This is a genomic window from Bradyrhizobium sp. CCGB20, from assembly GCF_024199855.1.
GTDB lineage: Bacteria > Pseudomonadota > Alphaproteobacteria > Rhizobiales > Xanthobacteraceae > Bradyrhizobium.
The window spans coordinates 680,445-1,588,517 of record NZ_JANADN010000001.1; the positions used below are offsets into that span (position 1 = coordinate 680,445).

At 63.7% G+C, this 908,073-nt stretch carries 828 protein-coding genes, 3 tRNA genes, 1 other RNA gene and 20 pseudogenes (2 of these 852 running past the window's edge); 442 read left to right on the forward strand and 410 right to left on the reverse strand.

Annotated features, from left to right (window positions below; translation table 11 throughout):
• Positions 1-386 carry the 3' end of an HlyC/CorC family transporter gene (locus NLM15_RS03135; protein WP_254115227.1) on the forward strand. The gene continues 919 nt to the left of window position 1, outside the view, so 386 of the gene's 1,305 nt are visible here — the last part of the coding sequence; the start codon falls outside the window, past its left edge; its stop codon occupies positions 384-386.
• 145 nt (positions 387-531) lie between these two features.
• Here NLM15_RS03135 and NLM15_RS03140 read toward each other — a convergent pair whose 3' ends face one another.
• Complete coding sequence (locus NLM15_RS03140; RefSeq protein WP_375166926.1) at positions 532-807, reverse strand: BolA family protein; 276 nt, start codon at positions 805-807, stop codon at positions 532-534.
• 158 nt (positions 808-965) lie between these two features.
• Between NLM15_RS03140 and NLM15_RS03145 the strand changes: the two genes are divergently transcribed.
• Entirely contained in the window at positions 966-1,598 is a 633-nt protein-coding gene (locus NLM15_RS03145; protein ID WP_254115229.1) for a J domain-containing protein, read from the forward strand.
• A gap of 212 nt (positions 1,599-1,810) precedes the next feature.
• Here NLM15_RS03145 and NLM15_RS03150 read toward each other — a convergent pair whose 3' ends face one another.
• Positions 1,811-2,905, reverse strand: coding sequence for a citrate synthase/methylcitrate synthase (locus tag NLM15_RS03150; protein WP_254115230.1), 1,095 nt, complete (start codon positions 2,903-2,905; stop codon positions 1,811-1,813).
• Between the two features lie 79 nt (positions 2,906-2,984).
• Between NLM15_RS03150 and NLM15_RS03155 the strand changes: the two genes are divergently transcribed.
• Positions 2,985-4,199 carry a citrate synthase family protein gene (locus NLM15_RS03155; RefSeq protein WP_254115231.1) on the forward strand — a complete coding sequence of 405 codons (1,215 nt, stop codon included), beginning with the start codon at positions 2,985-2,987 and terminating at the stop codon, positions 4,197-4,199.
• A 174-nt stretch (positions 4,200-4,373) separates the two neighbouring features.
• Here NLM15_RS03155 and NLM15_RS03160 read toward each other — a convergent pair whose 3' ends face one another.
• Positions 4,374-5,039 carry a VTT domain-containing protein gene (locus NLM15_RS03160; protein WP_254115232.1) on the reverse strand — a complete coding sequence of 222 codons (666 nt, stop codon included), beginning with the start codon at positions 5,037-5,039 and terminating at the stop codon, positions 4,374-4,376.
• A 293-nt stretch (positions 5,040-5,332) separates the two neighbouring features.
• Here NLM15_RS03160 and cobS point away from each other — a divergent pair, with 293 nt between their 5' ends.
• From cobS to NLM15_RS03190, 6 genes are all read left to right on the forward strand, one after another.
• A complete protein-coding gene (cobS, locus tag NLM15_RS03165) occupies positions 5,333-6,331 on the forward strand; it encodes a cobaltochelatase subunit CobS (RefSeq protein WP_254115233.1) in 999 nt (332 codons plus the stop codon).
• 3 nt (positions 6,332-6,334) lie between these two features.
• Positions 6,335-6,745, forward strand: coding sequence for a GNAT family N-acetyltransferase (locus NLM15_RS03170; protein WP_254115234.1), 411 nt, complete (start codon positions 6,335-6,337; stop codon positions 6,743-6,745).
• Positions 6,742-8,649 carry a cobaltochelatase subunit CobT gene (gene cobT / locus NLM15_RS03175; RefSeq protein WP_254115235.1) on the forward strand — a complete coding sequence of 636 codons (1,908 nt, stop codon included), beginning with the start codon at positions 6,742-6,744 and terminating at the stop codon, positions 8,647-8,649. The genes NLM15_RS03170 and cobT overlap by 4 nt, the downstream gene beginning before the upstream one ends.
• Positions 8,646-9,716 (forward strand): esterase-like activity of phytase family protein, encoded by a 1,071-nt coding sequence (locus NLM15_RS03180; RefSeq protein WP_254115236.1) that lies wholly within the window; start codon positions 8,646-8,648, stop codon positions 9,714-9,716. Before cobT ends, NLM15_RS03180 begins: the two co-directional genes overlap by 4 nt.
• A 187-nt stretch (positions 9,717-9,903) precedes the next feature.
• A complete protein-coding gene (locus NLM15_RS03185) occupies positions 9,904-11,016 on the forward strand; it encodes an NADH:flavin oxidoreductase/NADH oxidase (RefSeq protein WP_254115237.1) in 1,113 nt (370 codons plus the stop codon).
• Positions 11,017-11,313: 297 nt separating this feature from the next.
• Positions 11,314-11,721 (forward strand): hypothetical protein, encoded by a 408-nt coding sequence (locus NLM15_RS03190; protein ID WP_254115238.1) that lies wholly within the window; start codon positions 11,314-11,316, stop codon positions 11,719-11,721.
• A gap of 40 nt (positions 11,722-11,761) precedes the next feature.
• Here the strand turns inward: NLM15_RS03190 and NLM15_RS03195 are convergent, their stop codons facing one another.
• The 3 genes from NLM15_RS03195 to NLM15_RS43460 all read right to left on the reverse strand — a co-directional run bounded on the left by NLM15_RS03195 (position 11,762) and on the right by NLM15_RS43460 (position 13,919).
• A complete protein-coding gene (locus NLM15_RS03195) occupies positions 11,762-12,007 on the reverse strand; it encodes a PilZ domain-containing protein (protein ID WP_254115239.1) in 246 nt (81 codons plus the stop codon).
• Between the two features lie 175 nt (positions 12,008-12,182).
• Positions 12,183-13,514, reverse strand: coding sequence for a DUF2235 domain-containing protein (locus tag NLM15_RS03200; protein WP_254115240.1), 1,332 nt, complete (start codon positions 13,512-13,514; stop codon positions 12,183-12,185).
• Between the two features lie 270 nt (positions 13,515-13,784).
• The gene (locus tag NLM15_RS43460; protein ID WP_256565378.1) at positions 13,785-13,919 is read right to left on the reverse strand and encodes a hypothetical protein; all 135 of its coding nucleotides are present in this window, start codon (positions 13,917-13,919) and stop codon (positions 13,785-13,787) included.
• Positions 13,920-14,349: 430 nt separating this feature from the next.
• Between NLM15_RS43460 and NLM15_RS03205 the strand changes: the two genes are divergently transcribed.
• Positions 14,350-15,039: a hypothetical protein gene (locus tag NLM15_RS03205; RefSeq protein WP_254115241.1), complete on the forward strand. Its 690-nt coding sequence runs from the start codon at positions 14,350-14,352 to the stop codon at positions 15,037-15,039.
• A 267-nt stretch (positions 15,040-15,306) separates the two neighbouring features.
• Here NLM15_RS03205 and ftsZ read toward each other — a convergent pair whose 3' ends face one another.
• From ftsZ to rpmB, 6 genes are all read right to left on the reverse strand, one after another.
• A complete protein-coding gene (ftsZ, locus tag NLM15_RS03210) occupies positions 15,307-16,566 on the reverse strand; it encodes a cell division protein FtsZ (protein ID WP_254115242.1) in 1,260 nt (419 codons plus the stop codon).
• Between the two features lie 50 nt (positions 16,567-16,616).
• On the reverse strand, positions 16,617-17,165 hold the full coding sequence (locus NLM15_RS03215; RefSeq protein ID WP_254115243.1) for a hypothetical protein: 549 nt from the start codon (positions 17,163-17,165) through the stop codon (positions 16,617-16,619).
• Between the two features lie 518 nt (positions 17,166-17,683).
• On the reverse strand, positions 17,684-19,633 hold the full coding sequence (locus NLM15_RS03220; protein WP_254115244.1) for a DUF3732 domain-containing protein: 1,950 nt from the start codon (positions 19,631-19,633) through the stop codon (positions 17,684-17,686).
• The gene (locus NLM15_RS03225) at positions 19,633-20,115 is read right to left on the reverse strand and encodes a three component ABC system middle component (RefSeq protein ID WP_254115245.1); all 483 of its coding nucleotides are present in this window, start codon (positions 20,113-20,115) and stop codon (positions 19,633-19,635) included. Before NLM15_RS03225 ends, NLM15_RS03220 begins: the two co-directional genes overlap by 1 nt.
• A gap of 24 nt (positions 20,116-20,139) precedes the next feature.
• The gene (locus NLM15_RS03230) at positions 20,140-21,303 is read right to left on the reverse strand and encodes an ABC-three component system protein (protein WP_254115246.1); all 1,164 of its coding nucleotides are present in this window, start codon (positions 21,301-21,303) and stop codon (positions 20,140-20,142) included.
• 248 nt (positions 21,304-21,551) lie between these two features.
• A complete protein-coding gene (gene rpmB / locus NLM15_RS03235; RefSeq protein ID WP_254115247.1) occupies positions 21,552-21,857 on the reverse strand; it encodes a 50S ribosomal protein L28 in 306 nt (101 codons plus the stop codon).
• Positions 21,858-22,384: 527 nt separating this feature from the next.
• Between rpmB and NLM15_RS03240 the strand changes: the two genes are divergently transcribed.
• On the forward strand, positions 22,385-23,248 hold the full coding sequence (locus NLM15_RS03240) for a DUF3108 domain-containing protein (protein ID WP_375166806.1): 864 nt from the start codon (positions 22,385-22,387) through the stop codon (positions 23,246-23,248).
• Between the two features lie 351 nt (positions 23,249-23,599).
• Here NLM15_RS03240 and NLM15_RS03245 read toward each other — a convergent pair whose 3' ends face one another.
• On the reverse strand, positions 23,600-23,914 hold the full coding sequence (locus NLM15_RS03245) for a hypothetical protein (RefSeq protein WP_254115248.1): 315 nt from the start codon (positions 23,912-23,914) through the stop codon (positions 23,600-23,602).
• Between the two features lie 32 nt (positions 23,915-23,946).
• On the opposite strand from NLM15_RS03245, the gene NLM15_RS03250 reads away from it, so the two are divergent.
• From NLM15_RS03250 to NLM15_RS03265, 4 genes are all read left to right on the forward strand, one after another.
• On the forward strand, positions 23,947-27,315 hold the full coding sequence (locus tag NLM15_RS03250; RefSeq protein WP_254115249.1) for a helicase-related protein: 3,369 nt from the start codon (positions 23,947-23,949) through the stop codon (positions 27,313-27,315).
• A gap of 25 nt (positions 27,316-27,340) precedes the next feature.
• Positions 27,341-27,598, forward strand: coding sequence for a S4 domain-containing protein (locus tag NLM15_RS03255; RefSeq protein ID WP_309144961.1), 258 nt, complete (start codon positions 27,341-27,343; stop codon positions 27,596-27,598).
• A 132-nt stretch (positions 27,599-27,730) separates the two neighbouring features.
• The gene (gene fdxA, locus NLM15_RS03260) at positions 27,731-28,069 is read left to right on the forward strand and encodes a ferredoxin FdxA (protein WP_014490375.1); all 339 of its coding nucleotides are present in this window, start codon (positions 27,731-27,733) and stop codon (positions 28,067-28,069) included.
• A 346-nt stretch (positions 28,070-28,415) separates the two neighbouring features.
• Positions 28,416-29,207 (forward strand): CarD family transcriptional regulator, encoded by a 792-nt coding sequence (locus NLM15_RS03265; RefSeq protein ID WP_254115251.1) that lies wholly within the window; start codon positions 28,416-28,418, stop codon positions 29,205-29,207.
• A 108-nt stretch (positions 29,208-29,315) separates the two neighbouring features.
• Here the strand turns inward: NLM15_RS03265 and NLM15_RS03270 are convergent, their stop codons facing one another.
• The gene (locus NLM15_RS03270) at positions 29,316-30,527 is read right to left on the reverse strand and encodes a LysR family transcriptional regulator (RefSeq protein ID WP_254115252.1); all 1,212 of its coding nucleotides are present in this window, start codon (positions 30,525-30,527) and stop codon (positions 29,316-29,318) included.
• A 159-nt stretch (positions 30,528-30,686) separates the two neighbouring features.
• On the opposite strand from NLM15_RS03270, the gene NLM15_RS03275 reads away from it, so the two are divergent.
• The 4 genes from NLM15_RS03275 to NLM15_RS03290 all read left to right on the forward strand — a co-directional run bounded on the left by NLM15_RS03275 (position 30,687) and on the right by NLM15_RS03290 (position 35,181).
• Positions 30,687-31,658, forward strand: a complete 972-nt coding sequence (locus NLM15_RS03275) for a PDR/VanB family oxidoreductase (RefSeq protein WP_254115253.1) — start codon at positions 30,687-30,689, stop codon at positions 31,656-31,658.
• Between the two features lie 23 nt (positions 31,659-31,681).
• Positions 31,682-32,788, forward strand: a complete 1,107-nt coding sequence (locus tag NLM15_RS03280; protein ID WP_254115254.1) for an aromatic ring-hydroxylating dioxygenase subunit alpha — start codon at positions 31,682-31,684, stop codon at positions 32,786-32,788.
• 114 nt (positions 32,789-32,902) lie between these two features.
• Positions 32,903-34,048: an ABC transporter substrate-binding protein gene (locus NLM15_RS03285; RefSeq protein ID WP_254115255.1), complete on the forward strand. Its 1,146-nt coding sequence runs from the start codon at positions 32,903-32,905 to the stop codon at positions 34,046-34,048.
• Positions 34,045-35,181: a 5-methyltetrahydropteroyltriglutamate--homocysteine S-methyltransferase gene (locus tag NLM15_RS03290; RefSeq protein ID WP_254115256.1), complete on the forward strand. Its 1,137-nt coding sequence runs from the start codon at positions 34,045-34,047 to the stop codon at positions 35,179-35,181. Before NLM15_RS03285 ends, NLM15_RS03290 begins: the two co-directional genes overlap by 4 nt.
• A gap of 193 nt (positions 35,182-35,374) precedes the next feature.
• Here the strand turns inward: NLM15_RS03290 and NLM15_RS03295 are convergent, their stop codons facing one another.
• The 7 genes from NLM15_RS03295 to cyoA are packed head-to-tail and all read right to left on the reverse strand — an operon-like array spanning position 35,375 to position 42,270.
• Positions 35,375-35,908 (reverse strand): response regulator transcription factor, encoded by a 534-nt coding sequence (locus tag NLM15_RS03295; RefSeq protein WP_254115257.1) that lies wholly within the window; start codon positions 35,906-35,908, stop codon positions 35,375-35,377.
• Positions 35,898-37,277: an ATP-binding protein gene (locus NLM15_RS03300; protein ID WP_254115258.1), complete on the reverse strand. Its 1,380-nt coding sequence runs from the start codon at positions 37,275-37,277 to the stop codon at positions 35,898-35,900. Before NLM15_RS03300 ends, NLM15_RS03295 begins: the two co-directional genes overlap by 11 nt.
• Positions 37,249-38,097 (reverse strand): SURF1 family protein, encoded by an 849-nt coding sequence (locus NLM15_RS03305; RefSeq protein ID WP_254115259.1) that lies wholly within the window; start codon positions 38,095-38,097, stop codon positions 37,249-37,251. Before NLM15_RS03305 ends, NLM15_RS03300 begins: the two co-directional genes overlap by 29 nt.
• Positions 38,094-38,474, reverse strand: coding sequence for a cytochrome o ubiquinol oxidase subunit IV (cyoD, locus tag NLM15_RS03310; RefSeq protein ID WP_254115260.1), 381 nt, complete (start codon positions 38,472-38,474; stop codon positions 38,094-38,096). The genes NLM15_RS03305 and cyoD overlap by 4 nt, the downstream gene beginning before the upstream one ends.
• On the reverse strand, positions 38,471-39,100 hold the full coding sequence (cyoC, locus tag NLM15_RS03315) for a cytochrome o ubiquinol oxidase subunit III (RefSeq protein ID WP_254115261.1): 630 nt from the start codon (positions 39,098-39,100) through the stop codon (positions 38,471-38,473). Before cyoC ends, cyoD begins: the two co-directional genes overlap by 4 nt.
• On the reverse strand, positions 39,101-41,098 hold the full coding sequence (gene cyoB / locus NLM15_RS03320; RefSeq protein ID WP_254115262.1) for a cytochrome o ubiquinol oxidase subunit I: 1,998 nt from the start codon (positions 41,096-41,098) through the stop codon (positions 39,101-39,103). It lies immediately after the preceding gene.
• A gap of 11 nt (positions 41,099-41,109) precedes the next feature.
• Positions 41,110-42,270, reverse strand: a complete 1,161-nt coding sequence (gene cyoA / locus NLM15_RS03325) for a ubiquinol oxidase subunit II (protein ID WP_254115263.1) — start codon at positions 42,268-42,270, stop codon at positions 41,110-41,112.
• Positions 42,271-42,451: 181 nt separating this feature from the next.
• Here cyoA and NLM15_RS03330 point away from each other — a divergent pair, with 181 nt between their 5' ends.
• Positions 42,452-43,780 (forward strand): MFS transporter, encoded by a 1,329-nt coding sequence (locus NLM15_RS03330; RefSeq protein ID WP_254115264.1) that lies wholly within the window; start codon positions 42,452-42,454, stop codon positions 43,778-43,780.
• Between the two features lie 172 nt (positions 43,781-43,952).
• Here NLM15_RS03330 and NLM15_RS03335 read toward each other — a convergent pair whose 3' ends face one another.
• Both NLM15_RS03335 and NLM15_RS03340 read right to left on the reverse strand, forming a co-directional pair.
• Positions 43,953-45,344: a M48 family metalloprotease gene (locus tag NLM15_RS03335; RefSeq protein WP_254115265.1), complete on the reverse strand. Its 1,392-nt coding sequence runs from the start codon at positions 45,342-45,344 to the stop codon at positions 43,953-43,955.
• A 133-nt stretch (positions 45,345-45,477) separates the two neighbouring features.
• Positions 45,478-46,329, reverse strand: a complete 852-nt coding sequence (locus tag NLM15_RS03340; protein WP_254124134.1) for a thermonuclease family protein — start codon at positions 46,327-46,329, stop codon at positions 45,478-45,480.
• A gap of 304 nt (positions 46,330-46,633) precedes the next feature.
• On the opposite strand from NLM15_RS03340, the gene NLM15_RS03345 reads away from it, so the two are divergent.
• From NLM15_RS03345 to NLM15_RS03355, 3 genes are all read left to right on the forward strand, one after another.
• Complete coding sequence (locus tag NLM15_RS03345) at positions 46,634-47,839, forward strand: ABC transporter substrate-binding protein (RefSeq protein ID WP_254115266.1); 1,206 nt, start codon at positions 46,634-46,636, stop codon at positions 47,837-47,839.
• Between the two features lie 135 nt (positions 47,840-47,974).
• Complete coding sequence (locus NLM15_RS03350; protein WP_248881154.1) at positions 47,975-48,763, forward strand: enoyl-CoA hydratase; 789 nt, start codon at positions 47,975-47,977, stop codon at positions 48,761-48,763.
• A gap of 2 nt (positions 48,764-48,765) precedes the next feature.
• Entirely contained in the window at positions 48,766-49,515 is a 750-nt protein-coding gene (locus NLM15_RS03355) for a hypothetical protein (RefSeq protein ID WP_254124135.1), read from the forward strand.
• 170 nt (positions 49,516-49,685) lie between these two features.
• On the opposite strand, the gene NLM15_RS03360 is transcribed toward NLM15_RS03355, so the two are convergent.
• From NLM15_RS03360 to NLM15_RS03370, 3 genes are read right to left on the reverse strand one after another with little or no spacing between them, the layout of a single operon-like run.
• A complete protein-coding gene (locus tag NLM15_RS03360) occupies positions 49,686-50,498 on the reverse strand; it encodes an enoyl-CoA hydratase/isomerase family protein (protein WP_254115267.1) in 813 nt (270 codons plus the stop codon).
• Positions 50,499-50,513: 15 nt separating this feature from the next.
• On the reverse strand, positions 50,514-51,674 hold the full coding sequence (locus NLM15_RS03365) for an acyl-CoA dehydrogenase family protein (protein WP_254115268.1): 1,161 nt from the start codon (positions 51,672-51,674) through the stop codon (positions 50,514-50,516).
• 18 nt (positions 51,675-51,692) lie between these two features.
• Positions 51,693-52,754 carry an acyl-CoA dehydrogenase family protein gene (locus tag NLM15_RS03370; RefSeq protein ID WP_254115269.1) on the reverse strand — a complete coding sequence of 354 codons (1,062 nt, stop codon included), beginning with the start codon at positions 52,752-52,754 and terminating at the stop codon, positions 51,693-51,695.
• 258 nt (positions 52,755-53,012) lie between these two features.
• On the opposite strand from NLM15_RS03370, the gene NLM15_RS03375 reads away from it, so the two are divergent.
• The gene (locus tag NLM15_RS03375) at positions 53,013-53,798 is read left to right on the forward strand and encodes an SDR family NAD(P)-dependent oxidoreductase (RefSeq protein WP_254115270.1); all 786 of its coding nucleotides are present in this window, start codon (positions 53,013-53,015) and stop codon (positions 53,796-53,798) included.
• A gap of 127 nt (positions 53,799-53,925) precedes the next feature.
• Here the strand turns inward: NLM15_RS03375 and NLM15_RS03380 are convergent, their stop codons facing one another.
• Together NLM15_RS03380 and NLM15_RS03385 are read right to left on the reverse strand one after the other, a co-directional pair.
• The gene (locus tag NLM15_RS03380; RefSeq protein WP_254115271.1) at positions 53,926-54,198 is read right to left on the reverse strand and encodes a GlsB/YeaQ/YmgE family stress response membrane protein; all 273 of its coding nucleotides are present in this window, start codon (positions 54,196-54,198) and stop codon (positions 53,926-53,928) included.
• Positions 54,199-54,240: 42 nt separating this feature from the next.
• A complete protein-coding gene (locus NLM15_RS03385) occupies positions 54,241-54,843 on the reverse strand; it encodes a YidB family protein (protein ID WP_254115272.1) in 603 nt (200 codons plus the stop codon).
• A 166-nt stretch (positions 54,844-55,009) separates the two neighbouring features.
• On the opposite strand from NLM15_RS03385, the gene NLM15_RS03390 reads away from it, so the two are divergent.
• Together NLM15_RS03390 and NLM15_RS03395 are read left to right on the forward strand one after the other, a co-directional pair.
• Positions 55,010-56,011, forward strand: coding sequence for a 2-dehydropantoate 2-reductase (locus NLM15_RS03390; protein WP_254115273.1), 1,002 nt, complete (start codon positions 55,010-55,012; stop codon positions 56,009-56,011).
• A 22-nt stretch (positions 56,012-56,033) separates the two neighbouring features.
• Positions 56,034-56,249, forward strand: coding sequence for a hypothetical protein (locus tag NLM15_RS03395; protein WP_254115274.1), 216 nt, complete (start codon positions 56,034-56,036; stop codon positions 56,247-56,249).
• A 20-nt stretch (positions 56,250-56,269) separates the two neighbouring features.
• On the opposite strand, the gene NLM15_RS03400 is transcribed toward NLM15_RS03395, so the two are convergent.
• Positions 56,270-56,905 carry a hypothetical protein gene (locus tag NLM15_RS03400; RefSeq protein ID WP_254115275.1) on the reverse strand — a complete coding sequence of 212 codons (636 nt, stop codon included), beginning with the start codon at positions 56,903-56,905 and terminating at the stop codon, positions 56,270-56,272.
• Between the two features lie 209 nt (positions 56,906-57,114).
• Between NLM15_RS03400 and NLM15_RS03405 the strand changes: the two genes are divergently transcribed.
• The 5 genes from NLM15_RS03405 (at position 57,115) to NLM15_RS03425 (ending at position 61,857) form a co-directional block, all read left to right on the forward strand.
• Complete coding sequence (locus NLM15_RS03405; RefSeq protein WP_254115276.1) at positions 57,115-58,143, forward strand: alpha/beta hydrolase; 1,029 nt, start codon at positions 57,115-57,117, stop codon at positions 58,141-58,143.
• Between the two features lie 127 nt (positions 58,144-58,270).
• Positions 58,271-59,788 (forward strand): AMP-binding protein, encoded by a 1,518-nt coding sequence (locus NLM15_RS03410; RefSeq protein WP_254115277.1) that lies wholly within the window; start codon positions 58,271-58,273, stop codon positions 59,786-59,788.
• Between the two features lie 26 nt (positions 59,789-59,814).
• Positions 59,815-60,453: an RraA family protein gene (locus tag NLM15_RS03415; RefSeq protein WP_254115278.1), complete on the forward strand. Its 639-nt coding sequence runs from the start codon at positions 59,815-59,817 to the stop codon at positions 60,451-60,453.
• Positions 60,454-60,479: 26 nt separating this feature from the next.
• The gene (locus NLM15_RS03420) at positions 60,480-60,851 is read left to right on the forward strand and encodes a dimethylsulfonioproprionate lyase family protein (protein ID WP_035708285.1); all 372 of its coding nucleotides are present in this window, start codon (positions 60,480-60,482) and stop codon (positions 60,849-60,851) included.
• Between the two features lie 49 nt (positions 60,852-60,900).
• Positions 60,901-61,857, forward strand: coding sequence for a tripartite tricarboxylate transporter substrate-binding protein (locus tag NLM15_RS03425; RefSeq protein ID WP_254115279.1), 957 nt, complete (start codon positions 60,901-60,903; stop codon positions 61,855-61,857).
• A 58-nt stretch (positions 61,858-61,915) separates the two neighbouring features.
• Here NLM15_RS03425 and NLM15_RS03430 read toward each other — a convergent pair whose 3' ends face one another.
• Both NLM15_RS03430 and NLM15_RS03435 read right to left on the reverse strand, forming a co-directional pair.
• Complete coding sequence (locus NLM15_RS03430; protein ID WP_254115280.1) at positions 61,916-62,209, reverse strand: GYD domain-containing protein; 294 nt, start codon at positions 62,207-62,209, stop codon at positions 61,916-61,918.
• A 123-nt stretch (positions 62,210-62,332) separates the two neighbouring features.
• The gene (locus NLM15_RS03435; protein ID WP_254115281.1) at positions 62,333-62,686 is read right to left on the reverse strand and encodes a glyoxalase/bleomycin resistance/extradiol dioxygenase family protein; all 354 of its coding nucleotides are present in this window, start codon (positions 62,684-62,686) and stop codon (positions 62,333-62,335) included.
• A 324-nt stretch (positions 62,687-63,010) separates the two neighbouring features.
• Here NLM15_RS03435 and NLM15_RS03440 point away from each other — a divergent pair, with 324 nt between their 5' ends.
• Positions 63,011-63,241: a hypothetical protein gene (locus NLM15_RS03440; protein WP_254115282.1), complete on the forward strand. Its 231-nt coding sequence runs from the start codon at positions 63,011-63,013 to the stop codon at positions 63,239-63,241.
• Positions 63,242-63,251: 10 nt separating this feature from the next.
• A complete protein-coding gene (locus tag NLM15_RS03445) occupies positions 63,252-63,503 on the forward strand; it encodes a hypothetical protein (RefSeq protein WP_254115283.1) in 252 nt (83 codons plus the stop codon).
• 91 nt (positions 63,504-63,594) lie between these two features.
• Here NLM15_RS03445 and NLM15_RS03450 read toward each other — a convergent pair whose 3' ends face one another.
• On the reverse strand, positions 63,595-63,771 hold the full coding sequence (locus tag NLM15_RS03450; RefSeq protein WP_254115284.1) for a hypothetical protein: 177 nt from the start codon (positions 63,769-63,771) through the stop codon (positions 63,595-63,597).
• A 94-nt stretch (positions 63,772-63,865) separates the two neighbouring features.
• On the opposite strand from NLM15_RS03450, the gene NLM15_RS03455 reads away from it, so the two are divergent.
• The gene (locus NLM15_RS03455) at positions 63,866-64,411 is read left to right on the forward strand and encodes a hypothetical protein (RefSeq protein ID WP_254115285.1); all 546 of its coding nucleotides are present in this window, start codon (positions 63,866-63,868) and stop codon (positions 64,409-64,411) included.
• On the opposite strand, the gene NLM15_RS03460 is transcribed toward NLM15_RS03455, so the two are convergent.
• Positions 64,412-64,909 (reverse strand): hypothetical protein, encoded by a 498-nt coding sequence (locus NLM15_RS03460; protein ID WP_254115286.1) that lies wholly within the window; start codon positions 64,907-64,909, stop codon positions 64,412-64,414.
• Between the two features lie 330 nt (positions 64,910-65,239).
• Here NLM15_RS03460 and NLM15_RS03465 point away from each other — a divergent pair, with 330 nt between their 5' ends.
• The 3 genes from NLM15_RS03465 (at position 65,240) to NLM15_RS03475 (ending at position 67,920) form a co-directional block, all read left to right on the forward strand.
• Complete coding sequence (locus tag NLM15_RS03465; protein ID WP_254115287.1) at positions 65,240-65,551, forward strand: VRR-NUC domain-containing protein; 312 nt, start codon at positions 65,240-65,242, stop codon at positions 65,549-65,551.
• A 193-nt stretch (positions 65,552-65,744) separates the two neighbouring features.
• Positions 65,745-66,395, forward strand: coding sequence for a hypothetical protein (locus NLM15_RS03470; protein WP_254115288.1), 651 nt, complete (start codon positions 65,745-65,747; stop codon positions 66,393-66,395).
• 1,207 nt (positions 66,396-67,602) lie between these two features.
• A complete protein-coding gene (locus NLM15_RS03475; RefSeq protein WP_254115289.1) occupies positions 67,603-67,920 on the forward strand; it encodes a hypothetical protein in 318 nt (105 codons plus the stop codon).
• A 132-nt stretch (positions 67,921-68,052) separates the two neighbouring features.
• On the opposite strand, the gene NLM15_RS03480 is transcribed toward NLM15_RS03475, so the two are convergent.
• Complete coding sequence (locus tag NLM15_RS03480; protein WP_254115290.1) at positions 68,053-68,565, reverse strand: hypothetical protein; 513 nt, start codon at positions 68,563-68,565, stop codon at positions 68,053-68,055.
• Between the two features lie 386 nt (positions 68,566-68,951).
• Between NLM15_RS03480 and NLM15_RS03485 the strand changes: the two genes are divergently transcribed.
• A tRNA-Arg gene (locus tag NLM15_RS03485) sits at positions 68,952-69,028 on the forward strand.
• A 14-nt stretch (positions 69,029-69,042) separates the two neighbouring features.
• Here the strand turns inward: NLM15_RS03485 and NLM15_RS03490 are convergent.
• Positions 69,043-70,026 (reverse strand): GlxA family transcriptional regulator, encoded by a 984-nt coding sequence (locus NLM15_RS03490; protein WP_254115291.1) that lies wholly within the window; start codon positions 70,024-70,026, stop codon positions 69,043-69,045.
• 105 nt (positions 70,027-70,131) lie between these two features.
• On the opposite strand from NLM15_RS03490, the gene NLM15_RS03495 reads away from it, so the two are divergent.
• From NLM15_RS03495 to NLM15_RS03505, 3 genes are all read left to right on the forward strand, one after another.
• Positions 70,132-70,773, forward strand: coding sequence for an HD domain-containing protein (locus tag NLM15_RS03495; protein WP_254115292.1), 642 nt, complete (start codon positions 70,132-70,134; stop codon positions 70,771-70,773).
• Between the two features lie 66 nt (positions 70,774-70,839).
• Positions 70,840-72,300: a catalase gene (locus NLM15_RS03500; protein ID WP_254115293.1), complete on the forward strand. Its 1,461-nt coding sequence runs from the start codon at positions 70,840-70,842 to the stop codon at positions 72,298-72,300.
• 200 nt (positions 72,301-72,500) lie between these two features.
• Positions 72,501-73,640 (forward strand): amidohydrolase/deacetylase family metallohydrolase, encoded by a 1,140-nt coding sequence (locus tag NLM15_RS03505; protein ID WP_254115294.1) that lies wholly within the window; start codon positions 72,501-72,503, stop codon positions 73,638-73,640.
• A 6-nt stretch (positions 73,641-73,646) separates the two neighbouring features.
• Here the strand turns inward: NLM15_RS03505 and NLM15_RS03510 are convergent, their stop codons facing one another.
• Genes NLM15_RS03510 through NLM15_RS03520 form a run of 3 tightly spaced genes read right to left on the reverse strand, consistent with a single transcriptional unit; the run spans position 73,647 to position 75,145 of the window.
• Positions 73,647-74,243, reverse strand: coding sequence for a TlpA disulfide reductase family protein (locus NLM15_RS03510; protein WP_254115295.1), 597 nt, complete (start codon positions 74,241-74,243; stop codon positions 73,647-73,649).
• Positions 74,236-74,697 carry a DsrE family protein gene (locus NLM15_RS03515; protein WP_254115296.1) on the reverse strand — a complete coding sequence of 154 codons (462 nt, stop codon included), beginning with the start codon at positions 74,695-74,697 and terminating at the stop codon, positions 74,236-74,238. Before NLM15_RS03515 ends, NLM15_RS03510 begins: the two co-directional genes overlap by 8 nt.
• A 19-nt stretch (positions 74,698-74,716) precedes the next feature.
• Positions 74,717-75,145, reverse strand: a complete 429-nt coding sequence (locus tag NLM15_RS03520; protein ID WP_254115297.1) for a DoxX family protein — start codon at positions 75,143-75,145, stop codon at positions 74,717-74,719.
• Between the two features lie 102 nt (positions 75,146-75,247).
• Here NLM15_RS03520 and NLM15_RS03525 point away from each other — a divergent pair, with 102 nt between their 5' ends.
• A complete protein-coding gene (locus NLM15_RS03525; protein WP_254115298.1) occupies positions 75,248-76,132 on the forward strand; it encodes a LysR family transcriptional regulator in 885 nt (294 codons plus the stop codon).
• A gap of 41 nt (positions 76,133-76,173) precedes the next feature.
• Here the strand turns inward: NLM15_RS03525 and NLM15_RS03530 are convergent, their stop codons facing one another.
• Positions 76,174-76,899 carry an alpha/beta hydrolase gene (locus NLM15_RS03530; RefSeq protein WP_254115299.1) on the reverse strand — a complete coding sequence of 242 codons (726 nt, stop codon included), beginning with the start codon at positions 76,897-76,899 and terminating at the stop codon, positions 76,174-76,176.
• 158 nt (positions 76,900-77,057) lie between these two features.
• On the opposite strand from NLM15_RS03530, the gene NLM15_RS03535 reads away from it, so the two are divergent.
• Positions 77,058-78,038, forward strand: a complete 981-nt coding sequence (locus NLM15_RS03535; RefSeq protein WP_254115300.1) for a helix-turn-helix domain-containing protein — start codon at positions 77,058-77,060, stop codon at positions 78,036-78,038.
• A gap of 8 nt (positions 78,039-78,046) precedes the next feature.
• On the opposite strand, the gene NLM15_RS03540 is transcribed toward NLM15_RS03535, so the two are convergent.
• A complete protein-coding gene (locus tag NLM15_RS03540) occupies positions 78,047-79,192 on the reverse strand; it encodes an acyl-CoA dehydrogenase family protein (RefSeq protein WP_254124136.1) in 1,146 nt (381 codons plus the stop codon).
• Between the two features lie 126 nt (positions 79,193-79,318).
• On the opposite strand from NLM15_RS03540, the gene NLM15_RS03545 reads away from it, so the two are divergent.
• Positions 79,319-79,996: an alpha/beta family hydrolase gene (locus NLM15_RS03545; RefSeq protein WP_254115301.1), complete on the forward strand. Its 678-nt coding sequence runs from the start codon at positions 79,319-79,321 to the stop codon at positions 79,994-79,996.
• Between the two features lie 3 nt (positions 79,997-79,999).
• Here NLM15_RS03545 and NLM15_RS03550 read toward each other — a convergent pair whose 3' ends face one another.
• Complete coding sequence (locus tag NLM15_RS03550) at positions 80,000-80,974, reverse strand: ketopantoate reductase family protein (RefSeq protein ID WP_254115302.1); 975 nt, start codon at positions 80,972-80,974, stop codon at positions 80,000-80,002.
• 152 nt (positions 80,975-81,126) lie between these two features.
• Between NLM15_RS03550 and NLM15_RS03555 the strand changes: the two genes are divergently transcribed.
• A complete protein-coding gene (locus tag NLM15_RS03555; RefSeq protein ID WP_254115303.1) occupies positions 81,127-81,930 on the forward strand; it encodes an enoyl-CoA hydratase-related protein in 804 nt (267 codons plus the stop codon).
• Positions 81,931-81,941: 11 nt separating this feature from the next.
• Here the strand turns inward: NLM15_RS03555 and NLM15_RS03560 are convergent, their stop codons facing one another.
• Together NLM15_RS03560 and NLM15_RS03565 are read right to left on the reverse strand one after the other, a co-directional pair.
• Positions 81,942-82,214 carry a hypothetical protein gene (locus tag NLM15_RS03560; protein ID WP_254115304.1) on the reverse strand — a complete coding sequence of 91 codons (273 nt, stop codon included), beginning with the start codon at positions 82,212-82,214 and terminating at the stop codon, positions 81,942-81,944.
• A 161-nt stretch (positions 82,215-82,375) separates the two neighbouring features.
• Positions 82,376-83,260 (reverse strand): LysR family transcriptional regulator, encoded by an 885-nt coding sequence (locus NLM15_RS03565; RefSeq protein ID WP_254115305.1) that lies wholly within the window; start codon positions 83,258-83,260, stop codon positions 82,376-82,378.
• A gap of 111 nt (positions 83,261-83,371) precedes the next feature.
• On the opposite strand from NLM15_RS03565, the gene NLM15_RS03570 reads away from it, so the two are divergent.
• From NLM15_RS03570 to NLM15_RS03585, 4 genes are all read left to right on the forward strand, one after another.
• Positions 83,372-84,739 carry an FAD-dependent oxidoreductase gene (locus NLM15_RS03570; RefSeq protein ID WP_254115306.1) on the forward strand — a complete coding sequence of 456 codons (1,368 nt, stop codon included), beginning with the start codon at positions 83,372-83,374 and terminating at the stop codon, positions 84,737-84,739.
• 44 nt (positions 84,740-84,783) lie between these two features.
• Positions 84,784-85,788 carry an ABC transporter substrate-binding protein gene (locus NLM15_RS03575; protein WP_254115307.1) on the forward strand — a complete coding sequence of 335 codons (1,005 nt, stop codon included), beginning with the start codon at positions 84,784-84,786 and terminating at the stop codon, positions 85,786-85,788.
• A 286-nt stretch (positions 85,789-86,074) separates the two neighbouring features.
• On the forward strand, positions 86,075-86,848 hold the full coding sequence (locus tag NLM15_RS03580) for an ABC transporter ATP-binding protein (RefSeq protein WP_254115308.1): 774 nt from the start codon (positions 86,075-86,077) through the stop codon (positions 86,846-86,848).
• Complete coding sequence (locus tag NLM15_RS03585; RefSeq protein WP_254115309.1) at positions 86,841-87,665, forward strand: ABC transporter permease; 825 nt, start codon at positions 86,841-86,843, stop codon at positions 87,663-87,665. Before NLM15_RS03580 ends, NLM15_RS03585 begins: the two co-directional genes overlap by 8 nt.
• Before the next feature lie 113 nt (positions 87,666-87,778).
• Here the strand turns inward: NLM15_RS03585 and gtdA are convergent, their stop codons facing one another.
• Positions 87,779-88,819: a gentisate 1,2-dioxygenase gene (gene gtdA, locus NLM15_RS03590; protein WP_254115310.1), complete on the reverse strand. Its 1,041-nt coding sequence runs from the start codon at positions 88,817-88,819 to the stop codon at positions 87,779-87,781.
• 185 nt (positions 88,820-89,004) lie between these two features.
• On the opposite strand from gtdA, the gene maiA reads away from it, so the two are divergent.
• Both maiA and NLM15_RS03600 read left to right on the forward strand, forming a co-directional pair.
• On the forward strand, positions 89,005-89,637 hold the full coding sequence (gene maiA / locus NLM15_RS03595; protein WP_254115311.1) for a maleylacetoacetate isomerase: 633 nt from the start codon (positions 89,005-89,007) through the stop codon (positions 89,635-89,637).
• Positions 89,627-90,136, forward strand: coding sequence for a MarR family winged helix-turn-helix transcriptional regulator (locus NLM15_RS03600; protein WP_254115312.1), 510 nt, complete (start codon positions 89,627-89,629; stop codon positions 90,134-90,136). The genes maiA and NLM15_RS03600 overlap by 11 nt, the downstream gene beginning before the upstream one ends.
• A 159-nt stretch (positions 90,137-90,295) precedes the next feature.
• Here NLM15_RS03600 and NLM15_RS03605 read toward each other — a convergent pair whose 3' ends face one another.
• The 5 genes from NLM15_RS03605 to NLM15_RS03625 form a co-directional block, all read right to left on the reverse strand.
• Positions 90,296-91,909 (reverse strand): benzoate-CoA ligase family protein, encoded by a 1,614-nt coding sequence (locus NLM15_RS03605; RefSeq protein ID WP_254115313.1) that lies wholly within the window; start codon positions 91,907-91,909, stop codon positions 90,296-90,298.
• Positions 91,906-93,045 (reverse strand): FAD-dependent monooxygenase, encoded by a 1,140-nt coding sequence (locus NLM15_RS03610; protein WP_254115314.1) that lies wholly within the window; start codon positions 93,043-93,045, stop codon positions 91,906-91,908. The genes NLM15_RS03605 and NLM15_RS03610 overlap by 4 nt, the downstream gene beginning before the upstream one ends.
• Before the next feature lie 189 nt (positions 93,046-93,234).
• A complete protein-coding gene (locus NLM15_RS03615) occupies positions 93,235-93,450 on the reverse strand; it encodes a hypothetical protein (RefSeq protein ID WP_254115315.1) in 216 nt (71 codons plus the stop codon).
• Between the two features lie 129 nt (positions 93,451-93,579).
• On the reverse strand, positions 93,580-94,386 hold the full coding sequence (locus tag NLM15_RS03620) for a cysteine rich repeat-containing protein (RefSeq protein WP_254115316.1): 807 nt from the start codon (positions 94,384-94,386) through the stop codon (positions 93,580-93,582).
• Positions 94,387-94,623: 237 nt separating this feature from the next.
• Positions 94,624-95,625, reverse strand: a complete 1,002-nt coding sequence (locus NLM15_RS03625; RefSeq protein ID WP_254115317.1) for an NADP-dependent oxidoreductase — start codon at positions 95,623-95,625, stop codon at positions 94,624-94,626.
• A 209-nt stretch (positions 95,626-95,834) separates the two neighbouring features.
• Between NLM15_RS03625 and NLM15_RS03630 the strand changes: the two genes are divergently transcribed.
• Both NLM15_RS03630 and NLM15_RS03635 read left to right on the forward strand, forming a co-directional pair.
• Entirely contained in the window at positions 95,835-97,130 is a 1,296-nt protein-coding gene (locus tag NLM15_RS03630; protein ID WP_254115318.1) for a dicarboxylate/amino acid:cation symporter, read from the forward strand.
• A gap of 12 nt (positions 97,131-97,142) precedes the next feature.
• Positions 97,143-98,060, forward strand: coding sequence for an amino acid ABC transporter substrate-binding protein (locus NLM15_RS03635; protein ID WP_254115319.1), 918 nt, complete (start codon positions 97,143-97,145; stop codon positions 98,058-98,060).
• Between the two features lie 197 nt (positions 98,061-98,257).
• Here NLM15_RS03635 and NLM15_RS03640 read toward each other — a convergent pair whose 3' ends face one another.
• A complete protein-coding gene (locus NLM15_RS03640) occupies positions 98,258-99,187 on the reverse strand; it encodes a RimK family alpha-L-glutamate ligase (protein ID WP_254115320.1) in 930 nt (309 codons plus the stop codon).
• Positions 99,188-99,575: 388 nt separating this feature from the next.
• Here NLM15_RS03640 and NLM15_RS03645 point away from each other — a divergent pair, with 388 nt between their 5' ends.
• The 3 genes from NLM15_RS03645 (at position 99,576) to NLM15_RS03655 (ending at position 103,387) form a co-directional block, all read left to right on the forward strand.
• Complete coding sequence (locus NLM15_RS03645) at positions 99,576-100,349, forward strand: ferredoxin--NADP reductase (RefSeq protein WP_254115321.1); 774 nt, start codon at positions 99,576-99,578, stop codon at positions 100,347-100,349.
• A gap of 298 nt (positions 100,350-100,647) precedes the next feature.
• Positions 100,648-101,559, forward strand: coding sequence for a patatin-like phospholipase family protein (locus NLM15_RS03650; protein WP_375166807.1), 912 nt, complete (start codon positions 100,648-100,650; stop codon positions 101,557-101,559).
• A 202-nt stretch (positions 101,560-101,761) separates the two neighbouring features.
• The gene (locus NLM15_RS03655) at positions 101,762-103,387 is read left to right on the forward strand and encodes an FMN-binding glutamate synthase family protein (RefSeq protein ID WP_254124138.1); all 1,626 of its coding nucleotides are present in this window, start codon (positions 101,762-101,764) and stop codon (positions 103,385-103,387) included.
• A gap of 110 nt (positions 103,388-103,497) precedes the next feature.
• Here the strand turns inward: NLM15_RS03655 and NLM15_RS03660 are convergent, their stop codons facing one another.
• From NLM15_RS03660 to NLM15_RS03675, 4 genes are all read right to left on the reverse strand, one after another.
• Positions 103,498-104,793: a hemolysin family protein gene (locus tag NLM15_RS03660; RefSeq protein ID WP_254115322.1), complete on the reverse strand. Its 1,296-nt coding sequence runs from the start codon at positions 104,791-104,793 to the stop codon at positions 103,498-103,500.
• Between the two features lie 122 nt (positions 104,794-104,915).
• Positions 104,916-106,853, reverse strand: a complete 1,938-nt coding sequence (locus NLM15_RS03665) for a carbohydrate porin (RefSeq protein ID WP_254124139.1) — start codon at positions 106,851-106,853, stop codon at positions 104,916-104,918.
• A gap of 434 nt (positions 106,854-107,287) precedes the next feature.
• Positions 107,288-107,551 (reverse strand): hypothetical protein, encoded by a 264-nt coding sequence (locus tag NLM15_RS03670; RefSeq protein ID WP_254115323.1) that lies wholly within the window; start codon positions 107,549-107,551, stop codon positions 107,288-107,290.
• 139 nt (positions 107,552-107,690) lie between these two features.
• Entirely contained in the window at positions 107,691-108,503 is an 813-nt protein-coding gene (locus NLM15_RS03675; protein ID WP_254115324.1) for a creatininase family protein, read from the reverse strand.
• 122 nt (positions 108,504-108,625) lie between these two features.
• Between NLM15_RS03675 and NLM15_RS03680 the strand changes: the two genes are divergently transcribed.
• From NLM15_RS03680 to NLM15_RS03710, 7 genes are all read left to right on the forward strand, one after another.
• Positions 108,626-109,648, forward strand: a complete 1,023-nt coding sequence (locus NLM15_RS03680) for an ABC transporter substrate-binding protein (RefSeq protein WP_254115325.1) — start codon at positions 108,626-108,628, stop codon at positions 109,646-109,648.
• 11 nt (positions 109,649-109,659) lie between these two features.
• Complete coding sequence (locus tag NLM15_RS03685) at positions 109,660-110,475, forward strand: ABC transporter ATP-binding protein (RefSeq protein ID WP_254115326.1); 816 nt, start codon at positions 109,660-109,662, stop codon at positions 110,473-110,475.
• Complete coding sequence (locus tag NLM15_RS03690; RefSeq protein ID WP_254115327.1) at positions 110,472-111,290, forward strand: ABC transporter permease; 819 nt, start codon at positions 110,472-110,474, stop codon at positions 111,288-111,290. Before NLM15_RS03685 ends, NLM15_RS03690 begins: the two co-directional genes overlap by 4 nt.
• On the forward strand, positions 111,290-112,279 hold the full coding sequence (locus NLM15_RS03695; protein WP_254115328.1) for a 2-hydroxyacid dehydrogenase: 990 nt from the start codon (positions 111,290-111,292) through the stop codon (positions 112,277-112,279). The genes NLM15_RS03690 and NLM15_RS03695 overlap by 1 nt, the downstream gene beginning before the upstream one ends.
• Positions 112,279-112,971, forward strand: a complete 693-nt coding sequence (locus tag NLM15_RS03700; protein WP_254115329.1) for an AprI/Inh family metalloprotease inhibitor — start codon at positions 112,279-112,281, stop codon at positions 112,969-112,971. Before NLM15_RS03695 ends, NLM15_RS03700 begins: the two co-directional genes overlap by 1 nt.
• A 373-nt stretch (positions 112,972-113,344) precedes the next feature.
• Positions 113,345-113,719 (forward strand): hypothetical protein, encoded by a 375-nt coding sequence (locus NLM15_RS03705; protein WP_254115330.1) that lies wholly within the window; start codon positions 113,345-113,347, stop codon positions 113,717-113,719.
• A gap of 117 nt (positions 113,720-113,836) precedes the next feature.
• Positions 113,837-114,157, forward strand: a complete 321-nt coding sequence (locus NLM15_RS03710; RefSeq protein WP_212485685.1) for a hypothetical protein — start codon at positions 113,837-113,839, stop codon at positions 114,155-114,157.
• Positions 114,158-114,179: 22 nt separating this feature from the next.
• Here the strand turns inward: NLM15_RS03710 and NLM15_RS03715 are convergent, their stop codons facing one another.
• From NLM15_RS03715 to NLM15_RS03730, 4 genes are all read right to left on the reverse strand, one after another.
• Positions 114,180-114,779 (reverse strand): DUF4239 domain-containing protein, encoded by a 600-nt coding sequence (locus NLM15_RS03715; RefSeq protein WP_254115331.1) that lies wholly within the window; start codon positions 114,777-114,779, stop codon positions 114,180-114,182.
• A gap of 27 nt (positions 114,780-114,806) precedes the next feature.
• The gene (gene radC / locus NLM15_RS03720; protein WP_254115332.1) at positions 114,807-115,520 is read right to left on the reverse strand and encodes a DNA repair protein RadC; all 714 of its coding nucleotides are present in this window, start codon (positions 115,518-115,520) and stop codon (positions 114,807-114,809) included.
• A gap of 53 nt (positions 115,521-115,573) precedes the next feature.
• Positions 115,574-116,413: an intradiol ring-cleavage dioxygenase gene (locus NLM15_RS03725; RefSeq protein ID WP_254115333.1), complete on the reverse strand. Its 840-nt coding sequence runs from the start codon at positions 116,411-116,413 to the stop codon at positions 115,574-115,576.
• Positions 116,414-116,492: 79 nt separating this feature from the next.
• The gene (locus NLM15_RS03730) at positions 116,493-117,437 is read right to left on the reverse strand and encodes a DMT family transporter (protein WP_254115334.1); all 945 of its coding nucleotides are present in this window, start codon (positions 117,435-117,437) and stop codon (positions 116,493-116,495) included.
• A 131-nt stretch (positions 117,438-117,568) separates the two neighbouring features.
• Between NLM15_RS03730 and NLM15_RS03735 the strand changes: the two genes are divergently transcribed.
• Positions 117,569-118,165 carry a bifunctional transcriptional activator/DNA repair enzyme AdaA gene (locus tag NLM15_RS03735; protein WP_254115335.1) on the forward strand — a complete coding sequence of 199 codons (597 nt, stop codon included), beginning with the start codon at positions 117,569-117,571 and terminating at the stop codon, positions 118,163-118,165.
• A 14-nt stretch (positions 118,166-118,179) separates the two neighbouring features.
• Here the strand turns inward: NLM15_RS03735 and map are convergent, their stop codons facing one another.
• Entirely contained in the window at positions 118,180-118,998 is an 819-nt protein-coding gene (gene map / locus NLM15_RS03740; protein WP_254115336.1) for a type I methionyl aminopeptidase, read from the reverse strand.
• Between the two features lie 119 nt (positions 118,999-119,117).
• Complete coding sequence (locus NLM15_RS03745; protein ID WP_254115337.1) at positions 119,118-120,434, reverse strand: mechanosensitive ion channel family protein; 1,317 nt, start codon at positions 120,432-120,434, stop codon at positions 119,118-119,120.
• A 210-nt stretch (positions 120,435-120,644) separates the two neighbouring features.
• On the opposite strand from NLM15_RS03745, the gene NLM15_RS03750 reads away from it, so the two are divergent.
• Together NLM15_RS03750 and NLM15_RS03755 are read left to right on the forward strand one after the other, a co-directional pair.
• Positions 120,645-122,438: a potassium/proton antiporter gene (locus tag NLM15_RS03750; protein WP_254115338.1), complete on the forward strand. Its 1,794-nt coding sequence runs from the start codon at positions 120,645-120,647 to the stop codon at positions 122,436-122,438.
• 270 nt (positions 122,439-122,708) lie between these two features.
• Complete coding sequence (locus tag NLM15_RS03755; protein ID WP_254115339.1) at positions 122,709-122,969, forward strand: PepSY domain-containing protein; 261 nt, start codon at positions 122,709-122,711, stop codon at positions 122,967-122,969.
• Positions 122,970-123,022: 53 nt separating this feature from the next.
• On the opposite strand, the gene modC is transcribed toward NLM15_RS03755, so the two are convergent.
• The 4 genes from modC to NLM15_RS03775 form a co-directional block, all read right to left on the reverse strand.
• Entirely contained in the window at positions 123,023-123,685 is a 663-nt protein-coding gene (gene modC / locus NLM15_RS03760) for a molybdenum ABC transporter ATP-binding protein (protein ID WP_254115340.1), read from the reverse strand.
• Positions 123,686-123,687: 2 nt separating this feature from the next.
• The gene (modB, locus tag NLM15_RS03765; RefSeq protein ID WP_254115341.1) at positions 123,688-124,383 is read right to left on the reverse strand and encodes a molybdate ABC transporter permease subunit; all 696 of its coding nucleotides are present in this window, start codon (positions 124,381-124,383) and stop codon (positions 123,688-123,690) included.
• A 41-nt stretch (positions 124,384-124,424) separates the two neighbouring features.
• Entirely contained in the window at positions 124,425-125,210 is a 786-nt protein-coding gene (gene modA / locus NLM15_RS03770) for a molybdate ABC transporter substrate-binding protein (protein WP_254115342.1), read from the reverse strand.
• A 196-nt stretch (positions 125,211-125,406) separates the two neighbouring features.
• Complete coding sequence (locus NLM15_RS03775) at positions 125,407-125,910, reverse strand: hypothetical protein (protein WP_254115343.1); 504 nt, start codon at positions 125,908-125,910, stop codon at positions 125,407-125,409.
• On the opposite strand from NLM15_RS03775, the gene NLM15_RS03780 reads away from it, so the two are divergent.
• The gene (locus tag NLM15_RS03780; protein ID WP_254115344.1) at positions 125,909-126,127 is read left to right on the forward strand and encodes a hypothetical protein; all 219 of its coding nucleotides are present in this window, start codon (positions 125,909-125,911) and stop codon (positions 126,125-126,127) included. The genes NLM15_RS03775 and NLM15_RS03780 overlap by 2 nt on opposite strands.
• Positions 126,128-126,244: 117 nt before the next feature.
• Here the strand turns inward: NLM15_RS03780 and mepA are convergent, their stop codons facing one another.
• A complete protein-coding gene (gene mepA, locus NLM15_RS03785) occupies positions 126,245-127,189 on the reverse strand; it encodes a penicillin-insensitive murein endopeptidase (RefSeq protein ID WP_254115345.1) in 945 nt (314 codons plus the stop codon).
• Between the two features lie 469 nt (positions 127,190-127,658).
• Here mepA and NLM15_RS03790 point away from each other — a divergent pair, with 469 nt between their 5' ends.
• Both NLM15_RS03790 and NLM15_RS03795 read left to right on the forward strand, forming a co-directional pair.
• Entirely contained in the window at positions 127,659-129,818 is a 2,160-nt protein-coding gene (locus NLM15_RS03790; protein WP_254115346.1) for an EAL domain-containing protein, read from the forward strand.
• Positions 129,819-129,899: 81 nt separating this feature from the next.
• Positions 129,900-130,625, forward strand: coding sequence for an RDD family protein (locus NLM15_RS03795; RefSeq protein ID WP_254115347.1), 726 nt, complete (start codon positions 129,900-129,902; stop codon positions 130,623-130,625).
• A 6-nt stretch (positions 130,626-130,631) separates the two neighbouring features.
• Here NLM15_RS03795 and NLM15_RS03800 read toward each other — a convergent pair whose 3' ends face one another.
• From NLM15_RS03800 to NLM15_RS43465, 5 genes are all read right to left on the reverse strand, one after another.
• The gene (locus NLM15_RS03800; protein ID WP_254115348.1) at positions 130,632-131,798 is read right to left on the reverse strand and encodes an acyl-CoA dehydrogenase family protein; all 1,167 of its coding nucleotides are present in this window, start codon (positions 131,796-131,798) and stop codon (positions 130,632-130,634) included.
• 82 nt (positions 131,799-131,880) lie between these two features.
• Positions 131,881-132,354, reverse strand: a complete 474-nt coding sequence (locus tag NLM15_RS03805; protein ID WP_254115349.1) for a GNAT family N-acetyltransferase — start codon at positions 132,352-132,354, stop codon at positions 131,881-131,883.
• Between the two features lie 37 nt (positions 132,355-132,391).
• Entirely contained in the window at positions 132,392-133,612 is a 1,221-nt protein-coding gene (locus NLM15_RS03810) for an MFS transporter (RefSeq protein ID WP_254115350.1), read from the reverse strand.
• Between the two features lie 156 nt (positions 133,613-133,768).
• The gene (locus NLM15_RS03815; RefSeq protein WP_254115351.1) at positions 133,769-134,884 is read right to left on the reverse strand and encodes a winged helix-turn-helix domain-containing protein; all 1,116 of its coding nucleotides are present in this window, start codon (positions 134,882-134,884) and stop codon (positions 133,769-133,771) included.
• A gap of 105 nt (positions 134,885-134,989) precedes the next feature.
• Entirely contained in the window at positions 134,990-135,124 is a 135-nt protein-coding gene (locus NLM15_RS43465) for a hypothetical protein (RefSeq protein WP_256565380.1), read from the reverse strand.
• Between the two features lie 154 nt (positions 135,125-135,278).
• Here NLM15_RS43465 and NLM15_RS03820 point away from each other — a divergent pair, with 154 nt between their 5' ends.
• The 4 genes from NLM15_RS03820 to NLM15_RS03835 all read left to right on the forward strand — a co-directional run bounded on the left by NLM15_RS03820 (position 135,279) and on the right by NLM15_RS03835 (position 139,101).
• A complete protein-coding gene (locus tag NLM15_RS03820; protein ID WP_309144914.1) occupies positions 135,279-136,196 on the forward strand; it encodes a hypothetical protein in 918 nt (305 codons plus the stop codon).
• Between the two features lie 45 nt (positions 136,197-136,241).
• A complete protein-coding gene (locus NLM15_RS03825; RefSeq protein WP_254115352.1) occupies positions 136,242-137,216 on the forward strand; it encodes a tripartite tricarboxylate transporter substrate binding protein in 975 nt (324 codons plus the stop codon).
• A 24-nt stretch (positions 137,217-137,240) separates the two neighbouring features.
• Entirely contained in the window at positions 137,241-138,257 is a 1,017-nt protein-coding gene (locus tag NLM15_RS03830; RefSeq protein ID WP_254115353.1) for a methyltransferase, read from the forward strand.
• A 439-nt stretch (positions 138,258-138,696) separates the two neighbouring features.
• Positions 138,697-139,101, forward strand: a complete 405-nt coding sequence (locus NLM15_RS03835) for an SRPBCC family protein (protein WP_254115354.1) — start codon at positions 138,697-138,699, stop codon at positions 139,099-139,101.
• Between the two features lie 225 nt (positions 139,102-139,326).
• On the opposite strand, the gene NLM15_RS03840 is transcribed toward NLM15_RS03835, so the two are convergent.
• The 3 genes from NLM15_RS03840 to lepA all read right to left on the reverse strand — a co-directional run bounded on the left by NLM15_RS03840 (position 139,327) and on the right by lepA (position 144,379).
• A complete protein-coding gene (locus NLM15_RS03840) occupies positions 139,327-140,697 on the reverse strand; it encodes a (Fe-S)-binding protein (protein WP_254115355.1) in 1,371 nt (456 codons plus the stop codon).
• Between the two features lie 240 nt (positions 140,698-140,937).
• Positions 140,938-141,873 carry an alpha/beta fold hydrolase gene (locus tag NLM15_RS03845; RefSeq protein WP_254115356.1) on the reverse strand — a complete coding sequence of 312 codons (936 nt, stop codon included), beginning with the start codon at positions 141,871-141,873 and terminating at the stop codon, positions 140,938-140,940.
• A 694-nt stretch (positions 141,874-142,567) separates the two neighbouring features.
• Positions 142,568-144,379 (reverse strand): translation elongation factor 4, encoded by a 1,812-nt coding sequence (gene lepA / locus NLM15_RS03850; RefSeq protein ID WP_254115357.1) that lies wholly within the window; start codon positions 144,377-144,379, stop codon positions 142,568-142,570.
• A gap of 114 nt (positions 144,380-144,493) precedes the next feature.
• Between lepA and NLM15_RS03855 the strand changes: the two genes are divergently transcribed.
• The gene (locus NLM15_RS03855) at positions 144,494-146,119 is read left to right on the forward strand and encodes a glycosyltransferase family 39 protein (RefSeq protein WP_254115358.1); all 1,626 of its coding nucleotides are present in this window, start codon (positions 144,494-144,496) and stop codon (positions 146,117-146,119) included.
• Between the two features lie 118 nt (positions 146,120-146,237).
• Here NLM15_RS03855 and NLM15_RS03860 read toward each other — a convergent pair whose 3' ends face one another.
• The 5 genes from NLM15_RS03860 to NLM15_RS03880 all read right to left on the reverse strand — a co-directional run bounded on the left by NLM15_RS03860 (position 146,238) and on the right by NLM15_RS03880 (position 150,228).
• Positions 146,238-146,555, reverse strand: a complete 318-nt coding sequence (locus NLM15_RS03860) for an HPr family phosphocarrier protein (RefSeq protein WP_254115359.1) — start codon at positions 146,553-146,555, stop codon at positions 146,238-146,240.
• A complete protein-coding gene (locus NLM15_RS03865; RefSeq protein ID WP_007597752.1) occupies positions 146,552-146,953 on the reverse strand; it encodes a PTS sugar transporter subunit IIA in 402 nt (133 codons plus the stop codon). Before NLM15_RS03865 ends, NLM15_RS03860 begins: the two co-directional genes overlap by 4 nt.
• A 133-nt stretch (positions 146,954-147,086) precedes the next feature.
• Positions 147,087-147,611 (reverse strand): HPr kinase/phosphorylase, encoded by a 525-nt coding sequence (locus NLM15_RS03870; RefSeq protein ID WP_254115360.1) that lies wholly within the window; start codon positions 147,609-147,611, stop codon positions 147,087-147,089.
• Positions 147,608-149,410 carry a sensor histidine kinase gene (locus NLM15_RS03875; RefSeq protein ID WP_254115361.1) on the reverse strand — a complete coding sequence of 601 codons (1,803 nt, stop codon included), beginning with the start codon at positions 149,408-149,410 and terminating at the stop codon, positions 147,608-147,610. The genes NLM15_RS03870 and NLM15_RS03875 overlap by 4 nt, the downstream gene beginning before the upstream one ends.
• A gap of 116 nt (positions 149,411-149,526) precedes the next feature.
• Positions 149,527-150,228 (reverse strand): response regulator transcription factor, encoded by a 702-nt coding sequence (locus NLM15_RS03880; protein ID WP_008542552.1) that lies wholly within the window; start codon positions 150,226-150,228, stop codon positions 149,527-149,529.
• 241 nt (positions 150,229-150,469) lie between these two features.
• Here NLM15_RS03880 and NLM15_RS03885 point away from each other — a divergent pair, with 241 nt between their 5' ends.
• The 3 genes from NLM15_RS03885 to NLM15_RS03895 all read left to right on the forward strand — a co-directional run bounded on the left by NLM15_RS03885 (position 150,470) and on the right by NLM15_RS03895 (position 155,773).
• Positions 150,470-151,204, forward strand: a complete 735-nt coding sequence (locus tag NLM15_RS03885) for a HugZ family protein (RefSeq protein WP_254115362.1) — start codon at positions 150,470-150,472, stop codon at positions 151,202-151,204.
• A 79-nt stretch (positions 151,205-151,283) separates the two neighbouring features.
• Positions 151,284-153,872 carry a CHAT domain-containing tetratricopeptide repeat protein gene (locus NLM15_RS03890; protein ID WP_254115364.1) on the forward strand — a complete coding sequence of 863 codons (2,589 nt, stop codon included), beginning with the start codon at positions 151,284-151,286 and terminating at the stop codon, positions 153,870-153,872.
• A 284-nt stretch (positions 153,873-154,156) separates the two neighbouring features.
• A complete protein-coding gene (locus NLM15_RS03895; protein WP_254115366.1) occupies positions 154,157-155,773 on the forward strand; it encodes a phosphoenolpyruvate carboxykinase in 1,617 nt (538 codons plus the stop codon).
• Positions 155,774-155,989: 216 nt separating this feature from the next.
• On the opposite strand, the gene NLM15_RS03900 is transcribed toward NLM15_RS03895, so the two are convergent.
• From NLM15_RS03900 to NLM15_RS03910, 3 genes are all read right to left on the reverse strand, one after another.
• Entirely contained in the window at positions 155,990-156,805 is an 816-nt protein-coding gene (locus tag NLM15_RS03900) for an acyl-CoA thioesterase II (protein WP_254115368.1), read from the reverse strand.
• 27 nt (positions 156,806-156,832) lie between these two features.
• Complete coding sequence (locus NLM15_RS03905; RefSeq protein WP_254115370.1) at positions 156,833-156,970, reverse strand: hypothetical protein; 138 nt, start codon at positions 156,968-156,970, stop codon at positions 156,833-156,835.
• Positions 156,971-157,035: 65 nt separating this feature from the next.
• A complete protein-coding gene (locus NLM15_RS03910; protein ID WP_254115372.1) occupies positions 157,036-159,552 on the reverse strand; it encodes a glycogen/starch/alpha-glucan phosphorylase in 2,517 nt (838 codons plus the stop codon).
• 204 nt (positions 159,553-159,756) lie between these two features.
• Between NLM15_RS03910 and NLM15_RS03915 the strand changes: the two genes are divergently transcribed.
• Positions 159,757-159,990, forward strand: a complete 234-nt coding sequence (locus NLM15_RS03915; RefSeq protein ID WP_254115374.1) for a hypothetical protein — start codon at positions 159,757-159,759, stop codon at positions 159,988-159,990.
• A 42-nt stretch (positions 159,991-160,032) separates the two neighbouring features.
• Here the strand turns inward: NLM15_RS03915 and NLM15_RS03920 are convergent, their stop codons facing one another.
• The 3 genes from NLM15_RS03920 to NLM15_RS03930 all read right to left on the reverse strand — a co-directional run bounded on the left by NLM15_RS03920 (position 160,033) and on the right by NLM15_RS03930 (position 162,665).
• Positions 160,033-160,587 (reverse strand): PAN domain-containing protein, encoded by a 555-nt coding sequence (locus NLM15_RS03920; protein WP_254115376.1) that lies wholly within the window; start codon positions 160,585-160,587, stop codon positions 160,033-160,035.
• Positions 160,588-160,698: 111 nt separating this feature from the next.
• Positions 160,699-162,069 (reverse strand): glutamate--cysteine ligase, encoded by a 1,371-nt coding sequence (locus NLM15_RS03925; protein ID WP_254115377.1) that lies wholly within the window; start codon positions 162,067-162,069, stop codon positions 160,699-160,701.
• Positions 162,070-162,170: 101 nt separating this feature from the next.
• The gene (locus tag NLM15_RS03930) at positions 162,171-162,665 is read right to left on the reverse strand and encodes a MarR family winged helix-turn-helix transcriptional regulator (protein ID WP_254115379.1); all 495 of its coding nucleotides are present in this window, start codon (positions 162,663-162,665) and stop codon (positions 162,171-162,173) included.
• Positions 162,666-162,791: 126 nt separating this feature from the next.
• Here NLM15_RS03930 and gstA point away from each other — a divergent pair, with 126 nt between their 5' ends.
• The 3 genes from gstA (at position 162,792) to NLM15_RS03945 (ending at position 164,371) form a co-directional block, all read left to right on the forward strand.
• Positions 162,792-163,406: a glutathione transferase GstA gene (gene gstA / locus NLM15_RS03935; RefSeq protein WP_254115381.1), complete on the forward strand. Its 615-nt coding sequence runs from the start codon at positions 162,792-162,794 to the stop codon at positions 163,404-163,406.
• Positions 163,407-163,516: 110 nt separating this feature from the next.
• Positions 163,517-163,861: a hypothetical protein gene (locus NLM15_RS03940; protein WP_254115383.1), complete on the forward strand. Its 345-nt coding sequence runs from the start codon at positions 163,517-163,519 to the stop codon at positions 163,859-163,861.
• 201 nt (positions 163,862-164,062) lie between these two features.
• The gene (locus NLM15_RS03945) at positions 164,063-164,371 is read left to right on the forward strand and encodes a hypothetical protein (protein ID WP_254115385.1); all 309 of its coding nucleotides are present in this window, start codon (positions 164,063-164,065) and stop codon (positions 164,369-164,371) included.
• A 533-nt stretch (positions 164,372-164,904) separates the two neighbouring features.
• On the opposite strand, the gene NLM15_RS03950 is transcribed toward NLM15_RS03945, so the two are convergent.
• The 5 genes from NLM15_RS03950 to NLM15_RS03970 all read right to left on the reverse strand — a co-directional run bounded on the left by NLM15_RS03950 (position 164,905) and on the right by NLM15_RS03970 (position 171,059).
• Positions 164,905-167,118 (reverse strand): FAD-dependent oxidoreductase, encoded by a 2,214-nt coding sequence (locus NLM15_RS03950; RefSeq protein WP_254115387.1) that lies wholly within the window; start codon positions 167,116-167,118, stop codon positions 164,905-164,907.
• Between the two features lie 156 nt (positions 167,119-167,274).
• Positions 167,275-168,483 (reverse strand): acetyl-CoA C-acetyltransferase, encoded by a 1,209-nt coding sequence (locus NLM15_RS03955; protein WP_254115389.1) that lies wholly within the window; start codon positions 168,481-168,483, stop codon positions 167,275-167,277.
• Between the two features lie 48 nt (positions 168,484-168,531).
• On the reverse strand, positions 168,532-168,819 hold the full coding sequence (locus NLM15_RS03960) for a hypothetical protein (RefSeq protein WP_254115391.1): 288 nt from the start codon (positions 168,817-168,819) through the stop codon (positions 168,532-168,534).
• Positions 168,820-168,828: 9 nt separating this feature from the next.
• Complete coding sequence (locus NLM15_RS03965) at positions 168,829-170,619, reverse strand: acyl-CoA dehydrogenase C-terminal domain-containing protein (protein ID WP_254115393.1); 1,791 nt, start codon at positions 170,617-170,619, stop codon at positions 168,829-168,831.
• 56 nt (positions 170,620-170,675) lie between these two features.
• On the reverse strand, positions 170,676-171,059 hold the full coding sequence (locus NLM15_RS03970; RefSeq protein WP_254115395.1) for a nuclear transport factor 2 family protein: 384 nt from the start codon (positions 171,057-171,059) through the stop codon (positions 170,676-170,678).
• 206 nt (positions 171,060-171,265) lie between these two features.
• On the opposite strand from NLM15_RS03970, the gene NLM15_RS03975 reads away from it, so the two are divergent.
• Entirely contained in the window at positions 171,266-171,856 is a 591-nt protein-coding gene (locus NLM15_RS03975) for a PadR family transcriptional regulator (protein WP_254115397.1), read from the forward strand.
• A gap of 12 nt (positions 171,857-171,868) precedes the next feature.
• Here NLM15_RS03975 and NLM15_RS03980 read toward each other — a convergent pair whose 3' ends face one another.
• The gene (locus NLM15_RS03980) at positions 171,869-172,618 is read right to left on the reverse strand and encodes an outer membrane protein (RefSeq protein ID WP_254115399.1); all 750 of its coding nucleotides are present in this window, start codon (positions 172,616-172,618) and stop codon (positions 171,869-171,871) included.
• Positions 172,619-172,937: 319 nt separating this feature from the next.
• On the opposite strand from NLM15_RS03980, the gene NLM15_RS03985 reads away from it, so the two are divergent.
• The 3 genes from NLM15_RS03985 to NLM15_RS03995 all read left to right on the forward strand — a co-directional run bounded on the left by NLM15_RS03985 (position 172,938) and on the right by NLM15_RS03995 (position 178,315).
• Positions 172,938-176,366, forward strand: coding sequence for a tetratricopeptide repeat protein (locus NLM15_RS03985; RefSeq protein WP_254115401.1), 3,429 nt, complete (start codon positions 172,938-172,940; stop codon positions 176,364-176,366).
• Between the two features lie 264 nt (positions 176,367-176,630).
• Complete coding sequence (locus tag NLM15_RS03990; protein WP_254115403.1) at positions 176,631-177,548, forward strand: sulfite exporter TauE/SafE family protein; 918 nt, start codon at positions 176,631-176,633, stop codon at positions 177,546-177,548.
• Entirely contained in the window at positions 177,545-178,315 is a 771-nt protein-coding gene (locus NLM15_RS03995) for a TIGR02186 family protein (RefSeq protein WP_254115405.1), read from the forward strand. The genes NLM15_RS03990 and NLM15_RS03995 overlap by 4 nt, the downstream gene beginning before the upstream one ends.
• A gap of 100 nt (positions 178,316-178,415) precedes the next feature.
• Here NLM15_RS03995 and NLM15_RS04000 read toward each other — a convergent pair whose 3' ends face one another.
• Together NLM15_RS04000 and NLM15_RS04005 are read right to left on the reverse strand one after the other, a co-directional pair.
• A complete protein-coding gene (locus NLM15_RS04000) occupies positions 178,416-179,189 on the reverse strand; it encodes an MBL fold metallo-hydrolase (protein ID WP_254115407.1) in 774 nt (257 codons plus the stop codon).
• 12 nt (positions 179,190-179,201) lie between these two features.
• Positions 179,202-180,110, reverse strand: a complete 909-nt coding sequence (locus NLM15_RS04005) for a DMT family transporter (RefSeq protein ID WP_254115409.1) — start codon at positions 180,108-180,110, stop codon at positions 179,202-179,204.
• Positions 180,111-180,208: 98 nt separating this feature from the next.
• On the opposite strand from NLM15_RS04005, the gene NLM15_RS04010 reads away from it, so the two are divergent.
• A complete protein-coding gene (locus tag NLM15_RS04010; protein ID WP_254115411.1) occupies positions 180,209-181,072 on the forward strand; it encodes a LysR family transcriptional regulator in 864 nt (287 codons plus the stop codon).
• On the opposite strand, the gene NLM15_RS04015 is transcribed toward NLM15_RS04010, so the two are convergent.
• The 6 genes from NLM15_RS04015 to NLM15_RS04040 form a co-directional block, all read right to left on the reverse strand.
• Entirely contained in the window at positions 181,073-181,639 is a 567-nt protein-coding gene (locus NLM15_RS04015; RefSeq protein WP_254115413.1) for a nucleotidyltransferase family protein, read from the reverse strand.
• A gap of 9 nt (positions 181,640-181,648) precedes the next feature.
• Positions 181,649-181,990, reverse strand: coding sequence for an MmcQ/YjbR family DNA-binding protein (locus tag NLM15_RS04020; RefSeq protein ID WP_254115415.1), 342 nt, complete (start codon positions 181,988-181,990; stop codon positions 181,649-181,651).
• A 133-nt stretch (positions 181,991-182,123) separates the two neighbouring features.
• The gene (lepB, locus tag NLM15_RS04025; RefSeq protein WP_254115417.1) at positions 182,124-182,900 is read right to left on the reverse strand and encodes a signal peptidase I; all 777 of its coding nucleotides are present in this window, start codon (positions 182,898-182,900) and stop codon (positions 182,124-182,126) included.
• On the reverse strand, positions 182,897-184,324 hold the full coding sequence (gene tldD, locus NLM15_RS04030; RefSeq protein WP_254115423.1) for a metalloprotease TldD: 1,428 nt from the start codon (positions 184,322-184,324) through the stop codon (positions 182,897-182,899). The genes lepB and tldD overlap by 4 nt, the downstream gene beginning before the upstream one ends.
• A gap of 164 nt (positions 184,325-184,488) precedes the next feature.
• Positions 184,489-185,370 carry a GyrI-like domain-containing protein gene (locus NLM15_RS04035; protein WP_254115425.1) on the reverse strand — a complete coding sequence of 294 codons (882 nt, stop codon included), beginning with the start codon at positions 185,368-185,370 and terminating at the stop codon, positions 184,489-184,491.
• An 82-nt stretch (positions 185,371-185,452) separates the two neighbouring features.
• Positions 185,453-185,986, reverse strand: a complete 534-nt coding sequence (locus tag NLM15_RS04040) for an invasion associated locus B family protein (RefSeq protein WP_254115427.1) — start codon at positions 185,984-185,986, stop codon at positions 185,453-185,455.
• 446 nt (positions 185,987-186,432) lie between these two features.
• Between NLM15_RS04040 and coxB the strand changes: the two genes are divergently transcribed.
• The 9 genes from coxB to NLM15_RS04085 all read left to right on the forward strand — a co-directional run bounded on the left by coxB (position 186,433) and on the right by NLM15_RS04085 (position 193,538).
• Positions 186,433-187,275 carry a cytochrome c oxidase subunit II gene (gene coxB / locus NLM15_RS04045; protein ID WP_254115429.1) on the forward strand — a complete coding sequence of 281 codons (843 nt, stop codon included), beginning with the start codon at positions 186,433-186,435 and terminating at the stop codon, positions 187,273-187,275.
• Positions 187,276-187,363: 88 nt separating this feature from the next.
• Entirely contained in the window at positions 187,364-188,980 is a 1,617-nt protein-coding gene (gene ctaD, locus NLM15_RS04050; RefSeq protein WP_254115431.1) for a cytochrome c oxidase subunit I, read from the forward strand.
• Positions 188,981-189,041: 61 nt separating this feature from the next.
• Entirely contained in the window at positions 189,042-189,986 is a 945-nt protein-coding gene (locus NLM15_RS04055; protein ID WP_254115433.1) for a heme o synthase, read from the forward strand.
• Positions 189,983-190,159, forward strand: coding sequence for a CoxF protein (locus NLM15_RS04060; protein WP_254115435.1), 177 nt, complete (start codon positions 189,983-189,985; stop codon positions 190,157-190,159). The genes NLM15_RS04055 and NLM15_RS04060 overlap by 4 nt, the downstream gene beginning before the upstream one ends.
• A gap of 5 nt (positions 190,160-190,164) precedes the next feature.
• On the forward strand, positions 190,165-190,818 hold the full coding sequence (locus NLM15_RS04065; protein ID WP_254115437.1) for a cytochrome c oxidase assembly protein: 654 nt from the start codon (positions 190,165-190,167) through the stop codon (positions 190,816-190,818).
• Positions 190,819-190,897: 79 nt separating this feature from the next.
• Positions 190,898-191,794: a cytochrome c oxidase subunit 3 gene (locus NLM15_RS04070; protein ID WP_212485618.1), complete on the forward strand. Its 897-nt coding sequence runs from the start codon at positions 190,898-190,900 to the stop codon at positions 191,792-191,794.
• 111 nt (positions 191,795-191,905) lie between these two features.
• On the forward strand, positions 191,906-192,307 hold the full coding sequence (locus tag NLM15_RS04075; protein ID WP_254115439.1) for a DUF983 domain-containing protein: 402 nt from the start codon (positions 191,906-191,908) through the stop codon (positions 192,305-192,307).
• Positions 192,304-193,056, forward strand: a complete 753-nt coding sequence (locus NLM15_RS04080; protein ID WP_254115441.1) for an SURF1 family protein — start codon at positions 192,304-192,306, stop codon at positions 193,054-193,056. The genes NLM15_RS04075 and NLM15_RS04080 overlap by 4 nt, the downstream gene beginning before the upstream one ends.
• A gap of 116 nt (positions 193,057-193,172) precedes the next feature.
• Positions 193,173-193,538, forward strand: a complete 366-nt coding sequence (locus tag NLM15_RS04085; protein ID WP_254115443.1) for a nuclear transport factor 2 family protein — start codon at positions 193,173-193,175, stop codon at positions 193,536-193,538.
• Here NLM15_RS04085 and NLM15_RS04090 read toward each other — a convergent pair.
• Positions 193,535-194,869, reverse strand: a complete 1,335-nt coding sequence (locus NLM15_RS04090) for a histidine kinase (RefSeq protein ID WP_254115445.1) — start codon at positions 194,867-194,869, stop codon at positions 193,535-193,537. The genes NLM15_RS04085 and NLM15_RS04090 overlap by 4 nt on opposite strands.
• A gap of 86 nt (positions 194,870-194,955) precedes the next feature.
• On the opposite strand from NLM15_RS04090, the gene NLM15_RS04095 reads away from it, so the two are divergent.
• The 5 genes from NLM15_RS04095 to NLM15_RS04115 all read left to right on the forward strand — a co-directional run bounded on the left by NLM15_RS04095 (position 194,956) and on the right by NLM15_RS04115 (position 200,266).
• On the forward strand, positions 194,956-195,600 hold the full coding sequence (locus NLM15_RS04095; protein WP_254115447.1) for a response regulator transcription factor: 645 nt from the start codon (positions 194,956-194,958) through the stop codon (positions 195,598-195,600).
• A gap of 562 nt (positions 195,601-196,162) precedes the next feature.
• Positions 196,163-197,581, forward strand: a complete 1,419-nt coding sequence (gene thrC, locus NLM15_RS04100) for a threonine synthase (protein WP_254115449.1) — start codon at positions 196,163-196,165, stop codon at positions 197,579-197,581.
• Positions 197,578-198,867 carry a pitrilysin family protein gene (locus tag NLM15_RS04105; protein WP_254115451.1) on the forward strand — a complete coding sequence of 430 codons (1,290 nt, stop codon included), beginning with the start codon at positions 197,578-197,580 and terminating at the stop codon, positions 198,865-198,867. The genes thrC and NLM15_RS04105 overlap by 4 nt, the downstream gene beginning before the upstream one ends.
• 39 nt (positions 198,868-198,906) lie before the next feature.
• The gene (locus NLM15_RS04110; protein ID WP_254115453.1) at positions 198,907-199,494 is read left to right on the forward strand and encodes a GNAT family N-acetyltransferase; all 588 of its coding nucleotides are present in this window, start codon (positions 198,907-198,909) and stop codon (positions 199,492-199,494) included.
• 121 nt (positions 199,495-199,615) lie between these two features.
• Entirely contained in the window at positions 199,616-200,266 is a 651-nt protein-coding gene (locus tag NLM15_RS04115) for a hypothetical protein (protein ID WP_254115455.1), read from the forward strand.
• A gap of 207 nt (positions 200,267-200,473) precedes the next feature.
• Here NLM15_RS04115 and NLM15_RS04120 read toward each other — a convergent pair whose 3' ends face one another.
• From NLM15_RS04120 to NLM15_RS04140, 5 genes are all read right to left on the reverse strand, one after another.
• The gene (locus NLM15_RS04120) at positions 200,474-200,959 is read right to left on the reverse strand and encodes an ATP F0F1 synthase subunit B (protein ID WP_254115457.1); all 486 of its coding nucleotides are present in this window, start codon (positions 200,957-200,959) and stop codon (positions 200,474-200,476) included.
• 5 nt (positions 200,960-200,964) lie between these two features.
• A complete protein-coding gene (locus tag NLM15_RS04125) occupies positions 200,965-201,531 on the reverse strand; it encodes a F0F1 ATP synthase subunit B (protein ID WP_254115459.1) in 567 nt (188 codons plus the stop codon).
• A gap of 66 nt (positions 201,532-201,597) precedes the next feature.
• Positions 201,598-201,828, reverse strand: coding sequence for a F0F1 ATP synthase subunit C (locus NLM15_RS04130; protein WP_007599451.1), 231 nt, complete (start codon positions 201,826-201,828; stop codon positions 201,598-201,600).
• Positions 201,829-201,881: 53 nt separating this feature from the next.
• A complete protein-coding gene (locus NLM15_RS04135) occupies positions 201,882-202,631 on the reverse strand; it encodes a F0F1 ATP synthase subunit A (protein WP_007605089.1) in 750 nt (249 codons plus the stop codon).
• Positions 202,632-202,743: 112 nt separating this feature from the next.
• A complete protein-coding gene (locus tag NLM15_RS04140) occupies positions 202,744-203,118 on the reverse strand; it encodes an AtpZ/AtpI family protein (RefSeq protein ID WP_254115461.1) in 375 nt (124 codons plus the stop codon).
• Positions 203,119-203,193: 75 nt separating this feature from the next.
• Between NLM15_RS04140 and NLM15_RS04145 the strand changes: the two genes are divergently transcribed.
• The 3 genes from NLM15_RS04145 (at position 203,194) to NLM15_RS04155 (ending at position 204,618) form a co-directional block, all read left to right on the forward strand.
• A complete protein-coding gene (locus tag NLM15_RS04145) occupies positions 203,194-203,409 on the forward strand; it encodes a hypothetical protein (RefSeq protein ID WP_254115469.1) in 216 nt (71 codons plus the stop codon).
• Between the two features lie 66 nt (positions 203,410-203,475).
• On the forward strand, positions 203,476-204,012 hold the full coding sequence (locus NLM15_RS04150; protein WP_254115471.1) for a hypothetical protein: 537 nt from the start codon (positions 203,476-203,478) through the stop codon (positions 204,010-204,012).
• A gap of 132 nt (positions 204,013-204,144) precedes the next feature.
• Complete coding sequence (locus tag NLM15_RS04155; RefSeq protein WP_254115473.1) at positions 204,145-204,618, forward strand: secondary thiamine-phosphate synthase enzyme YjbQ; 474 nt, start codon at positions 204,145-204,147, stop codon at positions 204,616-204,618.
• Positions 204,619-204,746: 128 nt separating this feature from the next.
• Here NLM15_RS04155 and NLM15_RS04160 read toward each other — a convergent pair whose 3' ends face one another.
• The gene (locus NLM15_RS04160) at positions 204,747-206,372 is read right to left on the reverse strand and encodes an MFS transporter (protein ID WP_254115475.1); all 1,626 of its coding nucleotides are present in this window, start codon (positions 206,370-206,372) and stop codon (positions 204,747-204,749) included.
• A 342-nt stretch (positions 206,373-206,714) separates the two neighbouring features.
• Here NLM15_RS04160 and NLM15_RS04165 point away from each other — a divergent pair, with 342 nt between their 5' ends.
• Together NLM15_RS04165 and NLM15_RS04170 are read left to right on the forward strand one after the other, a co-directional pair.
• Positions 206,715-207,386 (forward strand): response regulator transcription factor, encoded by a 672-nt coding sequence (locus tag NLM15_RS04165; protein WP_212485604.1) that lies wholly within the window; start codon positions 206,715-206,717, stop codon positions 207,384-207,386.
• 126 nt (positions 207,387-207,512) lie between these two features.
• Complete coding sequence (locus tag NLM15_RS04170) at positions 207,513-209,540, forward strand: DUF3857 domain-containing protein (protein WP_254115477.1); 2,028 nt, start codon at positions 207,513-207,515, stop codon at positions 209,538-209,540.
• Between the two features lie 35 nt (positions 209,541-209,575).
• On the opposite strand, the gene NLM15_RS04175 is transcribed toward NLM15_RS04170, so the two are convergent.
• Complete coding sequence (locus tag NLM15_RS04175) at positions 209,576-212,416, reverse strand: winged helix-turn-helix domain-containing protein (protein WP_254115479.1); 2,841 nt, start codon at positions 212,414-212,416, stop codon at positions 209,576-209,578.
• Between the two features lie 198 nt (positions 212,417-212,614).
• Here NLM15_RS04175 and NLM15_RS04180 point away from each other — a divergent pair, with 198 nt between their 5' ends.
• From NLM15_RS04180 to NLM15_RS04195, 4 genes are all read left to right on the forward strand, one after another.
• Positions 212,615-213,034, forward strand: a complete 420-nt coding sequence (locus tag NLM15_RS04180; protein WP_254124141.1) for an organic hydroperoxide resistance protein — start codon at positions 212,615-212,617, stop codon at positions 213,032-213,034.
• Positions 213,035-213,074: 40 nt separating this feature from the next.
• Complete coding sequence (locus tag NLM15_RS04185; protein WP_254115485.1) at positions 213,075-214,106, forward strand: alpha/beta fold hydrolase; 1,032 nt, start codon at positions 213,075-213,077, stop codon at positions 214,104-214,106.
• A 71-nt stretch (positions 214,107-214,177) separates the two neighbouring features.
• A complete protein-coding gene (locus NLM15_RS04190) occupies positions 214,178-214,741 on the forward strand; it encodes a cytochrome P460 family protein (protein ID WP_254115486.1) in 564 nt (187 codons plus the stop codon).
• A 17-nt stretch (positions 214,742-214,758) separates the two neighbouring features.
• Positions 214,759-215,583, forward strand: a complete 825-nt coding sequence (locus NLM15_RS04195) for an SDR family NAD(P)-dependent oxidoreductase (protein WP_254115489.1) — start codon at positions 214,759-214,761, stop codon at positions 215,581-215,583.
• A 7-nt stretch (positions 215,584-215,590) separates the two neighbouring features.
• Here NLM15_RS04195 and NLM15_RS04200 read toward each other — a convergent pair whose 3' ends face one another.
• From NLM15_RS04200 to NLM15_RS04210, 3 genes are all read right to left on the reverse strand, one after another.
• The gene (locus tag NLM15_RS04200) at positions 215,591-219,103 is read right to left on the reverse strand and encodes a PAS domain-containing hybrid sensor histidine kinase/response regulator (RefSeq protein ID WP_254115497.1); all 3,513 of its coding nucleotides are present in this window, start codon (positions 219,101-219,103) and stop codon (positions 215,591-215,593) included.
• A 398-nt stretch (positions 219,104-219,501) separates the two neighbouring features.
• Positions 219,502-220,731: a 5-aminolevulinate synthase gene (hemA, locus tag NLM15_RS04205; RefSeq protein WP_254115499.1), complete on the reverse strand. Its 1,230-nt coding sequence runs from the start codon at positions 220,729-220,731 to the stop codon at positions 219,502-219,504.
• A 199-nt stretch (positions 220,732-220,930) separates the two neighbouring features.
• A complete protein-coding gene (locus NLM15_RS04210) occupies positions 220,931-221,665 on the reverse strand; it encodes a GntR family transcriptional regulator (RefSeq protein ID WP_254115507.1) in 735 nt (244 codons plus the stop codon).
• 159 nt (positions 221,666-221,824) lie between these two features.
• Between NLM15_RS04210 and NLM15_RS04215 the strand changes: the two genes are divergently transcribed.
• The 4 genes from NLM15_RS04215 to aroQ are packed head-to-tail and all read left to right on the forward strand — an operon-like array spanning position 221,825 to position 225,157.
• Positions 221,825-222,853 carry a TRAP transporter substrate-binding protein gene (locus NLM15_RS04215; protein ID WP_254115509.1) on the forward strand — a complete coding sequence of 343 codons (1,029 nt, stop codon included), beginning with the start codon at positions 221,825-221,827 and terminating at the stop codon, positions 222,851-222,853.
• Positions 222,854-222,881: 28 nt separating this feature from the next.
• Positions 222,882-223,430, forward strand: a complete 549-nt coding sequence (locus NLM15_RS04220; RefSeq protein ID WP_254115511.1) for a TRAP transporter small permease — start codon at positions 222,882-222,884, stop codon at positions 223,428-223,430.
• A complete protein-coding gene (locus NLM15_RS04225; RefSeq protein ID WP_254115520.1) occupies positions 223,427-224,707 on the forward strand; it encodes a TRAP transporter large permease in 1,281 nt (426 codons plus the stop codon). The genes NLM15_RS04220 and NLM15_RS04225 overlap by 4 nt, the downstream gene beginning before the upstream one ends.
• 18 nt (positions 224,708-224,725) lie before the next feature.
• Positions 224,726-225,157, forward strand: a complete 432-nt coding sequence (gene aroQ / locus NLM15_RS04230) for a type II 3-dehydroquinate dehydratase (RefSeq protein ID WP_254115522.1) — start codon at positions 224,726-224,728, stop codon at positions 225,155-225,157.
• 61 nt (positions 225,158-225,218) lie between these two features.
• Here the strand turns inward: aroQ and NLM15_RS04235 are convergent, their stop codons facing one another.
• From NLM15_RS04235 to NLM15_RS04250, 4 genes are all read right to left on the reverse strand, one after another.
• On the reverse strand, positions 225,219-226,280 hold the full coding sequence (locus tag NLM15_RS04235) for an MBL fold metallo-hydrolase (RefSeq protein ID WP_254115524.1): 1,062 nt from the start codon (positions 226,278-226,280) through the stop codon (positions 225,219-225,221).
• Between the two features lie 216 nt (positions 226,281-226,496).
• Entirely contained in the window at positions 226,497-228,659 is a 2,163-nt protein-coding gene (locus NLM15_RS04240; protein ID WP_254115526.1) for a methyl-accepting chemotaxis protein, read from the reverse strand.
• Positions 228,660-228,825: 166 nt separating this feature from the next.
• Positions 228,826-229,551 (reverse strand): outer membrane protein, encoded by a 726-nt coding sequence (locus NLM15_RS04245; protein ID WP_254115528.1) that lies wholly within the window; start codon positions 229,549-229,551, stop codon positions 228,826-228,828.
• Between the two features lie 224 nt (positions 229,552-229,775).
• Entirely contained in the window at positions 229,776-230,096 is a 321-nt protein-coding gene (locus NLM15_RS04250; RefSeq protein WP_254115530.1) for a hypothetical protein, read from the reverse strand.
• Positions 230,097-230,216: 120 nt separating this feature from the next.
• Between NLM15_RS04250 and NLM15_RS04255 the strand changes: the two genes are divergently transcribed.
• A complete protein-coding gene (locus tag NLM15_RS04255; RefSeq protein WP_254115532.1) occupies positions 230,217-230,558 on the forward strand; it encodes a hypothetical protein in 342 nt (113 codons plus the stop codon).
• 125 nt (positions 230,559-230,683) lie between these two features.
• A complete protein-coding gene (locus tag NLM15_RS04260) occupies positions 230,684-230,968 on the forward strand; it encodes a hypothetical protein (RefSeq protein WP_254115534.1) in 285 nt (94 codons plus the stop codon).
• A gap of 62 nt (positions 230,969-231,030) precedes the next feature.
• On the opposite strand, the gene NLM15_RS04265 is transcribed toward NLM15_RS04260, so the two are convergent.
• From NLM15_RS04265 to NLM15_RS04295, 7 genes are all read right to left on the reverse strand, one after another.
• Positions 231,031-231,966, reverse strand: coding sequence for an AEC family transporter (locus NLM15_RS04265; protein WP_254115541.1), 936 nt, complete (start codon positions 231,964-231,966; stop codon positions 231,031-231,033).
• A 106-nt stretch (positions 231,967-232,072) separates the two neighbouring features.
• Entirely contained in the window at positions 232,073-232,282 is a 210-nt protein-coding gene (locus tag NLM15_RS04270) for a hypothetical protein (RefSeq protein ID WP_018643417.1), read from the reverse strand.
• Positions 232,279-232,443, reverse strand: a complete 165-nt coding sequence (locus tag NLM15_RS04275) for a hypothetical protein (RefSeq protein WP_254115543.1) — start codon at positions 232,441-232,443, stop codon at positions 232,279-232,281. Before NLM15_RS04275 ends, NLM15_RS04270 begins: the two co-directional genes overlap by 4 nt.
• Positions 232,444-232,628: 185 nt before the next feature.
• Positions 232,629-234,248, reverse strand: a complete 1,620-nt coding sequence (locus tag NLM15_RS04280; RefSeq protein WP_254115545.1) for an ABC transporter ATP-binding protein — start codon at positions 234,246-234,248, stop codon at positions 232,629-232,631.
• A gap of 2 nt (positions 234,249-234,250) precedes the next feature.
• Positions 234,251-235,090 carry an ABC transporter permease gene (locus NLM15_RS04285; protein ID WP_254115547.1) on the reverse strand — a complete coding sequence of 280 codons (840 nt, stop codon included), beginning with the start codon at positions 235,088-235,090 and terminating at the stop codon, positions 234,251-234,253.
• Complete coding sequence (locus NLM15_RS04290) at positions 235,087-236,058, reverse strand: ABC transporter permease (protein WP_254115549.1); 972 nt, start codon at positions 236,056-236,058, stop codon at positions 235,087-235,089. The genes NLM15_RS04285 and NLM15_RS04290 overlap by 4 nt, the downstream gene beginning before the upstream one ends.
• A 203-nt stretch (positions 236,059-236,261) precedes the next feature.
• The gene (locus tag NLM15_RS04295; RefSeq protein WP_254115551.1) at positions 236,262-237,812 is read right to left on the reverse strand and encodes an ABC transporter substrate-binding protein; all 1,551 of its coding nucleotides are present in this window, start codon (positions 237,810-237,812) and stop codon (positions 236,262-236,264) included.
• A 215-nt stretch (positions 237,813-238,027) separates the two neighbouring features.
• Between NLM15_RS04295 and NLM15_RS04300 the strand changes: the two genes are divergently transcribed.
• From NLM15_RS04300 to irrA, 4 genes are all read left to right on the forward strand, one after another.
• A complete protein-coding gene (locus NLM15_RS04300; RefSeq protein WP_254115553.1) occupies positions 238,028-238,651 on the forward strand; it encodes a TetR/AcrR family transcriptional regulator in 624 nt (207 codons plus the stop codon).
• A 277-nt stretch (positions 238,652-238,928) separates the two neighbouring features.
• Positions 238,929-239,591 (forward strand): DUF3313 domain-containing protein, encoded by a 663-nt coding sequence (locus NLM15_RS04305; protein ID WP_254115555.1) that lies wholly within the window; start codon positions 238,929-238,931, stop codon positions 239,589-239,591.
• Between the two features lie 32 nt (positions 239,592-239,623).
• The gene (locus tag NLM15_RS04310) at positions 239,624-240,193 is read left to right on the forward strand and encodes a DUF2147 domain-containing protein (protein ID WP_254115557.1); all 570 of its coding nucleotides are present in this window, start codon (positions 239,624-239,626) and stop codon (positions 240,191-240,193) included.
• A gap of 111 nt (positions 240,194-240,304) precedes the next feature.
• Positions 240,305-240,778, forward strand: a complete 474-nt coding sequence (irrA, locus tag NLM15_RS04315; protein ID WP_254115565.1) for an iron response transcriptional regulator IrrA — start codon at positions 240,305-240,307, stop codon at positions 240,776-240,778.
• A 16-nt stretch (positions 240,779-240,794) separates the two neighbouring features.
• Here the strand turns inward: irrA and NLM15_RS04320 are convergent, their stop codons facing one another.
• Positions 240,795-242,345, reverse strand: a complete 1,551-nt coding sequence (locus NLM15_RS04320; protein ID WP_254115596.1) for a winged helix-turn-helix domain-containing protein — start codon at positions 242,343-242,345, stop codon at positions 240,795-240,797.
• Positions 242,346-242,478: 133 nt separating this feature from the next.
• On the opposite strand from NLM15_RS04320, the gene mddA reads away from it, so the two are divergent.
• On the forward strand, positions 242,479-243,267 hold the full coding sequence (gene mddA, locus NLM15_RS04325) for a methanethiol S-methyltransferase (protein WP_254115598.1): 789 nt from the start codon (positions 242,479-242,481) through the stop codon (positions 243,265-243,267).
• A gap of 210 nt (positions 243,268-243,477) precedes the next feature.
• Positions 243,478-243,900: a GFA family protein gene (locus NLM15_RS04330; RefSeq protein ID WP_254115600.1), complete on the forward strand. Its 423-nt coding sequence runs from the start codon at positions 243,478-243,480 to the stop codon at positions 243,898-243,900.
• A gap of 177 nt (positions 243,901-244,077) precedes the next feature.
• Here the strand turns inward: NLM15_RS04330 and NLM15_RS04335 are convergent, their stop codons facing one another.
• Positions 244,078-245,637, reverse strand: a complete 1,560-nt coding sequence (locus NLM15_RS04335) for a winged helix-turn-helix domain-containing protein (RefSeq protein ID WP_254115602.1) — start codon at positions 245,635-245,637, stop codon at positions 244,078-244,080.
• 373 nt (positions 245,638-246,010) lie between these two features.
• Between NLM15_RS04335 and pcaB the strand changes: the two genes are divergently transcribed.
• Positions 246,011-247,372 (forward strand): 3-carboxy-cis,cis-muconate cycloisomerase, encoded by a 1,362-nt coding sequence (gene pcaB / locus NLM15_RS04340; RefSeq protein WP_254115603.1) that lies wholly within the window; start codon positions 246,011-246,013, stop codon positions 247,370-247,372.
• A gap of 113 nt (positions 247,373-247,485) precedes the next feature.
• Positions 247,486-248,742: an aminopeptidase gene (locus NLM15_RS04345; protein WP_254115605.1), complete on the forward strand. Its 1,257-nt coding sequence runs from the start codon at positions 247,486-247,488 to the stop codon at positions 248,740-248,742.
• 180 nt (positions 248,743-248,922) lie between these two features.
• Here the strand turns inward: NLM15_RS04345 and NLM15_RS04350 are convergent, their stop codons facing one another.
• Entirely contained in the window at positions 248,923-249,474 is a 552-nt protein-coding gene (locus tag NLM15_RS04350) for a hypothetical protein (RefSeq protein WP_254115606.1), read from the reverse strand.
• Between the two features lie 237 nt (positions 249,475-249,711).
• On the opposite strand from NLM15_RS04350, the gene NLM15_RS04355 reads away from it, so the two are divergent.
• A complete protein-coding gene (locus NLM15_RS04355) occupies positions 249,712-250,167 on the forward strand; it encodes a cupin domain-containing protein (RefSeq protein WP_254115608.1) in 456 nt (151 codons plus the stop codon).
• 102 nt (positions 250,168-250,269) lie between these two features.
• Here the strand turns inward: NLM15_RS04355 and NLM15_RS04360 are convergent, their stop codons facing one another.
• From NLM15_RS04360 to NLM15_RS04380, 5 genes are all read right to left on the reverse strand, one after another.
• Positions 250,270-251,322 (reverse strand): amidohydrolase, encoded by a 1,053-nt coding sequence (locus NLM15_RS04360; RefSeq protein ID WP_254115610.1) that lies wholly within the window; start codon positions 251,320-251,322, stop codon positions 250,270-250,272.
• A gap of 113 nt (positions 251,323-251,435) precedes the next feature.
• Positions 251,436-251,957: a hypothetical protein gene (locus tag NLM15_RS04365; protein ID WP_254115612.1), complete on the reverse strand. Its 522-nt coding sequence runs from the start codon at positions 251,955-251,957 to the stop codon at positions 251,436-251,438.
• Between the two features lie 64 nt (positions 251,958-252,021).
• Positions 252,022-252,837 (reverse strand): MBL fold metallo-hydrolase, encoded by an 816-nt coding sequence (locus NLM15_RS04370; RefSeq protein ID WP_254115614.1) that lies wholly within the window; start codon positions 252,835-252,837, stop codon positions 252,022-252,024.
• Positions 252,838-252,941: 104 nt separating this feature from the next.
• Complete coding sequence (locus NLM15_RS04375) at positions 252,942-254,468, reverse strand: permease (protein ID WP_254115616.1); 1,527 nt, start codon at positions 254,466-254,468, stop codon at positions 252,942-252,944.
• Entirely contained in the window at positions 254,465-255,214 is a 750-nt protein-coding gene (locus NLM15_RS04380) for an ABC transporter ATP-binding protein (protein ID WP_254115624.1), read from the reverse strand. Before NLM15_RS04380 ends, NLM15_RS04375 begins: the two co-directional genes overlap by 4 nt.
• Positions 255,215-255,477: 263 nt before the next feature.
• On the opposite strand from NLM15_RS04380, the gene NLM15_RS04385 reads away from it, so the two are divergent.
• The 6 genes from NLM15_RS04385 (at position 255,478) to NLM15_RS04410 (ending at position 262,247) form a co-directional block, all read left to right on the forward strand.
• The gene (locus NLM15_RS04385) at positions 255,478-256,353 is read left to right on the forward strand and encodes a branched-chain amino acid ABC transporter permease (RefSeq protein ID WP_254115633.1); all 876 of its coding nucleotides are present in this window, start codon (positions 255,478-255,480) and stop codon (positions 256,351-256,353) included.
• 5 nt (positions 256,354-256,358) lie between these two features.
• Entirely contained in the window at positions 256,359-257,510 is a 1,152-nt protein-coding gene (locus NLM15_RS04390; RefSeq protein WP_254115635.1) for a branched-chain amino acid ABC transporter permease, read from the forward strand.
• Complete coding sequence (locus tag NLM15_RS04395; protein ID WP_254115637.1) at positions 257,507-258,265, forward strand: ABC transporter ATP-binding protein; 759 nt, start codon at positions 257,507-257,509, stop codon at positions 258,263-258,265. The genes NLM15_RS04390 and NLM15_RS04395 overlap by 4 nt, the downstream gene beginning before the upstream one ends.
• A 3-nt stretch (positions 258,266-258,268) precedes the next feature.
• A complete protein-coding gene (locus NLM15_RS04400; protein ID WP_254115639.1) occupies positions 258,269-259,057 on the forward strand; it encodes an ABC transporter ATP-binding protein in 789 nt (262 codons plus the stop codon).
• Positions 259,058-259,133: 76 nt separating this feature from the next.
• Positions 259,134-260,972: a long-chain fatty acid--CoA ligase gene (locus NLM15_RS04405; protein WP_254115641.1), complete on the forward strand. Its 1,839-nt coding sequence runs from the start codon at positions 259,134-259,136 to the stop codon at positions 260,970-260,972.
• 75 nt (positions 260,973-261,047) lie between these two features.
• Positions 261,048-262,247 carry an ABC transporter substrate-binding protein gene (locus NLM15_RS04410; protein ID WP_254115643.1) on the forward strand — a complete coding sequence of 400 codons (1,200 nt, stop codon included), beginning with the start codon at positions 261,048-261,050 and terminating at the stop codon, positions 262,245-262,247.
• Positions 262,248-262,498: 251 nt separating this feature from the next.
• Here the strand turns inward: NLM15_RS04410 and NLM15_RS04415 are convergent, their stop codons facing one another.
• On the reverse strand, positions 262,499-263,623 hold the full coding sequence (locus NLM15_RS04415) for a lysozyme inhibitor LprI family protein (RefSeq protein WP_254115645.1): 1,125 nt from the start codon (positions 263,621-263,623) through the stop codon (positions 262,499-262,501).
• A gap of 559 nt (positions 263,624-264,182) precedes the next feature.
• Here NLM15_RS04415 and NLM15_RS04420 point away from each other — a divergent pair.
• Complete coding sequence (locus NLM15_RS04420) at positions 264,183-264,647, forward strand: Cache 3/Cache 2 fusion domain-containing protein (protein ID WP_256565600.1); 465 nt, start codon at positions 264,183-264,185, stop codon at positions 264,645-264,647.
• A gap of 135 nt (positions 264,648-264,782) precedes the next feature.
• Here NLM15_RS04420 and NLM15_RS04425 read toward each other — a convergent pair whose 3' ends face one another.
• Positions 264,783-265,514 (reverse strand): transglutaminase-like cysteine peptidase, encoded by a 732-nt coding sequence (locus tag NLM15_RS04425; RefSeq protein WP_254115650.1) that lies wholly within the window; start codon positions 265,512-265,514, stop codon positions 264,783-264,785.
• 730 nt (positions 265,515-266,244) lie between these two features.
• Here NLM15_RS04425 and NLM15_RS04430 point away from each other — a divergent pair.
• Positions 266,245-271,407: a VCBS domain-containing protein gene (locus NLM15_RS04430; RefSeq protein ID WP_254115658.1), complete on the forward strand. Its 5,163-nt coding sequence runs from the start codon at positions 266,245-266,247 to the stop codon at positions 271,405-271,407.
• Positions 271,408-271,548: 141 nt separating this feature from the next.
• On the forward strand, positions 271,549-273,780 hold the full coding sequence (locus NLM15_RS04435) for a CHASE2 domain-containing protein (RefSeq protein WP_254115660.1): 2,232 nt from the start codon (positions 271,549-271,551) through the stop codon (positions 273,778-273,780).
• 131 nt (positions 273,781-273,911) lie between these two features.
• Here NLM15_RS04435 and NLM15_RS04440 read toward each other — a convergent pair whose 3' ends face one another.
• Positions 273,912-275,507, reverse strand: a complete 1,596-nt coding sequence (locus NLM15_RS04440) for an ABC transporter substrate-binding protein (RefSeq protein WP_254115666.1) — start codon at positions 275,505-275,507, stop codon at positions 273,912-273,914.
• A gap of 201 nt (positions 275,508-275,708) precedes the next feature.
• On the opposite strand from NLM15_RS04440, the gene NLM15_RS04445 reads away from it, so the two are divergent.
• The 13 genes from NLM15_RS04445 (at position 275,709) to NLM15_RS04505 (ending at position 289,954) form a co-directional block, all read left to right on the forward strand.
• Positions 275,709-277,364: an ABC transporter substrate-binding protein gene (locus NLM15_RS04445; RefSeq protein ID WP_254115669.1), complete on the forward strand. Its 1,656-nt coding sequence runs from the start codon at positions 275,709-275,711 to the stop codon at positions 277,362-277,364.
• Between the two features lie 200 nt (positions 277,365-277,564).
• Complete coding sequence (locus NLM15_RS04450) at positions 277,565-278,518, forward strand: ABC transporter permease (protein ID WP_254115677.1); 954 nt, start codon at positions 277,565-277,567, stop codon at positions 278,516-278,518.
• Positions 278,519-278,520: 2 nt separating this feature from the next.
• Positions 278,521-279,423, forward strand: coding sequence for an ABC transporter permease (locus NLM15_RS04455; protein ID WP_254115680.1), 903 nt, complete (start codon positions 278,521-278,523; stop codon positions 279,421-279,423).
• Positions 279,424-279,425: 2 nt separating this feature from the next.
• Entirely contained in the window at positions 279,426-280,487 is a 1,062-nt protein-coding gene (locus NLM15_RS04460) for an ABC transporter ATP-binding protein (protein WP_254115682.1), read from the forward strand.
• Positions 280,484-280,681, forward strand: coding sequence for a hypothetical protein (locus NLM15_RS04465; RefSeq protein WP_254115685.1), 198 nt, complete (start codon positions 280,484-280,486; stop codon positions 280,679-280,681). Before NLM15_RS04460 ends, NLM15_RS04465 begins: the two co-directional genes overlap by 4 nt.
• The gene (locus NLM15_RS04470) at positions 280,678-282,093 is read left to right on the forward strand and encodes an amidase (RefSeq protein ID WP_254115687.1); all 1,416 of its coding nucleotides are present in this window, start codon (positions 280,678-280,680) and stop codon (positions 282,091-282,093) included. Before NLM15_RS04465 ends, NLM15_RS04470 begins: the two co-directional genes overlap by 4 nt.
• Entirely contained in the window at positions 282,090-283,064 is a 975-nt protein-coding gene (locus tag NLM15_RS04475) for an ABC transporter ATP-binding protein (protein WP_254115689.1), read from the forward strand. Before NLM15_RS04470 ends, NLM15_RS04475 begins: the two co-directional genes overlap by 4 nt.
• A 446-nt stretch (positions 283,065-283,510) precedes the next feature.
• Positions 283,511-283,780, forward strand: coding sequence for a GlsB/YeaQ/YmgE family stress response membrane protein (locus NLM15_RS04480; RefSeq protein WP_128922300.1), 270 nt, complete (start codon positions 283,511-283,513; stop codon positions 283,778-283,780).
• A gap of 260 nt (positions 283,781-284,040) precedes the next feature.
• A complete protein-coding gene (locus NLM15_RS04485) occupies positions 284,041-285,789 on the forward strand; it encodes a type I secretion system permease/ATPase (protein WP_254115703.1) in 1,749 nt (582 codons plus the stop codon).
• A complete protein-coding gene (locus NLM15_RS04490; RefSeq protein ID WP_254115707.1) occupies positions 285,786-287,120 on the forward strand; it encodes an HlyD family type I secretion periplasmic adaptor subunit in 1,335 nt (444 codons plus the stop codon). The genes NLM15_RS04485 and NLM15_RS04490 overlap by 4 nt, the downstream gene beginning before the upstream one ends.
• A 216-nt stretch (positions 287,121-287,336) precedes the next feature.
• Positions 287,337-288,806: an AMP nucleosidase gene (locus tag NLM15_RS04495; protein ID WP_254115709.1), complete on the forward strand. Its 1,470-nt coding sequence runs from the start codon at positions 287,337-287,339 to the stop codon at positions 288,804-288,806.
• A gap of 120 nt (positions 288,807-288,926) precedes the next feature.
• Entirely contained in the window at positions 288,927-289,544 is a 618-nt protein-coding gene (locus NLM15_RS04500) for a lipopolysaccharide assembly protein LapB (protein ID WP_254115711.1), read from the forward strand.
• A 134-nt stretch (positions 289,545-289,678) separates the two neighbouring features.
• Entirely contained in the window at positions 289,679-289,954 is a 276-nt protein-coding gene (locus NLM15_RS04505) for a DUF1488 family protein (protein ID WP_254115713.1), read from the forward strand.
• A gap of 173 nt (positions 289,955-290,127) precedes the next feature.
• Here the strand turns inward: NLM15_RS04505 and NLM15_RS04510 are convergent, their stop codons facing one another.
• The gene (locus tag NLM15_RS04510; protein ID WP_254115715.1) at positions 290,128-290,610 is read right to left on the reverse strand and encodes a CinA family protein; all 483 of its coding nucleotides are present in this window, start codon (positions 290,608-290,610) and stop codon (positions 290,128-290,130) included.
• Between the two features lie 167 nt (positions 290,611-290,777).
• On the opposite strand from NLM15_RS04510, the gene NLM15_RS04515 reads away from it, so the two are divergent.
• Genes NLM15_RS04515 through NLM15_RS04525 form a run of 3 tightly spaced genes read left to right on the forward strand, consistent with a single transcriptional unit; the run spans position 290,778 to position 293,383 of the window.
• Complete coding sequence (locus NLM15_RS04515) at positions 290,778-291,836, forward strand: amidohydrolase family protein (protein WP_254115717.1); 1,059 nt, start codon at positions 290,778-290,780, stop codon at positions 291,834-291,836.
• A 24-nt stretch (positions 291,837-291,860) separates the two neighbouring features.
• Positions 291,861-292,970 carry an amidohydrolase family protein gene (locus NLM15_RS04520; RefSeq protein ID WP_254115724.1) on the forward strand — a complete coding sequence of 370 codons (1,110 nt, stop codon included), beginning with the start codon at positions 291,861-291,863 and terminating at the stop codon, positions 292,968-292,970.
• Positions 292,970-293,383, forward strand: coding sequence for a Rieske (2Fe-2S) protein (locus NLM15_RS04525; protein WP_254115726.1), 414 nt, complete (start codon positions 292,970-292,972; stop codon positions 293,381-293,383). Before NLM15_RS04520 ends, NLM15_RS04525 begins: the two co-directional genes overlap by 1 nt.
• Before the next feature lie 115 nt (positions 293,384-293,498).
• Here NLM15_RS04525 and NLM15_RS04530 read toward each other — a convergent pair whose 3' ends face one another.
• Together NLM15_RS04530 and NLM15_RS04535 are read right to left on the reverse strand one after the other, a co-directional pair.
• Complete coding sequence (locus NLM15_RS04530; protein ID WP_254115728.1) at positions 293,499-294,824, reverse strand: MFS transporter; 1,326 nt, start codon at positions 294,822-294,824, stop codon at positions 293,499-293,501.
• A gap of 142 nt (positions 294,825-294,966) precedes the next feature.
• A complete protein-coding gene (locus NLM15_RS04535; RefSeq protein ID WP_254115731.1) occupies positions 294,967-295,866 on the reverse strand; it encodes a transcriptional regulator GcvA in 900 nt (299 codons plus the stop codon).
• 110 nt (positions 295,867-295,976) lie between these two features.
• On the opposite strand from NLM15_RS04535, the gene NLM15_RS04540 reads away from it, so the two are divergent.
• Together NLM15_RS04540 and NLM15_RS04545 are read left to right on the forward strand one after the other, a co-directional pair.
• Positions 295,977-296,180: a DUF1127 domain-containing protein gene (locus NLM15_RS04540; protein ID WP_063980835.1), complete on the forward strand. Its 204-nt coding sequence runs from the start codon at positions 295,977-295,979 to the stop codon at positions 296,178-296,180.
• Positions 296,181-296,262: 82 nt separating this feature from the next.
• Positions 296,263-296,886 (forward strand): GNAT family N-acetyltransferase, encoded by a 624-nt coding sequence (locus NLM15_RS04545; RefSeq protein ID WP_254115733.1) that lies wholly within the window; start codon positions 296,263-296,265, stop codon positions 296,884-296,886.
• A 50-nt stretch (positions 296,887-296,936) separates the two neighbouring features.
• On the opposite strand, the gene NLM15_RS04550 is transcribed toward NLM15_RS04545, so the two are convergent.
• On the reverse strand, positions 296,937-297,779 hold the full coding sequence (locus NLM15_RS04550) for an oxidoreductase (protein WP_254124142.1): 843 nt from the start codon (positions 297,777-297,779) through the stop codon (positions 296,937-296,939).
• A 120-nt stretch (positions 297,780-297,899) separates the two neighbouring features.
• Between NLM15_RS04550 and NLM15_RS04555 the strand changes: the two genes are divergently transcribed.
• Positions 297,900-298,790, forward strand: coding sequence for a LysR family transcriptional regulator (locus NLM15_RS04555; protein WP_254115747.1), 891 nt, complete (start codon positions 297,900-297,902; stop codon positions 298,788-298,790).
• Positions 298,791-298,815: 25 nt separating this feature from the next.
• Here NLM15_RS04555 and NLM15_RS04560 read toward each other — a convergent pair whose 3' ends face one another.
• Positions 298,816-299,646 (reverse strand): enoyl-CoA hydratase, encoded by an 831-nt coding sequence (locus NLM15_RS04560; protein ID WP_254115754.1) that lies wholly within the window; start codon positions 299,644-299,646, stop codon positions 298,816-298,818.
• Positions 299,647-299,761: 115 nt separating this feature from the next.
• Positions 299,762-300,463 (reverse strand): SDR family oxidoreductase, encoded by a 702-nt coding sequence (locus NLM15_RS04565; protein ID WP_254115761.1) that lies wholly within the window; start codon positions 300,461-300,463, stop codon positions 299,762-299,764.
• Positions 300,464-300,694: 231 nt separating this feature from the next.
• Between NLM15_RS04565 and NLM15_RS04570 the strand changes: the two genes are divergently transcribed.
• On the forward strand, positions 300,695-302,479 hold the full coding sequence (locus tag NLM15_RS04570) for an acyl-CoA dehydrogenase family protein (RefSeq protein ID WP_254115763.1): 1,785 nt from the start codon (positions 300,695-300,697) through the stop codon (positions 302,477-302,479).
• A gap of 44 nt (positions 302,480-302,523) precedes the next feature.
• Positions 302,524-303,612 (forward strand): Zn-dependent alcohol dehydrogenase, encoded by a 1,089-nt coding sequence (locus NLM15_RS04575; RefSeq protein ID WP_254115765.1) that lies wholly within the window; start codon positions 302,524-302,526, stop codon positions 303,610-303,612.
• A gap of 176 nt (positions 303,613-303,788) precedes the next feature.
• Here the strand turns inward: NLM15_RS04575 and NLM15_RS04580 are convergent, their stop codons facing one another.
• From NLM15_RS04580 to NLM15_RS04615, 8 genes are all read right to left on the reverse strand, one after another.
• Positions 303,789-304,142: a nuclear transport factor 2 family protein gene (locus tag NLM15_RS04580; protein ID WP_254115767.1), complete on the reverse strand. Its 354-nt coding sequence runs from the start codon at positions 304,140-304,142 to the stop codon at positions 303,789-303,791.
• Positions 304,143-304,266: 124 nt separating this feature from the next.
• The gene (locus NLM15_RS04585) at positions 304,267-305,739 is read right to left on the reverse strand and encodes an amidase (protein ID WP_254115769.1); all 1,473 of its coding nucleotides are present in this window, start codon (positions 305,737-305,739) and stop codon (positions 304,267-304,269) included.
• 97 nt (positions 305,740-305,836) lie between these two features.
• Positions 305,837-306,808, reverse strand: coding sequence for an iron exporter MbfA (gene mbfA / locus NLM15_RS04590; protein WP_254115771.1), 972 nt, complete (start codon positions 306,806-306,808; stop codon positions 305,837-305,839).
• Positions 306,809-306,875: 67 nt separating this feature from the next.
• Positions 306,876-308,024, reverse strand: coding sequence for an alpha/beta fold hydrolase (locus NLM15_RS04595; RefSeq protein ID WP_305887427.1), 1,149 nt, complete (start codon positions 308,022-308,024; stop codon positions 306,876-306,878).
• Positions 308,025-308,173: 149 nt separating this feature from the next.
• The gene (locus NLM15_RS04600; protein WP_254115773.1) at positions 308,174-309,043 is read right to left on the reverse strand and encodes an MBL fold metallo-hydrolase; all 870 of its coding nucleotides are present in this window, start codon (positions 309,041-309,043) and stop codon (positions 308,174-308,176) included.
• A gap of 15 nt (positions 309,044-309,058) precedes the next feature.
• Positions 309,059-309,670, reverse strand: coding sequence for a glutathione S-transferase family protein (locus NLM15_RS04605; RefSeq protein ID WP_254115775.1), 612 nt, complete (start codon positions 309,668-309,670; stop codon positions 309,059-309,061).
• 184 nt (positions 309,671-309,854) lie between these two features.
• Positions 309,855-310,697 carry a fumarylacetoacetate hydrolase family protein gene (locus NLM15_RS04610; RefSeq protein ID WP_254115779.1) on the reverse strand — a complete coding sequence of 281 codons (843 nt, stop codon included), beginning with the start codon at positions 310,695-310,697 and terminating at the stop codon, positions 309,855-309,857.
• A gap of 215 nt (positions 310,698-310,912) precedes the next feature.
• Positions 310,913-311,764, reverse strand: coding sequence for an MBL fold metallo-hydrolase (locus NLM15_RS04615; RefSeq protein ID WP_254115781.1), 852 nt, complete (start codon positions 311,762-311,764; stop codon positions 310,913-310,915).
• 125 nt (positions 311,765-311,889) lie between these two features.
• Between NLM15_RS04615 and NLM15_RS04620 the strand changes: the two genes are divergently transcribed.
• Positions 311,890-312,321 (forward strand): DUF3775 domain-containing protein, encoded by a 432-nt coding sequence (locus tag NLM15_RS04620; RefSeq protein ID WP_254115783.1) that lies wholly within the window; start codon positions 311,890-311,892, stop codon positions 312,319-312,321.
• A gap of 3 nt (positions 312,322-312,324) precedes the next feature.
• Here NLM15_RS04620 and NLM15_RS04625 read toward each other — a convergent pair whose 3' ends face one another.
• The 3 genes from NLM15_RS04625 to NLM15_RS04635 form a co-directional block, all read right to left on the reverse strand.
• Positions 312,325-313,314 (reverse strand): zinc-binding dehydrogenase, encoded by a 990-nt coding sequence (locus tag NLM15_RS04625; protein ID WP_254115791.1) that lies wholly within the window; start codon positions 313,312-313,314, stop codon positions 312,325-312,327.
• The gene (locus NLM15_RS04630; RefSeq protein ID WP_254115793.1) at positions 313,311-314,093 is read right to left on the reverse strand and encodes an SDR family oxidoreductase; all 783 of its coding nucleotides are present in this window, start codon (positions 314,091-314,093) and stop codon (positions 313,311-313,313) included. Before NLM15_RS04630 ends, NLM15_RS04625 begins: the two co-directional genes overlap by 4 nt.
• A gap of 196 nt (positions 314,094-314,289) precedes the next feature.
• Positions 314,290-314,802, reverse strand: coding sequence for a CvpA family protein (locus tag NLM15_RS04635; protein ID WP_254115795.1), 513 nt, complete (start codon positions 314,800-314,802; stop codon positions 314,290-314,292).
• 127 nt (positions 314,803-314,929) lie between these two features.
• Between NLM15_RS04635 and NLM15_RS04640 the strand changes: the two genes are divergently transcribed.
• Positions 314,930-315,691: an SDR family oxidoreductase gene (locus tag NLM15_RS04640; protein WP_254115797.1), complete on the forward strand. Its 762-nt coding sequence runs from the start codon at positions 314,930-314,932 to the stop codon at positions 315,689-315,691.
• A gap of 156 nt (positions 315,692-315,847) precedes the next feature.
• Here NLM15_RS04640 and NLM15_RS04645 read toward each other — a convergent pair whose 3' ends face one another.
• Entirely contained in the window at positions 315,848-317,440 is a 1,593-nt protein-coding gene (locus tag NLM15_RS04645; protein WP_254115799.1) for a GMC family oxidoreductase, read from the reverse strand.
• A gap of 185 nt (positions 317,441-317,625) precedes the next feature.
• Positions 317,626-319,083, reverse strand: coding sequence for a coniferyl aldehyde dehydrogenase (locus NLM15_RS04650; protein ID WP_254115801.1), 1,458 nt, complete (start codon positions 319,081-319,083; stop codon positions 317,626-317,628).
• Between the two features lie 309 nt (positions 319,084-319,392).
• Here NLM15_RS04650 and NLM15_RS04655 point away from each other — a divergent pair.
• The 5 genes and pseudogenes from NLM15_RS04655 to NLM15_RS04670 all read left to right on the forward strand — a co-directional run bounded on the left by NLM15_RS04655 (position 319,393) and on the right by NLM15_RS04670 (position 321,744).
• Positions 319,393-319,469 (forward strand) — tRNA-Met (locus tag NLM15_RS04655).
• 282 nt (positions 319,470-319,751) lie between these two features.
• Positions 319,752-319,895, forward strand: a pseudogene (locus NLM15_RS43865) (DUF6538 domain-containing protein); the annotation flags it as partial.
• A gap of 21 nt (positions 319,896-319,916) precedes the next feature.
• On the forward strand, positions 319,917-320,255 hold the full coding sequence (locus NLM15_RS04660; protein WP_254115803.1) for a hypothetical protein: 339 nt from the start codon (positions 319,917-319,919) through the stop codon (positions 320,253-320,255).
• Positions 320,256-320,272: 17 nt separating this feature from the next.
• On the forward strand, positions 320,273-320,680 hold the full coding sequence (locus NLM15_RS04665; RefSeq protein ID WP_254115805.1) for a hypothetical protein: 408 nt from the start codon (positions 320,273-320,275) through the stop codon (positions 320,678-320,680).
• A 437-nt stretch (positions 320,681-321,117) separates the two neighbouring features.
• Entirely contained in the window at positions 321,118-321,744 is a 627-nt protein-coding gene (locus NLM15_RS04670; RefSeq protein ID WP_254115807.1) for a response regulator transcription factor, read from the forward strand.
• Between the two features lie 798 nt (positions 321,745-322,542).
• Here the strand turns inward: NLM15_RS04670 and NLM15_RS04675 are convergent.
• The 5 genes and pseudogenes from NLM15_RS04675 to NLM15_RS43870 all read right to left on the reverse strand — a co-directional run bounded on the left by NLM15_RS04675 (position 322,543) and on the right by NLM15_RS43870 (position 325,474).
• Positions 322,543-323,027 (reverse strand): annotated as a pseudogene (locus tag NLM15_RS04675) (DUF992 domain-containing protein).
• Positions 323,028-323,627, reverse strand: coding sequence for a hypothetical protein (locus NLM15_RS04680; RefSeq protein ID WP_254115809.1), 600 nt, complete (start codon positions 323,625-323,627; stop codon positions 323,028-323,030).
• Entirely contained in the window at positions 323,624-324,760 is a 1,137-nt protein-coding gene (locus NLM15_RS04685) for an AI-2E family transporter (RefSeq protein WP_254115818.1), read from the reverse strand. The genes NLM15_RS04680 and NLM15_RS04685 overlap by 4 nt, the downstream gene beginning before the upstream one ends.
• 51 nt (positions 324,761-324,811) lie before the next feature.
• Complete coding sequence (locus tag NLM15_RS04690) at positions 324,812-325,048, reverse strand: hypothetical protein (RefSeq protein ID WP_254115820.1); 237 nt, start codon at positions 325,046-325,048, stop codon at positions 324,812-324,814.
• 228 nt (positions 325,049-325,276) lie between these two features.
• Positions 325,277-325,474, reverse strand: coding sequence for a hypothetical protein (locus tag NLM15_RS43870; protein WP_375166808.1), 198 nt, complete (start codon positions 325,472-325,474; stop codon positions 325,277-325,279).
• 246 nt (positions 325,475-325,720) lie between these two features.
• On the opposite strand from NLM15_RS43870, the gene NLM15_RS04695 reads away from it, so the two are divergent.
• Positions 325,721-326,431 carry a Bax inhibitor-1/YccA family protein gene (locus tag NLM15_RS04695; RefSeq protein WP_254115838.1) on the forward strand — a complete coding sequence of 237 codons (711 nt, stop codon included), beginning with the start codon at positions 325,721-325,723 and terminating at the stop codon, positions 326,429-326,431.
• Between the two features lie 6 nt (positions 326,432-326,437).
• Here the strand turns inward: NLM15_RS04695 and NLM15_RS04700 are convergent, their stop codons facing one another.
• The 7 genes from NLM15_RS04700 to NLM15_RS04730 all read right to left on the reverse strand — a co-directional run bounded on the left by NLM15_RS04700 (position 326,438) and on the right by NLM15_RS04730 (position 331,274).
• Positions 326,438-326,941: a DUF1269 domain-containing protein gene (locus NLM15_RS04700; RefSeq protein WP_254115840.1), complete on the reverse strand. Its 504-nt coding sequence runs from the start codon at positions 326,939-326,941 to the stop codon at positions 326,438-326,440.
• A 187-nt stretch (positions 326,942-327,128) separates the two neighbouring features.
• A complete protein-coding gene (locus tag NLM15_RS04705) occupies positions 327,129-328,901 on the reverse strand; it encodes a complex I subunit 5 family protein (RefSeq protein WP_254115842.1) in 1,773 nt (590 codons plus the stop codon).
• The gene (locus NLM15_RS04710; protein WP_014493399.1) at positions 328,901-329,242 is read right to left on the reverse strand and encodes an NADH-quinone oxidoreductase subunit K; all 342 of its coding nucleotides are present in this window, start codon (positions 329,240-329,242) and stop codon (positions 328,901-328,903) included. Before NLM15_RS04710 ends, NLM15_RS04705 begins: the two co-directional genes overlap by 1 nt.
• The gene (locus NLM15_RS04715; protein WP_254115844.1) at positions 329,239-330,168 is read right to left on the reverse strand and encodes an MnhB domain-containing protein; all 930 of its coding nucleotides are present in this window, start codon (positions 330,166-330,168) and stop codon (positions 329,239-329,241) included. The genes NLM15_RS04710 and NLM15_RS04715 overlap by 4 nt, the downstream gene beginning before the upstream one ends.
• 11 nt (positions 330,169-330,179) lie before the next feature.
• Positions 330,180-330,473, reverse strand: a complete 294-nt coding sequence (locus NLM15_RS04720; RefSeq protein ID WP_028152034.1) for a monovalent cation/H(+) antiporter subunit G — start codon at positions 330,471-330,473, stop codon at positions 330,180-330,182.
• A complete protein-coding gene (locus tag NLM15_RS04725) occupies positions 330,470-330,760 on the reverse strand; it encodes a monovalent cation/H+ antiporter complex subunit F (protein ID WP_071911305.1) in 291 nt (96 codons plus the stop codon). The genes NLM15_RS04720 and NLM15_RS04725 overlap by 4 nt, the downstream gene beginning before the upstream one ends.
• Positions 330,753-331,274 carry a Na+/H+ antiporter subunit E gene (locus NLM15_RS04730; protein WP_254115846.1) on the reverse strand — a complete coding sequence of 174 codons (522 nt, stop codon included), beginning with the start codon at positions 331,272-331,274 and terminating at the stop codon, positions 330,753-330,755. Before NLM15_RS04730 ends, NLM15_RS04725 begins: the two co-directional genes overlap by 8 nt.
• Before the next feature lie 367 nt (positions 331,275-331,641).
• Here NLM15_RS04730 and NLM15_RS04735 point away from each other — a divergent pair, with 367 nt between their 5' ends.
• Both NLM15_RS04735 and NLM15_RS04740 read left to right on the forward strand, forming a co-directional pair.
• Complete coding sequence (locus tag NLM15_RS04735; protein ID WP_254124144.1) at positions 331,642-332,745, forward strand: efflux RND transporter periplasmic adaptor subunit; 1,104 nt, start codon at positions 331,642-331,644, stop codon at positions 332,743-332,745.
• Positions 332,742-335,807 (forward strand): efflux RND transporter permease subunit, encoded by a 3,066-nt coding sequence (locus NLM15_RS04740; RefSeq protein ID WP_254115853.1) that lies wholly within the window; start codon positions 332,742-332,744, stop codon positions 335,805-335,807. The genes NLM15_RS04735 and NLM15_RS04740 overlap by 4 nt, the downstream gene beginning before the upstream one ends.
• Positions 335,808-335,813: 6 nt before the next feature.
• On the opposite strand, the gene NLM15_RS04745 is transcribed toward NLM15_RS04740, so the two are convergent.
• The 7 genes from NLM15_RS04745 to NLM15_RS04775 form a co-directional block, all read right to left on the reverse strand.
• Positions 335,814-337,643, reverse strand: a complete 1,830-nt coding sequence (locus NLM15_RS04745; RefSeq protein ID WP_254115855.1) for an SLC13 family permease — start codon at positions 337,641-337,643, stop codon at positions 335,814-335,816.
• A gap of 52 nt (positions 337,644-337,695) precedes the next feature.
• On the reverse strand, positions 337,696-339,525 hold the full coding sequence (locus NLM15_RS04750; protein WP_254115857.1) for an SLC13 family permease: 1,830 nt from the start codon (positions 339,523-339,525) through the stop codon (positions 337,696-337,698).
• 54 nt (positions 339,526-339,579) lie between these two features.
• Positions 339,580-340,962 (reverse strand): M20/M25/M40 family metallo-hydrolase, encoded by a 1,383-nt coding sequence (locus NLM15_RS04755; RefSeq protein ID WP_254124145.1) that lies wholly within the window; start codon positions 340,960-340,962, stop codon positions 339,580-339,582.
• A 103-nt stretch (positions 340,963-341,065) separates the two neighbouring features.
• On the reverse strand, positions 341,066-342,715 hold the full coding sequence (locus NLM15_RS04760; protein WP_254115858.1) for an MFS transporter: 1,650 nt from the start codon (positions 342,713-342,715) through the stop codon (positions 341,066-341,068).
• Positions 342,716-342,786: 71 nt separating this feature from the next.
• Positions 342,787-343,785, reverse strand: a complete 999-nt coding sequence (gene glsA / locus NLM15_RS04765; protein ID WP_254115860.1) for a glutaminase A — start codon at positions 343,783-343,785, stop codon at positions 342,787-342,789.
• Positions 343,786-343,981: 196 nt separating this feature from the next.
• Positions 343,982-345,547 carry an AbgT family transporter gene (locus tag NLM15_RS04770; protein WP_254115863.1) on the reverse strand — a complete coding sequence of 522 codons (1,566 nt, stop codon included), beginning with the start codon at positions 345,545-345,547 and terminating at the stop codon, positions 343,982-343,984.
• A 410-nt stretch (positions 345,548-345,957) separates the two neighbouring features.
• Positions 345,958-347,556 (reverse strand): DcaP family trimeric outer membrane transporter, encoded by a 1,599-nt coding sequence (locus tag NLM15_RS04775; RefSeq protein ID WP_254115865.1) that lies wholly within the window; start codon positions 347,554-347,556, stop codon positions 345,958-345,960.
• Between the two features lie 528 nt (positions 347,557-348,084).
• Between NLM15_RS04775 and NLM15_RS04780 the strand changes: the two genes are divergently transcribed.
• The gene (locus NLM15_RS04780; RefSeq protein WP_254115867.1) at positions 348,085-349,302 is read left to right on the forward strand and encodes an ATP-binding protein; all 1,218 of its coding nucleotides are present in this window, start codon (positions 348,085-348,087) and stop codon (positions 349,300-349,302) included.
• A gap of 311 nt (positions 349,303-349,613) precedes the next feature.
• The gene (locus tag NLM15_RS04785) at positions 349,614-350,249 is read left to right on the forward strand and encodes a response regulator (RefSeq protein WP_254115869.1); all 636 of its coding nucleotides are present in this window, start codon (positions 349,614-349,616) and stop codon (positions 350,247-350,249) included.
• Positions 350,250-350,930: 681 nt separating this feature from the next.
• Here the strand turns inward: NLM15_RS04785 and NLM15_RS04790 are convergent.
• From NLM15_RS04790 to NLM15_RS04815, 6 genes and pseudogenes are all read right to left on the reverse strand, one after another.
• Positions 350,931-351,134: pseudogene (locus NLM15_RS04790) on the reverse strand (isocitrate lyase/phosphoenolpyruvate mutase family protein); the annotation flags it as partial.
• Between the two features lie 35 nt (positions 351,135-351,169).
• Positions 351,170-351,949: a DUF2182 domain-containing protein gene (locus NLM15_RS04795; RefSeq protein ID WP_254115870.1), complete on the reverse strand. Its 780-nt coding sequence runs from the start codon at positions 351,947-351,949 to the stop codon at positions 351,170-351,172.
• 10 nt (positions 351,950-351,959) lie between these two features.
• Complete coding sequence (locus NLM15_RS04800; RefSeq protein WP_254115871.1) at positions 351,960-354,233, reverse strand: tyrosinase family protein; 2,274 nt, start codon at positions 354,231-354,233, stop codon at positions 351,960-351,962.
• A gap of 43 nt (positions 354,234-354,276) precedes the next feature.
• Positions 354,277-355,398: a hypothetical protein gene (locus NLM15_RS04805; RefSeq protein ID WP_254115872.1), complete on the reverse strand. Its 1,122-nt coding sequence runs from the start codon at positions 355,396-355,398 to the stop codon at positions 354,277-354,279.
• Positions 355,399-355,709: 311 nt separating this feature from the next.
• On the reverse strand, positions 355,710-356,747 hold the full coding sequence (locus tag NLM15_RS04810) for a thermonuclease family protein (protein ID WP_254115873.1): 1,038 nt from the start codon (positions 356,745-356,747) through the stop codon (positions 355,710-355,712).
• Between the two features lie 286 nt (positions 356,748-357,033).
• The gene (locus NLM15_RS04815; RefSeq protein ID WP_254115874.1) at positions 357,034-357,483 is read right to left on the reverse strand and encodes a hypothetical protein; all 450 of its coding nucleotides are present in this window, start codon (positions 357,481-357,483) and stop codon (positions 357,034-357,036) included.
• Positions 357,484-357,808: 325 nt separating this feature from the next.
• Between NLM15_RS04815 and NLM15_RS04820 the strand changes: the two genes are divergently transcribed.
• The 3 genes from NLM15_RS04820 (at position 357,809) to NLM15_RS04830 (ending at position 362,938) form a co-directional block, all read left to right on the forward strand.
• Positions 357,809-360,865 (forward strand): AAA family ATPase, encoded by a 3,057-nt coding sequence (locus NLM15_RS04820; RefSeq protein WP_254115875.1) that lies wholly within the window; start codon positions 357,809-357,811, stop codon positions 360,863-360,865.
• 321 nt (positions 360,866-361,186) lie between these two features.
• A complete protein-coding gene (locus NLM15_RS04825; protein WP_254115876.1) occupies positions 361,187-362,404 on the forward strand; it encodes an OpgC domain-containing protein in 1,218 nt (405 codons plus the stop codon).
• 45 nt (positions 362,405-362,449) lie between these two features.
• Positions 362,450-362,938 carry a DUF2059 domain-containing protein gene (locus tag NLM15_RS04830; RefSeq protein ID WP_254115877.1) on the forward strand — a complete coding sequence of 163 codons (489 nt, stop codon included), beginning with the start codon at positions 362,450-362,452 and terminating at the stop codon, positions 362,936-362,938.
• An 8-nt stretch (positions 362,939-362,946) separates the two neighbouring features.
• On the opposite strand, the gene NLM15_RS04835 is transcribed toward NLM15_RS04830, so the two are convergent.
• From NLM15_RS04835 to NLM15_RS04860, 6 genes are all read right to left on the reverse strand, one after another.
• Positions 362,947-364,443, reverse strand: coding sequence for a sugar ABC transporter ATP-binding protein (locus tag NLM15_RS04835; protein WP_254115878.1), 1,497 nt, complete (start codon positions 364,441-364,443; stop codon positions 362,947-362,949).
• A complete protein-coding gene (locus NLM15_RS04840) occupies positions 364,440-365,537 on the reverse strand; it encodes a hypothetical protein (protein WP_254115879.1) in 1,098 nt (365 codons plus the stop codon). Before NLM15_RS04840 ends, NLM15_RS04835 begins: the two co-directional genes overlap by 4 nt.
• Complete coding sequence (locus tag NLM15_RS04845) at positions 365,534-367,657, reverse strand: SMP-30/gluconolactonase/LRE family protein (RefSeq protein WP_254115880.1); 2,124 nt, start codon at positions 367,655-367,657, stop codon at positions 365,534-365,536. The genes NLM15_RS04840 and NLM15_RS04845 overlap by 4 nt, the downstream gene beginning before the upstream one ends.
• A gap of 80 nt (positions 367,658-367,737) precedes the next feature.
• Entirely contained in the window at positions 367,738-368,754 is a 1,017-nt protein-coding gene (locus tag NLM15_RS04850; RefSeq protein ID WP_254115881.1) for a sugar ABC transporter substrate-binding protein, read from the reverse strand.
• A 42-nt stretch (positions 368,755-368,796) separates the two neighbouring features.
• On the reverse strand, positions 368,797-369,768 hold the full coding sequence (locus tag NLM15_RS04855) for an ABC transporter permease (RefSeq protein WP_254115882.1): 972 nt from the start codon (positions 369,766-369,768) through the stop codon (positions 368,797-368,799).
• Between the two features lie 42 nt (positions 369,769-369,810).
• Entirely contained in the window at positions 369,811-371,706 is a 1,896-nt protein-coding gene (locus NLM15_RS04860; RefSeq protein ID WP_254115883.1) for an AMP-binding protein, read from the reverse strand.
• A gap of 268 nt (positions 371,707-371,974) precedes the next feature.
• Here NLM15_RS04860 and NLM15_RS04865 point away from each other — a divergent pair, with 268 nt between their 5' ends.
• Positions 371,975-372,919, forward strand: a complete 945-nt coding sequence (locus tag NLM15_RS04865; RefSeq protein WP_254115884.1) for a helix-turn-helix domain-containing protein — start codon at positions 371,975-371,977, stop codon at positions 372,917-372,919.
• Positions 372,920-372,965: 46 nt separating this feature from the next.
• Here the strand turns inward: NLM15_RS04865 and NLM15_RS04870 are convergent, their stop codons facing one another.
• Entirely contained in the window at positions 372,966-374,171 is a 1,206-nt protein-coding gene (locus tag NLM15_RS04870) for an ABC transporter substrate-binding protein (protein ID WP_254115885.1), read from the reverse strand.
• 165 nt (positions 374,172-374,336) lie between these two features.
• Here NLM15_RS04870 and NLM15_RS04875 point away from each other — a divergent pair, with 165 nt between their 5' ends.
• From NLM15_RS04875 to NLM15_RS04885, 3 genes are all read left to right on the forward strand, one after another.
• Positions 374,337-375,104: a FadR/GntR family transcriptional regulator gene (locus NLM15_RS04875; protein ID WP_254115886.1), complete on the forward strand. Its 768-nt coding sequence runs from the start codon at positions 374,337-374,339 to the stop codon at positions 375,102-375,104.
• A 134-nt stretch (positions 375,105-375,238) separates the two neighbouring features.
• A complete protein-coding gene (locus NLM15_RS04880; protein WP_254115887.1) occupies positions 375,239-376,852 on the forward strand; it encodes an acyl-CoA synthetase in 1,614 nt (537 codons plus the stop codon).
• A 15-nt stretch (positions 376,853-376,867) separates the two neighbouring features.
• Positions 376,868-377,875, forward strand: a complete 1,008-nt coding sequence (locus NLM15_RS04885; RefSeq protein ID WP_254115888.1) for an NAD(P)-dependent alcohol dehydrogenase — start codon at positions 376,868-376,870, stop codon at positions 377,873-377,875.
• Here the strand turns inward: NLM15_RS04885 and NLM15_RS43700 are convergent.
• On the reverse strand, positions 377,872-378,600 hold the full coding sequence (locus tag NLM15_RS43700; protein WP_254115889.1) for a helix-turn-helix domain-containing protein: 729 nt from the start codon (positions 378,598-378,600) through the stop codon (positions 377,872-377,874). The two genes, NLM15_RS04885 and NLM15_RS43700, sit on opposite strands and share 4 nt — an antisense overlap.
• Positions 378,601-379,103: 503 nt before the next feature.
• On the opposite strand from NLM15_RS43700, the gene NLM15_RS04895 reads away from it, so the two are divergent.
• Positions 379,104-379,952, forward strand: a complete 849-nt coding sequence (locus NLM15_RS04895; RefSeq protein WP_254115890.1) for an outer membrane protein — start codon at positions 379,104-379,106, stop codon at positions 379,950-379,952.
• 18 nt (positions 379,953-379,970) lie between these two features.
• Here the strand turns inward: NLM15_RS04895 and NLM15_RS04900 are convergent, their stop codons facing one another.
• The gene (locus tag NLM15_RS04900; RefSeq protein ID WP_254124146.1) at positions 379,971-381,170 is read right to left on the reverse strand and encodes an MFS transporter; all 1,200 of its coding nucleotides are present in this window, start codon (positions 381,168-381,170) and stop codon (positions 379,971-379,973) included.
• Between the two features lie 183 nt (positions 381,171-381,353).
• On the opposite strand from NLM15_RS04900, the gene NLM15_RS04905 reads away from it, so the two are divergent.
• From NLM15_RS04905 to NLM15_RS04915, 3 genes are all read left to right on the forward strand, one after another.
• The gene (locus NLM15_RS04905) at positions 381,354-382,157 is read left to right on the forward strand and encodes an MBL fold metallo-hydrolase (RefSeq protein ID WP_254115891.1); all 804 of its coding nucleotides are present in this window, start codon (positions 381,354-381,356) and stop codon (positions 382,155-382,157) included.
• A 160-nt stretch (positions 382,158-382,317) separates the two neighbouring features.
• On the forward strand, positions 382,318-383,337 hold the full coding sequence (locus NLM15_RS04910) for an alpha/beta fold hydrolase (RefSeq protein WP_254115892.1): 1,020 nt from the start codon (positions 382,318-382,320) through the stop codon (positions 383,335-383,337).
• Positions 383,338-383,351: 14 nt separating this feature from the next.
• Entirely contained in the window at positions 383,352-384,299 is a 948-nt protein-coding gene (locus NLM15_RS04915) for a fatty acid desaturase (protein WP_254115893.1), read from the forward strand.
• A gap of 72 nt (positions 384,300-384,371) precedes the next feature.
• Here NLM15_RS04915 and NLM15_RS04920 read toward each other — a convergent pair whose 3' ends face one another.
• Both NLM15_RS04920 and NLM15_RS04925 read right to left on the reverse strand, forming a co-directional pair.
• Positions 384,372-384,620, reverse strand: coding sequence for a hypothetical protein (locus tag NLM15_RS04920; RefSeq protein ID WP_254115894.1), 249 nt, complete (start codon positions 384,618-384,620; stop codon positions 384,372-384,374).
• 138 nt (positions 384,621-384,758) lie between these two features.
• Complete coding sequence (locus tag NLM15_RS04925) at positions 384,759-385,742, reverse strand: YafY family protein (RefSeq protein WP_254115895.1); 984 nt, start codon at positions 385,740-385,742, stop codon at positions 384,759-384,761.
• Positions 385,743-385,825: 83 nt separating this feature from the next.
• On the opposite strand from NLM15_RS04925, the gene NLM15_RS04930 reads away from it, so the two are divergent.
• Both NLM15_RS04930 and NLM15_RS04935 read left to right on the forward strand, forming a co-directional pair.
• Positions 385,826-386,470, forward strand: coding sequence for a glutathione S-transferase family protein (locus NLM15_RS04930; protein ID WP_254115896.1), 645 nt, complete (start codon positions 385,826-385,828; stop codon positions 386,468-386,470).
• Between the two features lie 17 nt (positions 386,471-386,487).
• Positions 386,488-386,922: a DUF6157 family protein gene (locus NLM15_RS04935; protein WP_254115897.1), complete on the forward strand. Its 435-nt coding sequence runs from the start codon at positions 386,488-386,490 to the stop codon at positions 386,920-386,922.
• On the opposite strand, the gene NLM15_RS04940 is transcribed toward NLM15_RS04935, so the two are convergent.
• The 4 genes from NLM15_RS04940 to NLM15_RS04955 all read right to left on the reverse strand — a co-directional run bounded on the left by NLM15_RS04940 (position 386,923) and on the right by NLM15_RS04955 (position 390,780).
• Complete coding sequence (locus NLM15_RS04940) at positions 386,923-387,708, reverse strand: enoyl-CoA hydratase/isomerase family protein (protein ID WP_254115898.1); 786 nt, start codon at positions 387,706-387,708, stop codon at positions 386,923-386,925.
• A 12-nt stretch (positions 387,709-387,720) separates the two neighbouring features.
• Positions 387,721-388,830: a cyclic nucleotide-gated ion channel gene (locus NLM15_RS04945; protein WP_254115899.1), complete on the reverse strand. Its 1,110-nt coding sequence runs from the start codon at positions 388,828-388,830 to the stop codon at positions 387,721-387,723.
• Positions 388,831-388,990: 160 nt separating this feature from the next.
• A complete protein-coding gene (locus NLM15_RS04950) occupies positions 388,991-389,209 on the reverse strand; it encodes a hypothetical protein (protein WP_254115900.1) in 219 nt (72 codons plus the stop codon).
• 122 nt (positions 389,210-389,331) lie between these two features.
• Positions 389,332-390,780, reverse strand: a complete 1,449-nt coding sequence (locus NLM15_RS04955; RefSeq protein WP_254115901.1) for a TAXI family TRAP transporter solute-binding subunit — start codon at positions 390,778-390,780, stop codon at positions 389,332-389,334.
• Positions 390,781-391,186: 406 nt separating this feature from the next.
• On the opposite strand from NLM15_RS04955, the gene NLM15_RS04960 reads away from it, so the two are divergent.
• Together NLM15_RS04960 and NLM15_RS04965 are read left to right on the forward strand one after the other, a co-directional pair.
• Positions 391,187-391,534 carry a DUF3307 domain-containing protein gene (locus NLM15_RS04960; protein ID WP_254124147.1) on the forward strand — a complete coding sequence of 116 codons (348 nt, stop codon included), beginning with the start codon at positions 391,187-391,189 and terminating at the stop codon, positions 391,532-391,534.
• Positions 391,535-391,844: 310 nt separating this feature from the next.
• Positions 391,845-392,243, forward strand: a complete 399-nt coding sequence (locus NLM15_RS04965) for a hypothetical protein (RefSeq protein ID WP_254115902.1) — start codon at positions 391,845-391,847, stop codon at positions 392,241-392,243.
• An 81-nt stretch (positions 392,244-392,324) separates the two neighbouring features.
• Here NLM15_RS04965 and NLM15_RS04970 read toward each other — a convergent pair whose 3' ends face one another.
• A complete protein-coding gene (locus NLM15_RS04970) occupies positions 392,325-392,639 on the reverse strand; it encodes a YkgJ family cysteine cluster protein (protein WP_254115903.1) in 315 nt (104 codons plus the stop codon).
• A gap of 16 nt (positions 392,640-392,655) precedes the next feature.
• On the reverse strand, positions 392,656-393,354 hold the full coding sequence (locus NLM15_RS04975) for a YafY family protein (RefSeq protein ID WP_254115904.1): 699 nt from the start codon (positions 393,352-393,354) through the stop codon (positions 392,656-392,658).
• A gap of 113 nt (positions 393,355-393,467) precedes the next feature.
• Between NLM15_RS04975 and NLM15_RS04980 the strand changes: the two genes are divergently transcribed.
• Both NLM15_RS04980 and NLM15_RS04985 read left to right on the forward strand, forming a co-directional pair.
• Complete coding sequence (locus NLM15_RS04980; RefSeq protein WP_254115905.1) at positions 393,468-393,728, forward strand: hypothetical protein; 261 nt, start codon at positions 393,468-393,470, stop codon at positions 393,726-393,728.
• 37 nt (positions 393,729-393,765) lie between these two features.
• Entirely contained in the window at positions 393,766-394,494 is a 729-nt protein-coding gene (locus tag NLM15_RS04985; RefSeq protein WP_254115906.1) for a glutathione S-transferase family protein, read from the forward strand.
• A gap of 76 nt (positions 394,495-394,570) precedes the next feature.
• Here NLM15_RS04985 and NLM15_RS04990 read toward each other — a convergent pair whose 3' ends face one another.
• The 10 genes from NLM15_RS04990 to NLM15_RS05035 all read right to left on the reverse strand — a co-directional run bounded on the left by NLM15_RS04990 (position 394,571) and on the right by NLM15_RS05035 (position 404,384).
• Positions 394,571-395,722, reverse strand: a complete 1,152-nt coding sequence (locus NLM15_RS04990) for an ABC transporter substrate-binding protein (RefSeq protein WP_254115907.1) — start codon at positions 395,720-395,722, stop codon at positions 394,571-394,573.
• An 89-nt stretch (positions 395,723-395,811) separates the two neighbouring features.
• Entirely contained in the window at positions 395,812-396,231 is a 420-nt protein-coding gene (locus NLM15_RS04995) for a thioesterase family protein (RefSeq protein ID WP_254115908.1), read from the reverse strand.
• Between the two features lie 21 nt (positions 396,232-396,252).
• On the reverse strand, positions 396,253-397,014 hold the full coding sequence (locus NLM15_RS05000) for an SDR family NAD(P)-dependent oxidoreductase (RefSeq protein WP_254115909.1): 762 nt from the start codon (positions 397,012-397,014) through the stop codon (positions 396,253-396,255).
• A gap of 25 nt (positions 397,015-397,039) precedes the next feature.
• The gene (locus NLM15_RS05005) at positions 397,040-398,923 is read right to left on the reverse strand and encodes a feruloyl-CoA synthase (protein WP_254115910.1); all 1,884 of its coding nucleotides are present in this window, start codon (positions 398,921-398,923) and stop codon (positions 397,040-397,042) included.
• A complete protein-coding gene (locus NLM15_RS05010; protein WP_254115911.1) occupies positions 398,920-399,729 on the reverse strand; it encodes a crotonase/enoyl-CoA hydratase family protein in 810 nt (269 codons plus the stop codon). Before NLM15_RS05010 ends, NLM15_RS05005 begins: the two co-directional genes overlap by 4 nt.
• Positions 399,730-399,858: 129 nt before the next feature.
• Positions 399,859-400,539 (reverse strand): DUF2270 domain-containing protein, encoded by a 681-nt coding sequence (locus NLM15_RS05015; protein ID WP_254115912.1) that lies wholly within the window; start codon positions 400,537-400,539, stop codon positions 399,859-399,861.
• Between the two features lie 80 nt (positions 400,540-400,619).
• Positions 400,620-401,081, reverse strand: coding sequence for a DUF3237 domain-containing protein (locus tag NLM15_RS05020; protein WP_254115913.1), 462 nt, complete (start codon positions 401,079-401,081; stop codon positions 400,620-400,622).
• A gap of 219 nt (positions 401,082-401,300) precedes the next feature.
• Complete coding sequence (locus NLM15_RS05025) at positions 401,301-402,620, reverse strand: TRAP transporter large permease (protein WP_254115914.1); 1,320 nt, start codon at positions 402,618-402,620, stop codon at positions 401,301-401,303.
• Between the two features lie 2 nt (positions 402,621-402,622).
• Positions 402,623-403,132, reverse strand: coding sequence for a TRAP transporter small permease (locus NLM15_RS05030; RefSeq protein ID WP_194404518.1), 510 nt, complete (start codon positions 403,130-403,132; stop codon positions 402,623-402,625).
• Positions 403,133-403,367: 235 nt separating this feature from the next.
• Positions 403,368-404,384, reverse strand: a complete 1,017-nt coding sequence (locus tag NLM15_RS05035) for a TRAP transporter substrate-binding protein (RefSeq protein ID WP_254115915.1) — start codon at positions 404,382-404,384, stop codon at positions 403,368-403,370.
• 266 nt (positions 404,385-404,650) lie between these two features.
• Here NLM15_RS05035 and pobA point away from each other — a divergent pair, with 266 nt between their 5' ends.
• On the forward strand, positions 404,651-405,820 hold the full coding sequence (gene pobA, locus NLM15_RS05040) for a 4-hydroxybenzoate 3-monooxygenase (RefSeq protein WP_254115918.1): 1,170 nt from the start codon (positions 404,651-404,653) through the stop codon (positions 405,818-405,820).
• Between the two features lie 228 nt (positions 405,821-406,048).
• Positions 406,049-406,468 carry a PaaI family thioesterase gene (locus tag NLM15_RS05045; protein WP_254115919.1) on the forward strand — a complete coding sequence of 140 codons (420 nt, stop codon included), beginning with the start codon at positions 406,049-406,051 and terminating at the stop codon, positions 406,466-406,468.
• A 149-nt stretch (positions 406,469-406,617) separates the two neighbouring features.
• Here the strand turns inward: NLM15_RS05045 and NLM15_RS05050 are convergent, their stop codons facing one another.
• Complete coding sequence (locus NLM15_RS05050) at positions 406,618-407,502, reverse strand: LysR family transcriptional regulator (RefSeq protein WP_254115921.1); 885 nt, start codon at positions 407,500-407,502, stop codon at positions 406,618-406,620.
• Between the two features lie 122 nt (positions 407,503-407,624).
• Here NLM15_RS05050 and NLM15_RS05055 point away from each other — a divergent pair, with 122 nt between their 5' ends.
• Positions 407,625-408,248: a pyridoxamine 5'-phosphate oxidase family protein gene (locus NLM15_RS05055; RefSeq protein WP_254115922.1), complete on the forward strand. Its 624-nt coding sequence runs from the start codon at positions 407,625-407,627 to the stop codon at positions 408,246-408,248.
• Positions 408,249-408,429: 181 nt separating this feature from the next.
• Here NLM15_RS05055 and NLM15_RS05060 read toward each other — a convergent pair whose 3' ends face one another.
• From NLM15_RS05060 to NLM15_RS05070, 3 genes are read right to left on the reverse strand one after another with little or no spacing between them, the layout of a single operon-like run.
• On the reverse strand, positions 408,430-409,161 hold the full coding sequence (locus tag NLM15_RS05060) for an ABC transporter ATP-binding protein (RefSeq protein ID WP_254115925.1): 732 nt from the start codon (positions 409,159-409,161) through the stop codon (positions 408,430-408,432).
• On the reverse strand, positions 409,158-410,927 hold the full coding sequence (locus NLM15_RS05065) for an ATP-binding cassette domain-containing protein (protein ID WP_254115927.1): 1,770 nt from the start codon (positions 410,925-410,927) through the stop codon (positions 409,158-409,160). Before NLM15_RS05065 ends, NLM15_RS05060 begins: the two co-directional genes overlap by 4 nt.
• A 7-nt stretch (positions 410,928-410,934) precedes the next feature.
• Entirely contained in the window at positions 410,935-411,975 is a 1,041-nt protein-coding gene (locus NLM15_RS05070) for a branched-chain amino acid ABC transporter permease (protein WP_254115929.1), read from the reverse strand.
• A 178-nt stretch (positions 411,976-412,153) separates the two neighbouring features.
• On the opposite strand from NLM15_RS05070, the gene NLM15_RS05075 reads away from it, so the two are divergent.
• Complete coding sequence (locus NLM15_RS05075; RefSeq protein ID WP_254115931.1) at positions 412,154-412,675, forward strand: MarR family winged helix-turn-helix transcriptional regulator; 522 nt, start codon at positions 412,154-412,156, stop codon at positions 412,673-412,675.
• Between the two features lie 171 nt (positions 412,676-412,846).
• On the opposite strand, the gene NLM15_RS05080 is transcribed toward NLM15_RS05075, so the two are convergent.
• The 9 genes from NLM15_RS05080 to NLM15_RS05120 form a co-directional block, all read right to left on the reverse strand.
• Positions 412,847-414,130: a glycerate kinase gene (locus NLM15_RS05080; RefSeq protein ID WP_254115933.1), complete on the reverse strand. Its 1,284-nt coding sequence runs from the start codon at positions 414,128-414,130 to the stop codon at positions 412,847-412,849.
• 195 nt (positions 414,131-414,325) lie between these two features.
• Complete coding sequence (locus NLM15_RS05085; protein ID WP_254115936.1) at positions 414,326-415,555, reverse strand: ABC transporter substrate-binding protein; 1,230 nt, start codon at positions 415,553-415,555, stop codon at positions 414,326-414,328.
• A gap of 360 nt (positions 415,556-415,915) precedes the next feature.
• Positions 415,916-417,142, reverse strand: coding sequence for an ABC transporter substrate-binding protein (locus tag NLM15_RS05090; RefSeq protein ID WP_254115938.1), 1,227 nt, complete (start codon positions 417,140-417,142; stop codon positions 415,916-415,918).
• A 129-nt stretch (positions 417,143-417,271) separates the two neighbouring features.
• Complete coding sequence (locus NLM15_RS05095) at positions 417,272-418,501, reverse strand: ABC transporter substrate-binding protein (protein ID WP_254115939.1); 1,230 nt, start codon at positions 418,499-418,501, stop codon at positions 417,272-417,274.
• A 39-nt stretch (positions 418,502-418,540) separates the two neighbouring features.
• Positions 418,541-419,560: a branched-chain amino acid ABC transporter permease gene (locus tag NLM15_RS05100; RefSeq protein WP_254115941.1), complete on the reverse strand. Its 1,020-nt coding sequence runs from the start codon at positions 419,558-419,560 to the stop codon at positions 418,541-418,543.
• A gap of 2 nt (positions 419,561-419,562) precedes the next feature.
• Positions 419,563-420,441, reverse strand: coding sequence for a branched-chain amino acid ABC transporter permease (locus NLM15_RS05105; protein WP_254115942.1), 879 nt, complete (start codon positions 420,439-420,441; stop codon positions 419,563-419,565).
• A 12-nt stretch (positions 420,442-420,453) separates the two neighbouring features.
• A complete protein-coding gene (locus tag NLM15_RS05110; RefSeq protein ID WP_014498266.1) occupies positions 420,454-421,167 on the reverse strand; it encodes an ABC transporter ATP-binding protein in 714 nt (237 codons plus the stop codon).
• On the reverse strand, positions 421,164-421,961 hold the full coding sequence (locus NLM15_RS05115) for an ABC transporter ATP-binding protein (protein ID WP_254115943.1): 798 nt from the start codon (positions 421,959-421,961) through the stop codon (positions 421,164-421,166). The genes NLM15_RS05110 and NLM15_RS05115 overlap by 4 nt, the downstream gene beginning before the upstream one ends.
• Before the next feature lie 66 nt (positions 421,962-422,027).
• Entirely contained in the window at positions 422,028-422,894 is an 867-nt protein-coding gene (locus NLM15_RS05120; RefSeq protein ID WP_254124148.1) for an IclR family transcriptional regulator, read from the reverse strand.
• A gap of 130 nt (positions 422,895-423,024) precedes the next feature.
• Here NLM15_RS05120 and NLM15_RS05125 point away from each other — a divergent pair, with 130 nt between their 5' ends.
• The 9 genes from NLM15_RS05125 (at position 423,025) to NLM15_RS05165 (ending at position 434,949) form a co-directional block, all read left to right on the forward strand.
• A complete protein-coding gene (locus NLM15_RS05125; protein ID WP_254115944.1) occupies positions 423,025-425,121 on the forward strand; it encodes a 3-hydroxyacyl-CoA dehydrogenase NAD-binding domain-containing protein in 2,097 nt (698 codons plus the stop codon).
• A gap of 147 nt (positions 425,122-425,268) precedes the next feature.
• Positions 425,269-426,945: a dicarboxylate--CoA ligase PimA gene (gene pimA, locus NLM15_RS05130; protein ID WP_254115945.1), complete on the forward strand. Its 1,677-nt coding sequence runs from the start codon at positions 425,269-425,271 to the stop codon at positions 426,943-426,945.
• On the forward strand, positions 426,942-428,129 hold the full coding sequence (locus NLM15_RS05135) for an acetyl-CoA C-acyltransferase (protein WP_254115946.1): 1,188 nt from the start codon (positions 426,942-426,944) through the stop codon (positions 428,127-428,129). The genes pimA and NLM15_RS05135 overlap by 4 nt, the downstream gene beginning before the upstream one ends.
• A 16-nt stretch (positions 428,130-428,145) precedes the next feature.
• Positions 428,146-429,336: a pimeloyl-CoA dehydrogenase large subunit gene (pimC, locus tag NLM15_RS05140; RefSeq protein WP_254115947.1), complete on the forward strand. Its 1,191-nt coding sequence runs from the start codon at positions 428,146-428,148 to the stop codon at positions 429,334-429,336.
• Positions 429,337-429,472: 136 nt separating this feature from the next.
• A complete protein-coding gene (pimD, locus tag NLM15_RS05145) occupies positions 429,473-430,615 on the forward strand; it encodes a pimeloyl-CoA dehydrogenase small subunit (RefSeq protein WP_254115948.1) in 1,143 nt (380 codons plus the stop codon).
• A gap of 146 nt (positions 430,616-430,761) precedes the next feature.
• Positions 430,762-431,535, forward strand: coding sequence for an SDR family NAD(P)-dependent oxidoreductase (locus NLM15_RS05150; RefSeq protein WP_254115949.1), 774 nt, complete (start codon positions 430,762-430,764; stop codon positions 431,533-431,535).
• A gap of 270 nt (positions 431,536-431,805) precedes the next feature.
• Positions 431,806-433,311 carry a glycerol kinase GlpK gene (glpK, locus tag NLM15_RS05155; RefSeq protein ID WP_254115950.1) on the forward strand — a complete coding sequence of 502 codons (1,506 nt, stop codon included), beginning with the start codon at positions 431,806-431,808 and terminating at the stop codon, positions 433,309-433,311.
• Between the two features lie 268 nt (positions 433,312-433,579).
• Positions 433,580-434,170: a GNAT family N-acetyltransferase gene (locus NLM15_RS05160; RefSeq protein ID WP_254115951.1), complete on the forward strand. Its 591-nt coding sequence runs from the start codon at positions 433,580-433,582 to the stop codon at positions 434,168-434,170.
• A 149-nt stretch (positions 434,171-434,319) separates the two neighbouring features.
• On the forward strand, positions 434,320-434,949 hold the full coding sequence (locus NLM15_RS05165; RefSeq protein WP_254124149.1) for a glutathione S-transferase family protein: 630 nt from the start codon (positions 434,320-434,322) through the stop codon (positions 434,947-434,949).
• An 87-nt stretch (positions 434,950-435,036) separates the two neighbouring features.
• Here the strand turns inward: NLM15_RS05165 and NLM15_RS05170 are convergent, their stop codons facing one another.
• From NLM15_RS05170 to metF, 3 genes are all read right to left on the reverse strand, one after another.
• Positions 435,037-435,729: a hypothetical protein gene (locus NLM15_RS05170; protein ID WP_254124150.1), complete on the reverse strand. Its 693-nt coding sequence runs from the start codon at positions 435,727-435,729 to the stop codon at positions 435,037-435,039.
• 885 nt (positions 435,730-436,614) lie between these two features.
• Entirely contained in the window at positions 436,615-440,472 is a 3,858-nt protein-coding gene (gene metH, locus NLM15_RS05175; protein WP_254115952.1) for a methionine synthase, read from the reverse strand.
• 7 nt (positions 440,473-440,479) lie between these two features.
• Positions 440,480-441,406: a methylenetetrahydrofolate reductase [NAD(P)H] gene (metF, locus tag NLM15_RS05180; protein WP_254115953.1), complete on the reverse strand. Its 927-nt coding sequence runs from the start codon at positions 441,404-441,406 to the stop codon at positions 440,480-440,482.
• Positions 441,407-441,801: 395 nt separating this feature from the next.
• Here metF and NLM15_RS05185 point away from each other — a divergent pair, with 395 nt between their 5' ends.
• Positions 441,802-442,821 (forward strand): LLM class flavin-dependent oxidoreductase, encoded by a 1,020-nt coding sequence (locus NLM15_RS05185; RefSeq protein ID WP_254115954.1) that lies wholly within the window; start codon positions 441,802-441,804, stop codon positions 442,819-442,821.
• 33 nt (positions 442,822-442,854) lie between these two features.
• On the opposite strand, the gene NLM15_RS05190 is transcribed toward NLM15_RS05185, so the two are convergent.
• Complete coding sequence (locus NLM15_RS05190) at positions 442,855-443,715, reverse strand: prephenate dehydratase (protein WP_254115955.1); 861 nt, start codon at positions 443,713-443,715, stop codon at positions 442,855-442,857.
• A gap of 21 nt (positions 443,716-443,736) precedes the next feature.
• The gene (locus NLM15_RS05195) at positions 443,737-444,477 is read right to left on the reverse strand and encodes a 3-deoxy-manno-octulosonate cytidylyltransferase (RefSeq protein WP_254115956.1); all 741 of its coding nucleotides are present in this window, start codon (positions 444,475-444,477) and stop codon (positions 443,737-443,739) included.
• A gap of 220 nt (positions 444,478-444,697) precedes the next feature.
• On the opposite strand from NLM15_RS05195, the gene NLM15_RS05200 reads away from it, so the two are divergent.
• From NLM15_RS05200 to NLM15_RS05225, 6 genes are all read left to right on the forward strand, one after another.
• Positions 444,698-445,252: a cytochrome c family protein gene (locus NLM15_RS05200; RefSeq protein WP_254115957.1), complete on the forward strand. Its 555-nt coding sequence runs from the start codon at positions 444,698-444,700 to the stop codon at positions 445,250-445,252.
• 212 nt (positions 445,253-445,464) lie between these two features.
• A complete protein-coding gene (locus NLM15_RS05205; RefSeq protein WP_254115958.1) occupies positions 445,465-447,381 on the forward strand; it encodes an extracellular solute-binding protein in 1,917 nt (638 codons plus the stop codon).
• 14 nt (positions 447,382-447,395) lie between these two features.
• A complete protein-coding gene (locus tag NLM15_RS05210) occupies positions 447,396-449,282 on the forward strand; it encodes an extracellular solute-binding protein (protein ID WP_254115959.1) in 1,887 nt (628 codons plus the stop codon).
• A gap of 2 nt (positions 449,283-449,284) precedes the next feature.
• Complete coding sequence (locus NLM15_RS05215; protein ID WP_254115960.1) at positions 449,285-450,394, forward strand: microcin C ABC transporter permease YejB; 1,110 nt, start codon at positions 449,285-449,287, stop codon at positions 450,392-450,394.
• Positions 450,394-451,572 (forward strand): ABC transporter permease, encoded by a 1,179-nt coding sequence (locus NLM15_RS05220; protein WP_254115961.1) that lies wholly within the window; start codon positions 450,394-450,396, stop codon positions 451,570-451,572. The genes NLM15_RS05215 and NLM15_RS05220 overlap by 1 nt, the downstream gene beginning before the upstream one ends.
• Before the next feature lie 7 nt (positions 451,573-451,579).
• On the forward strand, positions 451,580-453,217 hold the full coding sequence (locus NLM15_RS05225) for an ABC transporter ATP-binding protein (protein WP_254115962.1): 1,638 nt from the start codon (positions 451,580-451,582) through the stop codon (positions 453,215-453,217).
• An 86-nt stretch (positions 453,218-453,303) separates the two neighbouring features.
• Here the strand turns inward: NLM15_RS05225 and NLM15_RS05230 are convergent, their stop codons facing one another.
• Positions 453,304-453,531 carry a hypothetical protein gene (locus NLM15_RS05230; protein ID WP_254115963.1) on the reverse strand — a complete coding sequence of 76 codons (228 nt, stop codon included), beginning with the start codon at positions 453,529-453,531 and terminating at the stop codon, positions 453,304-453,306.
• A gap of 39 nt (positions 453,532-453,570) precedes the next feature.
• The gene (locus tag NLM15_RS05235; RefSeq protein WP_254115964.1) at positions 453,571-453,852 is read right to left on the reverse strand and encodes a hypothetical protein; all 282 of its coding nucleotides are present in this window, start codon (positions 453,850-453,852) and stop codon (positions 453,571-453,573) included.
• 315 nt (positions 453,853-454,167) lie between these two features.
• Between NLM15_RS05235 and NLM15_RS05240 the strand changes: the two genes are divergently transcribed.
• The gene (locus NLM15_RS05240; protein ID WP_254115965.1) at positions 454,168-454,410 is read left to right on the forward strand and encodes a hypothetical protein; all 243 of its coding nucleotides are present in this window, start codon (positions 454,168-454,170) and stop codon (positions 454,408-454,410) included.
• 33 nt (positions 454,411-454,443) lie between these two features.
• Here the strand turns inward: NLM15_RS05240 and NLM15_RS05245 are convergent, their stop codons facing one another.
• Both NLM15_RS05245 and NLM15_RS05250 read right to left on the reverse strand, forming a co-directional pair.
• Positions 454,444-455,286: an NlpC/P60 family protein gene (locus NLM15_RS05245; RefSeq protein ID WP_254115966.1), complete on the reverse strand. Its 843-nt coding sequence runs from the start codon at positions 455,284-455,286 to the stop codon at positions 454,444-454,446.
• Positions 455,279-456,652, reverse strand: coding sequence for a M17 family metallopeptidase (locus tag NLM15_RS05250; RefSeq protein ID WP_254115967.1), 1,374 nt, complete (start codon positions 456,650-456,652; stop codon positions 455,279-455,281). Before NLM15_RS05250 ends, NLM15_RS05245 begins: the two co-directional genes overlap by 8 nt.
• Positions 456,653-456,870: 218 nt before the next feature.
• Here NLM15_RS05250 and NLM15_RS05255 point away from each other — a divergent pair, with 218 nt between their 5' ends.
• From NLM15_RS05255 to NLM15_RS05265, 3 genes are all read left to right on the forward strand, one after another.
• Entirely contained in the window at positions 456,871-457,074 is a 204-nt protein-coding gene (locus NLM15_RS05255; RefSeq protein WP_254115968.1) for a hypothetical protein, read from the forward strand.
• Between the two features lie 255 nt (positions 457,075-457,329).
• Positions 457,330-458,826, forward strand: a complete 1,497-nt coding sequence (locus tag NLM15_RS05260; RefSeq protein ID WP_254115969.1) for a metallophosphoesterase — start codon at positions 457,330-457,332, stop codon at positions 458,824-458,826.
• Between the two features lie 93 nt (positions 458,827-458,919).
• Complete coding sequence (locus tag NLM15_RS05265) at positions 458,920-459,732, forward strand: tetratricopeptide repeat protein (RefSeq protein ID WP_254115970.1); 813 nt, start codon at positions 458,920-458,922, stop codon at positions 459,730-459,732.
• 77 nt (positions 459,733-459,809) lie between these two features.
• Here the strand turns inward: NLM15_RS05265 and NLM15_RS05270 are convergent, their stop codons facing one another.
• From NLM15_RS05270 to NLM15_RS05315, 10 genes are all read right to left on the reverse strand, one after another.
• Positions 459,810-460,784, reverse strand: coding sequence for a type II secretion system F family protein (locus NLM15_RS05270; protein WP_254115973.1), 975 nt, complete (start codon positions 460,782-460,784; stop codon positions 459,810-459,812).
• 9 nt (positions 460,785-460,793) lie between these two features.
• Positions 460,794-461,771, reverse strand: coding sequence for a type II secretion system F family protein (locus NLM15_RS05275; RefSeq protein WP_254115974.1), 978 nt, complete (start codon positions 461,769-461,771; stop codon positions 460,794-460,796).
• Positions 461,772-461,787: 16 nt separating this feature from the next.
• A complete protein-coding gene (locus tag NLM15_RS05280) occupies positions 461,788-463,251 on the reverse strand; it encodes a CpaF family protein (RefSeq protein ID WP_254115981.1) in 1,464 nt (487 codons plus the stop codon).
• Between the two features lie 21 nt (positions 463,252-463,272).
• A complete protein-coding gene (locus tag NLM15_RS05285) occupies positions 463,273-464,538 on the reverse strand; it encodes an AAA family ATPase (RefSeq protein ID WP_254115983.1) in 1,266 nt (421 codons plus the stop codon).
• The gene (locus NLM15_RS05290) at positions 464,535-465,269 is read right to left on the reverse strand and encodes a CpaD family pilus assembly protein (protein ID WP_254115984.1); all 735 of its coding nucleotides are present in this window, start codon (positions 465,267-465,269) and stop codon (positions 464,535-464,537) included. The genes NLM15_RS05285 and NLM15_RS05290 overlap by 4 nt, the downstream gene beginning before the upstream one ends.
• 20 nt (positions 465,270-465,289) lie before the next feature.
• Positions 465,290-466,765, reverse strand: coding sequence for a type II and III secretion system protein family protein (locus NLM15_RS05295; protein ID WP_254115985.1), 1,476 nt, complete (start codon positions 466,763-466,765; stop codon positions 465,290-465,292).
• A gap of 11 nt (positions 466,766-466,776) precedes the next feature.
• Entirely contained in the window at positions 466,777-467,574 is a 798-nt protein-coding gene (gene cpaB / locus NLM15_RS05300; protein WP_254115986.1) for a Flp pilus assembly protein CpaB, read from the reverse strand.
• Between the two features lie 127 nt (positions 467,575-467,701).
• Positions 467,702-468,226: a prepilin peptidase gene (locus NLM15_RS05305; protein ID WP_254115987.1), complete on the reverse strand. Its 525-nt coding sequence runs from the start codon at positions 468,224-468,226 to the stop codon at positions 467,702-467,704.
• A gap of 139 nt (positions 468,227-468,365) precedes the next feature.
• Positions 468,366-468,506 (reverse strand): hypothetical protein, encoded by a 141-nt coding sequence (locus tag NLM15_RS05310; RefSeq protein ID WP_254124742.1) that lies wholly within the window; start codon positions 468,504-468,506, stop codon positions 468,366-468,368.
• A gap of 76 nt (positions 468,507-468,582) precedes the next feature.
• Complete coding sequence (locus tag NLM15_RS05315) at positions 468,583-468,747, reverse strand: Flp family type IVb pilin (protein WP_166813093.1); 165 nt, start codon at positions 468,745-468,747, stop codon at positions 468,583-468,585.
• 267 nt (positions 468,748-469,014) lie between these two features.
• On the opposite strand from NLM15_RS05315, the gene NLM15_RS05320 reads away from it, so the two are divergent.
• From NLM15_RS05320 to NLM15_RS05335, 4 genes are all read left to right on the forward strand, one after another.
• Positions 469,015-469,842, forward strand: a complete 828-nt coding sequence (locus NLM15_RS05320) for a sterol desaturase family protein (protein ID WP_254115988.1) — start codon at positions 469,015-469,017, stop codon at positions 469,840-469,842.
• Between the two features lie 167 nt (positions 469,843-470,009).
• A complete protein-coding gene (locus NLM15_RS05325) occupies positions 470,010-470,507 on the forward strand; it encodes a pilus assembly protein N-terminal domain-containing protein (RefSeq protein WP_254115989.1) in 498 nt (165 codons plus the stop codon).
• 215 nt (positions 470,508-470,722) lie between these two features.
• Complete coding sequence (locus tag NLM15_RS05330; protein WP_254115990.1) at positions 470,723-471,301, forward strand: TadE/TadG family type IV pilus assembly protein; 579 nt, start codon at positions 470,723-470,725, stop codon at positions 471,299-471,301.
• A gap of 22 nt (positions 471,302-471,323) precedes the next feature.
• A complete protein-coding gene (locus NLM15_RS05335) occupies positions 471,324-471,902 on the forward strand; it encodes a TadE/TadG family type IV pilus assembly protein (protein WP_254115991.1) in 579 nt (192 codons plus the stop codon).
• Between the two features lie 127 nt (positions 471,903-472,029).
• Here the strand turns inward: NLM15_RS05335 and NLM15_RS05340 are convergent, their stop codons facing one another.
• The 3 genes from NLM15_RS05340 to NLM15_RS05350 all read right to left on the reverse strand — a co-directional run bounded on the left by NLM15_RS05340 (position 472,030) and on the right by NLM15_RS05350 (position 474,381).
• Positions 472,030-472,242 (reverse strand): cold-shock protein, encoded by a 213-nt coding sequence (locus NLM15_RS05340; protein ID WP_028148374.1) that lies wholly within the window; start codon positions 472,240-472,242, stop codon positions 472,030-472,032.
• Between the two features lie 265 nt (positions 472,243-472,507).
• Positions 472,508-472,795: a translation initiation factor IF-1 gene (gene infA / locus NLM15_RS05345; RefSeq protein WP_254115993.1), complete on the reverse strand. Its 288-nt coding sequence runs from the start codon at positions 472,793-472,795 to the stop codon at positions 472,508-472,510.
• 23 nt (positions 472,796-472,818) lie between these two features.
• Positions 472,819-474,381 (reverse strand): DEAD/DEAH box helicase, encoded by a 1,563-nt coding sequence (locus NLM15_RS05350; protein ID WP_254115994.1) that lies wholly within the window; start codon positions 474,379-474,381, stop codon positions 472,819-472,821.
• A gap of 506 nt (positions 474,382-474,887) precedes the next feature.
• Between NLM15_RS05350 and urtA the strand changes: the two genes are divergently transcribed.
• The 16 genes from urtA to NLM15_RS05430 all read left to right on the forward strand — a co-directional run bounded on the left by urtA (position 474,888) and on the right by NLM15_RS05430 (position 489,446).
• Complete coding sequence (gene urtA, locus NLM15_RS05355; protein WP_254115996.1) at positions 474,888-476,216, forward strand: urea ABC transporter substrate-binding protein; 1,329 nt, start codon at positions 474,888-474,890, stop codon at positions 476,214-476,216.
• 83 nt (positions 476,217-476,299) lie between these two features.
• Positions 476,300-477,907, forward strand: coding sequence for an urea ABC transporter permease subunit UrtB (urtB, locus tag NLM15_RS05360; protein ID WP_254115997.1), 1,608 nt, complete (start codon positions 476,300-476,302; stop codon positions 477,905-477,907).
• Complete coding sequence (urtC, locus tag NLM15_RS05365; protein WP_254115999.1) at positions 477,904-479,070, forward strand: urea ABC transporter permease subunit UrtC; 1,167 nt, start codon at positions 477,904-477,906, stop codon at positions 479,068-479,070. Before urtB ends, urtC begins: the two co-directional genes overlap by 4 nt.
• A gap of 5 nt (positions 479,071-479,075) precedes the next feature.
• The gene (gene urtD / locus NLM15_RS05370) at positions 479,076-479,837 is read left to right on the forward strand and encodes an urea ABC transporter ATP-binding protein UrtD (protein ID WP_254116001.1); all 762 of its coding nucleotides are present in this window, start codon (positions 479,076-479,078) and stop codon (positions 479,835-479,837) included.
• Positions 479,838-479,840: 3 nt separating this feature from the next.
• Entirely contained in the window at positions 479,841-480,536 is a 696-nt protein-coding gene (urtE, locus tag NLM15_RS05375; RefSeq protein ID WP_254116003.1) for an urea ABC transporter ATP-binding subunit UrtE, read from the forward strand.
• A 31-nt stretch (positions 480,537-480,567) separates the two neighbouring features.
• A complete protein-coding gene (locus NLM15_RS05380) occupies positions 480,568-481,398 on the forward strand; it encodes an urease accessory protein UreD (protein WP_254116005.1) in 831 nt (276 codons plus the stop codon).
• A 24-nt stretch (positions 481,399-481,422) separates the two neighbouring features.
• Complete coding sequence (locus NLM15_RS05385; protein ID WP_007605424.1) at positions 481,423-481,725, forward strand: urease subunit gamma; 303 nt, start codon at positions 481,423-481,425, stop codon at positions 481,723-481,725.
• 11 nt (positions 481,726-481,736) lie between these two features.
• The gene (locus NLM15_RS05390) at positions 481,737-482,042 is read left to right on the forward strand and encodes an urease subunit beta (protein WP_254116006.1); all 306 of its coding nucleotides are present in this window, start codon (positions 481,737-481,739) and stop codon (positions 482,040-482,042) included.
• A gap of 68 nt (positions 482,043-482,110) precedes the next feature.
• A complete protein-coding gene (locus NLM15_RS05395; RefSeq protein WP_254116007.1) occupies positions 482,111-482,566 on the forward strand; it encodes an endonuclease domain-containing protein in 456 nt (151 codons plus the stop codon).
• Between the two features lie 148 nt (positions 482,567-482,714).
• The gene (locus NLM15_RS05400) at positions 482,715-483,254 is read left to right on the forward strand and encodes an HD domain-containing protein (RefSeq protein WP_254116008.1); all 540 of its coding nucleotides are present in this window, start codon (positions 482,715-482,717) and stop codon (positions 483,252-483,254) included.
• Positions 483,255-483,288: 34 nt separating this feature from the next.
• The gene (gene ureC, locus NLM15_RS05405) at positions 483,289-485,004 is read left to right on the forward strand and encodes an urease subunit alpha (protein WP_254116009.1); all 1,716 of its coding nucleotides are present in this window, start codon (positions 483,289-483,291) and stop codon (positions 485,002-485,004) included.
• A 140-nt stretch (positions 485,005-485,144) separates the two neighbouring features.
• On the forward strand, positions 485,145-485,444 hold the full coding sequence (locus NLM15_RS05410) for a putative quinol monooxygenase (protein ID WP_027553941.1): 300 nt from the start codon (positions 485,145-485,147) through the stop codon (positions 485,442-485,444).
• Positions 485,445-485,459: 15 nt separating this feature from the next.
• Positions 485,460-486,116, forward strand: coding sequence for an urease accessory protein UreE (locus NLM15_RS05415; RefSeq protein WP_254116010.1), 657 nt, complete (start codon positions 485,460-485,462; stop codon positions 486,114-486,116).
• Positions 486,097-486,825 (forward strand): urease accessory protein UreF, encoded by a 729-nt coding sequence (locus tag NLM15_RS05420; protein ID WP_254124151.1) that lies wholly within the window; start codon positions 486,097-486,099, stop codon positions 486,823-486,825. The genes NLM15_RS05415 and NLM15_RS05420 overlap by 20 nt, the downstream gene beginning before the upstream one ends.
• 39 nt (positions 486,826-486,864) lie before the next feature.
• Entirely contained in the window at positions 486,865-487,488 is a 624-nt protein-coding gene (gene ureG, locus NLM15_RS05425; RefSeq protein WP_254116011.1) for an urease accessory protein UreG, read from the forward strand.
• Between the two features lie 299 nt (positions 487,489-487,787).
• Positions 487,788-489,446 (forward strand): HWE histidine kinase domain-containing protein, encoded by a 1,659-nt coding sequence (locus NLM15_RS05430; protein ID WP_254116013.1) that lies wholly within the window; start codon positions 487,788-487,790, stop codon positions 489,444-489,446.
• 64 nt (positions 489,447-489,510) lie between these two features.
• Here the strand turns inward: NLM15_RS05430 and NLM15_RS05435 are convergent, their stop codons facing one another.
• Positions 489,511-490,119, reverse strand: coding sequence for a TetR/AcrR family transcriptional regulator (locus tag NLM15_RS05435; RefSeq protein ID WP_254124152.1), 609 nt, complete (start codon positions 490,117-490,119; stop codon positions 489,511-489,513).
• Between the two features lie 81 nt (positions 490,120-490,200).
• Entirely contained in the window at positions 490,201-491,343 is a 1,143-nt protein-coding gene (locus tag NLM15_RS05440; protein WP_254116015.1) for an OpgC domain-containing protein, read from the reverse strand.
• Positions 491,344-491,770: 427 nt separating this feature from the next.
• On the opposite strand from NLM15_RS05440, the gene NLM15_RS05445 reads away from it, so the two are divergent.
• The 3 genes from NLM15_RS05445 to NLM15_RS05455 are packed head-to-tail and all read left to right on the forward strand — an operon-like array spanning position 491,771 to position 495,495.
• The gene (locus tag NLM15_RS05445) at positions 491,771-494,095 is read left to right on the forward strand and encodes a TonB-dependent siderophore receptor (RefSeq protein WP_254116016.1); all 2,325 of its coding nucleotides are present in this window, start codon (positions 491,771-491,773) and stop codon (positions 494,093-494,095) included.
• A 9-nt stretch (positions 494,096-494,104) separates the two neighbouring features.
• Entirely contained in the window at positions 494,105-495,316 is a 1,212-nt protein-coding gene (locus NLM15_RS05450; RefSeq protein ID WP_254116017.1) for a PepSY domain-containing protein, read from the forward strand.
• On the forward strand, positions 495,313-495,495 hold the full coding sequence (locus NLM15_RS05455) for a hypothetical protein (RefSeq protein ID WP_254116018.1): 183 nt from the start codon (positions 495,313-495,315) through the stop codon (positions 495,493-495,495). The genes NLM15_RS05450 and NLM15_RS05455 overlap by 4 nt, the downstream gene beginning before the upstream one ends.
• A gap of 24 nt (positions 495,496-495,519) precedes the next feature.
• Here the strand turns inward: NLM15_RS05455 and NLM15_RS05460 are convergent, their stop codons facing one another.
• From NLM15_RS05460 to NLM15_RS05470, 3 genes are all read right to left on the reverse strand, one after another.
• Positions 495,520-495,975, reverse strand: a complete 456-nt coding sequence (locus NLM15_RS05460) for a hypothetical protein (protein WP_254116019.1) — start codon at positions 495,973-495,975, stop codon at positions 495,520-495,522.
• A 79-nt stretch (positions 495,976-496,054) separates the two neighbouring features.
• On the reverse strand, positions 496,055-496,426 hold the full coding sequence (locus NLM15_RS05465; RefSeq protein ID WP_254116020.1) for a YqjD family protein: 372 nt from the start codon (positions 496,424-496,426) through the stop codon (positions 496,055-496,057).
• A 78-nt stretch (positions 496,427-496,504) separates the two neighbouring features.
• Complete coding sequence (locus tag NLM15_RS05470) at positions 496,505-497,617, reverse strand: AI-2E family transporter (protein ID WP_254116021.1); 1,113 nt, start codon at positions 497,615-497,617, stop codon at positions 496,505-496,507.
• Between the two features lie 211 nt (positions 497,618-497,828).
• Here NLM15_RS05470 and NLM15_RS05475 point away from each other — a divergent pair, with 211 nt between their 5' ends.
• Positions 497,829-498,617 carry a L,D-transpeptidase gene (locus NLM15_RS05475; RefSeq protein WP_254116022.1) on the forward strand — a complete coding sequence of 263 codons (789 nt, stop codon included), beginning with the start codon at positions 497,829-497,831 and terminating at the stop codon, positions 498,615-498,617.
• Between the two features lie 78 nt (positions 498,618-498,695).
• Positions 498,696-499,349, forward strand: coding sequence for a DUF2865 domain-containing protein (locus tag NLM15_RS05480; protein ID WP_254116023.1), 654 nt, complete (start codon positions 498,696-498,698; stop codon positions 499,347-499,349).
• 192 nt (positions 499,350-499,541) lie between these two features.
• Here the strand turns inward: NLM15_RS05480 and NLM15_RS05485 are convergent, their stop codons facing one another.
• Together NLM15_RS05485 and NLM15_RS05490 are read right to left on the reverse strand one after the other, a co-directional pair.
• Positions 499,542-501,635 carry a methyl-accepting chemotaxis protein gene (locus tag NLM15_RS05485; RefSeq protein WP_254116024.1) on the reverse strand — a complete coding sequence of 698 codons (2,094 nt, stop codon included), beginning with the start codon at positions 501,633-501,635 and terminating at the stop codon, positions 499,542-499,544.
• Positions 501,636-501,814: 179 nt separating this feature from the next.
• Positions 501,815-503,908: a methyl-accepting chemotaxis protein gene (locus NLM15_RS05490; protein WP_254116025.1), complete on the reverse strand. Its 2,094-nt coding sequence runs from the start codon at positions 503,906-503,908 to the stop codon at positions 501,815-501,817.
• A gap of 273 nt (positions 503,909-504,181) precedes the next feature.
• Between NLM15_RS05490 and NLM15_RS05495 the strand changes: the two genes are divergently transcribed.
• Positions 504,182-504,337 (forward strand): Thivi_2564 family membrane protein, encoded by a 156-nt coding sequence (locus NLM15_RS05495; RefSeq protein ID WP_254116026.1) that lies wholly within the window; start codon positions 504,182-504,184, stop codon positions 504,335-504,337.
• Positions 504,338-504,493: 156 nt separating this feature from the next.
• Here the strand turns inward: NLM15_RS05495 and NLM15_RS05500 are convergent, their stop codons facing one another.
• The 4 genes from NLM15_RS05500 to cysD (NLM15_RS05515) all read right to left on the reverse strand — a co-directional run bounded on the left by NLM15_RS05500 (position 504,494) and on the right by cysD (NLM15_RS05515) (position 510,136).
• Positions 504,494-504,694: a CsbD family protein gene (locus NLM15_RS05500; RefSeq protein WP_164718867.1), complete on the reverse strand. Its 201-nt coding sequence runs from the start codon at positions 504,692-504,694 to the stop codon at positions 504,494-504,496.
• 150 nt (positions 504,695-504,844) lie between these two features.
• Positions 504,845-507,010 carry a malate synthase G gene (locus NLM15_RS05505; RefSeq protein WP_254116027.1) on the reverse strand — a complete coding sequence of 722 codons (2,166 nt, stop codon included), beginning with the start codon at positions 507,008-507,010 and terminating at the stop codon, positions 504,845-504,847.
• 394 nt (positions 507,011-507,404) lie between these two features.
• Positions 507,405-509,321, reverse strand: a complete 1,917-nt coding sequence (gene cysC / locus NLM15_RS05510) for an adenylyl-sulfate kinase (protein WP_254116028.1) — start codon at positions 509,319-509,321, stop codon at positions 507,405-507,407.
• A gap of 20 nt (positions 509,322-509,341) precedes the next feature.
• On the reverse strand, positions 509,342-510,136 hold the full coding sequence (gene cysD / locus NLM15_RS05515) for a sulfate adenylyltransferase subunit CysD (protein ID WP_254116029.1): 795 nt from the start codon (positions 510,134-510,136) through the stop codon (positions 509,342-509,344).
• Positions 510,137-510,372: 236 nt separating this feature from the next.
• On the opposite strand from cysD (NLM15_RS05515), the gene cysG reads away from it, so the two are divergent.
• The 12 genes from cysG (at position 510,373) to NLM15_RS05575 (ending at position 521,601) form a co-directional block, all read left to right on the forward strand.
• Positions 510,373-511,797: a siroheme synthase CysG gene (gene cysG, locus NLM15_RS05520; protein ID WP_254116030.1), complete on the forward strand. Its 1,425-nt coding sequence runs from the start codon at positions 510,373-510,375 to the stop codon at positions 511,795-511,797.
• Positions 511,794-512,111, forward strand: coding sequence for a DUF2849 domain-containing protein (locus NLM15_RS05525; protein WP_148755248.1), 318 nt, complete (start codon positions 511,794-511,796; stop codon positions 512,109-512,111). The genes cysG and NLM15_RS05525 overlap by 4 nt, the downstream gene beginning before the upstream one ends.
• Positions 512,112-512,122: 11 nt before the next feature.
• Positions 512,123-513,778: a nitrite/sulfite reductase gene (locus tag NLM15_RS05530; protein ID WP_254116031.1), complete on the forward strand. Its 1,656-nt coding sequence runs from the start codon at positions 512,123-512,125 to the stop codon at positions 513,776-513,778.
• Entirely contained in the window at positions 513,765-514,280 is a 516-nt protein-coding gene (locus NLM15_RS05535) for a DUF934 domain-containing protein (RefSeq protein WP_254116032.1), read from the forward strand. The genes NLM15_RS05530 and NLM15_RS05535 overlap by 14 nt, the downstream gene beginning before the upstream one ends.
• Positions 514,277-515,008 (forward strand): phosphoadenylyl-sulfate reductase, encoded by a 732-nt coding sequence (locus NLM15_RS05540; protein ID WP_254116033.1) that lies wholly within the window; start codon positions 514,277-514,279, stop codon positions 515,006-515,008. The genes NLM15_RS05535 and NLM15_RS05540 overlap by 4 nt, the downstream gene beginning before the upstream one ends.
• Positions 515,009-515,120: 112 nt before the next feature.
• On the forward strand, positions 515,121-516,134 hold the full coding sequence (locus NLM15_RS05545) for a sulfate ABC transporter substrate-binding protein (RefSeq protein ID WP_254116034.1): 1,014 nt from the start codon (positions 515,121-515,123) through the stop codon (positions 516,132-516,134).
• Between the two features lie 33 nt (positions 516,135-516,167).
• The gene (gene cysT / locus NLM15_RS05550; RefSeq protein WP_309143580.1) at positions 516,168-517,004 is read left to right on the forward strand and encodes a sulfate ABC transporter permease subunit CysT; all 837 of its coding nucleotides are present in this window, start codon (positions 516,168-516,170) and stop codon (positions 517,002-517,004) included.
• A 10-nt stretch (positions 517,005-517,014) separates the two neighbouring features.
• Positions 517,015-517,926, forward strand: coding sequence for a sulfate ABC transporter permease subunit CysW (gene cysW / locus NLM15_RS05555; protein ID WP_254116035.1), 912 nt, complete (start codon positions 517,015-517,017; stop codon positions 517,924-517,926).
• Positions 517,916-518,953, forward strand: a complete 1,038-nt coding sequence (locus NLM15_RS05560) for a sulfate/molybdate ABC transporter ATP-binding protein (protein ID WP_254116036.1) — start codon at positions 517,916-517,918, stop codon at positions 518,951-518,953. The genes cysW and NLM15_RS05560 overlap by 11 nt, the downstream gene beginning before the upstream one ends.
• A 90-nt stretch (positions 518,954-519,043) precedes the next feature.
• Entirely contained in the window at positions 519,044-519,547 is a 504-nt protein-coding gene (locus NLM15_RS05565; RefSeq protein ID WP_254116037.1) for a CAP domain-containing protein, read from the forward strand.
• Positions 519,548-519,635: 88 nt separating this feature from the next.
• Positions 519,636-520,811 carry a patatin-like phospholipase family protein gene (locus NLM15_RS05570; RefSeq protein WP_254116038.1) on the forward strand — a complete coding sequence of 392 codons (1,176 nt, stop codon included), beginning with the start codon at positions 519,636-519,638 and terminating at the stop codon, positions 520,809-520,811.
• Between the two features lies 1 nt (position 520,812).
• Entirely contained in the window at positions 520,813-521,601 is a 789-nt protein-coding gene (locus tag NLM15_RS05575) for a 3-hydroxybutyrate dehydrogenase (RefSeq protein ID WP_254116039.1), read from the forward strand.
• Between the two features lie 105 nt (positions 521,602-521,706).
• Here the strand turns inward: NLM15_RS05575 and NLM15_RS05580 are convergent, their stop codons facing one another.
• From NLM15_RS05580 to NLM15_RS05595, 4 genes are all read right to left on the reverse strand, one after another.
• Complete coding sequence (locus NLM15_RS05580; RefSeq protein WP_254116040.1) at positions 521,707-522,882, reverse strand: IS481 family transposase; 1,176 nt, start codon at positions 522,880-522,882, stop codon at positions 521,707-521,709.
• A gap of 134 nt (positions 522,883-523,016) precedes the next feature.
• Positions 523,017-523,841 (reverse strand): sulfite exporter TauE/SafE family protein, encoded by an 825-nt coding sequence (locus NLM15_RS05585; protein ID WP_254116041.1) that lies wholly within the window; start codon positions 523,839-523,841, stop codon positions 523,017-523,019.
• A gap of 191 nt (positions 523,842-524,032) precedes the next feature.
• Entirely contained in the window at positions 524,033-525,400 is a 1,368-nt protein-coding gene (locus NLM15_RS05590; protein WP_375166809.1) for a flippase, read from the reverse strand.
• 280 nt (positions 525,401-525,680) lie between these two features.
• Positions 525,681-526,520, reverse strand: coding sequence for a protein-disulfide reductase DsbD domain-containing protein (locus tag NLM15_RS05595; protein WP_254116042.1), 840 nt, complete (start codon positions 526,518-526,520; stop codon positions 525,681-525,683).
• Between the two features lie 142 nt (positions 526,521-526,662).
• Between NLM15_RS05595 and NLM15_RS05600 the strand changes: the two genes are divergently transcribed.
• On the forward strand, positions 526,663-527,307 hold the full coding sequence (locus NLM15_RS05600) for a YqgE/AlgH family protein (RefSeq protein ID WP_254116043.1): 645 nt from the start codon (positions 526,663-526,665) through the stop codon (positions 527,305-527,307).
• 219 nt (positions 527,308-527,526) lie between these two features.
• On the opposite strand, the gene NLM15_RS05605 is transcribed toward NLM15_RS05600, so the two are convergent.
• Positions 527,527-528,414: a TauD/TfdA family dioxygenase gene (locus tag NLM15_RS05605; RefSeq protein ID WP_254116044.1), complete on the reverse strand. Its 888-nt coding sequence runs from the start codon at positions 528,412-528,414 to the stop codon at positions 527,527-527,529.
• Positions 528,415-528,611: 197 nt separating this feature from the next.
• Positions 528,612-529,391, reverse strand: coding sequence for an SDR family NAD(P)-dependent oxidoreductase (locus tag NLM15_RS05610; protein WP_254116045.1), 780 nt, complete (start codon positions 529,389-529,391; stop codon positions 528,612-528,614).
• Between the two features lie 99 nt (positions 529,392-529,490).
• Between NLM15_RS05610 and NLM15_RS05615 the strand changes: the two genes are divergently transcribed.
• Together NLM15_RS05615 and NLM15_RS05620 are read left to right on the forward strand one after the other, a co-directional pair.
• Positions 529,491-530,228: an SDR family NAD(P)-dependent oxidoreductase gene (locus NLM15_RS05615; RefSeq protein ID WP_254116046.1), complete on the forward strand. Its 738-nt coding sequence runs from the start codon at positions 529,491-529,493 to the stop codon at positions 530,226-530,228.
• A gap of 158 nt (positions 530,229-530,386) precedes the next feature.
• Positions 530,387-530,764 (forward strand): CsbD family protein, encoded by a 378-nt coding sequence (locus tag NLM15_RS05620; protein WP_254116047.1) that lies wholly within the window; start codon positions 530,387-530,389, stop codon positions 530,762-530,764.
• A 108-nt stretch (positions 530,765-530,872) separates the two neighbouring features.
• Here NLM15_RS05620 and NLM15_RS05625 read toward each other — a convergent pair whose 3' ends face one another.
• Both NLM15_RS05625 and NLM15_RS05630 read right to left on the reverse strand, forming a co-directional pair.
• Positions 530,873-532,570 (reverse strand): SGNH family hydrolase, encoded by a 1,698-nt coding sequence (locus NLM15_RS05625; RefSeq protein WP_254116048.1) that lies wholly within the window; start codon positions 532,568-532,570, stop codon positions 530,873-530,875.
• Positions 532,571-532,740: 170 nt separating this feature from the next.
• Entirely contained in the window at positions 532,741-534,135 is a 1,395-nt protein-coding gene (locus NLM15_RS05630) for a lytic murein transglycosylase (RefSeq protein ID WP_375166810.1), read from the reverse strand.
• 197 nt (positions 534,136-534,332) lie between these two features.
• Between NLM15_RS05630 and galU the strand changes: the two genes are divergently transcribed.
• Positions 534,333-535,208, forward strand: a complete 876-nt coding sequence (gene galU / locus NLM15_RS05635; protein WP_254116050.1) for a UTP--glucose-1-phosphate uridylyltransferase GalU — start codon at positions 534,333-534,335, stop codon at positions 535,206-535,208.
• Positions 535,209-535,373: 165 nt separating this feature from the next.
• Here the strand turns inward: galU and NLM15_RS05640 are convergent, their stop codons facing one another.
• On the reverse strand, positions 535,374-536,870 hold the full coding sequence (locus NLM15_RS05640) for a diguanylate cyclase (RefSeq protein ID WP_254116051.1): 1,497 nt from the start codon (positions 536,868-536,870) through the stop codon (positions 535,374-535,376).
• A gap of 154 nt (positions 536,871-537,024) precedes the next feature.
• Between NLM15_RS05640 and NLM15_RS05645 the strand changes: the two genes are divergently transcribed.
• Both NLM15_RS05645 and NLM15_RS05650 read left to right on the forward strand, forming a co-directional pair.
• Positions 537,025-537,282 (forward strand): hypothetical protein, encoded by a 258-nt coding sequence (locus NLM15_RS05645; protein WP_254116052.1) that lies wholly within the window; start codon positions 537,025-537,027, stop codon positions 537,280-537,282.
• 52 nt (positions 537,283-537,334) lie between these two features.
• Complete coding sequence (locus NLM15_RS05650) at positions 537,335-537,541, forward strand: hypothetical protein (RefSeq protein WP_254116053.1); 207 nt, start codon at positions 537,335-537,337, stop codon at positions 537,539-537,541.
• Positions 537,542-537,977: 436 nt separating this feature from the next.
• Here the strand turns inward: NLM15_RS05650 and NLM15_RS05655 are convergent, their stop codons facing one another.
• The 3 genes from NLM15_RS05655 to NLM15_RS05665 form a co-directional block, all read right to left on the reverse strand.
• Positions 537,978-538,121: a hypothetical protein gene (locus tag NLM15_RS05655; protein WP_254116054.1), complete on the reverse strand. Its 144-nt coding sequence runs from the start codon at positions 538,119-538,121 to the stop codon at positions 537,978-537,980.
• A gap of 40 nt (positions 538,122-538,161) precedes the next feature.
• Positions 538,162-541,038, reverse strand: coding sequence for an EAL domain-containing protein (locus tag NLM15_RS05660; RefSeq protein WP_254116055.1), 2,877 nt, complete (start codon positions 541,036-541,038; stop codon positions 538,162-538,164).
• 154 nt (positions 541,039-541,192) lie between these two features.
• Positions 541,193-542,191, reverse strand: coding sequence for an NAD(P)H-quinone oxidoreductase (locus NLM15_RS05665; RefSeq protein ID WP_254116056.1), 999 nt, complete (start codon positions 542,189-542,191; stop codon positions 541,193-541,195).
• Between the two features lie 111 nt (positions 542,192-542,302).
• Between NLM15_RS05665 and NLM15_RS05670 the strand changes: the two genes are divergently transcribed.
• Both NLM15_RS05670 and NLM15_RS05675 read left to right on the forward strand, forming a co-directional pair.
• Positions 542,303-542,494: a DUF1192 domain-containing protein gene (locus tag NLM15_RS05670; RefSeq protein ID WP_254116057.1), complete on the forward strand. Its 192-nt coding sequence runs from the start codon at positions 542,303-542,305 to the stop codon at positions 542,492-542,494.
• A gap of 561 nt (positions 542,495-543,055) precedes the next feature.
• Complete coding sequence (locus NLM15_RS05675) at positions 543,056-543,565, forward strand: DUF1465 family protein (RefSeq protein WP_254116058.1); 510 nt, start codon at positions 543,056-543,058, stop codon at positions 543,563-543,565.
• A 188-nt stretch (positions 543,566-543,753) separates the two neighbouring features.
• On the opposite strand, the gene rpmE is transcribed toward NLM15_RS05675, so the two are convergent.
• On the reverse strand, positions 543,754-543,981 hold the full coding sequence (gene rpmE / locus NLM15_RS05680; protein WP_008137002.1) for a 50S ribosomal protein L31: 228 nt from the start codon (positions 543,979-543,981) through the stop codon (positions 543,754-543,756).
• Between the two features lie 202 nt (positions 543,982-544,183).
• Here rpmE and NLM15_RS05685 point away from each other — a divergent pair, with 202 nt between their 5' ends.
• Positions 544,184-546,034, forward strand: a complete 1,851-nt coding sequence (locus NLM15_RS05685; RefSeq protein WP_254116059.1) for an ABC transporter ATP-binding protein/permease — start codon at positions 544,184-544,186, stop codon at positions 546,032-546,034.
• Positions 546,035-546,194: 160 nt separating this feature from the next.
• Here NLM15_RS05685 and NLM15_RS05690 read toward each other — a convergent pair whose 3' ends face one another.
• The 4 genes from NLM15_RS05690 to NLM15_RS05705 all read right to left on the reverse strand — a co-directional run bounded on the left by NLM15_RS05690 (position 546,195) and on the right by NLM15_RS05705 (position 549,037).
• Positions 546,195-546,431, reverse strand: a complete 237-nt coding sequence (locus tag NLM15_RS05690) for a hypothetical protein (RefSeq protein WP_254116060.1) — start codon at positions 546,429-546,431, stop codon at positions 546,195-546,197.
• An 87-nt stretch (positions 546,432-546,518) separates the two neighbouring features.
• The gene (locus NLM15_RS05695; RefSeq protein ID WP_254116061.1) at positions 546,519-546,965 is read right to left on the reverse strand and encodes a GNAT family N-acetyltransferase; all 447 of its coding nucleotides are present in this window, start codon (positions 546,963-546,965) and stop codon (positions 546,519-546,521) included.
• Positions 546,965-547,993: a peptidoglycan -binding protein gene (locus NLM15_RS05700; RefSeq protein ID WP_254116062.1), complete on the reverse strand. Its 1,029-nt coding sequence runs from the start codon at positions 547,991-547,993 to the stop codon at positions 546,965-546,967. The genes NLM15_RS05695 and NLM15_RS05700 overlap by 1 nt, the downstream gene beginning before the upstream one ends.
• Before the next feature lie 24 nt (positions 547,994-548,017).
• The gene (locus NLM15_RS05705; RefSeq protein ID WP_254116063.1) at positions 548,018-549,037 is read right to left on the reverse strand and encodes a flagellar motor protein MotA; all 1,020 of its coding nucleotides are present in this window, start codon (positions 549,035-549,037) and stop codon (positions 548,018-548,020) included.
• A gap of 162 nt (positions 549,038-549,199) precedes the next feature.
• On the opposite strand from NLM15_RS05705, the gene NLM15_RS05710 reads away from it, so the two are divergent.
• From NLM15_RS05710 to NLM15_RS05725, 4 genes are all read left to right on the forward strand, one after another.
• Positions 549,200-550,228, forward strand: coding sequence for a cyclopropane-fatty-acyl-phospholipid synthase family protein (locus NLM15_RS05710; RefSeq protein ID WP_254116064.1), 1,029 nt, complete (start codon positions 549,200-549,202; stop codon positions 550,226-550,228).
• Positions 550,229-550,457: 229 nt separating this feature from the next.
• A complete protein-coding gene (locus tag NLM15_RS05715; protein ID WP_254116065.1) occupies positions 550,458-551,651 on the forward strand; it encodes an efflux RND transporter periplasmic adaptor subunit in 1,194 nt (397 codons plus the stop codon).
• 6 nt (positions 551,652-551,657) lie between these two features.
• A complete protein-coding gene (locus tag NLM15_RS05720) occupies positions 551,658-554,819 on the forward strand; it encodes a multidrug efflux RND transporter permease subunit (RefSeq protein WP_254116066.1) in 3,162 nt (1,053 codons plus the stop codon).
• A 173-nt stretch (positions 554,820-554,992) separates the two neighbouring features.
• On the forward strand, positions 554,993-556,123 hold the full coding sequence (locus NLM15_RS05725; RefSeq protein WP_254116067.1) for an AAA family ATPase: 1,131 nt from the start codon (positions 554,993-554,995) through the stop codon (positions 556,121-556,123).
• Between the two features lie 33 nt (positions 556,124-556,156).
• Here NLM15_RS05725 and NLM15_RS05730 read toward each other — a convergent pair whose 3' ends face one another.
• From NLM15_RS05730 to NLM15_RS05770, 9 genes are all read right to left on the reverse strand, one after another.
• Positions 556,157-556,942 (reverse strand): inositol monophosphatase family protein, encoded by a 786-nt coding sequence (locus NLM15_RS05730; RefSeq protein WP_254116068.1) that lies wholly within the window; start codon positions 556,940-556,942, stop codon positions 556,157-556,159.
• Between the two features lie 85 nt (positions 556,943-557,027).
• Complete coding sequence (locus tag NLM15_RS05735) at positions 557,028-558,110, reverse strand: HcpA family protein (protein ID WP_254116069.1); 1,083 nt, start codon at positions 558,108-558,110, stop codon at positions 557,028-557,030.
• Between the two features lie 8 nt (positions 558,111-558,118).
• Positions 558,119-558,793 carry a thiamine phosphate synthase gene (locus NLM15_RS05740; protein WP_254116070.1) on the reverse strand — a complete coding sequence of 225 codons (675 nt, stop codon included), beginning with the start codon at positions 558,791-558,793 and terminating at the stop codon, positions 558,119-558,121.
• Positions 558,794-558,796: 3 nt separating this feature from the next.
• Positions 558,797-559,822, reverse strand: a complete 1,026-nt coding sequence (locus NLM15_RS05745; RefSeq protein ID WP_254116071.1) for a class I fructose-bisphosphate aldolase — start codon at positions 559,820-559,822, stop codon at positions 558,797-558,799.
• A gap of 326 nt (positions 559,823-560,148) precedes the next feature.
• On the reverse strand, positions 560,149-561,216 hold the full coding sequence (gene fba, locus NLM15_RS05750) for a class II fructose-bisphosphate aldolase (RefSeq protein WP_254116072.1): 1,068 nt from the start codon (positions 561,214-561,216) through the stop codon (positions 560,149-560,151).
• Between the two features lie 57 nt (positions 561,217-561,273).
• The gene (locus tag NLM15_RS05755) at positions 561,274-562,470 is read right to left on the reverse strand and encodes a phosphoglycerate kinase (RefSeq protein ID WP_254116073.1); all 1,197 of its coding nucleotides are present in this window, start codon (positions 562,468-562,470) and stop codon (positions 561,274-561,276) included.
• A gap of 150 nt (positions 562,471-562,620) precedes the next feature.
• Positions 562,621-563,628 (reverse strand): type I glyceraldehyde-3-phosphate dehydrogenase, encoded by a 1,008-nt coding sequence (gene gap, locus NLM15_RS05760; RefSeq protein WP_254116074.1) that lies wholly within the window; start codon positions 563,626-563,628, stop codon positions 562,621-562,623.
• A gap of 170 nt (positions 563,629-563,798) precedes the next feature.
• Entirely contained in the window at positions 563,799-565,784 is a 1,986-nt protein-coding gene (gene tkt, locus NLM15_RS05765; RefSeq protein ID WP_254116075.1) for a transketolase, read from the reverse strand.
• Positions 565,785-565,966: 182 nt separating this feature from the next.
• Positions 565,967-566,113, reverse strand: a complete 147-nt coding sequence (locus NLM15_RS05770) for a hypothetical protein (protein ID WP_254116076.1) — start codon at positions 566,111-566,113, stop codon at positions 565,967-565,969.
• Between NLM15_RS05770 and NLM15_RS05775 the strand changes: the two genes are divergently transcribed.
• The 5 genes from NLM15_RS05775 (at position 566,082) to NLM15_RS05795 (ending at position 568,829) form a co-directional block, all read left to right on the forward strand.
• Complete coding sequence (locus NLM15_RS05775) at positions 566,082-566,402, forward strand: DUF4164 domain-containing protein (RefSeq protein ID WP_063694167.1); 321 nt, start codon at positions 566,082-566,084, stop codon at positions 566,400-566,402. The two genes, NLM15_RS05770 and NLM15_RS05775, sit on opposite strands and share 32 nt — an antisense overlap.
• Positions 566,399-566,782 (forward strand): cell division protein ZapA, encoded by a 384-nt coding sequence (locus NLM15_RS05780; protein WP_254116077.1) that lies wholly within the window; start codon positions 566,399-566,401, stop codon positions 566,780-566,782. Before NLM15_RS05775 ends, NLM15_RS05780 begins: the two co-directional genes overlap by 4 nt.
• Before the next feature lie 276 nt (positions 566,783-567,058).
• Positions 567,059-567,219: non-coding RNA, 6S RNA (gene ssrS / locus NLM15_RS05785), on the forward strand.
• A 211-nt stretch (positions 567,220-567,430) separates the two neighbouring features.
• A complete protein-coding gene (locus NLM15_RS05790; protein WP_254116078.1) occupies positions 567,431-568,027 on the forward strand; it encodes a 5-formyltetrahydrofolate cyclo-ligase in 597 nt (198 codons plus the stop codon).
• Complete coding sequence (locus tag NLM15_RS05795) at positions 568,005-568,829, forward strand: TIGR00282 family metallophosphoesterase (RefSeq protein ID WP_254116079.1); 825 nt, start codon at positions 568,005-568,007, stop codon at positions 568,827-568,829. The genes NLM15_RS05790 and NLM15_RS05795 overlap by 23 nt, the downstream gene beginning before the upstream one ends.
• 141 nt (positions 568,830-568,970) lie before the next feature.
• Here NLM15_RS05795 and NLM15_RS05800 read toward each other — a convergent pair whose 3' ends face one another.
• Positions 568,971-570,038 (reverse strand): GTP-binding protein, encoded by a 1,068-nt coding sequence (locus NLM15_RS05800; RefSeq protein WP_254116080.1) that lies wholly within the window; start codon positions 570,036-570,038, stop codon positions 568,971-568,973.
• A gap of 120 nt (positions 570,039-570,158) precedes the next feature.
• On the opposite strand from NLM15_RS05800, the gene NLM15_RS05805 reads away from it, so the two are divergent.
• The gene (locus NLM15_RS05805) at positions 570,159-571,256 is read left to right on the forward strand and encodes a cyclase family protein (protein WP_254116081.1); all 1,098 of its coding nucleotides are present in this window, start codon (positions 570,159-570,161) and stop codon (positions 571,254-571,256) included.
• Positions 571,257-571,524: 268 nt separating this feature from the next.
• Here NLM15_RS05805 and NLM15_RS05810 read toward each other — a convergent pair whose 3' ends face one another.
• The 5 genes from NLM15_RS05810 to NLM15_RS05830 form a co-directional block, all read right to left on the reverse strand.
• Complete coding sequence (locus tag NLM15_RS05810; RefSeq protein WP_254116082.1) at positions 571,525-572,868, reverse strand: c-type cytochrome; 1,344 nt, start codon at positions 572,866-572,868, stop codon at positions 571,525-571,527.
• Positions 572,865-575,042 carry a xanthine dehydrogenase family protein molybdopterin-binding subunit gene (locus NLM15_RS05815; RefSeq protein ID WP_254116083.1) on the reverse strand — a complete coding sequence of 726 codons (2,178 nt, stop codon included), beginning with the start codon at positions 575,040-575,042 and terminating at the stop codon, positions 572,865-572,867. Before NLM15_RS05815 ends, NLM15_RS05810 begins: the two co-directional genes overlap by 4 nt.
• Before the next feature lie 8 nt (positions 575,043-575,050).
• Positions 575,051-575,515, reverse strand: coding sequence for a (2Fe-2S)-binding protein (locus NLM15_RS05820; RefSeq protein ID WP_254116084.1), 465 nt, complete (start codon positions 575,513-575,515; stop codon positions 575,051-575,053).
• Positions 575,516-576,212: 697 nt separating this feature from the next.
• Positions 576,213-577,637, reverse strand: a complete 1,425-nt coding sequence (locus NLM15_RS05825; RefSeq protein ID WP_254116085.1) for a methyl-accepting chemotaxis protein — start codon at positions 577,635-577,637, stop codon at positions 576,213-576,215.
• Positions 577,638-577,744: 107 nt separating this feature from the next.
• A complete protein-coding gene (locus NLM15_RS05830) occupies positions 577,745-579,493 on the reverse strand; it encodes a methyl-accepting chemotaxis protein (RefSeq protein ID WP_254116086.1) in 1,749 nt (582 codons plus the stop codon).
• A gap of 208 nt (positions 579,494-579,701) precedes the next feature.
• Between NLM15_RS05830 and NLM15_RS05835 the strand changes: the two genes are divergently transcribed.
• The 8 genes from NLM15_RS05835 (at position 579,702) to NLM15_RS05870 (ending at position 586,115) form a co-directional block, all read left to right on the forward strand.
• Positions 579,702-580,448, forward strand: a complete 747-nt coding sequence (locus NLM15_RS05835) for a YebC/PmpR family DNA-binding transcriptional regulator (RefSeq protein WP_254116087.1) — start codon at positions 579,702-579,704, stop codon at positions 580,446-580,448.
• Between the two features lie 212 nt (positions 580,449-580,660).
• On the forward strand, positions 580,661-581,188 hold the full coding sequence (ruvC, locus tag NLM15_RS05840; RefSeq protein ID WP_254116088.1) for a crossover junction endodeoxyribonuclease RuvC: 528 nt from the start codon (positions 580,661-580,663) through the stop codon (positions 581,186-581,188).
• Positions 581,185-581,802: a Holliday junction branch migration protein RuvA gene (ruvA, locus tag NLM15_RS05845; protein ID WP_254116089.1), complete on the forward strand. Its 618-nt coding sequence runs from the start codon at positions 581,185-581,187 to the stop codon at positions 581,800-581,802. Before ruvC ends, ruvA begins: the two co-directional genes overlap by 4 nt.
• A 148-nt stretch (positions 581,803-581,950) precedes the next feature.
• Positions 581,951-582,988, forward strand: coding sequence for a Holliday junction branch migration DNA helicase RuvB (gene ruvB / locus NLM15_RS05850; RefSeq protein ID WP_254124155.1), 1,038 nt, complete (start codon positions 581,951-581,953; stop codon positions 582,986-582,988).
• Between the two features lie 115 nt (positions 582,989-583,103).
• The gene (locus tag NLM15_RS05855; protein WP_254116090.1) at positions 583,104-584,015 is read left to right on the forward strand and encodes a DUF6869 domain-containing protein; all 912 of its coding nucleotides are present in this window, start codon (positions 583,104-583,106) and stop codon (positions 584,013-584,015) included.
• 105 nt (positions 584,016-584,120) lie between these two features.
• On the forward strand, positions 584,121-585,035 hold the full coding sequence (locus tag NLM15_RS05860; protein WP_254116091.1) for a metallophosphoesterase: 915 nt from the start codon (positions 584,121-584,123) through the stop codon (positions 585,033-585,035).
• A 69-nt stretch (positions 585,036-585,104) separates the two neighbouring features.
• Positions 585,105-585,554: a tol-pal system-associated acyl-CoA thioesterase gene (ybgC, locus tag NLM15_RS05865; protein ID WP_254116092.1), complete on the forward strand. Its 450-nt coding sequence runs from the start codon at positions 585,105-585,107 to the stop codon at positions 585,552-585,554.
• Between the two features lie 93 nt (positions 585,555-585,647).
• Complete coding sequence (locus NLM15_RS05870) at positions 585,648-586,115, forward strand: nuclear transport factor 2 family protein (protein ID WP_254116093.1); 468 nt, start codon at positions 585,648-585,650, stop codon at positions 586,113-586,115.
• Between the two features lie 108 nt (positions 586,116-586,223).
• Here NLM15_RS05870 and NLM15_RS05875 read toward each other — a convergent pair whose 3' ends face one another.
• Complete coding sequence (locus NLM15_RS05875; protein ID WP_254116094.1) at positions 586,224-586,943, reverse strand: type 1 glutamine amidotransferase; 720 nt, start codon at positions 586,941-586,943, stop codon at positions 586,224-586,226.
• A gap of 30 nt (positions 586,944-586,973) precedes the next feature.
• Positions 586,974-587,900: a LysR family transcriptional regulator gene (locus tag NLM15_RS05880; protein ID WP_254116095.1), complete on the reverse strand. Its 927-nt coding sequence runs from the start codon at positions 587,898-587,900 to the stop codon at positions 586,974-586,976.
• A gap of 151 nt (positions 587,901-588,051) precedes the next feature.
• On the opposite strand from NLM15_RS05880, the gene NLM15_RS05885 reads away from it, so the two are divergent.
• From NLM15_RS05885 to NLM15_RS05925, 9 genes are read left to right on the forward strand one after another with little or no spacing between them, the layout of a single operon-like run.
• Complete coding sequence (locus NLM15_RS05885) at positions 588,052-589,008, forward strand: N-carbamoyl-D-amino-acid hydrolase (RefSeq protein WP_256565386.1); 957 nt, start codon at positions 588,052-588,054, stop codon at positions 589,006-589,008.
• A gap of 32 nt (positions 589,009-589,040) precedes the next feature.
• Entirely contained in the window at positions 589,041-589,865 is an 825-nt protein-coding gene (locus tag NLM15_RS05890; RefSeq protein ID WP_254116096.1) for an ABC transporter substrate-binding protein, read from the forward strand.
• On the forward strand, positions 589,862-590,719 hold the full coding sequence (locus tag NLM15_RS05895; protein ID WP_254116097.1) for an amino acid ABC transporter permease: 858 nt from the start codon (positions 589,862-589,864) through the stop codon (positions 590,717-590,719). The genes NLM15_RS05890 and NLM15_RS05895 overlap by 4 nt, the downstream gene beginning before the upstream one ends.
• Positions 590,716-591,480 carry an amino acid ABC transporter ATP-binding protein gene (locus tag NLM15_RS05900; protein ID WP_254116098.1) on the forward strand — a complete coding sequence of 255 codons (765 nt, stop codon included), beginning with the start codon at positions 590,716-590,718 and terminating at the stop codon, positions 591,478-591,480. Before NLM15_RS05895 ends, NLM15_RS05900 begins: the two co-directional genes overlap by 4 nt.
• 13 nt (positions 591,481-591,493) lie before the next feature.
• The gene (locus tag NLM15_RS05905; protein WP_254116099.1) at positions 591,494-592,324 is read left to right on the forward strand and encodes an ABC transporter substrate-binding protein; all 831 of its coding nucleotides are present in this window, start codon (positions 591,494-591,496) and stop codon (positions 592,322-592,324) included.
• On the forward strand, positions 592,311-593,195 hold the full coding sequence (locus NLM15_RS05910) for a polysaccharide deacetylase (protein WP_254116100.1): 885 nt from the start codon (positions 592,311-592,313) through the stop codon (positions 593,193-593,195). The genes NLM15_RS05905 and NLM15_RS05910 overlap by 14 nt, the downstream gene beginning before the upstream one ends.
• Positions 593,196-593,203: 8 nt before the next feature.
• A complete protein-coding gene (locus NLM15_RS05915) occupies positions 593,204-593,854 on the forward strand; it encodes an aspartate/glutamate racemase family protein (protein ID WP_254116101.1) in 651 nt (216 codons plus the stop codon).
• 22 nt (positions 593,855-593,876) lie between these two features.
• Positions 593,877-595,460 (forward strand): ABC transporter substrate-binding protein, encoded by a 1,584-nt coding sequence (locus NLM15_RS05920; RefSeq protein WP_254116102.1) that lies wholly within the window; start codon positions 593,877-593,879, stop codon positions 595,458-595,460.
• The gene (locus NLM15_RS05925; RefSeq protein ID WP_254116103.1) at positions 595,457-596,830 is read left to right on the forward strand and encodes an amidohydrolase family protein; all 1,374 of its coding nucleotides are present in this window, start codon (positions 595,457-595,459) and stop codon (positions 596,828-596,830) included. The genes NLM15_RS05920 and NLM15_RS05925 overlap by 4 nt, the downstream gene beginning before the upstream one ends.
• Here NLM15_RS05925 and NLM15_RS05930 read toward each other — a convergent pair.
• On the reverse strand, positions 596,820-597,737 hold the full coding sequence (locus tag NLM15_RS05930; RefSeq protein ID WP_254116104.1) for a LysR substrate-binding domain-containing protein: 918 nt from the start codon (positions 597,735-597,737) through the stop codon (positions 596,820-596,822). The genes NLM15_RS05925 and NLM15_RS05930 overlap by 11 nt on opposite strands.
• A gap of 272 nt (positions 597,738-598,009) precedes the next feature.
• Here NLM15_RS05930 and NLM15_RS05935 point away from each other — a divergent pair, with 272 nt between their 5' ends.
• The 10 genes from NLM15_RS05935 to NLM15_RS05980 all read left to right on the forward strand — a co-directional run bounded on the left by NLM15_RS05935 (position 598,010) and on the right by NLM15_RS05980 (position 607,913).
• The gene (locus tag NLM15_RS05935) at positions 598,010-599,044 is read left to right on the forward strand and encodes an ABC transporter substrate-binding protein (RefSeq protein ID WP_254116105.1); all 1,035 of its coding nucleotides are present in this window, start codon (positions 598,010-598,012) and stop codon (positions 599,042-599,044) included.
• A gap of 25 nt (positions 599,045-599,069) precedes the next feature.
• Complete coding sequence (locus NLM15_RS05940) at positions 599,070-600,110, forward strand: ABC transporter ATP-binding protein (RefSeq protein WP_254116106.1); 1,041 nt, start codon at positions 599,070-599,072, stop codon at positions 600,108-600,110.
• Positions 600,107-600,982 carry an ABC transporter permease gene (locus tag NLM15_RS05945; RefSeq protein ID WP_254116107.1) on the forward strand — a complete coding sequence of 292 codons (876 nt, stop codon included), beginning with the start codon at positions 600,107-600,109 and terminating at the stop codon, positions 600,980-600,982. The genes NLM15_RS05940 and NLM15_RS05945 overlap by 4 nt, the downstream gene beginning before the upstream one ends.
• Complete coding sequence (locus NLM15_RS05950) at positions 600,979-601,785, forward strand: ABC transporter permease (RefSeq protein WP_071909709.1); 807 nt, start codon at positions 600,979-600,981, stop codon at positions 601,783-601,785. Before NLM15_RS05945 ends, NLM15_RS05950 begins: the two co-directional genes overlap by 4 nt.
• 8 nt (positions 601,786-601,793) lie before the next feature.
• Positions 601,794-602,930: an FAD-binding oxidoreductase gene (locus NLM15_RS05955; RefSeq protein WP_254116108.1), complete on the forward strand. Its 1,137-nt coding sequence runs from the start codon at positions 601,794-601,796 to the stop codon at positions 602,928-602,930.
• Between the two features lie 27 nt (positions 602,931-602,957).
• Positions 602,958-603,254 (forward strand): (2Fe-2S)-binding protein, encoded by a 297-nt coding sequence (locus NLM15_RS05960; RefSeq protein ID WP_254116109.1) that lies wholly within the window; start codon positions 602,958-602,960, stop codon positions 603,252-603,254.
• A complete protein-coding gene (locus tag NLM15_RS05965) occupies positions 603,251-604,669 on the forward strand; it encodes an NAD(P)/FAD-dependent oxidoreductase (RefSeq protein WP_254116110.1) in 1,419 nt (472 codons plus the stop codon). The genes NLM15_RS05960 and NLM15_RS05965 overlap by 4 nt, the downstream gene beginning before the upstream one ends.
• A complete protein-coding gene (locus NLM15_RS05970; RefSeq protein ID WP_254116111.1) occupies positions 604,666-605,787 on the forward strand; it encodes an FAD-binding oxidoreductase in 1,122 nt (373 codons plus the stop codon). Before NLM15_RS05965 ends, NLM15_RS05970 begins: the two co-directional genes overlap by 4 nt.
• Positions 605,788-605,799: 12 nt before the next feature.
• Positions 605,800-606,147: a RidA family protein gene (locus NLM15_RS05975; protein ID WP_247507219.1), complete on the forward strand. Its 348-nt coding sequence runs from the start codon at positions 605,800-605,802 to the stop codon at positions 606,145-606,147.
• A gap of 170 nt (positions 606,148-606,317) precedes the next feature.
• Entirely contained in the window at positions 606,318-607,913 is a 1,596-nt protein-coding gene (locus NLM15_RS05980; RefSeq protein WP_254116112.1) for an ABC-F family ATP-binding cassette domain-containing protein, read from the forward strand.
• A gap of 154 nt (positions 607,914-608,067) precedes the next feature.
• On the opposite strand, the gene NLM15_RS05985 is transcribed toward NLM15_RS05980, so the two are convergent.
• Positions 608,068-609,396 (reverse strand): dicarboxylate/amino acid:cation symporter, encoded by a 1,329-nt coding sequence (locus NLM15_RS05985; protein ID WP_254116113.1) that lies wholly within the window; start codon positions 609,394-609,396, stop codon positions 608,068-608,070.
• A 157-nt stretch (positions 609,397-609,553) separates the two neighbouring features.
• Between NLM15_RS05985 and NLM15_RS05990 the strand changes: the two genes are divergently transcribed.
• The 9 genes from NLM15_RS05990 (at position 609,554) to NLM15_RS06030 (ending at position 620,756) form a co-directional block, all read left to right on the forward strand.
• Entirely contained in the window at positions 609,554-610,873 is a 1,320-nt protein-coding gene (locus tag NLM15_RS05990) for a solute carrier family 23 protein (protein WP_254116114.1), read from the forward strand.
• 72 nt (positions 610,874-610,945) lie between these two features.
• The gene (locus tag NLM15_RS05995; protein ID WP_254116115.1) at positions 610,946-611,782 is read left to right on the forward strand and encodes an SDR family oxidoreductase; all 837 of its coding nucleotides are present in this window, start codon (positions 610,946-610,948) and stop codon (positions 611,780-611,782) included.
• A gap of 498 nt (positions 611,783-612,280) precedes the next feature.
• Positions 612,281-612,847 (forward strand): hypothetical protein, encoded by a 567-nt coding sequence (locus NLM15_RS06000; RefSeq protein ID WP_254116116.1) that lies wholly within the window; start codon positions 612,281-612,283, stop codon positions 612,845-612,847.
• A gap of 230 nt (positions 612,848-613,077) precedes the next feature.
• Positions 613,078-613,899 carry an NAD-dependent protein deacetylase gene (locus NLM15_RS06005; RefSeq protein ID WP_254116117.1) on the forward strand — a complete coding sequence of 274 codons (822 nt, stop codon included), beginning with the start codon at positions 613,078-613,080 and terminating at the stop codon, positions 613,897-613,899.
• A 139-nt stretch (positions 613,900-614,038) separates the two neighbouring features.
• Positions 614,039-616,123 (forward strand): hydantoinase/oxoprolinase family protein, encoded by a 2,085-nt coding sequence (locus NLM15_RS06010; protein WP_254116118.1) that lies wholly within the window; start codon positions 614,039-614,041, stop codon positions 616,121-616,123.
• Positions 616,124-616,125: 2 nt separating this feature from the next.
• Entirely contained in the window at positions 616,126-617,784 is a 1,659-nt protein-coding gene (locus NLM15_RS06015) for a hydantoinase B/oxoprolinase family protein (RefSeq protein ID WP_254116119.1), read from the forward strand.
• A gap of 33 nt (positions 617,785-617,817) precedes the next feature.
• A complete protein-coding gene (locus NLM15_RS06020; RefSeq protein ID WP_254116120.1) occupies positions 617,818-618,816 on the forward strand; it encodes a TRAP transporter substrate-binding protein in 999 nt (332 codons plus the stop codon).
• 10 nt (positions 618,817-618,826) lie between these two features.
• Positions 618,827-619,420: a TRAP transporter small permease subunit gene (locus tag NLM15_RS06025; protein ID WP_254116121.1), complete on the forward strand. Its 594-nt coding sequence runs from the start codon at positions 618,827-618,829 to the stop codon at positions 619,418-619,420.
• 31 nt (positions 619,421-619,451) lie between these two features.
• Positions 619,452-620,756 (forward strand): TRAP transporter large permease, encoded by a 1,305-nt coding sequence (locus NLM15_RS06030; protein WP_254116122.1) that lies wholly within the window; start codon positions 619,452-619,454, stop codon positions 620,754-620,756.
• A gap of 6 nt (positions 620,757-620,762) precedes the next feature.
• Here NLM15_RS06030 and NLM15_RS06035 read toward each other — a convergent pair whose 3' ends face one another.
• Both NLM15_RS06035 and NLM15_RS06040 read right to left on the reverse strand, forming a co-directional pair.
• The gene (locus NLM15_RS06035) at positions 620,763-621,956 is read right to left on the reverse strand and encodes an alpha/beta fold hydrolase (protein ID WP_254116123.1); all 1,194 of its coding nucleotides are present in this window, start codon (positions 621,954-621,956) and stop codon (positions 620,763-620,765) included.
• A 2-nt stretch (positions 621,957-621,958) separates the two neighbouring features.
• Positions 621,959-623,374 carry a DUF4403 family protein gene (locus NLM15_RS06040; RefSeq protein WP_254116124.1) on the reverse strand — a complete coding sequence of 472 codons (1,416 nt, stop codon included), beginning with the start codon at positions 623,372-623,374 and terminating at the stop codon, positions 621,959-621,961.
• Between the two features lie 592 nt (positions 623,375-623,966).
• Here NLM15_RS06040 and NLM15_RS06045 point away from each other — a divergent pair.
• From NLM15_RS06045 to NLM15_RS06055, 3 genes are all read left to right on the forward strand, one after another.
• Positions 623,967-625,685 (forward strand): PQQ-binding-like beta-propeller repeat protein, encoded by a 1,719-nt coding sequence (locus NLM15_RS06045; protein WP_254116125.1) that lies wholly within the window; start codon positions 623,967-623,969, stop codon positions 625,683-625,685.
• An 89-nt stretch (positions 625,686-625,774) separates the two neighbouring features.
• Positions 625,775-626,116 (forward strand): cytochrome c, encoded by a 342-nt coding sequence (locus NLM15_RS06050; protein ID WP_254116126.1) that lies wholly within the window; start codon positions 625,775-625,777, stop codon positions 626,114-626,116.
• 37 nt (positions 626,117-626,153) lie between these two features.
• Positions 626,154-626,921 (forward strand): ABC transporter substrate-binding protein, encoded by a 768-nt coding sequence (locus NLM15_RS06055; RefSeq protein ID WP_254116127.1) that lies wholly within the window; start codon positions 626,154-626,156, stop codon positions 626,919-626,921.
• A gap of 74 nt (positions 626,922-626,995) precedes the next feature.
• Here the strand turns inward: NLM15_RS06055 and NLM15_RS06060 are convergent, their stop codons facing one another.
• On the reverse strand, positions 626,996-627,640 hold the full coding sequence (locus tag NLM15_RS06060) for a glutathione binding-like protein (RefSeq protein ID WP_254116128.1): 645 nt from the start codon (positions 627,638-627,640) through the stop codon (positions 626,996-626,998).
• A gap of 130 nt (positions 627,641-627,770) precedes the next feature.
• Here NLM15_RS06060 and NLM15_RS06065 point away from each other — a divergent pair, with 130 nt between their 5' ends.
• The gene (locus NLM15_RS06065; protein ID WP_254116129.1) at positions 627,771-628,421 is read left to right on the forward strand and encodes a TetR/AcrR family transcriptional regulator; all 651 of its coding nucleotides are present in this window, start codon (positions 627,771-627,773) and stop codon (positions 628,419-628,421) included.
• Between the two features lie 174 nt (positions 628,422-628,595).
• On the opposite strand, the gene NLM15_RS06070 is transcribed toward NLM15_RS06065, so the two are convergent.
• Positions 628,596-630,563 carry a methyl-accepting chemotaxis protein gene (locus NLM15_RS06070; protein WP_254116130.1) on the reverse strand — a complete coding sequence of 656 codons (1,968 nt, stop codon included), beginning with the start codon at positions 630,561-630,563 and terminating at the stop codon, positions 628,596-628,598.
• A 313-nt stretch (positions 630,564-630,876) separates the two neighbouring features.
• A complete protein-coding gene (locus NLM15_RS06075) occupies positions 630,877-631,842 on the reverse strand; it encodes a glyoxylate/hydroxypyruvate reductase A (protein ID WP_254116131.1) in 966 nt (321 codons plus the stop codon).
• Positions 631,843-631,985: 143 nt separating this feature from the next.
• Here NLM15_RS06075 and NLM15_RS06080 point away from each other — a divergent pair, with 143 nt between their 5' ends.
• The 4 genes from NLM15_RS06080 (at position 631,986) to NLM15_RS06095 (ending at position 634,811) form a co-directional block, all read left to right on the forward strand.
• Complete coding sequence (locus tag NLM15_RS06080; RefSeq protein ID WP_254116132.1) at positions 631,986-632,354, forward strand: YciI family protein; 369 nt, start codon at positions 631,986-631,988, stop codon at positions 632,352-632,354.
• A complete protein-coding gene (locus NLM15_RS06085) occupies positions 632,351-633,646 on the forward strand; it encodes an RNA polymerase sigma factor (protein ID WP_254116133.1) in 1,296 nt (431 codons plus the stop codon). Before NLM15_RS06080 ends, NLM15_RS06085 begins: the two co-directional genes overlap by 4 nt.
• A gap of 183 nt (positions 633,647-633,829) precedes the next feature.
• Positions 633,830-634,366, forward strand: a complete 537-nt coding sequence (locus NLM15_RS06090) for an SRPBCC family protein (protein WP_254116134.1) — start codon at positions 633,830-633,832, stop codon at positions 634,364-634,366.
• Between the two features lie 31 nt (positions 634,367-634,397).
• Positions 634,398-634,811, forward strand: coding sequence for a VOC family protein (locus NLM15_RS06095; RefSeq protein ID WP_254116135.1), 414 nt, complete (start codon positions 634,398-634,400; stop codon positions 634,809-634,811).
• A 107-nt stretch (positions 634,812-634,918) separates the two neighbouring features.
• Here the strand turns inward: NLM15_RS06095 and NLM15_RS06100 are convergent, their stop codons facing one another.
• The 5 genes from NLM15_RS06100 to NLM15_RS06120 form a co-directional block, all read right to left on the reverse strand.
• Positions 634,919-635,290, reverse strand: coding sequence for a hypothetical protein (locus NLM15_RS06100; protein ID WP_254116136.1), 372 nt, complete (start codon positions 635,288-635,290; stop codon positions 634,919-634,921).
• Between the two features lie 425 nt (positions 635,291-635,715).
• Positions 635,716-636,168: a hypothetical protein gene (locus NLM15_RS06105; protein ID WP_254116137.1), complete on the reverse strand. Its 453-nt coding sequence runs from the start codon at positions 636,166-636,168 to the stop codon at positions 635,716-635,718.
• A 196-nt stretch (positions 636,169-636,364) separates the two neighbouring features.
• Complete coding sequence (locus NLM15_RS06110; protein WP_254116138.1) at positions 636,365-636,802, reverse strand: hypothetical protein; 438 nt, start codon at positions 636,800-636,802, stop codon at positions 636,365-636,367.
• Positions 636,803-636,943: 141 nt separating this feature from the next.
• Entirely contained in the window at positions 636,944-637,732 is a 789-nt protein-coding gene (locus tag NLM15_RS06115) for an SDR family NAD(P)-dependent oxidoreductase (RefSeq protein WP_254116139.1), read from the reverse strand.
• Between the two features lie 265 nt (positions 637,733-637,997).
• Complete coding sequence (locus NLM15_RS06120) at positions 637,998-639,662, reverse strand: PAS domain-containing methyl-accepting chemotaxis protein (RefSeq protein ID WP_254116140.1); 1,665 nt, start codon at positions 639,660-639,662, stop codon at positions 637,998-638,000.
• Between the two features lie 309 nt (positions 639,663-639,971).
• Here NLM15_RS06120 and NLM15_RS06125 point away from each other — a divergent pair, with 309 nt between their 5' ends.
• The 9 genes from NLM15_RS06125 (at position 639,972) to NLM15_RS06165 (ending at position 645,318) form a co-directional block, all read left to right on the forward strand.
• Positions 639,972-640,337, forward strand: a complete 366-nt coding sequence (locus NLM15_RS06125) for a nuclear transport factor 2 family protein (RefSeq protein ID WP_254116141.1) — start codon at positions 639,972-639,974, stop codon at positions 640,335-640,337.
• A gap of 127 nt (positions 640,338-640,464) precedes the next feature.
• Positions 640,465-640,881 (forward strand): YciI family protein, encoded by a 417-nt coding sequence (locus tag NLM15_RS06130; protein ID WP_254116142.1) that lies wholly within the window; start codon positions 640,465-640,467, stop codon positions 640,879-640,881.
• Positions 640,882-641,012: 131 nt separating this feature from the next.
• A complete protein-coding gene (locus NLM15_RS06135; protein ID WP_254116143.1) occupies positions 641,013-641,417 on the forward strand; it encodes a YciI family protein in 405 nt (134 codons plus the stop codon).
• Between the two features lie 51 nt (positions 641,418-641,468).
• Positions 641,469-641,834: a YciI family protein gene (locus NLM15_RS06140; RefSeq protein ID WP_254116144.1), complete on the forward strand. Its 366-nt coding sequence runs from the start codon at positions 641,469-641,471 to the stop codon at positions 641,832-641,834.
• 126 nt (positions 641,835-641,960) lie between these two features.
• Positions 641,961-642,701: a TetR/AcrR family transcriptional regulator gene (locus tag NLM15_RS06145; RefSeq protein WP_254116145.1), complete on the forward strand. Its 741-nt coding sequence runs from the start codon at positions 641,961-641,963 to the stop codon at positions 642,699-642,701.
• 121 nt (positions 642,702-642,822) lie between these two features.
• The gene (locus NLM15_RS06150; protein ID WP_254116146.1) at positions 642,823-643,314 is read left to right on the forward strand and encodes a DUF2852 domain-containing protein; all 492 of its coding nucleotides are present in this window, start codon (positions 642,823-642,825) and stop codon (positions 643,312-643,314) included.
• A gap of 207 nt (positions 643,315-643,521) precedes the next feature.
• On the forward strand, positions 643,522-643,701 hold the full coding sequence (locus NLM15_RS06155) for a hypothetical protein (RefSeq protein WP_254116147.1): 180 nt from the start codon (positions 643,522-643,524) through the stop codon (positions 643,699-643,701).
• Positions 643,702-643,799: 98 nt separating this feature from the next.
• Entirely contained in the window at positions 643,800-644,567 is a 768-nt protein-coding gene (locus tag NLM15_RS06160; RefSeq protein WP_254116148.1) for a serine acetyltransferase, read from the forward strand.
• Positions 644,568-644,607: 40 nt separating this feature from the next.
• A complete protein-coding gene (locus tag NLM15_RS06165; protein ID WP_254116149.1) occupies positions 644,608-645,318 on the forward strand; it encodes an SDR family NAD(P)-dependent oxidoreductase in 711 nt (236 codons plus the stop codon).
• Positions 645,319-645,334: 16 nt separating this feature from the next.
• On the opposite strand, the gene ggt is transcribed toward NLM15_RS06165, so the two are convergent.
• Positions 645,335-647,071 (reverse strand): gamma-glutamyltransferase, encoded by a 1,737-nt coding sequence (ggt, locus tag NLM15_RS06170; protein WP_254116150.1) that lies wholly within the window; start codon positions 647,069-647,071, stop codon positions 645,335-645,337.
• Between the two features lie 641 nt (positions 647,072-647,712).
• Here ggt and tolQ point away from each other — a divergent pair.
• The 10 genes from tolQ to ftsH all read left to right on the forward strand — a co-directional run bounded on the left by tolQ (position 647,713) and on the right by ftsH (position 660,147).
• Positions 647,713-648,429, forward strand: coding sequence for a protein TolQ (tolQ, locus tag NLM15_RS06175; protein ID WP_254116151.1), 717 nt, complete (start codon positions 647,713-647,715; stop codon positions 648,427-648,429).
• A gap of 43 nt (positions 648,430-648,472) precedes the next feature.
• Complete coding sequence (gene tolR, locus NLM15_RS06180) at positions 648,473-648,925, forward strand: protein TolR (RefSeq protein WP_254116152.1); 453 nt, start codon at positions 648,473-648,475, stop codon at positions 648,923-648,925.
• Between the two features lie 4 nt (positions 648,926-648,929).
• Positions 648,930-649,889, forward strand: coding sequence for a cell envelope integrity protein TolA (locus tag NLM15_RS06185; protein WP_254116153.1), 960 nt, complete (start codon positions 648,930-648,932; stop codon positions 649,887-649,889).
• 23 nt (positions 649,890-649,912) lie between these two features.
• Positions 649,913-651,274: a Tol-Pal system beta propeller repeat protein TolB gene (tolB, locus tag NLM15_RS06190; protein ID WP_254116154.1), complete on the forward strand. Its 1,362-nt coding sequence runs from the start codon at positions 649,913-649,915 to the stop codon at positions 651,272-651,274.
• 246 nt (positions 651,275-651,520) lie between these two features.
• On the forward strand, positions 651,521-653,854 hold the full coding sequence (locus tag NLM15_RS06195; protein WP_254116155.1) for a bifunctional diguanylate cyclase/phosphodiesterase: 2,334 nt from the start codon (positions 651,521-651,523) through the stop codon (positions 653,852-653,854).
• Positions 653,855-654,046: 192 nt separating this feature from the next.
• The gene (locus NLM15_RS06200; RefSeq protein ID WP_254116156.1) at positions 654,047-654,772 is read left to right on the forward strand and encodes a hypothetical protein; all 726 of its coding nucleotides are present in this window, start codon (positions 654,047-654,049) and stop codon (positions 654,770-654,772) included.
• Between the two features lie 292 nt (positions 654,773-655,064).
• Positions 655,065-655,553 carry a peptidoglycan-associated lipoprotein Pal gene (gene pal / locus NLM15_RS06205; RefSeq protein WP_028152222.1) on the forward strand — a complete coding sequence of 163 codons (489 nt, stop codon included), beginning with the start codon at positions 655,065-655,067 and terminating at the stop codon, positions 655,551-655,553.
• A 190-nt stretch (positions 655,554-655,743) separates the two neighbouring features.
• Positions 655,744-656,787, forward strand: coding sequence for a tol-pal system protein YbgF (gene ybgF, locus NLM15_RS06210; protein ID WP_254116157.1), 1,044 nt, complete (start codon positions 655,744-655,746; stop codon positions 656,785-656,787).
• Positions 656,788-656,860: 73 nt separating this feature from the next.
• Positions 656,861-657,970: a tRNA lysidine(34) synthetase TilS gene (gene tilS, locus NLM15_RS06215; RefSeq protein ID WP_254116158.1), complete on the forward strand. Its 1,110-nt coding sequence runs from the start codon at positions 656,861-656,863 to the stop codon at positions 657,968-657,970.
• 254 nt (positions 657,971-658,224) lie between these two features.
• Entirely contained in the window at positions 658,225-660,147 is a 1,923-nt protein-coding gene (gene ftsH / locus NLM15_RS06220) for an ATP-dependent zinc metalloprotease FtsH (RefSeq protein ID WP_008136887.1), read from the forward strand.
• Positions 660,148-660,371: 224 nt separating this feature from the next.
• Here the strand turns inward: ftsH and NLM15_RS06225 are convergent, their stop codons facing one another.
• From NLM15_RS06225 to NLM15_RS06245, 5 genes are all read right to left on the reverse strand, one after another.
• The gene (locus NLM15_RS06225) at positions 660,372-661,238 is read right to left on the reverse strand and encodes an alpha/beta fold hydrolase (RefSeq protein ID WP_254116159.1); all 867 of its coding nucleotides are present in this window, start codon (positions 661,236-661,238) and stop codon (positions 660,372-660,374) included.
• Between the two features lie 134 nt (positions 661,239-661,372).
• Positions 661,373-662,233: a DMT family transporter gene (locus NLM15_RS06230; RefSeq protein WP_254116160.1), complete on the reverse strand. Its 861-nt coding sequence runs from the start codon at positions 662,231-662,233 to the stop codon at positions 661,373-661,375.
• An 84-nt stretch (positions 662,234-662,317) separates the two neighbouring features.
• A complete protein-coding gene (locus NLM15_RS06235; protein ID WP_305887428.1) occupies positions 662,318-662,914 on the reverse strand; it encodes a TetR/AcrR family transcriptional regulator in 597 nt (198 codons plus the stop codon).
• A gap of 147 nt (positions 662,915-663,061) precedes the next feature.
• On the reverse strand, positions 663,062-664,177 hold the full coding sequence (locus tag NLM15_RS06240; RefSeq protein ID WP_254116161.1) for an FUSC family protein: 1,116 nt from the start codon (positions 664,175-664,177) through the stop codon (positions 663,062-663,064).
• Between the two features lie 17 nt (positions 664,178-664,194).
• Positions 664,195-665,298, reverse strand: a complete 1,104-nt coding sequence (locus NLM15_RS06245; RefSeq protein WP_254116162.1) for an HlyD family secretion protein — start codon at positions 665,296-665,298, stop codon at positions 664,195-664,197.
• Between the two features lie 118 nt (positions 665,299-665,416).
• Here NLM15_RS06245 and NLM15_RS06250 point away from each other — a divergent pair, with 118 nt between their 5' ends.
• Positions 665,417-666,286: a LysR family transcriptional regulator gene (locus NLM15_RS06250; RefSeq protein WP_254116163.1), complete on the forward strand. Its 870-nt coding sequence runs from the start codon at positions 665,417-665,419 to the stop codon at positions 666,284-666,286.
• A gap of 169 nt (positions 666,287-666,455) precedes the next feature.
• Here the strand turns inward: NLM15_RS06250 and NLM15_RS06255 are convergent, their stop codons facing one another.
• Positions 666,456-667,940, reverse strand: a complete 1,485-nt coding sequence (locus NLM15_RS06255; protein WP_254116164.1) for a hypothetical protein — start codon at positions 667,938-667,940, stop codon at positions 666,456-666,458.
• A 294-nt stretch (positions 667,941-668,234) separates the two neighbouring features.
• On the opposite strand from NLM15_RS06255, the gene NLM15_RS06260 reads away from it, so the two are divergent.
• Entirely contained in the window at positions 668,235-668,399 is a 165-nt protein-coding gene (locus tag NLM15_RS06260) for a Flp family type IVb pilin (protein WP_166813359.1), read from the forward strand.
• Between the two features lie 414 nt (positions 668,400-668,813).
• The gene (locus NLM15_RS06265; RefSeq protein ID WP_254116165.1) at positions 668,814-669,494 is read left to right on the forward strand and encodes a TetR family transcriptional regulator; all 681 of its coding nucleotides are present in this window, start codon (positions 668,814-668,816) and stop codon (positions 669,492-669,494) included.
• A 150-nt stretch (positions 669,495-669,644) separates the two neighbouring features.
• Here the strand turns inward: NLM15_RS06265 and pyk are convergent, their stop codons facing one another.
• Positions 669,645-671,081, reverse strand: coding sequence for a pyruvate kinase (gene pyk / locus NLM15_RS06270; RefSeq protein ID WP_254116166.1), 1,437 nt, complete (start codon positions 671,079-671,081; stop codon positions 669,645-669,647).
• Positions 671,078-671,677: a DUF1036 domain-containing protein gene (locus NLM15_RS06275; RefSeq protein WP_254116167.1), complete on the reverse strand. Its 600-nt coding sequence runs from the start codon at positions 671,675-671,677 to the stop codon at positions 671,078-671,080. The genes pyk and NLM15_RS06275 overlap by 4 nt, the downstream gene beginning before the upstream one ends.
• Before the next feature lie 180 nt (positions 671,678-671,857).
• Here NLM15_RS06275 and NLM15_RS06280 point away from each other — a divergent pair, with 180 nt between their 5' ends.
• From NLM15_RS06280 to NLM15_RS06290, 3 genes are all read left to right on the forward strand, one after another.
• Entirely contained in the window at positions 671,858-672,169 is a 312-nt protein-coding gene (locus tag NLM15_RS06280; protein ID WP_254116168.1) for a DUF1244 domain-containing protein, read from the forward strand.
• Positions 672,170-672,371: 202 nt separating this feature from the next.
• Positions 672,372-672,644: a DUF2312 domain-containing protein gene (locus NLM15_RS06285; protein ID WP_014492426.1), complete on the forward strand. Its 273-nt coding sequence runs from the start codon at positions 672,372-672,374 to the stop codon at positions 672,642-672,644.
• Between the two features lie 153 nt (positions 672,645-672,797).
• Positions 672,798-673,223, forward strand: coding sequence for a DUF1801 domain-containing protein (locus NLM15_RS06290; protein ID WP_254116169.1), 426 nt, complete (start codon positions 672,798-672,800; stop codon positions 673,221-673,223).
• A gap of 129 nt (positions 673,224-673,352) precedes the next feature.
• Here NLM15_RS06290 and NLM15_RS06295 read toward each other — a convergent pair whose 3' ends face one another.
• The 3 genes from NLM15_RS06295 to NLM15_RS06305 form a co-directional block, all read right to left on the reverse strand.
• Positions 673,353-674,969: a DUF882 domain-containing protein gene (locus NLM15_RS06295; protein WP_254116170.1), complete on the reverse strand. Its 1,617-nt coding sequence runs from the start codon at positions 674,967-674,969 to the stop codon at positions 673,353-673,355.
• A 272-nt stretch (positions 674,970-675,241) separates the two neighbouring features.
• Positions 675,242-677,449: a murein L,D-transpeptidase gene (locus NLM15_RS06300; protein ID WP_254116171.1), complete on the reverse strand. Its 2,208-nt coding sequence runs from the start codon at positions 677,447-677,449 to the stop codon at positions 675,242-675,244.
• Between the two features lie 359 nt (positions 677,450-677,808).
• Positions 677,809-679,305: a sigma-54 dependent transcriptional regulator gene (locus NLM15_RS06305; protein ID WP_254116172.1), complete on the reverse strand. Its 1,497-nt coding sequence runs from the start codon at positions 679,303-679,305 to the stop codon at positions 677,809-677,811.
• A gap of 127 nt (positions 679,306-679,432) precedes the next feature.
• On the opposite strand from NLM15_RS06305, the gene NLM15_RS06310 reads away from it, so the two are divergent.
• From NLM15_RS06310 to NLM15_RS06355, 10 genes are all read left to right on the forward strand, one after another.
• Positions 679,433-681,430, forward strand: coding sequence for a M3 family oligoendopeptidase (locus NLM15_RS06310; RefSeq protein WP_254116173.1), 1,998 nt, complete (start codon positions 679,433-679,435; stop codon positions 681,428-681,430).
• A gap of 225 nt (positions 681,431-681,655) precedes the next feature.
• A complete protein-coding gene (locus tag NLM15_RS06315; protein ID WP_254116174.1) occupies positions 681,656-684,643 on the forward strand; it encodes a cell division protein in 2,988 nt (995 codons plus the stop codon).
• 131 nt (positions 684,644-684,774) lie between these two features.
• Entirely contained in the window at positions 684,775-684,927 is a 153-nt protein-coding gene (locus NLM15_RS06320; RefSeq protein ID WP_008136857.1) for an aa3-type cytochrome c oxidase subunit IV, read from the forward strand.
• 138 nt (positions 684,928-685,065) lie between these two features.
• The gene (locus NLM15_RS06325) at positions 685,066-686,193 is read left to right on the forward strand and encodes a Re/Si-specific NAD(P)(+) transhydrogenase subunit alpha (RefSeq protein ID WP_254116175.1); all 1,128 of its coding nucleotides are present in this window, start codon (positions 685,066-685,068) and stop codon (positions 686,191-686,193) included.
• Positions 686,194-686,204: 11 nt separating this feature from the next.
• Positions 686,205-686,522, forward strand: coding sequence for a proton-translocating transhydrogenase family protein (locus NLM15_RS06330; RefSeq protein WP_212248738.1), 318 nt, complete (start codon positions 686,205-686,207; stop codon positions 686,520-686,522).
• A 38-nt stretch (positions 686,523-686,560) separates the two neighbouring features.
• Positions 686,561-687,958, forward strand: a complete 1,398-nt coding sequence (locus tag NLM15_RS06335; RefSeq protein ID WP_254116176.1) for an NAD(P)(+) transhydrogenase (Re/Si-specific) subunit beta — start codon at positions 686,561-686,563, stop codon at positions 687,956-687,958.
• Between the two features lie 70 nt (positions 687,959-688,028).
• A complete protein-coding gene (locus tag NLM15_RS06340) occupies positions 688,029-688,829 on the forward strand; it encodes an alpha/beta hydrolase (protein ID WP_254116177.1) in 801 nt (266 codons plus the stop codon).
• Positions 688,830-688,889: 60 nt separating this feature from the next.
• Positions 688,890-689,987, forward strand: coding sequence for a calcium:proton antiporter (locus NLM15_RS06345; protein WP_254116178.1), 1,098 nt, complete (start codon positions 688,890-688,892; stop codon positions 689,985-689,987).
• Positions 689,988-690,015: 28 nt separating this feature from the next.
• Positions 690,016-690,300 carry a cupin domain-containing protein gene (locus NLM15_RS06350; RefSeq protein ID WP_092186856.1) on the forward strand — a complete coding sequence of 95 codons (285 nt, stop codon included), beginning with the start codon at positions 690,016-690,018 and terminating at the stop codon, positions 690,298-690,300.
• 96 nt (positions 690,301-690,396) lie between these two features.
• On the forward strand, positions 690,397-691,335 hold the full coding sequence (locus NLM15_RS06355; protein WP_254116179.1) for a hypothetical protein: 939 nt from the start codon (positions 690,397-690,399) through the stop codon (positions 691,333-691,335).
• A gap of 20 nt (positions 691,336-691,355) precedes the next feature.
• On the opposite strand, the gene NLM15_RS06360 is transcribed toward NLM15_RS06355, so the two are convergent.
• Together NLM15_RS06360 and rpsU are read right to left on the reverse strand one after the other, a co-directional pair.
• The gene (locus NLM15_RS06360) at positions 691,356-692,009 is read right to left on the reverse strand and encodes a tetratricopeptide repeat protein (protein ID WP_254116180.1); all 654 of its coding nucleotides are present in this window, start codon (positions 692,007-692,009) and stop codon (positions 691,356-691,358) included.
• Between the two features lie 126 nt (positions 692,010-692,135).
• Positions 692,136-692,432, reverse strand: coding sequence for a 30S ribosomal protein S21 (gene rpsU / locus NLM15_RS06365; protein WP_008546194.1), 297 nt, complete (start codon positions 692,430-692,432; stop codon positions 692,136-692,138).
• Positions 692,433-692,695: 263 nt separating this feature from the next.
• Here rpsU and aqpZ point away from each other — a divergent pair, with 263 nt between their 5' ends.
• Positions 692,696-693,418, forward strand: coding sequence for an aquaporin Z (aqpZ, locus tag NLM15_RS06370; RefSeq protein WP_254116181.1), 723 nt, complete (start codon positions 692,696-692,698; stop codon positions 693,416-693,418).
• A gap of 36 nt (positions 693,419-693,454) precedes the next feature.
• Here aqpZ and NLM15_RS06375 read toward each other — a convergent pair whose 3' ends face one another.
• Positions 693,455-694,561, reverse strand: coding sequence for a 5-(carboxyamino)imidazole ribonucleotide synthase (locus NLM15_RS06375; RefSeq protein WP_254116182.1), 1,107 nt, complete (start codon positions 694,559-694,561; stop codon positions 693,455-693,457).
• On the reverse strand, positions 694,558-695,046 hold the full coding sequence (gene purE, locus NLM15_RS06380; RefSeq protein ID WP_254116183.1) for a 5-(carboxyamino)imidazole ribonucleotide mutase: 489 nt from the start codon (positions 695,044-695,046) through the stop codon (positions 694,558-694,560). The genes NLM15_RS06375 and purE overlap by 4 nt, the downstream gene beginning before the upstream one ends.
• 141 nt (positions 695,047-695,187) lie before the next feature.
• On the opposite strand from purE, the gene NLM15_RS06385 reads away from it, so the two are divergent.
• The gene (locus tag NLM15_RS06385; RefSeq protein ID WP_254116184.1) at positions 695,188-695,889 is read left to right on the forward strand and encodes a GGDEF domain-containing protein; all 702 of its coding nucleotides are present in this window, start codon (positions 695,188-695,190) and stop codon (positions 695,887-695,889) included.
• A 2-nt stretch (positions 695,890-695,891) separates the two neighbouring features.
• Here the strand turns inward: NLM15_RS06385 and NLM15_RS06390 are convergent, their stop codons facing one another.
• The 3 genes from NLM15_RS06390 to NLM15_RS06400 all read right to left on the reverse strand — a co-directional run bounded on the left by NLM15_RS06390 (position 695,892) and on the right by NLM15_RS06400 (position 696,718).
• A complete protein-coding gene (locus NLM15_RS06390; protein WP_254116185.1) occupies positions 695,892-696,143 on the reverse strand; it encodes a hypothetical protein in 252 nt (83 codons plus the stop codon).
• Positions 696,144-696,164: 21 nt separating this feature from the next.
• A complete protein-coding gene (locus NLM15_RS06395; RefSeq protein WP_254116186.1) occupies positions 696,165-696,383 on the reverse strand; it encodes a hypothetical protein in 219 nt (72 codons plus the stop codon).
• 128 nt (positions 696,384-696,511) lie between these two features.
• Positions 696,512-696,718, reverse strand: coding sequence for a YdcH family protein (locus NLM15_RS06400; RefSeq protein WP_008546179.1), 207 nt, complete (start codon positions 696,716-696,718; stop codon positions 696,512-696,514).
• 345 nt (positions 696,719-697,063) lie between these two features.
• Here NLM15_RS06400 and NLM15_RS06405 point away from each other — a divergent pair, with 345 nt between their 5' ends.
• Entirely contained in the window at positions 697,064-697,246 is a 183-nt protein-coding gene (locus NLM15_RS06405) for a YdcH family protein (RefSeq protein WP_057757317.1), read from the forward strand.
• Between the two features lie 172 nt (positions 697,247-697,418).
• Here the strand turns inward: NLM15_RS06405 and NLM15_RS06410 are convergent, their stop codons facing one another.
• Complete coding sequence (locus NLM15_RS06410; protein ID WP_254116187.1) at positions 697,419-698,522, reverse strand: NAD(P)/FAD-dependent oxidoreductase; 1,104 nt, start codon at positions 698,520-698,522, stop codon at positions 697,419-697,421.
• Between the two features lie 202 nt (positions 698,523-698,724).
• On the opposite strand from NLM15_RS06410, the gene NLM15_RS06415 reads away from it, so the two are divergent.
• From NLM15_RS06415 to NLM15_RS06450, 8 genes are all read left to right on the forward strand, one after another.
• Positions 698,725-701,412 (forward strand): EAL domain-containing protein, encoded by a 2,688-nt coding sequence (locus tag NLM15_RS06415; protein ID WP_254116188.1) that lies wholly within the window; start codon positions 698,725-698,727, stop codon positions 701,410-701,412.
• A gap of 136 nt (positions 701,413-701,548) precedes the next feature.
• The gene (locus tag NLM15_RS06420) at positions 701,549-703,000 is read left to right on the forward strand and encodes a glycerol-3-phosphate dehydrogenase (RefSeq protein ID WP_254124158.1); all 1,452 of its coding nucleotides are present in this window, start codon (positions 701,549-701,551) and stop codon (positions 702,998-703,000) included.
• A 118-nt stretch (positions 703,001-703,118) separates the two neighbouring features.
• The gene (locus NLM15_RS06425) at positions 703,119-704,291 is read left to right on the forward strand and encodes an ABC transporter ATP-binding protein (RefSeq protein WP_254116189.1); all 1,173 of its coding nucleotides are present in this window, start codon (positions 703,119-703,121) and stop codon (positions 704,289-704,291) included.
• Complete coding sequence (locus tag NLM15_RS06430) at positions 704,288-705,202, forward strand: ABC transporter permease (protein ID WP_254116190.1); 915 nt, start codon at positions 704,288-704,290, stop codon at positions 705,200-705,202. The genes NLM15_RS06425 and NLM15_RS06430 overlap by 4 nt, the downstream gene beginning before the upstream one ends.
• 4 nt (positions 705,203-705,206) lie before the next feature.
• A complete protein-coding gene (locus NLM15_RS06435) occupies positions 705,207-706,019 on the forward strand; it encodes an ABC transporter permease (RefSeq protein WP_254116191.1) in 813 nt (270 codons plus the stop codon).
• A gap of 13 nt (positions 706,020-706,032) precedes the next feature.
• Entirely contained in the window at positions 706,033-706,530 is a 498-nt protein-coding gene (locus tag NLM15_RS06440; protein ID WP_254116192.1) for a DUF6622 family protein, read from the forward strand.
• A gap of 123 nt (positions 706,531-706,653) precedes the next feature.
• On the forward strand, positions 706,654-707,637 hold the full coding sequence (locus NLM15_RS06445) for a TRAP transporter substrate-binding protein (protein WP_254116193.1): 984 nt from the start codon (positions 706,654-706,656) through the stop codon (positions 707,635-707,637).
• Between the two features lie 14 nt (positions 707,638-707,651).
• Entirely contained in the window at positions 707,652-709,679 is a 2,028-nt protein-coding gene (locus NLM15_RS06450) for a methyl-accepting chemotaxis protein (protein WP_254116194.1), read from the forward strand.
• Positions 709,680-709,793: 114 nt separating this feature from the next.
• Here NLM15_RS06450 and NLM15_RS06455 read toward each other — a convergent pair whose 3' ends face one another.
• The 4 genes from NLM15_RS06455 to NLM15_RS06470 form a co-directional block, all read right to left on the reverse strand.
• On the reverse strand, positions 709,794-710,660 hold the full coding sequence (locus NLM15_RS06455; protein WP_254116195.1) for a carbohydrate ABC transporter permease: 867 nt from the start codon (positions 710,658-710,660) through the stop codon (positions 709,794-709,796).
• Positions 710,657-711,529 carry a carbohydrate ABC transporter permease gene (locus NLM15_RS06460; RefSeq protein ID WP_254116196.1) on the reverse strand — a complete coding sequence of 291 codons (873 nt, stop codon included), beginning with the start codon at positions 711,527-711,529 and terminating at the stop codon, positions 710,657-710,659. The genes NLM15_RS06455 and NLM15_RS06460 overlap by 4 nt, the downstream gene beginning before the upstream one ends.
• A gap of 98 nt (positions 711,530-711,627) precedes the next feature.
• Positions 711,628-713,013, reverse strand: coding sequence for an ABC transporter substrate-binding protein (locus NLM15_RS06465; RefSeq protein WP_254116197.1), 1,386 nt, complete (start codon positions 713,011-713,013; stop codon positions 711,628-711,630).
• 208 nt (positions 713,014-713,221) lie between these two features.
• A complete protein-coding gene (locus NLM15_RS06470) occupies positions 713,222-715,111 on the reverse strand; it encodes an AsmA family protein (RefSeq protein WP_254124159.1) in 1,890 nt (629 codons plus the stop codon).
• A gap of 272 nt (positions 715,112-715,383) precedes the next feature.
• On the opposite strand from NLM15_RS06470, the gene NLM15_RS06475 reads away from it, so the two are divergent.
• Together NLM15_RS06475 and NLM15_RS06480 are read left to right on the forward strand one after the other, a co-directional pair.
• Positions 715,384-716,091 carry a CoA transferase subunit A gene (locus NLM15_RS06475; protein WP_011089830.1) on the forward strand — a complete coding sequence of 236 codons (708 nt, stop codon included), beginning with the start codon at positions 715,384-715,386 and terminating at the stop codon, positions 716,089-716,091.
• A gap of 15 nt (positions 716,092-716,106) precedes the next feature.
• The gene (locus NLM15_RS06480) at positions 716,107-716,757 is read left to right on the forward strand and encodes a 3-oxoacid CoA-transferase subunit B (protein ID WP_011089829.1); all 651 of its coding nucleotides are present in this window, start codon (positions 716,107-716,109) and stop codon (positions 716,755-716,757) included.
• 76 nt (positions 716,758-716,833) lie between these two features.
• Here the strand turns inward: NLM15_RS06480 and NLM15_RS06485 are convergent, their stop codons facing one another.
• The 3 genes from NLM15_RS06485 to NLM15_RS06495 all read right to left on the reverse strand — a co-directional run bounded on the left by NLM15_RS06485 (position 716,834) and on the right by NLM15_RS06495 (position 719,304).
• Positions 716,834-717,709, reverse strand: a complete 876-nt coding sequence (locus tag NLM15_RS06485) for an SUMF1/EgtB/PvdO family nonheme iron enzyme (protein WP_254116198.1) — start codon at positions 717,707-717,709, stop codon at positions 716,834-716,836.
• A 53-nt stretch (positions 717,710-717,762) separates the two neighbouring features.
• Complete coding sequence (gene nirK / locus NLM15_RS06490; RefSeq protein WP_254116199.1) at positions 717,763-718,860, reverse strand: copper-containing nitrite reductase; 1,098 nt, start codon at positions 718,858-718,860, stop codon at positions 717,763-717,765.
• Positions 718,861-719,097: 237 nt separating this feature from the next.
• Positions 719,098-719,304: a hypothetical protein gene (locus tag NLM15_RS06495; RefSeq protein ID WP_254116200.1), complete on the reverse strand. Its 207-nt coding sequence runs from the start codon at positions 719,302-719,304 to the stop codon at positions 719,098-719,100.
• Positions 719,305-719,462: 158 nt separating this feature from the next.
• Between NLM15_RS06495 and hemN the strand changes: the two genes are divergently transcribed.
• Together hemN and NLM15_RS06505 are read left to right on the forward strand one after the other, a co-directional pair.
• Positions 719,463-720,815, forward strand: coding sequence for an oxygen-independent coproporphyrinogen III oxidase (gene hemN, locus NLM15_RS06500; protein WP_254116201.1), 1,353 nt, complete (start codon positions 719,463-719,465; stop codon positions 720,813-720,815).
• Positions 720,816-720,998: 183 nt separating this feature from the next.
• The gene (locus NLM15_RS06505; protein ID WP_027561005.1) at positions 720,999-721,196 is read left to right on the forward strand and encodes a DUF1858 domain-containing protein; all 198 of its coding nucleotides are present in this window, start codon (positions 720,999-721,001) and stop codon (positions 721,194-721,196) included.
• An 87-nt stretch (positions 721,197-721,283) separates the two neighbouring features.
• Here the strand turns inward: NLM15_RS06505 and NLM15_RS06510 are convergent, their stop codons facing one another.
• Positions 721,284-721,994, reverse strand: coding sequence for a Crp/Fnr family transcriptional regulator (locus NLM15_RS06510; protein ID WP_254116202.1), 711 nt, complete (start codon positions 721,992-721,994; stop codon positions 721,284-721,286).
• Between the two features lie 156 nt (positions 721,995-722,150).
• Between NLM15_RS06510 and NLM15_RS06515 the strand changes: the two genes are divergently transcribed.
• Positions 722,151-723,362: an NnrS family protein gene (locus NLM15_RS06515; protein WP_254116203.1), complete on the forward strand. Its 1,212-nt coding sequence runs from the start codon at positions 722,151-722,153 to the stop codon at positions 723,360-723,362.
• Positions 723,363-723,364: 2 nt separating this feature from the next.
• Here the strand turns inward: NLM15_RS06515 and NLM15_RS06520 are convergent, their stop codons facing one another.
• Positions 723,365-724,402, reverse strand: a complete 1,038-nt coding sequence (locus tag NLM15_RS06520; protein ID WP_254116204.1) for an AraC family transcriptional regulator — start codon at positions 724,400-724,402, stop codon at positions 723,365-723,367.
• Positions 724,403-724,603: 201 nt separating this feature from the next.
• Between NLM15_RS06520 and NLM15_RS06525 the strand changes: the two genes are divergently transcribed.
• Positions 724,604-725,224, forward strand: coding sequence for a response regulator transcription factor (locus tag NLM15_RS06525; protein ID WP_254116205.1), 621 nt, complete (start codon positions 724,604-724,606; stop codon positions 725,222-725,224).
• Between the two features lie 189 nt (positions 725,225-725,413).
• Positions 725,414-727,090, forward strand: a complete 1,677-nt coding sequence (locus NLM15_RS06530; protein WP_254116206.1) for a mucoidy inhibitor MuiA family protein — start codon at positions 725,414-725,416, stop codon at positions 727,088-727,090.
• A gap of 153 nt (positions 727,091-727,243) precedes the next feature.
• Here NLM15_RS06530 and NLM15_RS06535 read toward each other — a convergent pair whose 3' ends face one another.
• From NLM15_RS06535 to NLM15_RS06550, 4 genes are read right to left on the reverse strand one after another with little or no spacing between them, the layout of a single operon-like run.
• Positions 727,244-728,050: a heme ABC transporter ATP-binding protein gene (locus tag NLM15_RS06535; RefSeq protein ID WP_254116207.1), complete on the reverse strand. Its 807-nt coding sequence runs from the start codon at positions 728,048-728,050 to the stop codon at positions 727,244-727,246.
• Complete coding sequence (locus tag NLM15_RS06540; protein ID WP_254116208.1) at positions 728,047-729,144, reverse strand: iron ABC transporter permease; 1,098 nt, start codon at positions 729,142-729,144, stop codon at positions 728,047-728,049. Before NLM15_RS06540 ends, NLM15_RS06535 begins: the two co-directional genes overlap by 4 nt.
• Positions 729,141-730,094 (reverse strand): hemin ABC transporter substrate-binding protein, encoded by a 954-nt coding sequence (locus tag NLM15_RS06545; RefSeq protein WP_254116209.1) that lies wholly within the window; start codon positions 730,092-730,094, stop codon positions 729,141-729,143. The genes NLM15_RS06540 and NLM15_RS06545 overlap by 4 nt, the downstream gene beginning before the upstream one ends.
• Before the next feature lie 6 nt (positions 730,095-730,100).
• Positions 730,101-730,307 (reverse strand): hemin uptake protein HemP, encoded by a 207-nt coding sequence (locus tag NLM15_RS06550; RefSeq protein WP_254124160.1) that lies wholly within the window; start codon positions 730,305-730,307, stop codon positions 730,101-730,103.
• Between the two features lie 250 nt (positions 730,308-730,557).
• Here NLM15_RS06550 and NLM15_RS06555 point away from each other — a divergent pair, with 250 nt between their 5' ends.
• From NLM15_RS06555 to NLM15_RS06580, 6 genes are all read left to right on the forward strand, one after another.
• Positions 730,558-732,927, forward strand: coding sequence for a TonB-dependent hemoglobin/transferrin/lactoferrin family receptor (locus NLM15_RS06555; protein ID WP_254116210.1), 2,370 nt, complete (start codon positions 730,558-730,560; stop codon positions 732,925-732,927).
• 135 nt (positions 732,928-733,062) lie between these two features.
• Positions 733,063-733,398 carry an antibiotic biosynthesis monooxygenase gene (locus tag NLM15_RS06560; RefSeq protein WP_254116211.1) on the forward strand — a complete coding sequence of 112 codons (336 nt, stop codon included), beginning with the start codon at positions 733,063-733,065 and terminating at the stop codon, positions 733,396-733,398.
• A gap of 26 nt (positions 733,399-733,424) precedes the next feature.
• Positions 733,425-733,940 carry a heme utilization cystosolic carrier protein HutX gene (gene hutX / locus NLM15_RS06565; protein WP_254116212.1) on the forward strand — a complete coding sequence of 172 codons (516 nt, stop codon included), beginning with the start codon at positions 733,425-733,427 and terminating at the stop codon, positions 733,938-733,940.
• A gap of 25 nt (positions 733,941-733,965) precedes the next feature.
• Positions 733,966-734,742 carry a tonB-system energizer ExbB gene (exbB, locus tag NLM15_RS06570; RefSeq protein WP_375166811.1) on the forward strand — a complete coding sequence of 259 codons (777 nt, stop codon included), beginning with the start codon at positions 733,966-733,968 and terminating at the stop codon, positions 734,740-734,742.
• 4 nt (positions 734,743-734,746) lie between these two features.
• Complete coding sequence (gene exbD, locus NLM15_RS06575) at positions 734,747-735,193, forward strand: TonB system transport protein ExbD (protein WP_254116214.1); 447 nt, start codon at positions 734,747-734,749, stop codon at positions 735,191-735,193.
• Positions 735,193-736,020, forward strand: coding sequence for an energy transducer TonB (locus NLM15_RS06580; protein WP_254116215.1), 828 nt, complete (start codon positions 735,193-735,195; stop codon positions 736,018-736,020). The genes exbD and NLM15_RS06580 overlap by 1 nt, the downstream gene beginning before the upstream one ends.
• Before the next feature lie 182 nt (positions 736,021-736,202).
• Here NLM15_RS06580 and NLM15_RS06585 read toward each other — a convergent pair whose 3' ends face one another.
• From NLM15_RS06585 to NLM15_RS06610, 6 genes are all read right to left on the reverse strand, one after another.
• Positions 736,203-737,558: an esterase-like activity of phytase family protein gene (locus NLM15_RS06585; protein WP_254116216.1), complete on the reverse strand. Its 1,356-nt coding sequence runs from the start codon at positions 737,556-737,558 to the stop codon at positions 736,203-736,205.
• Positions 737,559-737,667: 109 nt separating this feature from the next.
• Entirely contained in the window at positions 737,668-738,639 is a 972-nt protein-coding gene (locus tag NLM15_RS06590; protein ID WP_254116217.1) for an MBL fold metallo-hydrolase, read from the reverse strand.
• A 132-nt stretch (positions 738,640-738,771) separates the two neighbouring features.
• Positions 738,772-739,671: a carbohydrate ABC transporter permease gene (locus tag NLM15_RS06595; RefSeq protein ID WP_375166812.1), complete on the reverse strand. Its 900-nt coding sequence runs from the start codon at positions 739,669-739,671 to the stop codon at positions 738,772-738,774.
• Positions 739,664-740,620 carry a carbohydrate ABC transporter permease gene (locus NLM15_RS06600; RefSeq protein WP_254116218.1) on the reverse strand — a complete coding sequence of 319 codons (957 nt, stop codon included), beginning with the start codon at positions 740,618-740,620 and terminating at the stop codon, positions 739,664-739,666. Before NLM15_RS06600 ends, NLM15_RS06595 begins: the two co-directional genes overlap by 8 nt.
• Before the next feature lie 137 nt (positions 740,621-740,757).
• Positions 740,758-742,104, reverse strand: coding sequence for an ABC transporter substrate-binding protein (locus NLM15_RS06605; protein WP_254116219.1), 1,347 nt, complete (start codon positions 742,102-742,104; stop codon positions 740,758-740,760).
• A gap of 88 nt (positions 742,105-742,192) precedes the next feature.
• On the reverse strand, positions 742,193-743,236 hold the full coding sequence (locus NLM15_RS06610; protein WP_254116220.1) for a C-terminal binding protein: 1,044 nt from the start codon (positions 743,234-743,236) through the stop codon (positions 742,193-742,195).
• 262 nt (positions 743,237-743,498) lie between these two features.
• On the opposite strand from NLM15_RS06610, the gene NLM15_RS06615 reads away from it, so the two are divergent.
• Positions 743,499-745,184 carry a methyl-accepting chemotaxis protein gene (locus NLM15_RS06615; RefSeq protein WP_254116221.1) on the forward strand — a complete coding sequence of 562 codons (1,686 nt, stop codon included), beginning with the start codon at positions 743,499-743,501 and terminating at the stop codon, positions 745,182-745,184.
• A 135-nt stretch (positions 745,185-745,319) separates the two neighbouring features.
• Here the strand turns inward: NLM15_RS06615 and NLM15_RS06620 are convergent, their stop codons facing one another.
• Both NLM15_RS06620 and NLM15_RS06625 read right to left on the reverse strand, forming a co-directional pair.
• A complete protein-coding gene (locus tag NLM15_RS06620; protein ID WP_254116222.1) occupies positions 745,320-746,297 on the reverse strand; it encodes a tripartite tricarboxylate transporter substrate binding protein in 978 nt (325 codons plus the stop codon).
• A 90-nt stretch (positions 746,298-746,387) separates the two neighbouring features.
• Positions 746,388-747,323, reverse strand: coding sequence for a DMT family transporter (locus tag NLM15_RS06625; protein ID WP_254116223.1), 936 nt, complete (start codon positions 747,321-747,323; stop codon positions 746,388-746,390).
• Positions 747,324-747,428: 105 nt separating this feature from the next.
• Here NLM15_RS06625 and NLM15_RS06630 point away from each other — a divergent pair, with 105 nt between their 5' ends.
• Positions 747,429-747,818 (forward strand): DUF1330 domain-containing protein, encoded by a 390-nt coding sequence (locus tag NLM15_RS06630; protein ID WP_254116224.1) that lies wholly within the window; start codon positions 747,429-747,431, stop codon positions 747,816-747,818.
• 217 nt (positions 747,819-748,035) lie between these two features.
• Positions 748,036-751,224, forward strand: a complete 3,189-nt coding sequence (locus NLM15_RS06635; protein ID WP_254116225.1) for an adenylate/guanylate cyclase domain-containing protein — start codon at positions 748,036-748,038, stop codon at positions 751,222-751,224.
• Positions 751,225-751,259: 35 nt separating this feature from the next.
• On the opposite strand, the gene NLM15_RS06640 is transcribed toward NLM15_RS06635, so the two are convergent.
• The 3 genes from NLM15_RS06640 to NLM15_RS06650 are packed head-to-tail and all read right to left on the reverse strand — an operon-like array spanning position 751,260 to position 753,556.
• Positions 751,260-751,931 carry a class I SAM-dependent methyltransferase gene (locus NLM15_RS06640; RefSeq protein WP_254116226.1) on the reverse strand — a complete coding sequence of 224 codons (672 nt, stop codon included), beginning with the start codon at positions 751,929-751,931 and terminating at the stop codon, positions 751,260-751,262.
• Between the two features lie 4 nt (positions 751,932-751,935).
• A complete protein-coding gene (locus tag NLM15_RS06645; RefSeq protein ID WP_254116227.1) occupies positions 751,936-752,601 on the reverse strand; it encodes a hypothetical protein in 666 nt (221 codons plus the stop codon).
• Positions 752,602-752,623: 22 nt separating this feature from the next.
• Entirely contained in the window at positions 752,624-753,556 is a 933-nt protein-coding gene (locus NLM15_RS06650; RefSeq protein WP_254116228.1) for a DMT family transporter, read from the reverse strand.
• Positions 753,557-753,924: 368 nt separating this feature from the next.
• Here NLM15_RS06650 and NLM15_RS06655 point away from each other — a divergent pair, with 368 nt between their 5' ends.
• Positions 753,925-755,217: an adenylosuccinate synthase gene (locus NLM15_RS06655; protein WP_254116229.1), complete on the forward strand. Its 1,293-nt coding sequence runs from the start codon at positions 753,925-753,927 to the stop codon at positions 755,215-755,217.
• Positions 755,218-755,254: 37 nt separating this feature from the next.
• Positions 755,255-756,874, forward strand: a complete 1,620-nt coding sequence (locus NLM15_RS06660; protein ID WP_254116230.1) for a hypothetical protein — start codon at positions 755,255-755,257, stop codon at positions 756,872-756,874.
• Positions 756,875-756,957: 83 nt separating this feature from the next.
• Here the strand turns inward: NLM15_RS06660 and NLM15_RS06665 are convergent, their stop codons facing one another.
• The 3 genes from NLM15_RS06665 to NLM15_RS06675 form a co-directional block, all read right to left on the reverse strand.
• Complete coding sequence (locus NLM15_RS06665) at positions 756,958-757,242, reverse strand: hypothetical protein (protein ID WP_254116231.1); 285 nt, start codon at positions 757,240-757,242, stop codon at positions 756,958-756,960.
• A gap of 275 nt (positions 757,243-757,517) precedes the next feature.
• Positions 757,518-757,748: a hypothetical protein gene (locus NLM15_RS06670; RefSeq protein WP_254116232.1), complete on the reverse strand. Its 231-nt coding sequence runs from the start codon at positions 757,746-757,748 to the stop codon at positions 757,518-757,520.
• A gap of 39 nt (positions 757,749-757,787) precedes the next feature.
• On the reverse strand, positions 757,788-758,033 hold the full coding sequence (locus NLM15_RS06675; RefSeq protein WP_254116233.1) for a hypothetical protein: 246 nt from the start codon (positions 758,031-758,033) through the stop codon (positions 757,788-757,790).
• Between the two features lie 150 nt (positions 758,034-758,183).
• Here NLM15_RS06675 and NLM15_RS06680 point away from each other — a divergent pair, with 150 nt between their 5' ends.
• Together NLM15_RS06680 and NLM15_RS06685 are read left to right on the forward strand one after the other, a co-directional pair.
• On the forward strand, positions 758,184-758,609 hold the full coding sequence (locus tag NLM15_RS06680) for a DUF5413 family protein (RefSeq protein WP_254116234.1): 426 nt from the start codon (positions 758,184-758,186) through the stop codon (positions 758,607-758,609).
• Positions 758,610-758,670: 61 nt separating this feature from the next.
• On the forward strand, positions 758,671-759,228 hold the full coding sequence (locus tag NLM15_RS06685) for a DUF4112 domain-containing protein (protein WP_254124162.1): 558 nt from the start codon (positions 758,671-758,673) through the stop codon (positions 759,226-759,228).
• Between the two features lie 239 nt (positions 759,229-759,467).
• On the opposite strand, the gene NLM15_RS06690 is transcribed toward NLM15_RS06685, so the two are convergent.
• From NLM15_RS06690 to msrA, 4 genes and pseudogenes are all read right to left on the reverse strand, one after another.
• Entirely contained in the window at positions 759,468-759,758 is a 291-nt protein-coding gene (locus NLM15_RS06690; RefSeq protein WP_211382302.1) for a hypothetical protein, read from the reverse strand.
• A 214-nt stretch (positions 759,759-759,972) separates the two neighbouring features.
• On the reverse strand, positions 759,973-760,137 hold the full coding sequence (locus NLM15_RS06695) for a DUF3309 family protein (protein WP_254116235.1): 165 nt from the start codon (positions 760,135-760,137) through the stop codon (positions 759,973-759,975).
• Positions 760,138-760,243: 106 nt separating this feature from the next.
• Positions 760,244-760,664: pseudogene (msrB, locus tag NLM15_RS06700) on the reverse strand (peptide-methionine (R)-S-oxide reductase MsrB).
• Positions 760,665-760,694: 30 nt separating this feature from the next.
• A complete protein-coding gene (gene msrA, locus NLM15_RS06705; protein WP_254116236.1) occupies positions 760,695-761,399 on the reverse strand; it encodes a peptide-methionine (S)-S-oxide reductase MsrA in 705 nt (234 codons plus the stop codon).
• A 245-nt stretch (positions 761,400-761,644) separates the two neighbouring features.
• Here msrA and NLM15_RS06710 point away from each other — a divergent pair, with 245 nt between their 5' ends.
• Positions 761,645-763,330, forward strand: a complete 1,686-nt coding sequence (locus NLM15_RS06710) for a caspase family protein (protein ID WP_254116237.1) — start codon at positions 761,645-761,647, stop codon at positions 763,328-763,330.
• A gap of 119 nt (positions 763,331-763,449) precedes the next feature.
• Here NLM15_RS06710 and NLM15_RS06715 read toward each other — a convergent pair whose 3' ends face one another.
• From NLM15_RS06715 to napE, 6 genes are all read right to left on the reverse strand, one after another.
• On the reverse strand, positions 763,450-764,565 hold the full coding sequence (locus tag NLM15_RS06715; protein ID WP_254116238.1) for an ATP-dependent RecD-like DNA helicase: 1,116 nt from the start codon (positions 764,563-764,565) through the stop codon (positions 763,450-763,452).
• Positions 764,566-764,846: 281 nt separating this feature from the next.
• Complete coding sequence (locus tag NLM15_RS06720) at positions 764,847-765,500, reverse strand: NapC/NirT family cytochrome c (protein ID WP_254116239.1); 654 nt, start codon at positions 765,498-765,500, stop codon at positions 764,847-764,849.
• Positions 765,497-765,967 carry a nitrate reductase cytochrome c-type subunit gene (locus NLM15_RS06725; protein ID WP_254116240.1) on the reverse strand — a complete coding sequence of 157 codons (471 nt, stop codon included), beginning with the start codon at positions 765,965-765,967 and terminating at the stop codon, positions 765,497-765,499. The genes NLM15_RS06720 and NLM15_RS06725 overlap by 4 nt, the downstream gene beginning before the upstream one ends.
• Positions 765,964-768,477 carry a nitrate reductase catalytic subunit NapA gene (gene napA, locus NLM15_RS06730; protein ID WP_254116241.1) on the reverse strand — a complete coding sequence of 838 codons (2,514 nt, stop codon included), beginning with the start codon at positions 768,475-768,477 and terminating at the stop codon, positions 765,964-765,966. The genes NLM15_RS06725 and napA overlap by 4 nt, the downstream gene beginning before the upstream one ends.
• A gap of 16 nt (positions 768,478-768,493) precedes the next feature.
• The gene (locus NLM15_RS06735) at positions 768,494-768,808 is read right to left on the reverse strand and encodes a chaperone NapD (RefSeq protein WP_254116242.1); all 315 of its coding nucleotides are present in this window, start codon (positions 768,806-768,808) and stop codon (positions 768,494-768,496) included.
• A 25-nt stretch (positions 768,809-768,833) separates the two neighbouring features.
• Complete coding sequence (gene napE / locus NLM15_RS06740; protein ID WP_027532529.1) at positions 768,834-769,019, reverse strand: periplasmic nitrate reductase, NapE protein; 186 nt, start codon at positions 769,017-769,019, stop codon at positions 768,834-768,836.
• Between the two features lie 264 nt (positions 769,020-769,283).
• Between napE and NLM15_RS06745 the strand changes: the two genes are divergently transcribed.
• Complete coding sequence (locus NLM15_RS06745; RefSeq protein ID WP_254116243.1) at positions 769,284-770,489, forward strand: LLM class flavin-dependent oxidoreductase; 1,206 nt, start codon at positions 769,284-769,286, stop codon at positions 770,487-770,489.
• A gap of 542 nt (positions 770,490-771,031) precedes the next feature.
• On the forward strand, positions 771,032-771,814 hold the full coding sequence (locus NLM15_RS06750; RefSeq protein WP_254116244.1) for a helix-turn-helix transcriptional regulator: 783 nt from the start codon (positions 771,032-771,034) through the stop codon (positions 771,812-771,814).
• Between the two features lie 100 nt (positions 771,815-771,914).
• Here the strand turns inward: NLM15_RS06750 and NLM15_RS06755 are convergent, their stop codons facing one another.
• Together NLM15_RS06755 and NLM15_RS06760 are read right to left on the reverse strand one after the other, a co-directional pair.
• Complete coding sequence (locus NLM15_RS06755; protein WP_254116245.1) at positions 771,915-772,292, reverse strand: hypothetical protein; 378 nt, start codon at positions 772,290-772,292, stop codon at positions 771,915-771,917.
• A gap of 115 nt (positions 772,293-772,407) precedes the next feature.
• Positions 772,408-772,617 carry a hypothetical protein gene (locus tag NLM15_RS06760; protein ID WP_254116246.1) on the reverse strand — a complete coding sequence of 70 codons (210 nt, stop codon included), beginning with the start codon at positions 772,615-772,617 and terminating at the stop codon, positions 772,408-772,410.
• 183 nt (positions 772,618-772,800) lie between these two features.
• Between NLM15_RS06760 and NLM15_RS06765 the strand changes: the two genes are divergently transcribed.
• The gene (locus NLM15_RS06765) at positions 772,801-773,223 is read left to right on the forward strand and encodes a hypothetical protein (protein WP_254116247.1); all 423 of its coding nucleotides are present in this window, start codon (positions 772,801-772,803) and stop codon (positions 773,221-773,223) included.
• A gap of 411 nt (positions 773,224-773,634) precedes the next feature.
• Here the strand turns inward: NLM15_RS06765 and NLM15_RS06770 are convergent, their stop codons facing one another.
• The gene (locus tag NLM15_RS06770; RefSeq protein ID WP_135217292.1) at positions 773,635-773,844 is read right to left on the reverse strand and encodes a PRC-barrel domain-containing protein; all 210 of its coding nucleotides are present in this window, start codon (positions 773,842-773,844) and stop codon (positions 773,635-773,637) included.
• 1,175 nt (positions 773,845-775,019) lie between these two features.
• On the reverse strand, positions 775,020-775,763 hold the full coding sequence (locus NLM15_RS06775; protein WP_254116248.1) for an NAD-dependent dehydratase: 744 nt from the start codon (positions 775,761-775,763) through the stop codon (positions 775,020-775,022).
• Positions 775,764-775,969: 206 nt separating this feature from the next.
• On the opposite strand from NLM15_RS06775, the gene NLM15_RS06780 reads away from it, so the two are divergent.
• From NLM15_RS06780 to NLM15_RS06815, 8 genes are all read left to right on the forward strand, one after another.
• Entirely contained in the window at positions 775,970-777,133 is a 1,164-nt protein-coding gene (locus tag NLM15_RS06780) for a cytochrome P450 (RefSeq protein WP_254116249.1), read from the forward strand.
• A 541-nt stretch (positions 777,134-777,674) separates the two neighbouring features.
• Entirely contained in the window at positions 777,675-778,625 is a 951-nt protein-coding gene (locus tag NLM15_RS06785; RefSeq protein ID WP_254116250.1) for a sulfonate ABC transporter substrate-binding protein, read from the forward strand.
• Between the two features lie 38 nt (positions 778,626-778,663).
• Positions 778,664-779,617 (forward strand): sulfonate ABC transporter substrate-binding protein, encoded by a 954-nt coding sequence (locus NLM15_RS06790; RefSeq protein ID WP_254116251.1) that lies wholly within the window; start codon positions 778,664-778,666, stop codon positions 779,615-779,617.
• On the forward strand, positions 779,614-780,780 hold the full coding sequence (gene ssuD / locus NLM15_RS06795; RefSeq protein WP_254116252.1) for an FMNH2-dependent alkanesulfonate monooxygenase: 1,167 nt from the start codon (positions 779,614-779,616) through the stop codon (positions 780,778-780,780). Before NLM15_RS06790 ends, ssuD begins: the two co-directional genes overlap by 4 nt.
• Complete coding sequence (ssuC, locus tag NLM15_RS06800) at positions 780,777-781,583, forward strand: aliphatic sulfonate ABC transporter permease SsuC (RefSeq protein ID WP_254116253.1); 807 nt, start codon at positions 780,777-780,779, stop codon at positions 781,581-781,583. The genes ssuD and ssuC overlap by 4 nt, the downstream gene beginning before the upstream one ends.
• A 20-nt stretch (positions 781,584-781,603) precedes the next feature.
• Complete coding sequence (locus tag NLM15_RS06805) at positions 781,604-782,440, forward strand: ATP-binding cassette domain-containing protein (RefSeq protein ID WP_254116254.1); 837 nt, start codon at positions 781,604-781,606, stop codon at positions 782,438-782,440.
• Between the two features lie 32 nt (positions 782,441-782,472).
• Positions 782,473-783,054 carry a flavin reductase family protein gene (locus tag NLM15_RS06810; RefSeq protein WP_254116255.1) on the forward strand — a complete coding sequence of 194 codons (582 nt, stop codon included), beginning with the start codon at positions 782,473-782,475 and terminating at the stop codon, positions 783,052-783,054.
• Positions 783,055-783,144: 90 nt separating this feature from the next.
• Entirely contained in the window at positions 783,145-783,300 is a 156-nt protein-coding gene (locus NLM15_RS06815) for a hypothetical protein (RefSeq protein WP_167523728.1), read from the forward strand.
• A gap of 133 nt (positions 783,301-783,433) precedes the next feature.
• Here the strand turns inward: NLM15_RS06815 and NLM15_RS06820 are convergent, their stop codons facing one another.
• Together NLM15_RS06820 and NLM15_RS06825 are read right to left on the reverse strand one after the other, a co-directional pair.
• Positions 783,434-784,582: a M20 family metallopeptidase gene (locus NLM15_RS06820; protein WP_254116256.1), complete on the reverse strand. Its 1,149-nt coding sequence runs from the start codon at positions 784,580-784,582 to the stop codon at positions 783,434-783,436.
• A gap of 200 nt (positions 784,583-784,782) precedes the next feature.
• Complete coding sequence (locus tag NLM15_RS06825; protein WP_254116257.1) at positions 784,783-786,033, reverse strand: vanadium-dependent haloperoxidase; 1,251 nt, start codon at positions 786,031-786,033, stop codon at positions 784,783-784,785.
• A gap of 378 nt (positions 786,034-786,411) precedes the next feature.
• Here NLM15_RS06825 and NLM15_RS06830 point away from each other — a divergent pair, with 378 nt between their 5' ends.
• Positions 786,412-786,744, forward strand: a complete 333-nt coding sequence (locus NLM15_RS06830) for a GYD domain-containing protein (protein ID WP_254116258.1) — start codon at positions 786,412-786,414, stop codon at positions 786,742-786,744.
• 139 nt (positions 786,745-786,883) lie between these two features.
• On the opposite strand, the gene NLM15_RS06835 is transcribed toward NLM15_RS06830, so the two are convergent.
• From NLM15_RS06835 to NLM15_RS06870, 8 genes are all read right to left on the reverse strand, one after another.
• Entirely contained in the window at positions 786,884-788,269 is a 1,386-nt protein-coding gene (locus tag NLM15_RS06835) for a sigma-54-dependent Fis family transcriptional regulator (RefSeq protein ID WP_254116259.1), read from the reverse strand.
• A gap of 51 nt (positions 788,270-788,320) precedes the next feature.
• Positions 788,321-788,668 (reverse strand): flagellar motor switch protein FliN, encoded by a 348-nt coding sequence (gene fliN / locus NLM15_RS06840; protein ID WP_254116260.1) that lies wholly within the window; start codon positions 788,666-788,668, stop codon positions 788,321-788,323.
• 3 nt (positions 788,669-788,671) lie between these two features.
• A complete protein-coding gene (locus tag NLM15_RS06845; RefSeq protein ID WP_254116261.1) occupies positions 788,672-789,295 on the reverse strand; it encodes a FliH/SctL family protein in 624 nt (207 codons plus the stop codon).
• Positions 789,295-790,386 carry a flagellar motor switch protein FliG gene (fliG, locus tag NLM15_RS06850; protein ID WP_254116262.1) on the reverse strand — a complete coding sequence of 364 codons (1,092 nt, stop codon included), beginning with the start codon at positions 790,384-790,386 and terminating at the stop codon, positions 789,295-789,297. The genes NLM15_RS06845 and fliG overlap by 1 nt, the downstream gene beginning before the upstream one ends.
• Positions 790,387-790,418: 32 nt before the next feature.
• The gene (gene fliF / locus NLM15_RS06855) at positions 790,419-792,035 is read right to left on the reverse strand and encodes a flagellar basal-body MS-ring/collar protein FliF (protein ID WP_254116263.1); all 1,617 of its coding nucleotides are present in this window, start codon (positions 792,033-792,035) and stop codon (positions 790,419-790,421) included.
• 192 nt (positions 792,036-792,227) lie between these two features.
• Positions 792,228-792,503: a DUF1153 domain-containing protein gene (locus NLM15_RS06860; protein ID WP_002714638.1), complete on the reverse strand. Its 276-nt coding sequence runs from the start codon at positions 792,501-792,503 to the stop codon at positions 792,228-792,230.
• A gap of 386 nt (positions 792,504-792,889) precedes the next feature.
• The gene (locus NLM15_RS06865; RefSeq protein WP_254116264.1) at positions 792,890-793,597 is read right to left on the reverse strand and encodes a flagellar hook assembly protein FlgD; all 708 of its coding nucleotides are present in this window, start codon (positions 793,595-793,597) and stop codon (positions 792,890-792,892) included.
• A 13-nt stretch (positions 793,598-793,610) separates the two neighbouring features.
• The gene (locus NLM15_RS06870; RefSeq protein ID WP_254116265.1) at positions 793,611-795,221 is read right to left on the reverse strand and encodes a flagellar hook-length control protein FliK; all 1,611 of its coding nucleotides are present in this window, start codon (positions 795,219-795,221) and stop codon (positions 793,611-793,613) included.
• Between the two features lie 360 nt (positions 795,222-795,581).
• Between NLM15_RS06870 and mnmA the strand changes: the two genes are divergently transcribed.
• The 4 genes from mnmA (at position 795,582) to NLM15_RS06890 (ending at position 798,247) form a co-directional block, all read left to right on the forward strand.
• Entirely contained in the window at positions 795,582-796,763 is a 1,182-nt protein-coding gene (gene mnmA, locus NLM15_RS06875) for a tRNA 2-thiouridine(34) synthase MnmA (protein WP_254116266.1), read from the forward strand.
• 23 nt (positions 796,764-796,786) lie between these two features.
• Positions 796,787-797,425: a class I SAM-dependent methyltransferase gene (locus NLM15_RS06880; protein ID WP_254116267.1), complete on the forward strand. Its 639-nt coding sequence runs from the start codon at positions 796,787-796,789 to the stop codon at positions 797,423-797,425.
• Between the two features lie 156 nt (positions 797,426-797,581).
• Positions 797,582-797,944: a hypothetical protein gene (locus NLM15_RS06885; RefSeq protein WP_254116268.1), complete on the forward strand. Its 363-nt coding sequence runs from the start codon at positions 797,582-797,584 to the stop codon at positions 797,942-797,944.
• A 226-nt stretch (positions 797,945-798,170) separates the two neighbouring features.
• A tRNA-Met gene (locus tag NLM15_RS06890) sits at positions 798,171-798,247 on the forward strand.
• Here the strand turns inward: NLM15_RS06890 and NLM15_RS06895 are convergent.
• The 5 genes from NLM15_RS06895 to NLM15_RS06915 all read right to left on the reverse strand — a co-directional run bounded on the left by NLM15_RS06895 (position 798,204) and on the right by NLM15_RS06915 (position 803,736).
• Positions 798,204-799,874, reverse strand: a complete 1,671-nt coding sequence (locus NLM15_RS06895) for a recombinase family protein (protein ID WP_309144963.1) — start codon at positions 799,872-799,874, stop codon at positions 798,204-798,206. The two genes, NLM15_RS06890 and NLM15_RS06895, sit on opposite strands and share 44 nt — an antisense overlap.
• Positions 799,774-800,055, reverse strand: a complete 282-nt coding sequence (locus tag NLM15_RS06900; RefSeq protein WP_254116269.1) for a hypothetical protein — start codon at positions 800,053-800,055, stop codon at positions 799,774-799,776. Before NLM15_RS06900 ends, NLM15_RS06895 begins: the two co-directional genes overlap by 101 nt.
• A 442-nt stretch (positions 800,056-800,497) precedes the next feature.
• Positions 800,498-802,066, reverse strand: coding sequence for a recombinase family protein (locus tag NLM15_RS06905; protein ID WP_309144915.1), 1,569 nt, complete (start codon positions 802,064-802,066; stop codon positions 800,498-800,500).
• 119 nt (positions 802,067-802,185) lie between these two features.
• A complete protein-coding gene (locus tag NLM15_RS06910; RefSeq protein WP_254116270.1) occupies positions 802,186-803,358 on the reverse strand; it encodes a type IV secretion system DNA-binding domain-containing protein in 1,173 nt (390 codons plus the stop codon).
• Between the two features lie 15 nt (positions 803,359-803,373).
• Positions 803,374-803,736 (reverse strand): hypothetical protein, encoded by a 363-nt coding sequence (locus NLM15_RS06915; protein ID WP_254116271.1) that lies wholly within the window; start codon positions 803,734-803,736, stop codon positions 803,374-803,376.
• A 340-nt stretch (positions 803,737-804,076) separates the two neighbouring features.
• On the opposite strand from NLM15_RS06915, the gene NLM15_RS06920 reads away from it, so the two are divergent.
• On the forward strand, positions 804,077-804,487 hold the full coding sequence (locus NLM15_RS06920; protein ID WP_254116272.1) for a DUF3085 domain-containing protein: 411 nt from the start codon (positions 804,077-804,079) through the stop codon (positions 804,485-804,487).
• 164 nt (positions 804,488-804,651) lie between these two features.
• Here the strand turns inward: NLM15_RS06920 and NLM15_RS06925 are convergent, their stop codons facing one another.
• Both NLM15_RS06925 and NLM15_RS06930 read right to left on the reverse strand, forming a co-directional pair.
• Positions 804,652-804,861, reverse strand: a complete 210-nt coding sequence (locus NLM15_RS06925; protein WP_254116273.1) for a hypothetical protein — start codon at positions 804,859-804,861, stop codon at positions 804,652-804,654.
• Positions 804,862-804,894: 33 nt separating this feature from the next.
• Complete coding sequence (locus NLM15_RS06930) at positions 804,895-805,137, reverse strand: hypothetical protein (RefSeq protein ID WP_254116274.1); 243 nt, start codon at positions 805,135-805,137, stop codon at positions 804,895-804,897.
• 1,378 nt (positions 805,138-806,515) lie between these two features.
• On the opposite strand from NLM15_RS06930, the gene NLM15_RS06935 reads away from it, so the two are divergent.
• Together NLM15_RS06935 and NLM15_RS06940 are read left to right on the forward strand one after the other, a co-directional pair.
• The gene (locus tag NLM15_RS06935) at positions 806,516-806,839 is read left to right on the forward strand and encodes a hypothetical protein (RefSeq protein WP_254116275.1); all 324 of its coding nucleotides are present in this window, start codon (positions 806,516-806,518) and stop codon (positions 806,837-806,839) included.
• 298 nt (positions 806,840-807,137) lie between these two features.
• The gene (locus tag NLM15_RS06940; protein ID WP_254116276.1) at positions 807,138-807,422 is read left to right on the forward strand and encodes a DUF3892 domain-containing protein; all 285 of its coding nucleotides are present in this window, start codon (positions 807,138-807,140) and stop codon (positions 807,420-807,422) included.
• A gap of 764 nt (positions 807,423-808,186) precedes the next feature.
• Here the strand turns inward: NLM15_RS06940 and NLM15_RS06945 are convergent.
• Together NLM15_RS06945 and NLM15_RS06950 are read right to left on the reverse strand one after the other, a co-directional pair.
• Positions 808,187-808,390 (reverse strand): cold-shock protein, encoded by a 204-nt coding sequence (locus tag NLM15_RS06945; protein ID WP_254116277.1) that lies wholly within the window; start codon positions 808,388-808,390, stop codon positions 808,187-808,189.
• A gap of 557 nt (positions 808,391-808,947) precedes the next feature.
• Positions 808,948-809,361: a hypothetical protein gene (locus NLM15_RS06950; RefSeq protein WP_254116278.1), complete on the reverse strand. Its 414-nt coding sequence runs from the start codon at positions 809,359-809,361 to the stop codon at positions 808,948-808,950.
• A 1,670-nt stretch (positions 809,362-811,031) separates the two neighbouring features.
• On the opposite strand from NLM15_RS06950, the gene NLM15_RS06955 reads away from it, so the two are divergent.
• Positions 811,032-811,538, forward strand: coding sequence for a hypothetical protein (locus tag NLM15_RS06955; RefSeq protein ID WP_254116279.1), 507 nt, complete (start codon positions 811,032-811,034; stop codon positions 811,536-811,538).
• A 340-nt stretch (positions 811,539-811,878) separates the two neighbouring features.
• Here the strand turns inward: NLM15_RS06955 and NLM15_RS06960 are convergent, their stop codons facing one another.
• From NLM15_RS06960 to NLM15_RS06985, 6 genes and pseudogenes are all read right to left on the reverse strand, one after another.
• On the reverse strand, positions 811,879-812,271 hold the full coding sequence (locus tag NLM15_RS06960) for a hypothetical protein (protein ID WP_254116280.1): 393 nt from the start codon (positions 812,269-812,271) through the stop codon (positions 811,879-811,881).
• A gap of 927 nt (positions 812,272-813,198) precedes the next feature.
• Positions 813,199-814,020: a condensation domain-containing protein gene (locus tag NLM15_RS06965; protein ID WP_254116281.1), complete on the reverse strand. Its 822-nt coding sequence runs from the start codon at positions 814,018-814,020 to the stop codon at positions 813,199-813,201.
• A gap of 164 nt (positions 814,021-814,184) precedes the next feature.
• Entirely contained in the window at positions 814,185-815,066 is an 882-nt protein-coding gene (locus NLM15_RS06970; RefSeq protein WP_254116282.1) for an MFS transporter, read from the reverse strand.
• Positions 815,067-815,534: 468 nt separating this feature from the next.
• Positions 815,535-816,583 (reverse strand): annotated as a pseudogene (locus tag NLM15_RS06975) (tyrosine-type recombinase/integrase); the annotation flags it as partial.
• Between the two features lie 359 nt (positions 816,584-816,942).
• The gene (locus NLM15_RS06980; RefSeq protein WP_254116283.1) at positions 816,943-817,125 is read right to left on the reverse strand and encodes a hypothetical protein; all 183 of its coding nucleotides are present in this window, start codon (positions 817,123-817,125) and stop codon (positions 816,943-816,945) included.
• 199 nt (positions 817,126-817,324) lie between these two features.
• Positions 817,325-817,636 carry a hypothetical protein gene (locus NLM15_RS06985; protein WP_254116284.1) on the reverse strand — a complete coding sequence of 104 codons (312 nt, stop codon included), beginning with the start codon at positions 817,634-817,636 and terminating at the stop codon, positions 817,325-817,327.
• A 1,031-nt stretch (positions 817,637-818,667) separates the two neighbouring features.
• On the opposite strand from NLM15_RS06985, the gene NLM15_RS06990 reads away from it, so the two are divergent.
• Positions 818,668-818,847 (forward strand): hypothetical protein, encoded by a 180-nt coding sequence (locus NLM15_RS06990; RefSeq protein ID WP_254116285.1) that lies wholly within the window; start codon positions 818,668-818,670, stop codon positions 818,845-818,847.
• Between the two features lie 1,302 nt (positions 818,848-820,149).
• Here NLM15_RS06990 and NLM15_RS06995 read toward each other — a convergent pair.
• On the reverse strand, positions 820,150-820,680 hold the full coding sequence (locus NLM15_RS06995) for a DUF1269 domain-containing protein (protein ID WP_254116286.1): 531 nt from the start codon (positions 820,678-820,680) through the stop codon (positions 820,150-820,152).
• Positions 820,681-821,374: 694 nt separating this feature from the next.
• On the opposite strand from NLM15_RS06995, the gene NLM15_RS07000 reads away from it, so the two are divergent.
• The 4 genes and pseudogenes from NLM15_RS07000 to NLM15_RS07010 all read left to right on the forward strand — a co-directional run bounded on the left by NLM15_RS07000 (position 821,375) and on the right by NLM15_RS07010 (position 824,836).
• The gene (locus NLM15_RS07000) at positions 821,375-822,145 is read left to right on the forward strand and encodes an outer membrane protein (RefSeq protein WP_254116287.1); all 771 of its coding nucleotides are present in this window, start codon (positions 821,375-821,377) and stop codon (positions 822,143-822,145) included.
• A 287-nt stretch (positions 822,146-822,432) separates the two neighbouring features.
• A complete protein-coding gene (locus NLM15_RS43875) occupies positions 822,433-822,828 on the forward strand; it encodes a hypothetical protein (protein WP_375166927.1) in 396 nt (131 codons plus the stop codon).
• A 111-nt stretch (positions 822,829-822,939) separates the two neighbouring features.
• Complete coding sequence (locus tag NLM15_RS43880; protein ID WP_375166813.1) at positions 822,940-823,227, forward strand: hypothetical protein; 288 nt, start codon at positions 822,940-822,942, stop codon at positions 823,225-823,227.
• Between the two features lie 164 nt (positions 823,228-823,391).
• A pseudogene (locus NLM15_RS07010) lies at positions 823,392-824,836 on the forward strand (GntP family permease).
• Between the two features lie 504 nt (positions 824,837-825,340).
• Here NLM15_RS07010 and NLM15_RS07015 read toward each other — a convergent pair.
• The 7 genes and pseudogenes from NLM15_RS07015 to cysD (NLM15_RS07045) all read right to left on the reverse strand — a co-directional run.
• A pseudogene (locus tag NLM15_RS07015) lies at positions 825,341-825,660 on the reverse strand (IS5/IS1182 family transposase); the annotation flags it as partial.
• Positions 825,661-827,156: 1,496 nt separating this feature from the next.
• Entirely contained in the window at positions 827,157-827,507 is a 351-nt protein-coding gene (locus NLM15_RS07020) for a hypothetical protein (protein WP_254116288.1), read from the reverse strand.
• 93 nt (positions 827,508-827,600) lie between these two features.
• Entirely contained in the window at positions 827,601-827,954 is a 354-nt protein-coding gene (locus tag NLM15_RS07025) for a hypothetical protein (RefSeq protein WP_254116289.1), read from the reverse strand.
• Positions 827,955-829,107: 1,153 nt separating this feature from the next.
• Positions 829,108-829,257 carry a hypothetical protein gene (locus tag NLM15_RS07030; RefSeq protein ID WP_254116290.1) on the reverse strand — a complete coding sequence of 50 codons (150 nt, stop codon included), beginning with the start codon at positions 829,255-829,257 and terminating at the stop codon, positions 829,108-829,110.
• A gap of 1,388 nt (positions 829,258-830,645) precedes the next feature.
• Positions 830,646-832,040: an FAD/NAD(P)-binding protein gene (locus tag NLM15_RS07035; RefSeq protein ID WP_254116291.1), complete on the reverse strand. Its 1,395-nt coding sequence runs from the start codon at positions 832,038-832,040 to the stop codon at positions 830,646-830,648.
• Positions 832,041-832,398: 358 nt separating this feature from the next.
• A complete protein-coding gene (gene cysN / locus NLM15_RS07040) occupies positions 832,399-834,282 on the reverse strand; it encodes a sulfate adenylyltransferase subunit CysN (RefSeq protein ID WP_375166928.1) in 1,884 nt (627 codons plus the stop codon).
• Positions 834,283-834,287: 5 nt separating this feature from the next.
• Positions 834,288-835,223 (reverse strand): sulfate adenylyltransferase subunit CysD, encoded by a 936-nt coding sequence (gene cysD, locus NLM15_RS07045; RefSeq protein WP_254116293.1) that lies wholly within the window; start codon positions 835,221-835,223, stop codon positions 834,288-834,290.
• A 1,458-nt stretch (positions 835,224-836,681) separates the two neighbouring features.
• Here cysD (NLM15_RS07045) and NLM15_RS07050 point away from each other — a divergent pair.
• The 4 genes and pseudogenes from NLM15_RS07050 to NLM15_RS43885 form a co-directional block, all read left to right on the forward strand.
• Positions 836,682-837,637, forward strand: a pseudogene (locus NLM15_RS07050) (ABC transporter ATP-binding protein); the annotation flags it as partial.
• A 788-nt stretch (positions 837,638-838,425) separates the two neighbouring features.
• Positions 838,426-838,662: a hypothetical protein gene (locus NLM15_RS07055; protein WP_254116294.1), complete on the forward strand. Its 237-nt coding sequence runs from the start codon at positions 838,426-838,428 to the stop codon at positions 838,660-838,662.
• Between the two features lie 442 nt (positions 838,663-839,104).
• Positions 839,105-839,869 carry a LuxR family transcriptional regulator gene (locus NLM15_RS07060; RefSeq protein WP_254116295.1) on the forward strand — a complete coding sequence of 255 codons (765 nt, stop codon included), beginning with the start codon at positions 839,105-839,107 and terminating at the stop codon, positions 839,867-839,869.
• A 1,236-nt stretch (positions 839,870-841,105) separates the two neighbouring features.
• On the forward strand, positions 841,106-841,345 hold the full coding sequence (locus NLM15_RS43885; protein WP_375166929.1) for an SDR family NAD(P)-dependent oxidoreductase: 240 nt from the start codon (positions 841,106-841,108) through the stop codon (positions 841,343-841,345).
• On the opposite strand, the gene NLM15_RS07065 is transcribed toward NLM15_RS43885, so the two are convergent.
• Positions 841,292-841,534, reverse strand: a complete 243-nt coding sequence (locus tag NLM15_RS07065) for a hypothetical protein (RefSeq protein WP_254116296.1) — start codon at positions 841,532-841,534, stop codon at positions 841,292-841,294. The genes NLM15_RS43885 and NLM15_RS07065 overlap by 54 nt on opposite strands.
• On the opposite strand from NLM15_RS07065, the gene NLM15_RS43890 reads away from it, so the two are divergent.
• Complete coding sequence (locus NLM15_RS43890; RefSeq protein ID WP_375166930.1) at positions 841,481-841,612, forward strand: hypothetical protein; 132 nt, start codon at positions 841,481-841,483, stop codon at positions 841,610-841,612. The genes NLM15_RS07065 and NLM15_RS43890 overlap by 54 nt on opposite strands.
• 608 nt (positions 841,613-842,220) lie before the next feature.
• Here the strand turns inward: NLM15_RS43890 and NLM15_RS07070 are convergent.
• Positions 842,221-842,961 carry an outer membrane protein gene (locus tag NLM15_RS07070; RefSeq protein ID WP_254116297.1) on the reverse strand — a complete coding sequence of 247 codons (741 nt, stop codon included), beginning with the start codon at positions 842,959-842,961 and terminating at the stop codon, positions 842,221-842,223.
• Positions 842,962-843,185: 224 nt separating this feature from the next.
• Here NLM15_RS07070 and NLM15_RS07075 point away from each other — a divergent pair.
• The 4 genes and pseudogenes from NLM15_RS07075 to NLM15_RS07095 all read left to right on the forward strand — a co-directional run.
• Positions 843,186-843,937, forward strand: a pseudogene (locus NLM15_RS07075) (IS5 family transposase); the annotation flags it as partial.
• A gap of 320 nt (positions 843,938-844,257) precedes the next feature.
• Positions 844,258-844,791 (forward strand): type IV secretory system conjugative DNA transfer family protein, encoded by a 534-nt coding sequence (locus NLM15_RS07080; RefSeq protein ID WP_254116298.1) that lies wholly within the window; start codon positions 844,258-844,260, stop codon positions 844,789-844,791.
• A 690-nt stretch (positions 844,792-845,481) separates the two neighbouring features.
• Positions 845,482-845,802 (forward strand): DUF3768 domain-containing protein, encoded by a 321-nt coding sequence (locus NLM15_RS07085; protein ID WP_254116299.1) that lies wholly within the window; start codon positions 845,482-845,484, stop codon positions 845,800-845,802.
• A gap of 806 nt (positions 845,803-846,608) precedes the next feature.
• A pseudogene (locus NLM15_RS07095) lies at positions 846,609-846,758 on the forward strand (transposase domain-containing protein); the annotation flags it as partial.
• Positions 846,759-846,904: 146 nt separating this feature from the next.
• Here the strand turns inward: NLM15_RS07095 and NLM15_RS07100 are convergent.
• Positions 846,905-847,273: a hypothetical protein gene (locus NLM15_RS07100; RefSeq protein WP_375166814.1), complete on the reverse strand. Its 369-nt coding sequence runs from the start codon at positions 847,271-847,273 to the stop codon at positions 846,905-846,907.
• A 400-nt stretch (positions 847,274-847,673) separates the two neighbouring features.
• Positions 847,674-848,391: pseudogene (locus NLM15_RS07105) on the reverse strand (IS5 family transposase); the annotation flags it as partial.
• A 1,188-nt stretch (positions 848,392-849,579) separates the two neighbouring features.
• Here NLM15_RS07105 and NLM15_RS43895 point away from each other — a divergent pair.
• Positions 849,580-849,948 carry a 50S ribosomal protein L11 methyltransferase gene (locus tag NLM15_RS43895; protein ID WP_375166931.1) on the forward strand — a complete coding sequence of 123 codons (369 nt, stop codon included), beginning with the start codon at positions 849,580-849,582 and terminating at the stop codon, positions 849,946-849,948.
• A 1,165-nt stretch (positions 849,949-851,113) separates the two neighbouring features.
• Here the strand turns inward: NLM15_RS43895 and NLM15_RS07115 are convergent.
• From NLM15_RS07115 to NLM15_RS07130, 4 genes and pseudogenes are all read right to left on the reverse strand, one after another.
• The gene (locus tag NLM15_RS07115) at positions 851,114-851,698 is read right to left on the reverse strand and encodes an aminodeoxychorismate/anthranilate synthase component II (RefSeq protein WP_254116303.1); all 585 of its coding nucleotides are present in this window, start codon (positions 851,696-851,698) and stop codon (positions 851,114-851,116) included.
• Positions 851,695-853,089 (reverse strand): annotated as a pseudogene (locus NLM15_RS07120) (anthranilate synthase component I family protein). Before NLM15_RS07120 ends, NLM15_RS07115 begins: the two are co-directional and overlap by 4 nt.
• Before the next feature lie 92 nt (positions 853,090-853,181).
• Positions 853,182-853,529, reverse strand: coding sequence for a Dabb family protein (locus NLM15_RS07125; protein WP_254116304.1), 348 nt, complete (start codon positions 853,527-853,529; stop codon positions 853,182-853,184).
• Positions 853,530-853,686: 157 nt separating this feature from the next.
• Positions 853,687-854,316 (reverse strand): GntR family transcriptional regulator, encoded by a 630-nt coding sequence (locus NLM15_RS07130; protein ID WP_254116305.1) that lies wholly within the window; start codon positions 854,314-854,316, stop codon positions 853,687-853,689.
• A 117-nt stretch (positions 854,317-854,433) separates the two neighbouring features.
• Here NLM15_RS07130 and bioB point away from each other — a divergent pair, with 117 nt between their 5' ends.
• The 8 genes and pseudogenes from bioB (at position 854,434) to NLM15_RS07170 (ending at position 864,093) form a co-directional block, all read left to right on the forward strand.
• Positions 854,434-855,498 (forward strand): biotin synthase BioB, encoded by a 1,065-nt coding sequence (bioB, locus tag NLM15_RS07135; protein WP_254116306.1) that lies wholly within the window; start codon positions 854,434-854,436, stop codon positions 855,496-855,498.
• A pseudogene (gene panD, locus NLM15_RS07140) lies at positions 855,480-855,831 on the forward strand (aspartate 1-decarboxylase). Before bioB ends, panD begins: the two are co-directional and overlap by 19 nt.
• Positions 855,832-855,911: 80 nt before the next feature.
• A complete protein-coding gene (locus NLM15_RS07145) occupies positions 855,912-857,060 on the forward strand; it encodes an 8-amino-7-oxononanoate synthase (RefSeq protein WP_254116307.1) in 1,149 nt (382 codons plus the stop codon).
• Entirely contained in the window at positions 857,057-857,701 is a 645-nt protein-coding gene (gene bioD, locus NLM15_RS07150) for a dethiobiotin synthase (RefSeq protein ID WP_254116308.1), read from the forward strand. Before NLM15_RS07145 ends, bioD begins: the two co-directional genes overlap by 4 nt.
• Complete coding sequence (locus tag NLM15_RS07155) at positions 857,688-858,971, forward strand: adenosylmethionine--8-amino-7-oxononanoate transaminase (protein WP_254116309.1); 1,284 nt, start codon at positions 857,688-857,690, stop codon at positions 858,969-858,971. Before bioD ends, NLM15_RS07155 begins: the two co-directional genes overlap by 14 nt.
• Positions 858,972-860,376: 1,405 nt before the next feature.
• Positions 860,377-861,249: a 3-methyl-2-oxobutanoate hydroxymethyltransferase gene (gene panB, locus NLM15_RS07160; RefSeq protein ID WP_254124164.1), complete on the forward strand. Its 873-nt coding sequence runs from the start codon at positions 860,377-860,379 to the stop codon at positions 861,247-861,249.
• A 13-nt stretch (positions 861,250-861,262) separates the two neighbouring features.
• Positions 861,263-862,111 (forward strand): pantoate--beta-alanine ligase, encoded by an 849-nt coding sequence (gene panC / locus NLM15_RS07165; protein ID WP_254116310.1) that lies wholly within the window; start codon positions 861,263-861,265, stop codon positions 862,109-862,111.
• A gap of 1,781 nt (positions 862,112-863,892) precedes the next feature.
• Entirely contained in the window at positions 863,893-864,093 is a 201-nt protein-coding gene (locus NLM15_RS07170; RefSeq protein WP_254116311.1) for a hypothetical protein, read from the forward strand.
• Positions 864,094-864,397: 304 nt separating this feature from the next.
• On the opposite strand, the gene NLM15_RS07175 is transcribed toward NLM15_RS07170, so the two are convergent.
• On the reverse strand, positions 864,398-864,559 hold the full coding sequence (locus NLM15_RS07175) for a hypothetical protein (protein ID WP_254116312.1): 162 nt from the start codon (positions 864,557-864,559) through the stop codon (positions 864,398-864,400).
• Positions 864,560-864,802: 243 nt separating this feature from the next.
• Positions 864,803-865,792: a cytochrome-c peroxidase gene (locus tag NLM15_RS07180; protein ID WP_254116313.1), complete on the reverse strand. Its 990-nt coding sequence runs from the start codon at positions 865,790-865,792 to the stop codon at positions 864,803-864,805.
• A gap of 637 nt (positions 865,793-866,429) precedes the next feature.
• Here NLM15_RS07180 and NLM15_RS07185 point away from each other — a divergent pair.
• A pseudogene (locus tag NLM15_RS07185) lies at positions 866,430-867,167 on the forward strand (efflux RND transporter permease subunit); the annotation flags it as partial.
• A 291-nt stretch (positions 867,168-867,458) separates the two neighbouring features.
• Here NLM15_RS07185 and NLM15_RS07190 read toward each other — a convergent pair.
• A pseudogene (locus tag NLM15_RS07190) lies at positions 867,459-868,370 on the reverse strand (LysR family transcriptional regulator).
• Positions 868,371-869,248: 878 nt separating this feature from the next.
• Between NLM15_RS07190 and NLM15_RS07195 the strand changes: the two are divergent.
• The gene (locus NLM15_RS07195) at positions 869,249-869,521 is read left to right on the forward strand and encodes a hypothetical protein (protein ID WP_254116314.1); all 273 of its coding nucleotides are present in this window, start codon (positions 869,249-869,251) and stop codon (positions 869,519-869,521) included.
• 935 nt (positions 869,522-870,456) lie between these two features.
• Here NLM15_RS07195 and NLM15_RS07205 read toward each other — a convergent pair.
• Positions 870,457-871,161: pseudogene (locus NLM15_RS07205) on the reverse strand (transposase).
• A 479-nt stretch (positions 871,162-871,640) separates the two neighbouring features.
• Here NLM15_RS07205 and NLM15_RS07210 point away from each other — a divergent pair.
• A pseudogene (locus NLM15_RS07210) lies at positions 871,641-872,104 on the forward strand (LLM class flavin-dependent oxidoreductase); the annotation flags it as partial.
• A 136-nt stretch (positions 872,105-872,240) separates the two neighbouring features.
• On the opposite strand, the gene NLM15_RS07215 reads toward NLM15_RS07210, so the two are convergent.
• Entirely contained in the window at positions 872,241-872,582 is a 342-nt protein-coding gene (locus NLM15_RS07215) for a hypothetical protein (protein ID WP_254116316.1), read from the reverse strand.
• Positions 872,583-873,941: 1,359 nt separating this feature from the next.
• On the opposite strand from NLM15_RS07215, the gene NLM15_RS07220 reads away from it, so the two are divergent.
• Positions 873,942-874,487, forward strand: coding sequence for a hypothetical protein (locus NLM15_RS07220; RefSeq protein ID WP_254116317.1), 546 nt, complete (start codon positions 873,942-873,944; stop codon positions 874,485-874,487).
• 1,366 nt (positions 874,488-875,853) lie between these two features.
• Positions 875,854-876,058, forward strand: a pseudogene (locus NLM15_RS43900) (cold-shock protein).
• Between the two features lie 1,405 nt (positions 876,059-877,463).
• On the opposite strand, the gene NLM15_RS43905 reads toward NLM15_RS43900, so the two are convergent.
• Positions 877,464-877,838 (reverse strand): NAD-dependent epimerase/dehydratase family protein, encoded by a 375-nt coding sequence (locus NLM15_RS43905; RefSeq protein WP_375166815.1) that lies wholly within the window; start codon positions 877,836-877,838, stop codon positions 877,464-877,466.
• A complete protein-coding gene (locus NLM15_RS43910; protein ID WP_375166932.1) occupies positions 877,754-878,077 on the reverse strand; it encodes an NAD-dependent epimerase/dehydratase family protein in 324 nt (107 codons plus the stop codon). The genes NLM15_RS43905 and NLM15_RS43910 overlap by 85 nt, the downstream gene beginning before the upstream one ends.
• Positions 878,078-878,126: 49 nt before the next feature.
• Here NLM15_RS43910 and NLM15_RS43915 point away from each other — a divergent pair, with 49 nt between their 5' ends.
• Positions 878,127-878,267 carry a hypothetical protein gene (locus NLM15_RS43915; protein WP_375166959.1) on the forward strand — a complete coding sequence of 47 codons (141 nt, stop codon included), beginning with the start codon at positions 878,127-878,129 and terminating at the stop codon, positions 878,265-878,267.
• Positions 878,268-878,399: 132 nt separating this feature from the next.
• Here the strand turns inward: NLM15_RS43915 and gmd are convergent, their stop codons facing one another.
• Positions 878,400-879,485 (reverse strand): GDP-mannose 4,6-dehydratase, encoded by a 1,086-nt coding sequence (gmd, locus tag NLM15_RS07235; RefSeq protein ID WP_254116318.1) that lies wholly within the window; start codon positions 879,483-879,485, stop codon positions 878,400-878,402.
• A gap of 794 nt (positions 879,486-880,279) precedes the next feature.
• On the opposite strand from gmd, the gene NLM15_RS07240 reads away from it, so the two are divergent.
• From NLM15_RS07240 to NLM15_RS07265, 6 genes and pseudogenes are all read left to right on the forward strand, one after another.
• Entirely contained in the window at positions 880,280-880,480 is a 201-nt protein-coding gene (locus tag NLM15_RS07240; RefSeq protein WP_254116319.1) for a hypothetical protein, read from the forward strand.
• Positions 880,481-880,508: 28 nt separating this feature from the next.
• A pseudogene (locus NLM15_RS07245) lies at positions 880,509-880,824 on the forward strand (hypothetical protein).
• 1,647 nt (positions 880,825-882,471) lie between these two features.
• Positions 882,472-883,326, forward strand: a complete 855-nt coding sequence (locus NLM15_RS07250; protein ID WP_254124165.1) for an electron transfer flavoprotein subunit beta/FixA family protein — start codon at positions 882,472-882,474, stop codon at positions 883,324-883,326.
• Between the two features lie 34 nt (positions 883,327-883,360).
• The gene (locus NLM15_RS07255; protein WP_254116320.1) at positions 883,361-884,629 is read left to right on the forward strand and encodes a dicarboxylate/amino acid:cation symporter; all 1,269 of its coding nucleotides are present in this window, start codon (positions 883,361-883,363) and stop codon (positions 884,627-884,629) included.
• A 2,396-nt stretch (positions 884,630-887,025) separates the two neighbouring features.
• Complete coding sequence (locus NLM15_RS07260) at positions 887,026-887,457, forward strand: response regulator (RefSeq protein WP_254116321.1); 432 nt, start codon at positions 887,026-887,028, stop codon at positions 887,455-887,457.
• A 244-nt stretch (positions 887,458-887,701) separates the two neighbouring features.
• Complete coding sequence (locus NLM15_RS07265) at positions 887,702-888,355, forward strand: FkbM family methyltransferase (RefSeq protein ID WP_254116322.1); 654 nt, start codon at positions 887,702-887,704, stop codon at positions 888,353-888,355.
• Positions 888,356-888,728: 373 nt separating this feature from the next.
• Here the strand turns inward: NLM15_RS07265 and NLM15_RS07270 are convergent, their stop codons facing one another.
• A complete protein-coding gene (locus NLM15_RS07270) occupies positions 888,729-889,148 on the reverse strand; it encodes an H-NS histone family protein (RefSeq protein WP_309144917.1) in 420 nt (139 codons plus the stop codon).
• 1,975 nt (positions 889,149-891,123) lie between these two features.
• On the opposite strand from NLM15_RS07270, the pseudogene NLM15_RS07275 reads away from it, so the two are divergent.
• The 4 genes and pseudogenes from NLM15_RS07275 to NLM15_RS07290 all read left to right on the forward strand — a co-directional run.
• Positions 891,124-891,345: pseudogene (locus NLM15_RS07275) on the forward strand (anthranilate phosphoribosyltransferase); the annotation flags it as partial.
• A gap of 5 nt (positions 891,346-891,350) precedes the next feature.
• Positions 891,351-892,178: an indole-3-glycerol phosphate synthase TrpC gene (trpC, locus tag NLM15_RS07280; RefSeq protein WP_254116324.1), complete on the forward strand. Its 828-nt coding sequence runs from the start codon at positions 891,351-891,353 to the stop codon at positions 892,176-892,178.
• A 796-nt stretch (positions 892,179-892,974) separates the two neighbouring features.
• Positions 892,975-893,475 (forward strand): flavin reductase family protein, encoded by a 501-nt coding sequence (locus tag NLM15_RS07285; protein WP_254116325.1) that lies wholly within the window; start codon positions 892,975-892,977, stop codon positions 893,473-893,475.
• 72 nt (positions 893,476-893,547) lie between these two features.
• Positions 893,548-893,787 carry a hypothetical protein gene (locus NLM15_RS07290; protein ID WP_254116326.1) on the forward strand — a complete coding sequence of 80 codons (240 nt, stop codon included), beginning with the start codon at positions 893,548-893,550 and terminating at the stop codon, positions 893,785-893,787.
• Positions 893,788-894,509: 722 nt separating this feature from the next.
• On the opposite strand, the gene NLM15_RS07295 is transcribed toward NLM15_RS07290, so the two are convergent.
• Both NLM15_RS07295 and NLM15_RS07300 read right to left on the reverse strand, forming a co-directional pair.
• Positions 894,510-895,517: an LLM class flavin-dependent oxidoreductase gene (locus tag NLM15_RS07295; protein ID WP_254124166.1), complete on the reverse strand. Its 1,008-nt coding sequence runs from the start codon at positions 895,515-895,517 to the stop codon at positions 894,510-894,512.
• 61 nt (positions 895,518-895,578) lie between these two features.
• Positions 895,579-896,670, reverse strand: coding sequence for a histidinol-phosphate transaminase (locus tag NLM15_RS07300; protein ID WP_254116327.1), 1,092 nt, complete (start codon positions 896,668-896,670; stop codon positions 895,579-895,581).
• Positions 896,671-897,548: 878 nt separating this feature from the next.
• On the opposite strand from NLM15_RS07300, the gene metC reads away from it, so the two are divergent.
• Positions 897,549-898,841, forward strand: coding sequence for a cystathionine beta-lyase (metC, locus tag NLM15_RS07305; protein WP_254116328.1), 1,293 nt, complete (start codon positions 897,549-897,551; stop codon positions 898,839-898,841).
• A gap of 858 nt (positions 898,842-899,699) precedes the next feature.
• Here metC and NLM15_RS07310 read toward each other — a convergent pair.
• Positions 899,700-900,599, reverse strand: a complete 900-nt coding sequence (locus NLM15_RS07310) for a LysR family transcriptional regulator (RefSeq protein WP_254116329.1) — start codon at positions 900,597-900,599, stop codon at positions 899,700-899,702.
• A gap of 910 nt (positions 900,600-901,509) precedes the next feature.
• Here NLM15_RS07310 and NLM15_RS07315 point away from each other — a divergent pair.
• The 3 genes from NLM15_RS07315 to NLM15_RS07325 all read left to right on the forward strand — a co-directional run bounded on the left by NLM15_RS07315 (position 901,510) and on the right by NLM15_RS07325 (position 902,929).
• On the forward strand, positions 901,510-901,722 hold the full coding sequence (locus NLM15_RS07315) for a hypothetical protein (RefSeq protein ID WP_254116330.1): 213 nt from the start codon (positions 901,510-901,512) through the stop codon (positions 901,720-901,722).
• A gap of 220 nt (positions 901,723-901,942) precedes the next feature.
• A complete protein-coding gene (locus NLM15_RS07320; protein ID WP_254116331.1) occupies positions 901,943-902,401 on the forward strand; it encodes a MerR family transcriptional regulator in 459 nt (152 codons plus the stop codon).
• A gap of 144 nt (positions 902,402-902,545) precedes the next feature.
• A complete protein-coding gene (locus tag NLM15_RS07325; protein ID WP_254116332.1) occupies positions 902,546-902,929 on the forward strand; it encodes an ABC transporter substrate-binding protein in 384 nt (127 codons plus the stop codon).
• On the opposite strand, the gene NLM15_RS07330 is transcribed toward NLM15_RS07325, so the two are convergent.
• Complete coding sequence (locus tag NLM15_RS07330; protein WP_254116333.1) at positions 902,911-903,099, reverse strand: hypothetical protein; 189 nt, start codon at positions 903,097-903,099, stop codon at positions 902,911-902,913. The two genes, NLM15_RS07325 and NLM15_RS07330, sit on opposite strands and share 19 nt — an antisense overlap.
• Positions 903,100-903,294: 195 nt before the next feature.
• Between NLM15_RS07330 and NLM15_RS07335 the strand changes: the two genes are divergently transcribed.
• Positions 903,295-903,543, forward strand: coding sequence for a hypothetical protein (locus NLM15_RS07335; RefSeq protein WP_254116334.1), 249 nt, complete (start codon positions 903,295-903,297; stop codon positions 903,541-903,543).
• Between the two features lie 192 nt (positions 903,544-903,735).
• On the opposite strand, the gene NLM15_RS07340 is transcribed toward NLM15_RS07335, so the two are convergent.
• The gene (locus NLM15_RS07340; RefSeq protein ID WP_254116335.1) at positions 903,736-904,731 is read right to left on the reverse strand and encodes a LysR family transcriptional regulator; all 996 of its coding nucleotides are present in this window, start codon (positions 904,729-904,731) and stop codon (positions 903,736-903,738) included.
• A gap of 958 nt (positions 904,732-905,689) precedes the next feature.
• On the opposite strand from NLM15_RS07340, the gene NLM15_RS07345 reads away from it, so the two are divergent.
• The 3 genes in view from NLM15_RS07345 to nodC are tightly spaced (at most 14 nt apart) and all read left to right on the forward strand, a layout consistent with a single transcriptional unit that may run on beyond the window.
• The gene (locus NLM15_RS07345) at positions 905,690-906,283 is read left to right on the forward strand and encodes a NodA family N-acyltransferase (RefSeq protein ID WP_254116336.1); all 594 of its coding nucleotides are present in this window, start codon (positions 905,690-905,692) and stop codon (positions 906,281-906,283) included.
• Positions 906,280-906,939, forward strand: a complete 660-nt coding sequence (gene nodB / locus NLM15_RS07350) for a chitooligosaccharide deacetylase NodB (RefSeq protein WP_254116337.1) — start codon at positions 906,280-906,282, stop codon at positions 906,937-906,939. Before NLM15_RS07345 ends, nodB begins: the two co-directional genes overlap by 4 nt.
• A gap of 14 nt (positions 906,940-906,953) precedes the next feature.
• On the forward strand, positions 906,954-908,073 hold the 5' portion of the coding sequence (gene nodC, locus NLM15_RS07355; RefSeq protein ID WP_254116338.1) for a chitooligosaccharide synthase NodC. The gene runs 245 nt beyond the window's last position; the window shows 1,120 of its 1,365 coding nt (coding positions 1-1,120); its start codon is at positions 906,954-906,956; the stop codon falls past the right edge of the window.

The window sequence follows — 908,073 nt, forward strand, 5'->3', positions numbered from 1 at the left end:
ACGGCGAAGTCGAAGGTCTTGTGACGCTGGAAGACATTCTGGAGGAGATCGTCGGCGACATCTCCGACGAGCACGACGTCGTGGTCGCGGGCGTGCGGGCCCAGCCGGACGGCTCGGTGGTGGTCGACGGCTCGGTGCCGATCCGCGATCTCAACCGCGCCATGGACTGGCACCTGCCCGATGAGGAGGCAACGACGGTCGCCGGCCTCGTCATTCACGAGGCGCGCTCGATCCCCGACCGCGGCCAGAGTTTCACGTTCCACGGCTTCCGCTTCCGCGTCCTCCGCCGCGAACGCAACCGCATCACCGCGCTCCGTATTTCACCGGTGCCGCGCGAGGCGGAAATGGAAGAGGCCAAGCCAAGGCGGGCCGGGACGTCGTTTTAGACCCTCATGGTGAGGAGGCGCGTCAGCGCCGTCTCGAACCATGCGGGCCCCCGCTGCGGCATCTTGGCCTCTATCCTTCGAGACGCGCGCTAGAGCGCGCTCCTCAGGATGAGGGGAGAAAGCGCTGTCGGCGCGCCGACGTGGCTTACGTTCCGCCTTCGCCCGGCGCCTGCGCGTGGATCGCGAGCGCATGCACGCTGCCGGAGAGTTCCATGGCCAGCGCCGAATTTATCATGCGGTGGCGATCGACCCGGCTCTTCCCTTTGAAGGCCGCAGATACGATATAAACGCGGAAGTGCGTCTCGCCGCTGGGCCGGTGGCCGGCGTGGCCCTCATGCAAATGTGACTCGTCGACGACCTCGAGGCTTTCGGGCGTGAAAGCTTCCTGCAACTTGTTGCTGATAGTGTCTTTCATAACCATGAGTGCCATTAAAGCGTGCGATCGTGCCCCGTCAATTGCATAGGCCGCCCATGGGCGGACGTGCTTCAAGGACGCCGAAGTGAAACTTCGGCTACCTGTGTCAGCTAATTGCAATGTCAAGACTTGAAGGTTTTTGCATTGCGTAGTCAAAGTCAGCCATGCCGATCGATTCATCAAAGTTCTTCGACTCCATCCGCGTCAAGCCGCGGGGCAAGCAGCCGGAAGTGAAGCCGCGCGACGCCGTGGTCGGCTGCGAATGGGCCGGATGCCAGAACAAGGGCGCGCACCGCGCGCCCAAGGGTCGCGACAATCAGCGCGAATACTGGCACTTCTGCCTCGACCACGTGCGCGAGTACAACCAGAACTACAATTTCTTCTCCGGCATGAATGCTGACGCAGTTGCGCGCTACCAGAAGGATGCGCTGACCGGCCATCGTCCGACCTGGAAGATGGGCGCCAACGGCGGCAAGAAGGGTGCGGAAGCCGAGATCGACATGGCCTCCGATCCGTTCAGCATGTTCAGCGAGATCAATGGCCGCGCGAACTGGCGGAAGGGCCCGGATGCCCAGCCCAAGGCCGAGACGCGCAAGGTGATGAACGCCGAGCGCAAGGCGCTCCAGGTCATGGGCCTCGGCCCCGATTCCACGCTCGCCGACGTCAAGACCAAGTACAAGGCACTGGTGAAGCAGCACCACCCCGACGCCAATGGCGGCGACCGCTCGACCGAAGATCGCCTGATCGAGATCATCAAGGCGTATAATTATCTGAAGACGGTGGTGCGGGAGGCGTAAGCCTCGCTGGCGCAAGCTGCTGCCACATACTCCCCTGTCGTCCCTGCGAAAGCAGGGACCCATAACCCCAGGGAGCAGTTTGGCGAAGACTCGCAGTGAAATCTTCGCCGGTACTGGCAGCTTCATTTCACCGATAAATCACGCGGTGTGGGTCCCTGCTTTCGCAGGGACGACGGCGGAGCGTTTGGCTCCGCTGTCGCGCCTCTTCCGCCCTACGCCTCCGGCATCGCTCCCACATACGAAGAACTCGGCCGGATCAACCGCCCCGTCCGCTGCTGCTCGCACGCATGCGCGGTCCATCCGGCTGCGCGCGCCACCGCGAAGATCGGCGTGAACGCCTGCCGTGGAATCGCCAGCGCATCGAGCAGGATCGCGGTGAAGAACTCGACATTCGTCTCCAGCGGCCGGTCCGGATTCTTCTTGCGCAGCGCGCTGCGGATATAGGCCTCGACCTCGCCGGCGAACGGCAGATCGGTGCCGTTGGACGCCAGCGCCTCGACGGCGGTCTTGAGCACGTCGGCGCGCGGATCGCGGACGCGATAGACGCGGTGACCAAAACCCATCATCCGCTCGCCGCGTGCGAGCGCCGCGTCCACCCAGGGCTGGATGCGCTCGCGCGAGCCGATCGCATCGAGCATCTCCAGCACCGGCTCAGGCGCGCCGCCATGCAGCGGACCCGTGAGCGCGCAATAGCCCGCGGTGACTGCGGCAAACAGGTCGGCTTGCGTCGATGCCACCACGCGCGCGGTGAAGGTCGAGGCGTTCATGCCGTGGTCGCTGGCGGTGACGAGATAGGCATCTAACGCGGTGACCTCGCGCGCTGCGGGCGCGCGCCCAAGCAGCATGCGTAGCGTATCGGCGGCATGGCTGACATTGGGATCCGGCGCGATGGGATCGAGCCCTTTCGCGCGGCGGACCAGCGCGCCCGCGATCACCGGAAACGCGCCGACGATGGTCGCCTCGTGCGCGAGACCGTGCTCGGCGCGAAGCCCCGCGACCGCCGCACGAAACCCGTCGATGATGCCCATGCCGCGAGTTGCCGGCAAAAGCTCCGGCAGCCGCGCGAAGGCACGTTCGCGCCCCGCACCCAGACTCGCGCGTACATTGGCTTCAGTGAGGTTGGTCTTGCTGGCGCCGTTCCAGAGCCGGGCGGTGACGCCCTCGAAGCTCGATTTGGCGGCGAGGCGCCCGACATGCTCGCCGGCGATGATCAGTTCACCGCGCTCGCCGTCGACATGGCTCAGCACGGTCTCGGCCGCGGGAACGCCGTCCAGCCCGATCTGGCTTTTGGTGAGGTGGATGTTCATGGCCCAATCTCCTTTGCACTGCACCAGGGAAAGGTCGGGCCTCTCGACAGATTGATCAATCTTGATTACATAAATCAATATGAAAAATTCTCCGGAGCTGTACCTGTCCGCCCGGGAAGCCGCCGCCGAGCTCGCGATCTCGCCGGCGACCCTCTACGCCTATGTCAGCCGTGGCCTGATCCGCTCCGAGCCGACCCCGGATTCGCGGAAAAACCGCTACCGTGCCGAGGACGTCCGCGCCCTGAAGGAGCGCCGGGTGCCGTCGCCGGAGCCGCGCGGCCTGCGCAGCTTCGACGCCGACCTGCCGGTGATGGACACGGAAATCTCGACCATCACCGAGGAGGGCGCGATCTATCGCGGCGTCAACTGCGTCGATCTCGCCGAGAACGACACGCTGGAGCACACCGCGACGCTGCTGTGGGACGTCTCCGACGTCGACCCGTTCGATCAGGACAATCAGCCCCAGATTTCCGAAGAGATGCGCGCGATCGCAGAAGCCGCGCGCCGTGCGGCGCCGATCGATCGTGCCATCGCAGTGCTGGCGCTCGCGACCAGTGCCGACGCGCGTGCCTTCACCCGTGCGCCCGATGGCCGCGCGATGGTCGGCGGGCGCATTATCCGTCTCCTGGTCGCGACCATGCTCAATGCCGAGCCGTCGTCCGAGCCGCTGCATCAGCAGATCGCGAAGGCCTGGGCGCCCGACAACAAGCATGCGCCCGACCTCATTCGCCGCGCGCTGGTGCTGCTCGCCGATCACGAATTGAACGCCTCGACCTTCACCGCGCGCTGCGCGGCCTCGACCGGTCTCAACCTCTATGATTCCGTCATCGCCGGCCTCGCCGCACTGAAAGGCCCGAAGCATGGCGGCGCCGGCGTGCTGGCCTCGCAACTCGTCAAGACGCTGATCGATCGCGACGTCGCCCCGATGGTGCGCGAGCGCGTCGCGCTCGGCGAACGCTTTGCCGGCTTCGGCCACGGCGTCTACAAGCGCGGCGATCCCCGCGCCCAATCGCTCTTGAACGCCCTGTCGCGCGCCGGCGCGCCGCGCAAGTTCACGCGAGAGGTGCCGGAGCGGATCATTGAAGCGACCGGCGAGCTCGTCAATATCGACTATGCGCTCGCCGTGCTCGTGCACGCGCTGCGCCTGCCCACCGGCAGCGAGCTCGCCCTGTTCGCCATGGCCCGCAGCGTCGGCTGGATCGCCCACGCCAGCGAGCAATTGCAGTTCGGGAAGTTGATCCGCCCGCGGGCGAGATATGTGGGGCCGGCGCCGGGGCGGCGGGCCGGGGGCTAGAATTTCTGCGAGCGCGTCGCTCTCTGCTGTCGTCCCTGCGAACGCAGGGACCCATACCGCGTGATCTATCGATTGTGCGCGGTAAGAGTACCGACCGACAAGTCTTCGCCAAACTACTCCCTGGGGTTATGGGTCCCTGCGTTCGCAGGGACGACACCTGGGGTGTGCCGGCACCTACGCCCGCGGTTTCGCCGCCGTGATACCGCCGCCGTTCCGCCGGCGGCGATAGTACCAGATGCCAAGGCCGCCGATGATCGCCACCGCCACCACCGTCAAGATCCAGATGTGCTTGAACGGATGCTGCCCGTGGTGCGGCAGTCCGAAATATTGGTGAAGGGCCGACACGGCCAGCACGCCCGGCAGCACATGCGCCGGCGCCCACATCAGGATCGCCGGGATGTTCACCGCGTAGAACTTCGCGGGCGCCATGCCGAGCGCACCGGCGGTCACCGGCACGAAGGCCCGGATCGGCGGCACGAAGCGGGCGAAGAACACGGCCCAGGTGCCGAAACGGTTGAAGAAGCTTTCGCTCTCGGCGACCACGCGGGGATAATTGGTCAGCGGCCAGGTGTTGAGGATCTCGCGCTGGCGCCGGTGCCCGATCCAGTAGGCCGAGCCGTCACCGAGCACCGCGCCGACCGCGGCGGCCAGCAGCACCCATTGCAGTTTCAGGTCGCCGCCCGGAATCAGCGCGCTCAGCGCCAGAATGATGGTCGAGCCGGGGATCACCGACCCCACCACCGGAACGGCTTCGAGCAGCGCCGCCAGGAACAGGGTCAGGTAGGCCAGCCAAGCATGGGCCGAGACGAAGGAGATGAGGGGGTCGAGGAAGGACGTCACGTCGTCTCTGTGGAGGGCTGGGGCTTCAGGTTCAGACCCTACATAAGCAAGGAGCGGCAAAAGTGCCATTCGCGTGGGCAGGCCACGCATCCCGCCCGAAATTCGGGCGTAATTCGCAAGGCAGCCCTCCAAAAACTGCGTTCCTTGCCTATCTAAATGAAAAGACAACGGAACTTTGATTGGAGGGCGGGCTTCTGCCCGCACGTTGTCTCTGATAGGTTGATTTTCAGCACCCAGCCGCAGCCAACGTGCGAATAACCGGTTTCGGGACCGCCCGGGACCTCGGAGGATTGATGACGACCGCCGCCATGTCCAAAGTTGAGGAAGTTTCCGGTATGCCCGACATGAAGGTGTCGGTGCGCCAGGTGTTCGGGATCGACAGCGATCTCGAAGTCCCGGCCTATTCCGAAGTCGATCCTCATGTGCCCGAAGTCGATTCCGACTACCGCTTCGACCGCGCCACCACGCTCGCCATTCTCGCCGGCTTTGCCCGCAATCGCCGCGTGATGGTGACCGGCTATCACGGCACCGGTAAATCCACCCATATCGAGCAGGTCGCCGCCCGCCTGAACTGGCCCTGCGTGCGCGTCAACCTCGACAGCCACATCAGCCGTATCGACCTCGTCGGCAAGGACTCGATCGTGGTCCGCGACGGCAAGCAGGTCACCGAATTCCGCGACGGCATTTTGCCCTGGGCGCTCCAGAACAACGTCGCACTGGTGTTCGACGAATACGACGCCGGCCGCCCCGACGTGATGTTCGTGATCCAGCGCGTGCTGGAGGTCTCGGGACGCCTGACGCTGCTCGACCAGAACAAGGTGATCAAGCCGCACCCGGCGTTCCGCCTGTTCTCGACCGCCAACACGGTCGGCCTCGGCGACACCTCGGGCCTCTATCACGGCACCCAGCAGATCAACCAGGGCCAGATGGACCGCTGGTCGATCGTCACCACGCTGAACTATCTCAGCCATGACGAGGAAGTGGAGATCGTGCTGGCCAAGGCCAAGCACTATCGCACCCAGGAGGGCCGAGACATCGTCAACAAGATGGTTCGCCTTGCCGATCTCACCCGCAACGCCTTCGCCAATGGCGATCTGTCGACGGTGATGAGCCCGCGCACGGTGATCACTTGGGCGGAAAACTGCGACATCTTCGGCGATATCGGATTTGCCTTCCGCGTCACCTTCCTCAACAAGTGCGACGAGCTCGAGCGTCCCCTGGTCGCAGAGTTCTACCAGCGCTGCTTCAATGCGGAGCTGCCGGAATCGGCAATCAACGTGGCGCTCAGCTAGGCCATGCCCACCATCACCGTCGAGCGCACCATTGGGACCACCAAGAAGGCTGTGCTCGCCGGGCTCGGCGCCTATAACGACGAGCAGTTTGGGAAGCAGAAGGCCAAGAGCATCGCGGTCTCCTTGAAGGACGGCCGCAAGATCGTCGGCGGCATCGTCGGGCATCTCTGGGCGACGGTTCTGTTCATCCAGTATTTCTGGATCGATCAGAAGCAGCGCGGCAGGGGTTTGGGCACGAAGCTGATCGCGGCGATCGAGGACGAGGCAAGACGGCAGGGCGCGGTCCAGGCCCATGTCGACACGATGAGTTTCCAGGCGCCGGGCTTCTATCGTTCCTGCGGGTACGAGGAGTTCGGCACCCTCAAGGGCTATCCCGGCGGCGTGACGCGCCATTCGTTTACGAAGTCGCTATGAGCACATCATCATCCAACTCCAAATTCCGTAACACCAAGGAAGCCCCGACCGAGCCGTTCAAGCGCTCGGTGGCTTCCTGCCTGAAGGCGATCGCCAAGTCGCCCGAGCTCGAGGTCAGCTTCGCTGCCGAGCGTCCCGGGCTCGCGCCGGGCAAGGCGCGGCTGCCCGAGCCCGCGCGAAAGATGACCAAGCGTGATGCCGCGATCGTGCGCGGCCATGCCGATTCCATCGCGCTCAAGATCGCCTGTCACGATGCCAAGCTGCATCGCAAGCTGATGCCCGGCAATCCGCAAGCGCGCGGCGTGTTCGAGGCGGTCGAGCAGGCGAGGGTCGAGGCGATCGGCGCACGCCGCATGGCCGGCGTTGCCAAGAACCTCACCGCGATGCTCGACGATCATTTCCACCGCGGCAAGTTCGACGAGATCACCGACCGTGCCGATGCGCCGCTGGCGGATGCGCTGGCGATGCTGGTGCGCGAGCGCCTGACCGGCATGGCGCCGCCCACGGCGGCGAAGAAGATGGTCGATCTCTGGCGGCCCATTCTCGAGGACAAGATCGGCAAGCGGCTCGACCGGCTCGACGGGCTGGTCGAGGACCAGACCAGGTTCGGCGACGCCGTGCATGATCTGCTGACCGCGCTCGAGCTCGGCGACGAGCGCAGCGCCGACAGCGAAGACAACGACGACGACGAGGAGAACCGCGACGGCGACAACGACCAGTCCGGCGCCGAAGGCTCGCCCGATTCCGACGCCGCGCAGGAGATGAGCGCCGATCAGGCGCAGGCTTCGAGCGAGGAGATGAGCGAGAGCGCGATGGAAAGCGCACAGGCCTCGACCTCCGACACGTTCGACGACGGCGAGCTCGGCGACGACGAGACGCCGGGCGAGGCGACGCGGCCGAATTCGCGCGGCGCCAACGAGCCGCGCGGGCCGGAATATCATGCCTTCGCGCCGAAATTCGACGAGGTGATCGCGGCCGAAGACCTCTGCGACCATGACGAGCTGGAGCGCCTGCGCGCCTATCTCGACAAGCAGCTCGCGCATCTCCAAGGCATCGTCGCCCGCCTCGCCAACCGGCTGCAGCGCCGGCTGATGGCGCAGCAAAACCGCGCCTGGGACTTCGACCTCGAAGAGGGCATCCTCGATCCGGCGCGGCTGTCGCGCGTGGTGACCGATCCCTATCACCCGCTGTCCTTCATGCACGAGAAGGAGGCGACGTTCCGCGACACCGTGGTGACGCTGCTGCTCGACAATTCCGGCTCGATGCGCGGCCGTCCGATCACGGTTGCGGCGACCTGCGCCGACATTCTTGCGCGCACGCTGGAGCGTTGCGGCGTCAAGGTCGAGATTTTGGGCTTCACCACGCGCGCCTGGAAGGGCGGGCAATCGCGCGAGGCGTGGCTTGCCGCCGGCAAGCCGGCCAATCCCGGCCGCCTCAACGATCTCCGCCACATCATCTACAAGTCGGCCGACGCCCCCTGGCGCCGTGCGCGAAAGAATCTCGGCCTGATGATGCGCGAGGGGCTCCTGAAGGAGAACATCGACGGAGAGGCGCTGGACTGGGCGCACAAGCGCCTGCTCGGCCGGCCCGAGCAGCGCAAGATCCTGATGATGATCTCGGACGGTGCGCCGGTCGACGATTCCACGCTGTCGGTCAATCCCGGCAACTATCTCGAGCGGCATCTGCGCCACATCATCGAGGAGATCGAGACCCGCTCGCCGGTCGAGCTGATCGCGATCGGCATCGGCCATGACGTGACGCGCTACTATCGCCGCGCCGTGACGATCGTGGACGCCGAAGAGCTCGGCGGCGCCATCACCGAAAAGCTCGCCGAGCTGTTCAGCGAGACCAACACAGCGCCTACGCAGCAGGCCGGTCGCCCGCGACGCAAATTGCATTCGTGAGCACGCATCAATCCCGCCGCAGCTTCATTAGCCACGCTGCGGCGGGATTTTCCACTCTCGCAATCTCCCGCCTGGCGCAGGCGCAGCCGACGACCGAGCCGCCGCCGCGCCCCGCGCAGATCGAGCACGCCGTCACCGAGCCGGTCGGCATCGAGGTGAACGCGCGGTCGATCCCCAATTTCGAGCCGCGCGACCGCTCGCGGGTGCGCTTCGGCTCGCTGCAATATCGCAGCGGCCTCGTGCTGACCTCGCCCTATCGCGGCTTTGGCGGCCTGTCCGGCATCCGGCTCGACGCCAAGGGCGAGCGCTTCCTCGCGATCTCCGACCAGGGCGGCTGGTTCACCGGCCGCATCCGCTATTCCGGCGGCAGGATGACCGGGCTCGACGATGTCGAGGCGTCGCCGATGCTGAACGCGGATGGGCGGCCGATCACGGAGAAGCGGCTCTGGTACGACACCGAGTCGCTCGCGCGCGACGGCAACGTCGTCTATGTCGGGCTCGAACGCGTCAACCAGATCATGCGCTTCGATTTTTCCAAGGGCGGCACGCGCGCCCGCGGCGATGTGCTGCCGACGCCGCCCGCGATGCGGAAATTGCCCTACAATAAGGGGCTCGAAGCGATGGTCGCGGTCCCGAAGGGTCAGCCGCTCGCTGGCACGCTGATCGCGTTCTCCGAGCGCGGGCTGGACGCCGACGGCAATCTGGTCGCCTTCCTGATCGGCGGCCCCACGCCCGGCCAGTTCAGCGTGCGCCGCACCGACAAATTCGACATCTCGGATGCGACGCTGCTGCCGTCGGGCGAGCTTCTGATCCTCGAACGCAAATTTTCCTGGTTCACCGGCATCAACATCCGTATCCGCGCGATCCCGTTGAAGTCGATCGCGCCGAACGCGCTGGTCGACGGCCCCGCGCTCTTCAACGCCGATCTCGGCCACGAGGTCGACAACATGGAAGGCATCGACGCCCACGTCACCCCCGAGGGCGAGACCGTCCTGACCATGGTGTCGGACGACAATTTCTCGATGCTCCAGCGCACGTTGCTGCTGCAGTTCACGCTGGTGGAGTAGCTCTCCGCTGTCGTTCCTGCGAAAGCAGGGACGACAGCTGAAATTGCCGCGCGACCCGTGATCAAATGACGCGTGTAATGCATGGGTGGCGCCACGGCCATGCCGTCCGCGCAACTGGCAATCCGCTCGTCGCCCACTACACTTCATGCAATTGCTTCCACCCCTCTCATCATCCGGAACTCCCCGCATGAGCGCCCTGTTTTCCCCGATCAAGCTGCGCGGCCTGACCTTGAAGAACCGCGTCGTGGTGTCGCCGATGTGCCAGTATTCGGCCGACGACGGCGTCGCCACCGACTGGCACTTCACCCACATCAACAATCTGGCGCTGTCAGGCGCTGCGATGTTCTGCATCGAGGCGACCCATGTGGAGGCGATCGGCCGCATCACGCCGGGCTGCCTCGGGCTCTACAGCGATGCGTGCGAGGCCGCGCTGAAGCAGATCCTCACCTCCGTGCGCAAGCATTCGACGACGGCGATCGCGATGCAGCTCGCGCATGCCGGCCGCAAGGCCTCGAGCGCGCGGCCCTGGGACGGCGGCCAGTTGATTCCGGTCGCGCAGGGCGGCTGGCAGACCGTGGCGCCGTCGGCGCTGCCCCACAAGGAAGGCGAGGCCGCGCCGCTGGCGCTGGATGCGGCGGGCCTGAAGCGCATCCGTGACGCCTTCGTCGACAGCGCCAAGCGCGCCGCCCGGCTCGGCATCGACGCGATCGAGCTGCACGGCGCACACGGCTATCTCATGCATCAGTTCCTGTCGCCGATCTCGAACAGGCGCACCGACGAATATGGCGGCAGCTTGCAGAACCGCATGCGCTTTCCGCTGGAGGTGTACGATGCGGTGCGCAGCGTGTTCCCGCACGACAAGCCGGTCGGCATGCGGGTGTCGTCGACCGACTGGGTCGAGGGCGGCTGGGATCTGGCGCAGACGATCGAGTTCGCAAACGCGCTGAAAGCGCGCGGCGTCGACTGGATCGATGCCTCCTCCGGCGGCGTCTCCCCGCAGCAGAAGATCCCGCTCGGGCCCGGCTATCAGGTGCAATTCGCCGAGGCCATCAAGCGCGAGACCGGATTGCCCACCATGGCCGTCGGCCTGATCACCGAAGCCAAACACGCCGAAGAGATCGTGGCATCCGGCAAGGCCGACATGGTCGCGCTCGCCCGCGGCATGCTCTACGAGCCCCGCTGGGGCTGGCACGCCGCGGCCGAAGTCGGCGGCGAAGTCGAGGCCCCGCCGCAATACTGGCGCTCGCAGCCCTCGACGCAGAAGGCGCTGTTCGGCAAGACGACCTTCGGGGCGCGGTGAGGGGGAGTGCTACAATCACAACTGTCGTCCCTGCGGACGCAGGGACCCATACCGCGCGATCTCACGAGGATGCGCGGTGTGAGTTGCACAACTTAAACCTTGAGTCTTCGCCAAACCACTTCCTGTGGTTATGGAGCCCGGATCCGCGCTTCGCTTGTCCGGGATGACAGCGGAGTGAGTGGCGCGTTCCACGCCCTCACCATCCCGCGACCTCACATCTCCGTAAAGGTCCTCACCTTCCACGCCCCGCGAAACTGGCCTAACCTCCCTGTACCCAACTCCTCGCGGAGGCCCGCCATGCGGTTTGGTGTTCGCAAGACTGCCCACGTGTTCGAGCGCGTGGGCCTCGCCATGGCAGGTGCGGCGTGCGGGCTGTTCGTCGGCGCCTATGTGGGATCGGCGATCGCCCCGCTCACCACGCAGGGCTTCCTGCTGCTGATGATGCTGCTCGGCTTCGTCGGCTTCTATCTCGGCATCGACACGCCGCAGCTTCCGTTCGACGACGCGCACAGCACCATCGACGCCGCGGAATTCCTGAGCGCCGCCGGCACGCTCTGCGCCACGCTCACCGCGCTCGCCTCCGTCGCCGTCATCGTGCTGCGCCTCGATCCGCATCTGGGCTGGACCTGGCTCGCTTTGTTCGGCTGGGTCGCCGGCGTCGCGATGCAGATCGTCGCCGGGACGAAAGCGCGGATGCGGAGGTAGCTTTCTTACCCTCCAGGGAAGGGCAAGCGCGCAGCTCGTCCTAGAACACCACGCCCACGCGCGAGCCGCGCTTCCAGGCGATGCGGCAGCGCTTCTTGGTGTTGACGTGCAGCAGCTCGAACCGGTCGGGGATCGTCACCTGCCCGCCGAGATCGACGCAGGCCCCGCCGGGCGAGTAGTCGATCAGCGTGCAGGGGATCACCGGCGCGCGCGGGTCGGTGATGATCTTGGCCTGGCGGGACACCAGGCCGGAAGGTTTGACGCGGGCATGTCGGCGCGGATGCATTGGCACTCTCCTCCAATTTCCGCGAACGGCGCGGGTGGCAGGCTCCGATGATGCGGAGGGAGTTGATGCGATCCGGCTAAGGCGCGGCGGAGAATTTTAATGAAAAGTAGCGGCGAATGGAGAAAGCGGCGGTAGCGGGCTCCCACCCTCCCCTGGAGGGGGAGGGTAAGCGCGCTCAGACTGCCTCCGTCTCCTCCACCATTCCCACCCCCGGCGCCACCGGCATCGGCACCGTCACATAATCCTTCGGCAGGTTCACCGGTCGGTAGCCCGGCTCCACCGCCATCCGCTTCAGCACGCTCTCATGCACATGCGCGCCTTCGGCGATGACGCGCGGCTCGCAATCGGGGATGTAGAAGCCGAGCACGACCGTCCTGTCCGGCCATTCCTTGTACTTCGCGCTCTTCGGTACGTATTCCAGCACGCGCCAGAGCGCCGTCATCGAATTGTGCAGCTCGCCGGTCTTGCCGGTGTAGGCGGGTGCGACGTACTTGAAAGGGCTGTTCTTGCGCTGCACGCCCCAGGCCAGCTGGTTCACGGTGCGCGGGTTGAAGTTCAGCCCGGCCTTTTCCGCCTCCTCGATCATCCAGATCAGCGGATATTTCGATTCGCCGCTCTCGGCCTCGGCATAGCCGCCGCCGACGTCGCAATGCACGCCGGCGAACCACACCTGCAGAATGTCCTGCGGCTCCTTCTTCTCGTCGGGCACGTAGCGGTTGCGCCAATATTCCTGCGGCTCCTCGTACTCCTTGAGGCGGAACATGCAGCGCCGCTCGTCGATCGCGATCGCCTGCCGGAAGATCTTGACGCTCGGATTGCGCAGCGTGAAGGCGAGCTCCTCCAGGCTGAACACGAAGAAGAAATTGTCGCGCCGCGGCACGATCACGCTCGCCACCGTGTCCCAGACGCCGATGAAGTGGATGGTCGGCCAGCGCGTCGAGGTGATGCGCGCGAACTGCGCGGCGAGGTCGAATTCGTCCTTCGGCAGCGGCCCCTGGTCGTCGAAGTCGACGTCCTTGAGGTCCTCGATGTCGTTGCCGCGCCCGGTGCCGGAATATTGCTTGTAGGCGACGAGGCCCGAGCCCGCGAGGTTCGCCTGCTCCGGCGAGATCAAACCGATTTTGTGGATCAGCCCCGCCAGCACGCGAACCGTGTAGGCACCGCGCGAAAAACCGAACAGATAGATCTTGTCGCCGGGCGCGTAATGCTCGACCAGGAAGCAATAGGCCGAGAGCACGTTGTCATCGAGCCCGTAGCCGGTGGCGAGCCCCAGCACCAGATTGACGTTGGCCTTGAGCCGATGCCACGTCGTCGGCTCCGTGACCGTGCCGACCCCGGGATCGTAAAACACCATCTGCCGCGGCTGCGTCTTGTCGGTCTTGCGCAGGCAACGATAGAGCTTCAGGACGTTGGAGATGTTCTCCGAGATCTCGTTGCCGGTGCCGTCACAGCAGATGACGAGGTTTTTCGGCTCGGATTTGTGGTCGGTTTTGGCTTCGTGCCCCACGGTATGCCCCTCACGGTGATGCTACCGGGGCGAGTATAACGGAAAAGCGCGACGGGGAAGAGACGGTGGTGGCGCTTCCCCTCTCCCCTTGTGGGAGAGGGGGATCAATCGCGCTCCGCGCGATTGAGACGGGTGAGGGGTCTCTCTCCACGCGTGAATCTCTCGCGTGAGAATTCCGGGAAACAACCCCTCATCCGCCTTGCCTTCGGCAAGGCACCTTCTCCCACAAGGGGAGAAGGGAAGGCAGCGCGCGCCGCTTCTATCCGCCCCCTACTTCTTCTTCCCCTGACCGATCTCCGGCTGCCAGTTGGCCTCCTTGCGGCTCGGGGCCGCGGCGATCGCCTTGGCCTTGTCCTTCTTCGGTTTCTTGATCTCGCGGTTGCTGCGTTGCTGTCCCTTGGCCATGTCGCTCTCCTCTGATGTCCTGAGTTCATCGGGCTCGTCCGACCATCGCGCGTACGGCTCCAGCCGGAACGAGCAAGCGTACGAGAAGCAGAAGAAACGGCGGAACGATCATCGGCGGCGCGATCCGCCGGAGCAAAACCGGGGCATGATTCGCGCCTGCCTGTGCGTGGCGGGAGCGCGCGCAGCCCTCGGTCACCGGTCGATGCCGCAACTCCAAGCGGTGACGCGATCGAGCGTACGCCTGCACCGCGCCGATGGCGAGGGCTAAAACGCCCCGCGCGAACGCGCCCGCCCGCCAGGCCCGACGAGCGCGAAGCCCGGTTCATCCGCCTGGCGCGACCGCATCCGCGGCTCCATTTGCTGCATCGGCTGTGGACATTAACCACTTGTTAACCATGCCGTCGCCTAATGAGGACGATTGGGGGTCACCATGTCGGCCCATCTGACGCGAATGAAGTTGATGCCTGCTTCGGCCGAACCAGCCATGGCTTCGGCTGCGAGGCTGGCTGTTCGCGCCAGGGCCGTCCTACAGGCCAAATCGGCCGTCCTACGGAGCCATGCCATGTTCGGAAAGGACGACTTAGTGGACAATCTCAGTCGCGATCTCGATCGTGCGCGCGGACGACGCGATGCGCTTGCATCCGAAGCTGCGACCCTGACGGCTCAGATCGCCGAAATCGAAACCCGCCTTTCGGAAGAGAAGACCAGGCGGGAGCGTGAACGCGTCCTCGGCGAAATCGAAGCCATAAAGACCCGAATCAAGCAGGCTGGGAGCGCGTTTACACCTGTCGTCGACGGTCTCTGCAAGGCGATCCAGCATGCTTCGGCCGTCGTGCCCGAGGCCCGCGAGCTCAACAGCTTCCTGGTGTCGGTGGCGGCCGAGATCGACAACGTCATCGATCCCCTGCTGCGCGAGCTGGATCAGCGCGCGGATGCGGTGCGAGCCGGCCACGCTGCACCTGAAATCCAGGCTTCGGCGGATGAGGGGGCCTTCGTACCGGCCGTGGAACTGCCGAAGGACACCAACGATCGCCTGCTCCGTTTCCCGGCCTGGCTGTCTCGCGACAAGGAGCCGGAGAAAAAGGAACCGGCGGAGAGCCCGCGCAGCACGGCTGCGTGAATCAGCGGCGCGCTGCGCTCCTCAAGAAGGTCGCCTGCGGCCATCCTTCGAGACGCCCGCCTAACGGCGGGCCCTCAGGATGAGGGCGGAGTGCTTAGCAGCAATTTCTACAGGCAAAGATGCCGCCTAGCCTCATCCTGAGGAGACCGCAAAGCGGTCGTCTCGAAGGACGAGGCGCTCGCTCAGGCTCCCGCCATGACGTCATATGCGATAGCCCTACCCGCAAGCGGGAGAGAGGGCGCACCGCGTGCCCTCCTCGCGATCCGCTCAGTTGGCGGCGCGGCGCAGGAAGGCCGGGATATCGAGCAGGCTTTCGTCGGCCACGTTGCGCGGAGCTGAGCGGCCGTAGGGATCGAGCGTCTGGGCAGCTGCCTGGCGCGCATAGTCCGGATTCGGCCTTGCCGGTTGGCCTGCGGGCCCGCCGGCCGCCGGGCGGAGCGGCGGGCTGTCCACCTGCGGAAGCGGCGCACTGCGCTCGATGCGATCGGCGATGCGGCGGCTGTCGTTGCGCAGCTTGCCGGCGAGTTGCGTGAGCGAGGTTTCCGCCACTGGCGTCTGCAGCGCCGGATCGACATTGTCGATGCCGGTCGCCACCACCGAGACGCGGACGATGCCTTCGAGGCTTTCGTCGAACGACGCGCCGACGATGATGTTGGCGTCCGGGTCGGCCTCGTCGCGAATGCGGGTGGCGGCTTCGTCGACCTCGAACAGCATGAGATCCCGGCCGCCGGTGATGGAGATGATGAGGCCGCTGGCGCGCTTGATCGAGGGGTTCTCGATCAGCGGATTGGAGATTGCGGCGACCGCAGCGGCGAGCACGCGTTTCTCGCCGGACGCTTCGCCCCGTCCCATCATCGCCTTGCCCTTCTCCCGCATCACGGAGAGCACGTCGGCGAAGTCCAGATTGATCAGGCCTTCCTTGACGATGAGGTCGCTGATGCAGGCCACGCCCGAATAAAGCACCTGGTCGGCAAGGGCAAAGGCATCGGCGAAGGTGGTCTTGTTGCTGGCCACCCGGAACAGGTTCTGGTTCGGGATGATCAGAAGCGTGTCGACCGTCTTCAGCAGCTCCTCGATGCCGGCTTCGGCAAAGCGCATGCGGCGCTGGCCCTCGAAGTAGAACGGCTTGGTGACCACGCCGATCGTGAGGATGCCGAGCTCGCGCGCGGTCCTGGCGATGATGGGGGCCGCCCCGGTGCCGGTGCCGCCGCCCATGCCGGCGGTCACGAACACCATGTGCGCGCCGACCAGATGTTCGCGGATCGTGTCGATCGCCTCCTCGGCCGCGGCGCGTCCCAATTCGGGCTGCGAGCCGGCGCCGAGGCCTGCGGTCACCTGTGTACCGAGCTGGATGAGGCGCGGCGCCTTCGACATCGCAAGCGCCTGCGCGTCGGTATTGGCGACGACGAAGTCGACCCCTTCCAGCCCGGCCGTGATCATGTTGTTGACGGCGTTGCCGCCGGCGCCGCCGACCCCGAACACGACGATGCGCGCCTTCATCTCGCGAATATCTGTAGTGCCAGTCATTCTGTCCTCGCGGTTGCTCCGGCGCGCCGGGATAGAGAAAGGTTCAAGTGCTACCTGCTGGCAGCGCGGTCTGCTTGCACGATGGAAGCGGCCAGACGTCCCAATCGATGCGCGGCCTGTCCCGCGATCGAGCCGCCGGCCTGTCGGCCGGTCCGCAGCGCCGCCACTTCGTCTTCCAGCCGTGCCGCCCACGCATTGGCGGCCTTCGTCTCGGCGGCCGCCTGCAGTAGCTCGGCCGCCAGGCGATCGGCGCGCTCGTGCTCGCGCTCGAAAACCGCCCGATAGCCGGCTGCAACGGCTTCGAGCCGCGCGATCTCCGCCTTGAATGCCTCGATCTTGATGGCCTCGATCTCAGCCATGGAGGCATCGATCTCGACCGGCTCGATCCTGGCGATGGGGGCATCGACCTGGCCTGCCTGGCGGCGACGCCGCGGGCGGGGCGTGTAACGGAGTTCGGAGAGATCAACGCTCACCAGGGCCTTGCCGTCATCCGAACGCGAGCGCGGCCAGCCGCGTCGCCTGGCCAACGAACGCGCGGCCTCGCGCGAGATATCGAGGCGGGTACTGAGATCGGCATACGTCAACAACGCAACGCACATCGGCGCTTCTCCTGGAGCGAACCGGGAAGGCATTTCGGGCTAATGGTGGCTGGACGATGAGTCGAAGCTAGGCTGCGTTGGTTAACGGACGGTTAACGCGCGAGGGGTGTTGTTTACGGGTGGCGGCGCCGGATCGGCCCGGGGGCCGCAGGACACCATCCGCCGCGGCTTTACGTCCTGTCGGTCTACCGCAGGCAGCGACAGAGCTTCAGGACGTTGGAGAAGTTCTCCGAGATCTCGTTGCCGGTGCGGTTACAGCAAATGACGAGGTTTTCGGTGAGGTGTTGGTTATGCGGTCGCGCTCCACGGTATGCCGGTGATGCTGCCCAGGCGAGTGTATCGAAAAAGGGGAAGTGTTCGTCGAATCTAGCCGCTGTCTTCTTGAATTCGGACCCTTTGGGTCTGCGAAACTTCCTCTACCAAGAGAAGCAAGAACCGCAGCAAATTGTTGTCGCGCAGGTTATAACTTCCGTCGGACCAGCGTCGTATTCTGACATTCTCGTCCGGCTCCACCAGCGCTACCATTCGGAAGGTACAAGAGCTTGGCCACGCCACTCCTCTGTTAGAGCGACTCCCGGAAGGTCACCCCAAACTCCCTCATCCGCGTGATCAAGCACGATAATCTGAAGGCGGCCGCCGGCCGCTTCCGCTTCCCGCCCCAACAGGGCAAACACCTTGCGGACAGCTACAATGTCTTGATCTCGCAGAGTGAACCCCTCTGCCGTATCGTCGCTCGCGGTGCGTTTCGGAAAGTAAACTTGGCTTGGTTGATCGTAGACTAAAAAGCCCGGCACGAAATGTTGAGGTTCGGTCAGGAAGAACTTCTGTAGAGCAAGTGTGATGCTAATATGATACGCGAGCCAGTTTGCGCCACTGCCGATCTCCCAAAGATAGTCGTCTCGGCTGCCGCGAATTACCTTCACGGTAAGGTCCTCAATTATGAGTCTAACCGGAGCGTCAGGCCATTCGGCGTCAAGCTGAGGGACCATTTGGCTGGTCATACTTTCAACTCTGGCAAGAGCGTTGTTTAGCTTGCGACGAATCTCCGCTTCGGAAATGATCTTCTGAAGATCTTCGATTTGCTTTCGAAGTGTGGCGATCTCTGTACGCAAGTCCGACGATTGGTCGGCGCGATCATACAACTGCAGTGCTTGCTCAAGACGTCCTAAGAAACGTTCGATCCGATCGAAATGGTCAGTAGCTCTACGTGCAGTCTCGGAATCTCGCTCTAAGCTAGAAATCTCATTCCGAGTTTCGTTTAGCCGACTAAGTACCTCCTCCGTGGCCGATCGCTGTCTGAGCATTTCTTTGTCTAGCGTGCCTGATACACTTGGGAGAGACTTAAGTCTTACATCCAGAGCGTCCAGATTGTCGCAAAGCTTCACGAGCTTGTCTCTATCGCCTCCACTAAGCTCAGCAATGGGATTGTCAGATTTGTCGTCAACCAAGCCGCGAATCCAGCTGGCGAGGGCAAGTCGATCGCGCTGCACGTGCATTGATCCGGCATAGAATTCGCTGCTCTCATGAAGTCGTCGAAGCTCATTCAGTCGTTGCCGATGTTCGTGAAGCTTTTCCGCTAGCTCGCTCTCTCTCGATCTTAGCGTCTCCAACCTTTTCAAGGTTACGTCGATTCCTGCGAGCGAGGGTCTTGCATTGGTGGCTTTGTCGGTAACTACCTCTCGAAGTAGATCTACGATATTTGCCCAATCCGGAGGGATAGTCTCGTTTGCGGCTAGCAGCCCAAGTTCGATCGCCTGCCTCAACCACCCCTGCGCCTCCGACTGCCATGCGGAGCTAGCTGAAGCTATCGCTCTCATTTCTGCTTCTTTGCGTCGCAAAATGCGATTGAGTCGATCTAATTCAAATCTGGCTTGTAGAATTGCACCTGTAACAGCGCCCAGGACATAAGGAAAAATAGTTTTTAGCTTCTCGCGATGCTCGGTAGTGTCTGCCTTGAAGAACATAACGTCTGGATTTGCGACGATGTTCTGTGGCTGAAACGTAAATGCCATAAGGTCGCGAAAGCTTGGCCGCGCTTTGTATCCGCTCTCCGAGTTTGGATCGAATTCTAGGTTGGTTAGGGTGGCTACCCGATTGAGCGCGTTCTTGACGAAGTCGAGGTTAGCGTTCTTGCCCTCTATGCGATCGGGGATGTTTACTTCGCGACCTTCCAGAAAATACATATCTCCGGTGCTCTGTTGGTCGCCGGGTTCGCGTCTAGCTAAGAGCTTTAGGCCCTCTACGGTTTCGATAACGATTCCGAACCATCCGCACTTTTCGCGAATTACGCCTACAGGTATGGCGCACCTGTCGGAGCACAAACAATAGTCAATGATTGGAATGACTGCTGATTTTCCTGTTTTCGATGCGCCGCTGATAACGTTTACGACGCCGTGCTTAAAACCGACAACCCTTGGAGGGTTGTTTGTGCGAGGCCACAGTATGAGCTTGCGAATCTGAAAATACATCAGAACTCCACCGCCAAAATCGAGCCGACTTGCTGAAAGCTCAGCTGTGAGAACCAAAAGCCGACTTTCTCCGCTGCTCCGGAAAATGCTTTAATTCGCTCTGGAAGTTTTGGATTTCGCGCGCCGTCCCCCAATCCATTTGCGCGAATAGTGGTTGACGCATAGTCAAGCGTTAATAGGCGCTGGCTAATGCCTAGGCCAACCGATTGCAAAGTGAGAGGGCGAAGTGCAAGGGCGCGGTCATGTACGGCGAGAAGATTTTCTCGTTCCTTGCCTAGCTTTGCTGCAAACAGTGCAAGTCCTGATGGTTTCAGAGTCGAGCTAACAATATCTAGAGTCGGTCGATGAAGCAGAAGTGGCAAAACTAGGAAGGACAGCGGAAATAGCGGATTGCGGCCATCTTCCGCTTGGTATCCAAGCCCAAATCGCCAAAGAACATATGCACCCAAGGCTGGATTTTGGATGATCTCAATTTCGTCCAATGGTCGCGAGCTTGGCACTTAGAATCAATCCTCGTTTGGTCCGAGTAGTGCTTCGTACTCTGGATGCCAGCCTAATCGCTTGGCGTCGGCTAAGGCATTGAAGCAGCCATGGACGAAATGCTCCGGGACTGCCCGGCCATCGATCGGAATTTGTAACTGGGCGCAGCGTCGGTAAATTGCGCGCCCTTGGCGGGCAGAGTCATTGAGCGGGGAGAGGTCCGCTACCTCGGTGGAGATGAGCCCGTGGCGCCACACAAGAGAATCATCGAATTCGCGTAAGCTTCCCTCGAAGACGAGTCCGGCTTCGGCCCAGCGGGTCTTATCAGAGGATGAACGAAGAAAGTCGCTAACGGCCCTCACTCGATCATCGTAGCTTGAGTCAATGATCTCAAGCTGTTGGATAAAAGTCGGACGCTGAATGAGAATAGCCGTGACCTCGCTTTCGTTGGGTTTTTCAGTGAGGGATGTCAGCAGGCCGGGAAGGTTGTTCCGCTGAACAAAGGCTATGAAGTTTGCCTTGAACCTGTCGCCATCTATCTTTGCTGCTTTTCCTTGCCGGATTAGTTCGTCGGCCTGCTCTTTGGCCATTCCGATCGCAGACTCACAAAGAACGTCTACCAACTCGGGGACAACCGTTGTCTTGATGAGCGCGCGCAGGCTCTCAAGTGGATCGGTTTCGCTAACAATTGCCAATCGAGTTATGATGGCGGTGCGCTCATCGTCGCTCGCTGAAAGAAAGCGCTGAACGTAAGGGGCGCAAGCCGACGGTTTCTTCTTCTTGAAGCTTAAAGCTACGGCGGCAGTCAGCTCTTCGACGTCCGCGTCTGAGTTGCAATCGTTTAGTGCCTGGGCCAAAGAGCCTGTGTGGAGAGGGGAAACGTAGATCCGAAATTGACACTTGTTAGGGTCAATTGTCCTACTTGCCGCGCTGTCGAGCCAATTGGCGATCGCCTTCCAAAGGTCCGCAGCCCAATCCGACAGCGGGTTTTGCTTAAGGGCACTTTTCGTCTGCTCTAGCGCGAGGGTCCGGTCGGCGTAATGGACAGCCACATCATCAAGCAGCTCTAAAGAGACTTGAGCTTCTCCGGGACAAGTCAGAAGGTGATAGCAGAGTCGAACCGGTTGGAGCGCGAAGCCCAAATATGGCCCGGGTGCAGCATGCTTTGCAGCCTTTACAGCAACGTTCATTCCGTCCTTGCTCTGTAGACCGAGACGTTTTTCTCCCTTTTCTTTTTATGCACGCCGCGGTTGATGGCCAATAAGGCTAAAGCATAGGCTGCGATTCGCAACGAGGGGAGTCCTCGCAATGAGACGCCGCAACCGTGGTGCACAACAAAAACGGCCGGATCTTCCGATCCGGCCGTCAACGCAAAACTCTACTGGCTAAGCCTACGCCACGCGACGCAACCTAGCCCCCGCCCGATTTCAAAATTGGATTAGCTGGCCTTCTTGACCGGCGCGTCGCCGACCTTCTTCTGGATGGCGCGCTTCAGCTCGAGGGCGCGCGGCGACAGCAAGTCGGCCTTGGCCTTGAGCAGGAAGGCATCGAGGCCGCCATTGTGGTCGACGCTCTTGACCGCATTGGTCGAGACGCGCAGGCGCACGTTGCGCTCCAGGGCTTCGCTCATGAACGTCACGTTGACGAGGTTCGGCAGGAAGCGGCGCTTGGTCTTGATGTTGGAGTGGCTGACCTTGTGGCCGACGAGGGGGCCCTTGGCCGTCAGTTCGCAGCGGCGAGACATCTCTAAAATCCTTGTCCTGTCCCCCAACGGGTTGCGGCCGCCATTCTGGGCGCCACGGGGGCTAATTCTCTGTCCTTGCAGGGAGCGGGCGGACGTATAGGGGGGAAGGGGCGGGTAGTCAAGGTTTTGGGCAGGTTTCTTGCCCCACGGCAGGCGTCATCGCCCGGCTCGCCGCCTTCGCCGAAGCTTCGGCGGCCGAGCGCCCCCGTGGGCCCGGCGTAGCCTTGGCGGAGCCGGGACCGGGCGATCCAGTACGCCGAGGCGCCTGCGATGACCAGAGGGGCCGCGGCGTACTGGATGCCCCGGCCAAGCCGGGGCATGACGGCGGAGGAGGCGGGGTGAGGTGCGCTCTCCTGACCCACCCCGATCACAAAAACGGCAATGATTAGCGCGCCTTACCATCACATAAAGGGCGTATTCGCACACGAATAGTCCGGTGGAGTTCCGCAAAGCTCACGCCCGGACTCATTGTTTGACCCAGTTTTTGGCTTAAGTAACAACCGTTCGCGCCCCGATTGGATTGTTTCGTGCTCACATCTTTTCGACATCTGCCCCGGCGGCACTCCGCCGGCCGGCTGGCCTTCGCGGCCCTTTGCGGGCTGGTCGTGGCCTGGGGGGCGGATCCCGTCGCGGCGCAGGGCAAACTCGAGGCGCAGTATGAGGCGACGCTGGCCGGCATTCCCGTCGGCAAGGGCGCCTGGAACATCGACATCGGCGACGACGTGTTCGCGGCCGCGGCCTCGGGCGGCACCACGGGGCTGCTGAAATCCTTCGCGGGCGGGTCCGGCACCGGCGCCTCGCAGGGGCGCGTCGTCAACGGCGCGCTGGTCGCGACCGGCTACCAGGCCTCCACCACCACCTCGAAGAAGACCGAAGAGATCCGCATCACGCTCGACAAGGGCAATGTGAAGGAGTTCGGCATCGTGCCGGAGCCGCCTGTCGATGCCGACCGCATCGTCGTCACCGACGCGCATCGTCGCGGCGTCTGGGACCCGATGACGGCCTCGCTGCTGCGCGTGCCCGGCACCGGCGATCCCGTGACGCCGGACGCCTGCCACAACGCCGCCCCGGTGTTCGACGGCCGCATGCGCTACGACCTCAAGCTCGATTTCAAGCGCATGGAGACGGTGAAGGCGGAGAAGGGCTACAAGGGCCCGGTCGTGGTCTGCTCGCTCTATTTCGTGCCCGTCGCCGGCTACATCCCCGACCGCCCCGTGATCAAATACCTCGCCGCCCAGCGCAACATCGAGATCGCGTTCGCCCCTGTGGCCGGCACGCGGATTTTGGTTCCGTTCTGGCTGAAAGTGCCGACGCCGTTGGGCCCGGCGATGCTGGAAGCCACCAGCTTCATCACCTCCCCCCAGCCGCCACGGGTCGCCAAGACGCAGTAAGGCCCTGCCGCCGTAGCCCGGATGAGCGAAGCGATATCCGGGACTGCGACCGAGACGGAAGCCCCGCATGTCGCTTTGCTCATGCGGGCTACGACCCGCCTCTAAGGCTGAAAAATAAGTCAAACAAAATCAATGACTTGCCTACTGTGCATGGGGTTGTTTTCACGAATATGAGTTCGGGCGTCGGCTGCCGGGAATCCATTTGACTCCACCCCAATTCTGATTCGACTCCGCGCCGTCCCCAATTTTAAGGAACCGGTCATCGAAACGCCGCTTGTGCGGCAGGGCAAAACTCCATCTAGTGCGAAAATAATACGAGCCCCGCGACATGTTGCGTGAACGGAACGGGACTCAACGGGGAGTCAGCGATTCGGCCGCGATTCGTTCTAGAGTCGTTCCGAAGCTTAAGGCCAACGGGAAAAGCGTCGCAAAGTGAGACAGTTGCGCGGGATTTTTGGGGATGCCCCCACACACTCCGCTGTCATGCCCCGGCTTGACCGGGGCATCCAGTACGCCGCTGCTTCTCGGCCCTGCCACAACCGCTTCGGCGTACTGGATCGCCCGGTCGAGCCGGGCGATGACAGCTGTGGGGGCGGCGGCCATGGAGCGTTCGGAGACATGGCCGACACTCACCAGCCCCCGCAACGCCCCATACAGCACTGACATTCGCCCAAATCGCCACTACCTAATCCCCAGACATGGCCTTCTCTTCCTCCCCCTTCGCTTCCGAGCGCGCGCCCGGCGCTGGCGTCACTGCGGTGCTCGGGCCGACCAACACCGGCAAGACCCATCTCGCCATCGAGCGGATGCTGGCGCATCCCTCGGGGATGATCGGGCTGCCGCTGCGGCTGCTCGCGCGCGAGGTCTACAACAAGATCGCAGCCCGGGTCGGCAGCGAAGCCGTCGCGCTCGTGACCGGCGAGGAGAAGATCAAGCCGAAATCGCCGCGCTACTGGGTCTCCACCGTCGAGGCGATGCCGCGCGACCTCGATGTCTCCTTCCTCGCCGTCGACGAGGTCCAGATCGCATCTGATCTGGAGCGCGGCCACGTCTTCACCGACCGCATCCTCAACCGCCGCGGCCGCGACGAGACGCTGCTCTTGGGCGCCGCCACGATGCGCCCGATCATCGAGCGGCTCTTGCCCGGCGTGTCCATGATCACGCGGCCGCGCCTGTCGCAGCTGGAATTCGCCGGCGATCGCAAGATCACGCGCCAGCCGCGCCGCACCGCCATCGTCGCCTTCTCCGCCGACGAGGTCTACGCCATCGCCGAGCTGATCCGCCGCCAGCATGGCGGCGCCGCCGTGGTGCTGGGATCGCTCAGCCCTCGCACACGGAACGCTCAGGTCGAGATGTTCCAGAACGGCGACGTCGATTATCTCGTCGCCACCGACGCCGTCGGCATGGGCCTCAATCTCGACGTCGACCACGTCGCCTTTGCCTCCGACCGCAAGTTCGACGGCTACCAGTTCCGCCGCCTGACGCCGTCCGAGTTCGCGCAGATCGCCGGCCGCGCCGGCCGCGCCACGCGCAACGGCACTTTCGGGACCACAGGCCGCTGCGCGCCGTTCGAGCCTGAGCTGGTCAACGCGCTCCAGAACCACACCTTCGACCCCGTGAAGATGCTGCAATGGCGCAATTCGAAGCTGGATTTTTCCTCCCTCGGCGCGCTCCAGGTGTCCCTGAACCTCGCCCCCGGCCATGAGGCGCTGACGCGCGCGCCGATCGCCGAGGACATGCGCGTGCTCGACCACGCCGCCCGCGACGTCGAGGTGCGCGACGTCGCGCATGGCAAGGCGGCGGTGGAGCGTCTCTGGGAGGCCTGCCAGGTCCCGGACTACCGAAAGCTGTCGCCGGCCGCCCATGCCGAGCTCGTCACCACGCTCTACGGCTTCCTGATGCAGAAGGGATGCATTCCCGATGCCTGGTTTGCCGCCCAGGTCGACCAGGCCGACCGCATCGACGGCGACATCGACACGCTGTCGGCCCGGATCGCGCAGATCCGCACCTGGACCTTCGTCGCCAACCGCCCGGACTGGCTGAAAGACCCCGAACGCTGGCAGGGGATCGCGCGGGAGGTCGAAAATAAATTATCGGATGCGCTCCACGAACGCTTGACTGAGCGTTTCGTTGATCGCCGGACCAGTGTATTGATGCGCCGCCTGCGGGAGAACACGAGCTTGAATACGGAAATCGGCAAGACCGGCGAAGTCATCGTCGAAGGCCATGTCATCGGCCGCCTCGACGGCTTCACCTTTGCACCGGATGCGGCGGAAGCCGGCTCCGACGCGAAAGCCTTGCAGGCTGCAGCGCAAGCGGTGCTCGCCGGCGAGATCAACGCGCGCGCCGAGAAACTGGGCAATGCGCCGGACGATCAGTTCGTGCTGACGTCGGAAGGCACCATCCGCTGGACCGGCGACGCCGTGGCGCGCCTGTCTGCCGCGGAGGACGCGCTGCATCCGCGCATCCGCATCATCTCGGACGAGCGCCTCACAGGTAGCCCCCGTGAGAAGGTGCAGGCCCGGCTCGAGCTCTGGCTCAAGACGCATATCGAGAAGCTGCTCGGGCCGATGTTCGAGCTGTCGAAGGCCGAGGACGTCACCGGCATTGCCCGCGGCATCGCCTATCAGCTCGTCGAGGCGCTCGGCGTGCTCGAGCGTCCGAAGATCGCCAACGAGCTGAAGGATCTCGACCAGCCCTCGCGCGCGGTCCTGCGCAAATACGGCGTCCGCTTCGGCGCCTATCACATCTATTTCCCCGGCCTGTTGAAGCCCGCCGGGCGTGCGCTGGCCGCGCTGCTGTGGGCGCTCAAGCAGGACAATGTCGATCTGTCGTCGCTGTCGGGCGCGCAGCATCTGGCATCTTCGGGCCGCACCTCGTTCCCGGTCGACAAGCAGCTGCCGCGCGATGCCTATCGCGTGCTCGGCTACAAGCAGGCCGGCGAGCGCGCCGTGCGCGTCGACATCCTGGAGCGCCTGGCCGACCTGATCCGGCCGGCGCTGGCCTGGCGCGAGAACTCGCCCGGCGAGAAGCCCGCCGGCGCGTTCGATGGCCGCAGTTTTGTGGTGACGCAGGCGATGACCTCGCTCACCGGCTCGGCCGGCGAAGATTTCGCCTCGGTGTTGCGCGCGCTCGGCTATCGCATGGACAAGCGTCCGCCGCTGCCGGTGAAGCCCGCGGCGCCTGCCGCTGCCGAGACGCCGGCTGCTGAAGTTTCTTCTGAGACGCCTGCGGCCGAGGAGGCCGCTGCCTCTGCAGAGACGGCCATCGAAGCCGCCGGCGAGCCTGTCACCGTCGAAGATGCGCCCGGGATGGAGCAGCACGACGAGGGAGCGCAGGAAGAGCCGGCGTTCGAAGCATCGCCAGATGCCCCCGTCACACCGGAAGACGCCCCCGGCATCGCGCCGCCGGCGGAAGAGCCTGCTGCGCCCGTCGAGGCTGTTGAGGCCGCGCCCGCCGAGGCCGCCGCGACGGAAGCCGCCGCATCGCCCGATGCCGCCGCGCCCGAGGCTGCCGCTGCGCCTGCCGAGCCCGAACTCGTCGAGGTCTGGCGTCCCGGCGGCCGTCACGAGGACCGCAAGCCGCGCCACGAGCGTCATCGCCATCAGCGTCACCACGGCCAGCGCCCGCAGGCCGGTGCCGAAGCAGCCGCCGCGCCCGCCGAAGGCGAAGCGGCGCAGGCCGCCGATGGCGAGAAGCGCGGCGAGCGCCATCGTCATGGCGGCGGTCGCAGAGATGGTGGGAGAGACTTCCGCAAGCCGCGCGAAGGTGGCGAGGGCGGCGAGCGCCGCGACGACCGGAACCGCAGTTTTCAGGGCAAGGATCGCGACAACAAGGATCGCGATCGCAACCGCGACAACAAGGGCAAGTTCGGCGGTGATCGCGACAAGGGCCGCGACAATCGTGGCCGCGACCGCGACAAGGGCCGTGACCGCCAGGGCGGCCCGTCGCTGCGTCCCTACGCATCGAGCGCGAATCCGCGCGAGCGCGATCGTCCCGCCGATCCGAACTCGCCCTTCGCAAAGCTCGCCGCGCTGAAAGAGCAGCTGTCCGGCCGCAAGGAGTGATCCCACGACGACCGAGCGGCAGCGCATCGACAAATGGCTCTGGCACGCGCGGGTGGTGAAGGCGCGCACCTCCGCGGCCGAGCTCGTCGTCACCGGCCACGTCCGCGTCAATGGTGAGCGCGAAAAGTCGCCGGGCCATGCGATCAAGATCGGTGACGTCATCACCATCGCGCTTGATCGCACCGTGCGGGTGCTGAAAGTCACCGCCTTCAACGAGCGCCGCGGCGATGCCGCCTCGGCCCGCGTGCTCTACGAGGAACTGAATGAAGCGAAGCGCAATTAATTGCGCATTGAATTCATTTCTTGGTCGATCAAACACATAAAGCCGTCATGATCGGCCGTTCCCGACCTTGCGGCGCCGGGCCATCCGCGCTACGCAAGCCGCGACTTTTAAAAGAGCTTTTCGGAGCGTTGGATGACTTACGTCGTCACTGAAAACTGCATCAAGTGCAAGTACACCGACTGCGTCGAGGTCTGCCCGGTCGACTGTTTCTACGAGGGCGACAACATGCTCGTCATCCATCCTGACGAATGCATCGACTGCGGCGTGTGCGAGCCGGAATGCCCTGCCGACGCCATCAAGCCGGACACGGAACCGGGCCTTGAAAAGTGGCTCCAGGTCAACGCCGACTACGCCAAGAGCTGGCCGAACATCACCCAGAAGAAAGAATCACCCCCGGACGCGAAGGAATTCGACGGTCAGGAAGGCAAGTTCGAGAAATATTTTTCTCCGAACCCCGGCTCCGGTGACTAAATTCCGGCGCAAACTTAACCCTAATACCTTCGTCAACGCCGAAAACCAGCCCTCAAGACCCCTAAATCATTGATTTTTGCGGGAAATGTGCTATATTGGGCACATTAAGCTGAACCCAGTCAGCCCAGTTGGCCCCGTTGGGTTCCCGTGAAACCAAATGTCGAAACAGGGGCGTGGCAGTTTCCGCGCGCAGGCTGTGTCACAGAAAACGCGTAAAAAGAGTACTTCAGCGAGGGCTTCCCATAAGGAGGCCAAAAAAGTCGCCGCGGCCAGCCGTAGCGCATCCAAGGGTCGGACCGCGACGAAGGCGCCGGCTGCAAAGTCCTCGAAGAACAAAAGAAGCGCAATGCCTAACAAGACTGCCAAACCGGCCGCGAAAGCGACCGTTGCCAAGCCTGCTGCTGCCAAGGCTCCCGCTGCCAAGCCCGCCGCGCCGAAGGCCCCTGTTGCTGCTGCTCCTGCCAAGGCTCCTGTGGTTGCCAAGCCGGCTGTGAAGGCCGCTGCGCCTGCGCCGAAGGTCGAGGAAAAGAAGGTCGTGACCCAGCGCCAGGGCTTCAAGGCCAACGAATTCGTCGTCTATCCCGCTCACGGCGTTGGCCAGATCCTGGCCATCGAGGAGCAGGAGATCGCCGGTGCGAAGCTCGAGCTGTTCGTCATCAACTTCATCAAGGACAAGATGACGCTGCGCGTGCCGACCGCCAAGGTCGCCAACGTCGGCATGCGCAAGCTGTCCGAGCCCGCGCTGGTGAAGAAGGCGCTGGAGACGCTGAAGGGCCGCGCCCGCGTCAAGCGCACCATGTGGTCGCGCCGCGCCCAGGAATACGAAGCAAAGATCAATTCGGGCGACATCGTCGCGATCGCGGAAGTCGTGCGCGACCTCTACCGCTCGGAATCGCAGCCGGAGCAGTCGTACAGCGAACGCCAGCTCTATGAAGCGGCGCTCGATCGTCTGTCCCGCGAGATCGCGGTCGTGCAGCACTCGACCGAGACCGAAGCGGTCAAGGAGATCGAGGCCCAGCTCGCCAAGAGCCCGCGCCGCACCAACGCCAAGGCGGAAGCCGCCGATGGCGAGGGCGAGACGGATGCCGACGGCGATACCGATGGCGACGACACCACCGTCGCCGACGAGGCCGCCTAAGCGCCTCTCGCGTCGATCGCAACCCATCAAAAGCCCGGCCGAAAGGCCGGGCTTTTTGTTTGACGCGCGCGGCGGCGGTCGGCTTGCCGCGGGACCCCGCGGGCCACGTCATATGGCGCGCGCAAGCTTTCCCGCTTTCCGGCCGAGCATTTCAAGGAAGGTCTGCTGCGCGGCCGTCAGCGGCTGGTCCCTGCGGTAGGTCAGGCCGATCGCGCGCGCGTTGGCGGGAAGCTCGACGGCGAGCGCCTTCAGTCCCTTCGCAAGGGTCTTCAGCTTTGCAGGCGAATAGGTCAGCAGGGCGACCACGTCGCTGTTCATGACCATCTGCTCGGCGAGCGCGAAGGTGACGATCTCGCAGGTCTGCGACGGCGGCGCCAGGCCTTGTCCGATCAGGAGCTCCTCGAAATAGCGGCGCGTCGGCGTGCCGTGCGGGGCGACGACCCAATTCTCGCCGACGAGATCCTTCAGCTTGCGGCGACCTTTTGCCAGGTGGTGATCCGCGCGCGCTATCACGGCGAAGAACTCGTCGAAGAGATGCCGCTCTTCGAGCACGTCGTAAGGCGGCGGTTCGCGCAGCGGGCCGATGACGAAATCCAGCTCGCCCTGCCGCAGGCCATCGATCAAGGCGGCGTAACTGCCGGTGACGGCCTGGAGCCGGACGTGCCGGTGACGGCTCAGCATCTCGCCGAACACCTTGACGACGACGTCCTGCTCGGAGAACGGCAGCAGGCCGACGGCAACGCGGCCCGTCACCTTGCCGGACAACGCCTCCAGCTGCTCCGGCAGCGTCATCACGTCCATCAGCAGCTTTGTGTGCAGGTCGGCCAGGATGACGGCGTCGCCAGTCGCCTTCATGCCGGCGCGCGTGCGTTCGAACGGCGGCCGGCCTGTTGCCGCGGCGATTTTGGCGAGCGCACGGCTGATGTCGGGCTGTGACCGCTCGAGATATTCGGCGGCGGCCGATACGCTGCCGGTCTTTCTGATCGCGCCGACGGCGCTGAGCAACTCCCAGGCGAGGTGATGGCCGAGATCGACAATGCGAGCGCCGGAAGCCTTGAGCGCCTCCTGTGCGGCCTGGATGCTCGACATCATGTGGCGGCAGCGCGCGATGACGATCTCGCCCTGCGAGGTCGGCTCCATGCCGGTCCAACCGCGCGCGAACAGCTGCTGGTGCAGTCTGCCTTCGACCTCCGCGATCGAACGCGACAGGCTGCTCTGGCTCGCGTTCAGCTGTTCGCTCGCGCGCGCAAGGCTGGCGTAGCTCGCCACCGCGCTGATGACGCGCACCTGCTTGATCGTGAGGAGAGGTGTCCGTTTCATGGATGCGTTGTGAAGGCCGGGGCGTCGCTACGCTCGGCATAATATTCACATTTTGCAAGGTCTATTTCAAAACCTGCATAATGGCGCCATGCACGATCCTGCTAGCTAGAGACCATAATCATCGCGACGCCGGCGTGCCGGCGTTGCGCGGGAGGTCTCATGGCCGGCAAGGGTATCGATGCCGTCGTGCTGGCGCGACGCGCGCTGACCGGCCGCATCGCCGAGTTCTGCATCGAGCGCACGGACGGCCGCCCCTTGCCGATGGCCGAATCCGGCAGCCATATCGAGCTGCATTTCGGCGGCGGTGAGCATCGTTTCGTCCGGCACTACTCCATCGTCGGTCCCCTCACGCTTCGCGATGAGCCCGAGCCCTTCTGGCGCATCGCCGTGCAGCGGGAGAATCGCGCGCGCGGCTCCGCATTCATTCATGACACTTTCCGCGCCGGCACGGCATTGACGCTCTCGCGTCCGATCAACGCCTTCCGGCTGGCGCGCCATCAGGCGGCGACGCTGTTGGTCGCCGGCGGCATCGGCGTCACGCCCATGCTCGCGATGGCGCGCTCGCTGCGGATGCGGAACGTCGATTTCTCGATGCTTTATGCGGGGCAGGACCGCTCCACGATGGCCTATGTCGACGAGCTGCAAGGCCTGTGCGGCGACCGGTTGAGCCTTCATGAAAGCAACCGCGACGGCATTCCCGATCTCGTCAGGCTGCTGTCCGGCCAACCTGCCGAGACCGTCGTCTATGTCTGCGGCCCCGTAGCGATGATCGAGGCGCTGCGCGAAGCCGCCTCCGCCCTGGGCTGGCGCAAGGAGCGCGTCCGCTTCGAAGTGTTCAACGCGGCCCACAGGCCCGATGACGGTGACTTCGAGGTGCGGCTATCCACCGGCCGCCGCGTCAAGGTGGGAGCCGGAACGACCATCCTCGATGCGCTCGAGCTTGCCGGCGTCGATACCTTGTCGAGCTGCCGGCGCGGCGAATGCGGTCTCTGCATCACCGACGTCGCAGCTTGTGACGGCGAGCTCGATCATCGCGACCGCTATTTTAGCGACGAGGAGCACCGCGCGAACAGGCAGATCGCGATCTGCTGCTCGCGGATCACTGGCCGCGCGCTGGCGCTCAACGTCTAGCCCCCAAGGAAGGTTGAAAGCCGATGGATACGATCGACCTGTCCCGACCGACCGACGAGGCCGTCTTCGCCGCGATGGAGCCGAAGGAGCCCGGCGACTTCGCCAACCATGCCACGCCCCTGATCCGCAATTGCTGGTACGCCTGCGCGCGTGCGGGCGAGATCGGCCGCACGCCGCTGGCCCGAAAGCTGCTCGGCATTGACGTGGCATTGTTCCGGACCGCAGCCGGCGCGCCCGTCGCGATGCGCAATCGCTGCCCGCACCGGTCGTTTCCGCTCGCACGCGGCAAGCTGGTCGGCGATCGTCTGGTCTGCGGATATCACGGCATGGAGTTCGGGCCCGATGGTGTCTGCGCGCACATGCCCGCGCTCACGCAGGCGCCTGCGACCGCGACCGTCCAGACCTATCCGGTCGCGGATCGCGGTCCCCTGACCTGGATCTGGATGGGCGCGCCCGATCTCGCCGACGAGGCGTTGATCCCCGACACGTCGTGGCTGAGCGATCCCGCGTGGGGCACCGTGACCGGCCGCTTCCACATCAAGTCGGACTACGTGGCGATGCACGAAAACCTCATCGACCAGACCCACTTTCCGTTCCTGCATCCGGGCACGGTTGGCACGCCGGAATATGCGCGCTCGAAGCTCAGCGTCTCCACGGAGAACAACCAGGTCGTGATCCGCCGCGAATTGAAGGATGCACCGCCGCCGGGCGTCTACGGCAAGCCGGCCGACATCATGCACAAGCGGGTCGACCGCGCCTCCGAGGCGCGCTTCGTCTCGCCGGCGCTTCACACCGCGTTTGCAAGCGTGTTCGATCCCGCGCCGGACTCAGGACAGCCGTCGCTCTATCGCTACAACATCACCCACGTTTTCACGCCGGAGACCAACAATTCGATCCACTACTGGTGGTTCAACTCGCGCGACTATCGCCCCGGCGATCCCGAGATCGACAAGTTCATGTTCGAGGCGCATTCGCAGGCCTATCACGAGGATGTCGAAGCGCTCGAATGGATCAACGAGGTGGTCCGGACTGATGGCGAAACGCAGTGCGACCTGAGCTTTGCGCCGGACAAGCCCGGCCTGATGGCCCGCCGCATCATGTATCGCCTGTCGGCGAAGGAAGCGTGCTGAGCGCAACGTCGTCGCGTTCCGATGACAAAGAACAACACTGCAAGGGAGGGACAAGTGAGGAAGCAATTGAAGAAGAAACTGAAGAGGAAATTGAAGTCTTGGAGCATCGCTGCAATGGCGGCTCTGGGAATGGCAGCGGCGGCTCATGCCGCGGATCCCGTCAAGATCGGCGTGATCATCCCGATGACCGGGCCGTTCCAGTCGAACGGCAAGCAGATCGAGGCGGCGATCAAGGCCTACACCAAGGAGAAGGGCGACACCGTCGCCGGCCGCAAGATCGAGTTCATCCTCCGCGACGATCGCGGCGCGCCTGACAACGCCAACCGGTTTGCTCAGGAGCTGATCGCGCAGGACCGCGTCGCGATCCTGACCGGGTTCGGCAACACGCCTGCGGCGCTCTCGGCCGCCGCGTTCGCCGCCAAGGCCAAGGTGCCGCAGGTGATCATGGTCGCCGCGACATCGTCGATCGTCGAGAAGTCGCCCTATGTCGTGCGCACCTCGCAATCGATCCCGCAGATCGCCAGTGTCATCGGCCAGTGGGCACCGAAATCGGGCCCGAAGACCTTTGTGAGCATCGTCTCCGAATACGGTCCGGGCCTGGACGCCGAGGAATGGTTTGCCAAGACCGTCGAGGCTCATGGCGGCCGCGTGATCGAAAAGCTCAAGGTCCCGCTCGCCAATCCCGACTTCGCGCCGTTCCTCCAGCGCGCGGCCGATGCCAAGCCGGAAGCTCTCTTCGTGTTCGTTCCGACCGGTGCTGGCGGCAATTTCATGAAGCAGTTCGTCGAGCGCGGCCTCGACAAGGCCGGGATGAAGCTGGTCGCGATGTCCGACCTCACCGACGACGATCTCCTCAACAACATGGGCGACGCGGCTCTGGGCGCCATCACCGGCGGTCCCTATTCGGCAAGCCACGATTCGCCCGAGAACAAGGCGTTCGTCGCGCAGTTCAAGGCGGCCAATCCCGGCATGCGCCCGAACGTCGTCGCTGTCGGTGCGTGGGACGCGCTCGAGCTGATCTATCGTGCCGTGGAGGCGACCAAGGGCGACACCAATGGTGATGCTCTCCTCGCCGCGATGAAAGGGCAGAGCTGGAACAGCCCGCGCGGACCGATTTCGATCGATCCCGCGACGCGCGACATCATCCAGAACATCTATATGCGGAAGGTCGAGCGTCACGACGGCGAACTCTACAACATGGAGTTCGAGACCTTTCCGAACGTGAAAGACCCGGCGCATGGAGCGTCGGAAAGCAAATGATGGACCAGCGCCACATGACGAACGTCTCCTCGCCCATGCCGATCCGGGCCGACACCGTCGGCAGCCTGCTTCGTCCGGACGGTCTCCATGCCGCGCGCCGCCGCTTCGAGCTCGGTGAGATCGATGCGGCTGCGCTGCATGAGATCGAGGATCAGGCGATCGCCGATGTCATCGCCTATCAGGAGGGGATCGGGCTCCCCGTCGTCACCGACGGGGAGTTCCGGCGCGAAAACTGGTGGATCGATTTCGTCCGCAAGCTCGAAGGCGTCGAGATCGTCGCGGGCGGCGGGACGGCGTTTGCAACCAATGAAGCGCCACGATACGTGCCGAAATCGGTGCGGGTCTCGGGACAGGTCGGCGCGGCCGGACCGATCCTGGTCGACGACTTCCGCTTCGTCCGGAAGAACGCCAAGTCCATCGCCAAGATCGCGGTGCCGTCACCGACACGGCTGCACTTTCATGGCGGCCGCAAGTCGGTCTCGACCGAAGTCTATCCTGATATCGAGGCCTTCTTCGCCGATGTTGCCGCGGTCTACCGCCGCGAGATCGCCGCGCTGGAAGCGGCCGGCTGCCGCTACATCCAGATCGACGATCCCCTGCTCAGCTACTTTCTCGATCCCCATCTGCGGGCCGAAATCGTCGCCGACGGCGATGATCCCGATACGCGGCTGCGGCGCTACATCCGCCTGATCAACGACTGCATCGCGGAGCGGTCTGCGGCGACGACGATCGGCATCCATATCTGCCGCGGTAACGCGCGCAGCACCTGGCTGGCGGAGGGCACGTACGAAGGGCTCGCCGATACCTGCTTTGCGCTGCTCAACGTCGATCGCTTCCTGCTCGAATATGACGATGAGCGAAGCGGCTCGTTCGCGCCGCTTCGTTTCATGCCGAAAGGCAAGCAGGTCGTGCTCGGCCTGGTTACGACCAAGCATGCCCGGCTCGAGGACAAGGATGCCCTGAAGCGGCGGCTGGATGAGGCCGCCAGGCTGATCGATCCGTCGTTCCTCGCGCTCAGTCCGCAATGCGGCTTCGCCAGCGTGGTCGAAGGCAATCTGATCACCGAAGCCGACCAGCGCGCCAAGCTGGCGTTGGTGGTGCAGACGGCAAGGGAGTATTGGGGCGCGGCGTAGGGGGGTGAGCGAAATAGCATGTGGGCCGAAAGCGGCTCCGCAAACTCGCTGTCGTCCCGGCGAACGCCGGGACCCATAACCCCAGGGAGCGGTTATGGGGCAGGCTGGTAACCACAAGTCTTCGCCAAACTCTGTCCTGTGGCTATGGGTCCCGGATCGGCGCGCGCTCAAGGCGCGCTTGTCCGGGACGACATCATTTCACCGGCCGCTTCTCGAGCTTCCTGGCCAGCGTGCGCCGGTGCATCCCCAGCCTCCGCGCCGCCTCCGAGATGTTGAAGTCCGTCTCGATCAGCGTCTGGTGAATGCGTTCCCATTCGAGCGTCTTGATCGAGGTCGGGCGGGCGTCGAGCGCGACCTCGGCGTTGCCTTCGGCCTTGTTGAAGGCGGCCTCGATATCGTCGGTGTTCGACGGCTTTGCCAGGTAGTGACAGGCGCCCAGCTTGATCGCCTCGACGGCGGTGGAGATGCTGGCAAAGCCGGTCAGCACCACGATCAGCATCTCCGGATCGTGCGTGTGCAGCAGCTCGACGCAGGCGAGCCCGGAGGCGCCGCCGAGCTTGAGATCGACCACGGCATGGCCGAAGGATCGCTCCTCCAGAACTTTGCGCACCTCTTCGATCGAAGCTGCGAGGACGACCTCGTAGCCGCGGCGCTCGAACGAGCGCTTCAGCGTGCGCGCGAAGCCAGCATCGTCCTCGACGACGATGAGCGAACGGTCAGGCGTCAAATTGACCTCCGATCGCGAGCGTTGCGAGCGGCAGCGTCAGGCGGACGGTGGCGCCGCGCTTCCTGTGGTTCTCGGCGGTCACGGTGCCGCCGAGCTTGCGCACGACGTTCATCACCAGGAACAGGCCGAGCCCGCCGCCGGCGCGGCCCTTGCTCGAATGATAGGGTTTCCCGAGCTGCGCCAGCATCTCCGGCGCAAAACCCGGGCCGCGGTCGCTGATCGACAGCACGAGATTGTCGCCCTCGCGCTCGGCCAGCAGCTCGACCCATTCACGCGAGACCTCATAGGCGTTGTCGAGCACGTTGAAGATCACCTGCTTCAGCGCGATGTCCGAGACGATCGCGACGTCCTCGCCGAAGGTATTGACGAAATAGAGCGTGCGCGCCGAGCGCGCGTCGCGCCACTCGTCCACCAGCGCGGTGACAAACGCCGTCACCGTCGTCGGCGAGGAACCTTCGCCGCGCGCTTCGCCCGCCGACACCAGGATGCCCGTCACGATGGTCTTGCAGCGTTGCAGGGAGGTTTCCATCTCCGCGAGATCCTCGGCGAGCTCCTGGTCGGCGGCGAGATCGGGCATGCGGCGCCAGTCGCTGAGGATGACCGACAGCGAGGCGAGCGGCGTGCCGAGCTCATGCGCCGCGCCGGAGGCGAGCAGGCCCATGCGGACGATGTGGTCCTGCTCGGCCGCATGCTGGCGCAAGGCCGCCAGATGCGCATCGCGCTCGCGCAAATTCCTGTTGATGCGGGTGACGAACACCACCAGCAGCACCGCGTTGAGAACGAAGCCCAGCAGCATGCCTGCCACGGTGAGGCTATAGGTCTCGCTGATCGGGTTCGGCGGCAGGTCGAGCGGTCGGTACGCCAGGGTCAGCCAGACGAAACTCGCACAGGTCAGCGCGACCAGCGACCAGGTCGAGCGACCATCGAGCAGCACCGCGCCGAGGGTGACCTGGAGCAGGAACAGCGAGGTGAAGGGATTGGTGGCGCCGCCGCTGAGGTAAAGCTGCGCGGTCAGCGCGGCGACGTCGAGCATCAAGGCGACCAGCAGCTCGTTGTTGGTGATCGCGGCGCGATGGCGCACCCAGACGAGGCTGGAGACGTTGAGCAGCACCAGCGCGCCGATCACCGCGCCCATCCGTTCCAATGGCAGGGGAATACCCAGGCCAAAATGCACGCCGCCGATGGTCACGATCTGGCCGACCACCGCGGTCCAGCGCAGCTGGATCAGCAGCGCCATGTTCTTGCGGTTGGTCTCGTCGTCGGTCGGCGCAACGCCGATCAGCTCGCTGCGCGCGTCCGCCTGCGATTGCAGCGTGACGGCGTCATGCGTCTTTCCGTCGTCAGGTCTGCTCGACGATCGTTCCAGCATCTGATCCCGTCCTGCGGGCGACAGCGTCCGAGCCGCCGTCCGGTTCGTGGACGAAGCGCTTGCGGCGGAACAGCCCGCCGCCGAATGTGACGAAAAGTTTACCCGCCAGCATGAACGCCAGGGCAAACCACGTCAGCGCGTAGATCAGGTGGTTATTGGGAAAGGCGACCACGGTCAATCCGCCGATTGGACCGGGGCCGGATTGTGATCCGGCGTCGGCATCGACGAAGAAGGGCGCGACGTTTTCGAGACCGCGTGCCGCCGCAATCGCGGCGACATCCCGCGAATACCAGCGGTTGTGCTGGGGCACGTTATTCCGGAGGAATCCGCCCTTCGGCTCGCTCATGCGGAGCAGGCCCGTGATCTCGACCTGGCCGTCCGGATTGCCGTTCTGGCGCGTCGATGCGTCGCGCCGCTCGGTCGGCACGAAGCCGCGATTGACCAGGACCTGTGTGCCGTCGCGGCGCTGAAGCGGCGTCAACACCCAATAGCCCGGGCCTTCCTCGGTGACGGCCTGAACCAGCGTCTCGCGGTCATGCAGGAAGCGGCCGGCGACGCTGACGTGCCTGTACTCGTCGTTGGCGGCGGAGACCGCAGGCCATGACGCAGGCGAGGGGATCGGCTGGGCCGGGGCATGGACGCGCTGCTCGACGCGGTCGATCAGCGCCAGCTTCCAGGCGCGGCGCTCGACCTGCCAGACGCCGAGTGCGATCAGAAGTGCAAAGGCCGTGAGCGAGAGGACCGTGAGCCACAGGGACGGGCGCGCGGTCTTGTGGCGCGCGCCTTTTTCCCTGCCAGTCACGGTCCCGGGTTCGCTCATTTCATTCCGCTCATCTGGTGGATCGGCATCATGTTGCTGTTGAGGTGGTTCATCACCCACAGCGAACCGGACAGCGCGATCACCACCATGACGATGGTGAAGATCAGCGCCATCATGCTCCAGCCGTTCTCGGACGTCGTGTTCATGTGCAGGAAGTAGACCATGTGCACGACGATCTGAACGACCGCGAAGGCCATGATGACGAGCGCGGTGATCTGCTTGCTCGGCAGCGCGCCGCTCATCACCAGCCAGAACGGGATCGCGGTGAGCACGACCGAGAGCACGAAGCCGAGCATATAGGTCGAGAACGAGCCGTGGGCGTGGCTGTCGCCGTGGTGATGATCGCCCGCGTGGGCGGCGTGGGTATCGGTGTTCATCGCAGAACTCCCAGGAGATAGACGAAGGTGAAGACGCCGATCCAGACCACGTCCAGGAAGTGCCAGAACATCGACAGGCACATCAGGCGGCGGCGGTTGGCTTCGATCAGGCCGAACTTTTGGACCTGCACCATCAGCGTCACCAGCCAGATGATGCCACAGGAGACGTGCAGGCCGTGGGTGCCGACCAGGGTGAAGAAGGAGGACAGGAAGGCGCTGCGCTGGGGCGTCGCGCCTTCGTGGATCATGTGGGCGAACTCGGTGAGCTCGATGCCGATGAAGGCGAGGCCGAACAGGCCGGTGATCGCCAGCCACATCTGCGTCTGCGCGACCTTGTTCTGCTGCATCGTCAGCATGGCAAAACCATAGGTGATCGACGACAGCAGCAGCATCGACGTGTTCACCGCGACGAGGTCGAGGTCGAACAGGTCCTTCGGCGCGGGCCCGGCGGCGTAATTGGCACCGAGCACGCCGAAGGTGGCGAACAGCATCGCGAAGATGAGGCAATCGCTCATCAGGTAGATCCAGAAGCCGAGCGAGGTGCTGTAGCCTTCCGGATGCGGGTGTTCATCGGCGAGATAGAAGACCGGCTCGCCGGTCTGCGAGGGATTGACAGAGACGGTCATTTACTTGGCTCCGGCGAGCAGTTTGGTGCGCGCGTCCTCGGTCCGGATGACGTCCTCAGCCGGAATGTCGAAGTCGCGGTGATAGTTGAAGGTGTGACCGATCCCGACGACGAGCATCGCGATGAAGCTCACGGCGGCCAGCCACCAGATGTACCAGATCAGGCCGAATCCCATCGCGGTGGCGAGGCCGGCGAGGATGACGCCGGTGCCGGTGCTGCTGGGCATGTGGATCGGCTTGAACCCGGTGAGCGGACGCTGGTAGCCGCGCTTCTTCATGTCCCACCACGCGTCGTTGTCATGAACGACGGGAGTGAAGGCGAAGTTGTAGTCCGGCGGAGGCGATGAGGTCGCCCATTCCAGCGTGCGTGCATCCCAGGGATCGCCGGTGACGTCCTTGAGTTGCTCGCGCTTGAGCAGGCTGACCGCGAACTGCATCAGCATGGACAGGATGCCGAGGAAGACGAGGAAGGCACCGATCGCGGCGATGACGAACCAGATCTGAAGCGAAGGATCGTCGAACACGCGCAGGCGGCGGGTCACGCCCATCAGGCCGAGCACGTAGAGCGGCATGAAGGCGAGGTAGAAGCCGACGACCCAGAACCAGAACGACAGCTTGCCCCAGAACACATCGAGCTTGAAGCCGAACGCTTTCGGGAACCAGTAGTTGATGCCGGCGAAGGCGCCGAACACCACGCCGCCAATGATGACGTTGTGGAAGTGCGCGATCAGGAACAGGCTGTTGTGCAGCACGAAGTCGGCCGGCGGTACCGCGAGCAGCACGCCGGTCATGCCGCCGAGCACGAAGGTCAGCATGAAGGCGACCGTCCACATCATCGGCAGCTCGTAGCGGATGCGGCCGCGATACATCGTGAACAGCCAGTTGAACATCTTCGCGCCCGTCGGGATCGAGATGATCATCGTGGTGATGCCGAAGAACGAGTTGACGCTGGCGCCCGAGCCCATCGTGAAGAAGTGGTGCAGCCACACCAGGTACGACAGGATGGTGATGACGACCGTGGCGTAGACCATCGAGGTGTAGCCGAACAGCCGCTTGCCGGAGAAGGTCGAGGTGACTTCCGAGAAGATGCCGAAGGCGGGGAGAACCAGGATGTAGACCTCGGGATGACCCCAGATCCAGATCAGGTTCACGTACATCATCGGGCTGCCGCCGAAATCGTTCGTGAAGAAGTTGGTGCCGACGTAGCGGTCGAGCGAAAGCAGCGCGAGCACGACGGTCAGGACGGGGAAGGAGGCGACGATCAGGATGTTGGTGCAGAGCGAGGTCCAGGTGAACACCGGCATCTTCATCATGGTCATGCCGGGGCAGCGCAGCTTGACGATGGTACAGATCAGATTGATGCCGGATAACGTCGTTCCGACGCCTGCGACCTGCAGCGCCCAGATGTAATAGTCGACGCCGACGTCGGGACTGTAGCCGATGTTCGACAGCGGCGGATAAGCCAGCCAGCCGGTGCGGGCGAATTCGCCGATGAACAGCGAGGCCATCACCAGCACCGCGCCGCCGACCGTCATCCAGAAGCTGAAATTGTTCAGGAACGGGAACGACACGTCGCGGGCGCCGATCTGCAGCGGCACGACATAGTTCATCAGGCCTGTGACCAGCGGCATCGCCACGAAGAAGATCATGATCACGCCGTGGGCGGTGAAGACCTGGTCGTAGTGATGGGCGTTGAGATAGCCTTCGGAGCCGTTGAAGGCGAGCATCTGCTGGCCGCGCATCATCAGCGCGTCGGCAAAGCCCCGCAGCAGCATCACGATGCCGAGGATCATGTACATGATGCCGATGCGCTTGTGGTCCACGGTGGTGAACCATTCGCGCCAGAGGTAGCCCCACAGGCGGAAATAGGTGAGGCCGGCGAGCAGCGTGGCGCCGCCGAGCGCGACCACCGCGAAGGTGCCGACGACGATCGGCTCGTGCAGCGGCAGCGATTCGAGGCCGAGCCGGCCGAAGATGAGCTTGAGAAGATCAGGAGACATGCGCGTTCTCTTTAGGAGTCTGACTTCGGACGCTGTCCGAGGAAGAAGGACGAGGACTTCAGCGGCGTGAAGATCGGCCGCTTCAGGCCGGCGCCGAGCAGCGGCGCGGTGTCGGTCGGTGCCGTGATCGAGGCAGTGGTCCGGCCCTGCGGTGCATCGGGCGTGCAGGTGCCGGCGACGAAGGTCGGCTCCGGCCCGAGCGCGCTGCCGCGGCGGGCGTACTTGTCGTAGGCCAGCGGCAGGGTGTTGTTCAGGCCCTGGTGGCCGTTGCCGCCCTTGGCGTCGATTGCCATCATCTCGCTCTGGCACATCTTGCCGGTCTCGACGCACATGTTGAGGATCAGGCGGTAGAGATCGGAATCGACCGTGCCCCAGCGGCGCACCGGCTCGTTCTGGCTCGGCTTCTCGAGCTGGAGATATTCGGCGCGGCCGAGCGAGCCCCCAGCAGATTTGGCCTGTGCGATCCAGGCGTCAAAGCCCTTGTCGTCGAGGCCGTGGAAGTTGAAGTGCATGCCGGAGAAGCCGGCGCCGCTATAGTTCGCCGAGAAGCCCTTGTAGATACCGGCGTGGTTGATCACGGCGTGCAGCGACGTCTCCATGCCCGGCATCGCGTAGATCTGTCCGGCGAGCGCGGGGATGTAGAACGAATTCATCACCGAGGAGGCGGTGATGTGGAAGTTGATCGGGCGATCGACCGGCGCGGCGAGCTCGTTGACGGTGGCGATGCCGTAATCCGGATAGATGAAGAGCCACTTCCAGTCGAGCGCGACGACATCGACCACGAGCGGGGCCTTGGACTGGTCCAGGGCGCGGTCGGCATGGATGCGGCCGATGTTGCGATAGGGGTCGAGCAGATGCGTGCCCATCCAGGTCAGCGCGCCCAGGCAAATGATGATCAGCAGCGGGGCCGACCAGATCACCAGCTCGAGCTTGGTCGAGTGATCCCATTCCGGCTCGTAGCGGGCCGAGGTGTTGGACTGGCGGTAGCGCCAGGCGAACAGCACCGTCAGCGCCATCACGGGGACGACGATCAGGAGCATCAGAACGGTGGAGATGATGACGAGGTCGCGCTGCTGGGCAGCGATGTCGCCGGCTGGCGCCAGCACGACGTAGTTGCAGCCACTGAGCGCAACTGCCAGAGGTAGCAGCGCCAGGATCTTGAGACGGGACACGGCCGAGCCTTATGAGAATGAGTTTCCTTTGCGGGGCCAACGGGTAGCTGCGGCGCAGCAATCCGGACATTGGACAATTTGTCCAATGTTGCAGTGCGGAATGTTGGGTCAGACAGAACCAGATTGCCCGGCTTCCCGCCGGGCGGTCGGCTTTGGTTTTCAGGACGTTAAGGGCGCACGAATGGCGACGGCACAGACCCCCGCAATGGCAGACCTCCACTCGGGCGAGCACGGCCACGACCAGGCCAGTCCCGGCGAGATCGCCATCGGCGTCATCATCGGCCGCACCTCGGAATTCTTCGACTTCTTCGTGTTCGCGATCGCCTCGGTGATCGTGTTCCCGCGCCTGGTGTTCCCGTTCACGAGCGAACTGACCGGCACTCTCTATTCCTTCATGGTCTTCGCACTGGCCTTCATGGCCCGGCCGATCGGCACCGTGATTTTCATGACGGTCGACCGCGCATACGGCAAGACGGCGAAGCTGATCTCGGCGCTGTTCCTGCTCGGCACCGCCACCGTCGCGCTGGCGTTCCTGCCCGGCTATCACGAGATCGGCGTTGCCGCGATCTGGCTGCTGGCGCTGGCGCGGATCGCGCAGGGCCTGGCCTGGGGCGGCGCCTGGGATGGCATGGCTTCGCTGCTGGCGCTGAATGCGCCGCCGTCCAAGCGCGGCTGGTACGCGATGGTGCCGCAGCTCGGCGCCCCGCTCGGCCTGATCGTGGCGAGCGCGCTGTTCGCCTATTTCGCCGGCAATCTCTCGGCCGACGACTTCTTCGACTGGGGCTGGCGCTATCCGTTCTTCGTCGCGTTTGCCATCAACGTCGTGGCGCTGTTCGCGCGCCTGCGCATGGTGACGACCGAGGAATATGCCTCGCTGTTCGAGACCCGCGAACTCCAGCCGTCGCGCATCTCCGAGACCGTCGCGCGCGAAGGCCACAACATCATGCTCGGCGCCTTCGCGCCGCTCGCGAGCTTCGCGCTGTTCCACATGGTCACGGTGTTTCCGCTGTCCTGGGTGTTCCTGTTCACCCGCGAAAGCCCGGTGCGCTTTTTGATCATCGAGATCGTCGCCGCCGTGTTCGGCGTCGGCGCGATCGTGCTCTCCGGCATCATCGCCGACCGCGTCGGCCGCAAGTCGCTGCTGATGGGATCGGCGATCGCGATCGCGATCTACAGCGGCTTCGCCCCGCAGCTGCTCGACGCCGGCGCGTTCGGCGAGACCATCTACATGGTGATCGGCTTCATTCTGCTCGGCCTGTCCTTCGGCCAGTCCTCGGGCGCGATCGCCTCGAATTTCAACCAGATGTATCGTTACACGGCCTCGGCGCTGACCTCGGACATGGCCTGGCTGTTCGGTGCCGGCTTCGCCCCGTTGGTGGCGCTTCTGCTCGCCACCAATCTCGGCGTCATCGCCTCGGGTGCGTATCTGCTGTCAGGCGCGTTCTGGACCCTGCTCGCGCTCTGGCTCAGCGGCCAACGCGAGGCGGGGGACATGGACGCGGGGCGCTAAGAGGCTCGCGTCGTCGCCGTATCAAAGGTGTCGCAGGGTGGGCAAAGGCGCGCAGCGCCGTGCCCACCATCTTTCATCGATTGCGATCGGGAATGGTGGGCACGCTTCGCTTTGCCCACCCTACGGCAGTTATGTTTGTCCGAGACGACGGCGGAGCTCCTGGTCCGTAGCCTCAATCCGCCACGACTTTCACGCGGTCGCGCACCTTCACCTGCGCGGTGCGATCGAGGCCGTTGAGCACGCGGAAGCGTTCGGCGGGGTGATCGACGCCGGCCATGCGGTGGGACAGCGATTCCACGGTGTCGCCGGGTTGCACCGTGATGACCTTGATGCGCAGCGGGCGCGCGGCCTGGATCTCGTCGAGCGTCAGGCGGCGGAATGAATTGACGGTCTCGCGCGCGTTGCGCTCGCTCTCGGTCGATTTCTGTCGTGCCGCGAAGATGAAGCGATAGACGTCGCTGCCGAAGCGCAACGCATAGACCTTGAACTGCCACTGATCGCCCTTGGCGGTGGCGGACGCGGCCGGAAAACCGTTGATGGTGATGTCCTCGGTGGAGGTCTTGTCGACGCCCTCCATCCAGCCGGAATTGAGGTAATCGCCGAGCGACTGCTCGGCCGGGACCCTCACCACGTCGAAGCGCATCGCCTGCGAGCCGCCGTCGCGCACGCCGATCACCGCCTGCGCGGTATTGTCGAGCGTGAAATTGTCCGGCGCCTGGAAGGTGAAGCCGAGTTTCGGGTGCAGGAAACGCCGGCCGCGCACAAACCCTTCGCTGGGATCTTCGCCATAGACGAGGTTGTCGATCGCGGCGAGGTAGGTTTCGCGGTCGCGCTCGGCGCCCTCGGGCGCAGCATATTGCCGCGCGATGGTCTGCGCATTCTGCACGCGCTCCGGGGTGGCCGGATGCGACGAGGTGAAATCCTGCGCGCGCGGATCGAGCGAGGTCTTGCCGGCCTTCAGCTCGGCATTGCGTTCCATCGCCGAGAGGAAGCGCGCGGCGCCATACGGGTCGAAATGGGCCTTGGCGGAAATGCCGACGCCGATGCCGTCGGCCTCGAACTCCTGATTGCGCGAAAAGCTCGCCATGGTGAGCTTGGTCTTGGCCAGCGCCAGCGCGGTGAGATCGGGATCGTTGCTCATGTCGGTGACGACGCGGGTGACGATCGCGGCCTGGCGCGCCTGATCCTCGCGCATCGCGGCGTGCTTGGACAGCACATGCGCCATCTCGTGGCTGAGCACCGAGGACAATTCCGACGTATCGCTGGCAAGCGCGAGCAGGCCGCGGGTGACATAGAGCTGGCCATTCGGCAGCGCGAAGGCGTTTACCGCGCCGGAATTGAGGATGGTGACCTTGTAGCCCTGATCGGGGCGATCGGACGCCGCGACGAGGCGATCGACGGTCTTGCTGACGAGCGATTCGAGCCGGGGATCGTCGTAAGTTCCGCCATAGCTCGCCAGGATACGCTCGTGCTCCTTTTCGGTGGCGGGGGTCTGTGCGACGGCCGGCTTGGGCTTGGGCATCGCGACGGTCGGAGGGGCTGCCGCGGTCTGGAACCGGTTCATATCACCGCAACCGGCGAGGGCTGAGCCCAGCACGAGGCATAGCGCGGCCGGCGCCGCCCGCAGGCGACGGCGTTCACTCCATACGTGCCGTTCTAGCACCCCATTCACGTCGCTTAACCCGTGCTGGCCCTTTTTAGGGCCTTACCCCTGTCGGCTCGTTTGCGCCTAGCAACTCGACCTGTCCCACGAGGCGCACATCGATCCGTGGCCCCGTATTCCCTTCAACCCAGCCCCGGACGCGAATGCGTCGATTCTCCAGGGACTTAAGAGTGATCCCGGCGTTTTCGAACGCCGGCTGTATGCGCCTTGAAATAGTCACGGCAAAGCCGCGTGTCCAGTTCCGTCCGAAGTTGAGGTAGGTCATTGCCCCAGCTTGCCGGACCGACAGGACTTTGCCTTCGACCACCGTAAAGCGCCCGATCCCCGCCCAAATATCGTCCGGACTTTCCGCGTTTTTTATGGCCGACGGGTCAGCCCAGCTGCCCATTTTTTGGCGCCGCGCCTCGGCCTCCGCCGCCATCAGAGCCGCCGCGCAGTCCTTGTCGGCGATTTCGGCGGAGACGATGGCGTCGCCCTGGGCGAGCAGAATGGCCTGGACCGAAATATCGCTTTCGCCGACGAAGACCAGCGCGCCTTGCCGGCCGTAGCGATCGGGCGTGTCGTCCGCGCTCCGCAGATTCACGTCGCGGCCGACGAGCAGCGAGCTCAACGCCTGCTTCGTTGTCGCGGTTGCTTCGATCCCGGTGAGGCGGACCTCGCGACCGTCGTCGAGACGCACGCTGCGGGCATCGACGATTCCCGCGACGCGGCCTTCGCCCTGCGTTTCGAATTGGCACGGTGTCGCGAGCGCGGTGTGAGACGCGAACAGAAGAATTGCGACGGTGAGGTGAAGCAGTCGCGTCACGTTGCCCGGAGAGGTTGCGTTTCGGTCCAAGTTTAACTCAAGCGTGGCGGGACGCGAAGAGGCTTCGTCACACGCCGTCATTGCGAGCACGGCGCTCGTAGGGTGGGCAAAGCGAAGCGCGCCCACGTACGTTGCTAACCGCGCGCGGCTGGTGGGCACGGCGCGAAGAGCGCCTTTGCTTCGCTCAGCTCGCAATGATGTGGAGACATGTATCCGTACCTGACCATTCCGCTTTGCGGAAAACGTGTGCGTCAATCGTGTCGCGTGTCGCGCACCTTCGCTTGCTGCGCTCTCGCGCATGCGGCATGATTGCGGCAATAGCGATAGCCAAGAGCAACAACCAAGCCGCCATCAGAGTACGGCGCGATAAGGGAGGTCTTTTTCGATGAAGCATGTTTTGTCGGGCATTTTTGCTGCCGCGTTAGCCCTGAGTGCGAGCGCCGCGCAGGCTCAGGACAAGCCGCCACTCAAGATCGGCGGCATCCTCGACATGTCGAGCCTGTATGCCGACATCACCGGCCCCGGCAGCGAGACCGCGGCCAAGATGGCCGTTGAGGATTTTGGCGGCGAGGTGCTGGGACGCAAGATCCAGGTGCTGGCAGCCGACCATCTCAACAAGGCCGACCTCTCGGCAAACATCGCCCGCGACATGCTCGACAACCAGGGCGTCGAGATGATCTACGACGTCGCGGCTTCGGCCACTGCGCTTGCCGCCGGCGAGATCGCGAAAGCGCGCAACAAGATCATCATGTTCAACGGCCCGGGCTCGATCCGTCTCACCAACGAGGCCTGCGGCCCCTACACCATCCATTATGTGTTCGACACCTACGGCCAGGCCAACGTGACCGGCCTTGCCGCCGTGAAGTCCGGCCTCGACAGCTGGTTCTTCCTCACCGCCGATTACGCCTTCGGTCAGGACCTGGAGAAGGACACCAGCGCCGTCGTCACCAAGACCGGCGGCAAGGTGCTCGGCAGCGTGCGCCATCCGCTCAACACGTCGGATTTCTCGTCGTTCCTGCTGCAGGCGCAGGCCTCCAAGGCCAAGGTGATCGGCCTCGCCAACGCCGGCGGCGACACCGTCAACGCGATCAAGCAGGCGGCCGAGTTCGGCATCACCAAGGGCGGCCAGAAGGTCTCGCCGCTGCTCGCCTTCGTCTCCGACATCGACTCGATCGGGCTGGAGACCGCGCAGGGCCTGCTGCTGGCCGAAGCGTTCTACTGGGACCTCAATGACGACACGCGCGCGTTCTCGAAGCGCTTCATGGAGCGCACCAAGCGCGTGCCGACCTCTGCGCAGGCCGGCGTCTATTCGTCCGTCACGCATTACCTGAAGGCCGTGAAGGCGGCGGGCACGACCGACTCGGCCACCGTCATCAAGGTGATGAAGGAGACGCCGATCAACGACTTCTTCGCCAAGAACGGCAAGATCCGCGAGGACGGCCGCATGATCCACGACATGTATTTGTTCGAGGTCAAGAAGCCGTCGGAGTCCAAGGGCCGCTGGGACGACTACAAGCTGCTTGCCACCGTGCCCGGCAACGAGGCGTTCCAGTCGCTGGAGCAGTCGCGCTGTCCGCTGGTGAAAAAGTGACGCGAAGCGTCATCCCGGGGCGCGCGTAAGCGCGAACTATGGTGCGCAATTGCGCACCTGAGGATCTCGAGGTTCCGGGTTCTCGCTTCGCGAGCCCCGGAACGACGACCAAAACAATAACAAGGGAAACGTCGCATGAACGACATGGTCCTGCAAAAGCTCGAAGGCGGGCTGCTCACCATCACGATGAACCGTCCCGAGCGGAAGAACGCGCTCAATCCCGACATGGTCGCCGGGCTGGTCGAAGCCGCGCGGCGCGCGGCCGACGATCCCGAGGTGCGCGCGGTGCTGTTCAAGGGCGCGGGCGGCTCGTTCTGCGTCGGCGGCGACGTCAAATCGATGGCGGCAGGCCGTGCGCCGCTGCCGTTCGAGGTGAAAATGGCGAACCTGCGCCGCGGCATGGAAGTCTCGCGCATCCTGCACCAGATGCCGAAGCCCGTGGTGGCACAGCTCGACGGCGCCGCCGCCGGTGCCGGCCTTTCCATGGCGCTGTCGTGCGATCTGCGCATTGCCTCCGAATCCTGCAAGATCACGACGGCCTTCGCAAAAGTCGGTTTCTCCGGCGACTACGGTGGCACCTATTTCCTCACCCAGCTGCTCGGTAGCGCGCGGGCGCGCGAGCTCTATCTGATGTCGCCGGTGCTCACGGCGAAGGAGGCGCATGCGATCGGCATGGTGACGAAGGTCGTCCCCGATGCCGAGATCGATGCCGCCGCGCACGAGCTCGCGCTGTCGCTGGCGCAGGGGCCGTCGATCGCGCTCGGCTTCATCAAGCGCAACATCAACAACGCCGAGCATCTGGCGCTGGAAGATTGCTTCGACGGCGAAGCCATCCATCACACCCGTTGCAGCGACACCGAGGATCACAAGGAAGCCGCGAAGGCCTTTGTCGAGAAGCGCAAGCCGACCTTCAGGGGCGCATGACGATGGCGCCCTATATGCGGCTGCGGCAGATCTGCCTCGTCGCGCCGCAGCTCGCGCCTGTCATCTCCGGCATCGCCGAGATCATGGGCCTCGCCGTCTGCTACCGCGACGGCAATGTCGCCAAATACGGCCTGGAGAACGCGCTGCTCCCGGTCGACACGATCTTGCTGGAGGTGGTCGCGCCCTTCAAGGACGGCACCACCGCCGGCCGCTTCATCGAGAAGACCGGCGGCCGCGGCGGGTACATGGCCATCTTCTGCTGCAACGATCCCGACGAGCGCGGCCGCAATGCCAACGCGCTCGGCGTCCGCACCGCCAACGTGATCGACCACGCGCCATATCACGGCGTGCAGCTCCACCCCCGCGACTGCCGCGCCGCCTTCATCGAGTTCAACCACACGAAAGGCAGCGACGATATTCTGGGCCCGTACCCGCCGGCGGGACCGGACTGGCAAAAATTCATCCGCAAGGACGTGACGCAGGCGCTGACGGCCGTGGAGATGCAGAGCCCGGATCCGCAGGGGCTCGCGGAGCACTGGGGCAAGATCATCGGAATTGTGCCGAGTGGCGATGCCGAATTGAAGCTGCCCAATGCCACCTTCCGCTTCGTGAAGGGCACAAACGAGATCATGAGCGCGCTGGAGTTTCAGGTCGCCGATGTCGCGGAGGTGCTGCACGCGGCCAAGGCAAAGGGGCTCGCGGTGGCCGGTCATGAGTTCTTGCTGGGCGGGGTGACGTTCCGCGTCAGGTGAATACTCTAAACCCTCTCCCCTTGTGGGAGAGGGTGGCTCGCCGCGGTAGCGGCGAGACGGGTGAGGGGTCTCTCTCCGCGAACGCCTTCACGCAGTTGGATCCGCGGAGACAACCCCTCATCCGGCGCTTCGCGCCACCTTCTCCCGCAGGGGGAGAAGGAAGAAAGAAGCTACCTTCCCTTAAAGTTCGCCGCGCGGCGCTCTTCCGTGGCCTTGACGCCTTCCTTGAAGTCTTCCGTCGCACGCAGCCGCGTTTGCTCGGCGAGTTCGTGGTTGGTCGCGGCCATGACGCGGTCGGCGAGATTGGCGCGCATCGTGGCGCGGGTGGAGAGGAGGCCAAGCGGCGAGCATTCGGCGATCTCGCCGGCGAGCTTCATCGCGCCCGCCTTCACTTGGTCCTGCGGCACCAGCTCGTTGGCGAGGCCCCACTTGACCGCCTCTTCGCCGGTCACGCGGCGGCTGGTGTAGAACATCAGCTCGGCGTTGTTCTTGCCGATCAGCTCGGGCAGCGTCACCGTCAGGCCGAAGCCGGGATGGAAGCCGAGCTTGGTAAAATTCGCGGAGAAGCGTGCTTCGGGGCAGGTGACGCGGAAGTCGGCGGACACTGCGAGCCCGAGCCCGCCGCCGATGGCCGCTCCTTGCACGGCCGCGACGATCGGCTTCTTGGCGCGGAAGATGCGCACGGCCTGGATGTAGAGATGGTTGATCGGCCCGAGATTGTCGGCGGGATCGCCCTTCTTCTCGGCCTCGCGCGCCTCCTGCGCCTGCCGCGCGGGATCGCCGAAGTTGGCGCCGGCGCAGAACGCCTTGCCCTGTGCCGAGAGAACCGAGGCGCGGATCTCGATGTCGCGGTCGAACTCGTCGAGCGCATCCGCGATCTGGTTGATCAGCGAGATGTCGAAGAAGTTCAGCGGAGGCCTGCGGATTTCGATGGTGCCGACGTGTCCGACCTTCTCGACGCCGATATCTTTATAAGTGCTCATGGTGATCCTCGTGAATTAGCGCAAACCAAGTCCGCGGGCGATGATGCCGCGCAGCACCTCAGTGGTGCCGCCCTGGATAGTGAGTTTCGGTGCGGTCTTGATGGCGAAGTCGAGCTGCCGCTCCAGCGTCTCGCGGTTGGTCGCGGTCTCCTCGACGAAGGCGGCGAGATCGCGCACGCGGTGCGGAAGCTGCTGCTCCCAGACCGTGCCGATGTCCTTGACGATGGAGGCTTCCACTACCGGCTCCTTGCCGGCCTGCAGCATGCCGGCCACCGAGACCGACATGCGGCGCATGGTGTGGAGCTGCGCCACGAGACGGCCGATGCCTTCGGCGCTGCGCGTGTCCGGGTTCGGACCGACCGCGCGGACCAGCTCGGTCAGCACGTAATAGGTTTCGAGGAAGCGTTCCGGACCTGAGCGCTCATAGGCGAGCTCACTGGTCGCCTGCTTCCAGGCCCCGTCGACTTCGCCGAGGACGTGATCGTCGGGCACGAAGAAGTCGGTGAAGACGACCTCGTTGAACTCGTACTGGCCGGTGATCTGGCCGATCGGGTTCACCTTGATGCCCGGCTGCTTCATCTTGACCAGGAACTGGGTCAGGCCGTGACGGCGGTTTTCCTTGGTCGGCTGTGACGTGCGGAAAATCGCGATCATGTAGTCGGCGATGTGCGCCGACGAGGTCCAGATCTTGGTGCCGTTGATGAGATAGCCGCCGTTGGTCTTGGTCGCGCGCGTCTTCGCGGCGAACAGGTCGGAGCCCGAGTTCGGCTCGCTCATGCCGATCGCAAAGCAGATCTCGCCGCGGCAGATGCGCGGCAGGATATCCATCTTGATATGCTCAGGCGCGTATTTGATCAGCACCGGTCCGCTCTGGCGATCGGCGACGAAGAAACGCCGCGTCGGCGCGTTGGCGACGCGCATCTCCTCGGTGACGACGTAGCGCTCGAGGAACGAACGTTCCTGGCCGCCATATTTCTTCGGCCAGGTCATCCCTAACCAGCCTTTGGCGCCGACCCGGCGGGAAAATTCCGGCGCGTCGGTGTCCTCGCGGTTGGGCTTGTGCGGATCGAAGGTGCCGGCCGCGATTTCCTCGGCGAGGAACGCGCGCACTTCCTTGCGCAATTGCTCGCATTTCTCGGGCAGGCGGATCGGATCGAAACGAAGGGCAGCGGTCATTGTTGTCTCGTCCCCTGATCAGCGCGAAGCCACGAGCGGCCACAATTCGTCGGCGCCGCGATTGGCGACCAGCTTGCCGAGCTCGACGGCCCAGTGGCTTTCCGACCCGAAATCGTCGCGCCAGGCCAGCGCCCGCAGCGAATAGCGGTGCAGGATGTGCTCGATGGTGAAGCCGATCGCGCCGTGAACCTGATGCGCGATGGCGCCGCCTTTCTCCGCGGCCTCCGCGCAGCGGATCTTTGCGGCGGCGGCTTCGAGGTAGACTTCGTCGCCAAAGCTCTTCTCGTTCGCGATGGCATCGGCCGCGGAGGTTGCAGCCGCAAGCGCCGCGGCGGATTCGCCGGCGAGACGGGCGAGATTGTGCTGCACCGCCTGGAATTTCGAGATCTTCTTCTCGAAGGCGACGCGCTCGTTGGAATAGCGCACGGAGATGTCGAGCATCGCTTCCAGCGCGCCCGCGATCTGAAGGCTGCGCGCAACGCCGCCCATCAGCATGAGCGTGGTCTGGTCAAAACCCTTCGCGGGCTTGACGGTGACGGGCTGGACTTTGTCGAGCGTCACGGTGTCGCTGTGGTCATAGCCGACGTTGAGGCCGGCTTCGATCCGGCCCTTGCTCGCATCGACCAGCGCGATGGAAACGCCGTCCTTGCCATGGGCCAGCACCGCAAAATGCTTTGCCGCTTTCGCAAAGGGCACGCCGCGGGCGCGTCCGGAGAGTGCGCCGTTGGCGTCGATTGTGATGCGATCCTTCGGCGAAGCAGGCAGCACCGTCATCTCTCCCTCAGGGGATGCGATCTTCGCCTGCGCGAGCAGCCAGCCCGCGAGCATGGTTTCGGCCAGGGGAACCGCGACTGCGAAGCGGCCGGCGGCGTTCAGCAGCGCAAAACCGTCGGCGAGGCTGGCGCCGGAGCCTCCGAGATCGTCAGGCACCCAGGACAGCGGCAGGCCGGCCTCGCTCAGCGCCTGCCACAGCGGCGCCTGCCACGAATCCTTCTTGTCGTTGTTGATGGTCTGCGGATCGGCGAGATCGGCGAAGATCTTCTCCGCGGTCTCGACGACGATATTGTCACTCTCCGCCACAGCGTTCCCCGTGTTTTGCCATTGGCGCGTTCCGCCCGTGAGGCGCGCGCGCAGGTTCTTCTTGCGCCCGATGATCCGAAAAAGCCATGGCCCTGACAAGCGTTGATCGCAGGCCCATCTGCGGCTCCGGCATGGGCGCGAGAACCGGTCTGGACTAATTCCGCTTAGCGGAGTTTGCTCCATTTGCAGGGCGCGGCAAACTCGCTAAACAGGGCCAGTTCTAAGAGCTCGCATTCAATCAAGGGGAAGGAAATCCGGATGGCTAAAGACGGCTTGTGCGCAATCGTGACGGGGTCCGCATCCGGACTGGGGGCTGCGACCGCGGAAATTCTCGCGCGGAGCGGGGCGCGGCTCGTCATCAACTATTCCTCGAGCCAGAAGGAAGCCGAGGCTACGGCCGAGCTCTGCCGCAAGGCGGGCTCTCCGGAAGTTCTGGTCGCGCAGGGCGACGTGTCAAAGGATGACGATTGCCGCAAGATCGTCGCCGCGGCAGCCGGCTGGGGCCGGCTCGACGTGCTCGTCAACAATGCCGGCACCACCAAGCATGTGGCGCATGCCGATCTCGATGGATTGTCGGCTGAAGATTTCCAGCGCTTGTACGGCGTCAACACCATCGGCCCGTTCCAGATGGTGCGTGCGGCGCGCAGCCTGCTCGAGGCCGGGGCGAAGGCGTCGGGACGGCCGTCTGCCGTGGTCAACATCTCTTCGGTCGCCGGCATCAGCGGCGTCGGCTCGTCGATCGCCTATGCCGCGAGCAAGGGCGCGCTCAACACCATGACGTTGTCGCTGTCGCGCGCGCTGGCGCCGCTGATCCGCGTCAACACGGTGTGCCCCGGCTACATCGACACGCCCTGGTTCACCAAGGGGCGCGGCGAGGCCGGTGCCAAGCAGGTGCGCGACAGCGTGGTGGCGAAGGTGCCGCTCAAGGTCGCATCGACCGCCGACGACATCGCGCAGCTCGTCTGCTTCCTGGCAATGCCGGCCTCCAGCAACATGACCGGCGAGGTCGTGCGCATGGATGCGGGGATGCATCTGATTACTTAATTCGTCATTGCGAGCGAAGCGAAGCAATCCAGAGAGCGTCCGCGCGGACAGTCTGGATTGCTTCGTCGCAAGGGCTCCTCGCAATGACGGAGTGCGAGGGCAGCGTCGTGCCCGGCGTCGCGCACCGCTACCCTTTTATCACGCCGCTCGCGACCAGCCGATGCCAGATGAACAGCACCACCACCGCGCCGATCGTGGCCATGATGAAGCCGGCGCCCTGGTCTGGGCTGTAGTGCCCGATCGCCTGTCCGATGAAGGTGGCGAGAAACGCACCCGCAATGCCCAGGATGGTGGTGAGGATGAAACCGCTCGGGTTGTTCGGCCCCGGCGCCAGCCAGCGCGCGATGAGGCCGGCGACGAAGCCGACGACGATGATCCACAACAGGCCGCCGAAACTCATGACAGTGCTCCCCTTGCCTAGAATCTGCAGATCGAACGTCGTTTAAATTCGGCCCGAGAGCTCATTCTCGGTCGGCAGCCGTCCGTCCGGCGTCAGATGGTCGATCACCTGCGGCAGATATTGACTGAGGCCGGAGAGCAGCTCGTCGCGCGACAGGCCACTTTGGGCGGACAGGCTTTGGATCTGGTCGGCGCCGAGGGCGCTGGCGAGATCGCCGGGCGCGATCGCCTTGTTCTCGCCCTTGCCGACCCAGGAATTCGCGGCCTCGCCGTGGCCGCCCTGCTGGAGCTGGTTGAGGAGATCGCCGAGCCCGCCGCTGAGCACGGTGCCGGCCGCGCCGCCCGCGAGCAGGCCGCCGAGGCCGCCCTTGAGCAGGTCGCTGAGGCCGCCGCTACCACCGGGGCCGCCGGGAACAGCGCTGCTGCCCGTATTGACAGGTGTCGGAGGCGGCAGCGGCGAGCGCTGCTGCGATGCCGGCGCCGCGTCGGGCTGGCCTGCCGTCAGATGCTTGAAGGCCTTCCAGGCGATCAGGCCGAGCAGCGCCATGGTCATTGGCGACATGCCGCCGGAGGATTGCTCAGAGCTGGGCGTGCTCGGGCCGCGGGGGCCGTTCTGCATGCCGTTGAGGACGTCGAGTAGACCCATGGTGCTCTCCTTTGGCGTCTCGTTCGGCGAGCGCTCGCCGGTGACAGCCCCCGGGGCAAAAACATATGGGGCTCTCATGACGGTTACAAGGCGAATGCATCGCAACCAATGGGCAGCCGGCGCCGCCTCTGCTATCGAAGGCGGGATATTAAGGGAGCGAGGTCTGGTGATTGCGGATCGACCGATCGTGGTGGCCGGCGCGGGCGCCATCGGCTGTTTCGCCGGCGGCATGCTGGCGGCTGCCGGCCGCCGCGTCGCGCTGCTGGTGCGGCCGCGGGTCAAAACCGAGATCGAGCGGTTCGGCCTGCGGCTGACCGATTTCGACGGCTCCGAGAAGAAGCTCGGTGCGGGCCAGCTCGCGCTGTCGGAGGATCCCGCGATCTTCCACAACGCCGGCATCGTGCTGGTCACGGTGAAGAGCGCCGACACCGCCGATGTCGCGGACCAGATCGCGCGGCACGCGCCGCAGGATGCCGTCATCGTCTCCCTGCAAAACGGCATCGGCAATGTCGCGGTTCTGCGCGAGCGCCTCGGCGGCCGGCGCGTGCTCGCCGGCATGGTGCCGTTCAACGTGATCGCGATGGGCGAGGGGCGTTTTCACCGTTCGACCTCCGGCGACATCCATGTCGGCGAGGACGAGGCGAATACGGCCGCCGCGCTGTCGGTGCCGGGTCTTGCCATGCGCGCCAGCCGGGACATCACCGGCGTGCAATGGGGCAAGCTGATCATCAATCTGAACAATGCGCTCAGCGCGCTGTCCGACATGCCGCTCGCCGCGCAACTGGCGAACCGCGACTGGCGAAAACTGTTCGCCGACCAGATGGCGGAAGGTCTCGCCGCGCTGACTGCCGCCGGCATCGCGCCGGTCTCGTCGACGCCGATCCCGATGAAGTGGTCGCCGACCCTGCTGAGGCTGCCCGACATGATCTTCAATGCGATCCTCGGCCGTACGATGAAGATCGATCCCGAGGCGCGCTCCTCGATGTGGCAGGATTTGAAGCAAGGCCGCACGACCGAGATCGACTATCTCCAGGGCGCAGTCATTGCACTCGCGGAGCAGAACAACGTCGAGGCGCCGCTGATGCGCCGCATTGTTGCGCTGATCAAGGAGGCCGAGGCGGCAGGCAATGGTCCACCTCGGCTGACGCCGCAGCAGATCCGCGGGTAGCGCGAGAGTGCAGGGGGGCGCGATGAGGCGTTGTTTGGTGATCGGATTCGCGCTGGCGGCGCTCTGCGGCGCAACGACGCTTGCCTACGCGAGGCCGCCGACGGTCATGAGCTCTCCAGGCTATGACAGGCGGTTGCAGGAGAGCCGGTCGCAGTTGGGTAGCTCGCCGACGGTCACCGAGCCGGTAACCGCGCCGGTGGTCAAACCGAAGCGGACTAAGAAGAAGCAGCCGAACTGAAGCGTGACAGCGCCCTTGACTCAGCCCTTCTTCGCCGGCGGCTTGCTCGGCGTCGGGCTGAACAGCTTCTTCAGATCGTTCAGGCTTTCCGACAGCCGCGGCCATTCGCAGGAGAACGAGCCCTTGGTGCAGGGCGCACCTTTCGGTCGCGGGCTCGCGGCCTGCTGCACCTTCGGCCGCTCGACCGGCACCGGCACGCGCGCGACCGGCACCGGCAGGCGCTCGACCTCGGTTCGCAGTGCGACTTGCTGGAGCTTCTGCGCTTGCTGTTCCTGCTGCTCGCGCGCGGCGGCTTGGGCCGCTTCATTGCTGCGGCGCTGATTGGCGAGGTAGGCGGTGTAGGATTCGTCGATCTTTTTCTGCTCCTCCGGCGTCGGGTTTGGCCCAGCGATGTCGAAGGTGCGGTCCTGGAGGAAATCGTAATAGGAATAGCCACCGCCTGCCTTGCGGCGGCCGGCGAACTTGGCGTTGCAACTGGCAAGCGCAGCTGTCTTCTCGGTCTTGTTCGCTGCCTTCTCGGCGGCGTCGGCGCATTCCTCGAAATCGACAGGCGCGCGCTTCCACCATTGCGCGTGGGCATGCAACGGCGTCAGCAGAAAAAATCCTGCTGCGGCAACGACAAGCGCCGCGCGACGCGATGCGAACACGAACAACATTCTACGGGAGCATTCCTAGCAAAACTCAACCCGAACTGAGTCGGGGCGGATTTTTGCCCCTTTATCGCCGGTTTGTCACCCATGGAACTCGGGATTTTCATGGCTGTAATGCTGACATTTTTTGCTTGACGTGGCGCGGGAGTCACAGCCGCGCGGCACATGATGCGCTTAGACTTTTATCGGTTTGAATTCGAAGGGGAATGTCCGTCATGAGAGCGTTGGCCCGTCTCGCCGCAATCGCGCTGGCGTTCATGTCCAGCCATGCATTCGCAGCGGACGAGGATGCACCCAACCGCAAGCCGGTGAGGGCGATCGCCGACGCGCGCCTCTCGGTCGGCGGGCAGGGAATGCTGCCGCTCTATCTCTCCAGCGACTGGTCGCTGCCGCTGCCCGCGATCTCCCGTGCCGTCATCGTGCTGCATGGACGCCTGCGCAATGCCGACGAATATTACATGTCAGCCCATACCGCGCAGGGCGCAGCGGGCGATTACGGCAAGAGCGCGCTGATGATCGTGCCGCAGTTCCTGGCGGAGATCGACATCGAGGCGTACAAGCTGCCGGCGGACACCCTGCGCTGGTCGCTGGAGGGATGGGAGGGCGGCGACGCCGCGCTGGCGCCGAACCCGGTGTCATCCTTCGAAGCGCTCGATGCGATCCTCGCAAAACTCTCGGATCGGCGCATCTTCCCGAATTTGAAGCAGGTCGTCGTCGCCGGCCATTCCGGCGGCGGCCAGGTCGCGCAGCGCTACGCCATTGCCGGAAAAGGTGAGGCGGCGCTGTCGCGCCAGCATATCGACGTCCGCTACGTCGTCGCCAATCCCTCCTCCTACGCCTATTTCAGCGACCAGCGGCCACTGCCCAAGATCGCCGCATCCTGCCCGGGCTTCAACAATTGGAAATACGGCATGGACGGGCGTCCGCCCTATCTTGCGAACGTCACGCCGGCGGCGCTCGAGCAGCGCTATGTCGAGCGCGAGGTGATCTATCTGCTCGGCACGCTCGACACCAATCCAAAGCACTCCGCGCTGGACAAGAGCTGCATGGCCGAGGCGCAGGGCCCGTATCGCTATGCCCGCGGCCACGCCTATGCGGACGCGATGGCCAAGCGTGACCGCGGCACGCCCAATCACCGGGTGTGGGACGTCGCCGGCGTCGGCCATGACGGCGACAAGATGCTGACCTCGAAATGCGGCCTCGCGGCGCTGTTCGATATTCCGGGCTGCGGAGCTGAGCGCTGATGCGGATGTCTTGAAGGCAGATACCTTGTAGGCAGATACCTTGTAGGCCCAGCTCCGGCTGTTACACTTCGTCTCGCGACGCGCCTCATCCCGAGGCGGCGCCAAGAAGACGAAGTGGAAACACCTGATGCTACTGCCCCTGTCCGACGTGCCGCGCTGGTACGCAGAGCGCAAGCCGCAAGGCACGATCGCCGTCCGTCACGGGCAGCACACGCTGACATGGGACGAGCTCGAACGCGGCGCCAACCGGCGCGCGCGGGCGTTCATGGCCAAGGGCGTCAAGCCCGGCGACTTCGTCGCGATCGGCTTGCCCAACGGCAACGCGTTCTTCGAGACGTCGTTTGCCGTCTGGAAGTGCGGGGCGACGCCGACCTCGCTGTCATGGCGGCTGCCGCGCGGCGAAGCCGCCGCGGTGCTCGACATTCTGAAGCCTGCATTGGTGGTCGGCGGCGAGGCCGACTGGAATGCGCCGAACCGTTTGCCTGCTGATTTCGTGCCGGAGGGTTTTTCGGATGAGCCGCTCAATCCGCCGGTGGCCCGCTACTGGAAGGCCATGACCAGCGGCGGCTCGACCGGCCGCCCGAAAGTGATCCTCGATCATCAGCCGGCGGTGACCGACACCGTCGCCGCGCCGCCGCTCAACATCCCCTTCGGCGTCTCGCTGCTCAATCCCGGTCCGCTCTACCACAATGCGCCGTTCATCGTGTCGCATTACGCGCTGTTCACCGGCGGCCAGCTCACCGGCCTCGTCAAGTTCGACGCCGAGGAAACGTTGCGGCAGATCGCGCGCGAGCGCGTGCAATGGGTCAATTTCGTGCCGACCATGATGCACCGGATCTGGGCGCTGCCTGAGAGCGTGCGTAAATCCTACGACGTGTCGAGTCTGCAGACCGTGTTCCACATGGCAGCTCCCATGCCGCCATGGCTGAAGGAGAACTGGATCGCCTGGCTCGGACCTGAGCGGGTCTGGGAGCTCTATGGCGGCACCGAGCGGCAAGGCTCCTGCATCATCTCCGGCACGGAATGGCTGACGCACAAGGGCTCGGTCGGCAAGATCGGCGAGATGGCACGCTTGCGCATCGTCGGCGAGGACGGCAATGACGTCGCGCCCGGCGAGACCGGCGAGATCTATTTCCTCAACAATGACGGCAAGGACGCGACCTATCACTATCTCGGCGCCGAGCCGAAGCGCCGCGCGGACGGCTGGGAATCGCTCGGCGATATCGGCCGGCTGGATGCGGAAGGCTATCTCTATCTCGGCGACCGTCTCGCCGACATGGTGCTGCGCGGCGGCGCCAACATCTATCCGGCCGAGGTCGAGGCGGCGGTCTCCGAGGTTCCCGGCGTTCCGTCCTGCGTGGTGGTGGGATTGCCCGATCCGGAATTGGGCCAGCGCGTGCACGCCATCATCGAACCGGAGCTAGATGCAGATGGCCAGGCCATCGCCGACGGCATGGCTGACTTCCTGAGCGATAGGCTCAGCCGCTACAAGCACCCCGAGAGTTTCGAGATCGTCAGCGTCCCGCCGCGTGATGATTCCGGAAAAGTCCGCCGCACGCTGTTGCGCGACGAGCGCGCAGCATGGATGAAGGAAGGGCGCGCCTTCCGGATTTGGCCGGCAAGGGCGCGGGCGCACGCCGAATAAGAAAATTCACGAAAGGACTCTTCGACATGACGATCACCATCGCAGCCAACAGCGTGCCCAAACCGCCGGCCGAGATCATCGAGGGCTTTCGCGGTGCGCCGACCTCGGTCATTTCAGACAATCTCGCCCGGTTGCCGGGCGCGGTCGGGCTAAGACCCTATCATCGCGGCGGCAAGCTGGTGGGCACAGCCTTCACCGTGCGCACCCGTCCCGGCGACAATCTCGCCATTCACCGCGCGCTCGAGCTGGTCGGCCCCGGCGACGTCATCGTGGTCGACGGTGGCGGCGACGAGACCCGCGCGCTGGTCGGCGAGATCATGAAGAACATCGCGCAGTGGCGCAAAGCAGAGGGCTACGTCATCGACGGTGCGATCCGCGATGTCGCGGCCTTCGCGGCTGACGACTTTCCCTGCTACGCCCGCGCCGTGATCCATCGCGGCCCCTACAAGAACGGCCCCGGCGAGATCAACATCCCGGTTTCGATCGGCGGTAGCGTGATCTCGCCCGGCGACATCGTCGTCGGCGACGAGGATGGCGTGGTGTCGTTTCCCGCCGCGGGCGCGGCTGCGCTGCTGGAAGCGGTCCGCGCCCAGGTCGCGCGCGAGGAGGAGACCATGAAGGCGATCCGCGAGGGCCGCTACCAGGGCTCGTATGGGAAATCCTGATCAGAAAAAACGAAGGGGAGAAGGGCGTGAGCCAGAAGGACGAATTTCATAACATCGACGACGCCAGCGACGGGCTGTTCCGCGAGCTCGCGGCAGGCGTGACGACGCGCATCTTCTCCGGCGAGCAGGCGATGCTGTCGGTGGTGACGCTGGCCCCGCATGCGCAGGGCACGCTGCATCATCATCCCGAGGAGCAATGGGGTGTGCTGCTCGACGGCTCCGCCATCCGGGTCCAGGGCGATGAGGAAATTCCCGTGAAGAAGGGCGATTTCTGGCGCACGCCCGGCAACGTGCCGCACACCATGCGCGCCGGCCCCGACGGCGCCCGCGTGCTGGACATCTTTAGTCCGCCAAGGCCAGAATACAAAAAAGCGGGTTCGGGTTTCGGCACGACGTAAAGCGCCAAAGAGCAAAAAGCCAGGCGCAAAACCAAACAGGGAGGGGACCATGACGATCACACGACGGGCGCTGCTGGCCGCGCCCGCCATCCTCGCGATGGCACCGGCAAGCGCGCAGGCCTCGAAAATCACGCTGGTGGTGCCGTTCCCGCCGGGCGGATCGACCGACGCGATGGCGCGGCTGTTGCAGGCCAATCTGCAAACCAAGCTCAATCGCATCGTCGTGGTCGAGAACAAGTCGGGCGCAGCCGGCGCGCTCGGTGCGGCGCAGGTCGCCAAGAGCCCGCCTGATGGCTCGTCCTTCCTTGTCACCTTCGATTCCCACGCGGTGATCCCGTCGATCCTCGACAAGCCACCGGTCGATGTCGAGCGCGAGCTGATGCCGGTGTTGCTGGTCGGCACGGCGCCTTATGTGATCGCCGCGGGCGCCGGCCGCCCCTACAAGAGCTTTGCCGACGTGGTGGCCGCCTGCAAGGCGACGCCCGGCGCGGTGAAATACGCCTCCGTCGGCATCGGCACGCTCGGCCATCTCGCGATGACCGTGCTCGGCAACAAGGCCGGCGTCGAGATCATGCATGTGCCCTATCGCGGCGGCGGCCCGGCCATGAACGACGTGCTCGGCGGCCATGTCGATCTCATCGCGGGATCGGCGGCGCTGGTCGCAGCCCAGCTCGGCACCAACATGCTGCGACCGATCCTGCAACTCGGCCGCGAGCGGCTGCCGGGCCTGCCGGATACGCCGACCGCGATCGAAGCGGGCTTTCCGGACTTCGAGACGTTGGCCTGGTGGGGCATCTTCGCGCCCGCGGGCACGCCGCCTGACATCGTCGCAGGCCTCGCGGCGGCGTCGAAGGAGATCCTGAGCGAGCCCGCGACCGCCGCCCAGCTCAAGGAGACCCAGCAGATGACCCTGCTGCTCGAGGACGGCGCCGCCTTCAAGACCTTCTTCGACAAGCAGGTCGCCTATTGGGGCAAGGTGGTGAAGGACAACAATATCAGGGCATAAGAGGCCTTATTCCCCGGATTGCCATCCCGGGTCCGGTGGGCTCGCGCGGGCTCGAGCGTCAGAGCATCTTGCCGACGATATTTGTCATATCTGCTGCCGAAAACGCGCGCAGCGTTTCGGTGCGGACGTTGCCGAGTGCGCTGAGACTAAGGCTGAGCGACATCGCGGCAGCTTCATCTGGAGCCTCGAGAATGGTCACAACGTCATATCGTCCCTGCGTCCAGACGATCTCTTTCACGGTCACGCCGAACGTCTTGGCCATCTCCTTGAAGGCGTCGGCCCGCTTCGGCGAGTCCTTGACGTTGCGGACTCCCTGATCAGTGAAGTTCGATAGCACGACATAGGTTACCATGGTCGTCCTCCCTGGTTAGAACCAGATACAGTTCTCGCTTGAGGCAACCGCGCCGAGTTTGCCACAGCGGCCGAGGCGGCGCCACTTGCGCGTTGGGAACGTCAGCGGCTGTGACTTGCTCTGTCAGGATAACGGCCGCGCGAAACTGAGCTCATGACCGTCGGGGTCGGTGAGATGGAAGTAGCGCTCACCCCATTCCGCATCGCGCGGCGTGGTCAGCGGCTGCCACCCGGCAGCGCGCGCTTGCTCGTAGGTCTCGTCGACATCGGCGACATAGAAGATGACGCGGCCCCACCAGGACCAGCGCTTGTCGTCCGGCTGCGCCGTCAGGTTGAGATAGCCGGTGCCGGCGCGAAAGCTTGTGAATGCCGCGGCTTCACCGCCATACAGGAGCTCGAACCCCAGCGAACGGTAGAAGTGCACGGCGCGCCCCATGTCATGCGTGCCGAGCGTGATGGCGCTGATGCTTTCGATCATGTGAGCTGCTCCGCCGAGAGGGATCTGGGAGCGATTGTACAGCCACCCCGTTCGCCTTGACGATGATCCGGCCCGCCTTGCGGCTGGCGAACCGAATCCTGCTCTGCTATGAGGAGTTCGAACCCGCACCCGCGGGTTCCGCGGTCCCGTAGCTCAGCCGGATAGAGCGACGGTTTCCTAACCCGAAAACGGCCAATTACGCACCGTATTCCACCTTGCTCCTTGACGTCCGTTTTCTCTTTTTTAAATCGGTTAAATTGCCCGTCGTTCGTCGTGCGGCCCCACCGCACCACACGAACGAGGATGCCAAACCGATGCCAAAGATTGCCTTCTCAGATACGGGACTGCGAGCAATTCAACCGCCAGCGCAGGATCGACGAGGACGGAAACCTCATCAACAAGAACGACGCGGATAATTCCTTCGATCTTATGGACTACTGGAACGGCTTTTGCGCGGTCGACCGCAGTGTGGTGCTCGGGGCGATGTGCGCCCTCGCCGACGTACTCAAGCAGATGGTGACGGCGCTCACCAGCAAAGCGCCGGTTACAAGCTAACAACTAACGTATGGATTTCTTTCTATGGTTCATCACGTCGTCGGCTAACCCGGCTAAGTCGTCCCGCGCGGTGAAGGGCTTTGTACTCGCCCTCGCTCCGCTCACGATGATCGTATTTGGCTGGACGGATGCTGACATTACGCAGTTTGCAGAATCGCTCAGCAACATCACGTTCTGGGTTCTGTCAGCGATCGCAGCGGCGCAGGTTGCCTACGGTCTCATCCGCAAGATCAACCTCGCGCGCTGGTCAGCAGGCTTCTAAAGACCTCTGCCCGAAAAACAGAAAGCCCCTCAACGGGGCTTTTTCTGTTCATAATACTGTAGTGCGTCGATATGCGGTGTTGGCGAATCGGTCAAAAAATGCCAACCACATCCAGTGTCGGCAAGGCCGCAAGAAAGGTGCTTACCCCAAAAAAGGCGGCCTTGCCGACACTGGATCGAGTCTTGCGAATTTCTCGCATTTTTTCGTCCAGGCGGGACTTCTTTTTCGCGCTCGGCGTCGGCCTTCTCACAAACTTTTTGTACGACATTTTCAAACTCCTTTTTGAGTGGTTGGTACGACTCGTCTTATAGCAGAAAACCCCTATAATTGCAGCACATTTCTGCATTTTGCGCGGTGATCGCATGAGAGAAAAACACCCCAATCCTCTCAAGAAACGTCCCACGGAAGACCAGCAAGTCGACGTGCTTCTCAGCTTGAGAAAGGCGCCGGACCACATGCTCGCGATCACCGCCGCGGCGTATGTGGACTACGCGTTGGAAATGGTCTTCCGGGAGCGGATGCGAATCGACAAGAGCGAAGAGGACAAGGTGTTCGAGGGCGGAGGAAACGCCATATTGGCGACCACCTCCGCCAAGATCACGCTGGCCTACGCCGCCCGGTACATCGAAAAGCGCTCACGCGACGACCTGCGGATCATCAATAAGGTCCGCAATTTATTCGCCCACAGTATGCACGAGCTCAACTTCAAGCACCCCGAGATCGCGGCACATTGCCGGAAGCTCAGTCTCGTCCAACGCCGGAGCGATATGTTTCCTGACGCTGCAACGGCAGACGCCCGCTCTCTCTACTGGAATACGTGCCTCGACTTCTTCACCGCGTGGCAGTTTCAGCGGCGCGGCATTCAGGAGGACGGCACCATTCAGCACGTCGCTCCGCTCGACGAGTGATTATGCTTCTTTCCTGCGGAAACCTGCCAGTGCCCAGGCGATTGCCCATCCGAACAGAAACACGATGAGCGGGACGATTACCGCCATCGCTACCGCCTGACCCAAGAACCACCACGGCTGCGGCGTGTCTTTGATAGGTCGGTTCGCCTGCTTGTATATCCTATCGACCAAATCGTTATCCGACAGGTCCTTATATTCCGGATAGAGGCGTCTGAAGTCGCCCATCTTGTACATGCACTGGCCTTCGGCTGAATAATCAGCCCACGGCCCGTCACGGCCCGTATAGTCGGTGCCTGATTTCCCTCTCGCATCTTTGCAATGGACCGGCAGCAGCATGAGGCCGATTTCATTCCACTCCCGCGCAGCTTTGTCCCGCTTGAACTCGGCCGCCACGTCGTCATAGGAAAAGGCTGCCACGCCCAGAACGAACAGGATTGATCCGAGCGCCCACAGCCGGAAGAAGCCGCGCCGGAAATTCATATCCGCAGTCCCCTTCATTTCCCCTTCAGGCGGGATGGTACAGTATGTCTGTGCGATCGATAAAGGATAAGGCGCAGAGCGTTTCAGCAAATGGAGCCTTCCGCGCCTTTATCGGCAACGCATCACATTAATCGCCCTTACCGGCGGTTTTTGTGTTGCCGGCCATCGCTGATGTCCTGAGGGGGGCAACAGGGGGACGTTAATAAGCCTGTTCTCGCGCGGCCTACCGCATGGCGAAACACTGCGGGCAACTCAACGGAGCAGAACGGAGTTGGAGACGCGTTTTCCGAACCTAAGACCTAGAGTCTATGGGGGAGGGGGCGCATCTCCGCAGTCTAACAAAGCAGTATGGTTCTCAAACTGAGTGGGAGGAAGGAGTACAAAAGGGCGAAAATCTCTAACCGGAGAGAAGCCGTTGTTGCAGATCAGTTAGACCGAGAAGACTTTGTCGTCCTAAAAACTGGCTGGCCTGACCTTTTTGCTTTCAATCCCGTTACCAGAAAGGCGCGCTTCGTTGAAGTGAAAGCCGGAAGCCAGTACGCTGAAAAAATTCCGCCGAACGGCCGCGTTCATCACAATCTAGGGCTCAAAGATCAGCTCCGCATGCACCAGTTTCTCAAGAAAATCGGCATCGAAGTTGAGATACACTGGGTCGATTAATTTACAAGCTTCATCAATCACCGCCATGCAGTACTACGATTAGCGCAGTGAACCTCAGTTGGCTCCCGCCTACTTCAGTGAAGTCCCGGTGGATCCCATCGGCCTCGCCCCCAAGACCGTCACCCTGACCGATTAATTCGGCAGCACAACCTGTGCTACATTTCGCCGATTCTTTGAACCTTTTCGGTGAGCCATGGGCAGCTTCCTTGCTATTTTCGGCGACGCAGCAAAGTTGTGGCAGCAGCATCCCGTCGAGTTCGTTTCGGCAATCCTCGCCGGCATTATGATCGGCTACTTCCTGAGCCGCCTCCGGCACCAGGGCGTGATTGATACCCAAAAGGCGCAGCTCGCTCTCAAGGACGAGACGATAAAGCTGAAGGATTCCGCCATCGCGGCGGCGACGAAAGACCCGAAGGCTTCAGAGAATGTGCTGGCCTCGCTTCTAATTGAAGAGGAACGCAAGGAGCCGACATTTGTCCCGTCAGAGAAGGCAAACGAGCCGGCGCTCCCTGCGCCCGATCCCCGGTTCGCAGACGTGAATAAGCGCATCACCGAAGAGACCGAGCATAAAATTCGGGTGGCGATCAAGAATAAATACCAGCTCACCTTCAACCCGACCACTGGTCGGTCCAAGCTGGTCACCTTCCTTCCGAATGGCGAAGTCGGCGAGGGCCGAAATGACAATGAGCATACGTGGCGTGTCTTAAATGGCCGCCTGGAATTTGTCGCACGGGACGGTCACGTGTACAGCCGGTTCTTCCTTTTGCCGGACGGTACCTTTCATCACACGAACGATAAGGACACGCGATCGATCATCGGCCAATTCATGAAACGGCTGGTCTGATCGAGCTCTAGAACGGCCTATCCATCCCGCCTTGCTCTCTCTTTCTATTCTCCCCTTCTATATCCGCTGCCGCTCCGCGCTGATATTCCTTGCTTTTCCGCCCCGTTTCGCCACGGCTTCCAGCCGCGACTTCCTTATTCTGGTTTGCTCTCTTTCCCTTGCTGCCCTTCATCTTCCTTATCGTCGATGAGGGACACCCCCGTCACCCAAGACTATCGAACACCTCCCTCCGGTCGGCGCCGCGATAGCTTGTGCGCCGTGTGTGTCCCTGACACGTCCATTACTCCGTAATGGGCTGGGACCGTTCCAGAATAAGGAAGTCGCGGCTGTGCTCCACTGGGCGGCAATTCACCCTTCGATCAGTGCAGATCAGTGGCAGTGCTTATCCACTTCCACCAAGCCCGCAAGCGCGATTGCGCACGTTCGCATGATATGATGGAGCGATAGCAGATAGTGCGACGTGGCCGGCCCTCGGGTCGGGTATGGCGATGGAGGTGTGGAGCGACCAATCATTCTCGACCTCTGCGGCGGCGGCTCATGGAGTAAACCTTACGAAGATGCCGGATACGACGTTCGTGTTCTTGGCAGGCTCTGAAATACGGGCGGCTCTCCAAGGATTGGAAGCAGGATATTAGCCGAGGCTTCCGTGAGTGCTTCCGCGCCCTCAAACCGGACGGCGTTCTGATCTTCAAGTGGAACGAGCATAATATACCGCTTAAGGAAGTGCTCGCGCTTAGTCCTGTTGCCCCGTTGTTTGGTCATCCATCAGGCAAAAACTCAAAGACCCATTGGCTGGCCTTCATAAAGCCGAGAACCATTCACTAGCTATGACCGACTGCTTCGCCTGCGGACATGCAGCGGCCCACCATCAGTGGGCCGTTCGCCGTGTAAGCGGTAGGTGCGAAATCCGCCACAAGGGACGGCGGTGCCTGTGTTCCAAATACCTGCCGCCGGCCGAACAGCGTCCCGCCAATCACCTAATTGGACAGCTTCGCAAACGGACATAACGGACGTCTGGAAACGGAGCTCGCTCCGCTCGCTCAACCCACACGCCTCACGAACAGCAGCGCCGATATTGGAACGGCAGAGCCGTCCAATATGCCGCCAGCGTCACGTGAGCCGCCTGACCTTTAGGATGATGTTAACTTTGTTCGCCTAGTTTGTATGAGCCCGAGATGCGGGCGAATCATACAATTCGAGGCCAACGATGACCGACGGGACCGAAAATGTTGCGGATTTGGACATCCACGATACGACGTATCTTGCCAGTCCGGGGATCACTGGAGCCGATCTGAAGGCGTGGCGCAAGAAGCACGGGTTTACGCAGGAAATGCTGCGCATGGCCCTCCAAGTGGGATCTCGCCAGACGATCATTTCCTGGGAGAAGTCGACCAAGCGGCTACCTCGCTATGTCTACCTTGCCCTGATCGGTCTGGAGCATCTGGACCACGGTCACGGGTTCATGACCGGGTATCGCTTCAACGCCGCAGAAGCCCGCCAAGCACGGAAGCAGGCAACCTTCTAAATGAAGACGCTCGGCTGGGCTGCAATCATCTACAATGTCCACGACGCGCTGACATTCAGCGCCGTCTTGCTTCTCATTGTTGGAGAATGCACCGCCACGTACATCGCCCACCGGAAACCCAAGCGCAGGTGACTACTTTTTCTTATCCGCGGCCGGTTTCGCTTCAGTAGCGACTACGATGTGGCTGCCGCAGTGGTAGATAGCGCTCGTCACCATCTGAGTGTCGGTCATGTCTCGGATCGATTGCTTCTGACGCTCGTTTGGCGTGATCGCGAGGTACGCTTCCCGCGTCTTGTCGCTCTCCTCTTTAATCTTGGCTTCGTTCAGGGAATGGACGAGCTCGTTTCGGACGTAGGAGGCTTGCAGCAGAAGGTCCCACATCGGTCTGCCGACTCCGGTGTCAATGTCCCCTAGCACCTTGATCTTCTTAGACGTAAAGAAGGAATGCGCTGGGTCCTTCCCATACGCTTCCAGCATCTCGATCAGCGACCCCTCGACAACGACCTGCGCCTTCACTACGGCCTGCATCATGTCGTCGATGCGAGCCTGGCGCTCCATGGACTTCTTGTGAGTTTCCTCAAATAGCTTCTCTCGTTCGGTCGGCTCCGGCTCCTCGGCAAGCACCCAATTTACTTCCTCAGCCATGTTTCCCTCCCTGGTTGCACAAACCATGACATAATTCGGGGGCAGTTCTATTTCCGGTCGGCGGTCCCGCACGGACTTGGTCCTGTCACGGCACGGAGATCAGCCTGCCGTGACTGCCGGCCATGAACCACCTACAGATCGGTCTAGCCGAGAAACACTTTTCATATCCGAAGGGCTCCCTTGTATTTCAGACGAGCCCATTTTGAAGCGGGGCGCCAAGCTCTATGACCCAGCGAAGGATGGACTAAACCCGCTCCCGATGAACGACGAGACGCGTGGCTTTCTTTTGCGAGCGGATACCCATATAAGAGCGGCGTTGATGCCAAGATGTCAGCGGGATGCCAAACGATTTTGCGAGGCGCAATAATCCGTTGAAAGCAAATACCGGTCCCGTAGCTCAGCCGGATAGAGCGACGGTTTCCTAAACCGTAGGTCGGAAGTTCGAGTCTTCCCGGGATCGCCATTCTTGCTTTCGCTTCAAGCCGATATCCGCGCAAAGCGCTTGCGGTATTCGGCAGGTGTCACGCCGACATGGCGGGCGAAAGCACGGCGCAAGGTGTCCGCGTCGGCAAAGCCGCAATGCATGGCGACTTGCTTGGGGGCTTCGTTGCCGAGCTCCAGCAGGCGCCTCGCGGCATTGACGCGGGCTTCCTCGACCCAGGTCGCGGGGGTGATTCCGACTTCGGCGCGGAACAGCCGCGCAAAGTGACGCGGGCTGATGTCCATGCGCGCCGCGAGGCTCGCGACGCTATGATCCAGCCCGGGATTGGCGGCGACCCAGCGCTGCAGCTCCTGTAGCGCGGCGCGGCCGGCGGGGACGGTCTCTCCCTTGCGGGTGAACTGCATCTGCCCGCCCGGGCGCTTGAAGAACATGACGAGCTGGCTCGCGACCTTCATCGCTGTCTCGCGTCCGAGATCTTCCTCCACGAGCGCGAGCGCGAGATCGAGCCCCGCGGTCACGCCGGCGGCGGTGCGGAGCTTGCCGTCGGTGACATGGATCGCGTCCTTGTCCACGCTGACCGACGGGAATTTCTCGGCAAGCCGGTCCGCGACCGCCCAATGCGTCGTGATCCGCTTGCCGTCGAGGAGACCCGCCGCTGCCAGGAAGAAGGCGCCGCTGCACACTGAACCGAAGCGCCGGGTTCTGGCCGCCCGGCGGCGGAGCCAGTCGATCACCACGCCGTCCGCCGGCACGTCGGCGGCGTTCGGGCATCCCGCGATCAACAAGGTGTCGATGCTCTCCTGGAAGCCGCGATCGATGATGCGATCGGGCATCAGCCGCACCCCCGACGAGCTGCGGATCGGACCCGGCTCCGCCCCCGCCACGAAAAGCGCATAGGCCTGATGGCCGGCCTGCAAGTTCGCCTCGGCGAAAACGTCGAGGGGGCCGGCGACATCGAGAAGCTGCACGCCGGGCAGCGCAACGATCACGACAGTCCTCGGTTTCGGCTTCGCGCCCATGTCCGCCTCGGTCGGTATTTGTCCGTTTATGACGTATTACGTCAATTGAGGACAAAATAGCCCGGATCTAGCTTGGCGGCCACCAGAGATTTTCAGGAGACCATCATGCAAGAGATTGCAAAAGCCGCCGCCATTCCCGACAGCAAGCTGGCGCGCGCCATCACCGACTACATCCGCGATACCGAGACGGACCTGCTCTTCAACCATTCCAGCCGGGTCTATCATTTCGGTGCGCTGGCCGGCATCCGCCGCGGGCTGACCTTCGACCGCGAGCTGCTCTATGCCGGCGCCATGTTTCACGACATCGGCCTGATGCCGGGCCATGGCAGCAAGCACGAACGGTTCGAGGTCGACGGCGCGCACGCCGCGCGCGATTTCCTGCGCAGCCACGGCATCTCGGAAGCCGACGCCTATACGGTCTGGACCGCGATCGCGCTGCACACCACGCCCGGCGTGCCGCAGCATATGCATCCCGTCGTCGCCCTGGTGACGGCCGGTGTCGAAATGGACGTCCTCGGGCTGACCTACAAGGACTATTCCGATGCGGAGCGCGAGGCGGTGGTGAAGGCATTTCCGCGCACGCCGCACTTCAAGGAAGACATCATCCAGGCGTTCTACGACGGCATCAGCTACAAGCCGGACACGACCTTCGGCAACGTCAAGGCCGACGTCATCGCCGACAAGGAGCCGCATTTCCATCGCGGCAATTTCTGCAGCGTCATCCGCGGCTCGCATTGGCACGGCTGAGCGGCCTTCCGGCGCTGCAACGCGGCCCGACCGCCTTTCCCCAAATCACGGATCAGGAATCAACATATGAGTGACAAACCTCCCCACCTCACGCACGCGACCGGTGCTCCCGTCAGCGACAACCTCAACATCATGACCGCAGGCCGCCGCGGCCCTGCGCTTCTCCAGGACATCTGGCTGATCGAGAAGCTGGCTCACTTCGATCGCGAGGTGATTCCCGAGCGGCGCATGCACGCCAAGGGTTCCGGCGCCTTTGGTACCTTCACCGTGACGCATGACATCACGTGCTACACCAAGGCGAAGATATTCTCGGAAGTTGGCAAGCAGACGCCGATGTTCGCGCGGTTCTCGACCGTCGCCGGCGAGCGCGGCGCGGCCGACGCCGAGCGCGACATCCGCGGCTTTGCGCTGAAGTTCTACACCGAGGAAGGCAATTGGGACATGGTGGGCAACAACACCCCCGTGTTCTTCTTCCGGGATCCCCTGCGCTTCCCCGATCTCAATCACGCGATCAAGCGTGACCCGCGCACAGGAATGCGCAGCGCCGACAACAATTGGGATTTCTGGACGCTGTTGCCGGAGGCGCTGCACCAGGTCACCATCGTCATGAGCGAGCGTGGCATTCCCAAAAGCTATCGCCACATGCACGGCTTCGGCAGCCACACCTACAGCTTCGTCAACGCCGCCAATGAACGGTGCTGGGTGAAGTTTCACTTCCGCACCCAGCAGGGGGTCGTGAACCTGACGGATGCCGAGGCCGAGACGCTCGTCGGCAAGGACCGCGAGTCGCATCAACGCGACCTGTTCGGCAGCATCGAGCGTGGCGATTTCCCGCGCTGGACCCTGTTCGTGCAAATCATGACCGATGATGAGGCCAAGGCGTTTCCGTTCAATCCGTTCGATCTGACCAAGGTCTGGCCGAAGGCGGACTTTCCGCTGATCGAGGTCGGCACTGTCGAGTTGAACCGTAATCCGGAAAACGTCTTCGCCGAGGTCGAGCAGGCATCCTTCTCACCGGCTCATGTCGTTCCGGGCATCGGCTTCTCGCCTGATAAGATGTTGCAGGCCCGACTGTTCTCCTACGGCGACGCGGCGCGCTACCGTCTCGGCGTCAACCACCATCTGATTCCGGTGAATGCCCCGAAATGCCCGTATCAGAGCTACCATCGCGACGGTGCGATGCGGACGGACGGCAATTTGGGACGAACACCGACCTATTTCCCGAACAGCCACGGCGAGTGGGCCGACCAGCCCGATCTCAACGAGCCGCCGCTCGAGATCGACGGCGCGGCCGCACATTGGGATCACCGCGTTGACGACGACCACTATCAGCAGCCCGGCGATTTGTTTCGCAAGATGAACGCGGCTCAGCGACAGATCCTGTTCGACAATACGGCACGTGCCGTCGGCGGTGCTGCGGTCCACATCCAGGAGCGGCACATCGCGAACTGCACGAAGGCCGATCCGGCCTATGGCGCCGGTGTCCGCGAATCGCTGGAGCGTCTTGCCACGGTTCGCTCGGCTTAGTCCCGTTGAGACGATCCCGGGAAGAGGCGGCTTCCGGCCGGCGAGCCGGAGGCGCGACTATTCCCGGGGCCGCCATTTTGGCATGTGGCATCGTCCGTGTTTGCCAAGGACTCCGGCGCAAAAATTGCTAGAAGTGGGAGGATTCCTTCCTTTCGGCTGACTGACGGTCGGCCGCCTCATCGCGATACCCGGAGACCAGAATGCCTTTCGACTTGATCCTGCGCGGCGGCCGCGTGGTTGACCCCTCGCAGAAGCTCGATGCCGTGACGGATGTCGCATTTTCGGGTGGTAAAGTCGCCGCGATCGGCAGCGGGCTGAAGGCCGATCCTGCTACCGATGTTCGCGACGTCTCGCGCTACATCGTGACGCCGGGGCTGATCGATCTCCACACGCATGTCTATTGGGGCGGCACCTCGCTCGGCATCGACGCCGAGGAATTCTGCCGCTTGTCCGGGGTCACCACAGCGGTCGATACCGGCAGCGCCGGTCCCGGCAATTTCGCCGGCTTCCGCAAGCATGTGATCGAGCCGAGCCAGGTCCGCATCCTCGCCTATCTGCACGTCTCGCATGCCGGCATCTTCGGCTTCTCGCACCGGATCATGGTCGGCGAGAGCGAGGAGCTGCGGCTGATGAATCCGATCGAGGCCGCGAAGGTGGCCGATGCCAACCGCGACCTCATCGTCGGCATCAAGGTGCGCGTCGGCCTGCACTCCTCGGGCACCTCGGGGGCGGTGCCGCTCGACATCGCGCTCGAGGTCGCGAACGAGGTCGGCATGCCCCTGATGGCGCATATCGACCATCCGCCGCCGAGCTATGAGGAGGTGCTGGCGCGCCTGCGTCCCGGCGACGTGCTCACCCATGCGTTCCGCCCTTTCCCGAACACGCCCGCGACTGCGCAAGGCACGGTGAAGCGTGCGGTGCTCGACGCGCGCGAGCGCGGCGTGCTGTTCGACATCGGCCACGGCAAGGGCTCGTTCGCATTCAAGACCGCGCGCGCGATGCTGGCGAACGGCTTCCATCCGGACACGATCTCGTCCGACATTCACCAGCTCTGCATCGACGGCCCGGCCTTCGACCAGGTCACCACCATGTCGAAATTCCTGTGCATGGGCATGGATCTGTCGGACGTCGTCGCGGCGTCGACGGTGAATGCGGCGATGGCGCTGCGGCGCCCCGAGCTCGGCAGCCTGAAGCCGGGCAGCGTTGGCGACGCCACGCTTGTTACGGTCAGGCAAGGCCAGTTCGACTATGAGGACGTCGTCGGCGAGCACCTGATCGGCGATCGCAAGATCGTCTCGGAGGGCGTCGTCATCGGCGGCCGCTGGTGGCATCCGAATTGAGCGGCGCTAACCTTGCTCGCGATAGAATTGCAGCAGGCGCGCGCCCGCCGGTGAGAGCCAGTCGGGGGCGCCGGCGATATATCCCTCGACCCGGCCGCTCGCCCCGACCAGATAGGTGATGGGCATGCCGACGAGCGGGAACATCGCTTTGGACGCTTCGGCCGAAGCGCCATAGGTGTCGGCAAAGCAGGCGAGGTTTTGCACGGCGAGGCTGCCGAGAAATTTGCGGATCTTGGCAAGGTCTTTGGTGTCCGTGCAGATCGCGACGATGTCGAGCCGGTCGGGCCGCGATCCCGCCAGGTTTGCGAGCGCCGGCAGATCGAGCCGGCAGGCCGCGCACCAGGTCGCCCAGAAATTGACGAGGGTGATGCGGCCCGGCTTCGCGGTCACCAAGACGTCTCTGCCGCCAATGTCTTGAAGCCTTAGCTGTGGCATTGCCGCGCGCGGCCGCACCACCGTGAACTGGCTGCGGCCGGCCTCGAACACCGGCGGCCAGCCTTCCTGCGCGCAAGCCGCGCGCGCAGTAGCCAGAAGCACCGGCGCGGCCATCAGAACCGACCGCCGCGACAGCACTGAGTCGCTTTCGCGCGCCGCGTCACGCATGGATATACGCCCAACCCTTGAGTTGCAGATCGACCACGCGTCCAATGCCGAACGGGACGAGGCTGGCGCCCGGGATCAGCGGGATCGAGATCTGCTCCTTGGCTTCCGCGATCGTCTTGGACGAGGCGCACATGCTGTAGGTGAGGCTGGGCAGCGACTGCCGCAGCGTCGCGAGCGGCTCGACCAGCGGGGTCTTGTCCGCCCTGAAGACGTCGATGCCCTTGCCGTTGGCGACGACCTCGATCAGCAATTTCGCGCCCCTCTCGGCAAAGTGCCTGGAGAGATTGGCCGAGTAGCTGATCGCATGACCCATGACATAGGGCTCGTTGCTGTCGATCAGGATCACGACGCCCTCAGTGAGGCGATCCTCCTTGGCCGCGGCGGTGCTGCCGGCCGTAAGGATCGCGGTGCCCGCAAGCAGGCCCCTGCGGGACCATCCATTGGCTGAGATCATGGCTGTGCTGTCTCGCCGGTCAGAATTGCCGGGCAGCAATCGGCGCCTTGCGGCTGCGTCCCCACAACACGAACAGGCTGAGCGCAAGCAGGACGAGGTTGAGTGGTGTCGTCGCGGCTTCGCCGCGCGAGATATGGAAGATGAATGCGAAGACCTGCAGCACGCTACAGCCCAGCGCGGCCAGCACCGTCAGTCGCGGCAGGATGCGGGTCAGTGCCGGCAGGAGGATGCCGATGCCACCGGCGAGATCGACCAGGGCGACGGAGCGAACGAACGTTTCGGAATACTCGCCCGCAAATGGCATCATCGCGGCCAGCTGGGGAATCGGCGTGGTCAGCTTGACGAACCCTGCCGAGATGAAGACGAAGGCGAGGACGACCTGGGCGGCCCAGAGGCCGATGCGGAGGGCGCGGCCGGGCGTGGCGGTCTCAAGGGTGGTGGTGGACATGGGGGGCTCCGATCACTGATGATCGCCACCATTTGATAGTTTCGCATTCCTACATCATTATATGTTCCGGGATCGGTTCCTTTCCTGGATGTTGATGATCTCATGGATTCCCTGGTCAGCATGAGGGTGTTTTGCCTGGTCGCCGAGCTGAAGAGCTTTGCGACCGCGGCGCAGCGCCTGCGCATCTCGCCCGCGATGGCGAGCAAGCACGTGATGCAGCTCGAGAAGCGGCTCGGCACGCGGCTGCTCAACCGGACCAGCCGGCGCGTCAGCCTGAGCGAAAGCGGTGCGCTCTATTTCGAGCAGGCGCGGCAGATGCTCGATTCACTCGATGAGGTCGAGGCCGCGGTCAGCAACGCGACCGTCGTGCCGCACGGCACGCTGCGGCTGACCGCGCCGGTCTGGATGGCGAACACGATCTTCGCGGGCGTGCTGGCGGACTATCAGGCGCGCTATCCGGATGTGCGGCTCGACGTCGATCTCAGTGGACGGCTGGTCAATCTGGTCGAGGAGGGATTCGATCTCGCCCTGCGCGCGACCGGCACGCCCGACGAGGCGCTGATCGCGCGCCCCATCACCAGGGTCCCGTTCTACATGGTCGCGACCCGCGCCTATCTCGACCGGGCGGGACCTCCGACCAAACCGGCCGACCTCGCCGGCCAGGCCATGTTGCATTACGCGCTTTATCCGGGCGAGAGCGTCTCCTTCACGGGCGAGCACGGCACCGAAACCGTCAAGCTCAATCCGGTGCTGCGCAGCGGCAACGAAACGCTGCTGCACATGGCCGCGCTGCAAGGCATGGGTCTCGCCTTCCTGCCGAAATGGCTGGTCGCCGCGGATATCGCCGCAGGACGGCTCGAGCACGTCATGCCCGGGCAGGTCATCTTCGAAGGCAAGCTGTTCGCGGTCTATCCGAGCCGCAAATACCTCTCCGCGAAGGTGCGAACCTTCATCGACTTCGTCGCCGCCGACAGGCGGATGAGGTGACCGCTACAGCGACCGCGCGATCAATCGCGCGGATGCACCTGTCAGTCGCGTCCCGCCTCCATGATTGCCTTGGCGAGCCGTACCGGATCGGAGAAGCACAGCTCATGGCTTCCCGGCACCTGCACCAGGCGGAACAGGCCGAGCTTCTCCGACAGCCGCGGATGCCAGCCATAGCTGTGCGGTAGCGCGGTGTCTTCGGTGCAGTTGATGTAGGATTTTGCCAGCGGCATCTCGGCCGGGTTGGCCTTGAGCGCGATCTTGTCGCTGAAGGTCGCGAGCGGATGCGGATTGAGAATGTCGTAGGCCCTCTGCGCCGTCTCGAGATCGGCATCGTTGATGAAGGCCTCGCGCCAGATCGGGAAAGGCAGCACCACCGAGCCGTCGCCGCGCTCGGCCGCGATCGCGTCGAACAGCCCGACATAGTGCGGCGGCACCATGTCGTTCAGGCATTCGCCGTTGTTGGGTACGAAGGCGTTCCAGTAGATCAGGCGGCGGATGCGTTCGGGCACGAGGTCGGCGACGCCGGTGATGACCATGCCGCCATAGGAATGGCCGAGCAGGATGACATCCTTGAGATTATTCTCGGCGAGGTAGTCGGCGATCGACTGGATCGCTTCCTTCAGCCCCGTCGTCTTGGCATCGCCCGGCCGGTTGCCCTTGATCGTCGGCAGGTAGACCTGGTGGCCGGCGGCGCGGATGGGGGCCGCAACAGGCTCGAGCTCGGCACCGGTGTGCCAGGCGCCGTGGACGAGAACGTAGGTCGACATGTTGTAGCTCCTCCGCAGGATGTGGTTAGATCGACATGACGCGGGTCCTTTGCGGCGCTCGCGAGGCGCGGCGGACAACTCTTGTTGCGCGAAGTGTGAACCGGCCGCGGATTTTCCGCTTGTCTGACGCTGAACCGGATTGGTCTCGGAGCGAACTGATGGAGCAGCTCAATTCCGAAGGCCGGCCCCGGCATCTGGTCTGGGACACCGGGGTAACGCGGCCGGAGGAGCAGTTCTCCTACTATCGCGAGGCGATCTGCCAGGCCTTCATGAACCTGACGCCGGAATCGGCGACGACCTCGCGCTTTCCGGCCAAGGTCGAGGCCATCAAGATCGGCACCGGCGCCATCAATCGAGTGGTCTTTCCCGAGCACACCGTGCATCGCTCGCGCGCCGATATCGCGGCGTCGACCGAGAGCTGCTTCTATCTCAACTTCAAGCTGGCCGGCCGCTGTCGGGTGCTGCAGGGCGGTCGCGACGTCAGCCTGTCGCGCGGGCAGGTCGGCATCTGCGACAGCGACCGTGAGGTGAGGCTCCTGCATGATCGTGGGCCGACGCTGGAGGTTGTTTCCTTCTGGGTGCCTTCGCGCGAGCTGCGCGACCGGCTGCCGCCTTCCTTCGACTTCAGGGTTGAGCGCGTGTCCGACGATCCCTTCGTCGGACATCTCATCGCTGAGACCGCACGATCACTGAATGCCGGCGCGCTGCGGATGGCGGAAGATGAAGCTGTCAGGCTTTTCGGAGTGCTGCTGGACCTCGTCGCGCTGAGCCTGTCTCGCCGCTCGCGCGCGCAGGCGGCGGAGGCCGCCGGCTTTGCCGATGCGACCGCCCTCGCGCTCCGCCGTGCCGTGCATGAGCGGATGCGCGAGCCTGGGTTGACGGTGGCGAATGTCGCGCGCGCGATCGGCATCAGCGAGCGTTACGTGCACAAGCTGTTCGAGCGCGCTGGCACCACATTCTCGGACTACGTCATGGACCGCAGATTGGACGGCGCGGCGCGGGACCTGAGCGATCCTGCGAAAGTGGACCAGGCGATCGGCTCAATCGCCTTCGACTGGGGCTTCTCCGACCTCTCCCACTTCACGCGGCGCTTCAAGCAGCGTTTCGGCTGCCGCCCGCGCGACTGGCGGGCGCGATAGCGTGGCCCTTACAGCGATCTGGCGATCAGCAGCTTCATGATCTCGTTGGTGCCGCCGTAGATCTTCTGGATGCGGGAATCGATGAAGATGCGCGAGATCGGGTATTCCTGCATGTAGCCGTAGCCGCCGAACAGCTGGAGGCATTCGTCGGCGGTCTGGACCTGCTTGTCCGAGCACCAGTACTTCGCCATCGACGCCGTGACGGTGTCGAGATCCCCGGCGATCAGCTGCTCGATGCACCAGTCGACGAAGACGCGCGCGATCATCGCTTCGGTCTTGCGTTCGGCGAGCGTGAAGGCGGTGTTCTGGAAATCCATCAGCGGCTTGCCGAAGGCCTTCCGCTCCTTGGTGTATTCGGTGGTGAGCTTGACTGCGCGCTCCATCGAGGCGACGGCGCCGACCGCAAGCGACAGACGCTCCTGCGGCAATTGCTGCATCAGCTGCACGAAACCCTGGCCTTCCTCCTTGCCGAGCAGGTTCTCCGGCGGCACCGTGACGTTGTCGAAGAACAGCTCCGACGTGTCGGAGGCGTGCAGGCCGATCTTGTCGAGGTTGCGCCCGCGCTTGTAGCCCTCCGCGCCTGCGGTCTCGACCACGATCAGCGAAATGCCCTTGGCACCCGCGTCGCCGGTGCGCGCGACCACGATGACGAGATCGGCGGCCTGGCCGTTGGTGATGAACGTCTTCTGGCCGTTGATGACGTAGGAATTGCCCTGCTTCCTGGCGGTGGTCTTGACGGCCTGCAGATCCGAGCCGGTGCCGGGCTCGGTCATGGCGATGGCGCCGACCATCTCGCCGGAAGCCATCTTCGGCAGCCAGCGCTTCTTCTGCTCCTCCGAGCCGTAATTGAGGATGTAGTGCGCGACGATGGCACTGTGCACGGAGACGCCGGTCGTCAGTTCCGGCACCGTGCTTTCGAGGTCGTCGAGCACGGCGGCCTCATAGGCGAAGGTCGCGCCCAGGCCGCCATATTCCTCCGGCACGCTCGCCAGCAGCGCGCCCATCTCGCCGAGCCCGCGCCAGGCGAAACGGTCGACCATCTTCTGCTCGCGCCATTTCTCGGCATGCGGTGCCAGGTCCTTGGCCAGATATTTCCGGAACTGGTCGCGGAAGATTTCGAGCTCTTCGGTCATCCAGGAGGAGCGGTAGGACATGGTCACCTCGGTCAATGCGGCTTTCCGGCTTGGTAGGCCAGGCGGTCGCGGCAATTATTGTGTTTTCAGGCTGCGCCGGTAACGCTACCAAGGCGGCCGGAAGCGCATCTGTCGGGATGTCTGATTTTGGCAACCAAAACCCAAGAGCTCAAGCTCGACATCGAGAACATCGGCACGGTCTCGGCGATCCTGACCCAGCCCGACCATGCGCGCGCCTGCTACGTGCTGGCGCATGGCGCCGGCGCCGATATGCGGCATTCCTTCATGGGAAAGGTCGCCGAGGCCCTTGCGGACCGCGGCATCGCGACGTTCCGCTTCAATTTCCCTTACATGGAAAAGAAACAGGGGCGTCCCGACCAGCCGGCCGTCGCGCATGCCGCCATCCGTGCGGCGGTTGCGGAAGCGGCGCAGCTGTGCCCCGGTGTGACGCTCGTCGCGGGCGGAAAATCCTTCGGGGGGCGCATGACGTCGCAGGCGCAATCCAAGGCCCCGTTGCCTGATGTCAAAGGGCTCGCTTTCCTCGGCTTTCCCCTGCATGCCGACAAGAAGCCGTCGTCCGAGCGTGCCGAGCACCTCGCCGGTATCGCAATCCCCATGCTGTTCCTGCAGGGAACGCGCGACGGACTTGCCGATCTCGACCATCTCAAGCCCGTTATCGCGGGGCTCGGCGCGAAGGCGACGCTGCATCAGGTCGAAGGCGGCGATCACTCCTTCGCGGTGCTGAAGAAGTCGGGCCGAACCAACGACGAGGCGCTGACCGAGGTGCTCGACGCGCTCGCGGCCTGGATCGACCAACTCGCCTAAGGCTCAGGCCGCGTAGAGCCCCTTGTCGCGGGCCTTCTGGATCGCGAGCGCGGCAATCAGGTCGAGCGTCGGCGTCGACAGGCCGGCGGTGCGCGCGAAGGCGGCGGGCGCCTTCACCAGCACGTCGATCTCCATCGCGCGGCCGAGCTCGTAATCCTGCAGCAGTGACGGCTTGTGGTTGGGCGCGGGGCCGCTGCGCGTGACGCGCTTGACCTCGGGAATGAAGTGCTGCGCGATGTCGTTGGCCTCGTTCAGCATGCGCGGAATGACCTCGGCGAAGGCGGGGTCGTCGCGCACGCCGCGCGCGGTCTGGCCGGTGAGCAGGCACAGCACCGACAGGGACATGTTGGTCAGCAGCTTTGACCAGATTGCCTCGCGGATCTCCGCCACCGGCGGCGATTCCAGTCGCGCATCGTTGAGGACGCCGCGAAGCCTGGTGATGCGCTCGCAATTGCGGTCGTCGCATTCGCCGATCAAGAGGCGGTTGCGGTCCGGCGTCAGGTTCTGCACCACGCCGGGCGCGATCACCTCGTTGGAGGAGAAGACGACGCCGCCGACGATCCGCTCCTTCGGGATGCAGGCGCGCAAGCGCCCGCCCGGGTCGAGGAAGGAAATGTCCGGCGGCGTCGGATGCCGCGGTGGCAGGCCGATCCCGTACCACCAGGGGATACCGTTCTGCGCGAACACAATCGCGGTGTCGTCTTGCAACAGCGGCTTGATGCTGGAAACAAGTCCCGTCAGTGCGGTCGCCTTGAGGGTGGAGATCACCACATCCTGCGGACCAAGCTGGGCCGGATCGCCCGAGGCGGCGACCTTGGCGGTGACCTCGGAATCGCCGACGCGCAGCTTCAGGCCATTGGCGCGGACCGCCTCCAGATGCGCGCCGCGCATCACGCAACTGACCTCGTGGCCGGCGCGCGCCAGCCGTACCGCTAGATGGCTGCCGACGGCGCCCGCGCCGAAAATGCAGATGCGCATGTGTGTCCCGTCCCTGGTCCCTGATGCCGCCCGATGGCAGCATGACACAAGCCGCCATGCGATGGGCGCGACCGCCCCACGCTGGAAAGATATGGATCGGGGCGCGTTGCCTCGGCCATAGTGCGCGGCAAACAATGACCGGAGGATCGCCGATGACTGACAGCCCCGTCCTGTGGACCCTGGATGCGCATGGGGTTGCGACCGTCACGTTGAACCGGCCGGAGATGAACAATGCCTATGACGGCGCGCTGATCGCAGGCGTGCTCGCGGCCATGGACGATCTGGCCAGGAAGCCGGCCTTGCGCGTCGTCGTGCTCAAGGGCAATGGCGAGCACTTTCAGGCCGGCGCCGACCTCAAATGGATCAACGGCGTGCGGCCGCAATCGGCCGAGGCGAACGAGGCGGCGTCGCGGGCGACGTTCGAAGCCGTGCAGCGGCTCAACACGCTGCCGATCCCGACCGTCGCGCTGGTGCAGGGCGGCTGTTTTGGCGGCGGCACCGGCGTGATTGCGGCTTGCGACGTCGTGATCGCGGCGGACAACGCCCTGTTCTCGATCACCGAAGTGCGCTGGGGCCTGACCGCAGCGATCATCATCCCGCAACTGTGCGACGCCATTAGTGTACGGCAAGTCCGCCGCTACGCGCTGACGGGTGAACGCTTCGGCGCCGAGGACGCCCGCCGCATCGGCCTCGTCCACGAGGTCGTGCCGCTCGCCGATCTCGAAGCGGCCGGTGCCAAGGTGGTCGAGCAGTTGCTTGCCAACGGGCCGGAGGCGATGGCCGAGACCAAGCGCCTCGCGCTGGAGAGCTCGTTCGGCGGCATGGCCGTGGACGATGCCGCCTACAAGCGGCTCGTGCAGCTGCATTCGCTCAAGCGTCAGAGCGCGGAGGCGGCGGAGGGGTTGGCCTCGTTCGCCGAGAAGCGCGCGGCGAATTGGGGCGGCGTGAAGAGCTGAGCGCTTCCCCCTCAGCAACCGCGGCAGATGTTGTTGATGCTGCGGTAGACGGCGTCGTCGTCCTGCCGCATCTGGTGCAGCGATTCGAGCGTCTTGCTCTCGCTCGTTGCCGGTACCGGCTTGCGCTTCGTCGCGAGTTCTTCTTCCTGCCGCTTGTAGCAGGCCTCGCGATCGGGCTTGGCCTGGATGAAACGGCAGTTTTGCTCCAGGGCTGCAGCGGGAGTGGCGAAGATCGCGAGAGCAATCAGGGCGGGCAGGGCGTATTTCAAAAGCGTCGAATCCATGGCGGCTCTTCTCTCAGGTCCGCCCTACGAGCGCAATCATGATGTTGTGACAGGCGCGCGACGGCGCGTAGCCCGGATGAGCGAAGCGACATCCGGGAAATGCCGCGACAGGTCCCGCATGTCGCTTCGCTCATGCGGGCTACGGCACATTTTGATGCGGCCTATAGCGACGGCGCCAGTGACGTTTTCAGCAGCGTCAGCAGCGCCTGCACCGCGGCCGCGTTGCGGCGCCGCTCGGGGATCGCGGCTTTCACCCACAATTCCGGAATCGGAAAGTCGCGCAGCACGGGCTTGAGCGTGCCGTCGCGCAGGGCATCCGCGACGAGATAATGCGACATCAGCGCGATGCCGTTGCCGGCGATCGCGCTGCGGGCCAGCACATGGCCCTCGTTGGAGGAGAGCAGCGGACTGACCTGGATGCTGATGCGGCCGCGTGGCCCGTCAAAAATCCATTCGGGACCGGTCGGCAGAAAGCTGAGGCAGCGGTGCTCGACGAGGTCGCGCGGATGTTTTGGCGTGCCGTGCTTCTTCAAATAGGCCGGCGAGGCGCAGAGCAATCGCTTCAGCTGGCACAGCGGCTCGTCGACCACGCCGCCGAAGGAATGCGGGAAGGCGCCGATGGCGATGTCGAACCCTTCCGCGACGGGGTCGACGGGACGATCGATCAACACGATCTCGAGCTTGAGCCTCGGGTTCTGGGTCTGGAACGCGCTGAAGGCATCGGCGAGCCGTGCGACGGTCAGCGAGGTCGGCGCCTTGATGCGCAAGTGATCGACCAGATCATGGCCCTTTTCCCCCATGCGCGAGAGCAGGTCGGTGGCATCGCTCACGACGCCGCGCGCGCGATGGACGTAGCGCTGGCCGGCTTCGGTCAGCCGCAATTGCCGGGTCGAGCGGTGAAACAGCGGCGTGCCGATCCGCGCCTCCAGTTGCGTGACGCGTTTTGCGACGACCGAGGTCGAGACGCTGAGCTTTCGCGCGGCGGCGGAGAAACCGGCGGCATCAGCGGTGGCGAGGAAAGCCTGGAGGTTCACGAGGATGTCCATGTCGACCTTTCTCGATTCGCGAAAGCTGATCGCGTATCTTGGTGGATTGTAGCTCGCCGCGCGTTAATTCATAGTCGCCCTCAAGCAAAGGATTTTGGGAGCGGACGCGCCATGCGGGCCACAACGATCGAAGAACCGGCACGCCGGGTGCCGCTCTATGGCGAATATGAAGTCGTCGTGCTCGGCGGTGGGCCGGCCGGTATCGTTGCGGCGGCGTCCGCGGCGCGCGCGGGACGGCGAACGCTGCTGATCGAGCGCTACGGCTTCCTTGGCGGCATGGGCACGGCCGCCGGCGTCACCAACTTTTGCGGGCTGCATGGCAATGTCTATGGCGAGGCGCACCGCCTGGTGCAGGGCATGGCGTCCGAGCTGCTGGCGCGGATCGATCGTCTGAACGGCCTCAACGCGCCGCATCTGATCCTCGGCAAGGTTTTTGCGCAGGCCTACGACACCGCGGCCTACAAGATCGCGGCTGACGAGCTGCTCGCAAGCCACAAGGTGCACATCCTCTTCCATGCGCTCGGCGCCGGCGTCGTGATGGGCGATAACAGCCGCATCGACGCGCTGATGGTGGAAACCAAGGCCGGCCGGCAGGCGGTGCGCTCCGAGATCTTCATCGATTGTTCCGGCGACGGCGATCTCGCCGTGTGGGCGGGGGCTCCGTTCGACATCGGCGACGAGCACGGCCATCCGATGTACCCGTCGATGATGCTCCGCCTCAATGGTATCGATCCGGAGAAGGCGGGCGATGCCTGGCGGACCATCCCGCAATTGATGGAAAAGGCCACCTCCGCCGGCTCCCACACATTCCCGCGCAAGAGCGCGATCGTGCGGCCGCAAAAGTCCGGTATCGAATGGCGGGTGAACTTTACGCAGGTGGCGCGCGAGGATGGCCATGCCATCAACGGCGTCGAGCCCGACGATCTCACCCGCGGCGAGATCGAGGGCCGCAAGCAGGCGCTCGCCGCGTACGAGTTCCTGCGCAGCAGCGTGCCGGGCTTCGAAAAGTCCTACATCGTCGACCTGCCGCCGCAGCTCGGCATCCGCGAGACCCGCCGCATCAGGGGCGGCTATCAGCTCAGCGGCGAGGACGTGCTCGGCTGCGCTTCGTTCGAGGACTCGATCGGCGTCAATGGCTGGCCGATCGAGGCCCATGTTCCCGGCGATGTCGTGTTCACCTTCCCGCCGATCCCGGAATCGCGCGGCTATAACGAGCTGCCCTACCGGATGCTGGTGCCCGAAGGCGTCGACAATCTGCTGGTCGCCGGCCGCTGCGCCTCGATGACCCATGAGGGCCAGTCGGCAGCGCGGGTGTCCGGTGCCTGTTTCGTGATGGGCGAGGCGGCCGGTTCCGCGGCCGCGCTGGCGCTGTCGGGTAACCGGATTCCACGCGAAATCCCGGTTGAAAAATTGCAGGAAACGTTGAAACAACAGGGCGCCTTCATCGGGCGGGACCAGGTGGTGCCCGAAGGCCTGTAACGGACTGCACGAACGGCCAAGAGAAATACGGCGGAGGAAATGGGATGATCGGAATTGCGCGGCTCGCGCTTGCGGGCCTTCTGGCGATCATGGCGACGGGTACGGTTCAGGCCGAAGACGCGCTGAAGGCCAGGATCGGCGTGCTTCGCCTGTCGTCCTCCGCACCGGTCTTCATCGCGCAGGACAAGGGCTATTTCCGCGACGCGGGCCTCGACGTCGAGCTGAAATTCTTCGATGCGGCGCAGCCGATCGCGGTCGCGACGACCTCAGGCGACGTCGATTTCGGCGTCACCGCCTTCACCGCCGGTCTCTATAATCTTGCGGGCAAGGGCACGCTGAAAGTGATCGGCGGCATGAGCCGCGAGAAGGCGGGCTATCCCCTGATCGGCTATTTCGCCAGCAACAACGCCTATGCCGCCGGCCTGAAGACGCCAAAGGACCTCGCGGGCAAGCGCGTGGCGATGACGCAGGTCGGATCGAGCTTTCACTATTCGCTCGGCCTGCTCGCCGACAAATACGGCTTCAAGCTCGCGGACGTGAAGATCGTGCCGCTGCAATCGCTGTCGAATGCGGCCGCCGCGCTCAAGGGCGAGACCGTCGATGCGGCGCTGCTGCCGATCTCGACCGCGCGAAAGCTGATGGACGAGGGCGGCGCAAAGTTTCTCGGCTGGGTCGGCGACGAGACGCCCTGGCAGCTGGGTGCGGTGTTCGCCTCGCCGAAGACGCTGACCAACAAGGTCCTGGTGACCAAGCTGCTCGGCGCATTGGCAAAGGCCGATCGCGAATATCACGACGTCATCCTCGCCGCGATGAAGGACGGTGTCGCGCCGATCAACGACAAGACGAAGCCGCTGCTGGAGATCATCGCAAAATACACCAATTTGCCGGTCGAGCAGGTGGTCGGCAACTGCGCCTATATCGATCCCGACGGCAAGCTCGACGTGAAGAACGTCGACAACCAGATCAAATGGCTCCAGGAGCAGGGATTCGCGGACAAGGGTTTTGACGTGAACACGATCATCGCCAAGGACTATGTGAAGGCGGATTGATGCTGACGGTGCAGACTCTCGCGATGGGCGATCTGCCACCCTCCCCTGGAGGGGGAGGGTCGATCGCACCGGCGATGCGCAGCATCGTCCGGAGCGAGCGGGGTGGGGTGAGCCACGGCGGCGGTCTCTCTGTCGCTCGCGTTAATCGCCGCGGGGAATTTTATCTGCAATCGATGTCAGTGCCGTCGCGGATGGACCGTCACCCCACCCCGGTTCGCATTTCGCTGCGCTCAATACGAACCGACCCTCCCCCTCCAGGGGAGGGTGAAGAAAGCGGGGGTGCCGCATGGACCTGATCGCCAACCACATCAGCCATCGCTTCGGCGATCTCGCGGTGCTCGACGACGTCTCCTTCACGGTCGGTGCCGGCGAGGTGGTGGCGATCGTCGGTCCCTCCGGCTGCGGCAAGAGCACGCTGCTGTCGATCCTCGGCGGGCTGTTGCAGCCGACTTCGGGTGCGCCCGAGCTGCGCGGGGCGCCGCCGGCGGACAGCCTCAATCCGCTGACCTTCGTGTTCCAGGATTTCGCGCTGCTGCCCTGGGCGACGGTCGAGGAGAACGTCGAATTCCCGCTGCTGCACACACAACTCTCCGCGACCCAGCGCCGCGCACTGGTGGACGATGCCCTGCGCCGCACCGGCCTGACCGATTTCCGCGCGACCTATCCAAAGCAGCTGTCCGGCGGCATGCGCCAGCGCGTCGGCATTTCGCGCGCGCTCGCGGTCAAGCCCGCCATTCTCCTGATGGACGAGCCGCTATCGGCGCTGGATTCGCAGACGCGCGAGCTCTTGATGGAGGATTTCGTCCGCCTGCTCGCCGATGGCGGCATGGGCGCGGTCTATGTCACCCATAATCTCGAGGAAGCAGCACGGCTCGCCGACCGCATCGTGGTGCTGTCGCGGCGGCCGGGCCGCATCCGCGAGGTGGTCACCGTGCCGATGACGCGGGCGGCGCGTGGCGAAGCTTCGGCGCGCGAAAAGCTGCTCGCGCTCCAGAACCAGATCTGGTCGCTGATCCGCAACGAGGCGATCGATGCCGAGCGCGAGGTCCAGCATGCTTGATCGCGCGGCGACTGAAGGGACCTCAAAGGACCAGGCGACGCGGCGGGTCCGCTTTCGCGGCGCCGGCTTCGTGCCCGCCTCCAGCCGCTTCGGCGGCTGGATCGCGCTCGCGCTCGTCATCGCGATCTGGCAGGCCGCGGGCAGCATCGGCCTCGTCAATCCGCTGTTCCTGCCGGCGCCCTCGGCGATCGCGCGCGCGATCTACCAGCTCGCGATCTCGGGCGCATTGTGGCAGCATCTGTCGGCGTCGCTGCTGCGCATCGGCGTCGGCTGGCTGCTGGGGACCGCGGCCGGCGTTGTCGTCGGCTTTGCCATCGGCCTGTCGCGGCTTGCGCGCAGCGTCGGCATCACCTTCATCTCGGCGCTGTTCCCGATCCCGAAGATCGCACTGCTGCCGTTGCTCATTCTGTGGCTCGGCATCGGCGAAGAGCCGAAGATCGCGACCATCGCGCTCGGCGTGTTCTTCTCGACCGCGATCTCCGTCTACAGCGGCGTCGATGCGGTGCCGCGCAACCTCATCCGCATGGCGCAAAGCTTCAACGTTCCGTTCGCGACCATCGTGCGCAAGGTGATCTGGCCCGGCGCGCTGCCCGCAATCCTCGCCGGCTTCCGCATCACGGCGTCCGTCGCGCTGCTGCTCGTCGTCAGCGCCGAGATGATCGGCGCCCAGTACGGCATCGGCGCCTTCGTGCTGCAAGCGGGCAATCTGATGCAGACGGATCAGCTGCTCGCCGGCGTGGTGATCCTGTCGGTGTTCGGACTGGCCGTGGGGAAGGTGATCGGCTGGCTGGAGACGCGGCTGTTGCACTGGCGGTAGTGACGTCCACCGCTGTCGTAGGGTGGGTTAGCCGAAGGCGTAACCCACCATGCTTCCGCGTGCGCGTGACGAAGTTGGTGGGTTACGCTTCGCTAACCCACCCTACGAGAGCGTCATGCGTTCCCGCGATCCTCGCGGAACAGATCCAGCTTCTGCTGCACCGGGCGATCCGAGAAGCTGAACAGCACGGCGTCGTCGTCAGCCTCGTGCGTGACCCACTGCCAGCTCGGCACCACGAACAGATCGCGCGGTCCCCATTCGAAAACCGCATCGCCAATGCGGCTGCGGCCCTTGCCCTCGATTGGGCAAAACACCGTCGCATCGGTCGCGCGATAGCGCGCGGTCTTGAACCCCTTCGGCAGCAGCTGGATGAAGGTGCCGATGGTCGGCATCGCGAAATCGCCGGTCTCGGGGTTGCTGAATTTCAGTTTCAAGCCGTGACAGGCGTCCCACTCCTGGCTCGCGCGAGCTTTCTCTAGCGCCTCGCGCGTATGGGCATAGGGATAGCTGAAGATCGGCGAGGTCTTCGAGCTTCGCTTGACGTCGACCGGCAGCAGGTTGTGGCCGTAGCGCGCAAAGCTGTCGCCGGCGGGCTTCGTGATCGTCTGCTGGTCTTCCTTCGAGCCTTCCGCGAAGGAGCAGTCGAAGAACTGCACCAGCGGAATGTCGAGGCCGTCGAGCCAGAACATCGGCTCATCGGTCTCGTTGGAATGATCATGCCAGGTCATCGACGGCGTGATGATGAAGTCCCCTCGCTCCATCGTGGTGCGCTCGCCGTCGACCGCGGTGTGGGCGCCCCTGCCTTCGAGCACGAAGCGCAGCGCCGACTGGCTGTGCCGGTGCGCGGGCGCGACGTCGCCGGGCACCACCATCTGCACGCCGGCATAGAGCGAGGTCGTGATTTTCGACTGGCCGCGCAGGCCCGGATTTTCCAGCACCAGCACCCGCCGTTCGGCTTCCTTGGCGGTGATCAGCTTGCCGGCCTCGGTCATGTAGTCGCGGATGACGTCGAACTTCCACAGATGCGGGCGGCAGGCGCTCTTCGGCTCCGGCGTGATCAGGTCGCTCATCACCGTCCACAGCGCGGTGAGGTTCTCGCCGTCGATCTTCCGGTAGAACGCCTCGCGCTCCGGCGTCTTGGTCACGGCTTCCATGGTTGCTGCTCCCGTCGTTTTGTTGATTGACAGTATACTGACGATCTAGGTAGCGTCAACGTGACGATGATTGCCAAGGCTGTCGTTCCGGGGCACGCGACGCGTGAACCCGGAACCTCGAGATTCCGGGTTCGATGCTGACGCATCGCCCCGGAATGACGGGGAAAATTCAAAGGGAGGTCTCAATGAAGCTGCACGGCTATTTCCGTTCCAGCGCCGCCTATCGCGTGCGGATCGCGCTGAACCTCAAGGGCCTCGGCGCCGAGCACCTGCCGCATCATCTTCGCAAGGGCGAGCAATGCGCCCCCAGCTATCTCGCCATCAACCCGCAAGGGCTGGTGCCGGCGCTGGAGAACGATTCGGGTGCGGTGCTGACCCAATCGGTCGCGATCATCGAATGGCTCGACGAGACGCATCCCAACCCGCCGCTGCTGCCGAAGGACGCATTGCAGCGCGCCAAGGTGAGGGCGTTCGCGCTGGCGATCGCCTGCGATACCCATCCGGTGCAGAATTTGAAGGTGCTGGCGCGGCTGCGTGAGCTGGGCCTTGCTGAGGAGAAAGTCCAGGACTGGGCGGCGTGGGTCAACCGTGAGGGGCTGTCGGCCTGCGAGACCCTTATCAGAAATGAACCCGGGCCATTTTGTTTCGGCGCTGTGCCGACGCTCGCCGATCTCTGCCTCGTGCCGCAGCTCGCCAATGCGCGTCGTTTCGGCGTCGATGTCTCGGCCTATCCGCGCCTGCTGGCGGCGGAAGCCGCCGCCAAGGCGCTGCCCGCCTTCGCCGATGCCGCGCCGGAGAAGCAGGCCGATGCCGAGTAAGTCCGCTCCTCCGATCACGATCGACGCGGTCTATGCCGCGCCGGGCTATCTGTTCCGGCGCATGCAGCAGATCGCGGTCTCGATCTTCATGGAGGAGTGCAGGGCGTTCGATCTCACGCCGGTGCAGTACGCGGCGCTGATTGCGATCCATACCCATCCCGGCATCGACGCGACGCGGCTGTCGGCGGTGATCGCCTTCGACCGCTCCACGCTCGGCAGCGTGATCGAGCGGCTGCAGGCCAAGGATTTCGTCGAGCGCAAGCCGGCCCCCGAAGACAAGCGCATCAAGCTGCTCTACCTGACGAAATCAGGCGCCGCGATCCTGCGCGAGATCATCCCCGCCGTCGAGCGCGCCCAGGCGCGGATGCTGGAGCCGCTCAAGCCCGCCGATCGCAAGGCACTGATGGGGCTGTTGGTGCAGCTCGTCGATCTCAACAACGAGGCGTCACGTGTGCCGCTGCGCGCGGAGGACGCGCTGGAGCATCTGGGGAAGGGGTGAGGGCTGCATCACGCTGTTCGCGAGGCTAGCGAGATCTCGTAGGGTGGGCAAAGGCGCCCTTGCGCCGTGCCCACCACCTTTCCTCCAGCGGATCAGAAGTGGTGGGCACGCTTCGCTTTGCCCACCCTACGATTGCCGAGAACGTGGCGGCGCCGTTGGTCACATCCGCAACAACGCCTGCCGGTCGATCTTCCCCGTGCCCGTCTTCGGCAACTCGTCGATGAAGATCACCTCGCGCGGATATTTGTAAGGAAGCAACTTGCCCTTGACGTAATCCTGCAGCTTGCGCGTCGCTTCGCTCTGGTCGACGGCACGGTGATTCATCACCACCACCGCCTTGAGCGTCATGCGCCGGTCCGGCAGCTCGGCGGCGAACACGGCGCATTCGCGGATGTCGGGGTGGTCGGCGAGGCACAGCTCGACCTCGAGCGGATAGACCCATTGGCCTGATATCTTGATGAGGTCGTCGGCACGGCCGCGGAAGAAGTGGAAGCCATCGGCATCGCGCACGAAACGGTCGCCGGTGTAGATCCAGCCGCCCTCGCGGATGGTCTCCGCGGATTTGTCGGGCCGGTTCCAGTACAGCGGCGTGTTGGAATCGCCGCGCACCCACAGGATGCCTTCCTCGTTGTCGCCGACCTCGCTTCCGTCCTTGTCGCGCAGCGCGACCTCGTAGCCGGGGACGCGCAGGCCGGCGGCACCGAGCTTCTTCCGCTCGGGGCGGTTGGAGAGATAGATGTGCAGCACCTCGGTCGAGCCGAGGCCTTCGACGATCTCCAGGCCCGTGAGCGTCTTCCAGCCGTTGAAGACTTCGGCCGAGAGCACCTCGGCCGCCGAGAGCGACATCCGCAACGACGAGAAATCCGCCTTGTCGGCGCCTTCGGCCTTGGTCAGCGAGGTATAAAGCGTCGGCAGGCCGAAGAAGACCGTCGGCTTGTATTGTCCGATCGCGGCGAAGATCGCCGCGGGCCTGGGCTGTCCCGGCAGCAGCAGCGTCGCGGCACCCGCGGAGAACGGGAAGGTGACGGAGTTGCCGAACCCGTAGGCGAAGAAGATTTTCGGCACCGAGAAGCAGATGTCGCCGGGCGTCAGCTTCAACACGTTCTGCGCAAAGGCGGCATCGCTGTAGGCCATGTCGTGCTGGAGATGCACGATGCCCTTGGGCCGCCCGGTCGAGCCGGAGGAGTACATCCAGAACGCCATCTCGTCGCGATGCGTGCCTGCCTCCGCCAGCTCAGCCGGGAACTGCGCGAGCCAGCCTGGCGCCGCGAAAGCCGCGGGCGCGGCGTGGTCGCGCGCTTCGCCGTTGACGACGATCAGCGTGCGCAGGCAGGTCGCCGCGCAGGCCTCCGCATTGAAGCGGGGCGCGAATTCGGCATCCGCCACCGCAACGGCCGCGCCGGAATCGGCGAGATAGAATTGCAGCAGGTCCGGCGGCGTCAGCGTGTTGATCAGGAGCGGCGCGAAGCCGGCGCGGACCGCGCCGAAGAATGCGGCCGGATAGGCCGGCGTGTCGTCGAGGAACAGCAGCACGCGGTCGCCGCGCTTCAGGCCGAGCGATGCGAAACCGTTGCCCCAGCGGCAAGCTTCCGCGCAAAGCTCGGCATAGGTCCGCGTGCCCGCCGGTCCGATCAGCGCGAGCTTGTCGCCAAGGCCCTTGGCGAGATTGTCGAACAGAATGCGACTGGCATTGTAATTTTCCGGAACGGCAAAGCCGATCTCGTGGGCGCCCGGGCTGTCGGCGGGCACCTGATCGCGGATCTCGCTGCTCATGCGGCATCTCCGCCGTTCTTCTCGGCCTCATAGCGCGTCATGAAGGCGGGCGACATCGCGCGCAGTCGGGAATCGTCGATGCGGCCGGAGCGGGTGATGTAGCTGTAGGCGAAGTCCATCAGGCCGAGCTGCATGTGCTGGGCAAAGTGCTCGTACCAGAAGGCCGAGGTGCGCGCGGCATTGACGAGCTTCTGCACCACCGGCTTGCGTGCGGCCTGGTAGCGGTGCAGCGCGGTCGAAAGATGCGCGTCCGATTCCAGCGCCTTGACCAGCGCAATGGCGTCCTCGATCGCGAGCCGCGTTCCCGAGCCGATGGAGAAATGCGCCGAGTGCAGGGCGTCGCCGACCAGCACCATGTTCTTGAACGACCAGTGCTCGTTCCAGACCCAGGGAAAATTGCGCCAGACCGACTTGTTGGAGACCAGGCAGTGGCCGCCCAGCGTGTCGGCAAAGACCTCCTCGCAGACGCCCTTGGACTGCTCGGCATCCTTGTAGGCGAAGCCATAGGCCTGCCATGTCGCGAGGTCGCATTCGACCAGGAAGGTGCTCATGGTCGGCGAGTAGCGGTAGTGATGGGCGTTGAAGGCGCCGCGGTCGGTCTTCACGAAAGTCTGCGACAGGGTATCAAAGCGCTTCGAGGTGCCGTACCAGACGAACTTGTTGGCGGAATAGGACAGCGAGGTGCCAAAATCGCCTTCGAAGGCGCGCCGCACCAGCGAATTCAGCCCGTCGGCGGCGACGATCAGATCGTGGCCGTTGAGCTGGTCGATGGCGTGGATCTGCGTATCGAAGCGCGGCGTGACGCCGGCATCCAGCGCGCGCCGCTGGAGGAACTGCAAGAGCTCCAGCCTGCCGATCGAGGAGAAGCCGACCCCGTCGATGGCGACGCTGTCGCCGTGAATGTTGAGCGTGATGTTCTCCCAGCTCTCCATATGCGGCGCGATCGCATCGACCGTTTCGGGGTCGTCGGCGCGCAGGAATTCCAGGGCCTGATCGGAGAACACGACGCCAAAGCCCCAGGTCGCGTCGGCCGGGTTCTGTTCGAACAGGTCGACTTGATCCTCGGGGTGACGCTTCTTCCAGAGATAGGCGAAGTACAGGCCACCGGGCCCCCCGCCAATCACGGCGATCCGCAACGTCTGCCTCCCTAATTGACAGTATACTTACTATCTAGGGCTAGACTAATGTGCTCCGGCCTTCCACGCCAGCGGAATTATCGAAGGCGAGGCGCATCGAAGATTGGGCCCGGACACGCGTCTGGCGCATGTCCGAGCAGTGACGCTGCCAAGAATAACCAAACCGCGCCGGCTTGGCCATCCGCACCGTCAGACGCAGCGCTTCACGTAGACCCCGTTCACCAGCACCCTGGTACAGCGAACCGCGGGAACCGGCTTGCGGACCACGACGGCCGCATTCGGTCCGGCGCAACCGGCACGATAGACGCCGCGAGCACACACCACTGCATTGGCGTCGGTCGCTTCAAACGTCATGGTTGCGGCGAAGGCGAAGAGAGCAGAAGCGACGAGCAGCAATGAACGCATGTCTTCCTCCCGGCTTGTCGTGATTGAAATCGGATGTTCGCAAAAGATACGTCGCGGCAGGCGCGCGAAAATTCATTCGCGTGCGCTGCCAGATGTTGATGCGCGCTCCGGCGCGTAGCTTGCGCTGCCTTATCGCGCAGCGAACGGTGCCAGCACGTCCTTGCACGCGGGCGACAGCGAGGCGGCATTGCTGGCGACGCATTGCACGATGCGGCCGCCGCCGGGCGCGACGCCGGCGCAGAGCGTGCGGATGTCGGCGCCGCAGGCGGACCGGACGATGAACAGCTCTTCGCGCGGCCGCAGCGGGCGCAGCACGATGACGGCCGGCGCGGTCGCCGGTGCTGCCGCCGCAGGGGCCGCCCCCGCGGGCGCACCTGTCGCTGCCGCGCTGCCACCGCCGGCCGCGGCGGTCACGGCCTTCTCGCAGGCCGGCGAAACTTTGGCCTTGTTCTTCTCCAGGCATTCGAGGGCGGGGGCGCCGCCCGGCGGTACGCTGGCGCACACCTTGGGATAATCGGCGCGGCACGCGCTCTTGACCGCGGCGATCTGCGCGCTGCTCGGCTGCTTGGCGGCAGCGGCCTTCGGAGCGGCAGCAGCCGGCTTCGGCTGCGCGGCCGGCGCAGCTTCCGTCTTGGCCGGTTCAGATTTGGCGGGCGCAGCTTCAGTCTTCGGCGCCGCAGCAGGCTCGACCGCGCGAACCGCGGTCTGGCATCCCGAGGACAGGCTGGACATGTTCTTCTGGAGACATTGATACGCTTCCACGCCGCCGGGCGTGACGCTCGAGCAGTGCGCCATGAAGTCCGAGCGGCATGCGGAGCGGATGGCGCTCTTCTGGGCCTCGGTCGGGGATTGCGCGGATGCGCCTGTTGCAGTTGCGAACAGCGCCGCTGCCAACAACGCGCCACGTGTCGATGCATGTTTCAAAATGTTGAGCATTTGGGTTGAATTCCTGCCCTGTCGGTAACGCCGACGATTTTTCAAATGTGATGCAAGCAATCGTCGCGGGTGATGCCGCGTGCAGCATCATTGGCCGCTTCGACCTCTACCGCAAGTAGATAATACCGTGCCAATTGCGACGTAACTAGAGCATCATCCGGAAAATTGCGCAGCGGTTTTCCCTCGCGACAAACGCGGAACGCGTTTGCGCGAAGATCATGCTCAAACGCTACGTCGTCAGAGCTTCACCATGCGCTTGCCGCGGTTCTCTCCCGCCAGCAATCCGATCAGCGCCTTCGGCGTGTTCTGCAATCCGTCGATGATGTCTTCCTGCACCTTCAGCTTGCCGGATTTCAACCAGCCTTGCAGCTCGGCGAGCGCGCGCTGGCTCTCCTTCATGTAGTCCATCACGATGAAGCCCTGCATGACGAGCCGCTTCACCACGATCAGGCCGGGCACGCCGCGCGGGCCGTGCGCGGAGGGCGCACCGTCATATTGCGAGATCGCACCGCAGCAGGCGATGCGGCCGTAATTGTTCATCTGCGGCAGGCAGGCTTCGAGAATGTCGCCGCCGACATTGTCGAAATAGACGTCGATGCCCTTGGGCGCCGCGGCGCGCAGCGCCTTGAACACGGCTCCGTCCTTGTAGTCGACGGCCGCATCGAAGCCGAGCTCGGAGGTCAGCCAGTTGCACTTGTCGGCGCCACCGGCGATGCCGACCACGCGACATCCCTTGATCTTGGCGATCTGCCCGACGATCGAGCCGACCGAGCCCGCGGCCGCGGAGACCACGACCGTCTCGCCCTCCTTCGGCTTGCCGACCTCGAGCAGGCCGAAATAGGCGGTGAGGCCGGCGATGCCGAACACGCTGAGCAGATGCGTCATCGGTTCGAGCTTCGGCATTTTGGTCAAATGCTTTGCGGGCACCGCGGCATATTCCTGCCAGCCGGTGTCGCCGAACACGATGTCGCCGGCAGCTAACCCCGGCGCCTTCGAGCTGACGACCTCGGCGATGGCGCCGCCGGCCATCACGCTGTTGGCTTCGACCGCGGAACGATAGGTCGCGCCGTGCATCCAGGCACGATTGGCGGCGTCCAGCGAGATGTAACGCACATGCAGCAACGCCTCGCCGTCCTTCGGCTCCGGCATCGTGCCCTCCACCATCTTGAAGTGCTCGGGACCGAGTTTGCCGCTGGGCTTTTCCACCAGAAGAATCTGACGATTGATGCTGCCGCTCATGGTGTTTCCTCCTCGCTTGTTTGACGATTATTGATGCAGATGCCGCAAACAAAACGTGCAAGCCGCATTCGTTGTGCGCTGCATGAAGGCTAGATCTTGCGCCCGTGTTTCGCAACGGGAACATCCCGCAACACGAATGCTCGCGAAGCGTGTTGCGTCGCTGTCATATCTGCGACATCATGAAGCGGCCGGTAGTGTGGGGGTCTTCGATGTCGAACAGGTTCACGCAATACATTCTGGCCGCGATGGTGCTGGGCATCGTCATGGGGGCGGCGATCTTCAACTTCCTGCCCGATACGCGCGCCGAATGGGCGTCCTCCATCAACCTGATCGCCATGATGTTCCTGCGCCTGATCAAGATGATCATCGCGCCGCTGGTGTTCGCGACGCTGGTCGGCGGCATCGCGCATATGGGAAGCGGTTCGCGGCTTGGGCGCATCTTCGCCAAGACTATGGGCTGGTTCGTCAGCGCCTCTTTCGTGTCGCTGCTGCTCGGCCTCGTGATGGTCAATCTGCTCCAGCCCGGCGCGAACTTCCCCGGCACGCTGCCTCAGGCGGGGCAATCGACGGGACTGCCGGTCTCGGCCTTCTCGATCGAGAAATTCCTCACCCATCTGATCCCGACCTCGATCGCGGACGCGATGGCGCAGAACGAGATCCTCCAGATCGTGATCTTCGCCGTGTTCTTCTCGGTGGCGATGGGCTCGATGCCCGAACGTTCCAAGCCGATCCTGGCGATGATCGACGATGTCGCCCACATCATGCTCAAGGTGACGAGCTATGTGATGCTGTTCGCGCCGCTGGCGGTGTGGGCCGCCATCACCGCCACCGTGGCCAAGAACGGCCTCGGCGTGCTGTGGAAGCTCGTCGTCTTCATGGGCGGCTTCTATCTCGCACTTGCGATCCTGTGGCTCATCCTGATGGTCGTCGGCTTCATCGTGATCGGGCCGCGCTACAGCCATCTCCTGCGGCTGATCCGCGAGCCGCTGATGATCGCGTTCTCCACCGCGAGCTCGGAGGCCGCCTACCCGAAGACGCTGGAGGGACTGACGAAGTTCGGCGCCTCGTCGCGAATCTCGAGCTTCGTGCTGCCGCTCGGCTATTCCTTCAACCTCGACGGCACGATGATGTATTGCACCTTCGCGAGCATCTTCATCGCGCAGACCTATCACATCGAGATGTCGCTCGCGACGCAGCTTGCGATGCTCGCGACCCTGATGATCACCTCCAAGGGCGTTGCCGGCGTGCCGCGTGCCTCCCTCGTGGTGATCGCCTCGACGCTGTCGCAGTTCGGCATCCCCGAGGCGGGCCTGCTGATGATCATGGGCATCGACACTTTCCTCGACATGGGACGCAGCGCCACCAACGTGATCGGCAACTCGCTCGCGACCGCAGTGGTCGCGAAGTGGGAAGGCGAGCTCGGGCCCGAGCACGAGCTTGGCCCTGGCGAAGCGTCGACGCCGGACATGGTTCCGGGCGAAGTGCCCGCGATGGCCGGCCATTGACGGAGGTGCATCATGCGCCTTTCAACGGCGATATCGGGCGGCCTGTTGCTGGCGGCGTGTCTGCTGGCAACCGGCGCTTCCGCTCAGACTGGTAGCGAGGGGCTTAGCCCAACGCTGTCGGCCATCAAGAGCAGACACACCGTGCGGCTCGGCTACCGCGAAAGCTCGCCGCCGTTCTCCTTCCTCGACCAGTCGGGCCGCCCGATCGGCTACAGCCTCGAGCTCTGCGAGGCCATCGTCGAGGAGATCGGCGTCGAAGTCGACGACCCCAATCTGAAGATCGACTACGTCAAGGTCACTTCGGACGACCGCATCGACGCCGTGCTGCAGAACAAGATCGACCTCGAATGCGGCTCGACCACCGCCAATGCCGAGCGCGGCAAGCGCGTCGCGTTCTCGCCGCTGATATTCGTCGCCGGCACCAAGCTGATGGTGCCGAAGGCGTCGAAAGTCCAGTCGTTGACCGATTTGAAGGGTAAGACCGTGGTGGTGACGAAGGGCACCACCAACGAGCAGGCGATCCAGGCTGCCGACAAGAAGTCGTCATTAGGCCTGAACATCGTCGTCGGCGCCGATCACGAGCAGTCGTACCAGATGCTCGCCGACGGCAAGGCCGATGCGTTCGCGACCGACGACATCCTGCTCTCCGGCCTGATCGCGCGCCACAAGGCGCAGGACAAGTTCCGCGTCACCGGCGACTATCTGTCCTACGACCCCTACGGCATCATGTTCAGGAAGGGCGAGCCGCAACTCTCTGCGGTGGTCGACCGCACCTTCCGCAAGCTCGGCTCCAACCAGGACCTCATCCCGCTCTACAACAAATGGTTCATCGCGCGGCTTCCGACCGGCGAACGCCTGAACGTGCCGATCTCCTTGCAGCTGGAAGAGGCTTTCAAGGCGATGGACGATTCCGCGAGCGCGAATAATTAGGTTGCGGGTTCTCTTACCCTCCCCTGGAGGGGGAGGGTCGATCGCGCGTAGCGCGAGCGGGGTGGGGTGATCTCTCCGCACGGGCACCGCTTCCTTGGAGAGACCGTCACCCCACCCCGTCTCGCATCGCTGACGCGTTGCGAGCCGACCCTCCCCCTCCAGGGGAGGGTGGAGGGTCGGCACCTGCGCCACCGCTGCTAACTTCCTCCAAACACCCGATCCAGCGCCGCATCATACGTCGCCTGCACCAGCTCCGGATGCAGCTTCGCCAGCGCTTCCATCATCACGCCGGAATTGACCTCCAGCACCCGCCAGGCGTCGTCGACACGGACCACGTCAATCGATGCGAAAGTGATGCCGATGGCGGCGGCGGCTTCAACGGCGAGTTGCGCGCAAATCGCTCGGACCTCGCCGTCCTCCATGAGCACCGGCCGCGCACCGGCGTCGAGATTGTGCCGCCAGTTCAGGATACGGTGCTCGCCGTTCGGGACAACCGCGTTCACTTCCTGCGCAGTGAGCTCGCGAAGCTGCCTGTCATGTCCCGCCTCACTCGCCAGCTCACGCAATGTGCGCAAGCCATCGCCAACAACCTGCGGCCGTTCCTTGCGATAGACGGTCATCGGCTTGTCATCGAGCAGGATGACGCGGACCTCGTCCTCGATCTCGACATAGGGCGCGATAACGAGGCCGAGGCTCGAGGAAAACACCTCGGTCACGGCGCGATCGAGCTCGTTCCGGTTCGTCACCTTGAACACCGCGCGTCCGGACGTGCCCTCGTTCGGTTTCACCACCACGCCTTGCGGATTCTGGGCGAGCAGCATCAGCATCGCCTGCTGCCAGTCGGGGCCGGCAACGTGCGCGCCCATGCTCGGATTGAGGAAGAGGCGATGGGGAATGCAGGGCACGCCCTCGAGCGTGAGCACCTCGGCAGCGGCCGATTTGTCGTTGGCGAGGCGATGCGCGATGGCGCTGTTGAGGCCGATGTCGTAGCCGAACGCGAAATGGCGCTCCCCGTGCCCGCTCATCGCGAGCAGCCAGCCCCCGGAGCGGACATCGAGCGCGATGCCATGGCTCGCGCAATAGCGCCTGATCGCCTGGACGAAGATCCGCTCGCCGGTTGCCGCCATGTGCTTCGGTCGCTCGTTTCAGTCATTGCTGTCGCCAAAAGCCGCAAAAATGCGGGAAACGGCGCCAAACCGGGGTGAAAATCAGAGCTATTCTTAATGAAATTCTCGCGAGCGCGATGGAAATTAAGTGCTCCGATCGCGCCTGAAAGGGAAAAGAAATTGCCCTCCGCGCGCGCCCGGCAGCGGATTCATTAATGATGTGACCATTTCCGCCGCAAATGCCGGTTTGACCGGCATCAATTGCATCCGGAACGAGGTTGATTATTGGCCTCAATGGCGTAGATGACACACGCGAAATCCTCCGCCATGGCAATGGTGTCCGCCCAGCTTTCAGGGGCCGGGCTGCGCTTTTGCCCTAAAACCGCAATTATTCGGAATATCGAAAATCATGAGCGCGTTTTACCGAGAGAAGGTTCTTTCCGTCCAGCACTGGACCGACACGCTGTTCAGCTTCCGCGCCACGCGCGATACCGGCTTCCGCTTCCAGAACGGCCAGTTCGCGATGATCGGCCTCGAGGTCGAGGGCCGTCCGCTGCTGCGCGCCTACAGCATGGCGAGTGCCAACCACGAGGAAGAGCTCGAGTTCTTCTCGATCAAGGTTCAGGACGGTCCGCTGACCTCGCGCCTCCAGAAGATCAAGGAAGGCGACACCATCCTGGTCGGCCGCAAGGCGACCGGCACGCTGATCACCGACAACCTCATCCCCGGCAAGCGGCTGATGCTGCTCTCGACCGGCACCGGCCTCGCGCCGTTCGCCAGCCTGATCAAGGACCCCGAGGTCTACGACCAGTTCGAGAGCATCGTGCTGGTGCATGGCTGCCGCCAGGTCTCCGAGCTCGCTTACGGCGAGAAGCTCGTCGCGAATTTGCGCGAGGACGAGCTGTTCGGCGAGCTGCTCGCGGACAAGCTCATCTACTACCCGACCGTGACCCGCGAGCCGTTCAAGAACCGCGGCCGCATCACCGACCTGATCAACTCCGAGCAGATCTTCAACGATATCGGCCAGGGCCCGCTCGACATCGCCACCGACCGCATCATGATGTGCGGCAGCCCGGCGATGCTCGAAGAGCTGAAGGTCATGTTCGAAGGCCGCGATTTCATCGAAGGCTCCGGCAACAAGCCCGGCCATTTCGTGATCGAGAAGGCGTTCGTCGAGCGGTAAGCGCCGCTCGCGCTTTGCGGCGCGACGCCTTTAGCCACAACATCGGCGTCGTCCCGGGGCGCGCGTAGCGCGAGCCCGGGACCCATAACCACAGGGCGTGGTTTGGCGAAGGCTCGGAGTTATCAGCGCGTGCCATAACCTCTCCCTGTGGTTATGGGTCCCCGCCTTCGCGGGGACGACACCGGTGGTGTGACGGGCATCTCGCGCCACACTCACCCCCTCACCATCCTCCCCCGACTTTGTTATTGGCGCGTCTCGCGCACCCCTTGTTATAAGCTCGCGCCAAAATCTCGCCGCGATGTTGCAATGCGAGAGCAGGGGAGCTGCGCAGATCTTGTCCGTGATCGATCATGGTCCGCCGAGACCGACTGCCTTCGTGCTGGCGGGCGGCGGCAGCTTCGGGGCAATCCAGGTCGGGATGATGCACTCGCTGGCGCGGCACGGGGTCGTCGCCGATCTCGTGGTCGGCTCCAGCGTCGGCGCGATCAACGGCGCCTATTATGCCGGCGATCCCTCGCTCAAGGGCGTGCTCGGGCTTGAAGCGGTCTGGCGCGGGCTGAGGCGTCATGATGTTTTCCCGGTCACCTGGCGAAGCCTCGCCGGATTCATGTGGCGGCGCGATTTCCTGATTCCCCATGACGGCATCCGCAGGCTGGTCGAGGACCATCTGCCCTATCGCAACCTCGAGGACGCCGCGCTGCCGGTGCATATCGTCACCACCGATTTCGTCTCCGGCGAGAGCGTGGTGCTGTCGGAGGGGTCGGCGGTGGAGGCGATCCTGGCGTCCACCGCGATCCCCGGCGCCTTCACGCCAGTCCGCTACAATGGTCATTTCCTCGCCGACGGCGCGATCTCCTCGAACACGCCGGTCCGGGTCGCGATCCGGAAAGGCGCAAAAAGGCTGGTCGTGCTGCCGACCGGGCACGCTTGCGCGGTGAAGGATCCGCCGGTGGGCGCGGTTGCCAATGCCCTGCATGCGCTGACACTGCTGATCGCGCGGCAATTGGTGGCGGAGCTCGAAGGGCTGGCTTCCGACATCGAATATGTCGTGGTGCCGCCGCTCTGTCCGCTGGTGGGATCTCCTTACGATTTTTCGCGCTCCGACGACCATATCGAGCGCGCGGTCGCGAGCACCGATGCCTGGCTGGCGCGAGGCGGCCTCGATCAGCACGGCGTCATTCCGCACGAGGCGCAGCCTCATGGTCACTGATTCGTCATTTCGCTTGAAGCTATTGCACTGCAAAAGCCCGCCGCCGGACGGATTGATTTGCGGCATCCGGATTCGGTAGCTTCAAGACAGGTCCGCGTCATATCTGTGGACGTGGCGCGGGCGTATCATGCCCCGTCAGATTGGCGAGAGGGATGTGGTGGTGGCCAACGATAACAAGACGCAAGCTTCGCCCGAAGGGCTGATGGAAATCCTGCTGCTGCCGTTCTCGCCACGTTTCATCGTGCTGACGATCTGCGCGGTGGTCACCGCGCTGCTGATCGGCATCGGCATCGCCGACCGCAAGATCTTCGACATTCTGTTGATCCCGATCCTGATCTTTGGCGCCCTGACGCTGCTTGGTGTCCGCGACCTCATGCAGAAGGGCCATGCGGTTCTGCGCAACTACCCGATCTCGGCGCATATCCGCTTCCTGCTGGAAGAAATCCGCCCGGAGATGCGGCAGTACTTCTTCGAGAGCGAGAAGGACGGCATGCCGTTCTCGCGCGACATCCGCGCGGTGGTCTATCAGCGCGCCAAGATGGAGCTCGACAAGCGTCCGTTCGGCACCCAGGAGGACGTCTACCGCGAGGGCTACGAATGGATGCACCATTCGGTCGCGCCGAAGGCGCATGCCGAAGAGAAGTTTCGCGTTATGATCGGTGGACCGGAGTGCGCGAAGCCCTATTCCGCCTCGGTGTTCAACATCTCCGCGATGAGCTTTGGCGCGCTCAGCCCGAACGCCGTGCGCGCGCTCAATGCCGGCGCAAAGAAGGGCGGCTTCGCGCATGACACCGGGGAGGGCGGCTTCAGCCCTTATCACGGCGAGATGGGTGGCGACATCATCTGGGAGATCGGCTCCGGCTATTTCGGCTGCCGTCATCTCGACGGCACGTTCGATCCGGAGGCGTTCACGCGGGTCGCGAGCCAGGACCAGATCAAGATGGTCGAGCTCAAGATCAGCCAGGGCGCCAAACCCGGCCATGGCGGCGTGCTGCCCGCGGCGAAAGTCTCGGCGGAGATTTCCAAGATCCGCGGCGTTGCGATGGGCGAGGACTGCATCTCGCCGGCCTCGCATCGCGCCTTCTCCACGCCGATAGGCATGGTTCAGTTCATCGCCGAGATGCGCCGCCTCTCCGGCGGCAAGCCGGCAGGGTTCAAGCTGTGCATCGGCCATCCCTGGGAATTCCTCGCGATCTGCAAGGCGATGCTGGAGACCGGCATCTATCCGGACTTCATCGTCGTCGACGGCAATGAAGGCGGCACCGGCGCGGCGCCGCTGGAGTTCATGGACCATCTGGGCATGCCGATGCGCGAGGGCGTTAGTTTCGTCCATAACGCGCTGGTCGGCATCAATGCGCGCGACCGCATCAAGATCGGCGCCTCCGGCAAGATCGCGACCGCCTTCGACATGGCGCGCGCGATGGCGATCGGCGCCGACTGGTGCAATTCGGCGCGCGGCTTCATGTTCTCGCTCGGCTGCATCCAGTCGCTGAGCTGCCACACCGACCGCTGCCCGACCGGCGTTGCGACGCAGGACCCGACGCGCGCGCGTGCGCTCTATGTGCCGCTCAAGATCGACCGGGTGCACAATTATCACCACGCCACGCTGCACTCGCTGACCGAACTGATCGCCGCGGCCGGTCTCGAACATCCGCGGCAGCTGCGCCCGATCCACTTCACCCAGCGCACCTCGACGACGGACGTCAAATCCTTCGCGCAGCTCTATCCGGCGCTGCGCCCGGGCGAGCTGCTCGAAGGCACCGAAGATCCGCGCTTCCGCGATGCCTGGCGGATGGCGCAGGCCGCGTCGTTCCAGCCGGCGCTGTAAGGCGCGATTCCGCCGCATGATCCCGCCGCGCCTTGCGGCGCCGTAATTTCATCGGGGATCGCGGTTGGTGCACCCTCTCCCCGAGTAAGGGGAGAAGGAAAAGACGGCGCTCACCCCGTCTCCACCTCGCCCAGCTGGCTCGCCAGAATCTTGTCGATCCTCCGCCCGTCGAGATCGACGACCTCGATGTGCCAGCCGGCGAAGTCGAAGGCATCGCCGACATTGGGCAGCACGCTGAATTGTTGCAGCACGAGGCCCGCCACCGTGTTGTAGCGGTGCGGCGGCAGCTCGATGCCGAGCAGCTCGCCGAACTCGTCGACCGGCATCCAGCCGGCGATCAGGAGCGACGAGTCGGCGCGTTTGACATAGGCCGGCTCCGGCGGTCCCTCCTCGGAATGGAAGGCGCCGACGATCGATTCGAGGATGTCGGCGGCGGTCACCATGCCTTCGAAGGCGCCGTATTCATCGTAGACCAACCCGACGTGAACCGGTGCTGCTTTCAGGATGGCCAGCACATCGCGCGCGTCCGCCGACGCCGGGATGCCGGGTGCCTCGCGCACGAGCGCGCGCAGATCCGGGCTGCGCTGGCTCATATAGGCGATCAGCAAATCCTTGGCCTGGAGCACGCCGATCGGCTTGTCGCGATCTCCGTCGGAGACGGGAAAGCGCGAATGCGGGCTCTTTACGATGATCTCGTGAATGGCCTCCGGTGTATCGTTCAGGTCGATCTCGTTGACCTCCGTGCGCGGCGTCATGATTGCGCCGACCGGCCGGTCGCCGAGCCGCATGACGCCGGCGATCATCTCCTTTTCGCCGGACTCGAGCACGCCCGCGCTCTCGGCCTCGCTGACCAGATGATGGATCTCGTCCTCCGACACCTTCTCTTCGGCCTTGCCGCCGCGGCCGAGCAGCGTGAGGATCAGCTTGCCGGAGAGGTCGAGCAGGAAGACGAGCGGTAGTGAAACCCGCGCCAGCATGTGCATCGCGGGGGCGACCCTGACCGCGATGCTCTCGGGGTCGCGCAGCGCCACCTGCTTCGGCACCAGCTCGCCGACGATCAGGGTGGCGTAGGTGATGAGTGTGACGACGATGCCGACGCCGACGATGTCGGCAATCCCTGCGGACAGGCCAAGCTCGACCAGCCATTGCGTCAGCCGCTGTCCGAGCGTCGCGCCGGAGAACGCGCCCGAGAGCACGCCGACCAGCGTGATGCCGATCTGCACCGTCGAGAGGAATTTTCCAGGATCGGCCGCGAGCGTCAGCGCCCGCTCGGCGCCGCGCACCCCCTTGGCGGCAAGCAGCGACAACCGGGCCGGGCGGGACGAGACTACGGCCAGCTCGGACATGGACAACAGGCCGTTAATGACGATCAGAACGACGACGATAATGATTTCGACGGACAACATTTTGCGCAAGCAGAAGGGGCACCTGACCCGGCGAGCGCCGGACCAAGCCCCTTATATATGAACTCGACGGGCAATTTGCCGGTTCCAACCAAATTGCCGCACCGGAACCTTGCTTGCGATGCTCAGAACTCGCCGTGCAGCCGCCCCGAGAATACCGACACCGGTCCGCGGTCGGCGTTGTAGGCCGGGTTGACGATGAGCTGGTAGTCGGCGGTGAAGGTCAGCGCCTTGTTCAGCGCATAGGCGTAGTAGGTTTCGAGGATGCGCTCCTTGCGATAGTTCAGCGCGCCGTCGCCGACCAGCACGCCGAGGCCGCCGGCGGCCAGGAAGTCGCGGTAGTCCTGCGAGATGGCATTGATGGCGCCGCCGATGCCGATCACGTCGTCGGGCCGGCCCCATTTCGTGCCCTTGATCGAAAGACCGCCGGCCAGGCTGCTGTTGATGTCGGTGAAGGCGAGCGTTTCGAAACGGCCATCGTTCCAGCTCCAGCGGCCGAACAGTCCGACATCGTCCGTGATCGCCTGTTCGAGGTTGAGCACATAGCCATACTTCAGACGGCCGCGCCGGGTCTGCGCGATGTCGAGATTGAGCGCGGGATTGTCCAGCGTCTCGCGGAAGCTGCCCATGTTGGCGCTGTCGACCCAGCCCATGGTCCTGAGCTTGCCGGGCTGGCCGAACAGCGAGAACCGCGTCTCCAGCTCGAGCGCATACTGGCCGCGCTCCCCGATCCTGGTGTCGAAATGATTCGAGTTGGGCTCCGCGACCATCAGGAAATAGCCGCCGCGCAGCGCCCATTGCTTCTGGTTGAGCTCGGCGGTGACGCCGTAGGTGAGACCGACCTTGTCGGCGGAATAGTCGAAGGCGCCCGGTGCCCACAGCGACCAGTTCATGAAGTCCTTGCGGGTGTCCTTGGCATAGGCATTGCCGTCGAACACGTCGATCGCCGCGAACTTGCCGGCCTGCACCGTGAGCCTGGAAATGTCGACCTTCTGTCCAAGCTGCAACTGGCCGCTCGCAAGTTCCTCCTGCTCGCCGCCAAAGCCGAACGTCTGGCGCACGAACAGGCGCGAGGTGTTGTAATGCGGATAGGGGAAGTTCGACTTCTGCGCTTCGCCGTTGGGGAAGCCGGCGGCGCCGACGGTGTCGTTCAGTCCAAAACCCTGGAGCAGCTCGGGATTGTAATAGACCTCGCCGCCGTCCCACAGCCGTGCGTTCAGGAACAGGCTGTTGCTCCAGGTCGCCTTGGCCTGCGCCGACGGTGAGAGCGAGTTCGTTCCGCTGTAGAGGGCGGGGAACGACGGATAGCCTTGCGGCAGATAGGTGCTCTGGCCGTGAATCTCCCAGCGATCCGATTCCGTGTCGATCAGCGAGCTCTTCGGGTTGTAGCTCGGCATGCCCGGCCAATCGACCTTGCGGTTGAGGCCGAGCCTGACCTGCTGGAAGTCGAGCGAGGAGGAGGTGTATTGGGCGCCCCTGGAGAAGGCGACGTTCGCGCCGTCGAACCGGCTGTAGAGATATTCGAGCCGCGCGCTCCAATGCGGCGCGAAGCCGTATTCGATGCCGGCACCTGCGATCCAGCCGGGCCGCGTGTTCAGGATTTTCGGGACATCTGCGCCGGAGGCCGGCGTGTCGAAATAGCGCTCGCCCATCCATGCAAAGCCGCCGGTGGCGTAGACCAGCCACGGTCCGCTGGTGTAGCCGACGCGGCCGCGCACGCTCGCGGTGTAATCCCACTGCTGGGTGACGGTGTGGGCGGGCGTTGCCAGGAAGGAGACGATCGAGTTCGAGGTGATGTAGTTGGGAAACGAGAAATCGCCTTCGACGCCGACGAGCCAGCCGGAGTTGAGCCGGTAATTGTAGCCGGCCTGCACGCCGCCGATCATGCCGCTGAAGACACCGCTGTCGTTGACTGCAGCGCCGTCATTCAGCGCAAAGCGCGACGAACCAAGGCTGTAGCCGGCATGCGCGCCGATATAGAGGCCGGTCCAGTCATAGACCGCTTTCAGCGCCGGGGCCTTCAGCGGCAGATCGGCCGCGCGGCCGGCGGCAGGAAGAGCCATCACGCCCGAGGCAATCGCCGCAGCCGTCCGCAAGTATCTGTAACGGTGACCTCTCAAAATCAAAACGCACGCCCCCAAAACGCAGATGTGTCCCACCCGCCGCGATACCCCAGCCGATTCGCGGCGACTCTGTCACCAGGAGTTGGTTGCTCCCGCGTTCGGACCAGACGATCTCGATTCGACGCGACTTCTTCCCAAGCCCCTGAGCTTGTTGCGAAGCTTATTGCGATTAATTCGCAATAGCAACTGGCACGGATCGCCGCAGAGAATGGTTCGCACCGCTGTGTGACGGGGCTGCAACAATGTCTCGCTGCCCGAAATGGATGACCCCGCCCGGGGGGACATCCGGGCGGGGTCGGGGCACGACACGGGGTGGATGAGGCGCCCGTGTCGGACGCAGGATCCACGTGTGAGATCGGCCTCAGGTACTCAGATCAGTAGCAGGTGCGAACGCGGCCAACGTACTGGCCGAAGGCGTTGTACTGGGCGACCCAGCCGCAGCGGTGATAGCCGTAATAATAGGGGTCGTTGCTGGCGGCGACCGCGGAGCCGACGACGGCGGCGGTGGCGATGCCGGCACCCACACCCCAGACCCAGCCGGGCTGCTTGGCTTCGGCCGAGGAGGTGGTGGACACGATGCTGCCGGTGACGGCGAGGGCAGCGAGAGCGACGGCGGCAATCTTGGTCTTGATCGACATGTGAAACTCCATCCGGGTTGAGGCGGTCCGTTGTGGCCCGCGTGCCCAATTGGACGGAGGCTGCTCGCGTCCGGTTCGAAGGCGCGAAATGCGGCCCCCGAATCCGGGTCATTCTTGAATGATTTCAGGATGATGCGAGCTAACCGAGAGGCCCTTTGGCGAGCCTGCTCACGTCGAAGTTATCGACTTCGGCCAGCAGCTCGCAGAAGGCCGTCGCGCCCTGATCAAGCAGCTGCTCGCCCTTCTCGGGGACGGCGAGCGTCGCATTGCCGATTGCGCCGCTGGCATGGAGATCCTGCGCCTGCCAGGCGAACGGTGCGGGCCGCTGCGTCGACAGCCAGCGATATTGCTTCTCCATCGCGATGCTGCTCGCGGGAAAATCCGCGATCGCATCAACGCGCACCTGATCGGGATAGCGTGCCAGCATGATCGAGGTTTCGACCGCGCCGCCGTGAATGCCGTGGCGCACTTCATCCGCCGGGAACAGTTTCTCCGCGCCCGACAGCCGCGACCACGACGTCGTCACCACGAACAGCCTGTGATGCGCGCGCAGATCCTGCGCGACCAGCATCATGGCCGCGCTGTTGCCGCCATGGCTGGTGATGATGACGAGCTTCTTCATCCCGCGGCGCGCGATGTCCTCACCGGTCGCGGTCCATCGCTTCAGCGCCACCTCAGTCGGCAGCGTCTGCGTGCCCGGATAGTCGATATGCTCGGTGGAAATTCCGACCGGTTCGACGGGCAGGAACGTCGCCGGAACATCCGCGGGCAACAGCTCGCGCACGCGCGCGAGATAGGCGTCCGCGATCAGCACGTCGGTCTCGAGCGGCAGATGCGGCCCGTGCTGCTCGGTCGCCGCCAGCGGCAGCACCGCGATCCAGCGCGAGGGTTCCGAGGGCGCGGTCTCGCTCCAGTTGATGTCGGTCCAGTCGCGGGGCGGAGACGAATTCATCGAGGTTTCTTTGCGCCGATTTGTAACGTAATTTGGAGCTCTTCGGGGGACGCTGCTCGGCCGGCCGCGTCTTCCGAAATTTCTTGTTTATCATGGGCCGGAACGATCGACGGAGTCCAATCATGCGCCCCATCCATCTGCGGCGAGCGTTAACGGGAGCCCTGGTGGCCGCCTCTCTCGCGGCCCTGCCGGTGCGTGCGGAGACGCTGGACAAGGTCACCTTCGGCACCAATTGGGTCGCCGAGGCCGAGCATGGCGGCTTCTTCCAGGCGGTCGCCGACGGCACCTACAAGAAATATGGGCTCGACGTCACCATCGTTCCCGGCGGTCCCAACGAGAACAACCGGATGCTGCTGATCGCCGGCAAGATCGATTTCTTCATGGCCGCGAACACGCTGATGTCGTTCGATGCGGTCGCCAACAACGTCCCCGTCGTCACGATCGCCGCGGTCTTCCAGAAGGATCCGCAGGTGATGCTGACGCAGCCCGATGCCAAGGTCGCGAAAATTGAGGACCTCAAGCCGCTGACGCTGTTCGTCTCCAAGGAGGGCATGACCAGCTACTTCCAGTGGCTGAAGTCCGAATACGGTTTCAGCGAGAAGAACGTCCGTCCCTATAATTTCAATCCGCAGCCCTTCATCGCCAACCCCAAGAGCGCGATGCAAGGCTACGTCACCTCCGAGCCCTTCGCCGTCGAGAAAGCCGCGGGCTTCAAGCCGAACGTGCTGCTGCTCGCCGATTCCGGCTTCAACACCTATTCGACCCTGATCGAGACCCGCCGCGACGTGGTCGAGAAGAAGCCCGACCTGGTGCAGCGCTTCGTCGATGCCTCGATGATCGGCTGGTACAACTACATCTACCGCGACAATTCCGCGGGCAACGCCATGATCAAGAAGCTCAATCCGGAGATGACCGACGAGCTGCTCGCCTATTCCGTCGCCAAGATGAAGGAATACGGCATCGTCGATTCCGGCGAGTCGCTGAAAAACGGCATCGGCGCGATGAGCGACGATCGCTACAGCTCCTTCTTCAACAAGATGGTGAAGGCCGGCGTCGTGAAGCCCGATCTCGATTTCCGCAAATCCTACACCCTGCGCTTCGTCAATAAGGGCGTCGGCGTCGAGCTGCGCCCCAGCAAGCCGTAAACGCAAGGTCGATGTCACCAATCAAAACTCCGGCCGGGGTCGAGACCGGCCTGACGGCCTTGGCCGTCAGCCTGCGCGGCGTGACGAAGGCCTATGACAACGGCGTCATGGCGCTCGGCCCGCTCGATCTTGCCGTGCGCAAGGGCGAGTTCATTTCGTTGCTGGGGCCGTCGGGCTGCGGCAAGTCGACGGCGCTGCGCATCATTGCAGAGCTCAGTGCGCCGTCATCAGGCACTGTGCGGCTGGCGCGTCACGAGGGCGTGCCGCAGCCGGGCCACGGCATCGGCTTCGTGTTTCAGGAGCCGACCCTGATGCCCTGGACCAGCGTGCGCGAGAACGTGCGGTTGCCCCTGAGGCTCGCAGGTGTGCCGAAGGCGGACGCGCGTGCGCGCGCCGACGCGGCGCTGGCGAGCGTCGGGCTCGCCGATTTCGCCGAGGCTTATCCGCGCGAGCTCTCCGGCGGCATGAAGATGCGGGTGTCGCTGGCGCGCGCGCTCGTCACCGATCCCGACATCCTCCTGATGGACGAGCCGTTCGCCGCGCTCGACGAGATCACGCGCTTCCGCCTCAACAACGATCTGCTCGCGCTGTGGCGCAGCCTTGGCAAGACCGTCATCTTCGTCACCCATTCGGTGTTCGAATCCGTCTATTTGTCGCAGCGCGTCGTGGTCATGACGGCGCGGCCCGGCCGCATCCAGGCCGACATCCGCATCGAGACGGTCGAGCCGCGGGCTGAGGAGTTTCGCACCTCGGCCGCCTATTCCGATTATTGCCGCCGCGTGTCGGCCGCGTTGGCGCCGTCCTATTCGGGGCAGTCGACGCTATGAACGCGCCAGCTGCCGTCACCGCAAGGCCATCAGGCGCGCAACGCGCGATGCGCTTCGTGCTGCCCGTCATCGTGTTCGCGGCTGGCCTCCTCGCCTGGGAACTGGTGGTCCGCATCAAGGACATCCCGCCTTACGTTTTGCCGGCGCCCTCCGTCATCGTCCTGACATTGATCAAGGACTGGTCGGTTCTGTCACAATCGCTCGCTGCCACGCTTCTGACCACACTCGAGGGCTTTGTCGCCGCCAGCATCGGCGGCATCGCGCTGGCGCTGCTGTTCAACCAGTCGAAATGGGTGGAATATTCGCTCTTCCCCTATGCCGTGGTCCTTCAGGTCACGCCTGTCATCGCGATTGCACCGCTGCTGCTGATCTATCTGGAGCAGCAGACCGCGGTCGTGGTCTGCGCCTTCATCGTCGCCTTTTTCCCGGTGCTGTCCAACACCACGCTGGGGCTCAATTCGGTCGATCGCAACCTTGCCGGCCTGTTCCAGCTCTACGGCGCCTCGCCGCCACAGACCCTGCGCTTTCTGAAGCTGCCGGCGGCGCTGCCCTATATCCTCGGCGGCCTGCGGATTGCCGGCGGCCTGTCGCTGATCGGCGCGGTCGTGGCCGAAATCGCGGCCGGCACCGCCGGCGCCGGCTCCGGGCTCGCCTACAGGATCGCCGAATCCGGCTATCGATTGAACATACCCCGCATGTTCGCAGCGCTGCTTTTGTTGTCGCTGGCCGGGATTGTCATCTATGGGGTGCTGGCGCTAGTTTCCCACCTCGTTTTACGGCGCTGGCACGAGAGCGCGCTTGGAAAGGACAACTGATGACTGCCGCTTCGATTTCGTCCGAAAAGATCGATCTTCTGATTTATGGACCGGTGCGGCCGATCCTCGACAACGGTTTTTCCGATCATTTCGTCGTGCACAAGGCGGAGACGCGGGGCGATCTCGAGCGGTTGACGCCGGCGATCCGCGAAAAGATCCGCGGCGTGGCGGTGACCTATCACACCGTGCGCGCCGACAAGGAGTCGCTGTCGCAGCTGCCGAAGATCGAGATGGTGGCGAGCTTCGGTGTCGGCTACGACCACATCGACGCCAAATACGCGGCCGAGCACAACATCATCGTCACCAACACGCCCGACGTGCTGACCGAGGAGGTCGCCGACGTCGCGATGGGTCTTCTGATCTCGACCGTGCGTGAGTTCATCAAGGCCGACCGTTACGTCCGCTCCGGGCTCTGGCAGACCCAGAACTATCCGCTCAGCGTCGGCTCGCTGCGCGATCGCAAGGTCGGCATCGTCGGCATGGGCCGCATCGGCCAGGCCATTGCGCGCCGGCTCGATGCCTCGCTGGTGCCGGTGGTCTACCACTCCCGCAATCCGTCCAAGGACGTCTCCTACAAGCACTATCCCGATCTGATCGAGATGGCGAAGGCGGTGGATACGCTGATGGTGATCGTGCCCGGCGGCGCCAGCACCAACAAGATGATCAATGCCGAGGTGCTGAAGGCGCTCGGCCCCCGTGGCGTGCTGGTCAACGTGGCGCGCGGCTCGGTGGTCGACGAGCAGGCGCTGGTGCAGGCGCTCAAGTCCGGCACCATCCTGGCCGCCGGCCTCGACGTGTTCGCGGCCGAGCCGACCGTGCCGGACGAGCTCAAGGCCATGCAGAACGTCGTGCTGCTGCCGCATATCGGCTCGGCGTCGGTGGTGACGCGCAACGCGATGGATCAGCTCGTGGTCGACAACCTCAAGTCCTGGTTCGCCGGCAAGGCGCCGTTGACGCCTGTCGCCGAAACGCCGTTCAAGGGGCGCTGATGTCTGGTCTTCGGGTCGTTGCATTCGCCGTCGCGGCCTGTTTGGCCGCGATCGGCCCTGCGCTGGCGCAGGATGCGACGACCCTGAAGAAGGAGATGCCCGGGCAGTGGGAGCTGTCGACCACCGAGCGCAGCAAGACCTGTGTCGTCACGCTCAAAGCTGACGCCGCGGGGCAGGCGTTCAAGCTGGAGCTGGAGCCTGCCTGCAAGACCGCGCTGCCCTTCACAAAGGATATCGTGGCCTGGAGCGTCAAGGGCCTCGACATCGTTCGTTTGCAGGACGCGACCGGTGAAGCCGTGATCGACTTCACCGAGGTCGAGGCCGGGATCTTCGAAGGCCTGCGGCAGGGCGAGGGCGTCTACATCCTCCAGGATCTCGCCGCCGCCCGCTCGATGGCCAAGTCGATGGACCAGATGATCGGGGACTGGTCGATGGTGCGCGGCAACGGCCAGCCGGTGTGCGGGCTGACGCTGACCAACACCGAGGCGAGCCCGGACAATTTCCAGGTCTTCCTCAAGCCGAAATGCGATCCGGCGATTGCGCAATTCAATCCGGCGCAATGGCGGCTCGAGCGCGGCCAGATCGTCCTGATGTCGAAATCGGGCGAGGTCTGGCAGTTCGAGGCCGACGACAACGCGCAGTGGCGGCGCGTCCCCGATACCGCCGATCCCCTGATCATGCTGCGTCAGTAGGCGCCCGCCTCGTTCGCATCGGCGAGGCGTGCAGGCCGGATCTCGAGATTGGCCCAATTGCGCTGGTACTCGCCTTTCAGACTCTCGAATGAGACCATTTCTTGCTCCCGAAAATTGATGAATAATCGAAATTTCGTAGCAAGCCAGATATGAGCCGGGCGCTGTGATCAGCGCGTGACTCCAGCGCGATCTCCCGCAAATGTGGCAGGTTGCCGGGCCGGGGCATGTGAAATGGCTTACAGCTTCAGCGGGAAAATGCGCGGCGCGCCCAGACCATAGCCGTGGCCTTCATCGGCAGCGCGAACCGCCGGCGAGGGAACCTGCATGGTCGTCCGTCCGTTAACGACGCAGACGGTCCGGCAAGGAGTCCTGCATGGCCAAGCGCATCCTCGCGATCGGCATCGAACCCGGCAATGCGGACTACAGCGCGTTCCCGCAGCTCACGCCGGAGCTGGTGCGCGATTACATCGAGGCGCAATTGCTGCGGCTGCGCGATCTCGGCTACGAGGTCACGAGCTGCCTGATCGATCTCGACGTCACCGCGGAAGCCGGCGTCACGGCGGCGCTGCGCGAGGAGAGCTTCGACTGCATCGTGATCGGCGCGGGCCTGCGCGAGCCGAAGGAGCGCCTGCTGCTGTTCGAGAAGGTGCTCAACCTCGTCCATCGCCTGGCGCCTGACGCCGCGATCTGCTTCAACACCACGCCGGCCGACACGGCCGAGGCTGTGCAGCGGTGGATCGATTCCTGACCTCCAACCGGCCGGCCTGTGCATCGCACGCGGCATGGTTTGAGCCGTCGTCGGCGATTTGTCTGGTCCGAATCCGCTTGCGGCGCTATCACTGGCCTCATCACGGGGAGGGCGAGCATGCTTCGAGGTCTTCGCATTGGAAGTTTTGGAATCGCGGCATGTCTGACGGTTGCGATGGCAATGCCGGCGCATGAGGCTGCGGCCCAGGATGCCATCGGCGGCGCGATTATTGGCGGTGTCGGCGGGGCAATCCTCGGCGGCGCGCTCGGCGGTGGACGTGGCGCGGCAATCGGTGCCGTCGTCGGTGCCGGCACCGGCGCCGCAATCGCCTCCGAGGGCGAGCGCCGCCGCTCCGGCTATTACGCCTATCAGCGCGGCTGCTACATGCAGCGCCCCGACGGCTACTACGTCCGGGTCGACCACAGATATTGCTACTGAAGCCCGGAAGCGTCGTCGCGCCTTAGCTCTTGCCGCGCTCCTCCGGCATGATCTGGAGCAGCGCCTCCGGCTTGATCGAGACCTCGCCGGCGAACGGCCGGTCATGCGCGGCGATCAGCAGGACCGAGGTGGCGACGCCGGTCGCGAACAGGCCCATCGCGATCGCCGATCCCAGCCGGTTGTCGCAATGAACGAGGCCGATCACCAGCAGCGCACAGGCGGCCTGGAGGTAGAGGCACCACCATTTGACCGGGTTCACCGCGGCGAGGCTGACGATGATCCGCTGCCGCCGCGCATCCAGCGCCTGCTCCAGCGCCGCGATGAGCTCGCGCTGCACATTCGCCTGACCCGGGCTGCGGAGCGCGCTGGCCTCGCGGCTCACCGCGGCGCTGGCGCGGTCGCTGTCGCCCCAGACCTGCGCCGCGGTGAAGGCGACGAACAGGCCGAAGATGATGCCGAGCACCGGCAGCATGCCCGGCGAGATCGCCTTCAGCGATTTCGCGCGCTCTCCCGTCGCGACAAGCGCAACGCCTGCGAAGATGGCCGCGGTCAGAAGATAGGTGAACCCGAAGATCACCAGCGCCATCACGGGTACAGGCAGATTGTGCAGCCAGTCGCTCATCGTGTCCTTGTCATTTGGTTTGGAGCCCTAGATCAACCGCATCCCGCGCAGGCTGGCATGGCCGCTCTTGCCGACGATGATGTGGTCGTGCACGGAGATCCCGAGCGGTTTTGCGATGTCGATGATCGCCTTGGTCATCTGGATGTCGGCCTGCGAGGGCGAGGGATCGCCGGAGGGGTGGTTGTGCACCAGGATCAGCGCGGTCGCCGACAGCTCGAGCGCGCGCTTGATCACCTCGCGCGGATAGACCGGGGTGTGGTCGACGGTGCCGGTCTGCTGCACCTCGTCGGCGATGAGCTGGTTGCGCTTGTCGAGGAAGAGCAGGCGGAATTGCTCCTTGTCGGCAAACGCCATGCTGGAGCGGCAATAGTCGATCACCTCGTTCCAGGACGACAGCGCGTCGCGGCTGTTCACCTCACCCTTGGCGACGCGATGCGTTGCGGCGGCGATCAGCTTGAGCTGATGGATCGCGGATTCCCCGATGCCCTCGACCTCGCGCAGGCGCACCACGGGGGCATGGACCACCTCGGCGAACGAGCCGAAGATCTTGATCAGCGCTTTCGCCAGCGGCTTGGTGTCGCGCCGCGGCAGCGCCGCGAACAGCGCCATCTCCAATAGCTCGTAGTCGCTGAGCGCATCCGCGCCGGCGCTGTAGAAGCGCTCGCGCAGCCGCTCGCGGTGGCCGAGATAATGCGGCGCTTCCTCCGGCTTGCTCTTGTCTTGGTCTCGCTTGGCGGGCATCGGCCGCCAGCATTGCCGCGGAACTCTGTTTTTGCAACCGTCAATTGCGCTGCTCAGCGGCCGCGCTTCAGCCCCGGCACCAGCGCGGCGAGCCGGTCCTTGATCGGCCGGCCGAACATGCCCGCGGGCGGCGGCCCCGGCGGTGGTCCACCGCCGATGCCCGGCGGCGGCGGGCCGGCGCGCCCGACGGTTGCCTCCGCGCGGCGGTCGACGCCGAGCGTCAAGCTCGCGACGTAGCGGTCGCGCTCCTCCTTCACCGCGCAGAAGGTGCGATGCTCGGGATCGGAACGCGCGATGACGTGGTCGTTGGCGTTGATCACCATGCGCTGCCGCGCGCGGTCGCCGTAATCGGGCACGTTGGTGTAGATGAACTCGTTCAGCGCGTCGGGCAGGAAAGTCTGCCCGGTCAGCACCGTGCGCTCGTCGAGGAACACCTTGAAATGGATATGCGTGGTGCGGCCGTCATACCAGCCGGGATAGATGGTGTTGAATGTCACCCAGCCGGCTTCGTCGGTGACTTGCGTGCCGCGCAAGAACGTCTTGCCGGTCGCATCGATGTTGTGCGCATCGCTCTGGCCGGGGAAGGCCGAATAGAGCCCCTTCGCGTCGCAATGCCAGATGTCGATCCGCGCGCCCTTGATCGCCGTGCACGGGCCGGCCTCGATCACGCGCAGCCGCAATGTCAGCGGCACGCCGGGCTTGCCTTCGGTGATGTCGGACCGAACGAGCTTCGGATCAGAATAGAACGGCCCTTCCTCCGCCTGCGGTGTCAGGATGCAGGCCGGCTCGCTGTCCGCGGCGTTGGCTGGCGCTGCCTGCGCGCGGGTTTGCAGCAGGCCGGCGGTGCCGGCCGACACAAATCCCAGAAATCCGCGCCGCGTGGAATTGTTCACCCGCTTACTCCTGCTCGTTCGATCAGAGATCGTCATCGACAAGCAGGATGGCAAGATCAGGCTTTGAAGATGGCGACAATCAGCCCCGCGGTTTCTGATCATGTCGCGCCGGCAGGGGCACCGTGACTGCCACCACGCCGACGAGAATGAGCGCCATTCCGCCAAGGCTGGACCAGGTAAAGCGCTCGCCGAGCCACGCCGTGCCGAGCGCCACGGCAAAGCCCGCGCGCAGATAGCTCCCGCTGGTCGTGCCGAGCGGGCCGAGCGTGTGGATCAGCCGGAAATAGATTACCATCGCAAGCGCCGTGCAGACGATCGCGAGCGTGATGACCGCTGCGATCGCCGCGGCGGGCGGTGGCGAGAGTGTCCACGGCCGCTCGATGGCGGCTGCGGTGGGGATCATCAGCACTGCTGCGCAGCTCATCGCGCCGGCCGCCGTGACGATTGCGGGCAGGCCCGAGAAGCGCTGGCCCCATATCGGCGCAAGCGCGTAGCTGAGGCTCGCGCACAGCACGGCGATCTGGGCGAGCGGAGCCGCCGTGCCGATCCCCGAGAACGCCTCGGCTCCCATGGTCACGGCAACCCCGGCGAGCCCCAGAGCGACGCCGATGATCTTCCGGCCGGTGATGGTCTGTCGCCCGCGCCCGGTCATCAATGCGATGGCGAGCACGAACATCGGCGGGGTCGCGTTGAGCACGCCGGCCAGACCACTCGCGATGTGCGCCTCGCCCCAACTGATCAGGGTGAAAGGCAGCGCGCTTTGCAACAGCCCTTGTACGACGAAAGCGGCCCATACCGATCCTCGGCGGGGAAGGGCGTGTCCCTGCGCGAGCGCGATCAGGATCAGGAGAATGGCCGCGATCGTCACCCGCGCGGCGACCATCGTGAAGGGCGGTATCGTCGGGATCGCGACCTTGATCAGCGTGAACGAAGCGCCCCAGATCAGCGAGAGAAGCAGCAGGAGCCCGATCTCGAATGCGAGACCGGTGTGCTCTGATGTCGTTTGTTGCGCCTGTGTGCTCATGCCATTTGCTCCGCGATCTGCCGGCACCATGATGCGGAGCTGCGACGCTGGCTGGCTGAATTCGGACCTCATCACCCGACGAGGTCCGATTTCAGCTACTCGGCGGACCGCGTTGAAACTATGATTTCGCCATGGCGACAGGCCCGGCGCATCGGCAGACGCTGCCACCGCATCTCGATTGGGAGACCTGTGATCGGGCGCGTCTCGCGCGCGCCCGCGCGTTCGATGGGCTGTTCTTCTCCGGCGTCCGCTCGACGCGCATCTATTGCCGGCCGGTCTGTCCGGTGCGCCCCGCTCGCTCCGAGAACGTCACTTTTTATGCGACCGCCGCTGCCGCCGAGCGCGCCGGCTTTCGTCCATGCCTGCGCTGCCGGCCGGAAACCGCGCCGGGTTCGCCGGCCTGGATGGGAACGGCCACCACCGTCGCGCGCGGGATGCGCCTGATCCATGACGGTTTTCTGAATCAGGCGTCGATGACGGAGCTTGCGGAAGCCCTCGGCGTCGGGCCGCGCCATCTGCTCCGCCTGTTCATGCGCCACGCCGGTGCGAGCCCGAGCGAGATCGCCGCGACCCGCCGTGTGCAGGAAGCCAAGCGCCTGATCGACCAGAGCGACATGACATTGGCGGAGATTGCGTTTGCTGCGGGCTTCGGCAGCGTTCGCAGATTCAACGACGCCTTTGCCGCGACCTACAAGAGGGCGCCGTCGTCATTCCGGCGCAGGCGATAGCCGACGCGCCAGAGTTAGCCGATCTGCTTCTCGCCGTGCCGCTCCGACAGTGTGAAGATCTCGACGCCGGTGGAGGTGACGCCGACGGAGTGCTCGAACTGCGCCGACAGCGAGCGGTCGCGCGTCACGGCGGTCCAGCCGTCGGAGAGGATTTTGACGTGCGGCTTGCCGAGATTGATCATCGGCTCAATGGTGAAGAACATGCCGGGCTTGAGCTGAACGCCTTCGCCCGGGCGGCCGATATGGATGATGTTCGGCTCGTCGTGGAACATGCGGCCGAGGCCATGGCCGCAGAAATCGCGCACCACGCTCATGGCCTGCGGCTCCACAAAGCTCTGGATCGCGTGGCCGATGTCGCCGGTGGTGGCGCCGGGTTTGACGGCGGCGATGCCGCGCATCATCGCCTCATACGTCACCTCGATCAGCCGCTCGGCCTTGCGCGCGATCGGGCCGACCGCATACATCCGGCTGGAATCGCCGTACCAGCCGTCGACGATGAAGGTGACGTCGATATTGACGATGTCGCCCTCTTTCAGCGGACGGTCGCCGGGCATGCCGTGGCAGACCACGTGGTTGAGCGAGGTGCAGGTCGAGTAGCGATAGCCGCGATACATCAGCGTCGCCGGATAGGCATTGTTGCTGAAGGCGAAGTCGCGGACGAACTGGTCGATGCGCTCGGTCGGCACGCCGGGTGCGACGATGTCGGTGAGCTCGTCGAGGCACTTCGCCACCAACGCGCCCGCCTTGCGCATGCCGGCAAAGGCGGCCGGCCCATGCAGCTTGATCTGTCCGGTCTTGCGCAGGGAGGTATCGGAGGCTTCGACGTAGCTCATGCGGGCGCTATCTTCTGAAATGGGCTCGATATTGGCGGAAAGGATTGATTTCAGGCCATAATCTAATGATCGCGGGCCTTCATGCAAGCCAAGCGTGGCTCTTGCACCCGAAACAGGGCCTAATTCGGGACTTCTACGGTGGTTTCCACCGGCAGCGCGCCGCCGCGGACGCGGATCTCGCGGACGGGATAGGGAACCCGGATGCCCTCGCGCTTGAAGGCCTCCCACAGCGCCAGCATCACGTCGCTCTTGACGCCATCCATGCCGTCGGGGTCCGCGATCCAGAAGGTCAGCGAGAACTTCATCCCGGCCTCCGCGAACTCGGTCAAAATGCTGTTCGGCGGCTTGCCCTTCTGCGCGCGGGGATGGGCGGCGGCGGTCTCGGCGGCGAGCTTGCAGACCAGCCGCGGGTCGGCGTCGTAATTGGTCCCGAAGGCGATCTTCACCAGCGTGTTCTTGTCGGTATAGGTCCAGTTGACGACCTTCTGCGTCACGAGATCCTCGTTCGGCACCAGGAATTCGCGGCCATCGCCGGCGGCGACGGAAATATAGCGCGTCTTCATCGCACTGATGCGCCCGGTATTGTCGCCGATGGTGACGAGGTCGCCGGGCTTCACCGACTTGTCGGCGAGCAGGATGATGCCCGAGATGAAATTGGCGACGATCTTCTGCAGGCCGATACCGATGCCGACGCCGACCGCGCCGGAGAATACCGCGAGCGCGGAGAGATCGATCCCGACCGCGCCGAGCGCAATGACGATGGCGATGGCCAGAAGCCCGATGCGGATGATCTTGACCAGCAGCACCTGCACCGACGGCGTCAGGTCGGTGGTCGCGTTGATCCGGCTCTCGGCGAAATTGCTTGCGATGTTGGTGAGCCACAGCGCGATGAGCAGGAGCGCACCGGCCTTGATTACCAGCAGCGGCGTCAGCCGCAGGCCGCCGAGCACGATGGCGAAGGAATCGAGTAGCTCGACCGTCGCATCGAGCTGGCCGAGGATGGAAAGGGCGGCGACAAACCAAGCCGTGATCGATACCAGCCTGACGATGAAGGCATTGCGCAGCACCGAGGTCACGAGCCGGATCACAAGCCAGGCGAGGCCCAGCTTGGCGGCGACCATCAGCAGATAGCTGCGGCTCGGCCATGTCGCGTGATACATCACCACGCGCTCGATGATCACCAGCAGGGTGAACACCGCCGTCGAGGCGCTGGAGACCATCACCCGCGCGAAATGCCGGAGCGGCAGCGGCCAGCGCAGCGCCAGGGACGTCATGTCGACGCGCCTGCGAATACCAGACTCTGCGGCATAGGCGATGCCGGCCGCGGCCAGGATGAGGCCGAATTGCAGGTAGAACCAGGGTGAGGAGATTTCCGCCCCGACGCTGCGTGCGGTGGTCTGCACGAACTCCATGAAATCTTTGAGGTCCATGTCCATCGGTCTCGTCGGGAAGCGGGCGGGCGGAATTGATTCGAGGGAGCCGCAGAATCCCACAAAGGCAGCGGCCCGGCCATCGATACACCGCTAAGTGAAGTGCGTTAAGGCCGCAAAATACGGGCAGATTGCCGCGAGCGGACGAAAATGGGTTGGCGTGGGAGTCCGCCGACGATAAGGATGCAATTCCAGCGAATTGTACCCGGAAGGTGGATGGCTTCCCTCGACTCTGTCAGCCTCGCCATATTGCTCGGCGCCGTCCTCGTCATGGCCGGTATCCTGTCGAGCCTGCTTGCTCTGCGCTTCGGCGCGCCCTTGCTGCTCGTCTTCCTTGCCATCGGCATGCTTGCGGGCGATTCCGGCCCCGGACAGCTTCAGTTCGACGACGTCCGCACCACCTATCTGGTCGGCTCGGTGGCGCTCGCCCTGATCCTGTTCGACGGCGGCCTGAAGACGCGCTTTGCCAGCATCCGCACCGTGCTCGCGCCCTCCGTGGTGCTCGCGACCGTCGGCGTGCTGCTGACCGCGCTGATCACGGCGCCTTTCGCCAAATACGCGCTCGACCTCAACTGGGCGGAATCGCTGCTGGTCGGTGCCGTCGTGGCCTCGACCGACGCCGCCGCGGTGTTCCTGCTGGTGCACACCCAGGGCCTGCGCCTGCGCCCGCGCGTCGGCGCGACGCTGGAGGCCGAATCCGGCACCAACGATCCGTTCGCGATCTTCCTCACCCTGATGCTGGTCGAGTACATCTCGCTGGGGTCGAGCTCGGCGGGCCACGTGGCGATGGAGTTCATCCAGGAGGCGGTACTGGGCGCCGCCGTCGGCGTGGTCGGGGGGCGTCTCGTCGTCGTCGCGCTCAACCAGGTGGCGCTGCCGCAGGGCCTGCATGCGCCGTTCGTGACCACGGGTGCGCTCGTGATCTTCGGCGGCTCGCAGATCATGCACGCCTCCGGATTCCTCGCGGTCTATCTCGCCGGTATCATCATCGGCAACCGCCCGACCCGCGCGCATAATTCGGTGGTGGCCTTCCTGGATGCGGCGACCTGGCTGGCGCAGATCGTGATGTTCGTGTTGCTCGGCCTGCTGGTTTCGCCGACCCGGCTCGGCGCCAGCGTGTTGCCGGCGGTCGCCGTCGCTTTCGTCCTGATGCTGGTCGCGCGGCCGGTCGCGGTGTTCGTGTGCCTGGCGCCGTTCCGCTTCAACTGGCGCGAGAAGATCTTCATCGCCTGGACGGGCCTGCGCGGCGCGGTCGCGATCTTCCTGGCGTCGATCCCGATGCTGGTCGGGCTGTCGAAGGCCTATCTCTATTTCGATGTCGCCTTCGTCGTCGTCATCATCTCGCTGCTGCTGCAGGGCTGGACGCTGGCGCCCGCCGCGCGCAAGTTGCACGTCGCGCTGCCGCGCGCCGAGCGTGGTCCGCGCCGTGTCGAGCTCGATCTGCCCGGCCAGCTCGAGCAGCAGCTCGTCGGCTATCCGGTGCGGCCCAAGAGCCTGTATTTCCGCCGCGGTCTGATCCCGTCATGGTCCAAGCCGACGCTGGTCATCCGCAACGAGAACATCTTGACCCCGACGGAAGCCGATCCGATCGCGCCCGGCGACTACATCTATCTGCTGGCTCCGCCGGAAAAGGCCGAGGCGCTCGACCGCTTCTTCGTCGACATGCAGCCGAGCTCGGCGCCTGATCCGCACCTGCTCGGCGACTTCATGGTCTCCGGCGAGCACACGCTGGCCGAACTCGCCGAGATCTACGGCGTGCGGGCCGGCGAGGACGAGAGCAAGCTGACCCTCGCCGACTATTTCGACGTCCATCTCGACCGTGCGCCGAAAGAGGGCGCCGAGCTCGCGCTTGGCGAGATCGTGCTGGTCGCGCGCTCGATCTCCGGCGGCCGCGTCAACGTCGTCGGCCTGCGCCTGCCGGAAGACGACGAGACGCCCCCGCCGCTGACGCGCAGACAGGCGCTGCGGCGCAAGCTGGCTGACGTCTGGAGCTCGGTGGCGGGGGTCTAGGTTCGGCCGTCGTGCTGGCGAAAGCCGACCGATTGCCAGCGACCGTGGATTGCTTCGCTGCGCTCGCAATGACGGAGTTTGTTGAAGCGTCCAGCCTCAACAGCGACATCGCAATCTGCGGGAACGGAACATCGGGCGCCAGATAACCGCCACCAAATCGCCGCAACCGCCGAAGATTTGCGCGGCTTCGTGACCCCTGGATCCGGAACGCTCCGCGGCGCTGCAAGTTCTTAGCCGCGTAACGGTCAACGGATCTGACAGGAGCACTCCATGCGAAACCTCATCTTGCCCGCCATCGTCGCAATCGGTCTTGGAACGGCGACGCCGGCGCTGGCCTACGACAGCGGTGATCAGCTTTCGATGCAGGCCGCGCTCGATGTCGCCGCCGATATCGGCGTCACGACTATTTCGCACACCGAGTTCGCCGGCGACGAATGGCAGATCGAAGGCCGCGACCGCGCCGGCCGCTGGATGGAAGTCGATGTGGATGCCCGCACCGGCGAGGTGCGCAATGTCGATCGCGGCTGGTAGTTAGCGCTGCAAGTTTGCGCGAGGCGGGTCGAGGAAACGCGATCCGCCTCGACCTACGTCAACACCTTCACGCCGCCGAACGACGTCACCCGCCCCTGCTTCAGCATCACGATCTGCGTCGCGAGCTGGTGCAGTTCGGCGACGTCATGGCTGACATAGACCATCGGCACGTTGGCTTCGTCGCGCAGCCGCACCAGGTAGGGCAGGATCTCGAGCTTGCGGCCCTCGTCGAGCGCGCCGAGCGGCTCGTCGAGCAGCAGCAGGCGCGGCTTCGACAGCAGCGCGCGGCCGAGCGCGACGCGCTGGCGTTCGCCGCCCGAGAGTTTTCCGGGCCGGCGGCCCTGCAGTGCGCCGATGTCGAGCAGGTCTATGATGCGCTTGTGCTGGGCCGGATCGGGCGCAAGGCTGTTCATCCGCCTTCCATAGTCGAGATTCTGCGCGACGTTGAGATGGGGAAACAGTCGCGCGTCCTGGAACACATAGCCGATGCGGCGGCGATAAGTGGGCACATGAATGCCGGCCGCGGTATCGTCGACGGTCTCACCGTCGACGACGATGGTCCCGCGGTCGGGCCGCAGCAGCCCCGCGATCATATTGACCAGCGAGCTCTTGCCCGCGCCTGAGGCACCGAACAGGCCGATGACACGGCCCTCGCCCGTGAACGATGCAGACAGCGAGAACTCGCCGAGCTTCTTTTCGACGTCGACGCGCAGCATGGTCAGTTCCCGTGCAGTCGTGCGGTCGCGCGGCGCGCGAACCATTCTGCCGCAATCAACGCGCCGAGCGCCAGCACGATCGAGACGATCACGAGTCGTCCCGCGGCCGCGTCGCCATCGGGCGTCTGGATCAGCGAATAGATGGCCGAGGAGATGGTCTGCGTTTCGCCGGGAATGTTGGAGACGAAGGTGATGGTCGCGCCGAATTCGCCGATCGCCTTGGCAAAGCCCAGCACCATGCCGGCGAGCACGCCGGGCAGCGCCAGCGGCAGCGTCACCGTGAAGAATATTTTCCAGGGCGCCGCGCCAAGCGTCTCCGCGGCCTGCTCGAGCCGGCGGTCGATCGCCTCGATCGAGAGCCGTATCGGCCGCACCAGCAGCGGAAACGACATCAGGCCGCAGGCGAGCGCGGCACCGGTCCAGCGGAACGCGAAAACGATGCCAAGATAGTCGGCGAGGAAGCCACCGACGAGGCCGCGGCGGCCGAAGGTGAGAAGCAGGAGATAGCCCGTGACGACAGGCGGCAGCACCAGCGGCAGATGCACCAGCGCGTCGAGCACCGACTTGCCCCAAAAATCCTTGCGGGCGAGCAGCCATGCCAGCGCAATGCCGAACGGCGTTGCGACCAGCGTGGCAACGACGGCGACCCTGAGCGAGAGCAGGATCGCCGTCCATTCGGCGGGAGAGATGTCGAACATCAAGTTGGAGATATCAGGTCGTAATCATGCAGGTCGCTAAATCACGTCGTGGGGCTGACCAGGAACTTGAAGCCGTATTTTTCCAGAATGGTCTTGGCGGCCGTCGAGCGCAGGAAGGCGAGATAGTCGTTGGTCTCGGGCTTTGCGGTGGTGGTCGCGGCGACCGGATAAATGATCGCGGGATGCGAATCCGCGGGGAAGGTGCCGACGATCTTCACGCCCGGCTCCACCTTGGCGTCGGTCGAATAGACGATGCCGAGATTGGCCTCGCCGCGGGCGACCAGCGTCAGCGCAGCGCGCACGCTCTCGGCCATCGCGAATTTCGGCTCGGCCGCCTGCCATGCGCCGAGCTTCTCCAGCGCGGCCTTGGCGTATTTGCCGACGGGGACGGACTTGACGTCGCCGGTCGCGATCTTGCCGTCGCCGGCGAGCTTGGCGAGGTCGAAGCCCTGCGCGATGGCGACGTTGTCGACCTTCGAGTCTTTCGGCGCGATCAGCACGATGCTGTTGCCGAGCAGGTTGACTCTGGAAGGCTCGTTGATGGTCTTCTTGGCAATCGCGTAGTCCATCCAGTCGGTGTCGGCGGAGACGAACACGTCGGCCGGCGCACCTTGCTCGATCTGTTTGGCGAGCACCGAGCTTGCGGCATAGGAGACGCTGAACTTGACGCCGGTCTTGGCGGTGTAGGCGGCGTCGACCTCATCGAGCGCGTTCTTCATCGACGCGGCGGCGAACACGGTGATGGTCTTGTCCTCGGCGCTGGCAGGCGAAAGGCTCGCGCCTGCGAGGATGACGAAGGCGGTGAAAAGTCCGGCAATACGATACATGGATGCGCTCCGTGCGAGCTCGCGCGCGCGAAAGGCACACGCAAATCTGGCGTTGGGTTAAGTCAGGTCGCGACGGGCGGAAGCGCTGTTCCACGGGGTCCCTGCGACGGCTTACGGCCGGCAGGGATATCGCAGCTGCGAAGATAGCAGGCTGGCGCCTCAGGTCAAAGGCGACTGTATGTCTAACCGGGCAGCTTTATTGCGCCGGCAGGATCGCGATCGACAGCGAATTGTCCTTGGCGCCACTGACCTGGAGCACGACGGGCTGGCCTGACAGCTCGTATTTCATGGTCTTGCGGATACCGTCGCAATCGGTCGCGCCGCTGAAGGCCACGGGCTTGAGGAAATGCCCGTCCTGGACCACGTCCAGCCAGGCGCCGGCAGAGAGGCTGATCGTGTAGAGCCCGGCCTTCGGCGCCTTGATGCCAGTGAAGCCGGCAAAGGTGCCGTCCTTCGGCGCCCGCTCCGGCGGCGTCGGCAGTTTTGCATCGGCAGGCGCGACCAGCCCCAGCGTGATGGCCGTCGACGGCAGCGCGGCCTGCTCGGCTCCCGACGCGAGCTTGGCGCGGTCCGGCGCCTTCAGCGCGGCGCGCTCGCGCTCGATCGGCCATTTGAACTTGTCGCAGCCGCTCGGCTCCTCGGCAGCCAGAGCGGAGGTCGCACCGAGCATGAGCACAGCGAGGAAGGTGAAGACGCGCATGTCAGATCTCATCATTGGCCTCGCAAAGGGCGCGGGCGTGTCGTTTGGTCTGTCGAAGCATGGGATGCGCATCCCAAAATACCGCGGGCTGACGGCCGAGCGGCGGGACGATCCTAACGCATTTGGGGGGCGCGAACCAACCAACGAGTTTGTCATCCCGGACAAGCGAAGCGCAGATCCGGGACCCCCGCGCGAGCGCTTGCGCTCGTCGCGATAACCACAGGGAGGAGTTTGACGAAGACTCGGAGTTACCCTTTTGCGCCAAACTACTCCCTGGGGTTCTGGGTCCCCGCGCCCCGTGCGCAATTGCGCACTAGGCGGGGACGACCGCGCGCTATGGCTTCGCATCGCTTGCGTGCAGCACGACCTTGCAGGCCGCCGGCATCTGCGCCAGCGTCATCGGCGGCTTTGGCTTCGGCGGCTCCGGCGGCGGCTTCGGGTGCAGCACCGCGTCGGAGAACCAATAGGCGAGATCGGCGGGTTTGCAGCCTTCGTCCTCGGCCTGCGACGGCTGGCCCTCGCATTCGGCGGCGCCTGCCGGGCAGCGCATGCGGATATGGAAGTGATAGTCGTGGCCCCACCATGGCCGGATCTTCGACAGCCATGAGCGGTCGCCCCTGGCCTCGCGGCACAGTGCCTTCTTGATCGCGGCATTGACGAAGATGCGCTGCACGCCCGGCTCCTGCGCCGCGTCGCGCAGCACCAGCACATGGCCTGGTGTGAACACCTTCGGATCGATGTCGAGCCGGTCCTGGCGCACCATCATCACCGCCGACATGTCCTCGCGCTCCTCGCGCGACAAGCGGCGGTCCGGCATCGGCGTCAGCCAGATGTCGGCATCGAGACCGATCTGATGGCTGGCATGACCCGACAGCGCCGGCCCGCCGCGCGGCTGGCCGATGTCGCCGACCAGAATGCCCGGCCAGCCGGCGTCCCTGTGCACCCTGGCCGCGAGCCGCTTGATCAGCGCGATCATGTCGGGATGACCGTAGTTGCGATTGCGCGACAGCCGCATCACCTGCCAATTGTCGCCGTTGAGGGGCATCTGCATGGCGCCGCCGATGCAGCCCTTGGTGTAGGAGCCGATGACATGCGCCGCTCCCTTCGAGGGCAGCAGCTTGCGTGCGAACAGCTCCTTGGCGCCGAGAGCGGGATCGTTGGGATTGGCGAGCGGCGGCAGCGGCTTCGGGTTGACGCTGCCCTTGTCCTGGGCCAGCGCGTCGCCGGCGGTCAGGAGCGTCATGACGAGCAGGAGAGGGGCGAGGCGGCGGGGACTCATGCTGTCATTCTTATAGCCCAACGCCGCGCCGGGGTTAAGAAACAGTCCTTCGCCTGAGAACATCGTCCAAAAGTCGCAGTTCCCCGCGCTGGGCCGGCCGATTTTTAACGCCGCGATAACCCTCTCGTGCATTGACCAAAATTCGTGCGTGGGATGGGTACTCGCTGCCCTCTGCATGCAATCGCGCGCGATCCCGGAAACGATTCAAGGCCGCGCGCAATTCTGCGCCATCGTGATCTCCGATGACGACGACGTGATGGGTCTGGTACGCGCGCCGGCGCCGCCGCGCCTCGCAAACGGGCAATAGAGGCTGCTTTCCTGCGGCCGCCAGACCGTGGGCCCGGCCGTCGAACCAGCCAAGATTACTTTTTTTTCAGACACTTGCCCCAAAACTTGCGGCCGTTGCGCGCGACTGGGACGAGTGAAGTTGAGTTTGGGCTCTCGAAAAACAACGAAGCGAAAGGGACGCGTGCTCGCCCGGGCCGGCCGGCAGCTGCGCAAGCCGCGCTTCGCGCGCGCGTCTCACCCCGTTTCCGAACGCGACGAGCTGCTGCGCAGCCGCGCCGAGGCGGAGGCCGCGATTGCCGAGGCCCGCAAATCCCATGAGCGCCTGCGCCAGGCCATCGACATCCTGCCGCAGGGCATCGTGTTTCTCGATGCCGAAGGCCGCTACGTGCTCTGGAACAGGAAATACGCCGAGATCTACAGCAAGACCGCCGATCTGTTCGAGCAAGGCGCGCGGCTCGAGGACACGTTGCGCATCGGCGTCGCGCGTGGCGACTATCCCGAGGCTGCCGGTCACGAGGACGAGTGGATCGCCGAGCGGCTGCAAAAGCTCTATCAGCCCGGCGCACGCCACGAGCAGACACTGTCGGACGGCCGCGTCGTCCTGATCGACGAGCGGCTCACCGACGATGGCGGCGTGGTCGGCCTGCGCGTCGACATCACCGAGTTGAAGCAGCGCGAGGCCTCGTTCCGCCTGCTGTTCGACGGCAATCCCGTCCCCATGATCGTCTGTGCGCTCGACGACGAGCGCATCCTCGGCGTCAACGATGCGGCGATCGCCCATTACGGCTACAGCCGTGCCGAGTTCGAGAAGCTGAAGATCCGCTCATTGCAGGCCTTCGACAGCGAGCCGCCGTGGACCACCGACCGCTCCAGCGAGGAGCAGGCCGCGCGCACCTGGAAGCACGTCAAGGCGGACGGCGCGCTGATCGACCTTGCGATCTATTCGCGCGAACTGACCTATGCCGAGCGGCCCGCGGTGCTGCTCGCGCTGATGGACATCACCGAGCGCAAGCGCGCCGAGGCGCGGCTCGCCTTCATGGCCCAGCATGACGGGCTGACCGGCCTGCCCAACCGCAATCTGCTGCGCCAGCAGGTCGACGAAATGCTCCAGCATACGCGTCGCAGCACCGACAAGGTCGCGCTGCTGATGCTGGGGCTGGACAATTTCAAGGCGGTCAACGACACGCTGGGACACGCGGTCGGCGACAAGCTGCTGCGCGGCGTCGCCAAGCGGCTGCGCTCCACCTTGCGCGAGGACGACGCGCTGGCGCGGCTCAATTCCGACGAGTTCGCGATCGTGCAGAGCGGGCTGGCGCGTCCCGAGGATGCGGTGATGCTGGCCAAGCGCCTCCTGGAAGCCATCGCCGATCCCTATCTGCTCGACGGCCATTCCGTGGTCATCGGTGCCTCCATCGGCATCGCGATGGCGCCCGGCGACGGCGATGATTCCGAAAAGCTGCTCAAGAACGCCGACATGGCGCTGTCGCGCGCCAAGGCCGATGCCCGCGGCACCTTCGCGTTCTTCGAGGCCGCGCTCGATGCGAAGGCACAGAGCCGCCGCAAGATCGAGGTCGAGCTGCGCGACGCGATCCAGAACGACGTGCTGCGGCCGTACTATCAGCCGCTGATCGACCTCCAGAGCGGCCGCATCACCGGCTTCGAGGCGCTGGTGCGCTGGCCGCATGCCGAGCGCGGCATGGTCTCGCCGGCCGAGTTCATTCCGGTCGCCGAAGAAACAGGATTGATCAATCCGCTCGGCGGCTTGATGCTGCGCCGCGCCTGCCTCGACGCCGCGACCTGGCCCGACGACGTCCGCGTCGCCGTCAACCTGTCGCCGCTCCAGTTCCGCAGCGGCAATCTGCTCTCGGTGGTCACGGACGCGCTGAAACATTCCGGCCTGCCGGCGCGGCGGCTCGAGCTCGAGATCACCGAGACGCTGCTGCTGGAGAAGAGCGCGCAGGTGCTGGCGACACTGCATGCGCTGCGCGCGCTCGGCGTCCGCATCTCGATGGACGATTTCGGCACCGGCTATTCCAGCCTGAGCTATCTGCGCAGCTTCCCCTTCGACAAGATCAAGATCGATCAGTCCTTCGTGCGCGACCTCGGCGCCAACCGCGAGGCGCAGGCGATCATCCGCTCGATCGTCAGCCTCGGCAAAGGCCTTGGCGTCACCATCACCGCCGAGGGCGTCGAGACCGAGGCCGAGCTGAGCTGCCTGCGCGCCGAAGGCTGCGACGAGGGTCAGGGCTTTCTGTTCAGCAAGGCCCGCCCGAATGCCGAGATCATCAGCCTGCTGGCCGCGCAGCGCGGCATCGACGGCGACACCGCACTGGTGGCGTGATCCCGCCGTCTGGTACCTTCGAACCGCGAGCCGCCTGCCGGCGTCTCATCGATGGATCGATTGAACGCATAGGCTGTTGCCATGACCCTTGATACGCCTCCGCTGTCGCTGCCGGGACCGCGCTATGCCCGCTTCTCGCGGCGACTGAAGGCGATCCTGCTCGACTGGATGCTGGCGATGGCCCTGATGTTCGGCGCCTTGACGGTGGCGAGCAACGTGCAGAGCGACACGCTGGCCCGAATGCTGGGTGTGGCGGTCATCGTGATTTTGCTGCTCTACGAACCCGTGCTCGTCTGGCGCACTGGCGGCACGCTCGGGCACAGCTGGACCAATCTCTGCGTCGTCGACGATCGCGGCGGCAATGTGAGCTTTGCAAAGGCGCTTGCCCGCTTTGCGCTCAAGAGCATGCTGGGCTGGTACTCCTTCCTGACCATGGCGGCCACCCGCCGCAACCAGGCGGTTCACGATCTCCTGACCCATTCCACCGTGCAGATACGCGATCCGGCCAAGGCCAATCCGGGTCAATTCATCACCGAGCGAAGCAAGGACGACCCGGCGATGCCGTCGCGGGTGCGGCGCGCGCTCGCGACCGTGGTTTATCTCGCGCTCGGCGTCCTGTTCTATTTCGGCGTGCTCGCCGGCCTGCTCCGGGCCGGCGCCCTGTCCCGCGCCTGTCTCGATCGTGACGTTTGCTCGGGAGGCGACCGCATCGTCGACTCCGCCATGGGCGTTGCCTTCCTCCTGATGATCGCCCTCATCATCGGCATGGGCTGGCGCGGCCGCCTGCCCGGCGCACGCAGGGCGTAGGCGAATTCAGCGGCCGGCGTCGACGCCGGTCGACAGGATCCCCTTGCCGACATCCTCGTAATGCGTGTCGCGGGCCTGGATCTGCTGCGCGATGGCGTGCATGTCGCGAAACCGCCGCTCGAACGGTTGGCTGCGAAATACGGCGGTCGCGCCGGCCATGTGATAGGCGGTGTCAACCACCTTGGCCGATTGGTGGATGGTCCAGGTCGCCGCCAGCCTGACAGCGCTGCGATGCGCGGCGCTGAACTCGCCTGTTACGCAGAGGTCGCGCCACATCGCATGCGCCGTGGCATAGAGATAGGCGCGCGCGGCGCGCAGATCCCCCTCGGTGCGGCCGATCAGGCCCTGGACCGCCTGGTTGTCGCGCATGGCGCTCGCTGCCAGCGATTGGTGCTTTGCCCGCGACAAGGCGATCGCGGCATCCAGCGTGGCGCGCGCGACACCCAGTGAGACCGCGGCAAAGCCGAGGCTGAAGGTCGAGCCGGTCCCGATGTTGTAGAGCGGACCCGTCTCGCGCAGTGCGGACGGCACGTCACGAAACGCGGTGAAGCGCTCGGGGATGAAGAGGTCGGCGACCTCATAGGAATCCGTGCCGGTGCCGGCAAGCCCGATCGCCTGCCAGACGTCGTGCAGCACGGCGCTCCCGACGGGAAACAGGATGGTACGCACCTCGACCGACCCATCGGTATTTTTCCGCGGTATGCCGTCGGCATTGACGATGCGGACATGCGCCCCCAGCCAGCTCGCCTGCCGCGAGCCCGACGCAAAATCCCAGCGCGCCGTGACGCGATAGCCACCCTCGACCGCGCGCGCCTCATGCGCAATCGCGCCCCAGGCGAGGATGCCGGGCGCGGTGTTGAAGATCTCCTGCGCGGTGTCGCGGTCGAGCGATGCGGCGATCATCGCGCACACCGAGCACTGGCCGAGGCACCAGGCCGTGGAGGCATCCGCCTTCGCGATCTCCTCCTGCATCTGCATGAAGGTTTCGATCGGAGCTTCGATGCCGCCGAGGCTTTGTGGGAGGAGGGCGCGATAGAGCCCGTTGTCGATGAGCGCGGAGACGACGGCCGGCGTCAGCCGCCGGGTCCGCTCGATCTCATCGGCCTCGCCCGCAATGAGCGGTGCGAGGGTGCGGGCACGTTCGACCAGATCGATCTCGGGAATTGCGTCCATGCGCGTTCCTTGCCCATTCTGCCGTCTCTTGTCGCCCGGATGGAGCGGAGCGAAATCCGGGGCCTTCAAAAACCGCTACGCACTACGGCGCGGACCGGCCAGGGTCATCGAGCCATCGCTCCATGATGATCGTGCGTTCGTCACCATGATAGCTGTCGCGCACGGTGTTGAACCCGAGCCGTGCGTAAAAAGCTTCAGCGGTGACCGACGAAGGAACGGTCAAGGAGGAAATATTTCGCTCGCGCGCCGTGCGCTCGATCTCGGCCATCAGCAGCTTGCCGATCCCCCGGGCCTGAACGTCGGGCGCCACGAAGACCGTCCGGACCACGCTTCCGTCAAGGCTCGCCGTTCCAACGACGCGGCGGCCGATGGTGGCAACGAAAACGCTCCGCTTGCCGATCAGTTGCAGCACGGCGGCTGGGCTGAAGCTGCGCTCGACCCTTTGGATGATCGCATCAGTATAGTCCTTCGCGTTCGTTTCGCGCAGCGCACGCAAGATGACCGCGCTTATCTCGTCGGCGTCCTCCTTGCGCGCAGATCGGATCGTGCAGTCCATGATCGCTCCACGCGCTCAGCCGTCGCGCCTTATCTCGTCAGGCCGCGGCGCGGCCAAGGTCGAGCTGTTGTTTGCGTTTGGTCGGGAAGCTCAGCGCCACTGCGACCGCGGCGAGCCCGATCGCGAAGGAGCCGGCGTGCAGCCATGTGTAGCGCTGGAAATTGTCGAACACGAGCCCGCCGGCCCAGGGCCCGAGCGCCATGCCGAGGCTGGCAAAGGCCGACACCGCGCCGAACACGGTGCCCATGATGCGCGCGCCGAAGAATTCGCGGACCAGCACCGCATAGAGCGGCATCACCCCGCCATAGGCGAGGCCGAACACGACCGACAGCGCATAGAATTCGCCGAGCTGCGCCACCGCCAGATAGGTCGCGATGCACATCGCCTGCACGAACAGGCCGCCGACCAGCACGGGCTTTGCGCCGATGCGATCGGCGAGCGTGCCGAGCAGCAGGCGTCCGCCGAGGCCCGAGACGCCGGCGACGCTGTAGACCGTCACTGCCGTGAGCGGGGCGATGCCGCACACCATCGCATAGGACACCATGTGGAAGATCGGGCCGGAATGCGCCGCGCAGCAGGCGAAATGCGCCGCCGCGAGCGCGACGAATTGCGGCGTGCGCAGCGCCTGTGCCGCGCTCAGCTCGATCTCCGGCGCCGTGTCGGTGCTTGCCGGGCCAGCCACTTGCGGCGCCGGACGCACCAGGAAGCAGGCCGGGATCAGCAGCGCCCACGCAGCACAGCCGATCACCAGCATCGCGGTGCGCCAGTCATAGGCCGTGATCAGCCAGCTTGCGGTCGGCGCGATCGTCACCGGCGCCACGCCCATGCCGGCGGAGACCAGCGCCACCGCAAGGCTGCGGTTCTTCTCGATCCACGCGCTCGCGAGCGCCATCATCGGCGCGTAGAAGCTGCCGGCGGCAATGCCGATCAGCACGCCGAAGAACAACTGGAATTGCCACAGGCTTTGCGCCTGGCTCGCAGTCACGAGGCCGAGCCCCAGCAAAAGACTGCCGGCAAGAACCACGATGCGGGTGCCAAAGCGGTCCGACAGCGTGCCCCAGAAGAACGCGGCCACGCCCATGCAGAGGAAATCCAGCGTCGCCGCCGCCGACACCCCGGCCCGCGACCAGCCCATGGCTTCCGAGATCGGCTGCAGGAACACCGCCAGCGACAGCATCGTGCCGAAGCCGACACAGGTCATCAGCGCACCTGCGGCGACAACGACCCAGCCATAGTCGAATCCCGACGGCTTGCTCATGCGTTTCCTCGCGCTTTTGCTCTTGTTGATGGTGCGCGCGGGGATGGTGGCCTATCTGTCGGCGGAGGGCAAGGTTACTCGCAATAGACGGGTACAGAGCTTGCGACGTTGCAGCTGCACAAATCAGCATGTGCCATGGGCCGCAGCAACGTCGATTCAGGATGTGTCTTGTGCCGCAGCTTCGTTGCTTCGGCGTGCCCGTTCCATTTGCCCCGTCCATCCGTAAGCCGAGATCAGGCTCATGTAAGCCTGAGAATCCGCGCCTGATATGTTCAGGGAGCGGCTGCACTGTTGCAGGGCTTCCTCATATTGACGGAGGTGCAAATGCGCGACGCAGAGAAGCCGCGCCGTGATGGCATCGTGCAAGACGGCCAGATTTGCGAGGTCGCCGTCGAATCGGTCCGACCAGATGTCGCGCGCGGTCTGAAGGTCGGTCAGAGATACGTTGACCCGCACCTGCTCTCCGTTGCGTCTCACCGCGCCTCGCACGGCCCAGCGGATGCCGAGATCTGTCCCGAGTTGCTGCAAATCGATCGACTTGTTCTTGTAGGTAAAGGCGGTGTCGCGTCCAATGACGCGCGTGGCGGACGTTCGCGCGAGGTCGGTCGTCAAATCTGTCGAGATCGAGTCGGCAAGGGAGTCCTGCGCCGGATCGTCGTTGAGGCTGGCGAAGGGCAACACGACGAGAGACAGCCGAGGCGCGATCTCGGGCCTGGCCGTCGGTTGTCCCTGGATATTTTGAGCTTCCCGTTTGGCGTCGGCACGGACCGTCTTCCAGGCATTCCAATATCCGGCAACGCCACCGGCAATTGCGCCGATGGCGGCGACCGACGCCAGCACGCTGCCGACGAGCCTTAATCGACCCCTGAGGTCTTCCAGCCAGCCAGCGGATCGCCGTTTGCCAACCGCGGTTGAAGAGGCAATTGGGATCGCAACCGCTGCCGCGGGTCCTGGTTGCCGATCATCATCGTGCACAGCGCCCACGAAACGAAAGCCCTTGCGTGGAAAGGTCTTGATAAGACGTTGGTGCTGACCGGAGTCACCGATCGCGCGTCGGACGGCGTTCAACCGGGTCGTCAGCGCCGCATCGGATACGATCCGGCCATTCCAGATTGCGTTGACGAGATCGTCCTTGCTGACGACGCGATCCCTGCTGCGGATCAGATGTTCGAGCAGGTCGAGAACCTGGGGTGTCGTGGGGACGACATCCGGTCCGCGTCGCAGCTCGCGCCGCTCGGTGTCCAACGCACAGTCCTCGAAGAAATAGCGCATGGCACCATTCTCCAGGTCTGCCCTCTATCGTCCGAGGGCGCAGTTATCCTTCGATAATAGGCCTTCGGTAGCGAAAAAGTAAGCCGCGAACATCGGTCCACCCCGTCAGGAGGTAGCAGCGCCGTGCCTTTTCGGAAGGCCCGCCTCACAGAGACCCTTCTCGAAGATCGCGTAGTCATCGGCCCGATGCAGCTCGCGCCGGTCCGTGTCGAGCACGTGCTCGTCAAAGAGATAGCGCAAGTTGCCACTCCTGTAGCCAGCACTTCCGTTGGATGAAGCCGTCTCTGCACCTGCCGGGGCGTAAAGTAAGGCGCCGGTGAGGAAAATGTAAGCCGCACGTCAAGCGTGCCCGGCGAAGTCCTGACATCCTGCCATCGGTAAAGGGATATCGCCGATGACGACCATCCACGGCGTTGCGTTGATGCGACGGACTGCCACACCGGCGCAGCAAGCTACCAGCCTCTTCCTGCGGGTCTGGAGCGCATGGCAGGAACGCCGCAGACGGCGGAGGTTACAAACCACGTCCTGTGCCCTCAGCGATCGGGAGCTGATGGATATCGGCGCGACACGCGCCGGGATCGACCACATTGCCTTGCAGCAAGGCAGCGCAAGGCCCCATCGTTCGACACACTGGCACATTGGCAATGCGCTCGCGATCTTGTTGCTCTTCAACCTGCTTGGCTTGATTTCCGCGGATCGCGCCGAGGCGCAATGCAGTGCGCAGGACGTTCTGCGGAGGAGCTTGGCGGCCAAGGTAGCGCCGCCGGCTCCCGGATCGGAGAGTCCGGTCAGCTCCGCTGCAGATGTCTCGGTGTGGAAGACGATCAGGATAGGAACATTCAAGGATACTTTCGCTCTTCGCAACGCGATGAGCGCGATGGGGTGCGGCGTCGGAAACGCAGCCGCCGAGATACTGGCTCGACCCGCCTTTACCCTGAGCCGCAGCAAGGCGGAGATTGAGCTTGTTGCCGTGTCGGTTGCCGAGCTCGGCTTTCAAGGCGGGGCTTCGCTGCGGGCGATCTATCTGCGTGCACAGGAGCTCGGTTTTGCTCTTGCGCCCCCTGAGATCGCGCCGCAGCTGAGACTTCAGTATCTGGACCAGCCGATCGGTGAGTTTCTCACCATTGGCATGGAGCCCATCAGGACATGGGCCGGTGAAGCGATGCTTCTCACGGTGGCTAATGGCGGAGCGGGCCTCATCCTGATCGGCCAGGATGGCCGCGACGACGCGCAGATATCTGCGATATCCCGTTTCGTGTTCGTGCGACCCGATACATCCATAGCTCCAGAGGCCGCAGCGATGGTCAGGTAGCATGCTGCGATCTCATTGGTCTGGGCTCGGTCAGGGAGACGGGTGATGATCACGCGTCGTGATGTGTTGTCGGCGGCCGGCGTGGCGATGTCCGCCTCGTGCCTCGTGTCGCGCGCGCTCGCACAGCCACTCTCAAAAACCGTGCACATACTGACGGGCTTCACGCCGGGGTTCCAGGACGCTCTGGCGCGGCTCGTGGCTGGACAGATGAGCGGCTATGCGGAAACCATCGTGGTCGAGAGCCGGCCGGGTGCAGGCGGTCGCATCGCAGTGGAGGCGGCGAAGAATGCCGACGCCGACGGATCGGCCATCCTGTTCTCGCCCCTTGGCTTCATGATGTTCTTTCCGCACGTCTACAAGACACTGAGATACCAGCCGCGGGATTTCACACCGGTGTCGACCGTCGCCTCGACCCCGACATTGCTAACGGTCGGCCCGATGGTGCCGGCCGACGTCAAGACGCTGGCAGATTTCGTGGCCTGGTGCCGCGCCAATCCGAAGCTCGCGACCTTTGGCTCGCCGGGGGCCGGAACAACACTGCATTTTCTCGGGACGACGCTGGGCCGCAGTGCCGGCTTCGATTTTCTTCACGTGCCCTATCAGGGCGGCGGTGCTATTCAGGACCTGGTCAAGGGCGTCATTGCGGCGACGATCATGCCGATCGGCAGCTCGCTCGGACTTGTTCAATCTGGAGATCTTCGCGCGCTGGCGACCACCGGGCCGCGTCGCTGTCCGTTCGTTCCGGCGGTGCCGACGGTGCGGGAAGCCGGATATCCGTCGCTCGAGGACCTCACATGGTTTGCGTTCTTCGTTCCGGCGAGGACGCCGGCGCCAATCGTCGAGAAGCTCAATGCCGCGATCCAGGCGGCATTGCGCACCGACGAGGTCCGGGCCGGCATGGCAAAGCTGGCCGTTGAGCCGGACGCGATCGCCATGGAAGACTTCGCCCGGCTGATCGCATCCGAATCCGACCGGTGGAAGGCAATCGTGCAGGCAACCGGGTTCGTCCCAACCGACTGAGTTCGGCATCGACAGGAGGCAACCATGAGCGGGCCGGCATCCGTGCACGATCTCGTGCAGTCGCATCGCATCACCGCGGTGATTTATGCGGCGGCGAAGCTCAATCTCGCCGAGGCGATCGGCGATGGGGTGAAATCGGTGCCCGAGCTCGCCCGGCTGGTGTCCGCCGACGAAAATGCGCTGCGCAGGCTGCTGGTCGGCCTGACGACAATTGGCCTGTGCAGGCAGGCCGACCGCGACCGGTTTGCCATGACCGATCTCGGCCGGCAGCTCGACGAGACCGCCGACCCATCCTTCAAGGACTGGGTGCTCTTCGAGGGCGAGATGCTCGCGCAGTCCTGGAACGGGCTCGTCGAGTCGGTTCGCTCCGGAAAGAGCGCGGGCGAGTTGCGCGGCGATGGCGATGATCGCTATGCCGCGACGAGCAATGCGCCGGAATTCACCCGCCGGTTCAACGCCGCGATGGTCAGCCTGACGCGGAGCATCGTTCCAAAGATCGTCGCGGCCCACGACTTCGCGACCGCGCGCGTTGTCGTGGATCTCGGTGGCGGCACCGGCGAATTGATCGGCGGCGTGGTCAAGCAAAACCCGCATCTTGAGGGCATCGCCTTCGACCTGGCGCGCTGCGAGGCGGGAGCGCATGCGCATTTTGATCGACTTGGCATCGCAGATCGCTGCCGGTTCGTCGCCGGCAGTTTCTTCGAGAAGGTCCCGGGCGGCGCCGACACGATCCTGATGAAGAGCATCCTCCACAATTGGAAAGACGATCGTTGCGAGGTCATTCTGCGCAACTGCCGGGACGCGCTACCGGCCAGCGGAAGGCTGACCGTGATCGAGCGGATCATGCCGGAGCGTGCGACGACCGAGCCCCAGGACCGCTCCTGCGCCATGAGCGACCTCAATATGCTGAGGGGACCAGGCGGCTGCGAGCGGACGGAAGCCGAGTACCGCAGGCTTGGCGTCCTGGCCGGCTTCGCCTTCGTCGGGACCACCGGCGTTGGCTCGTTCAGCCTGGTCCAATTCCGAAAGGTTGGACACTGACTGCCGTCCGTTCCCTCCCCCGTAAGGGGGGAGGATGATCCGGTTGAGCCATTTTGCGGGGGCGCCGGGATGCAAACCATTGGTCGCGGGCATGAGCTGGAGGAGCACGGCGCTCCACGACAAGCTGATCAACGAGCGGGCCCTATGGCGCGTCAATCGGCCCGGGCCGTCATTGCATTGGCACTGACCGGTTTGGTGTCAGTGGATTTGGTCCTGGTTCAATTGCCACGAGCTGCATCGAGCAAATGTGCCCCTCATCCCCAATGTGTTCGCGGTCGCTGGAGGGTGGCCAACAGACGTTTTGACTTTTTTGTGTTTTCAATGCTTTGACGGCTCGACCTTGTCGGCATGGACCAGTCTCGATCGTCCTTGGATGGACCCCGCACACGTAAGTGATGCCGTCACCTCGAGCCGTGAAATCGAACTAGGAGCATTGTTCATGAGGATTAACGTTGAAACCACCGTCGCAGCCCCCATCGATCAGGTCTGGCGCGCTTATACGACGCCTGCTGACATCATGGAGTGGAACGCCGCGTCCGACGACTGGCATACGACAAAGGCTACGGTCGACCTGCGCGAAGGCGGTGTCTTCTCGTCTCGCATGGAGGCCAAGGACGGCAGCATGGGCTTTGACTTCGCAGGTACCTACACGAAGATCATTGAACATAAGCGGATCGAGTACGCGTTTGGCGATCGAAAGGCCGAAGTCGACTTCGAGCCCGGTCCGGAGGGCATTGTTGTCCGCGTTGTCTTCGATAGCGAACCGACACACTCGGTTGAGCAGCAGCAGGGCGGCTGGCAGGCAATCCTCGACAAGTTCGCACAATATGTGAAGGCGAAGTAGGGGAAGTCGTGAGGCCGTGCGGGGACAGGAGATGGACGTTCCCGTGGGGCGTCGTCGGCTTTCCGCGCGGAGCCCCTGACGGAAACTGAATGGTCGCGAATAGCCGGCTTCGGGGCTGCCGCGTCGGTTGCCCCCTCAGCCGGTGACCTCCGGTTTGCGCCGGGCTCCGGACAGGCCGCTGCGCTGCGCTCACCGACGCGATGGCCAATAGGTGACGTCAAGCTGTTACGATGGCGCCGCATCCCCTGCGCGCGACTCTGGCCGCGCGCCACCCCTCAGGGGAAGCGGCTGGTCGCCAAGCAACACCTTCACCACCACTTCACGCGCATTGCTGGGGTCAAGCGAGTGCTTTGCGATCAGGTCGCTACAGTCGGCGACAATCTGGTCGGCGTCCTGCATGATCTTGAGCTTCTTGTAGCGATCGTGCCGACGCAGGCCCATGCTTTCGCCAACCACTTCAAGGATATTTATGATACGGAATGGCCAGTCGCGCTCGTGCGCGCACAGCTCGCGATGATCGGAATGATAGACAGCGACCAGTGCATCGACACCTGCATCGCGCGCCGCCTCAAGTTCCATGAGTTGCAATTCGCGCTTGAACTTTGGAAGCGCGCCGACATCCACGCTCTGCAAACCCACCGCTGGCTGGTTCAGATCGACGAGTTCGATACCAGGTACCGTCGTCAAGATTTCAGCGGCGGCTTCCACGACGCCGGCCACGCCGGGATGCTTGTGCAGCGCGACCCGCATTTCGACCCTGCGCTGAAGGTGCGGCTGTAGCTGCGCCAGCCGGTCGCCGAGAAAGCGCATGAACGGGCTCATCTCGAACGGGCGGGACCCGTGCTGTCGCTCCACCGTTGGCAGGATGGTCTCCGTGTACTGGACGTAGCACGACGGGCACCAGGAGATCACCTGCCCCGAGTTGGAGTGCGACAGCCTTTCCATGGTACTCGAGCCCATACGACCGGCCATCTCCGCGTCGCCAGACTTGAGTTGGAGGATGCCGCAACAATGGCTCGGTCCGCCCATCACCTGATAACTGATGCCGAGCGCGTCCATGATATCGAGGGCAAGTAAGGCGATGTGCGGCGTCTTGAGCACATTGCAGCCGGTGTAAAACACGAAATCCGGCGCCTCAACGGGCGTGGCGACCGACGCCGATCCCTGACCCAGTCGTTCGAGCACGTCCGCATCGAGTTGCATGCGCGACAGCACGTTCACTCCACGACTGCCGTCGCGGTACTTCTCGACACCCCGCCGGCGTCGTTCGGCAAGCTCATTGTCCGACTTCGCGATGCCGAGTCGCGCCATGCTCAGCAGGAAACGCGGATTGACGCCATAGGCGCACGCCTTGATGCAAGCCCCGCTCCGCATGCAGGACTGCGCCCATTTGCGCGACGCTTCCGGGCCGTTGCCGGTACGTACCAGTTCGAGAATACCGCCGATGATGTCTTCGGACTTTGTCCCCAAGATGCCGGCCGGCTCGACACTCGGACAAGCCTCGACGCATTTCCCGCATCGCGTACAGGCGTCGAGCATGTCTTCGGCATATTCAGCCAGGGACGTCTCGAATGGGACCTCGTTCAATGGCTGCATGACCAGCTCCCAGGCCTGCTGACGGATCAGCTACGTGCGGCACATGACAGCGCCGGAACCTAACCCACAATTGGCGAGCTGTACACGAGCAGGCCGCAATGGGGATTTGTCGCCTTCAGGTCGATGGCGTCACTATGGCCGCGTGCCGCTCTCTTCCGGTCTACCCCTGTGAACGGAAATCGTCAGACTGTACCGGCATGTCTCACACGGGCCAATTCGGGACTCGCGCACCGCAGCAGTTTAGTGCTTTGCAATGAATTCAAGCACCTTCTCATTGAAGGCTTGGGGGTTCTCAACCTCCATCTGATGAGATGCCGCCGGAATCGTTGCACGTTCGACGCTTGGTAAGCAGTGCTCCAGTCTGTCGTTGATGACACGGAATATCTTAGGACTGCGCTCCCCGTCGAGGAGCAATGTTGGCGCTTTCAGCTTCTGCACATCCTCGCATGTGGTGGGCGGGAAGAGGTCTCGTGAGGAGCTCTCGCCTTTTAGTTCTCGGGCATTGTCCATGACGCGCTTCAGAACGGGAGGCGGGAGTTTCTCGTACGAACCCTCGCCCAACACGCCGTTCACAAATCGACGCACTCCTTCTTCGTCATTCCCCTGCTTGAATGCTTCGCCCGTTGCGATCGATCTCGTGATAGCGGCGGCAAGAAGAGCATCTCCTTCAGGTGTCGTCTTTAGTAACGGCATCATGGGCGGTTCGCCCAGCGTCAGACTGCGAATGACGCCCGGATGATCCCGTGCGACCAGGAACGCAATAAACGCCCCATACGAATGACCAATGAGATGAACCGGGGGTAGATTAATTGCCTTGATGAAGGCAGCCAGGTCTGTAGCATGTATGGTGACAGAAAAATCAGTTGCATCTTTGGGCCATTCATTTGGGTAGTGATACCGGCGACTGTACGAGATTAGTCGATATCCCTTCGACAACGCATCAAGCTGTCCATCCCACGTGCGATAATCCTCCAGTGTGCCGTGCACCAACACCACTGGAGTTCCTTGCCCGAGTTCAATGTAATGCAGTGAAAGGCCATTAATTTGCACCTCTCTTGTTTGCATGTCCGATGAGGAAGCGCCTTTCTGCTGCGCGAATGACGGACTCGCGACGAAGAACATGGCTGCTACCGATACGAGGACGATGTATTTCAGGACGAGCGTGCTCGATTGCATATGACTCTCCTGGTGTTGTGAGACCCGTCTGCTTCGGTTTTGCTTATCGCCGGTTCAACTCCTCAAAAAAGCGCGGTAAGACCAAGTCTTGTCAGCCCTCATATTGCTGACCTTGGTCACGGAAGCTACCAATGTGATGCGTTTCGCCTTTTCCGGCGGCCGCGCCACAGCATGCCGCATCGCAGAGGCAATCATTAGCCCAGCAACGAAATCTCGTCGCTTCATCGATCACTTCATTGGCGATAGCGAACAGTGCTGATGGCGTGCATGGGCGATATCCAGCACCGTATGATTGAAGCGGACAACGCAACGTGAGACAAGAAAGCACTACTGTCGCAGTTGGGTCAGAAGCAGTCTTCGAGGAGCCGCGCTTGGCAGGTCGGTTTACGGGCCAGAAGCCGACGCAAGCCGTCACCGACGTGGCGCATGGATATCGAATTCAGAGGTTGCCAATCGGTCGGCGGTCGAGATGGTGTGTCCTGATGGACGCCTGCTGCACACCCGCTGCCATGACATCATGATGCCCCTGTTTTGCCCGACAGGTCAAATCGATTTCGTAAAATCGGAAAAGCCCAATGCCGACAAGGGCCCGGCTACTGTGCATGGGGTTGTTTTCGCGAATCTTGTTTGTCGGCCCCCGATATGTCGGGCCGGCCCCAATCTAATCAGGCCCGGAGTGGCCTGAGCGTTCGCCTCAGCTATCCACCTTCAGCGCGGCAATAAAAGCTTCCTGCGGGATGTCGACCTTGCCGAACTGCCGCATCTTCTTCTTGCCTTCCTTCTGCTTCTCCAGAAGTTTGCGCTTACGCGTGATGTCGCCGCCGTAGCACTTCGCGGTGACGTCCTTGCGCAGGGCGCGGACGGTCTCGCGTGCGATCACCTTGCCGCCGATCGCCGCCTGGATCGGGATCTGGAACATGTGCGGCGGGATCAGCTCCTTCATCTTCTCGACCATGGCGCGGCCACGCCCCTCGGCGCGGGTGCGGTGGACCAGCATCGAGAGCGCATCGACCGGCTCGGCGTTGACCAGGATCTGCATCTTGACCAGATCAGCCGGCTTGTAGTCGGTGAGATGGTAGTCGAACGAGGCGTAGCCCTTGGAGACCGACTTCAGGCGGTCGTAGAAGTCGAACACGACCTCGTTGAGCGGCAGATCGTACTTCACCATCGCGCGCGAGCCGACGTAAGTGAGCTCCTTCTGCGAGCCGCGGCGGTCCTGGCACAGCTTCAGCACGCTGCCGAGATATTCGTCGGGCGTCATGATCGTCGCCTCGATCCAGGGCTCCTCGATCTCGGCGATCTTGACGACGTCAGGCATGTCGACCGGATTGTGGATCTCGATCTCGGAGCCGTCGTTGAGCTTCATCTTGTAGATGACGCTCGGCGCGGTCGCGATCAGGTTGAGATCGAACTCGCGCGACAGCCGCTCCTGGATGATCTCCAGATGCAACAGGCCGAGGAAGCCGCAGCGGAAACCGAAGCCGAGCGCGGCCGAGGTTTCCATCTCGAAGGAGAAGCTGGCGTCGTTGAGGCGCAGCTTGCCCATGGCGCCGCGCAGCGTTTCGAAGTCGTCGGCATCGACCGGGAACAGGCCGCAGAACACCACGGGGATCGCCGGCTTGAAGCCCGGCAGCATGTCGGTGACAGGCTTCCTGTCGTCGGTGATGGTGTCGCCGACGCGGGTGTCGGCCACTTCCTTGATCGCGGCGGTGATGAAGCCGATCTCGCCGGGGCCGAGCTCGTCGACCTGCTGCATCTTCGGCGTGAAGAAGCCGACGCGCTCGACGTCGTAGGCAGCGCCCGTGCCCATCATGCGGACGCGGCTGCCCTTCTTCATGACGCCGTCGACAACGCGGATCAGCACGACGACGCCGAGATAGACGTCGTACCAGCTGTCGACCAGCAGCGCCTTCAAGGTGGCGTCGCGGTCGCCCTTCGGCGGCGGCAGGCGGGTGACGATGGCTTCCAGCACGTCGGGGACGCCGAGGCCGGTCTTGGCCGAGATCATCACCGCGTCCGAGGCATCGATGCCGATGACGTCCTCGATCTGCTGCTTGATCTTCTCGGGTTCGGCGGCGGGGAGGTCGACCTTGTTCAGGACCGGGACGATCTCGTGATTGTTGTCGAGCGCCTGGTAGACGTTGGCGAGCGTCTGCGCTTCGACACCCTGGCTGGCGTCGACCACCAGCAGGGAACCCTCGCAGGCCGCCAGCGACCGCGAGACTTCGTAGGCGAAGTCGACATGGCCGGGCGTGTCCATCAGGTTGAAGATGTAATCCTTGCCGTCCTTGGCGCGGTAGGCGAGGCGCACCGTCTGCGCCTTGATGGTGATGCCGCGCTCGCGCTCGATGTCCATCGAATCGAGCACCTGCTCCTTGCCCGCCATTTCGCGGTCGGAGAGGCCGCCGGTCATCTGGATCAGACGGTCGGCCAGCGTCGATTTGCCATGGTCGATATGGGCGACAATGGAGAAATTGCGGATGTTGGAAATGGGGGCGGTCGTCATGGGCGCGGGATACCACTCACATCCCCGTGCGGCAACCATATTGCTGTATTTTCAGGGCCTTTGTTCACGCCAAGCTGATTCCAAGCGGGCCCAAAACGCGCTACGCAACGGCCCATGTCGACCACCTCGATGCCATCCGCCAGAGCGCGGGCGAAGACCCGCTTGAGTTATGACCGCTTCCGGGCCTGGCTGGTCGCCTGCGCGACCCGGCCGGAGGCGAGATTGTGGCTGGTGATCCAGTTCGCGATCCTGCATGCGGTGCTCTGGACCTTCATCCTGATCAACCTCAAGGCGGCGCAGGACGTTCACATGGACGTCGCAGAAGCCTATGGCTGGGGGCAGCAATTCCTGTGGGGCTACGGCAAGCACCCGCCGCTGTCGGGCTGGGTCGCCGGCCTGTGGTTCAGGGCGTTCCCGGCGACGGACTGGGCGACCTATGCGCTGGCGATGGCGACGATCGGCGTCGGCATGGTGATCTGCTGGCTGCTCGCGTTGCGCGTGGTGGACGCACGCCGCGCGTTCCTGGTCGTGGTGATGATCGCGCTCTACCCGATCTTCAATTTCAAGGGCTTCAAGTACAACGCGGATCTGCTCCAGCTCGTCACGCTGCCGCTGCTCGTGCTCGCCTATCTCAACGCCTTCGAGAAGCGGAGCTGGCAGTCCGGCGTCTGGTTGGGGCTCGCCGGTGCGCTGGCGCTAATGACCAAATACTGGGTGCTGACCATGATCGGCGCCATCGGCCTTGCCGCGCTGATCCATCCGGAGCGGATGAAATTCCTGCTGTCGCCGGCGCCGTGGGTGGCGATCGCGACGATGGTGGTGGCGATGATCCCGCACATCGTCTGGCTCGCGGACGCGCATTTCGTGCCGCTGACCTATGCCGGCGATACCTACAGCCTCGAGGACGCTGGCCTCGTGCATCAGCTCGTGACCGGCTACATCCTGCATAATGTCGCGCTGCTGGCATTGCCGGTGGCGCTGGCCGCGCTCGCAATGGCGCTGGTGCCGCCATGGTTTACGCTGCTCTTGCGTGCACCGTTACGCATCGTCACGCGCGCCTGGGCGCGCAGCGCCAATCCGGGCGTCAATGTCTCGCAGGCGTTGAACGTCTGGATCGTCCAGATCATCGTCGCGGTCGGCCCGCCGCTCGGTGCGCTGGTCTTCAGCATCTACATGAAGACCGATTGGGGCATCTCGCTGTTCTTCCTGGTGCCGCTGGCGCTGGTCGCGATCCCGGCGTTGCGGGTGCAGAGCGCGACCCTGTTCAACATCGCCGCGATCTGGCTCATGCTCAGCGTCGCCACGCTCATAGCCTCGCCCTGGATCGCCGCGCGCGAGATGGCGGCCAATGCCGGTAACGCAGCGATCTATGGCGCGCGCTCGGAGCTCGCGCGCGAATTGACCCAGGCCTGGCACAGCCGCTTCGCCTCGCGCTGGGCCGTCGTTGCCGGCACGATGGAACAGATCCAGCCGCTGGTGTTCTACAGCCCGGATCATCCGGCCGCACTGATGCCACTCGAAGCCTGGGATTCCGGGCTGACCTCGCGCGATGACGCCAGGAAATACGGCTTCATCGGCGTGTTCGATCCGACCGACGGCCGTTTGCCCGCATTCGAGAAATGGGTGTCCGAGGTCGCGCCGAATGCCGAGCGCATCGTGATGACGACGCGCCGCTTCACCCACGGCAAGGTCGGCCCGGCGATGAGCTGGAACATCTACATCGCGCCGCCGGCGAAGTGAGCGAGATCTCGTAGGGTGGGCAAAGCGAAGCGTGCCCACCACTTCCGTCGTGATTGTCGGGAGATGGTGGGCACGGCGCGTCGCGCCTTTGCCCACCCTACGGCGTCGAGCGTGTGGCTCAGACCCCTTCCTCGTTGAACTTGCTTTCAACGAGTTCCGTGATGGCCGCGAGCGCGGCGTCGGCCTCGGCTCCTGCGGCGGCGACGGTGATGGTCGTGCCGGGACCCGCGGCGAGCATCATCAGGCCCATGATCGAGGTGCCGCCGACCGTCTCGCCGCCGCGCGTCACCCACACCTGCGCGTCGAAGCGCTCGACCGCCTGGACGAATTTCGCGGAGGCGCGGGCGTGCAGGCCGCGCTTGTTGATGATCAGGAGATCCTTGGAGATCGCGCCCGCGGGCACGCCTGTCCCGGCTTGCGGCGCGTCGTCACTCATTTGCCGGCGAGCACGCGGCTGGCGATGGTGACGTATTTGCGGCCCGCTTCCTGGGCCATCGCGATCGCGTCGGGCAACGGACGCTCCTCGCGCACCTTGGCAAGCTTCACCAGCATGGGAAGGTTGATGCCCGCGAGCACTTCGACTTTCGGCCGGCTCATGCAGGATATTGCAAGGTTGGACGGCGTGCCGCCGAACATGTCGGTGAGGATCGCAACGCCGTCGCCGGAATCGACGCGGTTAACCGCCTCGATGATGTCGCTTCGGCAGAGATCGGAATCATCTTCGGCGCCGATCGTGATCGCTTCGATTTGCTTTTGTGGGCCCATGACATGCTCAAGCGCTGCCTTGAATTCGTCGGCAAGGCGCCCGTGGGTCACAAGTACTAGACCAATCATCGGAAAACTCCTCGCGGGCGCTTTTGGTGCACCGCACGAACGCGCCACTTTGACCATCCAGAGCCCCCGCGCAAGAGGGGATGTTGCGTATCTCCCTGAATCTAGACGGATGGATGAGGGGAGCTGCGCCGGTCTATTCGGTCGCGATAGTGGGGTTCATATGGTTACCATTTCCCTTCAAACAATCGCCTGAGGGGTTAACCGAAGATGAACTCTTGGTAGTGGTCAAGGCCGCAACAACCAGCGGGAGGGGCGAATAGCCGCGCCCGACCGGGATTCTCGGTATTTCGACACCGGAAATGCATGTTTTCAGCGATTCTGCCGCAGGCAGGCGTTCCGCGTCGGCGGCGTCCAGATCGACCACGAGGCCGACGGTCGCATGCTCCACGAAGTCGCAGCGGCGGATTCCGAGGCCGCGAATCTCGATCAGGCCGGCCAGGATCCTGCTCGGGCGGACCTCAATTTCATTGCCGACTGTCGCCAGATGGACACGGTCATCGCCGACCAGAACGGCGCTTTCGACGACGCCGGCGCGTCCCGCCATGATCAATTCGAAGGCAAGGCGCGACTTGCCGGAGCCCGAGGGCCCGCGGATCAGCACCGCCAGACTGCCGACCTTGACTGCGGAGGCGTGAACGCTGGGGCCACCGTCGCTCATAGCGCCGGCAGCCTCACCACGAAGTGCGCGCCGGTCACCGTAGGCGCTCCGTCCTCATCCGCCGGGCCCGGGCGGTTCTCGGCCCAGATGCGTCCACCATGGGCGTCGACGATCTGCTTGGAGATCGACAGGCCGAGGCCGGAGTTCTGGCCAAAGCCCTGGTGCGGACGGTCGGTGTAGAAGCGCTCGAAGATGCGCTCCAGCGCGTCGTCGCGGATGCCGGGGCCGTCGTCGTCGACCACGATCTCGATCTCGGAGCGCACCCGGCGGCAGGTGAGGCGCACCTTGCTGCCGGCCTCCGAGAACGATTGCGCGTTGGAGAGCAGGTTGGAAACCACCTGCCCGAGCCGCGAATCATGGCCGGTCACGGCGAAATTGTCGGTCGGGCCGCGGCCCTCGAAGCGGGTTTCGACCGCGACGTCATGGCCGAGCTTGGTTTCATTGGCGACGGATGCGAGCGTCGTCAGCAGGCGGCGCAGGTCGACCGGAACCGCATCCTGGCGCTGCAATTCGGCGTCGAGGCGGCTGGCATCGGAGATGTCGGAGATGAGGCGGTCGAGCCGCTTGACGTCATGCTCGATCACCTCGAGCAGGCGTGCGCGGCTGGTCTCGTTGCGCGCCAGCGGCAGCGTCTCGACCGCGGAGCGCAGCGAGGTCAGCGGGTTCTTCAGCTCATGCGCGACATCGGCGGCGAACATCTCGATCGCCTCGATGCGGCTGTAGAGCGCGCTGGTCATGTCGCGCAGCGCGCCGGAGAGGTGACCGATCTCGTCGCGGCGTCGGGTGAAGTCGGGGATCTCGATGCGGGCCTTGATGCGGCGGCGGACGCGCTCGGCGCTGTCGGCGAGCCGGCGCACCGGACCTGCGATCGTGCTGGCGAGCAGCAGCGACAGCATGATCATGACCGCGGCTGCGACGCCGCCGACCTTCAGGATGGCGAGGCGCTCGGCGGTGACCATCTGATCGATGTCGTCGCCCTGGGTCGACAGCATCAGGGCGCCGTGGATGGCGCGCGAGCGCAGCACGGGGACCGCGACCGAGACGATCACCTCGCCGCGCGAATTGACCCGCACCATCGAACGCTTCTGGCCCTGGAGCGCGTCGCTCACTTCCGCATAGCCATTGCCGTTTTCGCGCCCGAGCTCGCGATACAGCGGCAAGTCACCGCGGTTGATCCAGAGGCGCACCGAGGTCAGGCCGCGCTCGATCACGCCAGGATTCTGCGATGGCGGCGGCAACGGGAAGATCAGCACGTTCTCGAGGTCGCGGCTGTCGAGCAGCACCGTCCCGTTGGGATCGAAGATCCGCGCGCGGGTCTTGGTCGGCGAGATCAGCGTACGCAGCACGGGCGCGACGCGCTCCGGGCTGATCGGGAAATTCAGCGCCGAGTAATCGTCGGATTCGCCATAGCTGTCGCCCAGCTTCAGATCGAGCAGCCGGTCGGGATCGACGGTGATCGCGTTGGTCTGCACGGTCGCCGACGCGCCGATCGCACCGGCGATGATCTCGGCCTGCACGAGCAGGCTCTGCGCACGCGCGTCGATCAGGCCGGCGCGAAACTGCGAGAGGTAGAGAATGCTCGCGACCAGCGCGACGAGGCCGGCGAGGTTGAGCGAGACGATGCGGCGGGTCAGGCTCGAGAAGGAGAGCGCGAAGAAATACTGGCCGGCGCGCGTCAGCCAGGACAGCGGCCGCCAGCCCTGCGCGGCCGGCCTGTCGTCGACGACGTGCTCCGGAACGCCGTCGGACGCGATGGCCCCGGCGTTCTGGTTCTCGTCAGGCTGCGTTCGGTCCAGCAATGCTTACGCCCGCGTTAGGACATCTCGTGCGAAGGGTCCCCGCATCCTAGAGCCATCCCGGTCCCGATGGAATCAGAACCGCCGATGTTCTCAGTCTTCGTGAAGGCGCGTGAGCCTCAGGCTTCCTTGAAGCGGTAGCCGACGCCGTAGAGCGTCTCGATCATCTCGAACTCGTTGTCGACCACCTTGAACTTCTTGCGCAGCCGCTTGATGTGGCTGTCGATGGTGCGGTCGTCGACATAGACCTGATCGTCATAGGCGGCGTCCATCAGCGCGTTGCGGCTCTTCACCACGCCGGGCCGGGTCGCCAGCGCCTGGAGGATCAGGAATTCGGTGACGGTCAGCGTCACCGGCTCGTTCTTCCAGGTGCAGGTGTGCCGTTCGGGATCCATGCGCAGCAGGCCGCGGTCGAGTGCCTTGGCGTCGTTCTCCTTCGGCGCAACGGTCGGGTCCTTCGGCGCCGAGCGGCGCAGCACGGCCTTGACACGCTCCACCAGCAGGCGCTGCGAGAACGGTTTGCGGATGAAGTCGTCGGCGCCCATCTTGAGGCCGAACAGCTCGTCGATCTCTTCGTCCTTGGAGGTCAGGAAGATCACCGGCAGGTCCGACTTTTGCCGCAGCCGGCGCAACGTCTCCATGCCGTCCATGCGCGGCATCTTGATGTCGAGGATGGCAAGATCGGGCTGGGTGGTGCGGAAACCGTCAAGCGCGGAGGCGCCGTCGGTGTAAGTCATGATGCGGTAGCCTTCGGCTTCCAGCGCGATCGAGACGGATGTGAGAATGTTGCGGTCGTCGTCGACCAAAGCGATTGTGGGCATGAGCCTCTGCTTTCTGCTTTCCGTTTGGGTCGTGGCTTGAAACGGCGAGCAATCCACTGATGCGCCGCATACATGGGTGCCGAAGTTGGCGTTCGAACCTTGTCACCGAGCAATGCAAGCTGGGCTGAAGTGTGACCAAGTTCCACGAAACGCGGCAGATTCGCCGCGTTTCGACCCATAACCTGACCCCCGTTTACCCGAAATAAGACCCCCCTTGCAACCACCTGACCCGAGAAAGCCGATGCAACCGACCCCCGATTTCGACCCCGGAAAGCTCGCCAAATCGTTGCTCAGGCGCTCGCGCCAGGGGGCGCTGGCGACGCTGATGGCCGGCAGCGGTGACCCCTATTGTTCCCTGGTCAACCTGGCGAGCCACCCCGACGGCTCGCCGATCCTGCTGATCTCGGGACTGGCGGTGCACACCAGCAACATCCTGGCAGATAACCGCGTCTCCCTGATGCTGGACGAACGCGCGGCCGGCGATCCGCTGGAGGGCGCCCGGATCATGCTGTCTGGCCGGGCGGAACAGGCCAATTCCGACAAGGATCTGCTCCAGCGGCGGTATCTCAATGCCCATCCGTCGGCCGAAGCCTTTGTTTCGTTTAAGGATTTCTCGTTCTTCAGAATCCAGCCCACGGCAACCCATCTGGTCGCAGGCTTCGGCCGCATCGTCGATCTCAAGCCCGGGCAGTTCCTCACGGACCTCACCGGCGCCGAGGATCTGCTGGCGGCGGAGGAGGGGGCGGTCGCTCACATGAATGCCGACCACCGCGACGCCATGGGCCTCTATGCAACAAAACTCCTCGGCGCCGCGGCGGGCGACTGGCGCTGCACCGGCTGCGACCCCGAAGGCCTCGACATGCAGGATGGCCAGACCGCGCTGCGGCTGGACTTCCCGGAACGCGTGACCGATGGCACGACGCTGCGCAAGATGCTGGTCCGCCTCGCTGGCGAAGCGCGCATGAAGGTGGACTAGTGCGCAACCATTTGAACGCTGCCCCCCCATCGTTGCGACCCAAGACCGTAATGGTTCGAAGCCGGCAGCGAGAGGGTTCATGACACGCCGTCGTTTGACGCTGGTTGCGGGTTTGGCGCTCGCGATCACCGCATCGCTTGCCAGCCCCGGCCTTGCCCAGAAAAACCTCGCCGCGGAGAGCGCGCGGATCAACGCGCTCATCAGCGCCGGAAAGTACGCGGACGCGCTTCCGCTCGCGCAGGCGATGGTCGCGGGTCTGGAGAATGACAATGGTCGCGAGCTTGCAGCCGCGCTGAACAATCTCGGCCAGGTCCATGCCGGTCAGGGCCGGGACGATCTGGCTGAGCCGCTCTACAAGCGCTCCATCATGCTGATGGAGAGATCGCTCGGTCTCGAAGCCCCGCTGACCGGAGCCGTACTGACCAATCTCGCCGCGCTCTACCAGCGGCAGAGCCGTTATGCCGAGGCCGAGCCGCTGTTCAGGCGCGCGCTCGCCGTTCGCGAGAAGGCGCTGTCGCGCGAGCATCCCGATATCGGTCAGTCCCTCAACAATCTCGGCACGCTCTATGCAAAGCAGCAGCGCTATGCGGACGCCGAGCCGCTGTTTCAGCGGGCGCTCGCGATCTATCAGAAGGTGGGCGGCCCCGAGCACCCGGCGGTCGCGACGCTCCTGAACAATCTCGGCCAGGTCTATCGCGACCTCAACCGCGATGCGGATGCCGAGGCGCCGATCAAGCGCTCGCTCGCGATCCGCGAAAAGGTGCTGGGAGCGGATCATCCCGACGTCGCGCGCTCGCTGAACAATCTCGCCGGTCTGTACGAGCATCAGAAGCGCTATGCCGATGCCGAGCCGCTCTATCGCCGTGCGCTGTCGATCCGCGAACGTGCGCTCGGTCCCGATCATCCCGATGTGGCGACCTCGACCAGCAATCTCGCTTATTTCCTCTACGTATCCGGGCGCACCGCGGACGCATGGCCGCTCGCGGAAAGGACGCTTCGGGGCGATCGCGCGCAGTTGCGCGTGGTGTTGCCGGTGTTGTTCGCCGCGCGGCAGCAATCGCTCCTGGCCGACGACAGGGCGGTGGACGAGGCGCTCGCCGCGATCCAGCGCGGCACGCAATCCTCCGCCGCATCCGCCGTGAACAAGCTGGCCGTGCGCCTTGCCGCCGGCAGCGACCGGCTCGCCGAGCTGGTGCGCCGGGACCAGGATCTTGCCGCCGAGTCCGAGACACTCGACAAGGCGATCGTCTCCGCGGTGTCGAAGCAATCGGCCCAGCGCAACGTCGCGGCCGAGCAGCGCAGCCGCGTGCGGATCGCCGCGATTGCGAACGAGCGCACCGGCTTGCAGAAGACGCTCGCGGTCGAGTTTCCCGACTACGCGTCGCTCTCCAATCCCCTGCCGCTGGCGGTGAAGGACATCAAGTCACTGCTGTCGCCCGACGAAGCGATGGTGCTCTACTCCGTGGTCGACAAGCAGAGCTATGTCGTCGCGATCACGCGCGAGGGCGTCGACTGGAAGGAGATTCCGCTCGGCGCGGACGCGCTGGCGCAGAAGGTGACTGCCTTCCGCAAGGGGCTCGATGTCGGCAAGGCGCGCGATGCCTCCGGCAAATCAGGATTGTTCGATCTCGCGCTCGCCAACGAACTTCATGTCGCGTTGCTCGGCCCGGTCGAAGCGCTGACGAAGGACAAGCGCAACCTGCTGGTGGTACCGTCGGCTGCGCTGACGGCATTGCCGTTTCATCTGCTCGTCACGGAGACGCCGCAAGCTGCGATCCCGGACACGCTCGAAGGCTATCGCAGCGCCGCTTGGCTGTTGCGGCGTCAGGCGGTGTCGGTGCTGCCCTCGGTGGTGAGCCTGAAATCGTTGCGTGCCTTCGCGCGTCGGGATCAAGGCGTGAAGCCGATGACCGGCTTTGGCGATCCCGTGTTCAATCCTGCCCTGGAAGGGCCGGCCGATCGTCGCGCTGCAAGCGGCAAGGTCGCCACACGCAACATCGCAACCATCGCCTATAGCGATTTCTGGCGCGGTGCCGGCGTCGATCGCGCGCGGCTTGCACAGGCGCTGCCGCAACTGCCGGATACCGCGGACGAGTTGAACGCCGTGGCAAAGGATGTCGGCGCGACCGAGGCCGACATCCATCTCGGCCGCGACGCCAGCGAAACGACGCTGAAGCGTGCAGCGCTTGCTCAATACAGCATCATCTACTTTGCCACCCACGGTCTCGTCGCCGGCGACGTCAAGGGATTGGGCGAGCCCTCGCTGGCCCTCTCCATTCCCGACCAGCCGACGGAGCTGGATGACGGCTTGCTCACGGCGAGCGAAGTCGCTCAGCTCAAGCTCAACGCGGATTGGGTAGTGCTGTCGGCCTGCAACACCATCGCCGGCGACAAGCCCGGTGCCGAGGCTCTGTCCGGGCTGGCACGCTCGTTCTTCTACGCGGGTGCCCGTGCGCTGCTGGTCTCGCATTGGGCCGTGGATTCGGAGGCTGCCACCCGCTTGACCACGTCGACTTTCGAGCTGCTCAAAAACGAACCAAAAATCGGGCGTGCCGAAGCTTTGCGCCGCGCGATGTTAACGTATGTTGACGACACCTCGTCACCGCGCAACGCCTACCCTGCGATGTGGGGGCCGTTCGCGCTGATCGGCGAAGGAGAGGTACGATAAGCCGCCCGGGAGATTGTGCGTCGCAATAACCTTGGGAAACGCCGAATTGCGCATTTGGTTGCGCGACCATTTGTAATTTTTTGATGCGCCCGCTCAGAGCTGACATGCGCGACGTTTGGCGCGGTCCTTGAATAAACCAAATCCTGCGGGATCGGCTTGGCAACGCCAGCGTTCACCATTATTACGTCGTCCAACCGAGGCCGGACGGCCTGTAATTCACGGTGACTGCGATGGCGCCAAAGCTTGGTCGCGCTGAGTGTCGCGGGTTCTAGGAGGATTTTTTCGTGCAAGAGACGGGCGTGCGCAACGGTGCCTTCGGCGCCGATAAATTCGGCTTAAAGAATCTCAAACAGGTTCACTGGAACCTCGGCGCGCCGCAACTCTATCAATATTCGCTCTCCGCGGGCGAGGCAGTGCTGTCCGCCGACGGTTCGCTTTGCGCCGACACCGGTGAGTTCACCGGCCGCAGCCCGAAGGACAAGTTCACGGTGCGTGATGCCACCACCGACAAGAAGATGTGGTGGGCGGGCAACCAGTCGATCACCGCCGAGCAGTTCGAGACGCTCTACCAGGACTTCCTCAAGCACGCTGAAGGCAAGTCGCTGTTCGCGCAGGACCTCTATGGCGGTGCCGATCCGGCCTACCGGATCAAGACCCGCGTCTTCACCGAGCTCGCCTGGCACTCGCTGTTCATCCGCACGCTGCTGATCCGTCCCGAGGCGGTCGAGCTCTCGAGCTTCACGCCCGAGCTCACCATCATCGACATGCCGAGCTTCCGCGCCGATCCCAAACGCCACGGCTGCAAGTCGGAGAACGTCGTCGCGATCGATTTCGCCCGCAAGATCGTCCTGATCGGCGGGTCTTATTATGCCGGCGAGATGAAGAAGTCGGTCTTCACCACGCTGAACTACTATCTGCCCGAGCGCGGCGTGATGCCGATGCACTGCTCGGCCAATGTCGGCGCCAACGGCGACACCGCGATCTTCTTCGGGCTATCAGGCACCGGCAAGACCACGCTGTCGGCCGATCCGAACCGCACGTTGATCGGTGACGACGAGCATGGCTGGGGCCCGAACGGCGTCTTCAATTTCGAAGGCGGCTGCTATGCCAAGTGCATCAAGCTGTCCCAGGAAGCCGAGCCCGAGATCTACGCGGCCTCGACGCGCTTCGGCGCGGTGCTCGAGAACTGCGTGCTCGACGAGGACACCCGCATCGTCGATTTCGACGACGGCTCCAAGACCGAGAACACGCGCTCTGCGTACCCGCTCGACTTCATCCCGAACGCCTCGCGCACCGGTCGCGCGCCGCAGCCGAAGAACGTGGTGATGCTCGCCGCCGACGCCTTCGGCGTGCTGCCGCCGATCGCGAAACTCTCGCCGGCGCAGGCGATGTATCACTTCCTGTCCGGCTACACCGCCAAGGTCGCGGGCACCGAGCGCGGTCTCGGCAACGAGCCGCAGCCGGAATTCTCCACCTGCTTCGGTTCGCCCTTCCTGCCGCTCGACCCCAGCGTCTACGGCAACATGCTGCGTGACCTCATCGCCCAGCACAATGTCGACTGCTGGCTGGTCAACACCGGCTGGACCGGCGGCAAGTACGGCACGGGCTCGCGCATGCCGATCAAGGTGACGCGCGCGCTGCTCACCGCCGCGCTCGACGGCTCGCTCCGCAACGTCGAATTCCGCACCGACAAATATTTCGGCTTCGCGGTCCCGACCGCGCTGCCGGGCGTGCCGGCCGAGATCCTCAACCCGGTCAACACCTGGAAGGACAAGGACGAGTTCGACAAGACCGCCCGCGCGCTGGTCGGCATGTTCCAGAAGAACTTCGCCAAGTTCGAGGCCCAGGTCGATGCCGAGGTGCGTGCGGCTGCGCCGGACGTGAAGCTCGCGGCGGAGTAAGGTCGCATCGGTTGAGAATGCAAGAGGGCGGCCGAGAGGCCGCCCCTTTTGTTTCTTCCTTCTCCCCTTGTGGGAGAAGGTGGCGCGAAGCGCCGGATGAGGGGTTGTGTCCGCGCATTCAACCGCAAGAGAAGCGCTCGCGGAGAGAGACCCCTCACCCGGCTCGTCGCTTCGCGACGAGCCACCCTCTCCCACAAGGGGAGAGGGGAAGAGCAGCTACGCCTTGAAGTACGCGATCTGCGTGGTCGTCGCGAGCAGCCTTCCGTTCGGCGACCACAGCTCGCCGTTCTGGTCGGCGTAGCTCTTGTGCATGATCTTCGAATCGGCCGTCGCCAGCACGCGGGTGATGTCTTCGGCCGCGAGCTCTTCGCTGTCGGTGTGGAAGTAGGTGGTCAGCGACACCGTGCCGAACGGCACCAGTTCGCGCCTGGCGTGGAAGATGCGGCCGAAGAACGCGTCCGACATCGACATCAGCGACAACATGTCGAGCTTGCGCGGCGTGCGGTCGCTGATCCAGATTTTCGAATAGGTGCTGGCGAGTTCGGCTTGCGGCGGACCAATCCGCATCTCGCCCTCGACGAAACGGAATTCATACTGGTTGGCCCAGGATGCCGCGATCTTCGGGAACGGCAGCGTCTGTTCGAACGGCTTCGCGTCAGGGGCCTTGGCCACCCTGTGCTCCCAGGAGGGTCGGCGCTCGGCGAACACGGCGGTGGCAAGCGTTGCGACCTCGCCGCCGCCCTGCGACAGTTCGACGCTCCAATGCTGGCTGGAGCGATTGGCCTTCACCAGCCGCACGTCCAGGTCGAACGGCCCCTTCGCGATCGGCGCGCAATAATTGACGGTCAGCGCCAGCGGATCGCCTGCGCGTTGCGGATGGTCGATCAGGGCGCGCAGAATGGTCGCGGCCGTGGCGCCGCCGAACGGACCGACAAAGGCCCAGTAGTCGTCGCTGGTGTGCCCCTGCCAGCTAGAGTCACCGGCGCTGATGCGCGTGGCGTCGTCGAACGGATGCGGAAGCTTGGCGTGCATTGTTGGTCCTCGATGTCGACCCCGTCGTCATTGCGAGCGCAGCGAAGCAATCCAGACTGTCTCCGCGGATGAGATTCTGGATTGCTTCGCTGCGCTCGCAATGACGGTGTTTGAGGTTGCGGCGTCGGTATTACTGACGCCGCCCTTGGGGATGATGACAGTCATATCATCATCCCCCTTGCGAGATGCAATGACCTCGCAGATAGGCGCCGATTTCATGCTGCGGAAAATCAGCCCGCGACGTCGCGCAGACCCGGCAGCAGCGGCGTGGTCGGATTGACCGGCACGTTCCAGATTTCCTCGGCGTATTCGCGGATGGTGCGGTCCGAGGAGAACCAGGCCATGCGCGCGACATTGAGGATGGAGGCGCGCGTCCAGGCCGGCGCCACCTGCCAACGTGCGTCGACGCTTCGCTGCGCTTCGTAATAGGAATCGAAATCGGCGCTGACCATGTAATGGTCGAGATAGCGCAGCGCGTGCGCGATGGATTCGAAGCGGCCGGGATCGCCGGGCGAGAACTCGCCGGTGCCGATCGCATTGATGGCGCGCTGGAGCTTTGGCGAATTGCGGATCACGTCGGAGGCATCCAGCCCCTGCTTGCGGCGGATCATCACGTCGCCGGCCTCCATGCCGAAGATCGCGATATTCTCCGCGCCGACATGGTCGCGGATCTCGATGTTGGCGCCGTCGAGCGTGCCGATGGTGAGGGCACCGTTCAGTGACAGCTTCATGTTGCCGGTGCCGGAGGCCTCCATGCCGGCGGTCGAGATCTGCTCGGACAGGTCGGCCGCGGGAATGATCACCTCCGCAAGGCTGACATTGTAGTCGGGCAGGAAGACGACCTTCAGCTTGCCGCCGATCGCGGGATCGTTGTTGACGACCTCCGCGACGTCGTTGATCAGCTTGATGATCAGCTTGGCGTATTTGTAACTCGCGGCGGCCTTGCCGGCGAAGACTTTCACCCGCGGCACCCAGTTGCCGTTGGGATCATCCTTCATCCCCTGATACAGCGCCACCGTCTCGATGACGTTGAGCAGCTGGCGCTTGTATTCGTGGATGCGCTTGATCTGCACGTCGAACAGCGCGCTCGGATCGACCTTGATGCCGAGCCGCTCGCCGATCAGGCGCGCAAGCGCGGTCTTGTTGTGCAGCTTGACGCTGCGGAATTTCTTCTGGAGTTCGACGTCGCTGGCGCGGGCCTCGATCAGGCTGAGCTGGGTCGGATCGTCCAGCACGGCATCGCCACAGGTCTCGCGCAGCAGGTCAGTCAGCTTCGGGTTCGCCAGCATCAGCCAGCGGCGGAAGGTGATGCCGTTGGTCTTATTGGTGATGCGCCCGGGATAGAGATGGTTGAGATCGTGAAACACGGTCTCGCGCATCAGGTCCGAATGCATCGCCGAGACGCCGTTGATGCGGTGCGAGCCGACGAAGGCGAGCTGGCCCATGCGGACGCGGCGTCCGCTCTTCTCGTCGATCAGCGAGACCGAGGCGCGGAAATCGATGTCGCCGGGGGCGCGCGCTTCGGCGAGCGCGAGATGCTGGACGTTGATGCGGTAGATGATCTCGAGATGCCGCGGCAGCAGCCGTTCGAACAACTCGACCGGCCAGGTCTCCAGCGCTTCAGGCAGCAGCGTGTGGTTGGTGTAGGAGAGCGTGGCGACCGTGATCTTCCAGGCCTCGTCCCAGCGGAAATTATGCAGGTCGACGAGGATGCGCATCAGCTCGGTGACCGCGAGGCTCGGATGGGTGTCGTTGAGCTGCACCGCGACCTTCATCGCAAGGCTGCGAAGCTGCCCGTCTGAGGTGAGGTGGCGATTGACGAGATCCTGGAGCGAGGCCGAGACGAAGAAATATTCCTGGCGCAGGCGCAGCTCGCGGCCCGCCGGGCTCTCGTCGTTCGGATAAAGGAATTTGCAGATGGCTTCCGCGCGCGACTGCTCGGCGCTGGCGCTGACGTAGTCGCCCTTGTTGAAGGCGTCGAGCTTCAATGGATCGGGCGAGCGCGCCGACCACAGGCGCAGCGCGTTGACGTGCTGGCCGCGCCAGCCGACGATCGGCGTGTCATAGGCGATCGCCTGAACCGTCTCGCCCGGATGCCAGATCGCGCGGTCGCGGCCCTTGTCGTCGACATGCTCGACGCCGCCGCCGAAGTGGATGTGATAGATCACCTCCGGCCGCTGCAATTCCCAGGGGTTGCCGAAGCTCAGCCATTCGTCCGGATATTCCTGCTGCCAGCCCTGATTGATGATCTGGCGGAACAGGCCGTAATCGTAGCGGATGCCGTAGCCGATCGCGGGGATCGAGAGCGTGGCCATGCTCTCCATGAAGCAGGCGGCGAGCCGCCCCAGGCCGCCATTGCCGAGCGCCGCATCCGGCTCGCATTTGCGCAGCTCCGGCAGCGACACGCCGAGATCGCCGAGCGCGACCTCGAAGATCTTGAGCAGGCCCATATTGTTGAGCGCGTCGGTGAAGAGGCGGCCGATCAGGAATTCGAGCGAGAGATAATAGACGCGCTTGCGCCCCGCATCGTAGCTGTGTTTCTCGGCCGTGAGCCAGCGATGCACGATGCGGTCGCGCAGCGCCAGCGCCGCGGCCTGATACCAGTCGTGCTTGGTCGCCATGCCCGCATCCTTGCCGATGGCAAGGCGCAGCTTCGCCAGGATCGCGCCCTTGACATCAGCCAGCGCGAGTTCGTCGACGGGCTGGTCGGAGGCGGGAGAACTTGGCTGGAACGATTGATCTTGCAAGGCCGTCACTTCCTGGTCGCGAGAACACCACTCACCCTACGCGTCTTGCCTTTGTACCGGAACCATCGCTGGCGCGGCCGTGCACTGCGCTGGCGTAATTTTATGCAAGGAACGGGCCGATTTGGGAACCCGGGAGCATACGGAGAGATGAGGATTGGTGCTAGATTGGGGGCAGATTCAGCCATCAGTGTGGAGGAAACGTCCATGAGACTGCTGATCGAAATCGCCGCCGCAGCCTTCCTCGTCGTCTGCATCACCGCCTCCAGCGCCGCCTTTGCCGCCGGCAAGACGGGCCGCAGCGCCGACGGCCTGAGCTGCGGCTTCAGCCTTCCGCAAGATGCCTCCCCGGCCGCGCGCTGCGCCGCCATCAAGCGCCAGTGCGGCGGCAAGTTCTACGCGAATGCGTGCGGCAACAGGCTGGTGTCGGCGGCGAGTTGAGGCGCGGGCCGCTGGATTGGCTGCGCGCGAAAGTGCGACGCGTTATCTGACCACGCCCGACGTGAAGCCCGCCTTGCGGCGCGGCGGCTTGATTTCCTTCTTCAGAAAGCAGCGCGCTTCACGCCCCGTGTAGCCGGGACGGGCATAGGTGAAGGCGCGGCACTTGTTGTCGGCGGTGCAGGCTGCCTTGCAGGCTTCCTCGCCTTCGCCGTCCTTGATCTCGAAGTTGCGCAAGTCGCCGCCGGGGCGGTCGATCGACGTTTCCACGCCCTCGATCCGCGGCTCGATCACGCCGGCGCCACGTACGCCGGAGATGCAGCAGCTGCCCGGCACACGCGGCGGCACCGTATTCTTGAGCCAGCACACCGCCGAGCCGCCTTCGACGTCGGGATAGTTAAAGCTCCAGGAGCGGCAGCGGCGGTCGCGCTCGCAGAGCAGCGCGCAATCCGCGGGGTCGCCTGACGTAACCGGCGAGTTGAAATAGTCGCCGCCGGGCCGGTCGAACGCCGTTTGGGCGCGCGCAGGCCAGCTCGCAAGCAGGAGCGAAAGCAGCGTGACGCATGCCACGACGGCCCCAGGCAGGCGGCCCTTCCCCATTCGAACAGCTTTCGAGTTATTGACGGCGCTCAGGTTTTTCAGCCGGTCATTTGATCGCCGCAAACCTGTACGGGCGATGAACGGCTCAGGTCCTGATCGTCGGCCTCCGGTCTAGAACGCGTATTCCGCGTAGGCCGGTTCCACCGAGCCGTTCCAGGCACCGTTGAACTTCTCCAGCATCTCCTCGGCCGGCGTCCGGCCGGAATCGATGATGCGATCGAGCGGCTCCAGGTGCCGGGTCTCGTCGCGGCCGAGCTGGTCGATCCGGCCGCGTCGGCGCAGGCCGGCATGGGCCAGAACGAGGCATTCCTTGGCGATTTCGAACAGATATCGGTCCTTGATCCGCGACTTGAAGCCGAAGCGCGGCACGTCGTCGCGCAGGGCCTGACGCTCATGCGCGGTCCAGTGCTTCACCAGGTCCCAGGCGGCGTCGAGCGACACATCGTCGTAGAGCAGCCCGGCCCAGAACGCCGATAGCGCAGGCAGACGGCCCCAGGGGCCACCGTCGGACCCGCGCATCTCGAGATAGCGCTTGAGGCGCACTTCCGGGAAGATCGTGGAAAGATGGTTGGCCCAGTCCGACAGCGTCGGACGTTCGCCGGGCAAATTGTTGTTGCGGCCCTCGAAGAAGGCACGGAACGAGGAGCCCGACACGTCGATATAGTCGTCCCCGCGCTTGACGAAATACATGGGCACGTCGAGCGCGTAATCGACATAGCGTTCGAAGCCCATGCCGTCCTCGAACGCCCACGGCATCATGCCCGCGCGTGCATTGTCGGTGTCGCGCCAGATCTCGGAGCGGAAGGACAGGAAGCCGTTCGGCTTGCCCTCCGTGAACGGCGAATTGGCAAACAGCGCGGTCGCGACCGGCTGGAGCGCGAGCGAGACGCGCAGCTTCTTGACCATGTCGGCTTCGGAGGAGAAGTCGAGATTGGTCTGCACCGTGCAGGTCCGGTACATCATGTCGAGGCCGTACTGGCCGACCTTCGGCATGTAATTGGTCATGATCTTGTAGCGGCCCTTGGGCATCACGGGGATGTCGGCGCGCGACCAGGACGGCGTCATGCCGAGCCCGAGGAAGCCGATGCCGAGCGGGGTCGCGATCTCGCGCACCTGCGCCAGATGCGCCATCAGCTCGCTCTGGGTCTGGTGCACGTTCTCGACGGGCGCGCCGGAGAGCTCGAACTGTCCACCAGGCTCGAGCGAGATCGCGCCGCCGCCGGTGACGTCGTAGAGACCGATGATGTTGCCCTTCTCCATGATCGGCTCCCAGCCGAGCAGGAGCTTCATGCCTTCGAGCAGCGCGCCGATGCCCCGCGCGCCCTCGTAAGGCACCGGACGGTGGCCTTCGAGCGTGAACGGCGTCTTCTCGTGCTCGGTGCCCATCCGCCACTCGGACGGCGGCTTGCAGCCGGCCTCGAACCACGCGACGAGTTCGTCGCGCGATTGCAGCGGCGTCATATCGATCTGGTCTCGCGCCATATCAAACTCTAATCAAAAGGGCGCTTCGATCGAAGGCGCGCGGGTGGCAGGGATGGTCCGCGAACCCAAGGGGTGCACGGACGAGCTGGGGTGCCGTGCGATCATCGCGACGGCGTGGTTTCGTTGACGTGGGCGGGCGGCAGCTTCATCTCGCCGCACGAGCAGCCGAGACGATCGAGCAGGCCGCTGAGCTTGACGGCATCCGCATCGGACAGTTTCGAGCCGACATATTTTTCGATCGCGGCCGAATAGGCGCCCCACATCCGCTTCTGCAACTCGCGGCCGGCTTCCGTGATCTCCACGAACTGGCCGCGCTTGTCGATCTGGCATTCGCGCCGGGAGGCGAGCCCCTCGTCGACCAGGCGATCGATCAGGCGCGACGTGGAGTATTGCGGGATCAGCATCTGCCGCTCGAGTTCCACCGGCCGCAGCTCACCCGAGGGAGCTCGCGACAATTCGAGCAGCGCGTCGTACCATGCCAGCGGCGGGAACCCCGCCTTCTTCAGGTCCTGCTCGACACAATCGAGCACGCGGCTTTGCACCCGCATCAGGCGGATCCAGGCTGAAGTCGCCTCGGTCGATGGTTTGCGTTTCATGGTCCCGCTCAAGCTCGTCGCCCGTCTCTTACCCCACTCGATGCACCTGCATCAATCTTGACTATTACATGCAGGTGCATGTAGGCGTTCTTTCGCCCGAACCAAGCACCAAGAGGAGGAAATTCCATGAAGCTCTATTACTCGCCCGGCGCCTGCTCCCTGTCCCCCCACATCGCGCTCCTGGAAGCCGGCCTGCCCTATGAGCTGGTCAAGGTCGATATCCGGGCCAAGAAGCTCGAAAATGGTGAGGATTATCTGAAGCTGAACCCCAAGGGCCAAGTCCCCGCGCTGGGCCTCGATAGCGGTGAGATCGTGACCGAAGGTCCGGTCATTGTCCAGATGATCGCCGATCAGGCTTCGGCCAAGGCGCTGGCCCCTGTCCACGGCAGCTCCGAGCGCTACAAGCTGCTGGAGTGGCTGAACTTCCTCACCTCGGAGGTGCACAAGAGTTTTGGCCCGCTGTTCGCGCCGGCGCTGAACGACGAGGCCAAGGCGTTCTTCAAGGACCGCGTCATGGGCAAGCTGACATACATCGACAGCCAGCTCGCCGGCCGCGACTACCTCATGGGCAAGCAGTTCACGGTGGCCGACGGTTATCTCTTCACGATGCTGACCTGGGGTGACCGAATGAAGTTCGACCTCTCGGCCATGCCGAACCTGATCGCCTACAAGGCTCGCGTCGCGGCGCGGCCGCAGGTGCAGGAAGCGCTGAAGAAGGAAGGCCTCGCGCAGGCGAAGTAAGCGCCCGCGGAATGGAAGAGGAAAAAGGCCGGATCGATGATCCGGCCTTTTTTGAACCCCTTGTTTGGTGACGGCGTCGAAGCGGAATACCTCCACGAGACAGCCGCCCCATGAACTTGATCGTTCTCATGACCGCCGCCGGCGCACCGCTCGCGATGCTTGGCTTGTCGACGCCCGATGTGCCGCAGCGCAATTGCATCTTCATGATCCATCCGCAGATCACCTCGGCCGTGTTCGAGAGCAAGGAAGGAAAGATCGTTTTTCCGGACAGGCCGACCGAATATCCCTGCAGCTACGCGAAGAAGAAGGGCGGAGCGGATATCGCCTTCACCAATCAGAACGGCTGGCGCTTCGAGCTGCGCATCGGCCGCGGCGACGAGGGGACCTGGAAGGCCAGTCTTGCCGATGATGCGGTCGCGGGCCGCGCGTTCTCGCCCTTCGGGGACCGCAAATAAGCAGGCGGGGTCGCCGAGCCGGCTCTTTTCTTGCTGCCGGGCGGCACGCGGGCGAACCCATTTCGCCGGATCATCGTACCTTAATTAGACTTATGAACTACTGTTCGCCAAATGTAAGTAGTGCTGTCTTGTCAGTTCCCGCAAAGCGCGCGAGCTTGGCGGAATTGTAGCGAATTATTTGTAGTTTCATCGGAGTCGAACTTGACGATTGCCTTCGTCCTGATCGCCGCAAGTGCGTTGGTAGGAATAGCGACAGGTTACTTTTTCAGGATCTGGGCGCTGGTATTGATCGCGCCGTCAATCGCAGTGGTCTCGGCGATCATTCTTCGCGTTTACGAATTCGGCATGATGGCCGGTGTGACCGTCATTGCCACCTGCCTTGCCGTCTGCCAGCTCGCCTATCTCGCGGCAGCTTATAAGCTGCACGCGCGCGACGCCTCATCCCATGACGAGATCGACGGCGATCCAGGCGAGGCAAGCGAGCAGAACATCCGCCGCCAGCACAAGTAAGGCCAGAGCTGCCCAAAGCACCGGCCCCTTGCGGCGCCGGCGTGCCGGCTTTTGTTGCGGGAAGAGGCGGCCAATTGGGGACGCAACAGCATATTTCGCGGTAAGATCGCGGCCAAGCGCGGTCTTCCGCAGCACCAAAGAGTTCATCAAGGACACTTTCTTATTTTGTCTGCAACTCGCCGCTTGTCGGCGAGTGCCCCAACCCGGCTTCATGACCCTGACCCGCAGCAAGACTAGTGCCAGGGCCGAGCAAAAGAACGGCGCCGCTTTGACGCGCTTATGACAATTGCGCGACACCGCAGCAGCGGGGACTTCGGCACGGTTCCTACGCGATTTCTGTGACCGGTTCCACAACCCGGAACAAGTCTGACGCAACCGTGATGATGTTGTGCAAAACAAAAAAGGCCGGATCGGTGATCCGGCCTTTGTCTTGGATGCGCAGCCCGGATGGAGCGTAGCGCAATCCGAGTCTTCACGTGGATCGGTCAGTCCCGGATTTCGCTGCGCTCCATCCGGGCTACGAGTTCAGCGAATCAGGCAGCCGCCTTCTTCGGCGCGAAGCGGCCGTAGAAGGTTTCTCCCTTTGCAGCCATCTCTTCGAGAAGTTTCGGCGGGGTGAAGCGCGAGCCGTACTTCGCCTCCAGCTTGTGGCAGAGCTCGACGAACGTCTTCGTGCCCATGAAGTCGATGTAGGACAGCGTGCCGCCGGTGAACGGCGCGAAGCCGAAGCCGAGGATCGAGCCGACATCCGCCTCGCGCGGATCGGTGATGACGTGGTCCTCGACCGTGCGCGCGGCTTCCACCGCCTGCACCACCAGGAAGCGCTGCTTCAGCTCCTCGACGTCGAGTGTGTCAGGATCGAGCTGCTTCGGCTGCAGCGCGGACAGGCCCGGCCACAGGCTCTTCTGACCCTTGCCCTTCTCGGGATAGTCGTAGAAGCCCTTGCTGTTCTTGCGGCCGAGACGACCCTGGTTCTCGACCATCTCCACCATCAGCTTCTTCTGATCGGGGTTGATGGCGTTGGGGCCGAGATCGGCTTCCGTCGCCTTCATGATCTTGAGGCCGAGGTCGAGTGCGACTTCGTCCGAGAGTGAGAGCGGGCCGACCGGCATGCCGGCCATCTTGGCGCAATTCTCGATCATCGCGGGCGGCACGCCCTCCAGGAACATCTCGTTGCCTTCGGCGACATAGCGGCCGACGCAGCGATTGGCGAAGAAGCCTCTGGAGTCGTTGACGACGATCGGCGTCTTGCCGATCTGCCGGACGTAATCGAGCGCAGTCGCGAGCGCGACATCGCCGGTGTTCTTGCCGAGGATGATCTCGACCAGCATCATCTTCTCGACCGGCGAGAAGAAGTGGATGCCGACGAACTTGCCCTGGTCCTTGAAGCTCTCTGCGAGCGAAGTGATCGGCAGCGTCGAGGTGTTCGACGCGAAGATCACGTCCGGCTTCATATGCTGCTGCGCCTTGGCGAAGGTATCGGCCTTGACCTTGCGATCCTCGAACACGGCCTCGATGACGAGGTCGACGTCCTTCAGTGCGGCATAGTCGGCGGTCGGCGTGATGCGCGCGAGCAGGGCTTCCGCATCGGTGGGCTTGGCGCGGCCCTTCTTGATCTGCTCCTCGATCACCTTCTGCGCATGCGCCTTGCCCTTGTCGGCGCTCTCCTGGTCGCGGTCGATCAGGACCACGTCGAGGCCAGCGCGGGCCGAGACGTAGCCGACGCTCGCGCCCATGAAGCCGGCGCCGATCACGGCGATCTTCTTCACCTTGGTGGGAGCGACGTCCTTCGGACGGCGCGCGCCCTTGTTGAGCTCCTGCATCGACAGGAACAGGCTGCGGATCATCGCGGCCGCTTCCTTCGAGCGCAGCACGGAGGTGAAGTAACGCGATTCGACGCGTAGTGCGGCGTCGATCGGCAGCTGGAGGCCTTCATAGACGCAGCTCATGATCGCGCGCGCGGCCGGATAGTTGTCGTAGGTCTCGCGGCGATAGATCGCGTTGCCGGCCGGGAACATCATCATGCCGGCCTTGGAGAACACCGGACCGCCCGGCAGCTTGAAACCCTTCTCGTCCCACGGCGCGACGGCCTTGCCGCCGCCCTTGATCCAATCCTTCGCCGCCTTGACCAGGTCAGCGGCGGGAACGACGGCATGAATGAGGTTCAGTGCCTTGGCCTTCTCGACCGTAACGGGATCGCCCTTGAGCAGGATCGTCATCGCGTCCTGCGGCGGCACCAGGCGCGGCACGCGCTGCGTGCCGCCGGCGCCGGGGAACAGGCCGACCTTGACCTCGGGCAGGCCGAGCCGGGTCTTGGGATTCTCCGCGGCCACGCGATAGTGGCAGCACAGCGTGATCTCGAAACCGCCGCCGAGCGCGAGGCCGTTGATCGCGGCCGCCCACGGCTTGCCGGAGGTTTCGATCGAGCGCAGCACCTGCGAAAAGCGCCGGCTCTGCTCGAACAGCATCTGGTTCGCCGCGGTCTCGCCCTGCTCCTTGAGGAGCTTGGCATAGGCCTGGTTCATGCCTTCGAGCATCGACAGGTCGGCGCCGGCGCAGAAGGCCTCCTTGGCGGAGGTGATGACGACGCCCTTCACTGCGGCGTCAGCCGTGGTTTCCTTGACGATCGCGTCGAGTTCGCTGGTCGAGGTCTCGTCGAGCACGTTCATCGAACGGCCCGGGATGTCCCAGGTGACGAGCGCGATGCCGTCGGAATCGGTCTCAACCTTGAAGTTCTTGTAAGCCATGTTGGTTGCTCCTCGGTGCCGCAGCCGATCTCAGGCGCGGCGGTTGATGGTGATCTCGTAGGGTGGGTTAGCCGAAGGCGTAACCCACCACTGTCTTCCTCCGCCGAAACAGACGAAGGTGGGTTACGCTTCGCTAACCCACCCTACGGCAGCTCGCTACACCCGCTCGATGATCGTGGCCGTGCCCATGCCGCCGCCGATGCACAGCGTGACGAGAGCGGTGGACTTGTTGGTACGTTCGAGCTCGTCGAGCACGGTGCCGAGAATCATGGCACCGGTGGCGCCGAGCGGATGGCCGAGCGCGATCGCGCCGCCATTGACGTTGATCCTGGCGTTGTCGATATCGAAGGCCTGGATGTAGCGCAGCACGACGGAGGCGAAGGCCTCGTTGAGCTCGAACAGGTCGATGTCCGACTTCTTCATGCCCGAGCGCGCGAACAGCTTTTCGGTGACGTCGACCGGGCCGGTCAGCATCATCGCCGGCTCCGAGCCGACATTGGCAAACGCGCGGATTTTGGCCCGCGGCTTCAGGCCATACTTGCTCCCCGCTTCCTTGCTGCCGAGCAGCACGGCGCCCGCGCCGTCGACGATGCCCGAGGAGTTGCCGGCGTGATGCACGTAATTGACGCGCTCGATCTCCGGATGCGACTGCACGGCGACGCCGTCGAAGCCGCCCATCTGCGCCATCATCGTGAACGACGGCTGCAGCTGCGCCAGCGACTGCATCGTCGTCGAGGGACGCATATGCTCGTCCTTGGCGAGGATGGTGAGACCGTTGATGTCCTTCACCGGGACGATCGACTTGTCGAAGCGGCCTTCTTCCCAGGACTTCGCTGCGCGCTGCTGGCTCTGCACCGCGTAGGCGTCGACGTCGTCGCGCGAGAAGCCGTACTTGGTCGCGATCAGATCGGCCGACACGCCCTGCGGCATGAAATAGGCGGGCACTGCCATCGACGGATCCATCGGCCAGGCGCCGCCGGAGGCGCCGATGCCGACGCGGCTCATCGATTCGGCACCGCCGCCGATGACGAGCTCGTGCTGGCCGCTCATCACCTGCGCGGCGGCAAAATTCACGGCATCGAGGCCGGAAGCGCAGAAGCGGCTGATCTGCACGCCGGGCACGGCCTCGCCGAGGCCCGCCTTCAGCGCGGCAAAGCGCGCGATGTCGGAGCCGGCTTCGCCGACCGGGTCGACCACGCCGAGCACGACGTCATCGACGGAATCTTCCGGCAAATTGTTGCGGTCCTTCAGCGCCTTCAGCGGCACGGTCGCGAGCGCGAGCGCCGTCACCTCGTGCAGCGAACCGTCCGCCTTGCCGCGGCCGCGCGGGGTTCGAACGTGGTCGTAGATATAGGCATCTGCCATGGGAGCCTCCTGATTGCAGTTATTGGTGACGACCGGGGGCGGTCGCAGTCATTCGTGGAAGGTGAATTCGTAGAACAGCGGCAGGCCTTCGCCGTGGCGAAGGAATTGCCGCGCGGTGTCGTAGGTCTTTGTCCCCGTGCTCAGGTCGAGGATGTGATCGAGCTGGGGGATAGTCGTCGTGTCGGTCAGGTAAAACCCCTCGATGCCGAGAATGCCGACACCATTGGTCTCACAACGATTGACGATGTCGAGGGCTGAGCGCGCGCAGAATTTGTCGCGGCGGAGCCCGGCGCCGAAGGCGCGGAACTCCGCAACGATCACGTCTGCTGCCGACATCGAAATTCCTCAGAAGGCTTCCGCCGGTAGTTCCATGATGGTGGCGCAGCCGGCCTGGATGCGCGCGAGATTGGCGGCGGTCTCCGGCAGCATGCGTTCCATGAAGAAGCGGCCGGTGACGAGCTTGGTCGAGAGATAGGGCGTTGCCCCGCTCTCGGCAATCTTGGCCTGGGTGACCTTCGCCATCTTCGCCCACATGTAGCCGAGCGCGACGAAGCCGAAGAGATGCAGGTAATCGGTGGCGGCAGCGCCGGCATTGTCCGGCTTGGCCATCGCGTTCTGCATCAGCCAGGTGGTGGCCTGCTGGAGATGGCCGAGCGAAGCCGAGAGCGGGGCGACAAAGGGCTTCATCGCCTCGTCGCCACCATTCTCCTTGGCAAAGGCCATGACCTCGCCGAAGAACGCCATGATGGCGCGGCCGCCGTCGCGCGGCAGCTTGCGGCCGACCAGGTCGAGCGCCTGGATGCCGTTGGCGCCTTCATAGATCATCGCAATACGCGCATCGCGCACGAACTGCTCCATGCCCTGCTCGGCGATGTAGCCGTGGCCGCCATACATCTGCTGCGCCTGCACCGCGTTGGCGAAGCCGTAATCGGTGAGGAAGCCCTTCAGCACGGGGGTCATCAGGCCCATGTGGTCGTCGGCGGCCTGGCGGTCCTTGGGGTCTTCGGAACGGTGTGCGACGTCGCTCTTCAGCGCGGTCCACATCACGAAGGCGCGCGCGGCCTCGTTGAAGGCGCGGATCGAGAGCAGCGTACGGCGCACGTCCGGATGCACGATGATCGGGTCGGCCTGCTTGTCCGGCGCCTTTGCGCCGGTGAGCGAACGGCCCTGGATGCGCTCGCGGGCATAGGCGACCGCGTTCTGATAGGCGACCTCGGACTGCGCGAGACCCTGCACGGCGACGCCGAGGCGGGCCTCGTTCATCATCACGAACATGCCCTGCATGCCCTTGTTCTCTTCGCCGATCAGCCAGCCGGTGGCGCTGTCGTAGTTCATCACGCAGGTGGAATTGCCGTGGATGCCCATCTTGTGCTCGATCGAGCCGCACACGACGCCGTTGCGTGCGCCGACCGAACCGTCGGCATTCACCAGGAATTTCGGCACCACGAACAGCGACACACCCTTGATGCCGGCCGGTGCGCCCTCGATGCGGGCGAGCACGAGATGGATGATGTTGGGGGCGAGGTCATGCTCGCCGGCCGAGATGAAGATCTTGGTGCCCGTGATCTTGAAGCTGCCGTCGGCCTGGCGGACCGCCTTGGTACGGAGCATGCCGAGATCGGTGCCGCAATGCGGCTCGGTCAGGTTCATGGTGCCGGTCCATTCGCCGGCCACCATCTTCGGCACGTAGGTCTGCTTCTGCTCGGGCGTGCCGTGCACCAGGAGGGCCGCAGTCGCGCCCATGGTGAGGCCGCCATACATCGAGAACGCCATGTTGGCGGAGATCTGGAATTCGTTGACCGCCTGGCTCAGCGTCACCGGCAGGCCCTGGCCGCCGAACTCCTGTGGCGCGGAGAGACCGAGCCAGCCGCCCTCGGCGACTTGCTTGAAAGCGTCCTTGAAACCCTTCGGCGTGGTGACGCTGCCGTCGTCAGCACGCTTGCAGCCCTCGAGATCGCCGACGCGGTTGAGCGGCTGAAGCACCTCTTCCGCGAGCTTCGCGGCTTCGCCGAGGATGGCTTCGCGCACGTCGCTCGACGCATCGGAGAAGCCGGCCAGATTGTCGTAGCGATCGATCTGGAAGACGTCGTTGAGCAGGAAGTTCACGTCTTCTACGGGGGCTTTATAGATCGGCATGGCGTTCTCCCGGCATCAGCCTTGAAGTCATTGGGTCTTGAGGTGATGATGTTGGCTTATGATTGGGCGGCAAGCTGCTCCGCCATCAGGCGATGCAGCATGTTGATCGCCTTGAGCGGACGCACCATCACCTTGAAATGGGTGATGCGTCCCTCGGCATCGAAAGTGATGATGTCGACACCGTTGATCTCGATGCCGTCGATGACGTTCTTGAATTCGAGCACGGCGCCGTTGGCGCTTCGCCACTCGCCGACATAGCTGAAGCCGGGACCGCCGAGCACCTTCTCGGCGCTCGCGAGATATTTGAAGGTGATGTCGCGGCCGCGCTGGGGCGAATGCACCACGGGGCTTTCGAACACGGCATCAGGATGGAGCAGGTCCCACAGCGCTTTGCTGTCGTGGGACTTCATGAAGGCGTACCAGGAATCGAGGCCGGTCATTGTCAGGATGCCTCCCTAGATCAAGGCCATGCAAAAAACTCGAAAACAACCCCATGCACAGTAGCGAGGAGTTTGATTTCGCTCGGTTTTTGGGGTCGGGTTCTAAGCCCCGACCTTCGGTCACCTCATATGCACATTGACGCATATGCACCAATGCGCATAAAGTCAAGTCAATTGGTCGGGACCTCTAGAAGGGAGCTGGTGCCATGGCGCTGGGCGACGCAATCCTCGCATGCCTGACGGAACGTCCGATGACGGGCTACGAGCTTGCCAAGACGTTCGACTCCTCGATCGGCTTCTTCTGGAAGGCCGATCACCAGCAGATCTACCGCGAGCTCTCCAAGCTGCGCGACCGCGGCTACATCCAAGGCCGCGAGGTCGTACAGTCCGGCAAACCCAATAAACTCATCTATACGCTGACTCCCGAAGGCCGAACAGCGCTGCGGCACTGGGCCGCGCGACCGAGCACGCCGCCCTCGATCAAGGACGACCTGCTGGTGCGGTTGCATGCGCTCGACAGCATCGACATCGAGCCCATGCGCACCGATCTGATGGCCCGGCTGGAGCACCATCGCGACCGGCACGAAAATTACGAGCGCATCCTCAAGAAGCGTTTTCCGGAGGGCACCGCGTCGGGCGTGCTCGACCTCGGTAATTTGCTGCTGCTTCAGCTCGGCGCGCGGCACGAGCAAATGGTGGCCGATTTCTGCGAGGAGGCGCTCCAAGCGCTATCGGCGATGAGCGGCAAGGGCACGGTGGTCCCGCTGGACGAGAACAAGCGCGAAGGGAAGGGCTAGTTCGTCGGCCCCTTAGTACTTCGTGACGACGGGCCTTTCCCAATTGAAGCGGACGTTCACACCGGCGCGGACGATGTCATCCGTCAGCCTGACGTCGCGCGTGACCGCGCCGCTGATCGGCGGATCGACATACCGTTTGCTGCCGAAATCGACGTGCAGATACTCGAGCTTGAGGCTCACGGCGCCCCAGGTATCGACGTAGGCCGCCCATTCGCCCCCGAGGCCGGCGGCCAGGCCCGTACGGGTCTGGGAGCTGGTGACCTGCGCCACCTGGTTGGACACAGTGACTTCGGTCCCGGCGAAGGCGACCCCCGCGGTGCCATAGATCAGGAGCTGATCAAGCGCATAGCCGACGCGGCCGCGGAACATGTCGATCCACTTCTCCCGCGTGCCGCTCGTTACCCCGACGTTGAAGGGCGGCAGGTCCTGCGCCCTGCCGTGCTGGTTGGTCCAGGACACGTCGTTCTCGAAGCCGAGGACGGTCTTTTCGATCTGGAAATCGCAGCCGAAGGCTCCGCCCGCGACGGCGGCACCGCTGAGATTGAACGTGCCCGTGATCGTCGGCCCGGAGACGTCGCCGGCGCGTGCGACATGCTCGCTCTTGCCCCAGTTGCCGCCGCCCTGGATGCCGACATAGCAGGCGGTCCAGTTGTATCCCGCGGGCGCCGCTGCCTTCACCGCGGTCGGTGTCGCCGGGGCATCGGCGGCCACAGCGTGCGATGCCAGTCCGGCCACCATCGCGGCCACGAGCAACCTTTTCATGTCAGCCAACAATCCAGTCAGGCAAGAACCCGCCCGTGGATCGGGCCGTTCTCTATCCTTTGAGACGTGCCGACGAGACGGCTGGCGAAATCTTTGTCGGGGCGGGGGCCGGGCGGCGGCCACGGGCGCTGGAGCGGGTTCCCGCCGCCCAACTTTAAGACACCGGCGACGCGTTCCTTAACCCGTTATTTACCGTAACAGGAAAAAGTCGGTTTTCGAGGCAGACGACCCGCGCCAAATCCGATTGTCTTTGCAACCGGCACGCGAGGGAAGGCTGGAGGCGCCGGGTGGGGCGCCGAAGTCGGAACCGGACAGAGTCATGAATTCGCGCGTATCGTGGAGTGTTGACGGCATCGATCCATCCGTCAGGGAGCGGGCCGAAGCTGCTGCGCGTCGTGCCGGCATGTCACTCAACGATTGGCTGAACTCCACGCTCGGCGAGACTGCCGCGCCGAACTTTCGCGGACCTTACGACCAGCGTCCGCAAGCCCCGAACGTTCCGAGCCAGGAAGCCCGCGAAGTCGCCGACATCCACCAGCGGCTCGACGCGATCACCCAGCAGATCGAACGGATTTCGAAGCCCGCGCCGCGTCAGGACGCCGCGCGCGAGAAGGACGTCTCGCGCGAGCAGGGCGTCGCGCGCCAGCTCAACGACGCGATCTCGCGGCTCGATGCACGGCTGTCGCAAATCTCCCGTCCGCAGCAGCCTCAGGCGCCGCGGCCGGCACCGGCCCCCGTTGAAACGCGGCAGCGCCAGGCCGATGTGGTCGAGCGCGCGGCTGCGCAGGTCTATCGCAATTCACCTCCCTTGAGCCCCGCGTCGTTCGACGTTGCCGTCGCCGAGATCACGGCACGGCAGAGCGAGCTCGACGGCTTTGCGCCGCGGCAGGTGCCGTCGCGCGCCGCGCCGTCGATTGCGCCGATGGCAGCTCCTTTCGCGCCCCCCATGACATCAATGGCGGCGCCGCCCGCGCCTGCCTACGCGCCACCGCAGCCGGGGCCGGATTTCTCGTCGCTCGAGCGCCATTTGCTCAAGATCACGAGCCAGATCGAGTCGCTCCAGCGCCCTGACAATACCGAGCAGGCGATCAACGCTTTCCGCGGCGAGCTTGCCGAGATCCGCCACGCCATCACCGAGGCGATGCCGCGCCGCGCGATCGAATCGATCGAGAACGAGATCCGCTCGCTGCATCGTCGCATCGACGAGACCCGCTCGTCCGGCTCCGACGGTCAGGTGCTGTCCAGCATCGAGCACGCGCTGTCCGACATCAAGCAGGTGCTGCGCACGCTGACGCCGGCCGAGCAGCTCACCGGCTATGACGAGGCGATCCGCAATCTCGGCGCCAAGCTCGATCTGATCCTGCGCGCCAATGACGATCCCTCGACGGTGCGCCAGCTCGAAGGCGCGATCTCGGCGCTGCGCGGCATCGTCTCCAACGTCGCCTCCAACGAAGCGCTGGCACGCCTTTCGGACGACGTGCAGCTGCTGTCGTCCAAGGTCGACCAGGTCACCCGCTCCTCGGGGCACGGCGACAGCTTTGCGGTGCTCGAGCAGCGCATCGCGGCGCTCACCGCGGCGCTGGAAACGCGCGAGCGGCCGCAGCCGTCCGAGAGCACCGAGCATCTGGAAGCCGCGATCCGCGCGTTGTCGGACCGTTTCGACCGCATGCAGGTCGGCAACGATTCCGCATCGACGTTTGCGCATCTCGAACAGAGGGTCTCGTATCTGCTGGAGCGGATCGAAGCCGCCTCCGATCCGCGCAACGGTAATCTGAGCCGCGTCGAGGACGGGCTGCACGACATCCTCAGGCATCTCGAACGGCAGCAGGCGACCTATTCCGCGCTGGCCGAGAGCCGCAATTCGGCGCCGCCTTCAGATTCGGGAATGGTCGATCTCGTCAAGCGCGAGCTCTCCGACATCCGCTTCAGCCAGGCCGAGACAAACCGCAGCACCCAGGATTCGCTCGAGGCCGTGCACAGCGCGCTCGGCCACGTCGTCGATCGCCTCTCGATAATCGAGGGTGATCTGCGCGCGGTGCGTACCGCGCCGCCGGCACCCGCGCCGCAGATGCCCATGCCGATGGCTGCTCCGTTCGAGCCGCCGCCGATGGCGCGCGAACAGCGGCCGCAGCAACAGCAACAGCAACCGAAATACGATCCGAAGCCTGAGCTGCCGAACCCGGCCGCCGCGCAACATCCGGCGCAGGGCGCCTTCGTCGCCGCGCCGCGCGAATTCCACGCCGCCGCCGTCGCGCCGCCGCCGGTGCCAACGGCGCCGCAGGTCGCGGCACCCTTGCCGCCGCGTGCGATCAGCGAGATCCTCGAGCCGCACACGGCGCCCGCGCGCGCCGCGCTCGCACCGGAATTGCCGCCGGACCATCCGCTCGAGCCGGGCACCCGGCCGGGCGGCCGCGCCGCCACGCCGTCGGAGCGCATCGCCGCGTCCGAAAGCGCGATCAGCGAAATTCCCGCCGCGCCGAAGGAGCCGGTGTCGTCGTCGAGCTTCATCGCGGCCGCGCGCCGCGCCGCGCAGGCCGCCGCCGCACAGCCGGAAAAGCCGGCCCGCGGTGCCAAGGCGGCAGTCGCAGGCCGCGCCAGGGAGAAGGGCCAGGAAGGCGCCTCGACCATCACCTCGAAAATCCGTTCGCTGCTGGTCGGCGCAAGCGTGGTCGTGATCGTGCTCGGCACTTTCAAGATGGCCATGAACCTGCTCGATGGCGGCGGCCCGGCGCCGTCGCCGCAGGCCATGGAGAATTCGTCGCCCGCGCCCGCGCCGCAGGCTCCGCCGCCGGTCGAGACCAGGCCTGCTGCGCCCGAGCAGGTCACACCGTCGATGACCTCGCCGACGCCGATCGGAAAGCAGTCGCTGAACAATCCCGCACCGGCTCCCATGGCGGGGTCGGGCAGCTCGGCTTCGGTCGAGATCCCGCCGGCTCCCGCAACGCCACCTCCGCCTGCGGCGAGCAACGACGTCACCGGCGCGCTGTCGGGTGCGAGCCGCGCGAAGCTCGGCATGACCCAGGTGCCGCCGAGCGAGAAGCTCCCTGACGGCATCGGCGGTCCGGTGCTGCGCAGCGCCGCGATGAAGGGCGATGCGACCGCGGCCTACGAGATCGGCGTGCGCTTTGCCGAGGGCAAGGGCGTCGCCGCGAATTACGATGAAGCCGCCAAATGGTACGACCGCGCGGCGCAGGCCGGCGTGGTGCCCGCGACCTTCCGCCTCGGCACGCTCTACGAGAAGGGCTTGGGGGTGAAGAAGGACGCCGACATCGCCCGCCGCTACTACACGCAGGCCGCCGAGCGCGGCAATGCCAAGGCGATGCACAATCTCGCGGTGCTCGACGCCGACGGCGGCGGACGCGGCGCCAATTACAAGAGCGCGGCGCAGTGGTTCCGCAAGGCCGCCGATCGCGGTGTCGCGGACAGCCAGTTCAACCTCGGCATCCTCTATGCCCGCGGCATCGGCGTGGAGCAGAACCTCGCCGAATCCTACAAATGGTTCACCCTCGCCGCCGCCCAGGGTGACGCGGATGCGTCCGGCAAGCGCGACGACGTCGCCAAGCGGCTCGACCCGCAGTCGCTCGCCGCCGCCAAGCTCGCGATCCAGACCTTCAGCGCCGAGCCGCAGCCCGACGACGCCGTCAATGTCACAGCGCCCGCAGGCGGCTGGGACAGCGCGCCGCAGGCCAACGCAAAGCCGGCGCCGAAGCCGGTCGCGACCAAGCGCTCGGCGTCGGCCGCGCATTAAACGGATCTCTTTCCCCTCATGGTGAGGAGCGCGCCCTTGCGCGCGTCTCGAACCATGCAGGCCCCGTTCTGGATCCGGGCCTCGCCCTTCGAGACGCCTGCTGCGCAGGCTCCTCAGGGTGAGGAGCGAAAGCGTCGCCATTCACCACGCGCAAATTTCCCGGTCCCGCCCGGCGGCGAATTCCGCTATTGAAGGGCGCGGCAATCGTTCCGACCGTCCGGCGAGCATTCCGCGCAATCGATCCGTCTCGCCGAGCGTGGTTCAATGCAGCTCTACCTCCCGATCGCCGATCTGCCGGTCAACATCTTCCTGGTGTTGGCGATGGGCGCGGCGGTCGGCTTCGTCTCCGGCATGTTCGGGATCGGCGGCGGCTTCCTGATGACGCCGCTTCTGATCTTCATCGGGATCACGCCGGCGGTCGCGGTCGCCTCCGTTGCGAGCCACATCGCGGCCTCCTCCTTTTCCGGCGCGCTGTCCTACTGGCGGCGGCGTGCGATCGATCCGGCGCTCGCGAGCGTGTTGTTATGCGGCGGTGTCACCGGCACGGCGCTCGGGGTGTGGACCTTCACGCAGCTTCGCGCGCTCGGCCAGCTCGATCTGATGATCGCGCTCTCTTACGTCGTGCTGCTCACGACGGTCGGCAGCCTGATGTTCTCCGAGGGCCTGCGCGCGCTGATGCGCACCCGGCGCGGCGCGGTGCCACCACGCCGCACGCATAGCTGGATCCACGGCCTGCCGCTCAAGATGCGGTTCAAGCGCTCGAAGATCTATCTCTCGGTCATCCCCGTCGTGGTGGTCGGCATCGTGATCGGCTTCATCGGCGCCATCATGGGCATCGGCGGCGGCTTCATCCTCGTGCCGATCATGATCTATCTGCTGCGGGTGCCGACCTCGACGGTGATCGGGACCTCGATGGTCCTGACGCTGGTCACGATGCTGTTCGCGACCTTGCTGCATGCGGTGACCAATCATCTCGTTGACGCCGTGCTGGCGCTGATCCTGATGGTCGGCGGCGTCACCGGCGCGCAGTTCGGCGCCCGCGCCGGCCAGAAGATCCGCGGCGAGCAGCTGCGGCTATTGCTGGGCCTGCTGATCCTCTCGGTCGGCGTCCGCTTCGCGATCGAGCTGGTGATCCGGCCCGAGGATCTCTTCACCATCCGCGAATTGGGGGTGAGCGGATGATGCGGACAGCTCTCGCGGTCCTGCTCGTCCTACTGCTCGGCTCGGTCGCGCGTGCCGAGCGACTGATCGTGTCGGTCTCCAACCATCGCGTCACGGTGACGCCGAACTATTCCGGCGAGGAGCTGGTGCTGTTCGGCTCGGTCGAGAAGGACGCTTCCACGCCCGTTGACCGCAAGAGCTACGATCTCGTCGTCACCGTGATGGGCCCGCGCGCCGATATGGTGACGCGGCGCAAGGAGCGCACCTTCGGGATCTGGATCAACACCGACTACCGGCAGTTCCTGCAGGTGCCGAGCTATCTCGCGCTGTTCGCCAACCGCCCGTTCGACCTCATCACCTCGCCCGAGATCGCGCGGCGGCAGCAGATCGGGCTCAACAACGTCTTGCTGACCCAGCGCGTCAGTGGCGACTTCGCCGACGTGGTGCCGCACGACGCCTTCCGTTCGGCCTTCGTCCGCTTGCGCACCGAGCGCGGCCTCTATCGCGAGGACGCGAGCGCGGTGACGTTCCTGACCCCGACGCTGTTCCGCACCGGCATTCCGCTCCCGGCGGAGGTGCCGATCGGAACCTATGATGTGGAGATCAAGCTGTTCGCCGACGGCGCGTTCATCGGCAAGACCGAGACCGCGTTCGAGATCGTCAAGGTCGGCTTCGAGCAGTTCGTCGCGACCAGCGCGCGGCAGCACGGGCTGATCTACGGCCTCGTCACCGCGGCCATGGCGCTGATGACGGGCTGGATGGCGTCGATTGTATTCAGGAAGGATTAGCTGCCGTCATTGCGAGGAGCGAAGCGACGAAGCAATCCAGACTGCGTCAGCGGTGAGATTCTGGATTGCTTCGCTGCGCTCGCAATGACGGCTGCGGCAGCTACGGCGCCTCGATCACCGTCGGCACGCCGGGCTCCAGCAGGCGCAGACGCGTCCCGAAGCCGAGCACGTCGAAGGTCTTGCGTAGATCCTCGCTGTTCTGGCGGAAATGCGCCCAGCCCTCGGTGTGCACGGGCACGATCATCGCATCCGGAAAGGCGCGCGCCGTCTCGATGGTGTCGTTGGTGTCCATCGTGAGATGGAACGGCCCGCGCGTCTGCGCGGCGCCCGCGAACGGCATCACTACGGTGCATTTGAAGCGGCGCGCCACCTCGGCAACGCCGTCGAACCAGGTGGTGTCGCCGCTGATATAGACCGCGCCCGTGTCCTTGCGGCTCGACGACACCACGAAGCCGATGACGTCGCCGGACAGCGGCTCGATGCCGGCCGGGCCGTGGCGCGCAGGCGTCGCGGTGATCGTCAGCGCGTTGCCGTCGCGGTCCTTCACATGCGCGGTGGCCCAGGGCGCGAGCCCTTCGACGTGGCCGCCGAGGCGCCTGGCGCCGGCCTCCGTCGTCAGCGCACGCCTGGCTTTGAGCAGAAATTCGCGGCCGGAATTATCGAGATTGTCGGAGTGTTGGTCGTGACTGAGCAGCACGGCGTCGATCGGGCCGATCGCATCGGCCTTCATCGCGGGACCGATCGTCTTCTCTAGCTTCACATGCGGCAGCTGGTAGGCACCGGGAGCATCGAAAGTCGGATCGGTGAGCAGGCGGAAGCCGTCGATCTCGATCAGCGCGGTCGGGCCGCCGATCAGGGTGATGGAAATGGGCATGATGAACTCCTCCTACGCGGCCGGCTTCGCGGGGCGCGTCACCAGATAAATGCCGAGTGCGACAGGAACGATCCCGAGCAAGTCGCGCGCCTCGACATGCTCGCCGAGCACGATGTAGGCGAACAGCATGCCGAGCGGCGGCATCAGGAAATGATAGGCGCTCGCGGCGGTGGCGCCACACACTTTCAGGAGATGAAACCAGAGCCAGTAGGCGAGGATCGAGCCGCCGAGCACGAGGAACGCGAAGGCGCCGACCAGGCCCGGGGTGAAATCGATCGCGTGGACGTCGGCGAAGGTGAACGCGACCGGCGTCAGCACGATGCCGGCGGCGAGATTCTGCACGCCATTGCCGATCCACAGGGACCCCTTTGGCGCGAGCAGCTTGAACAGGATGGTGCCGGCGACGATGGAGGCGAGCGAGGCCAGGGTGAAGACGATGCCGTGCAGGGAATCAGTGCCGACCGACAGCCGATGCCAGACGATCGCCGTCACGCCGATGATGCCGAGGAGAAGGCCGCTCGCCTTGCGCCAGGTCATGCCTTCGCCGAGCAAAAGCGCTGCGAGCGCGGCGGTGAACACGGGATTGGCCGAGACGATCAGGCCGCCGAGGCCGGCGGAGACCGATTGCAGGCCGGTGTAGCCGAGCCCCAGATAGAGCGCGTTGTTGGCGATGCCGAGCACGGCGAAGATCGCTGCATCGCGCCAGGACAACGACCAGTCGCCGCGGATCAGCGTGGCGCCGAGGATCAGGATGCCGGCGAGCGAGAAGCGCGCGGCGAGCAGGATCAGCGGCGGGCAATGGGTGACGCCGATCTTGCCGGCGACGAAGGCGTAGCTCCAGAGCAGGCAGAACAGGCCGATAGCGAGCGGCAGCGCGTTGAAGCGGCTGCGGGGGACGGACATCGAGGGGGCGAGGGACATCTGGGCATTCTCCTGAGCCCTCGATCTAGGGAGCAGGCTTGTCATTTGGAAATTAAATGATTAACTGCCAGTCAGTGGATTTTTGAATGGAGGCGGCCATGCTCGATCTGGAGCTCCTGCGCAGCTTCGTCTCGGTGGTCGAGGCCGGCGGCTTTACCCGCGCCGGCGAGCGGGTCCACCGCACGCAGTCGACCGTCAGCCAGCAGATCAAGCGGCTGGAGGAGGACGTCGGCCAGGTCCTGCTGCACCGTGACGGCAAGGACGTGCGTCCCACCGAGGCCGGCGAGCGGTTGCTGTCCTATGCCCGCCGGCTGCTGACGCTCGCCGAGGAGGCGCGCGACGTGCTGCGCGAGCCCGACAGCGAAGGCGCGATCCGGCTCGGCATCCCCGAGGATTTTGCGGCCTATCGTCTCGCGAAGCTGCTGGGTGCGTTCTCGCGCTCGCATCCGGGCGTACGGCTGGATGTGCGCGCCGACCAGAGCAAGAACCTCTCTCGCGACCTCGAACGCAGCGAGCTCGACCTCGCATTGTTCAAGCGCGAAGCCGGAGCGAAAGGCGCCATCGCGGTGTGGCCGGAGCGGGTGCACTGGGTTACCAGCAAGAGCCATCCGGTCGACGTCAACGCGCCGTCGGTGCCGCTGATCGGATTTCCGCTTGGCTGCCTCTACCGCGCCGGTGCCATCCACGCGCTGGAAAGCGCGGGCCGCGCCTGGCACATGTCCTATTCGTCATCGAGCCTCGCAGGCATCCAGGCTGCGGTCGCCGCCGGCATGGGGCTGAGCATCCTGTCGGAGATGTCGATCCAGTCCGACCACCGCGTGCTGACGGCGAAGGACGGTTTCGAGCCGATCAACCGGACCGAAGTGGCGCTGATGGCTTCGCCCGGCGCCAGCCCCGCAACGCTGCGCCTTGCGGATCGGCTCGCGGAGTTTTGTGAGGATGTGCAGGCGAGGGCGGCGTGATCACTCCGCCGGAATCACGGTGATCTCCGGCCACAACGCCTTCCATCGCGCGGCCTTCACCGCGTAACTCGCCGCCGAAAAATTTGGCCCCGGGTTGGGCCGCGCGATCAATCCCGCGATGTCGTCGAAACCGTGCGGTGCGTAGACCTCGAAGCCGTCGCGAGCGCGTCTCACGCCGACTTGCGTGTTCTGTGTGAGGAAGCGGTCGATGCCGTCGGTCGAGCAGGTCAGGGGTGGATAGGGCAGGCCGTGCTTGCCGGGATACCACAGATGCACACGCGCCTGGTTGCGGGTCTCGACCTTGACGCCGAGATGTCCGAACCGCGCATGCAGTGTGCGGATCACCGCATCCTCCGCCTCCCATGACGTATCAGGATCGAAATAGAACACGTCGTAATCGGCGATACCGTGATCGACCGTGCGACCGGTAAGCACGTTCCACGCCGTCTGCACCAGGCATCCCGACACCAGCCATGCATCGGGCAACGCGAGCCGCGCCAGTTCGTCGATGATCACGACGTTGACGGGGTTCTTCAGCGCCAGCGCAAGAAAGCGGTCCTGATCCATCGCGGCTATTCACGTGCTCGCGTCGAACGCGGTGCGCGCCGCCTTCGAGGCGAGGCCACGCCAGCGCCGCCGCAGGAATGGCTCGACGATCGTGCGCTTGGCCTTCGACAGGCGGATCAGCACGATCGGGTAGTCGGCATAATGATCGGTGAAATAGAAGATCCTTGGCTGGCTCTCGACCAGCATGGCGCGCTCGTCGACCGGCACGTCAGGGACGACGAGACTGTCGCCGTCCTCCTTCAGACGCGCCAGCAGCTTCTTGCGCACCTTCAGTGCGGGCGTGCCGTAGGAGGTGCCGTCCTCGACCTCCGGCCACGTCAGCGCGAAGTTTCTGACGTCGTCGAAGGTCATCTGCCGTCTCCGCGATTGACGCCCTCATCCTGAGGAGCCCGCGAAGCGGGCGTCTCGAAGGATGGCCGCTGATGAGATCGGGGCATCATGGTTCGAGACGGCGCTTCGCGCCTCCTCACCATGAGGACCTTCGTCAGTGCACGGCGGTGAAGAACCGCGTGAGCCGGAAGCCCGAGAGCCAGGTCCACACCGGCTGGCCGCGCATGCCGAGATCCCAGGAGCCGAGCACGGCATCCGCGCGTCCGACCAGATTGTCGATCGGCAGCAGGCCGACGCCACCGGAGCGCAAGGGCACGCGGCTGTCCGCGGAATTGTCTCTGTTATCGCCGAGCACGAAGAGATGGCCGGCCGGGACCGTCACCTCGGGCGTGTTGTCGAGCGGACCGTTGTCGCGCATCTTGAAGATCAGATGTGACACGCCGTTCGGCAGCGTCTCGATGTAGCGATAGGCGGGCTCGCTGCCGCCATTGTCGTCCTCGGCGGCGCCGACGCCATCCGGCTTCAGTTCGGCGGGGCGGTCGTTGATGAAGAGCTGCCCTTGCCGCATCTGGATGCGGTCGCCGGGCAGGCCGACGACGCGCTTGACCCAGGCCTGCGAGCGATCGCCGGGCCAGCGGAACACGACGACGTCGCCCTGCTTCGGCGTCTCCGCGAAGACGCGTCCGCTTTCGGGCAGGTTGATCTGGATCGGCAGCGACGAGGTGCCGTAGCCATAGGGGAATTTCGAGGCGAGCAGCGCATCGCCGATCAGCAGCGTCGGCTCCATCGAGCCTGACGGCACATAGAACGGTTCGGCGAGCGCACCCTTGGCGATGAACACGGCGGCGACGATGCCGGCGAGCTGCATGAGTTGCCCCGCCCAGCCGCTGCTCTTCCGCTTGGGGGTGACAGTTACTTTCTCAACGCTCATGCGCCCGTTCCACCCACCGTAATGCGTTCCATCAGAAGTGACGGCTGGCCGACGCCGACGGGCACGCCCTGGCCGTTCTTGCCGCAGGTGCCGATGCCGGTGTCGAGCGCGAGATCGTTGCCGATCATGCGGATGCGATGCAGGTCGGTCGGCCCGTTGCCGATCAGCATGGCGCCCTTCAGCGGCGCGCCGATCTTGCCGTTTTCGATCTTGTAGGCCTCGGTGCACTGGAAGACGTATTTGCCCGAGGTGATGTCGACCTGACCGCCGCCGAAATTCGCGGCGAACACGCCGTTCTTCACGGAGGCGAGGATCTCGGCCGGGTCGCGGTCGCCCGCGAGCATGTAGGTGTTGGTCATGCGCGGCATCGGCACATGGGCATAGCCCTGGCGGCGGCCGTTGCCCGTCGGCTTCATGTTCATCAGCCGCGCGTTCTGGCGGTCCTGCATGTAGCCGACCAGGATGCCGTCCTCGATCAGCACGGTGCGGTTGGTCGGCGTGCCCTCGTCGTCGATCGACAGCGAGCCGCGGCGCGAGGCGATGGTGCCGTCATCGACCACGGTGACGCCCTTGGCCGCGACCTGCTGGCCCATCAGGCCGGCAAACGCCGAGGTCTTCTTGCGGTTGAAATCGCCTTCGAGCCCATGGCCGACCGCTTCATGCAGCATCACGCCGGGCCAGCCTGCGCCGAGCACGACGTCCATCTCGCCGGCGGGGGCGGGGATCGATTCCAGATTGACCAGCGCCTCGCGCAGCGCGCCGTCGGCGGCCTCGCGCCAGGACCTGGTCTCGATGAACTCGGCATAGCCGGCGCGGCCGCCATAACCCTTGCTGCCGCTCTCCTGGCGGTCGCCCTGGCCGGCGACGACGGAGATGTTGACGCGCACGAGCGGGCGGATGTCGCGATAGCTCTCGCCATCGGGCCGCAGGATCTCGACCACCTGCCAGGTCGCGCCCAGGCTGACGCTGACCTGCCGCACCCGCGGATCCTTGTCGCGCAGATAGGCGTCGATCTCGGCGAGCAGTTTTACTTTCGTCTCGAAGCCGGGCGCGTCCAGCGGATTGTCGTCGGCATAAAGCCGCACATTGGTGTGTGGGGGCGGCGCGGCAAAACTGCCGGAGTAGCCGCCACGCACGGCCGCCACCGCGTCGGCGGCGCGAATCAGCGCCGGCAACGACACGTCGGAGGAGTGAGCGTAGCCTACGGCATCGTCCTTGACCGCGCGTAAGCCAAAACCCTGCGAGGTGTCGTAGGTCGCCTGCTTCAGCCGCCCATTGTCGAACATCAGCGCTTCGGTCTGGCTGTATTCCAGGAACAATTCGCCGTCGTCGGCACCGGCAAGCCCGCGTACGAGCTCGTTGCGAACCTGGTCGCGGTCGAGATTGGCGCGGTCGAGCAGGGAGGTTGTGGCTGGATTGGTCATGCGTCCGTCCATTATCGGAAGATGTAGGGCAAGATAATGGTTTCGGACCGGTTCCGCGAGGGGGCGCGCCGTCACATTACGGAAACGATAGGATAGGGGAGCCGGACCTGATGACACCAGGCCGGGTGGAGCGCGCGGTCATGAGCGCTCCACCGTTCGCGGCGCTATTTCAGCGGCAGAAACAGCTCCGCGACCGTCTCGTGCTCCGGCACTTCCGGGAAGAAGCTCAGCCGCTGGCAATAGAGCGGAAAATCCCGCACTTCCTCGCCGCTGGCGGGAAGCCAGTCGCGATAAAGGTAGAGCGCGGCGGGCTCCAGATTGTCGGTGTAGCCGACGACGCGCAGCACGGCGCAGCGTCCGCCCGGGATCTCGCCGGCCTTGATCTCCTCGCCGTTCGCCGCGATCGGCTGATCGGTCCCGACACAAAGGTCCATGCGATATTCGGCAGGCGGCACGGGGCGCCGCTCGGAATACCAGACATTGAAGGTCGGACTTGTGCTGGGGTGAAGGCCAGCGGCCTTGCGCCACGCGATAAACCGCCGGATGGTTGCGCCGAGCGTCGCCGGGTCGCCCCGATGCTCCATGATCGCGACCCGCGTTGCGGGCACGTCGCGGATCATCACCTCGTCGGGGGTAAAAGTCTTCTGCATGAGCTTGTTCCTCGCGTTGTCGAGAGGCCCGAAGGCCGCAAGCCACGGCTCCCAGTCGGGAGACTTCCGGAACGACGAAGGCGATTGCCCGAACCGTTGCCGAAAGGCGCGGGCGAAGGCATCCGGTGCATCGTAACCGGCATCCATCGCGATGTCCGTGACGCTTTGGGCGTCCGTGTAGGCCAGCCGGTACGAAGCGCGCTTCATACGGGCAAGCTGGACATAGCGATGCACGGACAACCCGAAGGTCGCCGTGAACTGCCGGTGGAAGTGAAATTTTGAGAAGGCCGCAACGCCACTCACCGTGTCCAGCTCCAGATCACCGTCAAGATGCCGGTCGATGTGATCCAGCACGCGCTGCATCCGGGCGTGGTAGTGTTGAAGTGCCGCCTTCATCGTCCCTTCCTCCGTGGCGACACCAGTTAGGCGGTCACGGATATGGCACGCTCGACCGATATTGCGGTTTGGCGGGACAGCCCTACGGCAGCTTGTCGTAGCCCTCGCCGAGCCCGTTCAGGCTGAGCGGGAAGCCGATGCCTTCTTCCGGGGTCTCGAAGATGATGAAGGTGGCGGTCTTGGCGGTGCGGAGCTGGCCGAGCAGCTTGTCGTCCATGACGACCTCGGCGACGCAGCCATTGGGCAGGCAGCGGACGAAGCCGGCGCGGCCGACGTCCTGGTTGTCGAGCTTCAGCCCGAGGCCGGAGGGCAGCAGCACGCCGAGCGGGGCGACCACCCGCATCAGCCGGCTCTTCTGGTCGGCGGTCTTGAGCACGATCACGGTCAGGCCGGCATTGGAGCGGTCTTCGGCCACCACGCTCTGGATCAGGGCGCATTGCTCGGTCTGGGCGCCCGGCGGGGTGTCGCAGCGGATCTGCCAGTCGCCATGGACGGAGCGCACCGCGCCCTGCGCATGGGCGGGGCCCGGCAGCGTCAGGACGATGAACGCCGCCAGCAGGGCTGCCAGAACCGTGAGGCCGCTAGCCTGCCTTGCCATGCATCTCGAAAACCCCATCGGGTCGGTCCCTCTGCTCGCCTGGATCGCTCGCACCTGGCGGACTGATACGGGAATGACGGCGTCTTGAAGGCGATTCGCAAGCAAATTCCGCGCCGCCCACATCGCCGTCGCCCGCACGAATCAGGTTCCTGCGCGGCTGCCTGCCAGTGCCTACCGCGGGCAATTCCGCTGTCAAGCCGCAGCATCCCGGGAAACGGTATTTTTGTTTGATGTTACTGGGAAATATCTTGCGGGTGATGGCTGACAGACGGGGCTCAAGACTGCATTGCGATAGATCAAGAATTATGGTTTGAGAGGCTTGATTTCGGCGTTCTAGCGATCTGGCCCCAATTCCTCTTAGAGGTATTCTTGCGTGGCGGTTTGTCAGGCGGACGAATCGAATAAGCGTTTCCCGCGAACAGGGGAATGCACTTGGGGTGATTTCGTAAGGGGAGCGCGACGGCATGAGGATGTCGATGGGCCGGGTCGGCCGGCACTTGCTGGGATTGGCCGTGGCGGGTCTGACGCTGGCGACGGGCGGTTTGGCATTTGCCGCCGAGCTCGGGCAGCCGGCGCCATGGGAGTGGACGCTTCAGCAATCCGCCTCCCCGGTGATGGACAACATCGTCTGGTTCCATAACTTCCTGTTCGTGCTGATCACGCTGATCACGCTGTTCGTTCTGGCGTTGCTGGTGATCGTGGTCATGAAGTTCAACGCGAAGGCCAATCCGGTGCCGTCGCGGACCACCCACAACACGCTGATCGAGGTGGCGTGGACGCTCGTTCCGGTGCTGATCCTGGTCGGTATCTCGGTGCCGTCGTTCCGCCTGCTGTTCCTCGAGCTCGACGTGCCGAAGGCGGATTTGACCATCAAGGCCACGGGCAAGCAGTGGTACTGGTCCTACGCCTACCCCGATAACGGCAAGTTCGAGTTCGACTCGCTGATGGCCCAGGACAAGCAGCCCCGGCTGCTCGGTGTCGACAATGAGATGGTCGTGCCGGTGAACAAGGTGGTTCGTGTCCAGGTTACCGGCGCAGACGTGATTCACGCCTTTGCGCTGCCGGCTTTCGGCGTCAAGATCGACGCCATTCCGGGGCGCCTGAACGAGACCTGGTTCAAGGCTACCAAGACCGGCATGTTCTATGGCCAGTGCTCGGAGCTCTGCGGCAAGGACCACGCCTTCATGCCGATCGCGATTCGCGTGGTGGAGGACCAGGAATTCGCCTCCTGGGTTGAAACGGCGAAGAAGAAATTTGCGAGCGGCGGCACCAGCACTTTCGCCTCCGCGGCCGGCCCGACGCAGTAAGCGCCGGGGCAAGGCTCGAGGGACTGAAAGCGACATAAAGGGCGGGACCTCCAAAGGGTCCGAACGGGACGCAAGGCAGGATTTGAAAATGGCAACGAGCGCAGCGGCACACGGCGATCACGCGCATGACCACGAGCACGCCCATCCGACCGGATGGCGGCGCTACGTCTATTCGACCAACCACAAGGACATCGGCACGATGTACCTGATCTTCGCGGTCATCGCCGGCGTCATCGGCGCCGCGATGTCGATCGCGATCCGTGCCGAGTTGATGTATCCGGGCGTGCAGATCTTCCACGAGACGCACACCTACAATGTGTTCGTGACCTCTCACGGCCTGATCATGATCTTCTTCATGGTCATGCCGGCGATGATCGGCGGCTTCGGCAACTGGTTCGTGCCGCTGATGATCGGCGCGCCGGACATGGCGTTCCCGCGCATGAACAACATCTCGTTCTGGCTGCTGCCGGCCTCCTTCGCGCTGCTGCTGATGTCGACCTTCGTCGAGGGCGAGCCGGGTGCCAACGGCGTCGGCGCCGGCTGGACCATGTATGTGCCGCTGTCGAGCTCGGGTCACCCGGGCCCGGCCGTCGACTTCGCGATCCTGTCGCTGCATCTGGCGGGCGCTTCGTCGATCCTCGGCGCCATCAACTTCATCACCACCATCTTCAACATGCGCGCGCCGGGCATGACCCTGCACAAGATGCCGCTGTTCGTGTGGTCGATCCTGGTGACGGTGTTCCTGCTGCTGTTGTCGCTGCCGGTGCTCGCCGGTGCGATCACCATGCTGCTCACCGACCGCAACTTCCACACCACCTTCTTCGCGCCTGACGGCGGCGGCGACCCGGTGCTGTTCCAGCATCTGTTCTGGTTCTTCGGTCACCCCGAGGTTTACATCCTGATCCTGCCCGGCTTCGGCATGGTCAGCCAGATCATCTCCACCTTCTCGCGCAAGCCCGTGTTCGGCTATCTCGGCATGGCCTACGCCATGGTCGCGATCGGTGGCATCGGCTTCGTGGTGTGGGCGCACCACATGTACACGGTCGGCATGTCCTCGGCGACGCAGGCCTATTTCGTCGCTGCCACCATGGTGATCGCGGTTCCGACCGGCGTGAAGATCTTCTCGTGGATCGCCACGATGTGGGGCGGCTCGATCGAATTCCGCGCACCGATGATCTGGGCGGTGGGATTCATCTTCCTGTTTACGGTCGGCGGCGTCACCGGCGTCGTGCTGGCGAACGCGGGCGTCGACCGCGTGCTCCAGGAGACCTACTACGTCGTCGCGCACTTCCACTACGTGCTGTCGCTCGGTGCGGTGTTCGCGATTTTCGCCGGCTGGTACTACTGGTTCCCGAAGATGTCGGGTTACATGTACAACGAGACGCTCGCGAAGGCGCATTTCTGGGTCACCTTCGTCGGTGTGAACCTCGTGTTCTTCCCGCAGCACTTTCTCGGCCTGTCGGGCATGCCGCGCCGCTACGTCGACTATCCCGATGCGTTCGCGGGCTGGAACCTGGTCTCCTCGGTCGGTTCTTACATCTCCGGCTTCGGCGTGCTGATCTTCCTCTACTGCGTGCTCGACGCTTTCATGAAGAAGGTGCCGGCCGGCGATAATCCGTGGGGTGCAGGTGCGACCACGCTGGAATGGACGCTGTCCTCGCCGCCGCCCTTCCACCAGTTCGAAGTGCTGCCCCGCGTGCAGTAAGCCAACGCTCGCGGCGCCCGTGACGGGCGCCGCGGCTCTATAAATAAGCGAGTCAAAACTAGTGTCCGTCCTCGACCACAACGCCATCGACATCAATCCCCGCATCTCCGAGGCGGAGGTTGGCGACTACATCGCGCTGCTCAAGCCGCGGGTGATGTCGCTGGTGATCTTCACCGCGCTGGTCGGGATGGCGATGGCGCCCGGGCATTTCCACTGGGTGCTGGCGATCACCTCGCTGCTCTGCATCGCCGTCGGCGCCGGCGCTTCCGGCGCGCTCAACATGGCGCTGGAAGGCGACATCGACGCCAAGATGTCGCGCACGGCGAACCGGCCGATTCCGCGCGGCCGCATCACCCGCCCTGAAGCCATGGCGTTTGGCCTGACGCTGTCCTTCTTCTCGGTGATGACGCTCGGCATTCTCGTCAACTGGATCGCGGGCGCGCTGCTCGCCTTCACCATCTTCTTCTACGTCGTGATCTACACGATGGGCCTGAAGCGCCGGACCGCGCAGAACATCGTGATCGGCGGCGCCGCCGGCGCGCTGCCGCCGGTGGTGGCCTGGGCCGCGGTCACAGGCACGGTCGACGTCGAGCCGCTGCTGCTGTTCGCCATCATCTTCTTCTGGACGCCGCCGCACTTCTGGGCGCTGGCGCTGTTCCGCTCCGACGATTACGCGCGTGCCGGCATTCCGATGCTGCCCAACGTCGCCGGTCCCGACGCGACGCGGCTTCAGATTCTGCTCTACACCATCGTGCTGATCGCGGTCGCCGCCGCGCCCTGGGCGCTCGGCTATTTCGACGCCATCTACGGCGTGGTCTCGCTGATCCTGGGGGCCGGCATGCTGGTGCTCGCGATCAACGTCTATATGCGCCGCGAGCGCAGCCAGTCGCTGCGCGCGACCCGCAAGCTGTTTGCCTTCTCCATCTTTTATCTGTTCGCGCTGTTTGCGACCCTGCTGGCCGAGGTCGTGTTCCGGGCGCTTGCTCCGATGGTTGGGGGCGCATGATCGCAGCGATGGCCGACAAACCCGAGCCAGATGGAATCGTCCTTACCGAGGCGCAGAAGAAGAGCCGTCGCCACCGCTCGGTCGCGATCGCGCTGGCGCTCGGCGTGCTCGTGGTGCTGTTCTTCGCCGTCACCATGGTCAAGGGACCGGCGGTGCTAGTCCGGCCGATGTAGGGAACATGGATCAAAAGCCGACCATATCGCAGGATGTCAGCGCCAAGCCGGTCAATCGCACGTCGGCCAAGAGCCGCGGGCTGGGCCGCGATGTGGTGGTTGCTTCCATCTGCGGCGGCGTGGTCGCGCTGATGGTCGGCGCCTCCTACGCGGCCGTGCCGTTCTACAACTGGTTCTGCCGCGCCACCGGCTTCAACGGCACGACCCAGGTCGCGACCGCTGCCCCTGCGACCGGTCCGATCGCGCGGAAGATTGCCGTGCGCTTCGATTCCAATGTCGCGCCCGGACTGCCCTGGAAGTTCGAGCCGGAGCAGAACGAGATCGAGGTCAATATCGGCCAGGTCGTGACCGTCTTCTACACCGTGACCAACCAGGCCGCGCGGACCACTGCGGGCCAGGCCGCCTACAACGTCGCCCCGCTGACGGTCGGCTCCTACTTCCAGAAGATCAACTGCTTCTGCTTCACCGAGCAGACCATGGCGCCGGGCGAGAAGCGCGAGATGCCGGTCGTGTTCTACGTCGATCCGTCGATTGCCGACGACCACGAGAACGACGGGCTGAACACGATCACGCTGTCCTACACGTTCTATCCGGTGAAGGATCCGGTGGTGAAGCCGCTGGCATCGGGCGAAGACGACAAACGCAAGGGAAATCTCTGATCGCCGGGCTCACGCTCAGCGGGTTGGACACAAGGGGATAAGTGCCGGACAGGCACGGGATTGAGGAGAGAGACCGCAAATGGCAACGGCGCACACCAAGCATCACGACTACCACCTGGTCGATCCCTCCCCGTGGCCCGTCGTCGGCTCCATCTCGGCTTTCATCATGGCGGTTGGTGCGATCACCTGGATGCACCACATGTTCTCGGCCGCGCCGATCATCTTCGGCGTCGGGACCGTCGGCGTGATCTACACCATGGCGAGCTGGTGGGCGGACGTGATCAAGGAAGCCCAGTACAAGGGCGACCACACCCGCGTCGTGCAGCTGCATCACCGCTACGGCATGATCCTGTTCATCGCCTCCGAGGTGATGTTCTTTGTCGCCTGGTTCTGGGCCTATTTCAACGCAGCGCTGTTTCCGGCCGACGCGGTCCACGCCACCCGCGACGCCGTCTTCGGCTGCGGCCTCGGCACCGCGGCCGGCGCCTGCTCCGTTCCGGGCACCTGGCCGCCGCACGGCATCGAGACCTTCGATCCCTGGCATCTGCCGCTCCTGAACACGCTGATCCTGCTGACGTCAGGCACCACCGTGACCTGGGCGCATCATGCGCTGCTCGAGAACGATCGCCAGGGCCTGAAGTACGGCCTGATCCTCACCGTCGTGCTCGGCGCGCTCTTCACCTGCGTGCAGGCCTATGAGTACAGCCACGCGGCGTTCTCGTTCGGCGGCAACGTCTATGGCGCGACCTTCTTCATGGCGACCGGCTTCCACGGCTTCCACGTCCTGGTCGGCACCATCTTCCTGCTGGTCTGCCTGTTCCGCGCCTATGCCGGCCACTTCACGCCGACCCAGCATCTCGGCTTCGAGTTCGCCGCCTGGTACTGGCACTTCGTCGACGTGGTCTGGCTGTTCCTGTTCCTCTGCATCTATGTGTGGGGACACGGCGCCGAGACCATGGCCCACGGCGCGCACTGAGCCGCGACTGATCAATCAGAAAGGGCGGCCGCAGGGCCGCCCTTTCGCTTTTCGTCCGCCGGAAGCCTTGCTGAAAGAAGCCTTGGCGGAAACTGTGCTAGAGTCCGCGACATGAACGACACCGCCGGCACGTCCGAGCCCCAAACCACCGTCCTGCAAAGCGCAATGCGCGGGCTCGCCTGCAAATGCCCGCGCTGCGGCCAGGGCAAGCTCTATGCGGGCTTCCTGACGCTCGCGCCGTCCTGCGACCGCTGCGGCCTCGACTATGCCTTCATCGATACCGGCGATGGTCCTGCGATCTTCATCATCATGCTGGCCGGCGGGATCGTCGTTGCGTGCGCGCTCATCGTCGAGGTCAAATACCAGCCGCCGTACTGGCTGCATGCCGCGCTGTGGCTGCCGCTGATCCTCGCCACCACGTTATTGCCGTTGCGCGCCATGAAGTCGCTGCTGATCGCGCTGCAATTCCATCACAAGGCGGCACCGGGCCGGCTGGTCGACCGCGCGAAATGAACGAGACCGCGCGCAAGCCTCGCGTGGCCGGCTTCGCGCTGTTCACGCTTTTCCTGACGGCGGTGTTCGTCGCGCTCGGTGCCTGGCAATTGCAGCGCCGCGTCGCGAAACATCAGTTGATCGCAGCATTGACCGAGCGCCTCGCGGCGGCACCGGTTGCGTTGCCGCCGCCGTCGCAGTGGAGCACGCTGACGCCGGAGCGGGACGAATTCCGCCGGGTCACTTTTACGGCGACCTACGAGTCCCGTCTGGATGCGATGGTCTACAGTTCCGGCTCTGCCATCCGCTCCGATATTTCCGGTCCCGGCACCTGGGCTTTCCTTCCCGCACGGCTGCCCGGCGGCGATATGGTCGCGGTCAACGCGGGCTTCGTGCCGAACACCAAACAGGACCGCGCCCTGCAGGATCGGGCGGTCGCGCGGCTCGTTACCAACAAGCCGGCGACGTTGACCGGCTACGTCCGTTTCCCCGAAGCGGCCAGCGTGCTCATGCCCGACGCAGAGCACGACAAACGGCTGTGGTTCACTCGCGATCATCTCGCCATGTCCCGGGCGCTCGGCTGGGGCACGGTCGCACCGTTCTACGTCGACCTCGAGCAGCCCGTACCCGAGAACGGCATTCCGCGTCCGGGGCCGCTCGACGTGCATCTGAAGGACGATCACCTGCAATACGCCATCACCTGGTTCGCGCTCGCGGGCGCGGTACTGATCGCGTTCGGCGTCTGGGCGAGGGGACGACGCCCGGCCTGAATTGACCGGAGGTTCCCGGGAGGAACCCGGTATCGCCCGGGGTTTATTATTCAGCGCAAATTCACGAGGGTGGTCTTAACCCGCACGCAAATTTTTGCGGCAGACAGGATTTTGGTGTGAGCGATTTCGACCAGATGGGAATTGTCGTCGACTGGGTGGATGCCTGCCGGAAGGGCGACCTCGCGACGCTGCTCGACCTCTATGCGGACGACGCCCGGGTCGAATGCATGTGTAACGGCTCGCGCCACTATCGCGGACGAGGCGAGCTCGAAACCTATTGGGGACCGCGGCTCAGCACCTTCTCGTCGGCAGGCTTCGGTCTGGAGGAGATCAATCCAGTGCCGCATGGGATCGATCTCGAATATTCCGTCGCGGGTTCGCTGCGCATCCACGCCTCGTTCCGCTTCAGCCCCGAAGGCAAGATCTACAGCACCCTGTGCGAGCCGGCACGGCAGACTCCCCATGCCGATGGTGCGTGCTAGCCGGATGCCGGCTCGTCTCGCACCGTCCCGACCGGCAGGCAACAGCGTACATAGGTTCGTTCGTCCGCGCGCAGCAGTGACAGCGATCCGCTGAGCGCGCGCACGCGCTCGTGCATGCCCGTCAGGCCGCGGCCGAAGACGTTGCCCTCGGGAAAGCCGCCGCCGTCGTCGGAGATCTCGATCGTGAGCACCTCGCCGGCAATGGTCGCCTGCACACGGGCATTGTTCGCCGCGGCGTGGCGCAGCACGTTGGTCAGCGCCTCCTGGATCAGGCGATAGACCGTCTGGGCCAGCGGTCCGTCGATCTCGTTCAGACCAGGATCGATCGTGGCCGTCAGGTTGATATGCGGCGCTTGTCTGCGAAAGTTCTGGAGCAGCGTCTGCACGCTGGTCTTGAGCCCCAATTCCTCGATGTAGAGCGGCCGCAGCCGGTCGAGGATGCGGCGGTTGGTCTGCTGGAGCGCCTCGACCGATCGCATCACCTCCTGCGCCGGGTTGCCGGGATTTCCCGGCGAGGCCTCGCTCAGCGCGATCGCGCCGGCGCGGATGCCGAACAGGAGCGGTCCGAGCTCGTCGTGCAGCTCGCGCGCAAGATCGCGCCGCTCATCGTCCTGGAGCGACACCAGGCGGTGTAACAGGTCGCGGTTGTCCTGACTCAATTGTGCGAGTGTCATCGCCAGCGCATTGGCTTCCTCGCAACTCTGCCGGATCTCCGGCGGTCCTGCGACCGGGATCGGCGTTGCATAATAGCCGCGCCGGATTCGCGTGAGGCCCGCGCCGAGATCTTGCAGGGGACGCAGCACCGATCCCGCAAAGAGATATGCAATCGTCCCGGTCAGGACCATCAGCAGGGCGATGAGGCTCGTCAGCGCCAGGAAGCCGATCCATTTCTCGAACAGGTCGGCTGACAGGTCGGGCACGAACACGATGTCGCCGACGCGTCTGCCGTCTATGATGACAGGAGATGCCGCGTCCATGTCGGGGATGACGATCAGGTCGACGAACCATTGCGGCACGCCATGCAGGTCGCGCAGGCCGCCCTTCGCCGGGGGGGCGGGACCCGCTTCCACCGAATGGAATTGAATATCCGAGGAACTGTCCAAAGAATGGACAAATGCATCGAGCATCTTCCGCGGGTCGTCCGAGGCCCTCAGGGTGTTGTTGAGCGCCGCGGCGACGGTCCGGGTCGAGCGCCGGCCCGGCTCATTCTCGTCGGCAAGCTGGCCCGTCGCGAAGGTCTGGAGCAGCACGCCGCCCATGACCAGCGCGGCAAGGAAGCTCAGGCCGAGAGGAAGAAACAATTGTGTTCTGAACGAGAGTCGTTGCCACATTAGGTCAATTCTAACGCGCATTGACGGGATTTGCTCTTTCCATTTGTTCCCGCCGGTCTATGAGTCGAAAAACAAGAGAGCGCGCAATGCAAGATACCGCCAAGCCGGCGACCCGAGTTCTGATCGTCGACGACCATCCCGTGGTGCTGTCAGGATGCCGCACCCTTTTCGCGTCCGACCACTCGATCCGTATCGACGAGGCGACCGACGCCAAATCCGGGCATCGCGCCTATGTCAGCAAGCGGCCCGACGTCACCGTCATCGACATCAGCCTGCCCGACGTCTCCGGTTTCGAGCTGATGCGGCGGATCCGCAAGGACGACCCCGATGCCAAGATCATCATGTTCAGCATGAACGACGATCCGGCCTTCGTGGTCCGGGCGGTCGAGCTCGGCGCGCAGGGCTATGTCTCCAAGGGCGATGATCCCCGGATTCTGCTCAAGGCGGTGCGCAAGGTGGTCGCGGGCGACAATTTCATCTCGCCGCAGCTCGCGGAGGCGGTCACGTTCTCCGGTGCCGCGATCAAGGCCAATCCGGCCTCGCAGATGACGCCGCGGGAGCTCGAAATTCTCCGCCTGCTCGGCCGTGGCGACAAGATCGTCGAGGTCGCCGAGGCACTCGGTATCTCCTACAAGACGGTCGCCAATACGACGTCGCTGCTCAAGCAGAAGCTTGGCGCCAAAAACCATTCCGACCTGATCAGGATCGCGGTGGAAATCGGGATGAGCTGACGCCCGGGCACTGACGGCCGGAGCACCGAACCGGCTGCTCCAGGATGCAGCCGGTTCGGCTGGGCGGATCGGTCTCGGCGTGCAGCCGGGCAATGCATGGACAGCGCCGACACCATCCGCCGACACAATGGACCGAGGTGGCGTTCGTTCCCGAGCCGCCCGGCCGTTTAGGGAAAGAATGGCAACATGCGTCGAGTCGTTGCTCGGAAGCGTTGGCCAGAGCCGAAACGCGTCGGGAAAAATAGGAACATTTTCTCGCGCCCGCCGTTTTCGCCCTTGACGATTTCGTGACAGGCGACGAAAGCTTGCGGGAACAGTTTTGGCGGGTCGGCGACCCGCACGAGGCAAACCGGGTCTGCACATATCAACGACAGACCTTCCAAGAGAGGGGCTGCGGCGTCGCCGCAGCCCTTTTTCGTTGAGCGGCGCACAGGCGGAAGCGGTTTCCCGATCCCGCAAAACACTTTATGGTGGCCCAACGCCTCTGGCTGTTATCAAGTAGTTTCGTGAAATCAAAGGCTTATGGATCGGACCCAGGGCCGGCCGGCCTTTGGAGGGCAGTTTGACTCGCTATATCTCGACCCGGGGCGAGGCCCCAGAACTCGGCTTCTGTGACGTGATGCTGACCGGGCTTGCCCGCGACGGCGGCCTGTATGTGCCGGCGACCTGGCCGCAGCTCTCGACGGATGCCATCGCCGGCTTCTTCGGCCGCCCCTATTGGGAGGTCGCGGTCGACGTGATCCGCCCGTTCACAGGCGGCGAGATCACGGATGCCGAACTCGGCCGCATGGCCAACGAGGCCTATGCCACCTTCCGCCATCCGGCGGTGGTGCCGCTGCGCCAGATGACGCCGCATCAGTTCGTGCTGGAGCTGTTCCACGGCCCGACGCTCGCCTTCAAGGATGTGGCGATGCAGCTGATCTCGCGGCTGATGGACCACGTGCTCGCCAAGCGCGGCCAGCGCACCACCATCGTGGTCGCGACATCAGGCGACACCGGCGGCGCTGCGGTCGAAGCCTTCGCAGGGCTCGAGAATGTCGACCTCATCGTGCTGTTTCCGCACGGCCGCATCTCCGAGGTGCAGCGGCGGATGATGACCTCGACGGGCGCGGCCAACGTCCATGCGCTCGCCATCGAAGGCACGTTCGACGACTGCCAGGCGCTCGTGAAGGGGATGTTCAACAACCATCGCTTCCGCGATGCGACCGCGCTCTCCGGCGTCAATTCCATCAACTGGGCGCGCATCGTCGCCCAGGTGGTCTATTACTTCACCTCCGCCGTTGCCGTCGGTGCGCCGGCGCGCACGGTGGATTTCGTCGTGCCGACAGGCAATTTCGGCGACATCTTTGCCGGCTATGTCGCCAAGCGTATGGGGCTGCCGGTGCGCACGCTGCGCATCGCCGCCAACGTCAACGACATCCTGGCGCGCACGCTCAAGACCGGGATCTACGAGGTGCGCGAGGTGCACGCCACGGCGTCGCCCTCGATGGACATCCAGATCTCCTCGAATTTCGAGCGGCTGCTGTTCGAGGCCGGCCGGCGCGATGCGGCTGGCGTGCGCCGTCTGATGGACTCGCTGAAGCAGTCGGGGCGCTTCGTGCTGCCCGACGCGACGCTGGCGGCAATCCGTGAAGAGTTCGACGCCGGCCGTGCCGACGAGACCGAAACTGCGGCTGCGATCCGCGCCGCCTGGCGCGAGGCGGGCGAGCTGGTCGATCCCCACACCGCAGTCGCGCTTGCCGTCGCGGACCGCGATACCACCGACACGACGGTTCCCAGCATCGTGCTGTCCACCGCCCATCCGGCCAAATTCCCCGATGCGGTCGAAGCGGCCTGCGGCCAGCGGCCGCAACTGCCCGCCTGGCTCGACGGTCTCATGGCCAAATCCGAACACATGAAGGTGATGAAGAACGATCAGGCCGAGGTCGAGCGGTTCGTGCTGTCGGTCAGCCGCGCCGCGAAACAGGGAGTTGCCGGATGAGCGTCGAGATTTCCAAGCTTGCCTCCGGCCTGACCGTCGTCACCGACAAGATGCCCCATCTCGAGACCGCGGCGCTCGGCGTCTGGGCCGGCGTCGGCGGGCGCGACGAGAAGCCGAACGAGCACGGCATCTCGCATCTGCTCGAGCACATGGCGTTCAAGGGCACGACCAAGCGCACCTCGCGCGAGATCGTCGAGGAGATCGAGGCGGTCGGCGGCGACCTCAATGCCGGCACCTCGACCGAGACCACGTCCTACTATGCGCGGGTGTTGAAGGCCGACGTGCCGCTCGCGCTCGACGTGCTCGCCGACATCCTCGCCAATCCTGCCTTCGAGCCCGACGAGCTCGAGCGCGAGAAGAACGTCATCGTGCAGGAGATCGGCGCGGCACAGGACACGCCCGACGACGTCGTGTTCGAGCATCTCAACGAGCTCTGCTATCCCGACCAGCCGATGGGCCGCTCGCTGCTCGGCACCGCCAAGACCTTGCGCGCCTTCAACCGCGACATGCTGCGCGGCTATCTGTCGACGCATTATCGCGGTCCCGACATGGTGGTGGCGGCAGCCGGCGCGGTCGATCACAAGCAGGTCGTCGCCGAGGTCGAGCGGCGCTTTGCGAGTTTTGAGGGGACGCCGGGCCCGAAGCCGCAGGCAGCCCAGTTCGGCAAGGGCGGCGCCAAGGTGGTGCATCGCGAGCTCGAGCAGGCGCATCTGACGCTGGCGCTGGAAGGCGTGCCGCAGAGCGATTTGTCGCTGTTCTCGCTGCAGGTCTTCACCAACATCCTCGGCGGCGGGATGTCGTCGCGGCTGTTCCAGGAGGTGCGCGAGAAGCGCGGCCTGTGTTACTCCATCTACTCGTTCCACGCGCCCTATACCGACACCGGCTTCTTCGGCCTCTACACCGGCACCGATCCGGCCGACGCGCCGGAGATGATGGAGGTCGTGGTCGACATCATGAATGATTCGGTGGAGACGCTGACCGAGGCCGAGATCGCGCGGGCCAAGGCGCAGATGAAGGCCGGCCTCTTGATGGCGCTGGAGAGCTGCTCCTCCCGCGCCGAGCAGCTTGCCCGGCATGTGCTGGCCTATGGCCGGCCGCAGACGGTCGAGGAACTGGTGGCCAGGATCGACGCGGTCAGCGTCGAATCGACCCGGGATGCGGCGCGTGCGCTGCTTTCGCGGAGCCGCCCTGCGGTTGTTGCATTGGGCAGTGGCAGGGGTCTGGACACGGCGGTGTCTTTTGCGGAAGGATTGACCCGGGCACGTGCCAAGGCGCGGCTGCATTAGGAGCCGCGCACGGGCTGATTTGCCCCGGGAAGCATCACCATGGCCCTCTTTCGCCTGCCATCCAGTGGACCCGCCGCCCTCGCGCCGCGCGGCAATGGGCTCCTGCTGCGCGCACCGCAGATGTCGGACTTTCTGCAATGGGCCCATTTGCGCGAGACCAGCCGCGACTACCTCACGCCCTGGGAGCCGATCTGGCCGTCGGACGATCTGACCCGGTCAGGCTTCCGCCGGCGCCTACGCCGCTATTCCGAGGACATCGCTGCGGACCGCTCCTATCCGTTTCTGATCTTCCGCGAGCTCGACAGTGCCATGGTCGGTGGCATCACGCTCGCCAATGTGCGCCGTGGCATCGTGCAGGCCGGCACCATCGGCTATTGGGTCGGCAAGCCTCATGCCCATCGCGGCTACATGACGGCGGCGCTGCGGGTGCTGCTGCCGACGCTGTTCGGCGAGCTCAATCTGCACCGGGTCGAGGCCGCCTGCATCCCCACCAATGCGCCGTCGATCCGGGTGCTGGAGAAGTGCGGTTTTTCCCGCGAGGGCCTGGCGCGCCGCTATCTCTGCATCAACGGGGTCTGGCAGGACCATCTGCTGTTCGGCCTGCTGCACGAGGATTTCCGCGGCTGAGCCCCTCCATTCATGTGACCAAAGTCTCTCTGGTCTTGCCTTGGGTTCGCCGATTTTGACGATATAACGCGCATTCCCGGCCGGCGATCGGCCGGATAATTGTCATGGAGTACGGGCGTTGATGGTGCAGGAGCTTCGGTCATCGCGGAATGCGTTGCGGCGGGGAACGGGCATTGCGCTGGCGCTGTCGGTCGTGCTCGCCACGGTCTCGCCGGTGGCGGCCCAGTCGCTCACCGACCGCTTCAAGAGCCTGTTCGGCGGCAAGTCTGACGAGCCCGAGCCGCCAAAGCCGGCACCTGCGCCCGGTCAGCCGGCCGAGGACGACCTCGATTGCCCGCAGGTCACGGTGCGCGCGGGAGCCTCGACCTACGCGGTTGGCGCCGCCGGCAAGCCGGCCGCCGGCAATGAGATCCGTTTCCAGGCCTCCATCACCAAGATGGCGCGCGAATGTGCCCGCAGCAGCGCCGGCATCACGGCCCGGATCGGCATCCAGGGCCGCGTCATCGCCGGTCCCGCCGGTGCGCCTGCCACCGTCGAGGTGCCGTTGCGTATTGCCGTCGTGCACGGCGGCGTCGGCGAGAAGGTGATCGCCTCGAAGGCCTACCGGACCACGGTCGAGATGACCGAGGGCGGCAGCGTGCCCTTTACCTTCATCGCCGAGGATCTGGCCTATCCGGTACCCCCGGCCAAGGATGCCGATTCCTACATCTTCTATGTCGGCTTCGACCCGCAGGCGCTGTCACCCGAGCCGAAGGCGCGGAAGAAGAAGTAACGCGTGGTTGCGCGGTAATCTCAGCCGTCATTGCCCGCGAAGGCGGGCAATCCAGTATTCCGAGGCAGCGAGGCTGGAATCGAGAAGCTGCGGCGTACTGGATCACCCGCCTTCGCGGGTGATGACATCCGATATGTGGCTACAGATCGCCAAACAAAAAAGCCGGCGCTCATCGCGCCGGCTTTTTGATTGATGAAGGCGAAACCCTCAGTTCAGCTTCTGCCGGACCTCGGTGATGCCCTTGGCGAGCAGATCGTCGGCGACCTGACCCTTGACCGACTGCGACAGGATCGTGGAGGCGGCCTGGACGGCGGCTTCCGCGGCTGCGGCGCGAACATCGGCCAGCGCCTGGGCCTCGGCGAGCGCGATCTTGCTCTCCGCGGTCTTGGTGCGGCGGGCGACGAAGTCTTCCATCTTCGCCTTGGCCTCGGTCGCGATGCGCTCGGCTTCGGACTTGGCGTTGGCGATGATGTCGGCAGCCTCGCGCTCGGCCGTGGCACTGCGCGCCTTGTAGTCGGCGAGCACCTTGGCCGCTTCCTGCTTGAGGCGCGTCGCGTCGTCGAGCTCGGCCTTGATGCGGGCGGCACGATGATCCAGCGCCGTCATCGCCGACTTGAAGACCCCGAGATAGCCGAACACGACCATCAGGATCACGAAGGCGATGGCGACCCAGGTTTCAGGATCGAAGAACATCTCGACTAACCTTTCAGGGACGCATCGACCGCGGCATTGACCGACCCAGCGTCGGGAACGACACCGGTGAGCTGCTGCACGATCTGACCTGCCGCATCGGCCGCGATGCCGCGGACGTTGCTCATGGCGGTGGCGCGGGTCGAGGCGATGGTCTTCTCCGCCTCGGCGAGCTTGGCCGCCAATTGTTCTTCCAGCGCCTTGCGCTCGGCTTCCGCCTGCGCATTCGCCTTGTCGCGGGATTCGTTGCCGATCGCCTGTGCGCGCGTGCGCGCCGAAGCGAGCTCGCTCTCATAGGCCTTCAGCGCCGCGTCGGACTGATCCTTCAGCTTCTGCGCTTCGGCGAGGTCACCCTCGATCTTGTTCTGACGTGCCTCGATCGCACCGCCGACGCGCGGCAGAGCGAGCTTGGACACGATCACGTAAAGCAGGACGAAGAAGATCGCGAGCGACACCAGCTGTGAAGCGTAATTGCTGCTCTCGAACGGCGGAAACCCGCCACCGTGGTGACCACCGTCAGCCTCGGTGTGAGCGCCCGCCGCCGGACCTTTTGCGCCGCCATGACTTTCAGCCACGGAGTTCTCCTGTTGCGGTCACACGCGCCGTTCCAATGGAATGGAACGGCGCGAAAAACGTCGTCCTCAGAGCGGAACGAACAGCAGCAGCAGCGCGATCAGCAGCGAGAAAATGCCGAGCGCTTCGGTCACGGCGAAGCCGAAGATCAGGTTGCCGAACTGGCCCTGAGCGGCCGAGGGGTTGCGAACGGCTGCGGCGAGGTAGTTGCCGAAGATCACGCCCACGCCGACGCCCGCGCCGCCCATGCCGATGCACGCGATGCCCGCGCCGATAAGTTTTGCTGCTGCCGGATCCATTTTAGACTCCTTGGAAGAAAGATTGGGTTGTGGGTGGAAATTCCCCGGACCGCTCAGTGTCCCGGATGAATGGCGTCGTTGAGGTAGATGCAGGTCAGGATCGCAAACACATAGGCTTGCAGGAACGCGACCAGAATCTCGAGCGCGTACAGCGCGACCGTGAGGGCCAGCGGCAGCACGCCGCCGACCCAGCCGAGGGCGCCGAGCGAGAAGCCGAGCATGGCGACGAAGCCCGCGAACACCTTCAGCGCGATGTGGCCGGCCAGCATGTTGGCGAACAGACGGACGCTGTGGGAGACCGGCCGCAGGAAGAACGACAGGATCTCGATGAACATCACCAGCGGCAGGATGTAGCCGGGGACGCCGTGCGGCACGAAGATCGAGAAGAACTTCAGGCCGTTCTTGGCGACGCCGTAGATCAGGACGGTGAAGAAGACCAAAAGCGCAAGCGCTGCCGTCACGATCAGATGGCTCGAGATCGTGAAGGTGTAGGGGATGATGCCGACCAGGTTCGAGACGCAGATGAACATGAACAGCGAGAAGATCAGCGGGAAGAACTTCATGCCTTCCGCGCCGGCCGTCGAGCGGATGGTCGAGGCGACGAATTCGTAGGAGATCTCGGCGACCGACTGGAGGCGCCCGGGAACCAGCTGCGTGCCGCTGGCGAGCATCAGGATCGAGATGATCGCGACCGCCACCAGCATGTAGAGCGACGAATTGGTGAAGGCGATCGTGTGATTGCCGATATGGCCCAGGGTGAAGAGAGGCTCGATGTTGAACTGGTGGATCGGGTCGATTTTCATCAGCGCGGCATCTCTTGGTCTGCCGGGCAATGCCGGCGGGTCTCGGTCTGCCGGCCGGGCCGGCCCGTACCGGCAAGGCCGGTACGATCATTCCTCTCTTGGTGCGGATCGCTTAGGAACCATCGCGCCTGTTTTGACCCGCGCCTGCCGTTCTCACCACGTTCACCACGCCGGCCACGAAGCCCAGCAGCAGGAACACGATAAATCCGAAAGGCGACGTCGACAGCAAGCGGTCGAACCCCCAGCCAATCCCCGCTCCGACGACGACACCGGCGACCAACTCGGAGGATAACCTGAAGCCAAGCGCCATCGCCGAGGCTCTGGCCGCTCTGTCTTCACCGTCACCTGCGGGTTGCTCGGTCTTGATCCGTCGGTCCCGGAATTCGGACAACCGTTGATCTAGATTTCCGAGCCGTTCGGAAAGCGCAGCTTCCTCGGGCGATCTATCGCGATCTCCATTCTCGCCGTGCCCCGTGCCCTGTGTCATGCAACGAAGACCCGAAACGCCGCGGCTGAATGGAAATTACGCCCGCCACCCTCAAAAGCCGCGCGGACCATACTGATGGCCCATAATCAAGTCAAGCCAAGTCACGATTGCGTCGCTTTCTGTTATGTGACTGATTTGTTTGATGATATTGGCACGCGCGGCAGCGCTGCACACAGCGTGACGCCGCACCGCAGCAGCTCTCCTCATGATCGGCGAATACGACCGCCATTTCGCCCTGCTGACGGGATCAAAGCGATTGCCGCGATCGTTGATACCGGTGGCGCGTTTTAGGCGGCAGATTGCCTCGCCGGGGTGTAGAATTTGAGGGGAAGCAGCAGCGCCATGGTGGAGAGCGCGATGAGACCGGCGAATTCATCCACAGCATCATGGCTCGCAGCGGCGGTATTCGCCGGCGCGATGACCATCAGCGGCGGCCTGGCTGCCGCACAGCCCGCGCCCGACAGCGAAAACGGCCGCTACAGCATGACGCCCATCCCCGAAGGCGTGCTGCGGCTCGACACCCGCACCGGCACGGTATCGACCTGCGCCAGGAACGGCGCCGGCTGGGCCTGCTATGCGGTGCCCGACGAGCGTACCGCGCTCGACGCCGAGATCGGCCGGCTCCAGGCCGAGGTCGAGAAGCTGAAGGGGCAGCTCGCGGCGGGGCCGACGGTGTCGGGCAAGATCGGCGAGGCGCTACCGAAATCCGATCCGCTCAAGAAGCCGGAGCCGCAAGCGCGAGAACCAAAGGCCGCCGAGGGTGACCGCAAGATCGAGATCCCGCTCCCGAGCGACCAGGATGTCGATCGCGTGATGTCGTTCCTGGAAAAGGCCTGGCGCCGGCTGATCGACATGGCCAACCGCGTGCAGAAGGACGTATCGGGGAAGATTTAGCGCGTGACGAGCTGTCGTAGGGTGGGCAAAGCGAAGCGTGTCCACCAATTCATGTAATGGAATCGAGATGGTGGGCACGGCGCTACGCGCCTTTGCCCACCCTACGGCAGCTTCCCGAGTTGAGAGAATTCGATGACATCGGCCAAATCCATCACGCGCTCGGCGCCAACGTCGGTGCAAGCCACCACCATCGCATCGTCGCTGCTCACCGTGCAGACGCCTGGCCGCGGCTTCACCGATCTCACCAGCGAAGCTGCGAAGTTCACCAATGAGGTTCACGCGCGCGACGGCGCGCTGACGCTGTTCATCCGTCACACCTCGGCGTCGCTGACGATCCAGGAGAACGCCGACCCGTCCGTGCTGGTCGATCTCACCACGGCACTGTCGCGGCTCGCGCCGGAAGATGCCGGCTGGACCCACGACACCGAAGGGCCCGACGATATGCCCGCGCATATCAAGACGATGCTGACGGGGGCCTCGCTTCAGGTCCCCGTCCTGAACGGCAAGCTCGCGCTCGGCACCTGGCAGGCGATTTATCTGATTGAGCACCGCAAGCGCCCGCACCGGCGCGAAATCGTGCTGCAATTCATAGGCAGCAATCAGTAGAGCGCTTTCGAGCGAAGTGGATACCGGTTCGCGTGAAGAAAACGCGTCAAGGCAAGAAGCTCTAGCTCGCAAAACAAAACCGGCCGCGGAGACCGCGGCCGGTTCGTGGTGTCGATCGGTGCCGTCGATCAGGTCGCCTTGATGTCGACGTCCTTGGTCTCGGGCAGGAAGAAGAAGCCGATCACGACGGTAATCGATGCGAAGATGACCGGATACCAGAGACCAGCGTAGATATCGCCGGTCGAGGCCACGATGGCGAAGGCCGTCGCGGGCAGGAGGCCGCCGAACCAGCCGTTGCCGATGTGGTAGGGCAGCGACATCGAGGTGTAGCGGATGCGGGTCGGGAACAGTTCGACCAGCATCGCGGCGATCGGGCCGTACACCATGGTGACGAAGATCACCAGGATGAACAGCAGCCCGACGACCGCGGCCACCTGCGGACGGAAGATGTCGAACGGATGCGACATCTTCACGATGCCCGCATCGCCCGGCTTCGGATAGCCCGCTGCCTGCACGGCGGCGAGGAGCGCCGGATTACCGTCCTTGGCGTTGGCGTAGGCAACTTCCTTGCCGTTGACCATCACCTTCACGCCGGAGCCGGCCGCGCCGGGAGAGGTCGTGTACTTGACCGACGATTGCGACAGGTAGGCACGTGCGGTGTCGCAAGGCGCGCTAAAGACGCGGGTGCCGACCGGGTTGAACAGGTCGCCGCAGCCTGCGGGATCCGCCACCACGTCGACCTTGACCGATTCGATCGCCTTTTCCAGCGCCGGGTTGGCGTTGGTGGTGATCATCTTGAAGATCGGGAAGAAGGTCAGCGCCGCGATCAGACAGCCGCCGAGGATGATCGGCTTGCGGCCGATCTTGTCGGAGAGCACGCCGAACACGATGAAGAAGCCGGTGCCGAGCAGCAGCGACCAGGCGATCAGCAGGTTGGCGGTGTATCCGTCGACCTTCAGGATCGATTGCAGGAAGAACAGCGCGTAGAACTGGCCGGTGTACCAGACCACGCCCTGGCCCATCACGCCGCCGAGCAGCGCGAGCAGCACCAGCTTGCCGTTCTGCCAGTTGCCGAAGGCTTCCGTCAGCGGCGCCTTCGAGCTCTTCCCCTCGTCCTTCATCTTCTGGAAGATCGGGGATTCGTTGAGGCGGAGACGGATCCAGACCGAGATGCCAAGCAGCAGCACCGAGACCAGGAACGGAATGCGCCAGCCCCAGGCCGCGAAATCGGCTTCGCCGGTCGCGGTGCGGGTGAACAGGATCACCAGCAGCGACAGGAACAGGCCGAGCGTCGCCGTCGTCTGGATGAAGGAGGTGTAGTAGCCGCGCTTGCCGTTCGGCGCATGCTCCGCGACGTAGGTCGCCGCACCGCCATACTCACCGCCGAGCGCCAGGCCTTGGGCGAGACGCAGCGCGATCAGGATGATCGGGGCCGCGATGCCGATGGTCGCCGCATTGGGCAGCAGGCCGACGATGAAGGTCGACAGGCCCATGATCAGGATGGTGACGAGGAAGGTGTATTTGCGGCCGACGATATCGCCGACGCGGCCGAACACGATCGCGCCGAACGGACGGACCAGGAAGCCCGCGGCGAAGGCCAGCAGCGCGAAGATGTCGCGGGTTGCCGGCGGATAGGCCGAGAAGAACTGCGCGCCGATGATGCCGGCCAGCGAACCGTAGAGGTAGAAATCGTACCACTCGAAGACGGTACCGAGCGAGGAGGCGAGAATGACGAATCGTTCGTCCTTCGTCATTCCTCCCGCGCCTGTCTGAGACACAGCCATTGTCGACATGTTGAGTCGCTCCCCGAAATGCGTTTCCTCGCGCCCCGGATGTCCGGTCATGCCGGATCAACCCAGGTCTTGCCCGCAAGGTAACATCGGCGTGAAACCCGCCCCAATACGACTTTCGGCCTTGCGCACTGACGCGCACCTGACACAGCGGGCCTGCAATCCGGCACGATCGCGCTAGACCGTGGGTTAACCCCATTCCCGCAAAGGGATAATGCCCACTTGCATGCCACGTCTGGGCGGGAAAGAATTGACCAAGGCCCCGGGCCGGCTTACTGGCCCGGTGTGAATGCCAGCAAGAGAACGATGAGCGCTCCTTCGACCCATCTCGTCATTGCCGATGACCATCCGCTGTTCCGCGATGCATTGCGGCAAGCGGTGGCGGGCGTCCTGACCTCGGCCAGGATCGACGAGGCCGGATCGTTCGAGGATCTCACAAAGTTCCTGGAACAGACATCCGACGTCGATCTGGTGCTGCTCGACCTCTCGATGCCCGGGATCTCCGGCTTTTCCGGCCTGATCTATCTGCGTGCGCAATACCCTGCCATCCCGGTGGTGATCGTCTCGGCCTCCGACGACAGCGCCACGATCCGCCGCTCCCTCGATTTCGGCGCCTCCGGTTTCATCCCGAAGCGATTCGGCGTCGAGACCTTGCGCGATGCGATCCTCAAGGTGATGGAGGGTGACGTCTGGGTTCCCGCCGACACCGACCTGTCGGCCGCCGCCGACCCCGACATGACGCGCCTGCGCGACCGCCTGGTGACGTTGACCCCACAACAGGTCCGGGTCTTGATGATGTTGTCGGAGGGCCTCCTCAACAAGCAGATCGCCTATGAACTCGGCGTCTCCGAAGCCACCATCAAGGCGCATGTCTCGGCGATCCTGCAAAAGCTCGGCGTCGAGAGCCGCACGCAGGCCGTGATCGCGGCGGCCAAGATCGCCGGCGGCCAGTGGAAGCAGGGCACCCCGACGGGGTGAAGGCCGTGTTCGGCCTGTTTCGTCAAATCCATGTCTTGCAGGGAATCTCGCGTCGCGCGTGTTGCGTTGCGACATTCATTTGATACAACCTCCGCGTCGAATGGAATGTCGTGTCGGAGCAGGGGCGTGGGGTTGGAATGGAATGCGCGCGATCTCGTTGATTGCGCGCTGGTGCCGGAGTGGGTGGATCACCAACCCTATCGCTTTCCAATCCCTGACACGGAAGTCTCCTGCATAGCGAGCGGCGCGTGCCGCCTGCTGTGCGATATTCAAACCGATCTGAGCACGAACACCGTCGCCTGGCATTACCGGGCCGCCCACCGCGTGCTGACCCGCGAGGGCGCCGAGCGGGTGGCGCATTTCGTGGTGGACTTCGACCCCGGCTATCAGCGCCTCGAAGTGCATTTCATTCGCGTCGTCCGCGGAGCCGAGCGCATCGAACATGCTCGGCCCGAGGCCTTCCAGATCCTGCGTCGGGAGAGCAATCTCGAACGTTTGGTGTTCGACGGACACCTGACCGTGTCGCTGCTGGTACCCGATGTGCGGATCGACGACATCGTGGAGTTCAGCCTCACGATCTACGGCGGCGTGCCGGTCCTGAAGGGCAAATATCAGTCGTGGATCAATTTTGATCGCGCCAATCCGTTCTATGAGATGCGCCAGCGCTTGCGCCGGCCGATCGCGCGCAATGTCAGCTTCAAGAGCTTCAACGATCCGCCGCAGTCGCAAGTCAGCGCGACCGACGGGATCGAGGATCTGCGATGGCAGCTGATCGGCCAGAAGCGCAGCGAGCCGGAGGACATCACGCCGCCATGGGTTCTTCTGAACCCCTCGCTGCAATTGAGTGAGTTCGAAAGCTGGAACGAGGTGGCTTCGCTGCTATCACCCCATTACGAGGCGGATGGTCTTCCCGACGCGCTTGCTCAGGAAATCGACCGCATCGCGCGGGAATACGACGAGCCGAGCGAGAGAGCGGCCGAATGGTTGCGCTTCGTGCAGCGGGAGCTCCGCTACTTTGCTTTCTCCGTCGGTGAGGGTGGACTGACGCCTCGGCCGGTCGAGACCATCTGGAGCACGCGCTTCGGTGATTGCAAGGATGCATCGACACTCTATGTGGCGGGCGCACGCCGGCTGGGCCTCGATGCCTGCGCCGCACTGGTCTCGACGACCCATGGCTACGCGCTCAAGGATTTCCTCCCGAGCGCAGCTGTCTTCAATCATTGCATCGCGCGTCTGCGGCTCGACGGGCGGAGCTATTGGCTCGACCCGACGCTGCCGATGCAGTGCGGCCGCTTGCAGGACATCTATCAGCCGCATCCCGGCTGGGGATTGCCGCTCACGCAGGAGACGGCCGAGCTGGAACGGATGGGAAGCGAAGAGCCGGTCCAGATCGTTCATTGGGAGGACGAGATCGCGCTGGGCCCAAGGCGCGACTCGCCCGCCACCGTGGACCGAACGATCGACTTCACGTCCTGGTATGCCGACGGGATGCGCAACCGGTTCGCCAATGAAGGCACCGGCGGCTACGTCGACGCCATGCTGAAGGAATGGCAATCCGTTTGGCCTGGAGTGACCAAGGCGGCGCCAGCCGAGGTCCACGACGATCGCGCCCGTAACACGATTACGGTCGTGCTGAAGCTCACGATTCCAAGCGGCTGGCAGCCGGGCAGCGCAGGCGCGCCGCTGGTATTTGCCGTTGCGGACATGGCGACGAACCGCGAGCTTCATCCGCTGGTTCAGTCGCGCCGCGAGGCAGACATCTTCCTCGCGCGGCCGCGCAAGATCACCAACATGCTGAGATTGAACATGCCGCGCCGCTGGCTTGGTGACGGCTGGTCGCGCAATCTGGAGGCACGCAATATCAATTTCGTTGATCGCCTTATGGTTCGCGGGCTGGTCATGACCAGCTACCGCGAACTGACGATTCATGGATGGTCTTTGCCGGCCGCCGGGATGGAAGCGTACAACGAGGTCGCCAAGAAGCTTCAAGAGAACTTGCTGTTGATCGAGGGATCCGAACTATTCGGCAGGATACGGCCGAACATGGGCGCGCGCGGCTGGGCCATTCTTGCAATCCGGTGGGTGGCAGGCAGCCTCTGGGGCGTATTTGTGCTCTTTTACCTCCTGCGTGCATTCTACTTCTTTCATCATTGACCACGCAGAGGCGGATGTGCCGGGTCTGGTACGGCCTATTTGTTCTCCAGAAGCTCGTTGGCCATCCTGATATCCGCCGTCTCTGAGCCCTCGGCAAAACCTTCGAGGGCCGATTGAACCAGTCGCTCCGCTTCCTCGCGGCAACCGCGTTTGGAGAGTAGCTGGGCGAGATCGATCGCGGTCCGCAGCTCCCAGGCCTTCGCGCCTTTGCGGCGGCTCAATTCCAGTGATTGCCTGAAATGGGCTTCTGCCTGCTCAGCCTCGGGCTGCGGTGGCGACAAGAGGACCTTGCCCTTCATGCGCAGCAGCTCGGGCATGTAGAGATGATCGCCGCCTTGCTCGACGAGGCGGATCGCGTCGTCGATCAGCCGCGCGCTCTGCTCGATCTGCCCGAGCGCCAACAAGCCATGCACAAGTGCGATGTTGAACGTCGTGGTGAGTAGCTCGTAGCCGGCGTCGTGGAGCTCGCGCAGACAGCCCCGTATCGTCTCGACGCCGCCCGCGGCATCGCCGCGCCGGATCGCCAGCTCGCCTTTGACGCCTCGGCCGACCGCGAGATAAGGGCCCATCGAGCGCAATTCGGCGTGGGCGATGAAGCGGTCGATGTTCTCTTCCGCACCGTCGAGATCTCCACCCCAGAGATCGATCGAGACCGCCCAGATCAGCGCGATGCAGAGCGTGATCGGGTGGTCCATCTGCGCGGCCTCGGTGACCGTCTGCAGCGCCAGCTGCCGCGCCTCCGCTGGTCGTCCCTGTAGCCAAAGCTCGCGCGCGAGCGAGATGCCGGCCCGGTTGCGGTGATCGAAGCCGTAGACCGTGCTGATCCGCTCCGTGCCCGGCCCGTGCCAGGCGGCCTCCAGCATGCCCAGTGCGTCGCGATGCTCGCCGGCCAGATGCAAGGAGACGCCCAGCAGCGAACGGGCGAGCGCGATGGAGGCGGCATCGCCGAGCGTCTCGGCAACCACAAGGCTCTGCTGTGCGTAACCGAGCGCGGCGTCGAACTGTCCCATCCGCTCGTGGAAGATGTGCATGCGGCCGAGCAGCTGGAGCTGGTTCGGCGCGTCGCCGCGCGCTTCGGCGATCGCAAGGCTCCGGCTCAGGGCGGCACGCGCAGCTTCGCTGCCGCCGCGCGTGAACATCAAGGTCAGTCCGAGGGCGGCCTGGATGTGCATCTCCTCGGCGCTGCCGCGCGCGGGCGGATCAAGGGCGAGCAGCGCCCGCTCCGACCAGCGCCGGCATTCGATCAGCAGCGACATCGCGAGAAAGATGGGAGCTGCCGCGGCGGCGAGCGCAATGCCGATGCCGACATCGCCCTCCGTGCCGAAGCACCACTCCAGCGCGGCGCGCACGTTGTGAAGCGCGGAGAAATGGATCGCGCGTTCGTCGGCGCTCGGCACCGTCGCCCACGTCGTGCCGGCCTGCTCCAGCCATCGCCGGTAGTAGGTTGCGTGGCGGCCAGCGAGCGCGGTCTCGTTCGGCTCGATCTCGAACAGATAGGCGCGCGTCGTGTCGAGCAGACGGTAGCGCATCATGGCGCCGATCGGCCGCGGCGCGACCATCGACTTGGCGACCAGGCTGTCGATGGCATCGAACAGGCGCGAGCGGTCGACGCGTTCGTCCGGCACGATCTCGAGCGCGGCGTCGATGGTGAAGTGACCGGCGAAGACGGCAAGCCGCCGCAGCACGAGGCGCTCTGTATCGGACAGGAGCCCGTAGCTCCAGTCCAGCGTCGCCTGCAACGTCTTTTGCCGCGGCGGCGCGGTGCGCTGGCCCTGCCAGAGCAGATTGAGGCGTTCGTCCAGCAATGCGGCTGTTTGTTCCAGGCCGTAAGCCTCGACCCGGCCGGCGGCGAGCTCGATTGCCAGCGCCATGCCGTCGAGCTTGCGGCAGATCCCGGCGACGATCGTGGCATTGGCATCGTCCAGCGCGATCTGCGCGCCGCCGGCCATGGCACGTTCGAGGAAGAGTTGTAGCGCGGGATAGCTCTGCGCGGTGGCCGCGGTCAGTCCGGGATTGTCGGGTGGAACGGCCAGCGGCGCCAACCGATAGACCTGCTCGCCCTCGACGCGCAGGGCTTCGCGGCTCGTTGCGAGGATGTGAACATTCGGCGCGGCGTGGAAGATTTCTGCTGCCAGCGGCGCCGCGGCGGCGACGACATGTTCGCAATTGTCCAGGATCAGCAGCATCCGCTTGTCGCGGAGATGGGTGAGCAGCGCGGGCAGGGGATCGTCGGTCTGCGCCGGCAAGCCCAGCATCAGCAGGATCGAGGTGATCACGAGGTCGGGATCGCTCAGAGCAGCAAGATCAACAAAGTGTGCTGCGTCGGAGAAGGTCTCGAGCAGATCGTGCGCGATCGCCACCGCAACGGCAGTCTTGCCGACGCCGCCGGGGCCGACGATCGTCACGAAGCGCGACGAGATGAGCCTGTCCGAGACCGCGGCGACGACATCGTCGCGTCCGACCATCCGTTGCAAACGGTTAGGTAGTTTTACGGGCGGCAATTCCGCTCGCGGCGTGGGGCGCCGCTCTGCCTGGATTTCTCTCTGCGCGATCGGCGCCACGAAGCAATAGCCGCGGCCTGACAGAGTCGTGATGTAGCGGGCGCCGTCCTTGCCGTCGCCGAGCGCCTTGCGAAGCGCTGCGACCTGAAAGCGCAGATTGGCTTCTTCGACGGTGACGCCGGGCCACACCAGCGCCATCAGATCCCATTTACCGACGACCTGGTTCGGCCGCGACATCAGCGCGATCAGCGTGTCGAAGGCTTTCGCGCCGAGCGGCAGCGCCACGCCGTCGCGCGTCACGAGTCTTTCGTGAGGAGTCACGGTGAACGGCCCGAACGACAGGGTTCCCGTTGCGGTGCCGGCCGGCTCGATCATGGCGGATTCTTGGTCCTTTCACAGGACCCGATAGCCAGATGATGGCGATCCGGCAAGGCCGTCCCTGCATCGGCATCAGACCGCAGATGCAGGCCTCGTGAGGGACTGTAAGCCGAGGCCTCACAACTTCTCACAAGTCACAACGGGTGTCCTGCGGCGGCCGCTGATAATCAAATGCGCGACGGCAAGGAGACCTTCATGACGCAAGCGGCAAAAATACTTTACACGGCGCGCACTCACACCAGCGGCGGACGCCAGGACGGCACGTCCCGCAGCTCGGACGGCCGGCTTGATGTGCGGCTCTCGCCGCCCGGCGGCGCAGGCGTCGGCACCAATCCCGAGCAATTATTCGCGGCGGGCTGGTCGGCCTGCTTCGAAGGCGCGATGGAAAAAGCCGCGCGCAAGCGGAAGATCGATCTTCCCAGGAAATGCGCGGTCGATGCGGAGATCGATCTCGTGCTCGACGAGAACGCTTATTCGCTCCGGGCACGCCTCAATGTCAGCCTGCCGGGCCTCGACCCCGAGATCGCGCGCGGCATCATCGATGACGCGCATCAGACCTGCCCCTATTCCAAGGCCGTTCGCGGCAACATCGACGTCACGGTTGCGCTGATCTGACGCACCGCATCCTCCCAACCATCAACAAGGTAACATCATCATGAAACAGATTATCGACCAGCATCGTCGCAAGTTTTTCGGCATCGCCGCGGGAACCGTCGCCGTCGGACTCGGCGCGATCGACGTCGCCCGCGCGGAGACGGACGCGCCGCGCTCCCAGGCATCGAACGCGTCCTTCGGCGCGATCAAGCAGATCGATGCCGGCGTCCTCAACGTCGGCTATGCGGAAGCGGGTCCCTCGAACGGCCCGGTGGCGATCCTGCTGCACGGCTGGCCCTACGACATTCACGCCTTCGTCGACGTCGCGCCGATCCTGGCAAAGGCCGGCTATCGCGTGATCATCCCCTACCTGCGCGGCTATGGCACCACGCAATTCCTCTCCAGCGAGACGCCGCGCAACGGCGAGCCTGCCGCAATGGCCGTCGACATCATCGCGCTGATGGACAAGCTCGAAATCAAGAAGGCGGTCGTCGCCGGCTTCGACTGGGGCGCACGCACGGCCGACGTCATCGCCGCGTTGTGGCCGGATCGCTGCCGCGCATTGGTGTCGGTCAGCGGCTATCTGATCTCCAGCCAGGCCGCCGGCAACGCGCCGCTGCCGCCGTCTGCCGAGTTGCAATGGTGGTACCAGTTCTACTTCGCGACCGAGCGCGGCCGCGCCGGATACGAGAAATACACGCACGATTTCGCCAAGCTGATCTGGAAGCTCGCCTCGCCGCAGTGGAAGTTCGACGACGCCACCTTCAACCGGAGTGCCGCGGCGCTCGACAACAAGGATCATGTCGCGATCACGATCCACAATTACCGCTGGCGGCTCGGGCTCGCCAAGGGCGAAGCCAAATACGAGCATATCGAAAAGAAGCTGGCCGAAACCCCCGTCATCAGCGTGCCGACGATCACGATGGAAGGCGACGCCAATGGCGCGCCGCATCCCGAGCCGAGTGCCTACGCCAAGAGGTTCTCCGGCCGGTACGACTTCCGCCTGATCACCGGCGGCATCGGACACAATCTGCCGCAGGAAGCGCCGCAAGCCTTTGCCAAGGCCGTCATCGACGCCGACGGCGGCGCCTGAGGATTTTGTCTGCCCCGGTCCAGCCTGGCTGGACCGGGGATCATCCGTCGATCCGAGCTTGTTGAAAAATCATGACCCCAACTGAACCTGAAAAGAAGAAGTTCGCATTCTCCACGGTGATCATTCTTGCCGTGGTCCTCCTCGTCGTTGTGCTGACTTGCGTGCCATACCTCGCCACGATCGTCTTTGCGCAGACGTCCGCGGAGCGCGCAACGGCCGATGCCTCACCAATCTTCGGTGTCACGATTCCCGCCGGCTACAAGCAGTGGGAGCTGATCGCACCGGCCGAGGAGGCGGCGCCCCTGGACGAGCTTCGCGCCGTCGTCGGCAACCAGACCGCGATCGATGCCTATCAGGCCGGCAAGCTTCCGTTCCCGGACGGTACCGTTCTGGTCAAGCGCGCCTGGAAGCGGAAGCAGTCGCCCGAGTTTGCGTCCGCGACGATTCCCGGTGCCGCCACCACGGTCCAGGTGATGGTCAAGGATTCCAAAAAATACGCCTCGACCGGCGGCTGGGGCTTTGGCCGCTTCATCAACGGCAAGCCGGTCGACGAGGCCCAGCATCGCACCTGTTGGGGCTGTCACGAAGCCCGCGCCAAGAGCCGCGACTACGTCTTCACGCGGCTCGCGCCGTGAGCCGCACGGAGCGCATCATGTCGAAGATCTGGTTCATCAGCGGCAGCTCGCGCGGGCTCGGCCGCGCCATCACGGAAGCGGCGCTCGCGGCGGGAGACCGCGTGGTTGCGACGGCGCGGGACATCAAGCCGCTCGAAGCGCTGCGCGAACGCTTCGGTGCAAGCCTGCGGCTCGCAACGCTCGACGTGACCGACGAGGTCGCGGCGCAAGCGGCCATTGACCTCGCCGTGGATGCATTCGGCGGCGTCGATGTGGTCGTGAACAATGCCGGATATGGCGATCTCGGATCGGTCGAGGACACGAGCCTTGCCTCGTTCCGTCAGCAGATCGAGGTCAATCTGCTCGGCACCATCATCGTCACGAAAGCGGCGATCCCCGTGCTGCGCCGGCAGCGCCGCGGGCATATCGTGCAGTTCTCATCCGTCGGCGGGCGGATCGGAGCCCCCGCACGCGCGGCCTATTCGGCTGCAAAATGGGGCATCGAAGGCTTTTCGGAATCGCTGGCGCGCGAGATGGCGCTGATCGGCGTGCACGTGACGATCGTCGAACCCGGCGGCTTCCGTACCGGGTTTGCGCAGGCCGCGCATGCGACCGGTGAAGGCCGCGCGGAATACGATGCGGTGGTTGGCGCTGCCGTCAGGATGCAGCGGGATTACGACGGCCGCCAGCCGGGTGACCCGGCGAAGGCTGCGACCGTCGTGTTGAAGCTCGTCGACATGGATCATCCGCCGCTCCGGATCGCGCTCGGCAGCGACGCCGTGAATGCCATCGCGGCGACGGACCGGCAACGCCTCGAAGAGCTCGAGAGGTGGCGCGCGCTGAGCGTCTCGACCGACTACTGACCGCGTCTCATTCCGCGGCCACCACCATCTGCTGCGTGCGCCACTGGCCGAGCAGGGCGCGCAGCGAGGCCGGCTTCACCGGCTTGTTGAGCACCGCGATCTTTTCCTCGCGCGCGGCGACCTGCACGGCGGGGCTGCGGTCGGCGGTGATGAGGATCGCAGGAATGCCGTCGCCAAAGCGGCGGCGGATGTCGCGGATGGCGGCAATGCCGTTGCCGCGGTCGAGATGATAGTCGACCAGGAGGCCGGTGACGCGCCGGCCGGCCGTTTCGATCGCGGCGATCGCGCCTTCGGGGTCGGCGACCGCGATCACCTCGGCGTCCCAGGCCTTCAGCAGTGTTCGCATGCCGTCGAGGATCGCGGCGTCGTTCTCGATGCAGACGATCAGGGCGCCGGAGATCGGCGTGCGCGCCAGCGGCGTCGCGCTGGTCACGGCCGCGGTGTGGGTGATCGCCTTCGCCGTCGGCACCGTCACCGAGAACACCGAGCCGCCGCTCTTATTGCCGTCGATGGCGATGCCGTGCTTGAGCACGCGCGCCAGGCGTTCGACGATCGACAGGCCAAGGCCGAGGCCGCGGGCGATCCGCGCGCCCTGCTCGAGGCGGTGGAATTCCTTGAAGATCTCGCCGCGCTTGACCGGCGGAATGCCGACACCGGTGTCGTAGACGCAGATCCTGAGTGACGGGCCCTGGCGGCGGCAGCCGACCAGCACGCGTCCGCGCGGGGTGTATTTGATCGCGTTGGAGATCAGGTTCTGGAGCAGGCGCCGCAGCAAGAGCCGATCGGACTCGACCGGCAGCGAGCAAGGCACGAAGGCCAGCTCCAGGTTCTTGGCGCGTGCGATCGGCGCGAACTCGATCTCCAGCGAGCGCATCAGATCCGCCATCTTGAAGCTCGAGGTCGAGGTCGTCATGGCGCCGGCGTCGAGCCTGGAGATGTCGAGCAGTGCGCCGAGGATCTCCTCGATCGCCTGGAGCGATTCGTCGATGTTCTCGACCAGCCGCGTCTCCTCGCCGCTGTGCTGGCGCTCGACCAGGCTCGTGACATAGAGCCGCGCCGCGTTCAGGGGCTGGAGGATGTCGTGGCTGGCTGCCGCCAGGAAGCGCGTCTTGGAGATGCTGGCGTCTTCGGCCGCGCTCTTGGCCAGCGCCAGCTCGGAATTCAGCCGGGTCAGCTCCTCGGTGCGGTCGCGTACCCGCTTTTCGAGCGTCGCATTGGCGCGCTCCAGCGCTTCGGCCGCCTCGAACGTGGGCGTGACATCGGTGAAGGTGATGACGAAGCCGCCGCCGGGCATCCGGTTGGTGAGCACCTCGATCACCATGTGGCGTTCCGGCAGGCGCTCGAGATAGGGCTCGCTGTCGGTGGTGTAGGCCGCAAGCCGCTGCTCCAGCACGGCTTCGCGCTCGGCCGGATCGTCCGGCTCGCTCACACCCATGAATTCCAGGATCTCACGTAGCGGCGTGCCGAACTGGATGAAATGCGGCGGCACGTTCAGGAGATCGCCGAACTGCCGGTTGGAGCAGATCAGTTGCAGATCGGCATCGAACACCGCGATGCCCTGGCGGACATGGTTGAGCGCGGTCTGGAGGATCTCGCGGTTGAAATGCAGCGCCGCGTGGGAATCGTCGAGCAGTTTCAGCGCCGCCTTCGCCGAAACCGTCCGCTTGCGCAGCAGCAGCGACATCACGAGGCGCGAGGAGGCAGCGCCGATCGAAGAGGCGATCAGGTGCTCCGCATGCTGCAGCAGCTCGAAATCGGCGGGCGCCCCGGACTCCAGCCGTACATTGCGCCGGGCCGAAAACGCTTCGAACGAATGCCGGGCGCGGTCGGGCCCGAGATATTGCGCGACCGTGGTCTGGATGTCCTGCACGGTGACGGTGGTGCGCCAGCGTCGAAAGCTCGGGGAGATCGGCGCGAGCGTGTTGGGCACGAACAGATCGGCCTGCACCAGTTCGATCGAAGACGGCCGGCGCGCCAGCGACAGCAGCACATAGGTCAGGATGTTGAGCGACAGCGACCAGATCACGCCGTGCATCAGCGGCGGCAGGTCGGCGCCGAACAGCGCCTGCGGGCGTAGCGCCTCGATGCCGAACGGGCCGTGCTGGAGCAGCATGATGCCCGCCGTCGAGGAGTCCATGAAGCTCGGGATGAACAGCGTATAGAGCCACACCGCGAACCCGACCAGCATACCGCCGATCGCGCCGCGCGCGGTGGCGCGCCGCCACAACAGCCCGCCGAAGAAGCTTGGCGCGAGCTGGGCGATGGCGGCAAAGGAGAGCAGGCCGATCGCCGCCAGCTGGGTGTTGCCGAGCGCGCGATAGTAGAAATAGGCCAGCACCATGATGGCGAAGATCGCGAGCCGGCGCGAGCGCAGCAGGAAGTCGCTGAAATCGGCACCGCCGGTCCGCCCCTCCGGCCGCCGTTGCAGCACCAGCGGCACCACGAGGTCGTTCGAGACCATGATGGAGAGCGCGACGCATTCGACGATCACCATCGCGGTCGCCGCGGACAGGCCGCCGACGAAGATGGCGACGCTGAGCAGATCCGCGCCGCCCTCCATCGGCAGCGCCAGCACGTACATATCCGGGTCCGCCGCGCCGAACGGGAAGGTGACCAGGCCGGCGAGCGCGATCGGGATCACGAACACATTGATGGCGACGAGATAGAGCGGAAACAGCCAGCGCGCGCGGCTGACCTCGGCGTCCGAGGAATTCTCCACCACGCTGACGTGGAACTGGCGCGGCAGCAGCATGATCGCGCACAGCGACAGTAGCGTCATGGTCAGGAAGTTGCCGATCGACGGCGTATAGTTGATGGCGCGCACCGCCTCCGGCGTCTTCATCGCGCGCTCGATCAATTCGTGCGGCGAGAACATCCAGAAGGTGACGAAGATGCCCGCGGTGAGGAAAGCGACCAGCTTGATGATGGATTCGGTCGCGACCGCCAGCATCAGGCCGTGCTGGTGCTCGGTGGCGTCGGTCTGCCGCGTGCCGAACAGCACCGCGAAGGCGGCCATCGCCAGCGTCACCATCAGCGCCATGTCGCCGAGGATCGGGATATGGGAGAAGGCCTGGTCCTCGCTCAGGATCGTTTCCAGCGAGGAGGCGACCGCCTTGAGCTGGAGAGCGATGTAGGGCACCGAGCCGATGATCGCGATCAGCGCCACGGTGGCCGCCACCGCCTGGCTCTTGCCGTAGCGCGCGCCGATGAAATCGGCGATCGAGGTGATGTTGTGGGCCTTCGCGAGCTGGATCACGCGACGCAGGACACCGGCGCCGAGCCCGATCATCAGGATCGGGCCGACATAGATGGCGAGGAAGTCGGTCGAGGTGCGGGTGGCGAAGCCGACCGAGCCGAAGAAGGTCCAGGAGGTGCAATAGATCGCCATTGACAGCGGATAGATCAGCCCGGACGCGCGGCCGCGCCCGACCAGCGAGCGGCGGTCGCCATGGCTCGCCACCGCGAACAGGAAGCCGATATAGCCGAAGGCGGCAACGATCACGCCCCAGTCGTGCAGCATGGCGAGCGTGCTTCTCCCTGGGCGCTGGCGGCGCCCGCTCTCATTTTCCCTGCAAATCTAGCGCGTTGGGCCGGTGCAGGCGACAGCGAAATGCCGTGCGGCGGCGGGAACTGGGGTTGTCGTTAAGGCGCGAGCGGACGTTCGCGGGCCTGCGGAGAGAGTCCTCGTGCGGCACCCCCTCCCTGACCCTCCCCCGCAAGGGGGAGGGAACGGTGAGAGCGCCGATTGTCGCGAAGGTGAGACCTAGGACAAAGACGAGAGTCGCGCCGCGTCGCGTAGTTGGGATTCTTCGATGTGAGGTGGGCACACCTGTCTCGCTCCCTCCCCCCTTGCGGGGGAGGGGCGGGGAGAGGGGTGGCCCCGGGGACGGTGACAGTTAGATCGAAGAACGCGAAAGCCTACTCCGCTGCCAGCGACTTCTGCTTGAGCGGCAGACCGAGACGGTCCCACACCTGCAAGAGCGCTTCGGCGAGCTGATCGATCAGGCCGTCGTCGTGATAGGGCGAGGGCGTGATGCGCAGGCGCTCGGTGCCCTTGGCGACCGTCGGATAGTTGATCGGCTGGATGTAGATGCCGTGCTGTTCCAGCAGCAGGTCGGACGCCTGCTTGCACTTCTCGGCATCGCCGATGAACAGCGGCACGATATGGGTGTCGCTCGACATCACGGGAAGGCCGGCGGCGTTGAGGATCGCCTTGACGCGGGCCGCGCGGTCCTGGTGGCGCTCGCGCTCCCAGTTCGAGGTCTTCAGATGCTTGATCGCGGCGGTTGCGGCCGAGCAGATCGCCGGCGGCAGCGCGGTGGTGAAGATGAAGCCCGGTGCGTAGGAGCGCACGGCGTCGATGATCTGGCCGTTGGCGGCGATGTAGCCGCCAAGGCAGCCGAATGCCTTGGCGAGTGTGCCTTCGAGAATGTCGATGCGATGCATGACGCCGTCACGCTCGGCGATGCCGCCGCCGCGCGGGCCATACATGCCGACCGCGTGGACTTCGTCGACATAGGTCATCGCGCCGTATTTTTCGGCGAGATCGCAGATTTTTGCGAGCGGGGCGACGTCGCCGTCCATCGAATAAAGGCTTTCGCAGGCGATCAGCTTCGGCCGGCTCGGGCCCGCAGCCTTCAACAGCGCTTCGAGATCGGCGAGGTCGTTGTGGCGGAACACGAGGCGCTCGCAGCCGGACTGGCGGATGCCCTCGATCATCGAATTGTGGTTGAGCTCGTCCGACAGGATCAGGCAGTTCGGAATGAGCTTCGCGATGGTCGCGATGCCAGTCTGGTTCGAGACATAGCCCGAGGTGAACAGCAGCGAGGCTTCCTTGCCGTGGAGATCGGCGAGCTCGGCCTCGAGCTGCACCAGCGGATGATGCGTGCCGGCGATATTGCGGGTGCCGCCCGCGCCGGTGCCGACGCGCGTCGCGGTCTCGACCATGGCGCCGACCACTTTCGGGTGCTGGCCCATGCCGAGATAGTCGTTGGAGCACCAGATCACGACGTCGCGCTTGCCCTTGGGCGAGTGCCAGAGCGCATGCGGGAACCGGCCGGCGATGCGTTCCAGATCGGCGAACACACGGTAGCGCCGCTCGGTGTGGAGACGATCGAGCGCGGAACTGAAGAACTGGCTGTAATCCATCGGCAAAACCTAAGACGGAACTGACCAAAAGGGTCGCATCTTCTTAGAGCTTTTCCAGCTCTAATGTCCATGCGCTATCCCACATATGGCCGTGAGGTGCATTTGGGCAAAATGCCCTATCGTGCGATTTGAAACTTGATCCCGATCAAGTTCACCAGGACGTGTGATGTTGCTCTGCACCATGCGTCGGTGCGCAGGTCTAGCCGGCCTTGGTCTTCTTGCGCGGCTCGGCACGTCCGTCCTTGATTGCGGCCACGGGCTTTAACCAATCCGAATTGCGCAGGGCATGCGCGACGCAATCATGGATGTGGGTGTGCAGCACCTTGGCCGCGCCCTTGGCATCGCGCTTCAGCGCGAGCTCCTTCAACTCGCGATGCTCGGAAGCCGCCATCTCGCCGCGGAATACCACGGCGATCATCTGGTAGCGCAGATAGCGATCATAGACGGCGGCATGCGCATCAAGCAGCACCTTCGAGCCACAGGCCGCGACGAGTGCGCGATGAAACTGGAAATCGCACTGTTTCCAGCTCTCCGCATCGGACCGCTCGCCCGACAGCAGCATGCGCTCCATCGCCGCGAGCTTGTGATGCGCGGAGACGATCCGCGCTTCCCAGTCGAGATCGCCGGCCGCGAACGACTTCTCGATCATGTGGCCTTCGAGCAGCTCGCGCAGCTCGGCAATCTCCTGGAATTCGGTCGCGGAGATCGGCGCGACCTCGAAGCCGCGCTGGCCTTCTGCGACGACGAATCCTTCCGAGCACAGCCGGTTCAGCGTCTCGCGCAGCGTCGAGATGCTGGTGCCATAGGCGCTGCTCATCCGTTCGAGCTTCAGCTTCTGGCCCGGCGTCAGCTTGCCGAAAATCAGGTCGGTGCGGATGCGGCGATAGGCGCTGTCGCCCACCGTCTCGGCGGTCGTGTCGGGAGAGATGTCCATGCCTCATCCTAGCGTCTTGGATGTGCGTTTTGACAAATTTCGTAACTTTATCAAGCGTTTCTTATATTATCCGACAAAATTAAAAATATAGGTTGATTTATAATTCGTCATATAAGAGCTTCCCGCCCCTAAGAACGAGATCATCAGGGGGAGGGCGCGATGCCTGTTCGGTTCAAATGTCTGGCTTGGGTGGCGGCGATCGGCGCGATCGCCTTGGGCGCAATGGGGTCGGCCTCGGCGCAGGCCATCCAGGAGCGAACCATCCGCTGGGGGCACCTCAACAACACCGACCATCCCGTCAGCAAAGGCGTGCAGAAATTCGTCGAGATTGTCGCGGCCAAGAGCGGCGGCAAGATCAAGGTGCGCGAATATCCGGCCAATCAGCTCGGCAGCGAGATGCAGCAGCAATCCGCGCTCCGCGCCGGCACGCAGGAGATGCAGTCGCCGGCGACGACCTCGCTGGTCGGCATCGTCAAGGATTTTGGCCTGATCGACTTCCCGTTCATCGTGTCGACGCCGCAGCAGGCTGATGCCTTGCTCGACGGCCCGCTCGGCACGGCGCTGCTCGCCAAGCTGCCGGAGAAGGGCCTTGTCGGTCTTGCCTATTGGGACCTCGGCTTCCGCAACGTCACCAACAGCCGGCGTCCGATCACCAGGGGCGAAGACCTCGACGGCATCAAGATCCGTGTGATCCCGAACCCGGTGTATCTGGAGACCTTCAAGGCCTTCAACGCCAACCCGGTGCCGATGAGCTTTTCGGAGCTCTACAGCGCGCTCGAGACCCGCACCGTCGACGGCCAGGAGAATCCGTTCTCGGTGATCCTGTCGAACAAGTTCTACGAGGTGCAGAAATATCTCAGCGTCACCAACCACACTTATTCGACCAACATCATCCTGATCTCCAAGAAGTTCTGGGACGGGCTTTCGCCCGACGAGCAGAAGATCCTGCAGGACGCCGCCATCGAGGCGCGCGACTATCAGCGCAAGGTCAGCCGCGAGCAGGCCAAGGCCGCAATCGACGAGCTCAAGGCGAAGGGCATGGAGATCAACGAGATCGCGCCGGCCGAGCTCGACCGCATGCGCGTGAAGACGAAGCCGATCGCGGAAAAGTTCTCCGCCGAGTACGACCCGGCGATCGTCAAGCTGTTCAACAGCGAGCTCGATCGCGTGCACGCGCTGAAGCCCTGAGCCGTCGCGCCGGAGCAAGCCAGAAATCATGAAGACGATCGTCGATGCCTATTTCTGGCTGCTCCGTGCGGTGATCGCGGTGCTGCTTGCCGCCATGGTGGTGCTGGTGTTCGGCAATGTCGTGCTGCGCTACGGCTTCAACTCCGGCATCGCCATCTCGGAAGAGCTGTCGCGCTGGCTGTTCGTCTGGATGGTGTTCCTGGGCGCGATCATCGGCATGAAGGAGCACGCCCATCTCGGCGTCGACAGCCTCGTCAAGGTGCTGCCGCCGCTTGGCCGCAAGGTCTGCTACGGCCTCAGCCATTTGCTGATGCTCTACGCCGCCGCGCTGCTGACGGAAGGCTCCTGGAAGCAGACGGTGCTGAACTCCGACACCGTGGCGCCGGCGTCGGGGCTTTCGGTCGGCCTGTTCTATGCCGCCGGCATCGTGTTCGGCGCCTCCTCCTGCGTGATCATTGTCTATGAGCTCTATCGGCTCGTGACCGGGCAGATCGCCGATGCCGATCTCATCGCCATCAGCGAGTCCGAGGAGCTCTCGCATTCTCCTGACGCGGCGAGCGGAAAGCAGCAGGCATGACCGTCGCCGTCTTCACCTTCTCGCTGCTCGGCGCCATGGCGATCGGGATGCCGATCGCGTTCGCGCTGATCATCTGCGGCATTGCGCTGATGACCTATCTGGCGATGTTCGATTCCCAGATCATCGCGCAGAACGTCATCAATGGCGTCGATTCCTTCCCGCTGATGGCGGTGCCGTTTTTCATCCTCGCCGGCGAGGTGATGAACACCGGTGGCCTCGCACGCCGTATCCTCAATTTCGCGATCGCGCTGGTCGGCCATTTCCGCGGCGGGCTCGGCTATGTCGCGATCCTGACGTCCTGCATCCTGGCCTCGCTGTCGGGCTCGGCGGTCGCGGACGCCGCGGCGCTCGGTGCGCTGCTGGTGCCGATGATGGCCGCCGCCGGCCATAATCGTGCCAGTGCGGCCGGCCTCGTCGCGGCCGGCGGCATCATCGCTCCGGTCATCCCGCCCTCGATCGGCTTCGTCATCTTCGGCGTCGCTGCCAATGTCTCGATCTCGAAGCTGTTTTTGGCCGGCATCGTGCCGGGCCTGCTGCTCGGCGTCGGATTGTGCGTTGCCTGGTGGTGGGTGGTGCGCAAGGAGAACCCGGCGCGCCTGCCGCGCAAGAGCTTTGCCGAGATCTGGCGCGCGCTGATCGACGGCTTCTGGGCCCTGATGCTGCCGATGATCATCATCTTCGGCCTGCGCTTCGGCATCTTCACCCCGACCGAGGCCGCCGTTGTCGTCGCGGTCTATTCGCTTGTCGTGGCAATGGGCGTCTATCGCGAGCTCAAGCCGTCGCAACTGCCGGCGCTGCTGGTCTCGACCGCGCAGACCACGGCCGTCGTGATGTTCCTTGTCGCCGCGGCGCTGGTGTCGTCCTGGCTGATCACGGTCGCCGAAATCTCCGACCAGATCGTGGCGCTGACAAAACCGTTCGCAGGCAACCAGACGCTCCTCACCATCGTACTGATGATCATCGTCGTCATCGTCGGCACGGCGCTCGACATGACGCCGACGATCCTGATCCTGACGCCGATCCTGATGCCGATCGTCAAGCAGGCTGGTATCGACCCCGTTTATTTCGGCGTGCTCTTCATCATCAACAACGCCATCGGCCTGATCACGCCACCGGTCGGCGTCGTGCTCAACGTCGTCGCCGGCGTCTCCCGCGTCTCGATGGACGATCTGATCCGCGGCGTCTGGCCCTTCATGATCGCGCAGCTTGTCGTGCTAGCCTTGCTGACGCTGTTTCCCGTTCTCGTCACCGGCCCGGCGAAGTGGTTTGGTGGCTAACTCTCAAAGGACCTTCCCATGAAGCGCGTGATGATCCTCAACGGTCCCAACCTCAATATGCTCGGCATCCGCGAGCCGCATATCTACGGCACCACGACGCTCGCAGAGGTCAATGCGGGTTGCGAGGAAGCGGCCGCGAAGCTCGGGCTCAAGCTCGCCTTCCACCAGTCCAACCATGAAGGTGTGCTGGTCGATCTGATCCAGTCGGCGCGGCAGGACGCCGATGCCATCGTCATCAATCCGGCCGGCCTGTCCTTCACTTCGGTCTCGATCATGGACGCGATCAAGACGTTCGAAGGTCCGGTGCTGGAAGTCCACATCTCCAACATCCACGCCCGCGACGAATATCACCGCCACTCCAAGATCTCGTTCGTGGCGACCGGCGTGATCTGCGGGCTGGGCCCGTTCGGCTACATCGCGGCGCTGCACGCGATCGCGAATATGAAGTGAGGTGGCACGGCTGAGACAGTGCGCTCCCTCGTCCCGCTTGCGGGGCGAGGGAAGTAGGCGTTCACGTCGTCCGGAACTGGAGCACGCCGTCCTTTGTTTCTGCCGTCAGCCGGCCCTCGACGATCATGTAGTTGACGTGGGCGACGAGTTCGCCGGCGGCAAAGCCCATCTGGTGCTCGTCCAGCACGTGCTTGTTGAACACGACAGGCACCAGGGCGCGCGAGGTCTGCGGCACCTCGCGGCAGGCTTCCGCGATCAGGCGGCAGCGCTCCTCGTGATGGTCGGCGAGCTGCTTGATGCGGGTCTTCAGCCCGTAGAACGGCACGCCGTGGCCGGGCAGCACCAGCAAGTCATAGGGCAGGGTGGTGGTGAGGCTCGCGAGCGAGGCCAGATATTCGCCGAGCGAGTTCTGGTTGGGTTCGACCGCCCACACGCTCACGTTCGGAGAAATCTTGCTCAGCACCTGGTCGGCGGAGAGGAACAGCTTGTCGTCGGCGCAATACAGCATCACCTGGTCGAGCGCGTGCCCGCCGCCGGTGATCACCTTGAAGCGGCGCGTGCCGATCACGACGTCGTCGCCATGGGAGATGCGGCGGTAGGACGGCGGCAGCACCGAGACGCGCTTGAGATAATCCTGGCCGCGGCCTAGCAGCTTTTCGGTGAGCGACTCGTCCATGCCATGGCGGCGGAAGAACAGCCGCTGCGCTTCCTGCCGTTCCTCGGTGCCGCGGTTCTGGTGATAGACCGATTGCAGATATTCGACCTGCGACATCACCAGCGGGCAGTTGAACCGCTCGACGATCCAGCCTGCGAGACCGACATGGTCGGGGTGGGAATGCGTCACGATCAGGCGTGTGATGTGGACGCCCTTCAGCGGCCCCTCGAACAGTTTCGTCCAGGCCTCGATCGTTTCCTCGTTGCCGAAGCCGGCGTCGACCATGGCATAGCCGTCGCCGTCGGCGAGCAGGTAGATGTTCACGTGGTTGAGGCGGAACGGCAGTTTCAGCCGCGCCCACAACACGCCGGGCCGGATCTCCACGACCTGTTCGGGGCCTGGATGCTGTTCCCAGGGATAACGCAGGGCCTCGGCCGAGGACTGCATGGTGTCGGTTTTTGAGCTCATGCTACCGGCTTAAACCCAGCACGGGCGGGGCGCCAGCCGAAAAAGGGCGGGTCGTGGTCTCCGCATGGCGGTCATACCGTGCAGCGTTTTTCCGTGTGCCGGTTGGGGCCGTCAAAAACGCAGTCATTCCGGGGCGCGCGCGAGCGCGAACCCGGAATCCGGAGACTGTCGTGCGAGATTCCGGGTTCGCCTCTTCGAGGCGCCCCGGAATGACGATCAGGCCGCCCGCATGTTGTTGAGGAACGCGTCGATCTCCCCGCGCAGCATGTCGGCTTCGCGGCGGAGCGCGTCGGAGGCGCCCAGCACTTCGCTCGCCGCGGCGCCTGCCTCGGCTGAAGCGGTGGAGACGCCGACGATGTTGCTGGAAACCTCGCTGGTGCCGCCGGCCGCATGCTGGATGTTGCGGGCGATTTCGCGGGTGGCCGCCCCCTGTTCCTCGACCGCGGCGGCGATCGTCGTCGTCACGTCGTTGATCTCGCCGATGATCCGGCCGATGCCCTGGATGGCACCGACTGCGGAGGTCGTGACCGATTGCATGCTGGCGATCTGGGTGCGGATCTCCTCCGTCGCTTTCGCGGTCTGGCTCGCGAGGCTCTTGACCTCGGAGGCGACCACCGCGAAGCCGCGGCCGGCTTCGCCCGCCCGCGCCGCCTCGATGGTGGCGTTGAGCGCGAGCAAATTGGTCTGCGAGGCGATGGTCTGGATCAGGTCGACCACCACGCTGATGCGGCTGGCGCTGTCGGCGAGACTCTGCACCGTGGTGTCGGTGGCGCCGGCCTCGTCGACCGCCTTCCTGGCGATCGCGGCCGAGGTGACCACCTGCTTGCTGATCTCCTCGATCGAGGAGGACAATTGCTCGGTGCCCGATGACACGGTCTGCACGTTGACCGAGGTCTCCTCCGCGGCGGACGCGACTGCGTTCACCAGCGCGTTGGACTGGTCGGCGGTGTTCGACATGCTCTGCGCGGTGGACTGCATCGAATTGGCAGACTGCGCGAGATTGTCGAGCGCGTTGCGCACCGTGCCCTCGAACTCGGCGATCTTCGCTTCCATGCGCGCAGCACGCTCGGCCTTGGCAACACGGTCCTTGTCCTGCTCGCTCGACATCGCGCGGGCCTCGATCATGCTCTCGCGGAACACTTGCAGCGTGTTCGCCATCACCGAGATCTCGTCATTGTGGTGCTTCGAGCGATAGATCTCGGTCTCGAGGTCGCCGTTCGCGAGCAGCTGCATCGACTGTTGCAGGGCGCCAATCCGCCGCAGGATGTTGCGGCCGACATAGAGCCAGACGAACAGCGCCGAGCCGACCAGCATCAGCGCGCCCAGCGCCAGCATCGCCGTGGTGGCGAGCGAGATCTCCTGGCGCGCCTGGAAGGTCGACGCGTTGGTCTCCTTCTGCACGCCGTCGACGAGCTGCTGCACGCTGATGCCGAGGCCGACATTGAGCTTGCGGGTCTCGTCCAGAATGGTCTGGCCGTAATCGATGGCGTCGAGCTCCTTCTGGCGAATCTTGAACACGCCGGTCTTGCCCTCGCCGAAGGCGAACAGTTTTTGCACGGCGTCGCGCATGGCCTGCATCGAGGGGATCTTCGGGAGATCCTCGAGGTTCGACTTGACGCGGTCGCGCGTCGCCTTGAATTCCTTCTCGATCACCTCCAGCGTGTCGCTGTTGTTGGCCGAGAGCGCCGCCATCATGTCCGCGGCCATCAGGTTGCCGTTGGCGGAGATCGTCGAGATCTGGGCGACGGTGCGGGCGGCTTCGGTGGCATCATCGGCGGACACTTCCGCCGCACCGAGGATCGCGTTCAGGCGCGTCTGTGCGTCCAGCATCGCAGGGCCGGCCGCGCCGACGAAGGCGAGCTGGGCCTTGCGCAGGGCTTCATACTGCTTGTCGTGCAGTGCGCCGGTGTCGAGACGCTCGCGGGCAGCCGACACCAGGCTCTGGGTCGCCTCGTCGATGCTCTTGGCGGTATCGCGCAGTGCCGTCACCGTCTGCTTGTCGGCGCCGAGCTCGATGATCTCGCCGAGCTTGGCCATGGCGAGCTGCTGGATGTCCTTCACGCTCTTGGTGCGTTCCCTCAGCGCCTCGTCGGAGGGCGATGCCAGCAGGCCCGGGCCTTGCGCCGCGAGCGTCGCACTTTGAGAGGCGAGTTGCAGGCTGGCGGAGAGGCGGGGAATGTCACGCCCGCTCAGATCCATCATGGTCGCGCCGAGATGATTGAACACGAAGCCGGCGCCGGCTGCGATCACGAGGCCCATGCCCGCGATCAATGCGAAGGCGGCGAAAAGGCTGCCTCGTACGCCCCATTTCGGCATCTTGAAGCGAGGCTTGAAACGGCCGAGGACACGGCCAGGAAAGCCACCAAGACGGATCGCCATCGAAATTCCCCCACGCCTGATCTTTATATTTTCGCCGCGGAGTATCCTTTGGCCGGGTTAAAAAATCGCAAGTTGCACAATCGGTTGCGTTCGTTCCGCACAGCGAAAAAAGAAAGGGCCGGCAGAGTTGCCGGCCCCCGTTGGCAAGGAGATTTTTGAGGCGCGATCAGTAGCGCGCGACCGCCGAATTGGCCCAGTTGAAGCGGTAGTTGACGCCCGCCTTGATGGTGTGGTCGTCGGTGGTGAAGCTGCCGGTGCCCGCCAGCGGACCGCCGGTGAAGCTCGCGTCGCCGAAATTGTAGTACTGATACTCGGCCTTGGCCGACCAGTTCGGAGCGAACATGTATTCGAGGCCGGCGCCGACGGTGTAGCCGTTGCGGTGATCGCCGGTGATGAGGAAGGCGGTCGGCACGCCGGCAACCGTCACCTTCTCGTTGTTGTCCGAATAGGCGTAGCCGCCCTTCACGTAGAGCAGGCCCGGACCCCAGGTGTAGCCGACGCGGCCGGTGATCGAGCCGAGGCCACGCTGGTCGTTGGTGTAGGCGATGCCGCCCGGAAACACCGCGCCGACGCTGCCGGAGAGCCAGGAATACTGGCCTTCGACGCCGACCACGAAGTTCGGATTGAACTGCCAGTCCGCACCGACCTGCACGCCGCCGAGGAAACGGCCATTGCCGTTGTTGCCGGTGGAGAGGCCGTTGAAATTGTTGTCGCTGGAGAAGGCGCCGCCGACATGGCCACCAATATAGAAGCCGGTCCAGTTGTAGATCGGCGCGGCATAGGCCGGCGCGGGCGCCTTGTAGTAGTTGCGGTTGCCGAGATCGGCGCCGACGGCCGGCGCGGCGGCGCTCACCACGAGCAGGGCAACGGTCGCAAACAAAATCTTCTTCATCGTCTTGAACTCCAGCACTTTGGTCCCCGGCAGGCGCGCTTCCCGCGCCGTCGTTGGTTTTGCAGATAGCTCGCTTTTGACGAAAATGCTGTCACATGCGTGGCACAGCGGCAGCCAACCTAACTTATTGGGCTGCAAATGATTTTCGTGCTTAATGCCGGCTTAAGAAGTGGTGAAGGAAGGCTTAACTTCGCGCGCCTCTGGTAACTCGCGCGCGTATCTCGTTAACCAAGACGCCGCCGCGCTTCATCGCGCATCTGCTCGCGGAAGGCCGCGCGCTTGGCGGGCCGGTCTTCCTCGCGCACGTCGTGGCGATCGAAGATGTCGAACTTCTCCATGATCGGATAGCGATCGCTCGCCATCGCGAGCACCCGCAGCACCTTGGTCGCGGACGGCGTCGGCCCGCTCACCTCCCAGCGCCGGATGGTGTCGGCGCCGCCCTTCTCCGGCAGTCCGCAAAGCTTGGCCATGTCGGCCGCGGTGAGCTTGCGCTCGAGGGCATCGGAGAGGTCTTTGCGGAGCTGCTTCAGTTCGGGGCCGGTCATGCTGCTTGCGTCCAGGGAAGTCACTGCAGGCAATGCACTAGCGCTGATTCGGGTCCATCCGAAGGCGGGCACGATCGTGATAGTGTGTCCGTGCCGGTCGAGCTCAGCGAGGGGAATCGCATGCCCGTGTTCAAGCTGCCCCTGTCAGGGGATGTCGTCCAGTCCATCTATCCGTCGTTCTTCAGTCCCGCCGGCGGCCAGTTCGGCCTCGTCAACATCACGGTGGGGCAATCCTCGGCGCCAGATGTCGAGAAGGACGTGCTGTCCGATGTCGCCGGCTATGGCAAGCAGATCGGACAGATCGCGGACGCGCTGCTGGTCGTGGTCGAGCATCTGGAGTCGCGGCCCGAACACGCGCTCGCCGACGACGAGGCGATCGCCGCCTTCAAGGAGCTGATGCACTCGGTCGCAAAGGTGAAGGAGCGACATGGCCGCAAGGCGTGTCGCCCGAAGCGACGATGACCACGGCGCGTGGCCGGGGCGGGCACATTCGGGCGTGCACGGAGTTATGAACGGCGGCCTATGGACATTTTTCGATGAATGAACAGTTGGCACAATGGACCCGCAGCGAATGAAGGGAACCCCTCATGAAAAGCATCAAACCCGCCATTGCCGCACTCATCACGATCGGACTGCTTGCCGCGCCGTTCGCGGTTGAAGCGAAGAAGGCCCGGCCGAGCCGGCATCACAGCACGGGCGTGGTAGCCCCGACCTATAGCGGCGCCGGATCGCCGGTGGCGCAGCCGAGGACCTCCTACGGATCGTCCGGACAGACGGTCGGGACGGTCACGGCGCCTTCGGTCGGAACGTACAACTGGCCGTCGGTCGGCGTGACCAATTCGGTGCCGACCTGGAGCAACACCACGAAATAGAGAGCACTCCGCCAGAGAGCATTTGGCCAGAGAGCATCTGGCCAAGACGCGGCCGGTGACCGTCAATGCGTGCCCGCCGGGAGGCCGGAGAGCAGGTAGAGCGCGAGCAGCAGCGTTGCGACCGACAGCATCGTCGTGACCGAGACGGTGGCCGCGACCAGCTTCTCCTCGACCTTGTGTTCGTGCGCCAGCACATACACGGTTTTTGCCGTCGGCACGGCCGCGCATATGACGGCGGCGACCGTGTAGAGCGGATTGAGGCCAGTGGCCACGCAAAGTCCGTAGACGATCAACGGCATCACCACCAGCTTCACGGCCGCGAGCGCGAACGACGCCTTCAGGTTGGATCGCAGGCCGTCGACCGACAGGCCGAGCCCGATGGCAAACAGCGCGCACGGCGTGAGCGCGGCGGCGATCATGTTCAGATAGGCCGCGACCGGTGCCGGAATCGGCAGGCCCGTGATCGCCCAGACGAGGCCGATCAGCGTCGACAGAACCATCGGATTGAGCAGGATCTGTTTCACCAGTCCGGCGGAATGCGCAGGCCCGCGCGCGTTCCTTTCCAGCAGGATGACTGTGAGCGGAAACATCACGCCGGCGACGAACACCGTCGCCACTGCGGCGGGCAAGACGGCGGGCTGGCCGTAGATCGCGTGCAGGATCGGGAGCGCCACGAAGCCGGTATTGGTCATCGCCGCCGCCATTCCATGGATCGTGCTGCTGGCGAGATCGTGCTTGCCACCCATACGCACCGCCAGGAAGACCAGCGCGAAGCAGACGAGGGAGCCGCCTCCGAAAGCGAGCAGGAAGCGCCATTCCAGCAGGTTGCGCGCCGGCTCCTGGGCGATCGTGACGATCAGCAGCGCCGGCATCGCCACATTGTAGGCAAAATGCACCAGCGCGTCCGCAAGCGAGCGGGAGAGATAACCGAGTTCGCCGGCAAGCCAGCCGGTGACGATGATTGCGAACACGGGAAGAACGAGGCTGGCGACCTCCATCCGGCTTCCCCTCTGCCAAGCAGTTGCGCCATCCTAGCTTGGCGATGCCTGCTCGTCACGGTTCAATCGGATCGCGCCGCTCCGGTCAGCGGCGGCTTCGCACGCCTCAGATGCCTCTGCCGGCCTGCTGGCCGATCACGCAGCGCCATGCGGCCAGACGCTCGGCCGGATGCTGGTTCATCCACTCGGCGAGTTGTGGTGCACCCATCAGGCAGGACTGCACCGAGACCTGAGCGAAGTCCGACGTGGTGACGATCTGCTCGTGACAATTGGTCGGAGAGGCGAGGCTACAGAGTACGGCAATGATCTTGATCACGGGCGGTTACCCCCGTCGCTGCGACGAGCACCGGCTCCGGCCTGCTGTTCGCTCGCCAGATCGGCCGGCGGGAAGATGCTGTCGTAGATCGCACGCGCTTCCCGAATGAGGCGCTCTCGCTCGCGCTCGGACCTCGAGACAAACTGAATCACTTCGCCCATGTTCGCTCCAAACGTTGGTCGGCATCATCATAAGATGATGAATGTCATGCCATGCATATAGGGACGCCGCTTGCAGCTTTGAAGCTGGAGCGGCGGTGATGAAGCATAACAAGCGCGTGACCGCGCTGTTCCTAGCGGAAATCGGCCAAATATCGGCTGCGAGTCAGAACCAGATACCGCCCGTCTCACGCCGCTGGCGCGCGTTCCTTCCGGCCCGGTACCGCCGCGAGCAGCTCGCGCGTATAGGCGTGCTCAGGCGCGGCGAACAGCTGCGCGGTCGGTTTCAGCTCGACGATGGCGCCGCGCTGCATCACCGCGATGCGGTCGCAGATTTGCGCGGCGACGCGCAAATCGTGGGTGATGAACAGCATCGAGAGGCCAAGCCGCGCCTTGAGATCTTCGAGCAATCTCAGCACCTGCGCCTGCACGGAGACGTCGAGCGCGGAGACGGCTTCGTCGGCGACGATGATCTCGGGTTCGAGCGCGAGTGCGCGCGCGATGCCGATGCGCTGACGCTGGCCGCCGGAGAATTCATGCGGGTAGCGGTCGAGTGCGCCGGCGTCCAGCCCGACCATCTTGAGGAGATCACGGGCGCGGTCGAACGCGGCCTTCGGATCGGTGCCGGCTGCGATCGGACCGTCGGCGATGATGTGGCCGACCTTGCGCCGCGGATTGAGCGAGGCAAATGGATCCTGAAAGATCATCTGGATGCGGTGGCGCTCGGCGCGCAGCGCCTTGCCCGAGAGTTTCGTGAGATCCGTCTCGCCGATCCGCACCGTGCCGCGATCGGCTTCGATCAGCCGCATCACGAGCCGCGCCACCGACGATTTGCCGGAGCCGGATTCGCCGACGAGGCCCAGTGTCTCGCCCTTGAGGATGTTGAAATTGACCTCGCGGGCGGCATCGACGCGGCGGTCCTCGCGAAACCAGCCGCCTGAGGTGACGTAGGTCTTGTCCAGCCCGATCACCTCGACGGCCCTGGCCTGATCGTCGAGGGCCTCTCGCAACGGCGGATCCATCGACGGTACGGCGGCGAGCAGCGCCTTGGTGTAGTCGTGCTGCGGTTCGCTGAAGACGGCAGCGGCCGGGCCTTCCTCCACGACCTTGCCGTGCCTGAGCACCACGACCTGGTCGGCGATGTCGGCGACCACGCCGAAATCATGGGTGATGAACATCACCGCCATGTTGCGGTTGCGCTGGAGGTTTCGGATCAGCTTCAGGATCTGCGCCTGTGTGGTGACGTCGAGCGCGGTGGTCGGCTCGTCGGCGACCAGCACCGCGGGCTCGAGCGCGAGCGCCATCGCGATCATGGCGCGCTGGCGCTGGCCGCCGGAGAGCTGATGCGGATAGGCGCGCACGATGCGCTCGGGATCGGGCAGGCCGACCTCGCGCGCCAGCGACAGCGCCTTTGCGCGCCGCTCCTTCGGCGTCAGCAGGCCGTGCGCCTCGAACATCTCGGCCATCTGGTCGCCGATCCGCATCAACGGATTGAGCGCGGTCATAGGCTCCTGAAAAATCATCGCGAGCCGGCGGCCGCGCAGATCGCGCCAGCCGTCGTCATCGAGCTTGAGCAGGTCGCGGCCTTCGAACTGGATCTCGCCTGAGGTGACCGACACCGTGTCAGGCAGAAGTCCCATCAGCGCATGCGCGCACATCGACTTGCCGGAGCCGGATTCGCCGACGACGCAGACGATCTTGCCGGGCCGCAAGTCCAGCGAGACGCCGTCGACGGCGAACGGACGCTCGGCACCCTTCGGCAGCGCGACCTTGAGGTTCTTGATGGAGACGGCGGGCGGGGCGGTCATCGTCAGCGTCCCTCCCGCGACAGGCGCGGATTGAGCGCGTCGTTGAGGCCCTCGCCGATCAAATTGAGGCCAAGCACCGAGATCAGGATGGCGACGCCGGGAAACACCGTGATCCACCAGGCCTGGCGGATCACCGTGCGGCCGGCGCCGACCATGTAACCCCAGGAGATCAGGTTGGGGTCGCCGAGGCCGAGGAACGCCAGCGAGGATTCCAGAAGGATCGCGGTCGCGACCATCAGCGAGGCCAGCACGATCACCGGAGACAGCGCGTTGGGCAGGATCTCGCGCAGGATGATCCAGGTGTTGCTCTGGCCGGTGACGACGGCGGCCTGGACATATTCGCGCGTGCGCAGCGACAGCACCTCGCCGCGCACGAGGCGGGCGACCGGGGGCCAGCTCACCACCGCGATCGAGGCCACGATCGAGTAGATCGAGGGCTGCAGGATCGCGACCAGCACGATCGCGAGCGCGAAGCTCGGAATGGTCTGGAAGAACTCGGTGAAGCGCATCAGGGCGTCGTCGACCTTGCCGCCGAAATAGCCGGCCATGGCGCCGATGGGAACGCCGACCACCAGCGCGACCAGCGTGGAGACGAGGCCGACCAGCAGCGAGACGCGTGCGCCAAAGATCATGCCGGCGAACACGTCGCGGCCGAGCGCGTCGGTGCCGAGCGGCACGGTCGAGAGCGTGAACGGTGGCAGGAACGGCCGCTGCACCATGCGCCAGGGCGAGTTCGGAAACAGCATCGGCCCGAACACCGCGACCGAGATCGCGAGGACCAGGATGATGAGCCCGATGACGCCGCTCGGGCTCTTCAGCATCGATTTCCAGAACTGTTTCATGAGGCGAATTCGATGCGCGGGTCGACCAGGCGATAGACCAGGTCGGTGATGAGGTTGAAGATCAGCACCATGGCGGAGCAGATCACGAAGACGCCGAGCAGCAGATTGTAGTCCCGCTGGAGCAGCGCGTCGTACATCAGGCGCCCGATGCCGGGCCAGGCGAACACGGTCTCGGTGATGACGGCGCCGCCGATCAGCGTGCCGGAATGCACGCCAGCCAGCGTCACGACGGGCAGCAGCGCGTTGCGCAGCACGTGGCGGCGCTGGATCACGGCGTCGGAGAGGCCTTTCGCGCGCGCCGTCTTGACGAAGTCGAGGCGTTTCACCTCCAGCATCGAGGCGCGCGTCATCCGGGTGTAGGTCGCCATGAAGAACAGGCCGAGCGTCATCGCCGGCATGATCAGATGCTTTGCGACGTCGACCGCGTGGGCGAATCCGGTGAGGTTGGCGCCGACCGTCTCGTAACCGAAGCTCGGCAGCCAATCCATGGTGACCGAGAACAGCAGGATGCCCATCAGCGCCACCCAGAAGATCGGCATGGCGTAGAAGATCAGCGCGAAGACGGTGATGGCCGTGTCGAGGAAGGTTCCGGCAAAGCGCGCGGCGAAGGTGCCGAAGAGAACGCCGAGCATGAGCGAGATCGCGAATGCCGTCAGCGTCAGCAAGAGCGTTGCCGGCAGCCGTTCCATGATCAGCTTCGACACCGGCGCCTGCTGGCGGAAGGAGAAGCCGAGATCGAGGGCGACGACGCCCTTGACGTAGATGAAGAGCTGCTCGGGCAGCGGCTTGTCGAGGCCGAACTTTTCCCGGAGCTGCTTGACGAAGACCTGGTCACTGGCGCCGGCCTCGCCCGCCATCACGACGGCGGGATCGCCGGGCGCAAGCCGGATCAGGAAGAAATTGAGGACCACGATCGCGAGCAGGACGATCACGCCCTTCAGGACACGCTGAGCAACGAAGGAGAGCATCTAGGGAGTCATCTTGGTGAGGTGACCTGTAGCCATAGAGACGGTGCGCCTCCCTCGCCCCGCTTGCGGGGAGAGGGTCGGGGTGAGGGGGACTCTCCGCGAGGACGGTGAGAGTTGCCCTTGCGGAGACTCCCCCTCACCCGCCGCGCTCTGCGAGCGCGCCGGCCTCTCCCCGCAAGCGGGGAGAGGCGAAGCCGCATCCACTACTTGTCGAGCCATGCGTCCTTGAAGCCGTCGTTGACGCCGATCCCGGTGGTGATCAGGTTCTTGACCTTGCAGCGCGTGATGGTCGGGAATTGCAGCTCGAGCATCCAGGCCACCGGCACGTCCTCGACCAGGATCTTCTGCGCCTTCTCGTAGATCTCCTTGCGCTTTGAATCCGGCGTCGCGACCGCGCCGTCGGCGAACAGCTTGTCGATCTCCGGATTGGAGTAGCCCTCGACGTTGTTGAACACCTGGCCCTTCGCGATGTTGCTGGAGATGTAGTTGCGGCCGACGCCGAGCGCGGGATCGCCGTACTGATAGAGATAGGTGAAGGCGATGTCGTAATCCCAGTCGCCGATCTTCTGGTTGCCGCCGGCAACGTCGGTGGCGATGGTCTCGATGTTCATTCCGACGTCCTGGAGGTTTTGCTTCACGGCTTCACCCCAGCGCTGCCAGGTCTCGCCATAGGCGAGCGGCAGCAGGCGGATCTTCTCGCCCTTGTAGCCGGCTTCCTTCAGCAGCGCCTTGGCCTTGGCCGGATCGTACGGATATTTCTTCACGTCGTCTGTGTAGTATTTGATGGCCGAGGACGAGGGGCCGGTCGCGACCTTGCCGAGTCCGTTCCAGATCACGTCCTTGGCGAAGTCGCGATCGATCGCATACATGATCGCCTGCCGCACCCGCTTGTCCGCGAGCGGACCCTGGCGGTTGTTGAGCCACAGCCAGGCCAGCGGCGAGAAGAACTCCCAGCCGGCGCCGGTGACGCAAGTGTCCTTCAGCTTGGACAGCCGCGGCACGTCGAAGTTCTCGACCGAGCCGCCGGGCAGCACGTCGACCTTGCCGGTCTCGTAGGCCACCGAGCGCGCGGCGGCGTCGGGAATGATCTGCCAGTAGATCTCGTCGATATAGGGCTTGCCCTTCTCGTAATAGTTCGGGTTCTTGACCAGGCGGATGAACGAGCCCTTCTGCCATTCCTTGAACATGAAGGGGCCGGTGCCGACAGGCGCGTTGTTGTAAGGATTGGTCTTGAAGTCGGTGCCTTCATAGAGATGCTTCGGCACCATCGGCATCGAGCCGACCTCGAAGATGCCGAGGAACGGGCCGAACGGCTGCTTCAGCGTGAACACCACCGTGTAGTCGTCTGGCGCCTCGAGCTTTTCGACCTGTGCCAGGTTGGTGCGGGCGCGGGCATGCGTCTGCTTCAGCATCTCGATCGAGAACAGCACATCGGCGGCGGTGAAGGGCTTGCCGTCATGCCAGGTGACGCCCTTCCTGAGCTTGAACGTGTAGGTCTTGGCGTCCTCGCTGACGCTCCAGCTCTCGGCGAGCTCCGGCTGCGGCTCGAGCTTGGGGCTGTAGCGCAGCAGGCCTTCGAAGATATTGCCCGACACCATCTGGGTCGGACCGTTCTGGATCATCGCAAGCATCAGGCCGGGCGGCTCGGGCTGGATCACGGCGTTGATCACGCCCCCCGTCTTCGGCTCTTGCGCCAGAGCCGGGGCCGCGAGGCCGCAAGCCAGGAGGAGACCAAGCAACACTCGTTTTGGCATGTCGTATCTTTCTCAAGCGAGACCAGCCGAAAACGCTTCGCGACGTCCTCGCGCGCAAAGCGACGGCCGGCCCATCCCAGTCCCCATCCGGGAGCGAGGCTCACATAGTCTCGTTCGGCGCCGCAAGATGAAAGTCGCGACAGTGTTCGCACAAAAAATGTACAGCGCGTCCTGTTTTCACTTGATTCATTGTCGTGTCACGGAGACAAGTCGGCATGGACAATGCCAGCCGCTCCGAACGATCCCGCAATGCTGCGCTCGACGCGGCGCTCGCCATCATCGCGCGCGACGGGCCGGGCAGGCTGACGCTCGATGCGATCGCGCGTGAGAGCGGCCTCAGCAAAGGCGGCGTAATGCATCAGTTCCGCACCAAGGAGGCGGTGCTGAAGGCGCTGCTCGAGCGCCAGATGGTGCGCTTCGAGCAATTCTCGACGCCCTACCGCGCGAAGGCGCGTGCGGAGTCCGAAAACCCCGAACTCGCCACCGAGATCGCGACGGTGCGGGAGGCCGCCAACACGCCGGATTCGGCGGCGCTGGCGCTGTTGGCCGCGATGGTCGAAAACCCCGACCTGATGGCGCTGCCGCGCGAGAGCGACGTCAAGACGATCGCTGCGATCAAGGCCGAGGCCACTGACCCGGATCTCGCATTGTTGCGTTGGGCGGCTGCGCGAGGTCTCCTCCTCAGCGAGCTGTTCGGCATGTCGCCGCTGCCGAAGGCGGAGCGCGAGCGCCTGTTTGCGCGCCTGCTCGACGATAGCCAGTGGCGCGCGCTGGAAAAGCCGGCCAAGCCGCGCGCAGGCGCTGCGCCGAAGAGCGCGGCGGCGCGTAAGCGCGCCTGATTCATTGTTAACGATGTCCTGCTGATCGCTGCCCAAAGCCGCGCCTGCGGCCAAATGTGCCAGATCTTCGTTTTTGAACTTTACAAACCGTCCAGTCGGTTTTATAGATGGAAACACTGAGACGGCCCGAGGTTTCTGAAATGGCCCCGGACGAAGCCTTGGGCCGGCGATCGTGAGCGCCGCAGCCGCGTCTGGTCCCGTACGCGGCTGCGGTTCCCATCGCCCTTCACGAGAGCTGGCCGTCCCTGAAAGCTGAAAGCCGCTAGAGGAGTCTGAAATGGATCGCTCGATCGCCTTGCGCGGTCTGGGAACACTGCTGCTTGGCGCGGCCGTCGCGGGCTGCGCCACGGTGGCGCCCGTGCCCTATTCGGACATGGCGTCCTCAGCCTACATGGCCCCGGACAAGTCGGATGCCTCCGGCCGCGTGCCCTACCGCTACTCCACGCCGGTCGACTGGCGCGCTTATAACAAAGTGATCCTCGAACCGGTCGTGGTCTATCGCGGCCGGGATCACCAGTTCGGCGACATGTCCGACAAGGACAAGGCGACGCTTGCCGCCTACATGCAGAATGGCTTTGCCGACAAGCTGCGCGGTCGCTTCACGCTCGTGCGCGAGCGGGGGCCGGCGACGCTGCGGATCAGGCTGTCGCTGACCGGCGCCGTCGCCAACACGCCGGTGCTTGGCACGCTCTCCCGCTTCGATCTTGCCGGCGCGGTCTACAATGGCGTGCAGGCCGCGCGCGACGGCGAGGGCACCATGACCGGCTCGGTCATCTACGGCGTCGAGATATTCGACGCGCAGACCGCGCGCCTGCTCTTGGCCTACGTCACCAAGCAATACCCTGCTGCCTACGACATCAAGGCCACTGCCGGCTCGCTCGCCGCCGCCACTGCCGGCCTCGACAAGGGCGCCGATGCGCTCATGGCGCAGCTGAACTGACGCCGTAACCCACCCAACCAATGGTGCTGCTGATGCATTTCTTCCTTCGCTTCGTGCTGCGTGTCGCGATCACGATCGTGATGATGGCCTTTGGCGGCCGCGCCGGCGCCGCCGCGTCGACCGATCCCAGCGGCACCTGGCTGGTCGAGGACGGCCGCGCGCGCATCAGGCTCGAGCGTTGCGGGCCGTCGCGCGACCGCATCTGCGGCTTCATCGTCTGGATGAAGGAGCCGGCCGACAAGCGCGGCGAGCCGTATCGCGACAAGGAGAATCCCGATCCCGAAAAGCGCGCCCGCGCGCTGCTCGGCCATCAGCTCATCATGGGCTTGCAGGCGACCCCGGAGGGACGGTTTGCCGGCGACATCTACAATGCCGAGGACGGCAAGTCCTATTCCGTCTCGCTGTGGCGCGAATCCGCCGACCGCCTCAAGCTCAAGGGCTGCCTGATCAAGTTCCTGTGCCAGACCCAGACCTGGCAGCAGACCCTCGACGTCCAGGCCGGCCAGCTCGTCGGCCTCACCGGCGATCTCAACGGCCCCCGCGCCGACAAGGAATGGGCGGCCGTGCCGGCGCCGAAGCCGATCCAGGCGAAAGCGAAGTAGCCGGAGCGTCTGCGAATTTGATCCGGATCAAAGCGAACGCGCCGCTTCTGCGATCTGATGGCGGGACGCGCGAGATATGCGCGCCCCTGTCAACCGCGAGACGCAGCGGCGATGGACGTCCTCTCGACCCTTCCTGAAGCGGACACAGACGATATCGCCGCGCAGCCCGCGGACGAGGCCGTGGCGCGTTGCGCGCAATTGCTTTGCGATGCCGGCTTGCGGCCGACGCGTCATCGTCTGGCGCTCGCCCGAATGCTGCTTCTCGGCGATTGCCGTCACGTCACCGCGGAAGGCCTTTACGACGAGGCGACGGCCGCCAATCTGCGACTGTCGCTCGCGACGGTCTACAACACGCTGAACCAGTTCACCGAGGCCGGCCTGCTGCGCCGGATCGCGGCCGACGGCATCAAGTCGTTCTTCGACACCGATACGTCCGTGCATCCGCACTTCTATCTGGAAGGCGAGGATGTGCTGGTCGACGTCGCGGGCGGGCTGGCCTTCAGCAAGGTGCCGGATCCGCTGCCCGGCCATGAGATCGCGCGGCTCGACGTCATCGTCCATCTGCGCAGAACGCGCGTGATGTAGTGCTGCCGCGCAAGTTCTATCTCAACCCGGCGCGCCGGAATCCCTCCAGATAATGCTCGCGATCGGCCTCATTGGCCCACGGCAGTTGCGTCGCGATCCAGCGCAGCGAGATGTTGGGCTGGGTGCGACGGAGCTCGCCCAGCGCCATCTCCGCGAGCACGCCGTCGCCGGTCATGCCGGCGGACACCGCGAGCACGCGGTAGGCGCCGGTGAGGTCGCCGCGGTGGCGGATCGCCTCGCGCGCGAGCGCGATGGCCTCGTCATAGCGCCGTTCCGTGAAGCGCGCATAGCCGGCGATGCCGTGATAGATCGCCAGTGATGGATCGCGCGGTGACAGCCGGATCGCCTTTTGCGCCGCCTCGAATGAATCCTTCGATCGTCCGGCATAGGACAGCGCCAGCGCATAATAACCCTGCGCCAGCGAGAAGTTCGGGTTGAGCGCGAGCGCCTGCTCGAACTCCGACAGCGCGTCCGCAAGCCTGCGCGTCGAGAAGAAGACGCTGCCGAGCGCGGCATGCGCCCAGGCATCCTCATGATCGCAGCGCACGGCAGTGAGCGCGGCGGCTTCCGCGGCCGGCGCCACCGCGGCAAGCTCGGCCCAGCCGAGATGCACGCCGAACATGTGGTTCACCGCCAGCACCGACAACGCCTGGCCGTAGCTCGGATCGATGCCGATGGCGCGTTGCAGCAGCGCCCCCGCGGCTGCGTGGTCCTGCCGCGTCACCCGCCAGTAATGCGACAGGGCACGCATCAACAGGTCCCACGCATCCAGGCTCGCGGGCGGTTTGCGGTCGGCGCGAAAATTCTCCGCCGCATGGATCTGCGGCTCGATCGCCGCGGCAATTGCGTTGGTGATCTCGTCCTGCACCGCGAAGACATCGATCAGCTCGCGGTCGTAGCGCTCGGCCCAGAGATGGCTGCCGGTGGTGGCATCGTTGAGCTGCGCGGTGATGCGGACGCGGTTGTCCGCCTTGCGCACGCTGCCTTCGACGACGTAGCGGACGCCGAGCTCCTCGGCGATCCGCCTGATGTGGACCGCGCGTCCCTTGTAGGTGAAGGACGAATTGCGGGCGATCACCATGAACCAGCGCTGCTTCGACAGCGCGGTGAGAATGTCCTCGCTGATGCCGTCGCCGAAATATTCCTGCGCCGGATCGCCGCTCATGTTCTCGAAGGCGAGCACCGCGATCGCCGGGCGCTCCGCCACGGCGCGCGCCGGGGCAGGGCCGGGTTCCGCCGGCGCAAGCGTCGCTACCACATCTTCCCGGACCTCGCCGACGAAGCGAAAGCCCTTGCGCGGAATTGTCTTGATCAGCCGCTGCGTCGCGCCGTCGTCGCCAAGCGCCTTTCGCGCGGCGTTGATCCGGCTGTTCAGGGCGGAATCCGAGACGATACGGTCGCTCCAGATCTGGCTGATCAGGTCATCCTTGCTGACCACCCGGGCGCGCTGCGCGACGAGGTAAAGCAGCAGATCGAACACCTGCGGCTGTAGCGGCACGGCCGCGCCGCCGCAGGTCAGCTCTCGCAGGTCGCCGTCGAGCACGTTGTTTTCAAAGAGAAATCGCACGTTCCTGTCGTCTCAAGCAAAAATCAAAGTCGTCTCAGGCGAAAATCAACCGTCTGCGAAAGTCCGGACCCGTCCGTTCCGGCATGGTGCGAAGACCAAACAGTGCCGATGCCTCGGCACAACGGAGCGTTCCATGTCTCAACTTGATCACCAGGTTCATTCCATCGGCCCGGAGGTTGCGGGCTCGCGCATTTTCAAGTTCATCGCCTTTCTGTACGGAATTGCGGCATATCTCGTGTTTTTCGTCACCATTCTCTACGCCATCGGCTTCGTCATGGGGCTGGTGGTGCCGAAGACCATCGACACCGGAACTGACACGCCGACGGCCGAAGCCGTCATCATCAATCTCCTGCTGATGACGCTGTTCGCCGTTCAGCACAGCGTGATGGCGCGCAAGCAGTTCAAGGCATGGTGGACCCAGTTCGTCCCCCAGCCGGTCGAGCGCAGCACCTATGTGCTGTTTGCAAGCCTGTCGCTGCTCCTCCTGTTCTGGCAGTGGCGTCCGCTGCCCGCGGTCGTATGGGATGTCGGAAACCCGGATCTCGCCGTGACGCTGGTCACGTTGTCCCTCGCGGGCTGGGTGCTGGTGTTCAGCTCGACTTTCATTATCAATCACTTTGAGTTGTTCGGATTGCACCAGGTGACCGACCATCTCGTGGGTAAGGAGGCGGCGCCGCCGCGCTTCAAGACGCCGCTGTTCTACAAGTTCGTTCGTCATCCGATCTATCTCGGCTTCATCATCGCGTTCTGGGCGGCGCCGGTCATGACGGTGGGTCACCTGCTGTTTGCGGCCGTAACCACGCTCTACATCTTCGTCGGCATCACGCTGGAGGAGCACGATCTCGTCGATCTCTTCGGCGACGAATACCGGCAGTACAAACAACGGGTGTCGATGCTTATTCCCTGGCGAAGGTCAGTATAATTCACGCTTCTCTCCGCGCGCGTCCACCGAAAGGAGGATGCGCGACGGAACCGGGGCGCGTAACGGATCTTGCCGGACTTTCAGCCATTCACGTTTTCTCGGGGTGAGTCCTCCTCGCCCCGATGCCTCTCCCCGCAACCGCCTTCGCCGAGACTTCGGCGAACAGGAACGGGGAGAGGATTTCCAATCTTCATCAACGGAGACGACCAAATGAAACATGTCGGAAACTGCTTCTGTGGCGCGGTCACGATCGAGGTTACGGGCGAGCCGGCGGCGATGGGCTATTGCCATTGCCGCTCCTGCCGCTCGTGGTCGGGCGGGCCGGTGAACGCCTTCAGCCTGTGGAAGCCCGAAGCCGTGCGCATCACCGAAGGCGCCCAGCATGTCGAGACCTTTGCCAAGACCCCGCTCAGCCAGCGCAAATACTGCAAGAAGTGTGGCGGCCATCTCATGACCAATCACCCGCCGCTCGACCTGATCGACGTCTTCACCGCCACCATTCCCACGCTCGCCTTCGCGCCCGGCGTCCACGTCAACTATTCCGAGACGGTCCTGCCGATGCGCGACGGCCTGCCCAAGCTGAAGGACTTTCCGGCCGAGTTCGGCGGCAGCGGCGAGATGATGCAGGAGTAGCTTTCTTCCTTCTCCCCTTGTGGGAGAAGGTGGGGCGAAGCGCCGGATGAGGGGTTCTCTCTCCACTTGCAAGACCGCTCGTGAGGATAGGACCCCTCACCCGGCTTCGATGCTTCGCACCGAATCCACCCTCTCCCACAAGGGGAGAGGGTGCACCGTCCGCTTGGCGTTTAGGGGCTACCTCATCCCCGCGCGCCGAAACCCTTCCAGATAGTGCTCGCGATCCTGTTCCCGCAGCATCGGCAGCTCGCGCGTAAGCCAGGCGAGCGAGATGCCGGGCTGGGTGCGTTGCAGGCCCCGCAGCGCGGAAGCCGCGAGCTGGGGATCACCCGACATGCCGGCGGCTGCCGTCAGCACGCGATGGGCGCCGACGAAATCGGCGCGCTGCCGCATCGATTCCCGCGCCATCTGGATCGATGCCTCATAATTGCGGCCGATGAACTGGGCATAGGCGGCAACGCCGCAATAGATCGCCGCGAGCGGATCGCGCGGGCTCAGCCGCAGCGCGCGGCGTGCGGCGGCATCGCCATCCTGCCACCTTCCCGCGTAGCACAGCGTCACGCCGTAGAACGCGTGCGCCATCGCAAAATTCGGATTGAGTTGCAGCGCCAGCTCGAACTCCGCCAGCGCGTCGTCGAAGCGGCGGCGGAACAAGTAGGTATAAGCGAGACCGTGATGAGCCCAGGCGTCCTCGCGATCGGCTTCCACCGCCGCGAGCGCCGCGCGTTCGGCGACCGGCACGGTCATGGCCATGTCGGCCCAGCCCATATGCGCGCCGAAGATATGGCTGGTCGCGAGCAGGCCCAGCGCCTTTCCATAGGCGGGATCGATCGCGGTTGCCTGTTCCAGCAGTCCTTGCGCGACGGCATTGTCCTCGCGCGTGATGCGCCAGTAGTGCGACAGCGCACGCATCACGAGGTCCCAGGCATCCAGGCTGCCCGGCGGCTTCTGCTGGGCGCGAAAACTCTCGGCGGTATAGAGCTGCGGCTCGATCGCGGCGACGATCGCCTCGGTGATCTCGTCCTGCACGGCGAAGATGTCGGCAAGCTCGCGGTCGTAGCGCTCGGCCCAGAGATGGCTGCCGGTCGAGACGTCGTTGAGCTGCGCCGAGATGCGCAGGCGCTCGCCGCTCCGCCGCACGCTGCCTTCGAGGACGTAGCGTACGCCGAGCTCGCGCGCGACCTCGTGCATGTGCACGGCGCGGCCCTTGTAGACGAAGGAGGAGTTGCGGGCGACGACGAAGAACCAGCGCAGCTTCGACAGCGCGGTGATGATGTCCTCGCTGATGCCGTCGGAAAAATAGTCCTGCTCGCGGTCGCCGCTCATATTCGTGAAGGGCAGCACGGCGATCGCGGGACGTTCGGGCAGTGCGAGCCCCGCCTGCGGCGCCCGGGCGACACGGCCCGGCCCCGGCGCGGCCGCGACGAGCTGCGTCTGGACAGCGCCGACGAAACGAAACCCCTTGCGCGCAATGGTGCGGATCAGCGCCTGGTTCGCGCCGCTATCGCCGATCGCCTTGCGCGCCGCGTTGATCCGGCTGGTCAGGGTGGATTCGGAGACGCTGCGCCCGTGCCAGATCTTGTCGATCAGCTCATCCTTGCTGACCACCCGGTCGCGGTTCTCCATGAGGTGGACGACGAGGTCGAAAACCTGCGGCTCCACGGCCACGGGAACCTGCTCGCGGCTCAGCTCGCGCCGGTCGGTATCGAGAAGGTGGTCCCGGAACAGAAACTGCACGTCGAAAACTCAAACCTCACAATGACATCGGGCAAATGATGAAATCAGAACGAATTTCGACTTGAAGTCTGTGAGTCCACCGAACGGTCAGCCGGGTTCACCACGATCGCGGGATGGCAGCCATGCTGTTTTCGGATGGGAATACACTTCGGATGGAATATGGCGATTTGAGCCAGATTGCCGCGGGCAGGGGCCCAGCGTAGCCCGGATGAGCGAAGCGACATCCGGGGCCGGTCGTCCTGCCACGTTCTCTCTTGTCATTCCGGGCTAGCGCTCCGGGCGGCCCGGGATGACGGAAGCCGTGGCTTTGCCGAACAGCGTGGCCTGCGTAAGCTGCCCGCCCACACAAAACACCAACCATAAAGAAACTCCCATGCCCGCTTTCCCCGCCTCGACTACCGTGCTCGACTCCATGTTGTTCCGCGACGCGTTCGGCACGCCCGAGATGCGCGAGGTGTTTTCGGACGTCACGCTGGTCGGCCGCTATGCCGAGGTCGAGGTGGCGCTGGCGAAGGCGGAGGCCAAGTGCGGCGTGATCCCGCAGGAAGCCGCCGACCAGATCGCCGCACGGACCGACGTCGCCGCACTGGATTTCGATCTGTTGCGGCAGGAGACCGACATCGTCGGCTATCCGATCCTGCCGCTGGTGCATCAGATGGTGAAGCAATGCGGCGAGGCCGGCCGCTACGTGCATTGGGGCGCCACCACGCAGGACATCATGGACACAGCCGTGGTGCTGCAGCTGCGCGCCGCGCTAGATATCGTCGAGCGTGACATTGCCGAGCTGCGTCGCATCCTCGCAGATCTCTCGAAACGCCATCGCGACACGCCGATGGCGGGCCGCACCCATCTCCAGCAGGCGCTGCCGGTGACGTTCGGCTACAAGACCGCGATCTGGCTCGCGATGTTCGATCGCCACGCCGAGCGCCTCGCGCAGTTGAAGCCGCGCGTGCTGGTCGGGCAGTTCGCCGGCGCCGCCGGAACGCTGGCCTCGCTCGGTGACAAGGGGTTTGAGGTGCAGGAGGCGCTCTGCGCCGAGCTCGGGCTCGGCGTGCCCGCCTCGACCTGGCACGTCGCGCGCGACGGCTTTGCCGAGGCCGTGAACTTCCTGGCGCTCGTCACCGGCTCGCTCGGCAAGATCGCGCTCGACATCATGATCATGGCCTCGACCGAGTTCGCCGAGGTCTACGAGCCCTTCGTCAAGGGCCGCGGCGCCTCCTCGACCATGCCGCAGAAGCGCAACCCGATTTCCTCGGAGTTGATGCTCGCGGCGTCCAAGGCGGTGCGCCAGCATGCCGGGCTGATGCTGGATGCGATGGTGCAGGATTTCGAGCGCGCCACCGGGCCCTGGCATGCCGAATGGATGGCGATCCCGGAAAGCTTCGTGCTTACCGCCGGGGCGCTGCACCAGGCGAAGTTTGCGCTCGCAGGCCTCATCGTCGATGAAAAGAAGATGAACGACAATCTCGCGGTCAGCCGCGGCCTGATCGTGGCCGAAGCGGTCATGATGGGGCTGGCGCCGCAGATCGGGCGGCAGGAGGCGCATGACGTGGTCTATGACGCCTGCCGGCTCGCCAACGAGAAAGGCCTGACGCTGGCGGACGCGCTCTCGTCCGACGCCCGCGTCTCTGCCAGAATCGACCGTGCCACAATCGATGCGCTGACTTCACCGAAAAATTACCTCGGCCTCGCGCCCGCCATGGTCGATCGGGTGCTGAAATCGGCAACGCGTTGAAAACCAAACTGCGTGAAACTGCGCATCTACTTCGTGTCGCAAGGCGCTCGCGCACTTGCGCCTTGCGATGCTAGACTTAGATTGAACGAGAGACCTTCGGCAGAGGACCCCGCATGACTGATCACCGCAATTCCGCCGCTCCCATCGATCCCGCGAAACTCGACCGGCTGGCCGAGGTGGCGGTGAAGGTGGGCCTGGGCTTGCGGCCGGGGCAGGATCTGCTCTTGACGGCGCCTGCGATCGCGCTGCCGCTGGTGCGGCGGATCGCCGTGCATGCCTACAAGGCCGGTGCCGGCATCGTGACGCCGATACTCTCCGACGAGGAGATGACGCTGGCGCGCTACCGCCACGGCCACGACAACAGCTTCGATCGCGCCGCCAACTGGCTCTACGAAGGCATGGCCAAGGCATTCTCCGACAACACCGCGCGACTCGCCATCGTCGGCGACAATCCGATGCTGCTGTCGGGCGAAGATCCTTCCAAGGTGGCGCGCGCCAGCAAGGCGAATTCGATGGCCTATCAGCCGGCGCTGGAAAAAATCGTCAATTTCGACACCAACTGGAACATCATCGCCTATCCGAGTCCATCCTGGGCCAAGCAGGTATTCCCTGACGATCCCGAGGACGTTGCGATCGGCAAGCTCGCGGATGCGATCTTTGCGGCATCCCGCGTCGACCGCGAGGACGCGATGGGCAATTGGGCGAGCCACAACGCGGTGCTGCGCGAGCGCACCAACTGGCTCAACGGCCAGCGTTTCCGCGCGCTGCAATATTCAGGTCCCGGCATCGACCTCACCATCGGGCTTGCCGACGGGCACGAGTGGGAGGGCGGCGCCTCGCTGTCCAAGAACGGCATCAGCTGCAATGCCAACATCCCGACCGAAGAGGTTTTCACCACGCCGCATTGCCGGCGCGTCTACGGCCATGTCGTGAGCTCGAAGCCGCTGTCCTATCAGGGCACGCTGATCGACAACATCGCGGTGCGCTTCGAGGACGGCAGGATCGTCGACGCAAAAGCCTCGCGCGGTGCGGAGGTGCTGAACAAGGTGCTCGATACCGACGAGGGCGCGCGGCGGCTCGGCGAGGTGGCGTTGGTGCCGCATTCCTCGCCGATCTCGCAGAGCGGGCTGTTGTTCTACAACACGCTGTTCGACGAGAACGCTGCCTCGCACATCGCGCTCGGCCAGTGCTATTCGAAATGCTTCGTCAACGGCGCCCAGCTGACGCCGCAGCAGATTGCCGCGCAAGGCGGCAACCAGAGCCTGATCCACATCGACTGGATGATCGGCTCGGCCGAGACCGACATCGACGGTATCCTCGCCGACGGCAGCAAGGTCCCGGTGTTCCGCAAGGGCGAGTGGGCGAAGTAACGCGTCCTGCGGCCGTCCTTCGAGACGCCCGCCGCCGGCGGGCTCCTCAGGATGAGGTCTTGTTTCGTTGTGACATCTTAGACCCTCATGGCGAGGAGCGCCGTTATGGCGCGCGTCCGCGGACGATGCTTTGCATCGCCGCGAGAACCATGCAGGCCGAGCACGTCCCGTTGACGCCCCTCACGCCGCCGCATTGCGCAGCATCCGGTTGTTGTCGATGCTGAAGCGGTTGAAGAGCGTCGTGAACGGGCTGCCGTCGGTGGCCCGCACGATGGCGTCGGAGGCAGCGACCGCCTCGTAAAGCGCACCGACGGGATCGTCAGCCTCGGGCAGGTCGAGGCTCCCGCGAATTTCCTCGCGCGCCTCGTTGACGTCGCCCTCGTCCTCGAGTGTCGCCTCCAGCGCATCCGCCGCGCGCCGCATCTCCGCGAGATCTCCGCCGGCGGAGAATTTGAGGATGTCGAGCCAGTAGGGGCGGGCGACGACGAGCTGGACGAACGCCTCGAAACTTTCCGCGATAATTCCGGCCCGTCCTTCCGATGAGACATAGAGCACATTCCGCGACGGCAGCAGCACGAAGGCGCCGGAGCCGTCGCTACCGATCTGCCGGGGACTATCGACGCCATCAATGGTGAACCAGCGCTCCTCGTCGGCCGCGAAGGAGACGTCGAGGCTGCCGAGCCTGGCAACGACCTCGCCTTGGGCGGTCAGAACCTCCGGGGTGAGGGGCATCGTATGGGCTCCTTCGATGGTCACTTTCGCGCACTTTGTCGCACCCCGGAAACGAAGGGTTCATCTGCGCGAATTTGCAGGGAAATTCGGCGTTAACCTCTTCGCACCTGCAACTTGCGGCTGATTCTCGGGGCCTGCGTAAGAAAGAATTAAAAACCGGCTACTAGCGTCCCAACATCTTTCGAAACAATCCGGGCCGAGACCCGGCCATACATATTTTATTCCCTGGGGAAGCAGATGTCGCGCGCATTGATTGAAATCGGTAGCTGCAACGTGGATCTCGAGCTGCGGCCGATCGAGCCGTCCTGGATCATCGAGGGCAATCCGGTGTCGCGTTCGCACATCCTGTCCACCAGCGACGACGGCACGGCCTCGACCATCATCTGGGCCTGCACCGAGGGTCGCTTCAACTGGTACTACGATATCGACGAGACGATCATGATCATGGAAGGATCGATCGTGCTCGAAAGCGACGGCATGCCGCCGAAGCGCTACGGCCCGGGCGACGTCATTTTCTTCCGCGATGGCGCGCATGCCAAATGGCATGTCGAAGGTCACGTCAAGAAGATCGCCTTCTGCCGCAAGACCAATCCGGTGATGATCGGTTTCCTGATCCGCGTCGTCAACAGGCTCAAGCGGATGTTCGTCTCCGCCGGCGAGCGCCGTCCCGCCTCGCTGTTGGGAGCCGGCTAGAGCTCGAACAATAACGTTTCAGGGACGCTTCCCAGCGGCCACGACGGAAGAGGGGCCGGGACCAACATCCCGGCCCCTCTTCTCGTCATGACGCAAATCTTGTCATGACGGCAAATCGAGCCGGTAGACATCGGTCGCGGTCTGCGAGAACAGCGCCGTCTTTTCGGCCTCGCTCAAGGGCGCCGCGATACGCTTGAAGGCGTTGAAGATCACCTGGTAGCTGCACTGGCCCTTGTCCGGCGGGAAATTGCTCTCGAACATCGCGCGCTTCGGCCCGAACGCTTCGATGCAGGTCTCGACATAGGGCCGCCAGGCCGCGGCAAGCTCTTCGGATGACGGGGGCTTGGGCCGCAGGTGGAAATCGTAGCCGAGCAGGCACATTGCGAGGCCGCCAAGTTTCACCACGACGTTCTCGCACTTTGCGATCTCCTGGATCGACGCGCGCCACTGCGGGAACACCTCTTCGCGCCGCCCGGCAAAGCGGCCGACGCCGGCCGGACCGCCGCAATGGTCGAGTACGATTTTGGTGTCGGGAAAGGCGCGCGCGAGCTCGGTCAGCTCGCCGATCTGCGGGTGAAACAGCCAGGCATCGAAGCTCAGATTCAGCGGCGCGAGGCAGGCAAAGCCTTTGCGGAAGGTCGGGTCCTGCAACAACGCCTTGGGCCTGTTGGCATACATGCCGGCGACGGCGGGGTCTTCGTCCCAGGCCGAGGAATGCCTGATGCCGCGGAAGCGGCCGTTGCCCGCCGCGATCTCAGCCTCCAGCACCGGCTTGGCGGCATCGCCCAGCAGCAGATTGACGTGGCTGACGATGCCGGCGCAGATCGCAGCCTTGCCGTAGCCGCCGCTTGCGCTCATGGCGGCAACGCCGTTGGCGAACTCGACTTCGCCGACGGGCCGGAACGCCTCGGGCCCGTGCGCGCGATACATCGAGCGGCAGTCGACATAGACGGTGGCGATGATGTTGTGGCCGGAGGCGATGTCGGCGGCCATCTCCTCGATCAGATAGCGATGTCCGCGATTCCAGAGATGATGGTGGGGATCGACGATCGGCCGGGCCGGATCGATGATGTCCTCCTGATGTTGCGCGAGCCAGTCCTCGCGCGGCTCGACGAATAGCCCGCTCGTGTTGGCGGGCAGACTGCTTGCAGCCATCGGCATTCGCTCCCGTTATATTTTTTGTGGTGGGAGCCTAGCACCTCATCTCTCCACGCAGCAGCGCGTGTTGCGCAACCGCACCTGTCACCGCGAGCACAGCGGCGCCATCGTCAGCCCTTGCGCCGCTTCGCCCGCACATCGACCACAAGGCGCCAGTCGATCGCGGTGGCAGGCTTGACCTCACCAAGCCAATGGAAGGAATCGGCTGCGATTTCTGTAAAACTCCAGCGCGTCAGGTCGCCCGCATCGGTCGTGCCTTCCTGAACGATGTCCCCGCCGCGCGGGCGGCCGATCTGCTGGCGGAACACGCAGCGCGCAGGATCGAACCAGGAAATCCGCCACGCGGAAATGGAGGGGTCGTAGACCCGCAGCGTCGTGCCGTACCAATTGCCGGCGATTGGAAAGGCGGGGGTGCCTGCTGGTTGGGGAATGATCCAAACGTCCTGCACGGCGCGGCCCTCCAGCACCCATCCGAAATGGATCTCGCCGGGCGCGGTGTGCCTGGTTCCATCAGGGCCGTGAGCGGTGATCTCGGCATCCCAGTCGCCGACAAAGCGGCCGTAAAGCTGGAGCGCTGCTGCGTGCTCGGGGTTCGGTCCGTCCGCGTGCAACAATCTTGCGAAGTCGGTCATGTCGATCTCCTGTTACGGGAGATCAGCACGGTTGGCTGTGCGCCGGCTTGGAGAAAGTTGCGCCTCAGACGCCGTCGAGGATGATCACGGTCGGTTTCGCCGGCAGCATATCCCGCGACATGCGCAGGAAGCGCTCGCTGCGCCGGTCGATCTCGAACTGCTGACCGATCAGGTGCATGAATTCGTCGAGCGGGGTGGCGAAGCGGTGCATCGGCAGCACCACCGAGGCGCGCAGCCGCTTGGTGATCTCGGAGACGCCGTTGAGCGACATGGTGTAGGTGCCGTCGATCGGCACCATCACGATGTCCAGCCGTCCGATCTGCGCGAAGTGGCTGTCGTCGAGCTTGTGATGGAGATGGCCGAGATGGCCGATGCAGAGGCCGGCGACCTCGAAGATGAAGATCGAATTGCCGTCGCGGATCATGTCGGCACCGGCATCGTCGCCGAAATAGCGACGGATATCGGTCGTGACGTTGCGGATGAATGTGTCGCCGATGCGCTCCGACACGATGGCCGGTTTGCCGTCCTCGCCCCAGCCATGCAGCACATGGGGAATCCGCTGGTCGGGGAAGAGCGTGTAGTGCGTGCTGTGGGCGCGGTTCATGGTGACGACGTCAGGCAGCCGGCCGACCTGGTAGGCGCCGCTATAGTCGGTGGCGATGCGTAAGCCCCCGGGCGTGTCGATGAAATAGGTGGAGTGGCCGCCATAGGTGATCTGGACTTCGGCCGCCGCTGCCGCCTGCCGGAAGGCGGCCGGTATCGCGCGGGGGGCGGCGTTCGCCATCGCCAGGCATTCGCTGCGCTGGGGCGGCTGCTGAGCGAGCGCAGGAGAGAGGAATGCGCCGAACAGCGCCAGAGCCGCTGAAACCAGTCGCCGCATGAATCCGTCCCCGATGACTTCAGGCGAAGTCTAGCGTGCAATGCAGCGCGTGGCCAATGGGCCGCGATCAACAGCGCGTCAGTGTCGCACCCTCACTCCCGCCCCTATTGGCGCCTTGGGCTGAACTTCCAGGTGATGGCGACGAGGCCGGCTGTGATCAGGCCGCTGATGAGGCCGGCGATCGGCAGGGCCAGCAGCAGCGCCGCGCTGGCGGCCCAGCCGATCGAGGAGAAGGCTTCCGCGAAGGTCGCAAGTCGCGACGAGGTCTGGCGGCGGCGAAATTGGCTGCGCCTTGCCTGCACGCGGAACCAGAGCTGGATCGCGGTCGCGGACGCCGCGCTGATGATAACGGCTCCGGCGCTGACCGCGGCCTGGAACGGCGAGGCAAAGCCGAGCGCTGCAATCAACGGGCAGAAGATGACGGCGATGGCGATCAGCACCACCTCGATCTTGGCGCGGATGACGCTGGACGGTGTCAGCGGGGCGGTCGCGACCAGATCAGGCGCGTCCTCGCCCGAGATCGTCAGCCAGGCGAGCCCGCCGGCGAGCTGTCCCGCCGCCATCACGATGACAGGTGTGATCAGCGTCAGCGCCGCGGAGCTGTCGGCAAAGTTACGCCAGAGCAGCAGCGCCGGCGGCACCAGATAGAGCAGCTGCATCAGGGTCTGCGAGATCAGCCAGGGATCGCGCCACAGCAGCATGAATTCCTTGCGCCGCAGCGCCTGTTGCCGCGATCCGCCGCGGAACGGGCGTTCCTTCGCGCGCCTGCGGCCGGAGGCGCCGTAAGCGGCGGCATCGATCGCGGTATCGGCGAAGCGGCGCGAGAAGATCGCCATCACACTTCCGAGCAGCACGAGCCCGAGCGCCAGGAGCAGCAGCAGCGCTTCACTGTCGCCCATGGTCGCGCGCGCCGGCCACCACCAGATGCTGTCGACATCAGGCGCGTAGGCGGCGAGGCTCTCCGAGGTCAGGATGGTGAAGCGCGACAGCGTGCCGTAGGACATGATCGCGGCGACCTGGAGCGCGATCACGAAGCCGGCGCCGATGATCGCGGCGAGGATCTGGGCTATGAGGCGTGTGCGCGCCGGGCCGATCAGGCGGAACAGCAGGATGGTGACGGCGATCGCGATCGCCGCGGCAGAGACACCCATGGCGATGACGACGCCGAACGCCGCAAGCCATCGCGCGCCGCCGCCGAACACCAGCACGTCGATGAAAGGCGTCGAGAACAAGAGCGCCATCACCGTGACGGTGAGCGCGATCGCGGCGATGCGCACCGAGAACAGATTGGCCAGCGTCGCGGGCGAAGACATGATGAGGTCGAGGTCGGCACGGGCGTAAAACACCCGCGTCACGGATTCGATCGCCTGCGACAGCATCAAGGTCCAGGCGAGGAAGATCGTTGCCGAGATCACGATCAGCGAGGATTTGTCGAGTGGCAGTTGCAGATCGGCGAAGCGGCCGATCACCGCCCAGGCGGGCACATGCAGCAGTGCGGCGAAGAAGAGCAGGCCAATGACGGCCGCGCGCGCCCGCTTGCGCCGGCCGCCGGTCATCATGGCGAACCATTCGCGCCGGGCGAGCCGGAGCTCGTGACGGGCAAACCAGGACAGGGCGGTCGCCGAGCTCATGCGGCTTCCGGAAGGGTCACCAGCGCGATGAAGAGATCTTCCAGGCTGGTGTCGGCATGGCCGTTCTGCTGGCGCAGCTCGGTCAGCGTGCCCTCGGCCACCAGACGGCCCGAGGCGATCACGCCGATGCGATCGGCCATGCGTTCGGCAACCTCGAGAATATGCGTGGTCATGATGATGGTGCAGCCGGCCTGAACGCGCTGGCTGAGGAGACCCTTCACGTGGCGGGCGGAAACGGCATCGAGGCCCGTCAGGGGTTCGTCGAGGATGATGAGGCGGGGATCGTGCACCAGCGCGCCGGCCAGTGCCACCTTCTGGCGCATGCCTTTGGAAAAGCCCTCGCAGCGTTCGTGCCGGTGCGGCTCGAGCCCGAGCGAGCTCAGCAGCTCCTCGGCGACCGGTTCCGAGACGGATGGCGCGATGCCCCAGAGCCCGGCGACGAATTCGAGATATTCGAGCGGGGTGAGCTTGTCGTAGATCATCGGCTCGTCGGAGACCCACGCCATCACCTGCTTGGCGGCCACCGGATTCTGGAGCGCGTCGATGCCGAAGATCGAGACCGCGCCGGCATCGGGCCTGAGCAGGCCCGCAACCATGCGCAAAGTGGTGGTCTTGCCGGCGCCGTTGGGGCCGACCAGCGCATAGAATTCGCCGGCATGGATGGTGAGATCGAGGCTGTCGACCGCCAGACGGTCAAAACGCTTCGTTAACCCCAGGACTTCCAGTGCCGACTTGTCCCGCTTCATGACGGCCACACCATCCGGTTTTGCATCGCTCGCGACCATGAGCCCAAGATGTTTCGGCACCGTGAATCTACGGCCCACAAATTCCGCCAGCCGGCTTCGACTAAAGGCAAGTCACCGTTTGTTGACAGCGTTGGACGGTTCAGGCTGAATTGGCACCGGGACAAATGACGCTAACGCGGCGAAACGACTGCGTAGCGACTGGACACAAGATGCGGCAAGGCGGTCACGAAGAACCGCTCGTTGCATCGGGAGGATGCGCGGCGATGCTGGATTTCGTTCAGCAGCTGGTCAGCGGTGTTGCGCTCGGCTGCGTCTACGGCCTGATCGCGCTCGGCTTCGTGCTCGTCTACAAGGCCACCGAAGTCGTCAATTTCGCCCAGGGCGATTTGATGATGCTGGGCGGCTTCTTCGCCTTCACCTTCATCGGCATGTTGGGACTGAACTACTGGATCGGCTTTGCCGGTGCGGTGGCCGCCATGGCGTTGTTCGGCATGCTGGCGGAACGCGTGGTGGTGCGGCCGATCCTCGGCTATCCGCAGTTCTCCATCATCATGGCCACCATCGGCCTCGGTTATTTCCTGCGCTCGGTCGCCGGCATGATCTGGGGCACCGACGATTTGAAGATCGAGACACCGTTCAGCCAGGGCGTGCTGCGCGTCGGCTCGCTGGTGCTCGCCTACGACAAGCTCTCGGTGATCGCGGCAACGATGATCCTGTGCACGCTGCTCTGGCTGTTCTTCAACAAGACCACGCTCGGCACCGCGATGCGCGCCAGCTCCGAGAACATGCTGGCGGCCTATTACATGGGCATCCCGGTCAAGCGCGTGGTGTCGGTGGTCTGGGCGATCAGCGCGGCGGTCGCGACCTGCGCCGGCGTGCTGCTGGCGCCGATCACCTTCATCCATTCCAATGTCGGCCTCGTGCTCGGCCTGAAGGCGTTTCCCGCCGCGGTCCTCGGCGGCTTCGGGTCGATCCCCGGCGCGGTCGTCGGCGGCGTCCTGATCGGCGTGATCGAGAGCATGGCCGGCTTCTATCTGGCGGAGGGCTGGAAGGACGTCGCGCCCTATGTCGTGCTGCTTGCCGTTCTGCTCTTGAAGCCTGAAGGCCTGTTCGGCCTCCACGTTCGCAAGAAGGTCTGAACGCCATGCGGTTCCTGTTCAAGACCAGCTACGACGACGACATCAAGCTGTTTCCGCATTCGGGCTATGTCGTCTCCTACGGCATCCTGCTCGCGCTGCTGCTGATCGCGCCCTACGTGCTCTCCAGCTATCTGATGAGCCAGCTCGTCTTCGTCTGCATCTACGCGACCGTTGGCGTCGCCCTTCTGATCCTGACCGGCTTTACCGGGCAAGCCTCGCTCGGGCATGCCGCGTTCCTCGCGATTGGCGCTTACACGGCGGCGTACCTCCAGAAATACAATGTGCCGTTCCCGGTCTACTTCCTCGCGGCAGGCGCCCTGACCGGCCTGATCGGCGCGATGGTCGGCTTTCCGGCGCTGCGGCTCCAGGGCATCTACCTCGTCATCGCCACCATCTCCTTTGCCTTGATCGTCGAGGAGATCCTGGCGCGCTGGGAGAGCGTCACCAATGGCAACGAGGGCATGCGGGTCAAGACGCTGTCGCTGCTCGGCGTCCCCGTGCCGCGCGACAGTCCGACCTTCTATTTCCTCTGCCTCGCCGTGCTGGTTCTGACCATCGTCGGGACGCTCAATCTGTTGCGCTCGCCGACGGGGCGCGCCTTCGTCGCGATCCGCGACAGCGAGACCGCGGCGCGCAGCATGGGCGTCAATGTCGCGCTGTACAAGGTGAAGTCCTTTGCGATCTCGGCGGCGATCACCGGCTTTGCCGGCGTCCTGTTCGCCCACAAGCTCTCCTTCATCTCGCCGGAGATGTTCACGCTCCAGCTCTCGATCGAGTTCATCATCGTGATCCTGATCGGCGGTACCTTCAGCCTGCACGGCGCGGTGCTGGGCGCGATCTTCATCGTGATGATCGACCCGTTCCTGACCTATCTGAAGGACGACATGCCCGGCATCATCGCCGGCATTGCCGCCACCTTTGGAGCGGGCCCTGCGACGGCCGCCAACGTCCAGTCCAAGGTCGCGGCCTTCGCCTCGCTCAACGGGCTGAAGGGCGCGATCTACGGCATCATCATCGTGCTGTTCGTGCTGTTCGAGCCGCTCGGGCTCTACGGCCGCTGGCTCAAGATCAAGCTCTTCTTCCAGCTGTTCCCGCTCTACAAGCGCGCCACCTTCAAGCGTCAGAAGATCTACGTGAAGTCGGAGCGCAACCGATGAGCTATTTCCGCGCCGAGAACCTGTCGCTGCATTTCGGAGGCCTGAAGGCCGTCGACGCCGTGTCGTTCGCGGTCGAGAAGGGTGAGATCCTCTCGATCATCGGGCCGAACGGCGCCGGCAAGAGCTCGATCTTCAACTTGATCTCGCGGATCTACCGGCCGACCTCGGGCCGCATCTTCTTCGAGGACCAGGATATCACCGAGCAGCCGCCCTACGACATCGCCAGGCTCGGCATCGCCCGCACCTTCCAGAACATCGAGCTGTTCGAGAACGCCACCGTGCTGTCGAACCTTCTGGTCGGGCGCCACCGCCATTCGACCACGCAGCTCTGGCAGGAGCTGCTGTTCCTGCCGAGCGTGCGCGCCAACGAGAAAATGCATCGCCGCCGGGTCGAGCAGGTGATCGAATTCCTCGATCTCGAACCCTATCGCGACAAGCTGATCTCCGGCCTGCCCTACGGCGTGCGCAAGGTGATCGAGCTGGCGCGCGCGCTGTGCTCGGAGCCAAAACTGATCCTGCTCGACGAGCCGTCCTCCGGCCTGAACGTCGAGGAGACCGGCGACATGTCGTTCTGGATCCGCGACCTGAAGAACGAGCTCGGCGTCACCGTGCTGATGGTCGAGCACGACATGTCGCTGGTCAACCGCGTCTCTGATCGCGTCATCGCGCTGAACTATGGCCGGGTGCTCGCCATGGGCTCGCCTGCTGAAGTGCAGCAGCATCCCGATGTCGTCGCCGCGTATCTGGGAGCCTGACGCATGGACGCCGCCGTCACGCCCGAGATCATCTTGAAGCTCTCCAACATCGAGAGCTACTACGGGCCGATCATGGCGATCCGCGGCATCTCGCTGGAGGTGCCGCGCGGCCGCATCGTCACCCTGCTCGGCGCCAACGGTGCCGGCAAGACCACGGTGCTGAAGACGATCTCGGGCATTCTGGATCCGCAGAAGGGCGCAATCGAATTCATGGGCAGGTCGATCCAGCGCATGGAGGCGGACCGCATCGTGCGGCTGGGCCTCAGCCATGTGCCGGAGGGGCGCGAGGTGTTCCCGTTCCTCTCGGTGCGCGAGAACCTGATGATGGGGGCTTATCCACGTAAGGACCGTGATGGCGTTGTGGAGGATCTGGAGCGCGTCTACGGCTATTTCCCGCGGCTGAAGGAACGCATCAACCAGCCGGCCGGCCAGCTTTCCGGCGGGGAGCAGCAGATGCTCGCGATCGGGCGTGCGCTGATGAACCGGCCGACGCTGCTGCTGCTCGACGAGCCCTCGCTCGGCCTGTCGCCGCTGCTGGTGAAGGAGATCTTCACGATCATCCGCCGCGTCAACGAAGAACAGGGCATGTCGATCCTGCTGGTCGAGCAGAACGCCAAGGTGGCGCTGGAGACGGCACATTACGGCTATGTGCTGGAGATCGGCCGGATCGTGATGAACGACACCTGCGACCGCTTGATGCATTCCCAGGACATCCAGGAATTCTACCTTGGCGCCAAGGAAGCGGGCGCACGAGGCGAGCGGCGCTGGAAAAAGAAGAAGACGTGGCGTTAGATAGGTGATCCCTCCGCCAACAAAGACCGCCGGCAAGGCAGGCAATGGAGGGGAAGGCGACAAGGAGGAGAGGCGCATGGTCCGGCCGGCGGTGCTGACGGTCGCTGATACGATCGCGAAGAGCTTCTTGCGCGCCGCCGAGACGCGGGGCGACAGGCCGGCTATCCGCGAGAAGAAATTCGGCATCTGGCAGCCGACCAGCTGGCGCGAATGGCTGGCGATTTCGAAGGAGGTCGCATACGCGCTCCGTGCCTCCGGCTTCATGCCCGGCGACGTCGCCTCCATCATCGCCAACGCCGTCCCGGAATGGGTCCATGCCGACATGGGCATCCTGTGCGCCGGCGGCGTCTCCTCGGGCATCTATCCGACCGATGCATCGTCCCAGGTCGAATATCTGGTCAACGATTCCCGGACCAGGGTGATCTTCGCCGAGGACGAGGAGCAGCTCGACAAGGTGCTCACTTGCCGCGCGCGCTGTCCCTCTCTGCAAAAAATCGTCGTGTTCGATATGGAAGGCCTCAGCGGCTTTTCCGACGACATGGTGATGTCGCTCGACGAATTTCGCGCGCTCGGCCGCAACCACATGGTTGGCCGCGAGGCGCTGTGGCAGGAGATGATCGACAGCCGCAGCGCCGGCGACCTCGCCATTCTCGTCTATACCTCTGGCACCACCGGTCCGCCCAAGGGCGCGATGCACGCCAACCGCAGCGTGACGCATCAGATGCAGCACGCCAATGACTTCATCCCGGCGCGGGAAGACGAGGACCGGCTGATCTTCCTGCCGCTCTGTCACGTCGCCGAGCGCATCGGCGGCTACTACATCTCCGTCGCGCTGGGCTCGGTGATGAACTTTGCCGAGAGCCCCGAGACGGTCCCTGACAATCTGCGCGAGGTGCAGCCGACCATCTTCCTCGCGGTGCCGCGGATCTGGGAAAAATTCTATTCCGCGATCACCATCGCGCTCAAGGACGCGACACCGCTCCAGCAATGGGTCTATCGCCGCGCCATCGCGGTCGGCTATCGCATGGTCGATTGCCGGATCGAGGGCAAGGCGCCGCCACTCTCGCTGCGCATCGCGAACAAGATCGCCTACCGGCTTGCGTTCCGCAACATCCGCCGCATGATCGGGCTCGACCGCTGCCGCATCGCGTTCACGGGCGCCGCGCCCATCGCGCCGGAGCTGATCCGCTGGTATCTCGCGCTCGGCATCGACATGCACGAGGTCTACGGCCAGACCGAGAATTGCGGGGTGGCGACCATGATGCCGGCGGAGCGCATCAAGCTCGGCTCGGTCGGCACAGCCGTGTCCTGGGGCGAAGTCGCGCTGTCGCCCGACGGCGAGATCCTGATCAAGGGCGACTTCCTGTTCATGGGCTATCTGAATCAGCCGGAGAAGACGGCCGAGACCATCGACCATCGCGGCTGGCTGCACACCGGCGATGTCGGCACCATCGACAACGAAGGTTTCGTCCGCATCACCGACCGGATGAAGGACATCATCATCACCTCCGGCGGAAAGAACGTCACGCCGTCCGAGATCGAGAACCAGCTCAAATTCTCACCCTACATCTCGGATGCCGTGGTGATCGGCGACAAGCGGCCGTATCTGACCTGCCTCGTGATGATCGACCAGGAGAATGTCGAGAAATTCGCCCAGGACCACGACATCCCCTTCACCAATTATGCGAGCCTGTGTCGCGCGACGGAGATCCAGGACCTGATCTGGCGCGAGATCGAGGCGGTCAACGGCAATTTCGCCCGCGTCGAGACCATCAAGAGATTTTACCTGATCGAACGCCAGCTCACCCCGGAGGATGAGGAGCTGACGCCGACCATGAAGCTGAAGCGCGGCTTCGTGAACAAGCGCTATGCCGTCGAGATCGAGGCGATGTATCGCCAGCGTGCGGTCGCCTGAAAAATTTCGTTCGAGAAAGCGAAGGAGCCGTGGCCCCGCCCTTCGCGCAATACGGGCCAAGGAGAGGAGAGGTCAATGTCGAGATCGTTGAGAGCGTTCGGCCTTGCGGTAGGCGCGGTTGCGCTCACCTGTCTGCCGGCGGCTGCGCAAACCAAGGTCACCAATGACGGCATCTCGGCTAGCGAGATCGTCATCGGCACGCATCAGGATCTGTCCGGTCCGATCAAGGGCTGGGGCGTGCCGGTTGCAAACGGCATGAAGATGGCGACCGAGGAGGTCAACGCCGCCGGCGGGATCAACGGTCGCAAGATCCGGCTGGTGGTCGAGGACAGCGGCTACGATCCGAAGAAGGCCGTGCTGGCGTCGCAAAAACTGATCGAGCGCGACAAGATCTTCGCGATGGTGGGACCGATGGGGTCGCCGACCGTGCTCGCCGCGCAGGACATCCTGTTCGACGCCGGCGTGTTTCAGCTCTTCCCGCTGACGGCGGCCGAGTTCACCTTCAAGTTCGATCCGGCGAAGCCGCAGGAGCGGCTGAAGTTCAATAATCTGCTGCCCTATGTCGAGAGCACGCGGGCGGCGCTGAAATACATGATGGAGTGGAAGAAATTCCAGAAGCCCTGCATCATGCATCAGGACGACGAGTACGGAAAGAATGTGCTCGACGGCTTCAACCAGCAGCTCACTGCCATGAAGGTGCAGCCGGCCTCGATCACCAGCTACAAGCGCGGCGCCTCCGACTTCAGCGCGCAGGTCGCCAAGATGAAGTCGGACGGCTGCGATCTCGTCGTGCTCGGCACCATCCTCCGCGAGACCATCGGCGCGATGACGGAGGCCAAAAAGCTCGGTTGGGACGTCACCTTCCTGGGCGCCTCGCCGACCAACGTGCAGGAAGTGCCGATGTTGGGCAAGGACGCCGTCGAAGGCCTCTATGCGGCGAGCCTGTTCGAGATCCCCTACGAGGACAGCGCCAAGGGCAAGGTGAAGGACTGGCTGGTCAACTACAAGAAGATGTTCAACTCCGACGCCAACACGCAGGCGATCATCGGCTACAACGCGATGATGACCTTCGCCTTCTATGCCGACAAGGCGGGCAAGGATCTGACCGGACAGAAGATGCTGGACTCGCTCGAGTCGGGCGAAAAATTCCTCGACATCTTCAACTCGCCCCCGACGAAGTTCTCCAAGACCGACCACCTCGCCAACACCATCACCCAGGTGCAGCAGGTCAAGGGCGGCCGCTGGGTGCTGGTGAAGGACAATCTGATGTTTTGATGGAAGGGCGGCCCTCGCGGCACGAAAGGTCCACCCTCTCAGCTTGTGGGAGAGGGTGGATCGCTGCGGAGCGGCGAGCCGGGTGAGGGGTCTCTGTCCTCACGAGAAGTGTTGCGAGTGGAGAGAACCCCTCATCCGGCGCCATAGCCGAAGCCTTGCTTCGGCGTTCCTAAGAACGGCGGCCGAAGGCCGCCTAAGCCACCTTCTCCCACAAGGGGAGAAGGAAGAAAGAGAGAGTTGGGTAAGCGCTCCTACGATCCCCCGCCCGCGGTGCCCGAATTCACCGGCGCCAATTCGTCCTCCCGGCAACGCCAGCCGTCGGCGGCTTTCACGAACGCAAAGGTCCGCTGGATCCTCAGCCGGCGCGTGACGTTGAAGGCCTCGCCGGATCGCTCCCTGTTGCCGGCCCCCGGTTGCGGACGGCCGGTCCTGGGGTCCCAGCAGGTGCCGGTGCAGGTGGAGGCGACCTTGCTGCACGTGGTGAAGGGCGCCAGCACCACCATCTCGATCTCGCCCGTGACCTGCGCCTCCTGGTCGGTCACCTCGCTGTCGAGCGCGTAGACGCGGTTGATACGGAGGAAATTGCCGCACGAATTGGCGGCGTGAATCCGCGCGGCGCAGAAGTCGACGGCGTCGGTGTCGGGGATGCGGGCCGCGACCTGCCGGCCGAACACCTTCTTCGGATCGCCTTTGGCAGCAGCGATCTGCTCAGTTCTATGCTTGAGATAATCGGCGAGACACTCTTCCGCGGAGCCAAGCTCGGCGAGTGGCACGTTCTCCTTGCCGACGAGATTGCATTTGCGATCGCGCTCTCTTGTCCACCTTCCGTATTCGGCGAAGGCAAACCGTGCCGCGGTCGGATCCAGCCTGCCGATCAGGCCGAGCACCTGGCTGTTGAGCTCGGTTTCGCTGAGCGCCAGCGACGGGTCCGCACAGATCAGCGCGCCCGCCGCGGTGTTGGCCGCGAGACAGTCGAAATCCGGATCGCGCACGATGGCGGCGCGCTCTTCGGTGACTTTGAGAAGACACGCCTTCACCCGGTCGAAATCATCGGTGCGGATGGCGGTCTGGCCGACGATGCCGCAGCCGAGGTTGCGCTGCCGGATCCAGATCGCATTCTCCTCGATTCCAGGCAGGCGATCGGGCAGGCGGGCGAGCCGCGCCTCGATCGCCGTGCCGAGCTTCTCGGCGGCGGCAGACAGCTCGGCGTCACCGCAGAACAATTGATTGCCGGGATCGCGGATTTGCTGGCAGTTGTTGCTGGCAAACAGCGGCAGCCTGTCGGCAATGGAGCGGTCGGATGGGCCCGATTGCGCGAAGCCCGGTGCCGCCGGCATGACCAGCAGCGCAAGCACAGACAGCACGATGAACCGCATTCCAGTCGCCCCCGCATGGAAGGCGCCATGCTAGCGTCCCGGATCGCGCGGCGAAACGGCTTTGTGGGCGATATGGTTTGTGCGGAATCGTAGCTCGGATGGAGCGAAGTGCAATCCGGGATTCGTGCAGCAGGCGATAAAGACCCCGGATTTCGCGGAGCCTGTCATCGGGCGGCGCTTTGCGCCGACCCGTTGGCTCCATCCGGGCTACAAGCTAGGGCGTGTACTCGTAAATGCCTCGAATGCAGAAGTTTTGCCTTGGTTCGAAAAGCTAGCGTCCTCATCGGTCAGCAACCAGAGTGCGCCGTCAAAAGTTCTTTTTGGTGACCATCGAGCGGGTATAATCTTGTTTGCGGCTGCCGACGGGAAACGCCGAATTCCCGGTGGTGCGACACAGGCAGCCGTCGTGCCGTCGGCAGGCAAACACATCTCAAATTACGATTTTTAGTTTCTGTTAGCGATTGGGCGCCGTCCCATCGCTTTGCACCGGGAGGTCACAATGAATCGGAAGACTCTTTTGGCCGGCATTCTAGCCGCTGGCTTCATGGCAGCGTCTGTGATGGCTCCTAGCGTCGGGCACGCTCAGGCAGACCCGAGGGTCACAAAATCCATGGAGACCCTCAAGTCCATGACAGCGAAACTGGGAGCGCCAAAGCTCGAGGGCAATGACGCGGTCGGCGGCAAAGAAGCTCCTGCCCTGTATTTCGGTACGACCAAGCTCAACAACAATTTCGATATTGTTGACGCAATTGGAAAGGAAGACGGCAAAGGGATGACGGCCACTCTGTTCGCGAAAAGTGGAGACGAATACATCCGCGTCTCCACGAGTGTACCGAAGCCCGACGGCAGCGGTCGAGCGGTGGGCACCGTACTGGCAGGACCGGCGCTCGAGTCGATCAAAGCAGGCAAAGCGCATTATGGCGAAGTACCTATTCTGGGAATACCGTACATAACGGGCTACGAGCCGATGAAGGATAGCTCGGGCGCTCAAATTGGCGTCTACTATGTGGGCTACAAGAAGTAACTAGCCCCTTCTCGGGGTTTTCTTGCTCAAAACCGCCGAGCCGGAACGAACTCGACGGGGCGGGGACTATTTTGCGTAGCAGGGGTGCCAGTCGCGCTGACCCGCCTGCGTCGGTTTATGAGTACACGCCCTAGATCAACGCGCCTCGGCGGCGGCCATCGACAGCCGCACTGGTTCGTCGACATATTTCATCACGGCGGACTGGTAGAGCACGAACAGCGGCTGGTAGGTCCGCGCGGCGTCGTCCTCGACCATCGCCATGCGGCGGTTGTCGAGCATCAGCCAGTGGCCGTCGAGCTTTGCTGCGGCAACCGCATGCTCTTCGCCGGCCCTGACGTCGCGCACCACGACGATGCGGAGGTCCTCACTGGCAACGCCGGCGAGCCGCAGCGCGGCCAGCTTGGCGATGGCATAGTCTTCGCAATCGCCGGCGCCCCGTGCGAAGGTCGCGAGCGGCGAGCTCCAGATGTCATCGGCGCCATCATCGGCAGCCCGGATGGCAAGATTGATGGCGCGGTTGGTTTCGCCGAGGCGCGCGCGGCCGTCACGGCTGCGGGCCTGGTCGACGATGGCGAGCAGCTTGAGCGCCGCCGGCGACGCGCAATTGTCCCGGTCGCCATCGCACAGCGCGAGCTGCACCATGTCGTCGTCGAGCTTCTGCTTCAGCGCGAACCATTTCTGTTGCAGGCGGCCGGAAGAGATGGCGAAGGCGAACACGCCGAACGGTTCGGCGGATTTGCGCACGAGGACGCCGGCACCAGGCGACAAGAGCGTGCCGGCGCGAAGGTCGGCGGCCGATCCGAGCAGGATCAATCCGCACAGGACAAGAATCGCACGCCAGGCGCGCGAGCGAGCAGCGGTCTCCATCTGACATCCCCTTCCGGCTTCGCTAGGTCCTCCTTCGACCTTCGCGCGCCGGGCTTTGTTGCTTTCGCGGAGATAGTGCGAGACGGGCCGTTTTGTTCGGCTTAATGCGCGCGGACGGGGTTCCAAAACCGCGGGACAGGCTGAAACGAGCCTGCCCAAATTGCGTAAAATTTTACGATTCGGGGCTAGGAGGACTCCCGGTACCGGGAGACGGGACCAATTACAGGCGAAAGTTGTGGGAGGGCCGAATCTGCTCGTTATGCCTAACGACCCGCGATTTCACGGGTTCTGTTAGCTGGATCACAGATTTCGCTCCGTATTTACCGCAGGATGCTGCGGGGCACCACGAAGCAAAGATGACAAAAGTATCTGTCGTCTAATTATACGATAGATTACTTTTGGCGAGGGGAGATGCGTTCAACTAAACTCCGGTAATCTTCAGAATTCTTCAATTACTACTTCCCTTTCTCTAAGGAAGTGCTGCCTCGTAGGGGCTCCTACGGCCAAGTGACGCGAAATCACACAAGCAATAGACGGTTTCGCTAAGGACTTGGTAATGCTATGCAAGCTTAGGCGGTCGATACTTACTTAGATTTTAACTCTTTTTACGGTGCGCGCGCGGTTGAATTACGCTGGCAAATTTGACGGCGCGATCTCTTGGAATGGCCAGAGTTCCAGCTCGCCAGTCTATAGCCATGTCGATTCTTTTACCGCCAAGGCGCACGGGCACGTGCCTGACGGCGCGGTCGTTGTTCCCGATCCGAACCTGATCTTCAACGGCGAGTTCAAGCGCACAGGTCTCGACCTCGTGCTGTCCCACGAGGGGCGCGAGTTCGTCGTTCACGATTATTTCAAGGGCGACAAGCGCGCAGCGATCGCTTCGCCCGATGGTGCGCACCTCACCGGCGACACCGTCAACGCGCTCACGGGCCATGTGCAATACGCGCAGGCCGCGCCCGGCATCGCCGCTGCCCAGGTCATCGGCCACGTCACCAAGCTCTCCGGAAGCGCGACTGCGGTGCGCAACGGCGTTTCGGTGACCTTGAACAACGGCGACAACGTCGAGAAGGGCGATGTGGTCTCGACCGGCGCCGATTCGACGCTGGGCATCACCTTCATCGATGGCACTGTGTTCGGCCTGTCCTCCAATGCGCGGATGGTGCTGAACGAGATGGTCTACGACCCCAACGGGTCGAGCAACTCCTCGCTGCTCAGCCTGGTCGCGGGCACCATCACCTTCGTCGCCGGCGAGACCGCCAAGCACGGCGACATGAAGATCGACACGCCGGTCGCCACCATGGGCATCCGCGGCACGGCGGTGCTGACCCAGATCAACTTCGTCGTTCCCGCCGGCGGCGGCGATCCGCAGCCGCAGGCGAGCTTCCAGGTGCTGGTCGAGCCGAACGGCACGACGGGCTCCTACATCCTGTTCGACAAGGTCACGCTGCTGCCGATCGCGACGGTCAACCAGGCCGGCCAGATGATCCAGATCAGCGGCGGCAACGTCTCGATCACCAACGGGCTGCTGTCGCCGGACGTTCAGAAGCTGATCACGGACGTGTTCACGCTGAAGTTCACCGACAACAACACCAACACCAAGCTGACCACGAACTTCACCGACACGATCACGCAGACCAGTGATGGCCTGGTGATCAAGACGCCGGCCGGCTACATCGCGACCGCGGTCTTCACGAACCTCAATCCGCAGGGACCGCAGGGGCCGGGCAATTCCACGCCGACCGTCAACCGTTATCCCGGTAAGCCCGATGCGCGTAGCCTCGATAGCAGCGGCAATGTGAAGACGGCGTTCGCGCTGACCGAACGCGCGGACACGACCGGCGACACGACGCACTCCGACACGATCTCCGGCCGGATCACCTTCGTCGATCAAAATCTCGGCGACCGGCCCACGGTGAGCGTGAATCTCGCCGAGGCGCCGAACTACGTCTACAAGAGCGCCGGCCAGCAGGACGTCACCGGATCGCTCACCGCGCTCCAGAAGCAGGACATCGCGGCGACGCAGATCCAGATCAGCGTCGTCGCCGACGGCGGCAACACCAACAACGGCTCGGCGGTCTGGACCTACACGATTCCCGACCACGTCTTCGATTTCCTCGCGGCCGGCGAAACGCTGACGCTGACCTACATGGTCCGCGTCGACAACAATTTCGCAGTCAGCCCCGAAACCACCCTCATCCCCATCACGATCACGATCACGGGCACCAACGACAAGCCGGTGCTTGCGACGTCGGGCGGCACCGTCATCGAGAAGGTCGGGACCGGCAACACGGCCCTCGACACCATTACCGGCACCGTCACCTTCAGCGACGTCGATTTGACAGACCGGCCGGTCGTGAGCGCGGCGCTCTCGTCCACCCAGCCGTTCAAATATCTCGATGCGCAGGGCCACGATATCACGGCATCGCTGACGCCGGAGCAACTCGCCGCGATCAAGGCCGTCGAGGTGCCGCTGACCGTGGTGCAGGGCGCGGGAAACAGCAACAACGGTTCAGCCACCTGGACCTATAGCGTCCCCGATCACCTCTTCGACTTCCTCGCCGAAGGCGAGACGCTGGTTCTCAACTACGTGGTGCAGGTCGATGACGGGCACGGCGGCGTCGTCAGCACGCCGGTCACGGTGTCCATCAATGGTGCCGACGTCAACGTCGAAGGCACCAACGACGTTCCGACGATCGTCGCGGACCTGACCACGGCGACCGGCGCAGTGGCCGAGGATGCGGCGGCAACCCTTGCGGCGAACGGCACCATTACCTTCCGCGATCCCGACCTCACGGACACGCACACCGCCAGTTTCGTTCTGAAGTCGTCGGATGCAAGCGCCAACCTGCCTGGCTACTCCGAGACCGCGCCGCTCAGCAAGATCGGCACGTTCGCACTCACCGCGGTCAGCGAGCAACCCGGCGTCAGCTCCATCGGGTCGGTCGGCTGGACCTTCACGCTCGCCGACAACGATCCGGTGCTGCAGTCGCTGGCCGAAGGCCAGACCATCACCCAGGTCTACACCGTCACCATCGACGATCATCACGGTGGAACGGTCACCCAGGACGTGACGGTCGTCATCACCGGCAAAAACGACGCGCCGACCATGGCCAGCAGCGCAGCGGCGGCGACTGGCAAGGTGACCGAGGACACGGGCCTGACGCTGTCGCTCGACGGCACGCTGGCGATCCAGGATCTCGACCTGATCGACACCCATACGGCGCAGGCGGTATTCAAGTCGTCGTCGTCGAGCGCGCATCTGCCCGGCTTTGCGGATGGCGTCACGAATCTCGGCACCTTCACCATCGATCCGGCGGTGACGGAGCTGAGCACGGACACCAATAACGGCGCGACGCTGGGCTGGCACTTCACGCTCGACAACAGCAATGCGATGCTGCAGTCGCTGGCCGAAGGTCAGACCATCACCCAGGTCTACACCGTCACCTTCACCGACAATCACAACGCGTCGGTCACGCAGGACGTCACGGTCACGATCACGGGCGTGAACGACGCGCCGACGATTACGAACGATGCTGCAGCGGCGACGGGCAAGGTCACCGAGGACGCGGGCCTGACGCTGTCGCTCGACGGCACGCTGGCGATCCAAGACCTCGACCTGATCGACACCCATACGGCGCAGGCGGTGTTCAAATCATCGTCCGTCAGCTCGGCTCTGCCGGGCTTCGACGACGACATCACGAATCTCGGCACCTTCACCATCGATCCGGCGGTGACGGAGCTGACCACCGACAGCAGCAACAGCGCAACGCTGGGCTGGCACTTCACGCTCGACAACAGCAATGCGATGCTGCAGTCGCTGGCCGAAGGTCAGATCATCACCCAGGTCTACACCGTTACCTTCACCGACAATCACAACGCGTCGGTCACGCAGGACGTCACGGTCACCATCATCGGCACGAACGACGCGCCGACCGTCATCAGCAGCGCTGCGGCGGCGACGGGCAAGGTCACCGAAGACACGGGCCTGACGCTGTCGATCGACGGCACGCTGGCGATCCAGGACCTCGACCTGATCGACACCCATACGGCGCAGGCGGTGTTCAAGTCGTCGTCCGTCAGCTCGGCTCTGCCGGGCTTCGACGACGACGCCACGAATATCGGCACCTTCACCATCGATCCGTCGGTCACGGAGCTGACCACCGACAGCAGCAACGGCGCGACGCTGGGCTGGCACTTCACGCTCGACAACAGCAACGCGATGCTGCAGTCGCTGGCCGAAGGACAGACCATCACCCAGGTCTACACCGTCACCTTCACCGACAATCACCATGCGTCGGTGACACAGGACGTCACCGTCACGATCACCGGCGCCAACGACGCCCCGACCATCACCAGCGATGCCGCCGCGGTGACTGGCGCGGTTACCGAGGATGAGAGCTCGTCGCTGTCGACCTGCGGTACGCTGGCGATCCAGGACCTCGACCTGATCGACACCCACACCGCGCAGGCGGTGTTCAAATCGTCGTCTGTCAGTTCCGCTCTGCCGGGCTTCGACGACGACGCCACGAATATCGGCACCTTCACGATCGATCCGTCGGTGACGGAGCTGACCACGGACAGCAGCAACGGCGCGACGCTGGGCTGGCATTTCACGCTCGATAACAGCGATCCGCTCCTGCAGTCGCTGGCCGCGGGCCAGACCATCACCCAGGTCTACACCGTTACCTTCACCGACAATCACAACGCGTCGATCACGCAGGACGTCACGGTCACCATCACCGGCACGAACGACGCGCCGACGCTCGCCGATGCGACGCTGACGTCCGTCGTCGGCAACGACAATGATCCGGACGGCGCGACGATCGGCAGCCTCTTCGCGAGCAAGTTCGCCGATGTCGATGCCGGCTCGAGCCTGAAGGCGATTGTCGTGACGTCGGACACGGCTGCGGCCACCCAGGGCGTCTGGCAGTACGAGCTCGCCGGCACGCATCAATGGGTCGATATCGGTTCGGTTGGCGTTACGCACGGGCTGGTGCTGAGCCCGGATACGCTGATCCGGTTTGTCCCAGCCGACGGCTTCACCGGGACGCCGGACGCGCTCGGTGTTCATGCTCTCGACGACACCTATGCCGGCGCGATCTCGGATTCCTCGTCGACTGCGACGATCGACATCACGGCCACGGGCACCGGCGGCGCGACGTCCGTTTCGGACAAGCTCACCACCATCGGCACGGAAGTGACGGCGCCCGCCGGCGGTCCGGTCATCGACACCGAGCACTTCCAGGTCGAGCACATCCGCGAGAACAGCAACGAGATCATCACCGGTCTGGTGGTCACCGACACCGATTCCGGGGCTGCGACGGATAATTTTACCGTCACGGCGACCACCGCCCATGCACCCGACAGCAACGTCTATCTGTCGTCGAGCTCCGGCCTGCTCAGCGCGATCAATCTCGGCTTCGAGAACGGCATCACCTACGATCCCGGCCTGTCGCCGCCGGAGACCGACCAGATCACGCTGACGGTGACGGACACGACCACGGGCCAGTCCGATACTGTCCACTTCATCTTCAAGGAGGCGGGCGACACCAGCCAGGGCATCACGCTGGAAGGTGCCGCCGGCAAGGACGTCATTTTCGCGACCGAATCGAGCGACACGCTGATCGGTGGCGGCGCCAAGGACCAGTTCGTATTCGCGCCGACGTCGTCGCAGGCCGCGGTCCAGCACACCGTGAACGATTTCGAGACCGGCCTCGACAAGATCGACCTGCGGCAGTTCACCGGCATCACGTCGTGGACGCAGGTGTCCGCGCTGGCGGAGCAGCAGGGCACCGATACCCTGCTCACTCTCGACGCCAACGACAAGATCCTCCTGAAGAACACCGTTGCCGGCAATCTCCACGCCAGCGACTTCATCCTTCACGTAAGCTAGGCTGCTCCTTCGAGCGGCGCCTCATTCCGCTTTGACCGCGGCAAAAAATCCTTATCCTCTGCCGCCGAAGCGATGGCCATTTGCGTCATGGCGTTCCATGATCCGCGCACGGCCTGATGCGAGGCAGGAAGTCCGATCCGAATGAAACGTCTCAAGATCCTGCGGCGGTGGTTTGCGCGGAAGTTCGGCTTTGCGCGGCTGATGTGCCTTGCGCTGCTGGTGGTGTTTGCCGGTGCTCGTCTCTGGGATCCGCCGCCGATCCAGGAATTGCGGCTGCGTACGTTCGACATGTTTCAGTTGATCGACCCGCGCCACAAGACGGCGCGGCCGGTCACCATCGTCGACATCGACGACAAGAGCCTCGCCAGGCTCGGCCAGTGGCCGTGGCCGCGCACCCGGATCGCCGACCTGATCCAGAACCTCACCAATAGCGGCGCGGTCGCGATCGGCTTCGACGTGGTGTTCTCGGAAGCCGACCGGCTCAACCCGGATCTGGTCGCGAGCCAGATGCGCTATCTGGACGACGCAACCCGGGCCAAGCTGCGCGAGCTGCCGACCAACGACGAGATCCTCGCCGAGGCGATCGGGCGCTCGCGCGTGGTGCTGGGCGAGACGGGACAGCGGGCCATATCCTCTGAGGTCGACAAGACGCTGCCCTTCACCGGCGTCGCGACGGTCGGCGAGGAGGGTGCCGAACGCTTCCTGTTCGAATTCCCCGGCCTGCTCCGCAACGTCCCCGTCATCGAGAAGGTCGCCGCCGGCCGCGGCCTGTTCTCGATCAGGACCGAGCGCGACGGTCTGATCCGGCGCGTGCCGATGGTCATGCGCGCCCAGGGCATGGTCATGCCCTCGCTCAGCCTGGAGATCCTGCGCGTCGTCACGGGAACGCCGACGCTGCTGGTCCGGACCGACAAGACCGGCGTGCGGGCCGTGCGCCTCAAGGGCGTCGAGATCCCGACCGACAAGAACGGTCAGCTCTGGGTGCACTATGCCCGCCAGGATCCCTCGATCTACGTGTCGGCGGCCGATGTGCTCGACAACACCGCGCCGCCGGCCAAGATCGCCGGCAAGCTGGTGCTGGTCGGCACCTCCGCGGTCGGACTGAACGACATCAAGACCACGCCGGTGTCCTCGACCATGCCGGGCGTCGAGATCCATGCGCAGGTGCTGGAGAGCGTGCTGAGCGGCGCCGTGATCTCCCAGCCGAACTACGCGCTCGGCGTCGAGTTGATCGCGGCGCTGATCATCGGCCTGCTCGTGATCATCTTCACGCCGAACCTCGGGCCGGTGCGCCTCGTGCTCGCGGGTGCGATGTTCGCCGCCATCCTGGTCGGCGTGTCCTGGTTCTTCTACGCGCAGTATCGCTATCTCATCGACTTCACCTATCCGCTGCTGTCGACCACCGCGATCTACCTGACGCTGATCTTCGCCAGCTTCGTGCGCGAGCAGCGTCAGCGCGTGCAGATCCGCGGCATGTTCGCGCAATACATGTCGCCGGTGCTGGTCGAACAGCTCGCGCAGTCGCCGGAAAAGCTCGTGCTCGGCGGCGAGGAGCGCCAGATGACGATCATGTTCTCCGACGTGCGCGGCTTCACCACCATATCGGAAACCTACAAGAACGACCCGCAAGGCCTCATCGCACTGATGAACCGCTTTCTGACGCCGCTGACCGACGTCATCATCGATCAGAAGGGCTACATCGACAAATACATGGGCGACGCCATCATGGCGTTCTGGAATGCGCCGCTCGACGATGCCGAGCACGAGGTCAACGCCTGCGAGGCCGCGATCCAGATGCTGGAGCAGATCGACGCGGTCAACAAGGAGCGCGAGCAGGAGGCCGCCGACGGCGGCCACGTCTACATCCCGCTCAATGTCGGCATCGGCCTCAACACCGGCATCGGCGTGGTCGGCAACATGGGCTCCGACCTGAAGAAGAACTATTCCGTGCTCGGCGACAGCGTGAACCTCGCCTCGCGCCTCGAAGGTCAGTCGAAGGAATACGGCTTTCCCATCATCGTCGGCTCCAGGACCGCGCTTGCTGCCAAGGACAAGTTCGCGATCCTCGAGCTCGACTTCATCATGGTCAAGGGCAAGACCGAGCCCGAGGTGATCTACGCGATCGCCGGCCGCGAGGACGTGATGCATTCGGGCGCCTTCCAGCGCCTGCGCAACGTCACCATCGACATGCTCGGCTGCTACCGCGGCCGCAACTGGCAGGGCGCGCTGGATGCGATCGATCGCGGCCGTCGCAGCGAGGACGCCGACACGCTGGAAAAGCTGTTCAAGCTCTATGAAGCGCGGATCAAGGATTTCCAGCTCAATCCGCCGCCGGAAGGCTGGACGGGAGCCTATGCGCTGCTGACGAAGTAGCGGCCCGCGTCGCCGCCCTCGTAGGGTGGGCAAAGGCGCGAAGCGCCGTGCTCACTATCGCTTTCACCGCGGCGAGAGGGTGGGCACGCTTGCGCTTTGCCCACCCTACGACAGCTGTGCTCGCCGCCCCCTCACTCTGTCCCGATCGTCGTCAAATCCTGGAACCAGTGCTGCGCCTGCACGAACTGCTTCACCTTCGGCGACAGGGCATGCGGGTTGGTGTCGTGGACGACCCAGACCAGTACGGCGTCGTCGACGATCAGGGCATGCGCCTGCGCGATCAGATCGTCCTGCTTGGCCGTATCAAAAGTCTGCTTGGCTTCGTTGATCAGCGCGTCGACCTTCGGATTCTTGTAGCCGCCCCAGTTGACGCCGACGGGCGCGATCTGGTCGGAGGCGAAGAAGCGGACGATGGCGTAGAGCGGATCGGAGGTCACGTAGGCGATGTTGTTGGCGGTGATGCCGGCGTTCATCTCGTCGGCCGCGCCCTTGCGCCAGTGCGTATAGAGTGTCTCGAGCTCGACCACCTTGAAGTCGATATCGATGCCGATCTCCTTGAAGCTCTGCTGCAGGAATTCGTTCATCGGCAGCGACAGCATCTGGCCGGTGCCGCCCTGCGCGATGATGAAGGTGGCCTTCAGCGGTTTTGCTTTGGAGTAGCCGGCTTCCTCGACCAGCTTCTTGGCCGCGGCGAGATCGTATTTCAGCTCGAAGCTCGGCTTGCCGAACCACGGGCTCGAAGGGTCGACCTGGCCCTTCGCCGGTTTCGCCAGCCCGTTCATCAGGCCCACCACCGCCTCGCGATCGATGGCAAGGTTAAGTGCCTTGCGCAGGCGGATGTCGGTCCAGGGCGAGCCCGGCAGCACGCTGAGGTGATAATTCCACACATGCGGCGTGACGTTGTCGACGATCTTCATGCCGGCGGCTTTCAGCTGCGGCACGGCATCCGGCGCCGGCGTCTCGATCAGGTCCACTTGCCCTGCGAGCAGCGCGTTGGTGCGCGTCAGCGCTTCGGGCATCGGCACCAGCACGATCTTGTCGGCCTTCGGAATGCGCTTCTTGTTCCAGTAGTCCGGATTCTTCGTGAGCTCCGCGAGCTCGCGCGGCACCAGTTTCGTCAGCTTGAACGGACCGGTGCCGGAGGGCTGGCTCGCGAACTTGTCCCAATCCTTGCCGAGCTTTTCGTACTGGGCCGGGCTCGACACCAGGAACCACAGCATCTGATAGGGAAAGAAGGAGTCGACCGTCTTGGTGGTGATCTCCACGGTGAAATCGTCGATCTTCGCGTAGCTGGCGACCGAGGGCAGGCGGGTCTTCACCTGCGCGCTCTGCCGCTTGTCGAATTGCGGCGCCTTGTCGTTGAGCACCTTGTCCAGATTCCAGATCACCGCGTCGGCATTGAACTCGCTGCCGTCATGGAATTTCACATCCTTGCGCAGCGTAAAGCGCCATTTCTTCTTGTCGGTCTCATCCACCTTCCATTCGGTCGCGAGCCCCGGCACCGGCTTCCCCGGCCGGTCGGCGACGTCCATCTCCCAGGCGACCAGGGGATCGTAGATCGTGTAGGCCGTGAACTGATAGGCGCCGGCGCCGCGGTCGGGCTGGCCCGTCGTCAGCGGGATGTCCGCCATCGAGATGCCGTAGCGCACCACTGTTTCGGCGCGCGCCGGAATTGCGGACATCGCCAGCGCGAGCACGGCGAGACAGGTCGATATTCGGATACGCATGGCCCCAGGGCTCCCAAGAAGAAATCGGGGCCAAACTTGCAATCTTGATGCCAGAATAGGCAGCGGGGCTGCTTTGCCGTCTCGCGATCACAAGGACTTGTCGCCGCAGGGGCAATTCACGGAAAAAGTTTCTCCTTGGCATAGCCATTGCATACGATTGCATCAAAATTAATCATCGTAAGCCGGAAGAGGAATGAGACGATGCTTATCAAGACGACGACACGCGCGGCATTGATCGCCGCGATGGCCCTGACGACTGCGGCCGCATGGCCGCGCGTTGCCGGTGCCGACACAGTGCTGCGCATCGGCATGACCGCTGCCGATATTCCGCGCACGCTGGGCCAGCCCGATCAGGGTTTTGAGGGCAATCGCTTCACCGGCCTCACCATGTATGACGGGCTCACCGGCTGGGACCTGTCCTCGGCGGACAAGGCGAGCACGGTGATCCCGGGCCTTGCCACCGAATGGAAGGTCGATGATTCCGACAAGACCAAATGGACCTTCAAGCTGCGCCCCGGCGTCACCTTCCATGACGGCTCGCCGTTCAACGCCGATGCGGTGGTGTGGAACGTCGAGAAGGTGCTGAAGCAGGACGCGCCGCAGTTCGACGCCAGCCAGGTCGGCGTCACCGCCTCGCGCATGCCGACACTGGCGTCCGCGAAGAAGATCGACGACATGACGGTCGAGCTCACCACCAAGGAGCCCGACAGCTTCCTGCCGATCAACCTCACCAACCTGTTCATGGCGAGCCCGGCGAAGTGGCAGGCGTTCTATGACAAGGCCGAAGGCGCCGATGCCAAGGCGAAATCGCAGGCGGCCTGGACCGCGTTTGCCAAGGACGCTTCGGGTACCGGCCCGTGGAAGATGGCGAGCTTCACGCCGCGCGAGCGGCTCGAACTGGTGAAGAACGCAAGCTATTGGAACAAGGATCGCGTGCCCAAGGTCGACAAGATGGTGCTCTTGCCGATGCCGGAAGCGAACGCGCGCACCGCGGCGCTGCTCTCGGGGCAGGTCGATTGGGTCGAGGCGCCGGCGCCGGACGCGCTGCCCGAGCTCAAGCAGCGCGGCTTCAAGCTCTACGCCAACGAGCAGCCGCATGTCTGGCCGTGGCAATTCTCGCGCGTGGAAGGCTCGCCCTGGAACGACATCCGCGTCCGCAAGGCGGCAAATCTCTGCATCGATCGTGAAGGCCTCAAGGACGGCCTGCTCGCCGGCCTGATGGTGCCGGCGACCGGCACTTTCGAGCCCGGACACCCCTGGCGCGGCAAGCCGGGCTTTGAGATCAAGTATGACAAGGCGGCCGCGCAAAAGCTGATGCAGGAGGCCGGCTTCGGTCCGGCCAAGAAGCTGACGGTGAAGATCCAGACCTCGGCGTCAGGCTCGGGCCAGATGCAGCCGCTGCCGATGAATGAATATCTCCAGCAGGCGCTCGCCGAATGCTATTTCGACGTGAAGCTCGACGTCATCGAGTGGAACACGCTGTTCACCAACTGGCGCCGCGGCGCCAAGGACCCCAGCGCCAACGGCTCGAACGCGACCAACGTCACCTATGCGGCGATGGACCCGTTCTTTGCGCTGGTGCGCTTCCTGCAATCCGGCATGGCGCCGCCGGTCTCGAACAATTGGGGCTTCATCAACGAGCCCAGGTTCGACGAGCTGGTGAAGAAGGCGCGCCAGACCTTCGATCCCGCCGCGCGCGACGCTGCGCTCGCCGAGCTGCACGCGGCCTCCGTCGACGACGCAGCCTTCCTCTATGTCGCCCACGACGTCGGCCCCCGCGCCATCAGCCCGAAGGTGACGGGCGTCGTGCAGCCCAAGAGCTGGTTCATCGACTTCTCACTGGTGTCGATGCAGTAGTGAGGTGCTAGTTACGTACTCGGTGCACCCTCTCCCCTTGTGGGAGAGGGTGGCTTCGCGAATCGCGAAGCCGGGTGAGGGGTCTCTCTCCGCGGAGAGAGCTCTTGCTTTTGAAACAACTGCATCCGCGGATAGATACCCCTCATCCGGCGCTTGCGCGCCACCTTCTCCCACAAGGGAGAAGGAAGAAAGAACCAAACGTGCTCGCCTATATCGCCAGACGCATCGTCTATGTCATCCCGATCGTGATCAGCGTTGCGCTGGTGTGCTTTCTGCTCGTGCACATCACGCCGGGCGATCCGCTCGTTGCCGTGCTCCCCGCAGACGCCTCGCAGGAGCTCGCGGCGCAGCTGCGCGCCGCCTACGGTTTCGACCGGCCGCTGCCGGTGCAGTTTGGGCTTTGGCTGCTCCGTGCCCTGCATGGCGATCTCGGCAATTCCATCGCCACCGGGCGGCCCGTGCTCGCCGAGGTCATGCGCGCGGTCAGCAACACCGTCACGCTGGCGATTGCCGCCGCCATCATCGGCTTCACCATGGGCATCCTGCTCGGTCTGATCGCCGGCTATTTCCGCGAGACCTGGATCGACAAGGTCGCAACCTCCTTCGCCATCGCCGGCGTGTCCGTGCCGCACTATTGGCTCGGCATGGTGCTCGTCATCATCTTCTCGGTGCAGCTGAACTGGCTGCCCGCGGTCGGCGCGGGGCCGAACGGCTCCAACTCCTGGGCCTGGGACTGGGCGCATCTGAAATATCTCGTGCTACCGGCGATCACCACCTCGGTGATCCCGATGGGCATCGTCACCCGCACCGTGCGCGCGCTCACCGGCGACATCCTCTCACAGGACTTTGTCGAGGCGTTGCGCGCAAAAGGCCTGCATGAAATCGGCGTGTTCCGCCATGTCATCAAGAACGCCGCGCCCACCGCGCTTGCCGTGATGGGGCTTCAGCTGGGCTATATGCTCGGCGGCTCGATCCTGATCGAGACCGTGTTCTCCTGGCCAGGCTCGGGCTTCCTGCTCAACTCCGCGATCTTCCAGCGCGACCTGCCGCTGCTCCAGGGCACGATCCTGATCCTGGCGCTGTTCTTCGTCTTCCTCAATCTGCTGGTCGACATCGCGCAAGCCGCGATCGACCCGCGCATCAAGCGGGGCTAGCGATGAGCGAGCTTCCGTTGTCCGCCACCGCCGATGCCGCGCTGCAGGCCGCGCCCGCCACCAAGGCGCGTGGCTATTGGGCGACCGTCGGCCGCCGCATTACGCGCGACAAGGTCAGCATGGCCTGCGCGCTGGTGCTGCTGCTGATCTTCCTCTCCGCGATCCTTGCGCCTTGGCTGGGCCTCGAAGATCCCTACAAGGGCTCGATGATCCGCCGCCTCCGTCACATCGGTACGACCGGCTATCCGCTCGGCACCGACGAGCTCGGCCGCGACATGCTCGCGCGTCTCGTCTATGGCGGGCGCCTGTCGCTGGTCATCGGCATTTTGCCCGTGATCCTCGCCTTCTGCATCGGCACCTCGCTCGGCCTCATTGCCGGCTATGTCGGCGGCAAGCTCAACACCGCGATCATGCGCACGATCGACGTGTTCTACGCCTTCCCCTCCGTGTTGCTCGCGATCGCGATCTCCGGAGCGCTGGGCGCCGGCATCCTCAACTCCATCGTGTCGTTGACGGTGGTGTTCGTGCCGCAGATCACCCGCGTCGCCGAGAGCGTCACGACGGGCGTGCGCAACATGGACTTCGTCGAAGCCGCGCGCGCGTCGGGTGCGGGGCCCTTCACGATCATGCGCGTGCACATCCTCGGCAACGTGCTGGGGGCGATCTTCGTCTATGCGACGAGCCTGATTTCGGTCTCGATGATCCTGGCCGCCGGTCTCTCCTTCCTCGGTCTCGGCACCAAGCCGCCGGAACCGGAATGGGGCCTGATGCTGAACACCTTGCGCACCGCGATCTACGTCAATCCCTGGGTCGCAGCCCTTCCGGGTGCGATGATCTTCGCGGTCTCGATCTGCTTCAACCTGCTCTCGGACGGCCTGCGCAGCGCCATGGACATCAGGAACTAGCCATGAGCGAGAGCAACACATCCGTTGAAATGCTGGAGCCGGTCGAGGACGTCGGCGGCATCGCGCAGCCGTTGCTCCAGGTCAATGGCCTCACCAAGCACTTTCCCGTCCGTGGCGGCCTGTTCGCCGCGAAGCGCACCGTGCGCGCCGTCGACAACGTCTCCTTCGCCGTCGCCAAGGGCGAGACTGTCGGCATTGTCGGCGAATCCGGCTGCGGCAAGTCGACCACCGCGCGCCTCTTGATGCATCTGATGCCGCGCGACACCGGCGACATCATCTATGACGGCATGACCGTCGGCCAGTCGCTGTCGTTGCGCGAGCTGCGCCGCGGCATGCAGATGGTGTTCCAGGATTCCTACGCCTCGCTCAATCCGCGCCTGACGATCGAAGAGTCCATCGCCTTCGGCCCCAAGGTGCACGGCATGGCCGACGGTGCGGCGCGCGCATTGGCCCGCGAGCTGCTCGGCAAGGTGGGCCTGGTCCCGGAAAATTTCGCCAACCGCTATCCCCACGAGATCTCCGGCGGCCAGCGCCAGCGCGTCAACATCGCGCGCGCACTGGCGCTGTCGCCGCGGCTGGTGATCTTGGACGAGGCGGTCTCCGCGCTCGACAAATCCGTCGAGGCGCAGGTGCTCAACCTGCTGGCCGACCTCAAGCGCGAGTTTGGCCTGACCTATCTCTTCATCAGCCACGATCTCAACGTCGTGCGCTACATCAGCGATCGCGTGCTGGTGATGTATCTCGGCGAGGTCGTCGAGCTCGGCCCGGTCGACCAGGTCTGGGACAAGCCGGCGCATCCCTATACGCGCGCGCTGCTTGCTGCGATGCCGTCCTCCGATCCGGATCGCCGGACCGAGAAGCCGCCGATCACGGGCGATCCGCCCAATCCGATCGATCCGCCCTCAGGCTGCCGTTTCCACACCCGTTGCCCGTTTGCGGAGCCGCTCTGCGCAAATGCGACACCAAAGCTCACAGCGCTCGATACAATGGGCCACGAAGCCGCGTGCTACATGGCGATTCCGGGTTCAGGCCATAGCCGCGCGCTTAGGGAGGAAACCGTATGACGAGACCGACACCGAAAGAGATCAAGCCGATCGCGCAAGTCGCCGGCGTTCCCGTGGACGACGAGATCGCGACGCGCATCTCCAATTCCATCGGACCGGCCTTCGAAGGCTTTGCGGCCATCGCCGGCACGCTGCCGTTCGACCTCGAGCCCGCGCTCTATCCGATCGCGCAGACGGAGAAGGTGTCGAAATGAGCTCCGAGCCTGCATTGATGACGCTCACCGAGGTCGCGCGTGCGATCGCGATGAAGCAGGTGTCCTCGCATGAGGTGACGCGCGCGCTGCTGAACCGCATCGCGCAATGGCAGCCGCATCTCAACGCTTTCATGTCGATCGAGTCGGAGGCCGCGCTGAAGGCCGCCGATGCCGCCGACGCCGAGCTTGCCAAGGGCGAAGTCCGCGGACCGCTGCATGGCGTGCCGCTCGCGCACAAGGACATGTATTACGACGCCGGCAAGGTCTCCACCTGTGGCTCGCTGATCCGCCGCGACTTCGTGCCGACCGTCACTTCGACGGCCTTGCAGCGGTTGAAGGATGCCGGCCAGGTCCGCCTCGGCACGCTCCATCTGGCCGAATTCGCCTATGGCCCAACCGGTCACAACGCCCATTATGGCCCGGTCCGCAATCCCTGGAACGTCGCGCATATCACCGGTGGCTCGTCGTCGGGCTCCGGCTCGGCAGTCGCGGCGCGGCTGACCTATGCGGCGCTTGGCTCCGATACCGGCGGCTCGATCCGCATGCCCGCGCATTTTTGCGGCGTCACGGGCTTGAAGACCACCGTCGGCCGCGTCAGCCGCGCCGGCGCGATGCCGCTGTCGCAATCGCTCGACACGGTCGGCCCGCTTGCGAGGACTGCCGAGGATTGCGCACTGCTGCTGGCGCTGATGGCCGGTGCTGACCCTGCGGATTCCACCTGTAGCCACGAGCCGCTCTCCGACTATGTCGGCGCGACCAAGGGATCGCTGAAGGGGCTCAAGATCGGCGTGCCCGCCTCCTTCTATGTCGACGATCTCGACAGCGAGGTCGCGCGCGTGCTGGACGAGACCATCGCGGTGCTCAAGCGCGAGGGCGCCGACATCGTCACGGTCGAGCTGCCGGACCAGCGGCAATTGTCCTCGGCGAGCCAGCTCGTGCTCGCCGCCGAAGCGGCGGCCTTCCACAAACGCTGGATGATTGAGCGTCCGCAGGATTACGGCCCGCAGGTCCTGATGCGGCTTCAGAACGGCCTCGCCGTGCCCGCCATCACCTATCTCGAGGCGATGCGCTGGCGCGGCCCGGCGCTCGCCGCACACAATGCGGCGACCGCAGGCGTCGATGCGCTGATCGCGCCGGCATCGCCCGTGCCGGCGCCGACGATCGAGGAGAGCGATGTCGGCGGTGGCCCGAACGCGCCGGCCATGGTGCAGCGGCTGACGCTGTTCACCCGCCCGGTGAACTATCTCGGCCTGCCGTCGCTCACGGTTCCCTCCGGCTTCACCAAAAGCGGTTTGCCTGTTGGCATGCAGTTGATCGGCCGCTCCTTCGATGAAGCGACCCTGCTCACCATCGGCGCCGCGTTCCAGCGCGTCACCGACTATCACGATCGATTGCCGAAACTGCCGTCATGACAAAACTCGTCGAGATCTCGGGCCTCAACATCCGCTTCACCGGGGAGCGCACGGTCTATGCTGTGAACGACCTCAATCTCTCGCTCGGTGACGGCGAGGTGCTGGGCCTGCTCGGCGAGTCCGGTTCCGGCAAGAGCGTGACGTTGCGTGCGCTGATGCGGCTGTTGCCGAAGAAGCGCACGCAGATCACGGGCAAGGTCAACGTGATGGGGCAAGACGTGCTCGCCATGAACGACGAGCAGCTGTCGTCGTTCCGCGGCCAGACCGTCTCGATGATCTTTCAGGAGCCGGCGCTCGCGCTCGATCCGGTCTACACGATCGGCGCGCAGATCGCCGAGAGCGTCGTGCGCCACGAAGGCAAGAGCTTTGCAGAGGGCCGCGCGAGAGCGCTGGAGATGCTCGAGGTCGTGCGCATCCCCTCGGCAAAGCGCCGGTTGGATGCCTATCCGCACGAGATGTCCGGCGGCATGCGCCAGCGCGCGATGATCGCTCTGGCGCTCGCCTGCCGTCCCAAGATTCTGCTGGCGGACGAGCCGACCACCGCGCTCGATGCCACCGTGCAGATCCAGATCCTCTTGCTGCTGCGCGAGCTGCAGCGCGAGTTCGGCATGTCCGTCATCTTCGTCACCCACGACATCGGCGTCGCGATCGAGATCTGCGACCGCGTCGCGGTCATGTATGCCGGGCAGATCGTGGAGCAGGGCACGCTTCGCGACATCGTGCGCACACCGGTGCACCCCTACGCCAAGGGTCTGCTCGCCTCCACCATCCACGGCGCCAAGCGGGGGCAGCGCCTCGAAACCATCCCCGGCACGCCGCCGTCGCTGTCTGAGAAGCCCCACAACTGCTCCTTCGCCCCCCGCTGCAGGCTCGCCGAGCCCAGGTGCCTGCAGCAATTGCCCGACAATGTGGAGGTCGGGCCGGGCCGGGCGGCAAGGTGCGTGCTGGCGGAGCCGGTGGGTGCGTCGTAGCGTCGGTCGCATTTATCTCGCAGCGTTTGTCGATATCAGCTGAGGTGCAGCCACGCGCACCGCTGCGCTCCCTCCCCCCTTGCGGGGGAGGGCGGGGAAGAGGGGTAGCCACAAACTCAGACCTCGCCCGTGGCTACCCCTCTCCCTGCCCCTCCCCCGCAAGGGGGGAGGAAATGAGAGAGCAGTCGTCCCTCACTTTCGCAAAATGCGAGTGCAGCGCGCTCCGTTATTGTGAAGCGCGCGCCTCTCCAGAATTCCCCCACGACAACACCGAGTTGTCACAGTTCACCTCGCGCCGCCGACGAAGTCCGCCTCTACTGTGCATGGGGTTGTTTTCGACTTTTTTGTTTCCGCAGCCGCAACCGGCCGGTGGGAACAAGCATTCACACCCCATTCATCCCGGTTCCCGTTCCATGCCGGGCATTCATGCCGGAGGGACCTCACTTATGTACATTTCGAACGAAGGCCTGCTCGTCATCCTGTTCGTCGGCCTGGTCGCCGGCTGGCTGGCCGGGAAGATCGTGCGGGGCGCCGGGTTCGGCATCATCGGCGACATCGTGATCGGCATCTGCGGCGCGCTGGTCGCGAGCCTTCTGTTTCCGAAGCTCGGCATCCGCCTCGGCACCGGCCTCGTCTCCGAGATCGTCTACTCCGCCATCGGCGCGGTCATCCTGCTGCTGGTGGTCCGGCTGGTGCGCGGCGGCGGCCGGCTCTAGCGTCACATTCGCTCGGCGAACTCGAATATTTCGCCTCTCCCCTGCTGGGGAGAGGCCGCGATCTCTGCTATAAAAAGCCGTAAAGACTGTGAAATACCGGACTTGCGTGCGGGGCCGTCAGGGGATGATGTGGCCCATCAGGGCCTGGAGGAATTCAGCTGCTCTGGCCGCAGCGGAAGACGATGTTAATCCGGGTCGGGTACCCCTGAACGGCCTATGAAATCCGGGGCTTTGCCCCTTACCTGAAAGAGATCAGACTGATGGCAGCCGTACCTGGCGTCCGCCGTTCAGAGCTCGGTGACGCCTTGCGCGCTTGTCGCACGGCGTTCGTCGGCGTCGGCTTGATGAGCTGCATGATCAACCTGCTCTATCTGACCGGGTCGATCTTCATGCTGGAGGTCTACGACCGGGTTTTGCCGAGCCGCAGCGTTCCGACACTGGTCGGCCTGATCATCCTCGCCAGCTTCCTCTACATGGCGCAGGGCGTGCTCGACATGATCCGCAACCGGATCCTGGGGCGGATCGGCACCGCGCTTGACGAGGCCCTCAACAAGCGCGTGTTCGACACCATCGTGCGCCTGCCGCTGCTGGTCGGCAGCCGCAACGAGGGCCTGCAGCCGCTGCGCGACCTCGACAATGTCCGTTCCTTCCTCGGTGGCATGGGCCCGAGCGCGTTCTTCGACCTGCCCTGGCTGCCGCTCTATCTGGCCATCTGCTTCGCCTTCCACGTCATGATCGGCATCACCGCTTTGGTCGGCGCCATCATCCTGGTCGGGCTGACAATGGCCACCGAGTTCCTGTCTCGCCAGCCGGCGAAGGAGGCGATGGGCCTTGCCGCCCAGCGCAACGATCTCGCCGCCGCCAGCCGCCGCAACGCCGAGGTCATGGTGTCGATGGGCATGACCGGCCGGATGAACCAGCGCTGGAGCGAGGCCAACGAAAAATACCTCGACGGCAACCAGCGTGCCAGCGACGTCGCCGGCGGTCTCGGCGCGGTCGCAAAAGTGCTGCGCATGATGCTGCAATCGGCCGTGCTCGCGGTCGGCGCCTATCTCGTCATCCACCAGGAGGCGACCGCCGGCATCATCATCGCCGGCTCGATCCTCTCCGCCCGCGCGCTGGCGCCGGTCGATCTTGCCATCGCGCACTGGAAATCCTTTGTCGCGGCCCGCCAGAGCTGGCAGCGCCTCACGCGCCTGCTCGAGCAGATGCCGGCGCAGGCGATGCCGACCCAGTTGCAGGCGCCCACCAGCCGGCTCTCGGTCGAAGGCATTGCCATGGTGCCGCCGGGCGATCAGCGCCTCATCGTGCAGGACGTGACCTTCGCGCTCGCCGCCGGCAACGGCCTCGGCGTGATCGGGCCGAGCGGCTCCGGCAAGTCGTCGCTGATTCGCGCGCTTGTCGGCGTCTGGCAACCGGTGCGCGGCAAGGTGCGGCTCGACGGCGCGGCGCTCGACCAGTGGTCCTCCGACATGCTCGGCCGCCACATCGGCTATCTGCCGCAGGACGTCGAGCTGTTCGGCGGCAGCATCGCGCAGAACATCAGCCGCTTCGATCCCGAAGCGACGTCTGACGGCATCATCGCCGCGGCGAAGGAAGCCGGCGTGCACGAGATGATCATCAAGATGCGCGAGGGCTACAACACGCAGGTCGGCGAGCAGGGCTCCGCGCTCTCCGCAGGCCAGGCGCAGCGCGTGGCGCTGGCGCGCGCGCTCTACGGCAACCCGTTCCTGATCGTGCTCGACGAGCCGAATTCCAATCTCGACACCGAAGGCGACGAGGCGCTGACCCGCGCCATCCGTGCCGCCCGCGAGCGCGGTGCCATCGTCATCGTGGTCGCGCACCGCCCGATCGGCGTCGAGGCGGTCGACCAGATCCTGGTGCTGCGCGACGGCCGCATGCAGGCCTTCGGGCCGAAGGAGCAGGTGCTTGCCCAGGTGCTCCAGCCGCGCGTGACGCCGCCGGCACCGATCAAGATCGTCAGCGAAGGCGGAGTGCCAAAATCATGAGCACAATGGCGATCGGCGGCGGAAAGCCCGCCGCGAAGAGGACCGTGCGGGAATCGATCCGGTTTCACCTGATGCTCGGGCTCGGGATCGTGCTGGTCCTGGTCGTCGGTCTCGGCGGCTGGTCGTCGACCGTGCTGATCTCGGGTGCGCTGATCGCGCCGGGCCAGATCGTGGTCGAATCCAACGTCAAGAAGGTGCAGCATCCGACCGGGGGCGTGGTCGGCGAGCTGCGCGCCCGCGACGGCGACGTGGTCAAGGCCGGCGACATTCTGGTACGGCTCGACGACACCGTCACCAAGGCGAACCTCGCCATCGTCACCAAGAATCTCGACGCCGCGCAGGCGCGCACCGCCCGGCTCCAGGCCGAGCAGCGCGGTCTGGACAAGATCGAATTTCCGCAAGGCTTGCTCGATCGCAGCAGCGACCCCGACGTCAAGGCATTGCTCGCCGCCGAGACCAAGCTGTTCGACGTCCGCGTCAACGGCCGCGCCGGCCAGAAGGCGCAGCTCCGCGAGCGCGTCCTGCAGCTCAACGAGGAGATCGAGGGCCTCTCCGCGCAGGAGACCGCCAAGGACAAGGAGATCGGGCTGGTCCTGAACGAACTCACCGGCGTCCGCGACCTCTATGACAAGCGTCTGGTGCAGATCTCGCGTCTGACCCAGCTGGAGCGCGACTCGGCACGGCTGAACGGTGAGCGCGCGCAATACATCGCTTCGCGCGCGCAAGCCAAGGGCAAGATCACCGAGACCGAGCTTCAGATCATCCAGGTCGACAAGGACATGGTGAGCGAGGTCTCCAAGGATCTGCGCGAGACCAACGACAAGATCGGCGAAATGATCGAGCGCAAGGTCGCGGCCGAGGACCAGCTCCGCCGCGTCGATATCCGCGCGCCGCAGGACGGCATGGTGCTGCAATCGACGGTGCACACCGTCGGCGGTGTCGTCACCGCCGGAGACGCCCTGATGCTGATCGTGCCGCAGGCCGACGATCTCCAGGTCGAAGCCAAGGTCAATCCGGTCGATATCGACAAGCTCCAGATCGGCCAGAAGACGCTGCTGCGGCTGTCCGCCTTCAATCAGCGGACCACGCCCGAGCTCAACGGCGTCGTCAGCCGCGTCTCGCCCGACGTCACCACCGACCAGCGCACCGGCCAGAGCTACTACACGATCCGTGTCTCGATGTCCGCCGAGGAGGTCGCCCGTCTCGGCGACGTCAAGATGATCCCCGGCATGCCGGTGGAAGCCTTCGTCCAGACCGGCGACCGCACCATGCTGTCCTACCTGATGAAGCCGCTGCACGACCAGCTGATGCGGGCATTCCGCGAGAAGTGACGCGCGAAAAGCGCGGCGTTCCGGAGCGCGCTTGGCGCGCATCCGGGATCCCGTGCCGCAGTCTCGGTCTCGTTGGGTGGGTTAGGCGAAGCCGTAACCCACCACTTCTCTATCCGCGGAAATGGGAGTGGTGGGTTACGCTTCGCTAACCCACCCTACAGCACCGCCTTCTTTGCTATAGTTCGACTCGAGCCCCAGCAACCCGGCGGTCGAACCATGCAATCCCCCCCCTCCATCGCCACCAAATCCTTCACCGATGCTGACCTCGCCGTCGCCCGGCTCGAGGAGATCTACGAGCGCAATACGAAATTCCTGCGCGACCGGTTCGAGGCCTATGTCAACGGCGAGGCGATCACGATGCGGGTGCGGGCCTACTATCCCTTCGTCCGCGTCACCACCGCGACACATGCGCGGCTGGACTCGCGTCTCGCCTACGGCTTCGTCGCCGGCCCCGGCGTGCACGAGACCAGCGTCACGCGGCCGGACCTGTTCCGCACCTATCTCACCGAGCAGATCGGACTGTTGATCCAGAACCACGGCGTGCCCGTCGAGATCGGCGAATCCGCCGAGCCGATCCCGATCCACTTCGCCTATCGCCGCGACATCAACATCGAAGCCGCCATCACCACCAGCGAGAATTCCCCGGTGGCGCGATCGCTGCGCGACGCGTTCGACGTGCCTGATCTCGCCACCATGGACGATTCCATCGCCGACGGCACCTTCGAGCTTCAGCCCGGCGCGCCCGAGCCGTTGTCGCTATTCCGCGCCGCCCGCGTCGATTACTCGCTGCGGCGGCTCTATCACTACACCGGCACCGACCCCGAGCATTTCCAGAACTTTGTCATTTTCACCAACTACCAGTTCTACGTCGATGCTTTCGCGCAGCTCTGCCAGCAGCGGCTCCAGTCCGGCGAGGCTGGCCTGGATGCGTTCGTCGCGCCCGGCAATTTGATCACGCGCAGCGGCGGCGCAACGAGCGGGGCGGCGCCCGTCCGCGCGCCGCAGATGCCGGCCTTCCATCTGGTCACACCGGGCTATCGCGGCATCACCCTGATCAATATCGGCACCGGCCCGTCGAACGCGCGCAACGTCACCGATCACGTCGCGGTGCTGCGCCCGCATGCCTGGCTGATGCTCGGCCATTGCGCCGGCTTGCGCAACACGCAGCGGCTCGGCGACTACGTGCTCGCCCATGGCTATGTGCGCGAGGACCACGTGCTCGACCGCGAGCTGCCGCTCTGGGTGCCGATCCCGGCGCTGGCCGAGATGCAGGTCGCGCTGGAACAGGCGGTCGAGGATGTCACCGGCCTCGAAGGCTTCGAGCTCAAGCGCCTGATGCGCACCGGCACGGTCGCCAGCGTCGACAACCGCAACTGGGAGATCTCGGGGCCCGAGGTGATCCGCCGCATGTCGCAGTCGCGCGCGGTCGCGCTCGACATGGAGTCGGCCGCGATCGCCGCCAACGGCTACCGATTCCGCGTCCCTTACGGCACGCTGCTCTGCGTCTCGGACAAGCCGCTCCATGGCGAGATCAAGCTCGCCGGCATGGCCAGCGAATTCTACCGCCGCCGCGTCGGCCAGCATCTCGAGATCGGCCTGAAGGCGTTGGAGCGGCTCAAGCAGCAGGAATCGGAGCGCCTGCATTCGCGAAAGCTGCGCAGCTTCGCCGAGGTGGCGTTCCAGTAAGGGACAACAGAACTGTCGTACGAACGTTGACGTCTCCGTGAGCACAGCCCCCGGAATATCGCTGCCAAAGCAGGGTTATCGATTCGTCCGGGGCCGCTTGAAACAGGACAGGAGACAGACATGATCACCGCGATGATCAGACTCGTCACGCTGGGTGCATTTGCGGCGGCGTTGTTGAGTTCGCCGGCGTTTGCCGCGGGCGGAGGCGGGGGTGGTGGAGGCGGCGGAGGTGGTATTAGCTCCAGCGATCCCTATGCCGGCGCCTATTCGGACCAGAGGCCGCAACCGACCTATCCGAAACGTCCGGGCACCAGGGCCACCCAGAAGGGCAAGAAGCCAAACAACCAGTCCAGCATCGGCGATCCCGCATTTGCGGCCGGCTACCGCGTTGCCTACGACACCATCTACGAGCGCAACGACTATGCGGCCGCGATCGCGCAGCTGAAGTCGCTTGGCCACGACGACCATCCGAACGTCGCCAACCTCATCGGCTACTCCTATCGCAAGCTCGGCGACTACGAGCAATCGCAGGTCTGGTACGAGCGCGCATTGCAGGCAGATCCGAACCACGTGCTGACGTGGCAGTATTATGGCCTGTGGCAGCTCGAGCGGGGCAATCGTGAGCAGGCGCTCTATCACCTCGGCCGGATTGCTTCCATCTGCGGTACCGATTGCGAGGAATATCGATCGCTGGCGGCGGCACTCGACAAGCCGACGGGAACGGCGATCGTCTACTGAGACTGGAGAGCAGCCGGCCGATGCGGCGCACGGTTGACAGGCGCCGCATGACCGCCATGTCTCCCGGCGCGGATGGTGACAAGGCGTCAGATTTTCAGCATTGTCCCGTTCGGGGGCGCGAACGGAACAATTGGATGCCGCTGACGCGCGACAAGATCATCGGCCATGACCTCGAACGGCTGGCCTTCCGCTTCACCATGATGAGCGCGGACGAGGTCGTGCAGTGCCAGATCAGCGATGCCGCGATGGACGAGCTCGCGGGCATGCAAGGCACCGAAAGCAGCGCGCGCCAGGCGCAGTTCCTGTCCCTGCGCGAAACCATCGAGCGGATCGCGTCGGATATCTATGACGAAGCGCCGCGGGTGCAGGGATATGTGGTGCGGATTTTCATGCGGCATTTGGGACGATGACTGCCGCTCCATTCTCTCCGCTGTCATGCCCCGGCTTGACCGGGGCATCCAGTACGCCGCAGCCTATCGATTCAATCACAACTGCCTCGGAATACTGGATCGCCCGGTCGAGCCGGGCGATGACAGCGTGTAGGTGGTGAGGCTACCCCGACTCGCTCACATGCGGCAGCAGCTCACCCTTCCAGCTTCTTCAGTAGCAGCTTCAGCGCCGTCGCAGCGAACACCTGCATGTTGCCAAACCGGTCGCCGTTCGCCGTCTCCAGCGTGATCACCTCCGCCGCAGGTCCCGAAACCGCCATGCAGCTGTGGCCGGCGGCGTCGCCGTAGCGGTTGCCGGTGGGGCCGGCTGCGCCGGTTTCGGACAGGCCCCAGTCGGAGCTGAAGCGGCTGAGCATCTGGTCGGCGAGGAGTTTTGCGTAGGGCTCCGACGAGGAGCGGAAGCCTTTCATTCCTTCGTCCGAAATATCCATCAGCACGCGCCGGGCATCGCGGGTGTAGACCACCGCGCCGCCGAGGAAATAGGCCGACGCACCTGGAACGGCGAGCAGGCTGGCCGCAATCAGGCCGCCGGCCGAGGATTCGGCCACAGCGATGGTCTGTTTGCGCGCGATCAGTTTGGCTGCGACCTGTTCCGCAATGCCGACGAGCTCTTTCATCCCTGAAATCCCTTGTTCCTTCGCAACGGAGCTCAGCCTTCCTAGCATATGACAGAAGCCTTGGCCGAGTTGCGGGCGACGGGCAGGCCTGCTTGAATGGCAGACAAGATGGCAGCCACGAAGCGCTGCCCCGGGACAAGACGAGGAAACGTGAGAAGGGAGACGTGATGGCGTCCCTGATCGCCGGCGGGGTGGATTGCGACGTGCATCCGGCCGTGCCGCATCTGACCAGCCTGCTGCCGTACCTGAACGACTATTGGCGCGATCAGGTGACGACGCGCGGCATGGTCGACCTTGTCTCCCAATCCTATCCGCAGAACTCGCCGATCGTGGCGCGTCCCGATTGGCGGCCGGAAACCGGCAAGCCCGGCGAAAGCCTGGAGGACATGCAGCGCCATCTGCTCGATCCCTTCCAGCTCACGCACGCCATCTGCAATCCGCTCTACGGCGTGCAGATGGTGTTTTCGGAGGATTTGCAGGCCGCCTTCTGCCGCGCGCTGAACGAATGGCTCGTGAAGGAATGGCTCGATCGCGACGAGCGGCTGCGCGGCTCGATCGTGATCCCGACGCAAAGTGTCGAGAAGGCCGTCGCCGAGATCGAGCGCTGCGCACAGGATCGACGCTTCGTGCAGGTGCTGATGCTGGTGATGGGCGACACGCCGCTCGGCAAGCGCGCGTGGTGGCCGATCTATGAGGCGGCGGAACGGCTCGCGCTGCCCGTCGGGATTCATGCCGGTTCCGCCTATCACAATCCGCCGACCGCGGTGGGGTGGGGTTCCTATCACATCGAGGACTATGTCGGTCAGGCCCAGGCGTTCCAGACCCAGCTCACCAGCCTGATCGTCGAGGGTGTGTTCGCCAAATATCCGCGCCTGAAGATGGTGATGCTGGAATCCGGCGTGTCCTGGATCTCTCCCTTTCTCTGGCGGCTGCACAAGTTCTGGCGCGGGGTGCGGATGGAGACGCCCTGGGTCGATCGCGCGCCGCTCGAGATTGTGCGCAGCAACATCCGTTTCTCGTTACAGCCATTTGATGCGCCGCCGGAACCTGAGACATTAATTCGCCTGTTTGATCATATGCAGTCGGACGAATTGGTCCTATTCTCCACGGACTATCCGCACTGGCAGTTCGAGGGCCAGGACGCGCTGCCCGAGGGTCTGTCCCCCGATCTCGTGCGCAAGATCATGATCGATAATCCACATGCAACCTATCCCCGCCTGACTTAGCCCGCTGCCAAAGGAGGCAAGGCGATGAATATCCAGTTCCGCGAGAGCTCCGAAGCCGCATCCCCCCTGACTGCGAAAACCGCGATCGCGGATTGCGACATCCATCCGGCCCGCGCCACGCGCACCGAGCTCTATCCCTATCTCGCCAAACGCTGGCAACATCATCTCGAAGTCTACGGCGTCCATGCCTATCAGGGCATGATGGAAGGCCCGCCCTATCCGAAGGCGCAGCCCAACGCCTCGCGCCGCGATGCCTATCCGCCGGAGGGCGGCCCGCAGGGGTCCTCGCTGTCCTTCATGCAGAAGCAGCTGCTCGATCCCAACAACGTGCAACTCGGCGTGCTCAATCCGCTCAACACCGGGCAAGGCATCCGCAATCACGAGCTCTCGGCGGCGCTGTGCTCCGCGATCAACGATTGGCAGATCGACAAATGGACCTCTAAGGACAAGCGCCTCAAGGCCTCGATCGTCGTCGGCAATGAGGACGGCCTGTCGGCCGCCGCCGAAATCCGCGAGCGCGCCGGCGACAAGAATTTCGTGCAGGTGCTCCTGCTCAGCCGCAACGTCGAGCCGCTCGGCCAGCGCCGTTACTGGCCGATCTATCAGGCCGCGGAAGAGGCGGGGCTTCCCGTCGGCGTGCACGCTTTCGGCTTCGGCGGCAACCCGATCACGCCGTCGGGGTGGCCTTCCTATTACATCGAGGAGATGGTCGGCCACTCGCAGTGTCAGCAATCGGCGCTGGCGAGCCTTGTTTTGGAAGGTGTGTTCGCGCGCTTCCCGAAGCTGAAGATGGTGATGATCGAGGCCGGCTTCGGTTGGGCCCCGTCGCTCGCCTGGCGGCTCGACAAGGTCTGGCAGCGGCTGCGCAGCGAGGTGCCGCATGTGAAGCGGCCGCCGTCGGAATATATCCGCGAGCAGGTGTGGTGGACCACGCAGCCGATGGAGGACCCGGAGCGGCGCGAGGACCTGTTCGACGTCATCAAGTGGATCGGCTGGGACCGGCTGCTGTTCGCGACCGACTATCCGCATTGGGACTATGACGAGCCGTCGCGTGTGCTGCCGGCCGGCGTCAGCGACGACAATCGCGCGGCGTTTTATCTCGGCAATGCGCAGAAGCTGTACGGCATTTCCTGATGGCAAGACACGTCATTGCGCCGGTGGATGAGTTACCGCCGGGCACGCGAAAATTTCTGGAGATCGACGGACGGCCGATCGCGGTCTTCAACATCAAGGGCGAGTATTTCGGCCTGATGAACCGCTGCCCGCATCAGGGCGCGGCGCTGTGCGAGGGCCCGCTGATCGGGCTGGCGCAATCAAAGGACCCCGGCGAGATCGAGTACACCAAGCTCGGCGAGATCATCCGCTGCCCGTGGCACGGCTGGGAGTTCGATATCCGCACCGGCCAGTCCTATTGCGATCCCCGCCGCTTCCGCGTGAAGGCCTATCCGGCGCATGTCGAGCCGGGCGCGAGCGTGGTGAAGGGGCCGTATGTCGCCGAGACTGTCACGGTCAAGGTCGAGAGCGACTACGTGGTGGTGGAGCTGTAGGCCTCCGCCGTCATTCCGGGGCGATGCGAAGCATCGAGCCCGGAATCCATCGTGCAACGGAAATGCTGGGAGGCATGGATTCCGGGCTCGCGCTACGCGCGCCCCGGAATGACACCTAATGTCCCGCAACCGGCTCCGCCACCGCGTCATATGTCGGCACCGTCTTGCCGCCGCCGCGATAGACGACCGACGCGGCGATGATGCCGAGCACCGCGGCGAACATCAGCCAGAAGCCGGGCGAGGCCTTGTCGCCTGTATGCTCGATCAGCAAGGTCGAGGCGAACGGTGTGAAGGTGCCGAACAGCGCGGCGGCGAGCGCAAACGCGAGCGAGAAGCAGGTGGTGCGCACATGCGCCGGCACGATCTCGACCAGCGCGCCGAGCATGGTGCCGCTGTAGACGCCGAAATAGAACGAGAACATCATCTCGACCGCGAGCAGCTTGCCGAAGGTCGGTGCCGCCACCAGCCAGTGCAGCGCCGGGTAGGCGGTGACGAGCGCCAGGCAGGCGATGGTGAGCAGCACGGGCTTGCGGCCGATCCGGTCGGACAGCGCGCCGCCGACCGGATTCCAGAAGAAGTTGGTCACGGCGACGAGCAGCGTCACGAGCAGTGCGTCCTGCGTCGAGAGCTTCAGCACGGTCTTGCCGAAGGTCGGCGTGTACACGGTGACGAAGTAGAACGTCGTCGTGGTCAGGACCGCGATCATCATGCCGAGGATGACGATGCGCCAGTTGGCGAGCGCCGAGGCGAACACTTCGCTGGCGGTCGGATGCTTCTTCATGGCGAGGAAGGCTGGCGTCTCCTCCAGCGTCCGCCGCAGGAAGAAGATCAGGGGAATGATCAGGCAGCCGACGAAGAAGGGAATGCGCCAGCCCCAGGCGGCAACGGTGTCGGCCGGCATCACCTCCGAGAGGATGTAGCCGAGGATCGAGGCCACGAAGATCGCGACCTGCTGGCTCGAGGACTGGAACGAGGTGTAGAAGCCGCGATTGCCGGGCGTCGAGATCTCCGCGAGATACACCGAGACGCCGCCGAGCTCGACGCCGGCGGAGAAGCCCTGCAGCAGCCGGCCGATCAGCACGATGATTGGCGCGGCGATGCCGATGGTCGCGTAGCTCGGGCAGAACGCGATCACGACCGTGCCGAAGGCCATGATGCCGAGCGTGACGATGAGACCCTGGCGGCGGCCGATGCGGTCGATGTAGGCGCCGAGCACGATCGCGCCGACGGGGCGCATCAAGGCGCCGAGCCAGAACACGCCGAACGTGTTGAGCAGCGACGCCGTCTCGTTGGAGGAGGGAAAGAACGCCTTGCCGATCGCGGCGGCGTAGAAGCCGAACAGGAAGAAATCGAACTGCTCGAGGAAGTTGCCGGAGGTGGCGCGCAGGATCGCGCCGATGCGCGACTTGATCTCGGGCGGATTGGTTGCTGATCCAGCCATGACGTTACTCCCCTGGAAGGCGTGGCCGGACCGGAACTCATTTCACGGCAAGGCAACAGATTGAAGCTGCGACAATCTGTCCTACCCCTCCCGCGCGGGGCGCGGCGAGTCAACCGATTTCAGTGCGGAAGCCGATGATTTTTCAGGCTTTATTCTGCGTTGCAGCGATCATCCATTCCCGGAACGCCGCCAGCTTCGGCGCCTCGCGCCGGCCCTCGGGCGCGACCAGGTAGAAGCCAGCATCGGCCGGCAGCGCGATCTTGAAGGGCACCACGAGACGGCCCTTGGCGATGTCGTCCTGGACGTAGGAGGTCCGACCCATCGCCACGCCGATGCCGTCGATCGCGGCCTGGATGGTCATGAAGATCATGTCGAAGGTGATGCCCGGTTGCCTCGCGATGTCGGCCGGCAGGCCTGCCGCCGTCAGCCATAGCCGCCAGTCGTCGCTGTTGGCGTTCGAGGTGTGCAGCAGCGGATAGCCCTTCAGATCCTCCGGCTGCCGCAGCGGCTTGTCGCCCCGAAGGAGAGAAGGGCTGCACACCGGAAACAGCTCGTCCGCCATCAGCCAATCGGCGCGCAGGCCCGGCCACTGACCGCGGCCATAACGAATCGCGGCATCGACATTGTCGCGCTGGAAATCGACGAGGCTGGTCGAGGTGGTGATGCGGACATCGATGCCGGGATGCTGCTCCTGGAAATCGGTCAGCCGCGGCAGCAGCCATTTCGCGGCGAGCGATGCCAGCGTCGAGACCGTCAGCACCTTGTCGTCGTCCTTGCGCAGCAGGCGATCGGTCGCGAGGCGAAGGTCGTTGAAGGCGGCGCGGACACCCGGCAAATAGTCGCGCGCTTCCGGCGTCAGCGCCAGCGCGCGGTTCTGCCGGACGAACAGGCGGATGCCGAGCTCCTCCTCGAGCCGCCGGATCTGATGGCTGATCGCGGTCTGGGTCACGTTCAGCTCGGAAGCCGCCAGCGTGAAGCTGAGATGGCGCGCGGCGGCCTCAAAGGCCCTCAAACCGTTCAGGGATGGCAATCTGGCAGTCATCTGGCAGCAGGCTGCATGACGTTATTTCATGCGAAAGGGTACAAATTGTCGTTTGTCGCAGCGCGGAAGGAAGCAGATATTAGCGTTCAAGTTAGCTCAAGGAGCTGAAAATGTCTACTTTGACCCACAATTCGATGACAAATCATCATGCGCCGGGCCTGATCCAGCAGATCGGCGAGACGCTCCACGTCTGGCACGAGCGCTACCGGACCCGCCGCGAACTCACCCACTGGACGGCCCGCGATCTCCACGACGTCGGCCTGTCCTGGACCGACATCGCCTATGAGGCGGACAAACCCTTCTGGCGGGCCTGATTGGCCGCCAGGCCGGCGCCGCCTGACTGTGGGGGCGCCGGCGGTCCCTTTCTCCCTGAAGTCCCCTTGGGGGGCCTGTGTCATGAGCACTCTTCGCCTGGAAGATCTGAAGCAATATTCGGATGTCCTGCGCACCCGTCAGGGCGAGCCGGTCAACGTTCGCTTCGTCGAGCCGCGCGACACCGAGGAGCTTCAGCACTATTTCCGCTCGCTCTCGACCCGCTCCCGCTACAACCGCTTCTTCGGGGCGATCAGCGAATTGCCGAAGGGCTTGCTGCACGAATTCCTGCAGGTCGGCGAGCCCGAACGTTTCACGGTCGTCGCGACCAGGATGGTCGACGGCTTCCAGACCATCGTCGCCGAAGCGCGCTACGCCTTCCATGCCGAGACCGCGACGCTCGAATTCGGCCTGTCGGTCCACGACCGCTGGCAGGGCCACGGCATCGCAACCGCGCTGATGAAGAATCTCGAATGCCGCGCCGCCGCGCTCGGCGCCGAGCATATGTTTGGCGACACGTTGCGTTCCAATGAGGCCATGATCTCCCTCTCGCGCAAATCCGGCTTCGCTTTCGTCAACCATCCCGACGACTGGAAGCTGGTGCGCTTCGACAAGGAGATCGCGGTCGCACCAAAAGACATTCCCTGCGCCAGCTGGCGCCTCGCCGCCCTTTCCCGTCAGGCCGACAGCCCCTCAGCCTCGGCCTGACACCACTCCAAGCCCGGCCTGGCACAGCCAGAGCCGGGCTTTTTTTGTCCTCATTTTGCGCCGTCGACGGTGAAGTCGGTCGAGGTCGCCACAGACCGCCAACCCGCCAGCTCGCGTGCCACGAAGATGTTCTTGGCCTCGATCCGCTCCACCGTATCGCTGCCGAGCGGCAGCCGCAGCGGCGGGGTCTTGGCATCGACCAGCTTCAGGAAAGCCTGCGCCAGCTTGCGCGGGTCGCCGCGCTGGCCGCCATTGACGTCGGCCGCGTGCGCGCGGGTCTTGCCGACGCTGTCGTGATAATCGTCGATCTCCTGCGCGGTGCGCGACAGCGAGCTCTCGTCGAGGAAGTCGGTGCGGAAGAAGCCAGGCTCGACCACCGTCACCTTGATTCCGAGCGGCGCAACTTCGCCCGCCAGCGCTTCGCTCAAGCCTTCGACCGCGAACTTGGTGGCGCCGTAAACGCCCCAGCCGGGAAAGCCGGCGTAGCCGCCCACCGACGAGATGTTGATGACATGTCCCGACCGCTGGCGGCGCATGTGCGGCAGCACCGCGCGGGTGACGCTGAGGAGGCCGAACACATTCGTGCCGAACAGCTTTTGCGTTTCCGCATCGCTCGCCTCCTCGATCGCCCCCAGGAGGCCATAGCCGGCATTGTTGACGAGGATGTCGATGCGGCCGAAGCGCTTCACGGCCTGGCCCGCGGCCTCATGCGCCTCGGTCTCACGGGTGACGTCGAGCCGCGTCGCCAGCAGCCGCTCGTGAGCGCCGAGCCGCGCGGTGACGGTCGAAGGATCGCGCGCGGTCGCCACGACCGCGTCGCCGGCTTTCAACGCCGCCTCGGCGATCAAGGCGCCAAATCCGCGGGATGCTCCTGTGATGAACCAGACACGCATGGTGTTGCCCTTTCCATTTTGGCCCGGCGATTTGCCGGAGCCGATGGGCAAGGTGTAGCGGCTCGCCATAGCTGAGATAATCCGCTATGTATTTTGCAAGCTAGTGAGAAAAATTCATCAATGCGGATCGACCCGTCCGACCTCGCGACCTTCCTCGCCATCGCCCGCCACCGCAGCTTTCGCGCGGCGGCGACCGAGCTTGGCGTCACGCCGTCGGCGCTGTCGCACGCTTTGCGCAATGTCGAGGAGCGGCTGGGCTTGCGCCTCGTCAACCGCACCACCCGCAGCGTGGCGCTCACCGAAGCCGGCGAGCGGCTGTTTGCCCGCATCACGCCGGCCTTCCGCGACATCGACGATGCGCTCGAGGATCTCAACAATTTCCGCGGCAAGCCCGCCGGCACGCTGCGTTTCACCGCCGCGCGTCAGTCGGCGCAGCTCGTGCTGCTGCCGATCGTGACGCGGTTCCTGAAGGCGTTTCCGGACGTCAGCGTGGAGATCGGGATCAACGACGCCCTGATCGACATGGTCGCGGCCGGCTTCGATGCCGGCGTGCGCTTCGGCGAGACCATCGCCGCCGACATGATCGCCGTGCCGATCGGTCCGCGGCACCGTTTCGCCGTGGTCGGTGCGCCCGCCTTCTTCAAGTCCCACAAGCCGCCCACCACGCCGCGCGATCTGAAAGGCCTGCCCTGCATCCGCTACCGCTTCACCTCTGGCGCGCTCTATCACTGGGAATTCGAGCGCGGCGGCATCGAGCTCGCCATCGACGTGACGGGGCCGCTGACGATGAACGACCAGGATCTGATGGTGGGGGCCGCGCTCGACGGTCTCGGCCTCGCTTACGTGTTCGAGGCGCAGGTCGAACCACTGCTGGCAAAACGCAAGCTGGTGCGCGTGCTCGCCGACTGGTGCCCGGCCTATCCCGGCTTTTTCTTGTATTACCCCAGCCGCCGCCAGCTGCCCGCGGCGCTGCGGGCGTTCGTGGATTTTGCGCGGACGGCGACCGCGTAGCCAACTGCGTAGCTCGGATGACCAACTACTTCCCGCTAAACACCGCTTTCCGCTTCTCGATGAACGCCTGCACCGCTTCCTTGTGATCGGCGGTCGTGGTCAGGCGGATCAGGCGTTCGGCCTCGTGGTCGCGGGCGGTCTCGAAATCGAACAGCAGGGCTTCGTCGAGATTTTCCTTCATGTAGCGCAGCGCGAGGCGCGGGCCTTCGGCGAGCGACTTTGCCAGGGTGAAGGCCTCGGTCTGCAATTTGTCGTCGGGCACGACGCGGTTGACGAGGCCGATGGCTTCGGCGCGCGCGGCATCGACCCGATCGCCGGTGAACATCAATTCGCGCGCCCGTGCGGTGCCGACGAGGCGGGTGAGCAGCCAGGCGATGCCGTAATCGCCGCTGAGCGCGATGCGGGCGTAACCGGTGGCGACGAAGGCGGATTGCGCGGCGATACGGATGTCGCAGGCCATGGCGATGGCGAGCCCCGCACCGACCGCGGGGCCGGGCAGCGCCGCGATGGTCGGCTTGCGGATCGACACCAGCGCGCCGGTGAGCAGCCGCTGTCGCTCCTGGAGGTCGGCGACCTTGTCGTCGAAGGACATTTCGAGCTTCTTCGGGTCGCGATGTGCGCCCATGCCCTTGACGTTGCCGCCGGCGCAGAATGCCTCGCCCGCGCCGGTGAGCAGCAGCGCCCCGACACCGGGATTCTCGCCGCAGGCACGGATCATCGCGCGCAGCGCCGGCGTCAGCGTGTCCGACAGCGAGTTGCGCGCCTCCGGCCGGTTCAGCGTGATCACCGCCACGCGGTCGCGGATGACGCAGAGGAGTTCATTGGTGCCGGTGTCGATGGTGGCTTCCGTGGTCATTGATTCTCCCTGCTCTCGTAGGGTGGGCAAAGCGAAGCGTGCCCACGAATTCCTTTCGGGTCCGAGATGGTGGGCACGGCGCTTTGCGCCTTTGCCCACCCTGCGGCAGTCTTGCTCAAAACTTCTCCACCCAGGGCCGCAGCTCCAGCTCCCAGCTCCAGGCGCTGCGCGGCTGCTGCAACACGTTCCAATAGCTCAGCGCGATCGCGTCGGGATCGAGCATCGAATCCGGCTTGTCGTCCGGTTCCGTGTACGCCGCGCTTTTGATGCCGCCGTCGATCACGAAATGCGCGACGTGGATGCCCTGCGGCGAGAGTTCGCGCGCCAGGCTCTGCGCGAGCCCGCGCAGCGCGAACTTGCCCATCGCGAAGGACGCCGACTGCGCATAGCCCTTGACGCTGGCGGAGGCGCCGGTGAACAGGATTGCGCCGTGCTTGTTCGGCAGCATGCGCTTCGCCGCCTGCTGCGCCACCAGGAAGCCGCCATAAGCGCTGACCGCGATCGCCTGCGCGACGTCGGCCGGAACAAGGTCGACGAACGGTCCGCGCGTGCGGCCGCTGGCATTGTAGACGACGAGGTCGGGGGGGCCGATCTCGCGTTCGACCAGGCCGAACAGGCGCTCGACCTCATCCGGGTCGGTGGCGTTGCAGGCATAAGCCTTCGCGCCGGTCTCGCTGCAGAGAGCGCCGAGCTTCTCGATTTTCCGCGCGGCCAGTGCGACGCGAATACCCTGGGCGGACAGCAGCCGCGCCAGCGAGGCGCTCAAGCCTTCGCCCGCGCCGACGATGAGGGCGATCTTGTATTTCGGATGTTCCATGGAGTGATCTCTCGGAGACGGGAAGCCGTTGATCTATGTATCGGCCGCGCGGACAACCAGCCGGGGCGAGCACAATTCCGCAGAGCGAATTGCTCCTTCGCGGCGATCATGCCTCCCTGACAATTTGCGGCTTTATCACGCTCCGCGACTGGAGCATGATCGACATCATTCAACGCGGCAAGCGCCAAAACAGCGCAAAATGTTCGCGGCGCGGAAACGAAGAGGACGATCATGCACAAGCAGGCCACAGGTGAGCCAAAGAATGTCGCGGCCGCACCATCCGGCCTGCTGGCGCCCGATACCACAGGCATGAATTTCTACCGCGCCGACCAGGCGCTGACGGATCTGTTGCGCATCCATCTCCCGGAGAATTTGTTCCGTCACATCGAGCCGCATCTCGATCGCCTCGGCGAACTCGCCGGCGGCCGGCTCGACGACTGCGCACGCCTCGCCGACCGGCACACGCCGGTGCTGCACCAGCGCGACAAGTTCGGCCGCGACGTGCAGTGGATCGAGTACCACCCGGCCTATCGCGAATTGGAGAACGCCGCCTTCGGCGAGTTCGGCATCCACGCGCTCTCGATCCGCAAGGGCATCATGGGCTGGCCGGACAAATATCCGGTCGTTGCAAAACACGCCTTCACCTTCCTGTTCAACCAGACCGAATTCGGCATGGGCTGCCCGATCAACGTCACCGACGGCTGCGCAAAGCTGCTCGCGAATTTCGGCAGTGAGGCCCTGAAGGCAAAGTATCTCGACGGCCTGACCCAGACCGACATGAGCAAGCTGACGCAGGGCGGCCAGTTCATGACCGAGAAGGAGGGCGGCTCCGACGTCGGCACGCTGACCACGCGCGCGGTGCAGGAGGGCGACCATTGGCGCCTCTACGGCGAGAAATGGTTCTGCTCGAACGCCGACGCCAAGGTCGTGATGCTGCTGGCGCGCCCCGAAGGCGCCGGCCCCGGCACGCGCGGCGTTGGCCTGTTCCTGATGCCGCGTTTCCTCGATGACGGCTCGCAGAACAACTACCGGATCGTGCGTCTGAAGGACAAGCTCGGCACGCGGTCGATGGCCTCGGGCGAGATCAAGCTCGAAGGCGCGGTCGCGTACGCCGTCGGCAAGCTCGATCGCGGCTTCGTGCAGATGGCCGAGATGGTGAACTCGTCACGGCTCTCCAACGGCGTCAAGTCGACCGCGCTGATGCGCCGCGCCTATCATGACGCGATGACGGTGGCGAAGAACCGCGTGGTGTTCGGCAATCGCATCATCGACCTGCCGCTCGGACGCCGGCAGATGCTGAAGATCATGCTGCCGGTCGAGCAGGCGCTGTCGATGAGCTTTCTCACGGCCGATGCGCTCGACCGCGCCGAGGCCGGCAGCCAGGACGCGGCGGCGTTGCTGCGTATCCTCACCCCGACGCTGAAATTCCGCGCCACCCGCGATGCGCGAAAAGTCTGCGGCGATGCGCTCGAGATGCGCGGCGGCATCGGCTACATTGAGGAATTCGCGACGCCGCGCCTGCTGCGCGATGCGCATCTCGGCTCCGTCTGGGAAGGCACCGGCAACATCGTCGCGATCGATGCGCTCCGGCGCGCGGTCGGACGTCACGGCGCCGAATCCGCACTCGCCGCCGATCTGCACGCCCGGCTCGACGACAGCGCCTCGGTGCCACAGGCCTGGCGCGACAAATTGCGCGGTCTCGTCGATCGCGCGGTCGGCTTTGCACGCGAGGTCGCGGGCAAGGCCGAGAACGAGGCCGATGCGCGGCGCGCGACCAGCCTGCTTTATCATGTCGCCAGCGCGGTGGCGCTCGCCTGGGAAGCGCATCGCATCCACGAGATGCGCGGCGATGCGCGGAGGCTGCTGCTGTCGCGCCTCGTGATCGACCATCGGGTGACGCCGGCCGATCCGTTCCGGCTGACGGAAAATGCCGCGCAAGCGAAGATCGCAGAGCTACTGCTCGGCGATCGCGCCGGCAGCATGAGCGAGGTTGGCGAACTGGTTCTGGCAGCGTAGGCTGCGCGCCACGATCAAACAAAAAACGCGACAGGGAGTGCTCGATGAAGGCCGCCGTCCTCTATGAAGTCAACCAGCCGCTGGTCATCGAGGATGTCAGCCTGCCGAAGCCGGGCCCGCGCGAGGTCCTGATCCGCACGGCGGTCGCGGGCCTCTGCCATTCCGATCTGCACTTCATGGAAGGCCTTTATCCGCACCCACTGCCCGCAGTGCTCGGGCATGAATCCGCCGGCATTGTCGAGCAGGTCGGCTCAGACGTCACCTATGTGAAGCCGGGCGATCACGTCGTGACCTGCCTGTCGGTGTTTTGCGGCACCTGCGACAATTGCACCACGGGCCGCACCGTGGTCTGCACCGACACCACGGTGAAATTGCTGCCGGGCGCCTCCAACCGGATGCAGTGGTCGAAGCCTGAGAAGCTGCACCAGTTCCTCAATCTCTCATCCTTCGCCGAGCAGATGCTGGTGCACGAGAATGCGATCGTCAAAATCCGCAAGGAGATGCCGCTCGACCTCGCCGCGCTGATCGGCTGCGGCGTCATCACCGGCTACGGCGCGGTGGTGAACACGGCGAAGGTGACGGCCGGCGAGACCGTGGCGGTGATCGGCTGCGGCGGCGTTGGCATGGCCGCGATCAACGGCGCGCAGATCGCCGGCGCCGGCCGTATCATCGCCATCGACACCAATCCGGCAAAGCTCCAGCTCGCGACCAAGCTGGGGGCGACCGACATCATCAATCCCGCCGACGGCGACGTCGTGAAGCAGGTGCGCGACCTCACCAATGGCGGCGTGCATCATTCCTTCGAGGTGCTCGGCCGCAAGGAGACCGCCGAGCAGGCTTTCGGCATGCTGGCATCAGGCGGCACCGCCACCATCGTCGGCATGATCCCGTTCGGCCAGAAGATCGAGCTGCACGGCTTCGACTTCCTGCGCGAGCGCCGGATCCAGGGCTCTTCGATGGGCTCCAACCATTTTCGCGTCGACATGCCGCGGCTGGTCGATTTCTACCTGCGGGGACGGCTCCACCTGGAAGACTGGATCTCGGCGAAGCTGAAGCTGTCGGAGATCAACGAGGGCTTTGCCAACATGAAAGCCGGCAAGACGCTGCGCAGCGTGATCATGTTCGATAGCTGACGGAGGCGCTCGCCGGCGTTGCCTCAAAACAGGTGTCATCGCCCGGCTTGACCGGGCGATCCAGTACTTCGCGGCGGAAGTTGTGTGAACGAATTACCGCTGCGGCGTACTGGATGCCCCGCCTTCGCGGGGCATGACAGCGGAGAGTGTGCGGGGGAGATGCCTGCCTCACGGCCTCACCGCGACACGTGCGCGGACACTGCGAGCCATTTGCCGTTCTGCCTGGCCCAGCAATCGGTGTAGCGGCCTGACGCCTGCTGGCCATCGGCCGTGGTGTAGCTGGTCGCGGCGTGGATGATGGCGAAGTCGCCCATGATACGGATCACGACGTCATGCGCCTGCAAATTGCGGATCGCGATCGGCCGCGCCGTCTGCTCCAGGAAGGAAGCGCGGTCGACCAGCGTCTTGTCGGGATTGGAGCAGTAGAACTCCGGCGCCAGGATCTCGTCGAAACGCTTGACGTCGCAGTTCTGCACCGAGGCGACGTAGTCGCGGTTGAGCGCGGTGAGCTGTTCGAGGTCCTGGCTCATGTTGTTCCTCTCCCTTGTCGACCCTCATGGTGAGGAGGCGCGTCAGCGCCGTCTCGAACCATGAAGGCCATGATGTCTCATCCTTCGAGACGCGCGCCTTGCGCGCTCCTCAGGATGAGGCTTCTCAATCGTCAAACATCTTCGGCGGCACAAACCCGCCGAACTCGCGCTCGATCAGCTCGGCGAGCTTCAGGGGCGTCCTGTCTTCGAGGAAGGGCCCGATGATCTGCACGCCGACGGGCAGGCCGTCCTTCGACAGACCGAGCGGAATAGCCGTTGCCGGCAGCCCCGTCAGCGTGGCGATGCCGGGCCAGGCAAGCTGGTCCGGATAGGCAAAGTCCTTGCCGTCGATGTTGATCCGGCGCGCCTCCTGCTGCGGCGAATGATCATGCGGATAGGCCGGGGTCGGCATGATCGGGCAGATCACCGCATCGAATGTCCTGAACAATTGCCGCCATTGCGCACGCAGGCCGGCGCGGGCGCCCTCGTCGAACACCCAGGTTTGATGCGTGCAGGTCATGCCGCGCAGCCGCTCCGCGAACAGGCTCTTGTCCTCGGGTGAGAGCTGCGCCGCCCCGGCACGCGCGCCGGCGAGAATGTCCGGCGGAAGGAAGGCGCCCAGAAAGCTCATCAGCATGCGCATGTAGAGGCGCGAGGCGTCCGTGAAGTCGGGAAACAGCGGGCTTTCGCGCGCGATGCTCACGCCGGCGCTCGACAATCGCTCCGCCAGCTTCTCGATCGCGCCGTGGATCTCGGCATTCGCAGGCAGCAACCGGTGGCTGTCGATCACCAGCACGCGGAAATCCTTCAGCTCGCGATGTCGCGCCTCCGGCAGCGCGAGCTTGTAGCCGACGCCGAGGTCCAGCGGATCGGGGCCTGCCATCACATCCAGGAGCAGGGGCAGATCGGCCGCACTCCGCGCCATCGGACCGATCACCGCCATGTCGCGCTCCATCGGAATCGCCGGAAATGGCGGTGGCGTATGGCCGCGCGTCGGACAGAGATTGTAGGTCGGCTTGTGCGCATAGACCCCGCAATGGAAGGCGGGAACGCGCAGCGAGCCGCCGATGTCGGAGCCGAGCGAGAGCGGTCCGTAGCCTGCCGCGAGCGCCGCAGACGAGCCGCCCGATGAGCCGCCGGGCGTGCGGCCGAGATCGAACGGATTGTTCGTCGTGCCGTAGATATCGTTGTAGCTCTGCCAATCCGCGAGCCCGGCGGGAACGTTGGTCTTGCCGAGGATGACGCCGCCGGCGTTCTTCACCCGGGAGATCGACAGCGCGTCCTCCGCCGGCCTGAAATCCTTCTGCGGCGTCCAGCCCCAGGTCGTGGGCAGGCCGGCGACGTTGTAGGATTCCTTCACCGTGACGGGGAGGCCGAGCAGCGGCTTCCGCTCGCCGCGCGCCAGCGCCGCATCCGCCTCGCGCGCCGCAACCAGCGCGCGATCGAAATCCCGCACGCAGATCGCGTTGATCTTGCCGTCATGCCGTTCGATGCGCTCGATCGCATCCTGCGTGAGCTCGACCGCGGAGACCTTCTTCGCGCTCAATGCGGCCGACAGCTCGACCGCGCTCTTGAAACTCCATTCCGACTTGGCCACGGCGCTTCTCCTGCTCTTATTGCCGGTAGAATGATGCGCAGTTTGGCCGAATGCCGCAATGGCTGTTTGATCGCGATTGCCATGCGATGGGGAAACGTTACGCCGCCCCGATCAATATCCCCACCGCCAGCACGATCGCCCCGCCCAGCACGATCTGGAACACCGCCTGGAGGAATGGCGTGTCCATGTAGCGTGCGCGGATGAAGGCGATCGCCCACAATTCGAAGAACACGACGACGCCGGCGATTCCCGTCGCGATCCAGAATGCGTTCGGCCAGCTGTCCGGGACGAGATAAGGCAGGGTGTGGCCGAGCCCGCCGAGCGTCGTCATCGCGCCGCAGGTGATGCCGCGCAGCCAGGGCGAGCCGCGCCCCGTGAGCGAGCCGTCGTCGGACAGCGCTTCCGCGAATCCCATGCTAATGCCGGCGCCGATCGACGCGGCAAGGCCGACCAGGAACGCCTGCCAGTTCTGGTGCGTGGCGAAGGCCGCGGCGAACAACGGCGCCAGCGTCGAGACCGAGCCGTCCATCAGGCCGGCAAGGCCCGGCTGCACATATTGCAGCACGAACATCCGCCGCCGCGTGCGGTCTTCCTCGGCGCGCACGTCGGGCTTCAGGATCTCGCCGGTGAGCGCGACGGCGCGATTCTCGTGATGCTTTTCCTCCTCGGCGAGATCGCCGAGCAGGCGGCGCACGCCGACATCCTCGGCCTGCTCGGCGGCGCGCGCGTAGAAGCGCTCGGCCTCGAGCTCCATGGTCTCGACCTCTTTCCGGATCGTATCGAGCGGCAGGTTCTTGGTCAGCCAGATCGGGCGCCGGCGCAAAAAGCCTTTGACGTCCTCGCGGCGGATCGGCGGCAGATGCTGGCCGAAGCGCTCCTCGTAGAGTTTCAGCAGGCGATGCCGGTGGCCGCGTTCCTCCTCGGCCATCTCCTCGAAAATCTTCGCCGTATCAGGGTAACGCTCGCGGAGATCCTCGGCGAAGGTCATGTAGATGCGGCTGTCCTGCTCCTCGGAGGAGATCGCGACCGCAAGCACCTCGCGCTCGGTCAGATCGGCAAAAGTCTTCACAGCGGCCCTGTTTTCCTAGTTTAGAATTATTCTAAACTATATAGGGCGCCGTGGTTCCCGGGTCAAATCAGGCCGCACCTGCTTTCGTCAGGAAATCGAGCAGAAGCCGGCTGACCTCGGCCGGTTGCTCCTGCTGCACCCAATGGCCGGCGCCGTCGACGAGGTGACAGCCGAGCAGCTTGGTGCAGCCGCGCCCCTGCATCGCCTCGAACACGCCGGGGCGCTGATAGGTGCCCCAATCCTGCTTGCCGGAAATGAAGCAGGAGGGCACGTCGATGCTGCGGCCCGCAAACAGCTTCATCTCGTTGTTGAGAACGCCTGACGTACCGTAGCGATACCATTGCAGCCCGCCCTGGAATCCGGTGCGGCCATACTCGGCGCTGTAAAAAGCGAGATCGCTGTCCGGCAGCCATTGGTTGGCGGCGATCGCGGCGGGCGAGGGCATCTCCTTCGCGACCGTCTCGGCCATGGTCTCGCCAGCGTCCATCACATAATAGGTCGGCAGCTTGGCCAGTTCATTCGCCGACCACGATGTCAGCGGATACGGCTTGTTGTCGGTCCAGTCCGCACTCTTGTGATGGTAGTAGGCGCGCAGGAAATCATGCACGCCCTGTGGCGCGCGCAGCATGTCGGCATTGGCTGGGCGCGTCGAATAGTACCATTGATAGTGAATACGCGGGCGCGGCAGCGCGGCGAGCTCGCGATGAACAGGGTCTTCGACCGGCGGTTTCGCGGGACCGTCGACCGTGCCAAACGGCAGGAGCGGCGCGCCACCGAAAGGCGCGCTCATCAACGTCACTGTGCGAAACACGTCGGGCCGGATCAGCGCGCACCAGGCCGCGACGGGGCTGCCGAAATCGTGGCCGGCAAGGTCCACCTGCCTGTAGCCGAACGCCGACACCAGCGCGAGCGCATCGCGCACGAGGTTCGGAAGCGAGAACGGCGTGAGATCGCCGTCATAATCGGCGGTCCATCCCGTGGTGCGGCCATAGCCGCGCTGATCCGGCGCGATCACGTGATAGCCCGCAGCCGCGAGCGCCGGCATCACCTTGCGCCAGGAGAAGGCGAGCTCGGGAAAACCGTGCAGAAGCAGGATGCAGGGACGGCCTTTGCTCTCGAAACCGGCCTCGAGCACATGCATGCGCAGGCCGTTGATGCCGTCGACGTAACGCGAGCGGATGCCGGCGGGCAGGGGGATGTCGGGGAGTGTTGTCATGTTTCCCTCCACTCGGGTGGAATCGTAGGGTGGGTTAGCCTCGCGGATTGCGCGAAGCGCAAACCGCCCGGCGTAACCCACCACTTTACTTTCCGCGGAGACAGAAGAGGTGGGTTACGCCTTCGGCTAACCCACCCTACGGCATCTCGCTACACCGCCACACACTCGAACGCGTTCCCCTTGCGCCGGATCTTCCCGACCGACGGCGAGGGGAAATGCGCGGTGCAGCACAGCGTGTCGGTGTCGCAATAGCGTTCCAGGAAACTCCGGCGCGTCGTTGCCGCCTTGGCTTGATCGACGTCGAACTTGATCGACAGCTCCGGATACAGAGTCTGTAGCGGCGAATGCATGAGATCGCCGGAGAACACGGCGTCGTCCTTGCCGCGGCCCATCGTGATCGCGATATGGCCCGGCGTGTGACCGGGTGTCGGCAGGATGCGGACGTGATCGCCGATCTGGTGATCGTTGCCGACCAGTTCGTGCTTCTTCGCCTCGACCACCGGCAGCACGCTGTCGGCGAAGGGCGGGATCTCCGCCTTCGCATTCTCCGCGAACCAGTGGTCGTATTCCTGCTTGGCGAAGAGGTAACGCGCCTTGGGGAAGGTCGGCACCCAGCGGCCGTTCTCCAGCCGTGTGTTCCAGCCGACGTGGTCGACATGCAGATGCGTGCACATCACGAAGTCGATGTCATCGACCGAGACGCCCGCGGTCTTGAGCGCGCGCAAATAGGTATCGTCGGTCTTCATGTTCCATTTCGGACGATTGGGCCGCGGCTTGTCGTTGCCGATGCAGCTGTCGACCAGGATGGTGTGGTGCGGCGTCTTCACCACATAGGACTGGAAGCACAGCAGCAGCACGTCCTGCTCGTCCAGCGCCTTGGCGTCGCGCATCCACGCCCGGTTCTCGGCGAGCACCTCGCTCGTCAGTCCCGGCAGCATCTCCAGTGCCGGGACGAACGAGGTTTCCTGCTCGATGACGCGATGGATGGTGAGATCGCCGACCGCGTATTTCAGGCTCATGAGAACTCCCGAGATTTATGCGGCCGGCGGCACCGAGATCTTCACGGAGGGGCGCTCCAGCATCTTCTGGTGGAAGGCGTCGAGCTTCGGATAGGCCTTGCGCCAGCCGCAATCGGCGAAGCGGAAGTCGGCATAGCCGAGCACGCAGACGAGGCCGATCTGCGAGATGTCGAACGGACCGTTGAGAACTTCAGGCATGTTCTCGAAACGCGCCATGCCGGTCCAGGCCCGGTTCCAGTGGTCGTCCGACCAGGCCTGCCATTGCAGGCCCTGCGGCCGCACCATCTTCTCGTAGCGGCACAGCAACATGGAATCGAGCATGCCGTTGATCAGGGAGTGATTGGTCTTGGCCTTCCAGCGCCGCGGACCGTAATCTGGGATCAGGCTGCCGCCGGCCATCTCGTTGAGATATTCGACGATGACGTAGGAATCCAGAATGACGTCGCCGTCATTGGTGATCAGCACCGGCAGCTTCCTCAGCGGCGTGATGCGCGAATAATCCTCGTTGACCGTGCCCGGCGCGACGGTGGCGGGCGTCAGCTCGATCTTGTCGATCAGCCCGAGCTCGATCGCGGCGATGCGCACCTTGCGGGCAAAGGGCGAAGCTTGGGAGAAGGAGAGTTTCATGGGAAATAACCTCTATCCAGACAGATGGTCCTCATCCTGAGGAGCGCGCCCGTTGGCGCGCGTCTCGAAGGATGGATAACGAGGGATTTTCTCTCGCCACCCGGCGCATATGTCGGGTGGCGGTGTTCTTGGCACATCCATCGAGACGCGCGCATTGCGCGCTCCTCAGGATGAGGCGGAGACTTTACGCCCCGATGATCTCCTGCCTCTGCTCGCCGAGGCCTTCGATGCCGAGCGTGACGACGTCGCCGACGTTGAGGAAGGTCGGCGGCTTCATGCCGAGGCCGACGCCGGGCGGGGTGCCCGTGGTGACGATGTCGCCCGGCAGCAGCGTCATGAACTGCGAGACATAGGAGATGCACTGGGCCATGGAGAAGATCATGGTCTTGGTCGAACCGGTCTGGCGGCGCTGGCCGTTGACGTCGAGCCACATCGAGAGGTTCTGCACGTCCTTGACCTCGTCCTTGGTGGCGAGCCACGGACCGACCGGGCCGAACGTGTCGTGCGACTTGCCCTTGGTCCACTGACCCAGGCGCTCAGTCTGGAAGGCGCGCTCGGAGACGTCGTTGCAGACGCAATAGCCGGCGACGTAGTTCAGCGCGTCGGCTTCCGAGACATACTTCGCGCGGGTGCCGATGATGGCGGCGATCTCGACCTCCCAGTCGAGCTTGGTCGAGCCGCGCGGCTTTTCGACCGCGTCGTTCGGGCCGGACAGCGAGGTGTTCGCCTTCATGAAGATGATCGGCTCGGTCGGGATCGCCGCACCGGTCTCCTTGGCGTGGTCGCTGTAATTGAGGCCGATGGCGACGAATTTCGAGATGCCGGTGACTGGCGCGCCGAAGCGCGGCTTGCCGGAGACGGCGGGCAGGGAGGCGGGGTCGAGGCCTGCGAGTTTCTTCAGGGACTCGGGCGAATAGGCTTCGCCGGTGAGGTCCTTCACATGCGCCGACAGGTCGCGCAACTGGCCGGATTTGTCGATCAGGCCGGGCTTTTCCGCACCCTTTTCGCCATAACGAACAAGCTTCATTCTCGTTTCTCCCTGGAGATGGACCGATCGGTTAAATAGCTTCATGGAACAGGGCGGCGGGAAATTCAACCGCCGAAAAGGGATGCATTGCAGCCCTTCCTTGTAGGGTGGGTTAGCCGCAGGCGTAACCCACCACTTTTCTCTCCGCGGAAGCGGACAGTGGTGGATTACGCCGAGCGGTTTGCGCTTCGCGCAATCCGCAGGGCTAATCCACCCTACGATTGCAGCGCCACAAACCTGAACGCGTCGCCGTCCCGCTTGATGTGTCCGGCCGAGAAATGCCCGCCGATCACCAGCGTCGGAGTATCTGCAAACCGTCCGAACAGCGCTGCCCGCGTCGCGGCCGATTGCGCCTGGTCGGAATCCGCGGTCGAGGACCAGCCGAGATGCGCCATCTGGCAGGGGTGATGGGCGACGTCGCCGGCGAGCAGACCCTGCTCGCCGTCCGACTGGATCAAAACGCTCATATGGCCGGGGCTGTGGCCCGGCGTCGGGATCATGCTGATCTCCTCGCAGAGCCGGTGGTCGCTCGGGATCAGATCGGCCCTGTCGGCATCGACGATCGGTTTCACGGAATCGCCAAACACCGCCGCCTTGTCCGGCTCGGTCGAATGTTCCAGCCAGTGCTCATATTCGGTCCGGCCGAAGACATAGCGCGCTTTCGGAAAGGTCGGCACCCATTTGCCGCCCACGAGCTTCGTGTTCCAGCCGACATGATCGACATGAAGGTGCGTGCACAGCACGGTGTCGATGCTGTCAGGCGCAAAGCCCGCTTCCGTCATCGTCTCCAGGAATGGTGTGGTGCGGTTATTCCAGGCCGGGACGTTGCGGCCCTGCTTGTCGTTGCCGAGGCTGGTGTCGACCACAATGCGTTGCGAGGGTGTTTCCACCACCAGCGAATGGATCGACATCTTCAGCCGGCCCTCTTCGGTGGCGAAATGCGGGATCAGCCAGGGCAGCTTCTGGATTTCGTCGTTGCTCGCCAAAGGCAGGATGAAGCGGGTCGAGCCGACCGTCTCCATTTCCACGATTTTGGTGATTTTGACCTTGCCCACTTTCCACTGCATGCGGCGTGCCCCTCATTTTCTTGCTTTCGCGAAAAGATGCGGCTTTCCGCGGTCGAACGCAATGGATCATCTGCTTCGATGTCGCGTTATCGGAGGAACCCGGCAACAGCCCTAAGGGGGAGCCCATGCCAGAGCTTGCCATATCCACCGACAAGGTCGCCTTCATCATCGAGAAGGCGCGCGAATTCGACGTCAAGGAAGCCGCGTCCGATCCGGATTCGGGGTCCAACCCTTCCGACGATGACGAGATCGACGTGCTGGAGGACTCCACTTCCGATCCGGTCGCAGCCGAGCTCTCCGGCTTCATCCGGGCGCTGAACGAGGACGAGCAACTCGACCTCGTCACGCTGATGTGGCTCGGTCGCGGCGACGGCGAAGTGGAGGAGTGGGACGATCTGCGCGCTCGCGCCGCCGAGGCGCGCGCCGAATACAAGGCTCCCCGGCGCGAGGCGGTGCAGTATCTCCTCGGTGAGCCGATGCTGGGCGATCTCCTGGCCGACGGCATGGACGAGCTCGGCATCGACTGGACCGACGAGCGGACCACGCCGGTTTCGTAACCCTTATCGCGCGCAGTCCACGATCACGGTGCCGAGCTTGTCGCCCTTCTCGACGGCGAGATGGGCCTGCGCCGTGTCCGACAGCGCGAACTGCGCCGCGACGTTGTGGATCCGCGGTCCTGCCGCCAGCCATTTGGTGATGTCGGCCTGCGCTGCTGCAAGCAGCGCCGGCGGCAGTGCGAACAGCACCAGCGACCGCAAGTTGATGCACTTCTCCATCAGCTCGCGCATCGGCACGACAGGTGTGCGGTTGCCATTGGTGGCATAGACCGCAATGGTCGAATTCACCGCCATCAGCTTGAGCGTGGCCGCGATGTTGCCGCCGAAATCGACATCGACCACGTGGTCGACGCCGCGTCCGCCGGTAAAGGCCATCGCCCTGGCGACGACGTCCTCGTCCTTGTAATTGACCACGAGATCGGCGCCGGCCTGCCGCGCCTGCTCGCCCTTCATCGCCGAGCTGACCGTCGCGATCACCTGCGCGCCGCCCCATTTGGCGAGCTGCACCGCATAATGGCCGACCGCGCCGGCACCGCCGGTGACCAGCACGGTCTTGCCGACGATTGGCCCGTCCGCAAAAAGCGAGCACCACGCGGTCATCGCGGGGATGCCGAGCGTCGCGCCTTCCGCAAAAGAAAGATTGTCCGGCAGCGGCGTCACCAGCTGCTCGGTGAGCGCGATATATTCGGCCGCGGTCCCGAAGGCGCGGCCGTTGCGCTGGCCGTTGAACAGCCAGACGCGATCGCCGATCCCGAAGCGCGTCACGCCGTCGCCGATCTGGTCGACAAAGCCCGCGCCGTCGCTGTTCGGGATCACGCGCGAAAATTCCATCGCGCGATAGCTGCCGCCGCGCCGTCCGACATCGGCCGGATTGACGCCGGAGGCTTCCAGGCGAATGCGAACTTCGCCCGGGCCTGCGACCGGCGTCGCCATCTCACCATAGGTGAGAACGTCCGCCGCCGGTCCCGTCTGCTCGTACCAGACTGCTCTCACAGCGTCCCTGGGAAGGCGCCACCATCAAGCAGGATGTTCTGCCCGGTAATGAAGCCGGCCTTGGCGCCGCACAGGAAGGCGCAGGCATAGCCGAACTCGTCGGGCTGGCCGAAGCGGCCGGCCGGGTTGAGCTTGGCGCGTTCGGCCAGGATCTGCTCGGGCGTCGTGCCGCGCTTGTCGGCCTCGGCCTTGGCGGTGCCGGTCAGACGGTCGGTCTCGAACGGGCCCGGCAACAGGCCATTGATGGTGACGTTGTTGATCACGGTCTTGCGCGACAGGCCGGCGATGAAGCCGGTGAGGCCGGCGCGCGCGCCGTTGGAGAGGCCGAGGATGTCGATCGGCGCCTTCACCGCCGCCGAGGTGATGTTGACGACGCGGCCGAACTTGCGCGCCATCATGCCGTCGACGGTCGCCTTGATCAGCTCGATCGGGGTGAGCATGTTGGCGTCGATCGCCTTGATCCAGTCGTCGCGGGTCCAGTTGCGGAAATCGCCGGGCGGCGGGCCGCCGGCATTGTTGATCAGGATATCCGGCTCGGGGCAGGCCTTCAGCACGGCCTCGCGGCCGGCAGGCGTCGTGATGTCGCCGACGATCTCGGTGACCTTCACGCCAGGATAGGCCTTGCGGATGTCGTCGGCCGTCTTCTTCAGGGCTTCGGCGCCGCGCGCGGTCAGAGTGACGTCAACGCCGGCTTCGGCCAGCGAGATGGCGCAGGCGCGTCCGAGGCCCTTGCTGGATGCGCAGACGATGGCGCGGCGACCTTTGATCCCAAGATCCACAGTTTCACTCCCGTAATGTCAGGCAGGTTTTAGAGGGCGGCACTCTAGCCAAACCCGACGGCCCTGATAAGGGATCGAGCCGCGTCAAAATGCATGGCGCGTCGTGCGGCGATGCAAACCGGCATGATCCGGAAAAGTGTGTAGCGGTTTTCCGAAAAGATCATGCCCAGATAACGGAGCGCGATCTTATCGCGCCCTAGATGCGCCGTTCCTGCTTGAGGCGGTCGATGGCTGCGGCGGCCTCCGGCGGCAATGTCTTGAAGCCCATCCGGCCGGCCGCCGAGAACAGCGGCCGCAGATGCGAGCCGGCGAGGAACGGCGGCTGGCGGTTGGCCGGGACGATCTGGTCGAACACCAGCACCAGCGTGGTCGCGACGAGGCAAACCCTGATCGCGCCGAGCGCGGCACCGCCGAGCCGGTCGCCGATGCCGGCCTGGCGGATCGTGTCGCTCAGCGCGAGGCGGCCGATATATCCAAACAGCATGCCGACCACCACGAAGATGCCGAAGAACCAGATCCAGTTCTGAAGGAACGGCGAATTCGGGTTGCCGGCGACCTGCGGAACGATCAGCGGCATCAGCGCGACGGCGATGGGGGCGGCGAGGAGATAGGCGAGGATGGTCATGGCGCTGCCGAGCAGGCCGGTCCTGAAACCGAGGCCGATCGCGATGGCGAACGCCGCATAGACCGCGAGATCGAAACTGTTCATGAACCCTGCCTTGGAACGCTAACGTCGATGGAACGAATGAACGCCGAACCGATCATTCCGGTTTCAGATCGCTAAAATCGTCTGTATTGATGCTCCAAAGCTCAGGGACATCGCGCAAGGAAACGTCATGTCAGACCTATTCGACGTCAGTCAAGAAACCATCCTCGTAACAGGTGCGAGTCAGGGACTGGGGCGGCAATTTGCCCGGGTTCTGGCGGCCAACGGCGCGGCGGTTGCGCTCGCGGCGCGGCAGACCGACAAGCTGAAGAGCCTGGAAGAGGAGATCCGCGGCAAGGGCGGCCGCGCCGCCGCCGTCGCGCTCGACGTCACCGACACCGCTTCGATCGCGAAGGCCGTCGATGCCACGGAAGCCGCGCTCGGCCCGATCACGGTGCTGATCAACAATGCCGGCATCGCCATCGAGAAGCTCGCGACCGAGCAGACCGAAGCCGACTGGGACGCGGTGATCGGCGCCAATCTCAAGGGCGCCTATTTCCTCGCGACGGAAGTCGCGCGGCGCATGATCGCGCGCAAGCAGGAAGGCAACATCGTCAATATCGCTTCCGTGCTCGGCACCGGCGTGTTGAAGGCGGTGTCGCCTTACGCGATCTCCAAGGCCGGCATCCTCCAGGCAACCAAGGCGATGGCGCTGGAGCTCGCGGGGCAAAACATCCGCATCAATGCGCTGGCGCCCGGCTACATCGACACCGAGATGAACCACGCCTTCTGGTCGACGCCACCAGGCGAGCGCCTGACCAAACGCATCCCGCAGCGCCGCGTCGGCGCCGAGTCCGATCTCGACGGCGCGATCCTGCTGCTGGCCTCGAAGGCGTCGCGGTACATGACGGGAAGTGTAGTGACAGTGGATGGTGGTTTCCTGCTGAATTGAACCTTTCTTCGCCTCTCCCCGCGTGCGGGGAGAGGCCGGAATTTGCGCAGCAAATTCCGGGTGAGGGGGAGTCTCCGCGAGTCCAGCTATCACTGTCCTTGTGGAGACTCCCCCTCACCCCGACCCTCTCCCCGCAAGCGGGGAGAGGGAGAAGAGCTACCGCATCTCCCCCCTGATCATGTCCGCCGCCTTCTCCCCGATCATGATGGTCGGCGCGTTGGTGTTGCCGCCGATCAGCGTCGGCATGATCGAGGCGTCCACGACGCGCAAACCATCCACGCCGTGCACCTTCAGCGCCGGATCGACCACGGCCATCGCATCCGTGCCCATCTTGCAGGTGCCGACAGGGTGATACACGGTGTCGACGCGATTGCGCAGGATGGCGCGGATGTCGTCGTCCGTTCTCACATCGGACGTGAACATGTCCTTCTTCTGCAACGCGCGCAGCGCAGGCGTCTCCATCAGTCGTCGTGTGGTCTTGAAGCCAGCGACCATCGCTTCGAGATCCTCCGCCTCGCCCAGGAAGTTCGGATCAATCATCGGAGCAGCGAGCGGATCGGCGCTTTTCAGCGATACGCTGCCGCGACTCTTCGGCCGCAACAGGCAGACATGGCATGAGAAACCCGCCTCCTTGTGCTTCTTGCGGCCATGGTCGTCGAGCATCGCGATGACGAAGTGGAGCTGGATGTCGGGTACATCGAGATCGGGCCGGGTCTTCAGGAAGCCGCCGCACTCGGCGAAATTCGTGGTCATCAGCCCGCGGCGTTCTTTGCGGTAGCGCTGGATGGCGCGGAGCAGGGATGGCAACCGACTGATCGAGGCGTGAACGAAGTGCGGATAGTCGGAGGCGTAGACGAACACGAAATCCGGATGGTCCTGCAGGTTGCGCCCGACACCCGGCAAATGATGCACGACGCCAATGCCGTGCGTGCGAAGCGCATCGCCGTCGCCGATGCCCGACAGCATCAGCAATTGCGGTGACTGGAAGGCGCCGGAGGCGAGGATCACCTCGCGGCGGGCGCGCAGCTGCCTTGTCTGCTTGCCCTGCACATATTCGATGCCGACGACGCGCCCTGCTTCGAACAGGATCTTCGTGGCCTGCGCCCCCGTCTCGACGCGCAGATTCGCGCGCTTGTCCATGTGGGGCTGCAGATAGGCGCGTGCCGCGCTCCAGCGCTCGCCATGGTGCTGCGTCACCTGGTAGCTGCCGAGCCCTTCGTGGTCCTCTTCATTGAAGTCCTCGCGGATGCGGAACTGCGCCTCGCGCGCGGCCTGATGGAAGACGTCATGGATCGGATTGTCCGAGCGCAGTCTGTTGACATGCAGCGGGCCGCCCTTGCCGTGATACTCGCCGTCGAAATCGGCGTTGTGCTCCGAGCGCTTGAAATAGGGCAGCACGTCCGCGTACGACCAGCCTTCATTGCCGAGCGCGGCCCAGTGGTCGTAGTCCCATTTGTGGCCGCGGATGTAGACCATGGCGTTGATCGCCGAGGAGCCGCCGAGCCCCTTGCCGCGTGGTTGATAGCCGATACGGCCGTTCAATCCCTTCTGCGGCACGGTATCGAAGGCCCAATTGGCCGCGCTGTAGGGCAAGGCGAGCCCGAACGGCGTGGTGATCCGCCAATTGTCGTTGCGTCCGCCGGCATCGAGCAGCGCCACGGACGTTGCCGCATCCTCCGACAGCCGCCCCGCCACCGCGCAGCCGCCGGAGCCCGCGCCCACGACGACGAAATCGAATGTGTCCGTCACTGATGTTTCCCCCACGAAAGTTTCTTTGTTGTCTCTCAGTTCCTCATCCTGAGGAGCGCGGAACGCGCGTCTCGAAGGATGAAGGCCCGTCTGTGGCCTCGCCCTTCGAGACGCGCGCCGCTGGCGCGCTCCTCAGGGTGAGGGTCTAACTTTGCATCGCCTCGCAATGACGGTGTCTGTGGCTGCTACGACATGAACCGCATCAGCTTCTCCAGCCGCGCGATCTTGCCGCCGTAGGGCGGATAGAGGTCGGCGAGGCGGTTGAATTTGGAGCGATAAAACACCGGCTTCAGCTTGCTGAACGTGCGAAAACCCCATTCGCCGTGATAGGCGCCGGTGCCGGATGCGCCGACGCCGCCCATCGGCTGGTTGATCTGGGTGAAGTGGAACAGGCAGTCGTTGACGGTGACGCCGCCGGACATGGTGCGACACAGCACCTCGTCGCGGGCCGTGCGATCCTTGCCGAACCAGTACAGCGCGAGCGGCCGGTCGCGGGCGTTGACGAAAGCGATCGCCTCCGCCGGATCGCGATAGCCCAGCACCGGCAGAACGGGACCGAAAATCTCCTCCTGCATCGCGGCCATCGCCTCGGTCGCACCGACGATCAAGGTCGGCGGGAATTTGCGGTGTGCCTTCCAGTTCGGATCGTCCGCCTTCGCCGGTTGCAGGATCTTTGCGCCGCGCTGGGCGGCGTCCGCGACGAGATTTTCCAGCCGCGCATAGTGCCGGTCGGAGATCACGGAGGTGTAGTCCTTGTTGGCCGGATCGGTGCCGAACATGCGCCGCATCTGCGCGCGCACCTTTTCGGCGAAGGCCTGCAGCGAGCGCTCGGGCACCAGCACGTAATCCGGCGCGATGCAGGTCTGCCCGGCATTGAGCAGCTTTCCGTAGGCGATGCGCTCGGCCGCCTCCTCGAAATCGGCCGAGGCGTCGATGATTGCCGGCGACTTGCCGCCAAGCTCGAGCGTCACGGGCGTCAGATTGCGCCCCGCGGCCTCCGCGACCAGCCGCCCGACCCGGGTCGAGCCGGTGAAGACGAGATGGTCGAACGGCAGGTGTGCGAAGGCTTTCGCGATCTCGTCCTCGATGCCGGTGACGAGCACCTCGGTGGCATCGAACCTTTGCGCGATCGTCTCCTTCAGCAGCGCCGAGAAATGCGGTACCAGCTCGCTCGGCTTGATGATGACGCGGTTGCCGGCGGCGATCGCGCCGATCGCGGGCGCGAGCGTGAGCTGGAGCGGATAATTCCAGGGCGCGATGATGCCGACGACACCGAGCGGCTGCGGCATCAGCCGGTTGCGCGCGGGCAGGAATTGCAGCGCGGTGGCCACGCGCTGCGGCGCCATCCAGCTCTTCAGATGCTTGGCCGCATGCCGGATCTCGGAGAACACCAGCATGGTCTCGGCGATGGTGGTCTCGACCGCCGAGCGGTGGCCGAAATCGGCCGAGATCGCCTGCCGGAAACGCTCCTCGTTGTCGGCGACGACGGAGCGCAGCCGCGCCAGCCGGTCGAGCCGCTCGGCGAGATCGGGCGCAGGCTCCGCCCGCGACCGCGCGACCATGGCCTGGAAGGCATCCTCGAGGCTCCGGAGCGGGGCACTCTTCGGGAATCGGTCCGGGGTTTGGTCCAAGGCGTGGTCCATGGCGTTCCTCCCCGAAACGGCGTTTCGCCTCTGTTTTGTTGCCGCAAGCTGGCCCTTTGTGGAACTTCTGGCAAGTGTGCGGCAAATCAACCGGAATCCGGTCCATTGGCCTGTCACAAAGTCGAAAAAAACGTCCCCGCAGCCCTTTCCAAAGGCAGCCCGCCTTGATACATACGCCCCGCACCCGAGGGCTTTGCCCGGGGTTGCCTTCCAAGGAAGTCTTTGGGGCGGAGAAGCAAGCCACGCGAACAGCGTCGGCCCTCAATCCACCGTCCCCGGCATTTTCACGAAGGCAAAGCAACGGTTTAACGCGGGGTGGAGCAGCCCGGTAGCTCGTCAGGCTCATAACCTGAAGGTCATAGGTTCAAATCCTATCCCCGCAACCAAATTCGGAATGACCGGTTCCGATACGAAAATGGCCCGCGACAAGCGGGCCATTTTTGTTTTGTTTGTGGGGTATGGTCGCTGAACCGTCTTGGACTTCTGGTCGCCAGTGAATTGAGTGCACTGTCACCGTAATCCTGGGGTCGGGGGTTCGAGTCCCTCTCCCGCTACCACAATTAGGGTAGCTACCAACTCCCGAAATTCTTCAGTTTTTTCAATGTATTAAGTCGTATTTTATCGCGGCGGCGCGACCTGTGTCCCTCACACTGGACACGGTCTTGAAGATGGCTCGCCACGCTTACCTTTCCCGCCGGGACGGCAGATACCTGTTTAGAGCGCGCCTGCCGGCTTGCCTGGCGGCGGGATCCAAGTCAGCGTTTCGGATTAGCCTACGGACGTCGGACCAGAAGGTCGCCGTCCGGCGGGCAGCCCGAATTGCGAGCTGGATGATGAGCGTCAAGGCGGCCGAGGATCCGAGGGAGGTGCTGCAAGCGTTGTGGCCGCGTTTGCAGGCCCTGGCGGTCGAGCCCGTGCGTGATGAAGCTGATATCGTGGAACGCCGGGCGTTTCAGGATATGGCCTTTGTGGCCCAATGGACCGTGCGCGGCTTGTCTCTCAAACCGAATGACGTGGTGCCCGGATGGGACGAACACTTCGTCACGCTGGTGCGCGAGAACAGCCGTGCATCCAAGGCACTCGAAAAGTCCAAGTCTGTCGAGGGGCGGTTGGAGCAGAAGGGAACTCCGGACCTCAGTACGTCCAGGGCTATTTCTTCTGGGCCAATCTGATCGAACTCCTTGCCGGCATGCGCCCGAGCGAGATCGCGCAATTGCGCTGCCGCGATATCCTCGATTTCCGCGGTGAGCCGCATTTCCGTTACGCCCCCTTTGCGCCGGAGGAGACGGAGAAGCAGCGCTTCGATCCACAGCCCGGTGGAATGCGAGGCAAGACGAAGTCGGCCTACCGGTGGATCGCGATCCATCGGCTGCTGCTCAAGCTCGGCATCATCGAACATCGCGATGCGACGCCGAAAGACAAGCCGGCGATGCCTCTGTTGATTTCCGAATTACGGAATTTCAAAGAGGTGGCCCGGGCGGAATATGGAAAGACGTCTTACCTAAGCGGCGGCGGACTGTTCTGCGGCGCAACACCCTCGCCGGGCCGCTCGATTGCTGCCGCCGTCAAGCGGGCGATGACACAGCGCGCAGATTGACGGACGCGTCTTCATAATCGCGTTTTCGACGACCCGCATGCTGCTCCTCGCCAGCAACTCCTTGATTTGAATCAGGGAGCATCGCGCCAAATTTGGGATGCTCGGCATACGACGGGGATTGGCTGCCTAGAGGATTTCTACGTAGTGGCTTATACTGATTGTGTGGTCGGTGTGTCGCGACGGTAGGCTAAATTTATCGGAGAGTTGTCTGCATATGCCAGGAAACTAGCGGTTCGAAAGTTAGCACTGCAGGAAGGCGAGTGTATCATGTCCCTTCAGGAGACACCGGTCAGCCGACATGTTCGAAATGCCTCCGGAAGGTCGAGGCGCACGCGCAAGGGCGCGAATGAGATGGCCCGGTTGGAGATGCTGCTCAAACGCAGAGCCCATAGCTCGTCCAGGTTCTCTTGCGACAAGATCATCGAGGCAGCCCTCTCATGAAACGAATTCTCATTGCTGATGATCATGATGCTGTTCGATCCGGGCTACGGGCGGTCCTCGAGCAGCGGCCGGGTTGGATGATTGTCGCCGAGGCGTCCGACGGAAAATCGGCATTTGAGGCCGCTCTCAAAGAGCGGCCCGATGTTGCGATCGTCGACTTCTTCATGCCGCGCATGACGGGATTGGAAATAACCCGAGGAATAAAAAAACATCTCCGCGAAACTGAGGTGCTGATCTTTACCGCGCACGAATCCGGAGTTCTGGCTCAAGAGGCGCTTCAAGCGGGTGCGCGCGCGTTCCTGGTCAAGTCGGACGCAAACAAGCTGCTGCTGGCTGCCGTTGAAGCGCTAATGGCACGTAAGCCATTCGTCGGCGGACGATTTTGTGGTCAGTCGGGTCGAGAAGACGAAGCTGGCGAGGGGCATGTGAAGCTGTCTCCGCGAGAGCGACTCGTTGTTAAGCTCGTGGCCGAGGGGTACAGCAACAAGGGTATCAGCGCGATGCTGAGCTCAAGCGTGAAAACCACGGAAACGCATCGGGCGTCGGCCATGGGAAAACTGGGGGTCAATTCGATAGCTGGACTGGTCCGCTACGCGATCCGAGCAAAATTGATTGAAGAGTGAACGAAACCAGCGCGGCCGGCTGCGCTTCGCAACCGATCGCTGCGGTGAAGCAGAGCTGATCGCTGCGGAAGCACAGCTCTGTCCTTCCCCGTCCGCGAAGGGATCGCGGACGGTCACCTCCAGCGCCACCCGCAGCGGCGGCGACCGCGATGCCACCAGCAAACCCAACGGCGCCTGCGCGGTCGCGGCCGCCCCCAACCAGGGCCATGCGGAGGACCCCACTGCGCCTGCGTCGCGAGATCGATGGTTACCGCGGCCCGTCCCGGATTTGCGGCGACCGGCATAGCCTCCGCTGTCGCAATGAAACGAACGCCGATTGCGCCGACAACTGCTGCGGCGACGGCGCCCTGCGCAAAACCAAGGAAGGCACGACGTGTGGGAGCGTCCATTGTTCTTCTCTCTTCTTGTTACGCAGTTTCAAGTACGGACTACGGTAGCGGGGAACGGCAACGTTGGCATCCGACGAAACCCCGAGCAATTGGCTCGGATTATTCCCGCCGTCCTGGATACTCGGGTCATGTGGTTCGCGCCGGGACCGGTCGTGCCTTCGCGCGCTCGCGCAGGCGCTGAAACGTGACGTAGAGCATCGGCACCATAAAAATCCCGATTGAGCTTGCGGCGAGCGTGCCATCGTCTGATCGCTTCGACGATGCCGACAGCGGGCGGAGGGCCTGCGGTTGGCTGTGTCCAGCCCGCGCCGCGAGCGATGAATGTCAGGAAACCCGCCGCCAGCATCCTGACCGAGACGTCCGCAAGGTCCATTGTCCGCTCCCTGCTCCCGAGGGTCGGGACGAGCCGCTATCCCGGTCCGCGCGGGCCGAGTGTCAGGTTCGTAACTCCCGCCGCAAGGTTCAATCCGATCGATCGCTCGATCGACAGAGGCTGGAGCGCAATCGTCCGGCGAGAGCCTCCGATCAGGACGTTCGCTCCGAGACCGGGACCGAACGCGACATTGCCGCTCGCCCCCACGTAGCTCCCGCGCAGCGTGCCGGGGCCGACGCGCGAGTTCCTGGCGAAGACAGCCCATGAGAGGGTTCCTGCGCTGGTCACGCCGATGTCGAGACCAACGCGCCTGACCGTCCGTCGTAGACGTACTGCCGGGTCGGGCGTCTCGTGATGAATACGCAACGAAGCTCCTGCGCGGAGCCGAGCACCAGCCCAACGCGCGGAGTGCTGGTGCATACGAGCCGGCCGACCCTGAACGCCTCGGCGCGTGCGGGCAGGGCGTCGGCGCACATCAAGGCGGATCCGCAGATGATCGCAAGAAGCAGATTAATGCGCATTCAGGCCTCCGTTTGACTTCCGGTGTCGGTGGGCGAACTCCCTGGGCTGCGATCCTGGCGAAGCCAGAACGTGATGCCGAGGCCGATCAGCAGGACGGCGCCCAACAGGAAGAAGATGATGGATTGCTGTAACCAGGATATCGCCGGAACCGTGACGCCCATCGCAAGGCCGAGGAAGGCAATTTGCGGCGACAGAAGACTGACGCCCGCGAGGAAGGTGCCGAGCGCAAGTAATGTGAGAAGGACGAGGCTGGTCGCCGGCGTCGGCAACAATTGCTGAACGCCTGACACCAGCATGATGTTCATCGTGACCAGGACGGCAACCCAGTGCAGCGCCTGGGTCCAGATCAGTCGCCACCGGGCCTCCTTGCCATCGACCTCCGGCCATTTGTTGATGACGCACACAACGCCGATGGCGAGCGCGAGAAATTCCCAATAACCAACGAGAGGCTGGTGAGAGGCGTTGGTATAGGCGACGCCCGCGACGGCGAGCACCAGTGCAATGATGTATGGAAGTTGCTGCCACAGAAAATGTGTCATCCGCGCGTGCGCCGGGGATGGCTCCATTCGATTGTTCCGTTCGGCTCGAATCTCGCTCATGGTGCGCCCATTTGCGATGATCCCTTGTTGGACATGCGCCCGCTGCTATCGCCGAGGTAATCCTCGACGTAGAATCTAATGATCGCGACCCGGCCGACCGCGACCAGCGGCATGGCGAGTGCGATACCCATCACGCCCAGCATCGCGCCCAACAGCACGATCGCGACCAATGTCCATGCTGGAGGAATTTCGACCGCCTGGCGCTGGATCAACGGGCCGATCACATAGCCCTCGATCGATTGAATGATTGTGTAGATGACGACGGCCCAGATCAGCAGCGATGCGCCGAGCGGCATCGCGACGAGCGCGATCGGGATCGCGGCAAGGATGGGCCCCAGATACGGAACGAAGTTGGAAAGGCCCGCCTGCAGCCCAAGCACGAAGGGACCGGGAAGCCCGATCAGATAGAGCGCGACCCACACGCACAGTGTCATCAGGATGATGCGGATCAGCTGACCGACGAACCACAGCCGCAGGACGTTTCCCATCTCGTTCATTACGGCGCGTGTTCGGGTGCGATAGAAAGGCTTCACCAGCATCACGAGACTCTCGCGATGGCTGGTGGGGTCAAAGGCGAAGAGGATACCGACGAACGCGATCACCAGCACACCGGTCAGAAAGCTCGACGCTCTGCCAAGGACGAGCTGGGCGTGGCTGAAGAACCGGCCTTGATCGGACAGCAGCCATTGCGCAAAATCGCGCCCCGATTCCGGACCAAGTAGATCGACGCCGTAGGTCAGAAGGCGTTGCTGCAAGACGTCGAACTGGGTGTCCATGACCTTCAGCAGGATGCGTGTTTGCTCCGGCAGCTTGCCGCCTCCCCAGACGAGGCCTAGTCCGACCATGGTGGCGAACAGCAGCAGCACGAATGTCAGCCGCCAGACACGATTGAGTGGAATTAGTAACGCCAGTGCGCGTGCGGCGGCATCCAGAAAGGCAGCGAACAGCACGCCCGCGAAGATGAGGAGAAGACTCGAGGCCGCTTGCCATACGAGGAATAGAGCAACGCAAACGGCGAGCAGGGCGAGACCCGTTGCGAGAAAGCCGCGCCGCCTGTCGGTCATGCCCTGGTCTGGAGGCACGCGGACCACGACCTCGCGCGGTTGTTCTTGTCCTGTCCTCACATCGCTCATCGATCGGGTGTCTCGGCGGCGAATTGCAATAACGAACTGTCGCGCCGGGGCTCAGGTGCGAACACGGCGGCTGCCAAAATGGGGATGCGAGCCGCCGCGATGACGCCAGTAGCGATGCTTGGTGGGGTTCGTATTCGTATTTGGCGCGGCGGCGCTTGGCGCAGGTGTCGTGACCTGCTTTGGCGCGGCTGTGGTCGGATTGGTCGTCTGCGCCTGGGAACTGGTCGAGTGCGCGGTCGCAATCGATCCGGCAAGGATCAGGGTACCGCAAATGGTCCGGACTTTCATGCTTGTCTCCAACTGATCCGCAACGCTTCAGATCGAGATAGCGCCGACGGCCCAACGCATAGACGGGACGCATGCGGCGAGCCCTCAACCCCGGAGATGAGGTGGGCGGAAGGGGCTATCTGAACGGGGTAGGCCGGCCACCGTCGGTTACGAGACTAGAGGCGGCTTCTCGGTCCGCACATCAGGGATTCTATGTAGAGGACGAGGCAGGAAATCGGTCGACCGCCCCTAATGAGGACTTGTCGATCCGGGCGTAGCAGCGGGGGCGACCAGCACGAAGCTCGCGCGGAACAACTCGCCCGCTTTAGCGAGTTCAGTCGCGATATGCCTGGCGTGCAGAACGGCGGCGTCCTGGTCGGCGCACTCGCATCCAATTCCGTCCGGACAAAGGCCGTACTTGTCGACGATGTGAAAGAAGTAGCGCATGCGAACGGATTAGGCCGGTGCGTGACCAGCTTCCAGTGACAAAGGTGTAAGAGTCCAGGCAAAAAGAGCAGGATAAGGAGCCTCGGGCAACCCAGGGTTACGTTTCGGTAAGCCGCTCTGTCGGAACACGGGTCTCCCGAGCTAGGGTGATATATCTTCCGGCGCTCGGGTGATCATCCGATGTCCCCGCAAGCGCCGGACCGCTAGCTTGATTTGTTCATTTGAACCAATCCCAGGAGGCAAGCGATGTCGAATTATGATCCGAATCTGACTGCCTCAGGCACTGGTGGCAGCGCGCTTGCGATCGATCCCGGATTGCGCGCCTACATGCTGCGCATCTACAATTATATGGCCGCGGGCGTGGGCCTGACTGCAATTGTGGCGTGGCTGACGTATCAGCTCATGGGTCCCGCATTGCTTGAGAGCCCGTTGATGTGGGTTTTCATCCTGGCGCCACTCGGGCTAGTGTTCTTCATCGGGGCGCGCATCAATACGCTGTCGGCGGAAACGGCGCGCATTCTGTTCTTCGTCTATGCGGCGCTGGTCGGCGTCTCGCTCTCGACGCTGCTGCATATCTACACCAGCGCCTCGATCACGCGCGTGTTCTTCATCGCGGCTGCGATGTTCGGGGCACTCAGCGTCTTCGGCTACACCACGAGGCGCGACCTGTCCGCAGTCGGCAGCTTCCTGTTCATGGGCCTGATCGGCATCATCGTCGCAAGCCTGGTCAATATCTTCCTGAGGTCGACGGGGCTCGATTGGTTGATCTCGATCGTCGGCGTTGGCGTCTTTGCGGGACTCACGGCCTATGATACGCAGCGGATCAAGGCGATGTACGAGAGCAGGGACGATGCGACGACGGCAGGCCGCAAGTCGGTGATCGCGGCACTGTCGCTCTACCTCAACTTCCTCAATCTGTTCATGATGCTGCTGCGCCTGCTCGGCGGCAGGCGGTAGGCAGCTTCAGGCCGCCGGCCGCTCCGCCGCGCTGGCGAGCGCATCGCGCAGGATCTTCTCCTTGGTCTCGTCCAGGGACGTTTTCAATACGACTCCGCCGGCATCCTTGATTTCGTTCAACACCTTGTCGGCCGTCATGTTCTTGATCAGGACGAAGAGCGCGGCGTTGCCGGGGTGGAGCGAAGCGGACAGCTCCTTCATGAAGGAATCGTTGATGCCGAAATCGGACAAGGCGCCTCCAAGCGCGCCGGACGCAGCGCCGACCGCGACACCGATGATCGGATTGAGGAAGAGCACGCCGACCAGGAGTCCCCAGAAGCTGCCGGTAATCGCGCCCGTCGCCGTTGTGTTGACGAGCTGATTGAGCTTGATGTTGCCGTTCTCGGCCTTGACGGCGATCACGGCGTCACTGATGGTGATCAAATATTCCTTTTGCAATTTGAACAGCCGATTCCGGACTTCTTCGGCCTTTGCTTCGGTCGGGTATACGATCGCAACCAGATCAGACATGGAGACCTCCTGGGCTTTCCCGCAGGGTCCGCGGGAAGACGGATGCCAACTGCATGGCGCGGAGACTAAACGGCGAATTGCTAGCTCGACATCCGAGAAAACCCTTGGGCGCGGGAGAGAATGTTCCGGATCATTAGAGCAGGGGAATCCCTCGGCCCGATCTGCGCGATCCGGCTGTTCTGAGTCTTCAATTTGCGACCAACATCGACGCGGCGAGCAGCAGCGACACCAGAAGCAGGGAGATGCCCGCGGCGGACCATTGACGGAGAACTTCGTCGCCTCTTTCGATAAGGCTGCCGAATCTAAGACAGCCGCGCCGGAGCGGACCGACCACTCTCATGAGCGCTTTCCAGGCCGCGGATGAGCCCAGCGGGTGTGGCCACGGGCTGAGCAGGATCGCGAGCGCCGCCCCTCCCAGCACCGGCAGGAGCAATTTGGATAGCGCGTCGATGCCGAACAGCTTCGATGTCGCATCATACGGGACCGGCAAATACGAATCCCAGGGCAGCAAGCCAAGGAACAAAGAACAGAGGGCCAAGGCAAGTGCCGCGAGGTCGCGGCTGAGCGGTGCCGGGCCGACGAGGGCAATCGGCTGGTCCGACGGCGCGAGCGCATGGGACAGGACCAGCACGACATAGGCGGTCGTGAACATTCCGCCGGCCTGGAGTACGACGGCCCACCACCACTGCCCCGTTCTCGCCGTGTCCTGGAGCAACAACTCCTTCGCGAGTGACGCTCCGCTCGGTTGAACACCCATCAGGGCGATACCGCCAATTGCGAACGCCAGGACGCTCAAGGGCAGGGCCCGTGCGACACCTCGCAGCCCGGTGATGCGATCGTGGCCGAGCCCGGTGTAGATTGATCCGACGGCCATGAACATCGCCGCCTTGGCAGTCGCATGGGAAACTGCCTGCAACAGGCCGCCCGCCAGGGCCTGGTCACTTTCGAGCTTCCCGGACGCGCCGAACGCAAGAGGAAACATCAGGAAGAGATATCCAATCTGAGCCAGCGTCGAATATGCAATCAGGAGCTTGAGGCGCTCTTGCCGGAGAGCGACAACGCTTCCGAACACGATCGCTCCGGTTCCCAGCGCTGCGAGCAATTGTGCGGCAGCCAAGCCGGGCAAACCTGGCATGACGTCGAACCAGAGCCGCACAAGGATGAAGAACGATCCCTTCACGACCAGGGCGGACAGGATCGCGCTGCCTGCGGCCGGTGCGCCAGCGTGAGCGGGTGGCAGCCAGAGGTGCAACGGAAAGAGTGCAGTTTTTGCGAGGAGACCGGTCGTCATCAAGGCTGCCGCGATGAGCACGCCTGAGTCTGCGCTCACGCGATGCGACAACAACTCGATATCAAGGGTGCCGTAGAGACCATAAAGCAGCGCGGTGCCCATCAGGTAGAGGACCGAGCCGAGCAGTGCGAAGAGCAGATACCGCAACGCGGCCCGAAGCGTCTCCGCGCGACCGTCGAGAGAGACCAGAGGCACTGCGGCGAACGTCAGCAATTCCAGCGCAACATACAGCGTGAAGAGGTCTCCCGCGACGAAGATCGTGTTCAGCGCCCCCAAGATTGCCAGAAGCAGGATCCAGAATGCGAAAGGTGCGCGCGCTTCGACAGATTGGGGACGAAAATCGGTTGCGGCAAAAATGGCGACCGCGCAGATCACGACCGCCGTCGTCGCGAGCATGACCGCCGACAATCCGTCCGCGCGGAGGGCTACGCCGAGCGGGGGTGGCCAGGCGCCGAGTAGGTAGACGAGGTGGCCGTCGCTCCGAGGCAGGAGCACGAGAACGGTGAGAGCAATCGCCGACCCGACCGGTACGACCGTGGAGGCGATCTGCCGGACGTAGCGCTGGCCGAGAGCGAACGCCAGCAAGACGCCCGCGACCGGCACGACGATCGACAGCACCAGCAGGAAGCCGCCGGCAGTGGTCACCAGCGCGGGGGCGGGGGGCAGCATCAGTGACCGGACGGATCGGAGCGCGGGCTCGCCGCCGCCCGACTGTTGAGCGTCGTGGAGCCTGCGATCTGAAAAAGCCGCAGCAACAAGGCTATCGCCAGAGCCGTTGCGGAAAACGCGACCACGACTCCTGTGATCACCAGGGCCTGCGGCACCGGGTCGTTGCCAAAGCCCGCTGCGGCGCCTCGTCGCCCGACGATGCCGAACAGAAGAAACACGCCGCTGCCGAGCAGGTTGAATGCGATGATCTTGCGAAGCGGTTGCGGATTGGCAATCAGGCCGTAGAGCCCGAGCCCGACCGCCGCGGCGGCGCACAATCCGAACACCGTCACGGCGCTCATCGCTCAGCGCTCCTTTCAGGTGCACCGGCGAGCAGCAGACCGAGCGTCGTCGCGATCGTCAGGAGCATCGCGACCTCAATGCTCAGAATTAGCGGCTTGGCGAACGCAACGGGATAGGCAAGGAACGCCGACCCAAAACAGAGCCCGCCAAGGCCGACGGCAAGGAATAGGCCGGGGCCGGCCACCAGGATGAGACGTAGCCATCGATCGCGCACGGGCGGGGTATCCACCAGCCCGGCCATGATCACCAGCAGCCACATCGATGCCAGAACCGCGCCGCCCTGAAATGCTCCGCCGGGGTGATCAGCGCCCGTCCACAGCATGTAAATGCCGACGACGATGCCGGCGGGTGGCAACAGGCGCGCAAGAAAGGCGAGAACACCATTTGGATCAGCCTGGTGGCGTGGTCCGGGACGACCGCCCCAGGCCTGGTCCGACGCGAGCGACCAGACACCGACGATGGCGAGCAGGAGCACGACCTTCTCGAGCATGGTGTCCAATCCGCGGAATGCCATGAGAACGTTGGTGACGGGGTTGGTCATGCCGGTCGCCCCGGCATTCGCGACGACGGAGGGCGCGAGCGTTGGCGCCGGATCGGGCAGCAGCAGGATCGTGACGGCCAGCGCTGCCGCGATCGACGCGGACAGTATGGCCGCGCTCAAGCGCACGGTCAGGTTGGGCCCTTCCGTTGTCATCGCCTCGGTATCGCGCAGCCGGGCCGCCGCACCCAACAGCACGACGCCGCCCAGGCCTCCGCCAATTGCAGCCTCGGTCAGCGCGACATCGACGGCGTCAAGACGGACCCAGATCAGCGCAACCAGCAGTCCGTAGGCGATGAAACCGACCGTGGCCGAATAGGTGTCGGGGACGGCGATCGTCCAGATGGCGAGGCCCAGCACCACGGCGGCGAGCGCGATCTCGAACACTGTTGCGATGTTCATTTGCCTGACCCGCTCTGACGTGCCGTGCGCGCGATCAATTGGGAGACGGTGGCGCCAGCGAGCAGCACGAACATCCAGATGCTGATCAGCTTCAGCCCGTCACGCAGGCCTCCTGTTTGGGGGAGCAGGCCGAGCACGACGAAACCCAGGCCGAGGTTATCGGCCTTGCTGAGCGCGTGCAGACGAGTCAGGGTGTCGGGAAAGCGAAGAAGGCCGACGGTGCCGGCGAAAAAAAAGAATACGCCTGCCGACACTCCCGCAACCGTGATGATGTCGCGTGCGACGCTCATCTGTCCTCCCCCGGATCGGCCCCATCGGTTTCGAGGCGGGAGAGCCCCTTCTTGACGAATGCGATGGATGCGAAAGTGGCGAGCAGTGCCAGTATCAATGCCACGTCGACGGCCGCCGGCACGCCTGTCACGGTGCCGAGCAGCAGCAAGACGGCAATCCCCGCAGTCCCGATCAGTTGCGCCGCCATCATCCGGTCGGCATCTGTCGGGCCACGCAAGATGGAGACCAGCCCGAGCCCCAGCATCGCCAGGATCAAGCCGACTGCGGCAGTGAGGAATTCAGTCATTGTAGAGGGCCCGAACCAACGCCGCTTCCTCCGCGGCAAGTTCGGCAACGACCGGTTGCTCGACGTCGAGACAGTGATAGACGAGTTGTCCGCTCTCCTCCCCGGTTGGCACAGTGCCAGGCAAGAGGCTGGTGAGTGTCGTGAACACGTTCCGTTGCATCCCGCGTGAGAGGCCGGTCGGATAGAACACAAATCCCGGCCGCAGCGGCAGCCGGGGATCGAGCGCGCGGCGTGCGACGTCTACGCCGGCGACCACCGATTGGTATAGGAACAGCAGCGCCAGGCGGACCATGGCAGGAAATGACCTCCGGGATCTGCTCGGCTCCAGCAGGTGCAGGCTTATCCAGGTTGCTGCCACGATTGCTGCCGCGGCGGCAGGAATATCTGTCGGATTGGCGCCGGCGAGCACGAGCCAGAGGCAAAGGAAAAATGCCGCTCTGAAACTCGCGGTTCGCCACGATCCTCCAACCGCGACGACGGCACGCCCGTATCGATCACCTGAGGACCCTGTCATCCCGGTTTCCTCGGTTGCTCCCGGATTGTGTCGTCCGGGTCTGCCGTGCTTTGAGGAAGCGCGATTGCGCGCCCCAGACGAGAATTCAAACGACGGAGCCGCGGCAGGGGTCGCGACCGCTTCACCTGACGATTGCATCATGCGTCGTGGACGGAACCGGCGACATCGGGTGATTGCCTGATCATGTCTCAGGAATCTGCTGATGGCCGAGCACGGATTCCATCCGGCACCACCGAGTAGATTTACCGATGTTGACGGCGGACTCCTTCGGCAAAAATGCGGATGGCGGTACCGGGGAAAAATGCGACTGCGGACTGAGCAATCCTCCCGGCAAGATCTCACTCCCGGAATGGAACAGGTCATGTTCATGCACGGCAGCCGATCCGCGCCCCGAAACATCCTCACATCGACGCTGGTGACGGCGTTCTCGCTGATGCTGGCAGGATGTGGACGGGAAACCGAAACCAAGGACGCATCTCCGCCGCGGATCGTACGTACGGCGACCGTAGAAAAACGCAAGGTCACAACGCCGCTGACATTCTCCGGACGGGTCGAGGCAGAAGACGAGGTGAATGTCGCATTCCGGATCTCGGGACGATTGTTGAGTAATGACACCAAGATAGGCGACCGGGTCAAGGCCGGCCAGGTGCTGGCACGATTGGAGTCGCAGAATGAACTGAGCACGCTGCGGCAGGCGCAGGCCTCCCTTGCCGCCGCTCAGGGGCAATTGACCCAGGCGCGCAATCACTTCGATCGTCAGGAGACGCTGTTGGCGCAGGGGTGGACCACGCGCGCTAACTATGATGCCGCAACCCAGGCGCGGCAAACCGCGCAATCGCAAGTCGATGCGGCCGAAGCGCAACTGAACTCTGCGCATGACCTCGTTGGTTTCACCGAACTCAAGGCTGATGCACCCGGTGTGATAACAGCGACAGGTCCGGTCGCCGGCGAGGTCGTCCAAGTCGGGCAGATGATCGCCAGGATCGCACGGCAAAACGGTCGCGATGCGATCTTCGATGTCCCTGCTCAATTGATCAGATCGGCCTCCACCGATCCAGAGATTACTGTCAGCTTGGCTGACGATCCGTCGATAACGGCGCAAGGGCGCATTCGCGAAGTTGCTGCACAGGCCAGTGCTGTGACCCGAACCTTCGAGGTCAAAGTCGGTCTGACGGATCCGCCAGCCGCGATGCGGTTGGGTGCGTCAGTGATAGGGCGAGTGAGTACCACTGCAGGGCCGATGATCGATATTCCATCTTCCGCGCTGACCAGGATGAACGAGCAGCCCGCCGTATGGGTCGTCGACCCGGCCACCGCCACGGTCGCGGTGCGCAATGTGGACGTGCTGCGATTCGATGAAGCGCAGGCCATCATTTCCCAGGGGCTCGACATCGGCGAAATAGTTGTCACCGCCGGCGTTCAGGCGTTGCATCCGGGTCAGAAGGTCCGGATCCTTGGATCCGAGCCATGAGCGGAATCAATCTTTCCGACTGGGCTCTGAAACACCGTTCGCTGGTCGTCTATATGATGATGATTGCGGTGGTCGGGGGGACGCTGTCCTATTTCCGGTTGGGGCGAAACGAAGATCCCGCCTTCATCATCAAGACCATGGTCGTCCAGGCCGCGTGGCCCGGCGCAACTGTGGAAGAGACGATGAAGCAGGTGACTGAGCGCCTCGAACGTCACTTGCAGGAAACGCCGCATCTGGACTTCCTGCGGAGCTTCACAAGGGCCGGTGTCGCGACCGTCTTTGTAAATCTGAAGGGGAGCGCGAATGCGAAACAGGTGGCCGACACCTGGTACCACGTACGAAAGACGATCGGAGACATGCGTCATACACTACCCGCAGGCGTGATCGGGCCGGGATTTAATGACGAATTCGGTGATACATTCGGCATCATCTATGGCTTTACCAGTGACGGCTTCACTCGGCGCGAGTTGCGCGATCGGGTCGAGGACATCCGCTCAAGGCTGCTTCTCGTACCTGACGTGTCAAAGATTGAGCTTCTGGGCGAACAGGATGAAGTGATCTTCGTCGAGTTCTCCACGAAGGAGCTCGCGGCCCTCGGAATTGATCGGTCCGCTCTTATTGCGGCGCTCCAATCGCAAAACATCGTGCGTCCGGCGGGAACGATACAGACCGGCTTGGAAAGCATCTCGATTCGGGTATCAGGCAGCTTCCAATCGGAGCAGGACATCGCCAACATCAATTTTTCCGCCGGTGGCCGCATGCTCCGTCTGAGCGATATTGCGCAGGTGCGACGCGGCTACACGGATCCGCCCCAGCCGATGTTTCGGATCAATGGCAAACCGGCAATAGGCCTTGCAATCGCCATGCGGGATGGCGGCGACATTCTCGCGCTCGGCGCCAATATCAGAAAAGCAATGGCGCAAATCACCGCGGATCTCCCCATTGGAATCGAGCCCAGCCTGGTCGCCGACCAGCCCGTTGTCGTCGACCAGGCGATCCGCGAGTTTACGGTCTCGCTGATGCAGGCGATCGGCATCATCATGGTGGTGAGTTTCATCAGCCTGGGCGTACGACCCGGCCTGATCATCGCGCTGGCCATACCGTTCACGCTGGCGATCGTGTTTCCGATCATGGGACTTCTCAGCATCGATATGCAGCGAATCTCGCTTGGCGCGCTCATCATTGCGCTCGCATTGCTGGTCGACGATGCGATGACGACGACCGACGCGACGCTCAGTCGGCTCGCAGAGGGCGCAAGTAAGATCGAGGCGGCAACTTTCGCATATCGGACCCATGCAATGGCGATGCTCGCGGGCACGCTGGTCACGATAGCGGGCTTTATACCGGTCGGCTTTGCCGCGAGTTCCGCCGGTGAATACACATTCTCGCTCTTCGCAGTGGTCACGATCGCACTTCTGGTTTCCTGGTTCGTTGCGGTCATTTTCACGCCGCTGCTCGGAGCAGCGATCCTTGTTCCACCGAAGCAGACAAGTACGGCGGATCCGGGCAGGATCTTCCGCATGTATCGGAGTTTCCTGACTTTCGCGATGCGCGCGAAATGGCTGACGATCGCGATCTCCTTGGCGCTCTTCATTTGTTCGGTGCTTGCGCTGCCGCTCATCCCGCGACAATTCTTTCCATCGTCGGACCGTCCCGAATTGCTCGTGGACCTGAGCTTGCCGCAGAACTCGTCAATCCACGCGAGCGAGGCTGCGGCAAAGCGCCTGGATGCTGCCCTTTCGACCGATGCCGATGTGGCGCGGTGGAGCACCTATGTCGGGCGCGGCGCCATCCGCTTCTATTTGCCCCTTAATGTTCAGCTCCCGAACGATTTCTTCACGCAGGCCGTGGTGATCGCCAAGGATGTCGCTGCGCGCGAGCGCCTGCATGCCAAGCTCGAAAAGCTGCTCGCGCAGGACTTTCCTAACGCGATTGCGTTCGTTTCTCCGCTTGAGCTCGGACCGCCGGTCGGATGGCCGGTGCAGTATCGGGTCAGTGGGCCCGACGTGGAACGGGTGCGCGAAATCGCGCTCAAAGTCGGACAGATCGTAGCCTCCAGTCCGGACACCAAACAGGTGAATTTCGATTGGATGGAACCCAATCGCCAAGTGCGTATTCGCGTGGATCAGAACGAGGCTCGCCTTCTCGGCCTCAGTTCGCAAGCGATCGCGACAGTCCTGAATACGGTCATATCCGGCACACCCGTTACCCAGGTTCGCGACGATATCTATCTGGTCAATGTGGTGGCGCGTGCGACCAACGAGCAGAGGGGCTCGCTGGACGGTCTGCGCAACTTGCAGGTGGCGCTGCCGGGTGGGCAAACTGTTCCTCTCAGCCAGTTCGCCTCCTTCGAATATGATCAGGAGTTTCCGCTCGTCTGGCGGCGGGATCGCATTCCGACCCTGACGGTTCAAGCTGCTATAGCCGGCGACAAGCTGCCGGAGAGCGTGGTTACGTCGCTTTCGATGGCGATCGAGAACTTCAGAAAAAGCCTTCCCTCGGGGTACAGCGTCGTCGTGGGTGGCACCGTGGAGGAAAGTCAGAAGTCGCAGGCGTCTGTGCTGGCAGTGGTGCCGGTGATGCTGTTCGTCATGTTTACCGTCCTCATGGTGCAGCTCCAGAGCTTTCCGAGACTGTTCATGGTGCTCAGCGTGGCGCCGCTCGGCCTTATCGGCGTGGTTGCAGCGTTGATGCTGTCCGGCAGGCCCCTGGGTTTTGTCGCCATTCTCGGCGTGCTCGCGCTGCTGGGCATGATCAGCAAGAACGCGGTCATTCTGATCGGTCAGATCGACGCCGAACGCGCTTTGGGCAAGACGGCCTGGGACGCTGCGGTGGATGCCAGCAGTTCCCGTTTTCGGCCGATCATGTTGACGGCCGTATCGACTGTTCTCGGGATGATTCCAATCGCGCCAACAGTATTCTGGGGACCGATGGCATTTGCGATCATGGGCGGACTCCTTGTCGCCACCGTTCTGACGCTGGTCTTCCTGCCGACGCTGTATGTAGCCTGGTTTGCGCGGGACGAGAAAGAGCAACCGTCCGCGGGATCGCGCCCGGCCTGACGGCCGCTAAAATCGGAGCAGCCAAGGCACCAGCGCCAGGGTCGTTACCATCACGACGACGGTAAAAGGGACACCAATCTTCAAAAAATCGCCGAAACCGTAATTGCCCGGTCCGACCACCAAGGTGTTCACTGGCGAAGACACAGGCGTCATGAAGGCGGCCGAGGCTGCGATGGCGATAGTCATCGCGAAGGGATACGGCGAGGCGCCGATGTCCTTCGCGACAGCGAGCGCTACTGGCGCCATGAGCACCGCGGTTGCCGTATTCGAGATGAACAGGCCAAGGGCAGCCGTGATCACGAAGAGCAGCGCCAACAGGACTCGCGGTGATGCCTCGCCCGCAAGATGCGTCACCGCGTCGGCGGCGAGATCGACGCCACCGGTTCGTTGCAGCGCCAGCGAAAAGGGCAGCATGCCGACAATAAGAACGAGGCTCTTCCAATTGATCGAGGTATAGGCACTGTTGAAATCCACGCAGCCCAGCAACCCCATCAGCAAGCAGCCGATCAGAACCGCGTGCACGTTCGGCACCACACCGCTGACCATCATACCGACCGTCAAAGCCAGCACCGCCAGAGCCTGAGGTGCGAGGTTCGCGGCCGGCAGAACCTCCTTGTGCTCGGTCGGCAGGTTCAGGACAACAAGATCCGAGAATTCGGATCGCAGCTTGCGGATGTCAGACCAGAAGCCGGTCAGCAGAAGGGTGTCACCGACCTTCAAGGTCTCATCGAGCAGCCCCTTGCTCACGACCTCGCGACCGTGCCGCAACCCCAGCACCGTCAATCCCATTTCGCTACGGACCCGCGCCTGCAAAACGCTCGATCCGATCAGCCTGGATTCCGCCGGGACAATGACTTCGACCATGCCGATTTCTTGCGAACGATCGGTGAAGTAGCAGCCATCGCCCAGAGGAATCTTCTCGACTTTATAGTCACGCAGCATCCGATCGGTCTCGACATCGGGCGCGATGACGTCGAGTAGCAGGATCTGCCCGGCGGCCAGTTCGGTCCGTGCATTCGGGCGGCTCACCTCGGTCCCAAAGCGGCCGGGGAGCTCGATGGCGAGCAGATTCACACCACGGTCCCGGAGCGGAAGCTCTTCCAGGCGCTTGCCGACCAGCGGCGAGTGAGTCAGCACGCGCACGCGCAAGGCTCGATCGGCGAGGCCATACTGCGTCACCCAATCAAGCAAGTTCGGCTGACGGCGCTCGCCATCCACACGCTTGGCCGAGACGGGCAGAAACTGCCGCGCGAACAGCATATAGGCAACGCCGAGCGCCAGGAATGTGAGCCCAAAGGGCGTGAAGCTGAAAAAGCCGAAGCCTGCCGCACCTTGGCGGATCAGCTCGGCGTTGACCACGAGATTTGGCGCCGTCGCAACGAGGGTGAGCATGCCACTGATCAGGGCCGCAAAGCTCAAGGGCATCATCAGCTGGCTCGGCGCGGCACCTGTGTTCTGACAGATGCGCAGCACGACCGGGATGAAGATGGCCACCACGGCCGTCGAACTCATGAATGCACCGAGCCCGCTGACCGCGAGCATCAGCAGAACCAGCATGCGCGTCTCGCTGCTGCCGGCGGTCGCGTTCAGCCAATCGCCGAGGCGACGCGCCACACCGGTGCGCACCAGCCCTTCTCCGATCACGAAGAGACCTGCGATCAGCACGATGCTGGGATCACTGAACCCCGCCAGCGCCTCGTTGATGGTAATCACCCCAGTAAATGGCATGATCACGATCATCAGCAGCGCGACCGCATCCATGCGCGGGCGATTGGCCATAAACATCACGATCGCGGCCGCAAGCAGTAGAAGAACCAAGGCAAGATTGGTGTTCATGCGGAAATACCCGGTCGGTTAAGACGCAATCCAATCATGCTACGCAAACTGCTCATCCTGCGAATGGCCAGAGCATCGGCACGAGAAACGTGCCTACCAGGAAGAACCAGAGCAGCAACGGTAGACCCATCCTCCAGAAATCGCCAAATCGATAGCCGCCGGGGCCCTGCACCATGAGGCTCGCTGAGGCAGCGATTGGCGTAAGAAAGGAAGCGGCCGCAGCCACCGCCACAGTCACCAGCGCGGTGCGCGGCGAGACACCGACGGCTTCCGCGGAGGCAATCGCTATCGGAATGACGATGAGTGTCGTCGCTGTGCTGCTGATCAACTGGCCGATTAGCGCCGTGAGCAAAAACAGCCCCGCCAGCAGCGCGTACGGGCTCGCATTGCCGACAATGGCAACGAGTGTATCGGCGATGAGATAGGCTGCACCCGTCTTGTACATGGCGGTCGAGAGCGGGATCAGCGAAGCGACCATGATCAGCACGTTCCAGTTGATCGCCCGATAGGCTCGTTCGATCTTGAGTACGCCCAGCAGGATTACCGCGCAGGCCGCCGCCAATCCAGCGACGACTCTTGGCACGACGCCCGTCGCTAGCAGCGTAACCATGACCGCGAGAATGACAATGGCGCGTACGGAGCCGGTGCCCAGGGGCCTGGCCTGGCTGCGGATCATGTCGGGGGCAGCAACGACGAGCACGTTGGGATCGCGCCCGTACTCCTCAAGCGCCTCCCAACGGCCTTGCAGCAAGAGCGTGTCACCCGCCGCAAGAACGGTTTCGCCCGGCCCGAGATTCTCGCCGCCGCGTTGAACGCCCAGGATGATCAGATCGCCACTTTCGGTGACCATGCCGGGGAAGACGGTCTCACCGATCAAACGAGAGCGGGGCGGAAGCACCACCTCGGAGAAGCCGTGGCTATCGTTAAACAGTGCCTCCCGCATTTTGCCGATCGTCTCCTGGCAGGGCGTCAGGCCATGCTGCTCTGCGAACGCGTCCATCGCCGCCTGTTCGCCGCGCATGATGAGTCGATCGCCCTCGACGAGAGAATGCTGCCACGAGATGCTGTTCTGGCGGCGCGGGCGAATAGCGATGAAGCTGAGCTCCGGGTGGTTCTCGCGCTCCAGCCGCGATTCCAGCACCGCCTGCAACGTGCCACGATAGGGCGAGGCGGCGGTGATCTCGAGCTGGTACACCTGGTCAAACAGCTTGTATTGCTCGGTCAGCATGCGCGAATGGTGGCTCAGGTCTTCCGGCATCTCCCGGCTTGTGCGCACCGGCAGCAGCATATCGCCGAAAAGAACTACGATAGCCACGGTGCCGGCCAGGAGTGGTACGCCGATCACCGTCATCTCGAAGAAGCCGAAGGGCGCGAGGCCGACATCGCTTGCCGCGTCGGACAGCAGCACGTTCACAAGGCTTCCGGTCAGTACCAGCATCGAACCCGAATAGGAGGCGAAGGCGAGAGGCATCATGAGTTGTGCAGGCGGACGCTTGAGCCGGACGGAGACGATCACCAGCACGGGCAACAGGGCAGCCACTGCGCCACCCGAGCCGATCAGCGCCGTGAGAAAGGCCACGAGCAACATCGACAGCACCAACAGGCGTGTCCGGCTTTCGCCGGCATAACGGATCAGCACCTGGCCTGCCCACGTCGTGACGCCGGACGAATCCAGGCTGGCACTCACCACGAAGAGCGAAGCAATGAAGAGTATCGTGGTGTCGCCGAAGCCTGCCAGCGCCTCGGACAGCTCCAGAATGCCGGTCGCGTAAAGCACGAGTGTCGCACTTAGCGCCACGACCGCGACCGGCACCCGGTTCGAGACGAACAGCAGCACCATCGTGGCGATGATGGCGAAGGTAATGAGGATATGCGGCGTCATCGCACCTCGCGAGGGCGGTCCGGCCCGGAGCCAGCGCTGCGTGCCCGTGCCGCTCTACCGTGACAGCGCTTCCAGAATACGTGCCCAGGAGCGGATGCCCTTATGGAAGCTCTTGAGATTGTACTTCTCGTTCGGGCTGTGGATGCGGTCATCCTCGAGGCCGAAGCCTGCAAGCACCACGTCCATGCCCAGCGATTGTTTGAGCTGATGGGTCACGGGAATGGAGCCGCCACCGCCGATGAAGACTGCGGGCTTGCCCCATTCGGCCGTCAGTGCGTCGCGCGCCTTGCCGAAGGCCGGGGCCTCGATCGGGAAGCGGATCGCCTGACCCGCGCCATGCTCCAGGAATTCCACACGACAATCGGCCGGGACGCGTGCATGCACATGCTCCCGGAAGGCTTTGCGGATGGCATGGGGGTCCTGATCGAAAACCAGACGGAAAGACACCTTTGCGGATGCCATGGCGGGAATCACGGTCTTGAATCCGGCCCCCTGGTAGCCGCCGCCCATGCCGTTGATTTCGCAGGTTGGGCGCGACCAGACCATCTCCAGCGCGTCGCGGCCCTTCTCGCCGGCGGGAACCGAAAGCCCGATGGCGCCGAGGAAGGACTTTGCGCTGAAGTTCAGGCTGTCCCATTGCTCGCGCAGCGCCTTGGGAAGTTCCGGTACGCCATCATAGAAGCCGCGCAGCGTGACGCGTCCGTTGTCGTCGTGCAGGTCAGAGAGGATGCGGGCGAGGATGCGGTTCGGATTGGCCGCGGCCGAACCATAGAAGCCCGAGTGCAAGTCGCGGTCGGCGGCGTGTATGATGACCTCTTCACCGCAGAGTCCGCGCAGCATGGTCTGGATCGCCGGCGTCTCGGGGTCCCACATGTTGGTGTCGCAGATCAGGCCAATATCTGCGCGCAGTTCGGCGGCATGGGCATCGAGAAAGCCGGGCAGGTTCACGCCACCGGATTCCTCTTCGCCCTCCAGCAGGATCGAAACCGGAATCGGCAGTTTGCCGGTGACCGCCTTCCAGGCGCGGCAGGCCTCGACAAAGGCCATGAGTTGGCCTTTGTCGTCCGCGGCGCCGCGGCCCGTGATGATCTTCGCGCCATCGGGCATCGTCTGGATAGACGGGTCAAAGGGATCGCCATCCCAGAGCTCGAGAGGATCGACCGGCTGCACATCGTAATGACCGTAGAACAGCGCCGAGGGGCCGGGCACGTTGCGGTCATGCGCCACGACCATCGGGTGCCCCGGTGTCGGGCGCACCGAGGCGTCGAAGCCAATGCTCTTGAGGTCGGCAACGTGCCATTCGGCATTGGCCGTACATTCGGCCTTGTAAGCCGGATCGGTCGAAATCGACTTGATGCGCAGGATCGCGAACAGACGCTCGAGGGCCGCATCGAGATTTGCGTCGACGTTGGACAGGACATCATCGAGCTTGGTCATGGAGCCCTCCGGAGGGTCTTCTGAGCCGTTGGTCAGTACGCGGGCGCGATCGCCACATTGTCCGTCGTAGCAAACGCTGTTTCTTGCCAGGAGGTTACGATTGCTATTCGTTCCTTCCGCGCTTACGCGGCGCCGGGTCGGGAATTTCGCCTGGCAGGAAGTTGGGAAGCTTTCCTGCCGGGAAAATCGCAAGCAAGGCAACGCCAGCCATGATGATGAGGCCAATTTTCAAAGCGCGCAGTCGCACGACAGTGTTGACGCGCACCGCCTCCGCCACTTGAGCCGGAGAGGCCGTGGTTTGCTCCATCACGCTCTGCAGCCGGTCATTGCTGATGAAGGTGATGTTATCCAGGTCCAGCTGCGCCTGTATCTCAGGCGGCAATTTTGGATTTTCGGCGATGGTCTGCAAGACAGCCGCGCTTAACAAGCCGACGAGGAGTGCCCCGGCCACCGCTGTGCCGACGGCTGCGGCGAGATTGTTGGTCGTGCCGCGCAGCGAGCCGACGTCACCCGCGAGCTCTTTCGGCGAAGCCGTGACCAGCACGTTGAACAACAGTGTGACCAGCGATCCCTGTCCAATACCGAAAATCACCAGCCCAAGGAGAACCGGAACGGCGCTCCAATCATTCCTCACGACAAAGGCGAGCCAAAGGAGCGCCACAGTGCAGAGTATGAAGCCATAGCGTCCGATCTGCCTCGGCGTGAACCGACCATAAAATCGCACGATCAGCATCGCCGCGAAGAAGACGGTGAGGTTGAACGGCATCATGGCGATCGTTGTCGCCAGCGGCGTGCGTCCCTGCACGATCTGGATGTACAATGGAACCGAGAAATTGAGCATCGATTCCAGCGCTACGACAGCAAACATCGCATACACCGCCGCCCGCTCCTGCGGGGAGTCGATCACCTCGAGCGCAAGAAGCGGCGTCTTCCCCGCGGCCTGCTGTCTGTGGGTCCAACTCAGAAAACCCTGACCGAGCACGATACCCACCACGATCATGATCGGGGCGGGAGATAAGCCAAAGAGGTCGAATGGCGCATTGGTCCCCGCCAATCCCAGCCCCCACCGATTGAGGTTGTTGAAGCCGAAGCTGATCAGAATGATGGCTGCCGCAGCGAGGATGACGCCTACGAAATCGATCCGGACCTCCGGACGCGCCTCATCGGGCTTGAGTCGAAAGCTCAAAAGGAAAACCACAGCCGACACGGCGATCAGAATCCCGAACGCAGGGCGCCATCCGATGAATGTGCCTAGAGTACCACCGATGACAAACGCCAGAACGCCCGCAGCGGCGCGCGCGGAACCCAATGCGCCAACGGCTGTTGCCTGCTGCCGCCCCTTGTAGTTTTCCGCGATAAGCGCGACCAACGACGGTACGATCACCGCACCAGCCGCGCCGGACAAGGACTGCGCAGTAATCATGAGATCCGCGTTTGGACTGAACGTCATCAACGCCTGCGCGGCGCCGAACACGGCAACGGCAACGCGGAATACGTGCGTCGCTCCGTAGCGCTGTGTCAGCTTCGCGCCGAGCATGACGAAGCCGGCAACAAGCATCGAATAAGCCACGATACCGGTGGCGACCGTCGTGGGCGGAACGCCAAAACTGTTGACCATCCCTCCCAGCGCAACCGGCAAGGAGGCGACGTTGAAGGACATGATCATCTGGCCGAGGGCGATGGTGATCATCGGCACCCAGGATGCATTCTCTTCTTCAACGGAGTGAACCGTCGTCGCAGATGCCATCGTCATGGCGTGTCCCTGTCATTTTTTCTGAAGTCCAGCCCCAGTCGGTGCGGGCTGAATCTCCGAAAAGTGCAAACCTACGCTTCCGGGTTGGACATGAATAAATCCATGCCCAGCCGCTGCGACAGATACTTCGCTACAAGTTGTCCCTTGACGCTGTTTCCGGCGCTGTCCAGCGGCGGCGCAAAAGTCCCCAGACCGCCCTTTCCCGGGGAGACCGTGACGATCCCGCCGCCGATGCCGCTCTTGCCCGGTAGCCCGACATCGTAAAGCCAATCGCCTGATGTCTCGTACATTCCGGCAGTCGTCATGACGGCCAGTGCGTAGTGGCAGACCGACGGATCGACCACGCGCACTTTCGTGATGGGGTTCACGCCACCGTCCGCCAGAGTCGCGCCCATTACCGCCAGATCCTTGGCACTCACATTCAGCGCGCATTGTCTGGTGTAAAGATCGGTCGCCTCTGCCGGATCGCAGTAAATCCGTTCGAAACTCTGGAGCAGACGGGCGATGCTCTGGTTTCGGAAGTTGGTCTCCGTCGCCGAGGCATAAACCTCGCCGTTGAGCGCAAGCGGACGTCCGGCGAACTGTGACAATCCGTCGTAGATGAAATTCCATTTCGCATCAGCCATCGCTCCCGGGACGAGGCTTGTCGTCGCAATCGCGCCCGCATTCACCATCGGATTTGTCCGGCCATCGGGGCTGCGTTCGACGGCAGCGAGCGAGTTGAACGGAAGGCCGGTCGCGTTCGCTCCAAGCTTCTGGCGTGCCTGCGCCGCGCCGAGGGCCTGACAGACCAATGCAAAGATGAACGGCTTGGAAACGCTCATGATCGAGAACTCGTATTCGGCCGCCCCTACGGCGTATACCGCGCCGTTGGTACCGACCACGCAAACGCCGAACAGGTCGCTCGGCACTTCCGCGAGCGCGGGATAAACTTGAGAGTTCTTGCCGTCCGTATTTGATTTGTAGCGCGCGTACACCTCGTCGATCAGCGAGATGACTTCAGCTTCGGCCGGCAGGTGCCCGGTTGATACGTAGGAATAGTTGTTGTCGGCATCGGCGTTCGCATTCATTGCGCGTTCCAAGCCTCCATAATGAGAAGCACCGAGGGAGCCCCCGACATGTGTCGGGTCAAACGCTCGCCGTTTTCGTTCGCCGCCTTTAACGAGGCCCAACGGACCGTCATCCAACGTCGATTTTCCTTGGTGAACAATCAGGCCATTTACCCGGACATCTCGGGGTTTTTCCGGGTTAGGGCTGCCTTGTGCCTCACAATCCCCAAGGCAAGCCTAGCAGGTACCAGACAACGAACAGCACGGTCCAAATGATGGCCATCCAGAGAGTGTACGGCAACATCAGCGCGACGACCGTCCCGACACCCGCTTTCTTGTCGTAAATCTGGGCAAATCCGACCACCATGGCAAAGTAGGCATTGAGCGGGGTGATCGCGTTGATCGGCGAGTCGCCTATGCGGTAGGCGGCCAGGACGGCTGCGGGATCGACGTTAAGCTGCACGAACACCGGTACGAAGACCGGCGCGAAGATGGCCCATTTGGCGATCGCGGGCGTGAACACGAAGTCCAGGATCATGACGACAATGATGAAGCCAACCAGCAGCCACAGCGTGCCGATATTCGCGCTTTTCAAGACATCGGCCATCGTCAGGGCCATCAGCGTTGGAATGTTGCTGTAGTTGAAGTAATCGACGAACTGGCTGATGACGACGAAGAGGAGGATGGTGCCGCTCAGCGAAGCCACCGCCTTGGTCATGGCCGCGATGACGGCCGTGGAGCTATTCACCGTTTTCGCGCCGATGCCGTATGCGATCCCGGTTGCAAGGAACAGCACCATGATGACCCCGATCAGGCCGTTCATGAATGGTGAGTTGCCGATCAGGACGCCCGTCGTCGGATTGCGCAGGGGCGCGCCCGACGGAACCGTCAACAGAAGGAACAGGATCACGACCCCGAGCAGCGCAAAGCCGCTGTACCTCAGCCCACGCGACTCGTCGGCGGAAAGCTGCCCTCCGTTCGCCCCCGGCCGAGTGTTGGCGGTCTTTTCGGCCTGGTAAGCGCCCAGCCGTGGCTCGATGATCCGGTTGTTGATGAGTGCGATGACGATGGTCAGGACAAGAACAGAGGCGATCGAGAACGAGACGTTGGCGGTCAGATCCAGCGACGTGGTGGGGTTGACCATGTGGATTGCGTCGTTGGTGATTTCCGTCAGAACGGCATCAAGCGGCTTGATGATCATGTTCACGGTGAATGCACCGGCGACTGCGGCAAATCCCACAGCGAGCCCGGCGAGAGGATGCCGGCCAACGCTCAAGAAGGCGGCGCCGGCCAACGGGATCAACACCACATAGCCGGCGTCTGCGGCAATGCTGGACAAGATGCCGACGAACGCGACGATGTAAACGAGTGCCCAACTCGGAGAGACGGCCACGAGTTTTCTGATCAACGCGTTGATCAGGCCGGCTTCCTCGGCGACGCCGACGCCCATCATGGCGACGATCAACAGCCCAACCGCGGTGAAACCCATGAGGTTAGGCACGAGCCGGGTGTAAATATGACGAATTCCATCCGCCGTCAGCAGGCTATTGGCGGCAGAGGTCGCGGTCTCGATCTTGTGAGTATCCGGATTGATGGCCTGATAGGTGACGCTTGCCCCCAACATGTAGAGTAAGTGAGACAGCACCAACACGATGGCGATGAGGATCAGGAATATCACGACGGGGTGCGGGACGCTGTTTCCGACACGTTCGACAGTGTCGAGGGCTCTTTGCGTCATCGTCTTCGATGGCGGCGTGCTCGTGGCGTCACTGCGCGCGCTCATGTCGGAAATCCTCCCGCTCCATTAGCGACGGCTGGAGCAGCGCTGGTACCGTGATGATCCATGCTATGAGAACAGCGAGGAAGGATCGGACGCCAATGCGCGCTCGAAACCGCTGATCTCGTAATCAACGCGACGACCGCCTACTCCTCTGACGAAGATGCCTGCGTCATCGCCGCGAGTGCGGCGACGATCTGAAAGGGCCATGGAGGCACGGAGGCCTCTCGGGAGAGGATTGCTCATCCTTTCGCGATCTGTCTGTTCACACGCTGCCTTACGAACAATCAATAGGGCGCATCAAAATCCGGCTGAATACCGAATGCGCCTAGATTGTTCCGGGGCAATTACCGACCCGAACGAACGTCTGTGTCAGCAAGGCTTCCATGTCTGCCTGCGAAGCAACAAGGCTGTCTTCAGAACCGCACAGTCGCCGAGCCAAGGATGCGATTGGCGGTACCAGAGCCGGCGCTGACCGGGGCTGTTGCTGCGGTGCCGCCGTACACGTCCCGATGGGAGTAGACATATTCAAGACCGACGTCGAGCCATCCGGTCCCGACGCTGTTGCCACGAAGCTCGGCGAACGGGCTCCAGATCAAATTGACGATCCCCTGCTGCATGGTGCTGTTCAACGACGTCGCCGAGGCAGATCCCGGCACGAACAATTGCGCATAGGACGGATATTGCTGCCATGCGTAGGAGTAGACGAAATTGCTGCGCAATTGCGGTGTCCAGAAGCGGCGGTAGCCTGCGCTCGCGCCATAGGTCGGGAGGGCGTCGAGGCTGGGATCGACAACGCCGGGCAGGCCGATGTTGGACAGCGCATCCTGGCCGAAGGTATTGGCGCCGAAATAGCGCCCGATGCCTTGGCCGTAATAGGCCATGCCAACCAGCTCGTCCGGACCGAAAGCTGGTGACAGCCATCGCATTGGGAAGCGACCGCTGCCCGCGAGACCCCAACCGGCGGTATTGCGTTCGACCGCTGGCGGCGCTGCCGCCGTACCAGCCGTGCGGATGGTGAGATCGCGCAGCAGGCCGCGCAAATCGAGGCCCAGGCCATCGTTCCGGTATTCGAGCCGGCCGAGTAGATCGGGCACGGAGGCAAATGACGGACTCAATCCACCAAAGCCAGCCGGGGTGCTGATCTGCGTGAATACCCCTGCCGCGGACGTGTACTGCGTATCCGGCATCTCGATCGAAACGTGCCCGGTCAATCCCGGAGCCAATGTCGCGGTCGCCCGAACCTGCGCCTGGCGCACGAATGACTGGTTGAGATTGGTCGAGAAGTTCACGGTTTCATAAACGCCCTCGTTCCACAGGCTGTTCGCCCAGCCGACCAGGACACGAAACTGTTCGCTGCCGACCTCGCCCCAGGCCTGACGGAGCCGAAAGACCGCATTGGGTGAGGCTGCCGTGCCCCCGCCGAAGTCGCCTTCCAAGCGGGTTTCCAGAGTGCCCCAAGCGGTCGCCGTGCGCGTATCCATACCGATGCGACTGAACCGGGCGGACAATCCGGTATCGCCTCCCTGGATGTCGGCGGGGCTTCCGGAAAGCGGAATGGTTTGCACTGTCGGCGCATCGGACTGATTGCGGCCATTGAAGTCGTGGTAGCCATGGACGTTCGCGAAACCGTAGAATCGCACCTCGGACTGCGAACCCGGGATGCGCAAGGACAAACCCGGGAGATCGGAACGCAGCGCGTCCTCGCCTTCGCCGTCGAACTGACTGCCCATCGGTTCGGGCGGACGCAGGCCCGGAATGGGCGCCGCCGCAGCTTGTGGCGGGACCGCAGCATTCGCGGTTATCCGCGGCTCAGTCGACGCAACCGGAATCGCAGGCGGCTTTTGCCCGGCGGTCGGGGCGACGACGTCACGACGTGCGGTGGCGGCCTGGGACTTCGAATGCTTGTCGCGTGCTTCGAGTTCGTCGACGCGATGGCGCAGCGCGCTGATCAGCTTGTCACCTTCTGTTGCGCGGGCTTGCAGAGCATCGAGACGGCGCATCAACTCTTCCATGGAAGGTTTCTGGTCCTGGCTGGCGGGTGTCTGTGCCAAAGCCGGACCGGCAAATATTGCGATTGATGCAACGCTGCAAAGCGCTCGGAATGTTCGCACGCAAGCCTCCTGTTGACACGTTTGGGGCACATCGAGTTTTGCGCTTGATTTCAGCGATCGCAAGCCAGCTCCATCGAAGGTCGAAATTTTCGGCAAGATTGTGCCATTTCGGTTGTACCGCAACGCAGTTGCATCGCGCTCGGTCGGCTTAACATCATCCTGCAACGCAGAAAGCGATCTCAGGATAGGGAGGGGGGGCGTGAAATCGAAATGGCTCACAATCCCACCACTGTGCGCTGCGTCCCGTACGTGGCACGAATTGCATAGTCATATGCCGGAATTCATGCCAGTCATGCGAGGTTTTGGTCTTCGGAGAATACAACCTGCTGGCTCAGGGTAAGATCGAGCGTATAATCCGATCTATCCCCTAGGGCGTTTCCTGTAGTCCGGTGATCGATACTGGGACGACTGGAGAGGGAGCGTTAGAGATTGAGCGTTGAGTTCGACCTCGAAAACGACCCGGAAAGTTGGGTGCGCACCGTGAAGCCACACAGTTCTCCTGCTCGCGAGCCGGCGCGTCCCTTTAGCAACGATCACCTGATCGGCCAGGGCGCAATTGGCGATCGCTCATATTGGACACACTCCGAAGAGCTCCTTTTCGCGGTCCGCCCCTTACGCGGCGGGCGCTTCGTGTACGAGGCAATCAATCAGGCCTTCGAGGCTCTCCTTGGAATGTCGCAGCAGGAGGTCCGAGAGCTGGACGTCTTCGAATGTCTTGCTAACGAAGACGCCGAGCGTCTCTGTGAAATCCTCAAGGGATGTCTTGCGGAAGGAACCGAGGCCAAAATTCAGCACAGTCTGATGCTCGGCGGCTTGCTGCGGGATGTCGAGACAACCGTTGTTCCGATCCTCCATCCCATGGCCGGCAATGCGGCCCGGTTGATTGGCGGTCATCGGTTACTCCACAAGGAGGGGCTCGACTGTATGACTGAAGAGGCTGCTTTCCTTCACGGGGACGTCAGCCTGATGTCCATCCGCGAGGACATCCACCAGCGGATCGCATCGGAGCTTCATGATTCGACATGCCAGGAGCTGGTTGCCGCCAGTCTTGGTGTGATGCGTGTCCGCACTTGCCTCGATAACCCGCGCGGCGTCGAGCGGCTTTGCGATGATATCGACGCGTCGATCGACGCGGCACTCAGGGAAATCCGTTCCCTGACCTATCTGCTCCACCCCCAGGATCTGACGGACCGGGGACTCAAGGCGACGATCGAGCAGCATGCCTTGGGGTTTCGTGCACGTACGTCGTTGCGGGTGAGCACGAGGATACCCGCCGCCGTCGATAAGCTACCTTACGCGAGCCAGCTCTCGGTTCTGCGGGTCATTCAAGAGGCGCTCACGAACATATTCCGCCACGCGAAGGCGACGGAGGTCAGAATCGTCGTCGAGGCGATCGAGGGTCACTTCCATCTGACGATCAGCGACAACGGGCGCGGCTTTCCGGTCGATCACACAAAACGTGGCAACGGTGCGATATCGCCCGGTGTCGGCATTCCCGCCATGAGAGCGAGACTTAAGCAGCTTGGGGGCACGTTCGAGATCAGGTCCGATCTTGCACCGCGACATTCCGGCACGACGCTGTGTGCGGTTTTCCCGCATGGTCTCATGACCAAAAGGCGTAGCCGGCGCGCGTCACTGAAATCATAAGCCAGCGTGTGCACGGAATGACGGAGATCAGGGACCCCGAGGGCAGGCAGTCTCTGTCCGTCGGTTCCAGGAGTTCCCTACGCGAAACGAAGGCCGATCGACGATGATCGTGTCGCGGTCCGATTTGGGTTGCGTGTGGGCAAGACCGGTCGATGTCTGTGGAAACGCCGAAGTTTGGTACATCCGCCCGGAGATATCAGGGTTTTGTAGGATAACCCATTGGGGAATAATCGGTAGATTGGCAAACTTGACTGCTGGAAGTCTCCATCGATTGCCCGACAGGTTCTGGGCCCGCATACGGGAACGAGGCCGTGAAACGCATCGTGGTTGCGGATGATCATGAAGTCGTACGTTCCGGGCTCCGAGCGATCGTTGAGACCCGCTCAGACTGGATCGTCAGCGGAGAGGCGACCAACGGCGAGCAGGCTGTGGCCGTGGCGATGGAGACGCGTCCGGACGTCGTGATAGCCGACTATTCGATGCCGCTGATGAACGGACTTGAGGTCAGCCGCCGCCTCAAGTCGATGCACCTGCGCACCGAAGTATTGATCCTGACGATGCACGAGAATGAGGAATTGCTGACTGAAGCCATCCTGGCTGGCGTTCGCGGCTTCCTGTTCAAATCGGACGCCAGTAGGCACCTGATCTTCGCGATCGAGGCCTTGCTCGATGGGAGACCTTACTTCACGGGCGTTCTGTTGGAGAAGTTGCTCCACGAATACCAGGCCGGCAAGCAAAATACGTCCGACATGCTGCTCACCGCGCGCGAGCAGGGCGTTGTCCAGCTTATTGCAGAGGGACACACCAACAAGTCGATCGGCGTCATCCTGAAGCTGAGCGTAAAGACCGTCGAGACCCACCGCGCGTCAGCGATGCGCAAGCTGAGAATGTCATCGACGGCCGAGCTGGTCCGCTACGCCGTTCGCAGGAAGCTCGTCAACCCTTGATGGAGCTTTCAATACGAGCCGCCGCGTCGCTTAGCGATCAGCGACAACACGTTCTCCTGTTGGAAGTGCCGCGATTTCCTCTGGACCGACAGCGGTGCTGCCAACGATTTCCGGACTTGGGCAGACCCGCTCCAGGTGCATTCGGGCATTTCCTTCCAGCCGCCCGAGCCTCGGACGCACGACGTTGCTCTCCGAATTCGACGGAGCAACGTCGAGCTTGGCACACCTGGCTGACCGGCAGCGCAATGACGGATTATGATCGTCTGACGGATGCCCATTTTCAGCCGCATAAGCCTGGAATGCGACCGGCAGGTCATTGATTGTCCTGAAACCGCAGCTGACTCTTAATCAGCCGTGTTGTCGGATTTTTGAGGCGCGCAGCGCTCTCTAGCAAACCCTCATTCCCGTTTGGCTCGCCGTTCTCTAACGTGCAGCCTTAAGCGGAAGATTGAAGCAGATATCGAAGTCCGGACGGGTGTGGGGAAAGGCGGTAGCGCTCTCCCGCTACCATACCTAGGGCAGCTACCAGCTCCTAAAATCTTTAGATACTTCAATGAATTAAGTCGCACTCAGTCGCGGCGTCGCGACCTGTGTTCCCCACACTGGGCACGGTCTGAACATGGCTCGTCACGCTTACGTTTCCCGCCGGGCAGCCGGAATTGCGAGATGGAAGATGGGCGTCGCCGCCATGTAAAGTTTTGCGCGGGCGACTACGCCGTCCAGGCCCTCGCGCGCGGCGGCGTCGGTCCTGGCGATGATCACGAGATCGCGCCGCGCTTTCGCTACGGCTGCGACCTTCGCCGCCATGTCATGCGCATCGGTGATCTTCTTGTCGTTCAACTGATCTTCGAGGTGAGGCTTGCTGCTGGCCCCGAGACCCGCGTCAAATCGTACGGTGGATGAACAGCCGCCGGTGCTGATCAGCCTGCTATGCTTTCCGTGCGCTCGGGGCGTCGCCAAAGGCCGAGCCTGAACCACAGCAGTCTAGCGAAGCTCGATGGATATCGTATGTCCCAGGCCGGGCGCCGCGGTTTGTCGAGGCGTTCGACGATGAGGAATAAGCTCGTTGCAGCCATGACCGGCAAGTGCCCGCCTTGCGTTGCCAGCGGAATGAGCATCAGCGCCCAGCAGGTTCCGCAACACCAGATACCTTGTGTGGCGCCATATTTGAGAGCCGCCATGTCCGCGCCGATCCCATGAGCCGCGAGGGGCGGCTGATCGTGGCAGCGGTTCAGGCAGAATTGCTTCGCGGGAGAACATTGCCAGACAAGGACCAGCGTTCCGACCAGTGCGATCGTCGCGATCGGCGACGGCTGCATCAGTTGCAGCGCCAGCATCGTGAGCACGATGGGAACGCCACAAGCGGCCCAGATGGCCCAATACCCGATCATGAAGAGCGCCAGCGAACGCGGGCGCCGGCGCGGCAGGCTGCGCGCGCGGACGTGTCCGACGGCGCCGGCGAGCATCGGCGTCATCATGGCGGCGACCATCAGCATCCATTCGCCGGCGAGCCGCGCGGGCGAGGCGAACGTCATGGCAAAGACGAACCTGTCGAGCGACAGCGCCGACCAGACGTCGCTGTTGCAGAAGGCCACGAGCTTGCGATCATCCGACAACGCGATCATCGCCGTCCACGCGGCGGCAGCCGCGATGGCGAGCGGAGTACGGATTTGCAGGCGCTCATAGGCCGCGGGCGTCATGAGGCGACCGTCAGTCGCCTTGCCGCACGATGCTGATGCGGCCCACACTCACGTCGGCCGATTGCTGGACCGGCGCGACGGCCTGGAGACGAACGCCGACTTTTGCGGGATCGACGTTTACCGAACCGGCGAACTCCTGATAGGGCTTGGTGATGTTCAGCACATATGACAAGCCGTCGCCCGTGTGTCCGGCATCGGTCTCCGTCGCCTTGGTGACGCCGAACAGCCCGATGCTCCCGACTTGCCGCTCGATGGTTGGTGCACCGTCCTTGCCCGCAAACTGCATGTAAACCTGTAGAACGGTGGCGTCGGAATATCCGCGCACATTCTCCAGATTGAGAAAGACCTGCTCCGCGCGCGCCCCGGGCGCAGGACCCGCAGCCAGCCTGCCGGCAACTTTTGCATGCATGTGCGTATCGAGCTGGACGGAGGTCTCGGCGCCTTTTCCTGCGACGGGAAGCGCGTGGGCGCTGGCGCCGACCACTTCAATTGCAGCTCCAGTTGATTTTGGCATCGCGACCGCTCCGGATGGTGTCGCTCTCATGCCGGCAACCGGCGCCAACGGCGTACCTGCCGGCGAGAAATCGCTGTAAGTATAGCCCAAGCCGGCAAAGTCCGACATCTGTTCCGGGGTGAACTCCCAAGGTGAGCCGTCGGGGAGAGGAACAACAAACGCGTGCTGCCCGAGGCTGGCAGGTCCTTTCTTCCAGCTGGTTTCTTCCGGATCGGTGTTGCGACCATCGCTCTGCCTCCAGCTCTGCCAAAGTCGATCGATGTTCGCGTGGTGCAGCCAGAAGATCGGGTCCAGGCCGGCCGTCACCGGCGATGACATCAGTCCCGGCAATGGCCTTGTGCCCGCCTCCGGGAACAACATCTCGCCACCGACGAGGCCGTGAACCTGGTCGTGCGGTTGACCTTCGATGTCGCCGTGCATGGCGCCGCCGTGTTCGAAGCCGGTGTCGATGCCGCCGAAGCCGCGGTCGCCGCCACTTGCCACACCGGTGAACTCGTGAACGTCCATCGCATCCAGGTTCACGGCTTCGAGCGGGACGAAGACGTTGCCGGGCTGTGACGGGTCAGGCCCCCACCGCTGCTCGATGAAGAGCGGGTTATTGCCCGTGCCGTCCGGCCAGTCCTTGCTGCCGAATGCCGGCGGCAAGCCATTCTGGCCGGCTTTGAAATAATTCCAGTAAGGCAAGGTCCAGTCCGCAGGTCCGCCGAGTTGCACAACGGTCGCGCGAATGAGCTTCTCGAACCCGATCAGATAGCCGCGATGCCACGGCAGAAAATACCAGCTGCCGTGCTGACATTGCAGCCAGAACTGATCGAAATCCGCCTTTGCGGGCAATTGCTCGTCGAGCGCTTGATAGCCGTAAAACTGCCACAGGCCCTGATGGTACCCGTGCATGCCGGCCCAGAAGCGCCAGCTGGTGCGATCGTTGAGCGGCTTCGCCCTGAGCGCGCCGACCGCGCGCGCATACCAGAGAATCGGATCTGCCCAGTCGCCGCCCAGCTCCCATATGTTCTGCCGAACCAGCATGCCTTCCCCTCTGCCCCCCAGTTGCGGCGCGGATGCGGTGGAAGCGCGTGCGGATGCGGCCGCAGGGCTGTGCGCCCCCGCGAGATTGATCCTTTTCTCAGCGAGCGTCTGGCTCTGAAAGCCGGCATTCTGGGTCACCCGGATGTCTACCGATGACGCTCCCGGAAACTGATTCTGGTCGACCTCGAAATCGGGAGTCGGCCTTCCAACCGCCAGTGTCTGCCACTGATCGGCATTGTCAGGCTTCGCCTGGATCAGATAGCTGACGCCGGCGCGCTGTTCGACGTGGGGCGCCCCCACTGTAAATCTGTTCAGCCGGCCGGGTTGCGGCAGACCCAAGGTCATCGTTCCCCGCAATTGACGATCAAGCACTGTGGCCGCGGAGGAGGGCTTGAACGCGTCGAGCATCTTGCCCTGGTACACGAGCTCGATTTGCGAGAGCGCGTCGGTGACGGCGATGTCCTGTTGGATGATCGCGCGATGCGGCGTCTCCCCCTCGTCGTGACAGGCTTCAAACCTCAACTCGGGACGCACCTCGGAGATGGTCTGCCCGTTGACGTCCTTGAGGATCAGCCTGACGTCCGGGCCCATGTTGAGGTCCCGGCCCGCGGCGCTTGGGGCTGCCTGCTGGGCCGAGCCCGTTCGCATGCGCGATGGAAGCACATAGCGAATCCGTCCCTCGCTGGATGCGGTGTCGATGTTGGCGACCACGTGCGCGAATGCGTTGCCTTCTCTCTCAGCCATCGCAAGATCCTTTCCGCAGCGCCGTGCCAGCCCACTCGTGAAATCAAACCATGGCTGGTGCGAATTGCTCGTCTTCTGCCCTCAATCTGGTGCGGATCGCCTCGAACGTATGGCTGCAAAGCCACTGTCGGTCCGCATAGGTCATCACATCGTGATGGCCGGGTCCTGCGAGAGCTTTCAGCGGTATGCCGAGAGCTCCATCGCCCAGATCGTACCCGACGAATCTGCGATCGGCGTTCGACAGCTGCCCGTTGGCGAATGGAAATTGGGGATCGGAGGCATCCTGGTCCCCGACCGGAAAGCCGGGGTGGAAGCGGCCGAACGTGTGACCGAGCTCGTGCGCGCCGTACCAGTCGGCGTATGAGGCATCGGTGTCGCCGGCAAAGCCGTTTCCAGCACCACACGGCCCGGACGCGACCGTATCGGGTTGCGGGGTCGCCGGAATGCCCATCGCGCGGCCGCGCATGAAGTTTGCGCGATTTGCATCGTCGACCAGGCCGAAATAATGCGTGCGCGGATCGACGCCTGCGCTTACGTCCGCGCTGCGGATGGCGGCAACCTGCATGTTCGCTTGCACGACGGTATCGACGTTGAACGGTGCCGTGAAATCGGCGTCGACAACGATATGCGACCAGATGACCGAAGGTACGGGGTAGGCACGTTCGAGGAAGGAGCGCAGATAGGTGAAATGAATCGCGTCGGGCGAGTGGGTCGTGTTGGTCCTCGTGTCGCGATACCGCAGGCCAATGCAATGAATTCGGAGGGGTGGTGCTGCAACGAAGGTGGCGGGCTTGCGGCGGGTGCCGGTCAGGGGCTGGTCCGCGCCTCCCGCCTGTGTCACGCGGTTGACTTCGATGACGATATCGCCTGCGCGGGTCATGTTCTCCGGCAAGCGAAAATTCAGACTTTTTTCGATCGCTTCGCGCTTGTCGGGAAGCGTTGCAGTGTCTGCGGGATCCAGGTTCAACTCGTTCAAGGCCGGGACGAATGTGGCCGGTCCCGTCTCGCTCGCCCTCACTGCGATCTCACCCCGCAATCTCGCGACCGCGGTCACGCTCGACTGCTTGATATAGACCCGCACCAGCGTTGCCTTGCCGGCAACGAGCGTCACCTGGCTTTCGACGTCCTGGATGACCTGGCAAACCTCGATCGCCTCGATCTCCAATCCGATTGCAAATCCAATCCCCGCTGGTGCTTCCAGCTGAGGAGGGGCAAAGGCATGATTGTGCGACACGTTTCGCTTGTTGCTCATGGCCGAGCTCCCTCGACTCCGCAATCGTCGATACTCTGAAACCGAACTAAAAATCTATGGTTGAGGAATAGCAGATTTGAATCGTTAACGCGAGTGGTCTTTGACGGTCTTTATCGGCCGCCGGAAATACCTGCAACGACAACAGAAAATATGGACGGCCACGATAGCGGCCGGTCATGATTGGTCTGCGACAAAACGCCGTCGTGTTCGGCGTTCGTGCATCGTCAGAACTGCGTAATCGCCTTGCCGTCCGCCCCGACCAGGCTCGACGGCGCTTCCCCGAATACCAGTCCCTCCGGCTGAAACTTGATCGTCTTGCCGCCTTCGACGAACTCCGCAAAATTCTTCGGCGTGGCCGAGTGCACGCCGTTGGTCAGGAAGTCGTCGATCTCGTAGCAGGTGTCGGGCTTGCCGCCGGAGCCTTCGCCCAGGAACTTCTGGAAGTTCTGGCTCGTCACCTTCGCTTTCTTGCGCGCCGACCAGTTGGTGTAGCGGCGGTAGAGCTTTGGCATGATCACCGGGCCCTTGTCGGTCGCGAGCACGTCGGTCTCGTTGGCCTTCGGCTCGCGCAGGTCGAAGTTGAAGGCAGGAATTGTCTTGGCGAGGTGCTTCCAGACCGGCAGCTTCTTCGATCGCGCGGTCTTGGTCAGCACAAGGAAGGCCTTGATCTCGTCGTCGTTCATCGAGGAGTAGAACGTCGGATAGGCACAGCCCTGCTCGACAAGCCAGTGGTTGATGTCGACGGTCTTGCCGGCGACCGTGACCTCGATGTCGCCGACCAGCCGGCCATAGGTGTCGAACACCTCGTTCGGGGCATCGACATGGGTGAACACCCGGCAGGCGAGTGTCGCTTCGCCGCTGCCTGCGAGGAAATCATGCAGCGTCTTGCTCGACGTCGCGCCGAGGAATTGGCGATAGGAATGGGTGACCTCGTGATAGGCCTGCTTCTGGGCGTCCGTCAGCCCCTTCTTCTCGGCGGCCGAGAGCGGCGAGGGCTGATAATGCAGCTCGGGCGCGTCGATGCCCTGAAGGCGAACGGTGAGCTTGCCGTTCTTGATCGGCGCCGTCGCGGTCCGGCCCTTGACCTTGGCGCCCTCGAAGACATGGGTCGGCTGGAACGGCACAGCGTCGTTCTTGCGGAAGCGGATCGCGTCAGGCGCGATCGTCACCACGACCTTTGTGGTGTCGGCGTCCGACCGGCCCTGCGGCCAGAACTGGCCGACATCGATGGTGCCTTCGACCTCCAGCAGTCCAACGGGCATCGGCCGCTCCTGTCACACGGGCGCGACGACCGCTTTCCGGAGAGGCGACTCGCGCACTACTCTGTAGCGGATCATCTTCGTGCGACAGGCCCGTGACGCCAGATGGGACCGACGCGACGCGTTGCGGCGCGTAGAGACGGCTTTCAACTGACACGAAGCTGACGGCGGCGTTCTCGCCGAGCGCGGCCAGAAGGGGGGATCGGCCGGTCGGTGCCCCCGCACGCCTGTGGCGCGTGCGGGAGGCGACGACAGCCATTCTCTTGATCGCGTCGAATGTCTCTGAAGCTCAGGCTCTGAACGGGCAGACCATCGTCAGATGGAGCAGCGTCGGCCTATCCGCGCCCTTCTTGTACTCCCACTCCAGCCGGATCTCGTGCCGGTGGGCATAGGCATCGTTCGGCGCGTGGACGATGATGTTGGTCTTCATCGGGATCGGCGGCTCGGAATTGAAGCATTTCCGGACGCAGGCATCGAGCAGATCGCAACGCGTCAGGGGGATGACGCCCGGCTCATCCTTGGACAGGGGGATCGTGTTCGGCTGGGTGCTGAGGTCGACGCGAGCCCGGCCCTTCTCCTTGTGCCAGTACTTGGCGCTGTCCTGCGGCCACTTCGAGGCGGGCGTCAGAATCAGGTGATACTGGCCGTATTCCAGGCTCGGCAGATCGATGTCGTCCGATGCCTTGAGCTTGGCCACGCTCTTCTTCATGTTCGCCAGCGGGTAGTAATTGCTGTTCATCAAATTTCTGAATGAAGCCCCATTGTAAGTCTTCGAGCCCATGCCTTGTCCCTCAATATGTCCGTGGCCTTGCGAAAATACATACAGCTCCGCGGCGCCGGTCAGTTGGCCAACCTCGCGCCGCCGAAACATATGCCCCATCTTTGCTGGGATTTTTTTACGCTACCACTCAGGACTGTGTTTCGTCCAGATCGCCAACCGCGTTGTGCTCCGCTAACGGTGAGGAGCGGGCCCGATTGCTAAGCGGTTCTCGATTGGTATTCTAATCGAGAGTTTGTTCGCGGATTCTGGTCGACAGAATGGCCGCGACCTTTGAGGCGCAGGAATGCATTGCTTCGCGTGTCAGTCGGCGATCAATCCGGACGATAGCTGGTGCTCCAAATGCGGAGCCGCAGTGCGTCAACGGGTCGACCCCGACAGCGAACGTCGGTTTGTGACGATTCTTCGTGCTGACGTCATAGACTCCACGGGTCTTGTTGCGGATCTGGAGCCAGAGGAGGCCGTCTCGCGCCTCGAGCCGGCGCTGGCGGCCATGAGGGCCGCCGTACGTCAGTTCGGCGGCATCGTCAGCAAGGAGCTGGGGGACGGACTGGCGGCGGTCTTTGGTGCCCCGATCGCCGACGATAATCATGCGCCGTTGGCCTGCCACGCGGCCATCGAGCTTGTCCGGCGTGTCAGCAGCCTCGGCGATCCCGGACTTCAGGTGAGGGTCGGCCTTCACTCCGGCCATGTCGTCGCCTACATGGTCGCCAGCGAGTTTTCCAAGGTCTACGAGATCGGTGGCGCCGCCCAGCATCTGGCCGCGCGGTTGGAGACGGCAGCCGAGGCGAACCAGATCTACGTCTCCGAAGCCTGCCAGAAGCTCGCCGACGGGCACGTCCGCTTCGAATTCCTCGGCCGCAAGGCGCTCCGTGGCTTTGGCGAGCCCCTGCCTGTGTACCGGGTCATGGGCGCGAGCGATCTGTCGAGCTGGCGGGTCCGGCGTGCGCGTAGCGTGTCCCGATTTGTCGACCGCACCACGGAGCGGGCCTTGCTGCGGCGGACTGCGGAACGGGTCTCGGCCAGCCGGCAGACCGTCCTGCTGATGGGGGACGCCGGCATTGGAAAGTCACGGCTTGCGCATGAGTTCGTGCAGGACCTTCGGGCTGACGGCTGGCGGCTGCTCGACGCCGAGTGCAGCCCAAATCTTCAGAGCGCGCCATTCAGCACCCTGAAGCGTCTAATGCTGTCGATCCTGGAGGCAGTCTCCAAGGACCCGGACCGCCTGGTAGACCCCAGAGAAGGGTTATCGGCGGTCCATCGGTTGGCGATCGACGCAGTGCTGGATTTGCCCATTTCCGACGTGCGTTGGGGCGACTTGGAGCCTTACGCGCGGGGGCGCGCGATTTCCGAGGCAAGCTGTGCGGTCGCGGAGAGTGTGGCCCGCCACAAGCGGACGGTCTTCCTCATCGAGGACCTCCACTGGATTGATCGCGCTAGCGACACCGTTATTGCCGCTATTGCGTCGCTGCAAGCACCCAATTTGTTCGTGTTCCTCACGAGCCGGCCGACCGGAATGCCGGAATGGATCGCGCGCTGTCGCGCAGAAATGATCGCGATGCGGCCATTGGACGATGATTCAGGAAGGGAAATGCTGGCCGACATGCTTGGCACGTCAGTGACAGATACCGATTTGAAGGACCGGATCATCTCTCACACTGCCAACGTCCCGCTGTTTATTGAGGAAGTGTGCCGCGGTCTGAAGGATAACGGTACACTTCGCGGGCAGTGGGGTGACCTGGCTCTCGTTCGCCCCATTGAAGAGCTTGGCATCCCCTCAAGCATCCAGGGCGTGATTGCGGCACGGCTTGATCGCGTGTCGAGGCAACAGCGCCAGGTCCTGCAAGTCGCCGCTGCATTGGGGCCACGATCGAGTGAAGCTGTGGTGCGAAGACTCTCGGATTTGCCTGAGAACGTCCTCCAGGACTGCCTTGCGGCGCTCGACCGGGCCGAGCTGCTTGTCAGGATCGATAGCGATCTTGAAGACTCGTTTGAGTTTAGGCACGAGATGGTCCGTCAAGTGACCTATGAGTCGATGGTCGAAAAGGTACGCGAGAGCGTACACGCGCGCATTCTCGTGGCTTTCGAAAGCGACGAAACATGGAGAGATGATTCCGACGCACTTTGTTATCATGCCACCCGCGCCAAGGACTGGCCGAAGGCCTTCGGCTACGGAAGGAGTGCCGCACAGAAGTGCCTTGCACGCTCGGCCTATGCTGATGCGGCCGACTACTTCCGGACCGCGATGAGTTCGCTCGACAAGACGCCGTTGACGCGTCCGCGGGAGACGAACGCGATCGATCTCCGGATGGAGGCGCGTATGGCATTCATCTGGTCTGGTCGGGTTGTCGAGTGGATCGATCTGGGCAAGGAGGCTGACCAACGGGCCACCCAGATCGATGACGTCGGCAGGAAGGTTGCCGCCATGACGGTCATGGCGGGTGGCCAGAACTTCTACGGGACGCCGACCGAGGCCGTTGTTCTTGGCGAGGAGGTCGTCGGTCTTGCAGAGGGATCAGGCATTCCGGGGTGGCGTAACCTTGCGCAATACAATCTCGGGCAGGCTTATTTTCTTGCGGGGCGTTATCGCGAGGCCGAGCAGACATTCGCACGAGGCCGTGCTCATCTCATGGGACCGGAAGCGATTGCGCCGTTCGGCACGCCCCCGAAATACACACTCCTCCTCTGCTGCATGATGAAGAGCTTCACCCACACCGTCATGGGCGAGTTCGATTCCGCCGAGCAGCTCCAGCAACAGGCCGCCGCGATCGCGGAGGAAACGGGCCGCCCCTACGACCGCGTCGCCGCCGCCTATAGCGGCGGCTGGCTGAAGCTCGGCCGCAACGAGCCGGCGGCGGCGGCAGCCATACTCGAAGACGGATTTGTCCTTGCGCAGAAGCACGGCATCCGGCTGTTCGTGCCGGTGCTGGCCTGCCATCTCGGCATGGCCTATCTGGAGCAGGGGCTGTTCGACCGGGCGCGCGGCATGCTGACGGAGGCGCGCGAGGAGGCGAAGGCGGTCGGCTATACCTCGGCGGTGCTGCGCAGCTCGATCTACCTTGCGCTCGCGACCTGGCGCCTCGGCGATATCAGGGCCGCGCAGAACATGCTGCGCGAGGCGCGCAACACCGCGCGGCAGCAGGGCTTCTCCGGGCTCGAGGCCGAGGCCCTGTTCGGCGAAGCCGTGGTGACGCCACCCTCAGACGACGAGGGCAAGGCGGCCATCCTCGCGGCCCTGCGTGCTGCAATCGCGATCGCCTCCGAAAGCGGCGCGCTGCCGCTCCGGCTCAAGGCCGAGGCGATGCTGAACGAGATGCTGGCGAGGGACGACGAGCTGACCTGACGCCGCTCCCCGGCTGGTCAGCGATGGCGGCGCCACGGCCGATATCTGCCCGACGCGTCAAATAAATCCCGCAGGCGGCGCAAGGGCTTAGCTACTGTGCATGGGGTTGTTTTCGCGGCCTTGAAGGCCGCCCCCTTGATGCAGGGCGCAAGGCCGGCCCGGCGGTGCTGCCCGTCACGATGACGAAGTCCCTTGCGTGCCCACCAAGGTGGGTTACCGTTGGCGCGCTAGCCGCAAGGCCAGGTGACTTTTGATCGACAATTTTTAGCATTCCATTTTTCGGCGCCGCGACGGCGCGACGCCCACCGGACGAGGCGGGTCATGATCACACGGGACCAGTCGGCTCTGTTGGCGCCGGTCGAGCGCGATTTGCGGCTTGATCTGTTCCGCGGCATCGGGTTGTGGATGATCTTCCTCGATCACATCCCGCACGACGTCGTGGCGTGGCTGACCTTGCGCAACTACGGCTTCAGCGACGCCGCCGAGTTCTTCGTCTTCATCTCCGGCTATCTGGTCGGCTGGATCTACGGGCCGATCGTCGCGGGCGGCTGGTTTCTCGCCGCCCTGAAGCGGCTGTGGCGGCGTGCGATCGAGATGTATGTCGCCCACATCATGCTGTTCCTGCTGTTCACGGCGCAGATCGCCCGCACCGCGCGCCGCTTCGACAATCCGATGTACGAGCACGAGTTCAACGTGTTCAACTTCCTGTCCCATCCGGACGAGCTGATCGGGCAGGCGATCGTCTTGAAGTACAAGCCGGTCAATCTCGACGTGCTGCCGCTCTACATCACCCTGGTGTTCGCCTCGCCCTTCATCGTGTGGTGCCTGGTGCGCCGGCCGAACCTGACGCTCGCCGCGTCCGTGGTGCTGTACATGCTGTCGCGCCGGTTCGACTGGAACATCGCCTCCTATCCGCCCGGCACGACCTGGTACTTCAATCCGTTCTGCTGGCAGCTGATGTTCGTGTTCGCCGCTTGGTGCGGCATCGGCCAGATCGACAAGATCGCAAAATGGGTGTGGTCGAAAGCGGCGATGACGCTGGCCGCGGCCTGGCTACTCTTCGCGCTGCTGATCGTGATGACCTGGCACCTCCCCGCGCTCGAGGCCTTGATCCCGAAATGGATGATCAAGGCGATCTACCCGATCGACAAGACCGACCTCGACATGCTGCGCTTCACGCACTTCCTGGCGCTGGCGATCTGGGTGACCCATTTCGTCTCGCGCAGATGGCGGACGCTGCATGCGGCCTGGCTGCGGCCCGTCATCCTCTGCGGCCAGCACTCGCTGCCGATCTTCTGCCTCGGCGTGTTCCTGTCGTTCTCGGCGCACTGGATCCTGACCCAGTACACCAAGGGCGTCTGGGAGCAGCTCGCCGTCTCCGTCGTCGGCATCCTCATCATGATCGGCGCGGCCTGGCTGCTCGGCCGCGCCGAGCGCGTGCCGAACCTGTTCGTGAAGGTGATGGAGGTGGAGGAGGCCGACACGGCCTTGGACAACGCTCCGGCCACGACGGCCGCAGCGGCGCCCGCGGGTCGTTGAGCATCGCCGGCCTGCATCTCGTGGAGAGGTCCAACGGAGAGGTTCATGTCCAGACGTTTGCTGACGATCGCCGCCGCCCTTCTGCTTTTCGTCTGTGGTGCATCGGCGGAGGCGCCGTCGCCGGAGGCGCTGAATGCGGCCCGCAAGCTCGTCGTCACCCTGAAGATCGCGGATCAGTATCGCGCGCTGTTGCCGCAACTCCTGCTCAAGCTCCGCCCCTTGGTCGCGCAGGACCGGCCGGAGATCGAGCGCGATTACGATGCGATGACGGCCCCGGGCTCCGAGATCTACACCCCGGCCCTGACGTCGCTGATCGACCAGGTCGCCGCCCTCTACGCCCAAAACTTCAGCGCCGATGAGCTGCGCCAGATCCAGGCGTTCTACGCCAGCCCTGCGGGCCGAAAACTCCTGGAGAAGTCCGATGCGCTGGCGCAGGCGAGCGCGCAGATCGGCCAGGACGTCAGCCAGAAGGCCGCCGACGAACTGAAGCAGCGCCTGATCGAGGTGCTGCGACAGAAGGGGCACAAGCTCTAGACTGTTTCCTAGTGGATCGCCGCGTACATGATCCTCTCCTCCGTCGCGTCCAGCGCGGAGAATTCTTCGACGACCTTGCCCTGGCGTGAGACCAGGATGCGGTCCGAGAGCGCCATGATCTCGGGCAAATAGGATGAGATGACCACGACCGCCTTGCCCTCGTCCGCGAGCTGGTTGATCAGCTCGTGAATCTCGACGATCGCGCCGACGTCCACGCCGCGGGTCGGCTCGTCGAAGATGATCAGGTCGGGCTCCTGCACCAGCGATTTGGCGATCACCACTTTCTGCTGATTGCCGCCGGACAGCTCGACCACCTTGCCGTGGTCGCCGATGGCGCGAACCCTGAGCTTCTCGATCCAGGTCTTGCCGACCGTGTCGGTCTCCCGCCGCGACAGCATCATCCGTCCCTTGGGAAACTTCGACAGCAGGCCGAGATAGATGTTGCGCGCAATCGAGGACGTCTCGAAGAAGCCCTCGACCTTGCGGTCCTCGGTGACATAGGCGATGCCGGCCTTGACCGCCGGTGCCGGCACCCGGTAGCGCACCGGCTTGTCGTGCAGCAGGATCTCGCCGCCGTGGAAGAAGTCGCGCTTGAGCACGCCGGAGACGATCTTGAACGTCTCGGTGCGGCCCGCGCCGACCAGGCCAAACACGCCGGTGATCTGTCCCGCGAACACCGACAGCGAATTGTTCTTCACCATCGGGGCCATCTTCAGATTCTGGACCGTGAGCACGCGCGCGCCGGCCGGCCGCACGGTGCTCTTTCGCGCGCCGTAGAGCGTATTGGAAAGGTCGCGTCCGACCATTGCCTGAACGATGGCGGCGCGGTCGAATTTCGCGGCATCGTCGGTCACGACGTGCTTGCCGTCGCGCAGCACCGTGATCCGGTCGGCCAGCAGCAGCGCTTCTTCCAGGGCATGCGAGATGAAGACGATGGAGACGCCGCGCTTCCTGAGATCGCGGACGAGGTCGAAGAAGTATTTCTTCTCCTCCGGCGTCAGCGACGCGGTCGGCTCGTCGAAGATGATGACCTTGGCGCGGTGCAGGACCGCCCGCGCGATCTCCACCATCTGCTTCTTGGCCGCGCCGAGGCCGCTCACGGTCGCGGTCGGCGTGACGTCGAAATTGAGTGACTGCAGGAACTGTTGCGCAGCGATGTAGATACCGCGCAAGCGGTTGTAGAACTTCTCCTGTCCGAGAAACAGGTTCTGCGCGACCGTCATGGTCGGTACCAGGCTGTTCTCCTGGAACACCATGGCGATGCCGAGATGGCGCGCCTCCAGCGGCGTCCTTGGCGCGACGTCGGTGCCGTCGACCGTCATGGTGCCCGAGGTCAACGTCACGACGCCTGCCATCACCTTGGTCAGAGTTGACTTGCCGGCGCCGTTCTCGCCGACCAGCGCGTGGATCTCGCCACGGCGGAGATCGAAGTCGACCCCGTCGATGGCGGGTACGCCGGCGTAGAGCTTTGTGGCCTTGTGCAGCGAAAGCACGATGTCGCTCATGAGCAGAACTCCTCGGCAAGGCCGGCGAGGGGGAGCCGGAGGACTCGGCCCGGTCCCTTGGCGATCAGCACGAGATCGTTGCCCATCTCGATGGCCGCGACGACGCCGTGATTGACGCCGTCGACCCGGCTATGCAGCGAATAAAGCGGCTGCCCATCTGCGTTGAGGCGAATGACAAGGCCGTAGGAGCGCGGCGGCGCCCATGGCTTGATGACACCCATGGTCTTGATGTGCGCGCCCTGCATCGGCTCCTTGAACGAGAGGCCCGAGCGCAGGCGCGGCGCGACCCAGTACGCGGGGTCGATCTCGGCCATCATGCGGCGGCGGTAAGCCGGCTCGCGCAACACGAACTCGATCAGCTGGGTGCGCGCGGTGAACGCGGTGAGCCAGTAGCCGCCCCCCGAGGCCTTCGACAGCCGCGACGGATAGACGGGCAGGTGAGCGAGCACGGTTCGCGGCGATGCGCCCGGCGCCACCAGGACGAGACGGTGGCGCCAGCTCTCGCTGACCAGCGCGCCGTTGCCATGCGCGCAGGCGCCAAAGGCATGGCCGAGCCCCTGGGCCAGCGGCGTGACGGTCTTGCTGCCGGGATCGAGCCTGAACACGCGGCCGGTGCGGTTGAGCTCCATCAGGTCGCGTGCCCAGTCGTCGACGCTGCATGTCGCCGAGCCGTCCGTCGCAATCAGCGAGCTGTCGCCCGCGAGTGCCAGCGCGTTGATCGCGTTGAAGGCCGCATCGGCGAACGTCACGTTGGGCGCGTCGGCCGAAGGATTTGCGTAAAGGCGCACCTCGCGTCCCCCGAGCGCGACCGCAAGGCCGCCGCCGGGAAGGGCGCACAGCGCCGAGATCGGCCGCTCGAAGCTGCGAACCTCGGATGCCGAGCCGCCATCCAGACGCAGCAGGCGCGGACCGTCCGCGATGAAGAGGCTGTTGCCATCGGTGGCGAGGTCCTCCGGCGCGTCGCAGGTCAGCAAGGTCTCGGCGGATTCCAGCTTCTGGTTCGGCTTCAACGCGCCGTCGAAAGACGGCACGGTGATGGTGGCGTCGCCGCGCCCGAGAAAGCGGTTGGCGAATTCCCTGACGGCGGCGATCACGACTGCTTCCCCCACCTCTTGTCATACTGGACGAAGTTCGGATCGGCGTTGTCGAGCTTGTAGCGGCCGATCCGGTTGTTGAGGATGCCGCCGAGATAGAGATAGCCGCGATGCTCGCGCATCGAGGTGATCATCGGATGGTTTTCGCCGCGGAGGTCCCAGAACGACTCGACGATCTTGCCCTGCTCGTTGAACTTGACCACGCAGCCCGTGTTGATGTTGGGGAACAGCCATTCGTCGACGGGCACGCGCTTGCCCATGCGGCGGCGGAAGCCCGGCATCTTCCAGGCGAGGTCGAGCGAGGGGCTGCGCATGCCGACCAGCGCCAGCCAGTAATTGCCGTCCGAGGCGAGGTTGATGTTGTCAGGGTAGCCCGGGAGGTTATCCATGACCACTTCGACCTTGCCCTTCTTCGGTCCCGCGAACCAATAGCGCTTGATCGAGCAGCCGAACGTCTCGGCGAACAGGATCGATTGGCCGTCGCTGGCCACGCAGATGCCGTTGGGGAATTTGAGCCCGCGCAGCTCCGTGCGCGTGATGCCGGTCTTGGTGTCGTAAGAGATGATGCGGCCGTTGCCGCGCGCCTCGAGGCCGTCGATCGGCCACTCGTCCATCTCGTAACGCACGGTGGCTTCCGAGAAGAAGATCAGGCCGTCGTCGGTGATGTCGAGGTCGTCCGCGAGCCGCAGGCGGCTGTCGTCGTTGACTGAACGCATGCTGCGGTTGGTCTCGTCAGTTGCCTTTTCCACCGTGCCGTCAGGCTTGATCCGGTAGAGCCCCATGCCTCCGATGCAGACGTAGAGATTGTCCTCGCGGTCGAAGGCCATGCCGAGCGGCTGGCCGCCGATATGGGCGAACACTTCCATCTTCTGGTAGTCGGGGGCGAGGAAGCGCATGATGTCGCCGTGGCGCGAGCCCGCATAGAGATTGTCGTGGCGATCGAGGATGACGTCCTCCGGCGCCTCGATCCGGCCGAGGCCGATCGCCTCGACGTTACGCAGCTTGTCATTCTGCTCGAACGGACCGCCTTGCCCGATCTCGGTCGGCGGAGGCGGCGGCAGCGCATGATAGGTCGGCGCGACATAGACCTTGCTGATGATGCGGGTCCGGTTCTTCTGCCAGCGGATATCGACCATCGCCGCGACGAGCAGGATGCCCGCGAGCGCCATCCGGTTGACGCCGCCGCGCGCGTTCATGGTCGTCAGACCATTGGTGATCAGGAGAACGATCAGTACTCCGACCGCCGATTTGGCGACCGAGCCCTTGCCGCCGCCGAGCGTGATGCCGCCCAGCACTGTTGCGGTCAGCACGATCACCTCGAGGCCGACGCCGATGTCGCCGCCGACGGTGCCGAGCCGGGATGCGAAGAACAATGCGCCGATGCTGGTGAGCACGCCGCTGGCGACGTAGCAGAGTGCGATCGTGCGACGGACGGGAATGCCTGAATTGTACGCCGAACGGCGCGAGCCGCCGATTGCGGTGATATGCCAGCCCGGACGCAGCCGGGTCAGGAAGATGTGGCCGAAGATGGCGATGACGATGTAGACGAGCGCGACGGTCGGAATGCCGAAGACGCTGCCGCCGCCGATGAAATCCCAGGACGGGATGTCAGGGAAGGCCGAGGCGATCGCGTTTGAATAGCGCTGGATCAGGAGGTCGTAGGCCGAGCGGTAGATGATCAGGGTGATTAGCGTGGTGATGAAGGCGCGCAGCCGCAGATATCCGATCAGGACGCCGTTGACTGCGCCGAGCAGCGCGCCGCAGAGCAGCGTGGCGGCCACCACGGCCGGGACCGGCCAGCCCAGCACGTCGAGTAGATAGAGCGCGCAGAAATCGGTCAGTGCGAAGATCGAGCCGACGGAAAGATCAATGCCGCCGACGATGACGACCAACGCCAGCCCGAGCGCGATGAAGCCGATCTCTCCGGCCTGACGCGCGGTGTCGGCGAGGCTCGCAGGCGACAGGAAGTTGTCGATGGATCGGCTGAGCGCGAGACCGACGATGAGGAGAAGGATGACCGGGATAGCCGTCTCGGTCCATCGCTTGGACAGGATTTCGCCAAGGAGATGATCGGGCCAGTAGCGGTAACGCAGGCTTGTCAGTGTGTCGCGCATCGGCATTCCAGCAGGCGTGAAAGAATGTACGGGAGCGGGATCCCCGGGGCTTAGATGTCCCGGGGATCGGGAGCGTCAGCGCAAAACTATTTCTTGAGGTCGCTGAGATTCCAGCAGGCCATCTGGCTGTCGGCATTCTCCTTGGTGATCGGAATCAGCGTGGTGTATTCCGATCCTTTGACGGAGCCGGGCTTGACGCCCGACGACAGCAGCCACTTGATCGTGCCGGCCATCTGCGCGGCCTGGGTCGGCACGTCGTAGCTCATGTTGAGATCGAACGCGCCTGACTTGACCAGCTCGCACGCGCCTTTGCGTTCGCCGCCGCCCGAGGTCGCCACGAACACCTTGCCGGTGAGGCCCGCTTCCTTGACGGCGGCAGCGGTGCCGATGTCCATGCCGTCCCAGAATCCGACGATGCCGCAGAGATCGGGATTCTGCTTCAGCACCGTTTGCGTAATCGCCTTGGCCTTGGCGGCGTCCCAATCGGCGGCCTGGCTCGACACCACCTTGATCTCAGGGTGCTTGGCCAGCACGTTCTCGACGCCCTTGAGCGTATAGGCGCTCGCGGCCGCCGACAGCGCACCCTGGATGATCGCGATCTTGTTCGACTTGCCCTCGCAGGCCTTGACCACGCCTTCGGTCTGACGTTCGCCGATCTCGACCCAATTGGCGCCGACGAAGGCGGAGCTGCGATAGGCCGAACCCATGTTGATCTGGATGACGTAGATGCCTTCGTTCTCGGCGCGCTGCAGCAGCTTGGCGTAGGTCTGCACGTCCGGATTGTGAACCACCATCACCGCCGGCTTCTCGGAGATCAGCGAGGTCACGGCCTGTGCGCCGGCATTGGTGTTCCAGTTCGCATCACGGATCACGAACTTGACGCCGAACGGCTCGAGCTCCTTCTTCAGGCCGGCATACCAGCCTTCGGTGAGGTCGAAGTTCATGGCCACCGGCACGTAAGCCACCGTCTTGCCGGCCAGCGCTTCCTTGAAAGGCTTCTGGAACGGCTCGTCCAGGCCCTGCTGGGCGAGGGCCGGTGCGGTCATTGCCGCAAGAGCCGCCGCGGCAACGATTGCCTTTGTCGGGCTGCCGAAATGCTTCATTGCTTCCTCCTTGGTTGTGGTTGTCGTTATTTTCCGGGTCGTTCAGATATCGCCCTGCTGCGCCGTCTCCTCGTTGCGCGGATTCAGGAAGGAATCCGTGATGACCGCGAGCAGCAGCACGACGCCCTTGATGAGATTTTGTCCGGCGTAGGAGATGTCCATGATGGTCATGCCGTTGAGCATCGTGCCGATCACGAGCGTGCCGATGACGACGTTCAGCACGCCGCCGCGTCCGCCCGAAAGTCCGATACCGCCGAGCACCACGACCAGGATGACGTCGTAGATCAGCGTCGAGTTGAAGATGCGGGTCGGCATCGAATTGACCGATGCAGCCAGCACGAGGCCGGCGAAGCAACCGATCAGGGCGGTGATCACATATTGCAGGACGATGATTGGGCGGGAGGGAATGCCGGTGACGCGCGCGGCGTAGGGATTGTCGCCGATTGCGTAGATATAGGCTCCCCAGCGCGTCTGGCGCAGCAGGAACGCGACCACGATGCAGGCGATCGCGAACATCACGATCGATGTCGGGACGCCGAGAATGGTGCCCTGTCCGAGCCGCTCGAAGCCGGCCATGCCGGGGCTCCATTGCACGACGTCGAGCTGGAACAATGCGGCTTGTCCGAGACCGGCGAGGAGAAGGCCGGTCGCCAGCGTCGCAAACAGCGAGGGCACCTCGGCATAAGCGATCAGCCAGCCGTTGACGAGGCCGAACGCGATGGTGAGCAGCACGGCGGTCAGCAGCGAGGCCGGCAGCGAGTGACCGTTCTGCACCATCTGCAAGACCAGCCCCGGCGGTACCGCAAGCGCAGCGATCAGCGAGATGTCGATGCCGCGTCCGATCACGACGATTGCCATGGCAAGGCCGAGGATGCCGAGCACGGAGACGTTCTGAAGCAGCGTCAGCATGTTGTCCGACGTCAGGAAGCCGCGCAGGAATATCGAGAACAGCAGGAACAGCAGCGCGAAGACGGCGAAGACGATTTCCTGCTGATTGAACCGAATGCGCTTCATCCCAGTCTTGCCTTTCTTCGACGTCGGCTTCTTGCGGGTCCGTTATGACGATCGGGTGCTGATGCGATAAGTCTGTGGAAGTGGTGTCAGGCTTTCGGCGAGTGCCTTGGCCAGATCTTGATCACTGGAGTCCACGGAGATGTGGACCAGCGTGTTCAGCCTGGCGTCCTTCTCGACGCGAATGTCGGCTGCGGTGTCCGGTCCGAAGATGCGGTCGATCTCGGACCTCACCTTCTCCTGAACGGCGAGGTCTCGGAGCGCAGGCTTGAAGATCTTGCCGACCGCGGTGACCGGAAGGCTTTCGAGCTGGACGACGCGCTTTGGCCGCGCGGGCGGCTCATTGACGTTCCGCTCGAGATGCTCGCGCAGCTGCGGCAGGTCGATGCTCTGTCCGGGAGACGGCACCACAAAGAGAATAGGCACCTCGCCGGCATAGCCGTCCGGCATGCCGACGGCTGAACTCATCTGCACGCCGGGGAAGGCATTGGCGACGTCCTCGATCGCGGCTGGATCGATGTTGTGACCGCTGCGCACGATCAGGTCCTTCTCGCGCCCGGTCAGCACCAGGCGCTGATCCGCCGTGAGATAGCCGACGTCGCCGGTGACGATCCAGTCGTCGTCGGTCAGCACGCCCTTGTTGTGCTGGGGATCGAGATATCCGGGAAACACCTGCGGCCCCCTGACGAGGACGAGACCGCTGGTGAGAGGCGGGCATTCCGTCCTGAGGCCGGCATCATCAAGCGCGACGATCCTTGTCTGTGCAAACGGCGCCCGGAAGCCGACGCTGCCCTGTACGGGAGTTCCGCGGCCGGGATTGAACGCGATCGCCGCTGCGGTCTCGGTCATGCCGTAGGTCTCGAACAGCGTGATCCCCGTGCGTGCCTGAAACCTCTCGCTCACGGCCTTCGGCGCCACGGCGCCGCCGGTGAGCGCCATGCGAACGGTGCGGATATCGGAAGACCCAACCGGCACTTCGGCGAGCGCGGCAATCGATGTTGGCACGCCACTGACGACGGTTGCGCCAAACCGCTCGACGGTGTGCCAATAGTCTCTGATGGCATCGGGACTTCTGAGACTGTAGGGCGAGGGAATGATCACGTGGCCGCCGGCAGCGAGGATCGACAGGCCGACCGTCATGGTGCCGCCGACGTGAAACAGCGGAAAGCCGTTCACGGCGGCATCCAGCTCGTCCAGCCCGTGGACCTGCGCAAAGCTCCAGGCTGCATGGATCTGGTTGCCATGGGTCAGGCGAACGAGCTTTGGCCGTCCGGTGGTGCCGCCGGTGTGGAAGAGCGCGCAGACGGCCTGGCGGTCCGTCGATGGCTCGAAGTCTAGCGTGTCGCGCGTTCCCGCAATCGCCTCGTCGAAGTTTAGAAAACCTCCAGGCAGAGGACCGTTCGCGCCGATCACAAAGATGGTCTTCAGCGATTGGACGCGGCGCGCGACGTTGGCCGCCTTGGCCCAGATCGCGCGATCGGCGGCTTCGGCGGGGATGACCAGCACCGTCGCGTTCTGCGCCTCGAGCAGGTCGGCGATCGCATCCTCGTTCAGGAGATAGTTGATCGAGCTGGCAACGCCGGCGATCTGGGCGCCGAGCAGCGCCGGAAACAGCAGCGGCAGGATTGGGCAAAGAAATGCGACAGTACCGCCGGTCTGTCCGATGCCGCGCGATCTGAACAGATTGGCCGCGCGCGCGATCTCCGCGAGCAATTGCCGATGCGTCAGCGTGACGTCGCCTGACACGCGCGAGCCCTTGGCCAGGACGGTCAGCGCGGGGCGGTCCGGATGCAGGCGCGCCGTGGCTTCGAAGAGATGGAAGAGATTGCGGGCAGGGACGAGGGACTCGTAAGACTGCTGCTCCAGCGCCTCGATATCGGCGATGGTTATAACCGGTTGCGTGAACCGTGTTGTGATCGGCGATGGCAAGACGCTGCTCACGCGCACCGCCATTCAAGCGGCACGGCAGATTGCGCAGCTGCTGGTCCGGGCTGGTGCAAGCGAACGTTTCCCGCCTATCTCATTGACCATTTTTTGTTCTTCATAGGCCACATGCCGGAACGCGGCTTGCTCCGGAGCGCAAAGCTTTTGCTTCTCCGCGCAAACCGGTCTTGCGTGTACGCGGCGGCCATCTAGAATCTCGATGCTCGGCCCGCTTGTGCGATGCACAAACGACGTTCATCATGGCCTCGCAACGGATGGGCGGACGATGAACCTGGTATTCACGACGGACGATCTGGAGCCGTCCAAGCGCTATGCCGCGTGGCAAGGTGCCATTTGCGATGTCTACGTCCATGTCGACGTGAACGCCGAGGAGCGATCCGACTATCACGGCTTCATTCGCGAGGCGCGGTTCGGCGCCGTCACGATGACGGACGTCCTTTTGTCCGAGCAGCGCATCTCGCGCCGCGAGCGGCACATCGCGAAGCTCGACAAGGATTGCTACTACCTCGAATTCGTTCAGCAGGGCCGCATCAACGTTCTCCAGGCGGGCCAGACCTTGCTGTCGAATCCCGGCGTGAGCACGATCTTCTCGGCCTCAGAGGCCTATGACCTCGAATGTGTCGGCAAGGTGCGATCGCTCTACCTCGAAATCCCGCGCGCGGAATTCTCGACGCGCTTCAGCGATGGTCGATTGCCTGTGATCACGACAATGGCGACGAGCCGCGGCCTTGGACGGATCGCTGCCGAATTCTGCGCGACGCTTGCCGCGGAGGGCGCGACGCTGGACGAGACCGCGAAGACCCGGCTCGGCGGCGAGCTGATGGATGTGCTGGCACTCGCCCTCGACATGGGCGACCGGGACGAGTTCTCGGAGGATGCGAGCGCGCAGCAGGCCCGCCTGCGCTCGGTCAAGGCCTGGATCGAGGCGCACCTCACCGATGCGGACCTGTCGCTGGAGAAGATCGCCAAGAACAACGGCGTGTCGCTCAGGCATCTGCATTATCTCTTCCGGCTTACCGATGTCTCCGTATCCGAATGGATCTTGGATCGCCGGCTTCAGCGCTGTTACGACGTCCTGACCCGGCCCGAGCTGCGCTCCCTGTCGATCACGGAAGTCGCCTATCAGCTGGGCTTCAGCAGCTCGTCCTATTTCAGCACGGTGTTTCGCAGGAAGTTCGGGCACAGCCCGTCGGACTTGCGGCGGCGCTAGGTGACCTGCATCGCGCGAGGCGATGCAGGTCCGTCATTGCGAAGTGTCACTTCACCAGCGGGCAGCCGCCGTCCTTCAGCGGACGGAAGGCCTGGTCGGCGGGTACTTCCGCGAGCAGCTTGTAATAATCCCACGGACCCTTGGATTCCTCGGGCTTCTTCACCTGGAACAGATACATGCTGTGCACCATGCGGCCGTCCTCGCGCAGCACGCCGTTGTCGGTGAAGGCGTCCTTCACCGGCAGCTCGCGCATCTTCGCCATCACCGTCTTGGTGTCCCTGGTGCCGGCGGCCTGCACGGCCTTGAGGTAGTGCAGCGTGGCGCTGTAGGTCGCGGCCTGGTTCATGGTCGGCATGCGCTTGACGCGCTCGATGAAGCGCTTGCCGAAGGCGCGGGTCTTGTCGTTGAGGTCCCAGTAATAGGCCTCGGTGATGATCAGCCCTTGTGCGAGCTTCAGCCCCAGGCTGTGCACGTCGGAGATGAACATCACGATCGCAGCCAGGTTCTGGCCGCCGGCGACGATGCCGAACTCGCCGGCCTGCTTGATCGCGTTGATGGTGTCGCCGCCGCCATTGGCAAGCCCGATGATCTTGGCCTTGGAGGCCTGGGCCTGGAGCAGGAATGACGAGAAATCAGCCGTGTTGAGCGGATGCTTGACGCTGCCGAGCACCTTGCCGCCCGCGGCCTTCACGACATCGCCGGTGTCGCGCTCGACCGAATGGCCGAACACGTAGTCGGCGGTGAGGAAGAACCAACTGTCGCCGCCGTTCTTGACGATGGCGCCGCCGACGGTGTGGGCGTTGGCGTAGGTGTCGTAGGTCCAGTGCGCCGTATAGGGCGAGCAGGACTTTCCGGTGATGTCGGAGCTCGCCGCGTCCGTCACGATCATGATCTTCTCATACTGCTTCGACAGCTCCATCACCGCGAGTGCGGTGGCCGAGGTCGGCAGGTCGATGATCATGTCGACGCCCTCGGTCTCCCACCATTTGCGGGCGATGGTGGAGGCGACGTCGGGCTTGTTGAGCACGTCGGCCGCGACCATGTCGATCGGCTTGCCGAACATCTGGCCGCCGAAGTCCTCGATGGCCATCTTGGTGGCCTCGACATTCCCCTGGCCGCCGATGTCGGAATAGACCGAGGAGAAGTCGGAGAGCACGCCGATCTTGAGCGGCGCCTGCTGGGCGGAAGCGGGGATGGTCAGGGCAGCCGACAGCAAGCCGGCCGCAGACACGAGGGCTGCGATAGGTCTCATGGATACGTTTCCTCTTGTGCGGGACTATGCTGTCCCTTTGTCCGACAAAGTTAGAACGAGGTTCCCAAGGAGTCAATTTGCTGCAGATGCGGCATCAATGACGCAGTTTGACGCGCTTTCGGGTCGATCCTATAGTTTGTCCGACAATCACCATTGGAGCTGAATGTGCCCCTCGCGCCGCTGTTCCGTCCGATCGATGTCGCGCCGGCCTATCAGAAGGTCGCCGACGCCATCGAGCGCGAGATCGTCAATGGCCGTATCAAGCCGGGCGATCCCATCGGGACCGAGCACGATCTGGTCCGGCAGTTCGGCGTCAACCGCTCCACGATTCGCGAAGGCATTCGTGTGCTGGAGGAGGGCGGGCTGATCAGCCGCGATTCCTCGCGCCGGCTGCACGCCTGCCTGCCGCGCTACAGCAAGCTCGCAAGCCGCCTCAGCCGCGCGCTGGTGCTGCACGAGGTGACCTTCCGCGAGCTCTACGAGGCCTCGATGACGCTGGAGGTGGCGGGCATCGAGGGCGCGGTGGAACGCGCGACGGAGGAGAACCTCGCCGAGCTCGATGATAATCTCATGCGCAGTGAGGCCGTGGTCGGCGATCCCGCGGCACTTGCCGAATGCGACGCCGAGTTCCACGTGCTGGTCGCAAAGGCCTCGCAAAACCGCGTGCTTCAGCTTGCGCGCGAGCCGGCGGCGCAATTGTTCTATCCGACCACCGAGATGATCGTGACGGGCGTCGCCGCAGGCGGCCCGCGCCTCGTCGCCGCGCACCGCCATCTCATCGATGCGATCCGCCGCCGCGACCGCGAAGCCGGCGTGCTGTGGACGCGCCGGCATTTGCAGGACTGGCGGCGTGGTTTCGAGAAGATCGCCTCGCTCGATCGCTCGGTCGAGCACATGTACATGGAGCACGCGCAGGCGGCCCGGCGCAGATAGCGCATGATCCGGACCCGAAGGGCCGCGCTAGCGCAAAGCGTGAAGCGGTTTTCCGAAAGATCATGCGCAAAAAGACAAGACGCAAGATTTCAAGCAACAAATCCAACAAACAAAGACATCACACGGAGGGACACATGACCGGCGACACCGCAGCCACCATCTCGAAAGCGCGCGAGCATTCCATCGGCGATCTGTTGCGCCGCTCCGCGGGCCGCGAGCCGAACAAGCTTGCGGTGAGCTGCGGCAATGTGAGCTGGACCTTTGCCGAGATGGACGCGATCTGCAACCGGCTCGGCCGCGGCCTGCTCGGGCTCGGCGTCAGGAAGGGCGACCGTCTCGCCGTGCTCTCGCGCAACTCGCATGCCTTCGCCGCGCTGCGTTTCGCGCTAGCGCGGATCGGCGCGGTGCTGGTGCCGATCAACTTCATGCTCAATCCGGACGAGATCAATTTCATCCTGAAGAGCTCCGGTGCGAAGCTTCTCGCGACAGGTCCGGATTTCGTCGAGCCGGCGCGCGCCGCATCAGCCAGGGATTGCGCGGTCGAGAAGATGATCTGGCTGCCGGGCGAGGACCCCGCCACGGCGCCCGCGGGCCTCACCACCTTCGACGATCTGCTTGATGCCGACAGCTCGTTCCTGGAGGCGTCGGTCGACAGCCGCGATCTCGCGCAGATCGTCTACACCAGTGGCACGGAGTCCCTGCCCAAGGGCGCGATGCTGACCCATGAAGCCGTGATGTGGCAGTATGTCAGCTGCATCATCGACGGCGGCATGAGCGTGGAGGACAAATTCCTGCACGCGCTGCCGCTCTATCATTGCGCCCAGCTCGACGTATTCCTGGGGCCGCAAGTGTATCTCGGCGCTTCCGGCGTGATCACGGGCAAGCCCACCGCCGACAACATTCTGGCGCTGATCCAGGCGCACAAGATCACCTCGTTCTTTGCCCCGCCGACGATCTGGATCGCGATGCTGCGCTCGCCGAATTTCGACAAGACCGACCTGTCGACCCTTCAAAAGGGCTACTACGGCGCCTCCATCATGCCGGTTGAGGTGCTTCTCGAATTGCAGCGTCGCCTGCCCAACGTAAAATTCTGGAATTTCTACGGCCAGACTGAGATCGCGCCGCTCGCGACCGTGCTGCGGCCCGAAGACCAGCTGCGCAAGGCCGGCTCGGCCGGCAAACCCGTGCTCAATGTCGAGACCCGGGTGGTCAACACCTCCATGGAGGATGTGAAAGTCGGTGAGGTCGGCGAGATCGTGCACCGCTCGCCGCATCTGCTCTCCGGCTATTACAACGATCCCGTGAAGACGGCGGCGGCCTTCGCCGGCGGCTGGTTTCACTCGGGCGATCTCGCCACCGTCGACGAAGAGGGCCACATCACCGTGGTCGACCGCGTCAAGGACATGATCAAGACCGGCGGCGAGAATGTCGCGAGCCGCGAGGTCGAGGAGATGGTCTACCGCATCCCCGAGGTCTCCGAGGTCGCCGTCGTCGGCCTGCCCGATCCGCGCTGGATCGAGGCGGTGACCGCGATCGTCGTGGTCAAGGCCGGGGAGAAGCTGGACGAGGATTCCGTCATCAAGCATTGCGCCGGCCAGATGGCGCATTTCAAGGTGCCCAAGCGCGTGATCTTCGTCGATGCCCTGCCGAAAAACCCGAGCGGCAAGCTGCTCAAGCGCGAGCTGCGCCAGCGCTTCGTCGGCGGCGAGACGCTCGACAAGGCGATCCAGAAGAATTTTGGCACCTGAGGCGGAGCATTCGCCATGAAGGCCTGGCAGGTTGCGCGCGACTGGTCGATCGAGGGAATGGAGCTGGCCGATCTGCCTGAGCCCGAGCCCGGCCCGGGCCAGGTCGCGGTACGGATTCGGGCGGCATCCCTGAACTACCGCGATCTGCTCACGGTGCAGGGTAGGGGCGGCGTTACCAGGTTGCCGCTGATCCCGTTCTCGGACGGCGCGGGTGAGGTGATCGCCGTCGGCGAGGGCGTTAGCCGCGTTGCGGTCGGAGATCGTGTCTGTCCGATGTTCTTCCAGTCCTGGATCGACGGGAAGGTCTCGGCGACCAGCCGCCGCTACGCGCTCGGCGGCACGCGTCCGGGTGTGTTGCAGGAGGTCATGTTGCTCGACGCCGAGGGCGTCAGTCGCATTCCGTCGCACCTGTCTTTCCTGCAGGCGGCGACGTTGCCTTGTGCAGGCCTTACCGCCTGGCGCGCGCTGTTCGAGGAGGCAAAAGTGCAGCCCGGCGACACCGTGCTGGTGCAGGGCACCGGCGGCGTGTCGATCTTCGCTCTGCAATTCGCAAAGCTCGCAGGCGCAAGCGTAATCGTGACGTCGTCGAGCGACGAGAAGCTCGCGCGCGCCAAGGCGCTCGGCGCCGACCACACCATCAACTATCGTTCGGTGCCGGAATGGGGCAAGGCCGCTTCGGAGTGGACCGGCGGCGGCGTCGACCATGTCGTCGAGGTCGGCGGCAAGGACACCTTTGCGCAATCGCTCGAAGCGGCGCGGGTCGGCGGCACCATTCTGGTGATCGGCGTGCTCACGGGCTTCTCGCAGCAGATCGCGATCCCGAGCCTGTTCTCCAAGAATTTGCACGTCATCGGCCTGTCCGTCGGCAGCCGTCGCATGTTCGAGGGCATGACGGCCGCGATCGGGCGAAACGGCATGAAGCCGGTCATCGACCGTGTATTCGGTTTCGACGCCGTGCCAGATGCGCTGCGGCTGATGCAGCAGGGCGGCCACTTCGGCAAGATCGTGGTCGAGTTCGCCTAATTCGCCCCGCCGGAAAGCTTCCTGACGTCGTCGGGCGTCCGTCCGAAGCGGCGGCGGAATGCGCGATGGAAGTAGGAGACGTCGTGAAATCCGGCGAGCTGCGCGATCTCGATGATCTTGCGCGTGCGCAGGTTCGGGTTTCGAAGCAGCCGTTCGGCGCGCAGCAACCGCTGCTCCAGCACGAATCCGCTATAGGTGATGCCGGCCTGCTCGAACAGCAGCTGGATGGTGCGCGGGCTCACTCTATGCGCGGCCGAAAGGACGGTGAGCGACAGCGCGGGGCTGTCCAGCTGTGCGAGGATGTCGGATTTGAGGGTTTCGAGGCGCGCTGCCGCAAGACCGCGCATGCGAGCTTCCTCGGCGACATCGCCGCGCGCTCCGATCATCAGCACGGCGAGGTCGAACAGATGCTGTGAGACGGCATCGAGCTCCGCGGGTGCGAGCTTGTCGGCATAGGTATGCGCAAGGTCGTAATACCGCAAATACATCGACGTGATCGGATTGGCGCCGGAGATCGACCGCGCGATCAGATCCTCGGCATTCGGGCACGCCCGCAGCAGCGCCTTGCGCGGCAGCAGCGCGGTCTGGAAATTGCCGTGCGCCGTCTGGGTGATGTAGGCGCCCCTGATCGAGGGGTCGCCGATCGTGACGTCGCCGGCGGCAATCTCCAGCGGGCGCTTCCCCATCGTGCCGCTCAACGCCGAATTGGGCGACGTCGTAATCACCAGTTCATCGTTCGTCCCGAGCGAGACGAAAGATATCGGCGTGCCGAACGAGGCCGAGAGTCGGAGACGTGGAAGAATCGCCGGCGAAATGGTCCGGTGAACGCGTCCTTCCCCGATCGGAACGAAATCGACGTCCGCGACCTGGCGGCAAAACTGCTCGCGCCATCTTTCGTAGGCCGGGCCATTGGGGTCGCCGTCGAATGAGAGTTGAGGCTGGATCATCGATCGGGAAGCAGGCGTTTGTTGGCGATTTGCTGCAGGTTGTATCGTCAGGCTGGTGCGCTGCAACGACAAAGGCGCGGGATTGCGTGATAAGCCACTCGCGATGACGTGCTGAGACCGCGACCAGGTGCCGCAGCCGGTGTGCCCGGATCGCAACAGGCACCGCCATTGTCGTTGCCTTTCATCTCAGTCCATGCGCCGGTTCGTCCCTCTCCACGAACCGGGATCGCATCCCGCCTATCGTCGCCAGCAATGGTGGACGATTGGAAGGGAATGATTCGATGACCCGTCGTGCGAGCGGTCTCCTGCCGGCTCTTCTGGCGCTTGGCCTTGGTGCGTTTTGCGCCACTGACGCAACCGCCGCCGACATGGCGCTGAAAGCGCCGCCTGCACCGCTGCCGGTGTTCAGCTGGACAGGCTTCTATGCCGGCGTCCATGCCGGTTACGGCACCGGCGACGGCAACTCGGCGAGCGTAGATCCCAGTGCGCTGCTGGCGCTGTTTCCCGGCGTGAACAATCTGACCTCGACCGCGTCGGCGCCGTTCACGCTCGGCGTCGGCCAGTCCGGCTGGCTGGGTGGATTGCAGGCAGGCTACAACTGGCAGACCGGCCACGTCGTCGCCGGTGTCGAAGCCGACGTGAGCGTCGCCGGGATTGGCGGGCGGGCGTCAGGTTCTTATGCGTTCCGCCCCGTCTTTCTGGTCGGCGATTTCGACAATTACACCGGCACTGTGACCGTGACCCAGGACATCGATTATCTCGGCACGCTGCGCGGCCGCCTGGGCTACGCCAGCAATAACTGGCTGCTCTATGCGACCGGCGGTCTCGCCTGGGCACATGTCAAGGCAAGCCTCGACAGTGCTCATGTCCGATTGACCAACAACTTCCCGATCCCCGGGCTTCCGGCGGCGTTGGATGGACATGCGAGTGCGAGCGGCTTCAATGTCGGCTATGCGGTCGGCGGCGGCGGAGAATGGTCGTTCGCGCCGCGCTGGTCGCTCAAGGCGGAATATCTGTATCTCAACCTTGGCCGCCAGCTTTCTTTGTCGATTCCCGCGACCAGCATGCCGGCCAGCGACATCGAGCTTCACACCTTCAGGGTCGGCCTGAACCGGCAATTTACGCCGTGAGATCGGCGCCGGTGGAGCTCAATACTTCCTCACCGCGGCCCCGAATGCCAGCCAGAGCGCCATCGAGGCGAGCCCGAAGCCGCCGAGCAGCAGGAAGGTCGGGCCGTAGCCGATCCATTGTGCGATCCAGCCGCCGAGCGCGGGGCTCAGGCTTGCGCCGACGCCTTGCACGGTGATGACGGCGCCCTGGCCGAGATTGATGCGGCCGGTGCCGTCGAGCGAGCGCGCGACCATGCCCGGAACGGCGACGGTCTGCAGCCCCGTGCCGATGCCGTCGAGCACCTGCATCGGCACGACGCCCCACCATCCCGTGACGAAGAAGGCGAGCACGCCGCGGATGGGCAGGAACATGAAGGAGACCAGGATCACCGGCCAGTAGTTGCGTTTGCTCGCCGCGTTCATCGCGATCAGCGACGTCACGATCATCACGCCCTGCGCAATCACGACGGTGGTCGCGACGAAGGTCGGGCCGTTGGCCTGGCCTTCGGCCACCGCCGCAAGTCCATAGAGCGGCACGATCGCGGCGTTGCCGAGATGAAACAGCGCGAGCGCGAGCGCCAGCACGAGCAGCGCCCGGTGCCTGATCAATATGGTGAACGCGTCCGGCGCGCTGTCGGGATCATCCTCCTTGCAGCCGCGCGAGGCGCGATCGTCGATCGCCTTTGCGGGGATCATCAGCACGCAAGCGATCGCGATGGCGCCGAACACGGCCGCCAGCACGAACACGGACACATAGCCGAACTTGTAGCCGAGATAGCCCGACAGCGCGGCGCCGACCATGTTGCCGGCGTGGTTGAAGGCCTGGTTGCGGCCGTTCAGCGCATTGAAACCCTTCTGCCTGGCGATGCCGAGGGTGATGCCCGTGACTGCCGGCACGATCGCGGCGCTCGCCAGCGATTGGGCAACCTGGGAGAACGTCACGGCCCAGAAATTCTGCGAGATCAGGATGATTGCGGACGCAAGCACCACGCAGATGCCGGGAATGACCACCCACAGCCGCTTGTTGCGGCTGGAATCGATGAAGCCGCCGATCGGCGTCGTGACCAGCATGCCCGCGACATTGCCGATCGTCATGGCGGTGCCGATCAATCCGCTCGCCCAGCCGCGATCCTGGAGGAACACGCCGACGAACGGGCCGATGCCCGACTGCATGTCGGCCATGAAGAAATTGACAGCGTAGAGGGGCCAGAGGCGGGGCGAGGAGGGGCGCGATGTCATCGAGACGCTGAACGCAATGCTGCCGATCGAGAGTTGGTCTCCGAGCGGAGATGGCCGGCTCATTGTGCCGGGGCGGACCAGAAAGTAACCTGCGCTGACCTCCTTGGTTCCGACCGTGGTTGCGGTCGCAGGAGCGCGATGCCATTTCATGCCTGCGACAGTCTCATTTCTGGATCATGACTCATGCCCCTCTGGACCTGCGAAACCTGCGGCGCCCAATTCCCGGAGAGTGGAAATCCGCCGGCGTCGTGTCCGATCTGCGAGGACGAACGGCAGTTCGTGAACTGGAAGGGCCAGACTTTCCTCACGCGGGATGCGCTCGCGCAAGGTCACCGCGTTGTCTGGCGCGATGATCTCGGCCTGACGGGCATGGCGCTCGAGCCGAGCTTTGCCATCGGCCAGCGCGCGCTGCTGGTGCCGCTGGGTGGCGGCTGCGCGATGTGGGACTGCGTGCCGCTGGCGACACCGGAGGCGATCGCGCATGTGCGCTCGCTCGGCGGGCTGAAAGCCATCGCGATCTCGCATCCGCATTACTATGGCGCGCTCGCCGACTGGAGCGACGCGTTTGGCGGCATTCCGGTCTATGTGCACGCGGATGATCGGCAATGGGTGACGCATCCGCATCCGTCAATCGTGCACTGGAGCGGCGATCATCATCGCATTTCCGATGATTTGCTGCTGCTTCGCACCGGCGGCCATTTCGCGGGTGCCACCATGCTGCATCATGCGCGCGGTGCGGATGGCAAGGGCGCGCTGCTCACCGGCGATATCGCGCAGGTGACGATGGATCGCCGCTTCGTCAGCTTCATGTACTCCTATCCGAACTACACGCCGCTCAACGCTTCCGCCGTGCGGCGGATCGCGGCTGCGGTCGCGCCGCTCGCCTTTGACCGCATCTACGGCGCGTGGTGGGGACGCAACATCGCCGCGGGCGCCAAGACCGCGTTCGCGGCGTCGGTGGAGCGATACATCGCGGCCATCGCCTGAGCCGCCGCGCCGGCCGGAATCCTTGTTGCCGTGACCAAATAACTGTACTATAAGTACAGTTATTGAGCGCGGCGCAACGATGCGTTTGCCGGTTCGGCACGAACGATGCATCGTCGTTTCAGCGGCGCTTTATGCGGCCGCGTGAGCGGGAGTTGGATGCATGACGACACAGCGCGACTACGAGATCTTTGAGGCCGGTGACGTCACGCTTCAGTCCGGCGCCGTCTTCCCCGCGATGAAGCTCGCCTACAAGACCTACGGCACGCTGAGCGCGGCGAAGGACAACGTCATCCTCTACCCGACCTCCTTCAGCGCGCAGCATTTCGACACCGAATGGCTGATCGGCCCCGATGGCGTGCTCGATCCCACGCGCTATTTCATCATCATCCCGAACCTGTTCGGCAACGGCCTGTCGTCCTCGCCCTCAAACTCCGGCGACGCGCCATTCCCGCAGCTCAGCTATCACGATGCCATCGCTGTCCAGCACAGGCTGCTCACCGAGCGCTTCGGCGTGACAAAACTCGCGCTGGTCTATGGCTGGTCGATGGGCGGCATGCAGACCTATCACTGGGCGGCGCTGCATCCCGATATGGTCGCGCGCGCAGCCATCGTCTGCGGCAGCGCGCGCTGCTCGCCCTATAACTACGTCTTCCTGGAAAGCGTGAAGGCCGCGCTATCAGGCGATCCCGCCTTCCGCGACGGCCGTTTCGTCGAGAAGCCTGTCGCGGGCTATCGTGCCATGGGGCGTGTCTATGCCGGTTGGGCGATGTCGCATGGCTTCTATCGCGACGAGCTCTGGCGCGAGGCGGGTTTTACCTCGCTCGAGGATTATCTCGTCCGCACCTGGGACACGACCTTCGCCAGGCGCGACGCCAACGATCTGCTGGCGCAGGCCGGCATCTGGCAGCGCGGCGACATCAGCGCTTGCGCGGCCTTCGGCGGTGATCTCGATCGCGCACTCGCCGCGATCAAGGCGCATATGCTGCTGGTGCCGGGCGCGACCGACCGCTATTTCGACGTCCGCGACAACGAGGACGAGCTCGGCAAGCTGGTCAATGCAAAGTCGGCCGTGCTGCATCCGATCCCCTCGCTGCACGGCCATCGCGCCGGCAATCCCGTCAACAATCCGCCCGACCAGGCCTTCCTCAAGGCCGAGATCGCCGCGCTTCTCAGCAAGTAATACAGGCCCCGACCATGACTGATGCGACCGTTCCAGAGCCCGGCCATCGCCTGAAGCCGCTGACACCGGCCATGCTGCGCGAATTATCGGTGCGCTCGAACCTCAGGGGCGCCGTGCAGAGTTTTGGCCATTACGGAATGATCGTATTGGTCGGCGCGCTGATCTGGACGGTCACATCACGCCATGGCGTGCTCTGGGCGCTGCCGCTGATGGCGGCGCAAGGCTATCTCGTCGCCTTCCTGTTCATGGCGGTGCACGAGACCGCGCACAAGACGGCCTTCAAGAGCCGCGGCCTCAACCTCGCGGTCGGCTATCTCTCGGCCTTCATCATCGGTTTGCCCTACGAATATTACTGCCTGTTCCACTGGGATCATCACCGCTACACCCAGGATCCCGACAAGGATCCGGAGCTGATCGTCGGCGTGAAGCCGGGCTCCGACACGCAGCTTGCGATCGCCTATAGCGGCCTGCTTCAGGTTGCCGGCCGTCTCCGGCTGATGCTCGGCCATGCCGTCACCGGCAAGGTCGTCGTGCCCTGGATTCCCGAAAACAAGCGCGCCACCATCGTGACCGAGGCGCGCGCCTATGTCGCGCTCTATGCGCTGCTGCTCGCGCTCTCGCTGGGGTTCGCCTCGGCGCTGCTGCTCTGGGTGTGGATCGTCCCGCTCGTGATCGGGCAGTTCTTCCTGCGGCCCTATCTCTATGCCGAGCACACCGGCTGCGACCGCACCCGCAGCGCTTTCGAGAACACCCGCACCACCTATACCGGCGCGATCGTCAAATGGTTCGCGTGGAACATGCCCTACCATGTCGAGCACCACGCCTATCCCTCGATTCCCTTTCACGCGCTGCCGAGGCTGAACGGGATCGTCGACGGCGAGATCGTCCATCGCGGCCGCGGCTACGTCAGGACGACGCGCGAGACCTGGGCCTGGTTTCGCCGGAATCGGCAAGCCGGCTAGCTCAAGGATTGCTTAACCAAATACAAAGCCCCGGCCGCAGCGCGACCGGGGCTTCGTTTTGAAGGCGAGCGATCAGTAGATCCCGTAGGCGCAGACGTTCACGACGCGGACGCGCATGCCGTGACGGGTGCGAACGAGGCGCTCCTGGTAGCAGTTGCTGACGCCGGTGTTGACATAGATGCCGCCGTAGCCCCAGCCCGGGCCCCAGCCATGACCCCAGTGGTGATGATGGAAGCCGCCGGCCGACGCCGCGGTGGGCGCGAGAGCGGCAGCGCCGAGCGAACCGGCGGCGATCAGACCAAGAGCAAGCTTACGAAACATTTTCATTCTCCAGTGTGGCGCTAGGGCCGTTGTTGTGTCCCTGCTTCTCGGTCGAGCCGAGATGCGATCGCGTTCACATGGTGCGGGGAGAATCGTGTTTCAGGATTGTTTCGTGGCCCGCGGCGAGATGCGCCGCCGTCAGGTTTTCCGCGCCGCTGCGCGATAACGCGCAGCCATCGCCCGGGTCATCTCCGCCATCTTCTCGCGGAGGTCGGCGGGCTCCAGCACTTCGGCTTCGGGCCCGAGGCGCAGCAATTCGGCCGCGGCATGCCACGACGTCTTGCCGGTCGGCACCCTGGCGATGCGCCAGCCGTCCGCATCGATGGCCTCTTCAAGCTGCGTACGTGCCCTGACGTAAGGCTGGCTCAGCGCGTCGAGCAGCTTGACGCCGAACGGCGACAGCCGGATGACCGCGACATTGGGATGCATCTCGGCTTCGAGACGCAGCGTTGCGTCCCGCCAATAGGCCGCGAGATCGAACTGGGCGGGACGATCGAAGCGTTCGTCGAGCGCGGTGCAGTCCAGCACGCGCGCGACACGATAGGTGCGCACACTGCCGTCGACTTGCCCGGCGAGATACCAGCTGCCGCCTTTCAGCACGAGCCCGAGCGGTGCGACGCGGCGCTGCTTCTCCGAGCGCCAGCTCTGGTAGCGGATCTTGATCAGCGTCCCGCGCAAGGCCGCGCCGGCAATGATGCGCAGATGTTTTGGCTCTTCCGTCTCGCCGAACCAGCCGGGTGCGTCGAGGTGAAAGCGCTCCTGCATCCGCCCGGCGTCTTCGCGAAGGTTGGCAGGCAAGGCTGCCATCAGCTTGTTCTGCGCGGCGATCATCGCCGCGTCCAGCCCGAGCGCCGCGGCCGGTCCCGGCAGTCCCGCAAGGAACAGAGCTTCCGCCTCGTTCTGCGACAGCCCGTTCAAACGCACGCGATAACCGTCGAGCAGGCGATAGCCGCCCTCCGCGCCGCGATCGGCATAGACGGGGACGCCCGATGCCGCGAGCGCGTCGATGTCGCGATAGATCGTGCGCACCGACACCTCGCAGGCCTCCGCCAGCTCGGGCGCGGTGACCTGCCCCTTGGCCTGGAGGGTGGTGAGGATCGACATCATCCGGCTCGCGCGCATGATCCCTTAAACCATACCTGACACAGGATGTCAGGTATGGTCCGCTACAAACGCCATCGCCAGCCGGCCAGATGGAGACCACCATGACCGATCCGAACCGCATCACGCTGTATTATTCGCCGCAGACGCGCGCCACCGGCACGCGGGTGCTGCTGGAGGAGCTTGGCGCGCCCTACGATCTCCATGTGCTCAACATGAAGGCCGGCGAGCAGCGCCAAAGCGCCTATCTCGCCATCAATCCGCTGGGCAAGGTGCCGGCGGTCCGCCACGGCGAGGCGCTCGTGACCGAGCAGGTCGCGATCACCATCTATCTCGCCGATCTGTTCCCGCAGGCCGGCCTCACGCCCGCGCTGAACGATCCGCTGCGCGGTCCCTATTTGCGCTGGATGACCTATTACGGGTCATCCTTCGAGCCGGCCCTGATCGACAAGTTCATGCAGCGCGAGCCGGCGCCGATCACGCAGTCGCCGTATGCCGATTACGACACCATGCTGGGTGCGCTCGAGGCGCAATTGTCGAGAGGGCCGTACCTGCTCGGCGAACGCATGACGGCGGCGGATGTGCTGTGGGGCGTCGCGTTCAGCTGGACCATGATGTTCGGCATCGTGCCGAAGAAAGACGTCTTCGTCCGCTATGCCGAACGCATGACCTCGCGGCCCGCGTTCCAGCGCATCAATGCGGCCGATGATGAGATGGCGGCGCAGCATGCCAAGGCGGCCGGTGGTTGAATGATCCGGGGTTGCGGATGACGAAGCCGATGCACACGACCAACTGCTTCAACACTTTCATCCGGGTTGCCGAAGACTGTCCTGCGCGGACTGGCGAGGAGCCGCCGCTCCGCGAGGGAAAGCCGACGGTGGCGTGCCTGCAATACGGGATGATCGCCAAGGCGCCCTACAAATACACATCCGACGACGTGATTTTCGCCACGTCTGCGCCGGGACGCGAGCTCGATGTAAAGGCCACGAAGACGGAGAAGCATGCGGCCCGTGAAGCGTTCTTCTCCCGGGGGCAGGCGTGCATGAGGGCGTCGAGCCTGGGCAAGCGCTTCGGCTGGGGCGTTCATGCCGACAGTGAGGGCCGGATCGCGATCTACGCCGTCGACAGCAAACGCTACCAGGCGCTCGTCCGCGATTCCAAGCTCACGCAGGTGCGCGCGATGCGGTCGAAGCGGGCGTGATCAGAATTTTGGCGGTCGCTTCTCCGCGAACGCCTTGATGCCTTCCTTGATCTCGTCGCCGCGCATGCTGTCGCGGTGGCGTTGATCGGCGGCGGCTTCGTCCAGCTCACCGCGGGCGAATTCGTTGATGGCGCGCTTCATCCCGCGCATTGCCTGCGGCGCGTTGCCGGCGAGGACGTCGGCGAGCTTGTCGACTTCCTCGTCCAGGAATTCCACCGGCACCATGGCGGTGAGATAGCCGATCCGCAGCATCTCCGGCGCGGTGATCTTCTGCGCGGTGAGGAACAGCTTCTTCGCGTTGTCGAGGCCGAGCCGCGTCACGTAACGCTTGATGCCGCTTCTGTAGTAGTGCAGCCCGAGCCGCGCCGCCGGCATGAACATCTCGGCGGTGTCGACGCCGATGCGGAAATCGCAGGCGAGCGCGAGGTCGGTCGAGCCGCCATAGACGCCGCCATTGAGCCGGCAGATCGTCGGCACGCCGAGATCCTCCAGCCGGTTGACGACGACCTCGAACGCCGAGCCCGCGCTCTGCTGCTCGTTGGCACTGACCGCGCGCTCGGCGACCGAGTTGAGGTCGTAGCCCGCCGAGAAGGCCCGCCCCGTGCCGGTCAGCACCAGCACGCGGATATCAGGATCGGCCTCGATCCGGTCGAACAGCTTGACCAGCTCGCCGAGATCCTCGGCCTGCAGCCGGTTGAGATGCTTTGGCCTGTTGAGGCGGATGGTGGCGCGTGCGCCATTGATTTCGAGCACGGGGCTGGATGCCGCGTCGGCTGTGTCCGACATTCTTGTCTCCATTTACTTGTTTTCAAGCGTGCGGCGCCTGGCTTCCGCATCGATGGTCTCGGCGAGATCCGGATGCCGCGCCATCAGCACGCGGAAGTCGACGAGGTCGAGCACCAGAAGCCGCGACACCTTCGTGGTCGAGACATTGGCGCCGCGCAAATTGTTGCCGAGCAGCGCCATCTCGCCGAAGAATGCGCCCTCGCCGAGCTGCACCTTCTTGCCGGGCAGGTCGACCTCGACCTCGCCGGCGGCGATGAAGTACATGCAGTCGCCCTGCGCCCCCTTGCGGATGATCATGGTGCGCGCCGGCAGCTCCATGGTGCGCAGCATGTGGGTGACGTCGGCGATGGCCGCGGGCCCAAGCGCTGCGAAGAACGGCACCTTGCTGACGGATTCCCAAGTCTTGAGGAAATTGTCGCGCCGCGTCTCCGCCGCGAAGCCGGTCGCCAAAATACCGGTCCACAGGCCGAAAACGCCGAGGCCGGAGATCATCACCAGAGCCGCTACCATGCGGCCGAGCGGCGTCACCGGCACGACGTCGCCGTAGCCCGTCGTCGTGAGCGTGACGACGGCCCACCACAGCGCGGACGGTACGCTACCGAAGGTCTGGGGCTGCACCTCCCGCTCCAGGAAATATTCGGCGACCGAGGCCAGGAAGACCACCATCAGGAAGATCACGAGCACGCTCACCAACGGCCCCGATTCCAGCACCAGCACGCGGCGGAGCTGCCGCAGGCCCGGAATGCCCGGCACCACCTTCAAAACCCAGAGCACGCTAAGCAGCCACGCCGTCTTCGGCTCGACGCCGAGCATCAGCGCGACCGGCACCGCGACCGCTCCGATCGCGTCGACCAGCCCGGCGGAGGAGGACATGTAGAGCGAAAGCCGCCCGTGCCGTGCCATGTGGCGCAGCCGGACCACCCACTCGAACACGAAATAGACGAGGCAGGCCCACAGCAGGGCATCGACCCAGCGGTAGGCTGTTTCATAAGCCGGCTCGACCGTCAGCAGCACCATGCCGAGCACGCCGGCGCCGACTGCCAGGTAGGCCGCCTTGGTCATGTTGCGGCCGGCCGTGGCGGCCACGAACTGGGCCAGAGCGGGGATCAGCGGCTTGGACATGCGGGAAGGCGGCTCGGTTTTGTCTTTTGCGGTCCCGGCTGGAACCTCGGTGCCAAAGTGCATGCCCGGGCCAAGGCCGTCAACGACGGGCGCGGGCCGCCTGCAACGTCGTGGAACAGGGGGTACGGAGGCTTGGCGCAGCAGCTGGACCCGCGGGCCGTTACCTGAAATGCGGCGGCTCGTCGTAGCCGCGACGGCTGCTGAAGAACAGCAGCACCATCAAGCCAACGCCGACAATAACGGAAAATCCGGCCCCCAGCGCCAGCGCCACATAACCTTCCGTCGGAATCGGCTCGCCCTCGACCGCCATTGCCGAATAGGCGAAATAGCCAACCGCCACCAGCATTCCCAGAAGGATCATGATGAGGAGCGCACGCATGGAGCGTTCTCCGGTTGCATCCGGAGCAAACGGTTGTGGACCGGGACGGTTCCCGAATCAGGCGCGGTGACTTCCGGGGAAATGTTGGCAAAGCGCCGCTGCAAGACCGCCAAATCGATAGGTCAGGCACTCTGAGCTGTCTTCACCACCACGATATTGCTCTCGTCCTGCTGGGGAGGGGCCGTATCCTGGGCGACCTTGTCGGCCTCGCTGGCATGACGCTTGAGGTAGTCGCGGCGCATGCCGATCTCATCGCGGACGAACTCGTAGCCGAGCTTGAAGGTGTCGAGCCCGTCGGTACTGATCGTGCCGTCGCGAAGGCCTATGACGGCGCCGCGCAAAATGCCCTCCAGCTCGTCCTGGAGACATTCGAGCTGATCCAGCGAATGCGCGTGCTCGATGCGCTCGCCGATGTCGAGGATGGCGGTGGAGAGCTCGCTGGCCTTCTCCGGCGCGATCCGCGTGATCTTGGCGTAGATCGCGGCGAAGATCGAGCCGATGACGCTGAGCGCGGCGGCGCCCAGATACATCAGGTCGCTGTATTTATCCATGAACGACTTGGTGTCATCGTTGATGTAGTCGGCCGCCCCCTGATGCGCCATCACATAGGCGTCCTTCTCGACGGAGGCCGGCTCGATCCTGCTGGCGAAGCCGTTGTCGAGCCCGAGCGCGGATTTGTTCTCGTAGACGATGCGCGCGAGCTCGCCCGCCGTGCTCGCCGACATCCTGGATTGCGTGACCAGAAGCCATTCCAGTCCGATCGTGTCGAGGTCGTCGTCGGGAATTTCCGGCGATGCAGACAGCGTGCCCGCAGTCAGCGTCTCGCTGGAAATGCCGGGAATCCTGCGCGCCAGCGCCTTGGCCTCGTCGATCGCGTTGAGCGTGAAGCCGCCGCGCCTGGCGGCTTGCTCATAGGCCTTGTCCCGCACCGCCCTCGAGGCATGGACAATGGCGATCACTGCGCCAAAGCCGTTTGCCGGCGCAAACAGCTTGTCGAGTGTCATGCCTTGCGGCGCCATCTGGACCATCTTCGCGGCATCGGAGCCATCGGGGATGTCGAGAATGCTGCGCACGAAGGCGAGCGAGGAGTCGTTCGCGGCGACGACCGCGACCTTTTTCTTCTTCAGTTCGGCGAGCGACTTGATCTTCTTGTTGCCGGGACCGAGCAGGAGCACCAGATCGTGCTCGAGGATCGCGAGCGTGCGCGCCCGCAGCGGCACCTTGGCGTCGGTGCGCAACACGGCGAGATCGGCCTGCTTGCGGTCGAACTGGGCGAGCGCCTTGGCGTTATCAGGATTGTTGACGATCTTGATCCGGAAGCGCGAGGCGTTGTTCTTCAGCACGGTGGCGAGCTTGGCCGCGAACAGCGCCTCGTCGCTGTTGGGGGCGCCGACAGCAAAGGTCAGCGTCTCCGAATTGTGCAGCATGGCGCGGCCGCCCCAGACGGTGGCGAGCGACAGGAGCAGGGTCAGCACGACGTAGAGAAAGACCTGTTGCTGATTGGTCTTGATCACCTTGGGGCGCCGCGGCGGCGGCTCTGATGGTGACGAGGTCGGGCCTTCGGTACTCATGGCGGCACTCTGGCCTTGCTGCTTGGGTGGCGGGCGGCTCGCGAATGTGATCGCGGCGGGCGGCCTGCAATTCCTAAACGTCTGAAAAAAGAACGATATTTTCTGCCTGCAATGATACCGTGCCGAGATCGGAATGCAAATTTCGAGCCGCAGGTAACCTTACTCGATCCCGCCGCGGCGATTGGTCATCCTATCACCAGTTAGCCACAGTTGGCGATTTTCCGGTTCCCCCCGGCTGCATTCCGTCGCGGGAGATGTCATAAATCACACGTCCCGGCGATTTGACCGGTCCAAGAAGAAGCTGCGCTGAACGCTCCGGTTTTTCTTGTCCACGTCAATGAGGGCGTCAGCTTTGTCGTTTCCACCCATGTCATCGGCGGTTCCGGTCGAAGCGCTCATTGGCTGGATGTTGCTGCTCACCTTCAAGCACATCATCGCCGATTTCGTCCTCCAGACCGCCTGGATGGCGCAAGGCAAGGACCAGAAGCACGGCTGGGCCTTGCCGCTTCTGGTGCATTGCCTGATTCACCTCGCGGTTGCGCTGCCGCTGATCCTGATCGTGGCGCCGCGATTCTGGTTCGTCGCGTTCATCGACTTCGTGATCCACATCACGATCGACCGCGCCAAGGGGATGGTCTCCGCCAATTTCGGGGTCGACCTGGCGCATCCCTGGTTCTGGACCCTGATCGGCGTCGACCAGGCGCTGCACCATCTGACCGGCTTCGGCCTCTCGATCTTCATGGCGGCGAACTGAGGCCGGCGGCCCTCTGGAGTGGCTGCCGGGCCTGCATGGTTCTCGCGGCGATGCGAAGCATCGTCCGCCAGACGGCGCTTCGCGCCTCCTCACCATGAGGGGTTCGAATCTTTCAGCAGAAACAGACCTCATCCTGAGGAGCCCGCCAAAGGCGGGCGTCTCGAAGGATGGCCGCACGCCCGCATTTCACCCGGCAGGCGCCCTCCGATTCGCGGCGAGGGCGCAAGCACCCCGGGTGACTACCGGGCGGCGTGGTTAACCTTTCGTTAGAGAATTGCGCTGCATCTTCCGGACACGAGGGAGAACTGCAATGTTTTCAAGCCGCGACACCTATGAAAGCGATTTCTGCCCGGTCCGCGACGAACTCCTTGGCGAGATGTATCGCGCCAGCGAGAGTGGCCTGCCGAGGCTGGTTGAGAGTGTTTCCCCTGACGCGCGCGCCAGGCTGGCGCTGTTTTGCTATCGCCGCAGCCATCTGCATTCGCTGGCTGTCGCGATCGCAGCCAGCTGTCACGAGCGTGACCTGATCGAGAACGGTGGCCGCGTCGGCTCGACGCTCTACGCGCTGTCGCGCGAAGCCGCCGTCAAATCGTCGCCGTCACTGTCGGGGGGCCGCAAGCCGATCACGCTGTCGACCAAGCCGCTCTCGGTGCTCGCACCGCTCGAGGACGAGTTCGACGACGAGATCAGCGAAGCCGTTCCCGCTTAAGCGTGGTCTATCGGCGCATGATCTCCGCGCAAACGCGTCCCGCGTTTGTCGCGAGGGAAAACTGCGACACAGTTTTCCGGATCATGCGCTAGCGATCACCGGCAGCCCGAACTTCCGCCGCGCCATTGCGCATTCGGCGTCGCCCGGCATGCAGGTGCGGCACACTTCCGGCCGCACCGCATAGATGCCGCACGCGGTCGCCTTGCCGATCTCCCCCTGCAACGCCGAACAGCGATCGCTCTCGCAGCGCATGCCGGATTGACGCGCATTGACGAGCGCTTCCGGGATCGCCGCAAGCTCCTCGTCGCTCTCGATCGAGAAGCGTGGCCAGTTCTCCGAATAGCCGCAGCAGGCGCCGCAGCTCTGGCAGCAGGTCGAGAGATCGATTTCTTCCATCGCGCTCACGTGTCCTTCACGTATCTTTGGGCGGGCCCCAGACCAGGCTCTGCCGCCATCTCGCGCGCAGCACGTCGCGCCGCTCCGGATATCTTTCGTCGAGATAGTTCGCATCCACCACGCGGTCGGTGCGGAAACTGCGGAAGTCGCCGCGCAGCTCGCACCAGGCGGCGAGCAGGCGTACGGCTTCGAGATAGCCGACCGAGATCGGCCAGATCATGCGCTCGCTGGGGCGGCCCCGCTCGTCGCGATAGCGCAGCATGATCTTCTTGCCTTCGTGGATCTGGGTGCGCGTGCGCACCATGTCCAGGCGGTCCGGCTCCCTGTTCCAGCTCGGCCGCGCGCGGCTCGCGGGCTCCAGCACGAAGGGACGCAGGCGCTCGGGCACGGTGTCGGCGATCTTGGCCATCAAATCTTCGGCCGCGCGCGCCAGTGCAGAATCGGCATGGCCCGCGACCCATTGCGCGCCGAGCACCGCCGCTTCGATCTCGTCGGGCGTCAGCATCAAAGGCGGCAGGTCAAATCCCTTTTCCAGGATGTAGCCCATGCCGGCCTCGCCGCGGATCGGCACGCGCTGGCCGATCAAGGTGGCGATGTCGCGATAGATCGTGCGCTTCGAGGTTTCGAGCTCGGCCGCGATGGCGTCCGCCGTCAGCGGCTTACGCGTGCGCCTCAGCACCTGGATGATCTGAAACAGCCGGTCGGCGCGTCTCATGACAATTCTCTTATCGATGGTCTTTTCAGAAGGCGGTGCGCGGCTGCTGACAGGATGTTGGCAGCAGGGGGGTTCTATACCGGGACAACACATCGACTGAAGAGGATTTGTCCATGATCATTCCAACCCATTTCGGCCCGGCCGCTCCGTTGTGGCGCGCCCAGATGTGGCAGGCGAGGGCGTTCAGCCGCCTCGTTTCGCTCGATCTCATGGCCGTCGACCTCCGATTTGCATTCGCAAGCGTGGTGACACGCTCGCTGGTCCAGGCCGCGGACGCGCTGGTCCGCCATGTGATGGGCCGCGCCTGGCGGGGGGCCCGTTTCGCAGAAGATATCACGGCTGCTGCCACCATGGTGGCAGCAGCCCGGCACTAGGTTCCGTCAACTCTTTCGGTCGTTCAGGAGAGCTCTCATGATCACGCTTTACGGCTTCGGCACCGGCTTCGGCCTGCCGGAAATCAGCCCTTTCGTCACCAAGACGGAGGTGCAGCTCAAGATGGCGGGACTGCCCTACCGGAAGGAGCGGGCGATGCCGCCGGCCTCGCCCAAGGGGCAGCTGCCGTTCATCGACGATGGCGGCGAGGCGGTGGCCGATTCCACCTTCATCCGCGCCCATATCGAGCGCCGCTATGGCTTCGATTTCGACGCCGGGCTGTCGCTGGCCGAGCGTGCGCAGGCCTGGGCGTTCGAGCGCATGGTCGAGCATCATGTCTATTGGGCGCTGGTCGGGGCGCGCTGGGTCGATCCGGTCAACTTCGCCAAGGGGCCAGCGCATTTCTTCGACGGCGCGCCGGAGCACAATCGCGAAAAGTTGCGCGAGGATGCGCAATTCCGTGTCGCCGAGAACTATCTGCTGTCCGGCCTCGGCCGCCACGCGCCCGACGACGACGTCGATCTCGCGGTGCGTTCGCTGTTCGCGCTCTCGGTGCAGCTCGGCGACAAGTCCTATCTGATGGGCAACAAGCCCTGCGGCGTCGATGCCACCGCCTTCGGCGCGCTCGCCGGGATCCTGACGCCGTTCTTCGAATCGTCCTTGCGCCAGCGTGCCGAGGGATTTCCGAACCTCACCGCCTATGTCGACCGCATGATGGACAATTATTACCCGGAGTTCTCCTGGACCCCGCTGCGGCAGGCGGCCTGAGGCACGAGCTCGGATCGCAAAGCAAAAGAGCCGGCCCGATGGGCCGGCTCTCGTCGTCTCAAAGCTTTTGCCGCGCCTACTTCACCAGCGTGTACTTGCCGTTCTTCACCGTGAGCAGGATGCGCGAGCGCTCGTCGAGGCCGTAGCGGTCCTTTTCGGTGAAGTTGTAGACGCCCTGGCTCGCCGCCAGCTCCTTCTCGGTCAGCAGCGCCTGTCGGATCGCTTCGCGGAATTCCGGCGTGCCGGGCTTGGCGGTCTTCAGCGCCGTCGGGATGATGCGCTTCAGGATCTCGAAGGCGTCGTAGGAATGACCGGCGAACTGGCTGCGGCTGTTCGGGCCGTACTTGGCCTCATAGGCCGTGTTGAGCGCGAGGCCCGGCTTCTTGGTCGCGGCCTCGTCCGGCTGGTCCTCGGGATCCATGACGGGACCCGACGCCATCAGCACGCCTTCCGCCGCTTTGCCGGCGATGCGGATGAAGTCCATGCTGGCGGCGCCATGGGTCTGGTAGATCAGGCCCTGATAGCCGCGCTCGCGCAGCTCGGTCTGCGGCAGCGCGGCCGCGGTGCCGGAAGCGCCGACCAGGATCGCGTCCGGATTCGCGGCGACGAGCTTGAGCACCTGTCCGGTCACCGACGTATCGGGGCGGGCGAAACGCTCCTCATCGGCGATGGTCATGCCCATCGGCACGGCCTGGGCCTTCAGGTCGTTGAACCAGAGGTCGCCATAGGAGTCGGAATAGCCGATGTAGCCGAGGGTCTTCACGCCCTTCGACTTCATGTGATCGTACAGCACCTTGCCCACGATCGGGATCGGCTGCGGCATCGCCACCGACCACTTCATGCGCTCCGGCGTGATCGGGAACGGCGCCAGGCCGAAATGCGGAATGCCGGCTTCGTTGGCGACGTTGGAGACCGCGATCGTCGGCGGCGTCAGCGCCGAGCCCATGATGATGTCGGCCTTGGATTCGGTCACGAAGCGGCGTGCGTTGGTGGTTGCCGTGGTGGGATCGCCGCCGTCGTCGAGCACGATCACCTTCAGCGGCACGCCGCCGATCTCCTTCGGCACGAATTCCAGCGCGTTGCGCTCGGGAATGCCGAGCGCCGCGCCCGGGCCGGTCGTGGTGGTGGTGATGCCGATGGTGATTTCGCTGGTCTGGGCCAGTGCGGGCAGGGCCGGCAGGGCAAGCGTCGCAGCCGTGATGGCGGCGGTCAGGTAAAAGCGTTTCATCTATTCCTCCCTTGACGTGTTTCTTTGAAAGCAGAAATCGGGGGGTAATTCAGCCCCCTCTTTTGGCGATGCGGCGATTGGCTCCGGACCTAGCTCCCCGTGAATTTGGCTACCATTTCCGCCGGGAACGGTGCCGATTTCAGCTTGTCGGGGTTAACGGGATCGCGGCGGACCAGGACGCGGGTCTCAAAGCCCTCGATCGCCAGCGCATCGCCCTTGTAGACGTTGTGCTTCACCTCGAAGCTCGAGCGCTTGATGCTCTCGATCTTCGTTTCGATGGTGATCCAGTCGCCATAGGTCGAGGGGATGTAGAACCTGGACCGCGTGTCGACCATGGGAATCCCCACCAGGCCGTATTTGCGGACCAGGTCCTGCTTGGAGAACCCGGCGACCTCGAACAGGGTCGACGTCGAATCGTCGAACATCGCGAAATAACGCGGATAGTAGACGATGTTGGCGGGGTCGCAGTCGCCCCACTGGATCTGGACGTCGCGCCGGTTCACGAACATGCGGTTCTCTGCTCTACGAAATTACTTGGGCGCCATGCGCAGCGAGCCGTCGAGGCGCACCACTTCGCCGTTCAGGTACGAATTCTCGACCATGTGCAGCGCCAGCGCGGCGAACTCGTCGGCGTGGCCGAGCCGGCGCGGGAACGGGATCGCGGCGGCGAGCGAGTCCTGGGCTTCCTGCGGCAGGTTGGCGAGCAGCGGCGTGAGGAACAGGCCGGGCGCGATGGTCAGCACGCGGACGCCGAACTGCGCCAGCTCGCGCGCGATCGGCAAGGTCATGCCGACGATGCCGCCCTTGGAGGCCGAATAGGCCGACTGGCCGATCTGGCCATCATAGGCGGCAACGGACGCCGTATTGATGATGACGCCGCGCTCGCCGGTCGCCTGCGGCTCGAGCTTGGACATCTCGGTCGCGGCGAGGCGCAGCATGTTGAAGGTGCCGATGAGGTTGACCTTGATCACCTTGTCGAAATCGGCGAGCGCCATCGGCCCGTCGCGGCCGACCACGCGCTTGGCGACGCCGATGCCGGCGCAGTTCACCAGCACGCGCGGCGCGCCAAGGGCCTTGGTCGCCTGCGCGATCGCGGCTTCAGCGGAAGCCGCATCGGAGACGTCGCAGGTCACGGCGACGCCCTTGATCTCGGCGGCGACACTCTCCGCAAGCTTGGCATTGAGATCGCACACCGCGACCTTGGCGCCCTGCGCCGCCAGTTTTCGCGCGGTCGCAGCGCCGAGTCCCGATGCGCCGCCGGTGACGATGGCTGCCTGATCCTTCAACAACATGGCGTTCTCCTTTGGCGATGATTTCTTACCCGACCGATATCACACGGTCGGATGGATTGGCAGCATAGAGCTCCTCGATCAGGGCGCCGCGATGCTCCAGCACCGCGCGCTGGTTGATCGAGCCTTTGTCGGTGACCTCGCCCTTGTCGATCGAGAGCGGCGTATCCAGCAGGATCGCGCGCGTGATCCGCGTCGAGGATCCCGTGGCCTCGCTGAGGAAGCGCGTCAGGCGCTCGCGGAAGGCCTCGCGCACCAGCCGGTCGCGGGCGGTGACGGTAAGATCGTCGGCCGCCAGCGTCGGGTTGATCAGCCGGCAGCCGTCGAGATCGAGCAGGACCAGCGCGGAGATCTCGTCGCGGTTAATGCCGGCGATGACGACGTCGCGCACCAGCGGCGCGCAAGCCGCGACGAAGCGCGCACGCAGCGGGCCGACACTGACCCAGGTACCGCTGCCGAGCTTGAAGTCTTCGCTGACGCGGCCGTCGAAATCGAAGCCGGCGTTGAGATCATCGGGATCGACCGGCTTGAGCGCGTCGCCCATCTTGTAAAATCCTTCCTCGTCGAAGGATTTTTCGGTGATGTCTGGCTGGCGCCAATAGCCGGGCATCACGTTCGGCCCCCTGGCGCGCACTTCCATCTTGCCGTTGTTCGGCACCAGCTTGGCGTCATTGCCCGACACGGGCAACCCGACATGGCCGGAGCGGCTGGTGCGCGGATTGACCGACATGAAGAACGGCGCGGTCTCGGTCGCACCGAGGCCGGTCAGCATCGGCACGCGGTAGCCCTTTTCCTTCACCGCGAGCTCGTCGAGGCTGTTCCAGACGAACGGCGACAGCGCCGCGCCCGAGAAGAACATCGCGTGCAGCCGGTCGAAGAACTTTGCGCGCAAGCCCTGGTCGTCGCGCAGATATGGCAGCAGCGACTCGTAGCCCTTGGGGACGTTGAAATAGACCGTCGGCGAAATCTCCTGGAGATTGCGCACGGTCTCCTCGATGCCGCCAGGCACCGGCTTGCCGGCGTCCAGATACATCGATCCGCCATTGTAGAGCGTCAGCCCGATATTGTGGTTGCCGCCAAAGGTGTGATTCCAGGGCAGCCAGTCGATGATGACGGGCGGCTCGTCCTTGAGGAAGGCGAGCGTCTCGCGCAGCATGACCTGGTTGGCGCAGATCATGCGCTGGGTGTTGATGACGGCCTTGGGATTGCCGGTCGAGCCCGACGTCAGCAGGAATTTTGCGATGGTGTCCGGACCGATATTGCCGTGCACCTCGTCGAGATCGCTGCGGAGCGGCGTCGCCATGAGGTCGGCGAGCAGGGTGACGTCGCGGCCCGGCACTTGGCCCCAGGATGCGGCGATCTCGGTGCCGGGCGAGACGTTGGCGGCGAGCGCATCCGCGAACTTGCCGGCGTCCTCGGCGAAGACGAGGCCGGGCGTCAGCAGCTTCATCAGGTAAGACAGCTTGCCGTAATCCTTCGACACCAGCGAATAGGCCGGCGACACCGGGCAGAACGGAATGCCGGCATAGAACGCGCCGAACGCGAGCAGCGCGTGGTCGATCGAATTGCCCGAGAGGATGACGACCGGCCGCTCCGCCGACAGGCCGCGCGCAATCAGGCCGGAAGCAATGTGCCGGCTTGCGGCGAGCAGCTCGGCATAGGTGATCTTGCGCCAGCCGCGGCCGCCTTCGCGCTCGGCCATGAAAACGCGGTCCGGCGTCGTCCTGGCCCAGTGATGCAGGCGGTCGGTGATGCGGACGGGATAGTCGCCGAGCGGCTGTTTCGGTCGCAGGTAAATCGTGCCGTCGTCGCGCCGCTCGATGTTGACGACGGGATCGCCGAACGAAATGGGCCGCAGCGGGGAAGTGCTCGCGCCGCGCTCCATGCTGGAAGAGGACGGCTGCGCGCTCATGACTTCGGCTTCACCTTTGCGGTCTTGTGTTCGAGGAATTCGCGGATCCTGCGCTTTGCCTCCTTGTCGCTCTGCGCCACGGTCGCCATCAGCGATTCCATGAGCAGGCCGGCCTGCGGATTGGCCTCCGCGATCATCGGCAGCGCCTGGAGCACGGCAAAGTTCGTCAGCGGCGCGTTGGAGGCGACCTTGGTCGCAAGCTCCAGCGCCTTGCCGAGCCCGTTGCCGGCCTCGGTCACATATTGCGCAAAGCCGTAGGAGGCGCCTTCGGTCGCGCTATAGACGCGGCCGGTCAGCATCATGTCCATCATCCTGGCGACGCCGATCAGCCGCGGCAGCCGCACCGAGCCGCCGCCGCCGACGAAGATGCCGCGCTGCCCTTCCGGCAGGGCGAAATAGGTCGAGGGCTCGGCGACGCGGATATGGGCGGCGCAGGCAAGCTCCAGCCCGCCGCCGATCACGGCGCCCCTCAGCGCCGCGATGACGGGCACACGGCTGTACTGGATGCGGTCGAACACCCGGTGCCACATCTGAGAATGCAGCAGCCCGCCGGTCGCGTCGTGGTCCTGGAGCTCGGAGAGGTCGAGACCGCTGGAGAAATGATCGCCGATGCCGTGGATGACCACCGCGCCGATATCCTCGGGCAGGGATGCAAAACACTCGCCGATTTCCAGGATGATGCCGTCGTTGAGCGCATTGCGCTTGGCCGGCCGGTTCAGCCCCACGGTCAGAACCCGGTCCGCCCGCTCGATCCTCAAAAGCCCGGTGGCGCCCGCGCCAGCGGTCTCGGCGTTTCCCTGTGTCATTTGCGTCCTTGTCAGAATAGTTATGTTGTATAACGAATTTCGGGAGAGTCAAGGAGGGGAGCCCTCCCAGGCACCGGGGCAGCTACGCTCGCCTCGGCTCCCCCAGGAACGGGTCACCGCTCGCTGTCATCAGCCCATCGCGACCTGGTCGCCCTTCACCCCGTGCTCGCGTTGGTCGAGCCACATCGTGCCGAGCGCGAACGCCAGCCACCCGAAATTGTAGGCAAAGCCCATGATCAGGATGACCCAGCCGGGAATCGGTCCGACCGCAGCGCGATCGACAAGCTCCGTCAAGGTCACCGCGGGCGTAGGATGGATAGCAATCTTGCCGTAATAGGCGGTCGCCTGGATGGCGAGAATCCAAACGTAGTTCCGACGCAGCCGCCGTCCCGCAGCGCGGACGAGCGAGATGTGGTGGCGGGGTGCAGTGTAGTCGCGCGCCAGGATAGCCTTCCAGCTGTCGTCGTGCGCTTCACCGGTGAAAATTGGCGCATAGAAATTCTTCTCGAGCCAACGAGCCCGGGCACGCCAGACATTGAAATAGCGATAACGCCGCGCCTCCATCCCGAGAAACACGGCAAGCAGCAGTCCGACGAGTACGAGCGGCAGAGGCGAAGCCTCCGGGCTCGAAAAGGTCGTCGACAGCGCGATGCCCATCGTGACGATCGACCAATTGGTCGTGTTGTCGAGCCGCGTTCGCCAGATCGTCGAGCGATAGACCTCGCCGCGGTAGAGATGAGCGATGGCGCCCATTTCGGCGGAATCGAAGGTATGTTGGGGGCTTGGTTCGCTGGAAGCCATAAGAGACATGGTGGGACTCCCGTGGTCTGCACAACTTTGCGCAGATCACATCCTGAACCAGGTCGGTCCCCGGGGCAAAGACAGATTCCTCACACCACCTGATGCACGTCGATCACCACGCGATCCGCATGGCGTGCGGCTGAGCCGACGAAGATGTGCTCCATCAGCCAGCGATACTTTTCGTGCCCGGTCTCGAACTTCGGCACGGTGCGGAAATAGATCAGCTTCGGATCGACCGGCTCGCCGCGCTTGAGCTTTTGCAGCAACTCGACCGGGCCGAAGCGCATGCCCTTGTTCTCGACATAGACGATGGCGCCGTCGTCGGTCTCGAAGGCGTATTTTGCCTCGAGGTCGATCAGCTCGTTGGGGCGGATGGTCTGGAAGTCGGCGCCGAACGGCAGCACCTTGCCATTGATCGCGCCCGTCACCGCGCCGCCGATGATCGGAATGATGCGGCGAACGCCGATGCCGGTCTCGCCGGCGGTGACGACGTCGCCGATGCGGGCGGTGATGGTGAAGACGTATTTTGTCTCTAGCGTCGGTGTGGTCATCGCTTCACCTCCTATGTATCGAACCAGCGTCGCTGCCTTCCCTTCTCCCCTTGTGGGAGAAGGTGGCGCGAAGCGCCGGATGAGGGGTTGTCTCCGCGAATTCAACTGCGGGCTGACGTGCCGAGCGAGACCCCTCACCCGTCTCGCCGCTATCGCGGCGAGCCACCCTCTCCCACAAGGGGAGAGGGGAAAGACAGCTCGCCGCTCTATCACGCACGCCTAATGCGCCATCATCCGCGTCGGCAGCCATGTCGCCAGCAGCGGGAACGCGATCAGGATCACGAGGCGCACGAGGTCCGTCGCCACGAACGGGATCACGCCCTTGAAGATCGTGGAGAAGGAGACGTCCTTCACCACGCTTTTGATGACGAAGACGTTCATGCCGACCGGCGGATGGATCAGGCCGAGCTCGACGGTCATGACGATGATGACGCCGAACCAGATCGGATCGAAGCCCAGATGGGTGATGACGGGGAAGATGATCGGCACGGTCAGGATGATCATCGCCATGGCGTCCATCAGGCAGCCCAGCACGAGATACATCACCATGATCAGCGCCAGCACGCCGTAGGGGCCGAGGCCGAGCCCCGTGAGGAATTCGGTGACCTTCTGCGGCGTCTGCGTCACCGTGAGGAAATAGCCGAAGATCAGGGCACCGATCAGCACGGTGAACACGGCGGCCGCGGTGCGCGTCGCCTGCAGCAGCGAGGCCAGGATCTTCTCGCGGTCGAGCCGGCCCGTGACGACGCCGATGATGAAGGCGCCCGCGGCGCCGACGCCGCCGGCTTCCGTTGGCGTGAAGCGCGGCAAAAAGGGCAGGCCGTAGAGGCCGCCGATGACGAAGATGAACAGCAGCACCGGCGCCCAGATGTCCTTCAATCCCGCAAAGCGCTCGCGCCACGGCAGCACCTTGCCCTTGGGCAGGAAGTCCGGGCGGAAATAGCCGATCAGGAAGATCGTGATCATGTACATGGTCATCGCCAGCAGGCCCGGAATGATGCCGGCGATGAACAGCTTTCCAATGTCCTGCTCGGTGATGATGCCGTAGACCGCGAGCACGGTGGAGGGCGGCAGCATCGCGCCCAGCGTGCCGCCGGCCGCGATCACGCCGGTGGCGAAGGACTGCGGATAGCCGAACCGGCGCATCTCGGGATAGGCCACGGCGGAGAAAGTCGCGGCGGTTGCGACGGAAGAGCCGCAGATCGCGGCAAAGCCGCCGCAGGCGCCGACGGTGGCGATGCCGAGCCCGCCGCGTAAGTGCCCGACAAAGCCGTTGGCGGCGCGGAACAGCTCGCGGCTCATGCCGGAATGGCTGACGAAGGAGCCCATCAGCAAAAACATCGGGATGACGCCGAAAGTGTAGTCCGTGACCGTGCGCATCGAGGTCTGGCCGACCAGCTTCAGCGCCGCCGTCCCGTTGACGAGATAGGCGAAGCCGGAGACGCCGACGAGGCCCATGGCCATGCCGACCGGCACGCGCAGCAGCATCAGGACGAACAGGGAAACGAAGCCGATAACGGCGACGGCATCGGTGCTCATGATTACTCCGTCGCCTTCAGCTTGGGGTCATGCATGTCTTCGGGATGGAAGATCAATCGGTAGGTGCGGATCGCGATCAGCAGCACCGCGGAGACGTCGCCGATCCAGGCGATCGCGAAGAACGGCCAGGTCGGCATGTGCATGTCGAAGGTCTGGACGTTGTCGTTGTAGGTGCCGCGCACCTTGTCGAACAGCGTCCAGGTCTGCACGGTCACGACGAACAGCAGCACCAGCGTCGCGAACACGTCGATCCAGCGCTGATAGCGCGGCCCGACATTGCCCCAGACGAGATCAACCGTGATGTGGGTGCCGCGATAGGAGGTCGCGGCGATGCCCCAGAAGATGAGGATGCCGAGCAGCATGCGGCCGATGTCGAAACTGTCGGGGATCGAATAGTTCAGCGTGTTGCGCAGCAGCACCGACAGGAAGATGTCGAGCGCGACGATGCCGACGAAGCCGGCCGCGATCCATTCGATCGTGTCGATGATGCGGTCCATCCAGGAGCGCTTCATGGGAGTTTCCTACGTGATGTCATTCTCGCTCTCGACTCCAGCCGCGGTCCTTCGCCTCTCCCCGCTTGCGGGGAGAGGCCGGAATTCGCGCGCTAGCGCGGATTCCGGGTGAGGGGGACTCTCCGCGAGTCCATTTGCCAGTATCTTTGCGGAAGCAGCCCCTCACCCCCGACCCTCTCCCCGTAAGAACGGGGCGAGGGAGAAGAAGAGAGCTGGCCGCGGCCGCGGCTTGGCGTCACTCCGCCAGAGCGTTGTACTTCTTCAGCGATGCCTTGAGGTCCGCGAGCGCGGCGTCCGGGTCAGCGCCGGCCTTTTTCGCGCCGTCGGACCAGGTCTTGACCAGCGGCTCGGCGGCCTTCTTCCAGGCAGCGGTCTGCTCGGGTGTCAGCTTGTAGACCTCGTGGCCGGATTCCGCCTTGACCTTGTCGATGCCGGCATCCTCGAACTTGCCCCAGTGCTCGCCGACCGCGCCGGCCATCTCGACCGTGCAATTCTTGTCGATCGCGGCCTTCTGCTTGTCGGACATCGAATTGTACTTGTCCTTGTTGATCACGAACACGAAGGTCGTGGTGTAGAGCGGCGCCTCCATGTCGTACTTGGTCACCTTGTCGATGCCGAACAGCACGAGGGAGCCCCAGGGGAAGGTGACGCCGTCGGCGACGCCGCGCTCGATGATGTCGCGCACTTCCGGCGCCGAGGACTGCACATTGGTGCCGCCGAGCGACGTCACGAAATTCGCCATGGTGGCATGCGCCGGGCGGATCTTCAGGCCTTTCACATCCTCCGGCATCACGATCTTCTTGGTCTTGGAGTGGAAGGAGGAGGGCGAGTGGACGAAGGCGAGGCAGTACTTGACGTCCTTCATCTCCTTCTCGGCATATTTGCGATACCAGGCGTCCAGCCCCATCGAGCCGCCCTTGGCATCCGAGATCAGGAACGGCAATTCGCCGGCGCCGATGATCGGGAAGCGGCCGGGCTGGTAGCCGGGATTGACATAGGTGACGTCGGCGATGCCGTCGCGCGCCATGTCGTAATGGTCGAACGCCTTGCCGAGCTGCTGGGCCGGAAACACCTTGCCCGTGATGGTGCCGCCGGAATCCTTGTTCACCGCGGCCACCCAGTCTTCCAGCGACTTCTGCAGCGGGTGCGACGCCGGCACCCAGTGCGAAACCTTCAGATCGAAGGTCTTGTCCTGCGCGAACGCAGGCGTCACGCTTGCTGCCAGCAGCAACGCCAGACAGGCTTTTCTCATCACGCGTCTCTCCCTGTTTTCGACCGCGGGCTTCGATGGCCCGGTCTCTTTAATTAACATGTTATCTAATTGGCCCGTGCGTTCAAGCCGGAACTGGCGCGGCGTGCCGCCGCGTCATCTATGTCAGCCATGTTGCATGGATTTGTCGCTGCCCGGGCGACCACCGCTCCCCTTTTGCCCAACCGTTATATGATATAATTATCGTGCGCGGCCTGAAGCGACAAGCGAGCCGCGATGAAAACCTACAGGATCGGGAGGAGCAAGTATTGCGGACAAAAGTCGCAATCATCGGGGCCGGGCCGGCTGGATTGTTGCTTGGGCAACTGCTGCATCAATACGGCATCGACAATCTCATCCTGGAGCGGCAGAGCCCGGATTACGTGCTCGGCCGCATCCGGGCCGGCCTCCTGGAGGAGGGAACCGTGGCGCTGCTCGACCAGATCGGCGCCAGCGCGCGGGCGCATGCCGAAGGCCTGCTGCATGAAGGCATCGAGCTCGCCTTTTCCGGCCGCCGTCATCGCATCGACATGAAGGCTGCGACCGGCAAAACGGTGATGATCTACGGCCAGACCGAGGTCACGCTCGACCTGATGAACGCGCGCAAGGCCGCGGGTCTCACCTCGGTCTACGAGGCCAGGGACGTGCAGCCGCACGATTTCGACGGCAGTCACCCGCGCGTAACCTACGTCAAGGACGGCGTCACCCATACGATTGACTGCGACTTCATCGCCGGCTGCGACGGCTTCCACGGCGTCAGCCGCGCCAGCGTCCCGGCCACGGCGATCGAGGAGTTCGAGCGGGTCTACCCGTTCGGCTGGCTCGGCATCCTCTCCGATACGCCGCCGGTCAGCCACGAGCTGATCTATTCCAACCACACCCGCGGCTTTGCGCTGTGCACCATGCGCTCGACCAGGCGCAGCCGTTACTATTTGCAGTGCGCGCTCGACGAGCATGTCGACCAATGGCCGGACGACCGCTTCTGGGACGAATTGAGGCGCCGGCTGGACCAGGAGGCCGCCGACAGCCTCGTCACCGGCCCCTCGATCGAGAAGAGCATCGCGCCTTTGCGCAGCTTCGTCGCCGAGCCGATGCGCTTCGGCCGGATGTTCCTGTGCGGCGACGCTGCCCACATCGTGCCGCCGACCGGCGCGAAGGGGCTGAACCTGGCTGCAAGCGACGCACATTATTTGTCGAGCGCGCTCCGCGAATTCTACGATGAGAAGTCGAGTGCCGGGATCAACGCCTATTCCGCCAAGGCGCTGGCGCGGGTCTGGAAAGCGGTGCGCTTCTCCTGGTGGATGACCTCGATGCTGCACAAATTCCCGGACACCGGCACCATCGGCGCGCGCATCCAGCTCGCCGAGCTCGACTACGTCACGCAGTCGCAGGCCGCGATGACGTCGCTGTCGGAGAACTATGTGGGGCTGCCGTTTTAGGGCGGCACTGACAGTGCCGTAGGGTGGGCAAAGCGAAGCGTGCCCACCAGCGCTATCAGTTGTGGAAGATGGTGGGCACGGCGCTTTGCGCCTTTGCCCACCCTACGGCATCGCGCCGCCTCTGCGCTTCAAACGCCCGCGCAAATCCCGTTTAAAACTTTGTAATTGATGCGTCCGTCACGTCCATCGCGTTCAATGCCGGCAATTCACCAGCAACGCGAGACACCCATGACCGACACCGACCTCCCCGACGGCTTCGAGCCGCTGTTCCGCAAGAGCCCGCTCACCGAGCCCTGGGAGCCGCTTTACTCCAGGAAGACCGACAAGGCCGTCATCATCGGCCTTCGCCTCGCCAGGCCGCATACCAACGGCCGCGGCCTGATCCATGGCGGCCTCATCGCCGCGCTCGCCGACAACGCCATGGGCTATAGCTGCGCGCAGGCGACGGGCTGGACCACGTCTTTCGTGACGGTCTCGCTCACGATTGATTTCGTCGGCTCCGCCGAGATTGGCCAGTGGCTTGCGATCGAGAGCGACGTGATCAGGACCGGCAAGACGATCTGTTTCGCGCAGAGCCTCGCAAAGGCCGACGATGCCGTGATCGCGCGGGCGAGCGGCACGTTCCGGGTGGTGCCGAAGAAAGGGTAGCTCCGCTCTCTCGTGTCCCGGACGCGGTGCGGCACGAAGTGCCGCTCCGCAGAGCCGGGACCCATCTATCGACTCGACCCTGGGCCGCTTTATGGGTCCCGGCTCTGCGCAGCAACGCTACGCGTTGCAGCGCGTCCGGGACAAGAGCGTCACCCGAACCGCCACTCCGCCGTCTCCACCACGAGATCGATGAACGCGCGCACCTTGGCCGAGAGCAGGCGCGATGTCGGATAGACGATGTGGATCGGCAGCGCCGGCTGCTCGTATTTGGCCAGCACGATCTTGAGCCGCCCGCGCTTCAGGCCCTCGGCGGCCTGATAGGCCAGCACGCGTGTCACGCCGCCGCCGGCTTCGGCATACTGCAGGGCGGCATCGGCACTGTTGCTGGTGAAGCGCGGGTTCGGCGTGACCTCGATGTCGCGGCCGTCCTGCACGAACCGCCAGTTCGCGGACGGGCCGAACGCGATGGTCTGGTGCGCCGGCAATTCTTCCGGCGTCTTCGGCTCGCCGTAGCGCTTCAGATAGCCCGGCGTCGCCACGGTGATCCGCCGCATCTCGCCGACCTGGCGCGCGACCAGCGAGGAATCGGCGAGATGGCCAATGCGGACGGCGGCGTCGACGGCGTCTTCCACGAGATTGACGAGGTGATCCGACAGCCTGAGCTCGCAGGCGACCTCGGGATAGCGTTTGAGGTAGGCTGTCATCACCGGCCCGACATGGAGCCGGCCGAAGCCGACCGGGGCCGACACCACCAGCCGCCCGCTCGGCCGGTTGCGCTCCTCCCGCGCGGAGCCGTCGGCCTCCTCGACATCGGCGAGGATGCGCCGGGCGCGCTCCAGATAGCGCGTGCCGACGTCGGTCAATCTGACCTGCCGGGTGGTCCGTTGCAGCAGCCGCGCGCCGAGATGGTCCTCCAGCGCCGCAATCAGCCGCGTCACCGCCGAAGGCGACAGCCGCAGCTTGCGTGCCGCCGGCGCGAAGCCGCGCAGATCGGCGACGGTGACGAAGACGTGCATGGCCTCGAGGCGGTCCATCACATTATTGCATATACTGCAATGATGAAGTGTCAAGCGGCCAGATTGTTTTAAGCGCTGGAAGGTCCACTTTAGAGAACGAAAAGACGCAGAGATGCGCCGGGATTCCAGGAGATATTCCGATGACGGCAACTCACACCTACGCCAGCGATGTGGCCTTCACGCCGGCGGTGAAATCGATCCAGACCCGAAAGGGATCACGCGAAGGCTATGCTGTTGCCGAGCAGCGCGGCTGGCGCACCGAAGTCGATGAGAACCTCGCGGCGTTCCTGGCTGATGCCAACAGTTTTTACTTCGCCACCGCCGCGGCTGATGGCCAGCCCTACATCCAGCACCGTGGCGGGCCGAAGGGCTTTTTGAAAGTGCTGGACAAGCAGACCTTGGCCTTCACGGACTACGCCGGCAACCGGCAATACATCACGCAAGGCAACCTGTCCGAAAATCCCAAGGCCTACATCTTCGTGATGGACTACGCCCATCGTCGCCGGGTGAAGATCTGGGGCGAGGCGCGCGTGGTCGAGGACGACGAGGCGATGACGACGGCCCTGATGCCGAAAGGCTACCGCGCGCGGCCGGAGCAGGTGGTCCTGTTCAAGATCACAGCGTGGGACACCAACTGCCCGCAGCACATCCCGCAGAAATTCGACGCCGCGGATGTCGCGGCGGCACTGGCGGCAAGGGATGCGCGGATTGCGGAGCTCGAGGCGGAGCTGGCGGCGTTGAAGGGGGAGAAGGCGGCGACATAAGCCGCTGCTTGCTTACCCTCCCCTGGAGGGGGAGGGTCGATCGCGCGCAGCGCGAGCGGGGTGGGGTGATCTCTCCACTCGGGCGCTGTTGGATGTGGAGAGACTTTCACCCCACCCCGTCTCACATTTCGCTGCGCTCCATGTGAGCCGACCCTCCCCCTCCAGGGGAGGGTAAGACAAATTACAGCCCGCTCGCGCCTTCATGCTGGAAGCCGAGATAGCTGGCCGCCACGCGCTCGTTCGCCGCGATGTCGCTGGCCTTGCCGCTGAGCACGAACTCGCCGAGCTCCATCACGTAAGCCTGGTCCGCGATTTTCAACGCGGCCTGCGCGTTCTGCTCGACCAGCAGCACGGAGACGCCGCTGGCGCGCAGCTCGGTGACGATGCGGAAGATGTCGGCGACGATGATCGGTGCGAGGCCGAGGCTGGGCTCGTCCAGCATCAGCAGTTTCGGCTCGCCCATCAGCGCGCGGCCCATCGCGAGCATCTGCTGCTCGCCACCGGAGAGCGTGCCGGCCAACTGCTTGCGCCGCTCCTTCAGCCGCGGAAACAGCGTGTAGACGCGCTCCATCGAGGCTTTCGCCTTGCTTTTCTCGATGCGGAAGGCCCCCAGCTCGAGATTGTCCTCGACATTCATGGTCACGAACAATTCGCGGTGCTCGGGGACGAGGCCAAGCCCCATCGCGACGCGGTCCTCGATGTCGAGCCGTGACAGATCCTGGCCTGCGAAGGTGACGCGGCCCTTCAGCGGCAGGATACCCATGATGGCCGACAGCAGCGTGGTCTTGCCGGCGCCATTGGCGCCGACGATGGTGACGATCTGGTTGGCGCCGACCTCGAGCGAGACCGAGCGCACGGCCTCGACCTTGCCATAGGCGACATGCGCGTCGGTGACGGACAACAGCGCGCTCATGCCGCCACTCCGAGATAGGCCTTGATCACTTCGGGGTTGGTCTTGATCGTGGCGGGCGTGCCTTCCGCGATCTTGGTGCCGAAATCGAGCACCACGATGCGGTCGGCGAGGTTCATCACGAAACCCATGTCGTGCTCGACCAGCAGCACGCTCATGCCGCCGTCGCGCAATTCGCGCAGCAGCGCGGCCAGCCGCTGCTTCTCCATGTGGCGCAGGCCGGCGGCCGGCTCGTCGAGCAGCAGCAGCATCGGGTCGACGCAGAGCGCGCGGGCGATCTCGACGATGCGCTGCTGGCCCAGCGAGAGCGAGCCTGCAAGCTGATGCATCTGCTCGGCGAGGCCGACCCGCTCGATCTGGCGGGCGGCCTCCGCGAGCAGCCTGGCTTCATCGGCGCGGTCGAGCCGCAGCATCGAGGCGATCGGCCCCGCATGGCCGCGCAGATGTGCGCCGATCGCGACGTTCTCCAGCACGGTCATGTCGGGGACGAGCTTCACATGCTGGAAGGTGCGGGAGATGCCGAGCTTGACGATCTCTTGCGGCGGCGCCCTGTCGACCTTCTTGCCGAGCACCGAGATCGAGCCCGATGTCGCCGACAGCACGCCGGTGATCAGGTTGAACGTCGTGCTCTTGCCGGCGCCGTTCGGCCCGATCAGCGCGACGATCTCGCGGGCCTGCACGTCGAAGGAGACGTTGTTGACCGCGATCACGCCGCCGAACTGTTTTCGCGCTTTCTCGACCTGGAGCAGCACGCCGTCTTGTCCGGACAGGCGGGTGCGCTGCTCCAGCTTCAGCGAGGTATCCGGCTTCCTGCCACTGGTGCGCTCCGGGAGGAATGACATCAGCCAGGGCCAGACGCCGCCGGGCGCGAGTTGCAGCAGCGCCACCAGCATGATGCCGAACACGATGGTCTCGACCTGCCCGGAGCCTGGCAGGATCAGCGGCAGATAGCTTTGCAGCACCTCCTTCAGGACCACGACGATCGCAGCGCCCAGCACGCCGCCCCAGACATAGCCGGCGCCGCCGACCACGGCGATGAAGAGATATTCGATGCCGGCCTGCGCGCCGAACGGCGTCGGGTTCACGGCGCGCTGGAGGTGCGCGTAGAGCCAGCCGGAGAGTCCGGCGAGCACGGCTGCATGGATGAACACCAGGAGCTTGGCGCGCGGCGTGTGCACGCCGAACGCCTCGGCCGCGACGTGCCCGCGGCGCAGCGCGCGGATGGCGCGGCCGGTGCGGGAGTCCAGCAGGTTCATCGTCAGCAGGGCCGAGAGGATCACCGCAACCCAGATCGCGTAATAGATCGAGCCGGGCGAGAGCATCTTGAACGCGCCGATCGACAGCGGCGGGATCGCCGAGATGCCGTCGTTTCTGCCCAGGAATTCCAGCTTGCTGAAGAGATAGAACAGGCCAAGTCCCCAGGCGAGCGTGCCGAGCGGCAGATAGTGCCCGGAGAGGCGGACGGTCACCAGCCCGAGCAGCACCGCCAACGATCCGCTGACCAGCAGCGACAGCGGCAGGGTCAGCCACGGCGACAGGCCATAGGCCGTCGACAGCACCGCGGTGGTGTAGGCGCCGAAGCCGACGAAGGCTGCCTGGCCGAACGAGGTCAGGCCGCCGACGCCGGTCAGCAGCACGAGGCCCATCGCGACGAGGGCGGCGAGGCCGATATTGTCGAGCAGCACGATCCAGAACGGCGGCATGCCCGGGACAAACGGGATCGCCGCCATGAGAAGCGCGAAGACGAGGATGGGAAGCCGGCTCTGCATCTTGGCGTCAGTCCTTCTCTTCCTCGACCGCGGGCGCGGCGAGCGAACGCAGCAGCAGCACGGGAATCAGCAGCATGAAAACGATCACCTCCTTGTAGTTGGAGGCATAGAAGGACGAGAACGCCTCGACGATGCCGACGACCAGCGCCGCGACGGCGGTCAGGGGATAGCTGACGAGGCCGCCGATGATCGCGGCGACGAAACCCTTGAGGCCGATCAGGAAGCCCGAGTCGTAGTAGAGCGTCGTGATCGGCACGATCATGATGCCCGACAGCGCGCCGATCACGGACGCCAGCAGGAAGGCGATCTGGCCGGACAGCGTGGTGCGGATGCCGGCAAGGCGGGCGCCGAGCCGGTTCACGGCGGTCGCGCGCAGCGCCTTGCCGTAGAGCGTCAGGCCGAAGAACAGCCAGAGCCCGACGATGAAGGCGACGGTGATGGCATAGACGGTGATGCTCTGGCCGGTGAAGCGCAGTGCACCGGCGGTGAAGGAGCCGGACAGTACGGCAGGTCCGCGCTGGCCTTCGGCGCCGAAGAACAGCAGGCCCAGGCCCTGAAGCGCGAGATGGACGCCCACCGAGGCGATCAGCAGCACCAGCACCGAAGTGTGCGCCAGCGGCTGGAACGCGATGCGGTAGAGATACAGACCGATCATCGCGACGATCACCAGCGACAGCGCGATGCAGACCGCCACCGGTGGCTTCTGGCTGGCGAAGTAGACGGTCAGCGCCAGCACGATGGCCGGCAGCACGATGTTGGCGACGAAGCTGCGCACGATCAGGCGCCCGTGCAGCGCCTTGCGCGCCACGAACAGGTCGAAGGCGAAGGCGCCGATACCGAGGGCCAGCGCGAGCTTGGCCGTGCCCGGCATCTGGCCCGCGGCCAGCGAGGCATAGGTTAGCGCGCCATAGGTGACGAATTCGCCCTGGGGGATCAGGATCACGCGGGTGACGGCGAACACCAGCACCAGCGCCAGGCCGAGCAGCGCATAGATGGCGCCATTGGTGATGCCGTCCTGTACCAGGAACAGCATGATGGTGGTATTCAAGACCGGACGCTCCCCCTCAAAGATCCGGACCCGTCCCCCCGATTGTGGTGGACGGTCCGCTCACAGCCATTGAAAAACGCTGACGATATTTGATATGGTCCATAACAATTATCAAATATAATCTCAAGGGTGGCGGAACGACCCGCCCCGAATTTAGCGGGATCACGAGCACGTGGCGATGACCGTTTCCAAAACCGCTGAAAAGTCTTCCGAAAAGTCCGGCGACGCGGCCAAGGGCCGCAAGGACGCCGCCGAGGCGCAGCCTGAAGCCCTCCAGCTTGGCGAACTCTCCGAGCAGCTCGGCTATGTGCTGAAGCGGGCGCAGCTCAAGGTGTTCGAGAACTTCCTGCGCTGCATGGCCTCGCTCCAGCTCACGCCCGCGCAGTTCTCCGTGCTGCTGCTGGTCGAGAAGAATCCGGGCCGTAACCAGACCGAGATCGCCTCGACCCTCGGCATCCTGCGCCCGAATTTCGTGGCCCTGCTCGACAATCTGGAGAGCCGCGACCTTTGCGCGCGGATCCGCTCCACCAACGACCGCCGCTCGCACATCCTGGTCTTGACCGACAAGGGCAAGGCCGTGCTGACGCGGGCGAAAAAGCTCGTCGCCACCAAGCACGAGTCGCGGCTGAACGAACTTTTGGGGCAGGCCAACCGCGAAGCCCTGCTGGCGATGCTCTCGAAGATCGCCAACGAGTTTTGAGGCTTACCCTCCCCTGGAGGGGGAGGGTCGGCTCATATTGAGCGCAGCGAAATATGAGACGGGGTGGGGTGACGGTCCCTCCGCGACGAACAGTGCCCAAGTGGAGAGATCACCCCACCCCGCTCGCGCTTTGCGCGATCGACCCTCCCCCTCCAGGGGAGGGTGGAAGTCTCAATCCACCAAGATCACCCTGATATCGTTCACGTTCGTCAGCGTCGGGCCCGGCATCAGCAGGTCTCCGGTCGCCTCGAAGAACGTGGTCGCGTCGTTGTTGTCCAGATACGCCTGCGGCTGAAGCCCCTGCGCCGTCATCTTCGCGAAGGTGGCCGCGTCGATCAGCGCACCGGCGGGATCGGTGGGGTGACCGGCGCCGCCGTCGGCGCCGTCGGTGTCACCGGCCAGCGCCGAGATGTCGGGCGTGTCTTTCAACAACGCGGCGAGCGCCAGCGCGTATTCCTGGTTCGGACCGCCGCGCCCATTGCCGCGCACGGTGACCGTGAGCTCGCCGCCGGAGAGGATCGCGATGCGCTTGCCTTGCGCGCGCGCATCTAGCGCCAGCTTCGCATGAGCGGCCGCGACCTCGCGCGCCTCGCCTTCGAGATCGGCGCCGAGATCGATGGTCTCGTAACCGGCCTCCTTGGCGAGCTTCACCGCCGCGTCGAGCGATTGCTTGGGACGCGCGATCAGTTCGAACGACGCGCGCGCGAAGGCGGCATCACCGGGCTTGCAGCTTTCGTTACTGGAATCATCGAGCGCGCGGCGGACGGTGTCGTCGACGGCGAGCTTGTATTTCGCGACGATCGCGCGCGCATCCGCCAGCGTGCTCGGATCCGGCACGGTCGGACCGGAGGCGATCGCCGAGGGATCGTCATGCGGCACGTCGGAGATCGCGAGCGTCACGATCTCGGCGGCATTTTGGCCGGCGCGCGCCAGCCGGCCGCCCTTGATCCGCGACAGATGTTTCCTGACGATGTTCATCTCGCCGATCGGCGCGCCCGAGCGCAGCAGCGCCTTGTTGACCGCCTGCTTCTGCGCGAAGCTGACGCCGTCCACCGGCGCGATCCAGTTCGCCGAGCCGCCGCCTGTGAGCAGCACCAGCAGCAGATCGTCGGGGCCGGCCTCGCCGGCGAGCGCGAGCGTATCGGCGGCGCCCTTCAAGCCGGCTTCATCAGGCACGGGATGGCCGGCCTCGACCACGCGGATGCGGCGCGTCGGCACGCCATAGCCGTGGCGGGTGGTGGCGATGCCGACGAGGCGCTCCGGCGCGAGCTTGAGCGTGTCGAGATAATGCCGCTCGGCGGCCGCGGCCATCGCGCCTGCGCCCTTGCCGGCGGCAAGGCAGATCACGCGTCCCCTTGGCGCGGGCCGCAAGTGAGCCGCCAGAATCGCGCTGGGATGGGCGGCGGCAACGGCGGCGTCGTAGAGCGCGCGGAGCAGGGGACGTCGGTCGGTCATGACGAGGGCCTTGAGCGGACGGAAGAGACGGGCGGCAGGCGTGCCGATCCCATGCCTACCGCATTGGCTGCGAAAGCGTAAGCAGGCTTTGCCATCATTCGATTGTGCAATCGCGTGATCATAATCGGGACGCAAAACAAAAACCCCCTGCGCGACCAGCGCAGGGGGTCTTGTCGCCTCGTGTGTGTCTGGCGACTAGCCGCCGACGTCGGCGCTGATCACGTCACCGAACAGCTCCCAGCGCTCGCCCTTGAATTTCTCGAGGCGGAGCTGGCTGATCGGCGCGAAGTCGGTCGCAGACGTGTTGATCTGGATTCCCGGCAGCAGCGCTTCGGTGCGGAAGTCCTTCACGTTCGCGGCTTGCTTCATGACGTTCTCGCGCGTGAGATTGTCGCCGCACTGCTTCAGCACATGAACCAGCGTCTGCGCCACCGCGTAGCCGACGATGGTGCCCTTGTCGAGCTTGTCGCCTTCCGGGAAGTATTTTGTCATGAAGGCGATAAATTCCTTCATGCCGGCGTCGTTGTTCCACTCGGGATCGGAGACGTCCTTCAGATAGTCGGCCGAGATGATGTCCTGGCCGTTCTCGAAGCCGGCCGGCTTCATCACGCTGCCGACGGAGGCCGAGACGTTGTTGAGGAAGTGCAGCGGCTTCCAGCCGATCTCGGCATTCTTCTTGATCGCTTGGGCGGCGAATTTCGGCGTCGTGATGTTCATGAAGACGTCGGCGCCGGTCGACTTCAGCTTCACGATGTGGTTGTCGATGGTCGGCTCGGAGGTCTCGTAGCTCTCTTCGATGATGATCATCGAGGCGGCTTTCGAGCCGAGGCCGTCCTTCAGGCCCTTCAGATAGTCCTTGCCGTAATCGTCGTTCTGGAAGAGCACGGCGATCTTGGCGTCCGGCTTGTTCTTGAGCAGCCACTTCGCATAGATCTGCGTTTCGCTCTGGTAATTGGGCTGCCAACCCATGGTCCAAGGGAAGTTCTGCGGATCGTTCCACTTGGTGGCGCCGGTCGCGACGAACAGCTGCGGCACCTTCTTCGAGTTCATGTATTTGTGGATCGCCGAGTTTGGCGGCGTACCGAGCGAGTTGAAGATGAAGAGCACCTCGTCACTCTCGACCAGCTTGCGGGCCTGCTCCACCGTCTTCGGCGGCGAGTAAGCGTCGTCATAGGAGATGAAATTGATCTTGCGGCCGTTGATGCCGCCCTCTTCGTTGATCTTCTTGAAGTAGGCGGCTTCGGTCCGTCCGATGATGCCGTAGGCGGAGGCCGGTCCGCTGTAGGGCATGATATTGCCGATCTTGATCTCGGTATCGGTCGCGCCGGTATCGTATTTCTTCTGGGCGGATGCGGTGGAGGCCGAGGCTGCAATGAGCGCAAGCGCCAGTGACGCGGCCGCAAGTTTGCCGGTGACAGCGGGCATTCCTATCTCCCTATTTTCTTGGTGTGTGTGCGTCCTTTTTTTGGCTTGACCGTTCTTGGCGACGTCGCCGCAATTCAACCCGATTTAGCAGGCGCCTTCAACAGAAAGCCCCCGCGACGGCGTCGCAGGGGCTGCTCCTTTAGTAGTCAGGGGCGCGTGTGCTCCCGTGTGCGACTGCGAGAAGGTGTCGCTTCCTCTGATTGACGAATATACTGCTATCAATCTTCGGTTTCGTAGGGTGGGCAAAGGCGCGCTCTTCGCGCCGTGCCCACGATCTGTCTGGGTTGGATCGAGGTGGTGGGCACGCTTCGCTTTGCCCACCCTACGAACTGTCGCCAAGCCATCTTGAGGTGAGAGCCTTCAGTGGCCGAGCCCGCTCGAGATGATGTCGCCGAACAGCTCCCATTTCCTGCCCTTGAACCGCATCATCTGGAGCTGCTCGATCGGAGCGAAATTATCGGCCGCGGTGTTGATCTTGATGCCGGGCAGCAGCGTGTCGGGCTCGAAATCCTTCAGGCTGGCGGCCTGCTTCATGACGTTGTCGCGGGTGAGATCGTCGCCGCACATTTGCAGCACCTTCACCATGGTCTGGGCCGCGCCATAGCCGAACACCACGCCGGCATCGAGCTTGTTGGCCTTGGGATCGAATTGCGCGAGGAAGTCATAGAACTTCTTCATGCCGTCATCGGCATTCCACTGCGGGTCGGAGCCGTCCTTGGCGTAGCTCGCCGACAGGATGCCTTGCGAGATCTCGAGCCCCGCCGGCTCGAGCACGCCCCCGACCGAGGCCGAGACGTTGGAGATGATGTGAACCGGATGCCAGTTGATCTCGGCCGCCTTCTTGATCGCCTGCGCTGCGAATTTCGGCGTGGTGATGCTGATGAAGACGTCGGCGCCCGACGCCTTCAGTTTCACGACGTGCTCGTCGATGGCGGGCTCCGAAGTGTCGTAGCCGTCTTCCAATACGATCATCGACGCCTTGGGGCCGAGGCCATCCTTCAGGCCCTTCAGATAATCCTTGCCGAAATCGTCGTTCTGGTAGAGCACGCCGATCTTCGCGTCCGGCTTCTCCTTCATGACGTATTTGGCGTAGATGCGCGCCTCGCTGGCGTAGCTCGGCTGCCAGCCCATGGTCCACGGATATTGCTTGGGGTCGTTCCACTTCGAGGCGCCGCTCGCCACGAACAATTGCGGCACCTTCTTCTCGTTCATGTATTTGCGGATGGCGCCGTTGGTGGAGGTGCCGAGCGAGCCGAAGATCAGCAGCACGCCGTCGCTCTCGACCAGCTTGCGTGCCTGTTCCACCGTCTTCGGCGGCGAATAGCCGTCGTCGTAGGAGATGAACTTGATCTTGCGGCCGTTGATGCCGCCTCCGGCATTGATCTTGTTGAAATAGGCTTCCTCGGCCTTGCCGATCGCGGCATAGGCGGAGGCCGGCCCGCTATAGGGCATGATGTTGCCGATCTTGATCTCGGTATCGGAAGCGCCGCTGTCGTATTTCTTTTGCGCGAGTGCCGGGCTGCTCATCGCAGTGCACAACGCGAGCGCGGCCGAAATGGCCACAACCTGAAATCGAACGGCAGTCATTTTTCTCCACCCGGAATGGATCGGCGCCGCATTGAACAAGATTGACGCCGGACGTCAACAAAAAGCCCCCGCGGTCGCCCGCGGGGGCTTTGTCGATTTGGACCAGGTTTGGACTATGACGTCAGCACGTCACTCGGAGGCGACGTCGCCGCTGATGATCTCGCCGAACAGTTCCCACTTCTCGCCCTTGAAGCGCTGCATCTGCAGCTGCGAAATCGGAGCGAAGTCGGTGGCGCTGGTGTTGATCTTGACGCCGGGCAGCAGGGTGTCCGGCGCAAAGTCCTTCAGGCTCGCCGCCTGCTTCATCAAATTGGCGCGGGTGAGGTCGTCACCGCACATTTCCAGAGTCTTGACGAGGGTCGATGCCGCGCCATAGCCGTAGACCATGCCGGTGTCGGTCTTGTCTGCGCCGGGCATGTACTTGTCGACGAACTCGTTCCACTTCTTCATGCCGGGGTCGTTGTTCCACTGCGGGTCGGTGGAGTCCTTGGCGTAGGCGGCCGACAGCACGTCCTGCGAGGCCTCGAAGCCGGCCGGCTTCATCACGCTGCCGACCGAGATCGACACGTTGGTGAGGATCTGGAGCGGCTTCCAGCTGAGCTCGGCGGTCTTCTTGATGGTCTGGGCCGCGAACTTCGGCGTCGCGTAGATCAGCAGCACGTCGGGATTGGCGGCCTTGATCTTGACGATGTGGCCGTCGATCGACGGCTCGGAGATCTCATAGCTCTCTTCCATGATGATCATCGACGCGCCCTTGGCGCCGAGACCGTCCTTGGTGCCCTTGAGGTAGTCTTTGCCGAAATCGTCGTTCTGATAGAGGATCGCGACCTTGGCGTTCGGCTTCTCCTTCATCAGCCATTTCGCGTAGATCTGCGCTTCGCTCTGGTAGGACGGCTGCCAGCCCATGGTCCAGGGGAAGCCCTTCGGGTCGTTCCACTTGGTGGCGCCGGTGGCGACGAAGAGCTGCGGGATCTTCTTGGCGTTCAGGTACTTCTGGATCGCGGTGTTCGAGGGCGTGCCGAGCGGATTGTACACGGCCAGCACCTCGTCGCTCTCGACGAGCTTGCGGACCTGCTCGACCGCCTTCGGCGGCGAATAGGCGTCGTCATAGGTGACGAAGTTGATCTTGCGGCCGTTGATGCCGCCCTTGTCGTTGATCATCTTGAAATAGGCTTCTTCGGTCTTGCCGATGATGCCATAGGCCGACGCCGGACCGCTGTACGGCATGATGTTGCCGATCTTGATCTCGGTGTCACTTGCGCCGGTGTCGTATTTCTTCTGGGCGAGTGCTGCGCTGGAGGCGAGGGTTGCGACCGCAGTCGCGAGCGCTGCGGTTCGCAGTGTTGTTCCGAAAAGCAATTGGGTCTCCTTGGTTAAACAAACAGCGTGACGAAAGTTTCAGTTCTTCCTGAGCTTGCCGGCGAGTTGCTGGCCCAGGATCGCGACCTGCCTTGCGCCGTGCGGCACGAGGTAGATGACGAGGAACAGCAGCACGCCGAACACGGCGCCGGAGAGGCCTTTGGAAATGCTCTCCGCCATGTTCGGCACGAAGATGATGAAGGCCGCACCGACGAACGAGCCGGGCAGCCAGCCGACGCCGCCGACGACCATGCCGAGGAACAGCGAGATCGCGAGCGTGATGGTGTAGCTGTCGGGCGCCACGAACTGCACCGCGATGGCGCCGAGCGAGCCGGCGACGCCGGTGATCGCCGCCGACACGCCGAAGGCCAGCGTCTTGTAGAGCGCGACGTTGACACCCATCGAGGAAGCCGCGATCTCGTTGTCCCGGATTGCCATGAAGGCGCGGCCGGACCTCGAGCGCAACAGGTTCACGGAGAAGATGTAGATCGCAATCGTCACGATGAGCGTGAAGTAGTACAGCCACATGTCCTGCGACATCGGCAGGCCGAACGGCGCGTCGGGCTTGGTGACGACGAGGCCCTGCACGCCGCCGGTCCAGTGTTCCAGGAAGTTCAGCTTCAGGAGCTGCGGCATCGCGGTGGCGAGTGCGAAGGTCGCAAGCGCGAGATAGACGCCCGACAGCCGCAGGGCCGGTTTGCCGAACAGGTAACCGAACCCGAAGCAGACCGCGGCGGAAACCGGAATGGTCAGCGCGTAGTTGATGTTGGCGTGCTCCATCAGCACCGCCGACGTATAGGCGCCGACTGCATAGAACGCGCTCTGGCCGAGCGAGAACTGGCCGGAACCGCCGGTCAGGATGTTCAGCGCCAGCACGGCAAGTCCGTAGATCAGGAGCATCGTCATCTGGAAGATGATGAAGTTCTTGACGAACACCGGCACGATCAGGAGCACCGCCAGCACCACCAGCGAGGTGCCGGTGCCCAGGGTCATGGCCCGCTTCGGAACGGCCTCGACCGCCTGGTGGCCTTCTGCAACGACTTCTTCTGCAGCGCTCATGATCAAACTCGCTTGACGATGTGCCGGCCGAACAGGCCAGCGGGTTTGACGACCAGGACGGAGATGATCAGCGCGAGCGCGATCGGGAGTTTCAGCTCGTTGCCGACGCCGGGGATGTAGGTGCCGGCGAGGTTCTCGAAGATGCCGACCAGGAAGCCGCCGACCACGGCGCCGAACGGGCTGGTCAGACCGCCGAGCACCGCGGCGGCAAAGCCGTAGATCAGCACGCCGCCCATCATGTTGGGCTCGAGGAACACGACCGGAGCAATCAGCATGCCGGCGATCGCGCCGATCGCGGTCGCCATGCCCCAGCCGAGCGCGATCATCCAGGACGTGTTGATGCCGACCAGCCGGGCCGATTCAGGCACGGAGGCGGCCGCACGCATCGCAAGGCCGATGCGCGTGTATTGGAAGAAGAAGTAGAGGCCGAGCAGCAGCAGCACCGTGACGCCGATCATGCCGGCCTGGTGGGTCGAGATCAGCTGGCTGCCCAGGAACGGCGCGGAGCCGAACGGGGTCGGGTACTGCTTGATGGTGAAGTCCCAGATCAGGCCGGCCGAGGAGTTGATGATCGCGAACAGCGCGATGAAGCCGGCGACGTTGGTCAGCACCGGCGCTTTCGCCAGCGGCTTGAACAGAATGCGCTCGATCGCGATGCCGGCGACGAAGGAGAACGCCAGCGTGATCACGAAGGCGGCCCAGTAAGGCACGCCCCACTGCATCAACTGCCAGGAGATGAAGGTCGAGAACATCGCCATCTCGCCCTGCGCGAAGTTGAGATGGTCGATCGCCTGGTAGATCATGACCACGGCCAGCGCCATGCAGGCGTAGATCGCGCCCGTGGCGATGCCGGCCAGCACTTGGTTGGTGAACAGCTCCATCGTGCCGGCTCCTCAGTAACCCAGATAGGATTTGCGGATTTCTTCGTTGTTCGCGATGTCCTTGGCATTGCCCGACATCACGATGCGTCCGGTCTCGATCACATAGGCCTGGTCGGCGAGCTCGAGCGCGAGCTGGGCGTTCTGCTCCACCACCAGGATCGACACCTTGTCCTCGCGATTGATCTTGCCGAGGATGCCGAACAGGTCCCGCACGACGAGTGGCGCGAGGCCGAAGGACGGCTCGTCGAGCAGCATCAGGCGCGGCCGCAGCATCAGCGCGCGCGCAACCGCGAGCATCTGCTGCTCGCCGCCCGAGAGCGTGCCGGCCTGCTGGGTGTGGCGCTGCTTCAGCACCGGAAAATGCGCGTACATGCGCTCGATGTCGGAAACGATGCCGGCGCTGTCCTTGCGGGTGATGGCCCCCAGCTGGAGGTTCTCCTCGACCGTCATGGTGGTGAAGGTGCCGCGGCCCTGCGGCACATGGGCGATGCCGAACCGCACGATGCTCTCGGTGGAGCGATTGCTGAGCGGCTTGCCTTCGAACTCGATCGCACCGGTGGAACGCACCATGTTGCAGATCGCGCGCAAGGTGGTGGTCTTGCCGGCGCCATTGGCGCCGAGCAGCGTCGTCAGCGATCCTTCGTTGAGCGAGAAGGACAGGCCGTGGAGCGCCTGGACCTGGCCGTAATAGGCGCGCAGGTCCTTGACGTTGAGCAGCGTCGTCATTGGTCCTTGCTCCCGAGATAGGCCTTGATGACGTCGGGGTCTGCCTGCACCTGGGCGGGCGTGCCTTCCGCGAGCTTCTTGCCGAAATTCAGCGCGACGACGTGGTCGGCGATCGACATCACGAGACCCATGTGGTGCTCGACCAGCAGCACGGTCATGTGGCGTTCGTCACGAATTTTGCGGATGAGGTCGCCGAGCACATAGACTTCCTCGTGATTGAGGCCGCCGGCGGGCTCGTCGAGCAGCAGGATCTTAGGGTCGGCCGCGAGCGCACGCGCCAGCTCGACGCGCTTCTGCGTGCCGAAGGGCAGGCCGGACACGACGGTGTGGGCGACGTCCTCGAGCTTGAGATAGGCGAGGATCTCGTGGACCTTCTTGTTGACGTCGGTCTCGCTGCGCCGGACCCAGGCGAGCCTCAGGGAGTCGCTGATGATGTCGCTGGAGGTCTTCGAATGGGCGCCGACGCGGACGTTGTCCATCACCGACAGGTTCGGAAACAGCGCGACGTTCTGGAAGGTGCGGCCGATGCCAATCTCGGCGATCCGGTGCGGCGGGCGCGACAGGATGCTCACGCCTTCCATCAGGATGTCGCCCGACGAGGGCTGATAGAGCCGCGAGAGACAGTTGAAGAGCGTGGTCTTGCCGGCGCCGTTGGGGCCGATCAATCCGAGGATGGCGCCCTTGTGCATGTCAAAGGACACGCCGTTGAGCGCAATGATGCCGCCGAACACGACGCTGACGTCGCGAACCGCGAGCAGGGGCGATGTCCCCCGCGCGAGCTGTGCCTGCGTCATCTCGTCTCGCCCACGCACTTCAGTGGGCGAAGGGGCGATGCGAACCGCTCCCGGTGATGACAAAGGCTATCTGAACCCCTCGGCCACACGAGCAAGTTTCCCTCCTGATTTCAGCTTTTTGCTGACTTCTTTTTTGGATTGCGGCATCAGTCCCCCGAGTGCCGCTTCGATGTTCCTTACCATCGCAAGCAGACGCGGTCCAATGTCGTTGATCAAACGCTCTTCCGTGAAGCGGAATGCGGGCGCGCCGCAATTGAATGCGTAGGGTCCGGTTCCGTCGTTGAGCTTGAGCGCGACGCCGGCAGCGCCGATGTCGTCGTGCCAGTCGCCGACCGACATCGCGAAACCGTATTTCGCGACGGTTTCGCCGGAACGTTCGAGGCCATCGCGCATCTTCGGCCAGCGGCTGCCGTAATGTTCGCGCAGGATGCGGGACACTTCAGCGCGGCCCTCGTCGTCGAGCGCCCAGAAATAGGCGCGGCCCATCGCGCTGGTTGCAATCGGGACGCGGGAGCCGACGTCAAGTTGAACGCCGACCGTCTCGCTGCCACGGCTTTGCCCGAAATAGATCATGCTGTGGCGGTCGCGGCCGCCGATTGCGACGGCGCCTCCGGTCGCGCGCATCATTTCCTCGCGGAACGGTTCGGACAAATGCCGAACACCGAGATTGGCCAATGCAGCGTAGCCGAGCGCCATCGCCGCCGGCGCGAGCTGGTATTTCTCGAAACGGGGAACCGGCGTCAGATAACCGAGCTTCGTCAACGTGTAGGTCAGCCGCGAAACGGTCGGTTTGGGCAGATTGGTGCGCGCAGCGATCTCCTGATTGCCAAGAAGGCCGTCGTTGGGGTGGAATGCGCGCAATACATCTAGTCCGCGGGAAAGCGCGACGACGAAATTCCGATCGGTCGCTGTCTTCTTTCCTGTACGCTTCATCCCTGATCTGCTTCTTGCGCGGAGTCGTTGACAACGTCCGTGCTTCAAAATAACCCTGCCGTCAAGATGCGGAATTAAATTCCGCACCGCGAAATCGAACAAAAGTAAATCCCCACCAAGGAGGGAAACCGTGAGCGAAGTGGTCAAGCTTGAGCGTCATGACGAAGTCGGGATCGTCACGGTGAACAGCCCTCCGGTCAATGCGCTGAGTGCCGCAGTGCGCGGTGGCATTCTGGAATGCATCAAGGCCGCGATTGCCGATCCCGCGATCAAGGGCATCGTGCTGACCTGCGCCGGCCGGACCTTCATCGCCGGTGCCGACATCACCGAATTCGGCAAGCCGCCGAAGCCGCCCGCCCTCAACGACGTGCTCGCCGAGATCGAGAGCTCGCCGAAGCCGGTCGTTGCCGCGATCCACGGCACCGCGCTCGGCGGCGGCCTCGAGGTCGCGCTGGCCTGTCATTTCCGCGTCGCCGTGAAGGAAGCCAAGCTCGGCCTGCCCGAGGTGAAGCTCGGCCTGCTGCCGGGCGCCGGCGGCACCCAGCGCCTGCCGCGCGCGGTGGGTCCCGAGCTCGCCGTCAAGATGATCGTCGGCGGCGATCCGATCGGCGCCGCTGATGCGCTCAAGCACGGCCTGATCGAGGAGATCGTCGAGGGCCCGGCCTCCGGCGCTGAAGCCTTCGTGCGCAAATTGATCGCCGAGAAGCGTCCGCTGCGGCGCCTGCGCGACGACGATTCCAAGATCGCGGCGGCCAAGGCCGATCGCTCGATCTTCACCAATGCGGTCGCCGCCATGACCAAGAAGGCGCGCGGCCTGGAAGCCCCGTTCGCGGCAGCCGACGCCGTCGGCTATGCCATCGACCTGCCGTTCGACGAAGGGCTGAAGAAGGAGCGCGAGGGCTTCCTCAAGCTCGTCGCCAGCGACCAGTCCAAGGCGCAGCGCTATGCCTTCTTCGCCGAGCGCGAGGCCAGCAAGATCGCGGGCGTCCCTGACGGCACCAAGCCGCGGCCCGTGAACCGCGTCGCCATCCTCGGTGCCGGCACCATGGGCGGCGGCATCGCGATGTCCTTTGCCAATGCCGGCGTTCCCGTCACCCTGATCGAGACCGGCGAGGAGCAGCTCAAGCGCGGCATGGGCATCATGCAGAAGAACTGGGAAGCGACCGCCGCGCGCGGCGGCATCCCGGCGGACGCGCCCGCCAAGCGCATGGCGCTGATCAACGGCGTCGTCGGCATCGAGAATGTCGGCGATGCCGACCTCGTCATCGAAGCCGTGTTCGAGACCATGGCGGTCAAGAAGGAAGTGTTCGGCAAGCTCGACCAGTACGTCAAGCCCGGCGCGGTGCTCGCCTCCAACACCTCGTACCTGAACATCGACGAGATCGCGAAATCGACCAAGCGTCCGCAAGACGTGCTCGGCATGCACTTCTTCTCGCCGGCCAACGTCATGAAGCTGTGCGAGATCGTGCGCGCCGACAAGACCGCGCCGGATGCGCTGGTCACCGCCGTGACCATTGCGCGCAGGATCGCGAAGGTGCCGACCGTGGTCGGCGTCTGCGACGGCTTTGTCGGCAATCGCATGCTGGCGCAGCGCGGCAAGCAGTCGGAAAAGCTGCTGTTCGAAGGCGCATTGCCGCAGCAGGTCGATGCCGTCGTGACCAAGTTCGGCATGCCGATGGGGCCGTTCGCGATGGGCGACCTCGCCGGCCTCGACATCGGCTGGCGCTCGCGCAAGGACCGCGGCATCAAGTCGGAGATCGCGGACGCGCTCTGCGAAGCCGGCCGTTTCGGCCAGAAGACCGGCAAGGGCTACTACAAGTATGAAGCAGGCTCGCGTTCGGCGCTGCCCGATCCGGAGGTCGAAAAGCTGATCGACGAGACGCTGCTCCGTCTCGGCCGCAAGAAGCGCGTCGTCAGCGACGAGGAGATCCTCGAGCGCATGATGTACCCGATGATCAACGAGGGCGCGAAGATCCTCGAAGAGGGCGTCGCGGCACGTCCGTCCGACATCGACGTGGTCTGGCTCTACGGCTACGGCTGGCCGGTCTACCGCGGCGGCCCGATGTTCTGGGCCGACACCGTCGGCCTCAAGCACATCGCCGATCGCCTGGCCTTCTACGCCAAGGAGACCAACGACCCGAGCCTCGAGCCCGCGCCGCTGCTGAAGAAGCTCGCGGCCGAAGGCAAGACGTTCGCCTCGCTGGCGGCGGCGTCGAAGGCGGCGTGAAGGAGCCGTGTGCTCCAACTCTCAGTCATTCCGGGGCGCCCGTAGGGCGAACCCGGAATCTCGAGATTCCGGGTTCGATGCTCCGGCGTCGCGCTTCGCGATCCCGTCGCATCGCCCCGGAATGACGGTCTGCGGTTTAAGGAAGCAATGACCCATCCCGGCGAACAGTTTTATCCCGAGGGCGTGCGTTGGGACGACACCATCGTCCAGGGCTCACTGCCTGACCTGTTGTCGACAGCCGCCGCCGAGTTCGGCCCGCGCACCGCGCTGGAATTCCGCGATCGGCCGATCAGCTACACCGAGCTCGCCGGGATGGCCGATCGTGCGGCTGCGGCCTTCCTGCGTGCCGGCTGCGGCAAGAACACGTCGGTCGCGTTGTTCCTCGGCAACACGCCGGACCATCCCGTCAATTTCTTCGGCGCGCTGAAGGCAGGCAGCCGCGTCGCGCATCTCTCGCCGCTCGACGGCGAGATCGCGCTGACGCACAAGGTCTCGGACTCCGGCTCGCGCCTGCTGGTCACCTCCAATCTCGCGGCGCTGCTGCCGACCGCGCTGAAGTTCCTGGAAAAGGGACTGATCGATCGCCTCGTGGTCTGCGAGGACGACAATTGGGGCAAGGTCGGCACGCCGCAGGCCGCGATCCCCGATGATCCCCGCATCATCACCTTCAAGGCTTTCGTCGAAGGTGCCACCGCGCCTGCGCAGTGGCCGTCCGTGACGGCCGACGACGTCGCGCTGCTGCAATATACCGGCGGCACCACCGGCCTGCCCAAGGGCGCGATGCTCACCCACGGCAACCTCACCTCCGCTGTGTCGATCTACGACGTCTGGGGCAAGCCGTCGCGTGCCGCGCGCGGCGACGTCGTCGAGCGCGTGATCTGCGTGCTGCCGCTGTTCCACATCTATGCGCTCACCGTCGTGCTGCTGTCCTCGCTCAGCCGCGGCAATCTGATCTCGCTGCATCAGCGTTTCGACGTCGAAGCGGTGATGCGCGACATCGAAATCAGGCGCGCGACCTACTTCCCGGGCGTGCCGACGATGTGGATCGCGATCGCCGCGCTCCCCGATCTGGACAAGCGCGACTTCTCCTCGCTCAGCGCCATCGGCTCCGGCGGCGCGCCGCTGCCGGTGGAGGTCGCGAGCTTCTTCGAGCGCAAGGTCGGCAAGAAGCTGCGCAGCGGCTGGGGCATGACCGAGACCTGCTCGCCCGGCACCGGCCATCCGCCGACAGGACCGGACAAGCCCGGGTCGATCGGCCTGATGCTGCCCGGCATCGAGCTCGACGTCGTCTCGCTGGACGATCCCGCAAAGGTGCTGCCGCCGGGCGAAGTCGGCGAGATCCGCATCAAGGGCCCGAACGTCACCCAGGGCTACTGGAATAAGCCAAAGGAATCCGCGGAGTCATTTTCCGACGGCCGCTTCCTCACCGGCGACATCGGCTATGTCGACACCGACGGCTATTTCTTCCTGGTCGACCGCAAGAAGGACATGATCATCTCCGGCGGGTTCAACGTCTACCCGCAGATGATCGAGCAGGCGATCTACACCATACCCGGCGTGCACGAGGTGATCGTGCTCGGCATTCCCGACCAGTATCGCGGCGAGGCCGCCAAGGCTTTCATCAAGCTGAAGCCGGACGCGAAGCCGTTCTCGCTCGACGAGCTGCGCGCGCAGCTCGCCGGCAAGGTCGGCAAGCACGAGCTGCCGGCCGAGGTCGAGTTCGTCGACGATCTGCCGCGCACGCCGGTCGGAAAGCTGTCGCGCCACGAGTTGCGCCGGCAGCAGAAACCATCACAATCCACGCAACCAGGAGGTCGCTCTTGACCGACGCCGTCATCGTTTCCACCGCCCGCACGCCGATCGGCAAGGCCTATCGCGGCATGCTCAACGCCACTGAGGGCGCAACGCTGCTCGGCCACGCCATCGGCGAGGCCGTCGCGCGCGCCAAGGTCGACCCGAAGGAGGTCGAGGACGTCGTGATGGGCGCAGCGCTCCAGCAGGGCGCGACCGGCGGCAACATCGCGCGCAAGGCGCTGCTCCGTGCCGGCCTCCCCGTCACCGTCGCCGGCACCACCATCGACCGGCAGTGTGCCTCGGGCCTGCAGGCGATCGCGCTCGCCGCGCGCTCGGTGATCTTCGACGGCGTCGAGATCGCGGTCGGCGGCGGCGGCGAGTCGATCTCGCTCGTGCAGAACGACAAGATGAACGGCTTCCACGCCCAGGATCCGGCGCTGCTGAAGATCAAGGGCGAGGTCTACATGCCCATGATCGACACCGCCGAAGTCGTGGCCAAGCGCTACGGCATCTCGCGCGAGAAGCAAGACGAATATTCGCTGGAGAGCCAGCGCCGCACCGCCGCGGCCCAGCAGGGCGGCAAGTTCAAGGACGAGCTCGCGCCGATCACGACGCAGATGGCGGTCACCGACAAGGCGACCGGCGCCGTGTCGATGAAGGAGGTCACGCTGTCGCAGGACGAAGGCCCGCGCCCCGAGACCACCGCAGAAGGCCTCGCCGGCCTCAAGCCCGTCCGCGGCGAAGGTTTTTCGATCACCGCCGGCAACGCCAGCCAGCTCTCCGACGGCGCCAGCGCCTCGGTGATCATGAGCGACAAGGAAGCCTCAAAGCGCGGCCTCAAGCCGCTCGGCATCTTCCGCGGCTTCGTCTCGGCCGGCTGTGAGCCGGACGAGATGGGCATCGGCCCGGTCTTCGCCGTGCCGCGCCTGCTCAAGCGCCACGGTCTCACCGTCGACGACATCGGGCTCTGGGAGCTCAACGAAGCCTTCGCGGTGCAGGTGCTGTATTGCCGCGACAAGCTCGGCATCGACCCCGAGAAGATCAACGTCGACGGCGGCGCGATCTCGGTCGGCCACCCCTACGGCATGTCGGGCGCGCGCCTCACCGGCCACGCCTTGATCGAAGGCCGCCGCCGCAAGGCCAAGTATGCGGTCGTCACCATGTGCGTCGGCGGCGGCATGGGCGCTGCCGGGTTGTTTGAGATTTTGCAGTAATTCACAGGAGGATCCGATGGATCTCGCATTCACGAAAGAAGAGCAGGCGTTTCGCGAGGAAGTGCGATCGTTCTTCCGCGACAACGTGCCCCCGGATACGCGGCGCAAGCTGGTCGAGGGCCGTCATCTCTCGAAGGACGAGATGGTGACGTGGTGGCGCATCCTCAACAAGAAGGGCTGGGGCGTGAGCCATTGGCCCAAGCAATATGGCGGCACCGGCTGGACCTCCGTGCAGCACTACATCTTCAACGAGGAGCTGCAGTCCTATCCGGCGCCGCAGCCGCTCGCCTTCGGCGTCAGCATGGTCGGCCCCGTCATCTACACCTTCGGTAACGAAGAGCAGAAGAAGCAGTATCTGCCGCGCATCGCCAATGTCGACGACTGGTGGTGCCAGGGCTTCTCCGAGCCCGGCTCCGGCTCCGACCTCGCTTCGCTGAAGACCAAGGCCGAGCGCAAGGGCGACAAGTGGATCATCAACGGCCAGAAGACCTGGACCACGCTGGCCCAGCACGCCGACATGATCTTCTGCCTCTGCCGCACCGACGCGACCGCCAAGAAGCAGATGGGCATCTCCTTCATCGTCTTCTCGATGAAGTCGAAGGGCGTCACCGTGCGCCCGATCCAGACCATCGACGGCGGCGTCGAGGTCAACGAAGTCTTCTTCGACGACGTCGAGGTGCCCTACGAGAACCTGATCGGCGAGGAGAACAAGGGCTGGGATTACGCAAAATTCCTGCTCGGCAATGAGCGTACCGGCATCGCGCGGGTCGGCGTCTCCAAGGAGCGGCTGCGCCGCATCCGCGATTTGGCCTCCAAGGTCGAATCCGGTGGCAAGCCGATCATCCAGGACGCGGCCTTCCGCGAGAAGCTGGCGGCCTGCGAGATCGAGCTGAAGGCGCTCGAGCTGACGCAGCTGCGCGTCGTCGCCGACGAGGGCAAGCACGGCAAGGGCAAGCCCAATCCGGCCTCGTCCGTGCTGAAGATCAAGGGCTCGGAGATCCAGCAGACCACCACCGAGCTGCTGATGGAAGTGATCGGCCCGTTCGCCGCGCCCTACGACGTGCACGGCGACGACGGCTCCAACGAAGCCATGGAGTGGACCGCCCAGATCGCGCCGAGCTACTTCAACAACCGCAAGGTCTCGATCTACGGCGGCTCCAACGAGATCCAGCGCAACATCATCGCCAAGGCGGTGCTGGGGCTCTAGACGACTGTCATTCCGGGACGCGCGAAGCGCGAACCCGGAATCTCGCGCCACAACCTCTGGATTCCGGGTTCACGCGCTATCGCGCGTGCCCCGGAATGACGAAGCCAAATAAGTCCGGGTACGAGGAACCAAAGAAATGGATTTTGATCTGAACGAGGAGCAGCGGCTTCTCAAGGACAGCATCGACGGCCTGCTGACCGATTCCTATGATTTCGAGAGCCGCAAGAAGTACATGAAGGAGAAGGGCGGCTGGAGCCAGGCTGTCTGGGGCAAGCTCGCCGAGCAGGGCCTGCTTGGTCTGCCCTTCGCGGAGGCCGATGGCGGCTTCGGCGGCGGCGGCGTCGAAACCATGATCGTGATGGAAGCGCTCGGCAAGGCGCTGGTGCTCGAGCCGTATCTGGCGACGGTCGTGATCGGCGGCGGCTTCCTGCGCCATGCGGGCAGCGATGCACAGAAGGCCGCGCACGTGCCCGGCATCATCGACGGCAGCAAGACGCTGGCGTTCGCCCAGCTCGAGAAGAACTCGCGCTACGACCTCTTCGACGTCTCCACGACCGCGAAGAAGAAGGGCGACGGCTGGGTGATCGACGGCGAGAAGTTCGTCGTGCTCAACGGCGAGAACGCGCAGACGCTTGTCGTCACCGCCCGCACCAAGGGTGACCGCCGCGACAAGACCGGCATCGGCGTGTTCCTGGTGCCGGCGAATGCCAAGGGCGTCACCAAGAAGTCGTATCCGACCCAGGACGGCCTGCATGCCGCCGACATCACCTTCACCGGCGTCGAAGTGGGCAGCGATGCGGCGATCGGCAATCCCGACGACTCGCTCGCGCTGATCGAGCGCGTCGTGGACGAAGCCCGCGTCGCGCTCTGCGCCGAAGCGGTCGGGCTGATGGACGAGTCGCTCAAGACCACAGTCGAGTACATCAAGACCCGAAAGCAGTTCGGCGTCGCGATCGGCTCGTTCCAGTCGTTGCAGCACCGTGCCTCCGACATGTTCGTCGCCGCGGAGCAGGCCCGCTCGATGTCGATGTTCGCGACCATGGCCGGTGATTTCGAGGACGCCAAGGAGCGTTCCAACGCGATCGCCGCGGCCAAGGTGCAGATCGGCAAGTCCCTGAAGTTCGTGGGACAGCAGGCGATCCAGCTCCACGGCGGCATCGGCATGACCATGGAGGCCAAGATCGGCCACTACTTCAAGCGCCTCACCATGATCGAGAACTCGTTCGGCGACACCGACTACCACCAGCGCCGCGTCGCGGATGGCGGCGGGTTGATCTGAGCCACACTGCGACTGTCATCCCCCGCGAAAGCGGGGGATCCAGTACGCCGCGGCTTCTCGATTCCAGCCGCGCTGTCTCTGGAATACTGGATCGCCCGCCTTCGCGGGCGATGACACCGACAAGCGGACGTAGCGGAGCAACAACAATGAAAAACACCCCGTTCGATCTCACCGGCAAGGTCGCAATCGTCACCGGCTCCAGCCGCGGCATCGGCCGCTCCTCCGCAGAGCTGCTCGCAAAGCTCGGGGCCAAGGTCGTGGTCTCCTCGCGCAAGGCCGACGCCTGCAAGGAAGTGGCGGACGGCATCAATGCATCGGGCGGCGACGCCACCGTCATCCCCTGCAACATCGCGCGCAAGGCCGAGGTCGAGGCGCTGATCTCGGGCACCATCAAGCATTACGGCAAGCTCGACATCCTCGTCTGCAACGCGGCCGTCAATCCCTATTACGGCCCGCTGCTCGACATCACGGACGAGGCCTTCGACAAGATCATGGGCAGCAACGTCAAGAGCAACATCTGGCTCTCCGCGCTGGCGATCCCGCAAATGGCGGAGCGCGGCAACGGCTCCGTCGTCATCATCTCCTCGATCGGGGGCCTGCGCGGCTCGACCGTGATCGGCGCCTACGGCATCTCGAAGGCCGCCGATTTCGCGCTGTGCCGCTCGCTCGCCGGCGAATGGGGTCCGAAAGGCGTCCGCGTCAACTGCATCGCGCCCGGCCTCGTCAAGACCGACTTCGCCCGCGCGCTGTGGGAAGACGAAGCCATGCTGAAGCGCCGCACCGCCACCACGCCGCTCCGCCGCATCGGCGAACCCGACGAAATCGCGGGCGCCGTCGCCTACCTTGCCTCCGATGCCTCGAGCTTCATGACCGGCCAGACCATCGTGATCGACGGCGGCGTGACGACCGCGGCGGTGTAGCTTTCTTCCCCTCTCCCCCTGTGGGAGAGGGTGGATCGCCGCGAAGCGGCGAGACGGGTGAGGGGTCTCTCTCCGCGCGTGACCCCCTCTCGCATTATTCTTCGCCGATAGAACCCCTCATCCGGCGCGCTTCTCGCGCGCCACCTTCTCCCACAAGGGGAGAAGGGAAGGGGCACCGGTCCCCGCATCCAACCTTGACCTTCCGCCTCCAATCCGCTCCCTTTGGCGCGACACAATGATCCCTCACGGGAAAACGCCAAGGTAGCTTCCATGTCTTTCGTCCTCGCCATCGACCAGGGCACCACCTCCTCGCGCGCCATCGTCTTTCGCAGCGACATCTCGATCGCCGCCCGCGCGCAGCAGGAATTTCCGCAGCATTTTCCGGCCTCGGGCTGGGTGGAGCACGAGCCGGAGGACATCTGGACCTCGACCGTGATGGTCTGCCGCGAGGCGATCGAGCAGGCCGGCATCGGCGCCAAGGACATCGCCGCGATCGGCATCACCAATCAGCGCGAGACCACCGTGGTGTGGGACCGTGCCACGGGCCAGGCCGTGCACCGCGCCATCGTCTGGCAGGACCGGCGCACCGCCGACGTCTGCGCCAAACTCAAGGCCGACGGCCGCGAGCCCTTGATCTCGCAAAAGACCGGCCTGATCATCGATCCCTATTTCTCAGGCACCAAGGTCGCCTGGATCCTCGATCACGTCCCCGGCGCGCGGGCGCGCGCCGCGCGCGGCGAATTGATGTTCGGCACCATCGATTGTTATCTGCTCTGGCGCCTCACCGGCGGCAAGGTGCACGCCACCGATGCCACCAATGCCTCGCGCACGCTGCTGTTCAACATCCACACCGGCCAGTGGGACGACGAGCTGCTGGAGATCATCGGCGTGCCGCGCTCGATGCTGCCCGAGGTGAAGGATTCCTCGGCCCGCTTCGGCGAGAGCACGCCCGACCTGTTCGGCGGCGCCATCGCCATCTCCGGCATTGCCGGCGACCAGCAGGCGGCGACCATCGGCCAGGCCTGCTTCCGCCCGGGCATGATGAAGTCCACCTACGGCACCGGCTGCTTCGCGCTGCTCAACACCGGTACCACGCCCGTGGTGTCGAAGAACAAGCTGCTCACCACCGTCGCCTATCAGCTCGACGGCAAGCGCACCTACGCCCTCGAAGGCTCGATCTTTGTCGCAGGCAGCGCGGTGCAGTGGCTGCGCGACGGCCTCGGCATCATCAAGCACGCGGCCGAGACCGGCCCGCTCGCCGATCAATCCGATTCCATGCAGAGCGTCTATCTGGTGCCGGCTTTCGTCGGCATGGGCGCGCCCTACTGGAATCCGCGCGTGCGCGGCGCGCTGTTCGGCCTCACCCGCAACACCGGCCCGGCCGAGCTCGCGCACGCGGCGCTGGAGAGCGTGTGTTACCAGACTTTTGACCTGTGGGCCGCGATGCGCGCCGACTGGCCGAGCTCGGAAACGGCCAGCGTCGTGCTGCGCGTCGACGGCGGCATGACCGCATCCGACTGGACCATGCAGCGCCTCGCAGACCTCCTCGACGCGCCGGTCGATCGCCCCGTGATCCAGGAGACCACGGCACTGGGCGCCGCCTATCTCGCCGGCCTCCAGGCGGGCGTCTATCCCGAGCCGACGAAATTCGCCGACAACTGGCGCCTCGAGCACCGCTTCAAGCCAAACATGAGCCAGGCGACGCGCGAGCGAAAGCTCGCGGGCTGGGCGAGGGCGGTGAAGGGCGTGCTGGCGAGCGACGAGGGGGAGGGCTGACACGCTCTATCCACGTCGTCGTCCCTGCCTAGTGCGCAATTGCGCACGGGCGCAGGGACCCATACCGCGAGATCTATCGAGTCGCGGACGATAGCAGTACCGAACGAAGAGTCTTCGCCAAACTGCGCCCTGTGGTTATCGCGACGAGCGCAAGCGCTCGCGCGGAGGTCCCGGATCTGCGCGCGCTTAAGGCGCGCTTGTCCGGGACGACAACGGAGTGTGAAGCGCCGGCTTTGGAGCCTCTCTCGATGAACCAGAGTAACGAAAAATGATCCTCTCCGACGGCTACTCCGACATTCCCTCAGGCAAGATCGCCGCCGTCGTCACCCATCTTGAGATGACCGCGCGTCCCGCGCGCCGCGACGATCCACCGGGTGCGTGGACCTTGCGCAAGGTCGATGCCCCCGGGCTCGATTGGTACCGCGATCTCTTCCGCCGCGTCGGCGAGGAGTGGCTGTGGTTTTCGCGAGCGCGCATGACCGACGCGGAGCTGGCCGCGGTCATTCACGCACCGGGGATCGAAGTCTACGCGCTGGTCGTGGATGGCCGCGACGAAGGCCTGCTGGAGCTGGATTTCCGCGAGGCCGCCCAGTGCGAGCTGGTCTATTTCGGCGTCACCGCGCCCTTGATCGGACGCGGCGCGGCCCGCTTCCTGATGAACCGGGCACTTGAGATCGCGTGGTCACGCGACCTCCGCCGCGTCTGGGTGCACACCTGCACCTTCGACCATCCGTCCGCAGTCGCGTTCTACCAGCGCTCCGGCTTCCGCCCCTTCCGCCGCCAGATCGAAATCGCCGACGACCCGCGCCTCGACGGCACGGCGCCGCGCGATGCGGCGAAGCATGTTCCGATCATTTGAGTCATGTGCGGGGCCGTAGCCCGGATGAGTGAAGCGAAATCCGGGACGAGCGCGACGCTCTCCTTCCAAGAAGTTTGTTGCGGCCGGCGCGCATTGGCGATGAACTGCGCGGCGCAGCCGTAGCCCAACGAACAAGAGGCGTGAAAACCATGTTCCTGATCGGCCAATACGACTCCCCCTTCGTCCGTCGCGTCGCGATTGCGCTGCGGCTTTACGGCCTTGCCTTCGAGCACCGGCCGTGGTCGACCTTCGGCGATGCCGACAGGATCGCGCCGTACAATCCGCTGCGGCGCGTGCCGACGCTGGTGCTCGACGACGGCGAGGCGCTGATCGAGAGCACGATCATCCTGGACTATCTCGACGAACGCGTCGGGCCGGACAAGGCCATGCTGCCGCAAGCCGGTGCCGAGCGACGCAAGCACTTGCGCATCTGCGCGCTCGCCTGCGGTCTCGGCGACAAGGCGGTCAGCCTGCTCTATGAGCGCGTGCTGCGGAAGGAGCAGCTTGCGTTGTGGGTCGAGCGCTGCCAGGCGCAGATTCTCGACGTGCTCGGCGTGCTGGAGGCCGAGCGCGCGAAGGTGACGACGGCGTACTGGCTGGGCGACCGCATCGGCCATGCCGACGTCGCGGTCGCCTGCGTCGTCCGCTTTACCCGTGAGGCGCACCCGCAATTGTTCGACGCGGCGCGCTATCCGGCGCTGTCAGCGCATGCCGAGCGCTGCGAGGCCCTCGCGCCATTTCAGGAGATCGTGCAGCCGCTGGCGCCGCCGAAGGGGTGAAGGTGGCGTAGCCCGGATGGAGCGCAGCGAAATCCGGGGCAGTGTCCCCGCATTCCGCTCCGCACCATGCGGACTACAAACGCGCTGCTATTTCCGCGAACAGGGTTTGATCTCGCCCGCCGCGGTCTTCAGCACGATCGGATTCGGCGACAGCCTTATGCCGAAGAACAATTGGGAGCCGGACACCTTGTCGTCCGATCCTTCGTGTGCCTCAAGCTCGAGCTTCGCTGCGATCTCGGATGTCAGCTTGGCCCGCTCCTCCATCGAAATCTTGTTGTGATATTTGATCTCGTAGACGACATCGGCTTCCAGCACGGACCGCGTCTGGCACACAAGGCTGCCGCTCGAAATGTTCTGGGTGACCGCATCCTCGCAGTCGGCCTTCAACAATGCATTCCGGGTCGAGATGAGCAATTCGTCGGAAATCAGCAGAATGTTGGCGTTCTCGAGCTTGAGGTGAATCGAATCGACCTGCTCCATCCCGGCGACGGCGGAGAGCTTGTCCCTGATCTGGGCGGATACGTCGAGATTTTTCTCGAGCGACTGCTTCAAGTCGCGGTCCATGGTCCGGGATTTCTGAATCTTGCCGGTCAGGAGCGCGGGGTCGACTTCGCAGGTCGGATGCAACTCCAGCCGGCCATTGCTGAGATATTCGATCGTGTTGATGGTGCCGGTACCGCCGAACGTGCTCGGCGGTACCACCTCGAAATATCCGGTCTCGGAGAGGATGGCCGTGATCGTCTGCTTCTTGCGCGGAAACCCGGCCCAGGCCGCAATCATCACCAAGCCTATCGCGACAAATACGCCGCTACCAAGCCAGAGCCATTTACGGCTTCCTACTTTCGCGGACAGCACAACTGGTTTCGCTCGCCGCATGGCACGTAGCCTTTCGGACAGTCAGCCGCGGCAATCGTGGGCAGGACGACAAGGGCGATCGCGGCGACGAACAGTGCAATGAACTGCTTCATATGCTCGATCCCAAGCAAACCATCGGTTTGAAGGTAGTAGGTCGACAGATTATCGAATCAAGGTTGAGCGGACAAGTGAACGAGTTCACACCGCCGGGTTCCTGTTCGATAAAAAGCCGGCGAGACGAGCAACGACCCGTCTTGGTTGCGCATCGGCGCGCCCCACGCGCGCGTGCCGCGAGCGGAGCAACTCGCGCTTCGCTGCGTTCAAGGCGATCGTGCAGCCGCTGGCTCTGCCGAAGGGATGAGGCCTCTTACCTAACCCTGAAGGGTAGGGCTATCGCATGTGACTTCATGGCGGGAGCCTGAGCGAGCGCCTCGTCCTTCGAGACGACCGCTTTGCGGTCTCCTCAGGATGAGGCTAGGCGGGATCTTTGCGTGTCGAATTTGCTGCCGCGCACTCCGTCCTCATCCTGAGGGCCCGCCAAAGGCGGGCGTCTCGAAGGATGGCCGCAGAAACAGGCTTCAAATGCGATTGCTCACCCTGGAGGGTCCTCCAGGGAGGATGGGGACCGTGCGGCGCCGCATCCGCCGGATTGCGAAACTGGCGCGGTGGGCGATGATGGAATGTTACAGGTGTTTTGCCCGACGGAGCAAGCCGCTTCGGGAAGTCAGAAATTCCTCAAGCCTTTCAACCCCATCGCTACTGTGCATGGGGTTGTTTTTCAGCTTTTTTGTTTTGGGAGCGAAGGCGGACCTATCCCGCCCCCGCACGCTTCTTCTGCCAGACCAGATGCACCGCGCAGGTGCAGCCCGGCGGATGCGAGGCGAGATCCTTTGAGGTCTCGTCATTCGCGGGCGTTGCTGCGAAAGCCTTGTCGGTGCCGTCGCGCGACGGGATGTAGTTCAGGATCGGGGCGAGCCAACGCTCGGCTTCCGCCACCGTCATGCCCTTGCGCGCGGCATAGTCCTCGACCTGGTCGCGCTCGATCTTGCCGACGCCGAAATAATAGCTCTCGGGGCTCGCGAAATAGAGCCCGGACACCGATGAGCCCGGCCACATCGCAAAGCTCTCGGTCAGCTTCACACCGGCGGTCGCTTCCGCATCGAGCAGCTCGAACAGCGTCGCCTTCTCGGTGTGATCGGGCTGCGCGGGATAGCCGGGCGCGGGGCGAATGCCCTGGTACTTTTCGAGGATCATCTCCTCGTTGGACAGCGCCTCGTCCGGCGCATAGGCCCAGAACTCGCGGCGCACGCGGGCATGCATGCGTTCGGCGAAGGCTTCGGCGAGGCGGTCGGCCAGCGCCTTGCACAGGATCGAGGAATAATCGTCATTGGCCATCTTGAAGCGGTCGGCGACCACATCCTCACCGATGCCGGCCGTGACGACGAAGCCGCCGACATAGTCGGGCACGCCGGCGCCGACAGGCGCGACGAAGTCGGCGAGCGCGGCGTTGAAACGGCCCTCGCGCTTCTCGAGCTGCTGGCGCAGCGTGTGCAGCGTCGCAATCTGCTTCGTGCGGCTCTCGTCGGCATAGAGCACGACGTCGTCGCCTTGCGCGTTCGCCGGCCAGAAGCCGACCGTCGCGCGCGCCCGGAACCATTTTTCCTTCACGATGGTGTCGAGCATCTTGCGCGCATCGTCGTAGAGCGAGCGCGCGACCTCACCGACCTTGGCGTCGTCGAGGATGGCGGGGAAGCGGCCTGCGAGCTCCCAGGTCTGGAAGAACGGCGTCCAGTCGATGTAGGGCACGAGCTCGGCAAGGTCGTAGTCGTCGAAGCTGCGGGTGCCGAGGAAGGTCGGCTTCACCGGCCTGTTTGCGGCGAAGTCGACCGGTACGCGGTTGGCGCGGGCGTCCGACAGCTTCAGGCGCTTCTTGTCCGCTTGGGCGCGCAGATGCGCGTCCGAGATCTTGGCGTATTCGGCGCGCACTTCGGCGGCATAGGCTTCGCGCTTCTCGGGCGACAGCAGCGAGGAGGCAACGCCGACGGCGCGGCTGGCGTCGTTGACGTGGACGACGGGACCGGCGCGATAGCTGGGGTCGATCTTGACCGCCGTATGCACGCGGCTCGTGGTGGCGCCGCCGATCAGCAGCGGCAGCTTCAAGCCTTCGCGTTGCAATTCGCCGGCGAAGAACGCCATCTCGTCGAGCGAGGGCGTGATCAGGCCTGACAGCCCGACGATGTCGGCCTTCTCCGCCTTCACCGTCTCGACGATTTTTGCGGCCGGCACCATCACGCCGAGATCGATGACCTCGAAATTGTTGCACTGGAGCACGATGCCGACGATGTTCTTGCCGATGTCGTGGACGTCGCCCTTCACGGTCGCGAGCACGATCTTGCCGGCGGACGAGGAGCCTTCGGTGCCGATGCCGTTGGCGAGGTTGCGCGCCTTTTCCTCTTCCATGAACGGCATCAGCCACGCGACCGCCTGCTTCATCACGCGGGCGGACTTCACCACCTGCGGCAGGAACATCTTGCCGTCGCCGAAGAGGTCGCCGACCACGTTCATGCCGGCCATCAGCGGTCCCTCGATCACGTCGAGCGGGCGCGAGGAGGCCTTGCGGGCTTCCTCGGTGTCCTGCTCGATGAATTCGGTGATGCCGTGGACCAGCGAGTGCGACAGCCGCTTCGCCACCGGCCATTCGCGCCAGGCGAGGTCGGCTTCCTTGGTCTGGGTCTTGTTGCCGCGGAATTTTTCCGCGAGTGCCAGCAGGCGCTCGGACGCGCCGGGATCGCGATTGAGGACGACGTCCTCGCACACCTGCCGCAGCTCGGCATCGATGTCGTCATAGACGATCATCTGCCCGGCATTGACGATGCCCATGTCCATGCCGGCCTTGATGGCGTGATACAGGAACACCGAGTGCATGGCCTCGCGCACCGGCTCGTTGCCGCGGAACGAGAACGACAGATTGGAGACGCCGCCCGAGATGTGCGCACCGGGCAGGTTCTGGCGGATCCAGCGCGTCGCCTCGATGAAGTCGACGCCGTAATTGTTGTGCTCCTCGATGCCGGTCGCGATCGCGAAGATGTTCGGGTCGAAGATGATGTCTTCCGGCGGAAAGCCGACGCGGTTCACCAGGATGTCGTAGGCGCGCTTGCAGATCTCGGTCTTGCGCGCGAACGTATCGGCCTGGCCGACCTCGTCGAACGCCATCACCACGACGGCCGCGCCATGGCGCCGGGCGATCTTCGCCTCGTGGATGAACTTGTCCTCGCCTTCCTTCATCGAGATCGAGTTGACGACCGGCTTGCCTTGCACGCATTTCAGGCCGGCCTCGATCACCGAGAATTTCGAGGAATCGACCATCACGGGGACGCGGGCGATGTCGGGCTCGGCGGCGACGAGGTTGAGGAAGGTCACCATCGCCGCTTCGGAGTCGAGCAGGCCCTCGTCCATGTTGACGTCGATGATCTGCGCGCCGTTCTCGACCTGGTCGCGTGCGACCTGCAGCGCCGCGGTGTAATCGCCGGCGGTGATCAGCTTGCGGAAACGGGCGGAGCCCGTGACGTTGGTGCGCTCGCCGACGTTGACGAACGGGATCGCATCGGTGAGCACGAACGGCTCGAGGCCGGAGAGGCGCAAGCGCGGCGCGATCTCGGGCACGATGCGCGGCTTGTGCGGGGCGACGGCGGCGGCAATCGCCGCGATGTGGTCCGGCGTGGTGCCGCAGCAGCCGCCGACGATGTTGACGAGGCCATCACGCGCGAACTCGCCAACGAGACGCGCCATGTATTCCGGCGTCTCGTCGTACTGGCCGAATTCGTTGGGCAGGCCGGCGTTGGGATAGGCGCACACCAGCGTGTCGGCGACGCGGCCGATGTCGGCGATATGGGCGCGCAGATCTTCGGCGCCGAGCGCGCAGTTGAAGCCGATGGTGACGGGCTTTGCGTGCCGTACCGAATTCCAGAACGCTTCCGGCATCTGGCCGGAGAGCAGGCGGCCGGATTTGTCGGTGATGGTGCCCGAGACCATCACGGGCACGTCGATGCCGCGCTCTTCGGTGATTTCCGCGATTGCGTAGAGTGCCGCCTTGGCGTTCAGCGTATCAAAAATGGTCTCGACCAGCAGCAGGTCGATGCCGCCGTCGAGCATACCGTTGATCTGCTCGCCATAGGATTTGCGCAAATCGTCGAAGGTGACGGCGCGGTAGCCAGGATTGGACACGTCGGGCGAGATCGAGGCGGTGCGGTTGGTAGGTCCAATGGCACCCGCAACGAAGCGCGGCTTGCCGTCCTCGGCTTCGACGCGCCTCGCGGCGTTGCCGGCAAGGCGCGCGCCTTCGCGCGCCATCTCGTAGACGATGTCGGTGAGGTCGTAATCGGCCTGCGCGATCGACGTCGTGGAAAAGGTGTTGGTGGCGACGATGTCGGCGCCGGCGCGCAAGTAGGCGGCGTGGATGTCCTCGATCGCCTGCGGCTGGGTCAGGATCAAGAGGTCGTTGTTGCCGCGCAGGTCGCGATGAAAATTCTTGAAACGCTCGCCGCGGAAGGCGGCCTCGTCGAACTGCAGGTTCTGGATCATCGTGCCCATGGCGCCGTCGAGCACGAGAATGCGCTCGCGCGCGGCGTTGAGCAGGGCAGTTCGCTTGGGAGAGGTCGATACGGTCATTGTCTTCTTACGCCGCCTTCTGCGCGCTCTTGGCGCGAATGCCGAGCAAATGGCTGATCGCGAACACGAGATCGGCGCGGTTCATGGTGTAGAAATGGAAGGTGTCGACGCCGTGCTTGGCCAGCTTCTGCACCTGGCCGGCCGCAACCGTCGCGGCCACCAGCTTGCGGGTCTCGGCATCGTCATCGAGGCCGTCGAACTTCGCGGCGAACCAGTCCGGCACGGTGGTGCCGGCGCGGGTGACGAAATTCCGGGCCTGCTTGAAATTGTGCATCGGCATGATGCCCGGCACGATCGGGATGTCGATGCCGCGCGCGCGGACGCGGTCGAGATAGCGGAAATAGAGGTCGTTATCGAAGAACACCTGGGTGATCGCGCGCGTCGCGCCGGCGTCGACCTTGGCCTTCAGCGTGTCGATATCGTCGTCGAAGTCGCGGGCCTCGGGGTGCTTCTCGGGATAGGCGGATACCGACACTTCGATATCGGCGTGCCGCTTCTTGATGCCCGCGACGAGGTCGGCGGAGCTCTGGTAGCCGTCGGGATGGCTGGAGTAGGGCGTGCCGATGCCGCCGGCCGGGTCGCCGCGTAGGCCGACGATGTGGCGGACGCCGACCTCGTGATAGCGGTCGACGATCTCGTCGATCTCGCCGCGCGAGGCGCCGACGCAGGTCAGGTGCGCGGCCGGCAGCAGCGCGGTTTCCTTGAGGATGCGGGCGATGGTCGAATGGGTGCGCTCACGGGTCGAGCCGCCGGCGCCATAGGTCACGGACACGAATTTCGGGTCGAGCGGGGCGAGCCGGTTGATGGTCTCCCAGAGATTGCGCTCCATATCTTCGGTCTTGGGCGGAAAGAACTCGAAGGAGATCGCAGGCCGCTTCGAGGAGAGGTGCCCGTCTTGCCCCACGGCTTGGGCAGGCGTCGTCAGATCGGTCATGGCACCACTCACTCCAGGGGCTCGACAGGTTTTTGGCGGCCGGCGGTCAGGTCTCGATTGGATGTGACTATGATAAGCCAAAGCGATTGCACTCGACAGCCCATCGGGTATGGGAAGTGGCCCACTTTTGGCGGCAGGTAGCGAATTTTTACGCAAATAAGGAAGTGGGTGGGAAACGCGGCGCCTTAATAAGAATTCATACAAATCAGATAATTACGATAAAATGTGGCCGTATGAAGTCGATTTAGTTGAGTGGGCAGTATGAATATGGCGTTGCCGATGGCGTCATCGTCCCACCGTCAAAAGTGGCTTGCTGCGCGGCCTCGCCGCCCGCACGCCAGACCTGCGCAGTCTGCCCATTGCCGCGGCGCCGCCCGCAACCAATTTAGCGCGCCATGATCCCGCTCTCAGTCCTCGACCTTTCCGTCGTCACCACAGGCACGAAACCCGCCGCGGCGCTGCGCAACAGCATCGACCTGGCGCGCCATGTCGACGGACTTGGCTATGTCCGCTACTGGCTCGCCGAGCATCACAACCTCGCCTCGGTGGCGAGCCCCGCACCCGACGTGATGATCGGGCAGATCGCGGCGGTGACGAAGCACATCCGCGTCGGCTCCGGCGGCGTGATGCTGCCCAATCACGCGCCGCTGGTCGTCGCCGAGCGCTTCAAGATGCTGGAGGCGCTGTTCCCCGGCCGCATCGATCTCGGGCTCGGCCGCGCTCCCGGCACCGACGGCGCCACGGCGTATGCGCTGCGCAGCCGGCTCGATCGCCGCGAGGGCGACGACTTCCTGGAGCGGCTGCATGAATTGATCCTGTGGGAGACCCGCGAATTCCCCGCGGGCCACCCCTACCACAACGTCGTCGCGATGCCTGACGACACAAAACTGCCGCCGATCTGGCTGCTCGGCTCGAGCGACTATTCCTCGGAGCTGGCAGCCCAAGTCGGCATGGGTTTCGCCTTCGCCCATCATTTCGCATCCCATGATGCGATCGACGCGATGGTGCATTACCGCAACCGTTTCCAGCCCTCGGCCTGGAGCGCCAGCCCGCAGGCGATCCTTGCCGTTGCCGTCATTACCGCGGACACCGATGAAGAGGCTGAAAGGCTCGCGACGTCGTTCGACCTCAACCGCCTGCGCCGCGACCGCGGCCAATATCTGCCGCTGCCGAGCGTCGAGGAGGCGCTGGCCCACCCCTATACGGACTCCGAACGCACCTCGATCCTGCGCAACCGCTCGCGCCTGTTCGTCGGCAGCCCGGCGACCGTGCAGAAGAAGCTTCAGCCGCTGATTGATGCGAGCAAGCCGGACGAGTTGATGGTGATCACGGCCGTGTACGATCACGAGGCGCGGAAGAGGTCGTATTCGCTGCTGGCGGATGCGTTCGGGCTCACGAAGAGCGCGGCCGCGTAGCTTACCCTCCCCCTCCAGGGGAGGGTGAAGGGATCAATCCTGCTGCGTCTCGCTGAACGTCGCGCGGAACGGGTGGCCCGGATAGACGCCGACGATGCGGAATTCGCGCGAGAAGAATTTCAGCTCCTCGATGGCAAACGCCAGGCCCCTGTCATCGGGATGGCCGTCGACGTCGGCATAAAACTGCGTGGCGAAGAAATTGCCGTCGACCATGTAGCTCTCGAGCTTGGTCATGTTGACGCCGTTGGTGGCAAAGCCGCCGAGCGCCTTGTAGAGCGCGGCGGGCAGGTTGCGCACCCGGAAGACAAAAGTCGTGACCAGAGGGCCCGAGCCCTGCGCGGCCCATTTCGGCTCGCGCGCCAGCACCACGAAGCGGGTGGTGTTGTGGGCCTCGTCCTCGATGTCCTCGGCGAGGATGTCGAGGCCGTAGATCTTTGCGGCGAGGCGCGAGGCGATCGCGGCGACCGATTTGTCGTTACGCTCGGAAATGTCGCGGGCGCTGCCGGCGGTGTCGGCGTGCACGATCGGCTTGATGCCGAGCTTGCGGATGATGCGGCGACACTGGCCGAGCGCGTGCACGTGGCTCTCGACGGACTTGATATCTTCGAGCTTGGTCCCCTTCACCGCCATCAGCTGATGCCGGACCGGCAAAAACCATTCGCCGATGATGAACAGGCCGGAGGCCGGCAGAAGGTGATGGATGTCGGCGACGCGGCCCGCGACCGAATTCTCGATCGGGATCATGCCGAGATCGGCCTCGCCCGACGAGATCGCCGACAGCGCGTCCTCGAAGGTCGCGCAGGGCATCGGCTCGGCGTCGGGATAGGCCTCGACGATGGCGATGTGGGAATTGGCCCCAGGCTCGCCCTGGAATGCGATTTTCATCTTGCTCATGATCGGCCTTGTAGCAGCGGCTCAGGATTTGGAAAGGATGCTGCGCGCGGTCTCGAGGTCCGCCGGCGTGTCGACCCCGCGGGGCACGGTATCGACGATGGTGAAGTCGATCCGCATCCCGGCCTCCAGCGCCCGGAGCTGCTCGAGCTTCTCCTGCAGCTCCAGCGGCGAGGGCGGCAGCGAGACGTAACGCTCCAGCGCGGCGCGACGATAGGCGTAGAGGCCGATATGGTGGTAGCGCGGTCCGTCGCCGGTCGGCGCGGTCGCGCGGGTGAAATAAAGTGCGCGCATCCGCCTGCCGCCGAGCGAGGTTCCGATCGCCTTCACGACGCTCGGCGCAAGATCCTCCTCCTCGGTATGGATCTGCGAGGCCAGCGTGGCGATGTCCACGGCCGGGTCTTGCAGCGGCGGCAGCACCTCGCGGATGTTGTCGATCGTGATGGTCGGGAAATCGCCCTGGAGATTGACCACGATCTCCGCCTTGCCGGCGGGATCGAGCTTCTGCATCGCCTCGTGGATGCGGTCGGAGCCCGAGGGGTGCTCGGGGCGGGTCATCACGGCCTCGCCGCCATGGGCGGTCACGACCGATGCGATCTCGGAAGTGTCGGTGGCCACCGCGACCCGGCCGATGCCGGCGGCCTCGGCGCGGCGCATCACATGCACGATCATCGGCAGGCCCGCGATGTCGGCGAGCGGCTTGCCGGGCAGGCGGGTGGCGGCCATGCGGGCCGGGATCAGCACCAGGATGCGGGGATCGATCATCGGGTCAAGGGCCTGGAAAGGGTACGTTTTCCGCGTCGAGAAATGGGGTGGGGACGGGCTGAAAGCCGGGTCGCTTATACGGGTTGCCAGACCCCGGGCAAACCGATATCTCAATGGCAAAACTCGGGGAAACAATAAGGAACGTTTTGATTCTCCCGAGGCTCGTCCTGGCGGCCGCCCGGCCGCTATTTCCTTACTGCGGTGTGGGGCCTGGCCGGAAATGGACTCTTTCGAACTCAATAAGATTCTCGGTGCCGTGCTCGGCACCTGTCTCATCCTGCTGGTGACGAGCTTCGCCGCCCAGGCGCTATTCTCGCCCAAGATGCCGGAAAAGCCGGGCTTCGAGATCGCTGTGAAGGAAGACGCCGGACACGGCAAGGAAGGCGGCGCTGCCGCTGCCGCCGCCGAGCCGATCGAAAAGCTGCTCCAGACTGCTTCCGTCGAAAAGGGCGCTTCCGCCGCCAAGAAGTGCGGCGCCTGCCACACCTTCGAGAAGGGCGGCCCGAATCGCGTCGGTCCGAATCTCTATGGCGTCGTCGGCGAGGCCAGGGGCGAGGGCCGTGGTGGCTTCAACTTCTCGGCCGCGATGAAGGCCAAGGGCGGCACCTGGACGTTCGACGATCTCAACAAGTTCATTGCCAACCCGAAGGGTTTCATCCCGGGCACCGCGATGGGCTTCGCCGGTATTCCGAAGGATTCCGAGCGCGCTGACGTCATTGCCTATCTGAATTCGCTGTCGGAGCATCCGCAGCCGCTGCCGACGGCGTCGAAATAAGCGCCTCGAAAAGCCATCTTGGAATATGCGGCCAGGCTGAAAAGCCTGGCCGTTTCCTTATCCGGGCCTCGCGATGAGTTTATCGGGGCGTTTGGCCGCATCGGAGGGGCCGGCCGGGCGTCCAACATGAGGAAAAAGCAACATATTCCGTCGAAACCTCGCCTATATTGGGAACTTAAAGGAGTAGCCTCCTTCAAGACAGGACTATTGATTTGGCCATTACCCGACGCGATCTCCTGCTCACCGGCACTGCCGCCGCAACGCTCCCCGCTCTCGGTTCGCTAGGCAGCGTTTCCGTCATCGGCGCGGCACACGCGCAATCTGCCAGTGAGGCGCCTTCAGGTGCGCTTCCCTGGCGCCATGCACTGTCGCTGTTCGGGCAGGTCAAGTACCCCGCCGACTTCAAGCGCTTCGATTACGTCAATCCGGAAGCGCCCAAGGGGGGCGTCGCGCGCCAGATCGCCGTCGGCACGTTCGACAATTTCAACATCGTCGTCTCCGGTGTGAAAGGGCAGGTCGCCGGTGCCGTCGCATTCATCTACGAGTCGCTCCTGACGCCCGCGCTCGACGAGGTCTCGACCGAATACGGCTCGCTGGCCGAAGCCGTGAGCCACCCGGACGATTTCTCCTTCGTCACCTATCGCTTGCGGCCGCAGGCCAAATGGCATGACGGCAAGCCGGTCACCGCAGATGACGTGATCTTCTCGCTGGATTCCTTCAAGAAGCACCACCCGATGTACTCGGCCTATTACAGCCATGTGGTGAAGGCGGAGAAGGTCGGCGAGCGCGAGGTGAAGTTCGTGTTCGACGCGCCGGGCAACCGCGAGCTGCCTCAGATCGTCGGGCAGCTCACGGTCTTGCCGAAGCACTGGTGGGAGGGGACGGACGCGCAGGGCCGCAAGCGCGATGTCTCCGCCACCACGCTCGAAATACCGCTCGGTTCCGGTCCCTACAAGGTCAAGGAATTCGTTGCAGGACGCTCGATCGCGCTGGAGCGCGTCAAGGACTATTGGGGGCGCGATTTCGCCGTCAATGTGGGCCGCAACAATTTCGACGAGATGCGCTACGAATATTTCCGCGATGCCACCGTGGCGATCGAGGCCTTCAAGGCCGATCAGGTCGACTGGCGCACCGAGAACAGCGCCAAGAATTGGGCGACAGCCTACGACTTCCCGGCCGTGACGGAAAAGCGGGTGATCCTCGAGGAGTTCGCCAACCGCAGCTCGGGCGTCATGCAGGCGTTCGTGCCGAACCTGCGCCGCGCCAAGTTTGGCGATCCGCGCGTGCGTCGTGCGCTCAACTACGCGTTCGACTTCGAGGAGATGAACAAGCAGATCTTCTACGGTCAGTACAAGCGTGTCAGCAGCTATTTCGATGGCATCGACGAGCTCATGGCGACCGGGTTGCCGCAGGGCAAGGAGCTCGAGATCCTCGAGACCGTCCGCGCCGAAGTCCCGCCCGAAGTCTTCACGACGGCCTACACCAATCCGGTCGGCGGCAGTCCGGAAGCCGTGCGCGACAATCTGCGCGAGGCGTTGCGCCTGTTCAAGGAGGCCGGCTACGAGGTGCGCGACCGCAAGCTGGTCGACGTCAAGACCGGCACTCAGTTCTCCCTGGAATTGCTGAACTCGGATCCGAGCTTCGAACGGGTCACGCTGTTCTACAAGCCCTCGCTCGAACGGCTCGGCATCGCGGTCAGCGTGCGCACGGTCGATCCGACGCAATACGAGAACAGGACGCGCGAGTGGGATTTCGACGTCGTCACCAACTCCTGGGGCGAATCGCAGTCGCCGGGCAATGAGCAGCGCGAGTTCTGGTCGTCCAAGTCGGCCGACATCCCCGGATCGCGCAACATTACCGGCATCAAGAATCCGGCGATCGACAAGCTGATCGAGCGGGTGATCTACGCCACGGGGCGCGACGATCTCGTCGCGGCGACCAAGGCGCTCGATCGCGTGCTGCTGTGGAATCACTATGTCGTGCCGCAATGGACCTATTCGAAGGTCCGCACCGCGCGCTGGGATCGCTTCGGCCGGCCGGCGGAATTGCCCAAATACGGTCAGTCCGGCTTCCCGTTCATCTGGTGGTACGACGCGGACAAGGCGGCGCGGATCGCAAAGAAGTCGTGAAGGACATCCCTCGCATGACGCAGATGTCACGCCGCCATGTGTTGGCCTTGGGTGTCGGCGGCGCCTTCGGCGTGTCCCTCGGCGCGCCATCGTTGCGCGGTGCGCGTGCTTCGGAAGCGGAGACCGAGGCGCACGGCATCTCGGCGTTCGGCGATCTCAAATATCCCGCCGATTTCCGCCAATTCGACTACGTCGATGTCGATGCACCGAAGGGCGGCACGTTCTCGCTGATCCCGTCGACGAAATCCTACAATCAGTCCTACCAGACCTTCAACTCGCTCAACGCCTTCATCCTGAAGGGCGACGGCGCGCAGGGCATGGACATGACGTTTGTGCCGCTGATGGTGCGCGCAAACGATGAGCCGGATGCGATGTACGGGCTTGCCGCCAGATCCGTGCGGATATCGCCGGACAAACTGGTCTATCGCTTCACGATGCGGCCCGAGGCGAAATTCCACGATGGCACCAGGCTCACCGCGCACGATGCGGCGTTCTCGCTGACATCGCTGAAGACCAAGGGCCATCCGCTGATCATCGTGCAGATGCGCGACATGGTCAGTGCGGAAGCGATCGACGATGCGACGCTCGTCGTGACCTTCGCCAAGGGCCGCGCCCGCGACGTGCCGCTCTATGTCGCGAGCCTGCCGATCTTCTCCAAAGCCTACTACGCGTCCCGCCCGTTCGATGAATCGTCTCTGGACATTCCGCTTGGATCGGGTCCGTACAAGGTCGGCAAGTTCGAGGTCAACCGCTACATCGAATACGAGCGGGTGAAGGACTGGTGGGCCGCCGACCTGCCGCCTTGCCGCGGCAGCTACAATTTCGATGTCGTGCGCTATGAATTCTATCGCGATCGCGATGTCGCCTTCGAGGGTTTTACCGGCAAGAACTATCTCTATCGCGAGGAATTCACCTCGCGCATCTGGGCGACGCGCTACGACTTCGCGGCGGTGAAGGACAATCGCGTCAAGCTCGAAATCGTGCCCGACGACACGCCGTCCGGCGCGCAGGGCTGGTTCATCAACACGCGGCGCGACAAGTTCAAGGACCCGCGCGTGCGCGAGGCCTTGATCAATGCCTTCGACTTCGAGTGGACCAACAAGACCATCATGTACGGCGCTTATGCCCGTACGGTGTCGCCGTTCCAGAACTCCGATCTCATGGCGGGCAACGGGTCTCCTCCGCCGGAAGAGCTGAAGCTGCTGGAGCCGTTTCGCGGTCAGGTCCCCGACGAGGTGTTCGCCGCGCCCTTCACGCCTCCGGTAACGGACGGCTCCGGGCAGGACCGCAGCCTGTTGCGCAAGGCGCAGCAATTGCTCAGCGAGGCCGGCATGCCGATCAAGGACGGCAAGCGGATGCTGCCCAACGGCGAAATCTTCAGAATCGAGTTCCTGCTGGACGAACCTTCGTTTCAGCCGCACCATGCCCCTTACATCAAGAATCTCGGGACGCTCGGCATCGAAGCGAGCGTGCGCCTTGTCGATGCCGTTCAACACAAGGTGCGCCAGGAAGATTTCGACTTCGACATGACGATCCAGCGTTTCAGCATGTCGGCAACGCCGGGCGACGCCATGCGCGCATTCTTCTCCTCGCAGGTCGCGGCAACCAAGGGCTCGTACAATCTGGCGGGCGTCGCCAGCCCGGCGATCGACGCCATGATCGAAAAGATCATGGCGGCCGACAACCGCGAGGACTTGACCGTCGCCTGCCGTGCCTTCGACCGTCTGTTCCGCGCCGGCCGTTACTGGGTACCGCAGTGGTACAACAAGACGCACCGGCTCGCTTACTGGGATCAGTACGGCCATCCGCAGAAGCTGCCGCGCTATGCCAACGGCGTCGGCGCTCCCGATATCTGGTGGTCCGACCGCGCCAAGGCGACCAAGCTCGAGCAGGCGAAATAGCCATGAGCGCCTATATCGCCCGCCGCATTCTCCTGATGATCCCGACCCTGCTCGGGATCCTCTTCGTCTCCTTCGTCGTCGTGCAGTTCGCGCCGGGCGGTCCGGTCGAGCGCGTGATCGCGCAGCTCTCGGGCGCCGACACCGGCGGCACATCGCGCATCTCGGGGGGCAACGATTTCGCGCAGCGCGCGCCAGGGCAGGTCGGTGCTGGCGGCGATGCCATCAACTCGAAATATCGCGGCGCGCAGGGGCTCGATCCTGATTTCATCAAGAAGCTGGAGGTGCAGTTCGGCTTCGACAAGCCGGCACCGGAACGCTTCGCGCTGATGGTGTGGAATTTCGCCCGCTTCGATTTCGGCAAGAGCTATTTCCGCGACGTCAGCGTGATCCAGCTGATCAAGGAGAAGCTGCCGGTCTCGATCTCGCTCGGCATCTGGCTGACGCTGATTACCTATCTGATCTCGATCCCGCTCGGCATCCGCAAGGCCGTGAAGGACGGCACGCGCTTCGACACCTGGACCTCGGCGGTGATCATCATCGGCTTTGCGATCCCCGGCTTCCTGTTCGCGATCCTGCTGATCATCCTGTTCGCGGGCGGCTCGTTCTTCAACCTGTTCCCGCTGCGCGGCCTGACCTCGGACGGCTGGTCGCAGTTCCCCTGGTACTGGAAGATCATCGACTATTTCTGGCATCTGACCTTGCCGCTGCTCTCGATGGGCTTGAGCGCGTTTGCAACCATGACCTTGCTGACCAAGAACTCGTTCCTGGACGAGATCCGCAAGCAATATGTCATGACTGCGCGCGCCAAGGGCTGTAGCGAGGGCCAGGTGCTCTACGGCCACATTTTCCGCAACGCGATGCTGATCGTGATCGCGGGCTTCCCGGGCGCCTTCATCCATGCCTTCTTCTCGGGGTCTCTGTTGATCGAGACCATCTTCTCGCTGGACGGGCTCGGGCTGCTCAGTTTCGAGAGCGTGCTCAACCGCGACTACCCCGTGGTGTTCGGCACGCTCTACATCTTTTCGCTCGTCGGCCTCGTGGTCAATCTGATCTCCGACCTGACCTATATGTGGATCGACCCGCGGATCGATTTCGAGGCGAGGGAGGTCTGATGACGCTGACCGCTCCGACCCCGATCGAGACCACGACGACGTCGCCGCTCGGCGAAGCCGTGCCGGCCACGCGCAAGCCGTTCGCGCCGTCGCCGCTCAACAGGCGGCGCTGGGAGAATTTCAAGGCGAACCGGCGCGGTTACTGGTCGTTCTGGATCTTCATGCTCCTGTTCGTGGTGTCGCTGTTCGCCGAGCTGATCGCCAACGACCGGCCGTTCCTGATCAAATATGACGGCCATCTCTACTGGCCGGCCTTCGTCACCTATTCGGAGACGACCTTCGGCGGCGACTTCGAGACCGCGGCCGACTACCGCGACCCCTATTTGCAGAAGCTGATCAAGGACAAGGGCGGCAGCATCGTCTGGCCGCTGATCCGCTACTCCTACGACACCCACAATCTCGATCTGCCGACACCGGCGCCGTCGCCGCCGACGTGGATGCTGACGGAGGCTCAGTGCAAACCGGTGGTCGAGAAGAAGGGGCTGAAGAGCTGCCGCGACCTCGAATACAACTGGCTCGGCACTGACGATCAGGGCCGCGACGTGGTGGCGCGGCTGATCTACGGCTTCCGCATCTCAGTCTTGTTCGGCCTCTGCCTCACCATCGTCTCCTCGGTCGTCGGCGTCGCCGCCGGCGGCATCCAGGGCTACTTCGGCGGCTGGATCGACCTCACCTTCCAGCGCTTCATCGAGATCTGGACGGCGATCCCCTCGCTCTATTTGCTGCTGATCCTGTCATCCGTGCTGGTGCCCGGCTTCTTCGTGCTGCTCGGCATCCTGCTGCTGTTCTCATGGGTGTCGCTGGTGGGCCTCGTCCGTGCAGAATTCCTGCGCGGCCGCAATTTCGAATACATCCAGGCAGCGCGTGCGCTCGGCGTGTCGAACGCGGTGATCATGTTCCGGCATCTGCTGCCGAACGCGATGGTCGCGACCATGACCTTCCTGCCGTTCATCGTGTCGTCCTCGGTGATGACGCTGACCGCGCTGGACTTCCTCGGCTTCGGCCTGCCGCCCGGCTCGCCCTCGCTCGGCGAGCTGCTGTCGCAGGGCAAGTCGAACGTGCAGGCGCCATGGCTCGGTTTCACCGGCTTCTTCTCCGTCGCGATCATGCTGTCGCTGCTGATCTTCATCGGCGAAGCCGTGCGCGACGCCTTCGATCCGCGCAAGACGTTCAAGTGAGGGCGTGATGGACGCGATCAACCAGCCCCTGCTTGCCGTTCGCGACCTCTCGGTGGCTTTCCACCAGGGCGGTGCCACCACACTTGCGGTCGACAAGGTCTCGTTCCAGATCAAGCGCGGCGAATGCGTGGCGCTGGTCGGCGAATCCGGCTCCGGCAAGTCGGTCAGCGCGCTCTCGATCCTGAAGCTCTTGCCCTATCCGAACGCCACGCACCCCTCGGGCAGCATCCGCTTCAAGGGGCAGGAACTGATCGACCAGTCCGAGCAGCAGATGCGGGAGATTCGCGGCAGCGACATCTCCATCATCTTCCAGGAGCCGATGACCTCGCTCAATCCGCTGCACACGATCGAGGCGCAGATCGGCGAGATCATCCAGCTGCACAATCCGACCAGCAATGCCGAGGCGCGCAAGCGGACGCTGGAGTTGCTGACACAGGTCGGCATTCCCGAGCCCGAAACGCGGCTGAAGAGCTATCCGCACCAGCTCTCCGGCGGCCAGCGCCAGCGCGTGATGATCGCGATGGCGCTCGCCAACGAGCCGGATCTGTTGATCGCGGACGAGCCGACGACGGCGCTCGACGTCACCGTGCAGGCGCAAATCCTGGCGCTGCTCGCCGAGATCCGCTCGCGGCTCGGCATGAGCCTGCTCTTCATCACCCACGATCTCGGCATCGTGCGCCGCATCGCCGACACCGTTTGCGTCATGAAAGGCGGCGTGATCGTCGAGCAAGGGCCGGTGGAGCAGGTCTTCAAGAGCCCGAAACATCCCTATACGCGCGATCTGCTCGCCGCGGAGCCGAAGCCCGATCCGGCGCCGCCGCAGCCGGACGCACCGGTGGTGATGTCGGCCGACGATCTCAAGGTCTGGTTTCCGATCAGGCGCGGCCTGATGCGCAAGACGGTCGGCCACATCAAGGCGGTCGACGGCGTCAGCATTGCCGTACGCAAGGGCGAGACGCTCGGCGTCGTCGGCGAATCCGGCTCGGGCAAGACCACGCTCGGGCTCGCGCTGCTGCGCCTGATCTCCTCGAACGGCCGAATCGTGTTCTTGGGGAAAGATATCCAGGGCCTGCGCTTCAAGGAGATGAGGCCCTACCGGCGCGACATGCAGATCGTGTTCCAGGATCCGTTCGGCTCGCTCAGCCCGCGCATGTCGGTCGCCGACATCATCGCCGAAGGCCTTTCGGTGCATCAGCCAAACCTCTCGCGCGAGGAACGCGAGGCGCGCGTCGTCAAGGCGCTGGAGGACGTCGGGCTGAAGCCGGATACCCGCTACCGCTACCCGCATGAATTCTCCGGCGGCCAGCGCCAGCGCATCAGCATCGCGCGCGCGGTGGTGCTGGAGCCGGATTTCGTCGTGCTGGACGAGCCGACCAGTGCGCTCGACATGCTGATCCAGGCGCAGATGGTGGACCTGTTGCGCGAACTCCAGCGCAGGCGAGAGCTCACTTACATGTTCATCTCGCACGACTTACGCGTCGTCGCCTCGCTCGCCAGCCATCTCATCGTGATGCGCGGTGGCAAGGTGGTCGAGGAGGGGCAGGCCGCGGAGCTGTTCAAGAACCCGAAGACGGACTATACGCGTGCGCTGTTCGCGGCGGCGTTCCGGCTGGAGACCGCGGGGAACGGGCCGGCGGCGACGTAGCCGTCATTCAGGGGCGCGACAGCGCGAGCCCCGGCGACGCTTCCACTTGTGGCCGAAGCGGGCTGCGCTCGACCCGTCGCGTTGATTTACGCGGCGCGTTCCTTGTCCGACGGGTCCTCGGCCGCGGTCGCAGTTTCTTCCAGCCGCTTTTCGTAATTGCCCGCGAGCCTCTCGATGCTATCGGCCCACATCCTCAGCATCGAGATCTGAAAGTGCATCATCGGTTTCAAGGCATTCATGCCGATTGCCGTCGCTGCGGCGATACGCCGTTCCGGGTCGCGCGCGAAACGGTCTGCATTGGTCTTGTCTGCCATGCTGTTCGCTCCCTTCGCTCTGGTGTTGCGGCCTGAAAGCTACCTGTCGTGTTGTGAGCTGCGTGCTTCCAGGCACTTGGCCAAAACCTGGTCTGCCGCGAGTCGCGCGCATTGGTCGTCCTGCAATTCATCCAGCTTTTTCAAGTAGGCGACTGCGGCTATTTGCAGGAGATCGAAATCATCCTCGCCGGTGTCGCGAAGATTGGCGATGTAGCGGTCGAGGGCGGAGCGCCTGTCATCATTCTCGCTGATGCCGCTGTGGAGCAGCAAGTAGTTCCGCCAAGCGAACGCACACGCGCCTTCTCTGGCCTGAGAACTCATGGGCACCTCCCAAAGCCAGAGAAAGACTGGCGCCGCGTTTCGTTCCGCAAATCTCTCGGATGTAACGTTGTTCCGTAGTTGCGCTGCAAGGTGCCGATCAAGCCGTGACGGATTGCCGAATGATCGTGCTGTTCCCGGAACGCACAAGATTCCGGTTCAGGCCGTCGTCATTGCGGTTGTGGGGCCGTCGCTTGGGAACTCGCACCTCGTCGATCGCGTGCAGATATCTGCGCTGGAGTGTCGCAGTCGGCTCTCAAAAAGTATGTTGGCTTTTGCAGTAGTATTGCCGCCCGCAAGCTTATGATGGAGCCGGTGATGGCTTCAAAGCTGTTTTCGGGCACTGTCGCTTTGCTGCTGGTTGTTGCGACTGTGCTTTTGATCGCAATTCAGCCACCTGCGTGGATCGTGCTGCTGCTCGGTTCCTTCGCGCTGGCGGTGCTGTATATCGTCGTGAGAACAAGGTCGCGCTACGATCCGCTCGATCCACGCTTCGGCAGCTGCATCCCGCCGATCTCCAAGCCGAAAACCAGCGCCGGCGACGGGGCCAACCCGCCATAGCGACGTCTGACATCCATCGAATGCGGATCTGTCCTACAGCCGCTTGATCGCGACGACCTCGCTGCCGGCCTGCTTGATCCGTGCAATCGCCGGCTCGGTCGGCTCGATCACGGTGGCCATGTGATGCGCGTTGGCGTGAACCATGGTGCTGCCGTCGCGGACGATGGCGACATGGCCCTTCCAGAAGATCAGATCGCCGCGTTGCAGCCTGCTGCGCTCATGCAGCTCCAGTGCGAGGCCGAGGGCCGCCTGCTGCATGTCGCTGTCGCGCGGGCAGCCGGTGCCCGCTGATGTCAGCGAGACCTGGACGAGGCCCGAGCAATCGATACCAAAACTGCTCTTGCCGCCCCAGAGATAGGGCGTGCCGACGAAGCGCTCGGCGACCCCCACGAAATCCGCCTCGCGATGATCGAGCGGGGCGAGATGCGTCTTCGGCACGAACGTTCCCTCGCGCGTCACGGCGAAGCTGCCGTCCTCGCGCGCGATCGCGAGCTGCGATCCCATCACCAGCGTGTCGGCCGGCGGCAGCTTGATCGAGGGACCGGGGAAGGCGAACGTCCGCAGCGCGCTGATCACGTGGGTCGGGGCGGCCGACGGCTTCATGAGCGCCGCATCAGGCAGCCAGCCGACGTAACCGTCCCCGGCAAGCTGGCCCCAGGCCCAGCCTTCGCCATTGCGATCGTAGACCGTGACGCGCTCGCCGCGCAGCGCTTGTGTCATCAGCATCGCGTTTGACGACGGCTGCTCGCGCACCGGCGCGACCGCGTCGAATACCTCGAATTCCTCGCCCGTGACGAAGCGATCCGCTTGCACCTTGCCTTCGAGATATTTCGCGGCGAGGTCGCCGCGTGCCGGTGTCAATCGCGGATCATGCATAGCGCTCGCTCAGCAATGCGTAGATGGCGCGCGCGGCCTGGCATTCGCCGCCTTCGGGCCGCGCCGGCTTTGCCGACGGGGTCCAGCCATAGATGTCGACATGCAGCCAGCTCTTCGCCTGCTCGACGAAGCGTTGCAGGAACAGCGCGCAGGTAATCGAGCCGGCAAAGCCGCCGGACGGTGCGTTGGTGATGGTGGCGGTCTTGGAGTCCAGCCACGCATCGTAAGCCGGCCACAACGGCATGCGCCACAATGGATCGTTCTCCTTCAGCGCGCACCGCGCGACGTCGGCGGCAAGCGTCTCATCATTGGTGTAAAAGGGCGGTAAATCCGGCCCCAGCGCCACGCGCGCCGCGCCGGTCAGCGTGCCCAAATCGATCAGCAGGTCCGGCTTCTCCTCGTCGGCCAGCGCCAGCGCGTCGGCGAGCACGAGGCGGCCTTCCGCATCGGTGTTGCCGATCTCGACCGTGATTCCCTTGCGCGAGGTGAAGATGTCGAGCGGGCGGAAGGCATTGCTGGAGACGGCATTTTCCACCGCCGGAATCAGCACGCGCAGGCGGACCTTGAGCTTCGCATCCATCACCATGCGCGCGAGCGCGAGCACGTTAGCGGCCCCGCCCATGTCCTTCTTCATGATCAGCATGCCGCTCGACGGCTTGAGGTCGAGCCCGCCGGTGTCGAAGCAGACGCCCTTGCCGACCAGCGTCACCTTGGGGTGGCCGGGATCGCCCCAGTTGAGGTCGATCAGCCGCGGCGCGCGGTCGGAGGCCATGCCGACGGCGTGGATCAGCGGAAAATTCTGTTTCAGGTCATCGCCGATCGTGCAGGCGAAGCTTGCGCCGAACTCGGCGGCGAGGTCTTGCGCGGCTGCGGCCAGCTCCTCCGGCCCCATGTCGTTGGACGGCGTGTTGATGAGGTCGCGCGCCAGCATCGCCGCATCCGCCATGCGGCTGATCTCGGCCGTATCGACACCATCAGGCGGCACCAGCCGGACATCGGGACGGTCGGCCTTGCGGTAGCGGGCGAAGCGGTAGCACCCCAGCGCAAATGCGAGCGCCGCCAGCCGCACATCGTGTGGTGCATTGGCAAAGCGATAGGTGCCCGGCGGCAGCAGGCCGGGCAGGGCGCCCGGCCGGAACAGGTCGCGCGATCTCGCGCCATTGTCCTCTAATCCGAACAGCACTTGCGCGATCGCGCCATCGGGCGCGGGCAGCGCGAGATAGCCGCCCGGCTTGGCGGTAAAAGCGCTCGCGGTGGCGAATTGGCGCTGCGCCGGCGGCAACGTCTCGGCGACCTGATCCCAGCTCGACTTGGTGACGAAGGTGATCGGGATGGCGGTGGACGATGTCTCGAAGACAGAAGGCATTGGCGGGTCCGGATCGTCGGATCAAACGGGTCATACGAACGGACGAGACTTCGCAGAGTTTGGCCGCGGCTGCAATCGGCTTTGCCGTCACCGTTCGGCCCCGCTACTCCCGACAAGGGGGCCATGCTAGGTTCCGGCAACGGCCGCCGGATCTACCGGGAAAAGTGTGCAGGAGATTATCGGCGGCCGAAGACGAAGCCTGCCGGGAGGAAACTGCAATGGAATTCGTGTGGAGCGCGGTCACATTCATCGGCCAGGCCGTCGAGGCGATTTTTGGTTATGTCGAGCATCATCATTGGATCTTCGCATTCCTTGCTGGCGGATACGTCTTCTATCTCCACGACCGCTCCGTCCACGCGCGGTTCGATGCGCTCGACAAGCGCATCGACGAAATCCGCAAGCGGCTTGCCATCCAATATTGATCGGGTGAGCGAAACCATCGCCGGGCAGATCTCGTATCCATGCTGAGAACTGCCGTTCACAAGAGCGCGGCTGCAGGCCTTTACTAGCGCGGCGGTTGTGCCATTATTCACGAATATTTTAAATTGTGCCGTGCTGCTCTGCAGGCATCGCGGGCAAGAACGCGGCGGCCCGGCCAGATACCGGCCTGACCTATTCGTCGAAGGCATTCTTCTCATCGTTTGGGCGGCGCAGCATTCGCAAATGAGCGGCGCAAAATGGATAGATCGTTCGTCATTGCGCAGATTTCCGACCTGCATCTGGACGGCTCAGGCCGGCTGCTGGCGACGACCGAGGCGCTCGGTGCCGCAATTCGCGAGGGGATGGCGGACTTCGCAGACGTTCCCGATCGCATTCTGCTGATCACGGGTGATCTCGTGGACGATCCCACGCCGCGCGCGCTCGACGAAGCGCTCGCCGTCATCGCGTCCTTCCGGCAGACCGGGCTGTTTACCGACATCCAGGCGGTCGCGGGCAATCACGACGTCAAGCGCTCGAGCCAGCGTGCAGGCCGTCACGACGTCTATGATTACCTGCATCTGCCGCGGACCTCGAAGAGCGTCTATTACCGCCAGGCTGGCCTCGATCTGGTGCTGCTGGATTCCAACCGCGCGAGTCTCACGACGCTCGCGAGCGGCAATATCGACGAGAACGCCTACAACGCGCTTGTCGCTGATTCCGCCCGGCTGAGCGTCGAACTCGCGGGCAGCATGGGATCCGTGGGGCGCGCAGACTATTCCGAGCCGGCGGAAGACCTGGTGCGCGTGCTGGCGCTGCATCATCATCCGCTGCCGCAGGCGACCGGCGAAGGAAAGCGGTTTCTCGGCGTGCCTGACGAACCGCTGATGTATCTCGCAGCGCCCGCCACGTTCCTCGAAGCGGCGACGTCCCTCAACGTCAATCTGGTCCTGCACGGACACCGGCATGTCGAGGGGCTCACCCGCTATTCGATCCCGGATCCGCGTGCCACGCGCGGGACGAGCGGCGAAGCCTTCTGGCGCACGATCTATGTGCTTTCCTGTCCGTCCTCGACCGGGCAGGCCGGTGACGATGCCGGCTTCAACATCGTTCATTTCGGACCATCATCCCGGTCCGGCCGCACAGAGCACCGGTTCGCGATCGCGCGCTATTCGCGGCCGCGCAACGACGGCGTCTTCAGGCTGCTCGACTCGAACTTGCCGGACGGCGTCATCAGGTTGCCGGCAGGACGGGATTTTTCCCGCGATCCCGCCGTCCAGACGGCGATCGAGATCGCCTCGTGTGCGGCGCTGAAGCGTGATCAAGTCGCGGCACAGGCCCGCCGGCTTCTGATGCGCCGCGCTTTCCATGCCGACGGCGAGGTCGACTGGTCGAGCGCGCTCCACGCCTATCTCGTCACCTCCCATGCCTGGGCCGATATCGAGGGCAAGTTCACGAGATCGGAGCGCAAGCAACACCTCGAGGCGATGGCGGCGGTGAGGTTGCTGCTGCGCCGATTGATCGAGCACTGTGCCGTGGTGCTCGGCATCGACGCTGTTCAGCTCGACGAGCTTCGTGCAAGGCGTCTCGTCAACCGCGACGACCTCCGGCGTGAATGGCCCGGGATGCCGCGCGGGATCGATGATGAGGCGCAGGCGCGGCGGCGACTGCAATTGCTGCGCGACCTGAACGAGCAGGTGAAGGTGCTCGGCCTCGATCTCGGTCTCGGCGGGGAGGTGACGCCGCCGATGCCGTGAACGGCAGGCAGGCTGACGTTAACCGGCCGTTAGGGTTAACAGTCTATTGCTGGCGCGTTCGGCTCGATCAATCGGCTCGAGAGTCAAGGCGTCATGCGTCAACGGTTCAGTCTTGCCCGGCTTCTCGCGTCCACCTCGCTGGTCGCGGTGGTGGCCATGGGCCTCGGCGGCTGCACCGCCATGTCCAAACTCTCCGATGTCACCGGCTCGATCGGACCGCGGGCGGAAGCCACCCCCACCGATCCCGCGCGCGCCGTGGAAGTCTATGGCGAGCGCTACCGTGCCAATCCCAAGGATGCCGATGCGGCGCTCGGCTACGGCCAGGCCTTGCGCGCCAACGGCCAGCGGGCCCAGGCCGCCGCCGTGCTCGAGCAGGCGACCATCGCCAATCCCGGCAACAAGGCGCTGCTCGCGCAATATGGCCGCGCGCTCGCCGACAACGGCAATTTCCAGCAGGCCTACGACGTGCTGTCGAAGGCGCACTCGCCCGACAATCCGGACTGGCGCCTGCTCTCGGTGCAAGGCACCGCGCTCGATCAGATGGGCCGTCACGACGAGGCGCGTTCCTATTATGCGAGCGCGCTGAGGATCGCGCCGGGTGATCCCGGCGTGCTCTCCAATCTCGGCCTGTCCTACATGTTGTCGAAGGACCTGCCGAAGGCCGAAGAGGCGTTGCGGCAGGCCTACGCCTCGCCGCGTGCCAGCACCCGGGTGCGGCAGAATCTTGGTCTCGTCGTCGGCCTCCAGGGCCGCTTCGCCGAAGCCGAGACGATCGTGAAGGCCGACCTGCCGCCAGACCAGGCCGCGGCCAATGTGGCCTATCTGAAGGAAATGCTGAGCCGCAGCGACGCTCCGCGCGGCGCACCGAAGCGGACGCCGGTCGCCTCGCTCAGCCAGCCCGACTGATCAGAACCTGATCCTGCAATCCTGAAGCCGCCGGCGGACCGCGCGCGGTCCGCGCGTTGTCGGTGCAGCGTCTTGCGTCAGTGCAGCTCGGTGATCTTGATGCCGGTCGGTCCGAGAATGACGACGAACAGCACCGGCAGGAAGAACAGGATCATCGGCACCGTCAGCTTCGGCGGCAGCGCGGCGGCCTTCTTCTCGGCTTCGTTCATGCGCATGTCGCGGTTTTCCTGCGCCATGACGCGCAAGGAATGCCCGAGCGGGGTGCCGTAGCGCTCCGCCTGCTGAAGCGCGAGACACACCGATTTGACGCCTTCGAGCCCGGTGCGCCGCGCCAGGTTCTCATAGGCGACCTTGCGATCCTGCAAATAGGACAGCTCGGCCGTGGTCAGGGTGAACTCTTCAGACAGGGCGATCGACTGGCCCACGATTTCGGTGGCGACTTTCCTGAACGCCATTTCGACCGACATACCGGCCTCGATGCAGATCAGGAGCAGGTCGAGTCCATCCGGGAAGGCGCGCTTGATCGAGAGCTGGCGCTTGGAAATTGCATTCTTGAGGAACAGCATCGGCGCCTGAAGGCCGAGATAGGCCGCGCCGATGCAGATGCCGATCTTGATCGGCATCGCCTGCTGCATATGCGCGATCAGGAACACGTAGATGATCGAGCCGACGAACAGCACGAGCGGAGCCACCATGCGGGCGAAGAGGAAGGTGATGTAGGGTGCCTGGCCGCGATAGCCCGCCATGATGAGCTTGTCGCGCGCGGCTTCCTGCGCGAGCCATTTGGTGAGGTTGAAGTCCTCGACGACCCGGGAGACGACCTGCTTCGGCGTTTGCCGCAGCGAGACCTTCTCGCTCTTGTTGAGGCGGTCGCGCTCGCGCTGGCGGATACGCTCGCGCTCGCTCGCCACCGCCTTCATGCGCTTGGAGAGGCCTTCGCCGGCGAACAGCGGCATCACCAGCGTATAGACGGTGGCGCTGGCGGCGATGGCCGCCAGCAGCATGGTCATGAAGCGGACGTCATGCAGTTTCGAGACGAGGAATTCGACCATACGGCACCGTCAGAAATCGAAATTGATCATCTTCTTCATCACCATGATGCCGATCGACATCCAGACGATGCAGCCGACCAGCATGAGCTGGCCGGTGGGATGGGTCCACAGAATCGAGATGTAGTGCGGCGTCGTGAGGTAGACGAGGAACATCACGATCGGCGGCAGCGAGCCGATGATGCCGGCCGAGGCCTTGGCTTCCATCGACATCGCCTGGATCTTTTCCTTCATCTTCTTGCGGTCGCGCAGCACCTTGGAGAGGTTGCCGAGCGCTTCGGAGAGGTTGCCGCCGGATTTCTGCTGGATCGAGATGACGATGCCGAAGAAGTTGGCTTCCGGCAGCGGCATGCGCTCGTAGAGACGCGAGCAGGCCTCGCCGAGCGGCATGCCGATCGCCTGCGTCTCGATGATGGCCAGGAACTCGCTGCGCAGCGGCTCGGGCGCGTCGGCGGCGACGACCTTGATCGATTCGAACAGCGGCAGGCCGGCCTTGATGCCGCGAACGATCACGTCGACCGCATCGGGCAGCGCCGCCAGGAATTTGCTTTCGCGTCGCTTCTTCAGGAAGCCCAGCGTCCAGCGTGGCAGGCCGAAGCCGCCGGCAAAGGCGAGGCCGGCGGCGCCAAGCATGCCGCCGCCGACGAACAGAGCGATCCCGAACAGCGCTCCCGCCACGACGGCGGACACGATCCAGAATTTCTGCGTCGTCCAGTTGAGCCCTGCCTGCGACAGGCGAACATTGAGCGGAACGCTCTTCTCCTGCTGGCGCCGCGCCTCGAGATCCTTGAGCGAAGTCTCGACCTGCTCGCGGCGCGACCGTTGGGTCTTCTCGGTCTGCTTGGCGGCGGGCGCATCCGCGCGCGCGATCGAGGCGCGGCGGCCTTCCGCCTTCCGTTCTCCGGACAGGAGCGGATAAAGGAACACCCAGGCGATGCCGCCGACGGCGGCAGTGGCGAGGAAGGCGAGGGCGAGGACCTGCATGTTCATGGCTGCGCCGATCTGATCATGTCTTCGGCGCGACTTCCGCCGCATCGAGCGCGGCGGCAAGGCGCTTCTCGTCGCCGTAATAGCGCGCACGCTCCCAGAATTTCGGCCGGCCGATGCCGGTCGAGCGGTGCCGGCCGATGATCTTGCCGTTGGCGTCCTCGCCGACCATGTCGTAGAGGAAGATGTCCTGGGTGATGATGGTGTCGCCCTCCATGCCCATCACCTCGGTGATGTGCGTGATGCGGCGCGAGCCGTCGCGCAGGCGCGCGGCCTGGACGATGACGTCGATCGAGGCGCAGATCATCTCGCGAATTGTTCGCGAGGGAAGGGAAAAGCCGCCCATCGTGATCATGGATTCGCAGCGCGAGAGCGCTTCGCGCGGATTGTTGGCGTGCAGCGTGCCCATCGAGCCGTCGTGACCGGTGTTCATGGCCTGGAGCAGGTCGAACGCCTCGGGTCCGCGGACCTCGCCGACGATGATGCGTTCGGGGCGCATACGCAGGCAGTTGCGCACCAGTTCGCGCATGGTGACCTGGCCCTCGCCCTCGATGTTCGGCGGGCGGGTTTCGAGTCGCACCACGTGCGGCTGCTGGAGCTGGAGCTCGGCCGCGTCCTCGCAGGTGATGACGCGCTCGTCGTGCTCGATGTAGTTGGTCAGGCAGTTGAGCAGCGTGGTCTTGCCCGAGCCGGTGCCGCCGGAGATCAGCACGTTGCAACGGACGCGACCGATGATCTGGAGGATTTCCGCACCCTCCGGCGAAATCGCCCCGAACTTGACGAGCTGATCCAGCGTCAGCTTGTCCTTCTTGAATTTGCGGATGGTGAGTGTGGGGCCATCGATCGACAGCGGCGGCACGATGGCATTGACGCGGGAGCCGTCGGCGAGGCGCGCGTCGCAGATCGGCGAGGATTCGTCGACGCGCCGGCCGACCTGGCTGACGATGCGCTGGCAGATGTTGAGGAGCTGCTGGTTGTCGCGGAAGCGGATGCCGGTGCGCTGGATCTTGCCGGCGACTTCGATGTAGACGGTGTTGGCGCCGTTGACCATGATGTCGGCGATGTCGTCGCGCGACAACAGAGGCTCCAGCGGGCCGTAGCCGAGAACGTCGTTGCAGATGTCGTCGAGCAGCTCTTCCTGCTCGGCGATCGACATCACGATGTTCTTGATCGCGATGATCTCGTTGACGATGTCGCGGATTTCCTCGCGCGCGGACTCGGAGTCGAGCTTGGCGAGCTGGGCTAGGTCGATGGCCTCGATCAGGGCGCCGAAGATCGTCGCCTTGACCTCGTAGTAATTATCCGAGCGGCGGGAGTCCATGGCCGGCGCCGGCCGGGCGGGGGCAAGCGGCGGCGAGGCGACGGCCGGCGGGGGCGGCGCGCGCGACACCGCGGGCGCCGAAGCCTGGACAGGCTCGGGCGACACGGCGCCGGGCTTGGGAGCCCGAATATCGGTGTCTGTTCCGCTACGCTTACCGAACACTTAACGACTCCATGCGGCGGCTTATTTTCCGCGCAACTTCTCAATCAGGGGTGAAAGCAGAGAAGACTTTTGCTTCTTCGTCTCGCTGCGGCCGGTCAGGCGCTGGGCGATCTGAAGGAACATCTCGATCGACTTGTGGTTGGCGGAGATCTCCGCGATCATCTGGCCGTTGTTGGCCGCCGAGCCGAAGATCTGCGGCTCGAACGGGATCGAGACGACCGGCTGGCTCTCGATCGCCTTGGCGAACTCGGCGGCGGCGATTTCGGGCCGTTTCGGGACGCCGACCTGGTTCAGGCAGTAGAGCGGAGGCCGGTCGTTGGGCCGCGAAGCCTTCAGCAGATCGAACAGGTTCTTGGTGTTGCGCAAATTGGCGAGATCGGGCGCTGCGACAATCAGGATGTCGTCCGCCCCGATCAGGGCGCGCTTGGTCCAGCCCGACCATTGGTGCGGGATGTCGAGCACGATGCAGGGCATGGTGGAGCGCAGCGTGTCGAACACGGCATCGAAGGCGTCGGTGCCGAAATCATAGACCCGGTCCAGCGTCGCCGGCGCCGCCAGCAGGCTGAGATGGTCGGTGCATTTCGACAGCAGGCGGTCGATGAAGGCGGTGTCGACGCGATCCGGCGAGAACACGGCATCCGCGATACCCTGCGGCGGGTCCTGGTTGTAATCGAGCCCGGCGGTGCCGAAGGCGAGGTCGAGATCGGCGACGACCGCGTCCATCGCGAGGTCGCGCGCGATCGCCCAGGCGACGTTGTGGGAGATGGTGGACGCGCCGACGCCGCCCTTGGCGCCGACCACGGCGATGATGCGGCCGACCGCCTTGGCTTCCGGCGCCGAGAACAGGTTGCAGATCGAGCGCACAACGTCGATCGCGCCGACCGGCGCGAGCACGTAGTCGCTGACGCCGCGGCGCACCAGCTCGCGGTACAGCATGACGTCGTTGATGCGGCCGATCACCACCACGCGGGTGCCGGCGTCGCAGACCGTGGCGAGATGGTCGAGGCCGGTCAAAAGATCGTTGCGGCCGTCGCTCTCGAGCACGATCACGTTCGGCGTCGGCGCCGAGCGGTAGGCCTCGATGGCGGCGGCCATGCCGCCCATCTGGATCTTCAGATGGGCCTTGCCGAGACGACGGTCTTCGCCGGCCGACTGCACCGCGGCAGCGGTCTCGACGGTCTCGCAGAAAGCCTGGACCGACACGCGGGGCGCGGGGGCAATATGCTCCTCGACCGGCGTCGGTGCCTCTGGCTGCTCTTCTTGAGTCTGGCGAGCGTAGCTGATCATTTGCCGGTGTCGCTGAGTTTGGCCTTGTCGGCTTCAGGATAGGTGGTCGCCGTCGTCATTCCCTTGCGATACTTCTCGAAGGCCGTGGTGCGGCGTGCCGTGTAGGACGGCGTTTCGGTTCGCGGTTGCTCGAGGTCCGACGGATTGGCGATCATCGCCGCCATGTTGCGCTGATAGGCGCAGCCGTAATTGTAATAGTCCTTGTTCTCGAACCAGCTCCGGTTCTTGATCGAAGGCCCGATGTCGTCAGGCCACAGGCCGCAGGGACCCGCGATCGCGGCGATCCTGGAATAGGTGAGCCGGATCGGCGGCAGGAAGCGCCTGTCTTCAGGCTGGTAGGGACGAATGTTGACGCCGCGCGGTGGAACGCCGGCCCCCGCCAGCATCGCCTGGATTTCCCGCATGGTGTCCGCGACCGGCCGCGCGTTGGGCGTGCCGGACGGCACGTCGATACGGATCGCACCGGTGCCCTCATGCAGCCAGGCCGAAGCAACACCCATCACGTCGGCGCGCTGGGCGGCAGTCAATCCACCGCGGGCGTGGCCGACGAAGACGACGATCGAGCGGTTCTGTTCCTCGATCGCGATCGGGTGACGCTGCTTGTAGTCGTCCGGAATGGAGGCCGTGACCTCCTGGTCGTGCTGGCAGCCGCCGAGGGCGAGCGCCATGCCGACGAGCGCGCCGCCAAGGCGGACGGCGCGTTTGCGAAGCTGGGGTGGTTTTGTGATCATCGAGAAGTCCCCGTTCCGCCTCAGTCGGTAATGAAGCCGTAGGTGCCGCGGTAGTTCTTGGCCGGCTCGGTCCGGCCGGGCACGCCGTAGATGCGGTTGATGTTGCCGAGCAGCTCGGCCTGCGGATCCGCAGGCGCTGCGAAGCCGTCATCCGGCCGCGACAAGTCCTTTGGCGCCGCTGCGCGAACGACATAAGGCGTCACGATCACGACCAGCTCGGTCGCGTTGTTGACGAAGTCGCGGCTGCGGAACAGCGTGCCGAGGACCGGGAGCTGCATCAGCCCGGGCAGTCCGCTGACCGCCTGCTTGGTCTGCTGCTGGATCAGGCCGGCCATCGCCATCGCGCCGCCGGAGGGAATTTCCAGCGAGGTCTCGGCACGGCGGGTCTTGATCGAGGGCACGGTCAGCGAGTTCACCGACGTCGAGGTCACGGCCTGCGACAGCGTGATCGCATTCTCGTTCGACAGTTCCGAGACCTCGGTCATCACGCGCAGGCTGATCTTGCCCTCGCTCAGCACCACCGGGGTGAAGTTGAGGGAGATGCCGAACTTCTTGAAGCTGATCTGGGTGGTACAGACATGCGTGGTGGGATCGCACGCATAGCCTGCCGGCACCGGGAATTCGCCGCCGGCGACGAAGGTCGCGGATTCGCCGGAGATCGCGGTCAGGTTCGGCTCGGCCAGCGTCCGGATCACGCCCGCGGTCTCCATCGCGCGCAGGGTGGCCTGCACCGACGGCGTCGAGCCGAACTTCGTGGTCAGATTGTTGCCGTCCACGAGATTGCGGCCAAGGGCCGTGAACGGGTTGGAGTTGGTGAAGCTCACCACCGACGTGCCGTAGTTCAGGTTCGCGGTGAGGTCGATGCCGAGCTGCTTGACGATGGTGCGTGCGACTTCGGCGACGGTCACCTTGAGCATGACCTGGTCGCGGCCGCGGACCAGGATCGAGTTCACAACCTTGTCGGCGCCGCCCGCAAGGCGCGCCGCGAGATCATTGGCCTGCTGTGCTTCCAGCGGATTTGCCGCAGTGCCGGTCAGGACGACGCCGTCGCCCAGCCCGTCGATCTGGATGTCGGAATTGGGCAGGATCTGCTTCAGTGCGGCCCGCACGCCGTTGAGGTCGCGCTTGACCGCGATGTCATAGGCCGCGATCTGCTGACCGGCGGAATCGAAGAACACGATGTTGGTCTGTCCGATCGCGGCGCCGATGATGTAGGCGCGCTGAGCCGAGCGGACGACCGCGTTCGCGATCTTGGGATCGGCGACCAGCACATCCTTGATGTCGCGCGGCAGGTCGATCACGATCGACTTGCCGATGCCGAGCGAGAGGAAGCGCGCGTTCATCTGACCGTCAGCCGCGACCTGCGCCCCCGGGCGGTAGTCGGCGGCGACCACGGGCGTGAGCACCGGGTTGAGCGCCAGCGCGAAGGCGGCCGAAAACGACAGGGCGCGGACCGTGGAGGTTCGCATCGTCGTCAAATCTGCCCTGCATTTCATATCGACAGTCCTCATCGTGCCTTCGCCGTCGCGCTTGGAATGCCGTAGCGAATGATCGAAACGCCGTCGCGCTTCTGCGCGGAGTCATCGAGCGTGATCTCGCTCATCTTGACATCGACGATGCTGCGCAGCGCCAGCGACAGCGTGCCGCTCTGACGGGCCGCAGAGAGCGTCGCCGTCTGCGTCGGATTGAGCTCGAGGGTGACGGTCTTGCCGACCACCGCGTTCTGGCCGTCCTTCTCCCTCGGTGCCTGGTCGATCGCCAGCACGCGGATATTGGCCAGGATGATCTCGGACGTGACGATGTCCTGGGCGCCGGCGCTCTGGTCGGGATTCTTGAGCCGGCGCGTCAGGAGCACGTCGACGCGGTCGTTGGGCAGGATGAAGCCGCCGGCGCCGGTCTCCGGCGAGATTTCGGTCGAGATCGCACGCATGCCGGTCGGCAGGATCGCGGCCATGAAGCCGGACCCCTCGGCCTTGACCAGCTTCTGGTCGCGGATCGGTTCACCCTGGATGAAGGGCGCGCGCGCGATCGAGCCGGTGACCTGGGTTGCGCCCTCGGGGCGCTCGTTGCGGCGAATGAAGGTGCTGCTGGCGGTCGCAGACGGCCAGGTCTGCCATTGCACGTCTTCCGGCTTCACGGTCTGGCCAAGGCCGATATCGTTCTTGGCGACCAGGACGTCGACGGTTGGAAGCTGGGCGACCGGAGCCGCTGGAGGCGGCGCAGAGTCCGAGCCGCTCGCCAGGTACGCGGCGACGCCGCCGGCGCAGATGGCGACCGTCAGGACGACTATGCGTGCCCTATTCATACGCTTCACTTTCCACAAAACGCCGCGACGCTGCCGCCGCCGTAATCGGCAGTTGACCAGCTATTCGTCAAAGCATGGTTAATGAGGCGTATCTAAATCGCCTTAACGCCGGGTTTACCCGGTGTTTTCAGCGCAGTGCGAGGTGAGCGAGGTCGATCGCCTTCACCCACTCGGTCTCCGGATAGACCATCAGCGCGCCGAGCGTGAGCGCGATCCCGTAAGGGATGCCGCTCTCCTTGTCGTGCAGCCGCGCCAGCCACGCCTGGCCTGCCAGCCCGTACGGCAATGGCCATTGCCGGAACTGGAGCAGGAGCAGCGTCAGCGCTCCGCCGAACAGCGAAGCGTAGAGCAGGAAATCCATCAATTGCGCGAAGCCGAACCAGAGCGCGACCGAAGCCGCGACCTTGGCGTCGCCGCCGCCCATCCAGCCCATCGCGAAGCAGGTGAAGGCCACGACGAGGAGCAGCGCGCCGGCGCCGACATGGGTCAGCATCTCGTAAGGTGCCATGCCACCGGCGAAAGCGAGCACGAAGAAGCCTGCGACCAGCGCCAGCGACACGCGGTTCGAGATGGTCATCGTGAAGAGATCGCTCGCGGCGGCGAACGCCATCAGGGCCGGGAAGAGCAGAAGGCGCGCAAGGTCGAGGATCATGGGCTGCGTCTTGAGCTTGATCTGAATCTTGGGTTCATCGCGGGATCGGAGCGTCGCCGCATGCTAGCCGGCAGTTGCTAAACAAACCGACAACGGCGCGGCGGCGACCCGCGAGGGCCGGAATCCGCCGCAGGCGTGCTCACCAGATGCTGGCAATGCGCGCGGCAAGGACAGCCATCGCGAGCAGCAGCGCAAGGCAAACCCAGTACGCCGGCGAAGAGGTGCCGGCCGCCTCCGCCTCGCTCGCCGCAACCGCGGCATCGGTTCTGTACTCGCGCAACGCCACTGGAACTCGCCGTATCCGGAAAAACAAAGGCCCCGGAAGTCCGGGGCTTTTGCAGTCGTTCGTCGGTCGCTTACTTCAGCGAGGTGCTGATCGAGCCGAACTTGGTGTTCAGCGAGCTGCCGAGGTTGTTGACGACGGTGATGATGGCCAGCGCGATGCCGGCAGCAATCAGACCGTATTCGATAGCGGTGGCGCCGGATTCATCCTTCGCGAAACGCGCAATCAGGTTCTTCATGAACTAAACTCCGTCTGGGGTGATCGCCTCGTTCGGCGTTGTGCTTGACGCGATGAGCATGTGAGCCGAGCTCTTTCGGTAGAGTTAATTCGATCGGGCAAACGCCCTTCTTGCCCGATGCTTTTGCCCAGAGTGAATTTGGCCTTAAGGACGCAGTCGAAATTCTTCCCGTTCCAGATGCGCCCCAAGTGGGCCGCCGACTTCACCCTCCCTTAAATTTCGCGGAGTAGGCGTAAGGGGGATCAGAGGTCCGGAAGAGAGGCGACGATGTCGAGCCTGCCCATGCAAGTCGCCTTGATGCTCGGCGAGACCATCCAGAAGATGGTGCCCGTCACTCTCGCGCTCGCCGCGGTCTTCACGGTGCTCGAGCATTTCTGGGCCTGCAATCCCGGCCCGGCGTGGTGGCGCAAGCGCGAGATCCTGACCGACATCTGCTACTGGTTCTTCGTTCCGGTGTTTGCCCGCACCATGCGGATCGGCCTCCTGATCGTCGGCGCCGGCGCAATCTTCAACATCCACGACGCCGACGACCTCATCGCCTTCTACGACAATGGACACGGCCCGCTGGCGCAGCTGCCGCTGTGGGTCCAGGCCATCCTGTTCCTGGTGCTGTCTGATTTCATGCTGTACTGGCTGCACCGGCTGTTCCACGACGGCGGATTCTGGAAGTACCACGCCATCCATCATTCGTCGGAGGAGATCGGGTGGATTTCCGCGGCACGCTTCCATCCCGTCAATCTCATGCTCGGGACGATCGGCGTCGACGTCGTGCTGCTGATGGCCGGCATCTCCCCGAACGTCATGATCTGGGTCGGTCCGTTCACCACCTTCCATTCGGCCTTCGTGCACGCCAACCTGAACTGGACCTTCGGGCCGTTCAAATATGTGCTGGCGACACCGGTGTTCCACCGCTGGCACCACACCGGGCTCGAAGAGGGCGGAGACACCAATTTCGCCGGGACGTTCCCGATCTGGGACGTGCTGTTCGGCACCTTCCGCATGCCGGAGGGGAGACTGCCGCAGGACTACGGCAAGGACGAAGCGACCATGCCGAAGGAGATCGGGGGCCAGCTTGCCTATCCGTTCCGCCGCTAGGAGCGGGGTCCGACGCCTTCGCGGGCCCGCAAATCGCCAATCTGTTCAAACAATAGCCGGCGAGTTTGCGGAACGTTCACGAATTGAGGGCAGGTTAGCCGGGTCGGGCACCGGCTCCGCTGTATCTGATCGCTTCTGCCGGTTTGTGACGTCCCGGGGGTAAGAGTATGCGTAAAGAGTTGCTGCGCCGTCAGGCGCGCGTTTGTCTTCTGGTTGCGGCTGCGGTGCTGGCATCGCCGGCCGCGAGCCTTGCCGAGGCGACCGCCGATGCCATCGCCGTCAATGTCGACCAGGCCAAGCTGGTCCGGCTGCCCGGCAAGGTGGCGACCATCGTGGTCGGCAATCCCCTGATCGCCGACGTGACGCTGCAGCCCGGCGGCATGATCGTCGTGACCGGGAAGGGCTACGGTGCCACCAATTTCATCGCGCTCGACCGCGGCGGTGAGATCCTGGTCGACCGCCAGATCCAGGTCGAAGGTCCGAGCGACCGGCTCGTCACCGTCTATCGCGGGGTCGAGCGCGAGTCCTACAGCTGCATGCCGCTCTGCCAGCGTCGCGTGACGCTCGGCGACAGCGACAACTACTTCAACAACACGATGAGCCAGGCCGGCTCGCTGAGCAGCAGTGCCAGCGGCAACGCGAGCGCGGGCACCAAATCCAACTAACGAGACCCAACGGCGGGGTTGCCCGGGCCGGACCCTCCGGTCCCGCCCGGACACGCGCGTGCGCGAGAGAGAGCCTGTCTCCGTGCCGAGGGCGTTCATGGTTAAGGCATCCCTAATGGCGCGGTTCGCCGGGTGCGGATCGCCTGAAACACTTAAACAATCAGTTTCCGCCATTGAAAGGGCAGATGACCGCCGCCGCGGGGGAATTTGACGCGATGCCATCGCCTGCATCTTTGAGATTCACGCTCCGGAAAGCGCTGCGCCGGTTTCGCCGCAATCGCCGCGGCTCCGCAGTCGTCGAGTTCGCGCTGGTCGCGCCGATCTTCTTCGCGCTGCTGTTCGCCATCATCGAGACGGCGCTCGTGTTCCTGGCCGGCCAGGTGCTCGAGACCGTCACGCAGAATTCCGCGCGCGTCGTGCTGACCGGCCAGGCGCAATCCGGTTCGGTGACCGTCTGCGCGGTGTCCGGCGTCAGCACGCCGTGCACGCAGGCGACGTTCAAGACCTATGTCTGCAGTCAGATCCCGGCGCTGTTCGATTGCAGCAAGCTCTATGTCGATGTCGCGAGCTTCTCGTCCTTCTCCGGGGTGACGCTGCCGACCCACATCGACGGTTCCGGAAATTTCGACACGACGATGGGCTACAGCCCTGGAAGTGCAGGCGACATCGTGGTGGTCCGGCTGTTCTACCAGTGGCCGCTGTTCGTCACCGGGCTCGGCTACAACATCTCCAATCTGACGGGCAACAAGCGGCTGCTGGTGGCCACGGCCGCGTTCAAGAACGAGCCCTATTGAGGCCAATGGATCGGGCGAAACGATGCAGGCGATGTTGAAGATCGGGCGGACATGCCGCTGCGCCGCAGGCGAATTCGTCGCCGACAGCAGGGCGTTGGCCGCGACCGAATTCGCGGTGATCGTGCCGTTGATGCTGGTGTTGTTCTTCGGCACGGTCGAGTTCTCGTCGGCCGTGGCGATCGATCGCAAGGTGACACTGATGGCGCGCACGCTGTCGGACCTGACCTCGCAGTCGACTTCGGTCGGCGACACCGACATGACGAATTTCTTCGCGGCCTCGACCGGTATCATGACGCCGTACTCGACCACGCCGGTGGCCTCGACGATCAGCGAACTCTATGTCGATCCCTCGACGCTGCAGGCGCATGTGCAGTGGAGCAAGGGATCGGCGCCGCGGACGCAGAAGTCCCTGGTCACGATTCCCACCTCGCTCGCGATCGGCGACACCTATCTGATCTTCAGCGAAGTCAGCTACACCTACACGCCCACGATAGGCCATGTGCTCAAGAATGCGATCACGCTGAGCGACGTCTCCTACACGCGCCCGCGCCAGTCCACCTGCGTGTATTACAGCCCCGATACGGCCTGCACGAAGTACTGAGCCGGCCCGCTTCTTTCGGACATGAAAAAAGGCCGTGCATCGCGCACGGCCTTTTCCATTTGCTTGTTCGCCAGAGCGGCTCCGGAAGACCGTGCACGACGCACGGCCTTCTTTCACGCCCGATGGCTCAACCGGCGGCGCGGAGGTTGTCCGCTGCCGACTTGCCGGAACGGCGGTCGGCCACGATCTCGTAGGAGACCTTCTGACCTTCACGCAGCGTGCCGAGGCCGGCGCGCTCGACGGCGCTGATGTGCACGAAGACGTCCTGGCCGCCATCGTCGGGCTGGATGAAGCCGAAGCCCTTGGTCGCGTTAAACCACTTCACGGTTCCCATGCTCACGGGGTAGTTCCTTCTCAGATATGCAGTGTCGAAGCCTACTTTCGCAGGCGGGTTAGATCGAGTTTCTGGAAGGGTCGTCAGCGTGTCTGAACCGGCTGTACCGGTGGATGCCAATGTCGTCCGGCCGAAAATCGATGGCTGATTTTATTGGAATTAAGGCACCAAAACAATCCTGACGTGCACGATTTTTTGATCCGCCGCGTTTCCCGCGGCGGATCAGCATACAGGTCAGAATTTTACTTCCGCAACGAGATGCTTGAGCGGATCAGCGGCGGCGGAACTGGCCGCCGCGCTGTCCGGGACGCGGAGGTCCGCCGACGCCGGCGGGACGTTCGTCCTTGTGACGGAAAATCAGCCGGCCCTTCTCGAGGTCGTAGGGCGACATTTCCACCGTCACACGGTCACCCGCCAGCGTCTTGATGCGGTTCTTCTTCATCTTGCCGGCGGTGTAGGCGACGATCTCGTGCCCGGCGTCGAGCTGCACGCGGTAGCGCGCGTCGGGGAGGATTTCGGTGACCAGTCCTTCGAACTGGATCAGCTCTTCCTTAGCCATGAATTTCTCCAGGTCGTGGACGGCTAGTGCGAATAGGGTTTGCGGTTCGGTTGGCCATTCGGCCGACTCTCGCGGCGTAAAAAGGCCACGCCTTGTATCCCATCAGACGTCCCGGCGCCATGCGCGGAACGCTGTTCCGGACGGTCAGCTGACGAAGAATGCATCTTGCCACCGGAGCGGCGGCGGCGAGACCCCTTCGGGCCGTTGCCGGGCCGTCCGTCGACGTGCCGCGCGTCGCCATGCCGGCCTTCACCGGGCCGTCCATCGCCCTGCTTGCTGGCGCTATGGTGGCGTCCGTCGCCATGCCTTTCGTCGGCACGCCGTCCGTCACCGTGGCGTCCCTCACCATGCCTTGCGCCTTGCGGACGCTGGCCCGGGCGGCCCTGGCGGCCCTGTCGTTGCTGCGGCGGGGGAGGACCCGCATCGCGGCGTCCGGCGTCGGTGCGGTGATCCTCACGCGGCAGCGCCACGCGGATCAGCCGCTCGATGTCGCGGAGATAGCTGAGTTCCTCGCCGCCGGCGACCAACGAGATCGCGGTGCCGTCGGCACCGGCGCGCGCGGTGCGCCCGATACGGTGCACATAGGTCTCGGGCACGTTCGGCAGGTCGAAATTGATGACGTGGCTGATGCCGTCGACATCGATGCCGCGAGCGGCGATGTCGGTGGCGACCAGGGTGCGGATTTCGCCGGAACGGAACTGGGCGAGCGTCCGCTCGCGGTGGTTCTGTGACTTGTTGCCGTGGATCGCGCTGGCGGCGATGCCAGCCTTCTCGAGCGTCTTCACGACCTTGTCCGCACCGTGCTTGGTGCGGGTGAAGACCAGTGCGCGATTGACCGGCTCATCCTTCAGGAGCTTGGTCAGGAAGGCCGGCTTGGCGGAGAAGTCGACCTGGACGATGCGCTGGTTGATCCGCTCGGCGGTCGAGGACACCGGGGTGACCGCGACGCGGGCGGGGTCCCGCAGCATCGCGTCGGCGAGCTCGGCGATGTCCTTCGGCATGGTGGCCGAGAAGAACAGCGTCTGCCGCTTGATCGGGAGTTTGGCGACGATTTTGCGGATGTCGTTGATGAAGCCCATGTCGAGCATGCGGTCGGCCTCGTCGAGCACGAGGAATTCGACGCTGCCAAGCTTCAGCCCGTTGCTCTGCACGAGGTCGAGCAGGCGGCCGGGCGTGGCCACCAGCACGTCGACGCCCTGCATCAAGGCGCGGACCTGACGGCCCATCGGCACGCCGCCGATGGCGAGCGTCGAGGCCAGGCGGATGTGGCGGCCGTAGGCGTTGAAACTGTCGAGGATCTGGCCGGACAGTTCGCGGGTGGGCGAGAGGACCAGCACGCGGCAGGTCTTCGGCTGCGGCTTGATCCGGTTCTCCAGCAGGCGGTGCAGGATCGGCAGCGCGAAGGACGCGGTCTTGCCGGTGCCGGTCTGGGCGATGCCGACGACGTCGCGGCCGGTCAGCGCCGTGGGGATCGTCTGGGCCTGGATGGGGGTGGGAGTGACGTAATTCTCTTCGGCGAGAGCACGCGCGATGGGTTCGGCAAGGCCGAAGTCCTGAAAGGAAGTCAAAAGATGGGCTCTTTCCATGTCGAAAGCAGGCGCCCGGCGCAATCAGCGGGGCACGCGCAATAAGGGTGTCAAATAGACACCTGCGTGTTTGGGGTGTCGGATGGCTTGATGGGATGGGGCAAGCCAGAGGCCCGAAAGGGCTTAAGAACACGCGGCTCGCTACGACCCCTTGATTCGCAAGAGGTCTCGGACCTCCATATGGAACATTCAGGGGGCCGTTTCAAGGCGACGCGGCCCGAAACGGCGATTGCGGTGCAAAAATAGTTATGCCGGAAATTTAGACAGAGCTGCTGTTTTGCTCAAAAAATAACCCGCCTGCCGCATTAGCATACATTTTATTCGCCCAAGTTTTGAGCAATGCGACTGCGGCGAAAGTTGGATTGCGGCAAAATTATATAATCTGACCAATAGGTTGGCATGTGCCCAGCCCATGGCATGGTTCTTGCGATTCCGTTAATCGCAGGCGGCCGTGGGGCCGTTTCGCAGCGTCTATTTCACGTCTGCGTCAGGGAGATGATACACTCATGCTTACCAAATCCACTCACGATATAGCGGCGTCATTTAGCCGCCGCGGCGTGCTCGCCGCGACCGCCGGACTGATGCTCGGTCTGGCTTCATTGACCGGCGCAAAGGCCGCGGACGACACCATCAAGGTCGGCGTCCTTCATTCTCTCTCCGGCACCATGGCCATCAGCGAGACCACGCTGAAGGACACCATCCTCTTCCTGATCGACGAGCAGAACAAGAAAGGCGGCGTGAACGGCAAGAAGCTCGAGGCCGTCGTCGTCGATCCCGCTTCGAACTGGCCGCTGTTCGCCGAAAAGGCGCGCGAGCTGATCACCAAGGACAAGGTCGCGGTCGTGTTCGGCTGCTGGACCTCGGTGTCGCGCAAGTCGGTGCTCCCGGTGTTCAAGGAGCTGAACAACATCCTGTTCTACCCCGTGCAATACGAGGGCGAGGAGAGCGAGCGCAACGTGTTCTACACGGGTGCTGCGCCGAACCAGCAGGCGATCCCCGCCGTCGACTACCTGATGAAGGACGAGAAGGTGAAGCGCTGGGTGCTCGCGGGCACCGACTACGTCTATCCGCGCACCACCAACAAGATCCTGGAAGCCTACCTGAAGTCGAAGGGTGTCGCCCAGGAAGACATCATGATCAACTACACGCCGTTCGGTCATTCCGACTGGCAGACGATCGTGGCCGACATCAAGAAGTTCGGCTCGGCCGGCAAGAAGACCGCGGTGGTCTCGACCATCAACGGCGACGCCAACGTCCCCTTCTACAAGGAGCTCGGCAACCAGGGCATCAAGGCCAAGGACATCCCGGTGGTCGCGTTCTCGGTGGGTGAGGAAGAGCTCGCCGGTATCGACACCAAGCCGCTGGTCGGCCATCTCGCCGCCTGGAACTACTTCGAGTCGATCAAGACCAAGGATGGATCGAACGAGAAGTTCATCAAGGACTGGCAGGCCTACACCAAGAACCCGAAGCGCGTGACCAACGATCCGATGGAAGCGCACGTGATCGGCTTCAACATGTGGGTGAAGGCCGTCGAGAAGGTGAAGTCGACCGATCCGGACAAGGTGATCGACGCGCTTCCCGGCATCGAGGCGCCGAACCTGACCGGCGGCGTGTCGAAGATGCTGCCGAACCACCACATCACCAAGCCGGTGTTCATCGGCGAGATCAAGGGCAACGGCCAGTTCGACGTGGTCTGGAAGACGCCCGGTCTCGTTGCCGGCGATGCCTGGTCGAAGGAGCTGGAAGGCTCGAAGGACCTGGTCGGCGACTGGGTCGGCAAGAAGTGCGGCAACTTCAACACCAAGACCAACAAGTGCCTCGGCTCGGGCTCCTGATCCGAACCTGACGCTTGATTGCACGACGGGAGGAGGCGGCTATTCCGCCGCCTTCTCCCCACTTCCTGCCGGGGTGATTTAAAGTGCCAACCAATCTGTCCGCTCGTCTCTGTACGTTTGTGCTCTCGCTATTGCTGATCGCGTTCGCGCTGCCCGCCTTTGCCGGTCCGTTCGAGGACGCGGTCGCCAAATTCGCCAATGACGATTTTTCCGACACCGATGAGGCGATCGGCGTTGTCGCGAGCAGCGGCAACAAGCTGGCCTTCCCCATCATCAGCGCGCTCCAGGACGGCCGCCTGATGGCCGATCCTGACAGCAAGAAGGTTTACGTCACCGGTGCCGACGGCAAGTCGATCGATGCCGCGACCGGCGAGCCCGTCGCCAGCGTTCCCGACGGTGCGAGCGCGGTCCGCCTCAACAACCGCCTGCGCCGCAGTGTCGATGCCGCGCTCGGCAGTCTGACGCTCCAGTCACCCGATCTGGCGACGCGACTGCAGGCCGCGCAATCCGTCTTCAAGTCGCACGAAGAGACCGCGCTCGAGGCCGTCGATGGCGCGCTCGCCAAGGAAACCAACAAATCGGTCAAGGCTGCGCTCGGCGAAGCCCGTGCGGCCATCCTGCTGTTCAAGCCTGATGCCACCGAGGTCGAGAAGCTCGAAGCGGTCGCCACCCTCAAGGCGCGCGGCGACCAGGAGGCGATGGCGCTGCTCACCGGCATGGGCGACCAGCCCGCCTCGGTGACCAAGGCCGCCGCCAGCGCGATCAGCTCGATCCAGAGCTCGCTTGCGGTCTGGTCCACGGTTCAGAATGCCTGGTACGGTCTCTCGCTCGGCTCGGTGCTGCTGCTCGCCGCGATCGGGCTCGCCATCACCTTCGGCGTGATGGGCGTCATCAACATGGCGCATGGCGAGATGGTGATGATCGGCGCCTACACCACCTTCGTGGTGCAGGAGGTGATCCGCACCCGCTATCCCGGCCTGTTCGACTATTCCTTGCTGATCGCCGTGCCGCTCGCCTTCCTCGTCGCCGGCGCGATCGGCGTGCTGATCGAGCGCAGCATCATCCGCTTCCTCTATGGCCGTCCGCTGGAGACGCTGCTGGCGACCTGGGGCCTGTCGCTGGTGCTGCAGCAGGCGGTGCGCACCATGTTCGGCCCGACCAACCGCGAGGTCGGCAATCCCTCCTGGATGAGCGGCGCGTTCGAGCTCGGCCAGATCACCATCACCTATAACCGGCTCTGGATCCTCGTCTTCACGCTCGCGGTGTTCGCGATCCTGCTCGCGATGCTGCGCTACACCGCGCTCGGGCTCGAGATGCGTGCGGTGACGCAGAACCGCCGCATGGCGGCCTCGATGGGCATCGCCACCTCGCGCGTCGACGCGCTGACCTTCGGTCTCGGCTCCGGCATTGCCGGCATCGCCGGCGTGGCGCTGTCGCAGATCGACAATGTCAGCCCCAATCTCGGCCAGAGCTACATCATCGACAGTTTCATGGTCGTGGTGTTTGGCGGCGTCGGCAATCTCTGGGGCACGCTGGTCGGCGCCTTCACGCTCGGCATCGCCAACAAGTTCCTTGAACCGGTCGCCGGCGCCGTGCTTGGCAAGATCGCGATCCTGGTTCTCATCATCCTGTTCATTCAAAAGCGGCCGCGCGGCCTGTTCGCGCTCAAGGGCCGTGCGGTGGAAGCATGACCCCTCACATGCTGACCAGGTCGCTGGACCGCGGCGCGACGATCTTTCTCGCCATCGTCGTGGCCTGCGGCATCCTCATCCCGCTCTCCAACCTGCTGCTGCCTGCGGGCTCGTTCCTGCAGGTGCCGACCTATCTGGTCGCGCTGTGGGGCAAATATGTCTGCTACGCCATCCTCGCGCTTTCGATCGATCTGATCTGGGGCTATTGCGGCATCCTCTCGCTCGGCCACGGCGCCTTCTTCGCGCTCGGCGGCTACGCGATGGGCATGTACCTGATGCGGCAGATCGGCACCCGTGGCGTCTACGGCAACCCGATCCTGCCCGACTTCATGGTGTTCCTGAACTATTCGAAGCTGCCCTGGTACTGGTACGGCTTCGACATGTTCTGGTTTGCGGCGCTGATGGTGCTGGTCGTGCCCGGCCTGCTCGCCTTCTGCTTCGGCTGGCTCGCCTTCCGCTCCCGCGTCACCGGCGTCTATCTGTCGATCATCACGCAGGCGATGACCTATGCGCTGCTGCTGGCCTTCTTCCGCAATGATTTCGGCTTCGGCGGCAACAACGGCTTGACCGACTTCAAGGATATCCTCGGCTTCAACGTGCAGGCCGAGGGGACGCGCGCGGCGCTGTTCGCGCTGAGCTGCCTGGCGCTGATCGCGAGCTTTTTGATCTGCCGCTCCGTGGTGTCGTCCAAGCTCGGCAAGGTGCTGATCGCAATCCGCGACGCGGAATCGCGCAGCCGGTTCCTCGGTTACCGCGTCGAATCCTACAAGCTGTTCGTGTTCACGCTCTCGGCTTGCATGGCCGGCGTCGCCGGTGCGCTCTACGTGCCGCAGGTCGGCATCATCAATCCCAGTGAGTTTGCGCCCGGCAATTCGATCGAGGCGGTGATCTGGGTCGCGGTCGGCGGCCGCGGCACGCTGGTCGGCGCTGCGCTCGGTGCCGTCGTCGTCAACTACGCCAAGACGTTCTTCACCTCGGGCATGCTCGCGCCCTACTGGCTGTTCATGCTGGGCGCGCTGTTCATCCTGGTGACGCTGCTGCTGCCCAAGGGCATCGTCGGCACCTTCAACGCCTGGTGGGACTCGACCAGAGAAAAGCGCGCGGCGACCTCGGCAAGCGCTGCCGCTGAAGACGGCGTCACCGAACCGAAGATGGCGGAGTAGCGGTCATGAACGTCATGGACACCCGCGCGACCTCCGCGATGCTCTATCTCGACGGCGTGCACGTCTCGTTCGACGGCTTCCACGCCATCAACAATCTGTCGCTGACGCTCGAGCCCGGCGAGATGCGCGCCATCATCGGCCCGAACGGCGCCGGCAAGACCACGATGATGGACATCATCACCGGCAAGACCAAGCCCGACGAGGGGACGGTGCTGTTCGACGGCGTCACCGACCTGACGCGGCTGGACGAGACCCGCATCGCCGAGCTCGGCATCGGCCGCAAGTTCCAGAAGCCGACCGTGTTCGAGAGCCAGACCGTGCAGGACAACCTCCTGCTCGCGCTCAATGTCGACCACAGCGTCAAGGGCACGCTGTTCTGGCGCGGCAGCAGGGCCGAATCCGAGCGCATCGACAAGGTGCTGGAGACGATCCGTCTCACCGAGGCGCGCAACCGGCTTGCCGGCAGCCTCAGCCACGGCCAGAAGCAGTGGCTCGAGATCGGCATGCTGCTGGCGCAGGACCCCAAGCTGCTCCTCGTCGACGAGCCCGTCGCCGGGATGACCGACGTCGAGACGCATCTCACCGCCGAGCTGCTGAAGGAGATCAACAAGACCCACACCGTGATGGTCGTCGAGCACGACATGACGTTCGTGCGCGAGCTCGGCGTCAAGGTCACCTGCCTGCACGAAGGCACCGTGCTCGCGGAAGGGACCATCGACCAGGTCTCGTCCAACGAGCGGGTCATCGAAGTTTATCTGGGACGCTGAGCGATGCTCGAAGTTAAAGACATCAACCTGTTCTACGGCGCGGCGCAGGCGCTGCGCGGCGTGTCGATCGCGGCCGAGCCGGGCAAGGTGACATGCGTGCTCGGGCGCAACGGCGTCGGCAAGACCTCGCTGTTGCGCGCCATGGTTGGGCAGTATCCGATTTCCTCGGGCGCGATCGTGCTCGACGGCAGCGACATCACGGGCCTGAAGCCCTATGAGCGGGCGCGCAAGGGCATCGGCTTCGTGCCGCAGGGCCGCGAGATATTTCCGCTGCTGACGGTCGAGGAGAACCTGAAAACCGGCTTCGGTCCGCTCAAGCGCGAGGACAGGCACATCCCGGACGACGTGTTCTCGCTGTTTCCCGTGCTGCAATCCATGCTCGGGCGGCGCGGCGGCGACCTCTCCGGCGGCCAGCAGCAGCAGCTGGCGATCGGACGTGCGCTGGTGATGCGGCCAAAGCTGCTGCTGCTCGACGAGCCGACCGAAGGCATCCAGCCCTCGATCATCAAGGACATCGGCCGCGCCATCTCCTATTTGCGCAACCTCGGCAACATCGCCATCGTGCTGGTCGAACAATATCTCGACTTTGCCTGCGAACTCGGCGACAGTTTCGCGGTGATGGATCGCGGCGCGGTGAAATTCACCTGCGACCGCTCCAATCTCGACGCGAGCGAGATCAGCCGCCAGATGGCGCTGTAGGCCATTCTGCCGCGACCGGCTGGGGAGGCGGATGCGCAGCGACGTTTCAGTCACATCAGAGGTTTTCGAGGCGAACCGGGCCCGCGGCGCGGTGCGCTTCGACGTCCATGCGCGCGATGGCGTGACGCGGCGTGGGACGTTGCATGAGTCCGGCTCCCTGCGCGTACGCTTTCCCTCGCCGGAAGGCGAGGGCCTCTCCGGCGTGTTCGTCAACACGGCCGGTGGTGTCGCCGGCGGGGACCGCTTCGATATCGACATCGCAGCGGGCGAGGGCTCGCGCCTGACATTGACCACGGCGGCCGCCGAAAAGGTCTACCGCGCGCCCGGGGCGGCGGCGCAGCTCAATATTGCCTTGAAGGTCGCCGCGGGGGCACATCTTGGCTGGCTGCCGCAGGAGACGATCCTGTTCGATCGCGCCCGGGTCCATCGCCGCTTCGACATCGAGCTCGATGAAGCCGCCTCGCTCCTGCTTTGCGAGATCGTCGTGTTCGGCCGCATCGCCATGGGCGAGCGGATGGAGCAGGGCGAGTTCGTCGACCGCTGGCGGCTGCGTCGTGGTGGCAGACTGGTGTTCGCCGAAACGGTCAGGCTCGATGGCGATATCGGCGCAAAACTTGCGCGATCCGCGATGACCAAAGGCGGCGCCGCGATCGGCACGGCGCTGATCGTTTCCGGCGACGAGGCCCTGGTCGAGCGCATCCGCGAGGCTTCGGAATCCTTCGCCGGCGAGGTCGGAATATCCGCCTGGAATGGCTTTGCAATGGCGCGGTTCTGTGCCCAAGATGCGGCGCGTTTGCGCGCCGACATGATGGCGGTGCTGGCGCGGACCGGTGCGGCGCTGCCGCGGCTCTGGCTGAATTGATGCGTTGAACGGAAGAGATTCTTCATGAACCTGTCTCCCCGCGAAAAGGACAAGCTTCTGATCTCGATGGCGGCCATCGTGGCCCGCCGCCGGCTGGATCGCGGCGTCAAGCTCAACCATCCCGAGGCGATCGCGATCATCTCCGACTTCATCCTCGAAGGTGCGCGCGACGGCCGCACGGTTGCCGAGCTGATGCAATCCGGCGCGCAGGTCCTCACCCGCGATCAGGTGATGCCTGGCATCCCCGAGATGATCCACGACATCCAGGTCGAGGCGACCTTTCCGGACGGTACCAAGCTCGTCACCGTCCACGAGCCGATCAGGTAGGAGCAAGACGCATGATCCCCGGCGAACTCTTCATCCAGGACGGCGAGATCGAGCTCAATGCCGGCCGCAAGACCGTGACGCTGACGGTGGCCAACACCGGCGACCGCCCGATCCAGGTCGGCTCGCACTACCATTTCTTCGAGACGAACCCGGCGCTGAAGTTCGACCGCAAGAAGTCCCGCGGCATGCGCCTCGACATCGCCGCCGGCACCGCCGTCCGCTTCGAGCCCGGCCAGACCCGCGATATCCAGCTGGTCGCTCTGGCGGGCAAGAAGACGATCTATGGTTTTCGTGGCGAGGTGATGGGGAAGTTGTGATTCGATGTGAGGTGAGCACGCCGGTCAGGCTCCCTCCCCCCTTGCGGGGGAGGGTTGGGGAGAGGGGTATGCCGCACGACGAGGTCAGCGAGATTCAGCGCCATCGCGCCAAACGATTGAGGCGCGAGATGACTCGCGCGGAAACGTTGCTATGGCGCTACCTGAAGGCTGATCGTCTCTCGGGCCTGGCCTTTCGCCGTCAGACACCTATGGGCCAGTACATCGCGGATTTCGTCGCGCATTCCTGCAAGCTCATCGTTGAACTAGATGGCGAGAGCCACAACTTCGATGAGCGTATTCGCCACGATGAGCGGCGCGACCAATGGTTCGTATCCCGGGGATATCGCGTGCTGCGCATCACCAACGAGGACGTGATGAAAAATCTCGAGGGAGTTGTTCTTTCCATTCTCGAGGCAGCGGAGCAAGCGGCACCCCTCTCCCTACCCCTCCCCCGCAAGGGGGGAGGGAACCCTCCTGCCAGTGAGTCCCTTACTCCTGACGCCGACAGAGCAGAGGAGCCATGATGCTTTGTCAGGTGAGCACATTGGTCAGGCTCCCTCCCCCCTTGCGGGGGAGGGTTGGGGAGAGGGGTAGGCCACGAATTCGGACACATGTAATTTTGCGAGGCTGTATCCATCACGGGTGCTGTCATCGAGGAGTGCTGTGACCGTCATGCTTCCCGCCGTCCGCCTCATCTCCGAAGCTGCTGAGCTGGCTGCGCGCCGGCATAACGGCATGGCGCGCAAGGGGCGGGGGAACGAGCCTTACATCAACCATCTCGCGGAGGTCGCGAACCTGCTCGCGACCGCGACCGATGGTGCCGATGCCGAGTTGGTCGCGGCCGGCTGGCTGCACGATGCGATCGAAGACACTGAGACCACGCGCGAGGAGCTTGCGCAAAAGTTCTCGGATCGCGTGGCTTCCCTCGTCGTCGAATGCACCGACGACATGAGCCTGCCCAAAGCCGCGCGGCGGCGTCTGCAGATTGTCGATGCGCCGAAGAAATCGGCTAGCGCCAAGCTGATCAAGATCGCCGACAAGATCAGCAATATCGGCGCGCGTATTCATGCCGACCCGTCCGCCGAAGAACGCGACGACCTTGCCGACTACACCGGCTGGGCCGAGCAGGTTGTCGCTGGCTGTCGCAGCGGCAATCCGTGGCTCGATAAAAAATTCGACGATGCCGTAAGCGCAGCGAGGGCTTCGCTGTGAGCAGCCAGAAATTCAAACGCAAACGGGGCTAGCGATGTCCGTGAAAATCAAACGTTCCGTCTATGCCGACATGTTCGGCCCGACCACCGGCGACAGGGTGCGGCTGGCCGACACCGATCTCATCATCGAGGTGGAGAAGGATTTCACCACCTATGGCGAGGAGGTGAAGTTTGGCGGCGGCAAGGTGATCCGTGACGGTATGGGGCAGTCGCAGGTCACCAACAAGCAGGGCGCGGCCGACACCGTCATCACCAACGCACTGATCGTCGATCACTGGGGCATCGTGAAGGCCGACGTCGCGATCAAGGACGGCATGATTTCGGCGATCGGCAAGGCCGGAAATCCCGACATCCAGCCGGGCGTCACCATCATCATCGGTCCCGGTACCGACGTGATCGCGGGTGAGGGCAAGATCCTCACGGCCGGCGGCTTCGACAGCCACATCCATTTCATCTGCCCGCAGCAGATCGAGCACGCGCTGATGAGCGGCGTCACCTCGATGCTGGGCGGCGGCACTGGCCCGTCGCACGGCACGTTCGCCACCACCTGCACGCCGGGGCCGTGGCACATGGGGCGGATGATCCAGTCGTTCGACGCCTTCCCGGTCAATCTCGGCATTTCCGGCAAGGGTAACGCCTCGCGGCCCGCCGCGCTGGTCGAGATGATCAAGGGCGGCGCCTGCGCGCTGAAGCTGCACGAGGACTGGGGCACGACGCCGGCTGCGATCGACAATTGCCTGTCCGTCGCCGACGATTACGACGTTCAGGTCATGCTGCATTCCGACACGCTGAACGAATCCGGCTTCGTCGAAGACACGATCAAGGCGTTCAAGGGCCGCACCATCCACGCCTTCCACACCGAGGGCGCCGGCGGCGGCCATGCCCCCGATATCATCAAGGTCGCGGGCCTGAAGAACGTGCTGCCGTCCTCGACCAATCCGACGCGGCCCTTCACCCGCAACACCATCGACGAGCATCTGGACATGCTGATGGTGTGCCACCACCTCGATCCCTCGATCGCAGAAGACCTGGCGTTTGCCGAGAGCCGCATCCGCAAGGAGACCATTGCGGCCGAAGACATTCTGCACGATCTCGGCGCGCTCTCGATGATGTCCTCGGACTCGCAAGCCATGGGCCGCCTCGGCGAGGTCATCATCCGGACCTGGCAGACGGCCGACAAGATGAAGAAGCAGCGTGGATCGCTGCCGCAGGACAAGGGCAAGGACAACGACAATTTCCGCGTCAAGCGCTACATCGCCAAATACACGATCAACCCCGCGATCGCGCACGGCGTGTCGAAGCTGATCGGGTCGGTGGAGAAGGGCAAGATGGCCGACCTCGTGCTGTGGTCGCCGGCCTTCTTCGGCGTCAAGCCGGACTGCATCGTCAAGGGCGGCAGCATCGTCGCCGCGCCCATGGGCGATCCCAACGCCTCGATCCCGACGCCGCAGCCGGTGCATTACCAGCCGATGTTCGGCGCCTTCGGCAGGGCGCGGACGGCATCGTCCGTCGTGTTCACCTCGAAAGCCGCGATCACCGGCGGGCTGGCGCGAAAACTCGGGATCGAGAAGAAGCTCTACGCCGTCCAGAACACGCGCAGCAAGATTTCCAAGAAGAGCATGATCCACAACGACGCCACGCCCAATATCGAGGTCGATCCGGAGACCTATGAGGTCCGTGCCGACGGCGAGCTGCTCACCTGCGCCCCCGCCGAGGTGCTGCCGATGGCGCAGCGATATTTCATGTACTGAAATAGCGCCTCAACGCATGTCTCCGGAACATGCCCGATTGCATGTCTTGGGACGGCTTTTCCGGTTTTGCGTTCGATCCCGCCTGGTCTAATGTCCCGCCCGGTATCTTGAACCCAGAAGAAAAGCCGGGAGGATTTCTCGTGATCTACGTCGTTGCCACCTTGACCATCAAGCCTGAAACTCGCGCCGAGTTCATTGCAGCCGCCACCGCCTGCATCAAGGAAACGCGGAAAGAGCCCGGCAATATCGCCTATGACCTGCACGAGAGCGTCACCGATCCCAGCAAGATGGTGTTCGTCGAGCAGTGGGAGAATGCCGAGGCGCTGGTGCCGCATCGGGCCATGGAGCACATGAAGACGTTCGGCCGCGTCGCGGTGAAGTGCTTCACGGCGCCGCCGAAGATCGAGGTGATCACGCCCGAGAAGGTCGAGACACGGTAAACGGGGTAAGAGCGCATGATCCGGGCAACGCAGGTCAGGGGACAGCACCGCTTCACGGAAGCGACAGCGGATACGGTCGTGCTCGATTTCGACGATCGGCACCGCCGCCGCATGGCGATGACGGGGACGCGGGGCCTCGAATTCCTGCTCGACCTGGAGAATGCCGTCGCGCTGCGCGGCGGCGACGCGCTGGTGCTGGAGGACGGCCGGCTGGTCGAAGTGGTCGCGGCACCCGAGCCGCTGCTCGAGATCCGCGGCCGCGATCCGCATCACCTGATCCGCGTCGGCTGGCATCTCGGCAATCGCCATCTGCCGACGCAGATCATGGCCAAGAGCCTGCGCATCCGCCGCGACCACGTCATCGAGGCCATGGTGAAGGGCCTCGGTGCGCGCGTGATCGAGATCGAGGCGCCGTTCGATCCAGAAGGCGGCGCCTACGCCGATGCCGGCCACGCGCATGGTCACGACGACCATGCGCATCACGACCACGGCCATCATCACCACGATCATGGCCATGATCACCACGGACACGATCATCATGGCCATGATCATCAGCATCATGACCATGCTGCGCATGATCACGGTCACAGCCACGATCATCATCACCACGACGAGCATTGCGACCATCCCGACCATCACCACGGCCACAAGCATGCTCATGACCACAAATGAGCCGGTCGCGGCGTGCGACCTCGCCGAGCGCGAGGCGGCGGCGCTGTACCGGCTGATGACGTGGCTGTCGCCGGCCTTTCCGGTCGGCGGCTTCTCCTATTCCAGCGGTATCGAATGGGCGGTCGAGGCAGGCGACGTCACCGACACAGCGACGCTCGCCGACTGGCTCGACGCGATGCTGGGCGACGGTTCCGGCTTTTGCGACGCGACGTTCCTGGTCCACGCCTATCGCGCTACTGAATTGGGCGAGGTCGCCACCTTGAGCGATATTGCCGAGCTCGCCGCCGCCTTCGTGCCGTCGCGCGAGCGGCAGCTCGAGACGACTTCGCAGGGACGTGCCTTCGTCGAGATCGCCCGCGCCGCGTGGGATGCGCAAGGCCTGGATGCCATGGTGGCGGCGTGCCGCACGCCACCGGTCTATCCCGTCGCCGTCGGTGTTGTTGCTGCGATGCACGGCGTGCCGCTGGCGCCGACCTTGCACGCCTTCCTGCATGCGCTGGTCTCGAACTGGATTTCGGCGGCGAGCCGCCTCATTCCGCTCGGCCAGACCGACAGCCAGCGTGTGCTGGTGAGGCTGGAAGCCGCGGTTGCCGCGACCGCGAACCGTGCGCTGAATGCGACACTGGACGACCTCGGCAGCGCGACCTTCCGCGCCGATCTCGCCAGCCTGCGGCACGAGACGCAATATACGAGGCTGTTTCGCTCGTGAGCGGCGTGGCCTTCAACCCATCAAGAGAGAGCGAGTGACATGTCGAAATCTCACGGCCCCTTGCGTGTCGGCATCGGCGGCCCGGTCGGATCGGGCAAGACCGCGTTGATGGACCTGCTCTGCAAGACCATGCGCGAGCGCTATGACATCGCGGCGATCACCAACGACATCTACACCAAATGGGATGCGGAATTCCTTGTGCGCTCGGGCTCGCTGACGCCGGACCGCATCGCCGGCGTCGAGACCGGCGGTTGCCCGCACACCGCGATCCGCGAGGACGCCTCGATGAACCTGGCTGCGGTCGCAGACATGCGCGCAAAATTCCCCGGCCTCGACCTCGTGCTGATCGAGTCAGGCGGCGACAATCTGGCTGCCACTTTTTCCCCGGAGCTCGCCGACCTGACCATCTACGTCATCGATGTCGCCGCCGGCGACAAGATCCCGTCCAAGGGCGGCCCCGGCATCACCCGCTCCGACCTGCTGGTCATCAACAAGATCGACCTCGCGCCCCATGTCGGGGCCTCCTTGGAGAAGATGGAGACGGACGCCAGACGCATGCGCGGCGCGCGCCCCTTCGTCATGACCAACCTGAAAAAGAGCGAGGGGCTCGACCATATCATCGGCTTCATCGAGGCCAAAGGCGGCCTGAAACGGGCAAGCTGACGGCGCGACGAGATGGCGCAGGCGTTTTCCGCCGTTAACAATTGGGGCAAAAGCCGCATCTGCGGAACAAATTTCGGACATGGCGATTAACTACCTCCGGTGCCCGGAGCAAAGCCTTCATGGCCAGACCATCGGCCGGGCGTGTTAAGCTTTTCAGGCGACCGAAGTTGCGTACTGATGCCTCCTCCTTCATTATCTCCCTCACTGGGGTCCACTCTGTTTCGGCTCGTGGCCGTTCGAGCGGCGTTCATATGCTCCGTGTTTATTGCCGACCTGCTGCTTCCGCCTGAGTAGTCGAAGTGGTCCGGCTGGGATTTATCATCGGTTTCATTGCGCTGCTCGGAGCCCTGCTTTCCGGGCTCGCGGCTTATCGCGTCCACGACCAGGAGCTGGCGCTGGACCGGATCGCGCTGGCGCGCGCGATCGACGTCCACGCGAGCCTCGTCCAGGACCGCCTGACCGAGCGCGAGCTGCTCGCGCGTGTCGCCTCAGGCCTGTTCCGTACGCCGTCGGTGATCAAGCCGAACATGCTGGAGCCGTTGCGCTCGGCCATCTACGCCTTCAAGACCGATTTCGTGGTGGCCGGGTGGGTCGCCCGGCTGAAGCCGAACGAGCTTGTGGCGGCGCAGGAGGCGATCGCGCGCGCCGGCTTTCCCAATCCGCAGATCCGGTCGTATGATGACAAGCCGATCGACCTGGCTGGTGTCACCCAGCCGATCGATGTGCTGATGGACCTCGAACCGCGCAGCAACGAGACCAAGGCGCTGCCCGGCCGCAGCTACGATCAGGATCAGGTGCGCAGCGCCATGCTGACACGCGCGCGGGTCGAAAAGCGGTCGGTCGCGTCGGACCCGATTCAACTTCTGCGCGGCGGCGGGCCGATCGGCATCATCGTGGCCGCTCCCGTCATTCCCGAGGGCGCGACGGAGCCGGCGGGCTTCGTCACATTTTCCTACGAACTCGCCACGCTGATGCTGACCAATGACGACATGTCGTTGTTCGCGGTCGCGCTGAAGGATCCGCGCCGGGAAGGCGGCGAGCTCGTTGCCAACGAGCAGGGTGTGGTCTCGTCGCGCATGACGACGGCGGAGGGGCCGGCGCCATCGGCGACGCGCACGGTGAGCTTCGGCGGCCGCGACTGGCAGCTCGGCTACTACGCCAAGACCAATTCGGCGCGGCGCGCCGAGCAGACCGCGATCATCGTCGCCGCAATCGGCTTTGCCATCACCGCGATGGTGTGCGGCCTGTTCGGCTATGTCGCCTACAACAATCTGCGGCTCAGCCGCGAAATCCAGGTGCGGATCGGCTTCGAGCGCCGGCTGACCGCCGTCATCGACGAGCTCAACCACCGGGTCAAGAACATCCTGGCGGTGATCCAGTCGATCGTGACGCGCACGCTGCGCCACGGCTCGGACATCGACGTTGCGCGCGAACTGCTGATCGGCCGCATCCACGCCATGTCCAACGTGGTCTCGCTGCTCAGCGAGAGCCAGTGGCAGGGCGTCAAGCTGAAGGGCCTGTTCGAGGCGCGCGCCATCCCGCATGCGGACCGCATCGCCGTCACCGGCCCTGATATCGCGGTCAGCGCGCGTGCCGCGCAAAGCCTCTCGCTGCTGTTCTTCGAGCTCGCCTCACACTCCGACGAAGGTCTGTCGCTGGTCGGAAAGCATCCGCACATCACCGCGAACTGGACGGTGACGGGCGAGGAGAACGATGAGGTCTTCCATTTCCGCTGGGAGGAGTTCAACACCAGCGAGGCAACGCGCCGCCCGGATTCCGATTTCGGCCTGATCCTGCTCGACCGCGTCGCGCCCGAAGCGCTCGGCGGCACCGCCAAGCGCTACTTCACCGACGCCTCCTACGTCTACGAATTGACGGCGCCGATGGAGACGGTGGTCGATATGTCCGAGCGCGACCGCACGGATAAAATCTCGGCGCCGGTCAGGCCCGTGCGATAGAGGCTCTCGCTTCTTTAACGCGTTTTCTTTACGCGAACCGGTATCCACTTCGCTCGAAAATGCTTTAGCCCTTTGGCCGCAGCACCAGGTCGACCAGATTGCGCGCGTAAGCCGGCGTGATCGGTGCGATGCCGAAGACATAGCGATAGAACAGGCTGCCATAGATGGCGTCGTAGAGATCCTCGGGCGCTCCCTCCGCCACGATGCTGCCGTCGGTCTGGCCCGCCGCGATCATCTCGACCAGCGCGGCGCGGCGGAATTGCAGGTAGCGGGCGTAGAACAGCTCCGCCGAGCCGGTCTTGGAAATGCATTCGGAGATGACGGCGAGCTGCACCTTGCCGAACTCGCCCTGGAGTGCCTCGGCATAGGCCGCGGCATGGCGGCGCGCGCGTGCCGCGGGCGTGCCGGAGCTCGCAGGCGGCAGCGGCAGCATCTGCGCGGCGTGATGGAGGAAGGCATCGATCAGCAGCGCTTCGCGTGACGGCCACCATTTGTAGATCGTCATCTTGGAGACGCTGGAGTGGCGTGCGACGGCGTCGATGCTGGTGGCGGCGAGACCCGTGGCGGCCATCAGCGCATAGGCGCTTTCGAGAATGGCGTTGGTGGTTTCGATCGACCGCGGCCGCCCGCGCCGGGGCGCGCTGTCAGCCTCTTCACCCCCGCTCTTCGCCATCGCCACGCCCGGTCTCCTCACGCAGAGTCCGGCATAGCGCAGCCGCCGCTTTCGGCCTAGCAGAATCGCACGAATATGTTGTCAGGCCTGCTGCCGCAAGGCGGCAGGCAAGTCCTGCCGTTTCGACCAGGTGATGTAATAGGCAACCGCCGTCATCGCCGCGAAGCCGACGAGGCTGACCGCGATCTGCATCACCACCAGGTTCGGGCCGGTGATCAGGATGAGATGGCCGGCGAAGGACAGGAACACGCCGACGCAGAACACCGCGAGCCATTCCTCGCCGCATGTGATCACCGCCTGGAGCGGCCGCCACTTCAGGCCGGGGTGGTCGGCCGGAATGAGATGGGTCGCGAGGAAGGCGAGCGCGAGGAAATGCACCACGCGATAGGGCGCGAGGTTTTCCTTGTCCGTCGGCGCGATGCTGTTGAGGAGGAGGTCCGGCAAATAGACGGACAGGGCAGGCGAATGCCGCATCAGGGTGACGGCCATCGCGAAGATGAGATAGGCACCCGCGAGGATCCGCAGCCAGGACATGCCGTGCAGCGCGCGTCCGGAGGCGCCCGTCACGGCGAACCAGCCGCCCAGCACCATCAGCATCTGCCAGCACAGCGGGTTGAAGGTCCAGTCCTGGTCCGGATAGACCCGGAAATTCCAGTCGAACCAGCGCGCCGCGACGTACAGCGCGACCGATGCCGCCAGCGTCAGGTTCGGCCGCCGCAACAAACCCCATAGCGCAAACGGAAAGAACGCCATCAGCGGGATCATCAGTTGCAGCAGGTCGAGGTTCAGCGGCTCTTCCTGGAGCACGAGGCCACGGACCAGGATGCGCAGCGGATGCTCGAGAATGCCCGAGATGTTGTATTCGTGGATGATCTCCGGCGCCATCGACTGCGAGGCGACATAGGCGATGGTGTCGATGTAGATCACGAACAGCACGACGTAGGCGGCGTAGAGCCGCCAGACGCGGCGAAAGATGCGCGTCGCCGCGACGAGATAGCCGCGCTCCAGCGCCATCCTGCCGTGGATGATGGCGACGCCATAGCCCACCACGAACACGAACAGGTCCGCGGCGCCGCTGAAGCCGAAATTCCGCAGCGTCAGCAGATTGACGACGTTGTTCGGGATGTGATCGACGAACACCGACCAATTGGCGATGCCGAGCGTCAAATACAGCCGGGCGTCGTGATGAAATGCGGCGAGGTTCGCCTTAACGGACGGTTTCATTGAGTAAAATAGGTTTGGGAATCAGGTTGATGCTTTTACCGGCAACCGCCTGCCTATCCGAGTAGCTTTTGCGTGAGGGAGCGGGATTTATCCCCGGTGACGGAAAATTGCGCAGGGCAGCCACCGGCGCGCTCGCGCGTCCCCGTGTCCCCGCCCGTGACGCAACTTTCGGAAAGAGCGACGGGTCTGTCCGATCGCGACAGCCTCCGCGGTCAGCGTCTCGCATTGCGTGCGCTTCCCGTGAATCGGCGCTCTGGCATCCGTCGCGGTCGGTGCTGCATCGTACTGCTCGTGGTTGCACGCCTTCGGCAGTTTGGAAATGGAAAACCTCCAGCCTGGAGTGCTTCTATCCCGCAATGTTGAACCGCTGCGGTAACTCCTTGTTCCGGTTGCTCCATACGCAGCCGTCGGAAGTGGGGAAGTTGCAGTGGGCATTTTGGAAGTGGGGCGCTGGCGGCTCATGGGGGCCGTCAGCTTTGTTGTTTTGATTATTGGTACGGGAGGGACGACGGCTCAATCATCGACGGCGGTCTCGCCCGCCGGGGCGGCCACCGAGCTCGGCACCGTCGTCGTCCAGGCAAGCGAGGCTCGCAAGCGTGCCAGTGCATCACCCTCACGCAGCCGTAGCACGGCGCGCGCACGGGCGGCGTCGCGTTCGCAAGCCTCCGCCGCTGCTGCGGCGGCCGCCGCGGCTGGTGCGGCCGGCGCGGGTCGCAAGGAATCCGCCTTCGGCCATGTCGACGGCATGGTCGCCACCCGCAGCGGCACCGGCACCAAGACTGATACGCCGCTGATCGAGACGCCGGCTGCGATCTCCGTCATCACCCAGGACCAGATCCAGGCCCAGGGCGCGCAGAGCATTGCGCAGGCGGTGCGCTACACGCCCGGTACGCGCGGCGAGTTCGCAGGCGCCGATGCCCGCACCGATGCCATCTATGTCCGCGGTTTCCTCGCCGACCAATATCTGGATTCGCTGCGGCTGCTGAACTTCGGCATCTTCGCCTATTCGCTGGTCGAGCCGTTCAACCTCGAGCGGGTCGAGGTCCTGCACGGCCCGGCTTCGATCCTGTACGGCCAGTCGTCGCCGGGCGGCCTCGTCGACATGGTCTCGAAGCGGCCGACGCTCGATCCTTACCACGAGATGTTCTTTTCGACCGGCAGCTATGGCCGCGTGCAAGCTGGCGTCGATCTGTCCGGGCCAATCGACAAGAACAAGGAATTTCTCTACCGCTTCACGGCATCCGGCTTCGACGTCGGCAGTCAGGTCGATCATGGCGATTACCAGCGCATCTCCATTGCGCCGTCACTGACCTGGCGGCCGGACAACAACACGACGCTGACGGTGCTCGGCACCTATCAGCGCGATCCGAAGGCAGGCTTCTACAATCAGTTGCCGCCGGCAGGCATCGGCACCATCACGCCCTTCAAGGGAAGCTTCATCCCGACCAGCTTCTATTCGGGTGAGCCGGGCTTCGACAAGACCGATCGTACCTACGGCTCGGTCGGCTATCTGTTCGAGCACAGCTTCAACAACAGCGTGAAGGTCCGGCAAAACCTGCGCTACATGGACCTCAGCACCGACTTCGCGGTGGTATCTCCCTCCGGCTCCGATCCGAGCAACCTCGCCCGAGGCGCCTACACCACGCAGGAGAGCATCCGCTCCATCGCCGTCGACAACCAGGCCGAGGCAAAGTTTTATGCCGGTCCGATCGAGCACACCGTGCTCGCCGGCATCGACTACCGCAACGGCGTCGACAAGACTCTCAACGGCACGCTCCTGGTCGCGCCGCCGATCAATGCGTTCAATCCGGTCTATGGCACGCCGTTCGGGCCGGTGCCGTTCACGACCCGAAACCGCCAGCAGATCGATCAGGTCGGCGAATATATCCAGGACCAGATCAAGTACGATCGCTGGGTGGCGCTGCTCGGCATCCGCCACGATCTCGCGCAGTCCCGCACCGACAGCACGTCACTTGCATCGAACATCACCACGGTTGCGCCGAAGTCCGACACTGCGGTGACCAAGCGGGGCGCGCTTCTGTACAAGTTCGACAATGGCGTCGCGCCCTATATCCAGTACACCGAGTCGTTTCAGCCGACCGCCGGCACCGATGCCTTTGATCGTCCGTTTGTACCGACGACCGGCAAGCAGGGAGAGGTGGGCATCAAGTATCAGCCCAACGACAAATCGCTCTACACGATTGCGGCGTTCGACCTGGTCCAGCAAAATGTGCTGACCCCGGATACCGATCCGACCCACAAAGTCGGATCGCGCGTCCAGACCGGCGAGATCCGGTCGCGTGGCGTCGAGCTCGAAGCCAAGACCGAAATCAATCGCGAGCTGACGGTGCTGGCCTCGTACACCTATCTCGACAACGTCGTGACCAAGACCAACACCGCCGCGCAACTCGGCAAGCATCCGGTCGGATTCCCGACGAATTCAGCCTCGGTCTGGGCGGACTACACTTTCCGCGGCGGTGCGCTCGACGGTTTCGGCCTGTCGGGCGGCGTCCGGTATATCGGCGAGCTTCCGGGCAACACGGCCAACACGTTCTATGTCCCGGATGTGACGCTGGTCGATGCGGCGATCCACTACGATTTCTCGGCTCTGGGGCCGATGTTCAAGGGCTATTCGGCGCAGGTCAACGCGACCAATCTGTTCGACAAGACCTACGTGACCTATTGCCAGGACATCGGCTGCTATTACGGTCTGCGCCGCAATGTGATTGCGACGCTGCGCTACCGCTGGTAGGGGGACGGGATGAGCGAGCAGGCGGCTTTCGACGAGCGTGTGTACGAGCGAAAGCCCGTGCTGCGGCGCTGGCTCTTCGTGCATAAATGGTCGAGCCTGATCTGTACCTTGTTCCTGCTCCTGATCTGCATCACCGGTCTGCCGCTGGTGCTGCGGGAGGAGATCAATGGCCTGCTCGACGACGCGTTGCCCTATGCGCAGGTGCCGGAAGGGACGCCCAATATCAGTCTCGACCGGGTCGTCGAGGCCAGCCGGAAGATGCACCCCGGCGAGACCATCATCTCCGTGTTCGTCGACGACGACGAACCCAGGATCATGGTCTACATGGCGAGCTCCTGGGCGGCATTCAACGCCAACCGCAAATCGCTGTATTCGATCCGGTTCGACGCCCACACCGGTGATGTGCTGAAGCAGACAAAACCGTTCGGCGCAGACGGGCTCACTTTCCTGCAACTGATGCTGACGCTGCACCGCGACCTCTTCATGGGGCTTCCGGGCGAGCTGTTCCTCGGCGCGATGGCGCTGTTGTTCGTCGCGGCGATCGTCTCCGGGATCGCGGTCTACGGGCCCTTCATGCGCAAGCTCGATTTCGGCACGGTGCGTGCGGCCCGATCGCGACGCCTGAAATGGCTCGATCTGCACAATCTGCTCGGCGTCGTCACGCTCGGCTGGGCGCTGGTCGTCGGCGCCACCGGGGTGATCAACGAGCTTTCGACCCCGCTGTTCGCGTTATGGCAGCAGACCGACGTGCGCGCGATGCTGGCGCCGCTGCAAGGCAAGCCGGTGCCGCAGGCCTCCGAGATCACCTCGGCGCAGGTCGCCTACGACACGGTGAGAGTGGCTTTCCCGGACATGATCACCACCAGCATCGCGTTTCCGGGCTCGCCGTTTGGCTCGCCCTATCACTATGTGGTCTGGACCAAGGGCAAGGAGCCGCTGACCTCGCGCCTGTTCAGCCCGGTGCTGGTCGACGCCAGAAGCGGGGCGCTGGTATCCGCGGTCACCATGCCCTGGTATCTGCGCGCGCTGGAGCTCTCGCGCCCCCTGCATTTCGGCGACTATGGCGGCATGCCGCTGAAGATCATCTGGGTGATGCTGGACCTCGTGACGATCTTCGTGCTCGGCAGCGGGCTGTATCTCTGGCTTGCGCGATCGCCGGTCATGAAGCTGAACCGCTCTGCGGCTGCGATGCCGCTGCCATCGCCGGGCGGTGCCGAATGACCGGTCGCCGCTCGTTCGCCTTGATCTGGCGCTGGCCGGCACTGCTTGCTGTCCTGAGCGTGTTCGGCCTGCTCGCGGCCTTGATCGGCCAGACCGGGATATGGCTACCGTTGTCCTGGAGCGCGCTGACCATTCCGCTCGCGGTGGCGGCGGTCTGCATCGTCCGCAGCCGGGACTGATGAGCTGGACGGGGATATTCGCCGTTATTCCGCCGGTTCAGCGGATGCCTCGTCGGATGCGCCGGCGCGGCTCGCCATGATTCCAAGTGCGACGCCGCCGATTGCGAGGATCGGCAACAGCCGCTTGACGCCGATGGCACGAGCGATCTGGAGGCCTGTCGCCAGCAGCATGGGGTCGGCGAGCATGCTCTGCGCGGTGGACTTTGCGGCACGCTCCGCGGCGATCCGGGCGCGCTTCTGAATCTGCCGCTTGTAGCCCCAATAGCTTCCCGCCGCGGTGAGCGTCAGCAGGAAGAAGATGCCGGCGCCGGCGAGGCAGGCCGGCACGGGACCATATTTCTCAAGGACCGAGATGAAGGCCGCCGCGCAGAGGAAGCACGTGGTGATGAAGAGCGCGAATGCCGCGCCCGCGGCGAGCGATGTCAGGCGGACGGTTGTGCCTGTCGATGCGCTGATGCCGTCGATGATGCGCTGTAACATGGCCTTGCTCCTCAGATCCCCACAAGCCAGCGGCGGCGGCGCAACGGCGCCGCCGTAACGTCAAGGTCTTGCCTCCACGCTACCTGCGCCAGGCAACGCCGATCAGGAAGCCGATGCCGAGCGCGAGCCCGACGGTCGCGAGTGGCCGCTGCGTGATGGCGTCTTCCAGCGTTTCCTCGATCGAGCCGTAGGCATCTTGCGCAGCTTCCATCATGGCGCTGCCGCGGTCCGACATGTCGTCGATCGCGGAATCCACGTTCTCGCGGGCCTGGCGATAACCGCGGCGGGCCTGCTTGCTGGAGGAATTGGCAAAGGTGTTGAGCGCGTCGGTGATCTGGTCGGTGAGGGCGGCGATATCGCTTTTCACGGCTGCTACATCCTTCTCGAGGCGTTCTCTGGTGGCTTTGTCGGTCCAGTCTCTCATCCCGGTTTCGCCATTGGTTGTTGACATCAGGAGCTCCAAAACTGTTGGCGGCTGAGATAGCGAAAAACGTTTCGTCCTCGCGTAAGTTCCGTTCGTGGAAACCGGTCATGCCTGCGGGAGCTGCGGCGAATTCTCCGGCAGCAGATGCTCCTTCAGGATCAGCCCGACGATCAGCAGCGGCGAGGAGAGGAATGCGCCCATCGGCCCCCACAGCCAGGTCCAGAACGCCAGCGCGACGAAGACGGCGAGCGCGTTCAGTGCCAGCCGCCGGCCGATGATGGTCGGCGTGACGAAGTGCCCTTCAATGAAGGTGATGCCGCCGAAAGCCAGCCCCGCCATCAGTCCGCCGCCGATGGTCGGGAAGGCGACCAGTCCCACCACGACCAGAACGACGAACATCGCGATCGGCCCGATGATCGGGATGAAGTTGAGCGCCGCCGCAAGCGCACCGAGCCCGGCCGGATTGGGCATGCCGGTGATGGCGCAGACGATGCCGGTCGCGACGCCCACGCCGATATTGATGACGGTCACCGTCAGAAGGTAGTTGCCGAGATGGATCTCGATCTCGTTGAGAATCCGCAGGGTGCGCAGCCGCGCATCGCGGTCGGCGAACGTCATGATCAGGGTCCGCCGCAGGTCGCGCCAGCTTGCGATGAACAGGATCAGCGTGGCGAAGAACAGCAGGAATTCGGCGAAGGTCGGCGACAGGAATTCCAGCGTCGGCTGTACCCATTCGAATTTCGGCAGCTGGAGGCTTGGCAGGCCCTCGGAGCCGCCGAGCATGGTTTGCAGCTCGCTCCACAGTGCCAGCGGCCGGTCGAACACGTGTAGCTTGCCCTTCAACTGCGCGCCGAGCTCCGGCAGGCGCGAGCTCCACTCCATCGCGGGCGCGGCAATCAGCGCGACGACGAAGGCGACGACCATGGTCACCGCGGCCACGATCAGGACGGCACCGACCGCACGCGGCACGCGCCGCCGCTCCAGAAAGGAGGCGGCCGGCGACAGCATGGTGCCGGCGACGATGGCCATCACGACCGGGAGGAAGAACGCCCTGGCGACGTAGAGCATCGCGACCACGGCAATCAGGAACAGGCCGGCGAGCGCAAAGGCGACGAACTCGGTGCGGCGGATCACCGGCGGCAACTCGACATGGCTGTCGGGAAGCGGGTCGCCCTCGTTGTTGCCGGAGATCAGACGTTCAGTGGGAAGGACGCGCACAATACCTCTCCCCGCACGGAAGCTTCTGCCCGCGCGCCCATTGATGACAGTAAAACGCTCGGGAGCCATTCGGGTTCCATCGCGGTTTCGTGAAGTTGTGCTCGCTTGACTGTGACGTCGCCGCCGCCGCGAGCGGCGGAACTTGAGTCGGTCCGGCTGCGTTTGTTGGGAAGCCGCATCACCCTGATGCACACGTCCAATGGGGCAGCACATGACAAAGCCGTCTTCAGTCCGTCGCCGCTTCGCGCCGCGCGCCGTCACCGCCATTGCCTTCGCGACAGCATTGCTGACCGTACCGTTCGCGGCAGAGGCCCAGACGTTCGGCTATGCGCCGATGCAGCCGCAGGGATATCTGCAGGACCAGGCTACCTATCCGCGGGGCTACGCCAGTCCGCAAGGCTACGCGAGCGGCGAGCCGCAGGCCGCCGACGAGGATGCGGCGTTGCCCGACCGGCTGCGCAAGCAGATCGTCAGCTTCGACCGGAGCGAGCCGGCCGGGACCATCGTCATCGATACCGGCAACACCTATCTCTATTACGTGCTCGGCAATGGCCGCGCTATCCGCTACGGCGTCGGCGTCGGCCGCGAAGGCTTTACCTGGGCGGGCGTGCAGACCGTCAGCCGCAAGGCCGAGTGGCCGGACTGGCATCCGCCGGCGGAGATGATTGCGCGCCAGCCCTATCTGCCGCGCTTCGTCGCCGGCGGTCCCGGCAATCCGCTCGGCGCGCGCGCGATGTATCTCGGCTCGAGCGAATACCGCATCCACGGCACCAACGATCCCACCACGATCGGCAAGTTCGTGTCGTCCGGCTGTATTCGTCTGACCAACGAGGACGTCAGCGATCTGTTCAGCCGCGTCAATGTCGGCACCAAGGTCGTGGTGCTGCCGAAGAACGCCCCGCTGATGGCGAAGGGTGGTGATCCCGCACGCAAGCGCCCGGTGACGACGCTGCCTTCGGGACGGCAGGCGCTGAACATCGCGACGTCGGCCGTGAACTAGAGCGTTTTCCAGCGAAGTGGGCACCGGCCCGCTTCGAGAAAACGCGACAAAACGGAATCTGGAGTTGAGCGAGGTGACATGAAGAGACGTTCGATCGGCAAACTGGCGGGCGGCGCGGCAGCGTGCTTCGCCGTCGCTTCGCTCAGCCTCGCGTTGACGCCGTCGGCGCATGCGGAAGACTTCTTCTCGGCGCTGTTCGGCGGCTTCCGCGCGCGGTCCGCGCCGGAGATTCGCATGCCGTTCCCGACCGACGACATGCCGCGCTACGACACGCCGCGCCAGCGGGCCTCTTATGGCGGCGGTACCGCCTATTGCGTGCGCGGTTGCGATGGCCGCTACTTCCCGGCGCAAGGAAACGACGCCGAAAGCAAGGCGCAATCCTGCAAGAGCTTCTGCCCGACGTCCGAAACCTCGCTGGTCTATGGCAGCAATATCGACGACGCCACGACGGAAAAGGGAAAATCCTATTCCGAGCTGCCCAACGCGTTCCGCTACCGCAACGAGATCGTCGCGGGCTGCACCTGCAACGGCAAGGACCCGGTCGGGCTCGCCCAGGTCAAGGTCGAGGACGATCCCACCTTGCGCAAGGGTGACATCGTCGCGGGCAGCGATGGCCTGGTGGTCGCCAGCCGCAACGCCAACGACCGCCGCGGCGTCGCGATGAATTTCTCGCCGCTGCCGGACTCGGTGCGCGCCAGATTCCGCCAGGTGCCGGTGGTGGCGAAGGAGTAGGGGGCGCGGCATCGAGTGGGGCGGGCGCTGCCTCCTCAATCTCAGCTGTCGTCCCTGCGAACGCAGGACCCATAACCACAGAATTGGGTTTGGCGAAGGCTCGGAGTTGCCAGCTCGCGCGATAACCCATCCCTAGGGTTCTGGGTCCCTGCTTTCGCAGAGACGACAGCGAGTGTGTAGCGCCAGCGCGGCTTATGCCGCGCGTATCTTCCCCAGGAAGTCGCTGACCTGCTGGCCGAGCTGGCGGCTCTGGGTTTCCAGCGTTTCCGAGGCTTGCTTGACGTTGTCAGCCGCGCCGGCGGCGGTATCGGCGTCGGCCTTCACGCCGGTGATGTTGTCCGAGACGTTCTTGGTGCCTTGCGCGGCGTATTGCGTGCTGCGGGTGATCTCCTGCGTCGCGGCGCCCTGCTCCTGCACGGCGGCGGCAATCGCGGTCGCAACCTCGTTGACCTCGCCGATGATGCCGCCGATCGCCTGGATCGCGTTGATGGCATCGCCCGCAACCCTCTGAATGTCGGCAATCTGCTCGGAGATGTCTTCGGTCGCCTTTGCGGTCTGGCTCGCCAGGGATTTCACCTCGGATGCGACCACCGCGAAACCACGCCCGGCTTCGCCGGCGCGCGCCGCTTCGATCGTGGCGTTGAGCGCGAGCAGATTGGTCTGCGCCGCGATGGTGTTGATCAGCCCGACGACCTCGCCGATGCGTCCCGCCGATTGCGCCAGCCCCTGCACGGTGCCGTCGGTCTCGCGGGCCTGGTTGACGGCGCGGCTGGCGATGCCCGCGGCATGGGCGGCCTGCTGGCTGATGTCGTTGATCGAGGCGGAAAGCTCCTCGGCGGCTGCCGCAACGCTCTCGACGCTGGTGGAGGCGTCGTTGGACGCCTTGCCGGCGATTTCGACGCGCTCATTGGTCTGGCGCGACACTGTGGAGAGGTCGCCCGAGGTCTTGCGCATCTCGCCGGACGCCTCGCTCAGCTCGCCCAGCGATTTGCGCACCACGCCCTCGAATTCGCCGACATAGGCCTCCATCGCGCGCTGGCGCGCGGCGGCGCCGGCATTGCGCTCGCGCTCCTGCTCCTCGATCTTGAGCTTGTCGATCGCCTGCTGCTTGAAGGTTTCGAGTGCGCCGGCGAGCGAGCCGATCTCGTCCTTGCGGTCGAGATAACCGCTGTCGACGCCGAGATCGCCGCCGGCGACCTTCAGCATGGCGTCGCGGATCCTGTGCAGCGGCGTGATCACGCGGCGGCTGACCGCCAGCATGGCGGCTCCTGTCAGGAGGATCGCGGCAACCAGGAGAGCGGAATTGACGATCAGCAATTGCACTGCGGACGCGCGCTGGGCCGCGGAATGATCCTTGGCGGCTTGCAGGGCGGCGTCGGCGAGCTTCACCGCGCTCATCATGCGGGGCACCGAATAGGGGCTCCATTGGTTGGCAGTCATCGACGGCTTCTCGCCCTTGGCGATAGACGTGATGACGCCGTCGCGCGTCGAGGCATATTGCGGGTCGAAATAGGTCGATTTTGTTTCGGTGATCGCAGCCGCAAGCGGCGGCGGCAGTTGCATGCCCGATGCGGCAAGCTCGATCGCGGTCCAGGCAGCGTCGGTGCCGCCGACGAATTTGGTGTAGGCAAGCTGCACTTCGGGCGCGATCTTGCCGCTTCCAAGGGCGTTGCCGACGATCTGCGAGGACTCGCCGGCCGTGTTGCGGAGCAGCCAGGCCATCTGCTTGATGGTCAGGAGCTGGTCGATGGTCGCATCCTGGTGGTTGACGCTCGCTGCGAGCGCGCCCGAGAGCTTGTCGAGCTGCGCCATCAGCGTGTCTTCGGTCGCCACATATTCCTTGGCAAGGCCCGCGCGACGATCGGCACGCGGCTTGACGGCCTCGATCCAGAACTCGGCCTGCGCTGCGAGCAGCGTCTTGTTCAACGTGCCGAGCTCGGAGAGGAACGTCTCGCGCTGGACCAGGTCGGTCGTGGGCAACAGTTCGAGCGTGCGCGCCAGCGCCGGCATCAGCGCCTCGCGAATCTCGCGGATGTATTTCTCGATGTCCTTGTCCATCGCCACGTCGGAGGTGAGCTGGCGGTTACTGGTCGAGCGGTCGGCCCGGATGTTCGCCATCGCCTTGAACACCTCGGCCGAAGCGGCGGAGACCGCGACGATCCGGTTGGCCTGCTGAAGCCGGCCCCATGAATTCCATGCGCTGATCGAGAAGCCGATGACGACGACGAGCGCGGTGGAGAGGATCACCGCCTTTAGCAGCGTGGATACGGTCAGGCGATTGAGCATTGGACACCCCGGTACGCGTTTCGAAGTTCGTGGCCCCTGACGGCAGCCCCCACGAACTTCGAACGACCAAAGGGATGCATGCAGATGCGCCTGCCTCCGGCAGGCGCTTGAAGCGCATTTGACCCGAAAAGGGTAAAAACTTAGACAGTGCCCCTGCCGTAAAATTACGGGGCGTCGCCTCACGCCGCGCGGATCTTGCCGAGGAAGTCGCTGACGTCGTGGCCGAGCTGGCGGCTCTGGGTCTCCAGCATCTCGGAGGCCTGTTTCACGTTGTCGGCGGCGGCGGCAGCAGCGTCCGCATCGGCTTTGACGCCGGTGATGTTGTCCGAGACGTTCTTGGTACCCTGCGCCGCATACTGCGTGCTGCGCGTGATCTCCTGGGTCGCCGCGCCCTGCTCCTGCACGGCGGCGGCAATCGCGGTCGCGACCTCGTTGACCTCGCCGATGATGCCGCCGATGGTCTGGATCGCGTTGATGGCGTCGCCGGCGACCTTCTGGATGTCGGCGATTTGTTCCGAGATTTCCTCGGTCGCCTTCGCGGTCTGGCTCGCCAGCGACTTCACCTCTGAGGCGACGACCGCAAAGCCGCGGCCGGCTTCGCCGGCGCGCGCCGCTTCGATCGTGGCGTTGAGCGCGAGCAGATTGGTCTGCGCCGCGATGGTGTTGATCAGGCCGACGACCTCGCCGATGCGTCCGGCGGATTTTGCAAGACCCTGCACGGTGCCGTCGGTTTCGCGCGCCTGCGTGACGGCGCGGCCGGCGATGCCTGCGGCGTGCGCCGCCTGCTGGCTGATGTCGTTGATCGAGGCGGAGAGCTCCTCGGCCGCGGCGGCGACGCTGTCGACGCTCATGGACGCGTCATTGGAGGCCTTGCCGGCGATCTGGACGCGGTCGTTGGTCTGGCGCGACACGGCGGAGAGATCGCCCGAGGTCTTGCGCATCTCGCCGGAGGCTTCGCTGAGCTCGCCCAGCGTCTTGCGCACCGCGCCCTCGAACTCGCCGACATAGGCCTCGACCGCGCGCTGGCGCGCGGCCGCGCCGACGTTGCGCTCGCGCTCGTGCTCCTCGATCTTGAGCTTCTCGCTCGCCTGCTGCTTGAAGGTTTCCAGCGCGCCGGCAAGCGCGCCGATCTCGTCCTGGCGGTCGAGATAGCCGCTGTCGACCGCAAGGTCGCCGCCGGCGACCTTCAGCATGGCGTCGCGGATGGTGTTGAGGGGACGGATGACGCGGCGGCTGACCAGCATGATGGCGCTGGCGGCGAGACCGATGGCGAGCGCCAGAAGCGCGAGCTGCACGATCAATGCGCGCTGCGCCGCGGAGCGCTGTTCCAGCGTGTGGCTCTTGGCGCCGTCGAGTGCGGCTTCGGCGACGGCCACCGCGCTGGAAAGGCGGCCCACCGTGACGGGGGTCCACTGGTTCGCAGTCATTTCGGCCTTTTCGCCGCCGGCGAGCGTCGTGGCCAGGCGGTCACGAAGGGCGAGATATTGCGGCTCGAAATAGGCGGCCTTGGCCGCGGCCATGGCCGATGACAGCGCCGGCGGCAGTTGCATGCCCGAGGCCGACAATTCCAGCGCCTTCCACATCGCGGCCGTTCCACCGACAAACTGGGTGTAGGCGAGGCGCGCTTCCGGCGCGATGCGGCCGGCGTTGAGGCCGGTCGAGATGATCAGCGAGGCTTCGCCGCCGGTGTTGCGCAGCAGCCAGGCGTTCTGCTTGATCGAGAGCAGCTGGTCGATGGCCGCGTCCTGGTGATTGACGGTGGCGGCCAGAACGTTCGAGAGCTTGTCGAGCGTCTCGAGCAGGCTACCCGTCGTCTCCATATATTCCTTGGGCAGACCGGCGCGGCGCTGGTCCTTCGGCTTGGCGACGTCCTCCCAGAACTGCTTTTGCTCTTCGGTCAACAGCTTGTGGAGCCGCGCGAGCTCCGGCACCATCGTACCCGATTGCGGGAAGTCCATGGCCGGCAGCAGCTCCAGCGCGCGTGCCATTGCGGGCATCTCGGCGTCCCGGATCGCGCGCAGATATTTCTCGATCTCGCTATCCATCGGCTCGGTCGCATTGAGGAGCCGCGTCGTGGTCGAGCGATCGGTGCGCAAATTGTGCATCGCCTTGAACAGATCGGCGGAGGCGTCCGCAATCTGCGAGATGCGGTTGGCGGTCCTGAGGCGATCCCACGATTCGTAGGCAGTGAGTGAGAGTGCGATGACCACACAGGCCGACGTGATCGCGATCACCGCCTTCAGCAGCGCGGATACGGTCAGACGATTCAGCATCGAAGTCCCCCAATTCCCATTGCAAAGTTCGTGAAGGCGCCCCGGCAACAGCGGAAAAACAAGGGGCACGCGGATCGGCAATCGCATTGCCGTTTGCGGCTCGCGGCCCAAACGGTGTCTGCATCTGAAACGAAAAGGGTAAAGTTTTAGCAGGATCGGCTGATCGTAGAAGTACGTATTTACTAGAAGTTGCAGAGGGTTGCCGCGCTGGAACCAGCGCGGGAGATAGGCGTTAAGAGATCGTCGGCAATTTGCCTGAAGGGGGGTCTAGCGATGCTGGTCGGCGTACTCGTCACCTTTCTCGTCATTATTCTCGTACTTTACCTCATCAACATGCTGCCGATGGACGGTCGCGCCAAGCAGATCGCGCGCGTGGTCGTCATCATCATCGGTGTGGTGTCGCTGCTGAAATATTTGACGGTGTTTTAGCGGGCCGTTGGGTCGCGTAGCCCGGATGAGCGCAGCGACATCCGGGATGCCGCAATCAAAGGTCCCGGATGTCGCTTCGCTCATCCGGGCTACGCGGCTTACCACTCCTTAAAACAAGAAGCCCCGGCGTGAGCCGGGGCTTCGTTCGTAGCTGCGTCAGTGCAGCGACTTGAGCCAGTCATCGACGTCCTGACGGACCTGGTCCTTGGCCTTGCCGTAGCGTTCCTGGAGCCGGCCCTCGAGCTGCTCGCGACGACCCTCGATCAAGCTGAGATCGTCGTCAGTGAGCTTGCCCCACTTTTCCTTGGCCGAGCCCTTGAACTGCTTCCAGTTTCCTTCGATTCGATTCCAGTCCATTGACCATCTCCCGTTGGTTGATGGCCGTACAACGCGACCGGGGTGCCGCCGTTCCGATCTGCGCCGCGACGTTCGACCGCCACATTCTCTTCGGGTGCCCAACAAAAAAAGCCCCGGCTTACGCCGGGGCTTTTGACGGAGCAGCCAGACTCAACCCGCCGCTTTGGCCTCGCGACGGCGGGCGGTGAGGATGTATTCGGTGTAGCCGTTGGGCTGCTCGCGGCCCTTGAAGATCAGGTCGCAGGCGGCCTTGAAGGCCGTGCCGTCGAAGGCGGGTGCCATCGGCTTGTAGATCGCGTCGCCGGCGTTCTGCTTGTCGACGACGACGGCCATGCGCTTGAGCGACTCCATCACCTGCGCTTCGGTGATCACGCCCTGGTGCAGCCAGTTGGCGAGATGCTGGCTGGAGATACGCAAGGTGGCGCGGTCTTCCATCAGGCCGACGTCGTGGATGTCGGGCACCTTGGAGCAGCCGACGCCCTGGTCGATCCAGCGCACGACATAGCCCAGGATGCCCTGGCAGTTGTTGTCGATCTCCTGCTTGACGTCATCGGGTGCCCAGTTCGATTTCGACACCGGAATGGTGAGGATGTCGGACAGCTTTGCGCGCGGGCCGCCCTTGGTCAGCTCCTGCTGGCGCGCGGTGACGTTGATCTGGTGATAGTGCAGCGCGTGCAGCGTCGCGGCGGTCGGCGAGGGCACCCACGCCGTGGTGGCGCCGGCCTGCGGATGGGCGAGCTTCTGAGCCAGCATGTCCGCCATCTTGTCGGGCGCGGCCCACATGCCCTTGCCGATCTGGGCATGGCCGGGCAGGCCGTCGATCAGGCCCATGTCGACGTTCCAGTCCTCGTAGGCCTTGATCCAGGCCTGCGCCTTCATCTCGTTCTTGCGGATCATCGGGCCCGCTTCCATCGAGGTGTGGATCTCGTCGCCGGTGCGGTCGAGGAAGCCGGTGTTGATGAACATGATGCGCTTCGACGCGCGCTGGATGCAGGCCTTGAGGTTGACGGTGGTGCGCCGCTCCTCGTCCATGATGCCGACCTTGAGCGTGTTCTCAGGGAGCGAGAGCATCTTCTCGACGCGGTCGAAGATCTCGCAGGTCAGCGACACCTCGTCGGGGCCGTGCATCTTCGGCTTGACGATATAGGCAGATCCCGTGCGGCTGTTCCTGGTCTTGGAGTTGCCCTTGAGGTCGTGGATCGCGAGCAGGCCGGAGACGGCGGCATCGAGCAGGCCTTCCGGAATCTCCTCGCCCTTCTCGTCCAGCACCGCATCGGTGAACATGTGGTGACCGCAATTGCGCATCAGGAGCAGGCTGCGGCCGTGCAGCTTGACCTCGCCCTTGCCGTCAGGCGTCTTGTAGCTGCGGTCGGCGTTGAGCGCGCGCGTCAGCGTCTTGCCGCCTTTTTCGAAGTCCGCCGACAGCGTGCCGTTCATCAGGCCGAGCGTGTTGCGATAGACCAGCACCTTGTCCTCGGCATCGACCGCGGCGACCGAATCCTCCATGTCGAGAATGGTCGAGACCGCGGCCTCCATGATCATGTCGGCGACGCCGGCCGGATCGTCCTTGCCGATCGTGCTGCCACGATCGATCGTCACCTCGACATGCAGGCCGTTGTTAACAAGCAGCACGGCGCTCGGTGCGGCCGCATCGCCCTGGAAGCCCGCGAACTGCGCGGCGTTCTTCAGCGCCGTGGCATTGCCGCTCTTCAGCTTCACCGCGAGCTGGCCCGCGACGACGCTGTAGGCGGTGACGTCGGTGTGGCTGCCGGTCGCGAGCGGCGCGGCGGCATCGAGGAAGGCTTTCGCCTTGGCGATCACCTTGTCGCCACGGGCCTTGTTGTAGCCCTTGCCGCTTTCGGAGGGATCGTGAGGGATCGCGTCGGTGCCGTAGAAGGCGTCGTAGAGCGAGCCCCAGCGCGCATTCGCCGCGTTCAGCGCATAGCGTGCGTTGGTGAGAGGCACGACGAGCTGCGGCCCGCAGATCTTGCCGATCTCCTCGTCCACATTGGCGGTCTCGACCTTCTGCGTCGCCGGCTCCGGGACGAGATAGCCGATCTCCTTCAGGAACGCGGTATAGGCATCGAGGTCGAATGCCTTGCCCTTGTTGGCACGGTGCCAGTCGTCGATCTTGGCCTGCAGCGTGTCGCGCACGGCGAGCAGCGCACGGTTCTTCGGCCCCAGGTCCTTGATGATGCCTGCGACCCCGGCCCAGAACGCATCCGGTGCGATCCCCGTCTTCGGGGCCGCTTCCTTGGCGATGAAGTCAAACAGGACGGGAGCGATCTTCAATCCGTGGGCATCGACGCGTTTCATGATGGGCTTTCTTGTTGGAAATGGCTGTTTTTGGCTGCTTTTGACCCGACAGCAGCAAAATGCGCCCACTGGGGGCGGCTTTCGAGGGCCTATTAGCCCCAAAAAGGAGGCCGTGAGAAGACCCCCAGGGGTTTGTCAAAATGTCAAGAAGAGGTGTGGGGGCGGGGCGTTTTACAAGCGATGGAGCCCGGCTTCGCGCCACGCGCACAACTGAGCGCCCTCCCCCCTTGCGGGGGAGGGCGGGGGCGAGGGGTAGTCCAGGAAAAGGTGTGTCTGAAATCGACGGAGCGGAGTGCGCTCGTTGACGGAGAGAGTCCCCGTGCGGACCCCTCTCCCTAACCCTCCCCCGCAAGGGGGGAGGGAACGCAGCGGAGCGAGCAGAGAAAGCGCGCGCTCAAATATTCGCGGCGAGGTCCACGAGCTCGTCGAACAGCACGCCGGTCGTCTTCAGCATGCGCTCGATCTCGTCCGCCGCATCCGCAACCGTACGAGCCGAGGTGTCGATCACGAGCTCGGCCGCCTCAGGCGTCTCATAGTCGTTGCCGATGCCTGTGAACGAGGCAAGTGCGCCGGCGCGGGCCTTCTTGTAGTGGCCCTTGGGGTCGCGCTCCTCGCACACGCCGGCCGGCGTCGCGACATGAATCTCGCGGAACGCGGTGTCGGCGATGCGGCGCGCGGTGGCGCGGTCCTCGCGCGCCGGCGAGACCGCGGCGACGATCGCGATATGGCCGTTGCGGGCGAGATGCGTCGCGACTTCGGCGAGGCGGCGGATGTTCTCGCTGCGATCGGCGGCGGAGAAGCCGAGATCGCTGTTGAGCCCGGCGCGCAGCGTGTCGCCGTCGAGCAGGATCGGCGAGCCGCCATTGGTGAACAGGCGCCGCTCCAGCGCCTTCGCCAGCGTCGACTTGCCTGATGCAGGCAGGCCGGTGAGCCAGACCACGGCGCCGTTGTGGCGGTAGCGCGCGGAGCGCTCGTCGGGCCGCAGCGCGGATTCCACCGGCACGATGTCCACGGGCACGGCGCGCTGGCCGGCATCAACCGACAGCACGAGACCACCGCCGGCGATGCGCCCCGAGACTTCGATCACGAGACGGCCGGTGTGCGGATTCTCGGTATAGGGATCGGTCGCGATCGGATTGGACAGCGAGATGTCGATCTCGCCGACATGGTTGCGGCCGATCGCCTTGTTCTCGGTGCTCGACAGCTCGCCGGGATCGACCGCCTTCTCGATGGCGACCACGGTGGCGCGGCTTTCCTTCGGGCCGCAGCGGACCAGGAGCTGGTCGCCCTTGGCGAGCGGCTTGTCGTGCAGCCAGAAGATGCGCGCGCGCAGGCGGCGCGTCTCGCGCGGCGCGGAGCCGGCATGCGCGACAATGTCGCCGCGCTCGATGAACAATTCGCGGTCGAGCGTGATGCCGACCGAGCGGCCCGCGCCCTGCCGTCCCGCGACCGGCGTCACCGGCCAGCTCTCGACCGTCTTGATCCTGGCGATCTTGCCGGCGGGCATGATCACGATCTCGTCGCCGGCAATGAGGCTGCCGGATTCGATGCGGCCGGCGACGATGCGGCGGTCGTCGAACTTATAGATCGCCTGCACCGGCAGCCGCAGCGCCAGCGCTTCCAGCGCCCGTGCGGGCTCGAGGGCGTCGAGCGCCTCGACGACGGTCGGGCCCTTGTACCAGGAGATGCGGTCGGTGCGTTCGGCGACGCCGTCGCCGTCGCGCGCGGAGATCGGGATCACCGCGGTCGGCGTCACGCCGAGGCCCTGCAAATGGGCCGAGATCTCGTCGCTGATTTCCTTGAAGCGATCGGCGGAGAAGTCGACGCGGTCCATCTTGTTCACGACGATCGCGACCTGCTTCACGCCGAGCAGATGCAGCAGATAGCCGTGCCGACGGGTCTGGTCACGCACGCCTTCGAGCGCGTCGATGATCAGCACCGCGCCGTCGGCCTGCGAGGCACCCGTGATCATGTTGCGCAGGAATTCGGCATGGCCGGGCGCGTCGATCAGCACGATGTCGCGCGAATTGGTGCGGAAACGGATCTGCGTGGTGTCGATGGTGATGCCCTGGTCGCGCTCGGTCTGGAGCGCATCGAGCAGGAACGACCATTCGAACGGCATGCCGCGCCGGGCGCTGACGGCCTTGAGCATTTCGAGCTTGCCGTCGGGCAGGCTGCCGGTCTCGTGCAGGAGGCGGCCGACCAGCGTCGACTTGCCGTGGTCGACATGGCCGACGATGACGATGCGGACCTGCGGTCGCGTCGTGCCGTTCGGCGTGGCAGGCGAAGCGGGAGTGACGATCATGTTCATAGGGCGCTCGCGTCCTTGGATCAGAGATAGCCGGCGACGCGCAGGCGCTCGAAGGCGTCCTCGGTCTCGTGGTCGAGCGCGCGTCCCGCACGCTCCGGCACCTTGGTCTGCTCGAGCTCGGCCAGGATCTCGTCGATGTTCGACGCGGTCGAAGCAACCGGATTGGTGATGTCCTGATCACCGAGCGAACGATAGCGCTTGCCGTTCTGCGAGAGGTACAGCGGGATGATCGGGATGTTCTCGCGCTTGGTGTAGGCCCAGATGTCGGCCTCGGTCCAATGCAGGATCGGGTGGATGCGCAAATGCGCGCCTTGCGGCGGCGAGGCGTTGAAATGGTCCCAGAACTCCGGCGGCTGGTCGCGGACGTCCCAATTGCCTTCGAGACCGCGCGGCGAGAACACGCGCTCCTTGGCGCGCGTTGCTTCCTCGTCGCGGCGGATGCCGGCGATCAGGCCGTCAAAGCCGTATTTGGCGAGCGCCATCTTGAGGCCCTCGGTCTTGCGCGCGGCGGAACGGGCGGCCGGCGGCAGCGTTGGGTCGACGGCGTCGATGGGCGGGCAGGGCTCGACGCGCAGATCGAGATCCCACTCCTTCCCGTAATGATCGCGGAAGCGATACATCTCCGGAAACTTCTTGCCGGTGTCGACGTGGAGGGCGGGGAACGGCAGGCGGCCGAAGAACGCCTTGCGCGCCAGCCAGATCATGACGTTGGAGTCCTTGCCGAGCGACCACAGCAGGGCGATCTTCTTCAAACGGCCAAAAGCCTCGCGGAAGATGTAGATGCTCTGCGCCTCGAGCTGGTCGAGATGGTCCATGCTGGGGGCGGTCAGCCCGACGGAAATTTGCTCGGAAACGGGAGTCCGGGAGTCCCGTCCATCTGCACCGGAATCGGTCCTGAGAAGATGCATCTCTGCCACTTTGCGTTTGGAGGCGAATTTTCTATAGTTGCGGTGCAGAAGAGAAGAAAAAATTTTCTCTTTGCGCGCTCGAAACGACACATATATAGAAAATAATTCCAGTCAACCCCGGATGTGGGGGAAGCGAGTATCGCATGCGGTTCTTGCCGGTGTTTCTCGATCTCAAGGCCGGTCCGGTGGTTCTCATCGGCGCGGGTGAGCTTTTGCGCGCCAAATTGCGTGTGCTCACTGCTGCCGGCGCGCGCATTCGCGTGCATGCGATCGACGGCAATCATGACCTGGGTCTCGGCTCCGAGGACCAGGCGCGCATTGAAATCGCGACGACTGATCCGCTCACCGCCGACCTCTCGGGCGTCATCGCCATCGTCTGCGCCGGCGCGGGCGATGTCGGCGTTGCGATGTCGGTCCGCGCCAAGGCGCTTGGCCTGCCCGTCAACGTCATGGATGATCTCGAGCATTCCAGCTTCATCTTCCCGGCGATCGTCGATCGCGGCGATGTCGTGGTGGCGGTCGGCACCGGCGGCACCTCGCCGGTGGTGGCGCGTCGCGTGCGCGAGAAGATCGAGGCGCTGCTGCCGGCGCGCATCGGCGAGCTCGCCGAGTTCATCGGCGGCGTCCGCAAATCCATCAACGAGCGCATCGCCGAGTTTCCGCTGCGCCGCCGCTTCTGGGAACGTGTCATCGACGGTCCGATCGGTGCCTCCGTTCTCGCGGGTCGCAAAGGCGAGGCGGATGCCGCGCTCAAGGCGATTGCTGATCCGTCCGAATTCGCGCGTGCCGACAAGCCGGAAGGCTCGGTCGCGCTGGTCGGCGCCGGTCCCGGCGATCCTGACCTGCTCACCATCAAGGCGCTGCGCGCGTTGCAGGATGCCGACATCGTCTTCCACGACGAGCTGGTCTCGGGCGAAATTCTCGACCGCATCCGCCGCGACACCACGCGCGTTCCGGTCGGCCGCCGCGTCGGCAAGCCCGGCATCGGCCAGGACGCCATCAACAAGCGCATGATCGAGGCCGCGCAGTCAGGTCAGCGCGTGGTGCGGCTGAAGGGCGGCGATCCCTTCGTGTTCGGCCGCGGCGGCGAAGAGGTCGAGGCGCTGCGCGCCGCCGGTGTCGCCTATTCGATCATTCCCGGTATCACCGCAGGACTCGGCGGCGCCGCCGATTTCGAAGTGCCGCTCACCTACCGTCATGAAGCAACCCGCATCACCTTCCTCACCGCGCACAAGGCGCGCGACGCGGAAGCCGTGGACTGGTCGACGCTGACCGACACCAAAATGACCGTCGTGGTCTACATGGGCATGACCGCCGCGCCCGCCATTCGCGCCGGCCTCTTCGCTGCCGGACGTTCGCCGGAGACGCCGGTCGGCGTGTTCGCCCGCGTCACGCGCCCCGATGCGCAAGGCGCGATCGGCACGCTGCGCGATCTGTCCGAACTCGTGCGGCGGACCCATGGTGGTCCCGCCATCCTCATCATTGGCGACGTGGTCCGGCATGCCGGCTCGCTTCGCCGCCAAACCCCAAACCAAATCATCTCTGACTTATTGGATGCAGCCGAATGACCTCCCCGCTCGAACAGAAGAAGATCAAGATCGCCGGCCCCTCGGTCGTGACCGCGAACCGCACCTGGGACGGCATCGTGGTTTACCGCACCGCCGCCAAGAGCTGGTCCGCGGACCTGTCGGAAGCCGCGATCGTGCGCAACTCCGACGAGGCGAAAGCGTTGCTTGCGGAGTCCGTGGCCGATGACGTCGGCGCGATCGGTCCCTATATCGCCCCGGTGCAGGTCGGCGCGGACGGCAAGATCGAACCCGGCAATCTGCGCGAACAGATCCGCCGTACCGGTGTCACCATCGGACAGCCGGCCCAGGTTTAAGGCGCTTTCTTATGTATGCTTACGACGAAATCGACCGCACGCTCGTCAACGAGCGCGTCTCGGAGTTCCGCGACCAGGTGAAGCGCCGCCTCTCCGGCGAGCTCACCGAGGACGAGTTCAAGATCCTGCGGCTTCAGAACGGCGTCTATCTGCAACTGCACGCCTACATGTTCCGCGTCGCGATCCCCTATGGAACGCTGGCGTCGAACCAGTTGCGGGCGCTCGCCCATGTTGCGCGCAAATATGACCGCGGCTACGGCCATTTCACCACGCGGCAGAACATCCAGTTCAACTGGATCAAGCTCGCCGAGCTGCCGGATGCGCTGGCCGATCTCGCCGAAGTCGGCATCCATGCGATGCAGACATCCGGCAACAACATGCGCAACGTCACCTCGGACCAGTGGGCCGGCGTCGCGCCCGGCGAGATCGAGGATCCCCGCATCTGGTCGGAGCTGATCCGCCAGCACACCACGTTGCATCCGGAATTCTCGTTCCTGCCGCGCAAGTTCAAGATCGCGATCACCGCGTCGGACCATGACCGCGCCGCGATCAAGATCCACGACATCGGCTTGAAGCTGATCAAGAACGAGAAGGGCGAGACCGGCTTCGAGGTTCTGGTCGGCGGCGGCCTCGGCCGCACGCCGTTCATCGGCAAGACCATCAAGCACTTCGTCCACGGCCGCGACATCCTCAGCTATATCGAGGCGATCCTCCGGGTCTACAACCAGTACGGCCGCCGCGACAACATCTACAAGGCGCGCATCAAGATCCTGGTGCACGAGCTCGGCATCGAGAAGTTCTCGCGCGAGGTCGAGGAGGAGTGGCAGCACATCCGCAACTCCTCGCTCCAGATCGACGACGAGGTGATCGAGGACATCCGCTCGCGCTTCACCTATCCTGCGTACGAGAAGCTGCCGCACAATCCGGACGAGCTGCGCCAGGCCGCGGCCGATCCCGATTTCGAGGCGTGGCGCAAGAACTCGGTGTCGCCGCACAAGGTGCAGGGCTATTCCATCGTCACCATCTCGCTGAAGCCGATCGGCGCGCCTCCGGGCGACGCTACGGCCGAGCAGATGGATGCGCTCGCCGATCTCGCCGACCGTTATTCCTTCGGCGAGATCCGCGTCGGCCACGAGCAGAACCTCGCGCTGCCGCATGTTGCCAAGCGCGACCTGCCGGCGCTGTGGAAGGCGCTCGACAAGCTCGGGCTCGCGACGCCGAACGTCAATCTGATCACCGACATCATCGCCTGCCCCGGGCTCGACTATTGCTCGCTGGCGAACGCGCGCTCGATCCCGATTGCGCAGGAGCTCACGCGGCGCTTCGCCAACCACGAGCTCGCCAACCTGATCGGCCGTCTCCACATCAACATCTCCGGCTGCATCAATGCCTGCGGCCACCACCATGTCGGCCATATCGGCATCCTCGGCGTCGAGAAGAACGGCGAGGAGGTCTATCAGATCACCATCGGTGGCCGCGCCGACGAGGGCGCCGCACTCGGGACCCTGATCGGTCCCGGCGTCAAGTTCGACGAGGTCGCCGACGTCGTCGAGGACATCGTGGAAGCCTATCTGGCGCTGCGCGAGCGGCCGGAAGAGCTGTTCATGGACACGGTGAAGCGCCTCGGCGTCGAACCCTTCAAGGAGCGCGTTTATGCCACTCGTTAACGGCGGAAAGATCGCCGACGACGGCTTCGTCAAGCTGGCCGTCGACACGCCGCTGCCCGAGGGCGGCGACATCCTGGTGCCGGCCGAGCGTTTCCTGAGCGATGCGGACGCGCTGCTCGCGCGCGCCGGCAAGGTCGGGGTGATCTGGCCGAACAGCCGCGACATCGGCGAACTGGTGCCCTATCTCGGCAAGATCGCAGTCGTCGCGCTGGTGTTCCCGACCTTTCGCGACGGGCGTGCCTACAGCCAGGCGCGGCTGCTGCGCGAGCGCTACAATTACCGCGGCGAGTTGCGTGCGACCGGCCAGATCCTGCGCGACCAGTTCGTGTTCATGCTGCGCGCCGGCTTCGATTCCTTCGAGGTCAAGAAGCAGGCCGACGCGGAAGCCTTCATGCAGACCGCAAAGCGCTATTCGGTGTTCTATCAGCCGACCGGTGACGGCCGCATCACGGCTCTGCACCGGCGCATGCAGCTGCGTCACTCCGAGGGTGTCGGCACGTGAACGCAATCGCGCCTCAGGTCTCGTCGCGTTCTGTCTCCGCGCTGCCGTCGGCGGAAGAGCTCGACCGTGCACTGCGCGATGCATCGCCCGCCGAGGTCGTTGCTGCGGCCCTGAAGGCGGTTGGCCGTGAGAAGCTTGCGCTGGTGTCGTCCTTCGGCACGGAATCGGCGACGCTGCTGAAGGTCATGGCGGACGTCGATCCGGCGATCCCCGTGATCTTCCTCGACACCGGCTGGCTGTTCGAGGAGACGCTGGCCTACCGCGACACGCTGATAGCGCAACTCGGCTTGACGGACGTCCGTTCGATCAAGCCGGCCGAGGAGGCGCTGTCGCGTGAAGATCCCGACCGCGACCTCTGGTTCTCCGATCCCGACGCCTGCTGCCGCATCCGCAAGGTCGAGCCGCTGGCGCGTGCGCTGAAACCGTTCGACGCCTGGCTCAACGGCCGCAAGCGCTTCCAGGGTAATGCACGCGCCGATATTCCCGTCGTCGAGGACGACGGCGCGCGGTTGAAATTCAACCCCTTCGCCAACGTCTCGCGCGAGGAACTCGAAGCGATTTTCGTCCGCGCCAAATTGCCGCGTCATCCGCTGGCGGAGTCCGGTTTCCTGTCGGTTGGGTGTATGCCTTGCACGAGCAGAACGACTGAGGGCGAGGATGCGCGTGCCGGTCGCTGGCGCGGCCGGGCCAAGACGGAATGCGGCATCCACACGATGAGGACTTCGTAGCACAGTCACGCTGCCACGCTGCGAACAAGAAAATCCGGTTCCGTTGACTTAAGCGCGTTTCGATTCGAGTTATGCCTGCATGTCTTCGCTGACACCGACGTCATCGAAGTGAATGGAGATGGACATGATGCGCCGTATCGTTCCGCTCGCTGCAGGACTGCTCGTGACAGGCTTGTTGGCAGGCTCGGCTCTTGCCGCCGACATCAATCTGCTGAACGTGTCGTACGATCCGACGCGTGAACTCTATGTCGAGTTCAACAAGTCGTTCGCGAACGCCTATCAGAAGGAAACCGGCAAGAGCGTCGAGATCAAGCAGTCGCATGGCGGCAGCGGTTCGCAGGCGCGCAGCGTGATCGACGGGTTGCAGGCCGATGTGGTGACGCTCGCGCTCGCCTATGACATCGACGCCATCGCGAACAAGGGCCTCACGGCGGCCGACTGGCAGAAGCGTCTGCCGCAAAATTCATCACCTTACACCTCGACCATCGTGTTCCTGGTGCGCAAGGGCAATCCCAAGGGCATCAAGGACTGGGACGATCTGCTCAAGCCGGGCGTCGCCGTCATCACCCCGAACCCGAAGACCTCGGGTGGCGCGCGCTGGAATTATCTGGCGGCCTGGGGCTTCGCACAGAAGAAATACGGCTCCGCCGACAAGGCCAAGGAGTTCGTCGGAAAGCTGTTCCAGCAAGTTCCGGTGCTCGATACCGGTGCACGCGGCGCCACCGTCACCTTCGTCGAGCGCGGTGTCGGCGACGTGCTGCTGGCCTGGGAGAACGAGGCGTATCTTGCGCTGAAGGAATTCGGTCCGGAGAAGTTCGCGATCGTTGCGCCGCCGCAATCGATCCTCGCCGAGCCGCCGGTCGCGATCGTCGACAAGGTTGCCGACAAGAAAGGCACCCGCAATGCCGCCGATGCCTACCTCCAGTACTGGTACACCAAGGACGGGCAGGAAATCGCCGCACGCAACTTCTATCGCCCGCGCGATGCCGAGATCGCTAAAAAGTACGAAAACTCGTTCGCAAAGGTCGAGCTGTTCACGATCGACGACGTTTTCGGCGGTTGGACCAAGGCGCAGAAGGAACATTTTGCCGACGGCGGCGTCTTCGATCAGATCTACAAGAACTGATCGGGCGCCTGGTTGGCTTTAGCAGGGGGCCTGGTGAGCGTACTCGCAGCACGACGCCGGACATTGCCGGGCTTCGGTCTCACGATGGGACTGACGCTTTCCTGGTTGTCCATCATCATCCTGATTCCGCTTGCCGGGCTGTTCCTGAAATCGTTCGAGCTCAGCCCCGAGCAGTTCTGGAACATCCTCTCCAGCCGCCGCACCCTCAACGCCCTGCGGGTCTCGTTCGGCCTCGCCTTTGCCGCGGCCTGCGTCAATCTCGTCATGGGCAGCATCATCGTCTGGGCGCTGGTGCGCTACCGCTTCCCCGGTCGGCGGATTTTCGATGCGATCGTCGACGTGCCCTTCGCGCTGCCGACGGCGGTTGCCGGCGTGGCACTGACCGCGCTGTTCGCCGAGAAGGGCTGGCTGGGCGCGCCGCTTGCCGCGCTCGGCATCAAGGTGGCGTTCACGCCGGTGGGCATCTTCGTCGCCATGATCTTCATCGGTATCCCCTTCGTGGTCCGCACCGTGCAGCCGGTGCTGCAGGATCTCGACCCCGAGCTCGAGGAGGCCGCGGGCAGCCTTGGCGCCAGCCGCTGGCAGACCATCATCCGTGTGATCCTGCCCTCGCTCGGACCGGCGCTGCTCACCGGGCTCGCGCTCGCCTTCGCCCGCGCGGTCGGCGAATACGGCTCGGTGATCTTCATCGCCGGCAATCTGCCGAATGTCTCCGAGATCGCGCCGCTGCTGATCGTGATCAGGCTGTCCGAATTCCGCTACGCCGATGCGACCGCCATTGCGGTGGTCATGCTCGTCGTCTCCTTCGTCATCATCTTCGCCGTCAACCGGCTCCAGCGCTGGGCGCAGAGCCGGATACCGGCGCGCTGAGGGCGGACCCATGACGCTGCAGATCGCAGATTCCGTCTCGCTGGCTTCGCCCGACGCGCGCGCGCGGGCGCACGCCGCTGCGGCACGCGACAGCCTCCGCACCGAGCCGCCCGCGGTGCGTATCACCATCATCGCGCTGGCGGTCACCTTTCTCACCGTCTTCGTCGTGCTGCCGCTGGCCGTCGTGTTCGCGCAGGCGTTCTCGAAGGGGATCCTCGCCTATCTTTCCGCGCTCGCCGAGCCGGAGGCGCTGGCTGCGATCAGGCTGACGCTGCTGGTCGCATTGATCTCGGTCGGCCTCAATCTCGTATTCGGCCTCGTCGCGGCCTGGGCCATCGCCAAGTTCGATTTTTCGGGCAAGACCTTCCTGATCACGCTGATCGACCTGCCGTTCTCGGTGAGCCCGGTGATCTCGGGCCTCGTCTTCGTGCTGCTGTTCGGCGCGCAGGGCTATTTCGGCAGCTGGCTCAGGGATCACGACATCCAGATCCTGTTCGCGGTGCCCGGCATCGCGCTCGCCACCACCTTCGTGACCTTCCCCTTCGTGGCGCGCGCGCTGATTCCCCTGATGCAGGAGCAGGGCACGCAGGAGGAGGAGGCCGCGATCTCGCTCGGCGCCTCGGGCCTGCAGACTTTCTTCCGCGTCACGCTGCCCAACATCAAATGGGGCGTGCTCTACGGCGTGCTGCTCTGCAACGCGCGCGCGATGGGCGAGTTCGGCGCGGTGTCGGTCGTATCGGGCCATATCCGCGGCGAGACCAACACCATGCCGCTGCTGGTCGAGATTCTCTACAACGAGTACCAGTTCGTTGCTGCGTTCGCGATCGCCTCGCTGTTGGCGATGCTGGCGCTGATCACGCTGATCGCAAAGACCGTTCTCGAACGTCACCTCGACGAAGGACAAGACGTCAATGACCATTGAAGTCAGGAATCTCGTCAAGAAATTCGGCAGCTTCAAAGCCCTCGACGGCGTCGACCTCAAGGTCGACAACGGCGAGCTGGTGGCGCTGCTCGGACCGTCCGGCTCCGGCAAGACCACGCTGCTGCGGATCATCGCCGGCCTCGACTGGCCCGACTCCGGCGACGTGGCCTTCAACGGCGAGGACGCGCTGACGCAGGGCGCGCGCGAACGGAACGTCGGCTTCGTGTTCCAGCACTACGCACTGTTCCGCCACATGACGGTGTTCGAGAACGTCGCCTTCGGCCTGCGCGTGCAGCCGCGCGCCGCCCGCAAGGACGAAGCGACTATCCGTGCGCGCGTCAAGGAGCTGCTCGATCTCGTCCAGCTCGACTGGCTCGCCGACCGCTATCCGAGCCAGCTCTCCGGCGGCCAGCGCCAGCGTATCGCGCTTGCCCGCGCGCTCGCGATCGAGCCGCGCATCCTGCTGCTCGACGAGCCCTTCGGCGCGCTCGATGCCAAGGTGCGCAAGGAATTGCGCAGATGGCTGCGCTCGCTGCATCACGAGATCAACGTCACCTCGATCTTCGTCACTCACGACCAGGAGGAGGCGCTCGAAGTCGCCAACCGCGTCGTGGTGATGGACAAGGGCAGGATCGAGCAGATCGGCTCGCCCGACGACGTCTATGAGAGCCCGGCGACCGCCTTCGTCCACGGCTTCATCGGCGAATCCATCGAGCTGCCGGTCCAGGTCGAAGGCGGCGTTGTCAGGCTCGGCGACCGGCCGCTGCGGCTCGCGGCGGACGGCCTTTCGCCTGGCGCGTCAAAACTGTTCGTGCGACGACATGACATGCTGGTCGGCCCGCCCGGCAGCGGCGCCTTCGAGGGCGCCGTGCAGCACGTCCGGAATTTCGGCCCCGTGCAGCGGGCCGAGGTCGCACTCTCCGGCGGCGAGACCATCGAGATCGACGCCCCTCGCGACAGGGAACTGCGCGCCGGCGACACGATCGGCCTCGAACCGCGCCGCTATCGGATATTTGCGGGCGCCTGAGCTGCCTCGACGGGTCGAATTTTCCTCAAAATTCACCTTTCAGCCACGGTTGGTATGCAACAACGGCCCTTCCTTTGGGGACTCCGATTCATGCGCGCTGCGGCCGCAATACTCATCACTTTGCTTCTCGCCGGCTGCGCCGGCAACGAAGCGCCGGTCCAGCAGCCGTCCATGTATGCCGACATGTCGGTCCCGGGCGCCAAGCTCGATGCGCAGGCGGCGGCGATCATGATCTCGCAATATCGCCAGAACAACGCCCTCGGCAACGTCGTGATCGACCCCGATCTGATGCGCCTCGCCGAATCCCAGTCCCAGGCCATGGCGGCGGCCAACAAGATGGACCATGACGTCCGCGCCCCGCTGGCCAAGCGCCTCAGCGCGGGCGGCTATCCGGCGACGGTGGCGGTCGAGAACGTCTCGGCCGGCTATCATACGCTGGCAGAAGCGTTTTCCGGCTGGCGCGACTCGCCTCCGCACCGGGCCAACATGCTCAAGAGCGGTGTCACAAAATTGGGCATCGCGGCGGGCTATGCTCCGGGCACCAAATACAAGGTGTTCTGGACCATGATCCTGGCCTCGACCGACCCCCGATAAGCCAGACTTGATCCCGGGATGCATTGACGCCGAGGCGGAGTGTCGCCACGGTGGCTCGCCGTTTGCGATTTTTTGTTAATGTTCCCGCATGACCGATCATAGCCCGGAAGTCGCAACAGTCCCCGCGAAGGCGCAGCGCGTCCTGGTCCTCCAGGGCGGCGGCGCGCTCGGCTCCTATCAGGCCGGCGCCTACCAGTCGCTGTGCCATTTCGACTTCGAGCCGGAATGGGTCGCCGGCATCTCGATCGGCGCGGTCAACGCCGCCATCATCGCCGGCAACGAGGGACAGACCCGCGTCAAGCGGCTCAAGGAATTCTGGGAGATGGTGTCGGCGCCGGTGCCGTGGAAGCCGATCGGCAAGAGCGATCACAGCCGCGAGCTGTTCAATTCCACCAGCGCCGCGCTGATCGCGACCTTCGGCGTGCCCGGCTTCTTCACCCCGCGCCTCCCGCCCGCGCCGCTCTGGCCGCCCGGCAGCCCGCAGGCCGAGAGCTACTACGACACCACGCCGCTGAAGAAGACGCTGGAGCGCCTGGTCGATTTCGATCGCATCAACGATCTGAAGACACGGCTGTCGGTCGGCGCCGTCGGCGTCACATCCGGCAACTTCAAATATTTCGACAATTACGAGTTCAAGAAGCTCGGCAAGGCCATCGGTCCCGAGCACATCATGGCCTCCGGCGCGCTGCCGCCGGGCTTTCCGTCGGTCGTGATCGAGGGCGAGCATTATTGGGACGGCGGCATCGCCTCCAACACGCCGCTCGACTACGTGCTCGATGCCGAGGTCGATCGCGACATGCTGATCTTCCAGGTCGACCTGTTCAGCGCCCGCGGCGACCTGCCGAATTCGCTGCTCGAGGCGACCGAGCGCGAGAAGGACATCCGCTTCTCCAGCCGCACGCGGATGAACACCGACAAGAACAAGCAGATCCACAACGCCCGCCGCGCCGTGCGCGACCTGATCGGCAAATTGCCGGATTATCTGAAGAACGACCCGTCCGTCGAATTCCTCGCGAAGGTGTCGCGCGAAAGCACCGTCACCGTGGTGCACCTGATCTATCGCAGCAAGAACTACGAATCCTCGTCCAAGGATTACGACTTCTCGCATGTCGCCATGGTCGAGCATTGGGAAGCCGGCGTGCGCGACGTGCATCTGTCGATGCGCCACAAGGACTGGCTCGAGCGGCCGCAGTCCGGCGAGACCATGGTGACCTACGATCTCACGGGGGACGTCACCGCGCCCCCGCCAAAAAGGAGCGAATAACATGGGTAGTCTGTCAGGCAAGAACGCCGTCGTAACCGGTTCGACCAGCGGCATCGGGCTTGCCTATGCGCGCGCCTTCGCCGCCGCCGGCGCCAATGTCGTCATCAACGGCTTCGGCTCGCCCGAGGACATCGAGAAGGAGCGCGCCAAGATCGAGTCCGATTTCGGCGTGAAAGCGGTGTATTCGCCGGCTGACATGACCAAGCCGGCGGAAATCGCCGGGATGATCGCTCTCGGAGAGAAGAGCTTCGGTTCGGTCGACATCCTCGTCAACAATGCCGGTATCCAGTTCGTCTCCCCGATCGAGGAATTCCCGATCGAGAAGTGGGACCAGATCATCGCGATCAACCTGTCCTCGGCCTTCCATGCGATCCGCGCCGCCGTCCCCGGCATGAAGAAGAAGGGCTGGGGCCGGATCATCAATACCGCGTCGGCGCACTCGCTGGTGGCCTCGCCCTTCAAGTCCGCCTATGTGTCGGCCAAGCACGGCATCGCCGGCCTGACCAAGACCGTGGCGCTCGAGGTCGCGACCCACAAGATCACCTGCAACTGCATCAGCCCCGGCTATGTCTGGACGCCGCTGGTGGAGAAGCAGATCCCCGACACGATGAAGGCCCGCGGCCTCACGCGCGAGCAGGTCATCAACGACGTGCTGCTCGACGCGCAGCCGACCAAGGAGTTCGTCACCTCCGAGCAGGTCGCAGCCCTCGCCCTGTTCCTGTGCGGCGACGATGCCGCGCAGATTACGGGCACCAACCTCTCGATCGACGGCGGCTGGACCGCGGAGTAGGACCATTCTCCGTCATGCCCCGGCTTGACCGGGGCATCCAGTACGCCGCGGCGTCCCGGCGCGATCACAGCCGTCTCTGGAATACTGGATCGCCCGGTCAAGTGTTTAGTCCGGAGACATAGCTGACACCTGTTCGGACACATCACTGACAGGTTGGGCGTTGGTCAAGTCGATGGATGCGACCTGCCAGCTGGCGAAGAAGATTCCGTAGTGGCCGTCACGATCCAGCGGTCGGATGGCAAGGCGTTCGCGTGCGAAAGCCTGGGGAACTTTCCAGAAGCGCCCCTTGAAGGAGATGTAGGGTCTGGTCGATGAGACCCTGCGCACGATCTCGCCGCTGTCATACGCGACGTTCGGAACGCGGGCCGGCATGGTACGGGCACTTGGCCGGAAGCGATCGGCAGGGACGTGCATATCCAGGCCCTCGTGGGGACGCTCCAGATTGTAGACCGGCCGCCAGGCATCGAAGGCACGCTGGACTTCCGGGAGGGTGCGGAAGCGGCGCATGGCAAAGACCTCGGCCTTCAGGGTGCGATGGAAGCGTTCGTTCTTGCCGCGGGCCTGTGGATGGCACGGCCTGGCATGGACCACCCTGACGCCAAGCTTGAGCAGCCACACCTTCAGTCCGGTCCAACGAATGCCGGACGTGTCGCCCCAGGGTGAGCCGTTGTCGGTGTAGAAGGCCTCCGGCAGGCCATAGCAGCGGAACGTCGCCGTCAGGTGATCCTGCACGGTCAGACGCTGCTCGTCGGCACAGGCCTTCAGGCACAGAACATAGCGCGAGTGATCGTCGACGATTGTGAGCGGATGGCAGCGCGTTCCGTTGGCGAGCGGCAGGTGCCCCTTGAAGTCCATCTGCCACAGCAGGTTGGGAGCTTCCTTCTCGAAGCGGTGCCCCGGATTTGGCGGTGCATTCTCGCTGGGGCTGACCCGGCCGTTCCGGCACAGGATCTGGTGCACCGTTGACGGCACAGGCACCGTCTGCCCGCCCCGCTTCAGGCAATGGGCGATCTTCCGCGCTCCCCAGGCCGGATGCTTGTCGCGCACAGCCAGAACCTGCGTCTCGACCGCGGGCTCACTCCGCCTGGGCATCGCGTGCGGGCGCCGCGAGCGGTCGGCCAGCTCCCGATCACCGGCCTGCCAGCGCGCCAGCCACTTGTAGCCAACATCAGGACTGATGTTGAACCGGCGGCAGAGCTCGCGCCGATTGGCTCCCTCTTGCAAAGCAAGCCGCACAAACTCGTGGCGCTGATCCATTACTGACACCTCATTCCAAGGCATGGACGGCCTCCCGAATCGGACCAATCCAGCCAATGTTGATGTGTCAGCTATGTCTCCGAACACCCGTCAGTGATCTGTCCGGGCTAAACATCAAGCCGGGCGATGACCGCGGGAATGGAGCGGGGTTTTCCGTTTCAATGCGTCCAGGCCAAAGCCGTCACGAACGCCGAGGACAGTTTCAATTCCGCGAACATGATCTTGCCGGCCACCACGAACAGCACGCTGGCCAGCGTAAGCCGCAGCACCGTCTCCGGCACGCGCGTCGCACTGTAGCTGCCGACGATGATGCCGGGCAGCGAGCCCATGAGCAGCACGCCCATGAGCGCCCAATCCACATCGCCAAGCGCCCAGTGCCCGATGCCGGCCACCAGCGTCAACGGCACCGCGTGCGCGATGTCGGAGCCGACGATGGTCGCCATCGGCAGGCGCGGGTAGAGCAGCAGCAGCACGGTGACGCCGACCGCACCGGCGCCGACGGACGAAATCGACACCAGCACGCCGAGCACGATGCCCGTGACGACGGTCGCGATCGCGGTGGTGCGCTCGTCGACACGTTCAAGCTTGCCGCGGTAGCGCTCCATGATTGCCTTGCGGAAGATCAGCGAGATCGCGGTCAGCAGCAGTGCAAAGCACAGCACCAGGTTGACCAGGCTGCGCTCGGCATCGCTTCTGAGGTCGAGCTTCCACAGCACGAACAGCGTCGCCGCGCTGGCGGGAATGCTGCCGCAGGCGAGCCGCAGCACCGCCGGCCAGTGCACACTGCGTGAGAAGCCGTGCACCACGCTGCCGCCGGCCTTGGTACCCGCGGCATAGAGCAGGTCGGTCCCGACCGCGGTGGCGGGATGGACGCCGAATAACAGGATCAGCAGCGGCGTCATCAACGAGCCGCCGCCCACGCCGGTCATCCCGACAAGCAGGCCGACGCCAAATCCGGAGGCGACATAGAGCGGATCGATCATCTCTGGGGAATCTTAGGTTTATCTCGTCGGTTGGGCAATATGACGTAGAATAAAATTTCCCTGTGGCGCAACTGCTTGGGCTGAATAAGAAAAATCTTGCTGCGGGCTGGCGGTGGACAGGGGTTTTGCGCCGTCGCCTTGTAAGGTGCGAAATAGGCATTCTCCAGGCCAGCAGGTCTGGGTTGCAGCGCCTATTTGCCGAACGCCAGCACGTGCAGGCCGAGCCGCTGCCGCACGATCCAGAACAGCAGCACTGTCTCGAATGTCAGCGAGATCGAGGTTGCAGCCGCAGCGCCGTGGCCGCCGTAGCGCGGCACCAGCGCGATGCAGAGCACGACGTTCATCACGAAGGCCAGCGCGTAGGCGAGAGCGCAGATCTTCTGCTGGCCGAGCATGTTGAGCAGCCGCTCGACCGGTCCGATCGCAGAGCGCACCACGAGGCCGATCGCGGCGACGAACATGATGTCGTAGCCGACTGTGAATTGCGGGCCGAACAGCCAGAGCAGCGGCTTGCCCAGCGCAAGCAGCACGATGGTCGCTGCCAGCGACGGCCAGAACGTCCAGTTGATGGCATGCGCGACATAGGCCGACAGGCGCGCCTTGTCGCCGCTTGCGTTGTATTCGGCGAAGCGATGCGCCGTGGTCGCCGACATCGCGTAGTGGATGAACGAGACCAGGGCGAGCGTCTTCACCACCGCGAAATAGACGCCGACCTCGTCGGATGGGCGGAACTGCTGCAGCACCAGCACGTCGGTGTAGGACAGCAGCAGGTAGAAGCTCTCGACCAGCAGGATCGGCAGCGAGACGGCGAGCCAGCCGCTGACGTCGTAGGCCTTGGGGCCCGGCTCGATGTGATCGGCGAGCTTGCGGTTCAGCACCACCATCTGCCCGGTCATCGCGATCCACACTGCCCCGGCGCTCGCGACCATCGCCGCGACCGCGCCGAGATGATAGCCGAGCAGGAAGGCGCAGGCCGTGATGCCGATGATCAGCGCCTGGCGGATGATGAATTGCGGCATCAGGCCGAGCTGCATCCAGTCATGCGAGCGCGCGATGCCGTCCTGGGTGTTGGCGACGACGAAGGCCGGCAGCGTCATGCAGCCGATATAGAGCGGCAGCACCTCGGCCGGATCGATCCAGGGCGACAGCAGCTTGACGATACCGGCGAGCCCCAGCGACACCAGCGTGGACACGGCGAAGACCAGCCAGCGGCTGCCGGAGAGAAATCCGCGCAGCAGCGCATGCTCGCCGCCGGTGCGGTACTCCGGAATGATCTTTTGCGCGGAGGCCGAGATGCCGAAATCCATCATGCTGCCGAGCAGCAGCACCCAGGTCCAGACATAGACATAGATGCCGTAGTCGGACGTCCCCATCCAGCGCGCGAGCAGGACCTGCGAGAAATAGGCGAGGCCTGCACTGATCACCCGGATGATGAAGATGGTGCCGGCCAGCCGCCGCGTCAGCGACGCTTCGTTCGACCCGCCCGTCAACTTGGCGCGCAGCCGTGCGATGAGGCCGGCAGGTCCGGTCGTTGCGCGTTCTGCATCCATCACGGCCAATTCGAAGAGTCCCCAGGCATTCGTATCAGACGTCCCGCATGCGGCGGCAGGCCTGGGAATTAGCAACCATTCGTTAAGATTCGGTTGGGTGGGGGTGTTTCATATTCGGTGTTGTCCCGGACAAGCGAAGCGCAGATCCGGGACCCATAACCCCAGGGAGTAGTTGTTGCGCAAGCTGGTAACGCCGCGTCTTCGCCAAACCGATCCTGTGGTTATGGGTCCCGGATCGGCGCGCGCAAGGGCGCGCTTGTCCGGGACGACAACAGAGAGTGGCCCGGGCTCACTCCAGATTCGTATTGAACTCGTACGACTTCTCGGGCGCGACCAGCGTGAACTTCAACGCCGCTCCGTCGGGCTTGGCGCCCGGCGGCAGTCCATCGAGCTCGAAGGAAAATCGCCTCACGCCGGGCGGGCTGCGCTCGACCGGCGCCGGAATCGGCAACGCCCAATCGGGCGTCGGCCCCTCCACGTATAAATTGACGTCGCGGCTGTCAGGCACGACCACGTCGACCACCACATTCTTGGGCCCGTCACGCTTGACGTCGCGGATGGTCAGCGGATTGGGGTCGCCGATCGTGGCCGGCTTCGGCACGGTGTCGAGCGCGGTACGCAGATTGGCGTCCTCGGTCGAGGCGACGTTGTTGAAGCCGAGCTCGACATTGGCCTCGACGGGAATGCAGAGCTTCTCGCACACCGCGTAGTTGATCTCGGCGCGCAGCGTCACCGGCTTGTCGGGCGCCTTGGCCACGATGCGCAGCGGCAGCACGATCTGGCCGTGATAGCCGATCGAATGGCCGCCCGCGCCGTCATCGAATTTCAGCGGCGCCGGCCACATCACCGTCACCGCTTCGACATTGTCCGATTTCGAGAAATCGAACCGCGGCGGAACGCCGGAATCGCCGGGGATGCGCCAATAGGTCTTCCAGCCCTGCTGGAGCTGGAAGGCGATACCGCCAAGCAGGACAGCGCCGCTGCGCGATCCCGCCAGCAATCGCACTGCGGAATGGCCGTCGCGCTGCCAGGGTGACGCGTCGTCGGCGCGGGCTGCGAGCGCCAGCGACGACGCAAACAGGGTTGTCGCGACGCCAATCGCCGCACGCGTGGGAACTCTTGTCAGCATGGCACGTCTTTACAGGGTCCCCCCGGGGCAAACCATTGAATTGCTTGTGATGGATGCACTTGAATCAAGTCCGGGCAAGCCTTGATTTGACAGCGGCCCGGCCCGACATCAGGATAGGAATTGAAACCGGAGTGCTTTACCGATGGCTCCCACAGGCAAAAGGACGGGCGAAAGCACCCGCAGCGCGGGCCCCGCGCTCCCCAGTTCGGCCGGTTATCTCGACGGCCGGCTCCTGATCGCGATGCCCGTGATGGGTGATGAGCGCTTCGAGCGCTCGGTGATCTATCTTTGTGCGCATTCCGCCGAAGGCGCGATGGGCATCATCGTCAATCATCCCGCCGGCAGCATCGACTTCCCCGAGCTCTTGCAGCAACTCGGCATCATCAAGAAGGGCGAGCACATCAAGCTGCCGGAGAACGCCGAAAGCATGAAAGTGCTGCGCGGCGGGCCGGTCGACACCGGCCGCGGCTTCGTGCTGCATTCCAGCGATTTCTACATCGAGAACGCGACGCTCCGGATCGACGACGGCGTCTGTCTCACCGCGACCGTCGACATCCTGCGGGCGATCGCCAACGGCTCCGGCCCGAAGCACGCCATCCTCGCGCTCGGCTATGCCGGCTGGGCGCCGGGCCAGCTCGAGACCGAGATCCAGAGCAATGGCTGGCTGCATTGCGATGCAGATTCGGATTTGATCTTCGGCGACGACGTCGACGAGAAATACGGCCGGGCGCTGCGAAAGATCGGCATCGATCCCGGCATGCTCTCGAACGAGGCGGGGCACGCGTAGGTCTGGTGTGGTAGCTGCTCCGACAGTGCTGCGCGCCACCACCGCTGTCATGCGTCCCACCTTCGGTGTCGTCCCCGCGAACGCGGGGACCCATAACCCCAGGAAGAAGTTGTTGCGCTAGCTGATAACTCCGAGTCTTGGCCAAACCACTCCCTGTGGTTATGGGTCCCGGATCTGCGCTTCGCTTGTCCGGGACGACAGCGGAGGTTGGCGCGCGGCCTACTCCGCCGCCTGCTGCTGCACCGTCGGCTCCGTGCCCGCCACCGTCGCCCGGCGCATGTCGCGGGGCTGGGACTGGTCATAGCGGCGAACGCGATGCATGGTCTGGCGGTTGTCCCACATCACGAGATCATGCAGCTTCCATTTGTGGACGTAGACGAACTCCGCGTTGGTCGCGTGCTCGTTGAGATCGCGCAGCAACAGCCGGCCCTCCGGCACGCTCATGCTGACGATCTTGCCGGCATGCGATGACAGGTACAGCGACTTGCGGCGATGGACGGGATGGGTGCGCACCAGGCGTTGCAGCACCGGCTTGAACATCTGCTTTTCGTCGTCGGTGTAGTCGGTGAAGCCGAGTGATCCCCGCGAATACATCAGCGAGTGCTCGCAGACGAGATCCTCGATCTCCGCCTTGGTGTCGTCGTCGAGCGCGTCATAGGCTGCGCGCATGTCGGCGAATTCGGTATTGCCGCCCTTCGGGTTCACCACCCGCGCCGACAGCAGCGAGAATTTCGCGGGGATCGGGCGAAACGAGCTGTCGGAATGCCACAGGCAGTTGCCGAGATTGAACAGGTGCGCGCGGCTGTCCTTCGCCAGCGGCTTGCCGTCCTTGCCGAGATTAGAGACGTCGTTCAGGCCCGACTGGAGCCGGTAGTCCTTCTCCTTGGTCACGGTGCCGCCGCGCGCGTCCTCGCGCTGGCCGAAATTCAGCGCGAAGGCCATCTGCTGTTCGTCGGTGATGTCCTGGTCGTGGAAGACCAGCACCGCGTACTTGTCCATGGCAGCCTCGACCTCGCGCGCCTCATCCGGTGTAAGAGGCTTTCGCAGATCGAGGCCCGAAACCTCGCCGACAAAATGCTTCTGAAGCTGCCGGATGGCGATCGTCATGGCGTTTCTCCCGCGAACCGCGAGCGGTTGGTCCCGCTCTGCTGGTGAAAAAAGTTACTCTCGCACCCGCCGTTGTCAACGCTCGCCGCGCATGGCAGCCCGTAGCCCGGATGAGCGAAGCGACATCCGGGGCTCTCACCTCGCGGAAGGACCTTCCCGGATGTCGCTTCGCTCATCCGGGCTACCCCCCTCAATTCCTACGCGTTCCTCGCCATCAGTCCGCCGTCGACCGGGATCACCGCGCCGGTGAGGAAGGATGCGGCCGGCAGGCACAGGCTCAGCGTCATATGCGCGACCTCTTCAGGATCGCCGTAGCGGCCGAGGGCCGTGCGGCGCTTGGCATAAATGGTCTTGTGCTCCTCGGAGATGCGGTCGGTAATCGCGGTGCGGATCGGTCCCGGGCAGATGCAGTTGACGGTGATGCCCTCGCGGCCGAGCTCGACGGCGAGCGAGCGCGTGAGGCTGGCGACGCCGCCCTTCGCGGCCGAATACGGGCTGTGCAATGCGGTGGCGCCGAGCGCCTCGGTCGAGGCGATGTTGACAATGCGCGGGCTCTTCGACTTGCACAGGTGCGGCAGCGCGGCGCGGATGATGCGCGGATGCGCCGTCAGCATCACCGCGATGCCCTTGGCCCAGGCGTCCTCATAAGTCTCGTCGTCGATCGCGACGCGCACGGAGATGCCGGCATTGTTGACGACGATATCGAGCCCGCCGAAATGCGCGGCGACATCGGCAACCACGCGCTTGATCTCGCCGCCGTCGGCGACGTCGAGCTTCCACGCCTTCGCTGAACCGCCGCTCGCCGCGACTTCCTTTGTGACTGCTTGCGCACCTTGCTCGTCAAAATCAGTGACGGCGACGTTCGCGCCTTCGGCTGCGAACACGCGTGCGGTGGCGCGCCCCATGCCGCTTGCTGCGCCGGTAACGAGAACGGTCAGGCCCTTCACGGACCGGCTGAGCTGCTTGAAGTCGGACATGCTGTTTCCTCGCGGCGTCTTGTTTGTTGTTATGCGATTGACAAGGCTCGCATCGATCCGCAGACAGGTCAAACAAGCAAAACAAAAGGGGAGGCCGCGATGGCGAACGAGCTGGATTTCTCAGGCAGGCAGGTGCTGGTCGTCGGCGGTTCCAGCGGTATCGGCAACGGCATTGCGCAAGCCTTTCGCAGCAAGGGCGCTGCTGTTGCAGTCTGCGGCACGCGTGCTCACGCAACGGAATATTCGGCCGAGGAAGGCTCCAATCTCACAGGGCTGTCCTATGCGCAGCTCGATGTCAGCAACACAGGCGCGATCGAAGCCTTCAAGCCGTCGTTCGACCGGCTCGACATCCTGGTGCTCGCGCAGGGCGCGGTGCTCTATCGCCGCGGCGAGTTCGAGATGGCCGGCTTCCGCAAGGTCGTCGAAGTCAATCTGATGAGCCTGATGGCCTGCGCGACGCGGTTTCATTCCATGTTGCGCGATGCCAAGGGCGCGCTGATCATGGTGTCCTCGACCGCAGCCTATCATTCGACCATGGGCAATCCCGCCTACAACGCCTCGAAGACCGGCGCGGTCGGATTGACGCGGACGCTGGGCGAGGCCTGGGCCGAGGACGGCATCCGCGTCAACGGTATCGCGCCCGGCCTCGTCGACACCAAGATGACGAAGGTGACCACCGACAATCCCAAGCGGCTCGAAGGCGCATTGTCGCGCATTCCGCTGCGGCGATTGGGCACGCCGGCTGACATGGCGGGCGCGGCGCTGTTCCTGGCGTCTCCGCTGTCCTCCTACATCATCGGCCAGACGCTGGTCGTCGATGGCGGGCTGATCCTGTAGGTCTTGTAGCCCGGGTGAGCGCAGCGATACCCGGGAGCGGTGCAAGCAAGGTCCCGGATGTCGCTTCGCTCATCCGGGCTACGCCTACACTTTCGTCACGACTTGGAACTGCGTTGCTCCTGATCGGTTACTTGGGTTGACCCCCGAGGAGGAGCATCATGGATAAGGATCGGATTGTCGGATCGGCCAAGGAATTCGCTGGACGCGCGGAAGGCGCCGTCGGTGATCTCGCCGGCGATGCGCAGACACAGGCGTCGGGCAAGGCGCGGGAAGCCGCCGGCACCGTGCAGAATCTCTACGGCCAGGCAAAGGACGCCGTGCGTGACGCGACGGACACCGCGGCAAGCTACGCCAAGGACGCCTATGACAACAGCGGCGACACGCTTCGCGATGGCACGCAGGCGATTTCGAAGAAGGTGCGGGACAATCCGCTCGGCGCACTGCTGGTCGCCGGCGGCATCGGCTTCGCGCTCGCGCTCCTGATGTCGCGCCCTGCGCGTCGTCCTCCGCCGTCGCGCTGGCGTTACTACGGCTAGTCACCAAAACCCCGAACTCTCGTACCCGGGACGCAATGCGGCCCGGGTGCTGCGCAGCAGCGTTACACGCGGCTGCCCATTCGGGGTACGAGACCTCAACTCAGCAAATTACCGGAACATCTCCGCCGAACGCCCGACATTCCCAGGCGGGCGCGGGATCGCGGGATTAGGATTCGGATTGCGCGGTGCCGGCGCCAATTGACGCGGCGGTGGCTGCGGAGAGCCGAAGCTGAAGAAATCGCGGAATGACGGCGAAGCCTGGGCCGGCTGCTGCGGCTGCGCCGGCGGCTTCTTTGGCGCGAGCGGCTTGGGCGGTGCGATCGCCGCGGCCGCACCCGGCGTTCCTGATGGATTCGGATTGCTGCCGTCGGGCGTCGTCGCCGCAACAGGCGTATCGCCCTTGGCCTGCTCGCGGCCGACTTCGCGGCGCGGCCAGGCATAATCATCGGCACGGCCGGCGGGCGCGGCCAGCGGCTCACCCTTCACCATGGTCTTCGCGGCCAGCGCATCGACGGCGGCCGGACGCGTGCCCGGGCCGCCCAGCAATTGATCGGTCGAGATCGAGGCCGCAACCAGCGGCACGATCGGTCCCGCCAGCGGCCGCGGCGCGGGCTTGCCGGGCTCGGCGCTGGTGTCGGGGGTGGCAGGCTCGCTCGGCAGCGCGATCGGGCCGGAGCGTCCGGCGAGCAGGCGCGTGATCTCACGCTCGACATAGTGGGCGAGCTTGCGTGCGCCGGGTTTCGTGAAATAGACGCCGTCATAGCTGCGGAGCTGGCGGATCTGGCCTTCGAAGTCCGGACCCTTCTGGAGGAAGCGGCCGGCTTCGTCGACAAAGCCGTCCCAGACATCGACATAGGTGATGCCGGCCTTGCCCGCGCCTTCGCGGTAGAGCGAATCCAGGAACAACATGTCCGCCGTCCCCTTCGGGCCGCGGATCGCGGGCAGGCCGACCCAGAGCACCGGCACGCCCTTGGCCTTGAGGACGTTGGCCAGCTCCTCGATCTTCTTGCCGTAGAGCTCGACCCAGCGCTCGTCGCGGAATTCGTAGAGGCCGTTCGGGTTGCGCGCGGTCTTCTCGGGCGCTGCGGCCGCCGGTGTGTCGGCGTTGTCGGCATCGTCCTGCGGCAGGTCGGCGTCAACGGGCTTGTCGTCCGGCTTGGCGGCGGTGTCGTTGGGCTTTGCGTCGCCGGGCTTGGCGGGCTGCTTGGCGCGCGCGCCCTTGTCGTTCTTCTTGTCCTTGTCGGAAGGCTTGTCGGGCGCCGCCTCGCGGATCGCGACGCGGTCGTTGAGGCCGAGCATGACGACGATGACGTCAGGCTTCTCGGTCTCGAGGATACCCTTCGCAGCAGCCGCCCAGTCCGAGGGCTCGCCGCGCGGCTGGTACTTGATCAGGCCGGACGTGGTCTTGTGCTTGCGGATCACGCCCATGTCGGGCTGCTCGCTGTAGGCATCTTCCAGGCCATAGGCGAGCCAGTCCGCCATGCCGTCGCCGATCACCAGCACGTTCTTGTCGGCGACAGTGTCACGCTTGGCCGGCGCCGGCGCGCGCGAAAAGTCCTGGCGCGGCGCCTGCTGCTGCTGTTGCTGCTGGAACGGCGCAAAGAAGTCGCCGCCGAACCATCCACCGCCTCCGCCGTTGCGCGGCGGCGGTGCCTGGCGCTGCGGCGGGCCGCCGAAGCCGGGGAAGTTGAAGAACTGCGCCGAGGCGGGTCCCGCGACCGAGACCAAAATCGCAAGCGCCGTCCCCAGCGCGATCAACGGGCCGGTCTCGGTCAGCGCCTTGAAGAAGGACTTTGGCTTCGACATGCGATCTCGGGCACGCGCAATGGGATCGGAAGTGGTTCGATATAATAACGGAATCAGGCGCCAAACGGGCAGATTCTCTTTGCAGATTCTTCTGCCATACACCGGGGAACAGCCGTCCCCGTCAAGACGACCGGGCAAAATCCCTGTTCAGGGTTACTTTCGGCGCGATTTTACCGCTTACGGAGCTGGTCCAGCACGTCCGAGGAGGCAAATCCGTCGGCGGGGACCCCGATCGAGACCTGGAAGTTGCGCAGCGCCTCCCGGGTCTGGCCGCCGAACTGGCCGTCCGGGGTGCCCTTGTAGAAGCCGCGCTGGGCCAGCAGCTGCTGGAGTTCCAGCCGCTCGGTACGGGACAGCTCGCGCTCCTGCCGCGGCCAGGTCTGCACGAAGGGCGCCCCGCCGCGCAGGCGGTCGGCGAAATGGCCGATCGCCAGGGCATAGGCCTCGGCCGGGTTGTACTTCATGATGACCCGGTAATTCTGCAGCATCAGGAAGCCCGGCCCCTGCGCGCCGGCAGGCGCCAGCAGATAGGCTTTCTCGGCCGGATGCGGGAAGGGCTGGTTGGCCGGGCGCTTGAGCCCGAGCTTCTCCCATTGCGCCATCGTCATCGCCTTGGCGCGGTCGGCCAGCATGTAGTTGAATCCCTGGGGCACCACGACCTCATAGCCCCAGGTCTGGCCGGCCTGCCAGCCGTCCTTCTTCAGGTTGTTGGCGGTCGAGGCGATCAGGTCGGTGGGATTGTCGACGACGTCGCGTCGTCCGTCGCCATCGCCATCCACGGCAAAGCGCTTGAACGCCGTCGGCATGAACTGGGTCGGACCGAAGGCGCCGGCCCAGGAGCCGCGCATCTGCTCCGGGCGCAGATCGCCGCGGTTGAGGATCTCCAGCGCGGAGAGGAATTCGTCCTTGAAATAGGCCTGGCGGCGGCCGATGCAGGCCAGCGTCGCGGTCGATTGCAGCACGCTGCGGTCGCCCATCTGCGTCGAGTAATTGGACTCGATCCCCCAGATCGAGGCGATGATGTAGCGGTCGACTCCGGTGGCCTTTTCGGTGGCCTCGAACTGCGCCTTGTATTTGGCGAGCACCTCGCGGCCCTTGGCGAGACGGTTGTCGTTCACGAGGATGTCGAGATAGTCCCAGATCGACTTGGTGAACTCCGGCTGCGAATCCATCAGGTCCATGATGCGCAGGTCAGGCGAGAGCCCGGCCGTGAAGCGCTGGAAGTTTTCCTGCGTGATGTTGCGGCGTGCGGCATCGGGCCACATCCCGGCGACGCAATTGTTGAAGTTGCCCGCGGCCTCGCGGATCGCGGCTGCCGTCATCAGCGGATGGCCGGAGGCGCCGTCCTCGCCGCTCCAAGGTTGAGGTCCAGTCGGGGCGCCGCCTTGGCCGGGCGGGGCTTGCGAGGGCGCCGGATTCGGGCCGGAGAAAATGCCGCCGAACAGGTTCGACAGGCCGTTCTGCGCCTGCGCATGCGCGCTGACGGGCAGCAGCAAGGCGGCCGCAACCATTGTTGCGTTGGTCACAAATCCAGCACGTTTCGCCAGCGCTGCCACCGATTGCATCATACCTCACCCGTCCGGCCAAAATCCGCCTTCAGGAGGCGCGGTACCGGTTGCCAATAGCTTAACAAAGGTGAAATTTTGGTGTCGGCCTTTTTCTCAACTCCGTGAGCGCGAGGCCCCACATCCGCCTTTGTTAGCGGCTGCAAACAGGCTAGCAAGATAGCATTGCTCCCTTCCTCAGGTATTCGATCGATCCCATGAAAATTCGCAAAGCCGTATTCCCCGTCGCCGGCCTCGGCACCCGCGTCCTGCCCGCCACCAAGGCGATGCCGAAGGAAATGCTGACCATCGTCGACAAGCCGCTGATCCAGTACGTCTATGACGAGGCGCGCGAAGCCGGCATCGAGCATTTCATCTTCGTCACCGGCCGCAACAAAAACGTCATCGAAGATCATTTCGACAAGATGTTCGAGCTCGACTCCACGCTGGCCGCGCGCGGCAAGAAGGCCGAGCAGGACATTTTGGCGCAGAACCAGCCGGAAGCCGGTGCCGTCAGCTTCACCCGCCAGCAGGCGCCGCTTGGCCTTGGCCACGCGGTCTGGTGCGCGCGCGACATCGTCGGCAACGAGCCGTTCGCGGTCGTGCTGCCCGACGAGCTCGTGCTCAACACCACCGGCTGCCTGAAGCAGATGATCGAGACGGCGTCATCGCTCGGCGAAAAATCCAACGTCATCGCGGTCGAGGCCGTGCCTGACCATCTCACCCATCAATACGGCATCTGCGGCGTCGGCAAGCGCACCGGCAAGATGTTCGAGGTCGACGGCATGGTCGAGAAGCCGGCCAAGGGCACCGCGCCCTCCAATCTCTCGATCACCGGCCGCTACATCCTGCAGCCGGAGATCTTCAAGATCCTGGAGACCCAGGAGCGCGGCGCCGGCGGCGAGATCCAGCTCACCGACGCCATGATTGGCCTCGCCAAGTCGCAGAAATTCTATGGCGTCGAGTTCGAGGGCGAGCGCCATGATTGCGGCTCCAAGCCCGGCTTCCTCCGCGCCAACATCGCCTACGGCCTGAAGCGGCCGGAGCTGCGTGACGGCTTGATCGCGGAGATGAAGAAGTATCTGGGGCAGTAAGCGTCACCGTCGTCCCTGCCTAGTGCGCAATTGCGCACGGGCGCAGGGACCCATACCGCGTGATCTATCGATCGCGTTAGGCAGAAGTACCGAACGACGAGTCTTCGCCAAACCACTCCCTGTGGTTATGGGTCCCGGCGTTCGCCGGGACGACACCGAGCAGCCTCACGCCACCAGCGACAGCTTCGGCAGGCTCGCGACCACGGACTGGTTGCGGCCGCCGGCTTTCGCCGCATAGAGCGCCTTGTCGGCGGCTTCGACCAGGATCGGCCAGTCCATGCCGGTGGTGGGAACGAGGCTCGCGATGCCGCACGAGACCGTCGACGTTGCCTGATCGTCGGACCAGCCCTGCACCTTGCCGCGGATCGTCTCGGCGACATTGAGGGCCTCGGCGGCCGAGGTGTTCGGCAGCAGCACCGCGAATTCCTCGCCGCCATAGCGCGCGGCGCAATCGCCGGCGCGGCTCACCGAATCGGAGATGCAGATGGCGATGCCGACCAGCACCTGGTCGCCGGCCTGGTGGCCGAAGGTGTCGTTGTAGGCCTTGAAGTGATCGGCATCGATCATCAGCAGCGCGACCGGCGTCTTCTGGCGTATCGCGCGCCGCCACTCGATGTCGATCAATTGATCGAACTTGCGGCGGTTCTTCAGGCCGGTGAGCGCGTCCGTCGTCGCCATCTCCTCGAGCTTGCGCTCGGCCTCGGCGCGCCGGCGGATCTCGCGGGCGAGCACCAGCGTCGAGGCCAGCATGAACAGGATGAGCGCCAGCACCACTGCGCCGATGCGGTAGGCTTCCTTCTGCCAGAGCTCGAACACGGCGGCCAGCGGCTTGCCTGCCACCACGAACAGCGGACCCGGGCCGGTGCTGCGGACGTAGAGGCGCGGCGTCGTGTCCACCGGGCCCTGGCCCGCATAGGACCCGCCGGCCTTGAGGTTGTCGGCCTTCCAGCTCTGCTGCGTCCCGAGATTCTTGCCGATGACGTCGAGATCGAACGGCCGCCGCATCATGATGGTGCGGTCGCGCTTGAGCACGGTGATGGTGTCGTCGGGATCGAGGTTCAGGCGCTCGAACAATTCGTGGAAATAGCTGAAGCGGATCGAGCCGGCGACGATCCCCATGAAGCCGCCGTCGGTGTCGCTGATGCGCCGGCTCAGCACGATGGAATAGGCGCCGCGGAACAGCATCGGGCGGCTGATGAAGAGGCCGGCGCCGGGATTCTCGCGATGAACCCTGAAGTAATCCTCCTCGCCCCGGTTCTCCGGCAGGGGATCGAGCGTGGAGGCGTCGATGGTCAGCCTGCCCTCCGCATCGAACACCTGGACGGCGCCGAAATGCCTCGCCGTGATCGCGTGATCGAACAGGATCAGGTGGCGGATCGGCTTCGACACCGTGCTGATCTCCGGCAGCAGCATGTTGCTGGCGACCGCCTTCAGGGCGAGATCGTAGATCTCGATGTTGCGGCTGATATCCGCCTCGATGGAGGTGGCCAGATTTTCCAGCGTCTGGCGCGCGAGGGCCTCCTCGCCGCGGCGCATGTCGAGCATGACGTTGACGCAAATGGCGGAAAAGCCGATCACCGTCACGACGGACGATATGATCAGCAGCTTCGCCGAAATGCGCCACGGCCGGCGGGCCATGACTTCGCGCCATCCAGACGACATCGCTTGCTCCCGACCTTAGTGGATGCACCCGAATGATTGCCCAGTGTTTAAGCCGGGACGGCGGTGCTGCAATGAGTTAAGAACTGGTTTAAGCAGCTAGCGTTTTTGAGCAGACCTCATTGCGCGGATCTGGACTTCGGACGAGAGGACGACTGTGAACGATTACGACGCGTTGCGCGATTATCTGATGCGGCACAAGCAGGCGGAATTCGTGCTGAGCTTCGAGCAGATCGAGGAGATCATCGGCGCGGCCCTGCCGCGCGCGGCGAACCGTGCCTCGTGGTGGGACAGCCTGCGCAGCCCCGACATCCAGATGCCGCAGCGCGAAGCCTGCCTCGCCGCGGGCTTCAAGGCGGTGCGGATGCCGGATGGCCAAAGCGTGCGGTTCACGAAGATGAAGACGAAGCGGTGAGGGCGCCGGCGTGGTCCTGCGCTGGCTGAGGGGCATTCTGGGGGCGGCCCTGATGGGTCTGGGCGCAATGTTCGCGCTCGCCTTCGAAGCCCGCTACTGGCGCTGGCGCGACTGCTTCAACGAGCTCGGCCGCTGCTACGATCCGGTCTCGCAGGATGTCTATCTCGAGCAGGCGGGTCTGGTGTGGGGCAGCCTTGCGGCGATCTCTCTGCTGGCGGGGCTAGGTCTGGTCGCGGGGCTGCGCCGCCGGCCGGGGTAGGTCAGCTGGTCGTCAACAGCCGCACCTTTTCCTGGGCTACCCCCACCCTGGCGCTGCCCCACAAGGGGGAGGCAACGCACTTCTGTCGGCGGGCTTGTCGGGTCTCATCTCATCACGCTCTAGCCCGGGCGTAGAACCGCAGCCTTTATTGCCGATTTCGGTACCAACGCTCCACATCGGCGTTCGCACGTATCAGACACTTGGTTGTCTGCCGGTCGCAGGAGCTCATGCATTTGTTCTGATGCCCCCGAAAATCGCCGGCCCCACCGGTAAAGTTGGCACATGTGCCAATGCAATTCGCGGATCGATCCTCACATCGCGCTGCTGTGACTGCTTCTGCCGATGAGGCGAGGAACACCCCGGTGCCTATGAGAATGATCGCGTGGATAAGTTGCCGTGTCATCCGAAACTCCTGGGAAAGAGGTGGGTGGTCTGCTCATTCCGGCCGGCTATGCTTGACGCGTGCGGGCACGCCGAGAACGACGGTGGCGAACCCAATCACCTCAATGATGAAAACCGTCTTGGATCGAATGCGCCATTTTTGGCGGCGGCTGAGCGCCAGTCCATTGATCTGGATCAAGCGCGGAACCATCGGGCAATCAACGCCCTGTCTGAAGCGATCAGCTCGCCGCTTCCAGCCGGACTTCCGTCAGCAGGCGCATCGCCGCGTCCGCATCCATCGGCTCGCCGAAGGCAAAGCCCTGCGCGTATTCGCAGCCCATCTGGTAGAGCTCGACCGCGTCGGAATCGGTCTCGGCGCCTTCCGCGACCACGTCCATGCCGAGGTCGTGCGCGAGCGCGATGATCGACTTCAGGATCACCGGGCGGGTGCCGCGGTTGGTGGTGCGCACGAAGGACTGGTCGATCTTGATCGTGTCGAACGGGAAACGCTGGAGGTAGGCCAGCGAGGAATGCCCGGTGCCGAAATCGTCGAGCGACAGCCCGGTGCCGAGCTCGCGGATGCGCGTCAGCATCTGGGCCGCGTGCTCCGGGTTCTCCATCACCAGCGATTCCGTCAATTCCAGCTTCAGCGTGCCGCGTGCCACCGAGGAGCGCGACAGCACGGTGCGAATGTCGTGGATCAGATCGTGGCGCAGCAATTGCCGCGAGGACACGTTCACGCTTGCGAAGATCGGCTCGCGCGAGCGCATCGCGCGCTGCCAGATCGAGAGCTGCTTGGCAGTCTGGTCGAGCACGAACATGCCGAGGTCGACGATCAGCCCGGTCTCTTCCGCGATGCTGATGAATTCCGACGGCGCCATGCGACCGAGCTTCGGGTGATCCCAGCGCGCCAGCGCCTCGAAACCGGCGATCGAACGATCTTCCAGCCGCACGATCGGCTGGTACAGGATCGTGAGCTCCTGCCGCTCGATGGCGCGGCGCAGCTCGCTCTCCAGCGTCAGGCGGTCGGTCTTTCGCGCGCGCATCGCGGGCTTGTAGACGTCGATGCGGTCGCCGCCGATGCGCTTGGAATGATACATCGCCAGCTCAGCGTCCTTGATGATCTCGTCGGTGAGCTGGACTTGCGGGTCGGACAGCGCGAGCCCGATCGAGGCCGTGAGAAAGATCTCGCGGTCGTTGAAGGCGATCGGGGCGCGGATGGTCTTGCGGATGGTCTCGGCGAAGGCGGTGATGCGGGCGGGGTCCTGCTCCGAGAGCAGGATCAGGCCGAACTGGTCGCCGGCAAGCCGCGCCAGCGTGTCCTGCGGCTTCAGGATGCGGGTGAGGCGGCGGGCCAGCGTCAGCAGGATCGAGTCGCCGACCGCGATGCCGACGGAATCGTTGACCTGCTTGAAGCGGTCGAGGTCGATCACCATCAGCGTCGGCCGCAGCGTCGGCATGGTCTTGGCGAAATGCGCGACAGCACCCAGCCGGTCCATGAACAGCTTGCGGTTGGGCAGGCCGGTGAGGTTGTCATGCACGGAATCGTGCAGCAGGCGCTCCTCGGCATTGCGCAGCTCGGTGACGTCGGTGAGCGTGCCGACCACGCGCGAGACCTCGCCGTCCGAGCCGACCACCGGGCGCGCCTTCAGCGCGAACCACATGAAATGGCCGTCCGGCGTGCGCAGGCGGAAATCCTGCACCAGGCGGCCGCGGCGCTGGTCGAGCACGCTGTCCAGCGCGGCGCGGAAGCGGTCCTGGTCGAGCGGATGCAGCACCTCGAGCCACGACGCGGCCGGGCCTTCCAGCGTGCCGCGCTTGAGGCCGAGCAGGGCCTCGGTTTCGGGGCTGGTGAAAACCTTGTCGGCGGAGACGTCCCAGTCCCAGATCAGATCGCCGGAACCGGCCAGCGCCAGCGCCCGCCGCTCGATGTCGGAGACGACGCCCGTGGTGGCGCCGCCGCCGGCAAAGGCGTGCTGCATCACCGTGAAGCCGATCAGCATCACGATCAGCACGAGGCCGCCGAGCAGGGCCGGGCCGACGATGTCGTTGGTGACGGAGCCCGCGACCGTCATGCCGGCCGCGACCACCCAGACCACCAGCAGGAACCAGGTCGGGATCAGCAGCACGGCGCGGTCGAAGCCGTGGGTGGAGAGATAGACGATCAGTGCGAAGCCGGCGAAGGCGATCAGTACCAGCGAGATGCGCGCGATGCCGGAGGCCACGGCCGGATCGAACAAGGCGAGCGCGACGAGGGAGCCCAGGAACGCGAGCCAGCCCACGGTGATGTGCGAATAGCGCACGTGCCATCGACTGAGGTTGAGATAGGCGAACAGGAACACCAGCAGCGTCGCCGCCAGGATCGCCTCACCCGCCGCGCGCCAGATGCGCTCGGCGTTGTTCGACATGTCGAGCACCTTGCCCCAGAAGCCGAAATCGACGCCGATATAGACCAGCACCGCCCAGGCCAGCGCCGCAGCGGCCGGGAACATGATGCTGCCCTTCACCACGAAGAGGATGGTCAGCACCAGCGCAAGCAGGCCGGAGATTCCGATCACGATGCCCTGGTACAGCGTGAACGAGTTGACCTTGTCCTTGTAGGCTTCCGGCTCCCACAGATAGAGCTGCGGCAGCTTGTCGGTGCGCAGCTCGGCGACGAAGGTGACGACGGCGCCGGGGTCGAGCGTGACGCGGAAGACGTCGGCGGTTGCACTTTCCTGACGCTCGGGCCGATCGCCGATCGAGGGCGTGATGGTCGCGATGCGCGACAGGCCGAGGTCGGGCCACAACAGGCCCGAGGACACGATGCGGTAATGCGGGGCGACGATCAGGCGGTCGAGCTGGTCGTCGGTGTTGTTGGCGAGCGCGAACACGATCCAGTTCTGGCCGCCTTCGCGGGCGCGCACCTCGATGCGGCGGACGATGCCGTCGGTGCCGGGTGCTGTAGAGACCTGGATGCGGTCGGCGTCACTGCGCTGATGCTCGAGCACGCCGGTGAGGTCGATCGCGGGCGCGTCACCGCGGACGCTGACGGCATCGAGCGCTCGCGCCGGGGACGCGGCGACGAGAATCATGAGGCCCAGCGCTATGGGCGCGAGGCACCTGATCAGACGCAAGGTCAGTTCTCCGCGTTCGACGCAAACTCTTCAGTGAAGGATCGTCAGTGCAAGGCGTTTTCCGAACGGAACAAGATGGTTCGGCGCGTCGCGATAGATGCCACGAAAGCGAGGAAAATCAAAGGGTTTCCGCCTTGCTCTGTGGGCCGCTGGCCTAGACCTCCAACACAATTTTGCCAATATGTGCCGAGGTCTCCATGCGCCGGTGCGCATCGGATGCCTTTTCCAGCGGGAAAGTGCTGTCCATCAGCGGCTTGACGCGGCCTTCGCGCAGCAGCGGCATCACTTTCGCCTCGATTGCGGCCACCATCGCCGCCTTGTCCGCATTACTACGGGGGCGCAGCGTCGAGCCGGTATGGGTCAGGCGCTTCACCATCACCTTGGCGATGTTGACGCTGACCTTGGGGCCGTTGAGCGTCGCGATTTGCACGATGCGGCCGTCGACCGCGGCAGCGTCATAGTTGCGGTCGACATATTCGCCGGCAACCATGTCGAGGATCAGATTGACGCCCGCCTTGTTCGTCTCGGCCTTGACCACCTCCACGAAGTCCTCGGTCTTGTAGTTGATGGCCCGGTCGGCCCCGAGCTTGAGGCATGCATCGATCTTGTCCTGCGATCCCACGGTGACGAACACCTTCGCGCCGAAGGCTTTCGCAAGCTGGATCGCCATGGTGCCGATGCCGGAGGAGCCGCCATGGATCAGCAGCGTCTCGCCGGCCTTCAGGCCGCCGCGCTCGAACACGTTGTGCCAGACCGTCATCAGGGTTTCCGGCAGCGCGCCGGCTTCCTTGATCGACAGCGCCGGCGGCACGCTCATCGCCTGGGCGTCCTGAGCGATGCAGTACTGCGCATAGCCGCCGCCGGCGACCAGCGACATCACGGTGTCGCCGACCTTGTGCCGCTTGGCGTTGCTGCCGACGGCGACCACTTCGCCGGCGATCTCGAGGCCGGGCAGGTCGCTGGCGCCGGGCGGCGGCGGATAGGCGCCGGAGCGCTGCGCCACGTCGGGCCGGTTGACGCCTGCGGCCTGCACCTTGACCAGGATCTCGTCCGGACCGGGCTGCGGCAGCGCCCGTTGTTCCGGCACCAGCACCTCCGGTCCGCCGGGCTTGGAGATGGCGACCACGGTCATTTGCGCGGGCAGCTTGTCCATGATGTGTCCTTGAGCAAAGGTGCGGGATGAAACGAGGCCATTGCTTAGCCAGCGCGGTCCAGACTGGCAACCGCTTCAGCCGCTTGTGATGCGAACGCAGGAGGAACGACGATGCCGACGGAAGACGACGATAAGCCGCGCAAGAAGATCAGCCATGAAATCGGACAGGATCTCTCACTGTTGTCGGTCGAGGAACTGACCGAGCGCGTCGCCCTGCTGAACACCGAGATCGCCAGGCTGGAAGAAGCCGCCACCAGGAAGCGCGCCTCGCGCGATGCGGCGGATAGTTTTTTCAAGAAGTAGGGTCGGCTCTGGTTTGAAGCTGGCCAACTGCACGGTCCTCATCTTGAGGAGGCTGCGCAGCGGTCGTCTCGAAGGATGGCCACGGGTGACGTCGGGGCCTGCATGTTTCGCCCGGCGATGCGCAGCATCGTCCGGAGACGCGCGCGATGCGCGCTCCTCACCATGAGGGGATAGCGCTTCGCTCGCCGGCCACTTTGTTCCGCAGCGCACTCGGCCACTGAACGACATGGCTAACGAACCCTCAAAAAATTAGTTCGTTTACTCGCGATTAAGCTTTCGGGTTTATGACTGGAACTGTCCTCGTTTGGACACCGAGTGGCTCCTGTCCACTCTGTTTGACGCCTCCCTGTTATCAACTTTCAAAGCCGCCGGTCTCCGGCGGCTCTTTTTTTGCGCCTGCTTCGTTTTTGCGTCTCGTTCCGGTTGAATTCTGAGGAAAGACCCGCGGAAACCATATCCGCGCTTGTCGCTGGACTCCGCGCTCCCAGCGCGCAATGATTTGTTCATCATAAGCCGGCGCCAAAGCCGGACAGGTAAACAGTTGCGTAAGGGGCGTTAACCATGGAACGTTTGCAAGCCGAAGGTGCTCTCGTTCAACTCAGCGAGCGATTCACCAATTCTGCGGCGTTCGGCGTCCTGTTTCGTGAGGGCATGGACCTCGTCGAGGAGACCGCCGCCTATCTCGATGGCGCCGGCCGCAGCGAGGCCAAGGCGCTCGATCGCGCCGTCAGCCTCACCTATGCGACCGAGAGCATGCGTCTGACCACCCGCCTGATGCAGCTGGCCTCGTGGCTGCTGCTGCACCGCGCGGTGAAGGAAGGCGAGATGACGCTGGTCCAGGCCAATCGCGAGAAGACCAAGGTCAAGCTCACCGCCGCCGATCCCGGCCCGTCCGACACCATCGAGAAGCTGCCCTCGCAGCTCCAGGACCTGATCCATCGCTCGATGAGCCTGCAGACCCGCGTGCGCCGCCTCGACACCACCATCCACACCCCGCCGGTCGAATACGTGGCGATCGGCAACCCGCTGGTGCCGCAGCTCAACGCGCTGAAGGCCGCGTTCGAGCGGTAAGCTCACCGGTGCCGTAGGGTGGGCAAAGGCGCAACGCGCCGTGCCCACCATCTCTCTCAATCGCGGAAACTGCGTGGGCACGCTTCGCTTTGCCCACCCTACGGCTCCTCGGTCCTGGTCTAGATCCCTCAAAACAAAAACGCCCCCGGTCTGCCGGGGGCGTTTTTCGTTCCAGCCTTGCGGCGGGATCAATCCTTTTTGAGAAAGCCCGAAAACTTCTTCTGGAAGCGCGAGACGCGGCCGCCGCGATCGAGCATCTGGGCGTTGCCGCCGGTCCAGGCCGGGTGCGACTTCGGGTCGATGTCGAGGTTCAGCGTGTCGCCTTCCTTGCCCCAGGTGGAGCGGGTCAGGTACTCGGTTCCGTCGGTCATCACGACCTTAATCGTATGATAATTCGGATGAATTTCGGCTTTCATGGCAATTCCTAGGGCGCCCGGCGCCTTGCTTGAGTGGCTATCGAATGACGGATTTGGCGGGGTCTATACCCCAGCGGACCCCTTAAAACAAGCCATTGTGGGCAAAGCAGAACCGGGCCGCCCCCTAAGGGACATCCCGGATTTGCCACTCCCCCTGCACCGGCCTATGTGGAGCTAACTTGTCTCCCTTGGGTCCGATCTCATGAGCGCTGTGGAACGGCTTGACGACCAGTATCGCGACGAACGCGACACCGCGCCGGCGGAGGCCCCGTCAATCGAAGTCGAGCTGATCGAGCAGCCTGCCAAGGGCCGCGCCAAGCTGCGGCCGCTGCTCGCGCTCGCGCCCTATGTGGCCCGCTATCGCGGCCGCGCCGCGCTGGCCTTCGTCGCCCTCACGGTCGCGGCGCTGACGACGCTGCTGGTGCCGGTCGCGGTGCGCCGGATGATCGATTTCGGCCTGACGCCTGAGGGCATCGCGCTGATCAACAGCTACTTCTCGGTGATGATCGCGGTCGTGGCCGTGCTCGCGCTCGCAAGCGCGGCGCGCTACTACCTCGTGATGACGATCGGCGAGCGCATTGTCGCCGATCTCCGCCGCGACGTCTTCGCCCATCTGCTCTCGCTCTCGCCGGCCTTCTTCGATTCCGCGCGCAGTGGCGAGCTGGTGTCGCGGCTCACGGCCGACACCACCCAGATCAAATCCGCGGTCGGCGCCTCCGTCTCGATCGCGCTGCGCAACCTGATGATGTTCTTCGGTGCCACCGCGATGATGGTGATCACCAGCCCGCGTCTCTCCGGTTTCGTGCTGCTCGCCATTCCCCTGATCGTGCTGCCGCTGGTCGCCTTCGGACGCTGGGTGCGGCGGCTGTCGCGCAATGCGCAGGACACGCTTGCGGACGCTTCCGCCTATGCGGCCGAGCTGGTCGGCGCGATCCGCACCGTGCAGGCCTATACCAGCGAGGGGCTTGCCGAGAAGCGGTTCGGCGGCGAGGTCGAGCAGGCCTATGAAGCCGCGCGCACCTCGACGCAGGCGCGTGCCGTGCTCACCGCCATCGTCATCTTCATCGTGTTCGCAAGCGTGGTCGGCATCCTCTGGATCGGCTCGCACGACGTGCTGATCGGCACGATCTCGCCGGGTCGTCTCGGCCAGTTCGTGCTCTATGCGGCCTTCGCCGCGGCCGGCCTCGGCCAGCTCAGCGAGGTCTGGGGCGAGGTCTCGGCTGCCTCCGGCGCGGCCGAGCGCCTGTTCGAGATCCTGCATGTGCAGCCCGAGATCAAGGCGCCCGTATCACCGCGCGCACTGCCGGTGCCGGCGCGCGGCGAGGTCGGTTTCGATCAAGTCAGCTTCGCTTATCCGGCGCGGCCCGACGTCAATGTGCTCGATGCCGTATCGTTTGCGGTGCGGCCCGGCGAGAAAGTTGCGATCGTCGGCCCGTCCGGCGCCGGCAAGAGCACCATCTTTCACCTCCTGCTGCGCTTCTACGATCCGAGGGGCGGTGCGATCTCGCTCGACGGCGTGCCGGTCAAGTCCGCCGACCCGCGCGACTTCCGCTCGCGCATCGCGCTGGTGCCGCAGGAATCGAACGTGTTCGCCGCGAGCGCCCGCGAGAACATCCGCTTCGGCCGGCCCGATGCGACCGATGCCGAGGTCGAGCGCGCCGCCGAGCTCGCGCATGCCACCGAGTTCATCCGCCGCCTGCCCGAAGGCTTCGACACTCCGCTCGGCGAACGTGGCGTGACGCTCTCCGGCGGCCAGCGCCAGCGTATCGCGATCGCACGCGCCATCCTGCGTGATGCGCCGCTGCTGCTGCTCGACGAAGCCACCTCCGCACTCGATGCCGAAAGCGAGACGCTGGTGCAGACCGCGCTGGAAGAGCTGATGAGCCACCGCACCACCCTGGTGATCGCGCATCGCCTCGCCACTGTCCTCTCCTGCGACCGCATCCTGGTGATGGACCAGGGCAAGATCGTCGAGCAGGGCACGCATGCCGAGCTGGTGGCCGCGAACGGGCTCTATGCGCGGCTGGCGAGGTTGCAGTTCGAGGGCGCGTGAGGCGGCCGGAGCCGCCATGTTCACACGTCCCACGATCCCGTCATTGCGAGCGAAGCGAAGCAATCCAGACTACTTCTGCGGAAGGATTCTGGATTGCTTCGTCGCAAGGGCTCCTCGCAATGACGTTGGAGAGGGCTTCGCACCACGCCGTCGAGCAGGTCTACCGGCACTTCGGCGACAGCGTCGGCACGTTCGGCCACAGCCAGTTCTTCCAGCTCCCGTCTTCACCGACGCAGGCCGATGACGCAGGGCCGATCGTTGGATCGGGGCTGCTCGTCGAGGCAGGCGCGCTCGCCGCCGCAGCAAAGCGCTGGTCGACATAGGTCGTCGACAAAAATCCGGCGACGATGACGCCCAGAAAGACCGAAGACCCCTTGGCCAGGTCGCTCAGCCGCATCGATCGTCTCCATTCGCCTGCCATCACTGGGACAACGAATAACCGACGCGAGAAGATCCCTGCGTGACAGGCGTCACCCCGCCAGAATCACGCCCGCCATGCCATCTTCAGCACCGGCCGTCCCGAGGTCGGGTTCACATCGTCGCCGGCATGCGCAAAGCCGTTGCGCTCGTAGAAGCGGATGGCGCGGGTGTTGTCCTTGTTGACGAGCAGCGTGATGCCCGACGGCGACAGGCGCTTGGCCTCGTCGACCAGCAGCCGCGCCGCGTCCGAGCCCCAGTGATCGGGATCGACCACGAGCTGGTCGAGATAGCCTTCGCCGTCGATGGTCACGAAGCCGGTCAGCACGCCGTCCTGTTCGGCGACCACGATCGAGGCGTTCGGCACCAGATCCTTGCGCCAGCGCTCGCGCCACCATTCCAGCCGCGCGGCAAAATCGATCTGCGGATAGGCCTGCTGCCAGGTGCGATGCCAGAGGTCGATCGAGGCGGTTTCGTCCTCTGGGCGGTAGGGGCGGAGGTGGAGCGCGCTCACTACCGCTCCGTCAGCTTCAGCTCGATGCGGCGATTGCGCTTGTAGGCTTCTTCCGTGTTGCCGGGGTCGAGCGGCTGGAATTCGCCGAAGCCGGCCGCGACGAGGCGCTGGGCGGGCACGCCGAGCGAGATCAGATACTGCACCACCGAGATCGAGCGGGCCGCAGACAGGTCCCAGTTCGACTTGAAGTTCGCACCACTGACGGGGCGTATGTCGGTGTGGCCGTCGACGCGCAGCACCCAGGGGATATCGCTCGGGATCTTCTTGTCGAGCTCAATCAGCGCGGCTGCCAAAGTGTCGAGCTCGGCGCGGCCCTCGGGCAGTAGCACCGCCTGTCCGGTGTCGAAGAACACTTCGGACTGGAACACGAAGCGGTCGCCGACGATGCGGATGTCGGGACGGTTGCCGAGGATGGCGCGCAGGCGGCCGAAGAACTCCGAGCGGTAGCGCGACAATTCCTGCACGCGCTGCGCCAAAGCGACATTGAGGCGGGACCCCAGATCGGCGATGCGATTCTGCGATTCCTTGTCGCGCTTTTCAGAGGCGTCGAGTGCCTCCTCCAGCGCCGCCAGTTGCCGCCGCAGCGCGCTGATCTGCTGGTTCAGCACCTCGATCTGCGCCAGTGCCCGCGTCGAGACCGCCTTCTCCGAGTCCAGCGCCTTGCCGAGCTCCGAGGTCTTGCCTTGCGCATCGTTGCCGGCGGCAGCGAGGCCGTCATAGAGGCCCTTGATGCGATCACGCTCGGTCTCGGCCGACGCGAGGCCCGCCTTCAGGGAGGAGACCTGGTCGTCGAGCGTAAGCTTGCCGAGCTTTTCCAGCGACAGGAGCTCGTTGAGTTGCGCGATCTTGGCGTTGAGCTGCTCCAGCGCCTTGTCCTTGCCGGTGACCTCCTGCGACAGGAAGAACTGCACGACCAGGAATACCGACAGCAGGAACACGATCGACAGCACCAGCGTCGACAGCGCGTCGACGAATCCGGGCCAGTAGTTGAAGGCGCCGTCGCTGCGGCGGCCGCGCGCTAGAGCCATTGTCGCCTCTCGATGTTAAGTCGCCTAGCCCTTTTCCGGCTGGCGCGCGATGCGCTCCAGCAGGCGGCGGATCTCGCGGTTCTGCTCGCCCTGGCCGTCGGCCCATTCGCGGATCATCTGCTGCTCGGTCCGCATGTGCGAGACCAGCGCCTGGATGGCTTCGGCAAGGCTGGCCATGGCCGCCGTGGTGCCGCGGCTGGCGCTGCCTTCCTCGAGCACGGAGCGTAAGCGCTCGACGGCGGCCTGGAGCTCACCGCTGGCAACGCCGCCGCCGCCGGCGGCGACAGCGACTTCGCCGCGACCATATTCGCGCACGGTGGTGGCGAGCCAGTCTTCCAGATCGGTGTAGAAGCGGTTCTGCGCCTGGCTCGATTGCAGGTCGAGGAAGCCCAGGATCAGCGAGCCGGCGAGGCCGAACAGCGAGCTCGAGAACGAGATGCCCATGCCGCCGAGCGGGGCGGCGAGGCCCTCCTTCAGCGTGTCGAACAGCGCGCCGGAATCGCCGCCGACCTTGAGCCCGTCGATCACCTTGCCGACCGAGCCGACCGTCTCGATCAGGCCCCAGAAGGTGCCGAGCAGGCCGAGGAAGACGAGCAGGCCGGTCATGTAGCGGGAGATATCGCGGGCCTCGTCCAGGCGGGTCGCGATCGAATCGAGCAGGTGCCGCATGGTCGTCTGGGTGATGGTCATCCGCCCGGTGCGCTCGCCGCCCAGGATCATGGCCATCGGCGCCAGCAGTTTCGGATGCCGGGCCGGCGCAAGGCCGGGATCGGCGATGCGGAAATTGTTGACCCAGGAGACTTCAGGGTAGAGCCGGATCACCTGGCGGAAGGCCAGGATGATGCCGATGAACAGCACGCCGCCGATCAGGGCGTTGAGGCCGGGATTGGCGAAGAAGGCCTGGATGATCTGCTTGTAGAGCACCACGCCGACCAGGGTGCACAGCACCAGAAAGACCAGCATCCGGACCAGGAAAACGCTGGGCGAGGACAGCTTGGTATATTCGATATCCATGGAAGAGCGGGGCGAGGCGCCTGGCGGCATGGCCGGTATCATCCGTTACTTGCTTGCGGGGCGCACTATGGCACAGCGCCAGCCCAAAAAAAGCGCCGGATGCGCCGATTTCGTGGAGAGCTGGGGGAACCCGGACCGGAAGCCACGCTTTGATAAGCAGGTGTCTGCAAAGGCTCGCCATTTGGGGGGCGCATGAGCGTCGTTTCCGCGATCATCGGGACTGCTGATCGCGTGCCGCTGCCGGATGTCGTGATTCGCGCCGCGATCCAGCGCCTGTGTTCGCGCACGGCGGCGCGCCTGTCCGCCCTGGGCGCGGCCGACGACGCCGCCTTCGCCGGGCGGATGATCCTGCGGCCGATCGCCGAGGAGGCGGATGTCGTCAATCCCGGGCATGACGAGGTGCCCGCGGCGTTCTTTGCGGAGGTGCTCGGCCCCAACCGCAAATATTCGTGCTGCTTCTACAAGTCCGCTGCGAGCACGCTGCAGGAGGCGGAGGAGGAGGCGCTGCGCCAGACCGTCGCGCACGCCGGCCTCGCCGACGGCCAGACCATCCTCGAGCTCGGCTGCGGCTGGGGCTCGCTGTCGCTGTGGATAGCGCGGCAGTTTCCGCACGCGAAGGTGACGGCAGTGTCGAGCTCGCAGGCCCAGCGCGCTTATGTCGAGGAGCAGGCGCGGCTGCGCGGGCTCCTGAACCTGCGCGTGGTCACCGCGGACATGAACGTGTTCGCGCCCGACGGGCCATTCGACCGCATCGTCTCGGTCGAGATGTTCGAGCAGATCATGAACTGGCGCAAGCTGATGACGCGCGCGCGGTCATGGCTCGCGCCCGACGGGCGCTTCTTCATGCACATCGTCACCCATCGCTCCGGCTCCCACCTGTTCGACCGCACCAATCGCGAGGACTGGATCGCGCAGCATGTCTTTGCGGACGGGCTGATGCCGAGCCATCACCTCGTCAGGCAATTCGGCGACCTCTTCACGATCGAGAAGGAATGGTGCTGGAGCGGAACGCACTATCAGCGCACCGCCAACGACTGGCTCGCCAACTTCGATGTGCATCGTGACACGATCGAAGCGTCCCTGCGTAAGCTCCACGGCGAGGAGACCGGGCTGCGGGTGCGGCGCTGGCGCTGGTTCCTCCTCGCGACGTCAGGCCTGTTCGGCTACGCCGATGGAACCGAATGGGGCGTCAGCCAGTACCGGATGAAGGCTTCCGGGTAATTGCGATCTTCTGTCGCAGCGCGCGCTGATGGAACCCGACTCACAATCCGGTGAGTCCCAAAAAGCGCCCTGAACTCAGCGCCATAGGCCGTGTGACATTGAGCCGCCCGCAACATGCGTTGCGTCGCAGCAAGTCCATTCTATTTTGGCGGTATCCATCGCGCGGAATCGCCCAGAACGGGCCAGCGCGAGCGTAACCAGTTTCAACAACATCGGGGCACTTAACTTCATGTCAGGACTTCGCGCGCGAACGGCATGCGTTGCAATGATGCTCGCGGCCTTTACGCCGCTGCTTGTGGGCTGCGACGAATCCGTCTCTGCGGTTTCCGCTGCCCAGCCCGCCGATCCTGATGTCAGCATCGTCATCGTGAAGCCTCAGCCGCGCGCCGTGGTGCGCGAGCTGCCGGGCCGGATCGCGCCGACGCGCGTCTCCGACGTGCGGCCGCGCGTCTCCGGGATCGTGGTCGAGCGCCTGTTCCGCCAGGGCAGCGAGGTGAAGGCGGGCGACCCGCTCTATCGCATCGATCCGCGTCCGTTCGAGGTCGAGGTGATGGCCAACGAGGCCGCGCTCACGAAGGCCGAGGCTGCGCTGATGCAGGCCAAGCAGCAGGCGCACCGCATCGCCACGCTGACCAGCCAGCGCGCCGCGCCCGAGGCCGAGAACGAGAAGGCGGTGGCGGCCGAGCGCCAGGCCCATGCCGAGGTCGAAGGCCGCAAGGCGGAACTCGCGCGCGCCAAGCTCAATCTCGACTATGCGACCGTGCGGGCGCCGATCGACGGCGTCGTCGGCGCGGCCCTCGTCAGCGAGGGTGCGCTCGCGGTGCAGAACGAGACCAACCTCGCCAGCATCCAGCAGCTCGATCCGATCTATGCCGACTTCACCCAGTCGGTGACCGAGCTCAACCAGCTCCGCCGCGCCTTCGAGACCGGCGACCTCGAGCGCATCGCGCCCGATGCCGCCAAGGTGCACCTCATGCTCGACGACAACACCCTTTATTCGCTCGAGGGCAAGCTGTTGTTCTCCGACGCCAAGGTCGACGCCCATACCGGCCAGGTGACCTTGCGCGGCGAATTCCGCAATCCCAAGCGCGAGCTGCTGCCGGGCATGTATGTCCGCGTCCGCATCGACCAGGGTCTCGACAGCGACGCGATCGCGGTGCCGCAGCAGGCGATCCAGCGCAATGGCGGCGGCGGCAGCGAGGTGTTCGTCGTCAAGGACGACAACCACATCGCGGTGCAGCCGGTGCGCACGGGCTCGGTGCAGGACGGACTCTGGTTCGTGACCGAGGGCCTGAAGGCCGGTGACAAGGTCGTGGTCGAAGGCTTCCAGAAGTTCGCCGCCGGCGACAAGGTGAAACCGCAATCCTGGTCGGAAGCGGACGCCACCGCGGACAACCGGCACGCCCAGAAGCTCACGCGGTAACACGCCATGGCGAGTTTCTTCATCGACAGGCCGATCTTCGCCTGGGTGGTCGCGCTGTTCATCTGCTTGATCGGCGCGATTGCGGTCCCGCTGCTGCCGATCGCGCAATATCCGATCATCGCGCCGCCCTCGATCTCGATCTCGACCAGCTATCCCGGCGCCTCGCCCGAAAACCTCTACAACAGCGTCACCCGGCTGATCGAGGAGGAGCTCAACGGCGCCTCCGGCATCCTCAATTTCGAATCGACCAGCGACTCGCTCGGCCAGGTCGAGATCATCGCCAATTTCCAGCCGGGCACCGATACCAGCGCCGCCTCCGTCGAGGTGCAGAACCGCATCAAGCGCGTCGAAGCGCGCCTGCCGCGCGCGGTGATCCAGCAGGGCATCCTGATCGAGGAAGCCTCGAGCGCCGTGCTCCAGATCATCACGCTGAACTCGACCGACGGCAGCCTCGACGAAGTCGGCCTCGGCGACTTCATGATCCGCAACGTGCTCGGCGAGATCCGCCGCATCCCCGGCGTCGGCCGCGCCACGCTCTATTCGACCGAACGCTCGCTTCGCGTCTGGGTCGATCCGGCCAAGCTCGTCGGCTACGGGCTGACCGCTGACGACGTCAACAAGGCGATCGCCGCGCAGAACGCGCAGGTCGCTTCGGGCAGCATCGGCGCCGAGCCCTCGACCGCGAGCCAGCGCACCTCCTCGCTGGTGCTGGTCAAGGGCCAGCTCTCGTCCCCGGACGAGTTCGGCGCCATCATCCTGCGCGCCAATGCCGACGGTTCGACCGTGCGGTTGCGCGACGTCGCACGCATCGAGGTCGGTGGCCTCAGCTACCAGTTCAACACCCGCCTCAACGGCAAGCCGACCGCCGGTCTCTCGGTGCTGATGTCGCCGACCGGCAACGCGCTGGCGACCGCGAGCGCGGTCGAGGAGAAGATGAAGGAGCTGTCGCGCTTCTTCCCGGCCAACATCTCCTACGAGATCCCCTACAACATCACGCCTGTGGTCGAAGCTTCGATCAAGAAGGTGCTGACGACGCTGGTCGAAGCCGTGGTGCTGGTGTTCGTGGTGATGTTCCTGTTCCTGCAGAACATCCGCTACACCATCATCCCGACCATCGTGGTGCCGGTGGCGCTGCTTGGCGCCTGTACCACGCTGCTGCTCGCCGGCTATTCCATCAACATGCTCTCGATGTTCGGCATGGTGCTCGCGGTCGGCATCCTCGTCGACGACGCCATCGTCGTGGTCGAGAACGTCGAGCGCATCATGTCAGAGGAAGGCCTGCCGCCGAAGGAAGCGACGCGGAAGGCGATGACGCAGATATCGGGCGCCATCATCGGCATCACGCTGGTGCTGATGGCGGTGTTCGTGCCGATGGCGTTCTTCCCCGGCTCGGTCGGCATCATCTACCGCCAGTTCTCGGTGACCATGGTCGCCGCGATCGGCTTCTCCGCCTTCCTCGCGCTGTCGCTGACGCCGGCGCTGTGCGCGACCTTGCTCAAGCCCGTCGCGGCCGGCCACGGTCATGCGAAGAGGGGCGTGTTCGGCTGGTTCAACCGCATGCTCGAAGGCGGCAAGGAAGGCTATTCCCGCACCGTCGGCTTCTCGCTGAAGCGCACCGGCCGCCTGATGCTCGTCTATGTCGCGCTGCTGTTAGGTCTCTCCTGGGCCTTCGTCAGCCTGCCCGGCGGCTTCCTGCCGATCGACGACCAGGGCTTCGTCACCACCGACGTGCAGACGCCGTCGGATTCGTCGTATCCCCGCACCGAGGCCGTCATCGAGAAGGTCGAGAAATATCTCGCCGAGCGGCCGGGCGTGAAGGATGTCACCTTCCTCACCGGCTTCAGCTTCTCCGGCCAGGGCATGAACACCGCGCAGGCCTTCATCACGCTGAAGGACTGGTCGGAGCGCGGGCCGAAGGACTCCGCCGCGGCGATCGTCAACGACATCAACCGCGATCTCGGGTCGTCGATCCGCGACGCAAAAATCTCAGCGTTGCAGCCGCCGCCGATCGACAATCTCGGCAACTCCTCGGGCTTCTCGTTCCGCCTCCAGGACCGCGGCCAGAAAGGCTATCCGGCGCTGATGCGCGCTGCCGACCAGCTGATCGCGGAGGCCAATGCCAGTTCCGTGCTTCAGAAGGTCTATATCGAGGGCCTGCCCGAGGCGGGCGTGGTCAATCTCGTGATCGACCGCGAGAAGGCCGGCGCCTTCGGCGTCACCTTCGAGGACATCAACAACACGATCTCGACCAATCTCGGCTCGAACTACATCAACGACTTCCCGAACCGCGGCCGCATGCAGCGCGTCGTGGTGCAGGCGGATGCCCGCGACCGCATGCGGACCGAGGACATCCTCAACTACAACGTCAAGAACAGCCGCGGCCAGCTCGTGCCGTTCTCCTCTTTCGCCACGGTGGAATGGGCACGCGGCCCGACGCAGATCGCCGGCTTCAACTATTATCCGGCGGTCCGCATCTCCGGCGAGGCCAGGCCCGGCTTCACCTCGGGCGACGCCATCGCCGAGATGGAGCGGCTCGCTGGCAAGTTGCCGCGTGGCTTCGGCTATGAATGGACCGGACAGTCGCTCCAGGAAAAGCTGTCGGGCTCGCAGGCGCCGTTCCTGCTGGCGCTGTCGGTGTTCGTGGTGTTCCTTTGTCTTGCCGCGCTCTACGAGAGCTGGACCATTCCGCTCGCGGTGCTGCTCACGGTGCCGCTCGGCATCGTCGGCGCGGTGGCCGCGGCGATGCTGCGCGGCCTGCCCAACGACGTCTATTTCACCGTCGGCCTGATCACCATCATCGGTCTCGCCGCCAAGGACGCGATTCTGATCATCGAGTTCGCCAAGGACCTGCGCAAGGAGGGCAAGCCGCTGGTGGAAGCCACCATCGAGGCCTGCCGCCTGCGCTTCCGTCCTATTTTGATGACCGGTCTCGCCTTCATCTGCGGCGTGCTGCCGATGGCGATCGCCCACGGCGCCGGCGGTGCCAGCCAGCAGGCGCTCGGCAGCATCGTGATGGGCGGCATGATCGCCGTGGTGATCCTGGCGCTGCTGATGGTGCCGGTGTTCTTCGTCTCCGTGCAGCGCGTGCTGGCGGGGGACCGGGAGCCGAAGGTGGCGAAGGAAGGCGAGGCGCACGGCCGGCCGGCGCCGGCAAGGGCCGGCCACTGAACGCCGGGTCGGCCCTGATTGCTTCAGAACTGGACGCTACGTCGCGCGACGTCTAACAGGCGTTCGGCTTGCTTTCTCGGAATTGTCAATCCAGACTGCATCCCTGGATTGAAAGAATGTGTATTCGCACTGCATGGCGAATGCACAGACAGCCCGCCGATCGAGAGCATGTGATGCGTCCGACCGAAATTTCGATCTCGAACTATCGCTCACTTCGGCGGCTCTCCATACCCATCCACCCCTTGTCCGTGTTTGTGGGTGAGAACGGTGTCGGCAAATCCAATCTCTACAAATCATTGTCGCTGTTGCGCGACGCGGCGACCGGGCGGATCACGCGCACGATCGCCGATGAAGGCGGCTTGAATTCGGTCTGCTGGTCCGGCATTCGCAAGCGCGGCGAAGATGGGCGACTGCGGTTGTCGGCCAGATTCGACGGGATGAGATATTCCATCGAGCTCGGATTTCCCGGCCCGCTAGAGGCGGCGTTTTCCGGTGAGCCGATGATCAAGGCCGAAAGCATCGAGACGACGCAGGGCAAACGAACGGTTCAACTGATGGAGCGGAAAAATTCGCTCGTCAGCGTCCGCGGCGAGAGCGGTGCCTGGAATGGCCACAAGGATGCGGTGCTGCCGTCAGAAACCGTCCTTGCGGGTTTTTCCGATGGCAAGGAATGCCCTGAAATCGATTTGATCAGAAACGCGATGCTGGGCTGGCGATTCTATCATGACTTTCGCACCGATCCGGCGTCACCGATCCGGAAGCCCTGTCTGGCGATCACGACGCCCTCGCTCAGTGCCGATGGAGTCGATTTGGCTGCGGCCCTGGCGACACTTTACATCATTCGGGAAGACGCCACCGACCTGCAGGACGCAATCCAGGATGCATTCCCCGGCGCTGAGCTCCGCGCATGGGAAGAAAATGGCAGGTGTGAATTTGATCTGCAACTGATGGATATGCCGCGGCCGTTTAGGGCTCATGAACTATCCGACGGGACGCTGAAGTACATTTGCCTGCTCGCGGTGTTCATGGGCTATCGGCTTCCGCCGTTCATCGCGCTGAACGAACCCGAGACCAGCCTGCATCCGTCGCTGCTGGCGCCGCTGGCCCGGCTGATCGCCAAGGCATCACGCCGCGCCGACATCTGGATTGTCACCCATTCGGAGCAGCTGATGGAGGCATTGCGAAGCGAGAGTTCGGTCCCGCTTCGCCGGGTGATCAAGTCGAAAGGCGCCACGACGATCGAGGGCCTGACCATCGGCGGTGAGTACCGCGACGAGGAATCCGACGAGGACGACGACGCTTAGCCGCTGCGCATCGAGCCGTCGTGCGACGGCCTCCTACTTCCGCAAGATCTTCACCAACTCCCCGTGCACGAACTCGTTGCCGCATACCACATGCCCGGTCACCAGCGCATCGCCCGGGGTGGCGATGTCGCTCACCGTTCCGCCGGCTTCGCGCACCATCAGCATGCCTGCCGCGATGTCCCAGGATTGCAGGTTGCGCTCCCAATAGCCGTCGAGACGGCCGGCGGCGACGAAGGCGAGGTCGAGGGAGGCGGCGCCGAAACGGCGCAGGCCTGCGACGCGGTCCTGGATCGCGGTCATCTCGCGGCGGAATTCCTCGTGGTCGCCGCGGCCGATATGGGGCAGGCCGCAGGCCACCACGCATTCGTTGAGCTGGCGGCGGCCGGCCACGCGCAGGCGCTGGTCGTTGAGGAAGGCGCCCTTGCCGCGCTCGGCGATATAGAGCTCGTCATTGGCGGGGTTGTAGATCACGCCCGCAATGATCGTGCCCTCGCGCACGAGGCCGATCGAGATCGCGAATTGCGGGATGCCGTGCAGGAAGTTGGTGGTGCCGTCGAGCGGATCGACGATCCAGGTATGGCTCTTGTCGCTTCCCTCGCGGGTGCCGCCTTCCTCGCCGATGAAGCCGTAGCCGGGCCGGGCCTTGGCGAGGTCCTGATAGAGGATCTCTTCGGCGCGCTTGTCGGCCAGCGAGACGAAATTGGCCGGCCCCTTCAGCGAGACCTGAAGATGCTCGATCTCGCCGAGATCGCGCTTGAGGCTGCGGCCGGCGCGGCGCGCAGCCTTGACCATGACGTTGATAGTTGCGGAATACAGCATGAGCTCTGGTCTTGATCGGGGGAAATGGCGCGAAATCGCGCCTGATTGAGGGGATTGGGTGCCCTGCGAGGGCCCTAACGTCAAGTCATTTGGTCCCGAGCCATTTTCTGGCGGCCGCCTCCGCCTTGGCCCGGTCCTCGGCCGGCAGGTCGGACAATTGCTTGTCGAGCTCCGGATCGCCCTTGCCGGAGGTTTTCGCCACCAGGTGCCATTTAAAGCCCTCGACCTTGTCCGTGGAGGTGCCCATGCCGTTGATCAGCACCCAGGCCAGGCGGTTCTGCGCGATCGCGCTGCCCTGGCGGGAGGCCTTGCGGAGCAACGCCACAGCGGCCGGCTGGTTCTTCGGCGTGCCGGTGCCGTTGAACATGGCGATGGCGTATTCGACCTCGGCATCGACATTGTCCGCAAGCGATGCCGCCTGGAGCAGTCGCACCGCGCGTTCCGGGTCCTTCGGCACGCCGGTGCCTTCCTTGTAGAAGGTCGCGAGCGCGTATTGTGCCTCGGGCAGGCCGGCGTCGGCCGCCTGGCGCAGCAGCTCGGCGGAACGCTTGACGTCCTGCGGCAGGGTCTGGCCGTCGAGGTAGAGCAAAGCAAGGTTATAGGCCGCCTTGGGCTCGCCGAGCTTGGCGGCGGAAGCCATCAGCTTCACCGCCTCGCCTTTGTCGACCGAGCCGCCGCGGCCGGAGATGCGCAGCATGGCGAGCGCGAACATCGCCTCGCGGTCGCCGGCGTCGGCGGCGCGCTTGTACCATTCGAGCGCCTTGGCGTAGTCGCGGCGGATGCCCATGGCGTTGGAATAGAGCTCGCCCAGCATGGTCATCGCCTTGGGATCGCCAGCTTGCGCGCGGGTGGTAGCGAGCTCGAACGCCGTCTTGTACTGGCCGCGCTGATAGGCGCCGAACACCAGGTCGACGTTGGGATTGTCGGTTGCCGGCGCGGGGATCACGGTCGCGGGCAGCGCCGGCTTGGGGGAAGCGGCCGGCTTGGGAGAGGCGGAAGGCTTCGGTGCCGGCGCGGCCTCCTTCTTCTTCGTGAGCGCGTGCGGCTTGGGCTTCTGCTTCTCGGGCGCTGCGCTCGGCGTCGTCGCCGGCGGCGTGATCTGGAGCTGCGCGGCCGCGGGCGCCGTCAGCAGCAGCGTGGCCAGGATGGTGATGCACTGGAGCTTCATGTCGGGCGCTAGCCGTGCTCCTGACCCGCAAGCGCAGTCGCATGGGCCTTCTTGATCGCAGCGTCCACCTCGATCAGCGCAGCCTTCGCACCGCGCGGATCGGACCAGACGAATTCGCCGACCAGCACGAAATCGGCGCCACTGGCAGCGAAGTCGTGGGCTTCTTCCAGCGAGGTCGCAAAGCCGACGCAGGGCGGCTCGAACAGTTCGGCCCACCAGTCCAGCCGCTCCGCAATCGCTTGTGCCGAGGGGCGCTGTCCCTTCGCGTCGGGCTCGCCGAACAGCAAATAGTCGGCGCCGATCTCGCCCGCATCCATGGAATGGTGCCGCGTCGTCAGCCCGCCGACGCCGGCGATGCGATCCGGCTTGAGCGATGGCAGTCCCTCTTTCAGCGCGGCGATGCCGGGGAGGTGCGCGCCGTCGGCGCCGCCGCGCGCGACGAGTTCGGCATGGCCGTCGACCAGCAGCGCAGCGCCCGCCTTCTGCACCGGCGGCGCGAAGGCCTTGATGCGCGTGATCATGGTGCGCTGGTCGGTCTCCTTCAGCCGCAGCAGCACGGCCGCGACATCGGCAGAGGCGAGCAGGTCCGGCAACTCGGCAACGAGCGTCGCGGGATCATCGACAACAGGCGTCGCGAGATACAGGCGCGGCGCCGGGCGCGGCGGAGGCGATTTGTTCGACAAGATCTAGGCTGCCTTCTTTTCCAGGCTGCTTTGCCATTCGCCCTTGGACGCCAGACCATTCATCCGGGCGCGATGGCTGAATGCGCTTTGGCCGGCCGCGACATTCTCGGGCTTGCCGGACCAGGCCTTCTGCGGTGCGGCCTGCAGCGCGCGGCCGTAGGAGAAGGTCAGGCCCCAGGGCAGCGGCCCGAGCTTGTGCATGGCGTTGAGATGCGCGGTTGCCTCCTCGTCCGACTGGCCGCCGGAGAGGAAGGCGATGCCGGGCACCGCCGCCGGCACGCACGCCTTCAGGAGCCGCAGGGTCTTCTCCGCGACTTCCTCGACGGGCGCCTGCTTCGCGCACTTCTTGCCAGAGATCGCCATGTTCGGCTTCAGCACCATGCCTTCGAGCGCGACGCGTTGTACGCGCAGCTCCTGGAACGTCTTGTTGAGCACGCGGGTCGTCACCTCAAAGCAGCGGTCGATGTCGTGATCGCCGTCCATCAGCACTTCCGGCTCGACGATCGGCACGATCTGCGCGGCCTGGCACAGTGCTGCATAGCGCGCCAGCGCGTGGGCGTTGACGCTGATCGCGGTCATCGAGGGGATGCCGCTGCCGATATCGATCACCGCGCGCCATTTGGCGAAGCGCGCGCCGCGCTCGTAATATTTCTTCAACCGCTCGGCGAGCTTGTCGAGCCCGACGGTGACGAGCTCGCCCGGGCACATCGGCAGGGCTTGCGTGCCTTCGTCGACCTTGATGCCGGGAATGGCGCCGCTCTGTTCGATCAGCTTGACCAGCGGCGTGCCGTCTTTGGCGTCCTGCCAGATCGTCTCGTCATAGAGGATCACGCCGGAGATGCACTGGCTCATGGCCTCCTTGGACCGGAACAGCATCTCGCGATAGTCGCGGCGGTTGTCTTCGGTCGACTCCACGCCGATCGCGTCAAACCGCTTCTTGATGGTGCCGGAGGATTCGTCGGCGGCAAGGATGCCCTTGCCGGGCGCGACCATGGCGGTCGCGATCCTGTTGAGCTCAGTCAGATTCATCGAGAGGTCCTCCCAAAACGATTCTGCCCTTGCCTGTGAAAATAGACGGTTCTCGGGCAATTGCCGAGTTAACGTTCGTCGCAGGGTAAAGGGGGCGGGAGGTCGTCGGGTAAATGGCTGGCTGGGCGACCCTTCACCTCGCCCCGCTTGCGGGGAGAGGCATAGGCCGCCCTTGGTGGCCGTCTTTAAGAACGCCGAAGCGGAGCTTCGGCTATGCGCGAAGCGACCGGGGGAGGGGGGCAGGTCTAATCGATAGGGCACAATTCGCGGAGGGAGCCCCTCACCCCGACCCTCTCCCCGTAAGAACGGGGAGAGGGGGGTATAGATCACGCCACCTTCGGGTCGAGCTCGCCCTTGGCGTAGCGCTTGGCCATCTCGGCGGTGGTCAGGACCTTCTTGATCTTGGAGGCCTGGCCGGCGGTGTTGAACTCCTGGAGCCGCTGCTTGCACAGCTTGGTCATCGCTTCCATCGCGGGCTTCAGGTACTTGCGCGGGTCGAACTCTTCCGGGTGCTCCTTGAACACCTTGCGGATCTGGCCGGTCATGGCCATGCGGTTGTCGGTGTCGATGTTGATCTTGCGCACGCCGTTCTTGATGCCGCGCTGGATCTCGGCGACCGGGACGCCCCAGGTCGGCTTCATCTTGCCGCCGAACTCGTTGATGATGTCCTGGAGGTCCTGCGGCACGGACGAGGAGCCGTGCATCACGAGATGCGTGTTCGGCAGCTTGCGGTGGATCTCCTCGATCACCTTCATGGCGAGGATGTCGCCGTCAGGCTTGCGGGTGAACTTGTAGGCGCCGTGAGAAGTCCCCATCGCGATCGCGAGCGCGTCGACCTTGGTCTCCTGGACGAACTTCACGGCTTCGTCCGGATTGGTCAGGAGCTGGTCGTGGCTCAGCTTGCCTTCGGCGCCGTGGCCGTCTTCCTTGTCGCCCATGCCGGTCTCGAGCGAGCCGAGCACGCCGAGCTCACCCTCGACCGAGATGCCGCCGAGATGAGCCATGTCGGTCACGGTCTTGGTGACGCCGACATTGTAGTTCCAGTCGGCCGGGCTCTTGCCGTCGGCCTTGAGCGAGCCGTCCATCATCACCGAGGTGAAGCCGGCCTGGATCGCGGTCATGCAGGTCGCGGCCTCGTTGCCGTGGTCGAGATGCACGCAGACCGGAATGTGCGGATAGATCTCGGTGACCGCGTCCATCATGTGCTTGAGCATGATGTCGTTGGCGTAGGAGCGCGCACCGCGCGAGGCCTGGATGATGACCGGCGCGTCGACCGTGTTGGCCGCGTCCATGATCGCCAGCGCCTGCTCCATGTTGTTGATGTTGAAGGCCGGTACGCCGTAATCGTTCTCAGCCGCATGGTCGAGCAATTGACGCAACGTGATCCGAGCCATGTGTCTTTTTCTCCGTTTGGGCCTGCAGGGCCGCTTGCTTCTCTTCTTGCCGACTAATTACTTGATGCGCAGAACTTCGACGCCGGGCAGGGGCTTGCCTTCCATCCATTCAAGAAATGCGCCACCGGCGGTCGAAACATAGGTGAACTGACCGGCCACATGGGCCTGGTTGAGGGCCGCAACGGTGTCGCCGCCGCCCGCGATCGAGATCAGTTTCTTGGCCTTGGTGCGCTCGGCAGCGTGCTTGGCGGCCGCGACCGTGCCGCGGTCAAACGGCTGCATCTCGAAAGCACCGAGCGGTCCATTCCAGACCAGGGTGGCTGCGTCATCGATGGCGGCATGGACCCGCGCGATCGACTGCGGGCCGACGTCGAGGATCATGCCGTCGGCCGGGATCGCATCGAGCCCGTAGGCATGCGAGGGCGCATTGGCGGCGAAGTGATAGGCGACCGTGGCGTCGACCGGCAGGATGATCGCGCAATTGGCGGCTTCCGCCTTTTCCATGATGCGGAGCGCGGTGGCGGCGAGATCCTTCTCGGCGAGCGACTTGCCGACCGCGACGCCCTGGGCGTGCAGGAAGGTGTTGGCCATGCCGCCGCCGATCACCAGCGCATCGACCTTGTTGACGAGGTTTTCGAGCAGGTCGATCTTGGTCGAGACCTTTGCGCCGCCGATGATCGCGATGACGGGTTTGGTCGGCGAACCCAGCGCCTTCTCCAGCGCGACGAGCTCGGCCTGCATGGTGCGCCCGGCATAGGCCGGCAGCTTGTGGCCGAGGCCTTCGGTCGTGGCATGGGCGCGGTGCGCGGCCGAGAAGGCGTCATTGACCCAGATGTCGCCGAGCTTCGCCAATTCCGCGACGAAGGCGGGATCGTTCTTTTCCTCTTCCTTGTGGAAGCGGGTATTTTCCAGGCACAGGATGTCGCCATCCTTCAGCGCCGCCACGGCCGTGGCCGCGGGCTCGCCGACGCAGTCGTCGGCGAAGGCGACGGGCTTGTTCACGACCTTCGACAGCGCTTCGGCAACCGGCTTGAGCGACTCCTTGGGGTCGCGTCCCTTCGGCCGGCCGAAATGCGCGAGCAGGATGACCTTGCCGCCCTTGTCCGAGATTTCGGTGATGGTCGGCGCGACGCGCTCGAGCCGGGTGGCGTCGCTGACGCGCCCGTTCTCCATGGGCACGTTGAGATCGACGCGCAGCAGCACGCGTTTGCCCTTCACGTCGACGTCGTCGAGGGTGCGGAATTTGTTGGTCATCGGATGGTCTCAACTTCTGGGACAGTCATTCCGGGGCGCGCGTAGCGCGAACTCTGGTGCGCAGTTGCGCACCTGAGAATCTCGAGATTCCGGGGCTGGTCCTTCGGACCATCCCGGAATGACGGTGCAACTAGAACGTCCAGATGATCCTTAGATCACCTTCGCGATCGCGACGGCGGTGTCCGCCATGCGGTTCGAGAAGCCCCACTCGTTGTCGTACCAGGACATCACGCGCACCAGCGTGCCGTTCTGCACCTTGGTCTGGTCCTCGTGGAAGGTCGAGGAGTGCGGATCGTGGTTGAAGTCGATCGAGACGTTCGGTGCGGTGGTGTAGCCGAGGATGCCCTTGAGCTGCTGCTCGGACGCACGCTTCATCGCGGCGTTGATTTCCTTGGCGTCGGTGGCGCGCTTGGCGACGATCTTGAGGTCGACGACCGAGACGTTCGGGGTCGGCACGCGGATCGCGACGCCGTCGAGCTTGCCCTTCAGCTCGGGCAGCACGAGGCCGATCGCCTTGGCGGCACCGGTCGAGGTCGGGATCATCGACATCGCAGCCGCGCGGCCGCGGTAGAGATCCTTGTGCATGGTGTCGAGCGTCGGCTGGTCGCCGGTATAGGCGTGGATCGTGGTCATGAAGCCGGTCTCGATGCCGACGAGGTCGTTCAGCACCTTGGCAACCGGCGCAAGGCAGTTGGTGGTGCAGGAGCCGTTGGAGACGACCAGATGATCCTTGGTCAGCGTCTCGTGGTTGACGCCGTAGACGATGGTGGCGTCGGCGCCGTCGGCGGGCGCGGAAACCAGAACGCGCTTGGCGCCGGCGGTCAGGTGCGCGGAGGCCTTGTCCTTCGAGGTGAAGATGCCGGTGCATTCCAGCGCGATGTCGACGCCGAGATCCTTCCAGGGCAGCTTCGAGGGATCGCGCTCGGCGGTCACCTTGATCTTGCCGCCGCCGAGGTTGATCGAGTCGCCGTCGACGGTGACGGTGCCGGGGAAGCGGCCATGGACGCTATCGAAGCGGAGGAGATGGGCGTTGGTCTCGACCGGGCCGAGATCGTTGATGCCGACGACCTCGATGTCCTTGCGGCCGGACTCGGCGATAGCACGCAGCACGTTGCGGCCGATGCGGCCAAAACCGTTAATTCCGACGCGGACTGCCATGTTTCATCTCCTTATGACCGTTCAATGACGTGATCGATAACGCCTAATCTTCCCGCACAACGCGCTCTACGCGCTTGCGAGGGTTTTTTAGGGGCGGACGCCCGGTTCGGCCGGGCGGTGCTTGATCATATGAGAGATTACGTAGTCCTTTTTTTTGGCAAGCTCAACTCTCAGCTAACGCGCTTCAGCACAGCGTTAACCGCAGCCTCGGCGGTAATGCCGAAATGCTTGTAAAGATCCTTCGCCGGCGCGCTCGCACCGAACGAATGCATGCCGACGAATTCGCCATCCTGGCCGATCACGGCGTCCCAGCCCCAGCGCACGGCGGCTTCGATCGCGACCTTCACCGGCGCGTTGCCGATGATCTCGGCACGCTTGGCTTCTGGTTGCGCTAACAAAAGCTCGAGCGAGGGCACCGAGACCACCCGTGACGCGATGCCGCGCTCGGCGAGCTGCTTCTGGGCGGCAACCGCGATCTCGACCTCGGAACCGGAAGCGAACAGCGTCGCCCTGGCTTCGCCCTGGGCTGCGACCAGCTCGTAGGCGCCGGCCGCGCAGGGATTGTCGTTCGGTGCATTGGTGCGGAGCTGCGGCAGGTTCTGCCGCGTCAGGGCCAGCACCGTCGGGCCGTCGATGCGGTTGAGCGCGAGCTCCCAGCACTCGGCGACCTCGATGGAATCGCAGGGACGGAACACGCGCATGTTCGGAATGGCGCGAAGTGCCGCGAGATGCTCGACCGGCTGGTGGGTCGGGCCGTCCTCGCCGAGGCCGATGGAATCGTGCGTCATCACGTAGACGACGCCGGCGCCCATCAGCGCGGCAAGGCGCATCGCAGGACGCGCGTAGTCAGTGAACACCAGGAAGGTCGCGCCGTTCGGCGCGAAGCCGCCGTGCAGGAAGATGCCGTTCATCGCCGCCGCCATGCCGTGCTCACGGATGCCGTAATGGATGAAGCGGCCCTTCGGCGTCTTGGCCGAGAACGCGGTCGCCGACTTCGCCTTGTTGTTGTTGGAGCCGGTGAGGTCGGCGGAGCCGGCGAGGAATTCCATCGGCATCGCGCCGGCGATGACTTCGATCACGGCTTCCGAGGATTTGCGGGTGGCCGCGGTCATCGGCTTTTCCAGCAGCTCCTTCTTGTACGCACGCACCGCCTTGGCGAGCGAAGCGGGACGCTCATGACGCAGACGACGCTCGAACTCGGCGCGCTTGCGGCTGCCGAGCTCGCCGAGCCGGCCCTCCCATTCCTGTCGTGCCGCCGCGCCGCGGCTGCCGGCTTCGCGCCAGGCCTTCAGCACGTCGTCCGGCACCGAGAACGGCTCGAGCGAGATGCCGAGATTTTCCTTGGCGGCCTTGAGCTCGTCGGCGCCGAGCGCCTCGCCATGCGCCTTCGCGGTGCCGGCCTTGTGCGGCGCGCCGAAGCCGATGGTGGTGCGGCAGGCGATCAGCGTCGGCTTGTTGGACTTTTGCGCGCGGGTGATCGCAGCGGCGATCGCGGCCTGGTCGTGGCCGTCGATCTTCTCGGCGGCCCAGCCGGCGGACTTGAAGCGCTTCACCTGGTCGACCGAATCCGCAATCGAGGTCGGTCCGTCGATCGAGATGCCGTTGTCGTCATAGAGCACGATCAGCTTGCCGAGCTTCCAGTGACCGGCCATCGCGATCGCTTCCTGCGACACGCCTTCCATCAGGTCGCCGTCGGAGGCGAGCACATAGGTGTGGTGATCGACGATCTTCTTGCCGAACTCGGCGGCGAGCATCTTCTCGGCGAGCGCCATGCCGACCGCGGTCGAGATGCCCTGGCCGAGCGGGCCGGTGGTGGTCTCGATGCCCTTGGTGTGGAAGTTCTCGGGGTGGCCCGGGGTCAAGCCGCCGAGCTGCCGGAACTGCTTGATCTGGTCCAGCGTCATGCCGGCATTGCCGGTCAGGTACAGCAGCGAATAGAGCAGCATCGAGCCGTGACCGGCCGAGAGCACGAAGCGGTCGCGGTCCGGCCAATCAATTGCGGCAGCGTCGTATTTCAGGAATTGCGTGAACAGCACCGTGGCGATGTCGGCGGCGCCCATCGGCAGGCCGGGATGGCCCGATTTCGCCTTCTCGACAGCGTCCATCGAGAGGCCACGGATCGCGTTGGCCATACGGGTGTGGTCGACTTGCGTCATGTCTGAAATCCGTCTGAAATGAGGCGCTTGGCGGGTGGTGCGGGCCGCGCGGGGAGCCTGGCGGCCACGGAAAGGTCGGGCTGGGATAGCACCTCGGTTCCGGGAGTCCAAGGCAATCAAACGTCGGTTTGGCCGTAAAAGTTGCTTAGCAGTGCATAGTTTCGCGGCGGCGTTGCGCTTCGCTAGCTTGCCACGTAAATTTCTGCTTCTAACCGCTTGCCGAACCGAGTCTTTTGCCGGACGGCAAGCTCCAGGGTAAAGGCCACTGGGTAGGCCACAGGTTCCGCCGCTGACTGCATGAACGATCGCGTGTCCAACAGCTCTGCCATGACGGAGTCATCCGCCGTCGAGATCGAGATCGCGACCCGCAGACTCATGGCGGCGCTCGACTCGCTCGAAAGCGCGGTGGAGCGACGGCGCGATGCCGACCGCGACGAGAACGAACTCGCGGCGCGAATCCAGGCGCTGGGCGCGGATCGTTCGCGGCTCGCCGACGAGCTCGACGGCGCGCTGGTGAAGGCGCGCAAGCTCGAGCGCACCAATCGCGAGATCTCCGATCGGCTGGATTCCGCGATCGTCACGATACGCTCGGTGCTCGATACCGGAGAGGACGGATGAGCCACATCAACGTCACCATCAACGGCCGGCAATACCGCATGGCCTGCGAGGAGGGCCAGGAGGTGCGGCTGCTGAAGCTCGCCGAAAGCCTGGAGACGCGGATCCAGTCGCTGCGCGGAAAATTCGGCGAGATCGGCGATGCGCGCCTCACCGTGATGGCGGCGCTGACCGTCTGCGACGAGCTGGTCGATGTCGGCAACCGCGTCCGCACCATGGAGCAGGAGCTGACCGAGCTCAGGGATTTCCGCAATGCCGCCGTCGAGCGCGCCCGGCTGACCCAGACCGCGGTGGTGAACGCGCTGAACGCCGCGGCCGAGCGCATCGAGAAGTCGACCCAGGTCCTGAACCGGACGGTCGGCAACGGCATCGCGATCGGCTAGGGACTGCTGCCACGCGGGCGGTGCGCTCGCTCCCCCGCTCGCGGAGGAAGCTATCGCGTACGAGCTTGGCGGCGCCTGAGCCAGCGCCTCGTCCTTCGAGACGACCGCTCCGCGGTCTCCTCAGGATGAGGCTGATCGGCAGCTTTGCCCGTAAAAATTGCTGCTAGGCACTCAGTCCTCATCCTGAGGAGCCCGCAAAGCGGGCGTCTCGAAGGATGGCCGCATAAGAGCTTCGCGCCACTGGCGATTCGTCAGTATCGTTGTTAGATTGCCCCGGCGAGGCTGCGACGTGCGTCAGGAGCCATATATCCCCGGGGCCTTATCGATCCTTTAGGGAACTGTCCCTGGCCGGGCCCGTGGGCTCGGACATATGGTGCCCACCTACTTTCGTAGGGAACTCCGGGATCGAGTGCTTCAACGGCGTCCGCGGCTTCGCACTTTTGTCTACTTGGTTTGTGCTTGTTGAAACGACTGCGGCCAATTCAACAGGTGTCATGCCCCGCCGAGTGCGCAATTGCGCACGGAGGACCGGGGCATCCAGTACGCCGCGGCCCTTGTGTGAATCACCACCGCCTCTGGAATGCTGGATCACCCGCCCCAGTGCGCAAGGGCGCACAAGACGGGTGGTGACGTGGGGGACCAAAGCGCATGTCGAATTCGAAAGCCGAGCTCCGTGCCAAAGCCCTCGCGGCGCGCGACGCGCTCAGCGAGAAGAAGCGCACCGCCGCCGCAACGAAGCTCGCCAAGCGCGGGCTGCCGTTCGACCTCGTGCCCGGCAGCATCGTCTCCGGCTATTCCCCGATCCGCAGCGAGATCGATCCGCTGCCGCTGATGAAGAAGCTCTTTGAGGAGGGCGCAAAGCTCGCGCTGCCCTGCGTCACCGCGCGTGGCCAGTCGCTGATCTTTCGCATCTTCCACCCGAACGACCGCCTGATGCTCGGTCCGCTCGGCATTCCCGAGCCGTCGCCGGCAGCAAGCGAAGTCATTCCGGACATCATGCTGACGCCGCTCGCGGCCTTTGATCGTCTCGGCCATCGCATCGGCTATGGCGCGGGGCACTACGACCACACCTTCGCTCATCTGCGCAAGGCCAAGCAGATCGTCGGCATCGGGCTGGCTTTTGCAGCGCAGGAGATCAAGGCGGTTCCGGCACTATCCCACGACGTGGCGCTGGATTATGTGCTAACGGAATCGGACGTGTTCGATTTCCGGAGTTCTGAAGTTGCGCATTCTCTTCGTGGGTGATGTCGTCGGCCGTAGCGGCCGCAACGCCATCGCCGAATATCTGCCCGGCATGGTCAAGGACTGGTCGCTCGATCTCGTCGTCGTCAACGGCGAGAATTCCGCCGGCGGCTTCGGCATCACGGAAGCGATCTATCAGGAGTTTATCGATGCCGGGGCCGACGCGGTGACGCTCGGCAATCACTCCTGGGACCAGCGTGAAGCCCTGGTGTTCATCGAGCGCGCCGAGCGTCTGGTGCGGCCCGCGAATTATCCGCGCGGCACGCCCGGCCGCGGCGCCGCGCTGGTCGAGACCAAGAACGGCAAGCATGCGCTCGTCGTCAATGCTTTGGGCCGCGTCTTCATGACCCCGTTCGACGATCCCTTTGCGGCACTGGAGCGCGAGCTCGGCGCCTGCCCGCTCGGCGTTGCCGCCGACGCCATCGTCGTCGATTTCCATTGCGAGGCGACCAGCGAGAAGCAAGGCATCGGCTTCTTCTGCGACGGCCGCGCCAGCCTTGTCGTCGGCACGCACACCCACGTGCCGACCGCCGACCACCAGATCCTCACCGGCGGCACCGCCTACATGACCGATGCCGGCATGACCGGCGATTACGACTCCATCATCGGCATGCAGAAGGAAGAGCCGCTGCGCAGGTTCACGTCGGGAATTCCGTCGGGCCGCTTCGAGCCGGCGGCGGGTGTGGCGACGCTCAGCGGCGTTGCGGTCGAGACGGACGATGCGACCGGGCTCGCACTGAAGATTGCGCCAGTGCGCGTGGGCGGCAGGCTGGAGCCGGCAACGCCCAGGTTCTGGTTGAGCTGAGCGGCCGCGCCTCACCTTCGGAATCGTAGGGTGGGCAAAGGCGCACTTGCGCCGTGCCCACGATCTTTCTCGATCGTTAAAGGTGGTGGGCACGCTTCGCTTTGCCCACCCTACGATACGGCGGTCGCGGAGGGAGACACCTCACGCCGCCGCGCGGACCGCCTGCCAGAGCTCGAGCACGTCCGCACGCGCGATGCCGCGTGTGATGAACACGATGCGCGAGCGGCGATCGCTGTCGGGCCAGGCAGCCAGCGCCACCGGCGGATGGAAGACGTGGTGAACGCCGTGGATCACGACCGGCGCAGCCTCGCCGTGAAGATTGAGGATCCCTTTCACCCGCAAGAGATCAGCGCCGCGCGCGTTGCGCAGATACGCAAGCCAGTGCGTCACGGCCATCCAGTCGAGCGGCTCGTCGAACGCCAGCATGAAGCTGGCGATCGACGCATCGTGATCATGATGGCCATGGTCATGGTGCGCGTGATGATCATGATGCGAATGACCGGCGTGCGCATGTGATTCCGCGAAGGCCCGCTCGTTGAGCCAGCGCTCGACGTCTATCCTTTTCAATTCGGGATCGATCAGGCTGGCGCCGAATAGCTGCGCAGGATCGATCTCGCCGTGACTGACGCTTTCGATTCTGGCGCCGGGATTGAGCCGCCGCAGGCGCTGCTCCAGCGCCGCGATGCTCTCGACCAGATCGCTCTTGGTGATCAACAGCCGGTCGGCCAACGCCACCTGCTTCACCGCCTCATATTGCCGATCGAGCTGATGCTGTGCATTGACCGCATCGACCGTGGTCACGACCGTGTCGAGCCGCAGGAAGTGCGAGACGAGGGGATTGTTGAGCAGCAGCTGCACGATCGGCGCAGGGTCGGCGAGACCGGTGGTCTCGACCAGGATACGGCGGAACGGCGGAATCTCGCCGCGGTCCCGCTTCACCAGAAGATCTCGCAGCGTCTGCTCCAGATCGCTGCGGATGGTGCAGCAGATGCAGCCGCTTGCGAGCACGGCGACCTCGCCATCGACGCGCTCGACCAGAAGATGATCGAGACTGACCTCGCCATACTCGTTGATGATGACGGCGCTGTCCTTCATGTCGTCGTGGCGCAGCAGGCGATTGAGCAATGTCGTCTTGCCGCTGCCGAGAAAGCCGGTGATCAGCGAGACCGGAAGTCGCTGCGCGGATTTGTCACTTTCGAAAAGGCTCATGGGAAGCTCTCGCGCCATCAGTCTTAATTTTGTCGCTGGACAACAGCGTAGCGGAGGAGGAGGGTACCCGAAACAATTTTAGAGTCAGATCTTGTTCTGACCACAACCAGGGAGGGTGCAATGTCTAATGAGATCAACGACGTAGATCAAGATGCCAGCGGCGCCACGACCGACCGCCGGACCTTGCTCCGCACCGCGGGCATCGCCGGCGTCGCTGGCGCGGCGCTCGCCGGCTCGATGCACGGCAAGTTCTCGCTCGCGCCGATCAGCCAGGCCCAGGCGCAGACTGCCACCTCCATGCCCAAGAACGTCGACAAGCCATGGTGGCCCTCGAAATGGGGCAAGGATGACGAGTCCGGCGCATCCAACCACATGACCCCGGCGAAGGTCCTCGACGCGGCGAAATGGATCAAGGACGGCAAGATCTACAAGATCGGTCGCGTCTACGAGGCCGCGATGCCGCTGTTCGGCGCGCGTGTGTTCGCGCTGCGCATTCCCGGCAGCCCGACCGGCGGCCCGTTCGGCGACAACAAGCTCGTGTATCACGACGAGTTTCTTGCGACCGAGATCGGCCAGACCGGCACGCAGTTCGACGGTCTTGGTCACATCGGAATCCAGATGGGCAAGGAGGGCGACAAGAGCGAGATGCGATTCTACAACGGCTTCACAGCGGCCGAGATCAGCGACGCCTACGGCCTGAAGAAGCTCGGCATCGAGAAGCTCAAGCCGATCTTCACCCGCGCGGATCTGATCGACATGGTCGCCCTCAAGGGCGGCATGATGGATGCGGGGCAGGAGATCACCTCAGCCGACATCAAGGCGGGGCTGGCGAAGCAGAACATCCCCGAGAGCGACATCAAGCCCGGCGACGCGATCATGTTCCACACCGGCTGGGGCTCGCTCTGGATGAAGAACAATGATCGCTTCAACAGCGGAGAGCCGGGCATCGGCCTCGACGCTGCCAAATGGATCGTCGAGAAGGATCTCGCGCTCACGGGGGCCGACACCTGGGCCGTCGAGGTGGTGCCCAATCCCGACAAGACGCTCGCCTTCGTTGTCCACGCCGAGCTGCAAACCAAGAACGGCATCCACAACCACGAGAACCTGATCTTCGACGAGCTGATCGCCGACAAGAAATACCAGTTCGTCTATAGTTTCACCCCGGCCCCGATCAAGGGCGCCACGGGAAGCAACGGCTGCCCGATCGCGATTACGTGAGGGGATGCGTCGGCGCGGGCGCATGAGGCGTCCGCGCTTATGTTTTGGTTGGTTGAAGCGGCGCCACACCCTTGGTGTCGTCCCCGCGAACGCGGGGACCCATAACCCCAGGGAGGAGTGTGGCGCGACGCCGGTGACCACGAGTCTTCGCCAAACCTAATCCTGTGGTTATGGGTCCCGGGCTCGCGCTAGGCGCGCCCCGGGACGACAGCGGAGATTGACGCGCGCGATTGCGCATCAATCTCACGGAGGCCGACGCCGGCGATACCTAGTCCGCCGTCTGCTCGCGCAGCTCAGCCACATCCTTCGCCGTGAGCTTCGAGCCCTTCGTCCCGAACCGTGCCGTGACGTAGTTCGCCACCGCTGCGATCTCGTCGTCGGTGTAGGCGCTGCCGAACGCCGGCATCGACAGCGCGCCGTCGGGCGTGTGGCGCTTGGTGCCCGAGAGGACGATCTGCGCGACGTTGGTGGCGGCGGGATCGTTGACGGCCCAGGTACCGGTCAGCGTCGCCATCGGCGAGACCGGGCTCTCGCCGCTCCAGCCGTGGCAACTGGCGCAGGCGCTGGCGAATACCTTCTTGCCGCGCGCATCCGCCGTGATGCCGTCCTTGTGGGAGGCGGGCGCGACGGGCGCCGTGGTGGCCGGCAAGTCGGGCGAGGGCACCGGCGGCACGCTGCGCAAATAGGCAACGACGGCGCGGATGTCTTCGGGCGCGAACTTGCTGAAGCTGTGGTCGACCGCTTCACCCATCGGGCCCGAGGCCGAGCCGTGGCCCGGTGCGTGGCCGAGCGACAGATACGAGATCAGGTCCTGATCGCTCCAATTGCCGAGACCGGTGGCCTTGTCGGAGGAGATGTTGAAGGCGCGCCAGCCGGCCGTGATCGCGCCGGCGAACTTCTTGCGGTTATCAAGCGCGAAGCCGGGATTGCGCGGCGTGTGGCACTCGCCGCAATGCGCCAGCGCTTCGGCGAGATACGCGCCACGATTCCACTCCGGGCTCTTCGAGGTGTCAGGCGTAAAGCGCGTGTCCGGATTGAACACGGCGGACCAGACAATCATCGCCCAGCGCTGGTTGAACGGGAACGACAGCGTGTTGTCGGGCGCCTTCGCGCGCACCGCCGGCAGGCTGAACAGATAGGCCTTCACCGCCAGCACGTCCTCGTCGGTCATGTAGGTGTAGGACGTGTACGGCATCGCCGGATAGAGCCGCGCGCCGTCATGACGCATGCCGCGCTGGACCGCGTTGAGGAAATCCTGGTCGCTGTAATTGCCGATGCCGGTGTCCTTGTCCGGCGTGATGTTGGTCGAATAGAGCGTGCCGAACGGCAGCTTGAAGCCGAGCCCGCCGGAATACTCCTTCTCGCCGGGCTTGGTGTGGCAGACCATGCAGTCGGCCGCCTTGGCGAGATATTCGCCGCGCTCGACCATGCCAGCCTTTTCCAGCTTGGCGGGCACGCCGGTCGGCTTGCCCGCGCGGTAATCCGCCAGGGCCACCTTGGTGCCGCCCGCGAAGTCGAGCGGGCCGGGGCCGCGGATGATCCAGACGCCGAGCCCCGCCACCACGATGGCGATCACGACCAGGCTTGTGAGGATTCGCATCTTGCCGCTCATGCCTTCTTCCCCGCAGCCAGCAGTTTCCGATCGATCGGCAGGCGTCGCAGCGCCACGCCGGTTGCGGCGTAAATCGCGTTGCGCAGTGCCGGCGGGCCGGCATTGACGCCGGCTTCGCCGATGCCGCCGGGGGCCTCGCCGCTCTTGACCACGATGACCTCGACCTTCGGCGTCTCGTTGATGCGCATCATGCGGTAGTCGTGGAAGTTCGATTGCTGCACGCGGCCCTTGTCGATGGTGATCTCGCCATAGAGCGCGGCGGTGAGACCGAAGATGAGGCCGCCCTCGATCTGCGCCTTCACCGTATCCGGATTGACCGCGATGCCGGTGTCGACCACCGAGGTGATGCGGCGGAGCGTGATCTCGCCGAAATCGTCGATCTCGGCTTCGACCACGGTCGCGATGAAGCTCGCGAAAGACGGCTGCACGCAGATGCCGCGGCCGGCGCGCGCCGGCAGCGGCTGACCCCAGCCGGACTTTTCGGCGACCTGGTTGAGCACCGCGAGCATGCGCGGGTTCTTGGTCAGCATAGAGCGGCGGAATTCGATCGGGTCCTTGCCGGCCTTGCGCGCGAGCTCGTCCATCGCGCATTCGACCGCGAATACGTTGTTGTTCGGGCCGACGCCGCGCCAGAAGCCGGTCGGTATCGACAGCGGTTCGGCCCGAACATATTCGACATGGAAGTTGGCAAAGTCGTAGGGCGCATCGACGGCGGCGTCGACCGCGTCGATGTCGATGCCTTTCTGGAACGCCGGCGGCAGCCACCGCGCCAGCACGGCGGAACCGGCCACCTTGTACTTCCAGCCTGCGACCTTGCCGTCGACCAGCGATGCCGAGATCTGGTCGCGATAGACCGGACGATAGACGTCGTGCTGGATGTCTTCTTCCCGGGTCCACACCACCTTGACGGGATAGTCGACCTGCTTGGCGATCTTCACCGCCGCGATCACCATGTCCGGCTCGAGCTTGCGGCCGAAGCCGCCGCCGAGCAGATGGTTGTTGACGATCACCCTGTCGACCGGAAGGCCCGCGGCCTTCGCCGCCTCCGACTGCACGCGGGTCATGATCTGCGTGCCGGTCCAGATCTCGCAGGAGTCCGGCTTGACGTGGACGGTGGCGTTGATCGGCTCCATCGACGCGTGCGCCAGGAACGGCAGCTCGTAGGCCGCCTCGAACTTGTCGCCGCTCGCAAGCGCCTTGGCGATATCGCCGTCGGATTTCGCGACCGCGCCGTCCTTCGCGCTGGCCTTGCGCAGATCGTCCCAGACATCCTTGGTGGTGATCTGAGCGTTCGGTCCCTCGTTCCACTCGATCTTGAGCGCTTCGAGACCCTTCTTCGCCGCCCACATGTGATCGCCGATCACGGCGACCATGTCGTCGAGCACGACGACCTTGCGCACGCCGGGGAGCTTCACCGCGGCGCTGTCGTCGACCTTGCCGACCTTGCCGCCGAACACGGGGCAGGCGGCGACGGTGGCGAACTTCATGCCGGGCAGGATCGCGTCGATGCCGTAGACGGCCTTGCCGTTGACCTTGTCGGGTGTGTCGAGCCGCTTCAGGGGCTGGCCGATGATGACGAAGTCCTTGGGGTCCTTGACCGCGACATCCTTCGGCGGCGTCTGGCCCTGGGCTGCGAGCGCCAGCGCGCCATAGCCGAGCTTGCGGCCGCTCGCGGCATGCGCGACCTCGCCCTTCGCGGCCGTGCAGCTTGCCGGTTCGACGCCCCATTGGCTGGCCGCCGCCTGCACCAGCATCGCGCGCGCAGTGGCGCCGGCCTTGCGCAGCGGCAACCACCAGGCGCGGATCGAATTGGAATTGCCGGTGACCTGCAGACCGAAGGTCGGGTTGCCGTAGAGCTTGTCGTTCGGCGGCGCGTGCTGGACCTCGACCTTGCTCCAGTCGGCATCTAACTCCTCGGCGAGCACGGCGGAGATCGAGGTGTAGGTGCCCTGGCCCATCTCGACCTGCGGCATCATCAGGACCGTGCGCCCGGTCTCGTCGATGCGGATGAAGGCGTTGGGCGCGAACTTGCCGTCGGTCGAATCGGGAGGCTGCACCGGCTCGTTGACGGCGGCGCGCAGCGGCAGATGGAAGGCAAGCAGGAAGCCGGTGGCGAGGCCGCCGGTCAGCAGCGAGCGGCGGGAGACGGCGGGAAGAGTCTTGCCTGCGATCATGGCGGACCTCACGACTGACGGCCGTTGGCGGCCTGCTTGATGGCCTCGCGGATACGCACATAGGTGCCGCAGCGGCAGATGTTGCCGGCCATCGCAGCGTCGATGTCGGCATCGTCAGGATGGGACGTTGCGGCCAGCAGCGCGGCGGCCGCCATGATCTGGCCGGACTGGCAGTAGCCGCACTGGATCACTTCGAGATCGAGCCAGGCCTTCTGCACTTTCGCGCCCGACGGCGTATTGCCGACGGCCTCGATGGTGGTGATGGCGCGGTTCTCGACCGCGCTGACCGGCAGCACGCAGGAGCGCACCGCCTTGCCGTCGACATGCACGGTACAGGCGCCGCATTGCGCGATGCCGCAGCCGAATTTCGTGCCGGTCATCCCCAGGATGTCGCGCAGCACCCACAGCAGCGGCATCTCGGGTGGCGCGTCGAAGGATTTCGTTTCGCCGTTGATGGTGAGAACAGTTGCCATATGCATCCCCTTGCTCGACGATCGCTTGCGGCGATCAAGTCGGCGAATTTGCGCGCGACCATAATCATAACGATGCGAAACGATGAAGCATCGAAATTTCCGGCAATGCATATTTGCGCGAGCGGCGCGTGACGCCATGACGTTCACGAATTTGTGCGGCGATCGCTGCAGAGGTTTTGGGCTAATTGATATGATAAGCGTCATGTTTTGACGCATTTTCGTCGCGCGCGCCGTCGATCGGCGCGCATGACCGTGCGAACGCGCAAAATCGTGCGAAGACGAAACTCGTGCGATTGCGAAAGTCAGGCGGCGGCGTGTCCCTGCTTGCGGCCATCCTTCGAGACGCCCGCCTGTGGCGGGCCCTCAGGATGAGGACGGAATGTGTGAAAGCAATTTCGACAGGCAAAGCTGCCGCTCAGCCTCATCCTGAGGAGACCGCTGAAAGCGGTCGTCTCGAAGGACGAGGCGCTTGCTCAGGCCGCCGCCAGGAATTCAGCCGCGATAGCTCCATCTTGCCGGAGAGGGAGACAATGCCATTTCGGAATAATAGCATTATGCGCCTGTTTTGCCCGACGGGTCAAACCGCGTCGTGGCCTGTCGGCGTAAGCCGTTGATTCCGCACGCCCCGGCTACTGTGCATGGGGTTGTTTTCCAGGTTTTTTGATTCAGCGACCCAGGAGCACGGTCGTGCCGGTCGTCAGCTCTGCCGGAAGCCCATCCGGAAGGCGCCCCAGTGCCTGCCGCGGATCACGATCGGCGAGGACAGGTCCTTCATCAGCACGAACTGCCCGCCGCCCATGTCGCGGCGATAGGTCTGGAGCAGGAACGGCTTGGTGTTGGCCGCGACCTTCTTCACCGCGCGGTCGCTGAACAGGCGGCGGTTGCGGCAATTGGCATTATTCCAGACGGGGTCCTTGCCCTGCGGCAGGCGGTAGTTCGGGTTGTGGGTCGGCAGATAGCCCCCCTTGGCCCAGGCGACGCAGAACACGATGCGGGAATCGGACTTCTGGACCGGGTCCTGGATGGCGGGCAGCACGCGGTCGGTGAATTCGACGTAGTTGGTCTTGTACTGCTTGGGATCGGTGCCGGGGATTTCCCGGTAGTTCTCGTCCATGAGCTGGTCGAGCGTGATCTCGCCGCGGTCGATGGCGGCCTCGAACTCGTCCGAGATCCGCTTTGCGGTCTCGACGACGGCGCGGATCAGCGGCGCGTCCGATGTCTCCACGCCGCTGTCGGCGATCATTGCGATCAGCGCTTCGGAGGTGTCGAGCAGTTTTGTCACGCGCTGATCGGCATTCCTGAGATCGTGCGAGGACAGGTCGACGCCCTTGGCGAGCTCGTTGAGCTCGCTGATGACCGTGTCGCAATGGCCGAGATTGGAGGTCGCGGCGCGCGTGACGCTGTCGATCTCGGCTTCCACGGAGGCGAAGCCCTGCTGCACCCGCGAGATGATGCCGGAGATCTGCTGGGCGCCTTCGCCGGCCGTCTTGGCACGTTGCGAGGCGTCGCTGCTCTCGCCGATCAGGCCTTCGATCTGGCCGTCGAGATCGCGCACGGTGTCGGAAATCTGATGCGTGGCCTGGCGGGTGGCCTCCGCGAGGTTCTTGACCTCGCTTGCGACCACCGCGAAGCCGCGGCCGGCATTGCCGGCGCGCGCGGCTTCGATGGTGGCGTTGAGCGCGAGCAAATTGGTCTGCTTCGCGATCGCCTCGATCGAGCCGGACACTTTTGCCACCTGCGCCAGCGCCGAGCCGACGGCGCTCAGGCGCCCCTCGATCCGCTCCACGGCTGCGACGAGCTCGGAGATGTGGCTGACCGCGGTGTCGACCGCGCCGCGCGACTGCGCGATCTCGCCGACCGCCGCTGAAGCGGTCGATTGCACCGCCTGTGACGCATTGGCGATGTCGTGATTGGCCGAGACCATCGTCTCGGCCGTCTTCTGGAGGTGATGGAACCGTTCGGACTGGTTGACGACGCGGTTTGCGACTTCCTGGACGTTGCCGGCGATGTCGGCAAGCTCGACCCCGAGACCGCCGATGCGGTCGGCGAGCTGGTCGATCAGCCGTTCGGCAAGCGTCCGGTTGGATCCGGTGTCCATGACTGCGAGCTGGGCAAGGGACATGTACGGGCTTCCTCCAAGCGGAGCCGTTGATCGGCTCACCGCGGCATTCCCATTCCAATTTTATTCAAGAAGGTGATTCGCGCGTCGGCGTCTTGCCTGAGCGTGCACTACAGCTTGTAGGCCGTGCGAAATCCACCCCAGTGCCGCCCCTGCACGCGGATCGGAACGTCGATCTCGCGCATCATCACGGTGTTGCCGTTGCCCATGTCCCGCGCATAGCTCTGGACCAGATACGAGCGCAGGTTGCGCGCGGCCGCCAACCCCGCCGGATCGTTGAAGATGCGCCGGTTGCGGCAGTTGGCGGTGTTCCATGCAGCGTCGCCCGGCCGCTGCGGATGCGAATAGATCTTGTTGTGCACCGGCAGGAAGCCATTGCGGTCGACCATGGCGCAGAATGCCATGCGCGGTTCCTTGGCGAGAAAGGCTTCCTGGAACGGCGGCAGCGCGCGGTCGGCCCAGTCCAGATATTTCGTGCGGTATTGTTGCGGATTGGTGCCGGCGATCTCCGCATAGTCGGTGTCGAAGAGGTCGTCGATCCTGACCTCGCCGCGCGTGACCGCCTGCTCGAAGATCCGGGTCAGCGCGGTGCCCGCCTCCATGGCGCGGGTGACGAACTCGGTGTTCTCCTCGTGGATCGACCAGAGCCTGTCTTCGATCTTCTCAGCCAGAGCGGCATTGGGGCCGACGAACTGTGCGCGGGCGCCGGCCTTGGACTGCTCGATCACGCGCAGGCGGCAGGCGCCGACGTCTTCGAGCGTGCCGTCGATGACAGCCTGTGTGGCCAGCTTCGCCGCATCCGCGCCGCCGATCAGCACGCCGTCCATCGAGATTTCATAGACCGGCAGCACGCCACGCGCGGTTTCGAGCTTGAGATGACAGGGCAGCCGCTCGGTCTTGCGGCGGTCGTCGTGCTCGCTCTGGCGGAGCAGCACCGCGCAGCGCGATTTCAGCTTCTGCGCGAAGGTGGTGACGGCCTTGCCGGCGCTGGCGACGTTCTCGCCGTGGGTCTCGGCGGCCTTGGTCGCGGCATCGATCTCGGCCGCGCTCTCGCTGACCGAGATGATGAATTCCGACGCGCTCGTCGCGTTGCCGGACACCTCGTTCGTGGTCGCGTTCTGCTCGGCGACCGCGCCGTTGACGGTGTCGAACACCGGGCGGATCGCCTCGATCGCCTGCGAGATGCGGTGGACGGCATCGGCCGACCCGGCGGCGTCGCGCTGGAGCGCGTCGATCTTCCGGGTGATCTCTTCGGTGGCTCCTTGCGTCTGCACCGCGAGCGCCTTCACTTCGGTCGCGACGACCGCAAAGCCCTTGCCGGCCGCACCTGCACGTGCGGCCTCGATGGTCGAGTTGAGTGCGAGGAGCGTCGTCTGCCGCGCGATCTGCGCGATCAGATTGACCACATTGCCGATGGCGGCGGAGGACTCGCGCAGGCGGTCGACATTGGCGCGGGCTTCCTGCGCCGCGGCGCTGGCTTCGTCGGCAAGCTTGCCGGCCTCGCGCACCTGCGCGCCGATGCCTTGCGCGGACTGGGTGAACTTGTCGGCGGCATGGGCAAAGGTGGAGGCGGTCGATTGCGCGGCGTTGGTGCGGCCCGTGAGGGCGTCGGTGCGCTCACGAATATCTGCGAGCGTTGCCGCGGTGGCCTCCGCGCCGCCGGCCACCGAATTGGCGGCGCGCTCGAGCTGGCGGATCATGGCGCCGAGCTCGAGTTCCAACAGTTCCAGGATTTCCCTGGCGGAATCGCCCTCGGCGGCCGGGGCGAGCGCGGGATCGGCCGGCGACTGCGCAGCCTGTGGGGGTGCCACGGGCGCGGCCGTATCCGGCAGACGCTTCCGAAATAATGCGAACGCCATCAGGTCACTCTTGTCGGGGGACGGGCGGACGCTATTTTCGCAAGCCGGAATGAAATCAGGGTTAACAGTGCCTGACTTCCGGGCACCTGGACTACGGTATTACCTTAAAGTCGTAGAGCCCCTTTCATTCCGGTGGGTGGGCGGCCTATAACGCCGCGCTTCCCATCCTCGTTGGCGGACGATTCCAAGAGACCCCGAGAGACCACGCATGGCCGGACATTCCCAATTCAAGAACATCATGCACCGCAAGGGGCGGCAGGATGCGCAGAAGTCGAAGCTGTTCGGCAAGCTGGCGCGGGAAATCACCGTCGCGGCCAAGCTGGGGACGCCCGATCCCAACATGAACCCGCGCCTGCGCGCGGCCATCATCGCGGCGCGCCAGGAGAACATGCCGAAGGACAATATCGAGCGCGCGGTCAAGAAGGCGCTCGGCAATGAGGGCGAGAACTATGACGAGATCCGCTACGAGGGTTACGGCCCCGGCGGCGTCGCCGTCATCGTCGAAGCGCTGACCGACAACCGCAACCGCGCCGCCTCCGACATCCGCTCCTTCTTCACCAAGTCGGGCGGCAATCTCGGCGAAACCGGCTCGGTCTCCTTCATGTTCGACCGCACCGGCATCATCGAATACGACCGCAGCGTCGCCTCAGACGACGCCGTGCTGGATGCCGCGATCGAGGCCGGCGCCGACGACGTGATCTCGAGCGAAGGCGGCCACGAGATCTACGCCTCGACCGAAGGTTATCGCGACGTCGCCAAGGCGCTGGAAGCCAAGTTCGGCGAGCCGCGCAAGGCCGCTCTGATCTGGAAGCCGCAGAACACGGTCGCGGTCGACGACGAGACCGGCGAGAAGCTTTTGAAGCTGATGGATTTGCTCAACGAGCACGACGACGTCCAGAACGTCTACGCCAATTTCGAGGTGTCCGACGCGCTGGTCGCGAAGATGGGCGGGTAGGGCAGCGCGTGTCCCGGACGCGCTCCAGCGTGAAACGCTGCTGCGCAGAGCCGGGACCCATGGTGCATCGTGTGCCATCGGCGATGTGGGCCCCGGTTCTGCAACGCACCGCTTCGCGCTGCGCCGCGCCCGGGGCACGGGGCCCCCACTTCCCCTGTTACTTCCGTTCTGTTTCTGTTTCGCTCCTGGCAGCCAGCCGCTATCACTGGCCCATGACTGCGCTCCCGATTCGTGGCCCCGTTCGCATCATCGGCATCGACCCCGGCCTGCGCCGCACCGGCTGGGGCGTGATCGAGGCTGAGGGCAATCGTTTGATCTACGTCGCCTGCGGGTCGGTGGAACCGCCGGACGATCTGCCGCTGGCGAGCCGGCTGCTCGCGATCCATGAAGGGCTCGCCGCCGTCCTGTCCGGTCACCAGCCGATGGAAGCCGCGGTCGAGCAGACTTTTGTGAACAAGGACGGCGTTGCGACGCTGAAGCTCGGCCAGGCTCGCGGCGTCGCCATGCTGGCGCCCGCGATGTTCGGCATCAGTGTTGCCGAATACGCGCCGAACCAGGTCAAGAAGACGGTGGTCGGCGCCGGCCACGCCGACAAGCACCAGATCGCGATGATGCTGAAGATATTGCTGCCCAAGGCCGAGCCGCCGTCAGCCGACGCTGCCGACGCGCTCGCCATCGCCATCACTCACGCCCATCACCGCCAGAGCACCGCGCTCAGGCTGAAGGTGGCGGGGTTATGATCGGCAAGCTCAAGGGCCTGATCGATTCCTACGGCGAGGATTTCGTGATCCTCGACGTCGGCGGCGTTGGCTATCAGGTGCATTGCTCGACGCGCACGCTCCAGCATCTGCCCTCGCCCGGCGAAGCGGCCGTGCTGTCGATCGAGACCTATGTCCGCGAGGACGCGATAAAGCTGTTCGGCTTCCGCACCGACCAGGAGCGCGAATGGTTTCGGCTGCTCCAGACCGTCCAGGGTGTCGGCGCCAAGGTCGCGCTCGCCGTGCTCGGCACGCTGGCGCCTTCCGATCTCGCCAACGCCATCGCGCTGCGCGACAAGGCCGCGGTGGCGCGCACGCCCGGCGTCGGCCCCAAGGTCGCCGAGCGCATCGTCACCGAGTTGAAGGACAAGGCGCCGGCTTTCGCCAATGTCGATCCCGCCGTCGTGCATCTCGCCGGCGCCGTCGACGACCAGCGCGCGCCGCGCCCGGTCGCGGATGCGATCTCCGCGCTGGTCAATCTCGGCTACGGCCAGCCGCAGGCGGCTGCGGCCATTGCATCAGCCTCGCGCAGCGCGGGTGAAGGCGCCGAGACGGCGCAGCTCATCCGCCTCGGCCTGAAGGAGCTCGCGAAGTGAGCGCGGCAATCGTCAGTCTCGTAGGGTGGGCAAAGCGAAGCGTGCCCACCATCTTCGAGCGATCGGAGACATGGTGGGCACGGCGCGAAGGGCGCCTTTGCCCACCCTACGAGGAGCTCGCCAAGTGAGCGACCCCAAGGCCAATCGCATGGTCTCGCCCGAGCGTCGCAGCGACGATGTCGGCGACACCGCGCTGCGACCGCAATCGTTGTCCGACTTCGTCGGCCAGCAGCAGGCGCGCAAGAATCTCTCGATCTTCATCGAGGCGGCGCGCAAGCGCGGCGAGGCGCTGGATCATGTGCTGTTCGTCGGTCCGCCGGGCCTCGGCAAGACCACGCTGGCGCAGATCGTGGCCAAGGAGCTCGGCGTCGGCTTTCGCGCCACCTCAGGCCCGGTGATCGCCAAGGCCGGCGATCTCGCCGCCCTGCTCACCAATCTCGAGGAGCGCGACGTGCTCTTCATCGACGAGATCCATCGCCTCAGTCCGGCGGTGGAAGAGGTGCTCTATCCCGCGATGGAGGATTTTCAGCTCGACCTGATCATCGGTGAAGGCCCGGCGGCGCGCTCGGTGAAGATCGAGCTGTCGAAATTCACCCTGGTCGGCGCCACCACGCGCGCGGGCCTGCTCACCAATCCCTTGCGCGACCGTTTCGGCATTCCCGTCCGGCTCAATTTCTACACCATCGAAGAGCTGGAGAGCATCGTCACCCGCGGTGCGCGCGTGCTCAATGTCGGCATGAGCACTGATGGCGCCAACGAGATCGCGCGCCGCGCCCGCGGCACGCCGCGTATTGCCGGCCGCCTGCTCAGGCGCGTGCGCGATTTCGCCTCCGCCGCCGATGCCGCCTCGATCGACCGCAAGATTGCCGACCACGCACTGAGCGCGCTCGAGGTCGACGCTGCCGGCCTCGACGCCATGGATCGCCGCTATCTCACGACCATCGCGATGAACTACGGCGGCGGTCCGGTCGGCGTCGAGACGATGGCCGCCGCTTTGTCCGAGCCGCGCGATGCGATCGAGGACATCATCGAGCCCTATTTGATCCAGTGCGGCTATCTCCAGCGCACCCCGCGCGGCCGCCTGCTCACCTCGCACGCTTTCCGCCATCTCGGCATTGCCGAGCCCTCGCGCGATGCGGCGACACAGTTCGGCCTGTTCGGCTCGGACGAGCCCGAGGACGACTGACAGAAGCAGTCGGTGAACCCACGCGTTTCACTCCGTCACTAATGCGAACGCGCGGCGATCGGGATCGCCGCGCGCGCACGATGACCGGAGCGAAACGACATTGGAGTGGGAAGACATGGGGCAGGAAGACTTGGGGCAGGAAGACACGGGGCAGACGGACGTCGGGCAGACGGACGCGACATTGCTCGCGACTATCGCGGCAGAGCCGCAGCTGCGCACGCCCGACGAGACCGAGGCGTTCCTGGATCCGATGCCGCTCGGCGAACTGGCATCGATGTGGTGTGCGCTTCAGCGGGTCAGCCGCCGCGACCAGGTCGGCAGCATCTGGGCCATCAAACTCTATTTCGATCATCTGCCGCATCGTAGGCCGCAGGCAGCGCTCGATCTCGTGCTGGAGGTGCTGAGGACCGAGGCCGACAAGCCGACGGTGATGCAGCTCAACGACAAGTTCCTGCTGGCGCTGTTCTACGCGCATGGCGCGGAGATGATGGCGCGCGTCGAGCAGGAGGCCGGACACAATGACCGGCTGCGCTGGCTGCTTGGCGGTGTGCATGTCGGGCCAGACGATCCCCTGATGTCGCGCATAGCGGGACTGGCCGACAGCGAGGCATGGCATGCCGACCATCTGGCGCAGCGGACGCCTCGTGAGCCGATCGATTGCGCCAGCATGTCGGTTGCCGAGCTCGCCCGCGCCTGGGTCGAGCAATATTCCAGGTCCGAACGCGACCAGGACGACAACCTGTTCGCGATCATGGATTTCGAGCGCGACCTGCGCGAGGACGATCCCGACAGGATGATCGACCTGATCCTTCAGATCCTGAAGATCGAGTCCAATCCGGTGCTGCTGTCGCTGCTGGCCGCAGGTCCCCTCGAAGACGTGATCAGCGTCGGGACGATCGACCGCATCGAGCGCGAGGCGCGCGCCGACGCCCGCTTTCGCGACCTGCTTGGCGGCGTCTGGTACCATCGCGCGCCCGACGAATTGAAGGCGCGACTGAACGCACTGGTCGGCGAGAGCCGGTGGTAACCTTTATGCAGAATTCTGCACGTGAATGCAGACCGTCTGCACGAGCGGACCCCAATTCCGCTTCAATCGAACCGCATCAACAGGCCGCATCACGATCGAGCTTCCATGATCACGCGTCGTCATCTCATCCGCTCCATCGGCGCCCTGTCGGCGCTCGGCGTCTCGAGCGCGGCCTATGGCGTCGGCGTCGAGCCGCTGCGGCTCCGCGTCACCCGCTATCATCCGACCCCGCGGCAATGGCCGGCGGATTTTCCGCTGAAGATCGCCGTCGTTACCGACATCCATGCCTGCGATCCCTGGATGTCGCTGGAGCGGATCGAGTCCATCGTCGACCGCACCAATGCGCTGAAAGCTGACATCATCGTGCTGCTCGGCGACTATGTCGCAGGTCTTCACCGGGTCTCGCGCATCATTCCGTCGAGCGAATGGGCCAGGGTGCTGGCCGGCCTCAAGGCGCCGCTGGGCGTCCATGCGGTCATGGGCAATCACGATTATTGGGACGACAGGACCGTGCAGCAGGCCGGCCACGGGCCGACCGTTGCCCATCGCGCACTGGAGGCGGCCGGCATCCCTGTCTACGAGAACGACGCCGTGCGGTTAACCAAGGACGGCCGTTCCTTCTGGCTTGCCGGCCTCGGCGATCAGCTCGCCTATTTTCCGGCGAAACGCTTTGGCCGCGTGCAACGGTTCGGCGCCGACGATCTTGCGGGCACGCTGGCAAAGGTCACCGACGACGCGCCGGTGATCCTGCTCGCGCACGAGCCCGATGTCGCGCTGCGCGTGCCCGCGCGCGTCGCGCTGCAACTGTCCGGCCACACCCATGGCGGCCAGATCCGCTTGCTTGGCTGGTCGCCGGCGGTTTCGCCGAAGCACGGCATCAGGCTCGCCTACGGTCATTTCCGGCTGAAATGCGACCTCATCGTTTCGGGCGGCCTCGGTTGCAGCATCATGCCCGTCCGCTTCGGCGTGCCGCCGGAGATCGTCGAGGTGACGCTGGGGCGGGGACCATTGGTGGTGTAGCCGCGCTTGCGCGACCGGCCGTTTTTGCGCAAAACGGGCTGGTTACCGACAAGCGAAGAGGCTCGCGACGTGACAGCTCATCTCGACGGCGAGATCCGCGACGGCCGCCACCACATGCAGGTCCGTGTCTATTACGAGGACACGGACTTTTCCGGCATCGTCTATCACGCCAATTATCTGCGCTTCATGGAGCGCGGACGGACCAACCATCTGCGGCTCATGGGGGCCGAGCAGCAGGCGCTGTTCGAACAGGCCGAGGCGGAAGACGCCAGCTTCGCCTTCGTGGTGCGCTCGATGCATCTGGATTTTTTGAAACCCGCGCGGATGGACGACGTGCTCGACGTCGTGACCTGGCCGGTCGCGGTGAAGGGCGCCTCCATCATGCTGGCCCAGGAAGTGCGCCGCGGCGCGGATGTGCTGGTGAAAGCCGAGGTACGCGTCGCCTTCATCAGCGGCGGCCGCGCCCAGCCGATCCCGAAATCCATCCGCATATTGATGAAGGCCGATTTGATTTCGTGATCGCCCGATAAGTGATCACCCGATTTGCGATGGCCACTCGACTCCATCGCATGCAGCGATAGATTGCGGCCCTAATCAACCGATGAGGCCATCATGTCGCGCCCGCCGCTTCCGCCTTTCACCCGAGAGACCGCCGCGCAGAAAGCGCGCATGGCCGAGGACGCCTGGAACTCGCGCGATCCGGTGCGCGTGTCGCTCGCCTATACCGAGGACAGCCGCTGGCGCAATCGCTCCGAGGTGTTTCAGGGCCGCGAGGCCATCGTCGCGTTCCTCACCCGCAAATGGGAGAAGGAGCACGACTACCGCCTGATCAAGGATCTCTGGGCCTTCGACGAGAACCGCATCGCGGTGCGCTTCCAGTACGAATGGCACGATGCGGGCGGCCAGTGGTATCGCTCCTACGGCAACGAGCAGTGGGAGTTCGACGAGCACGGCCTGATGCGCCGCCGCGAGGCGTCGATCAACGACATCGCGATTGCGGAGAAGGACCGCCGGTTTCACTGGGCTGCGCCAGGACCCCGGCCGGCGGATGTGCCGGGGCTGGGGACGGAGCCGTTCTAACTTCTCAACCCTCAAGGTGAGGAGCCGCGAAGCGGCGTCTCGAACCATGCAGGCCGGACTGCTGCAGCTCGGCCTCTATCCTTCGAGACGCGCGCGAGAGCGCGCTCCTCAGGATGAGGGGATGGACTTGCTCGTCAGAAACCTCGTAATCGCTCCACCGAGCTTCGCGTTGTCCATCGGCTCGGCCAGCGACGCCCTCGCCATCGCAACGACATCATCCGGCGCTTTGCCGTCGCGCAGCTCGCAGCACACTTGCGCGAACTCCACGTCGAACTCCGGATGTGGCTGCACGGTCAGCGTCGCGCCGTTGGCGTAAAGCAGGCCGGCGTGCGGGGTGAACTCGGACGAGAGGATCGTCAGCGCATTGCTTGGTGGCTCGATGACCTGGTCCTGATGCGAGGCAGCAATGGCGACCGCTTCGCCCCCCACCACGCCGTTCTCCGGCAGCACCTGATAGACGTGCCGGCCGATGCCCCAGCCCTTCTCCGACTGGCGCACGGTGCCGCCGAGCGCCTGCGCGATCAACTGATGGCCGAAGCAGACACCGACCATCGGCGTCTTGTTGGCGTAAGCCGTGCGCACGAAATCCTCCAGCGGTGCGATCCAGTCGAGCCCGTCATAGACGCCGGCGGCAGCACCGGTGATCAGCACGGCTTCGAGCTTGCCTGGATCGGGCAGTGCGTCACCATCCGGAATGCTGACGACGTCCACCGTAGCGGTGGGATCCTCGGCGCGGACCATGCGCTCGAACATGTCCGGAAACGAGCCATGCCGTTCACGATATTTTTGCGGGACCTGGCCGGTCTCGATGATGGTGATGCGTGCCATGTGCTCCCCAAGGTAAAATGGTTGCGAAGCCTAGTCGCTTTCTGCCCCATGTTGCTGGTGTGGCGCTGTACCCCCCAGCAGGGTGCTCTCCTTGCGGACCTCGTTGAGAAACGCCTTGGCGAGGCGCGACAGCGGCTCGGCTTCCGACCATAGCATATAGGCGACCGCATGCGTCGTCGGCGTGAACGGCCGGACAACGAGCCCGCTGCCGCCGTTCTGCCGCGGCGAGAAGGGATCGACCACCGCAGCCCCGACGCCGGCAGCCGCGAGCACGCAGGCCGTGTTGCAGTAGCGCACCTCGACGGTGGGCCGGAACGGCGCGCCGGCGCGGGCAAAGCTGTTGCGCACGGCCTCGCCGAGGCGCGTGCCGCGTTCGAGCCCGATGAAGGGCAGGCCGGAGAGATCCGCGGCCGAGATCACCGGCCTCTCCGCGAGCGGATGCTGCGGCGGCAGCACGCACACCATCTCGCCGGTGTGGACAACCTCATGCGCGATGCCGGGATGGTGCGTCAGCCCGAGCGCGAAGCCGAGCTCGGCGACGCGGCTGAGCACACCCTCGATGATGCCCTCGTAGCGCCGCACGTCGAAGAAGACGCGTGTCTCCGGGCGACGGCGCAGGAAGGCAGATAGCGCCGAAGGAATGATGCTGTAGGCAAGCGGCGGCGTTGCCACGATCGCGAGATGCCCGGAGCGGTTCTCGCGCAGGTCGCGCACGCGGTTCTCCAGCTTGGCGTGCAGCGCGAAGATCGCCTCGCTCTCCTTGTAGAGCGCCATCGCCTCCGCGGTCGGAAACAGCCGGTTGTTGACGCGCTCGAACAGCGCGAAACCCGTCTGCGCTTCCATGGTCTTCAGCGCGTTGCTGACCGCGGGCTGCGACAGCGCCAATTCGTCCGCCGCCGCCACCGTGGTGCGATGGCGGATGACGGCACGCAGGATCTCGAGCTGACGCAGGTTCATATCACTGCCAATTATACTCCGGGCCAAAACATCATAGCAGAACGAATTGATTTTACAGCCCGGCTTCCGCGTAATGGCAGCGGATTTGCACGTCGCATCAAAGGGTTCATTCGCCCATTGAGGCAGCACTGCGCACAGATTGGAGGCAATCTTGGTTCGTGTCCTTCGCGCCGCCGCCGCACAGATGGGGCCGACGCAAAAAGCCGATACACGCGAGCACACGCTGAAGCGGATGCTCGACATGCTGGAGGAGGCGGCTAGCCGCGGCGCCAGCCTCGTGGTGTTCCCCGAGCTCGCCTTCACCACCTTCTTCCCGCGCTGGCTGCTCGAAGGCGAGGCGCTCGACCATTATTTCGAGCGCGGCATGCCGAACCCGGCCGTGGCAAAACTGTTCGACCGCGCGCGTGCGCTGCGCGTCGGCTTCTATGTCGGCTATGCCGAGCAGACAGCTGACGGACGGCGCTACAATTGCGCCATCCTGGTCGATCGCGACGGCGAGATTCTCGGCCGCTATCGCAAGGTGCATCTGCCGGGCTCGGTCGAGCCGCGCGAGGGTGCGCGCTACCAGCAGCTCGAGAAACGCTATTTCGAATATGGCGATCTCGGCTTCCCCGCATTCCGCGCCGGCTCGGCCTGGGCCCATGCGATCATGGGCATGATGATCTGCAACGATCGCCGCTGGCCGGAATCTTGGCGCGTGCTCGGCCTGCAGGGCGTCGAGCTCGTCTGCATCGGTTACAATTCGGCGGCCTACGATCCCAACGGCGGCGTCACCGAAGATGCCTCCTTGCGCACGTTCCACTCCACGCTGGTGACGCAGGCCAATGCCTACATGAACGCGACCTGGGCGATCTCGGTGGCGAAGGCGGGCGAGGAGGACGGCTCCGGACTGATCGGCGGCTCCTGCATCGTCGATCCCAATGGCCGCATCGTCGCGCAGGCCCAGACGCTCGCTGATGAGGTGATCGTCGCAGATATCGATCTCGATCTCTGCCGCCAGGGCAAGGACAAAATGTTCAATTTCGCCGCCCACCGGCGGCCGGAGCAATACAGGGTGATCACCGAACGCGCCGGCGTCATCGAGCCGGCCGTTCTCGACGCGGACTGACCAAATGGCACAGCGTTAGCAAAGGAGCTGACATGACAGGCCTCTCGCATTTCCTCGCCCTCGCAGCATTGGCTGCCGTGACGTCCGCGCAGGCGGCCGAGCTTCCGGCCGAGATCAAGCAGGCGGGAACGCTCAAGCTCACGGTCAACTCCACCTACGCGCCGATGGAGTATCGCGACCCCGCCAGCAACGAGCTCGTCGGGCTCGACATTGATCTGGCGATCGAGCTCGCCAAGCGGCTCGGCGTGAAGATCGTCTGGAGCGAGACGCCGTTCGCCGAGCTCATCCCCTCGCTCCAGACCAGGCGGGCGGACTTCATCATCTCCGGCATCTCCGATCGCGCCTCGCGGCGCGAGACCGCCGATTTCGTCGACTACGTCGCGACCGGCCCGCAGTTCTTCGTGATGGCAGACAGCGGGGCCAAGGAGGCGACCGATCTCTGCGGCAAGAAGGTCGGAACCACCCGCAGCACCAGCTTCCCGGTCGAGATCGAGAAGTGGAGCAAGCAGAACTGCGAGCCGGCCGGCAAGCCTGCGATCCAGTACGTGCCCGGCGAGAACTCGATCGACGTCCGCAACCAGCTCAAGCAGGGCCGCATCGATGCCGCCGTGCAGGGCAGCGAGACACTGCCTTATGCGCAGACGCAGGAGCCCGGCAAATATCGCGTCGTCGGCGAGCCCTTCGCCAGGGGCTACCAAGGCATCATGTTCCGCAAGGACGATGTCGCCTTGCGCGAGGTGGTGACCGAAAAGCTCTCGGCCATGATCGCCGACGGCTCCTACAAGTCCGTCCTCGACAAATGGGGCCTCGGCGCCAACGCGGTGGCCCAGCCCATGCTGAACGCGGCGCCGCAATGAGGCCGGCGCCGGCACTCGCGGAGGGTTTTCCCGACCTGTCGGGAATGCGGATCGCGCGCGAGCCGCACTGGTTTCGCTGGCTCAGCGCGGCCCTCATCGTCCTCGTGCTGGCGGCGATCGTGCGCGCCTTCGCCGGCGGCCAGATCGAATGGTCCTATGTCAGCCGCTTTCTGACCGCAAAGGTCATCCTCGAAGGCATCGTCAACACCATGGTGATGGCGGTGCTGGCGATGGGGCTCGGCATCTTCCTCGGCATCGTCGTCGCGGTCATGCGGCTGTCGCCCAATCCGGTGCTGAAGACGGTGGCCGCCGGCTACACCTGGCTGTTCCGCGGCACGCCGCTGATCCTGCAACTCTTGCTGTGGTTCAACCTCGCGCTGGTGTTTCCCACCATCGGTATTCCGGGCCTGTGGAGCGCCCGCGCCGTCGACGTCATGACGCCGTTCCTTGCCGCGCTGCTCGGGCTCGGCATCAACCAGGGCGCCTACACCTCCGAAGTGATGCGCGCCGGCATGCTGTCGGTCGATATCGGGCAGTACGAGGCGGCGCAGGCGATCGGCATGGGACGGCTGCGCGCGCTGCGCCGGATCATCCTGCCGCAGGCGATGCGCGTTGTGATCCCGCCGCTCGGCAACGAGTTCATCGGCATGGTGAAGGCGACCTCGCTCGCGAGCGTCATCCAGTATCCGGAACTGCTGCACAACGCCGAGAACATCTATTACGCCAATTCCCGCGTGATCGAGCTCCTGATCGTCGCCGGGCTCTGGTATCTGCTCGTGGTCTCGATCCTGACACCGCTCCAGATGCTGCTCGAACGCCGCTTTGCCCGCGGCACATTGCGGCTTGCGCGATGACAAAACCTCTCGTCGCGATCCGCACCGTCAGCAAGAATTTCGGAGAGTTCCAGGCTCTCAAGAACGTCTCGCTCGACGTCTGGCCCGGCGAGGTGATGTGCCTGATCGGCGCCTCCGGCTCCGGCAAGACCACGCTGCTTCGTTGCATCAACCAGCTCGCCGCGATCGATGCCGGCGGCATCTGGCTCGACGGCGAGCTGCTGGGGGTGCGCGAGCAAAGCGGGCGGCTCCATCGTCTCAGCGAGCGTGAGATCGGGCGGCAGCGGCTGAAGACCGGCATGGTGTTCCAGCGCTTCAACCTGTTTCCGCACAAGACCGCGCTCGAGAACATCACCGAGGGGCCGCTCCAGGTTCAGGGCCGCAAGTCCGACGAGGTCCGCGCTGAGGCGCTCGAATTGCTTCGGCGCGTTGGGCTCTCGGCGAAGGCGGACTGGTATCCCGCCCAGCTCTCCGGCGGCCAGCAGCAGCGCGTGGCCATCGCCCGCGCGCTCGCGATGAAGCCGATGCTGATGCTGTTCGACGAGCCGACCAGCGCGCTCGATCCCGAGCTCGTCGGCGAGGTGCTTGCGGTCATGAAGGAACTGGCGAAGAGCGGCATGACCATGATGGTGGTGACGCACGAGCTCGGCTTCGCCCGAGAGGTCGCCGACCGCGTCGTCTACATGGACCAGGGCGCGATCGTCGAGCAGGGGCGCGCCTCAGAGGTGTTGGGCGCGCCGCGCGAGGAGCGCACCAAGGCATTTCTTTCGGCAGTGATCTGACAGGGGGCGTATGATGAAGAGATTTTCGGTTGCGGCGGCGCTGGTTGGTGCCATGACCGTTTCGGCTCTAAGTGTTCAGGCTTGGGCCATCGAGCTGCCGCCGGAGATCGCCAAACGCGGCAGCATCAAGGTGGCGCTGGTGCCGAACTATCCGCCGATGGAGTTCCGCGATCCCGCCACCAGCACGCTCACGGGCTTCGACATCGATCTCGGCGAAGCCATCGGCCGCAAGCTCGGCGTCAAGATCGAATGGCAGGAGACCAGCTTCGACCAGTTCATGCCGTCGATCTCGACCGGCCGTGTCGATGCGATCCTGTCCGGCTTCACCGACTATGCCAGCCGCCACGAGACCGCGACCTTCGTCGACTATTTGCGCAGCGGCCCGAATTTCTTCGTGCAGCAGTCGCGCGCGGCGGAGTTCAAGGACACAGCCGCGTTTTGCGGCAAGAAGGTCGGCGCCAGCCGCCGCACCATGTTCCCGGCCATGATCAATGCCTGGAGCGAGAGGAGTTGCGGCAGCAATCCTGTCGTCTTCGTCGGCACCGACGGCTCGGCCGATGCCCGCACCCAGCTCAAGCAGGGCCGCATCGATGCCGCCGTGCAGGGCAACGAGACGCTGCCCTACATCATGGACCTCGAGCCCGGGGCCTATACGCCGGTCGGCTCGCCCATCGCACAACAATTCACCGGCATCGCGCTGCCGGTCAAGGAAAAGGCGCTTCAGCAGGCCATGCTGGAGGCGGTCGACGCGCTGATCGCCGACGGCACCTATCGCACCCTGCTTGCCAAGTGGAAACTGACCGACAACGCACTCGAAAAGGCGACCATCAATGCTGGACAGTAAGGCACTCCTCAGCATCCCGCTCATCCCAGCCAACACCGCGGATCCCGCGCCGGAATATCCCTGGCCGCAGCCGTACAGTTCGGCGATGTTCCTCTCCTTCGACGTCGACGCGGAAAGTGCGTGGACCAGCAAGGATGCGGTCCACGCCCAGCGGCTCATCACCATGAGCTACGGCGGCTACGAGGCGCGCGTCGGCACGCCAAAACTGCTGGAGCTGCTCGACCAGCTCGATCTCAAGGCGACGTTCTTCGTCACGGGATGGTCGGTCGATGCGCATCCGGCGATGGCGGAATCCATCCTCAAGGCCGGCCACGAGATCGGCCATCATGGCTATCACCATCTGCTGCCCGATCCCGGCGATCCCTGGATCGAGGAGGAGCTGGAGCGTGGCTTCGAGGCGCTGAAGCGCCGGCTCGGCGTCAGGCCGACCGGCTATCGCGCGCCCTATGGCGAGTTCACCGAGGAGCTGCGCACGGCACTGGTGCGCCACGGCATCGTCTACACTTCCTCGTTCCGCGACGACGTGCGGCCCTATCGCCATCGTCTCGCCGACGGCAAGCCCGGCACGATCGAGTTGCCGGTGACCGCGAGCTATGACGACTGGATGCACGGCCTGTCGGCGCGCTTCAGCCCGCGCTCGATTTTCCCCAAGGAGCACGTGCTCTCGATCTGGAAGGACGAGCTCGATGAGGTCCGTGACTGGGGCGCGATGGTGACGACGGTGCTGCACCCGCAATGCAGCGGCCGCCCGATGCGGCTGCGCCTGTTGCGGGAGTTTCTCACCTACGCCAAATCCTGCCCGGATGTCTGGATCACGACCGGCGAAAAGATCGCGGACAACTTCCTGCGCCACGAGGCCGGCGACCGCTAGGCAGAGTCATGACCCGCATCCTCGTCATCAACCCCAACTCCTCGGCGTCGGTGACGGCGGCGATCGACGACGCAGTCGCACCGCTGCGCATCGCCGGCGGGCCCGAGATCGAAGTGGTTGGCCTTGCCGAGGGCCCGCCCGGCATCAGCTCGCAGCGCGACGCCGACAGCGTCGTGATGCCGCTCGTGAATCGCGTCACGCGGGACGATGCCGATGCCTTCGTGCTCGCCTGCTTCAGCGATCCCGGCCTGCATGCGGTGCGCGAGGCAGCCGGCGGCCGCCCGGTGCTGGGCATCGCCGAATGCGGCATCTTTCGCGCGCTGATGCTCGGCGAACGCTTTGGCATCATCGCGCTGTCGCCGTCGAGCATCCGCCGCCAGCAACGGATGGCGCGGGTGATGGGCGTCGACGGCCGCTATGCCGGAAGCTGGTCGGTCGGCGCGAGCGCAGCGGAAACCGCGGGCGCGGACATCCGCGGGCGGCTGATCGAAGCCGGCCGTGCGCTGGTCACGCAATGCCGCGCCGATGTCGTGGTGATGGGCTGCGCCGGAATGGCCTCGCACCGCGCGGCGATTGCGGACGCGATCGGCGTGCCCGTCATCGAGCCGGCGCAGCAAGCCGTCGCAGCCGCGATCGGCGCAGTCTTGTTGAACACGTAAGATCCTTCAGGAGCCTCTTGTAATGTCCATCTCTCGCCGTTCGCTCCTCAAGGCCGCCGCCGCCATGCCGGCGCTGTCGCTGCCGGGCATCGTACGCGCCGAATCGCAAACCACGCTGCGCTTCATTCCCGTCATCGACCTTGCCTTCGTCGATCCCATCTATTCGACCGCGCAGGTGTCGCGGAACCATGGCTTCATGGTCTACGACACGCTCTATGGCATGAGCTCCTCGCTCCAGGTCTCGCCGCAGATGCTGTCGGGCCATGTCATCTCCGGCGACGGGCTGCAATGGGACCTCACGCTTCGCGACGGCCTGTTCTGGCACGACGGCGAGCGCGTGCTTGCGCGCGACTGCGTCGCCAGCATCCGCCGCTGGGCGGCGCGCGACGGCTTTGGCGGCGAACTGATGGAAGCGACCGACGAGTTGTCGGCCGCCGACGATCGCACCATCCGCTTCCGCCTGAAGCGTCCGTTCCCGCTGCTGCCGCAGGCGCTCGGCAAGGCCGCGATCAACGCCTGCTTCATGATGCCGGAGCGGCTGGCAAGCCAGGATCCGTTCAAGCCGCTGACCGAGGTGATCGGCAGCGGGCCGTTCCGCTACCTCACGGACGAACGCGTGCAGGGCGCCCGCAACGCCTATGCCAAATTCGAGCGCTACCAGCCGCGTCCCGAGGGCAAGCCGGATTGGACGGCAGGGCCGAAGATCGTGCATTACGATCGCGTGGTCTGGACCACCACGCCCGATGCCGGCACCGGCGTTGCCGCGCTTCAGACCGGCGAGCAGGACTGGCAGGAGACCACGCCGCACGATCTGTTGCCGATCATCAAGGCCGCCGGCGACATCGAGACGCGCGTCCTCGATCCCCGCGGCTATGCCTGCATGCTGCGCCTCAATCACCTCCAGCCGCCGTTTGACAATCCCGCCATCCGCCGTGCGCTGCTGGGAGCGATCGACCAGTCCGCGTTCATGACGGCGGTTGCCGGCACCGATCCGGCGTTCCAGGTCTCGCCGATCGGCTTCTTCGCGCCTGGCACGCCGATGGCGAGCGATGTCGGCCTCGATGTGTTCCGCGGGCCGCGCGACTACGCCAAGGTCAAGGCCGACCTGAAGGCCGCCGGCTATAACGGTGAGAAGATCGTGGTGCTCGTTCCCACCAACTCGCTGGCGCAGAAGCCGCTCGGCGAGATCGCCGTCGACAGCCTGCGCAAGGCCGGCATGAACGTCGAATATGCCGGGCTCGATTTCGCCGTCGTGTTGCAGCGCCAGCTCAAGAAAGATCCGATCGGGCAGGGCGGCTGGAGCGCCGCCGTCGGCAACTGGCAGGGCATCGACTGGCTCAATCCGGCCGGCAACACCAACATCCGCGGCGAAGGCAAGGTTGCCGGCTGGTATGCGAGCGAGAAGATGGGGACGCTGCGCAGCCAGTGGCTGGCGGCCTCCGAGCTTGCCGAGCAACAGCGCATCTGCCGCGGGATCCAAGGGGTGGCGTTCGAGGAAATCCCCTATATTCCGATCGGCCTGTACAAGCAGCCGACCGCCTATCGCAAAGCCATCACCGGCATTCTCGACGGCACCGCCGTCTTCTGGAACGTACGCCCCGCATGAGCACCACCGCAATCTTCGGCAGCTATGTGCTGTCACGCAAAGACGGCGCGCAGGATGTGCTGCGCGACCATTGGGTCCGGGTCGAAGGCAAGAAGATCGCCGCGGTCACACGCGACAAGCCGAGTGCGGACGAGATCTACGACCGCCCCGGTCGCTTCGTGCTGCCGGGCCTTTTGAACCTGCACAATCACTGCTTCTCCGAAGCGGTGGCGCGCAGCCATACCGAGGACGGCAACGGTCGCAAGAACAACCAGAGCATCGTCTACACGGTGCTGCTGCCGCTGACCAAGCGCGGCGCCGATCTCTTGTCGGCGGAGGAGCGCATGGCCGTGGCGCGGCTCGGTATCCTCCAGCTCCTGAAGGGCGGCGCCACCACGGTGATGGAGCCGTTCCGCAATTCGATTCCGGAGATGTTCGACGCGGCGGGGGAGATGGGCATCCGCTTCTACGGCGCGCCCTATCTGTTCTCGACGTCGGACGCCAAGGCCGGCCCGGACGGCGTGGTCCACTATTCCGGCGATGACGGCACCGCTGACATGGCGACATGGGATGCGCTCTATCAGCGCTGGAACAATCGCGGCGACGGTCGCATCAGCCTTGCGATGAGCCCGCACGCCACCGACACCTGCGGTCCCGATCTGCTGAAGGCCTGCGCCGCGCGGGCGCGCGAGCTCGGCGTGCCCATCACGACGCACATGGCGCAGAGCCGCGCCGAGGTCGAGACCATCGGCAAGCGCTATGGCGGCCGCACCCCGGCGCAATATCTGGACTGGCTCGGCCTGCTGGCGCCCGACCTCATGGCGGCGCACTGCATGTTCAGCAGCGACGACGATCTCAAGCTGATGGCCGCGCGCGGCATGACGGTCTTGAACTGCCCGCGCGTGTTCGCGCGCGCCGGCGTCACCGCGGCGTTCAGCCGGTTTGCGGAGCACGGTGTGCGCACCGTGGTCGGCACCGACGGCTACAACATGGACCTGCTCGGCGAGCTCAATGCGGCCTCGCTGATCTCCAAGGTCGCGTCGCAGCGCGCCGACGTCGCGAACTCGCCCGAGCTGATCGAGGCGAACACGGCCGTTGCCGCCGACGTCATCAAGCGGCCCGATCTCGGCCGGATCGAGCCGGGCGCGACCGCCGATCTCACCGTGGTCGATCTCACCCATCCGCATCTTCAGCCGCTGTTCGACCCGCGGCGCGCGCTGATCGCGCTCGCCAACCGCGCCAACATCGATCAGGTCATGGTCGACGGCCGCGTGCTGGTCGATGCCGGCCGCTATCTCGGCGCCGACGAGGCGGCGATCACGGCCGCAGGGACCGCTGCAATCGGCAAGATCTGGGATCTGCCGGAGGCGCAGGCCACATTCAACGGCTGAGCGTCGTTTTCTCCTCGAACTCGACGAGCGCCTTGCGCACGGTCTCGACGAGGTCCAGCGCCACTGGCGAGGCGCTGCGCTGCGCTGGAAGGACGGCCGAGAACTCGAAATCGATCCGCGGCAGGAAACGCCGCACGACAATGCCGCGCGTCGAAAATTCCTCGGCTGTGAAGGGATCGCAGATCGCGACCCCAAGCCCCGACGACACCATGCCGCACATGATCTCCGACAGCGCGGTCTCCACCCGCAGCACGCGGCGGACGTCGTTGCGGTGAAAGATCTGGTCGACGAGATGGCGGCTCGCCGATCCCGCCGACAGCGAGATGAAGGTCTCGCCCTCGAAATCACTGGGCTCCAGTACCTCCTTTTCCGCGAGGCGATGTCCGGTCGGCAACACCGCGACACGCGCCAGCGCCGGCAGCCGCAGGCTCGGCAGGCCGGAATGGGCGATCGGCACCTCGGCAAAGCCGACGTCGCATTGGTTGTTCAGCACCCAGTCGACCACGATCGGCGAGATCACGCCGAAGAAGGCGAGGTTGAGGTTCGGTCGCTCTTTCAAAAAATGTCCGGCCAGCCGTGGCAGATAACCGTTCGACAGCGCCGGCAGCGCGGCGATCCGCAGCGAGCCGGTGCGGCGGCCGCGGATTTCCTCGGCTGCCGCCGTGATGCGTTCGAGGCCGACGAAGGAACGCTCGACCTCGGTATAGAGCGCGGTCGCTGCGGCGGTCGGCACCAGGCCGGTGCCACGCCGCTCGAACAGCTCGGTCTTCAGCAGCGCCTGGAAGTCACGCAGCAACCGGCTGACCGCCGGCTGTGTCACCGCCATCAGCTTGGCCGCCTCGGTGACGCTGCCGGTCAGCATCATCGCCCGGAAGGCCTCCACCTGCCGCGAATTGATCCGCGCCATCCCATCATCCAATCATAACATTTTGGTATGTAGACGGTGCCATTATTCATTGGACGATGGAAGTATAGGTTGCGATCTTTTTCATCAGGACTGGAGACAGCCCGCTTTTTCGGCAGATTGGAGGGGTTCAAACCTCCAGATCGCGCCAAAACCCGCCGAACAGGGGCCGGAGCCCTGTCCGGAAAGGATTTGCGCGGAAGGAAATGCGGAAGGCGCTTCAGCCAGAGATTTTCGGCACGCCCACCCCATCCCGGTATTGGAGATCGGTCCATATGAAGACTCTCAGCCTTCTGACCGCAGTCAGCATCGCAGCGCTCATCGCCGTCCCGTCGGCCGCTTCGGCCCAGCAGAAAACGCTCTACGTCGCCGGCTATGGCGGCTCGTTCGAGAAGACCATCCGCGACGAGGTGATCCCGGCCTTCGAGAAGGAGAACGGCGTCAAGGTCGAATACGTTGCCGGTAACTCCACCGACACGCTGGCGAAGCTCCAGGCGCAGAAGGGCAACCAGCAGATCGACGTCGCCATCGTCGACGATGGCCCGATGTATCAGGCGATCCAGCTCGGCTTCTGCGGCAAGCTCGACGGCCTGCCGGCCGATCTCTACGACACCGCACGCTTCAAGGACGATCGCGCTGTCGCGATCGGCATCGTCGCGACCGGCCTGATGTACAACACCAAGGCGTTCGCCGAGAAGGGCTGGGCGCCGCCGACCTCGTGGAACGATCTGAAGGACACGAAATACGCCAAACAGCTCGTCATCCCGCCGATCAACAACACCTACGGTCTCGAAGCGCTGGTGATGCTGTCGAAGATGAACGGTGGCGGCGAGTCCAACGTCGATTCGGGCTTCAAGATCTTCAAGGAGCAGATCAATCCGAACGTGCTCGCCTACGAGCCGTCGCCGGGCAAGATGACCGAGCTGTTCCAGTCCGGCCAGGCCGTGATCGCAGTGTGGGGCACCGGCCGCGTGCAGAGCTTTGCCAACACCGGCTTCCCCGTCGACTTCGTCTATCCGAAGGAAGGCGCCGCGACGCTGCTGACGACCGCGTGTCCGATCAACAAGCCGAACGCCTCGCCGCTGGCCTCGAGCTTCGTCAAGATGCTGCTCGATCCCAAGATCCAGCTCGTGATGCTGAAGGACTATGGCTACGGCCCGGTGCTGAAATCGCTCGTGATCCCGCCGGAGCTCGGCAAGATGGCGCCGATCGGTGAGCGCGCGGCAAAGCTCTACAATCCCGACTGGACCATCATCAACGAGAAGCGCGAGGAATGGACCAAGCGCTGGAATCGCGAGGTCGAGCGTTGATCTGATCGTTCGTAGGGGACAGCGCATGGCCTATCTCGAGCTCGATCGGGTCGCAAAACAGTTCGGCGCGCAGACTGTGGTCGACGACTTCAGTCTGTCGGTGGGCAAGGGGGAGTTCATATCCTTCCTTGGCCCGTCCGGCTGCGGCAAGACCACGACGTTGCAGATGATCGCGGGCTTCCTCGATCCCTCGCGAGGCGCAATCCGCCTGGAGGGCAAGGACCTGACCGCGATCCATCCGGCCAAGCGCGGGCTCGGCATCGTGTTCCAGAGCTACGCGCTGTTTCCGCACATGACCGCGGCGGAGAATGTCGCGTTCGGCCTCGAGATGCGCAATGTGCCGCGCAACGAACGGGCCGAGCGCGTTCGTGCTGCGCTCGCGATGGTCGGCCTCGCGGGGTACGAGGACCGCCATCCACGCCGGATGTCGGGCGGCCAGCAGCAGCGCGTGGCGCTGGCGCGTGCTCTAGTGATCAAGCCGAGCGTGCTGCTGCTCGACGAGCCGCTGTCCAATCTCGACGCAAAGCTGCGCGAGGAGATGCAGATCGAGCTGCGCCAGATCCAGCGTACCATCGGCACCACCACGATCCTGGTCACTCACGACCAGAACGAGGCGATGTCGCTGTCCGACCGCATCGTGGTGATGAGCCAGGGCCGTATCGAGCAGATCGGCACGCCGCAGGAGACGTATGAGAAGCCGGCCTCGGCCTTCGTCTCGCAGTTTTTGGGCAAGACCAATGACTTTGCCGCGACCATCGACCGGACCGCGACGCCAGCGCGGCTGACGGCGGGCTCCTGGAATGCGCCGGCGCCGGCTGGCCTCGGCGGCCCTGTCACCGTCAGCATTCGCCCTGAAAGAATCGGCTTTGGCGATACCGGCCTCAGCGCAAAGATCGTCACCCGCATCTTCCAGGGCAATCACTGGCTGTTCCAGTGCGACAGCGAATGCGGCCCCGCGATCGTGATTCGCCAGAATGACGGGCAGGCGCAGCCCGTCGAAGGCGAGACGGTCCGCCTCGCCTGGCGGCCCGAGGACATGAGCGTGCGCGCGAGGGCTGGCGCATGAGCGCGGTTGCCGAGGAGCGCAGCGCGCGTGCGCCATGGGCGCTGACGGCGCCTGCCTTGATGCTGTTCGTCGGCGTGCTGCTGATTCCGCTGGCGATGACCGTGATGCTGTCGTTCCACGATTGGGGCCAGTACAAGGGCATCGAGCCGGTCTTCATCCTGAAGAACTGGCACGAGATCGCGACCGATCCCTATTACGCCGAGATGTTCTGGCGCACGTTCCGCATCGCGATCCTGACCACGCTGCTCACCGCACTGCTCGGTGCGCCCGAGGCCTACATCCTCAACCGCATGAGCGGCCGCTGGAAGAGCTTCTTCCTGCTGATCATCCTCGGGCCGCTGTTGATCTCCGTGGTGGCGCGGACGCTCGGCTGGGCGCTGCTGTTCGGCGGCAACAACGGCCTCGTCAACAAGCTGCTGATGTCGCTCGGGGTGATCCGCTCCCCCATTCCCTTCATGTTCACCGAGACGGGCATGGTCGTTGCGCTCGCCCATGTGATGATGCCGTTCATGGTGCTGTCGGTGTGGGCCGCGCTCCAGCGGCTCAACCCGCAGATCGAGAACGCCGCGATGTCGCTCGGCGCCGGCCCCGTGACCATCATCCGCCGCATCATCATGCCGCAGATCATGCCGGGCGTGCTGTCGGGGGCCATCATCGTGTTCTCGCTCTCGGCCAGTGCCTTCGCGACGCCCGCGATCATCGGCGGCCGCCGGCTCAAGGTCGCCGCGACGCTTGCCTATGACGAATTCCTCAACACGCTGAACTGGCCGCTTGGTGCTGCGGTCGCAACGCTTCTGCTGGTCGCGCTGGTGCTGATCGTCGTCGGCAGCAACGCGCTGATCGAGCGCCGCTACGCGGAGGTGTTCCGATGAGCCGGAATGGCCCGCTCGCGCTGATCTTCCACACCATCTTCGTCATCGTCATGGTGGCGCCGATCCTGGTGGTCTGCCTCGTTGCTTTCACGCCCGAAGGCTTCCTGTCGCTGCCGACCAACGGCTTTTCGCTGCGCTGGTTCAGGGCGATCGCCAACTATCCCGAGTTCATCCATGCGTTCTGGGTCAGCCTCGGGCTGGGTGCGCTCTCCTCCTTCGTGGCGCTGCTGTTCGCGGTGCCGGCGGCGCTGGCGATCGCGCGCTATCGCTTCCGCGGCCGCGATGCGCTGGCGGCACTGTTCCTGTCGCCGCTGATGATCCCGCATGTCGTGCTCGGCATCGCCTTCCTGCGTTTCTTCACCTCGGCCGGGCTCGGCGGTAGTTTTGCCGCGCTGATCATCGCGCATGTCATCATCGTGTTTCCGTTCGCGCTGCGGCTGACGCTCGCGGCCGCGACCGGCATGGACCTCTCGGTCGAGATGGCGGCGGTCTCGCTCGGCGCCAACGGCTGGACGCTGTTTCGCCGCGTGACGCTGCCGCTGATCCTGCCCGGCGTCATCAGCGGCTGGGCGCTCGCTTTCATCCAGTCCTTCGACGATCTCACCATGACCGTCTTCCTTGCGGCACCCGGCACCGAGACGTTGCCGGTGCGCATGTTCCTTTATATCCAGGACAACATCGATCCGCTGGTGACGTCGGTCTCGGCCTGCGTGATCGCGATCACCATGACCGCCCTCATTCTGCTCGACCGCTTCTACGGGCTCGACCGTGTGCTCGCCGGCAAGGGCGATACGGGACGATAGGAGAACCTATGTCAGGAGATTACGACGTCGCCGTCGTCGGCGGCGGGTTGCTCGGCTCCGCCATTGCATGGGGCCTCGGCCGCCTCGGCAAGAGCGTGGCGGTGCTCGATGAAGGCGACATCACCAAGCGCGCCTCGCGCGCGAACTTTGCGCTGGTCTGGGTGCAGAGCAAGGGGCTCGGCATGCCCGCTTATACGGTCTGGACCGTGCGGGCTTCCGAAGCCTGGGGCCGGCTCGCCTCGGAGCTGAAGCAGCAGACCGGGCTCGACGTCTCGCTCCAGCAGAATGGCGGCTTCCATCTCACGCTCGGTGACGATGAGTTCGGCCAGCGCACCGATCTCGTCAAGCGCATGCACAATCAGACTGGTGCTGCCGACTACAAGATGGAGATGCTCTCGGCGTCCGAGGTGAAGAAGTCGCTGCCGCTGATCGGCCCGGAGGTCTCCGGCGGCAGCTATTGCCCGCTCGACGGCCACGTCAATTCGCTGCGGACGTTCCGCGCCTTCCACACCGGCTTCAAGGCGTTCGGCATCGACTATTTCCCGGAACGTCCGGTCTCGGCCATCAGCAAGAGCGGCGGCGAATTCCGCCTGACGACGCCGAAGGGCGAGCTGCGCGCCGCTAAAATCGTGCTCGCGGCAGGCAACGCCAACCAGACGCTGGCGCCGATGGTCGGCCTCTACGCCCCGATGGGCCCGACCCGGGGCCAGATCGTGGTGACCGAGCGCACCATGCCGTTCCTGCCGCATCCGCTGACCACGATCCGCCAGACCGACGAGGGCACGGTGATGATCGGCGACAGCAAGGAGGACGAGCTCGACGATCGCGCGCTGAAGCATTCGATCAGCGCCGTGATGACCGATCGCGCCCAGCGCATGTTCCCGCATCTGTCGCGGCTCAACGTGGTCAGGAGCTGGGCCGGCATCCGCGTCATGCCGCAGGACGGCTTTCCGATCTACGACCAGTCGGAGACGCATCCCGGCGCTTTCGTCGCCTGCTGCCATTCCGGCGTGACGCTGGCCTCCAACCACGCCTTCGAGATCGCGCGCATGGTTGCGCAGGGTGCACTCGAGCCGGAACTGGTCGGCGCATTCTCGGCCAGCCGTTTCGGCGGCGCGGGCGCCGCGAACAACAGCGGCTACTAGAGATATCAAGGAGCCAAGAGGCATCCCATGTTTAGACGATCCGAACAGGACAAGCGACCGCAGGTCCAGATCTTCGTCGACGGCGTCGCCGTCGCGGCGCGCCAGGGCGACACCGTTTCCGCCGCGCTATTGGCCTCCGGTCGGGATGCGCGGCGCTCCACCGCGGTGAGCGGTGCGCCGCGTCTGCCCTATTGCATGATGGGCGTGTGCTTCGATTGCCTCGTCACCATCGACGGCGTCGGCAACCGCCAGGGCTGTCTCGTGCCCGTCGCCGAGGGCATGCAGGTCGAGATCCAGAAGGGCAAGCGGGAGATCGGAAGATGACTGTGGCTCCCAAGCGCGAAGCCTATGACGTCGTGGTGATCGGTGCCGGGCCCGCGGGCCTTGCCGCCGCAGCGACATCCGCCGAAGCCGGGCTGTCGACGCTGATGCTCGACGAGAACATTGGCCCCGGCGGCCAGGTGTTTCGCGCCATCTCGTCGACGCCGGTGACCGATCGCAATCAGCTCGGCGCCGATTATTGGGTCGGTGCCGATCTCGTGCAGTCGCTTCGCGCGAGCAGCGCCGAGGTCATTCATCGCGCGACGGTCTGGAGCCTCGATCGCAACCTCGAGATCGCCGTCTCGATCGGCGGCGCCTCCGCCTTCGTCACGGCGAAGCGCGTGATCCTGGCGACCGGTGCGCTGGAGCGGCCGTTCCCGATTCCCGGTTGGACATTGCCGGGCGTGATGACCGCGGGTGCGGCGCAGACCATGCTGAAATCGTCGGCGCTGGTGCCCGACGGACGCACGGTGATCGCGGGGCAGGGGCCCTTGCTCTGGCTGCTCGCCGCGCAGATTTTGCGACTCGGCGGCCGCATCGACCGCATCCTCGACACCACCGAGCGCGGCAATTATTTCGCCGCCTTGCCTCACGCCTTCGCCTTCCTGACCTCGCCCTATTTCGCCAAGGGCCTGTCGATGATGCGCGAGGTGAAGGCGAAGGTGCAGGTCGTCTCCGGCGTCACCGAGCTTACCGCATCCGGTGACGGCCAACTCGCGAGCGTGAGCTATGTCGCCGGCGGCAAGCGCGAGACCATTCCTGCGGACCTGCTGCTGCTGCATCAGGGCGTCGTGCCCAATGTCAATCTGGCGATGGCAGCGGGAATCGAGCATCGCTGGGACGATCTGCAATTGTGCTGGTCGCCCGTGCTCGACGCGAGCGGCAATTCGTCGATCGCCGGCATTGCGATCGCCGGTGATGGCGCCGGCATCGGTGGTGCGAATGCAGCCGTGGTGCGTGGCCGCATCGCGGCGCGCGCGGCGGTCGAGGCGCTGGCGCCTGCGGCCGCTGCCAAGCTGCCCGCGATGACGACGCTCCGCTCCGATCTCGCCAAGGCCGAGCGCGGCCGTGTCTTCCTCGACACGCTGTTTCGTCCGTCACCGCAGTTCCGCATCCCCTCGGGCGACACCATCGTCTGCCGCTGCGAGGAGGTAACTGCAAAGGATGTTCTCGACTCCGTCGCGATCGGCGCGACCGGGCCGAACCAGCTCAAGGCCTATCGCCGCACCGGTATGGGGCCGTGCCAGGGCCGGCTCTGCGGCCTCACCGTCACCGAGCTGATGGCGCAGGCGCGCGGAAAGACCCCGCAGGAGATCGGCTATTACCGGCTGCGCGCGCCGGTCAAGCCGATCACGCTCGCCGAGCTCGCCGCCGTGCCGAAGAGCGAAGACGACATCAAGGCGGTGGTGCGCGGATGACCCAAAACGTGGATGCGATCGTCGTCGGCGGCGGCATCCACGGATGCTCGACCGCGCTGCATCTGTGCCTCGCCGGCCTGAAGCCGGTGCTGATCGAGAAGGACTATGCAGGCCGCCACGCCTCCGGCGTCAATGCTGGCGGTGTGCGCCAGCTTGCGCGGCACATCCCCGAGATCCCGCTCTCGATCCGCTCGATGGGGATCTGGGAGAAGATTTCAGACCTGCTCGACGACGATTGCAGCTTTGAGAGTTACGGCCAGGTTCTCGTCGCGGAGAACGAGGAGGAGCTCGCGGTCTGTCGCGCGCGCGTCGCCGAGCTCAACGCGCTCGGCTTCACCCATGAAGAGCTGATCGATGCGACTGAACTACGGCGCCTCGTGCCGGCGGTGGCCGAAACCTGCCCCGGCGGGGTCGTCTCGCGCCGTGACGGCGCGGCCAATCCGGCGCAGACGACGACGGCGTTCCGGCGCAAGGCCGCGCAGTTAGGTGCCACTGTGCGCGAGGGCGTGGCGGCCAGCAACATCCGGCAGAGCGACGGCCTCTGGCATGTCGATGTCGGCACCGAAACCTTTGCCGCGCCGGTGCTTGTCAATGCCGCTGGCGCCTGGGCCGGCAACATCGCCGCCGCGCTCGGCGAGCCGGTGCCGGTCGAGACCGTCGCGCCGATGCTGATGATCACCTCGCGCGTGCCGCATTTCATCGATCCCGTGGTGATCCTGCGCGGGCGCAAGCTGTCGTTCAAGCAATTCAAGAACGGCACTGTGCTGATCGGCGGCGGCCATCTGGCCACGCCCTTTCAGGATCGCAACGAGACGGTGCTGGACTGGAAGAGCCTTGCGATCAGCGCGCGCACCGTGTTCGAGCTGTTCCCGGTGATGCGCAGCGCCACCATCGTCCGCGCCTGGGCCGGCATCGAGGCGAAGATGAAGGACGATATTCCCGTGTTCGGGCCGAGCAGCCGCCACAAGGGGCTCTATCACCAGTTCGGCTTCTCGCTGCACGGCTTTCAGCTCGGCCCCGGCGCCGGCGCCGTGATGGCGGAGCTGATCGTCAACGGTGGCACCCAGACCCGCGTCGGCGGTCTCGGCATCGACCGTTTCCATCCTTCCACGCTCTAAGAAGAGGACATCATGAGCATCACCCGCAGCATCCGCACGCCCATCATGCACCGCGCCGTCGAGGCCAACGGCTTCGTCTTCATCGGCGGCACCATCGCCGACGACACCTCGGTCTCGATGGGCGATCAGACCCGCAACATCCTCGGCAAGATCGCCGGCTATCTGAAGGAAGCCGGCACCGACAAGTCGCGCGTCGTCAGCACCTCGATCTTCGTCACCGATCTCTCCAAGAAGAAGGAGATGGACGCGGCCTGGACCGAGTTCTTCGGCGACAATCTGCCGACCCGCGCCACCGTCGGCGTCGCCGATCTCGGCGGCAGCGCGCTGATCGAGGTGGTGGTGACCGCACTCAAGGGCTGATCGCGACAGGCCGATGGGACGTCAGCGCTCCGTGCGCTGGCGTCCTTTCGCGCCACGACTTGATCTCGCTCCTCGATGGGACTAGTTAGAGAGTCTCTCAACCAGGATACTCGCAGCCATGGATCTTACCCCGACCGCAAAGCCGACCTGCCTTGCTCACGGGGAATTCCATGCCTGCTTCAATCATCCTGTCGAACCTGTCGCTGTCCACGCCTGACGGCCGGCCTCTTCTTTCCAACGTCGATCTGACATTCTCAGCCGAGCGGACCGGTCTCGTCGGCCGTAACGGCGTCGGGAAAACGACGCTGCTTGCGTCGATATCGGGGGAGCACGTTCCCCAGTCCGGACGCATTCTCATCAACGGCACCGTCGGCCTGCTGCGTCAGGACGTGCAAGTCCTTGCAGGCGCGACCGTGGCCGATCTGTTCGGCGTGCGGCAGGCGCTGGAGCTGATGCGCCGTGCTGAACGGGGCGATGCTTCAGTCGACGATATCGCCGCGATTGACTGGACGCTTGAAGCGCGGCTGGAGGCCGCTCTGGCGCGCCTCGGGTTCGATCCGTCTCCCGATACGGAGCTGTCCTGCCTGTCCGGCGGCCAGATCACGCGGGTTCGGCTCGCCGCGCTCGCCTTCGCCGAGCCCGACTTCCTGCTGCTGGACGAGCCCACCAACAATCTCGATCGCGACGGGCGCAATACCGTGATCGATTTCCTCGCGTCCTGGCGCGACGGCGCGGTTGTCGTCAGCCACGACCGCGGCCTGCTCGAAACCATGGACGTGATCGTCGAGCTGACGTCGCTCGGGGCGACACGATACGGCGGCAACTGGAGCAGTTTTCGCGCGCAGAAGGCCGTTGAGCTTGCGGCTGTGAGGCACGACCTCGCGCATGCCGAGAGGCGCCTGTCCGAGATTGACGGGAAGGCGCAGGAGGCTGCCGAGAAGAAGGCGCGCAAGGATAGCGGCGGAAGAAAGAAACGTGCCAAGGGCGACATGCCGCGCATCCTCGCTGGCGCGCGCAAGGACCGTAGCGAAGACACCGGCGGCAAGAGCGCGCAAATCGCCGAGCGACGCCGCGCGGAAGCGCTCGAGGCCGTCGATACGGCGCGCGGGCGCATCGAGATTCTTCAGCCGCTGTCGGTCAAACTGCCCCCGACCAATCTGCCGGCGGGCAGGGAGGTGCTTTGGCTCGACGGGGTCAGCGCCGGCTATCGGCCGGAGCAGCCGGTCCTGCGCGAGCTGTCGCTCACGATCGTCGGTCCCGAGCGCGTCGCGCTGGTCGGGCCGAACGGCTCCGGCAAGACAACGCTACTCAAGCTCGTCACAGGCGAGATCCGTCCTGTCTCGGGCACCGTGCGGGTCAGGCCGGATTTCGCGTCGTTCGACCAGAAGGTCAGCCTGCTCGATCCAGCGAGCTCCATCCTGGACAATTTTGCGCGGCTCAATCCGAAGGCGGGTGCGAACGAGTGCCATGCCGCCCTGGCCCGGTTCATGTTCCGCGCCGATGCCGCCTCGCAGATCGTGGGGAGCCTGAGCGGCGGACAGCTGTTTCGTGCGGGCCTCGCCTGCGTGCTGGGCGGGTCGACGCCGCCTTCCTTGCTGATGCTGGACGAGCCGACCAATCATCTCGACATCGACTCCATCGAAGCCGTCGAGGCAGGATTGAGAGCCTATGACGGCGCGCTGCTCGTGGTCAGCCACGACGAAGCGTTCCTGCAGGCGATCGATATCACGCGCAGGGTCGAGCTGGTCGCCAACCCGGCTGGCTAAGGCTCATTGCTCGACGACAAAAGCCCGACGCCCTGCCCCCAGCGCGTCGGGCGAAAAGATCGACTATCAATCGGTGATCCCAACGTCATTGTTGTGACGCGTATCTCACCGCTTTTCCACTCCGGGAAACTACCGCGTCGGAGCGGGCGTGGTGCTACGCACCTCCGCCGGGCTCCAGCGCTTCGCCCATCTCCAGCGGATGGGCCATGGTCTCGTGCAGCGCCTCGCGGTCGAGCTCGCCTTCGGAGATGCTGATGACGACGCAGGCGACGCCGTTGCCGATCAGATTGGTCAGCGCGCGGCACTCGCTCATGAACTTGTCGATGCCGACCAGGATCGCGATCGACTGAATCGGGATGTCGGGCACGATCGAGAGCGTCGCGGCAAGCGTGATGAAGCCTGCCCCGGTCACGCCCGAGGCGCCCTTCGAGGTGATCATGGCGATGCCGAGAATGCCGAGTTCCTGCCAGATCGTCAGATGGGTGTTGGTCGCCTGCGCCAGGAACAGCGTCGCCAGCGTCATGTAGATGTTGGTGCCGTCGAGGTTGAAGCTGTAGCCAGTCGGAATGACGAGGCCGACCACCGAGCGCGAGGCGCCGAGATGCTCCATCTTCTGGATCATCTGCGGCAACACCGTCTCCGACGAGGAGGTGCCGAGCACAATCAGCAGCTCGTCCTTGATGTAGGCGATGAAGCGCAGGATCGAGAAGCCGGCGAGGCGGGCGATCGCGCCCAGCACGATCAGCACGAACAGCATGCTGGTCAGGTAGAACGTGCCGATCAGGGCCGCGAGGTTGAGCAGCGAGCCGAGGCCGTAGGCGCCCACCGTGAAGGCCATCGCGCCGAACGCGCCGATCGGTGCGACGCGGACGATGATGCGGATGATGCCGAAGAACATCTTGGCGGCCTTGTCGATCGCTTCCGCGATGGGCTCGCCGGCCTTGCCGAGGAAGGCGATGGCGAAGCCCGACAGGATCGAGATCAGCAGCACCTGGAGCAGGTCGCCGCGTGCGATCGCGCCGACATAGCTGTCGGGGATGATCGCCATCAGATGGGCGACGATGCCCTCCTCCTTGGCCTTGGTGACGTAGGTCGCAACCGACTTCGGATCGATCGTGGCGGGATCGATGTTGAAGCCGTGGCCGGGCTGGAGGATCTCGCCGACCAGAAGGCCGACCGCCAGCGCGACGGTCGAGACCGTCTCGAAATAGATCAGCGACTTCAGCCCGACCCGGCCGACGCGCTTGAGATCGCCCATCGAGGAGATGCCGTGCACCACGGTGCAGAAGATCACCGGCGCGATCATCATCTTGATCAGCGCGATGAAGCCGTCGCCGAGCGGTTTCAGCGCCTTGCCGAGATCGGGATAGAAGTAACCGATGAGCACTCCGAGCGCGATCGCGATCAGCACCTGGATGTAGAGGATCTTGTACCAGGGCTGATGCCGGCGATGGACGGCTGGCTGGATCGCGACTTGTGTCATATTGTGTGCCCCGGAACGCATTGATCTTGCGGGATTTGAATCTTGCAAGCTTTGAATCTTGTATGTTTTGCATCATGTGATGGCCGCCGTAGAAGCGACAATCACATTTTTGTCGGATCGCACGAAGATCAATCGCTGCACCGCAACTGGGGGGAACATGACGATCGCAACGGGCTCGGACGAGCAAGGGCAGAGCTATTTTCCGCGCTGGAAGCTCAAGACCTCGGGCGTGATCATGCCGGAGGAGCGGCTGTCATGGGGCCAGACCGTCGTCTCCGGGCTCCAGCATTGCGTCGCCATGTCGGGCTCGACGATCATCGCGCCGCTGCTGATGGGGTTCGATCCCAATGTTGCGGTGCTGTTCTCCGGCATCGGCACGCTGATCTTCTTCGTCATCGTCGCGGGGCGCGTGCCGAGCTATCTCGGCTCGAGCTTCGCTTTCATCGCTGTCGTCATCGCCGCCACCGGCTATGCCGGGCAGGGCCCGAACCCGAATCTCTCCGTCGCGCTCGGCGGCATCGTCGGCGCCGGCGTGCTCTACGGCGTCATCGCGCTGATCGTGATGTGGTCGGGCATCGGCTGGGTCGAGCGGTTGATGCCGCCGGCCGTCACCGGCGCCGTGGTCGCCGCGATAGGTCTCAACCTCGCGCCCGTGGCGGTGAAGGCGGTGAGCGCCAATGGGTTCGACACCGGGATCGGGCTCGCGACTGTTCTGATGATCGGCGTGGTTGCCGTTGCAGCTCCAGGCCTGTGGCGCCGCCTGCCGATCATCCTCGGCGCGGTCGGCGGATATCTCTTGTACCTGCTGTGTGCGAACGGTCTCGGCTTCGGCAAGCCGATCGATTTTTCGCAACTTGCGGCCGCGCCGTGGTTCGGCCTGCCGAGCTTCACCACGCCGACCTTCCAGGCTGATGCGATCTTTCTGATCGCGCCGGTTGCGGTCATTCTCGTCGCCGAGAACCTCGGTCACATCAAGGCCGTCGGCGCGATGACGGGCCGGAGCCTCGATGCCTATCTCGGCCGCGCCCTGTTCGCCGACAGTCTCGCCACCATCGTGGCCGCCTTTGGCGGTGGCACCGGCGTCACCACCTACGCCGAGAACATCGGCGTCATGGCGGCGACGAAGGTCTATTCGACCCTGCTGTTTGCCTTCGCGGCCACGGTGTCGATCCTGCTCGGCTTCTCGCCGAAATTCGGCGCGCTGATCCTGTCGATCCCGGGACCCGTCATCGGCGGCCTCTCGATCGTGCTGTTCGGATTGATCGCGGCGATGGCGGGCCGGATCTGGGTCGAGAACAAGGTCGACTTTGCGAACCCCGCGAACCTGATCACCGTCGCCGTGGCGCTGACCGCGGGCGCCGGCGACCTCACGCTCAAGTTCGGCGCGTTCACGATCGGCGGTATCGGCACCGCAACCTTTGGCGCCATCATCCTGTACCAGATCCTGACCTCGCCGCTCGCCCGGCGCGCCGAATGAATCGCAGCGATGCGCTGAGGGATGGAACAAAAAGCCGGTTCCGTCGATGATCAGGCATCCCGGAGAGAACTCATGCCACAAACCGATCGCTCGACCTCGTTTCACTCGCGTCTCGTCGGCCAGTACGCGCTGGTGACAGGCGCCTCGCAAGGCATCGGCCGTGCCGTCGCCATCCGGCTCGCCCAGGAGGGCGCGACCGTCGCCATCAACTACGTCGATCACCCCGAGAGGGCCGAAGAGTCGCTTGCGCTGGCACGAACGGCATCGAGCGATCGCGGCCACGGCAAGCTCGATCATGTCGTCGTCAAGGCCGACGTCAGCAACGAGGAGGAGGTCGGCGCGATGTTCGAGACGATCCTGGCGCGCTGGAAGCGCCTCGATTGTCTCGTCAACAACGCCGGCTTCCAGCGGGAATCGCCCAGCGAGGCGCTCGACATCGAAACCTATCGCCGCATCATCGACGTCAATCTGAACGGCGCCGTGCTCTGCGCGCAGAAGGCGCTCGCTCATTTCGTCGCACGCGGCGGAGGCGGCAGCATCATCAATTGCTCCAGCGTCCACCAGATCGTCCCGAAGCCCGGGTATCTCGCTTATTCGATCAGCAAGGGGGGCATGGCCAATCTGACGCGCACGCTGGCACTGGAATTCGCCGGCCGCGGCATTCGCGTCAATGCGGTCGGGCCGGGCGCAATCGACACGCCGATCAACGCGGCCTGGACCGGCGATCCCGCAAAACGCGGCGTCGTCACCAGCCACATTCCGCTCGGCCGCGTCGGCACGCCGGAAGAGATTGCCGCCGTGTTCGCCTTCCTCGCCTCTGACGATGCGAGCTACATCACCGGCCAGACCCTCTATGCCTGCGGAGGCCTGACGCTGTTTCCCGAATTCCGCGAGAATTGGGCAAGCTAGGGCGCGTACCGATGAACCCGCGCTGTAATCAGGGCGCGTATAAGGTCCGCTGCGCCTCTCATAGCGGTCCGCGCGAAAAAGGGTGGCGACTTCATCTTGTACAACCGCCAAGTTGCACCAAATCCGCTGCCCCGGCTGAATCGGTCAGAGCAGTTGTCGATACACGCCGCGCTTTCTGGACATGACCGGCTGACCTCCTCCAGACTTCGTGCTACCGTACCACTCGCTCCGATCGTGCGGTTATACCTTCTTGAAGTGTATAGACCGTTCGTTAGCTCAGCCCGAGTGCGGTTCTGCCAGAGAAGGTCATGAACCGGCGATCGAAGCCGTAATCTCTCACATACTTCGTCGGTTGAGACGAAGCGTCGTTAGAGCATGATCGCGTTGTCGCTGAGCGCCGACGCAAAACTCCATATTCGCTCTTACGCGTGTGCAAGCAGATCGTCTCCAACTCCGCGGCAGAGCCCTGAGGCCGCCGCTCGAATCAAGGAGGAACCAATGGAGTCCATTAACCTGGATACAGTCGTTACACCCACCGCAGCGATGAGGTTTGCCAAAACAGCGGCGTTGGTCGCGGGGCTCGTGGTCTTTGCCCCCGCGGCGATTCAGGGTGAACCGATTGAAAAGAAGGGTACCACGCCCTATGTCACGCACTTCATTTTTCGACCCTTGATGAGCATTGACACAGCCGAACTCGGCAAAGCCACCACGCTGGAGGCGGTCGGGACCACCCAAAATATGAAGGGAGAGAAGATGCTGGACAAGATGTCCGCACGTTGCGTAGCGCTGAATGTTTCGTCAGGTGACAAGAAATACATCGACGGCGCCTGCGTGTTGGCCGACAGCGACGGCGACAAGATTTTCTCGACTTTCGATACTCGCGACCTCGATAAGTCGCAGCCGAAGATGGATTGTGGCACCCATATTATCACCGGCGGTACCGGAAAGTATAAGGGGATCACCGGGAGCGAGCCATTTGCTTGCATAGCCATGCCTGCGCTGGCCGGGTCCGGCGATTATTTTGCAATGGACATCCCGCACAACACATCGTGGGAAATCAAATGATACGAAGCTTGATGTTCCCCTAGAAACCCGGACACAGACCCCGGGAATCAATCACTGAACGAGAGCCCAGCCCACCAGCGGGGCTCTTTTTTGGATTCACGCGCGCGGTCGCCACGCCGTACCGCGCCGGCTTCATCCACGCGATACCGTGCCCGACAATGTGATGCTCTTGCGTCGGAGCGCCCGCAGCACATCTGGCAAAAGCGGGCAGCGCAGACTACATCTGCGCCATGACAAATGCGCCGCTGGCAAACCCTCCGCTCCAGGATTTCATTGGCCGGCACGAAAATCTGTTCGTGCTGACCGGTGCCGGCTGCAGCACCAATTCGGGCATTCCCGACTACCGCGACGGCCACGGCAACTGGAAGCGGACCCAGCCGGTCAATTTCCAGGCCTTCATGTCGGAAGAGCACACGCGCCAGCGCTATTGGGCGCGCAGCCTGATCGGCTGGCGGCGCTTCGGCCAGGCCAGGCCGAACGATGCGCACCATGCGCTGGCCCGGCTGGAGGCGAACGGGCGCTGCGGGATGCTGCTGACCCAGAACGTCGACCGGCTGCATCAATCCGCCGGGCACCGGCAGGTGATCGATTTGCACGGCCGGCTCGATCTGGTCCGCTGCATGGGCTGCGGCCGCAAGACCCCGCGCAACGAATTCCAGGACGCGCTTGGCCGTGCCAATGCGGAATGGCTGACGCTCGACGCTGCGGACGCGCCGGACGGCGACGCCGACCTCGAGCACGCGGATTTCTCGTCGTTCAAGGTGCCAGCCTGCGAAGCCTGCGGCGGCATCCTCAAGCCTGACGTCGTGTTCTTCGGCGAGAACGTGCCCCGCGACGTCGTCGCCACCGCGCACGATCATCTGGCGCAGGCCGATGCCATGCTGATCGTCGGCTCCTCGCTGATGGTCTATTCCGGTTTCCGCTTCGTGCGGGCCGCGGCGCAACGACAGATCCCGATCGCCGCGGTCAATCTCGGCCGCACCCGCGCCGACGATCTCCTGACGCTCAAGGTCGAAGAGCGCTGCGAAGCGGCACTTGCATTCCTGCTCTGATCGGCTGAGGCGCGAACACGTCTTGCCTATTGCATAGGTGCCAAGCAGAATGGCCGGGCGCAGCGCTTTCGCGTGCTGGATGGCACGGAAATTGCTGCGTTTTCGCCCAGGGTTCTGACGATCAGCCGGAGAATTTGGAATGCTTGAGGGAGCCGAAGTGCGGCTTGCCGTTGATATTGGTGGCACGTTCACCGACATCGTGCTGGACGTGGGCGAGGTACGCAAAACCCGCAAGGTGCTGACGACGCCGCAGCGGCCAGAGCAGGCGGTGCTGGATGGAATGCGTCTCATTCTCACGGACGCACGTGCACATATCAGCGACATCGACGTCTTCATTCACGGCACGACGCTGGCGACCAACGCGATCATCGAGCGCCGCGGCGCCAGGACAGCGCTGATCGCGACCGACGGCTTTCGCGACGTGCTCGATATCGGCACCGAGAGCCGCTATGACCAGTACGATCTCAGCATCGACAAGCCGAAGCCGCTGACACCGCGCAGCCTGCGCTTTACCGTGCCCGAGCGCATCGATGCGCACGGCGCCGTCCGCCTCCCGCTGGACGAAGCTGCTGTCCGTGCACTCGCGCCAAAATTGCGTGAGCTGAAGGTCGAGAGCGTGGCGATCGCCTTCCTGCACTCTTACGCCAATCCCGAGCATGAGCGCCGCGCCGCCGCGATCCTCGGTGAGGAAATGCCCGGCATCTCCGTGACGGTGTCGTCCGCGGTATGTCCGGAGATCCGCGAATATGAGCGCACGTCCACCGCGGTCGCCAACGCCTATGTGCAACCCCTGATCGACGGCTACCTCGCCCGCATGGCGGATGCCCTGCAGGTCGAGCAGTTCCGCGGCGCCATCTATCTCGTCACCTCCGGCGGCGGCGTCACCTCGATCGAGACGGCGCGGCGCTTTCCGGTGCGGCTCGTCGAGTCCGGTCCGGCCGGCGGCGCGATCTTCTCGGCGCAGATCGCAGCGCGGCTCGGCGAGAGCAAAGTGCTGTCCTTCGACATGGGCGGCACCACCGCAAAGATCTGCCTGATCGAGAAATACCAGCCCGAGACCTCGCGCGTGTTCGAGGTCGATCGTGCCGCGCGCTTCCTCAAGGGCTCCGGCCTGCCGGTGCGCATTCCCGTGATCGAGATGGTCGAGATCGGTGCCGGTGGCGGCTCGATCGCACATGTCGATGCGATGAAGCGCGTCACCGTCGGCCCCGAGAGTGCCTCGTCGGAGCCGGGACCTGCCTGCTATGGCCGCGGTGGTCAGCGCCCGGCCGTGACGGACGCGGACGTCGCCCTCGGCATGATCGATCCCGACGCCTTTGCCGGCGGCACGATCAAGCTCAGCCCGGAGCTTTCGAAGGAGGCGCTGTTGCGCGCCGTCGGCGAGCCGCTGGGGCTGTCGGCGGAAACCGCGGCCTATGCCGTCCACGAGGTCGTCTGCGAGAACATGGCGAGTGCGGCACGCGTGCACGCGGTCGAGCGCGGTGAAATCGTCGGCCAGCACACGCTGATCGCCTTCGGCGGCGCCGCGCCGCTGCATGCGGCGCGCGTCGCCGAGAAGATCGGCGTCTCCCGGGTGATCGTGCCGTCGAATGCCGGCGTCGGCTCGGCGGTCGGATTCCTCGCTGCTCCCATTGCCTATGAGCTGGTGCGCAGCCGTCACGTCCGGCTCGACGATTTCGACACCGAAGCGGTCTCCGACCTCTTGCAGGAAATGGTGACTGAAGCCCGCGCGCTGGTCGAGCCGGGCGCGGCCGGTGCGCCGGTGCGCGAGCGCCGCGCCGCCTTCATGCGCTATGTCGGACAGGGCCACGAGATCACGGTCGAATTGCCGAACCGGCGGCTGACGTCGGCCGATCTCGCCGGCCTGCGCCAGAAGTTCGAGGCCGACTATTCGGCGATGTTCGAGCGGCCGATCCCGGGCGCCGCGATCGAGGTGTTGAGCTGGTCGGTGCTTGCGACCACCGAGGCGCGCAATCCGTCCACGGTCGCGGCCGTGACGCGCAAGCCTGCCGGCAAGGCCGTCGGCAGCAGAAAGTTCTTCGACGGCCGGGCGGGCGAGGTGATCGAGATCCCGCTTTATCGCCGCGAGGACATGGCGCCCGGCGCGACCATTGCCGGTCCCGCCGTGATCGCCGAGGACGAAACCTCCACCTTTATCTCCACCAGTTTTGACGCCCATATCGACGGTGCCGGCAGCATCGTCATGGAACGGAAGGCGGCCTGATCATGAGCAAGGCAAATGGCGCGAGCCTGATCGACCTTCAGATCATGTGGCACCGGCTGATCGCCGTGGTCGAGGAGCAGGCGCAGGTGCTGCTCCGCACCGCCTTCAGTCCGATCGTGCGCGAATGCGGCGACCTCTCCGCCGGCGTGTTCGACCTCAAGGGCCGGATGCTGGCGCAGGCTGTGACCGGCACGCCCGGTCACGTCAACTCGATGGCGGAATCGGTCAAGCACTTCATCGCGCATTTCCCGATCGAGACGATGAAGGAGGGCGACGCCTACATCACCAACGATCCCTGGATGGGCACCGGCCATCTCAACGACTTCGTCGTCACCACACCCTGCTTCAAGGACGGCAAGCCGGTCGCGCTGTTCTCCTGCACCAGCCATCTCATGGACATCGGCGGCATCGGCTTCGGCCCTGATGCCACCGACGTGTTCATGGAGGGGCTTTACATTCCGATGCTGAAGCTGATCGACCAGGGCGTCGTCAACGAGACGCTGATGGCGATGATCCGCACCAACACGCGGCTGCCGATCGACACCGAGGGCGACACCTATTCGCTCGCCGGCTGCAACGACGTCGGCTGCGAGCGCCTGGTCGAGATGATGACCGAGTTCGGCATCGATACGCTCGACGAGATCGGCGACTACATCTGCGACCGCTCGCGCGAGGCGGTGCTGGCCGAGATCGCCAAATTGCCGAAGGGCAGCTGGCGCAACACCATGGTTGTCGACGGCTATGACGCGCCGGTCACGCTGGCGGCGACACTGACGATCTCGGACGAAGGCATCCACGTCGATTTCGACGGCACCTCGGCTGCCTCCAAATTCGGCATCAATGTGCCCCTGTCCTACACCACGGCCTACACCGTGTTCGGCCTCGGCTGCGTCGTTGCCTCGCAGATCCCGAACAATGCCGGTTCGCTCTCGCCGTTGACGGTGTCGGCGCCGGCGGGCGCGATCCTGAATGCGCCGAAACCCGCGCCGGTCGCCTCGCGCCACATCATCGGCCAGATGCTGCCGGACGTCGTGTTCGGCTGCCTGCGCCAGATCATTCCCGAGCGCGTCCCGGCGGAAGGCACGTCCTGCCTGTGGAATCTCAACGTGCGCGGACAGACCCGAAGCGGCGTCGGCGGCAATTACGGGTTCTCGATGGCGGTGACCTCGAATGGCGGTACTGGCGCGCGTTTCGGCAAGGACGGGCTGTCGGCGACCGCCTATCCCAGCGGCGTGCGCGGCACGCCGGTCGAGATCGCGGAAACGCAGACGCCGCTGATCTTCTGGCGCAAGGAACTGCGTCCGGATTCCGGCGGGGCAGGGCGCACCCGCGGCGGTCTCGGCCAGATCATCGAGGTCGGCAGCGGCGTCGATGCGCCGTTCGATATCCTGGCCGCGTTCGATCGCATCGATCATCCGCCGCGCGGACGCGATGGCGGCCAGAATGGCGAGGCAGGCTATGTCGGGTTGAAGTCCGGCAAGAAGCTGCGCGGCAAGGGTTTTCAGCAGGTGCCGCCGGATGACCGTCTCGTGGTGCTGACACCAGGCGGCGCCGGCATCGGTGCTCCGACCGAACGCGATCGCGCGGCGGTCAAGGACGACATCGACAGCGGCTTCGTGTCTTCAGAGAACGCAGTTGAGGTTTATGGGTACGCGCGCTGATGCGTCGGTGCGTTTGGTAAACGGAGGGGCTCAATGATCACGCGACGAAATTTCACCGCGGGCGCCGCGACGCTGCTCGCCGCCGGACACGTCTCGACCCGCGCGCGGGCCGCGACGGTGAGCTGGGACATGTCGACGGTCTGGCCGGACGGCAATTTCCACACCCAGAACGCGATGGCCTTCGCCGAAGAGCTGAAGAAGCAGAGCAACGGCTCGGTCGCCATCACGGTGAAGGCCGGCGGCCAGCTCGGCTTCAAGGGCCCCGAGCATCTGCGCGCCGTGCGTGACGGCCTGGTGCCGCTCGCCGATGTCCTCAACATCCAGCAGGTCGGCGACGAGCCGTTCATGGGTGTCGAGAGCATCCCCTTCCTCTGTGGCTCGATGGACGAATTGAAGGTGCTGCACAAATACGTGCGGCCCGAATACGAGAAGGTCGCCGCGCGCAACAACCAGAAGATCCTCTACATCGTGCCGTGGCCGACGCAGTATCTGCACCTCAAGGTCAAGGTCGCCGACGTCGAGGGCCTGAAGAACATCAAGATCCGCGTGCCCGACAAGAACGCGGTCGACATGCTGGCCGTGGTCGGCATGGCGCCGGTGATGATTCCCTGGGGCGAAACGATCCCCGCGCTTGCGTCCGGTGCGGTGTCCGGCGTTTCGACCTCGGCGGTATCAGGTGTCGACGGCAAGTTCTGGGAATTCCTCAAATACGTCTACCCGACCAACCACGTCTGGTCGTCGCAGATGCTCACCGTCAATCTTGACTCCTGGAAGGCGCTCTCTGCCGATCAGCAGCAGCTCGTCACGAGCGTCGCCGCGAAGATGGAGCCGGGGTTCTGGGCGAACTCGCTCAAGGCCGATGTCGACAGCCTCACCCGCCTGAAAGAGGGCGGCATGGAGGTGGTGCCGGTCTCGGACGCCATGATCAAGGACATTCGCGCCAAGACCGCGCCGCAGCTCGACGCCTTCCTCAAGCGCGTTCCGGCGGCCGACAAGCCGGTGCGGGCCTATCTCGCCGAAATGAAGCGCTGAGGTCCGGCTCATGACCAGCGTTTCGCCCGCGGCTCCGCAAAGTCTCAACGCGGCGGCGCCGGCGCCGCTGCGCATCCTGCTCGACGGCATCGACCGTCTCGGCCGGCTCGACGGCTGGATCGGCGGCGGCTGCCTGTTGATGCTGACGCTGCTGATGCTGTGCGAGGTCGCAACCCGCTTCCTCTCGAACTTCCTGCCGTTCTTCCCGCCGACGATCTCGATCGCGTGGGAATACTCCTCTTATTTGATGGCGGCGTCCTTCACCTTCGGCGCCGCCATGACCTTGCGCGTCGGCGGCCATATCCGCGTCGTGCTGCTGCTCAAGAACGTGCCGCCACCGGTGCAGCGCGCGATCGAGATTCTCTCGGCCGCTGCCGGCTTTGCCTTCATGGCCTTCCTGACCTCGTCCATGGCGAAGTTCGCCTACAGCGCCTATGTGCGCGGCCAGGTCTCGACCTCCAGCGATACGCCGCTGTGGTTTCCGGAAGCGGTGGTCACCTTCGGCATGCTGCTGCTGACGCTCCAGTTCCTGGCGCGCGCGATCCAGGCCGTGCTCGGCTTGCCGCTGGAGGATCACCGTATGAAGGCCTCCCCCGTCGAATGACAGCTTTGCTCGCTTCCGGATTCAAGATCGCATGACCATCGAAGTCGTCGCCCTTTTTGGGATTCTCTTCGCGCTGCTGGCGGGCGGCGTCTGGATCGGTCTCACACTCGCGCTCACCGCGACGCTGTTGCTCGGGATGTTCCGCTCGATCCCGCTCGACAAGCTGCTACCCCAATACGCCTGGAATATCCTGACCACGCAGGAGTTGCTGGCGCTGCCGCTGTTCATTCTGATGGGCGAGCTGTTGTTCCGCACGCGCCTGTCACGCTCGCTATTCCAGGGGCTGGCGCCCTGGGCGGGACTTCTGCCCGGCCGCCTGCTGCATGTGAACGTGATCGGGTGCACGATCTTCGCGGCGATCTCGGGCTCGTCGGCTGCGACCACGCAGGTGATCGGCCGCATGTCGCTCAACGAATTGCTGCGCCGCGGCTATTCCCGCGACATCGCCATCGGCTCGCTTGCCGGCGCCGGCACGCTCGGCTTTTTGATCCCGCCGTCCAACATCATGATCATTTACGGCGTGCTCGGCGACGTCTCGATCCTGAAGCTGTTCACGGCGGGCGTGCTGCCCGGACTGCTGCTGGCCGCGACCTTCATGGGCTGGGTGATGCTGCACACGACGCTGAACCGCAGCATGGTGCCGGAGACGGAAGCGAAACTCTCGCAGGTGCCGTGGGGCGAGCGCTTCGCCGCGCTGAAGGACCTCGCGCCGGCGCTGTTCCTGATCGCCTGCGTGCTCGGCTCGATGTATGGCGGGCTTGCGACGCCGTCGGAGGCCGCCGCCGTCGGCGTGCTCGGCGCGGGGCTGGTCGCCTGGGCGCAGGGCTCGATGTCGCAGCAGGTGATGCGCGACGTGCTGATCGGCTCGGTCGTCACCTGCTCGATGATCGCGCTGATCGTGCTCGGCGCCTCGATCCTCGGCAATGCGGCAGCATTCCTCGGCATCCCGCAGGCGGTCGCCGCCTTCGTCAAGGGCCTCGGCCTGTCGCCCTTCATGCTGATCGTGGTGCTGATCATCTTCTACCTGATCCTCGGCTGCTTCCTCGATGGCTTCTCGATGATCGTGATGACGCTGCCGATCGTGCTGCCGATCGTGAAGGGCGCCGGCTTCGACGAGATCTGGTTCGGCATCTTCCTGGTGCTTGCCGTCGAGATGGCGCAGATCACCCCGCCGGTCGGGTTCAACCTGTTCGTGATCCAGGGCCTGACCGAAGACGGCCTCGGCTACATCGCGCGTGTCACCATGCCCTATCTCATCATCATGGTCGGCTTCGTGCTGCTGCTGACGCTTTGGCCCGGCATCGTCACGATCCTGCCGCGGGTGCTGTACGGGTAGTTCGGGCTACCCGCCGCAATCATTCGGTGCCGCCTTGCCGGCGAAGCGGTCGGTCATCCAGTTGACCGCGGCCATGGTGCTCGCCTGGGCCGCGCGGCCGTGCCCGATATTGGGAAGGGTGACCATCCTCACGCGGCTGCCCGCCTTGCACAGCCGGCCCATATAGGCGCGCGTCACCGCGGGCCGGATGATCTGGTCGACAGTCCCTTGAGCGAGGAACACGGGCACGCCGGCGGGCAATGTGCCAGCGCTGTTCTTTTCCAGCAGCGAGCGCCAGGGCTCGCGCTTGGTCGGATCCGGCACGGTCAGAAAATATTGCTGGAGCGGCCGCTCGGTCCGCTGTCTGACGAAGATGTCGAAGGGACCTTCGATGCATTCGCGCGCCAGCCGGTCGATCACCGGCAGCGCGCGCGGATCGAGGACGCCGTCGAGTGCGACACCATAGACGCGGTGCCATGACCACAGCGTCATCGCCGTGATGTTCTTGCCGCCGACCGAATTGATGTCGTCGCTCATCAGCGTGGCGAGATCCGTCGCGGGCGCCGCGGCCGCGACGCCGAGCAGATGGAGATCCGGCGCGTAGCTCGGCGCCAGCTGCCCTGCGAACAGCACGGCCTGTCCGCCCTGCGAGTGTCCCCACAAGGCAAAATCCCTAGCACCGCCGGCACCCGGCAGATCGCGCGCGACGCGCACGATATCCAGCACGGCGCGGCCCTCGCTCTCGCCGACGAGATAGGGATGCGGACCCGGCGTGCCGAGCCCGGGATAGTCGGTCGCCGCGACGATGTACCCACGCGCCACCATCGAGCGCAGTCCCTGGATCTGCTGGAACAGGAATATCGCGAGCGACGGCGCGCAGCGTGGCACGATGCCTGACGTTGGATGCGCCCAGGCCACAATCGGGCGGCCGCCGGGCGGCGGTGGGCCTTGTGGCACGATGACGACGCCGGAGACCAGAATGGAATCGCCCTTCAGTCCGGTCGAGCGGTAGAGCACGCGGTAGCTCGAGGCGCCGAGTGGCGCGCCATCCATTGGCTCCTGTCGCACGAGGCTGCCGGGAGGACCGTCCGCGAGCGATGCCGGCGCGTCGTAGAATGGTGACTGCGCGTGCGCCGCTGTCATCCCGACAGCGAAGGTGACGAGCGCGGTCATCGTCGCGCGGCGGAAGATGCGCCGCATCTGTAGTCCGATCCTGCGCATGATCACATTCCGTACAGGATTTTCAGATCGCCGCTGGCGCGCAGCGCGAGCGTCATGCCGTCGGTCAGCAACTGTGCCTTTTCGAACTGAACCGAAGACAGCTTTCCTTCCATGCGAAAACCGTCCTTGAGCGGGCGCGTCAGTCGCTGGTTCGCCGCCATCAGCAGGTTCTGGTAGGAGACGCCGTAGTCGATGTTCACGGCCTGCTTCAGTTGCGCGATGATCGACTGCAGGGCCGGATTCGTTTCGCCGCCGTCCGGTGTGGCGACATCGAGATCGCCAAGCCCGATGCTCTTGTTGCCGTCGTCGACCTTCAGCGCGGCGGCGAGATAGGTCCATTGCCCCGCATTGGGATCGCTGTCGGACGCCCTCGTGATGCGCAAGCCGATCACCAGTTTGCCCGAGGACGGATAGACCTGCACCTCGCGCAGCGTCGTGTCCTGAGCTGGCAGTGCGGCGATCGCCTGGCTGATCTTGTCCTTGATCGCGTCATAACCGATACGGACAGGGAGGATGATGTCGAACGTTCCCGGCGCGGTCACGTCGGTGCCAAGCGCTGCCAGCGGCGTCGGCGTGACGCTCGCACCCTGCTGCCCGATCGACGTCACGGCGCTTCCGGAGAGTTCGAGCGTACCCGATAGGACCTTGTCGTTGGCGCGCACGCCGGCGAACGCCGCGCCCTGCGGCGTGATCTGCAGCCACACCGGCGGTTCGTCGGCGAGCTTCACTGGCTCGAACGCGCGCGCCCAGGCGGCGCTCGCCTTGTCGCGCAGATTGAGCTTCTTCGCCGCAGCCAACGCGCGCGATCGCACGCGTGCCAGCTGCCCGCGGATGCGCGGCTCGACATAGGGCGCAAGAGCGATCTCGCGGCCGAGCACGTGCAGATAGGGTGCCTCGCTCCAGTGGAAGGAGTCGCTGAAGTTCAGGTCGAGCGACCAGTCCTTGCGCAGCGACGGGCGTGCCTCGGCCTCGATGGTCGCCCGTGCCTCGGTCTCACCGCGGATGCGCGCGGTGAAGCGGTTAGCGCCCTGGCCTTCGGCCGCGCCGTAGATCGAGACCGCACCATAAACGCGGTCGCCGCGGCCGTGGAGCGAGACACCACTGGTGCGATTGACAAAACCATAGAGGTCGCAATTGGCATTGACGCGGAACATCAGCACGCGGCGGTGAACGCAGTTGACGCGCTCGTCGATGGTGGCAAGCCGTTGCGGGATATCCTGCTCGATCGCCTTGGCGATCGCCGGCAGACCGAACTCGATGGTTGCGGACACCCGCGAGGTCGTGGTGAGCGGCGCCGGAGGATCGGGAGCGAGCGGCGGCTTGTCGGCGGCGAGCGCGGCTTTCGCGAGCGCGGTGAAGGCGAGCGCAACAAGGCCGGCGCGTTTTGTCGAACGAACAATTCGCAAAGAAACGGGCATTCTTCTTATTCCAACTTGGCCCTGCTTCGCGCTCAGGCCGCCGGCAGCGGTGCCGATCGGTCTTCAGAGCAAAATCGCGGAAGGGAGAGCGGTCAGTTGATCAATTAATGCTTGTATTCGATGGTCGTGTGTCGCGTCGCTTGTATGGCGCGGTATCGCGCTTTGAGCAAGGCTATATCGGTCCGGTATCATGGTGGTTCTTGCATTGCTCAAAAGACGCCGCCCCGGTCCAAACGATCAAGCGACGAAGTTTCTCCGCGGACGTTGCGGCGCGCGAGTCTGAGCTGCCGGTCAAGACGAACGGTCAGTACAACTGACATTTCAAATTCACGCTGCGCGTCAAATTCGCGCCGCGTGCGCATTCCATCTTTGCGCTGTCCGTCATCCGGCGTACTCTGTGAGAGCGAGCAGGAGTGCAACAGCAACCAGTCCTGGGAATGTAGCTTCTTTTGGCGATGTCCGCCGAGAGAGAGCGAGAGCTGTTGGCAGCTCATATGCAATGGAGAAGAACCGACACATAGCGAGCTGCAAGCATCCTTCGCGCGGCGTCTGTGAGACGCAAGTTCAACAAACATAAAAGCGGGAGGAACGGATGAAGAAGCGTTGGTGTAATTCTGGTCTACCTCTTGTTGCTGGAGCGACGCTGATCGTGTCGTCGGCGTTGGCCCAAACAGTGAATACTGCCCGGATCGAGGCCGCCGGTCAGAACGACTGGCTCACCTATCACGGTTCGTACAAATCCCATCACTATAGCCCGCTCGCGCAGATCAACGCGAACAACGTAGGCAATCTGGGCGTAGCATGGATCCATATTCCCGGACGATCGACGCGCGGCCTGCAGTCAATGCCGCTGGTGGCCGACGGCGTGCTCTACTACTCGGGGTCTTATAGCCGGGTCTTTGCGCTGAACGGCGCAACGGGCGAGGTCCTCTGGTCGTTCTTTCCGGAGCTCGATGAGGCGCTCATCAGCCGACAGACCCACTCTCCCTACAACCGCGGCGTAGCCCTTGGTGAGGGCAAGGTCTTCGTCGGCACGATGGATGGCCGTCTCTTCGGGCTGGATGCGAAGTCGGGGAAGGTGCTCTGGGAAACCAGGCTGATCGACTCGCAGAAGCTCACGGTCGGCTTCACCGGCGCGCCGCTCTACGCGAAAGGTAGCGTGATCATCGGCTCGCAAGGCGGTGAATGGCCGGGCCGTGGCCCGATCTTCGCCGTCGATGCCGCGACCGGGAAGAAGAAGTGGGAGTTCCTGACGGTCGCGGGCACCGACGAAGCCATGAAGACCTGGGGCAACGATTCCTGGCGCACCGGCGGTGGTGGCGGCTGGATGCCGGGCACTTACGATTCCGAGACCAACAGTGTCCTGTGGGGCACCGCGAACCCGGCGCCGCTCTACGATTGGTCGGGCGCCGACTACAAGACGCAAGGTGCGCGTCCCGGCGACAATCTCTATACGAGTTCGGTTATCGCTCTCGATATCGATACCGGAAAGCTGAAATCCTACCATCAGGAACTGCCGCACGACGCCTGGGACTTCGACAGTGCCGTCGGCGAGTTCGTGATGCTCGAGCGCGACGGCCAGAAATACGTTGTTCATCCGAACAAGGGCGGCTTCGTCTTCGTCTATGACCGTAACCTTGGCGTGAAGAACGTCTGGCGGCTGGTTGAGAACATCAACTTCGTCAAGGATATCGATCCCAAGACAGGCGCGCTGATCGGTCGTCGCGATTTCTCCGCGGGGAAGGTCACCGAACCGCCGCTGTGTCCGTTCATTGGTGGTGGCATTAGCTGGAATGCCGGCTCGTACAATCCGAAGACCGGCCTGTACTACAAGATCGGCCAGGAATGGTGCATGACGCTGGATGTCCAGAAGACGACGCCGGTCACCACGCCCCAGGTCCAGCTCAACATCGGCGCCGACTTCAAGATGGCGCCTCCTCCGGGCGGCGAGATCTACGGGCATCTCGACGCGCGCGATCCGATCACGGGAGCGAAGAAATGGGAGGTTCGCTATCCCGAGCCGCCGCTTGGGAGCGTGCTGTCGACCGGCGGTAATCTCGTGTTCGTGCCCGACTCGCGCGGCATCATTCACGCTTACGATGCCGAAACCGGGACCGAGCTGTGGAATCACAACAACGGCACCGGCCACCAGGGCGGCATCGTCAGTTACTCCGTCGGCGGCAAGCAATATATCGCCGTAGTAGCCGGCTTCGGGGGCATGCTGGCGGACGAATACGCGCCAAACTTCGGCGGCACATACAAAAGCATGCCGCGTGACGACGGCGCCCTCGTCGTCTTCAGCTTGAAATAGCCTGCCTCAAACGATCTGCCGGGGAGTGGGTGCAAGCCCACTCCTCGATCGATTACGGCGGCCGCGCGTGATTCAGGAATGGAGCGGACGTGTTGAAACTGTATTTGCGATCGCTTCCGGCTGTGCTGGGCGCTTCGTTGCTCTGCGTCGTGGTGGCCCAGGCACAATCTGCCACGCCTGCGCCGGACAACGGGTCGCTGGACGTCGAGCAGTTGTTCGCGGGGACCTGTGGCTTCTGCCACTCCGACGGCGGCCGGGCCGCCGGCAGGGGACCGCAACTGATGAATTCGCCACGCGACGACGAGTTTCTGCACAACCGTATCAAGAGCGGCAAGCAAGGTGCGATGCCGGCATTCGGCGAGAGCTTCAATGACGCGCAGATCGACCAGATCGTCAAATATATCCGCGCCTTGAAACCGCGCGAGGGCTGACCCGCCGGGACCTGATACATCCAGACGAGGAGGCGGAATGAAGGCAATTGTCCTGGTGATCGTCGGTGCTGCCATTGGGCTGTCGGGACCAACGCAAGCGCGAACCCTGGACGCGATCCGCGCGAGTGGCGTGCTCGGACTATGCGCGCATCCCAACTCGCTTCCTTTTGCGAGCAAGGCCGGCGATCCGCCCGGCTTTCAGGTCGAGTTGGGACAGGTGCTGGCACGCGAGCTCGGTGTCTCGCTGCGGCTCGACTGGATCATCACGCAGTACCAAATGCGCAGCGCCGGTTGCGACATTCTTCTGGATGTCATCGCCGACCGCGAAGCGCAAGGCGAAACCCGCTTGAGGATCTCGAAACCGTATTATCGCACGGGCGTCGCGCTCGCGGTGCCGTCATCCAGCGCGCTCACATCGTTCAAGAGCCTCAGCGAGCACACCAAGGTGGGGGTGCAGGTCGGCTCTGTCGCCGCCATGATCATCGGTCAACGGCACGTGCCCACATCGACCTTCGGCTTCGAGACCGACAGCCTCGACGCCGTATCAAACCATGAGATCGATGCGGCTGCGGTCACGCCTACGGCGGCGAGCTATTTCAATCTGACGCATCCGGACAAGGCACTCCGGATCCTGGATCGCGACGAGGGCGTGGCCGACCTCAACTGGAATGTCGCCGTCGGCATGATTCGCCCGGATGATGCGTTGCGCGAGGCGATCGACGGAACGCTGGAGCGGCTGCGCAACGACGGCACGATCGAGCGGATATACGGTCGCTATGGGATCGTACTGCAAGCGCCGAGGTAGCCGAATTGCTCGATGAACCACGCCGTCCCGGCTTGGCCAGGACGACGCGGCTATGCGAAGATATCGCTTTGGCCTTAAGCCGCGGCTTTCTTCCGCGCCTGCTCGGCCTTGTACAGCTCGAACTCCTCCGCGATCGCCTTTGCGACCGACGGCCGCTGGCGCAGGCGCTCGTAATACGCCTTCACATTCGGCCATTTGGCGAGCTCGATCGGCGGCGTCGCCATGGTCCAGTTGATGACCGTGACGAGATAGGCATCCGCGACGCTGAAATGATCGAGCAGGAACTCGCGCCCCTTCAGATAATTGTCGAGATAGTCGAGCCGCGACAGATTCTTTTCCAGCACGTAGGCTTTTGCCTCCTGCGGCGCCTTGCGGTCGAGCACCGGGATGAACAAGCCCTTGTGCAGCTCGGTGCCGATGAAGCAGAGCCATTGATGCAGCCGCGTGCGATCGATGCCGGGCGGCGTGCCGATGCCGGACTGCGGAAACCGGTCGGCGACGTATTGCAGGATCGCCGCGTTCTCGGTCAGCACCACGCCCTCGTCGGTGCGCAGTGTCGGCACCAGACCGATCGGGTTGACGGTGCGGAAGTCGGTGCCGTCGTTCATCACTTTCTTGGTCGGCGGATCGACTTCGAGATAGTTCGCCTCCGCGCCGGCTTCATACAGCGCGACGCGGGTCGCCATCGAACAGGCGAGCGGCGAGAAATAAAGATCCATCTTGGGCCTCCTTGGGCAATTCCTCGGTGTGACTCTTCACGTGTGACTTTCGGAATGTCGCTCAACCTGGCCAGATTGATTTATGTACCATCTTGCATAATATATCGATGGTCAAGGATTAATTTGCGAAATGGTACAAAAAGCGAGGCCGCCAGCTGCTGCCAACGAACCCAAGCGCCGCGGTCGCCCGCGCGCCTACGAGCCCGACGTCGCGCTCGGCAAGGCGCTCGACCTGTTCCGCCGGCAGGGGTTTGCGGCGACGTCGCTGGACGATCTCAGCGAAGCGACCGGCATGAACCGGCCGAGCCTCTACGGCGCCTTCGGCGACAAGCGCGAGCTCTACATCAAGAGCTACCAGCGCTACCGCGAGGAAGCGCGTGCATCGATGGTCGAGATCTTTCGCCAGGAAATGCCGGTGCGCCAGCGGCTGGAGCGCATCTTCGCCGCCGCGCTGAACATCTATCTGTCCGGCGAGACCGGTCCGCGCGGCTGCTTCACGGTGGTGACCGCAGCGTCCGAAGCCGTGGGCGATCCCGAGATCCGCGCGATGGTGCTCGACGGGCTCACCGAGCTCGACAAGGCATTCACGAATTGCTTTCGCCGGGCCAAGGAGACGGGCGAGCTGCCGGAGAGCGCCGATCCGGCCGCGCTGGCGCAGGTCGCATCATCGACCGTGCACTCGATCGCCATCCGCTCGCGCGCCCGCGTGTCGCGCAAGGATCTCGAAGCGATCGTGAAGGGCGCAATCGACGTGATGGTGGGCTCTGGCGCCAAAGCCTGAGCTGTCGTCCCGGACAAGCGCAGCGAAGCGGAGCGCAGATCCGGGACCCATAACCACAGGCCTTCGTGGTTACGAAGACTCGGAGTTACCAGTCTCGCGTCGCACTGGTCCCCGTGGTTATGGGTCCCCGCGTTCGCGGGGACGACACTGAGAACGTCGCGCGATCCCGGCTAATTACGCCGCGCGGATCTGCGCGAGGAAACGATCGACCTCGTCCCGCAGCCGCTGCGACTGCTTCGACAGCTCGATCGCCGAGCCCAGCACTTCCTCCGCGGCCGTGCCCGTCGCGGCGATGCCGGCGGTGACGCCGGAGATGTTCTGCGAGACCTCGCCGGTGCGGGCCGCGGCCTGCTGGACGTTCTGCGCGATTTCCTGAGTTGCCGTGCCCTGCTGGCCGACGGCAGCCGCAATCGCGGCCGAGATCTCGTCGACCTGCTGGATCGTCGCGCAGATCGACTGGATGCCGTCCACCGCGCCGGTCGTCTCGCCCTGCACCGCCGTCACCTGCGCGCCGATTTCCTCGGTCGCCTTCGCGGTCTGGGTTGCCAGCGCCTTCACTTCGGAAGCGACCACCGCAAAACCACGCCCGGCTTCACCCGCGCGCGCTGCCTCGATCGTCGCGTTGAGCGCGAGCAGATTGGTCTGGCCGGCGATGCCGTTGATGAAGGAGACGACGTCGCCGATCTTCTGCGCGGCGTCGGCAAGGCTCTGCACCCGCGCATTCGACGCCCGTCCGTCGCTCGCCGCCTTGCCGACCACCTCGGTCGCATGCGCAAGCCGGCGACTGATCTCGGTCATCGACGAGGATAGTTCCTCTGCGGCGGCCGCGACCGTCTGCACGTTCTCCGAGGCCAGCGCCGAGGCCGAAGAGACCGCGCGGGTCTGGTTGCGCGACTGCTCGACGATGTCGGACATCGAGCGCGCGGTGTGCTCCATCTCGACGGCGGCCGCGGACACCGTGGTGACGACGTCGCGGATGCTGGCCTCGAAATTGTCGGCGAGCGCGGCGAAGGCACGGCGCTTCTCGGCTTCGGACTGCGCCTTGGCCTCGAGCTGCTCGGCCTGGAGCTTGCCAAAGCTCACGGCATTGTCGCGGAACACCGCGACCGCCTTCACCATGGCGCCGACCTCGTCATTGGCTTTACTGACGGGAACGGCGACGTCGAGATGTCCGTCCGCGAGGTCGCGCATCACGCCCGTGATGGACAGGATCGGGCGCGAGATGCTGCGGGCAATGAGATAGCCGACGATCGCGGCGAGCACGAGCCCAAGCGCGGCGATGCCGATTGCGAGCATCCAGGCTCTGTCGGCGGACGCCTCGTAATCGGCATTGTCCATCACCAGCTCGACAGCGCCGAGCGGCTTGCCGGAGAAGTCCTTGATCGGCCCGAGCAGTGCGGCGACCGGCGTGGTGTCGAGCCTGGCCTGGCGCACCGTGAAGCTGCCCTCGGCCGCACGGCTGTAATCGGCTGCCTCGAAGAAGCTCTTGCCCTTCAGCGTACCGCCGAACAGCTTGAAGCCCGAGCCGTCGGCGAGATGGAAGGCGACGTCGACATGGCGGTTGGTCTTGAAGTCGTCGAAGAACGGCTGGCCGAAGGTCAGGCCGAATTCGACGCTGCCGAGATGCTTGGTCCCTTGCGCGATCGGCACGACGCCGCGGATGCCGAGCCCGGCGACGCCGCCCTCGAGGCCGACCACGACCTTGCGGTCCTGGTTGGCGACGACCACGGTCTTGCGGAAGCCGGAGAGATCATCGCCGAATTTGGCGGGCTGATGCACCCGCAGGAACGACGTCGCCGGCGCCACATGGAATTGAAGCTGATCGACGCCGTAATCGGATTTGGTCGCAGCAAACACCGGCCCGAACAGGCGCACCAGCGCTTCGCGATCCTGCTTGGCCATCGCCTCCTGGGTCGCCGGCATCGCGGCCACCACCGCGCTCATCGCGGCGGCGCGGTACGATTCTTCGGCGATGCGCGACTGCAAGGCATCGTAATGGCTGCGCAGCTCCCTCTGGTCGGCCCGGTCGATGATCCCGGCGATGATCCACATCGCGCCCAGGACGGCAAACAGCGCGGTCGCCGCCGCCGTCACCGCCAGCGCAACCGTGATCCGCATCCTGAGGCCGAGGCTCGCCCGCATGTCCGACTCGTTGTTTGAGCGTTGGTTAAGAACGCCTATCAACTTCTCGCTAAGAGAGGGTGAACGGGACGGGGCGCGGGGTGGTTGTGGGGGCTATCGTTTCAAATGTGAGCGGGATTGCCTGCCAAAACAAAGCTGTCGTCCCCGCCTAGTGCGCAATTGCGCACGGGGCGCGGGGACCCATAGCCACAGGGAGGTTTTTGGCGACGACTCGCCGTTCGGTACTGCTACCGCTCGCTATCGATAGATCACGCGGTATGGGTCCCCGCGTTCGCGGGGACGACCTGAGGGTGGGGCGTGTGCGTGCCTCTTCCTAATACCCCCGCGCCCGGTCCACCACGTTCTCCAGCGTCCCGCCCGCCTCGAACCGCGCGATCTGCTCGGCGACATAGGCCGAGATCGCATCCGCGTCGGTGTCGGCTGCGTTGTGCGGCGTCAGCACCACCTTGGGGTGGGTCCAGAACCGGCTGTCGGCCGGCTGCGGCTCCTGCACGAAGACGTCGAGCGAGACGGCGCCGAGTGTGCCGTCGTCGAGGCAGGCGAGGATGTCGGCTTCGTTCTGCAAGCCGCCGCGGCCGGCATTGATCAGAACCGGCGCGCCGAGCGGGCTGTTGCGGTTGAGCTTGGTGAAGACGTCGCGGTTGAGGATGCCGTGCGTGTCAGGCGTCAGCGGCAGCAGGCTGACGAGGATATCGGTCTTGCGCAGGAACGCATCGATTCCGGCCGTGCCATGGAAGCATTCGACGCCCTCGATCTTGCGCGGGCTGCGGCTCCAGCCGGCAACGCGGAAGCCGAGCCGCCGCAGCACGTCGGCCGCATCGGCGCCCAGCGTGCCCAAGCCCATGACGCCGACCGTCACCGCGCTCGCCGGCCACTGATAGAGCGGCTCCCAGCGTTTTGCGCGCTGCGAATCCCGCAGGTAAAGCTCCTGGCGATGGTGCATCAGCACGTGCAGCACGACATATTCGGTCATGCGGTTGGTGAGATCAGGCACGGCGACGCGCACCAGCGGCACATCAGGCAGGCTCCTGTCCGCCATCAGCGCATCGACGCCCGCGCCCAGATTGAAGATCGCACGCAGGTTCGGAAACGAGCCGAGGTCGCCCGGCACCGGCTTCCACACCGCGGCATAGTGCACCTCGGCCGGGTCGAGGGAGGCGTCTGGCAGCAGCACCACGCGGCGGCCGCCGCAGACCGCATCGAACCGGGCCTTCCAGCGCTCCGGCAGCCAGTTCTGCTGCGTGCTGTTGATCAGGACGGCCAGTGTGCCTTTGCTCATTCGAATTGCCTCGTCGGGTTCCGCTCTTGAAGGCTCTCCTTGGCACGATCCGACGGAATTTTCTCGCAAATTTTTTCCGCAGCCCTGTCGGGGCGATGCATAGTGGATCGTCTTCAAGACAAGCGTTCAGGAAGGTACTGCCCATGCTTTATGCGATCCTTTGCTATCACGACGAGGACTTCGTCGGCTCCTGGAGCAAGGACCAGGACGAGGCCGTGATGAAGAAGCTCGCCGTGGTGCAGGACAAGCTCACACAGCAGGGCCGGCTCGGCCCGGTGGCGCGGCTGTTGCCGACCACGGCGGCGGCGACGCTGCGCAAGGAAGACCCGCCGCTGGTGCTCGACGGCCCCTATGCAGAGACCAAGGAGCAATTGCTCGGCTTCTACATCGTCGACTGCAAGAACCTCGACGACGCGCTTGACGTTGCCCGCGACCTTGGCGCTGCCAATCCCGGCGGCGCCTATGAGGTGCGCCCTGTGGGCGTGTTCAGGCCCGGAGGAAATCTGACGTGAGCGAGACCGATACCGCCTGGATCGAGACCGCGCTGACCTCGGCGCGCCCCCAGGCGGTCGGCGCGCTGCTGCGCTACTTCCGCGATCTCGACACCGCCGAAGAAGCCTTCCAGAACGCCTGCCTGCGCGCGCTCAAGACCTGGCCCCAGAACGGGCCGCCGCGCGATCCCGCGGCCTGGCTGATCATGGTTGGCCGCAACGTCGCCATCGACGAGGTGCGCCGCGCCCGCAAGCAGCAGCCGCTGCCGGAAGACGACCAGGCCATCTCCGATCTCGACGACGCCGAAGGCGCGCTCGCCGAGCGGCTCGATGGTTCGCACTACCGCGACGACATCCTGCGGCTGATGTTCATTTGCTGCCATCCGCAGCTGCCGGCGACCCAGCAGATCGCGCTGGCGCTGCGCATCGTCTCCGGTCTCACCGTGAAGCAGATCGCGCGCGCTTTCCTGGTCTCGGACGCAGCGATGGAGCAGCGCATCACGCGCGCCAAGGCCAAGGTCGCCGAAGCCGGGACGCCGTTCGAAGCGCCCGGCGCGATCGAACGTTCCGAGCGGCTCGCCGGTGTCGCCGCCATGATCTACCTGATCTTCAACGAGGGCTATTCGGCGAGCGGCGACACCGCGGAGATCCGAAAGCCGCTCTGCGAGGAAGCGATCCGGCTGGCGCGGTTGCTGCTGCGGCTGTTCCAGAGCGAGCCCGAGATCATGGGACTCACGGCGCTGATCCTGTTGCAGCATGCCCGCAGCGCCGCGCGCTTTGCCGCGGATGGCTCGCTGATCCTGCTCGACGACCAGGACCGCACGCTGTGGAACGGCACCATGATCGCGGAAGGCCTCGCGCTGATCGACAAGGCGATGCGGCATCGCCGTAGCGGTCCCTATCAGATCCAGGCCGCGATCGCCGCGCTGCATGCCCGTGCGGCGACGCCGGAGGAGACCGACTGGACCCAGATCGACCTGCTCTACGGCGCGCTGGAGGTGATGCAGCCTTCGCCGGTGGTGACGCTCAACCGGGCGGTTGCGGTCTCCAAGGTGCGCGGGCCGCAAGCGGCGCTCGAGCTGATCGAGCCGCTGGCCCCGAAGCTCGCCAACTACTTCCATTTCTACGGCGTGCGCGGCGCCTTCCTGATGCAACTCGGCCGTAACGACGAAGCCCGCATCGCCTTCGACCGCGCCATCGCGCTCGCCAATACCTCGGCGGAAGCCGCCCATATCCGCATGCACATCGATCGCCTGATCAGGGACAGTCAGCCGAAGGGGGCCGACGCAAGGCAGGGCGCGAAGGCGAAGTGACGGCGAAGCTGTCATTCCGGGATGGTTCGAAGGACCAGACTATGCGCAATTGCGCACCTGAGAATCTCGAGATTCCGGGTTCGGTCCTGCGGACCGCCCCGGAATGACGATCAAAAATCATTCCGTCATTTGTCGGCCCCAGCCCGCCCCGTTCGTCCTTAGCCCGTATCCAGGGAGCCATTCATGCTGAAAGCCATTTCCATCATTGCCGTCGTGCTTGCCGTCGGCGTCGCCGCGATTCTCGTCTTCGCGTTGACAAAACCCGATACGTTCCGCGTCGAGCGGTCGCTCGCCGTGAAGGCGCAAGCCGATGCGATCTATCCGCAAGTCGCCGATTTCCACCGCTGGACCGGCTGGTCGCCCTATGAGAACCGCGATCCCGCGATGAAGCGCACCTTCGGCGGAACTGCGGCAGGAAAGGGCGCGACCTATGCGTGGGACGGCAATAATAATGTCGGCGCCGGGCATATGGAGATCCTCGAGGCGAGTACGCCGTCGAAGCTCCGCATCAAGCTCGATTTCGAGCGTCCGTTCGAAGGCCACAACACCGCCGAGTTCACCTTTGTGCCGCAAGGCGATGCCACACTGGTCACATGGGCGATGTATGGTCCGGCCCCGTTCATGTCCAAGGTGATGCAGGTCTTCATCAACATGGACAGCATGATCGGCAAGGACTTTGAGGCCGGCCTCGCCAGCCTGAAGAAGCTCACCGAGAAGTAACGCCCACAAGAAGCGAAGAAGGAGAGAGACGATGCTCAATGCCTATTTGTTCTATCAGGACACCTGCGAAGCCGCGTTCAACTTCTACGCCAAGGTTTTGGGCGGCAAGATCGACGCGCTGATGCGGTCATCGGACGCGCCGCCGGACATGCCCGCCGCGCCCGGCCGCGAGAAGATGATCATGCATGCGCGGATGTCGCTGCCCGACGGCAGTGTGCTGATGGCCTCCGATGTGCCGCCCGAGCATTTCAGCAAGCCGCAGGGCTTCTCGATCTCTTTCACGGTCAAGGACCCCGCCGACGGTGAGCGCAAGTTCAACGCGCTCGCCGACGGCGGCACCGTCACCATGCCCTACAGCAAGACGTTCTGGGCCAAGGGTTTTGGCATGTGCGTCGACAAGTTCGGGATTCCCTGGATGGTGAACTGCCCGGCCGAGGGAATGTGACAGGCGCTACCGCCTGATGCGCCAAGCTGCGATCCCTCTCCCGTTGTTGCGGGAGAGGGCCACTTATGACGTCGTCATGCCACACGGCCGGTCGGCCGTATGCTCTCTCACCGGACCGATCCGATCACGTCCTCGCCCGGGGGCGACTGAACGCAGCGCGGGCAGATCATGAGTTTCGTGCCCAGTTGCCGGTCGTTCTCGGCTTCGATTTCGTCACGGACTGCCCACCACGCCTCCGAGTACGGGCGCAAGGTGCCGAGCACTCTTTCCCGCTCCTGATTGGGATCGTCCGGCGCAGGCGTCGGGTTCGCTGCACTCTGCTTTGTGACAGAAGAACGCTGAGGGGCGTGGTTCGGATGCTTGTTCGGGTCTTGGCCGAGGCCGTCCCATGCGATCGGTCGACGCTCCTGCGCCTGCGCCACCGCGCATCCCATGAGCGTTGCGCAAAAAGCGAGCAAGACGAAGCGGTATCGTATCATGCCGGACCCTTGGTGCGGTACGCGACACGCAAACTCCGCATGCGGAAGCTTGCATCGCGCCAGTTAAATGGAACCTAAGGGAAACGACGTGGCCGCATGGGCCCAATATGGAATCGTGCTGTCGCATCACATTGCGAGAGCAGTGAGGCCGCTTCGTGAAATGGTCCGGATCGCATCGCACAACAACTGGCGAAATATTAGGCTGTGAACTCCCGGACAGAATCGCTAATAATTTCTTCATAAATTCTACAAACTGGGGTGGGCGTAACTTGGAAGGGGAGCGACCGATGGTGGCGGCGCTACAAATCAATTTCGCACTTTGGGGAATGCTGATCTGCGCGACGTTGGAATTGGCGCAGACCATCCAGAGGTTCTACTAGGCCTGACGAAATGCGTATCCGGCGCAATTGCGCCGTGGCGCTTGCCTAGGCGACGAGCAACGCGATGAGCGTGAAGCTGACGCTTGCGATCACGATCATCGAAAGGATGTAGTCGCGCGGCCGTGCCGCTCGCGCGGGCGGCGGCCTCCGCCGCTGGAGTGGCCCGCTCGCCTGCGATGCGGGCTCCGGCGGAGTGAGCGCGGCCCCTGCGCCCGAGGCGATATATTTCACGCCGATATACTTCACATAGAGCTCGAGCAGCCGCAGCTCGGACGGCAGGTCCATCAGGCCCTCGCGGTCGCGCCGCGACAGCAATTCGAATTCGACGGTTTCCTCGGAGCTCAGCTGGCCAAGGACGATGCGTCCCTGGTCCGACAGGCGGTAGTGAAAATCGAGGGGCGGCACGGCCTGCGACCCGTTTGAAAATGAGTCATCCTGAGAAAGCGGAACCATCCTAGTCTGCGACCACTGCTGAGATTGTGACGGCAACTCGGCCATCGCGCCTCCGGGCGGCCTCAATCTGGACGGCACCATCATAGACGGTCGCAAAAAGCCGGAAACCGCGTAAATTGGGCAGGCGTTGCGAAGCGCTTGAGCGGATTCCGCGCCTGGACCGTCGGAATTCTGCAAAACTGCCTAATCGCCGGACAGCGGCGGATTCAACCCGGTCACGGGGCTGACGGCCGGCTGCTGCTCAGCGGCAGCGTGGATAAATCGCCGCAAGATCGCGGCCCTTCAACACAAGCAATCTGGACGAGAGGCCGCCGTGGCGGCTGATCCAGTCGCGCACCGGGCCGGGATAGGCGGCAAGCACCGCGTCGGACGCTTCCGGCTCGGCATAAAAACGCCCGCGCCGGTCGACCGAACGCGCCGCGTGGAAGCCGAGTACCGCGCGCTTGGTGACGCAGATGCGTTCGCCCGGCACGATGCTCAGCACCAGCGTGCAGGCGGACAGGCACGGACCGTCGATCACCACGCGCTCGCCGCTCTCGCGGACCTTCTCGAACAGATCGAGGAACGGCCCGACCTGTCCGCCCGGCGACTGGATGATGCGGATTTCGGCCATAGCGGGCGTGGCGGCGAGCAGCGCGATGGCGAGGGGCAGGGCTTTGAGGAAGGTCGTGCGATGCATGAACGCTCCACGAACTCGATTTCGTAGGGTGGGTTAGCCGAAGGCGTAACCCACCATCTTTCGTGCGGCGTGAAAAGAGGTGGGTTACGCCCAGCGGCTCGCGCTTCGCGCAGCCGCAGTGCTAACCCACCCTACGAGGTTCTACCCGTTCCGCCGTTCGCCGCGCAGCGTCGGCAGGCCGATGCCAGCCGCATCGAAGCCGCCATCAACGGCCAAAGTTTGGCCGGTGATGTAGCTCGCACGCTCCGAACACAGGAAGTAGATCGCTTCGGCGAGTTCCTCCTCCAGGCCGTAGCGGTTGAGCGGAATGGCGTCGTGATAGTCGGCGCGGATCTCCCTGGTGTGCACCTGCTTCGCCATCGCGGTGTCGACCGGCCCCGGCGCGACGGAGTTGACGCGGATGTTGAGCGAGGCGAGCTCGACCGCGAGCTGTTTGGTCAAATGCGCAAGACCCGCCTTGCTGGTGCCGTAGGCCGAACGCAGCGTCGAGGCGCGCACCGCCGAGATCGAGGTGATGTTGACGATGGCGCCGCCGCCCTGCTCGCGCATCAGCGGCGCGGCGGCCTTGGTGCACAGGAACGGGCCGGTGAGATTGACCGCCATGATCCTGTTCCAGTCTGCATCGCTGGTCTCCAGCACTGGCGCGAACACGGCGACGCCGGCATTGTTGACGAGAGCATCGAGCCGACCGAAGCGCTGTTCGACCGTTTTCATCGCAGCGGCGACCGCTTGCGTGTCCGAGACGTCGCAGGTCAGCGCCAGCGTCGCCTCGCCTTGGCCGATATCAGCCACGGCCCTGGCGAGCAGCTCCCCCTCGATGTCGAGCAGCGCCACGCGCCAGCCCTCGGCCAAAAACTTCTTTGCGGCCGCAAGTCCGATGCCGCGCGCGGCTCCGGTGACGAGGGCGACTTTCTGCGGGGAGGCGGGCATGGGCTGATCTGTCCTGAATCCAAGAGGGGCGTGCGTGAGCACGCGCTCCTTTTACTGCGCTTTTGTCCGGGGGAGAAAGGCCCTTGCCGATGCAGCGGAACGCTCACGCGTTTGAGCCGTCACCTTGAGGCACCCGCGAAGCGGCCTCGAAGGGCGACGGCCACGGACCGGGCCGGTTCATGCTTCGTGGCTCACGCTGCTTTGCAGTGTGAGCGCTTCCCGCGACAGCCGCTTCGCGGTTGGACGACGGAGAAGGAGACACCGTCTACGACAGCTCCGCTGCCGCACGCTGCATGTTGGAGGACATGTCGGACGTCACCGCGCTCTGCTCCTCGACCGCGGCGGCGGTGGAGGCGATGAACTCGTTGACGCCGGCAATCGCCGCCTTGATCGCGGTCAGCGAAGCCACGACGTCGCCGGCGATGGTGTTCAGTGCAGCGATCTCCGTGGAGATCGTGTCGGTGGCCTGCTTGGCCTGGTTGGCGAGGCTCTTCACCTCCGAGGCGACCACGGCGAAGCCGCGCCCGGCTTCGCCTGCGCGCGCCGATTCGATCGTGGCGTTGAGCGCGAGCAGGTTGATCTGGCCGGTGATGCCCGAGATCATCTCGACGATCCCGCTCATCGCCTGCGCCGCGGCGTTCAGCCGCTGTGCCTGGCCGTCGGCAGCCTCGACGCGGCTCGTCGCGACCTTGGAGTTCTCGCGCGATTTCGTCATGGTCACTGAGATCTCGCGGATCGAAGCGCTCATCTCTTCGCTGCCGGCCGCGACCGCGTCGATCAGGCCGCGGGCATTTTCGGCTTTCTTGCGGCCGATCGCCTGCGCGGTGATGTCGGTGGCGTATTTCACCACCTTGTAGGGCTTGCCGTTGAGGTCGAAGATCGGGTTGTAGGACGCCTGGATCCAGATTTCGCGGCCGCCCTTGGCGATCCGCTTGTACTCGGCGGCCTGGTATTCGCCGCGGTTGAGCGTTTCCCAGAACTGGCGGTAGGCCGCCGAGTTCTTCTCGTTCGGCTCCACGAACATGCTGTGGTGCCGGCCCTTGATCTCGGCCAGCGCGTAACCCATCGCGGCGAGGAAATTCTCGTTGGCGCTGCGGATCGTGCCGTCCATGTTGAACTCGATCACGGCCTGCGACTTCTGGATCGCGGCGAGCTGGCCGTCATTGTCGGCCGCCTTCATCTTCTGCGCGGTGATGTCGGTTGCGAACTTCACCACCTTGAACGGCTTGCCGGTCTCGTCGAGGATCGGGTTGTAGGTCGCGAGAATCCAGATCTCCTTGGCCCCCTTGCCGAGCCGCTTGTACTCGGCCGCCTCGAACTCGCCGCGGTTCAGCCTGGCCCAGAACGCCGCATAGGCCGGGCTCGCGCGGTCCTCGGGCGTCACGAACATGCTGTGATGCTTGCCCTTGATCTCGTCGAGCGAGTAGCCCATCGCGCCCAGGAAGTTCTCGTTGGCGCTGACGATGGTTCCGTCCATGTTGAACTCGATCACGGCCTGCGCGCGGTTGATCGCAGCGATCCTGCCGGAGTCTTCCATGGTCTTGATCTTGTACGCCGTGATGTCGGTGGCGAACTTGATGAAGCTGACCACCTTGCCGCTCTCGTCGAGCAGCGGCGCGTAGGAAGCGTGGACCCAGACTTCCTTGCCGTTCTTGCCGAAGCGCTTGTATTGCGTGGTCTGGAACTCGCCGCGGTTCAGGCTGGCCCAGAAGTCGCGGTAGCGGGCGCTCTCGCGCTCGGCCGGACTGACGAAGATGCTGTGATGCTTGCCCTTGATCTCGGCGAGCGAATAGCCGCTCATCTTGAGAAGATTTTCATTGGCATCGAGAATGGTGCCGTCGAGGCCGAATTCGATCACGGCCTGCGAGCGATCGAGCGCCTCGACTTCTGCGACCGCGTGCCTGACTTTTTTGTTCTGAAAATTGAACACGTGTTGCTCCGCAATTGTTTGCCGGCGAATCGACGGGATCGAGCACCTGATCAAAAAAGTTGCACAGGCTTCTTGAGCAACCGTAAACCCTTGCAGGGCTCTGCATTGGTTCCGTAGCTTCACGTGACGAGGCTACATCCCTCAATGCACGTGCATTCTCGATCCATATGCACAGCGAGATTCATAGAGCGATCGGTGCGCGAGCCGTATTTGTACGGAAGCGATTCAATTATTTTTCGCGCTGCATCGCCGGAAATGTCGGCGAGGTCGCGCATGTGTCGTCTTCCAGATGTCGCCGAGGAGACCAGGATGACCGACGACCGCGAACGCCTGATTCGAGACCTCTTCGCCGCCTATCTCGGCAACGACCGGCAACGGGTCGCCGACGCATTGGCCGACGATTTCCGCTTCACCAGTCCGTTCGACGACGACCTCGACAAGGCGGCCTATTTCGAGCGCTGCTGGAAGGACACCGGCTGGATCGCGCAGCACGACATCGAGCGGATCTTCGTCCGCGGCGACGAGGCCTTCGTCAGCTATCTCTGCCTGGCGACAGATGGCAGGAGCTTTCGCAACACGGAGTTCTTCACCTTCGCCGGCGGCAAGGTCCGCCGCATCGAGGTCTATTTCGGTGCGGCCTTCCAGGATGGCCGGTTCGCGCCGCAGCCGCGCTGATGCGTTTGGAACAATGACCTCCGAAATAATTTTCGCGCCCCTGTCGGTATCTTAAAACCTCGTTCGTCTTACAGGGGAGCAGGGGCCGGATCGGCCCGGGACCGAAGAGAATATCAGGGAGCACGCGATGCGTTTCATGGTGATCGTCAAGGCGAACCCGGACACGGAGGCCGGCAAGATGCCGTCCACCGAGATGCTGGCGGCCATGGGCAAGTTCAACGAGGAAATGGCCAAGGCCGGCGTGATCCAGGCGGGCGAGGGCCTGCATCCGACGGTGAAGGGCGCCCGCGTCAAGTATGGCGCGCCGGAGGCGAGCGTCACCCGCGGTCCGTTCGACATTTCCCCCGACCTGATCGCCGGCTTCTGGCTGATCAAGACCGCCTCGCTGGACGAGGCCATCGCCTGGATGAAGCGCGCGCCGTTCGAGGCTGGCGCTGAAATCGAGATCCGCCAGGTGTTTTCGGCCGAGGATTTTGGCGAAGCCTTCACCCCCGAGCTGCGCGAGCAGGAAGAGCGCACCCGCGCCTACGCGGCAAAGAAATAGCTTTCGGCCGTCATTCCAGGGCGACGCGGAGCGTCGAGCCCGGAATCCATCGGGCGGCAGTGATGGTGGATGAATAGATTCCGGGCGCGCGACTTCGCGGCGCCCGGAACGACGAGAGCAACGAGGACCCCATGCGATTCATGATGCTGATGATCCCGCTCGGCTACGAGACCGCGCCGCCGGACGTGCAGCTCGATCCCGAACGCATCGCCGCGATGATGCGCTACAACGAGGCGCTGAAGGATGCCGGCGTGCTGATCACGCTCGACGGCCTGCATCCGCCGTCGACGGGTGCGCGCGTCTCGTTCGCGACCGGCGAGCCGATCGTGACCGACGGTCCCTTTGCTGAGGCCAAGGAAGTCCTGGGCGGCTATTGGATGATCGAGGTCGCCTCGCGCGAGGAGGCGATCGCCTGGGCGAAGAAGTGCCCGGCCTCCGCCAACGAGGTCATCGAGATCCGGCAGGTGCAGGAGATGACCGACTTTCCGCCGGAGGTGCAGGCAGCCGCCGCCGGTTTCGATGATCTGAAGAAGTAAACGAGAGAACCGCTGCCCCGACTTTCAACCTATCAACCTCAGGAGATACCCATGAGCGCCGAACACAAATTCCTCGCCGTCTATCTCGGCAGCATGAGCGGGACGAAAATGAAGGCTTGGCAAGCGATGCCCGAGGCCGAGCGCAAGGCAAAAGAGCGGGAGGGCATGGCCGCCTGGCACGGTTGGGTCGAGAAGCACAAGGCCGTCATCGTCGAGTTGGGCGGTCCGCTCGGCAAGACCCGCAGGATCGACGGAAGCGGCATCGCCGAGATCAGCAATGCGCTGACCGGCTTCACGGTGGTGCGGGCTGCCTCGCAGGAGGAAGCTGCCAAGCTGTTCGAGAACCATCCGCATTTTGCGATCTTTCCCGGCGAGGCGGTCGAGGTCATGCCCGTGCTGGCAATTCCGCAAGTGTAGCCTCGGTGAGGTCGTTTCCGGGCGCGATGCCGACGCACCGGCCCGGCTGACCGGGAGAGTACGGGGTTAATCACACCCCATTCCCGCTAGTGACCTTCGCGCCCAGCTCATGTAAAAGCCGTTCACATGAGCTGGCGCAAGGAACAGCGCCGCGCCGAGCGCGGCTATCACCACGGCAATCTGAAGGAAGCCCTGTTGCAGGCCGCTCTCGGGCTGATCGCCGAGAAGGGCGCGGCCGGCTTCACCTTCGCCGATGCCGCGCGCATGGCTGGCGTCAGCGCGGCGGCGCCTTACCGGCATTTCCGCGACCGCGACGAGTTGCTGTCCTCGATCGCGCAGCGCGGCTTCGAGCAGTTCGAGCAGCGCCTGACCGCGGCCTGGGACGATGGCCGCCCGGATACGGTTACGGCGTTCGAGCGCGTCGGCAAGGCCTATCTCGCCTTTGCCCGCGAGGAGCCCGCTTTCTACAACGCGATGTTCGAATCGGGCGTGCCGGTCGATTCAAATCCGGCGCTGCAGGCGGCCAGTGAACGCGCCTTCAACATCATTCGCGCCGCGGCAGAACGGCTCGCCGCGCTCGCACCGCCCGGCACGCCGCGCCCGCCGGCGATGATGATGGCGCTGCACATCTGGTCGATGGCGCACGGCGTGGCCTCGCTGTTCTCACGCGGCGACGCGGCGCGGCGAAAACTGCCGATGTCGCCGGATGAGCTGTTAGAGGCCGAGGTGCTGATCTATCTGCGCGGTCTCGGCTTCCCCACTGACCGCCGTCCTCCGGCGAAAAGCCCTCAGCCGCCCCCGGTGCCACCGGAGGCATCCTCCGGTTCTGGCGTGCCGCCCGGCGGGCCCTGGGGCAAGCCGAAATAAAATTGCGCAAATAATCACGCGGGCGTGTCAGGCGGTCAGCTTGACAAAATCGCGGGATGGTCTAGCTATGTAAATGTTATTTACATTCACAACGGCGCTGGTGCCGTGATGGAGATGGGAAATGGCCTACACCGCTGATGTCAATCGATGGCGCGGCCCTTCGGATCAATACCAACAATACGAGCGTCCCCGCATGCTGGACACGCCGTGGCATCCCGGCTGGATCGCCGTGACCATCCTCGGCTTCATCATCTGGTGGCCGATCGGACTTGCCCTTCTCTTTTTCACACTCGGGAGCAGAAGAATGTCGTGCTGGAGCAATCAGGATCGCTGGCAGAACAAGATGGAGCGGATGCAGTACAAGATGGACCGCATGCGTGATCGGATGGAGCGCCGCGGCTTCGGCTTTGGTTTCGGCCCGCCGACCTCTGGCAACCGTGCCTTCGACGAGTATCGCTCTGAAACGTTGCGCCGGCTCGAGGAAGAGCAGGTCGAGTTCAAGAACTTCCTCGACCGTCTGCGTCACGCCAAGGACAAGGAAGAGTTCGACCAGTTCATGGCCCAGCACAAGACGCGTCCGACCCCGCCGCCGACCGACCAGCCGCAAGGCTGATCTGAGAAAGGCTGATCTGGGTCGAGATCTCAAAGCCTTCAGGCGCATGCCCCCAAAGTCCTGATGGCCCCGAGCCGCCCGCCTGCGCAACCCGCAGGCGGGCGGTTTGGTTTTGGAGGGCGGAGAGAGCCGATCGCTGGCGATCCGACACCAAGACGTGCGGGTGGTGTATCGTCGGCTCGCGCAGCTCATGCCTGGACAAAGCGTATGATGGATATCTGGACCCGCTTGCTCCTCGGCGTGACCGCTTTCGCGGTGCTGGGCTACATCGGCATCGTCTATGGCGGATGCGCGGCCGATCCCGACTGCCATTTTGGCCCCTGTCCGGGCCGGCAGGCTTTTTGCGGCGTGGTCCATGCTGGTGCGCGGGAAAAGCAGGCGCCTTAGAACCCGTTGGCACGAGGCCCATCCCGTCGGCCTGACTGGCGTCTCCATGCGGACCGCCTATATCTGCCGGTGCAAACGCAGGCCGAGCGGAGGCGACGATGGCAAAAGCTGCGATCATGGCGGGCGACGGCCTCTGGCAGGCGATCCGCGGCGAAGCGCAGCGTGCTGCGGCGGCTGATCCCGTCTTCGGCAAAGCCGTTGCCGATGCCATCCTCGTCCATGACGATTTTGCCGCTGCGCTCGCCGATCTGATCGGGCGCAGGCTCGGTGGTGGCGCGCCGGAGCGGGCGCGCTTCACGGCTTTTTCGAGCGACGCCTTTCGCGGGGAGACGGACCTGATCGCCGCGGCCGCCCGCGACCTGCGGGCGATCGCGATCCACGATCCCGCCATCGCCGACCTGCTGCCGCCGCTCCTGCACTTCAAGGGCTACGTGGCGCTGCAAGCCTGGCGCGTCTCGAACTGGCTCTGCCGTCATGACCATCGCGACGCGGCGCTGCTGTTTCAGAACGAGGCCTCGAACGTCTTGCAGGTCAGCATTCATCCGGCCGCCCACATCGGGTCGTCAGTCTATCTCGACCACGCCACCGGCATCGTGATCGGTGCGAATGTGGTGATCGGCGATGAGGTCACCATTCTCCAGAATGTCAGCATCGGCCGCGATGGTGAACTGCCGACGCGTTCGCCCCGCATCGGCCGCGGCGTCTTCATCGGCGCCGGCGCGACCATTCTCGGCGACATCGGCATCGGCGATTTCGCGAAGATCGGCGCCGGCACGGTCGTCACATCAGACGTTCCCGGCGGCTGCACCGCCGTCGGCAATCCCGCGCGTCTGACCAATTGCCCCGAACCTGCCTCGGCGGCCTGACCCGCTCACCACATCAGCTTTCAACCTTCGGAGACGTGCAATGAAGACGGCAATCGTGATCGGCGTCGGACCGGACCGCGGGCTCGGCGCCCGGCTCTGCAAGCGCTTTGCGGCAGAGGGACTCAAGGTGATCGTCGCAGGCCGGACGCTGTCCGCGTTGCAGGCGGTTGCAGATGACATCACGAAGGCGGGCGGCGCTGCCGTTCCGGTCGTCGCCGACGCGACCAGCGAGCGTGACATCGCCGCTGTGTTCGATGCCGCCGGCGAAAACCTCGATCTCGCCATCTACAACGCCGGCAACAACACGCCGGGCAGGATCATCGAGATGGAGGCCGACTATTTCGAGCAGGCCTGGCGCGTGGTCTGCTTCGGCGGCTTCCTGTTCGGCCGCGAGGCGGTGCGCCGCATGGTGCCGAAGAAGACGGGAACGCTGCTGTTCACCGGCGCCAGCGCCTCGCTGCGCGGGCGCTCCGGCTACGGTGCCTTCAACTCGGCCAAGGCGGGGGTGCGCACGCTGGCGCAGGCCATGGCCAAAGAATACGCGAGCGACGGCATCCATGTCGGCCATGTCGTGGTCGACGGCGCCATCGCCGGCGACAAGATCATCTCGCGCTTTCCGGACGCGGCAGGGCGCGAGGACAGCCTGATCGACATCGAGGGCATCGTCGATGCCTTCGCCTTCCTCTACCGCCAGCCCGAACGCGCCTGGTCGTTCGAGCTCGATGTGCGGACCTCGAAGGAGAAATGGTAGGGCACCGCGCGTTCTCTCAATACCCGGCTGCGAGCCCCGAGTTGCGGCGGGGATCGTTGGCGCCATAGTAGCGGTTGTTGCCGACTTGCTTGCCGTCGAGCGACGGTGCGCCGACGATAATGACTGCCAGATGATTGGCCGGCTGCGGCGGCCCGAACTTGTGGCCCATACCTTCCAGAATCTTTTGCGTATCCGGCGATAGGGCATAGTTCTCGACGTTGGTCAGGTCCGGCAGCCATTGCTGATGGATGCGCGGCATGTCGACGGCTTCCTGCGCGTTCATGCCGTAATCGATCGCGTTGATCATGGTCTGCAAGACCGCCGTGATGATGCGGCTGCCGCCGGGCGTCCCCACCACCATGACTGTCTTGCCGTCCTTGGTGACGATCGTCGGGCTCATCGAGGACAGCGGCCGCTTGCCGGGAGCGATGGAATTGGCCTCGCCCTGCACCAGGCCGTACAGGTTCGGCACCCCGACCTTGGCAGTGAAGTCGTCCATTTCATCGTTCAGCAGGACGCCGGTCTTGGCCGCCGTCACTTTGGCGCCGAACCAGTCGTTCAGCGTGTAGGTCACCGATACGGCGTTGCCGTCCTTGTCGGCGATTGAATAATGCGTGGTGTTGCTGCCCTCATGGGGCGCAACGCCCGGCTTGATGTCCTTGGAGACGCCAGCCTTGTTCGGATCGATCACGGCGCGGATCTTGGTCGCGTAACCCTTGTCGAGGAGGCGGTCGAGCGGATTCTTCACGAAGTCCGGATCGCCGAGGTAGCTGTTGCGGTCCACGTAAGCGTGGCGCATGGCCTCGATCTGCACGTGCACGGCCTGCGCGGAGTGGTAGCCCAGCTCCTTTAGCGGATAGCCTTCCAGGATATTCAGGATCTCGCATATGACGACACCGCCCGAGCTTGGCGGCGGCGCGGAGATCACGTGGTAGCCGCGATAATCGCATTCGACCGGGGCGAGCTCGCGCGTCTTGTAATTGTCGAGGTCATCCTGCGTCAGCAGGCCCTTGCCGGCCTGGCTCGAAGCCACGATGGCGCTGCCAACCCAGCCTTTATAGAAGCCGTCCGTGCCTTTGCTGCTGATCTCGCGCAGGGTCTTCGCCAGCTCGGACTGCATCAGCCGGTCGCCCACACCGAATGGCTGGCCGTCCCTGAGGAAGATCGCGGCCGATGCGGGATCGTCCTTGAAATCGTCGGTTGCCGTGCGCAGTAGGTCGATGTCGCCCTGGTCCAGCGCAAAGCCCTGTTCGGCGAGCTGGATCGCGGGGGCGAGCAACTCGGCGCGCTTCATCGTGCCATATTTTTCGCGCGCATATTCCAGGCCCGAGACGGATCCTGGAACGCCCACGGCCAGGTGTCCCTTGGTCGAGATGCCCTTGATGACGTTGCCATCCTTGTCGAGATACATGTTGGCAGTCGCGCCCTTGGGCGCCGTCTCGCGGAAGTCGAGGAAGGTCTTGCGGCCGTCGGCGAGATTGATGGTCATGAAGCCGCCGCCGCCGAGATTGCCGGCTGCCGGATAGACGACGGCCAGGGCGTAACCGACGGCCACCGCGGCATCGACGGCATTGCCGCCGCGCTTGAGCACCTCGACGCCCACCTCTGTCGCCAGATGCTGCGCCGACACCACCATGCCGTTTTCCGCCGCGACCGGCGCAACCGAGGCCGCGCGCGCGGGGCTGGATGCGACCAGGCAGATCGATACGACCGCAGCGGTCATCCACTGCACATGTGTCTGTGGTTTCGGCATGGGGTGTTCCCTAGGGCTGGCCGGTGATGCCGGCACGTTGTTGTCCGCGAACGGACCCTATCAGCTCGCGTGCGCTGGGGGAGCAGGAGGAGTGGTGACTCTCGATGCCCGCCGAGCCGCACTCTGCGCTCCCTCCCCCCTTGCGGGGGAGGGCGGGGGAGAGGGGTGGCCCAGGAAACGGTGTTCATTCTACGCCGGGGATCTTCGTCTCAGAGAGAATCCCCGTGGGAACCCCTCTCCCTATCCCTCCCCCGCAAGGGGGGAGGGAACCGAGCTCCTTGGGGGCCGGCAGCTCCCCCCGCACCGCCACGCGACCTCCTGCCTCGCACCTCGCCGCCTCATCCCCCTGTGCCGCCTACCATTCCGGCAGCCAAATTCGTCCGTGGTAACCGTACGTTAACCAACGCCGGGCTCTGGTAATTACGGACAGTCGCGCCCGGAGCCGTGCCCGAGGCCCATAGTTTTGACATCTTGGCAGGGAATGCAGGCGGCCGGCTTTGGACGAGCCCCTGCACCCCAGAAAGACAAGGCTTTGAGCGGGCTTGCCGGCCGCGCCGGTTCTAGCGCGGCTGTTAGGGGAACCGGCAGCCATTTGCTGCCGCGGAACATCGGATAACGATCGCCTTGAGAGGATACTGCTTATGAATCCGGCCGACGTGGCTCAGTCAGCCCTTCCGGTTGCCGCTTCCGCGGACGTGTCGCTGATCGCGCTGTTCTGGCAGGCTCACTGGATCGTGAAGGGGGTCATGCTGGGCCTTCTGGCCTGCTCGGTCTGGGTCTGGGCCATCGCGATCGACAAGATCTTCCTCTATGCGCGCACCCGCCGTTCGATGGACCGCTTCGAACAGGCGTTCTGGTCGGGCGAGTCGATCGAGGAGCTTTATCGCACGCTCTCTGCGAAACCGACGCATTCCATGGCGGCCTGCTTCGTCGCCGCGATGCGTGAGTGGAAGCGCTCGTTCGAGAGCCACGCGCGTTCGGTCGCGGGCCTTCAGATGCGCATCGACAAGGTCATGAACGTCTCGATCGCGCGCGAGGTCGAGCGGCTGGAACGCCGGCTGCTGGTGCTCGCGACCGTCGGCTCCGCCGGCCCCTTCGTCGGCCTGTTCGGCACGGTCTGGGGCATCATGTCGAGCTTCCAGTCGATCGCGGCGTCGAAAAATACCTCCCTGGCGGTGGTGGCCCCTGGTATTGCGGAAGCGCTGTTTGCGACCGCTGTCGGCCTTATCGCCGCCATTCCTGCCACTATTTTCTACAATAAGTTCACTTCCGAGGTGAACCGGCAGGCCCAGCGGCTCGAGGGCTTCGCCGATGAATTTTCAGCCATCCTGTCGCGTCAGATCGACGAGCGGGGCTGACGGACGGCATGTATAGTGTGAAGGGCAATTTGGGCACTCGATCATGGCGATGAACGTAGCGAGTTCGTCCGGAGGCGGCGGGCGCCGTGGCCGGCGCAAGCCGGTCGTGGCCGAGATCAACGTCACGCCGATGGTCGACGTCATGCTGGTGCTGCTCATCATCTTCATGGTGTCCGCGCCGATGTTGACGGTCGGCGTGCCGCTCGACCTGCCACAGACCCAGGCCAAGAGCCTCGAAAACAATGACCAGAAGCCGATCCAGATGTCGGTCGACATCAAGGGCAAGGTGTTCATCAACGACGCCGAGATCGCGATCAACGAACTGGTGCCCAAGCTGAAGGCGATCACGGACGCGCGCGGCGGGCTCGAGGAGCGCATCTATCTGCGTGCCGACAAGAAGGCGGATTACGGAACGGTAGCCAAGGTCATGGGCCTGTTGTCCGGCGCTGGCTTCAAGAAGCTGGCGCTCGTCACCGAGGCGGATCAGGGGTCGTAGGCCAGTGAAGGTGAACGTCGACAAGACACTGGTTGCGTCGATTGCTCTCCACGTCCTCGTGCTTGGATGGGGGCTGGTCACCTTTAGCAGCAAGGCCTTCGTCGCGCCGGAAGAGTCGCTTCCGATCGACATCATCTCCACCGACCAGCTCGCGCAGATGATGTCGGGGCAGAAGACCGGTAAGAAGGAAGAGCCGAAGCCCAAGGTCGAGAAGATCGCCGAAGCCAAGCCCGAGGAAGACGCCGTCGGCAAGGTCACCGAGAAGAAAGAGCTGATCAAGACCAATTCGCAGCCGGAGCCGCCGCCAAAGCCCGTCGAGAAGCCGGTCGAGAAGAAGCCCGAGCCGCCGAAGCCGGTCGCCGAGGCCAAGCCGAAGGAAGAGCCGAAGCCGCAGGAAAAGAAACCTGATCCGGCCAAGGAAGATCCGATCGCCGAGCTCCAGAAGAAGCTGGAGACCAAGAAGCCGCCGCCGAAGCCCGTGGAGCAGAAGGTCGCGGCGGTGCAGCCGCAGCAGCAGCCGAAGCCGAAGGAGCGCAGCTTCGACCCCGCGCAGATTCAGCGCGATCTCGACAAGCGTGCTGCGACCCGGCACGAACTCGCCGGCTCGACCCTCAATGCGTCGGCTTCGCTGGGATCGACCACCGGAACTGCCGCCAACAACATCGCGACCTGGCGAGGTGCGTTCCAGGGCGCGGTCAAGCGCTGCTTCACGCCGACCTATAACGGGCAGGACGCCGATCAATACGAAGCTGACATCGACATTCCCATGAAGATCGATGGATCGCTCGCATCCGAACCGATTATCGTCGGGGTGAGGGGACCATCCCGGTCGATTGCCCAGGCCATAGCCGAAAGCGCCAAGCGCGCCATTGTGCAGTGTCAGGTTTATTCGTTCATGCCGAAGCAGCAGTACGAGAGCTGGAAGCTCATTCCGATGACTTTCGGCCTGAAAGATATGTTGTGACATCCGAACAAAAGAATTTTGCAATGAATGACGCTCGATCGATCTCCCGCCGCCGCTTCATGACCGTCACAGGATCGGCACTCGCGATGCTCGGAGGTGGACATGCCTTCGCGCAGAGCCAGCCGCGAATTCGCATCGATCCCACCGAATTTCGGCCGATCCCGATCGCGATCACCAATTTCGTGCCGGGCTCGCCGTCCGACGGCGATGTCGCCAACGGCGTCACGCAGGTCATCACCAACAATCTGAAACGTTCGGGCCTGTTTGCGCCGATCGACCAGGCCGCCTTCATCGAGCGCATCAGCAACATCGACGTCGCGCCGCAATTCCAGAACTGGAAGACCCTCAACGCGCAGGCGCTGGTCACCGGCCGTATGACACGGCAGCAGGACGGCCGGCTCAAGGCCGAATTCCGCCTCTGGGACGTGGTCACCGGCCAGCAGCTCACGGGACAGCAATATTTCACCTCGCCGGAATATTGGCGCCGCATCGCCCACATCATCTCCGACCAGATCTACGAGCAGATGACCGGCGAGAAGGGCTATTTCGACAGCCGCGTCGTGTTCGTGGACGAGACCGGGCCGAAGGAGCGCCGCGTCAAGCGGCTCGCGATGATGGACCAGGACGGCGCCAACGTGCGCTATCTGACGCGCGGCTCCGACCTCGTGCTGACGCCGCGCTTCTCGCCGAACTCGCAAGAGATCACCTACATGGAGTTCGGTCAGGGCGATCCCAAGGTCTATCTCTTCAACATCGAGACCGGCCAGCGCGAGATCGTCGGCAATTTTCCGGGCATGACCTTTGCGCCGCGCTTCTCGCCGGACGGTCAGCGCGTCATCATGAGCCTCCAGCAGGGCGGCAATTCCAACCTGTTCGTGATGGACCTGCGCTCGCGCTCGACCACGCGCCTTACCGACACGCCGGCGATCGACACCTCTCCTTCTTACTCGCCGGATGGCACCCGCATCTGCTTCGAATCCGATCGCGGCGGCAGGTCGCAGATCTACGTGATGGCGGCGGGCGGCGGGGCGGCGCAGCGCATCTCCTTCTCCAAGGACGATACCAACGCCACCTATTCGACGCCGGTGTGGTCGCCGCGCGGCGACTACATCGCCTTCACCAGGCAGGGCGGTGGGCAGTTCTCGATCGGCGTCATGAAGCCGGACGGCTCCGGTGAACGGCTCCTGACCTCCGGCTATCACAATGAAGGCCCGACCTTCTCGCCGAACGGCCGCGTGCTGATGTTCTTCCGCGATCCCGGCGGCAGCGGCGGACCGTCGCTGTACTCCGTCGACATCTCCGGCCGCAACGAGCTCAAGGTGCCGACGCCGGGCTTCGCCTCCGACCCGGCATGGTCGCCGCTGCTGTCCTCGACACCCGGCTGAGCCGCTAAGACATCGCGCGTTCAGACGCGCGATGTTTAGAAAAAACGCGCCGATTTTTTCGGGTTTCCTGCGGGACGCAAGCTTTCCTTCACCTTGTGCCCGGCAACGCTTGCCTAGTTGCTTGATATTTCAGCAGAAACAGGTTCGCTATTGCCGAAAAACAACCCGACTTTAACGATGTTCCCTCAGAAAGGCTTCATCTGGTTTGGGTAAAAGTACGCGCCAAACAGGACGCGTAACAAGTCGATGCAGCTGGCCGACCAGAAGCAGAGCGATCGAGACGAGCTGGAGCCGATACTCTACGCCGCTCTCATCAACTCTATGGTGCAGAATTTCTGGGCGATCTTCCTCGGCTCGGCCTCCGCGGCCGTGGCCGCGGTCATGACTGCGCTGAAGACCGGTGACGTCTGGCTGTGGCCGATCGCATTCCTGCTGATCGCCATCGGCACCGCGCGCGCCTTCCAGATGCGCCGATACGAAAACCGCACGCAGGCGCTGTCATTCGACGAGGCCAGGCACCTGGCGCCGCGCTATTGGCTCGGCGCGCTGAGCTATGCGGCCGTGCTCGGCGTGTGGGCCTTCGTCGTGATCTATCTCAACGAGGATGCGGTTGCGGACATGCTCTGTGTCGCCATCGGCATCGGCTACACCGCCGGCGGCGCCGCCCGCAATTACGGCCAGCCGCGGGTGATCCAGTGGCACGTCGCGCTCGCCTGCGGACCGATGTCGCTCGCGCTTCTGCTGCATGGCGGCTTCTACCATATCGGGCTCGCCATCCTGCTCGTGTTCTTCTTCATCGGGCTGAAGAACATCAACCTCACCCTGCACGCGATCTTCGTCAAGGCGCTGACCTCGAGCTTCCGCGAATCCGCGCTGGCGAGCCAGTTCGACACCGCGCTCAACAACATGCCGCATGGCCTGTGCATGTTTCGCGCCGACGGGCGCCTTGCGGTGATGAACCACCGCTTCGGCGAGCTGATGGCGTTGCCCGAGGATCTGGTCAAGCGCGGCGCCACCGCCGCCGATATCGTGTCGGCCTGTGTTGCCGCGGGCTCCATCTCGGCGGACAGCGGCAAGCAGATCCTGGCCGAGATCGAGCATGCGCGGATCCGCGAGATCGTCACCGCCGATCCGGATTCCGCGCGCGGCCGCGCGTTGGCCTGGACGTTCCAGCCGATGACCGGCGGCGGCACGGTGCTGCTGCTGGAAGACATCACCGAACGCACCAACGCCGAAGCCCGGATCACCCATCTCGCCCGCTATGACGAACTCACGGCGCTGCCCAACCGCGTCAGCTTCCGCGACGAGATCGAACGGCTGCTGGCGATCTCGCACGACGCCGAGCGCCCTTCCGCGCTGCTGTTCGTCGATCTCGACCAGTTCAAGCAGGTCAACGACACGCTCGGCCATCCCTGCGGCGACCAGCTCCTGTGCGCGGTCGCCAACCGCCTGCGCGAGATGCTGCGCCCCGAGGATTTCGTCGCCCGCTTCGGCGGCGACGAGTTCGTCGTGTTCCAGCAGAACATCGCCTCGCCCGAGGACGCAGCCAGCCTGGCGCGCCGCATCGTCGAGCGGCTGAGCGAGCGCTACCGCATCGACAATCATCTGGTCGAGATCGGCGCCAGCGTCGGCATCGCGCTGACCTCGCCGGACGGCGACGTCAGCGCCGACACGCTGCTCAAGAACGCCGACATGGCGCTCTACCGTGCCAAGGCCGACGGCCGCGGCACCTTCTGCTTCTTCCGCGACGAGATGGCGGCGACCGTCGAGGCCCGCCGCATCCTCGAGCTCGACCTGCGCAAGGCGCTGGCGAACGAGGAGTTCGAGCTGTTCTACCAGCCGCTGGTCAATCTGAAGTCCGGCAAGATCACCACCTGCGAGGCGCTGTTGCGCTGGAATCATCCGGTGCGCGGCACGGTCTCGCCGATCGACATCATCCCGGTCGCCGAGGACATGGGGCTGATCGTCGATCTCGGCCGCTGGATCCTGCGCCGCGCGTGCATGGAATGCATGAAGTGGCCCGACGGCGTCAGCGTCGCCGTCAACTTCTCGCCGCAGCAATTCCACCAGCGCGACGTGCTCAGTGAAATCCGCTACGCGCTCGAGGTCTCGGGGCTGCCGGCCCATCGCCTCGAGATCGAGATCACCGAGTCCTCACTGCTGCGCAACACCCAGCTCACCCACGACACCCTGTCGCAACTGCATGCGCTCGGCGTGCGCATCTCGCTCGACGATTTCGGCACCGGCTATTCCAGCCTCAGCTATCTGCACAATTTCCCGATGCAGAAGGTGAAGATCGACCGCTCCTTCCTCGAGGGCATCGACACCGACCGGCCGCTGACGCTGCTGCGCGGCGTGGCGCGGCTGTCCGCCGACCTCGGCATGGCTGTCGTGGTCGAGGGCATCGAGACCAACGAGCAGCTCGAGCTGATCAGCGCCGACGGCACCGTCTCCGAGGCGCAAGGCTATCTGTTCAGCCGTCCGGTGCCCGCCGTGCGGATGCGCCAGCTCCTCAACGCATCGCATGGACGGCGCGGCGAGAGCCTGCTCCACGTCGTCAGCTCACGCTCCTTCGCCTGAGTCTCATCTCCAGAAATTTTCCGTCGTTTCAGGCAGTTGCTGACCCACCGTAGTGCTACGGAGATTAACCCTATCGCCTCGATTGCTTTGCATCGTTGTTAAGGAGGTGTTAATGAATCCTCACGCGCGCGCAAGTTGTCCGACGGCAATGGCCGGGGCTCGCGCATCGTGAGCGGTGGGTAAGGAGTTGGAATGCAGTCCTCAGCCAGATCTGTCATTTCGGCTGTTGGACGTGGAGCCGATCTCCTGACCGACGTCGATTATCATCTTGCGGAGACGGCCGCGGAGAAGGAGGAAATCTACAACCTCCGCTACCGCGCCTATCTGCGCGAGGGCGCCGTCAGGGAATCGGCGGAGGCCCGGGTCACCGACCGCTACGACGAACTGCCGAACGCGTGGACCTTCGGCGTCTATCTCCGTGGCCAGCTCTGCAGCTCCGTGCGCATCAGCGTGCTGACCTCGGAATGGCGCGAGTCCACTTCGGCCGATGTCTTCCCCGAGATCCTGATGCCGCGGCTCGATCGGGGCGAGGTCATGATCGACCCGACCCGCTTTGTCGCCGATCCCGACCAGGTGAAGCGGGTTCCGGAATTGCCCTATCTGACGACCCGGCTCGCCTACATGGCGTGCGAGCACTTCAATGCCGACCTCGGCCTTGCCATCGTGCGTCCCGAGCATCAGGCGTTTTATCGCCGGGTGTTCCTGCACGAGACGATCGCCGAGCCCCGCCTGGTTCCGGGTCTGACGAAACCGTTCGGATTGATGGCGGCGGATTTCCCGACCTTCCGCAAGAAGGTGTTCGAGCGCTATCCGATCATGCGGTCCACCGCCTTCGAGCGGCGGATGCTGTTCGGGCGCGGCGGGCAGCGCGAGGTCCCGCAGCGGCCGGTGCTGGTGGCGGAAGCCGCGCACGTCTGATTCCCGCCGTCACGGTCTCGAGCCGCCGCGCGCCTTTCGGCCGGGGCTCCGTTCGCCCACATCGTCGTTCGGGCCTAAAATTCCAGCAAAGACCGGCGTTTTTGCTGGTCACGCAGCTTGCCTTCACCCTCGCGCCACATTTAGAACCCATTAACCATGACGGTTGCTTTTCGCGGGTTGGGGGCATTTGACCGGCTGAGGCAAGGTTCCATCAAGGTTGACGGAACGTTCGCTTAACCAACCCCCTGTAGACCGGACAGCAGTGGACGAACGTGAGCGTGGAGGCTCCGGAATGAAATATCCTATGCGTATCCTCCAGGGATTGAAGCTGGCTGCGGTGGTCGCGATCGCGCTGTCGATGGGCGCGTGCGCGAACAAGAACGCAGCGACGGATGCGATGGCCAATGCTGCGACGCCCGGCAGCCAGCAGGATTTCGTCGTGAACGTGGGCGACCGCGTGTTCTTCGAGAGCGACCAGACCGATCTGACGCCGCAGGCGATCGTGACCCTGGAGAAGCAGGCGCAGTGGCTGCAGAACTATCGGCAGTACAGCTTCACCATCGAAGGTCATGCCGACGAGCGCGGCACCCGCGAATACAACATCGCGCTCGGCGCCCGCCGCGCCCAGTCGGTGCGTTCGTTCCTCGCCTCGCGCGGCATCGATCCGAACCGCATGCGCACGATCTCCTACGGCAAGGAGCGGCCGGTCGCCGTCTGTAACGACATCTCCTGCTGGTCGCAGAACCGTCGCGCCGTCACCGTGCTGAATGCGAGCTCCTGACGATCAGTCAGGCGCCGTTCATCTTCAGGAACCGATTATGCCGGCGCCCTCTCGGGCGCCGGTTTCGTTTCAGCAATCCGTGACTTAAAACCCCTTGGTGGCAGTCACAGTTTTGGCGTACTCCCTTCCTCATTGTGGGCCGCGGCCAACGATCCGCCGCGCGCCACGTCGCTTTCGTCGTCAGGGCAAGATGTCATCGAAATACAAGGCAATTACCGGCACCGTGGCGATCGCCGCGCTGCTCTCTTTGTGCGCGCCCGCACTTGCGCAGTCGGACGATGCCGACCCTGAGATGCGGATCGAGCGGCTGGAAAACCAGCTGCGCCAGCTCACCGGCCAGAACGAAGAGCTGCAATATCGCAACCGCCAGCTCGAGGAGCGGCTGCGGGCGCTCGAGGGCGGCGCGCAGGGCGCGCCCGGGCAGGCGCCCAATGTCTCGGCAATGCCTCCAACCCAGGTCGCACCGACCCAGGTTGCGCCGGCCTATCGCCAGCAGCAGCAGGCCCAGCCGAACTACGAGCAGCCGCAGATCGCTGCTCCCGCGCCGATCGTTCAGGAGCAGCCGGCGCCCGGCGCGCCCGGCGTACGCCGCCGCGGTGATTCCTTCGATCCGAACCAGAACCCGAATGCGCCGGGCGCGCCGCGCGCGCTCGGTGGCGGGCAGCAGCCGATGCCGGCAGGCGCTCAGGCAGGTGCGCCCGGCGGCCGTGGCTACGGCGAGCCGCTCGATCTCTCCAATAACGGCCCCCGCTACCCGCAGGCAGCAGCACCCGTGCAGCCGGCCTATCCCGCCCAACAGGGGAATCCCGCGCCGTCAGGCGGCGCCGGTCTGACCACCCTGCCGCCCTCGGCAACGCCGCGCGACGAGTTCGACCTCGGCATCGGCTACATGCAGCGCAAGGACTATGCGCTGGCCGAGCAGACCATGAAGAATTTTGCGCAGAAATATCCGAGCGACCCGCTGCTCGGGGACGCGCAATACTGGCTCGGCGAGAGCTATTTCCAGCGCCAGCAATATCGCGACTCCGCGGAAGCCTTCCTTGCCGTCACCACCAAGTACGACAAGTCCGGCAAGGCGCCGGATGCGCTACTGCGGCTCGGCCAGTCGCTGGCCGCGCTGAAGGAGAAGGAGGCCGCCTGCGCCGCCTTCGGCGAAGTCGGCCGCAAATATCCGCGCGCCTCCGCCGGCGTCAAAGCCGCAGTCGATCGCGAGCAGAAGCGGGTGAAGTGCTGATCTGCGGCATTCGTCCCTGACAAGGCGAATGGCGTTGCGCTAAATTGCGCCTGCCATTCTGCCGGGCCGCGTCATGTCAGACGACGACAATTCTCCGATCTCCGCTCGCGCGGCGAAGCAGCTCTTCGCCGGGCTCAGAAGCGCGCCTGCTCTGCTGCTCGCGGTCTCAGGCGGGCCTGACTCGGTTGCGCTGATGTGGCTCGCCGCGCGCTGGCAGCGCGGCCTTGCACGCGGTCCGCAACTGACCGTCGCCACCGTCGATCACGGCCTGCGCCCGGAGGCGGCGCGCGAGGCGCGCGAGGTCAAGCGGCTGGCCGCTGAACTCGGGCTGGCGCACCGGACCCTGCGCTGGCGTGGCGCGAAGCCGAAGACCGGATTGCCGGCGGCCGCACGCGAAGCCCGCTACCGCCTGCTTGCGCAAGCCGCGCGCAGCGTCGGCGCGAGCCATGTGCTGACCGCCCACACCCGCGACGATCAGGCCGAGACCCTGCTAATGCGCCTTGTCCGCGGCAGCGGACTTGCCGGGCTGTCGGCGATGGCGCGCCTCACGGAGCGCGACGGCATCGTGCTGGTGCGCCCGCTGCTCGATGTCCCGAAGTCGCAGCTGATCGCGACCCTGAAGCGGGCGAAGATCGGCTTTGCCGATGACCCCACCAACCGCGACACCGCCTTCACCCGGCCGCGGCTGCGCGCGCTGCTGCCGCAACTTGCGGCCGAGGGTGGCGACAGCAGGAGTCTGGCGCGGCTCGCGGCGCGGCTTTCGCGCGCCAATGCCGCGGTCGAGGTGCTGGTCGACGGCGCCGAACGCTTCCTCCAGCTTCAGGCACGCGGCGATGCGCCGCAGGCGGGCGTTCGCAGCTTCGAGGCCTCGGCGTTCGCCAATCTGCCGGAGGAGGTCCGGCTGCGGCTGCTGCTGCGGGCCGTCAATGCCCTCGGCCATGAGGGGCCGGCGGAACTCGGCAAGGTCGAGGCCCTCTCGGCCGCGCTCGATCAGGCCATGAATCAGGGCATGAATCAGGGCATGGCGGCAAAGCCCCGCGCACCCGCAAATGGCCGTGCGATCTTGAAGCAGACCCTTGCGGGAGCCTTGATCAGCCTCGCGGGGGGGCGTATCCACATCGTGCCGGCGTCGGCCCGGCGGTCCCCAAGAGGACGTCGAGGGGACGTGAAAGGCGGATCATGACACCGGTCGTTTCCGCTGCACGGCGTCAGGCCACCTTAACCAGGCAGGAAAAACCCCGGATACGTCGCCATTATTTCAGCCGGAATCGCCCTAAGATGGGATAAATAGTCCCATCTCGTTCCCTTGGCAGCGACCGGGGCGGCACCTAAATTGTATGCGTCTAACCAAGAGGATTCCTTGGGGATTTCCTCGTACACACCCAGCTAACTGCCCAAGGATCAGGCCGCGATCCGCGCGACCACGAAGGAAGATCGATGAACGCCAATCTGCGCAATTTCGCCCTCTGGGTCATCATTGTCTTGCTGCTGTTGGCGTTGTTCACGCTCTTCCAGAATCCGGGTCAGCGCGCCTCCTCGCAGGACATCGCCTTCTCCCAGCTCCTGAGCGAAGTTGACCGCGGCAATGTGCGCGACGTCGTGATCCAGGGGCCGGACATCCACGGCACCTTCACCAACGGCTCGAGCTTCCAGACCTATGCGCCGAACGACCCGACGCTGGTGAAGCGCCTCTATGACAGCAAGGTCCAGATCACCGCGAAGCCGCCCGGCGACAACGTGCCGTGGTTCGTCTCGCTGCTGGTCTCCTGGCTGCCCTTCATCGCGCTGATCGGCGTCTGGATCTTCCTGTCGCGGCAGATGCAGGGCGGCGCCGGTAAGGCGATGGGTTTTGGCAAGTCGCGCGCGAAGATGCTGACGGAGGCTCACGGCCGCGTCACCTTCGAGGACGTCGCCGGCGTGGACGAAGCCAAGCAGGACCTCCAGGAGATCGTCGAATTCCTCCGCGACCCCGGCAAATTCCAGCGCCTCGGCGGCCGCATTCCGCGCGGCGTGCTGCTGGTCGGCCCTCCCGGTACCGGTAAGACCCTGATCGCGCGTGCGGTCGCGGGCGAAGCCAACGTGCCGTTCTTCACCATTTCCGGTTCGGACTTCGTCGAAATGTTCGTCGGCGTCGGCGCCTCTCGCGTGCGCGACATGTTCGAGCAGGCGAAGAAGAACGCGCCCTGCATCATCTTCATCGACGAAATCGACGCGGTCGGTCGTCACCGTGGCGCCGGTCTCGGCGGCGGCAATGACGAGCGCGAGCAGACGCTGAACCAGTTGCTGGTCGAGATGGACGGCTTCGAGGCCAACGAAGGCGTGATCCTGATCGCCGCGACCAACCGTCCCGACGTGCTCGATCCCGCGTTGCTGCGTCCCGGCCGCTTCGACCGTCAGGTCGTGGTGCCCAATCCCGACGTCGTCGGCCGCGAGCAGATCCTCAAGGTTCACGTCCGCAAGGTGCCGCTGGCGCCGGATATCAACCTCAAGACCATTGCGCGCGGCACCCCGGGCTTCTCCGGCGCCGACCTGATGAACCTCGTCAACGAGGCCGCCCTGACCGCTGCCCGCCGCAACAAGCGGATGGTGACCCAGGCCGAGTTCGAGGAAGCAAAAGACAAGGTGATGATGGGCGCCGAGCGCAAGTCGCTCGTCATGACCGAGGAAGAAAAGCTGCTGACGGCCTACCACGAGGGCGGCCACGCCATCGTCGGCCTCAACGTCGTCGCGACCGACCCGATCCACAAGGCGACCATCATTCCGCGCGGCCGTGCGCTGGGCATGGTCATGCAGCTGCCCGAGCGCGACAAGCTGTCGATGTCTCTGGAGCAGATGACCTCGCGGCTCGCCATCATGATGGGTGGCCGTGTTGCCGAAGAGCTGATCTTTGGCCGCGAGAAGGTGACGTCTGGTGCGTCTTCCGACATCGAGCAGGCCACGCGTCTGGCTCGCATGATGGTGACGCGCTGGGGCCTGTCCGAGGCGCTCGGCACCGTGTCCTACGGCGAGAACCAGGACGAGGTCTTCCTGGGCATGTCGGTGTCGCGCACCCAGAACGCGTCGGAAGCGACGGTTCAGAAGATCGACACCGAGATCCGGCGTTTCGTGGAAGAGGGCTACAACGAAGCGACCCGCATTCTCACCGAGAAGCGCGCCGATCTCGAAGCTCTCGCCAAGGGCCTGCTCGAGTTCGAGACGCTCTCCGGCGACGAGATCGTCGATCTGCTCAAGGGCAAGAAGCCGAACCGCGAGTCCGTGCTCGAGCCGACCACGCCGCGCGCCTCCGCCGTGCCCCCGGCCGGCAAGTCGCGCCCGCGGCCCGATCCGGATCCCGGCCTGGAGCCGCAGCCGCAGGCGTAACCGCAGGGCGGCAGATGAAATCGAAAAACGCGGCGGAAACGCCGCGTTTTTTGTTGGCTATGGCGGTTTGCGCTCGCAATGACGACGTTGATGCAGCTGCGCTCGTGATGACGTGGCACCGGCCTCGTAGGGTGGGCAAAGGCGCATAGCGCCGTGCCCACCATCTCTCGGCAGTCAATTCAGAAGTGGTGGGCACGCTGTCGCTTTGCCCACCCTGCGATATCTCAGTTCGCCGCAGCGCCAGCCCTCTCGCCGCGCGCAAGAAAACGCAGCACGTCGTCATTGAACTGCTCGGAATCCTGCAAAAACGAGAAGTGACTGACCTCAGGCTGGATCAGCAGGCCGGCTCCCGGAATGTTCGCGGCCATGAACTCGGTGTTGTCGCGCTTGATCGCCTCGTCGTGGTCGCCGTCCACGATCCAGGTCGGCACCTTGATGGCCGCAAGATCCGAGGCCGTCCATTTCGGCTGGCTCTCCCACATCTTGGTAATCTCCGCGACGAAGCCCTTGTACTCGGTCGGCGTCGGCGAGAGGCGCTTGTACTCCTCGCCGGCCCTCGCGATGTACGCATTGAAGACATCGCTGGACGCAATATCCGCAACGCCCGACGGATCCGAGTTCGCCGCGAAGGCGAACAGCCTGCTGACGCGCTCCGGGTGCTTCATGGCGATGTCGAGGCCGATGATCGCGCCGTCGCTCCAGCCGACGATCGCGGCCTTCCTGATCTTGAGATGGTCGAGCAGGGCGACCACGTCCGAGGCCATCAGATCGTAGCCGTAGGGCTCCTGATTGCGGCTGCTGCGCCCATGCCCGCGGCTGTCCATGACGATGACCTGGTACTGCCGCTGCAACGCGCGGACCTGGTGGCCCCAGTAGCTGGCATTGGCAAGGCCGCCATGCAGCAGGACGACGGGCTCACCGCGGCCGTAGACCGCGTACCAGATCTTCACCCCATTGACGGGTGCGAGGCCGCTCTGCGCCGCCTTGGGCAAGGTTGGCGTCGGCGGCAGGCTCATCCATCGCGGCGCCGCATGCGCCGCGCCGATTGCGACCGTGACGAGAAGCGCCACGAAGAGATTGCGAAACATCATGATGCGTCTTCCTGCTTGACAACAGGACATTACCGCATGGCAGTACGGGTGCGTAACCTCGCAACACGATGCTGCACCAAGACGTGAAAACCTGCGAGCGCCATGTGCCGAACCACCGGCGTTATGGACAGCGTTCAAACGGATCGAACGCCCGGTCTGACCTGTGTCATCGCCACGCCTGAGATCGCGAGCAGCCCGCCGACGATCAGCTTCGGTGTCATCCGCTCGCCCAGGAACAACACGCTCGACATCAAGGCGAACACCGGCAGCAGCAGGCCGAAGGGGGCGACGCGGCCCATGGAGCAGCGGGCGATCAGCCAGAACCAAAGGCCAAACCCCAAAATTCCTCCGATGAAAATCGTGTAGGTGAGGGCCAGCCAGCCAATTTCATCCGCCGTGACGAGGCTCGCCATTTGTCCGTGTTCAAGCAGCAGCGACATCACCATGACCTGCGGCACCGTGAGCAGCGACGACCACCCCATCAGCATCAGGGGATCAAAAGGGCCGTAGCGTTTGGTCAGGACGTTGGACACCGAGAATGCGAAGGCAGCGGCGACCACGAGCAGCAGCGGAAGGATGTTTGCCGTCAGGCCCGGCCCCGCCGCCAGCACGACCACGCCAGCGAAGGCAAGCAGCACACCGGCGGTCGTGGTGAGAGACGGCCGCTCGCCAAGCAGTGGCCAGGCCAACAGCACGGTGAAGGGCGTTGCGAGTTGATATGCGACGGCCGACATGCTTCCCGAACCGAGCCCAAGGCCGACATAGAACAGCCCGAAATTCAGGCCGCCCAGGAAAATCGAAATGGCTGCGACAGGGCCGAGCTGCTCGCGTGCGGGTTTCTTGACGAACGGAACGAGCAGCAGTGCGATGGCGAGGAAGCGCAGTGCGAGGAAGAAGAGCGGCGGAAACTCCGCAACGCCGACCTTGATGGCGACGAACTGGTAGCCCCAGAGCAGGGGGACGGCCACCGCACAGACGATCTGGAGGGCGGTCATGGTATCGTTCCTTTCAAGACCAATCAGTCCAGATATCGGCAAGTCGACGAGGGAGGTACCATGACGTTGCCCTCATTGGATGACTTACTTGATGAAGCGGTCGAGCAGCGCGTCGGCAGTGGCCTGCGATGTGGCCCGCGCCGGAGCCGTCTTGCCGACCACGCGCAGCCCCTCGACGAAACAGACGAGAATTTTCGCGGCGCTTGAGGGGTCGACACCCTTGGCCAGCTTGCCTACCGCTTCAGCGCGAGCCAATGCACCTGCGACCCGGGCCTCCATCGCCTTGAAGAAGCCCGCGACGCGGCGAGCGACTTCCGCATCCTGGCCGCCCAGCTCCATGGCCGTGGCCACCAACAGGCATCCGCGCCGGCCATTGGCACCGCTGGTGCGCTCGACATAGCCGGCAAGGTAAGCCCGCAAGGCCTCGACCGGCTCCCTGCCGGGAGCGAACTCGACATCCATGCGTGTCACCGCATCCTCAATGTAGCGATCGAGCGCCCGCAGGAAGAGCGAGTGCTTGTCGCCGAAGGCGGCGTAGAGGCTGCCCCGCGAGAGCTTCGTGGCGCGAAGCAGGTCCGGCAGCGCGGTGGCGTGATAGCCGTGCGACCAGAACGCGTTCATCGCGCGCTCGACGGCGGCATCCACATCGAAGCTTCGGGGGCGGCCACGGGGCGACTGCATTGGGGCTTGGCGAGGCATGCATGATATATAGACCGATTGGTTCATATATCGCAAGTGCTGCTTCGGCGTCAAAAGCGGCCATCGGCCCCGAGCGTCGAATGTCCGCTGTCGGCCAGTTCCAGACCCATGCGCCGCAGCATGACTTGATCAGCCCTCCGTCCGGTCTTCAACCAAAGGCCAGACGAGGGTCGTCAGACAGAGCATGGCGGAGCCGATCGCGATGCCAACCAAACGCTCTAGCCCAGGGGAAATATCTGTGATCGGAGCTGGCCCCTGAACAAGGGTGATGAGAAGTCCGAGCGTGAACTGCGTTCCGAGATAGTTGATCTCCCGTCCTGTCTGGATTTGGTAGCCGATCCAGACGCCGGCAGCGAGGGTGAGCACGGTTACCAGCAATCCTGTGCCGAACAGGCCAATAGAGACCAGAGCGACCGCGCTACCAAGCAGGCATCCGAGCGCCCTGTGGACTATCCTCTCGTAGATCGTAGCGTATCGGCGGCTCCCCACCGCTGCCGATGGGACGATCATGATGACGTACGATGTGACCGCAGTTTGTGAGAACTCCTCGATGCCGAACCACCGCCAGATGAGGGGAAGCAAGGCGACGGCCAGCGCCGCACGGGTACAGTGCTCGAGCAGCGGCCAATGCCCTCGCAGCCAGCTCTCATTCAACACATCACGCAGGCGTCCGCACCAGAGCATGTCGTGAAATTGTTTGTCCCTGCGGCTCGGCGTATCCGGGAACAGGCTTGCAACAACAAGGCATGCGCACGTTCCGACCGTAATCTCCGCCACCCGCGTGGCAGCGAAATGCACGACAGAGTCTGGCGCGGCGAGCGCCTCGGTGGTTACCATCCCGGCCGTAAGGCCAAAGAACAGCCATGCGTAACTGTAGTTGGTCGCCAGCGACTGAAAGGTGCCGATCCATGACACCAGGAAGAGGAAGGCCATCAACAGCAAAGGGTCATTCGCTGTTCCTGGCGCAAGCAGGAGTCCCAGCAGTGCTCCACCCACAGTGCCCACGATGCGCATCAGTCCCCGCCGGAATGTCTCGGCGAGGCTGCCACGTATCACCATGTAGCCGCTGAACGCTGCCCAGGAGAGATCATCAAGGTTGAGAATGGTTGCCGCCGCGACAGCGGCCAACACCGAGATCACGAGTTTTGCTGCGTCTCTGGCGCGCGGGCCGCGAAGCTCGAGCGATTTGAGTTCACGCACCAGGGCGCGCGGTATGGGTTGCAGGGCCGATATCAGGAGCGGCATCGTCGAGATTCTCCCAATCAATAGATGACCAGGACGCGGGCGTCGACGCCCATGAAGAGTTGGTCTCTCCCAGGAGATTCGAGCAGCGTGAATCGAACAGGAACCCGTCGTTGCAGGCGAATCCAGTTCACCGTTGGAGATACGTAAGGGACGAGTGTCTCGCTTCCTTGCTGGCGACTGATGCCGTGCGCCAGGCCCTGGATGCGTGCGCGGTAGAGATGCCAGGGATGGCTGTCGAGCCAGATCCAGGCCAGGCCGCCGGGATGGAGGTGTCGTAGATAATATTCCTTGTAATTGGCAACGACGCGCCAGGCGTTCCCATCGACGATCGCAACCGCTGCCTGGCTCGTGGAAGCCATGTCGCCAGTTTGAATGGCAAGATGCGTCACGTAACCGTCAACGGGCGCCACGACATTGGTGCGGCCCAAGCGCCATTCGGCGAGAAGACGGGCAGCGTGGGCCGATGAGACGGCAGCCTTATCCAGGTTCAGAGTCTCGTTCGCCTTCTGCAAGGCAGCTTCGGCGGCATGTTGCTGGGCCGCGCTTTGCTCCTCGGTGGTGCGAGTCGTGTCGAGCGCCTGCGCGGAGATCGTACCGGACTGGGCAAGCGGCGTGTCACGGCGCAGATTCGCCGCGGCGAGCCTCTCGGCAGCACCCGCCGCCTCCTTCTGCGCCAGCAGAACCTGCAACTGTGCCCGGTCCACCGGCAGCTGAGCCTCAGTTCGCACCTCGTCCGCGCGCGCTTGCTCGACAGCCAATCTGAACGGTACCGGATCGATGGTGAAGAGGAGCGTTCCTCGCTTCACCCATTCGTTGTCTTTCACAAGAACCGCTGCGATCGGACCCGTAACTTCCGGCGTGATCGACAGCACATCGGACGTGACGTATGCGTCGTCCGTATAGGCGAACAGATAGCCCGACATCCACCAGGCTAGAAAAGTTGCTGCAATGGCGAGGAGGAACAGCAAGGCGCGCTGGCGTTGCGAGAAAGCGCGCGATCGATCGAGTTCGGGTCTCGCGGACAGCGAAGGTCCAGCAACCGGGAGACGAGGTTCTTCGGTCCTGACCGCTGGCTCAGGGATGGACTCGCTTTTCAGGCTGACATTCAGATCCTGGTCCAATTTCGATCGTCCAAGTCAACGTCCAAGTCAATCGGGCTCCTGATAAGAGATATTTGATTTCAGTCATCGCACAGTCAAATATATAGCAAGAACGATCTCCATAGCTTTTGGCACTGGCATGGAACTTCGCCACATCCGTTATTTCCTCGCGGTTGCCGAGGAGAAAAACTTCACACGCGCCGCTGCGCGCGTTGGAATCGGGCAGCCGCCGCTGAGCCAGCAGATCAAGGATCTCGAGGCCGAAGTCGGGGCTGTGCTCTTCCATCGCATTCCCCAGGGTGCTGAACTGACCGACGCAGGGCGCGCTTTTCTGGAGAACGTGCGGGTCATTCCCATGCAGGCGGAGCGCTCCATTCGCGCCGCGCAAAGGGCTGCACGGGGTCAAATCGGTTCGCTGCGGGTGGGCTTTACCAACTCGGCACCATTTAATCCCGTTGTCACCTCGACGATCCGATCGTTTCGCCGAGCCTATCCCGATGTGGATCTGACGCTGGAGGAGGCGACCACATCCCGTCTCGTTGCGGGCCTTCGGGAAGGAGAGCTGGACGCGGTGTTCCTGCGCCCCGATGAGGGCGAGGACGATCTGCAGTTTCGGCGTCTGTCCAACGAGCCGCTGCTCGTCGTATTGCCCGCAAGCCATCCGGTGGCGAAGTCGACTGAAATCGATCTTGTCAGGCTGAAGGGGGATCCGCTCGTTCTGACGTCACGCGGATCGGCCTGGGCTGACACCGTCATCGCGGCCTGTCGGCGGGCGGGCTTCGAGCCGATCCTCGGGCAGTCCGCGCCGCAGATCAGCTCCGTCGTCAGCCTCGTGGCAGCTGAGCTTGGCTTTTCGCTCGTGCCGGCGTCAATGCGCCAGCTTCATGTCACCGGCGTCACCTATCGTGAGGTCAAAGGGGACGCTCCAATCGTGCGCTTGGCTCTGGCGTTCCGGCGTGGCGAGACCTCCAGGATCGTCCGCAACTTCATTGCCCAGGCGGTGGCGTGAAGCGGGAGATGCGCGAAGCAATGCGCATGTCGGCTTAAGCGGCCCCGATGGGGTCGGACTGATGTCGCCTTCGGGTCAATCGGCGAAATGACCGGAGCGCCTGCTTAAGCCTGCTCCGCGTCTCGAAACAGATGTCTCATCTATCGGGACACGCCTTGGCGCCGCACGCTCACTTCGCCGCCGCCGCGCCGTCCACCTTCTCTCTTACATGCACCACCGCGATGTCATCCGCGTAGATCCGCTTCCAGCCCTTGAGCTGGTCGAGGATCTGCGGGCCTGGCGCGTCGGCGACCAATAGCGTCGCGTCGATCTTGTACTGGTCAAGCAGGCGCGGCAGCAGCTCGGGCTTCTTGCCCTCCGTCGCCTTGAAGAAATCCATGACGAATTTTTCGCCGTAGAGCTCGGCACGCCCGTCGACGTAGACGGGGATATCGCGCGAGATCAGATAGCCGCCGAACTGGTAGGCGTTGAAGATGCGCTGCACCCCAAGCTTCTCGAGCAGGTCGACCGCCGCAACCGGCGTCTGCGCCATCGTGAAGGTGAAGCGGTGGTGGCCCATGTAGAGCGAGGTCGAGGTCCAGCTTGCGGCGACGATCATCAGCGCACCTGTTACGGTGACGTAGCGGGCCGGCCAGCGGTCGACGCCAGTGGCGTCAGCGGGCGGGCGCGCAAACATCTCGCCGAGCGGCTTTGCCAGCACCAGCGGGATCAGGAAGGCGAAAGCCTCGATGCTCCTGACATGGGTCAGCGCGCTCCAGGTCAGGAACAGGATCAGGAAGATCCGGGGCGCCGAGAGCACGAGGCCGCGGTAGTAGCCGAGCGCGATCAGGCCGAGCAGCGCGCCTTCGAACGAGGTGAAGGTGGCAAAATTCGCCGGCATCCATTCGAAGATCAGCGACAGCAATTCGCCGAGGCTGAGGATGTTGGTCGCACCCATCAGCGTCCGCCAGCCGTAAGGCGTGCAGCAGCTCGCGATCAGTGCCGCGACGCCGAACAGAACCCAGCGCATGAACAGCCGGAGCCGCTGTCCCTTCTCGGCATGCTCGACCGCTTCGAGCGAGATCGGGCCGATCAGTGCGAGGCCCAGCACGAAGCCGCCATGCAAATTGGCCCAGAGCGCCATCAGCGGCAGCCAATACCAGGACGGCGCGCTCTTGCGGTCGGCCGCCGCCATCAGCAGGCCAACCCACGCCACCATGACGGGCAGCGCCAAAATATGCGGCCGCGCCAGCACGTGATGGATCGACAGCAGCAGCGCCAGCATCGCGAACAGCACCGCGCGCGGTGCGCCGATCTGCGCGTCGAGCAGATAGACGAAGATCGCGGCCGAGAGCGCGACCCCGATCGCGGTGAGGATCACGGGCCCGGCCCAGTCCCATTGCGCATGGGAGAAGGCGAACAGCACCTGCGAGAGCCACGACGTCGAGATCCAGGTCTCGCCGGTCCGCGTGAAGGAATAGAAGTCCGTGTAGGGAACGGCGCCGTGATCGAGGATCCATTGTCCGATCTTGATCTGCCAGAACGAGTCGGAGTCCTGAAGCAGCGTGTCGCCGACAAAGAGGAAGAAGAGATAGGCGCCGGCACCGACGCACAGCGGCACCAGTGCGCGCGCGCGGCTCTGCACCGCGATTGCATTGGCAAAGGAAAGGGACATGCCGCCTCGTCGTCCTGTTTATTCTTGTTCGAGCGGACGGCATTGGACCATGGGCGGTCATAACTTGGAGTAAATCGCGCCCCGCAGCATTGCCGCGGATACCTGCAATTTAACGGATTGTTTTCAATTCCCCTTTACCATCGTCGAATACCTGCAATCCGCTTCGTGTTTACGCAGTCGAATTAACTGCGGCGCAATTCTTTGCGTCTACGTTCGGTTCCATGGTCGGGCGGCGCTGGGAAGCCGGAAAGATCAGACCATTTGTAAGCCTCGTGTACTCTTTGGGAGCAGTCTATGAAGAACCTCGTTTCGCGTTTCGTGAAGGACGAATCCGGCGCAACCGCCATTGAATACGGCCTGATCGCTGCCGGCATCGCGCTGGCGATCATCACCGTCGTCAACAACCTCGGCAGCTCGCTGAACACCAAGTTCGGCTCGATCTCGACCAGCCTCAAGTAAGACTGGACGATCCTGGAATTTCGAGAGCCCCGTCCTGGACGGGGCTCTTTTCTTTTGGGCGGTCGTGTCGCTACAGCCGTCATGGCCGGGCATAGCCATCCGAAGGACGGCGCCGCTTCCGCTGGCCATGACCCCGCCATCGATGTCCTGGCTCCGCTGCCCAAAGAACGTGGGTGCCCGGACCTTCGCCTCGCCGAAGTGGCTTCGGCCGCGCAGGCGGGACCGGCCCGGGCATGACGGCGTTCGTGGCCAGACATGGCGCTCCCGTCCGTTTGCTGTGACGCATCATGCATTTGGACCTTGTCATCCACCCTGAATAGTTGTTCAGTCCTTGCGGGACGATTTGCATCTATTGCAGTGACGAAGCGTGCGGCCGCAGGGCGTGTGGCTGGCGTGTGGGACAGGAAGCGCGCCATGGTTTATCGGCGGACGCATCAAGTGGTGAAGCGCCTTGCGGCAAGGCGCAGTGCGATCCTCGCGGCGGCGCGGGAAGCTGCGGCGGAAGGCGGGATGGCGGCGGTGCAGATCGCGCCGGTCGCGGTCCGGGCCAGTGTCGCGGCGGGGACGGTCTACCGCTACTTCCCGTCCAAGGCCGAACTGATCTCCGAATTGATTGCCGAGGTGTCGCGCGACGAGCTCGCGGCGATCCGCCGGGCGGCCGATGCCGCGCCCGGCCCATCCTCGGCGCTGGCGGCGGCCGTCACCACCGTGGCGGTCCATACACTGTCGCAGCGCAGGCTGGCCTGGGGAATCCTGGCCGAGCCCGTCGATGTCGATGTCAGCGCCTCGCGCCTCGCCAGCCGCCGCGAGATCGCCGGCGAGATCGCCGCGCGGATCGACGCCGCCGTGCGTGCCGGCCACCTGCCGGCCCAGGACACCGCGCTTGCCGCCACCGCGCTGCTCGGCGCGCTGCATGAGGCCTTGGTCGGGCCGCTGGCGCCTGACAATCTCGAAGATCCCGCCAGGATGCGCGATGCCGTGCAGACCGTGACGCTGCTGGCGCTGCGCGCTGTCGGCGTCATGGACGCCCGCGCCCGCGGCCTTGTGGTGCAGCAGACGCTGCTGCCGGCGGCGAAGGCGCTGGTCGGGGCGTAAACTCGCAGTGCGATCGAGGCGGAGGCCTGATCGCGCTCAAATCATTGCCTGAGCGCGTCTTTTCGAGAAACCCGCGCACATTCGCCGGACCAGCCGGCTACTGTGCATGGGGTTGTTTTCGACATTTTTGTTTTGGCGCGCGCCGGCGACCTAGATATTCGCGTCGCCCTCGGGGCCGACCGAGGCGATACGCACCATGTTGGTGGTGCCGGGGATGCCGAGCGGCACGCCGGCGACGATGATGACGCGCTGGCCGGCGCGGACGAAACCGTCCCGGAACGCGATCTGGCCGGCGCGGCTCACCATGTCGTCCTGGTCGCGGGCGTCGTCGGCCACCACGCAGTGCACGCCCCATACGACGGCGAGCCGGCGTCCGGCGGTGATGTTCGGCGTGATCGCCACGATCGGCGGCTTCGGTCGCTCGCGCGCCACGCGCACGGCGGTCGAGCCCGAGCTGGTCCAGCAGATCAGCGCCGGCAGGTCGAGCGTTTCGGCGATCTGCCGCGCGGCGTCCGCGATGGCATCGCCCGCAGTCGATTCCGGCGAGGGGCGCTGGGCAGCGACCACGGAGCGATAGGTCGGGTCGCGCTCGACCTCCTCGCCGATGCGGTTCATGGTCGAGACCGCCTCGACCGGGAATTTGCCGGCCGCCGATTCGGCCGACAGCATGATGGCGTCGGCGCCCTCATAGACGGCAGTGGCGACGTCGGAGACTTCAGCCCGGGTCGGCACCGGCGACTGGATCATCGATTCCAGCATCTGGGTCGCGATCACCACCGGCTTGCCGGCGCGGCGCGCCATGCGCGTCATCTGCTTCTGGAGGCTCGGCACGCGCTCCAGCGGCAGCTCGACGCCGAGGTCGCCGCGCGCCACCATCAGCGCGTCGGAGGCGTCGATGATGTCGGCGAGGCGGTCGATCGCCTGCGGCTTCTCGATCTTGGCCATCACCGCGGCGCGGCCGCGGATCATCTTCTTGGCCTCGATCACGTCGTCGGCGCGCTGCACGAAGGACAGCGCGATCCAGTCGACGCCGGTCACCAGCGCGGCCTCGAGATCGGCGCGGTCCTTCGGCGTCATCGCCGAGACCGGCAAATCGGTGTCGGGCAGGCTGACGCCCTTGCGGTCGGACATCCGGCCGCCGACCACGACACGCGTCACCGCGTGCTCTTTCGAGGTCTCCTCCGCGATCAGTCGCACCTTGCCGTCGTCGAGCAGCAGCGAATGGCCGGGCCGTAGCGCGGCCAGGATCTCCGGATGCGGGAGGTTGACGCGCGTGGCATCGCCCGGCGTCTTGTCGGAATCGAGCGTGAAGGTCTGGCCGTTCTGAAGCTGCACCGCCCCTTCCGCGAACGCGCCGAGCCTGAGCTTCGGGCCCTGGAGATCGACCAGGATGCCGATCGGCCGGCCATAGCTGCTCTCGACGTTGCGGATGGTCGCGACCAGCTCCCGCATCTTGTCATGCGGGGTGTGGCTCATGTTGATGCGGAACAGGTCTGCGCCGGCCTCGAACAGGCGGCGGATCATCGCGAGGTCCGAAGAGGCGGGTCCCAGGGTCGCGAGAATCTTGATACGGCGAAGACGCCTCATGGCTTATTTCCAGACGGTGGCGGAGGGGCTGGCGCGAGGCCAGGCGCGGCGGGGGGCGTACCACCGGGCGGACTATTGGGCAAACCCGGAACGCCACCACCCGGGCCCACCGGGCCCGGCAGGCCGGGTACGCGCTGCTGCTGCGACGGCTGCTCGTTGGCGTCGGTGAGTTGCACGGTCCAGGCCCGCTGCTCGCCGGTGTCGACCTCGAAATAGCCGGTCCGGTCATAGCCGCGCGCGAGGCAATCCTCGGTGCCGCGGATGGTGAATTCCTTGTCGCGCGAGCACATGAAGGCCTGGCCCGACCATTCGCCGCCGCGGTCGTAGTCGATCGCGTAGATGTAATAGTAGCGGGCGACCAGCGTTCCCCGCAGCAGGGTCTCGCAGGAGCGGGATGAGATGTTCCACCAGCCCTCGGTGGTCCAGCCCTCGGCGTCCTTGTAGCCCAAGGCAATGCCAACCCGGCTCGAAGTGTTGTTGCAGAGGCGGAAATCGGCAGCCGCCGGCTTGGCCCAGAGGCATAGCAGGGCAACCACCAGCACCGGGACCAACCGGGCGAGCAGGCGAAGGGGGGAACGGGGAGATTCGGCGATCATTGTCGCGGAAGCTATATCAGATCATTGACGATTTGGCGTAGGGCCGGGGAACGGGCCCCCGGGCCTGGTTCAGAGGCCGTTTGCGCCGCGATCTGGCAAAATCTGTGACAGGGCCCACCTGATCCCGTAAGGGTGACCCCCATCGGGGGCAGAGCCAATTCAGGCCCAAGGGATCCAGCCATGGCAATCGACGACAAAACCAGAACGGAGCTCGAGGCCGCCGCTTTCCGGCGCCTGGTCGATCATCTGAAGACGCGGACGGATGTCCAGAACATCGATCTGATGAATCTGGCCGGCTTCTGCCGCAACTGCCTGTCGAATTGGCTCAAGGACGCCGCCGACGCGCAAGGCGTCGCGCTGAGCAAGGACGAGAGCCGCGAGGCCGTCTACGGCATGCCCTACGAGACCTGGAAGTCGAAATACCAGGGTACGGCCACGCCCGAGCAGATCGAGGCGATGAAGAAGGTCCACCCCCACGGGCACGGGCACTGACAGGCCTGTTCGCTTCCTGCGACGCACTGAGTCGCACCACACAACAGCTTTCTTGGCCCCGCCGCAGGAAGGTGTGGGCGCGCTGTGGACGAGCGCGATGCTTGCTTGAACGCGGGGGACGCCAACCCTAAGGGTCTACCCAGCACGCGCGGTGAGGATGCCGGCGTCACCTCGTTTTGCCAGTTCCATTGGGAGTACCAAGATGGCCACCTCCGCCGCCGTCCGCGACGACGAGCCCGCGACGAAATTTGCCAAGGACCAGCTCAAGTCCATCATCGAGCGCATCGAACGGCTGGAGGAAGAGAAGAAAGCGATCTCCGACGACATCCGCGACGTCTATGCCGAGAGCAAGGGCAATGGCTACGACGTCAAGGCGCTGCGCACCATCGTGCGCATGCGCAAGCAGGACCCGAACGAGCGCGCCGAGGCCGAGACGATCCTCGAAACCTATATGCAGGCACTGGGGATGCTGTGAGGCGTTCGCGCCTCCAGCACTGCTGCCGTAGCCCGGATGGAGCGTAGCGAAATCCGGGTTCGTGCAGCACAGGAAGCATTTCCCGGATTGCGCTTCGCTTCATCCGGGCTACAAGCGTGGCGTGTTGCACTTCGTCTGTGAACGGAGACCGCCGTGACCGCGCCGCCGCTGCCGCGCGAGGTCGACCGTGCCTTTGGCGCCCTTCCGGCGCCGATCGGCAAGCGGCTGTTTCAGGTGCGCGAGCTGATCTTCGTGACCGCTGCGGCGCATGAGGATGTCGGCCAACTCACCGAGACGCTGAAGTGGGGCGAGCCGGCCTACCTGACCGATGAGACCGGCAGTGGCTCGACGATCCGGCTCGGGCGCCTCAAGGACTCCGAGCACGCCGCCATTCTGTTCAACTGCAAGACGACGCTGGTCGACACCTTTCGCGAGCGCTTTCCGGATCAATTCGAGTACCGGCAGACGCGGGCGTTGCTGTTGCCGGTGGCGGGCAAGCTGCCGAAGCGGGAGCTATCGGTCTGCTTGTCGCTGGCGCTGACGTATCATCTGGACCGGCGGGGCAGGAAAGCGCGGTAGGGCGCACTTTGTAGCCCGGATGAGCGAAGCGACATCCGGGATGTCTCGGCGCGCGCGGCTGTCCCGGATATCGCTTCGCTCATCCGGGCTACGAGGCTGAATGCTTGGAAATGGCGAGGGCTACCGGCCTCAGCGCAGCGCCGCGGTGCGCATCACGAACGACGTCGTCTGGAGCTTCGCGGTCGCGCTGCCTGAGAAGCTGTCGCAGGACAGGCCCTGCATCGGATCGTCGGCAAAGCCCATTGCGATCACGGCTTGCGGCTTGACGAAATAGCCGCGCAGGGCAGCCGTATCGAGCTCGCCCATCAACGTCACCGACATCGCGCGGCTGGCGCTCGGGGACAGCATCACGATCTTGAGCCAGATGCTCTCGCTCTTGGCGGCGGAGAGCCGGGTGGCGGTGGCGACCATGCCGTCGATGCTCTTGCCGACAACGGTGTTGATCTCGGTCGCGGGCGCGGAGCTGCGCGCCGACGTGGGACGGCTGGAGCGCGGCAACGGCGCGGAGGCGGCGACGACGTTGGCACGGTCGACCGGGGAGGCGGCCGGCGCATAGGCCAGTGCCTGAAAGGCAGCACTCGTGACGCTCGCGGTCGGCTGCGGGTCGGTCGCGGCGGCGAGCGCCTGGCGGGCTTTCAGCGCGGCGACCTGAGCCGGCGTCGCCTGCTGCGGTGCGGCCGGGACATCATCCCAGAAGCCGCGGGCATTGATGATGTCGGCCGGGGTCTCGGGCTTGCCGGCGGCCGGCTTGTCAGCCACGGGCGCGGGCTTTGGCTTGGGCGGCGCAACGAGCTGCGCATCGGCCGAGGCGAGCTGAATCGTGGCGGCAATGGACGGCTTGGCGCGCGGCGTCGGCACCGGTTCGGCGGGCTTGGCTGCGGCGGCGACCACGGTCGGCGTAACGGGCTTGGCGGCCGGCGCGGGCGCGCCCTCGTCATCCTCGTCGCTGCTGCTGGCGGCCGGAGCCGACTTGCCCTTGAACAGGGCGGCAAAGAAATTCGGCTTGCTGCCGGCGTCGTCACCGCTGCCGCGGCGCTCGATGTCGGCCTTGGCGAGCTCATAGCCCTTCAGCGGCGTGCCATCGGTCGGAACGTGGACCGTGCGGCCGTCCGGGAACACGCGGGCGAGCTGGTCATGCGTCATGCGCGGCCAGTGCCGGATGCTGCCGGTGTCGAGATGCACGAAAGGCGAACCGGAGGTCGGATAGAAGCCGACGCCGCCGCGCTGGAGGCGCAGGCCGGCGAAACGGATCTGCTCCAGCGGCACGCCCGGGATGTAGAAGTCCATCGCATGCCCCAGCATGTGCTGGCTGAAGCGCGCCACGCCGGAGGAACGGCGGCGGAGCATGGCGTTGGTGGCGGGGGAGCGATAGGAGGAGATGATCTGGATCGGCTGCTTGCCGTCGACGTCGCGGTAGACTTCCCAGAGGATGTCGAAGAGGTGACGGTCCATGACCGTCTCGTCCTGGGTGCGCCAATCGCGCAGGAAGTGGTTGAGCTGCTTCAGCGCGGCTTCGTCGTAGCGCCCATCGCGCTTGAAGGTGACGGTGAGGTCTTCGCCGGAATGGGTGTGGTGGAAGGAGAGGGTCTTGGTCTCGTTCAGCGCGGCGGCGTTATGGACCGAGCCTGCGGCAGCAAGCAGCAATACGGAAGCAAGGCCGATCCGGGATCCGGCCTTCACTCCCGCATGGGACAACGACAGCACAGAGAATTGGCGTGCAAGACCAGTCAGCACGTTTGAGCCCACCCAGTCGACGAGCGTTCAAATGGACTCTCCCGCCAACCCCGTTAGCGCGCGAAAGAGGGTGAACGCTTTCTTAAAGCGAGAAGGTTAATTCGAGGTTGACCTTCCCGCCCCCAAAACCAAGTCAGGCTACAATCCTAAACGGTTTAGTGTGGCAAAAAAACGCCCGCTGCCCGAGGTCGGGTGGAGAATGGTTAACGTTAAACGACCCCATCCAGAGGATGGGGTCGTTGATTTTATTGTAGAATTTCAGGAAACGAGGCGCCGATCCGGGCTCAGCGGGTAAACACCCGCTGCGGCCGACGGCCGACCGGAGCCGGCGGCGGGGTCGGGGCGCCGAACAGCCGTTCGAAGAAGTTCGGGCCGGACGAGCCGAAGCCGCCGCCATTGTTGGCCACCGCCACGCCCGAGGGCAGCGTCGTCGCCGGGCGCGAATAGCTCGGCTGGGAGTGCGCGACGACGTTCTCGAGGTCCTTGCCGCGGCCGTTCTTCAGGATGTTGATCATGGTCGCGTCGCGGCCATAGACGTCCTTGCGGAATTGCAGCTTGCCGCCGTCATCCACGAACGCGGTCTGGTAGGTGATGTTGACCGGGATCGGGGTGGGGAATTTCAGATCGATCTCGCTCTTGCCGTACATGCTGCGCACGCGCTCCGGCGTGTACTTCTCGTTCGGCATGGCGATGTTGAGCAGGACGGAGGCGTACTGATCCGGGTTCTGCACGCGCATGCAGCCGTGGCTGAAGGCGCGATCTTCCCGGGCGAACAGGTTCTTGTCCGGCGTGTCGTGCTGATAGACCAGGAATTTGTTCGGGAAGTTGAAGCGGATGCGGCCGAGCGCGTTGGCTTCACCGGGCGGCTGCGAGATGTGCACCGAGCCGTCGCGGTTCTGCTCGAGCTTGAGGCCCATGCGCTGGAGCACGGTCGGGTCCTGCTGAAGTGCCGGCAGGTACTCGTTGTAGACGATCGACGGCGGCACGTTCCAGGTCGGATTCACCGTGATGTACTTCATCGTCTCGGTGAGCAGCGGGGTCGCATGCGTGCCCGGCTTGCCGGTGACGACGCGGGTGGTCCAGACCTGCTGGCCGCGCTGCATGACCTTCAGCGTGTAGTCGGGAATGTTGAGGATGACATAGGCATCGCCCAGCGAGGGGACGCCGAGGTCGCGCGGCAGCCAGCGCCAGCGCTCCATGTTCACCAGCACGGTGTCGATCTGCTTGTCGCGCTTCGGCGTGTTGATCGCCCTGACCGTCTTGTCGTCGAGGACGCCGGTCGGCTTCATCTCGACGCTGTTCTGGAATTTGCGCACGGCTTCGGCGACGGTGGCGTCATAGCGGGTGTCGCTGGCGTTCTCGGTGAGGCCGAGCTTGGCGCGGAGCTGCGGCACGCGCGGATCGTCGACGACGATTTCAGCCTGCTTCTTGCCGGCCGGGGTGTACTTCAGCGCCGGACCGTCGCCGATCTCGATCACCGGGCCGTTGCCCAGGCCGCGGAGCTCCGCGAGCTTGGCCTTCAGCTCCTTGTAGAGCTTCTGCGGCGGGTTGTAGCTGTCGAGCGCAGCGGAGGCGTCGGTCGCGGTCGTGATCTTGGCGAGCACCTCGCTCGGATCGACCGGGTGCTCGGGATAGAGGATGTCGCCGCTGACCTGCGACCAGTGCATGCGGCCGCTCTGGGCCTGGCGCGCATAGTCGAACATGCTGGCGGTGAGCTTCAGCTCGGCATCGGCGAGCGTATCGGGCGTCGTGGCGGCGGCGAAATCCGGCACCGGATAGTCGGCGGGATTGAGACCGTCGGAGGCCGCATCCTTCAGCCGCGCGATCACGCCCTTGGCCGCGGACGTGAGGCTGCCGCCCTGGGTCCAGACCGGCGCGAAGTCGCGCGCACCGTAAAACTTCTCGATCGCCGCACGCTCGTTCTTGCGGTCGAAATGGCGCGAGGTCTTGGCGCCGATGATGTCCTTGAGCTTGTCGGCGACCGGCTGGTCGGCGGCGGGAACGTTGCTGGCGGCCTTGACCGGCTCGGCGGCAGGAATTGCTGCAGCGGCGGGTGCCGCAGGCGCGGCCGGCGTTACCGTCGCAGTGTCGGCCTTGGCTGGTTCGGATTTGGCGGGCTCGGTCTTCGCAGGCTCGGTCTTGGCGGTTTCGCTCTTCGGCGCCTCGGGGGCGGGCGTCGTGGCGACGTCGGAAGGCTTGGTCTCGACCTTGTCCGGGGCCGGGACAGCTTCAGCCTTCACGGGGTCCTTGGCCGGCTCCTTCGCGGAATCCTGAACCGTGGCGGTGGTGTCGAGCTTGATGTCGGATGCGGTCGGGGGCGGGACGTTTGCGGGCTCGGGGCGCGGGATCGCGGCTTCGATCGCGAGCTCGGCGGCGCTGCTGCGCGCCTGATCCTGCGCCAGCGCAGCGCTGGCCGATACCGTGAGGAAGGTCGCCGCGACCGTCATCAAGACGCGGTCAAAGCCTGCACGGTGGTTCAAACAGTCACGCATTTCGCACCCCTCGGGTGAACTGTCCCTCGTGGAACAGCTTCGTTATCGCCTAATTGAGCTTCGGCTAAACTGCGCCGGCCTCTCGAAAGTTGCACGCCTGCACGCAACGATTCCTACGCAGACGAATCTTACGCGGACGATATACAGGCCCCGATTTTGCAGCCAGCGCTACCCGGGACAACTCACGACAAACTGACTTCAAGGACGCCCGTTTGCAACGGATTGTGCGGCTTTGCCACGCGCTTTTCCCTGTGTCTGTCACTTCCAAGTCACGGTTCACGCCGCGGCCGAATTTTGCCGTAATGCGAAGGGCTTGCGGCCTCATCGCAGCGCCACGCGAACCTCCGTTCGCATGAGGCTCAGTGCGTCTCCTCACCGCTTTTTCCGCCATGTCCGGGAACCCCGGCTTCGTCGAGTTTGCGGTAGAGGGTGGACCGGCCGATTTTGAGGCGGCGGGCGACTTCGGACATCTGGCCCCGATAATGCGAGATCGCGAAACGGATGATCTCGTTCTCCATGTCCTCCAGCGGGCGGACGTCGCCGGTGGAGGTCAGCATGGACAGGGTACCCGCCTGGGGCAGCGGCGCGATCGGTATTTCACCACCCGATACCACCGAGGGCGCGGCCATCGGCTCCAGCATCAGCGGGGCGGTCGGGATGTCGGTCTCGGCAGGCAGCTGCGAGGTGAGCAGGGGGAAGTCGGCAAGGTCAAGCCGGTCGCCGTCGCTCATCACCACGGCGCGGTAGACCGCGTTTTCGAGCTGGCGGATGTTGCCGGGCCAGTCGAGCTGGGTGAGATGCGCCACGGCCTCGCCGCTGATCCCGGTGATGGGGCGGTTCTCCTCGGCGGCGAAGCGCGCCAGGAAATGCCGGAGCAGATGCGGGATGTCCTCGCGACGGGCGCGCAGCGACGGGATCGTCAGCGGCAGCACGTGGAGGCGATAGAACAGGTCTTCCCGGAAGTGTCCCTGCTTCACCCGCTCCAGCAGCTTGCGGTTGGTTGCCGAGACGATCCGGACATCGACCTTCACGGGCTTGCGGCCGCCGACCGCCTCGACCGCACCTTCCTGGAGCGCGCGCAGCAGCTTGACCTGCGCGGTCAGCGGCAGCTCGCTGACCTCGTCCAGGAACAGCGTGCCGCCATGGGCCTCGACGAACTTGCCGGTGTGGCGTTCGGTGGCGCCGGTGAAGGCGCCCTTCTCGTGACCGAACAGGATGGACTCGACGAGGTTGTCGGGGATCGCACCGCAATTGACCGCGACGAACGGCTTGGCCTTGCGCTCGCCGCTGCCATGGATGGCGCGCGCGAACATCTCCTTGCCGACGCCGGACTCGCCCTCGATCAACACAGGGATCGACGAACCCGCGGCCTTCTGCGCGGCGCGCATCACGCCGGCCATCGCCTCGGCGCGGGTGATGATGTCGGAGAATGTCAGCCGGCCCTCGCGGCTGTGACGGATGCGCTGCAATTCGCCCTTGAGCGCGGAGGCATTGAGCGCGTTGCGCAACGAGACCTGAAGCCGCTCCAGGCCGACCGGCTTGACGACGAAATCGGCCGCGCCCGCGCGCATCGCCGAGATCACGTTGTCGATGCCGCCATGGGCGGTCTGCACGATGACGGGGACGCCGAGGCCAGCCTCGCGGATTTTCGCCAACACGCCCATGCCGTCGAGGCCGGGCATCACGAGATCGAGGATGACGCCGTCGACCGCCGGTGCATCGGGGGCGGTGAGGGCGGCGATCGCAGCGTCGCCGGAGTCCACGACGACCGTTTCATAGCCGCATTTCTGCACCATGTTCTCGACCAGCCGGCGGGCTACAGCGTCGTCGTCGGCGATCAAAATACAGGCAGCCATGGTGTTCCCCGCACGCTACTACTATCTGTCTCGAATCGGGGCACTCTGGCCGAAGCCGATTAACGCACTCTTAAACCTTGATGCCCCCGCCCGCCGTCGCGCTTGTTGAACACAGGTTTCCCACACAATGATTTCGCGCTCCAAGCCCGCTCTCAAGAAGTCCGCTCTCAAGAAGTCCGCTCTCAAAACGTCTGCACCCAAGAAGCCCGCTTCCAGCAAGCCCGCTCTCCGCAAGCTGAGCACCAAGACATCCGCCGCCAAGGCCAAATCCTCCAAGCCTGCATCCGCCAAACGTTCGATCGCCAAGCCTTCGGTCGCCAAGCCTTCGATCGCGAAGCCTGCGAGCAAGACCGGCAAGCTTCCGGAGTGGAACCTCGCCGATCTCTATTCCGGGATCGATGCGCCGGAAGTGGCACGCGATCTCGAAAAGATGGATGCCGATTGCGTCGCGTTCGAGACGGACTACAAGGGCAAGCTCGCGACAGGGACAGCAAATGAAGATGGCGGAAAATGGCTCGCCGGCGCCGTGCGACGCTATGAGGCGATCGACGATCTCGCCGGACGTCTCGGCTCCTATGCCGGCCTGGTCCATGCCGGCGACAGCGTGGACCCTGCGATTTCAAAGTTTTACGGCGATGTCTCGGAGCGCCTGACGGCGGCGTCCACGCATCTGCTGTTCTTCGCGCTCGAGCTCAACCGCGTCGATGACGATATCTTGAACCGCGCGATGCGAGCCGCCGAGCTCGCGCATTACCGTCCCTGGATCGAGGATCTGCGCAAGGAGAAGCCGTATCAGCTCGACGACAAGCTCGAGCAGCTCTTCCTGGAGAAGTCGCAGACCGGCTATTCCGCCTTCAACCGGCTGTTCGACCAGACCATCTCGGGCCTGCGCTTCAAGGTCGGGCCTAAGGAGCTCGCGATCGAGCCGACGCTCAATCTGTTGCAGGACCGCGACGGCGCCAAGCGCAAGAGCGCCGCCGAGGCGCTGGCGAAAACCTTCAAGGCCAATGAGCGCACCTTCGCGCTGATCACCAACACGCTCGCCAAGGACAAGGACATCTCCGACCGCTGGCGCGGCTTTCAGGATGTCGCGGATTCCCGCCATCTCAACAACCGGGTCGAACGCGAGGTCGTGGATGCGCTGGTCGCCTCGGTGCGTGCGGCCTATCCGAAGCTGTCGCATCGCTATTATGCGTTGAAGGCGAAATGGTTCGGCAAGAAGCGGCTGGCCTATTGGGACCGCAACGCGCCGCTGCCGTTCGCCGCGACCGACGTCATCGGCTGGCCCGACGCGCGCAGCATGGTGCTGACGGCCTATCGCGGCTTCTCGCCTGAGATGGCCGATATCGCCGAGCGCTTCTTCACCGACCGCTGGATCGACGCGCCGGTGCGTCCAGGCAAGGCGCCGGGCGCCTTCTCGCATCCGACCACGCCGTCGGCGCACCCTTATGTGTTGATGAACTACCAGGGCAAGCCGCGCGACGTGATGACGCTCGCGCACGAGCTCGGCCATGGCGTGCACCAGGTGCTGGCGGCCAAGAACGGCGCGCTGATGGCGCCCACGCCGCTGACGCTGGCGGAGACCGCGAGCGTGTTCGGCGAGATGCTGACTTTCCGGCGGCTGCTGGCGCAGACCAAGAGCGCCAAGCAGCGCCAGGCGCTGCTCGCCGGCAAGGTCGAGGACATGATCAACACCGTGGTGCGGCAGATCGCGTTCTATTCGTTCGAGCGCGCGGTCCATACCGAGCGCAAGAACGGCGAGCTCACCGCGACGCGGCTCGGCGAAATCTGGCTGTCGGTGCAGGGCGAGAGCCTGGGGCCGGCGATCGAGATCAAGGCGGGCTACGAGAACTACTGGATGTACATCCCGCACTTCATCCACTCGCCGTTCTATGTCTACGCCTATGCCTTCGGCGATTGCCTCGTGAACTCGCTCTATGCCGTCTACGAGAACGCGGCCGAGGGGTTTGCCGAGCGCTATCTCGACATGCTCGCCGCCGGCGGCACCAAGCATTATTCCGAGCTGCTGCGGCCGTTCGGGCTCGATGCCAAGGATCCCAAGTTCTGGGACGGCGGCCTCTCGGTCATCGCCGGGATGATCGACGAGCTCGAGGCGATGGGCTGAGGCGAAGCGCGAGTTCCTTGCCGGTGCGCGGAATGCGGGTGCCGCAAGCATTTGCGGCCGCGAGTTCCATTGCTGCGCGCCGGGCGACCTTCGCGGCGGAGGCCGGCGTCCTGCTACGTGGGATTGAACGTTCGCGCAGCCCGCAAGACTAACTCAACAGATACTCGGGAAATGATTTTCTATCATTGATTGTGGATTGATCGGTTTCTGCCTGGGGAGGCACCCATGCTCGATCAAAGCCCCGCCGCGCCGGCCCCGATGGCGAGAAATGCTGCCGCCGTCGATCAGGAAACGCCCTGGTGCGAGAAGCACCATCAGATCGTCCGCGATGAAATCGAGGCGATCAACACGCGGCGCGAGCCGGAACGGCGCCTCGATGCCGATGGCCTGCAACCCTGCCAGTTGCTCGACGTCGTCGGGCTTGCGTTGTCCGGCGGTGGCATTCGCTCGTCGGCCGTTTGCCTCGGTGTGCTCCAGGCACTGAACCACCACAATTTGATCGGCCGGATCGACTATCTCTCCACGGTGTCGGGCGGCGGCTATATCGGCACCTCTCTCAGTGCCACCATGACGACGGCACGGCGCTTTGTCTTCGGCGAAAGGCCCGCCGGCGGAAGCGTCACGGCCGCCGAGATCAGCGATACGCCGTCGGTCGGACATCTGCGCAACTATTCCAACTATCTGATCCCTGCCGGTGCCCGCGATCTTCTGACCGGCGTCGCAATCGTCGTGCGGGGACTGGTCGCCAATATCGGGTTGACGTTGCCCATCGTGCTGCTGCTTGCCGCCGTCACCATCTGGTCGACGCCGCTGCGGAGCTGCCTGACGGATGCGAACATCTTCGGCGTCAGTCTCAACAACAGGACGTTGTGCGAGCTGCACGATTTCAGCGACATCGACCGTTACGGTTTCAGCACCTTCGGCCTGGCGATCGCGCTGGTGATGTTCCTTTGCAGTGGGCTGGCCTATCTCGCCTCCCGCTCCGTCCGCGGCAGCGGTCCCAGCGTCGTGTTCGCCTACATTGGCGGGATTGCGTTGTTGCTGGGCGTGGCGTGCGACTTCGCGCGGTTTCTCAAGGTCCAGCATCTTGCGCTGTCCCTGGCGATCGCGATCATCGGGGGCTTTCTGTTCTTCGGCTGGGCCCTCAAGCAGTCGCTCGCAAGTCCCGGAAAGCGGCAGGAATTCCGTTCGCATTGGCCGAGCATGGGCGCGACCTTCCTGGTGCTGCTGGCGGTGATTGCGTTCTTCGAGTTTCAGCCCTTCATGCTGGGGCAGATGTTCGATGTCGCCGAGAGCAGCGCGATCGGTGGACCGGCGGCTGCGGTTGCGATCACCTGGATCAAGTCGCTCGCGGCGGTGGCTGCGCCTATCGGTGTCTTCGTCACCGCGTTCAGGCAGCAATTCGTGGAATTGTTGAAGGGCAACAGCGCTTCCTCGCAATGGGGTTCGCTGGTGCTCGCGGTCGTCGCCAAGGTCGCGCTATGGATCGCTGGCCTTGCGCTTCCGCTCGTCATCTGGGTCGCATACCTCTATCTGTCGTATTGGGGCATCGCCAACGATCTGTTCGAGAGGTGCCCGTCGACCCTGGGCGCGATCTCGCAAAGAGAGTGCCTGGCCAGCGCCAAGTCGAACGCTCCGTCCGGCAACCTGGCAGGCAGGCTGCAATTCGATGCCGGCAAGGGAACCCTGTCAGCCGAGATCATGCCGACGGCCGCGCCGCCGGTCGTGGCCGATGCCGAGCGGCTGACGCCGACCTGGCATGCTCCCGCGTGGCTCGAATTTCTGGCCCAGAAGGCGGGACATGTGGTTCAGGCCCGCTTTCCCGACCTTTTCCAGGGCAAGGCGTCGGAACTTGGCTACTCCTACAGTCTTCACATGGTGATCCTGTACACGTTCGCCGGCGTCGTGCTGTTCGCCATCTCGTTCTGCCTGACGCCGAATGCGAACTCGTTGCATCGGCTCTATCGCGATCGCCTGAGCAAGGCCTTCCTGTTCGATCCGACGCGTTCGGCCGACGGGCGCGTCGCGCCCGCCGAAGCCAGTCTCGACCAGGGGCGCGATTTCAAGGCGCTCGATCGCATGAAGCTGACCGATCTCTACGCGGCTCCGGCCGCGATGGCCCGGATTCCAGGGCAGCCGGCGACGCCGAAACTGCACGCGCCCTATCAGCTCATCAATACGGCGCTGAACATTCAAGGCTCCGACTTTGCCAACCGGCGCGGGCGCAACGCGGACTTCTTCGTGTTCTCCGCCCTGAACGTCGGCAGCGAGGCGACGGGCTATGCGCCCACGGCGTTGGTGCAGGACGACGAGCAGAGTCTCGACCTCGCCACCGCAATGGCGATCTCCGGAGCTGCGGCCTCCTCGAACATGGGGTCGAGCTCGATCAAGGCGCTGACGCCCACGCTGGCGCTGCTCAACGTCCGGCTTGGCTATTGGCTGAAGAACCCGCGTTACGTCGACGAGCGCGTACGGCCGCAGCGCCGCTCCACGCCGCTCTATTTCTGGTCGGAGATCTCGGGGCGCCTGTACGAGAACAGCGACAGCGTCTATCTCACGGACGGCGGCCATATCGAGAATCTCGGCGTCTACGAGCTGTTGCGCCGTCGCTGCAAGGTGATCATCGCGGTCGATGCGGAAGCCGATGCGCCGATGAATTTCGGTTCCCTGATGACGTTGCAGCGTTACGCCCGCATCGATCTCGGCGTCCGGATCGACCTGCCATGGACGCCGATTCGCGAGCGCACGCGTGCGCTGATGGCGCGCAATGCCGACAAGGCGGGCGATCCCGGCGCGGCCGACGAACATGACGAGACTGCGCGGGACCTCGTCCACGTCGCAATCGGCACCATCGACTATGGCGGCGACGAGCAGGGTTACCTCGTCTATGTCAAATCGTCGCTCAATGGCGACGAGAACGACTACATCCGGGACTACGCGCGGCGAAACGACCGCTTCCCGCACGAGACCACGGGCGACCAGTTCTTCTCGGAAGAGCAGTTCGAGGTCTACCGCGCACTGGGCTTCCACATGGCTCACGGCTTCCTGTCCGGTGACAATCCGGTCGCAGTCGGGTGCGGTGTCGATCCGCATATGGCCCGATTCACCGAAGCGGGCGAGCCGGCGATCGACGCGGTGCGAGAGGCGCTCGGTCTTCCGGTACGTCAGCGGCAGGCCGCGAGCGCGACAGCAGCGACGATCGATCAGGGCTGAGCGGCGGTATCCCGGCAATCGGAATTCCAAATCGGCTGATTTGCGGGAAAACCCAGCATCCCTGCCGTTGCCCTGCCCGAAGGTTTGCGGTATCCCAGCCCAAGATTTAGACTTTCGACTGGGGACAATACATGGCTGACCATAGCGAAGTGGCGTACACCACCGCAGACGGCAACGACTACGTTGCCCACGAGCAGACCTATGAGGGCTTCATCAAGCTGGTGAAGTACGGCACGGCCTCGGTCGCGCTCATCGTGATTCTGATGGCGATCTTCCTGACCTGACCTATCGGCAGCTGCACACGTCAGCGGCAGCTGCTGCCCAGAATATTTGCATCCAAGCCGGTCACAAAACCGGTATCGAACGCCGCGGGAGTAACGCTTAAGTTTGCGCGCGCGCTGTCCCGCGCCGCCGGAGGACCTATGAAGATCGCCGTTGCCAAGGAAATCGATCCGTCGGAGCCGCGTGTCGCCGCTTCGCCCGATACGGTGAAGAAGTTCAAGGCGTTGGGCGCCGAGATCGCGGTCGAGCCGGGCGCCGGCCTCAAGTCGGGCCTGCCGGATTCCGAATTCACCGCCGTGGGCGCCACCGTCAGCGCCGATGCGCTGAAGGACGCCGACATCATCATCAAGGTGAAGCGCCCCGAAGCCTCCGAGCTCGCGCAGTACAAGCGCGGTGCGCTCGTCATCGCCATCATGGACCCCTACGGCAACGAGGCTGCGCTGAAGACGATCGCCGATGCCGGCGTCTCCGCCTTCGCGATGGAATTGATGCCCCGCATCACCCGTGCGCAGGTGATGGACGTGCTGTCCTCGCAGGCGAACCTTGCCGGCTACCGCGCCGTGATCGAGGGTGCCGAGGCCTTCGGCCGCGCCTTCCCGATGATGATGACCGCGGCCGGCACCGTGCCCGCCGCAAAGGTGTTCGTGATGGGCGTCGGCGTTGCCGGCCTCCAGGCGATCGCGACCGCGCGCCGTCTCGGCGCCGTCGTCACCGCGACCGACGTGCGGCCCGCGACCAAGGAGCAGGTGGAATCGCTCGGTGCGAAGTTCCTCGCGGTCGAGGACGAGGAGTTCAAGAACGCGCAGACCGCCGGCGGCTACGCCAAGGAAATGTCCAAGGAATACCAGGCCAAGCAGGCCGCGCTCACCGCCGAGCACATCAAGAAGCAGGACATCGTGATCACGACCGCGCTGATTCCGGGCCGGCCCGCGCCGAAACTCGTCTCGGGCGAGATGGTCAAGTCGATGAAGCCGGGGTCGGTGCTGGTCGATCTCGCCGTCGAGCGCGGCGGCAATGTCGAGGGCGCCAGGGCCGGCGAGGTCGTCGACCTCGATGGCATCAAGATCGTCGGCTACACCAACGTCGCCGGCCGCGTCGCGGCCTCGGCCTCCAGCCTCTACGCACGCAATCTGTTCTCCTTCATCGAGACCATGGTCGACAAGAAGGAGAAGAAGCTCGCCGTGAACTGGGACGACGAGCTCGTCAAGGCCACCGCCCTGACCAAGGACGGCGCCGTGATCCACCCGAACTTCCAGCCGAAGGTTTAAGGAGAGCCGCCATGGAGCATGCTGCACAGGTCGTCGACCCCTTCATCTTCCGGCTGTCGATCTTCGTCCTCGCCGTCTTCGTTGGCTATTTCGTGGTGTGGTCGGTGACGCCGGCGCTGCACACGCCGCTGATGAGCGTGACCAACGCGATCTCCTCGGTGATCGTGGTCGGCGCGCTGCTCGCGGTTGGCGTCGCCAACGTCTCGAGCGGCTCCGGCTGGGCGCGCGGTTTCGGCTTCGTCGCGCTGATCTTCGCCTGCGTGAACATCTTTGGCGGCTTCCTTGTCACCCAGCGCATGCTGGCGATGTACAAGAAGAAGTCGAAGTAAGCGGCCACCTCGGGCTGATGGGATAATGGGGACCTGAGATGAGCGCCAACCTCTCTGCATTTTTGTATCTCGTGGCGGGAGTGCTGTTCATCCTGTCGCTGCGCGGGCTGTCGAGCCCGGCTTCGTCGCGCCAGGGCAATCTGTTCGGCATGATCGGCATGGCGATCGCGGTCGCGACCACGCTCGCGAGCCATCCGCCGGCGGACGGTGTGGCCTGGGTGCTGGTCATCCTCGCCGTCGCGATCGGCGGCGGCATCGGTGCGGTGATCGCCCGCCGCGTGCCGATGACCTCGATGCCGGAACTGGTCGCCGCCTTCCACTCGCTCGTCGGCATGGCCGCGGTGCTGGTCGCCGCCGGCGCGTTCTACGCGCCCGAGGCCTTCGATATCGGCACCCCCGGCAACATCCATCCGCAGAGCCTGGTCGAGATGTCGCTCGGCGTCGCCATCGGCGCGCTGACCTTCACCGGCTCGGTGATCGCGTTCCTGAAGCTGTCCGCGCGCATGAGCGGCGCGCCGATCATCCTGCCGTTCCGCCACGCCATCAACATCGTCCTCGCTGTCCTGCTGGTCGTGTTCATCGTCGGCCTCGTGCTGAGCGGCAGCGCGTTCGACTTCTGGATGATCGTCATCCTCGCGCTGGCGCTCGGCGTGCTCATGATCATCCCGATCGGCGGCGCCGACATGCCGGTCGTGATCTCGATGCTGAACTCCTACTCGGGCTGGGCCGCCGCGGGCATCGGCTTCACGCTGGGCAATTCCGCGCTGATCATCACCGGCGCGCTGGTCGGCTCGTCGGGTGCGATCCTGTCCTACATCATGTGCCACGCGATGAACCGGTCCTTCATCTCGGTCATCCTCGGCGGCTTTGGCGGCGAGACCGCGGCGGCCGGCGGTGGCGGCGGTGAGCAGAAGCCCGCCAAGCTCGGCTCGGCCGACGACGCCGCGTTCATCATGAAGAACGCGCAGAAGGTCATCATCGTGCCCGGCTACGGCATGGCGGTGGCGCAGGCCCAGCACGCGCTGCGCGAAATGGGCGACATCCTGAAGAAGGAAGGCGTCGAGGTGAAGTACGCCATTCATCCGGTCGCGGGCCGCATGCCCGGCCACATGAACGTGCTGCTCGCCGAAGCCAACGTCCCTTATGACGAGGTGTTCGAGCTCGAGGACATCAACTCCGAATTCGCGCAGGCCGACATCGCCTTCGTGATCGGCGCCAACGACGTCACCAACCCGGCGGCCGAAGAGGACAAGACCTCGCCGATCTACGGCATGCCCGTCCTCCAGGTCTGGAAGGCCGGCACCGTGATGTTCATCAAGCGCTCGCTCGCCTCGGGCTATGCCGGTATCGACAATCCGCTGTTCTATCGCGACAACACCATGATGCTGCTCGGCGACGCCAAGAAGGTCACCGAGAACATCGTCAAGGCGATGTAAGGCGAGGCGCATCGGATGGCACGCCGCCACGCGGCGGCGTGCGGCTGAATTCCGGAGCGGCGACGCAGCGATGACATTCCTGAAATGGATCGCCATCGTTCTTGCGTCCGGCTATCTCGCCGGTCTCCTCCTGCTCTATGTGAAGCAGCGCGACATGCTGTTTCCGATTCCGACGGCCCAGCGCACCGCGCCTGCTGCCGCAGGATTTCCACAAGCCGAGGAGCACGTCCTGACCACGTCGGACGGCGAGAAGGTCATCGTCTGGCACGTTCCGCCACAGTCCGGTCGTGCCGTCATCCTGTTCTTCCATGGCAATGGCGATTCTCTCGCGGGCCTCGCTGGCCGCTTCAGGGACATCACGGCCGACGGCACCGGCCTCGTCGCGCTGTCCTATCGCGGCTATGCGGGCTCCAGCGGTGCGCCGAGCGAAGACGGCCTGCTGCGGGATGGCGCGGCCGCCTATTCATTCGCGACGGCACGCTATGATCCCCAGCGGATCGTTGCGTGGGGCTTCTCGCTCGGCACCGGCGTTGCGGTTGCGATCGCGTCCGGGCACCCGGTCGGAAAGCTGATCCTCGAGGCGCCCTATACGTCGATCGCCGACGTCGCCGCCGCGCATTTCTGGTTCGCTCCGGTCCGGCTCCTGATCCGCGACCCCTTCCACTCGGATGAGCGCATCGCTCGCGTCACGGCACCGCTCCTGATCGTCCACGGTGCACGGGACCAGACCATCCCGATTGCATTCGGCGAGCAGCTGTTTGCGCTGGCGCACGAGCCGAAGCAGTTCGTTCGGATCCCCGGCGGCGGGCACGACGATCTCGGCAACTTTGGCATCGCCGAGACGGCGCGGCAGTTCATCAACGGCTCCTGAGGGCTGACGGGCGCGATCTTCTCGCGCATAATCGGTCTGTCACTTGAAGGAATCGCCTGCATGAGCGCACACGGACCGATGCCGCGGTCGTCATGGATCTTCCCCGCTCTGGCGGTGCTGCTGTTCCTGATCGTGACCGCGACCGGCTACGGCTTCACCCTGTCGGCCAGCGGCGGCCTGTTCGCGATCGTGCTCCTTGTGATCCTGTTCGGCACCGTGTTCGCGGCCGTCCATCACTCCGAGGTGATCGCGGAGCGCATCGGCGAGCCCTACGGCACGCTGCTGCTCACACTGGCGGTGACCATCATCGAGGTCGCGCTGATCACCACGATCATGCTGGGCGACAAGCCGGCGCCGGAGCTCGCGCGCGACACCGTGTTCGCGGTCGTGATGATCGTCTGCAACGGCCTCGTCGGCCTCTGCGTCTTCATCGGCGGCATGCGCTACCGCGAGCAGGGTTTTCAGGTCTCGGGCGCCAACGTCTACCTCAGCGTGCTGATGGCAATGGCAACCATCACGCTGATTATGCCCAACTACACGCTGACGACGCCGGGCCCGATGTATTCGACACTCCAGCTCGGCTTCGTCGATCTCGTGACGATCGTGCTCTACGGCGTATTCCTCTACACCCAGATCGTCCTGCACAAGGATTACTTCGTCCACGACCGGGCGGACGGCGAGGGCGGGGAGGCGCACCTGTCGGGGAGGATGCTGGCGCTCAGCGTCGCGCTGCTGCTGGTCTCACTGCTCGCCGTTGTTCTCCTCGCCAAGAAGTTCTCGCTGGTGGTCGATGCTGTCGCAGTCCAGATCGGCGCTCCCCCGGCGTTCGCGGGCCTGCTGGTCGCCCTCCTGATCCTGATGCCGGAGGGGGTCTCCGCGATCGCCGCGGCCCGAAAGAACGATCTCCAGAAGAGCATCAATCTGGCGCTCGGTTCCTCGCTCGCAACCATCGGCCTGACCATTCCGGCGGTCGGGCTCGCCACCTACGCGCTCGACCAGCCGCTCGTGCTGGGCCTCAATCCCCAGAACACGGCACTATTGTTCCTGACATTCTTGTTGAGCATGCTGACTTTCGGCACGGGCAGGACGAACGTCCTGTTCGGGCTGGTCCATATGGTGGTATTTGCCGTCTACGTGTTCATGGTTTTCGTGCCCTGAGGCACGATTCCCCCCAGGAGAGATTCCGATGCTTGCCGCCAGATCCGAGGTCCAGATCGACAACGAAGAGGTCCGGGTGACCGAATGGCGGCTCGCCCCGGGCAGCGCGACCGGGCACCACACCCACGGCATGGACTATGTCATTGTTCCCGTCGTCGCCGGCGAGATGACCATCGTGGCGCCCGGCGGCGAGCGTTCCAAGGCGCAGCTGGCGGCTGGAAAATCCTATTTCCGCAAGGCCGGGGTCCAACATGACGTACTTAACGAAACCTCAACCGAGATCGTGTTCCTTGAGATCGAGCTGAAGCCGTAAGGCGAGCCGGTTACCCTTTGCCATCGATCCGTCGCAGTTGATCCCTTACAATGCCCCAAAGTTCCCGCATCTGATCGCGCGGGGAGTGGCCGAGAAATGCTGAAATACTTCGCTAAAATCTCGATGGATATTTTCCCCTCGGTGCTCGCGACGATCATCGGGGCGTACATCGTTAACCACTACATCAACGCCAAGCCGGCGGCCGATGCCCCCGCGGCCGTGGTGGCGCCTGCCGAGGCCGGCAAGGACGCCAAGCCGGCGGATACCGCCAACCTCCCCGCACCCGGCGTCAAGGCCAAGGGTGTCTCAGAGAAGAACGTGACCGAGAAGGCGGCGGTCGAGAAACCCGCCGACAAGTCCGAGGCCAAGGCTGCGGACACCAAGGCTGCGGACACCAAGGCTGCGGACACCAAGGCTGCGGACACCAAGGCTGCGGACGTTGCGCCCGCCGAGACCACTTCGCACGGCCGCCCGGCGGCGCGTGAGAAGGCCGCCGCCAAGGCGCCCCCGGCAGCCACCGCTCCGGTGGTCGAGGCCAATTCGGCGCCGGCTTCCCCGACTGCGACCCCCGACGCCAACGACCTCGCGCGCGCCGCCATCGAGCGCCTGCGCAAGTCGCCTGAGGGCAAGGCCGCCGAGGCCAGATCTTCCGAGACCAAATCGGCCGAGCGATCGCCGGAGCCTGCCGTCCGGGAGGCCGCCCGCGCCCCGGAGGCGCCGCGCGTCATCAGCACGGATCCGGCCACGGTGCGTCCGTTGCCGCCGCCGATCACGGTGTCGACGCCTTCAACCGAGGCCTATGGCAATAATGGTTCGTCGCCGTCCTACACGGCCTCGGTCGGCAACGACGATCCGAACCGGATGACGCCGCCGGCAGACATTCCGGTCCCGATGATCGCACCGCCGCTCGATCTGCGTGCCGATGCCGGTGGCGCCATGCCGCGGCCGAAGAAGACCAACGTGGCCGACGAGATGCTGTCGGGCATGAAGTCGATGTTCCACTCGGTCCTGCCGAAGAACTCCACCCCCGATTAAGACTGGTAGCTGCTGCGCCGTCAGCCGCCGACGCGGGCGAGGCCGCTGCGGGCGGCATCGTCGCGTGGACGCAGCGCGACCGCCTTGTTGTAGGACGCCGCCGCCTTGGCCTTGTCACCCAGCCGCTCATAGGCCTGCCCCCGCGCGGTCCACACCAGTGCATTGTGTGGATCGGCCTCGGAGGCCTCATCGAGATCGGCTGCCGCTTCCTTGATCTTGCCGAGGGCGAGATAGCTGGTGGCGCGGCCGAGCAGCGGCTCGACCTTCTGCGGATTGAGCCCGTTGGCGGCGCTGAAATCGGCGATGGCGAAGTTGTGCTCGTTGTTGCCCTGGTAGATCAGGGCGCGGCCATAGAGCGCCTGCGCATTGTAGGGATCGAGTGCGACGGCCCGGTTGAACTCGTCCAGCGCGCCGGCCGTCTCCCCCGACTTCGCCAGGGCCTGGCCTTTTGCGGTGTGCGCCTGGGCCTCGCTGACACTCGCGGCACTGACGGCACTGTCAGAGGGAGCGGCGGCCGCCTTGGGCGCCTCCTGCGGCTTCTCCTTCTCCGGCATCAGGGAGCCCAGGTCGAAGGAGCAGCTGCACAGCACGATCCCCATCAAACCGAGCGCGAGCGGCTGTCGCCAGATCGGGCGCAGCCGCGCCAAGCCGCGCTCGGGGAAAGGGGAGGCCATCTACGGTTCGCTCGCGCTGGTGCCGCATCGGTAGTGCCCCGTCCCAGAGAAGGCACCGCTCACAAAACAATAACGCGGGCCAAGGGCCCGCGTTATCGAAAACTCAAGTCTTGCAGAGAGGCAAGATCAGCGCGGTCCGCGCGGACCTGCGCCCGGGCCGCCGCGGCCGCCACGATCACCGCCGGGACCGGCGCCGAACACCGGCTTCGGCTTCATCGGCAGCAGACCTTCACGCTGCAGCTTCTTGCGGGCCAGCTTGCGCGCACGGCGCACGGCTTCTGCCTTTTCACGGGCCTTCTTCTCGGAGGGCTTTTCGTAGTGACCGCGGAGCTTCATCTCGCGGAAAATGCCTTCGCGCTGCATCTTCTTCTTCAGCGCCTTGAGGGCTTGGTCGACATTGTTATCGCGAACGAGAACCTGCACGCGGCATCCTCTTCAGTGGATCGGATTTGAATTCTGGTAAGTCAAAGGGGATGGCGAAACGCGCAAGCCCTTAACCTTGAGGGCGCGGATGTATCAGACAAAACCCGCGATGTCCACCTGCCAAGCAGGTTTTCGGGCCAAGTTCAGCCATTAAATGCGGCGAAAATACCTCTGGACGGCCCTGATTTGGGTGGTTTAGCGCCAAGGTCGGGGCAGTTCCCGGAGCTTTGTTCCGGAAATCCAGGAATCAGGGGAGACGCCACATGGATATGAAGAAATACGCTGCCGAGGCGATCGGCACATTCTGGCTCACATTCGCAGGCTGCGGCAGCGCGGTGATCGCGGCCGGCTTCCCGCAGGTCGGGATCGGCCTGGTCGGCGTGTCCCTGGCGTTCGGCTTGAGCGTCGTCACGATGGCCTACGCGATTGGGCACATCTCGGGCTGCCACCTCAACCCGGCCGTCACCGTCGGGCTTGCCGCCGGCGGGCGCTTCCCGGCAGGACAGATCCTGCCTTACGTGATCGCGCAGGTCTGCGGCGCGATCGTCGCCGCCCAGTTGCTCTATGTGATCGCCAGCGGCGCGCCCGGTTTCGACGTCACCAAGGGCTTTGCCTCGAACGGCTATGATGCGCATTCGCCCGGCCAGTACAGCATGGTCGCCTGCTTCGTCACCGAGGTGGTGATGACCATGATGTTCCTGTTCATCATCATGGGCGCCACCCATGGCCGCGCGCCTGCGGGCTTTGCCCCGCTCGCGATCGGGCTCGCGCTGGTGATGATCCATCTCGTCAGCATCCCCGTCACCAACACCTCGGTGAACCCGGCGCGCAGCACGGGGCCCGCGCTGTTCGTCGGCGGCTGGGCGCTGTCGCAGCTCTGGATGTTCTGGGTCGCACCGCTGATCGGCGGCGCGCTGGGCGGGGTGATCTATCGCTGGCTCAGCGAGGAGCCCTCAGGCGTCGTCGCGGGCGCGAAGACGGCCTGATCGAAAGGCGGGATCGCAGCATGCGCCGCGGTCCCGCTACTTGTCCTTCGCCGGTCTGACTTCGGTGACGTGGCCCATCTTGCGGCCGGGGCGCGGGGTGCCCTTGCCGTAGATGTGCACGGTCGCGCCCGGGACGGTCAGCCACTTCTCGTAATCGTTGATCTCGTCGCCGATCAGATTGGTCATGGTGACGATTTCGCCGTGGCGCACGGGCTTGCCGAGCGGCCAGCCGGCAATGGCGCGGATGTGCTGCTCGAATTGCGAGACCGACGCGCCGTCGAGGGTCCAGTGCCCCGAATTGTGCACGCGCGGGGCGATTTCGTTGACCAGCACCTTCGGCCCGGTGCCGTTGGCGAGCACGAACATCTCGACAGCGAGCACGCCGACATAGTCGAGCGCGCTGGCGATCTTGCCGGCGATGCTGCGGGCCTCCTCGGCCAGCGCATCCGGGATCGGCGCGGGCGCGCGGGATATCTTCAGAATGTGGTCGCGGTGCTCGTTCTCGGTGACGTCGAAACATTCGACCTGGCCCGTGGCCGAGCGCGCCGCGATCACGGAAATCTCGCGCTCGTACGGAATGAAGGCTTCCAGGATCGCCGATTTGGTGGCGAGGCTGGTCCACACCTTGGCGATGTCGTCGCCCTCGCGGATGATGGCCTGGCCCTTGCCGTCATAGCCGAAGCGGCGGGTCTTGAGCACGGCCGGAAGGCCGATCCTGACGATGGCCTCACGCAACGAAGCCACCGAGGTGACATCGGCGTAAGCGGCCGTGCCGATGCCGAGCCTTGTGACAAAATCCTTCTCGGCGAGCCGGTCCTGGGTGGTCTCGAGGATCTTGCGGTTGGGCAACACCGGGCGGCGCGCGTCCAGCACCATCGCGGCGGCAGACGGCACGTTCTCGAATTCGTAGGTGATGACGTCGACGTCGTTGGCGAACAGCTCGAGTGCTTCGACGTCGGCATATTCGGCGCAGGTCGCGTTCAGCACGACGTCGAAGGCGGGCGAGTCCGGGTCGGGCGAGAAGACCTGGCAGCGCAGGCCGAGCCGCGCCGCAGCCATGGCCAGCATCCGCCCCAATTGTCCGCCGCCGAGGATTCCGATGGTGTCGCCGGGCTTCAGCGTCACCTGCTTTGCGTCAGTCACGCCTTGTCCTCCGGGCGCTCGGCAACCGCCTCGGTCTGCGCCTTGCGCCAGGCGACAAGGCGATCGGACAGGGCCGGGTCGGACAATGCGAGCACTGAAGCCGCAAGCAACGCCGCGTTGATCGCGCCGGCCTTGCCGATGGCGAGGGTGCCGACCGGGATTCCCGCAGGCATCTGCACGATCGAATAGAGCGAATCGATGCCCTTCAGCGTCCTCGATTCGACGGGAACGCCGAGCACGGGCAGTTCCGTCAGCGCCGCCGCCATGCCGGGCAGATGCGCAGCGCCCCCCGCGCCGGCGATGATGACCTTGTAGCCCGCGGCCTTGGCGCCCTTGGCGAATGCAAACAGCCGGTCGGGGGTGCGGTGTGCCGAAACGATGCGGGTCTCGGCGGCAACGCCGAGCGCTGCGAGCGTGTCGGCGGCATGCCGCATCGTCTCCCAGTCCGACTGGCTTCCCATGATGATGGCGATAGGCGCGGTCATGACGTCAATTGTGCTCGGAAAACAGAAAGATAGGCCAGATTAACGGTTCCGGCCGGTGGCTCGCAAGGCGGTGGCAAGGAGAAGGGAATGCACTATCCTGTCTTGGTGAATCCCCGCAAGCCTTCATTGAGCAGGATGCCCATGAAGAAACCAAAAAGGGCAAGCGCTGCGAAGGCCAAAAAGGGCCGGAAAACCAGCGTCAGCCGATCCAAAGCCGCCTCCAGGCGCCCGGCCAGGCCGGCGCGGCGCGGCGCGTCGGCCGCCGACGGCGCCAAGGCGACCATCCGTGGCTTGCGGAGCAAGCTCAAGGAGGCGGAGCGGCGGGTCGCGGAACTGGAAGCTGCGGCCGACACCGATTTCCTGCTCGAGATTCCGAACCGGCGCGGCTTCGAGCGCGAGCTCGCGCGCGCCATCGCCTACATGAAGCGCTACCGCGCCAGCGGCGCGCTGATCGCACTCGACGTCGATCGCCTGAAGCCGATCAACGATTCCTTCGGCCATGCCGCCGGCGACGAGGTGCTCAAGGCGATCGCGGCCACCCTGACGCAGCAGGTCCGCGCCTCGGACGTGGTCGGGCGGCTCGGCGGCGACGAATTCGCGCTGCTGCTCTGGAATCTCAGCGAGACGGATGCCAAGGCGAAGGCCGCGGCCTTCGAGCAGGCGATCGACGAATTGTCGTTTAACTTTCGCGGTCAGCACGTGACCGCGGGCGCTTCCGCCGGTGTCGCGCTGCTGGGGGCGCAGTCCGATGCAGGCCGCGCGCTGGAGGAGGCCGATGCCGCCATGTATGTGCGCAAGGCGCACCGGCGGCACGAGCCGGGGATCAGGCTGGTCAGCAACTGATCTTATAGCGTGGCCAGATCTTCCGGCACGTTGCCGAATTTGCGCAGCAGCATGGCGTCGCCGAATTCGCCGGTCATGGGATCGCCGCTGCGGCTGAACGCAACCGCGCCGATATGGCCGGCACCGTGCGCCAGGATTTCGGCGCGCCGCAACGCGGCCGCCGAGCTCTGGCATTCCTCCGCGGCGCCCGCGACCGGCGATCCGTCGGCATCGATCAGGAAGGGCATTGCAACGTAGTAGGTCACATCCGACATGGCGTTGCTCCGATGTTGAACTCAGGCGGCGCTGCTGGTGCTCCGGATCTTGCTGCGCGAGGCCTCGGGAATGCAGCCGGCCGAAATCGCCGCCTGCAATTCTTCCAGCTCGGCTTCCAGATATTCGTTGGCCATGATCAGCGCCTTGATGGTGCTGCGCAGATTGCCGTCGCACATCGCGATCGCCTGATCGCAGGCCTGTTCATAATGGCTGTTGTCGAGAAGGGCGGTTGCCGACATCTGCGTTTGTCCTTGGGGGTTCCTGGGTGTTTCCTGGCGCGCGTTGGGATGCCCGAATGTTCCTATTTTGTTCTTTTCGAGTCAAGCGGATTCGCGTGTGGCGAGCCGCTGCGAAAAGGGCTCGCGGATCAGGCGATGATGTCCGGCGTGATCTGGTCTTCGATGAACGCGATACGGTCGCGCAACAACAGCTTGCGTTTCTTCAACCGCTGTAACCGCAACAGGTCGGGGGCGGGCGATTGATGCAACGCATCGATCGCCGCATCGAGATCTCGGTGTTCCTGCTGCAACCGGGTGAGCTCGGCTTCGAGCTCACGCTCGTCTTCATTGGTCATGTTTGCGGTGGCCGAAAACCGGATAGCGTGAGATTCAAGGCTGTGGATGCCTGTGGAAATTATCGTCCTTGCGCGCCGTGATCGCAAGCGATCTGCGACCCTCGCGCGCCGATCTCCCGCAACATATTTCTGCGGGCCGCTGCGGCGCTTCGCGAGCGCATTGATATCATGGATTTTTCAGGCGCGGTTCCTTAGTTGCGCGTCATTACATTGGTCACGCTTCGTTACATATGAATTTTCAAAAATGACACTGCGACGACGGATATCCATCGACAGAACGAATCGGTGATGTACACTTCGTCGTCCGGATCGAATCCAAGGTTACCCCTACCGAGGAGGTTTCGAATGACAATTCAGGCACATCTGGTTGAATTGGAGCGGAAGCACAAGACTCTCGAAAATGAATTACACGAAGCTCTTGTGCACCTTTCAACGGACGACCTGCAAATTGTTGAGTTGAAGCGACGGAAGTTGATGGTCAAGGACCAGATCGAGCGTCTGAAGCAAACCGGCGACACGCTCCACTAGTAACCCCCGTAACAGTGTCGAGTTGAACGTACCCTTTCACGCAGGGGTGAGAGCTATTGCACTCATCCCCTGCCGAAAGGTGCGCGCCGTGCAAAGCTATTTGTGCGGCGTGTTTTTTTGTCCGGACGGGTTTTCCTGACGCACACCGGTAGCCGCTTCGCTCGAAATCGCTCTAGACGTTTGCGAGCTCGGCGACGTGATCCGCGATCGCGAGCGATGACGTCAGTCCTGGCGATTCGATTCCGAACAGGTTGATCAGGCCTTCGACGCCGTGATCGCGCGGGCCCTGCATCAGAAAATCCTGCGTGGCCACCGCCGGCGGCACGATCTTCGGGCGAATGCCCGAATAGCTCGGCATCAGCGCGCCGTCGGGCAGCGTCGGCCAGTATTTCCGGATCGCCGGATAGAAGCGCTCGGCGCGTGATGGATCGACCTCGTAATTGATCGTCTCGATCCACTCGACGTCGGGGCCGAAGCGCGCCTGCCCCGCCATGTCCAGCGTCAGATGCACTCCGAGCCCGCCTGGCTCGGGCACCGGATAGATCAGGTGCGAGAACGGCGCCCTGGCATTGCAGCTGAAGTAGTTTCCCTTGGCGAGATAGGCCAGCGGAATCCGGTCCATCGGCATGCCGTCGATGTGGCGTGCGACACTTGTCGCCGAGAGCCCGGCGGCGTTGACGAGCAGGTCGCATTGCAGCGTCATCGGCGCTTCGCCGCCGGCCTCGATCTCGATCACGCCGCCGGCGGCCTTGGCGCGGATCAGCGGGGTGTGAAACGCAAAGGCAGCGCCAGCCGCCTCGGCCTCGCCGCGCAGCGAGAGCATGTAGGCGTGGCTGTCGATGATGCCGGTCGACGGCGACAGCAGCGCGGCATCGCAGGCGAGCGCCGGCTCCAGCGCGCGTGCGGCCTCGCCCGTGAGCAGCTGCATGTCGAGCACGCCGTTGGCCTCGGCATGCGCCTTGATCGATTGCAGCTTCTCGGTCTCTTTCGCGCTGGTCGCGACGATCAGCTTGCCGCAATTCTTGTGCGGGATGCCGCGCTCGCCGCAGTAGCGGTACAGCGCGTGCTTGCCGCTGACGCACATGCGCGCCATCCAGCTCCCGGCGCGGTAGTAGATCCCGGCATGGATCACCTCGCTGTTGCGCGAGGAGGTGATGGTGCCGATGGCCTCGGCTTCCTCGAGCACGATCACCTCGCGCCCGGCCTGGGCGAGCTTTCGAGCCACTGCGAGCCCGACCACGCCGGCTCCGATGACGACGCAATCGACTTTATCCATGGTTGTGCAATGCATCCGCTGAAAGCGCCGGTGGCGTCAGGCCTGAGAATGAGGGCGCGGGTCCGTTTTGCATTAAGGAACCATTTATCATGTCAGGGCAATTGCCGTATTTGGCGCCACATTTTTCTGTTGCGCGTACAGGCGTTTACCCGATCCAAACCCGTGAAGCCAGACAATCCGACGTTGAAATCGCGGGTGGCTGATGGCTGAGAAGAACTGGCACGAGGGCAGCACGCTTCCGATTGCTGTGCAGGCCGTCGTGGGCCTGGGCAGCGCGGTCGCGCCTGCGCGCGCCTTTGCCCTCTCGGACGGTCTGGCCCCGGCGAGCTATCTCGGCACGCTCGATCCCAACGTGGTCTGGGAAGCCCTGATCGGCGGCATCGTCGTCTGTGCGTTCCTGGCCGCGATCGCGCTGTGGATCCATTCCTCGCTGCGCCGGACCAGGCGCTTGCAGTTGCGGCGCAACGCCTTCGTCTCCTCCGCCATGAACAATCTCAACCAGGGCGTGGTGATGACGGATGCGCAGCGGCGCATCATCTTCTGCAACGACCGTTATCTCGAGATCTACGGCCTGTCGCGGTCGGATCTGTGGACCGGCATGACCGGCTACGACGTCCTCAAGTTGCGGCGCGAGCGCGGGGTTCTCGGAGGCGTCTCCGACGAAGAGTTCTATGAGAAGGCGGCGAGTCCCAACGGTCTGATCACCGAGCTGCCTGATGACCGCGCCATCCTGGTGAAATATTACGTGCTGCCGAACGGCGGCTCGGTCGCGACGCATCTGGACGTCAGCGAGCAGCGCAGGCTGTCGCGGCAGCTCGCCTCCACCAAGCAATTCCTGGAAACCGTGCTGGACAACGTGCCGGCCTGCGTCGCCGCGAAGAACATCGAGGACGGCCGTTACATCTTCGCCAACAGCGCCTACGAACGGTTCTGGGGGTTTTCGCGCGACCACGTCGTCGGCAAGAATGCGCGTGAGCTGTTCGCTCCGATCTCGGCGGCCAGCATCGAGGCGACCGATCGGGCGGCACTGAATTCGCCGGATGGCCAGTTCCGCAATGAATTCGAGGTCGACCGCGCCGGTGAGCGGCGCATGGTCGCCTCGATCCGGATCGTGGTTCGCAACGAGAGCAACAAGCCCGAATTCCTGATGCTCGTGTTCGAGGACATCACCGACCGCCGCTCGCTGTCGCAGGAGCTGGAGAGCACGAAGAAGTTCCTGGAGCTCGTGGTCGACAACATCCCGGTGGCGCTGATCGTGGAGGAGGTCAAGGACGGCCGCTATCTGCTCGCCAACCGCAGTGCGGAGACGATCCTCAACCGCCGGCGCGAAGAGGCCACGGGCCTGACCGCGTCCGACATCTTCAATCCCAAGGAAGCCAAGCTGATCATCGCGCGCGACGAGGCCGCGATCAAGAAGCGCGGGATGATCACCGAGGAGCACCCGATCTCCACCAAGGACGGCCTGCGGCTGTTCCTGACCCGCCGCGCCACCGTGCTCAGCGATGCCGGCGAGCCGCAATATCTGATCAAGACCCATGAAGACGTCACCGACCGCCGGCAGACCGAGTCGCGCATGGCGCACATGGCCTATCACGACGGCCTCACCGATTTGCCGAACCGCGCCGCCTTCCTGCAGGCGCTGACCCAGATGATCGAGGCCTGCGAGGGAACCAGCGAGGAGTTCGCCGTCCTGTGCGTCGACCTCGACGGCCTCAAGGAGGTCAACGACGTCTTCGGCCATGCGCTCGGCGACAAGCTCCTGATCGAAGTGGCCAAGCGGCTCCAGGACTCCGCGCGCGGTGGCGTGGTGGCGCGCCTGTCCGGCGACGAGTTCGGCCTCATCATCGACGGCAAGCAGCCGGAGGCGGGTCTTGCGCTGGCGCAGCAAATCGGCGACGCCGTCGCCCAGGAATTCCAGATCGACGGCCGGGCGGTCCGCGCCGGCGTCACCACCGGCATGTCGATCTTCCCGCACAATGGCACTGATGCCGCCTCGCTGCTCGCCAATGCCGGCGCGGCGCTGTTCCGCGCCAAGCAGAAGTCGCGCGGCACGATCAGCCTCTACCAGCCGGAGATGGACCAGCAGATCCGCGATCGCCGCGTGCTGCACCAGGACCTCTCGATGGCGATCAAGAACGGCGAGCTCTCGCTCGCCTTCCAGCCGCAGGGCGTCGCGGGCCACAGCGTCATGGAAAGCGACATCATCGGTTTCGAGGCGCTGGCGCGCTGGCAGCATCCGGTGCGCGGCCAGGTCTCACCGGCCGAATTCATCCCGATCGCGGAAGAGAGCGGCCTGATCGTCGAGATGGGCGAGTGGATCCTGCGCGAGGCCTGCCGCGAGGCGGCGTCCTGGCCGAAGCCGCTCCAGGTCGCGGTCAACCTGTCGCCGGCGCAGTTCATGCACGGCGACGTGGTCGGGCTGGTCCATTCAATCCTGATCGAGACGGGCCTCGCACCCGGCCGGCTCGAGCTGGAAATCACCGAGGGCGTGCTGATCGAGGACTTCGATCGGGGCCTGGCACTGCTGCGCCGGCTGAAGGCGCTCGGCGTGCGCATCTCCATGGACGATTTCGGCAGCGGCTATTCCTCGCTGAGCTATCTCCAGGCGTTCCCGTTCGACAAGATCAAGATCGACCGCGCCTTCATCATCAATCTCGGCCGCAATCCGCAATCGGCGGCCATCGTGCGCGCCGTGATCGATCTCGGCCATGGCCTCGAAATGTCGATCATCGCCGAGGGCGTCGAGACCCTCGACCAGCTCGCCTTCCTTGCCAAGGAGGGCTGCGACGGCGTGCAGGGCTACCTGCTCGGCAAGCCGCTGCCGATCGGGAAATATGCCGGCCTCGTCGGCCGCGCCGAGACCTTGGAGCTTGCGCTCAAGACCGGCTAGAGCGTCTTCGAGCCAAGCGGATCCCGGGTCGCGTAAAGAAAACGCGTCAAAACATAATCTGGCGCTCCGTTCCGATTTCATCGGAACGGAAATGGCTCTAGTGATGGCGAGCGCTCAGCTCCCATTCGACGGCTTCATGGCGGATTACGACCTTGCGATCATCGGCGGCGGCCTGAACGGTGTCAGCCTCGCCCGCGATGCGGCCGGCCGCGGCCTGCGGGTCATCCTGTTGGAGCAGGGCGATCTCGGCGGCGCCGCCTCGTCGGCGACGCCGCGGCTGATCCATGGCGATCTCTCGGTGCTGGAGCGCCGCGGTTTCCGGCGGGTGCGCCGGGCTTTGGCCGAGCGCCGGACCTGGCTTGCCATCGCGCCGCATCTGGTCCGGCCGATGCGCTTCGTGATCCCGGCCCATTCCGAGGAGCGCCCGCCCTGGCTGCTGCGCGCCGGGCTCTATGTCTATGACAGCCTGACGAACCGCAGCGGCTTGCCGGGATCGACCACGCTCGACATCACGCATCATCCGGTCGGTAACGCACTGAAGCGGCCATTCGGCACGGCTTTCGAATATTCGGACTGCGTCGTCGACGATTCCCGCCTGGTGGTGCTCACGGCGCTGGATGCCGCCGAGCGTGGCGCGACGATCCGGACCGGGGCTCGCTGTGTCCGCGCCGATCGAACCGACACCTGGCGCCTCGCGGTGGTCGATCGCGGCCATCGCCGCGCGATCACGGCCCGGTCGCTCGCCAACGCCACCGGCGGCTGGACCTCGATGGTCGCGGAGACCGTGCTGCGGCAGCCGCAGCCCGCCATGGCGGCGATGCAGATGAGCCAGATCATCGTGCCCAGGCTGTTCGAGTCCGATAACGTCTACGTCTTCCAGAACAGCGATGGCCGGCTGATCTTCGCGAGCCCCCTTGAGCGCGACTTCACGCTGATCGGCACGGTCACGCGCGACTTCACCGGCGATCCCGCGATCGTCGCGATGCGAGGGGATGATGTCAGCTATCTCTGCGAGGCGGCCAGCCGTTACTTCCGCGAGCGCGTCGCGCCGACCGACGTCGTGCGCGCGGTCTCCGGCGTCAACCTGACGCCGGCGTCCGCGCGGCGGCGTGACGGCACGGCGCTGTTCCACGCGCGCCGGCGCAAGGCGCCGCTGATCACGATGTTCGGCGGCGACGTCACCACCTCGCGCCTGCGCGCGGAGCGGGCCGTGACGCGGCTGACGCCGTTCTATCCGATGTCGCCGCGCTGGACCGCCGGCGCCGCGCTGCCCGGCGGCGATTTTGCCTGGGATCGTTTCGACACCGAGGTCGACCTCGCACGCGACCGCTGGCGCTTCCTCTCGGAGCCGCAGGCCCAGCGCCTTGTCGCGGCCTATGGCTCGCGATTGCCGGCGGTGCTGGGCGAGGCGAAGACGCGCGAAGAGCTCGGCCCCGCCTTCGGCCCCGAACTGACCGGCGCCGAGGTGCGCTATCTCATGACCCACGAATGGGCGCGCTTCCCCGAGGACATCCTGTGGCGCCGCTCCAAGCTCGGCCTGACCATGCCGGCCGCCGATCGTGACGCGCTGGCGGCATTCATGGCGTAGCCCGGATTACGCTGGCGCTCCATCCGGGCCACAGACTGCAATGTAAGTTATTGCCGAACCGGTTGAGCAAACGCCGATCGGCCGCTAGCGTGCGGCGGAATCGGGGTTGGCAGGGACCATGACGGACGAATTGCCCAGAACAGACGCCGCGGCGAAAGCGGCCGGCGGAGATGCGCCCCCTGCGGCGGGCCAGCCGCTGCTGCGCATCGAGGGCGTCGCCAAGACCTTCGGCACGTTCCGGGCCGTGGACGGCGTGTCGCTCGACATCAAGGCCGGCGAGTTCTTCGCGCTGCTCGGACCCAGCGGCTGCGGCAAGACCACGCTGCTGCGCATGCTCGCCGGCTTCGAGGCACCGGACGAGGGGCGTATCCTGCTCGGGGACAAGGACATCGCGCAGGCGCTGCCGCATGAGCGGCCGATCAACATGATGTTCCAGAACTACGCGCTGTTTCCGCATCTGTCGGTGCGCGACAACATCGCCTTCGGCCTGAAGCGCGCCGGCATGGCGCGTGCAGAGATCGCGACGCGCGTCGCGGAGATGATCGCGCTCGTGAAGCTCGAGGGGCTGGAGAAGCGCAAGCCCGACCAGCTCTCCGGCGGCCAGCGCCAGCGCGTGGCGCTGGCGCGCGCATTGGCGCGCCGGCCGCAATTGCTGCTGCTCGACGAGCCGCTCGCGGCGCTCGACAAGAAGCTGCGCGAGAGCACGCAAGGCGAGCTGATGGAATTGCAGCGCCGGCTCGGCATGACCTTCATCATCGTCACCCACGATCAGGAGGAGGCGATGACGATGGCGAGCCGGATCGGCGTGATGAAATCAGGCAAGCTTGCCCAGGTCGCGCCCCCGCGCGAGCTCTACGAGGCGCCGCGCTCGCGCTGGATCGCGGAGTTCGTCGGCGACGTCAATCTGTTCGACGGTGAGTCCAAATTGCGCGACGGTCACCGCCTGGTCATTGGCACGCGTGATGCGGGCGCGTTGGTGGTGGCCGAGCCGCGGGAGCCGCTTGGCGCAGGAAAATTTTCGATCGCGATCCGTCCCGAAAAGGTCAAGCTGTCGCGCCGCGGCCCGGTGAGCGAGGCCGGTCGTGAAACCGCGATCAATACGCTCGACGGCGTGATCGCGGACATCTGCTATCTCGGCGGCACCACCACCTACAAGGTGAAACTCGATACGGGCGGGATGATACAGGCTTCCGTCGCCAACAGTGCGCGCCTCGACGTCGACGCCTACAGCCTGAACCAGCGCGTCGTCGCCTGGTTCACGCCTGACGACTGCGTGGTGCTGCCGTCATGAGCTCCCGCCGCATCTTCGCGCGACCGGCGCGTTTTGCCGCGATCGCGCCCTATGTCTGGATTGTGCTGTTCTTCCTGGTGCCGTTCGGCTTCGTGCTCAAGATCAGCCTGTCGCAGACCGCGATCGCGCAGCCGCCTTACGAGCCGGTGTTCGCCCTGACCGCGGGATGGGAGGCGCTTACGGCGGCCTTTGCCGCTTTGTCGATCGACAATTTCAAGCTGCTCGCCTCGGACGACATCTATGTGTTCGCCTATGTGCGCAGTTTGACCGTTGCTCTCACCGCGACGGCGCTGTTGCTGCTGATCGGCTATCCCATCGCCTACGGCATGGCGCGGCTGCCGAAACGCTGGCAAGCGGTGGCGATGGTGCTGGTGATCGTGCCGTTCTGGACCTCGTTCCTGATCCGCATCTACGCCTGGATCAACATCCTCCAGCATGACGGCCTGCTCAACCAGATCCTGCTGGCGCTGCATCTGGTCAGCCAGCCGGTGGTGTGGCTCTCGACCGACAGCGCGATGTATATCGGCATCGTCTATTCCTATCTGCCGTTCATGATCCTGCCGCTCTATGCCACGCTCGCGAAGATGGAGCCGGTGCTGGAGGAGGCGGCCTCTGATCTCGGCGCGCCGCCGTGGCAGGTGTTCTGGCTCGTCACCTTTCCGCTGTCGCTGCCCGGTGTCGGCGCGGGTGTGCTGCTGTGCTTCATCCCGATCGTGGGCGAGTTCGTGATCCCGGACCTTCTGGCCGGCTCCAACTCACTGATGATCGGCCAGACCCTGTGGCTCGAATTCTTCACCAACAAGGACTGGCCGGTCGCGTCCGCGGCGGCCATCGTGTTGCTGGCGGTGCTGCTGGTGCCACTGCTGCTGTACGAGCGGCTCCAGAAGCGGCAACTGGAACAGGGGCGGTGAGGCGATGCGCAAGGTCTCCCGCCTGTCCCGCTTCAACATCGCCTCGCTCGCGCTGGGGCTGGCGTTCCTTTACCTGCCGATCCTCATCCTCGTCATCTATTCCTTCAACGCCTCGCGGCTGGTGACGGTGTGGGGCGGCTGGTCGCTGCGCTGGTATCACGAGTTCTTCAATGACCGCGCCATGATCGAAGCGGCCTGGATGAGCGTGAGGGTCGCGGTCTCCTCCGCGACCATCGCCACGCTGCTCGGCACCCTCGCAGCCGTTGCGTTGTCGCGCGGCGAGCGCTTTCGCGGCCGCACGCTGTTCTCCGGCATGCTCTACGCGCCGCTCGTCATGCCGGAGGTGATCACCGGTCTGTCGCTGCTGCTGTTGTTCGTCGCGTTGAATGCCGAGCGCGGCTTCTGGACGGTGACGATCGCGCATACCACGCTGACGATGTGCTTCGTCGCGGTGGTCGTGCAGTCCCGCCTCGGCTCGCTGGATCGTTCGCTGGAGGAGGCTGCGATGGACCTCGGCTGCAACCCGGTTCGCGCGTTCGTCGCCGTGACGCTGCCGCTGATCGCGCCCGCGATCGTGGCGGGCTGGATGCTGGCCTTCACCCTGTCGCTCGACGATCTCGTGATCGCGAGCTTCACCACCGGGCCCGGCTCGGCGACGCTGCCGATCCGGATCTATTCGGAGGTGCGGCTCGGCGTGAAGCCCGAGATCAACGCGATCTGCACGCTGGTGATTGCCCTGATCGCGGTGGTCATCGTCATCGCCTCGCTGGCCTCGAAACTGTCGAGCTCGCAGGGCGAGAGCGCGGCGCCGCTGTAGGGGAGGAGTGATCATGACATTCGCCTATCAGGTCCTGATCCATACGCCGGTCTGGGTCTGGATCCTGCTCGCCTATCTGGTGTGGCAGGGTGTTCAGGCCATGCAGCCACGCACGACGCCGATCTGGCGCGCGCTGATCGTACCGGTCGTGTTCATCGTCTGGGGGATTTCGCGAATCGGCTTCGGTCCTCAGGACACCGCGTGGCCGCTGGTCGCCTGGATCGCGGCCGCACTGGCGTTGCTGCCGCTAGGCGTCCTGACGCCGCAGCCTTTCGATGTGGATCACAACACCGGTGAGATCATCCGGCCGGGCAGCGCCTTTGCCCTGATCCGCAACGTCGTCGTGTTCTCTCTTCAATATGCCGTCGGCGTGATCTCGGCGATCGATGCCAGCGACCGCGCGCTCGCGATCATTGTCGGACGTGCCATCTCCGGCGCCACCGCCGGCTATTTCATAGGTTCGACGATCGCGCTGCTGGTCGCCTATCGACGCAAGAGCGCGGAGAAATGATCAGTGCGACCGGAGTGCGCGGTGAAGCCGGGCGCCTAAGGTGCTCGGGCACCGCCCGGAATCTAGGTTAACAATTCATATAGCTTATCTCGTTATCGTCGCCTCGCTTGGGGAAGAGGGGCGATGAAGCGGCTTTACATTGGTGTGGCCAGCACGGTTCTGGCTTTATTCTGTTTTGCTGTTCGGCCGTCGGCTGCTGCGACGCAGATGGTGTCGCTGCTGTATAATGGCTCGCCGCAGTCGCCGCAGCAGATCGGCTCCGACGAATTTCGTCGCAAGCTCGCCGAGCTCGCACAGGGTCGCATCATCCTCGATGCACGCGCCGGCAACGCGCTGGGCAGTGAGACGGCGATCCTTGCCGCCATGCGCAGCGGTGTGGTCGACATGGCGACGCTGTCCGGCTCGGTGGTCAGCTCCGCCGTGCCCGAGTTCGGTGTGTTCGACGTGCCGTTCCTGTTTCGTGATGCGGCGCAGGCCAAGGCGGTCGCAGAGGGGCCGGTTGGCGCGCTGTTCGCCAAGCATTTCGCCGACAAGGGACTGGTGCTGCTCGCGATCGGCAAGCAGGGCTTTCGCAACGTCACCAATTCGAAGCGGCCGATTCATTCTCCGGCGGACCTTCGCGGCCTGAAGATCCGCGTGCTGCCGAACGAGGTCTATCAGATGACCTTCAAGGCGCTGGGCGCCGAGGTCGTGCCGATGGAGTTCACACTGGTGTATTCCGCGCTGAAGGATGGCCGCATCGACGGGCAGGAGAACCCGGTCATGACGATCGCCACCAGCCATCTCGAGGAGGTGCAGAAATATGCCAGCCTGACCGGGCATTTCTTCGCGCCGATCGCCTTCGTCGCCAATCGCGACGTGTTCCAGGCCCTGAAGCCCGCCGACCAGGCCGCGATCATCGCCGCGGCCAAGGCCGGTGCGGAGGCGACCTGGCAGAGTGGCGTCGCGGAAGAGACAAAGAAGATCGAGGAGCTGCGCAAGGCCGGCATGGAGATCATCGAGAAGGTCGATCGCCAACCCTTCATCGACGCCGTGAAGCCCCTGGAGCCCGAATTCGAGAAGCGCTTCGGCAAGGATCTGCTCGCCCGGATCCGGGCTACGCCGTAATCGCGGGAAACATCATGAACCTGTCATTGCTCCTGTCGCGCATCGGCATCCGCCCGCGCATCTTCGGCGGCTTCACGCTGGTCCTGGGTTTCCTCTGCGTGCTGGCGCTGCTTGCTGTCATGCGGCTGTCCGAGATCGGCGGCACCGTCGGCGAGCTCGTCACCAGCGCCGACGGCGATGCCGGCATGGCGAGGGTGCATGCCGCGCTGCTCTCGTCCAACGTCACCGTCGAGAAGTTCATCCGGACGCGCAATCTCGGCGACCGCGATAGCGCCATGAAGGCGATCGACGGCTTTGGCCAGACCTTTGACCAGGTCGATCAGCAGTTCGCCCGCCTGCCGGCGATTGCCGCCGGCCGGAGCGCGCTGGTCGATGCGCTCGGCACCTATCGCAAATCCTTCACGGCGGTTGCCGCCGCGGTCGATCGTCTGCGCAGCGCGAGCACCAAGAGCGAGGCGCTCGGCGCCTCGGCAGGCCTCGACGTTGGCGCGATCAATGTGACGCTTGCCAACCAGCCTGACCGTCTGCTCCAGCCGCTGCGTCTGGCCGGTACGGTGGATGCGATGCGCGTCTCGATGCTGCGTTTCACCATCACCCAGGCCCAGGTCGACGCCGACGATGCCGGGATGACGATCGGCTACGCGCTGGCCGCGGTGGCCGATAGCGAGGCGGAGATCGCCGACGTCGAAGCGCCGCGACTGAAGAACCTGATCGCGGCGCTGAAAAAGGTGCTTGCCGATCAATCGGCGACGCTGACGGAGCTGTCTGCCGCGATGGGCGAGCTGCGCAAGGCGCAGGCCGATCTCGTCAAGTCCAGCAGCGCGATCGACGCCAAGGCGGCCGAGATCAGCCGGGCCCTCGGTGCGACGCGCACCGAGCAGAGCCGGCTGACGGCCGGTTCGGTCGATCAAACCCGCAATCTCGTGTTCACGGTGGCCGCGTTCGCACTCATCCTGGGCGCGTTGCTGGCCTGGCTGATCGGACGCAGCGTGTCGCGCCCGATCGGTCAGATGACCTTGCGCATGCAGAGCCTTGCGGCAGGCGAGCTGGACGAGGCGATCCCGGGCGGCGGGCGCGGTGACGAAATTGGTCACATGGCCGGCGCGGTCGAGGTGTTCCGCCAGAATGCGCAAGTTGTGCGGCGGATGGAACAGGACGCTGCCGCGCAGCGTGCTGCGGCCGAGACGGAACGCGCGTCGATGATGGCTCAGCTCGCCGACCGCTTCGATCGCGGCATGGAGGGCGTCATTGGCGGCGTTTCGAGCCGCGCCGAGGAGATGGGCCAGAGCGCCGGAAGTCTCGCCCGCGTCGCCGAGCGCGGTCGCTCGCTGGCCGAGCAGGTCGCCGCGACGTCGGCCCAGGCGTCTTCGAACGTGCAGACCGTCGCGGCCGCGACGCATCAGCTCGCCGCCTCGATCAAGGAGATTTCGAGCCAGGTCGCGCGCTCCGTATCGGTGTCGGATCAGGCCAAGGCGGAGGCCTCGCGTACCGAGGCGCTGATGCGCGCGCTGTCGGATTCGGCCGAGCGGATCGGCACCGTGGTCCAACTGATCCAGGCGATCGCGAGCCAGACCAACCTCCTGGCATTGAATGCCACGATCGAATCCGCGCGGGCCGGCGATGCCGGCAAGGGTTTTGCCGTGGTCGCCAACGAAGTGAAGAGCCTCGCAACCCAGACCGGGCGTGCCACCGAGGAGATCGCAGGGCTCGTCGCCGAGATCCAGGGCTCGACCGGGCAGTCGGTCGCTGCGATCGGCCAGATCGGCAGAACCATTGCCGAGATGACGGAGATCGCGACGACGATTGCCTCAGCCGTCGAGGAGCAGGGTGCGGCAACCAGCGAGATCGCGCGCAATGTCGAGCAGGCCGCCAACGGCACCACGGCCGTGACCGACCAGGTCGGCGCCGTCCGTACTGTGGCCGGCGAGACCGATGCCGGTGCCGAAGCCGCACTCACGGCGGCTTCAGCATTGCAGGATCAGGCACGCGCTCTCAAGACAGCTGTCGCGGAGTTTCTGCAGACTGTGCGCAAGGCGGCCTGAGGGCCTTTGCGCGCAGCCGTGGCTGCGCGGTTAGAGCAGGCGTGGACAACCCGCTATTCTCCACGCTGTCGCTCGAACGCCCTGCTTGCGGGCGACCCGATGCGTCCTGTTGCGTCAGGACTTCACCGCACCCGCCGTGAGCCCGCCCACCATGTAGCGGCGGAAGGCGTAATAGACCGCGGCCGGCGGCAGCGCGTAGATGAAGCCGGTGGTCATCAACAGCTCCCAGGGCGAATCGTCGGCAGCGAGGAAGTTGCCGAGCGCGACGGGGAGGGTGATCTCGCGGTCGTTGGACAGCAGCAGGAACGCGTAGAGATATTCGTTCCAGGCGAGCAGCACGGCATAGGTGCCGATCGCGACCAGCGAGGGCATCATCAGCGGCAGGTAGACCAGGCGGAAGATCTGGAGCGTCGTGGCACCGTCCATCACCGCGGCTTCGTCGAGCTCGACCGGCAGCTTGTCGGAGGCCTGCTTGAGCACCCAGATCGCGTAAGGGCTGGCGATCGTCACCATGGCCAGGATCAGCGACCAGTGATTGTTGAGCAGGCCGTAATTGCCCATGGTGCGGTACATCGGCACGGCGAGGAACGCCGCAGGGATGAAGTAGGTGAACAGCGCGAGGTTCAGCACAGCGCGGCCGCCCGGCACCTTCAGCCGCGAGATCGAGAACGCCGCGGCGGTCGCGATGACCAGCGTCAGCACGCCGACCGATGCCGCGATCACCAGCGAATTCCAGAACTGCACGTAGAAGTCGCGCAGGAAGTAGTGCTGCTGCTTGAACACGATCTCGAAGTTGTGCAGCGTCGGATGATCCGGCCACAGCTTGCCCGAGAACGCGTCCTCCTTCGGAGAGATCGCGAACAGGAACATGTGGTAGATCGGAATCATCGTCCACAGGAACACGGGAATGCCGATCAGCAGCAACCGTGCTTCGGTCGCGACGTCGCGCCAGGAAAATTCGCTTACGCCGGGAAGCTTCATCGCGACAACCGTTTCATCATAAAGTACACGAGCGGCAGGACGAACGGCATCGCGCAGACGATGGAAGCCATCGCGAGCGAGAGCTGGTCGAGCCGGAGATAGCGGATACCGAGCGTCGCCAGCACGTGCGTGAGGTCAGCCGGGCCACCGCCGGTGAGCAGATAGACGCTGTTGAAATCGCCGAGCGTCCAGATCATCGAGAGCAGCGTGCAGGTGATGTAGAGGGTCTGCATCGACGGCCAGGTGATGAAACGGAATTTCTGCCACCAGCTCGCGCCGTCGACCTCGGCGGCCTCGAACAGATCATGCGGGATCGCAAGGCGCCCGGTGATCAGGATCAGCGTCCAGAACGGCAGCGACTTCCAGATGTGCACGCCGATCGCCATGGCCAGCGCCACGGTCGGGTCGTTCAGCCAGTTCGGGCCGTCATCGCCGGTGAAGGAGAAGATGATGTGGTTGATCACGCCCCATTCGGGATTGAGCATGAAGCGCACCGACAGGATGGTCGGGATCGACGGCACCGCCCAGGGCAGGATGAAGATCACCGAGAGCCATTTGATCCAGGTGCGTTGCTGCGCGAAGAAGCCGGACAGGAACAGCGCGATCAGCATCTTGATGTTGATGCCGATGACCAGGAAGATCAGCGTGTTGACCGCGGCGCGCGCGAAGATCGGATCGTGATACAGCGCGACATAGTTCGACGGGGCCCGCGCCAGCCACAGCCCGTAGCAGACGGGATAGACGACGAAGGCGAGGAAGACGAGCAGATAGGGCGCGAGCAGCACGATGCCCCAGACCTGCGCCGGGGTCAGCCGCGACGACAAGGGCGGAGCGGGCATCGACTGATCGCCAGAGAGCGTGATCGCCATTCTTCAGGACTCTTTGAAAGGACTTCCGGCCGCACGAGGCGGCCGGTATTAGCGTTTCGCCTCTCCCCGCGCCAGCGGGGAGAGGAAGAAAAGAGAACTTAGCCTGCAACCTGCTTGATGCGGGCGATCAGCTCGTCGACGGCCTTGTCGACCGGGACCTTCTCGCTGACGACCCGGTTCATCGCCTTGGCCCAGACGTTCTCGTTGTTGAGGATCGTGAACTTCCAGTTCTTGGTGAAGTCGAACGCCGCGGTGCCGCCGGTGAACTGTGCGTAGACCGCCTTGCGATGCTTGTCGGCCTGCCAGAACGGGCTGGCCTGGCTTTCCTTGGTCACCGGGAACCAGCGACCGAGCGCGCCCTCGATATACGGGCGGACGTTCTCTTCCTGGAGCAGGAAGCTGATGAACTGCTTGGCCTCGGCCTTGTTCTTGGCCGCGGTGAACACCAGCCCGGTCTTGACGTCGGAGCGGTAGCGGATGGTTGAACCATCCGGTGCCTTCGGGAAGGACGCCGTGACGATGTCCTGCTCATAGGCCTTCTTGCCGGCGTCGCGCTGCTCCTGGGTGAGAGCCTGGTTCTGCGAGTCCTCGAACCACTTCGCCGCGATCGAGATCGTGAAGTTGTGGGTCATCACGATGGTCTTGTTGTGGAAAGCGACGTTGTTGTCCGGGTCCTTCCAAGTTGTGGAGGAAGGCGGCGTGCAGCCCTTGATATAGGTGTCGGTGTAGTCCTTCAGCGCGCTGATCAGGTTCTCGCGCACTTTGGGATCGTCGACCAGGAGCTTGCCGTCGTCGTCGACCAGCTTGACGTGATAGGCGTCCATGAAGGTGTAGAACGACTGGAAGGCGTCGGTGGATTCAACGCCCATCGGCTGGCCGACACCGTAGATGCGCTGGCCGGTCGCCTTGCGGATCCCCGGCTGAACCTTGTCGCACCAGAACGTCCAGTAGCCGGCCCAGTCGGTCGGGATGTCGCTCAGCTTGAAGCCGGCCTTCTCCAGCATGTCGTTCCAGATCTCGACATGCATGCTCTGCTGCTTCAGCGGGAAGCCGTAATAAGCCTTCTTCTTGGTGACGTCGTTGTAGAGGATCGAGGCATCCAGCGTGTTCTGCACGAACCGGCCCTTGATCGGCTCCATGACGTCCGAGAGATCCTCGAGCTTGCCTTCATAGGCCCACTTGCCCTGCGCCTGCACGTCATAGGAATCGGAATAGGCGACATCGGGCACGGTGCCGGCATCGAGCGCGGCGACCGTCTTCGGAATCATGTCCTGGATCGCGTACTGCGACAATTCGACCTTGATGCCGGTCTTGGCTTCGAACTTCTTGATCGTGTCGATCAGCGCGTCGTCTTCGGACCGATAGAAGCCCTTGCCCCACCAGACCGTGATCGTTTTCTGCTGCGCAAAAGCGGGTGCAGTGGCCGCAAACAGCCCAACCGCAGCGACCGCCAATGATACTGCGCCAATAGCCTTGGATTTCACGTTTTTCTCCCTCAAACGGCCGGTGTTTTTAACCGGTCGTATAAAACACTAGCGCATGGCCGTCAGCCGATCTAGCGGCATCTTGTCAGACATAGGTCGTGGGGTGTTGGGCCGGACCAGATGCTTAATGCACGCATCGATCCAATCGCCGCATCAATTCGGCCGGATCAATTCGCGATGATCCGGTAGCGCCCGACGATCGCCGTCCTCAGTTGGACTTTGCGTTGTCCTTGGCATTCTCGGCCGTCGGCGAATCTGCCGGCGCAGGGTGCTTCTCGCCGGTGATGCGCCGCTTCAGCAGGTCGAGGAAGGGCGACGCCGCCGGCGACTGGCGGATCAGGCTTTCAGGGTCAGGGAAGATCAGGGGATCGTCCCAGGGACCCTGCACCATGAATGGCAGTTGAAAGCCGGACGACGTGTTGAGGCTCGCCACGCCTTTCATGTCGTATTCGCGCGTTGGCACCGAGGCGGTGCCCGTCAGCGTGATCTTCGCGGCCGGGCCTTCGATGCGGATGTCCTCGGCGGTGGCGATCCCGTCGGAGAACCTCACCGCGATGGTGAGGGTGTCGTAAGGGGTCGAGCCGCTGCGGAAATTGCCGCCGCCCGACAGCGGCCGCCGCTCCAGCCGCTTCAGGAGTTGCTCGGCGTTGAAGCCCGAGATCGCACCGTCGTGCCCGGTCACCGTGGCAGTGCCGTCGAGCGACTGCACGAGGCCGAACGGGCTCGAGCCGGAGGCCAGCAGCGAGACGTTGATGTTGCCGCGGCCGGACAGCTTGTTGAGGCCGAACAATTCGGAGGCGCAGGCCTGAAGATCGACATCGGTGAACTGGAATTGCGCCTTGACGTCGGCGACGGTGTCGGAGCGCGCGATCCCGAACGAGCCCTTGGCGATGCCGCCATAGACCTGGGCTTCGCCGACCGAGAGTGCCAGCGTGCCGTTGCGCAAATTGGCGCCGATCGCGGTGCGGCCGAGTTTCGACGTCCCGACCGTCAGCCTGGCTGCCGACAGGCGCATGTCGAGGTCGGTGGTCGAGAGCCCGTTGAGATCGAACAGCTGCCTGTTCCAGTCGCGGGCGCCGCTGGCGAGCAGGCGGAAGGTCGAGATATACGGTGTGAAGTCGAGCGCGTCGGCGGCGAGTGTCGCCTGCAGCGTCTGCCGGCCGTTATTGGCGTAGGTCATCACGCCTTCGGCGGTGTTGCCGTCGAGGTCGACATTGACGTTGGTGAGCGCGATCGAGGCGCCGACGACATTGGCGCGCGCCTTCAGCGCGAAGCGGCCGAAGCCGCCGCTGCCGGGCTGCGGCTGGCCGGTCCAGCGCAGCGCGTTGCGCAAGGACGGGCTGTCGATGGTGAGCGTGCCTTCCATCATCGGGCTGGTGCGGTTGGCGACGCTGCCGTCGAAGGCGAGCTTGAGCGGGGCGCTGGCGATCCGCGCCTTCAGCCCGGAGCGGTCGCCGGAGAGGGCGGCGACGAAGTCGGCGAAGCTGATCGAGCCGTCGACGCGCTCGCCGCGCCAGTCGAATTGTCCGGTTGCGGCGAACGACCGCGAGATCGAGGGCCAGGCCAGCGACAGGTCGATGTCCTCGAACTTCTCGGAGGCGTGGGTGACGGCGTCCTCGTAATTGAGCACACCGTCCTGGATCCTGATCTCGGAGAACGACACCTGGTTGTCGGCGCCCGGCTTCATGGTGCGCGCGATGGTCTGGATGAAGGGCGTCCAGTTGCTTTCGCCATCCTGCTTCAGGCTGACATGGATGCGCGGCCGGAGCAGCGTCAGGTCGGCGATCTCGAAGCGTTGCAGCAGCAGCGGCAGCAGCCGGAGATTGGCGGTGAGCACGTCGACATGCAGAGCCGGGTCGCTGGTGCCGCCGCCCTTCAGGCCGACGTCATGGAAGGAGATGTAGCTTGCCGGCAGAACCGAGATGTCGATGCTGCCTGCCACGCTGAGCTCGAGCCCGGTGACGTCGCGGATCTGCGCCTCCACGGCCTTGCGCAGTGCGTCGCGGTTGATGAGCCAGGAGGTCGCGATCAGGGCGATCAGCGCGACGCCGAGCAGCGCCGCGATCGGCGTCCCGAGGCGCTTCATTCCTTGGGCCATGGTCAATGGCATGTCCTGATCGGGTTGGTCGTTGGAGCCAGAAGGGCGGGCCGGAAAACCTGCATGCCCACACCCAACCCCCGCAACTTGATGGGTTTTCTTGTCGCTTTCAAGGCCGCGGGCGGTTCTGCCCACGGCGTGGGCAGCTTCTATCACCCGGGCGCGGAACGGAGAACCCCGTATCATTGACGGCTTTGGAGGATTTCGCCTAATAATCGCCGCCAATGAGGCGCGACGCCTGCCCGCCGAAGGTTCAGTCGAAGGTTATTTGCATGAACAAGGTCTATCCCGACGCCAAGTCGGCTCTCGACGGCATTCTGAAAGACAACATGATGATCATGTCGGGGGGCTTCGGCCTCTGCGGCATCGCCGAGGAGCTGTCGGACGCGATCCGCGAGTCCGGCGTCAAGGGCCTGACGGTCGTCTCCAACAATGCCGGCGTCGACGGCATCGGCCTCAGCCGCCTGCTCGAAACCCGCCAGATCAAGAAGATGATCTCGTCCTATGTCGGCGAGAACAAGCTGTTCGCCCAGCAATTCCTGGCCGGCGAGCTGGAACTCGAATTCAATCCGCAAGGAACGCTGGCCGAGCGCATCCGCGCCGGCGGCGCCGGTATCCCGGCCTTCTACACCAAGACCGGCGTCGGCACGCTGATCGCCGAAGGCAAGGAAGTGAAGGAGTTCGACGGCGAGAAGTATCTGATGGAGCGCGGCCTGTTCGCCGACCTCGCCATCGTGCACGCTTGGAAGGGCGACACCGCCGGCAACCTCATCTACCGCAAGACCGCGCGCAACTTTAACCCGATGATGGCGACGGCCGCCAAGATCACGGTCGCCGAGGTCGAGCATCTGGTTCCGGCCGGTGAACTCAATCCCGACCACATCCACACGCCCGGCATCTTCGTGAAGCGCATCGTCGAGGTCGGTACGGCCAAGAAGCGCATCGAATTCCGCAACACCCGCCCGCGCACGGCAGCTTGAGATCAGGAGACGAAGATGGCCTGGACCCGTGAACAGATGGCCGCGCGCGCCGCGAAGGAATTGCGCGACGGCTACTACGTCAATCTCGGCATCGGCATCCCGACGCTGGTTTCGAACTTCATCCCCGACGGGGTCGATGTCAGCCTCCAGAGCGAGAACGGCATGCTCGGCATGGGACCGTTCCCCTATGAGGACGAGGTGGACGCCGACCTCATCAACGCCGGCAAGCAGACCGTCAGCGAGCTGCCCTCGACCTCGTATTTCTCGAGCGCGGATTCCTTCGGCATGATCCGCGGCGGCCACATGGACCTGTCGATCCTCGGCGCCATGCAGGTGGCCCAGAACGGCGATCTCGCCAACTGGATGATCCCCGGCAAGATGGTCAAGGGCATGGGCGGCGCGATGGACCTCGTCGCCGGCGTCAAGCGCGTCGTCGTCGTGATGGAGCATTCGGCCAAGGACGGCTCGAAGCTGCTGAAGAAGTGCAATCTGCCGCTGACCGGCGAGCGCGTGGTCGATATGGTCGTCACCGATCTCGCCGTCTTCACCATCGACAAGCATGGCGATGGTGGCATGGCCCTGATCGAGCTCGCCGACGGCGTCTCGCTCGACGAGGTCAAGGCCAAGACCGAAGCCGAATTCCGCGTCGCGCTGAAAAACACGTAAGACAGCTATCGCGAACGATCGTGAAATGGCCGGGCTTCGTCCCGGCCATTTTCGTTTTGCGCGGCGACGCTCTCGGTTACGACCTCGCCCACACTTTGCTCCACCGCGCCGACACGCTCGCGACCCATGACGGCTCCTCGCGGACCAGGCGGAAGCCGAGATTGGCGGGCGGCACGCCTTGCGCGCAGCCGCCGGCGCGGGCGTCGCGGATGAAGTCGGTGACGTAGGCGCGGTGCGCCCCCTCGGCGACACGCACGCCGCAATTCACGGTCGCCCGGCCGGCATTGCCGGCTTCGTCGATCCGCGAGCGCACGAAGCAGGTCGAGGTCCATTCCCAGACATTGCCGGCGAGATCCTCGATGCCGTGCTCGTTCATGCCGAACTTGCCGAACGGATAGGCCGTCGTGTCGGAGAGGTCGCGCTCGGATTCACGTTCGTAGCGGCTGAGCCAGCGCTTCGAAGGATCGTCTGCGTCCACGGGCGCGCCGTCATCCCTAAAGCGGGAGCCCGCCGCAAAGGCCCATTCGGCATCGCTCGGCAGGCGGTAGTTGTGGCCGGTCTTGCGCGACAGCCAGCCCGCATAGGCCTGCGCATCATGCCAGCTCACCTGTACCGCGGGACGATCAGACGCAATCGCGACGCCGCGATCGAGCGCCCGGCAGGCGCCGTCCTGCACGCAAAGCCGATAGTCGGATGACGAGACCTGGTGCCGCATGATGTGCAGCGGCCGATTGAAGCGCATCGCGCGCAGCGGCACTTCGGCCTGCTGCCCGCCGCGCGTGAAATCGCCGGCTTCGCGATAGGACAGATCACCGGGCGCGACCCTGATGATGGTGGGCTCCGTCGCCGTGCCGTGCACCGTGATCTCGGTGACCAGCGGTGCCATCGCGATCGGTCCTGCGAGCCCGGCGGCGCAGGCGAGCAGCAGCTTCAGCTTGAATGCGATCCACATGGTTCGTCCCCCAAAGAAAGAAGGGGCCGGTGATGACCGGCCCCTTGTCGCGTCTAGTTGGTGTTGGGAACCGGTATCTCCGCAGGCGCCTTCACCTGGGTCATCAGATCGTCGTTCCACTTGCCTTCGACCTTGAAGTGCGCGGTCGCGCCGAGGTCAGCGGCCTCGATCAGATTATGCGTGACATAGGCGTAGATGCCGGGTTGCAGGAATTTGTACAGCGCTGCTCCCGCCGAGCCGCCGCGGATGAACCAGGTCTCCAGGCCCGTCTCAGGCGCGTTGGAGAATTTTCCGGTCTCCCAGACATAGTCGCCATGGCCGCCGATCAGATGCGGACGGCTGTCGCGATTGGCCTGCGAATGCACGATCAGCACGTTCTCGCCGACCTTGGCGGTCAGCGCGTTCTTGCCGGTGAGCGCGCCGACCTTGCCGTTGAACACGACATGGGAGGGGATCAGCTTCTTCATCACCTCTTCGGTCTCGGTGAAGGCTTCACCCGGCGAGTCGTAGGACTTGAACTTGCCCTTCTCGTCGCGCGGCACATACATGTCCTGCTCGCCGACATAGTAGACCTTGTCGTATTTCAGCGCGTGGCCCTTGCCGTCGTTCAATCCGTCGCGCGGCAGCACCATCACCGCGCCGTTCATGCCGGAGACGACATGCCAGGGGATCATCGGGCCGCCCGGTGCGCAGTGATAGACGAACACGCCGGTCCGCGTTGCCTTCCAGCGCAGCACGACCTGCTCGCCGGGATTGACCAGCGTGAGCTCGGCGCCGCCGAGCGCGCCGGTCGCGGAGTGGAAGTCGATGTTGTGCGGCATGGTGCTGGTCGCGGGATTGACCAGCGTCAGTTCGACATAGTCGCCCTCATGCACGACCATCAGCGGGCCCGGCATCGAGCCGTTGAAGGTCATGGCCTGGAAGGTGGTGCCCTTGTCGTCGATGACCACCTTCTTTTCCTCGATGGTCATCTTGAATTCGATGATCTTGGGGCCCTGCGTCGTGGCCTGCTCATGCGCATGCACGAAGGGCGGGGCGACCAGCTCGACCTTCTGCCGCGGCAGCTTGAGCTCGCTGGCCGCGAACGTGGGTGTCGCGAGCATCAAGGCGGTCGCGGCGGCGCTGATCAATGCGGCTCTGCGGGTGAACATCGGAAGCATCCTTCATCTGAAAGGGTTTTGATGACGGATGCAGTGTGCGCCTGTTGCGGCAAGAGTGTTTGCGCTGCGACAAGCTTTTGCCGGATTCGTCTCCGGTAAAATCCTTAAGAGGTTTGCCGAAGATCGCATCGACGATGCGAAGGACGCGTTGCCGCGCGGCTCAATTTCGCCAGAGGCAAATCGTTCGCATCTTCAACTGCGTTTTGATCGCGAATGTTTGGTTGTCGACTAGAGAAGCTGGATCGCAATCCAGACCGTGCCCCAGACCGCGAGCGACAGTGCGGCAAAGACGGCGGCCGTGATCGCGACGGCGCGCACGATATGACCTGCGCCTGCCGTGGGCGTGGCGGGTACGGGACGAAAATCGTCGAAGCGCGGGATGTGACCGCGAACGCCGGTGAGCCAGAGAACGAGATCGAGCGCGAGCGACGTCATGGCCTATCTCCAGGGAGCAATGATTGAACGTCATCATGCTCGCGATCAGGCGCCCGGACTTTGAGCGAGCGCAAGGTGGTCCGCCCGGAAACGGGTAATCCAATGCCATCCGGGATTGCCGCGCCACCGCGCGGCATCGATTTACGAATGGGTAAGACATGAGGACAGATCTCGCAGCGAGCTATGGCGAAGAACGTCTGCCGCGCTACACGAGCTATCCGACCGCGCCGCATTTTTCGTCGGCGATCGGTGCAGATACTTACGCTAGGTGGCTGTCCGAGTTGCCCGCGAGCGCCGGCGCGTCTCTTTATCTGCACGTGCCGTTCTGCCGTGAGATGTGCTGGTATTGCGGCTGCCATACCCAGATCGTCCGCCGCGACGGGCTGATTGCGGCCTATCAGCGGACGCTGCGCAGCGAGATCGCACAGGTCGCCGAAACCATCGGCCGCCGCATCAAAGTCGAGCACATCCATTTCGGCGGCGGCACGCCGACCATCATGGCGCCGGAGGCCTTTGCCGAATTGATGGCGGCGATGCGACATTCGTTCTTCGTGCTGCCGTCGGCCGAGATCGCGGTCGAGATCGACCCGCGCACGCTGACATCAGAGATGGTGGAGGCGATGCGGCTCTCCGGCGTCAACCGCGCCAGCCTCGGAGTGCAGAGCTTCGATCCGGTCGTGCAGCGCGCGATCAACCGCGTGCAGAGTTTTGAGCAGACGGCGTCCGTCGTGGACATGCTCCAGCATGCCGGCATCAAGGGCATCAACTTCGATCTCATCTACGGCCTGCCGCACCAGACCGTCGCCTCGTGCCTGGACACCGTGCGGCGCTCGCTCGCGCTCGGGCCCGACCGCTTCTCGGTGTTCGGTTATGCGCATGTGCCCGCGTTCAAGAAACACCAGCGCATGATCGACGAGAACCATCTGCCTGATGGTCTTGCGCGTCACGACCAGGCCTGCGCGATCGCCAATGCGCTGAAGGAAGCCGGCTATGTGCAGATCGGGCTCGACCATTTCGCCCGCCCCGGCGACGCCATGGCCGTCGCCTTCGAGGACCGGACGTTGCGCCGTAATTTCCAGGGCTATACCACCGATAGGGGTGAGGTTTTGATCGGCTTCGGCGCCAGCGCCATCGGACATCTGCCGCAGGGCTATGTGCAGAACGAGGTGCAGATCGGAGGCTATGCGCAAAGCATCGCGTCTGGTCGCCTCGCCACTGCCAAGGGCTACGGGCTCACCGACGACGACCGGCTGCGCGCCGACATCATCGAGCGCATCATGTGCGAGTTCAGCGCCGATCTCGGCGACATCTGCGCGCGCCATGGCGCGCAACCCGAAGCGATGCTGCAATCGGCCGCGCGCCTGAAGCCGCTGATCTCGGACGGCATCGTCAGGCTCGACGGCGACCGCCTCGCGGTCGCAAACGACTCGCGCTTCCTGGTCCGCAGCGTTGCCGCCGCGTTCGACGCGCATCTGGATCCGGGGAAGCAGTTGCATAGCAGGGCGGTGTAGGCTCCCTCCGTCATTCCGGGGCGCGCCACTTGGCGCGAGCCCGGAATCCATTGTTCTGCGTCACGTGCTGCCCGATGGATTCCGGATTCGCGCTGCGCGCGCCCCGGAATGACAGCGCAGCTTGCGCTCCAACAAAGAAACACCACCCCGCTCCGCTATCGTCACTTCGGAACGGAGTTGTCCATGCCCTTCCGATCCGACGATCTGGTCGATGACATCATGCGCACGGCGCCGCACACGATCCGCGTGTTTCTCGCCTTCAGGATGGCTTGCGTCGGCTGTCCGATCGCGACCTTCCACACCGTGGAAGACGCCTGCCGCGAGCATGGCATCGATCAGGACAAATTCCTCGCCGCGCTGTGCGAATGCGTGCCGGCGTGAGGCGGGTTGGAGTTCGCGCGGGTCGCGCGCGGATTCCCGGGTGAGGGCGCACTTTTCGCCGTAAGCGGAAGCGCCCTCACCCCTAATTCAAGCCGGGCCGCTGTCCGCCGTTCGCTCCGCCAGCACCACGATCCTGTGCGGATCGCGCAGGATGATGCGCTGGCGGCCGCTCTCGACGAGGCCCTGGCTCTCCCAGCCGCTCAGGATGCGGCTGACGGTGTGCAGCGTGGTGCCGGTCATCTGCGCGATATCCTGGCGGCTGATCGGGAAATCGATCTCAATGCCGTGGTCGAGCTTCTTGCCGGACTGTTTTGCGAGCCGCAGCAACGCATGCGCGACGCGCTGCTCGACTTGCTGGGTCGACATTTCCAGAATGCGGGTGTGGCTCTCCTGCAGCCGCGCGCCGACGGTCTGGAGCGTGTTGGCGGCGATCGCCGGAAACCGCTCGATCAGCCGCGGCCAGGCCGAATTCCGCCAGATCAGCACCACGCTGTCGTCGACCGCCATCGCGGTTGCCGGATAATGCGCGGCTCCGATCGCCATCGCGAGCCCGAAGGTCTCGCCGGGGGCGACATAGCGCACCACGATCTGCTCGCCGGTCGGCGTGGTCTTGGCCGCGCGGACATGGCCGTGCAGCAGCAGGAAGAAGGATTGCGCATCGGCGCCCTGCTCGAAAATGGCTGTGTTCTTCGGATAACGCGCCGAACGGGCCTCGCGCAGGATCTCGTCGAGGTCCTCCGGCTTGACGCCGGCGAACAGCGGCAAATGCGCAACCAGCGATGTGTCGACCTTGGCCATTCTGCCTCCTTGGCGCTCAGGAGTTTGGCGCTCGGGAGTGTGATGGCACCTGCAATCGTCAGGCAGTTTGCGATAGCGCAAAACGGACCGCCCGGACGGCAGTATTTTTCCAAGTGACCATTCAAGTAACGGTCCGAATTCACAGGAGTTGCCCCCATGGCTGGCGCCCGATCCCGCAATTTTGAGGGCTGGCCGCTGTTTGCGAACAGCTTTCGGCCCTTTTTCCTGCTCGCCGCGATCCAGGCGGGGCTGTCGATCCTGGCGTGGTTGCCGATGTTCTACGGCGAATTATCCGTCAGTTCCGCCTTCGCGCCGCGCGACTGGCACGTCCACGAGATGCTCTACGGCTTCCTGCCGGCGGTGATCACGGGATTCCTGTTCACGGCGATTCCGAACTGGACCGGGCGGCTGCCGATCCAGGGGACGTCGCTGGGCGCGCTGCTGGTGGTCTGGCTTGCCGGACGTCTTGCTGTGACCCTGTCCGCGGATATCGGTTGGGCGTTCGCGCTGGTCGTCGATGCCGCCTTCCTGGCGCTGGTCGTCGCGGCCGCAACGCGCGAGATCATCGCCGGCGGCAATTGGCGCAATCTGCCGGTGGTGGTGCTCGTGCTGGTGCTGCTCGCCGGCAATGTCGCGTTCCATCTGGAAGCGCATTTCGAGGGCGCGGCCGATGTCAGCATCCGCGTCGGCATCAGTGTGGTCTTGCTGATGATCTCGCTGATCGGCGGCCGCATCATCCCGAGCTTCACCCGCAACTGGCTGGTCAAGTTCAATCCCGGCCGCCTGCCGGTGCCGTTCGGGCGCTTCGACGGCGCGGTGATCGGATGCAGCGCGCTCGTACTGATCGCGTGGATCGTGGCCCCGCTGAACATGATCACCGGCGTGGTCATGGCGCTCGTCGGCGTGCTGCATCTGGTCCGGCTCGCACGCTGGGCCGGTGATCGCACCACGCGCGAGCGGCTGCTGCTGATCCTGCATGTCGGGTACGTCTTCGTGCCGCTCGGCTTCATCCTGCATGCCCTGGCCGTCTTCGGCGCGCTGCCGCCGAGCGCGGGCATTCATGCCTGGATGGCTGGCGCGGCCGGAACCATGACGCTCGCGGTGATGACGCGCGCAAGCCTCGGTCATACCGGGCAGGCGCTGACGGCCGCGCCAGCGACGCAAGGCATCTACGTCGCGATCATCGTCGCGGCAGTGGCACGGGTCGCCGCCGTGGTGTTACCGGCGCATGGCGATGTGCTGCTGCACATCGCCGCCTGCGGCTGGATAGTCGCGTTCCTCGGTTTTGCGATCGCGTTCGGCCCCTTGCTCGCCGGCAGCCCCCGCCGCGCGCTGGCCATCATGGGCGTGCCGGCCCCGGCACGCTGAGCTCAAGCCGCGCTGGCCGAGGGCACGCCGGACGGCTTTGCCAGCGGCCGCACGCCCTTGCGCCATTCGGTGATGGTGCAACCGAAGCGGCCGCGGAACCAGCGCGCCATCGCGCTCTGCGCGGAGAAGCCGAGCTGCGTGGCGATGTCCGCCAGCGGCCGGCGGGCGTCGTCGACCAGCTGGATCACGAGATCGGCACGCTGCGCGTCGAGGATCGCGGAGAAGCTGGTGCCTGCTTCGGCGAGGTGCCGATGGACGGTGCGGCGGGTGCAGGCGAGATGCTCGGCCACGCGCTCGACCGTGCAGTCGCCGCTCGCGAGCAGGATGCGTACCACCTCGTCGACCTTCTGCTCCCAGCTTGCCGGCCGAGTCTCGATCGCCTCGATCCGCTTGCGCAGATAGCTCGCGATCAGCGGATGCGCGCTCGGAATCCGCCGCTCCATGTCACGCGCCGACAACAGGATCGCGTCGTCATCGGCATTGAAGGTCACGCGGCAACCGAAGAAGTCGCGGTAGCGCTTGCGGTCGTGCGGCGGCGAATAATGCAGATGCACCTCGAGCGGCCGCCAATCGCTGCTGAACAGCGACTGGAGGATGCGGTGGATACTGCCCAGCGCCATGTCGATCGACTGGCGCGGCGCGGTCGGCTGCCGGCCGCGCAAATGCAGCGTGATGGTCACGGTCTGCTTGTCCCTGGTGACGTCGAGCTTCATGCCGTCGTGATGGACATGGATGAAGCGCGAGAACGCTTCGATGGCCTCGCCGACGGTCGCCTGTTCGCGCACGATCAGGCCGACCGCGCCAAAGTTGGTCAGACCGCCGCGCTCGGCGAGCCGCAAGCCGAAATCTTCGGCACCTGACGCTTCTGCCGATAATTCGAGCAGGCGGCGCAGGCTGGTCACGGCAATGGGCGTATCGGGCTTGTCGAGCACGGCCAGCGGCAGCCTGACCTTGCGCATCATTTGCTTCGGGTCGAGTCCCACCGACCGGGCAACATCCGGGTAGTAGCTCAAGCCTGCGCTGCGAATGAGGTCGATCATGCGACCCGTTCCTGCCAGCCATTCCCGCAGATGTCCCGAAATGTAAAGTTTCTGTCCCGATCCGTCAAATCCAGGAACAGGATGGAACATACATAAGGGAAACCGAAGCACGGGCGTGAATGCCGTGCGTATGACGGCGCGGCGCGACGGGGCCCGCTGCTGTCTCGGGCCATTTGACCAAGACATTGCTGGATCGGGATTATGCCGGGGAACATGCTTTCCAAGGGTGAGGTATTCGTCATTGAAACTGACGCCGCCTCCCGCGAACAATTGTCCAACGCGCTCCAGCAGAGCGCCTATGACGTGATCTGTTTTGCCGATAGTGCGTCGCTGCTCTCGGAAGCCAGGGCGCGGATGCCGGCCTGCGTGCTGCTGGAAATGCCGCCGGATCGCTCCGGCCTCGACGTGCTCAAGCAGCTGCGCGAGGAGAATTGCATGGCGCCGGTGCTGATGACCTCGGCGAATGGCAGCATCGCCATGGCCGTCGACGCGATCAAGAGCGGCGCGGCCGACTTCATCGAAAAACCGTTCCGCACCCACGACATCGTCGACCGGATCGATGCCGCCATCGACGAGTTTGGGCAACCCGGCTCGAACCGGCAACGCTGGCTGCCCGGCTGCGAGCCCCTGACGGCGCGCGAAGGCGATGTGCTCGAGCACCTTGCGGCCGGCCTCACCAACAAGGAAATCGCCCGGCGCATGCATCTCAGCGCACGGACGGTCGAGGGCTATCGCGCCGGCATCCTGAAGAAGGCCGGCGCCAAGAACGTGACCGATCTGCTCCGCCGCATCTTCGGCCAGGGTTCGTCCACGCAAGGCTAAAGTCTGAGAGCGCCTCAAGGCTCCACCGCGGGACCCATGACGCGTTCCGCGGCCATGGTGCCGCCGCGGCGGCGCCCCACGGAAACCCCAATCGAACCGGTTCCTTCCCTGCCGCGTCCAATCCTGTTGGCGAGGCATTTTGATCGCGCGTCCGGCTGACGGCGCGGCGATAACGGAAGGAAGGACTTTATGCGCATCACCGCAAGATGTTTGGCAACGACGAGCCTGGTTCTGGTGACCATGGCGGCGGCGTCGCCGTTATGGGCCGCCGATGTGGACACCAATTCGGCGATCGACGCCGTCACGGTCTACCCCGATGGCGCCACTGTCACCCGCATCATTGCGATCGACCTGCCGTCCGGGGACTCGACGCTGGTCGCCAAGGACTTTCCGCTCGGTCTCGATACGTCCTCCATCCGGGTCGAGGGCGAAGGCGGCGCAAAACTCACCATCGGCACGATCGATGCGCGGCCGCCGCGCGCCGCGCCGGTCAACCTGCCCGAGCTGGAAAAGCGTATCGAGGCCCTGAACGACCAGCGCGCCGACCTGCAAGGCGCCATCGACTCGGCGAATGCGCGGCGCAAATTTGCGGAGCGCTTTGCGGAAGTCTCCCCCGTGGGCATCGGCGAGAAGGGCGAGGCACGGCCGATCGCCGAATGGCGCACGGCCTTTACCGCCGTCGGCGACGAAATTGCGAGCGCCGATACGGCCATCCGTGACGCCACGCGCAAGCTGCGCGAGATCGACCGGCAGATCGCCCAGCTCGAGCTCGAGCGCAAGGCCAAGCCGCCGAGCAAGCTCGAGGTCCGCATGGATGTTGCCGCGACAGCCGCGACCAAGGCGACGCTGCGGGTCACTTATAACGTACGCAATGCGCGCTGGCTGCCGCTCTATGATGCCCGGCTCGACACCGGCGCCAAGGACCGCAAGCCGCAGCTCGAGCTCGTCCGCCGCGCCGAGATCACGCAGTCGACCGGCGAGGACTGGTCGAACGTGACGCTCGGCGTCTCCACGGTCCGGATCAATCGCGGCGGCAGCGCTCCGGAGCTGGGCTCGCTGGTCGCGCAGTATCCGCAACCGCCGAGGCCGATGGCACTCGGCACGGCCTCCGATCTGGCGCGGCCTGCGCCAATGACGCGCCAGGCGCAATCGCCGGCAATGGCCAAGATTGCGGAAGCGTCCGAGCAGCGCGAGCGTGCCGACGAGCAGCAGGCGGTCGCCGAGATCGGTGATTTCCAGGCTACGTTCAAGATTCCGGGCCGCGTCAGCCTCGGCGCTGCCGAGGGCGCCAAGAGCCTGAAGATCGCTGCGATGAGCGTGCCGGCCGATCTCGCAGTGCGCGCGGCACCGGTGATGGACCCGACCGCCTTCCTCGAAGCCAGCTTCAAGCAGACGGATGATACGACGCTCCTGCCGGGCAAGGTCGCGATCTATCGCGACGGTGTCTTCGTCGGGCGCGGCAAGCTCTCGGCGTCGGCCAAGGACGACATCGTGCGGCTCGGCTTTGGCGCTGACGACAAGGTCAGGATCGAACGCGCCGTGCTCAAGCGCAACGAAGGCTCGGCCGGCTTGCTCGTGACGACGTCGAAGACCGACGAGCGTTCGTTCAAGACCACGATCCGCAACGGTCACGACTTCCCGATCAAGGTCGTGATCGAGGATCAGCTGCCGGTCAGCGAGAGCGAGGACATCGTCGTCGAGATGCTGCCCGCGACCACGCCGCCGACCGCAAGCAACATCCGCGACAAGCGCGGCGTGCTGGAATGGTCGTTCGACGCCAAGCCCGGCGAAGTCAAGGACATCAACTTCGCCTGGCGCATCCGCTGGCCGAAGGACAAGAGCATGGTGATCGTGCCGGCGGGCTAGGGCACGCCGCTTCTATCCGACCTCGCCCCGCTTGCGGGGAGAGGTCGGATTGCATCGAAGATGCAATCCGGGTGAGGGGGACTCTCCGCGAGTCTCACTCTCACCGTCCCTGCGGAGACCCTCTCCTCGCAAGCGGGGCGAGGGAGTGGACCTTCACCGCGGCAACGTCGGAGCCGCCCGCATCGATTGCGGCAGCACGTAAGGCACGCCGTCGTCGGCTTGATGGACGACGGCGTCGATCTCGAAGATGTCGCGGATGATTTCGCGCGTGACGATTTTGGCGCGTGGGCCGTCGGCGGCGAGCTTGCCGCCGTTCAGCACGATCAGTCGGTCGGCGAAGCGGATCGCGAGGTTGAGGTCGTGCAGGATCGCGACGACAGCCGTGCCGCCGGCCGCGCGGCGGCGGGCGGCCTCGACCAGGTCGATCTGGTGACGCAGATCCAGGCTCGAGGTCGGCTCGTCCAGCAGCAATAGCCCCGGTCCATGTTCGGCCTCGCCGCAGGCGAGCTGCACCAGCACGCGGGCGAAATGGGCGCGCTGCTGCTCGCCGCCCGACAGCGTCGGCAATTGCCGGTCGCGGAAATGCGATAGCCCCACCTCGTCCAGTGCGGCGTCGACGAGCGGGCCGGCATCGCGCGCGCTGCGGTCACCTGCGCCCATCAGCACGATCTCCTCGACTGTGAAGGGAAATGTGACGTTGATGTGCTGGGACAGCATCGCCCGGCGCGCGGCGAGTTCGCGCGGCGTGTAGCTGCTGATGTCGCGCTGCTTCAACCGGATCTCGCCTTGGTTCGGGCGGAGGTCGCCGGAGAGCAGCCGCAGCAGCGTCGACTTGCCGGCGCCGTTCGGACCGATGATCGCGACCATCTCGCCGGCCGAAACCGTCAGGCCGACGCCATCGAGCAGCGTCGCGCGGCCGGCGCGCCTGGTTAAGCCATGCGCCTCGATCACGGCGCTCACAGCGTGGCCAGCCCGCGCTGCCGCAGCAGGATGCCAAGAAAGAACGGCGCGCCGATCGCCGCGGTCAGGATGCCGATCGGCATTTCTGCCGGCGCCACGATGGTCCGGGCGAGGGTGTCGGCGCCGACCATGAGGATCGCGCCGAGCAGGACGGAGGCGGGCAAGAGCAGCCGGTGCGCGGGCCCGATCAGGAGTCGCAGCAAATGCGGCACGACGATGCCGACGAAACCGATCACGCCGCAGACCGAGACGGCAACGCCGGTCATGGCGGCAACCAGCACGATCGATATGCGCTTCAGCCGCTCGACATCGACCCCGCCGTGAAACGCGTCGGCTTCGCCCAGCACGAGCAGGTCGAGCCCGCGGGCGATGAAGGTGCAGGCCGCAAGCCCGATCAGGAGCACCGGCGCGAGCGCGGCATCCTTGGCCCAGCTCGCTCCGCTCATCGATCCCAGCATCCAGAAGGTGATGTCGCGGAGCTGACGATCATCGGCGATGAAGATGAGCAGGCCGATGCCGGCATTGGCGATTGCGGTGAAGGCGATACCGGCAAGCAGGAAGATCGTAATCGAGGTGCGGCCGGAACGGCTGGAGATGCTGTAGAGGATCACGGTCGTCGCCAGCGAGCCGGCGAACGCCGCCAGCGGCAGCAGCTCGGTCTGGAGAAACCGCAAGGAATCGCCAAGAGCCGAATCGGTAAAGACGATCGCAGACACGGCAGCCAACGCGCCGCCGCTGGAGACACCGACCAGCGCGGGATCGGCGAGCGGATTGCGGAATAGCCCCTGCATGATCGCGCCCGTGGCTGCGAGCAGGCCGCCGACCATTGCGGCCGCTGCGATCCGCGGGATACGGATCGCCCACAGCACGAGCTGGTCGCGTGCCGTCATGGCATCGGAAGGCGTGTTGCCGGCGAAGCCCAGCGCGGCAGGCAGACGAGACAGGGGAATACCGGCTGCGCCGACGGTCAGCGCGATGATCGTGGTGACGGCGAGCATTGCGAGCAGCAGGGGGATTGCAACGGAGGAGAACCGCCGTCCTGCGCCGGCGTGTCGTCGCGGGCTCCGCGCCTCGGTCCCGGCCGCCACGGTCATTGCCGGCAGTTCGTCGCCGACAGAGCCGACGTGAAGGCGCCGCCGCCATCGGCCAGAGCCGGATAGAGCTTGACCGACAGATCGCGCGCCGCCGCGGCCGTACGCGGCCCGAAGCCGAGCAGATAAAGCCCGTCCATCGCGATAAAGCTCTTGTTGGCCGCGACCGGTGTCAGGGCAAAGCCGGGATGGGAATAGACCGCGTCGGCCCGGAGCGAATCCTTGTCGCGGTCGATCGAGAGCACGACATCGGGTTTGGCCGCCACGATCGCCTCGTCGCCGATGATCTTGTAGCCGTCGTAATCCTCGACGGCATTGGCGGCGCCGGCGAGCTGGATGATCTCGTCGGCCGCAGTCTTGTGGCCGGCGACCATCGCGCGTCCGTTCTGGAGCGACATCACGAACATCACGCGCACGGGCTTCGTCACCTTGGCGCGCAGGGCACGAAGCTGCTTGAGATCGGCGCTGACCGCGATGCTCAGGCATTCGGCGCGGGCATCGACGCCCATGGCATGGCCGACCAGCTTGATCTTCTCGATCAGGCCCTCCTCGGAGTAGGTCTCGGGCACCAGCACCAGCGGCACCTTCGCCGTCTCCAGGAGGTCCATGGCCTCGCGCGGACCTGCCCCCTGGATCGCCAGGATCAGCGTGGGGTTGAGGCCGAGCACGCCCTCGGCCGAGATCTGCCGCATGTAGCCGACACTGGGTTTGTCGTGCAGCGCCGCCGCCGGATAAAGGCTCGTGGTGTCGACGCCGACCAGCCGGCTCTCGAGCCCGAGCGCATAGAGGATCTCGGTGATGGCGCCGCCGATCGAGACCGTGCGCGCGAAGTCGGTGACCGCGACATCGCGATTGCGCGCATCATGCACCGTGATACCGGCAGCGTGCGCGGTCGATGCGAGCGCGATTGTGCCGGAAAACAGAAGGTTTGTGAGGGTGCGACAAAATGTCATTGCGGTTTACTTCGTCAGGATCAGCTTGTTCTGCGAGGTCAGGCGGAGGCGGTAGCTGTCCTCACCATGCGCGATGATGATCTCGCGCTCCGCCGCAAAGAGCTCGCGGCTGTCGATCCGGCTCCCGCGCATGGTGAGAGTTCTCGTTGTTGCAGAAGGGCTTTGTGTCGGCCCTGCCGCATCGCCGCTATGGTCTCCGGACGCTGCTGACATGGTGGGTGTGATGCGCTTTCGAAATTTCAGATGCGTCTTGTTTGTATAAGCGGCAACAGGCGCATTCCAACGGCGGCAGTTTACAATCGATATAAACTGCAACGCGATGTCATTGACCGTCAGAGTGTTGCCACGTAACCAATTGTGACCATGCGGGCCGGGGGGCCTGCGTCAGAAAATAGCCAGCCAGACGCTCGCCTCGTGCGGCGCACGCCAGCCAAGCAAGACACATAATGATTGGGTTGGGGTTATGGCTGACGGGGCTAGGTATTCGCGCGCGCTGATTTTGGGTGCGTCGGTGGTTTCAATTGCTGCAATATTGCCGGCGGGCAGTTTCGCCCAGACCGCGGATCAAGCCGCGCAGTCGGCCCAACCTGCGAAGCCGAAACAGGCCAAGCGCAAGCCGGCCAAGCCGCAGGCCGATCAGCAGCAGGCCGGCACCAGCGTGTGGGATGCCCGTGCGCAGGCGATCGTCGGTGTCCAGGCGCTCGACACCATCACAGCCGCAGCCTCCAAGACCGAAGAGCGCGCGGTCGATGCGCTCGCGCCGGTCAGCGTCGTGACTTCAGGGCAGATCGAAGCCCGCCAGCCCAGCACCGTCGGCGATCTCATCTATAATGTGCCGGGCGTGTGGGTTCAGAATCGCGGCGACGAGCCGTCGACCTCGATCAATATCCGCGGCCTGCAGGATTTCGGCCGGGTCGCCGTGGTTGTCGACGGCGCGCGGCAGAACTATCAGCGCACGGGCCATTTCGCCAACGGTTCGTTTTTCCTCAATCCTGAACTGATCAGCGGCATCGACATCGTCCGCGGTCCGACCGCCAACATTTATGGCTCGGGCGCGATCGGCGGCGTGGCGTCGTTCCGCACCAAGGATATCGAAGACGTCGTGCGCGCAGGCGAGCGCTGGGGCGTCGACATGAAGACGGTGCTCGGCAGCAACTACGGCCGCGCGCTCGGCTCGGCCTTCGGCGGCGTTCACGTCAACCCGAATGTCGACGTGTTCGCGGGCGGCACCTACAGCACCCAGGAGAACTACAAGGACGGGACCGGTTATGAGGTTGCCAACACCGGCAACCGGCTGTCGAGCGGCGTTGCCAAGCTGACGTTGCGGCCCGCCGACGGACACGAGGTCAAGCTCGGAACCATCTTCCAGGAAGACCTCTACAGCGTGGGGCAGCCGCCGCGCAAGGCGGGTGATCCCAACACGACCAACGCGAACGGTACGCTCAACCTGGGCGGCACCTCGATCTACAAAACCGACGTGAAGAACTACACCACGACGCTCGGCTGGAAGTACAACCAGCCCGACGATCAGTTGTTCGACTGGGATTCGAAGATCTACTGGAATCGCACCGAGAACGACCAGGTCAAGACGGCGCACACCAGCACCACGGCATCGGCCTATTGCGGCGGCGTGCCCGGCAACGCGGTGTCCGGCTGTATCGGCAGCACGCGGGGATATCTGCTCGATACCTATGGTATCGATCTGTACAACACGTCGCGCTTTGTGACCGGCGACTGGCGCCACGCAGTTACTTATGGCCTCGACGCGTTCCAGGATCAGGTCTCGTCGCGAGACACGACCGGAACGTCCGAGATCACGACGCCCGGCGGCAAGCGTACGGTTTCCGGCGGCTTCGTGCAGTGGAAGACCAACTACACCTCAATGCTCGAGGTGATCAGCGCGCTGCGTTACGACAACTACCAGCTCTCGTCGGGTACAACCTCTTCCAGTGGCGACCGGCTGTCGCCGAAGATCACGGTCGCACTGGTGCCGACGGCGGTCGTCACGCCCTATGTCAGCTATGCCGAAGGCTATCGCGCGCCCTCGATCACCGAGACGCTGATCACCGGCTCGCATACCGCTGCCTCGCCCTTCGACAGCTTCTTCCGCTGTCCGTCCGGCACGCCGGGCCCCGGCGCGGACTCCACGTTCTGCTTCGTTTCGAATCCGAACCTGCGGCCGGAGGTCGGCAAGAACAAGGAGATCGGCTTCAATATCAAGAAGAACGATCTGTTCATTGCGGGCGACACGCTCCGCGGAAAGATCAACGTGTTCCGCAACGACGTCGAGAACTTCATCGACCTGGTCAATTTTGGCGCGCCGCTCGGCGGGCCGGGAGGGCCGATGCCGTTCTATCAGTACCAGAACATCGCGGAGGCCCGGATCCAGGGCTTCGAAGCCGAGACCATGTATGACGCCAATCTCTGGTTCTTCGGCCTCTCCGGTTCTTACATGAACGGCAAGAACCTCCAGACCGGATTTGGGCTGTCCAGCATTCCGCCGCAGAAGATCACGACGACGGCCGGCGTACGCCTGCTCGACCGTTCGCTCATCCTGTCGATGATGTGGACGTCGGCGATCGCCAACACGGATATTCCGACCAACTATTTGCCGGCTACTTCATACCAACTGGTCAACCTGTATCTGCAGTATCAGCCGACGCGGGACATGACGCTCAACTTCTCGGTCGAGAACCTTCTGAACCAGTACTACCGGCCCTACGCACTTCCCGCCGGCAGCACGACCGACACGCAAAACGACGTGAAATGGGCGAGTGCCGGCGCGGGGCTCGTGGTCAAGGGAGGCCTGAAGTATCACTTCGGCGGCATCTAGGGAGTAGCCGCCGATCCCGAACGGGACGCCGTATTGACATCCAGGGCCACGCTGAGTCCCAGCGTGGCTTCGGCGCGTTCTGAAACATCCGGTCGGCATGCGCCGATCAACAAGACTGACAGGAGAAAAGATCGAATGTTCATCGCCATGAATCGTTTCCAGGTGAAGCTCGGCTCGGAAGCGGCTTTCGAGACCGTCTGGCGCACCCGCGAGTCCTATCTCGGCAGCATGGCCGGCTTCGTTGAATTCCACCTGCTCAAGGGGCCGGTGCTCGAGGACCACACGCTGTATTCCTCGCACACGGTGTGGGTCGATAAGGCAGCCTTCGAGGCCTGGACGCGCTCGGAGGAGTTCCGCCGCGCCCACGCGCGCGCCGACAACAGGACCGGGGAAAGCCTCTATCTCGGCCATCCCAAGTTCGAGGGGTTCGAGGTCATCATGACCGAGCGCAAGGCGAACGCGGCCGCCTGAGGCGGGGCGCAGATGAGGAGCTGGATATGTTGAGCACCGATCTCGCCGACCTCAAGGCGTACATGACCGACAATCCGGGCGCGGTGATCGAGGACGTCGCGCGCGAGCGCAAGGTCACGCCGCGCGCGGTGATCGAGGCGCTGCCGTCGTCGATGGTGCGGTTTGGCGGCGGCGAGCACTTCGCCGCCGCCATGCAGGACATCGCGGAATGGGGCGAGGTCACGCTGATCGTGCATACCGATGACGCGATCTTCGAGTTCACAGGCGCCATTCCCGCGGGCGAGATCGGGCGCGGCTATTTCAACCTGATGCAGCCGAAGGGATTGCACGGCCATCTCCGCCACGAGCGCTGCGCAGGCGTCGCTTTCGTCGAGCGTCCCTTCATGGGCAAGAGCTCGGCCTTCGTTGCTTTCGTGAACGCCGATGGCGGCATCATGTTCAAGGTGTTCGTCGGCCGCGACGAGACCCGGGCGCTGCGCGGAGACCAGCTGGCGCGGTTCCGGCAGCTCGCGGACCGGATCGCGGCACGGCCCACGGCGTAGCTCTTCTATCTGTCGGGAGATCAGGATGCAGGGCATTTTCAGGCTTCGGCAAATGATCGTAACAATCGCGCTGGCGCTCGCGCCGGCGCCGGCCTTCGCGATCGACGAGGCGTTATTGCCGCGCAATCTATCGCCCTGGGGCATGTTCCTCGGTGCCGACATCGTCGTGAAGACGGTGATGGTGGGACTGGCCGTCGCCTCGCTGGTGACGTGGACGGTGTGGCTGGCCAAGTCCATCGAGCTGCGCCGCAAGGGCGCGCTTGCCTTGCAGCGGACGCGCGCGCTCGAGGGCAACATCAAATTGGCGGAGGCCGCAGAGCGTGCCGGCGACGCGCATGACGCGGTCGCCCAGCTCATCCAGTCCTGCGCCAAAGAGGCGGAGCTCTCCGGCGGCGTGCTTGATGACGGTCTTCAGGAGCGCGTTGCGCTGCGGCTGGAGCGCGTCGAGGCCGCGATGTCCAGGCAGATCGCGCGCGGCACCGGCGTGCTCGCGACCATCGGCGCCACCGCGCCTTTCGTCGGCCTGTTCGGCACGGTCTGGGGCATCATGAATTCCTTCATCGGCATCTCCGAGAGCCACACCACGAGCCTTGCCGTGGTCGCACCCGGTATCGCGGAAGCGCTGCTCGCGACCGCGCTCGGCCTCGTCGCCGCGATCCCGGCGGTGGTGATCTACAATCAGCTCGTTCGCGGTATCGCCAATTATCGCGCGCTGCTCGGCGACGCCTCGGCGCAGCTGATGCTGCTGGTAAGCCGGCAGCGCGATCACAGGGATTTCCGCCTGGCACGGGCAGCGGAGTAAGACCATGGGCGCGAAGCTCGGCGCACGCTCCGGATCGCCGCTCAAGCGCGGCGGCCCTGACGATCTCGACGTCACCCACGAGATCAACGTCACGCCCTTCATCGACGTGATGCTGGTGCTGCTGATCATCTTCATGGTGGCAGCTCCGCTCGCCACCGTCGACATCGGCGTCGAGCTGCCGGCAACCGCAGCGGAGCCGGCGCCGCGGCCGGACAAGCCGACCTTCGTGACGGTGAAGCCGGATCTCACCGTCGCCGTCGGCGAGGACACGATGGCACGCGATGGTCTCGCCACTGCGCTCGCTGCGGCCACCAAGGGCCGCAAGGACGAGCGCATCTATCTGCGCGCCGACAAGGCCGTGAGCTATGGCGACCTGATGGAGGTGATGAACACCTTGCGTAACGCCGGCTACCTCAAGGTCGCGCTGGTCGGCCTCGACGGGCGCAGCTGATGTCTGCGAACGCTTTTGCCCTGCACGAACCGCTCGGCGAGCGCGAGACCGCGCGCTGGGGCGTTTCGGCGGCGGTGATCGTGGCGTTGCATGTCGCCGCGGCGTTGCTTGCAATGGGCTGGCTCAGGTCGCAGCCCGAGCAGGGCGTCAGCCTGCCGGCGATCATGATCGACATGGCGCCGATCACGTCGGCGCCGCAGGCAACGCCGGACGATGTGGCGCCGGGGCCGGTGATGAAGGAGGCCGACGCCTCACCGCTGGAGCCGATGCAGCAGCAGGCGGTCGAGGAGACCATCGCGCCAACTCCGCCACAGGAGAAGCCGGACGTGGTGGCGCCGCCGGAGCAGAAGCTGGAGCCGACACCGGCCAAGCCCGAACCGGCGAAGATCGTGCCGCAGGAGAAGCCGGCGCCCGAAAAGCCGAAGGTGGTACGCCCGGAGGCCAAGAAGCCGTCGGAGGCGCGTCCCGCGCCTCGCACCAGCGCGCCGCCGCGTGCCGAGCGGGAGGCGCCTGCGGCGTCCACCATGAGCGCGGGCGCGATCGCGTCGCTGGTTGCGACTTACAATCAGCGCGTCCGCGCGCATTTGATGCGCCTTCACTCCTATCCGTCTGGCGGTAACGGTCAGCGCGGGCTAGTCCGGGTGAGTTTCACGATCGGCCGTAACGGTCAGGTCACGTCCAGCCGCATCGCTTCGTCCGGCGTTGCCGCGTTCGATGCCAAGGCGATGTCGATGATCCACCAGGCCTCGCCATTCCCGCCGATCCCGGCGGAGATCAAGAACGGCTCGATGAGTTTTACTGTTCCGGTGGACTTTATCGTGCGGTAGAACGTCTCCGCAAACTCAGCTGTCGTCCCGGACAAGCGCAAGCGCAGATCCGGGACCCATAACCACAGGATCGCGTTTGGCGAAGACTCGCCACCACGATGCCGCGCTACAACTCCGCCCCGGGGTTATGGGTCCCTGCGTTCGCAGGGACGACAGCGGAGTTTGTAGCGCAAGCCTTCGGCCTACTTCGCCTTCAGGAAGTCCGCGACTTCGAGCAGCATGAACTCGTCGTCGTCGGCCTTGTTGGGATCGCGGCTGGACGAGAACGGCAGATTGTTGTCGTTGCCGACGATGATGTGGGTCTCGTCGACGCGATCGACGTTCTCGATGGTGAAGAACGGGAAGGTGTAGACGCCGTCGTTGAGCGGCTTCTTCGCCTTCTTGTCGGGATCCTTGATCTTCATCAGATCGATATAGCCGATCTTGCGCACGGGCTTGCCGACATTGGCGTCGGTCAGCTCGATCTTGTAGACGCGCTTGAACTTGGCGATGTCGGGGAAGCAGTTCTCGCCGCGCTGGCCCTGCGGGCAGGCCTTGTCGGCTGTGCCTTCGCCATTGTCGCGCTCGATGATGAGGCCGGAGGCCTGATCGATCATGTTGAAGTCGCCGATGGCGTTGCCGTTCTGCTCGAACACATACTGCCAGTAGCGGCCGGTGAACTTCTCGGCGGCGACGTCGAATTCGAGGATGCGGGAGGCTTCCTTGCCGTCCACCTTCTCCCAGTCCTTCTTGTCGGCATCCCACAGCGGCCCCTCGAGCAGGCCGTAAAGGAACTTGCCGTCCTTCGACGAGGCAAAGCCCTCATAGCCCTTGGAGCGGCGGAGGTTGACGTTGGTGTAGGTCGCGCCCGGCGCGCCCGGCGTTCCTACCGCCCAGTTGTCCGGCGAGCGCACCGGCTTGCCGTCGGCAACGGTCTCGAACACGCCGAGGATCTTGCCGGTCTTGTCGGCCTTCAAGATGTAGGGGCCGAACTCGTCGCCGATCCAGAAGGTATCGCCGATGATCTGAAAACCTTCGGTGTCGAAGTCGGAGCCGGTGAGATAACGCTTCTGGGTGTCCTCATGCACGATGCGGAACGGCACCTTCTTGTCGGGATCGTGCAGGAAGATGGTTTCCTGACGCTCGATGTTGCCGTTCGCCCAATCCATCTTGTAGCGGTTGAGGTACAGCATCGAATCCGGCGAGTTGGCGCGCGCGCCCATGCCGTTGTCGGTGATGACCCAGAAGGTGCCGTCGGGCATGGTCTTGATGCCGGAATGGCCCTGGAGCGGCTGGCCCTTGAACGGCAGCGAGACGCCGGTTGCGCGCTCATAGGACTTGCCCATCACGGTGCCGAGCGCGTCGACGCGCTTGCCGGTGGTGTACTTGCCTGAGGTCTTGAGATCGGCGGGGGCGTCGGCCGGCGCGTCGATGAACGAGGCGGCCGGCATCACCACGTGGCCGGCGAGCTTCGCGGGGAATTCGCCTTCGCTCTGCGCGAGCGCGGTGCTGGCGGTGAGAATGATCGTTGCGACGGAGCTGAGAAAAGTCGCGCGCATGTGCGTCTCCTGTTAGCGGACGACGCCTTATGCGGTCGGCATATTGCAGTTTTGTGAAACCGGGCGAAAGGCCGCAGGCTTCGGCTATTCCTCTACCGCGCGCTGCGTCTCACGCGGTCTCGTAGACCAGTCTGGTGAAGAAACCGGGGTCGATAAGAAATTGTCCCCACCTCGCGTCGAACGCGGCTGTCGGCTTGGCGGCGACCGTCTCGTCGCGTGTCCTTCCCTGTTTCTTGAGATTGCCGACATTGTCCCTGATGGCGGCCAGCATGTCGCGGAATTCCTGCAGCTCGGCCTTGTTGCTGACGGGCTTGCCGTGACCGGTGATGATGATGGTGTCGTTGTTGGCGGCCGCCAGATTGGCGTCGCAGGCCGCGATCATGCCGCCGATGCTGCCGCCGGTCGAATGGTCGATGAAGGGGTAGATGTTGTTCCAGTAGGTGTCACCGGCGTGAAGAATGTTCGCCTCGGCAAACATGACTGAGATGTCGCCATCGGTATGAGCCGGACCGCTATATTTCAGCGCGATGGATGCGCCGTTGACCTTGAGATGATGCTCCTTGGCGAAGACCTCCGTCGGGACTGCCTTCGTCGCCAGAGGCAGGAAATTGTAGTCCCAGTCCTCGACCCGCTGAATGCTGGAGAGATGCTTGCGGGTGTTTTCGTGGGCGATGATTTTTGCGCCGGCCGTATGCAGCCATTCATTGCCGTCGGCATGGTCGAAGTGCCAGTGCGTGTTGATGAGATGCGCGATCGGCTCGTTGCCAAGCTCGGCCAGTGCTTTGCTGAGCTGCGGGCGCGAGACGCCGATGCCGGCGTCGACCAGAAGCTTGCCGTCAGGTCCCGTGAGTACGGCGATGTTGCCGCCGGATCCTTCGAGCACGCTGATGTTGTTGCGCAGCTTGTAGGTTTTGATCGGTGATGTCGCCGCGCTGTCCTTGATCAGGCTGACGAGGCCACGCGCTTCCGCGTAGGCCTGCCTCGGGGTGAGCCATCCGCCGGTGGCGGCGAACGCCGCGCCGCCGACGCAACACAAGCAGAAGCCGCGTCTAGAGAGTTGATGAGGTCGTGACGATGTCATGCGAATCTCGCGATCTCGAGCGATCAACGACGGCGTCAATGGGCGACCCTCGCCGTCTGCGCGGCAAGATCGAACGAAACAGGTCAGCGATCTATCACGATTGCACGAACCTTCGTGATCGCGCGGAAGCCGTTACTCCTTTACCGCGCCGGTCAGCGAGGACACGTAGTAATCCACAAATAGCGAGTAGAAGATCGCAACCGGCAGCGAGCCGAGCAGCGAGCCTGCCATCAGCGCACCCCACTGGTAGACGTCGCCGGTGACGAGCTCGGTCAGGATCGCGACCGGCACGGTCTTGTTGGCGCCGCTCTGGATGAAGGCGAGCGCGTAGATGAACTCGTTCCAGGACAGCGTGAAGGAGAAGATGCCGGCCGAGATCAGCCCGGGCACCGCCAGCGGCAGCGTGATCCGCCGCAGGATCTGCAGACGCGTCGCGCCGTCGACCAGCGCGCATTCCTCGAGCTCGTAGGGAATCGACTTGAAATAGCCGATCAGGAGCCAGGTGCAGAACGGCACCAGGAAGGTCGGATAGACCAGGATCAGCGCCATCGGCGAGTCGAACAGGCCGAACTGCACCACGACGGTGGCAAGCGGGATGAACAGGATCGACGGCGGCACGAGATAGGCGAGATAGATGCCGAGGCCGACATACGGACTGCCGCGGAAGCGCAGGCGCTCGATGGCGTAGGCCGCGAGCGTGCTGGCGATCAGCGACAGCGTGGTCGAGCCGATCGCGACCATCATCGTCGTCCACAGCCAGCGCGGATAGGCGGTGTTGAACAGCAGGTGCTTGATGTGCGCCAGCGTCGGCGAAGAGATCCAGAACGGATTGTGGTCCTTGTAGTTCAAGAGTTCCGCGTTCGGCTTGAACGAGGTGATCGCCATCCAGTAGAACGGAAACAGCAGGATCAGCACGAAGCAGCCGAGCGGCAAATAGATCATCATCAGCCGCCGCAGCCCGGAATCCCAGGCCATGGTGTCGGGTGCGGCTTTCGCGTCCGCGGTGGCCGGTTGAACGACGGTATCAGTCATTGGCCTCTCCCTGCTGCCATTTGCGGCGCGCCAGGCCGAAATATGAGAACAGCGTCGCGAACACCAGGAACGGGATCATCGACACCGCGATGGCCGCACCTTCTCCGAGCTCGCCGCCGGCGATGCCGCGCTGGAAGGCCAGCGTGGCGAGCAGGTGTGTCGAGTTCACGGGCCCGCCGCGGGTGATGGCGTAGACCAGCTGGAAGTCGGTGAAGGTGAAGATGATCGAGAAGGTCATGACGATGGCGAGGATCGGCATCATCATCGGAAAGGTGATGTAGCGGAAGCGCTGCCAGGCGCTGGCGCCGTCGAGCATGGCGGCCTCGTAGAGCGAGGGCGAGATGGTCTGCAGGCCCGCCAGCAGCGAGATCGCGACGAAGGGAATGCCGCGCCAGATGTTGGCGGCGATCAGCGAGAATCGCGCCGGCCAGGGCGAGCCGAGGAAGTCGATATTGCTCGTGCGCCAATGCAGCACGTCCACCAGCAGATAGGAGATGATCGAGAACTGCGGATCGTAGATCCACCAGAAGGCCAGCGCCGAGAGCACCGTCGGCACGATCCAGGGCAGCAGCACGATGGCGCGCAAGAGGCTCTTGAACGGGAAATGGTTGTTGAGCAGCAGCGCGAGCCAGAAGCCGAGCGCGAACTTCCCGAAGGTCGCGATCGCCGTGTAGAACACGCTGTAGAACACCGCGTTCCACCACAGCGGATCGGTGAGCAGGTACTGGAAGTTCTCGAACCCGATGAAAATGCCGCGCTTGCCGATCGTGGTGTCGGTGAAGGCGAGCCAGATGCCGAGGCCCAGCGGGTAGGTGAGGAAGACGGCGAGCAGCCCGATCGCGGGTGCGAGGCACATCACGATCAGGAACGGCTTGTAGTCGAACAGTCGAACCAGCCAGGACGGCTGCCGCTGGGCCAGTGCAGGGGAAGAGAGTGTCGTCACGGACATCGGTTTTTTGTCCCGTCTGTGAAAGTCACGACGCCGTCATTGCGAGGAGTGAAGCGACGAAGCAATCCAGGCCGTAGTCGCAAAGACAGACTGGATTGCTTCGATTCGCTCGCAATGACGATTTCTTCTGTCGGTCCTTACCGATTTTGCCGCCGGAAGTACCGCTTGCAGCGCTGCTCGGCTTCCGCAGCCGCGGCTTCGGGCGTCGCCGCGCCGGTCGCGACCGAGGCGAACATCTGCACCGTGACATAGTCCGCACGAACCGCACCGGTCGCGGTCGAGATCGGACCCTTGTAGCCGGCGTAGTATTTGCTGTTCATGGTGTCCTTGAAGATCGCCACCTTGGGATCGCCCTTCCACACCGCCGCGTCGGCATAGGCCGCGAGCGGTTGCGACCAGTAGCCGCTGTTGGCGTTGAGCCACGGCTCGTACTGGTCCTTTTCCAGCATGTACTGCAGGAAGGCCTTCGCGGCATTGGGGTACTGGCTGTGCTTGAACACCATGGCGTTCAGCGTCAGCCCCGACATCGGCGAGGCCGCCGCAAGGCCCTTCGGCAGCAACTGATGTTCGGAGTCTTCGGCGATGGCCGCGGTCGCCGGATCGTTCTTGAGCGAGAAATACAGCGAGACGCCGTTGGCCGTCAGCCCGATTTCCTGCGAAGAGTAGGCGCGGTTGTTGCTGACGTCGTTCCACGACGGCGTGCCGGCGATGAAGGTCGGATAAATCTCCTTCACGTAGTTCAGCGCTGCGATGGTCTCCTTGCTGTTGATGGTGACATTGCCTTCCTCATCCAGCAGCGCGGCGTTGTGCGACCACATCATCCAGTCCGCAAAGCCGTTGCCATCGCCGACCGCGTTGCCGAGCGCAAAGCCGGCGGGCTTGCCGGCCTTGTGCAGCTTCTTGCAGAGGTCGAGAAGACCGGCGTGGTCTTCCGGCGCCTTGTCGAACCCGACGGATTTGAGAATCGACTTGCGATAGATCAGCGGACCGGCCGTGGCCCCGAACGGGAGCCCGATCCAGGTATCGCTCTTGGCCTTCATGCCGTAGGCCTTCGCAAGGTTCTGCCAGCCGCCATACTTCTTGCCGAGATAGTCGGCGACGTCGGTGAGCTCGACCAGCTTGTCGACGTAGATGTGCGGTGCATCGGAGAAGCCGATGATGATGTCGGGGCCGGCGCCGGAATTCGAGGTCACCGCGGTCTGCTGGTTGATGTCTTCCCAGCCGACGAAGTCGACCTTGACCTCGACCCCGGTCTCCTTGGTGAATTTTGCCGCATTGGCGCGGAACACGTCTTCGTCGGCCTGGACGAAGCGCACGGGCCGCAGCATGCGCAGGGTTGCGCCCTTTTCGATCGGCAGTTTCGGTGCGGGGACGTCCGCGGCCTTGATCGTGGATTGGGCATTCGCGGTGGTACCGGTTGCGGCAACCGCCGCAGCAGACAGGCCCAGCGCCAAGGCATCACGACGTGTGATGTCGTTCCTCATCAGTTCCTCCCTATGATGTCTCCCTTCCCGGCGTTGATCGCCGGTGAAGGGCCGTTCCGGTTTCCGGCGCGTCTTGCGGCCGGCCGCCTCAGCTGTTCGGGCCGCGGTCCATGCTGACGGGCTGCCAGCGGCGGAGCGCGGTGTCTTGCAGCACCGACGGATTGACGCAGCTTACCGGCCACATGCCCTGAAGCACCAGTGACAATTCGTAGCCCACCCGGCGCTTGCGCGCCTCGTCGAACCGTGCCGAGGCCGAGGCGACATGGGCGGTCAGGGTCACATTCTCCATGCTGAGGATGGGATTGTTGTGCGAGGGCGGTTCCTTCTCCAGCACGTCGAGGGCGGCGTGCGCGATCCAGCCTTCCTGGAGGGCCTTGATGAGGCTCTCCTCGTCCACCGTGGCGCCGCGGCCGGTATTGATGAAGACAGATCCCTTCTTCATCTGCCGAAAATGCTTCTCGGTGAGCATGTGATGCACCTCGGGCCGGGCGGGGGCGTGCATCGACACGAAGTCGGATTGCGACAGCACCTCGTTCAGCGTCGCCGGGATCACGCCGTGGTCGTACATCAGCGTTTCCTGGATGAAGGGATCGTAGGCCATCATGCGCAGGCCGAACGGGGCTGCGCGTTTCGCAACTGCACGCGCGACGCGGCCGAACGAGATGAAGCCGAGCGTCTGGCCCATCAGCCTGGGGATCTTGAGCAGCGCCGGCCGGCCTTCAGCCCAGCGCCCGTCACGCGCCATCCTGTCCTGCTCGACCAGACGGCGGAAGCCCGCGAGCAGCAGCATCATGGCGTGGTCGGCGACCTCCTCGATGAAGGTGTCGGGAATGTTGGTGACGGGAATGCCGCGAGCGGTCGCGGCCTTGACGTCGACGCTGTCGACGCCGACCGAGCCGAGCGTGATCACCTTGCAATTGTCGAGCGTGTCGATGATCGACTTGGTGATGGGGATGCCCTTGGCGTAAATGGCGTCGGCGGTTTTTGCGGCGGCGATGAACCCGGCCTCGTCGGCCGGCGCCTCGACGATCTCGGCGTCGATCGGATCGAGTGCCTCGCGTTCATAGGAATAGTCGCTGCCTGCGACTGTGAAGCTCGCGCCCTTCGGCGTCACCACCCTGTATTTCGGCATTTCCTGCTCCCGATTTGGTCTGTCGGTTCTTGTTGTGACCCGGCCTTCTTGGGCGGGCCTTTGCGTCTTTTACGCGAAATCGATGCAGCCGCGTACAATTCCCGGTTGTTAGGGGCGCGAATAATTTGCCGGTTTTCGCGGCATCGTCCGGGCTTCTACGGAGACGTGTAAGTAACTTGCTAAGAGGTCATACACTAAGAGTTGATTCAATTTCGATCGATTCACTCGCTTGCCTGTATCCCATTTTTGCCGGAGCCATCCCGTGAAGTTGAGCAATCTGAAGATCGCCTCCAAGCTCGGCATCCTCGTCGCCGTCACCTTGTTGGGCCTGTGCATCTCCGGTCTTCTGGCCGGCTATCTGATGAAGCGCGAGATGGTCAATGCGCGAATCGACCAGGCCAAGTCGATCGTCGACCTCGGCCGCAACTACGCCGCAGCGCTGAAGAAGCGCGTCGATGCCGGCGAGCTGACGAAGGATGCGGCGATGGCCGACCTTCGTCGCTACGGCAATTCGATGACCTACGACAACGGCTCGGGCTATCTGTTCGGCACGTCCTATGACGGCATCACCCAGCTCGCGCCCGATCCGAAGCAGATCGGCACCAACCGCATGGATGTCGTGACCAACGGCCGCAAGCTGTCGGTCGAGCTGATGAACGGCGTCAAGGCCAACGGTTCGATCCTGCTGTATTATGAATATGTGAAGCCCGGCCAGGAGACGCCGATCCGCAAGATCGGCTACGCGGTCGCTGTCCCCGGCTTCGACATGTATCTCGGCACCGGCGCCTATCTCGACGACATCGACGCCAAGATGGGCCCGGTGTTCTGGTCGCTTGGCCTCGCCATCCTCGGCATCCTCGTCGTTGCCGGCGGCGTCGCCTGGCTGATCGGCCGCAGCATCAGCGTGCCGCTGGCGCTGCTCGGTACCCGCATGAAGGAGCTCGCCGACGGCAAGCTCGGGGGCGACATCCCCGGCGTCGGCCGTGGCGACGAGGTCGGCGCGATGGCCGCGACCGTCCAGATCTTCAAGGACAACGCGGTCCGCATCCGCGACCTCGAGAAGACCGAGGCCGATGCCAAGGAGCGTGTTGCGGCGGAACGTCGCAGCGCGATGGAAGGCATCGCCAGCGACTTCGAACGCAGCGTCAACGGCATCGTCCGCTCGGTCTCCTCGGCCGCCGCCGGCATGCAGTCGACGGCGCAGTCGATGACCGCGACGGCCAGCGACGCTTCGTCGCGTGCGGCGACGGTTGGCGCTGCCTCGCAAAAGGCCTCCGGCAATGTCGGCACGGTTGCCGCAGCCGCCGAAGAGCTGTCGAGCTCGGTTGCGGAAATCTCCCGCCAGGTCACGCGCTCGACCGAAGTGGCAAGCCGCGCCGTCAGCGATGCCGAACGCACCAACGCCACCGTGCAGGTGCTCTCGACCGGCGCCGAGAAGATCGGCGAGGTCGTCAAGCTGATCCACTCGATCGCGGCGCAGACCAATTTGCTCGCGCTCAACGCCACCATCGAAGCGGCTCGCGCCGGCGAGTCCGGCCGCGGCTTCGCGGTCGTGGCCTCCGAGGTCAAGGCGCTGGCGAACCAGACCGCGAAGGCGACCGAGGAAATCTCCGCCCAGGTTGCGGCGATGCAGACCTCGACCAGCGACGCGGTCACGGCCATCTCCGGCATCACCCAGACCATCGCCGAGATGAGCGAGATCACCGCCGGCATTTCCGCCTCGATCGAGCAGCAGGGCGAAGCCACCCGCGAGATCGCCCGCAACATCCAGTCGGTCGCGGCCGGCTCGAACGAGATCAACGCCAATATCGGCAGCGTCACCTCGGCCGCGGAAGCGACCGGCAACGCCGCCACCGACGTGCTGACCAACGCCCGCGAGCTGGACAGCCAGTCCGGCGCGCTGCGCAGCGCCGTCGACGGCTTCCTTGCCAAGGTCCGCGCGGCGTAAGGCTCGCGCTGAATTCTTGGCACTGACTTCGTAGGGTGGGCAAAGACGCGAAGCGTCGTGCCCACCTTTTCTTTTTTGAAGTCGCCGGCACTTGCTGGTGGGCACGCTTCGCTTTGCCCACCCTACGAGACCGTCCTACTGCTTCTCGATCTTCGCGTTGGTGATCAGCTTCTCCCACAGCACCAGCTGCTCGTTCACGAACGTGCCGAGCTGCTCCGGCGTGCCGGAGAAGGCGTCCATGCCGAGCGTCGCAAGCTGGGCCTTGATCTCCGGCTTCTCGACGATCTTCCTGATCTCGGCGTTGAGCCGCGTCACGATCTCCTTGGGCATGCCGGCGGGGCCGAAATAGCCCTGCCATGAGGAGATGTCGAAATCCGGCACGCCGGCTTCCTGCATCGAGGGCAGGTTCGGCACCAGCGGCGAGCGGTCCTTGGTGGTGACGGCGAGCGCGCGCAGCGCGTTGCCGTTGACGTGCGGCAGGCCGGTCAGGATGTCGACGAACATCATCGAGACGCGGCCGCCCATGACGTCGTTGAGCGCGGGCGGCGAGCTCTTGTACGGCACGTGCAGGAGATCGAGTCCGGCATTGTGCGCAAAGGTCGCACCCGACACGATCGCCGAGGACGAGCCCGACGCGTAGCTGAGCTTGCCCGGATTGGCCTTGCCGTAGGCGACGAGCTCGGCCACGGTCTTGGCCGGCACATCCGGATGAACGACCAGCATGAAGGGCAGGTCGCCGGTCCGCGCGATCGGGGTGAAATCCTTGACCGGATCGTAGGTCAGGCTCTTGAGCAGGTAGGGGTTGGCCGAATGCGTGGTGTTGGTCGTGACCAGCAGCGTGTAGCCGTCGGGAGCGGCGCGCGCGACATAGGTCGCGGCGATCATGCCGTTGGCGCCCGCCTTGTTCTCGATCACGATGCCGACCCCGAGCGCCTGCGACAGATGCTGCGAGATCAGCCGCGTCGTGGTGTCGGTGCCGCTGCCCGCCGCGAACGGCAGCACCAGCGTGATGTTGCGGCTCGGATAATTGTCGGCCTGCGCGGCGGATGCGGCGGCGAGACAAAGGGCGGCCGCGCCGACGGCACGCAGGTTTCGAATCAGCGCTGAAATCATGTCTGGACGTTCCCTCTTTTTCGTTGGCGGGGAACCTAGCTTCTCTTCGCTGAAATCGGAAGGCGTGAGTTTGTCGCCCGCTCCGCGGAATTACTTCACCGCAGAACCCTGGCGCGAGGCGATCACGACGCCGGCGAGCACGAGCGCATAGCCGATCAGGTGAAACGGCTGGAGCTTTTCGCCGAGCAGCAGGATCGCCATCGCCGAGCCGAACACCGGCACGAGGTGGAAGAACGGTGCGGCCCGGTTCGGGCCGATCAGCGCCACGCCGCGGTTGAAGAACAGATAGGCGAGCGTCGAGGGAAAGATCAGGATGTAACCCAGCGTCGCCAGCGTCACCGTGTCGAATTGCAGCACGCTGCCGCTCCAGGCTTCCCAGATTGCGGTGGGCAGCAGCATGATTGCGCCACAGCAGGTGGTGAACGAAAGAAAGGAGAGCTGATGAACTTTCGGCCGCCGCGGGATGAAGGCGGAGTAGATCCCGAACGCCACCAGCGAGGAGGCGAACATGATGTCGCCCCTGTTGAAGCTGATGCTCGCGAGCGCGGCGAGATCGCCGCGCAGGATGATGATCAGCACGCCGAGCAGCGAGATCGCGATGCCGGCGAGCTGCGCGCCCGTCAGCCGCACGCCGAACAGCACCAGCGACCACAGCGCCACGAACAGCGGTCCGGCCGACTGGATCAGCAGCGCGTTCAGCGCTTCGGTGTATTGCAGCGCCCAGTACGAGATCGCATTGTTGAAGGCAAAGCCCACCAGCGACAGGAACAGCATCAGCGGCAGGCTTTTGCGCAAATTCGGCCAGTCGCGCCTCAGATGCGGCCAGGCGAACGGCAACAGGATCAGGAACACGCCGAACCAGCGGATCGTGGTCACCGTCAACGGCGGCACATGGGCGCCGACATGGCGCGCGAGCACGATGTTGCCGGCCCAGAACAGCGAGCTCTGGCTCAGCAGGAGATAAGGCTGGTTGTTGAGCCAACTGGCCGGATTCGAGGCCTTTGGCGCGGGCGAAGCAATCGTCATTGGCGTCACATGCGACCTTGCGCCGGATTGCCGTCGTGACACAAGTCACGCCGCCGCAATGCTACAATGCAGGCTTGACCCGGGGAGGCGCCATTGGCGGTTAATATGTTGAACATCGAGGGCCTGGAAGGGCTCGACCAGCAGGCGCCCGTGGTGATGCTGAACCTGATGCGCTTCCATGCGCGCTCGCGCGACGGCGACGGTTCGGGCTGGGACGCTTATCTCCGCTACAGTGCGATCACGGTGCCCATGATCAAGGCGCGCGGCGGCACGCTGCTCTGGACCGGCGAGGCGAAGGCGGTCGCGCTCGGCCCGCATGATGGCAATCGCTGGGATTTCGTTGCGCTGGTGTTTTATCCGTCGGTCGCGGCCTTCCTCGACATGATGACGTCGGAGGCTTACGAGCGCGAGGCCGATCCGCATCGCCTCAACGGCTGCGCCGAGCATGTGATCATCGCGACCAGCGAGGCGTACAGCAAGTTCAGCGCCGGCTGACGCCGCGGGCCTGCGGCCGGAGGCGCGGGTTTGGGCCGGGTTTTGCAACCTTTTCGACCCAGCTTCGGCGCAGTTGCGCGCCAAATGTGAACTATTCGGTTGCGTGCGGGTGCCAAAGATGGTGCCCTTGGCGCGCATGTCGGGGCATTGCAGGCCCGGCATGAGGCGTTCCGGTGCTGCTTCCTCCTCGTCGATGATTGCTTCGTTAGGGGATCAGATGCTTTGTGAGCGATGCGGCGGGGATAATCCGGCGACAAATCGCTTCTGCCATGGTTGCGGCGCCGCTCTGCCGGTGGCCTGTCCCGCATGCAATCATCTGAGTCCGCCCGGCTCCGGCTTCTGCGGGGCCTGCGGCACGGCCCTGAGCGCCGGCAGGCCAGTCCCGGCACCGGCGGGGCATTTCACAAGGCCAGTTCGGGGCGAGCTCAAGCAGGTGACGGTGCTGTTCGCTGATCTCGTCAGCTCGACCGAGATCGTCGCCGGCCTCACCGCCGAAGACGCCATGCAGCGCCTCAAGCCTGCGCTCGATGCCATGTGTGATGCCGTGGAGCGGTTCGAGGGCACGGTGGTGCGCACGCTCGGCGACGGCATCCTTGCCTTCTTCGGCGCGCCCCGCGCGCAGGAAGGTCACGCCCTGCTGGCATGCGAGGCTGCGCTGGCGATCCGGGACGCGTTTTGCGCGCGCGACGATGGCATGCTGGTGCGCGTCGGCCTGCATTCGGGCGAGATCGTCGCGGATGCTCCAATCGTCGACACCGTCACCGAGCACGGCGCTTACGGCCTCACCATTCATCTCGCAAGCCGTCTGCCGGCCAAGGCGGAGCCGGGCGAGATCTGCCTGACCGACGAGACCTACCGTCTGGTGCGCTCGTTCTGCGACGTCGGCCCGCTCGGCCGTCATCGCCTGCGCGGCGTGCCGGAGCCGATCGAACTTTATCTTCTGAAGAACCTCAAGCCGGCGGTCGCCAGCCAGCAATTCCGCGGCGTCGCCTTGGCGACGTTCCGCGGGCGCGAGCGGGAGATGACCCTGCTGCAGCGGACCCTGGCGGCAGTGGAGACCGGCGGCTCGCGCGTCACCGGCATCGTCGGCCCGCCCGGCACCGGCAAGAGCCGGCTGTGCTACGAGTTCGCGGATTGGTGCCGCGCGCGTCTCATTCCGGTGTTCGAGGCCCGCGCACAGCCCTATGGCGCGGCGACGCCGCTGCAGCCGGTGCTGGAGTTCCTGCGCTCGAACTATTTCAACGTTTCTCCGGACGACGAGCCCGATCTGGCGGTGAAGCAGATCGCCACGCGCCTGGCCGAGCTCGGTTCGACCTTCGAGGCGGACCTCTGGCTGGTCTGCGATTTCCTCGGCATCAGGCATGGCCAGGGCCCGCCTTCCTGGCTCAGTCCGCGCGCCCGCAACGTCCGTCTGCTCGACATCATCCGGCACATGATCCGACAGCGCGGCGCGTCGGCGTCGGTGATCATCATCGAGGATCTGCATTGGCTCGATCCCGCGAGCGAGGAGTTCGTCGCAACGCTCGTCGATGCGGTGATCTCCACCAAGACGGTCCTGATCGTGAATTTCCGGCCGGCCTATTTCGCGCCCTGGATGAGCGGGCCGCTCTACCAGCAGATCGAGCTCGCCGAGCTGTCGCCGACGGATACGGACGATCTCGTCGACGAGCTGCTCGGGCCGGAGGACGAGCTTCTCGACGTGCGGCGGCGCGTTGCGGAGCGTAGCGGCGGCAATCCGTTCTTCGCCGAGGAGCTGATCCGCTCCCTGGTCGAGCATCTGGTCATCGTCGGCGAGCAGGGCGGCTACCGGCGCGGCATCTCCGGCGCCTCGGACGTGCTGCCGCCGACCGTGCAGGCCGTGATCGGCGCGCGGATCGACCGGCTGGCGCCCGGTGATCGCGACCTCCTGCACACGGCGGCGATCATCGGCAAGGAGTTTCAGCTCGCGGTCCTGCAGAGCGTCGCCAGCCTGCCCACGGCCGAGCTCGAGGCGATGCTTGTCCGGCTCTGTTCCGGCGAGATGCTTCAGGCGCGCGGCGGCAAGGATGGGCAGGGCTATAGCTTCCGTCATCCCTTGATCCAGGAGATCGCCTATTCGACCCAGCTCCGCGCGCGGCGCAGCCTGCTGCACGCGCGGGTGGCGCGGGCGATCGAGCAATATTATCCGGAGCGGCTCGAAGAGTTCGCGGCGCTGCTGTCGCACCATTTCGAGCAGGCCGGCGAGGCCGATGCCGCCGCCGAATATGCCGCGCGCGCCGCCCGCTGGATCGGCTCGACCAACCCGGCGGAAGCGATCCGGCATTGGCACAAGGTGCGCTCGCTGAAGGCGGGACAGAAGCGCAGCCCGGCCGGCGATGCGCTCAGGATCGCCGCCAGCAGCCAGATCGCCTGGCTCGGCTGGCGCGAGGGCATGACGTCGGAGGATGCGAAGCCCTTCATCCAGGAAGCGTTGGAATGGGCGCATGACATCGACGATTCCATGATCCCGCTCCTGCTGTTCGTCGAAGGACGGATCGCGGGGGCGAGCGGCGGGCAGGCCGATGCCTATGTCGGCACGGTCAAGGAGGCGCTGGCGCTGACGGAATCGCGCCGGCTCAACAGCCGCGCTGCGACGCTCAATGCCTCGCTCAGCCAGGCCTATGGGTGGGCGGGGCTTTTGCGCGAAGCGCTCGCGGCGAGCGATGCGGCGCTCGCCGGCGCCCCCGGCATCTCCGATTTCGAGCACCAGTTTCTCGGCTACAATGTCGAGCATTGGATCCTCAGCCTGCGCGGCCGGATCCTGTGTCGGCTCGGACGTTTCGACGAGGCGCGGCTGTGCTTCGATCGCATCCTGTCCATCGATCCGACGCGGATCGATCCGACGGTGCAGTTCATCGCCAATCTCGGGTACGTCGATCTCGCCTGGTGCCTCGGCGATTCCGCGATGGCCTCGACCCATGCCTGGCGCGTGGTCGAACTCGCGGCGCGCCAGGGAACCCCCTATCTGCGCGCCTATTCGCTGGCCTGCCTCGGCACGGCGCAGGGCATCGCCCAGAACTATCAGGCGTCGATCCTGTCGTTGACGGAGGGCGTCGAGTTCGTGCGCGCAGCGCGCGTCGCCATGGAGATCGAGCCGGAAATGCTCGCGAGCATCGCCGACCATCAGCTCCGTTCCGGCGCCCATGCCGCGGCCGCCGAGAAAGCACGGGAAGCGATCGCGGTCGCCCAGGAGCGGCACGCCCGCCTGCCGGAATGCCGCGCCACCATCACGCTCGCGGCCGCGCTGGCGGCGAGCAACGAGGTGGATCACCTCGGCGAGGTGGAGCGCCTGGTCGACCGCGCCGAGGCCCTGATCAATCTGACGGGAGCCGGCATCTACTGGCGGCTGCTGGAGGAGACGCGCCGGCGGCTGTCGGTCGGCGCATGAAGCGCGATGACGATTCCTCTTGATCTCATCGCGCTTCAGACTCTCCGTACGATGAGCGTGAACTCCATCAATCCGTAGCCTTCATGCACCTCGGCTGCGGCATTGAACCGGGTGGCGCAGTAGCGCGCCCACGACGCGGTGTCGGTGGTGTAGAGGCCGGGGCGGACGGCCGCTCCTGGCGGGCTCTTCATGAAATTGACGGCGAAGCCGCGCCTGGTGGTGCGATGCAGGTCGTCGAGGCTCGCTGCGATGAAGCGCTCCCAGTCGTGCCGCGGCTGCTGCTGCGCGACGTTGAAGATGCCGCTGGCGACGGCATAGTCAGCCATCCGCGGGCTGGCATGACCGAGGACAAAGGCGGCGTTGCTGCGGTCCTGCCACAACCGCCGCGCCCGTCGAACCATCGCGTCCGAGAGGTCGATGCCGAGATAGTCGACGGTGCAGTCGTGATGCCGGCGGTCGAGAAAGGCGATCAGCGCGCCATAGCCGCAGCCGAGATCGTTCAGCGAGAAGGGCGACCCGAAGTCGCACAATTTCAGGAGCTGGACGAAGCGCATCTCCTGCGTGGCCTGGCAGGTCCAGTCGACCCCGGGCGGCGTCGCGCCGTAGCGCGCGACGGTCCCCGAATAATACGCGGCGATTCCGGCGTAGATCCGGCTCAGGTCTTCGTCGGGAGAGGCAAGCTCCCGAGCGACGGCGGCGGCGCGCATCGCTCTATTTCTTCTTTTTCTTGCCCTTGCCCTTACCTTTGCCCATGCCCTTGCCCGGGACGTTGGGCGCCATCGGCAGCGAGATCGTGAGATATGTTCGCTCGATGTAGAAGACCGGATTGTCCTCGCGAACGATCACGCGCAGCCCGTAATAGTCGCCGCTGGTCGCGCGGGCATCATGGGCCTGCATGAAGCAGGGGAGCGGCGACTTGCGGGCAAAGTTCTTGATCAGTGCGTTCACGATGCGCTGGTCGCCTGTTTCGTCGTCCTGATCCGACGGGACCTTGGCCAACCAGGCCAGCACGGTGAACCAGCGGTTCTTCGCGCGGCTGTTGTGCAGACCGCCCAGTCCGAGGAGCTTTGCGCTTTCGACGAACGGCCGCTGATCCCGGAAGATCTCGAATTCGTCCTGCAGGGCCTTGATCTCGGACACGCCCCCGGCGGTGAGTTCGACATCTCTCTGCTCGGGGCCAAACCTCAAATTGAAAAGATCGAAAAGCGGACCGATATAAATATCGTCTTCGGCCATAAACGCGCCCATACCACTCTCCCTGACAATCAAAGTTGGGGTTATCGGATCGGGAAGCCTGCAATGGCGATATTGAACCTTGATCTCCGGAAAATTGCAAGGAAGCCGGGCGGCCGCCGCAAACGGGCCGCCAGCGGGCACGCAACGTGCGCCGGTCTGCCGTTCAGCTCGCCTGCTTCCTTGACGCCGCGAACACGCCGGCCAGCACCAGCGCGAAGCCAATGAAGTGAAAGGCTTGCGGGTGTTCGCCGAGGAAAGCCATCGCCATGATCGAGCCGAACACCGGCACGACATGAAAGAACGGCGCGGCGCGATTGGCGCCGATCAGGCGCACGCCGCGATTGAAGCAGAGATAGGCGAGCGTCGACGGGAACACCGCGACATAGAACAGCGTCAGCAGGTTCGGCCCGTCGAGCTTCATCACGGGGCGCGCGGACAATTCCCAGATCTCCAGCGGGATGAGACAGGCAGCGCCGGCGCCGAAGGTGAAGGCGAGGAACGACAGGCCGTGCATCGGCGGCCGCTTCAGGGTCAGCACCGAATAGAGCGCGAAGATGATCAGCGCGACGATGAAGATGAGATCGCCCTTGTTGAACGCGATGTTCGACAGCGTGGTGAAGTCGCCATGCAGCAGGATCGTCAGCACGCCGCACATCGACAGCAGCACGCCGAACGCCTGCGCCGCGGTGAGGCGGACGCCGAGGATGGCCAGCGACCACAGCGCCACCACCAGCGGCGCGGCCGACTGGAGCAGCAGCGTGTTGAGCGCCTGGGTGTGCTCCAGCGCCCAGTATTGCAGCGTGTTGAAGGCGCCGATGCCGGTGATCGACAGCACGATCATCAGGCCGAGCCTGCTGCGGATCGCGGGCCAGTCCTGGGCGAGATGTTTCCAGGCGAACGGCAGCACCAGCAGGAAGGCGAAGGTCCAGCGCAGGAATGACAGCGTGACCGGCGGGATGTGGCCGGCGGCGAGCCGTCCGACGATGGCATTGCCGGCCCAGCACAGCGCGGTGATGCTGAGCAGCAGATAAGGCTGGTTGGCGATCCAGCTGGGGGCGGATGATTCGGTGCCCGTGGTCTGGCCGGTGGCGGACATTGTGATTGTTATGGCCCCGCGTGGAGTGCGCCGAGGCCCCGGCCCGGCGAGGTCGGGCCGGCTGATGGCCCGGCCCTGCTCAAAGACACGGAAATCGAGGTGGCATCAACGGGGGGCGGACGCATCGCGACCATGCAATGGCAGATCAGCATCTCACGCTTTGGTCGAAGCCTTGCGAGCCGCCCAAAAGGTTTCTGGATTTTCCGGGGATATCAAAGGCTTAAATAGTCTCTAGAGCCCCGAAAAAGCCCCGTTCTTGCTTGCCTAGAGAGGCTGCTTCCTTTATCCGGTTGGGCTGTCTCGCATGCGAACGGCTCCGGCCGTCAGCTGGGCTTGCGCATCTAAAATCTTCGAAGGATTACCCGCGAATGGCCAATGTTGTCGTCGTCGGCGCCCAATGGGGCGACGAAGGAAAGGGCAAGATCGTCGACTGGTTGTCGGAGCAGGCGGACATCGTCGTCCGCTTCCAGGGCGGTCATAACGCCGGCCACACGCTGGTCATCAACGGCAAGACCTACAAGCTCGCGCTGCTGCCGTCCGGCGTGCTGCGCGAGCAGAAGCTGTCGGTGATCGGCAACGGCGTGGTGTTCGATCCCGCCGCCTTCCTCGACGAGGTCACCAAGCTCAGGGCCCAGGGCGTTGCGGTCTCTCCGGAGAATCTGCGCATCGCCGAGAACGTCACGCTGATCCTGCCGCTGCACCGCGAGCTCGACGCGCACCGCGAATCCGCGAGTGCTGCGACCGCGATCGGCACCACCCGCCGCGGCATCGGCCCGGCCTATGAGGACAAGGTCGGCCGTCGCGCCATCCGCCTGATGGACCTCGCCGATCTCGACACGCTCCCGCACAAGATCGACCGGCTCCTTGCTCACCACAACGCACTCCGCCGCGGCCTCGGCCTGCCGGAGTTCGACGGCAAGGTCATCCTGAAGGAACTGAGTGCGCTGGCGCCTGAGCTGCTGCCCTATGCCGAGACGGTGTGGCGGCTGCTCGACATCAAGCGGCGCGAAGGCAAGCGCATGCTGTTCGAGGGCGCGCAGGGCGCGCTGCTCGACGTCGACCACGGCACTTATCCTTACGTCACCTCGTCCAACACGGTGGCGGCGCAGGCCGCGACCGGCGCCGGCCTCGGGCCGGGCGCGGTCGGCTATGTGCTCGGCCTGTGCAAGGCCTATACGACCCGCGTCGGCCAGGGCCCGTTCCCGACCGAGCAGGACAACGAGACCGGCCGCAGGATCGGCGAGCGCGGCCGCGAGTTCGGCACCAACACCGGCCGTCCGCGCCGCTGCGGCTGGTTCGACGCCGTGCTGGTCCGCCAGGCGGTCCGGACCTGCGGCATCAACGGCCTGGCGCTGACCAAGCTGGACATCCTCGACGGCTTCGACACGATCGAGGTCTGCACTGGCTACAAGCTCGACGGCAAGGAGATCGACCATTTCCCGGCCGGCGAGGGCGCCCAGGCCCGGGTCGAGCCGATCTACGAGACCATCGAGGGCTGGAAGGAGCCGACCGCCAATGCACGGTCGTGGGCCGACCTGCCGGCCCAGGCCATCAAATATGTCCGCCGGATCGAGGAACTGGTGGGGTGCCCGGTCGCTCTGCTTTCCACCAGCCCTGAACGCGAGGATACTATCCTGGTGCAAAATCCGTTTGAGGCTTAACGAAATCTTACCGGGACGGGCGTATAGTTGAGTTGAAATGGCTGATTACTATCCGCTGATCGCCCGCGCTATTGCCGCCCTGGACCCCAATGCTCCCGGCGAAAGCCGTCGCGCGCTCTATGAGCGGGCGCGCACGGCCCTGATTGCGCAGCTCCGCAGCGTGCAGCCGCCGCTCTCCGAATCCGAGATCACCCGCGAACGGTTGTCGCTGGAAGAGGCGGTTCGCAAGGTCGAATCGGAGGCCGCGCAGCGTGCCCGGGAGGCTTCGCGCCCCGGTGGTGGCCCCACCCGCAGCGGCGGCAGCGGTGACGCTTTCCGCCGGGCCAGCACCCGCGCCGCCGAGGGCAATCCGCCCCCGTCGCAGCCGACTGCTCCGCGCACCCGTCCGGCTCCGCCGCCGCCGCGTGCCGACCGCCCGTCCTTCAACGTCGACGACCAGGACGAGGCCCCGCGTCCGCCCCGCGCCCCGCGTTTCGACGCGCCGCGCCCGCCGGGTCCCTCGGCGCCGTCGCCGATGCCGGAGCCGCCGCCTCCGCCGGCCGGACGTGACCGCCAGGGCGCTCGCCGCGCGCCGGATGTCGGTCCGCCGCCGCCCGTGCCGCCGGCGCCGGGCGTGCGCGGTTTTCGTGACATCACCGCCGACGTGAACGATCTCGGCGGCGCCGCCGCGCAGGCCAACCGCGCCGCGCGCCGCACCTACGCCAATGTGCCCTCGCCCTCGCCGGAGTTCGACCGGCTGGAGCCGAGCCTGGAAAATCGCGCCGGCGAGCAGGACGCGCCCTATTCCTACGACGAGTCGATCGAGGAGGCCGAGCGCTACACGCCGCAGCCGCCATCGCCGCGTCCGCGCATCGCGCCCGAGCGCGAGGCCAAGAAGCGCGCCCGCACCGGCTCCATGTTCCCGTTCAAGAGCGCGATCGCCATCGGCATCGTGCTGATCCTGGTCGGCGCCGGCATCCTCTGGGGCAAACAGCTGGTCCAGACCGCGACCAATCTGTTCAAGTCCTCGCCGACCCAGGTGGTGGAGGCGCCGAAGGATCCGGCCCAGCCGCAGAGCAAGCCCAAGATTCCGGATCGCGTCGGCCAGCCCTCGGCCAGCGATCAGCCGGTCGCGCCGGTGGCGCAGAAGGTCGTGCTCTATGACGAGGATCCGGCCGATCCGAAGGGCAAGCAATATGTCGGCTCGGTGGTGTGGCGGCTCGAGCCGATCAAGGCGTCGGGCAACCAGAAGGCCGACGTCGCCGTGCGCGCCGACATCGAGATCCCCGACCGCAAGTTCAAGATGACGATGTCGTTCCGCCGCAATACCGACTCGTCGCTGCCGGCGAGCCACACCGCGGAATTGACCTTCATCCTGCCGCCGGATTTCCCGGGCGGCAGCGTCTCCAACGTGCCGGGCATCCTGATGAAGTCGAACGAGCAGGCGCGCGGCACGCCGCTCGCGGGTCTCGCGGTCAAGGTCACCGACGGCTTCTTCCTGGTCGGCCTCTCCAATGTCGACGCCGACCGCGCCCGCAACGTCCAGCTCCTGAAGGAGCGCTCGTGGTTCGACGTGCCGCTGGTCTATGCCAACCAGCGCCGCGCCATCATCGCGATCGAGAAGGGCGCCCCCGGCGAGCGCGCCTTCAACGAAGCGTTCGCGCAGTGGGGCGACTAGGGCCGGCGCGTCACCGATGTTCACCTCTCCCGACGAGAGAGGTGAACCGAACTCTCCGACGATTCAATCGAGATTGAGCCGGCCTATTGCGCGGCGGCTTCCCGCTTCCGTGCCGCGTGCTCGCGGTCCATCACGGCGCGGCAGCCGGGGCTGACCTGCGCCTTGTTCCGCACCATGCAGGCCCTGATCCTGGGGATGTCGGGAATCTCGCTGGAGCAAAGCCGCATCGCATCGCCCGTGCACATCTGCTGCGCTTCGGACGAGAAGGCGAGGCCGGGCGATGTCTGGAATGCGATGGCGGTGGCGGCGAAGGCCAACAGCGCAGCGGTGGTCTTAAACAGCGAAACGATGGTCGTGTAGCGCGTCATGACGAATGCGTCCCCGAGTTCCGTGGGTTGAAACCACTTGGTTTTGGGGCGCCGCACGCGGCTTGATCTGCCGCATGTCACAGCCTTCACGCCGGGAACCTTAGTCCCGCATGTGGTCGCTCGATCTCTCGTGATGTTCGAATCGAAAAGTGCTGCGCCGCCCGATTCGAGTATGCGCGATTGTCACGCGGCTGCAATGGTCCGCTCGAATGAATTCGCAGTTGTTGCGCGTCCGTCACGCACAACGTGTCCGTCACGCACAAAGCGGCGCGAGATCAGATCAACCGATCGGACGATGCGCTCGCTTCGTCCGCGTCGCTCGCGCCGAGCGCTGCGGCGTGTTCCTCGACGGCGGTAACGCCCTTCGCGGTGAGCTCGAACAGATCGCCGTCCTTCATCACATAGCCGTCGGCGATCAACTCGCCGATCTTGCCGTGCCGGTCGTCGGCGAACGCGACCGACTGGCTGATGTCCCGCAGGATCGAGAGCTGTTCGTCGCGCAACATGGCTTCACTCTCCGGTTCGCCAGGGTTCGTTCCCCGGTCTCACATGCCGTGGCTCTGGAATACCTTGCTGCACGCCTTCGACAGCCTGGACCGGTTGGCTTGCAGGCATCCCTGCACCGCACCGTCATTGCCGAGGTCCTTGCGGCAGAACCGCGAGGCGTCCCGCGAGCAGGCGTTCTGCTCCTGCGGCGTACCCATGTGGCCCTGCGCGAGAGCAGGCGTGATCGACATACCGCTCAGGGTTGTCAGGACGAGCGTTGCCATAAGGACGGATTTCCGGGACATCGACACAACTCCAATCTGACTGCGGGTATGAATTTCAGTCCTGTCTGAACTCGTCGCCTTGCCGCTTGTTCCCCCCGGCAGGGGCGCGCGCCCCGCTATTCAAGGTTCCCGCGCCGCTGCTATAACAGCGGCGAAGGATGAGGATACTTGATGAAACGCTATCTGGTGTTTGCGCTGGTCGGTCCGTTCGTCGGCGGGTTCCTGCTGCTGCTGACGACGACTTATCAGTCCGGCTACTGGGCCCAGACCAGTCTGGGCGAGGTCGGAAAGCTGTTCGCCGTGTTCTTCAAATCGCTGCAATACAGCTATTTGTTCGGTTTCCTGCCCTCGCTGATGATCGGTGCGGTCGACGACATCCTGATCCACGTCCGACGGATCGGCCCGGTGCTGCGGATGCTCCTGGTCGGCCTGTTCGCCTTCGTGCTGGCGTCGCTGACCTACAGCTCGCGCGGGCCGGATTCGGGCGCGGTGCAGTTCATCCTGTACGGCCTCGTCGGATTCGTGCCGGCCGTGATTTCATCCTGGCTCGTGCATAGATATGTCGAGGAGCCGCTGCCGGCTGCGTCGCCGACCTGAACGCGCGACGTTCGGGCGCGGTGCAGCAACCTCCGCGCCGCTGGTGCGTTCTCTCAAGGCTATGATCATGTCCGACGACGACATTCTTGCTCCGCGCCGGCCCCGTTCCGGAGCCGGCTCGCGCGCGAGTTCTTCGCGCGCCCAAGCACGCGGGCCGATCATCGACCAGGACGGCCGCGAGATCCGTCCCGAAACCCTGGAGCAGGGGTTTCAGGAGTTTCGCTTCGAATTCGACAAGGACAATCCGTTCGCCGGTAATCCGTTCGGCAATCTGACGCGCGAGCAGCGCATCGCGCGGCTCGAGGCCATCGCCAAGCTGCTCGACGTCGCCTTCATCCTGCCCGGCACCAAGATCCGCTACGGCATCGACGGGCTGATCGGCCTGATCCCCGTGGTCGGGGACATCATCACCACCGCGATCTCGCTGTGGCTGGTGCGCGAGGCGCGCGCGCTCGGGGCGCCCTGGTACATCACCGCGCGCATGCTCGGCAATGTCGCGGTCGACGGTGTGGTCGGCATCGTGCCGTTCGTGGGCGATGCCTTCGACGTCATGTTCCGCGCCAACATGCGCAACGTGCGCCTCTTGCGCCGCTGGCTCGACAAGCAGCCGCGGATATAGGAACGGAGTTCTTCCTTCGCCTCGCCCCGCTTGCGGGGAGAGGCCGACACGCGAAGCGTGGCGGGTGAGGGGGAGTCTCCGCGAATCCGACTGCTACCGTCCCTGCGGAGACTCCCCCTCACCCCGACCCTCTCCCCGCAAGCGGGGCGAGGGAGACGAAAGAGCCCGCCCAGAAACGCAAAAAGCGCGACGGCCGTTCGGCCATCGCGCTTTCAGCGCACATCGGGCTTTGCGAAAACTTACGCCGCGTCGGCGTCGGTGGTCGCTTCCACCGGCTTGGGGCGGCGGGGCAGCGGGAAGGCTTCGCTCTCATAGAGCGAACGGATGCCGTTCTGGTCGAAGCGAGCTTCCTCGACCTGGAGATAGGCGCCGTTCAGCGAATCCGTCGGCAACTGCTCCATCGCGAATTGCACGGCTTCGGCGGCGGTGCCGAACCGGCGATAGGTGAAGCCCGCGCGCTTCTTCTTGCGGATTGCGGCGGGGAAGAGCTCGGCGGAAGTGTTGAAGTTGAACGGACGCAGTGGACGCATGGTCAAAGACCTCGTGATCTCTCTGGGGCTTTAAGCGCGTGGGGTTTTGAAGGGCAGGGGGCCACAATCGGGTGGGCCCGCCGCACCGGTCATTTTCGCTCACTAATATAGGCCGATTTGACAGAAATGCGACCCCTGCGATGAGAGATGATGAATCCGCGCATGGCAGCCCCGCAGGCGCAATAAACAAAGTAATTTCAATTGTTTATATGGTTTACAGCTTGCCAAGAAGCAGCAGCACGACCAAGACCACCAGCACGAGACCGCCGATCCCCATGCCGGAATGGCCCATGCCGTAGCCGTAGCCCCCGATCCGGCCGGACATGCCGCCCACGAGATAGATGATCACCAGGATGATCAGGATGGTCCCGAGTGTCATGGCGTCCTCCCTGGCGGCCGCCGGACTGCGCTCATCGGCCGCACCGCCAGAGGAGAAAAGCACATCGCGCCGCCGGGTTCCATGACGGAACCGGCGGCACGCAATGTTATTTCGGCTCGAGCTTCAGCGCGGCCGAGTTGATGCAGTAGCGCAGGCCGGTCGGGGCCGGGGCCGTCGGGGAAGACGTGGCCGAGATGTCCGCTGCATTTGGAGCAGAGCACCTCGGTGCGGATCATGCCGTGGCTGGCATCGTGCTCCTCGTCGATATGGCTCTCGACCGCGGGCTGGGTGAAGCTCGGCCAGCCGCAGCCGGAATCGAACTTGGCGTCGGACTCGAACAGCACATTGCCGCAGCCGGCGCAGACATAGGTGCCGGCGCGGTGGTCGTGCTCATATTCGCCGGAGAAGGGACGCTCGGTCGCCTTCTCGCGCAGCACCGCGTACTGCATCGGCGACAATTCGCGCCGCCACTGCTCTTCGCTCTTGATGACCTTGTCGTCGGTGGTTTTCGTCTTGGTGTCGGGCATGGGTCTCCCGTTTCTTCTGTGATCTCAGGATCAGTTGGTGGCCTTGCTGGCACTCACCAGCGTCGGCTTCTCAATGTAGTTATCCGCGAACAGCTTTTTCAGGTTCTCGACCTTCGGAAGATCGTTGTAGGCGATGTAGGGCTGGTTCGGGTGCAGTGTCAGATAGTCCTGGTGATAGGCCTCCGCCGGGTAGAACGCCTCCAGCGCGCCGACCTTGGTCACGATCGGCTTGCTGAAGACCTTGGCGGTGTTGAGCTGGGCGATATAGGCCTCCGCCACCTTCTTCTGCTCGTCGGAGGTGGTGAAGATCGCCGAGCGATATTGCGTGCCGGTGTCCGGGCCCTGGCGGTTGAGCTGGGTCGGGTCGTGCGCCACCGAGAAGTAGATCTGGAGGATCTTGCCGTAGGAGATCTTCTTCGGATCGTACTTGATCTCGACCGACTCGGCGTGGCCGGTCCGGCCGCTCGAGACGGTCTGGTAATCGGCGGTCGCCTTGGTGCCGCCGGCATAGCCGGAGACCGCGTTGACGACGCCAGCGGTGTGCTGGAAGACGCCCTGCACGCCCCAGAAGCAGCCGCCGGCGATGACGGCGGTCTGGATTCCGGATGCGGGTGCCGCATCCATGGCGGGCGCGGGGATCACGACCGCATCCTCCGCGGCCCTGGACGGCAGGGCAAAGGCCAGCGTCAGTGCGGTGGTGGCGGCGAACAGCGAGGCGAGGGCGGAGCGGCGCATGGCGATCCTCTTTCGGAAGGTCTGACAGTGTAGGGCGGCCGGGGAGGCGCGAACAGCCCGTTTGGCCGCGTTTTCGGACAATGGAGATACGGGCGCAGGCTGCAATTGTTACGGGGGGACGGACACGAGTCTGTGAAAAAAAGCCTCAGACAGCGCCACTTGGCGAGGCCGGGAACTCCGGGCTAGATGACCCCGCGCGATCGACGATCCCCTTGAAATCTGGTGGCTGGAGCTGACCTGACAACATGCTGCGCGTCATTCCCCTGAGCTTCGCCATCCTGATCTCGAGTGCTGCGATTGCCACGGCCGAGCCGCAAGCCGGCGACGACCTCGCCACCTGTCGCGACCGCCAGGCGGAGGTCCAGGCCCGCGCGACGGCCTGCGACAATCTGCTGAACGCCGACCGTCTCACCGGCAAGGACAAGGCGATCGCGCTCACCGTGCGCGGCAACACGCTGATCAACAAGCGCGACAACGTCCGTGCGATCGAGACCCTGTCCATGGCCGTCGACCTCGATCCCGACAATGTCGTGGCGCTCAACCTGCGCGGCCTCGGCTATGAGCGCAGGGGCCAGGACGATCTCGCGATGGCCGACTACAATCTCGCGCTCCAGAAGCGCCCGACCTACGGCGTTCCCTACAACAACCGCGGCGTCATCCAGTTGCGCCGGGGGGCGCTGCAAAGCGCGCTCGACGATTTCAACCTGTCGATCAAATACACGCCCAAATTCCTGCTCGGCTGGACCAACCGTGCCCGGGTGCGTACGCTGACGAAGGATTTCAACGGAGCGATCGCCGACTTCGCGGAGGCCGAGAAGATCGATCCGGCCGCGCCGCAGATCGCCGGCAATCGCTGCGTCACCTGGGGGATGATGGGCAAGTTCGACCAGGCCTTTGCCGACTGCAACGGCCTGATCGAAAAGCAGCCGAGAAACGTGTTCGCGATCAACAATCGCGCCGGCGTCAGCATGCTGAAGGGCGACCTCGACGCCGCGCTGAAGGACTACAACACCGCCATCCAGATCAACCCGAACAGTGTGCGCGCCCATTCCGGCCGCGGCCAGATCTACGAGCGCAGGAAAGATCTTGCCCAGGCCCGTGCCGACTATCGTGCCGCGGCCTATTCGCTGACGAGGTTCGACGACCTCGACGTCGCGCGCGCGCGCGCCGTCGCGCAGGAGCGGCTCGCCGCACTGACGCCGCAGGCGCCGGCCGGGTCCACCGGACGCCGCGTCGCGCTGGTGATCGGCAACGGCGCCTACAACAACGTCCACGCATTGCCCAATCCGCCCCGCGACGCGAAATTGATCGCGGGCGTGCTGCGCGATGTCGGTTTCCAGACCGTGATATCCGTCAGCGACCTGACCCGCGACAAGTTCTTCGAAGCGCTGCAGAGGTTTGCCGCCGAAGCGGAGACGGCGGATTGGGCGGTGGTCTACTACGCCGGTCACGGTTTCGAGATCGGCGGCGTGAACTATCTCGTGCCCGTCGACGCCAAGCTCGCGGCCGACAGGGACGCCGAAGCCCAGGCGGTCGCGCTGGAGCAGGTGATCGCAGCGGTGGGCGCCGCACGTAAAGTGCGCCTGGTGATGCTGGATGCCTGCCGCGACAATCCGTTCGCACCGACCATGCAGCGCACGCTGTCGCTCAAGCTGGTCGACAAGGGCTTTTCAAACATCGAGCCCGGCGCCGGCTTCATGGTGGTCTACGCCGCCAAGCACGGCGAGACCGCGATGGACGGCGACGGCGGCGCCGACAGCCCCTTCGCCACCGCGCTCGCCCGCGAGATCAAGGTGCCGAAGGTCGAGATCCGGAAACTGTTCGACATCATCCGCGACGACGTCTGGGCCGTGACCAAGCACGAGCAGCAGCCGTTTTCGTACGGCTCGCCGCCGGGGCGGGAAGATTTTTATTTTGTTGCGGGGAAGTGAGGTCTAGGACGGTGCCGTAGGGTGGGCAAAGCGAAGCGTGCCCACGATTCTTGATCCGCGCTTGGATAAGTCGTGGGCACGGCGCGTTGCGCCTTTGCCCACCCTACGGCAGCGTCGCTTCACACCACGATACTCAACCGCTTCGCCGCGCGCGTGATGCCCGTGTACAGCCACCGCGCCCGCGAATCCTGAAACGCAAAACTCTCGTCGAACAGCACGACGTCGTCCCATTGCGAGCCCTGCGATTTGTGCACGGTCAGCACATAGCCGTAGTCGAACTCGTCATAGGGCTTGCGCTGCTCCCAGGCGATCTGCTCGACGCCGCCCTCGAAGCAATCGGCGCGCACGGAGACCTTCGTTACCTTGTGGCCGAAATCCTCGTCCGGCGACAGCCGCATGGAGAGGATGCGCGACTTCGAGCGCGAGGTGTTGCGCGACTTCACGCGCCACAGGCCGCCGTTGAACAGGCCCTTCTTGCGGTTGTTGCGCAGGCACACCAGCTTGTCGCCGGCGACCGGGAAGACGTCCTCGATGTTCTGGCGCTGGCGCACCCGCATGTTGTACGCGCGCCGCGTGTTGTTGCGGCCGACCAGGACCTGGTCGGCGCCCATGACGCGGTCGGGGTCGAGCTCCTTGCGCGACACCACTTCGCTCTCGCCGTAGCGGCCGATGTCGAGCTCGCGGCCTTCGCGGACGTCCATCGACATCCGCACGATCGGATCGTCCTGGGCCTGGCGGTGGACTTCGGTCAGCATCGCGTCGGGCTCGGTGTTGGTGAAGAAGCCGCCGCCCTGGATTGGCGGAAGCTGGGCGGGATCGCCGAGCACCAGCAGCGGACAGTCGAACGACATCAGGTCGCGCCCCAGTTCAGCATCGACCATCGAGCATTCGTCGATCACGATCAGCTTGGCCTTCGAGGCCGGCGCATCGTCCCACAGCTCGAAGCTCGGCTGCTCCTCGCCGGATTCGCGGGCGCGGTAGATCAGCGAGTGGATGGTGGAGGCCTCGTCGCAACCCTTGTTGCGCATGACGAGGGCCGCCTTGCCGGTGAAGGCGGCGAACTTCACCTCGCCGTCGACGCCCTCGGCGATATGCCGCGCCAGCGTGGTCTTGCCGGTGCCGGCAAAGCCGAACAGCCGGAAGATCGGCGGCGTGCCGTTCCGGCCCGGTTTGGCCTTGAGCCAGTCGCCAACGGCCTTGAGCGCGGCGTCCTGATGCGGGGAGAAATTGGTCATATCTGTCTTGAGAAGGGGCGAAATCGACCGATTCGCCGTCCCCCAAAACTAACCATTCGCCCCGCCGGTTCAAGCGCGGGGCAATTGCATTTAGAGCCTTGTTTCTGTGGCCATCCTTCGAGACGCCCGCCTTTGGCGGGGTCCTCAGGATGAGGGCGGAGTGCGCGGCGGCAGTCTTCTACAGCGAAAGATGCCGGTCAGCCTCATCCTGAGGAGACCGCGCAAGCGGTCGTCTCGAAGGACGAGGCGCTTGCTCAGGCCGCACCAAGAACAAATCGCCCCTACTGCCACCCCGGAACGCCGCGCATGTCGGGCAGGTGGTGGGCGATGCCCTTGTGGCAGTCGATGCAGGTCTTTTCCTTGGTGAACAGGAAGCGCTGGTGCGCCACCGAGGCCCGCGGCGACTGCTTCGTGATGTCCATGGAATCGGCGCTGTGGCAGTTGCGGCACTCGAGCGAATCGTTGGCCTTGAAGCGCGCCCATTCATGCGCCGCCAGCTCGAGCCGGTGGTCCAGGAACTTTTCCCGCGTGTCGATCGTGCCAAAAATCTTGCCCCAGACTTCCTTGGAGGCCTGCATCTTGCGCGCGATCTTGTCGGTCCAGTTGTGCGGCACGTGGCAGTCCGGGCAGGTCGCGCGCACGCCGGAACGGTTGGTGAAGTGGATGGTCGACTTCAGCTCGGCGTAGACGTTGTCCTTCATCTCGTGACAGCCGGTGCAGAACTTCTCGGTGTTGGTCAATTCCAGCGCGGTGTTGAAGCCGCCCCAGAAGATCACGCCGGCCGCAAAGCCCGCGAGCACCAGCACGCCGAGCCCGAACACCGAGCTCGGCCGGATCAGCACCTGCCAGAGCTCGAGCGCGAAGGCCCAGCTTCGCGCGATGAAGCCGCGTCTGGGTTCCAGCTTTTCTTTGGGCTCGTCAGTGGTCGTCGTCATCGGCGGCCACCGGGGCTGGCGCGCGAGAGCAGCGTGTCGATGTCGGTGAAGTCGTTGCTGACCGGCGGCGTGGCGGTGTTCTGCGGCACGTGGCATTCCGTGCAGAAGAAGCGCCGCGGCGAGATCGAGGCCAGGAACTGGCCGTCGCGGTCCATGAAATGCGTGATCGAGACCATCGGCGCCTGCGATTCAGCGGTGCGCGCCCGCGCGTGGCAGGACAGGCACTTGTTGCCGTTGAGGTCGATCTGGTAGCCGTCGATCGTATGCGGGATCACCGGCGGCTGTTCCGGATAGTTGCGCGACTCCCTTTCGGAGGTGTTGCGGTTCGGCAGCATCGGCGGCGCCGGGCCCTCGTCATTGAGCGGCGTCGAACCGCGCAGGCCTGACGTCACCGTCTGCGCGGTCAGTGAGCTCGCGCCGGCGGCGATCGCGACCGCGAGCAGGGCTATGCCAAATCGTTTCATCATGACAGGTTCACCCGCTCGATGCGCACGGCGCATTTCTTGTAGTCGGTCTGCAACGAGATCGGATCGGTGGCGTCCAGCGTCACCTTGTTGATCAGCTTGGATTCGTCGAACCACGGCACGAAGACGAGGCCACGCGGCGGCCGGTCGCGGCCGCGCGTCTCGACGCGGGCGCGGATGAAGCCGCGCCGCGAGACCACCTTCACCTCGTCGCCCCGCCGGAGCTTCGCTTCCGACGCGTCGTCGGGATGCATGAAGCACACGGCCTCGGGGAACGCCTTGTAGAGCTCGGGCACGCGGCGCGTCATGGTGCCTGAATGCCAATGCTCCAGTACGCGGCCGGTCGAGAGCCAGAGCGGATATTCGCCGTCGGGCGATTCCGCCGGCGGCTCGTAGGGCAGCGCGAAGATGCGCGCCCTGCCGTCCGGATAGCCGTAGAACTGCACGCCGGTGCCTTGCTTGACGTAGGGGTCGCTGCCCTCGCGGAAGCGCCATTTCGTTTCCTGGCCGTTGACGACAGGCCAGCGCAGGCCGCGCTCGCGGTGATAGCTTTCGAACGGCGCGAGGTCGTGGCCATGGCCGCGGCCGAACGAGGCGTATTCCTCGAACAGGCCCTTCTGCACGTAGAAGCCGAACGCCTTGGATTCCTCGTTGGCGTAGCCTTCCTCGATCTCGGAGGTCGGAAACTTGTCGACCTGGCCGTTCTTGTAGAGCACGTCGAACAGCGTCTTGCCGCGAACCTCCGGTTTCTTGGCGATCAGCTCCTCCGGCCACACCTCCTCGATCTTGAAGCGTTTTGAGAATTCCATGAGCTGCCAGAGATCGGACTTCGACTCGCCCGGCGCGGAGACGAGCTGATGCCAGAACTGCGTGCGCCGCTCGGCATTGCCGTAAGCGCCTTCCTTCTCCACCCACATCGCGGTGGGCAGGATCAGATCGGCGGCCAGTGCCGTCACCGAGGGATAGGCGTCCGAGACCACGATGAAATTGTCGGGGTTGCGGAAGCCCGGATAGGTCTCCTCGTTGGCGTTGGGGCCGGCCTGGAGGTTGTTGTTGACCTGCACCCAATAGGCGTTGATCAGGCCGTCCTTCAGCATCCGGCTTTGCAGCACGGCGTGTGCGCCGTTCTTGTCGGGAATGGTGCCTTCGGGCAGCTGCCAGATGTGCTCGGCGTGATCGCGATGCGCCTTGTTGGTCACGACCATGTCGGCCGGCAGGCGATGCGAGAAGGTGCCGACCTCGCGCGCGGTGCCGCAGGCCGAGGGCTGGCCGGTCAGCGAGAACGGGCTGTTGCCGGGCGAGGAGATCTTTCCGGTCAGAAGGTGGATGTTGTAGACGAGGTTGTTGCACCAGACGCCGCGGGTGTGCTGGTTGAAACCCATGGTCCAGAACGAGACCACTTTCGTCTTGGGATTGGCATAGAGCTCGGCGAGCGCCTCGAGCCGATTGAGCGGTACGCCGGACATCTCGGCGGCCTTCTCCAGCGTGTACTCGGAGACGAACTTGACGTACTCGTCGTAGCTCATGTCGGTGGAGTCGTTGGCCTTTGCCGCGCCCGTTGCCTTTTTCTGCAGCGGATGCTCGGGCCGCAGGCCATAACCGATGTCGGTCTGTCCGCGCCTGAAGATGGTATGGGCGGCAACGAAGTCCTTGTTGACGCGTCCGGTCTTGATGATGTGATTGGCGATGGCGTTGAGGATGTAGAGATCGGTCTGCGGCTTGAACACCATGCCGATGTCGGCGAGGTCGAACGATCGGTGCTCGAAGGTGGAGAGCACGGCGACGCGGACATGCGGCGCGGAGAGCCGGCGGTCGGCCAGGCGCGTCCACAGGATCGGGTGCATCTCCGCCATGTTGGAGCCCCACAGGACGAAGGCGTCGGTGGCCTCGATGTCGTCATAGCAGCCGGCCGGCTCGTCGATGCCGAAGGTGCGCATCATGCCGGCGACGGCGGAGGCCATGCAGTGCCGCGCGTTGGGGTCGATGTTGTTGGTGCGGAAGCCGGCCTTGAACAGCTTTGACGCCGCATAGCCTTCCCAGATCGTCCACTGTCCGGAGCCGAACATGGCGACGCCGTTCGGCCCGCGCTTCTTGAAGGCTTCCTTCCACTTCACTTCCATGATGTCGAAGGCTTCGTTCCAGGACACCGGCGTGAACTCGCCGTTCTTGTCGTATTTGCCGGCCGTCTTGCGCAGCATCGGCTGCGTCAGGCGGTCGTGGCCGTACATGATCTTGGACAGGAAGTAGCCCTTGACGCAGTTGAGGCCGCGATTGACCTCGGCCTTGATGTCGCCATGGGTGGCGACGACGCGGTTGTCCTTGGTCGCGACCATCACCGAGCAGCCGGTGCCGCAGAAGCGGCAGGCGGCCTTGTCCCATTTCAATTCGGATGTGTCGCGCTCGGTGACGAGGTTGGCAGCGAGCGCCGGTGCCGGCATGCCCGCGGCGGCGGCCGCGATCGCGGCGGCCTCGAGCTTCAGCATCTGGCGGCGGTCGAGCTTTGGCGATGTCATGGTGGCTCTTCCTGACTCAGGCGGTTTCGATGGCGTGGAAAACCAGCGCCGCGGAATAGACGTTCGGCAGCGACTGGATGGTGTTGAGCAGCGTGCCGAGGCTGCCGGCGTCAGGCGCCTCGGTCACGACGATGAGCTTGCCGCGCGCGTCGCGGCCGTGAATTTCGCAGCCGGGCATCGCGGTGATCTCGGCTTCCAGCTCGTCCAGGCGCTCGGGGCGCGCCTGCACCACGATGCTGGCGATCTCGCAGCCGGGCGGGGAGATGACGCGCTCGGTGCTGAGCACCCGGCCGGTGATCAATGCGCGGCGGTTGAGTGTGGCGTGTGCCATGATGGCTGTCTTTCGCTGTTCGGGATCAATGCGGGGAGGGCGGTGGGCCGGGCGGGCCAGCAAACATCTGGTAGATCCAGACGCCGAGCCCGTATGAGCCGACCGTTCCGACCGCGAGGACGGGCATCACGACCGCGGTCAGGAACAGGAACGCAAAGATCTCCATGCGCTTACGGCGCACGCGCGAAGTCGTGTCGTCAGGGGCCGACATATTCGGTCTCTCTGAATGGTATGGGAATCGGGACGGCATCCGGGCCGTTACCTTGCTGCACTTTAGATACGTTCGAGCCGCTAACGCGTTGATCTGGATCAACCTGTCGACTTGGCCGCACCCTGTAGTACGCGCCGGAATCGGGCTTGCTTTGCTACGTGCGGGTGAGGGATCCATCTCCCGCGCGGCGGAATTGCGATTCCGTAGACAGCCGCCCCTCACGCATTAAGATGACGTTAACAACAATAATGCGGGAGAGGCGTCATGAAGTTCGGCATCTTCTACGAGCTGCAACTGCCAAGGCCCTGGGTGGCGGGCGACGAGCTCGCCCTCTACCAGAACGCGCTCTCGCAGATGGAACTCGCCGACAAGCTCAATTACGACCACGCCTGGGTCGTCGAGCATCACTTCCTCGAAGAGTACTCGCACTCACCCTCGCCTGAATCCTTCCTCGCCGCCGCGAGCCAGCGCACCAAAAACATCCGGCTCGGGCACGGCATCCTCCAGCTCACCACCAACCATCCGGCCCGCGTTGCCGAGCGCGTCGCGGTGCTCGATCTGCTCTCCAACGGCCGCTGCGAATTCGGCATGGGCGAGAGCGCATCCATCACCGAGCTGACGCCGTTCGGCCGCGACATGGAGACGAAGAAGGAAGTCTTCGAGGAAGCCGTCCAGGCGATCTTCCCGATGTTCAAGGACGCAGGGTCCGAGCACCACGGCAAGTATTTCGACATCCCCCTGCGCAACGTCGTGCCCAAGCCCGTGCAGAAGCCGCATCCGCCGCTGTGGATGGCCTGCTCGCAGCTGCCGACCATCGAGCGCGCCGGCCGCCACGGCTTTGGCGCGCTCGGTTTCCAGTTCGTCAGCGCGGACGCCGCGCATGCCTGGGTGCATGCCTATTACAATGCCATGACCAAGCGGCTGCACAAATTGGCCGATTACGAGATCAACCCGAACATGGCGTTGGTCTCCTTCTTCATGTGCGCCAAGACCGATGAAGAGGCGCGGGCGCGCGCCGACGGCGCCACCTTCTTCCAGTTCGCGCTGCGCTTCTACGGCGCCTCGCAGAACCGCCAGCGTCCCGCGCCCTACACCGTCAACATGTGGGACGAGTACAACAAGTGGAAGCGCGACAATCCGGAAGCGCAGGAGGCGGCATTGCGCGGCGGCCTGATCGGCTCGCCCGAGACCATCCGCAAGAAGCTGAAGCGCTTCCAGAGCTCGCATATCGACCAGGTCATCCTGCTCAACCAGGCCGGCAAGAATAGCCACGAGCACATCTGCGAGTCGCTGGAGCTGTTCGGCCGCGAGGTGATGCCGGAATTCCAGAACGACCCGGCCCAGGCCGCCTGGAAGCGGGGCGTGATGAGCGGCGAGATCAAGCTCGAGGAGATCGACACCGAGGCCTTCACCGACCGCTACGGCAAGCTCGCGATCAACGTGCCGCCGGCCAGGGCGGCGGCGGAGTAGGGCGCCGTTGCGGACGATGTGGCGGCTGGCATTTCGAAAAGATGCAGTTGAACTGTCCGTTTGAACCGCCAGATTCGTGGTGATAGGCTTGTCACTCGCATCCGTCCGGGAGGACACCATGACCATGGGATGGTTTGACCGACTGTTAGGAAGGACGTCGGCGCCTGCTACCCGACTTTTTGCGAAATTTAGCCGGAAATCACGGGCACCGACCGATCCTGATCTTCTGAGGATCGCCAAAGACCGAAGAGGGCATGTCTCGCGGAGAGCCGTGAGGGATGAATATAATCGGCTGCTGTTGGAGAAGTACGCGCACGATAAGTCGTGATGGCTGATCCGATCCAGTCGTGCCGCGACGTGCCAATCCTGGCGCTCGTTTCTGGCGCCGGATGCGCCACCAGCATTGAGTGTGCCGAGCCGATCCCAGCCGGACGACGGATGGCGAGGCCGAGCGGTAGGCCAGGTGATATCCCGGCAGCCCCCCGTCTTTCGGCATATCGCCGTTGCTGGTAAAACCGGCGCAAAGCGATAGGGAGAGAACGATGCGGCCCCACGGGATGGCCCTCAATCGGGCGGCTGGCGATGTCACGCCCGCGGTGCTGGCCATTGGCCGGCCGGATTTCCCAAAAGTCCTGATCGACACGTTGCGCCGGCAGGCCGATGTCGGCCATTGCATGGTGTTCGCGCTGAGCCGTGCCGGCGCCGCACACTGCCTGCTCGATGCCGGCAACATCCCGATCGGCGGCGATCTCGGCGCCGCCTATGCCGGGCAATTCCACGAATCCGATCCCAATCGCGATGCGCTGTTAGAAGGCGAGGGCGGCGCGCCGATCATGCTGCCGGCGTTCGCACCGCGCATGTACGGCGCGCGCTATCGGAAAATCTTCTTCCACGATTCCGGCATCGTCGACAAATGCGCGACCGCGATCTGGACTGGCGACACCTGCTTCTACGTCAATTTCTACCGCATTACGGCCCAGGGCCGCTTCAGCGCCGCGCAGCGCGAGCGGCTCCGGGCGATCGCGCCGGCCATCGGCGCCAGCGTCGCACGCCACTTTCAGGAGGGCGCAACGCCCGATCAGACGCTCGCCGCGTTGTTCGCGACCCGCGCGCCACTCGCCGCTCTCACCCGGCGCGAGCAGGAGGTGTGTCGGCGCATCCTAGAAGGCTTCAGCTCCGAGGCGATCTCGCAAGCGCTCGGCATCAGCCTGCATTCGACCCTGACCTACCGCAAGCGCGCCTATGAACGGCTCGGCATCTCCTCGCAGAGCGAATTGTTCGCGATCGTGCTGCGGATGCTCGCGGGGCCGCGCGGCCTGAACTAAGGTATTCCGAGTCCGCGATGTCTGCTTCCGAGAGCAACGCGGACACGCAGTCCGCCTTCCTGGATAGTCGACTTTTGACCCATCTGCGACATGGGCAGGTTCAGCCGACCAGCTGGCAGTGCCCGCTGATGACAGTACCGTCGCGTTTATGCGCCTTAAGCGTGCCGTCGACGCGGTTGATGAAACCTTGCCAGACAGCGGTCGGGTCGAACAGATGTTGCCAAATGTTGCCGAGCGTAAGCGCCGTCTCAAAGAACAAGTGCGTATCCGTGGCGTGGACGGCCAAATTGCTTCCGAATGTCCGAGAGTGCATCGTCCCCTCGTCCAGATTAACGGTGACCTGTTCCCCGTTTAAGTAGACCGAGTTGCGCTCGCCGCCGGTAAGGCCCCGCGCCCAGCATTTCAGATCGATCGTCTCGGCATGTGCAGCCGTTGCAGCTAGCAGCGCTACGACGATGATTGTTGCTTTCAGCTTCACACTTATCTCGTCGCTTTGTGACGGCCCCGCCGGGGGGTCGGACACGGCAGGACATTCGATGACTTTGCCGAAATTTCGGTGTCGCCTTCGAAGGATGTGCAGAGGACTCAGTCGTTCAGAGATGAGCACGCGGCAATAGCCATCCCATGATCTTCTGATACGGATCGCGACGACTGCGGACGAATGCGTTCTCGTTCTGCTGAGCGGCGGTCCTGGCGAATTCAGAAATCCCCTCCATAGACTGCCGTTTATCCCTCGGAAGCTTCGCCCATTGGCGAATGATCTTCCGGCGGGCTTCGCGTTGCTTCTCCCTTACGTCAGGCATCGGGACGCTCCTTGAAGAGGATTATTCCGGTCGACCTGGTATTGTTTGGGCTCACTAAAACTTCAACGTCCAATCAAATACTCTTAGCCCCTCTGATCGTGCAGCGCTATACACGGGAGCTAGTCTCATATTGGCTTTGCAGGCCCACCGCCCTAGAATTGCGGCGATCGCAGGACGGGCGAAATGCAGTATGTTTGCGACGCGCCGAAGGGCAAGACCTGGTTCCGTATCGAGACGGAAGGTGAAGCGATGTATGAGTCGCGCCTGATGGGCCACACAGTTGAGAAATATTTCCGCCGCGAGCGGGAGAAGGCAGTCCAGTCCTGGCGTCCCGAGCGGCCCAACGCGATCGAGCGCGACATCGGCCTCGAGGCCCATGTACAGCGAGAGATGCCGCTTTTCCTCACGCTGCGCGACATGGAGGGCAATGCACTAACTACAGCGATGCTGCCACCGGGTGGCAAAGATCGCGACGGGTTCCGGATCATCATCGTTGCCGCATCCAATGCTGATCCTTATCCTCAGCAGGACGCGGCCATCGCTGCACTGGGAGCGCATTTCGGTCTTACACTCGATCGCAACCGCTGCTTCCCCTACGGCCGCTAAGGAGCCTGACAAGTATCGCCGCTTGATTGGAGCGATGTCGGCTCATGGCCCAAAGCCGAACAACGAGGCGCCCATCGTCACGTCGGCTGTCGGTGGTAAGCCGGACGCGGGGCTGCCTTCGCCTCGACTACCGCTTGTGACCCGAAGCGGGCCTTGCCTTAGGCCGCCTCGGATGTCCACCCCGCTCGCATCTCGCGCCGTCTGCGTTTGGAACTGAAACATTTTCTAGCCTGAATGATTTACTCCCGGGGCTTCGCAAGATGCGAGGCATTCATGAACCCTCTTTCGGCGAGCGACGTGTTCCTTACGGTCGCGGTTATGAGCACCACGTTCCTGATTGAGATTGGGTTTTTCATCCTGATCGGAATGTTCTGAACGCGCTATTGGGATGATGCGCAGCGGGTGCGAGGTCTAGTTCTCCTCGAACTTGATGGTTGAGACCGGCCATCTTCCGTCATGACCCTTGATTGAAATCCGAAGCCCGTGCAATTCATCCAGCCAAACGTTCTCGACCGTGCCTGCCTTTCCGTCGGTAAGGACGACGGTTTTGCCGATCAATTCGGATTGCGCCTTACCGTACTCGTTCAAGATCGTCGATGCGCGAAGCTTCACCGGCGGCATCGTTCATCCATGTTCGGCCGAGCCGACTGCGGCTCAACCGCGCGGCTTGTTCCAGTGCTCGGGCGCTTCGAATTCGCGGAGCCGATCGATTTGCGCTCTCAGACTCGCCGGTAGTTTCGGCTCTGGTTTCAGCGACGCACGTAAATCTCTCGCCGATCTCTCGAATGATGGCCCGACAGTGTATATGGTCAATGTCAATTCGGTTGCGCATGACGGAGCCTTCGATTCCGCCAGCACCCCCGTGCACTCCCCCGCAACCGATCGGGGCACTGCTGGCGATTTTAATTGAAACCGGAGACCGTCGCTTTTTGCTATCTGCGCGAGCGCTTGTATTAAGAACAGCGGGTCGTTCGCCACGACCTTTGGCTATCCGCGACATGCGCCGTGTTACTACCGGCGAGCGACGGCCTCACTTTTTCTAAAGCCTAGCGGACGCTTGCGTTCCTCAATTTCTGATCGCGACCGATATGTTCCATTTCGAAAGAGGAACCTGCCCAGCGGCTAGTCGCTGGCGCCATGGAAGCAGCTTCCGATGCGGCCGAAAACATTGGGGTGCAGCGTTCGGGAACCATTTCTGAGAGTGCCCGGTTAGTTCATGGCGCGATAAAGGGGACCATCGTCATGAGGACCAAATATCTCGCTGCGATTGCGATAGCTGTTCTTGCTTGTAGTGGGCTGGTCGTGAATTCCGTCGGCTCGCTTCATCGCGAAAAGCAGTCCACGCCGAGCGCCATACAGGTGGCGGACCGATTAGCTGGGTCCTTGGATCCGTATTTGATACGGTCTGGTAGCTAAAACGGTCGGTGTAACTCAGAAATGCATTGGCGGCGCTGCTTAAGTCATTGGGCAACGCGCCCGATCGGCAAGCAAGGCTGTAACGCCTTTGCCTCACATCCTATCGCGCTCGCCTCCATACGTCGCGTTCCTCGTCTGTCGGATTCAACGCTGCCTCTGCCTACGCTGCAACTTCGTGTCCGTTACTTCCGATATTGGTTCTTTGGCGACTACCGATGATGCGGCGCTGTCGTGAATAACCAGTCGCCAACCAATTAACGAACTCATCGTCTTTGGTCATGGCCTGCTCAACTTCCAGTCCAGTCGGCTTAGGGCGTGCGGCCAACAGATTAAATGCTGCCTCAGCAGATGACAATCTGCCGAACGTCGGCTTGCGGCTCTTAGCCCACGTGCTCACCGATAGGCCTAGCTTCGGCCAGCTGCGCAGCTCCAATGATTTGTGTTCCCGGCTTGCCGGCAACAGCCGCGTCGATGAGCTGGCGGGCCACGTTGGTCACCGAGCTGATACGCGCAACGCGCGGCAACAGGGGGGACGCGAAGCTCAAGACGTTCCGCACCGCGCGCTGGACCGGCCTGCTTTCGGCACGCTCGCCATCCAGGAAGCCTGGCCGCAGGATCGTCAGGGACGGGAAAGCGAGCGCCCTGATCGCCTCCTCCACCTCGCCCTTCGTCCGTGTGTAGAGAAACGGGGATTGTGGGTCGGCGCCCAGGGACGACACCAGCGCGAACCGGCCGACTCCAGCGTCGCGCAGCCGCCGCGCGATCAGCAGCACCAGTTCGTAGTCGACCGCTCGAAATGCTGCTGCCGACCCTGCCGCCGCCCGCGTCGTGCCGAGCGCGCAGATTGCACCGTCGGCTCGCCATTCCTCACCGCCGGCATCAGCAATCAGATCATCGAGCCGAGGATTGGCTACCCGCTCCTCGGGCGGCATCGCACGCCGCGTCGGCGCGATGATGCGCGTGATGCGAGGGTCCGTAAGAGCGAGCGTCATCGCGCGGCCGCCAACCAGCCCCGTCGCGCCTACGATGAGCAATGTGGTCATGATCATCCCGTCTTGAATTTGCAGATCTTGGATTTGCAGATCTTGGATTTGCAGGCCGAGTGTACAGGAACCGGTTGCCACGGCAACTTCGACGCCTGCGTCGCGACGATCTCCAAGCCTGGCATGTATCGAGGTTGTGCCGCGGGGAATTCCTTGCCGCTTTGTCCCGTCAACCTGACTTGCAAGTAAATGCTCTTCTCCCGTCTGTCCCCATCGCTTGGGACAGACGCCCGCACCGTAGTGCGCTAGTCTGGTCCCAAGGACACAACAATCCAGAGGAAACGGCCTTGAGCACCGCGCCGCGCATCGACATCGACCCTGCTTCGTTCTGGGCCGATCCCTATCCGATGCTTGCAAGAATGCGCAAGGAGGCGCCGATCGCCTTCGTGCCGCAGCTCGGCTCGACGCTGCTGACCAGCCGCGACGACATCTCGATCTCCGAGAAGCAGATCGACGTGTTCTCCTCGCACCAGCCCGCCGGCCTGATGAACCGGCTGATGGGCCACAACATGATGCGCAAGGACGGCGAGGCGCATCAGGTCGAGCGCCGCGCGATGTTTCCGACGGTGTCGCCGAAGACCGTGAAGGCGCACTGGACCGCGCTGTTCCAGGCCCATGCCGACCGCATTCTCGATTGCGTAGAGCCCGGGCGGATCGACTTCATGCGCGACTTCGCGCTGCCGTTCTCGGGCGAATGCCTGAAGTCGATCACCGGCCTCACCAATATCGGCTTTGGCGATATGGACGCGTGGTCGCAAGGCATGATCGAGGGCATCGCCAACTATTCCGGCGATCCCGCGGTCGAGGCGCGCTGCCATGCGGCCACATCAGGCATCGATGCCGCCATCGATGACATCCTGCCGGTGATGCGCAAGAACCCCGACCAGAGCATTCTCGGCGTGCTTCTCGCCGCCGGCATGCCGATGGAGAGCGTGCGCGCCAACGTCAAGCTTGCGATCTCGGGCGGCCAGAACGAGCCGCGCAAGGCGATCGCCGGCACGGTGTGGGCGCTGCTCTCCCATCCCGATCAGCTCGATCTGGTGCGCAAGGGCGAGGTGTCCTGGCTCGAGGCGTTCGAGGAATATGCCCGCTGGATCTCGCCGATCGGCATGTCGCCGCGGCGCATCGCAAAGCCGTGGTCGATCCGCGACGTGTCGTTCGAAACCGACGAGCGCGTGTTCCTGATGTTCGGCTCCGCCAATCGCGACGAAAAGCATTTTGAGCGGGCCGATCAGTTCGACGTGCGGCGCGATACCTCCAAGAGCGTCGCCTTCGGCGCCGGCCCGCATTTCTGCGCCGGCGCCTGGGCCTCGCGCGCCATGATCGCCGACGTCGCGCTGCCGACCGTGTTCGCGCGTGCCAAACAGCTCGAGATCGCCGGTGACGAGCCGGTGCGGATCGGCGGCTGGGCGTTCAGGGGCTTGCAGAATTTGCCGATGAAGTGGCATTAGCTTGCGAGGCATCTGTGCTTCGCGCCAGTGAGCACGCGCTTACCACACTAGCGGTGTCATCGCCCGCGAAGGCGGGCGATCCAGTACGCCGCGGCAGCCGTGTGAAGCATCGGCGTCTCTCGAATACTGGATTCCCAGCCTTCGCGGGGAATGACAGTGAGGTCGCGGAACGAGCTTTTCGCCTCAGCAGCCCCGGTCCGCCATGATGTCATCATGCCCCTGTTTTGCCCGACGAGTCAAACCGACTTCGGATAATACGCAAGTCGTTGATTTTCCATGCTCCGGCTACTGTGCATGGGGTTGTTTTCGCGGTTTTGGTTCCGGTCGCGTGTCCCAAGGCGCGAACGCGCGCGGCCTTCACATCCGCGTGCAGAAAAATTCCATCTTCATTCCCACGGCCGCTTGAAAGATTAATCATGCGCGCCGCCACGCGCGCAGTGCTCGCATCGCTATTTTTCCGCGTGTCTCGACACCTTCGCCGCTCCGCACCATCATTCTCGAAACGTGAATGATGACGGCCGCACGCGGCCCGGAGTGTTGAATGCAGCGTCGTGACTTCCTGAAATTGTCCGTTGGAACAGCGGCCGCCGCTGCATTCGCTTCGCGAGCGAGCGCGCAAGGCGTTGTGAAGGAAATTCGTATCGGCTACCAGAAGAGCGGCGTTCTGGTCATCGCGCGCCAGCAGGCGTCCCTGGAAAAACATTTCACGCCGCAGGGCATCGAGGTGAAATGGGTCGAGTTCTCGTCGGGCCCGCCGATGATGGAGGCGATGAATGTCGGCAGCGTCGATTTCGGCGCGGTCGGCGATTCACCGCCGGTGTTCGCGCAGGCCGCTGGCGCTGCGATCGTCTATGCCGCGGGCCAACCCATCACCAACGGCCAGGGCATCCTGGTGCCGAAGGATTCGCCGATCCGCAACATCGCCGACCTGAAGGGCAAGCGTATCGGCTTCACCAAGGGCTCCAGCGCGCACAACATCGTGGTGCAGACGCTGGAGAAGGCCGGTCTCACCTATGCCGACATCACGCCGGTCTATCTGACGCCGCCGGATGCAGGTCCGGCGTTTGCCAATGGCAGCATCGAGGCCTGGGCGATCTGGGATCCGTATTTTGCGATCGGCGAAACCAAACAGAGCGGCCGCATCCTGATCAATGCGCGCGAGGTCACCAAGACCAATTCCTTCTACATCGCCAACCGCGAGTTTGCGAAGAACCACGGCGCCATCCTGCAACAGATCGTCGACGTGACCACCGCGGCCGGCAAATGGGCCGAGCAGCATCGTGACGAGGTCGCCAAATCGCTTGCCGCGATCACCGGCGTCCCGCTGGACATCCAGACCGTCGCGGCCAATCGCGCGAACTTCGTGGTCGGCCCCGTCACCGACGACATCGTCGTGACCCAGCAGGGCGTCGCCGACCGCTTCCACAAGCTCGGCCTGATCCCGAAGCCGATCGTCATCCGCGACATCGTCTGGCGCAACCCGGCAGCCTGATCGTGCCGACCACTCTCCCCACGCACAAGGGTTTGAACATGAGGCGTATCATTCAGCGTCTGATCGCGGCCATCGTGCTGTCGATCGGCATCGTCGCCGCCGCGGTCGGCACCTCCTACGGGCAGGACAAGGTGGTCCGTATCGGCTACCAGAAATACGGCAAGCTGGTGCTGCTCAAGAGCAAGGGCACGCTGGAGCCGAAGCTCGCCGCCGACGGCTACAAGGTGGTGTGGACCGAATTCCCGTCCGGACCGCCGCTGCTCGAGGCACTCAATGTCGGCGCGATCGATTTCGGCAACACCGGCGAAGCCCCGCCGATCTTCGCGCAGGCCGCCGGCGCGCCCATCCAGTATGTCGCCTACGAGCCGCCGGCGCCGAAGGGCGAGGCGATCCTGGTGCCGAAGGACAGCCCGCTGAAATCGGTCACCGACCTCAAGGGCAAGAAGGTCGCGCTCAACAAGGGCTCCAACGTTCATTATCTCCTGGTCAAGGCGCTGGAGAAGGCGGGCGTCAAATATTCCGAGATCGAGCCGGTGTTCCTTGCGCCTGCCGATGCGCGTGCCGCCTTCGAGCGTGGTGCGGTCGATGCCTGGGTGATCTGGGATCCGTTCCAGGCCGCCGCCGAAGCTGCCACCGGTGCGCGCACGCTCGCCGACGGCACCGGCATCGTTGCGAACTACCAGTTCTACTTCTCCTCGAAGAAGTTTCTCGACGCCAATCCGAAGATCGTCGACGTCGTGCTCGCCGAGCTCAGCGCGATCGACGACTGGGCCAAGGGCGACATCCATGCGGTCGCCGAGCAACTGGCGCCAGCGATCGGCCTGTCCGTGCCGGTGGTCGAGGTGGCGCTGAAGCGGCAGGCCTACGGCATCAAGCCGATCACGGATGCCGTCATCGCCGATCAGCAGCAGGTTGCGGACGCGTTCTTCGCGCTCAACCTGATCCCGAAAGCAATCAAGATTTCCGACGTGGCGCGGAGGCCAGGTTCATGAGTAAGCAGTCTAACGCCAACATCCTCTGGTTCCTGCCGACCCACGGTGACGGTCGTTATCTCGGCACGGGCATCGGCGGCCGCGAGGTCAACTTCAACTATCTGCGCCAGATCGCGCAGGCCGCCGACCAGCTCGGCTATTTCGGCGTGCTGTTGCCGACGGGGCGATCCTGCGAGGATTCCTGGATCGTCGCCTCGAGCGTCGCGCCCTTCACCGAGCGGCTGCGTTATCTCGTGGCCGTCCGCCCCGGCCTGCAATCGCCGAGCGTCGCCGCGCGCATGACCGCGACGCTGGACCGCATCAGTAACGGCCGGCTGCTCGTCAACGTCGTCACCGGCGGTGACCCCGTCGAGAACAAGGGCGACGGTATCTTCCTCGGCCATGACGAGCGCTACGAGGTCACCCGCGAGTTCCTCAGTGTCTACAGCGACCTGCTCGCCGGCAAGACCGTCGATGTCGAGGGCAAGCACATCCATGTCGAGGGCGGCAAGCTGCTGTTTCCCCCGGTGCAGTCGCCGCGCCCGCCGCTGTATTTCGGCGGCTCCTCGGATGCCGGCATCGACGTCGCCGTCGACGCCGTCGACAAGTACCTCACCTGGGGCGAGCCGCCGGCTCTGGTTGCCGAGAAGGTCGCGAAGGTGAGGGAAGTCGCCGCCGCGCGCGGACGAAAGCTCTCCTTCGGCATCCGCCTTCACGTGATTGTTCGCGAGACCAACGAAGAAGCCTGGCGCGCAGCCAACGAGCTGATCAAGCATGTCAGCGACGACACCATCGCGACCGCGCAGAAGAACTTTGCCCGCATGGACTCCGTCGGCCAGCAGCGCATGGCACAGCTCCACGGCGGCAAGCGCGACAAGCTCGAGATCGCCCCGAACCTGTGGGCCGGCGTCGGCCTCGTGCGCGGCGGCGCCGGCACGGCGCTGGTCGGCGACGCCAAGACCGTCGCGGCCCGCATCAAGGAGTATCAGGACATCGGCATCGATACCTTCATCATGTCGGGCTACCCGCATCTGGAGGAAGCCTATCGCTTCGCCGAGCTGGTGTTCCCGCTGCTCTCGCTGGAGCAACCCTCTAACGTGACCAGGCTGCATTTCAATGGCGGTCCCTTCGGCGAAACGGTCGGCAGCGACTACCGTCCGCAGCATAAGGTGTCGCAGTCATGAGCCTGATCGACAGCGTTTCGCTTCCGCGCGGCTTGCGTCTGCCGCGCGTCGACGGCCTGATCCAGTGGATCGTGCCGCTTGCCATCATCGCGGTCTGGCAGGTCGCCAGCGTCACCGGCTTCGTGCCGACGCGCGTGCTGCCGGCGCCGAGCGACGTTCTGCTCGCGGGCTGGAAGCTGCTGCTGTCCGGCGAGCTCGGCCGCAACATCTGGGTCTCGTTCTGGCGTGCCTCGATCGGCTTCCTGATCGGCGGCGGCATCGGCTTCGCCTTCGGTCTTGCCAACGGCCTGTCGCAGCTCTCGGCCAAGCTCACCGACACCACGCTGCAGATGGTGCGCAACGTGCCGCATCTGGCGCTGATCCCGCTGGTCATCCTGTGGTTCGGCATCGACGAGAGCGCAAAGCTGTTCCTGGTGGCGCTGGGCGTGTTCTTCCCGATCTACCTCAACACGCTGCACGGCATCCGCACCGTCGATCCGCAGCTGATCGAGATGGGTCGCATCTACGGCATGACCGACAGCGAGCTGTTCCGCCGCGTGATCTTCCCGGGCGCGTTGCCCTCGATCTTCGTCGGCATCCGCTTCGCGCTCGGCATCATGTGGCTCACCCTGATCGTCGCCGAGACCATCGCGGCGTCCTCGGGCCTCGGCTACATGGCGATGCAGGCGCGCGAGTTCATGCTGATCGACGTCGTCGTGCTCTCGATCCTGATCTACGCCCTGCTCGGCAAGCTCGCCGACAGCGCCTCCCGCGTGCTGGAGCGCCTGACGCTCTCCTGGCACCCCGCCTTCCAGAAACGTTGAGCAGAAATACTGGGAATCACATGCAGACAGCGCTTCGTACGTCCCTTCCCGAAACCGAACTCGCCAGCCGCGCCAATTTCGCGCCTCACGCCCGCGTCGTGCGCGAGGAGCGCCCGGCACAGGTCAGCGGCCTGCCGCTCAGCATCCGCGGCTTGCGCAAATCCTTTGGCGACAACGAGGTGCTGCGCGGCATCGATCTGCACATCCCCGCCGGCCAGTTCGTCGCCATCGTCGGCAAGAGCGGTTGCGGCAAGAGCACGCTGCTGCGGCTCATCGCCGGCCTCGAGAAGTTCGACGCCGGCAGCATCGGTTTTGGCGACGAAGTCCAGGCGGAGGACATCCGCGTGATGTTCCAGGAGCCCCGCCTGCTGCCCTGGGCGCGCGTGCTCGCCAATGTCGAGGTCGGCCTCGGTCGCGACCGCTCATCCAGCGATGCGCATGCCCGCGCGGAGCAGGCCCTGACCGAGGTCGGGCTCGCCGACAAGCGCGACCAGTGGCCTTCGGTGCTGTCGGGCGGCCAGAGGCAGCGCGTCGCGCTCGGCCGCGCGCTGGTCTCTCGTCCCCGCGTGCTCGCCTTCGACGAGCCGCTCGGCGCGCTGGACGCGCTGACCCGCATCTCGATGCAGCGGCTGCTGGAGCGTGTCTGGCGCGATCAGGGCTTTACCGCGATCCTGGTCACCCACGACGTCGCCGAGGCGGTGGCCCTGGCGGACCGGGTGCTGGTGATCGAGGAGGGCCGTATTGCCCATGACGTCACGGTTAACGCGGCCCGGCCGCGCCAGCGCGGCTCCGCCGAGCTGGCGAGCCTCGAAGGCTCGATCCTCAGCCACCTTTTGTCGGCGGACGATCGTACCTAAATAGAAGGGAACCCCGCTTCGGGGAGCTTGCCATGAATGTAGTGCCCCGCGATCTCATGACCGAAATTGCCGTCTCGCCTGCCGATTTCCGCGGTGCCATGCGCCACCTCACCGGCGGTGTCAGTGTCATCACCGCCGGGCGGGGCAAGGACATCACCGGCATGACGGTGACCTCGGTGACCTCGCTGTCGGTCGAGCCGCCGACGCTGCTGGTCAGCATCAACCGCGATGCCTCGTCCTTCCCTCTGATCCGCCGCTACGGCGCCTTCGGCGTGAACATCCTCGCGGCTGACCAGCTCGACGTCGCCGAGCGTTTTGCCGGCAAGGGCGGGCTGAAGGGCCCTGATCGCTTTGCGGGCAGCCGTTGGGTGACATCAGTCTCCGGTGTTCCGCTGCTGGTCGGCGCGTTGTCCGCGGTCGATTGCGAGGTCGAGGAGATCGTCGAACGCCACTCGCACGGCATCGTCATCGGCCGCGTCAGGGACGTCAGGAATTCGACGCGCAACGCCGCATTGGCCTATTGGCACGGCCAGTATGTGGCGGTCGATCAGGACGAAGACGCGGCCCGTCTCGCGGAAGTCAGCGTTCCCGCACGCGGCCGGCGCGGCGTTTGATCGCTGCCGGCCGCACAGGCTGGCCTTTTCCCCGTCATCGCTCTAGAAGCGCCCTGAGGCGTCCCGCCGGGGCGGCAACGGAGCGGAACGATGAAGCGCGTCGCGACCCTAGCCTTCTACGCCATCGGTGCGCTCGCGATCGCCTATCTCGCGCTCTACGCCTACGCGATGTTTTCAGGCCAGCCGATCGTACCGGGCGACCCCATCCACATCTTCCGCAAGCCAGACGCGCCGAGCTATTCGTGAGATTTAGTAGGGTGGGTTAGCCTTGCGGTTGCGCGAAGCGCAGACCGCTGGGCGTAACCCACCTCTTTTGTTTCCGCGGATGCCGACCGTGGTGGATTACGCCTTCGGCTAATCCACCCTACGGCACCTTCGTTCAACCCTTTAAAATCGCGAGCGCCAGGGCCTGCGCGCGCGGCACGATGCTGTCGATCTCCAGATATTCCTCCGGCGTGTGCGCGAGCCCGCCGACCGGCCCGAGACCGCAGATGGTCGGCGTGCCGACCGCAGCCGTAAAGCCGGAATCGGCGCAGCCGCCGGAGAACTCGCCCTGCAGCGTGGTGAGGCCGACCTGCCTTGCGGCGGCCTGATAACCCTCGAACAGCGCCCTCGACTCGGCGCTCTGCACCACCGGCACAAACTCGCCCTTGATCGTCAGCGTTGCGCTGGTGCCCGGCACGTAAGGTGTCGCGATGATCTTTTCGATCGCGGCCATGATCCGCGCGCGATCAGCGGGATCGACATAGCGCAGGTCGATCTGGCCCTCGGCATAAGGCGCCGTGGTGTTGACGGACTGGCCGCCCGAGACGAGACCGACATTGAGCGTGATGCCCTTGTCGAGATCGGTCAATGCGTGGATCTGGACGATCTTGTGCGCGAGCTCGCCGATCGCGCTGACGCCGGCGGCGAAATTGGCGCCCGAATGCGCGGCTTTGCCGGTGATGGCAAAATGCATGAAGATGCCGCCCTTGCGGCCCGTGACGATATTGCCCGTGGGCCGGCCTGGCTCGGAATTGAACACCGCGCGGGCGGCGCGTCCCTCGCGCTCGATCACGGGACGGCAGGAGGGCGAGCCGATCTCCTCGTCCGAGGTGATCAGAACCTTGATCGGATGCGGTGAGCCGCCGAATTTGTGGAAGGCGGTTGCCACGAACACGTTCATGACGAGGCCGGACTTCATGTCGGAGACGCCGGGGCCATAGGCGCGGTTGTCCTTGATCGTGAACGGGCGGCGCCCGGCCTCGCCCTTACCGAACACGGTGTCGCGATGGCCCATCAACAGCACCGGCTTCTCGTTGCTGCCGGGCTTGGCGACATCGGCATGGATCGCATCGCCGAAGGTGGCGTTGGCCTCGCGCCGGAACGGAATGCCGTGCTCGGCAAAATGCCGCTCGAACCGCGCACCGACCGCATCGACGCCTTCCTTGTCATAGGAGCCGGAATCGATGTTCACGACATCGCGCAGCAGATCGATCATCGCCTGCCGCTGCGACGCCAGCCAGTCCGTGATTTGAGCTTCCGACATGTTGTCCCTCGCGTGGTTCTTCACGCGGGGTTATAGGGCATGGCGCAGGCGCGACCTAGTCGCCGGATGCGGTGCCGCCATGTGTTCGCTCCGGTAGCCCGGATGAGCGAAGCGATATCCGGGGAGCCGCCGTGCCGGCACGGTCCCGCATGTCGCTCCGCTCATGCGGGCTATGATGCTTCCTCCAAGTCGGCAACAGTCTAACGGCGCGGTTCTGCCTTCGCCTCCACACCGCGAAGCTGCGTCGCGACAGTCAACGTGCCGATCTTTCGACCCATCTCCTTGCCGACTTCGGTCGAGAACCGGTAGTGAAAGCCCGCCCAGATACGGGCGTTGGAGACTTCGTCGCTATAATCCTGCAGCCGCGACCATTTTCGCGTGACACCCGGCGCCGTGGGGCTGGTCAATGAGAACTCGCCGAAATCTCCGACGACATTCTGGAGCACGGTCGAAATCGTGGCCGAGACGATGCAGTGAGCGCAGGGATATTCCGGATGCATCGGCGTTTCCCCCAGCGGCAGCCAGGATGGATCGCGGGGCGTCGCCGGATTTGAGGTCAGGTCGGCGTTGCGTATGGCCGTGATTGGTCGCCACAGATTGTAATGGTACTTTGCGTCGAATACGGCGACGATGGCGTCGTTGCCGGCAATTGACGTCAACGCGAACAGCCGGGCGCAGTCGACGAGATCCATGCCCTTTGCCGTTGCCGCTTGCCTCACGATGGGATTGTAGGTGCGGGCGCCGACGAAGAACCAGAATCGACCAATGGTCGTTTGCTCCGGCGTCCGGATCGGGCTGCTCCGGCTGCCGACCTCACGGATCTCGTTGACGTCCCGGGTCCAGACTGTTGAATCGAGCGCCGGCGGCGGTGCGGGGCGAAATTGCGATCCGGAGGCCAGGACCCATGGCGTCGTCGCACCCGTGGTGGAGAAGAGCGGGACGGCGGTCGGAACGTAGGCGCCCGGTGTCGTCAGGGGCCGGTAGGTTTCCGTGGCGGCGCTGCCGTCATTGGCACGAAGCTCGATGATCTTGGTCGCGGCCTCTTTCCCAAGGTTGATGCCGGCGACCTTGGTCACACCGTCGGCAATCGGCGCCAGAGAGTTCGTCAACGTCGCATCCAGGTCCTGCTTGAGGTCTGGATGGAGCGACAGCAGCACATCGTGAGCGGCCGCTGCTGCGGCAGCTTCCCGCGACGTCGAGCGGTCCGCTGACAACGAGAATTTGTACGGCGTGTAACGGCGGTCGATCGCGTTGACGGCTTCGAACATTGCGACGTGCATCATGGACAAGGTGCGGCTGTGGGGTGCCGGAAGAATTTGCTTCTCGGCCGCGATCGCATCGGCCTTTGCGTTCCAGTCCATGATCACGTCAGCGCGCGCGAGCGTCGCCGAGGCCGCGAGCAGCAAAACGACCATCGATAGGCGGGAGATCGTCGTGGAGGAGTATTTCATGGCTTGCCCTTTCGAGGTGAAGGACGTGTGCGAAGGCGGAGGCGGTCTCTCGCCGATGTCGCCTCACTCGAAAATTCTACCGGTCCCGGCGCGTATCGATAGTGAACTGCTTCACGCGCAGCAGGCCTTGGTCCCGAAAACGAATTTGTCCTGCCCGGCACAATGGTAACGTTCCAAATGGGTCGGCTTGGCTTACCGTTCGCGCACCATTGCAGTGTCAGTTATAATTCGGACAAGCTGCCAGTTGGACGTGCCGAAGTCCGTGACTGAATTTTCAAGGCAGCTTGCGTGCCGTCGGCAGGCCGTGCCTTGCTCTCGCTCGAAGAGCTCTTTCCAAAGCGACATTTGTCATCGTTCTAGCTTCGACGGAGGGAAAACATGCCGCTGTTCATCTCGTACGTCTCATACTCAAATGCCGGCATCAAAGGATTGGTCGACAAGCCGTCCGATCGCACCGCGGTCATTGGTGCGATGATCGAGAAGGCTGGCGGGAAGCTCCAGGGAGCGTTCATGACGACAGGCGCACATGACGCGCTGATCGTTGCGGAGTTCCCCGACGGAGCCGATGCTGTCGCCATCGGAATGGCAGCCGCGGCGAGCGGCGCCATCGCCAAGATCGAAACCGTACGCGCCTGGAAGATGGGCGACTTCAAGAGCATCGCGGAAAAGGCCGCGAAGCTTGCAAGCGTCTACGTTCCGCCGGGCAAGTAGCTTGATGTGAGCGTGGCGCCGCGATGAGGCAAAACACTCGGTCGCCATGGCCGGCGCGTCCCGGCCATTCGCCCGCTTCACGTGAGAATGCCCGGGACTGGCCCGGGCATTCGTTCGTCAGCTTGTGTGCTCTGGGGCCCTACGCCCCCACCATCGGCATCCGCGGATACTCACCCGGCGTTCCCGCCGGCGTGATCGGAATGCCGCCGTCGGAATATTCGTTGAGCTTGTTGCGCAGCGTGCGGATCGAGATGCCGAGGATGTTGGCGGCGTGGGTCCGGTTGCCGAGGCAGTGCTTCAGCGTCTCCAGGATCAGGTCGCGCTCGACGTCGGCGACGGTGCGGCCGACCAGCGCGCGCGTCACCTGCTCGGCGGCCATGGTGGCATGCGCCACGGCCGGCGCGGTCTTGGCGAGGTCGAGGCGGTCGCCGTCCGGCGTGATGATCGCGTCGGGGCCGATCTCGTCGCCCTGCGCCATCAGCACCGCACGGTGCATGGTGTTTTCGAGCTCACGGACGTTGCCCTGCCAGCGGTTGGTGGAGAGCACGCGGCGCGCTTCCGCCGAGATCGGGCGCATCGGCACGCCGTTGGCCTCGGCGTATTTCTTCACGAAGTGCTGGGCGAGTTCCAGAATGTCGGCGGGGCGCTCGCGCAGCGGCGGGATCTTCAGGTTGACGACGTTGAGGCGGAACAGCAGATCCTCGCGGAACGTGCCTTCGCGCACGGCCTCCGCCAGATTGCGGTTCGAGGTCGCGATGATGCGGATGTCGACAGGGACGGGCTTGGTGCCGCCGACGCGATCGATGACGCGCTCCTGAATGGCGCGCAGCAGCTTCGATTGCAGGCGGACGTCCATCTCCGAGATTTCGTCGAGCAGCAGCGTGCCGCCGGTCGCCTCCTCGAACTTGCCGATGCGGCGGGCGACCGCGCCGGTGAAGGCGCCCTTCTCGTGGCCGAACAGTTCGGATTCCAGGAGATGCTCGGGGATCGCGGCGCAGTTGATCGAGATGAAGGGGCGCTTGACGCGCGCCGAGCGGGTGTGGACGTAGCGCGCCAGCACTTCTTTGCCGGTGCCGGATTCGCCGGTGATCATCACCGAGGCGTCCGAACCCGCGATCTGCTGGGCGAGCTTGATCACCTTGGCCATCGCCTCGTCGCGATAGACCAGTTCGCGGGAATCGTTGGCGACCGCGGCGAGCACGGCTGCGATCAGTTCCGGATCCGGCGGCAGCGGGATGTATTCCTTGGCGCCGGCATGGATCGCGGCGACCGCGGCGCGGGCGTCGTTGGTAATGCCGCAGGCGACGATCGGCGCGTGGATGTGCTCGGCTTCGAGCCGCATCACGAGGTCGCGGATGTCGAGGGCGACGTCGACCAGCAGGAGGTCGGCACCCTTGCCGCCGCGCAGCACACGCATCGCCTGCTCGTGATCCTCGGCGTGGGTCACGGTGGCGCCGTTCTCCATCGCGATCTTGGTGGCGGTGGTGAGCTGGCCCTTCAATGTGCCAACGATGAGAAGCCGCATGTCAATCTCCTGTCCGTCTGGTCGCGCTGCCGCGCGTCATGTCCTGCGCTACTAGCTGCGTTCAGTCTTGATGATTTCGGTCATGGTCACGCCGAGCTTGTCCTCGACGAGGACGACTTCGCCGCGGGCGACCAGCTTGTTGTTGACGTAGATGTCGATGGCCTCGCCGACGCGGCGGTCGAGCTCGAGCACGGTGCCGGGCCCGAGCTTCAACAGCTCGCTGACGTCCATCTTGGAGCGGCCGAGCACGGCCGAGACCTGCACCGGCACGTCGAACACGGCCTCGAGGTCGGCGGCGGCGCGCGTCGCATATTCGTCCTCGTTGTAGCCGACGTCGGCGGTCGGCGGCAGCGGGCCGTTGAGATCGGGCAGCGGGACCTGTCCGTCGGTGTCGCTCATGGTTTAGCTCCCCCTGCGGGACGCGATATAGCGTCCGACCATTTCGTCGATCTTGGCCGCGATGGCGCCGCGTTCCAGCACCACGCCGCCATCGGCCCATTCGATCCGGCAGTCGCCGGTGACAATTTCGGGCTCGGCCAGGATCACGAGCCGGCCCTCGAAGCCGCTCTGCTTGGCGAGCCGCTCGATCTTCTCGCGCGCGCTGTCGTAGAGCGCGTCGTTGATGCGGACGACGAGATGCGGCGTCGCGACCAGGTGCGAGAAGCAGTCCTTGACCAGCGCCATGATCTCGCCGAGCGGTTCGGCGGCGACCAGATCGGCGCACAGCTTGCGCGCCACGGCCACGGCGACGTCGACCGCCTCGGTCTCCATCTTGGACTCGATGTTGCCGATGCCGGACGCGATGCCCCGGACGGCGATGTTGATCTCTTCCATGGCGAGCGCGACGCGGCGGTCGCTTTCGGCCTTGGCTTCGCGCTGGCCGGCGGCAAAGCCGTCCTGATAGGCGCGCGCCTCGGCTTCGGCGACCTTCTGGGCGATTTCGGCCGCGGTCGCAGCCTTCTCGCGCGTCGTCCGCTCCGGCGCCGCGAAGTCGGTGTCGAACAGGAATTTTGCCGGGGCGCCCATCAATACACCAGCTCGTCGTCGGCGCGGTTCTTGGTCAGCATGATCTCGCCCTTGGCGGCGAGGTCCTTTGCGAGGTTGACCAGCAGCGCCTGGGCCTCGTCGACGTCGCGCAGGCGCACGGGTCCCATTGCCGCCATGTCGTCCTGGAGCATCTTGGCCGCGCGCGAGGACATGTTGCCGAAGAAGAAGTTGCGGACGTCCTCGTTGGCGCTCTTGAGCGCGACGCCGAGCTTGTCCTTGTCGACATTGCGCATCAGGGTCTGGGCCGAACCGGAATCCAGCTTCACCAGGTCGTCGAAGGTGAACATCAGCGCCTTGATGCGCTCGGCCGATTCGCGGTTGTCCTCTTCCAGCGAGGTGATGAAGCGGGTTTCGGTCTGGCGGTCGAAATTGTTGAAGATTTCCGCCATCACCTCGTGGGCGTCGCGGCGGCGGGTCTGCGACAGGTTGGACATGAATTCGGTGCGTAGCGTCTTTTCCACGCTCTCGATCACCTCCTTCTGCACCGCTTCCATCTTCAGCATGCGGTTGACGACGTCGAGCGCGAGCTCCTCGGGGAAGATGCCGAGCACGCGCGCGGCGTGTTCCGGCTTCAGCTTCGACAGCACGACCGCGATGGTCTGCGGATATTCGTTCTTGAGATAGTTCGCGAGCACCTCTTCCTGCACGTTGGAGAGCTTCTCCCACATGTTGCGGCCCGCGGGGCCGCGGATCTCGTCCATGATGCCGTTGACGCGCTCGGGCGCCAGATATTGCTGGAGCAGCCGCTCGGTAGCGTCGAAATTGCCCATCAGCGCGCCGGAAGCCGACATGCGCGAGACGAATTCGAGCAGCATGTCCTCCACCGTGTCGACTTCGACGGTGCCGAGCGTCGACATCTCCAGCGAGAGCTGGCGCACCTCGTCGTCGTCGAGCAGCGACCAGATCTTGCCGCCATATTGCTCGCCGAGCGCCAGCATCAGGATCGCGGCACGCTTCGGTCCCGCCACTGTTTCGGCCTTGCCGCCTGTGCGGCTGCCGGCGCGCTGGCCGAGCGTGGAGATCACGCTGGTGATGTCGTTCGAGTTGGCGTTTTGCAAGGAGGCGGCCATGTCAGATCACTTCTTGATTCACTTGGCTAGGATTACTTGGCTGGTTCGGTCAGCCACTGGCGGATGATGGCGACGGTTTCGTTGGGGTTGCGTTCGGCGAGCTCGCCGACGCGATGAACGGACTGGGCGTGGACCTGGCCCTGAATGGTGGCGACGTCGATTGCGCTCGCGGCGCCGCCCGGAAGCAGCGGCTGGCCGCTGGCGGCCGGCGCGGCGTCGTCGCTCGCGGCCGGGCCGGTGAGGACGCCGGAGATGGCGGCGGCGACCTCGTCGGAGGCGAGGATGCGCTTGACCAGCGGGCGGATCACCAGGAACAGCACGACCAGGCCCAGCAGCATCATCACGCCGAGCTCGACGAAGTACATGACGTCGTCCTTGGTGAACTGGAGCATGCCGAGGAAGCCTGCGGGCTCGCCGATCGGGGCGGTGGAGGGGGCGTCGGCGAAGCGCAGATTGACGACCTCGACCTGGTCGCCGCGCTTCTGGTCGAAGCCGATCGCCGAGCGCACCAGCGCGGAGATGCGGTCGAGCTGCTCCTTGGTGCGGTCCTGATAGGCCAGCTCGCCCTTGTCGTTCTTGGAATAGATGCCGTCGACCAGCACCGCGACCGAGATGCGGTTGACCCGGCCGGCCTCGGTCACCTCGGTCTTGGTGGTGCGGGAGATCTCGTAATTGTTGGTCTCTTCGGTCTTCTTGCTCTGGTCCTTCGCCGCCGGGCCGCTGTTCTGCTGGTTGCCGGGCAGCTCGTTGTTGACCGTGACCTGGCCGTTGTTGTCGGCGGTCATGCTCTGCTCTTCGCGGGTCTGGCTCGAGCGCAGCACGCGGCCTTCGGGGTCGAACTTGTCCGAGGTCTGGGTGACCTTGTTGAAGTCGAAATCGGCGGAGAGCTGGACGCGGGCGCGGCCGGAGCCGACCACGGAGGAGACGATGTCCTCGACCTGCTTGCGCATCCGCTTCTCGAAGGAGATGCGGCGCTCGTCGCCGACCGCCTGCTCCGGATCGGTCGCGGCGCCGTCGGCGAGCAGCTGGCCGGCCTCGTCGACGATCGAGACCCGCTGCGGCTTCAGCCCGTTGACGGCGGAGGCGACGAGGTGGCGGATGGCGCGGATCTGCTGGGCCTCGAGCGAGCCGCGGACCCGGACCACGATCGAGGCCGACGGCTCCGGCGCCTCGCGCGAGAACAGCGGGCGCTCGGGCAGCACGAGGTGGACGCGGGCGGCCTGGATGCGGTCGATGGCGCGGATGGTGCGGGCGAGCTCGCCCTCGAGCGCGCGGAGGTGATTGATGTTCTGGACGAAGGAGGTGGTGCCGAGCGCATCCGACTTGTCGAACACCTCATAGCCGACACCGCCGCCCTTGGGCAGGCCGCCCTCGGCGAGCTTCATGCGGAGGCGGGTGACCTTGTCCTTGGGCACCATGATGATGCTGCCCTCATTCCGGATCTCGAACTGGATGCCCTGGCGCTCCAAGTCCTTGATAATGCCGGAAGAATCTTCGACCGAGAGGTCGGTGAACAGCGTCGTCATCTGCGGCGTGGTCACGCGCATGATGACGAACGCGAAAAAGCCGATGAGCGCGGCGGTGACCGCGATCATCGCCCCGAACCGGGCGGCGCCGATACCCTTTAAGAAGTCCGCAAGACCTTGCAAGCAACCGCCCCGACAGCTTCGGCTGCTTTCACTGGAAAGGCCGACTGGGCAATTATTGCCTAGGGGATGGTTTCGATATGGTTAACGAAGATTAAGAGCTGGGACAAAAGTCGCGCCAAAAGGAAACATGAAAAAAATCGGCCTCGCAGGGCGAGGCCGATTTTCGTCAAAAGCCGCAGATTTCCGGATCGCTTACTGGCGATATTGCTGGATGCGGGTGGTGCGAAGACCCGCCAGACCGTGCTGGTCGATGGAAAACTGCCAGGAGAGGAATTCGTCGACTGTCAGGGTATAACGGCTGCAGGCCTCCTCGAGGGAGAGAAGTCCGCCACGCACAGCGGCGACGACTTCGGCCTTACGGCGGATGACCCAGCGTTTGGTGCCGGGTGCGGGCAGATCTGCGATCGTCAGCGGACTGCCGTCCGGCCCGATGACGTATTTTACCCTCGGGCGATGGGGTTCTGTCATGGCGTACTCACAAACTCTCAACCACTGAACTCACGCCGTAACCCTACGCGTGCGGGCTTAAAAATCCGCTAAGCCTAAGGCATCAATACAATTCTCGTTGAAAATGACGGGAACGCGACCGTCCCGGGGGGCTGGACACCATGATCCGAGCCGGCCGGGCGGGGTCTTCGTAAATACTTTACTAACAAACGGGGCTTGCGCGCGGTATCGCAAGGCCCTCAGTGTCGTCCCGGCGAAAGCCGGGACCCATACCGCGTGGATCTATCGATGAGACACGGGTCGCAGTACCAAGAATGAATTCCTAACCACGAGTCTTCGCCAAATTTCTCCCTGTGGTTATGGGTCCCCGCGTTCGCGGGGACGACACCGAATTTGTGGCGGCGCCTCTAATTGCTGCTGGTGGCGATGATGCTCTTGACCTGGCTGAGGGTGTAGCTGGCGCCGTCGATGGTGAGCAGCGGCGGCGACTGGGTCAAATCGACCGACGACACCACGCCCTGCACCTGCGCGGCGATGCCGACATTGTTGTTCGCGACGTCCTTGCCCGTAGCCGAGATCGTGTACTTGCCGTCGGGCCATTGCGTGCCGTCATTGCCCATGCCGTTCCAGGTGAAGGGGATGTCGGTGCCGGCCGCGGCGGTATATTTGCCGGTGAACACGGTCTGGCCGGCGGAATTGGCGACGGTGATGTCGACGGTGGAGTCGGAGGGCACGTTGAGATGCCAGGTCGCCGACGACTTCGTCATCGTCGCGGTCGAGCCGTCGACGAGCGCGGTCTTGCCGACGAAGCCCAGCGCCTGGGTCGCCTGCGTGGTCTGCTGCAGGGTGACGAGCTGGGACAGCGAGTCGTTGGTCTTGAGCTGCTGCTCGACGCCGGCGAACTGCACCAGCTGCTGGGTGAACTGGTTGGTGTCGAGCGGATCGAGCGGGTTCTGGTTCTGCAGCTGCGTCGTCAGCAGCGTCAGGAAGGTCTGGAAATTGCCGGCGAGGGTGGATCCCGTGGTCGAGCTCAGCGAGTTCGACGAGGAGGATTTCGGGAGGTCGGTCGTCCCGGAGACGGGAGTAGGCGCGGTGGCGGCATTCGTGGTGGTCATGTTCGAATACTCCTCACACTCTGATGTCGACGCCGCTGCTCGATCCGAGCATGCGGCCGTAGCCGCGCCCGACGGGCGCGGCGGCAACGGTGTCGTCCTCGCTGATGATCAGCCGGCGGGGATTGCCGCCATTGTCGTTGTTCTGGCCGGACTGCTGGCCCGATGAATTCTGGTCGCGCAGGCTGAAGGACAGCCCGTTGCTGCCGGTCTTGAGGCCGGCATCGTCGAGCGCGCGCTGCAGTTGCGGCGCGTCCTGCCGCAGCATCTGCAGCGTCTCCGGCTTCTCGACGGTGAGATGCGAGGTGACCTGGCCGTTGCGGTCGACATTGATGCGGACGTCGATGCGGCCGAGGTCGATCGGATCGAGGCTGATGTCGAAGCGCGTCTTGCCCGCGCGCGCGGCGGCGGCGATCTCGATCGGCACGCCGCTGATCGGCACGGCGGTCGCATTCGCCGCGGTCGCGGTCAGCGTCGCGGTCGATGCGGTCGCGGCCGATGTCGCGTTGGTCAGCGGCGCCTGGATGGTGGAAGCGGCCTGCGCGCTGGTGTCGGTTGGCGTTGCAACGGCCTGCGTGCCCGCATGCGCGTGCGTATTTGCCGTTGCCGGCGTCGCATCGGCGCTGCGATCGGCGGTGCCGGCCTTCGCATCGGTGATGCCGGCGTCTTCTTGCGGCTTGGCGGCCTGCGGATGCGTGGCGTTGGCGGTCGCCGGAGTTTGCGCGGCGTTGGTCTTGCCCGCGTCCTGGCCGATATTGGAGACGTCGGTTTGTTGTTGCGCGGTGGCGACGGCCTTGAACGAAGACTTTGGCGTGCCCTGGTCCACGGCGGCGATCAGCCCGCCATTGGTCTTGGCATCGGTTTTGGCATCGGTCGCGGCCGGATCGGTCGTGCCGGCGGCGGCATCGCCCAGCGTTCCCGTCGTGTCGGCATCGACCTTGGCGCCGGCGGTTTTGGCGCTCTTGTCGCTCGCCGTGGCGGTGTCGGTCTTGCCGCCTGCGATCTGCGCGGCGGTGGAGGCGCTGGCGGCGAGGCCGGCAGCCGCGATCGTCAGCGGCGAGGCGGCGGCATCGCTGGCCTGGCTCGCGGCCGCGTTCGGATCGACCGGCACGCTGGGTGCGGCAACGACAACGCTGGGATCGGGAACGGCGGTCTGCGTCGGGTCGACTTGCGCGGTCGCCGTGGCATCGACGGCGGCAAGCCCGTCGGTGCCGTCGGTCTTGTCGCCCTTGGTCTCGTCGGATTTGTCAGCGGATTTGGCGTCGGACGTCTCGGACTTGTCCTTGGTCTTGTCCTTGGTTTTGGCGGGCTTGGCCGGATCGGCCGCCTCGCTCGCGGCGGGGGCCGGCGTATCGGTGTCGTCGCTGGCCTTGCTCTGCGAGGACTGGTCCGTGGACGACGTATCGCGCGGGCTCTTGTCCGAGGCGGATGACGACGCGGACGAGGCATCGGTCCGGCGCGGCGGGGTGTCCTGCGAATTGTTGCTGATCGCCTGGGTGTTGCTGTCGACCAGCGAGCCGAAGGAATCGTTGGCGGAGGTGTCCCTGGAGCCCTGCGAGCGGGCAGGCTTCTGCTGCGCGCTCTGGACTTGCACGCTGGCTGCTACATCTGACGTCCGACCGACCACGGAAAACCCCTTGGAAACATCTTCGGCCAAGAGGTAGCAAGGAGCGGGCCAGCCCCAGAATGAGCAATTTTATCAAGTAAAATCAGTGACTTGATGAATCGCCCCCGCGGCCGCACGGCCCTCCGCGGCCCCGCCTTTTCTGCCTCCCCGGCAAGAATTGCCCTAAGCTGGCTGCCCGCGTGATTGCTTCACCAGAATGCCGCCTATATTAAAGACGTTACTCTCAGCCGCTTTCGACCGGGCAGTCGTGCCCCCCGGGGGAACCAAGTTCCCGGGGATCGCCGATGTCCCCGCGAGGAAGCCCAGGAACAGCTCAAGCAGCGCGGATCGCCGCACGCCGCCGTCACAACCTTAAGGCCCATGCTCAACAGTCTGGATCTCGAAGGCCGTCCTGAGGACACCAGGGTCGTCGTTGCCATGTCGGGCGGCGTCGACTCCTCGACGACGGCTGCGCTGCTCAAGGCCGAGGGCTACGACGTCGTCGGCATTACGCTCCAGCTCTACGATCATGGCGCGGCGACCCATCGCAAGGGCGCCTGCTGCGCCGGCCAGGACATCCACGACGCCCGCGATGTCGCGGCAAAGCTCGGCATTCCCCATTACGTGCTCGATTACGAGGACCGCTTTCGCGAGTCCGTCATCGACAATTTCGCCGACTCTTACGCGCTCGGCGAGACGCCGGTGCCGTGCATCGAGTGCAATCGCTCCGTCAAGTTCCGCGATCTGCTCAAGACCGCGCGTGAGCTTGGCGCGCAGGCGCTCGCCACCGGCCATTACGTCGCCTCGCGCCGCAGCATTGACGGCTCGCGCGCGCTGGTGTGCGCCGCCGACAGCGACCGCGACCAGAGCTACTTCCTGTTCGCGACCACGCAGGAACAGCTCGACTTCCTGCGTTTTCCGCTTGGTGACATGACCAAGCCCGAGACGCGCGAGCTCGCGCGCCGCTTCGGCCTTGCGGTCGCCGACAAGCACGACAGTCAGGACATCTGCTTCGTGCCGACCGGCCGCTACACCGACATCATCACCCGCCTGCGTCCGAACGCGATGGACCCCGGCGACATCGTCGATCTCGACGGCCACGTGCTCGGGCAACACAACGGCATTGCCAATTTCACTGTCGGCCAGCGCCGTGGCCTCGGCATTGCAGCCAGCGCGCCGCTGTTCGTGGTGCGGCTGGAGGCCGCTAATCGCCGCGTCGTCGTCGGCCCGCGCGATGCGCTGAAGATGCACCGCATCGTGCTGCGTGACGTCAACTGGATCGGCGGCGGCGACATCGACCGCGCCATCGGAAGCGGCCTTGAGATGTTCGTGCGCGTGCGCTCGACCCGCAGCCCGCAGCCGGCCTGGCTGCGCGGCGGCAACGGCCATTACGAAGTCGAGCTCGTCGCCGGCGAGGAGGGCGTCTCGCCCGGACAGGCCTGCGTGTTCTACGACGCGCCCTCGGGGCAGGCGCGCGTGCTCGGCGGCGGCTTTATCCAGAGCGCCGCGGCGAAGGTCGCGAGCAACGCAGCGAGGCCGCTGGTGGAAGCGGTGCGCGGCTAAGAAAATAAGCTGGGGCAGGGGGCATGGCAGCAGACATCTCGCGGGCCGGGGTCGAGAAGGCCTATGGCCGCTGGGCGCCGGTCTACGATCTCGTGTTCGGCAAGGTGTTCGACGCCGGAAGGCAGTCGACCATTCTGGAGGCCGACCGCATCGGCGGCCGCATCCTCGACGTCGGCGTCGGCACCGGGCTTTCGCTCTCTGATTATTCGCGCACCACAAAAATCTGCGGCGTCGATATTTCCGAGCCGATGCTGCGCAAGGCGCAGGCGCGCGTGCGGAGCTTGCGCCTCTCGAATGTCGAAGTGCTCTCGGTGATGGACGCGAAGAACCTCGCCTTCCCGGAAAATTTCTTCGACGCGGTGGTCGCGCAATACGTCATCACCGCGGTGCCCGATCCCGAAGGCACGCTCGACGAGTTCGTGCGCGTGCTCAAGCACGGCGGCGAGCTGATCCTCGTCAACCATATCGGCGCGGAGAGCGGCCCGCGAAAACTGTTCGAGCTGGCCTTCGCCCCCGTCGCCCGCCGCCTCGGCTGGCGCCCGGAATTCCCGTGGGACCGCCTCGTCAACTGGGCCGCCAAGCACGGCGGCGTGACGCTCGCCGAGCGCCGCCCCATGCCGCCGATGGGGCATTTTTCGCTGATCCGCTACGTCAAATCGTGATCGCGATTCGCCGGGGCGCGCTGTCGCCGCAAAACCAGACCTCATGCTGAGGAGCCCGCGAAAGCGGGCGTCTCGAAGCATCGGCCGCGGGGAAACCGCCAGCGTCAATTCGTCGTGCGGCCGGAACCTCCGCATGGGCGCAGACGTTTTCCCCTCATGCGCACGACATCAAACATCGTACTTGCGGGCCTCCTGATCGCCGCCTCCGGCGCTGCGATCGCGCAGGCCCCGCCCGCCCCGGCGACGCCGCCGCAAGCGACCGCGCCGCCATCCCCGCAACACGCCGCCAACTGCATGCCGCAGGACCGGCCGAACCGCGCCACCGCGCCCGACGGCACCACCACCGGCCAGGCCCGGGAACCGCTCGGCGACAGACTGGCCAAATCCGACGGCGTGCTCTGCCCGCCCTCCGGCGTCGACCCCGAGATGCACGCCCCGGCGCCGAGCACGGACGGCGCCATGCCGGTCATCCCGCCCCCCGGCAGCCCCGGCGGCGACCAGACGGTCAAGCCGAAATAGGCCGATCCCTCCTTCGCCTTTCCCCGCCCGCGGGGAGAGGCCGGAATCCGCGCAAAAGCGCGGATTCCGGGTGAGGGGAGTCTCCGCGAGTCCAGTGCGAGAAAAGGCGCGATTCCGCGCTGAATTGACCCCGCCAATCACCGGCCTTTGCTTGACTTCCCGCCGCCCCCTTCCTTATATGCCGCGCGTTCGCGAGATCGGCCGTAACAGCCGTTCGCGACCCTGTGGCGGGGTAGCTCAGCTGGTTAGAGCACGGGAATCATAATCCTGGGGTCGGGGGTTCGAGTCCCTCTCCCGCTACCATGTATCCCCCACTATTGTGGTGGGCCTGCGGAAAGACCTCCCCGCCTAATAGAGTGGCGAGCTTACCTTTCAGCTCGACCTCGAAACCTTTCCAAGGTCCCTTTGGGTGGACAGTGACGCTGTGCACGAGGATCCGAAAATCTTGGATCAGGGAACCACGATCGTCTTCTGCCTTCGAATGACCAGCCATTGTCTCGGCAAGCGCGTTCACCGTACTGATGTAGCGATCCAGGGCAGCTGGGTGGAGTGCAACGGGGACCGGGGCTTCTTCGATTGCGGCGAGTTCTGTCTCGACGCGCAGCCGCTCTTCCTTTAGCTCCGCGATCCGTTGCTTGGCATCCTCCTCAGAGATGACGTAATTGATCACGAGATCAATGTTTCGTTGCCGCTCGCCTTCGATTCGGTCGCGCTTCGCCATCAGTCGCGCACGCACCGCGCCCGCGTCGCCCGCAAGCCGCTCCCGTTCACTGTTGTAGCTGCGCACGTAAGTCTCGATCAGCCTCGGATGGCTCAATTCCTCGGCCATGCCGCTGAGCACAAGCCTTTCGATGTCGCGCAGGTATATGATCCTGCGATTTGAGCAACTCCCGCTCTCGCGAACCGCTGAACAGCGAATCCTGGTCTTTCCGGTCTTGTCACGGTCATGAACCGACATCCCCGATCCGCAATAGCCGCAGCGAAGAAGGCCGGAGAGGAGATGCGGAGCCCGTCGTTTCACGTGACTGGGCAAGTGGCTCTTCGCGGTCTTTACAGCGTGAGCTTGCTCCCAAATGGACTGTTCGACGATGCGTACCTGGGGCGCCTCGATGCTCTGCCACTCATCACGAGGGTTCGGGCGAGATAGTCGCTTACCGGTGTCGGGATCCTTGACCATCCGGACTTTATTCCAGACGATACGGCCGGCATAGAGTTCGTTGAAGATGAGTCCGGCACCACGTTGAGCGTTGCCATTGATCGTCGACGCATTCCATCGCCGGCCTCGTGGTGGACGAACACCTTCTCGGTTTAGATCGTTTGCGATGTCCCGGGGCGTTCGCCCCGCGGCGTACGCCGTGAAAATGCGGCGCACGATCGCAGCTTCGCCTTCGACTATTTCAAGTTCACCGGGCTTGCCGGGAATAGCCCGATATCCATAGGCGCGTCCCCCTGCGTGTCGACCGTCTCGTATCACACCGGCCATGCCGCGACGGACCTTCTTCGCTCCATCTTCGCGCTGCATTTGTCCAACGAGGCCGCGAATTCCAATCAAGACCGAGTCCGCGGTGCCGTCGTGAACGGCTTGAATCTCAATCCCCTGGAAAGATAGTCTTTTGTGGATGCCGGCCAGGTCTTCCATGTCTCGAGAAAGCCGATCCAGCGCTTCCACAATGACAACGGTGAAACGTTGTTGGCGCGCCGCATCCATAAGCTGCATCAAGCCATCGCGACCGAATACAGAGGCTCCAGAACGAGCTCTGTCCTCGAAAATCGCGACGACGTTGAGTTGATGACGGGCCGCATAGGCCCTACACAGAGCAATCTGGTCTTCAGTCGACTTTTCGTTCTGAAGCTCGGTCGAGAACCGAACATAAACTGCCGCGGGCTTCATCTTGATCACCACCGCTGATGCGTTTTTCGCTAGCGGCATCGATATGAGTTTTCATCAGCCGCTCATTCTCGAAGAGATGATCGCGCCTTGCATCGGCGATTGCAAGGGCTTCAACGATTTTGACCAAAACAGGACCAATTTCACTAAGGTTTACGCACCGTGGTGCACCATGAAGAATTCCCCTCGTCTTCGCACGCTTCATTGCAGCAAGATGCTGCATGCAGTCCCACTAGGGCAGGTCGCTTACACATCGATCGTAGATTTGGATATGATTGAAAGCAGAACGATGGGTTCTGAGGAGCGGAGAAATCTAGAGCGGGCTTGTTGTTCTGGCAGAGATCAAGAATCCGCTTGCGTCGTTGTGTAGAAGACCTCCAGCCTTACCGCTAAGAGCGGCGGGATCACGATCGGCCTCGTTGATGTTGCTGTCTTTTTGTCTCACCCGATCGCGTTCATTACGCTTAGGCCGTTCCTCGTGCGAAACTGGTGCGGTCACCCCTGCTCGTGCAGACGAGCCGGGATCGGAAATCTATAGGTCCTATCGCCGAACTCTATCAGGATGATCGTCGAGCGGATCGACTTGATCCTCTTAAGGCTGAAACAGGGGTTCGATTCCCCTAGGGAGCGCCACTTCGGTACACATCTGCGAACACCGCCGGAGGCTACGATGCGGCCTGCAACGGCTTGTTCCAGCGTTGATTTGTCCCCAATGATGCGGATAGCGCGGTCGTCGACCTCGATCCGATCGACGACCGTCCGGATGTAGGCCTTGCGGAAGGGGATGGTGCCGGAGGTGATGTTCTCGCGCATGGCGCGACCAAAACGTCGATGGCTTCCGGACTGAAGGCGGTTGGGGTGGCGGCCTGGGACGTGATCCTGTCGAGCGCAGTCTTGGCGCGGTCCCGGTCGAGCTTAAGGCTTGCGATCCGCCCCTTAAGGACGTCGTCGAGATCCGTGATGCCATCCTCGACCATCTTGTAGAGGCGCTTCAATTTTTCATCGGCCCCGGTGACTTCCGTCTGAAGCGTGGCGACACGCCGGTCGATTTCGAGCGCCTTTTCGGCTCTCCGAGCCGAAACCGAGGCGAGAAGCGCCGCCAACCGCTCAGGACGAAACAGACATTCGACAAGGTTGGTCGTTACCAGATCATCCAGCTTCCCCATGGGAATCGAACGCCCCTTGCAGGCAACCTTGCCTTGGCGGACGCAGGTCGAGCAGGTGTAATATTTATGAACGGTGCCAGATTTCGACGTTCCGGTCCGCAACGTCATGGCCCCGCCGCAGGATGCGCAGACCGTCAGGCCGGTCAAAAGAATGCTTTTCAGGGAGGCGGCGACCGCGTCGAATTCGCTCTTGGAGATGATCGGCGGAACGTCGACGACGATGTGCTCGCTGCCCGGCTTTTCGCGCTGCGTTTTGGCGCAGCGCTTATTGAAGATCCATTCGCCAATATAGACCGTATTGGTCAGGATTTTGTGCACGGCGGCGACGCCGAACAGCCCGCCCGTACGCGTACGGTATCCGTGCTCGTTGAGCCAGGAGGCGATCCCCTTGATGCCGATTGGTCCGGTTTCTCCGTCACCAAGCCGATAGAGCTTGAAAATGGTTTTGATGGTTTCGGCATCGACAGGGTCTACGCAAAGTCGCTTCTTGATGCGGGCGCCTCGCTTTTCGACCTCCTCCAGGGTGTAGCCGAGCGGCAGGGGCGAGCCGTTATAAAATCCTTTGCGAGCATGTTCTTTCATAGCTCGCAGAACGTGTTTGGCATTTTCGCGCGACTGATACTCATCGAACAATGCGATGACCTGACGCATCATGACCTGAGCCGGGTCGTCGCCCAATTCCTGAGTAATGGATACCAGTCTCACGCCGGCCTTCGCGAGCTTTCGGACGTACATTTCGAGCCCAAAAGCATCGCGGAAAAATCGGGAGTACGAGTGCACGACGATCACGTCGAAGGGATTGTCATCGTCGGTTGCGCGCTCGATCATACGCTGGAATTCGGTGCGATCTTCTTCCATGCCGGACGCACCCGCGTCGACATATTCAGAAACGAATTTCCAACCGTGGGTTTTGCAATAGGCCGCAATTTGCTTGCGCTGGTCCGGGATCGACAGATCCGATTCTGCCTGCCGTCCCGTTGACACGCGGAAATATCCGCAAGCGCGGAGATTCTTGGCAGCAATCTCGCTGTCGTCGGCGCGCACTTGTTTGTCATTTTCGACGTTCATTTGCTCAACCTGCTTCCGTACGCTGGGGCCAGAATACCCTGATCTTTTGAAATTATGCAGCTGTGGCGGATGGCCGTCAAACCACCATCTTCGTAGCGCATCCGCCAGCTATCTTACGGTTACCGATCTGATCCGAAATACGGCCAAGCCTTTGCGGTCAGGTCGCGAGAGCGAAAGCCACGGCGTGAATAGGCTGGCTGCGGGCGAATTCTCGGCGTCGTGTCTGACGCCGAGAATGGAAGCGAAATCAGCCGCTCAGGAGAACTGAACGGTGAGGCAGTCGAGGCGCGAATGGCGGCGTATGCAGATCGCTCCGTAGGTGCCAACGAACCCGAAGATAGCCTGCGGGATATCGTGATACTCGTCGCGCTCGACGTTGCACCGTTCCGGCGAACCGTGCTCGAGCGCCGACGACATGCGGCGAACCTCGAATTCGACGAGCCCCTCATTGAACGACGTCTTGAGGCGCTTGAACTGCGCGAAACCGCACCCCCGCACGATACGCGCCGATGACGAATTCTGTGGGCCTCAATCGAGGTCGAATTGCGGATGTCGCGGCCGATGGCCCAGATGAAGCCATCCTCACTTCCCAACGCCAGCTCGCCTGCGCCTGGAACGTTGAAACGGTGCTTGGCATGCCCCTTGACGTCAACGATCAAGCAGCGGTCACCGCGCCGGATCGCCTGCTGCAGCAGCCCTTCAACGATCGTACTCTTTCCTGCGCCGGTTGTGCCGAGTACGGCTACGTGCTCAGGCTCTACATCGCGCGGCATCCGCACGCCTGGAGCGAGGTAGATGCCGCGACCGGCGGCCACCAGCCGATCACGCCATGTCTCCTCGATATGAGAAATACCGAACCCACCGTAGCGCGGTTCGCTGCCGATGCAGGTCTGGACATTGCGGGTCCGTGGCAATCCCCTGTAAATCGCCTGGTAGACAATCTTATAGCTCTTTCGACCTGCAATCATCGCGGCCGCCAGCAGGATCGAAGTTTGGGTCAGCACGCCGTCCGCCGCCAAAGAGGCGACCGGGCGTGTCACGATGTAGAATACGAATTCGGCGATCGAGCCGACCGAGCTGACTGCCCGGGCGTTTGCCCATACGTCGTGCCACATCGTGCCAAAAAAGCCGATATTGACGCGAACGGGACCATCCAAGCCTTCGCTCCACCCGACGGGCGGAGCGAAGGTGTGCAAGAGCGTCCATAGACCGACGGCGACGACGATCGCCGTGATCCATGCCGATGCAATGGCGGGAAACGTGTCGGGCTTGTTTTCAAGCGGGTGCGTCATGACTGATTTCGTCCTTTATGGAAGGGGGGTGGGAATGAGGAGAAGCGAGCCGCGTGGCAGAGCGAAGCGGAAATCAAGCTGCGGGTTGGCTGCGATCACGATGTCGGGCGAGAGGCCACTCAGCGCGGCGACACGCTCGAGCGTCAGCTGATTGGAGGACGCGCGGTAAACGCACCCGCGCTCGTCCGGGGCGAGCCGTTCGCAAACCGGCCACCCCGCGATCATCTCAGCCCGGTGACCGACGATCACCTCGCGCAGCGGATGGCTCAAACGCGAAGCGGTGAGGCTAAAGCGCGGGCAGGCCACAAGCGCTGATGAAATTCTGGTTGAGTGCGTACCGCCGGTAGAGATGCTGCCGGGACACACTGAAAGCATCATTCATTATGATCACTGGCATCACCGCGAAGACCGCCGCTGCCTTAGTCACGAAAGCTGTCACTGCCGGATGAGCCCTGGAACAAGCAGAGTCGGGATGGTATGCGCGACCTGAAAACTCTACCATGATTGCCCGCCGTCGTGTGGACGCTCTGTGCCCGCATAAGGGCCGCTAGGGAGGCTCTTGAGGCCTTCGCTGGACGCGTTGCTCGTCGGTTATGAACCACTGTTTTGCCCGACGGAGCAAGAGGCCATTTGGCTCGGCTTGCGCCATGGGGTAAGATTAGGAGGCATCTGGTTTGCGCAGAGTTTGCTATTGGTTTGCCCGCCCAGGAGGAAACTAATGCAGTCACTGATCTTTGATGCTCCCGAAGTACGTCGCGTTGTTGAGCACTCCATCGCTTCCGATGCGCAGCAGTCCCGGACGGTTCGAGACAAGCGCAGCGGCGAGCTAGTCAAGGAAGCGGTTGGCGCGCCCTCTGTGCTGCTGGCACGAGATCACGGGGTCTATCTTATGTCCAATGGGCTGCCTCGTGACATAGTGAGCGAGCCCCGTTCCTTCGCGGCCTATGCATGGGGTTGTGATCCCTTCCGTGATCCGGACTGGCGTAATAAGGCCCGGTTGCTTGCTGGAGATGATGATTTTTCTATAGCTCTGCCTTGGGCTCACGATCTGAAGGCGCTCATTGACGCTGGCGCCCGCACAGTGGTGTTGAATCTCAAAGACGGGGGCGTTGAGATAGCTGAGGGCTAAGCCTCTCGTGCTGCCACGATTGGCGCAGTTATGCCCAGAAACCAAAAAGGCTGCACCGAGGAACTCTAATGGGACCACACTGGCGCTAAAGGCACTGGGGGTGGCGTACGGATCAAAAGGTAAGGGCACGGGGCGAAGAGCTTCGTGACGAAGGCAGCTTAATCTCAACGATCAAGGCCGCACCAAAGGTTGGCGTGGTTCTCATCACGCAGCGTCTTCTGAAGATCTTTCCGCTGCTGCGGCTTCAAGCCGAACTCGCGGCTGATCAGGTTCATGTAGGTTCGCCCCGGGCTCCGGTTTGCCATGAATGTCACCAATTGGTCGGGGGGCAAGCCGCTGCGCTTGACGGGGACCTTGGAACCGTCGAGGTCCAATGCCCAATCTTGCACCGAGATGTTCGGCAGCTCTTAGCGAATGTACTGAAGAATCTCCGTGCCGCGCTCGCCGGCGGGCAACACGATGAACGGGTCAGTGGGCGCGCACCGCCCCTGTTCGTCGATGACCTTCCGAAGTCGTACACGGCCCATTGCCTGGATGATGGAGGTGGCGAGGTGCCCGCGTTGCGATAGCTCTCTGACGTTCGCGTGCTCTTTCCAAGACGGGTTGTCGTGCCAGTCATCATCACGGACACCTTGGAACGCAAAGAACACGTTGGTGCCCCAAATGCGGTCACGAAACGGAAGGCCGAAGATGACACCGTGTCGAATTCCTTGTAGTCGTTGCTGCCATCGATTGCGCCCCAATGAGCCGATGCGACCCTGCGCACGCCGAGGTCTCCCGGCGCCGACACGAGGTGCTCAACTCGCTTGTGGACGCAGAACGGCACACTACGGTCTGCCGACAATCGCTCAGCCAGATTTGCCTGCAACTGGGGAAACTGTGTGGACGCAAGCTCCTCCATCTTGGTCTTACCAATGCTCGCAGTGCGGGCCACGTGAAGAGTGACATTGCTATAGTCACGGACACCGGGCCGCGTTGGGATGATGTCGGCCCGGTCCTCCATAAGCTGGTACATGAGGTCGACGCTTGCCGTGGCATCCAGCACGACAGGCCCAGGCAGTTCTAAGGGTACCGCAAGGGCCGCTGAGTTCATCGAGTGTTGGTTGCCTGAAAGCGTCATGAAGGCGTGCTGGTCTAAGAGTGCTTCAGCAGCCCCGAGCACCTTGTCGAGGCGCTGCGCAAGGCGTTGTCGCTCCCTCTCGTCTTCCTTCCCAATCTGCTTGTCGTAGGGCAGTCGGAGCATGGCAGCTCTCAGGGCACTGAGGTCTGCTGACACGGAAGACTCTCCGGCCAACCAAGCCAACGAAGTGCCAACCTCGAAACCGTCATCAGTGCCCGCGTGGACCAGCTGCTCTCTCTGAGCACCTCTAACGCCGTCACCTCGGTCGCACGGGCCAATCGCGTCTCATGAGGTATGTGGCCAATCAGGAATGTAAGATCATTGAGCTTGACTTGGCTATGCTCGACGACATTGGCCAAAGCCTCATCCACAATGTTGAGAAGCCGCTTTCCACCTCGTCAATGAGTAAGCCTCGCCCATCGCTCGGCTTTAACACCAGACAAGGTTTCTTCGCTCTGGTGTAGGCCTCGTGGGTGATGACCACGATATCGCTATCAAACGGTGTGAACCGCCATTCCAGGGTTCGCAATTATTGCGAACCCTCGGGCTCAGACCGCTTCACAAAAGAGACGGCCAAAGCGCCTCGCGACGGAAGCAGTGCGAGCGCGACTCGGCGCCGGGAAACATGCGAAAAGCCGACGCTGTCCCTATCGCGCCCGCACTGCCATTGAAATTAGCAGCAACGTGACTCGACGCTTGGGGCGTCGCAAGCACGCAAGCGCCGTCACTATCACGCGCCGCTAACTTCAGGGGCCGGCCCTGCCGTCTGCCTGGCAAAGCTGCTGACCGCACGCCCGCGCGGATGGCAGTCCGTGGGCGCGCCCTACAAGTTGTATCGACGAATGGTCTCCATTGCACCCACCAAACCCGGTAGGTGTCGATCTCATGTGGCCTGGTGCAAATGCGCCATGGCGACTGAGTTAGATTCGATTTTTGATGTGATTGAGCATCACCGCGAGCTATCCGCGCAATACGATGCCGCTGCATCCATATCTGCAAAACTTGTCGAAGGACCCGAATTTGACGCCGCCGAGGCAATCAGCGAGGAGCGGCTGTTGGCTCTCGACCAGTACGGAGACGTGCTCATCAACTCCAAACCGACAACGCTTGCTGGCGTCATCGCGCTGAGCCGCTACGTCGCAAGCCTACCGGCTTGGCTGCTGTCGGATGAATGGCATCAACCGTTTCTAAGGACGCTAGCGGACGCGCTGGACAAAGACGCCACGCCATAAAGTGGACGGCTCGACGTAGCGCATGCACCGACGCTAGCCCGTTACACTGTGACAATCAGGAAAAAAGAGCGCGTATACCACGCGCCGCAAACTTTGGGTGGTCAGCCACGCTAACGGCGGCACGTCTTGGATTAGCAAGACTGCCCACCTCACTCCCCGGGAGGCTCGATTCGCTGAGGTGCTAACAATTTGTATCGTGCAGAAGTCAGCGCAAGCACCTACCTAGATGGTGGCCGCCTAGTCCAGCCGTCGTGGACTAGGCTGGTCCTCGGCCTTTTGCCAAATTCAGGAGACGTGAATGACCAAACGCGAACGCAGTCGCTACGTCAACAAGACGGACAGAAAGAACCCTCACGAAAGAATCTCACATGTTGGCGGCGGAAACCCCGACGGAACGCCGTGGAAGCGATCCATCGATCAGGCTATCCGAGACATCGAGAACAACGAGTGGGAGTTCTATGTCGAAGAAAACGGCCGCAGAGTTGATGTCGTCTGGGCCACGCACGACGGGTACAAGTATATCAAGACGGCGGCGGACGACATTCATCCAAACAATCTTCTATTGCTCGCTGAGTGTCCGTGACACCGCGACTGACCGCAGCTCAGCCAACGAGGCTGACGATTTGATGGGCGAGCTAAACGAACGTTTCGAGGTCCAAATGATCCGCGACATTGTTGCTGCCGCTCTCGCCGTCTTGGCTGTCAGGCTACTGATCGCAAACTACCTGGCACGACGAGGAGACGCCTTGCATTGCGTCCGGGAGCGCTAAGTTTCCACATGCCTCCGCCAAACAGACGCAGCCTGCCGAACCCACTGGACTTCACACTCGTCAAAAACGAGATGGTGAAAGGGCAACGGATCATCGCGAACGCAGCGGCGGGTCCCAAAATGGTCGGCCGACATGGCGTTGTTCTCGGATCTGGCGGAACACGCAACCGCCTTCGTGTTCTGCTTGACGGATCAAAGTATGAGATAACGCTACACGCGCGTTTTGTGGATGTGCTGAACGAGAACGAGCCATCCGCTTGACCGCTACAGTCTCGCGTCCGCCGCGCGGTTAAATCCGGAAAATGCGCGCGGGGTCAAATACGGGCTCCGACCAAAGCCTAAAGCCGCACGAGACAACCAAGGGGCCGAACGATGACTACGCTGGACGTGGCAGAGACACCATGAACAATAGCCATAGGGAACTGTTCGCGATTAGCGCTACCGTCATTGTGGCGGCGGGCGCCTTTTTCGCCATTCGGTTTCTAGCGGGTTTCACGGCTAGATCGACGGGGGTTTTGCACCCCCGCATTTTCTCAGGTGCGCCGCGCTTTTGCTGCGGCCTTTTCGTTAAACGCGGATCAACCGATGCGTAGATTTTCGGCCGAGTCTTTTCCGCAATTGTTCACGACGTCGAAGCTAACCTTGGCTCCCTCTGCGAGCGAGGTGAAGCCGGCTTTCTCAACTGCCGAGATGTGAACAAAGACGTCCTTGCCGCCCGAATCCGGTTGAATGAACCCGTAGCCCTTCGCCGGGTTGCACCACTTCACTGTCCCCATAGCCACTTTAACTTCTCCATTTTTCAAAAACCAAAGCTAGTGCGCGAATTTCGCCGAAAGAAAGGCTGGCAGGCGGGCGTCGCGGCCGTGGTGATGCACGTGACGGTTTAGGTATTCCCTGCCGGGTCGATCGGTCCAGCCGATAGTGTTGATGTGAATCGTTGTGGTCGCCGCGCTGGCACGCTTGCGCACCCGCCCGGGGGTGTCTGTTGAACAGGCCCGGCGGCCTGATGGCGGTCGCCGGCCTGTAGTTCGCGTTTACCCTACCGCTAAAGCCTAATTTCCCGCTTCGATTGCGCCATACGGCGGCTCGGCTACGCTGTCATAGCCGGATGAGTTGCCCTGTCCGGTTCAGCATGGCGGAGCCGACGCGCCATCATATTCGGCGCGTCGGCTTCGTTTTCCCCATGGGAGATCAGCGGTGTGGCCCTACGGAATCGTGGCGCTATGCGTTGCGCTCGTGATCGTCGGAGCTTTTGCACTCCTTTTTCTCAGCTTCGATTTTCCGGACGAGCCCAAGGCCTAAGTTTGTAGCGAGGCGCGCATCGCTTCCGGCGATCTAATTAGCCGAAGAGGCTGGTGACGTCGGTTGTGCCGGAGACCGTTCCGGGGAAGAACGTAGCCAATGCGCCGGTACCGGCGGTGCCGGAACATTGCGCGATAGCGTGCCGCTGTCCGGTGACGGTAAACCCACCTAACGCGAAGGTCATGCTCGGGCATTCGCAGTAGCCGAACCGACGCGCTGTGAACGTTGCCCCGCTGTACGTGACATTCGCACCAAAGGTGAAGGTCGAACTGCCGGTGGTGAGCTTTGCCGCGCCATCCCCAACGAGGAAGAGTCCGATCCCGCCAGTCAGCACCTTGTGATTTATCCTGGCACAAGTCAGCTGTCCGCCCCTGTTCGCATAGATCCGGAAAGTCGCGGTCGATCCGTTGTACTCCACGTTCTCGAGGGTGACGCTCGTTGCCGACGACATGGCAACATCCTGAGCCGTCGACGACTGTACACGAGCGCCTGAGACCGTGAACCTTCCACCGACTGCGGTCGTAGGAAGGGCCGCGCCAGCCGTACTTATGACGACGCTCGACGGGCTGGCGTTGTTACCTTGGAAAGTGACCGTTCCAGAATCCAGATAGCTTTTCAGGACGATCGCGGCATATGTGCCGTTCGCAACGTTAACGACAGATAGGTGTGCCCCTTGACATTATTGCGTTCGACGTGCGGCGGCAACTTGCGCGGCGTCACGTCCACCCTCATTCATTGCGGCAAGCTCATCCGATTGATCGCCCATATGTGGCAATGCATCTGCGGCCGCGTCCAGCTCACGAACCTACCAGGCGCGGCGTCGATCGCTAAGGATCCGAGGAGGCGGCATCTGGTCGACCATCTCGTCGAAAGTATTCGGCAGCAGCCTCGCGGTTGATGAAACGCGGCGCCAGCGATGGCGGAAGGGCGCTCTATCGTGGCAAAGTCTGTGGATCCGTAGGAGCCGATCGAGCACCTAACAGCTCGTACGCGTCGGGTGACGTCAGTGACGGCGCCCTGTGTGAATGAATGCACGCCGCGCGACACAGCTCGAAGGTCTCCATCTGGGCGCCCGGCCGGCCAAGCCACAGCGCGGTCGTGGTTCCGAAAATTCGCAAACCGAGGCCCAGATGAAGTTCGGGGAAATGGTTTTCGCAACTACCCGTTGGCCGATGTCATCGGTGGTTCTCGCTGGCTGATCAAAACCGTAGCCCGTGCAAGACGGACAGCCGGGGGGTGATCACGCGCGAGAACGTCCAACGCTTTTGGGCTCACGCCTTGGACAGCGCGTTCGCCCCGGCCCTTGTGGCCAATGATCTTTGCAGGTGTGTTGATGGGCACGAGAATTCGATATGTGAAACGTTCCTGTCGCGTGCATCGATAACCAGTCTTGGTAGGTGGATCAGCCGCAAAGTGTGGCATGTTGCTATCGGAGTCACCCATGTATCGCCGCTCAGTCATGAAAATCCTTCGGTCCGATAACGACATCTAGAACATATCAACCGAGAGGCGCTCGTAGAAATCACCGGGCTGGGGCGCTTGTTTGTAAGGCCCCGCGCGTTGTTGAGATCGCGCGACCTGCGCAACTCCGCGCTCTGGCCCTGGAACAGAAGTTGAATTGTCGGCTACTTCCAACAGGAACCGACTCAAAAGAGAGATTAATCCGTCTCGCAGATCGGGTTGATAGACGTAAGGACAAGTCGATTCTTTATCTTACCCAACTTGGTCCAGACAAACTCGTTGCTGCCGTCAAATGCGGTTCGATTGTTAGAGGTCCACCTCGCCGAGCCAAGCGATCACGATCGGCCCGGCGGATGCGCCGTTCATAACGGGGGCGGTACGTTTGTGATCTTTAGCCCAGCTCATTGGCTTCAGGCTGAGGTGCCCGCGCTAACTTGCGTAACCCGCGCGTAAGGTAGCTAGTTTGTTTTCGGGCGGTGGTTCACCCCGTGGTCGAAGGATTCTCTGGTCAAACTTTCCATAGCAGCTGGCACTTGCGGGTCTATCGGTCGGATCACCCCTGAATGGGAGTGACGGGCGCCCAAGCCTCAAATGAGCTTGAATCGGTCGTGGCGTCAAGTTGTACACGACTCCGGAGGCATATCCACGAAGTGTAGACAAATGAAGAATCCCTCTCTCGGTGTTATACTATGTTTCGTTTTGATTTTGCTTGGCCTGAATGGGATTGCGCTCGCGGATTCAACGCGGCGCTACGATTGCACGATAGACGGAACCGATCGAGAGCCGATAGGCGATCGGAATGGGCACATTATTGTCAGCCTTCAATACACCTGTCGCGTCGCGGACGGTCTGTTGAAGGACGCGAGAATTTCGGGACTGTCGGTCAGCGAATGGGACAGTGAGAATGGAAAGTACTTGGCTTCTCTTGACGTTCATCGCGCGCGCGACGGATTTGCGATTGGCCAACTTTTGGAGGGGGGCGCCTCCTCTGTCATAGAGGACAACAGGGCTGGCATCGCAGCTTCCGGCAAGACGGTATTCAAGTTCGCATCCGGCTCGTTGACGGCTCTCTCAGGAAGGACCGTGAACTTTACGACCAAGCCCCTCGGTTCTCGTCGATTCGAGATGGAGTTCACAGATTGGCCTGAAGCTACTCAACCGAAATGACTCCCGACGCCGATCACCTCATTTCCGTCCCCTTTAACCGTGTTCCTTGCGATATTGCCTTGCTCGAATGCCGGAATGTGCCGTAAAACGTGCTTCCCACACGAAGGACACAGACTATGTCGGAAGTCTTATGGCGACATGATGGGATGCATTCTGGCCGGTTCATCGTCGGCGGCATCGGATCGGTCCGAAGCGCCGGTTCTCGATCCTGAGACTTTTGCGTGAAGGGTTGCGGCCAGGCGCTTGGAAGGCACCGCCCTTATCTAGTACTTGCATTGGGGCTGCATGAATTTTGCTTTCCTGCCGTTGCATCGTAGATCTTCGCATAACAACTGAAATTCTAGCCACCGACTTCTATGTAGGTTTCGACGCCATGGGCTTGTGGGTCGGCGATGACCCTTTTCAGATTCTGGAAATCGACTTTCGGATCTCTGGTCTCCCTGGAGACAGTCTTGGTTGTGCCATCGCTGGTACAGGTATAACCAAAAAGTCTCGTGCAGGTCAGATCGTTCGATGTGTATTTGGTCAAACTGGGCTGCACGAATGTCAGCACGAGGCTGTTGAAGTTTGTCTGCTCGTGCTCGATCTTTTCGCGGAGCTCTTCGAGATTCTCCAGGCTCGCGTAGCTCTGCACCGGAAAATTGTGGGCTCTGCCAGCCCATTTCCTGCCAGGAAAAATGCAAGTGTGGTCGACAACAAAGCCAGGCGGCAATGTTGTGCTGCCGCTAGACATTCTATTTCCTTTCGACAAGATCAGCGCTGTCCCGCTTTCAAACGTCGAAACCCGCCATTATGGCAAGCTTATGCACCTCTTCAGCTTCGGCAGAGAAATGCTCGACGCAACTGTTGGCGAGGAAGAAGCTTTCCCGAAACGCTCGCATTGGCGCTCGTAGGGGGCGAGATGCTGGTCGGAGTACGAGTGTTGCTTTAGATGCTGGAGTCCGCTGCCGATGCTATCACAGGTCGCTCGATACTGGCGATGTTATAGCATAATCGAACACCGCAACGACGTTCGTCGTGGCTAAGCGCTTGGGCGGGCGTTCCGATCGCAGCGGCGCTGACGATGGACCCCTGACGACCGCCTGACGGCGCGACAAAATTGTCGGATGTTTTGCGCAACTGCGAAGTCAGTCTTTCACCACGACTAGCCGCGGCAATGCGCCGTTGATCCGATTGATCAGCGTAGCGACTTCAGCGAAATAGCGGTCTACCGCGCTGCGGGCGGTCGTGCCGGGGGGATGGAAGCTCAGAAAGATTCCTTCATGTGACCGGCTGATCCACACGTATACGTCGTTCGGCTCGGCGCTGTGGCTTATAAAAAATCTTGTCCGCCAGCGCGCCCAGCAATCCACCCAGAGACCTTTCGATCATCCATATAGGACACCATGAAAGGATCGCGGAGTGTCGCCCCCACAATTCCATCGCCATGGGGAACGGCACCTGAGCGGTTGCTTTGCCCGCTTCAGTTCGAGCCTGACCAAGCGCAGTACTTCTGGGACGCTTCGGACAACGGGACGCTTACCGGACTCATCCCGACATACCACTCAATCTAGTTCTTCCTGCGCAGTTCGTTGCGCGTATGGAAAGGAGGGGACGGTGTGAAAATCCTCGCGTTCGCCCAGCGCTTTCCCTTCCGAAGCGAAACACGCAAACATGCCAGTTATGGCATTTCCGCATTGGGCACGACACGCTCAATCGACCTCCGCGCGGTCTCCGCGTCAAAGTGCCATGTCCGGCTGGTGAGCTGGAGGGCTCCACCCACCGCGTCGAGTGGCACTGGGAAATCGGGCAGCTCACCGCCGTTGGCCGCAATCAGCTCACGCCAGTGCCCGATTGCCGGATGCTCATCGGTCAGATTGGTCACGCGGGCGCGCTTGGACACCGCGTAGTCCAGATAGCTGTGCGCCAGGGCCAGTCGCGGGACTGCACCCTGGATTGCTGCGGCATAGAACTCCTTGATTTCGAAGGGGACCGAAGCCATCGAGAAGGCGTCTGTGACTGAATGGTCGGAGGCGAGCACGGCAGTGGTGGATCCCGGTCTTCTGATTGTCACGAATAGGTAAGCAGGCGAGCGCAGCGGATTTGTCTCCGTATCGAACAGCTCTTCTACTATCCGGGTGAGTTCGCCCGAATCGGCGTAGTCACCGAGTTCGATCAGGTCGAGCGTGGCCACGCCTCGGTCGGCGGTGGCCAGATGGATCGTCGAGCCATGCTTGACGAAGCGACAGCGTAGTGCCTCGTGCCGGTATACCCAACCAAAGATCGCCCTGCTCAGAGCTTTCGTGTCGATCTCGCCTGACCATTCAAAAGCGACGCCCAGCCAGGCGGGCCGTCCGTTCCCGAACCAGCAGAGGTGCTCCTTCTGAATGCGGGAGGGGCGACGCGGATCCGCGCGCCACGTTGCGGGGTGGGGCACGTTGGCCCGCCACAACGTCAGGCGGCCCGGCCGTAGCTCGAGGTCGCCAAGCTCGTGGATCTCCATTCGCAGTCCTGTCTGCCAATCCGTGGTGATCAGAGATGCAAGTTGTGCTTGTGGCGTAGGGTGATCGCCAGATCCATGGCACGGAGGCCGCGCCCAGCACGCTGCTTGCCAATAGCGTAGTGCGCAAGCGGATCCGGCGCCGACCGCACCGCCAAGCAGCGCGCCTATCGGTGCAAGTCCCCACACCACGCTTCGGATGCTCGCATTGCCCCGCCCCTGAACGCGGTCCGGGGCCAGCACGTATCGAACGAGGACTTGGTGTACGTTGTAGTCCAAACGACAGCACGAACTGAGAAAGCGCCACGCACACGACTGCCGTCCATCGCGGCTGCGTGAGCAGCGCTGCCAAAGTCAATGCCTGCGGCGCTAAGCGCCAGCGTGACCATCAACACCGGCCCAAGGCCGATCGCGCGGCCGGCCCGGGCTGCGGTGAGCGCACCCATCACGCCACCGAGTGCGCCGATGCTGAGTACTAGGCCTATCGTCCAGCCGTCCAAACTTAGATACTTGGTCAAATAGAGCAGAAAGACAGCAAAGTAAGCGTTGTAGCAGAAGATGAAGCTGCCGGTAGCCAACGTGACAGCACGCAGAATCGGTTTGCCAAACACCGTCGTCAGTCCTTCCGTGATCTGACCGAGTACCGGACCTGATCCAGCGGGCGGGGGCTCAGCCCCGCGCTTTGGCACCAGTGGCAGCAAGGCGGTGGCGAGCACGAAAGAGGCCGAGTCGGCGAGAATCGCGATGGGCGCGGAGAACGCACTGACCAGCCAGCCTGCGAGGAATGGACCGACTGCCACCACGCCAGATCTGCTGAGCTGCCAGGAACTCTGCGCCCTGACGAGTCGAGCCCGACCCACGACCGTCGGCACGCGCGCCAAATAGGCCAGGTCGGCGATGACTGCGGCCGTCCCGACAAGGGTGGTCGCCACATATAGCTGAACCATTTCGAGTTGCCCAAGGCTCGCGAAGATCGGAATCGTTGCGAGCGTTACCGCCATCACCAAATTGGCGGTCAGCAGGATGCATCGGTTTGGGAGGCGGTCCACGATCACCCCGGCGAAAAGGCCGATTATCAGGTACGACGCCTGCCGCAGGCGAGCAGTAGCCCGGTCTGCGCCGGGCCCGCCTCCAGCAGAGTGATTGCCGTCGGTGGTAGCGCCAGCACGGTCACTTCGGATCCCAATTCCGACACCGTACGCCCGACGAGCAGCGCTAAATAGACGCGCGGCAATCCACGAGGTGGGTGGAGGTCTCAGTGGGACTCACGCGTCGATGGCCGGGCTCGAGGCCGACAGATAGCTCAATCGGGCCAATTCACCGCCGGCGATGCGCTCGAACTCCGCGATCTGGCGGGCGTCAAGTCCTGCGTGTGACGGCCAAGCCGACCGGCGTGCAAGGGTTTGCCCGCGGACTCGGCCGCCGGGTGGCCGTAGGGCCGTACGACGCAGGTTAGCCTCATCGACTTCGGACGGGGAAAGGCCTTGCCTCCGACGATCTGGTACGATCCGACACGCGAAGGTCCGGCGCAGGTCGCGGTTCGTCACATAGGGGATCACGCCGCGGTCCCGTTGGCGCCACATGAACAAATAGAACGTGCCGTGGCCGACGGGCCTCGATGGGTCCTTGGCCGAAGGGAAGAACCAGCCGTATTCATTGACGTTGATGGATGAGATCAACTCTGCGGCGAGATTCGGCACCGGAACGGCGTGGGGCGGGTCGTTCTTGGTCGTGGACCAGTCGATGATCTTCTCCTTAGCGTCCCATTGGTCGATGTGGAGGCTCGCGATCTCTTCGACCCGCTGGCCGGTCAGCATGAGAATTCGGACCGCACGGGTATACGGTGGATGGACAGGCGTATCGGGGCTCGCCAGCCAGCGATACAGCTCGACGAACTCGTCCTCGTCGAGCCAGCGCGTGCCCTTGACCTTCGGTTCGGTCGGAATGCCGGTCGCCGGATTGAAGGGGATGCGGAAGCGCCGAGCGGATTGCTGCCGATAATCGTTGTCTGACTTCATGTCCCAGCTGAAGGCGGCGTGTATGTAGGACCGCACATGATCGGCCATCGACTTGGCTCCGCGTTCATAGATCGGGCGGATCAGTTCGATGATTTCCTCTGACTCGATATCGCGGGCGAGGCGGTTGCGTCCGAGCGTGTCGGCGACCTTGTTCAGTCCTTTTTCGGTTTCTTTCCGGGAGGGCTGTCCGCAGCCTTGAGCGAAGCGACATAGCCCTCGAACAGATCGGCCACAGTGCCAGGGGCGCGTGTCGGTCGCGTTTTTGATGCTTCGGCCCTTCTGGATCACGTCAGCGAAGTCGCGCTTGAAGATTTCTCGCGCCTGCGCGAGCGACATTGACGGGTAGGCGCCGAGCTTCTTCTTGGTATGCTTCCCGTCGCGCCACTGCTGCGCCATCCAGTCGACCGTGACGCACTTCGGCAGGGCTTGAGGACCAGGACGAGGCGACCGGTACCGCGCCCTTCGCCGTCGGCAAGGTTTTCTTGCTTCCGGCTCATCTCGATGCGCTTGAGCGCATGTCGGATTGCTGTGTCGGTCAGGCTTGGCATGGCGTTCCTCCGGGTCCCGCAACTGGGATCGGTCGAGGAGAAACGGGGATCGTTTGCTGGCCTGCGATCGACTTGACACAGCCGAATGTCCCGTCAATGCGCTGGCCGAGCGCATAGCCAGCTGTGCCGAGTCATTTGTGCGTCGACTCGTTAATAGAGTCTTCTGCATGGTAGGCTTTGTCCGGCGCCAAGCGTGATCGCTGTCGCCCGGTCGGCACGAGGCGAAGACATGATGGCCCTGCAGGTCCCTCGAAGGCGTCAGTCAGCTTGGTGACAGCTGATGTTACCGGGGACGAAGTCCTAACGGTCGCATGCACAGCAACGCGAGGTGGGAACGCCCCGCGTTCGAACCACCAATCTTATTTGGTTGCTCCGGTGCGGTCGATGACCCAAGCCACCATATGGCCCTTGGCCTGCTCGGCCTGCATGTGCCGGAGGGCCTCAGAGTAGGTTAGCAAGGGCTCCTGCGCCGGGTAGACGGCGCGGTCGGTCGGGGTGGCGAAGTGGTGGCAACACACGCGATAGTCTTTAGCCTCGTGCATCGGATCCTGCTCTCGTCTGAAGTTGCGACGCCATACGCTCGCGCGTTCAAGTACTGCCCTATCACACACAGAATGCGACCTTTAAAAGGCCGCGCGCTTCAACCCCTCCGTCGCTTGGGGGGCTGATCTTTTTTATGATCGGTTGGGACCGGGCAGCGGGTGCTCGCTTATGCTGAGCGTAAGGGTTGGCAAGCGGAGTTCAAGCCAAATCACCGCTCGCCTCGGTCAGCCAGTTCAGCAGCCAGCACCTTCCCGCGATCTCAGCCAACACCGTCACTGCACTCACCTCAGCATTCATCGCCGAGCGAGCCAGTAGACCCACAAATCCCACGATCAGTAGTCCCGCACGCGCAAGCGCAGGCAGCTCGACCAGCAGTTCTAACAGCTTGGGCTTCTCGCTGGGGGCATGCGAACGCAGAGGGCCGACATGAAACGTAACACCTAAGTCTATGTTCGGGAACTGCTCTTGCGAGTACAGATTGGTCGGATTGGTGAAAGTCCCAAACGACATGCCACTGGTTCAACGTTGTTTTCGAATTGCCTGTTGCAAGAACTTGACGGTCTGGTCGAGCGCCTGCCAGTTCACGTCGCCGATGATGGTCTGCTTCTCGTCAGGCGTAGACTGCAACATGAGCAATCTGGGGGGATTGCCCCTGCATTGCACGCGTCTGGCGCGGCTCTCATGCAAACGACAATGCGACGCGGGTACGCGCGACTGCTCAGCTCGCGCGTATTTCGCAGTGGCTTTTTCGGCCTTTGGCTTTTTAGCAAGGGAAGTGGCTTCCCGAGCAGTAAATGACCCGCCGAACGGGGCTTCACTCCCGACGCCCGGTGGCATGGTGACCAACCGATTCTGACAAATGAGTCGGGGGCCCTCTTGGAGATTCGGTGCGACTTGGACCGGCTGCGTGGGGTACGTGAGTTAAAAAGAAAATGACTGAAAGGCGCGTACCATGATTCGGCATCGCTCTGCCTTGGTCTATGGTTGTGTTTGACCCGGTCTGGCCGGTAAGGATAATGATGTCCGTTCGGACGACGGCGCGCTGATCGACAAGGTCAAATCAACTTGGCGAGCGCAGGATGGTGAGATGGCAGAGCAAATCTTCACCAATGTCTCGATGGTAGCCAACTTCGTCCCCACCGGCTGGAAGTTTGGGCCAAAGACTGACACTGGTGAGCTCGTCTTTCCATGAGCCAAACGTCCATCTGATGAAGGAAGTGACTGGGTATGCCGTCACATGGGAGTGGCACACGATGGCACAGTGAAACTTGTGGTTCCGCATGCAAAGCTGGTGGAACTAGGCGGACAGGCGTTCGCACTTGCTGACGAGGTAACAAACAAAAAGGACGTGAACCGTCGCTTCTGTATGATCCCGCTAGCTTCAACTTCGTGACGACCGCGCAAGATGAGTTAAACAATCTTCTGCGGCTTGACGCTGCACTATCGGTGAGCTGCTTGGAGTGTACTATTCGACGAGGTAGACGAGCAGCAAACCGCGAAGGCCACCCTGTGGCGCGTGTAGCGCTCGGTCGACTGCAATATTGCCGAACCTGGTTATCCGCCGTGAGGGGCATCATTTTGACGAGCGCGAAGAGCAGGATTGGAACCACAATCTTCTTGCCACGCTTCTCGACGCGTATGCACCGGGTTCTTGGTTTGAACTTGCAGAGCCGAAAGACCGGAAAGCATTCGAGGTGGCCGAAGAACATTGGCCAAATTAAAAGCAGCAAGCAACCGCGAGCGCGGACCGTCAGCGAAAACGAACAGATTGACGATAGGCTAATACGTGCTATCGCGCGCGCAGAGACGCGAGAGCGTGTCATCCGATTGCTAGACCTTCTTCAGGCGTTCGTCAGAAATGGTCCTCCATGCCCGATACGATCCGCTTCCTGTGTCCGAACAGAGCAAGTGGTGAAGAATCATTTAGAGGCCGATAAAGGGCGAGCACTCCCGCGGCAACAAGGATAAGCCTAACCTCGCGACCAGACTGCCGTCAGCGTCGCTTGCGCCTCTGCAGCGAGCAGGATCGCTCTTTCACACTACTGCCCACTGAAATTGGCAGCGACGTGACCCGACGCTTCGTGGCGGGTCAATGAAGCGCTGTCCCTGCCACGCGCCGCTAACTTGCGGTCAGCCCTGCCGTCCTCCACGCAAAACTGGCCTGCTGGCCGTTAGAACGGTGGGAAAGCCCGGGGCGATGGAGTTGTATCTCAGAAGTCTCTAGGCTTGCACCTCCAAAAATTGATTAGCCTCCTGAACCAACGCCGCGTGAACCGATCACCTCAGCCTTGGCCGCAAAGCGGCTAGAATCTCAAGGGCCGAGCGCGACCGACGCGACTACACTTGGGCAGCCAGCGCGGACGCGACTCGGCGCCGGGAAACATGCGAAAAGTCGACGCTGTCCCTACCGCGCCCGCGCTGCCATTGAACTTAACAACAACGAGACTCGGCGTTCGGGGCGTCGCGAGCACGCAAGCGCTGTCCCTATCACGCGCCGCCAACTTCAGTGGTTAGCTTTACCGTCTCAAATAGCGAAGCTGACCGCCGCGCTGCCCGATGGGTGCATGTCCATCAGAAAGCGCTCAATTCATACAGCTTAGAAACCCTGGAGGTGCCTACCAGGATTGGTCGGCTGACTGATTCGACGCCTGCATGTAAGATAGTGAGCGATTTCGCCCGCGGAGTTCTAATTGCGAGTGCCAGCACGGCAGACCAGGCTCGGCCGCCAGCCATGTCGGCGAAGTGCGGATTGAGCAACGATGGCATTCTTATGCGCATTTGTATGGCTCGCGCATGCGCCGGTGGAAGATGTGCTGCCCCCCCAGATGCACATCATTGCCGAGCCCGTCGCGAACCTCGCTCTCCCGAGCTATCGTGCGTTGCCCAATTGTCAGGTTTGTCAGGGACACGGTGATGTTCGGCCCACACGCTGTAACTTCGGCCGATTATCAATCGTGGCAAGAAATCGGCTGCGGGCGGTTTCGCCTATGCGGTTGGCCGTCCTGCGCAATCGGTAGGATAGTTCAGGATGATGCCGCGCCTTGCGGTTGCTCTCCGGTGAGAGGTTGCGCCGCCTTGGCAAGGGCGTCACGTAGAATATGTTCCTTCGTCTCATCCAGGGACGTCTTCAATACGACACCACCGGCGTCCTTGATCTCCTTCAGAACTTTGTCCGCGGTCATGTTCCTAATTAGAACGAAGAGAGCGGCGTTTCCGGGTTCGAGCGCCGTAGATAATTCCTTCATGAAGGCATCGTCGATGCCAAAATCTGTCAAGGCACCTCCGAGTGCTCCTGACGCTGCCCCTAGCGCGACACCAATGATGGGGTTCAGAAAGATCATCCCGATGAGGAGGCCCCAGAAGCTGCCGGTCGCCGCACCTATAGCCGTTGTGTTCACCAACTGGTTCAGCTTGATGCTGCCTGAGTCCGTCTTGACCGCGATCACCGCGTCGCCAAGGCTGATCAGGTACTCTTTCTGGAGACTGAGAAGTCGCTGACGCACCTTCTCGGCCTTCGCTTCGGTCTGGTATACGATCGCCACAAGATCAGACATGAAACTCTCCTCGACGTTGTCAGCTGACCCGCCCGCGGGCCAGACAGCCGCTCAATATCGGGAATCAGAGGCGAAGCTGCCAACGATTGCATCCGAGCAAACCCTGAGCTGCTGAGGTGAATGTGCGCACCTGCCATCTCCCATTTCTCGAGATCGCACCTCGATCTTGGAGGGTTGAGCAAATTCTGCGTTGGTCTGCGACTACGATTGCCATATGTCCGGCTTCGCTATCAATTCCCAAGGTTGGTAGCTGTGTATTGGATCGCTTGTATGGGCGCTCTTTGGCGTGATCGACCGGACGTGTTCGGTGATGGAATGGCCTGTTCCGCCCCTTCAGCCGATGGAGCAGCAACGATTGTGAGTGTCAGAAGCTTTGGATGTTGTTAGTCTCCTTCATGGCGCATCGCTCTCTTTGAGAGGTTCTGCCAGCTTTCTTACCCGCCTCGATACGCCAACCCAGACTGGCACTCTCCTCTCAAAAGCAAACTCACAGAAATAGTCTGCCTTAGGCTACTGACGTCCTCGGCAGGCAGCATCCGTAACCGGCCTGACATGCACTTCGGCGGAGGGACGATTCGGCAACGCTCGCGAGCTGGTCAACTACCAACCTTAGCAATTGATGGAGAAGGCGGGCACATGGCACTTGGATTCGATGAACCGTCAAAAAGGTCGATTCGAAACAGGGGCAAAAAGAATGAAAGAAGTCCTGCTGGGCACAGTAGCCCTCATCGCGCTGGCTGCCGCAGCCTCTGCCGCTGATATGGCCGTACGGCCCTACGCCAAAGCGCCCCCGATGGTCATTCCGATCTATGATTGGACCGGCTTTTACATCGGCATCAATGGCGGCGGTGGCTCCGCGCATCAATGCTGGGATGCGGTCAACGTCGGCGGTGTCCTCGTCGCTCCGCCCCTTGCGATGGGGTGTCATGATGCGACGGGCGCCACGGTGGGCGGTCACATCGGCTACCGCTGGCAGATTGCAAATTCAGTGTTCGGCATGGAGGCGCAGGGCAACTGGGCCAATTTCAAGGGCTCCAACGCCAACCTCGCTTTCGCAGGCGTCCATGATGAATCCAAGTCTGATGCATTCGGCCTGTTCACCGGCCAGATTGGTTATTCCTGGAACAATGCGCTGCTGTACGTAAAAGGTGGCGCTGCAGTCGTTCGCGACAAATACCGGGTTTTCGTTTTTCCCGAGACGGGGCTAACCATCAACGATGGCAGCGAAACTCGGTGGGGCGGCACGGTAGGGGCGGGCCTTGAATTTGGCTTCGCTCCGAGCTGGTCAGTCGGCGTTGAGTACGACCACCTGTTCATGGGCGATCGGAACGTGGACTTCGTTTCAACTGGAATCGTGGGTGCTCCGGCGGGTACTCTTGCGGGTACCGCCCGTATTGGTCAAGACGTCGATATCGGTTTGGTCCGCGTGAACTACCGCTGGGGTGGCGCACCCGCGAAATATTGATTTTCGTCGATCATAATCTAACAGTGAGGTACAGTCTGCCGACGCGGCGCGAACGACCTCTCTTCAAGCGGGGCTGCACGATTGTGCCACGTCCATTGCTACGGCGCCGCGAGGGTTTATTCCTGGGTTACTTAGCGTGGCGAAGCGACGCGCCTTCGTGGAGGCCAAAATGCCAGAGCCTAAAGGCCGATCTGAAAATCGCCAGCGGAGGGAGAAAGCCTCGGGAGCCAGTCCTTGTGGATTTGGCTCTGCAGGGAGGGGGCTCGCAGGGCGCCTTTACTTGGGGCGTGCTCGATCGCGTTCTTCAGGAGAACTGGCTTCGCATCGTCGGCCTATCCGGCACCTCGGCCGGCGCGATGAACGCAGGCAGTGATGGCATATGGCTATGTCGTGGGGGGAGCGGAAGGCGCGCGGGCCGCCCTCGACGCCTATTGGGAACTCGTCGCGTAAACCGCGCGCTTAAGTCCGTTTCAACGCAGCCCGATCGACGTATGGCTCGGCCGCTGAACGCTCGACTATTCTCCGCTGTTTATCGCAATGGACATGATGTGGCGTCTTTTCTCGTCCCACGATCTCAACTTGGCCGGCGCCAACCGCTCCGTTCCATACTCGAACAGTCGATCGATTTTGAGCGGCTCAAGAAGTCGCCTGTTCGGATCTTCATCACCGCGACCAATGTTTGAACCTGTCGCGGCCGGGTGTTCCGGAATCCCCGAGATCACGCCGGATGTTCTGCTTGCCTCCGCCTGCCCGCCGACTCTGTTCCAGGCGGTTGATATCGACGGGGAAAGGTATTGGAACGGCGGCTACGCCGAAAACCGACGCTGACGCTGCTTGTGCGAGAGCTGGACTCGAACGACACAATCCTAACAATCCTAGTGCCGATCAATCCGATCGAGCGTCCCGGCATGCGCCGGACCGCAGCTGAAATTCTGAATCGCGTCAACGAAGTGTCGTTCAACGCCACCACCCTGAAGGAACTTCGGATGATCGCCCTCCTGAGCAAGGTCGCGAATCTCGATGACAGCGAGGCGCGCGCTGGGGGAGAATGCGCATCCATTTCGTCCGCAATACCATTATGACCATGCTCGGTTATTCCTCCAAGATCAACGCCGAGCGGGCGTTTCTCCAGATGCTACGAGATGAGGGATGGAAAGCGGCGGATGAGTTTCTAGACGTCGATGGAGACAATATTGGCAAACGGTCTTCGGTCGATCTGACATTCTGCTGCGGGGGGGCCTGATCCTTGGGTTTTCTCGGCATTCTGCTGGGTTTGGGCCTCTTGGTGTTATTCGCCTATTGAGGCTCGAGCGTCCTGCTCCTTGCGCCAATCTCAGTGCTCATCGCGGCGTTTTTCTCGGGCGAGCCTCTGCTCGCCAGCTGGACCCAGACCTTCGTGGTCAGCACGATGAGGTTCATCGGGCAGTTCTTCCCATTGTTTCTCCTTGAGCCTCTTTTTGGCAAAGTTATGGAGGACAGCGGCTCGGTCAGCGCGATCGCGGATTTCATGACCGCGAAGCTCGGCGCACAGCGGGCAGTCCTCGCGGTGGTGCTCGCCGGTGCGATTGTAACCTATGGCGGCGTCAGCCTTTTCGTCGCCCTGTTTGTGCTAGCGCCGATGGTCGAGGCCTTGTTCCGTGCCGCCGATATCCCGCGGCGACTAATGCCGGCCGCGATTGCGCTTGGCACGTTCACCTTCACCATGATGGCCCTCCCGGGCACGCCCGCCATCCAGAACGCCATCCCAATGCCCTTCTTTGGCACCACACCCTTCGCCGCGCCTGGGCTCGGCATCATCGCGTCGACGATCATGCTCGGCTTCGGCCTTTGGTGGCTCGCGCGAGCCGAGGCAGGCGCGAGGTTCAGGAAGGAAGGGTTCTCTGGAGACACGATGCTGCCCAAGCAGGGTCTCTCCGATCCCGTGCTGCGCGAGCGCGCCGCCACCGCCGGGAGTTTGATCCTGCCGAGCGCGGACATCTCAGCCTCGAGCCGTCGCCGATTATCCTCGCCGGGCTGCCGCTGGTGCTCGCGATCGTGGTCAATGTAACCATGTTGTTCGTCGTGCTTCCGCGAAGTAGTTTCGATTTCCTTGCCGAGGAACGCTGGGGCGAAACGTCCTTCGCGGCTGTCCGCGGCGTGTGGTCGGTCGCCGTAGCGCTCATCGTCGCTATTCTAGCGACGAGCGTGGTGAACCGATCTCGTCTGCAGAGGCTGCGCGACACACTGGACGCTGGCGCCAATGCCTCGGTGCTGCCCATCCTCAGTGTAGCGAGTCTCGTCGGCTTCGGAGCCGTCATCGCGGCATTGCCGGCTTTTGCGCTGGTGCGTGATTGGGGGCTCTCGATCTGCGGTGGTCCGCTCGTCTCTCTCGCCGTAGCCACGAACATCCTCGCCGCGCTAACCGGCTCGGCGTCTGGCGACCTGACCATCGCGCTCGGCGCGCTCGGCGCGACCTATTTGTCGCGCCCACTTGAACTGAACATCGATCCGGAACTCCTGCATCGCGTCGCCGTGATCAGCGCCGGCACTCTCGACAGTCTTCCCCCTAGTGGGGCGGTGGTCACGTTGCTTTCGGTCTGTGGCACTACACCCAAAGAGAGTTATCGAGACATAATTTTGGTTGCCATCGCAGGCGCTCTGCTCGCGCTGCCGGTCGTCATCCTGTTGGGCTCGATCATTGGGAGTTTCTGAAATGAAACGTGGTCACTTGCACCCGGTCCGGGCCGACCGATCACGTAAGCTGCAAGTAACCGAGTGCAGCCGCTAACCGACATCACTGGTTGCAAAATTTAAGGACGCCTTCGGTCCGACCCGCCAAGCCTCCGGAAACTGAACGGTGTCATGTCGGTGGTCCCGCTGTTCAAATTCATCATGCTCACCTTCTTCGGGTTTTGACCTTAGGCTGCCATTGGGGACGCTCGCTCGCGAATTTCTTCGCCTGGGCTTTGGGCCGAAGATGTTCTTGACGGTAATCGGCATCTTTTCGATCGTGACGATCCTTACCCGCTATCGCGCCGGCACGTTTTGCGATGAGATTAGGCGCGCGCGGGAGTTGTCGCTGCGATCATCGTCGCTGCGTTATATGTTGCAGAATTGCAGCCGGCTGCGTTGGCCCGTCTTCTGCTCGGCGCAAGGATATCGAGTTCTTCAAGCATGCTTTTCCGCACGAGCGCTCGAAGCCGAGCACCCTGGCCATCAGCAGGTCTCCGCGATCAGCTTAGGTAGCTGTACGAGATTATAGGCCACAGCAACGAAGGTAAGTGCCCACCCGACGCGATCACCGCCACGAACCTGATCTTCTCTTGTCAGGCGATCGTCTTCATCCAGCCGAGTGCCTCCTCACTGCGCTTCGGGATGCGCCGGCTGACGGCATAGCCGCCGTGCCGGATTCGTCGTCCGTCAACCGCAGAACTGCGGCCGCTGGTGTCCTGCGCAACGTGCGGCGTCACATTCATCGAGCGCAGCCTGTTGACGAAGTCTTCTGCATCCGCAGGCTTGTCGGCACCCAGCGTCAGTCGCTCCTTCGCGAAACGGCACCAGCGGCCCGCTAAGTGCTGCCCACACCTTATTGGTCTCGGATCGACGCGATCGTCGGCACTATCTTAGGCTGTGCCGGCACCGCCGGGAGACGGCCGTGATGTCGACTTTCCGGTCTTCGGGGTGGCAACGTCGGCGCTACCGTGAGAGGCGGTATGGTGCGATCGATCGTTGGGGCCAATCTGGCCGACACCAGCTTGCTTCGGGCGACCGTCGGGCGAAAGAATGCATGCGCATAAACTGCGAACTGCAGCAATGCAATCGCGGTGAACTCGTCGGCTTTCAGAGGTGCGCCTCATCGGCACGAAGTGTTGGGGTACATTACCTCGACGATCTTGACGAGGCGGGACGAACACTGATCCGCTGAACGCAGAATCCGTTCGTTGCCGACGACCGACTATCGAATCTGGGCATCATATCGAATTCCATCGACTGCGGTTTCGATGCGCGCCAAAACCCCCTGAGATCGAAGTTGCTGATAGAGATAAGGACGCCAGCGTTCTTGTGATTCGGCTTAGTGCAGCCCAATTTGAGGTGCTCATTTCGCGGAGACCCGCCGTTTTGATCTGCTTCGGCACCAGGCGTGCAACAAGGAGAGCGAGCGTCAAGTGGCTTGCATTGATCTGCAGTCAACCTCGCTCAGAATAGTCCGCACTGGTGCGAGAAGCTGAGTTTTTCCGACGAACGAAGCGACGGAAGAAAATGACAAAGTGGGCGATCGGCCCTCCCTGACCGCGGGATGTGTCGGCGCCCATTCTGGCTGCGCCGGAACGGTGATCGCGGCTAGGGACACCCACGCTCGTTCGAGCGTCACCGGATCGCGCAGCTGGGCGACTGTCTCGGTGCGGATGTCCAGCCACTCGAACGATCGACCATGGACCGCGACAAGCTGAGCGGGCCGGAGGGTGGCGAAATGATCTGGACGGAAAACCCTTATCACTCGAATGTTGTCGAGCGAGTTCAAGATGATGCGGTCAAACTGTTCAACTACAGATGTTAAGGGCTTGACAGTTTTAAGCGGGTAGCCGCAAGAGCTCCGTCCGAGCATAGAAACGCTGGAGGACGGAACTTCCGCCAAACTGACTGTGTCGGTTTCTGTCCATAAAGGCTTAGTCGGTGCTATTTGCACGGCAATCTGGCTCTGAAGCAGCTTTGCGCGCAACGCCGCCTATCTGCAGGTACATATGAAGTCTGACGAGCTTGATGCATGTGATCTGATTTTCATAGACCGGCTCGAAGGAATGCTGCGCTTCCTCACCCAGCGAACGTGCGAGATACGCCCCCCGCGAAGTGCGCCGCAGCTCGCGAGGTGACATGCCGCCCTCAACGGCGGCGACCACCCGCCTGGACCGAAACAGATGCCGGCTATGACTGGCGGCTTCCTTCACCAGCAGGAAGCTCGGATCAGAACTGACCTGTTTGGGTATCCCAAACGCTTCTGGTTGGAATCCGCTCTACTGCATGTGCCTGAGCATCAGTCCCTCACCAGGCGCTGCGTGTCAGCTTGGCGGACCAATGCCGCAGAGAGAAAGGCTGAGAGAGCATAGCCGAGGTTCGGAAAAATCATCGTGACTCCATAGCCCAATCTTGCCGCGATGAACCCGCTCGCCGCAAACCCTACCAATGCGAACGCCGCCATTACCGAAGTCAGGAACGTGACATCTGTCCACGCGCTTCCAGGCCGGGTGAGCCCGAGAAACCAGTTCGTGAATGTAACATGCTGGACTGGCAGTGCCGCGAACACGATCCCAACGTTCGCGACGGCGCTCACGCGAGCGCCGACATAGCGATCGAGAATCGAAAGCGCTCCAAAACCGACCGCCATGACTGCGCAGCCCCCCATCAAGCCTCGGCGCGGCGCCATTCGCGAGAGAATCGCGCTGGTCAGCGGCGCGACGAAGGCAGACCGCGCCGCCGATTACGTGGCCTCCCAGCCCAGCAGCGCGGCCCCGAGCGGCCGCTCATTGGAATCGAGGGCTTCCGCTATGTAGCCCAAGGTTGCGATGCGCTGTGTCGCTGCAACGGTTGCGAGCGTGAGCGAAACAAGAAAGATCGCCACGAGATTGGTCTTCGGGTTCAAAAATGCCATCGCTGCCAGCACAGTGGTACTGGCGACTTGGGCCAACAGGATCCATGAGCGCCTCAGCCCGAGATGATTGAGGCTCCAACGATCTACGATCGGGGCCCAAAGGAAGTTAACGCTGAAGGCAGATAATTGCGTACTATACAAGCCGGTCAGTTCTAGGCTGGCGCCGTTGCCTCGAAGGATCACGAGAATGGCCTAACAGATGAGCGCGATTGCCAGATACTGTTGACTAGCCAACGCAACTATCGCGATATGTGACATGTAACGACGTCCCATCAGCCTCTTCCTCCGCAGAAGAATTTGCGCGCGTGCCTCAAGGGCACGGTTCGCAGGCAACAGACCGTTCTAGCGCAGCTGTGCCTTAAGGTGGATATGCAGCGATCGAGAATGTCGAGCATGCGCTGAGGCGCCTCCGTTTCGATCGATTGTTCGAGTATCACCTCGCAACGTCTTCCGTTTGCGCCCCGATCCGCCGTCGTCTCTCAAAAAGCAGGCTTGCCCTGTCCCGAGTCCTTGCGCAGTATAGTTGTTTCGTGCTCAAACTGAGGAGCGGACATGCGCTCTCCCCCTCAGCCGCGTGGAAGCGTCAGTGTTGGATGTTGCGATCACTGAATGAGCTTCCTGCAGGCTGCGATTGGCAGCAACATCGTTGTTCATCGGTGGCCGTAGGGGTTGATCGGAACGTCGATCGTTACGGGGGGTGAGGTCCGAGTGGCAGTTGCTAGTCCCGATCAGGTCGCATTCGAAAGACGCACACTGCGCCTGACCGTCATCATGTAGCAAAGTGACCTGCCAGAAGGATAAGCCTATCGACGACGTGGACATATTGGCAAACCCGGATTGCCGAAGGGCGTCCGGCCGTAACCACTGCCGACCTGCACGTCAGTTGGGTTCTGACCGCCTCCACAACGTGCGGGGGGCTTTACTGCTGGCCCCAAGCCCGCCGAACTGGTTGCGCAGCTTGCAAGGGAGGCAATCGATTTTGCTCGGCAAGAACGCTCGGTCCCATCAAACACTCCGCCGCGCTTTCCCGCTTTCTCAGCCACCGTCAGCTCGCCTCGGTGACGGTGCTAGGGATGAAGCAAGCGGCGTGCCGCTTGGGTCTCGTTAGCTCGCAATTTGGTGCGCGTCGAATAAGGGACATTGGTCTCAAAGCCGACAATCGTGTTGTTTGCGCCGACCGTATACACCACATCGAACCACGCGCAATTGAGAGGCAGAGCGCTAGAATCTGGACGCGCCTAGGGCACCGCCGCTGATAGGCGCATCTCGGGCAGGTTCGTCAGACATGTACTCAGGCTTATGTCCTCATGAGGGCCACCAAATGTCTCTTGGAGTGTCAGCTCACCGAAACCGCTGCTTGCGATCCTCGACGCTGAAGGCGCACGGTGCCGCGGTGGTGGACCTCCTGCATCGCGAGCAAGTCGGTCGACATCTTGCGCCATTGGTTCAGTTTCGACGACTTGAGTTCGACGTAGGCGAGCTGCAAATACAGCGCTGATCTCCAACCGATCGCCTCTTGTAAGGGGAGAATTTACATAGCCGGCGCGACTCAGGACCACTGGCTACCGCTAGCGCCCGTTGGCAGAACTACCAATGCTTGATGTCGATCAAAACCTGCAACAGACAAAGCTGAGAGAAAGGCGTTGTCTAATTGCGGAGGGCTCGCCTTTCTCCCCGCCAGTGGCATCGAACACAAAACGCATTGAGTTCGCCCCGCCGCCTGATCACCTCTTTACGCAGATCCAGCGCAGCTCGTTGGAGTTGCCGGCAGAAACTCTCTTTTTCGCTTTGCGCAGAGGTTTCACGTTTTCTAGTTCACCATGGCTGGGCATTGGCCATTCAGGCCAAAAGCACGAGAGTTGTTTCTGCCTAAAAGTGAAGAGCGAATTGCCACAGAGCGAGGGCGGCGGCTGGTGAGGGCAGGGCTCGCGCTGACAGGCAAAAATAACTTGCTTGTGCGGTGCGGTGGTGTATTATTGCAGCGCGGTAGCCTTTTGCGCTGCCGCTGCCCTCCTTGGGCGTTTCCTCCCTAGACTTGGGCCGCTTGTCATTCAAGCGGCCTTTTTCTTGCCCATCCATCGGAGCATTGGCTCGGTATGCAGGTTCGGTTTTCGCGCTCGATGCGAAACGATATAGACCGCGATCAAGAACTGTAGTGCAATCTTGACCTGCTCTGCGAGCGCTTCTTGTGCCGGGAGATCATGTTTGAGCATTGAGCTTTTTTGATCCCGTAGGGATTCGTTCCCGTGCGGATTGACACGGCAATCGTCCGGGACACAGAAATTGGTGCCCGTCAGGAGCGCGGCAAGCGCGACCGAACTCCTCGCCCACCTCACTTTGAAGATCTTCCGGCGGGAGCGATCCAGGCGGGGCTCCAGTATGCTCCTGAGCACCATCTAGCCGGAGGTGACACAATACACGGTCACGATTGCGCAGTCCGTCTGGATCGCGCCTTCCCGGGCGCGTCTCGCATACAGCGCAAGGTTCTCAACATGCATCTCGGTGATGCACACAGGTTGCGCGTTGAGTTTGTCCACCTTGCGACTTGCCGCGCCGGTGACACGCTCCAGGTTTGCCCCAGCGGCCAACGCCAAAGGGTTTATGAGCAATCCAGAACCGCGGCGGGGTCCCTCATCGGGGCATCGTTCTCGGCGCACCCGAGCGCCTCCTCGTGGGAGTGCTGATAGTGAGGATCCGATCGGAACGCACTGAGCGTCTTGTGTTCTCGGCGAAAGCCACGATTCTATAGTGCACCATGGACCTGAACAGAAGGCAATTTGGCCTATCATTCTAAGCAGAACGAGTTTTGACTAGCTGCACTATGGAGACAAGCTTCCGCACCTTGATTAGCGGGGACGTCAGCAGTCAGACCGTTCATGGTCCAATTTGGGTGTCCAGTTTGGGTTGATGATCGCTCGCAGTGTCGACCAGGAGGGCCGCGAGTGCTGCACATTGGTGGCGAATATCCGGTATCGAAATGATCTCCCAAAAGGCCGCGCGCGTGAGCGGACCCACCGCGAACAAGCTGCGCGAAGCCGCGCCGTCGCGGCTGATGATCGCACAATTGCGATCGGTCTCAATGCCGATGCAGAGCGGGTCTACGCGGGCTAGACCACGGTCGAACAAACTACGCGCTGCCGGATTGAGCGTAGCGCGCGGATCTTTGACGATGCCGGTGCAATCGACGACGGCGCCGACTTGTATGTCGAGAGGATTGGCGTCGCCCCGCCGGCGGTACGTGACTCTGGCTCCGGTGTTGTCGGGCTCGATGTTGATCATCTTTGCAGCCATCAGCGTAAGCTGCCCTCTGTCAAATGCCTGGCTGATGCGTGCTTCGCCCTCCGGCGCCATCCGGTGCCGATGCACGTTCCACCAGGCGCGCGCGTGCTCGAGAAAGCGGCGTTTCGATGCCCGGGGGAGCTCGTGCCACAGCCGCTGTGTATAGGGTCGAAGGCCATCGATGACACTGCGCCAGTCGCCACCTTGGGCCGCATTCCGGTCTATACGGTCGCGAAGCCAACGTAGCAGGTTGCTGATGCTGGCGCCGAAAGGAACATCCCTCTCCTCAATTCGCAAAGCATCGATGTGGCGGTGGGCTTTCGCGAGCAGGCCGCGCCGTGACATAGCAACGATCGGTCCGCGATGGCCGTCACGCAACAACGACAGAACGTAGTCGACCATGGTGAGCCCCGTGCCCAGGATCAGTACGGTTGCATTAGGGGCGATGGGAGCGGCCGACGGTGGAGCCCAAGGATTCGCATGAGCCGGGCGGTTAGCTCTCGTATCATGTCCCGTTGCGAGAACGACTGTATCGGCCACTAGCGATCTGCCATCATCCAGCTTGACCGACACGCAAGCTGGCCCCTCGTTGATATCGACGCAAGTACCTTGCAGGATCGACAGACGCCGTGCGTCTGTCGGGTCAGATATCTGCTGCTCGAGCAAACTCGCGAGGTAATCGCCATAGATGCGTCGTGGCACGAAACAGTATGGATCGGGACGCAGCGGCGCGCCTGCGTCACGCGCGCTCAGCCAGCGCCAGAAGTGGTCTGGTTGGTCAGGCAGCGCGCTCATATTTGAGGCGCGTACGTTGAGCAAATGATCGGGGTTACCTGTATGATACGCGATACCACGCCCGATATCGGGACGCTGCTCAATCAGCGTGACGCGCAAATGGCTCTTCGGCCGGTGCAGCAATTGATAGGTGAGCAAGACGCCGCTGGCACCGCCGCCGATGATGATCACGTGCCGCGTGCTTGAACTTGTCATGCTATCACTTTACCGGTCAACAACCCGGCGCCATAGTGCGTTTCAGGGCGCCTATATTCTGAAGTCCCATCATAAGTGGCATCGCTAGGGCGCGCAGGCGTTGCGCGCTGCTCAAAACATGTATTCGCCCAGGCATGGTCGATAGATGTAAGCCATGCGGCCAAACGGAATTGTCTTGCAATTGTCATGCTCGTCGGGGGCTGCAGGTGAAGTAGTTTATCGAGACAAGCTCGAGGAGAAAATTCCTTTTGTTTGGACCCACGTGGTCTAGGAGGTTTTTGTTTCGGCCTCTCGAAGGGGATAGCGCTGCCAGTTTCTGAAACTTCAGCGCCGGCGCGTTGCAGAGCCCTCGGTGGCACTATGTCCGAGCGATGATCCCTCGCTCCGCCAGGCAGTTTAGCACCGCCTCAGCCAACTGCCCTGGTTGCTTGCCCAGCGTTTTCAAGTGGATATCCGGCACACGTGGCGCTTCATACGGCGCATCGATGCCAGTAAAGTTCGTGATCTTGCCGGATCTTGCCTTGGCATAGAGGCCCTTTGAATCACGCCGAACGCATTCATCTAATGGTGTATCTACGAACACCTCGACGAACTCGCGGTCGCCCACGAGCTTGCGCACCATGTCTCGGTCGGCTTTGTAGGGTGAGATGAACGAGCAGATGACGATCAGGCCGCTTTCCAGCATCAATTTGGCCACTTCACCAGCACGTCGGATGTTCTCGACGCGATCTGCATCAGTAAACCCGAGATCGCAATTGAGGCCGTGGCGGAGGTTGTCGCCGTCCAGCAGCGTCGTGTGATGCGACATCGCGTACAGCTTTCGATCGACGATATTCGCAATCGTAGACTTGCCGGCGCCGGAAAGCCCAGTGAACCAGATGATGCACGGCCTCTGTTGCTTGAGCGCGGAACGCTCCTGCTTCCCAATCCACAGTGTCTGCCAGACGGTATTGCTTGCGCGCCGGAGCGGAAAATCGATCATTCCCGCGCCAACGGTGCGGTTGGTATAGCGGTCGATCACAATGAAAGATCCGGTGCGCCTGTTAACGTGGTAGGGATCGAAGCTCGCAGGCACGACGGTCGCAACGTTACAGCGGCCGATCTCGTTGAGACCCAATGTGGTCGCCGTGAGACGCTCATGCTTATTGACGTCAATCTTGTACTTGATGGAGATGACTCTGCCGGATGCAATCGTTTGCGTACCAATCCGAAACGCATAAGAGCGGCCCGGCACCATCGGCTCTTCGTCCATCCAGATCAGATGAGCGGCAAACTGGTCGGCGACCTCAGGGCGCTGCGTGGGGCTCGCAAAGACGTCGCCGCGGCTAACATCGATCTCATCTTCGAGCGTAAGCGTCACCGCGTCGCCCGCTTCGGCAACCGCAAGATCACCATCGTGAGTCACAATCCGCGTCACGCGTGAACTGCGCCCCGAAGTTGCCACGATGATTTCATCACCTACCGCGGTGCTTCCTGAGGCAACCGTGCCGGCATACCCTCGGAAATCCAGATTGGGCCGGTTCACCCACTGCACCGGAAAGCGGAAGGGTAGGTCGGTCGTCTCGGATTGTATGTCGATCGTCTCGAGGTAATCCAGCAGGGATTGGCCTTGGTACCAATCAGTCTTGCCGGATAGGTAGATGATGTTGTCGCCGTACCTGGCGGAGATTGGGAACGGGACGATTGACTTGAAGCCGAGCGCCGCAGCGAAGGCGACATAATCGCGCACGATGCCGTCGAAGACATCCTTACGGTAGTCGACGAGGTCGATTTTGTTAACGGCCACGACGACGTGCCCGATCCCCAATAGCGAGCAGATGAACGAGTGGCGCTTGGTTTGCTCCAGAACTCCTTTGCGTGCATCGATCAGGATGATGGCGAGCTGGGCGTTGGAGGCTCCGGTCGCCATATTGCGAGTATACTGTTCATGCCCTGGCGTGTCGGCGACCATGAACGATCGACGCGGCGTGGTGAAGAACCGATAGGCGACGTCGATTGTAATGCCTTGTTCGCGTTCCGCCTCAAGACCATCGACCAATAAAGCAAAATCGATGTCCTCGCCAGTCGTGCCGTGCTTGGCGCTGTCGCGCGCGAGCGCCAGCAGCTGATCCTCATAGATCATCTTGCTGTCGTGCAGGAGTCGCCCGATCAGCGTCGATTTGCCATCGTCGACCGAGCCACAGGTGATGAATCGCAGTTGATCCTTGCTGACGATATCGTCAAGGCATCGCGCGGGTTCCATACCCATCAAAAGTATCCTTCCCGCTTCTTTTTCTCCATCGAAGCTGCATCATCGGTGTCGATTAGACGCCCTTGGCGTTCTGAGAACCTCGCAACCCGCATTTCGGCGACGATGTCCTCGATGGTGGTGGCCTCCGACTCAATGGCGCCGCTCAGGGGGTAGCATCCGAGGGTGCGGAAGCGGATCGTACGCATTTCGGGGGTCTCGTTCGGCCGGAGCGGGAGCCGGTCGTCGTCCATCATGATCAGGGCGCCGTTCCGATGCACCACAGGTCGCCGTTTCGCAAAGTAGAGAGGAACAAGGGAGATGTTTTCAAACATGATGTATTCCCAGATGTCGAACTCCGTCCAATTCGACATTGCGAACACCCTCATGGTCTCGCCTTGCCGGATGCGGGTGTTGAACAGGTTCCAGAATTCGGGCCGTTGGTTGCGCGGATCCCAGACATGTCCTGCCGAGCGGAACGAAAAAATGCGCTCCTTGGCGCGGCTTTTCTCTTCGTCCCGACGCGCGCCGCCGAATGCCGCATTAAATCCGTACAGATCGAGCGCCTGCTTGAGAGCGTCGCTTTTCATGACCTGCGTGTGCAGCGCCGAGCCGGAGTCGATGGGATTAATGCCGCGGGCGATACCTTCTTTGTTAACGTGGACGATCAGATCCGCTCCCATGCGCTTGGCCGTCTCGTCGCGAAAGGTGATCATCTCGCGGAACTTCCAGGTCGTGTCGATGTGCATCAGCGGGAAAGGCAGCTTCGCCGGATAAAATGCCTTCGCCGCAAGGTGCAGCATGACAGTGGAATCCTTGCCGATTGAATAGAGCATCACCGGCGCTTTGAACTCGGCTACAACTTCGCGCATGATTTCGATGGACTCGGCCTCGAGCCGGCGCAAATGTCGAGGCAGCGTGTCCGTTTTGAGTGCGGTCATGTCCTGCATGTTCATCTTGAACATCCTCGAAAAATGCCCCCGCGACGAGGCTGCCGCTGCGGTATCGCGTACCTCAGCATGGAGGAGCCTGGTGTGAGAAGGATAGCGTCGCCCGCCGCCCTATCTAATCCATGGAGCGTCTCAAGCTGAATCGACGTCGGCTTCACCTGCGCCAAGGACACAGAATGCTCGGGACGAGCCCAATGCCTGTAGGTCGTAAGTCGACAGACGGTCAATACATACGTTGGTTGCGCCAACATCAAGCTACCTCACCGTGGCGCAGGTCGTTGTAAGCGGGAGACGTCTCAACGCAATCGGTCCGTCTTGCTTGAAGGCAAGGCTTATCCTCGCGCCGTTCAAGCTTGCGCGCGTGCTTGCCGCCAATATAGAGCTGGTGCAGTGTCGGCAAAAACCGTGCCTACAACCGGATCGCGGCGTTCATGATGACGTAGCTTTGCCGATGGGAAACCTACCAGGTTGCTCATTGGCCAGCGTTCTTTCTACCCGCAATACGTGAATTGGTGAAATCGATTGTTTGGATGGAATGCATTCATATCGCGGATAGCGATAGCTCCTAGGTTTGGGCCTCTATCCCCTGGTCGCAGTTGATGCTCTGATGATCGAACGCAGTTTCAGGGCGGCAGCTTTGTGGCGGCAAGCGATGGTTTTTAGGTGATTCGCACAGCGCCGTTCTTACTACCGAGCTCACCTGGGCGGCAGACGTCTGGTGCCGGACCAGCAAACACACTCGTCCCGTCACCGGGAGCAGTTGGCGCTGCGTGTGAGCGAACCGTTCTTAGTCCTGCAGTCGCTAAGTTGCTCGATCTCTATCCCGCTGGAGTCCGATGTCTGTCCCGCGACAAAACCCAATCAGAGGCTCAATTTTTATGCCAATCGCCCCGGCCTTTTGCTGAAACCGGCTATCCAGCGGCGGCCTCCGGCTATGCTTTGCGCCGGTGTCAACTACTAGCCTTGGCAATTGATTGGGATGACTGACACTGGCATTGCATGAGCGTCCACGCTGCGGCTGATGGGCACGTGTCTTACCGACGTGTAGCCATGAACTGCGATCATTATCTTTTGCCGGAACATCATGATCGACCATCTTTGTGCTCGCCGATCGCTCAACGGGCGGAAATCTCATGAAGCAAACTGGACAGATGCCTTGTCGAGGCCTGCTTTGCGCGACTGTGATCTTTTGAAGGAGACGACGTCCTCGAGCAGGACGCTGTAATGAGCGAATTCTGAAAGGCTTCTAATGGTAGGTAAGGTGAGGCGTTTCCGCTTGCATGAGATCGCCGGGCTTCGGCGCAAGGCTGTAGAGCTAGGTCCGAGCGGCTTAGACTGTTCGCGTCGAGTGCTTCGCTTGAAGAGGGAATGCCGACCGAACGGCGGTGCTCGATCGCGCCTTTGTGATGCGGGGTCCAATTCAGATGGAGCCGATTTGCATCCTGAGCGTAGCCAGGTAGAGGTATGACCGACCTACCTGACAAACGTCCTATCGCAATCCGCGCGGTGCTCCCGTTCGTTTTTCGCCACTGGCTGCTCCAGCCCTACCGTGCCGCCCTTGTGCTGGCGGGCTTCCTCGGCGCAACGGCGGCCGACCTGTTCATGTCGATCTACTCCGGTCATCTTGTGAACGCATTGACGTCAGCCCTTACAATGAGGCGGCGCGACATGCGGCGCTGGCTGCCTTCGGCGGCATTGTCGCGCTCGGGCTCGTTTCCATGATCCTGCGCCTCACAGGTCTGCAGGCATTCGTTCCGTTTACGCTCAAGACTATGTCGGATGTGTCACGCATGCGCATCAGCGGTTCTCAACCGACTGGCACGCCAACTCTTATGCCGTTTCGAACGTGCTGAAGATGACGCGCGGCATGTGGGTCCTCGACTTGCTCAACGCCACCATCCTGATGTTCCTGTTGCCGTAGCGGACGGTACTGGTCGGTTCCAAGAGTCTGCTCGGGCTGCATTGGTCTGCGCCAGGTGGAGTGATCGCGAGGTGCGTCAATCTATGTCGCGCTTACGATCACATTTTCGATCCACTATATCGCGCCTGCCGCACGCGTCTCCAACGCGTGGGACACGAAGATCGCCGGCACGCTGGCCGATGCGCTGACTTGCAATGCGGTGGTAAAATCTTTCGGGCGCTGAAGCGCGTGAGGATGCTCGACTCGCCCACACCATCGACCGCTGGCGCATGCGGCTGCGGCGAACTGGGCTGCGCTACAACTGCGCGGCCATATGTCAGCTCTCGCTCAGTTGTGCCTTCCGGTATCGGTGATCGGCGGCGCGGTATGGCTGTGGATGGCGAGGCGCCCCTTGCCCGGCGATGTCACCTACGTGCTGACCAGCTACTACGTTATCCACGCGTATCTGCGGGAGGTCGGCATATACATCAACAACCTAGAGATCGTGTTTGACGATGTCAGTTTCCAGTATGGCGACGACGGGGCGCGAGCGATTGCTCTCGAAAGCCCATCATGGATTTCCATGAGCAAAGAGAGGTCGTTGTTGGGGCAAACCCAAGGTCGAATTATAATCGGCAGGCAGTGATTTCACGCATCGATCGGACCCGTTTTCGCGAACAGATCTATGTTACATGCTGAGTGACCTAAGGCGCGACCTGATTAAGCAATGACTCGCACGACTCCGTCATCACGTTCAATTACTAACGTTGGTAGTTGATCGGAGGGCAAAGAAGTTAACCTCGACAATAGCAGGGCAAAGAATTCGGGCCTCGTCCTCGTCGGGGGCAGTTTTGCTGCGACACCTGAACTGGGTGTGAGTTGAATGCGTAGTCCTGCACGAATGGGTAGAAAGCTTTGGTCGCTTGCGGAGCGTGCAGCCGCTAGCTCGGCGCGTTCAACGTTCTGTGCGAGCAGAAGGTCGTATGCTACCCAAGCTCAGGAGATTTGTTGATCTACATTGAGCGATGTAGTGGCTGGTGCAAACAGCGCTGTCGTAAATCCGACGTATGTCGCAGTGCGTCAGTTCGGTTGAGACCCGTCAATCTCTTCACGTGCTTGTCTTGACGACCGAGTTCCCGATGGCCGCGGTTGGTATGACACTTGCTGCGTCTATTTCGGTGCTCGCAAAGTCCCTGCTTACAAAGTTCTTGGAGAAGCGGATGCTCAGTGTCAGCTACATGAATCCGGGCCCGGAGTTTGCCCAAACCTCCATGCAACTTCTCGCCGATGTCGGCAAGCGCCGGGCTGGTGACCAGTATCATCCAGCTCGATCGGCTCCTGCTGATGGGAGTGGGGGCCCTGCGCGACCAATTCGACGGCAGCATCGGCGTTCTCACAACAAGCTCAGCAAATGGGCCGGATTCTTTTCACAAAGTCGGGTCTCTTGGATCCGCGACCGCCATGCATTTCAAAGATTGCGTCTGCGTCGACGCCGGCTCACCGCCGAACAGCCAGGGGCTGCCGGCGATGATACGCACGAGTTAACGGTCGATCGAGTGTGGACGCCGTCAAGCCGATCTGTGTACTGCGGCTCAGGTGCCTGCCCAAATCCGAAGCTCTCGGTACCATCCCTGGCCCGATCGAAAAGCAACTGGCTGACGCTTACATGGCGTAGAGGAAAGACCGACAGGGGCACTCAGTCTCGCACGAAATATCGGCGCAGTCGTTTTTCGCGCGATCCACCATCATTTGCGCGCCTGCGGAAGCCATATGGACACCGCCATATAGCCGCCGGCGTTCCGACTTTACCCAGATCGCTATTATGTGCATGTCGTACCTGCACCAATGGCGCCTTTCGGTCCGGAGCTCCCGCCCCATTCACGCGACTGCGTCGTGGTCTGGAGCATGTCAAGAATGCAGCGAACCTGAAGCAAGCTCGATCGAACGGCGCAGAACAGCTTTCCGGCTCGATCGCGTGAGGCGCCATATGAACCTCTTCAGTTTCGTCGAGTGCGCAAACCAAACGCAATCTCTCAAAGCGCTGTTTGATCTGCTTGTGAGCTGCGCAAGCCAAGAGGGGTTCACTGAGGTTGCTTACGGAGCACTCACCTTCGCCGAGCCCCTTCGTCTAGCGGGGTGCCCGCCGCCTCTAGTGGCTATGAAGGCTCCGCCTGACTGGTGCCAGCGCTATTTGGAGCGCAAGTACTACACCATCGATCCGGTGGTCCGGCGGACGCCGATGTTTGCGGCGCCGTTCCTCTGGGATGAGCTCGCGAGAGTATACCAGCTGCAGACATGTGAACGACGTGTACTACAGGAGGCCCGAGAGGCGGGCCTGAAGAATGGCGTCAGCGTGCCGCTATTTGGGCCATCAGGGCGAATATCTGTGATGTCATTCGCCTCCCTTTTTGATGATGCCGATCTTCAAAGGAATGTGAGGCGTCTCAATACGCTGGCTTGGCACTTTCATATTGCATTTGCGGAGATCGCAAAGCCCTCGGACTGTCCCTCCGAGAGAAAAGTGGACCTATCCAAGCGCGAAAAGGATTGTTTGCGATGGGTGGCGGAGGGCAAATCATCCTGGGAAATTGGGAAGATACTGAGCGTGAGCGAGAATACGGTTAATTTCCATGTCAAGAACGCAATCCGAAAGCTTGGCACGGCGAACCGGACTCAGGGTCTTGTAAAGGCGATTCGTCTCGGCCTTATTGAGTTTTCGGAGCATGCGTCGGCAACGTCGATGGTGGCCTAACTGGTGTCGCGTCCACTGCAGGACGCCGTAAAGAGTGAAAGAGCGAGCCCCGTGCAGGGCCAGCACTTTTCAAGAAAATAAAAGCATCTAAAGCGGGATTAGGTTGAATGAATTTGGGAGTTCCGAATCAGGCTGTTTCCGATTCACCATGCTGGCTGGGCGAGGCGAGCATGGATGTGCATATGCTCTGGATTTGCGGGGGAGGAGTCCCCCAACCAGCCAGCCGAGCAGCTTGGGTCGCGATTGGCACCTAATCGTGGCCGCGATGCAAGCACCGGACGCGAGATCGATGTCAGTGACGCGCAGTGGCTGCAGAGGCTTCACTCCTTCGGTTTGTTGCGCGCGAGATTCCGGCTCAAAGGTCAGACCGCCGGCGCGATATCCGTGTCGTTCTCGTCGAACAGAAGCTGCGAAGGCACGCCTGCAAGAATTCCGCGCTCGCGAGGATATTCGACGGAATTGGTTAGGATGTATGATGAGTGTCTGCGTGATGGACAGCGATATCGAAAACTATGGCATCACCACTGCTCGTATCTTTACCAGCCAACAAAATCATCGCCGAGCCCAGATAGAGCGGTGATCGTACCTTTCCATGCTAGCGCAGATAATCCCGTAAGATGTTGTGGAACCTTAAGGCGTAACAAAAGGTTCCCGGTTTCATTCTCATCGTGCTGCAGGACTTCGCGGCGAGACCATGCGCAATGCATGGTGTCATCATGGGCGATGTGCGGTTCAAGGCAAACGTGCGCCGCTGAAGTGTCGAGACAACAGTGAAGCGTCGGCGCTGCCATGGGACGCCCCCCACCTGCGAGTTCAACGAAGGAGTATCGATGAAGGTTCTGGCGTCGACAAGCGAGTCGTCGACTGCAGCGTCAAGATTCGCGTCAAGAGTGACGGGGCGGCTTGAACTCGGCAACTTGAAGATGGAGGCGCTCGCTCTTAAACAATTCGCCCAACGTAGTGGAAGAGTGGGCGGCTCGCGAAGAGGCCTGAAACATGCGTACTGCGGTTAAAGGGAAGCGCGTCATCATTACGGCAGGAGTGAGTGGTATTGGACAAGCCGTGATCAGCAATTGGTTGCTGCTGGGGCCGAAGTCGCGACCTGTGATATTTCCGAGGAAGGTATCGAGCGCCCCGGCAGGGAGTTACCCGGAATCCACAGTGAGGTGGTCGATGTAGGCAACGCAACTATGAAAACGCACTTTCCAAAAGTGCGACTGAGCGTTTCGCGTGCTTGTGAATAATGCCGGTATTTCAGGCCCAACAGCGCATATCGACGACGTGGCTGTTTCCGAGTGGGGCAATGTCTTTCGTGCGACCGTTGAGTGTTATTTCGTCGGCTGCAAGGTCGTTGTTCCCTACATACGGAAGCAGCGTGCCGGATCCGTGATCTTTATCTCGTCAAACTCGGCTTCGCACTCCTTATTCCGCATCGAAGTGGGCATTGGTCGGACCGATGAAATCGTTGGCGATTGAGGCCAGTCCGGGTGGCGGGCTCGTCAATGCCATCATGCCCGGGTCGTCGACGGCGAGCGAGTAAGGCGCGTCATTGCAGCGAAGGCAGAAGCGGAGAACTTGCCGTATGACGAGATGGAGCGGCAATGGCACAGGCTGGTCTCTTTGCGGCGGATGATTCCGCCCCAGGAAATTGCCGAGATGATCCAATTCTTAGTCTCTAATGCAGGCAGGACCATCTCGGGCCAATCGCTCAGACTATGCGACAACCAGGAAACTTTGCGCTAAGCAGGAAGGCCGCCGGAGGTTCGGCCGCCACCAATCCGGATCAACTGTGAAACGGTCCTGAAGCATCCAAAAAATGCGGCAACCATCGCCGAACAAAATTGCAGCTGCGTTTGCCCGTCACGGTATTGCCGTCGCGCTCGGTCATAGTCCCAAAATGGGAAGGCGGCTTTGGCGGCGAAGCAGATCTTTCGTGAAGCGCCGCGGCGCCGGTATTGTTCTCATCGGGTAGAAGCTTACGGTCGCGTTTGAGGTCAGCGTTCGGCTAACCTCGGCAGCCACACGAGCAAAGCGGGTCGCCAGCTCATCCGTTCAATCGGTGCCCACTCCTCTTCTTGCAAAATGTTCGCCCGACCGGAACCCGATCGAACAGGTTCCACCAAGCTCAAGCACCTGCTCCGCAAAGCTGCCGCACGAACCGTCTATGAATCTGCGTCGCAAACGGTGAAGTCCTGACAGCTTTCAGCCCAGAGGAATGCGTGAACTGCCTCGAAAATTCGGGCTTCCAACCTAATGCCAGCGCTAAGAGGACCTTGCGTCTTGACTTAGGTCAAAAGAGCCCCGGCTAAAGCGCCGAGGCTCTCGATCGCCGTCCCAAGGTGAGGAGATCGCTATTTGAGAACTACGGGCCAGCCAAACTTGTAATTGACTCGCGCGGTGACGAGATCGAAATCCTGGCGGATGCGTTCGTTGCCAAACGTGCCACCACCTGCGGCTGTGAAGTTCACGTCGCTAGCCGGCATAAACACATGGTCGTACTCGAGCCCAGCTGACCAGTTCGGCGTCAGGCTGACCTCGAATCCGGCACCAACGACACCGCCCCAACGCGTCGTGTCCGCGCTCCCAAGCTGCGTGCCTGGGGAAACGGAGCTGACCTGATAGCTGCTGCTAACGATAGCGGTGCCGCCTTTGGCGTAGAGTAGCACGTTGTTGATCGCATACCCGATCTGCCCAGTGATTAGACCGAGCGCGTCGATCTTTGTTTGGTTCCTGTTGGCTGGAAAAGCACTGCTGACATTGGAGTTGTTGAAATCGGCCCAGTTGCCCTGGCCTTCGATGCCAAGCACTGTCTGGCCGATCTGCCAACGATAACCGATCTGCCCGCCTACCGTGCTGCCGCTTGCGTCGTGAGAGCCCTCAGGAGTCGTGCCTGCGAAATCCCAGGAGTTATGGCTCGAACCCCAGCCTCCATTGACGCCAGCATAGAAGCCGCTCCAGTCGTAGAGCACGACGGCAACCGGGTGAGGAGGTGCCTTGATGTAGACCGGCTGTGCAGCGAGATCCGCGGCGAATGCAGGCGCCGCAGCGGTGAGTGCTACGATGCTCGTAGTCATAAGCAACAAGTGTTTCATTTAGAACTTCATTTCCTTGAGTGGCCCCCGGCCGCGCGCGTCATAGCAGCGACAACGCAAATTGCTGTAACTGCTGCGCAACATTTACTTTGAAAGAATCGGCTTGAATCTGACGCCGCGTAAAGTTGTACACTTGACCTGTGAGTGTCCGACCGAAAAATAAGTTGAGTGATATCAGCGAGTTCTGATTCCATCGGTGTTGCGAAGCATCAAAGGGATCGAGAATGTGGACTGAAATCACCCGGGCACAGTCTGCCGAGAGGAGCTGCGTTTGCCAAGCGACTTGACGGATGCGGAATAGGGCGTGCTGGAGAGGTTGCTTCCCGTGCGGGCCACGCGGGCGGCGCCCGAAATGGAGCTATCGCGACATCGTCGAGGCAGTGTTCTATCTGCTGCGCGGCGGATTGCCGTGGCGCATGCTGCCGCCCACTCTGTTTCCACCAATGACCACGGTGCAGTACTCTTTCTACCCGTGTCGCGACAACGGATTGTGGCAATCGATCAACCACGCACTCCTGATGCTGGCGCGCGAGGCGATCGGCGGGAGGCCTCCCCGACGGCCGGCGTGATCGACAGCCAATCGGTCAAGACCACGGAAAGTGGCGGCCCTCGCGGCTACGACGCGGGAAAGAAGATCAAGGGTCGAAAGCGCCACATCGTCACTGACACCCAAGGGCTCCTGGTCGGAGCGATCGTTCACGCTGCCGACGTCCAGGATCGCGACGGCGCGCCAGATGTCCTGTGCAGCATTCGCTACCGCTTCCCCTGGCTGCGCCATATCTTCGCCGATGGCGGCTATGCCGGCGAAAAGCTCAAGGCGGTGCTGGAAAAGATCGGCCGGTGGACTGTCCAGATCATCAAGCGCTCCGATGCCGCACAGGGCTTCGAGGTGCTTCCGCGCCGCTGGGCGGTCGAACGAACCTTCGCCTGGCTCGGCCGCAACCGCAGATTGGCCAAGGACTTCGAGCGAACCATCTAAAGCGCAACTGCCTGGCTCTTCCTCGCCTCTGTCCAACTCATGACAAGGCGCATCAAAAACAGCAATGCAATTTTGAGTCAGGCTCTGAGCACCGTCAACTGCTTTAGCCCGTCCTGTTCGTGAGAGTGTGTTTTTTAGTTCGATTGATGTGGCCGCACATCTGCTCTGACGAAGCGCGCGGGATTGCCTTCGGCTTTCACTGCCTGACGACCGATACTTTGCAACGCGCTTGAGGGATGGGTTATTCCCTGACAACGAGTTTCGTAAAAGAACGGCCAAATCCCTCCGGAATGAGACCGTGCGGACGTTTATGCTCAATGAGTTTGAGCGATTCTCATTTGGCTATCGCGCTGACGGCACCGCGCCGATCCAGAACAAGGTCGAAGCGTTTCTGGCTGATCCGCTGCTCAATCGAAATATTAACGGCACCCGAAGAAGATTTGCATCTCCGCCAGATCATGGACGAAGGCAAGATTCTCTTGGTCAATCTGGCGAAAGGACACGTTGGGGAAGATAGCTCGTCGCTCCTTGGCGGGTTGGTCGTCACAACGATTGGCCTGGCCGCCTTTAGCCGGGCCGACACTCCACAAGACAAACGTCGGGACTTCTTCGTCTACGTCGACGAGTTTCAGAGGTTTACCACGGTCGCGCTGGCGAACATGTTTTTCGAGCTTCGCAAGTACCGTGTCGGCTTCACAGTGGCGTATCAGTATCTAAACCAGCTTACCCCTGAGGTGCGCCATGCAATTCTCGGCAACGTCGGCTCTATCATCTCATTTCGCGTCGGCGTGGAGATGCTCCATATCTCGTTCGAGAATTCCAGAGCCGGTTTTCGGAAATCGACCTCTTGAGGCTGCCGAACTACCGCATCTATCTCAAGCTTATGATCGATGGAACGCCATCAATACCTTTCAGCGCCGCGACGCTTGAGCCGATATAGGGACATTTGCCAAACTGGCATAATCCCGTGTCTACCCTCGCTTTTCTCCTGAAGTACGATCGCGCTCGGACATTGTTCTTTCCGGCGCCAATTCGGATGTCGGTAGCGAGACGGAGGATCGGTCTGTTGCTGTTTTGAGGACGGCGCAGCTCCGCCTCGCTATCCGGCACTCGAATGGTTCGGGCTGACGGTAGTGAGGAGAAGAACATGTCCACGATTGCCCTTTGGTACAAGGCCGTGAAGCTAATGAAGCTCTGCGATCTCGAAGCTTCCAAAGCCTCGACGATCATCTGTTGGTGGTCGCCCTTAAGGACTCGGCATGTCCAGCCTTCTGTATAACGGGAGGTGATCACACGGCAAACATGGAGCCGGACCTGGACCGGGGGTTCTGCGAGGCCTGCGGTGGCAACACCGTCGTATCGGTACTTGTGCTCGCCGGTCTCATCTAAGAGATCAGCCATGCAGGTCCGAAACGTCTATCACTGCCCAGAGTGCGGTCGCGAGTGGACGGACATGTGGTCCGCACAGTGCGACAATGAATGCCCGCACTGCGGCGCATGTCATATCTCGCCCTACAAAAGCGAAGACGCGGAGGAGAGCGATGACGAATAGGATTGCTCTTCTCAACGATGCCTTCCGCCGCACGTTTAGCGGCGGCAAGGTAATGATCACATCAGGCGTCAATGAACTGCCGAACTGCGTGAAGGCTGAAGCGCTCATTCAAGTGACGAACTTCGCTGAATTCAGCGAGAACAACGATCCGTATGACGAGCACGACTTCGGCAGCTTCGTTCTGGTCGGTCGGAGGTTCTTTTGGAAGATAGACTATTACGACAAGCGGTGCGAGTTCGGCTTGACGACCCTGCAGACGCTGAAAAAGACCATGCGGGTCCTAACCCTCATGCTTGCTCAAGAATATTGAGTAATAGGATGCTTCCTTGTTACCCCGCGATTTGCGGGGCATTTCTTTGCCCTAGCGGGCCGCCGTCGCTAACCCGGGCTCGCCGGTCCTGCTTTCGGGGCCGGTCATTTCGAAAACCGTTCGAGTAGCGCGCCTTCCGTTTGACGCTGTTCAAACTCTTCGCCCGGCGTGTACGCCCTGAAGACAAGGGAGTTGCTCGAGCGCTTCTTGGGAACGGATCGCTGCGGAGAGAGCTTGCAAGCACTTGGCGGTCCCCTCATCTCCTTCCACCAACCGGCCAGCAAGAGCCAGTTGCTCTTGCAATTGGCTCAGTGTTGCTGTGGGGCACGCCGGGCCAAGTCGCGGCAACAGCGCGGCGGTATGGCGTGTCGCGTTCATTGCTGCTACGTGGCGACGGTCGTTTCGGCCGGAGCCGAAGGATGCCGCCGATCAACCGAGCTTCGTACCGGCGATGGTGGTCGCGGAATCAGGGCCGACGCCTTGTCCAGCCACGCCGGCCAGCAGCGGCGGGTCGATCGAGATCGAGTTTGCTGCCGGGGCTCGGATGCGGATCACGGGCGCGGTCGACGCGGCGACGCTGAAGGCCGCCGTGGCGGCGCTGGCAGATGGACGCCTGCGGTGATTCCCGTTGCGTCGGGCGTGCGGGTGTGGATTGCGACCGGCCACACCGATATGCGTCGCGGCATGAACTCGCTGGGCTTGCTGGTGCAGGAAGCCTTCAAGCGAGACCCGCACGGCGGTGATCTCTACGTGTTCCGTGGCAAAAGCGGGCAAGCTGATCAAGATCCTTTGGCACGATGGACTGCACCCTCATCGCCACCGCCAAACTCAACGGCATCGATCCATAGGCCTGGCTCGCCGACGTGCTCGCCCGCCTGCCGGACCACCCCGCAAAGCGCATTCGCGAACTCCTACCTTGGAATTGGCGCCCTCAGAACGTCGCTCACGCGGCGTGAACGCAGTCAGCCAGGCGGCACCTCGCCGCGCTGCGCATTGCCGAAGGCCACCACCCGATCGCGCTGCTCGTCGGTATCCGGCACGATCAGGCCTCGCGAAGCTCTAATCAGCGCAAGCGCTTCCTCCGCCTCGATTCCGCAACAGATCAGCGCGCAAGCTGCAATACCAAAGACCGGCCAATCCCCGCCCGGCAATGGATCGCGATGGAACGACCGTCTCGCAAGCCGGTGGCCAACAAGTGAGCGATCTGCGAAGCCTCACGCCGGGATTCTGGTAGTCCACGATCTGGAATCGGGAAAGAAATGAAGTCGATCCCATTAGAACGGCAAAGCTCGGCATCACGCTGCAATCCAAGCTCCGAAACCTCCTCGTGCTCCAGAAGGCTCACCACCACATCGACGCCGGAGTTCTTCCACTCGTTCACCTCCGTCTCCAACCACTCGTCAGCGCGAGGACGCGCCATAATTGCTATCCGTCCAACCGCTTGAATCTCGATCCAATGTAATCGGGACATCCAAACCCTACTTGTGGCAATCCACTACACGGCAGCATCGCATAGTCCACGCCTCACCGGCAGGGTGTGGCCTTCCCCGGACGGATACGTCAGTCCAGCGCTCGGTGACGGTAATCCTGACCTCATAGGAGCGCCCGCGAAGAGACCTTCCGGCCTGTCGGCGCGCAGGCTGCCGACGTCGCGAGGTCAGCGCCATCCTGGTCGATACCCTTGTTGACGAGAATAAGCTTGTGTTCCGCCGTGCCCTGCAGGAGCTCCCGTGGCGTCCGCTGCGTTGAAAAGAAGATGGCTCGCGAGCATAGAGTTCGAATGCCCCTCAGCGGCCCGGAGGTTGGTATCCAAGTCGCCATTATTGATACGTGCCACTTGGTGCTACACAGCGCGTACGACGATCATCTTCAGTCTGAGCGCATCGCTCGTAGTCTTTGACAAGTCTTCGGAAGCGTGTGGCCCACGTGAAGGAGCGTTCGACGACCCACCGCCTTGGGAGCAGCACGAAGCCTCGTTTGGCCTCCGACAGCTTCGTGACCTCGAGGGCAATGCCGTGTTCAGCAGCCGCCGTTGCAGGCTTGTCGCCTATGTAGCCCCGGTCAACGAAGGCGACTTCGACGCTCTGACCAGTCTCTGCCTGAAGCGTCTTGGCGATCCGGCCAATCTCGGCGCGATCGTCGGTGTTGGCGGGCGTGACATGCAGCGCGAGAAGCTTCGAACCTTTCTTGCACTTGGCTCCGTCGTAGGCGCCGCGGGCGCCACTCTCGGGCGTCGAGCGCAGAGTTCGACTGTCGATGATGGCGGCGGTCGGCCGCGCGGGTCGTTCCAGCCGCAAGGCGCAGGATAACGCGCGATCCTCGGCCAGGGCTTCAAAGCAACCCGCGCGCAACCACCGCTGCGCCTGTTGATAAACGATCTCCCACGGCGGCAAGTCTTTCGGCATCCAGCGCCAGCGCGCGCCGGTCTTCACGATATAGCGCAGGCCGTTGAACACCTGTGGCGCTTGCTGCCCCCTATCTGACACTTTTGCCCGAGGACGCCTCGCAGCGGACGCACGCGCTTTGCCACTCGTCATCGGAAACGTCAGAAGGATAAGGCTCGCGGACGAGACTCGGCGTCGAACAAATTCGTCAAAATTGGATCGAAGAGGCTTGAATCGTACGCGATGTCAGATTGTACAAGCAAGCGTCTGAAGCGTTTGCAATCCCGCATATGCACCGTAGGCGAAGATATCTCGATGGACATGTATGTTGTTATTTTTTATGTTGTTGTTGTTGTGAACGTTCTGGCTGGCTTTGGAGCAGGCTACGCCGTGCGTAGCTGGCGTTCTCGCAAGCGGCGTGAGATCGCTCGACGGTATCGTGGCTTCTGCCACTCGGATCACCCTGCTAAGCACCCAGATCTAGGGGCTATTAGGACTGATTAACCATAGACGTTGAGGTTTGCGGGATGTCGATTCCCCCGCGAGCCTTATTCTTCTGACGTTTCCGGTAACGAGTGTGCGCTTGTTGCGCCCTATTTGATGCGGCCCGCTCAACCGGTCGACGCAACACAGGCGTTAAATCTCTCTGCTGGGGTTTCAAGGTCTCACGTGGTCGTTCGTTTAGTTGACGAGCCACTTTGTTCAGATTGGTCCTCCTAGCCGCGCGCCATGTCTGGCGGCGCGCCGATCGTGTCGCGTGAAAGATCCGGGCACAGCACGAGCTTTCGCTCGAGACTGCTCGCCTCGAGCCGGCGGTGAGCTTCGGCGACCTCGTCGAAGACGACTGCTCGGCGACGCGCGGCCGGATGGCGCCAGTCGCCAAGAGCCTGAACAACCGTTCCAGGTCATCGTTGAACCAGGTAGGGTGTCGCGCTCGCATCGCATTGACCGAGTAAAAGCAAGCGCGCTTGCCGCTGGGCAACAGTCTCCACAGGTACAGGCGCGCGATCTCCATCAGGACGTGGAACATGCGACGCTGTGCCCGCACGCTCGCAGAGAAGCCGATGGCGCAGAGCAGGCCGCCCGGCTTGAGCGCTGCGTATGAGCGGCGATAGCTGCACTATCGATTGCAATTGGTCCGCGGGAGAGAAAGACGCCGCATCTCTCGGGTTTCTAGCGCGCACCAAAACTGCCGGTGCGCTGAAGCAATTCGCAACGCCTTGGTCTGCTACGCGAGCGGTTCCGATGGTCTGCGGTGTTGGTGCTCAAAGATGGAAGTACCAGATGATCGCGTCGGCAAGCGCATCGCCACGATGCCAAATGAGGGACGTAGACGCAAAAATAGCCGTGCTGCGACTATGCGAACTCCCGCACGATGTTGAGCATGCGCGGCATGCCTTTACGTATCCTGCCCAGTTTTTTTACCACGCTCAAGTCACGGTCCAGGCGCCTTGATGTCGAGTGGCACATCAAACGCGGCGCGACAATACTGGATCTCGGATGCGGATCAGGTTTGCTAGGGCTTGCTGCGCTCGGAGACTGCGCGGGACGCCTGGTTGCTCTCGACAATGATTCGCAAGCCGTTCTCGCGACGCAGATAAACATCGAGCTGCCGAAGCAGGTCGCGATCAGCATTGCAACCGGCGCCAACAGCGGCGGCCTTCGCCAAAATGTTGTCGCAAGCCGAGAAGCGGTGGATGACGTCCACTCCGGGGGGCTCTCCGGCCGCGGAGTGCTCGAAGTGTCGCTTCTCAGGCGATGAGGACACCGAAGCTGCAATAAGCAGATTGAGTTGTTTGTCTTTCATTGTGACGAAGTGTCCCGTGCCGGAAAGGAGCGAGTGGCGCGTTGTGTCCGTCATTTTCGAGGCAATCTTGCGCAACACAATGCAAAAGCTGCAGCGACGTCTCATTGCGGGCCGGTGTCGCCCCAAGCTGCCCAAATTTGCAATCCGCGTGGATGAGACCGAGCCCGAAGTACTGGTCTGCATGAGGTTTATCCCGCAGCTGCGATCAACCCACCAGTCCAGATCGAGTGCCCATAACGCGAGCAAGTGCGCGGCGTTATCTCGGCATCGTCCTCAAGTGAGGCGCGCCATCGTTTGCCTCGGCCGCGCGATCTTGCTCGAGCAGAACGAGGACTGCGCGGTCCATTGCATCCGCTACATGACCTGGAAACCTCGTGTCATCGAGCGGCGATCGAGTCATGGTCGCTCCGGCTGCGGCAACACCACTTTGCTTGGCCCTGTCGACGATCGGTCGACCGTCTCGTTTGAGTTTGAGAGGTGCAAAGCTTGCCTGCATCAACATCGAATCAAGTGGAGGCCCGGCAGCATCGGAAGCATGGCTGCAGGCGAGCCTTCACACGAAGCAGCCAGACGCGCGATTGATTGCATCCCGCCCTCAATGCGCAGATGGTACAGCTGCTTATGTGGTGCAAAGCCCTGGCCGCGGAGAACTGCGGCGCGACATTAAGTTCCAGAGAATGAGCTTGAATCGAATCCCGACGCTAATGACATCCAGCGTATCCACGAAGCTCTCTTTCAGGCTTGTGTAAGGCCGTCCCGCTTGAGGAAGGCGTCAGTTGATGCGTGTGAAAGCTTACAATCTGACGCCACGTGAGATACAAGATGTTTTATCGCTCATTGAACCGGATGGTTTGACCAGGGTGGGTCTCCTCGCCACCTGGATAACGCGTCCTGCGGAGCAGTCTCATGGACAGCGAACAGATCGGGACCGCGTAAAGCTCTGCCGTGACATGGGTTGTCGTGGTGACCTGCTTTGTCCTTTAGCGAGCTAAGCGCCGTCTCGTTTGTTGAAAGCGCGCTCTATGCTGCTGGCGGAAATAGATAGCCGATAATGCGTATTGAAGTGTTCGAGATGCCGCCGCCTGATTGCAGCGGAGGCGTTCGGTCTGAAAGCCTAACCTCACAATCGATAGCTCTCTGCGAGCCGCAAAAAATTTGCGAGCAGAACGTCTCCCTCTTGGGTCAGTATCGATTCAGGGTGGAACTGCACGCCAAACGTGCGCTGATCGCGAGGCGCAAGGGCCATGATCTCACTCTCGTCTGAATGCGCCGTTACGTTAAGATGCGGGGTGTACGACTGATCGATCTCAACAATAAGGGAATGATAGCGCCCCACGCGAAGAGCAGAAGGAAGTCCTTCGAATAGCGTCGCCCCATCATGCGTAATGTATGATGACCGACCGTGCATGGGGCGACGCGCACGTGCCACGCGTCCGCCGAAAACACTCCCGATGCACTGATGCCCAAGGCAGATGCCTAAGATCGGGAGACGGCCTGAAAGTTCGCGAACGATCGAGTTCGATATTCCGGCTTCTATTGGGGAGCAGGGACCGGGGGAGATGACCACGGCGCGCGGCTTGAGGCGGGCAATATCACTGACGCTGATCGCATCATTCCGGACAATCTCCGTGACTTCACCGAGCCGGCGGAAATAGCGGGCAATGTTGAAGACGAAGGAGTCATAATTGTCGATGATAACAATCAAGAATCACCGTAAGAACGGGCGCGGAATGCGGCAAACATTCGCTGGACTTTAGCCAGAGTCTCCTCGTATTCGGCCGCTGGATCCGACAAGGCCGTTATCCCGCCGCCTGCGTGAAACACAGCCAAGTCGTTGTCGATCGCGACAGTGCGAATCGCAATATTGGTATCCATGTGCCCGTTGAAGCCGATGAAGCCGATCGCCCCGCAATAGACCTCTCATGCTAGTTGCTCGATTTCCGTAATGATTTCCATTGACCTCAGCTTTGGCGCCCCGGTGATAGAGCCACCTGGAAAGCAGGCGCGAAGAAGAGTGACGGCGTCTTGGCCCCCTTCAAGTTCACCCCGTAACGACCGACACGAGGTGGTGCACCGAGGCGTACGACTCCAGCTTGCACAGCGCTTGAATATCGACTGAATGGGAGTGCAAACGCATGACAGGTCACTCCGCAGCAGGTCGACGAACATGATGTTCTCGGCACGATCTTTGTCGGATGTGACGAGGAGTTGAGCGCGATGCTGATCTTCCCTGGAATCAGCGGAGCGCGCGATCGTGCCTTTTGATCGGGCGCGTTCGACCTGTCGTCCGTCTAGCTTCAGGAAACGCTCCGGCGAGCTTGATGCGATCGTGACATTGCCGTAACGAAGGAGTGCTGCGAATGGCGCGGGGTTCTTTGACCGCAGTCGGCAGTAGAAGGCAACTGAATCGAATGAGGCTGGTAGCCGGGCGCTAAAACGCTGCGCAATGTTGGCTTGAAAGACGTCTCCAGCCAGAATCAGGTCGATGACGCGCTGTACCGCCGCAATGTAGCCCGCGCGGCTGAAGTTCGAATGCCATGGTCCGATTGCGCCGCAGGCGCCATTCCGCGGCGATTCTGAATTGGCAAGAAGTGCTGTTAACTCATCGGCTCGATGGCGTGCACGCGCGGGTCGGCACGCGGGATCCTGTTCCGGCCAGCCTGTGGAGACGATCCAGCATCTGCCGTTGTGGTGATCGAAGCTGACGACGACGTCACAGAAGGACAGGACGGATTGAGGCAAGCGGCGTCCAGAGGTTGCCGGAACTGACAATTGCTCTATTGTCCTGTTTAGATCGTAACCAAAGAATCCGGCAGCTCCTCCCTGGAATGGCGGGAGGTCGGTGCGATGCTGTTGCGGATAGTTGGCGAGCAGGCTGCGAAGGACGTCCCATGGATCGCCGTCAAGACCCTGTCCGTTCCAACTCGCCCGTCGGTCCGCGACCATATAGGTACCGAACGGGTCGCAGGTCAGATATGAGTAGCGCCCAAGTGGCTCGCCGCTTGCTGCGCTATCAAGAAATGTAAGATGGGAGCGGTGGGCGAGACGCTGCATTGCCGTGACAGGGGCAATCCATTGCAGTTCGTGGACGTGCATTGGCTATCTGTCACCAGCGAGCGGCGTTCGCGCGCTGCGATTGCTGACTGCCAAACGTGAGCGACCTTCAAACGCACGCAAGCTCGTGAGACCTACGACCAACTTGGCCTTCGCCAATAGACGCCCGCGCGGCGGGTGAGGAATCGCACATCCGTCGATATGTCGTAGTCTGCTGCGAACCGCAACTCGCGTAGTGGACGTACCCGCTTGATTGATTCTTGGTAAAGATCATGCGCTTTGTAAGCTGCAAGTTGCGCCTCGGTCTCGAACTCACCATATACAACGACGTCGATGTCGTTGCCAAGCTGGTCGCTCTTGCGGTTGCAAGCGACCTCGAGCCGGCGCGCATGCGGGATCTTCGTGAGAACCAATAGGCCTTCGATGATCTCGTCAATGTGTCCCTTATCGTTGGCGGTAAACAAAACGATGTGGCGGATCATGGATGTCTCTATAAGTGTTTCCAGAGATGGGTGCATAGCTAGCTTGGGATCGCGCTCTCCGCAACGCAACTCTTCTGCCTCGCGGGTTTATGATCCATTGTTCGCGGCTCGTTGTACCCCGCACACCGTAACTCACCCCGTCAGAAACGCCTTCCGATCAGGATGTCGGGAGGGCCAGACGCTCAATGGTCTGAATGTGACGCGCGAGCAGGTGACAGGCTTGATCAAGGTTGCGCGCCCGCAGGGCCTGCAAAATCAGGCGGTGATCTTGGCTGGTCCGTGGGCGCCAGCCGGCACTTCGCGCCTTCGCGAACACCAGCCTAGAATTTGCAAGCTGTAGTTCGTCGAGGCTGGCAAGCAGGCGCGGCATCGCACAGGGGGCAACCAGGGCATAGTGAAAGGCCCGGTTGGCCATCTCGAAATCCTCAATGGTTTGTGCCTTGTCTCCTTCAATCAGGGCGAGTTCGATGCGTGCGAGGTGGATGGATGAGAGCTTTGGGGCTGCATTGCGCAGCGCGACTACCTCGAGCGCGGCGCGCATCTCAGCGATCTCCTTCACCGAATTCGTGTCGAGCGGAGCAACCCGCACGCCGCGGCGCGGCGCACTCACGACAAGATGCTGAGCCTCCAATTGTCGAAAAGCTTCGCGCACCGGGACATGACTTGAGTTGAATTCCCGCGCGACGTGTTCCTGCCGGAGTGGACAGTCCGGCTGCAGCGCGCCGTTGATAATGCGCTCGCCAATCGACTTAGCGATGCGCCCAGCAGTCGTCCTGTTCTCGCTCATCGTAGATTATCTACCGGAATAGTGAGTGCGCCCCCAGAGCACATCGATTAGCATCGATCCGATCTTAATGACGATAGATAATTCGCGCAATTATCTATGATTGCGGACTAGAGGCTTATGAAGGTTTGTACTGGAGTTGACCGAAACGAAGGCTGCGAGTCAGCGCAGGTTCGCGGGAAATGGAAACGTATCGAAGCCGAAGCGTTCTATGGTTTGCCGTTTGCCGAGGCGATGTTTCGCGCGCAACGCGTTCACCGAGATAACTTCGATCCCAACCACGTCGAAACGGCTAGCCTGCTCAGCATCAAGACCGGGGGGCTGCCCGGAAGACTGCGGCTATCGCGCAGAGCGCGCACTACGAGAGCGTGGGTGAAAGCGACCCGCCTGATGGATCGCCCTGAAGTGGTCGCCACCGCACCGCGGGCCAAGGAAGCAGGCGCGACCCGCTTCTGCATGGCCGCGGCCTGGCGCAGTCCGAAAGACCGTAACCTCGATCGAGTCTGCGAGATGGTCCGTGCCGTCAAGAATCTTGACTTGGAAACCTGCGTCACGCGCGGCATGCTGACGCCGAAACAGGCGGTGCTGCTGTCCGATGCGGGGCTCGACTTCTACAACCACAACATTGACACTTCACCTGATTTCTATGGCAGGTTCATCACCACTCGCACGCTGCAGGATCAAATTGACACGCTCGAGCACGTGCGCCAGGCAGGCATCAAGATCTGCTGCGGCGGCATTGTCGGCATGGGCAAGCGTGCTGAGGATCGGCTCGAGCTGCTCGTCCTGCTCGCCAATCTCCCAAAGCCTCCGGAAGGCCTGCTGATCAATCTGTGGAACGAGGTCAAGCGGGTTCCTGTCATTGGCAGTGCCGAGGCTCCCGATCCGATCGCGCTGGTGCGTCTGATCGCGACCGCCCGGATCATGATGCCGAAGAGCGTGATTCGCTTGTCCGCGGGACGACGTGACATCACCGATGAATGGCATGCGTTGAGTTTTTTAGCCGGTGCGAACTCGATTTTCATCGGGGACGTGCTGCTCACGACCAAGAATCCGAAACCGAGCGGGACGCCAAGTCGCTGTCCAGGCTCGACATCACATCCGCCCTTGGCTGGACCAAATCGGCAGCAAGCACGCTTTGCAGATATGAGGATTAGGTTAAAAAAATGCAAATTTCCTTGCTGAAAGGCAAAATCCACTGCGCATCAGTGACTGAAGCCGATCTGCACTATGAAGGCTCGATTTCAATCGATCGCGCGCTACTGGACGCGGCAGGGTTCCTGGCGAACGAACGCGTCAAAAGTCACAATGCCGAAACCGGCGCGCACTTCGCCACGTTTGCGACCGAGGCGCCCTGCGGCTCGGGGACCGTAGACTTGAATGGTGCGGCCGCGCGATTCGCGTTACCCGGAGACAATTAGCATCCTTGCCTACGTCTTACTTGATGAGGCGGAAGCCAAAACGTTCAGGCCCCGTATTGTACTAGTCGATCGCGAAAATCGCATTGTGCCGGTTTGATAGTCAAGACGCCGGCCGGAAGCTGTCTTTCTTCACGCATGTCGGAATATTGCGCAATTTCAATGCCCTCAAGGTGCAGAATGAACTCGATCCACCCAGCACAATATGCCGGATATGCCGCAGCTTTGAATGTCCTCAAACAAGATCACCGACTGCGCGGCCTCAAGCCGCGTGCTGGAGTCGATTTCACATCGAACGACTATCTGGCGCTCGCGAGCGCGCCGCGCATGAAGAAGGCTGTCTTGGCCGCGATCGAGGCCGGCACGCCGATCGGGGCCGGCGGGTCGCGGCTCCTGCGCGGCAATTGTGAGGAGCACGAAAGCCTGGAAGCTGAAGCTGCCAGGTTCTTTGGCGCCGAGACAGCACTCTTCTTTGGCGGCGGCTACGTCGCAAATTTTGCGATCCTGACGACGGTGCCGCAGAAAGGCGATCTGCTCGTTCTCGATGATCTGGTGCACGCGAGCATCCATGAAGGCGCGCGAGCCGGCCGCGCTGACTTCCGGATGAGCGCGCATAATGATCCAGAGGCGATTGAAGGTACGATTCGTGACTGGCGGGCAGATGGCGGAGTTGGCCGCATCTGGATCGTGGCCGAAAGTCTCTATAGCATGGACGGAGATTTTGCGCCGCTCAAAGAGCTGGTTGCGATCGCCGACCGGCATGATGCATTCCTGATGGTGGATGAGGCGCATGCCACGGGTGTCTACGGTGAGCAGGGCCGGGGGCTCACCGCTCCTTACGAGGGGCGAGAGAACCTCCTGGTTGTTCATACCTGCGGCAAAGCGCTGGGTGCCGCGGGCGCGCTTGTCACCGCGTCCAAGATGCTGCGAGACTTCATGGTCAATCGTTGCCGTCCGTTCATCTTCACCACCGCACCCTCGCCGTTGCTAGCGATCGCAGTGCGGCAGGCGATTCTGATCCTGCAGCAGGAACCTGAGCTTCAGCAACGTCTGGCCAAGCTGGTCGCGTTCGCGCATCGGCAGATGACAGAGCGTGGTTGCAAGAGTCCCTCAGATTCGCAGATCGTGCCATTCATGGTCGGCGACAATGTGCGTGCGATGCGGCTCGCCTCTGCACTTCAGGCTCGCGGCTTCGACATTCGCGGAATCCGTCCCCCAACGGTGCCGGCGGGCACGGCCCGCTTGCGGATCTCGCTAACTCTCAATGTCGTCGAAGATCACGTATGCGCAATGCTCGACGCCTTGGTCGAGGAAGGCGCACTTCGATGAGTGCAGGGATCGTAGTGACGGGCACAGATACCGGGATCGGAAAGACGGTGTTTGCCGCGGGGCTGTCTAGCCTCCTTGGCGCGAAATATTGGAAGCCGATTCAGGCCGGCCTCGATGGAGAGACTGATGCCGAGACCGTCGCTCGTCTTGGCCGTCTCTCACCCGGTCGGATCGTGCCGGAGTGCTATCGCCTTCGCACGCCAGCCTCGCCTCACTATTCTGCCGAGCTTGATGGAGTTCGCATTGAAGCAGCTTCGCTCGATGTGCCAGATACCGGTCGGCAGCCATTGGTGATCGAGGGCGCCGGCGGGCTTATGGTGCCGCTGAGCGGCGACACACTCTACATTGACGTATTCGAGCGCTGGCGGCTTCCAATCGTGCTTTGCGCGAGCACAGCGCTTGGCACTATCAATCATTCACTGCTGTCGATAGAGGCTCTTCGAAAGCGTGAGATTCCTATTCTCGGCATGGCCTTCATTGGCGAAAGAAATGCCGAGACTCAGACCGTCATTCGCGAGATGGGGCGGGTACGTTGGCTCGGACGATTGCCATGGCTCTCTCCCCTCACCGCGGATACGCTGCAGACAACGTTCAAGACCTCTTTTCGTGCAGATAGCTTCAAATTGTATGCCAAAGAATAAATCTCCGATCTGGCATCCCTTCACGCAACACGCTCTTCAAGACGAAATGACGAGGGTTGTTCGGGGCGAGGGGGCCTATCTCCACACCGCGGATGGTCGCCGTATCATCGATGCGATATCATCCTGGTGGGTGGTGACGCATGGTCATTGTCACCCTCATATCGTGCGCGCGATCCAGGAGCAGGCAGGCAAGCTCAACCAAATCATCTTTGCCGGGCATACTCATTATCCTGCGGAGGAGGTCGCGGCGCAGCTTCTGAAATGTGCGCCCCGCGGGCTCGAACATGTCTTCTTTTCCGACAGCGGTTCAGCCAGCGTGGAAGTCGCGCTTAAAATGGCGCTCGGCTATTGGCATAATATCGGCAAGCAGCGCATACGCATTGTCGTCATGCAACATTCCTATCATGGCGACACGGTAGGCGGAATGTCGGTTGGTGCGAGAGGCGCATTCAACGCGGCGTATGAGCCCTTGCTATTCGACGTCACCTCGGTCCCTTTCCCCGCAACGGGTCGAGAGCAGGACACGCTTGACGCCCTCGATTCTGTATGTCGGAGCGAAATGCCGGCAGCCTTCATCGTGGAGCCCCTCATAGCGGGGGCCGGCGGAATGCTGATGTATCCAGCCTGGGTGCTCACAGAGATGAAGCGGATTTGCGAGGCATCGGACGTCCTGTTCATTGCCGACGAGGTCATGACAGGCTGGGGCCGAACGGGAACACTCTTCGCGTGCGAGCAGGCCAACGTCACACCCGATATCGTCTGCTATTCCAAGGGAATTACGGGCGGAGCGCTTCCCCTTGCGGTAACGCTCTGTCGCGCGGATATTTTCGATGCCCACTATTCGAAAGATCGGACGCGCACGTTCTTTCATTCAAGTTCATATACCGCAAATCCGGTGGCCTGTGCGGCTGCAAGGGCCAATCTGGATCTCTGGCAAGGTGCCGAAACTCGCCAACGCATGGCGGCGATTGCCGCGATGCAAGAACAGGCAATTGAGCCGTTCCGGGCCGATGCGCGCTTCGCAAACGTTCGTCGAACTGGCACGATTACGGCACTCGATCTGAACGCGAACGATGCGGGCTACCTGGCACATATTGGTCCGAAGCTTCACGCTTTCTTCAGAGAGCGCAATCTTCTGCTGCGGCCGCTCGGCAATACTATTTACGTGATGCCGCCGTATTGTGCGACAGCGGCAGACCTTGATGAAATCTATGCCGGCATCTGGGATGCCGCCGATGCGCTGTCGGGAAGGGACGCCTTGCGTGCATAGAGTGAGGAGCACACCTTCTTAACGATCCAAGGAGTAGCGCGGATAGTCTTGCTCACCTGAAGATCAGCGTGCAGTAGGCTCAGCAAAGATCTGAGACAGTGCTGCCATTGCCACGCACCGGGTCCCATCCCGCACACCCCCGCTCGCGGCGAATAAATGGTGTCAGTTGCCAAACTATCAAGCGCCTTGGGTTGTGCCCTGCCGGCGTCTATCTGCCCGATAGCGTCCGTCGGTTTTCCAAGCGAGCCAGGCAGGATCCAATGTCCTGGGCGCCTGCCGAAACAGTCACGTCGATCTTGTGATATCAAATTTTGCGCAACTACACCAAAGACAGCGCAATTTATGCGCCAGCTGGCCGTTTGCGGCGCGAGTCGGCAGAGAGATGACGAGACATGCAAATCTTGTAATCGTTTGTTTGGGCTGTCCGCGATCGGTCAATCAGCGGCGAAACGCGCAGAGCCCACGACCCCCGAGGGACAAAGGACGCAAAACAAACCCCTTTCGCTTTCGTCACGGGGGCCCCTCAGATCTCACTGTCGACGATTTGTGATAGACCTCAAACTGCGAGGTCGCGAGCATCTCTCCGAGCTCGCGACTCGGAAATCGGCAGCAGTATTGGCAGGATCTCGCAATTCGCATCGAGCTGTTGCGATCGAATCACAGGTTGCGGCAACCACGGATACTGCGCAGAATCTTGCATGCGGAAGACCTGTCGACGCAGGTCGCGGGGAACATCCGGCAGATAGTATTGAGCGCCTCGAGCACAGGCGCGTCGTCCTCGTAGGTGCTGACACCTGCAATGCACTGCCCAAAGCAACCATCGTCGTAAACTTGAGGTTGATCACTTTATCGTCGGGATCACGTCGTAAGCAGCAGTCCTGCGGAGCGGTTTGGCGGTACGATTAGCTCTCTCTCAGGGGATGTCAGAAATGCCTGCCATCGTGCATCATATGAAAGGCCACCTGAGGGGTGTGCCGTGGCGGCGAATGTTCCTGTAAATCGCCTCTACACTGGCCCTTGCACTTCCTGAGCATTGAATCCATCGTCTTAACTCCTGCGCCGCGCACGAAGGCCAGAGGGGCGACCTCGCCCGGGCATTCCTATTTATGAAAGCAAGATGCCGCGGCTTCGAGCTAAACTTGGCCAAATCCCGCCGGCGGGTGAGGAAGAAACTACGTTTCCTCTCTTCCAGGCGAGGCCTGCCCTAACAAGCAGCCAGTCACTTGCCATAGTGACCGGAACTCTTCATTCGATGATCGCGCAATCATTGGATGCTTCGGTGCATCTGTTCTTGACTTTTCAGGCGCACGTTTGTTGTTTCACGCTGACATCGGCAATTTTCTGCTGTCTTCCCTACGAAATCACGACTCTCTGTGTGCGGGTCGGCTGTCGGATCGGAGCTAAGATGAGCCACATTTCTGCCCCGCCTATTGAACGCGTCACAATTCCAGTGCTGCAGGGGTGGAAAGGCGACGGGCGGCGTATTGCAATGATCACCGCTTACGACGCGATCACGGCACGAATCGCCGACCCCATTGTCGATATTATCCTTGTCGGCGATAGCGTTGGAAATGTCTGCCTCGGGTTCGATAGCACGCTGCCGGTCAGCATGGCGATGATGAACCACCACCTCGAAGCCGTCGCACGCACAAGACCTCATGCCTTGCTTGTAGCCGACATGCCATTTCTTAGCTTTCACCTCAATCCCGAGGAGACGATCCGCAACGCCGGAGGTTTCTTGCAACGTGGGGCCGACGCCGTGAAACTCGAGGGCGGAGCCAAGCGCGCCGAAATTGTACGCGCCTTGGTCGATTGCGAGATCCCCGTGATGGGCCACCTCGGCCTGACGCCGCAGAGCGTCAATGTTATGGGTGGTTTCAAGGTGCAGGGTCGGAGCCCTGATGATGCCTTGCGTCTGCTCGACGACGCCCACCGTCTGCGGGAGGCCGGATGTTTCGCTCTCGTTCTGGAAGGTATCCCGGCAGAGCTCGCCGCCCGAGTGACTGAGACCCTGACAATACCGACCATTGGAATCGGGGCTGGCCCTAGTTGTTCGGGCCAGGTACTTGTGTTCCACGACGTGCTTGGCCTGACCGAAAGCCATCGGCCGAAATTCGTTCGCACATATGTCGAGGGTTTTCGGCTGTTTCAGGAGGCGCTGTCACGTTGGGCGACGGATGTTCGCGATGGTGCATTCCCGACGCAAAAGGAATCTTATCGGCTTCCTCAAGCCTTGAGCGATGCAATCGCAAATTGGGCGCCTTCCAATCCAAACTGAGATAAAGCTCAACATGCAAACAATTACGACGGTCGCCGAACTCCGTGCCGCTCTTGCAAAAGCGCGTGACCAACGTGTCGGCTTTGTGCCGACAATGGGCTACCTGCACGACGGCCACCTGGCATTGGTCGAGGCGAGTCGTGCACAATCCGACGTCACGGTCGTAAGTATCTTTGTCAACCCCACTCAATTCGGGCCAACCGAGGACCTCAGCACGTATCCGCGCGACTTTTTGCGCGATGAAAAGCTGTGTCGCGATGCCGGTGTTGCGATCGTCTTCGCTCCAGAGGCACAAGAGGTCTATCCGGCTCAGTATGACACCTGCGTCGAAGCCGGCGAACTCGCAAAATCATTGTGCGGGGCGTTCAGACCTGGACACTTTCGCGGCGTCGCAACCGTCGTCTGCAAGCTGATCAACATGGTGCAGCCAGATATCGCATTCTTCGGACAGAAGGATTTCCAGCAATTCGCGGTCGTGCGTCGGATGGCAATTGACCTCAATCTCCCCATCGAGATCGTCACAGTGCCCACGGTTCGGGAGCCGGACGGGCTCGCCATGAGTAGCCGCAATCGCTATCTCACTACGGAAGAGCGCCAGCGGGCTCTTGCGATCAGTCGCGGTCTGTTCGCGGCGGAGGCCGAACTGCGCGCAGGCGAGCGCGAATGCGAGAAGCTTATCGCAATGGCCCGGCGGCATTTGGATGAAATCGACCGGCTGCAGTACCTCGAACTCGTTGATGCCGAAACGCTTGAGCCGGCATCGAATCCCTTAACCCATCCAGCTGCTCTATGCGCCGCGGCTTACGTTGGCTCCACGCGGCTCATTGACAACGTCATCCTGAAGCCGCAAGTGAGCGACTAGTACCAGCGATCGGGCTCGACTGACGACATCGGAGCTCGACCACTTTGCGCCGCAAAACGGCCCAACCGCGGCGCGCGATGCTCACTGAGCATGAATGCGGCGTCACAATATCAACCAGATGGTGACATGGGCGGCCAATGGGGGGATGCTGTTCTCCGCCCGTTGATGGTGCGTGCCGACTGTTTTAACCAGCTATGAACGGCTGAAGGTCCTCCGCGTCATGCTTTCCAATCGGCCGGTCTTGTCGGACAGTAGTTTTGAGTGATACATTTCGACGCGGCAATATTGCCTTTCCGTCCTTACCCGGTTTTCCGGCGGGCGAACTTGATCCGCCGTGTCGCCCATTCCTGAGGAGTCCAAAGCGCCCACTTCGGAAGGAAGCCACAAAGGCGACGTTCCAGCCGGTCCTCAGTGATAGAATTGCTCGAAATGGAAACCGGATGGACGGCGAAGACGACGCGCCACGGCGGTGTTGACACATCATCTCGATCGGTTTTGTTCGAAATCCGTCGAAAATTAGCGAATGAGCGCAGGATTTGGGCTCAGGTTCGCTGCCGATTGCACTAATCGAGATTGAATTGCGCGTATAGTCAGCAGCCTCGGCGACGCCCTCCAACGGAGATGTTGCATCGTCAAATCGGTGCACATGAAACGTACGCGACCGGCGTCCGGACGGGTAGGACTCGGCGCTGGCCGATTCGCGTGTGGCCCGAGGCTGTGCCGAGGAAAATGCTGAGGGAGGGGCAATCCTCCAAACGCCGTCAGGAGGCGAGAATGCGCAATGGCTTCCAAAGTGCGGAGCGCGGGTCAGCAAGTTGCTGTGCGATCTGCGGTGGAGTGGTTCGGTCTGATCCGCTACTACTGCTGGCGAACGGCTCTTTGTTCGAAGAAATGCGTCGACCGTTTGAGGATCCGGCGGGAGGCCGATCATAAATGGTTTAGCTGGTTGCGAGCGGCCTAGCTCCTGGCATGGAGTGCCACAGGGCTCCGATTGCTATCGATGCTGTCACTTAAACCGTACGCCGCGAGCCTTCCTCAGGGACGAAATGAGGCCATAAGCATGTTAGCGCGAGACGATCCTTAAATTTCCATCGAGAAAAGCCTGGACTGAGCGAGCGATGTGGCCCCAAGATCGGCACGACCCGTCGATCGCATCCTGCGGTGGCGCGCTGATCGGTTCGAATAAGCCGTCCCCGAACGCGCGGAACTCTCTGGCGCTTCCACATTTCGTACAACTGATCTTCATGTCGCTCCCGCCACGATAGCCCTACAAAATCGCGCCCAACCATCGGACTGCGCTCGCTGGCGTGAGAGCTGCGGCGATCTTGCATTCGAATAAGCGTCTGTTTGAGCGCTCATCATACTCGTTGCGTACGACGGCCCGGCATGAACATTGCAACTATTTTCACGGGAGCTTGCCGGCTTCGAGTGGGAACGTGCATGCCAGGACAGATGGCAGCGTCGTTTCATTGAGTCGTATGGCAGTGCCTTCGAAAGAAAAGTCTCGAGTGATAGGCTGGCGCGTTTCCTGCAATTTGGCTGCCCCTCACCCATTGGTCGCTCCGTTGGGCCGGGTGGAGCGACGACTCCTTACTGAGAGGAGCCGGTTACGCGAAACATTGGCATCTCCGCGACCGCTCCGAATGGGCGCGGTTGCTGTACGGCGGCAAGGAGCTTTGCTCGTTGCCTTACTGATCAAGGTTCTTGCTCGCTGATACAGCGCGCTGCTGTGTAATTCGATATATCTACCAAATCCGGGCAATTATCAATTTGAGAGATCGATGTCGCATTCAGTTGAGTTGATCGTCAACGGCTATGTCAGGCTAAATGATCGTGGCGCACTGGAGCGCCTTCTTGCGCATCGGCGGGAGCTGCTGACGCGACTAAAGAACGTCACCGGTGTCGATCCGAGACAAGCCATTGCGCAAATATGCCAAGAAATCGCAGTTATCGAAGCCGGACTTGCGACGATCGCGCAGTAGCTAGCGCAACCACTGATTTCGCCTTGTGGACCCGGACGGGGCAATGTCGGGTACGTGGAGCCTAGCCACCCTGAATACGACCGCAATCAGGCCTATCATTAAGCTTTTTGTCGTCGCTGCAAGACAAATCTGGAACCGCCATAGCGGTCCACTTCAGTCGAACGCTATGTCAGCGAGGGTGGACAACAGATCATCGTTTGGACGAGTCGATTGCGATGAGATTAGACGGAGAGGTTCTAAAGTCAGCCTTTGCTGTAAGGGCAGAAGCTCCACATTAGATCGCGCCGAGCTTGGTCTCGCGATCTCACTCGCGCGGATTCTTAGGTCGATCGAGAAAGTCAAGTGCAGTGCTTATTTGCTCGAGCTGATGCTCGATCTTCTCACGTTGCTCGATGTCTATGGCCGAAGCAAGTTGCTCGAGGAGCTTTTGCTTTCGGTCGAGAAGATTTCTTATGACCGTCGACATCTGACCTCCGTTACTGATGCCACTCATGCCTAGGTTGTAGGCTGTTCTCACCTTGTGCAGCGCCTCTGCCTGCCGCGACAGGCCGGTCGCAATGCCTAGAGACAATCACGTCGATGGCCCAGACAGCACTCGGACGCGCGGCTGCTGCAACAAGCAAAAGCGGCGGTCCGCAGTGCATAGAGGATCGGCCTCATCATCCATAATTGATTTGATTGTGCGTGACCCCGTTTATGCGAGATGACGCTATCTGTCTAAGGAGGGTGGTGGCGTCTCCTTTGTGCGCGTTGGCAGTATCGGATATTCGATCTTGGGTAGACGCCCGCTCAGTGATTTGAGAAACGCAACAATATCGCCGTTCTCCTCCTCGCTGAGCTTTGTGCCGAGCTGGACCTCACTCATGATTCTTACGGCTTCCTTGAGAGTCCAAACCGGACCTGAATGGAAGTAGGGAGCCCGCAAGGCAACGTTGCGCAAGGGGGCGACGCGGAACACGTATTCGTCGCTGGCAGTCTTGGTGACTGCGAATCGTCCCTTGTCGACAGCAGGAAGCAGTTTGCTATCAGGCTTTTCGACCACACCAAACGGGAAGTAATCTTGTCCGCCAACATTGAGTCCGTTATGACAGGAGGCGCATCCTTTGTTTATGAACAGCGTCAATCCCGCCTTTTGCTGATCATCCAGAGCGTTGGCATCGCCATTCAGGTACTGATCGAACGGAGCCCCCGGCGTAGTGAGAGTGGCTTCAAACGCTTCAATCGCTTTCGCGAAATTGTCGAAGGTGACCGGTGGTGTATCATTTGGGAATGCCTGCCTGAACTTTCCGACATAATCTTCCATCGAGTTCAACGTGCTTGTCACGCGATCCGGAGTCGCATTCATTTCGACGCTCGCCTGAACGGGTCCCTTGGCTTGGGCCTTGAGATCCGGCGCGCGTCCGTCCCAGAACTGCGCGACATTAAACACTGAATTGTAGACGGTTGGCGTCCGACGCGCCCCCTTTTGCCAGGCATGACCAATGGACGTTGGACCGGCGTCGACGCCGCCGGTGCCAAGGTTGTGGCACGTATTGCAGCTAATGATCCCACTTGCCGAAAGGCGTGGGTCGAAAAACAGCATCTTCCCGAGCTCGGCTTTCTCAATGGTGACAGGATTGTCCTTAATCGTAGGGATAGCAAAGGGAATCGGTTTGAAAATTTGTCTGGCTTCCATCATCAATTCGTCATTCAATAGCATGGAATGAGGCGAGCGCTAGAACTGTAGCAATGGAGACCTTGCGCATCATATGAGACTTCCGCCTCGTTCGCCCCACTACCGAACAAGAGTTCTTTTTAGGGCACTTACTACAGGTCGCCTGCAGCTATGCAGAAACTGAGCCAACCCCTCGCCTGAATCACTGCCGTGTTTCCCTTTCGACGTCGGCTTCGCGACACGTTCGCAGCAAGCCGACGCTGGTAAATTCAGCGCGGCACGAGGCATATTCGTTATGCCGCCCTTCGAGACTTCTTCCGGCGCACCTCTAACGGCACGTCAATTGCAAGCCGTGACATCGCAGGCACCTGTCCCGCGAGTTCAGATGCAGCTCGTTCAGTTGGATCCAAGTCGATGTCACAGACGCTGCGCCATTGATGTGGTCCCAAAGCGCCGCCGAGGCTGTCACCGGCGCGCTGTCGCTCGCGTGTCGCAAGAGAAGTTGCTTGAAATATTAGCTATCCTGCGCGTCGTCACAAGAAAACTTAAGGTTCCGGAGAGTTGGGCACGGATCATCTGATGCGCCCGCAATCGCGACGTGCGCGCCGAGGGAGCAGGGGCGGCGAGCGCCGCCGGACCGCTGCACTGCTCCGCAACCACAGGTGAAGCTCAGCTACCAGATCGCACCAGCAACAACGCGATGGTACCGCTGGACGGTAGCCCACCTCGACACTATAGCCGCTCCGCAGGCGCTCAACCATTTTCAGCGGATCAACGCCGCGACCATTTCCGGCGTTGTGATGGGCGATGCGCTGGCGACCTTGAAGGCGCTCGCCAACTCCCTTCCGGCGGGCTACTCGACTGATTTCGCAGGCGCCTCCCGCCAAACCCGAACAGGAGTCGGGCGGCTTCATCACTATGTTCCTGTTCGCCTTGATCATCATCTACCTTTCGCTTCCCGCGCTGTTCAACAGCCTCGACCCAATCGTCATCCTCATATCGGTGCCGATGTCGCTCGCCTGCGCACTGATGTTCATCGGCTTCGGTATCGGCGGCGCCAGCCTCAATATCTACGGCCAGGTCGGGCTCGCAACCTCAGTGGTCTCGTCAGAGAACACGGGATTCTCATGGTGGAGGTCGCGAACGAACTGCGCGTCGAGGGGAGGAGCTGCACGAAGGCCATCATCGAGGCGGCGACGATCAGGTAGCGGCCCATTCTCATGACCACAACGGCCATCGTCCTGGGCGTGCTGCCGCTAGTCACGGCGGGGGGTGCCGGCGCGCTATACCGCTACAATATGGGCTTGTGATTGCCACCGGCCTCTCGGTCGGAACGCGCTTCACCCTGTTCGTTGTGCCGGTCGCCTACGCGCTCATCGCCCGTCGCGGGCGGGAGGACGCACTGGAGGCGTCAAATTGAAGCGCACTGAATTGGTGATTGCGTCGGCGAAATGCTGAGGACGCATTAGAGGGTTCAGCTCGGCAGATCGATGGCCGCACGATAGAGGAGGCGTACCTTCATTTGAGTAAGATTTCGGCCTCAAGCCGATTGCGAAAATCGCTCCTGTTGCTTGATCTCGCAAATCAAGGTCGAGCGCCGAAGGCCCATATATTTGGGATAACACTCTCGGATAGATGACTGGCGAAGAGCGGGTGCCAAAACGCTCCGCATTCAAGCAAAGTTTTACCGTGCGTGCGAGGTCCTGTGAATTCAAGCCATGCGGGACGCCTCCTGTAAAATGATCTCCCGCATCCAGATGCACTCCGGATCATTGTTGCGAATGAGCCGGCCATTGCACAGCCACTGCAAAGGCGGGCAGCGGAATTGGAAGATCAACGATCCGCGGCCGCATCATCGCTGCGAAATGTTGCGCTAGCCGTGAGTGCATCGTCGCGATCGCGCCGCTCGGTCCCCAGCAGCAGGGGCGGGATGAATCTGAAGCTCGGCACTGCAAACTCGATACGCCGCTTGTAACATGCTCGAGCAGGAGCCATGCCTTTGATCGAAGGCTTACCCGTTCGTCCGAACTGCGCAACAACGTGTTCCATCGATATGTACCGCTCGAAGGTGGGCTTGCGTGAACGCTGTTTGTTCGTGCAACAGCTCACGCACACCAGCATCTCGTCAAACAGCATTGCCTTGGGGGTGTGCGTTTGACATGTACGTTTCCGAAAAGATCAGGAAATCCACCTCGCCGCGCCGTAGCGGCTCGCTCGGTTGGTCGTCAAACGAAATCAGCTCGAACGTGATGCCGGGGGCCTCGCGAGCAACACGCGCGATCACCTTCCCGAAGAACGCCAACGCGTAAAATCAGACAGCACGATCCGGAAGCGGCGGTCCGATTTGCCCGGGTCGAATGTGTCACTCGCCGCAATAGAGAGCTGGATGCGGAGCAGCGCTTCGGGGGCCAGGGCGGGAGCGCTTCGGCAAGCAGCGTCGGAACCAGTTCGCGGCCCAGCATCGTAAAGAGCTCGTCGCGGAAATAGGTACGCAGTGTGGTGACGGACGCTCTCATGGCCGGCTGGCTTAACGGATGCTGCGCGCCGCCGCTGTGAGGCTGCGCTTGGTCATCAGCGCGTCGAGCGCGCCGAGAAGAGTCGGATCGAGGCCTTTGAAACGCATGTCGCACCAACACCGCGGATATGCTTCATAAAGACAATGGAGTGTTCCTACGCCTCGGACCGTCACAAGCTAGAGAAAACTCAGGAAAGACACTCTGGCGCAGACTGATTTCGATGTGGCAGTCGTCGGCTGCGAGCAGACCGGCCTCGCGGCGGCATCGTTGTTGGGCAACTCGGGCACCGGGTCCTGGTCGAGCTGCGGCCGTCTCTCTCTCTCTCTCTCTCTCTCTCTCTCTCTCTCTCTCTCTCTCTCTCTCTCTCTCTCTCTTGCTGCTGACGCACATCGACGAAGAGACCGTAATGCTGCTCAGCTTGCTATGCGACATCGAGGAGGCGCTCTGGAAGTCCTCGCCGATCGAATCCGACATTCTCTACGATTTGAAGGTCGCCACTCGTCGGCACAGATCTCGTGACGTGTCCGGGAAGAAAGGCGCAAGGGCGATCTGTGACGCGCTATCTTCAAGGCTTCAGTATCGTCGTCAGGCCGAAGCCGTCAGAGTTTCAGAAACTTGCGGAACGCCGAGCTCGTCGGCGAGAGAACGCACACAATCCGCAACAAGGTGCCGCGGCGCAAGATCCAAAGGCGCCAAAAGATATTCTGTACCTGGCCTCGATGTTGCCTATTGCACACTTCTTTTGCTCAGAGGAACGGAAGATCGTAAAAAGTGGCCGGCGTACTAGGAGTCGGCGTGCGCCGCATGACCCAATGAGCGTGTGGTCCAGAAAGAAGTTTTGGCATACCAGATGATCACCACCCGCAGAACAGACAATCCGCAGCTTAGCAGCTTTACCGAGTAGAAAGACGGCGCATGGCGTTCAATCTGCGCTAATTATCGCCATGTGGTACGGACTTACACTGATTAGCTGGGAATCAGATTAATGAAGAGCGTTCGCAATGCTGCGATGGTCGGAACTTTCGTGACAGTCGTCGCCGCACAAATCACCTGGAAATTTGCAAATAGCTATCTCGCCTGCGTCCTCGCGCTTGTCGTTTCATTCAGTGTCGGCTGTTGCGTCGAGCGCGTCTTCATCAAACGTACGCATCGCGAGATGAATCGCCTTCACGGTCCCGACTGGCGTGCTTTAGACGGTGGCCCCACTGGTGTCGCCGCTCCTCCGATGGAGTCTCCTATGGAGTTCGTCATCGGCTGAGAAAAACGGTCGTCTCTTCATCACGTTCGTAACAACGGTACCAAGTCATTCAGCATTATGTTCATCGACGAAGGCGCAGATGTAGTGCGCCGACTTCAACCGTGTCGCTCAAAATGCGTTCTTGTACGCGAGTGACGATACAGGGTGATGCCCCGCAAAAGTACAAGGTTCGGCCGTCAGAATGTACGACATGGCTGTGATCCAGAGAGTTTTATCTTAAGAGCTACCCTGCGCGGTTAACGTAGACATTCGTGGAATGGATAGGCGGATAAAGTGAAACATGCTTAGGAACGGGTCTCGGCGATGGAGCAAGGAAGAAAGACGGCGCCTGCTCGAGTTCGCCTCAAATAACGAGATACCGAAGCGAATTGCGCGCCTTCTGGGGAGAAGCAAAAGACTGTCGTTCCGCGGCTCAAGCATTTGCGATCGTGCTCCCAAAACTTAAGTCGACCTCTCAATTGATGTGACAAAGCGCGAGATCGAAGCCCCGCGCTGAATAGCGTTTCGAGAGAACCCCAAGACTTGGCGGCGAGACACAGTTAGGGACGCGAAGCCGCTGCCCGTCGGTCCAACGGCGAAGACAATTCAATAGCCGAAGCCTAAACTAGGCCCATTCCGATGAAAATTGCTCGGAGAGCGCGCTAATCGAGCGGTTTCGCTGGTGCTGTTGGTGACGATGTGTTGCCGTACCCTGGGTGACGAAGGCGGGCTTTAGTTGGAAAGTTCAGCGAGAAAGTCGTGAGCCTCACTGTTAGAAAACAGCGGAAGTCCTTTCGAGGAACAAGAGAGACGTTGACTGACGATCGCTTTGCGGCAAGGTTGTAAGTATTCATCCGGCGATAATCTCATTCGCGCAATAAATATCGCGTCGGATGGAGAATTAAAAAATTGAGTATCTCCACCTTAGAGCCTGACTCAATAAGCTCGAGGAACCTTCAGGGCGCGGCGAGGCGCCTTGTCAGCAGCCTGAGATGGGCAACGTGAAGCCAGGCAAGCTCCGTTGCGACCGAGCCTTCAAAGTCTCTGGTCAAGCGTCGGCAACGGCCGAGCCACGCAAAGGTGCGTTCGACCACCCAGCGCTTGGGCAAGAGCTGGAAGCCTTTGACCCTAGGTGGTCGCTGGACGAGTTGTCCTCGGCCCGCAGGGGGACAGCGGGTTAGTCAACTGCTTGCCGCCCCTATCGGCAAAGACATGTTGGAGCCTGGGAAAGGCGAGCAGAAGGCCATTGGTATCGGTATCGATGTGCCGCGAGGCCCTCCGGCCTGCGTTGTCGAAGCAGTGTGGCTGTCGATGACGGCAGCCGTTGGCGTTGGCTTATGGCCGAGCTTCTTCCGTGCCCGCCGCACCAGGATTCGAACGATCCGGTGCCACCTGCCGCTGTCGCGCCAATCGTAAAAATAGCCCTGCACCGTCGAATATGGCGGGAATTGCTTCGGCAAGGGTCGCCATTGGCAGCCGCTCGACAAAATATAAAAGATTGCCTGCACGATCTCGCGCAGATCGACCTCCCGCGGCCGGCCCAATCGGCATCGAGGCGGCATCTTCCGAGCGATCCGCGTCCACTCGGCATCGGTCAGATCGCTTGCGTAACGCAGTCCACTGCGCTGATATTGGATACGAGCGGCTTTGGTCCACGGCATGGTGTCCTTCCTGGAATCTTTGCAAATCCGAAGGAATCGCAGGCCCGCCAAAACCGCTCACCTTTTTCGGTCAGGCTCTTAGGAAAATAGCTCGTCTTCGACTCCCGCATGCCAGCGTTCTCTGAGACGATGCTGAGGAGGTGATGCCAAGCAGAGACGCTCATGATGCGCAACCACATCGTCGACCAAGTGACTCATTTCACCAAGCCGACAGCTTGCTGATGCTGCTGTGCGTATATGGGCTAATGAGGCGGAAATGCGTCCGCCGGGACGGTTCCGAGACGACTGTAGCGCTTCTGAATCAAAAACATAACCGATGATCATGAATGACGCCTGAGCCGCGCGGTCTCGATGGACGCGGCGGCACGATGCTGCCTGCCTCGGACCGTCGCTCTTCTTCACGCAAAGCCCAGTTCTTGAGGGACAAACAGGATGACTGCGACAACAATCCGGTCAAGTTCGCCTTCTGGGCCGGCCTCATGATTTCGTCGATCCCGCAGCGCACTAGCTGGGATATTGATTACAATCGCAAGCTTGCCCGGATCGCCGAGAAGGGTAGTTTCGACTATGCCTAGAACCAGATCAGATTCACCGCAGGTTATGGCGCCGACACGAAGCGCGAGCCCGTCAGCTTCTCCCACCCGCTCCTTGCCGCGACCGAAAAGCTCAAAGTTGTTGCCGCTCTCCTTCCGGGCCTTGGAATCCGGCGCTGGCCGCAAAGCAGATGGCGACGATCGACCAGCTCACCAACGCGCGCGTTGCGGTCAACATCGTCTCAGGCTGGTTCCGGGGCGAATTCTATGCGATCGGCAAGCCCTGGCTGGATCATGACGAGCGATAGCGCTGATCGGAGAAAGTTATCACCGCCCTGCGCGGGCTCTGAACCGAGGAAACTTACAAGCTGATGGGCGACTTCTATCGGTTCAACGACTATTCGCTCAGGTGGTCGGCCTCGCGCACCGCGTACGCTTGTCCGATAATGTCTGCTCCTTTCCTCTCCGGAACGTTCATGGCGCACTTGCGTCCGGCGCGTCCTGAAATGGAAGCGGACGCGGAAAGCCTTCAGAGTCGAAGTTGCGTTACCATTTCCACGTATCGGGGCTCGTATCGGTGGCAAGTACCCGGATTCCGTGATCGCTGATGGTGACAATGGCATAGGTGTAGCCATCGTCACAGTTCAGCTGGTACTCCCCGTCCCCGTGCGACCAGCGCCAATAGTTCCGGCTGCCGCTGGAGGGATAAAACTGTTTTCGCAGCGAGCCCTTGCCAGGCTCAAGACCATTGACGTCTAGTTTGATCTCGTTGCCGCTGCTTCTCCACAAAACATGGCCCTTCAGCTTTTTTTTGGTCAGATTCACCACGAAAAATTCGTGCTTTCCTTGGCCCGATTGCCCCCTTTTTGTACTCTCTTTTGTTCTCATCGCCGACCCTCATGGCCTCTCCTTCGCGCGCGAGAGACTGATTCGGCGGAGAATGATAGGGTAACACTGTCGCCTCAACTACCTAATCCGGTGGGCTGGCATTCACATGCAATCCGCACTTCGCCTATCGCTTTTGCGCATCTCATAACGGCGACTTCAAATTGGCCCCAGCGTGAGCCGCGCTCGTTGTTGGGACAACGCAAACGCATAGCTGCGCATGAGCGTGGAATGCGAGATGCGAAAGGTCTTCGGCGGCCAGATCTATCTGCTACAGGCGCTGCGCTTGACCGGAAGGCCAAAGCGAGACGTTTTACCCGAAAGCGCAAGCGTTGCATATGATGACGATAAAAGCGCAAGACGTACATTCATCGAGAAGACAGTTCTAATCTCCGGTCTACCCGTGCTCGCACTGCTTGCCGACTCGTACATGCCTTAGCGAATTCAGCCCAATGTCCTTGCCTTTGCGACCGCCCTGGCGTCTGCCTTTAGGCTCGCTGAGCCGTGTCATGAGTCGCTGGCGTCGAAGCCATGTTCCGGCAAGAACACCATAGGATCGTGGTCACGGAAGAGTGACGATCTGAATATGGCTATCGGCCCAGCTGTCTTCGGCGATCTGCTGCAAATGGCAAAGGTGCTCGCCTGAGCCTGCTTCTAATCGGATTGCATTCAACGAGGTCTTCAGTCGGCTTGCGAGCCAATAGAGGCGAGTCCTTGAGCCTGTGCAGGAGGGACCAGTCACGCTGTGGCACTCCGGGCTGACTTGGACGGCGAGCAGCAGTTGACGTGATAGGCCGCACACCCGCGGCGGCGGCTGTTGCTGCTCGACAGGCCGTCGATGGCCTCGCCCGCTTGTCGTTGAGCTCCTCTTCCGAGCACTCGAGCTAAACAAGGAGCTGTGCCCTCGATCCTGGTAGCTGAACAAAATTCGACGTGGCGCTACGCTGTTCCGATTGCGCGGTCGCCCTTGAGGAACCCTGGCGCAACACTCGCCTCGCGCAACGCTGACGAGATCAAGGCGTTTTACCTCGGCGGCGCACTGCACGTCGGAAAAACAGTGCCTATGCACGCCCGCTGCTTGGATTCGCGAGAAAAAGGGCCGGACTGACAATGGGAACAGCCAAGCTGGCGCACAAGTCGATCAAGTCCGCATGCTGCCATCGATGCGACCGTGAGAGTCCATGCCGATAGCAATGATCTCGAAAGCCGCTTCGCCAAAGAGAATCTAACGGCCTTGGCGGATGCGGGGTGGACCGGCATACTGAACGAAACCCGCTTGGGCGGCCTTGGGCTTGGCCATGTCGATTTTGCTGAGCTGCCTATCGTATCGGTCAGCATCGACAGGCCTAGCCTACGTCATGCATGTCGGCGCGGCTCAGACCATCAATCTATGGCACCGACGACCAGAAGGAGCGCTGGCTGAAGGCGGAGAACGGCGCGTTGTTGGGCACATATTCGACCAGCGAACGCGCGACCGGCGGACACTGGTGGTATAATCTGTCAAAGGCGTCGCGTGATGGCGGCGAATATCTTCTCGATGGCAAGAAATCATTCACAACGAGCTCCGGTCAAGCCGACCTCTATGCGGTTCAGACACGCGCGCCCGCCGTAGGACCAAGCCGACATTGTCTTCTTCATCGCGGACGGCAGATCTCCCATGAAACGAAAACTTGGAACGCCCTCAAGCCGAAAAGGCAAATCCTGATCCCGCTAAGGGAGTTCAAGGTGCACGGCGCCGAGGTCACGAATCAGGTCGCAGCCGCTGCACTGACGGTGACAGGAGGTTACGGCTATCACCGAGGGCCGAGCGAACGTTCCTTCCGCGGCTCTCGTGCAGCCACTGCATGGGGCCGTCTAACATCATCGCTCGGGACTGGATTGGCAAACCGCTGGTCGGCCGCCGCTTGAGCTGTTCTACGAAGGGAGAATAGTTCGAACGCCGCATAGCGATACTCTTAAGGATCGGTCCCGTGCATGATGGGCGGAAAGGCAAGCATTGGCAGTCGCTATGAGCTCGCGCTACCAGCTGCGACGGACGTCGACAATCGCTTCCGCCCAAGAACCTCCGCATGCTCCCGGTATCCGCTTCTTGGCCTGTTCGCCGGCATTGGCAGCCTGAGATTTCCATCGCCTAGGCAATGTACCAGACGGCAAATAGCGCGAGCGCGGCAAGAGCACAGATGATCATTGTCCTGTTGATCACTGCACGTCTTTCGATTTTGTCGGCCGCATATCCGCAATCGCGAGCAATCATTAGTAACTTGTCTCGTTCAAGATCTCTCGTCGATCGCTCGGATTCCGCCAAATAGATTCGTTCCAGACGCCGAAGTTCTTTCGCGTCTCGCATTCCGCGCCCATGCACAGCCATGCACACTGCCCCAATTCAACGCGATTCCATCGGACCGACTCGAAGTCGCCAATATGTACTTGAAATCTACCCACCAAGTGAGGACTGTATGTGAATGCGAGCCTACTAAATCAGGTAGTTGAGACGACAGTGTTACCTTGGCAGTTTCCACGAAAACTCGTCTTCGCGCGGAGGCAAAGACCTGAGGGGCTCTGACGAGAAGCAAAGAGAAGGCGCAATATGAAGCAACGAAAGGCGGATAAAAGCACGAATCGTTCGTGGTGAGTCTGACTAAAGGGCGAAAGGGGCGTTTCTTGTGGAAACGAGCGGCAACGAGATCAAGCTCGATTTGGTTGGCGCTTCAATTGTCCTAAACGCTCGCTCGCCCGTTCTGTAGTCAGAGCCGCAGTCGCCCATAGCCTGCGCTCAGCGCAATTGTAACATGGCCGCGGCCGCTTCGGTCACTCGTGCAATTCACCAAAGCCACGAAGAGAGCTCTTGACGAACAAAGCGCTATGGAGTTCGCCCCGGGGGGTTCTATCTTCGCAACACCGCGACGGGCACATTGATGGTCATTGGCAACAACAACAGGCTTGCTCGATCTCCGGCAACTCGCGCAATCGAGCAACGGTTCAGCGCGATGGACAAGCCTTAGATGGATACGATGCGGCTGAAACCGTCATCAACCGAACTGACTTCATAAGAAGTGACGTGGAAATCGTTCTCACGGCCGCATGCCGTGGATTTCCCGTGCGCGTGTGGGCTACAACGCAGATCATCACGTTGTGGCATCGCCATTGTACGCCGCTCAGACTCCCATGACATCGCTCGATGTTACAATACGCACGGTTCCACGCTGCGGATGGCCTTGATGCCAGTAGGAGCTTTTGGCTAAAATCGCGTGGGTTCAGATTGGAGTTGCTGTGGGTGGCGTTAGGTACTGTGAAATGGTTCAATCCGACTAAGGGCTATGGTTCATCAAGCCAGATGATGGCGGCCGTGATGTCTTTGTGCACATTCGTGCCGTTAAAAAGGCGGCCACACCGCGCTGGCAGAGGGTACAAAGATCAGCTACGAGATGATAGCCGGACGTTCTGGCAAAATGTCCGTCGATAATCTTCGGCTTGGATAGTCTTGCTCGCGTAAGCAAAAAGCAACCGCGCCATGGTCATTCTGGCGCCGCCTCCGGCTGGTCCGCGAGGCGGAGGTTCGGCCTCAGCATCAGCATATCTTCGCAGAGCGGCTGAGTCCGGATCCTTATCTGGCACTTTATTGCTAGTGCCCCTATAGGGCGGCAATTGTCTGGGTTGCTTGAACGGGTGACTACGCTGAAGCATTCTAAACGCTGCTTTTGCCTTGAATGTGGGCTCGCCGTGAACGGGAACAAGGCGCCTCGATGGGCAGGCTAGCTTGAAATAGAATGCATCCCGAATGGACTCTTGAGGCACGCCGCTCGTTTTGCCGATTCGCGAACCAGACCGCTTTCATCAAGATTCACAGGTGGAGGATATTTTTTGGAAGCGGCATTCCTGGCGGGAGACATTTTTCGAAGGCGTCGGTGGGCGCTTCGCCCGAAGTTGCCGCACCTCAGATCTCGTGCCGGGGAGCGCCTGCTAGTTTAATGCGATGAAATGCCGCGCACTCTCGCGGCCATTGGCGGAACTTCGGCGGCACATAGCTTATACTGCGAAGTTCTCCTCCGATTGCCCGCTACTATCTGCGCAACATGTGGAGCTACGCTGGCGCTGGAGACCCGGCTATCTCTTGAGATCCGTACTAAGGGGCGAATGGGATGGACGGCGCTGCGTGGCCTCAGGTTCGGGCGATCTTTCATCCACCGATGGGGCGCCGCAGCGTTCCTCAACAATCTGGAAGCCGCCTCCACAGCCATAAGCCGAACTGAATGGGTCATAAGATGGATAAACATCGGAGATGCCCATCGCGTTCTTGGTGATACCAATACAGAGAAGGGGATACTTTGACGAGGCGTTGCAGGACCTGAAACATTCAGCAAAATCTTGAATGTCGCCTCGGAGTTGTCCACTCGGCTCTAGCGGGCGAGTGCAAGCTTGGGTCGGCGCGGAGACAGGAAATTTTCGCCATCAGTACTCCATGCGAGAACGGGATCGAGCAGGGATGTGCGGAAATCAAACCTTAACGGGCGAGGCGTTCGTGCGGCATGGAGGACAGCGAATCCGGTCGTGCTCATCGTGAAGCCGAACGGCAGGGTATCGAGTTCTCTAGTTGAGAGTACGTCAAAGTGCCATTTTCGATTGATTTCGTGTACGCCAGGATCGCAGTCCACATTAGCAGTGAGGAGCATGAGCGTAGAGTATGGGAACCAAATGCTCGGCCGCGGTATTGGCTGCGTTGACGCGTTGGACCTGATCGGTTCGCTCTCCGAGGAATGTTATCGAGGTACCGCCTGGCTGCAGTCAGAATCGCAAGGACTTGAACGAAATGGGCGCGGTCGTTTCTCGAGGACCGCGGTAGTCCTAAAATCTTCGCGGTGCGAGCGCCGAGGGGCGAGCGCTAGCTTAAATCTTCTTCAGTCCTCGTTTGATGTCAGAAAGGCTCGGTAAGCCTGCTGGATGCCGTCTTTCAGAAAGGTTTTTCGCGCGCCAGCCGAGCTCTGCGAGTCGGGTGACGTCGAGCAATTTACACGGCGCCCCGTTGGGCCGAGAGCTGTCGAAAGTGATCTCACCGCGATAGCCAACGATATTTGCGACGACGCGGGCGAACTCTCCGATGGTGATGTCCTCTCCTGTGCCAATTTCGACGAGCTCGGCGCCGGAATAGGCCTTCATCAGGTGTACGCAGGCATTCGCTATGTCATCCACATAGAGAAATTCACGGCGTGGCATGCCCGTGCCCCACACCACGACACTTTTTGCGTCAGAGATCTTGGCCACGTGAAAGCGGCGATCAGCGCTGCGATCACGTGGCTATGCTCGGGGTGGTAGTTGTCGCCTGAGCCGTACTGGTTGCTCGGCATCACGCTGATGAATTCGCTTCCGTACTGACTACGATAGGCTTTCACCATCTTGATGGCGGCGATCTTGGCAATTGCATGGGGCTCATTGCAGGGCTCGAGTGACCGGTCAGCAGCATGTCTTCGCGCAACGGTTGGGATTGCAAGTTTTGGATAGATGCGAGAGGAGCGGTCACATCAGCTTCTCGACCCCGTTGAGGTTCGCCGCGTGGACGACATTCGCGGCAATCGCGATGTTGTCCTAAATAAGCTCGGCGCGCAGTGTATCATTTGCGACGATGCCGCCGACCTTGGCGGCAGCCAAGAACACGACCTGTGGGGGTGTTTGGACGAACCACCGAACACCTGAGCCTGATTGCGTAGATCTATCTCGCTTCGGTCCAAAGTGACAAGGCGCGCGTTTTCCTGCGCAAGCCGACGCATCAGCGCGGCGCCGACCATACCACGATGGCCGGCGACATAGACCGTCTGACCCCTCAGCTCAAACAGTGTTACGGCCACCAACGGCCTCCCGCTTCGCCTCGTCCAGGTCGCTTGCTACCATCTCCTGCACGAGCTGTGCAAAGCTGCGCTTCGGCTTCCACCCCAGCTTTTGCCGTGCCTTGCTGGCATCGCCAATGAGGAGGTCGACCTCGGTCGGCCTGAAATAGGTCGGATCGATGCGGACCACGGTCTTACCGCTCCTCACATCGACGCCTGTCTCATCGACGCCCTTGCCGCGCCACTCGATCTTGCGGCCGACCTCGGCAAAGGCAAGATTGACCATCTCGCGCACCGACCGCGTCTCGCCGGTTGCGAGCACGAAATCATCGGGCCTGTCCGCCTGCAGGATCATGTGCATGCCTTCGACGTAATCACGTGCATGCCCCCAGTCGCGCTTGGCCTCGAGGTTGCCAAGATAAAGCGAATCCTCGAGACCAACCTCAATGCGGGCGACGGCGCGGGTGATCTTACGGCTGACGAAAGTCTCGCCGCGGACCGGACTCTCGTGATTGAACAGAATGCCGTTACTGGCGAACATGCCGTAAGCTTCGCGGTAGTTCACCGTGATCCAATAGCCATAGAGCTTGGCCACGCCATAGGGTGAGCGCGGATAAAACGGCGTTGTCTCCTTCTGGGGAACTTCCTGAACCAGGCCGTAAAGCTCGGACGTAGAAGCCTGGTAGAAGCGGATCTCTTTCTCCAAGCCAAGGATCCGGATCGCCTCAAGAAGGCGCAGCACGCCGATCGCGTCAGCATTTGCCGTATATTCCGGACTTTCAAAGCTAACGCCGACGTGGCTCTGGGCGGCAAGATTGTAGATCTCGGTCGGTCTGATCTGCTGAACCAAGCGAATCAGATTGGTCGAGTCGGTCATGTCGCCATAGTGCATAAGAAATGGCACACTTCCGACATGCCGATCCTGATAGAGATGATCGACGCGCGCGGTGTTGAAGGAAGAGGACCGCCGCTTGATGCCATGCACGACATAGCCAAGCGACAGGAGATGTTCGGAGAGATAGGCGCCATCCTGCCCGGTCACGCCGGTGATCAAAGCGACACGCCGTTGAGAGTTTTGATTAGTCAAGTTTCATCCTGGTGCAACCGAACCGATCGGCTTGCGCGTCCCTCAGCCCCCTCTGGCCGCGAGTACCTGGCGGGAGCTGCATCGAGCCGCGTCAAAACCACTTCCTTGATAAGGAATTGAGTGCTGAAGGACAATAGACATCTACAGCGCTGATTTCGCAGCAGTTTTTGTCTGTCTCGGTGTTCTTGCCTGCCGGAAAGGCGGTTCAGAACAGCTGTGCCGGACAGTCCGCGTGGTGTCGCTAACTTCCTTGAACGCTAGGTGAGGATTTTGTGCGCCGATGCATAACTCCTTGGATCAATCAAAATCAGAATCCGCCTAGCAAGCAGTGTCGTCCAACCCTTCTTCTCGCACGATGGTTTGGGAGCCGTTAGGATGCAGGGACGGCCAAGCGGCATCGGATCAGGCCACGGCCAGCCATTTCCATCGCCGCCTTGTGCTTGGTTCCAAGCGAAAGCGAGCCTCCGCGCAGTGCCCTGCTGTCGTTCGAGGGAGCGAGGGGTAGCGTGAGCGCTTGCTGAAAAGAAATGGTCCCCAAGATAAAGCATTTCGAGGGCTGCAAGCCGGCATCGTTCAGGTTTATGCGCCAGCCTGAAAACTCGAACCGGAGTACGAGACAACGGCAAACGCGGTCGGATCCGAACGCGCCGCCATCGAATGACGAGTTTGAACAAACGTCCACGGACTCTTTTGCAGGCGCAGAAGAAGCGTCAGACGATGCGTGAGTTATCCCACTTGAATTCAGGAACGCACGGTCCGTATTATCATCATGGCAGAACCGGGGAGATCTCCAAATGCTGGATACGGCTACCGCAGGGCTTCTGCGCGCTGTCCTCGAAGAGGTCTGCGCGAGCATTTCGCGCTATGAGACAGGCGTGCGCGCGCATGTCGCTGCTAAGCTTCTGGAAGCCGCCATTAGAGGTGAAACGATGCCCGACCGTTTAAAACAGATTGGCCTCGAAGCGCTTCGCGATGCACCGACGATGTGGCGGTAGGTGCGGACAAACTAGTTTCCCCACTCAGGTGAACTTCCAGGTTACCGTTCTAAAGATCCTTGTGAGCTACCCGGACGGTTTCGCGCCGATGGCTGAGCTTAAGAGCGACATGGCCATTCTGGCTACGAGCGGTCGAGACTGGGCCGAGCGCACCAAGAGAATGGTCGCGCGCGTCCCGAACCTCGACATTTTTTTCGCAGAAGCTTGTTGAGCGGGGCAATGGTGGCTGGCGCATCACTGAAAAGGGACGTGCCCTGCTCGATCTGATGGAAGCGCGTGCGGCCGCTGCGGAGGCGCCGCTCAAGACAAACCCATCTGTGCCCGCCCGCCGAAGCCGAGGATGAGCCGATCGGTCAGGGCCGATGATCCAAGCCCGATGCCGCCCTATTATCCCTCTATCACTCAACCGAGTTCGTTCTCCGCATAGGGTAATCGGACTTACCTCGTTGGCGGATAAGCCGGAGATCGGCTGAAGCCATCGAATAGTGCGCTCCCTGCGAGGCCTGTATCGTCCCGCGCTGGGCGCATATACCGACTGATGTAACGATCACGGAACGCACTTCGGACAGACTCGATCGCTCTGCGCGACTACCCGCGTCTCACACCGAGAACCAGAAAACGCGTGTGAGGATGCAGGCCGTGGAGAACCCCCTAGAGCCGCCGGTAGCTTGCCTCTCGCGTGATGCGATTACGCCCAATTCGAATCCGCGGTCACACCGCGCCGCTCATGTCGTGGGCTATAAAACCAAGCAGAAAATTGAGGCGACCCACAGCGCTACGTGCTTCCACCAGGACAACTGGCGCTCGGACGTCTCACGCGCTATCGCCGCAGCCAAGCCGCCCAAGCTCATTCCTGCCATCATAATTGAAAACAAATCAATGCCTTCCATAGGCGCTCCGTTCAACCGGGCGTGCCATTGCTGCCATTGTGTTCCTGTTGGTTTTTTCCGAAATGCTCTGTGTCTGCTTCCGAACAAGCTCGGTAAGCTCGGAAGCTATTGCAGCTCGCGTGCGGGCGAGGAGGTCAGCGCTGACGCCGAGGCGAACAGGAAAAAGCCGTCAGGCGAACGGCCACCCGAGAGGGCTATTGAATGTGCAACCATGCAAACAACTGTGTCCGGTCCAGGCAAGCCAAGTTCCGTTTAATCTGCTTACTCATCCAAGAGAAAGTCCTGCAACCTGACGCTACGTTTGATTTAACCCCGAACGAGATTCCTAACAGCCGGTTCGTAGAAGCTCTGCTTGAGCTCAGAAGAACACTTGATGCCTACGTGGAATCAAGTTGTCCGGCCTAAGAGCGGTCGCCATTCGCGAATGTTAGTTGCGCCCCACTTGCTGACACCGAGCTCTTGAGCGACATCAATGCGGCTCCAGAGCGTCTCCATCTACGTTGCATTTGTAGCCGAACAACCGACCTCTCGGGTTGCTGAGGCTATGGGCTCGGATTGCTAGGCAGTCCGGGCCCACTATCTGCGAACCGCGTTTGACAATTCGAATTGAGTTGATATTTCAGCAGCCATTCCTTCAATGCCGTTCGTGCGCTCTTGGAATCAGCGTTGTGGGTGTGTGGCACGCTACTTGCTTTGACAACGTAGCATCGCCGCCCAGCCTGGTGATGCAGGGGCGGGCCTGGCGCGCCCCGCTTGTACGTCACGCCCGCCCTACTCTCTGACTTAGAGGCTCCCGTCGGTTTGGCGGAAAGAAATGCATAACTTGACGCGGTCTTAGATTCAGGGCCGCCCGGAGGGATCGTCGTATGGAAGGTCGGCGCGGACTGCAGCCGAAGCGTTGCTTGGTCGCATGCGGCCTGAACATGCGAAACAGATTGTCGGATCTGAGACGTGCCGTCAGAATCGCTGAGCGGGTGACACCAACTTCGCCCTCAGTGAACTCACGCCAACCTGCATCAACATCTAAGTGTTGAACCACGTCTACTGGTATGAGACATGCTGTTTCGAATCAATTCCTTGCTGCTCTTGGAGAGAGGATCGATGCATAACGTCGTCTGCATAAAGCAAGTGCCGGACTCAGCGCAGATTCGCGTACATCCCGTGACGAACACCATCATGCGCCAGGGCGTACCGACTATCGTTAACCCTTACGACTTGTTCGCGCTGGAAGCTGCGCTGGAGCTCCGCGACCAGTTTGGCGGCGAGATCACTATTCTGACCATGGGACCTCCAGCCGCGGAAGATTCGCTGCGGAAGGCACTGACGTTCGGTGGAGATCGCGCGGTGTTGCTCACTGATCGTGTTTTCGCAGGGGCCGATACGCTTGCGACCAGTTACGCGCTGGCAACGGCGATTCGCAAAATTGGAGAGGAGTACGGCCCGGCCGACCTCATATTTACGGGCAAGCAGACGATTGATGGTGACACCGCTCAGGTTGGGCCTGGGATCGCCAAGCGGCTTGGGGTGGTGCAACTCACTTATGTCGCGGGGATCACCAGGCTCGATCTTGAAGCGCGCGCGATCGAGGTCGAACGACGCGCGGAAGGCGGTGTGCAGGTGCTGCGCACAAAGCTGCCATGTCTTATTACCATGCTAGAGGCGACAAACGAGATTAGGCGAGGAAGCATGATCGACGCCTTACGTGCGGCGCGCACTCCCATCGTGAAGTGGAGCGCACATGATGCAGGCGTCGCAGATATCTCAAAATGTGGTCTTAAAGGCTCACCGACTATCGTTAAGCGAGTCTTCGGCCCTTCGCAGCGTGCCGAGAGAGCAGTGTTGGTGGAAGGCGCCGAGCAACCTGTACCAGCGTTGATAGACGAGATATTCAAGCACCGGCCGAAGCTTGAAACTGAACTTGCAGCCCTGGCGCGCGCTTCTGAGCAGGCGCCGTAGTGAATCTCTTGCGATCGTCGCGCCGTGGTGGGTTATGAAGCCGTGGTACAAGACTCTCTACGCCCAGGTGCTGATCGCCATTGTCCTGGGCACCATCGTTGGCTGGCGGTGGCCCGCGCTCGCCACCAACGACTGGATCAAGGCGATGGGCGACGGCTTCATCAAGCTGATCAAGATGGTGATCGCCCCGATCATCTTCTGTACCGTGGTCTCAGGCATCGCCCATATTCAGGACGCCAAGAAAGTCGGTCGCATCGGCATCAAAGCGCTAATCTATTTCGAGATCGTCTCGACCTTTGCGCTCCTGATCGGCCTCGTTGTGGGTAATCTCGTTAAGCCGGGTGCCGGGTTCGGGAGCGGCGCAGTCAACGCCCAAGCGGTGGCCAACTACGCCAAGCAGGCCGAAGGACAAAGGAGCGTCGACTTTATCCTCCACATCATCCCTGACACCGTTGTCGGCGCCTTCGCGCAAGGCGAGATCCTACAGGTTCTGCTGTTCTCGGTCTTGTTCGGCTTCGCCATCATGGGCCTCGGCGAGCGTGGCCACGCGATCCGCAACTTCATTGATGATGCCGCGCATGCAGTGTTCGGCGTCATCGCGATCGTGATGCATGCCGCGCCGATCGGTGCATTCGGCGCGATGGCCTACACCATCGGCAAGTTCGGCTCCGGCGCGATCCTCAATTTGATCGGCTTGGTTGCAACGTTCTACGCCACTGCGGCATTGTTCGTATTCATCGTGCTTGGCGTAATCGCGCGTTTGGCCGGCTTCTCGATCTTCCGCTTTCTTGCCTACATCAAGGACGAGCTGCTGATCGTGCTCGGCACCTCGTCCTCAGAAAGCGCACTGCCGTCCCTAATGGAGAAGCTGGAACGACTCGGCTGCTCCAAATCGGTGGTCGGTCTCGTGGTGCCCACGGGCTACTCGTTCAACCTCGATGGCACCAACATTTACATGACTCTGGCCTCCCTCTTCATCGCACAGGCGCTCGGCTTCGATCTCACTCTGAGCCAGCAGATCACGATCGTGATCGTCGCCATGCTGACCTCCAAGGGCGCCTCCGGCATCACCGGCGCGGGGTTCGTCACGCTCGCTGCGACGCTGGCGGTGGTCGATCCGCGGCTGGTGCCGGGGATGGCGATCGTGCTTGGCATCGACAAATTTATGAGCGAATGTCGCGCGCTGACCAATCTCTGCGGCAATGGTGTCGCCTGCGTGATCGTCGCCTGGTGGGAAGGTGAGCTCAATCGAAAGGAACTCAGTGGGCGCGTCTGCTGGAAATCCATCGGACGATCAACATGAGACCGGGATCGGCGGGCGCCATGCACTCGATGCCGAGGATGAGCGTCCTCGCGACCAGCCCGTACCGCCGTGACGGTCCGCTCAGCACGCGGCGCTTGTCTCTGCGGCCCCGACAGAAGGAGCTAGGTCGAGGCTTGCCGTGCGAGTAGCAAATAGCGCGGCCATTGCCGAACTAAGGAAAGAGGGGGGCGGCCACTGGTATTCTGTCAACGAGAGCGAGATGCCATAAGATCTCAAGGCCGGCGTTAAGCTCGGAGCGCAGCCGATGACGCCGAGGATCTTCAGAGCTCGTGAGCGTCGTCGCCAGCTCGCGAATGAAGCAGAGCGGTCATCTCGAGGCGGTCCCATCCAGCTCCAGAAATTGAGCGACGCTCCATGCTCCGGCAGAACTGCTTTGTCACGGCAGCTGCAACGAGCCAAGAATCATCTCTGGAGAAGTTCTGTTAACGCGTCACTCGCGCTCGCCGAGCAACGGACTTCGTCTATGTCGTGAGACAAAGTGATCGCTCTAGCCTTGATAGCAGCTATATGCGGGGGATTAAGCGCGTGGCATTCAAGCCAATTCAAGCGTTGGCTCAGTTCTTCGAGCTGAATCTGAAGAGTTCAATGTTCGCGTCTCGGCGTTGTTGGAGGGGGATGGTCCAGCTTCGCTGCGCTTGCATGATTCGTCCCCTTCTTAGCTCGCGCCAACCTCTTGGGAATGTTCGTAATGGGCGGAATTGGCAGTTCTCCTCTACCGCCCGACGAGCCGACGTCGCATCGAACCCACTCTTGTATCCGTCAAGTCTATCAGAAAACGTAGCCATCGATAAAGTGCGTTGCTGGCCAGCTGACAAAAGTAAACGTAGCTAGGCTGCTGAGTGACTTGAATCTAACGTTACGTCAGGTTGTACGATTAGAGACAATCGTGTGCAGCCTTCACGGTGTAGACGCAGTCGTCACTCGGGAAAACATTGCTGCCCGCGAGGTAGCGCATGTGAGAGCATCGGTAAACAGCAGTGAAGCTGGACGTCAAAGCTGCCCTGATCAGTTATGAGTAGCTGATGCGTCTGCCTGGAAAGTTCGAATTGGGATTGGGTTCAAATAGATCCAATCGAACTACGAGCAGCCAACCTGAGACGTACGCGCAGCGCAAGAGTCGAGCCAATCGCGGAGCAGGGTCATGCTCAGGGGGGTGTGCTGCTTCATCGAGGCGAGGCAATTGCGACATGTGCCTGCATGTCTTGACAATATAGGGGCGTACTGGCAGCGCTCGACGGTGCCCGTCTGAAGCGAAGAAGGCCTGAGCAGATGTGCGACGTAATCTTTCTGCGAGGCAAATGAGGTAACATGAGAGCGCAGATTGGAGACCAGCTCGAATCTGGTCGCGTGCGATATGGACAATTCGCGAGCGCGCCGGGATCAGGTCCTTGTGGCTTGTTCTTTGTGCAGGGGCCCTGCGGGTGTGAGCTCAAGATCATAGGATTGCTCCGCCCGCGCTGGGAGCATGTCTCCGTCTCGACACTGCGGCGTTGTCCGAATTGGCAGGAGATGTGCTTTGTCAAGGACCTGTTTTGGGATGAGGAAGAGTGCGTGATGCAGCTGCATCCGCCCCAGTCCGAATACGTGAATAACAGCCGATACTGCTTGCATCTCTGGAGGCCGACCAATCAGGGCATTCCGATGCCACCGTCGGAGTTCGTCGGCATCGTCGGGATCAATCCATCTGAAGCGGCTACCCTGGCCGCTCAAATACGAGTCAGGTGACCCTGGCCATTGAAATGGTCTGGCGGGGGAGCTCGTGCGGTTCGCGATGGCTGGCGCGCTGCATGCCGAGTCTCCGGAGAACTGCAATGAATCTCCATCGTTCCATTTTGTGGTTCTCCGAAGCTCCGCGCACTGATGCATAGTCTGTCGGACAGTACGGTCCCGCTCTCTTCGTCATTCGCCTTTGTTTCCGTCACGCGAACCCATCCACTGCTCGGATACATTCTATCGATAGAATCGACTTTACGAACCACCTGGAGGGACGGATAACTGACTCCGGTCCGAAGCGACGGAACTCAAAGGCGTACCAGGATGATTGGCACCGAGAAGAATTCTCAGGTCTACGAACATCGGGGGGCGATGCGAATTGCCGCGCGTGTTCTCTCCGACTCGCACGACGTGTTGCCAGAGGCCAGTGGTCTACGGTTGTCAGTAAACCTTCGTATAGGTCTGCCAACCCCTTCGATATCGGTAACCTACCTAGGTAGGATTGTGCCTCCCCTCGATGCCGCCTTAGCCTCGCGACGAAGGCAAGAGCGGTTCATGGCGGGTGTCTAATGCTCCTTAAAAAGGATCGTGTGCGGCACGGTCAAGTTGCTAGTCAAATCGTGCCGAAGCTGCCGAAGACGTCCCTCCTAGATTTAGTTCGAATGGCCCATAAACTCGATATCATCTCGGTCGTTTGCGATGATCCGGCGGTGTGTGAACCGACATTGGACATGCTCATTTCAGGAGGCTACGTTCCAAATCTTTTCCGGAGTGCAGATGAGTTCTTGCGTTCAAAGCGTTGCATCAGCACGTCTTGTTTGATCGCTGACATGCAGTTGTCGAACGCAAGTGGGCTAGAGATATATGAGACACTCGTCGCGTCCGGAAACGCAATTCCCACTATTCTGCTTCTGGCCGGTCCCGACGACGACAACCGAGCGCGCGCGCTGGAGATCGGCGTGTCTTGTGCTCTGAGCAAGCCATTCAGCAATGGTGAGCTGCTCGCCTGCATCACAGCGGCCCTAAGACTGAACCATACTTCGAAGGCGCCATTGAGTAAGATCATGCTCAGCTCGGCGCCTCTTCATGCGTGACCTGCGGAATAAGCTTCTGACCAGATGCCGCCTTGTAGCGGCGCCGCCGAACTTGCTTCATGTCGGTCTACGATCCCACCTTATCCAGTGATCAATAGGCGATCAACTCAAGGAACCAGGGCGCAGTCGAAAGCATCGCATACTAGGAGACGCTCGTGACCTAAGAAGTTCAGGCGTTCACTGAATTACTGCCGCAGTTCCCAGAAAGTCTAAAATAGAGATCCGTGCGAAAGGCCTAACACGCATGCTAGACCCCAACCCTTTGGAAGTACACCACCAGATCGTTTCACTTCTGGAAAATCCAAGCCCCGTTATCTTGGATATCGGCTCTTATGATGGAACCGATGCGCGACGTTTTCTCCAGCTACGCCCGCAAGCGCAGTTCTACTGCTTTGAGCCCGACCCTCGAGCGTTGCGGCGGTTCAAGAAGAACATGCAGGATATCAACAATGTGAGGCTGTTCGAGTTCGCGATCAGTGATCGCAATGGAAAGATTGAATTCCACCCAAGCAATGGGGATGGAGAGGCGGAGGGATGGGACCTCTCTGGCTCAATTCGCCGGCCAAAGAACCATCTTGCTGAGTATGATTGGGTGCGATTCGATCAGCCAATCACCGTTGAGACGCGAAGGCTGGATGACTGGAGCAGCGAAGCTAACCTGAACAAGATTGATTTGATCTGGATGGATGTTCAGGGAGCGGAGTCCGATGTCATCGCCGGCGGCAGTCGGACCTTAAGCAATACGCGCTTCATTTACACGGAATATAGCGACCGCGAGCTTTACGAAGGCCAGCTCTCCCTGCAAGCCATCCTTGAGCTCTTGCCGTCATTTGAAGTGGTAAGGCTCTATCCTCGCGAAGTGGAGGGTGACGTATTACTTAGGAGTAAGAGCTGTTAGCCGCGTCTCTGCCAATGTTTGCTGCCCGAGAAGCCATTCGAACACAGATGCGCAACCAGTTGGAGCAGGCCTTGTTAGTCAACGAAAGATCCGTGGCAAGTTACCCTTGCCACGGAAGGGCGTTCGATTCTAGCCGCGACACCGAACTCCTTTCGTGAGGGACGGTGCGGAAGTTCCTAGCCCTCGGCGTCTCGCTGCGCAGGGTTGTTTGCTCTACGTGCACCATCGACCGGGAAAGTGGGCTAGGCGAGAGCCGAGGCCCGGCAAGGTCGAGATATCGAACATTTAGACCCACTCAGGAAGGAAGTTGTAGTCGCTCGGAGCTAGGAGCCGCATAGTCTGGTCGATCGAAGCGCAATTGCTGACGGGCATGTCAGGCCTTGTGGCGACGCTTACGACGAGATCGGTCGATAAGGAAATATTCCAGCGTCCGACCGGCACGAAGTTGTGGGCTGAGCCATCGGGGTAATTTCCCACGCCCGGAACAAGTTTGCACCGGGTTCTTCGGATTTCGATACTCTGGCCGCACAGGCGGGTAGGGCCGACGCTTCCGGCCGGTCCGGGCGAGCTTGTCGACCGCTCCGATTGTTCGCAGGCGCTTGACCGTTTCCGCCGTAATACGTCGAGCTAGCGCCGCGGAGACCTTCTCGTGGAGACTCCACAACTCATCGACACTCATTGACTTCAGGCCAGTCATCTTCATTGCGATCTGCCATACTGGAAATTCCACATCGTTAGATAATCGCTCGCGAAATAATCGACAAGACGAGGGTCGCGAAACGAATAAGCTCATCAAGAACGGCGAGACGCGCCACAACGGAGCTGGAGAAAGCTACGAAGAAATCGACGGCTCAAAGTTGGAGATATCAAACGCTCAGCCGCTGCTTGAAATCTATTGGACGGTCAGTACAGGCCCACATTTTGGGCCGAGCAACCTCACTCCACGGGCTATATAGCTACCGCGGGGCGGTTCAACATAGTCGACACCATCAATCCAAAAGGACATATCGTCGATGGTAAGCTGTGGGTTAAAAGTCCATCCAGTCTGGACAGCTCTCACCACTGCGAAAGCCTCGCGGGGCGAGGACGAGTCCGGAATGATGACATCAGCATCCTGCTCACATCCTGATAGAAGCTCAATAAGCTCTTTGACCTTCATTTGGCAGCCTTCGGATCGCAGTTGAGAGGTGTCCGTCTACGCGTTCTGAAGGATCGGTGAACTCCGCGTCAAGCTGCAGGCGACCGATCGAACAAGAACCGCGCTCGAATTCTGAATTTGATTGGCATCATCTCCGCCTGTTGCGTGAAAATTTCAAGGCAGCACGGCGCTCAAGTGCCTATGCCAATAAATTCGTGCCCAGCTGAACTGTCAACCAACAGAAACGTTCTCCGCTCGTCGAGCGCCCGTTCACGCAACGTTATTCACTGCCCAACTGATGCGAGAATAGGGAGTTGCCTCAGGTGAATCGGTGAGCCAAGCGGCTCGACATCAGATTCGTCCGTGGCAATGCGAGCTTTGAGTGAGCTGTGTTGGCTGCGGATTCTGCCGGCAGGATATTGTTCCAGGGCGAGAACCTCGCAGGCTTGAATCGGACCCAGCGTCAAGTTGTATTCTCGCAGAGTGTTTTCAACTCCAATAAGGGCAATGGGCCGCACCATGATGTGCTCGCTGCTCATCACGGAAAACGCAGCCACGTTGCAAACTGAGGCTTCTCTATGACGATATTTCTAGCTCTCGTTCTGATTTTGCTCGTGGGTTTCGGGGGTGGGTACGCCGTGCACGCATGGCGTTCTCAAAAGCAGCGTGAACGCTTTCGCTTATCTGCGGCTTCCCTTCGGCCGACCTCCCGCGTCACGGAACGCCCTAGCGAACTGCCCAAGCGGAGAGCGTTTTGATGCGTCGTCGAAACGAAGCTCAAGCCCTCAGAGAAATGAAGCAAATTACGAGACAGCCTGCAGGCTGGCGGTTCATTGGATACCGCGCATGGAGCAATTTTCGGCCAAAAATGTTCCTGATCCGAAGTGACTATGGGTCGAAAGTGCCGGACGGACGAACAATGACGTCCGAGCTCGTCGATACGGCGTTCAATGAGTACAGGTCCGTGATGCGACACCTCGTTCGCGAGCCTCGCGTCATCACCTGCAGAGTCCCGCCGATCGCGCCGGCGGGGCTTCTTCTGAAGCCGTGGCGTCAATCTCGGTGCAGAACGAGATCGGTGCCATATGCGAAGCGTGCTCTGATCGCGGGCGCTGCTGGGAACGCGCGGATCGAGCGCGCGACTCCTGAGAGTTCAAGCGCCATCCGGAACTCGAATCGATACCATAAGGACTCGCATCAAAAAAGTGGCAGTCCCGAACGGGGGCCTCGTGACGAGTTTGGCAAAGGTTGGTCTGGCTGACTGACGCCCGTCTTGGCGCTGCTCCTCCTTTGGCTTGCGAACGTGTAGCATCCGCGCGTTCGCTCAAAAGGCTTGAAACTGCCGCAGCGTCAAGTTGTAGGCTTCAGAACAATCGTGACCAGGCGACTGGCGCTCCAATGGCGCGCGCGAGGCTTGTCCTGCGCGTGAATGCCAATGTGAGGGTGATGGGTATGGTGGAATTGGGATTTGAAGCATCTTACGGTCGTTGCGCGCTCTGTTGGACCATGCCAGCGACCATTGCAGCGATTTGCGGGGCGGCTAGGAACCGCATCGGACAAGCGGAAAGCAGTAACGATAGCGGGACTCTGGGTGGTGCGCGGCAGCGACGGGTAAAAGGAGGGGCTAAAGGGCGGGGACTCCGATGTGAACGCGATTGTACTGCGGAGCGTGCTCGACGGCATGCGAGGCTCATTTCGTGATGTTGCTGACTTGAACGCGGCAGGCGCTTTCATAATGGTCGGTCGCGCTACAACCTTAAAGGAAGGCGCGGCCATCGCGCAGGAATCCCTTGATGGTGGCGCCGCCGCGGCGCGCTTGAATCAGCTGGTCGCAATCTCCAACGCCAGATAGACGACATGGTCAATTCCAACATTCTGACGAAGATCGAGACATATAAGCGCGACGAGATCGCCGCTGCAAAGCGCGCGCTACCGCGTGGCGAGCTCGACGAGTGCGCGCGCCGTGCGCCTTCCCCGCGAGGCTTTCTCAGCGCAATTGAGAAGAAGCGCGCGTCGGGTAGCTATGCTCTCATCGCAGAGATCAAGAGAGCGTCGCCGTCCAGGGGGCTCATTCGCGCCGACTTCAATCCGCCGTCGCTTGCCAGATCGTATGAAGCAGGGGGCGCCGCCTGCCTCTCAGTCTTGACGGACAAACCGTCTTTCAAGGGCAGCCTTGACTTTATGGAGGCTGCACGCGCGGCCACAAACCTACCAGTGTTGCGCAAGGACTTCATTTTCGACACATATCAGGTAATCGAGGCGCGCGCCCGCGGCGCTGATTGCATCCTATTAATTATGGCAGCGCTGGACGATGGGGCTGCCCACGACATTGAGGCGACGGCCCTGGCATACGGTATGGACGTGTTGATCGAGATCCATGACCGCTCCGACCTCGATCGCGCCCTCAAGCTTCGCTCGCGGATGATTGGCGTCAATAATCGTAACCTGCGCAGCTTTGTAACAAACCTTAAGACAAGTGAAAAGGTGGCGCCATCCGTTCCGAAGGATCGGCTGGTTGTGAGCGAAAGCGGCATCTGTGCGTTCAGCGATATCGCGCGGCTCTCGCGCGCCGGTATCTCGACGTTCCTTGTGGGCGAAAGTCTGATGCGTCAGTCCGGCCTGACGGCGGCAACTAGCGCGCTGCTTTCACCCAACCAAATTGCAGCAACTAGGGCGCATCAATGACACGCAGACACTCTACCCAGTTGATGCACCGCCCTCATGTCCACTCGTTGAAGGAGGAACCATTCGCATGGTCTGTAGATCTTGAGCGCGCTCGATCGTGCAAGCCACCGCAACGAAAGGTCCTGCTGCGACGTGCGAAATCGACCGTGGGACGATGGCGGGATCCGCGAGTGTTGATCGCGCTTCTGCATGTCCTGGATCACTCGAAATCGGCGCACCGAAAGACTGGCTTGCGCACTTCTGGAGCGAGTTTAGCTGCATGTCGGCGCTTGCATCTGGAAGACGATTGGGCTCGTGTCAACCAACGTCAGGTCCACAGCGCCCGCTCTCACAAGGGGAGTGCCCGTATGGATGACCAGGAGCTAACTAGTGATAAGCTAAACAGAGGCGCGTCATTCCTTCAACGGAGAAGCCTGCGTAATGTGTTCGGCGAAGCTAAAAGGGCGCGTATCGGTCGAGGGCAGCGCGATCTCGAACCATCTGACAACGGAAACGACGTGCAAGCGCGCACGCCTCGCCCGAAATATCGAGATCGATTACTTGCGAACCCCGGCCCCCGTTGCCGAGCCATCTCAGGTTGCGGTATCGATGAGTCTCGGCAATGCCGGGTGAGCCCCGAAGTCCCGCTCAATCGCTCGACGGCCAGGAGAACTAAAACGTGCGATAATGCACAAACTGATCGGACGTCGGGCCGTAGAGCCGACAGCTGCGAGCTCAGCAATCTCTGCGTAGCGCGAGCGCTCGAACGTGGGGCTGGCCTAGTTGGCGGACTGCTGATCCTTGGTCGCCCCGCCATATGAGCGATATTCATTCAGTCGAGGCGATCGAGTTTCGCCAAGCGATGCGGAATCTGGCCAGTGGCGTTGCAATTGTGGCGACAGGCGCGGCACTTGGGCGGCGTGGGTTAACGGTGAGTTCTATCACCTCTATTTGCATAGAGCCTCCGTGTTTGCTGGTCGGCATTAATATCAATTCCGGGACTCACGACGCAATACGGGCGCACGGCAGATTCGGCGTGAGCCTTCTTTCTATTGATCAGCAGGACCTCGCGTTGCGGTTTGCCGGCCGAGACGGCTCCAAAGGTACCGAACGGTTTGATACTGCTCCCTGGGATCAGGGGATTCTCGACGTGCCTCTATTGCATGGCGCAATCCATGCTCTCGAGTGCGTTTTATGCCATTACCAGGTCGTTGGCACACACGGGATTTTTATCGGCCGAACCGTTGCGGTACGCCCAGGCAACGGCAATCCGCTTATCAACTGTCGCGGCGAACTTCGAACATTACTACACGATTGAACAGTCTTTTCAGTGGCGTTTCAACACTGGCAGCTACACGCGTGGCTGGAAGAAGAGTGATGGAGCTGAGTTATGATCGTTGAATACACGCCGGAGAGCGACGTCCGTCTAACGGATCCCTTCGACTTTTGCGGGTTTAAGCTCGTGTTGAAAGGTCTGCTCGGCGGCGTCCCGACGCTGCGACGAATTGCGATCGTCGATCAGGACAATGCGTTGGTTTCTATCGATCTGTTGCCCAATCTGCCTGAGTGCCCGAAGGGCGATCGAGGGTGGGACCTAGCATATGTTGAGATGATCGCTGGCGCACGCTAAAACGGCTGGATAGATCTCACAACAAACGCGATCCGCGCACATGTCGAAAGAGAGGACTGACCAGAGAGCTTCCGCCGCCTCCGAACAGCAAGACGTTTATGCAACCATGGGCTTAAACCTTTCATCTTGCCATTGTCAAACCTTTCAAAGTCACGACTTCCGACTGAAAGAGCCAAGTCGTGCGATTTGCGCCAACAGAACTGTGGGACGCGCTGCCTGCTTGTGATGCCTCCGCAGATCGCTATGCTGGAGTGGATCGCCGCCGCAGCCAGCGAATTGTGATACTCGGGTGTCCGGCCTGCAATAGATCGCAAATGCGTTCGCATGGACGATGTGAGCATCTCCTAGTATGTTCTAGAGACCCATGTCGCCCTTTATGGCTCCCCGACTTTCGAGCTTCAAAAGACTGGCCGGGCGTCAAGGCGGGTTGGGAACTTGCGTCACGGCCTCGCACTACAAAACGTGAGTGCCAAGAATGAGGGTGCGCGGCTTCATTCTCAGGGACGAGATCTTGCGGCGGACTTCGTCCTGATTGCGGACAGCAGACCGTAGCTCAGAGGAGGAGAAGCGAAAATTTATTTTGATGCCGCACATTAGTTGGTGCGTTCCTTCGGAGATGAGGCCTGGTGAACGGAGCTATGCAGGCGTCATAGTGCCGCCTGCATGGCGCATGTCCGTTTGCTAGTTCATCAAACGAAATCGCTGGATGGCAAGCCTCATGTTCAGCCAACACCCGCGGCGACTTCAGACCGGATAATGGCAGCGGTGTTCAACGAAGCACCTAGGGGGAGGTCCCCAAATGCGAGCTGACAAAGAAGATAGTTGGCTCCCGCCTCTTCGAGATGATTAAGAAGAGTTTGGCGGATCGACGCGGCCGTCCCGGCAACACACAATTCACTTTCGATTGCTGCATCGAAGGTTAGGGGCAGGTTCGGCGGAGTGGGGATGTTGTTGCGATCATAAAGAAACTTGAAGCTGTTGAGCCATCGATCGTAGGCAGGCGCAGCCAGTGAATAAGCATCCGCTTCAGACCTTCCGGCTACGACCATGCGGAGCAAGCCAAGAAACGGGGGCTGACCATTCGCCTCTGAGTGCTGTTCCCGATGAAAGCGGTATGCGTCAGTGACCCTTCTAACGGACGTTGAAGGACCAAGGCTCGCGATGTTTGCACCGATCTCAGCAGCCCAACGAGCCGAGTCTGGTTGATTTACGGCGATCCATGTCGGCGGGTGCGGCCGCTGATGCGGCGTTAACGTCAATGGAACGTTGTCTAATCGATAATGACTACCCTCATAGGATAGCGCGCCGCCCCGCATGGCTTTAACAAGGATTTCGCTGGCTTCAGTATAACGTCCTGGTGCCGCGTCTACACTGACCCCGAAATATCCCAATTCAACCGGAAGGGAGCCGCGTCCGATTCCAAGCTCAAGCCGGCCGCCGCTCAAGTGGTCCAGCATACATGCTTCTTCGAAGGCTCGCAGCGGATGATGAAGGCTAAGCAGCATAACCATCGGGCCGATGCGAAGATGTGTTGTGCGTTGTGCGACACTCGACAAGAACAGGTTCGGTGAAGGGCTTCTGCCATGTGGCGTACAATGGTGCTCTGCTAGATGATAGGCATAGAATCCCAGCCGATCGCATGCCTCGGCGAGCAGGAGGCGATCGTCATATTGCTTGGCGGCATCACGACCGTCCGCGTCCAGATGATCGAAGATGCCGAACGCCAGCATTGGAGAAAGAGTATTGTTCACTTAACCACCTCGATTGCAGCAGGAGAGCTATCGGCCTAATTCAGAATGACGACCTGGAGATGTCATTGACAGCTGAAAGAAACGTATCCATTTGCACTTCTGTGCCAATCGCAATGCGTATGCAGTCTTCGAGACCTGTTTCCGGAAAGAATGCAACAAGCACGTTCTGCCTCCGCAATGCGGCTTGCCACCAGGCGCCATCGTGTTCGCCCGGCACGCGAGCAAGTAAGAAATTCGCGTGGGAGGGCAAGACAGTGAATCCAAGTTTCGACAGCTCAATTGTCGTTCTCTCTCTTTCAAGCATGATACGCTGATGATTTTCCTCGAACGCGCCTCGATGTGCAATGATGCTCGCGCCGACCGCATGTCCGATCACATTCATGTTGAAGAGGTTCTGCATGGTACGAAGTCTGCCGACAAGCTCGGGGTGACCGAAGCCGAATCCGACGCGAAGGCCCGCGCTGGCATAGCTTTTCGAAAAAGTTCTCAGCAGCAGAAGATTCGAATAGCGATTGACGAGCCGCAATCCATTATCAGGCGCAAAATCGACGTAAGCTTCGTCGAGGACGATCAGTCGTTCCGATTGTGCTACGAGCCTTTCGACGTCGGCGATCGGAACGAACGTTCCGGTCGGATTGTTCGGATTGGCTAGCACGATGAACTTTGCGTCTCTGGCGAGACCGAAAAGCAATTGATGCGTTGGCAAGGAATGCGTCTTGCCCCACCCGATCTCCAGAAACTGAGCTTCGTGCAACATGGCGAGCTTGCGATTGAACGAAAATCCGGGAGATACCATCGCTACAGTGTCGCCTGGCGCAAGGAATGCTTTGTAGATGAGGCCGAGGAGTTCAGACGATCCGTTCCCAGCGATCACCTGATCGACGGAGAGGCCGTAGGCACAGGCCGCCGCCTGTCTTAGCCCGACGTTTTCATCCTCCGGGTACAGATAATGCCGCTCAAGAGCGGAAATCGCGCTTTGTCGGACGATCGCTGGCAACGGAAATGGGTTCTCGTTCATATTGAGTTTGACGCAATTTGCGTCGGGCCCGATGGGAGCGGGCGGTGGAACATCCAACTGCTTTGCCACGTGTGAAAGGGACGAGAGTGCGCTTAGCAGCCTTGCGTCTGACATGTGGTCGCTCCGTCGAAAAGCATGGTTCTGAGCATGGCGATGGTCCGATCTGGGTGAACACGCGGGTATTTGGCCTATGACTTGCGTGCCTGCAGGTCGACCTTCTTCACAGTTGGTGGAAGCGGAAAGTCACGCGTTTTAGTAGCAACCTAATAGTTGTAATGATCGTCTGACCTAAACGTGTGTCGGTCGAGGCTTGTCTTGCGACGGGCGAGCCGGTCGGACGTGTGCCCATGATCAACAAGCGGAAAATAGCCGAGCAGGTTGTTGTTCGACTTCAGCGAAGGTCCATTGTTGGACTGAAGAACTTCATCGCTGTCTCGATGAAGGCTGCTGACTGAGAATTCGGACAGAACGGTGTCTGATGTTCGACAACGGTGGACATAACGTATGCCCGCGGGGCGGCAGCTGGTCATGCTTTCGATGCAGTGGCAACGTGGTTGCTGTCTAGCAGACACACACAGATGCTCTCGGGTGCTTTCTTTATCGAGTAGCGTGACAGATCGACGCGGCGCAAACATTTGCGTTTGAAACATTCACAGTCCTCATTCGAAATTATGAAAGGCACCCATGCCTCCCAATTCTGGTAGTGTACAACTTGACCTTACGTTCGTTTCAAGGGGGTCGTTAGCATTGGAGAATGTGCCACACTCGCTACAGCGGACCCTATCGCAGTAAGAGCGCACTGCATCGCCAGACTATTATCGTCTGAGTGACCAAAAGCGCAGCGCAGCATCCAGCCGACAAAATCAGGCGAACCACAAATTGGCAAAGTCGCATCGGATTCATTGCTCAAGAGGCATGATGATCAAGCTGCAGTAGCATCGCGTGAATATTGGCATTGATGTTGCACCCGCCATGCAGTCAAAAGCGCCCAGATGGTGTTGCGACTGAGCGGGAAGGGAATGCGATGGAAGAGAACTGTTGATGAAGGATCTGAACCCGACAAGGGCGAACGAGACGCGGAAACCCTAGTTTGTCATCTGGGTCGTGCGCCGGCAGAGCATGCGGGGATGGTGAATGTGCCGATCTACCGCGGTTCCACCATTGTTTCGGAGACCTTGGAGGAGTGGGATATCCGAAACAGAGACAACCCTAGTTATGGTCGCTTTGGCTCGCCGCTGTCCCGTGCGCTTGAAGCCGCCGTTTGTAAGTTGGAGGGCGGCTTCCGGTCGATTCTTTTCCCATCAGGGCAGTCTGCCTGCACTCACGCGCTGCTTGCGTGTCTGAAGGCAGGCGATTCTGTTTTGATCAGCGACGGCGTTTATGCGCCTGTGAGAGCCTTTGCTGACGACGTTCTTGCGAGGCTGCAGATCAAAGTACAGTATTTCTGTCCAATCCAGCCAGCAGAACTGGCGGCAAAGATCAGCGCAAGTACCCGAGCCATCTATCTGGAATCCCCGTCGTCCGTGACCTTCGAAGTTCAAGATGTACCAGCACTCGCGGCGATTGCACGTCAGTCGGACGCGCTTGTAATCATGGACAATACCTGGGCGACACCTCTGTATTTCAAACCTTTTGAGCATGGGGTCGATATCTCGATCCAGTCGGCGACAAAGTACATCGTCGGCCATTCCGATGCGTTTCTTGGCGTTGCTACTGCGAATGAAGCGGCATGGCCCGCGCTGAAATCGACTGCCCACCATTTCGGCGAAATCGGCGGACCAGATGACATTTATCTGGCCCTCCGAGGACTGCGTACTCTAGCTTTGCGCATGAAGCAGCATTGGGCAAATGGTCTCATTCTGGCGCAAAGCCTACGGACGCATCCAGCTGTCGACAGAGTATTGCACCCGGCCCTTCCTGAGCATCCCGGCCACATCATATGGAAGAGGGATTTTCTGGGCGCCAGTGGCCTCTTTGGGATTGTTCTAAAGCCAATATCGCGGGAACAACTTTCGGTTCTCTTCAATAGCCTGCGCCTCTTCGGGATAGGTCTATCCTGGGGCGGGTATGAAAGCCTCGCGTTGCTTGTCGAGCCGCCAAAACGAACAGAAGTTCCGCTTGCGTTGGCAGGACCGCTGATTCGCATACATGCGGGCATGGAGAGCCCCAATGAGCTGATCGCGGACATGCATAACGCGCTGAACGCCGCCTGCGGCGCTGCAGTTGATGAGATTGTGCGCTCGGAAATGAGCGAACTCGTAAGTCAATGCCAAATAGTCAGCTAACATTGCGATTTTGATCCTAGGTCGTGTCGCAGGCGGCGCCTCGAGACTGCGGCACAGAAGACCCTCACAATCGACCATGGAGTAGTCGTCCGAAGAAGGCCCGATGAGGCCGGCCATGCCACGTTTCTAAGGTACAGTCCACGTGCTCTTTCCCACATGGAGCATGCTCGCTCGGCGAGTTCAGACGCTCGTCGAGCGCCAGCAGTTTATCATGGGCCCATGCGGAACCGGAGCGGCAAAGAAGTGATCCGCTGAGCTCTGTTTAATATTGCAGCCAGCTCATCGAGTTCGGTGGCCATTGGCAAGACCATCGGGAGCGGAAGTCGCAACCGAGCGAGCTGAGGTCGCGGCGCATCGGCCATCACCTGGAACGACAACAACGGAAATGACCGCTTTCCCTCGCCTCGGCGATCGCTGCCTCAAGAACGCGTGGCAGCTGATTGGCGCCAGAAGCGAGCGCACATAGTGGCGACATTCCTTGAAGTGGATCTCGGGTTGTTTCCTGGAAATATGATGTCTCGATGTCTGACGAAAGAATGTGAACGGCAATCGCCAGCACCGGCACGCGCGATCGACGACGATAAGGCCGTTGATGAGGTGTGGATTGCCTGACCCGCAGCTTCCGGCGCAGAACGCGAGCGCGCCGATCGGACGAGCCTTTGCACTGGCCGCGAAAGCCGCCACTTGCTCGCGTCGGGCTTAAAGCCAATCGACATGTTCTAATCATCGGATCGCATCGATAAAGCCGTTCAGGCGATCCTCGACGAGTCCCTGACGCGCTTGACCTCACCTCAGCAAGGGTTGGCGAGCTGATTAGCTCGGTCTGTGCCAAGCCTGACATGCTTATTGGACCGCAATTCAGTCCTCGCCGGAATGGTTTTCTCCGCGCGTGCAAGCCACCAGATCAAGCCAGGCCCGTGCGGCATGCGACAGGTAGGCGCCGCGGCGCCAGATCATTGCAATGTGCCAGTCCGTACCGGCTTCGTCGAGCGGCACCTGGGCGATCGGAAGATGCTTGCGTTGCTCTGCGATCATTCGTGGCAGAAAGGCGGCCCCCATGCCCGCAGCAGCAAGCTCGACGATAAAATCGATTTGGCTGCTGCGGGCGGCGATGCGCGGCTCGAAGCTGTGCCGACGGCAGGCGTCCAAAATTGCGCGGTTCAATGCAAATCCGGTGTCGAAGAGGATGAGCGGCAGCTCTCGCAATGCCGGAAGTTCAACGGATCGGCACTGAGAGAGCTTGTGGCCAATGGGAAGCAGAACAGTGAGGGGCTCGCGTTTGACGTCCTGCCATTCAAAGCTTTCTAATTCGGGGAGGAGCGAGGCCGCAAGTTCAATCTCCCCCGATAGCATAACCTCTTCGAGCCGCTCGCATCCGCACTCCACGAGCCGGATGTCGACGCCTGGATAACGTTTCCGATAGATCGCAAATAGCTTTGCGAAGAGGATGCCACTGCCAATCGGCGGTAAGCCGAGCTTGAGAACGCGGCATTTAAGGCCGCGTAGCTCGTCCAGTTCCGAAATCAGATCGTCCCGCTCCAGCAGTATCTTGACCGCACGCCGGTAAACAATTTCGCCGGCAGTGGTAAGCTTGCTGCGATGGCCGATGCGATCAAGTAATGGCACGCCAACCTCCTCCTCAAGCTGCCTCACCGCCTTGCTGATTGTAGATTGGGTCGCGAGTACGACTTTGCCGGCCTTGGAGAACCCGCCTCGTCGTACGACCTCCACGAAAGCGCGTAATGTCCGAAGCTCCATGCGGCATTCCAAATTCGAATAGACGTTAGTCGATCAATTCATTCGGTGAAGATCCGAGAGTCCGCACCGCGCGACAGCCCAACATGCAGGCTGAAGAATTGTATCCTCGTTCCTGGTTCGTTTAGAGCCGGTCTCTCTCTTCTGATAGAGTTTGTCGTACATATTGATCATGCTCTTGAAGTTTGCGGCGAGAGCGTGAGCCCGCCCGTCTCGCTGCATGATGCGAGTGTCGCAGCGTGGTGCCATGTTGGTGCCGCCACAGCGCAACAGCGGATTCATTTTCCGCTAGTAGCAGCATTCCGTTTGAATGCAATCGGGAAACCAGATCGGCTCAGCGCGGCTGAGCCTCTCGGATCGGCACCTTCCACGTCGTCTGTTTTCAAAGTCGAGCAATACGGGCCCGATTAGACCTCGCGGCGCGCTGCTGAGGCGTTTGCGGAAAACGGGTAAGGGCCTCCTCGACATGATGAATAGGTCGAGCGGCACGGCGTTCCGGTGAATACCACCTTTTGTTTCGGGGAGCGTGAATAACGGCGCCTGCAGCGTTAGGCGTCCGAAGAGTGCTAACTCCTTGGGACGTTCATCAAGTGTGGGTGATTCGGTACGAGCAACGCCCGCGGGAGAATCTGTAAAAGCCCGCGCGATAAATGCCGCGGCGCTGATCTCCCCACCTAAATGCCCCTGATGGTTTGGGTTACATCAGGGGTGTAACGGCTCCGCATGCGCATTCAGTAGTAAAAATTCATTAGTAAAAAATGCATTCGCGCGTCTCTATCGGGCCGGTGTGTATTCATGTTGGATCGAGCGACCATGTGCATTGTCTCGCGCCGCAGGTCGGTCTTCTTTTTGCCAAACGCCCTTGCAAGGAGCCGGGCCGTTGGCGCGATGTTTGACAGGACAGACAGTGCAAATGTTGCAAGTACAAATCGGTGTCTTCGATCCGGAAGATCTTTCAATGATGGGGGCGATCTTTGACGAAGCGGTAGCGGCATTACCGGTGAGTATGCGAACTCCCGTCAATCGAACGGAGATCGCCAAGCTTGTGCTTGGGCGTACAGCCGCCAGTGAGGCCCAATTGGTCCTCCTAAAAAAGCTGATGATGGCCATCGCGTCCGCCGGTTAGGCCCGGCAGCGGTTCTTCGGTGGATGCGCCCATGCGACGTCATCCGACGCCAGTCTAGTAGGGCGGTTGCTTGCATCTGGCATGTCACGACCGCCTGCTGATGGGTTTTCCTGGAAATCGCGGTTCGATTCGCCGACGGAAAGTTGGCAAACGCGGTCTGCAGGTTAAAACCGCTTGATTCTCACGTGACGTCAGGTTGTAGTTTTGAAAACTGAGAAACATGACCAGATCTACAGTATTCAGGCGTCGATGGAGACGCATCGGTGAACTTGCGGATGCGACCGGCGTGACGGTGCGCACTCTGCGTCACTATGAGCACACGGGATTGCTGGCAGCCTCGCAGCGCACGTGCGGTGGTCATCGGATCTACGACTGCGATAGCGTCAGAAGAGTTTATCACATTTTGGCTCTTCGTGAGCTAGGATTCTCTCTTCGAGAGATCCGGAAAGCGATGGAGGGTAGAACTTCGCTTCCTGATCTATTGACCGAGCAACTGGAACGGGCGGAGATTCAAGTCGCGCGTGCAACCCGGTTGCGCGATCGTTTGCGCAACATCACGAAGGGTACGGAATCCGAAGTCAGTGTAGATGAGCTGCCTGCTCGCCTTGATGCAATGTCGCAAGAATGCCGTGGACAAGCGCGGCGGCGTGCGCGCGCCCCGGATGATGCTGATCGCTAGTCGTGGTGGCGTAAAGGGATGCGAATTTCGCAGGCTCCCCGCCAGATGGCGCGACGTTCGTGCGACTAGCGAAAACCGCAACTCAGCTGATGAAAAGTCAGAGCAAGCCTTAGAGCATAAGAGAATCGACGTCAGGGGCCTCAAATGGCGGCGTGCTTTAGTGTGAGTTCAGTTGCCGGTGCAGCGATTCTTGCTTCTGTCCTAATCTCCGTTGCGGCGGCGGACGATGTCTATATTGCCGCGGCAGGCCCCATGACAGGTAGCAATGCGGCGGTCGGTGCGCAGATGCTTTACGGCGCTAGTGTGGACGACTTGAACTCTTCCGGACTGCTTCGCGATTTCAACATCAAATTGACCGTCGCCGACGACGCTTGCGATCCGAAGCAGGCGGTCGCGGTGGCGAATCGGTTGGTTGCCGACCAGGTTAGGCTGATCGTTGGCCTCTATTGCTCCTCTTCCTCAATTCCGACGTCTACTCCGAAGCCGGAATTGTTCAGATTTCGCCTGGATCAACCAATCCTCAGCTGACCGAGCGAGGTCTCAAGACGGTTTTTCGCATCTGCGGCCGCGACGATCAGCAAGGCGTAGTGGCGGCCAACTATATCTTGCGCCACCATTCCACAAGCAAGATTGCCGTCCTTGACGACAAAAGCACCGCTGGCAAGGGCGTCGCAGATGTCGTTGCCGCTCGTCTTCATGATGCACGCCTGCGGATCATCATGCGGCAAAGCTATAATGCTGGCGAAAAGGATTAGACGGCCCTGGTGTCCAGGATGAAGAGGGAAGGGATCAAAATCGCCTATATGGGGGGCTACTACACGGAGATGGGCTTGTTCGTAAGGCAAGCCTCAGACGCACACGCTAGTCTCACGGTCATAGCTAACGATCCCTTGATGACCGGCGAGTTCCGGGCGATTGCAAGCGGTGCCGCAAGCGGCAGTCTTTTCACATTCATGCAAGATCTCACCAAAAACGCGCGGGCGGCCGACGTGATCGCCAGATTGAAAGCATCAAACCTGTCTGCGGAAGGCTACACGCTTCACGCGTATGCCGCCGCACAAACGTGGGCCGAGGCGGTGAAGCGGGCGGGCTCCTTCAATGCGACGCGCGTGGCGAAAGTACTTCGTTCACAAGAGGCTTAGACCGTGGTTGGCTAAGTGCGGTCTGATGCCAAAGGTAAAAATGCGTCTGCCGGCCTCGCAGTCAATCGCTGGCGAGACAGCGCCATTGAGGTGATTGAGTAGCCCGATATCGTACATGATCTGTCGGATGGTGCCGTCCGTTAGAATCCGATCGAGGCCGAGGAGCGGGAAATGGCTCACGAACCGCGATTGTCATTCCGAAGGATCTGCAGCCGTGTCTGTAGCCAGCGAAGAGTGGCTCGCCCGATGCCCTGGTCGAGTCTTAGAACCGGCGCGCTGAGGAGCCAGCCGGGCTGCCTCCTGCAACAGAACCTCGCGCATCCATATGCTTGCTGGATCGGAGTTGTGAAGGGAAGGCCATTGGAGGGCCTCGGTGAAGCCCGGAAGCGGTACGGGAAGTCTGGTGATTCGCAGCGGCATTGTTTTCGCGAAATACTTCACCAGCGTTGTGGGCATGGTCGCTATTCGATTGGTGCCCAATAGCATGGGAGGGATCATGCTAAAGCTCTGCACGACGACCTCAATGCGTTTCCTGAGGCCGTGCTGTTGCAAATACCACTCGTCTAGGGCGGGCACGCGAGAGCGTCCGAACTTGACCACAACATGCCCCATCGACATGTACCTTTCGAATGTAAGCGGCCCTGATAGCTGCTTGTTCGAGCGGCAGCCGACGCACACGAGTGTCTCGTCAAAGAGTGTGGCTTTGGGGTGCACGTCCGACGTGTATATCTCGGGCACGATCAGAAAGTCGACTTCCGCGCGTTGGAGAGGGTGATCGAACGGATCCCCGAGATGCATCAATTCGAATCTGATGCCGGGAGCGTCTCGCGCGACACGCTCAACGACGTTTCGGAACAAAACGATCGTAGCAAAGTCCGACAGGCAGATCCTAAAGACCCGATTGGAGTCGCTCGGATTAAACGTATCCCTGGAAGTAATGGAGAACTGGATGTGAAGCAGAGCCTCGCGAGTTGGGGCCGCAAGAGATTCAGCACGTGGAGTCGGGACAAGCTCGCGCCCTCTCATCGTAAAGAGCTCATCTTTGAAATACGTCCGTAGGCGGCCAACCGCCGCGCTCATGGCGGGTTGGCTCAAGTTGATGCTACGTGCTGCTGCCGTGAGGCTGCGCTCGGTCATTAGTGCATCGAGCGCGACGAGGAGATTCAGATCAAGTCCTCGGAAACGCATTGTCATCTATCCGCAGTGTAGATGTTTCTCATCCAAACAATCGATTTACCAGTTCGCGCCGCACCGGTTAGGAAATCTCCAGTCCCTGAGCAATAGGACAGGTTTCGGAGAAGCAGGGCGTGGCACCTCAGACCCCAACAATCGGTGATGGAGTTGTTTCCGTGGTCGCGCGCAACTGGTTGGCCGAACATTCGTCATTGTATTGTCACATCCCAAAACACTGCACTGATTCCAGTCTTAACCGCTCGTGCGAACAATCGCCGCCTGTGCGCGCGGCGAGCCATTATGCCCCCATAAACAAAGCAAATAGGCGGCACCAGAGTGGTCGCGTGCACCAAGCTCAGTGCCAGATATCGGTCGAGGCAGATGAAGCCGCGATCAACATCATCGTGTGCCGCTCTCCATGCGCGCGATCGGCATATTTGCTATGTGGCCAGAGGAGCCTGAGGTCGTGTGCAGCGGAGTTGCCGCACCTTTGCTCGTGCGAGAGAATCTCTACAACGGTGTCGTCGCCCGTGGCAACTGCACGCCGCTCGAGAATGTCGCCAGGATCATGGTTTAAACCATCGTATAGCCCCTACATACCTTTCAATCGAACGTGTCTACCCCGATATGAATGGGTAAATGCGCGGTCATTCGATAGCTTGCTTGCTGCGCGCGGAGAATGGACGTTAACGAGCAATGAACGGAGACGGGCATGCAGGACAGTACACAGAGCGCCACCTGTAGCACAGCCGACAGCTACTGGTCCGGAAACGTTAGCGGCACTTAGCGGTAGCACGCCCGAAATCGCGGGCGCCCGCAAAGGCGAGCGCCATACGCGGCGCGGCCTGAGCGCCGTCAACAAAACAACATCATCCCCATTCGCTGACGACACCATCGAACGAGCACCGTCACCGGGCTCGTTGCTCACCTGATGCGTGCCTCAGGAACGCGGCAAAAAGCAGGAGAGTCTTTCATGCGCCCTCAGCTCCAGTGGAGGACGTGCTGGGAAAACGACTTACAATTATCCGACCACGTCGAAATCTCCGAGTTCTTTCGCAATGCCTACGGGCCGACCGGCGCATTTAACGCAATACCCTTTGAAGGCAATCGAAGCTGGGCTGGCGCGCGACCTGAGCTGCGCGTAGTTGGCTATGATGATCGCGGTGTGGCGGCTCATATCGGCGCGCTGCGCCGGTTCATCAAGGTCGGCGAAATCGACCTGTTGGTGGCTGAACTTGGATTGTACGCGGTACGTCCGGATCTCGAGGGACTCGGAATCAGTCATTCTATGCGCGTGATGTATCCGGTGCTGCGTGAGCTTGGTGTTCCCTTCGGGTTCGGTACGGTTCGACACGAACTGAAAGAGCATATCTCCAGGCTACTCGGCCGACCGGGCTTGGCGACAATTGTTTCTGGGATTCGCGTGCGGTCCAGTCTCCCCGATATCTATGACAACTTGCCGCCAACTCGCGTCGATGACGTGCTGCTCGTGGTTTTTCCTATCGCGCGGTCCCTGAGCGAGTGGCCTGCGGGCGCTATCATCGAGCGTAACGGGCCAGAGTTGTGAAAGACGCCAATTGCTCCTTCGAAGCGCACCGTAAGTGCGCCAGCGACGCCGTCCGCCGCAGCGTCTATCTGACGTTTGATGACGGGCCTAATCCATATTGCACGCCGGGTATTCTCGATGTGCTCGCGGAATACCGCGCGCCGGCGACGTTCTGCGTTCTTGGCACATACGCAGCGAATGAACCGAAGCTGATTCGGCGGATGGTCGCGGAGGGGCATGAGGTCGCAAACCACACGATGACTCATCCGGATCTGTCAAAATGCGAGTCAACCGAAGTGCAATATGAAATCCTGACGACGAGTAGTGCCATCATGAGCGCGTGCCCGCAGGCGGCAGTGCGACGTGTGCGGGCGCCATATGGCATCTGGACCGAAGAAGTGCTGGACAAGTCAGCAAAGGCCGGACTGGCGGCTCTCTATTGGTCGGTAGATCCCCGCGACTGGTCCTGCCCCGGCGTCGATGCGATCGTCAATGCAGTGCTAGCATCTGTCCATCCTGGTGCGATTGTGCTCCTCCATGACGGATGCCCGCCCAACGAGTTGGGGCGGGGCATTGATGCCGGTCTGCGCAATCAGACGCTGAAGGCGCTCTGCCACCTAATCCCCGCCCTGCGCGATCGCGGATTTGCGATCTGCCCACTTCCTCAACTTCACTGAACAATCGGCGCCCTATGAACCTGCTTGCCACAACCAGCACTGTCGTCGTCTCGTCTTATGCCTTGCTTTCCGCAGTCTACAAGACCGTCCAGGCGCTCCATGCCTCGCCGACCCAAGTGTCGTCGGCATCTTCGGATGCAGTCACCCCTGAATCCATTCCGAGTGTGGATGTGATCGTACCATGCTTCAACGAGGATCCGCGCACGCTGTCGAAGTGCCTAGAATCCATTGCAAGCCAAGACTACGTCGGGCAGCTGCGCGTCTATGTTGTCGATGACGGTTCTGGAAATCGCGAGGATGTGGCGCCAGTCCACCAGGACTTCGCGCGCGACGCGCGGTTCAATTTTATTCTTCTGCAAAAGAACGTTGGAAAACGGAAGGCGCAGATTGCCGCGATCCGCCGCTCATCCGGAGAGTTGGTGCTCAACGTCGATTCGGACACAATACTCGCTTCCGATGTCGTCAGGAAGCTTGCACTGAGAATGCAAGATGCTGGGATCGGCGCGGCCATGGGGCAGCTGACAGCAAGCAACCGGAGCGCCAGCTGGTTAACTCGTTTGATTGACATGGAGTACTGGTTGGCGTGCAACGAAGAGCGTGCGGCTCAAGCTCGTTTCGGCGCGGTCATGTGTTGCTGCGGACCATGTGCCATGTACCGGCGATCGGCTCTCGATTTGCTGCTGGATCAGTACGAAGCGCAATTCTTTCGAGGCAAGCCGAGCGATTTCGGTGAGGATCGCCATCTCACGATTCTTATGCTGAAAGCGGGATTTCGAACTGAGTACGTTCCGGACGCCTTCGCCGCGACAGTGGTTCCGGACAGGTTAGGGCCCTATCTGCGCCAACAGCTCCGCTGGGCGCGGAGCACTTTCCGAGACACCTTGCTTGGATTGCGCCTTTTGCCAAGTCTCGATCGATACCTGACATTGGATGTTGTCGGGCAAAACCTCGGACCACTCCTTCTGACTCTTTCGGTAGTCGCTGGCATTGCGCAGCTCGCACTCACGGCTACCGTGCCTTGGTGGACAGTCTTGATTATCGCATCAATGACCATGGTGCGATGCAGTGTAGCAGCCTTGCGGGCTCGTCAGTCGCGATTTCTCGCGTTTTCTCTGCATACGCCCATCAATATCT

What these genes read in the sequence shown, in the direction of transcription:
- NLM15_RS05020 (WP_254115913.1), bottom strand. Translation starts at nt 401,081, where the DNA reads ATGACCACACCGACGCTAGAGACAAAATACGTCTTCACCATCACCGCC.
- NLM15_RS05670 (WP_254116057.1), top strand. Translation starts at nt 542,303, where the DNA reads ATGCCGACGGAAGACGACGATAAGCCGCGCAAGAAGATCAGCCATGAA.
- ybgF (WP_254116157.1), top strand. Translation starts at nt 655,744, where the DNA reads ATGTCATCGAAATACAAGGCAATTACCGGCACCGTGGCGATCGCCGCG.
- ureC (WP_254116009.1), top strand. Translation starts at nt 483,289, where the DNA reads ATGTCCGTGAAAATCAAACGTTCCGTCTATGCCGACATGTTCGGCCCG.
- NLM15_RS03445 (WP_254115283.1), top strand. Translation starts at nt 63,252, where the DNA reads ATGGATTTCTTTCTATGGTTCATCACGTCGTCGGCTAACCCGGCTAAG.
- NLM15_RS06255 (WP_254116164.1), bottom strand. Translation starts at nt 667,940, where the DNA reads ATGTCCCTTTCCTTTGCCAATGCAATCGCGGTGCAGAGCCGCGCGCGC.
- NLM15_RS03510 (WP_254115295.1), bottom strand. Translation starts at nt 74,243, where the DNA reads ATGCGTGACGCGGCGCGCGAAAGCGACTCAGTGCTGTCGCGGCGGTCG.
- NLM15_RS05330 (WP_254115990.1), top strand. Translation starts at nt 470,723, where the DNA reads ATGCCATCGCCTGCATCTTTGAGATTCACGCTCCGGAAAGCGCTGCGC.
- NLM15_RS06475 (WP_011089830.1), top strand. Translation starts at nt 715,384, where the DNA reads ATGAACAAGGTCTATCCCGACGCCAAGTCGGCTCTCGACGGCATTCTG.
- NLM15_RS05810 (WP_254116082.1), bottom strand. Translation starts at nt 572,868, where the DNA reads ATGAGCGGCAAGATGCGAATCCTCACAAGCCTGGTCGTGATCGCCATC.
- NLM15_RS03890 (WP_254115364.1), top strand. Translation starts at nt 151,284, where the DNA reads ATGACACGCCGTCGTTTGACGCTGGTTGCGGGTTTGGCGCTCGCGATC.
- NLM15_RS07335 (WP_254116334.1), top strand. Translation starts at nt 903,295, where the DNA reads ATGACCGGCGAGTTCCGGGCGATTGCAAGCGGTGCCGCAAGCGGCAGT.
- NLM15_RS04745 (WP_254115855.1), bottom strand. Translation starts at nt 337,643, where the DNA reads ATGAACACCAATCTTGCCTTGGTTCTTCTACTGCTTGCGGCCGCGATC.
- NLM15_RS04680 (WP_254115809.1), bottom strand. Translation starts at nt 323,627, where the DNA reads ATGAGCGAGATTCGAGCCGAACGGAACAATCGAATGGAGCCATCCCCG.
- NLM15_RS06805 (WP_254116254.1), top strand. Translation starts at nt 781,604, where the DNA reads ATGCAGACAGCGCTTCGTACGTCCCTTCCCGAAACCGAACTCGCCAGC.
- NLM15_RS06955 (WP_254116279.1), top strand. Translation starts at nt 811,032, where the DNA reads ATGAAGAATCCCTCTCTCGGTGTTATACTATGTTTCGTTTTGATTTTG.
- NLM15_RS04980 (WP_254115905.1), top strand. Translation starts at nt 393,468, where the DNA reads ATGATCATTCCAACCCATTTCGGCCCGGCCGCTCCGTTGTGGCGCGCC.
- NLM15_RS06390 (WP_254116185.1), bottom strand. Translation starts at nt 696,143, where the DNA reads ATGTCGGATGTGACCTACTACGTTGCAATGCCCTTCCTGATCGATGCC.
- msrA (WP_254116236.1), bottom strand. Translation starts at nt 761,399, where the DNA reads ATGCGCCGCTCCGCCCTCGCCTCGCTGTTCGCCGCCACCACCGCACTG.
- NLM15_RS05800 (WP_254116080.1), bottom strand. Translation starts at nt 570,038, where the DNA reads ATGAGCCTTTTCGAAAGTGACAAATCCGCGCAGCGACTTCCGGTCTCG.
- NLM15_RS05910 (WP_254116100.1), top strand. Translation starts at nt 592,311, where the DNA reads ATGCTGGACAGTAAGGCACTCCTCAGCATCCCGCTCATCCCAGCCAAC.
- metC (WP_254116328.1), top strand. Translation starts at nt 897,549, where the DNA reads ATGGTGTTGCGACTGAGCGGGAAGGGAATGCGATGGAAGAGAACTGTT.
- NLM15_RS04525 (WP_254115726.1), top strand. Translation starts at nt 292,970, where the DNA reads ATGGCAAGACACGTCATTGCGCCGGTGGATGAGTTACCGCCGGGCACG.
- NLM15_RS03335 (WP_254115265.1), bottom strand. Translation starts at nt 45,344, where the DNA reads ATGAACCGGTTCCAGACCGCGGCAGCCCCTCCGACCGTCGCGATGCCC.
- NLM15_RS04545 (WP_254115733.1), top strand. Translation starts at nt 296,263, where the DNA reads ATGAGCACTCTTCGCCTGGAAGATCTGAAGCAATATTCGGATGTCCTG.
- NLM15_RS06900 (WP_254116269.1), bottom strand. Translation starts at nt 800,055, where the DNA reads ATGCAGCATCTTGCTGCAATGAAGCGTGCGAAGACGAGGGGAATTCTT.
- NLM15_RS07035 (WP_254116291.1), bottom strand. Translation starts at nt 832,040, where the DNA reads ATGACAAGTTCAAGCACGCGGCACGTGATCATCATCGGCGGCGGTGCC.
- NLM15_RS03745 (WP_254115337.1), bottom strand. Translation starts at nt 120,434, where the DNA reads ATGGACATGGACCTCAAAGATTTCATGGAGTTCGTGCAGACCACCGCA.
- NLM15_RS04415 (WP_254115645.1), bottom strand. Translation starts at nt 263,623, where the DNA reads ATGCGGTTCATCGTGCTGTCTGTGCTTGCGCTGCTGGTCATGCCGGCG.
- NLM15_RS04605 (WP_254115775.1), bottom strand. Translation starts at nt 309,670, where the DNA reads ATGAAACTCTCCTTCTCCCAAGCTTCGCCCTTTGCCCGCAAGGTGCGC.
- NLM15_RS06155 (WP_254116147.1), top strand. Translation starts at nt 643,522, where the DNA reads ATGATGGATATCTGGACCCGCTTGCTCCTCGGCGTGACCGCTTTCGCG.
- NLM15_RS06905 (WP_309144915.1), bottom strand. Translation starts at nt 802,066, where the DNA reads ATGAACGTCGAAAATGACAAACAAGTGCGCGCCGACGACAGCGAGATT.
- NLM15_RS04280 (WP_254115545.1), bottom strand. Translation starts at nt 234,248, where the DNA reads ATGACCGCCCCGCCCGCCGTCTCCATCAAGAACCTCAAGGTCGCGCTG.
- NLM15_RS05035 (WP_254115915.1), bottom strand. Translation starts at nt 404,384, where the DNA reads ATGAGAAAAGCCTGTCTGGCGTTGCTGCTGGCAGCAAGCGTGACGCCT.
- cysD (WP_254116029.1), bottom strand. Translation starts at nt 510,136, where the DNA reads ATGGACCATCTCGACCAGCTCGAGGCGCAGAGCATCTACATCTTCCGC.
- NLM15_RS03145 (WP_254115229.1), top strand. Translation starts at nt 966, where the DNA reads ATGCCGATCGATTCATCAAAGTTCTTCGACTCCATCCGCGTCAAGCCG.
- NLM15_RS04965 (WP_254115902.1), top strand. Translation starts at nt 391,845, where the DNA reads ATGTTTTCAAGCCGCGACACCTATGAAAGCGATTTCTGCCCGGTCCGC.
- mddA (WP_254115598.1), top strand. Translation starts at nt 242,479, where the DNA reads ATGTCTCAACTTGATCACCAGGTTCATTCCATCGGCCCGGAGGTTGCG.
- urtA (WP_254115996.1), top strand. Translation starts at nt 474,888, where the DNA reads ATGCTTACCAAATCCACTCACGATATAGCGGCGTCATTTAGCCGCCGC.
- NLM15_RS05995 (WP_254116115.1), top strand. Translation starts at nt 610,946, where the DNA reads ATGCCACAAACCGATCGCTCGACCTCGTTTCACTCGCGTCTCGTCGGC.
- cobS (WP_254115233.1), top strand. Translation starts at nt 5,333, where the DNA reads ATGACGACCGCCGCCATGTCCAAAGTTGAGGAAGTTTCCGGTATGCCC.
- NLM15_RS03625 (WP_254115317.1), bottom strand. Translation starts at nt 95,625, where the DNA reads ATGAGCGGCAGCATCAATCGTCAGATTCTTCTGGTGGAAAAGCCCAGC.
- NLM15_RS05275 (WP_254115974.1), bottom strand. Translation starts at nt 461,771, where the DNA reads ATGAACATGCAGGTCCTCGCCCTCGCCTTCCTCGCCACTGCCGCCGTC.
- galU (WP_254116050.1), top strand. Translation starts at nt 534,333, where the DNA reads ATGAAAATTCGCAAAGCCGTATTCCCCGTCGCCGGCCTCGGCACCCGC.
- modB (WP_254115341.1), bottom strand. Translation starts at nt 124,383, where the DNA reads ATGTTCGACATCTCTCCCGCCGAATGGACGGCGATCCTGCTCTCGCTC.
- NLM15_RS06960 (WP_254116280.1), bottom strand. Translation starts at nt 812,271, where the DNA reads ATGTCTAGCGGCAGCACAACATTGCCGCCTGGCTTTGTTGTCGACCAC.
- tldD (WP_254115423.1), bottom strand. Translation starts at nt 184,324, where the DNA reads ATGACCAATCCAGCCACAACCTCCCTGCTCGACCGCGCCAATCTCGAC.
- NLM15_RS03530 (WP_254115299.1), bottom strand. Translation starts at nt 76,899, where the DNA reads ATGTCGACCTACGTTCTCGTCCACGGCGCCTGGCACACCGGTGCCGAG.
- NLM15_RS06260 (WP_166813359.1), top strand. Translation starts at nt 668,235, where the DNA reads ATGAAGAACCTCGTTTCGCGTTTCGTGAAGGACGAATCCGGCGCAACC.
- NLM15_RS03330 (WP_254115264.1), top strand. Translation starts at nt 42,452, where the DNA reads ATGGCGACGGCACAGACCCCCGCAATGGCAGACCTCCACTCGGGCGAG.
- NLM15_RS04405 (WP_254115641.1), top strand. Translation starts at nt 259,134, where the DNA reads ATGGTCCGGCCGGCGGTGCTGACGGTCGCTGATACGATCGCGAAGAGC.
- NLM15_RS03900 (WP_254115368.1), bottom strand. Translation starts at nt 156,805, where the DNA reads ATGCACGCCAAGCTTCCGCATCCGTTCGACGACGCCACGCGCATCAGC.
- napA (WP_254116241.1), bottom strand. Translation starts at nt 768,477, where the DNA reads ATGACATCGCCAAAGCTCGACCGCCGCCAGATGCTGAAGCTCGAGGCC.
- NLM15_RS05920 (WP_254116102.1), top strand. Translation starts at nt 593,877, where the DNA reads ATGTCCATCTCTCGCCGTTCGCTCCTCAAGGCCGCCGCCGCCATGCCG.
- NLM15_RS06355 (WP_254116179.1), top strand. Translation starts at nt 690,397, where the DNA reads ATGCTGAAATACTTCGCTAAAATCTCGATGGATATTTTCCCCTCGGTG.
- NLM15_RS03305 (WP_254115259.1), bottom strand. Translation starts at nt 38,097, where the DNA reads ATGAGCGAACCCGGGACCGTGACTGGCAGGGAAAAAGGCGCGCGCCAC.
- NLM15_RS04975 (WP_254115904.1), bottom strand. Translation starts at nt 393,354, where the DNA reads ATGAGACGCGCCGACCGGCTGTTTCAGATCATCCAGGTGCTGAGGCGC.
- NLM15_RS04685 (WP_254115818.1), bottom strand. Translation starts at nt 324,760, where the DNA reads ATGAGCGATGTGAGGACAGGACAAGAACAACCGCGCGAGGTCGTGGTC.
- NLM15_RS06880 (WP_254116267.1), top strand. Translation starts at nt 796,787, where the DNA reads ATGGCAGCAGACATCTCGCGGGCCGGGGTCGAGAAGGCCTATGGCCGC.
- NLM15_RS05085 (WP_254115936.1), bottom strand. Translation starts at nt 415,555, where the DNA reads ATGCCCGCTGTCACCGGCAAACTTGCGGCCGCGTCACTGGCGCTTGCG.
- NLM15_RS06010 (WP_254116118.1), top strand. Translation starts at nt 614,039, where the DNA reads ATGCTTGAGGGAGCCGAAGTGCGGCTTGCCGTTGATATTGGTGGCACG.
- NLM15_RS03560 (WP_254115304.1), bottom strand. Translation starts at nt 82,214, where the DNA reads ATGGATTCGACGCTTTTGAAATACGCCCTGCCCGCCCTGATTGCTCTC.
- hemA (WP_254115499.1), bottom strand. Translation starts at nt 220,731, where the DNA reads ATGGATTACAGCCAGTTCTTCAGTTCCGCGCTCGATCGTCTCCACACC.
- NLM15_RS06280 (WP_254116168.1), top strand. Translation starts at nt 671,858, where the DNA reads ATGGCAATCGACGACAAAACCAGAACGGAGCTCGAGGCCGCCGCTTTC.
- NLM15_RS04075 (WP_254115439.1), top strand. Translation starts at nt 191,906, where the DNA reads ATGAACGACACCGCCGGCACGTCCGAGCCCCAAACCACCGTCCTGCAA.
- NLM15_RS06980 (WP_254116283.1), bottom strand. Translation starts at nt 817,125, where the DNA reads ATGCACGAGGCTAAAGACTATCGCGTGTGTTGCCACCACTTCGCCACC.
- NLM15_RS04850 (WP_254115881.1), bottom strand. Translation starts at nt 368,754, where the DNA reads ATGAAGCATTTCGGCAGCCCGACAAAGGCAATCGTTGCCGCGGCGGCT.
- napE (WP_027532529.1), bottom strand. Translation starts at nt 769,019, where the DNA reads ATGTCGGCCCCTGACGACACGACTTCGCGCGTGCGCCGTAAGCGCATG.
- NLM15_RS03810 (WP_254115350.1), bottom strand. Translation starts at nt 133,612, where the DNA reads ATGAGCAAGCCGTCGGGATTCGACTATGGCTGGGTCGTTGTCGCCGCA.
- NLM15_RS04390 (WP_254115635.1), top strand. Translation starts at nt 256,359, where the DNA reads ATGCGGTTCCTGTTCAAGACCAGCTACGACGACGACATCAAGCTGTTT.
- NLM15_RS05490 (WP_254116025.1), bottom strand. Translation starts at nt 503,908, where the DNA reads ATGCTGAATCGTCTGACCGTATCCGCGCTGCTGAAGGCGGTGATCGCG.
- NLM15_RS05855 (WP_254116090.1), top strand. Translation starts at nt 583,104, where the DNA reads ATGGGGCAGGAAGACTTGGGGCAGGAAGACACGGGGCAGACGGACGTC.
- NLM15_RS04475 (WP_254115689.1), top strand. Translation starts at nt 282,090, where the DNA reads ATGACAAAACTCGTCGAGATCTCGGGCCTCAACATCCGCTTCACCGGG.
- fdxA (WP_014490375.1), top strand. Translation starts at nt 27,731, where the DNA reads ATGACTTACGTCGTCACTGAAAACTGCATCAAGTGCAAGTACACCGAC.
- NLM15_RS05065 (WP_254115927.1), bottom strand. Translation starts at nt 410,927, where the DNA reads ATGCAGAGCCGGCTTCCCATCCTCGTCTTCGCGCTTCTCATGGCGGCG.
- NLM15_RS05985 (WP_254116113.1), bottom strand. Translation starts at nt 609,396, where the DNA reads ATGACACAAGTCGCGATCCAGCCAGCCGTCCATCGCCGGCATCAGCCC.
- NLM15_RS06635 (WP_254116225.1), top strand. Translation starts at nt 748,036, where the DNA reads ATGCTTTGTGAGCGATGCGGCGGGGATAATCCGGCGACAAATCGCTTC.
- NLM15_RS03635 (WP_254115319.1), top strand. Translation starts at nt 97,143, where the DNA reads ATGCGCCTTTCAACGGCGATATCGGGCGGCCTGTTGCTGGCGGCGTGT.
- NLM15_RS06765 (WP_254116247.1), top strand. Translation starts at nt 772,801, where the DNA reads ATGCAGTATGTTTGCGACGCGCCGAAGGGCAAGACCTGGTTCCGTATC.
- NLM15_RS03700 (WP_254115329.1), top strand. Translation starts at nt 112,279, where the DNA reads ATGTCTGGTCTTCGGGTCGTTGCATTCGCCGTCGCGGCCTGTTTGGCC.
- NLM15_RS07145 (WP_254116307.1), top strand. Translation starts at nt 855,912, where the DNA reads ATGAACTCGATCCACCCAGCACAATATGCCGGATATGCCGCAGCTTTG.
- glpK (WP_254115950.1), top strand. Translation starts at nt 431,806, where the DNA reads ATGTCTTTCGTCCTCGCCATCGACCAGGGCACCACCTCCTCGCGCGCC.
- NLM15_RS04490 (WP_254115707.1), top strand. Translation starts at nt 285,786, where the DNA reads ATGAGCACAATGGCGATCGGCGGCGGAAAGCCCGCCGCGAAGAGGACC.
- ftsH (WP_008136887.1), top strand. Translation starts at nt 658,225, where the DNA reads ATGAACGCCAATCTGCGCAATTTCGCCCTCTGGGTCATCATTGTCTTG.
- NLM15_RS03775 (WP_254115343.1), bottom strand. Translation starts at nt 125,910, where the DNA reads ATGCGCGTCTTCACCTTCCTCGCTGTGCTCATGCTCGGTGCGACCTCC.
- NLM15_RS04610 (WP_254115779.1), bottom strand. Translation starts at nt 310,697, where the DNA reads ATGAAGCTTGTTCGTTATGGCGAAAAGGGTGCGGAAAAGCCCGGCCTG.
- NLM15_RS04710 (WP_014493399.1), bottom strand. Translation starts at nt 329,242, where the DNA reads ATGAGCGCCGTGACGGTGTTCGGATTGTGCGCCGCCGCGGCGGTCGGG.
- NLM15_RS05735 (WP_254116069.1), bottom strand. Translation starts at nt 558,110, where the DNA reads ATGAAGCTCCAGTGCATCACCATCCTGGCCACGCTGCTGCTGACGGCG.
- NLM15_RS04480 (WP_128922300.1), top strand. Translation starts at nt 283,511, where the DNA reads ATGTACATTTCGAACGAAGGCCTGCTCGTCATCCTGTTCGTCGGCCTG.
- NLM15_RS04150 (WP_254115471.1), top strand. Translation starts at nt 203,476, where the DNA reads ATGAGACCGGCGAATTCATCCACAGCATCATGGCTCGCAGCGGCGGTA.
- NLM15_RS03350 (WP_248881154.1), top strand. Translation starts at nt 47,975, where the DNA reads ATGAACGACATGGTCCTGCAAAAGCTCGAAGGCGGGCTGCTCACCATC.
- NLM15_RS05815 (WP_254116083.1), bottom strand. Translation starts at nt 575,042, where the DNA reads ATGATCGCAGGCAAGACTCTTCCCGCCGTCTCCCGCCGCTCGCTGCTG.
- NLM15_RS05905 (WP_254116099.1), top strand. Translation starts at nt 591,494, where the DNA reads ATGAAGAGATTTTCGGTTGCGGCGGCGCTGGTTGGTGCCATGACCGTT.
- NLM15_RS04195 (WP_254115489.1), top strand. Translation starts at nt 214,759, where the DNA reads ATGTCGAAGATCTGGTTCATCAGCGGCAGCTCGCGCGGGCTCGGCCGC.
- NLM15_RS04835 (WP_254115878.1), bottom strand. Translation starts at nt 364,443, where the DNA reads ATGAGCGACATCGTGCTTTCGCTGCACAAGGCCACAAAGCTCTACGCC.
- NLM15_RS06325 (WP_254116175.1), top strand. Translation starts at nt 685,066, where the DNA reads ATGAAGATCGCCGTTGCCAAGGAAATCGATCCGTCGGAGCCGCGTGTC.
- NLM15_RS06160 (WP_254116148.1), top strand. Translation starts at nt 643,800, where the DNA reads ATGGCAAAAGCTGCGATCATGGCGGGCGACGGCCTCTGGCAGGCGATC.
- NLM15_RS05965 (WP_254116110.1), top strand. Translation starts at nt 603,251, where the DNA reads ATGACTGTGGCTCCCAAGCGCGAAGCCTATGACGTCGTGGTGATCGGT.
- NLM15_RS04730 (WP_254115846.1), bottom strand. Translation starts at nt 331,274, where the DNA reads ATGACAGGGTCCTCAGGTGATCGATACGGGCGTGCCGTCGTCGCGGTT.
- NLM15_RS07250 (WP_254124165.1), top strand. Translation starts at nt 882,472, where the DNA reads ATGCATAACGTCGTCTGCATAAAGCAAGTGCCGGACTCAGCGCAGATT.
- NLM15_RS06020 (WP_254116120.1), top strand. Translation starts at nt 617,818, where the DNA reads ATGATCACGCGACGAAATTTCACCGCGGGCGCCGCGACGCTGCTCGCC.
- cysC (WP_254116028.1), bottom strand. Translation starts at nt 509,321, where the DNA reads ATGAACATGATCGTCACTCCCGCTTCGCCTGCCACGCCGAACGGCACG.
- NLM15_RS06110 (WP_254116138.1), bottom strand. Translation starts at nt 636,802, where the DNA reads ATGCATCGCACGACCTTCCTCAAAGCCCTGCCCCTCGCCATCGCGCTG.
- NLM15_RS04285 (WP_254115547.1), bottom strand. Translation starts at nt 235,090, where the DNA reads ATGAAACAGTTCTGGAAATCGATGCTGAAGAGCCCGAGCGGCGTCATC.
- NLM15_RS06545 (WP_254116209.1), bottom strand. Translation starts at nt 730,094, where the DNA reads ATGACATTTTGTCGCACCCTCACAAACCTTCTGTTTTCCGGCACAATC.
- NLM15_RS04425 (WP_254115650.1), bottom strand. Translation starts at nt 265,514, where the DNA reads ATGGAGACCGCTGCTCGCTCGCGCGCCTGGCGTGCGATTCTTGTCCTG.
- NLM15_RS04775 (WP_254115865.1), bottom strand. Translation starts at nt 347,556, where the DNA reads ATGGAAGAGTTGATGCGCCGTCTCGATGCTCTGCAAGCCCGCGCAACA.
- NLM15_RS04250 (WP_254115530.1), bottom strand. Translation starts at nt 230,096, where the DNA reads ATGACCGGCCCCGAACTGAAGCAGCTCCGCAAAGACCTCTCCGATGCC.
- NLM15_RS05940 (WP_254116106.1), top strand. Translation starts at nt 599,070, where the DNA reads ATGGCCTATCTCGAGCTCGATCGGGTCGCAAAACAGTTCGGCGCGCAG.
- NLM15_RS04855 (WP_254115882.1), bottom strand. Translation starts at nt 369,768, where the DNA reads ATGAAGCGCATTCGGTTCAATCAGCAGGAAATCGTCTTCGCCGTCTTC.
- NLM15_RS06080 (WP_254116132.1), top strand. Translation starts at nt 631,986, where the DNA reads ATGCTTTATGCGATCCTTTGCTATCACGACGAGGACTTCGTCGGCTCC.
- NLM15_RS03245 (WP_254115248.1), bottom strand. Translation starts at nt 23,914, where the DNA reads ATGTCAGTGCTGTATGGGGCGTTGCGGGGGCTGGTGAGTGTCGGCCAT.
- NLM15_RS03735 (WP_254115335.1), top strand. Translation starts at nt 117,569, where the DNA reads ATGGCGACAGGCCCGGCGCATCGGCAGACGCTGCCACCGCATCTCGAT.
- cyoB (WP_254115262.1), bottom strand. Translation starts at nt 41,098, where the DNA reads ATGTCTCCTGATCTTCTCAAGCTCATCTTCGGCCGGCTCGGCCTCGAA.
- NLM15_RS06005 (WP_254116117.1), top strand. Translation starts at nt 613,078, where the DNA reads ATGACAAATGCGCCGCTGGCAAACCCTCCGCTCCAGGATTTCATTGGC.
- NLM15_RS06920 (WP_254116272.1), top strand. Translation starts at nt 804,077, where the DNA reads ATGCAGTCACTGATCTTTGATGCTCCCGAAGTACGTCGCGTTGTTGAG.
- NLM15_RS04265 (WP_254115541.1), bottom strand. Translation starts at nt 231,966, where the DNA reads ATGGAGGTCGCCAGCCTCGTTCTTCCCGTGTTCGCAATCATCGTCACC.
- NLM15_RS06235 (WP_305887428.1), bottom strand. Translation starts at nt 662,914, where the DNA reads ATGCAGTCGCCCCGTGGCCGCCCCCGAAGCTTCGATGTGGATGCCGCC.
- NLM15_RS04760 (WP_254115858.1), bottom strand. Translation starts at nt 342,715, where the DNA reads ATGACGATGGCATCTGCGACGACGGTTCACTCCGTTGAAGAAGAGAAT.
- NLM15_RS04615 (WP_254115781.1), bottom strand. Translation starts at nt 311,764, where the DNA reads ATGCAGTGGAAAGTGGGCAAGGTCAAAATCACCAAAATCGTGGAAATG.
- NLM15_RS03995 (WP_254115405.1), top strand. Translation starts at nt 177,545, where the DNA reads ATGATGCGGACAGCTCTCGCGGTCCTGCTCGTCCTACTGCTCGGCTCG.
- NLM15_RS07000 (WP_254116287.1), top strand. Translation starts at nt 821,375, where the DNA reads ATGAAAGAAGTCCTGCTGGGCACAGTAGCCCTCATCGCGCTGGCTGCC.
- NLM15_RS05595 (WP_254116042.1), bottom strand. Translation starts at nt 526,520, where the DNA reads ATGCTGACAAGAGTTCCCACGCGTGCGGCGATTGGCGTCGCGACAACC.
- NLM15_RS03970 (WP_254115395.1), bottom strand. Translation starts at nt 171,059, where the DNA reads ATGACCGGCCTCGATTCCTGGTACGCCTTCATGAAGTCCCACGACAGC.
- NLM15_RS05790 (WP_254116078.1), top strand. Translation starts at nt 567,431, where the DNA reads ATGTCGAATTCGAAAGCCGAGCTCCGTGCCAAAGCCCTCGCGGCGCGC.
- NLM15_RS04750 (WP_254115857.1), bottom strand. Translation starts at nt 339,525, where the DNA reads ATGACGCCGCATATCCTCATTACCTTCGCCATCATCGCCACGATGGTG.
- tolQ (WP_254116151.1), top strand. Translation starts at nt 647,713, where the DNA reads ATGAATCCGGCCGACGTGGCTCAGTCAGCCCTTCCGGTTGCCGCTTCC.
- NLM15_RS06720 (WP_254116239.1), bottom strand. Translation starts at nt 765,500, where the DNA reads ATGACGACGACCACTGACGAGCCCAAAGAAAAGCTGGAACCCAGACGC.
- NLM15_RS04550 (WP_254124142.1), bottom strand. Translation starts at nt 297,779, where the DNA reads ATGCGTGTCTGGTTCATCACAGGAGCATCCCGCGGATTTGGCGCCTTG.
- NLM15_RS05320 (WP_254115988.1), top strand. Translation starts at nt 469,015, where the DNA reads ATGTCGAGCCTGCCCATGCAAGTCGCCTTGATGCTCGGCGAGACCATC.
- NLM15_RS05100 (WP_254115941.1), bottom strand. Translation starts at nt 419,560, where the DNA reads ATGAGCGCTGCAGAAGAAGTCGTTGCAGAAGGCCACCAGGCGGTCGAG.
- NLM15_RS05870 (WP_254116093.1), top strand. Translation starts at nt 585,648, where the DNA reads ATGTCGCGCCCGCCGCTTCCGCCTTTCACCCGAGAGACCGCCGCGCAG.
- NLM15_RS05495 (WP_254116026.1), top strand. Translation starts at nt 504,182, where the DNA reads ATGCTGGTCGGCGTACTCGTCACCTTTCTCGTCATTATTCTCGTACTT.
- NLM15_RS06420 (WP_254124158.1), top strand. Translation starts at nt 701,549, where the DNA reads ATGGCGGATTACGACCTTGCGATCATCGGCGGCGGCCTGAACGGTGTC.
- NLM15_RS05580 (WP_254116040.1), bottom strand. Translation starts at nt 522,882, where the DNA reads ATGCCTTGGAATGAGGTGTCAGTAATGGATCAGCGCCACGAGTTTGTG.
- NLM15_RS05120 (WP_254124148.1), bottom strand. Translation starts at nt 422,894, where the DNA reads ATGAAGCGTACAGGAAAGAAGACAGCGACCGATCGGAATTTCGTCGTC.
- NLM15_RS04015 (WP_254115413.1), bottom strand. Translation starts at nt 181,639, where the DNA reads ATGGATCAGGACCGCTTTCTTGCGCTGGCGCTGAAGAACCCCGTCAAC.
- NLM15_RS03805 (WP_254115349.1), bottom strand. Translation starts at nt 132,354, where the DNA reads ATGGACTGCACGATCCGATCTGCGCGCAAGGAGGACGCCGACGAGATA.
- NLM15_RS05230 (WP_254115963.1), bottom strand. Translation starts at nt 453,531, where the DNA reads ATGGCAGACAAGACCAATGCAGACCGTTTCGCGCGCGACCCGGAACGG.
- NLM15_RS06965 (WP_254116281.1), bottom strand. Translation starts at nt 814,020, where the DNA reads ATGGAGATCCACGAGCTTGGCGACCTCGAGCTACGGCCGGGCCGCCTG.
- NLM15_RS07255 (WP_254116320.1), top strand. Translation starts at nt 883,361, where the DNA reads ATGAAGCCGTGGTACAAGACTCTCTACGCCCAGGTGCTGATCGCCATT.
- pyk (WP_254116166.1), bottom strand. Translation starts at nt 671,081, where the DNA reads ATGAGGCGTCTTCGCCGTATCAAGATTCTCGCGACCCTGGGACCCGCC.
- NLM15_RS04395 (WP_254115637.1), top strand. Translation starts at nt 257,507, where the DNA reads ATGAGCTATTTCCGCGCCGAGAACCTGTCGCTGCATTTCGGAGGCCTG.
- NLM15_RS05005 (WP_254115910.1), bottom strand. Translation starts at nt 398,923, where the DNA reads ATGAGCGCGCAGCCGTCCTCTTCCAGCATGGAGCGCGGCGCGAGCACT.
- lepB (WP_254115417.1), bottom strand. Translation starts at nt 182,900, where the DNA reads ATGAGCGTTGAGAAAGTAACTGTCACCCCCAAGCGGAAGAGCAGCGGC.
- NLM15_RS03555 (WP_254115303.1), top strand. Translation starts at nt 81,127, where the DNA reads ATGACTGACAGCCCCGTCCTGTGGACCCTGGATGCGCATGGGGTTGCG.
- NLM15_RS06825 (WP_254116257.1), bottom strand. Translation starts at nt 786,033, where the DNA reads ATGAAATACTCCTCCACGACGATCTCCCGCCTATCGATGGTCGTTTTG.
- NLM15_RS03575 (WP_254115307.1), top strand. Translation starts at nt 84,784, where the DNA reads ATGATCGGAATTGCGCGGCTCGCGCTTGCGGGCCTTCTGGCGATCATG.
- NLM15_RS05620 (WP_254116047.1), top strand. Translation starts at nt 530,387, where the DNA reads ATGGATAAGGATCGGATTGTCGGATCGGCCAAGGAATTCGCTGGACGC.
- NLM15_RS04185 (WP_254115485.1), top strand. Translation starts at nt 213,075, where the DNA reads ATGAAACAGATTATCGACCAGCATCGTCGCAAGTTTTTCGGCATCGCC.
- NLM15_RS06470 (WP_254124159.1), bottom strand. Translation starts at nt 715,111, where the DNA reads ATGGCCCAAGGAATGAAGCGCCTCGGGACGCCGATCGCGGCGCTGCTC.
- NLM15_RS43870 (WP_375166808.1), bottom strand. Translation starts at nt 325,474, where the DNA reads ATGCGCTACTTCTTTCACATCGTCGACAAGTACGGCCTTTGTCCGGAC.
- fba (WP_254116072.1), bottom strand. Translation starts at nt 561,216, where the DNA reads ATGGCTCGGATCACGTTGCGTCAATTGCTCGACCATGCGGCTGAGAAC.
- NLM15_RS05950 (WP_071909709.1), top strand. Translation starts at nt 600,979, where the DNA reads ATGAGCCGGAATGGCCCGCTCGCGCTGATCTTCCACACCATCTTCGTC.
- NLM15_RS06620 (WP_254116222.1), bottom strand. Translation starts at nt 746,297, where the DNA reads ATGATTTCAGCGCTGATTCGAAACCTGCGTGCCGTCGGCGCGGCCGCC.
- NLM15_RS04665 (WP_254115805.1), top strand. Translation starts at nt 320,273, where the DNA reads ATGCGCCCGAGCGAGATCGCGCAATTGCGCTGCCGCGATATCCTCGAT.
- NLM15_RS06670 (WP_254116232.1), bottom strand. Translation starts at nt 757,748, where the DNA reads ATGTTGCGCGACGAACAGCTCTCGATCCTGCGGGACATCAGCCAGTCG.
- NLM15_RS05895 (WP_254116097.1), top strand. Translation starts at nt 589,862, where the DNA reads ATGAGGCCGGCGCCGGCACTCGCGGAGGGTTTTCCCGACCTGTCGGGA.
- NLM15_RS03500 (WP_254115293.1), top strand. Translation starts at nt 70,840, where the DNA reads ATGAGTGACAAACCTCCCCACCTCACGCACGCGACCGGTGCTCCCGTC.
- NLM15_RS03870 (WP_254115360.1), bottom strand. Translation starts at nt 147,611, where the DNA reads ATGAGCGACGGTGGCCCCAGCGTTCACGCCTCCGCAGTCAAGGTCGGC.
- NLM15_RS03140 (WP_375166926.1), bottom strand. Translation starts at nt 807, where the DNA reads ATGGTTATGAAAGACACTATCAGCAACAAGTTGCAGGAAGCTTTCACG.
- NLM15_RS06675 (WP_254116233.1), bottom strand. Translation starts at nt 758,033, where the DNA reads ATGTCCCGGAAATCCGTCCTTATGGCAACGCTCGTCCTGACAACCCTG.
- NLM15_RS03270 (WP_254115252.1), bottom strand. Translation starts at nt 30,527, where the DNA reads ATGAAACGGACACCTCTCCTCACGATCAAGCAGGTGCGCGTCATCAGC.
- NLM15_RS04290 (WP_254115549.1), bottom strand. Translation starts at nt 236,058, where the DNA reads ATGCTCTCCTTCGTTGCTCAGCGTGTCCTGAAGGGCGTGATCGTCCTG.
- NLM15_RS03985 (WP_254115401.1), top strand. Translation starts at nt 172,938, where the DNA reads ATGAATTCGCGCGTATCGTGGAGTGTTGACGGCATCGATCCATCCGTC.
- NLM15_RS04870 (WP_254115885.1), bottom strand. Translation starts at nt 374,171, where the DNA reads ATGAGACCTATCGCAGCCCTCGTGTCTGCGGCCGGCTTGCTGTCGGCT.
- NLM15_RS04995 (WP_254115908.1), bottom strand. Translation starts at nt 396,231, where the DNA reads ATGTTCGTGAACCGGCGCGACGTCCAGATCCAGTGGGGCGACTGCGAC.
- NLM15_RS06400 (WP_008546179.1), bottom strand. Translation starts at nt 696,718, where the DNA reads ATGACCAATGAAGACGAGCGTGAGCTCGAAGCCGAGCTCACCCGGTTG.
- NLM15_RS05270 (WP_254115973.1), bottom strand. Translation starts at nt 460,784, where the DNA reads ATGGTCGAATTCCTCGTCTCGAAACTGCATGACGTCCGCTTCATGACC.
- NLM15_RS43895 (WP_375166931.1), top strand. Translation starts at nt 849,580, where the DNA reads ATGCCTTTACGTATCCTGCCCAGTTTTTTTACCACGCTCAAGTCACGG.
- NLM15_RS04635 (WP_254115795.1), bottom strand. Translation starts at nt 314,802, where the DNA reads ATGAACAGTTTCGATCTCGCGGTCTATGCGGCGTTCGCCATCGCGATC.
- NLM15_RS05525 (WP_148755248.1), top strand. Translation starts at nt 511,794, where the DNA reads ATGACCTCCCCGCTCGAACAGAAGAAGATCAAGATCGCCGGCCCCTCG.
- NLM15_RS03205 (WP_254115241.1), top strand. Translation starts at nt 14,350, where the DNA reads ATGTCGGCCCATCTGACGCGAATGAAGTTGATGCCTGCTTCGGCCGAA.
- NLM15_RS06340 (WP_254116177.1), top strand. Translation starts at nt 688,029, where the DNA reads ATGACATTCCTGAAATGGATCGCCATCGTTCTTGCGTCCGGCTATCTC.
- NLM15_RS05115 (WP_254115943.1), bottom strand. Translation starts at nt 421,961, where the DNA reads ATGACGCAGGCACAGCTCGCGCGGGGGACATCGCCCCTGCTCGCGGTT.
- NLM15_RS03340 (WP_254124134.1), bottom strand. Translation starts at nt 46,329, where the DNA reads ATGACGGCGTGTGACGAAGCCTCTTCGCGTCCCGCCACGCTTGAGTTA.
- NLM15_RS05215 (WP_254115960.1), top strand. Translation starts at nt 449,285, where the DNA reads ATGAGCGCCTATATCGCCCGCCGCATTCTCCTGATGATCCCGACCCTG.
- trpC (WP_254116324.1), top strand. Translation starts at nt 891,351, where the DNA reads ATGGTCAATTCCAACATTCTGACGAAGATCGAGACATATAAGCGCGAC.
- coxB (WP_254115429.1), top strand. Translation starts at nt 186,433, where the DNA reads ATGAGGATGTCGATGGGCCGGGTCGGCCGGCACTTGCTGGGATTGGCC.
- NLM15_RS03275 (WP_254115253.1), top strand. Translation starts at nt 30,687, where the DNA reads ATGGCCGGCAAGGGTATCGATGCCGTCGTGCTGGCGCGACGCGCGCTG.
- NLM15_RS06030 (WP_254116122.1), top strand. Translation starts at nt 619,452, where the DNA reads ATGACCATCGAAGTCGTCGCCCTTTTTGGGATTCTCTTCGCGCTGCTG.
- NLM15_RS05990 (WP_254116114.1), top strand. Translation starts at nt 609,554, where the DNA reads ATGACGATCGCAACGGGCTCGGACGAGCAAGGGCAGAGCTATTTTCCG.
- NLM15_RS03195 (WP_254115239.1), bottom strand. Translation starts at nt 12,007, where the DNA reads ATGCATCCGCGCCGACATGCCCGCGTCAAACCTTCCGGCCTGGTGTCC.
- NLM15_RS04095 (WP_254115447.1), top strand. Translation starts at nt 194,956, where the DNA reads ATGCAAGATACCGCCAAGCCGGCGACCCGAGTTCTGATCGTCGACGAC.
- NLM15_RS03650 (WP_375166807.1), top strand. Translation starts at nt 100,648, where the DNA reads ATGTTGCAATGCGAGAGCAGGGGAGCTGCGCAGATCTTGTCCGTGATC.
- NLM15_RS03960 (WP_254115391.1), bottom strand. Translation starts at nt 168,819, where the DNA reads ATGTCGGCAGCAGACGTGATCGTTGCGGAGTTCCGCGCCTTCGGCGCC.
- NLM15_RS04830 (WP_254115877.1), top strand. Translation starts at nt 362,450, where the DNA reads ATGTCCAGACGTTTGCTGACGATCGCCGCCGCCCTTCTGCTTTTCGTC.
- NLM15_RS03220 (WP_254115244.1), bottom strand. Translation starts at nt 19,633, where the DNA reads ATGTATTTTCAGATTCGCAAGCTCATACTGTGGCCTCGCACAAACAAC.
- NLM15_RS04410 (WP_254115643.1), top strand. Translation starts at nt 261,048, where the DNA reads ATGTCGAGATCGTTGAGAGCGTTCGGCCTTGCGGTAGGCGCGGTTGCG.
- NLM15_RS06330 (WP_212248738.1), top strand. Translation starts at nt 686,205, where the DNA reads ATGGAGCATGCTGCACAGGTCGTCGACCCCTTCATCTTCCGGCTGTCG.
- NLM15_RS05025 (WP_254115914.1), bottom strand. Translation starts at nt 402,620, where the DNA reads ATGAGCACCGATGCCGTCGCCGTTATCGGCTTCGTTTCCCTGTTCGTC.
- NLM15_RS06750 (WP_254116244.1), top strand. Translation starts at nt 771,032, where the DNA reads ATGCGGCCCCACGGGATGGCCCTCAATCGGGCGGCTGGCGATGTCACG.
- NLM15_RS06495 (WP_254116200.1), bottom strand. Translation starts at nt 719,304, where the DNA reads ATGACGTCGCTCGCGCTCGATCTCGTTCTCTGGCTCACCGGCGTTCGC.
- NLM15_RS04345 (WP_254115605.1), top strand. Translation starts at nt 247,486, where the DNA reads ATGACTGATCACCGCAATTCCGCCGCTCCCATCGATCCCGCGAAACTC.
- NLM15_RS05420 (WP_254124151.1), top strand. Translation starts at nt 486,097, where the DNA reads ATGCTCATGACCACAAATGAGCCGGTCGCGGCGTGCGACCTCGCCGAG.
- NLM15_RS03730 (WP_254115334.1), bottom strand. Translation starts at nt 117,437, where the DNA reads ATGAGCACACAGGCGCAACAAACGACATCAGAGCACACCGGTCTCGCA.
- rpmB (WP_254115247.1), bottom strand. Translation starts at nt 21,857, where the DNA reads ATGTCTCGCCGCTGCGAACTGACGGCCAAGGGCCCCCTCGTCGGCCAC.
- NLM15_RS04905 (WP_254115891.1), top strand. Translation starts at nt 381,354, where the DNA reads ATGCCCCTCTGGACCTGCGAAACCTGCGGCGCCCAATTCCCGGAGAGT.
- NLM15_RS06555 (WP_254116210.1), top strand. Translation starts at nt 730,558, where the DNA reads ATGGCTGACGGGGCTAGGTATTCGCGCGCGCTGATTTTGGGTGCGTCG.
- NLM15_RS04515 (WP_254115717.1), top strand. Translation starts at nt 290,778, where the DNA reads ATGGCGTCCCTGATCGCCGGCGGGGTGGATTGCGACGTGCATCCGGCC.
- NLM15_RS03695 (WP_254115328.1), top strand. Translation starts at nt 111,290, where the DNA reads ATGACTGCCGCTTCGATTTCGTCCGAAAAGATCGATCTTCTGATTTAT.
- NLM15_RS05505 (WP_254116027.1), bottom strand. Translation starts at nt 507,010, where the DNA reads ATGAAACGCGTCGATGCCCACGGATTGAAGATCGCTCCCGTCCTGTTT.
- NLM15_RS05150 (WP_254115949.1), top strand. Translation starts at nt 430,762, where the DNA reads ATGAAAAACACCCCGTTCGATCTCACCGGCAAGGTCGCAATCGTCACC.
- NLM15_RS05015 (WP_254115912.1), bottom strand. Translation starts at nt 400,539, where the DNA reads ATGTCTCTTATGGCTTCCAGCGAACCAAGCCCCCAACATACCTTCGAT.
- NLM15_RS04120 (WP_254115457.1), bottom strand. Translation starts at nt 200,959, where the DNA reads ATGTTCTTCGATCCTGAAACCTGGGTCGCCATCGCCTTCGTGATCCTG.
- NLM15_RS07085 (WP_254116299.1), top strand. Translation starts at nt 845,482, where the DNA reads ATGACGAATAGGATTGCTCTTCTCAACGATGCCTTCCGCCGCACGTTT.
- NLM15_RS05385 (WP_007605424.1), top strand. Translation starts at nt 481,423, where the DNA reads ATGAACCTGTCTCCCCGCGAAAAGGACAAGCTTCTGATCTCGATGGCG.
- gtdA (WP_254115310.1), bottom strand. Translation starts at nt 88,819, where the DNA reads ATGGAAGCCGTGACCAAGACGCCGGAGCGCGAGGCGTTCTACCGGAAG.
- NLM15_RS04600 (WP_254115773.1), bottom strand. Translation starts at nt 309,043, where the DNA reads ATGAGCCTGAAATACGCGGTCGGCGATCTCACCATCCATCGCGTCATC.
- NLM15_RS04565 (WP_254115761.1), bottom strand. Translation starts at nt 300,463, where the DNA reads ATGGAACATCCGAAATACAAGATCGCCCTCATCGTCGGCGCGGGCGAA.
- NLM15_RS05465 (WP_254116020.1), bottom strand. Translation starts at nt 496,426, where the DNA reads ATGTCAACAACCAATGGCGAAACCGGGATGAGAGACTGGACCGACAAA.
- ssuC (WP_254116253.1), top strand. Translation starts at nt 780,777, where the DNA reads ATGAGCCTGATCGACAGCGTTTCGCTTCCGCGCGGCTTGCGTCTGCCG.
- NLM15_RS06360 (WP_254116180.1), bottom strand. Translation starts at nt 692,009, where the DNA reads ATGGCCTCCCCTTTCCCCGAGCGCGGCTTGGCGCGGCTGCGCCCGATC.
- NLM15_RS05080 (WP_254115933.1), bottom strand. Translation starts at nt 414,130, where the DNA reads ATGACCGACCGACGTCCCCTGCTCCGCGCGCTCTACGACGCCGCCGTT.
- NLM15_RS05110 (WP_014498266.1), bottom strand. Translation starts at nt 421,167, where the DNA reads ATGACGACGCTGCTCAACGTCAAGGACCTGCGCGCCTATTACGGCCAG.
- NLM15_RS04300 (WP_254115553.1), top strand. Translation starts at nt 238,028, where the DNA reads ATGGACAATGCCAGCCGCTCCGAACGATCCCGCAATGCTGCGCTCGAC.
- NLM15_RS05305 (WP_254115987.1), bottom strand. Translation starts at nt 468,226, where the DNA reads ATGATCCTCGACCTTGCGCGCCTTCTGCTCTTCCCGGCCCTGATGGCG.
- NLM15_RS05255 (WP_254115968.1), top strand. Translation starts at nt 456,871, where the DNA reads ATGGAATTCGTGTGGAGCGCGGTCACATTCATCGGCCAGGCCGTCGAG.
- NLM15_RS06625 (WP_254116223.1), bottom strand. Translation starts at nt 747,323, where the DNA reads ATGACGATTGCTTCGCCCGCGCCAAAGGCCTCGAATCCGGCCAGTTGG.
- NLM15_RS04740 (WP_254115853.1), top strand. Translation starts at nt 332,742, where the DNA reads ATGAGCGGAATCAATCTTTCCGACTGGGCTCTGAAACACCGTTCGCTG.
- NLM15_RS06445 (WP_254116193.1), top strand. Translation starts at nt 706,654, where the DNA reads ATGAAGCGGCTTTACATTGGTGTGGCCAGCACGGTTCTGGCTTTATTC.
- NLM15_RS06580 (WP_254116215.1), top strand. Translation starts at nt 735,193, where the DNA reads ATGTCTGCGAACGCTTTTGCCCTGCACGAACCGCTCGGCGAGCGCGAG.
- NLM15_RS04845 (WP_254115880.1), bottom strand. Translation starts at nt 367,657, where the DNA reads ATGCCGATGCGCGACACACTGACAAGCCTGCGTTACCGCTACTGGCCC.
- purE (WP_254116183.1), bottom strand. Translation starts at nt 695,046, where the DNA reads ATGACCGCGCCTATCGCCATCATCATGGGAAGCCAGTCGGACTGGGAG.
- NLM15_RS06510 (WP_254116202.1), bottom strand. Translation starts at nt 721,994, where the DNA reads ATGGCCAAGGTCGACACATCGCTGGTTGCGCATTTGCCGCTGTTCGCC.
- NLM15_RS06550 (WP_254124160.1), bottom strand. Translation starts at nt 730,307, where the DNA reads ATGTCAGCAGCGTCCGGAGACCATAGCGGCGATGCGGCAGGGCCGACA.
- NLM15_RS03755 (WP_254115339.1), top strand. Translation starts at nt 122,709, where the DNA reads ATGCGAAACCTCATCTTGCCCGCCATCGTCGCAATCGGTCTTGGAACG.
- NLM15_RS04725 (WP_071911305.1), bottom strand. Translation starts at nt 330,760, where the DNA reads ATGACTGAATTCCTCACTGCCGCAGTCGGCTTGATCCTGGCGATGCTG.
- NLM15_RS03845 (WP_254115356.1), bottom strand. Translation starts at nt 141,873, where the DNA reads ATGCAATCGAGCACGCTCGTCCTGAAATACATCGTCCTCGTATCGGTA.
- NLM15_RS04910 (WP_254115892.1), top strand. Translation starts at nt 382,318, where the DNA reads ATGACGACACAGCGCGACTACGAGATCTTTGAGGCCGGTGACGTCACG.
- NLM15_RS05395 (WP_254116007.1), top strand. Translation starts at nt 482,111, where the DNA reads ATGCCGCACGACGAGGTCAGCGAGATTCAGCGCCATCGCGCCAAACGA.
- NLM15_RS05685 (WP_254116059.1), top strand. Translation starts at nt 544,184, where the DNA reads ATGAGCGCTGTGGAACGGCTTGACGACCAGTATCGCGACGAACGCGAC.
- NLM15_RS04180 (WP_254124141.1), top strand. Translation starts at nt 212,615, where the DNA reads ATGACGCAAGCGGCAAAAATACTTTACACGGCGCGCACTCACACCAGC.
- NLM15_RS06195 (WP_254116155.1), top strand. Translation starts at nt 651,521, where the DNA reads ATGCAGCTGGCCGACCAGAAGCAGAGCGATCGAGACGAGCTGGAGCCG.
- NLM15_RS05720 (WP_254116066.1), top strand. Translation starts at nt 551,658, where the DNA reads ATGGCGAGTTTCTTCATCGACAGGCCGATCTTCGCCTGGGTGGTCGCG.
- NLM15_RS05010 (WP_254115911.1), bottom strand. Translation starts at nt 399,729, where the DNA reads ATGACACAGGGAAACGCCGAGACCGCTGGCGCGGGCGCCACCGGGCTT.
- NLM15_RS04305 (WP_254115555.1), top strand. Translation starts at nt 238,929, where the DNA reads ATGGATCGCTCGATCGCCTTGCGCGGTCTGGGAACACTGCTGCTTGGC.
- NLM15_RS06070 (WP_254116130.1), bottom strand. Translation starts at nt 630,563, where the DNA reads ATGCGGGCGAGCCTCGGCCTCAGGATGCGGATCACGGTTGCGCTGGCG.
- NLM15_RS04040 (WP_254115427.1), bottom strand. Translation starts at nt 185,986, where the DNA reads ATGGGGTTTTCGAGATGCATGGCAAGGCAGGCTAGCGGCCTCACGGTT.
- glsA (WP_254115860.1), bottom strand. Translation starts at nt 343,785, where the DNA reads ATGAATGCGAACGCCGATGCCGACAACAACTATTCCTACGTATCAACC.
- NLM15_RS05105 (WP_254115942.1), bottom strand. Translation starts at nt 420,441, where the DNA reads ATGGAGCTGTTCACCAACCAAGTGCTGGCCGGCATCGCCACGGGCGCG.
- NLM15_RS04375 (WP_254115616.1), bottom strand. Translation starts at nt 254,468, where the DNA reads ATGAGCTCGGCGACCGCCCTGTCCTGGTTTGCCCGTCACGAGCTCCGG.
- NLM15_RS07070 (WP_254116297.1), bottom strand. Translation starts at nt 842,961, where the DNA reads ATGAAACACTTGTTGCTTATGACTACGAGCATCGTAGCACTCACCGCT.
- NLM15_RS06310 (WP_254116173.1), top strand. Translation starts at nt 679,433, where the DNA reads ATGATTTCGCGCTCCAAGCCCGCTCTCAAGAAGTCCGCTCTCAAGAAG.
- NLM15_RS06100 (WP_254116136.1), bottom strand. Translation starts at nt 635,290, where the DNA reads ATGATACGATACCGCTTCGTCTTGCTCGCTTTTTGCGCAACGCTCATG.
- NLM15_RS05830 (WP_254116086.1), bottom strand. Translation starts at nt 579,493, where the DNA reads ATGGCGTTCGCATTATTTCGGAAGCGTCTGCCGGATACGGCCGCGCCC.
- hutX (WP_254116212.1), top strand. Translation starts at nt 733,425, where the DNA reads ATGTTGAGCACCGATCTCGCCGACCTCAAGGCGTACATGACCGACAAT.
- NLM15_RS05055 (WP_254115922.1), top strand. Translation starts at nt 407,625, where the DNA reads ATGACGGCAACTCACACCTACGCCAGCGATGTGGCCTTCACGCCGGCG.
- tolR (WP_254116152.1), top strand. Translation starts at nt 648,473, where the DNA reads ATGGCGATGAACGTAGCGAGTTCGTCCGGAGGCGGCGGGCGCCGTGGC.
- NLM15_RS03965 (WP_254115393.1), bottom strand. Translation starts at nt 170,619, where the DNA reads ATGCCGATCTATAAAGCCCCCGTAGAAGACGTGAACTTCCTGCTCAAC.
- NLM15_RS06265 (WP_254116165.1), top strand. Translation starts at nt 668,814, where the DNA reads ATGGTTTATCGGCGGACGCATCAAGTGGTGAAGCGCCTTGCGGCAAGG.
- NLM15_RS04795 (WP_254115870.1), bottom strand. Translation starts at nt 351,949, where the DNA reads ATGACGCCCGCGGCCTATGAGCGCCTGCAAATCCGTACTCCGCTCGCC.
- NLM15_RS03645 (WP_254115321.1), top strand. Translation starts at nt 99,576, where the DNA reads ATGAGCGCGTTTTACCGAGAGAAGGTTCTTTCCGTCCAGCACTGGACC.
- NLM15_RS03950 (WP_254115387.1), bottom strand. Translation starts at nt 167,118, where the DNA reads ATGGCTTACAAGAACTTCAAGGTTGAGACCGATTCCGACGGCATCGCG.
- NLM15_RS06025 (WP_254116121.1), top strand. Translation starts at nt 618,827, where the DNA reads ATGACCAGCGTTTCGCCCGCGGCTCCGCAAAGTCTCAACGCGGCGGCG.
- NLM15_RS06300 (WP_254116171.1), bottom strand. Translation starts at nt 677,449, where the DNA reads ATGCGTGACTGTTTGAACCACCGTGCAGGCTTTGACCGCGTCTTGATG.
- NLM15_RS04445 (WP_254115669.1), top strand. Translation starts at nt 275,709, where the DNA reads ATGCTTATCAAGACGACGACACGCGCGGCATTGATCGCCGCGATGGCC.
- NLM15_RS05630 (WP_375166810.1), bottom strand. Translation starts at nt 534,135, where the DNA reads ATGCAATCGGTGGCAGCGCTGGCGAAACGTGCTGGATTTGTGACCAAC.
- NLM15_RS05570 (WP_254116038.1), top strand. Translation starts at nt 519,636, where the DNA reads ATGACCGATCATAGCCCGGAAGTCGCAACAGTCCCCGCGAAGGCGCAG.
- NLM15_RS03955 (WP_254115389.1), bottom strand. Translation starts at nt 168,483, where the DNA reads ATGGCAGATGCCTATATCTACGACCACGTTCGAACCCCGCGCGGCCGC.
- NLM15_RS03460 (WP_254115286.1), bottom strand. Translation starts at nt 64,909, where the DNA reads ATGAAGGGGACTGCGGATATGAATTTCCGGCGCGGCTTCTTCCGGCTG.
- NLM15_RS04650 (WP_254115801.1), bottom strand. Translation starts at nt 319,083, where the DNA reads ATGGACCACGCCTTGGACCAAACCCCGGACCGATTCCCGAAGAGTGCC.
- NLM15_RS03580 (WP_254115308.1), top strand. Translation starts at nt 86,075, where the DNA reads ATGGACCTGATCGCCAACCACATCAGCCATCGCTTCGGCGATCTCGCG.
- NLM15_RS06815 (WP_167523728.1), top strand. Translation starts at nt 783,145, where the DNA reads ATGAAGCGCGTCGCGACCCTAGCCTTCTACGCCATCGGTGCGCTCGCG.
- NLM15_RS03880 (WP_008542552.1), bottom strand. Translation starts at nt 150,228, where the DNA reads ATGCCCACAATCGCTTTGGTCGACGACGACCGCAACATTCTCACATCC.
- NLM15_RS03930 (WP_254115379.1), bottom strand. Translation starts at nt 162,665, where the DNA reads ATGAAACGCAAACCATCGACCGAGGCGACTTCAGCCTGGATCCGCCTG.
- NLM15_RS05295 (WP_254115985.1), bottom strand. Translation starts at nt 466,765, where the DNA reads ATGAAATGCAGGGCAGATTTGACGACGATGCGAACCTCCACGGTCCGC.
- NLM15_RS04465 (WP_254115685.1), top strand. Translation starts at nt 280,484, where the DNA reads ATGACGAGACCGACACCGAAAGAGATCAAGCCGATCGCGCAAGTCGCC.
- NLM15_RS03885 (WP_254115362.1), top strand. Translation starts at nt 150,470, where the DNA reads ATGCAACCGACCCCCGATTTCGACCCCGGAAAGCTCGCCAAATCGTTG.
- NLM15_RS04240 (WP_254115526.1), bottom strand. Translation starts at nt 228,659, where the DNA reads ATGGCGATCCGTCTTGGTGGCTTTCCTGGCCGTGTCCTCGGCCGTTTC.
- NLM15_RS06275 (WP_254116167.1), bottom strand. Translation starts at nt 671,677, where the DNA reads ATGATCGCCGAATCTCCCCGTTCCCCCCTTCGCCTGCTCGCCCGGTTG.
- NLM15_RS05745 (WP_254116071.1), bottom strand. Translation starts at nt 559,822, where the DNA reads ATGAATCTGACTGAGCTCAACAGGATCGCGACCGCCATGGTCGCGCCC.
- NLM15_RS05290 (WP_254115984.1), bottom strand. Translation starts at nt 465,269, where the DNA reads ATGATCACAAAACCACCCCAGCTTCGCAAACGCGCCGTCCGCCTTGGC.
- NLM15_RS04435 (WP_254115660.1), top strand. Translation starts at nt 271,549, where the DNA reads ATGAAACGTCTCAAGATCCTGCGGCGGTGGTTTGCGCGGAAGTTCGGC.
- NLM15_RS06770 (WP_135217292.1), bottom strand. Translation starts at nt 773,844, where the DNA reads ATGCCGCCGGTGAAGCTTCGCGCATCGACGATCTTGAACGAGTACGGT.
- ruvC (WP_254116088.1), top strand. Translation starts at nt 580,661, where the DNA reads ATGACTGCGCTCCCGATTCGTGGCCCCGTTCGCATCATCGGCATCGAC.
- NLM15_RS04295 (WP_254115551.1), bottom strand. Translation starts at nt 237,812, where the DNA reads ATGCCAAAACGAGTGTTGCTTGGTCTCCTCCTGGCTTGCGGCCTCGCG.
- NLM15_RS04960 (WP_254124147.1), top strand. Translation starts at nt 391,187, where the DNA reads ATGTTGCTGCTCACCTTCAAGCACATCATCGCCGATTTCGTCCTCCAG.
- NLM15_RS06395 (WP_254116186.1), bottom strand. Translation starts at nt 696,383, where the DNA reads ATGTCGGCAACCGCCCTTCTCGACAACAGCCATTATGAACAGGCCTGC.
- NLM15_RS04820 (WP_254115875.1), top strand. Translation starts at nt 357,809, where the DNA reads ATGCATTGCTTCGCGTGTCAGTCGGCGATCAATCCGGACGATAGCTGG.
- NLM15_RS05260 (WP_254115969.1), top strand. Translation starts at nt 457,330, where the DNA reads ATGGATAGATCGTTCGTCATTGCGCAGATTTCCGACCTGCATCTGGAC.
- NLM15_RS06515 (WP_254116203.1), top strand. Translation starts at nt 722,151, where the DNA reads ATGGCTGGCGCCCGATCCCGCAATTTTGAGGGCTGGCCGCTGTTTGCG.
- NLM15_RS05435 (WP_254124152.1), bottom strand. Translation starts at nt 490,119, where the DNA reads ATGGCGAAGAGCGGGGGTGAAGAGGCTGACAGCGCGCCCCGGCGCGGG.
- NLM15_RS06525 (WP_254116205.1), top strand. Translation starts at nt 724,604, where the DNA reads ATGCCGGGGAACATGCTTTCCAAGGGTGAGGTATTCGTCATTGAAACT.
- fliG (WP_254116262.1), bottom strand. Translation starts at nt 790,386, where the DNA reads ATGGCCGCCTCCTTGCAAAACGCCAACTCGAACGACATCACCAGCGTG.
- NLM15_RS03905 (WP_254115370.1), bottom strand. Translation starts at nt 156,970, where the DNA reads ATGACTGTCATCATCCCCAAGGGCGGCGTCAGTAATACCGACGCCGCA.
- NLM15_RS05060 (WP_254115925.1), bottom strand. Translation starts at nt 409,161, where the DNA reads ATGAGCGCGCTGTTGTCCGTCACCGACGCGCATGTCGCCTATGGCAAG.
- NLM15_RS03365 (WP_254115268.1), bottom strand. Translation starts at nt 51,674, where the DNA reads ATGACCGCTGCCCTTCGTTTCGATCCGATCCGCCTGCCCGAGAAATGC.
- NLM15_RS05195 (WP_254115956.1), bottom strand. Translation starts at nt 444,477, where the DNA reads ATGATCGATCCCCGCATCCTGGTGCTGATCCCGGCCCGCATGGCCGCC.
- NLM15_RS06315 (WP_254116174.1), top strand. Translation starts at nt 681,656, where the DNA reads ATGCTCGATCAAAGCCCCGCCGCGCCGGCCCCGATGGCGAGAAATGCT.
- NLM15_RS06520 (WP_254116204.1), bottom strand. Translation starts at nt 724,402, where the DNA reads ATGATCGACCTCATTCGCAGCGCAGGCTTGAGCTACTACCCGGATGTT.
- NLM15_RS03280 (WP_254115254.1), top strand. Translation starts at nt 31,682, where the DNA reads ATGGATACGATCGACCTGTCCCGACCGACCGACGAGGCCGTCTTCGCC.
- NLM15_RS05820 (WP_254116084.1), bottom strand. Translation starts at nt 575,515, where the DNA reads ATGGCAACTGTTCTCACCATCAACGGCGAAACGAAATCCTTCGACGCG.
- NLM15_RS04985 (WP_254115906.1), top strand. Translation starts at nt 393,766, where the DNA reads ATGATCACGCTTTACGGCTTCGGCACCGGCTTCGGCCTGCCGGAAATC.
- NLM15_RS04800 (WP_254115871.1), bottom strand. Translation starts at nt 354,233, where the DNA reads ATGGCTGAGAGAGAAGGCAACGCATTCGCGCACGTGGTCGCCAACATC.
- fliN (WP_254116260.1), bottom strand. Translation starts at nt 788,668, where the DNA reads ATGAGCGACACCGACGGACAGGTCCCGCTGCCCGATCTCAACGGCCCG.
- NLM15_RS05640 (WP_254116051.1), bottom strand. Translation starts at nt 536,870, where the DNA reads ATGTCGTCTGGATGGCGCGAAGTCATGGCCCGCCGGCCGTGGCGCATT.
- NLM15_RS06090 (WP_254116134.1), top strand. Translation starts at nt 633,830, where the DNA reads ATGCTGAAAGCCATTTCCATCATTGCCGTCGTGCTTGCCGTCGGCGTC.
- NLM15_RS07340 (WP_254116335.1), bottom strand. Translation starts at nt 904,731, where the DNA reads ATGCGTTTCCGAGGACTTGATCTGAATCTCCTCGTCGCGCTCGATGCA.
- NLM15_RS04540 (WP_063980835.1), top strand. Translation starts at nt 295,977, where the DNA reads ATGTCTACTTTGACCCACAATTCGATGACAAATCATCATGCGCCGGGC.
- NLM15_RS05605 (WP_254116044.1), bottom strand. Translation starts at nt 528,414, where the DNA reads ATGACGATCGCCATCCGGCAGCTTCAGAAGCATTTTGTCGGCGAGGTT.
- modC (WP_254115340.1), bottom strand. Translation starts at nt 123,685, where the DNA reads ATGCTGCGCGTCGACGTCGAAAAGAAGCTCGGCGAGTTCTCGCTGTCT.
- NLM15_RS05210 (WP_254115959.1), top strand. Translation starts at nt 447,396, where the DNA reads ATGACGCAGATGTCACGCCGCCATGTGTTGGCCTTGGGTGTCGGCGGC.
- NLM15_RS03345 (WP_254115266.1), top strand. Translation starts at nt 46,634, where the DNA reads ATGAAGCATGTTTTGTCGGGCATTTTTGCTGCCGCGTTAGCCCTGAGT.
- tkt (WP_254116075.1), bottom strand. Translation starts at nt 565,784, where the DNA reads ATGACGCAAGTCGACCACACCCGTATGGCCAACGCGATCCGTGGCCTC.
- cyoC (WP_254115261.1), bottom strand. Translation starts at nt 39,100, where the DNA reads ATGACCGTCTCTGTCAATCCCTCGCAGACCGGCGAGCCGGTCTTCTAT.
- cysD (WP_254116293.1), bottom strand. Translation starts at nt 835,223, where the DNA reads ATGAACATGCAGGACATGACCGCACTCAAAACGGACACGCTGCCTCGA.
- NLM15_RS04360 (WP_254115610.1), bottom strand. Translation starts at nt 251,322, where the DNA reads ATGGCTGCAAGCAGTCTGCCCGCCAACACGAGCGGGCTATTCGTCGAG.
- NLM15_RS06790 (WP_254116251.1), top strand. Translation starts at nt 778,664, where the DNA reads ATGAGGCGTATCATTCAGCGTCTGATCGCGGCCATCGTGCTGTCGATC.
- NLM15_RS03630 (WP_254115318.1), top strand. Translation starts at nt 95,835, where the DNA reads ATGTCGAACAGGTTCACGCAATACATTCTGGCCGCGATGGTGCTGGGC.
- tolB (WP_254116154.1), top strand. Translation starts at nt 649,913, where the DNA reads ATGAATGACGCTCGATCGATCTCCCGCCGCCGCTTCATGACCGTCACA.
- mnmA (WP_254116266.1), top strand. Translation starts at nt 795,582, where the DNA reads ATGCTCAACAGTCTGGATCTCGAAGGCCGTCCTGAGGACACCAGGGTC.
- NLM15_RS03750 (WP_254115338.1), top strand. Translation starts at nt 120,645, where the DNA reads ATGGCTTCCCTCGACTCTGTCAGCCTCGCCATATTGCTCGGCGCCGTC.
- NLM15_RS06485 (WP_254116198.1), bottom strand. Translation starts at nt 717,709, where the DNA reads ATGTGGATCGCATTCAAGCTGAAGCTGCTGCTCGCCTGCGCCGCCGGG.
- NLM15_RS03495 (WP_254115292.1), top strand. Translation starts at nt 70,132, where the DNA reads ATGCAAGAGATTGCAAAAGCCGCCGCCATTCCCGACAGCAAGCTGGCG.
- NLM15_RS03170 (WP_254115234.1), top strand. Translation starts at nt 6,335, where the DNA reads ATGCCCACCATCACCGTCGAGCGCACCATTGGGACCACCAAGAAGGCT.
- NLM15_RS05725 (WP_254116067.1), top strand. Translation starts at nt 554,993, where the DNA reads ATGCGTCCGACCGAAATTTCGATCTCGAACTATCGCTCACTTCGGCGG.
- NLM15_RS04500 (WP_254115711.1), top strand. Translation starts at nt 288,927, where the DNA reads ATGATCACCGCGATGATCAGACTCGTCACGCTGGGTGCATTTGCGGCG.
- pimA (WP_254115945.1), top strand. Translation starts at nt 425,269, where the DNA reads ATGACCCATCCCGGCGAACAGTTTTATCCCGAGGGCGTGCGTTGGGAC.
- NLM15_RS06745 (WP_254116243.1), top strand. Translation starts at nt 769,284, where the DNA reads ATGAAGTTCGGCATCTTCTACGAGCTGCAACTGCCAAGGCCCTGGGTG.
- NLM15_RS03620 (WP_254115316.1), bottom strand. Translation starts at nt 94,386, where the DNA reads ATGCTCAACATTTTGAAACATGCATCGACACGTGGCGCGTTGTTGGCA.
- NLM15_RS04485 (WP_254115703.1), top strand. Translation starts at nt 284,041, where the DNA reads ATGGCAGCCGTACCTGGCGTCCGCCGTTCAGAGCTCGGTGACGCCTTG.
- nirK (WP_254116199.1), bottom strand. Translation starts at nt 718,860, where the DNA reads ATGTTCACCCGCAGAGCCGCATTGATCAGCGCCGCCGCGACCGCCTTG.
- NLM15_RS03455 (WP_254115285.1), top strand. Translation starts at nt 63,866, where the DNA reads ATGAGAGAAAAACACCCCAATCCTCTCAAGAAACGTCCCACGGAAGAC.
- NLM15_RS04080 (WP_254115441.1), top strand. Translation starts at nt 192,304, where the DNA reads ATGAACGAGACCGCGCGCAAGCCTCGCGTGGCCGGCTTCGCGCTGTTC.
- NLM15_RS04660 (WP_254115803.1), top strand. Translation starts at nt 319,917, where the DNA reads ATGAGCGTCAAGGCGGCCGAGGATCCGAGGGAGGTGCTGCAAGCGTTG.
- NLM15_RS07320 (WP_254116331.1), top strand. Translation starts at nt 901,943, where the DNA reads ATGACCAGATCTACAGTATTCAGGCGTCGATGGAGACGCATCGGTGAA.
- urtE (WP_254116003.1), top strand. Translation starts at nt 479,841, where the DNA reads ATGCTCGAAGTTAAAGACATCAACCTGTTCTACGGCGCGGCGCAGGCG.
- NLM15_RS04770 (WP_254115863.1), bottom strand. Translation starts at nt 345,547, where the DNA reads ATGAGCGCGCGCAGTGACGCCACGAGCACGCCGCCATCGAAGACGATG.
- NLM15_RS03360 (WP_254115267.1), bottom strand. Translation starts at nt 50,498, where the DNA reads ATGAGCACTTATAAAGATATCGGCGTCGAGAAGGTCGGACACGTCGGC.
- NLM15_RS07100 (WP_375166814.1), bottom strand. Translation starts at nt 847,273, where the DNA reads ATGTCCCGATTACATTGGATCGAGATTCAAGCGGTTGGACGGATAGCA.
- NLM15_RS06035 (WP_254116123.1), bottom strand. Translation starts at nt 621,956, where the DNA reads ATGCGCAGGATCGGACTACAGATGCGGCGCATCTTCCGCCGCGCGACG.
- NLM15_RS06015 (WP_254116119.1), top strand. Translation starts at nt 616,126, where the DNA reads ATGAGCAAGGCAAATGGCGCGAGCCTGATCGACCTTCAGATCATGTGG.
- NLM15_RS04260 (WP_254115534.1), top strand. Translation starts at nt 230,684, where the DNA reads ATGAAAAGCATCAAACCCGCCATTGCCGCACTCATCACGATCGGACTG.
- bioB (WP_254116306.1), top strand. Translation starts at nt 854,434, where the DNA reads ATGAAGGTTTGTACTGGAGTTGACCGAAACGAAGGCTGCGAGTCAGCG.
- NLM15_RS06540 (WP_254116208.1), bottom strand. Translation starts at nt 729,144, where the DNA reads ATGACCGTGGCGGCCGGGACCGAGGCGCGGAGCCCGCGACGACACGCC.
- NLM15_RS06240 (WP_254116161.1), bottom strand. Translation starts at nt 664,177, where the DNA reads ATGCCGCTCCTGATATCGGCCCTGCAACCCATACCGCGCGCCCTGGTG.
- NLM15_RS04225 (WP_254115520.1), top strand. Translation starts at nt 223,427, where the DNA reads ATGACCGTCGCCGTCTTCACCTTCTCGCTGCTCGGCGCCATGGCGATC.
- NLM15_RS04105 (WP_254115451.1), top strand. Translation starts at nt 197,578, where the DNA reads ATGAGCGTCGAGATTTCCAAGCTTGCCTCCGGCCTGACCGTCGTCACC.
- NLM15_RS04065 (WP_254115437.1), top strand. Translation starts at nt 190,165, where the DNA reads ATGGATCAAAAGCCGACCATATCGCAGGATGTCAGCGCCAAGCCGGTC.
- NLM15_RS05380 (WP_254116005.1), top strand. Translation starts at nt 480,568, where the DNA reads ATGCGCAGCGACGTTTCAGTCACATCAGAGGTTTTCGAGGCGAACCGG.
- NLM15_RS03660 (WP_254115322.1), bottom strand. Translation starts at nt 104,793, where the DNA reads ATGTTGTCCGTCGAAATCATTATCGTCGTCGTTCTGATCGTCATTAAC.
- NLM15_RS03795 (WP_254115347.1), top strand. Translation starts at nt 129,900, where the DNA reads ATGACCCTTGATACGCCTCCGCTGTCGCTGCCGGGACCGCGCTATGCC.
- pimC (WP_254115947.1), top strand. Translation starts at nt 428,146, where the DNA reads ATGGATCTCGCATTCACGAAAGAAGAGCAGGCGTTTCGCGAGGAAGTG.
- NLM15_RS03190 (WP_254115238.1), top strand. Translation starts at nt 11,314, where the DNA reads ATGCGGTTTGGTGTTCGCAAGACTGCCCACGTGTTCGAGCGCGTGGGC.
- NLM15_RS06460 (WP_254116196.1), bottom strand. Translation starts at nt 711,529, where the DNA reads ATGGCGATCACGCTCTCTGGCGATCAGTCGATGCCCGCTCCGCCCTTG.
- NLM15_RS03920 (WP_254115376.1), bottom strand. Translation starts at nt 160,587, where the DNA reads ATGGGGAAGGGCCGCCTGCCTGGGGCCGTCGTGGCATGCGTCACGCTG.
- panC (WP_254116310.1), top strand. Translation starts at nt 861,263, where the DNA reads ATGCAAACAATTACGACGGTCGCCGAACTCCGTGCCGCTCTTGCAAAA.
- NLM15_RS06350 (WP_092186856.1), top strand. Translation starts at nt 690,016, where the DNA reads ATGCTTGCCGCCAGATCCGAGGTCCAGATCGACAACGAAGAGGTCCGG.
- NLM15_RS05825 (WP_254116085.1), bottom strand. Translation starts at nt 577,637, where the DNA reads ATGTCCCTTGCCCAGCTCGCAGTCATGGACACCGGATCCAACCGGACG.
- NLM15_RS04220 (WP_254115511.1), top strand. Translation starts at nt 222,882, where the DNA reads ATGAAGACGATCGTCGATGCCTATTTCTGGCTGCTCCGTGCGGTGATC.
- NLM15_RS03655 (WP_254124138.1), top strand. Translation starts at nt 101,762, where the DNA reads ATGGAAATCCTGCTGCTGCCGTTCTCGCCACGTTTCATCGTGCTGACG.
- NLM15_RS04915 (WP_254115893.1), top strand. Translation starts at nt 383,352, where the DNA reads ATGACTGATGCGACCGTTCCAGAGCCCGGCCATCGCCTGAAGCCGCTG.
- NLM15_RS05710 (WP_254116064.1), top strand. Translation starts at nt 549,200, where the DNA reads ATGAGCGTCGTTTCCGCGATCATCGGGACTGCTGATCGCGTGCCGCTG.
- NLM15_RS06165 (WP_254116149.1), top strand. Translation starts at nt 644,608, where the DNA reads ATGAAGACGGCAATCGTGATCGGCGTCGGACCGGACCGCGGGCTCGGC.
- exbB (WP_375166811.1), top strand. Translation starts at nt 733,966, where the DNA reads ATGCAGGGCATTTTCAGGCTTCGGCAAATGATCGTAACAATCGCGCTG.
- NLM15_RS06135 (WP_254116143.1), top strand. Translation starts at nt 641,013, where the DNA reads ATGCGATTCATGATGCTGATGATCCCGCTCGGCTACGAGACCGCGCCG.
- NLM15_RS04700 (WP_254115840.1), bottom strand. Translation starts at nt 326,941, where the DNA reads ATGTCTGATCTGGTTGCGATCGTATACCCGACCGAAGCAAAGGCCGAA.
- NLM15_RS06665 (WP_254116231.1), bottom strand. Translation starts at nt 757,242, where the DNA reads ATGACGCGCTACACGACCATCGTTTCGCTGTTTAAGACCACCGCTGCG.
- urtC (WP_254115999.1), top strand. Translation starts at nt 477,904, where the DNA reads ATGACCCCTCACATGCTGACCAGGTCGCTGGACCGCGGCGCGACGATC.
- NLM15_RS05350 (WP_254115994.1), bottom strand. Translation starts at nt 474,381, where the DNA reads ATGGAAAGAGCCCATCTTTTGACTTCCTTTCAGGACTTCGGCCTTGCC.
- NLM15_RS06605 (WP_254116219.1), bottom strand. Translation starts at nt 742,104, where the DNA reads ATGAGGAACGACATCACACGTCGTGATGCCTTGGCGCTGGGCCTGTCT.
- NLM15_RS04900 (WP_254124146.1), bottom strand. Translation starts at nt 381,170, where the DNA reads ATGACATCGCGCCCCTCCTCGCCCCGCCTCTGGCCCCTCTACGCTGTC.
- gstA (WP_254115381.1), top strand. Translation starts at nt 162,792, where the DNA reads ATGAAGCTCTATTACTCGCCCGGCGCCTGCTCCCTGTCCCCCCACATC.
- NLM15_RS06095 (WP_254116135.1), top strand. Translation starts at nt 634,398, where the DNA reads ATGCTCAATGCCTATTTGTTCTATCAGGACACCTGCGAAGCCGCGTTC.
- NLM15_RS03550 (WP_254115302.1), bottom strand. Translation starts at nt 80,974, where the DNA reads ATGCGCATCTGCATTTTCGGCGCGGGCGCCGTCGGCAGCCATCTAGCG.
- NLM15_RS07125 (WP_254116304.1), bottom strand. Translation starts at nt 853,529, where the DNA reads ATGATCCGCCACATCGTTTTGTTTACCGCCAACGATAAGGGACACATT.
- NLM15_RS06140 (WP_254116144.1), top strand. Translation starts at nt 641,469, where the DNA reads ATGAGCGCCGAACACAAATTCCTCGCCGTCTATCTCGGCAGCATGAGC.
- NLM15_RS06710 (WP_254116237.1), top strand. Translation starts at nt 761,645, where the DNA reads ATGCTGCGCGTCATTCCCCTGAGCTTCGCCATCCTGATCTCGAGTGCT.
- hemN (WP_254116201.1), top strand. Translation starts at nt 719,463, where the DNA reads ATGAGGACAGATCTCGCAGCGAGCTATGGCGAAGAACGTCTGCCGCGC.
- NLM15_RS06885 (WP_254116268.1), top strand. Translation starts at nt 797,582, where the DNA reads ATGCGCACGACATCAAACATCGTACTTGCGGGCCTCCTGATCGCCGCC.
- NLM15_RS03300 (WP_254115258.1), bottom strand. Translation starts at nt 37,277, where the DNA reads ATGCTGGAACGATCGTCGAGCAGACCTGACGACGGAAAGACGCATGAC.
- NLM15_RS05700 (WP_254116062.1), bottom strand. Translation starts at nt 547,993, where the DNA reads ATGGCTCTAGCGCGCGGCCGCCGCAGCGACGGCGCCTTCAACTACTGG.
- NLM15_RS06985 (WP_254116284.1), bottom strand. Translation starts at nt 817,636, where the DNA reads ATGTCGTTTGGGACTTTCACCAATCCGACCAATCTGTACTCGCAAGAG.
- NLM15_RS06940 (WP_254116276.1), top strand. Translation starts at nt 807,138, where the DNA reads ATGACCAAACGCGAACGCAGTCGCTACGTCAACAAGACGGACAGAAAG.
- NLM15_RS06410 (WP_254116187.1), bottom strand. Translation starts at nt 698,522, where the DNA reads ATGGATAAAGTCGATTGCGTCGTCATCGGAGCCGGCGTGGTCGGGCTC.
- NLM15_RS07215 (WP_254116316.1), bottom strand. Translation starts at nt 872,582, where the DNA reads ATGAGAACAAAAGAGAGTACAAAAAGGGGGCAATCGGGCCAAGGAAAG.
- NLM15_RS07220 (WP_254116317.1), top strand. Translation starts at nt 873,942, where the DNA reads ATGTCGGCGCGGCTCAGACCATCAATCTATGGCACCGACGACCAGAAG.
- ctaD (WP_254115431.1), top strand. Translation starts at nt 187,364, where the DNA reads ATGGCAACGAGCGCAGCGGCACACGGCGATCACGCGCATGACCACGAG.
- NLM15_RS03465 (WP_254115287.1), top strand. Translation starts at nt 65,240, where the DNA reads ATGGTTCTCAAACTGAGTGGGAGGAAGGAGTACAAAAGGGCGAAAATC.
- NLM15_RS03800 (WP_254115348.1), bottom strand. Translation starts at nt 131,798, where the DNA reads ATGGACGCAATTCCCGAGATCGATCTGGTCGAACGTGCCCGCACCCTC.
- NLM15_RS05625 (WP_254116048.1), bottom strand. Translation starts at nt 532,570, where the DNA reads ATGTCGAAGCCAAAGTCCTTCTTCAAGGCGCTGACCGAGACCGGCCCG.
- NLM15_RS05245 (WP_254115966.1), bottom strand. Translation starts at nt 455,286, where the DNA reads ATGCATGATCCGCGATTGACACCGGCACGCGGCGACCTCGCCGCGAAA.
- NLM15_RS06145 (WP_254116145.1), top strand. Translation starts at nt 641,961, where the DNA reads ATGAGCTGGCGCAAGGAACAGCGCCGCGCCGAGCGCGGCTATCACCAC.
- NLM15_RS03380 (WP_254115271.1), bottom strand. Translation starts at nt 54,198, where the DNA reads ATGAGTTTCGGCGGCCTGTTGTGGATCATCGTCGTCGGCTTCGTCGCC.
- NLM15_RS05530 (WP_254116031.1), top strand. Translation starts at nt 512,123, where the DNA reads ATGTATGCTTACGACGAAATCGACCGCACGCTCGTCAACGAGCGCGTC.
- NLM15_RS03435 (WP_254115281.1), bottom strand. Translation starts at nt 62,686, where the DNA reads ATGATCGAAAGCATCAGCGCCATCACGCTCGGCACGCATGACATGGGG.
- NLM15_RS06335 (WP_254116176.1), top strand. Translation starts at nt 686,561, where the DNA reads ATGAGCGCCAACCTCTCTGCATTTTTGTATCTCGTGGCGGGAGTGCTG.
- NLM15_RS04355 (WP_254115608.1), top strand. Translation starts at nt 249,712, where the DNA reads ATGTCGCGCGCATTGATTGAAATCGGTAGCTGCAACGTGGATCTCGAG.
- NLM15_RS06045 (WP_254116125.1), top strand. Translation starts at nt 623,967, where the DNA reads ATGAAGAAGCGTTGGTGTAATTCTGGTCTACCTCTTGTTGCTGGAGCG.
- NLM15_RS03640 (WP_254115320.1), bottom strand. Translation starts at nt 99,187, where the DNA reads ATGGCGGCAACCGGCGAGCGGATCTTCGTCCAGGCGATCAGGCGCTAT.
- NLM15_RS07080 (WP_254116298.1), top strand. Translation starts at nt 844,258, where the DNA reads ATGAGTTTGAGCGATTCTCATTTGGCTATCGCGCTGACGGCACCGCGC.
- rpmE (WP_008137002.1), bottom strand. Translation starts at nt 543,981, where the DNA reads ATGAAAGCCGAAATTCATCCGAATTATCATACGATTAAGGTCGTGATG.
- NLM15_RS03425 (WP_254115279.1), top strand. Translation starts at nt 60,901, where the DNA reads ATGACGATCACACGACGGGCGCTGCTGGCCGCGCCCGCCATCCTCGCG.
- NLM15_RS06065 (WP_254116129.1), top strand. Translation starts at nt 627,771, where the DNA reads ATGGTACAAAAAGCGAGGCCGCCAGCTGCTGCCAACGAACCCAAGCGC.
- NLM15_RS05090 (WP_254115938.1), bottom strand. Translation starts at nt 417,142, where the DNA reads ATGACTGCCGTTCGATTTCAGGTTGTGGCCATTTCGGCCGCGCTCGCG.
- NLM15_RS03515 (WP_254115296.1), bottom strand. Translation starts at nt 74,697, where the DNA reads ATGATCTCAGCCAATGGATGGTCCCGCAGGGGCCTGCTTGCGGGCACC.
- NLM15_RS05200 (WP_254115957.1), top strand. Translation starts at nt 444,698, where the DNA reads ATGGACTCTTTCGAACTCAATAAGATTCTCGGTGCCGTGCTCGGCACC.
- NLM15_RS06250 (WP_254116163.1), top strand. Translation starts at nt 665,417, where the DNA reads ATGGAACTTCGCCACATCCGTTATTTCCTCGCGGTTGCCGAGGAGAAA.
- NLM15_RS04000 (WP_254115407.1), bottom strand. Translation starts at nt 179,189, where the DNA reads ATGCCCATTTCCATCACCCTGATCGGCGGCCCGACCGCGCTGATCGAG.
- aqpZ (WP_254116181.1), top strand. Translation starts at nt 692,696, where the DNA reads ATGGATATGAAGAAATACGCTGCCGAGGCGATCGGCACATTCTGGCTC.
- NLM15_RS07310 (WP_254116329.1), bottom strand. Translation starts at nt 900,599, where the DNA reads ATGGAGCTTCGGACATTACGCGCTTTCGTGGAGGTCGTACGACGAGGC.
- NLM15_RS05045 (WP_254115919.1), top strand. Translation starts at nt 406,049, where the DNA reads ATGACCGACACCGACCTCCCCGACGGCTTCGAGCCGCTGTTCCGCAAG.
- NLM15_RS05185 (WP_254115954.1), top strand. Translation starts at nt 441,802, where the DNA reads ATGATCCCGCTCTCAGTCCTCGACCTTTCCGTCGTCACCACAGGCACG.
- NLM15_RS05875 (WP_254116094.1), bottom strand. Translation starts at nt 586,943, where the DNA reads ATGGCACGCATCACCATCATCGAGACCGGCCAGGTCCCGCAAAAATAT.
- NLM15_RS04455 (WP_254115680.1), top strand. Translation starts at nt 278,521, where the DNA reads ATGAGCGAGCTTCCGTTGTCCGCCACCGCCGATGCCGCGCTGCAGGCC.
- NLM15_RS04060 (WP_254115435.1), top strand. Translation starts at nt 189,983, where the DNA reads ATGATCGCAGCGATGGCCGACAAACCCGAGCCAGATGGAATCGTCCTT.
- panB (WP_254124164.1), top strand. Translation starts at nt 860,377, where the DNA reads ATGAGCCACATTTCTGCCCCGCCTATTGAACGCGTCACAATTCCAGTG.
- lepA (WP_254115357.1), bottom strand. Translation starts at nt 144,379, where the DNA reads ATGACGACCGCCCCCATTTCCAACATCCGCAATTTCTCCATTGTCGCC.
- NLM15_RS05610 (WP_254116045.1), bottom strand. Translation starts at nt 529,391, where the DNA reads ATGTCCGACTTCAAGCAGCTCAGCCGGTCCGTGAAGGGCCTGACCGTT.
- NLM15_RS05600 (WP_254116043.1), top strand. Translation starts at nt 526,663, where the DNA reads ATGGCTCCCACAGGCAAAAGGACGGGCGAAAGCACCCGCAGCGCGGGC.
- NLM15_RS06385 (WP_254116184.1), top strand. Translation starts at nt 695,188, where the DNA reads ATGAAGAAACCAAAAAGGGCAAGCGCTGCGAAGGCCAAAAAGGGCCGG.
- NLM15_RS05440 (WP_254116015.1), bottom strand. Translation starts at nt 491,343, where the DNA reads ATGAAACCGTCCGTTAAGGCGAACCTCGCCGCATTTCATCACGACGCC.
- NLM15_RS06435 (WP_254116191.1), top strand. Translation starts at nt 705,207, where the DNA reads ATGCGCAAGGTCTCCCGCCTGTCCCGCTTCAACATCGCCTCGCTCGCG.
- NLM15_RS07300 (WP_254116327.1), bottom strand. Translation starts at nt 896,670, where the DNA reads ATGTCAGACGCAAGGCTGCTAAGCGCACTCTCGTCCCTTTCACACGTG.
- NLM15_RS06075 (WP_254116131.1), bottom strand. Translation starts at nt 631,842, where the DNA reads ATGAGCAAAGGCACACTGGCCGTCCTGATCAACAGCACGCAGCAGAAC.
- NLM15_RS03565 (WP_254115305.1), bottom strand. Translation starts at nt 83,260, where the DNA reads ATGGACATCCTCGTGAACCTCCAGGCTTTCCTCGCCACCGCTGATGCC.
- NLM15_RS05955 (WP_254116108.1), top strand. Translation starts at nt 601,794, where the DNA reads ATGTCAGGAGATTACGACGTCGCCGTCGTCGGCGGCGGGTTGCTCGGC.
- NLM15_RS06860 (WP_002714638.1), bottom strand. Translation starts at nt 792,503, where the DNA reads ATGACAGAACCCCATCGCCCGAGGGTAAAATACGTCATCGGGCCGGAC.
- aroQ (WP_254115522.1), top strand. Translation starts at nt 224,726, where the DNA reads ATGAAGCGCGTGATGATCCTCAACGGTCCCAACCTCAATATGCTCGGC.
- NLM15_RS04690 (WP_254115820.1), bottom strand. Translation starts at nt 325,048, where the DNA reads ATGAAAGTCCGGACCATTTGCGGTACCCTGATCCTTGCCGGATCGATT.
- NLM15_RS04310 (WP_254115557.1), top strand. Translation starts at nt 239,624, where the DNA reads ATGCATTTCTTCCTTCGCTTCGTGCTGCGTGTCGCGATCACGATCGTG.
- NLM15_RS07020 (WP_254116288.1), bottom strand. Translation starts at nt 827,507, where the DNA reads ATGGCGGTCGGTTTTGGAGCGCTTTCGATTCTCGATCGCTATGTCGGC.
- metF (WP_254115953.1), bottom strand. Translation starts at nt 441,406, where the DNA reads ATGACCGATCTGACGACGCCTGCCCAAGCCGTGGGGCAAGACGGGCAC.
- NLM15_RS04385 (WP_254115633.1), top strand. Translation starts at nt 255,478, where the DNA reads ATGCTGGATTTCGTTCAGCAGCTGGTCAGCGGTGTTGCGCTCGGCTGC.
- NLM15_RS04815 (WP_254115874.1), bottom strand. Translation starts at nt 357,483, where the DNA reads ATGAACAGCAATTACTACCCGCTGGCGAACATGAAGAAGAGCGTGGCC.
- NLM15_RS06530 (WP_254116206.1), top strand. Translation starts at nt 725,414, where the DNA reads ATGCGCATCACCGCAAGATGTTTGGCAACGACGAGCCTGGTTCTGGTG.
- NLM15_RS03540 (WP_254124136.1), bottom strand. Translation starts at nt 79,192, where the DNA reads ATGTCCTACCGCTCCTCCTGGATGACCGAAGAGCTCGAAATCTTCCGC.
- NLM15_RS04555 (WP_254115747.1), top strand. Translation starts at nt 297,900, where the DNA reads ATGCGGATCGACCCGTCCGACCTCGCGACCTTCCTCGCCATCGCCCGC.
- NLM15_RS03820 (WP_309144914.1), top strand. Translation starts at nt 135,279, where the DNA reads ATGACGACCATCCACGGCGTTGCGTTGATGCGACGGACTGCCACACCG.
- NLM15_RS06845 (WP_254116261.1), bottom strand. Translation starts at nt 789,295, where the DNA reads ATGGGCGCCCCGGCAAAATTCCTGTTCGACACCGACTTCGCGGCGCCG.
- NLM15_RS05415 (WP_254116010.1), top strand. Translation starts at nt 485,460, where the DNA reads ATGATCCGGGCAACGCAGGTCAGGGGACAGCACCGCTTCACGGAAGCG.
- NLM15_RS06345 (WP_254116178.1), top strand. Translation starts at nt 688,890, where the DNA reads ATGAGCGCACACGGACCGATGCCGCGGTCGTCATGGATCTTCCCCGCT.
- NLM15_RS07195 (WP_254116314.1), top strand. Translation starts at nt 869,249, where the DNA reads ATGAAGAGCGTTCGCAATGCTGCGATGGTCGGAACTTTCGTGACAGTC.
- NLM15_RS04115 (WP_254115455.1), top strand. Translation starts at nt 199,616, where the DNA reads ATGGTGCAGGAGCTTCGGTCATCGCGGAATGCGTTGCGGCGGGGAACG.
- NLM15_RS04110 (WP_254115453.1), top strand. Translation starts at nt 198,907, where the DNA reads ATGGCCCTCTTTCGCCTGCCATCCAGTGGACCCGCCGCCCTCGCGCCG.
- NLM15_RS03915 (WP_254115374.1), top strand. Translation starts at nt 159,757, where the DNA reads ATGAGACTGCTGATCGAAATCGCCGCCGCAGCCTTCCTCGTCGTCTGC.
- NLM15_RS06865 (WP_254116264.1), bottom strand. Translation starts at nt 793,597, where the DNA reads ATGACCACCACGAATGCCGCCACCGCGCCTACTCCCGTCTCCGGGACG.
- NLM15_RS03605 (WP_254115313.1), bottom strand. Translation starts at nt 91,909, where the DNA reads ATGAGCAGCGAGATCCGCGATCAGGTGCCCGCCGACAGCCCGGGCGCC.
- NLM15_RS03690 (WP_254115327.1), top strand. Translation starts at nt 110,472, where the DNA reads ATGAACGCGCCAGCTGCCGTCACCGCAAGGCCATCAGGCGCGCAACGC.
- NLM15_RS04145 (WP_254115469.1), top strand. Translation starts at nt 203,194, where the DNA reads ATGGCCCATAATCAAGTCAAGCCAAGTCACGATTGCGTCGCTTTCTGT.
- NLM15_RS07270 (WP_309144917.1), bottom strand. Translation starts at nt 889,148, where the DNA reads ATGAGCTTATTCGTTTCGCGACCCTCGTCTTGTCGATTATTTCGCGAG.
- NLM15_RS04755 (WP_254124145.1), bottom strand. Translation starts at nt 340,962, where the DNA reads ATGACCAAGCTCGATGATGTCCTGTCCAACGTCGACGCAAATCTCGAT.
- NLM15_RS04620 (WP_254115783.1), top strand. Translation starts at nt 311,890, where the DNA reads ATGCCAGAGCTTGCCATATCCACCGACAAGGTCGCCTTCATCATCGAG.
- urtD (WP_254116001.1), top strand. Translation starts at nt 479,076, where the DNA reads ATGAACGTCATGGACACCCGCGCGACCTCCGCGATGCTCTATCTCGAC.
- ssuD (WP_254116252.1), top strand. Translation starts at nt 779,614, where the DNA reads ATGAGTAAGCAGTCTAACGCCAACATCCTCTGGTTCCTGCCGACCCAC.
- NLM15_RS06810 (WP_254116255.1), top strand. Translation starts at nt 782,473, where the DNA reads ATGAATGTAGTGCCCCGCGATCTCATGACCGAAATTGCCGTCTCGCCT.
- NLM15_RS06105 (WP_254116137.1), bottom strand. Translation starts at nt 636,168, where the DNA reads ATGGCCGAGTTGCCGTCACAATCTCAGCAGTGGTCGCAGACTAGGATG.
- NLM15_RS05980 (WP_254116112.1), top strand. Translation starts at nt 606,318, where the DNA reads ATGCCTGCTTCAATCATCCTGTCGAACCTGTCGCTGTCCACGCCTGAC.
- NLM15_RS06225 (WP_254116159.1), bottom strand. Translation starts at nt 661,238, where the DNA reads ATGATGTTTCGCAATCTCTTCGTGGCGCTTCTCGTCACGGTCGCAATC.
- NLM15_RS05860 (WP_254116091.1), top strand. Translation starts at nt 584,121, where the DNA reads ATGATCACGCGTCGTCATCTCATCCGCTCCATCGGCGCCCTGTCGGCG.
- NLM15_RS03250 (WP_254115249.1), top strand. Translation starts at nt 23,947, where the DNA reads ATGGCCTTCTCTTCCTCCCCCTTCGCTTCCGAGCGCGCGCCCGGCGCT.
- NLM15_RS07060 (WP_254116295.1), top strand. Translation starts at nt 839,105, where the DNA reads ATGAACCTCTTCAGTTTCGTCGAGTGCGCAAACCAAACGCAATCTCTC.
- pal (WP_028152222.1), top strand. Translation starts at nt 655,065, where the DNA reads ATGAAATATCCTATGCGTATCCTCCAGGGATTGAAGCTGGCTGCGGTG.
- cysN (WP_375166928.1), bottom strand. Translation starts at nt 834,282, where the DNA reads ATGGAACCCGCGCGATGCCTTGACGATATCGTCAGCAAGGATCAACTG.
- NLM15_RS03715 (WP_254115331.1), bottom strand. Translation starts at nt 114,779, where the DNA reads ATGAGCGACTGGCTGCACAATCTGCCTGTACCCGTGATGGCGCTGGTG.
- NLM15_RS04510 (WP_254115715.1), bottom strand. Translation starts at nt 290,610, where the DNA reads ATGAAAGAGCTCGTCGGCATTGCGGAACAGGTCGCAGCCAAACTGATC.
- NLM15_RS04920 (WP_254115894.1), bottom strand. Translation starts at nt 384,620, where the DNA reads ATGTTTCGTAAGCTTGCTCTTGGTCTGATCGCCGCCGGTTCGCTCGGC.
- NLM15_RS04380 (WP_254115624.1), bottom strand. Translation starts at nt 255,214, where the DNA reads ATGAAGCGGGACAAGTCGGCACTGGAAGTCCTGGGGTTAACGAAGCGT.
- NLM15_RS04235 (WP_254115524.1), bottom strand. Translation starts at nt 226,280, where the DNA reads ATGAGCTCAAAAACCGACACCATGCAGTCCTCGGCCGAGGCCCTGCGT.
- NLM15_RS06285 (WP_014492426.1), top strand. Translation starts at nt 672,372, where the DNA reads ATGGCCACCTCCGCCGCCGTCCGCGACGACGAGCCCGCGACGAAATTT.
- NLM15_RS06130 (WP_254116142.1), top strand. Translation starts at nt 640,465, where the DNA reads ATGCGTTTCATGGTGATCGTCAAGGCGAACCCGGACACGGAGGCCGGC.
- NLM15_RS03355 (WP_254124135.1), top strand. Translation starts at nt 48,766, where the DNA reads ATGGCGCCCTATATGCGGCTGCGGCAGATCTGCCTCGTCGCGCCGCAG.
- NLM15_RS04640 (WP_254115797.1), top strand. Translation starts at nt 314,930, where the DNA reads ATGTCAGACCTATTCGACGTCAGTCAAGAAACCATCCTCGTAACAGGT.
- NLM15_RS05575 (WP_254116039.1), top strand. Translation starts at nt 520,813, where the DNA reads ATGGGTAGTCTGTCAGGCAAGAACGCCGTCGTAACCGGTTCGACCAGC.
- gap (WP_254116074.1), bottom strand. Translation starts at nt 563,628, where the DNA reads ATGGCAGTCCGCGTCGGAATTAACGGTTTTGGCCGCATCGGCCGCAAC.
- NLM15_RS06480 (WP_011089829.1), top strand. Translation starts at nt 716,107, where the DNA reads ATGGCCTGGACCCGTGAACAGATGGCCGCGCGCGCCGCGAAGGAATTG.
- NLM15_RS03860 (WP_254115359.1), bottom strand. Translation starts at nt 146,555, where the DNA reads ATGAGTGACGACGCGCCGCAAGCCGGGACAGGCGTGCCCGCGGGCGCG.
- ruvA (WP_254116089.1), top strand. Translation starts at nt 581,185, where the DNA reads ATGATCGGCAAGCTCAAGGGCCTGATCGATTCCTACGGCGAGGATTTC.
- NLM15_RS03830 (WP_254115353.1), top strand. Translation starts at nt 137,241, where the DNA reads ATGAGCGGGCCGGCATCCGTGCACGATCTCGTGCAGTCGCATCGCATC.
- NLM15_RS06655 (WP_254116229.1), top strand. Translation starts at nt 753,925, where the DNA reads ATGGCCAATGTTGTCGTCGTCGGCGCCCAATGGGGCGACGAAGGAAAG.
- NLM15_RS03265 (WP_254115251.1), top strand. Translation starts at nt 28,416, where the DNA reads ATGCCTAACAAGACTGCCAAACCGGCCGCGAAAGCGACCGTTGCCAAG.
- pcaB (WP_254115603.1), top strand. Translation starts at nt 246,011, where the DNA reads ATGCCCGCTTTCCCCGCCTCGACTACCGTGCTCGACTCCATGTTGTTC.
- NLM15_RS05220 (WP_254115961.1), top strand. Translation starts at nt 450,394, where the DNA reads ATGACGCTGACCGCTCCGACCCCGATCGAGACCACGACGACGTCGCCG.
- NLM15_RS05690 (WP_254116060.1), bottom strand. Translation starts at nt 546,431, where the DNA reads ATGCGGCTGAGCGACCTGGCCAAGGGGTCTTCGGTCTTTCTGGGCGTC.
- NLM15_RS03840 (WP_254115355.1), bottom strand. Translation starts at nt 140,697, where the DNA reads ATGCAGCCATTGAACGAGGTCCCATTCGAGACGTCCCTGGCTGAATAT.
- NLM15_RS04210 (WP_254115507.1), bottom strand. Translation starts at nt 221,665, where the DNA reads ATGGACATCTCTCCCGACACGACCGCCGAGACGGTGGGCGACAGCGCC.
- NLM15_RS05455 (WP_254116018.1), top strand. Translation starts at nt 495,313, where the DNA reads ATGACCGGTCGCCGCTCGTTCGCCTTGATCTGGCGCTGGCCGGCACTG.
- NLM15_RS05915 (WP_254116101.1), top strand. Translation starts at nt 593,204, where the DNA reads ATGACCCGCATCCTCGTCATCAACCCCAACTCCTCGGCGTCGGTGACG.
- NLM15_RS06650 (WP_254116228.1), bottom strand. Translation starts at nt 753,556, where the DNA reads ATGTCCGCCACCGGCCAGACCACGGGCACCGAATCATCCGCCCCCAGC.
- NLM15_RS03490 (WP_254115291.1), bottom strand. Translation starts at nt 70,026, where the DNA reads ATGGGCGCGAAGCCGAAACCGAGGACTGTCGTGATCGTTGCGCTGCCC.
- NLM15_RS07260 (WP_254116321.1), top strand. Translation starts at nt 887,026, where the DNA reads ATGGCCCATAAACTCGATATCATCTCGGTCGTTTGCGATGATCCGGCG.
- NLM15_RS05190 (WP_254115955.1), bottom strand. Translation starts at nt 443,715, where the DNA reads ATGAGCAAGATGAAAATCGCATTCCAGGGCGAGCCTGGGGCCAATTCC.
- NLM15_RS05050 (WP_254115921.1), bottom strand. Translation starts at nt 407,502, where the DNA reads ATGGACCGCCTCGAGGCCATGCACGTCTTCGTCACCGTCGCCGATCTG.
- NLM15_RS04505 (WP_254115713.1), top strand. Translation starts at nt 289,679, where the DNA reads ATGCCGCTGACGCGCGACAAGATCATCGGCCATGACCTCGAACGGCTG.
- NLM15_RS03815 (WP_254115351.1), bottom strand. Translation starts at nt 134,884, where the DNA reads ATGCGCTATTTCTTCGAGGACTGTGCGTTGGACACCGAGCGGCGCGAG.
- NLM15_RS05770 (WP_254116076.1), bottom strand. Translation starts at nt 566,113, where the DNA reads ATGGCAGAGCTGTTGGACACGCGATCGTTCATGCAGTCAGCGGCGGAA.
- NLM15_RS05835 (WP_254116087.1), top strand. Translation starts at nt 579,702, where the DNA reads ATGGCCGGACATTCCCAATTCAAGAACATCATGCACCGCAAGGGGCGG.
- NLM15_RS03405 (WP_254115276.1), top strand. Translation starts at nt 57,115, where the DNA reads ATGAGAGCGTTGGCCCGTCTCGCCGCAATCGCGCTGGCGTTCATGTCC.
- ureG (WP_254116011.1), top strand. Translation starts at nt 486,865, where the DNA reads ATGTCGAAATCTCACGGCCCCTTGCGTGTCGGCATCGGCGGCCCGGTC.
- NLM15_RS03600 (WP_254115312.1), top strand. Translation starts at nt 89,627, where the DNA reads ATGCCGAGTAAGTCCGCTCCTCCGATCACGATCGACGCGGTCTATGCC.
- NLM15_RS06695 (WP_254116235.1), bottom strand. Translation starts at nt 760,137, where the DNA reads ATGACACTCGGGACCATCCTGATCATCCTGGTGATCATCTATCTCGTG.
- NLM15_RS06000 (WP_254116116.1), top strand. Translation starts at nt 612,281, where the DNA reads ATGGAGTCCATTAACCTGGATACAGTCGTTACACCCACCGCAGCGATG.
- NLM15_RS07130 (WP_254116305.1), bottom strand. Translation starts at nt 854,316, where the DNA reads ATGAGCGAGAACAGGACGACTGCTGGGCGCATCGCTAAGTCGATTGGC.
- NLM15_RS05165 (WP_254124149.1), top strand. Translation starts at nt 434,320, where the DNA reads ATGTTCCTGATCGGCCAATACGACTCCCCCTTCGTCCGTCGCGTCGCG.
- NLM15_RS06640 (WP_254116226.1), bottom strand. Translation starts at nt 751,931, where the DNA reads ATGCGCGCCGCCGCCGTCGCTCGGGAGCTTGCCTCTCCCGACGAAGAC.
- NLM15_RS05755 (WP_254116073.1), bottom strand. Translation starts at nt 562,470, where the DNA reads ATGACCAACAAATTCCGCACCCTCGACGACGTCGACGTGAAGGGCAAA.
- NLM15_RS04950 (WP_254115900.1), bottom strand. Translation starts at nt 389,209, where the DNA reads ATGCGTGCGCTCCTCATCATGATCCTTCTGGGAATGCTGGTGGCGGTT.
- ggt (WP_254116150.1), bottom strand. Translation starts at nt 647,071, where the DNA reads ATGCCGAAACCACAGACACATGTGCAGTGGATGACCGCTGCGGTCGTA.
- NLM15_RS05235 (WP_254115964.1), bottom strand. Translation starts at nt 453,852, where the DNA reads ATGAGTTCTCAGGCCAGAGAAGGCGCGTGTGCGTTCGCTTGGCGGAAC.
- NLM15_RS05805 (WP_254116081.1), top strand. Translation starts at nt 570,159, where the DNA reads ATGTCTAATGAGATCAACGACGTAGATCAAGATGCCAGCGGCGCCACG.
- NLM15_RS03980 (WP_254115399.1), bottom strand. Translation starts at nt 172,618, where the DNA reads ATGAAAAGGTTGCTCGTGGCCGCGATGGTGGCCGGACTGGCATCGCAC.
- NLM15_RS03450 (WP_254115284.1), bottom strand. Translation starts at nt 63,771, where the DNA reads ATGTCGTACAAAAAGTTTGTGAGAAGGCCGACGCCGAGCGCGAAAAAG.
- cyoD (WP_254115260.1), bottom strand. Translation starts at nt 38,474, where the DNA reads ATGAACACCGATACCCACGCCGCCCACGCGGGCGATCATCACCACGGC.
- NLM15_RS04955 (WP_254115901.1), bottom strand. Translation starts at nt 390,780, where the DNA reads ATGAGTACCGAAGGCCCGACCTCGTCACCATCAGAGCCGCCGCCGCGG.
- NLM15_RS05240 (WP_254115965.1), top strand. Translation starts at nt 454,168, where the DNA reads ATGGCTTCAAAGCTGTTTTCGGGCACTGTCGCTTTGCTGCTGGTTGTT.
- NLM15_RS06230 (WP_254116160.1), bottom strand. Translation starts at nt 662,233, where the DNA reads ATGACCGCCCTCCAGATCGTCTGTGCGGTGGCCGTCCCCCTGCTCTGG.
- NLM15_RS05650 (WP_254116053.1), top strand. Translation starts at nt 537,335, where the DNA reads ATGGGTCTGGGCGCAATGTTCGCGCTCGCCTTCGAAGCCCGCTACTGG.
- NLM15_RS05485 (WP_254116024.1), bottom strand. Translation starts at nt 501,635, where the DNA reads ATGCTCAATCGCCTGACCGTATCCACGCTGCTAAAGGCGGTGATCCTC.
- NLM15_RS06450 (WP_254116194.1), top strand. Translation starts at nt 707,652, where the DNA reads ATGAACCTGTCATTGCTCCTGTCGCGCATCGGCATCCGCCCGCGCATC.
- NLM15_RS04165 (WP_212485604.1), top strand. Translation starts at nt 206,715, where the DNA reads ATGAGCGCTCCTTCGACCCATCTCGTCATTGCCGATGACCATCCGCTG.
- NLM15_RS05665 (WP_254116056.1), bottom strand. Translation starts at nt 542,191, where the DNA reads ATGGACAAGCTGCCCGCGCAAATGACCGTGGTCGCCATCTCCAAGCCC.
- NLM15_RS04275 (WP_254115543.1), bottom strand. Translation starts at nt 232,443, where the DNA reads ATGGGCGAAGTGATTCAGTTTGTCTCGAGGTCCGAGCGCGAGCGAGAG.
- NLM15_RS04670 (WP_254115807.1), top strand. Translation starts at nt 321,118, where the DNA reads ATGAAACGAATTCTCATTGCTGATGATCATGATGCTGTTCGATCCGGG.
- NLM15_RS03710 (WP_212485685.1), top strand. Translation starts at nt 113,837, where the DNA reads ATGCTTCGAGGTCTTCGCATTGGAAGTTTTGGAATCGCGGCATGTCTG.
- NLM15_RS04880 (WP_254115887.1), top strand. Translation starts at nt 375,239, where the DNA reads ATGACCGGCGACACCGCAGCCACCATCTCGAAAGCGCGCGAGCATTCC.
- NLM15_RS04945 (WP_254115899.1), bottom strand. Translation starts at nt 388,830, where the DNA reads ATGTCCAAGCCGCTGATCCCCGCTCTGGCCCAGTTCGTGGCCGCCACG.
- NLM15_RS05880 (WP_254116095.1), bottom strand. Translation starts at nt 587,900, where the DNA reads ATGAACCTGCGTCAGCTCGAGATCCTGCGTGCCGTCATCCGCCATCGC.
- NLM15_RS05480 (WP_254116023.1), top strand. Translation starts at nt 498,696, where the DNA reads ATGAAGAGACGTTCGATCGGCAAACTGGCGGGCGGCGCGGCAGCGTGC.
- NLM15_RS06305 (WP_254116172.1), bottom strand. Translation starts at nt 679,305, where the DNA reads ATGGCTGCCTGTATTTTGATCGCCGACGACGACGCTGTAGCCCGCCGG.
- NLM15_RS04155 (WP_254115473.1), top strand. Translation starts at nt 204,145, where the DNA reads ATGACATCGGCCAAATCCATCACGCGCTCGGCGCCAACGTCGGTGCAA.
- NLM15_RS04440 (WP_254115666.1), bottom strand. Translation starts at nt 275,507, where the DNA reads ATGCGTATCCGAATATCGACCTGTCTCGCCGTGCTCGCGCTGGCGATG.
- NLM15_RS05615 (WP_254116046.1), top strand. Translation starts at nt 529,491, where the DNA reads ATGGCGAACGAGCTGGATTTCTCAGGCAGGCAGGTGCTGGTCGTCGGC.
- radC (WP_254115332.1), bottom strand. Translation starts at nt 115,520, where the DNA reads ATGCCCGCCAAGCGAGACCAAGACAAGAGCAAGCCGGAGGAAGCGCCG.
- NLM15_RS06995 (WP_254116286.1), bottom strand. Translation starts at nt 820,680, where the DNA reads ATGTCTGATCTTGTGGCGATCGTATACCAGACCGAAGCGAAGGCCGAG.
- NLM15_RS04970 (WP_254115903.1), bottom strand. Translation starts at nt 392,639, where the DNA reads ATGGAAGAAATCGATCTCTCGACCTGCTGCCAGAGCTGCGGCGCCTGC.
- NLM15_RS06455 (WP_254116195.1), bottom strand. Translation starts at nt 710,660, where the DNA reads ATGAAGCTTCCCGGCGTAAGCGAATTTTCCTGGCGCGACGTCGCGACC.
- NLM15_RS05945 (WP_254116107.1), top strand. Translation starts at nt 600,107, where the DNA reads ATGAGCGCGGTTGCCGAGGAGCGCAGCGCGCGTGCGCCATGGGCGCTG.
- NLM15_RS04160 (WP_254115475.1), bottom strand. Translation starts at nt 206,372, where the DNA reads ATGACGAAGGACGAACGATTCGTCATTCTCGCCTCCTCGCTCGGTACC.
- NLM15_RS03570 (WP_254115306.1), top strand. Translation starts at nt 83,372, where the DNA reads ATGCGGGCCACAACGATCGAAGAACCGGCACGCCGGGTGCCGCTCTAT.
- NLM15_RS03505 (WP_254115294.1), top strand. Translation starts at nt 72,501, where the DNA reads ATGCCTTTCGACTTGATCCTGCGCGGCGGCCGCGTGGTTGACCCCTCG.
- NLM15_RS05030 (WP_194404518.1), bottom strand. Translation starts at nt 403,132, where the DNA reads ATGAAGCGCTCCTGGATGGACCGCATCATCGACACGATCGAATGGATC.
- NLM15_RS05900 (WP_254116098.1), top strand. Translation starts at nt 590,716, where the DNA reads ATGACAAAACCTCTCGTCGCGATCCGCACCGTCAGCAAGAATTTCGGA.
- NLM15_RS03525 (WP_254115298.1), top strand. Translation starts at nt 75,248, where the DNA reads ATGGATTCCCTGGTCAGCATGAGGGTGTTTTGCCTGGTCGCCGAGCTG.
- NLM15_RS04245 (WP_254115528.1), bottom strand. Translation starts at nt 229,551, where the DNA reads ATGAAGAAGATTTTGTTTGCGACCGTTGCCCTGCTCGTGGTGAGCGCC.
- NLM15_RS05565 (WP_254116037.1), top strand. Translation starts at nt 519,044, where the DNA reads ATGCGCGCTGCGGCCGCAATACTCATCACTTTGCTTCTCGCCGGCTGC.
- NLM15_RS07265 (WP_254116322.1), top strand. Translation starts at nt 887,702, where the DNA reads ATGCTAGACCCCAACCCTTTGGAAGTACACCACCAGATCGTTTCACTT.
- maiA (WP_254115311.1), top strand. Translation starts at nt 89,005, where the DNA reads ATGAAGCTGCACGGCTATTTCCGTTCCAGCGCCGCCTATCGCGTGCGG.
- NLM15_RS04175 (WP_254115479.1), bottom strand. Translation starts at nt 212,416, where the DNA reads ATGATCGAGCCGGCCGGCACCGCAACGGGAACCCTGTCGTTCGGGCCG.
- NLM15_RS05285 (WP_254115983.1), bottom strand. Translation starts at nt 464,538, where the DNA reads ATGATCAGCTACGCTCGCCAGACTCAAGAAGAGCAGCCAGAGGCACCG.
- NLM15_RS05675 (WP_254116058.1), top strand. Translation starts at nt 543,056, where the DNA reads ATGGAACGTTTGCAAGCCGAAGGTGCTCTCGTTCAACTCAGCGAGCGA.
- NLM15_RS07180 (WP_254116313.1), bottom strand. Translation starts at nt 865,792, where the DNA reads ATGCTATTGAATGACGAATTGATGATGGAAGCCAGACAAATTTTCAAA.
- NLM15_RS06585 (WP_254116216.1), bottom strand. Translation starts at nt 737,558, where the DNA reads ATGCGCGCGACTTTTCTCAGCTCCGTCGCAACGATCATTCTCACCGCC.
- NLM15_RS06725 (WP_254116240.1), bottom strand. Translation starts at nt 765,967, where the DNA reads ATGATGAAACGATTTGGCATAGCCCTGCTCGCGGTCGCGATCGCCGCC.
- NLM15_RS06320 (WP_008136857.1), top strand. Translation starts at nt 684,775, where the DNA reads ATGGCTGACCATAGCGAAGTGGCGTACACCACCGCAGACGGCAACGAC.
- NLM15_RS05075 (WP_254115931.1), top strand. Translation starts at nt 412,154, where the DNA reads ATGACCGTTTCCAAAACCGCTGAAAAGTCTTCCGAAAAGTCCGGCGAC.
- NLM15_RS05170 (WP_254124150.1), bottom strand. Translation starts at nt 435,729, where the DNA reads ATGATTGCGGCCTGGGCCGGGTTTCCGCGCAAGAAGCAGACGATCACG.
- NLM15_RS03415 (WP_254115278.1), top strand. Translation starts at nt 59,815, where the DNA reads ATGACGATCACCATCGCAGCCAACAGCGTGCCCAAACCGCCGGCCGAG.
- NLM15_RS05325 (WP_254115989.1), top strand. Translation starts at nt 470,010, where the DNA reads ATGCGTAAAGAGTTGCTGCGCCGTCAGGCGCGCGTTTGTCTTCTGGTT.
- NLM15_RS05930 (WP_254116104.1), bottom strand. Translation starts at nt 597,737, where the DNA reads ATGGCGCGGATCAATTCGCGGCAGGTGGAGGCCTTCCGGGCGATGATG.
- NLM15_RS03395 (WP_254115274.1), top strand. Translation starts at nt 56,034, where the DNA reads ATGAGGCGTTGTTTGGTGATCGGATTCGCGCTGGCGGCGCTCTGCGGC.
- NLM15_RS06835 (WP_254116259.1), bottom strand. Translation starts at nt 788,269, where the DNA reads ATGCGGCTTCTCATCGTTGGCACATTGAAGGGCCAGCTCACCACCGCC.
- NLM15_RS04200 (WP_254115497.1), bottom strand. Translation starts at nt 219,103, where the DNA reads ATGCTGCACGACTGGGGCGTGATCGTTGCCGCCTTCGGCTATATCGGC.
- NLM15_RS05335 (WP_254115991.1), top strand. Translation starts at nt 471,324, where the DNA reads ATGCAGGCGATGTTGAAGATCGGGCGGACATGCCGCTGCGCCGCAGGC.
- NLM15_RS04580 (WP_254115767.1), bottom strand. Translation starts at nt 304,142, where the DNA reads ATGAGCCAGGACCTCGAACAGCTCACCGCGCTCAACCGCGACTACGTC.
- NLM15_RS04350 (WP_254115606.1), bottom strand. Translation starts at nt 249,474, where the DNA reads ATGCCCCTCACCCCGGAGGTTCTGACCGCCCAAGGCGAGGTCGTTGCC.
- NLM15_RS03865 (WP_007597752.1), bottom strand. Translation starts at nt 146,953, where the DNA reads ATGATTGGTCTAGTACTTGTGACCCACGGGCGCCTTGCCGACGAATTC.
- NLM15_RS04010 (WP_254115411.1), top strand. Translation starts at nt 180,209, where the DNA reads ATGCTCGATCTGGAGCTCCTGCGCAGCTTCGTCTCGGTGGTCGAGGCC.
- pimD (WP_254115948.1), top strand. Translation starts at nt 429,473, where the DNA reads ATGGATTTTGATCTGAACGAGGAGCAGCGGCTTCTCAAGGACAGCATC.
- NLM15_RS04400 (WP_254115639.1), top strand. Translation starts at nt 258,269, where the DNA reads ATGGACGCCGCCGTCACGCCCGAGATCATCTTGAAGCTCTCCAACATC.
- NLM15_RS03670 (WP_254115323.1), bottom strand. Translation starts at nt 107,551, where the DNA reads ATGTCGATCAAGACCAAGATTGCCGCCGTCGCTCTCGCTGCCCTCGCC.
- NLM15_RS04705 (WP_254115842.1), bottom strand. Translation starts at nt 328,901, where the DNA reads ATGCTGCCCCCCGCCCCCGCGCTGGTGACCACTGCCGGCGGCTTCCTG.
- NLM15_RS06685 (WP_254124162.1), top strand. Translation starts at nt 758,671, where the DNA reads ATGATCATGTCCGACGACGACATTCTTGCTCCGCGCCGGCCCCGTTCC.
- NLM15_RS03780 (WP_254115344.1), top strand. Translation starts at nt 125,909, where the DNA reads ATGTCAGATCTCATCATTGGCCTCGCAAAGGGCGCGGGCGTGTCGTTT.
- NLM15_RS03990 (WP_254115403.1), top strand. Translation starts at nt 176,631, where the DNA reads ATGCAGCTCTACCTCCCGATCGCCGATCTGCCGGTCAACATCTTCCTG.
- NLM15_RS04330 (WP_254115600.1), top strand. Translation starts at nt 243,478, where the DNA reads ATGAAACATGTCGGAAACTGCTTCTGTGGCGCGGTCACGATCGAGGTT.
- NLM15_RS03825 (WP_254115352.1), top strand. Translation starts at nt 136,242, where the DNA reads ATGATCACGCGTCGTGATGTGTTGTCGGCGGCCGGCGTGGCGATGTCC.
- NLM15_RS05265 (WP_254115970.1), top strand. Translation starts at nt 458,920, where the DNA reads ATGCGTCAACGGTTCAGTCTTGCCCGGCTTCTCGCGTCCACCTCGCTG.
- NLM15_RS04865 (WP_254115884.1), top strand. Translation starts at nt 371,975, where the DNA reads ATGAACCTGGTATTCACGACGGACGATCTGGAGCCGTCCAAGCGCTAT.
- NLM15_RS04990 (WP_254115907.1), bottom strand. Translation starts at nt 395,722, where the DNA reads ATGAAACGCTTTTACCTGACCGCCGCCATCACGGCTGCGACGCTTGCC.
- NLM15_RS04695 (WP_254115838.1), top strand. Translation starts at nt 325,721, where the DNA reads ATGTCGAATTATGATCCGAATCTGACTGCCTCAGGCACTGGTGGCAGC.
- bioD (WP_254116308.1), top strand. Translation starts at nt 857,057, where the DNA reads ATGAGTGCAGGGATCGTAGTGACGGGCACAGATACCGGGATCGGAAAG.
- NLM15_RS05975 (WP_247507219.1), top strand. Translation starts at nt 605,800, where the DNA reads ATGAGCATCACCCGCAGCATCCGCACGCCCATCATGCACCGCGCCGTC.
- NLM15_RS03290 (WP_254115256.1), top strand. Translation starts at nt 34,045, where the DNA reads ATGATGGACCAGCGCCACATGACGAACGTCTCCTCGCCCATGCCGATC.
- NLM15_RS06830 (WP_254116258.1), top strand. Translation starts at nt 786,412, where the DNA reads ATGCCGCTGTTCATCTCGTACGTCTCATACTCAAATGCCGGCATCAAA.
- NLM15_RS04130 (WP_007599451.1), bottom strand. Translation starts at nt 201,828, where the DNA reads ATGGATCCGGCAGCAGCAAAACTTATCGGCGCGGGCATCGCGTGCATC.
- NLM15_RS04470 (WP_254115687.1), top strand. Translation starts at nt 280,678, where the DNA reads ATGAGCTCCGAGCCTGCATTGATGACGCTCACCGAGGTCGCGCGTGCG.
- map (WP_254115336.1), bottom strand. Translation starts at nt 118,998, where the DNA reads ATGAGCTACGTCGAAGCCTCCGATACCTCCCTGCGCAAGACCGGACAG.
- NLM15_RS03855 (WP_254115358.1), top strand. Translation starts at nt 144,494, where the DNA reads ATGTCGACCACCTCGATGCCATCCGCCAGAGCGCGGGCGAAGACCCGC.
- NLM15_RS04495 (WP_254115709.1), top strand. Translation starts at nt 287,337, where the DNA reads ATGCAATCCCCCCCCTCCATCGCCACCAAATCCTTCACCGATGCTGAC.
- NLM15_RS07295 (WP_254124166.1), bottom strand. Translation starts at nt 895,517, where the DNA reads ATGCTGGCGTTCGGCATCTTCGATCATCTGGACGCGGACGGTCGTGAT.
- NLM15_RS03585 (WP_254115309.1), top strand. Translation starts at nt 86,841, where the DNA reads ATGCTTGATCGCGCGGCGACTGAAGGGACCTCAAAGGACCAGGCGACG.
- NLM15_RS06910 (WP_254116270.1), bottom strand. Translation starts at nt 803,358, where the DNA reads ATGACGCACCCGCTTGAAAACAAGCCCGACACGTTTCCCGCCATTGCA.
- NLM15_RS04520 (WP_254115724.1), top strand. Translation starts at nt 291,861, where the DNA reads ATGAATATCCAGTTCCGCGAGAGCTCCGAAGCCGCATCCCCCCTGACT.
- NLM15_RS05585 (WP_254116041.1), bottom strand. Translation starts at nt 523,841, where the DNA reads ATGATCGATCCGCTCTATGTCGCCTCCGGATTTGGCGTCGGCCTGCTT.
- NLM15_RS06055 (WP_254116127.1), top strand. Translation starts at nt 626,154, where the DNA reads ATGAAGGCAATTGTCCTGGTGATCGTCGGTGCTGCCATTGGGCTGTCG.
- ftsZ (WP_254115242.1), bottom strand. Translation starts at nt 16,566, where the DNA reads ATGACTGGCACTACAGATATTCGCGAGATGAAGGCGCGCATCGTCGTG.
- NLM15_RS04930 (WP_254115896.1), top strand. Translation starts at nt 385,826, where the DNA reads ATGACCGATCCGAACCGCATCACGCTGTATTATTCGCCGCAGACGCGC.
- NLM15_RS03520 (WP_254115297.1), bottom strand. Translation starts at nt 75,145, where the DNA reads ATGTCCACCACCACCCTTGAGACCGCCACGCCCGGCCGCGCCCTCCGC.
- NLM15_RS04255 (WP_254115532.1), top strand. Translation starts at nt 230,217, where the DNA reads ATGCCCGTGTTCAAGCTGCCCCTGTCAGGGGATGTCGTCCAGTCCATC.
- NLM15_RS03400 (WP_254115275.1), bottom strand. Translation starts at nt 56,905, where the DNA reads ATGTTGTTCGTGTTCGCATCGCGTCGCGCGGCGCTTGTCGTTGCCGCA.
- NLM15_RS06595 (WP_375166812.1), bottom strand. Translation starts at nt 739,671, where the DNA reads ATGACTGATACCGTCGTTCAACCGGCCACCGCGGACGCGAAAGCCGCA.
- NLM15_RS06660 (WP_254116230.1), top strand. Translation starts at nt 755,255, where the DNA reads ATGGCTGATTACTATCCGCTGATCGCCCGCGCTATTGCCGCCCTGGAC.
- exbD (WP_254116214.1), top strand. Translation starts at nt 734,747, where the DNA reads ATGGGCGCGAAGCTCGGCGCACGCTCCGGATCGCCGCTCAAGCGCGGC.
- NLM15_RS03155 (WP_254115231.1), top strand. Translation starts at nt 2,985, where the DNA reads ATGAAAAATTCTCCGGAGCTGTACCTGTCCGCCCGGGAAGCCGCCGCC.
- NLM15_RS07175 (WP_254116312.1), bottom strand. Translation starts at nt 864,559, where the DNA reads ATGTCGACGGTCATAAGAAATCTTCTCGACCGAAAGCAAAAGCTCCTC.
- NLM15_RS05730 (WP_254116068.1), bottom strand. Translation starts at nt 556,942, where the DNA reads ATGCTGTATTCCGCAACTATCAACGTCATGGTCAAGGCTGCGCGCCGC.
- NLM15_RS04720 (WP_028152034.1), bottom strand. Translation starts at nt 330,473, where the DNA reads ATGAGCGTCGCACGCGACATCATCACGGTTGCGGGAGTGTCGGCAGGC.
- NLM15_RS06425 (WP_254116189.1), top strand. Translation starts at nt 703,119, where the DNA reads ATGACGGACGAATTGCCCAGAACAGACGCCGCGGCGAAAGCGGCCGGC.
- NLM15_RS03705 (WP_254115330.1), top strand. Translation starts at nt 113,345, where the DNA reads ATGGCCAAGCGCATCCTCGCGATCGGCATCGAACCCGGCAATGCGGAC.
- NLM15_RS04365 (WP_254115612.1), bottom strand. Translation starts at nt 251,957, where the DNA reads ATGACCGACTTCGCAAGATTGTTGCACGCGGACGGACCGAACCCCGAG.
- NLM15_RS07345 (WP_254116336.1), top strand. Translation starts at nt 905,690, where the DNA reads ATGCGCCCTCAGCTCCAGTGGAGGACGTGCTGGGAAAACGACTTACAA.
- NLM15_RS03430 (WP_254115280.1), bottom strand. Translation starts at nt 62,209, where the DNA reads ATGGTAACCTATGTCGTGCTATCGAACTTCACTGATCAGGGAGTCCGC.
- NLM15_RS06505 (WP_027561005.1), top strand. Translation starts at nt 720,999, where the DNA reads ATGCCCTTCCGATCCGACGATCTGGTCGATGACATCATGCGCACGGCG.
- NLM15_RS04420 (WP_256565600.1), top strand. Translation starts at nt 264,183, where the DNA reads ATGGCTCCTAGCGTCGGGCACGCTCAGGCAGACCCGAGGGTCACAAAA.
- NLM15_RS05250 (WP_254115967.1), bottom strand. Translation starts at nt 456,652, where the DNA reads ATGCCTTCTGTCTTCGAGACATCGTCCACCGCCATCCCGATCACCTTC.
- NLM15_RS06820 (WP_254116256.1), bottom strand. Translation starts at nt 784,582, where the DNA reads ATGTCGGAAGCTCAAATCACGGACTGGCTGGCGTCGCAGCGGCAGGCG.
- NLM15_RS07315 (WP_254116330.1), top strand. Translation starts at nt 901,510, where the DNA reads ATGTTGCAAGTACAAATCGGTGTCTTCGATCCGGAAGATCTTTCAATG.
- metH (WP_254115952.1), bottom strand. Translation starts at nt 440,472, where the DNA reads ATGACCGTATCGACCTCTCCCAAGCGAACTGCCCTGCTCAACGCCGCG.
- NLM15_RS04570 (WP_254115763.1), top strand. Translation starts at nt 300,695, where the DNA reads ATGCACAAGCAGGCCACAGGTGAGCCAAAGAATGTCGCGGCCGCACCA.
- NLM15_RS04925 (WP_254115895.1), bottom strand. Translation starts at nt 385,742, where the DNA reads ATGCGCGCGAGCCGGATGATGTCGATCCTCACCACCCTCCAGGCCAAG.
- NLM15_RS06600 (WP_254116218.1), bottom strand. Translation starts at nt 740,620, where the DNA reads ATGTCCGTGACGACACTCTCTTCCCCTGCACTGGCCCAGCGGCAGCCG.
- NLM15_RS06715 (WP_254116238.1), bottom strand. Translation starts at nt 764,565, where the DNA reads ATGACCAATTTCTCCCCGCATCAGGACGCCGCGCTCAAGGCCGTTGGC.
- NLM15_RS04810 (WP_254115873.1), bottom strand. Translation starts at nt 356,747, where the DNA reads ATGCCCGTTGGACTGCTGGAGGTCGAAGGCACCATCGATGTCGGCCAG.
- NLM15_RS03680 (WP_254115325.1), top strand. Translation starts at nt 108,626, where the DNA reads ATGCGCCCCATCCATCTGCGGCGAGCGTTAACGGGAGCCCTGGTGGCC.
- NLM15_RS05450 (WP_254116017.1), top strand. Translation starts at nt 494,105, where the DNA reads ATGAGCGAGCAGGCGGCTTTCGACGAGCGTGTGTACGAGCGAAAGCCC.
- NLM15_RS04560 (WP_254115754.1), bottom strand. Translation starts at nt 299,646, where the DNA reads ATGACCACGGAAGCCACCATCGACACCGGCACCAATGAACTCCTCTGC.
- NLM15_RS06430 (WP_254116190.1), top strand. Translation starts at nt 704,288, where the DNA reads ATGAGCTCCCGCCGCATCTTCGCGCGACCGGCGCGTTTTGCCGCGATC.
- NLM15_RS05715 (WP_254116065.1), top strand. Translation starts at nt 550,458, where the DNA reads ATGTCAGGACTTCGCGCGCGAACGGCATGCGTTGCAATGATGCTCGCG.
- NLM15_RS07240 (WP_254116319.1), top strand. Translation starts at nt 880,280, where the DNA reads ATGCTGGATACGGCTACCGCAGGGCTTCTGCGCGCTGTCCTCGAAGAG.
- NLM15_RS06125 (WP_254116141.1), top strand. Translation starts at nt 639,972, where the DNA reads ATGACCGACGACCGCGAACGCCTGATTCGAGACCTCTTCGCCGCCTAT.
- NLM15_RS06040 (WP_254116124.1), bottom strand. Translation starts at nt 623,374, where the DNA reads ATGCCCGTTTCTTTGCGAATTGTTCGTTCGACAAAACGCGCCGGCCTT.
- NLM15_RS04735 (WP_254124144.1), top strand. Translation starts at nt 331,642, where the DNA reads ATGCACGGCAGCCGATCCGCGCCCCGAAACATCCTCACATCGACGCTG.
- NLM15_RS05780 (WP_254116077.1), top strand. Translation starts at nt 566,399, where the DNA reads ATGAGCCACATCAACGTCACCATCAACGGCCGGCAATACCGCATGGCC.
- NLM15_RS04140 (WP_254115461.1), bottom strand. Translation starts at nt 203,118, where the DNA reads ATGACACAGGGCACGGGGCACGGCGAGAATGGAGATCGCGATAGATCG.
- NLM15_RS04935 (WP_254115897.1), top strand. Translation starts at nt 386,488, where the DNA reads ATGACGAAGCCGATGCACACGACCAACTGCTTCAACACTTTCATCCGG.
- NLM15_RS03215 (WP_254115243.1), bottom strand. Translation starts at nt 17,165, where the DNA reads ATGTGCGTTGCGTTGTTGACGTATGCCGATCTCAGTACCCGCCTCGAT.
- NLM15_RS05925 (WP_254116103.1), top strand. Translation starts at nt 595,457, where the DNA reads ATGAGCACCACCGCAATCTTCGGCAGCTATGTGCTGTCACGCAAAGAC.
- cpaB (WP_254115986.1), bottom strand. Translation starts at nt 467,574, where the DNA reads ATGAATAGGGCACGCATAGTCGTCCTGACGGTCGCCATCTGCGCCGGC.
- NLM15_RS04895 (WP_254115890.1), top strand. Translation starts at nt 379,104, where the DNA reads ATGACCCGTCGTGCGAGCGGTCTCCTGCCGGCTCTTCTGGCGCTTGGC.
- NLM15_RS03230 (WP_254115246.1), bottom strand. Translation starts at nt 21,303, where the DNA reads ATGAACGTTGCTGTAAAGGCTGCAAAGCATGCTGCACCCGGGCCATAT.
- NLM15_RS03285 (WP_254115255.1), top strand. Translation starts at nt 32,903, where the DNA reads ATGGCGGCTCTGGGAATGGCAGCGGCGGCTCATGCCGCGGATCCCGTC.
- NLM15_RS03675 (WP_254115324.1), bottom strand. Translation starts at nt 108,503, where the DNA reads ATGAATTCGTCTCCGCCCCGCGACTGGACCGACATCAACTGGAGCGAG.
- cobT (WP_254115235.1), top strand. Translation starts at nt 6,742, where the DNA reads ATGAGCACATCATCATCCAACTCCAAATTCCGTAACACCAAGGAAGCC.
- NLM15_RS06915 (WP_254116271.1), bottom strand. Translation starts at nt 803,736, where the DNA reads ATGATGCTTTCAGTGTGTCCCGGCAGCATCTCTACCGGCGGTACGCAC.
- NLM15_RS05545 (WP_254116034.1), top strand. Translation starts at nt 515,121, where the DNA reads ATGGAGATGGACATGATGCGCCGTATCGTTCCGCTCGCTGCAGGACTG.
- NLM15_RS03835 (WP_254115354.1), top strand. Translation starts at nt 138,697, where the DNA reads ATGAGGATTAACGTTGAAACCACCGTCGCAGCCCCCATCGATCAGGTC.
- NLM15_RS06415 (WP_254116188.1), top strand. Translation starts at nt 698,725, where the DNA reads ATGGCTGAGAAGAACTGGCACGAGGGCAGCACGCTTCCGATTGCTGTG.
- infA (WP_254115993.1), bottom strand. Translation starts at nt 472,795, where the DNA reads ATGGCTAAGGAAGAGCTGATCCAGTTCGAAGGACTGGTCACCGAAATC.
- NLM15_RS06630 (WP_254116224.1), top strand. Translation starts at nt 747,429, where the DNA reads ATGTTGAACATCGAGGGCCTGGAAGGGCTCGACCAGCAGGCGCCCGTG.
- NLM15_RS06760 (WP_254116246.1), bottom strand. Translation starts at nt 772,617, where the DNA reads ATGCCTGACGTAAGGGAGAAGCAACGCGAAGCCCGCCGGAAGATCATT.
- NLM15_RS07325 (WP_254116332.1), top strand. Translation starts at nt 902,546, where the DNA reads ATGGCGGCGTGCTTTAGTGTGAGTTCAGTTGCCGGTGCAGCGATTCTT.
- NLM15_RS06150 (WP_254116146.1), top strand. Translation starts at nt 642,823, where the DNA reads ATGGCCTACACCGCTGATGTCAATCGATGGCGCGGCCCTTCGGATCAA.
- NLM15_RS03535 (WP_254115300.1), top strand. Translation starts at nt 77,058, where the DNA reads ATGGAGCAGCTCAATTCCGAAGGCCGGCCCCGGCATCTGGTCTGGGAC.
- NLM15_RS03150 (WP_254115230.1), bottom strand. Translation starts at nt 2,905, where the DNA reads ATGAACATCCACCTCACCAAAAGCCAGATCGGGCTGGACGGCGTTCCC.
- NLM15_RS06895 (WP_309144963.1), bottom strand. Translation starts at nt 799,874, where the DNA reads ATGCCGCTAGCGAAAAACGCATCAGCGGTGGTGATCAAGATGAAGCCC.
- NLM15_RS04005 (WP_254115409.1), bottom strand. Translation starts at nt 180,110, where the DNA reads ATGTCCCTCGCCCCCTCGATGTCCGTCCCCCGCAGCCGCTTCAACGCG.
- NLM15_RS04370 (WP_254115614.1), bottom strand. Translation starts at nt 252,837, where the DNA reads ATGCGGCGACTGGTTTCAGCGGCTCTGGCGCTGTTCGGCGCATTCCTC.
- NLM15_RS06405 (WP_057757317.1), top strand. Translation starts at nt 697,064, where the DNA reads ATGACAATTCAGGCACATCTGGTTGAATTGGAGCGGAAGCACAAGACT.
- ruvB (WP_254124155.1), top strand. Translation starts at nt 581,951, where the DNA reads ATGGTCTCGCCCGAGCGTCGCAGCGACGATGTCGGCGACACCGCGCTG.
- NLM15_RS05000 (WP_254115909.1), bottom strand. Translation starts at nt 397,014, where the DNA reads ATGTTGTTGAAGGATCAGGCAGCCATCGTCACCGGCGGCGCATCGGGA.
- NLM15_RS04530 (WP_254115728.1), bottom strand. Translation starts at nt 294,824, where the DNA reads ATGGCTGGATCAGCAACCAATCCGCCCGAGATCAAGTCGCGCATCGGC.
- NLM15_RS06590 (WP_254116217.1), bottom strand. Translation starts at nt 738,639, where the DNA reads ATGACATCGTCACGACCTCATCAACTCTCTAGACGCGGCTTCTGCTTG.
- NLM15_RS06950 (WP_254116278.1), bottom strand. Translation starts at nt 809,361, where the DNA reads ATGTCGTCGGCAACGAGCGTCACCCTCGAGAACGTGGAGTACAACGGA.
- NLM15_RS03665 (WP_254124139.1), bottom strand. Translation starts at nt 106,853, where the DNA reads ATGGCTCTTCCTGCCGCCGGCCGCGCGGCCGATCTGCCGCTGAAGGCC.
- NLM15_RS04575 (WP_254115765.1), top strand. Translation starts at nt 302,524, where the DNA reads ATGAAGGCCGCCGTCCTCTATGAAGTCAACCAGCCGCTGGTCATCGAG.
- NLM15_RS04070 (WP_212485618.1), top strand. Translation starts at nt 190,898, where the DNA reads ATGGCAACGGCGCACACCAAGCATCACGACTACCACCTGGTCGATCCC.
- NLM15_RS05160 (WP_254115951.1), top strand. Translation starts at nt 433,580, where the DNA reads ATGATCCTCTCCGACGGCTACTCCGACATTCCCTCAGGCAAGATCGCC.
- NLM15_RS04090 (WP_254115445.1), bottom strand. Translation starts at nt 194,869, where the DNA reads ATGTGGCAACGACTCTCGTTCAGAACACAATTGTTTCTTCCTCTCGGC.
- NLM15_RS06115 (WP_254116139.1), bottom strand. Translation starts at nt 637,732, where the DNA reads ATGCCCGCCTCCCCGCAGAAAGTCGCCCTCGTCACCGGAGCCGCGCGC.
- NLM15_RS03410 (WP_254115277.1), top strand. Translation starts at nt 58,271, where the DNA reads ATGCTACTGCCCCTGTCCGACGTGCCGCGCTGGTACGCAGAGCGCAAG.
- NLM15_RS06690 (WP_211382302.1), bottom strand. Translation starts at nt 759,758, where the DNA reads ATGCGTCCACTGCGTCCGTTCAACTTCAACACTTCCGCCGAGCTCTTC.
- NLM15_RS05535 (WP_254116032.1), top strand. Translation starts at nt 513,765, where the DNA reads ATGCCACTCGTTAACGGCGGAAAGATCGCCGACGACGGCTTCGTCAAG.
- NLM15_RS04595 (WP_305887427.1), bottom strand. Translation starts at nt 308,024, where the DNA reads ATGACAACACTCCCCGACATCCCCCTGCCCGCCGGCATCCGCTCGCGT.
- NLM15_RS06935 (WP_254116275.1), top strand. Translation starts at nt 806,516, where the DNA reads ATGGCGACTGAGTTAGATTCGATTTTTGATGTGATTGAGCATCACCGC.
- NLM15_RS04940 (WP_254115898.1), bottom strand. Translation starts at nt 387,708, where the DNA reads ATGTCGGACACAGCCGACGCGGCATCCAGCCCCGTGCTCGAAATCAAT.
- NLM15_RS05705 (WP_254116063.1), bottom strand. Translation starts at nt 549,037, where the DNA reads ATGCCGCCAGGCGCCTCGCCCCGCTCTTCCATGGATATCGAATATACC.
- NLM15_RS43460 (WP_256565378.1), bottom strand. Translation starts at nt 13,919, where the DNA reads ATGGCCAAGGGACAGCAACGCAGCAACCGCGAGATCAAGAAACCGAAG.
- NLM15_RS03925 (WP_254115377.1), bottom strand. Translation starts at nt 162,069, where the DNA reads ATGGCGCGAGACCAGATCGATATGACGCCGCTGCAATCGCGCGACGAA.
- NLM15_RS05400 (WP_254116008.1), top strand. Translation starts at nt 482,715, where the DNA reads ATGCTTCCCGCCGTCCGCCTCATCTCCGAAGCTGCTGAGCTGGCTGCG.
- NLM15_RS04825 (WP_254115876.1), top strand. Translation starts at nt 361,187, where the DNA reads ATGATCACACGGGACCAGTCGGCTCTGTTGGCGCCGGTCGAGCGCGAT.
- NLM15_RS06680 (WP_254116234.1), top strand. Translation starts at nt 758,184, where the DNA reads ATGAAACGCTATCTGGTGTTTGCGCTGGTCGGTCCGTTCGTCGGCGGG.
- NLM15_RS03470 (WP_254115288.1), top strand. Translation starts at nt 65,745, where the DNA reads ATGGGCAGCTTCCTTGCTATTTTCGGCGACGCAGCAAAGTTGTGGCAG.
- NLM15_RS07330 (WP_254116333.1), bottom strand. Translation starts at nt 903,099, where the DNA reads ATGAAGACGAGCGGCAACGACATCTGCGACGCCCTTGCCAGCGGTGCT.
- NLM15_RS06610 (WP_254116220.1), bottom strand. Translation starts at nt 743,236, where the DNA reads ATGCCGAAATACAGGGTGGTGACGCCGAAGGGCGCGAGCTTCACAGTC.
- NLM15_RS03975 (WP_254115397.1), top strand. Translation starts at nt 171,266, where the DNA reads ATGGCGCTGGGCGACGCAATCCTCGCATGCCTGACGGAACGTCCGATG.
- NLM15_RS03475 (WP_254115289.1), top strand. Translation starts at nt 67,603, where the DNA reads ATGACCGACGGGACCGAAAATGTTGCGGATTTGGACATCCACGATACG.
- NLM15_RS05390 (WP_254116006.1), top strand. Translation starts at nt 481,737, where the DNA reads ATGATCCCCGGCGAACTCTTCATCCAGGACGGCGAGATCGAGCTCAAT.
- NLM15_RS06560 (WP_254116211.1), top strand. Translation starts at nt 733,063, where the DNA reads ATGTTCATCGCCATGAATCGTTTCCAGGTGAAGCTCGGCTCGGAAGCG.
- NLM15_RS06440 (WP_254116192.1), top strand. Translation starts at nt 706,033, where the DNA reads ATGACATTCGCCTATCAGGTCCTGATCCATACGCCGGTCTGGGTCTGG.
- NLM15_RS07285 (WP_254116325.1), top strand. Translation starts at nt 892,975, where the DNA reads ATGAGCGATATTCATTCAGTCGAGGCGATCGAGTTTCGCCAAGCGATG.
- NLM15_RS05460 (WP_254116019.1), bottom strand. Translation starts at nt 495,975, where the DNA reads ATGTTACAGCGCATCATCGACGGCATCAGCGCATCGACAGGCACAACC.
- NLM15_RS07170 (WP_254116311.1), top strand. Translation starts at nt 863,893, where the DNA reads ATGTCGCATTCAGTTGAGTTGATCGTCAACGGCTATGTCAGGCTAAAT.
- NLM15_RS05315 (WP_166813093.1), bottom strand. Translation starts at nt 468,747, where the DNA reads ATGAAGAACCTGATTGCGCGTTTCGCGAAGGATGAATCCGGCGCCACC.
- NLM15_RS03385 (WP_254115272.1), bottom strand. Translation starts at nt 54,843, where the DNA reads ATGGGTCTACTCGACGTCCTCAACGGCATGCAGAACGGCCCCCGCGGC.
- NLM15_RS05475 (WP_254116022.1), top strand. Translation starts at nt 497,829, where the DNA reads ATGACAAAGCCGTCTTCAGTCCGTCGCCGCTTCGCGCCGCGCGCCGTC.
- NLM15_RS07290 (WP_254116326.1), top strand. Translation starts at nt 893,548, where the DNA reads ATGATCGTTGAATACACGCCGGAGAGCGACGTCCGTCTAACGGATCCC.
- NLM15_RS06735 (WP_254116242.1), bottom strand. Translation starts at nt 768,808, where the DNA reads ATGGCACACGCCACACTCAACCGCCGCGCATTGATCACCGGCCGGGTG.
- tilS (WP_254116158.1), top strand. Translation starts at nt 656,861, where the DNA reads ATGTCAGACGACGACAATTCTCCGATCTCCGCTCGCGCGGCGAAGCAG.
- NLM15_RS03940 (WP_254115383.1), top strand. Translation starts at nt 163,517, where the DNA reads ATGAACTTGATCGTTCTCATGACCGCCGCCGGCGCACCGCTCGCGATG.
- NLM15_RS03375 (WP_254115270.1), top strand. Translation starts at nt 53,013, where the DNA reads ATGGCTAAAGACGGCTTGTGCGCAATCGTGACGGGGTCCGCATCCGGA.
- mepA (WP_254115345.1), bottom strand. Translation starts at nt 127,189, where the DNA reads ATGAGTCCCCGCCGCCTCGCCCCTCTCCTGCTCGTCATGACGCTCCTG.
- NLM15_RS03185 (WP_254115237.1), top strand. Translation starts at nt 9,904, where the DNA reads ATGAGCGCCCTGTTTTCCCCGATCAAGCTGCGCGGCCTGACCTTGAAG.
- NLM15_RS07155 (WP_254116309.1), top strand. Translation starts at nt 857,688, where the DNA reads ATGCCAAAGAATAAATCTCCGATCTGGCATCCCTTCACGCAACACGCT.
- cysG (WP_254116030.1), top strand. Translation starts at nt 510,373, where the DNA reads ATGCGGTTCTTGCCGGTGTTTCTCGATCTCAAGGCCGGTCCGGTGGTT.
- modA (WP_254115342.1), bottom strand. Translation starts at nt 125,210, where the DNA reads ATGTATCGTATTGCCGGACTTTTCACCGCCTTCGTCATCCTCGCAGGC.
- NLM15_RS04020 (WP_254115415.1), bottom strand. Translation starts at nt 181,990, where the DNA reads ATGACCTTCGACGACGTCAGAAACTTCGCGCTGACGTGGCCGGAGGTC.
- NLM15_RS03615 (WP_254115315.1), bottom strand. Translation starts at nt 93,450, where the DNA reads ATGCGTTCATTGCTGCTCGTCGCTTCTGCTCTCTTCGCCTTCGCCGCA.
- NLM15_RS04190 (WP_254115486.1), top strand. Translation starts at nt 214,178, where the DNA reads ATGACCCCAACTGAACCTGAAAAGAAGAAGTTCGCATTCTCCACGGTG.
- NLM15_RS05500 (WP_164718867.1), bottom strand. Translation starts at nt 504,694, where the DNA reads ATGGACTGGAATCGAATCGAAGGAAACTGGAAGCAGTTCAAGGGCTCG.
- NLM15_RS06060 (WP_254116128.1), bottom strand. Translation starts at nt 627,640, where the DNA reads ATGGATCTTTATTTCTCGCCGCTCGCCTGTTCGATGGCGACCCGCGTC.
- NLM15_RS05890 (WP_254116096.1), top strand. Translation starts at nt 589,041, where the DNA reads ATGACAGGCCTCTCGCATTTCCTCGCCCTCGCAGCATTGGCTGCCGTG.
- NLM15_RS04535 (WP_254115731.1), bottom strand. Translation starts at nt 295,866, where the DNA reads ATGACTGCCAGATTGCCATCCCTGAACGGTTTGAGGGCCTTTGAGGCC.
- NLM15_RS04035 (WP_254115425.1), bottom strand. Translation starts at nt 185,370, where the DNA reads ATGAAGGCGGCACTTCAACACTACCACGCCCGGATGCAGCGCGTGCTG.
- NLM15_RS05560 (WP_254116036.1), top strand. Translation starts at nt 517,916, where the DNA reads ATGACCATTGAAGTCAGGAATCTCGTCAAGAAATTCGGCAGCTTCAAA.
- NLM15_RS04135 (WP_007605089.1), bottom strand. Translation starts at nt 202,631, where the DNA reads ATGAAAATCGACCCGATCCACCAGTTCAACATCGAGCCTCTCTTCACC.
- NLM15_RS05935 (WP_254116105.1), top strand. Translation starts at nt 598,010, where the DNA reads ATGAAGACTCTCAGCCTTCTGACCGCAGTCAGCATCGCAGCGCTCATC.
- NLM15_RS05960 (WP_254116109.1), top strand. Translation starts at nt 602,958, where the DNA reads ATGTTTAGACGATCCGAACAGGACAAGCGACCGCAGGTCCAGATCTTC.
- NLM15_RS04215 (WP_254115509.1), top strand. Translation starts at nt 221,825, where the DNA reads ATGCCTGTTCGGTTCAAATGTCTGGCTTGGGTGGCGGCGATCGGCGCG.
- NLM15_RS03685 (WP_254115326.1), top strand. Translation starts at nt 109,660, where the DNA reads ATGTCACCAATCAAAACTCCGGCCGGGGTCGAGACCGGCCTGACGGCC.
- cysW (WP_254116035.1), top strand. Translation starts at nt 517,015, where the DNA reads ATGACGCTGCAGATCGCAGATTCCGTCTCGCTGGCTTCGCCCGACGCG.
- NLM15_RS05970 (WP_254116111.1), top strand. Translation starts at nt 604,666, where the DNA reads ATGACCCAAAACGTGGATGCGATCGTCGTCGGCGGCGGCATCCACGGA.
- NLM15_RS06200 (WP_254116156.1), top strand. Translation starts at nt 654,047, where the DNA reads ATGCAGTCCTCAGCCAGATCTGTCATTTCGGCTGTTGGACGTGGAGCC.
- NLM15_RS03480 (WP_254115290.1), bottom strand. Translation starts at nt 68,565, where the DNA reads ATGGCTGAGGAAGTAAATTGGGTGCTTGCCGAGGAGCCGGAGCCGACC.
- NLM15_RS04460 (WP_254115682.1), top strand. Translation starts at nt 279,426, where the DNA reads ATGAGCGAGAGCAACACATCCGTTGAAATGCTGGAGCCGGTCGAGGAC.
- NLM15_RS05225 (WP_254115962.1), top strand. Translation starts at nt 451,580, where the DNA reads ATGGACGCGATCAACCAGCCCCTGCTTGCCGTTCGCGACCTCTCGGTG.
- NLM15_RS05775 (WP_063694167.1), top strand. Translation starts at nt 566,082, where the DNA reads ATGAACGATCGCGTGTCCAACAGCTCTGCCATGACGGAGTCATCCGCC.
- irrA (WP_254115565.1), top strand. Translation starts at nt 240,305, where the DNA reads ATGGACGTCCTCTCGACCCTTCCTGAAGCGGACACAGACGATATCGCC.
- NLM15_RS04885 (WP_254115888.1), top strand. Translation starts at nt 376,868, where the DNA reads ATGAAGGCCTGGCAGGTTGCGCGCGACTGGTCGATCGAGGGAATGGAG.
- NLM15_RS06785 (WP_254116250.1), top strand. Translation starts at nt 777,675, where the DNA reads ATGCAGCGTCGTGACTTCCTGAAATTGTCCGTTGGAACAGCGGCCGCC.